This window comes from Bacillus sp. PDNC022, from assembly GCF_016919285.1.
Lineage (GTDB): Bacteria > Bacillota > Bacilli > Bacillales > Bacillaceae > Bacillus > Bacillus safensis.
In genome coordinates this window covers 2,646,436-3,569,181 of the sequence record NZ_CP070345.1, presented here as the reverse complement: position 1 = coordinate 3,569,181, position 922,746 = coordinate 2,646,436, and the positions used below count along the sequence as shown (strand labels likewise).

The window sequence follows — 922,746 nt, the reverse complement described above, 5'->3', positions numbered from 1 at the left end:
AAAAATGATTCTGCCATCGGCATTGTCTTCACAGCCTTTTTCTCAATCGGGATCATTTTGATTACATTTTTGAAAAGTTCAAGTGATCTCTATCATATTCTATTTGGAAACGTTCTAGCGGTTCGGTCATCGGATATGTGGATTACACTTGGTATCGGCATTTTTATTTTGCTAGCTGTCATCGTTTTCTACAAGGAACTGCTCATTAGTTCATTTGATCCGGTGATTTCTTCGGTTTACGGTTTGCCGAATCGAATGATTCATTATTTTCTCATGACCTTATTGACCCTTGTGACCGTTGCATCACTGCAAACCGTTGGGATTATTCTTGTCGTTGCCATGCTGATCACGCCGGCAGCCACCGCTTATCTCTTAACGGACCGGCTATGGATCATGATTTATTTATCTGCTTTTTTCGGTGCTGTTTCTGCCGTCGTAGGTCTTGGGCTTAGTTTTACGTATAACTTATCATCTGGTGCTTCCATCGTTCTGATCGCCACCATTTTATTCGGCAGCGCCTTTGTCTTTTCACCAAAGCAAGGAATTCTATGGAGATCATTAAATTCTAAACGAAAACGAACGCAGTTAAAAAAGGAAGCGTCTATGTAAAAGGAGGACATATATGAAGAAGGTATTTGCAATCCGTTTGACCGCAGTATTCATTGCCCTTATGGTCATCGCAGGCTGTTCGACCAAGCAAAGTAATTCCGGTAAAGATGACGGCACATTAAAAGTTGTCACGACCTACTCTATTCTTTATGACATTGTGAAGGAAGTAGGCGGGCAGCATGTCTCTATTCACAGCATTGTTCCCATTGGTACAGATCCACACGAATTTGACCCACTGCCAAAGGATGTTCAGTATACGACGGATGCAGACCTTGTTCTATATAATGGCTTGAACCTTGAAACAGGGAACGGCTGGTTTCAAAAGCTGCTTGAATCGAGCGGCAAGGATGGGGATGATGCACCTGTAGCCGAGCTGAGTAAAGGCGTCAAAGTGAAGCATTTGTCTTCAAAAGGCCTTGAAAGCCAGCAGGACCCCCACGCATGGCTGAATGTCGAGAACGGGATCCTTTATGCCCAAAATGCCCGAGATGCGCTCATTCAAGCAGACCCTGAGCATAAAGAGGATTACGAAAAAAATGCAGAAGCCTATATGAAAAAGCTTCAAGCTCTTCACGATGAAGCAAAAGACAAGTTTGATCAGCTGCCAAAAGACAAAAAGCTCCTAGTGACGAGTGAAGGAGCATTCAAGTATTTTGCAGAGGCGTATGGTCTGAAAGCCGGTTACATTTGGGAGATCAACACAGAAAGTGAAGGAACACCTGGACAAATGAAGCGCATCATTCATTTTGTTAAAGATCATCAAGTTCCTGCTCTCTTTCTTGAAACAAGTGTTGATAAACGTAGTCTTGAAAGCCTCTCTGAAGAAACTGGGGTTCCAATCAAAGGAAAAGTCTTCACGGACTCTATTGGAAAAAAAGGTGAAGATGGAGACAGCTACTATAAGATGATGAAATGGAATATAGACACCATTTACAAAGGGCTGTCATCATAAGAAAAGACAGGTGGAGTGAATCCGCCTGTCTTTTTTGTCAGCCTGTTATATTTTCTGGATGTTTTTTCGGCCAAATGACGTAGCTGATGCTAATGACAAAATCAATGGCTAGGATCATTCCCCATGTATTGACAAGCTGCATCAGCGCTTCCGTCCGTTCAGGTGCTTGGATGAGATAGGTCAAACCATATAACAGCCCCGCTCCGATGACATAAGAAATGACATGCCGCGCCCAGCCGACCATTTCATACATAGACCGCTCCTTACCGTACTTTGGTTTTCCCTTTGGCTTCGGGCCTCCTGCAAATCGATAAGCAAACCGGACATCTGCCCACTTCACCATTTGATGTCCAAAGGCCAGACTTACACCGATATAAACAGCCGCAAGCCCGTGGATGACACTCGCCATAGCACCCTGTCTTAAATCCATATAAGTGGCCGCAAGAAGAATGAGATCCAAAACCGGCGTACAGACAAGAAAGAAAGCACCCCACTTTTTCTGTTTAAACACATAACGCAGCGTTAAGCCCATTAGAATAAACAGCCAAAAACCAATTTCACATGCCACAATCAATAACCCGACCAATTTCCCCACATCCTTTTTAACACAATTGTATTAAATAAAAAATAACACAACTGTGTTAAAAAAACAACAGCTATGCTAAAATCAATGTATGCCAAAAATCGTCGATCACCATAAACAAAAACAAAAGGTCGCTCAAGCTGCAATGAGAGTGATTAAACAAGAGGGATTGGAAAACGCTTCTGTACGAAAAATAGCAGTCGAAGCTGGAATTTCAGCCGGCTCTATGCGTCATTATTTTTCCACACAGCAAGAGTTATTTCTCTTCTCTATGAGTTTAATTCAGGAAAGAGTCAAGGAGCGGATTACAGGGCTTTCATTAAACGGTTCAACGGAGGAAAATGTCCTCACTTTATTGGAGCAGCTTCTTCCACTTGATGAAGAACGAAAATTTGAAATGGAGGTGTGGCAGGCTTTTACAGTCAAGGCGCTGACTGAACCAGATCTACAGCCGCTCAATGCAAAGATGTATGACGAGCTTTTCCAAACGGTCCAATATTGTTTAATGAAATTGAAAGAGGATGGGCTGCTGCTAACTGATATCGATCTTTTATTTGAAACTGAGCGGCTTTATGCGGTCATCAATGGGCTTGCATTGAATGGAATCGTGCAGCCCGAACGTATACCGCCTCAGCTCATACGCTCCGTACTGCAGATGCACCTGCAATCCATCACAAAAAAAGACATGTCTCCTTAATTGGAGAGCATGTCTTTTTTTAATCTTCCATAAAAATACGTTTTGCTTCGTAGTAAAGCACCTGCACAAATTTCTTCACATTGATGCGAGTGTGTTCTTCTCTTCCACTCGTCTCTTTGGTCAATTCACTCATTTTCTTTCGAACGATGGTGAAATCGAAAAATTTAGATGCGTAATTTTCAAACGTTGGATGGGAAAAATCGGTTAGCCCAAGTGATGCGATGTGTTTTAATGATTGGTTAATCGCACGCCTTACCCGCTGTTCGGCTGCCTTTGCTTCTCTTGCAATGTCTGCCGATGTGTAGGGATCACCTAATTTATCCTCCGTAATCCCATTGAAAATGATCTTTAAAGAAGGAAAGGAATCATGATGATCAGCATGCATCGCTAAATACTGGTCTGTAAACAGAATCATATCTAATAAATCTTTAGACCCCTTCTCACCAACAATACCAAGCTCCGCCAGCAAAAACTGACCAGCCTCTGCAAGACTTTTCCCCCGCTGCTTCGTTTTCGTCTGACCGCGCTGCTGAAATTGCATGACCGATTTGAGTGAGTGCTGAATATTTTCAATTGAATGCTCCAAATGAAGACGTTCAATCATAAGATGGAGGACACTTAAGACCTCTACACGATTGATTGGCTTTGTCACATAATACTCGACGCCAAGCGTATACGCCTGTCCGATTAATTCCTTTGTTTCAACCTGTGACAGCATCAGGTATTTCCCATGAAACTCATCCTTGATTGCTCGAATCGTTTCAAGCCCGTCCCTTTCCGGCATCAATAGATCAATACATAAGATATCAATGTGCAAATCATTTAAGTAGCTGGCTGTTAACTCTGCGCCATCTTCTGCTTCCCCGGCTACAAAGCCAAGCTCTTCATCTTCAATAAGCTGAGCCAGTGAAGAGCGAACGGCTTCATCATCATCAACAATAAAAAATCTCATCTCCCAATCCCCTCTTTTCTACTGACTTGATCTACTGGTATCGTTAATGTGAAAATCGTTTGTTTATTTGGGATACTCTTCATCTCAACACTTCCGCCAAGCTTCTCCGCTGTATCCTTTACATAGGCAAGCCCGATACCACTCGATGGATTCCCGACCTGGTCGTATTTCAAAGTGAAGCCTGGTTTAAAAATCACATGATGATTACGTTCTTTAATGCCAGGTCCGTTGTCGCTGATTTGAAAAATCACCTGGTTCTCTTTCTGTGAAATAGAAAGTGACACCTCTCCATTTACAGGAATGGCCTCAACAGCGTTGGATACGATGTTATTTAACAAAGATAGAATGGTATACACGTGATAGGCGGGATGCTTCCCATCTTCATCATAATGAAAGACGATGTTTTTTTTAAGAGATTCTGCGTAATTTTCATGAATGCGTATCACAAGCCCAGCGATATGAGAAGGACTCTCATAAGCCTGGAAATTTTCCTCATGAATCAGCTTTGATAAAGCAGAAAAAATTCGCTGGTTATCCTTTTTGATTTCATGCACCTCTCCTGCAATTTGCAAGGCGGTTTTACCGAGCTTTTTCAAATCCAAAGATTCCGTATCCTTTGCGTGGTGAAGGGATTGATACAATTGATAGGATGTGGCCGTAATATGCTCAGCATGTGCGAGTGTTTTATGAAAATATGTAGATTCCGTGTAAAGGTTAGACAGAAGCATCAGCAGATGTTCCCTTTCCTTTTTCATCTGACGCTCTCTCGCCTGCTCTTCATATAATCGAATCATTGTATAACAAGCCAACACGAAAAAGCTTCTGAAAATCGCCAAAACAAATAATTGAAACAGCGTCCGCACCGTTAAAATTTCATCTATGGTGCCTCGAAGTGCGATGATCTCAACAACGCTCGCGCACAGCTCCATGATGATGCCTGTCGCTCCAATCAGCCAAGGCTGATCGCGGAAACGTCTCACCTTCAATAAATAAAAGAGTGTGCCATAGACGACATAATAAAGAAGGGAAGGAAATCTTAATGAAACCGCCTCTTCCAGCGGAAGATGCCCTGTCACGGCTGTATCAATCAGCACGCGAAACGTAAAAACAGATATCCCGGCGATGATCCCGCTTGCCCATGCCGGGAATCTTTTCATTTGAAGCAGGATAAAGAAAAAGACAACGGTTCCAAAGCTGACCCGAAAGCTGTCCTCAAATGGATAAAATTTAAACTCTCCGCCGATCGGCGTTAGTACAATGAGCAGAACAATTAAATAAGGCTCTGTATTCAGCCATTTTTTCAGTAGATTCAAACGCAGTCACATCCCTAATAATTGACGATAGTATACTATGTGAGCTTAAGAAAAACAAACAAGCGCACACCGGAACTTTGCCGGTGTGCGCTTCTCATGATGCCGCTTAATCTTCTAAACGATCTTTTTCTAAAAGTGATGCGCCAGCAATACCTGGTTTTGTCATTTCAAAAGGATTTAAGATGACATCAAGCTCTTCCTCTGTTAACACATCATTTTGCAGACAAAGCTCACGTACAGATGCGCCTGTAAGAATGGCTTCTCTTGCAATTCGTGCAGCCGCTTCATAACCAATGTGCGGGTTCACCGCCGTCATGACACCGGCACTCTTTTCTACATATTCTTTTAATCTAGATTCATCTGCTTTTAGTTCACGCAAGCAGTTGTCCACGAAGGACTCGAATACATTTTTCATCATGCTGAGAGATTGAAGCAAGTTGAACACTAACACTGGTTCCATAACGTTTAGTTCAAGCTGGCCAGCCTCTGATGCAAGACAGATTGTGTGATCATTCCCAATGACTTGGAATGCCACTTGGTTCATGACCTCAGGCATAACTGGGTTGACTTTCCCTGGCATGATGGATGAACCTGGCTGTCTCGGCGGCAAGTGCAGCTCACCAAAGCCTGCTCTTGGACCAGAAGCCATCAGACGAATATCGTTCGCCATTTTAGACATGTTCATCATACATACTTTAAGCGCAGCCGATACTTCTGTATAAGCATCTGTATTTTGCGTTGCATCGACTAAGTCTTCAGCTCCAACTAACGGTAATCCGCTAATGTCAGATAGATAGCCAACCACTTGGCGAATATATTTAGGGTCCGCATTCAATCCAGTTCCAACTGCTGTTGCACCCATATTCACTTCATATAAATGCTGTCTAGACTGCTTGATACGTTTAATATCACGAGCAAGAACTTTTGCATACGCACTAAACTCTTGTCCAAGTCTGATTGGGACAGCGTCCTGAAGATGCGTGCGTCCCATTTTGATGACATGATCGAATTCCTGCGCTTTTTCAGTCATGACTTGATGCATGTTTTCCATCGTATAAAGTAGTTTTTCAATCATATTCAATGTTGAAATATGAATCGCAGTTGGGAAAACGTCGTTTGTTGACTGCGACATGTTCACATGCGTGTTTGGACTTAGCTCACTGTAAGCGCCTTTTTCCTTTCCTAGTAGTTCAAGCGCTCTGTTTGCAATGACTTCATTGGCATTCATATTCATTGAAGTGCCAGCCCCGCCTTGAATTGGATCGACAATAAATTGATTGTTCCATTTTCCTTCGATGACCTCATCTGCGGCTTGAACGATTTTTTCTCCAAGGCCAGAGTATAGTCGCTGTGTATCCATATTTGCAAGTGCGGCTGCCTTTTTGACAATCCCTAATGCTTTGATGAGTTCCTCATGAATACGGTAGCCTGTAATTGGAAAGTTCTCCACTGCACGTAATGTTTGAATTCCATAATATGCTTGAGTGTCTACTTCCTTTTCACCTAGAAAGTCTCGTTCGATTCGAACTTGCTTGTCCTGTAGCTTCGTCATTTGAAAAGATCTCCTTTTTACGCTGCTTTTGTTTGTTGCTTTAATTCCTCAATATACTTCTTCGATTTCTCTTGATCAAATACTTTTTCCCACTTAGACATGACAATGGCTGCAAGTGAGTTACCAAATACGTTAACTGTTGTACGAACCATATCAAGAAGACGGTCGATCCCAACGATGAAGGCTAATCCTTCAAGCGGCAGTCCCATAGCACCAAGAGTTGTGATGACAACAACGATCGATGCACCTGGTACACCAGCCATTCCTTTAGATGTCAGCATTAAGATTAATAGTAACGTAATTTGCTCATAGATGGAAAGCGGCATGCCGTACATTTGTGCAACAAATATCGCAGCAATCGATTGATAGATGGCACTTCCATCTAAGTTAAAGGTATAGCCTGTTGGAATAACGAACGACGTGATCGCTTTCGGGCAGCCGAACTTCTCCATTTTGTCCATTAATCTAGGCAGTACAGCTTCTGAACTTGCTGTTGAGAAAGCAAGAATGATTTCTTCTTTTAATACTCTAAATAGTGTAAAGACGCTTGTTCCAGCCATTTTGGCAATAATGCCAAGTACAACAATGACGAAGAATGCCATTGTACCGTAAACGACAAGTACCAGTTTACCTAGCGGGAGAAGCGCTCCGACCCCGAATTTGATCACCGTCACACTGATGAGCGCGAATACACCAAATGGTGCAAACTTCATCACTTTATTGGTCACCCAGAACATCGCTTCGAGTATACCCTCAAAGAATCCTAATACTGGTTTTCCTTTGTCTCCTACTGCTGCAATTCCTAATCCGAATAAGACTGTAAAGAAGATGGTTGGTAATAGATCACCTTCTGCAATAGATTGGAAAACGTTTGTTGGTACAAGATGCACCAATGTTTCAGAGAAAGTCGCTTTTTCAGAAGTAGCCTTAGATGTCTCTTCATATTTAGAGATATCGCCTTTCTCCATGTTGCTCATATCAATTCCTGTACCAGGATGGAAGACGTTTGCTGCAAGCAGTCCAACTGCTAATGCAATTGTTGTCACAATCTCGAAGTAAAGAATTGTTTTTCCTCCGAGTCTTCCGATCGTTTTCATATCTCCTACACCTGCAACTGCTACAATTAATGCAGCAATAACAATTGGAAGAACGATCATTTTAATTAAATGGATGAATATATCGCCAATCGGCGTTAACACATTAATAACGGTTTCATTTTGATAAAACAGCGCTCCCACGACAACACCCAGAACAAGTGCAATGAGTATTTGAGAAGCTAACCCTAACTTTTTCATACGTGAACCCCCTTTTATTGATAACGCTTTCTTTGTTGCTTAATCGCATCTTAACGACGAACCTACAAAAAACGACAAAAAAGAACAAAAAGAAGTGAATTTTTTATGAAAAATCTTTAAAAAGGTGGGTTTTTCCACAATATTGTAAAAAAAAGACTTCGCTTTTGGCGAAGTCTTAGAATAAATAGACAACATGTTAAAGTGATTTTGTTTTCACACGTTGTCTTCTTTTCAGCGTGATAGAAAACCTTTGAAGTCTAGGAAGGACGAGCACCAGCGCGGAGCGAATAGACATTCGTGAGCACTGGCGCACAGACCTGACAAAGAATGCGAGGGTTTGTCTACACGCCGGGACTTCGCTTTTGGCGAAGTCTTAATGATTTTGCATCTGTTCACTTGGTGGAAGTTGATTTGAATAAAATTCATCATAAATCGCATATCCAATAAGAACAAGAGCAACATAGAGCAATGCACTAACGGTCCAAACCCATTTGACATTCATCTTCATTCTGCCCCTCCCTCTCTGACTGGTTTCAATCTCTGCAATCTGAGCGCATTCAGCACAACGGAGACAGAGCTAAAGGCCATTGCCGCTCCTGCAAGCCATGGTGCAAGAAAACCAAATGCAGCGATCGGTATCCCAATACAGTTATAAGCAAGCGCCCAAAATAGATTTTGTTTAATGTTTCTCATCGTTTTTTTACTAAATTCAAGCGCATCTGCAATGGCATGGAGATCTCCTGTCATGAGCGTAATATCTGCCGCCTCCATAGCAACATCTGTCCCTGTTCCTACCGCCATCCCAATATTCGCTGTTGCCAGGGCTGGGGCATCATTGATACCGTCTCCGACCATGGCGACTTTTTTTCCTTGTTCCTGAAGTGCCGCAATGTGAGCCGCTTTTTCTTCAGGAAGCACTTCAGCAATGACATGATCAATGCCCGCCTGTTTCGCAATCGCCTCTGCTGTTAGGTTATTATCACCTGTCATCATCACAACGTGAATTCCCTGCTCTTTCAAACGAGCGATGGCTTGAGGAGAGGATGATTTGATCGTATCTGCCACTGCTACAATGCCGGCGACTTCGCCGTCAATCGCAACGAGCATAGCCGTTTTTCCTTGTTCCTCCAGCGTTGTGACAGATGCTTCAACTTGATCATATTGGATATGATGTTTCTGTAATAGCTTCCGTGTGCCAATGAAAAGCTTGTGCCCAGCGGCTATTGCTTCAATTCCATGACCTGGATCTGCTTGGAAGGCTTCAATCTCGACCGCTTCAAGACCTTGTTCCTTCATACCGTCTGTGATCGCTCGGGCAAGCGGGTGTTCCGACTGCTGTTCTGCCGAACCTGCTAGCTGCAGCAGCGTATCTTCTGTCCAATCGGCATATGCCAGCACATCTGTCAGACTAGGCTCTCCTTTTGTCACAGTCCCTGTTTTATCTAACACCACCGTATCGAGTGATTGAGTCACTTCTAAATGCTCTCCGCCTTTAAACAGAATACCTGATTCAGCCGCACGGCCGCTGCCAGCCATAATAGAGGTCGGTGTGGCAAGACCGAGCGCACACGGACATGCGATGACAATGACGGCTATAAAGGTTTCAAGTGCTGACGTCACATTTCCTGGGTCAACAAAGAAAAACCATATGAGGAATGTGAGCACAGCAATTCCTACAACAATGGGAACAAATATCCCTGATATTTGATCTGCCATTCTTTGAATCGGTGCCTTTGAGCCCTGTGCTTGCTCTACGACTCGGATAATCTGTGAAAGAGCGGTCTCTTTTCCGACTTTAGTCGCTTTTATTTTGATAAATCCATTTTTATTGATCGTTGCCCCGATGACCATATCTCCTGCTGTTTTATCAACAGGCAGACTTTCTCCTGTAATCATAGACTCATCTATTGCGGTTGTCCCCTCTATGATCTCTCCATCTACCGGCACTTTTTCCCCCGGTTTGACAAACACAAGATCATTCACTTTCACGTCAGAAATAGGCACAGTCATCTGTCTGCCATCTCGCTCGATAACCGCTTCTTTCGCCTGTAAGCCCATCAGCTTTTGAATCGCTTCTGATGATCTTCCTTTTGCTCTTGCTTCCATTAATTTTCCGAGCACGATCAACGTAATAAGAACAGCACTTGTTTCATAGTAGAGGGCTGCCTCATGTGTGCCTTGAACCGCTGACTGAATGCTTTCATATAAACTATAGAAAAACGCGGCAGATGTCCCAAGAGCGACGAGAACATCCATATTGGCACTTTTATTTCTTAAAGCCTTATACGCACCTACATAAAAGGGCCAGCCGACAATGAACTGTACCGGCGCTGCTAACGCCAGCTGTACCCATGGATTCATGAATGCTTCTGGCAGCCAAATAAAGGACGTGAAAGAAAAATGGCTGACCATTGCCCAAAGAAGCGGCAGTGACAAAATCATCGAGAATAAAAAGCGTGCCGTTTGCTTCTCTATTGCTGCTTGGCGGTGATCTTTCTTTCCTTCCTCTGCTTGATCTGCTGCTGGTTCAATTAAAGAATATCCAATAGACTGCACCGCATCTTTTATGTCATTTGTAGACGTTTGGCCCGGATAATATGTGACCTGAAGTGTCTCAAGCGCAAAATTTACAGATCCGTGATCAACACCGTCCATTCGGTTAATTTTTTTCTCGATTCGGTTTGCACAAGCCGCACACGTCATTCCCTCTATATCAAATTCTGCTTGCTCCATCACCACATCATAGCCAAGAGATTGAACTTTTCGCTTCAAATCATCTTGGGTTAGCTTCTCTGTTTCATAGACGATATGGGAAGTTTCAAGCGCCAAATTCACACTGGCATCCTCCACACCTTCCAGCCTGTTCAATCCCTTTTCGATGCGCCCTGCACAAGCCGCACAGGTTATCCCCGTAATTTGAAAGTCAATTTCTTTTTTCATTGATCTCACCTCTCCACATACTCCATGGGGGTATTATATTTTGAAAAAAATACGTGCTGTTTTGCAGCACGTATGTTCATTTATACGACATCATATCCCTGTTCTTCAATTACATCAGAGATACGGTGCAACGTGACTTGATCTGGGTGAAATGAAACCTCTACCTGTCCTTTGTCTAAATGGACTTTCACAGATTCAACACCTGCTAGTTCTCCTACATTTCCTTCGACTGCTTTCACGCAATGTCCGCAAGACATGCCCTGCACTTGAAGTGTTGCTTGTTCCACTTCTCATCGCCTCCATCAATCATTTTCTACAATTTACTATACCCTAGTAGGGTATCAATGTAAACATAAATGCTACGATTTTGTCAGTTTCGTAAAGACCGTCATTAACTCTTCAATGGCTTCATCCCCATTGCCGCTCTTGATAGCATCTGCAACACAATGATGTGTATGCTTTTCCATCAAATGAAGACTGACTTTTTTCAAAGCTGCATTGACTGCGGAGATTTGATTCACAACATCTATACAGTAACGATCGTTTTCAATCATTTGCTGAATCCCGCGAACTTGTCCTTCCACTCGTTTCAAGCGATTGATCAATTGGTCCTTTTCCTTCTCGGCTCTAGGCGAAGCCATATGTCTTTCTTCATGTTCTGTCATGTGATCACCTTTTTTCCATTATGACTTGTCTTTACCTAAATTAAAGCATATCTCCACTGGAAAAGGCAAAGATATGCTGAGTACCACATATAAAGCTATGTGTTTGTCCTAATTTGTTAATTGTTCGATATCCTGCAAAAGATTGACGGATTGCTGAAGCTGTTTCATCAATCCCTGCTGATTCTCCAGTATGGCGGCAACATCGATATCGCCTGCTTTCAATTGCTGTAAATACGTTTGGATCTCCGCTGACAGCACTTTATTTTTTTCAATGATTTGCGCATGCAGGTCTTCTGCCATTTTTGGCGCTGTGACTTCATTAAAATCTTGAATGTCTGCCTTCAATGATTCAAGCTGCTGCGTTAATTCTGCCTTTTTGGCGGCGTTTTGCACAGCTTCTTCAGCGAGCTTTGGAAAATCCTCTGTAAATTGCTGAATGTCTGTCACATAGTCATTCGCCTCAGTAACATATGTCGTTGTATCGTTGACCTGATCAAGCAAGCCGGAGCACCCGCTTAATACAAGCGTTCCGGAAAATAGACAAGCCATCACGTATTTTTTCAAGATCGATCATCCTTTCATCTGTAGGATTAAAAGCATCATTTGTTCCGCTTCCCTATCACACAGATGCAAAAAGACATTAAAAATAGCCAGACCTTTGCCTCATGTGTGATAGGCAAAGGTCTGGCTAACATTGTTCATGCCGGAATGGCCGAGAAACAACGAATGTTTCTGTAGTGACGACCAAACCGTAAAAGCTACTCCCCTTTAGGAAACCGTTCAAATGTTATGTTTATCATATCGAATGTCAGGACAACAGTCAATGCGGAAGATCCTGCTCTTGATACAGCACATGGCCCTTACCAGTTGATGCATAAATCCGGTTCCGTCCTTGGCGTTTTGACATATACAAGGCCTGATCCGCTTCAAATAGAAGTGTTTCTAATACACAAGGATCATTGGCTGTATGAGCAATTCCAAAGCTCGCTGTCACTCGCACTTTTTCCTCATCATTCTGAAAGAAACTTGCTTCAAACGAATGTCTTATTTGTTCCGCGATATGACAAGCCTCTTTAAATGACTGATGCGGCAGACAAATGGCAAACTCTTCTCCCCCATATCGTCCAAATAAATCATCCATTTGTAAATGCTCCTGACAAATAGAGACAACATGACGCAGCGCTTCATCCCCGATATGATGTCCATGTGTGTCATTGATTTGTTTAAAGAAATCAATATCAAACAGCATAATAGCGGTATCCTGCGCATCCTCTTCCAGGATCATCTGCGTTCGTTCGATGAAAGAAGAACGATTGAATATATTCGTCAAACCATCAATATACGCACGACGCTCCAGCTCTTCCTGCAGCAAACGCTGCTCTGTTACATCACTGATCACTATTTGCCTGCCCTCAATCTCTCCTCTTCTATTAAATAGCGACGAAGCAGTCAGATGATAATAATAGGACTGGTCTTTTTCCTTTTTCCACATTAAATCATATTGCGAATGATCCTGCGGAGAGCGCAGCCATTGAATAAACGCTGAATCTTTGATGATTTCTGAGAAAATATCATCGATTTTATAGCCAATTCCCTTTTTATTCTCAAGTGCCGGAATAATCGTGGCAGCAGCGGGGTTGTAATCAATGAGTGTCCGATATCGATCTAAAATTAGAACCCCTTCAGACATATGCTCAAACACACGCTCCATTGCAATAGGAGACAGCTTAAAGAGCTGGAACGACATAATCGCCCATAAATAGAGTGCGTTTGTTAAAAACATCACCACTGGGACCGGATCAATATGAAGAGGTGTAACGCCTAATAAATAAATAAAAGAAGTCATAATTGGTAATAACATTCCCACTAACAGTATCAGAATCTGCTTTAAATATTCTTTTTTAGTGACACGTAAAAACCAAAACAGCATAAAGATAGCGAGCATCGAACAGCCAAACGTATAAACGCCATGAATGATATACCAATAGCCAATCGTAAAATCAGCCAATAAAAACCCATCTACTGGATTCATCGTGATGCCTCGATAAAAGAGTGAATGTAAAGAGTTGGTGAACACCATAATGGTTGTGAGAGTTGGAATCAATAAGATGAGAAGCACGCGGCGCTTTGTGAAATATTGATGGAACCCCGTAAATTGCAGCACAATCAGCAGACTGAGCGGCGCGATAAACGGAAGACCTATGTATTGAAAACAAACCCAGAACATGATTTCTCCAGGGGTACGAGCCAATAATTCAAACGTATGCCCAAAGATATAAATCGCAGTTGCTCCAGACATGTACATAAACAATTGACAGCCAATATACCGATGGCGGTTTGCATGAGCAATGATTGATAATATCACGGACAGAATGCCAGAAACACTCATGATCACAATAAAATGTAAAACAATCGAATCCATGTAAACGCCCCAATTTCAGTTATTTAGAACTAGTCTAATCTTACTATATATGAGGACGTCAAAAATGGGAAGATGTGATTTTAATTGGTTGGGGGTTTTTTGTAAAGTTTCGGGAGTTATCTGTTGGTGATCCCTTTTATTTTCACTACTTTTTGCTTAATTTGAGATAGAGGTATGTTGCGTTCGGAGAAATATCTGTGGGGATGAATGGAGAGGAGACGCGAAAGGAATATGACTTTTTGGATGATCATGACGGGGCTGTTTATACTGATTCTTTTGAAGAAACCGTTTGAAAAGAGAAGTTCTGGATTGTTATTTTTGATCAGTTATTTACTGCTGATTGCGGTTTATGTGATTCAGACAACGTTTATGGAACTTGTGCCGAATGGATTTTTGATGATGATTGCGGTGGTTGTCGCTTTTCCTTTGTTTGTTCGGTTGGTGTCTTCTTTGAGAAACCGTACATAAGAAAAGAGATGCCAGATCTGACATCTCTTTTTCTGCTGTGAACCAAGTTCGGTTTTGATCCTTTAAAAGGTTCCAGCATTATTTTTCTAAATCAAGGTTTTGATTTATCCTTTGTTGCATTTTTAGCTTTCTCATCTTCAATTTTACTAACCTCTGCTTTTGCAAGAACCATCTCTTCTAATGCTTTCTTCATCCTAGAATCTATGAAATTCAAATCATCACCGTCTACCTTATCTTGCTTTGCAACCTTTAAAATATCTTTGAAAATCGGCTCTAAGTTGTCATCTGTTTTCACTAAGTAACTATTTACCTTTTTATACGTATCTGGAACTTTGTTTTCATTTTCTTTGGCTTCGTTAAGTAATTCTCGCAGGCTTTCAATTTTCTTCTCAAGTTCACTAGCCCATTCTTTATCATAAACATCATCCATTGGAACTAATGAAAAAAAGAAAGGCATAATTCTATCTTCAAAACGTTTTAAATACCCCTTATACCATGCAGCATATTCTTTATCGGTCATCTTTTCAATTTTTTCTTGTTTTACCGGCGTTTTATTTGACGATGAACCGTTTGCTGCTTCATTTTTACCGCATGCTGTGCTCAGCATCAATGTAAATACTAGAAGAAATATTGAAAGCACTGTCCTTTTGTTTGTCTTCATGTGTGAATTACTCCTTATCCTTTGAGACTTTTTCTACTTCGTCATCGGCTTTGGCAGTTTGATCGTATGCTTTGTCGAGTCTTTTCGAAATGTTATCCAGTGATTCAAGATTAAGATTTTCAAGTGCTTTCGGTGTTTCTTCTACGGCATATTGATATCCTTTGTTTGCTTTTAGCAAATACTCATGTGCTTTTTTATAAGCACCAGGAACGTTTTTCTTTTCATTACCCTCATCAATGACTTTTTGTACATCAAAAAGTGACTTCTCGACAGATCCAAGCCATTCATCATTACCTGCATCAATTGCCACCATCTTTTTAGCAAACGCAAGCATTGTGTCTTCAATATCACTTCTGTAATTTTCATACCACTCGGCATATTCTTTTTCTGCCTTTTGGTTGCTGCACGCTGTACCGAATACCATCAGCACGGCAAGCATAATCATCATTGCAGTCTTTACTTTGTTCACTGAGATAAACTCCTTCTGCATTCCTGCTGTTATTTTCAAGCTTTAAGTTTAATAAAACTCACTCACTAATATATGGTGTAACATCCCTAGATTTCATCGGTTAAAAGATAGTTATATTTAGCTATTCATTCAATTTATTAGTAAAAAGATTCCCTTTGGCTTTTCTGTTAAAAAAAAGCATAAAAAAAGACGCTATCAATAGCATCTTCTTGTATTTAATCTCAATTTTTATGTAGCCATACCCGCATCAAGGGCTTTTAAACCCTTGATGCGACTGCATTCTAAAAGTTTTGATGGAGACGGTGAGGGTCTATTAGATGGGGTTCGTATGTTTGTAATATTCATTAGATACGTTGACTATTCAATGTTTTTGTTTATTATTAGCTGAGCAAAATAAAATAATGTTTTTAAACTTTTAATGCCAAAATGATGCCACAAAACCCTCACTTTAAACATTATCCCCTGTTAATATGATAAACTGATATGGAAATTATTTGATATGGAGGGTTAATATTGAATTACTTTAAAACTTTTCTCTTTTTGATTTTATGTGCCTTATTCTTATCTGCTTGTGGCAAAGCAGAAAACACATCTACAAGTAACTCCAGTAAAAAAGAAGAAAGCACTGAAACTAAAAAAAAATTAAACGTAAAGATTACTTTGGATAAAGAAATCACAAACAATAAAATTATTATCCTTAGTGGGAAGAGCAATTTGCCTAAAGACACAAAACTAAGGATCCGTCTTGATCACAAAGATTCTCATAAAAATTCAATAATTAATTTAAGTGTTCAAAAGGATGGATCTTTCGAGTATAAATTCTTTAATGAAGGTGACAGAATATTTGATGAAGGGAAATATATTATATATGTCGAAACACTTCCGGTTCTTGAACAAACTGAAGTTGTTCAAGAGATTTTTGGAGATAAGGGAACTAACCTCACTGGTACACAGATTAGCGGAGACTCAGAACTAAAAGCTACTGCTGAAATAAATTTAAAAATAAACAATTCTGAAGTTATATCTGAAGAGGAAACTTTGCCTAAAGATAAAGTTGCAGAGGAAGAGAAAAATGAAGCCTATACCTCAGAAGAAGTTGAAGATAACAGTAAAGAAGATGAGATAGATATGTTAAAAGATGATGCGGAAATAGAAATCGAAACAATTATCGAAGAGAACTATAAAACCACATCGATTGAAAAAATTGAAATTAACGAAGATATGGGTTCAAATGAGAATAATAAATTAATAGCTCTTGTTTACTTGTCATTTGACGCGTTGAACACAAGTAAAACCGCTTATAACATGGTTGAAATGTATAGTGATGACTTAGCTGCAAACATTGGTAAAGATAATGATACAGTCAATCAGATAGCTGTATTTTGGAAAGTTCCTTATATAGATGAAGAAGAAACAGTGGCTAAATTCTCGTATGAACGTTCAGGAGAACAAATGAAAATTACCGATAAAGTATCTTCTTTAAAATGACCCTTCAAGTTGAAGGGTTAATCGAACCTACATTCTTTTTGTAAGAGGGTATAACGTGTCGAATCTTGAAAGGAAGTTATACCTATACCGAATCATTTATAATATGAGCCGATTTTGCAAGAACCCTTCGATGGATGACCTTAAAAAGAAAACGGGTAAAGATGAACTCGCGATCCTTAAGGCTGTTAAAAACCTGATGTCTAGAAATGAAATAGAATGTGATAAAGAGAAGCATGAGTGGAAGTTCAAGTAATGTAAAAAGCCGTCCAGGTGGACGGCCAATTTTACATATTAATCTTATTCATATTGAGCAGGAGCAATTTTGGCTACTGGCGCACCACAAAATAGCATGAATACGAATACCACGCTCGGCTTAATTGCAAGGCCCATACCGCCTATGTATACTGCCACTGTCATCCAATCTCCCTTATCTATTGCTTTTTGCAGATGCTTTAAAGTACCTTTAGCGATACCAACTGCATCTTCAATACATCTCGTAACAGTGTTGCTTTGAGTGACCACATCTTGGTTCATGTATTTTGCAAAAGCGATCATTCCATCTTTTTCTGCATCTGTATAAGGTGATTTTGCAAGCTGTTCTTCATTAATGATGAAGCCTTTTTCTTTATCAGAAATGATAATCTTTGTGAAGATGTATTCAATTTCTTTTAAAGACGCCTCAATTTGCTCTTCTGTCAAACCTTCTAATCCCTTTGTACTTTGCGTCTTTGCAGAAGCAGCTGGAGCAAAGGCAGTCACAGCCAGAACCAATGCTAACATTAAAAAAACCAATCTTTTCATATTAACTCCCCCTTTTTTCAACTCAAAATTACTTTATCATACTTTTATGTAAAATAAAGGGTTTTAAGAGAAAGTTAAACCTCTCAGACATAATCAAACAAAAAGCGACATATTACGCCCACAAGTTTAAAGATAAAAACGAGAGAAAATAAATTACCATGCCCAACATTACAAAAAATTTAAGGAAATTTTCATACTTTGTAAGAGGGCGCTCTTTTTTTGTTTTGATTAGTTTCCAATAAAGAGCGTATCCAGAGAAGAAAAGAATTAATTGACCCAGTCTTGAAGCGTTCTCTAATATATCTATGCCATTCATTATAGTTCACCTCCCAAATCAGAGAAAAATCAGACATTCTACACATCTACTTTTCATGTATATCCAAGGTAATTTCAATTCATTATCTCAAATTTCCTTTCACCTTCCAACATTTATGTAAAAATAAGTAATAAGAAGCATTACACAAGATAGATGTATCCCTCCTTTCTCTACGTGTTTTTTTGATATTCCAAAAATACGGTTGATAAATAGGTGAACTTGAAGTAACTGAATTAACACAAAAAACCCCTCCAAAAAAATGGAGGAGTTCTGAGAAACACTAAACAATTATAGCCACATATACCCTTCCAAACAAAAGGAAGTTGTAGCTTTTATGAAAGAAGAAGTTTTCTAAAATATTGCCAGACCCCAAATCAAGGGTATTCCAACCCTTGATACGGCTGCATTCTAAAAATTTTATGGAGACGGTGGGAGTCGAACCCACGTCCAGAGACATCGATTACTTAAGCGTCTACGAGCGTAGTCAACATATTTACGTGTTCACTCATCCTCATGCCTGCTGACGGGCGCTTGGAGAGCTAGTCTGATGGATCTCTTCTTACGTCCTCAGACGGAAACGTAAGCGTAGCCTACTTCATTGGGCTCCTCACAGACACATAGGCGATGTCAGGAAGAGCTCGCTGCGCTTATTAGGCAGCTAGTGCTAAGTTTTGGTTAAAACTTTTAGTTTTGCCAGTTACATTTAAGTGCGTGTTAACGAGATCGCCTCTCGGCTCGCAGCCTAAGCTCGAACCATCCCTGTCGAATCCGTAACGTCCCCTTGTAAAAGGGATATACGGGATGGAAGTTCAGCTTCACTGCTTCCGTATATAACTATTATAACAATCTCCTCGCTCGAAACAACTGGTGGTTTCTGTAAAAACAGCGAGATTGTTTACTGCATAACATATTGTAGCATAATGCTTCCGCTCTCAGCAAGCCATCTGCATCAGGCTAGAATTGCTTTTGACGATCGCGGAAGGCACGTTCGATTTCACGTTTTGCATCTTTTTTCTTCAGATCTTCACGTTTATCGTATTTCTTTTTCCCTTTCCCAATTCCAATCAGCACTTTGGCAAAGCCATTTTTCAAATATAGTTTCAGAGGCACAAGTGAGTATCCCTCTTCCTTTGTCGCACCAATCAATTTGCTGATTTGCTTACGATGAAGCAGCAGCTTTCTCGTTCTCAGCGGATCATGGTTATAACGGTTTCCCTGCTCGTATGGGCTCACGTGCATGTTATGAAGAAACACTTCTCCTCGCTCGATTTTGGCAAAGGAATCTTTTAAATTCACTTTTCCAGCACGAATCGATTTGATTTCAGTTCCTTGTAATACAAGGCCGGCTTCATATGTTTCTTCTATAAAATAATCATGATTTGCTTTTTTGTTTTGGGAAACAACCTTTCCCTCTCCCTTTGGCATTGGCGTACACCCTCCTTTTGACACAAACACGGTCCAAATCGTACGGATTATTTTATCAAACAATCCAGCTTTCGACAATGCTGACGCCATGTGGTCAAAAAGCAAATAGAGCGTGATGCCCTATTTGCTTTTTGGCACGTTACTTTTTCTTTTTACGTTTTTGTTTCGGTGCGTTTTCAAATACGCGTTTTTTCTTTTTCTTCTTCTTACGGTTAGTGAACCAGTCGCCGCCTTTAGCGTCTTTTGCCTTATCACCAGATGCCTTTTGACCCCCGCCACCTTTTTTCGCTGGTGGATCTGTCCGTTTTTTGAACTTGAAATCTTTTGGAGATTTACGGCGAGTGCCTTTCATACCGACGATTTCAAAATCAATTGAGTGCTCATCTTTATTAACATTAACGACTTTGACAGTGATTTCGTCACCGATACGGTAGACATTCCCTGTACGTTCACCGATCATGGCAAAGTGCTGTTCATCAAAGCGGTAATAGTCGTCTGTCATGTAGCTGACATGGACGAGACCTTCTATCGTATTCGGCAATTCAACGAATAGTCCAAAGTTCGTCACGGAACTAATCATGCCATCAAACTCTTCACCGATTTTATCTAGCATAAACTCTGCCTTCTTCAGATCATCTGTTTCACGCTCTGCATCGACTGAGCGGCGCTCCATCGTGGAGGCATGATCTGCGATTTCAGGCAGCAGCTGGCCCCACTTCTCTAGGGTTGCTTCATCTGTCTTTTTCTGAATCAAATAGGTTCTAATCAGTCTATGCACGATTAAATCCGGATAACGGCGGATCGGTGATGTGAAGTGTGTATAGAATTCCGTTGATAATCCAAAATGGCCAATGCTTTCTGGATCATACTTCGCCTGTTTCATAGAGCGAAGCATCACAGTTTGAATGACGACTTCTTCCGGTTGATCCCTGACAGCATCAAGGACACTTTGAAGTGCACGCGGGTGAATGTTCGTTGACGTTCCTTTCACAATGTAGCCAAACGTCGTCACAAACTCTAAAAAGCGCTGAAGTTTCTCAGGATTTGGTTCTTCATGAATTCGGTAAATGAACGGAACATTCATCCAGTGGAAATGCTCTGCAACCGTTTCGTTTGCAACAAGCATGAATTCTTCAATTAATTTCTCTGCAACGGAACGCTCACGAATGACAACGTCTTTCGCTGCGCCTTCATCGTCTACAAGCACCTTTGCTTCCTTGAAGTCAAAATCTACAGCTCCGCGCTCCATTCGTTTGTCACGAAGAATCTCTGCAAGTTTCTCCATCTCTTGGAACATCGGCACGAGCGGCTCATATTTATTTAGAAGCTCTTCGTCTTGTTCGACTAAAATCTTATTCACATCGGAATAGGTCATTCTCTCCGTCGTTTTGATCACACTTTGGAAAATCTCGTGTTTGACGACTTTCCCGTTTCGATCAATGACCATTTCACAAGACAGCGTGAGACGATCGACCTTTGGATTTAATGAACATATACCGTTTGACAAACGATGCGGAATCATTGGAATGACGCGGTCAACGAGATACACACTTGTTCCACGTTCATAAGCTTCCTGATCAATAGGAGAATTCTCTGTGACATAATGAGAAACGTCTGCAATGTGCACGCCAAGCTTATATTTGCCATCATCCAGCTTTTGCACAGTTACGGCATCATCTAAGTCCTTCGCATCTGCACCGTCAATTGTCACAATCGTTTCATTGCGCAAGTCGCGTCTGCCTTCAAGGTCTTTTTCATCAATCGTTTCCGGTGTGTCTACTGCCTGCTGAAGTGCTTCTTCTGGGAACTCACCTGGCAGACCGTGTTTATGAATGATCGACAAAATATCGATGCCAGGGTCATTTTTATGACCAAGGATTTCAGTCACTTCACCCTCAGCGCTCATTCTTCCTTCAGGGTAGCTTGTCAGCGTAACAACAACTTTATGACCTTCGACCGCTCCGTTTTTAGCGGACTTTGGAATGAAGATATCGTTTGTGATTTTTTTATCATCAGGGATGACAAAACCAAAGCTTTTCGTTTCTGTGTAGGTACCGACAACCGTCTGAGTATTGCGCTCCAGAATGCGGATAACAGTTCCTTCTTTTTTCGTGCCGTTTGATTTGTGGCTGACACGTACCATGACGGTATCGCCATTCATCGCTGTGCCTAGCTCATTTGGGGGAATGAAAATATCATCCTGTCCAAACTCTTCTGGCGTCACAAATGCAAATCCTTTTGCATGAGCAGACAGCTTTCCTTTTACCAAATTCATTTTTTCTGGTACACCGTAACGATCGCTGCGCGTGCGAACAATGAGTCCTTGATCTTCCAGCGTCACAAGTGCCTTGACGAGCTCTTTATAATCATCAGGATTGGTAATCTCCATCATGACTTCCAGCTCTTGAACGGTTAACGGTTTATACGCTTCTTCTTTCATAAAAGCGAGTAATTCATCCATAAATTCTTCTTTTTGCACACTCTAACCCCCTATATATTTAAATTGACCAATCAAGTGATTCTAAGAATGCATAGACATCCTGATGAACCTTCTCCCGCTCTTTATCAAGCGTGATGACATGGCCTGATTCTTCATACCATTTCAGATGCTTATCATCTGTCTCTACTTCGTTATAAATGATATTCGCACTGTCTGTATTAATCATATGATCGTGACGTGCCTGCACAACAAAAGTAGGTGAATAGATCATGTCGACATTGTTTCTGACATCTGCAATCAGTTCTTGCAGGCTCCTCAGTGTATCCATTGGTGTTTTCTTGAATGCTTCCATTTCTTGTTCAATTTGGTCCTCTGACTTACCCTCAAATTTCTTATAGTTACGGGCATAATCTAGTACACCCTGGTACATGACTTCTTCACTTTTTATGTACATAGGTGCACACATAGGTACAATTCCCTTTACAGGTACAGTGTAACCTAATTTCAATGAAAAAACTCCTCCGAGGGATAGTCCGCAAACCGCAATCTCCTCATAGCCCTCATCTTTTAAGAATTGATAGCCTTCTTCTACATCTTTCCACCAGTCAGTAGGGCCTGTATGGACAAGCTCTTCTGGCGGCACACCGTGTCCTTTATATTGAGGCGCATGACATGTATATCCTCTTTCGTTCAAATAACGGCCAAGCATTCGAACATCGGCTGTATTCCCAGTAAAACCGTGAAGAAGAAGCACCGCCTTTTCTCCACCTTTAAACGTAAATGGTTTTGGTGTAACAACTTTCATGATGTGACTTCCTTTCCTTCTGATATGGTTTATATTTTCCACTTGTATGTATGAAACAAACACAAAAGAGTGCTGATAATAAAAAAAGGTCTGAAAAAAGATCAGACCTTCTGTTACTCGCGCTTTACACGCCTAAATATGCCAATGCGAGTGTTAAGATGAAGAAAAGCACTGACAAAATAACCGTTAATCGGTGAAGAATCAAGTCAAGGCCTCTCGCTTTTTGCTTACCGAAAAGCTGCTCGGCTCCACCTGAAATAGCGCCTGACAGTCCAGCACTTTTACTTGATTGTAGTAATACAACGATGATAAGTGCGATACTGACAATTACGAGTAATGTGATAACAAATGCGTGCATGAAAACACCTCCAGACAAACTGGTACACATAACTTTATTTTACATGAAAACAAGGTGCATGTCACGAAACATCAAAATAAAGATTTCCTATATATTGTCGACTTGATTCGTTATTTTGATACAATTTCGTTCCAAAGTGCTGATTGCAGCATTTTTATATGCAATTTTCGGTTAAAAACTCAATTTTAATGAGTTGCTTCTTCCTTCAATAGCTGTTTTAATTCTACTAACAAACGTTCAGCTCCTTCAGGACTCAGCATCACGCTCCCATTTCCATAGCTTTTGTTGTACTTCGTCACTTGTCCCGTTAGCAGGCAGCTCTTATCTGCATCATATTTTTTCAGCATAATGGTTTGATCTTCGATGAAAATTTCTAACAGCTGCTCTTCTTTAATATTGAGTACCTTGCGCATTTCTGAGGGCAGAACAATTCTGCCGAGAGAATCAATGTGTCTGACCATTCCAGTCCTTTTCAATGACAATTCCTCCTTGATGATGATATGATGATTTTATTTATTGACTTTTGTCAACATCTTCATAGTAAAATAGATCTTCAAATTTTTTATCAAAGTAATGAATCATTTTACCAATGACAAGCTGTCCTGGTTTTCGGTGACCATTTAATACTCTGCTAAGTGTGGCAGGAGAGATGCCAATTTCATCAGCGAGCTGATTTAAGGACATATCGTTCTCGATCATATACTGCATGACAAAAGCCCGCCTGATCTGAATCTTTTCGACCATCATTACAACCTCCTATGGAATCTTTATGTACAGCATGTAAGGCTCTCACATCAAGCAATTTCATTAACTTATGTCAACACTTTTACCCCTCTGCTATTTCCTTTGGTCAATGATCATACTAAAATAAGTCATATACTGAAATGTGAGGTTCGATGTCATGAATCACTTTGGTGAACAATTACGCATTTTAAGAGAAAATAGAAAAATGTCGGTCAATCAGCTTGCCATGTATTCAGGTGTAAGCGCTGCTGGTATTTCTCGTATTGAAAATGGAAAGCGCGGTGTGCCAAAGCCTTTAACCATAAAAAAATTAGCACACGCCTTGAAGGTGCCTTATGAGGATTTAATGCTGCTTGCCGGTCATATTGAACAGGAACAAGTTCATGAAATGAAACCGAAATATGAGTCCATGTTAAAAATCTATCAAACGGCGCTTCAAAAGGATGTAGAACATCTTCCCATTTTTGACGGGGACAAATGGGAAAGGCTCTCCGCACAAGACATCAGCCAGCTGAATGAATACTTTCTCACGCTCATCAACCAAAAAAGGTGAACAAATAGCGGGGCATAAACCTAATGTACATCCACCATTAACTAATGTCAATATTTTCATGGTATACTTATTGCCAATAGTCAACAAATCAAGTAAAATAGACATATCGAATCTATAACCATGTGAGGTTTTGCGTTGATGAACTTTGGTGCATATTTAAGAGCATTACGTGAGGAAAAGAAGCTGTCGGTGAACCAATTAGCGATGTATTCTGAGGTCAGCGCTGCCGGTATATCTCGTATTGAAAACGGGAAACGCGGCATTCCGAAACCTCCTACGATTAAAAAGCTAGCTGGTGCGTTAAAAATACCTTATGAAGACATGATGCAGGCTGCGGGCTATATTGAGGAAGCCGCTTCTGTCCATCAGCTCGATGAAGATGATCTGGCTTTATCCAAAATAAAGGAAGCCGCAGCGCAATATGAACTTGCTGATCTCGAAATATTTGATGGTGACATTTGGTCTACCCTTTCGAAAAAAGAAATAGAGGACCTCAACCGCTATTTGTTATTTATGTTAAACAGCCGTTCGTCCTCATAAATGTTTAAGCTTTTTGCGCCGATTTATGACAGATTTACGGTATAATGGGTTCAGATTGGAGTGAAGAAAGATGAATCAATCTGACATGTGCCCGCGGTTTGAAAAAGCAGTTGAGTTATTGAGTAAACGCTGGGTGGCACTGATTGTTTTTCAGCTTCTCTCAGGTCAGCAGCGCTTTAGTGAAATTGAGGCAGCTCTGACAAATTTAAGCGGAAGAGTATTATCTGAGAGATTAAAAGAGCTGGAAGCAGCAGGTATTGTAAAACGGGAGGTTTTTGCTGAAACACCCGTGCGTATTGAGTATTCTTTAACAGATATGGGGCGTTCACTTGCACCCGTTTTTGAGGAAATTGCGAAGTGGTCCTCTGAATGGATCACGCTTGAATCATAAAATACCAGCATGCGGACCGCCTGATCATCATAAAACAACCTCCCTTACAGATGTAAGGGAGGTTTTGTCTTTTCAACCGCTTAAGCAGATGTGATATTTTTCTCAGCTAACGCTTTTCTTTCTTTTTTCTTGTTTGTCGGGCTTAAATAGCGTTCGAGCCAGCCCATGACAAGGTCAGCGATAATAGCCATGAGTGCAGTTGGAATCGCACCTGCTAAAATGATAGCCGTTCCGTTGGTGGCGTTTGACCCTCTGATGATGATATCACCAAGACCTCCCGCGCCTACAAATGTTCCAATCGCTGTAATACCGATAGCGATGACCAATGCGGTTCTTAAACCAGCCATAATGACTGATAAAGCAAGCGGTAATTCAACCATTCTCAGCACTTGCCATTTCGTCATCCCCATCGCTTTACCTGACTCTAAATAGGCATGTTCAATGCTGACAATGCCTGTGTATGTGTTTCTGATAATCGGCAGAAGCGAATACAGAAAGAGTGACAGGATGACTGTATTTGCGCCAAGTCCTAATACAAGCATCAACACGGAAAGCATCGCTAATGCCGGTATCGTTTGAATGACGTTTGTAATGGCAAAGACCCAATTGCTCAGCTTGCGGTAATGCGCCACAAAGATGCCTACTGGAATCCCGACAATCGCCGCAAACAACACCCCATACGCTGACATGAGAAAATGCCGATAAAATTCTTCTAACACATATGACCCGTTCTGCTGATAATACGTCCATAATTGCTCCAGTGTGTCCATCAGCCGTGACACCTCCCAATCTTACTCAAAGTAATTGTGTTTTTTCAAGAAATTCTTCGCAACGGTTGCTGGTTCTTGAAGCTCCCCGTCGACTTGGTAGTTGAGCTCTTGCATTTGTTCTGTATCGATTTTTCCGATCAGCCTGTTGATCACCTTATCAAGCCCTGGATTCTCTTTTAAAACTTTCTCCGGGACTACTGGCGATGCATCATATGGCGGGAAGAACCGTTTATCATCTTTTAAGATTTTGAGGTTATAGGCTTTGATTCGTCCATCTGTTGAATAGGCAAGCACAATATCCATTTTTTCATTCTTTAGAGCATCATAGACTAAACCAATCTGCATCGGATACGTGTTTCCAAATTTAATCCCGTATGTTTTCACGAACCCATCATAGCCGTCGCCTTTCTTTTTGAGCCAAATATTATCGACTCCAAACCGGTAATTGTTCGCATTCTTTTTCAAATCAGAGACCGTTTCTAACTTGTTTTCCTTCGCCATCTTCTCCGTCACAGCAAAGGCATACGTATTATCAAATCCATAAGAATTAAACCATTTGTAATCATAGCGTTTCTTAAATTCTTTTTGGACGATGTCCATCGCACGCTTCGGGTCTTTTTCCGCATCCATTCCAAGGGTACTTGTTAAATCCGTGCCTGAATATCTTGTGGCAGAAATATCAATATCACCGTTTTCCATTGCTTTCTGCTGAACGGTATTGGAGCCTAGGTTTTTCACAACGGTCGTCTTTTTATCTGTGTAATGTTCAATCATATCGCCAACCATATAGGCCATAATTTCTGATTCGGTAAAGTTCTGTGCTCCAATTCGCAGCGTGCCCCCTGAGGAGCCGGCTAGTCCAGGAAGTGAACAGCCGCTTATCAATAGCAAGCATCCGGCAAGCAGTGCACTGATCCATGTTGTTTTTCGATTCTTCACATAAGCCAACTCCTTATGAAACTTCCTTCAATCCTTTTAAGCCTTCTGGTGTTACTTTTTTCTCTAGCTTCATTAATGATAAGTCGATGATGACTGCTAAAATTGTGACTGGAATCGCACCCGCAATAATGAATTCAGGCTGATACAGCTGAAGTCCAATTAAAATGTAGTCACCTAGACCGCCTCCACCGATAAAGGCCGCAAGTGTTGTCCAGCCAATCAAATAGATCGTTGACGTTCTGACACCTGCCATAATGACCGGTACAGCAAGCGGGAGTTCAACAAGACGAATTTGTTCCCATGTTGTCATCCCGATTCCTTTACCGGATTCGAGCAAGTTTTTGTTCACACCTTGGACCCCGGCATACGTATTTCTTAAAATAGGTAAAACCGAATAGAAAAAGAGAGCAACGATTGCAGGTATTTTCCCAACCCCCAAAATAGGAATAAAAAAGGCAAGAATCGCTAAACTAGGGAGTGTTTGAAAGATATTCACAACACCGATGATAAAACCTGCGCCTCGTTTCATTCGTGTGAGAACCACGCCTAAAGGAACGGCAACAAGAATACCGAGCACGACAGCAATTAAGGAAATATATAAATGCTCCCACATTTTTGTGAGGAGTTCCCCACCATTTTTCTCTAGAAAGTCGATGATTTGATCCATGTGTACACCTCCCTTAATTCATTTCAGTGACAGCCGCCGGCGTATCGTCTCCCCAAATGGAGTCGTACACAACATCTACAAGACTTGCACGTGTCACAATGCCTTTTAAGTGCCCTTCTGCATCCACAACCGGTACATATTTAATGCCGCGTATTAAGATTTTCCGGACAGTGTCTCTTAGAAGTGCCCCTTCTTGTACGGTATAGAACTCTGTATTTAAAATATCACCGACGAAAGCTGCTTTTCTGCGGTTCGCATCGATTGTTTCAATATCGATATAGCCTTTTAGCACATGATGTTCATCTACTACAAGCAAGGAATCGACCCGCTTTTCTCTCATGATGTAGATGGCATCTGTTAATGTTTTTTCAACTGTAATGGTGACTGGTGACGTGTTCATCATTTGTTCTACACGTTCCATATTCGGATTCGATTGAAGCAGACGTTCTTTCCCGATGAATTCTTCTACGAATTCATTGGCTGGGTTCCGCAGAATATCGTCAGGCGTACCTACTTGGACAATCTCTCCATCTTTTAAAATCACAATTCGATCAGCTAGTTTAATGGCTTCGTCCATGTCATGTGTGACGAATACGATGGTTTTATTTAACGTTTTTTGCAGTTTCTTAAATTCTTCCTGCAATGAATCTCGTGTGATTGGATCAAGTGCGCCAAACGGTTCATCCATGAGGATCAGAGGGGGTTCCGCTGCTAGTGCGCGAAGAACACCGATGCGCTGCTGCTGTCCTCCGCTGAGTTCATGAGGATAGCGCTCTAAATATTCCGGTCCCATGTCGACAAGCTTCAACAGTTCACGTGCCCGTTCTTTTCGTTTTTCTTCCGGCCATTTTAACAGCTTCGGAACAAGTGAAATATTTTGTGCGATGGTCATATGGGGAAACAGTCCAATTTGCTGAATCACATAGCCAATTTCTCTTCTTAATTGGACTGGATCTTTTTTCATAATATTTTCTCCCTCGATGAAGATTTTTCCTGAGGAAGGTTCGATAAGTCGGTTGATCATCTTCATGGTTGTTGTCTTACCACAGCCACTCGGTCCAATAAAACAAATAAATTCTCCTTTTGCTATTTCTAAATCAATATTTTTGACAGCCTTTTTTCCGCCTTTATACGTCTTAGATACATTCTCTAGTTTCAGCAAATGAGACACCTCCAATTAGTCGGATCAATATTTTCAGAAAATTTACACCTTATTTATTATAGTGCAAACTTTATAAAATAAAAAGTTTATGATGTGTTTGTATTGCATAACATTTATTTAAAATTTTCAGTTAACGGGCTGATAGATAGAGATCTCTCCTTTTTCCTCCAAATTACGAGCAAATACTCAATATTTATTGTTTTCATCAACAAACAGGTATATGATATATTGTGTTACAAATTGTCAGTCGTGAAGGGATGAATCGGGGAGTGGACAAGCTAGCGTTAGGCGCCATTCAAAAAGCACAGGATCATTATATTGAAAAAGCTGCCGAGAACATGAATGCCTTTGGTCTTTCTTCTACAGTGGGTAGAGTGCTTGGTATCATTCACATGAACCGTAAACCAATGACGCTTGGAGAGCTATCAGAGGCGACAGGCATGAGCAAAACGAGAATGAGTCAAGTCGTTCGAGAAATGCTCGATTTGAATATTGCGGAAAAGGTTTATGAAAAAGGAATACGTAAAGATCTATACGACGTTGAGCAAGATCAATACCAAACGTTTATTTCCTTGTTTGCAGCCAATTGGTCCCGAGTTGTCAGCAAAAACCGCAAGGCACATAAGAAAACGTGCAAGGAATTGCTGGAACTGCTTGAACAGGATGACCTGCCAAAAGAGACAGAGGATAAAATCAATCTACTTCTTTCAGAAATCAAGGAAAGCCTTGATTACTATGATTGGATTAGCCGCTTAATTGAATTCTTTGAAAGTGAAGAAGTGTTTAAGCATGTGCCGAAACCTTAAAAAAAGCTGTTTTATTTTACATCATTGTAGAAAAAAACAGCTTTTTTATATACACTTATTGCATAAACATTGGAAACATTCCTTTTAAGCCTGCGCCGATCATTTCAACTGCTACTACAGCAAGAATTAATCCCATTAACCGCGTCACGACATTCATCTCTGTTTTCCCCATTTTCCGCATAATGAAACTTGAATAATGAAAAGCATAATAGGTCATTGCCAGAACGATGACAATGCCGATTAAAATCGCCAACATATGAAGCATCACTTGACTTCCCGGAGTTAAGCTCATCACTGTAGCGATTGTACCGGGACCAGCGATAATCGGGATCGCCAGCGGCGTAACGGAGACATCAGCCTTCTCTTTGCTTTCTGCCTTTTCTTCAGAATGTGGATTTTGGACATGAGACTCCTTTGCATTCAGCAAATTGTAAGCGATACCAAAAATAAAAATACCTCCGGCGATGCGGAGTGCGTGAATATCGATCCCAAACAATTTGAAAATGAGCCTGCCTGCCAATAAAAAGGCAATCAAAATAATGAAAGAGACCACAATGGCTTTTTTGGCTGTCTGGGAGCGTTCTTTCTCTGTATACCCTTCAGTTAAGGTGATAAAAAGAGGCACGTTTCCAATAGGGTTTGATACAGCAAATAATGAAACCACGACATGAATCATAAAGGAAATCAACAGACACCCTCCTTTTTTTCATAGTGTCTGCCAATCTGATGTGAATATTCCCTTGTGATGTTAAAACCTGTATATATTTAACCGATGATAATAAAGGTTTTAAAGAAAGGGGAATGACACATGAAGAAAACGATCACTATCGTCCTTTTATCTGTTGCGGTTTTAGGCGCAGCCGGCTGGGTGGTTTGGCAGCAGCAGACCATCATAGCAGCTGAGGAAAAACATCAGCAAGAAAGCAAAACGAACGATGAGCAGCTTTCGAAGTTAAAATCAGATCAAGCGGATATGAAGCATGAAAACGAAGATCAAAAAAAGAAACTGTCTACCATTACCAAAAAGCTCAAAGACGAAAAGAAAGCTTATCAAAAAGAAGTCAAGCAGCGTAGAGTACTTGAGGCAAAAATCGAGCAGCTTCAAAAAGAGCTGACAGCAGCGAAAGCCACTGCTCAAGCGAATAAGCAGAGAGCACAGGCTGCAAGGAAACCAACTGTCAAAAAAGACCCAAATGTCACCCACAATCCTCCCTCACAATGGGTACAGGATCAATATGATTGGGGTGTGAAACAAGGGTATATTAAAGAATAGAAAGGATGAAAAAACATGATACAAATTCGGCCATTGTCAGGTGATCAATCTGTCCCTATGGATCTTTTACTCTTAGCTGATCCTTCAAAGGAAAAGGTTCTTACTTATGTGCAATCCGGCTCTTGTTATGCCGCGTATCATGAACAGGACGTGATTGGTGTCTATGTGCTTTTATCTCTGTCTCAGCAGACAGTCGAAATCATCAATGTCGCCGTGAAGGAATCATGGCAAGGAAAAGGAATTGGAAAGCAGCTGATCCGCCATGCCATTGCTGAAGCGAAAGCCGCCGGTTTTCACACGGTTGAAATCGGCACAGGCAACTCGAGCATTCAGCAGCTCGCACTTTATCAGAAATGCGGCTTCCGCATGACATCTATTGACCACGATTTCTTTCTTAAGCATTATGATGAACCGATTTTTGAAAATGGCATTCAGTGTATGGATATGGTACGGCTGTCACTCACTTTGCAAGCAGACTGATGTTTTGTTCCGTCTGCTTTTTTTTATGTTCTGCGCTTTTTTACCACATGCTTCACATATTGAATGAAGAAATAAAGCACGGCGCCAGCTAAAAAGCAGACAACACATCCAAAGAGCGTCGCCTCCGAACTGAATTGATACTCTTCAATTTTCATGATATAAAATGGCATGCCAAACATTGTTGGACTTGATTCAACATGATTGACCTCTAGCAGCAGTAAAAAAACAGGGGTCATAAACACAGCAAATACATACAGCATTGCAAGTGTTAAACCGCTGGAAAACGAATGAAATACTTTAATCATCTCTTCCTCTCCTTCATCTCTTTTAAACTGGCTGTGATATTTTTCCCGTCTGGGCAAGCTGGATGCAGCATCACCGTATTTAGTAAAGAAAAAAACAGCAGCTGATGACTGACCGGATGCTTCCATATCATAAAAAGCACAATTGAACAAAGTACCGGAAAGAGCGGCCCTGCAAGTGCCACCATCATATTGAAGCTCGGCCGGGCAAATGTTTCATGGACAACCGCCACATGCTTCCAATCAATCGTTATCACAAAATCAAAGGGCGGCCTTTTTTCGATTTTGTTACACAACATGACCATCAGCATATGACCGAGTTCATGTATCACCACAACCGCTAGGAAACTACACACAAGCTCTATCATCGCAAGACAGGCCTCTTTAACATGACCGTATATATACAGCTATAAAATGCAAGTGAACCTAGTAGATAAGCAGTGGCGAGAAGATACACATCTGATGAAAGCCACTTCAATAAAAGCATATCGATGAAGCTGAATACAGCAATCATCATTACGATGACAAACAGTTTATTAAACTCACTGATCTTTACGATAAACCCTGTACAGGCCGCCATGACAGTAATCAACAAAATGGACAAACTTGCGAGGCCATGACCTTCACTTTCAATGCCTATCACCATAGATGCAAGCCCAATAAACACAAAATATATCAACAAATTAATAGCGTAATAAAATAAAATTCTCGACAATAAATAAGCACCCTTTGATGTATTTAACATAAAGATAGCCCTTTGATTCATATGATATTCTCTGCCAATCATCAGCGGAAGCATGATCAATATTTCCTTTAACGCATACTGCACAATAAAAGCATACAGCCAGCCGGTTTCTACCGGTGTAAAAACAAATGGCAGCCCCGCCGTCAAACAAACGAGAAATAGAAACAAAATGCCCTGTTCTTTAAAAACAGCTGACCGGCTGAAATAGACCAATTCCTGCCGCAGGTGCGTCAGAAAGGAAGATTGCGTTCTGATTTTCTTGTAAGAAAACGACTTCACCTCTGTTTTCAGCTGCAAAAACATCCGATGGACATAAGAAGCCGATAACCCCTTCAGCCATAGCCAGCCAGCGCTTAGAAGGATCACGAGAAATAGGAGATAGACTGATGGCCATACGCTGATCATCTCCATTGCTTTTTGCAAAAGGAGAAACACCAAAAGATTCAACACCGCAAAGCCGAGCGTTTGCAGCAGCAAATGCTCTTTTGTTTTTGAGACGAAATGGCTCACAGCAATCCGCATCACCATCCAAGAAGCAAGCGCAAGCAGCGCCAGTACACAGCAAGTCATGCAAACAGTCGTTATCCAATACAGAGATAGTGCCTGACCGCTGATCAAAAGGCCTAATACAATCGGCAAAAAAAGCAGTCCAACCATGAGGAAACAAAAGAGCACTGGAAAGAAATACACACAAAGGACAAATGGCACACTTTGTATCGCACTATTCAAAAAGTAGAATTGATATTCCTGACGCTTTAATTTATTGCGGGATAACACAATACCTGCACCTAAAAGTAAAAGCGTCATTTTCATCAATTGTAGGTATAAAGCAGCCGGCTCACTTTCTCCTGCCTGCATAAAAAAGCGCAGACTGATGACGACGTATATCGCATACATGAGTAAGAAAAAAGCGGCGGCAGCGAGAAGCTGTATAGGGTACTTTTTTGCGAGCTGCTTTCCTTTCGTTGTCAGCATCCCCCATTCTATTTTATGAAGAACGTGTCGTGTCCAGATCATTGAGTAACCTCTCCACCTGCATATAGTAATCTCGATTCACTTCTTTATAAATCTCTTCAAGTGCCTGATGAGGAAATGTGTGATTCGTTTCTTGACGGGACATATCCAGCTTGACGTCACCATTTCTTAAGATCATGAGATGGTCATAAAGCGTATCACCAAAGCTCAAATGATGGGTTGAAATGAGAATGCCAGCGCCTTGATCTCTCAGCTTCATGAGCACCTTTTTTAAGATGATCATCATATCTGGATCAAGTCCGTTCGTTGGCTCATCGAACACATAATAATCACATGGCCTGAGGAGCTGTGAAATGATCTGCGTTTTCTTTTGATTACCATGAGACAGCTGAGCGATAGGCTGATCCATATACGAACCCAGCTCAAACAGATCGATGAACGTCTCTTCCCGTGTGACATCTTGCTCATTTGGCAGCTGAAGTAATTGAAAGTATTCCCTCGGCGATAAATAATCGAATAACGAATGGTCGTCAGGAATATAGGAAACATGTTTTTTCAACAAGGAGATATGTTCTGAGGATTGAAGGTTCAGCTGCTTACCATGTAAAGTGACACATCCTATAAATGGTGTCAGTCCAAACATGGATTGAATCATCGTCGTCTTTCCCGCACCATTATGCCCCAAAAGCAGCAGCATCTGCCCTTTCTCGACATTCATTTGTATATTACGGAGAGAGAAGGTGCGGCTATAGGTTTTTTCGTTTAATTGTAATGTCAGCATCATATCCCTCCGTTTGTTTCAGATAGAACAGATGACCTTGCATCTGTTCTCATCCCTGTTAATAACCGCACTGGATTTTAACGTACATGCCTAATAATTTGAACTCTCCTAAAAATTTAGAGCCTCGTCCAAAGGTCTTGCATGCCCAAATCAATGCTCCAAGTGAAATAATGCCTAATATAGCGGCAAGAACATAAATCCAAAATGCGTTTTTCTGTACATTCTTAGAAGTTAGAATTCGTTGCTTCCTTTCATCATATGCCGCCAATAGGTGAAGAACATACATATACACACCTACTGGAAAACGAAGACTAAAAGGATTCAGCATCTCATCACCCCCTAATATATGTAAAATGATACCACCCCCTTACAGAAAGCATAAGTTCATTTCAGATCATATTTTTAGTCGATTTTTCATGATTTAGTGCTTATAAATGGAGGGGATTTTGCCTTCTTCTCTAACGGAAGGAGGATTTTTTACAAAAATAGGATAAGCCAAATGAATTAGCCAGCGGATTTCGCTCAACACAAAAAAACGCTGCGTCCCGCTCTCATGAAAGAGTGGAACGCAGCGCATAGCTGACATTATTTATTCAAGTTATAGAATGTTGCAATGCCGTGATATTGTGCTGTTTCAGCCAATTGATCTTCGATGCGAAGTAATTGGTTGTATTTCGCCACACGGTCCGTACGAGACGGAGCACCTGTTTTGATTTGTCCAGCGTTTGTTGCAACAGCGATGTCTGCAATCGTGCTGTCTTCAGTTTCACCAGAACGGTGAGAGATAACAGCTGTGTATCCTGCGCGTTTTGCCATTTCGATTGCATCAAATGTTTCAGTTAATGTACCGATTTGGTTTACTTTGATCAGAATTGAGTTACCAACGCCGTTTTTGATTCCTTCAGAAAGCTTCTTCGTGTTCGTTACGAACAAGTCGTCTCCTACTAGCTGAACCTTGCTGCCAAGGCGCTCAGTTAATAGTTTGTGACCTTCCCAGTCGTTTTCATCAAGGCCGTCTTCGATAGAGATGATTGGGTATTTCGATACCATATCTTCATACCAGTCAACCATTTCAGCAGATGTTTTCACAACACCTTCGCCTGATAAATGATATTTACCGTCTTCTTTGTTGTAGAACTCAGAAGATGCAGCATCCATTGCAAGTTTCACTTCTTCACCTGGTTTGAAGCCAGCTTTTTCGATCGCTTCAACGATTGTTTGAAGTGCTTCTTCGTTAGAACCAAGGTTTGGAGCGAATCCACCTTCGTCACCTACAGCTGTGTTTAAGCCTTTTGCGCTTAATACAGATTTCAGGCTATGGAAGATTTGAGCGCCCATGCGAAGTGCTTCACGGAAGTTCGGTGCACCTACAGGCATAATCATGAATTCTTGAATGTCTACGTTGTTATCCGCATGCTCTCCGCCGTTGACGATGTTCATCATCGGTACTGGAAGCGTTTTGGAGTTGAATCCACCAAGGTATTGATAAAGTGGAATTTGTAAGAAATCAGCAGCCGCACGTGCTACAGCGATAGATACGCCAAGGATTGCGTTTGCGCCTAATTTCCCTTTGTTTTCTGTTCCGTCAAGTTCGATTAACATTTTGTCAATCGCTACTTGTTCTGTTACATCAAAGCCTAAAAGCTCTGGTGCAATGATTTCGTTTACGTTGTTTACAGCTGTCAGAACACCTTTTCCAAGGTAACGGTCTTTGTCTCCGTCACGTAGTTCTACTGCTTCATATTCACCAGTAGAAGCACCACTTGGAACAAGCGCACGGCCAAAGCCGCCAGATTCTGTGTAAACTTCTACTTCAACTGTTGGGTTACCGCGAGAGTCTAATACTTCGCGTGCATATACGTCAACAATGTATGGCATCGTTATTTCTCTCCTTTTGAATCAATTTTTTTATTTCTGAATTAATGATGTTCCTGTCATCTCTTTTGGTTTTTCAAGACCAAGTAAGTCTAAAAGCGTTGGAGATAGATCGGCTAAAATGCCGCCTTCTCTAAGCGTCGCACCTTTTTTCGTCACGATGACTGGTACAGGATTCGTTGTATGTGCAGTATGCGGCTTTCCTTCTTCGGTAATAAGCACGTCTGCGTTACCGTGGTCTGCCGTGATGATGGCATGTCCGCCTTTTGCCAGGATTGCGTCGACTACAGCTCCTAAGCACTCATCTACTGCTTCAATGGCTTTGATTGTTGGCTCAAGCATACCTGAATGACCAACCATATCCGGGTTAGCAAAGTTCAGAATGATCGCATCATGCTTGTCAGCATTGATGTCTGCAACAAGTGCATCCTTTACCTCATAAGCGCTCATTTCCGGCTTGAGGTCATAGGTGGCCACATCTGGTGAATTGATTAAGATGCGGTCTTCACCAGGAAATTCTTCTTCACGTCCACCACTCATAAAGAACGTCACGTGAGGATATTTCTCTGTTTCAGCAATCCGCAGCTGTTTCAATCCGTTTTGAGCAAGCACTTCTCCTACTGTGTTATCCAAATTCACTGGTTTGAAGGCAACATAACCATCAACCGTTTCACTGAAGTGTGTGAAGCAGACGAAGTGTAAATTCTTCGGATGAGCTTCTCCGCGGTCAAACGAGCGGAAATCTGCATTTGTGAAAGTGTTCGAGATTTGGATGGCACGGTCTGGACGGAAGTTATAGAAAATCACAGAGTCGCCGTCGTTTACTTTGGCAACCGGCTCACCATTTTCTCTCGTAATGACAGATGGAATAACGAATTCATCGTAGATTCCATTTTCATAGGAGTCATCAACGACATCATAAATGTTTTGATAACTTGGGCCTTCACCATACGCCATCGCACGGTACGCTTTCTCCACACGATCCCAGCGTTTGTCACGGTCCATTGAGTAATAGCGTCCAGAAAGTGTTGCCACTTCACCGACACCGATTTCTTTGATTTGTTCTTCCAGCTGTTTTAAGTACACTTTGGCTGTCTTCTGACCAACATCACGTCCGTCCAAGAAGCCATGAATGTATACCTTTGTTAAGCCTTCTTTTTTCGCCAGCTTCAGCAGGGCAAAAAGATGCTGGATGTGACTGTGCACACCGCCGTCTGACAAGAGTCCGAATAAATGAAGCGCCTTGTCATTCTCTTTTGCATAAGTCATTGCATCTAGGAACGTTTCGTTTTTCTCAAATTCCCCTTCACGAATGGCAACATTCACTCTTGTTAAGCTTTGATACACAATGCGTCCTGCACCAATGTTCAAATGCCCAACTTCAGAGTTCCCCATTTGACCTTGCGGGAGACCTACTGCCTCACCTGAAGCCGTTAAGGTTTGATGCGGGAATTCGTTCCAGTAGCGGTCAAAGTTCGGTTTTTTTGCTTGTGCGACAGCGTTACCGACTGTTTCGCCTCTTAAACCGAACCCGTCTAAGATGATTAATGCAGCTGGTTTCTTACTCATATTGACCTTCCTCCAATAATTGAACGAAAGACTGAGGTTCTAAGCTTGCGCCGCCTACCAAAGCACCGTCAATATCGGATTCTGCCATATATTCTTTAATATTTGCCGGCTTCACGCTTCCGCCATATTGAATGCGAAGGCTGTCTGCCGCTTCTTGACCAAATTCGCTTGCAACGGTTTGGCGGATGTGTGCGCAAACGTCGTTTGCATCTTTCGCTGTAGAAGATTTTCCTGTACCGATAGCCCAGATAGGCTCATATGCAATAACAGATTCAGCTACTTGCTGTTTCGTTAAACCAGCTAGTGCCTTCTTCACTTGATCAGCGACAAGTTCATTTGTTTTGCCTGCTTCACGCTCTTCAAGCGTTTCACCTACACAAATAATTGGAACGATGCCATGCTTGAATGCAGCATGTGCTTTTTTGTTCACTGTTTCATCTGTTTCAGCAAAGAATTCACGGCGCTCTGAATGCCCAATCACTGAATAGCCGATGCCTAGATCTTTTAGAGCAGCAGGGCTGATTTCACCAGTGAATGCACCATTTTCTTCAAAGTGCATGTTTTGTGCACCAATTTTAAGGTCTGTTCCGTTTGAAAGGCTGTTTAGCTTTTCAAGGAAAAGAGCTGGCGCACAGACAATGGATTCCACTTTGTCAGGAGATGGAATGGATGACTTGACTTCTTCAACGAAGCTGACTGCTTCGCCAAGTGTTTTGTTCATTTTCCAGTTCCCAGCTATAATTGGTTTTCTCATGATTGACACTTCCTTATAGCAGTTTTGGTCTTATTTATCGTTTAATGCAGTAACACCAGGAAGTTCTTTGCCTTCCATAAATTCAAGTGAAGCGCCGCCGCCTGTAGAAATATGGCTCATCTGATCGGCAAGACCAAATTTCTCAACAGCTGCTGCTGAATCTCCACCGCCAATGACAGAATATGTATCTTTTGCTTCTGCCAGTGCTTCTGCGATTGCTTTTGTTCCTTTAGCGAATGCTTCGATTTCAAATACACCCATTGGTCCGTTCCAGACAACAAGTTTGCTGTTTTTAATAACATCAGCATACTTTTCTCTTGTCTCTGTACCAATATCAAGTGCTTCTAGATCACTTGGAATTTCAGAGATTGGCACAATGCTTGTATTCGCATCATTTGAAAAGTCGTCGGCTACCAGAACGTCTGTTGGAATCAGGAAGTTCACGCCTTTTTCTTTTGCACGGTCCATAAAGGATTTCGCTAAATCGACTTTGTCTTCTTCTAATAGAGATTTCCCTACTTCGTGGCCTAGTGCTTTCACAAATGTGTAAGCAAGTCCGCCGCCGATGATGAGGTTGTCCACTTTATCAAGAAGACTTTCAATCACACCGATTTTATCCTTTACTTTTGCGCCACCGATAATCGCTGTAAATGGGCGATCAGGATTTGAAATGGCTTTTCCTAAAACCTCAAGCTCTTTTTGCATGAGGAAGCCTGAAACAGCCGGAAGATAAGCTGCAATACCAGCTGTCGATGCATGTGCACGGTGTGCAGCACCGAACGCATCATTGACATACACATCGGCTAAATCAGCAAATGCTTTTGATAATTCAGGATCGTTCTTTTCTTCACCAGGATAGAAACGAACGTTTTCAAGCACTAGCACATCTCCTTCTTTTAAGTCAGAGATTTGCTTTTTCACGTTGTCGCCGTAAGCTTCATCTGCTTTTTTCACTTCTTTTCCAAGAAGCTCTTGCAGACGTATTGCCACAGGTGTCAGACGCAGTTCTTCAGTAACTTGACCCTTCGGACGACCCAAATGACTAGCTAGCAGTACCTTTGCGCCTTGTCCTGTTAAATACTCAATCGTTGGTAATGCTGCGCGGATACGAGTATCATCCGTCACTTCGCCGTCCTTCATTGGAACGTTAAAATCTACGCGGCAGAACACAACTTTACCTTTTACGTCAATGTCTTTTACTGATTTCTTATTCATGCTCGTCAGGAGATCCTCCTTTATTCTGGTTTCCTTACGCATTGGACAAGTCTCTCTTTATCCTTTTCCCATTTTGCCCTCATCAAAACGAGAAATCGTGCAGAACGGATAAATACAGAGAAAAAGGGAAAGGGATGCTTCCCCTTCCCTTGTCCGTCTTCATTATATCGTGTCTCTAGGAAAGAACCAAGTGAGTTCCTTCAGTGTGAGAAATTAAAGACCTTGTTTTGCAATGTAAGCTGCAAGATCAACAACGCGGTGAGAATATCCGCTCTCGTTATCGTACCAAGAGATCACTTTCACCATGCTGCCTTCCATTACCATTGTAGAAAGAGCATCGATTGTTGAAGAGTTTGCATTACCATTGTAGTCACCAGATACTAATGGCTCTTCGCTGTAGCCAAGGATTCCTTTAAGTTCTCCTTCAGCTGCTTCTTTAAGTGCTGCATTTACGTCTTCAGCTGTTACATCTTGGTTTAATTCAGCTACAAGGTCAACTAAAGAAACGTTAGGTGTTGGAACACGCATAGCGCCACCGTTTAATTTACCTTTAAGTTCAGGCAATACAAGTGAAACAGCTTTCGCAGCACCTGTTGAAGTTGGGATGATGTTTTCCGCAGCTGCACGAGCACGACGGTAGTCTTTGTGCGGAAGATCAAGAATTTGCTGGTCATTTGTGTATGAGTGAACAGTTGTCATCATACCGCGTTTGATACCAAATTTATCGTTAAGTACTTTTGCAAATGGAGCTAAGCAGTTTGTCGTACAAGATGCATTAGAGATGACATCGTGGCTAGCTGCATCGTATTTGTCTTCGTTTACACCCATAACGATTGTGATATCTTCTTCGTTAGCAGGAGCAGAGATGATGACTTTTTTAGCGCCAGCTTCTAAGTGTTTAGCAGCGTCTGCACGTTTTGTGAAGAATCCAGTAGATTCAACAACGATTTCTACGCCTTGTTTACCCCAGCTTAATTTCGCAGGGTCACGTTCAGCTGATACTTCGATTGTTTTACCGTTCACTACTAAGTTTGTACCGTCTACAGAAACCTCTGCATCTAGTTTTCCGTGAACAGAGTCATATTGTAAAAGGTGTGCAAGCATGTTAGCATCTGTTAGATCGTTAACCGCTACTACCTCAACTTCAGGATTGTTTAATGCTGCACGAAATACGTTACGTCCAATACGTCCAAATCCGTTAATACCGACTTTTACTGCCATGATGTTTCCTCCTTTTATAGGTCACAATGTTTTATATTGAGGGATCAATTGACTCCCTTAATAACTCTTTTGCGGCTCCTTCGTCTGTGACGAGAACCGTTCGACGTGGTTTTTTGAAATAAGCTTCAATAGCCCCCGCCTTTGATGATCCACCTGCAACAGCAATAATGTGTGGAATGCTTTCTAAATCATCTAGCTGCATGCCGACGGAGTGCACTTTGTGAACGACCTCACCATCACGATTAAAGTAATAGCCAAAGGCCTCTGTCACTGCGTCATGCTCATCAATCTTTTTTAAATCTTCAGCTGGTGTATTTCGTCTCATCGCCATTGTTTTTGCTTCACCAATACCATGAATAAGCATCGTGGACGATTTAATCGTTTGAAGCACTTCTTTGACGGACGGCTCTTCAATAATGGAAGAGTAAGCACCTTCTGACAGCTGCCCTGGAACAAACAGCAGTTTGTAAGTACCGGAAGCTTTTTCAGCCATGTGGGCACAAATGGTGTTTGCCTGATTTTTTACATTCTCCCCAAGACCGCCTCTCGCAGGGACAAACATCATATCGCGGTTTTTGGCATCAGGGGTCATCATTTCGGCAACGGCTTCCATCGTCGTTCCGCCAGTGACGGCGACGATATTATTTCCAGTAAACCTTTTTTTCATACATTGGACAGCAGCTCTTCCCATTTCTTGCTTCACCCACGGGGATTCGTCACTGTCTCCAGAAACGATAATGACTTCTTCCAGGCCTAACTTTCTCTTTAATGTATTTTCCAAAAAGGTTAAACCTAAAACGTCCTTCATCATTCCTTCAAGCATTTCAAGCAAAGCGTGACCCTCACTCGTCAGCATCATGCCGCTCGTTTTGACATCCAGCAGATTTTGTTCTTTTAAGAACTGAACTTCAGCTCGTAAGATGCGCTCACTGAGACCAAGACTCGTCGCAAGACTTCTGCGGCCAATTGGTTCAGCTAATCTGATGTACTGCAAAATGTCGTAGCGTTTTTGCATAACAATGAGAAGATCTGGCAATAATTTTTTTTGAGCTTCCAATAAATGATTCATGGCTAACGACCCTTTCTTTTCACGTTGGACTAAAAACGTCCCACTGTGACAAAAAACGTCCCGCCACAGCCAAAAAAAATCAATCCCTGCTTTCTTTAATTATTTTAACAGGATAATCTTGCATTTTCAACTCTTACAAACACATTTAGACAAAAAATAGACACATTTTCACCGATAGCCTGCTTGTCATCAAGGTTCTTGCTATGATATTTCTTTTCAAAATATTTATTTTCTTTTATATAGAATGTATTCACGATGGAAAATGTGCATGCTGGTGATATCAGCATGCACATTTTTTTCAGGACCTGCTTATGTTTTCGTAATGGTTCCAAGCTGTTTTGCCTCTTCCTTCGGTTTGATTTTGAGATAATAAATAATGTAGCAGGCAGCCATGAACGGAATTCCGCAATAAAGACCGATCCGCTGATCCTCGATAAAAAATAAGCTGATGAGGACGATGGCAAATGCGATAAAGCCTGCTAATGGGACAAATGGATAGAGCGGTGTTCGAAAGACAAGATCCTTTACATCTCCGCCCGCCTTTATGAATTGTTTTCTAAAGAAATACTGGGACAAACAAATCGACATCCACACCACAACTAGGACCATACCAGAAATTGAAATGAGCCACACATACACCGTTTTTGGAGCCACAACACTTGTCAGCAGGGAGAGTGCAGATACGACCATTGTCACCAATAGTGCATTGATCGGAATTTTACGCTTGGACAGCTTTTTCGTAAATTCAGGTCCTTTCCCGTCTTTCGAAAGCGACCAAAGCATACGTGATGATGCATACAATCCAGAGTTTGCTACAGATAAGACCGCTGTGATGATGATAAAATTCATGATATCTGCAGCATACGGTATGCCGACCTTGTCCAGCACGACGACAAACGGGCTGTCGACGGTGCCTGCTGTCTGCCACGGAAGAAGTGCGGCCAGAACCGCAATGGATAAAACGAAAAAGACCATCGTTCTCCAAATAATATTTCGTATAGATCGCGGCAATGTTTTTTCAGGGCTTTCACTCTCTCCTGCTGCAATCCCGACAAGTTCTGTTCCTTGAAAGGAGAAATTGACCGTGACCATGGTTAATAAAATAGCAAAAACGCCGTTAGGAAATAGTCCGCCATGATCCGTCAAATGACGAAATAGAGGGGCTGGTTCTCCATCTTTTAGATGAATCATTCCGAAAATTGCGCCAATTCCAATGATAATAAATAATAGAATGGCAGCGACCTTAATGGCCGAAAACCAAAACTCGGTTTCAGCGAAGCTGCGAGCTGAGATGGCATTCACGGCAAATAAAATCACGCTAAATGCAAGACACCACAGCCAAACAGGGATATCTGGGAACCACCTTTGGAGCAAAATGCCTGCTGACGTAAACTCCAGTCCTATTGTACATGCCCAGCTAAACCAATAAAGCCAGCCGATCATAAAGCCTGTGGACGGACCTATATATTTGGTTGCATACTCCTGAAATGAACCCGCTGTCGGCATCGCCACTGCTAATTCTCCAAGACACAGCATCACCAAATACATTAACAATCCGCCAATGATAAAGGATAGAATGGCTCCCCCGGGTCCAGCCTGATGGATAATGAGTCCTGATCCAAGGAAAAGACCAGTACCAATGACGCCACCTAAGGCAATCATAAAGAGATGCCTGCTTTTCATGGAACGCTCTAGTTCATTATGCTGCTCTTGCTTCAAGTCATTTTCCCCACTTTCACTCTTCTATTCATCATCCTTTGACAAAATTCGCTGTTCGTTGAAAGAGAAAGGGAGAAAGTGAAGGTTTCTCCCCCTTTGACATTTATGCTTGAAATAATGCTTCAATATGACCAATCGCCCAGTCTAAATCTTCTTTAGATATCGTGAGAGGTGGTGCAAAGCGGATGACGGTCTCATGGGTTTCCTTACATAACAGTCCTGCTTGTTTCAGCTTCTCACAATAAGGTCTCGCAGCCTCCGTCAGCTCCATACCGATAAATAATCCGCGGCCGCGAACTTCCTTGATGACAGGACTTTGAATGCGCGTGAGTTTGTCTTTTAAGTATTCACCAAGCTCCATAGAACGCGCTGCAAGGTTTTCGTCGATCAAGACATCCAGTGCAGCCAGCGACACCGCACACGCAAGAGGATTTCCGCCGAAGGTAGAGCCGTGAGATCCAGGGTTAAACACACCTAATATATCGCGGTTTGCGACTACACACGAGATTGGGAATACACCGCCGCCTAAAGCTTTCCCAAGAATCAGCATATCTGGCTCAATGTCTTCCCAGTCACATGCAAACATCTTACCTGTTCGCGCTAATCCGACCTGAATTTCATCCGCAATGAACAGCACATGTTCTTTTTCACAAAGCGCCTTCGCTTCCTTCAAGAAGCCTTCTGGCGGCATGACAATTCCCGCTTCTCCTTGAATAGGTTCGATCAGAAAGGCCGCTGTCTGTGGTGTGATGGCTTCACGTAACGCTTCAATATCTCCGTAAGGAATCAATTTAATGCCTGGAAGCATTGGACCGAAACCTCTTTGATATTCTGCTTCAGAAGAAAGAGAAACAGCTGTCATCGTTCTGCCATGAAAGTTTCCAACGCACGCAATGATTTCTGCGCGATTATCTTCGATTCCCTTGACGTCATAGCCCCAGCGTCTTGCTGCTTTTACAGCTGTTTCTACAGCCTCAGCTCCAGTATTCATCGGGAGTGCCATCTCTTTATTCGTCAGTTGACAAATTTTCTCATACCAAGGACCAAGCTGATCATTGTGAAAAGCTCTTGAGGTTAATGTCACCCGGTCTGCCTGTTTTTTGAGTGCCTCAATAATGCGGGGGTGGCGATGGCCTTGGTTGACTGCTGAATACGCACTCAGCATATCCATATATCGATTGCCTTCAGGGTCTGTCACCCAAACTCCCTCAGCCTCAGAAATTACTATTGGCAGCGGATGATAGTTTGCCGCTCCGTATTGTTCCGTTTGTTGAATCAATTCATTTGTCTGTGTCATCGTCTATTCCTCCTTCTATAACCTAGCCTCTTTTATCTACACACATATGATATGCAAGGATCGTGCCAACTTTCTGTCCGCATCATGACGATGATTGATCTGCTTCTTTATGCAAAATATTTTTGCACATGCCAAATTTTTTAGAGGAAACCGCAAAATTTTTCATGTAAAATAGAGGTAACGTCTGGAGGTGCCTCAATGAAAGAAGATCAGTATACTGCAAAGCTCGAAAATGAGATTGATCTGTATAAACAAATGCTCGATTTAATTGATGTCGGGGTTCATGCAATTGACGAGAATGGCAATACTGTTGTTTATAATAAAAAAATGATGGAGATTGAGTCTTTGAAACGCTCTGATGTTCTCCATAAAAATGTATTAGACCTCTTCGTCTTCCAAGACGAAATGCACAGTACGCTTGTCCAAGCGCTGCGTACTGGGAAACAAACCGTTCATGCAAAGCAGACGTATCATAATTACAACGGAAAAGAAATCACAACAATTAATCATACATACCCGCTCGTTCGAGACGGTCTTATCCAAGGAGCGGTTGAAATTTCGAATGATGTGACCAAGCTGGAACGGCTGATTCACCACAATATGAAGAAAAAAGGAAGCACCCGCTTTACCTTTGATTCCATTATTGGACAGAGTCCTGCGTTTTTAGAGGTGATTGAGCATGCAAAACGAGCGACACGCACCTCTTCCTATGTGCTCATTGTTGGAGAAACAGGGACAGGAAAAGAACTATTTGCTCAAAGTATTCATAACGGCAGCAGCCGTTCATCTGGACCATTTATTACCCAAAATTGCGCGGCACTGCCAGATAACCTCATTGAAAGTCTGCTCTTTGGTACGCAAAAAGGGGCTTTTACCGGCGCAACTGATCAGCCCGGCTTATTTGAACAGGCGCAGGGAGGTACACTGCTTCTAGATGAGATCAACTCATTAAATCCTGGCCTTCAAGCAAAACTGCTGCGCGTATTACAAGAGAAGCGTGTGCGAAGGTTGGGCAGCACAAAAGAAATCGCTGTTGATGTAAGAGTCATTGCCAATATGAATGAGGACCCTGTAGATGCAATCGCAGGCGGACGCATGCGCAAGGATTTATTTTATCGGCTCGGTATTGTCACCTTATTTATTCCGCCGCTTTCGGAGCGAAAAGAAGATATCCCTACGTTTGTCAGTCACTTTATTCAAAAATATAATGAGCTGTTTCAAATGAAGGTGAAGACGGCTGATGAAGAAGTACTAGCCCTTTTTCAAGCGTATGATTGGCCAGGTAATGTACGAGAGCTGGAGCATGTGATTGAAGCGGGGATGAATATGATGATGGATGAGGATTCCTTAAGCATGCATCATCTTCCATATCATTTTAGATTTAAACATAGGGAAGGCCGTCCTACTGCGCAATTACAGACGAATCCTTTGCAGCATACCGCAGCAGCTGACACGTTTATTTATACAAGCCCAGAACATACGACTGATTTTCAAACCCAAATGGAAAGATTCGAAAAACAATACATCGTCCATTACTTAGAAAAAATGGACGATAATATTTCACAGACTGCAAAGATATTGGGCATGAGCAGGCAAAGTCTGCAATATCGCATGAAAAAGCTGCATATTTCTCGTTAATAATAGAGCTGTGCCCTCATTCGGCACAGCTTACTGTGGTTCTGACTGTCCTGCCGGTTCTTGACTCACATCACTCAGCAGTTTTTCTACATTTTTCAAATGCGTGAGCATCGCTCTTTCTGCTTCTTCTGGCTGTCTTGCCATGACGGCTTTGTAAATGTGTTCATGTTCTTTGTAAAGCTGCCGAATGGAGGCTTTTCTTGAAAACAAGACGACGTTTCTCGTCTCCCGCATTGTTTCTACCAGCAAGGTGGAGACCTGATTCATTAACGCTTTTAATAAATCATTCTTTGAGGCTTTGGCTAAGGCGAGATGGAATGCGAGGTCTGCCTCTTCACCAGTTTCTTTATGTGCTTCTGCGCGTTTCATTTGTTCGAGTGCCTCACGCAGCTGATGAAGGTCATCGTCCGTTCGCATGAGCGCTGCCTTTTTAACAGCACCCGTCTCAATAATGGTTCTTAATTCAAGGAGCTGTGTGACATCATGCTGCTTCATCAAAAATGCAGGAGACAGACTAAATGTGAGCTGCTCAGGATCAAACTGCTTCACATACGTGCCTTCCCCTTGCTTCATCTCTATTAATCCGATCGCTTTGAGAGCAGACAGTGCCTCTCTTACAGCGGAACGGCTGACTTGAAAGCTTTCTGAAAGCGCTTGAACCGAATCTAATTTTTCCCCCGGAAGAAGCTCACCTGTACGAATGGATTCAATTAATGCATCCGCAATTTCTTCATATATTTTTTTCGTTTTGATTTGTTTATATTTCAATTGGTCTCACCTCATCACTGTTGTCTATCCCTATCGGCTCATGCCCTAACTTATACTTTACCCCAAAATTTCCGATCACACGTCTCCCCTCTTTAATTTTCAAAAAATCTTCGGGCCGCCTCGCTTTCAACAAAAAAAGAAGCACGTGCCATGTTCTGGCAAGTACTTCTTTTTAATCGTATCGCTTCCGCAGCGTAGAGGACGGAAGATTCATTTGTTCGCGATATTTTGCAATGGTTCTGCGCGACGCGCGGATACCAAAGGTTTGCTGAAGCAGCGTCATGATTTGCTGATCTGAATACGGTTTTTTCTTATTTTCCGTTTGGATGAGCTCTGCAATGTGCGTTTTGACTGTGTAGCTGGACGCCTCTTCTAGCGAATGCCCTTCTAATTTTGCTTGGAAAAATTGTTTCATTTCCATGAGACCATAAGGGGTTTGCACCATTTTCCCTTTTACAGTCCGGCTGACTGTTGATTCATGCACTTGCAGTATATCTGCGATCCGCTTCATCGTAAGCGGTTTCATTTTATGTTTCCCTGTAAGGAAAAAATCGGTCTGATGTGAGATAATCTCACGAACGACATGAGTCATCGTTTTCTTTCTTTGCTTCAGCGCTTGGACAAGCCAATTGTACTGCTGCTCTTTTTCCTTTAAATACGTGTATGCTTCATGCCGCTTTTGGTCTTGAATCATAGCGAAGTAGCCTTCATTCATTTCAACGTCTGGAAAAGCGCGCTGATTCAGCTCAAATGTGATGTGATCCTGCACCACAGTAATTGTCACATCAGGCTCTATATACACATGCTCTTCATCATATGCGAAATGAAGGCCTGGTCTTGGTTCAAGCTGAGACACTACATCTTGTACCGCTTGGAGCGTTTTCATTGAAACTCCTGTTTTCGACGCAATTTCCTTCCAAGCCTTTCTGGCAAAAAGAAAGAAATGCTCTTCGATGATCAGCTCGGCTTCATACCAGCGTTCCTTTTTCCTTCTCAGTTGAAGGAGGATGCATTCCTGCAATGATCTTGCGCCAATACCGGCAGGCTCTAGCGATTGCAGCTGATGAAGGACGGCTTCTACTTCTTCAGCTGGCACCTCTAAGACAGCTGCCATTGCGTCAATCGGTTCATTTAGATAGCCATTGGAATCAATGGACTCAATCATAAAATGAAAGATCCTTTGATTTTTTTCACTTAAATTCAAATCAATCGCCTGTCTCTTTAAAAACATTTGCAGGCTTTCTTTTTGATGCGTTCGATACGGCTCTGTCATTCGATCTTGTGATTTTTTATGATAAACTGGTTGATAGCTGTCCGTGTCTTTCCGCTCAATCAGAGGGTTCTCAAGCGCTAACTGGTCAAGATACTCGCCGAGCTCTGCGCAATTCAGCTGCAGCAGCGTAATGGCCTGCCTGAGTTCTTGTGTGAGCACCTGCTTTAATACCTGTTCTTGTTGCAGTTTAAGGCTCATTGTCTCCCCTCCCTCTCATCATTTTACATGAAGATTGACGGACCGTATATACGAAATAGGAGTGATTTCTATGTCTGAACTTTTTTCCGTTCCATACTTTGTCGACAACTTGAAACAGCACATCGCCATGAACCAAAATGAAGACAAGGTCCATGCCATGAATGCCTATTACCGCTCAGTAGTGTCAACACTTGTTCAAGACCAGTTGACTAAAAATGCGGTTGTATTGAAGCGCATTCAGCATCTTGATGAAGCCTATCAAAAGGTGAAAAAAGAAAGCGAATGAACGAAAAAGAACACCCTTTGTCAAGATGGCAAAGGGTGTTTATCATATGCGAAAAGTTTCTGATCCAGCCTCGATTTATACATCATCAAGAAGCCAGACCGCCCTACAGTATAGATGATAAAAGCAAACCATAGGCCATGATTGTGCCAAATGGGCGTGACCGCGGTTTGAACGACGATAAACAAAATCATCGCAAACAGCATCGAATTTCTGACAGGGGCAATTTCTGTCGCACCTGTAAATACGCCGTAAATGACCAAACCGAAACAAGCCGCAAACGGATAAAGAACGAGCCAGTCTGCATAACGTAATGTCACATCAAGCAGCTGAGGGAGATTTGTAAACAAGCTCAATATCGGCTCTTTAAATAGAAAATAAACCGCCGCAATGACACATGCCATGACAAGTGCCCACTGCCTCGAAAGGGTTAAGGTTCTTTCATAGAGGGTGCGGTCATTTGCACCAACTGATCGGCCAACAAGGATGCTGGACGCATTGGCAAAACCATCAAACAAATAAGCCATGATGTAGTGAATTTGAAATAAGATGGCGTTCGCTGCCAGCAGTTCTGTACCAAAAGAAGCGCCTTTTGCGGTAAACATGTTGATCACCACTAGCAGACAGATCGTGCGAATAAACAAATCTTTATTCACATGAAACATTTTCTTCACTGCCTGAGTATCCATGATTTTCTTAATAGAAGGCATCTGTAATCCGTTTGACGAATACTTCATGATGATCCATGCCCCTAACACAAAAGCGGTTAGTTCAGATATCAATGTCGCCGCCGCTACCCCTTTGACTGCAAACGAAAACACATGAGCAAGCAGAAATGCGAGGGCCATATTCATGACATTGATCAAGATTTGTAATGAAAGAGCTTCTTTCATTTTTGCCATCCCCATCAGCCAGCCCAATATGACATAATTCATTAAGGTAAATGGCGCTCCCCAAATGCGAATATGAAAATAGTCTGCGGCAAATTGACGGACATCAGCATCAGGAGAGATCACTAGAAAAGCAGATTGAATAATCGGCCATTGCAGGGCAATAAAACAAAGTCCGACGATGATGGCGACGAAAAAAGGTCTTAGAAAAGCAAGAACACCCTGCTCCTCATTCTGCGCTCCGTTTGCCTGAGCGGCAAAAGCAGATGTACTTACCCGCAAAAAACCAAACAGCCAATATAATGTACTAAAAATGAGACTGCCAACCGCAACGCCTCCAATATAAGCGGGATTTGCGAGCTGACCGACAACCGCTGTATCAACAGCTCCAAGTAATGGAGTGGTCATCGTAGAAATCGTTAAAGGAATGGCCAAAGCTAAATACGCCCGATGGTTCACGATGCCACCTGCCTTTCATGAAAAATAGCCTCTTTCCTAAAAGAGGCGCAGATTACCTGCAAAGGGCTAAACTGTTCTTTATTTTCGCCCTTTGCTTTTTACCGAATGCGAGGCTTTGGCTGCACGCTGAGGCATTGATAAAATGAAGATTTACTGAACCGGTCTGCCAATCGTTCGTGACAAAGGATGGACTGCGAGCATTGCATCTCTCATTTTCCGCACCGCTTCCTCTTCTGATGAAAAGAATTCATCCTTTGATTGAAATTGGGCAGCAAGCTCTCCTTGATCAAGAATCGCCAATTGATCACTTAAGTGATAGGCTGCTGTCATATCATGTGTAATAAATAAGTAAGCCACACCCAGCTCCTTCTTTAATTCTACTAATAAATCTAAAATAACAGCTTGTGTGACCATGTCTAAGCTGCTGACAGATTCATCAAGTACAATGAGCTTTGGCTGGAGCAATAAGGCTCTAGCAATGTTGATCCTTTGCAGCTGGCCGCCGCTGAATTGGTGTGGATATTTAGACAAATCCTTTTCACCGAGCCCGACTCTTTCCAGCCAGTGAATCAGTACATTTTTTCGTTCTTTTCGGCTCATGGTTTCATAGTTTTCAAGCGGTTCAGATAAAATTTGTTCAACTGTCCATCTTGGATTTACCGCGGAATAGGAATCCTGAAACACTGCTTGCACATGCCGGCGAAAATGCTTGCGTGTTTGTTGATCTGCACGATAGACATCCTGACCTTCAAAAAGAACCTGTCCAGCCCTTGGCTTCTCTAAACCAAGTATGATGCGGCCAAGTGTACTTTTCCCTGCGCCGCTTTGTCCCAGCAGCCCAAGGCAGGTGCCTTCTTCAATAGTCAAATCGACGCTTTTCAGGACAGGGGCTGCGCCTTTTTTTCTCATTAGAAACGACCGGTTCGTGTATGCATGACTGACTGCTTTCACTTCTAATAAATGCAAGGGCCTTCTCACCTCAAATCGGGCAAACAGCTGGAGTCGATGGACGAGCTGCTAATAGTTTTTTTGTATAATCATGTTTTGGTTGTTCAAAAAGCTCAAGAACTCCTGCCTTTTCAACAATTTCTCCTTGTTTCATGACGACAACTTGATCTGCCATTTCAGCAATGACACCAAGATCGTGGGTAATGAGTAAAATGGCCGTTCCATAGTCGTGACGAATTTGGTTCAGATGCTGAAGCACCCGTTTCTGATTGTGTACATCTAATGCAGTTGTCGGCTCATCTGCAATGATGAGGGGCGGGTGCATACAGGCAGCCATGGCGATCATGACACGCTGCAGCATTCCTCCGCTTAATTCAAAGGGATACTTGTTGAACAGCTGGTCTGGCTGCGGCAGGTTCATTTGCGCTAACGCATCCATTGCCTGTGCTCGTGCCTGCCTTTTACTGACAGCAGTATGCCGGCGGATCGTTTCAACCAGCTGATGGCCGATTGTCCATACTGGCGTAAAGCTGTTCATTGGATTTTGCATAATATACGAGATGTCTTTGCCCCGAATGGACCGCATATCCTTTTCACTTATACCGATCAATTCTCGCCCCTGTAATGTGATACTGCCAGTGACTTCAGTTGTTTTCCGATCAAGCATATGTAAGATCGACATGCTTGTCACTGTTTTCCCGCAGCCGCTCTCACCAATTAATCCAAGGATTTGACCGCGCCCTACTTCAAACGAGACTTCTTGAATAAGAGGGGTTGTCCCTTGAGGTGTTTTCGTATGCACATGCAGGTTCTCTACTTGTAAAATGGACTCTTGCACATTGATCATTCCTTTACACACGGCGTTTGATGCCATATTTCTCTGAAAGGGCTTCTCCTAGTAAATTAAACAGAACCACCACAGCCATGATCACAAGACCTGGGTACAGCATTAACTGAGGATTCGTTTGAATGTACGACTTTCCTTCATGAATCATCGCTCCCCATTCAGGCATAGGAGGCTGAACCCCTAATCCGAGGAAAGACATCGCAGAAATGTCCATAATCGCCCAGCCCATTTCGAGTGTTCCAATGACTGCTAATGGCGGCAGAACATTTGGAATCATATGCTTTCTCATAATGTTCCAGTGCGAGGTCCCACTGATCTTCGCAGCTGCAATAAAGTTCTGTTCTTTTAAACTGAGCACCATTCCTCGGAAGACGCGCGCATAATACACCCATTGCACAAGCATCAAAGCAAGTACGACTTGAGAAAGTCCCGGACCGAAGATGCCTACTAATCCAAGGATGAGCACTAAGTTTGGAAATGCCATGATGCCATCACAGATTCTCATCAAAACGTGATCGATCCAGCCGCCTTTGTATCCTGAAAACAGGCCGACAATTAAACCAATGAATAACGAAGAAAGAAAGATTAATAACGCACAGCCGAGCGAAACACGCGCACCATATAAAATACGAGATAAATTGCATCGCCCTAATTGATCTGTTCCAAGAGGATACTCCCACGAAGACCCCTTTAGCTTCATCGCTAGATTGACAGCTGACGGATCGTGTGGAGCGATCCATGGTGCACATATTGTCACAATCAGCAGGAGACCGAGCAGCAGGGCGCAGATCGAGATCATCTTTTGATGAGCGAAGAGATATTTTACTTTTGTCATCATTGCTGGCGGCCTTCCTTTCTAGATATACGAGGGTCAATGATTAGCTGAACCAAATCAACGATCAAGCTGCTCACGATAAAAATACAGGCTGACATGAGGACATAAAATTGAATGACAGGCAGATCCCGGTTAAAGATCGCTTCAATAAAAAATCGGCCAAACCCTGGCCATGAGAAAACAGCCTCTACAATAATGGTTCCGGTCAAGAGCTTGCCAAGGTTCACCCCAAGTCCGGTCAGCATCGGCGATATCGCAATTCTGAACACATGCTTGAACATGATCGATTGTTCCTTCAATCCCCTGATTCTCGCATATTGAACGAAAGGCTCTTGAAGCGCCTCACTCACACTTGACCGTAACAGCCTTGTATACGTAGCAATTAAAGGGACTGCCAGTGTGATCGACGGCAGAATGAGATGCTCCCATGTTCCGATTCCTTCAACTGGTAAAAGGTCGAGCTTCACTGAAAAAAAGAAGATGAGCAAATACCCCAAGACAAACGTCGGGATAGATGCTCCTAAGAAAGAAATGAGCCGGCTCACATGATCAACGGCACCATTTTTCCTCATGCCGCTGAAAAAGCCGAGCGGAATGCTGACACAAATAGCGATCAGCAGACTGGTAAGCGCCAATTGAATCGTCGCCGGTATTCGATAAATCACCTCATCAACGACAGGCTGATTGGACATATATGACCGGCCGAAATCAAGGTGAATGACTTTTTCAATGGTATGAAGATACTGCATATAAAATGGCTCATTTAAGCCGAATTCACTTCGTTTTTGCGCTAATATTTCATCCGTAGGCTGGATATGAGCCGCTGCTAAATATGCCTCTGCCGGGTCAACTGGCGACAGGTGAATCATACCAGTTGTGAGCAGTGTGGCTAATAAAAATACAGGAATAATTGATAGCACTCGTTTGACGATATAGCGGCCCATTTCCTTACCTTCCTTCTGTTACTTCAACTTAATGCCTGTGAAAGGATGTTCATCACGATTTGCAGGGAATTCAAAGTCCTTCACAGCTTTTTGATAAACGGCTGTCTTTTTAAAATAAGAGATTGGCACAATTGCCCCTTGATCCTGTAAAGAGGATAAGACAGACGAATACAGTGCTTTACGTTTCTTTTCATTTGTTGTGGATGGAATTTCCGTCATTTCTTTGATCAGCTTTTCCTTATTTGGATAGGCTGAAATGGCTTCTTTGAATCCAAAACCATCTGAAGAGAGAACGTTCATAAATGTATGCGGATCATACGGCGCTCCGTAGTTGCTAAAGAAGTTCATATCAAACTTATTGGCTTTAAAGCGTTGAACCTGTGTGGCCAAATCCACGCCCTCAAGCTTGACGCCAACACCAACGGCTGCCCATTCTGCTTGCAGCGTTTCTGCCATCGCTTTTTGAATCGATTCCGCTGAGTCATACATCATACTAAACTCAAGCTTTTTCCCATCTTTTTCACGAACGGATTTTCCTTTTGGAAGTGTCCAGCCCGCTTCATCTAGCAATGCTTTGGCTTTGTCCACATCATATTTGAAAGACTTCACTTGAATGTGTGACGTATACGGCATGTTAGTCGGCAGGATGTGATCTGCTTCATCCTCTAAACCTGAGGTGACCCCTTCTACCATTGATTTTTTATTGAAGGCATATTGAAGGGCAAGACGCACTTTCTCATCTGACAGCTGATCTACTTTTGTGTTCATGACAAGCTGTCTTGTAGCAATAGGCTCTGACATTTTCGTTTCATACTTGCCGCTTGCCTCTAGCTGTTTGTAGGAATCAAGGCTAATGGTTCCTTCTCCGTAAAGTAAATCCACATCTCCTTTTTCAAATGCCATGACTCTCGTTTCCGCATCTGGGATAACCTTTACCTTGATTTCTTTTACCTTTGGTTTTTCTCCCCAATAATGATCGTTTCGTTCGAAAATGGCATAATCATCTTTCTTATATGTTTTTAAAACCCAAGGGCCTGTCCCCACTGGTTTTTCAATTCCTTTTGACGTATCTCCGTTTTTAGGGAAACCTGCTTCACCTAAGAAACGAACTGGACGAACAACGGCTAATTCTTGCACAGTTGGATAATATGGTTCTGTTAATGTGAGTTTAAATGTCTTTTTATCAACAGCTTCTGTCTTTTTGATTTTCTTAATGACACCTAACCAGCTATGTAAATCTTTATTTTTTAAAATCGTATCGAAGTTCTTTTTGACAATATCCGCATTAAATTCAGAGCCGTCTGAGAATGTCACTCCGTCTCTTAAATGGAACGTATACACCTTGCCATCCTTTGAAACATCCCATGATTTCGCTAATTCCGGTTTCAGCTTACCATTCTTTTGATAGCTGACCAATGGCTCATAAATCATTGATTGCGCAAACAATTGTGATGGATTGTATAAGTGCGGGTTCATTTCACCGATATCTCTTGGCCATGCCATTGTGATCATATCAGGATGATCCTTATTGCCTTCTGCTCCATTGTTTGTTTGAGAGCATCCTACTAATAAAAAGAGAATAAGCAGGAAGGGTAACACAGTATTTATTTTAATTTTCGGAAAACTTTTCCAAATAGACATAAGTTGATCCTCCTAATTGATGCTGATAATCATTTTCATTTTAAGGAGGAAGGCAACTGTTGTCAATATCATATTTGAAACGAAATGACAATACTTATCCCAATTTATTCTATAAATTGATGAATTTGATAGAAAGAGAGGCAGGCTGCTTAAGAATGAGCAGCCTGTGAAGAGGTAAATGTTTTTTCTCGCAGTACGTCGTGGAGTATATGGATGATACGCTCCTGATCTGCATCTGTCATGCTCGTTCCAGACGGAAGACAAAGCCCCCTCTCAAATAACAGCTCAGATACAGGAGTCCCTTTTTCCGCAGTATAAAAAGAGCAATGACGAAAGAGCGGCTGCTGGTGCAGCGGCTTCCATACATGCCTTGCTTCGATTTGTTCTTTTTCTAAAGCACCAATGATATCTGCAGGAGACAATTGTTTCTCATGATCAATGGTCAATGCCGTCAGCCAGCGGTTGGATTTCGTTTCTTGATATTCTGGCATCAAATGAAGACCCTCTGCTTCTGATAAAGCATCCTGATAACGCTGAAAAATGCGGCGCTTTTGTTCAACACGCTCGTCCAGCACTTCCATTTGAGCAATCCCGACACCTGCTAAGAGGTTGCTCATGCGATAGTTGTATCCCATCTCTTGATGCTCATAGTGCATAGCTTGTTCTCTGGCCTGTGAAGCAAGAAAGCGGCATCGTTCAATCGCAGCTTCATCATCACTCACAAGCATTCCGCCCCCTGATGTAGTAATGATTTTATTTCCATTAAAAGAATAGATACCGAACCTGCCCATTGAACCGCTTTTTCTTCCTTTATACAGCGAACCTAACGATTCAGCTGCATCCTCAATGACTGGTACATCATATGCTTCACACAAAGCCATGATCTCGTCCATTTTTGCGCTTTGCCCATATAAATGGACAACGATGACCGCGCGTGGTTTTTTCCCAAGACGCTTTGATTCAACAAAGGCTTTCTCTAAAGCGAGCGGGCACATATTCCATGTGTCCCTTTCAGAATCAATAAAAACGGGCTCCGCTTGTTCATATAAAATCGGATTTGCCGTTGCAACAAACGTGAGGGTGGAACAAAAGACAATGTCTCCTTTTTGAACACCTATCAGCTTTAAAGCAAGGTGAATCGCTGCTGTTCCTGAGGATAAAGCAGCTCCTGTCCTCACTCCTGCATAGTCCGCCACTGCCTGTTCAAATTCATTCACAAGCGGTCCAAGCGGCGCAATCCAGTTGCTCTTGAAAGCTTCCTCTATTTTTAAATACTCTTTTCCGCTCATATGCGGAGGAGATAAGTAAATTCGCTTCTTTTCTTTCATCACTTCCCACCTTCTCTCCGATCTTTGATTTCTATTGCAGGAATTCCTACAGCGACCTTCTGATCATGTATATCTCTTGTCACTGCCGCTCCAGCACCAATGACCGTCCAGCTTCCGATTGTTGTACCCGGTATCACCACGGCACCAGCCCCAATATGGGCACCCTCCCGTACGGATACATCGCCAGTCAGAACCGCGCCTGGTGACAGGTGCACAAACGATTCGAGTATGCAGTCATGTTCTACGATAGACCCCGTATTGATAATCGTATGCTCACCGATTGCTGCATCTGCTTGAATCACTGCCCTTGCCATCACGACAGTCCCCCTTCCAATGACAGCTGACGGACTCATAACCGTCTCTGGATGAATGAGTGTGGCATATGCTGTGTCTTCAAATGAGAGGCGTTCCTTGATGAGCTGTCTGATTTCATTTTGTCCGATTGCAATCAGCCATTTCATATGTGGCATGGTCTCTCTCAGCTGCTCACTCATGGAGATCGGTCCATACAAAATCCCGCTCTGAGTGACCGTCTCTTCAAATTGATCATCTAACACCACACATAATGAGTAATCGGAATGTGCAAAAATGACATCCTGGATGACTTTACTATGTCCGCCGGCCCCAATTAAACCAATGGTTTGCTTCTTACATATCGGTTCCTTTAAATTTTTCAGCTGTGGCATGATCCGGCTGCTGCACCCCCTCTGTTTTCATGACTTTCAGCAAGGTCATCCATAAAATTTTCATATCGAGCCAAAACGATTGATGCTCGACATACCAAAGGTCATAGGTGAATTTCTCCTCCCAGGAAAGCGTGTTCCGGCCGTTCACCTGTGCCCATCCTGTTATGCCGGGCTTCACAAGATGACGCCTTGCTTGTTCTTTTGTATACATAGGCAAATACTCCATCAAAAGCGGTCTTGGCCCGACGAGACTGAGCTCTCCTTTGAGTACATTGACTAGCTGCGGCAATTCATCAAGACTAAGCTTTCGAATCAAGGCGCCGGTTTTTGTTAATCGCAAATGATCTGGCAGCAGCACCCCATGTTCGTCGCGTTCATCGGTCATCGTCCGAAATTTATATAACATAAAAGGCCGGCCATACAGACCAGGCCGCTTCTGCCGAAACACCACAGGCGTTCCAATTTTCCATCTAATCAGTCCATAGATGAGAAGAAAAAGAAGACTGCCTGCGATGAGCAGCGTCAATGCCACTGTCACATCTATCATTCTTTTCATCATTGCATCTCCTTTTCATATTAGCGGGAGACCGCATGTTTTACCTTACGCATCAGCTGCATCCGCTCTCGTTTCGTTCCTGCAAACAGATACAAGTAACCCATATAGAGAATGAAACAAAGCCCGCCAATACAAAACAGCTCCCACCATGAAGTCACGTTATATACCGCCTGAATCCCTACGCAGATGCCCCAAATGAATAGCGCTCCTGCAAGTGGAACCAGTGTATGTTTATAAAAGATAGTGCGTTTCTGATTCGTGATGCTGGCCGTATAAAAAGGCAGAAACACGATATTTTTGATCAATAAAACCATTGCCCCTGCTGATGCAATGCCATATAAACCTAACTGCAGCATATGAGTCAATCCATAGGCAAAAAGCACATTAGAGACACCTAATATAAGTGTGACAACCGCAGGAATTTTAAATCGATTAAACACGGTCGGCACATATGTGAGCGGTAAAAACATCAAGGTCAAACATAAATAAGCCGCATGAATCATGAGAAGCCATTTCAGCTCTTCAAAGGCAGGCCCAAGCCATAAAAGCATGAGCGGACCAGCGAGACCTCCTAAAAGTGCGGCTGGGAACGCCACAAATAAGCCGCTCCACTTAATGGCGTTTGCAGCATATTGAATGAGTCCCTCTTTGTCCTGATTCGAATAAAATTTCGTGATCGTTGGTGCAAACACAACGGCCAGTGTCCCTGCCAGTGTGCGTAATAATAATGGAAACTGTAAAATCGCCGCATACTGGCCCGTTGCTTCCGCTCCAATGAGCAAGTTGGTCATCAATAAATCAATTTGTAAAAACAACAAAATCCCCATTTGCTCAAATGAATGCCAGACCCCTGACCGAACAAGAGTGAGACTAGACGATAATGAGACGTGCCGCCACTTAAACGAAAACCAAGGGATGAGTTTCTTAAAATAATAGATACCGATTCCCATAGCCGCTAAACTTCCAATGACAGCCGCAAGTGGAATATGCCAAATGGCTGGTGTCGTCCATGTAAACAGGATGACAATCATCAGTGCCCTCAAAAACATTTGAACCGCCTGTCCAACACTTGATACATAGAGCTTATTCGCATAAAACGGTGCAGCCCCAATGCCAGACATGACGAAATTGAGCATAAATAAAAGACCCCCTAAAATAAAGGCGGTCTGTGTGTCTTTTGCGAGATGTTCAGGCACATGAAGCCATTCAACAAGCTGAGAAGACATGAAAAGACAAAGCAAAAAGAGACTGATAGATAGTAAAAACGAACTGACGAAATAGGAAGCGAGATAACGCTGCGCCTTCTCCATCTCTCCTTTATGAGCCGCCACAGAAAAAAATCGCACAACAACCGCACTTAACGAAGCCGTAATGACTGATAAATAGTTGATCATATTTTGCGTCAGATGGATTAAGCCGAATGCTTCCACTCCAAGCGTATGAACAATATAAGGTGTTAAACAAACAGACATAAGCAGCATTAGGACAAACGTGATTAAGTTCGCACTGACATTGTAAAGAAACGCTCGATTCATTGTGCTTTCACGCAGCGTGTAAGAGCCCTCATCCAGCTTCCTCTCCCTTTTGACCGCTTGTTTTCATCAGCTGATGAACTGCCTCTTTCACAGCTGCCTCATTTGGTTCTTTTAAAAGGGTCATAAACGGAAGGTGCGCCACCCACTCAAATCCCTCCATCACCTTATGATCAAACGATCTAAGGACAACACACGGTGTATGAGTGATCGCACAAAAGATCATGCCATGCAGACGATCTGTCACGACGACCTGTGCTTGTTTTAACTCCGTCCACAAAGCCGATAATTCATCTAAGCGAGTTGTTCGATCGATTCGTTTGCCAATTGTCGTTGTGATCAAACCGACTTGATCATATGTCTCTTGGATATGCTGCTGCAGCTGCTGGCGCGATTCCTTTGTGAGATATGCTTCTTGATCCTCACGCAGACAAAGCAGAACCCCTTCACGTGTTTCATCCTTTGATGATTCGTCTAATGACAGCACCATATCAGGCTGCTTCCACACATCTTGATCAGGAAAATGAAGCTTCATCCATTCATAGGTTGTTTGATCTCTTGCCATGAGGAGCAGTCTTGGATGCTGCTTATACGTGTGAATGGCGCGGCGTTCCTCTCGTTTCCCTCTCTTAGTTTCTGTAAAATGTACAGTGGCAGGCAGCTGGATCATGGGGTAAGACTTGAAGGTCTTGATGATAAATTGTCTCGTCCATTCTTCGTACCGGTATAAATCCCCCATATTCCCTCCACCGATGATACAGACGATGTCTTCTGGGTGCCGGCTGCGCTTTAGCGGGCGGGCAAGGCGATAGATCTCTTTCATGTCCACTTCTATGATGTCATAGGCCGGAAAGTATTTTTTAAAAAAACAATAACTCGCATAGGCAATTGCATGATCCCCTAAATTATCATGTCCCGGCAGCAGCGTGAGAATGATTTTCTTCTGATGACTCAGCTCTGGCAGCCTTTGGCGGCTCAGTCGATATTCAAGCGGATATTTGACCTTTAAGAGCAGCCACTCTGCGGCTTTTGCCTTCAATTGCTGCACTGTCAATCCCATCACCCCTATTTCCTTGTCTGATATTCGATCCATTTTTGATAGCTAGAAGCCGCGGCAGAAAGCGGATAAACCAATCGGCACTTAGCAAGAAATAAAATCATTCGCTTTCTTACTGTGAGCTTTGATGGTTCCACTTGTTTGACGGCATGCTGAAAAGTATCGTGTGTCACCATTTCCCGCATGTGATCAAGCTTTTCCTGAATGGAGAGATCATTTTGGCTCTTCCATTCGTTGAGCATACAATGAAGCGTATGATTGACGATAAAAAAGTCTAATGCTTTCTCATACAGAGAGATGTCATCATGCTCTTTTAAAAACGAGTGCTGCGCATGATAAAAGGTCAGTCCATGATGAAAATACTGCTTCTGATATCGCTGCACAATGGATGACAGATGAACCCTGTAGTAATAAAGGGGCTCATGAACAAAAGCGATACTGCGTGATAAAGAAAAGCAGCGCAGCGTCACATATTGATCTTCAATGTTCTCAAGCTCACCCCGCAGCGGAAATCGAATATGGTGTTCTTCCATAAAGGCACGCCGATACAGCTTATTCCATGAGAATCCAGTTAAGTCTCCGTGTAATAACGCTTGGATTAAATTCGTTTTTTCGGCTGACCGCTTGTCTAACAGCGTCGTTGGTATCGTTCGCTTTGACTGTTCAAATTGAATCCAATACTCACTCACAACAAGATCTGCCCCGGTCATCTCAGCTTTTTCATACATGGCTTCACAGTAATGAGGAGCGAGAATATCATCTGAATCCACAAAGGCGAGATACGTCCCTTTCGCTTCCTCGATGCCTCGGTTTCTCACAGCACCTAACCCTTGATTGAGTTGATGGATCACCCGGAAACGCTCATCACGCTCAGCATATGCTTCAAGCCATTCACCGCTGCGGTCGGTCGATCCATCATTGATAAGAATGACTTCTATATCGGAAAAGCTTTGATCTGCAATCGATTGAAGACATTGCTCCACATATTGACTCGTATTGTAAACTGCGACCAATAGACTGATAGCTGGCATTACAACATGCCCCACCTTTCTTCAAATCTACTTATTAAATATCGTTCTATACGGCAAAACCGAAGAATCAAACGGCATCAGCATGATGCTGTACAGAATATAACAAACAGCAATCCCTACATACATAAACACATTAGACCGCTGATCAAAAATACGTGTGAAATATGGCAGTAAAATGAGCTGATACAAGCCAAAATAAATATGAAATCTTGCATAAATGACATCCTTCGTTGCAAGGATGCCAAACAAGAAACCCAGCAAACAAAAATTCACAATGTAATCACTCTCAGGCGTCAGCTCACGAAGTCGTTTTCGATAAAAGAAAGCAAGCAGAAGCGGCAAAATCAAGACACCGATTTTTGTCACATTCATTCCATTCGTATTCGTTGTGAGCCATTCTTCGTAATGACCATATGAACTACCTTGCAGCATCACCACAAACACCGAGACAAAACGGTCATAAATAGCGGTTAAACCTAAGAAAATCAGGCATAAGACCAGCATCATCCAAGACCAAGCCTTTGTTCTCACGATAAAATACACAGGAATCATGATGAGGGCCGATGAATGAAACAATGAACATACAAGGACGAGCGGAAAATACAATTTCCACTGACCATTGATCACCAACCGGATGGCATAAAAAAGAATCGCTGCCACCATATACTGGCGCATGCCATTAAATGACGCATAATAATGAAAGGTCCCAAGAAAAAGCAGCATACTCAGCTCAAATGGACGGCCATATTGAATAAGCGTCTTGATAATAAAAAAATAAGTAATAGCCCCGACTGAAATATACATAATTTGCGGATCATGAGACAGTTGATTAAGCATCCATAAAATAAACGTAAACCCCGGATCTGTTGCGGCTTTATCCACACCGAATCCGAATATATGCCAAGGCCTTTCATAGTTGATGGAGAACTCATACATCTGTCCATATGTGACAAAATCGGTTCCTACTTTATACCGAATACCAGCTACGATACAAAGAAACAAAAACGGAAAAAACACCAGAAGTTTGTTAGGCCGCCATCCGCTTTGAATGGTATCATCACGTCTGCCGTAAAATGCGGCAAAGCTCGACCATAAATAGACCATGATCATGTTCACCAAATAAACCGCCATCTGCCCTTCCTTCCTTACAGTCCATATATATTCATCACACGTGTAATATTCTGTTTCACATCAAATCCTCTTTGTTCAAGCTGAGAGGTTATAGACTCTTGAAGAGGAGGTTCTGCATGATACGCTTCAAGCACCGCCTTCATCCATTCATGCGCGGAATCTCGCAGCGACATCCTTTTCACAAGCCCGCAGCCTAAATCTACTTCCTCTGTAATATGATCTGAAATCACACAAGGCAGCCCAGACGCCTGTGCTTCCACTAATACAAGCGGAAGACCTTCAAACAAGGAAGGCATCACAAAAACATCAAATGCTTTCATATACTGCGGAACGTCTGATACGACGCCTGTAAAGACAATGTCATCCATCAAGCCTGCCTTCTCCGCATACGATTCGACTACTTGCTTCAGCGGTCCATCCCCTACGAGAACAAGCTGAAATGAAACGCCTTGCTTCTTTAAAGTCTGGGCCAGTTCTATAAAAAAAACATGATTTTTTTGCTCATGGAACCGCCCAATATGACCGATGACCATGTTTTTTCCGCAAAGATGAAGCTGCTTTTTGATCTCTGCCTTTTCGTCTGGATCAGGCTGAAAAAAAAGGGATAAATCAATCCCATTTGGCAGCACCTCAACTTGCCCATTCTGCATTTTTTTCTGTCCAAATAAAAAGACACCAGCATCCTCGCCGCATGCAACAAGCTGTGTAGAGAATGCAAAGATCAGCTGGCGAAATCCTTTGAGCATCATATGATCCAGCCAGTTTGGCGACTGCTTCCACGCTGTATTATGCGAATGGCAAATGCGCACCTTCACACCCGCTCGTTTTGCAGTAAGTGCGGAGAAGCCTGTTTGAAAATCCGTATGTGCATGCACTGCCTGATAGGGTCCTGTTTTCTTGATCGTCTTTGTCAATGTTTTCACAAAAGTCACCGGAGAGGATGCCCCAATACTCGGGACGTAAAAGATGCGTCCCCCAAGCCGGCGAATTTCCTCATCATAATCACAGTCGTCCTGCCGGTGGGTAATGAAATCAAATTGAAGGACATTCCTATCGAGTGCACGATAGATATTCATGATCATCGTTTCAGCTCCGCCGCGGTTCATCCCGCCCACAATATGAAGCACGCGCTTTGGCTCACTCATCCCGAATCGCCCTCCTCTTCAACATAGACGATGCCAGCTTCCGGCGATGATAAAGCTTCATGACCTTCGGTGACAAGCAGGCACGGACCACCGGCTTTAAAGCAAATAAATAGTCAAGCGGCGACAGCTTTAATACCCAGCATGCTTTCAAGACGAGCCAGGCATTATCCATCGAATATCGAAACTTTCGCCGCTGAAAGGCCGCTTCATCCTCTCTCACCAGATATAATGGCTCTTGTAAATTAAAACCTTTCCTCCCAGCAGCAAAAAAGCGGATCCAAAGATCGATATCTTCCATCCGCCTTGTTGTTTTCACAGAGCGATAGCCATGTAAAGCCCTGTATGCTGAAGCCCGCATCATAATGGTCCCATGACAAAAAGGAGTCCCTCTTGCCATCACCTTCCGATCAGGCTCTGACACAAGTGCCCGCACACCCTTTGTTCCCGATTCATCAAAAACCGTCATCGCCGTACCGACCACATCATATTCAGAATATGTATCGAGGAAATGAACCTGTTTTTCTAAACGAACAGGCACAGAAATGTCGTCGCCATCCTGCCTCGCAATCAACTCTCCCCTCGCTTCAGCCAGGCAGCGATTGAGACTGGCAGCGAGCCTTTGATTTTGTTTATTGCGGATCAGGCGAATTTTTTCAGGATGTCGTTTTGTATAAGACAGCACTTTCTCATAAGTGCCATCTGTTGATGCGTCATCACATATGATGAGCTCCCAGTTTTCATATGTTTGTTGAAGAATGGATTCAATGCTTTCTTCTACTGTCTCTTGGCAATTGTAGACGCCCATGATCATAGACACCTTTGGTTTATGCATGCTGTATCACCTTCTCTGCTTGATCCATATAGATTGTATAAATTTCTTCCATTGCACTGACTGTCTGCTCCTGTGCAAATGCATGAGCCATTGAGCGCCCCGCTTTTCCCATGAGAAGCAGCTGATCCTTTTTGTCATAGAGCTGCTGTAAATAATCAGCTAAACCATTCACATCTTGCGGTTTAACTAAAAAGCCATTGACGCCATGTTTGACAAGCTCACAATGCCCTCTATTCTCCGTTGCAATCACGGGTTTTTCTGCAGACATCGCTTCAAGCAGGTTCATGCCGAGCCCTTCTCTCAAGCTGGTGGAAACACACACATCGCTCATATGCATCCATTCCTCTATTTGTTTGCAAAACCCAGCAAAGTGGATATGCTTTTCAAGTTGGAGCTGGCGGGTAAGCTTTTCATAGTTTGGCCTCATTGCCCCTTCCCCGGCAAACACGATCTTCATATTTGGTATTTTCCTAGACAGCTGTGCACATGCTTTGATGAGCATTCCTTGATTTTTATTCATGTTTAATTCACCAGCACACAGCACGATAAAATCTTCCGAGGAAAAGCCATAGGCTGCGCGAAGGCGCTGCTTCTCTTTTTCATCGACTGGTGCGAACCGCTTCATATCCACACCCATACCGGGCACATAATAAACAGATGTCCGCTCTTTTGATAGACGGTCGGCTCTTTTAAAATCTTCTCCATTAATGGTGATCAAAGCGTCTGTATAGCGGGCGAGAAATCTCTCAATTGGATAATAGAGCAGCCAGTTTTGAAGCGGCGCCCCCTGCCAAAAGTGAAAGCCATGTGCCGTGTAAAGAACCTTTGTTCCTTTTTTGCGCATGCCTTTGGCTGCTAGCCTGCCAATGACACTTCCCATTGGTGTGTGGCAATGGATAAAATCATAGTGCTCTTTCGCTAACAGCTTCTTCAGTTCTACATACGCAAGCCGGTTGCGTACATGAAAAGGAGAGCGCTGAATCGGAATCGAGTGAGCTTGATTCACATAGGGCAGCTCCAACTGGCCGTTTGCAGCTGTATGCACTTCCCATCCTTGTTCCTGAAACCACCGGAAATATGGAAGATGAAAGGCCTTAAAGTGATAATCAACCGTTGCGCAAAACAAGACTTTTTTCTTCATTGGCAAGCGCTTCCTCCTCTCGTTTCATCTGATCGGACAACATATCTTGCGACTCAATGGCAGCAAATAATGCTTGTCTCATTTGCTCTTCACTCATCATGTCAAATTCATGGATAAAGCGGTTCAGCACATATGGGTCACCATCCAGCGCATGGCCGATGTGGATTTTCGGGAAGATTTGCTCCTGTGCTTTTTCATGCTGGTTGAGTAATTCCTCGTACATTTTCTCTCCAGGACGAATGCCTGTGAAAGTGATCGGAATCTGGTCTGTGGTGTAGCCTGAGAGGTGAATGAGGTTTTCTGCGAGGTCCACGATTTTCACTGGTTCCCCCATATCTAAAACAAAAATCTGTCTTCCTTCTGCCAGTGCACCTGCCTGAATCACAAGCCTTGATGCTTCTGGGATGGTCATAAAATATCTTGTCATGGCTGGGTGCGTGACCGTCACCGGCCCGCCTTGCTCGATTTGTTTCTTAAAAATAGGGATGACGCTTCCTCTGCTCCCCAGTACATTTCCAAACCGAACGGCGACAAATTTTGTTTCGCTGCTTGCCCCCATTTGCATGATCAGCATTTCAGCAAACCGCTTTGTGGCTCCCATCACATTGGCAGGGTTGACCGCTTTGTCAGATGAGATGAGGACGAATGTTTCAATGCCGTGCTCGTGTGCGGCTTCTGCGACATTTTTTGTCCCGATAATATTGTTTTTCACGGCTTCTTTCGGACTAATCTCCATGAGCGGAACATGCTTATGTGCCGCAGCATGATAAATCATATCCGGCTGAAATTGACCAACGATTTCACTCATTTTCTGTTTATCTTGAATATCCGCAATTTGTGGATAGAGTCTGATGCTGCCTCCATATAATTCTTTCAGCTCTAGTAAAATAGAATGAATGCTAAATTCTCCATGTCCCACAAGTACAATTGATTGAGGAGCAAACACACAAATTTGACGGCAGATTTCTGACCCAATCGATCCGCCTGCCCCTGTGACCATGATCGTTTTTCCCTTTAAATGAGCAGATAGACGGCTCGTATCTAATTGAATCGGTTCTCTCCCTAGTAAATCCTCTGGCTGTACATCCCGTAATTGATTCAGCGCATGGGTTCCTTTTAAAATCTGCTCCATTTCCGGCATGATTTGTGTTTTGACTCCGGTCGCGACACATTCCTTATACAACCCTTTTAAGGTGTGGCTGCTTTTGGACGGAATGGCGATGATGATCTTCTGAATATCCATCATGACGACAGCTGTTTGAATTTGTTCTTTTCCTCCTATAACAGGCAGACCCATAATTTCAAGCCGATGCTTCGTCTTGTCATCATCGATGAAGGCGACTGGCTCAATATGCACATCACTCGATTGCTGAAGCTGACGAACAAGCATGGTCCCCGCTGATCCGGCGCCAATAATTAAGGCCCTCTCCTTTTCTGCTTGAAGCCGTTTTGCCCCGTCATGAAATAGCCTAGAAGCCATACGAGATGCACCGATGAATAAGATATGAAAAAGCCACACGATGAATAAAAACCGAAATGGCCATGTCTGCACGAAAAGGTACAGCATCGTCATCGAAAATAAAAAAGAACACACAAAGGTCTTCATTAAAGAAAATAGCTCTCTTACTCCTGTATAAGCCCATACTTGCTTGTACACATGAAATATGCAGGCAAATACATGGTGCCCAATGAGCAGACTGAGCGAAGAAATGGCGAGCATTTCAAATGTATAAACGGTTAAAGCCGCCTCTTGGACAAATTGAAAGCCAAAAAAGACGGCAACTAAGATGAGATATGAATCTAGTGCTACGATGATTGATAATCTTTGGGCGTAAGTCAACGCTCCTCCCCCTTTTTAAAGCATCTCTATTCTTACGTAACATGGGCATCAAACCCGTCCTCACACCCCACTACTGATGACGAGCATCTAAGGCACCGGTTATGCCCACAGCAGGATCGAGTGCCTCCATTGTTAAAGATTAGGAGACATCACCTATCAATCTTTTTAATACATGTACAGCCTGCCCTTTTTCTCTTTCTTGCCATTTAGCATAGCTCCAAGCAGTTTACTTGTTGTTCCCTCTAATACTTCTTTTGATTTCTTCACAGCAGCAATCTTTGTTTTGCCGCTTAAGACAACGAGAATGCTCCCGTCCGTTCGGTTCGCCAAGATCTTTGCATCTGCAACTGGCAGAAGCGGCGTGGAATCAACAATCACCATGTCATATTGCTGTTCAATCTCATAAAAGAGCTGCTTCATCACAGAAGAGGAGAGCAGCTCAGCTGGATTCGGCGGAATGGTTCCACTCGGAAGCAGCTCTAAATGCTCAATCGGTGTAGATAAAACAGCTTCCTCCAAGCTGCAATTATTTAATAGCACATTCGTCAAACCGGTGTGATGACTCAGGTCAAAATATTCATGAACGGCCGGCTTTCGCAAATCAGCATCCATGAGCAGCACCCGCTTGTTCTGCTGTGCAAAAACAGCTGCTAAGTTTGCAGCCGTAAATGATTTCCCTTCCTTCGGCAAGGAGGAGGTCACCAATATAGATTTCAGCCTTGTTTGAATCGATGTGAATTCAATGTTTGTTCGGATCGTACGGAATTGTTCCGCAATGACAGAGTGAGGATTTAATACAGAAATACAGGATAAATCTCTCTTTTCTCTTTTCTTCCTCTTAAAGATCAATGTTCTGTCCTCCCGTTATGACGGACTGCTTGTCTTTTTTGGCCCTCCTGTCTGCCTGCATTTGATAGACACTGCCAAGCGACGGCAATCCGATCTCTTCTCTTATTTGATGTGTTCGTTTTACAGTATCATCGAGTAAATTCATTAAGAAAATGAGTGTCATTCCCCCTAATAAAGAGGCACCTAGTGCCAGAACGATATGAACGAATTTCCTTGAATTCATCAGAATCGTGTTGGACAGCTTGGCTTCAGACAAAACATTAATGCGATCCATATTCATTGTTTTTTTGATTTCTTCTTGCAGCACCTCTGTTGCGGTATTTGCAATGGCAACTGCCTTCGCGCGATCCTCATCTTGTACAGAAATATTGATGACCTCAGACTCATTTTCTGTACTTGTGGCAATTTTGTGTTTTAATCCTTCTGCTGATTCTGTGAGATGGAGTGTTTCTTTTACTTTTTCAATGACGATTGGGCTTTTTAATAAAACTTGAAAGGTACGTGTATATTGAAGGTTCATCTGAATATCGTTTAAATCTGCTTGTGCGTCATTGCTGCGTTTATGAACAAGAATTTGAGTGGTTGCCTGATATACAGGAGTCGAGACATAGAACTGATAGTAGGCTGAAATGCCCGTTACGATCAGGACAATCAGGATCAGAAGGGCCATTTTCTCTTTAATGACAGAAAACAGCTGCTTAAAACCTATATTCTCATTCATAGATACCTCCCGATTTCATCATAAAAAGGTTATATATGGTTTCTTTTTGTTAATGATTGGATTATAAAAGATAATACCCGCAAAGAAAAATGTCATAATAGGTCTTATAGTTCTTTTTAAAGAACGAAATCGTTCGTTTTCTTTTGTTTACTTCCTGATTCTTACGTTTTTGAATTTTATAAAGAACAATTTATTTCTTATAATGAACGAAAAGGTCGCAGAACTATTCGCCGTGGAGAAGGGAGATCATTGATCGAATGATAGGCAAGGTGATACGCATTTACCGAAAGAGAAAAGGATACTCGATTCAGCAGCTGGCTGAGGATGCTCATGTCTCTAAGTCATATTTGAGCAAAATTGAGCGTGGTGTCCACAGGAATCCATCTGTCCAGTTCTTAAAAAAGGTATCCTCTTCACTAGAGATTGATTTACAAGAGCTGTTTGATGCAGAGACGATGATGTTTCATAACGCTGAGGGTGGTGAACACGAATGGCGGGAGCATATCGTAAGTGCCGTCCAATCCGGCATGCCCAAAGAAGAGCTCTATCAACTGCTCCAAACCTACCGAAAAGAGCAGGAAGAAAAGTCGTTACATGTCACCCATAGAAAGCTGACTGATTCAAATATCGCAGAGTGGAAGCGTCTAATGAATGAAGCGAAAGCGATCGGCTTAAGTATTGAGGAAGTAAAAGCATTCCTCAACAACATGGGAGAACGCCGGGCGTAAGCCTTTCAGGAAGAATGATTGCGGGGAGAGGCGTTTGACGCTTCGATGAAAAAGAGCCTTTGATTCATGAAAGGCTCTTTTTTATCTTATTCTTCTTTTTTTGTTCGTGCTTTTTTCGTTATATCATTGTTTTTCCAATAGGCCCATAGTGATGTAATCCCCAGAAAGGCCAGCGTGATGAATTGCTGAACGCCTTCTTCATCAATAGGAATTGGGCTTTTTCCCGCAGCAGTTAGCGCACTGTTAACAAGCGCCAGTAAAAGCAGCACAAGCCTTGCGATTGTACCTGCACTAATTTTTTGAACCTCCAACTGTAACCCCTCCCTTTCCTCTTCGTACGGGCGGTATTGCTCGTTCTCTCTCATATGTATGCAGAAGCCGAATGAATAGAAGAACGAATCAAAAAAAGAGACATCATTCCTATATGCGGAATGATGCCTGATTTCATTTGCTATTTATTTAGAAAACATCTCTTTTGCTTCATCCAATGCCATTTTATTGCCTAGAGCTGAGTAATCGAGCCACGGCTGATCGGCAATCGGATAGACTTGGTTTTTCTTCACTGCCTTTAGACCCTTCCAAATCGGAGTCTTTTCTAATTGCTTGAATGCCTGCTGCGCTTTATCATCACGGTTGACAACGACAAAGATCGCATCAGCATCATAATCAGGAAGAACCTCTTGAGAAATCACTTCAAATGGGCGCTTGCTGTCCAGCTTTTTCACACCATCGACAGGTGTCAGGCCTAAATCATCGTATAAAATAGGACCCATTGGACGCTTCATGCTAAATACGCGAAGCTCCTTTGCTGTCACACGGATCGCCATGACTTTTCCGTTTCCAATCTTTTTCTTGATGAGCGATTTGACTTCTTTTGCTTCTTGATTGTAATTCTTAATATATTGATCCGCTTCTTTTTCTTTATTGACGTGTTTGGCGATTTTCTTCAAATGATCCCGCCATGTGCCATCATTTAAATTAAACACTTCTGTTTTGGCGATCTTCTTATATTTCGATAAGTCTTGTCCGGCTAATTCTTCATCAACATAAATGACATCTGGTTGTAACGCAAGCAGTGATTCCATATCTGGATCGGCTGCAATACCGAGCTTCTTCGTGTGACTCAGCTGCTTTTTCGCATGTGGAAGGAAATCTTTTAAGTCTCCTCCTACAACAGAGCCCGCCGGTTTGATACCGAGTGCTAACAAGTCATTTGTTAAATGAATAGACAAGGAAGCAATCTTTGGTGTGCCATTGGTCTTTTCATTTGTTGTATTCTTTGTTTCCTGTTGTCCACAAGCGGCAAGCAGCAAGAAACAGAGCGTTAATCCAATTACTAGTAGTTTTTTCATGATGAGTTCCTCTTTCGTGTTTATTTCGTTTTAGTTAATAAATAGAGAAAATACGGGGCACCGATAAAGGCCACGACCACACCCGCCGGTATGGCATTTGGAGCAAAGATGGAACGTCCGATTGTATCGGCACTGACCAAAATCAACAAGCCAAGCAGCGCACTAACTGGTAAAAAATACTGATGCAGTGAGCCGACAAGCCGCCTGGCCAAATGCGGGGCGACGAGGCCAATAAAGCCAATACCGCCTGTCATCGAAACACTTGCACTCGCGAGGCCTACCGCTAAGGTCAAGAGGAGAAGACGTTTACGCTGGACACGTACACCTACACTTGAGGCGACAGCATCTCCTAATGTCAATGCATTGAGCGTGTTTGACTGCATCAGCGTAAGCGGCACAAGGCATACAATCCAAGGCAGGAGTGCCAGCACATGTATCCAGTCTCTCCCCCATACATTGCCCACAAGCCACCTTGAAGCAAACGTGTATGTATCTTCATCCAGCTTCAATGACAAATATAAGGTGAGTGCACTAAATCCCGCAGCAACCGCAATTCCAACTAAGATCAGCCGGATAGGAACAAGCCCTTCATGCCGGTCATATGCAAGAAGCACGATGACCGCTGCCGCAAGCAGTCCGCCGCCAAACGTAAAGAGCGGAATAAGAAGAGACGGATTACCTTCAAGTGCGTGAAAATATGTCACAAACACAATTAAGCCAAAGGCTGCCCCGGCATTCAATCCAATAATCCCAGGATCGGCCAGCGGGTTACGGGATAAGCTCTGCAAAATGCCGCCAGCAATGCCAAGACCAATACCAGCTAACATCGTCACCACGATTCGAGGCAGACGATAGTCAAACAGCACCGTTTCACTTTGGAAATCTCCAAAGCCAAATAACGTCTTGACGACCATGACAGGGCTTAGTTTCAGCGTACCGGTATTTAAACTATACAGCACAACAGCCGCACTCAGGCAAAGCAAAACGACTGTCACGACAAGAGCACGCTGTTTCTCTCTCATGACAGGTTCCTCCCTTCTTTTCTGGCAATGTATAAGAAGAAAGGAACACCAACAAGTGCCACCATCACGCCAATGGCAAGCTCTCTTGGCGGATTGACTGTTCGGCTGGCAAGGTCTGCAAAGACAAGCAGCATTGCGCCTAATATCGCTGACATCGGAATAACGAAACGATAGTCTACACCAACAAGCTTTCGTGCAATATGCGGGATGACGAGCCCGACAAACCCAATCGACCCGACTGCTGATACAGAAACCCCTGCTAATAACACAGCAGCGGTCATTCCTAGTATTCGCACTTGTCGTGTTTTCACCCCTAAATTTGCCGCTGTATCTTCACCGAGCGATAGTAAGGAAAGTGACCGGCCTAATAGCATTGCCCATACGATCACAATCAGAATGACGGGGGCAAGAATCATCAGCTGAGGCCATTTCACACCAGCTACCCCGCCTGCATACCAAAAAGCCAGATCCTGACTCAGGTCAAAATAAATCGCGATCCCAGAGCTGAGCGCATGAAGCAATGCGGCTACAACCGCCCCTGCTACAGTGAGGCGCAGCGGTGTCAATACGCCGCCAGCCGCTCCAATCGCGAAGATCAGCAGCGTACTGAGCACAGCACCAATAAAGGAAAAAAACATCAGTGCTGAATAAGGCATTCCTGGGAAAAAAGCAAAACAGAGAGCGACCACAAACATCGCACCGCCATTAATGCCCAAAATCCCCGCATCTGCCAGTGGATTTCTTGTGATGCCCTGCATAAGAGCACCCGCTACGGCAAACGCCGCTCCCACTAGAGCTGCCCCTAAAACACGCGGAAGTCTTAATTCATGGATGATCTGCTGCTCTGTAACATTTGACTGGTAGTCAAATACAGCTGTCCAAACCGTTTGCAGAGACAATGTTTTTGCACCGTATGACACAGCAAAAAACATGGCAGCCGCTAAACCAATGACAGCGAGAAAAAATATCAAAAAGAACAGAATATGTGATGATCGTTTTTGTTGAGGTGTTCGCTTATCCTGCAAAATCGGTGTCATCCTTTTCTTCATTAAAAGTCAGTTTGAAAATGAGAATCATAATCAACAAAATTATAGCCGCCAGCCTCTAAAAAATCAATGTACACCCTATTTTTTAATTAATGAAGGTATGTGTAGAGCAGCGGGGTGGGAGATTTTTTTTGCATCTCAGTACGGCCTATCATTTTTTCTCATAGTTTAATAGGAAAATAGTTGACATTTCGCATGAATATCCCCTAAAATTACAAAAGTAAGTCAAATGTTATAAAAATATTACAAACAGATGTCAAACTAATAAAGAATGACCCGTCATGAGAGGAGATTTGAAAGTTGTGTCAGTAAAGGGAAAATGGAGTATCGTCCTATTTGCGCTTGCAGTCGTCATTGGAGCAGTTGCTTTCTTTCAAAATCAACAAGCAAGTGGTACAGAGAAGAAAAATGTAAAGCAGGATTCGAACTATAAAAACGTAGAAATTGTCACTCTCGTAAATGACGGGAAATTTATGAGATATGCAGTCAACTATCCTCTTTTTCATCAAAAAGAGCTAGATGACAAGATTCAAAGCTATGCCAATTCAGCATTAGAGCATTTCAAAAAAACATTCAGTGAAGCAAAAGATATCGATGAAAATAAACGGTATGAACTGAATATTGATTATGAAATGGTGCATTATGCGAAGCAGTCTGCTGCCATTCGCTTTACGACCTATACGTATACTGGCCAGCAAAATGGAACCACCAATCATCTCACGATTAACTTTGATTTTCAGAAAAAAACCTTTCTTGACACAAAAGATTTATTTCTGCCTAAAACCAATTATTTAAAGAAATTATCCTATATTACATATACGGAACTTCGAAAGGATAAAACCTTATCTAAGGATCAGCCTCTCCTTCAGAAAGGAACAGCCCCTGATGCTCAAAACTTCAGTCAATTTGCCTTGAAAGACAAATATGTAGAATTTTATTTCCCTGCATCTCAAGTAGCAGCGGAGGATCTTGGGCCGCAAACACTCGCAATCAAAAAGACATTGCTGAAGGACATATTAAAGCCAGAATATATGGATAAACTCAAAAATAAAAATGAAATGAAAGAACCGAACCCAAAAAGAAAAGCCGTCAAGCTGCCGCAAAAATCAAAGCTTGACCCGAATAAAAAAGCCATCGCCCTCACATTTGATGATGGACCGAATCCAGCGACAACCTCAAAAATTTTAGATGCGCTGAAGAAAAACAAAGGACATGCCACCTTTTTCGTATTAGGCAGCAGGGTGCAATATTATCCTGGGATGCTTGCCGACATTCTAAAAGACGGGAATGAGATCGGAAACCATTCCTACAATCACCCTTTATTAACAAGACTGCCTTTAGAAGAAGCCGTGAAACAAGTGAAGGACACCCAGCAGCTGATTGAGAAAGCAAGCGGATATACACCTACGCACTTTAGACCGCCATATGGCGGTACAAATCAAGATATCAATCATGCAATTGGGATGAAGGTCACTTTGTGGGATGTTGATCCTGAGGATTGGAAAATCCGCAACAGCCAGCAAATCACAAACCGCGTTCTCTCACATGCAGCAGATGGCAGAACAGTGTTAATGCACGATATTTATGAAAGCTCAGCCCAAGCTGCCGTAGAGATCATCCATGAACTCACCAAACAAGGCTACCAGCTCGTCACAGTGAGTGAGCTTGAACAATTAAAAAAAGAACGACATGAACAAACCCCTGTAGAGTAAACAGGGGTTTTCTTTTACGACTCCAAAGACTTTTTTTGTTTCAATAATGCTTGAAATGTCTCTTCAAGCTCTTGCGAGGGCTCAATACTTAAACGGCTGAGCACTTCAGACAGCTGCATATCAATTAACAGAAGCTCCTCTTCTCTATTTGTCACAGCTGGTTTTTCTTCCTTTTGTTTATAGGCTTCATATGTGCCGTCAAATCCTTCAATACGTTCCTCATGAATATGGAAAATACGAGTGGCAACCTCCTCAATCAGCCTGCGATCGTGGGAAACAAACACAACGGTACCTGGGTAATCCTTCAATAGACCTTCAAGAGCTTCAACTGCCGCCAGATCTAAAAAGTTCGTCGGTTCATCCAGCATGAGAACATTGGCATCACTGACGAGTAAGGACGCAAGCATCGTCTTCACCCGTTCTCCCCCGCTTAATACCTCAACAGGCTTATGCACATCATCCCCTCTAAATCCTAGTCTCGCCAAAACCGTTCGAACCACTGTCTCATCTTGAACCGCCTCTTTTAGCGCATTTTGTAAAATCGATTCATCTACCTTCAATCCTGAAAGATCCTGACGAAAATAGGCTAGCTTGACAGCCTCTGAGCGAGTAACTCCGGGATGTCCATTCACTAACATACGAAGAAACGTCGTTTTCCCGCTGCCGTTCTTTCCGATAATGGCAACCTTGTCTCCGCCCCTCACTTCCACATTCGCCTGCTTCCAAAGCACTTTACCTCCCGCCTTGCCATCTACATTTTTCACTCGTAAAATGGTACGGCTTGCTACTTCCTTCATCGTATGCTGAGTCATTTGAATGGGCTGAATGTCCTTTACCTTCTCCACCTTTTCTAATTTCTCCATCCTTGTTTCAATGGATTTGGCTGTTTTTTGCAGCTTTTTTTGCTTATTTGCATAGTAGGGCTTTGCAATTTTAGGCCCTGAAGATTTCACCTTTTGAGATGGTTTTGTTGCTTTGTCCGCCTTTTTCTTTTTCTTTTCGAGCGCATGCTCTAACTGTTTTTTCTTTTGTGTATACGCTTCGTACGCTTCCACCTGCTGACGATGTGCCAGCTCTTTTTGCTGTGCAAAATGCGTGTAGTTGCCTTTGTAATGATGAAGCTGCCCATGATCCAGCTCCCAAATCTCCGTACATATTGCATCTAAAAAAGCACGATCATGTGAAACAACAATGAGAGCACCTTGATAATGACGCAGCTTTTCTTCCAGCCACTCAATATGCTCTGTATCCAAATGAGTTGTCGGTTCATCTGCTAATAAAAGGGCAGATGGCCGGCTTAATGCTTTTTCAATATAAGTCTGGGTCATTTCACCGCCACTCTGTCTGCCATCTCCTTGTTTCAATTGAGGAAGCAGCGTACAGGCCGCTGTGGCTGCAACTGTGCCGCTGTCTGGTGTTTCCTGCCCCGCCAGCACATGCAATAAAGTCGTTTTCCCGCTGCCATTTGTCCCTACAAGACCAATGCGATCACCTTGATGGATGGCTAGCTCCTCAATATCAAATAACAAGCGATCTTTTCGAAATACCTTTAACTGATTGGCTTTTAGTAACATCCAATCCTCTCCTTTCGTATCAGGAGACATGAAAAAGCCTCCCATTCTCAGAATAGGAGGCAAAATGGTGTACAAAAATAAACGGATTGATCCAGCAGTATGTGTGCCGTTCATATTTAGTCACACACATCCCACGTATCAATCACCTTATCCTTTGATTCCCAAGCTGTACCATCCTATTCCGAAGCTAAAAAATGAAAACGCAACAAACATGGCAAACTGATCGTTTGCTCACTGCCTTCGTTCGTTCATTTTGCTTACAGGTCATAGGATTAGTACTTCATTGCATTGGGTCACCCTTCCGTCGTTTGTTACGTATACGATAAAAGATTGGTTATTTTTTGTCAAGCGGGGTTCCATTTGAATATGGCCCCCACCTTCCGAAAATAAGTTATCTATTGAGTTTGTTTCGCTTGTATGAATTGATCAATCACCTTTAATGCTTTTTCTGTTCCACCTGCTGCTTGGAAGCTTTCTTCAATTTTCTCAATCCCCGCACGGTACGTGTCACTGCCTAAAACCGTCTCAACAGTTTCTCTTAGCTGCTTTGGTGTCAGCTGATCTTTATCAAGTGCACAGGCAGCAGATAATTCGGTCAGTCTTTTTGCCACCATCGGCTGATCTTTGTCGACTGGAATGACGACCATCGGAACGTGGTAATGAATCCCTTCATTGACACTATTCATGCCGCCGTGCGTTATAAACACATCTGTCAGTTCGAGCACTTCAAGCTGCGGCACATATGGCTCGATCATAAAATGAGCAGGCGCCTCTTTTAAGAGAGAACGATCTACTTTTTCACCTGTTGCGATAATCACTTTTCCGTCAAAGTCTTCGAAAGCATCTATACACATATTAAAAAATGCTTCTGTATCCCCAAGAACGGTACCCATGGAAATAAAAACGACTTTTTCTTGCTCAAGTGCTTCCAGCGGGAAATCATGCTGGTCGGCTCTTTTTAGAAAGCTCGGTCCAATGAAAACAAACGAATCGTTTAATGAATCAACAGAAGGCTGGAAATATTCACTTGTATAGACGATATTCATTTCTCCACGGTTTTTCATAAATTGCATCAAACGCGTTGGCTGAACGCCAAAACGCTCTTGTATTTTTTCTAACAGATGATCGGCTTTCTCATCCTTTCTGTATAGCGGTGTATCAAAATGCGCCTCTTGCAGCACAAAAGATGGGTTGGAACCAATGCTCGGAATGTGCAAGTAATCTCGAACAAGCTCCCCTGCCCCAAACATATCAAAGTAGACCAAATCAAATGAATGCTTCTCGGAGAGTGTTTCCACCACCTCTAAAATATCATATGATGTTTGCAGCATGGCATGAAAGAACGGCTGCATAGAATCTAAATCTCCTTCTTCCACATGTAATGTCCGAATATAGTCTGGATGTATATGTACGTGAGCGCCTAAGCGTTTAATTCGTTCCTCATAATGTACAGTTGTGACCGCATGCACTTCATCGCCTCGATCCGCCCATGCTTTGATGATTCCTAACATAGGGTTCACATGTCCTTCAGCTGGAAACGTAATCAATAAAATCTTCGCCACAAGAAATCCCTCCTCTTTGTCAATTCTCTTCCATGTTAATCATATACAGCAAGCCGGCTCAACAAATACGCCTGAAAAGGGAAGAAATGAGTCTTACGTCCAGTATTTTTAAGAGGCTAACAGAAAAAAGACAAAGCCTCCTGTTACGCGCTTTGTCTTTTTTTGAGCAGCATTTGTTTAAACGCAGCAGACGGTTTTTCAATAGAGATTGGATCAGTGTTGTGTATAGTTAGCTAGCAACGAGCAGGACTTAAATATCCCTGAATCGGACACATGCTTATAGCCTTCTTTAGTCGTTGTACAATAAGAGGGAATTTGTTACAATTCCATCGAGACTCTCACCTTATGGTCGAATTACGTTTATTCGGTTATAAAATAGCGCGACTCCCGATATAGCTACGCTAACGACGCCGATCATTACAATCCAAATCCATTTCCTATTTGCTTTCATATCCGCTATATCTGCGCGGTTTTCTTTAGCAAACGCTTTGTCGGATTTTTCGCCGGCCCTATCGGCAGTCGTTTTCACATCGTTAAGGTATTCGACTTTTGTATCAATACGTACGAGTATTCATGAACTTTTGCTAATTTATCGTTATATTAGAATATGTTCGGCTCAGGCATTGTGGCGCCTCCTTTCCGTTAATTACAGCAAAAAGACGCCCAATAAGGCGTCCTGAACTCCTTGTTAGTTCGTTATTAAACTTTCCTTCTCTTTAAAAGCATCTTCAAGAGCAATCGTCAAAAGTTTCCTGGAAAAATCCTGATAAAACGACATATCATAATGTACATAAAACATATTCCAAGGATGGTCCTCAATTGATTTGAAGTGCCAACTTTGATAATCGATAACTTTTACATCATAGTTATTAATTACGTGATTATCTAAAGCATCCCACCACTTATTGTATACTGGAACGTTAATATATTTAGTTTTCCCGCTTTCACTGATAATTTTTACTTCTCCAGTTTCTTTTTCGATATACTCATCAATAAATCTGGCTTTGTTAATGATGACCTTGCAGTTCGGCACATTTTCTCTTAAAAAGGTGAATAGGCTCTTCACTCCTGCTTTCCATAACTCCAGATAACGGTCTTTCTGATCGAAAAACATCTGAAATTCTTCTCTAATATCAAGACGTTCATATAGAGATGTCTGTTTAAATAACCATTTTTTATTAGTTATATAGCTATCACCTATCCTTTGAACTCCGTAAAATAGATCCCCATAAAAATCCACAATAAGATAGTCCGGTTGGCATTTTTTCAATTCACTAAAAAAACTTTTATCTAGTTCTGTGGTAAAATGTCTTGTATCAAATGGACTTAAATTGTCGATTAGTTTCTCCTCAAAAGGTATTGGATCAGAATTAAGAGAAACCATCGACATTTGATTCTGATGTAAAACACAAGTGGCATACTTTTTATAATCAGGAATGAATTTAGAATTAAAATTATCTCTCGATACACAACTGCCCAAAACTGCAACCTTAAGCATTTGGTTACCCCCAACATTTTTATTACAAATATACCATAAAATGCGATAGATTAAGAAATCGGAGTGTAACCGATATAATAAATATTTATCTTATCCCTACCTGGACCGTATGTCTTCGTTCAACGGGTTAATCCAAGGTATAATCCCATCACCCTGATTGAATATGTTCCGGTATAAAAGCCGATCTGAAAAGCATTACTATCTACAATATTTTGCATGCACGTCCAGTTGCATACCGTCCCGAACTCTTGAAATGCCGCATCCTATAACAGAATTCGTGTTAACTAAGATAGTTGGTCGGACTGTGCCTTTGAAATAATATGCCACTTCTTGGAATTTTACACGCTCCTGTTCTTGCCGTAGCACTTCCATATCATTTCCACTTGCTTTTCTGTATTACGATATCGTCTACATAATCGAGTTATATTTCCATATAAGGAGGTCAGCGCGTGTCCCATTATTTTTTGTAAGGAACGTATATCGCTGCCGTTTGTTAAATAATTAATCGCAAAGATATGTCGTAAGTGATGAAGGATCGGATGCCATTCTATTTTTACGGTGCTTGTTGGCTGCGCCTAGTAGCATAATAACGAGGTTGCCAAAGTCTTTATCTTCCAGCTTAGACCATTCAAGTTCATTCGAACGAAGCCCGCATTTTAACGCAATAAGGAACGCCATATAATCGCGAAAGCCTGAGAACGATCCTTAAAGAATCGCCGTACTTTTGGCTATCTTTGAGCATCTTAATCATCTTTTCATCGACCCATAACCTGCGTTACTGGTGAAAGATCGCGTACGTTTAGCATCCTTGATATATAGGATCCCAAAGGATCTTCCGTAACGTCCGTTATGTTGTCCGTCATTAGTGTGCCTGCAACTTGCATAAATTCCGCCCAATACTCCGATAAATCATTGATTGTTTTTTCGCAATAGTTCTCCGTTTCGAATAACTCGCGTATGATCCCTAACGATTTGTCAACGGTCTTCGCCGCTTTAAAACTCTTTACTATTCCATCAGTCTCACGCCGATTCCTGACGCCTTGTCGTCTTCTTGTAATCGCCATACGCCATAATAAAAAGCCTCCCGGAAATTATTCCGCAAGGCTTCGTAGAGAATCGGTCTAGTTTGTCCGCTAAGACACGAAATCGGATAAAAACGGACATCCATATCTTCCTAAATCGCGTCCTTCCGTACACTTAACGCATTAACGGACCGTTGGAAAACGTTGATATAACGGCGTTAAAACGTTGTAACGCGCTCGGAGGGATTCGAACCCCCGGCAGACGTGGTACCGGAAACCACCGCTCTATCCAACTGAGCTACGAGCGCACGATATGTTTTTTGAACGTCAGCATATCAAATTATAAGGGAAATGCTGCAAGAAAGCAATGATTAATCATTCGTCTTGATGATGTATTTTCTTCTTTTGGATACATAGAATAATATGCTGGTTTGAAGTGGAATGATTTTGGGGAAAATGGATAGGGGTATTTGAATTTAGGTCAGCGTTTTGTTTGACCTTTATTGACCAAAAATGTATCATTGAATTACATACTTACCTAAAAGGTGAAGGAGGAACATTATGAATTTAATACCTACAGTCATTGAGCAAACAAATCGTGGGGAAAGAGCTTACGACATTTATTCTCGTCTTTTAAAAGACCGTATTATCATGCTTGGTTCTGCGATCGATGACAATGTTGCCAACTCCATCGTGTCACAGCTGCTTTTCTTAGAAGCTGAAGATCCAGAAAAAGATATTTCTATCTACATTAACAGCCCTGGCGGTTCAATCACAGCTGGTATGGCCATTTACGATACGATGCAATTTATTAAACCAAAGGTATCAACTATTTGTATTGGTATGGCTGCATCTATGGGTGCGTTCCTGCTTGCTGCTGGTGAAAAAGGTAAGCGTTATGCTCTTCCAAACAGTGAAGTCATGATTCACCAACCACTCGGCGGTGCCCAAGGTCAAGCAACAGAAATTGAAATTGCGGCAAAACGAATCCTTTCTTTACGCGATAAACTGAACCAAGTACTTGCTGAACGTACTGGTCAGCCAATTGAAGTCATTGAGCGCGATACAGATCGTGACAACTTCAAAACAGCGGAAGAAGCACTTCAATACGGACTCATTGACAAAGTCTTGACCCGTAATACAGAAGAACAAAAATAATGATCACAACACAAACCGTCTGCTCCTTGAACAGACGGTTTTTTGTTTTAATCCTACTTTAAGACAGCTCCGTCCATTTCTGCTGAAGAGACGGTGTTTCGTAAGAAGCCATCTGCGTAATTAATTCCTCCGGTTCGCTCGAAGCATGTAACAATTGAAGGTGTGATTCATTCGAAAAACCTTCTTGTATACTAAATTTCACCATGTCCAAGAGCGGGTTGAAATAGTCATTCACTTGATACAATCCAATTGGCTTTTGATGAATGCCGATTTGTGCCCAGCACAGCACCTCAAATAATTCTTCATATGTACCAAAGCCGCCTGGCATCGCAATAAACCCATCGGCCAGCTCGCTCATTTTCGCTTTTCGTTCATGCATGCCTGTTACCTCAATTAACTCTGTCAGCTCTTGATGCACGACTTCTCCTCTAAAAAGCCCCTTAGGCATGACCCCGATCACTTGCCCGCCATGTCTCATGACCTCATCGGCAATCGCGCCCATTAACCCAATACGCGATCCACCGTAGACAAGACGAATGCCCTGCTTCGCCATATAAGCACCCAGCTCTACAGCCTTTTGTTTGTAGACATCATTTACACCTGGATTCGAACCAGCAAACACACAAATCGTTTTCATCAAAACAGCTCCATCTCTCTCTATGATTTCTTCACTCACTCATTCTACTATAATGATTTGTAAAGAAACAGCCATTTCTTCTATATATAGTGTAAAATCAAAAGAGTGAACACCATATAAGGAGTTGTATAGAGAGAATGCAAACAACTGAGATGGAGAAGTGGATCAAGGATTTTTATCAAACGAGAAATTGGACAGAATACGGACCGTTTATCCGGTTAGGCTTTTTAATGGAAGAAACGGGAGAACTCGCTCGTGCTGTTAGAGCAATAGAAATCGGACGAGACCGGCCTGATGAGCAGAGACAGGAATCACCTGAGCTGAAAAAAGAACTCATTGAAGAAATGGGAGATGTCTTAGCAAATCTCCTCATTTTAGCGGATCAATATGATGTCACAGTAGAAGAGGTCTTCAGCGCTCACCAACAGAAACTCACAAAACGCTTTTCTGGAGAAAAAGAGCCAGTAAAAAACACGTGACCAAGCTGTCACGTGTTTTTTACGTCTTAAAGATGCTGTGGTGAAATGTCATCCGTTCGTTCAAAGAAATGCTGTTTTCCGATATGATGGAATAGTCCCGTTCGATGCAAAAGCTCCTTAGGCTGCGATTGAAGTCCAACGATCATCAGCTTTCCATTATGATGCTTTAATCGATTGGAGATATTCATGAGAACCGCTTCTGCCGATGTATCCATATAATTGACTTTATTCATAAGCAGAATGAGCGTTTTCGGTTTTGTTTGAACATGGTCCAAAATCGAATTTTCCAATGAATCTGTTGTTCCGAAAAAGAGCGGCCCTTCAATGGAATACATACTGATTCCTTTTTCGTCTGTCTGTTTTTCTAAAGCAGCTGCTGTTTCTATTTGAGGAACAGCGACATTGGTATGAATATTGGTCGTCTGGCTCATTTTTTTGATAAAAGCGATAAACGCTAAAATGAGACCAGCAGTGACGCCAATAATCAAATCACCGATGACCGTGAGCAAAAAGGTCACGACAAGGACAAGCGAATCGGCATTTTTCACTTTCACAATATTGATAAACTCTTTTCTCTCACTCATATTCCAAGCAACAAACATTAAAATCGGTGCCATTGCAGCAAGTGGAATCATCGACGCATATGGCGCAAATAGCATTAAGATCAGTAAGACGACAACGCCATGCACGACACCAGAAATCGGACTTGCCCCGCCATTTTTTATGTTCGTGGCCGTTCGGGCAATAGCTCCCGTCGCTGGAATTCCTCCGAAAAGCGGTGCCGCCATATTGGCAATCCCTTGCCCCACAAGCTCTTTATTGCTGTCATGCTTAGAGCCTTTCATATTATCAGCGACCATTGCAGACAAAATTGATTCCACGCCGCCTAAAAGTGCAATGACAATTGCTGGAGGCAGGAGGTATATCATTTTTTCAATCGTCAATTCAGGAAAAGCGAAGGTTGGCAGCTGACGAGGGATTTCACCATATGCAGAGCCAATCGTTTCAACTTGTCCTTGAAAAAAGAGAACGGCTAGAAACGTTGAAGCCAATAGACCTAATAGAGCACCAGGTATTTTAGGAATGTATTTTTGTGCCGCCAAAATCACGATGAGCCCGATGACAGCTGTGATGATGGCGAGACTGTTTGCGGTCCCAAGATGGACCACAATTTCTCTCATATTGAGGAAAAAGCTTTCATGTTTTTCAACACCCTTTAATCCGAGGAAGTTGGCAATCTGTCCTGAAAAAATAATGACAGCAATGCCCGCAGTAAAACCGATGATAACCGGACGAGGAATAAATTTCATGAGCTTTCCCAGTTTGAATATTCCGAATAATACAAGCATACAGCCTGCCATAAAACCGGCAATGAGCAAGTTTTCAATACCGTACTGGCTGACAATCCCGAATAAAATTGGAACAAACGCCCCGGTCGGCCCGCCGATCTGATACTTTGAACCACCAAACAATGAAATCAAAATGCCGGCAACGATGACTGTGTATAATCCATATTCTGGTCCGACACCAGATGCAATGGCAAATGCCATGCCTAAAGGAATTGCCACAACGCCCACGACAAGCCCAGCGATTAAATCGCGTCTAAACTTTGATGAATTGTACCCTTCAAATCTTCCATAAAAACGCATGGTATGTGTTGGCCTCCTTCAAGTATTGTGTAGATGATTTAGGTATACTGCGCGTCAATCTGTTTGTCTTTCACAACGACATCCAGCTTTCCTGTGGCTGGATGAATCACCAGTCCATGAACAGCCACATCACTTGGCATCAGTGGATGCTCTTTCACTAATTTCACACTTTGAGTCACGCTCTCTTCAACCGAATCAAAGCCTGTCAGCCAGCCCTTTAAATCGACTCCTGAGTTTTTCACAATGCTTAAGCATTTCTCTTCGATTCCGCGTGCTTTCGCCTTTTCAAGTAAAGGCTCCGCCGCAAGACCTGCCATTCCGCATTCATGATGCCCTACAATGCATACTTCCTCTGCCTTTAGCTCATAGATGGCTAGCAGGATACTCCGCATCACACTGCCGAACGGATGTGTCACGATGGCGCCTGCATTCTTAATGATTTTCGCATCCCCGTTGCGCAGCCCCATAGATTGCGGCAATAATTCCAAAAGACGGGTATCCATGCACGTTAAAATGACCAATTTTTTCTCAGGGAATTTCCCCGCTTTGTAAGGCTCATAATGTCTCTCATTCACAAACTTTGAATTGTGCTGAAGAATCTGTTCTAATTTAGATCCCATTTTATTCATCTCCCATCTTTTTTAAGTAACGTAAGCCCGCGCCTGTCCCCCTTTTCTTTCTTGTGTTCTCAAGCATAGAGAAGAAAAATGATAGAAAAAAAAGAAAAAAATGAGAAAACGATGAGAAGAAATATCATCATTTTCTCTATTTTACGCTGCATCCCAACAGATTCGCGGGTTTGTTTTCAATCTATTGTTCTCATAAAACCAAAAGACAATAAAATGGTTTAGTAGAAAATGACCATCCCGTTTAATACATTTCAAATATAATAAATTTTCTATCAAAAAGTCTCGATCTATTTTCCAGTTTGTCAGATAATCTCTCGTAAAATCTTGCAATTTCACATGTCTCATCTACCATCAGCTTATTTTTATATAGATAAAAAATGCATCAGATGGCATATGAATCTACATTTTCACTAAGAAAATGTCTTTCTTTACCGTTATTTCAGTATATTAAATATTGAGTATCTAACATTCAAACGTGTTCTGCCGAAATGGTTGCTTTATAATAAAAGGAGCAAGATGACCATATGAAAGGAGCGAATTGACTGTGACACCACACATTTTTGTCGCAAAACCCTTACCTGCCTCTTTTGAGGAAATGCTAAAGGAACATTGTACATACGAGGTTTGGCAATCCAAAGATCCTATTCCAAGAGACATGTTGTTTGAGAAGCTGCAGCACGCTGATGGTCTTTTAACGTCTGGAACGAAAATCGATCAAGAGCTGTTAGACCACGCACCAAAACTTAAGGTAGTGAGTAATAACTCTGTCGGCTATGACAATTTTGATATAGAGGCGATGAGGCAAAGAGGCGTGATTGGTACGCACACTCCTTATACGCTTGATCATACCGTGGCTGACCTTGCTTTTTCGCTCATTCTCTCCTCTGCGCGAAGAATCGCCGAGCTTGATCGTTTTATCCGTGACGGAAAATGGACGAAATTCGTACAGGAAGAAGATATCTTTGGCATCGATGTTCATCATCAAACGCTAGGTATTATTGGCATGGGACGTATCGGGGAACAAGTGGCCAAACGGGCAGCACATGGTTTTGATATGAACGTTCTTTATCATAACCGAAGCCGGAATGAAAAGGCTGAATCGGCGTATGGCGCTGTATATTGCGCACTTGATGACCTTTTAAAACAAGCTGATATCATCGTGTTGATTACACCGCTGACCGAGGAAACGTATCATATGATTGGGGAACGAGAATTGAAGTTAATGAAGCAAACGGCTTTATTTGTAAACATTTCCCGCGGGAAAACAGTGGATGAAAAAAGCCTCATTCAAGCACTTCAGGAAGGATGGATCAAAGGCGCTGGTCTTGATGTGTATGAGCAGGAACCGCTTCAAGAGGATCATCCTTTCAAAGAAATGAACAATGTCACCCTTGCCCCCCACATCGGTTCCGCTACTGAAACAACAAGGGATCTCATGCTGAAACGAGCCATTCATAATGTGATTCATGGAATAGATGGGAAGGCACCTGTTGATGTTGTAAAGGAGCTTGCTTCATCTTGATCAGATAAGACGCAGAGAACTGAACTGCGTCTTTTTATTTATTTAGAGGCAGCAGGAAAAAAGTCTCATTTTAGCAAAGATCCTGATTCTTTACATTTCCTTCATGTTCGGGTGCTATAATATGAGGTAGACAAGCATCAAGAGGACGGCATCCGATTTCCTTAATAGGAGGATGAAGATGAAAAGATTGAGTTCGATTTTTACCATGTTCGCTCTGATCGCTGCTATTCTGTTTTCTGGATTTATCCCGCAGCAAGCTCATGCAGAAACACCTCTTACACCAACAGCCACAACTGAAACTCAGCTCACGCCAGATGTACGTACCCTTGCCGTCATTAATACGTTTGATGGTGTAGCAGATTATTTAATTCGCTATAAACGACTGCCTGATAACTACATTACGAAATCACAAGCAAGTGCTCTTGGATGGGTGGCATCTAAGGGAAATCTAGCAGAGGTGGCGCCAGGTAAAAGCATTGGTGGAGATATTTTCTCAAACCGGGAGGGACGTCTTCCTTCAGCAAGCGGCCGAACATGGCGTGAGGCAGACATCAACTACGTTTCAGGCTTCCGCAATGCTGACCGTCTTGTGTATTCAAGCGACTGGCTCATTTACAAAACAACAGACCATTACGCGACTTTCACACGTATTCGATAATCAATAAAAAAGACAGCCCTGTTTGATCTAGGGCTGTCTTTTAGTATTGTTTACGGTATCAGGTTTTTCACGTAATCCTCAAAAGGAATTGAAAGCGGCTTTTTCGACACTTCTTCATGCTCATGTGTGGTGACATGATCCTCAGTAACGATCACACGTCCTGTTGGCGTGAGCTTTGAGGCAAGCGGTCTTTTGTTAAATGGAGAGGATTCATTTTCATAAATCTCGTGTCTCATTTGGGCCAATACAGCCTCGTCCACCTCGTTCAATGTGAAAGCATAGCCTGTTTCAGCGCCGTCTCCCTTATCTAATTGGAGCAGATGTGTCCCTTTTTCGGTTTCCTCAGCTTTGACGCGAAACCTTATTGACGCTCCTTCCACCCAATCTTCTGTAAAAGGCACAGGCTGGAGAGGTAAATTCACACCAAATCCTGCATCAATGAGGAAGCGTTCGTTGTGATGCTTCAACATGATGGCTACGTGCGTACCATCAATTGCCCACGTATCCGCTTCTTTGTTATACACTGTGCCTTGAAGAAGCTGTACAGAGAGCCCTGCCTCTTTTAACACATAGTATAAGAGAGGATTGAGATCGTAACAAAGACCTCCTCTGTTTTCTTCAAGAAGATGCTGCTTCAACCCTTCTTGATTCAAAGCGTAGGATTGTTTGTTCAAAACAGATCTATTTTCGAATGGAAAGGTATAGGCCATTTTTTTTAATAGTACAGGCAAGTCTTTAAAGGTGATGGTTTGGCCTTCATATCCGATCTTCTGTAAAAAAGCTGATTGAATCATGACATTCCCTCCTAAAAAAACTGAGCCTTTGAAGAGACTCAGTTTTCTTGATTGATAAAATCTGTTAACGCCTCAATGGCTTCTTGTTCATCCGCACCATCTGCAATCAGTGTGACAGTAACCCCAGAGCTGATCGCAAGACTCATGAGACCCATAATGCTTTTCGCATTGACTTTTTTCCCATCTTTCTCTAGAAAAATATCAGCACCAAAGCGATTGGCTTCTTGTACGAACAAAGCAGCTGGACGTGCCTGCAAGCCTGTTTTCAGCTGGATGGTGACCGTTTTTTCCACCATATGATCTGCCTCCCTTTTTCATTCTCCTATTTGAGTGTTACAGCTTGTCCGTTTCGTAATTGTTCTGCGATTTGATCTAGCTTTCTTAAGCGATGGTTAATCCCTGACTTGCTGATCTTGCCGCTTTCCACCATTTCTCCAAGTTCCTTCAGCGTGACCTCTTGATAGTCGACTCGCAGTTTAGCAATTTCACGAAGCTTATCCGGCAATGCATCAAGTCCAATTTTTTCATCAATGAATTGAATGTTCTCGACCTGACGCAGTGATGCACCAATCGTTTTATTCAAGTTTGCTGTTTCACAATTGACGAGCCGGTTGACGGAGTTCCTCATATCTCGGACGATTCGCACATCTTCAAACCGGAGCAGTGAGTTATGAGCGCCCACAACACTTAGGAATTCCGTGATTTTTTCTGCTTCCTTCATGTACGTAATGTACCCTTTTTTGCGCTCGAGTGTTTTACTATTGAGATGAAATTGATTCATCAGCTCACAAAGAGCATCATTATGTTCTTTATATAGTGAAAAAATCTCAAGGTGATAGGAGGACGTTTCTGGGTTATTCACAGAACCGCCTGCTAAAAAAGCACCTCTCATATAGGAGCGCTTGCAGCATCTTTTCTTCACAAGCTCTTCTGAAATATTGCGCTCAAATACAAATTGTTCACCTAATATTTTTAAATCCTCTAAAATGGTTTTCGCTCGTTCTACCAGTCTGACAATATAGACGTTATTCTTTTTCAATCTCATTTTTTTACGGACGAGCAGTTCGACTGTCACATCGTATTTCTTCTTGAGCAGCGTATAAATCCGTCTTGCAATGGCTGCGTTCTCTGTCTGTATATCTAAAATCAATTTTCGATTAGAGAAAGATAATGAACCGTTCATACGGATGAGGGCAGAAAGCTCTGCTTTTGTGCAGCAGTCCTTCACGTCCAGATTAGTCAGCTCTTTTTTTGTTTCGGATGCAAATGACATCCTTGCCACCCCCATTCCTATTTTTTCTGTTGCAGGAGATCGACAAGCAGCGAGGCTACTTTCAGCGTGTCATGACGAATGACATGCTGGTCATATGTAATGATTTCTCCAGGAATCACTTCTAGTCCCATTGCTTTCAGTGCATCTGTGTCGAATTGTACAGGCTGTGCCTGTTCTTCTGCATATTTTGCTTTGATTTCTTCTGGAATTTCTTTATTGTTCACAAAAATCGTATCGATAAATGGACGATCCATATGATCATTTAATGCCTGTACATGATCAGCTGCACTGTAGGAAAGCGTTTCCCCAGGCTGCGTCATGACATTGCAAATATACACTTTTTTCGCCTTAGAGCGAATCACTTCTTCTCCAATATGCGGGACAAGCAAGTTTGGCAAAATACTTGTATACAGGCTGCCGGGTCCAATGACGATCAAATCCGCCTCACGAATGACTTGAATGGATTCTGGCAGCGGTTCAATCGTATCGGGTGTGAGGAACACTCGTTTAATTCGCTCACCATAGGTGGGAATTTTCGACTCTCCTGTCACCATTTGCCCATTTTCTAATTCCGCATGAAGAACAACACTTGAGTTCGCTGCTGGCAATACTTTTCCTCTCACATTTAAAACCTTGCTCATTTCAGTGACGGCATGAAAAAAATCACCGGTTATATTTGTCATGGCCGCAAGAATGAGGTTGCCGAGAGAGTGGCCTGTTAAGTCATTCCCTTTGTTAAAACGGTGCTGAAATAAATCTTCTACAAGCGGTTCCACATCAGAGAGAGCCGCAAGGACGTTTCGAATATCTCCTGGAGGAGGAATATTCAAATCATGCCGCAGTCTGCCTGAGCTGCCTCCGTCGTCAGCAACCGTTACAATAGCGGTAATGTCCACTGGCTTCGTTTTTAGCCCTCTGAGCAAAACAGATAAGCCAGTACCGCCGCCAAGAATGACCACCTTTGGTAGTGTCGTCATCTATTTTCTGCTTCTCTTTTCAATGTCCCGGTGAGTGACATGTGTATAGTAATCGTTTTTAAAATACTCCGATAAATAATTGGCGAGCGTCACAGATCGATGCTGTCCGCCTGTACAGCCGATGGCGATCACAAGCTGGCTTTTTCCTTCGCGTTTATAGGACGGAAGCATAAAGCTGAGGAGATCGATTAATTTCTCCGTGAATTTTTGTGTTTCACTCCATTTCATCACATAGGAGCGCACTTCTTCATCGTTTCCAGTCTGTGGACGCATACTCTCAATATAGTAAGGATTCGGCAGGAATCTCACGTCAAAGACAAGATCAGCATCAATCGGCAGACCGTATTTAAAGCCAAAGGACATCACGTTTACTGTAAACACCTGTCCTTGATTGGTGGCAAAATGCGTGACAATTTTTTCTCGCAGCTGTTTTGGTTTTAAATCCGATGTATCAAAAATCATTTGAGACCGGCCTTTTAACTCCTCTAACAGCTCGCGCTCCATTGCAATTCCTTCGAGCGGCAAACCTGTTGTCGCAAGGGGATGCGAACGTCTCGTTTCTTTGTATCTTGAGACAAGCACCTTATCATTTGCATCTAAGAATAGAATTCTTGGCGTGATCCAGTCAAGATCACCCATTTCATCTAAGGCGGCAATTAAGCTGTCAAAAAATTCGCGTCCGCGCAAATCCATCACAAGAGCGACCTTGCTCATCTTTGAATTCGATTCCTTCATGAGCTCTAGGAATTTCGGTAAAAGTGATGGCGGCAGGTTATCAACGCAAAAGTAGCCTAAATCTTCAAAGCTTTGAATGGCGACGGTTTTCCCCGCACCTGACATTCCTGTAATAATCACAAGCTGAATATCTTCTTGTTTGTGTGTATTCATGCCTGCTCCCTCTCCTTCTTTATGAAAACGGTTCATGTATTATTCTCCCTGAGGATCTAACCGATAAGCAATCAGCTCAAAATCGGGTGTATACGTAAAAGTGCCGTGCAGAAGCCCTTTTCCTTTGAGCATGAAATCAAGAATATGGGAATCTCCTGGAGCCATCGGCAAATGAGGCACATCCTTTACGTCATGCCATTTTAAAATACCTTCCTCTGACTCTGTTACGTTTTTTCCAGTAAATGAATCTGCCATAAAGGTGAACATCATCCACTCTTGAACGATTTGATCGCCTTCTTTTATGATAAAGGTAAAAACACCTTTTAGCTGCGGATTTAAAATATAAATACCTGTTTCTTCTCTATATTCTCGAACGACTGAATCCTTGACCGATTCTCCGCTTTCCATCTTGCCGCCCGGCGCTACCCACCAGCCCCGTCTTGGCTTTTGCAGCAAGAGAACTTGATCTTCGTGATGCAGCACACAATTGGTTACTCGTTGCATCAGCTGTCACCTACTCTTTTATGTCTTTAACTTATTATACAGGTTCAACCTGACTCCCACAATGAACATGCCCGTTCTTCCCTGAAAACAGACCGGTTTTCGTTTGAATGATGTCACGGGCCATTTCTCTACTCTTTATTTTACAGCATCTAACGGTTCTCCATGCGTCATTTGTGAACATCTCGTGAATTTCTGATTTTAGGCAAAAAAAAGGACACGGATTCTCATCCGTGCCAAACATGTATTCCTTATAAAAGGGGGTCAATTACTAGTTTCATCATAACGGAAAAGTATTTCACCCGTGTTACATTCCAGTTAAAAGCCCATGACGCTATATTAAGGATTTACGACAGCCTTTTATTTCGTTGCTTTGAGTTTTTCAGCAAGCTCTTCTACATAATGCTGTGCGCTTTGTGCTGCAATACTTCCGTCACCTGTTGCAGTCACAATTTGACGAAGTGTTTTTTCACGAATGTCACCAGCAGCGAAAATCCCTTCCACTCTCGTTTCCATTCTTTCGTTTGTTTCGATGTAGCCTTCTTTATTTGTAATACCGAGATTTTCAAATGGTTTAGACAGTGGCAGCATTCCGATATAGATGAAGGCGCCGTCTGTTTTAAACTCTTCTTCTTCACCAGTCACCGTATCAATCAATGTCACACTGCCGACTTTCCCGTTTTCTTCATTGATCTGTTTCACAGTTTTGTTCCACATGAAGTCAATTTTTTCATTATCAAAGGCACGCGCTTGTAAAATGCTTTGTGCACGAAGTTTATCGCGTCTATGGATAATCGTTACTTTAGAAGCGAAACGTGTGAGATACACACCCTCTTCTACCGCAGAATCTCCGCCGCCAATGACGACAAGCTCTTTGTTTTTAAAGAATGCCCCGTCACATACTGCACAATATGATACGCCGCGTCCGCCAAGTTCTTTTTCACCTGGTGCACCGATTTTTTTGTATTCAGCTCCTGCCGCGATAATGACAGAGCGTCCTTTGTATTCTTTTGAACCAGCTTTGACGATTTTGTATTCTTCACCGTTCACGATTTCTTTGATATCGCCATATGCATACTCTGCACCGAATTTCTTCGCATGCTCAAACATTTTATTTGAAAGTTCCGGCCCTAAAATGCTTTCAAAACCAGGATAGTTCTCGACATCTTCCGTATTCGCCATTTGTCCGCCTGGAATTCCTCTTTCAATCATTAATGTTGAAAGGTTTCCCCGTGATGTATAAACAGCGGCTGTCATTCCGGCAGGACCCGCTCCAATGATGATCGTATCGTAGATTTTTTCTTCTGACACAACTGTCACTCCCTCTTCAATTGCTGCTCGCATTTCTTATTAGAATGCCCTTGGGTGATGCTTCCATTCATGACAGAGAGCATCATTTCCACTCTTAGCTTTTATTCCTTACCCATATCCTATTAAATCTGCGGGGAATAAGCGAATCATTTGCTCATATCTTCAAAAAAAGAAAAAGCTTCCTTAAACTGCTGTTTAAGGAAGCCTGTTTACGGTTATATACAAAGTAATGATTTATTCAACGACTCTTCTTACAACGCCATTGAATGCTTTTTTCCAGTATACGTTGTTCATTGAGTCAACTGAAACACCGCGAGAGCTGTTGTCGTTTAAGAATGAACCGTTTCCTAAGTAAATACCAACGTGTCCATTTACTTTATACGTATCAAAGAACACAAGGTCTCCGCGTTTCATGTCAGATGCACTTACAGCTCTTCCTTTACCTACAAGCGTATCTGTTGTTGTACCGCCAACTGGTCCAAGGTTGATGCCTGCTGATGCGAATGCCCAGCGAACGAATGAAGAACAGTCAAAACGACGTGCGTCAATATCGGCTTGTGATCTGCCGCCGCCCCATTTATACGGAGATTGTCCAACAATAGTAGAACCTGTGCTGATCGCACCTTCAATTCCGCCTACGTTACTGCTGACAGGTGATCCGCCGCCAGAAGATGGCTTCTTGCTTGGTGAACTGCTGTTGTTGTTATTGTTATTATTGTTGTTGTCATTAGATGATCCACTGTTACTTGAAGACGGGCTGCTATCGTTATTTGAGCTGTTGTCTTCCGCTTGAACACTAGCTTGACGCTGCTGCTGTTGTCTTTGCGCTTTTTCTTCTTTTGCTTTTTGAGCTGCTTCTCTTGCTTCTTTTTCAGCTTGTTTTTGTGCAGCTACTGTTGCGTCTTTTTCAGATGCAATGCTGTTAGCCTCACTGTTTAACTCGCTGATTTCAGAAAACGCACTTCCTTTTTGCTTTTTCACTTGCTTAAATAGCTTGTCTTTTTCATCAAGCTGTTTATTCAAGTCTGATTGAAGTGTTTCAAGCTTTGCAAGTGTGTTTTGCACATTTTCAAGCTTTGTGTTTAATTCGTTTTCAGACTTTTGAAGCTCAGCTTTGTCTTTTTCCTGCTCTTTAATGATTTCACTGTCTGCATTGATCAGTGTAGATACTGCACCTGCACGGCTGATGAAATCGCTAAAGCTTTTTGCTCCTAGTAATACATCTATGTATTTCGTAGAACCGCCGCTCTCTTGAATAGCACGTACACGCTTTTTCAAGAACTCATTTCTTTCTTCAATACGTTTTTCTGTATCAGCAATTTCTTTTTTCAGTGCTTTGATTTCTTTTTTTGTTTTTTCATTTTCTTTTTGTTTTTCTTCGATTTGATCACTTGTTTTTAAAGCTTTCTCGTCAATATCTTTAAGCTTTTGTGCAAGTGCCTCTTGTTTTGCTTCAAGCTTTGAAAGCTCTTCTTTTTTCTTTTGAAGGTTCTTGTTTACCTCAGATTGCTTGCTGTCTAGTTCTTGTTTCTTTTGTTCAAAGTTCTGTGCGTTTGCTTCATGCGTAAATGGAATAAATAAACCGCTCGCTCCGATCACCGAAGCTAAACCAAAAGTAATAAACTTTTTCACGAATAGTTCCTCCTTTGACAATTTCCCAAGCGACATTAGAAAGCAGCAAATTCTCTGCGATCAATCTGTGCTCTCTATGTCTTTCTTCCTGATTGTTCAGTCAGATGTTGACCAGATTGTTTCCATCACTAGGTGTTTCATTATGTATAGTAAAATATTTAAATATCTATCTTTGTTTTAATCCACGATTTTCATTATACATGAGACATCGACAAAATGAGCTAATATTTTTATTACATTTATGTTTCAAAAACATGTCGTGATTGTCATACTTCGCCAATTCCTTGCAAATCCCACCTTTTTATCCAAGAAAAAAGCATGACCTTTTCGGCCATGCTGGGATATTCTGAATCTATTTACCTATTTAATCAATTAACGTACAGATTTCTCGTTCGTATTTTGACAGTGTTTGAACACTGATCTGAAAAGCAGACGCAATGTCTTTTTTGCTGACAGCTGATTCTTCTTGTTCATTCATCCATAGATAATAAGATGCTGCTGCCCAGGCAGGCGCATTTTTCTTATCAATACCAGAAGCACGTGCCTGCTGAATAATATGGAATAACCAAAAATAAGGCATATGACTGTCAGGCTGAACCGCTTCCTCCAAACTGGATGCCGCCTGTTTTGCAAAAACTGCATCTTCTGAAAAAGACTTTTCTTTCATTTCACCTTCATATAAAAGCAGTTCTATAAATTGCTGTTCAAAGGCCGTTTTCGCTGCGCGTGCATCAAGGACAGACTGCAGAACGTCACGTTCCCCTTTTTGTTTGCTGACATAGTACGCAGTCAGCCGTTCCTCAATCGAGACCATTGGCTCAGTCTCCTCAGGTTTATCCTGCCACGGCTTGATTTCATCTGCGTCGATATCTTCTTCGACCATCTTATCCCAAACCGTTTGGGCGAGCGTTTTGTGGCCTGTATGATAGGCTGCGCTTGCAAGCCAGTATAAAAATGTACTATCTCCCTGAAAACCTGTTTTGTACAAAGAATAAAGCCATTTAAAGGCCCATTCAAATTCTCCCACAAGGGCAAATGTTGCGCCAAGCTTATAACGCTGTTCACTTAGTATTGGATACACGTGCGTTAATTGCTTCGCTAACATGTTGACCTTCTCTTCTTCTTTTTCATAATGGTAGAAGACAAGCTGATTGCAAAGGGCATGCAGATTACCGGGATTTTCATGAAGGACCCGGTTCAACATTTCTTTCGCCTGATGGATTCGGCCAGAATAAAAATAGGCCAAAGCGAGATTATTATACGCTGACCAAAATTCTGGATACTCAACAATCATCTGTTCCAGCATCTCAATGGCTTCATCGAGTCTGCCGCTTTCTAGCAAATGGTTTGCTTGATCCTGCTTCACAATCAGGTCATCCTGATCATAAGGAAAATCTCCGTCCTCTTCGTCGCTCATATCGAGCAGGTCAAGGAGGTCGTCATTTTCATCCGCAAATTCCCCGTCCTCTTCCAGTGCGGCATAAGCAGTAGCTGATTTATATGCCTCTTGAAACAGTCCGAGATTGGCATAATTATTGGCTTTAAAATAGTGGCACTCAGACATGTTTTCATCGATGTGTTCAAGGATGAAATCAAGCAGTTCGTTTGATTGCTGGTAATGACCCATTTCAGTATAAATAATGGCAAGCTGTGACAGCATTTCTACATTTTCAGGCTCAAGTACGATGGCCCGCTGTATCAGCTTACTTGCCCTAGACAGATTTCTTTCTCTATATGCTTTAAGACCTTTATGAAAAAAGTAATGCCCATCTTGAAATAGCTGGACGACTTGTGTGTGATTATTTTGAGAAGTGTATTTACTCACCGATACCCTCCATTTCGAACAGTGTACCGTGTGTAGTATAACATACTTCCCTAGTCGTCACATAGAACAAAAGGAAAGGAAGGATTTGTTTTTCATTTAAAATGAAAAAGCCAGGGGTATCCCCGGCTTTTCATTCACCTTGATGACGCTTTTTTAATACCTTTAATACATCATCAAGCGGCAATTGCTGTTCGCGTAGTAGTACAAGAAGATGATAGAGGAGGTCAGCAGTTTCCCATTTCAATTCTTCTTGATCCCGGTTTTTCGCTGCAATGATTACCTCGGACGCTTCTTCCCCTACCTTTTTTAGGATTTTATCGACCCCTTTTTCAAATAGATAGGTTGTATAAGCACCTTTTGGCATTTCCGTCTGCCGCTTTGCAATGACCTGTTCAAGTTCATTTAAAATCGCAAAACGATCCTGTTCTTCGCTTTGGCGCTTTACGCCTTCTTCCGAAAAACAGCTATAGCTGCCAGTATGGCAGGCTGGGCCGCTTGGCGCGACAAGGACAAGCAGAGCGTCCTTGTCACAGTCATATCGAATAGAAGTCACTTGCTGGGTATGTCCAGAGGTGGCGCCTTTGTGCCAAAGCTCGTTTCTCGACCGGCTATAAAACCATGTTTCACCGGTTTCCAGCGTTTTTTCATAGGATTCTTGATTCATATACGCAAGCGTCAATACTTCCTTACTTTGAGCATCCTGTACAATCGCAGGAATCAGGCCTGCTTCATTAAAAGTTAATTCATTTGCCTGTTTCATCTGACCTTCACCCCGTGTTCTCTCAAATATGTCTTCACCTCATGAATGGAGGTTTCTTTATAATGGAAAATAGAGGCTGCTAATGCTGCATCAGCTTCTCCTTTTGTAAATGCCTCAAGCATATGCTGGGCATTGCCAGCGCCGCCAGAAGCGATAACTGGCACAGTGACTGCCTCTGATACAAGCTTTGTCAATCGATGATCAAACCCTGTCTTTTCACCATCGGCATCCATACTTGTCAGCAAAATCTCTCCTGCACCTCTCTGCACAGCTTCCTTCGCCCAGTCGCTAACCTCTAAATCTGTTTGACGGCGTCCTCCGTGTGTATAGACCATATATGCTTTTTTCTCTTCATCGTACTTTGCATCAATTGCGACAACGATACACTGGGAGCCAAAAAAGTCAGCACCTTCTGAAATCAGTTCCGGCCTTAACACAGCTGCTGTGTTGACAGATACTTTGTCTGCACCCGCTCTTAATATACGCTTCATGTCATCAAGGTGGTTAATCCCGCCTCCCACCGTAAATGGTATGGCAAGAGTGGACGCGACTTGTTTGACCACATCCACCATCGTTTTCCGGCCTTCATGAGAAGCAGAAATATCAAGAAAGACGAGTTCATCCGCCCCTTCCTCATCATAGATCTGCGCTAATTCGACCGGATCACCAGCATCCTTTAAGCCTAGGAATTGCACCCCTTTGACAACACGCCCTTCCTTCACATCAAGACATGGGATGATTCGTTTTGTCATCATATGCGGTCAAGCCCTTCAAATGCTTCCGCTAAAGTAAACTGCTTCGTGTAAAGTGCTTTTCCAACGATTGCACCAGACACACCAGACTGTTTTTGCGCTGACAGCTTTTGAAGATCAGCTACTGCGCTGACACCACCTGAAGCAATCACTTGTTTGCCGGTTGCTTCTGCTAAACGAACCGTACTTTCCACATTTGGACCAGACAGCATGCCATCCATTTGAATATCGGTAAAAATAAAGACCTCTGCGCCTTCCTTTGCCAATTCCCTGCCGAGTTCCTCCGCCTTCACTTTAGACGTTTCAAGCCACCCTTCAGTCGATACAAAGCCATTTCGCGCATCTATCCCAATCGCTATTTTCTCTCCATATTGCGCCAGCATTTTTTTCACAAAGGCTGGGTTAGATACAGCTGAGCTGCCGAGAATCACTCTATCTACGCCGTTGCTTAAGTAAAAGGCAACGTCTTCTTCTGTCCGAATACCGCCGCCGATTTGTACCTTCACATCTAAGGAGGAAGCAATCGCCAGCACATGCTCATGATTGACACGTTTCCCTGCTTTTGCACCATCTAGATCGACAAGATGAATCCATTTTGCTCCTTCTTTTACAAATTGCGCAGCCATGTCGAGCGGTGAATCTCCATAAATGGTTTCTTGATCATAATCTCCTTGTACAAGACGTACACATTTGCCATTTCTCATATCAATCGCTGGATATAATGTAAAATCACTCATTTGCTCACCCTCTGTTCGTTTGCTAATTGAATAAATTGTTTGAGCAGCGCCATTCCCGTTGTACTGCTTTTTTCAGGGTGAAACTGTGCACCAAGCACATTTCCCTTGCCAACAACAGCTGGTACTTGAACACCATAGTCCGCGCTTGCTAATTGCTCATCTGGATTCATTTCGCTCACATAATAAGAGTGAACAAAGTACGCAAATCCTTCTGGTACACTGTCAAACAATGGGGAGGGCTGATGAAATGTGAGCTCATTCCACCCCATATGAGGTACCTTCAGCCTTTGCCCATTCTGATCACGATCCTTTAAAAGAACGACACGCCCTTGTAACAGCCCCAATCCTTTTGTGTGTCCTGCCTCTTCACTTTCTTCAAATAACAGCTGCATGCCAAGGCAAATGCCGAATAACAGCTTTCCTTCCTGCACAACTTGGTGAATAAACGCCTCAAGTCCTGTCTGTTTTAACAGCTGCATTGCATCACGAAACGAACCGACCCCGGGCAAAATATAAGCATCTGCTTTTTTCAGCTCCTCCACATCAGAGGAGACGATATAGCGGGCACCTGCTCGTTCCAGTGCTTTTGATACGCTGAACAAATTTCCCATTCCGTAATCAATGACTCCGATCATTAGAGCATCCCCTTTGTTGACGGTATCCCTTTCACTCGTGGATCAATGGTTGTTGCTTCATCTAAGGCACGTGCCATCGCTTTAAAAATGGCTTCAATTATATGATGTGTATTGGTTCCGTAGTGAACAATGACATGAAGGTTGATCCGGGCTTCAAGTGCAAATTTCCACAGAAACTCATGCACTAGCTCTGTATCAAAGGTACCAACCTTTTGACTCGGAAAGGCCGCTCTCATTTCCAAATGAGGACGATTGCTTAAGTCGACCACGACCTGGGCAAGTGTTTCATCCATCGGAACAAAGCTTGATCCATACCGCTTAATTCCCTTTTTATCGCCTAACGCTTCCTTAAACATTTGCCCAAGTACAATGCCGATATCTTCTGTTGTGTGGTGATCATCAACATCCGTATCCCCTTTTGCATCGACGGTCAAATTAAAGTGTCCATGCTTCGTAAATAAATCAAGCATGTGCGTCATAAAAGGGACATCTGTTTGAATATCCGCTTTTCCTTCTCCATCAATTTCTAGCGCTAATGAAATATTCGTTTCATTTGTTTTTCTCGATGTTTCCGCCTGTCTCATTACGATTCCTCCCGCTTTCTCGCTTCAATCGACCTTGCATGCGCTTCAAGCCCTTCTAATCTGGCAAAAGCCGCAATGCTTTCCCTGTGTGTTTCAAAGGCCTCTTGACTATATGAAATAATGCTCGTTTTCTTTTGAAAATCAGTCACACCAAGCGGGCTGGAGAATCGAGCTGTTCCGTTTGTTGGCAGCACATGATTCGGCCCTGCAAAATAATCGCCCACTGGCTCTGGACTATAGCGTCCTAAGAAAATCGCCCCAGCATGCTTGATTTGACCAAGAAGTGATTCTGGATATGCTGTCAGCACCTCTAAGTGCTCTGGCGCTAATTGATTGACGACGTCTACTGCACGATCGATTGATTCTGTCACGTAAATACGGCCATGATCTTGTATAGATTGTGCTGCGATTGATTTTCTCGGCAAAGTATCCAGCTGCTTTCGCACTTCAGCCTGCACGCTTTCTGCAAGTGTCTTAGACGTTGTCACCAAAATACTAGATGCCAGCGCATCATGCTCTGCCTGCGAAAGTAAATCCGCCGCTACCTCATGCGCGACTGCTGTTTCGTCTGCTAGAACTGCAATTTCACTTGGACCTGCAATCATATCAATGTCCACCTGACCAAATACTTCCCGCTTTGCCAGCGCGACATAAATGTTGCCTGGACCTGTGATTTTATCAACAGGCTTGATGCTGTCCGTTCCATAGGCAAGTGCCGCAACAGCCTGTGCTCCGCCCATTTTATACATTTCAGAAATACCAAGCTCCTTCGCCGCAGCCAGTACAGCGTCAGAGAGACGGCCATCTTTCCCAGGGGGTGTCACAAGAACGATTCGTTCAACGCCAGCGACTAGCGCAGGAATCACATTCATTAATACAGATGATGGATAGGCAGCTGTTCCGCCGGGGACATACACACCTACTGCATCAAGCGGCGTTACCTTTTGTCCAAGCATTGAGCCATCCTTTTGGTGATAAAACCAAGAAGACGTCAGCTGGCGCTCGTGGTATGTGCGAATATGCTTGATAGCCGTTTGAATAATTTGAACCATCTCTTTGTCCAAGCGGTCGCAGGCTTTTGCCATTTCATCTTCTGTGACAAGTGGATCTTCAATCAACACCCCGTCAAATTGCTTTGTAAAAGACCGTACAGCTTCATCACCATTTGTTCTTACTTCTTGTATAATGCGCTGAACAGCCTGACGCTGTTCTTCTGTTCCTGTATCTAAAGACCGTTTGAGTGAGAGAGTATCTGTCTCATCTTCTTGTATGCAGGTGATGTTCATGATGATTCCTCCCCTTCTCCAATGATTCTTGCAAGACGCTGCGCCATTTCATCGATTACCGTATCCTTCATCCTATAGCTCACAGGATTGACAATAAAGCGTGACGTGATATCACAAATATGCTCCGTTTCCACAAGTCCATTTTCTTTCAATGTTTGACCTGTAGAGACAATGTCTACAATGCGATCGGCAAGCCCAATGAGCGGTGCTAATTCAATGGAACCATTCAGCTTAATGATCTCCACCTGCTCCCCTTGCTCTCTAAAATAGGAAGATGCGACATTTGGGTACTTTGTCGCCACACGCGGTGCGACACCACCCCAGCTGGCTCCTGGCAATCCAGCTACAGCTAAATGACATTTACTGATGTTTAAATCGAGCACTTCGTACACATCACGAGCTTCTTCGAGCATGACATCCTTCCCTGCAATGCCAACATCCGCCACACCGTGCTCTACATAGGTGGTCACATCCATTGGCTTGGCTAAAATAAAGCGGAGGTTTTCTTCTGGTACATCAATGATTAATTTTCTTGAATCCTCGAATTCCTCTGGCAGCTGATATCCCGCCTGCCTTAACAGCCCTGCTGCTTCTTCAAATATCCGGCCCTTCGGCATCGCCATCGTCAACACTTTACCCATTCCGCTCTTCCTTTCTAGCGCCGATAAAATAAGTCACCTGTTCAAATGCCTTGGTCATCGCGTCAATATTTTCAATCCCCGCTAAGTCTTGCAGGACGATCTTTTTCCCTTTTGACCGCTCCTTTTCTGCAAAAGCAAAAGCTTCCAGTCTTTGTTCTTTACTAAAAATCACAGCCTCCTGTGGCTCAACGATTTCTTTTGCATCGAGCGCTTCAAGAAGACGGTCTAGTCGAATTCCGAACCCTGTTGCTGGCGCGGGTGCATCAAAATGAGCAAGCAATTGATCATATCTACCGCCGCTTCCGATGACAGACCCAACATGATCTGCAAATACTTCAAACAAAATACCCGTATAATAGCTCATATGACTCACCATGCTTAAATCTAAACGGATATATTCTGTACAGCCGTAATCTTCAAGTGTCTCCCAAAGCGACTTTAACTGTGCGAGCACCTCTTTTCCTTCTTGTGAAACAACGATTTCCTCTGCCCGCTCTATGACCTCTTGGCCGCCTCTTAACTCTAAAAGCTGTAACAGCCTCGTTTTATCGATGGAGGAAAGTGGTAATTGTTTCACATGCTGACGGTATCCTACATAATTCTTTTCATATAAAAAACGGCGAAGGACGTTTGCACGCTCTGTATTTCCGAGTACATCGACAAATAACGTTTCTGCTAAAGCGACATGCCCGATCGCGATTTTGAAGGACCTTAGCCCGGCATTTTTTAATGCAAATACGGCAAGCGCGATGACTTCAGCATCTGCACTAATCGAACCATCACCAATCAATTCAATTCCGACCTGCTCAAACTCTGACGGTCTTCCGCCTTCTCTCTCCTGAGCACGGAACACATTGGCTGCATACCCAACACGAAGCGGATACGCCTGTTCATGAAGCTTGGAAGCCGCCACTCTTGCAATCGGACCTGTCATATCAGGTCTCAGTACAAGGGTTTGCCCGTTTTGATCAAGAAGCTTAAAAAGCTGTGTATCAGTAATCGCCGATTGAACACCGACTGTATCGTAAAATTCAAGTGTTGGTGTCTCCATCAAACGGAAACCCCAACCAGTCATGACCTCTGTTAGCGAATGTCTCACTTTTTTCTTCGTCTCATACAATCCAGGTAATGAATCCCGCATACCATATGGTTTCTCAAACATAAACATGTTTCTTCCGCACCTCCAACACATTAAAACGAAAAATTCCGAATCCTTTAGTTCGCTAATATGATAATATGCTAACAAAATAAAGTGATTAAATCAATCATTTTTATTTTCTCTCTATTTTCATGAAAAATTTGTGGAATTATTACATTCAAGTGAAACCTGTGCCTTTTCTGTATGTTCGATGAAGGAACGTGCTATAATACTTAAAAATATTGAATAACACAGGAGATTAACAGTGAAGTTCATCCAGACATTAATCTTAACTTTGTTGTGCGCATGTCTTGTTTATTTCGGCTTTATATACGTTTCACAAATCGATCAAGTCAAGAAAACAGCTTCGCCGCAAAAAGCAGCAAAAGAAAACGATACAGCACTTGCGGCTGAAGAAACTCGTTCAACGAAAAAAGCAGAAACCACACATCATTCATTAAAAGGAAGCAAAAAAGCCATGGACGTCATTCTCTACAATCAAATGGATGCGCCAAGGCTTTATAACGGATGCGAAGTCACGAGCTTAGCGATGCTGCTTCATTACAGCGGCTATGAGCAAGTAACGAAAAACGCATTGGCAAATGAAATCAAACGCGTTCCGCTCAATTATGAAAATGGCTTAAAAGGAGACCCTCATGACGGGTTTGTAGGCGATATGGAGAATGGGCCCGGTCTTGGTGTTTACCATGAACCTATCTATCAGCTTGCGAAAAAATACGCGGGCGATCAAGTTGTCGACTTAACCGGAAAGCCTGTCAAAAAAGCCATCTATCAATCACTTGAAAAGGGCTATCCTGTCTGGGTGATTACGACATCCACCTTTGACAAAACAGATAACATCGAGACTTGGAATACCCCAAATGGCAAAATAAATGTAAGCTTTAATGTGCACAGCGTGGTCATCACAGGCTATGACAAGGAGCATGTCTACTTGAATAATCCGTACGGAGAAAAGAATCAAAAGGTCGACCGTGATCAGTTTGAAGATTCTTGGGAACAGATGGGCAGTCAGGCGATTATCATTAAAGCGTAAAAAAACAACCTCTATTCACATAGAGGTTGTTTTTAATGCTTCATTTTTCTAGTAATTCCTTCAGGCGGTTTTCCAGCTTTTCAGCTGTCATCGCACCTCCACCCAGGCTGAAGTATTCATCCCCTCTTTTTAATAAAAGTGTAGGATAACCGTTCACATGAAGTTGATGAACCTTCGCAAAGTCGGCATACGCATCATTGATCGCTTCTTTTGTTTTCATGCGTTCAATGACTGCGTCAGGATCAAGTTGATGCGCCAAAGCGATCTCCCGATACGTTTCTTCATCACTCAGGCTTTTTCCGTCTTGATAAAAAGCCTTTTGCATTGATGAAGCCAAGTACAATGCGCGCTCAGGTGCGATGGATCTTAATGCAGAAAAACCAATGGCCGCAGCCTCAGAGTCTAAAAGAAACGTTCCATTTGCTAACAGCTCCTGATAACGTTCTCCAAACTCGACACCAGTCAGCTGACTAATTCGCTGATTTGCTTCTGGAATGTGTGGATAATTCTTTATTGGAAGACTTCTTTCCCCTACAAATAAACCGCCCGACACAAGTGTGAGTGATATCTCCGGATGATTTTCATGGAAAGTGCGGATACTGTTTGAAAATCCATAACACCAGCCACAATACGCATCCCATATATAGATGAAAGACAATTCTTGCTCATTCATACGTTAGACTCCCCATTATCATTTTTAAGTAGCCATGAAACGGCTTATTCAGCTTCAGATACGACGGTAAAACGTTCTCCAACATGGGCTGCCTGCTCCACTTCATCAACCAGTGCAATGGCGTAGTCAGCATAGCTCACATAGCTGTCACCTTTAGAATTGACAATCAGATGGTCTTTCCCTTTCACGTAAGAACCTGTACGTTTGCCAGCTGGATTAAAGAATGCAGCTGGGCTGAGGAAGGTCCATTTTAATCCCTCTGTCTGTTGAAGATCTTTTAGATTTTCTCCTTGCTGTGAAGCCGTAGCAACAAATTCTTTAGGAAACTCTGGTGTGTCCACTAGTCTTGTTGTTTTCGCCTCATCTACAAATAGACTTCCTGCTCCGCCCACAACGATCAAACGAGTCTCAGGTGCCTCTTTTAAAATATCGATCAGCTTTTTCCCAGCTTCTACATGAAGATGCTCTTTTCCAGCAGGTGCGCCAAATGCATTTACAATCACATCAAAGCCTTTGATGTCTTCTGCTTGCAAGTGAAACACATCCTTCTCAAGAACAGCTAGTGATGAATCTGTCACCTTTTGTGCATCTCGGACGATCGCCGTTACTTCATGTCCTCTTGATTGAGCCTCTTTCACAATTTCTTGTCCTGCTTTACCTGTTGCGCCAATAATTCCAATTTTCATGTTAACTCCTCCTGCAATATGGTTTTATGTTGATAAAGAAAGGTGTAACTATTATGGTTACAACAGAGGTAAAAAAAATTGAATAGATCATCCAATTTTTTTGATTAGCACATGCGTTAGTTCACTTAATTTGATCTCAGCAAGTACTTGCTCCATCGCACTTTGAGCGCGGCATAAAATTAATTCAAGCACCGCTTGAATATTTGCACCGATCGGACAGTCAGGATTTGGGCTTTCATGAATTTGAAACAATTCCCCCTCATCCACGACTTCAACCGCTTTATACACATCGAGCAGTGTGATGTCGTCTTCACTGCGGTTCAGCTGAGAACCACCTTTGCCAAGACTCGTTGAGATTAGGCCTGCTTTTTTTAATTTACTCATAATGCGGCGAATGACCACTGGGTTTGTATTCACGCTTCCCGCGATATCCTCCGATGTCTGTAATGATCCTTTTTCAAGTGATAGCAAGGCCAGAATATGGACAGCGACAGTAAATCTGCTGCTGATTTTCATGTTTTCTCACCTCTGTTGTAATCATTATAGTTACACCATGTCACATTGTCAACAAAAAAGTCTGCCGAGCTACTCAGCAGACATAGATTGACGTGCTTCCATTTCTTCTTTCGTATAAATCATGCGCATTGGATTTCCTCCAACAAATGAGCCTGCTGGCACATCCTTATGAACAAGTGTACCAGCCGATACGATCGCTCCATCCCCAATGGTCACCCCAGGTAAAATAGTTGAATTAGCTCCAATTAAGACTTCATCACCAATATAGACTTCCCCAAGTCTGTACTCTTTAATCAAATACTCATGGGACAGGATGGTCGTGTTATAGCCGATCACACTATTCCGACCGACAGTGATTTTCTCAGGAAACATAAGATCAACCATCACCATTAAGGCAAACGCCGTATCCTCGCCGACCTTCATACGAAGAAAGGTTCGATATATCCAATTTTTCATTCCCATAAAAGGCGTGTACCTTGCCATTTGAATAAAAATGAAGTTTTTCACCACTTTGAAAAAAGGAACTGTCCGATAGACTTGCCGCAGCGAATTGACCCCTTTTACAGGATAACGATCTGTTTTTCTCAACTTAATCAGCTCCAACAATCGCCAGGAGATCACTCATTTTCTTCAGCATGAAATCAGGGCGATGCTTTAAAAGAGCCTCTTCTCCCTTAATAGACCAAGCAACACCTGCCGTTTTTGTCCCTGCCGCTTGACCAGACAAAATGTCGTGATAATTATCACCGACCATCACCGCTTCATGCGGATCACTGCCAAGCTTTGATAATGCCAATTGAACAGGCTCCGGATGCGGCTTCTCATTTTGTACATCATCAAGCGTCACAATGACCTCAAAGAACGGCTCTAAACCGGTCAGCTTCAATCCCATTAAAACAGTATCCCGTATCTTCGTTGTGACAATACCGAGCTTAAATCCTCGATCCTGCAGGACTTTCAATGTGTCGATAACGGTCTCATATTCAGTCACAAGCAGATCATGCTGCTTATGATTAAACGTGCGGTACATCTGAATCATATCATCCGTCAAATCAGGGTCCATCGCAGAGAATGTATCAAATAAGGACGGACCAATGAAATGAAGAATATCCTCACGGCTGTACTGACCAGGGTAATAATGATCCAGCGTATGCTGAAATGAAGCAATAATTAATTCATTTGTATTGATTAATGTGCCATCTAAATCAAATAGCACCGTGTTGATCGTCGATTCGTTCATATGGCTTCCTTTCTAACAGCTGCAAGTTCCCGCTTCCGCCAAATATAGCTAATAGCAGCTGTCAATAAAATTGCAGAAATCAGACGGATGACAAGAAGCGGCCATACTGGAATACCAAGTGGAATAAAAATCAGCGTATCTTCAACCACCGCATGGCAGGCAACGAGGAAAATAAAGGCAAGAGTTAAGTCCTTTTTACTCACACCGTCCTCTTCCACTGCCTTCATCATCACGCCAGCTCCGTACGCCAGACCAATCGTTAATCCAGCCACCATTGTCATAGACGTATTTTCTTTCATCCCAAGCATTCTAGTAAAAGGTGACAGCCACTTAGACAGTGTATGAAGCCAGCCTAAATCTCTCATGAATTGAATGATGATCATGAGCGGGATGACGATACAGGCGAGCTGGAGCACACCGAGTACAGCCTTTTGTAAAGCAAGCAGGACGATCATGTACCAGCTAGAAGGCACATCAGCCGCCTGAGCTGCCGTCAGCAGTCCATATTGCGCCGGCTCCTCGCCTCCCTGCCAAACGAGATGAATGACAATAGCCGAAATAACAGCAAGACTGATTCTGACCAGCAAAATCACAGACACTCTCAGTCCAACCTTTGCTGCCACTGTCGATTCGATGATTAGGTTATGGCAAAAGGACAGCATCACTGCCAAAATAAACACTTCCTTCACAGGAAGCTCTAATGTCAAAATGGCTGCAATCCCCGCATACAAGTTCAGCATATTTCCTAATACAAGCGGAATAGCCGCTTCTCCCGAAAGACCAAACAACCCCATAAATGGCCGAATGAATTGGATGATCCAATCCATGACAGGCGTATGCTGCAAGATACTGACGAGAATGGTCACTGGAAAGATGACTTTGCCAAGTGTCCAGGTTGTCGACAGCCCTGCTTTCAAGCCGTTTTTCCATGTCTCTCCCATCTCTTCTGATCCCCCCTGCTTAATTCGATGAGTTGTTCTCTTTATACGGTATTGATGCGTATCCTTTCATTCTTCTAAAGAAAATCAGTAGAACAGCCACTGCGAATATCGCAATCGAAATCATCTGTGCGATTCGAAGGTGCTCTGTCAGCATTAAGCTGTCTGTTCTCATCCCTTCAATGAAGAAACGGCCGATTGAATACCAAATTAAATAAGACAAGAAGATTTCGCCTCTGCGCAGCGAAGTTCTGCGTAATAAAATCAAGATGACAACACCAACAAGATTCCATAATGATTCGTATAAGAACGTCGGATGATAATAGGTACCATCAATATACATTTGGTTAATGATAAACTCAGGCAGATGCAAATTTTCTAAAAAGGTTCTTGAAACCGCCTCACCATGCGCTTCTTGGTTAATAAAGTTCCCCCAGCGTCCAATTGCCTGCCCTAGTAAAATACTAGGTGCTGCGACGTCAGCTATTTTCCAAAAGGATACCTTTCTCACTTTTGTAAAAACGATGGCTGTCAGCACGGCACCGATCAGCCCGCCATGAATCGCAATTCCACCATTCCAAATTTTAATGATTTCGTTTGGGTGCTGCTGATAGTAATCCCATTCGAAGGATACATAATAAATTCGGGCACAAATAATCGCTATTGGAATGGCAAATAAGATTAAGTCAATAAACGTATCTTTATTGATTCCTCTTTTTTCACATTCTCTCAGTGCGAGCCAAAGTCCAAGCAAGGCCCCGACCCCAATAATCACACCATACCAATGAACCGAAATAGGTCCGAGCTGAAAAGCGATCGGATCAATTGGCTGAATTGCTTCGTTCATATAGTCAACTCCTATTCATCCTGGCCATTGTCTTCAATGACATCGGCAAGTTTACTTGTAAATTGTTCTGCTGCATTATGTCCCATACGTTTCAGCCTGAAGTTCATCGCAGCCACCTCAATGATGACCGCTAAGTTTCGACCTGGCCGCACAGGGATCGTCAGCTTCGGCACATCTGTATCGATGATTCGCATTTTCTCTTCTTCAAGTCCTAAACGATCATACTGTTTGCCTTGTTCCCAAAGCTCAAGGTTCATTACAATCGTAATTCTCTTATAGCTTCTGACAGCGCCTGCTCCAAATAAGGTCATCACATTAATAATGCCTAACCCGCGGATTTCTAAAAGATGTTCAATCAGCTCTGGTGCGCTCCCGACTAACGTATCCTGATCCTCTTGACGGATTTCCACGCAATCGTCTGCGACCAGCCGATGTCCCCTCTTCACTAATTCTAAGGCTGTTTCACTTTTTCCTACTCCGCTTTTCCCAATTAACAACACACCTACACCATATACATCTACGAGCACACCATGAATGGCAGTCGTTGGTGCAAGCTTACTTTCTAAAAAGTTGGTCAATCGACTCGAAAGTCTTGTCGTTTTTAGGCTAGATCGTAAAACGGGCACGCCATTTTCATTTGATGCTTCGATTAATTCCTTCGGGACATCACGATCTCGTGACAAAATAATAGCAGGGGTAATATCTGTACAAAGAGACATCATTCTCTGCTTTCGTTCGCGTTCTGGGAGCTGTTCAAAAAAAGAAAGCTCTGTTTTCCCTAAAAGTTGAACTCTTTCTTTTGGGTAATATGTAAAATAACCAGCCATTTCAATACCTGGTCTGGAAAGATCACTGATTGTAATGGGACGATTAATCCCTTCTTCCCCACTTACCAGTTCAAGATGAAATTGTTCCATTATGTCCTTCGTACGAACTTTCGGCACGCTTCTTCCTCCTTTTATCACAGGCGATTCAGAAATACAGCTCTATTTTATCACTTTCAATGATGAACCCAAAACAGTATTTTATCCTGTTCCTGTTTCACCGCCCTAACTGGTATAGACAACTATACTTAAAAAGAGTAAACTGAAAGCATAGATAACGAATAAGGGGGCTCAAACATGAGCGGTTCTTTATTGCTCTCCAATATTCATATTGTGACAAAATCAAAGATCATTGAAAACGGTTTTGTCGGTTTACGCGATGGCAAGATTGACTATATTTCAACATCACCACCGACAGGAAATTATGAAAAAGTATATATTTCCCGGGAAAACTTTTATTTACTCCCCGGAATGATTGATATTCACATCCATGGAGGATATGGTGCAGACATGATGGATGCGACGGCAGAAGCGATGAATACACTCGCTGACAACTTACCGTCAGAAGGAACGACAAGTTTTTTAGCGACAACCATCACACAAAACCATCATGAGATTGAGCAGGCACTTAAAAATGTCGCTCAGTGGAAACAAAGTAATGAAGCACAAGCAGGAAGTCAGGCACAATGTATAGGAATCCATCTCGAAGGTCCATTTATTTCTAAAGATAAGGCAGGGGCACAGCCTGTTCAATGGATTAAACAGCCGGACATCCCACTTTTTAAAAAATGGCTGGATGCTTCTGATCAGCTCATTCGAATTGTCACGTTTGCGCCTGAGGAAGACACAGATTTTGCATTTCTTTCTCTATTACAAGAAAAGAACATGATCCCTTCTATTGGACATACGAATGCCCATCATGACATGATAAATTTAGCAGCTAAGCATGGTGCACGCCATGTAACGCATCTTTATAACGCAATAAGTTCGTTTCAGCACCGTGAACCGAACGCTGTAGGTGCTGCTCTTACGAACGAGAACCTTTATACTGAGCTGATCACAGATGGGATTCACTCCCATCCTCTTTCCATCAAGCTTGCGTTTTTGGCGAAAGGAAGTGATCGTTTAATCATGATTACAGACTCGATGCGTGCAAAAGGGCTCGGGAATGGAACGTACGAATTCGGTGGTCAGACGGTCACAGTCAGCGGCGAAAAAGCATTGCTGGACAATGGTACACTTGCAGGATCGATTTTACGAATGAAAGATGGCGTCAAACGGATGAAACAGCTCACCGATTGTGATTGGACAGAGATTGCGAAGATGACCTCAACCAATGCGGCCGCTCAGCTGGGACTTGATCAACAGCTCGGTTCCATCGAAGTTGGAAAACTGGCAGATTTGGTGATTTGGGATGAATCTGGTGAACTGATGATGACGATCTGCCGTGGACAAATCGTCTTTGAAAAAAAGGAGGCCAACCACTAATGAACATCATCGAATTTGAAAGCAAAGATCAATTAGGAAAAGAAGCAGCTGCCATTATTGCAAGTACAATAGCTGCTAAACCCGATGCCGTACTCGGCCTAGCAACAGGCGGTACACCTATTGATACTTACAAAGAGTTAATTCAACTTCATCAAGCGCGTCAATTGTCTTTCAAGCAAACAAAAACAATCAATTTAGATGAATATGCAGGACTTGATCCAGAACACGAAAATAGTTATATGACCTACATGAAACGTCATTTATTTGATCATATTGATCTCCCTCACGATCAGTATTTTCTTCCAGATGGCAATGCAGCTCATTTAGAAAAGGAATGCTTAAGATATGACCAGCTCATTGAGGATGTAGGCGGCATCGATCTTCAGCTCCTTGGAATCGGTCAAAATGGACATATTGGTTTTAACGAACCTGGTACCCCTTTCAACTCAAAGACTCATGTCGTGCAGTTAGACGAAAACACAAGACAGGCCAATGCTAGATACTTTTCGTCTATCGATGAGGTACCTACACATGCCATCACGATGGGAATTGCGAGCATTCTTTCAAGTAAAAAGATTCTCCTTCTTGCTTCAGGAAAATCAAAAGCGAAAGTGATACAATATTTAGAACAGGCAGAGATTCATCCAGACTTTCCAGCATCAGCACTGAAACTTCATGAAGATGTAACGGTTTTGATTGATCGAGAAGCTGGATCACTACGCTAAAAACGAGAGGATTTTCACATGTTTATTGATAAGCAGTCACCTATTCCGATGTACCATCAGATTATGGAGAACCTGAAAAAACAGATTGAGGATGGAACATTAGCACCTGATACACTCATTCCTTCTGAAAGAGAATATGCCGAACGCTTTGGTATTAGCCGAATGACTGTCAGACAAGCCTTATCGAATCTTGTGAACGAAGGATATTTGTATCGACAAAAAGGAAAAGGCACCTTTGTAAGCCGAAAAAAATTTGAACAGCCGCTTCAAGGCTTAACAAGCTTTTCAGAGGATATGCGCCAGCGTGGACTCAAAGCATCAAGCCAGCTGATTGACTTTAAAAAAACTGCATGTCCAGAGCACTTGCTGCCAGTCTTACATCTGTCAAATAGTGATGCTGTATTTGAGCTCAAACGGATACGCCTTGCAAATGATGAACCAATGGCGATTGAAACGAGCTATATACCTGAAAGATTTGCCGGAGATTTAACAAAGAAACATTTAACTGGCTCTTTATATGAATATATAGAAACTCACACTGGCCATGTCATTGCTCATGCAAAACAGGAACTTGAAGCCAATGTTGCAACAAAGGAAGAAGCAAACTTGCTGTCTATTTCAGCAGGCGATCCTGTGCTGTCGATAACAAGAACGACTTTTTTTCAACAAGACATTCCATTTGAGTATGTCGTTTCTGTTTATAGAGGGGATCGTTACAAGCTCATTCATACAATGGAAAGATAAACAGTGCCCCTGACACGGAGCACTGTTTTTTATTTCCTAAGAAATTTTGTTTCACCATCATCTTTTGTATGAATTTTCCATATAGGTGAGATGGCTTTTCCTTGAAAACGATCTTTTGCTACAGTGTACCAATAATAATCTTCATTTGGCTTTAAGCCTTTCCACTCAAAGCTCGCTTTTTTGCCGCTTTTTATGCCTCGCGCCTCTCCTAGAAGAACATTCGTATACACATTGAGTTCAAAATAATTGGTTTTGACAGATTTCATTTTCGGTGTCAAATCCACATCGATTGAAAATTCATCCTTATCTCCATACGTTTTAGGATCATAAAAATGCTCTTGATTCAAGTAAGGTGAGTATGTCGTAAAATGAAGCTGATTTTTTTCTTGATCAGCTGTTATTACCCTCATAAACCCTTGACCACCTTCAGGTCCTGACTGATAATCGGCAAGTATTTGGTATACTTTCCTGTCTACTTTCCCATCATGGTCATCATCAAGCTCATCTACTTTCCTGCTTGCTCCGTGGTAATGACCGCTAAATACTGCCACAATATTAGGATGGCGTTTCACCACTTGGTGGAAGATGAGGTCGCCAATCGGGCTTCGGTTGCCGCTCACTAACAAATACTCATGGAAATTTAAAATGACGATACGATCTGGATGCTCAGAAATTACACGGTTTAACCAATCAATTTCATCTTGCTTAATTCCCCAGCCCATGTACACCATCATATAATCATTGCCGCCGGCAGAGATGAGATCATAATGACCTTTATTGTTTCGATAGGATTCACCATAGTAAGGCTTATCAGCAAAGCGTTTTTCCCCGAAATATTTCCCGTATTCCGCATATAAACCGTCCTTGTGTCTAACATCATGATTTCCTGCTAAAACACCATAGGGAATGTGATTCTCATCTAATACACGCATAAATGTATCAGCACGCTGCCATTGCTTATCCTTTGAATCATCCACAATATCGCCTGTATGGAACACATATTGAATGTTTAATTTTTCCCTCTGATCTCTGATCCATTCGACCATTTGTTTAAAGATATGAGGATAACTCCTTGCATAATATTGAGTGTCAGACATCCATACCATCTTATATGGCTTTTGCGATTTGCTGATTTCATCCTGTACTAGCAAATCAAACGTTTGATTCTTCATGTACTGTCTCACTGACAGCAGCCCTTTCAGGTAAAATTCCTTTGTATCCTTGGCAAAGTGATGAGTAACTTTATCCCACTTTTCCTGCTGGTGATTCCATGCGTACATTGTCACCTTTCTCCCTGACAGTGAACTCCCTTTCCATACAGCTTCGACGACATCCTTTTCACGTACATCATGATGAACCTTAATTTGAAAACGGTGATAAGGAAAACGCTGTAAATCCTTCGTTTCAACTGCCTTCCCATCAACAAATGCAATGCGGTTCCTTTCTTGATCAGAAAAAATCATTTCTCCTTTTTGGAGATAACTCTTTGGCGGTTCTGTCTCTGCTGCATACTTAAAAATCTTCATTGAAGGATGCAGCGATGTATATTGATAGGCACGATAAAAAGAGTAATCTAACTTATCATTCGTTGGATCCTTTGTTAGCACAGTTTGCTTTGATGATTTCATTTTCGTCTTATCTGCCACCCGTTCTGGTGTTTCAGGATGCTCATGTACCGTCTTGAACTCTTTTTTCAACGTCGATACGTTCCCGGCAGCGTCTTTTGCTTTGATTGTCAACGTGTGCTTCCCTGGCTTTAATTCACTAGAGGATGTCTGATATGGTAAAGAAACTGGTTTGCCATCTACATATGCCTTCAACTCCTCAATGTCACTCCAACGATCCGTTACTTTTGCTTTTAATGTAAAGGCGCCTTTATATTGATCCTTTGCTTGTACGTTGGTTTTGATTCTCGGCCCAGTATTATCAACTTTCACACGTACTGAAGCATGCTCGTCTGAGGTTTTGGCCTCAATCACGTGCGGCCCTTCTTTCAGCCTTTTTGTGTCCCACTTTAGATAGGTTGAGACATAAGCCTCTTTTGGAATCTCAAATTGAAACGTTCTCACCTTTTTGGCATTCCCGCCGTCTCCCATTCTCCATTCTTTTTGCGGCTTCGCATTGATTGGCGGGATTTGTGTTCCATTCGATAAGATCATCCTGACATTTTTCAATTCAAAATCATCATGATTCTCTCCAGGAAGCCGGTCCATCGGAGAAGACTTCGTGCCAGCGTGGAAAGAGATTGTTTGAAGACCTGCCTTTTTTATCTCTTCTTCGGGTATTGGCATTGTATAGGTACGATACACTTTTGTCGAATCATCAAAAACAGAAAGTAAACGCTTACCTATAGACACACCATTTTTAAAATATAAATTTGTTCCTTTGACATCAAATGCGATATATGGATCTGCTTCAAGGGCAGAGGATACTTGCTGATTCCGTTTTCCATCTATCCTCAATTCGATGCTTTTTTTCTGATCAGACGTTGCCTTTAATGAAAATAACCCTGAAACCGTATCTCCCTCTTCTACATTGAATCGGAGACCGTGGGCTTTGCTGATCTGCTCCACATCAATCGTCTTTTTCAACGTCTTGGCTTCATTTTCGCCGTCTGACGCTTCAAGCTGATATTCCAATTGTTCCTTCCCAATCAACTCAGGTGAATAAATAATATGATGAAATAACCGGTCATTATGGTCTTTTTGCAGCAGGATTTCCTTGAACGTATCTTTTCGATTCGTTCGATAGCGCAGCTTGACGGTTTTCACGTCCTGATCATCTTGGACATCTGCTTTAATCTCTACGCTTTCAGTTGGTTTCACTGGCTTCCTCACTGTCATATCTTCAATCACAGGTTTATGGATATCTTGAGAAATTTCCTTTTTCTCAGATGGAATTTGTGCTTTTAGCACTTTACCTGGAGTGGGTTCTTCCTCGATTTTCGAGATCAGCTTCATCTGCGTCGTACCATCCATTGGATACTTAAACAGCAAGGATTTATGCTCGCTAAACCATGATGGCTTCAAGCGAAATGCGGCAGAAGAAATTTCTTCACCTATATTTGTTGTGATCGAAACAAGACGAGATTTAGAGTTGGACAGCCCTTTGCTCTCGATAATGGACAAATGCTCGCCCTCTTTTAATTGGCTTTTGTACATGGCATTAAAGTCCGCTGCAGTTAAATGCTCCTGCCCTTTTTTTCTCAGCCAGAAAACATAAGGTTTTCCAGGTGAAATGGTGACTGGATTTGTGTGGAAGGAATATACATCATCCATTTCGATACCATGAGCAGGATTGCGATAGCGGAGCTGATAATGTTTAAGAGAGATAGGCGCATGTGTCGTGTTATACACTTCGATAAACTCAAAAGCATCTTTGCCTTTTCGGTTTTTTGAATTGACGACAATTTCTGTGATGAATAAGTCCGGAATATGTGAAAGATCCTCTTCAAATCCATTTAAATGAACCGATTTCTCAGCCGTTTTGATCACTGATTTTTGTGTAAGGAACTCTGTATAGTAACGAACGGTTGGATTCCATAATTGATCTGGTGGAATTTTCGCTGTAAATTCTGGTTTCATTCCTGGCAGCCGTTCCATTGGAATCAAGCGGTATCCCAGTTCATCACTTTGTTTATAGTACAAGTTCGCAGACAAAATCTGTTCTTGGTCACTAATGGACGCACGAAACTGAAGATCATGGCTTTTTCCTTGAACCGGGCGGACGTCCACATGAAATTGATCAAAGATAAAAGGAGAAAAAGGCTTGTCTGGTACATTCACTTCTGTTTGAAGAAAAGGCCCTGCTGAAGCAGGCTGACTGAAACAAAAAAGAATGATAAAAAAACATAAAAGCATAATTTGTCTGCTCACGTTCACCATCTTGCACCGCCTCCCTTCGGATATTGTGTCTCCTGAAGGTGGTTTTTATGTCAGATGGAAAGGAGAAACGATACAAATTTGCACAAAAAAACCGTTAGCTTTTTTTCGCTAACGGCTCTACAATTCCTTTTTGTATCAACAGATGGAAAATGGATAAAATGACAGCCATCCAAATGGCCGTTCCGAACCCATCAATGTTAAAGCTATCCCCCATAAAGCTCGATGTCATCATGAGTGTAATGGCATTAATGACAAATAAGAACAATCCAAGTGAAAGGACGGTCACTGGAAGCGTTAAAATGATCAAAAACGGCTTCACTAAAATATTGAGCAAGGACAAAATGATACTTGCCACAATGGCTGCGCCGAACCCTTCAATATACACGCTACCGAGCCCAGGCAGAATGCCCGAATCAAAATATCCAGCAATGACGATTAAAAGTAATGCATTTACTAAAATACTGATGATCCATCTAAACATTTAGTTAGTGCCTTCTTCCGGAACAACAAAATACCAGATGAAGTAGATCAGGAAGATCGGCATAAATGCTGTCAAAAATCCGATGATGACGGTTAAAATGCGAAGCAGGGATGCATCCACGCTTAAGTATTCCGCAAGTCCACCAACAACACCCGCTATTTTTTTATCTGTTGCTGAACGATAAAGCTTCTTCATGTAGAATCACTCCTTGTCTGATTGGTGCTTTACTTGTATTGAGCCTGTTTTTGTTTCTGCAAAAATGGATATACTGTGCACCGCTTGTTGATTGGCTTTGATCATTTTCTCTTTTTGTAATGTTTCATTTTTCTCTTTAATCATCTCTGCATCAAGTAAATCGTGAGAGATAGACCCGAGATTGCTTTTCAGCTCAGCAGTTACTGCACAAGCACGCGGGATTTGAACGTCCACACTGCCTGTTGTCGTTTTCGCATAGATGGAACGGCACTTTTCATCTGACAGCTGAACAGCAATATTTCCGTTAAAGCTTTGGGCATCAATTGATTCACTTTTCCCGCGCAGGTCTATGAGCCCATTGATGGTTTCTACTTCAATCATACCACACTCGTGATCTGCCAGTTTAATTTGTCCGTTTGCTGTTTCAATTCCGACTTTTTCAGCCTGTAAGGAGGCAAAAGAAACAACCCCATTTGTCGTTTTCGCGGCAAGTTCTTTTGTCTTTAGCTTTTCCCCGCGAATCGGCCCATTAAACAGCTTGATCTTGATCTTATCGTATTGGATACGCGGTACGTATAAAGTAACATTGACTTTCATCGTCTTTTTTTCAGTTCGAATAAAAAATTTATCTCCTTCAAGCCCGCAGTCCAATTGATTGAGAAATTGCTGTCTTGCCTGCTCTCCATCCTCTGCACGGTAGATTTTCGCATGACACTCAGCTCGAATATCTCGATCGTCCCAAGGCATCACGTTGAGGCTGCCGTTCGCCAATTGAATATCTAAATGAGAAAGCGATGCGTCCTTGAACTGAAAAATATGCTCAACATCAACTGACTGTCCAAAGTTCAAATCAAGATCCACGTCTTTTACCTTTTTCACCGCAGAATCTAACCAGCCAAACAGCTTTGCCCCAAGGTTTTCGGTGCCATTTCCTTTGCTCTCTGCTCCAGCTTTTTCTTCATGAAAGGTGTGCTCAGCTGTAGACTTTTCTAATGAGACTGACTGACCTTCTTCTAGTTTTTCTAAAAGCGTAATTGCTTCTTTTGCTGACAATATCCCGTCTTCTACTAATTTTAAAATTCGTTCTTTTTCATTCATACAAAGCCCTCCTAAGATTTGATGGATTGAAGTACTTTAATACCTTGAATGATATTCCAAATGACAGAGATCAAAAAGCCAATGACTACTAAAAAAGACAAGATGAACACCGTCATGACTGGCATAAGTGAGTCGCCTGCTTGTGTCGCCAATAAAAATGGGATAGACCCAAAAACCAACAGAATGCACGCCGCGACCGGCAAAAGATGTGACCATAATGCCCGCATCGCGTGCCGCTTCGTTTCCTTTTGATCTACTACAAAAAACGCCACGATCGGTACGATAAACGGCATAAAAAATACACTAAAGTAACAAATAGAAGCAATAATCGACTGATCTCTATTCATATATATTCGCTCCTTTATAACGAAAATTCCTTTCTAACTCATACGTTTATTGCGTATAAAAAGTTTCAAAATCATTCGATTTACATATGACCTTAGACACAAATTATTTCTTTTTGCACCTAAGAGTAGATTCTTCACAGATTACCCTTTAAAATATGTTGAAAAGATGGTGATTATCAATATAGGGGGTAATTATTTTGACAGATCATCATAATTCAAAACAAACGGCTCAAACGCTTTTAGACCTTATACAGAAACAGAAAAGCATGAACAGCGATATGATCAAGGAGCTTGAGACCATTCATCCGTCTCATCCAAAGTATGGTGATATCCGTTATTTAAAGGTATTGCTCGACAGCAGCAGCACCCATATTTTAAAGGATTTAACGCACCTCACTAATTTAATGCCGAAGGAAGATGTGCAATAAAAGAAAAACCCCTCATATTGAGGGGTTTTCTTTATGAAGAAGTCACACTTTCCGTTTCTTTAACCAACTGTTTCATGCGCTTACGGTCACGCTCTAAAATAGGCTTCAAGTATTTTCCTGTGTAAGATGCTTCTTCTTTGGCAATGTGCTCAGGAGTGCCAGAGGCAATGATCGTTCCGCCGCCTGCACCGCCTTCTGGTCCGAGATCAACAAGATAATCAGCAGCCTTGATAATATCAAGGTTGTGCTCAATGACCAACACTGTATCTCCGTTTTCAACCAAACGCTGAAGCACTTTTAATAAACGGGCAATATCATCCACATGCAGTCCTGTTGTCGGCTCGTCCAAAATATAAAGAGACCTTCCGTTCGAACGGCGGTGAAGCTCAGATGCCAATTTCACGCGCTGCGCCTCTCCTCCGGACAATGTCGTTGCAGGCTGTCCAAGTGTAATATACCCTAGCCCAACATCATAAATCGTTTGAAGCTTCCGCTTAATTTTCGGGATATTCTCGAAAAATTGGAGTGCGTCCTCCACAGTCATTTCAAGCACATCAGCAATGTTTTTCCCTTTATATGTGACCTCGAGTGTTTCACGGTTATAACGTTTCCCGTGGCACACTTCACAAGGTACATACACATCTGGCAAAAAGTGCATTTCAATTTTAATGATGCCATCCCCGCGGCAAGCCTCACAGCGGCCGCCTTTGACGTTAAAACTGAACCTGCCTTTTTTGTAGCCTCGTACCTTTGCTTCGTTGGTCTGTGCAAACACATCCCGCACATCATCAAAGACACCTGTATACGTGGCAGGATTGGATCTTGGTGTACGGCCAATTGGAGATTGATCAATATCAATGACCTTATCCAAATGATCCATTCCTTTGATTTCTTTGTGCTGTCCTGGCTTCGCCTTCGCTCTGTGCAATTTTTGTGAAAGTGATTTTAATAGAATTTCATTCACAAGCGTACTTTTCCCTGAGCCGGATACGCCGGTCACAGCTGTAAAGACGCCCAGAGGAAACTTCGCATTCACGTTTTTCAAGTTGTTTTCTTTTGCACCTTTTATCTCAATATAGCGGCCGTCTGGTTTTCTTCTTTCAATTGGCAGCGGGATAAATTTCTCACCAGATAAATATTGTCCTGTTAAGGATTTCGGGTCCTTCATGACTTCTTCTGGCGTTCCAGCTGAAATCACTTCTCCACCATGAACTCCTGCTCCAGGTCCAATATCTATTAAATAATCAGCGGCTAGCATCGTATCTTCATCATGCTCCACGACAATCAGTGTGTTTCCGATGTCGCGCATGTTTTTCAACGTCCCGATCAACCGGTCATTATCGCGCTGATGCAGACCAATGGATGGTTCATCTAATATATAAAGAACACCTGTCAGCCTTGACCCGATTTGAGTCGCCAGGCGAATCCGCTGCGCTTCTCCGCCTGATAGTGTGCCAGCCGACCGGCTCAAATTCAGATAATCTAATCCCACATTATTTAAGAAGGACAAACGCTCTTTGATTTCACGTAAAATGAGCTGGGCAATCTGCATATCTTTCTCAGACAACTCGATTTTTTCATAGAAATCAAGGGCATCAGAGACAGACAAATCGGTGATTTCCCCGATATGCTTGCCATTGATGAGAACCGCCAGCGTTTCTTTTTTCAGACGATACCCTTTACATGTTGGACATGGCTGATTGGCCATATATTTTTCCATTTGCTCACGAATATAATCTGAGCTTGTTTCCTTATAACGCCGTTCAATATTACGAAGAACGCCTTCAAACTCAATTTCATTTTCACGTACCTGACCAAAATCATTTTCATATTTAAAATAAATCCGTTCAGATCCGCTTCCATATAAAATTTTATCAAATAAATGCGATGGGATATCTTTTACCGGAATGTCCATGTCGATACCATAATGTGTACATACAGCTTCAAGAAGCTGCGGATAGTATTGCGAGCTTTGCGGCTCCCATGGTGCAATGGCATGCTGCCGTAAAGTCAGCTCCTTATTAGGAATGACAAGCTCAGGGTCGACTTCCAGTTTAGAACCAAGCCCATCACAGCTCGGACAGGCACCAAAAGGGCTATTAAATGAAAACATTCTCGGCTCAAGCTCACCGATAGAGAATCCGCAGTGCGGACAAGCATGATGTTCACTGAATAACAGCTCTTCTTGTCCAATCACATCAATCATCACCCGGCCTTCGCCTAACCGAAGCGCAGTTTCAAGAGAGTCAGACAAACGAGCAGCAACGCCTTCTTTGACCACAATTCGATCAATGACCACTTCAATGGAATGCTTCTTGTTCTTTTCAAGCTCGATATCTTCTGAAAGGTCTTCCATCTCTCCATCGACTCTCACTCGCACATAGCCCTGCTTCCGAATTTGATCAAGTACTTTCACATGTGTTCCTTTGCGGCCGGATACAACTGGCGCAAGCACTTGCAATTTCGTTCTTTCAGGATACTCTAAAATACGATCTGTCATCTGCTCAATCGTTTGTGACGTAATTTCAATCCCATGTATAGGACAAATAGGTTTTCCGACTCGAGCATACAAAAGACGCAAGTAATCATAAATTTCAGTGACAGTACCAACTGTTGATCTAGGGTTTCGGCTCGTCGTTTTCTGGTCAATACTAATCGCCGGAGAAAGACCTTCAATGGCATCTACATCCGGTTTATCCATTTGTCCAAGAAATTGGCGTGCATACGCTGAAAGAGATTCAACGTACCTGCGCTGACCTTCTGCATAAATGGTATCAAAGGCAAGCGACGATTTTCCTGAACCAGATAATCCCGTAATGACCACTAGCTGGTCACGCGGGATATTGACATCAATATTTTTAAGGTTGTGGGCTCTAGCACCTTTCACCTCTATTCGTTCCATAGCCATCAGGCAATCATCCTTCCGCTTTTAGCTCTAGCAATAGATCTCTTAATTCTGCTGCTTTTTCAAAATCAAGCGCTTTTGCTGCATCTTTCATTTCCATCTCGACTTTTTCGATCACTTTTTCTCGTTCTTTTTTGCTCATTTTCGAAAGCTTTGGTGCTGCTTTTGTTTCGTATTCTTCTGAATCCTCATGTATCTTTGTTGCCTTAATGACATCTCGAATTTTCTTATGGATCGTTTGCGGAGTAATCCCGAATTTCTCGTTATATGCTTCTTGCTGTTCTCGTCTTCGTTTCGTTTCTTGAATCGCAATGTCCATCGATTTCGTCATATTGTCTGCATACATAATGACCCGGCCTTCTGCATTTCTCGCTGCACGGCCTATCGTCTGGATGAGGGATCTTTCAGAGCGCAAAAAGCCTTCTTTATCCGCATCTAAAATGGCCACGAGCGACACTTCTGGAATATCCAGTCCTTCACGAAGAAGGTTGATTCCAACAAGCACATCATATTTACCGAGACGCAGATCACGGATAATCTCAATCCGCTCAAGGGTCTTAATCTCTGAATGCAGGTAATTCACCTTGATTCCGATTTCTTTTAAGTAATCTGTGAGATCCTCAGACATTTTCTTCGTCAGCGTGGTCACGAGCACACGCTCATTTTTCTCAACTCGTGCATGAATTTCTCCAATTAAGTCATCAATTTGTCCTTCAATCGGACGCACTTCAATGATTGGATCAAGTAAACCTGTTGGGCGGATAATTTGCTCCACGACCTCTGGCGTTTTCTCAAGCTCGTACGGGCCAGGCGTTGCTGATACATGCACAATATGGTTGATATGCTTTTCAAACTCATTAAAGGTGAGCGGTCTGTTATCAAGTGCTGATGGCAGGCGGAATCCGTGATCAACCAACACTTGCTTTCTTGCTTGGTCACCGTTGTACATGGCGCGGATTTGCGGAATCGTCACATGCGATTCATCGACAACAATCATAAAATCATCTGGGAAATAATCAAGCAGTGTGTAAGGTGTTGAACCAGGCGGACGCAAAGTCAGATGTCTTGAATAGTTCTCGATTCCTGAACAAAAGCCCATCTCTCTCATCATCTCAAGGTCATATCTTGTCCGCTGCTCAAGGCGCTGCGCTTCAAGCAATTTTCCATTCTCACGAAGCTTTTCGAGCTGTTCTTCAAGCTCTTGTTCAATATTTATAATTGCTTTTTCCATTTTTTCTTCTCTTGTGACGAAGTGAGATGCTGGGAAAATCGCCACATGATCACGATCACCAAGTATTTCTCCAGTCAGCGCATCCACTTCACGAATACGTTCAATTTCATCACCGAAAAACTCCACTCTGATACAATGCTCATCTCGTGAAGCAGGAAAAATCTCAACGACGTCTCCTCGGACTCGGAAGGTTCCGCGCTGAAAATCTATATCATTACGAGAATACTGAATATCCACCAGCTTACGAAGAAGCTGATTGCGTTCAATCTCCATTTCAGTACGCAAAGACAGCACAAGCTCTCTATATTCCTCTGGCGAACCTAAGCCATAAATACAGGACACACTGGCAATGATGATGACATCTCTTCTCTCAAATAACGAGGACGTAGCCGAGTGTCTCAGCTTATCAATTTCATCATTGATACTGGCATCCTTCTCAATAAATGTATCGGTCTGAGGCACATATGCCTCTGGCTGATAATAATCATAGTAACTTACAAAATATTCAACAGCGTTATTCGGAAAAAATTCCTTGAATTCGCTGTATAACTGACCGGCAAGTGTCTTATTATGCGCAATGACAAGTGTCGGTTTGTTCACTTCTTTGATCAGGTTGGAGACAGTAAAGGTCTTTCCCGTACCTGTAGCACCTAACAGCGTTTGATGCTGTTTCCCCTGATGGATCCCCTCAACAAGCTTTTCAATTGCCTTTGGCTGATCTCCTTGGGGCTGATAGTTAGAAACTAATTCAAAGCGGTCACTCACATCAAAGCCTCCGTTTCGTTACGAAATCTATCTAATGAATATATTATCATAAAAGAACACAAAAATACGAACTAAAGTTCGGCTCTTACTTGATTTTTATTTCCAATACAGTCATACCCTCTCTCCCATGGCAAATAACCCTCTTAAGAAAACCTTCCTTTCAGTATGGAACATTTTGGAGTGAGATATTCGATGAGCAGAAAAAGAAAGCTGCGCTTACCAGAAATCGTAAGCACAGCTCTTGTTTAAAACATGTCAGTTTTCGGCCATCAAGCTCTTGATGGCGATGACATCATTGATTTTCTTCAGCTTTTTCTCTTTTTTCGATTTCTTTCTTAGCCATAAACAAAGCCCCAGCTACTAAAGAAATAATATCTAATCCCACAATAAAGTAGGTTTCTGTATAGCCCTTCATGTACGAAGCAAATAAAAGCGCTGCTGTTAACGCAATGCCCACGTAATGATTGTAAGTAACCTTTGAAAATAAAATAACGAGCAAGAAAGGAAAAACTAGTGCAAATATGGCTTTTGTAATCACAAAAACCCTCCCTCTTCATGGTCTACTTCCTTGATTATAGTAAAGATTGGCATATTGAACAATTCACAGTTTTCAATTTCGCCTTTTTTCTTCATGTTCGGAGACTTTTGTTTTAGAAATAGAAGGAAATTAGTGAGATTGTCCCCTTTGTAAAGATAGGTCTTTCCGTCTTTGACAATAACATCCAATCAATCCTATGATTAAAATGATAGTGCGCACTATCATTTTAAAAAATAGAGAGACATACAAACCATTGGCTATTTGGATAAGGGGGCATTCCCATGTATTCAGTTTTATTTCATGCGGCTGAAGAATCCGCATCACTCGCAGGGGCAAAAGGCCTAAATTTAATCAAATTAAACAATCACGGCCTGCCAGTCCCAGATGGATTTATTATTAAAACCAACAGCTTTGCAAGCTTTCTTTCATATCACAATCTGCAACCAGCAGAACAAAACCTTGCTCAAAAAATCAAAGAAGCATCGTTCCCTTCACAAATGGAAGCAGAGCTGCTTTCGTCCTTTCAATCATTGCGGAAGACTTATCCCTCTGTTGCAGTCAGGTCCTCTTCTGTTGCTGAAGATCTCGAAGGTGCCTCATTTGCAGGACAGTACGAGACCTATTTAAATATCAAAACAAATGAAGAGTTTTTACAAGCAGTCAAAGAATGCTGGTCTTCTTATTTTGCCGCGAGAGTCACAGAATATAAGGAAGAGATGAATGAAAATGAGGAAGAGATGCCGCTCATGGCCGTTGTTGTTCAAGGGTTGATCCATTCTGACGTCTCCGGTGTCATCTTTAGTGAGAATCCCGTATCGGGGAAAACAAATGAAATGATGCTGACCGCAAGCTACGGATTGGGAGAAGCAATCGTCTCCGGCCTTGTGACACCAGACACGTTTATTGTAGATAAAGAGAACTTTTCGATTGAAAAAACACTTGGGGCGAAAGAGCTGCAAATTGTTCCTTTCCAAGAGGGTGTCATGGAACAGCCAGTGGCGGAGAAATTGGCTGGCCAGTTTTGCCTGAACGATGATCAATTGAAAAAAATCACACAAATTACGAAACAAGTAGAAGAACTTTACGGACATGGAGTCGATATCGAATTTGGCATAGCAGATGGGTCGTTTTATTTACTTCAAGCAAGGCCGATTACCGCAGCCCTCCCAAAAACAGTAAATGAATCAGCGGGCGCTTCTTTTCAAATGCAGCCAGAAGAGCTGCAGGATTTCTGGATTTCAATGGACGATCATATGCCTGGTCCAACGAGCCCTCTTTTCTCAAGCTTGATCATACCAGCCTTAAAAAGCGGGATGAAGAAAAATGGAGAAAAGTATCAAGTGCCTGATATGAACATCAAAGATATTAAGCTTTACAGAGGCCACCTATACTCAGCACCGGCACTGCCAGAAGCGCAAGAAGGAGCTGCACCCGTTTTTGATGAACGTATATTTGAGCTATTTCCGCATTTAAGTGAGCGGATGTATGAGATTCTAGAGAAAAATTTCTTTCCATTTTACGAAAAACTCGATCGCCAAATGAAGGAACCTATGACCATTGAAAAAGCCATCATCGGCTTTGAAGAATTAAAGGATTTTTATATCCAAGCGTATGATGATCATTTTGATATCGTCACACCGCAAATCATACTATCAGCCATCATTGAAGACATGCTTGTCACGTATACTGGTGATCAAACCCAAGTCGTCTTGCTGCACGAAATGATGATAGGCGTGATGAACAAATCTCTTGAAACAGACAAGGTGCTATCTGATATCGCAAAGGATGTCCTTCAAGATCCAGAACTTCATCAAGCATTTATTCAACATGAAAAGAACTCGGAGCTGTTACATGTACTCAAACACTCGGAAAAAGGGAGGCATTTCATTTCGAAATTGGAGGATTTTCTCCAAGTTTACGGCTGGCGATCTGTTAAAAGTCATGACCTTACGGATGAGACTTGGGCAGAAAACCCGGAGTTTATATTAGATATCATCAGAAATAACATCCAGTCCCAATGTGATTTTGATGAAGAATTTGCAAAAGCAGTGATCAAAAGACAAGAGACGTATAAACATTTTATGAGTCAAGTGAAGGATGAGTCGTTTAAAACAAAATTTGAGACGCTGTATCAATTTGCCCTTCAAGCAGCGAATATCCGAGATGACCACCACTTCTACATTGATGCAATGTTAGATGCAAAAGCCCGGGTATATCTATTAAAAATTGGTGAGCTTCTCGCAAAAAAAGGAGCCATTCCTCATCAAGAAGATCTTTGGTATCTCTACGATGAAGAGGTACAAAAAGCGCTCACAACGTCTATCTCATTCGATTCGGTTATCCAGCAAAGAAAAATGGAAATGAAAGAAAATGAAGCCATTCAACCACCAGCTTACACCGGCACACCAACTGAAGCTGAATTGCAGCAAGTGGAAAGAATGCTTGGTTCATTAAGAGAAAATCAAAACAACACACAAGATGTGATCTATGGAATTGGCGCATCCAGCGGTATTGTTTCCGGAAGAGTAAAAGTGATTACTAGTGCTGAAGAATTCTCACAATTCCAAAAGGATGATATTTTAGTTTGTAAAACGACCACACCTTTATGGACGAGCTTATTTAGAGATGCGAAAGCAGTCATCACCGATGCTGGAGGCATTTTATCTCATTCAGCTATTATTGCAAGAGAGTATATGATGCCAGCTGTCTTAGGTACTAGAATAGCAACTGAAACACTTCAATCCGGTGACCTTGTGACAGTAGATGGCAGCAATGGACGCATTCAGATTTTAAAGCAGCATTCGCGTGCATAAGCTTATCATTTTGGATGATATTGGCGGTCATAGGTTTTATCGGTATACTTACTTTGTTGCAAACACATTCATAACCTGAGGTGAGTATGCTTGTTAAAATCTACAAATCAACGAATCATTCGCGCAACAATGGATTTATTAACTGAAAAGGGCTATCAAAAAACAACAACCAAAGAAATAGCAACAAAAGCGAATGTGAGTGAAGCAACTATTTTTCGCAACTTTAAAAACAAACGCGGCGTCATTGCTGCCATTATGAAAATGAAATCAACACCGACAAAAACCCTAGAAGCGGAATTCAAAGGCGATTTATACATCGATTTGAAGTTTCTCGGTACCTATTTCCTTGAAGATTTGACTTCAAAAAAAGAATTTATTTATATCAGCATGCGAGACCCGGCTATTTATAAAGATTTAACTAGTCATGAAAAGATTTATCCTCAGGAACTGAGAGAAATGCTGATACAATATTTCAAAAAGATGGGTGCCCAGCATCATGTATTAAAAGGAAATGAAGACATTTATGCAGACATTTTCATTAGTACGTATTTCGGATTTTTCATTCAGCAGCTAGAGCAAGATTTTCAACTCGTTCTCACACAAAAAGAAGATTTTATTGAAACATGCACACACATTTTCATGAGAGGAATTTCTCCCGCTTAAAGGGTGGAATTCTTCTTTTTTACAAAAGGTGGTATACACATTGAGGTTAAAAAAAGAGAGTTTCGTCATCTATTCTTTGTTGCTTGGAGCTATACTAGTTCCAGTCAACTCAACGATGATCGCTGTCGCTCTATCATCCATATCAACTTATTATGATCAATCCCTTGCAAACATCACTTGGGTTGTCACAATTTATCTTATTGTCATGGCAGTCACTCAGCCTATCGCTGGTAAGTTAGGAGATATATACGGACACCGGCGAATGTATTTAATTGGGGTCATGCTCTTTTTAATTGGCTCAATTGGATGTGCTTTAGCTCCTAATCTAGCTTTTCTCATCACTTTTCGTTCCATTCAAGCAGCTGGCGGCGCTATTTTAACACCGAATAGCATTGCATTGATTCGTGCAACAGTATCCCCCGAAAAACTATCTAAAACAATGGGTTATTTTGGGTTTGGAGCCGGTATTGGTGCCGCACTTGGACCTTTTATTGGTTCGATTCTTATTCAGAGTTTTGATTGGCATTCTATATTCTTTGTAAATATCCCATTCTTGTTCCTTACACTTGTTACCGGCGTATTACTCATTCCAAAAACAAAGCATACACGCTTACAAGCAAATGTAGACATCATTGGTTCATTGTACTTAACCATCGGGATTGCCACACTCATTTTATGCACTAAAAGCCAATTGCTAAATGAATACTTGATCTATGGAATTCTAGCGTTGATCGTGATTCCTTTATTCTTTAAACATGTACGAAAAGTAAAGAATCCGATCATCGATTTGTCGCTTTTTAAAAACAGTTCATTTACAAATGCAAACCTGTCGATCATGCTAAGTAATTTTGTCATGTATGCCATCCTTCTGATTATGCCGCTGTTTATGGAACAACAACTTGCACTTTCTCATACACAAAGCGGTATCATTCTATCAGTATTTTCTCTTTGCATGTCTATTAGCGGCTTGTTAGGGGCAAGACTCCATCCGAAAAAAGGCGCGAAAAAAATGATTCGCTTTTCATTTCTCTGCCTCACTTTATCAGGCATCATGTTAATCACACTGAGTCAGTACCCTACCTTACCACTTCTTATCGTGACACTTGTCGCAGGTGGAATTTCATCAGGGATTGGGATGACCAGTATGCAGATGGCTTCTTTAACGTCTGTTGATCAAAGCTTATCTGGTTCAGCATCTGGTATTTTCTCTACCTTTCGATATTTTGGCAGCATCATTTCGTCTACATTGATTGGGATCATGAGTGGTTTTCAATCTTTATTTATTGTATTAATGGGTGCAGGCATTCTTGGTTTCTTTTTATCTCAACGCGTAAAAACAAAACCAACCTCTCCATCATCTGAACATTCCGCCTAATGACTCCCTTGCTCTATGCCTATTTAGAGCGGGGGAGTTTTCATCATTTGTATCACTGTAAACTATAGCGAGTGCATTCATCAAATCTTGAAAATCATCTTTTAAAGAAGAAAAAATGGCATATGTCCAGACAAAAAAGGAACTTCAAGTGCAAATCGTCTCCCTCACTCACCTAAAAGCTTTTTTTCATTCTTTCAGCATGGATAACTTCAATTTTTTTTCACAATTTTTGTGGTATGATTTTGAAAATAGAGAACGTAAAGGAGCGGAAGAATGGAACGTGTGAAATATGTTTTGATCTGTTTATCAGCTCTACTTTTATTTCTGACAGGCTGTGGAAAAGAACGGCAATTTACGCCGCCAGGCAGCTCTCAATCCATCGCTGTCATCTCTCAATTAAAAAAAGCCTCCTTTTCAATAGTTGATATACAAAAAAATAAAATACTCTCTTCTGTGGATTTAAAGCACCCACTCACTGATCTTATTCAAATCAATAAAGACGTCATCATCGCTACAAGTAAAGAGGGAGAATCCCTTATCGAAATTAATCTAAAAAACGGGACAGCAACAGATTATATGGATGTGGATAAAGGACTGACTTCCCTTACATATGATGCAGCTTCTCATACATTAATCGCTGCCAACTCACAGAAAAATGTCGTTTACTTTATTGATACGGAGCGTAAAAAAATAAAATCGACTGTAAAAACTGGAAAATTACCTTCTTCTATGACTCTTTCTTCATCAGGTCTTTTATTTGTTTTAAATGCAGAAAGTCATACTGTCTCCGTCATAGATATTGAAAAGGAAAAAAATATACGTACGTTTTCTGTACTTAATCGGCCTTCTGGGATTCATTTTGATGGACAGTCTATTTGGATCGGCGGCCATGGTAAACAAGGCACCTTAAATAAGAGTATTTTTGCTTATGACCCTAAAACAGGCAAAAAACAGCGAGAAATAAAGCTAGGCGTTATGCCTGTTGCATTTTTTTCAGAGAAAAATTCTTCTACTTTATATGTACTATGCCATGGAGATCATACGCTATACAAAGTAAATACCAAAACAAATAAGCAGCTTGCTTCTGTTGAAACTGGTCAAAATCCAAATTATATCACCGCTGATACGACATCAATTTATGTGAGTAACTTGGATGACAACTCAGTATCCATCATTGATAAACACTCACTTATCATGAAAAATCAACTGAATGTACCATCAGGACCTTATGCTATCGTGTTGGAGGAAAAGAAATGAAGGAACAAATGCGTATTTTAATCGTAGATGATGAGCTCGATATGCTTGAGTTAATCGGGTCTTTTTTGAAGAGACATGGCTTTCACATTATCACTGCGAATAATGGAAAGGATGCCTTGCATCAGCTTGAAAAGGAATCAATTGACCTTGTTGTATTAGATATTATGATGCCTGACATGGATGGATTTGAGGTCTGTCAGCGTATTCGACAAACATCTCAAATACCGATTTTATTTTTAACAGCGAGGAGTTATGAGGAGGACCGAATTAGAGGACTTGAAATTGGAGCGGATGACTACATCATGAAGCCTTTCAGTCTGCGTGAGCTTGCAGCAAGAATTGAAACAACCCTTAGACGAATTAGAGGTCTTTCGCTAAAGCGCAGCCGAATACAGATTGGCGATATGGAGATTGATCAAGATGGCAGACAAGTTTACCTCCATCAACAGCCCGTTAATTTAACAAGAAGAGAGTTTGATTTACTCATGTTTCTTTTACTCAACCAAGGACAAGTTTTTTCACGAGAACACCTTTATCAAAAATTGTGGGAAACACATTCAACGAGCGGCTCTTTAAGAACAGTCGATACACATATCAAAACGCTGCGACTGAAGTTAAAGGAAGCAGAACGATTTATTAAAACCGTTTGGGGTGTCGGCTATAAGTTTGAGGAGGAAGAATGAAGCCATTATCGATTAAAAAGAAAGTACTCTTCTTAATCCTTGCAGTGATCGGAATCGTTGCAGCCTCAGCGCTTGCCCTTACCTTTTACTTATACCAACATTTATATATTGATAAACAGATCGATTCCTTAAGTTTGCTAGGTAAGAAGCTGGCAGAAATCTATCACACACACGGGAAAGACAAGTATTTTACCGACAGAATGAAATGGGCAAATGACTCAAGTCAGGCAAACATTATTTTTACAGATGATCCAATGGAGCTTTCAAGTGGACTTCCTTTTGATACGGACACAAATGATAATCTCATTACATTCAAGGAACGCCAAAAGCTTCTTCAAGGTGAAACCGTCGTGTTAATTAGAGAACACCCAAAGTTTCACCAAGATATTCTTGGCATCGCCATCCCTGTTTTCTCAAGCAATGATGATCTATCAGGAACTATTTTCCTCTCCATGCCCTTATCAGATGTATATGAACCCTTTGTCCAAATTAGATTGACGCTTGGCATATCCATCTTAATGATTCTGCTCCTGATATTCGTGATCGGATATAAGAGCTCCAATAAAGTAGTGCAGACAATTAATAAAATGAAAGAAATTGCAATGGAAATGGAATCTGGTGATTTCTCAAAACGAATGGCCGTAACCAAAAAAGGAGATGAGTTAAACCAGCTCAGCCGCTCCTTTAATAAACTGTCTTCTACCCTCGAAAAAGTTGAACAGCACCGCAAGGAATTTCTTGCGAATGTCTCTCACGAACTTAGAACGCCTTTAAGTTATATGAAAGGCTATGCAGAAGGAATTGAAGAAGGGATCATTGATCAAAAAAAAGGAATGCAAATCATCCAAGATGAGGCCACACGTTTAAGCCGGCTTGTACATGATCTTTTAGATCTTGCACAGTTAGAAGGTGACTCCTATCCACTTACGAGGGAGCCAATTGTCTTTGCTCAGCTGATCCACGATGTTCTTGATCAAATGGCCTTCTTCGCTGACAAAAAAAACATTACTCTCAAACGTACACTTGAAGAGGATTGCATTGTTTATGGTGATAGCGACCGTCTCCAACAAGTGATACGTAATTTACTGGACAATGCCATTCAGTACACGCCATCTGGAAAATCAATATCGATTGAATTACAAGTTCACCAAAGTGTTGCTGAATTGAGAGTGACTGACGAAGGCAACGGTATTCCAAAAGAAGATCTTCCACATGTTTCTGAGCGATTTTATCGTGTAAATAAAGCACGAACAAGAAAGGATGGCGGCTCTGGCCTTGGACTAGCTATTGTTTATCAAATCATCAAAAAACATCACGGGACGTTCGACATTCAATCTGAGCCTGGCATTGGTACGACAGCCATCATTCAACTTCCCAATGCTTCATTCAATGAGAACTCACCTACTCTATAACTACTACTCACATATTTTACTCTCATTGGAATCTCTACTTTATCTGATAAATTCAGTATCCATAGGATGTGTCTACAACTAGAACAGCTCTTTTCACTAAGAGCTGTTTTTATTTCTAAAAAATAAAAAAATGGTCTTTTTTTATTAACATTTTATTCATATTTGCTTGTTACACTTTTTTCAAGTGAAAAAAAGGAGTGACTTGCTTTTGATCAGACGTTTTCAGAAATTTGATATTTATTTATTTTTCATATTGATCTTATCTGCCATCTTAAACATTTACAACATTTGGGAAGATGATACGGTGAATGCGTATTATACTGCGGCTGTCACAAGTATGATGCAAAGCTGGCATAATTTCTTCTTTGCTTCATTTGATCCAGCAGGATATGTCACGGTGGATAAACCCCCGCTCACCTTCTGGCTGCAAACGATCAGTGCCAAAATTTTTGGTCTCCATGGATGGAGTGTCATCTTGCCTCAAGCTTTAGCAGGCATTGGATCTGTTTATCTGATCTATCGTCTTGTCAAACCAACTTTTGGCCAAGCAGCGGCAAGATTAGCGGCACTTATCATGGCGTGTACACCTATTGCGGTTGCTGTATCTCGCACAAATAATATTGACAGCTTACTTGTCTTTATACTTTTACTAGCAACAGGAATGATGTTCAAGGCTGTAAAACAGCAAAAGGTGCTTTGGGCGATTGCTGCGTTTGCGATGATTGGCGTCGGCTTTAATACGAAAATGCTGCAAGCCTATATGATCGTACCGGCACTCATTCTTTTTTACATCCTTGCTTACCGATCGACATGGAAGAAAAAATTACTCTCGCTGATCGTTTCAATGATTGTTCTTTTAGGTGTATCTGTTTCTTGGTCTATAGCGGTTGATCTCACTTCCAAAGACAATCGCCCTTATATGGGATCAAGCCAATCGAACTCAGCACTAGAATTAGCCTTTGGTTACAACGGTCTTCAGCGGTTGACTGGTCAACAGTCTGGCGGGGGAGGCGGCACAAATCAGGGTGAGAGGCAGCCACCTTCACAGCAGGGGGATCAGCAAAATGACAATGATTCATCCACCATGCCTCAGCCACCATCTCATGGAAATCAAAACAACTCAGACAATTCAAACCAATCATCTAGTCAGAAACAGCCTTCAATGCAAGGACCACCAAGCAATGCAGACGGTACAACACCACCTGATATGCCTTCAGGCGGTAATGGTGATGGACCGCCAAATGGCGGGGGCGGAAAAATGGGAAATGGCTCCGGCATGTTTGGTACAGGAACCAAGGGACCGTTACGTCTGTTCCAATCTGAACTGTCCGATCAAATCAGCTGGCTGCTTCCATTTGCGATCTTCGGTGCGATTGGTATCTTCTTCTCGACTGCCTTTGAAAGAAGACGTCTCAATACAAAACAAAAAGAAACACTATTTTGGTTAGCTTGGCTTATACCTGTTGCTGCATTTTTCAGTGTAGCAGGATTTTTCCATCACTATTATTTAATCATGCTGGCACCGCCAATTGCTGTATTAGCAGGAGCCGGATGGGTTTCTATGACACAGTTGTTTCAAACAGGAACTGGGTTTAAAAAATGGCTGCTTCCAATGGCGATATTCGTCACAACAGCATTTGAAATCTTTATCCTATCCACTTTTACAAGCACGATCGGTCTTGGACTAAGCATTACAGTCGGTATCATTGGTGTTGGAACAATCCTTTCTCTGCTTTTGATAAAAGGAAAGGAAAAACTAAAACAATTCGTGTCTCTCATCGCCATCCTTGGCATGCTGATTGCACCACTATACTGGGCAAGCACACCTCTTCTTTATGGGGGAAACAGTATGCTTCCAGAGACTGGTCCTCAGCTTGCAACTTCAAGTGGCAGCATGAGTTCACAAGTCAATGAAAAGTTGATCAGCTATCTTGAGAAAAACAATACGGGAGAAGAATTCCTATTCGGAACAACAGATGCAACCACTGCTTCACCTTACATTATTAAAACAGGAAAAGCTGTTATGGCATTAGGTGGATTTAGTGGATCTGATAACATTCTCACGCTTAGTGAATTCAAACAGCTCGTCAAAGACGGCAAAATCAAATACTTCTATCTTTCTGGTATGAGAGGCGGTAGCTCTGACATTCTCACTTGGATTCAAAAAAATGGTAAAGAAGTATCTGCTTCTAAATGGCAGAACAGCTCTACATCCAAAACGAACCAGCAAACAGACAGCCAACAATCAGAACAAAATGATCAGTCAAATGGACGAATGGGCGGAATGGAGAGCGGCACTCTTTATGAACTATCCGTTGATTAATTCATCTATTAAAAGGGAGGAACGATGACTGATGGAAAAGAACATACGATATTCGATTGTAGTCCCAGTCTATAATGAAGAACTTGTGATCCACGAATCCTATCAGCGACTGAAAACAGTCATGGATTCGACGGGAGAAGCATACGAGCTTCTCTTCGTCAATGACGGTAGTATGGATCGAACAGCTGAACTAATTAAAGGGTATTCCCAAAACGATCCGAATGTAAGACTCATTGATTTCTCGCGTAACTTTGGACACCAAATTGCAATTACAGCTGGGATGGATTATGCAAAGGGAGAAGCTGTCGTCGTGATAGATGCAGACCTACAAGATCCGCCTGAATTGATATTAGAGATGATCGCAAAATGGAAAGAAGGCTATGAAGTCGTATACGCTGTGCGCACCAAACGAAAAGGCGAAACTTTTTTCAAAAAGCAAACCGCTTCCCTTTTCTATCGCGTTTTACGTCAAATCACCGAAGTAGATATCCCAATCGACACCGGTGACTTCAGGTTAATGGATCATAGAGTGTGCCATGAAATGAGAAAAATACGAGAAAAAAATCCATTTGTTCGCGGCCTAGTCAGCTGGGTAGGTTTCAAACAAATTGCAGTAGAGTACGTTCGAGATGAACGTCTAGCAGGAGAAACAAAATACCCGCTCAAAAAGATGCTTAAGCTCTCGATGGATGGAATCACTTCCTTTTCCTATAAACCTTTGAAGCTTGCGAGTTTAGCAGGAATTGCCCTTTCCGCTATCGGATTCATTTCAATGTTTCTTGTACTTTACTTAAAGCTTTTTACAAACAGCACCATTACAGGATGGAGTTCATTAATTGTCATACAGCTGTTCTTTAGCGGCATTATCCTCTTTATGCTGGGAATGATTGGGGAATACATCGGCCGAATCTACGACGAGGCAAAAGATCGACCTCTTTACATCGTAAGAGAGAGTTACGGGCTTCAGTCAAAGCCACAGCCTGTTCAATCCCCTGTTCATTTCAAGCAATACAAACAGCATTAAAAAAAGCGTGTGAGACCTCTTTAAAGGTCCCGCACGCTTCTTGTATTAAGCGGCTGTTTCAAACCGCTTTCTGTTGATGAAGAATGAAAGAGTAATAATTAGATAAATGCCCATTGTGACCATCGTTTGGACAATTGGAGTTGTTGACACAACGCCGATAAAAATGGCAATGATCGCAATCACAGAAAACCATGTTGTGAAAGGATATAGCTTCACGCGATAGCCTCCTGGTTCTGCTACACTTCGAGATTTTAAATGCCCGACAGCAATAATAAACCAGATGAATAAGACCGTATAGCTTAAAGATCCCATTAAATAATTAAAGGTTTGACTTCCTACAAAAAGAGAAATCAATACAGCAGCATACAATGTAGATGTACATACTAGGATCGCTCTGACAGGCACCTGCTGTTTTGATAGCTTTGAGAAGCCCTTCCATACACGTCCATCCATCGCTTGCGTATAGAGTACCCTTGAGGATGCGTACAATCCAGAGTTCATAGAAGACAAGATCGCTAGTAAAATGATACCGTTCATGATGTCACTTGCGTATGGCACGCCAATCGTTGCAAACACGGTGACGAATGGACTCACTTGCTCGTTGTTTACTTGATTCCAAGGAATTAAGCTGACGATGATGAAGAACGGCAGTACATAGAAACCAATGATTCGTACAAATGTACTTTGAATGGCCTTTGGGATGACTTTTTCAGGATTTTTGGTTTCTGCTAATGTGACCCCAATCATTTCAGTCCCGCCATATGAATACACCACAACAAGCATGGCCGCAATTAATCCGCCCGTTCCATTCGGGAAAAATCCTCCGTGGTCGGTTAAGTTGGATAATCCAGGTGCTGCATGCTGACCAAATGAGACAAACAGCATGGTTAACCCAATGATAATAAATAGAATAATGACAGCAATTTTAATAGAAGCTAACCAGTACTCCGTCTCAGCAAACATTTTAACGGAACAAACATTGATCAATGTCACAACAAGTGAAATGATTAACACAAGTGTCCAAATAGGCACCTGTGGGAACCAGTACTGAATAAAGATTGCAGATACAATCGCTTCTGCTGCAATGTTCAGCACCCACATTTTCCAGTATATCCAGTCTAAGAAATAAGCCGGATATTTGCCTAACACAGGTTCAATTAAATCACGGAATGTTCTTGCGCCAGGTCGTGCAACTGTCATTTCGGCAAGTCCTTGCATAATAAATAATAAAATAAGACCACCAATCATATATGCCAAAATGACAGCAGGGCCTGCGATATCAATAGCAGAACTGCTTCCTTTAAACAGACCAGCACCAATTGCACCGCCAAGTGCGAGCATCATAATATGCCTTGACGTCATTGTTCGTTTTAACTGCACATGTTCCTTTTCCATTTTCTATAGCTCCTTTAAATTTGAATCTTCAGACAAATATAGGATAAAAGCATATAAAAAGGCCAGTCATCTCCTTGAAGAGACGACTGACCTTGCAACCGCGTTACCACTCTAATTGATTCAGCCATAGCTGAATCCAACTTAAAACCCGTTAACGGAGGTCACACGTAAAGACTTACTATTGATTCAGTCTTACCGCTCTTTGAGCGAGTTCAATGATTCGTTTTACTGCGTTGCACCACCCCGCAGCTCTCTTAAAAAAACGGATGTTCATCTACTATTCTCAAGTCAAAGCGTTTATAGTCAATTTGTATATTCATCAAAGATTTTATTTTTTAAATATACTGACTAACCACGCAATTGTCAACATCCTTTTTCAGACATTCTCTTTTAACGAATCCAAACAGCTACTTCATCCATCGGACGGCGCGTTTTGCCGCGCTTCGGCTCAGTCACACGATAACCAAAGGCTGCCATGACTGAAATGTCATACTGGCCATCCTCAAGCAGCCCTTCTTCATCTAGAATGCGATGAATCTCATCGTAGCTGAATCCCTCGACTGGGCACGAATCAATGCCAATTTGTGCAGCGGCTGTCATCATGTTTCCGAGGCTAATATACGTTTGTTTTGAAGCCCAATCAAAGAGCGTACGTTCATTTTCCAACAAATGAAGATCATTCTCTTGGAATTCTTTGTAGCGTCCCTTCACCATCTCGAACGTTTCGTCTGTCATTCCTTTGATTTGCTTGTTGATGTATTCTGCATATGCTGAATCATAACGGGCGTCTGTTCTTGCCAAGATGATCACAAAATGACTGGCAGTTGGAAGCTGCTTTTGTGCTCCCCATGTATACTCTTTTAATTTTTCTCTAAATGCTTCATTTTGAACAACGAGGAATTTCCAAGGCTCAAATCCTACAGAGCTTGGGGAAAGTCTTCCTGTTTCTAAAATGAACGCAAAATCATCCTCTGATATTTTTTTCGCTGGGTCAAACTCTTTTGTCGCATGGCGGAACTCATACGCCTCAATGATTTCTTTTTTTAATTGATCTTTGTCTCGCATTGTATTCATCCTTTCTATTGACCAATTAGGGCGTTTGTTTCATCAATCCAATTTCTTTCCATTCCCATATAGAAATTGTTATGATAAGAAAACAAACAGCCCGAATGTGTGATGTGATATCTATATGGTATAAGAAAAGCTTCGAGTGATTCAAGTACGCACATTTTTGTTCGTTAGTTACCATCTTGTTCGTGTATCACCAAATTTGTCTCAGAAAGGAGTGTTAAGATGAGTGCACCATCCAATCCAGTCAGTATTGTCAATCATGGCTGTCCCGTTTCAGTGACGACAAGTGTCATCGGAGGGAAATGGAAAGGGGTGATCCTTTATCATTTAACTTGCGGTCCAAAACGCTACAATGAATTGCGCAGGCTGCTGCCAAGAATTTCTCAGCGTGTCCTCACACTGCAATTGCGTGAGCTTGAACAAGACGGCGTTGTTCATAGAGAAGTCTATGAGGAGGTCCCCCCTCGTGTCGAATATTCACTCACTTCTCTTGGAAATACATTAAAGCCTATCATCTTCGCCATGCGTGAATGGGGCGAATCCTATGGGAAAGAAGCGCGTCCAAAAGAAAAAAGCTGCCATCTCTAGCAGCTTTTTTTTAAGATGAAATTGCCGTTGGTTCTTGCTGTGGATCATCCTTCACAAACAGGATGCCAAGCTGATGATGCTCCCCTTCGTAAGAAGCACGTTTCTCAAATCTTGTCTGACCATTTAAGCCAATGATCTCGAGCTTTGTTAGAGCACGATTGGTTTGAAGGGCTTCATAAAATTCCGAAACGGTTTTGACTTCAATTCCATTCACCTTTGTGATGACTTCTCCAATCTCAAGCTTTAAATCAGCCGCTGGTGTATTTGGAATAATTCCCAGCACCATCAGCCCTTGATTACGCTTAGAGAAGTAGAACGGGGCAGCATTGTCATTGACCCTCTGCTTCCATGAGAGAAAGGCTCTTCCTATCACCGCAATCAATACAGCTCCCCAAGCAATCGGTTCAAACCAAATACTTGCAGCGCCTAATAAAGCGACAGCGAGACCTAGCATAAGAATACGCCGTGCCGTAATTTGAATACTGACAATTGGCAGTGAGCCTTGAATTCTCTGACCGAATCCGATGATATATGGAATCAAAATAAATGAAAAGCTTTGATCATGCACTTGAAGCACCGGCCACCATGGCAGAGAAGAAGTGAATTCGCCTGCCGGCATCAGTAAAACAAGCGGTAAAAGCCACAGACGGTTTGCCCGCTGCTGACCAATTAAAAGTCCTCTCGCACTCATCACCATAGCAGGCGATGTACGTAAATGCGCCGTTCGATAGGCTAGAATTCCCTCGGTCATTAATAGAAGTCCTAGCAGAATAACAACGGCTGATGCATTCATCATTGAGAGCTGCGGCAGCCAAGAATGACTCACTTGGAAATGAATCAGTCCAAGTGCCGCAATAAAACTGAAACCGAGTGTGTATGCAGACGAAAGCGCACTCGCCTTAAAGAATAAAGAGAAAACGATGGTCATCGCTGCAATCAGCACGATGAATCCAGGGGGGAGGGCAATCCCTAAGCCTACTGAAATGACTGATAGGCAAATCCCTAGAATCCATCCCTTTGAATATGTAAATTTTAGTTCATCGTATACATCTTCTATTCTTGTTTGAAACGCTTTTCTCTCCCGCTTTACGCGGATGTAGCCATGCAATAGGCTGATTAATATCATGAAATAAAAAAGAGGATGGATTAAAAACAGACCGACCGCTTTTAATCCGGCTCCCATCCACTCCGAGCTCATTATCGTTCACCGCCCAAGTCAAGCATTTTCTCTTATTCTATCAAATAAATCGATGCTTGACATCAGGTTTATTTCTCCTGATTCATCCAAAGTGTGACATTCGACAGTGAAAAATCTTTTAAGTAGTGATTGACATCTACATCTAGTATGCCTCCGAGCAGCTGCATCGACCTCTTGATGTCGGTTAAGTTTATACCAAGTCTCTTATGATTATCCATTAAATAATTGAAGTATATCTCAGCACAGTCTTCATCGATTTCGTCGACTGATTCTACCGTTGTGTAATTGACCAAGTACCTGCTTAACAGCATGAGCAGACTTAATGCCTTTGTAGCGGAAAACGTCACATCTTTCGTACGACTCTTAAGTTCCTCTACCAACTCGTAATATTTTTTCTCTCTCACAATACTTGCCCTTTTCAATTGTGTACCCCCATTTACTAGTTCTTTTAAGAAAAGCGCAAACCTCGGTACAGCTTAATGCTCAAGCTGAATATCCGCAAAAAATAAAATATTTAAAATGAGTGCTACTTTTTATTGTAAGAATTATTTATGTAACATACAACTTTCAAAAGTTTCATTTTCATGACATGTTTAAATCAACAGAAAGTCTCTTATATACATATGTTATCGGGTAAAATTGAAGGAATGTTATGTTTTTTGTAAAATAAATGAATATATTTCTCGATATAATTTATTTTTAAACATAAATTATTACATGTTCATGACACTTATGAACCAAAAAAAAGAGGCTATTATTCGCCTCTTTATTTTTTAAGATATAGTGCTTTTAGTGCAGTCTGCAATTGAAGGTCATTTTTTTCGTAAGATTTCACTTCATCCACCATTTTGTTCATCATTTTCGCTGTTTTCAAATCAATGACACCTGATTTATTGAGATTGTATGTGCTTTGGAAGGCAAGTACAGCCTTTTTCGTTTCTTCATCAAAATATCCATCTACTCTGCCTGGGTCAAATGACAATCCCTTTAACAGCGTCTGCGCTTGTCTCACTTCTTCATTGTTCATATCAAGCTGAAGCGGTTCTTTGAGCTGAAGCGGACCTGCGGTAAAGTAATCCGGCTGATGAATCGCAATTGTCGGTACGACACCTTTTTTGTGAATCCAATTGCCTTTTGGCGTGAGCCATTTATACAGCGTTAATTTAATATTACTTCCATCTCCCATCGGAACCGCCTGCTGCACAGTACCTTTTCCAAAGGAGACATCACCGACGACTTCATACTTTCCTGCTTCTTTCATGGCTCCAGCAAGTATTTCAGAAGCGGAAGCACTGCCTTTATCAATTAAGACGTTGACTGGATAAGGCTTTTGTTCCTTCAGTTTTGAAAAATATCGTTTCCGGTCGCCATTCCGTTCTGCGATTTGAATATAGGGCTGATCCTTCGTAATAAAATGTTTCAAAATATCTTCCACACTTTGCAGATAGCCGCCAGGGTTTCCTCTCACATCCAGTACAAGACCTTCTATGCCCTTTTTCTCGAGCTGTTTCAGACTTGATGTGAAATCCTTCGCCGTATCTTCAGAGAAGCTGGAGATCGCAATATAGCCTGTTTTATGACCATTTACCTCTTTTACTGAGGAAGTCACAGTTTCAAGCGGGATTTCTTCTCGTTTGATATGGAACGTTAACTCTTTTTCAATCCCGTTTCGTTTGATTGTTAAGGCGACAGACGTTCCTTTTTTTCCTCTTATTTTTAGCACAGCATCGTTTAAGCTTTTTTCTTTCATTGGCTCACCGTCAATACTGATGACTTCATCTTTCGGCTTTAGACCTGCTTTTGCCGCAGGGGATTTTTTAAAGGCGGAGACGATAATGATCTTTCCTTCATCCATCCCCACTTCTGCCCCAATTCCCTCAAAGGAAGAATCAAGCGAATCAGAAAATTGCTTTGCGGTTTGCTTGTCCATGTATACTGAATACGGATCGTTTAACGTCGAAAGCATTCCTTGGATCGCGCCTTCTAGCAGCTTTTGCCGATCCACTTCCTCTACATATTCATTCGAAATAAGGTCATAGGCTTTCTCGATCTTTTCCATCCCATTCTCTTTCGCCTTATCACTTGATTGAGCTTGTCCAGCCATTGCAGCAGCTGCTTGCGGTGACTCCGCATGAGTTCCCTCTTTATGCGTCATCACACCTGCACTTATTAAGAGAACGACACTTGCCATAATAGATGCGATTTGTTTTTTCATATTTGGCCTCCTTCTTCAACTCTTCCTGATGACCTGAGTTATTATATGCCAGAAGAAGGGATTTCATGTAAAGACATTCTCCCGTGAAGGCTTGACGAATCATTTTATTAGGTGTAATTTTTATTTTGTTATGATTGAGAAGGAGTCTTCGCTATGTATATTATCTTGACGATGCTTTTATTAGGAATTTTATTAGGTTTTGTAGGAGCAGGCGGGGCAGGATTTGTCATCGCATTGCTTACGTTAATTTTTGATATCCCTATCCATACAGCACTCGGGACGTCATTAGCCGCCATGGCATTTACGACACTATCAGGTGCATACAGCCACTACCGGGAAGGGAACATTCAGCTGAAATCTGGTTTAATTGTCGGAGCTCTGGCTTGTATTGCTTCTTTTGCTGGGGCTAAGGTTGCTCCTTTTATTCCAGAAGAGAGTCTGCACTATTTAACAGCCGGGATGCTCTTTTTATCCGCTGTTTTTATGATGATCAAACTATTTGTTCTTAATGAGGAGGCTGAACAGCAGCCGCTTTCTTCACGTCAGCTGATGACAAGAGGCATTATTTTAGGCCTTGTGTCAGGGATGCTGTCAGGCATGTTTGGTATCGGGTCTGCACCATTTATTCAAGTAGGGCTTTTGATTTTACTGAAGCTGTCGATTCGGCAAGCTGTTGGCACGACAATGCTTGTCATTATTCCGATTTCCATCGGCGGTGGAATTGGGTATATTTCAGAGGGCTATGTTGATTTTATCTTGCTGATCCAAATTTTAATTGGAACCGTATTAGGCGCATTTATCGGCGCGAAATTCACACGCCTTGCACCAAAGCTCTTATTGAAATCAGCTGTTCTGTTAACACCTATTATTGCCGGATTACTGCTGTTATTTTAATTCGATCTAGACTAAAAAAGCCGATAACATCATGTTATCGGCTTTTTGATTAGCGGATATATTGCGCTGGATTGACTGCATTTGATTTTGCGCCATTCCATAATCCTTTATGAATTTCAAAGTGAAGATGCTGACCATGCGATTGGCCGGTATTTCCCATATATCCAAGGAATTCTCCTTGTTCGACTCTCTGTCCTGTTGACACACTTCTTGTAGACAGATGGGCATATACGGTTTGATAGGTCTGTCCATTGATATTGTGCGTAATGAACACAACATTTCCGTAGCTCGATGAGTAGCTTGAGTTCGTGACTGTTCCAGATGCTGCTGCATAAACAGGAACTGTGCCCTTTGCTGCAATATCTAATCCGAAGTGGTTTCCACCAGAACGTCCGCCAAAGCCAGATGAGAATCGGCCAGCAGCTGGTTTAATAAAACCTGAGCTGCTTGCTGGTGTATCAGATACTTGATCTGAGCCGCCGCTGTGAGGTGCAGGTACATTTTTTTCAGCTGCTTGTTTTGCTTTCTTCGCTTCTTCCTTTTGTCGGTGTGCTTCCTCAGACTTTACAGCCGCTTTTTGATTCGCTAGGATTTCTTGTTCATTCTCAAGCTTGCCTAGTTCATCATGTGCATGATTTTTTTTATCAGTCACATCACCTAGAATGTTTTCTTTTTCTTTTTGCTTCTTAGATAAATCTTTTTTCAGTGCTTCTAGCTCTTTCAGAGATGTTTCAAGTCCACTTAGCTGATTATTTAGCTCTGCTTCTTTTTGCTCCACCAGCTTTAAATCATTTTCATGTTCTGTAATCATGTCTTTGTCTGCTTCGACAATGGTTGTGACAGCCCCAACACGACCGACAAAATCACTAAAGCTGCGAGCACCTAGCAGCACATCTAAATAGTTGATCGTACCGCCGCTTTTTTGCATGGAACGAATTCGGTCTTTGAAAATGGCTTTTCTCTTTTCAATTCGCTCATTGATGACTTGAATGTCTTTTTTTAGCTTCTTGATCTCTTGCTTCGTTTGTTTAACTTCTTTTTCTTTTTCAGCGACTTTTTCAGTTGCAGTACTTACCTTTTGATCAATTTGTTCAATTTCTTTCTTGAGCTTTGATTCTTTCTTTTCAAGCTTTGCCAGCTCTGACTTCTTCTTCTTCATGCTTGATTCAGTCTTCGATGTTTTCTCTTCGATTTGTTGACGTTTTTGATCTAGGTCTTCGTATGCGAATGCACGATTCTCGTTCCCTGGAATGTATAGCCACGTTGTTCCAATAAACGCTGCCATTCCAGCCATCATCAGCTTTCTTTTCAAAACGATATTCCCCTCCCATGACAACTGTCGACATGAAGAGCCGACCGGATGAATCGGATCAACCGGTCACTTCTTCTATAGAATTCTCGAATGCTGCCATCAAAATATATTTATACTTTTAAGAATTTACGGATAGACGTTAAGCTTCCCCATACACCAATGATTGCACCAATCAATAGTAGAACCAATGATACTTGATAGACAAACGGGTTATATGGAAGCAGTGAAATAAATGAGCCTTGTACTCTCGGTGCGACCCAGCCGACTGCATATTGATATGTGCCAAGCAATAGGGCAATTGGTATAATGGAACCAAATACACCAAGCAATAATCCTTCAATGAAGAATGGCCAGCGGATAAACCAGTTCGTTGCACCTACCAGCTTCATAATCTCAATTTCTTTGCGTCTAGCAAAAATCGTAATTTTGATCGTATTGGAGATTAAGAACATAGCTGTAAATAACAGCCCAATAATGAGCACAATACCAACATTACGCGCTACTCCGACTACATTAAAGAGTCGGCTGACCTCTTCTTTCCCATAGGTTACTTTATATGTACCCTTTAGTTTTTCTAATTTCTTCGCTACTTTTGGTGTATCGTGAGGATCTGTTGTTTTCACAATAAACGCATCGTTTAATGGATTTTCTTGATCAACAAGTCCCATGGATTGTCCATTTTCTCCGAAGCTTTTAATCAGTGCTTTCAGTTCGTCATCCTTAGATGAGTACTTCACATTACTGATTTCAGGAATCTTTTCAATTTCTGCTTTTAATTCATCCTGCTGCTTTTGATTCGCCGTTAATTCGATTAATACTTTTACTTCTACTTCTTTTTCAGCGTTTGATGCCATGTTATTCAAGTTGAGCATAATCACAAGGAAAACCCCAACTAAAATCAATGTGACAGTCACCGCACTAATTGATGCAAAAGTCATCCACGTGTTTCTTCCTAGTGAACGGAAGCTCTCACGTAAATGCCGCGAGAGAGTTTTAATCATAAATTCCGTACTCCCCTCTTGCTTCGTCACGCACAATCATTCCATCTTCGATTGCGATGACGCGTTTCTTCATGGTGTTTACAATTTCTTTGTTGTGTGTCGCCATAACCACTGTTGTTCCGCGGTTATTAATCTCTTCGAGCGTCTTCATGATTTCCCAAGAAGTGTCTGGATCAAGGTTTCCTGTCGGCTCATCTGCAATGACGACCTCAGGACTATTGACGATCGATCGAGCGATAGATACACGCTGCTGTTCACCGCCAGACAGCTGGTCAGGGAATTGGCGCGCTCTGTGCTTGAGCTGGACCAGATCGAGAACATCAAGCACTTTTTTCTTAATGATATGAGGCTGCTCACCAATCACTTCAAGAGCAAATGCTACGTTCTCAAACACAGTAAGAGTTGGAAGCAGCTTGAAATCTTGGAATACTACGCCAATTTCTCTTCTTACGTAAGGAATTTCTTTTTCCTTCATTGAGCCTAAATCTTTGTTATTAATTAAGATTTGCCCTTTGGTTGGCTTCTCTTCACGATACATCATTTTGATGAAAGTGGATTTACCAGCACCACTGGGACCAACAACATACACAAACTCTCCTGGATGGATAGAGACATTGATTCCATTGATCGCCTTTACACCATTAGGATAGATCTTGTAGACTTCCTTCATTTGAATCATGTAATCACCTAATCTTTTCTTATTCGCTGACTAACAGCTTATCATGATGTTTTGACACTTCTCGTCAAAAAACTTATGTATGGTCACGCACATACCCTTCGATACTTACTAACAATTTATGTCCTTTTCATCCAAAAAGATGAAAAAATTGAATCGTCTAAATTTCAACAACTCCAATTATACGTCATGAATCGACGCAATGGTATTACATTTATATTTCAAAACTTATAAATAAAAGGTAAATAGAACAATCAAAACCGAAAAACATGCCTTTATACCCTTATTTTTTAAATAAAATTAAATATAATACGTTTTCATACTATTTAAAAGTCTTTTTCTACATATAAAAAACAAAAAACCTTGTCGATTAGACAAAGGTTTTATTTTTTCTCTGCAAGCCATTTCGCTACTTCTTTTGCTTGTTTTTCATCTACCATTCCGCTTGGCATAGAGCCTTTACCGTTTTGCGCAATATCTGCGATTTGGCTTTCATTATATTTCTTCCCTACTTCTTTCAGGCTTGGTCCGCCTCCGCCAGATAGGTCTTTCCCATGACAGCCAATACAGTTTTGCTGATAGATCTCCTCACCACTGCTCACAGATGATGCACTTTTGCTGCCTTCTTTGTCACTGCTGTTTGAATTTCCTCCACAAGCCGCGAGAACAAGAAGCATCGCTGCAAATAGCATCGTTAATCCGCCTTTTTTCATCTATTTCCCTCCCTTACAATCATTTGGTCAACGCTATTATATCCTTGTTTACGCCCTTTTAAAACCCTCACCAAGCACCTCTTTTGCATCCATCACGATGACAAATGCTGATGCATCGATTGCTTTCACTACTTGTTTCAACTTTGTGAATTGTGACTGCCCAACGACACACATCAAAATCGGGCGGTCATGATCAGTATATCCTCCGACTGCTGAAATCTTCGTCACACCGCGGTCAATTTGATCAAAAACCGCCTGTCTGACCTCATCTTCATGCCCTGTAATGATCATCGCCATTTTCGAATGACTGAAGCCAGCCTGTACGACATCAATCGTTTTACTAGAAATAAACACACCAATGACCGCGTACAGCCCCTCTTCGATTCCAAAGACCGTCATCGCAGCCAGAACAATCAAGCCATCCATCATCGCTAAACAGGTTCCTAGCGTAAGTCCTGTGTACTTATTGATGATTTTGGCAGCGAGTGCCGTTCCACCCGTTGATCCATTTCCAAGGAACACGAGCCCTATTCCGATCCCAATGACCACACCGCCAAAAATAGCCGCTAGCAGCGCTTCATGTGTGACAGGTGCAATGTGTCTTGTGACAAACACCATGAAAGGTAAAAAAATCGAGCCGACGAGTGTTTTCACTCCAAATGTACCACCTAATAAATAAAAGCCAGCGATAAACAGCGGAATATTAAGCCCCCATTGCACATACGCCGCTTCAAAACCGAATGACTGCATGATGGTACTAATTCCGCTCACACCACCTGCTGCAATCTGATTCGGCAATAATAACGTATTAAATCCAATCGCCACGATGGCTGATCCGATTAAAATCAACAAATAATTTTTCACTTCGATCCAAAATTGTGAATGTCCCTGCTTCATGTCTTTCTTCCTCCGTTACTTCTGAATGCACACCTATTTTAAGCCCTCTCAAAACGATTGTAAATAACAGCCAAATGCAGTGCTAATGGATTAATACTTTATCACACAGACGGATCAGCGCACTTGCCGGTTGGCATAGGAGTAAATGATGGTATATTTAATATGTACATGAGAAAGAAGGGGCATGCGATGAAGAAAATACTGAAGATAACAAGTATGACATTACTTGCACTGATCATCTTAGCTTTTGGTGCTTTCTATACATGGAGCCGCTTTACATATGGACCATCAGAAGCATTAAAAAAACAGGTGAACATTGAGCAAGTGGAACATAAAAATAATGTTTATACATTTGAAGCACCAAAAAGTGATACTGGCATCATTCTCTATCCTGGGGCAAAGGTGGAACCACTTGCGTATGCCTATATCGGGGATACGCTGATGAAAAAAGGCTACTCTGTCTTTATCCCTGACATGCCATTTGCCTTTGCGATCTTCAAACCAAACAAAGCGCAGGATATCATCAAAGATCACCAATCGATCAAACACTGGTATATTGGCGGACATTCACTTGGCGGGGCAGCTGCCTCTATGTTTGCAGAAAAAAATCAGAGCAAGCTCGACGGACTCTTTTTCCTAGCGTCTTATCCAGCATCAGATGACCTGAAACAATCTTCAATGAAAGTCCTTTCTATTTCAGGTGAAAAGGATGGGCTGGCAACACAAGTGAAAATCAAAAAGTCGAAAACAAATCTGCCGTCTCAAACCGTTTATCATGAAATAAAAGGCGGGAATCATGCGCAGTTTGGCATGTACGGCAAACAAAAAGGTGATCACCCTGCGGACATTCCAGCCCTATCACAGCAAAATGATCTCATTCAGACAATGCTTGATTGGTTGAAGCCAGCAAAAAAGCTCCCGTAATGGGAGCTTCAGTGTGTAGACAAGCCCTCGCATCCGTTGTCAGGTCTGCGTTCTGGTGCTCATCCTTCCTAGATTTCAAAGGTTTTCTATCACACTGAAAAAAGAAGACAAAGGGCTAAAATAAAGATCATTTTAGCCCTTTTTCAACAATCTGAAAGCTCCTATTATAGGAGCTTTTCATTTTTATTTTTTTGTCGCTTCTAAAAATTCCTCAGCATCTGCTACAGCCAAACGAATGGCTTCTTCCCAAAATGCTTTTTGGGTAAGATCCACGCCTAGATGCTTATTAGCTAAATCCTCCACTGTCATTGAAGCAGTATCCTTTAATAATGCAATGTATTTCTCTTCAAACGATGTACCAGCCTGCAATGCTTTTGCATAAATTCCTAACGAGAACATGTATCCAAAGGTGTATGGGAAATTATAAAACGGAACATTCGTGATATGGAAATGCAGCTTAGACGCCCAGAAATGCGGATGGTATTCATCTAATGAGTCACCGAACGCTTCCTTCTGCGCTTCGACCATCAGTTCATTCAACCGGTCAGCCGGCACTTCTCCTTGTTTACGCTCTTCATAAAATCGCTGTTCAAATAAGAAACGAGATTGAATGTTCATGAAGAATGCTACACTGCGCTGCAGCTTATCCTCTAACAAGCTGAGACGCTCCTCTTCATTTGCCGCTTCTTTTAATGAGGCATCAGCCACAATCATTTCTGCGAATGTCGACGCTGTTTCAGCTACATTCATTGCGTATTTGCGATTCAGAATGCGAACATCCTGCATCACTTCCTGATGGAACGAATGACCAAGCTCATGCGCTAGTGTCGCCACATTGGATGGACTTCCTGAGAAAGTCATAAAAATGCGTGACTCTCCGCTGTCAGGGAAATTTGTACAAAAGCCGCCTACCCGTTTGTTTGGACGGTCCTCAGCTTCTACCCAGCGTTCGTTAAAGGCTTTTTCTGTAAAAGCAGCAAGCTCTTCTCCAAATCCAGCGAAATGTTTCACAATAAAAGCAGCTGCTTCTTCATAAGGGTAGATTTTGGTCTCACTGCCGATAGGAGCCCCAACATCGAACCAACTCAGTTTATCCACTCCAAGCATATCGGCTTTTCGGTGTAAATAATCAATGAATGGCTGCTTATGTTCATCAATCACAGACCACATCGCATCAAGTGTTTCTTGTTTCATCCGACAAATATCAAGCGGTTCTTTTAAAATGTGATCCCAGCCTCTTGCTTCATACACTTGCAAACGAAAACCAGCAAGGTGATTGAGCGTACTAGCAAATAAATGTTCATCCTGCGTCCATGCATGCTCTAGGTTGTGGTAAACAGCCTTTCTGACTTCACGATCTGAATCATCCATGGCATTTTCCGCTTGGCCAACAGAGATCATCTGCGTTTCACCATTCTGTTCAAACGGAATGGTAATTTTATTCACTAAGCTGGAATAAAGATCATCCCACGCATGGTACCCATCAACAGCTAGCTTTTGAATCAGCGTTTCTTGTTCAACAGGTAATTGATCCTTCACACGATCTCTTCGCTCATTTAATATGTAGCGGACATCTGAAAAGGCTGCAGAATTGATCAGTTCTTCCCACTTGTTTGCAGGGATAGCAGCAAGCGCTTGGTCAAACAGTGCAAGGATGGTTCCTAAATCAGCTTCCAGCTTGGCAATCGCACCTCGAAGGCTGCCTGCCTTCGTATCCTTCGTATTTTGAGCTTGAAGACAGGATACAAATGAACCTGCTTGAGACAATTTTTTATATGTAGTTTCATACGTGTCAAGGACAGACGTTAATTCACTTTCAATGTGTGTATCTTCTTTTGAAAAGGCATCTACCTTTTGTCGTAATTCATCTAATAGCTGCTGAATGTTTTGCAGGTATGTCTTAAATTCTGGTGAAGAGCTGCCTCCTTTAAAAAAGGCATCTAAATCCCACGTTTCTTGCAATGGTGTTAATCCCAAAATATTTCCCCCTTTATTTGCTAATTTCATCATACAAAGGATATAGAATCAGTATGTCGTATGTATTCCTTTATATTCATTATATTTTCTCACAATTAAAAAAACCCGGCAAGAAGCCGAGTTTTTATGATAATTTCGAACGTAGGTAAGCATCGATAAATGAATCTAAATCTCCATCCATCACCGCTTGAACATTACCCATCTCCGTATTGGTTCGATGGTCTTTCACAAGAGAATAAGGGTGGAATACATAAGAGCGAATTTGGCTACCCCAGCCAATTTCTTTCTGCTCTCCTCTGATTTCATCCAATTCTGCCTGCTGTTCTTCGATCCGTTTTTGATAAAGTTTCGATTTCAGCATTTTCATCGCACGTTCTCTGTTTTTGATTTGTGATCTTTCTGTTTGGCACGTCACGACGACATTGGTTGGAATGTGTGTGATACGAACGGCAGAGTCCGTCGTATTGACGTGCTGCCCACCAGCTCCGCTTGCACGATACGTATCCACCTTAATATCCTCTGTCCGAATATCAATATCAATTTCTTCATTGAATTCCGGCATGACATCACAGGAAACGAAGGATGTATGTCTACGGCCAGATGAATCAAAAGGAGAAATACGGACCAAACGATGGACACCTTTTTCTGCTTTTAAGTAACCGTACGCGTTATGCCCTTTGATAAGCAAAGTTACAGACTTAATTCCTGCTTCATCACCTGGAAGATAATCAAGCGTTTCGACCTTAAAGCCTCTGCGCTCTGCCCAGCGAGTGTACATTCTCAGAAGCATAGAACCCCAATCCTGTGATTCAGTACCGCCTGCACCTGGGTGAAGCTCAAGAATGGCGTTGTTTTTATCATATGGTTCGCTTAAAAGAAGCTGCAGCTCAAATTCATTAAACTGCTTCGTTAAGTTCTTCAGCTCTTTTTCAAGTTCTGCATGAAGCTCATCGTCATAATCTTCCTTTAATAAGTCATGCGTCATTTGCAGTTCTTCATGCGATTCACTAAGCTCATGATAGGAATTCACAGAATCCTTCAGTGCATTGGCTTCATTGATAACGCCTTGAGCCTTTTGCTGATCATTCCAAAAATCAGCCTCTGACATCGTCGCTTCAAGCTCTGCGATTTTGGCCTCTTTTGTTTCTAAGTCAAAGAGACCCCCTAAAATCAGCTAGCCTGCTAGCCATATTTTCAAGCTCTTGTCTAATTTCTACTAATTCCATATCCTTCACCTCATAGATGTATGGGGGCTGACATGAATAGAAAGAGGTTTTCACCTCTTTCCATTACTTATTCTGTCTTCCCATGACAATTTTTATATTTCTTGCCGCTTCCGCAGTGACATGGAGAGTTTCGTCCAATGTCTACGACTTTACGCACCGGCTTCTTCTTCACTGTCTTCTCCTCATCGCCCTCTTGTGGCTGATGAGCCGTTGTTTGTCCTTGAACCACTTCTTCACGTTCTAGGTTGTTTTGGATTTCTGATTTCAAGACATACTTGGCCACGTCATCTTCAATTGAAGCAACCATATGCTCAAACATCGCAAATCCTTCCATTTGGTACTCACGAAGCGGATTCGTTTGTGCATACGCACGTAAATGAATACCTTGACGCAGCTGATCCATTGCATCGATATGGTCCATCCACTTCGAATCCACCGCACGAAGAACGATGACTTTTTCAAATTCCCGCATTTGTTCCTCGCCAAATGTTTCTTCTTTTGCATCGTATTTTTCTTTAATACGATTCATGATGAAAGTTGTGATTTCATCTGCTTCTTTACCGAAGATATCTTTGACCGTAATGGCCCCTTCGTCTAAATAGTTCGTGTTGATTAATTCAACAAGACCATCTAGTTTCCATTCTTCAGGCAGCTCTTCTTTTGGCGTATAAGATCCCACAGCACGCTCAATTGAAGATTGGATCATATTGATGACAATTGATTTTAAATTGTCAGAATCGATAACTTCAAAACGTTGTTTGTAGATCACTTCACGCTGTTGACGAAGCACATCGTCATATTGCAGAAGCTGCTTACGGGAATCAAAGTTGTTCCCTTCCACACGTTTTTGAGATGATTCAACGGCTTTAGACACCATTTTACTTTGGATTGGTGTAGAGTCATCCATGCCAAAGCGGTCAAGCATCGCCATTGTCCGCTCTGCACCAAATCGGCGCATCAATTCGTCTTCCATGGAGAGATAGAATTGGGTAATTCCTGGGTCTCCTTGACGGCCAGAACGTCCGCGAAGCTGGTTATCAATACGACGGGATTCATGACGCTCTGTCCCGATAACAGCCAGACCTCCAAGTTCTTTTACACCTTCGCCAAGCTTGATGTCTGTACCACGTCCTGCCATGTTTGTCGCAATGGTCACAGCACCTTTTTGACCAGCCTCTTCAATAATTTGTGCTTCACGCTCATGGTTTTTCGCGTTCAACACTTGATGAGGAATGCCTTTATTTTTAAGCAGCTTAGAAATAAGCTCAGATGTCTCAACTGCTACTGTTCCGACAAGAACTGGCTGTCCTGTCATATAGCGCTGCGCAACATCTTCAGCCACTGCTTTAAATTTACCATCCATTGTGCGGTAAATTAAATCAGGTCTGTCGTCACGAACCACTGGTTGATTGGTCGGGATTGTTACAACCTGCATGTTGTAAATGTTACGGAATTCTTCTTCTTCCGTTTTTGCTGTACCAGTCATACCCGATAACTTTTCATACATACGGAAGTAGTTCTGGAACGTAATTGTTGCTAGTGTCATGCTTTCGTTCTGCACTTCGAGACCTTCTTTTGCCTCGATGGCTTGATGCAGACCTTCACTATAACGGCGTCCCTTCATTAAACGACCTGTGAAGGAGTCAACGATGACTACTTGGCCTTCTTCTACCACATAATCCACGTCTTTTTGCATCGCAACATGTGCCTTCAGCGCCTGAGCAATGTGATGGTTCAACGCGACATGTTTGACATCAAACAGGTTCTCGATGCCGAATGCTTTTTCCGCCTTCGTCATTCCGCTTTCAGTCAATTGCACACTTTTTGTTTTAATATCATACGTGAAATCATCTTCTATTTTTAATGTACGGACAAATGCATTGGCTTGTACGTAAAGCTTTGTTGATTTCGCAGCTTGTCCAGAAATAATAAGAGGTGTTCTCGCTTCGTCAATTAAGATGGAGTCAACCTCATCGATCACGGCATAATGAAGTGGTCTTTGAACCATCTGCTCTTTGTAAAGCACCATGTTATCTCGTAAATAGTCAAAGCCGAGTTCATTGTTTGTTGAATACGTGATATCAGCGGCGTACGCTTCTCTTTTTTCATCTTTGTCTAAGTTGTTTAAGTTTAAGCCGACCGTTAAACCAAGAAATTCAAAAATTTTACCCATTTCCTGCGCATCACGGCTTGCCAAATATTCGTTGACTGTCACGATGTGGACGCCTTTTCCAGAAAGAGCATTTAAATAAACAGGCATTGTTGATGTCAGCGTTTTACCTTCACCAGTTTTCATTTCAGAGATGTTGCCTTCGTGAAGCGCGATTCCCCCCATGAGCTGCACCTTAAATGGGTACATTCCTGTCACGCGGCGGGATGCCTCGCGAACCGTAGCAAATGCTTCCACCAACAGGTCATCCACAGATTGTCCTTTTTCAAGTTTTTCTTTAAATTCAATCGTTTTATTTCGTAAAGCCTCGTCAGATAATTTTTCAAAATCTTGAGCGAGAGCTTCGATTTCATTTGCCTTTTTTTCATATCGGCTGATCGTACGTTTCGTAGGATCAAACACTTTATTTAAGATTCCAAGCATATAATAACGCTCCTCTATTTCATGCAATTTTTCGGCATGTCCAAAAGTTTGACAGGTCCATATTTACCTGCATTTATCATACCATACCTTCTTTCATTTCCAAAGAATTTGCCATAATTTCGCACAAAAAACCCGCCCCTTTTGAAAGGAACGGGTTTACTTTATTTAGGTTGTTTTTGAATCAGCATCAACTGATGTTTAGGCGTTTGGCTCAATAAGTCCATATTTACCGTCATTTCGGCGATACACCACATTGGTCAAATTTGTCTCAGCATTTGTGAAAACGAAGAAACTATGACCTAACATGTTCATTTGGAGAATAGCCTCTTCACTATCCATCGGTTTTAAGTTGAAACGCTTTTGTCTGACGATTTCTGTTTCATCAATCTCTTCGTCATCTTGAACTGCTACTTCAGCCGTACCATTTCCTCCAGCAAATAAGTGCTTTTTGGCACCTTGCTCGCGGAATTTACGGTTTACTTTTGTTTTGTGCTTTCTAATTTGACGTTCTAATTTACTGGCTGCTAGGTCTACTGCATTGTACATATCCTCATTATGCACCTCAGCTCGAAGTGCTAGATCAGTCATTGGAATGGTAACCTCAACTTTAGATTCTTGATCGTTATAAAACTTCAAGTTCACGTTGACTGAAGCATCGACGTCTGTCTCAAAATAACGCTCCAGCTTTCCAATTTTTTTCTCGACATGATCTCTTAGTGCAGGTGTTACATCGATGTTTTCTCCTCTGACATTGTAATTCATGTAAAGAACGCCTCCTTTAAAATTAAGGATATGTAAACCTATTTCTACTTTTCCCTCCTTTTCTCCTGCTCAAACGTAAAAAAAATGTGAATATTTATTGAAATTTGTCGAATTTTGCGGTGCTTCAACTGTTGCTTGATAGGTGATGAATATATATTCGGCTGATTCTTGAAAAAGACCAGCGCACGTTAAATGGTAAAAGATGAAATCGATGTTTTCAACGATTGAGATAAGGATTTTAAATCCTCCGCAGCGGCTTTCATCTCTTCATTGGCCGCTAATGATTCCTCAACAGCAGCAGACATGTACTCTGTCTCTTCTGAGTTTCGTTTGGCACCTTCTTCAATGACACCAACCGTTTGAGAAATTTCCTCTGTACTAGCAGAAATTTGTTCTGCAGTGGCTGACAGCTCTTCTGCTTTCATTGAAATATCACGAATAGATTCCAGGATTTCATGGAAGCTCTGTTCAGATAATTGTGATACTTTTACACCCTCTGCTACATCACGCTCAACCTTCGTCATCGATTGTGATGACTTTTCTGTATCTTTGTTCACGTTCTCGAGTAATTGACTAATTTGATCTGTCAGCTGACTAGATTCTTCTGCCAGCTTCCTCACTTCATCTGCTACAACTGCAAAGCCTCTTCCATGTTCTCCCGCCCTTGCTGCTTCTATGGCTGCGTTTAAAGCAAGCAAATTCGTCTGGTCAGCGATGGCATGGATGTGACCTAACAGGTCTTGAATGCCTGTAAACTGCGCTTGTACATGTGTCATTGTGGAATGGTGTTCATTCACAGACTCTTTAATAGAACTCATTTGTTTCACAAACTGTTGAATAAGGGCCGCGCCCTCTTCAGCCTTTTCAGTCACTGAAATTGAGTGACCCGAAACATCGGACGTGTGTACAGCTGCATTTTGCATGCCAGTCGACACTTCTTGAATGGCGGATGCAACTTTTCCAACCGCATCTGATTGTTCACGTGAAGCTTCACTAACCTGTTCAATCGAGCTAGATGTCTGCTCACTAGCCGATAACGTTTGACTGATGGTTTCCTCAAATTGAGCAGCAGACTCAGCAAGCTGTCTTGATCCACTTTGCACCTGCAAAATAAGCTGACGCAAATGAGCTGTCATTTGGTTAAAGGCTGTGCCGAGTTGACCAATTTCATTTTTAGAGGTCACTTCAATCTCTTCAAGGGTAAGGTCACCATCTGCCATCCTTCTTGCGGCATTTGTGACAGAAACAATTGGTTTTGTCATGCGATGAACGAATCTGATCCCAATCACCAAAAGGCCAACAATAATCGCTGCACTGACAAGAATGAGTGTAAGCAATAATTGATTACTATCTTGATTGAGCTGATTGATTTTTTGATCACGTTGTTTTAGCTGGTTTTGAGCGAATTCTTTTGTTAAGGTATGTATTTCTTGTTCGATAGGTTGTAATTCTTGACTGAGGCGGGTGTTGAATTCTTTTTGATTTTGCATATTTAATGAATTAAATAATCGATTCGTTGAGGTGTAGTAGAGATAATTTTTTTCTGAGATTTGATCTAATAGATTTTTTGCTTGTTTGACCGTACTCATTTTCGAAGCTTCTGTTGTTTTCTTATTAATATCTTCATATGTTTGCTCAATTTTCTGCAAATTTTCAGCATCTTGTACCACGACATATGTTTTAATCTGTGCTTCTTGCTTCTGCAGAAGCGTCTCTAATTCCAGCGAGGTCTGATAAAGCTTTACTTCCTTGCTTAATAGCGCTTTATAGGATTGATCTGTTTTGTAATAGAGAAAGCTTGAGAATCCTAACATACTGATAAACAATACACATATGACAATAAGCCCAAATAAAAATTGATTTTTTAGTCTCATAATTTCCTCCGAATGGTCTGAATTGGACAAAAATTAATGAATGACATACGGCCTCATACAGGCATGTATTTCATCCATCCACTTTCTATATTCAGGTATAAAATATGATTTCAGGAATGATTGGAAGTTATTTGAAGGGAATGTATAGAAAGCTAATATATCAAAACTTAAAAATAATTGATCAAACGAACGAATCGTTTTGGTAAAGTGTTCATTTTCAATAATTGAAAGCAGAAGAGGATGTGTTGTGTCTAAGTGAAAGAAGGCATGGATCAGATCATTAAAGATCCGATCCCCTTCTGTTTTGTCAAAATCCTTCTCAATTTCATCTAAATATTTTAGACCCTCTTCTATCGTATATAGAAGTTCATAATATGTGGTTAATAAAATATAGTCATTTGAACGATATGCCACAGGTCTCACCTATTTATTTCCGTTTATCGTAGTATACGCCGTCACTCGTTATGGGCTGGTATGGATTTTGATAATTCAGCTGTTTTGTTTTCTTTTTTTGAATGGCTTGAATATCTGCTTTTATCCCATTTTGGATAACCGTTAATTGTTGCGCCATCTGTTGATCTGTTTGTATGATTTCTCGGATTTTCTCTTTTTCTTGATCCGTCAATTCATGCTGTATATCTCTCATTAATTCGTCTCTCTCAATTAAAAAGGCTTCAAAGTCTTCAACCAGTGTCTCACTTTGCGGATTTTCCGCTATTGCGGCTGCCATTTTTAATGTTTGATCATGCAGCTGGTCCACAATACTCATAGAGAACCCCCGATAGAGTGGTGACGGCCTTTTCGATCGGTTTGAATGACTTCCTTCCAAGCATCACGGAAATCAGTTACGTACTCTTCTACTTCAGTTAATATCTCTTCGTCATTTTGAAGATTGGCTTCTATCAGTCTGCGATAAATGTAATCATACATACTTGCCATACTCTTTGATACGTCATAGGAACGATTTAAGGTGACATTTAATTCTTGAATGATGTTTTGAGCCTTTTTCAGGTTCAAGTTTCTCGTTTCTGCATCTTCTTTTTGAATGGCATGCTTCGCTATTCTGATGAACTTTAAGCAGCCTTCATAAAGCATAAGCGTCAACTCGGCAGGTGTTGCGGTCTCAATAGAATTTTTCTGATAGGCGGCATAAGGGTTCTGTATTGCCATATGTTATAAACCTCCAATTATTGTCCAAGCAGTTGAGAAAGGTAGCCAGATTGGTTGTTTAGCTTTTGAATTGCACTATCCATGGCGTTAAACTTTTTGTAGTAACGGGCTTCCACCATTTTTAAACGATCTTGGAATGTACTCATTCGTTTTGTCAAAGAATCAAGGTCCTTACCAAGTCCGTATTCCTTTAATTCCATTGTTGTGCTGCCAGCCTTTTTTTGAATGCTTTTCGAAAAGTCTGATAAGGAATTTTTCACACGATAAATGATTCCTTGTTCTTGATATTGCTGCTGTGCTTTGTCTTTATCTTTTGAATCCACATTTAAACTACCCGAGATAAACATTTGTCTGACTTTCTCCGGGTCTTCTTCAATAGCTTTTCTTAATTTCTCTACTCCATTACTATCCTTACTAAATTCCAGCTTTCCGCCATCTTTATACTTGGATGATGTCTCAATACCGATTTGTGTGAGTTGGATTTTATTCGCATCACTTGTCGTAATATTAGCATACAAATCACTTCTTATTTTAGAGGCACCCGATCGTAAAATGGAATCACTTCTCAGCAAACCAGACTTCGCAGTCGTTTCCCATAGCTCTATTTCTTTTTCAGACATCCCTTTTTTCTCTTCAGCCGTTAATGGCTGATAGTCTCTGTTTTTCTTTTCATTGACTTTACCATTAATCTGCTCAACGAGCTCATTGTATTTATCAACAAATTGTTTAATTTTGTCATATATTGCATCAACATCTGTTGATACGTTTAAGCTGACGGGCTTATCTGTGGTTCCTTTAAGCTCGTACGTAATATCAGCCTGTGTGAATGTATTGTTGTTATTTTCCATTTTCAGGCCATTAATCTCGTATTGCGCCTTCTGTCCTTGAGTGGTCGCAACTAATTTGTTATCTCCATCTACTTGGAAACCTAATTGCGTTAAAAATGAAGCTGAATTGCCATCAGCTGCTTTAATACTGACACCCTCACCAGTTGTCCGAGAAGTAAGAGCAATTGTATCCACGTAGTTAGTGCCATCAGAGATTTGGCCTTTGTAAGCCGTCACACCTAATTGCGCGTTGTTTAGCTTTTTCACGATGTCATCGATTGTATCGGAATCAGAGGTATTGATCGTCACCATTTTCGGTTTTGTTGCATCTGGTGTCGTCACTTCAAACGTAAACGTGCCATTTGCTGGTGTAAATCCAGATGTACCAGAGGATTTGAAGACAGAAGCTGTCGCTAGTTGAGTGACATGAATAGAGCCAGAGGTCGCATTTGTTGACCCAGTTGCTGTGACAGCAGATTCATTAGAGCTTGTCACTTTTTTTGCGCCATATGTACTTGGACGCGTTAAGTTTAAACTGTTGATCAAATCATCTAATTCTTTGATTTTCGAGTTAACCTCGCGATAGCTGTCTCTTTGCCATTCAAGTGTTTGTTTTCGGCGCGTCATTGTATCAAGTGGTGCTTGCTCCGTTTTCATCAGCTTTGATACGATTTCATCAATATCGAACACATTTGAAAATCCAGTAATACGATTGACCATTATTTATGTTCTCCCTTCATTTACATTCTTTTATCTACAAATAGACCGACAATTTCTGTCATTGCCGCATAGAAATCAAGCCATTCCTTGGAAGGAATTTCTCTAATGACTTCATCTGTTTGGTTATCTACGACTTTGACATAATATTCATTGAGTTTTTCATGTAATTCGAATTGAAGATGAAACTGAGTAGGCTCAATGAGCTTGTTTGCCCCTTGAAGCGTTTTTTCAATTTCTTCTTTTGAAACAGCCCTGCCATTTGCTTGTGAGTCAGAGTTTACATTGTCATTCTGGTTATTAGAAACACGGGTTTGAAATGCATCGATAATTGGCTCTAGCGATGTCAACTTACCAACAGACATAATTATTCAGCTCCTGTGCTTTAATCTATCTTTTATATCGGCTTTGAATTTGCAAATTAAATATAGATGGACCGATTTGTTAAAGTTTCCTATAGATCATGAACATCTGTATAGTAACGCTTTCACACGGAGAAGGACAGCTGAATGCGATAAAAAAATCCTCACTTTTTTTGTGAGGATAATTGAGAGAGGAGATCTAAGGATAAACTCGCAGCACGATTGTTCTCTTCTTGAATAGACAGGTACACTTCTTTCCTGTGAATATCGATGTGCTTAGGAGCCTCAATCCCGACTTTCACTTGATCGCCTTCAATTGAAATAATCTTGACTTCAATATCATCGCCTATTTGAATCGACTGGTTTAATTTACGTGACAGCACTAACATGAGGATGCCACCTCTAATAAATGTTTTGTATGATAGGCTGAATCATGCAGAATCACCTGCTTGGCTTTCATGTTTTTCCGGTTCACAATAATAGGCGCTCTTAAATTGGCTGTTGTTTTTTCAATAGATGATTCCATTGTTAAAATAACCATTACTTCCACATCATTGGCATCTTCTACTTCCAGAATGTCTACAACCGTTTCGTCTAAATCAAATTCGTATTGATTGAAGAATAAAAATGGGCTGCTGACAATAAAGCCTAATGCCGAGTTTTTCAATGATTGAAGAACTAAAAATGGAGACTCTTCTGATAAAGGCAAAATGACAAACTGTTTTTGATCCAGAAATCCTGGTATCCCGTTAGAGAAGTTAATGATTTGCTCCTCTTTGATTGTCACTTCACCATGGTATTTTGTTTGAATGATCATAATTCACGACCTTTTTCGTTTTTCTTAACTATACCTTATCACCATTTTGGCCCGTTTCGTCAACTTCTATTTTTAATTCTGGGTATTGTAACATATCAATATTGACCTTACCTGGCTGGTAGTTAACGATTGGTTTATGAGGTGTTGCCTCTATGATAGCTTTTTGTGGCTCCACATTTATTTGAAGCTCAGAAGGCTGATAGTGAATTTTCACACTAAAGAATGAAGGTATCACACCAATGGTGAATTGTTTTGCTGGAGGACTGCCATTGATTTTGGCAAACTCAGCAATCGCATTCCCACCATTCTCGATCTTGATGAGTTCACTTCCTTCTTCCGCTCTTCGACCCATTCCTTCTCCAACAGCACGCTTCCCCTCAGCTGCCCATTCCTCAGAACGTCTAAAAATCGACTTAATGTCCATATCGGCAAATGCCTCGGTTTGATCAATGGTTAATTTCGAAGGTGTCCTTTTGATATCCATGACAGCTCGTGGCTGCTGAATCTCAAGGTCCGCTCGTGGCTGCTCTACTTCTTGCCGGGAAGGAGTTGTCGACATTTGAAGCTTTGCATAGGTTTGCTGCATTAACAATCTCGGGATTTGCATATGTTCACCTCCATGATGCAAAAAAGCACCCATCGGATGCTTTTTATTATCTTAAGAAATCAACAAGGGATGGCTGAATGACTTTAGCTGTTGTCGCTAAAGCTGCTCTATTCACCGTCTCTTGTTGAAGAAGATCAAGAATTGCCTTTTCACTTTCAACATCTTCATTATCTGATTTAGCATTTTTCAGTACTTCGAATTGTGAAGTCAAACGACTTCCTACTAAGTCAACACGATTCGAACGCGCTCCTAGATCAGATCGTTCAGCACTCATCACTTCTTTAAACTGATCGATACTTCCTAATGCATCATCAGAATTCGCGAACGTTCCATTTTTCAATGAGTTTTCTAAATCAGTCAGCATTTCAATGACATTTTGACCGCTGGCCTGTCCACCAAACGCTGAGATTGGATTTGAGTTTACATTTAAAGTGATACCATCAGAAATATTCGCTTGAACAGCATTCGCATCTGTATAATTTTCGAAGTTAAATGTATACGTACCGTCTGCATTCTCAACAACTGGTTTGACATTTGTATTCGTCCCATTAAATACGAACTTACCTAGCATTTGAGTGTTCATTGCATCAATGATTTGATTCTTCATCTGACCAATTTCTACTCCAATAGCTGCTAAATCTTCGGGCTGCTTTGTTCCGTTTGCCGCATCAAGCACTTTATCTCGTATATTTGACATAATATCAATGATTTCAGTGACACTTGTTTCAGATGTATCAATCCAGTTTTGTGCTTCATTTAAGTTATTTTTATATTGTTCATTTCGAAACAGAGCTGTGCTATATTGAAGGCTTTTTACTGCTGCAACAGGATCATCAGACGTTTTCGTGAAACGTTTGCCTGTTTGTGCCTGCTCATTAATTTTAGAAAGTTTTTCATAACTTTTACTAATATTTCGAAGTGAGTTTTGAGAAATCATACCTTGTGTGACTCGCATCCGTTATCCCTACCTTCCTACGACACCCATGCCGTTTATTACCTTATCCAATACTTCATCTTGTAATGTCATAATTCTCGCAGCCGCATTATATGCATGCTGAAATTGAATCATATTCGTCATTTCTTCATCAATGGAGACAGCGCTAGTCGACATTCTACGTTCATTGGCTGAATTGACAAGAGCAGCTGAACTGCTTTCAAGCGTCATGTTCTTTTTCCCTTGTACTCCCATCTCAGCAATGACATTTTGGTAATAATCCTGAATTGTCGTTGTATTGCCGCCGATTGGCAACTTTAAGTCTTGTATATTAGCTAACTTCGTAGCATTCGAACCGTCACCTTGTGTTTGATTGAGAGATGCTGCAATATTATCTGTTGATGCTAAAATGACATCGCTCACTTTAATACGAGCTGCCAAACCTTTATTCAACTCATTGTTATTCTCGATATCAAAAAAGTCTTGTCCACTTGCACCAGTTAACGTGTACCCCTGCTTATGTACATCGTTAAATGTATCCATGAAGACTTTTGCTACTTCATCCAGCTCTGCAAGCATATCTGGGTACATGCCTTTTTCTGCACCATTTGACATGTATCCGTAAGCTTCAACAAGTGCTTTTACTTTTCCGTTCACTTGTAATTGATCCGCTGCAATGGTTGTTGTTCCGAATTGAAGAGAATTAACAAGTCCCGTTGTATTATCGTAAGAGATTTGCAGTTCAGACTTTTCGTTCGTAATACCATTCAAAATGTTTCCTGCGGATTGTCCATTTGCACCGATAATGTCGATGTTGACAGTTCCTTCAGCAATTTTGAGCGCATTACCGCCAGGTGGATTGTAGCTGACCTTAATATCAACAAGTGAGGATAATTGATCTACCAAAGTATCACGTGTATCATAAAGATCATTTGGAAGATAACCATTTGGCTCAACTGCTGCAATCTGTTTGTTCACTTCATCTATTTGAGATAAAAGAGTGTTTACATCTTTGGCCGTTGAATCGAGTTCGGTTTTCAAATTCTTTTGTATCGTTGTTAAAGAAGAATTGAGCAGACGGAATTGATCAACTAAAGCCTGTGCACTTGTTTTAACAACTGTACGTGCAGAAGCCGTATCAGCATTCTTTGATTCCGATAAGACCTGTAATGATTTCCAAAGGTTATCAAAGGCTCTGTTCAAGCCTTCATCCGTCAAATCATTCATAACCCCTTCCATCTGTGAAAGAGCATCTGACTTCGTTGAGTAGTAAGATAAGTTATTATTATGATCTCTATATTGTAGATCTAAAAAGCTGTCTCGAATTCTTTCAACCGTTCCAACTTGTACACCTGTCCCCATTTGACCATACGTCTTGCCATCATAAACAGAAATGACTGGATAAGGATTTTCTGCTTTAAAGGTCACTCTTTGTCTTGAGTAGCCCTCCGTATTGGCATTGGAGACGTTGTTTGATGTGACATAAAGCCCTGCACGCTGGGCTGTAATTCCTCTTTTTGCCGTTTCTAATCCCATGAATGTAGAACCCATCGGTATCCTCCTTGTTTACGCCTTTGAATCAAACAAAGCCCTTTGCTGTTTAGGCTTTGAACTCTCAAGACCATTTTGTCCGTAATTCATATTTTCTTTATTAGGGTTAACCAACTCGAATGTCAGTGAAATAAATTGAAGTGACTGCTGAATAAGCTGCTTGTTCAGTTCATTTACATCTTTTAGTTCCACCATGATGTCATTTAGTTTCTCATATAATGAAATGAGCTCTTCTTGATCTGTACCTTCAGCCTTCTCGATACATGCAGTAATGGTTGGCGATTGATCACTTTGTAAAAATTGAACGGTCGCTTCAATTCGTTTTTCTTCTAATTGAGAAATGGCCTGAATATACTTTTGCTCTAAATTCAGAACCTCTGAAAGAGCATCAATCTCATTGCTTTTCAGCATTTCTGTTTTATCCTTAGACAGCTTTAAAAGCTGTTCATGCAAACCATAGAGACGATGCAGTTCTTCAATAATTATTTTAACTGACATTCACGCTGCTCCCTTTTGTTATTGTTGTTTATAAAAATTCAGCATTTTATCTGCAATGCCTTTTGTATCTACTTGATATGTTCCGGCTTCAATGCTTTTTTTAAGTTGGTCTATTTTATCTTGGCGTTCTCTCATAATATTCGGCACCTTTTGCATTTCGATTGCCTTTTTAGAAATTTCGACTTTATCAGTTGATTTTGCTTGATTCGATTGCAACGTTTGTTTCTCATATGTTTTCTTGTAAGGATTTACTGGTTGTGTTCCATATCGATTAATTTTCACGGGATTCCTCTCGCTTTCCGTTACAGTCTGTCTTGATTCTATCCATTTTATCGACCAAACTGCAACTTAGTTTAGGGAATCAGTCGTTTTTAGGATTAATGGCATAATAGGTGTCTTTTTTCCTAGATTCAATCTCCCTTTTACGCTCCTCTTCCTGGTTCATTTGGCTGATTTGCGAATGAATATCCTGTTCACATTGGCTGCATAGCTTGTTTTTCCTGATCGCTTTGCCACATCTTTCACAAGGATAATTAATATTCGGAAATTGACTAATTTGCAGTCTTTTCAAACGAATAAATTTCAAGATTAATTCTTCATCAACTTCTGTTGCATCTACTATTTCAGCAATGGTTGATTGTCTATTACTTTGCTTCCTCAAGAATTTATATACGATATCAAAAGAACGTTCTTCTTCTTCATAGCATTTGTTACAAACCGTTTGGATGGTGGTTTTTAAAAATAGCTGATTACATTGTGGACAGTTTGCCAATTGATTCATAACCAAAACCCCTTACGTTATTTTCTTTACTTATTATCGGTTAATTATCATGATTTTTAACTACGTATCAACGTAAAAGAAGAAACACTTTTGGCACCGGCGTCTTTCAAAATTCTTGCCGCATCATAAATGGTTGCTCCCGTTGTATAGATATCATCAACTAATATAATATCTCTTTGAACAATCACATCTGTTTGCTTTATTTGAAACAAACCTTTTTGATCTAGGCGTTCATTTTTCTTTTTTTTGGACTGCTTACTTTGATGTATTTTCATGAGTGGCTGCAATATCGGCTTACCTATCAAGGAAGCGATGATAACGGACTGATTAAACCCTCTTTCTTTTAGTCTTTCATTACTTAAAGGGATCGGGATGAGCAATGGGTCTTTTATGCAGAAGGAACGTTTAAATGCTGCTTGTACATCTCGTTTAAACAGCTCAACTAAAGCCGTATCACCCCGAAATTTAAAGCGGGCAAGGACATCTTTCATCAACTCGTTGTAGATATAAACTGACCTGTTTTTTATAAGGACTTTAGTAGAATCAATGCGTTCATTCCATCTATCACAGTCTTGGCACATTTGATCATTTGACTGCGCTCTTCCGCAGGTTGGACAAATAGGACGCTCAATCTTTACTAATTGATTCTTACATGCTACACAAAGACGCTCATCATTTAATAGAAGTAATGATTTCCATGTAAAAGCAGGCACAAAATGTCCATCGCAAATCGGGCAAATCAATTGGTTTCCTTGTTCAGCAGCAGGCGATTTTCACATCTTGGAAATGCGGAGACTTTGGAAGCTGCTTCTGTCAGAATGACCAGCATAGCAGTATTCTTCTGTTTATCCACCATCTCAGATTTACTGTAAGATATTTTATCGATATCTGTTATATATTGTGGTTTCACTTGATTCAGTGAAATCGCTAATACATCTTCCATACACTTTTCACAATGACAAATCATGTTTAATTGGTTGAGAAATTGATAGAGAATTTCCTTGAGTAGTATTTCTTTTGCATTGAGTAGCATATGTTGTCTCTCCTGCCATTTGTGTATTGTGAATATAATGTACCATGATTTAGTTGAAGCCACACTGTTTTTCAGAAAACTCTTTTGCAGCCGTATCATTCATTTTTATGATATGCTTCTTTGCTTGTTTCATACTTCTCGTTAAACCAAAATGAAAAAGGAAAACATCTCCTGTACAATAATCGGGATGTCTGCCCACTCTTCCAGAAATCTGAACAAGTGCACTCTCTGTAAAAATAGTAGATTCCGAACCTAGTACCCCCACTTGAACATTCGGAATGGTTACGCCTCTTTCTAAAATAGTGGTTGTAACTAGTACATCGTATGCGTAATCTCTAAAGTGCTGAACTTTTTGTTTCCTATCTGGATCATCGGCAGATACTTCCTCTACGTTTAAGGAGTGTTCTCGAAGAAGCTCCGTTGCCTTCTTCATGACAGCAATTGAAGGAACAAAAAGTAAAACTCTTCTCTTATTTGCAATATGTCTCTGCATCCAATTCATCATTTTAGAAGGAAGCTGCTTCTTTTTTAATTTCTTTTTCCAATGTCCGATCCATTGAAAGGTCGGGACGGGTAATGGTTGCTGGTGAAAACGCAGAGGAATTTTTATCGCTTCCAGTTTTCCACGAGAAACCTCTCTCGTCATTTTTTTAGAGGGTGTCGCACTTAAATATATCCTAACCCCTCCGTTCTTTCTCATCGCCTTTAGAACAGCAAATTGGAGACGTTCATCCATTGAATAAGGGAAGGCATCGACTTCATCTACAATGAGCACATCAAATGCATTTTTGTATCTCATCAGCTGGTGGGTTGTAGCGATTACAAGCGGTGCTATTTGAAACCTTTGTGAACTGCCTCCATAAAGTACGGCTATTGTTATCCCTTGAAATGCTTTTCTAAGCCGTGGTTCAAGTTCAAGCACAACATCTGTTCTAGGTGTCGCAATACAGACACTCATTCCTTGGTTTAACGCATATTCAATTCCATGAAAAAGCACTTCCGTTTTCCCTGCCCCACAAACCGCCCAGACGAGTAGATCAAATTTGTTTTTAATAGCTTCGATCATTCTTTCTGATGCTCTTTTTTGTCCTTTAGACAACTCTCCCTGCCATGTTAATTCGGCTCGATATGCTTCTACCATTTTTGGACCCGTCCATTCATAAAGAAATCCACATTCAGTTGCTTTTCCCATCATGATGCATGACCTACAGTACACACAATCCTTTTGACACTCTTCACATGGAGAGTGAGCAAAGTACCGCTTGTGTGATACACCACACCGGTAGCATGTAAAACCATCTGCTTTCCTCTCAATGGCAGGTGTTCGATTAACTAAGCCTTTCTCCTCCAGCCAATCTAAATTGGACTGTGCGCACCTTGTTTCAACAGTGAGCAGATGGCGTGAATACAGATGCCGCTTTAGTTCCATTGCTTTGTCCATGTTCAACTTCACCAAACACCTTTCAATTGATGTTTGCCTATTATGCGCAAAGACATGACCTTTCGTCCAACAGGTAAAATAAAAAAACAAAACCCCTTTTCCATAAGAAAAGAGGTTTTTTAGGATTTATCTAATCACCCAGCCAAGAGCTAAAGAGCCTTCGCCTAGGTGGGTGCCGATCACGGCTCCAAAGTAGCTTTTATAAAATTCAACATGAGGATATTTTTCTGATAAGTGCGCAATTAATTCTTCTGCTTCTTCTTCTCTATTACCATGTATCAGTGTTGCTCTCATCGGAACACCACGTGATGCATCTTCATCAAATAATTCAAAAATACGTGAAATGGCTTTTTTACGTGTGCGAATCTTCTCAAAAGGAACAATTAGCTTGTTGTCAAAATGCAGAATAGGCTTTACCTTTAAGAGGCTTCCAATAAAAGCCTGAGCACCATTTAATCTGCCGCCCCTTTGCAAATGAGTTAAATCATCTACCATAAAATACGCCCGCTGACTTTCTTTCAGGTAGTTTAGATGTGCTAACACTTCTTCTAAAGAAGCACCCTCTTGGATTTTTTCAGCAGCTTCTAACACATAAAAACCTTGTGCCATACAGCTTGTTTCTGTATCAAACGGATAAATGTCGATCCCGTCAACTAGATCATTCGCTGAGACAACACTATTATATGTTCCACTAATTCCACTTGAAAGGTGAATACTAATCACGGCATCGTATGTTTCACTTAGTTTTTCATATAAGGCTATTAATTCACCGAAAGCAGGTTGAGAGGTTGTTGGAAGATCTTTGTGTTTTTTGATTTCTTCATAATATGTCTTCCAGTCCATTTCTATTTCTTCACGGTATGATTCGTTGCCAAAGATGACGTTGAGGGGGATCATATGAATATCATGTTTATCACGCAGCTCTTGTGGTAAATAAGCAGTACTGTCTGTTACAACGGCTATTTTCATTCTTAAATACCTTCCTTATTTTTTAAGATACTCTTTTTTCTTTTAAAAGAATGATCATTTTTTCATTAGGTTTATAATAGTAATCAAAAAAGCCTGCCTAATCAATAGGCAAGCCCGCTATATCCGAAAAAGACTCCTTATACCCCTGCCTATTATTTCTCTCCAGCTAAAATGTGAGAGAACAAAAATAGGCGAAAAAGGCATACTTGTCCGGAACATTATCTCATTTCTACCCAACCGTTTTTAATAGCTACAACAACAGCTTGTGTACGGTCGTTTACATTCATTTTTTGCAAAATGTTACTCACGTGGTTTTTGACTGTTTTCTCACTAATAAAGAGCGATTCACCGATTCCTCTGTTGCTCTTTCCGTCAGCTAACATTTGAAGAACTTCACATTCACGTCTAGTTAAGATATGAAGTGGTCTGCGAATTTCAGGATATACCTCGTGCTGTGGATGTGCTGAAACGCCACTAGTCGCTAGGCGTCGGAATTCATTTACTAAGTTATGAGTGACTTTCGGATGTAAATAAGAGCCTCCGTCAGCTACAACTTTCACTGCTTCGATGAGTGTGTCTGCATCCATTTCTTTTAACAGGTAGCCTCTCGCCCCTGTTTTCAATGCATGTGTTACATAGTTTTCATCGTCATGAATAGATAGAATAATGACTTTTGATTCGGGATAAAGCTCAACAAGCTGCTTTGTAGCCTCAACACCATTTACATTCGGCATATTAATGTCCATAATGACAACATCCGGATGATAGTGTTCTACGATACGTGCAGCTTCGTCACCGTCGTCTCCTTCTGCAACTACTTCAAAAGTAGGTTCAAAATCTAAAATCCGTTTTACACCTTCACGGAATAATTGGTGGTCATCAATAATTACAATATTTACTTTAGTCACAAGCTACGCCTCCCCATGTTTATTGTTCTACACCTGAACTTTATGGTCAATATGTCTTTTGACTCTATTTTACAATTTTATTTTGCAATGTTAATGGCACGCGAATCATGATGAATGTCCCTAGACCTATTTTTGAGTCTATGGTCATTTTACCTTCCAGTAAGTCTACGCGTTCTTTCATACCAAGTAAACCGAAGGATTTGTTTTTGTTTGTTTTCACATCTTTCATATCAAAGCCTTTTCCATCGTCTTTAATAATTAAGGTCACAAAGTCTTTCGTTACTTCTACTTTGACAGAGATTTCTTCAGCTTCAGAATGCTTTAATGAATTTGTGACAGCTTCTTGGGCTAGTCTAAACAGTGCCACTTCAAATTGAGAAGCAATTCTTTCGCTTTCTGTATCACCTAGGCATTGGAACGTAATTTTGGTTTTCCCATCATATTCTTCAATTGTGTTTAAGTATTTTCTCAGTGTCGGAATCAGACCCAAATCATCTAAAGCCATCGGTCTTAAATCATAAATGATTCTTCTCACTTCGTACAGTGCATTTCGCACATTCTGTCTGAGACTTCTAATTTCTTTAAAGCCTTCTTCTGTACCGCGGTCTCTAAAAATTCGTTCAATTAATTCGGAACGCATCATCACGTTTGCCAGCATTTGAGCAGGGCCGTCATGAATTTCCCGAGACACTCTTTTGCGTTCTTCTTCTTGGGCTTCAATAATTCTGAGACCAAAATCTTGTTTTGCCTGAGCATCTTCAAGTAAAACGCCGACCTGGCGTAAATCCTGATTGAGATAGTTGAGAACCACTGTAATCTGACTCACAAGCGTTTCAGAACGTTCAATGACGTCTTGTAAGCTTAATAATCGTCTTTCCAGATCGTCTCTTCTTTCTCTCAGCTGCTTCTCACGCTGCTGGATCATGGTGAGTTCCACTTGCAAGTTATGTGCTTTTTCGTAGGCCTCACGGATTTCTTCTTCGCTAAATTTGTTGAAGTTTCTGCTAACCTCAGATAAGCGATTTCTAGCATGTCTTGTATGGACTTCCAGCTTGTCCCCAAAATCAATTACTTCGTTTACTTGCTGCTTGATTTGCTTGAGCTCTTCTACTAGGCTTTCATATTGTTGACGGGACTGTTCGCCTATTCTAAATACTTCGTCCTTGCTGCCATCAACTGTACTTAGCATTTTCATGATGATTGAATCCAATAATTTCGGATCCATTTTGGGTGTTGTCATGGCTTTTCCCTCCCGTAACAGTGATGTCATCTTTTTTTATTATAAATGTCATTGATCTGCATTTTATGTCGAATTATAATGAAAGAATGCGTATAAATCATGAAGTTTTTATGACGACCCTTTTTCCGCTCCTATCATCATAACAAAATACGCTGTAAAATTCTAAAACCATTGCAAATTTTCACTAGTCTTACAATTTGCTTCAGGAGGGTATGTCTTTTGCTGAATCGCTATCTTACAGTAAAAAGTCGTGGCGAGCATGAGATCGTCATTGAAAAATCACGTTTTATTTGTCATATACAGCGTGCTGTCTCAGAAGAAGAAGCACAAGCATTTATACAATCCATTAAAAAACAACATTGGAATGCCACACATAATTGTTCAGCCTATCTCATTGGTGAACATGACCTGATTCAAAAGGCGAATGATGATGGTGAACCAAGCGGTACAGCAGGTGTGCCAATGCTTGAAGTGCTAAAAAAACGGAAGCTGAAAGATACAGTCGTTGTGGTCACTCGTTATTTCGGCGGTATTAAGCTTGGTGCCGGTGGATTGATTCGTGCCTACGGAAAATCTGTATCAGAAGCTATCAACCATGTTGGTATGGTAGAGCGCTGTTTAATGCGTACAATGCACACAACAATAGATTATACATGGCTTGGAAAGGTAGAGAATGAGCTTAGAGCCTCATCTTTTCAGCTAAAAGAAATCCATTATGCAGAAGATGTTATTTTTGAGACATATGTCGAAGAAACACAAACAGAGCAGTTCATTGAGTGGATGACTGAGCTGACAAATGGAAAGAGCGTTACAAAAGAAGGCGAACTGATTTATTTAGAAAAGGACATTGGTCCGATAAAGGAGACAGATGAATGGCACAACGAGTAAAAGTGCGTGTACGAAAGAAAAAGAGTAAGAAGAAGAGAATTATCAAACGTATTCTGGTCTTATTTTTGCTTCTTATCATCTGCATGGGCGGATTTGCAGTATATAAAATCGTCAATACTCTTCAAGCTGCTGACAAAACATATGATGAACTAGACCGCGGAGAGAAATCGAAGCTTCGTGATGCTGTCATTGATATTAAGAAAAAACCTTTCTCTGTACTATTTGTCGGAATTGAGGATTATGCCACGAAGGGTGATCATGGCCGTTCAGATTCACTCATTGTCGCAACGATTAATCCCCAAGACAAAACGATGAAAATGGTTAGTATCCCTCGTGACACACGCGTACAGCTTGCAAGTGATACGACAGGCAGTAAAGAAAAGATCAATGCAGCCTTTGCTAAAGGTGGTAAAGACGAAACGATTGAAACTGTCGAACAATTCTTGCATATTCCGATCGATAAGTATGCAACTGTTGATTTTGACGGATTCAAGGATGTCATTGATGAAGTTGGCGGAATTGATATTGATGTTCCATTTGACTTCAATGAAAAAAGTGATGTTAAAAAATCGAAAAAGATTTACTTCAAAAAAGGCAATATGCATTTAAACGGAGAAGAAGCTCTTGCTTACGCACGGATGAGAAAACAAGATCCACGCGGTGATTTTGGACGGAACGATCGTCAGAAACAAATTTTACGTGCAATGATTGATCAAATGGCGAAGCCAAATAACATTGCGAACGTCGATAACATTGCTAAAGAAGTCAGTGATCACATTACGACCAATTTCCGTATCACAGAAGGTCTTGCGCTTCAGCAAATCTACAGCGGATTTAAAGGAGACGACACAGAAACGCTTTCTATTAAAGGATCAGACCTTTATTTAGGGCCAAATCGCACGTATTACTTTGAGCCAGATCCGACCAATTTAGCTAACGTACAAAATGAATTACGGACGCATTTAAAGCTTCCTGCTGAATCTTCAACTGAAACAGATTCACAAACCAATCCGTCCTCTGGTGAAACAGGGTCAAGTGATACACCTAACTCTTCGACCAGCACATCTGGACAATAATAAAAACAGCCCAGTTCCTAGGAACGGGCTGTTTTTTACTGTCTTTTGACCATTCGTTTATAAAATTTCGTAAATGGTTTGAACTCTTCATTCACCAAGCCTGTGACTTCCGCAATCACTTGCATGAACATGACCAGTAAAAAGATAATGATCAGTGATAACCAAATGGTGGCGCTTGTCAGCAAAATCGCGCTTAAGCTAAAGATTAAGCCAATCATGTAAATCACGATGACAGCCATGCGATGAGACAAGCCAAAAGCCATTAGTCTATGATGAATATGAGATTTGTCAGGTGCTGAGATCGGCTGTTTGTTTAATATTCGTCTAATGATGGCAAAGGTAGTATCGAAAATAGGGACACCTAAGATGATCACTGGGACAACCACACTAAACAAAGTAACACTTTTGTATAGCCCTAATAGTGACAGTACCGAAATCATATAACCTAAAAAAAGCGAACCGGTGTCACCCATAAAAATCTTCGCCGGATGAAAGTTGTAAAAGAGAAAGCCGATGGTACTGCCAATGACAACAAGTGATAAAGAAAGAATCAGAACTTTATCAGCTGAAAATGCCATCACGGCAATTGTTGATAAACCGATGACAGAAATACCGGCAGCCAGTCCATCAAGGCCGTCAATTAAATTAATGGCATTCGTAATTCCGACAATCCATAACACGGTTAGGGGATATGCCATCCAGCCTAACTCAATTCGATCTGTTAAGAAAGGAACAGAGAAAAAGTCCATTTTTAAGCCTGTGCTTACAATCAGGCAAGCAACAAGAACTTGTACGAGAAATTTAAATTTTGCACTCAAATTATATTTATCATCAAATATACCTAGAATGACGATGAGTACGGCACCAACTGAAATTGCTGTAATTTTATTATGTAGAAACAGCCCGCCTGCTAATGCTCCAGCCGCTACCCCAATAAAAATTGCCAACCCGCCCATTCGAGGCATTACTTTATCATGAACTTTTCGTTTATTCGGCTGGTCCACTGCACCAATCTTAATTGCAAACTTTTTGACGATTGGTGTCACAATTAAAACTGTAGCCAGAGAGACAAAAAACGCTAATAAGGCGCGTTCGTAATCCATAGGTCAGTCTCCTTCTAAATTGAAATCTGTATTTTGTATATTGGCCGCTCTTTCCATTATACAATTGAATAGAGGATGATCACAAGCTCCCCCTGTGAAGAAGAAACAAATAAAAACGCACAATCCCTGATGAATTATGCGTTTTCTTTAATATTCGTTAGTTCTACCATGTTTGTGAACAGCGTGTGCCAATCTTTTTTCTTCGCACGGCTTTGTCTTAGATGTCTATAGGTCATGTCGTCTTTTTTGCTGATCACTTTTTGGCAGGCTTCTACGAAGAGCGCAGGATCCTCGCTCTCTAAATATTCATACACATCATTCTCTTTTAGCCTTTCCGTTGACGGAAGATTTAAACCGACAACCGGTATTCCTGCGGCTAAAAATTCATACAGCTTAAGCGGGAACACGGCTTGATTGTAAGGAGATTGTTTATACGGCATCATGCCTACATCAATCAGCTTCATATACGCAGGCACTTCTTCCGGTGCAACAGCACCTGTCCAAATCACATTCGGCAGTTTAAGTGCATGCTGAAAAGATGGATCACCATTTGTTCCATCCGGACCGACAAATAAAAATGTCCAATCAGGCTGCATGCGAGCAGCTTCTGCTATCATGTCAAAATCGAGCTTCGGCTTGATGCCTCCAATAAAACCTAGAACAGTTCCGCCTCTTCCTTGCAGCACATTCTCCTTACACGGAAGATTGCTTTTCGCAAACACATCATACTCGACGCCATTTTCCACTGTAAACACATCTTTTGGTTCACCCATAAGACGCTTTTTGATTTGGTCGTGTAAGTATTGAGAAGAGCATGTAATGCTGTGTGCGTATTTGATGATTCGATTTTCTGCTTTGACAATGACACGCTGCCTCATATAAGAAAGCAAATTATTTTTGCCGCTTATCGGCTCTCCCCACAGGTCACTGCAATCATAGACAATATGTTTCCATTCAAATAAAGAAGATAAGAGCGGAAAGCCCGGAAACGTATACCATAAGCAAACAGCGATTCCCTTCTTTTCCTCCTGCCGCAAATGCTCAAGAAGAGGGGACAATTTATGGATATAGAACATGTCTTGATATCGGCCAAAGCGGAAAAATTTGCTCTTGAGCACATCAGGAATGGTCAATTGCTTCATTCGATCGGTTATGGGCTGAAAGGGAGCTGTATGACGGGATGCAGATGGGCATACCCAGATGACCTCTTTCGTTTCTGGATCAGATGCTAGAAACTCCGCCAGTCGATGCCGTCTGTACCTCAGACCGTCCTGTCCCCATTCTCCTGTCGCTACGATAACATGTATGATCGAGTCTGCTTTCACCTTTATCACCTTTTTTCCCTTCTGTTTATAAGCGCTTCTTCACAGCATTTGTCGCATAGTGCATAAAACACCAAGATGCTTTGACAAAATGAAGCTGCTCAATTTCTCTGTAGACGAACCACGTTTTCTTCGCTGCTTTCCACTTGTTACTAGAGATCGAGTTTCCAACGATCCGGTATTCACTGAGCGGTTCACTCATCCCATAGGCTGTAATTCCTCTTTTTAATATGGACAGCCACGTAGCTAAATCCTGTCTTGTGCGGATATTCGGCATTTCTACATGTCCTATCTTCTGTACATCAAGCATCACCGTTAAACAGCCGATAATGGTGTTTTTCAAGGCTTCATCATAGGTTAATCTCGCGGGTGCAGTGACGGTTTTTTCTAACGGTTCTCCATTTTCTGCAATGATGTCATATGCCGTGAATGTAAAGGCATAATCGTTTGTCAGCATGAAGTCTACCTGCTTTTCGAGTTTCGTCTCTTTCCACTTATCATCACTGTCTAAAAAAGCAATGAAGCGGCCTTTTGCCTGTTTGATGGCTGCGTTTCTAGCGATGGCGGCTCCCCCATTTTGCTCTAAATAAATGACGTTGATTCTGTCGTCTGCTTCACTTAAGTCCCCAAGCAGCTTCCTTGTTCCATCTGTTGAACAATCATCTGCGATGATCAGTTCCCAATTAGAATAGGTTTGGGCAAGGACGGAATGAACTGTATCCGTTAAATAACGTTCCGCATTATAGGCCGGTGTAATGATTGATACTAACGGTTGATTGTTCACCTAAGACTCATCTCCAGTTCATCATTAAGATTCTTTGAACACTTCGGGTAAGACCACAAACATGAGCGAGATGCTAAAGCCAATGACAAGTCCAAGCAGTGCCCGCTTTTTCGCTGACATGCCTTTATTGCCTTCATCAAGAACTTGAGCAGGATCAACAATCTTCGCCTGCTTCATTCCAAGCTTTGTAGACTCCAATTCATATAAAAATCGTTCTTTATCGACTTTGGAATCGTTGCTGACAGATTCATCTTCTAGAGCAGATAATCTACTTTCAATCACCTGCTGCCTTTTTGTAAATAATGCTTTGTCTTGCTTTAGAAATGTATCCGACACCTGCTTCACGACAGCTAAAGCATGATCCTTATCCGCATCTGTGAAAGACAGCTGTAATTGTGTATCTGATTGATTGGTGAGGATGAGGCGGCTTTTCACATCCTGTCTTTCTTCTTCTTTCACATCACTGAGTGCTTCATTCAGAAATGCATCGCTTTTTAATAGAGATGTCACTTCTGCGATATTGTTATACACTCCGTCATCATATTTACCAAGTGTGAGGGTAACGGCAGCTGTGTAACTAGACTGCTGCGCAGTTCCTTTGGCAAAAAAGAATCCAAAAGCGCCTAATACGACAGGCAGCAGCACAAGCCATACGATATACTTTTTGATTCGCTTCCCTATTCTAGATATGAAACCAGACATGTTCATTCTCCCAACATTGACGTATTTGCTTTTTCACTAGTGTAGCCATACCAGCGCAGCATCACACACGGTTTACCAAGTCTTAAATCGTTGTTTGTTTTTAAACATATTCACCGCTGCGATTACGAGTCCTAAAAAGACCCAGTGGAAATATAAATTCGAGACAGAACTAGGACTAATACTTGAAACGAGAAAGCTCAGCATGGCAGCAAACAAACCTTCAATGATCATTTTTGCTGATCTTGTGTCAGCCCATTGGTATTGTTTATATAGCGTGATCATGAGATAAGCGTAGACGGAAATATAGCCCAGCATGACCGCAAACCCAAAGTTCGTCATCACTTCCAGCAGCCAATTGTGCACTTCAACGACTTGATCTGTATCAAAGATCGAAAAGTGGGCTAAGTAGTAAGATACATTCCCCGCTCCGACACCGAACCCGTATGAATCCGTAAAGAAATGCCATGCATTTTTGATCAAATTCGCTCTCGCAATGTTGGATGGGAGTGGTTCACTAAAAGAATGCGTGACCTGAGAAGCGAGAAACAAGTCATAAAAGACTGAATAAATCTTGCCTGAAAAAACAGCGATACAGATAACACCAAGTCCGCCTGCTGCGATGAGTGACCACTTTTTGAGAAAGCGCGGCATTAGCAGCCACACATAAATGGCCACTCCTGCAAATATACCAAGCAGGCTGGCGCGGGATTCTGTTAACAAAATGAGATACAGTGCTGCGATGGCACCAAATAATCCAAATGCTTTGATATAACCATTTTTCATTTGCCTCATACACGCTAAATACAAGAAAAAGCTAATGGATAAAAACGTCGCAAAGTCATTTTGATTAAAAAAGACAGCTGTAGGATAGTGCTGTTTATACGCCGGCCCAAGATACAATGAAGTATTCGGTAAATGGTTCAAAGTAAAGTGATTATAAAACCCTATCCCCATGACAAATACAGTCATGATGAGCCAAATGCTATAAAAGGTGACTACTTGATCCATTCGCTGAATGTACATGACTACAAGAAAGACAAATCCCATCCCCATCGCAAGCAGGGACATATATTTGAGACCGTCTGTGACCGAATGAGCCCACAGCAGTGAGATGAGCCCGTAAAGAAACCATGCAGCGAAAAAACCAAGAATCCCTTTTACACGAATCTGCTGCCACTGCGATATGTACGTCCCCTTATCTCTCATCCGCCATATAAATAAAGCAAAGGCAGCAATGAGCATAATACGGTAGAGAAAAAGACTAAAGAACCCGGCACTAATTGAAAAGAAAGCGTTGTTGAGAAAGGTCAATGCAATTAAAAGATAAATGGCTGACATGAACACTTGCTCACCGTTCATATATAGCTTCATCAACACGAGAAAAGCTGTCAGGACCAAAAGCAGGACCGGAATGGCGACGATCTTTTTTAACCCGGCGGGCTGCGCAGACGCCATTTGTACAAGCCCTAGCCCTGCTGCAAATAATATACATCCGATCATGATTTGCCATGCTGTTTGTTTCACACTCATACCCATTTTCCTCCTAAGCAACCCATCCGATTTGAGGGATTAAGCCTTGACTTCCTGTTTATAGTAGGAAATGGTACGAGCCAAACCTTCCTGTAAACTCACAACAGGCTCCCATGCTAAGACTTGTTTCGTTTCCTCATTGGCCAATGTACTATGCACGATATCTCCTGCACGCTGCGGCTTGTAAATCGGTTCAAGCTGTGAACTCGTTACCCGTTTCATCGTTTGAAACAGTTCATTTACACTGATGGAATCACCACACGAGATATTTAAACAAACGTTTGATTGGGCTGTTAAAGCCGCAACATTCGCTGCCGCTAGATCACCCACATAGATAAAGTCTCTTGTTTGTTCCCCATCTCCAAAGATAAAAGGGGCCTCATCCTTTGCAAACTTATCAGAGAAAATAGAGACAACTCCGCCTTCGCCAAGTGCGTCTTGGCGCGGACCATATACATTGCTGTACCTGAGAATACAATAGTCCACATCATAGAGTGATTTTGCCATTTCTAAATACCGCTCTACTGTCAGTTTTGCTAAGCCATATGGTGAACCAGGTTTCAGCCGGTGAGCGGTGTCTACTGGCAGATACACCGGGTCTCCATAGACAGCTGCTGATGAGGCAAAGATGACTTTTTCCACCCCTGCTTCAGCCGCAGCTTTCATGACGTGCAGAGATCCTTTGATATTGACCTCTTCGTCATAAACAAAATCCTGAACGGAAACAGCTACACTTACTTGTGCTGCTAGATGAATGATATAATCCGGTGCGATTTGTTTGATCAAATCAATCGTCGCTGGCTTTGTGACATCTGCCTCTATGCATTGCACGGAAAGATGGGCAATATTTTCTCGAGATCCAGTTGAAAAGTTATCAAGAACGATGGGCTCATAGCCTTTTTCTAGTAAAGCCTCTATCGTATGTGATCCAATAAATCCGCTTCCCCCAGTAACCAAAACTTTCTTCATCCAAGCTCCCCCTGTTATTGTGCCTTCGATACCAATTCTGCTTCCCATACACTTGGGCGGCCGATAGACTGGTAAATAAATCCTCTCTCTTTCATTTCTGCTGGATCAAACAAATTCCTTCCATCAATTACAATCGGTGAACGAAGCAGCTGCTTGATCTGGTCTTTATCCATCTTCTGTACGTCATCCCATTCTGTTAGGATGAGACAGGCATCTGTGTCTTTTACTGTGTCATACAGGTCGTTGCTGAAGACCGCCTGCGGGCCAAGCTCCCGTTCAGCTTCTACATAAGCAATCGGATCATACGCTTTCACAAAAGCACCTAGCTCTCTCAGCATTGGAATAATATCTAATGCAGGCGCTGAACGCATATCATTCGTATTCGGTTTGAATGCTAGGCCTAAGACAGAAATGGTTTTTCCTTTAATATCACCGAACACATTCATCAATTTACTGACAAGGTGGGCTCTTTGGTTGTTGTTCGTTTCAATGACAGATTCGATCAGCTTGAACCGGTACCCGGATGTTTCGGCAATTTTGAGAAGAGCCATCGTGTCCTTCGGGAAACAAGATCCCCCAAATCCAATGCCTGCTTTTAAAAATTTATGCCCGATACGGCTGTCTAATCCAACTCCTTCACTGACTTTTTCAACGTCAGCGCCTACCCTTTCGCAAATATTTGCAATGTCATTAATAAATGAGATTTTTGTGGCAAGCATGGCATTTGCAGCATACTTAATCATTTCAGCACTTTCTAAGTTGGTCTCCACAACCTCTGTTTGAAACGGATCATGCAGCCTTTTGATGATGGTAGAGGCATGAGTGCTTGTCGAACCAATGACCGCCCGCTCCATATTCATCGTGTCTTGAATTGCAGAACCTTCTCTGAGAAACTCTGGATTGGATACGACGTCAAAAGGATATTTGCTGCGCGATGCCTTTTCAACAATGGCTTGAACGAGACGGCCTGTTCCAACGGGCACTGTGCTTTTATTGACGATGATTTTATAGCCATTCAGGTGTTCACCAATCGTTTGAGCGACGGCTTTCACGTACGTTAAATCTGCTTCCCCCTGTGGTGTCATCGGTGTCCCTACGGCAATATAGATAATCTCTGATTCCCTAATAGCGGCAGGAATATTCGTTGTAAAAAACAGTCTTCCTTCTTCTGTATTCTTTTCAATCAATTCCTTTAAACCTGGTTCATAAATGGGAACGACACCACTTTTTAAGCTGTTGATTTTTGATTCATCGATGTCACAGCAGATGACACGATTTCCGATATCAGCAAAACAAGTACCCGATACTAACCCGACATACCCTGTTCCAATCACAGCAATTTTCTTCAACATTTTTCATCCTCTCAGTAAAAGCATATTGTCCGTTCCAAGCTGTTTATCTATCTATCATTCTTTGCACATTTCATCTTGTTTAAACGATCGATGTTGATTGATTGAGCACCTTCTCATATTGCTGAATGAGATGCTTCGCATTATGTTCTGATGAATATTCTGTATGAACCATTTCATAAAGATCGCTTTTCACTTGCTCATTCCATCTGTTTTCATAAAGGCAGGCGTGAATCGCCTCTTTCAGCTGACGCGTCGAATGTGGTTCAACGAGCAGGTGTTGATAGGTAGAAAATAAGGATGGGAGACCACCAACCCGTGTTGCAATGACAGGTACTTTTAAAGCGAGCGCCTCTAGAACGACGGTTGGCATTCCTTCACTGTAGGACGGGAGTGCAAACAGATCAGCTGCCATTAAGTAGTCTCTCACCTGCTCATTCGGCACCTGCCCTGGGAGTATAATCGATGCTCCAGCTCGTTCTGAGAGCTCCTTTGCAAGAGGGCCTTTTCCAACAAAGACTGCTTTCACACCATTCATGCTGCTGACAGCATCAGCCAATTCAAGCAGCCCCTTTTCTTTCACTAAACGCCCGACGAAAACAACGAGCTTATCTTGAAGCGGTAAACCTAAGTGCTTTCTAATGCCTTCTTGATCTTCTTCTGTTATGGAAAATGATTGGAGCGGAATACCAAGCGGAAGACATTTTGCTTCTACCTTCGTCATCTCATTTGTCTTTTTAGCCAGCTCCTCACTCACTGTCAGAACAGCAGATGCCTGCTTCACCGCCGTTTCAAAAGCTGCCTGTGCCCCTTTGCTATAGCTCGGATATACGTTCACATCACTGCCGTGCAAGGTCAGAAGATAAGGGATTTGCGTTTCTTTCTGAATAACAGCCGCAGCTCCGCCAGACGGCATGGCAAAGTGCGCATGGATAAAATCTGGTGACAGCTGATGACGCTGCATTGCTCGGAGAACGGAAGCCGCTATTCGTTTACTCGGCTGCGCCCATTTCAGCTGTCCAGGGAGCGCAGTATAAGGCGGTCTATATACCGTTACTCCGTTCCTCACTTCCTGTTCAGGCAGATCTCTTCTCTGCCGATAGGATGCCTTCAGCATCCGTAATACCGGCGGATTCACTGGATTCGGACAAATAACAGTCACTTTTATTCCTTGTTTGAGCAGCTCCTGCACTTGCGTTTCATGAAATACGCCCTCACTCGGATGTTTTTCACTAGGATATACACTTGTCAGCCATAGCACCTTCATGACGAACGACCTCTTCTCAATAATTTTCCTGCAGACTGCGGATACATTTTGATGAGCAGCAAGCCATACAATGCAGCACTGACACAAACAGTCAGTAGTAATTGAAGTGAAATATCTGCTGATGTCAGCTTCATCCCTTGATGTAAAGCTACCGCACAGACAGCCATGAGCAGCGTCATGACAGCGGGCTTTCCAAGTGATTTTAAATACACCTTCATATCAAGCTGAATGACATATGCCATGAGCCATCTGCCGACAATAAAGTTGAGCAGGCTGACACCTGAATAGATCCAAGCTACTGTGAGCAGACTGCCTGTGCTGACGCCTGCATATAATGCGCAGCCATACACGATAAGCATCCCCGTATCCCAATAAAAGGCTAAGTCCGCTCTCCCTTTTGCAAGAAGTATTGAACCATTTGGATTCATCAGCACTCGCAGAAGGCCGACAATGCACAATATATTTAGAACCGGAACCGCTACTAGCCATTTCTCTCCAAACACGACTTCTATAAAGCTATCTGATACAGCAGCAAGGCCGATTAATAATGGAAAACTAACCAATGCGAGCATATTCGTCATACTTAGGAAGCCCTCTCGCAGCATGGAGTGATCACGCTGACTTTTTGCGAAAACTGGGAAAGCCACCCTCGTCACAATCGGATTTATCTTCAGCACGGGAATCGTCACAATTTGATACGCCAAGCTGTAAATACCTAACGCTTCCGCTCCAAGAAACCGGCCGATTAAAATCATGTCGATGTTCGATCCTGCTCGGTTGACCAGTCTGGATGCGAGCTGGAATGCACCGAATGAGAAAAATTCCTTCACTTCTCCTAATGCAAAAACAGGTGCTGGGCGCCATTTCCTCCAATAAGCCGCTGCATACATGAGACCTTTTCCTGATTGCAGCAGCACTTGAGAAATGACATAGGCGACAATCGGATTCATGAAGAAGGCGAAAACGAGTAAAACGAGCAGTGATATGATGGTTGCAATGGCTTCAATGGTGCTTAATGTTTTAAAGGCTAAGTCTTTTTGCATCATATACTGGTACTGCTGGCCAATCGGTGCGATCAGAAACATGATCGATAATAGCTTGAGCAGACCCTCTAGCTCTGGCCGGTTATAAAAAGCGGCTATCATTGGGCTTAGCAGGATGAGCAGACAAAACAAGATAATCCCTGTGAGCAGGTTGATCCAATATAATGTAGATAATTGACGTTCTGTCGTTTGTTCCTTTTGAATGATCGCTGCCCCAATTCCTAGATCAAGCAAAATCTGCGTAAATATTGTGACAGTTGTGATCATGCCAACGAGTCCAAACTCCTTGAGTGACATCACGTTCCCTAAAAAGGCGAACTGTGCAATTTGGATGATGGTGATGATCAATGCGGACAAGCTTGTCCATTTTGCCCCGCCTAGCATGCGTTTTTTCATACTTGCCATTTCTCTTCCCTACTTTACTTATCTGGCTCCGTCACCAGTCATGATGACTTTTAACGTTTTTACCATAATCTTCGTGTCGAGAGAAAATGTCAAGTTTTGAATATACTGTAAGTCGTGTGTTAATTTTTCACTTGGACTCATTTCATATCCGCCATTTACTTGAGCAAGACCTGTCAGCCCCGGCTTTACCGTCAATCTTTTTGTGAAGCCTGGAATCGTCCGATTAAATTCTGCGGTAAACATCGGTCTTTCTGGACGAGGACCTACGATACTCATTTCTCCTTTTAACACGTTGATAAATTGCGGAAGTTCATCAATTCTTGTTTTACGGATGAATGCCCCCACTTTGGTGATACGCGGGTCATTTTTTTGAGCCCATTTCGCTCCTCCGCTTTCTGCGTCAGTTCTCATCGATCTGAGCTTCCATAATTTAAAGTAAGCACCGTCTTTCCCGACCCTTTCCTGCATATAAAAGGCTGGCCCTGGTGTTTCCAGCTTAATCAAAAGAGCAAACAGCAAAATGATTGGCGTACTCAACATCAATCCGATGAACGAGAACATTAAATCTATGAAACGTTTTGCAAATAAATAACGAACCATATGTTCTGTTAAGGCAAAAGAGTGATTTCGTCTCACTTCATATTCTCTGTAAAGATTCATCGCTTTTTCTGCACTCACTGACTTGCACCTCACCATTCAAAGTAGTTGTTGTGTAAAGAGATGTTCTATGAAAGTCAGTTTAGCAGAGCAACATTAAGCAAATGTAAATGCGCTGTTAAGTCTTGTAAAACTATGTTAAGAATGTGCACTTATATCAAGTTATGCCCTTTTCAACGTAAAAAAGACCCGCAATTCTGCGGGTCTCCGGGTCTTTTCTTTATTTTGCTTTTACAGATTCGATCGTTTTCAATCGAAGTGTTCCGTTTGCATCTTTTGTATAGGTTACTTTTACTTTTGATTCTTCTTTTAAGCTGTTCACTTGTTTAGAAAATGTATTTCCGAATTGAATAGCTACTTCTTTCCCATCAATGTTGACAGCAATTGTATGTCCATCAGCCAAACCGACATATGTGCCTTCTTTGGTGACTTCATTTTTCTTACTAGTCGTTGATTCTTTCTTTGTTTTAGAGTCACCTTTTGAGTCAGCTTTTGATTGGTCTTTAGCAGGTTCTTCTTTTGTGATTTCTTTGCTTGAGCTGTCTTTTGCCTCTTCATCAGATTGACTTGCTGGCTCTTCTGTTTGAGCAGCTGTTTCTTTGCTTTGATCATCTGATTTTTCATTTTTTGATGATTGATCTTCTGATTTTTCGTCCGCAGCCTTATCTTTGTTTTGATCGGCTGCTTCGGTTGTTTCTTTTTTGCTGTCTTCCTTTTTGTTATCGCTTGATTGATTTGTTGTGCCGCACGCTGTGAGCAATACACCTAGAAGCAATACTAGAAACGGCATTGTGATTAATTTTTTCAAAATCGTCACCTCTTCATGATTTGTCGGTTTGCTGTCGTTTGAAGATTTATGTGTAAACCATTCACCTTCGATGTTTCAATTATAACAAACATAACCAAAAATGAAATGTATTTTTAACTTGACACTTCTTTTATCGGTTCATTTTGCGTCAAAGTAATTGGACACACCAGTCGCAATTCCAGAAGCCAGCCGATCCTTTGCAGCAGATGATTTTAAAATACTCGCATCAATTGGGCTTGTCACAAAGCCGGTTTCTAGCAAAATACTCGGCATTTTGGAATATTTGATGACGTAGAACCCTGCTGTTTTCACTCCGCGATCTCTTGTTCCAAGGGCGCTGACCATTCGAGGCTGAACCTTTTGTGCCAGCTTGATACTATTAGCAGCCGCATATGTCGTATCATAATACGCCTCTGTCCCATTCGCACGGCTGTTATCATTTGCGTTGGCGTGGATACTGATGAATATATCTGCACTTGTCTGCGCTCCTTTACTGACACGTGTCTGCAAGGAGTCAAATGTATCAGATGTTCTCGACATGATAGTAAGGGCACCCGCTTGATGAAGCCTCGACTGAAGCTTTAATGCGACTTCTAAATTAATGTTCTTTTCAAGCAGGCCATTCCCTATCGCTCCAGCATCCTGCGCACCATGACCCGGATCAATAAAAATCGTTTCGCCTAAGACCGCATTTTTCAACTGCGTGATGACATTCGTTTGAATGGTTGATATTCCGCCTACCACAGTAAATGCTGATATCTGTTTTGTTCCAATGACTTTTCTGATAGCATTCGGCACCGTTTGGGCGTCTGTGAGCAGAAGAGTTTGTCCCTGTTTCGCTGCTATACTTGCCGCAGCTGCTGCATCTGCATAGGCATACCCTTGACTCATAAATGTTTGACTTGTCTTCATTGGATACGTTTTAGCAATTTGAGCAGCCACCTCATACCGATTGGCTCCGCTTATTCTGACTGGTGATGGAAGCTTTTGAAAAGTGGGTTTATTAACACTTGCTTCTCCGCCGATCACAATGGTCCGCTTGACCGCTTTGTTTTTTAATAGATTGGCTGTTTCTTGGCGCAGCCCTTTCGCATCTGTTAATAAAATGGGATAGCCTTGTTTGGCAGCGTAAGGAGCAATCGCGACAGCATCAGCATAAGCAGAACCATTCACGACGACAGCTGCACTAGCACTCTTCATGTGCTTAGCCACATTTGCCGCCAATTCATAGCGGTTCTTTCCTTGAATACGGGATACGGATAGATTCATCGCTTTTAACTGCTTCACGACTTTTTCAGAAATACTCGCAGTCCCGCCAAGAATCGTTACCCGCTTCGTTTTCAGCTGCTGCAGCCCTGTCTTTACTGCACCTGAAAGACTGCCAGCATTCGTTAACAGGACTGGGGCCCCTTGCTGATAGGCATAAGGCACAGCACTCAGGGCATCTGCATAAGCATCACCGCCCACAAGCACAACGGCAGGCGCTTCCTGCCAGCCCCTTTTTGCGGCATTTACCGCGACCTCATACCGATTGCTTCCTTCTATCCTCGATACAGTGTGCTGAGCAAAAACGGATGGTGTATATAAACATAGTGAAATAGCAATCAGTAAAATACATTTGATATCCACACGCATGAAGTCAACCTCCTTGGTTTGAACCCTTCACCCAGGAACTTCATGAACTTTTAAAAAAAGGCTGCCGAGTACGTTCTCGAGCAGCCTAAGAGGAGTATCTGAGGCACCCCTCAGGTTTGTGTTTTCTTATCTAAAATAACCTGACACACCGCTTGAAATACCTGACGCTAATCGATCTTTATACGTAGCAGATTTCAAGATGTTTGAATCAACTGGACTGGAAACAAAACCAGTTTCCAAAAGAACGCTCGGCATCTTAGAATATTTAATGACGTAGAAGCCAGCTGTTTTCACACCACGGTCTCTTGTGCCTAGTGCACTAACCATTTTAGGCTGGATGTTTTGCGCCAGCTTCAGGCTGTTTGCAGCCGCATAGGTTTTGTCATAATACGTTTCTGTTCCATTTGCACTGCTGTTATCATTTGAGTTCGCATGGACACTGATGAAGATATCTGCATTTGCTGACGCACCTTTGCTCACTCGTGTTTGAAGACTATCAAATGTGTCTGATGTTCTTGACATGGTCACAAGTGCACCAGCGTTGTTTAATTTCGTATTTAAACGCTTTGCTACATCTAAATTCAAATTCTTTTCATATAATCCGTATCCTACAGCTCCTGAATCATGCGCGCCATGACCTGGATCAATGAATACTTTTTTACCAACAGCCGGGTTTTTCAACTGGTTCACAACAGTTGGTGTCACTGTATTGGTACTGCCTACGACAGTAAATTTGGTGATTTTCTTGCTGCTCACTGTTGCTCTTGTTACTTTTGGCAGCGTCTTTTCATTCGTTAGAAGCAAAGCTTTGTTTTGTTTTGCTGCAATTCCTGCAGCAGAAGATGAAGTGGCATAACCAAATCCTCTTCCTACATAGGTATTATTGACGCTCATATTGTACTTTTTCACAATATTGGCCGCGACATCATAACGAGTCGAGCCTTTGATTCGTGTTGGAGATTTCAATTGGTTATAAGCGGCTTTTGTGACGTAATTCTCTCCGCCGACTACAATGGTTTGTTTCACATTGCTTGCTTTTGCAACAGAAGCGATTTCAGAGCGAAGTCCCTTTTTATCTGTGTATAGAATTGGGAATCCTTTTTGAGCTGCTACAGGTGCAATCGCAATCCCATGTGCATAGAAAGAACCCTCAACGACAACGACGCCTGCTGGCTTGTTCATTTTTTTCGCGATATTGGCAGATAGCTCATATCGGTTTTTCCCTGAAATACGCTGTGTGGAGATGCCCATTTTCTTCACTTGGTTGACCACGTTGTTTGACACACTTGATGTGCTGCCTAAAACGATCACCGTCTTTGTTTTTAATGAAGTTAAGGCTTTCTTTGTATCACCAGAAAGGCTTTTACTGTTAGTGTAAAGAACTGGTCCATTTTTTTGGTGTGCAAGTGGAATTCCTGCTGTTGCATCTGCATACGCAGTTTTCCCTACTAAAACGACTGTACTTGCAGTTCCCCATCCTTTTTTCGCTACGTTTGCCGCTACAGCATATCTGCTCCCGCCATCAATTCGTGAGACTGAATTGTCTGCCAAAGCTGTTGGAACGATAACGAAAATAGCGATGAGGCTGAGGATGGCTGTTTTCATCAATGAGCGCATCTTCTATGTCCTCCTTTTACCCTTTAATAGTTTGTTAGTTTTGTTCCTGGATAGTAGAACGAGAGTATGGAAGAATATGAGTTTCCAGATTCAGCTCTCGCTTTGGCTCCGTATTGGCTCATACCAATGCCGTGGCCATACCCTTTTCCTGAAATCGTGAAATCATTTGTATTGTTTTTGACTGACGCAAACGTGCTTTTCACCTTTGTTGCGCCCATAACGGATCTAAACTCGGTCATTTTCATACTTGCCGTTGTGCTTTTGTTTACCGAATATGTGCCTGTTTTGTTTTTCAGATGGTATGTCAGTTTGATCGATACCGTCTTCGCTCGCTGGCCTTTTGTTTTCCCTGAGAACGTCAGGCTTGAGATCGATGCGATTTTCATATCAGATGCAGCAGTTTCTTTGTTTTTGAGCAGCCATGATTTAAGGCCTGCAAGGTCAGCTGCATTTGTCTCTTTTGCTTTAGACCATTGAGATGCTGCTGTGCTAGCAGTCAATGTCGTGCCTAGTTGTTTCTTAGAGAGTTTCAGTGTCCATGGATTGACTGGATCTTTTGGATCCTTTTTGGCCACTAAGTATGGCAGTGCATTTCCCCATACTTCTTCACTTGCCTCTGAATAACCGCCATTGCTAGAGTAATAGGTTGCTGAAATGAGCTGATTGTTATATTTCAGAACCTTTCCTTTTGTAGCATCGACAGCTTTTGTCGAATTTGTGTACCAGTTATATCCCCCATATACTTGGAAGGCTGTTGTATCAGGGACGACTTTGCCAATACTTTTCACCGAATACGTTCTAGCGGCAACCGCCTGTGCTTTTAACGCTTCAACATTCCAGCTTGCAGGCATTTCATTTGGTACTACACCTTTTAGATAGTCTTCAAATGGAATATTTTCGAGAGTCGGCCTGATATACCCTGATTCAATTGCAAAGTTTACACTGCCTAAGTACGGCTTTCCTGCAATTTGAAGGACATTTTTCGTTGAATATTTCTCAGGAACAACTCTTACTGTGTTATACGTCTTTATGCCTTTTAATGAAATTTTTCCGTTAGAAATATTCAATTGATAGTTTTGATTTTTTTTCAGATAGACTTGTTTGGCTAATGAATTTTTCAAGCTATCTTTAATTGCACTTGTGCTGCCAGCAAGATGATAAGCATATGTACCTTTTTCCTTCAACAGTGCTTTTAATGACGCTGTGACAGAATCGGGTTTCACATACACAACGGTACTGTTAGATTTTGCAGCCAATTGCGACAGCGGCATAGCATAAATATAGCTAGAGGCTTTTGCCAAATAAACTTTATCTGCATTAATATTTAATTTCTTTATAATATTCACAGATAATTCATAGCGATTGGCACCGCTGATTCTTGTCACCTGTGAGGTTTTTTTGATTTGATTTTCCACTTTTTGACCAGTGCTTTTCGTGCTGCCGATGATGATCACTTTACTTGGCATTCTATAAGACGGAATGGAATCTTTTTTTGTTAACAGGATAGGGTATCCCTTTCTCGATGCGTAGGATGCAATGGCAATCCCATTCATAAATGAGTTCCCGCCGACAACGACAGCTTGTTTATAGTTACCCATTTCTTTAGCGATTTTTTGGGAGATTTCAAACTTGTCTTTTCCACTAATACGTCTGACTTTGCCATACTTTTTAATAGATTTCTCAGCAGCTGTTGAAATACTTTTCGTATTTCCGATAATCAGGATGTTATCCGGCTTCATTTTCTTCAGCTGGTTTTCTGTTGTTTTCGTCAGCTTTTCAATATTCGTATACAAAATAGGTGCGCCCAGTTTGTATGCTAACGGTGATACAGAAATCGCATGATCAAATGCATCTCTGCTCACAATGACAACAGTTGATGGATTTTTCCAGCCAGCAGATGCAATACTGTTGGCTACTTCGTATCTATTTTTGCCGTCATATCTTTTCGTCACAGCAACATTTGATCCTGATAGCTTGTATTCTCCAGTTGTTGAAATATCCATGCTTGTTTTGTTTCCGATATAATTAGATAATTTCACCGAAATTGCCGAGCTGGCCATGGCAGACTGAAGGGGTGCAATTAGTAGAGTCAGTGTTATTAGGACAATAAGTGTAATGCCTGTTTTCTTCAATTTTGTTCATCCCGCCCATCTTTTTTACTTCTGTTTTTCAATCTTCTGGATTTCCTTTTGACCACTGTCATTAATAAAGTAAGAGATTTCTACTGTGTCTCCTGGTTTAAATTCATTTAACACATCTTTAAAATTATCCGTAAATTCATAGCTTAAGGTCGTGTTCACTTTTTTCACTTCGACTGTATGTGCATCAGCCATTCCAATAAATTCAGCTTTCTCTTCCAGTACCTGAGGAGTTGAACTGCTTGTCTTGTTTTCTCCTGAGGACTGCTCAGCCGTTCCACATGCTGTGAGCACGATACCTAGTAGCAGTATTAAGAACGGTAAAACGACGATTTTCTTCATTTTTTTCACCTCATGTCTTTGTATCGTCTTATAACTTATTATTTTAAGGTAAATTTAAGGTTTTTTGAAACCTTTTTTTTGTTACAACGTCTATATCTAGGTTCAGAGTAAAAAAATAACTTGTTTATCAAGATTCGTAAACCTATAATCATGGAAGAATCATAGAAAAGGTGAGGGACATTATGAGAGCTGAAAGAAAAAGAAAGAAGAAAAAGGTTCTTTGGATTGTTTTATCGATTATTGGCTTATTCGTATTAGCAACTGGCGGATACGCATATCATCTTTGGAACACAGCAGCATCGACCGTCGCAGGCATTCAAGAGAATTTAAAGAAGTCAGATAAGCGTGACAAAGATGTCGATTTAAGTAAGAAAGACCCGATTTCTATTTTAGTCATGGGTGTCGATGAACGAAAAAATGACCGAGGCCGTGCAGATACATTAATATACATGACAGTAAATCCGAAAACGAAAACGACCGAGATGGTGAGCATCCCGCGTGATACGTATACGAAAATTGTCGGAAAAGGCACAATGGATAAAATCAACCATTCCTATGCATTCGGCGGTACACAAATGGCAGCAGATACTGTAGAGGAACTTCTTGATGTACCTGTTGATTACTTCGTTAAAGTCAATATGGAAAGCTTCAAGGATATTGTTGATACACTTGGCGGTATTACAGTAAATAGCACGTTTGCATTTAGTTATGACGGCCATTCATTTGGTACCGGAGAAATTAACCTGAATGGGGATCAAGCCCTTGCCTACACAAGAATGAGAAAGCAAGATCCAAAAGGTGATTTCGGACGTCAGCAAAGACAGCGTCAGGTCATTGAAGGCATCATTGCAAAAGGTGCAAACATTTCATCTATTACGAAATTCGGCGATATGTTCAAAGTCGTGGAAAACAATATGAAGACAAATATGTCATTTGACGATATGTGGACGATGATGAATGATTATCGTGATGCAAGACAGCATGTGGAGCAGCACGAACTGAAAGGATCAGGCACACGTATCAATAACATTTATTACTACCAGCTTGATGACAGCAGTCTTGCGGATGTGAAGAAGGAATTGAAGGAAAGTTTGGAGCAGTAAAAAAGAAGACTACAGAAATGTAGTCTTCTTTTTTTATGATTGAAATGGAACTGGTTTTTCTTCACTTAATCCAAAACGATGGAGGAGCTCTTCGACAATTCGTTTTGACGCTTGTCCATCACCATATGGATTAGACGCCTTTGACATGTTGTCGTACTCTTTCTGATCGACTAGCAGCTGTTTTGCCATGTTGTAAATGGTCTCTTCATCTGTACCTGCGAGTTTAAGCGTGCCAGCTTTCACGCCTTCAGGGCGTTCTGTTGTATCGCGCAGAACTAATACTGGCTTCCCAAGAGAAGGCGCCTCCTCTTGGACACCGCCAGAATCCGTTAATATAAAGTGTGAGGCAGCAGCGAAGTTATGGAAATCAACGACTTCGAGCGGCTCAATTAAGTGCACACGATCAAGATCACTGAATTCTGTCTGAGCCGCATCACGAACAGCAGGGTTTAAATGTACAGGGTAGACAACCTGAACATCTTCAAACTCTTCAACAATACGTCTAATTGCTCTAAACATGTTTTTCATCGGCTGGCCGAGATTCTCCCTGCGATGAGCCGTTAACAAGATCATTTTATCTGTGCCTATCTTCTCTAAAATAGGGTGCTGATACTGATCTGTAACCGTTGTTTGCAACGCATCAATCGCAGTATTCCCCGTCACACAAATCGTCTCTTCTTTTTTATTTTCAATTAAAAGATTCTGCTTCGCCTCATTTGTAGGAGCAAAATGAATATCGGCAATTGTGCCTGTCATTTGTCGGTTCAATTCCTCAGGGAACGGCGAGTATTTATTGTGTGTTCTTAAACCCGCTTCAACGTGACCGACTGAAATTTGGTGGTAAAATGCGGCCAAGCTACCCGCAAACGTTGTTGTTGTGTCTCCATGAACAAGCACAATATCAGGTTTTTCCTCTTGGAATAATTGATCTAGCTTCAATAGTGCATTTGATGTGATTTCAGATAATGTCTGGCGCTGCTTCATGATGTTTAAATCATGATCTGGCGTAATAGAAAAAGCCTCAAGGACTTGATCAAGCATTTCTCTATGCTGAGCTGTTACAGTAACAATCGAATTTATCTGTGGATGTTTATTCAGTTCAAGGACAAGTGGTGCCATTTTGATTGCTTCAGGTCTAGTACCGAAAATAGTCATTACATTTAGTTTTTTCACTTGTTTATGCCTCTTTCCAACAATACATATTGTTTTTATTATACAAAAGATCTCTTCGAATGATAAACTAACAATGCTAAAATTAATAAAATTTTCACAGATCTGATTGTTTATATTTACGATTTTCTATTAAAATTACTTTAAACATCATAAAATTATTTGATTACTTTTAAAAGTAAGGTAGAATTTAGTGGTATTCTCTTAATTTTCACATCAGTATTTAAGGACGGTGCAAAATACATTGAAAAAAGTACGTAAAGCCATTATACCAGCTGCAGGTCTCGGGACACGTTTCCTTCCTGCAACAAAAGCAATGCCTAAAGAGATGCTCCCAATCGTTGATAAACCAACCATTCAATATATTATTGAAGAAGCAGTTGAATCAGGAATCGAAGACATTATTATCGTCACTGGAAAAGGAAAAAGAGCAATTGAAGATCATTTTGATTTTGCTCCAGAACTTGAGCGTAACCTAGAGGAAAAAGGGAAAAAGGAACTGTTAGAAAAAGTAAGAAAATCTTCTAACATTGCTGATATTCACTACATTCGTCAAAAAGAACCAAAAGGTCTTGGACATGCTGTTTGGTGCGCACGCAATTTTATTGGTGATGAGCCTTTTGCTGTTTTATTAGGTGATGACATTGTTCAAGCCGAAACACCTGGGCTTCGACAGCTGATGGATGAATATGAAAAAACTCTATCATCTGTCATTGGTGTTCAGCAAGTAGCAGACAGCGATACGCATCGCTACGGGATCATTGACCCTCTTACTCAAGAAGGACGCCGCTACCAAGTCAAAAACTTTGTTGAAAAGCCGCCGCAAGGAACAGCACCATCGAACCTAGCCATCTTAGGGCGCTACATTTTCACGCCAGAGATCTTTATGTACCTTGAACAGCAAGAGATTGGTGCAGGCGGAGAAATTCAACTGACAGATGCCATTCAAAAGCTGAATGACATCCAGCGCGTATTCGCCTATGATTTCGAAGGAAAACGATACGATGTCGGCGAGAAGCAAGGCTTCATTGAAACAACGCTTGAGTTTGCTCTTCAGGATGAAGAATTAAAAAAGAAACTCATTCCATTTATGAAACAGCTTCTCGAAAAAGAAGAAGTGAATTAAAGAAGCTGCCGACATCGGCAGCTTTCAGATTATTGGCAAAGGGCTAAAATGATCTTAATTTTAGCCCTTTGTCTTCTTTTCAGCGTGATAGAAAACCTTTGCAGTCTAGGAAGGGCGAGTACCGGAGCGGAGCGAATTGAAACATTCGTGAGCACCGGAGCGCAGACCTGACACCGAATGCGAGGGTTTGCCAACACGCTGAAAGCTGCCGGCATCGGCAGCTTTTTTATTTAATCACTGAAATAGTCAGTGTATGCTGTTCATTATCAATGACAAACAGGTTATTTTCGCCCTTCACTGCGAATTTCGTTCGTTTCTCATTCATCCAGACATTCTGTTCTGTCAGCCCAAGTGTGGAAGGTGAGATTGGCATAATGTCGCGAAACACAATGGTGTTTGCCTGCCCCTTTTGAATGACATAGTCGGTTTTCTCTGTGGTCAATCTCTCAATCGTATCACCTTGATCATTTTTGACTGAACTCAGCGTTTGCATTCTCTGTTTAAGCACAGATTCTTCTTTTCCAAGGAAAGAAAGTAAATACTCATACGAACCTGCCGATGCAGGCGATACATAGGAATTAAATTGTACTGGTCCAATAGATAATGACTTTAATTCCTCTGCATTTTGAAGCGCAGCAGATTTAACAAAATACGTTTCTGACGCTGTTTTAATTTGAACGATTTGTTTATTTTCAGCCACAGCCTGTACTTCTTGTCCAAATGGCAAAGTGACATCGGCCTTTTTTTTCATGGCTTGGTCTTTGTAAACCTTGAGTGGATCAGCCGTGACAATCACCTGCTGATCCACCTTTTTCATATCAGGCGATCCCTTGGTCTGCGGGTTCTTCGACTGGGGGGCTTCTGCCTTATGCGATGGGATTGCACCAAATGTCGCCAGTGTACGTAGCGGGCGATCTGAAAACATTGATAAGGCTAGCAATATCGTTAAGACCGCTAAAACTGTCACTTGAAATGCGGGTCCGAACAGTGAACGACGTTTTCCGTTCTCTTGATAACGAGACACCTTTTCTGTCTTTTGTACGCCTTTTCTACCTTCTTTTTGTTCCATTTGGTATTTTTGTTTCTCTTTCTTGGAGAGCTTGTTAAACCAGTCAACAAACTCCTTATACTCTTTCACGACCTTTTTCGTATCATCAAACATGCGAAGCTCACCATAATGCATCCAAGCTACCCGATCACAGATTTTTTGAATTTGGCTAATGGAGTGACTGACAAAAAAGATCGTCTTTCCTTGTTCCTTGAATTCTGTAATGCGGTCCACACATTTTTGATAGAAGGTTTGGTCTCCAACAGACAGTGCTTCATCAATAATCAGGATATCTGGATCGATATGCGCTGAAATGGCAAAGCCAAGACGTGATTTCATTCCACTAGAATAGCTCTTGACAGGCTGGTCAATAAAGTCTCCAATATCCGCAAACTCTACGATTTTTTCATAAAGCTCGTCTATCTCCTTATTCGTCAGCCCCATCATTAAGCACTTTAAGCGAATATTGTCTTTCCCGCTTAATTGGTTGTTCAGCCCTGCCGCAATGGCAATTAACGATGGCTGGCCGTCCATATCAATTTCACCACTTGTTGGTGGGATGATTTTCGCTAGAAGGTTCGACATTGTCGATTTTCCAGAGCCGTTAATCCCTACAAAACCAATCGTCTCGCCTTCATATACATCAAATGACACATCACGAACAGCAAAGAAACCTTTTTCATTTTTATTAGGTAAAAACAGTCCTTTGATCTTATCCGACTGTTTTTTATATAGGACGTATTGCTTGGATACGTTTCGAAACGAAACCTTTAGTTTCATCGTATAATCTCCTTACTTTTTAAAGAAAATCGACAAATTTATCCCTAAATTTCATATGAAGCAATGAACCGACTGTTAAAAGAAGAAGCGTGATCAGCCAAAAATAAAGTGTGTATTTGACATCATGGAAGAACCATTCTCCCTTTAACAAACTATTTCTGAAACCATCAATAATGTAGAAAAGAGGATTCAGTCTTAAAATATCTCCAATCCACGCCTTATCTCCAGTAAGTTTCTCTGAAATATTCCAAAAAATCGGCAGCAAAAAGAAAAGTAATCGTGTCACGGATTGTAAAAGAAATTGATAGTCTCTCACGAGTACGCTAATCGTGGAATTAAACAAACTAAACGAAAACATAAACGCGATCATACAAATAAGATAGTATATATATTGTAGCCAATGCGTGTCAGGATAGATGCCATTGGAAATCAGCACAATCAGATAGACACCCATCATAACAAAGTAGCTGAACAAGTTGGACATAATCACCACAGACGGCAGCGCACTAATCGGAAAATTCATTTTTGATACCATATTAATGCGTTTAAACACACTGTTTGATCCATCAAGAATCGTGGGACTAATGAAGAACCAAGGGATTAATCCGGCAAGCATCCAGATGATAAATGGCACCTCCATGCCGCCAATGACAATCGGCTCTCCTCCGCGAATGCCCATACCAAAAACAAACCAGTAAGCCAGCATTTGAATCAATGGATTTAAAAACTGCCATAAAACACCTAAATAATTCATCTGATATTTTGATTTTGTTTCATAAACAGCAAGTCGCATAATCAGCGGAAATGAGCTGATTTGCTCCTTTAGTATCGTCAACATTGCGTTCATTCTAATCTTCCTTAGATATAAGTTTTTGGAATTACTTTTTTAAAAAGCACCGCTCATAATTGTAACAGATGTTGAGGAATATTTCACTTGTGGACAAAGTGAGTATAGCAAAGAAATGAAAAAAGGAGGCAACTACTCCCTCCTAGCTAGATTCAACCCTTGAGCTTTGACAACAAGCGAGTTAAGAAAGTTGAACTTTTTAATGAAATATTTCCTTTATCCGTCTCATAGAACTCTATCTGAAAAGGCTCTAATCTATACATATGATATAATTTTTCTGTCAATAAACTTTTTCTCAATCTAAAATGACGCTCCTGGGAATAATAAAATAAGTCATATGTTTTAAATCCTTCAAAGAAATGTTTCCAATTAATCTTGAATTCTGTGCTTGAAACCCTTTCCATAAAGATCTTTTCTTGTGTTATTCGATTTTTAAAATAAAATGCACCTGATTCTATTATTGGCCATTCTGTTAATATAAAAATACCTACTTCATTTAAAATCAACTGTTCTAACTTTACATCAATATTTTCAAGAGATAACTTTCCGTTACTAGTGAAAAATAGGTTGAACTTTGAATCTTTAAAGTTATTGAGTTTGTTCCTATACATTTTGTTAGAGATTCTAAATTTATCTTCCTTATTATTTCTTTTTACAATAATGTAAATATCGTATGTCGCAACTTGATTAAAATCTTTTAACGAAAGTTCTGCTTTTATTTTACCTGTATGATCTACAAACGCACTAACTACAGTCTTTTCAGTTAAATTATGCCTAGATTCAAATGAAATAAAGACACATGCATCATCAAATGATTTCGGAATGTCTATACCTTCGAATAAGACCTTTCCATCTTCAACGCCTATTTTATTTATTTTTATAAATTCTTCTTTTAACACTTTTATCTCAAATAATTCATCTGGTATGTCAAGTGTTTTATTTCTAAAAAACGGAAGAGACCAGTAGAATTTTCCATTATCTTTTATTACGTTTCCTTTTGGGTTACCAGCTAGATAATAAATCAATTCTTCATGCAAATCATTCAAAATAAAGTAAATATAAAGGTTACTTGTAATTCCTAAATCATTATCGAAAATATGATCAACTTTTTGTAAAATAGGCTTAATTTCTTTATAAAAAACGTGTCTAAATTTTTTGTCCAATACGATATTTTTAATTGGAAAGAATAAGCGTTCAATATTTCTTTTTAAAAACTCATTTTCAAGCTCTTTATCTCCATAAGCTTCAAAATATTGCATTTGGTATTTAAGAGATTCTATTCGATCTTGGAAATTACGTAAATCACCATTTAGCTGGGTTATTGATTTCTGAGTTGCTTCTTCTCCTCTTTTTCTCCAAAGATACACAACATCTGTGATGATGGCTATTTTCTTTGCATATAAAAATGCCTTGTGAACCATCGGACGATCCGCATATAGCATACCTGGAGGCATAAAACACTGATGTTCAAAGATCAATTCTCTGCGGAAAATTTTGTTCCAATAAAATCCATCATAAAAAATATCAGGGTAATCTTTCACGTGTTCGATTAACCTGTTTGTTTGCCAAACTTCTCTCTCTTTTTTATAAATAATTTCTTTTTGAACACCATTTATTAAAATATTCGGCCTTCCTATGACAATATCCGCTTCACTTCTTTTGGCTTCTAAATATAACTTTTCATATGCATCTAGTGGCAGTATATCATCTGAATCCATCAAGGTAATGTATTCCCCAGTTGCATATTTCAGCCCGTGATTTCCTGCATTAGCCCCACCACTATTTTTTTGATGAATTACCGTTATATTAGGGTATTTCTTTTCATATTCATTTAAAATTTCCGCACTATTATCGGGACTTTCATCATTCACTGCAATAATCTGCAAGTCAGGCAAGGATTGATTGACAAGTGAATCAAGGCACTCCTTCAAATAGTACTCTGTATTATAAACCAACACTACTACGCTTAGTTTATACTGGCTCATTCGATAGCTCCCCTCCTTGATTCGTTATTCTTTTTTTGTCTTGAACAGGATAATCCTCTAAAACTATTTTAATAATGGTACAAATTTGTTCTACTTCATCAGAGGTTAGTTCAGAATACATTGGTAATGCCAAAATACGATCACTCACATAACCTGCTACCGGTGTTTCATTTGAATTAAATGAATAACATCCAAAATCATTACATAGTGGATAGAAATATTTTCTAGTAAATAAATTATATTCTTTTAATACTTCATTTAAATAGTCTCTCATTTTTATATTTTCTAGTAAAATTGGAAAGTAAGAATAGTTATGCTGGACATTTCTATTAATTTGAACAAGGTTAATCCCTGGTATTTCTGAAAGATGTCTTTCATAAATATGATAAACTTCTTTTCTCTTTAAGATATCTTGATCAATTTCTCTTAGATTAACCAATCCCATTGCAGCTTGAAATTCATTCATTTTTGCATTAATCCCGATGTAATCTACCGTTTCACTGGAAGTAATACCAAAATTTTTAAAAGCTTTAAGTAGGTTTGTTAAGTCTTTTCGTTTATAGCACAACACTCCACCTTCTATAGAATGGAAAACTTTTGTGGCATGCATACTAAACATAGAAACATCACCATATTCTCCAATAAAGTTTCCATTCACTTTTACTCCGAAAGCATGTGCAGCATCATAAATAAGGGATATCCCATAATCCCTTGAGATTCTTTCTAATTCAACTACATCACAAGGATTCCCAAAAACATGTACCGCAACTATTGCTCTTGTTTTTTCTGTAATGAGGTGTTCAATTTGTTTAACATCAATATTAAATGTATTTGATTCAATATCACAAAAAACTGGTTGGAAACCAGTATTTTTTATTGCATGAATCGTAGAAGCAAAAGTAAAAGGGGTAGTAATAATCTCCCCATTTCCTTCTAATGTTTTCAGGGCTATTTCTAAAGCTAAATGACCATTAGTGAACAGTTCAAGTTCTGAAGCTCCTAAATAATTTTTAAGTTTAGTTTTAAACTCTTCATGTAAGGGACCGTCATTTGTTAACCAGTTATTCTCCCAAATATCTTTTATTTTATCAGTATACTCCTCAAATTTAGGAAGTTTTGGTTTTGTAACATGTATTGGTTTTGGAAATTTAAGTTGTTCTCCCATCTAACTTCTCCAATCAATTAAAGATTCTATTGAATCTACATCAAATACAGGGATGCCAGCAGCCTTAATTTGGTCCCTTTCACTAAAGGAATCATCGATAAATATAGAAGATATTTGGTTATCTATATATTTTGATTTTATATCCTCTTTTTCTAAATGAATGATACGATTAAATAGGTTTGCATTGATTCGAAGTTTTTCTAGGGTTTCTTTGATATTATGAATATGCTTTGTAATTAAAATAATTTCTTTATTACTATTAAAACACTGATATAAAAATAACATTAACAGTGGATTAACTTTGTCTTTATACGTTATCGTATCATCAAAATCAACATACACTCTTTGATAAGAGTACCGAATAGTAAACCGGTTAATTAGGGCTCGGTCTACTTCAAGGTCTACACCATTATCTTCTACTTTTATATCAAAATCCATCCGGTCATATAAACTAAGTAGTGGGAAATTAACACCTTTGTTACGATATAAAGCCATAGTTCCTGCAATACGTGGAGCCACTTCTAACAATTTGTAATTCCCATTCACATCTTCTTTAATTTGAAAAAACCACGCTCCTCTAAATTGAAGATGTTTGTTAATCTCATGAGCAATTTGTTTTGTCTGTTCATCCATTTGCAACGTAGCCGAATTCACGCTTATGCCACTCTTAATTCGTTTTCTTTCTCGTCTGCCAGCGTATTTAAGTTCTCCACTTTTATTCGTAAAACAATCTATCGTATATTCTTTACCTGGAAGATATTCTAGTATTAATAAATCAGATTGGTTATTTTTATAGAATTCTAACTCTTTTTTATCTCTTGCAAGAGCTATCCCTTTTGATCCTTGACCAACATCAGGCTTTAAAAAGACAGGAAAAATTTCAACTTCCTCTATTGTTTCGTACATTTTGGGCACAAAAGGTTGCTTTTTAAAAAACTCATATGTTTTCTTTTTAGATCTAGCAACCTCGCATGTCAATTGGTCAGATGTTACAACTAATGCTTTTATTTGTTTTTGATTTTGTGCTAATTTCAACACAACACTATCATGAGCTGGTAAAATAAAATCAATTTTATTTTCATCAATTAAATGATTCAATTTAACAATAAAGTCTTCATCATGTATATCCGGGACATTCTCTATATAATTTTTATATACATATTTACCATGATCAGCGACACTGGAAGCACCTATCAACTCAAAATCCTTAGAGAACTTAAGTGAATTGTGAATTTCTAAACCAATCTCTGAACCGCATGGGAACACTAGTACATTTTTCATCGTTACCTCCAATTATTGATTTCCAAACACTGTTTCGCTAACTAATTTGGCTGAATCTCCTTTTTCAAGGCTACAGTATTTTTGGTAAAACTCATTATATTTTTCTCTGTATTCATCTTCAATGTAATGTATATTTCTTATAGCATTGAACAACTGCTGCTGCTTTTCTAACACAGGACCAGGTAAATCCTTGTACATATCTAAGTAAAAGCCTCTAATTTCTTCTTTATAAAGTTGATAATCATATGCATAGAACAAAATTGGTTTTTTACTGTTTGCAAATTCAAAAAACACAGATGAATAATCAGTAATTAACATGTCAGAAATTAAATACAACTCTTGAATATCATCATATTTAGATAAATCAATGATTGATGAATGTTTATCTGGACTAAGAACTAAATAATCAGAGATTAAATGATGCATGCGTAAGATTAGTATATAATCATCACCAAACTCTCTTTGGAACTGCTCTAAATCGAATTTCATCTCAAATGAATGGTTCCAAGACCCGCTCAATTCATTGTCTCTCCATGTTGGTGCATACAATATTATTTGTTTATTTTTTGGGATGTTCAATTTTGTTTTTATTGATTCAATTCTTTCTTGTTTACTATTTTTATAAAAAATATCATTAGATGGATAGCCATTTAATATTATTTCTTTTTCAAACTTAAAAGCCCGCTGGAAGATATCTTTAGAGTATTCGTTTGCTGCTAATAAGTAATCCCAATTACGAGATTCTAAATAAAAATTTTCTCTAGCCATTTTTTCAGGCCCATCTACTTCTATGTCATACCCCAATCGTTTTAAGGGAGTTCCGTGCCATGTCTGGATATACACATTACCTTCCCTTTTTCGATGGACCGGAAAAATAATGTTATTAACCCAGTACTTAGAAAGCGCCAGATACCGATAATAATCTTCCTCTTCTCTATTTACTATAAGAGGATTTCCTGGAATTTCAGATTTTCCTTGATAGGACCATATAAACTGATACTCTTTATCATATCCATTTTCTAATAAGTATTCATAAATATATTTTGGATTTCCTGAATAACTTTTTCCTAAAAAACTTTCAAAGAAAATCATTTTTTTATTCATTGGCTGACTCTCACAAACGTTATTAAAAACAGTTTTGCCTCTAGCGATATTGTAAGTTTTCAGATATTGTTCATTATCGGTAAACCAAATTGCCAAACTTTCCTTTCCCATAGTTACATAAACAATGAGTTTATACTCATCTTTATAATCATTTTCAAGTAGATATCTATCTTCCTCTTTTGAGAAATCAGAGTAGCCTGTCATATCTATTAGCTCTTTATAACAAATTCGTCGACTACTATCTCTGATTTGTAAAAACAAATCCCATCTGCTATTGAGATCTAAATCTTGCTTTAATTTATCTATCATGATAATTTGTTTGAAATTATATTTATTTCCTTCTTGTGAAAAATTTATTGAGTAACCGAATGATTTATTATTATCTCTTCTTACTGCTATTAGTTCTAATTGGTTTACTTGATATTCATTTGAAAATTGAGTAACTTCACCTTCAATATAGAAATTAGAACCTACACTTTTTAAAGTGTTTATATACTGTGAAAAATTATTTTTTTTGAAATCGAAAGATAAATAACCGTTTTTCGTCTTAAAACTTTTAAATTTCAAATTTAAATCTTCCGAATATGAGATAAACCCCTGATTATTCAAACTAAAGGGAGTTCTTTTCCGTAAATATTTACTGTGTAATCTAAGACTAATATACACATCAAAAATTCCATTTTTACCAAAATCGGCTATATCCTTAAGATTGAAAACAGCTGTTCTATTTTTAATCTGACTATTCAAAAATCTACCAGTTTCTCTATCTTTCAGAATTATATACTTATGGGCTGGGAAAAGGCCTAAATTTTTAACAGAAAAAAGGAGTCTACCTTCTTTTATTTGAAGTTCTACTTTATGTTTATTTATTGTTGACTTAAATATTTTTATAAATAATTTTTTAATATCCATATTTAATCATCATAACCCCGTCTCAATTTACATTTATCATCATTTAAAAAAGTAAAATTCCCCATCCAAACTACTGAATAGGGCACACCAATTAATTTATTAATTTACTTTCCCATAATTTTTTTGATAGTATTTTTTATATTCATCATCTAAAATATTCTGAAACCATTTAGAGTTATTTAAATACCAATCAATTGTTTTTATAATACCAGATTCAAAATGATACTTCGGTTGCCATTGAAGCTCCTTTTCAATCTTCGTTGGATCAATAGCATAACGTCTATCATGACCTTTTCGATCTTTCACAAAGGTGATCAATTCTTTGGTTATTTTTTTATCTACCTTTTCATTTAAGTAACCTATAATTTTATTCACAAGATCAATATTTGTTTTTTCATTATGTCCACCAATATTATACACTTCTCCAAGCTGACCATTTTTTATAACTAAGTCTACTGCACTGCAATGGTCTTCTACAAAGAGCCAATCTCTTACATTCAATCCGTCACCATAAACCGGAATTTGTTTTTTTTCAATACATTGATGTATAACAAGTGGTATTAATTTTTCTGGAAATTGAAATGGCCCATAATTGTTAGAACATCTAGTAATGTTTACAGGAAATTTATACGTATCAAAAAATGACTGAACCAATAAATCTGCTGAGGCTTTACTAGCTGAATAAGGGCTGTGTGGGTCTAAAGGTGTCTCTTCTGTAAAATAACCTTCATTACTTAATGAACCATATACTTCATCCGTTGAAATTTGAATAAACTTTTTTCCTTCTATATATGTATCTTCACCATTTTGCCAAAACTTTTTAGCTGTATTCAACAAATTCAGTGTACCAAGCACATTAGTTTCAACAAAAATGGTAGGATTTTCAATGCTCCTATCCACATGAGATTCTGCTGCAAAATTCACTACATAGTCAATTTCATTATTTTCAAAAATTTCATGCAATAAAGCCAAGTCATTAATATCACCTTTAATAAATTTATAATTTTCAACACCATCATAGTCTGTTAAGTTTTCGAGATTTCCTGCATACGTTAATTTATCTAAGTTGATAATTTTAATATCTATATATGTATCTAACAAAAATGCAATGAAGTTAGATCCTATAAAACCTGCTCCACCTGTAACGAGATAAGTTTTCATTATACTCTCCTTCATCATCTTATTTAAAAATGACTTCTTTATTTTCAGCTAGATCTAATAAGTAACTTCCATATTCAGTTTTTGATAAAGGTAATGCTAAGCGATAAAGTTGCTCTTCGTTTATGTACCCTTTACGGTAAGCAATTTCCTCCAATGATGCCACATATAGCCCTTGTCTATTTTGAACAGCTTCAATATAATTACTCGCTTCAAGTAAACTTTTATGTGTTCCAGTATCAAGCCAAGCCATTCCTCGACCCATAATTTCAACCTTCAGTTTACCCTGTTGCAAATAATACTCATTAATAGAGCTGATTTCAATCTCACCTCTCGCAGAAGGCTTCACATTTTTTGCTATATCTATCACTTTATTATCATAAAAGTAGAGACCCGGTACAGCATAGTTTGATTTAGGTTGTTTAGGCTTTTCTTCTATACCTAGAACATTACCGTCATTGTCAAATTGTACGACTCCATAATCTTCTGGATTTTTTACATAATATCCAAAAATAAGCGCACCTGTCTTTAAGTTCACTGCTTTATTTAATATTTCAGTCAACCCTTGACCATAAAATATATTGTCTCCTAGCACTAGACATACACTATCTTCACCAATAAATTCTTCTCCAATGATGAATGCATCTGCAAGACCTTTAGGCTCACTTTGCACCTGATAACTCAAGTGTATCCCCAAGTTTTCTCCAGTTCCTAAAAGACGTTTAAATTGTTCTAAATCACTTGGAGTAGTGATGATAAGAACTTCTTTAATTCCACTAAGCATAAGAACAGATAATGGATAATAAATCATTGGTTTGTCGTATATTGGAACTAGCTGTTTAGAAATACCTTTTGTAATAGGGTATAGCCTTGAGCCTGTACCACCAGCTAAAATTATTCCTTTCAAGATAATCCTCCTATAAAAAATTACTTAGAAATGTCAAAAGTTCTAGTAAAATAGCTTTCTTTAACTTGAATATCAGCTTTATAATAACATATACCTAATACAAAGTTAACATTATCTTGGAGGATAAATTACAATTTTAAATAATCAAACCAAAAAAAGCACTATTAAGGTGGTTTACATTTTGATTGATTCCCCTTAATAGTGCTTATCATTATTTATTATTCAAACACCACTTCAACGACCCTCTTCGAAGATTCTCCAGTCTCTAAGTAGCAGAATTTCTCATAAAACGGTGCGAATGATTCTGGTAGTGTAAAGGTCGGCTGTTCTGTTTCTCTTACCCAGTCAATGACACTTGCTGTCTCTTTCACAAGTGGTCCAGGTGCTTCTTGTTCAAAGTCGAAGTAAAAGCCTCTGAGCTTGTCTCGATATGTTTCAATGTCTGGCACATAGAACAGCATCGGACGTTTGAGGTTTGCATAATCAAAGAACACAGATGAGTAATCTGTAATGAGCAGATCTGAAATCATATAAAGGTCTCTAATGTCTTCGTAATGAGAGAAGTCATAGGCAAAGCCTTCATATGGCCCTAAATCAAAGTTTTCAGCAACTAGATAGTGCATACGCAGAATGATGATATATTCATCTCCGATTGCAGCTCTGAGCTCATGCAGATCAAGGTCTAAATCAAATTTGTACTGCCCTTTTTTATAAAATTGGTCGTCTCTCCATGTCGGTGCGTATAAGATCAATTTTTTATCCAGCGGCAGGTTCATTTTTTGTTTCAGTGCTCTCATCGTTTCTTCATTGTTTTGATTGTGAAGGAAGTCATTTCTCGGATATCCTGACTCAATCATAGTCTTTTGGAATTGGAACGCACGTGTAAAAATTTCAGTCGAGTAGGCATTAGGAGAAATGAGATAATCCCAATTCGATGCTTCTTTCGTGAAATTCTTTTTGTATTTCTTCGTGTTTGTTCCAGGCATATGCACCTCGTCCATGTCCATTGCCAATCGTTTTAACGGCGTACCATGCCAAGTCTGCAAGTATGTTGTGTGACCTGGCTTTGGAACCCATAGCGGCAAACGGCTGTTTACGACCCAGTACTCAGCTCTTGCCATCGCAAAGATCCATTTCAATGACAGACGATTGATATAGTAGATGCCTTTTTCCTTAAACGGTGCTTCATGACCCTTTTTAACGCTCCAGATCAGCGTATATTCAGGGTGATTTTCTTTCATATACTCATAAATCCCACGCGGGTTACAACTGAATTGTTTTCCATTAAAGCTTTCAAATACAACGGTTTTCTTTTTCACAGACAGCTTACTCGCCAGCTTAAAGGTCGTTTTAAACGTTCTTGTCACAAGGCGGTTACGGACTTTTTTGATTTTGCCGATCTGCTTTTTGAATTTCTTCCATTTGCTTTTAACGTAATACTTCGCACGTGTCTTCATTGTGTAATCATTAATTCGTATGCCAAGCGTTTGTCTCTTTTTCTTTCGGTACACTTCATATCGAATCGGTACATCGTTTCTTTTATGGATTTGAACAAGTCCTTTGAGTTTGTTCGAGCGGTCTCCAAGCACTAAAGAAGTGGTTGTTAATGTTTCCTCTGCTCCGTTCACATCGCAGATAAATTCAAGATAGAAGCGATATACAAGGCGTTTGTTCAAGGAATAGGTCAATTCCTCTAAAGGAACTTCTGCTAAAAATTGATAAAGCTGTGGTACACGTTGATCTTCACGGTATTCGATCACTTCATCTTTTATATGGGTGATATTTACCGGAAAACGATGCTCAATTGGTTCTTCACCATTTTTCTTCAATAGAAGCTTTGCTTCTTTGATCTCATACGGATGTTCTGCACTTAGAACGCCTGCATAACCGGATAAAGATAACATACATCCTTTGTTGAGCTCGATATGATTGAATTTTACAACCTTCAGCTCACGTTTGATTTTCAAAGAAGCATTCCCTTTGTCTGTGCGGTATGGAATGATATACAGCATGGCGTCTTTATTTTCTAAAAAAGTCAGCTCAGGCTTTTCTATTTCCATTTTTAAACGGCGTTTATAGTATGACGTTTTCTCTTCAGATTCAATATCTGTATTGAGATCCGCTTCTTTTACTTCGTCTTCCTCTTCTTCTGAATCAGAATCATAGGCTGAGTCCTCAAGCTCGTCTTCATCCTCTTCTTTGTTAGTGCTCAGATAGTCCGTGACATACAAGTTATATGTCTGGCCTTGCTCTAACGCAAGCGGAAGCGATGTATCACTCAATACCAATTTGAATAGATTCTCTTCTTGATGAACAAGCGGAAGAAAAAGTTCTTGTTTTGACACTCTCTCCCTTATAAACAAATAAAATTTTCTTTCTGTTAATGGCATGTCATCGTCGATGCGAATGAGCATTTCTAGTTTATCATGTTGATTTTTTAACCCTTCAACGACACTCTTCTTATGAATTCCCTCTTCAATCATTAATCGTTAATCTCCTCTGTTTCAGAAATCTTACTGTTAGTGTATCGCTACTTCACTTTCCAAGAATAGTTTCCTTGTTTCGTTTGATACGACCATCCATCTAGCGATGAAGGTTTGTTGGTGAGCAACTCTTCATCTACCTTTAGGCGATGCAGGACTTCTTGCCGGTCTTCTGTCTTAAACCGGATGTAAAAATCAACATATTTCGTTTGGTTAATTTCAATGTTTTTCTTTGTTTGAAAATGGCCAATTGGAAAGCTGACTAAAAGGTTTTCATCGATTGTTTGAGAAATGATTTCAGCCCCATTCACTCGATCATATCCTGCAAAATCGATTTGTACATGATCCGCATGACTCATTTCATCTTTTAACTCAAGCTGAAGATGAAGAACATGGTTCTCAGAGCTTAGATCACGCAAGATCCATTTTGTACAATCTACAATCCTTCTTAGTTCGTCTTTACGCTCACGATTTTCGAGCATATGATAAAGTGCTGTATTCCAAACAGACATTTTACCAGAAGACATAATATAAAAACAGGCTTGTTCTCCTAAAACCTTCTCGACATCTTCTTTATGCTTAGTATCTCCAAAGAATACGGCATCCACTTGCTGTTTTCTTATTTGTTTAAACAATTCCTCATATTGGGGTTTCAGCTGATGCTGCTCTTCCTCATAATGTGCGTCATGCACAAATGTAGCATAATAAGTTGTTTCAGGCTGCTCAATTTTAAACAAATGGCGGTCTTGATCACGGTCTTCTGTGATCATCAATTTCAAACGGTCATTTTGTGATTGAATGCTGGACAGCCATAATTGTTTAATATCCGTCTTCTTTGTAAATGTTTGAATACCTGTTTTTTTATACCAATTAATATGTCGAACCGGATTCTTTTTTACATCTCCATTGTAGATGAACTCCATATAAATACTGCCATCGTCATTGATCAGTTCCTCTAAGTATAGTGCACCTGTATGGGGAACAAAGCTTTGAACTCTGCATAAAACGCCCTGCCAATTATATTCTTCCCTTTTCACCAATTGCTGCTCTTCATTATATTGTTCAATATAACAAATGGGAGAAGAAGATCGTTCATATCTCGTCACTTGAATCGTGGATTCATCTGCAGGAATCACTGCTTCATTGATCGAATGCGATGATTCACCAACAATAAATTCCGAGTAACGTCTTTTACTACCGCTTTCCGGTAGAATATAGTGTTCATACACATTCAAGATGTCAACCTCAGGAGAAAAGATCTCTTCCATGCTGTGAATACGTTCCTTCACATTTGCATCATAATTCAAAGTTAAAATTGCAGTACGTTTATGTTGATCAGCTAATGGCTTTATTCTTGTCTTTAAAGACTTCGTTATCGTTAAGCTCTCATCCTGTTTTGGTACATCACCCATAATAAAGTAGTAGTCCATATCAGGCATGTCAACTGATGTCATTGTTTCAAGTTGTTCAGGTTGATCTAATGTGTGTTCAACTTTTTTCTTCATCCAATTTTGAAACAAAGGAAGCTCTCCTTCATAATATTGTTGACTTACTCATTGTATTTTACATGAAAAAGTACTTCTTACCAAAAGATAAGAAGTACTTTTTTGATCTATTAAAGTCCAGCAATTTCTTCTTTAATTTGTGTTGTCGAAATGCCTTCGGTTCTCTTCAAGTACACGACATCGCAATGTTCTTTTAAGAAATCGAACTTGCCTTCCCAGTCATCTCCCATAACAAACACATCAATATCATGCTCTTGCACATCATGGACTTTTTGATCCCAGCTGTTTTCTGGAATGACTTCGTCAACATAACGAATGGTTTCAAGAATCAGCTTTCTATGCTCGTAACTATGATAAGCTTTTTTTGATTTTTGCAAATTAAACTCGTCTGTAGAAATGGCCACCACTAAGTAATCTCCAAGCTGCTTTGCACGTTCTAGCAGCTTAATGTGCCCCCAGTGTAATAAATCAAATGTACCGTAAGTAATAACTTTCTTCATTGCAAACATAAACTCCTTTCTTTCATCCTTATTCGTCTGCTTCAAGCAGTAATGTTATCCGTAATCCTATTATCATCGATCATTTTTTCGCTCTTCGGAAGTTCATTATATCACAACGCCTATGAAAGGTTAAGAAAATGTAAAGACAAACTATTTCCAATTTATTGGGCACAGAAGGGAAAGTCCGAAGAATCAATGTTTCACAAAGGATCGTCCATATGAATTGCTGAAAATGTCATGAAATTTAAAGGTTTGTAAAGTTATTGTTAATATTTCATGGAGCATCTATGATAAAATGATGAGTAGACAAAGATTGAATTTACAATGAACGTTCATAGATAACAAGATAAAAAGGAGGTCTAAACAATGCAAACAGAAGTGGTCTCTAACCTTTCTTATGTAAACGGCGACTTAGATGAATTTATCAGTTATATGAATCAGCACCATATTTCTCAGAGAAGAGGCGCCATGATTGCGACTGTCAATCCAGAGATAGGCTATGCCGTCATGAAGGATCATGCGTACCATCAAGTCGTCTCATCTGCGGATTATGTACTGCCGGATGGTATAGGCGTCGTATTGATGTCTCGCATGACCCAAAGTCCGCTTAAGTCAAGAATTGCCGGCTTTGATGTCTTCATGTCTATGCTTGATCTAGCAAACAAACAGTCTAAAAGAATCTTTTTATATGGTGCGAAAAAAGAAGTGCTTGAGGCTGTGAAACAGCGAATTGATACGGAATATCCAAATGTGGTCCTTGCAGGAAGCTGTGACGGATATCAAGCCGATAAACGTTTCGTAGCGAAGCAAATCGCGCGCTCGAAACCTGATATGGTGTTCGTTGCTTTAGGTTATCCAAACCAAGAGAACTTTATTTATGAATACCGCCATTTATTCCCGCAGGCTGTTTGCATCGGTTTAGGCGGAAGCTTTGATGTATTTAGCGGAACAGTGAAGCGTGCACCACGCTGGATGATTAAGACAAATACAGAATGGCTGTACAGATTGATTGTGAATCCATGGAGATGGAAACGAATGCTGAATATTCCTAAGTACGCTTTTGCCGTCTTAAAGGAAAGCAAAGGAAAAAAACGTTACTATCCTGAGCAGGTAAAGGATCAGACGAAGCAGCTGTGAGAGACTGATAAATGATGAATATACGCTCAATGATGATTTCATGTTACGCAGCTTTTATTTCTTTCATTGGATGGCTGATGAGCGGCGTGAAACCTCGTGAAAACCAGGTGACGCTGCTTGTTTCATTCCAAGAGAATGCGGCTGCTCTCATTCATACTTATCAACAACAGGCGAACATGACAATGAAGCTCACTGTCCTCTATACGAAGCATGCTTCTGCGATAGAAAAGGACGGGCCTCATCTGTCATTTCGCTATTTTCATGAAAAAAACCCTCTCCATCTCATTCAATGTATGTATACGATGTTTAAAAGCAAGGTTGTTGTGACGGATAATTACTTTCTCATGACGAGTGTGCTCAGAAAACGGCCTTCTACCACCTGTATTCAAGTTTGGCATGCCAATGGCGCTTTGAAAAAGTTCGGGCTTGAAGATGCTTCAAATTCTGGCCGGAGTCCACGTGACATCGAACGCTTCAAACGTGTTTATGCGTCTTTTGATTACATCGTGACAGGCTCAGATCACATGCGTGAGATTTTCAAGACCTCGTTTGGATTCAATGATGAACGCTTTTTACCAACTGGTGTACCACTGACGGATGTGTACTATGAACAGCCCCATCCTTCCTTGAAGCTGAAGGATGTTCCAAAAGGGAAAAAGATCCTGCTCTATGCACCGACTTATCGAGACTTTGCAATGGACGGTCTTGTCCTGCCTTTTTCAAAAGAGCAGTTGAAAACTGAGCTGAATGGCGAGTACATTCTGCTCGTCAAACTTCATCCTGCTGTCAAACATTTAGCGAAAGCAGAAACAGACGGTGAATGGATATTTGATGTGTCCGATCAGCCGCTCTATCCATTGCTTTGTGCTTGTGATGTCCTAGTGACAGATTATTCGTCGATTGTGTTTGAGTATGCACTGCTCGAAAAGCCTGTCTTGTTCTTCACTTATGACTTAGACACTTATCGGGAGAAACGCGGCTTAGTCGATCGGTATGAAGACCTCATTCCTGGAAAGGCCTGCGTCACTCAAGACATGCTCTTGCAGGAGCTTTTGCACCTAAACAGATCAACAAATAAAGAACGAATCAAAACCTTTGCTGAGGAATGGAACCAATATTCAAAGGGACAATCCAGTCAGCAGCTCCTCTCATTTATTGAACAGCAGCTGCTCTTACACAAAAAACGTCCGGCTTCTCATTAGGAAGCACGGACGTTTTTTTATTTGTTATACACCGGGATATCGTAATAAAGCGTATAGTCATCAAGCAGGTTATACAAACTAAACATGCGAGTCACTTGCTTTGAAGCCCAGCCAATATCTGTTGCATATTGATGAGTTGCTGCAGCTGACCAGCGCATTTTATAAATTGTATCTTGCTTGTATGTGGCATTATTGATATAACTGTTGCCAATGAATTTTGCTCCGCCAATAATGGCCGCCTCTGGCGTGAACCATTGTTGTTCATACGCATACTTTGCACCAAGATAATTCGGATTGCTGTCATATGCGCCAATGCCATACATGTTATATACTTTCTTTCCATTAAACATTGTACCATTCGCTAAAATGGAACTTCCGTTACCCGTTTCAAGCAGCGCATGAGAAATAAGATAAATTTCGTTGATATGGTACGTTTTTGCTGCTGTAATAAAGGCTTGTCCTTTACCCGCAAGAATCCCTTTTCCTGCTAAAATCTTTGAATTGACCTCTGCCGGATTGAGATTCGCAGTTTCAGAGAGTTTCAGAAATTGAAAATAAGATTGCGTGCCTTCGGCAATATTAGCTGGATCTACATATTTTTGCACCTCTGCTGCACTTGCATTTCTCCAGCCGAGGTTGATCCTGATCCAGTTTCCTTCTTTTCCAAGCTGTTTCACTTTTGCTCCTTTATTCAGCTGTGCCACAATGTTGCTTGCAGAGCTCGAATCAGGTGTAGAACGGACATTTAAACCGTCCGTATTCACTGTCGATGTTGCTTGGTCTACATATGGCGCATAAACATAGGCCGCACCATCTGTCTGTGGTGATACCTTCATTTGTTTATTTACCATCTCATTGACAGTAAGGTTGTAATTCGTTTGCATGACCATTGGGCCATTTTTAATTTTTACAGCTGTGGCTGTCCAGCCATATTGGCTTTTCACAAAAGCAATGGCTTCATTTACAGTTGGTAACCCTGTAAATTGCTGCGTAATGTTGATTTTGTAAGCTGGTTTCGTTGTTGTTGTATACGCAGCAGTTTCATTCCGTTTTTTGAAAAATGTCATGCCTCGGTCACGAAGTGCAGTGGTTGAGATGACACCTGTTTTGATCTGAAATTGAGCATAATCGGCTGCGCCTGTTTTTTGAGCAGCTGCCTTCATTTTTTGTTTCGTCAAATAGCTGAGTGCTTGATTCAGTTTTGTCTGATTCACTGTCGGCTCTGTCGTGATACGGTATTGCTTGACCGCTTCTTTCAGCGTTTTTGTACTGCTGGCAATGCCATTTTTCTTGATGATCTCTTGAGCCTGCTTCACTTTACTTTGTTCAAATACAGGCGTTGTCTTGAGACTATACGTTTTGCTGACAGCTTGTCCCTTACTTGTCTTGATGCTGCTTGTCAGCTTCTGCGTTTTTAAGTATGCAGCACCTTTATTCACTTTCGCTTGGTCCACTGCTTGATTGACCACGAGTCGGTACGTGCTGTCTGATACCTTGCCTGTTTTTTTCGTTGTCGCAGATACTTTTTTCTTTTGGAAGAAAGCCGCTGCTTTTTTCGCTTGGTCATCTCCTAAAAGATTCCCCGTCACTACTTGATATGGCTGTGTAGAAGAAATCTTTTTGGACGTGTAGCGCCATTTCTTTTTCTTGAAAAAAGCTATCGTTTTTGCGTAAGCTGTATCGTTTAATTGATTGAGCTTCACGATATAATTTTTTGTTTTTCCCACTCGCTGCACAGTACCTGCAGCACCGGTTTGCTTCTTAATTTGAGCCGCAGCTGAAGCTGCTTGTTTGTTGTCTTTGAAATAGCCTGATTCCAAGCTGTAGACATTTTTTAAGGCACCTGTCTTTTGAATCTTCCCGCTGATCTTTGCTTCTTTTTGCATCTGGGTAAGGAGCGTCTGTGCTTTCGACTGGTTCGCTTGTGCACCGGATGTGACGATGTAATACGGTTTACCCGCTGTCACCGTTTGGAGCACTGCTTTTAAACCGGATTCCTTTTGAAAACCTTGCAGAATGGTATTCGCCTTACTTTGTCCAACAATACCGCTTGAAATCAGCTGATACACAGTGCCAGCTTGCGTTTCGGTTTGGTATGTACTGGTGACGCCTGCCTGTTTTTGCAGCTCAGTTTGAATATTTTTGACTTTCGTTTCAGAATCAATGGCTCCTGATATGACCTGATAAGAAGGTCTGCTTTGATTGATGACTTCATAGGAGCTATTGAGCCCTGATGTTTTTGTTAGCTCAAGTGAGAGCTTTTTCGCCTGACTTTCATCATTGACTGGGTCAGATACGACCTTTTGTAAAGGAAGGCGGTCACCTACTGGAGACACCGTACCGCTCATGCCCACTTCTTTTTTTAATGCAGCTGCACTTGCATCCGCTGCTGCTTGCGACTCATATCCTGAAGCAGTGAGCTGATAGGTCGACGTATTTCCTGAAGTTTGATAAGTGGCTCTCCACTTTTTGTCTTTCTTCAGTGTTTCCACTGCTTTTTTCACTTCTGCTTCTGTTGTAAATACCTTTGTGGTGTTCATCGTATAAATGGATTGGTCGACATAGGAGGCTGCTTGCGCTTCTTTACCCGTGTGTAATGTCATACTAAAGGCAGCTGCGAGTAACATAATCTTGATAGTTTTTTTCATGTTCCCTGTCCCTCTCTTAAATTTGCATAATAGCTTACTAATCTCTTTATCGACAGAATCACCTAATTATTTTAACAACTAAAGACTCAATATATTTATATCTATCTATGAAAAATGACATTTTCAGGATGTTTTTCCCCTAAATATCATTTCATCATCTTAACTTTCCATTAAAGATTCAGTATTTTATTAATTTCTCTTTAAAGATATGGTATCATATAGCATCATTTGTATTTTTTTATCGAATTTTTAAATTCCCTTGTCTGTATATTACAACAAATTCTTGACTTTTTAAAAAGGAATATTAAAAGGAGTCACAATCATGATTAAGAAGATCCTAAAACGGAACAAAAAGATTTTAAAAAGAAAAATAAACTTTCTAAAAGACCCTTTAAGAAATTTTATTAAAGATAAGAGACACCAAAGGAACAACCTATATGCATACTATTATCAACATCTTGATGTTGTTGATAAAACCGTACTTTATGAATCTAGAGATGGAAAAAGCATGACTGATAGTCCTTTAGCCATTTTTGAATATTTGCTTCATCAGCCTAATTTTAAAGACTATACTCACATTTGGTCTATTGAAGACTTTGAAACATTAAAACCAATTTTAAATAAGTATAGAGATGACAAAAACGTGATTTTTGTCAAAAGAAATTCTAAAGACTATTTGAAATATTTAGCCACTGCAAAATATTTAATCAATAACTCTACTTTCCAACCATTTTTTATATGTAAAGAAGAGCAAGTCTATATTAATACGTGGCATGGTACACCATTAAAGTATATGGGCTTTGATATTCCAGGAAATCCCGCACATTCTCAGAACGTATTAAGAAATTTTTTAAGCTCAGACTATCTTATTAGCCCAAATGAACATACAACAAGTATGTTCTTAAATAGCTATAAGCTAAAACACATTTTTTCAGGGAAAATAATAGAAGAAGGATATCCAAGAATTGATCTAACGTTAAATACTGACCCTCTCGCATTTAAAAAAAATCTTCAATCTTTTGGAGTTAGCCTATCTTTAGAGAAAAAAACTATTGTATATGCACCAACATGGAAAGGGACGAATGTTGGTAAGGTTAAAAATAATTTAACTCAGATCACTTCTGACCTGAATTACTTACAAGAACGATGCGGTCAAGAATATAATATTCTTCTTAAGCTTCATCCATTTCTTTATCACCAAGCAAGTCGATCAACGGAATTACAAGGCCGGCTTATACCGGATTTTATTGATACAAATGTGCTTTTAAGTGCGACCGATTTATTGATCACTGACTATTCGAGTATATTCTTTGATTTTTTAGTTACAAATAAACCAGTCCTATTTTATATGTGGGACGCAGATGAATATAACGAAGAACGGGGAATGTATTTTAATCTTGAAGACCTTCCAGGACCTCGTGTCTATAATATAAGAGATTTGGCAGAATCAATTGGTCGAATAAAGGAAATAAGTTTAGAATTCAAAACCAAGTATGAGCGGTTTAAACATGACTTCACAAAGTACGACGATGGTAAAGTGACTGAAAGAGTAGTTGAGGCTATCTTCAATAATGAGACTGAAACCGTTCGCTGCATCAATACTCATAATAAAGTGAAAGAAAAGATATTGATATATCCAGGAGGTATGAAAAATAATGGTATTACTTCCTCTTTCATTAACTTAACTCAAAATATTGATTATGATAAATATGATGTGAGTTGTTATATGAGTACACCAAACTCAAAAGAAGTATTAAATAATATTGCAAAAGTCAATAAAAATGTCAGATTTATCTTCAAGCCGGGCTTACCTGTATATACTCTGCAAGAAGTTTATAAAGATAAATTAATTCATAATCGCGGAGCAAAAGGGAAACTAGAAAAAAGACTCTATCCACAAGAAGCTTATTCCAGAGAATTCAAGCGCCTATTCGGAAAATCCACTTTTGATCATGTGATTGATTTTAGTGGCTATAGTTTATACTGGGCTAAATATCTTGTTTCTGCAGATGCGAAAACAAAAATATGTTTTATGCATAATGATCTTCTCTCAGATAGCGAAAGAACGATTAACGGTAAGAAACCTCATAGAATTAATCTGAGAGGTTTATTCACCATATATGATAAATTCGATAAGTTAGTGAGTGTCTCTAAAGGGACAATGGAGTTAAACAAACAGAATTTATCTCAATATGCAGAAGAAAGTAAATTTGATTATGTAATGAACTCCATTAACCCAGACAAAATTTTAGGAACAGAATTAACTTCTAGCGAAGAAGACGATAACAGCCTAATCATATCGAATAAACCTTTTAAATCCAGGGCTAAAATTTTAAGCAGTAAACACGATAAAATACTCCCTACATTAATAGAAAATAATTCCCACACTTTTTCAGCTAAAGAATTTGAAAATAAAGTGGTCATGATTACAAGAAAAGCTGTAACAAAACAAAACGAAGTTTTATACAAATTCACTTATGAAGATCATGTGGTGGGATGGTTGAATAAAGAAGCGTTTAAGATTCTACCAGATAGCATTATATGTGAAGAAGAAGTTCATAAACTAGCAGTGATTGCATCTCCTAAGCGCAATGATATTTGGTCAAAACCCTTTAAAACGAAGGGAATTAAAAAGGTTTCTTCTAGCCATCCATATAAGAACATTATGGTGGAAATAGATAGAGAAGCTAGAACTGAACGTTCCGTTTATAGCAGATTTTATATTAATAAACAACTAATAGGCTGGATAGATTCCTCAGCACTAAAAATACTGAAAAATTACGAAGTAAATGCTGATCTCCCTGAAGATAAACAAGCATTGATCGAAAAAGAAAAGCACACATTATTAACTGAAAATTACCATAAACATGAAGAATTTATTCACTCTTTGAATAATAGAACACTTTTAGAAAGAAATTTAAACAAGCAAATGAAGATTGTTCATACAGAAAATCATAAAGTATGGTCTAAAGCATATCCAAATTTCGGTTATGCTGAAGTCTGCAGCGCTGATCTCTATAAAGATGCGATCGTAGCTGTAACCAAGAGCCATAAAACCAACTCATCTACCTATTATCAATTTTCTTATGATGGAAAAGTGATTGGGTGGTTAAACGTAAAAGCATTTAAACAATTAGACCCTCAATCTATTTTAAATCGTAAAGAAGTGAGTTATTCTGCCTTGCTTCATTTGAATGAGTTTAAAATTTATAATAAAACAAATGAAAATACACGGTTTCAAGTCGTGGAAGATTATTATCTATATAATCAAAAAGAAGTTGATGTCACTGAAGAGGTCACCACACCTATATCAACATACTGTGCAATAGAGCTCAATAATGAAGAAATAGGCTGGGTAGATAAAAAAGCACTTGAAATCATCGAAATTCGCGGGTTCCAGATAAGAAATGAGTTTGTTCCTTATCCATCAAAACATCACTATAATTTTGTTAATATGGGACGCTTATCTCCAGAGAAAGGGCAAGATAATTTAATCACTGCGTTTAAGCAACATGTCGAAACAAACGCAAATAGCAGGCTATATATTCTCGGTGACGGTCCACTAAAGAATGACCTTCAAATGTTAATAGAACAATTTGAATTGCAAAACCATGTGTTCTTAGTAGGCCAAGTTGAAAACCCATTTACCATCCTAAAAATGTGTAATTGCTTTGTTTTATCTTCACATTATGAAGGGCAGCCAATGGTCCTTTTAGAAGCAATGACACTAGGAATGGATATTTTAGCGACAGATATCGTTGCCAATAGGACTGTTTTAGAGAATGGTAAATACGGAGCTCTAGTCAATAACAGTATTGATGGGCTTATAGAAGGTTTAAACAACTTTAGCTCTCAGACACACACGTCTTATGCTCCATTCAATTATAAAGAGTATAATAAAAAAGCAATGGACACTTTTTATAAAGTTCTAAACTAACCTTTCTATATTTGTAATAAAAAAGACTTTCAAGCTGACATGACAGTTTGAAAGTCTTTTCATTTTTATATATGCGACACAATCAGTTCACAAGATCCTTCAATTGAGAAGCTTCCTGTTTCAGCCGGCAGAATAAAATGAGCGCCCTTTGGCAGTGGATATGTGTTTCCATCATGCTCTAAAGACCCTTCTCCATGAATCACACTGCATAGCAAAAATGGATAATCCTGCGAAAGCTCTACTTTTTGATCAACTTCCCATTTATACACAGAGAAATATTCTGCTTCGACAAATGTACGAATGGTCACTCCCCGGCGCGTTTCCACTGATTCATCTGCATACCCGTCTACATGAGGAACCGTTGTGACATCAATCGCTTGCGCAAAATGAAGTTCACGTTCGTTGCCATCCTGGTCTTTTCGTTCATAATCATATACACGATAGGTTGTATCTGAGCTTTGCTGCGTTTCAAGGACAAGCGTTCCTTCGCAAAGCGCATGAATAGTACCGCTTGGCACATAATAAAAATCACCAGGCTTAATCTTCACCCGCCGCAAAAGACCTTCCCAATCTCCACTATTCATCATGGTGACAAGCTCAGTTCTTGTTCTTGCATTGTGCCCATAGATCATTTCTGCTCCTTCTTCGCAGTCAATGATATACCAGCACTCTGTTTTTCCAAGCTCGCCATTTTCATGTCTTTCCGCATAATCATCATCTGGATGAACTTGCACGGACAAGTCTTGGTTTGCATCTAATATTTTGGTTAACAGCGGGAAGCGGTCGCCTTCTATCCCCCCGAACAATTCTCTATGATTGTCCCAAAGTTCGATCAGCGTTTTCCCTTTATATGGACCGTCTTTCACGACACTTGGCCCGTTTGGATGAGCAGAAATTGCCCAGCATTCTCCCGTTTGATCAGAAGGAATATCATAGCCAAATTGATCCCTTAAGGCTGTACCTCCCCATATTCTCTCCTTCAATTCAGGCAGTAAAAAAATTGGTGACTGCTTCATTCAGGATGACTCCTCCCTTTGCTACCCTTTGATAATCTTTACCTAGCTTGATGAAAACTAGTAAGTCTCAACTTTTATTATGACGCTATCTAAAGAGAAGTCAATCCTTTCAGTACACCGAATGAAAACGATAACACAAAAAATATTTTACCCTTTGACAGAGCCTGCGAGTAGCCCTTTGACAAAGTATTTTCCAAGAAGAATATAAACGAGTAGTGTCGGCAGCGCAGCCAATATCGCCCCTGCCATTTGGACGTTCCATTGCACAATTTGACTGCCTGATAGATTTTGCAAGGCAACCATCACCGGCTGATGCTCCGCAGTGGTCATCGTGACTGCAAATAAAAATTCATTCCACACATTTGTGAACTGCCAAATCGCCACCACAACAAATCCTGTGATCGAAAGCGGGAGAATCATATGTCTGAAAATCCCAATAAAACCTGCGCCATCCATTTTCGCCGATTCAATCATTTCATCGGGGATGCTCACATAGAAATTTCGGAACATGAGCGTTGTGATCGGTAGTCCGTATACGACATGGACAAGCACAAGCCCTGGAATTGAATTATACAATCCGACTTCACGCAAAAATTGAATGAGTGGGATCAGGATACTTTGATATGGAATAAACATCCCAAACAGCATCAGCGTAAAGACGATTTCTGATCCTTTGAAACGCCATTTTGATAATACATAGCCATTCATTGCACCTAAAACAGCGGACAATAAAGTAGCAGGAATGACAAGATAAAGAGAATTCATTAAATTGGGCGCCAGCTTTTCAAACGCGATTTGATAGCTTGAAAAATCGATAGTAGATGGCAGCGACCACATTCGCTCAAGGGTGACTTCACCTAATGGCTTCAAGCTTGTGACGAGCATGACATAAACAGGCATCAGAAAAAAGAGACTGCACAAAGTCAATAAAGCATAAAGAACTGGACGGATAAACCATCTGGCTGTCATGATGAAGCCCCCTTCCGGCTCGACAGGAGATATGGCACGATAAAGACCGCAACAGAGATCAGCATGACAACTGCAATGGCGGCACCGCCTGCATAATGGTTTCCTCTAAAGGTCATTTCAAACATATACACGCCCGGAACATCCGTGACAAAGTTCGCACCCGGTCCTGTCATCGAGTAAATCAAATCGAAGATCTTTAAAGAAATATGAGCCATGATGATAACGACACTTGCAGTAATCGGTTTTAAAAGAGGGAAGATGATTTTCCAGTAAATCTGCCACTCCGTTGCGCCATCCATTCTAGCAGCCTCTCTTACTTCCTCTGGAATTCCTCGCAGACCCGCCAAATACATCGCCAGAGAGAAGCCTGTCATTTGCCAAACAGCTGCAATCACAACAGCAATCATGGCCGCAGGTACACCAAACTCAATTTTCCCCCAGACAAATCCGGCCAATATGTTCGTATCTGTATACCACTTAGGCTGGATACCAAGCGTTTTCAAAAATAAATTCACCCCAGTTGACGGGTTTAAAATCCATTGCCATACGACTCCTGTGACAACGAAAGAAAGGGCCATCGGAAAGAAGAATAAATTCCGAAAAAGAGATTCCCCCTTGATCTTCTGGTCTAGTAAAATTGCAAGTGCAAGACCAGAGACAATGACCGCTCCAATAAAAAATAAAGTGAAAAAGACCGTGTTTCGAAGATCTGATTGAAAGCGGAAATCTTGAAACAGCATGACATAATTGCGAAGACCTGCGAAAGAGAAATCAGGAACAAGCGTGGTCCAGTTTGATAATGACACATATCCTGTCCAGCCAATAAAACCGTAAACAAAGATGAATAATAAAACCGCTGACGGGGCTAAAAAGAGCAGTGCCAGCAGCTGGTCTCCATTCCATTTTTTCCGCATACGTTTGACTTTGGGCACAGGTGTTTTTGTCATCGGCGATGTGTCTATGCGCATGAAGCTACACTCCTTTTTAAAAAAGAGGCGGTGCCTAGCCGCCGCCTCCTTCGTCTTTATTTCATTGCATCTTTTAAAGATGAAACAAACTGACTGCTGTCTTTTTGTGTCACGAAGATATTGACGGCTTGATTCGCTTTTGTCACAAACCCTTCTTCAGCAGCTGAGCCATGAGCAAGAGACGGCGCCAGTTTTGACTCTTTAAATGCCTTCATCGCCGATTTTCCGTATTCATCATATTTTGATACATCTGCATCCACACGTGCTGGAATTGATCCTTTTAGCGGATTAAACGCATCCTGTCCTTCCACAGATCCTAAAACAGATAAGAATTTCTTCACGTTTTCTGGCTGTTTCACACCCTTTGGCAGTCCGAATGTATCGGTGATCACCATAAAGCTTCCTTCCGTTCCAGGAGTCGCCGTGTATCCAAAGTCTTGATTCACCTTCAAATCAAGATCATTCACAAAGTACCCCTTCGCCCAGTCACCCATGACATTCATTGCCGCTTCTCCTTTTGCCACGAGCTGTGAGGCATCTTGCCAGTTACGTGAGCTGTGATCATCATTGACGTATTCGAGCATACGTCCAAAGATGTCTGCCGCTTCCTTCACTTTTGCGTCATCCATTTTCATATCGCCAGCCCAAAGTTTTTGATAACCATCTGCACCTAATACACCCAGCAAAACACTTTCAAACAAATGAGTCGCTGCCCAAGGCTCCTTATCTCCAAGCGCAAGTGGTGTAATTCCTTTTTTCTTTAATGCATCTGCTGTTTTGAAAAATTCATCAAATGTCGTTGGCGGCTCTAAGCCTGCATCATCAAATACCTTCTTGTTATACCAAAGCACATTGCCCCTGTGAATGTTTACTGGCACGGAATAGATTTTCCCATCTTTGCTGACAAGGTCAATCAGTGATTCTGGAAATTTGTCTTTCCAGCCTTCTTTTTCATATAAATCATCCAGCGGCTCCATTTTGCCTGCCGCGACCCAGCTCTCATTCAGCTCCGCCCCGCCATGCACTTGAAACGTAGCAGGCGGGTCATTTCCTTGCATCCGGCTAGTGAGAACAGCCTTTGCATTCGTACCAGCACCACCTGCGACAGCTGCATTTTCAATTGGAATGTCTTTATTCTCCTCTTCAAACAATTGAATGAGTGCCTTCAGTCCGTCCTCCTCACCTGCTCCTGTCCACCAAGAGAAAATTTCAAGCTTCTCCGCTCCACCTTCTTTTTTTGCATCTGAGTTCGTCGATGAACTGCAGGCAGTGACGACAAGCATACAGAGTGCCAGCAGCGTAAATCCTAATTTGAGCTTCATAATTATCCCCCATCCCCATTTTGTAAGCGTTATCAAAATAAGTATAATGGCAGATCCTTGCTTTTTTTCAGGCAAATTTCTTCACTTTTTTATGAAATTCTTCATTTTTTTACGGCCTGATTTCGATATTCCTTCGGTGAACAGCCGACCATCTTCTTAAACACTCGGCTGACGTAATTAGGATCTGTATATCCTGCCTGATAGGTAATTTCTTTTAAGCTAAGCGAGCTGTCTATGAGAAGCCTTTTGATTTTATCCAGCCTGCAGGCTGTCACATACTCTTTAAATGTCAGACCAGTCTCGTCTTTAAATCGTTTTGTGAAATAGGTTGGACTTAAATCAACATAAGCGGCCGTTTGCTCAAGCGTGATCTGTTCACAATAATGCGTTTTGATGTAACGTTTTGCCCGTTCGATGTCATTTATGGTCTGGGTTCTCGCTTCATACACGTCAAATAGGTGTTCACAGCACTGGCGGCATTCAGCTGCGGTGCTGATTGTCAATATCGATAGGTCTGTACGGAGACGCGATTTGAAGAGAATCAACAGTTCTTTTACTTGTGACATCGTCGCGCCCTCTAATTGAAAGGCATCAAATAAAGCCAGCGCATCCTCTCTTCTCCCTTCTTCCATCGCCTGCATCATGCTGTCTGCAAGCTCCGGCAGATGAATCAATGGACCGGGCTTCACCTCTGTTTGGTAAAAGCCATAACGAACAACGCCGCCACTCTTTTTTCGCTGATAATAGGAAAGCTTCGCCTCTGCTGCACTTTTCTGAAGGTGAAGCGGGTTTGAGACTGGATGCCCTATGCCAACGACAGGTGAAGGCTGACCGTTTGTCATGGCAGCTCGAATAGCTTGCAGCACCTCTGCCTTTAGCTGACCTGGTCCTTGCTGACTATAAATGAGGCATGTAAACAGTTCACTTCCCATCTGAATCGGTACCGTATGAAATCGTGCAGATTTCTGCAAATGAATGATTAGCTGATCTCCGCCTGTCCGCTGAGCAGCGATGATCAGACCTGCTTCATATTCGGAAAATAGTTGTTGAAACTCCATGTCGGTATAAGATTGACCGTTCATGACATGGGCTTCAAGCCATTTTGACCGCTGATCGGCCGCTGCCGCCTGCCGCTGAGACGTCTCCTGCTGAATCTCTGCTGCTACAAATCGAATGGCTGCGATGGTTTCGTCTTTGTCAGCTGGTTTGACAAGGTATTGTTTCACCCCTTCCTGCATCGCTTGCTTGGCATAATCGAATGTATCGTAGGCTGTTAGCATAATAAATTTTGTATGAGGACTGATTGCTTTGATTTGTTTGATCGCTGTCAGTCCATCCATTCCAGGCATCTGAATATCCATGAGCACAAGATGAATGGGCTCAGATCGCACAAATTCAACCGCCTTCTTTCCATTTTCCGCTTCTCCTGCTAGATGACACTCTGGAAGCCATTCGGTTAAGAACTTCCGCATCGCTAGCCGTTCTATTTTTTCATCATCGACAATCAGCACGTTCAGCATGCCGGTCCCTCCTTCATCGGAATAGCCAATTGTATGGTGGTGCCTTCGTTTGGCTTTGAATCAATTTGAAGGGCATCTTGCACCCCGTAAAACAAGCGCAGTCTTGACATCACATTTCGAAGACCGATTCCTGTCGAGTGGCCTTTACTCAATATGTTCGGATCTTCCTCTTCTTTTTCTGACAGCAACCTTCTTTTCTCTTGTTCATTGATGCCCATCCCATTGTCCCGAATCCGAATCATCACATAGCCGCCTTCTTGATAGATCGAGAGCTCGACAAGTCCCTCTTCCTCCTTTGGCTCGACGCCATGAATAAAGGCATTTTCAACAAGCGGCTGTAAGGTGAGACTTGGGATATGTACAGATAAACACGATTCATCGATGGATGTTTTGCACGTAATACGATCGGCAAATCTCGTTTCTTGTATATGAAAATATTCTTTCACCACTTTCACTTCTTGATCCAATGTAACGGATGTACTGAGAGCAGACAGCGAATACCGCATCAGCGTGGAAACAGATTGAATCAACCTCGATGTGGCTTCCGCTGATTCTAAGTAAGCCATACGTGAAACGATATTTAATGTGTTAAATAAAAAATGTGGATTCATTTGATTTTGCAGCGTTTTTAGCTTCATGTCTTTGATTTTTTGATCCAATGCTGCCTTTTGTTTGATCTCTTCAATCATCATTTTCATCTCTTGCCGCATTCGCTGAAAGGCTTCATTTAAAACAGATATTTCATCCTTTGAGGTAACATGCAAATTCATTCCATCAAAATTTCCTTCTGATACTTCTTTTACGCTTCGGGACAGATGAACGATTGGTCTTGATATCCCGCCAGCAATCATATACGCCATCCATAAGGCGACCCCGATTGATAACGTAAACAGGCACAAGGTAAAGAGCGCATAGGTTTGATGCCTTTTTTGAAGAGATTGATAGAGTACTTGATACTCAGATAATTCATCATCAAGCAGGGTCATCGTCTGCTCTTGTATATAGGAGGAGACGGTTCTCACTTCCTTCACACTTGCAGCATATTCTTCAATTTTCCCTTCTTTCACATGTGTCATGGTCGCATCACTTTCATTGATGAGCGTCCGCATCATATATTGATATTTTTCAATAGAAGGAATCGCCGCATGAAGACCGGCATCCTTTCGCAGCGCTTGATCGTATGATTTCATTTTCTGTTTTGACGTAAGGTATTCTTTGGCAAACTTCCGATCCTTTTCAATGGCATAGGCATTGACCTTTTCATACATCGTTTTCGCCTCTGTCGATATATCATTGAGCAGGAGAAAAGAACGGAAGCTCCGGCTATATTCTGATGTGATTTTTGAACTGCTCCAGTAGACAAAAAAAGCGGCTATGTTGCCAAGAAGCACAAGGATTAAAAATGCCAATAACAGCTTACTTCGAATCCTTCTCATGGCTGCATCCCCTGCTTTCTTTCTGTTTGCTGAAGAGGCAGATCCCCGCGCCGGATCACACTCGTTCCCGTGTACTGAAGCGGTTCTTCTTTTTCACCTTTCTGCAAACGAAGAAGCGATTCAACCGCTTGATAACCCATTTCATAAGGATGCTGCACGACCACAGCATCAATTGTCCCATCATCAAGCGCCTGAATCGTATCAGGCAATGTGTCAAATGCAAGCACATAAAAATCAGTGGACGATCGATACTGTGCGATTGCTTGAATGATGCCTGCACCATCTAATGCACTTGTACCATAAAATGCAGTGAGCTTCGCATGATCGTTTAATAGTTTATAAGCGGCACCTGAGGCACCTGACTTCGTAATGGCTGATTCTTCTATTCCAGCAATATGAATGCGTTTTTCAGCAGCAACGGCATCTCGAAAGCCCTTGACGCGCAGCTTTTGATGAATGGCATCCAGCCTGCCTGTGACAATTCCTACATACTGTTCACCTTTTGTATCTGCGATGAGTGCCTGCCCTGCGATAAATCCTGAATAGTAATTGTCCGTTCCTACATACACTTGACGTTTGCTCCCTTCTGCATCCGTATCGACGGTGACGACATCAATTCCTTTTTCCCTCGCCTTCTGAAAAAGCGGTTTGTATTTTTTCGCATCAAGTCCCTGCGTCATAATGCCATCAACATGCCCAGCGATGGCCATATCAATGGTTTTCAGATGATCGTCTACATCCGCTTGCTTTGGGCCCAAATATTCTAGATACACGTGATGAACGTCTGCCGCATCAGCCGCTCCTTTTTGTACAAGCTGCCAATATTCGTTATCAAGTTCCTCCGGTACAAGAACAAAATGATATTGATACGTTGACGCCGCTTTTTCGGAAGCGCTTTCAATTTTAAATAAATCTTGACCTAATAACGTTAAGAAGATGACAGATACCACACAAAATGTGAGAAATGCGCCCATTCCAATCCACTTAGATAATTTCATCGTATCCTCCTCCTTTCACTATTTCCGCATAAAAAAAAGAGCTGCTTATAAGCATACTCTCTCGACCTCTATAATTCCTTTGTCATAAATAAACTGTTTGGATCTTCTTGATATGTACCAAAAGGCGGACAATACTGAAATCCAGCGCTCTCATATAGTTTTCTTGCTGGTTCAAAGAAAGCCATTGCCCCTGTCTCTAAGCTGACACGTGTGTAGCCACGCCGTTTTGCCTCTTGGAGAAGATGATTCAGCATATACCTCGCTACGCCTTTTCGCATATGGAGGGCGGCGGTTCTCATCGATTTGATTTCCCCATGTTCACTTGACAGTTCTTTTAACGCTCCGCAGCCAAGAAGCTCCTCTCCATCTCGCACACTCCACACGGTGACATCCTGTTTTTTCAAATCAGTTAATGGAAGGGCATGAATGCTTTCTGGCGGCGAATGCTCCTTCATTTCTTCTAGATGTGCGGTAATCAGCTGGTCAATTCGTCCATCCGTGAGTTCATCTTGTAGAATGTACATTTCCATCACTCCTTCACGATCATTGTACGTGAAGAGTTGAAATTTCATCTGCTGTTATGTCAGATAAACGAACAAACAACCAGCATCCACGAGCCAATTGTTTGTTCTTTTTACAAGTATTTATGAGGAAAGAACGGCTTGTAATTCCTCTGCTGTACTGCTTTCAAGCTGACTTCCGACACCGACAGCCACCGCGCCTGCTTTGAGCCACTTTGGAACATCAGCTGGATGAATGCCGCCCGTAGGAATAAATTCAATCTCTGGAAATGGACCTTGCAGGTTTTTCATATAGGATAAACCGAAGGAGCCGCTTGGAAAAAGCTTGAGCAAGCAGTAGCCATCCGCTTTCGCCTGCATAATTTCACTTGGGGTGAGAACCCCTGGTACATAGAGTGTGTCGTAAAATGAAAGTTGTTCTCCAATCATAGGATGATACCCTGGACTAACGATAAACTGTGAGCCTGCCTCAATGGCTGATTGTGCCTGCTCCAGCGTCGTAATTGTTCCCGCTCCTACAATGAGATCCTGCTCCTCTTGGAAGGATGCGATGATGCGTTCAGCATTTGGCGTGGTATATGTCACTTCAATGGCACGGACTCCTTTTTTCTTTAAACGCTCAATCATTTCAATGCCTTCTGCTTCACTACCCGCTCTCACCACTGCAATTAATTTACAAGACGCTAGCTGCTTTTTAACGTTCAAACTTGCTGACTTTCCCATATCTCTCATCCCCTTTCATGTACTCCCGCCTTTGATATCGCTTGGCTTCTTTCATAAAAGCCTGAAGCTCCTCCCGGGTAGGCAGTCCGTCCTTATCGCCAGGTGACATCACTGCAAGTGCCCCGACCGCATTGCCTCTTGTCACGGATTTTTCATCTGATAAGCCGTCAAGCAAGCCGCTAATGACACCCACTGCAAATCCATCACCAGCTCCAACTGTATCTACGACATCCTGCACATAAAATCCATTCACAATTCCCTGACCGGCTGCACTTTTATAAAAGGCACCTTCTGCTCCTAGCTTAATGACCACTAGTTTGACACCTTTTTGCAAATAAACATCTGCAATCTCTTCTGGCTCGTGACAACCCGTGAGCCTTTGCCCTTCTGCAAGCCCTGGAAAAAACCAATCCACTTGCGAGGCGATATGATTCACCGTATGAATCATATCTTCCTCCTCTTCCCATAGCTGAAGCCGAAGGTTTGGATCAAATGAAATGGTTTTGCCCGCTTCTTTCATTTCTTTAAGAGCACGAAAAGAAAACGCTCTCATTTCACTAGATAAGGCAGGCGGAATACCAGTCATATGAAGGTGGCCTGCCTGTTTGAAATAGGCGGCGGGAAAGTCACTTGGACTCATTGTGCTCGCAGCAGAGCCTTTCCGATAATACGTGACGTCAGGGTCTCCATCCAGCACTTTTGATTTAAGTAAGATTCCCGTTTGAGACCCCTCATCTGAACGGAGCACTGCACTTGTATCGACCCCTTCTTTTTGAAGCTCTTCTAAAATAAATGTGCCAAGTGAATCTGCTCCGACTTTGCTCATCCATCCCACATGAAAGCCCAGCCGCGCCAAGCCGACAGCCACGTTACTCTCTGCACCAGCAAGCGCCTTTTGGAATGTATGCACTTGATGAAGCTCTCCGACTTCTTTTGCATAAAACATCGCCATTGATTCCCCAAATGTGACCGCATCCAATGCTTTCACTCATTTCTCCCCTTTCTCGGTACCGGTTTCAAGTTAGTTAAAAAAGAGAGAGCATGCACGTATGTATACTCTTCTCTGCCTATCGATTATAAAGATTTCCTCACAATGATTTCTCCATCAAGCTGAATGGTTTGGGGCGCACTTTCATCCCCTTCTAGCCGCGTCTTGATTTTTTGCATGGCTGCTTTCCCCATTTCATGAGATGGCTGGGCGACCGTTGTGATTCCAGGTCCAATCAGCTTATACCATTCTGTATCATCAAACCCTGCAATGCCTATTTCTTTAGGAATGTTCATCCCAAGCTCTACAAGTTCACTAATCAGCTTCAACATGAGTAATCCATTACCGGCTAAAATCGCTTTTTTCTGTTCGTTTGATTGTAAAAAACGAACAATCTCTTCACGTATTTGTTCCTTTTGCTTTAAATCAATCTCTGCAATGATCGGCTTCTTATGTTTACTCAAAGCTGTCTGTTCATATGCTTCCTTTCGTTCTTCACGAGGGCTGATTCCATCGACAGGCTCAGTAAAAAAAGCGATGTGATCATAGCCTTTCTCATACATTTGTTGAAGCAGCCGGATTGTGATATCACGGTTGTTCGTGGTCACTGTGTCAACTTTCAGTTCAGGCAGCTTCCGGTCCACAAGAACAATCGGTACACCGTTTTTCTTAAAATCCTCAAGAATGTCATTGTTCTGTCCTGTCGTATTGATGATGAGTCCTTCAATATAATGTGCATTCAGCTTAAGAAGCATTTCCCGTTCTTTTTCTGGACGATTATCTGTGTTGCACACCATGATGCTGTATCCATATTCATCACAAATCTCTTCGACCCCGCGAAGTGTTGCCACTGAGAATGGATTCGTAATGTCGGCTACAATAAACCCAATGACCTTACTTTTTCTGACTTTCAGTCCTTGAGCGAGCTGACTCGGACGGTAATGGAGTTCCTCAATGGCTTTCTTGATTTTCTTTACCTTTTCTGAAGAAATTTCATTTGTTCTGCCATTGATATATCTGGATACAGTTGATTTCGAGACCCCTGCATAAGCTGCAACTTCGTTAATGGTCACTTTCGTTTGCTTTTTCTCTTTCATTCAAAAAACTCCCACAATTGATCTTCTCATTTGGTTCGAAACCGATTTCAAATAAACTTAAAAAGAGCATATCATAATTAAATGCATTTCAGAAGATTTTTTTGCATGATGAGGGCAAAAATTCATCTAATTAGATAAAAAGAAAGCGATTTCAAATTAACAGTTGACGGCGCACTCTTTTTCCTCTAAAATTTTCCTTGAAACCGATACCAAATAAATATCAATATTTGTTTCAGATGGAAAGGGAGGCTTATCCAAATGGAAAATCGTTATGCTGTACATCCTGAGCAGGTCAAACGTTTTACAACAGAGGAACTTCGTCGTCATTTTCATATTCCTACGCTTTTTGTCAGTGGTGAGTTAAAGCTCTATTACTCACATGAGGACCGCGTGGTGATTGGCGGAGCGATGCCGTCAGCAGAGCCGATCACACTAGATGCTGGAGACTTTTTACGGACGGAGTATTTTCTTGAAAGACGAGAAATCGGGATTGTGAATGTCGGCGGACAAGGAACGGTCACTGTTGATGGTGAGGCCTTTGTGCTGGAGCATAAAGATTTCTTATATATTGGTCTTGGTCACGAAGATGTACAGTTTGCTAGTTCATCAGGCGAGCAGGCCAAGTTCTATTTAGTATCAGCCACGGCTCATAGAGCGTACCCTACGCAAAAAGCAGCTATCGCTGAATTAACACCCAACCACTTAGGAGAAGCAGCTGCCTCCAACGTACGAAACCTGTATCAAGTCATCCATGCAGACGGCATTCAAAGCTGTCAGCTTATGATGGGCATCACTCAGCTTGAAACCAATAACACATGGAATACGATGCCTGCTCATATTCATGATCGCCGGATGGAAGTGTACTTATATCTTGATATCGAAGAAAATGCACGTGTCTTTCATTTTATGGGGGAGCCATCTGAAACAAGACATCTTGTTGTGGCCAATGAGGAAGCAGTCATTTCACCTGCTTGGTCTATTCATTCAGGCTCAGGTACAGCGAATTATTCATTTATTTGGGCAATGGCAGGCGAAAACTATACGTTCAAAGATATGGACTTTGTCCCAATGGATCAGCTGAGGTAACGAGGGTGATGACAACTTCATATGTAGCGTCCCTCTTTTCCCTTGAAGGAAAAACAGCCCTTGTGACAGGTCCTGGAACCGGTATTGGGCAAGGCATTGCCGTGGCGCTTGCCAAATCAGGCGCAAATATCATTGGTACGTACCATCACACACCGCTTGAAGAAACAAAGGCACTTGTCGAACAGGCAGGCCGAACATTTCATGCGGTTCAGGTTGACTTTTCTAACCCTCAGTCTGCAAAGCAGGATGTCGACGCCATATTAAAGAAGCATACAATTGATATTTTAATCAATAATGCTGGAACGATCAAAAGAGAGCAGGCGGCTCACTATTCAGAGGAAGATTGGCATACGGTCATGGATGTGAATATCAACAGTCTCTTTTTCCTCACGCAAAAGGTTGGACAGCAGATGCTGAAAAACGGGCAAGGGAAAATCGTCAATATCGCCTCCCTTCTATCGTTTCAAGGCGGCGTCTTTGTTCCCGCCTATACAGCAAGTAAACATGCTGTCGCAGGGCTGACGAAAGCTTTTGCCAACGAATGGGCGCATCAGCATATTCAAGTGAATGCGATTGCGCCTGGGTATATTGCGACCAATAACACACAAGCCCTTCGTGACGATGAAAATCGAAATGAAGAGATTCTCAAACGAATCCCCGCCGGGCGCTGGGGAAAGCCTGAGGATCTAGCCGGTGCGGCTGTTTTTCTTAGCTCACCAGCATCTGATTATATGAACGGCCACATTTTAGCCGTTGATGGCGGCTGGCTTGCAAGATAAACAGACGAGAGAATTCCTATTCGGGGATTCTCTTTTTTCTATTTGCATAATTCCCCACCTTCCGAGTCACTCTATAAAAAACATGTGATGAGGGTGAGGTATTATGAAAAGTCGTATTGAACAAGATATAGCGTCCGTCATTAAGCGTGTCAAAAGCTTTGCCGGAAGAAGTGATGATATCGTGTTCCACTCTTTTTCATTTGGTCCTTCCACTATTTCTGCATGTCTCGTGTACGTTGAAGGACTCACAGAATTTGAGATGCTTTCTAAGCAAATCATTTCACCAATGCAAAAGGAACTGGACATCACTGAGGTTGATTCTACTACACTTTCCTCCCTTTCTAAAACGTTCTTTGGCATTCAAAGTGATGTGCTGGATGATATGAACCTTGCCATCGAGCAGTTATATAGCGGCAGGGCTATTTTATTTGTAGATGGAGCGGCTCAAGCACTTGCACTCCATACAAATCTTTTTCAATTTAGGGAAGTAGAAGAGCCGCAATCTGAAGTTCTTGTAAGAGGACCACGGATCGGATTTATTGAGAATCTTGAAAAAAACACGGCTTTACTCCGTGAACGGGCAAACGACCCAAATCTTGTGATTCAAAAGGTGAGTATCGGTACTCGCAATAAAAAATCCGCTGCTCTTGTGTATGTTCGTGATATTGCTGATCCTAAACTAGTAGAAGATGTTCTATCACGCATGGCCGAAATCAAAATGGATGACATCCCTGAAACCGGCTATATTGAACAGCTGATTGAGGACAGTCACATCTCCATTTTTCCACAGATCCAAAACACAGAACGTCCTGACCGGGTGATTGCATCTGTGCTTGAAGGCAAAGTCTCGATTTTACTCGATGGGACTCCTTTTGCTCTCATTTTACCTATGACGCTTACAGCTTTGATGCAATCTCCAGAGGATTATTATCAGAGGTGGACAAGCGCGACTCTTTTGCGTTTACTTCGTTATATTGCCGTGCTGCTCACGATTTTTTTACCCGGCCTTTACATTGCACTTGTCTCTTATCATCCCGGTTTATTACCGACAAGAATGGCACTCACCATCGCAGGGAGCCGGCAGAATGTTCCCTTCCCTCCTGTTGTCGAAGCCATTCTCATGTCTTTTACGATAGAGTTGCTGCGGGAAGCTGGACTCCGGCTTCCAAGAGCCATCGGCCAGACAATTGGGCTCATTGGCGGCGTTATTATTGGTCAGGCAGCTGTCCAAGCCAATATCGTCAGTGCCTTAATGGTGATTATTGTGTCGCTGACCGCACTAGCTGATTTCACGGCACCGTCATATGACTTTAGTTTCCCGCTGCGTATTTTGCGGTTTATGGCCATTTTTAGTTCAGCATTGTTTGGATTATATGGCTTAATCATGTGTTATTTATTTGTGCTTTGTCACCTGATGCAGCTAAAGACCTTTGGTTTTGACTATTTCACACCAGTGCTTTCTTCACCGTTTTCAGATTTAAAGGATACGTACGTTCGTTTACCAATCGGGCTATTTAAATCCAGACCGAAAACAGCAAAAATAAAAAATCTCAAAAGACAAGGAGATTAAACGATGTACAGACCTGAAAAGCTATCATTGTTACAAGTCACCATTCTGTGCAGCTCTACAATGATAGGCGCTGGAATTTTAACCATTCCACGCAGTTCTGCCAATTCAGGATACCCTGATGGCTGGATCATTGTATTAATACAGGGCGTCATCTTTGCTTTCGTTGCTTTTTTGTTGGGCTGGATTGCCGAAAAGAATGCACCAGACACCATTTTCGAGTCAAATACAAAAGGAGCGGGCGCATTCTTTGGCACAATCTTTAATTTAATGCTGATCGCCTATTTACTAGGCATTGTCGGCTTTGAGGCACGTGTCCTTGGGGAAGTGGTTCAGTTTTTCCTGCTGCAATCGACTCCCATGACCGTGATTGTGATGATTTTTTTACTCGTGGCGATCTATCATTTGAAAAGCGGTATCTTTCCAGTCGTCAAAATGGTGACCTATATTTATCCGATCACCATGGTCATTTACATAGCGCTCATGCTGTTTTGTTTAAAAATATTTGATTTTGATTATTTGCGCCCTGTGATGGCGCATGGTTTTAAAGATTTTAGTAACCTGTTCTCTCAAACCTTTATTCAATTTACAGGCTTTGAAGTCATTTTGTTTGTTGTCCCGCTCATTTATAAAGACAAATGGTCTAAGGCAAAATGGGCGGCTGCGATCGGGGTTGGGATTACTTCTCTTGTATATTCCCTCACACTCTTTATAGTGATTGGCTCCATGACCGTTGGTGAAACGAAATCTCTCACTTGGCCGACAGTTTCCCTCATTCAAGCGCTTGAACTTGAAGGGGTGTTTATCGAACGTTTTGATATTTTCTTACTGACGATCTGGACGTGCCAGCAGTTCATTTGTATGCTGGGCTTTTTCCAATTTGCGATTAAAGGCTGCTTCACCGTTTTTAAAACAACCAATATAACGAGACTGTTATGGCTGTTATTTTTGATTACATCAGCACTCTCACTTTTCCCTAGAAATATCAATGAAGTCTTTTACTACTCTACTTTACTCGGCTACGCATTGTTCGCAGTTTTAGCCATTCCTTTTATTACAGCTATCCTGCTGATGATTCGCAAAAAATGGGGAGGTCGTTCCGCATGAGAGGAAGGCGTGTAATGTTATTCTTTATTTCCTGCTGCCTTTTCCTTCTATCAGCAGGCTGCTGGGACTTAAAGGATATTGAAAAACTATCGTTTGTACGCGGTGTGGGCATTGATGAACAAGATGAGAATGGAGTTAAGCTGACCTACCAAAACCTTGTACCGAAAACGGGCGGAACACAAGAAGCCGATTCTCCCGGCTATGTGAATGTTGTCTCGAAGGGAAAAAATGTGCTGGAGGCTGTCAGTAATGTCGCCTTGAAGGACCCGCCGATCTATAGTGATCACCTGAAAATATTCTTGTTTGGCAGAAATCAAGCGGAGCATCACGATATTCAAGGAACACTCAATCATTTTATTCGTGATGATGAGGTTCGGCGCAGCAGCTATCTCCTCGTGTCACGAGGTGATGCGTCAAAAGTCATTAACCAAAAATTGAAATCACAGCAAAAGGTACCAGTTGAACATATCTTCGAAACATCAAAAAACCGAGACTTTAACGGAAAGATCGCACCGCCAACACGTATTGGACGGTCGTCTGATTACTTTCAGATGGGCGTTAGCTTCCTTGTGCAAAGTGTAGATGTGATCGACAGTGAAATTATTTATGATGGGGCAGGAATCATACATGGGAAAACGAGAAAGCTGATCGGTTTTATCCCAGCAAAAGATGTCCAATCTTTAAACTGGGTAATGGGCCGTATCACTGGCGGCGTTGTACCTGCCACCTACAAGGGTTATCCGATCACGTTTGAAATAAAAAAAGCAAAGACGAAGGTCGAGCCCTACCTGAAAGATGGAAAGGTTTCCTTTAAAATTAGCGTAAAAACAAATGGAAAATTGTCTGAGGATCAATATCCTCCTGAAAACTCATTCGATGAGCAATACATCAAACGATTTGAGCGGATCTTTGCTCGTAAAATTAAAGAACGCATTCAAAAAGCAGTTCATCATGTGCAAAAAGAAGTGGGTGTTGATCCCATATTTTTTAACCAGCAATTTCGTATGAAATATCCTGACTATTGGGATCAGCATGGTACCGAGTGGGATAGGCTATTCCAAGAAGCAGACATTGATTATGATGTCAAAGTCAGCATCTTGAATTTTGGTGCAGAAGGTGCAACGAAAAGCTTCAAATGGTAATGCAAAAAGGCGTCCGAAGGACAGCTGCCCTCAGACTGTTGACAAAGGGCTAAAATGATCTTGATTTTAGCCCTTTCTCTTCTTTTTAGCGTGATAGAAAACCTTTGCATTCTTGGAAGGTCGAGCACCGGAACGGACCGAATTTGACATTCGTGAGTACCGGAGCGCAGACCTGACACCGAATGCGAGGGTTTGGCTACACGCTAAGGCGGTTATCCCGAAGGGGAGCCGCCTTTTTTACGCACGACAATGAGAAGCTGATACAAGGTCACATGGTCAGACAACGCTTTTGTTTGAAAGCCAAGTGACACTCCTATTCTTGCCACTTCGTCAAAAAACAATTGGACGTTTTGATCAATCTGTACATTGATCCGCTGCTCGATCACGCGTTCAAACAGATGGTCTGGGAAAAGCGCACGCATGGTGTTTGGTGTGAAGAACCGCATATGGGTTCGATCTAAAATTCCTACATCTTGATACGTAAAATCCCCTGTCATTAAAGGTAGAAGCACTTCTGCATGCATCATGTTAGGCAGGCAGCAAATAATGACACCGCCTGGCTTTAAAGATGCGTGCGCTTGTTCAATGATGTGCCAAGGATCTGACACGTGCTCTAAAACATCTGAAAAAATGACCGCATCAAAAAAGGCCTTTTTTTCTGACCATGGGTATTCATCCGCATTTGCCTCGATGACTTCTTCGTAATACGCCTTTGCGACTGCTGCTTTTAATGTATCCGCCTCTACCCCGTACATGTCAACAGACTGACGATTCATTAGTTCAAGCCCGGTAGCCCCTGCGCCGCACCCAACATCCAGCACGCGTGCAGCGTCCTCAGGGAGTAATTCCGCAAAATATGGATGAGGGGTGATCAAATTTAGATCTATGCCCCACTTATTTAAAAACCGAAGTCTGTTCTCAGTAAACAGTGCAGAGATGTTCGTTTCTTGATTGGCATTGAAGGTAGCATGACCATGATGATGCACAAAGGAATCATGCACAATTTGCAGCTGATATCCTTTCAGTAATGAACGTAAGCAAAGATCGTCATCCTCAAATGATCCATAAACGAACCGCTCATCAAATAACCCCACATCCTCGATCAGCTCTCTTTTCACGAGCAAGCAAAACCCTACAAGCCGGTGCACATATGTTCTCTGACCTTTTCTCTTAGACGTATACTCCTTAGCAAAGTCTGGGAGCTCCTTCACATCTGTATACGACGGCTGGACCATCTGGGGGCCGCTCACATAATTAGAGACTGGCCCAACCATCCCAATACGTTCTGATGCGAATAACGCCTCTTTTAATGGAGTAAGCCAGTTTTCCGTCACGATCGTGTCATTATTTAAAAAGAGAATGCTGTCTCCTGAAGCTTCTTTTGCCCCTTGATTACATCCCTTTGCAAAACCTTGATTCTCTTCATTATCAATGAATATCACATCTTCCAGCTCTCTTACATATTCCTTCGTGCCATCAGTTGACGCATTATCGACGATGATGAGTTCATATTGGTCGCTGCTCGTATGATGTTTAATGCTTTCGATACATGTTTTCGTTAAATGCAGTTCGTTGTACGTCAGCATGACAATGCTTGTTTTCCCTTTCATCTCATTTCCACCTTTCACCCGCCTGTTCCATATGTATGTTGTAGGCAGCACGTTCAGAAGATGAGGGAATGTCCTTTCTTGATTAAACGTTTGTTTAACATAGGAAAACCAGCTGCATACAGCAGCTGGCCATTGTTCACACCGTTTTTCCTTCGTCACCTGCGACGGCTCGATTTCTCTTTTTTAAATCTTCTTCAATTTCTTCAAGACTTTTCCCCTTCGTTTCGGTCACTAAGTATTTCACAAATAAGAAGGCGCCTACGCCGATGACCGCATAGATGAGGAAAAGATTACTGATGCCAATCGCGCTTAATAAAGCTGGGAATGTAAGCGAGATGATTAAATTTCCTGTATGAAGGAGGAAGGTCGAGACACCTGTACCGATTCCCCGGACATGTACTGGGAACAGCTCTGGGAGCATCACCCAAACGACAGGACCCCAGCTGACAGCAAAGATGACGATAAAGAGACCTAAACAAATAACGGTTGTCCACCCTGCAGCACTTGACCCCTCGAAAAATCGGTTGACCACTGACAGGACAATTAAACTAAGAACCATTCCCGCATTCCCAAATAGGAGCAGCGCTTTACGTCCTACACGGTCAATGATTTTGATGGCGACAAACGTCATGATGACATTCACTGCACCAATTCCGACAGTTCCTAAAATTGCCGCTGAATTCCCAAAGCCAACGCTTGTGAATGTTTTTGGTGCATAGTAAATGATCGTATTTGTACCGATAAACTGCTGTAGAAAGGCTAGGCCGACACCGGCGATCAATGCTGGGCGTACCCATGGCTCAAATAATTCCTTAAAACCGCCTTTTTCTTCACTTTCCGCCTTTTGAATATCTGAAATTTCTTCTTCAACTTCTTGCTTACTTTTTCTGAGTTTAGATAATATCTCCTTTGCACGGTCAGCCTGTCCGTGGACAAACAGCCAGCGGGGACTTTCCGGCATAAACAAAATCCCACCTAATAAAAGAACAGAAGGAACAACCGCAATTCCAAGCATCAAGCGCCATGCCTCTGCATCCGCTAAAGCGTAGTTCACAATATAGGCAAGAAGAATACCAAATGTGATCATGAGCTGGTTTAAAGAGGACAGTGCCCCTCGTGATTCCTTTGGCGCAAGTTCAGATAAATATAATGGAACAATCGTAGTCGAACACCCGACAGCAAGCCCTAGTACAATTCGGAATAAGACCATCACTTCCGTATTCGGGGCAAAGGCTGTACCAAATCCGCCAATAATAAACAAAATAGCTGCGGCGATGATTGCTTTTTTCCGCCCAAATTGGTCTGTCAATTTTCCAGAAAGAGAGGAACCAAGCATCGCCCCGATTAAAATCGAGCTGACGACAAGCCCCTCTGTGAACGCATTTAAACCTAAATCCTCTTTCATAAATAAGATGGCGCCAGAGATGACACCTGTATCATAGCCATATAAAGCACCGCCAAGGGCGCCGAAGAAATAAAGCCATCCATTCCGATTTTTCATATACATAACCCCACTTTTGTCTCTGTACTCTATGAAAAGTCATTTTCCTCACTTCCTGTCATTTCAAACATTTCGATGTTTTATGACAAATATATTTCATTTGTGTATATTTGAAACTTTTCACGAGAAGGAAACGTCAATTAAGCGTTAATGAAAAAAATGTCGCACTATATCCCGTTTTAAGGTATATTTGTTTTAGTTTGTAAGCAGAAAGAAGGACATCTTTACTATAAAATCATAGCGAGGGTTTAAAATATATGGATCAATCACGAAGTAAACGCAAAGGGAAAAAGCGTTTAAAACCATGGGTGAAAGTCACTCTATTTATTTTTGGTATTCTTTTACTGACGACCGCTTCTGTTACTGGCTATGCCTACTACAAAGTAACAAATGCTGCCAAAAAGGCACAAGTATCTCTAGATCGCGGTGCACAATCTGTGAAACGGATTGAAGCATTCGATCCAGGAAAAGACAGCTTTTCTGTCTTGCTGCTTGGAATTGACAGCAGACCGGGCGAAACAGTGAAACAAGCACGAAGCGACGCAATGGTGTTAGCAACCATTAACCGCACAAATAAAACCGTTAAATTATTAAGCATTCCTAGGGACTCATACGTTAATATTCCAGGCCACGGTTTTGATAAAATTACTCACGCACACGCATTTGGCGGTGCAGATTTAACAGTGAGCACAGTTGAAGATTTATTAGATATTCCGGTTGATTTTGTCATCCAAAGTAATTTCGTAGCATTTAAAGAAATCGTCAACGAATTAAATGGTGTTCCTATTAACATCAAGGATGAGTATCTTGTGAAACAGATTAAAAAGGATACAAAAGGCAAGGTTGTGCTTCAAACTGGAACTCATACACTAGATGGTGATCAAGCGCTCGCTTATGTGAGAACGAGAAAAGCAGATAGTGACTTAATGCGTGGACAGCGACAAATGGAAGTGTTAAAAGCCATTTTCGATAAATCAAAATCATTAACATCTATTCCGTCATACGACAATATCATTGATACACTCGGTGATAATGTGTCAACCACGCTTTCTATGAAGGAGTTAGTCGGTCTTTTCCCTCTTCTGACTTCATTGAAATCGGTTGATACCATTCAGCTTAAAGGATCTGATTACCAGCCAAACGGAGTTTATTATTTCCAATTGGATCAAAACCAGCTGAACGAAGTAAAAACTGAATTGAAGAAGCAGCTTGAATTATCATAAATAGAAGCGTCCCTAAGGGGCGCTTTCAGATTGCTGACAAAGGGGTAAAATGAAGTTTATTTTACCCCTTTGTCTTCTTTTCAGCGTGATAGAAAACCTTTGCAGCCTAGGAAGGGCGAGTACCGGAGCGGAGCGAATTTGACATTCGTGAGTACCGGAGCGCAGACCTGCACCGAATGCGAGGGTTTGCCTACACGCTGGAAGCGTCCCTTTGGGGCGCTTTTTCTTATTTCCTTGATCATTCGCTCATTTTTGTTTAGCCTTGATAGTGAGGAATCAACCATCCTTTTTTTATGAGATTGAAGGAATTCGTACATACTTTGAAGAGGCTGTTGCATGAATGAAGGAGGATTTGACAGCGATGAAAAAAATGATTGCAATTGATTTAGATGGTACACTCTTAAATACAAAAAGTGAAATATCCGCTCAAAACCGAGAGGCATTGATTCGTGCGAAGAATGCTGGATATATTGTGACCATCTGTACAGGGCGGGCAACTTTTGATGTAAAGGAGCTGCTTGGCGATTTGGACATCCCCATTATTGCGGCAAACGGCGGGACTGTTCATACAGAGGGATACGAGCTCTTCAGCCGAATCACATTGGACCAAGAAGCGGGCAAGCGGGCTGCAAAGGCATTAGTGGAACGAAACATTTACTTTGAAGTCTATACAGATGATGCCCTCCTCTCTCCTTTTGATGGAAAAGAGAAGCTGAAGGCAGAATTTGATCTGATCGAAAGCGCAAACCCAAATGAGGATCTCGCTGATCTATGGGAAGGTGCCATGACGCAATTTAAACAATTCGGCATCAAACCAGTGGATGATATCCGTCAGATTTTTGAGTCGAATGAACCGACCTATAAATTACTCTGCTTCTCGTTTGATATGAACAAACTGCATGAAGCTCGAAGTCTTCTGGCAGATATGCCTGAGCTTTCATTGACCTCGTCTGGAAAACATATTATTGAGGTGCTGCCAAAAGAGTCTGGAAAAGGACATGCCCTGAAAAAGCTCGCAGCCCATTATGGTGTAGACCGCTCACATATTTATGCAATTGGCGACAGCCCAAACGATCTTTCTATGTTTGAAGAAGCAGGCCACCGCATTGCAATGGGGAATGCAGTAGATGTCATTAAAGAAAAGAGCACCTACATCACAAAAGGGAATCATGAAGATGGTGTCGCTTATTTTATTGATCTTCTTTTACAAAATCAATTCCATGAAAAAAAGACGCTTGTCTGATCAGCGCCTAGAGAGAAGTCCAGAAGTCCGATACAAGTACTGATCGGGCTTTTTCTTTATTTTTTGATTCTAACAGCCGTTTCGTATTTGTCCTTCCAGTACGTACTTGTTTTCATATTGGTCAAGACAACACCGTTTGAGACAGTGACATGAATGACTTGATTTGATCCTGCATATATCGCCGGCATCAATGATGTTCCGCTGAAGAAGACAAGATCTCCTGGCTTAAGTTCAGAACGTTTCACAGGTGTACCTGCTTTGACTTGACCTGATGCATAGCGAGGCAGCTCAATGCCAAGCACTTCTCGATACACATACTGTGTGAACCCTGCTGTATCAAATCCTTGCTTTGGGTTCGTACCGCCTTTGACATAAGGGACTTCGCCGATATACGTAGCGGCTTTTGATACGATAGGATCCTCTTTCGCAAGCTCCAGATCTGTTAATCGTTTCGCACCTGTCCATTTCTCGCGCCAATATGATTCAGACAAATAAGAAATTGTCACACTTTCAGAACGGCTTGCATGAATAAAGCGGTCGCCTCCAATATACATACCTACATGAGAAATTCCGGGCTTATATGTGTTGCTAAAAAAGACAAAATCCCCAGGGCGAATATCGCCTAATGCCACTTTTTCTCCAACGATCCACTGCTGTTCAGCACTTCGAGGTAAATAGATCCCAAGTGATTTTTCAAATAAATACTGTAAAAATCCTGAGCAGTCGAATCCAGTCTTTGGATCTGCTCCTCCAAATACGTAAGGAATACCTAAATAGGTCATCGCATCTTTCACAAGTGGGTCATCAGAAATTTCTTGTGTGCCAGGCAGTCGTTTGACCGCATAAAATCGATCAGTCCAATATTTGCTTTTGCTGACATCTGTTTTCACCACACCTTGACTAAGCGTGATGTGGATGACCTGATTGTTACCAGCGTACATCGCCACATGTGTCGGGATATCCTTTGTTTCTTCAAGGCTTCGGAAATACACAAGGTCACCGGGCTGGGCTTTTTCCCATGATACCTTTTTTCCAATCTGGTATTGGTCGATTACCTTTCGCGGCAAATCAAATGTTTCTGATGTCTTGTACACGTATTGAATAAACCCAGATGCATCAAAGCCCGTTTTTGGATCGGTTCCTCCTTTATGATAAGGTGTTCCAATCAGCTTTTCCGCTTGCTCCAAAAGAGATGGTGTTTGAGCAGATACTGCTGATTGGGACATGAACATCAGCCCTACGAGCGCACACCCTCCAATCAACATTTCTTTCCATTTCATGATCCTTTCCCTCCTTTCTTCTATAGTTTCGGCATGACACCTTTCATTTTACACTCTATTTCGACAAAAAAAGAGCACGCGATATGCGTGCCCTTTATCCTTTTTAGGTTATTTACCTGCTTCCGCTTTTGACTGCTTTTGCTGTTCAATTTTCTGCATTTCAACCGAAATCTTTTGTTTTTCGTGATCTGTCAGACTGTCACTAAATTTAAAAGCAGACATAAAGACAAAGACTAAAATTAACGCAACAAACGGCCAGCTTGCTTTTAGGAATTTCATTTCTTCTCTTTCCCTCCGTTTTCTTTTAAGTTTTTAACTTTATCAGCGTGATCCACTTCAAAGAAAATGTGTCCGTCTTTTTCTTTCCAATCCGCATTCGTCCCATTGGTCAGCATACGGATAATGGCTTTTGATTCTAGAGATCCTGCTTTTACTGGAGCAGGTGTTGCTTCTTTGATGTACATTGGGACAACTTCAAATGTCGCTTTTCCATCTTCATTCAGATGATACTGAACAAGTGCAGAATCACGTGTTCTTGACCAGCCTTGGTCAAAAATAAAGTTTCCTAGGCTATAGAAAATCGCCGTTCCATTATAGACTTCCATCGGTTCAAGAACGTGCGGGTGAGCACCGATAATGATATCAGCACCGGCCTTAGACATCGCTCTTGCCAATTCTCTTTGTCTGTCGTTTACTTCATTGTTGTACTCCTGTCCCCAGTGAGCATGAACAACGACAATATCTGCCTTTTCAGCAGCCTGCGAAATCATCGGAATAAAGATAGATGGATCGGCTGGCAGAATACCCGCCTGGCGATTCGTTGCTTTGAAATCTTTCCCATACACATCTGTAAAACCAAGTGTAGCAATTTTGACACCATTTACTTCTTTGTACGAAATGTTCTGCTTCGCATCTTGGAGGTTACGACCTGCACCTGTATAATCCATGCCAGTTTGTTCAAAGGCATTGATCGTGTTGTTCAGCCCTTTTTCACCATAATCTGCCGCATGGTTATTCGCAAAGTTTAAGACAGAGAAATTTAAATCCTTCAACGCTTGGACAGAATCTTCATCTGTTTTTAAATGAATATTCTTTTGGGCAGCCTGCTCCTTATCTGATGCGACTGGATGCTCAAAGTTTCCTGTCACATAATCTGACACATCAAAATATGGCTTGGCATAGCGAAAAAGATGCTGTTTTCCATAGCGTTCTGTTACTTTCTCTACGTTTCTACCAAACATAATGTCACCGACAAACGAAGCGGTCAGGATGTTTTCTGGATTCTTTTGTACAGTTGGCACTTGTGCTTTCCCGATAAACGTAAATAGAAATGTACAAGCAATAACGATCGGTAAAGCAATCAGTACATGTTTATTCGTCTTTTTCTTTTGGTTCTTTGTGATTTTCAGCAGCTTTTCCTGAAAGCTCAATTTTTTATTCATCATTGGACACACCTTATCTTAAAATAGATAGTAAACATACATGATGGCAAATGTTGCACCACTTAGAAGTAACGTGCTTCCAAGGGTAATCGTAAGACCTTGCTTTTGAATCGTATTCGCAATCAATCCAGGGACGATGATTCCGATTCCGCGGAATTCTGCTATTTCAAATGGGACCACTGGATAGAAGAAATCAAATATCAGTTTTAAGGCAATCCCTGTAATCAGCATCGCAGCAAACTTTCTGCGTCCGTATAAAATCATAAATTTTGATAGGCCAAAGCGAACGATCACATACGTAAGCAAGCTGACAGATAAGACGACTAAAATGAAGACTGGCTGGTTAAATACGAGCGCTAGATAACCTGGAACAACTAGCCCAGCTGGTACGATTCCTGTTTTTTCTGCAAAGATTAAACTAAGTAGAACACCTAAAATTAACGAGATATAAAGATCTGATCCGAACATTTTCTATATTTCCTCCTAGCTGACAAGCTGCTTAATTTTGTATTCTTGAATTTTTTCGATTAACGGTTCAGCGGCACCATGGATATTGCCGACTCCATAAACCACTCGATTATGAAGCTTTTTCTCAAGCATATTCATAATTTGTTCTGTAGATTGATATTCAAGGTTGTGTAAGTGGTCAGCCGGAATTTTCCCTTCCTCATATGCCTTCACAATTGGATCTGTTGTTTCACCAATTAAGACAAGGTCACTTGCTTCAATATAAGGAAGTACATCCTCCGCAAACTGGATCGTTCTATCTACACGATCCGCACGGCAGTTCATAATAATAATCGGTTCATCTGTTGGATATCCAATTTCTTTCACACGCTTCCAAATGTTCAGTGTAGAGGATGCGTCATTTGCCGCGAATCCATTTACAAAGTGTCCAGGCGTTTTCGCGTCCATTAATGGAAGAATTCTCATCGCTCCTGGATCAGGCGGTGCATTTAACATTCCTCTGAATGCCGTATCTTCATCAATCCCTAATGCTTGGGCAACACCAAGTGCCAGTGAAGCATTATCTGGGAAAACCATGTACTCAAATTTCCGTAAAAACTCATCGGAAATCTTGGAATTATCTGCAACAATGACTTCTGTGTTGCGTTTTTTCGCAATCTCTTTAAAGAAATCCGTATATTCACTATCCGTAATAACCAGGTGTCCATTGTAAGGAATTGTCGCTGTAAAGGCTTCTGCTATTTCATCAAGTGTCGGCCCCATGACGTCCATATGGTCTTCAAGAACGTTTACGATCACGCCAATGTTTGCTTGAAGCAGCTCTTCCTGAAAGATAATTTGGTAATCTGGATTTACCGCCATACATTCACTGACGATGGCATTCGCTCCTCTTTCAACTGTTTCTCTCATAACTTCCTTCTGCTCTCCGATATTCGGTCCTTGCGGTTTCCTTTTAATCGGTTTCTCCTCTGGCGTATCCCAATAAATCATTCTTGCATCCGTTCCCGTTGTTTTACCGACAGTTTTATAACCTGCCTCCATTAAGATACCGGTTGTCAATCTTGTGACGGTAGACTTTCCGCGAATACCATTAATATTGACGCGCACCGGCAGGGCATCGATATTTTTCTGATGACGCTTCTTTTCAATAAAGCCAATCCCTAACATGATGACACAGGCTATAACGATTAACCACATCGCTTATCTACATCTCCTTTTTTTATGAGTGTGATATGTAAATTCAATCAACAGTATATCTGTTCAGCATAAAATCACAATCGGTATTATGTAACATAATCTTTTACTTCCTCGTATGCCAAATTCCTCTAATCAGAAGGCTTATTTGCCTACCCATCCTTTAAATGAAAAGGCCAAAAGGCGGACAAAAATCACTCTGAATTTCTACTGAATTTAAGAGAAAGCGTTACCATCAATGATCCGAAAATCTTTTGTCCTTTTCTCCCTAAATTTTTCGACAATTATTAAGATGTATTTTGAATCAATGTTTTAAAGCCCTCTCTTCTCTATAACATCAGTCATATCAGCACTTTAAATGAATAGTGCGTGTTTTGGAATGTTTTATATTTTTGAACGAACAGGTTAGAAAGTCATTCTCATTGGTCAGTTTGCTGCGTGTTGACCTATGACAAAGGTCACCTCTAAAAAAATCAAGTCATCTGCTTATTTTTAGGTCACAAAAAATTGGGATAAGATGTAAAATTTTGATCATTTCGGTGCACCTTCTCTTTACGATATTCGCACCTTATGACCTAAACAATGAAACATTATTCATTTGTTTTTATCAAGATTCATCATTTCTTAACATTTTTAATGTGAATTTAGTTGAAAGTTGTCAGCTCATGTCATGCTTTCCCCAAAGGAGACGAATAAAATTCGCTTCTCCGCTTACACTATGGTTAAAAAATCTGTGAGAGGAGGCTAAAGATGCCAAACACCAATGAGCAGACACGCCTGCATTTTTTATCAGGAAGCTTTGACGAGAAAATCCGTATCCTTAAAAAAACATTTCAGCAAAGCGGCGATTTTGAATACCGAGAGTTGATGGTGAATGAAACGAAATGTGCGCTGTTTTTTATTAAAACAAGAATAGATGAAGGAAAACTAAATGATTTCATTATCGGCAACTTGTTAGGCCCTCCTGGAAAGCAGGATTATACAAAATCTCTAAGCACACTTGAAACAGGCGACTTGACGCTGATCACAGACAGTATTATTGCAGGAAGTATTGCCTTTCTTGATGAAAACTCCTCGCAAATCAAGCTGTTTGCTGTCGGTCAGCCGCCGTTGCGCTCTATTTCTGAACCTTCTTCTGAAAGTATTATCGCGGGCGCACATGACGGGTTTGTTGAAAGTCTTGATACCAATATCTACTTACTTCGTTCGCATTTAAATGATCGGAAGCTCGCTATTCAATATCATAAGGTCGGTACAAAATCGGAAACAAAGCTTGCAACGGTGTATATATCTGATATTGCCAATCAAGAAAAGGTCGAAGAAGTCAATAGACGGATTTCTTCTATTAAAGTAGACACACTGATAAGTCCTGGCTCTATCGTTGAAGCCATTGAGGAAGATTCATTTTCTATTTTCCCTCAGCTGATTGATACAGAACGTCCGGACAAGGTAAGATCTGCGATTCTTGAAGGCAGAATAGTCGTACTCATGGATGGCAGTCCAATGGCCATCATTTTGCCTATCACGTTCTTTAGTTTTTTTCAGTCGCCAGATGATTATAACAGCCGCTGGATTCCTGCTACGTTTATTCGTATTCTTCGTTATCTTGCCTGCATCATCGCAGTCATATTGCCATCTTTTTATATTGCTGTTATTGCGTTTCATTATGAGGTTGTCCCAGATGAACTAGCTATTACGATGAAGAACTCTATTATTGGCATTCCCTTTCCTCCATTGATAGAGGCTATGCTGATGGAGATCACAATTGAACTTATACGTGAGGCTGGGGTGCGTCTGCCTAAACCCATCGGGCAGACCATTGGCATCGTAGGAGGTTTGGTTATTGGGGATGCGGTTGTACAAGCAGGACTTATTTCGAATGTCCAAGTGATTGTAGTCGCTGTGACGGCTGTCGCTTCATTTGTACTTCCGTCGTTTGAAATGACGTCCACCATCAGGATGCTTCGTTTCCCGCTCATGTTTATGGCATCGATGTTTGGATTTGTTGGCATTTCATTTGGGCTCGCCATTATACTTATGAATTTATGCCGCTTAGAATCACTAGGGGTGCCATATTTATCACCTGTCGCTCCATTTAACTGGCAGGACTTAAAAGATACTGTGGTTCGACTCCCAATGTGGATGTACAAAAACCGCCCTGTTTATTTAAATCCGCAAAAGAACAAACAAATTGAACAACTGAGAGGGTGGGAAAAGAAAAATGAAAAATAAAATATCTCCACCTCAAGCTGTTTTTTTCATCATCCAGTCTCAAATTGGTGTTGGTATTTTAGCGCTCCCCCATTTACTGATGAAAGACATGGGACACGATGGCTGGATGGCGATAATTGTCGCGTGTTTTTTTATCCAGCTCATCAATACCATTTTTATTTATATCATCTACAAGTATCCAGAAACGTCATTTTTCCAAGTGCTGATTGAGGTCTTTGGAAAATGGATTGGACGCGCCTTGACCGTGCTCTATACGGTATACTTTGCCTCGGTCTGCATCGTAGTCCTTTCTATATTCACAAGGATTCTTGGCATATGGGTGCTCCCGCTCACACCAAACTGGGTGATTAACCTATTACTGATGATATGCATTATCTATATTGCAAAGGAGCAAATTACAGCCATTGTCAGGTTTAACTTTATCTTAACTCCCTTTTTGCTCACGCTCTCTCTATTGATGTTCTATTCATTGAAAGGAACCAATATTGATTACCTCCTGCCTTTTTTCCAAACGGATATCTCTCAATTTCAGCTTGGATTGAAGGATGTGGTGCTGTCAATGAATGGATTTGAGATGATTTTGATCATCTCTCCACTGATGAAGGGCTCCATTAAGGAACGATATAAAGTGATGACCATTTCAAATATATGCACGACGCTTTACTACCTATTTATTACTATAATTTGTTTTATGTTTTTCAGCCCGGCTGAGCTTGATGTGATTCCAAATCCTGTTTTGTATCTATTAAAAACCATTACATTCGGTGTCATTGAGCGGACGGATTTAATCTTTCTAAGCTTTTGGGTCTTTATCATTCTCGTCACACTGAGTAATTATCTGTACTTTTGTGCAAATGGTGTGTCCAGTATGCTGAAGAAAAAAAATCACAAAAAATATGTCTACTATTTCGCCATTTTGATTTATGCTGCAAGCTGTTTTCTTTCAACTGATAACTTTAGAATTCAGCGATTCAATGACTTTACCACCGTTGCACAATATTCATTTATTTACACACTTCCGATCATGATGGCCGTTATCATCTTGATCAAACACCGCAAAAAGAAGGTGAAATCACATGCATCATAGGTACATGTTGACGCTGCTTATGTGTGTTTCCCTCATTTTCATGCCTGGCTGCTGGGATCAAAACCTATTAAAAGACATCTCTCTCATATTAACTTCAGCTGTTGATCAAGGAGAGGATGACAATGCTAGGTATTCGATTACCTATCGAAAGGTGCAGCAGTCTCAAAGTATGCAGCAAGGGAATACTGGCAGTTATTTAACCACTGTTCTCACAACCGAGGCGCCTACTTTAAGAAAAGCAAGAAGCAACTTTAGCCGGAGTGTAGACCAAAAAATTGATATGTCGAAAATGAGGGTGCTGCTGGTCGGTGATGAATTTGCCCAAAACCGGCTGCTCCCTTACTTAGATATGTTTTATCGCGATCCCAAAAGCCCTTTGCTCGCAAACTTAGCAGTGGTGCAAGGAGGAAGCTGTGTAGAATTAATCAATTCTCTGCTCAAGGAGAAGCTCATTGTAAGCGACTATTTAAACAACCTGATCACTTCTGCATCACACTCCTCCCAAGTTGCACCTAAAAACATTCAAAATGTCCGGTCTAAAATGCTGCAAACCGGCGAGGACTTCACACTTCCGTTGCTCTACTACGATAAATCAAAAAAGTTAACGAGTGTGAGAGGGGTTGCCTTATTTGATAATGAGAAAAAAAAAGGTGAACTCTATGCTCAGGATGCCATTCTGCTCACTGTTATGGATGGTAAAATGGGCAAATATGCAAACTTCACGAAAAAAGTAAGAAGTGATATGAAATCAAAGGAAAACAATTACATCACCATTCAAGTAACCGATTCAAAGAGAGACATTAAAATTGTCAATCCTGATCACCGAAACGTAACCTTCTCACTTGAGTTTGAATTCAACACCTCTGTTCTTGAATATCCGAAAGATAATTTAGATACAGATAAGAAAATCGAAATGTTAAATAAGAGGCTGTCAGCTATTTTGACAAAAGACGCTGAAAAAGTCATTGCAGCCCTGCAAGAAGCGAATTCTGACGTCCTAAGCCTTGGCAGAAAATATCGGGTAAAACACTATGATGAATATATGAAAATGAACTGGGTCACCGATTATCCGAAGGTGAAAATCATTCCAAAAATCAAAGTGAATATTACACAAACAGGTATTATTAGTTAAAGAAAAGGAAGAAGACATCTTTCTTTTCTTTTTTTATTTTTTTTAGATTGTCATTTCGATGCTTTCGTGATAATCTATGTGTGTAAACGGTTACACATTCATGAAGGGAGGCTCTCCATTGGCTACAATTAAAGATGTCGCAAAAGCTGCACAAGTGTCTGTTGCCACTGTTTCACGCGTGCTCAATGACACTGGATATGTTCATTCAGATACGAAAACCCGCGTGACACAAGCGATGCAGGAGTTGAACTACTTTCCCAATGAAGTGGCTAGATCCCTTTTCAAAAGAGAATCACGCTTAATCGGCTTAATCTTGCCTGATATCACAAACCCCTTCTTTCCTCAGCTGGCTAGAGGCGTTGAGGACGAAATTCATGCGCACGGTTTTCGGTTATTATTCGGGAACAGTGATGAAGATCGAGAGAAGGAGATGGCCTACTTACAAACCTTTAAACAAAATCAAGTGGTCGGTGTCATCGCAATCACAAATGAACCTGAATCAGATATATACAATGATGATGATCTACCTGTTGTGTTCTTAGATCGAACCGTTCCACATGCACCTTCTGTTTTTGCAGATGCTGCAGCTGGCGGGAAAATGGCCGCAATGGAATTAATTAGACGGGGCAGCCGGCAGATCACACTGTTAAAAGGACCTGCCCATCTGCAAACTGCGCGGCAGCGATTCAAAGGCGCACTCGATGTTCTCACGGATACAGGTGTCGACTTTCATGTGATGTCTAATGCTTCCTTTTCCTTTCAAGAAGCCCGAAAAAGCGCCAAAGCCCTGTTCCAGCTGTACCCTGAAACAGATGGGATCATTGCCAGCAATGACATCGTCGCAACAGCGGTCATACACGAAGCGCTTCGGATCGGAAAAGCCATTCCAGGAGACGTTCAAATCATTGGATTTGATGATATTCCGCAAAGTGAACTGCTCTTCCCTTCCTTATCAACCATTAGGCAGCCCGCCTATGAGATGGGAAAAGAAGCGGCACAGCTATTAATCAAAGCGATTCAGAAACAACCGATAGATCAACCAGTTATTCAAATGCCCGTCTCTTTTATTGAACGAGAGACCACAAGAAAGGTGGATTCACAATGAGTCATATTGTTGTAGTAGGAAGCTGTTCAATGGATTTAGTCGTCACATCAGATAAACGGCCAAATGCCGGTGAAACGGTGTTAGGCGAATCGTTTAAAACCGTCCCAGGCGGAAAAGGTGCCAATCAGGCGGTCGCAAGTGCCAGACTCGGTGCAGATGTATATATGGTCGGCCGAGTTGGTGATGACACTTATGGTCAGGATATTCTCAGCAATTTAGAAACACAAGGTGTCCGCATCTCATATATGAAACCGGTTACCGAAATGGAGAGCGGCACAGCTCATATCATTTTAGCGGAAGGTGATAACAGCATTGTCGTGGTCAAAGGGGCAAATAATGAGGTCACTCCTGACTATGTAAGTGATGCTCTTTCTACAATTGATGATATTGGGATGGTTCTCATTCAGCAGGAAATACCTGAAGAAACGGTCGAAGCGGTCTGCGCCCTTTGCAGTGTAAAAGAAATCCCTGTGATATTAAACCCTGCACCAGCCCGCAAAGTATCGCAGCAGGTTTTAAAGCAGGCTGCTTACATTACACCGAATGAACACGAAGCTGTTCTGATGTTTGATGGTCTGCCAATCGAAGATGCCTTGCGTCAATACCCTAACAAATTACTGATCACAGAAGGGAAAAATGGGGTTCGATATTTTGATGGATCGAAAGAAGTGTTGGTTCCAGGTGTACCTGTCGAAGCGGTCGATACAACAGGAGCTGGCGATACCTTTAACGGAGCCTTAGCTGTCGCCCTAACAGAAGGCAAATCCCTCTATGACGCGCTTGCCTTTGCCAACCTTGCAGCATCTATGTCCGTCACAAAGTTTGGCGCACAAGGCGGCATGCCAACAAGAAAAGAATTGGAGAAAAAGAAATGAAAAAAAACGGCATCCTAAACAGCCATATCGCCAAGGTGCTTGCTGACCTTGGCCACACAGATACAATCGTCATCGCAGACTGTGGTCTCCCTATCCCAGAAGGTCCAGTCAAAATCGACCTGGCGTTATCGATCGGCACACCATCTTTTCAGGAGGTCACCTCCCTCCTTCTTCAGGAAATGGCCGTTGAAAACATCACTGTAGCTAGTGAAATCAAAGCAGCCAATGAACGAGATCATTCATTTCTTAAGAAAGCGCTCTCAAATCCATTACATGAAGTAGACCACGAGACGTTCAAAGACATGACCAAACAGGCAAAAGCAGTCATACGAACGGGTGAAGCCACCCCATACGCAAACTGCATTCTTCATGCCGGTGTCATCTTTTAAAGGAGGAGCCAGATATGAACATTGAGATGCATAACATCCATAAGGCTTTTGGCAAAAATACCGTTCTCTCCGGGGTCTCCTTTGACCTCGTCACAGGAGAAGTCCACGCACTCATGGGTGAAAATGGTGCGGGAAAATCAACTTTAATGAATCTGCTTACAGGTCTTTATTCTTTAGATCAAGGAACGATTCAAATCGACGGAAAAGAAACCGCTTTCAAAAATCCGAAGGAAGCGGAACAGCACGGCATTGCCTTCATTCATCAGGAGCTCAACATATGGCCGGATATGACCGTCTTGGAGAATCTATTCATCGGGAAAGAAATCTATACGAAGCTCGGACTGCTAGACACGAAAAAAATGAAGGTCCTCGCCCAGGCGCAGCTGGACAGGTTGTCTGTGAATCTCTCGCTTGATCAAGAGGCTGGCAGCTGTTCTGTTGGACAAAAACAGATGATTGAGATTGCAAAGGCATTAATGACCGATGCGAAGGTCATCATCATGGATGAGCCGACAGCAGCTCTAACGGAACGGGAAATTGAAAAGCTCTTCCAGGTCATTGAATCTCTCAAAAAAGAAGGAGTTTCGATCGTCTATATTTCTCATCGTATGGAGGAAATCTTTGCAATCTGTGACCGGATTACGATCATGCGTGATGGGAAAACGGTCGATACGAAAGCCATACCTGAAACGAATTTCCATGAAGTCGTCAAAAAAATGGTCGGCCGGGAATTGACAGATCGATATCCCGAGCGAACGCCTTCTACAGGAGACATTGTCCTTGAGGTGAAACAAGCGTCGAGAAAAGGACAATTTCACGATATCAATTTCTCAGTTAAAGCTGGAGAAATCGTCGGTGTTGCAGGCTTAATGGGTGCTGGCCGGACCGAAATGATGCGGTCACTGTTTGGCCTCGATCCTCTTGACCAAGGAGAAATATGGGTTCATGGGAAAAAAGCTTTGATTAAAAAACCAAGTGATGCCGTCAAGCTCGGCATCGGCTTTATCACAGAGGATCGCAAGGATGAAGGGCTGATGCTTGATGCATCCATCCGAGAAAACATCGGTCTGCCAAACTTAAAAAGCTTCTCTCCAAAGGGACTGATAGATAAGAAAACTGAACAGGATTTTGTCGATCTGCTCATCAAAAGACTAACGATTAAAACGGCTTCCTCTGACATTTCTGCCCGAAGCCTGTCTGGCGGAAATCAGCAAAAAGTTGTCATCGCCAAATGGATCGGCATACAGCCAAAAGTGTTGATTTTAGATGAACCGACACGAGGTGTTGACGTCGGAGCGAAACGAGAAATCTATCAGTTAATGAATGAATTGACCGATCGAGGGGTTGCCATTTTAATGGTCTCCTCTGAACTCCCAGAGATACTCGGGATGAGCGATCGAGTACTCGTCATTCATGAAGGAACCATCAGCGGGGAATTAGATAAAACAGAAGCTACACAGGAACGAATTATGATACTAGCTACAGGAGGGAAGTAACATGAAACCACTTACTTCAAATGGACGATTTGACCACATCATGCAAAAGCTTGGGCCATTCTTAGGACTCATCATCCTTGCCGCCATTGTTTCTATTTTAAATCCGGCCTTTTTAGAGCCATTAAACATCTTAAACTTACTGAGACAAATCTCCATTAATGCCCTCATTGCTTTTGGGATGACATTTGTTATTTTAACTGGAGGCATTGATTTATCTGTCGGTGCCATTCTCGCACTATCCAGTGCCTTGACTGCCGGCTTTATCGTGTCTGGCATGGACCCGATTTTAGCCATTATCGTCGGCTGTATCATCGGTGCCGTTCTTGGGATGATCAACGGTCTTTTAATTACAAAAGGAAAAATGGCTCCTTTTATCGCAACGCTTGCCACGATGACGATTTTCAGAGGTTTGACACTCGTTTATACAGACGGAAACCCGATTACTGGGCTTGGCTCTAACTATGCCTTTCAGTTATTCGGCCGCGGATATTTCTTAGGCATTCCTGTTCCAGCGATCACGATGCTTCTCACCTTTATCGTACTATGGGTACTGCTTCATAAAACGCCTTTCGGCAGAAGAACATATGCCATCGGCGGGAATGAAAAAGCGGCTCTCATCTCAGGCATCAAAGTACCGCGCGTGAAAATTATGATCTATTCATTAGCAGGCTTCATGTCTGCCTTAGCAGGTGCGATCTTAACATCTCGTCTGAATTCTGCACAGCCAACAGCTGGTACGTCCTATGAGCTTGATGCCATTGCTGCCGTGGTACTTGGCGGGACAAGCCTGTCCGGCGGAAGAGGACGAATTGTCGGCACACTCATCGGGGTACTCATTATCGGTGTCCTGAACAATGGTATGAACTTACTTGGTGTTTCATCATTCTATCAATCTGTTGTGAAAGGGATTGTCATCTTGATTGCAGTCCTGCTAGACAGAAAGAAATCTGCTTAAGGAGGCAGCATCTATGAAAAAATATCTGATTCTCATCCTGACTCTCTCATTGTTCATGCTTTCTGCCTGCTCACTTGAACCGCCGGAGTGGGCCAAGTCATCTAAGGATGGCAAGAAAAAAGACATCAAAATTGGGCTGTCGATCTCGACGTTAAATAACCCATTCTTCGTTTCTCTGAAAAACGGTGTGACAAAAGAAGCGAAAAAGCTTGGCATTGAAGTCGTGATTGCAGATGCACAAAATGATTCAGCTAAACAAACAAGTGATGTTGAAGACCTTATTCAGCAAGGCGTCGACGCATTGCTCATCAACCCAGCGGATTCATCTGCCATATCAACCGCTGTCGAATCAGCAAACGCTTCAGATATACCTGTCATCACATTAGACCGCTCAGCCGAAAGTGGAAAGGTAGAAGCACTTGTCGCCTCAGATAACGTCAAAGGCGGAGAAATGGCAGCTAAATTTATCATTGACAAGGTTGGCAAAGGAGCAAAAGTCGCTGAATTAGAAGGCGTACCAGGCGCTTCCGCTACACGTGAGCGTGGAAAAGGATTCCATCAAATAGCGGATAAAGATCTAAAAGTGACAGCAAAACAAGCAGCTGACTTCGACCGGACAAAAGGACTGAATGTCATGGAAAATCTCCTTCAAGGAAACCCTGACATCAAAGCCGTTTTTGCCCACAATGATGAAATGGCTCTTGGCGCACTAGAAGCGATTCAAAGTTCTGGGAAAGACATTCTTGTCGTTGGCTTTGACGGAAACGAAGATGCACTCAGCTCGATCAAAGCAGGAAAGCTCTCTGCAACAGTTGCGCAGCAGCCAGAGCTGATCGGTCAACTGGCAGTCGGTGCTGCAAACGACGTATTAAAAGGGAAAAAAGTACAAAAGAATATCGCAGCTCCACTCAAACTAGAACAGAAGAAATAAACAGAAAACCCCCGATTCCCCTCGGGGGTTTTTTCCTATTACTGTGGTCTTTTCAGCACAAATGGCGTGCCTAAATGGGCATAATCATTACCTGCTAGGCGTGCGACTGGCTTCAGTTCGTTAGTAGAAACATATCCTTTTTCTGCATCATAAACAGCCTCATCTAAATGTGCACATACAACCCGGCCAATGATATGATCGACCGTGATCTCCCCTTCATCATTTTGAAAAGTGAGATGCTTTTCCAGCTGACATTCAAATCGAATGCGTGCTTCCTTGATCCCCGGCACTGAAATGACATGACTTTCTACTTGATGAAGACCGGTTCGTTCCAGCTCACTCTCTTCCCGCGGCAATGTAGCAGCTGTTTCATTAATATCTTCTATGATGGCTTCATCACTCACATGAACAACAAACTCTTCCCTATCGATGATATGCTGCGCAGTGTCTTTCATCTGACCTTCACGTCGTCCGATAGAAATCGCAATAAGCGGCGGGTGTCCGCTGATGACATTAAAGAAACTAAATGGTGCGGCATTGACGACATTTTCTTTAGATAGACTTGTAATAAACGCAATCGGTCTTGGAACGATAGATCCTGATAATAATTTATATGCCTCTTTACGTGACAGCTGATCCATTAGCAATGTAATCAATTCAGGTACGCCTCCTTTTAATGTAACGACATCATACCACAACCCTTTCTCTATACCTCTTATTCCAGCTCGGTGCGATGCAGGATATGGTGGACCAGATGAAATAAAGCAGGATTATGATTTTCACGTCTATAGGAAATCGTCCATTCCGCCAGAAGCTGTTCATCCTCAATGGACCGATAGACAACATCCAGATTAAATAAACGCCGGGCTGATTTTGGAATCACTGCAATGCCGATCCCTGCTGTGACAAGGCCAATGATCATTTGATATTCCGCCGCTTCCTGCACAATATTTGGAGAAAACCCGTACTTTTCACATAGCAGAACAAAGTGCTGATAAAGGGACGGCCACGATTCCTGTGATAAAGAAATAATCGGTTCATGACGGATATCTTCAATCGTGACCGTCTCTTGTTGAGCCAATCGATGATTTTTTGGAATCGCAAAAATACATTCACTCTGCTTCATCAAACGACTGACTAGCTCTTCATGCGGCGATGTAGGATGTAAAAAACCGATATCAATCTCACCATTTAACAGTGCCTCTAGCTGCTGCGGAACAGAAAGCTGCTGCAACTCGATACTGACAGAGGGATACAGCTCCCTGAATTCTCGTACAACGGGCGGCAGAATATCATACGTCGCAGTACCAACAAAACCTATGATGATTTTCCCCAGTTCTCCTCTTGCTGTGTGACGGGCATGATCAACGGCCTTATCAAGCTGTTGCAGCACTCCCCGAATCTCATGTAAAAAGACCTTTCCAGCTGCTGTTAACTCCACCACCCGCTTTGACCGGTGAAATAAAGGAAAACCCAATTCTTCCTCAAACTGTTTTATTTGCTGACTAAGTGGAGGCTGTGTCATATTCAACCGTGCGGCTGCTCTGCCAAAATGCAGCTCCTCCGCTACTGTGACAAAATACTGCAAATGTCTCAGTTCCATCCTTTCACTCCTCACACACTTATTCGTGAAACATATTAAAACCACGTTAAACATATATTGGAAAATTTATTTTATGAAATGTATAGTAAATCATATCATGAAAATATATTTTCATAAAAAATTTTACTTGCCGAAAGGAGTGCGGGGTAAATGAAATCTCAAGCACAACCCCTAACAAGACGAGGAGCAGAGTTGATTGTCGATACGCTCATTGCTCAAGGTGTGACCCATGTTTTTGCGATTCCAGGTGCAAAAATTGACGCTGTATTTGATGTATTAAAAGACAGAGGTCCAGAGCTTGTCCTATGCAGACACGAACAAAATGCAGCCTTTATGGCAGCTGCTGTCGGACGTTTAACCGGCAAACCAGGTGTTTGTCTCGTCACATCAGGTCCTGGTGCATCTAATTTAGCAACAGGTCTATTAACAGCCAATACAGAAGGTGATCCCGTTGTCGCAATCGCTGGAAACGTCATTCGTGCAGATCGTCTAAAACGAACACACCAATCACTCGACAATGCGGCATTATTCAAACCAGTCACAAAATACAGCGTTGAAGTACAAGACGTAAACAATATACCAGAAGCATTAACAAATGCTTTTCGTGCGGCACAAAAAGGGCAGGCTGGAGCAGCATTTATCAGCTTTCCACAAGATGTCGTGACAGAACACACCACACAAACACCAGTGTCTGCTCACCCTTCTCCAGAATTAGGTCCTGCACCAGATGCTCTCATCAGTTCGGCTATCGCCAAAATTCAAAATGCACACTTACCTATTGCGATTGTGGGAATGAAAGCTAGTCGTCCAGCTGCTGCAAATGCCACAAGAGCATTATTAAAAACACTTGGTATCCCATTTGTTGAAACGTACCAAGGAGCCGGCGTTCTCTCAAGAGAGCTTGAGTCTCAATATGTAGGCAGAATCGGCTTATTCCGTAATCAGCCGGGTGACCTTCTCATTGAACAAGCAGATGTCCTTTTAACCATTGGCTTTGATCCAATCGAATATGATCCGAAGCTTTGGAATCTTCATCCGCAGCAGCGTCAGATCATCCATGTAGATGACATGCAGGCAGATATTGACCATTTTTATGAGCCAGCGCTTGAGCTTGTAGGCAATATTTCTGAAACCGTCAAACATCTAGCGCATGACAGTGTTCCCCTTTCTCTAAGCAAAGAGAACATAGAATTAGTCACTGAATTACAGGAGCTATTAAGCGACATCGAAAAGCAACCAGAAAGAGAAAGTCATCGATCTCACCCGCTGGATGTCATTCATACATTGAGACGTCTGATTCCTGATGACACGAAGGTCACGTGTGATATCGGATCTCACGCGATTTGGATGTCCCGTCACTTCCGCGTCTATGAACCGAACTCCTTCCTGGTGAGTAACGGCATGCAAACATTAGGCGTCGCATTACCATGGGCAATTGCGGCTTCTATAATGAATCCAGATGAAAAGATTATCTCGGTCTCAGGTGATGGCGGTTTTCTCTTCTCCGCAATGGAGCTAGAAACAGCAGTGCGGAAGAAAACAAACCTCGTTCACCTTGTTTGGAACGACAGCACATACGACATGGTCGCGTTCCAGCAGGAAATGAAATATGACCGCACATCCTGCGTTGAATTTGGGCAGATCGATTTAGTGAAATATGCGGAAAGCTTTGGAGCGACTGGACTAAGGGTCAACTCACCTGAGGAGCTTTCAACCGTCCTTCAAAAGGGTATAAACATAGAAGGACCCGTGATTATTGATATTCCGATTGACTATCAAGACAACCCTGACCTCGCCAGTCAAAAATGGCCAGAAGTCTTTCGCAAAAAACACGCAATGAACGTCAGATAAGACTTTGATACATTACATTAAAGGAGTGAGCGGATATGGGTATGATGCACCCAATGAATCAACAGAATGACACAAGACAGCATGACAAACAGCAAGAGGTCTATCAAGTATCGACAATGACCTCTCTGCTGGAAGCCGTATACGATGGGGATTTCTCCCTCGCACATATTCCTGAACACGGTGATTTCGGCATCGGTACATTCAATCAATTAGATGGAGAGCTGATTGGCTTTGACGGCGCATTCTACCGGCTGCGCTCGGATGGAACAGCGACACCGGTCACCGATCAAGATTATTCACCATTCTGCTCTTTAGCATTCTTTGAAACAGATATCGTTCATCGAATTGATGCACCTATGACATCCAAAGAGCTGGAAGAAGAAATTGACCGCATTTTGCCAAGTAAAAATATCTTTTATGCGGTCCGCATTGATGGATCATTCAAAAAGGTTCAAACACGTACGGTTGAAAAACAGGAAAAACCTTACGTTCCGATGGTAGAAGCAGTTAAGTCACAGCCTATTTTCGACTTCGAGGATATTCAAGGTACGATCGCAGGTTTCCGTACACCGCAATACGCACACGGTATTGCGGTGAGTGGATATCATCTTCATTTCATTGATGAAGATCGAAGTGTTGGCGGACACGTATTTGATTACACCGTTGATCAAGTCACCATCCGCATTTCTCAAAAACGCCATATGAATTTACACCTGCCAAATACGCAGGAATTCTTCCAAGCAGACATTGATCGTGCTGATCTTGCACAGCAAATTGCCAGTGCAGAAAGCAGCCCGGATCAATAAATGAAGACACCCCGATGATTTCGGGGTGTTTTTTTATGCATAAAGATGATTTCTTACACGAAATGTTTTCGTTTCGATAGTAAATGATAAATCATCCATTCTATTCGCAATAAAATATGATAGAATATCAACAGAAGAAAGGTGGTTATACGGTGTCAAAAGACTATAGCATTCCAAACCTAACATTAGACGAAAGAGATAAACAAATTTTATCCCTATTACACGAGGACGGGCGCATGTCTTATACAGATCTCGGCAAACAGGTCGGTCTGTCACGTGTTGCCGTACAAGCCCGCATTCAGCAGCTCATTGAAGCAGGAGTCATTGAACGATTCACCGCTGTAATTAACCCCGCGAAGGTCGGCATTCATGTCTCTGTCTTCTTTAATGTAGAGGTAGAGCCGAAATTTTTAGAAGCGGTTGCCCTTCAGCTTGAAAAGGAAACAGCTGTCACAAGTCTTTATCACATGACAGGACCAAGTAAGCTGCATATGCATGGCATTTTTCAACATGAACAGGAAATGGAGACATTTCTGACAAAAAAGCTATACCCGCTAGAAGGCGTTGTCAGTGTGGACTGCCAAATGCTCATTAAACGATACAAAAGCCGCATGGGCATGAAATTGTAGACAGGAGTTGAACCACTTGCAATCATATATCGAACTCATTATCGCTATGGTGCGAACCGGTATTCTCGGTTTTGGCGGAGGCCCTTCTGTGATACCGCTTATTCGCCATGAAGCGGTGGTGAAATACCAATGGATTAACGATGACGAATTCGGAGAAACACTCGCCATCGCCAATGCATTACCAGGCCCAATCGCAACGAAAATGTCAGCATACCTCGGCTATCGATTAAAGGGCGTATCTGGTGCAATTGTCGCCACAGCTGCTCATATTTTACCAACATGTCTCGCCATGGTAGCCCTTGTCACACTTGTCAGCGTCTTAAGCTCCTCACAAATCATTCAAAATATGATTGGCGCTGTGACACCTGTCATTGCTGTTCTGCTCGGGATCATGGCATATGAGTTTGGACAAAAAGCGCTGAAAGGCTTCGGCATGATCTTCGGAATCGCTCTATTCCTTCTTGCCTTTATTGGGCTGCAGGTGCTATCCATTCATCCAGGAATTATTGTCATGATCTTTTTACTTTATGGCGCCTTTCATTTTAAACTGAAAAATCGCTGGAATCGGCCAAATAAAGAGAAAGGAGTGTCTTCATGATGCTGATTCTCTTTTTATTCTGGGCATTCTTTTTATCCAATCTATTAGGATATGGCGGTGGCCCCGCATCCATTCCGCTCAATTATGAAGAAATCGTCAATCATTTTCATTGGATGACGAACGAAGGATTCTCCAATATGCTGGCTTTAGCCAATGCACTGCCGGGGCCAATTGCTACGAAGATTGCAGCATATGTCGGCTATGACGTCATGGGCTGGCCAGGCTTTATCGTGGCACTGCTTGCAACTGTCCTGCCGTCTGCTGCTGGGCTTATTTTATTGCTCAAGCTGATTGACCGCTTTCGTCAATCTCCCGTCGTAAAAGGCATGACCTTATCCGTTCAGCCTGTCATTGCGATGATGATGCTTTTATTAACATGGGAAATCGGCGGAGATGCAGTGAAAGCCATCGGCTGGACGCAATCGCTCGCCATTGCCGCGATCTCCTTTTTCTTCATGACCAAATTCAAGCTGCACCCTGCTTTTCTGATTGTGGCTGCATTTTTATATGGCGGATTCATTCTGCCGCATTCATAAAAACCGATAACATTCACTGTTATCGGTTTTCTTTTACATATAAATTGGAGAAACCGGCCTGCGCCCAATCGAATGATACTCGACCCCTGCTTGTTCTGCCGCTTCAAGTGTATGACAGTTTCGCCCATCGAAAATAAGCGGCCGCTTCATCCATTTCTTATAGGACGCAAGTGGAAACGACTGAATATCCGCCCACTCTGTTAATAGACAGACCGCATCGGCATCCTTGATCGCTTCTTCAATCGTTTGAGCAAATAAGACTTGATCCGGCAGTTCACCTGCTGCACGCCGGGCAGCAACAGGATCATATGCCACAAGCTTCGCACCTAATTGATGGAGCTCATGAGCGATCGGAATAGACGGTGCCTCCCTCATATCGTCTGTATTCGGTTTAAAGGACAGACCAAGAAGCGCAATTCGCTTCCCTTCAAGAGCTGCCCCCAGCCGCTCCTGAATATTTCGGATAAAACCTGCCCGCTGCTCATTATTTACTTTAATCACAGCCTTTAATAGCTCAAAATCATGGGACACATGCCCTGCAATTTGGACAAGTGCACTTGTATCCTTTGGAAAACAAGAACCTCCATAGCCGATGCCCGCTCTGAGAAAGGAAGAACCGATCCGCTGATCAAGCCCCATTCCCTGCGCCACCCATTCAACATCAGCACCTGTTTTTTCACAAATGGAGGCAATCTCATTCATAAAACTGATTTTTGTCGCCAGAAATGCATTTGATGCATACTTGATCATTTCAGCACTTTTACGGTCTGTTTTCACCAATGGAAGGTGGAAATCAGCATACATGTCCTCTAACTCGTCTAATACGGCTTTTGTTTCAGCCCCAATCACAAGCCGATCCGCCCTCAATGTATCTGAAATGGCAGAGCCTTCCCGTAAAAATTCTGGGTTAGATGCAATCGCTAGTGGCTCCTTCCGTCCTAATTCTTGATGGATCAACTGATCGATTTGATCTCCCGTTCCGACAGGCACCGTACTTTTCACCACAAGAATCGCACCTGACTTTGCTTTTATGCCCATCTCTTTCGCAGCTTGAAACACATACTGTAAATCAGCTTGGCCATCTGTCTGCTGCGGGGTGCCGACCGCAATCATTAACACATCAGCCCGCGGGTAGGCTTCCGCTCCATTTATGTGAAAATGAATTCGTCCCTGCTCAAGGTTGCGTTTCAATAGCTCTTTTAACCCGGGCTCATACATTGGGGGAGTTCCCTGTTTCAGCTGCATGACCTTTCGGCGGTCAATATCAATACACGAGACATCATGTCCTGCCTCCGCTAAACACACACCTGTCACAAGCCCCACATACCCACAGCCTGCAATCGCAATATTCATGACACCATCAGCTCCCCATACTCCTTATGCTTGTAATGACATCGTATGCCGGGAGCTTTCATTCCATTCTTAAAAGCATACAAAAACCCCCTGCCATCACTAGCAGGGGGTTACTTTTATGAAACAAGACCATTTCGAATATGAGCAATCAGATTTTCAAGCATTTCTTTTGTTGTGACATCATTTGAATTTTCACCAATATCATGAGCGTACATCAAAATCTTTAAAAATTCTTCTTGATTTAAACCCTTATTATCCATGTCTGTATCCTTTCGAATCCACTAATTTCATTATTATATGCTGTAAGGTTGGTTTATGCAATACTCTAATACATCATTCGACAGCTTTTGAAATTTATGACCATTTTCATGAAAAACTTTTTTATAAATCCCCATTGAGCTATAATAAAAGAATTGGAATCTTTTACTTGGTTAGGAGCGGATCAAATGCTTCAGCACAACATCAATGAAGAAGAAATCAAACAAACTGCCGAACAGATTAAAGAACTTCTTCCTGCAACAGATGAAAACAAACAACTCATCAAAAAAGCATTGATTACTTATAGACAGGACAGCGTATATCGGCTCAAGCAAGAGTCTGATACCGAATGGTCAGCTTATGTACATGACGTCGTGGCAGCAAAAGTCCACCTTCATGTGCTGTTTCCTGTGAGAAGCAGCTGCTCATGTCCAGCAGATGGACTTTGCAAACACATTCTTGCTGTCTTCTTTTCGCTATACGCTCAAGTAGAGAGTGTGACCGGATTTACAGAAAATTGGTCAGAAAAGGATGAATTACAGCGCAGCAAAGAATTGATTCGCCAGCACTTCCAAGTGAAGCGCCCAGACGAACAATCCCTCCAAAGCTGGCTGACTTTTTTCCAAGAGGAATTTAACCTCTGGCTGAAACGGACACCGAAGCACCAGCAAACACCGCAGCATTTGTATTACGGCTATTTATCGATCCTAAAAAAACACGCACCTGCTTCACCTGAATTCAAGAGCTTGTATGCGATTCATACGTCTATCGATGTATGGCTTAGGCTTCATGAACTCATCGACCTCGGCCGGCTTGATGCCGAAAAAGACTTTTATTCCATGAATCCATATGTGGAACAGCTCATGAACACCATTTTCGATTCAGTGGATCATTTGAAGACATACGCCCTTTCCTTTTCCCTCGATCCGTTTCTTGAAAACACACCAACTGCCGTTCGCACACTTCTTCAAATCAATGGACCTTTCCAGCATGAACGAGTAGCGGTCTTTATGGAGATTTGGGGCACCATATTAAATAGAGGGAAATGGGTCAAAAAAGAAACAGAATTACTAAAGAACGCCCAGAAGAAAGAACAAACGGTTGAACGTACCATCGGGCTGATGCACATGGATTATTTACTGAAAGAAGACGACAGCCTCTTTCAGCAATTACAGCTGCTCAATGCTGATATGCTGCCAAATGTTCTCAATTGGCTGAAGGATCTCACCAACCGAAAGGACTGGAAGCGGCTTAAGCTCTGGTATCATGAAATCACCTATATATTAGAGGAATATTGCCAGCTCGACCTTTCCTACAGAGAACTGCGGGGAGCCGTCAGTGATTTCTTCTTTTATTTAGATGCATACTTTAAGCAGACGAAGGATCATCATTTATATGAACGTTATCTTCAAATCTGTATGCCCTATGCGTTTACAGAATACAGTCAGCTATTGTATGCACAGCAGCGTTATGCGGAATGGATTGAGATTCACAGCCTTGTTGGTTTCTCCATTAGTGAACTGGAGAAGGATCTCATCAAACAGATTGCAAAAGAGGAGCCGGAAGCCCTCATTCCATCGTACCACCGTGAAATCTCACTGCTTCTCGATCAAAAGAATCGAAGTGCTTATCGAGAGTCTGTGAAAATGCTGAAGAAACTGCGCACGCTTTATCATAAAACGAAAAAAACCGCGATCTGGGAAAGGTATGTAAAGCAGCTGCAAGATTCAACAAAACGGCTGCGTGCGTTCCAAGAGGAAATGAAGAAAGGAAAATTGATTGATGACACGCCATAAACAAATTGTCATTCATGCAGAACAAACAGAAGATTTCTCTTTCACCATTTCAGCGCAAGCAGAGGACGGACACCCTGTTCCGCTTAATGAAATGAAGAGGCAGCTTTTCCAATGGCACGAATCTTCTTTCTACGGAACATTTTTAGAAGATGTCAGCTTTATTGGCACTCCTGCCTTCCTGTTAAGCCCTTGGATGACCGTTGAATTGCTAGGAAAAAATTCATTTAATACGTTTAGTCATGTGACATTAACGGATGAAACGGAACCACTGATGAAGACAGCCTCGACCATTTACGAATTCATCGAGGACGAAGATTTCGTTCCCGATTACGAGGCGTGGACAAAAGGCGAGCTTCGATTTAAAGATAAAGAAGGCCTATTAGATGGCTATACGGCTGATTGGTTCTCCTTTGCTGTACAGGATTACATTCAATATAATGATGCCTTGCAGCACAAATGGAACCGCATGACAGCACAATCGCCTGCGCTCTCATCCTTCCAAGGACATTTTTTAGATGAGCAGGATTTCCTGGAGACGATTGGCTGGATTGATGACGAGACGCCGTTCACTGTCGGCTTGCGCTTAAATGAGCCGGATTTTGACGGAGATGAATGGAAAATCGAATTGTTTTTGCGTGATAAGAAAAACAGCGACCTTCACTTTTTTGAAGGCATTCGTTCATTGAAAAGGTCTTGGCATCCGTATCAAGATAAAATTTCAAGAGAGATGGAACGATTCAGTCAAATTGTGCCTTGGCTTTCTTTCACATCCGGCACCACACTCATGTCAGAAGAAGAAGCGTGGCTCTTCCTATCTGAAGCAAGTGAAACACTTGTCAATATGGGCATTGAGATTCTGCTCCCATCATGGTGGCAAATTGTTAAAGACAGCACGATGATGTTAAAAGCAAGGATTTCTTCTACACCGCGAGGCGAATCGCATGTCGGAATGGAAGCATTAATGGACTTTAATTGGCGTTTTGCTACAAACGGCATTGAACTGACAGAAGATGAGTTCAACGAGCTTGTCCAAAGCAAACGACGGCTTGTTAATATTCGAGGACAATGGATCAAAATAGACCCTACCTTCATCCAGCAAATGAAAAAGTGGATGGAGCGTGCCGAAAATGAAGGACTTCACATGTCGGATATTTTGGCACGCGAACTGGCAGATCAAGAAGCATCCTCTGAATCGATTCCAGAGCTATTGGACAGTTCAGCATTTGCCCATATTCAATTTGAACTTTCATCGCAATTAAGAGGGCTTGTCCACCAATTAAATGATACGCACGAGCTGCCTTCCTACGAAATGAGTGAGTCCTTTAAAGGCACACTGCGTCCGTATCAGCAGCATGGTGTGAACTGGCTTTTATTTTTAAGATCTCATGGATTTGGGGCTTGTTTAGCAGATGATATGGGCCTTGGAAAAACGATTCAAATGATCGCGTATTTCACGTATTTGAAGGAGCAGGAGCAAAATGCCGCTCCGTCTCTCATCATTGCGCCGACCTCTGTTTTAGGAAACTGGCAGCGAGAGCTCGAAACATTCGCACCACATTTGAATGTTGCCCTGCATTACGGCCCAGCACGTCCACAGGGAGAGAACTTCACAAAAGCATACGAATCAACAGATATTGTCCTGACGTCTTACGGACTCTCACATTCTGATCGTGATGAATTAACGGCAGCAAAGTGGAATACCATTTGCTTAGACGAAGCCCAAAACATCAAGAACGCCCATACGAAACAATCGAGAGCGATTAGACAGCTCAAGGGACAGCATCACATTGCCCTCAGCGGGACTCCAATGGAAAACCGTTTGACAGAGCTTTGGTCCATATTCGACTTCGTTAACAAAGGATATCTCGGCAGCCTGACCAGCTTCCATAAAAAGTTCGTCCTTCCGATTGAAAAAGACCGTGAAGAAAAAAGAATTGAACAGCTGCAGCAGCTGATCAAGCCATTTTTATTAAGACGAACAAAACAAGATGAAGAGGTCGCCCTAAACCTGCCTGAGAAACTCGAAGAAAAAGAATTCATTCCGCTATCTGCTGAGCAGGCATCTTTATATGAACAGCTCGTGAAGGATACATTTGAACACATGGCATCATTAACAGGGATGCAGCGAAAAGCCATTATTTTAAGTATGCTTGGCAGACTCAAACAGATTTGCGATCACCCTGCGCTCTATTTAAAAGAGAGTGGAACAGATGTGAAACTGCTGAAACGTTCATTAAAAATGGATAAACTCGCAGAGCTGTTAAAAGCGATACATGAGCAAGGAGAAAGCTGCCTCATCTTTACGCAGTATATTGAAATGGGCAACATGATCAAGCAGCTGGCAGAAAAGATGTTTGGAGAACCAGTCCAATTTTTAAATGGCAGCCTCTCAAAACAGGAGCGGGACAAAATGGTGGACCGCTTCCAGAAGAAAGAATTCAACATCTTAATTCTCTCTTTAAAGGCAGGAGGAACAGGACTCAATCTAACCGCCGCAAATCATGTCATTCACTACGATAGATGGTGGAACCCTGCTGTAGAGAATCAAGCGACAGACCGAGCTTATCGGATAGGACAAAAACGATTTGTTCACGTCCATAAGATGATCACAACGGGCACCATCGAGGAAAAAATTGATCAAATGCTCGAAACAAAACAAACATTAAATGATCAAATTATCCAAAGCGAAAGCTGGATTACAGAGCTATCGACAAACGAACTAGAAGATTTATTTACCTTAAGTGCCGCCGCTCAATCATCTTAATCACAGCAAAAAGAGGACTTTTCTCAAGCTTAATGAAAAGTCCTCTTTTTTCATTTCATATAAACGTATGCTAAATGTTTAATTTTTTCAATGCAGATTTCACATTCATATACGTATTTAATTCACGGAAGTCCTCTCTCATTTCTCCCATTTTCATTGCAAGATTCGGTTTAATTCCTGTCACAATCAGCTCAGTACCCGTCATTAAAATCAAATCGTTCAGCTTAAAGATCGCATCTGCCACAAATGAATCCACTTCTAATAATCCGGACAGATCAACAATAAAATAATCATCCTTGGATTGAGAGATATAGGTGGAGACCGTTGAAATGATCTTATCAAATCTTGGCGCTGTTAACGTACCAATGATCGGTAACACAGAGATACCATCTTTCACCGGAACGATGGGGACAGAAATATTCAGCACTTCATCAATTGATTGCTCAAGAAGCTCCTGCTGTTCTTTCTCTTTCGTGACATCCTTTTGCAGACCAACGAAATAAAGACGTTTTCCTTCATTTTCATCAATCCAAAGAGGAGCGACACTTAACTCGTTCCAAAACATTTGTCCAGATTTTTTATAATTTTTCAGCTGAACAGTGACAGCCTCTTTGTTCTCAATGGCTGTTCTAATTTGTTTGAGAGCGATTTGCTCAGTTTCATCTCCTTGAAGGAAACGACAATTCTTCCCCAATACTTCGGGTTCTTGATAGCCTGTCATATCTAAAAAGCCCTTGTTCACATATATTAAAGGATTATCAGGTAAAGACGGGTCCGTCACCGTCAGGCCAACCTGAGTATAGTCCAAGGCTTCCTTGATTAAATGCAGATTTTCGGACTTATAAGATTCCAGCGCCATTCGTTTACTCTCCTTAATTTCCTTACAAGCGGGTTTTATTCATAATTAAATTATATGATGTTCCACATCAGGTGTAAATAGAAGTGGTTCTGAATTCCTCTTTTGTAGAATGCGCTTCTTCCTATGTGATTTATACTATGACATCTGATTCATCTATTTCAAAAGGTGCCGGATCATATGCGCCACACCATGTTCATCGTTTGATAACGTGACATGATCAGCGATTTCTTTTATATCCTGTCTCGCATTTCCCATCGCAACCCCAACACCAGCTGCTTGAAGCATCGATTCATCATTTAAACTGTCTCCTACAGCCGCTGCCCTACTTAAAGGAATACCTAGTCTTTCTGCCAGCCTTGTTAAAGCCTGCCCTTTAGACGCGTCCTTTGAACCAATTTCAAAGTTATGATCAGCTGAACTGACCAATGTTAAATCTGAATCATCACCAAACATATCCCATCCGGCTTTCAATCTGTCTTGAAAGAAAGAAAAACCTAAGATGTTGTAAAATGAAAGCTTTCGATCCTCATGAAACAATTCTTTATATGTATCAATATAAGAAAAACCCGACTGGCTGTATTGAACTTCTGCCGCTTGTTTTAAGACATTTTGATCCGTTTCTGGATTTGCACTTTTTAAGCGGTCCATTTCAATCGCAAGAAGCTCTCTGCCGCGATTCGGTGTGAAAATGGCTTCGTTTGTAAAGACTTCATAATAATAATCACGTTCTTCAAGCCATGATAATATGTGTTTAGCCTTTTCTTCTTGTAAAGCAGCTGAATGGTACACCTTTCCCGTTGGATCATGAATCACAGCTCCATTGGCACTAATCACCCAAGTATTCATACCAAGCTGATCAAAAATAAACTTCACATCAAAATACGCTCTCCCTGTTGAAACGACAACCTCAATTCCATTCGCAGCTGCTTCCTTTAATGCCTGCTCGTTTTCCTGACTCACTTTGTGTTCACTATTCAATAAAGTTCCATCTAAATCCGTTGCGATTAATTGAATGTTTGTCATTGTTCTCTCCTTTTTTTCTTTATTTTCAACCGACATACCGTTAACAAAATCCATCATCATTATGAAATGAGTATCCACTATTTGCAAGAGATGATCGGTTAAACAGTGAATAAAAGGGTATCCGGCCACGCGATATGACCGGATACACACAAAGGGGATTCACAAGGGGACACATGACCTATACAAAGAAGCATTGGGTTCTATTACGCAGTGTTCATATGCACAAGGCAGCATCTATCAGCTTTAGCTAGAGGGGGGCTTTCAGATGATAGACGTTACCTTTTGATTCTGGACTTGCCTCCTTTCCTTTCAGCTACCCCTAGTCTACGGAGAAAGGCCGTATCTGACAAAACATGAAAATGGCAAAATAGACCTTCAAATTGTCTATATCCTCGTTACTTTCTGTTATTTACCGCTTGCGTATAAAACATCATCTTGTTTTGTTTGATGAAATACTTATTTTTCATAAATTGATAAAAAATATCTGAATGAATCCAATTACTAGAAGGCATGTGAATATAATCAGATCCGTCCCACGCAAACCAATAAAAACAAAGCCGGCCATCATGAACCGACAGCTGAAACTCAAAGCAGTCCATTTGATCCTCGGTGACGTATTGAAACGTGAGTGACTCCCCTTCTTCCATATACACATCACAAAATGAAAGAATGTCTCCCCACGAATAAACACGTATATTACTCTCTACCTTATCATCGCCTATATGTATGTTTCGCAATTGATAGGACTCCATAAAACATCTCCTTTCACTCATGTGCAGCTAGTTCTAAGCAGGCAGCGGTTTCATTTATACAGATGTTGTATGCTATAATGATACTTACGAATAATGAACGCTTGTGAGGTGATAAATATGAAAACCTTTAGGCTGATTGATTTAAAAATTGAACTTGATCCACAGCAAGATAAAATGTCCAGCATTCCCCTTCGTGACGGTTTAATCATTAATAAAGAAGACGGTGAAAATCACTGGATGATCGAGGCACTCATTCCAAAGAAACATAGACAGGTGTTTGAGGTGCTCTTTCAGCAGCACACAGAAGTGAAGATTCTTGTGACGATCACAAAAGAAAACAACCGCCCTGTTCATCTATCTGTCCAAGTCAAAAACATCGTTGCCTTAGAAGAAAACATTTCTGTATTACTCGATGGTAAAATGATTACAAATCGTTACAGAACAGAAACTGAAGAAGTATTAAAAGACCTCGTCAAAGAGGGGCTGTCAGGAGAAAAGCTGCTGGATGCTTTTAAACAAAACACATAAAAAAAGAGCGGGATCAGCCGCTCTTAGATTGTTGACAAAGGGCTAAAATGATCTTGATTTTAGCCCTTTTGTCTTCTTTTCAGCGTGTTTGAAAACCTTTGAAGTCTAGCAAGGGCGAGCACTGGAACGGAGCGAATTTCACATTCGTGAGTACCGGAGCGCAGACCTGACACCGAATGCAAGGGTTTGTCTACACGCTGAGAGCGGGGTCAGCCGCTCTTTTTCTATTGCACATCTTTAGATTGGCTTTGATTTTTCAATAAATCTCTGATTTCAGTGAGCAGAACTTCCGTTTGATCCGGCGTTTCCACAACCTCTTCTTCCTCAACCTTTTTCCGTTTTAACTTATTCAAATAACGAATAAAGATAAAAATGGAAAACGAGATAATTAAGAAATCAACCACTGTTTGAATAAAGTTCCCATATAAAATTTGAGCAGCTCCGATTTTAATGGATAATCCGCTAAAATCATGCCCTCCAATAATAATACCGACAAGCGGCATAATTAAATCATTCACAAGAGAAGTAACAATTTTGCCAAATGCTCCCCCAATGATGACACCTACAGCCAAGTCAATGACATTTCCCTTGACGGCAAATTCTCTAAATTCTTTCAGCATCCTTTATCACCTTCATCTTTTTTTTGTCTAATATGACGTTTTTTTGTCAAAATTGCAAGTCCTTGTCCGTTCTAACTGAACGTTTTTAAATAAAAAAGCGATTCATGCTTGATGAACCGCCAGGAAAATCATGATACTTTAGGACCGATAGAAAATGTCAGTTCTGCTTCACATGCCACTTCGCCATCTACTGTCGCTACTGCTTTTCCTTTTGCAACTGGTCCGCGGAGACGCGTCACTTCAACCTCTAAACGAAGCTGATCACCAGGCTTGACCTGTCTTTTGAAGCGGCAGCCGTCAATCCCTGCAAACAAACCAATTTTCCCTTTGTTTTCTTCCTTGCCTAACATAATCACACCAAAAACCTGTGCGAGTGCTTCTACAATAAGCACACCTGGCATGACTGGGTATCCTGGGAAATGGCCATTAAAAAATTCTTCATTCACTGTGACATTTTTAATTCCAACCGCTCTTTTTTCTCCATCAACCTCTAAAATACGGTCGACCAATAAGAATGGATAACGGTGTGGAATAATGTCTTGAATTTGCTGAGCATCAAGCATATCTTGATCTCTCCTTCTTTTCTATATCGCTGATCTTCATTTGATTCCTATAGAAGTATATTATGAATGCTGGCATTTTTCAATATTCGCCTTACGTATATGGTAAAAAATAGAATCTATCATTACCAATTGTCATCAAATATAATCCACACTACACTCATTGTTTTTTCACAAATATGGTAATATATATTACATCATTGATTGAATAAGAGGGTAAAAATGAATTTTATGAGCGATAAATCCATAAAAAAACTTCTCCATTCCTGGTATACAATGCTAAAGCATCGACATTTTTCGAAGGCAGAAGAAATCAAAAAAACACTGCTAAAATATAAACGTAAATTATCAAAAAAACAGGAGCTCTATCTCCATTATCAGCTGATGCTGTTTCGTCATCAGCTCTGGATGAATCAGACAGAGGACTTAGAAAAACTCAAACATGAACTGCTGCCCCACAAAGATGAAATGAACGAAAAACTGCAATATTATTTTTATTTCTTTCTCGGATTATATGAATCTTTAAAAAGTGATCAAAATGATGCGATTCATTATCTCGAAAAGGCAGAGGAACGGTTGCCATTACTTAAAGATGAGCTTGAGGAAGCAGAGTTCCATTTCCGTACAAGCGGTGTTTATTATAACAACCGTTACTCGTTGTTATCGATTCGTCATGTTCAAAAAGCCATGGATATTTTTGCAAAACACGAAGACATCCATAGCATCTATCGGTGTAAAATTGTGCTCGCTCTTAACTATAGCGACCAAAAGAAATATGAGGAAGCGGAAGATATTTTCATTGAGATTATTGATTACGTGAAAAAGATTGATGATCAAGAGCTGCTTGGTATCGTTTATTATGACGCTGGCTTTATTCAGTCGAGACAAAACCGTCACAAGGAAGCGCTAGAATACTTCAAAAAAGCGCTTCGTCTCCCAGCATACCGAAAGTCAGCACACTCCTATGTATCGTGCCTATACGAAACTGTGCGTTCCTGTTTTAAAGAAAATTTAACTGATGAAGGGATGAAGTATATTCAAAAAGGGCTGAAAGAAGCTGTTGCTTCCCAGTTTGATATATTAAGAATGAAGTTTCAAATCTTATCTCTTCTCTACAGCCAAACGCCAAAGGCAGATGAGCAAATCGCCACGCTCGTCACATGTCTTGAACGAAAAGAAGCCTGGATTGATCTTGAGGATCTGCTTGCTGATGTCTCAGATTATTATAAAAAAAAGGGCGACTTTGAGCGAGCCGCCTTTTTTATCATGAGAGGCTGATAACAGCCTGCTAATTATCGAATTGTATTAATTAATCCCAGCATTTGATCGCCCATCGTGATCGTTCTTGAGTTCATCTGATAGGAACGCTGTGTTGTCATCAGGTCTGTTAATTCTTTCGACATGTCCACATTTGACGTTTCCAGTGCACCTTGCTGAAGCTGAATCGCCTCTCGGTTTGCTCCATTTAGTGCTGTTAATGCGCCTTGATAAGTTCCGTCGACCGAGAACAAATTATCTCCTTCAGAGACAAGTGCTGAAGAATTATTGACTTGTACAACGCCTAGATTCACTTGCTGGTTCGGTTGATTATCTCTTGAAATCGCCGTCAGCCGTCCATTTTTATCGATTGAAATATCACGGAAATTCGCATTTAAGACGATCGCATTTCCGTTTTCATCAAGAATCGGATAGCCTTCGCTCGTGACAAGCTGCACTTGGTTACGGTTATTGCCCGGCTGTAAGTAAAGTGAACCATCTCTTGTATAACGGATATTACCGCCGGCGTTGACCTGCAAATACTGCGACGGCGCTCCGAATGCAACATCAAGATCACGTCCTGTTTCTTTAATAGAGCCTTGCAGCGAGTTAATGGACGCATTGACCATTGTCCCCGTTCCAAGCCTTAACCCAGCAGGTGTCAGACGACTGTTTGCCACCTGCTCATTTTTTTCATCTACCTGATTAAACTGCTGTCTGATCAGCTCTGAGAAACGGGTGTTTTTCGCGCGGTATCCTGTTGTTTCACTGTTCGCGATGTTGTTGCTGATGATGTCAAGCTGCTTTTGCACTTCATTCATCGATACAGCTGCGTTTATCATCGTTCTAAGCATAAGAATCCTCCTTTCTTTTTCATTTCTTAATTAGTACACTCTGCCAATTTCATTCACTGCTTTTTCTAAGCTTTTATCATACGCCTGAACCACTTTTTGATTTGTTTCAAATGCTCGGTAGGCCGTTGTCATATCTGTATATGATTTCGTCACATCCACGTTTGACAGCTCCGATACGCCTTGGCTTAACGTATAAGACATTTGACCGTTATTGACTGCACTTGGCAGTGGCTGGTTATCAGCTGTACGGTATAAATCATTTCCTTCACGCGCTAGGTTTCTTGTATCCATCGCAACACGTACATCGATTTGACCAAGATTTTGGCCATTTTCAGACACAGTACCATCTGCATTCACTTTGAAATTCTCACTCTGAACCGTAATCGGCTGACCCGTCACGGAAAGAAGAGCGCGGCCATTAATGGTCAGCTGTTTTTGTGCGTTCAATGTAATGGAGCTGCTTTTCGTATAACGAACGCCTTCTGGTGTGTTGACCGCATAAAATAGCGCTGATTTCTGATTGGTCTCCGGATTGATCGGCACATTATTTTCAACTAGTGCTACATCTGTTGTTTGATCTGTTGTTTTTAAAGTTCCCTGTGTAAATTGAGGGATTAATTCCTGCATATATGTCCCAGTATTGATTCCGCCAATCGGCGATTGCAGCGGAACACTAAAGCCTTTGCCTGAGGATGTTTGGAAACGTCCTGATTCCATTCGGTTCAGCAGCATTTCTGGAAATGCACGCATTGCCCCTTCATCCGCTTTATAGCCTGGCGTATTCGCATTTGCGATATTATTTGAAAGCATTTCTGTCCGCCGCTCTTGAGCGATCATGGCAGATGTTGCGGTATATAGTCCTTTTAACACGTGCTCACCTCATTCAAATTCTTTCACATGACCTAAACACAATCTTCTATGAAATATATCGGCTGATTAGCAGGGTTCTTTAATAAAAATCCCCCATTCTTTCTAAAAAGAATGAGGGAAATCATTAGCTGAGTTTACGCTTTGGCAGCTTGTCCATATTATCAAGCATCACACCAGTACCAACTGCTACACAGTCCATTGGATTTTCAGCAACGAAAACTGGTACTTTCAGCTCTTCTGCAAGCAATTGATCAAGCCCGTTTAGAAGAGCTCCGCCACCTGTAATGATGACGCCGCGATCGATAATATCAGCTGATAATTCAGGCGGTGTTCTCTCAAGAACTTGCTTCGCAGCCTGAACAATCGCAGATACAGATTCACGCAATGCTTCTTCTACTTCTTTGCTTGTGACGGTAATCGTTCTTGGTAATCCTGTCACCATGTCTCGTCCACGAATCGAAATCTCTTCGTGACGTGCGTCTGGGAATACCGTTGCAACTTGGATCTTAATATCCTCAGCTGTGCGCTCACCGATCAACAGCTTGTACTCTTTTTTAATGTAGTTAAGAATTTCCAGATCAAATTTGTCTCCAGCCATTTTAATAGAAGAGGCGGTTACAATGTCACCCATTGAGATGACAGCGATATCTGTCGTTCCGCCTCCAATATCTACGACCATGTTTCCACTTGGCTGAAAAATATCCATGCCAGCACCGATTGCTGCTACTTTTGGCTCTTCTTCAAGAAATACATGCTTACCACCGCTTTTTTCAGCAGCTTCTTTGATCGCCTTCTGCTCAACAGATGTAATGTTTGTCGGGCAGCAGATGAGCATACGCGGCTTAGAGAACAGCCCTTTCACATTTAATTTGTTAATAAAATGCTTGAGCATCGCTTCAGTTACTTCAAAATCAGCGATTACGCCGTCTTTTAATGGACGAATCGCAACAATATTCCCAGGCGTACGTCCAACCATACGTCTAGCCTCTTCTCCAACAGCCAAAACTTTCCCGCTGTTTTTGTCAAGAGCTACAACAGATGGTTCATTTAACACAATTCCTTTTCCTTTGACATGAATCAGTACATTTGCAGTACCAAGATCAATTCCAATATCCCTAGCAAACATCTATATATATCCTCCTTGAAAATCTGTTTCCATAGCAAATACCACATTCTGCCCTAATTATATATTCTATCATAATTTGCAGAAAAAAAGATATTTCTTTACAAAAGTCTTTACAAAATTTGTGGTTAGAAACTACCGATATGAGGAAGATATATATATCATGTTTATGAACAAAGAACTAAGCTTACTGTTTCACAGGCTCGCCTTCTAGAATTTCTTCTTTTTTATACTTTAACTTGGTGGCTTCTCCTCCTCGCAAGTGGCGGATTGATTTATGATAATCCAGTATCTCCTTCACTTCATTAGCCAGATCTGGATTAATTTCTGGCAGTCTTTCTGTTAGATCCTTGTGTACAGTACTTTTAGAGACTCCAAATTCTTTCGCAATAACACGAACGGTTTTCTTTGTCTCCACGATATACTTTCCTATCTTGATTGTTCGCTCTTTGATGTAATCGTGCACACCACTCGACCTCCCTAAAATGGATGTGAGAAGTGTGAAATGAGATCCGTATGAAGATTATCCATTTTCAGCGGCGCTTGTTCGTCGTAATTTCTCATCCATTAGGTAGTAAATGCCAAACACGATCCCTCACCTCAAACACTCTCTTTGTCAGGTTTGTAACAGTGTATTAGCATTGAATAGGGAATATGCTAAAAATGAAGATGGGACAAGGGATTTATCAGAAAAGGCAAAACAAAAAATCATTTCGGGGCGCGAAAATTTTCACTTTACAAGAAAGGATTCAGCACGTAAAATAGAAAAGGTGAATTTATTTACCTAGCTAAATATTTAAAAAAGGTGAGCATATGGATACGTTAAATAGAGAGTGTTTACATCAAATACATCAAGGCGCACGACTGCTGTCTAAAAAGGCGAACGAAGCGCTTGCTGCTTATGACTTGTACATGTCCCAGTGGACTGTGCTTTTTTGTTTGGATACATTCGGCCCGAAAACCCAAAAAGACATCTGGACATATTTGAACGTCGAAGCACCGACCATCACCAGAACCGTCACCCGTTTAGAAGCAAACGGCTGGGTGAAACGCGTACAAGGAAAAGACAAACGCGAAAATCTGATCATAATGACAGATGATGCAAAAGCCCGTTTTGAAGAAATCAAACGCACGATGGAACAATTTGAAGAAGAATGTCTTTCAGATTTTACCTACGAAGAAAAACAACTCCTCCATACACTTTTACACAAATTATCAACTGAATAGGAAGTGACATACATCATGAACGAACGCATATGGACAAAAGACTTTATCATGATTGTCCTGGTGAATCTATTTACGTTCACCTCTTTTTATGCCCTTTTGACATTACTGCCCATTTACACAATGGATGAACTAAATGGAACAGAATCACAGGGCGGTCTCCTTGTGACGGTCTTCTTATTATCTGCTATTGTGACAAGACCGTTTTCTGGAGCCATTATTGAGAAATTCGGCAAAAAACGGATGGCGATTTTCTCTTCTACAGCCTTTGCCTTACTCACTTATTTATACATCCCGATTGATCAATTCCAAACGCTTCTTATACTGCGTTTCGTACAAGGGATCTTTTTTAGTATTTTGACGACAGTCGCCAGTGCCATTGCGGCTGATATGATCCCGAAACATAAACGCGGGGAAGGACTCGGATACTTTGTGATGTCCATGAACCTCGCTGTTGTCATCGGTCCGTTTATCGCACTGAATCAAGTAGGAAAAATAGGATTTCATTCCTTATTTCTTCTCTTTTCCATTATCGTGACAATCGGAGCCGCTTTTACAATGCTGATTAGACAGCCAGAGCCTGAAAACGGCGGAAGCATCGTCTTCCGATTCACGTTTTCGCACCTGTTTGAAAAAGGCGCATTAAAAACAGCGGCCGTCGGTATTATTATTTCATTCTGTTATTCACCGATTATTTCATTTATTTCAGTATATGCCAATTCACTCCATTTGATGGGTGCAAGCAGTTATTTCTTTATTGTGTTTGCGGCTGCAATGCTTGGATCACGTCCATTTACAGGCAGACTTTTTGACCGAGTTGGAGCTCACGTTGTGATCTATCCTTCGATTGCCCTTTTTGCCATTGGTTTATGGATGCTGACAGCGACACATTCAGCCACAATGCTTCTTCTATCAGGCGCTGTGATTGGACTTGGCTACGGTTCGCTCGTGCCATGTTTACAAACACTTGCGATTCAGCACTCACCAGCTCACCGTACGGGGTATGCGACGGCAACTTTCTTTACTCTGTATGATACAGGTATTGCTGCTGGCTCATTTGTCTTTGGACTCCTTGTCAGTTTCACAGACTTTTCAAATGTGTACCTTATTGCGGGTATTGTTGTCTTACTGAGTATGGGCGTTTTTTATTGGAGCGAACGAAAACCTCAGGAAGCAAAAGCACAAAAGGTCTCCCTTTCAGAATAGAAGGAAAAGGATACTATTTTAAACTTCGCCGGAAACATGCTAAAATATAGGATATTTCAAATAGAGCATACAGGCTTTTTTGAAAAATAGTTGGCATTAAGCGAAAGTATAGGTGATGTTTTGAATTACGAATTGTTTAAAGTCATACACGGGATGGCTCACCATTCTGAGTTTTTAGATCAGGCCATGATCTTTATTACGAAAAAGGCCATTCTTGTGTACGCCCTTGTCTTATTGATTTGCTGGTTTTTAGGGAATCACAAATTTAAGAAGCATGTCTTCTTTTCCGGTGTAACAGGCATTGCAGCACTTATCGTCAACTTTGCCATTACATTGTTTCATTATGAAGAGCGGCCGTTTGTGGCGCATAAAGTCGACACACTCATCCCGCACTCAGCAGACGCTTCCTTCCCAAGTGACCATACAACAGGTGCACTGGCTCTTTCATTAGCCATTCGATCCCGTAATAAAAAGCTCGGCAACATCTTGCTCGTCTTTGGATTACTTACAGGATTCTCCCGCATCTGGGTCGGTCATCATTATCCATTTGATGTTTTAGGCAGCTTGGTCGTATCGATTGTGGTTGTCTTTATCATGAATAAATTATGGAAGTTCTTTGACTCTCCAATTGATCGCATCGTGACATTTTACGAGACAATTGTTGGGAAAATTTTCAGAAGGAAGACAAAGGATCAGGGCTCAGACCTGTCCAACCCTTAAGCGGCTTTGCGATAACGTGATGAAGATTCTTCTCTCACTTATCGCGCCGCTTTTTTTATTGGCTGTCTCCCTCTAACCATACTTGAAAAATAAAGACTGACACCTATGCCAATAAGAGAAATGATGATCAACGTCCAGCCTAATTGCGCAAAATGAGCACCAGCAATTTCATCCCCAAACAGCATACCAAGTACAGCAGACGACAGAATAGAGCCAAGGTAGCGGCATGTTTGAAAAAGTCCAGAGGACGTGCCAATCATTTGCTGAGGACTTGCCTTGAGCATCGCAGCTTGAAGCGCAACATTTCCTATCCCATAACTGAGCCCAAGCAGCGCCAGAACCAATCCTTTCCCCCATAATGGTGCAGGAATAAAAAAGAAAGTCATAGCAGACGCTCCAGCCAGCATCAATACGGCACTCGCTAAAACTGGATGGCGTTCATCCCCGCGATCCACCCACTTTCCAGTCAGCGGTGACACAATAATGCTCACCCCTGACATACACAGCATAAAAAGACCCGTCATCTCCACACGCCAGCCTAACTCATCCTGGAAATAACTCGGCAAACCAAAAAAGAGACAATAGAAAAAGATATTTAAGATGATAAATTGCACATATACAAGTGACAGCCGCTGCTCCTCCCTGAACATCCGTATTTGAATAAACGGTTCATCCACCTGATACTCCCACCAGATAAAAGCGCCTGCACTCAGGAGACAAAGAATGCCTTGAACATATTGAATGCCATCACTCAGTGATAATAAAAATGAAAGCAGGAGAACAATGCAAACGGTAAAAAGAAGCATCCCTGGTAAATCGAGCTTTCGCACGGTTTCGCCTATGCGCAGCTTTCTCTTCTTCTGCTCCTTCGGAAACAAAAATAGGCCGAGAAAGAAACTGATTAAAATAAATGGCAGATTCACTAAAAAGATAGCCGGCCAGCCGCCAATGGTCATCAGAAATCCGCCAAGCGTTGGCCCAAGTGCCGTCATCGCTGAAGCAAAAATGGATAATACCGCTAACGCCGAAGCCTGTCTTTCTTGAATATGATCCCGAATGAGTCCGACTCCAGAAGGATAAATGGCACTGCTTCCAATCGCCTGTAACAGACGGATCACAATCAGCACCGCAAACGTTGGGGCAAACGGCGCGCAAATGGCTGAGAGTGCGACAAGAACGAGACCGAATAAAAATAAGGTTCTCCGGCTCATCACATGATCCCCAATCCGGCCGCTCACCGGCTGTGTTACTGCACTAGCTAAATAAAAAGAAGAAATAAGCCAAGATACGGTCGTAAATGACAAACCGAATTCATGCTGAATTTGATGCAAGGCCAAAGAAATCATTGATGAATTCAGCGGATTCAACATCGTTCCAAAGGCAATAGCGGTTAAAAAAACTTTTCGATTGTCTTTCCACTTATTCATACACCGACCTCCTTTTTGTGATCTAGCATGTTTTTTTCCAATCCTTTCGTTATTATGAGATTCATTTCCCTTTTTTACCCTAATCAATTCAAGTTCTCTCTTAGAAAAGCAAGACATACATTCTAAAAAGGACGATTGTTGGAATAACACATATAAAATTGAGAATATGAGGAACAAATGGTAAGATGCTACACATATTTAAAAGCCTACTTTCTCCTTATATGGAGAACGGCTGAAAAGGAGGAGAAGCTTATTATTAAAAAAAGACGGTTTTGGGTCCCAGCCCTTTTCTCAGTTGCAGTATTACTTCTGTCTTCGTGTGGTTCAAATGAAACAAACGGGAACGGAGATAAACGTAATTCTACAGCGAAAGGGTCGCCAATTTTGGAGGATGGAAAATTTATTTTTGCAGCTTCAGGTGAATTTCATCCGTTTAGTTATATGGATGGAAATCAGATGTCCGGCTTTGATATCGACGTAGGCAATGCGATTAGTGACAGACTAGGTCTCGAACCTATACAGAAGAAATATAAATTCGCAGGCATCGTCGAAGGCGTGAAAGCAGGTAAATTTGATGCGGCAGTTGCAAGTCATACCATCAATGAGGAACGAAAAAAACACGTCCTTTTTTCTAAGCCCTATTACTACTCTGGTCCGCAAATTTTCACAAGACCTGGAGCAGACATTCAACATGCTGATGACTTAAAAGACAAAGAAATTGCTGTATCAAAAGGATCGTCCTACGCTGATATTGCAAAGGAACATAGCGGGCAAGAACCAAAATATTATGATAGTGATGTCGTCGCCTTAGAAGCACTGGCCAACGGAAAACACGATGCAGTCGTGACAGATTTCGCCACAGGTGCAGAAGCGATGAAGAAAAAATTGAAAATCACAGCGCAGGAAAGACTCGGACAAAGTGAGCAGGCAATTGCTGTATCAAAAGAAAATGAACAGCTCATAGAAGAGATCAACGATGCAATTGATGCACTAAAAAAAGACGGAACATTAAAACAAATTAGCGAAAAGTACTTTGATGAAGACATCACGGTCAAACAAGATTAAAACCACGATTGTGCGCCCTTTTTATAGGCGCACTTTCTTCAAATGGAGATGATTGTTTTGCCTACCCTATCACATTTTTTTCAGACGCTGATTGATTCTAAAAGTATTTTTTTAGAAGGAATGCTGATCACCTTACAGCTGACGGTGATCAGTATCTTCATCGGTATGTTCATCGGGCTCTTCTTTGCTTTATTGAAAATATCCCGCGTAGCCGTTTTCGGTTATATCGCCAATGCCTATATCTTTCTTGTGCGCGGAACACCACTGATTGTTCAAATTTTCATCCTATATTTTGGCCTCACAGAATTGAATATACCCGACTTCTGGGCTGCTTCCATTGCGCTTGCCTTTCATAATGGCGCCTATATAGCAGAAATATTTAGAGGGGCCATCCAATCCATCGATCAGGGGCAAAAAGAGGCAGGACGCTCTCTTGGCATGGGTCGTTTTTTAACAATGAGGCGCATCATTCTCCCGCAAGCGATGCGGCGTGCCCTTCCCCCTCTTGGCAACCAGTTCATTATCGGCTTAAAAGATTCATCACTCGCCGCCTTTATCAGTGTCAATGAACTATTTAACGTCGCCACCACGCAAGGCTCCAACAGCTTTGACAATATGACGTATTTACTTGTTGTAGCCGTCTATTACTTAGTTCTTGTCCTGCTGTTAACATTCGCTGTCCAAACCTTTGAGAAGAAACTATCAGCCAGTGACCAATAGGAGGAGAAGCATGACAGAATCAAAGGAAATCATTCGTGTTGAAAAACTCAATAAATACTTTGGAGAGCTTCATGTTTTAAAAGATATCGATCTCACCGTATATGAAAATGATGTGGTCGTCTTAATTGGGGCAAGCGGTTCTGGAAAAAGCACCTTGCTCCGCTGTATGAACTTTTTAGAAATAAAAAATGAAGGAGATATTATCATCGATGGCAGCCCTGTTCATCCAAAGCGCCATCAATTAAACGAAATGAGACAAAAAATAGGAATGGTGTTTCAGCATTTTAATCTTTTCCCGCACAAAACTGTTCTTGAAAATATCATCGAAGCGCCTGTTATGGTGAAAAAAACAAAGAAAGCGCAAGCCATCACTGAAGCCAGCGCATTGCTAGAAAAAGTCGGACTTGCGGATAAAGCCAACGTATATCCATCTAAACTATCAGGCGGCCAAAAACAGCGTGTAGCCATAGCCAGATCTCTCGCTATGAAGCCTGATGTCATGTTATTTGACGAACCTACGTCTGCCCTTGACCCAGAGCTTGTAGGTGAGGTGCTGCAAACGATGAAAAGCCTTGCAAAAGAAGGCATGACCATGGTCATTGTTACACATGAAATGGGCTTTGCGAAAGAAGTTGCCGATCGTGTCGTCTACATGCACGAAGGCCGCATCGTCGAAGAAGGTATCCCTTCAGAATTGTTTGATTCTCCTAGGGAGGAACGTACAAAACTGTTTCTCAGCTCCATTTTATAGGTCAAACGCCCTTTATTTTTAGTGCTTAACTTACGTTTTTGCTCATTTTTTACGAACTTTTCATCCATTTATATTGAACTTAACCAAAAACCATGTCAGATAAACTTACATGTATATGTTATATATGACTTTTCTCTCTATAATGAAGAATTAAGAAAACAATTAATTCTGAATGATTCGGGGGAATGCAGCATGCAAATGGGTGATACAGTATTTATGTTCTTCTGCGCACTACTCGTGTGGTTAATGACACCGGGTTTAGCTTTATTCTACGGAGGACTCGTGAGAAGTAAAAACGTGTTAAGCACGACCATGCACAGCTTAACATCACTAGCGATCGTTTCAATCGTATGGATCGTATTCGGCTATTCCTTGGCATTTGCACCAGGCAATGCATGGATCGGAGGCTTAGACTGGGTGGGCCTGAAAGGCGTAGGCTTTGCGCCAGGTTCCTATAGTGAGACCATTCCACATTCATTGTTCATGATGTTCCAAATGACCTTTGCCGTCTTAACAACAGCCATCATTTCAGGTGCCTTTGCTGAACGGATTCGCTACTCAGCAGTCGTTGTATTTACACTCCTTTGGGTCACATTTGTATACGCTCCAGTCGCACACTGGGTATGGGGCGGCGGTTGGATTGGCCAGATGGGTGCGCTTGACTTCGCTGGCGGAAACGTGGTTCACATCTCGTCCGGTGTTGCGGGTCTTGTCGTTGCAATTGTGCTCGGGAAGCGTAAAGAAGCAGCAAGCTCTTCTCCACATAACTTGATCTATACCCTTCTCGGCGGAGCTGTCATCTGGTTTGGCTGGTTTGGGTTTAACGTGGGTAGTGCCCTTACATTAGACAGCGTGGCCATGTATGCCTTTATTAACACCAATACAGCTGCTGCTGCAGGAATCATCGGCTGGCTGTTAGTAGAGTGGATGATCAACAAAAAACCAACCATGCTCGGCGCGATCTCTGGAGCCATCGCAGGTCTTGTCGCCATTACACCTGCCGCAGGCTTTGTTACACCGTTTGCTTCTATTATAATAGGATTCATTGGCGGGATCGTCTGTTTCTGGGGCGTCTTTTCTCTCAAAGCCAAATTTGGCTATGATGACGCACTAGACGCATTCGGCCTTCACGGAATTGGCGGTACTTGGGGAGGAATTGCAACAGGACTTTTCGCCACAACTTCTGTCAATGACGGTGGAGCCAATGGCTTATTTTACGGAGATCCCAGCTTACTTTGGAAACAAGTGGTCGCGATTGTTGCCACGTACGCTTTTGTTGCCGTTGTGACATACGTGATCATCAAGTTGGTCAATGTCTTCTTCAAAATTCGTGCAACCGAAGAAGAAGAATCCGTGGGTCTTGATTTAACCATGCACGGTGAAAAAGCTTATCAAGATTAAGAAAAAGGGGTGTCTCTATGAGCAAAATGTATAAAGTGGAGATTGTCACACGTCCAGCTAATTTTGAAACATTAAAGGTGGAGCTTGGAAAGATTGGTGTCACCTCGATTACCTTTTCAAATGTACACGGCTGCGGCTTACAAAAGGGACATACAGAGCTATACCGCGGCGTCAAAAAGGAAAGCAACGTGTACGAACGATTAAAGATCGAAATCGTCCTAAGTAAAGTACCTGTCGAACAGGTCGTTGAAACAGCTCAAAAGGTACTTCGAACAGGCGAACCAGGGGATGGGAAAATTTTTATATATGAGGTAGCGAATACAATCAACATCCGGACAGGTGAAGAAGGACCTGCCGCCCTATAGTGTATCCTCCGCCGAGTGGCGGAGGATCTTTTTAAGCAGAAAAAAACCTCTGCGTATTTATATACACAGAGGACCTTGTAAGACATTAAGATTGTTTTGTTTCTTCTGACTGACTGCTGTCTTTAGAGGAATCAGAAGATTTTTCTTGATCAGAGGATTTCCCCTTCTCATCAGACTTTTCTTCAGATTTTTCTCCAGCTGGCTCTTTGGTCTTATCTTCAGCAGCAGGTTCCTTCGTTTTTTCCTCAGTCTTTGGCTGAGCAGGTTCTTTTGCTTGTTCCGTCACTTCTTGCGCTGCTTTTTCAATCGTAGAAACAGGCTTGTCAATGAAGCTAAGCGGATTAAGCGCTAAACCTTCCATACGAATTTCAAAATGTACATGGTTACCGCTTTCAGCACCATATAGATTTTTACCAGAAGCACCAATGACATCATTCTGCTTCACTTCATCGCCTTCTTTGACACTCACTTGTGACAACGATTGATAAACAGTTGATAATCCATCTTCATGTTCAATTTCAACAACGTGACCGAGAACTGGATCTTTTTTCGCTTGAACCACTGTTCCACTAAGAGCAGCTGTGACATCAAACACTTTGCCATCTTTATCTGCAAGATCAATACCTTTGCTCAAGGTATAGGTGTTATTATAGTTTACAAGTGCTGCTTCTTTTTCTTTTTGATCAGCATCTGCTTCATAGAACTTTTTCACGACAGAAACATTATCAGAATTCTTGACCGGCATGGCAACATTTTCAATTGGCTTTCCAACTTCAACGGCATCATCACGCTGTTCTTGCCCTGTTTGATTTCCATCAGATAGTTGGTCTTTCACATCTTTTGATACAGCTTGATACCAAAGAACGGCTGTTAACACGACCGCTGCGCTGACCAAGTAAATAGCAGGGAATACCCAGCGCTTACGGAAAAATTGCTGAACTTTTGTGATTTTGGAAGTACGTTTCTTTTCTTCCTCTCTCATTTTTCATCACCTCAGCAACATTCTGAACACTTTACAAAAAATATATACATACGAAATCATTTTTCTTTTTATTTTGCGCAATCGCATCAATAATATGTATGATAAATGAAAAAAAGATGGGGGACTTAATTGTGAACACTTTCAACCGCATAGCAACAGAAGATGACCTCAAAGCGATTGTTGATATCTACAATTCAACAATTGCTTCTAGAGAAGTGACCGCTGATACAGAACCTGTATCTGTCGAAGACCGCCGGCAATGGTTTTTGAATCATTCCGATAAAAGACCTCTCTATGTGAAAACAGATGAGGATGGAAATATCTACGGCTGGCTGAGCTTTGAAACGTTTTACGGAAGACCCGCATACAACGGGACCGTTGAAATGAGTATCTATTTGAACCAAGACTATCGAGGAAAAGGCTTAGGCTCACTTTTCTTACAAGAAGCCATTGAGTTAGCACCCTCATTAGGCATTCGAACGTTACTCGCCTTTATTTTCGGGCACAACGTAGCCAGCATTCGACTGTTTAAAAAGCATGGCTTTGAGACATGGGGCCACCTGCCACGCATCGCAGAAATGGATGGCAGCAGGTACGATTTAGATATCCTAGGAAAAGAATTATAAAACGAGCGTCTCCCTGGCAAAGAGACGCTTTTTTATGACGCATGTAACAGCTGTTCAAACTGTTTCGCATTTTGAAGAGATTTTCTTTGCAGAATGATACCATGTTCATCAATGAGAATCGCTTGTGGAACAACCGTTACTCCGTACAGCTCCATGATTTGTGAAGAACGAGTATACACAGCCTGGGACGGCAGCAATTCAAGGATCTGCGTATCATCCGCCTGCTCATCTCCATTAATAAAAATGAATTGAGTATCATCGCCAGCGATTTGCTGTTGCAGGTCTGCTAAAATACTTTTGCACGTCATACAAGTAGAGTTCACAAATAACAGCATCACAGCACTCCCGCTTTGAAAATATTCCTTCAAAATGACCTTCTCCCCTAAATGGGAATAGCTTCGAAATAACGGTGCAGGATCCCCCACAGCCGCTTCCTTTAATTCAATTCCATCAAGGGTTTTGATTTTATTCATAAATTTTCCGATAAAACGGGCGAGCAAAAATATCACAGCCAGCTGAGCAATGACAATGAATAACACAATAATCAATAGAATATCTGTCATTTCACATCGTCTCCTTCTATAAATAATTCAAATTGATTGATCCATTTTCGTTTAAACATTAAGACTTCTTGACCCACCGCTATCATGAAAGAGACAGCCACGGCAATGAGAAAACAAATAATGTTATATTGCCATGGAATGGTTTCTACATAGGGATGCACATAAAACAACCCGATTACAAGAGTCAGCATCGACACATTGCGAATCACAATTCCCCAATGAAGGCGTTCATTATCAAGCAGTCCACCACAGCCGCAAGAAATATCACGATGTCCTCTCAATAAATTGAAGGTCACCGCTCCAGTATAAATACATAAAAGTGCTGTAAGACCAATCGCAGGTACAAGGGTCATGTGCCATACGAACAAAAAACCAGTGCAAATCAATTCAACAGTTAAAAACAAATAAAACATGGGTACCGTGAAAGAAGGAGGCAGCAGCCGATAAGCACCCATCTGCTGCATATGCGCCGTCTGTTTTTTTACTTTATCAAGCCATGCACCTGCAAAAATAATACCTAATAAATAGACACCTATGTAATAAAAGACACTCACCTTACGCCATCTCCTTTTGTTGAAATAATTGAGATTGTGCCTCGTAAAGCCTTTTGTACTCTCCGTTTAACACCATCAGTTCATCATGGTTCCCCTCTTCAACGAAAGCACCATCTTTCATTACGATTATACGGTCTGCTAAACGGGCAGCTCCCATTCGATGTGTGATAAACAAGACACCCTGATCCTGCGTGTGATCGAATAGCTTTCGAATGAGTGAAATTTCCGATAGTGGATCAAGAGCAGATGTCGGTTCATCTAAAATGATAAAATCACTCTCTCTAAAGAAGGTTCTAGCCATCGCGAGCTTTTGCCATTGTCCGCCAGAAAGTTCATGGCCTTCTTCAAAAAAACGGCCAAGCTGTGCATCATACATTTCTTCCATTTGATGAATTCTTTTCTCTATGCCTGCTTGCCGTGCAGCTGAGATCATCCGCTCTTCCTCGTCCATATGATCAATCCGGCCAAACCCGATGTTTTCTTTCACAGTGAACTCGTACTTCATAAAATCTTGAAAAAGAACAGCCATTCTCGCATGGTATGATTTTTTATGAATAGTAAGAATGGACTCACCATTGACTTTTTGCATATTCGGCTGATCTGGATCATATAAACCAGTCAAACATTTAATCAAGGTGGTTTTACCTGATCCGTTATCCCCCACCAATGCAATACGTTCACCTTTATTGATATGAAAATGTATATGCTCAATGGCAGGTGTTTTCATATTCGGATAAGTAAAAGAGAGATTTTCAAGTGTAATGGACTGAATACACTCGATCTTTCGAAGCGATGCCCCTTCTTCTGTCTGTTCATGAATTTCTTCTTCTCTCTTTTGAAAAGCTCTCATTTCATCAACATAAAGACTTGTTTCATATAAACTAGAACATTCTCTTGTTAAGTCCTGAAAACCACTTTGGATGTTTTGCACCGCTTGCAGCACAGCGACAAATGTCCCGGCAGCTAATTTTTTTTGAAAAATAAGAAAGACAATGAAAAGACCGCAGCATACATAGGCAAATGTCATAAGCAATCCACCCGCCATCTCCCAGCGAACTTGCCGTTTAAGCAGTTTATATTTTTCATCTGCACTTTTTACATAATGATCTTTCCATTTCTGAAGAAGGTAATTTCCGATTCCATATAAACGGATTTCCTTCAATGAATCTCTTTGTGCGACAAGATCGGACACATACATTTCTCTTCTGTCATTGGCAGTTAACATACGGTTTAATTGATAACGCGCTCCTCCAAAGAAAAGCTCAATCCACAAGACAGGCAGGGTAAACACGATCAGAATGACCGCCAAGCCCCAATGGATACCGATCATATAGATAAGAAGTGATACAACAGTAATCAATGCGCTCATGATGGTAAAGATGCTTCTAACCATACTCAGAACATGCTGATGACTGTTCATCACACGTTGACTTTCATTGTAAAAAGACGGGTGTTCAAATGTAATAAACGGCAGCCTGATCGCTTTTTGAAGCAATTCACCCTTCAAATGCAGACCAATCAAATTTGTCGCTTTCTGCTGGCTAAGCTGAAGAATGAATTGAAGCCCATATCCTAAAACCACAATGGCCATTTGCAGCCCAAATAACCACAAAACCTTTTGAATGTCTCCTGAAGACGTCATGAATAAAATAATTTCATTAATCAAAGTTTGAATAATCCAGACACTAGCCAAAGGCATAAAACCAACGATCACTTGGATCAACAAGGTTAAAAGAAGATAAGATCGGCTTCTTTTCCAAGTATAGGAGATTGCATATAAACAATGGTTCACTGTACTCATCAAACGCTCCACCTTACACCATTTAGTATAATTGACATATTTTTGATATTTGTATTATGATAGCTTTGCGTAACTTTACTCTGAGAGGACGATATACGATGAATTCAATCTTACTTTTACAGCTCACTCTTATTCTTTGCAGCCTGTTATTAACGATCGGAGTCATCATCTATTTAAAACAACAAATGGAACTGATCATCTTACCGATACAGCATGTTGGACAAAAACTTGTGCATCCGCTGCTTGAAAAACCATCACCTATTCCAGTGAATGATTTACTGCAAACCAACAGCAAGAAGCAGCTGCTTATTTTCACTGATACATCATGTCCGCATTGCATCCCATCACTTGAACAATTCCTAGAAACGAAAAAGCAGCGTAAATTAGACGTTTCATTTAGTATTTTGCTAAAGAATGGGCAAAAAGAGGATCAAGAATTATATCGTGATAATATAACCAACATGCGAATTATCCCAGTGGACGAGCAAATGATAGATGCATTCCAAATTGAAGAATTTCCGTATTACATCATGGTAGAAGAAGATGAAATCATCTCATATGCAGCACCTTTTCCAGATGGTCTTTATTCAAGGATACCGGCAAAATAAAGATAAATGAGGCATGTGAAGACTATCAAACACATGCCTCTTTTTTTATTGTGGATCTGATTGAACATCTTGATCTTTTTCCCCTGCAGCAGCTTCACTCGCTTCACCTGAAGCCTGTTCCTCAGCTTGTTCAAACTCACTCCGAGCCTCGTTTGAAATGTCTACTTGGTCACCATGCTGATTCACAGTAACAGACGAAGAAGACGTTTCTTTTTGAGACTCTTTCTCTAGTTCCTTTAATTTAGAAACATGAAGTTCTAAATCTTTTCCTTGCTGAACTAAAGTAAGTTGTTGAAATAATGCCTTTCTCTCTTCTGGAGAATGGTCACCTTGAACAATTTGGGCCGCTTGGGTTAAAAAAGAATTTGATGTTTGACCCGCTTGACGCCTATTTGACGCCTGCATAGCATTTGTTAAGAATGAAATTGAAGATATGCTCATGCGCTCACATCCTATTAAATAAGATCCTTAGATTTAGCAGCCACATCTAACGCGTTCTTGACTAGTACAAATCTCACCTGTATCACGATCCACATAGTAACGGAAAGTTCCAACACCTTGAAGGAAACAAGTAGGTGCTGATTTGCATGAAGTGACTAATTTTTGCAAAATACATCTTGCAGCTGCAGGTTGAACATTGGTCATTTTGTTTAAGAAACGATCTAACATATGAATTCCACCTTCCAATTTTTATGATAATACAACACAATAATAACCAATTACTAGACAACTAACAACATATTTTGATAAATTTACTAATTATTTTTTACTACCAATCTTATTTATGACATAATTTGTTGATAATTTTTATAGTAAATGTTACTTTTTTCTTATTCGGAAATAATTTATTTATCTGTAAATAATGAAGTGAAGATAGAAACATTTTAATTAAACAACATTCGCTCTTCCTAAAGCACTACTTACTCAAGTATGATAAAGAGTGAATACATAAAGGAGTGAACACCATTGCAACAAACTGAGAAAATCATTCAATCTCTTCATTCAATCGTAAAGTGGGGAAAGGTTGGTAGTATCTTTCTCTATATTTCAGGCGGTCTTGCTATTCTTATTGGTTTTTGGCTTGTTCTTCCTGCAGCCCTTGGCGTCTTCCTCATTATGATGGGAGTCCATGTACAAAAATCTGTAAAAGCAGCTGAACAATTGATTCAGGCTCCTGATACTTCTTACGAAGAATTATTAGAACAATATGCTAAGATGATGAAAATGCAGACGCTATTTGCCATTTCAAGTATTGCCGCAGTTATTCTTTCATTCATTGCCATCGTTTTGATTCTTATATTAGGCGGGTTAGCCTTCCTCCAAGAAATTCCTTATGATGTCCAGCAGTATGAAGGTGATTACGAACAAGAACTCGGTGACTTTTATTAATGGAGAGGGGTATCAATGGTCGTTCGATACCCCTTTTGTTTATCATTTGGCTTTGATTATCCTCCTATGCTTGACATTCAGTCTTGATCACTTTAAAATACAAATCGTAACTATTACGAATTAAAGGAGGACCCTATTACGTATGCGCGTTAAAATTACCTTGGCCTGTACTGAAACAGGTGACAGAAACTATATCACAACAAAAAATAAAAGAACGAATCCTGACCGATTGGAGTTAAAAAAATATTCTCCTCGGTTAAAGAAATACACCCTTCATAGAGAAACAAAATAAATTTTTAGATCATAAATCGTAATGATTACTTTTTAAGTGAGGCGGAAAACAAAATGATCGTTTTCAAAAGGACAAAAACAAATGAATAAGCTTATACCTGTTACAGTATTAAGCGGCTTTTTAGGAGCAGGAAAAACAACGATATTAAATCATGTACTTCAAAATCGTAAAGGGTTAAAAGTCGCTGTGATCGTCAATGACATGAGCGAAATTAATATTGATGCAGAACTAGTCAAACAAGGCGGCGAGATTTCTCGATCAGATGAGAAACTAGTTGAATTATCTAACGGCTGTATTTGCTGCACTTTGAGAGAAGACCTGTTAATCGAAGTAGAACGCCTTTGTAAGGCGGGTAATATCGATTATATTGTCATTGAATCAACCGGAATTAGTGAACCAATTCCCGTCGCTCAAACGTTTTCTTATATTGATGAAGAAATGGGCATAGATTTGACCCGCTTTTGCCGGCTAGACACGATGGTCACAGTAGTAGATGCAAATCGTTTCTGGACTGATTTCCAGTCAGGAGAGAGTTTATTAGATCGTAAAGAAGCTGTTTCCGATGACGACGAACGAGAAATTTCAGATTTACTCATTGATCAAATTGAATTTTGTGACGTGCTGATTATCAATAAATGCGATCTAGTCTCACCCTCAGAATTAGATCGACTTGAGCATGTGCTGAACAAACTGCAACCAGAAGCATCTATCATCAGAACCTCCAAAGGTAAAGTAAATCCAGATGACATTTTGAATACTGGTTTATTCGACTTTGAAAAATCAAGTGCTTCTGCTGGATGGATCAAAGAGATCAACGCAGGACATGCTCAGCATACGCCGGAAACAGAGGAATACCAAATTTCATCCTTTGTTTATGAAAGAAGACTTCCTTTTCATACAGGCAGGCTGAATAATTGGTTGGATCAAATGCCTGAGCAGATCGTTCGGGCGAAAGGTTTTACTTGGCTTGCCACACATCATGATTTAACCATTTTAATTTCACAAGCTGGAAAATCTGTTGCGATTGAACCAATTGCATACTGGATTGCTGCTTTGCCTGAGCAAGAAAAAGCACGGATATTAAATCAGGAACCAGAGCTTCTTGATGAGTGGGACGCAGAGTTTGGTGATCGCCATACAAAACTTGTGTTTATCGGTGTGGATTTGCCTAAAGCAGATATCATTCGCACACTTGATCAATGCTTGCTCACACCTGAAGAATTTGATCAAGATTGGACTACGTTTGAAGACCCCTTTCAATGGAAAATACAAAATTAGGCCAGGAGGGTTTTAATTGGCAAAGAAATCTAAGATTGCTAAAGAAAAAAAACGACAGCAGCTTGTATTGAAATATGCAGAATTAAGGAAAGAGTTAAAAGAAAAAGGGGACTATGAAGCTTTACGGAAATTACCTAGAGACTCTTCCCCTTCCCGCTTAAAAAACCGCTGTGAATTAACAGGCCGTCCCAGAGGTTATTTACGAAAATTTAAAATGTCTAGGATTGCTTTTCGTGAGCTTGCCTATAAGGGTCATATCCCCGGAGTGAAAAAATCGAGCTGGTAAAGAATGATTTGATCTTATCACAGCACTCGTAAAAGTAAAGCAGCACACAATGATGAAAAATCTATTTTCCAATCTTATCTCAATCTTTTCGAGGTGCAAAATAGCAAATTAAAAACCAGCAGAGATTCTGCTGGTTTTTTATAATCATTGAGTTCATAAGATAAAATGACCTGTTTCAAAAAAGAATTTTCAGCAACGATTATGACATTTTCTCTTCTTTTCAAAAATACATGATCATGATACTTTGTTGTCATTAACCACCGATGTATGACATCTCAACCTTTTTCTGATCTTTTTTCTGCTCTCTCTCAGCTGAATATTGGTCATGTCTATTCGACCATAATTCCTTTAACCTATTCGTTAATTCTTCATTATTTTTTGTCGTACGAATCATCTGTTTCAGATCAAAACCCGATGATGCAAACAGACATGTAAACAATTCCCCGCGTGCAGACAGCCTTGCTCTGTTACATGTTCCACAAAAAGCATCTGAAACGGAAGAAATAATGCCTATCTCTCCTGAACCATCTTTATAAAAAAATCGGTTGGCTACTTCACCTGTATATTGAGGAGGTTCTGGTTTGATAGGATATGTTGAATCAATTAATTCAATTATTTCTTTCTTTGTCATGACATGTTCTAGATTCCATTTATTCGTATTACCGACATCCATAAATTCAATAAATCTGAGAACGTGTCCTTCTTTTTTAAAGTAAGCTGCCATTGGTAAGACATCTTGATCATTCACACCTTTTTGAACAACCATATTAATCTTGATAGCAAGTCCAGCCTTTTTTGCAGCCTCAATGCCATCAAACACTTTTTGGATAGAAATATGCCTACCATTCATTTGCTTAAAACGGTCGGGATTTAATGAATCCAAACTAATGGTAACTCTATTAAGACCTGCTTTCATTAACTGATCAGCATATAACGGTAAAAGCGTTCCATTGGTTGTCATCGCAATGTCTTCAATCCCTGGAATTTTTGCGAGCTTTTCTATTAAGACAGGCAGATCCTTCCGCATTAAAGGTTCCCCGCCCGTAATGCGTATTTTTACCACACCTAGGTTTTTTGCAAAAAGGGTAGCAAGTCGTTCAATTTCTTCGAAACTAAGCAGTTCTTCTTTTTTCAAGAAAGGATAATCTGGTCCAAAAATTTCAGCAGGCATACAGTACGTACATCTAAAGTTACAGCGATCAGTTACTGATATTCTTAAATCGCGCAATGGTCGATGTCTTTTATCCAAAATACTGACCATACTTTGCCTCCTATTCTGTAATACGCTGAGGATGAGTGTAAATATTAAAGGACTTTCCTCTCACGAACCCAACTGTCGTAATATTTAATTCTTCTGCCATTTTAAGTGCTAGCTCAGTAGGTGCTGATTTTGAAATGACAATAGATACTCCTAGTTTTGCTGCCTTCAATAGAACTTCCGACGATATCCGGCCGCTAAACACAAGAATTTTATCTCTAAGTGGGATTCGCTGAAGTAAACAATATCCATAAATTTTATCTAAAGCATTATGTCTTCCTATATCAGTTCTAGTGATAAACAGCTTTTCCGTATCACACAGTCCAGCATTATGCACTCCACCAGTATGTTGAAATAATTGGCTTTCTTCTTGCAAACACTTCATGAGATGCATACAGGTTGCAGCAGAAACACTGATTCGATCAATGGCTGTTTTTGCCGTCTTTACATCTTGTAGAAAATAAAAGTGTCTTCCTTTCCCGCAGCATGAACCAATCACTCGCTTTGTAAAATCTGATGTATGAAATCCACTTGAGTGAACTAAATCAACATAGGCAAAGCCCATACTTTCATCTATTGTAAACCTTTTAATCTCATTTTCAAATCGAATGACCCCTTCTGAAGCCAAAAAGCCGATAACCAATTCTTTCAGATGTTCTGGTGAACAAACAAGTGTCACAAATTCTTCTCCATTCACCAACACAGTTAAAGGAAATTCTTCTACAATTTCATCAGTTTTGCAGGTAAATTGACCTTCACGGTATTGGTGTATGACTCGTTTCGTTTTAACAGAAGGATTCATTGTATGATCTTCCTTTCAACGCAAATTTAGTTATATGATCCAATGAAATTGTGATATTATTTTAAAAAGTCATAAAAATGTAACATATTTCTATCTTATCAAACTTCTTGATTGCTTTATATGGGGGGAACAAAATGAACAAATCGAAAAATCGCTGGCTCATCGCAGCAAGTGCTGTAGGAATTCATTTATCTATTGGGTCTGTTTATGCTTGGAGTGTTTTTACGAATCCTTTACATGAAGCCTTTCAGTGGTCATTAACAGAAATAAGTCTGACCTTCAGTATTGCTATTTTATTTTTAGGTTTATCTGCTGCTTTCATGGGACATTTCGTTGAAAGATATGGTCCAAGAGCATCCGGGCTCTTCTCAGCTATTTTCTTCGGCATCGGAATGACTGGGTCAGGATTCGCTGTCCACATGTCCTCACTGCCTCTCCTCTATTTATTTTATGGTGTTCTCGCTGGAATAGGTTTAGGCGTAGGCTATATTGCACCTGTATCAACATTAGTTAAATGGTTTCCAGATCGCAGAGGACTTGCAACAGGTTTAGCTATTATGGGATTTGGGTTTGCTTCTCTTATTTGCAGCCCAATTATTCAATTTCTCATTGAAAAAGTAAATATCGCAAATACTTTTTATATTCTTGGAATCTCCTATTTTATCATCATGGTGATCTCATCTCTTTATTTATCTCCACCAACACCTGATGACGTCAAACAATTTGACGTATTCAAAACAAAGCAAAGAAAAATCCCTCAAGATTTATCACAGCTTACAGCAAATGAAGCGATCAAAACAAGACGTTTTTATTATTTGTGGCTTATGCTTTTTATTAATATCACATGCGGAATTGCTATTATTTCAGTAGCGTCACCTCTTGCTCAAGAAAGTGTTGGGTTCACTGCAGGTGCTGCAGCTACTCTTGTTGGCATTTTAGGTGCTTTTAATGGTTTAGGACGGATTGGCTGGGCATCGTTCTCAGATTATATAGGAAGGCCGAATACGTATACGATTTTTTTCAGTATACAGCTCATTGCATTTCCTTTACTTCCCTATTTAAAAGAACCGCTCATCTTTTCAATCGTCATGGCGATCATTTATACGTGCTATGGAGGAGGATTTGCTTCAATTCCAGCCTATATCGGGGATTTGTTTGGTACAAAGCAGCTTGGTGCCATACACGGTTATATTTTGACTGCTTGGGCCGCTGCTGGTTTAGCAGGACCACTATTTTCATCCTTCATCCGAGATATAACAGGTAATTACACACAAAGTCTTATGGTGTTCTCTGGCTTATTTTTCATCGCTTTTATCATATCACTTCTTATTCGGAAGGATATTCAGCAGCTGAGAGAAAAAAACCTACCAGCTTCTTCCTCTGTCTCAGCCCGACCTTAATTTGAATTTGACAGAATCACAATCTAAAGGTAATTTTTAGATATGAAAACGCTTTACAAAGTAATAGGAGGGTGATGATCTCATGGGGAAAACAAAACATAAGGGGCCTGTTAAACTCAATAAAAAACCCTCACCAAAGCTATGGGCCTCTTTTGCACCAATGGGGCTTGGCAAAGTGAAACCAAAACACATTCGAGATACGATGAAAGTGGCATGGGAGAACAAAGATAACCTTCCCTACGCGTACCGTATTTTAACGCAGGGGGTTTGTGACGGCTGTGCCCTTGGTGTCTCAGGACTGTATGATCAAACGCTCGCAGGACCTCATATATGCACCACAAGACTAAATGTGCTTCGTCTTAACACAATGCCAGCCATTGATCCAAAATGGTTTAAAGATATTCATCAGCTAAAGCAAATGGACAGCACCTCTCTTCGCAAGCTTGGGCGAATTCCTTATCCATTGATCCGAAAAAAGGGGGACAATGCCTTTACACGTATTTCTTGGGATGATGCATTAAATCAAATTGCAGCTAAAATCCAATCAATTGATAAACGGCAGCTTGCTTTCTATTTAACCGCCAGAGGAATTACAAATGAAGTTTATTATACCGCTGCAAAGGCAGCTCGATTTATAGGGACAAATCATATTGATAATGCTTCTCGCATTTGCCATTCACCGAGTAAAACCGCTCTTAAACGGTCCCTTGGCATCGGTGCCTCAAGCTGTAATTACAGTGATTGGATTGGAACGGATGTATTAATTTTTTGGGGATCTGTCGCAGCAAACAATCAGCCTGTCTCCACTAAATATATGTACGCTGCTAAAAAGAAAGGGACAAAAATTATCGTCATCAATCCGTATAAAGAGCCAGCCATGGAAAAATACTGGGTTCCTTCTATTCCAGAAAGTGCTTTATTCGGCACAAAAATCGCAGATGATTTTTACCAAGTCAATATAGGCGGCGATATTGCGTTTATGAATGGCGTCATCAAGCATTGGTTTGACATGGAGCAGCATGCTCCCCATTCGGCTCTTGATCACGAATTTATTCAAAACCACACAACAGGCATACAGGATTTAAAGCAGCATGTCGCACAGTTGAAGTGGGAAGACCTAGAAGCATCATCAGGTTTATCAAAAGAAAGAATGAAGGAATTTGCGATACTCCTGGCCAATGCTAATTCAGGCGTTTTTATTTGGAGTATGGGCCTTACACAGCACCGCTTTGCAACTGATAATATATCACAGGTTGCCAACCTTGCCATGCTGCGAGGATTCATTGGCAGAAAACATTGTGGTGTCATGCCAATCCGTGGGCATAGCGGCGTCCAAGGTTCCGGTGAGATGGGTGCTGATCCATTCGTTTTACCGGGTAGTGATTTTGATGAAGAGAATATTGAAAGAATTGAACATATATGGGGTTTTGATATTCCTAAATGGCATGGTGACACCATTGGGCAATCCTTTGAGAAGATGGCTCTCCCAAAAGACCATCCACAAAAACTCAAAATGCTGTTTACGAGTGGCGGAAACTTTTTAGAAACGATGCCAAATCCAGAAGCGATCGAAAAAGCATTATCTGAACTTGAACTCCGTGTCCACCAAGATATCATTTTGAATACATCTACGCTGGTAGATGCTGAAGAAGCGGTGATTGTTCTGCCTGCTATGACAAGGTATGAACAACCAGGCGGCGGCACATCAACCAGTACGGAACGCATGGTATATTTCAGTCCAGAAATTGAAGGACCTCGTATTGAGGAAGCAAGAGCAGAATGGGATATTTATATTGATCTTGCGAAAAGAGTCCGGCCAGAAGATGCCGAGCTAATTCATTTTGAAACAGCTGAAGACATTCGTCGTGAGATTGCGATCGCCAATCGAAACTATGATGGCATCCAGCATTTACGTCATAAAGGAGACGTATTTCAATGGGGAGGCGCTTGGCTATGTGAAGATGGAGTGTGTCCAACACCAGACGGCAAGGGACATCTTCTGCCTGCCCAGCTGCCTCAATACCGAAAAACCGAGGGGCATTTCAATATCACGACAAGAAGAGGAAAGCAATTCAACTCTATGATCTATAGTGAAAAGGATGCCTTTAATGGTGGAAAACGTCATTCTATCCTAATGAATGAAGAAGATGCAAAAGAGCTTTACGTCCAAGAAGGTGATCCAGTTGTTCTCTTTAATCAATATGGGTCCTATCAAGGAGTGGCTCAATTCGGAGAGTTGAGACGTGGCAATATCGCTGTTTATTGGCCTGAAGGAAACGTTTTAATTCCTAAAGGTGTGTATGAGAGCTACTCACAGATTCCCGAATATAATACGGCTGCCATATTAGAAAAAGCTGAAACCTTCCATGCAAGAAAGGATCAGCATTACGTGGAGAAACGAATTGATGAATTAGAAACGACTTTGAATTGATCGTCAACTTAAAAAACAGCTGGGGTGTTTTCCCCAGCTGCTATTTCATTCTCTACCGACCAAAAGCGCTCGCTTCTTGTTGAAGAATGCGGTTCAATTCTTCAGCATTTGCAGCTGGTTGATATTGTCCTCCACCCGCTTTTGCAACAGATTTTAGACTTTTTGCTTCTTTTTCATTCACGTCAAAGCCAATGATATTGACGATTGTATCAATTCCGTCTTCATGTAATTCCTTTGCTGCTTGTGAAGGGCTTCCACCACAAGTTTCTTCACCATCACTGACCACATACACAATATTTTTCCCTTCAGCCTGATGATCTTCAAAATCTTGTTTTGTATCTGTTAATGCTTTTGCAAGTGGTGTCCAGCCAGTTGGCTTATACACATTTAGTGCTTGCTGAAATGTTGATGGCTCATATGAACCAAATCCGTAAACGGCTTCAGAACTTGAACAAGAAATGGCTTTCCCTGCATTTTTATTGGTTCCTTCATGACCAAACACACGAAGCAGAACTTGTGTATCTTCTGATAAAATGCTCGCAAAGCTTTGAATAGATCGTTTGGCAATATCGATTTTCTTTTCACCTTCAACTGATTGTGCCATGCTGCCGCTTAAATCGAGTAATATCACCACATGAGCAGGCGGCTCTTGTTTTGTTACAGCATGAGCTGGTGAAGAAAGAAGCAGGACAAGACTAGCCAAAATGGTTAATATGATATTTCTTTTCATCAATAAAAACCTCCATTTTTTACTTTTGTACAGAAAAAGAGAAACGAAAGCATGAATCAATCGTTTCCCTTTTGTTCAGCAAGTTATTCGTGTAGTTTTAATGATTCTGCTGATAAGATAGAACCCATTTCTTTACCAGTGCTTGCTTGGTAGTAATGGCCTTTACCAGCTTTGGCTACTTGCTTCAATTGACCTTCATAGCCATCGTTAAAGTCTAACCCGATCACATTTACAACAGTTGATCCTTTTGAGTTATGCAATTCTTTTGCTACTTTTACTGGATCTCCGCCACAAGTTTCTTCACCATCAGTGATTAAGTACACAATATGCTTTGTTCCTTCAGTAAGCTGCTCATCCGCTTGCTTTGCATTTTCAAGTGCACGTGCAATCGGTGTCCAGCCAGTTGGCCCAAGTCCGTTTAAAGAGTTTTCGAAGCTGTCTTTTTCATAAGGCTGTACGCCATAAACACCTCTAATGACTTCACATGATTGAGCTTTACCTGAATTTTTGTTGTTTCCTTCAGAACCAAACAAGCTCATACGAATTTTAGCGTCTTTTGGAAGTGACTGAGCAAATTTAAATACCTCTTGTTTGGCGAGATCAAATTTGCGCTCTCCCTCAACTTTTCTTGCCATGCTTCCACTTGCATCAAGCAAGATTGTGACTCTTACATCTTTATTATGTTTTTTGACTGTAGATGCTTCTGCAAATACTGGTGAAGAGATTGACATAGATAATGTCAATACAGCTAAGGTTACGAGTGAGAATACTTTTTTCAACATAATTTTCCTTCCTCCTTATGTATTTAATTGAAGCATCTTAATCGTAAAATATTCTGTCTTGGAATGGTATAGGACTCGGTCCCTTTTTCTCTTTCATCAAAATCACTAAAATTCTGTCAGATGTCTAGATATTTTCACCTAACGTGCCAATTATCCTCTCGATTTCTCCTCCTTTTGAGGGGCTTTGTATCGGCCATCAGTTCTTATCGGGACGTAAATGTTTAAGTTTTCCTTCGGTGCGTCTTAAGTCGCAATTTGTCACATTCTGTTCAAACCTCTTTGAACACACAAAAAAATGCCTCATTTCTGAGGCACCTTTGCTTTATTATTTTTTAGCCATATACGTGTTGAGAAAACGATCGGCCGATTCGATTTGAATTCCTTTATAATAATGTTTCACGATAGCATCTACTTTCTTGCCTGCCTGCGCCATATAATGCGCACCATATTGACTCATGCCTACACCATGACCATATCCTTTTGTTGTAATCACAATCTGCTGGCCTTGGCGTTCCCATGCGAAGTCCGCTGAATGAAGGCCTAGTGATTCCCGAATGTCTCGGCCTGACAGCGTTTTACCATTGATCACGGCTTTCGCTACCTGGTTTCCTGGTGTCCGTTCTACAATCTGTCCGACCTGAGACTGCTGAGTGAGCGTCACACCTAATTTTTGTTGAAATTCACTCACCGAGATGGTTTTCTTGTTTTGAAATTTTGGCGATTTTTCGTCCCATTTACTTGAGACACTTTTCAAATAGGGGATTTCGTTTTTCCAATAGGCTTCGGCATTTTCCGTTTTTCCGTTACTTGTTGAAAAGAATGAAGCATCAATTGGTTTCTCGTCATAAGTCAGCACTTTTCCTTGTGTGCTGGCGACAGCTTCCGTGACCTTTTTTAATTTCCAATTGTACGCTTTCCCCCAAATTTTCTTGAGTTCCTGTTTGTTTTTGTAAACTTGGAACATTTGGGTATCATCTACAAGAGAGCCCTTAGGTGATTTGACTGTCTTATCACTGATCATTTGTCTGACGATATACGTTCTTGCTGCGAGCGCCTGTGCCTTGAGTGCTTCCATTTCAAAATCAGCTGGCATTTCAGATGCTACGACACCGATCACATACTCTTCTAAGGGAATGTTTTCTACCTGCTGATGAGCTGAGCGATAGACGGGGATAGCGACGGGTGATTGCTTCAATTTGACTGAACCCTTCACTTCTTTTTTAACTGATGGTTCTGCTGCTACGTGCTGGCTGGCTGCCGGTTTCCCTTGGAACGTCGGCAACACAAGTAATGTTGGAATCATTAAAATGATGATGCATATTCCTGCGATTGTCCATATCATTGGTTTCATTTGGCTGCCCCCATTTGTCATTGAATCTCTTTTATCCTATGGGCAGGGACAAGCTAATATGACAGCTTCTTTCATTTAGTGGACAAGTCTTTTATGGAGGTATGGGGCTGTTCTTCGATGGATTTTACTGTTCGTCTGTATGAATAAAATTTAAGATGGTTGGATACACTAATGATAAGCTTCGTGAAATGAAGCATTCTATGATTCTAAAAAAAAATCAGCATGCCCAATGGACACACTGATTTCTTTCATGATTAAGCGTTCAGATCTGATACAACTTGTTCTTGTGTCACATCTGCTGATTCATCGTTGACTCTTTCAATATCTGCACCGATTGCTGCAAGCTTTTGGTGGAAGTTCACATAACCACGGTCAATATGCTTCAACTCAGTGACGCGTGTGTGACCTTCTGCCACTAATCCAGCAAGTACAAGTGCTGCTCCTGCTCTTAAATCAGTCGCTGCCACTTCAGCACCTTGAAGTTGAACCGGCCCATTGATAATGACAGAGCGACCCTCAATTTTAATATCGCCATTCATGCGGCGGAATTCTTCAGCATGCATAAAGCGGTTTTCAAACACCGTTTCTGTGATCATGCTTGTTCCGTTCGCACGAAGCAATAGCGCCATCATCTGAGATTGCATATCCGTTGGGAACCCAGGATGCGGCATTGTTTTTAGATCGATTGGCTTGAGCTCAGATGGTCCAATGACTCTTAAACCTTCTTCTTCTTCAATGATCTGAATACCCATTTCTTCCATTTTTGCAACAAGTGATGTCATGTGCTCTGGCACTGCGCCTTTTACAAGAACATTTCCTTCTGTAATGGCTGCTGCCACCATGAAAGTACCTGCTTCAATTCTATCAGGGATGATGTTGTGTTTTGCACCGTGAAGTGTTTCCACACCTTCAATTTTGATTGTACCAGTACCAGCACCGCGAACCTTACCGCCCATGGCATTGATGTAGTTTGCTAAATCAACAATTTCAGGTTCTTTTGCTACGTTTTCTAAAATTGTTGTGCCTTCAGCTAATGCTGCTGCCATGATGATGTTTTCAGTTGCCCCTACACTTGGGAAATCCAAATAGATTTTTGCACCTTTTAAACGGCCATTTACTTCAGCCTCGATGAAACCATTACCTACTTGAATTTTAGCTCCCATTGCTTCAAAGCCTTTTAAATGCTGATCAATTGGTCTTGAACCAATCGCACAGCCTCCAGGTAATGCAACTCTTGCATGACCTGTTCTTGCTAAAAGTGGTCCCATGACAAGCACGGATGCTCGCATTTTACGGACATACTCAAACGGAGCCTCAGTTTCTAGTGCATGAGATGCATCAACTGATACTTCGTTATTTTCAAAATGTACTTCTGCTCCTAAATGACGTAACACTTCATTGATTGTATATACATCGGAGAGCGTAGGTACATCACAAATTACGCTTTTTTCTGTACTTGCTAACAAAGATGCAGCGATAACTGGTAAAACGGCATTTTTTGCGCCTTCTACTTTAACTGTGCCGTTTAACTTTTGACCGCCGCGGACGATGATTTTTTCCAAGGTCTTCCCCTCCGCGTCCCAAATTCTCTATATTAATATTCAGTCGTTACGATTGGTGTGCCAACCGTAATCGTATGATTTTCGTTCATTTCCGAACTTCTGATGGCAATTTGAACATTCATTTTATCATTTGAAGTCATAATGAACTGTTCCCACTTATCTGTGTAAGCGGAAAGCGACACAAAATTAGACTCAACGAGATACTCAACTGGTTTTGCTTGAAATTCATTTGCTAACGTTTCAGCTTTTTTTTGCAAAACAACATCCATCATACCATTTACATGACCATCGAGACAAGTAAAAATTACAATTTTCTCTTGTAATATGCTTTTTGCATGACGTACGAACTGATCATATGTATGCTCCCAGGTATTCAGTGGGCGAGCACCTTTTTGCTCATATAATAAATACGACTTTTGATTGGATTTTGTGTCGGTCTTCACGAGTAAAATTTTCGATTCTGTATCATTTTTTTCATCTTTGTAAATTCCTGTGACTTTGGTGACATGTTTCTCTTTTTTTTCGGTCCACTCATATTGTCGTAGTTCGTCTTTCAAACGTTTCACTTTTTTTGAAAATTGTTCGGATGAAATATCCACATTTGTTTTGGCATGAAGGGTCCACCCATCGACTTCAATTTGCTGGTTTTTCAGACCTTCTGCTATTTGAGCGAGCGGAGACGATTCTTCCGCACGAACTCCTTGAATCATCAGAACAAAAAAAAGAATAAACGCAAATAATGGCCAACCTTTCAAATACTTTCTCACTTGTCATTCCCCCTTGCTACAAGTGTTGCCGCAAGGAGGTCAATGCATACGTGGAAAAGTCAACAAAAGGCGAGCCTTTTGACCCTTCCTTTTACGTTCCCGCAGAAGGCCCTGACCAAACCTTTTATGTTAGAACATATAAGGAATTTGTCTAGAGAAGTTTAAGTAATCAAGGAAGAAATTGCTGACCGCAGATGCGATGGCAATGGTAATGAGCATCATCAGCAGCCTCGCTTGAACAATTTTCCCTTTTTTAATGAGTGGATCAATATTTACAGCAAGCAGTGCCCACCATGTAACCGCGATAAAAAATAGGTGGATCACAATGCCCACGATTGCTTGTTGTCCTACGTCTTCCATACAGTTGAATCCTCCTTTTATTTATTTCTGTAAAGGAAAACTCCCTTTCATTATATCCTCGAAAATCGGAAAGATGAATCATTTGGAAAAAAGAGCTACATTTAGTGTGAATCCCCTCTTATCCTGATGCTAAGGAGATGATATACTGCGTGTGGAAGGAGCTGAACACATTGAAAGATTCTTTTCCTGACTTTGTTGATTTGTACGGAGAACTGGTTCCCTCATTTGATCATGAATGGGAGGCCATTGCTTTCTACTTTGATTATAGACAGACACAGCTAGAAGAATTAGCACAATTGTGTCATTTTCATAACATTTCTTTGGATGACTCTGAGGAAAGCCTGTATCAGTTAGAATCACTATACTTCGATGCATTGACTAAGCAGCTGTTCGCTGAGTGGAAAATGCCAATAGATGCATTAGAAGCGATGATGAGTGTGTATTTAGGAGAGGTTGTCATCCGTCATCATTCAGATGCTGACTGGGTGGTGCGGCCTTATATGGACTCTCCGCACAAATATACGCTTGGTTTACGCAGAAACAATAAAACCTGGCATTGCAGTACGCAATTTTGCGAGAACTTATATCTAGAAAAGCAAGCATCTCATCCTTATGTGTCGATGTATCAATCTCTCATGTCATCCTAAAAAAAACCTTCTTATCATTGTGATAAGAAGGTTTTTCTGTTTTATTTCCCTGCTACATTTAAACGGTTTAACGCCCGTTTTAATGCGAGTTCCGCCCGGCGTACATCACTTTCATTTGGGTGGTTCAAATGCTCTTCAGCACGCTGTTTCGCTGATTTAGCACGATCGACATCAACTTTATCTGATGTTTCAGCGGCCTGAGCAAGAATCGTTACTTGTTCAGGGCGGACTTCAACAAATCCGCCACTTACTGCAACCAATTCAGTTGATCCACTATGTTTTAAGCGAACTGCACCGATTTTTAGCGGAGCAACCATTGGAACGTGGCCAGCTAAAATACCAAGCTCACCGCTTTCTGCTCTTACACTGACCATTTCCACATCCGCTTGATACACTGGGCCGTCGGGAGTAACGATATTGACTTGAACGGTCTTCATGCTTTTACCCTCCTAAGGACCAGATTAGGCCTCTACACCCATCTCTTTGGCTTTTTCAATCACTTCTTCAATGCGTCCAACTAAGCGGAATGCATCTTCTGGAAGGTGATCGTATTTACCAGACAAGATTTCCTTGAAGCCTTTAACAGTTTCTTTCAATGGCACATAAGAACCCTTTTGGCCAGTGAACTGCTCTGCTACGTGGAAGTTTTGAGATAGGAAGAATTGAATACGACGCGCTCTGTGTACCACAAGCTTATCGTCCTCAGATAATTCATCCATACCTAAAATGGCAATAATATCTTGAAGCTCTTTATAACGCTGCAATGTTTGCTGCACTTCACGCGCAATCGCATAATGCTCTTCACCAACAATCTCAGGTGCAAGTGCACGAGATGTTGAAGCAAGAGGATCAACTGCTGGGTAAATACCCATTTCAGTCAGCTTACGCTCAAGGTTTGTCGTTGCATCAAGGTGAGCGAACGTAGTTGCTGGAGCTGGATCCGTATAGTCATCCGCAGGTACATAGATCGCTTGAATCGATGTAACCGATCCTACGTTTGTAGACGTGATACGCTCTTGCAGCTGACCCATTTCTGTTGCAAGTGTCGGCTGATAACCTACCGCTGAAGGCATACGTCCAAGAAGGGCTGAAACTTCAGAACCTGCTTGTGTAAAACGATAGATGTTATCGATGAAGAACAATACGTCTTGACCTTGTTCATCACGGAAATGCTCTGCCATTGTCAAACCAGTTAGGGCAACACGCATACGTGCACCTGGCGGCTCGTTCATTTGGCCGAAGACCATGGCTGTTTTCTCGATAACGCCAGAATCTTTCATTTCGTAGTAAAGGTCGTTTCCTTCACGTGTACGCTCTCCAACACCAGCGAATACAGAAATACCGCCGTGTTCTTGTGCGATGTTGTTGATCAATTCTTGAATCAGAACGGTTTTACCTACACCGGCTCCACCGAATAGACCGATCTTTCCACCTTTGATGTAAGGAGCAAGCAAGTCAACAACTTTGATACCTGTTTCAAGAATTTCAACTTCTGTAGAAAGTTGATCAAAAGAAGGCGCTTGTCTGTGGATTGGATCTCTTTGAGCTTCCACACCAAGTGGCTCATCTAAGTCAATGTTATCTCCCAGTACGTTGAATACACGTCCAAGTGTTACGTTACCAACTGGTACTGAAATTGGTTTTCCAAGGTCTACTGCTTCCATACCGCGCTTCACACCGTCTGTAGATGCCATCGCGATGGTTCTCACTGTATCATCACCTAAATGTAGTGCTACTTCTAAAGTTAAGTCGATATCAACTTCACTTTCGCTTTCCGCTTTATGCGAAACTTTGATCGCATTATAAATCTCAGGCAAGTGACCGTCTTCAAAACGAACGTCTACGACTGGTCCCATGATCTGACTGATGCGTCCTGTTTTCATTGCATTCCCTCCTGACAATTATTTCTATTCTAAGGCAGCTGCTCCGCCGACAATTTCTGTAATCTCTTGTGTAATCGCTGCTTGACGAGCACGGTTGTAAGAGAGTGTCAGGCTGTCGATCAATTCTTTTGCGTTGTCTGTTGCACTCTTCATTGCTGTCATTCTTGCAGCATGTTCACTTGCTTTGCTGTCAAGAAGCGCACCGAAAATCAAACTCTCTGCATATTGAGGAAGGAGAACTTCAAGAATCTCTTCTTCAGAAGGCTCAAACTCATAAGATGCGGAACGTTTATTTGGTGTCGCTGCGGCCGAAAGGTCCGTTAGCGGCAATAATTTCTTCTCTGTTACTTCTTGTGAAATCGCACTGACAAAGTGGTTGTAGAACATGTAAAGTTCATCAAACGCTTCATCAGAGAACATTTGAACGGTACTGCTTGCTAATTCTTTAATATCAGCAAACGCTACTTCGTCTCCAAGCCCTGTTACTTCAGAAATAACTGGAATACCACGCTTTTTGAAGAAGTCGCGTCCGATTTTACCAATGACAATCACCGCATATTCATCAGCGGATTGATGACGAGATTGAATGGTTTGGTAAGCGGCACGCAAAATCGAGCTGTTAAAAGGTCCTGCAAGCCCTCGATCAGATGTAATGACGAGATACCCTGTTTTCTTGACGGGTCTTGAAAGAAGCATTGGGTGCTTAGCACTTGTTCCAGTTGCGATTGCAGCAACCACTTCCTGGATTTTCTCCATGTAAGGAACAAAAGACTTCGCATTGTTTTCAGCACGATTCAGTTTCGCAGCTGATACCATTTGCATCGCTTTTGTGATCTGACTCGATTTTTTCGTTGACGTGATCCTTGACTTTATATCGCGTAATGAGGCCAAAGATTTCACCACCTTTTTTCAGGAATCCGTGTTCATTTACGTGAAAAGAGAGAAAAAGAGAATCTTTTTCTCTCGGAAAGATTACTAATTAGTTGCTTGGTGCAAACGTACGTTTAAAGCCTTCGATTGCTGTATTCCACTCTTCATCAGCAGGCATATTTCCTGTTTGAGAGATTGTGTCAAACAAGCCTTTATGGTTTTCTTCAATGTACAAGAATAACTCAGCTTCAAAACGTTTAACATCAGCAATGGCAACATCGTCTAAGTATCCTCTTGTTAGTGCGTAAAGAATCGCTACTTGTTTTTCAACTTTAAGCGGTTTGTTCAAGTCTTGTTTTAAGACTTCAACTGTTCTTGCACCACGGTTTAATTTCGCTTGAGTGGCTTGGTCTAGATCAGATCCAAACTGAGCGAATGCTTCAAGCTCACGATAAGAAGCAAGATCCAGACGAAGTGTACCTGCTACCTTTTTCATCGCTTTGATTTGTGCAGAACCACCTACACGGGATACAGACAATCCTGCGTTTACCGCTGGACGTACGCCTGAGAAGAAGAGGTCAGATTGTAAGAAAATCTGTCCATCTGTGATGGAAATAACGTTTGTTGGGATATATGCAGAGATATCGCCAGCTTGCGTTTCTACGAAAGGCAATGCTGTGATAGAACCGCCACCCTTTTCGTCACTAAGCTTCGCTGCACGTTCTAATAAACGAGAGTGAAGATAGAAAACATCACCAGGGAATGCCTCACGACCTGGAGGACGACGAAGCAATAATGAAAGCTCACGGTAAGCTGCCGCTTGTTTAGAAAGGTCATCATAGACAACAAGTACGTGCTTGCCGTTATACATGAATTCCTCACCCATCGTTACACCTGCATAAGGAGCAAGGTAAAGAAGTGGAGCTGGCTGTGATGCAGAAGCTGTGACAACGATTGTGTAGTCAAGCGCACCATGCTTACGAAGTGTTTCAACAACACCACGAACCGTAGATTCTTTTTGTCCGATGGCTACATAAATACAGATCATGTCTTGATCTTTTTGGTTTAGAATCGTATCGATGGCAACAGATGTTTTACCTGTTTGACGGTCACCAATGATCAATTCACGCTGTCCGCGGCCGATTGGAATCAAGGCATCAATTGCTTTAATTCCTGTTTGAAGCGGCTCATGTACAGATTTACGATCCATAACACCAGGTGCTTCACTTTCGATTGGACGTGTTTTGCTTGTTAAAATTGGACCTAGTCCATCAACAGGCTGACCAAGCGGGTTCACAATACGTCCGATTAATTCTTCACCTACTGGAACCTCCATGATACGACCTGTACGTTTTACGTCATCACCTTCACGGATATCTTTGTAAGGTCCTAAAATAACGATACCTACGTTAGACTCCTCAAGGTTTTGAGCCATACCCATTACACCGTTAGAGAACTCAACCAGCTCTCCTGCCATAATGTTGTCAAGGCCATGTACACGCGCGATACCGTCCCCTACTTGAATGACTGTACCGACATCTTTTACTTCAATTTCTGATTGATAGTTTTGGATTTGCTGCTTTATCAGCGCGCTAATCTCTTCAGCTTTGATACTCACTAAGGTTTCACCCCTTCTAACGATTTTCGCCTGCAAGCTGACGTTCAATGCGGGAAAGCTTTCCGCTCACACTGCCGTCATAAATGCGGTTTCCGATACGGATTTTCACTCCGCCTATTAGATCCTTGTCAATCACATTTTCTACACGCAGTGATGTGACTCCGGCTTTTTTGGCAAATACTTCAGATAAAGATTGAATTTCAGCACCGCTCAGCGGTTTCACTGAATACACGATCGCATCGTCTATTTGTTTCGTGCGGTTTGCTAGTTTCACAAACTCAGACGTCATTTCAGAAAAAATATTCGTGCGTCCGCGGTCAATCAGTAAATACATTGTGTGCAATACATAAGTAGAAACACCTTTGAAAGCTTCGGCAATCAAATGTTTCTTTTTGTCTGCCGTAATCTTTGGATGAACAAGGAAGTCATTTAGCTCTTGATCAGCCTTTAGAACTTTTTTGATCTCATTCAGCTCTTTTTCAGTTTCGTCTACTGCCGAAGAAGCAAGAACGATGTCAAAAAGAGCAGAAGCGTAACGCTTAGAGACAATAGTTACGCTCATCGGCTTTCGCCTGCCTCTTTAAGGTACTCTTGAATCAATTTCTCTTGTGCCTGCTCATCAAGTTCTTTTTCAATCACTTTAGATGCAATCAGCACAGATAGTGATGCAACCTGCTCACGCAGTGCAGCCACAGCTTGTTCTTTTTCTTTCACGATTTCAGTTCTAGCAGACTCTTTCAAGCGCTCTGATTCTTGACGTGCTGCTTGAATGATCTCTTCTTTTTGCTTCTCACCAATCTTTTTCGCATTTTCGATGAGTGTATGTGATTCTTCGCGTGCTTCTTTCAATAAGACACGTTGTTCTTCAAGAAGCTTTTCAGCTTGAACGTGCTTTTGTTCAGCACTTGAAATTTCATTTCCTATATAATCTTCACGCTGTTTCATAATACCTAATAAAGGTTTAAGCGCAAATTTCTTTAAAAGTGCAAGCAAGATGAGCATAGCGATAAGCTGGAATAACATATCACCGGCGTTGAAGCTTAAGCCCCCTGCTCCTAAAACCACTGGTAACTGAGACATTTAGTACGGCAACTCCCTTCTTTAAATAATATGTTAAGAAACAAAACATAAAGGAATGGCGAAGTTTCGAACTAATCTGATCTTCGCCATTAAAATTCATATTAGAACGCTTCTCACATATTAACCAAAGAATGCCAAGAATGCGATAACGACAGCGATAATTGGAAGTGCCTCAACTAAAGCGACCCCGATGAACATAAGTGTTCTTAGTTCTCTACCAGCTTCTGGCTGACGAGCGATTCCTTCAACTGTTTTAGATACGATTAGACCGTTACCAATACCTGCTCCTAGTGCTCCTAAACCGATTGCAATTGCTGCTGCTATTAAATTCATTAAAAAGCTCCTCCTTTAAAATAACGTCCTTTTTGGACTCTCAATTTTTTAGTGTTCGTCGCTGACTTTATGGGAAATGTACACCATTGTCAGCATGGTGAAGATAAATGCCTGGATTGTTCCGACAAACAAACTGAATGCCTGCCATACAATCATCGGCACGATGGCACCTAATGTACCAACGATACCAAGCGCAATGTTTTGCGTGTAGAAATTAGTCGCAAGTCCTGCAAGTAAACCAAGAAGAATCTCTCCAGCGAAAATATTTCCATAAAGACGCAAACCAAGTGTTAACGTGTTTGCAAATTCTTCAATGATTTTCAGCGGCACTAAATATGGGATTGGCTTGAAGAAGTCTTTCGTATATTCCTTGACTCCTTTTGCCTTGACACCGTAGAAGTGTGTAAGTCCCATGACCATAATTGCTAGTGTCATTGTGATTGCAGGATCAGCAGTTGGTGATTTCCACCACAAGTTGTGATCGACCGTAATCGAGAATGGCAGTCCAAGCATGTTTGAAACAAATATGTACATGAGTAATGTAACGCCAAGCGCTAGAAATGGGGCTCCTGTTTTCATGTCCATCGAACTACCTATGATATTTCGAACAAAATCAACGATCCATTCCATGAAGTTCTGCGCCTTAGTCGGACGAATAGACAGAACACGAGTAGTCAGCACCGCTATGAGAAGAACGATGATACTAGCAATCGTAATCATGAGAACATTGGATAAGTTGAACGTTAACCCTAAAAATTCTGTAGTTTTTGAACTGTGACCCAAAGAGTATTCACCTCTCTTCCATAGTAGAACGTTTAAGTTGAATGAAGGAATCTATCATAATGACAGGATATATTGTCATTAATCCTATAACAACACCTGCCAGATGAACTTCATTAGGGTAACGCCAAGCAATCGCTACTGCGAGAATCGCGTTGGCCCACCTGGCTGTACTTCCCATTGAACGAATGGATTTTCCTTTTTTAACCGCTCGATCAAAAGCGTGCATTCTCCGTATAAGTAGGAATAAATTAAAGAAAGCAAAAATTGTGCCGATAATGAAACCAAGAAACAGTGGTTTAAAACCAGGCATGGCATAGCCAAACACAAAAATTGCCAATAGATAGAACATGTATTTACTCTGTCTGCGGAAAATCGCGTTTGGATCGTTCATTCATCTGACTCCCGATGAAAAGTATTGTAAAAAAGGTGATAAATGGTGATGAAAACTGCGTAGAAGACGCTGATGATAAGCCGTCCTATTCGAAAAAAATCAATCACCCATCGGTCTAATTGCACAATCAGACTTGAAATCTTTAGATCTATGGGATGCTGCTTCATTCGTTGATACAAACCCTGATTATTAAAGGGTTCACAATGAGGATTAGTAGAGTGCTATAGGCTATGAAAACCTTACCATAATACCCTCGTTTAGCATACAATAGCGTCTATGATGTGTCAATCGGTTGAAAGTTAAAAAACTTTTCTATAGTGATAGAGCACACAAAATGTTCACAATTTCATCAAACTTTAGGAGAGATGTGACATTCATTGAAAAAAACAGCCAATGTTCAGTATACATTGATTTTTCTAAGAACGGTATCAACCGTTTGTCATATATTTCAAAAAGCCCACATGCACGTTTGCATGTGGGCTTTTATTAAGACTTTCTTATTTCGTTCCGTACATACGGTCACCAGCATCACCAAGACCTGGGATGATGTAACCTTTTTCGTTTAGTTTCTCATCTAATGCTGCAATGTAGATATCAACATCTGGATGATGCTTTTGCATTTCTTCTACACCTTCAGGGGCAGCAATTAGACACATGAAGCGAATGTTTTTCGCACCGCGTTTTTTCAAGCTGTTTAACGCTTCGACTGCTGAGCCGCCAGTTGCAAGCATTGGGTCTACTACGATAAATTCACGCTCTTCCACATCAGATGGAAGCTTCACATAATATTCAACAGGCTTTAATGTTTTCGGATCGCGGTATAAACCGACATGTCCCACTTTAGCAGCTGGAATGAGTTTCAAAATCCCGTCTACCATTCCAAGACCTGCTCTTAAAATTGGCACAACACCGAGTTTCTTCCCTGAGATCACGTTTGATTTCGCAACTTGTACAGGTGTTTCTACATCTACCTCTTCAAGCGGTAAATCTCTTGTAATTTCAAATGCCATTAATGTTGCGACTTCATCCACTAGCTCTCTAAATTCTTTTGTTCCTGTATGAACGTCACGAATATATGTAAGTTTGTGCTGAATAAGCGGGTGATCAAATACATAAACCTTTGCCATTGCTTGCTACAACTCCTTTTCTGTCATCTTCCGGTGAACTTTGCACACTTCCTACAATTCTACATAAAAAGACATCATCTTTCAATATGATTCGCAAATCCTACAAAAAAAACCCACATGCCAAAAATAGGCAAATGGGTCTGTTTATTAATAATCTAATTCGTTATATAGAGGGAAACGGGCCGTAAGATCAGATACACGCTTTTTCGCCTCTTCTAATTTCGCTTCATCTTCATGATGTTTTAGCGCAAGTGCAATAATGGAACCGACTTCTTTCATTGCTTCTTGATCGAAACCGCGGCTTGTTACTGCTGCTGTACCTACACGTACACCACTTGTGACAAATGGTTTCTCTGGATCATAAGGAATTGCATTTTTGTTCACTGTAATACCAATTTCGTCAAGAACGTTTTCTGCAATTTTTCCTGTGATGCCAAGAGAACGCAAGTCGATAAGAACAAGATGGTTATCTGTTCCGCCAGATACAAGCTGAATATCTTCAGATAAAAGAGTTTCAGCTAGTTGTTTTGCATTATCAATAACGTTTTGTGCATATGTTTTGAAATCTCCGTTCAATACTTCACCGAAAGAAACAGCTTTTGCAGAGATGACATGCATCAGTGGTCCACCTTGAATACCAGGGAAGATTGATTTGTCGATCTTTTTACCAAACTCTTCACGGCATAGGATCATTCCGCCGCGAGGTCCGCGTAATGTTTTGTGAGTTGTCGTTGTCACAAAATCTGCGTAAGGAACTGGATTTGGATGAAGACCTGCTGCAACAAGACCAGCAATGTGAGCCATGTCGACCATAAAGTAAGCACCGACTTCATCAGCAATCTCACGGAACTTTTTGAAATCAATTTGTCGTGGGTATGCACTTGCACCCGCAACGATCAGTTTCGGCTTATGTTCACGTGCTTTTTCAAGTACATCTTGATAGTCGATATGCTGAGTTTCTTTATCTACACCATATTCTACAAAGTTGTACTGTACACCACTAAAGTTTACAGGGCTTCCGTGTGTTAAATGCCCGCCATGTGATAAGTTCATGCCCAGCACTGTATCGCCATGCTCAAGAATTGTAAAGTATACGGCCATGTTCGCTTGAGCACCTGAGTGAGGCTGTACGTTCACATACTCAGCGCCAAAAATTTCTTTTGCGCGGTCACGTGCGATATCTTCTACAACGTCTACATGTTCACAGCCGCCATAGTAGCGTTTACCAGGATAGCCCTCAGCGTATTTGTTTGTTAATACAGAGCCCTGTGCTTCCATGACTGCTTCGCTTACGAAGTTTTCTGATGCAATTAATTCGATTTTGTCCTGCTGGCGTTTCCGCTCTAGTTGAATTGCTTTGAATACTTGTGCGTCTTGCTCAGGTAAATGTTTCATCAGCGAAATCCTCTCCAATCTATTTCCATTCGATGTTTTCACCATCTCATTGTACACGGTTTTTGAGTAAAATGTAAAAGTTTTTTTTGGAAAATCGACTTCTTTTTTATGAAAACCCGAATATTTAAGTGGTAAAGCGCCTTCATCATTCAACATTATATTAGAAATATATCGAAGCTATGATCTTGTATAAACGGCTCGTTCTCCGCCAATTAGCTTCGGACGCGTTTTCGCAAAAGTCACATGTGCATGTCCTAATTGATGACGACTGAGGCGGACAGGTACAGCGACTCTCTTTAAGTGCATCCCAATCAATGTATCGCCGATATCTATTCCAGCATGTGCCTCAATAGATTCGACTAATACAGGATGTTCCATTTGCTGATACGCATGAGCCGCCATCGAACCACCTGCCTTACGGACAGGGACTGCAGCTACAATCTCCAGGTTAAAACGGAAAGCCACTTCTTCTTCAACAACAAGGGCACGATTCAGATGCTCACAGCATTGAAAAGCGAGCTCAATGCCGGTCTCTCGTCTTAACTGATCCAATTCTTGATAGATGGACGCAGCAATTTGCTCACTTCCTGCAGTACCAATATGCTCACCAGCCACTTCTGACGTACTGCAGCCAATGACTAAGATTTGCCCGGCACGCAATTCAACTGTTTGATGAAACTCTTTTAACATTTCAAGCCAATCTTGACCAATGTTCATGTTAAGCGCTCCTTATAGGTGCTTTTCTTCGTAATCAGCAATTTTGCCAATCCGCACAGCATGGCGTCCTGCTGTAAACTCTGTCGTCAGCCAAATGTGCGCAATCTCACGTGCTAATCCCGGTCCAATCACTCGCTCTCCCATGGCAAGAACGTTCGTATCGTTATGTTCCCTCGTTGCTTTTGCACTAAATGTATCATGTGCTAATGCACAGCGAATTCCTTTTACTTTATTTGCCGAGATACTCATGCCGATGCCTGTCCCGCAAATTAAAATGCCGCGGTCGACTTCTCCATTTGCCACCATATTGGCTACAGGGAAAGCATAATCTGGATAGTCTACAGAACCTGATCCACATTCACAACCCATATCAATGTATTCAATCTTCAATTCATCCATCAGTTGTTTGATTTCTTCACGAATATTCGTTCCGCCGTGATCGGATGCAATGGCTACTTTCATCGGGCAATTCCTCCTAAGGGTGAGTTGATCTGTTATGTCTTACTTTCATTCTTTATTTACAGTTATATTTTAACCTCTGCCTAGTCATTTGCAAACAAAAGCAGAAAAACCGTTGACACAACGGTTTTACAGGTTATCTATGATGATGATCTTTTTTCAACTTCTCAGCGAGCTGATATAGCAAGACTTCAAGTTCATCACGTGTTTCCTGATAAACAGAAAGACTTCCTCCAAACGGATCGGATACATCGCCTTCTATTCCTGTCGCAAATTCCTTTAAAGTGAAGACCTTGCCTTGTGCATGCGCATATTGCTCTGCAATCAACTGTTTATGCTGCATCGTCATCGTGAAGACGTAATGAGCTTCGCGCAGAAGATCCTCTGTCAATTTTGATGATGAGTGATTCAGTGGAATGCTTTTCTCAAATAATGCTTCGACCGCTTGAGGAGAAGCCTTCCCTTCATCAGAGGCAAAAATGCCCGCTGATTTCACAGTGACCTCTAAACCTTTTTCATCTGCAATTGAAGCAAAAAGGGCTTGAGCCATTGGACTTCTGCATGTATTTCCCGTACAAACAAATAAGATTTTCATCTTTCGCCCTCCTTTTCTTCTATTATATAGCATTTCATTCTACATGTTATGTAAGGAGACTGGCTAGAGCGGAAATAATAATTTGATACCAAAGGCTAGTAAAATGATTCCGCCAAGCGCGCCGCTATATGAACCAACCCATGACCGAACCTGTTTACCGAGTAATAATCCGAGCCATGTGAGGAGCATACTAAAAAAACCAAACAATAAAATAGTCATCCACACTCGAGAACCGTAAATTCCGAGGCTTAAACCAACGGAGAAGCTGTCTAAACTTACACTTGTGGCAAAAAGAACGAGACCAGCCCCAACAGGTGCGATAAAGGGCTTATCCTCTTTGCGGATAGAAGCAACGATCATTTGCAGTCCCAGCACCAAAAGCAGCGCCCCGCCGATATAGGTGGCAAGAAGACCGAGCCATCCAGATAAGAGCTGACCTGTCAGCATGCCAAAAAGCGGCATAAACATATGAAATATTCCAATAACAAGTCCAATATAAATGATCTGGCGGAACCTCAGCTGAATCATCCCCATACCAAGTCCAACCGAAAAAGCATCCATCCCAAGTGCAAAAGCCATGATGCTGAGTGTCAGCAATTCACCAGCTAGTTCGTTCATGTAAATCCCCCTTGGACACACATTCTTCTTTAACCTATGTTTGTCCAAGAAAGGTTAGAACTATTGGAACGATGGGAGTGTACGCCCTCCTGCGGCTTTTTGCAGACGGTTCATAATGGCAGAACCGACTCCCTGCTCCGAAAAGGCTTCTGAAATGATCAAGTCTACATCTGTTTCATCAAATTGTCTCAGTACTCGATAAAGGTTTGCAGCAACCGTTTCAGGTTTTTCTCTCCATCCACAGCTGTACACAACATCTGCCGCAAACAGCGATTTCTTTTCTTCTGTTGTCAGCACTCCGACTTTTAAACCTTCAGCTCTGTATTTCTGAATGTGACGCTGCATGTCTTCATCACTTCCATGAAAGATATACATCTGGGCTTCAGGTGCATAATGTGTGTATTTCATTCCCGGCGATACAGGCGCCTCGTCCTTTTTTGTCAGCCCCGGGTCCACGCTCACCGTTCCGACTACCTCTTCTAAAGCTTCTTTTGTAATCCCGCCTGGTCTTAAAATCACCGGGGTCTCACCGACACAGGATACAACCGTTGACTCAACGCCAATTCCAGTCGAACCGCCATCCACAATCCCGGCGATTCTCCCTTGGAGATCACTCGCTACATGGTCAGCTTGTGTTGGTGAAGGTTTTCCCGAACGGTTGGCACTTGGTGCAGCAATTGGCAGACCAGCTGCTCGGATGAGCTCAAGCGCAATGGGATGGTCAGGCATTCTCACTCCTACTGTGGATAAACCTGCTGTAACCTGCTTTGATAAAGTGCCTGGCTTACACGGAAGAACGATGGTTAAGGCGCCCGGCCAAAAGGCATCCATCAGCGCCTTCGCTTTTTCGCTTTCTATTTGTGCAAATTCGTGAAGCTGCTGAACCTCCGCAATGTGAACAATCAACGGATTATCACTCGGACGCCCTTTCGCTTCATAAATTTTCATCACGGCTTCTGTCTCTTTTGCATTTGCCCCGAGTCCGTAAACGGTCTCTGTCGGGAAAGCAACCACTTCATTTTGCTGCAGCAGATCGGCCGCCTGTTTAATTTGTGGATAGTATGTGGATAAATCCTTTTCTAAATCCACAGACCACCTTTTTGTATTTAACATCATACAAACTCCTTTTAAAAAAGATAAAACTGTTGATATATCTCAATTATCCTTTTGAAAGTATAAAAGATGATGATCAATAAAACAAGCGTTGTCCACAATTTGTGGATAACGCTTGTTTTGTAGTGGATAAGTATGTGTATAAGTCCATCATTTTGTGATTAACTGCCTTTTTTTTGCAGGACCACAGCCTGTTCTTTCCCCAATGTCTCTTTTGCATGCGCGGAGCTCCACATGCTTTCTGGAATTTCCTCTAAAGGCGCGAAACCCATTAGTGCCAAAAAATCATGGGAGGAGGAATGGTTTGCGACGACATAAAAAGTATCCACACCCATTTTTTCTCCGAGCGTTTGAACACTTTGGAACAAAGAGACAATGTGTCCCTGACCGAGCTTATCTGATATAACAAGAGACCGCAGCAATCCCTCTTGTTCATTGAGCTGTTCAAGACCTAAGCAGCCTGCCAGCTGACCGTCCGCATCTTCCATCACAACAAATGTCGTACGATCCGTAAGCGTTATTCCGCCTTTCGCTTGTCCCTTTTCAAGAAAAGCATTGATCGCCGGGATATCTTCTTCTGTGGCTATTCTTAATTGATAATACATGCTTTCACCTCTTTTTGATCTCTTACTTCAACTCTATGAGGCAAAAACCGATTTATACCTTTTTTAAGAGAAAAGACTAGAGACCCATTCGAACAAAAAGAACTTCACTTCACCTGTCTCTTCTTCCTCTTCTTTCACCACTTCATTGACAGACTCTTTCGTTTGCTGCGCTGTCACTTGTTTATCACCATCCCCTTCTGGTGAGGCGATGGCTTCTCCGTTTGAAAAATCGATAAAGCAGAGCGGTGGAAATAACACACACCACCAGTTTGCTCCGTCTCCTTCTCCAAGCGTAATTAAAATGGCTTCATATTTCCCAGCAGGGTAGACGAAATTTCCATAGAGCTTTGTTGGAAATAAAGCTTTTTGAAAACTGACCGATACGGATTGATCAATATGCTGTTCCTTCAATTTTGCTTTGGCGATACGATTGATTTCTGGCAGCTTTGATCGAATGACACGTCTTGCTTCTTCAATGGATGTGAGGTCTTTGACCCACTCTGTCATATTGGCATTGACCTCGTCACGAATACTTCTTTTCACATCCTGATCCGCTGAACGATCACTATTTGCTAAAATGCGTAATCGAATCGCTTCATCTGGTATGACAACAGGCTGATTTGCAGAAGCAGCCGCTGTCTCCTCCCTGCCAAGGTTTACAAAAGCACCGCATAATAATAGAAACATATAAAGACAAATCATCGTTTTACTTTTCAACATTGTGTGTTCCCCCCACTTTTTCTCTTCGCTACAAACATTGTGTCCAAGAAACTCATCTCATAAACAGTCAACATGATTTTTTTAATAGATTATGAGTCAAAACAAAAAAGCCGTTCTCATTAAGAACGACTTTTCAGTGAGGATTGGTAGTCAGAAGGGTACAGTCTCCCATCCCAATCTCGGCTGATTTTTAAACCAGATTCAGTTTTGATGACAGTCATGGCCCCTTTTTTCTCGATTTCTTTTTTGACCTTTTCTTTTTGATCGATAAATTGAATCACCATTTCATAGTTAAATTCAATTCTGTCATCGCTTTCATCTGAAGGCGTAAACATAATTTTCTTCAGCTTAATTTGACAATCTTGATCCTTTGCCGCTTCTAATATGCTCGGGAACATGCTGTCTTGTGTATATTCTTGATATTCATGTTCGGTTAAATAAACCTTCAGCTTCTCTTTCATGTCAGATAGGTCATCCGTTCGATTCACTGTGTATTGTGCTTTTTTATAGCTTTCTCCAAATGCTGCTGCCTCTTTTTTAAAGCTCGGTTTGCCACAAGCACTCACAATCAATAGTACACTGACGATGACCAACACCATCGCATACCTTTTGTTCACACCATTCGCTCCTTCAAAACAAATTTATGTAAAAAATCATGATCAGAATGTTCATTCTTCTATATTATACGTTTCTCTTTTACCATAAGTTTCATCTTTACATAATAAAATAGTCCGGCTTTGTTCAGCCGGACTTTCCGTTTTGAATGTGCGCGCAAACAGCTCGATCTTTTCCATTAATATCTTTGACGATGCGAACATTTGCTTCAGGAAATGCCTGCACGAGAAGCGCTGTGACATCTTGACCTTGCGTATGTCCAATTTCAAAGACAACAACTGCCTGCTCACTCAGCACACTGTGAAGATCATGAACGAGACGCTGATAAAACCATAAGCCATCACGTCCGTCAGTCAGCGCATTGACCGGCTCATGTTTCGTCACAACCTCAGACAGACTGTCCATTTCTTCCGCCGCAATATACGGTGGATTGGAAATAAACACATCCACTTTGATGCCTTGAGCTATAACCGGCTCAAGTAAATCTCCATGTAAAAATTGAACGTCTGCACCGAGCGCTTTTTGATTCCGTTTCGCTACCGCAAGTGCTTCATGTGAAATATCAGTCGCTGTGACAGATAGTGATTTTTTTTCAAGAGCCAGCGTAATCGCAATGGCTCCGCTTCCTGTGCCAACGTCAACTGCTTTGAGCGGCTGATCAGGCGGGAAGACGTCACCTACCAAATCGAGCGCCGCCAAAACAACTTCTTCCGTTTCAGGACGAGGAATAAGGACATGCTTGTTCACCTCGAAAGGACGTCCGTAAAAAAATTCAAGACCCGTTAAATGCTGAACAGGAACACCCGCTTTATGCTGTGTAACAAACTTACTGAACAATTGATCTTGCTCTTCAGGCAGCGAATCATGAAAACGTGCAAGAAGCTCACTTCTGCTCCAGCCCAGCACATGCATCAAAAGAAGCTCTGCTGCATTTTGATCTCTACCGGCTTCCGTTAACAAAGAAGAAGCCCATTTAAGGGCTTCAAAAATTGTTCGTTGTTTATTTTGCATTTTGAAGCTTTCTTGCTTGGTCTTCCATAATTAATGCATCAATGACCTCGTCAAGTTTTCCTTCTAAAATTTGATCAAGCTTTTGAATCGTCAACCCGATACGGTGATCTGTTACACGGTTTTGCGGGAAGTTGTACGTACGGATACGCTCTGAACGATCCCCTGTTCCAACCGCAGATTTACGCGTTTGATCATATTCAGCCTGTGCTTCACGCTGGAATTTATCATAAATTCTCGCACGCAGTACTTTCATGGCTTTTTCTTTGTTTTTGATTTGCGACTTCTCATCCTGACAGGATACAACTACACCTGTTGGAAGGTGAGTTAATCGAACTGCAGACATGGTCGTATTGACACTTTGTCCGCCAGGTCCGCTAGATGTGAAAGTATCTACACGGATGTCTTTTTCGTGGATATCAATTTCAACTTCTTCAGCCTCAGGCAGTACAGCAACTGTTGCTGTTGATGTATGAATTCGTCCGCCTGATTCCGTTTCCGGAACACGCTGCACGCGGTGTGCGCCGTTTTCAAACTTTAGTTTGGAGTAAGCGCCTTTCCCGCTGATCATAAAGATAATCTCTTTATAACCGCCTGTGCCTGTGACACTCGCTTCCATCACTTCCGTTTTCCAGCCTTGCATTTCAGCATAACGGCTGTACATGCGGTAAAGGTTTCCGGCAAAAAGAGCAGCCTCTTCTCCACCTGCTGCACCACGAACCTCTACAATAACGTTTTTGTTGTCATTCGGATCTTTCGGGATCAGCAAGATTTTCAGCTCGTCTTCTAAACGTTCCGTTTCCTCTGTGAGCTCTGAAATTTCTTCTTTGACCATGTCGCGCATCTCGGCATCCAGCTTCTCTTCCAGCATTGCTTTCGCATCATTCAGCTGGTCGTATGCCGCACGATATTGTCTATATACCTCAACAGTTTCTTGAATATCGGATTGCTCCTTTGAATATTCACGAAGCTTCGTAGTGTCGTTCACCACTTCAGGGTCACTTAAATATTCATTTAGTTTTTCATAACGTTCTTCAATTGATTTTAAACGGTCTAACATGGTCTTCACCTCTGTTTTGTGCGTAACAGTCTAATTATAGTATAGCGGGGTATGACAGTCAAAAAAATTTCCAAAACATTTGATTTTCTGCAATTTTTCACTAGAAAACACGATCTTTGGCGATTGGTTACTTGTTTTGTCTAACGTGAAGGAACAGGTCCTCCTTAAAGAGAATGGTACTTGTAATTGAAAAAAGGGAGGGCATTTGGTTTGAATACAAATGAGGTTGCAAATGAAATTGGTGTTTCTTCAAAAACGATTCAGCGTTGGGTCAAACAGCTCAACATCCCTGTCGCCCGGAATGAACTTGGACATTATGAATTTCATGAAGATATTCTGCAGCTGCTCAAAGAGGTCAAACACCAAATGAGTGAAGGCGTGATCCTCCAAGACATTCAACTGCCAATCCATAAGGAAACCGTTCGTCAATCAGCACCTGCTGTCGAAACTGATGTCTCCATACAGCGGATTGAAGCATTAGAAAAGCAAGTGAAAGAGCTTATTCAGCAGCAATTACACCTCACTGATGTAGAAGACCGCCTGCAAGAGCTTGAACGGAAACTGGCTAAAAAAGCAGATGAAGGTGTATCGTATCAGCTGCTCCAGCACCGCAGGGAAATTGAAGATTTATCCACTAAATTTGACCGCCTCGCCGCAACCTTGAAACAACCGTCACAAGTAGAAGAAAAAAAGGAAATCGCACACCCTGACATCAAAAAAAAGCGTGTACTCTTCCCTCTGTTTCATTCATTTCGTTAAGAAAGGCTGCCTCGATAGGCAGCCTTTTTACTATATTATACGGTAAGTGCAATAATGATCGGTAATGTGATGAGTGACATGATGGCACTGATGACAAATGCGGATGCAGTTTCCGCCTCTTGTTTTTCAAATCGTGTTGCGATCATCGCTGCAACAGCTGAACCTGGGAAGGCTACAAGTAATACAGCTTTTGTAATTTCATCCGCCGAAAGACCCATAAGAACAGCAATAAAATACATAAGCATTGGTTGTACAGCTACTTTTAGCAATGCAATACTGAAGGCTGGCAAGCTTAATTTAATTTTGCGGATACCAACAGTAACACCGACTGCGAATAGTGCAACCCCTGATGTAACGCTGCCAATTTCCTCTAACATTTCATGTCCGATTGCTGGAAGTTTAAATCCTAAAAGAACAAGAATGATACTGGCTAACGGTGCAAGTGCAAGCGGCTCTGATAAACCGTGCAAAATGGCTTTTGTCGTCATTTTTAGGAAGCTTTCGCCGTCTTTTGTTTTTCCTTTTGTTTTTTCACCGACAGTTGACACAATAATTGCAATTGGATCAAGCATTGCATTTACAACTATTCCGGTAATCGCAATCGGAATTGCAACTTCTTGAGCCCCAAATAAACTGCCCAAGACCGGAATCCCCATAAATGCAAAGGTCGGTTGTGCTGAGTTTAACGAGAAAACAGAAGAATCTGTTAAATCATATTTAAAAGCAAATTTCGTAACTAAAAGGATAATGATATAAAAACCTACAATTCCGAAAATCAATGCAACGAAAAATGGAATTTGACTATAGAATTTATCTTTTGGTGTTGACAGAATACTGGCGATAAAGTGCGCTGGTAAAGCATACTTTGTAACAAGTGTACTTACACCTTTTGCAGATTTAGCGTCATAGCTGCCGAAGTGTCCTGCGAACCAACCCAGCGCGATAACGAAAAAAATCGGTGCTAGGAGGATCAAAATATTTAAAAAGTCCATCTTACTATTCCTCCTTAAATCCTTTACATGTTTCTTTTTTTATAGCGGCATTGCTTAGATTACCCGAAGCAATGCCGCGTTACACATTTTATTATGCTCTTACAATTTTTTTATATTCAGGAATCCACATTGCATCTTTCACAGCTTGTTCGATGTTGTCAGGCGTTCTTCTTGCGACACCATCTTTAATTGCTGCTTTCGCTACTTCAACAGCCACATGAATTGACACTTCTTGCAATTTATCAATACTTGGCAGTAGACCAGCACCTGGTTTCTCATGATCAACCAATTCAGCAATTGCATTTGCAGAAGCAACGAACATGCCTTTTGTGATGATTTTTGATTCTGTTACGATTGAACCAAGACCAAGTCCAGGGAAAACGAACGCATTGTTTGATTGTCCGATTTCATGTTCAATTCCGTTATACTCAACGTTTTCGAACGGGCTGCCAGTTGCAACAAGTACACGGCCATCAGTCCATTTGAATAAATCCTCTGGCACTGCTTCAGCAAGCGGTGTTGGGTTAGACATCGGCATGATCACTGGACGCTCTGTATGAGCTGCCATTTCTTTAATGATTTCTTCAGTGAATGCGCCGCCTTGACCTGATGTACCAATAAGAATTGTCGGCTTCGCTTGGCGAACAGTTTCAGCAAATGAGATTTGTCCTTTTTCATCGCGTGCCCAGCCTTCTACTTCATCAGAAGTACGAAGGTATGGTTTTTGGAAATCAAGCACTTCATCTTCAAATTGATCTGTTAGCAATCCTCTGTAGTCTAATGTCCAGAATGCATTGTTTGCTTCTTCTTCTGATAGACCTTCAAGAACCATTGTGTCACGCATTTGATCTGCAATTCCGATACCAGCTGATCCAGCTCCGAAGATGACAACACGGTGATCCTTCAATTGAGTACCAGTTTTCTTGACAGCTGCAAGAACACCCGCTAAAGTAATGGCACCAGTACCTTGAATATCATCGTTGAACGTTAAGATGTTATCGTTGTATTTTTTCATGATGTTACGCGCATTTTTGTTTCCAAGGTCTTCCCAGTGAAGCAATGCTTTCGGGAAGAATTTAAGTGCTGCTTTCACATAAGCATCAATGAACTCTTCGTATTTCTCACCTTGTACACGTTTGTGATGGTTCCCGATGTATAATGGATCATTCAATAATTTTTCATTGTTTGTTCCAACATCTAATACAACTGGAATCACGCGGCTAGGATCAATACCTGCTGCAGCTGTGTAAACAGCTAATTTACCGATTGCGATGTTGATACCACCAACACCCCAGTCACCAATTCCAAGAATACTCTCAGAGTCAGTTGCAACGATGAGATCAATATCTCCAGCAGTTGCGTGCAAGTTTTCAAATGCTTTCTCGATGCCGTCAATGTCGTCGATTGAAAGATAGACACCATGAGGTCTTCTGTATTCATGGCTGTATTCTTGAATCGCTTCACCAACAGTTGGTGTGTACACAACCGGAAGCATTTCACGAAGCTTTTCTGTTAGAAGCTTGTAGAACAATACTTCGTTACGGTTTTGTAAATCACTTAAGTATACGTTTTGACGAAGACGATCTGGCTGTGCTAGAAATTGCTTGTACGCTCTTTCCGCTTGCTGTTCTAAAGTCAGAACCGTTGGAGGAAGTAAGCCTTCTAGTCCAAGCTCTTGTCTTTCTTCTTCAGAGAAAGCAACGCCTTTGTTCAACGTTGGAATCGATAATACATCTTTACCTGTCAAAGTGGTTTCGAGGTACCCTTCTTTTGTTTTCTTCACGTTGTTCATCAAAAACTACCCTCTTTCTAAAATATAAATAAAGTGAACTATTAATTCAAAGAACGATTAAGGAGAAAAATCCTTAATCAAAAAAATTATGACAAGAAATCGAACTTTTCGTTTAAATGCTTTACACTACAGTTAGTCATTTTATGCCTGCTTATGACAAAACGCAAGCGTTGAAAATTAGATAATTTAATCGTAGTGTTATTTAATTTATTTAAGTACAAATGATGGGTGTTCATCCAAAATCTCGAAAAACGAAACACAGCGGCATTTGCTATTTTTTTAATTGTCAAGTGTTGTACCAACATCAAGTTTTGGTACTTCATGGTGATGTCTGCATCGTGCTTCGTATGATTCCTGCGCACCTACTAAAATAATAGGATCATCATAGGATGCGGGTTTACCGTCGATCAAGCGTTGTGTTCTACTCGCTGGGGAGCCGCATACCGAACAAACTGCTTGAAGTTTTGTTACAAGCTCTGCACATGCCATTAAATGCGGAACAACACCAAATGGCTCTCCTCTGAAGTCTTGATCCAGGCCTGCAACAATGACTCGGTAGCCTTGGTCAGCCAATTGAGTGACAATGTCAATGATTGTCTCATCAAAAAATTGCACCTCATCAATGCCAATGACATCGGTTCTTTCTGATATGTGCGTTATTATGTCTTTTGGTGAGGCTACTGCAATCCCATCTAATGATGAACCGTTATGTGACACAACTGAGCTTGTACTATATCGGTTATCAATCGCTGGTTTGAATATTTTTACTTCTTGTTTGGCAAAGGTGGCCCTTTTGGCTCTCCGAATCAATTCTTCCGACTTTCCAGAAAACATACTGCCGCAGATGACTTCAAGCCAACCGCTTTGTTTCATCACATACATAAGGTCTTCTCCCCCGTTTTAAAGTTCCATCAATCCACGTAAAAAAACAGGCAAGAACGGATTCCTGCCTGTTTATTGTATCTATTATTACTTAAGACCGTATTTTTTGTTAAAGCGGTCAACACGTCCATCAGCAGAAGCGAATTTTTGACGGCCTGTATAGAAAGGATGGCACTCAGAGCAAATCTCGATGCGTACCTCTTCTTTTACTGATCCAGTTTCAAACTCATTTCCACAAGCGCATTTGACTGTAGCTTTTTTGTAGTTAGGATGAATTCCTGTTTTCATCTACTGTCATCTCCTTCCGCCCTGAATCCAATTCGGAAACAGAGTTAATATCTCAGAAATAAATTCTGAAACGCACATGATAAAATTATAACAGTGAGAGTCTATGATTGCAAATGTATTTTTTCAAGGAAGCTATCTTCTTGATGCAGACATATTGGCTTGTTTCCATTCTTGCGTTAAAATATCGAAAAATTCTTGGTTTGTCTTTGTTTTTCTCATTTTGCGCATGAACTTCTCAGCAAAGTCAGGTGTATCTGACATCGATTTTCTCATCGCCCATAGACGATCAAGATGCTCTTTTGGCACAAGCAGTTCTTCTTTTCTCGTACCAGAACGGCGAATGTCGATCGCAGGGAAGATTCTTCTTTCGGCCAAAGAACGGTCCAAATGAAGCTCCATGTTCCCAGTTCCTTTAAACTCCTCATAAATCACGTCATCCATACGTGATCCTGTATCAACAAGTGCAGTGGCTAAAATCGTCAAGCTTCCGCCTTCTTCAATGTTACGCGCAGCACCAAAGAAGCGTTTTGGACGATGGAATGCCGCCGGATCAATACCGCCTGAAAGCGTTCGGCCGCTTGGCGGAATCACAAGGTTGTATGCACGAGCAAGCCTTGTGATGCTGTCCATTAAGATGATGACATCTTTTTTATGTTCAACAAGACGCATCGCACGCTCTAAGACAAGCTCTGCTACTTTAATGTGGTTTTCTGGTACTTCGTCAAAGGTTGAACTAACAACATCCCCTGCAACAGAACGTTCGATATCTGTTACTTCTTCTGGTCGTTCGTCAATCAAAAGGACAATCAGCTCTGCCTCTGGGTGATTTTCAGAAATGCTGTTGGCAATCTCTTTAAGCAAAATGGTTTTCCCAGCCTTAGGCGGTGCAACGATTAAACCACGCTGTCCAAATCCAACTGGCGCCATCATGTCCATAATTCTAGTAGACAGGTGATTAGGCTGTGTTTCAAGAATCATTTGGCGGTCAGGAAATAGCGGTGTGAGAGCAGGAAAGTGAACACGTTCCTTTGCTGATTCTGGGTCGTCCCCATTTACCGCTTCTACATGAAGGAGGCCATAGTAGCGTTCATTTTCTTTTGGAGGTCGTACCTTTCCAGACACTTTATCTCCATTTCGTAAATCAAAGCGTCTGATTTGTGAAGCTGAAATATAAATGTCTTCAGAACTTGGGGAGTAGTTAATCGGTCTTAAGAAACCAAATCCCTCAGACTGAATAATTTCAAGAACCCCTTCCATAAATAAGAGATCCTCTTGCTCAGCGTTCGCCTTTAAGATGGCAAAAATTAATTCTTTTTTTGTTAGTTTGCTGTAATAAGAGATTTTGTATCGCTTTGCTAACTCATACAGCTCTTTTAATTTCATATTTTCCAAAGATGAAATCGAAACATCTTTCAATATGGACACCACACTTTTCTAGTCAATGTATTTCTTACAAATGCATGACCATTGTATTTGATTAGCTTTTAATTCCGTTGTTGTTGGAATGACCTCGCTCTGATGGTAACGCTCCCACTCGTTTTATCGTGAAAGATAGGAACAATGTGAAATAGAGCTTTGTCAACATAGAGAAGGATAATGAGTATATCGTCATGATGCGGCAGTATTTAAACTTTGTTGAAGCTTAAAAGAAGTAAATTCGCAGAAAATTTCGCAGCACTCTTTAGTTTTACCTCATTTGCAGAGAATATTCAACTTTAAAAAGAAAATGATATACATTTGACACCTATATGAAAAGCGGGTAATGAATACCCGCTTTCAGATTACGGACGAATGACAAGATTCGGTTTTTTCTTTAAGCTGTGTCTGCCGTCTACGAAACGAACCGTACCTGATTTCGCACGCATGACAACACTATGTGTTGTTCCAACAGAGCCTTTGAATTGAACACCTTTAAGTAATTCGCCGTCTGTTACACCTGTCGCTGCAAAAATGGCGTCATCTCCTTTTACGAGATCTTCCATTCTGAGGACTTTACCAACATCCAGCCCCATTTTCTCACAGCGTCTTAATTCTTCTTCACTTTGAGGAAGAAGCTTACCATGAATTTCACCACCAAGTGCCTTTAATGCAACAGCAGAAAGGACACCCTCAGGCGCTCCACCTGAACCAAATAGAATATCAACACCTGTGTGATCAAATGCTGTATTAATGGCTCCTGCAACGTCACCATCATCGATCAGTTTAATTCTTGCTCCTGCTTCTCTCAGCTCAGCAATAATTTTCTCATGTCGATCTCTGTTTAAAATCGTTGCTACCACATCTTCAATATCTTTGTTTTTCGCTTTTGCAACAGCGCGAAGATTATCAATGACAGGCGCTTCAATGTCGATGCAGCCTACCGCTTCTGGACCTACTGCGATCTTATCCATGTACATATCAGGTGCATTCAGCAAGTTGCCATGATCTGCAACTGCAATGACAGCTAAGGCATTCCAGCCGCCGCTTGCCACAATGTTTGTTCCTTCTAATGGATCAACAGCGACATCCACGCGAGGTCCATATCCGTTCCCAAGCTTTTCCCCAATATAAAGCATTGGTGCTTCGTCCATTTCTCCTTCGCCAATGACCACTGTTCCCTTCATCGGAATGGTGTCAAATACATCACGCATTGCACTTGTTGCAGCATCATCCGCTTCGTCTTTTAATCCTCTTCCCATCCAACGGGCAGATTTTAATGCGGCTGCTTCTGTCACCCGTACTAGTTCCATCGATAAACTTCTTTCCATTTTTGTCCAAATCTCCTCTCACAGTCAAAGCCTTATGAATTTTGAAGTTCTTCTATTTCTTGGTCATTCAGCTTTTCACGCCAGATGGTTGCACCCAAGCCTTCAAGCTTCTTCTCAAGCAAACTATATCCTCTGTCTATATGTTCAAGCCCTGTGATTTCGGTCACACCGTCTGCCATTAACCCTGCGACAACAAGGCAAGCCCCTGCACGCAGATCACTTGCTTTGACCTTTGCTCCTTGGAGCTGCGTTTGTCCGGTAATAATAGCAGATCTTCCTTCGACCTTCATGTTTGCACCCATTCGACGCAATTCGTCAATGTGCTTAAAACGGGCTGAGTAGATCGTATCTGTGACCACACTCGTGCCCTTCGCTTTTGTTAACAGCGCCGTCATCGGCTGCTGAAGGTCAGTCGGAAAGCCCGGATACACAAGGGTTTTGATATCGACAGGCTTGAGTCCTTCGTTTCTGCCAACGATCAGCATCTGATCGTTGCTCGTTTCAATGGTGAACCCCATTTCTCTAAGTTTCGCCGTAATTGATTCTAAATGAGTTGGGATCACATTATCAAGTACAACTTCATCTCCCATCGCTGCACCAGCTATTAAAAATGTTCCTGCTTCGATGCGGTCAGGGATGATTGAATGCTTACATCCATGAAGAGATTCTACACCTTCGATTCGAATGACATCGGTACCCGCACCCTTGATTTTGGCTCCCATGCTTGCAAGCAGTGTCGCTACATCAATAATTTCGGGTTCCTTTGCAGCATTTTCAATCACCGTTTTTCCTTCAGCCAGTACGGCTGCCAGCATGATGTTGATCGTCGCACCTACACTGACAACATCAAGATAAATACGGGCTCCAACTAATTTTTCAGCGCGCAAATAAATCGCACCCTGCTCGTTTGTCACCTCGGCTCCAAGTGCTTCAAAACCTTTGATATGCTGATCAATCGGCCGAGGTCCTAAGTGGCATCCTCCTGGCAGTCCGATGACAGCCTGCTTGAATCTGCCCAGCATGGCCCCCATTAAATAATAGGATGCACGCAGTTTTTTCACTTTTCCATTAGGAAGCGGCATACTGATCATGGAAACAGGATTGACGACCATTTCACCTTTTTCAAAAGTGACCTTTCCGCCAATTTCTTCTAACAGATCTCGTAATGTGTCGATATCTGATATATGCGGAAGGCCTTCAATGGTTACTGGAGAATCAGCAAGAATCGTGGCAGGAATCAGTGCAACTGCACTATTTTTCGCACCACTAATATGTACGGTCCCGCGCAAGGGGTCACCGCCGGCAATGTTTAACTTTTCCATATTTGTCTCCCTTCTTAAAGAAGATCACTGTTGGAGTTATACTGTTTGTGGATGTCGCGCTTTAAAAGGTCTTGTCCAAAATTTAGCCAATATCAAGAGAAAGAATACAGGTTAAACGAAATTTGTCGGAAGAAAAATAATCGAAGCTTTGCGAGGCTGTGATGTTCTCTTCTTTGCACAAAACATTTCTTAGCGTTTATAAGGAAAACTGCGGCAAACGAGAGACAATCCCGCCTGCCACAATCACTTATTTATTCCAGTCTGCTAAAAATTGCTCAATGCCTGCATCCGTTAATGGGTGTTTCGTCAGCTGCTTGATGACTTTCAGCGGCATTGTGCCGATATGAGCACCTCTAAGCGCAGCTTCTGTCACATGCTGCGGGTGACGAATGGATGCAGCAATAATTTGTGTATCTAATCCATGAACATCAAAAATAGTTTTCACTTCGCTGATGAGATCAAGACCATTTTGGCCAATGTCATCTAAGCGGCCGAGGAATGGAGAGACATACGTCGCACCAGCTCTAGCTGCAAGAAGTGCCTGGTTTGCACTAAAAATCAATGTGACGTTTGTTTTAATTCCAAGGTCAGTTAATGCTTTGACAGCTTTAAGACCATCTGTAGTCATTGGAATTTTAACCGTGATATTTGGTGCGATGGCAGCAAGCTCTTTTCCTTCTTCAATCATTTCCTCTGCTTTTAGGGAAATCACTTCTGCACTGACAGAACCCGATACGACGTCAGTGATTTCACGAAGGCGGTCGTGGAATGATACGTCCTTTTCTTTCGCTACTAAACTAGGGTTTGTTGTGACGCCTGCTAAAATGCCAAGCTCGTGCGCCTCTTTGATGTCTGCAATATTTGCTGTATCTACGAAAAATAACATAACTGTGCCACTCTCCTATCAATAAATTGTCTGAAATGTAAATTTGATTGCGCTTTCTCAAGATATGGAGAAAACCGCCTGTGACTCAGGCGGCTTTCGGTTCTCATCAAATTATGCTTGGTTAGAAGAACCAAATTCGCGCATTTTGCCGATAACAGTCGCTTTAATTGCGTCACGAGCTGGTCCAAGATATTTACGTGGATCATACTCTTCTGTTTTTGCAGCAAGTGTTTCGCGTACTGCTTTCGCAGAAGCAATTTGGTTTTCAGTGTTTACATTGATTTTTGCTGTACCAAGTGAAATTGCACGCTTGATGTCAGCAGTTGGGATACCTGTTCCACCGTGAAGAACAAGTGGAAGACCAGTTGTTTTACCAATTTCTTCCATTTCAGCGAAACCAAGGTTTGGTTCACCTTTGTATGGACCATGTACTGAACCTAGTGCAGGTGCAAGGCAGTCAATACCAGTACGTTCTACAAGCTCTTGGCACTCTTTTGGATCAGCATAAATAACGCCCTCAGCGATGACGTCATCTTCTTGCCCACCAACAGTTCCAAGTTCAGCTTCTACAGACACACCATGGAAATGTGCAAGTTCAACGACTTTCGCAGTTGTTTCCACATTCTCATCGAATGGGTGGTGAGAAGCATCGATCATGACAGAAGTAAATCCTGCATGAATCGCTTTTGCACAAGATTCAAAGCTTGAACCGTGATCTAAATGAATCGCAACAGGAACTGTTACATTATATTCTTCGATTAACGCTTTAACCATTGCGACAACTGTTTTGAAGCCGCCCATGTAGCGTCCTGCTCCTTCAGATACTCCTAAAATAACAGGAGATTTCTCTTCTTCAGCAGCTTGTAAAATCGCTTGCGTGAATTCTAAGTTATTTAAGTTAAACTGTCCAACAGCGTAACCTTTTTCCTTTGCGTCTTTCAACATTTCTGTCATTGAAACTAAAGGCATGATGAAAAATCCTCCCTATGTAGCTAATTTGCTTGCTAAAAAAAGCTCTCCACCCTAGCATGACCAGAATTTCTCGCCATATGTAAACTTTCAAAGTCAGATCGCTTTCTTCTTCTTTTCTAGAATACCAATTATTCGACAAATCGGCAACAGAATGACTCGATTCAATCATTTCCATCTAGCCATTTGTTTCAAGCGGCAGGTATTCTTTGACAGCATCTCGGATTTCATCAATATCAAAAGGCTTAGCGAAGTGCGTCAAGGCACCGAGTTCTTTGGATTCTTGGATCATATCTAATTCACCATAAGCTGTCATAATGATGACACGGATGTCTTCATCAATTAATTTCATCCGTTTTAAAATTTCGATACCATCCATTCCGGGAATTTTCATATCAAGCAGGACAAGGTTCGGTCTATGGTTTTTCACAATATCTAATGCCTGAAGTCCATTGGCAGCTTGAAAGGTTTGATAGCCTTCTTTATGAAACACTTCATTCAATAATATTCTAATACCGTACTGATCATCGACAATTAAAATTTTCTCATTCATCTGTTACACCCCATTGCTTTCATTTTTCGCCATAAAAAGAGCTGTTGTTAAATAATTCTGTTTGATTTTCACATTTCCTTTAATTATAATAGTTTACTTTACGACATTTTCTGAGCATTTTTCCTAATATTCTCTTTATATTCTATTATAAAATGATCTGACCGAAGGAGGAAATGAGTCTTGTTAAAAATTTTTACGACCCAGTTATCAGGTATTTTTTCACGTATTGGAGAAAAGCAGGCTGAAGCGATTGAGGACGGTGCACGCCTTCTTGCACAGGCCGTTGTCAGTGGACATGCCGTTTATTTTCACGGGAAGAATGAGCTGGCTGCTGTCGCCTTAGAGGCATCTGAAAGCAAGGAGCCGTTTCCCGGTGCGAAGGTACTGCCGCTCGATCAAAAGGAGCGCAGCTTACTTCATCCAAGTGACAGGGTGCTGTTATTTTATTCAGACCCAGAAGATCAAGAAATTCAGTCTCTTGTAAAAGAACTGCACGAACAAGGTACGCCCGTTGTTGGTGTAGGGCCAGCACAAAAGGAGCCTTCCACGATTGAAGAGCATTGTGATGTCCACATTGATTTTCAGCTCAAGAAACCGCTTGTGCCCGCTGAAGATGGGACAAGGTTTGGTTATCCGGCTTTAATGACCTGCTTATACGTCTACCACGCTCTATCGTTTACTGTGAAAGAAATCGTAGAGGAATATGAATAAAAAAACTGCCGAGAAGTGATATTCTCGGCAGTTTTTTGTTTTATTTTGATTCAGATGCTTGAAGTGAAGCACCAACGAAATCTCTAAATAATGGCTGTGGTCTAGTCGGTCTTGAGACGAATTCTGGGTGGAACTGAGAAGCTAGGAACCAAGGGTGATCCTTCAGCTCGATAATTTCAACAAGACGTCCATCTGGGCTTGTACCAGAGAAGACAAAGCCTGCTGCTTCCATTTGCTGTCTGAATTCGTTATTAAACTCGTAGCGATGACGGTGGCGTTCGTAGACCACTTCGTCATTGTATGCTGCAAATGCTTTTGAGTCTTCATTTAATTTACAAGGATATAGACCGAGACGAAGTGTTCCGCCTAGATCATCTACATCCTTCTGTTCTGGAAGAAGGTCAATGATTGGGAATGCTGTTTCAGGATCAATTTCCGCTGAATGAGCTCCCTCAAGCCCTAATACGTTTCTTGCGTATTCGATAGATGCCACTTGCATTCCTAAGCAGATTCCGAAGAATGGCACTTTGTTTTCACGAGCATATTGTGTGGCAATGATTTTCCCTTCTACTCCGCGGTCTCCGAAGCCTCCAGGAACAATAATACCGTCAACATCTTGTACGAAATCAGCGATATTCTCTGCTGTCACTTCTTCTGCATTGATCCATTTAATTTGAACATCTGCATCAAATGCATAACCAGCATGACGAAGTGATTCAACGACAGAAATATACGCATCTTGCAGCTCAACATATTTCCCTACAAGACCAATTGTGACTTGTTTCGAAAGGTTTTGCACTTTATCAACAAGGGCTGTCCACTCCGTCATGTCCGCATCTTGGCAGTCAAGTTTCATATGTTCACATACTAGCTTGTCCAGCCCTTGTTTTTGTAAATCAAGCGGAATGGAGTATAGCGTATCTGCATCCTGACATTCGATAACAGCTTTTGTATCAATATCACAAAATAGCGCAATTTTGTCCTTCATATCTTGTGCCAAAGGCATTTCCGTTCTGACCACGATGACGTTTGGCTGAATACCAAGACTGCGAAGTTCTTTTACACTATGCTGTGTTGGTTTTGTTTTCAATTCACCCGCTGCACGGATGTAAGGAACGAGGGTACAATGAATGTACATCACGTTTTCACGTCCGATGTCACTCTTCATTTGACGAATGGCTTCAAGGAATGGAAGGGATTCGATATCTCCTACTGTTCCGCCGATTTCTGTAATGACCACATCTGCACCCGTTTCTTTTCCGGCACGGTACACGCGGTCTTTGATTTCATTTGTAATGTGGGGAATGACCTGTACTGTTCCACCTAAGTAGTCACCGCGGCGCTCTTTCTTCAGAACAGTAGAGTAGATTTTACCAGTTGTGACGTTGCTGTACTTATTTAAGTTAATATCAATGAAACGCTCGTAGTGACCTAAGTCAAGGTCTGTTTCAGCACCATCATCTGTGACAAAAACCTCACCGTGCTGGTATGGACTCATTGTCCCTGGGTCTACGTTGATGTATGGATCGAATTTTTGAATGGTGACATCCATCCCTCTATTTTTCAGAAGGCGGCCTAACGATGCAGCCGTGATTCCTTTTCCAAGTGAGGATACAACTCCTCCTGTTACAAAAATATACTTTGTCATTTCGTATGCTCCTCTCTTTTTTACCCTTGCATGTCTACACATGCACAGCTTCATCCTTTTTAGAGTGTATCCCTAAATCTCTTGAAAAATAAGAAAGCTCCCTTTCAAATAAATGAAAGGGAGCGTAAATGAACGTATCTTTACGTACTCTTTTTTAGAGAGCCCAAAATACATACTACATAGTTCGCTCTCGAAAGTCAAGACGGTTTTGTCCTGTTTTGAGGACCGGTTTGAGAGGGTTATTTGTCTTCCTCATCATCGTCTAAATCGTCTTCATCAATCTCCGTTAAGCCGTCATCATCTTCATCATCATCTTCGTCGAAGTCTTCAATATCTTCATCAATTTCTTCATCATCGTCTAGGTCGAGATCATCGTCGTCTTCAACAAGATCAAGGTCTTCTTCAAGCTCGTCGATTTCTTCTTCCTCTTCGATCTCATCGAAGTCTTCTTCAACGACAGCTGCTTTTGCTTTTTTCTTTTTCGCTTTTGTTTTCACAGCTGGCTGAACTTCTTCTTCGATTTGATCAACTGGATACCAGCTGCGAAGTCCCCATCTCTGATCACCTAACGAAATAAAGCGGCCATCTATATTTAAGTCTGTATAGAATTGAGCAAGTCGATCATCAAGATCGGATTTTTGTATTCCTTGCAAACGGATAATTTCATCTATTAACTCGGAAAACGTAATTGGTGTTTTGCTGTCTCTGAAAATTTCATATGCAAGTTCAACTAAAGACATTTGTTTGAGCTGTTCCTGTGAGTATTCTTTCAAACTCAAGGTCAGACACTCCCTTTCTATTACATGTATGTATCCATTTATCAGTGAAATAATAAGTATTTATACCTTATTCTTACGACAAACCATACCTCTCATTATAAACAAATTAGGGGAGTTTATGCCACCTTTATTGATGTTAATTTTTGATTTTTCTCAAGGGGAGCGCCTAGAACTTCATCATCCGCGTTAAATTGGACTAGATCTTGTGTACGGCATGCCTTTTGTCGTTCCGTTTTTTCTCGTCTATTTTAAAATGGGATGTTCTGAATGAGTGAGATAACGACAGGAATCGTGAATAACATTCCAGCAGACATGAGTACGATTAGTTTTCTGCGGCTGTTTTCTTTTTCTTCCTGCTTTTTTGGAGATTTCGAAAGCTCCGCAGACACCATGATCCAGATAACCATCGTGACGATTGCCAAAATGGCCATAAATGTTGAGTTCATCATCATAACCTCCATATTGATATTTTCCCTAATTTTAACATAACACGATGGTGATATGGATGAACATTGAAAATTTGAAAACTGCATGACGAACGAAAACAGACCACCTCACGTTCAGGCGGTCTTTGCTTGTTTTCTACATATCTAGCAGTTTCCTTGAGATGACCAAACGCTGGATTTCCTGAGTTCCTTCATAAATTTGAGTGATTTTCGCATCGCGCATGTATCGTTCGACTGGGTAATCCTTTGTGTAGCCATACCCGCCGAAGATTTGAACCGCTTCTGTCGTCACCTTCATCGCTGTATCACCAGCAAAGAGCTTGGACATGGCTGATTCCTTTCCATACGGGAGGCCTTTCGTTTCGAGCCATGCCGCTTGGTAAGTAAGCAGCCTTGATGCTTCAATCGCTGTTGCCATATCAGCCAGCTTAAAGGCGATCCCTTGCTGCTGAATAATTGGTTTGCCAAATTGTTTACGCTCCTTGGCATACTGAACCGCCGCATCAAGAGCGCCTTGAGCAATCCCAACTGCCTGTGCAGCAATGCCGTTTCTGCCGCCATCGAGCGTCATCATCGCTATTTTGAACCCTTCTCCTTCTGCACCGAGCCGGTTCCTTTCATGGATTCGGCAATCTTCAAATCGAATTTCAGTTGTTGGCGATGAGCGTATGCCCAATTTGCTTTCCTTTTTGCCAACGGAAAAACCAGGTGTCTCTTTTTCTACAATAAAAGCGGTTGTATTTCGAGATGCAGCTTCTGGGTCTGTTACAGCAAACACAATATAATAATCTGCAATGCCTCCATTTGTAATAAAAATTTTCGACCCGTTCAAGACATATTCACTGCCTGCCTTTACGGCCGTTGTCTTCATTCTGCCAGCATCTGAACCAGAACTGCTCTCAGTAAGTGCGTATGCTCCTATCTTCTGCCCTTCTGCAAGCGGCTTTAAATAGGTCTCTTTTTGTTCATCTGTTCCGAAAGTATAGATTGGCCATGATGCAAGAGATGTATGAGCGGACAGTGTGACACCTGTAGACGCGCACACTCTTGAAAGCTCCTCAACTGCTATGACGTAGGCTAAATAGTCACTGCCAATTCCGCCCACGTCTTCCGGCCAAGGGATACCCGTTAAACCGAGCTCTGCCATTTTGCGAAAAATAGATGGGTCATATGTCTCTGTTTCGTCTCGCTCTGCTGCTGTTGGCTCCACTTCATTTTTCGCAAAGTCTCTCACCATTTTTTGAATCATTTCATGTTCGTCACTTAATTGGAACTGCATCGTGAGCCACCTCGTTTCATATTAGCTGTTTACAGATGACCAGCCTTTGAATTTCACTTGTTCCTTCATAGATTTCACAAATTTTCGCATCACGAAAGTAACGTTCTGCTTGATAACGATTCGTATAACCATCCATGCCTAGCAAATGGAGCGCTTCTGTACAGATTTCCACCGCTGTTTTTGACGCAAACAGCTTTGCCATTGATGCTTCTTTGGTGACTGGACGATTTGCCTCTTTGAAAGAAGCCGCTTGATAGACGAGCAGTTTGGCCGCCTCAAACTTCGCCGCCAAATCGCCCAGCCGAATGGTCGTTTCAAGACCTGCTGGATGTTTCTTTAAATAGGTTACTGCCTCGGTTAAAGCGGCTTCTGCAATGCCAAGGCTTTGAGCTGCAATTCCGATTCTCCCTGCATTTAAGCTGGACATTGCAATTTGAAAGCCTTCTCCTTCTGCGCCGAGCAGCTGATCTTTTGGAATCCGCACGCCATCAAAATGAAGCGTGACTGTTTTTGAACCGTGCAGTCCCATCTTTTTCTCATCTTTTCCAATCGTAAATCCCGGCGTATCTTTTTCGACAATGAACGCCGATATATTTTGTCTCGCAGAAGCCGGATCGGTCACCGCAAAGACAAGATACAGTTCTGCTTCTCCGCCGTTTGTGATAAAGATTTTCGTCCCATTTAATACATAACCGCCGCCCATCCGCTCTGCTCTTAACTGAATACTGGAGGCATCTGATCCAGCCTTTGGTTCAGTCAGACAAAAGGCACCCAGCTTCTCTCCTGATGCAAGCAGCGGGACATAAGTTTCTTTTTGTTCTTTCGTTCCAAAAGTCAAAATAGGCATCGTCACAACAGATGTATGAACGGACACAATGACACCGATGGTCGCACTCACTTTCGATAATTCATGGATCGCGATGATATACGTTGTAAAATCTGCACCTAAGCCTTGATACGAAGCTGGTATTGGAATTCCTAGATAGCCTTGCCGTCCCATTTCACTTAAAATTTTTTTTGGAAACCGGCCTTGTTCCATCGCTTCTACTTCAGGGAATATACGCTGGCGTGCAAATTCTGCTGTCTGTTCTCTCCAGAGACGCTGTTTATCCGTAAGCAAAACATCCATCTTGACTCCCCCTATGAGTGGTCGTGGTATGTGTAAAAACCTCTCTTTGTCTTTTTGCCCAGCCAGCCTGCATTCACGTATTTTTTCAAAAGAGGACAAGGTCGATATTTGCTGTCTCCAAGTCCCTCGTGAAGGGTATTCATAATAAATAAACATGTATCAAGTCCGATGAAATCAGCTAGACGAAGCGGCCCCATTGGGTGATTCATCCCAAGTGTCATCACGCCATCAATGCTTTCTGCATCTGCCACACCTTCATATAGGGTGTAAATGGCTTCATTGATCATTGGCATCAATATTCGGTTTGATACAAACCCTGGGAAGTCTTCCACTTCAATTGGGGTTTTGTTTAATGTTTTCGCTGTTTCATAAATAACTTGATATGTGTCATCACTCGTTTGCAGCGCTCGAATGACTTCAACCAGTTTCATGACAGGAACCGGATTCATAAAATGCATACCAATCACTTTCTCCGGTCTGCTCGTCACAGCTGCTAATTCTGTGATCGACAAGGAAGACGTGTTTGTCGCAAATATGGCCCCCGCCTCTGCAAATTGATCAAGTGTTTCAAAGATTTGTTTTTTGACACTCATTTGTTCTGATGCAGCTTCTATGACTAAATGAGCCTGTTGTACGTCTTGTAAATCTGTGGAAACGGCAAGCCGCTGCGTAATATCTCGGACTGCCTGATGTGCCAGCTTTCCTTTTTCTGCGCGCTTCGTCAGTTGTTTGGTCATGGAGGAGATCGCTCGATGAATCTGCTTTTCTGATGCATCATGGAGCAGGACTGTATAGCCTGACTGAGCAAACACTTGGGCAATGCCTGATCCCATTTGACCGGCTCCAACGACCATAACGGTCTCTTCTATACTCATCAAAAAGCGCCTCCCTTTTCATCTACCTTTATCATGATCGCATCTCCTTGACCGCCTCCACTGCAAATCGCCGCAATGCCAATGCCTCCGCCTCTTTGTCTTAATGCATGAATCAATGTCAATATGATACGTGTTCCGCTTGCCCCAATCGGATGACCGAGTGCGACAGCCCCTCCGTTGATATTCATTTTCCGCCGGTCGATCCCGGTTATTTTTTCACATGCCAGAGCCACAGCTGAAAAGGCCTCATTGATTTCAAATAAATCGATATCCTCTAGACGTTTTCCTGTTTTCTTCAAAAGCTTCTCTATGGCAAAGGCTGGTGTTTTCGGGAAATCCTTCGCCTCTACAGCAACCTGAGTATGACCGAGAACGACTGCCATTGGCTTTACGCCATGCTGCACAGCATACGTGTCTTTCATTAGAAGAAGTGCACTTGCACCATCATTGACACCTGGTGCATTTCCAGCGGTAATGGTACCCTTCTGATCAAAAACAGGCATGAGCTTTGACAGCCGTTCATATGACGTATCACGCCGCGGAGATTCATCTTCTGTGATCAGCCGTTCTCCCGTTTTTGTTTTGACGGTGACGGGGGTGATTTCATGTTGAAAAAAGCCACTTTTTTGCGCTTCGATGGCCCGTTCGTGACTTCTGAGTGCCCACAGATCCTGCTCTTCCCGCGTGATGCCAAGCTCCTTTGCAGCCATACTCCCATACTCACCCATATGAACGCCTGTAAACGAACAGGTTAACCCATCTAAAATCATCGCATCTTGTACTGCGCCATCTCCCATTTTGTAGCCCCATCGCGCTTTTTTTAGCAGATAAGGGGCATGAGACATAGATTCCATACCGCCCGCCGCGATGACCTCAGCATCACCGGCTCGAATGATTTGATCTGCCGTGCTCACACTGCGCATGCCTGATGCACAGACTTTATTGATGGTTTGTGTTGGAACAGACCAAGGAAGATCAGCATATCTTGCTGCTTGCCTTGAAGGAATCTGCCCTTGCCCTCCTTGTAAAACACTTCCCATAATGACCTCATCTATTTCATGAGAACCCGAAACTCTTTCCAGTGCAGCCTTGATCGCTATACCGCCTAGTTCTGCGGCAGTCAAACCACTGAGAGTGCCGCCTAGTTTTCCAAATGGTGTTCTTGCTCCAGATACAATGACCGTCGTACTCATGTATGCCCCTCCCCGTTTGTTACCGCTTACATATCATTTAGGCAGCTGATGAAACAGCGCCATGGATAAGCCGATGAACATCCTATTCATCGGCCTGTCATGTTTACGACACCTGCTTTCCAGCCTCACCAAACACTGATTTTTCAAGAAGTTCTGCGACATCAAATGTGCCTACCTGCTCCTCTACTTCCTTCGCCTTCGTCCCATCTCCCAGCATCGTTAAGCAATAAGGACACCCTGAGCTGATGATGGACGGCTGTACCTGTAACGCCTGCTCCGTTCGTGCAGTGTTAATCCGGGTACCCGTCTCTTCTTCCATCCACATTAAGCCCCCGCCTGCACCGCAGCACATACCAGTTTCACGGTTGCGCTCCATTTCTTTCAGCGTCACACCTGGAATGGCTTTTAAAATGTCTCTTGGCGGGTCGTACACTTCGTTATATCTGCCTAGGTAGCAAGAGTCGTGGAAGGTAATCACTTCGTTCACTTCATGTACAGGTGTTATTTTCCCTTCTTTCACTAACTCTGCCAGTAATTCAGTATGATGGTACACTTCTGCCTCAAGTCCGAAGTCTGGATATTCATTTTTAAATAAGTTATAGGCGTGTGGATCAATTGTGACGATCTTTGTGACGCCGTTTTTCTGAAATTCTTCAATGTTTTTTGCAGCAAGCTCTTGGAATAAAAATTCGTTTCCGAGTCTTCTTGGCGTATCGCCTGAGTTTTTCTCTTTATTGCCTAGGATGGCAAAGGATACTCCCGCTTCATTGAGGAGCTTTGCAAAAGCAAGTGCAATCTTTTGGCTTCGATTGTCATATGCCCCCATTGAACCAACCCAGAATAAATAATCAAAGGTTTGCTCTGCTTTTTTCAGCTCTTTCACTGTCGGCACATGCACATCTTCTCTCAGTTCACGCCAATTTTCTCTTTCTTTTCGGTTCAACCCCCACGGGTTCCCTTGGCGCTCAATGCTTGTCATGGCACGCTGTGCATCTGCGTCCATTTTTCCTTCTGTCAGCACAAGATATCTGCGCATATCAATAATCTTATCAACGTGTTCATTCATGACAGGGCATTGGTCTTCACAGTTTCGGCACGTCGTACATGCCCAGATTTCTTCTTCTGTAATGACCTCTCCAATAAGAGAAGGATGATATATAGAGCTGGCAGCCGATTCTTCGGCACCTGCTCCTCTCGCCTGCAGTGCCAGCTGGTTTCCTGTTGTCTGCTTGAAGGCAAGCTGCGGGACCCAAGGTGTCTTTGATGTAATAGCGGCCCCTTTATTGGTTAAATGATCTCTTAACCTTAAAATCAAATCCATCGGAGACAGCATCTTCCCTGTCCCTGTAGCCGGGCACATATTCGTGCAGCGCCCGCATTCCACACAGGCGTAAAGATCGATGAGCTGAGACTGACGGAAGTCTTCAATTTTTCCCACACCGAAGGTCTCTTGTGTCTCATCTTCAAAATCGATTTTTTGCAGCTTGCCTGGCGGGTCTAATCTGCTGACAAATACGTTCACAGGCCCTGCAATCAGATGAGCGTGCTTTGACTGAGGAACATAAACTAAGAATGTCAGCAAAATAAGAAGATGCACCCACCATGCGGCATAAAAAACAATCGCAGCCGCCAGAGGTGAAATTCCGCCCAGCAAGAAAGCAATACTAGAAGCGATTGGCTCAGTTGGTGATAGAGAGTGTCCATGCCAGATGATGTTCATGCCGTTCCCAAGTAACACTGTCAGCATTAAGCCGCCAATAAATAAAAGCACTAGACCCGATTTGAAGCCTCGTTTTAAACGGACAAGCTTCTCCACGTATCTTCTATGGAACGCCCATACAACCGCCACTAAAATGAGAAGTGTGACAATCTCTTGGAAAAACGTAAAGACGCCGTACACCGGACCTAAAGGAAGCCCGCTGTCTGGAATAAGCCCCTTCAGAATAAAATCAAGGGCTCCGAACTGTACAAGGATAAATCCGTAGAAAAACAGCACATGAATGATGCCGCTCTTCTTGTCCTTTAACAGCTTCTTTTGCCCAAATACGTTGACCCAAACACGCTCTAAACGTTTCTTCATGTCTTGTTGAAACTCTTCTTTTTTACCAAGACGAATATAAGCCGCTCGTGTTCGAATGAGATAAACAAACAAATACAGAGCGTAAGCGGTCACCGCCGCAAATGCGATCAAGTTGATGATTAAAAGGCTATTCATCTTGCTCCCCCTTTCATTCCCCAAAACCCTCTTTGTTCCGTTTCCATGTTGTACCTCTATCATAAATAATGAATGAGTATTCAGTCAATATTTTTTACATGTTTGGGTACACTATTGAAATATGCAAAAAAGGAGGAAGTTTCATGATCGCATTAATCATCCTACTCGTACTCATTGCCATCGTTTTGCTCGTCATGTTAGACCTTTATATGGGAAAGAAATATTTTTCTACTCACGCATTTGAACGATCTTTTGACCAAACAAGCGGCGATGCCGTCTTTTATCATGATGGGGAACCATTTTTCGATCAGCTGCTTACCGATATACAGCAAGCCTCTTCTTCTATTCATATGATGTTCTTTATTGTAAAGAACGACAAGATTGGTCAGAGGGTCTTACAAGCATTGAAAGCCAAAGCGGAGCAAGGAGTTTCCGTCTTTTTGCTGACCGACCGATTAGGCTCCTACTCGTTTGATCAAAAGTCGATTGACATGCTAGAAAGAAGCGGCATTCAATTTTACTTTTTAAATAAGCCTCGTTTTCCTTTTTTGATTTACCGTTTAAACATGAGAAATCACCGTAAAATCACAGTGATTGATGGGAAGATTGGCTATATTGGCGGATTTAATATAGGTGATGAATATGTTGGGAAGAAAGGCCGGTTTGGCATTTGGAAGGATTATCATTTGCGGATGACTGGACAGGTTGTCGCAGATCTCCAGCATGTGTTTCTGAATGATTTGTACCGGTCGTCTGGTATTCATCAGCTGCAATATGAGGTTTTCCCTGCATTGGAACCGGGAACATTACAATGCACAACACGTGCGACTGCTGGTTTTTCTTTAGAAGCTCTATTTCTCCAAGATATTCAGCAGGCGAGGAAACAGATCATCATCTGTACGCCTTATTTTATTCCATCAGCTCCTCTTCTGGAGGCGCTACTTGATGCACGAAAGCGGGGCGTCACAGTTGAAATCATCATTCCAATGAAAGCGGATCATCCACTTGTCAAAGAGGCTGGCTTTCATTATTTGAAGGACCTGATTGCCTCTGGATGCCTTGTTTATCGTTTTTATAAAGGATTTTATCATTCGAAAGCCATTTTGATTGATCACAGCCGCTGTATGATCAGTACTGCGAATTTTGATAAACGCAGCTTGTTTTTTAACGAAGAAGTAGACGTGGCCATTGATGATCCCGCCTTTACTGCACACGTAGAGGAAAAGATTCGGGAGCATATGGAAGTTTCTGAGATCCTGACAGAAGAAACATTGTCAAAGCGCCCGCTCTTCACACGGCCGCTTGAGTGGGTTGCCGCCATGTTCTCGTATTTTTTATAAAGGAGATGACGTATGCGTTATCGATTTGGTTATGTATCCAATGCCGTCACCTTGTGGGAAGCTTCTCCTGCCAAGTCGCTGACGTTTGCTAGATACAGCAAGCTCTCTAAGGAAGAAAGAAAAGAGGCTTTATTGCGAACAACGAAGGCCAATCTCGTGAATACATTAAGAACACTTTATTTCGCCATTGCTCATGATATCCCGCTTTACCGTTTTTCAAGCTCGATCGTTCCGCTCGCGACCCATCCCGAGGTGCGCTGGGACTTTGTGACACCTTTTCGCAAAGAATTTCTTGAGATAGGCAAGTTGGTGAAACAGCATGGGTTACGGGTGAGCTTTCACCCCAATCAATTTACCTTGTTTACCAGCCCAAAACCTTCGATTACAGAAAATGCCGTCCTCGATATGACATACCATTATCAGATGCTTGAGGCAATGAGGCTCGAAAAGGAAGGCTACATGAACATTCATGTAGGCGGGGCTTATGGCGATAAAGAATCGGCTCTTCAACGCTTTGATGAAAATATCAAACAGCTTCCGGCTCATATCAAGGCGAGAATGACACTTGAGAACGATGACAAAACATATACGTCGCTGGAAACGCTTGGTGTATGTGAAAAGCATGACATTCCATTTGTTTTTGATTACCATCATCACGTGGCAAATAAAGATGATGATGCCGCACTCGATGACATCCTGCCAAGAATGTTCGACACTTGGACAAAGACTGGCATTCCGCCCAAAATCCATTTGTCTTCACCTAAATCAGAAAAAACTATACGCAGTCATGCAGATGGAGTAGATATGAACTTTGTCTTACCGCTTTTTCAAGGATTAAAACCGTATGGTCGTGATGTAGATTTCATGATTGAAGCAAAATTAAAGGATCAGGCTCTTCTCCGTCTAGTCGAAGAGCTGTCTGCAATAAGGGGCAATAAACGAACGGGCGGGGGAACCATTGAGTGGAAATCATAGAGAAAGGTTTACCTTTGTGCAAATGGGGGTAACAAAGCTATTGTGAGAAAGTAATTAACAGGAGGATATGAAGATGTCTCAAATCTATTCAATCCGAATCGCTGCAAAAGCGTTGAATTTACATAAGCTTATTTCTCTTTATGAAAAGTGCCAGCAGGCTCAGCATCGTTTATATGTGTATTCTAAAAAAACAATGTGCAGCATTAAGAACATCGTAGAGCTTGAAACCTTCAGGCTCACTCATTTAGAATCTGACTACTTAATTGTCGTAGAGGGGAAAAAAGCGCAAGACCTCCTACAGCCATTTGAAAAAGAGAAGGTTTCATAAAGAAGAGCAGCCGGTGGCTGCTCTTTTACTATATCCACTCTTTTGTTAACCAAACTTGTTTGGAATCTGCATCCATTTTCACTTTTGCCCCGATTGGCATCGTAAGCATCGGGTGCGTATGGGCACAGTCAAAATCAGCGATGAGCGGTCTTTTTATCTCCCCGAGCACCTCAAGTAAAATCTCGTAAGGTTCTTTGCCCGTCCCTTCGTCATCAAACAGCTCATGTTTTCCTAAGAGAATCCCAGATACCCGTTCAAACACTCCATTTACTTTCAATAAAGAGAAGTTCTTTTCTACAACCGAAGCGGTTTTCATACAATCTTCAATGAGAAGGATGTCTCCGTTTTGGATGGCTGGCATGAACTCACTTCCCCAAATGCCATACATCGCATTCAAGTTCCCGCCGATCAATCTGCCTTCTGCCTGTCCCTCTATGACGCACAGCCAATCATTTGGACGCTGCTTTTTATCACCCGTCTTTTCTTCCCAATTGATTCGTTCATCTGTCCAAAAAGGCGGTTTTTCAATCTGATAAGGAATGGTTTGATGGGACATCAGGATGTCCTCAAACGACTGATATGTATAAATGACAAACGGTTCAAACTCGCCAAAAGAAGGAACAAGCGCCGGCCCGTAGAAAACAGGCAGTCCCGTTTTTTCGTACGCCGCTAGTAGAATCGCTGTCGCATCTGAATAACCGATCATGATTTTTGGATGTTGTTTCAGCAGGTCAAAGTCAAGATAAGGCAGCAAACTATTTGAATTCGTCCCGCCAATCATTGACATGATGCACGCCAAGTCCTCTCTAGCCATCAGCTCATTCAGCTCATCTGCTCGTTCTTGAATTGTACCTGAACGGTAGTGATCCTTTTTCCCTGTTAATGATCCTGGTACCACAATGAATCCTTTTTGCTCAAGCCACTTCTTCGCCCGCTGATACCTAAGAGGCGAGGTCGCTGAAGCAGGACTGGAAGGTGAAAAAATACCGATCTTATCGCCCTTTTGTAATCGCTTAAGCCCCTTCATTCCATCAGATCCTTCCTACACGCATTTTTTCTATCCTAACAAAAAAAGCCCTTTATCAAAAGGGCTCAGATTGTTTTTCATTCAGCGTGATAGAAAACCTTTGCAGCCCTAGGAAGGACGAGTACCGGAGCGGAGCGAATTGACATTCGTGAGCACCGGCACGCAGAACTGCGGGCGAATGTGAGGGTTTGTCTACGCGCTGATCAATGACCAAACTGCGCTTCATGCAGTCTGCTGTATACACCGCCCATTTGAATCAGGTCTTGGTGGCGGCCTTGTTCTTGGATGCCTTCCTCTGTTACGACGATGATACGGTCAGCGTGTTTAATTGTTGCTAGGCGGTGGGCAATGACGAGTGTTGTCCTGCCGACAGCCAGTTCGCTCAGTGCATCTTGTATGGCTTTTTCTGTTTCTGTATCGAGTGCTGATGTGGCTTCATCTAAAATAAGAATCGAAGGATTTTTTAGAAACATCCTCGCAATCGACAGGCGCTGCTTTTGACCGCCCGACAGTTTGACGCCGCGCTCGCCTATGACTGTATTTAATCCTTCTGGGAAACGCTGAACGAGTTCCTCTAAATGCGCACGACGTACAGCCTCCCAAATCTCTGCATCGCTGGCTTCTAGATTGCCGTACGCAATGTTTTCACGAATGGTGCCTGAGAATAAAAAGACATCCTGCTGCACAATGCCGATCTGCTGTCTTAAAGAAGACAGGGTCATCGATTTTGTACTCACACCATCAATTGTAATCTCCCCTTCATCCACATCATAAAAACGTGGCAGCAGGCTGCAAATCGTCGATTTCCCGGCTCCTGAAGGCCCGACAAACGCAACAGTTTCTCCTTGTTTAATCTTCAAATCGATGTCCTTTAACACCTGGCTGTGCTCATCGTAGCCAAATGTCACGTTTCGATATTCAATTTCACCTTTCAATCCGAATACATCACGAGCTCCTTCTGTATCCTTCACATCTGGCTCTGTTTCAAGTAAGTCGACATAGCTTTTAAAGCCCGCAATTCCTTTTGGATACATTTCAATCACGGTATTGATCTTATCAATCGGTCTGAATAAGACGTTTGTAATCAGAACAAACGCGATAAATCCACCTGCCGTTAATTGCCCCTGCAGAACAAACCATGTCCCTGCCAGAAGGACAAACAGTGTCACAAGACGTGTGAGTATGTAACTGATTGAGCCGTTAACCGACATGATTTTATATGAAAGAAGCTTCGCTTTCCGAAAACGGTTGTTGTTTTCAGCAAAACGCTTTTTCTCGAAATGTTCGTTGGCAAAGGCTTGAACAAGACGAATACCGCCAATATTGTTTTCAACCCTTGCATGAAAATCTCCAATGTCATTGTTCAGCTGTGTAATAGCCTTCGTCATTTTCTTATTAAAATGAAGGGCAAGCCAGATGATGACTGGCATGATCAGGAAGGTTAAAATAGCAAGCTGCCAGTTAATCATCAGCATGACAGCAAAGGCGCCAAGAATCGTCATAATCGCAATAAACAAATCCTCAGGTCCGTGATGAGCTACCTCACCAATGTACATGAGGTCATTTGTCATTCGAGACATAAGCTTACCCGTTTTGTTGTTATCAAAGAACTTAAATGAGAGACGCTGAAAATGATCAAACAGCTTCTTCCTCATATCTGTTTCAATATTGATGCCAAGCATGTGTCCCCAATACGACACAATAAATTGCATAACCGAGCTGAGTGCATAAATGATAAACAGAGCAAGTGCGGTCCAGGCAATAACCGTCCAGTTCCCTGTTGGTAATAAGGTATCAATGAAGTAGTTCACGATCAGCGGGAAACCTAGTTCCATCAGTCCAACTGCGACAGCGCAAAAGAAATCTAAAAAGAACAGACCGCGATAGGGCCTGTAATAGGCGAAAAAGCGTTTTAGCATATGTAAAAGAACCTCATTTCCTCTATAATTGATAATCATTTTCAATTATAGAGGAATCCTCTTCAAAATACTAGATCAGGAAATGATTTCTTTGACTGGAAATCCTCATAATACGCCAGAAAACAACCGAGCAAATGATTCCTTCAACCGCTCTTTTAAGCCTCTTTTATAAAAATGAACAGGACCCATTTGCTCACATTCCTTCATATCTTCCTCATAGTGGGCCATCAATTGCTCAATTGGCTTTTTCGCGGCTGTAAAGACATTAACCTCAAAATTGAGCTGAAAGCTTCTCATATCGACATTCGCGGTGCCGACAGAGGCGAGCTCTCCATCTGCGATCATCACCTTTTGATGCATAAATCCTTTTTGATAGTGATACACCTTGATGCCCTCTTTTAGAAGCTCAGAAAAATAGGATCGCGTGGCATATTGCGTGAGAAATCCGTCATTGATCTCCGGTACCATCACCCGCACATCCACCCCTCTCGTAGCAGCGATTTTGAGCGCAGTGCGAATCGATTCATTTGGTACAAAATAAGGTGTGGCAATCCAGACAAATTGTTTCGCATTAGAAATGAGGGCATCATATAAATCACTCATACTTTCTTTCATATCAGGTCCAGTTGGTACCACCTGAATGACATCCTCGCCTGTCACAGAATGCGGCGTATGATACTTCGGATCATCAATTAACACTTCATCTGATACATACTCCCAGTCCAGCATAAAAACGGAGTGAAGAGTCTGAACAGCCTCACCCTTTAACATGGCATGTGTATCTCGCCAAAAGCCGATCTTTTCATCCCGTCCTACGTATTCCTTGCCGACATTTAAACCGCCGACAAACCCTGTCTCTCCATCAATAATGACGATTTTTCGGTGATTTCGGAAATTGAATTTTTGATTAAAGAATCCATATTTTAAAGGTAGGAAAGGAGCGACCTTGACCCCTGCCTGCTTCAAGCGTCTAATATCTTTTCGGGAGAAGCGGATGCTGCCTGCCGCATCATATATGAAGCGGACCTCTACGCCTTCTTTCACTTTTTCAATCAAAATCTCCATCATCCGATGGCCAAGGAAATCAGATTTAAACATGTAATATTCAATATGAATGAATGATTTTGCCTTTTTTAGCTCTTCAAAAATTCGGGGAAACGTCTCCTCCCCATTTTTTAAAATTTCCATATCACTATTTGTGTTCACATGCATGCCTGTGGCTTTTTCTGTGTAATGAAAAAAAGCACGCTGATTATCGGTTAAACGTGATTCATCCGGCTTGCTCTCAAGCTCAGAGATTCTGCGTAATTTCTCGCGGTTATACATTCTCTTTGATTTAAATAAATGGCCTTTTACATAGAGCTGCCCTGAGAACAGATAGAACATGTAGCCAATGATCGGGAAAAAAATCAGCACATACATCCATAACAGCGTGTGCTGTGATGTACGGTTCTCCAGCATAAGTGAGATGATACTAAATAAAATAATGGCGATATAAATCGCTGCGTACAGCTGAACGCTCCACGCCGGCACAGGCCACCAATACACCACATATGCCCCGAATATCATAAAATATAAAAATAAAAATTCCAGTCTCCTCTTTTTCACATTCTCCGCCCTCATTCTGCCTTTTTCTCTTCCATACCCTTTGCACAGCTTGTATGAAACGCACGATTCACTGCTTTCTTCTAGCTTTTACAGACTAGAGTGTTTTGATTCTTTATAATCGGAGTCTGCTTCAAGGATCATGTCATATTTGAAGAATAATCAACAAATAACTTCTGAGGGACAAAAAACTAACTTTGTTTTTCTTGCATTACGACCTTTATTAAGTTGAGAAGATACTTCTGAAGGTTTGCATAAAAAGCAAAAGGGAGGAGATAAATAAGTTAAAGACAAGAAAGGATGTGTTCAAAATGTCAATTAGTTTTGGCGGCTGGGAATTTCAAGACATGCAAGGTTGTAATCTACCCCAACCTGTTGCAACAGCATTCAGCAAGGCTTTTGAAGGTTTTACAAGTGTTCAATATGTCCCAGTTCTATATGTGGCATCTCAATTAGTTTCTGGAACTAACTATTGTATTATCTGTAAAACGACTGCTTCTACTAATCCTCCAATGCAAGGTTGTAAAGTGGTCATTATATATGCTGATTTAGAAGGTAATGCCCATATCACTAATATACATGATGTTATTCATTAAGCCCAAACTATGGTGTTTTGATCCAAAGTAGAGGGTGATTACTTAACCCTAACCGTACCTTCATCACCTCATCTCAGATCGATTACTACTAAAATTCAACTCCTTCAAAGAATACAAGTCCCCTTTCAATCAAAGAGAGCGTCTTAATTTATGATGTTAAAGGGGACTTTTTGAGGGAGAATAAATTTATGAAAAGGGACTGACTATATTGACAAAACATAAATTAAAGCACTCGATTCACATGGAAACCGAATACAATTGTGGCAAGCCTATCATACTCAAATTTGAGCTTCAAAACCAAAGTGATTCAGATTGCGGTTTGTTGATATATGATAATCCTCTTGAGGGAGAAGCCTTGAATTTTATAGAAATTCGTAGAAAAGACTGTATCATTCCTTATGATGGACGTTTAGTGAAGCGTGCGGAACCTACTAAAGATTCTTACCGAATCATTCCAGCAGGGAAGACGATTGTTGAGAAACTCGATTTATCCACATCATTTGCAATCCAAGAGCCTGGTATTTATACAGTTACCCTCTATACTAAGTTCCTTGATGTTATCTCCCCAGTGAATGGCGAAATCAAACTCCCTACCAATAAGGAATTTCAGATGTTAACCCTAGATCCATTAACCACAGAATTTAAACTTCTAAGTCATATTAAGCCTAGACCGACATCTGGTGAAAAGGCACGTAAATGGGAGAGAGAACTTCTCCAGCAGAAGAATACAACACTAATAGATAGAAATAAATCATCAGTGATTACTATTAATCCCAAAGTAAATCAACCTGTGCCTCAAGGAATTGACCCAGATATCATGAAAGTCATCGAGGCAGATGCTAATGCTAGAGCCTGGATAAGCGCTACATTATTGGAGTTGTCCGAATGGAGTCAGGAAAATAAGAATGAACTCTACGTTGAATTGTTTGGAGCATATTCCCCAGATAATTATAAGGTGATTCAGGATCATTTTAACAAAATTAAAGAGGTTTTAGAGGGAATTCACTATTATGTGAAACCCGGAGCAGATTGTAAACCAGATTATTTTGCGTATACTTATTTTAATTCAAAAGTGGTGTATCTTTGCCCTCAATTTGATGCAGCACCCGCAACAGGGATAGACTCTAAATTCGGTGTCCTAATACACGAATGGAGCCATGCTGCTGCACAAATAAAAGACAACAGATATGGACTAAATAACGCGAAGCAACTTGCTATCAGCAATCCAGCAGAAGCCATTCTTAATGCTGACAACCATGAATATTTTGTTGAAATACTGGCTGACAACATGTTGACGGCTCCAATAGTTTGGCCTGACGGAAAAAAGGCGTATTTTTTTTGCGCTGGAAAATACTATCAATATGATATTAAAAAGGACAAGGTCGATTCTGGGTACCCTTTACCTATTGAACATAATTGGTCTGGGCTTTGGACGGACAGAATTGACGCTGCGGTGGTTTGGCCGAACAATAAAGCCTATTTTTTCAGAGACTCGGAGTATATGCGCTATGATATAGCCTCTAAAAAAGTGGACCCGGGCTATCCGTTACCTATTGAACATAATTGGCCTGGGCTTTGGACGGACAGAATTGACGCTGCGGTGGTTTTAACGAACGAAGTAGCTTTGTTCTTCAAAGATTATACGTACATGCGTTACGATATTAAAATGGATAAAGTAGATCCCCCCAACCCATTTTCAATCATCAATAATTTCCCAGGATCTTGGTCTCATTCTATAAACGGCATGGTGATTTGGCCTACTAATAAAAAAGCATATATTTTTAAAGGTTGGAAATATTTGAGATATGATCTCAATAAGACCGAAGTGGATTCTGGATATCCATTATTCATCAAGAACAATTGGCCTGGTCTGCCTGGTTATATCAGTTGATTTCTATATTCCAATGATATAGACATCTATAAATAGAGGTATTTAGGTGATCCATCATAAAGCCAAAAGCACCTGTACATCAGGTGCTTTTTTCTATGCAAATTTTTTAGAAAAAGTGATCCAACCTTCCATCCCCTTCGTTAAGTAGATGTAAAAAGAAAAGAGAGGAGGCAAAAACATGTTTTCTGATGTACTTAGCCAATTATTCGATTCTATCTCTAACATTATTAACACACTTGGATAATTCCATTTAATGCACACATACTACATGCTTGCCGAAGGGAGGCACACTCTATGTTCTCTGATGTACTTAGCCAATTATTTGATTCTATTTCTAACATAATTAATACGCTTGGATAATTTTCAAAACCCGCTGTCTCTTGAGGATAGCGGGTTTTTTATGTAAAAAAGCCCCACTCATACAATAGAGTGGGGCTTTCTTTCATTTCATTACATCTTCTCCGGAGCCGATACACCAATGAGTTTTAATGCATTAGCAAGCGTGATTTGTGTTGCTTTCATGAGTGAAAGACGTGCTGTTGTTTTTGTTTCGTTTTCTACGTCAATGACCTTCTCGGCATTGTAGAAGCTGTGAAGGGCTGATGCTAGATCATAGATATAGTTTGTGACGCGGTGTGGAATACGCTTTTCTGCTGCTTCTGCTACAACTTCTGGGAAGCTGCCAATGATTTTCAGAAGATCGTATTCTTTTTCCGATTGAATGTGAGAGAAATCGGCTTTTTCAAGGTTCGGTTCATAGCCTTTTTCTTCACCTTGACGCAGCATGCTGCAAATTCTCGCATGTGCATATTGTGCATAGTACACAGGGTTTTCGTTAGACGTAGAAATCGCTAAGTCTAGGTCAAAGTCCATATGTGTCGCCGCACTTCTCATCGCAAAGAAATAACGAGTCGCATCTAAGCCGACTTCTTCAATCAGATCACGCATTGTGACGGCTTTTCCTGTACGCTTACTCATCTTCATCTTTTCACCGTTTTTGTAAAGATGCACAAGCTGAATAATTTCTACTTCAAGCTTGCCAGCTGGATATCCAAGTGCTTGGATCGCCGCTTTCATTCGAGGAATATAGCCGTGATGGTCAGCTCCCCAAATGTTAATGAGCTGATCAAAGCCTCTGTCCAATTTGTCTTTATGATATGCGATGTCTGGAAGCAGGTAAGTGAAGCTGCCGTCTTTTTTAATCAGCACACGGTCCTTGTCATCGCCAAAATCAGTTGAACGCAGCCATGTTGCGCCGTCTTCTTCAAAGACATAGCCTTTTTCACGAAGTGTTTCCAGCGCTGGTTCGATTTTTCCGTTTTCATATAAAGAGGTTTCTGAATACCATACATCAAATGGAACACGGAAATTCTCAAGGTCTACACGTAATTTCTCTAATTCGTATTTCAAGCCGTATTCACGGAAGAACTTCATACGCTCTTCTTCCGGTTCATGCACGAAACGGTCACCAAATTCATCCGCAAGCTTTTGTCCAATGCCTTTGATGTCTTCTCCTCTGTAGCCGTCTTCAGGCATTTCTTTTTCAAGACCGAGTGCCTCAAAATAACGTACTTCTACAGATAAAGCGAGGTTATTGATTTGATTCCCTGCATCGTTGATATAGTATTCACGGCTCACATCAAACCCTGCTTTATCAAGGATGTTGCAAAGAGAATCTCCTACAGCTGCTCCGCGAGCATGTCCAAGGTGAAGGTCACCTGTTGGGTTGGCTGAGACGAATTCGACTTGCACCTTTTGACCGCCGCCTGTATTCGTTTCGCCATAAGCTTCTTTTGCCTCAAGGACAGCTGGTATGAGCTTTGTTAAATACTGATTGTTCATATAAAAGTTAATGAACCCTGGACCTGCGATATCCAGTTTTTCAATGGAAGCTTTCCCTTTATCAAACGCATTGACGATGTCTTCTGCGATTTGACGAGGTGCTTTTTTCGCAATGCGGGCAAGCTGCATCGCCATGTTGGTAGAGTAATCACCGTGAGTTTTGTCTTTCGGCACCTCTAAAAGGACATCTGGCACCTGGCTTTCATCGGCAAGTCCTGCTTTGACGACTGCCGCTATGATTTCTTCTTTTAACGCATCTTTGACCTGTTCTGCGATATTCATGAACGTAAATCCTCCTTATACGAAATCGATAATGTATGTAAATGCTTTTGATCTTCTCCTGTCAGCATATCGTACGTAATGTGCAGCAGTCCCTTGTCCACATCGAGATCAATACCATGTGTGTGCACATCTAACTGAAGTGTACCGAATGGCATCGTGTAATGTGTGACGGTCGTTTCTCCAATAAGAAAGCGCTGCTTCATTTGAATAGCCCCTGATCTCATGACAAAAATTTCTTTTTCACTCATTTTCACAACGGTTTTTACTTGACCCATTTCATGTTCTTCATGGTAAGTGAGATACGTTTTGTCATTCTTCTCTTGGTACGTTCCAGTCGTGCGGAATTCGATCGTTTCAGCCGGCTCCGTCTCTGGTTTCATCACTGACTTTACATGAATTGAAATTTGGTTTTGTGTCATTTTGCACTTCCTTTGCTAAGACCCGTTTAACTAAAATAGTATACCATAATCATGATCGCCTATCATACCATCATTTCTCTTCTTCACGGCGATTAAACTTCGTTTTTGATCTTCAGCCATGCCTTTAGAAAAAAAGAAAAATGAAACTGACCAATAAGACAAGTCCAGCCTTTACGCCTAAGTCTTTTCTTTTCATTAAGTAAAAAAGAGCCTGTATGCCTGAACTTGCCAAAAATGCCTGAAAAAAATCAAATGGTGCGATTTGATCCTTTTTAAATACCACCTGCATGAATAACGCAATGGCTGTCAGATAGAAAAAGCCTCGATCGTGAAACAGCCCCAGCATCTCTTCCTTTGCTTCCTTTTTCGAAGCAAAAACAGGCGGATCAGCTGCGAGCTCTCGTTTCAGCGTGAGAAAACCTGCCCCTAACACACATAAAGCGAGGACCACCATCAATATGGACGAAAACATGAGCTGCCTCCTTTATTTTTTGACCAATGTAAAAAAAGAGCTTGTCCCTGAGATGACAAGCTCCTCTATCAACTGATTATTTCACAAACCCAAGCAGCATTTCGCGTAAAAGCTTACTCGCTGTATTCGCTGTTTGGTCAGAGTGATCATATACAGGTGCTACTTCGACAAGGTCTGCCCCGACGACTTGGACGTCAGATCCTGCAATTGCATGAATGGATGCAAGCAGCTCTTTTGATGTAATACCGCCAGCATCTACCGTTCCTGTACCAGGTGCATGAGCTGGGTCAAGTACATCAATGTCGATCGTCACATACACTGGACGCCCTTTTAGCTTTGGCAATACTTGCTTCAATGGCTCCAATACTTCAAATTTAGAAATGTGCATCCCCGCTTCTTTTGCCCATTCAAATTCTTCTTTCATTCCAGAACGGATACCGAAAGAGAATACATTTTCAGGTCCAATCAGTCCTGCAACTTTACGAATCGGTGTTGAATGTGAAAGCGGCTCACCCTCATATTCCTCACGAAGATCCGTATGTGCGTCCATATGGATGATGGCCAAATCAGGATATTTCTTATACATCGCACGGAAAACCGGCCAAGACACGAGATGCTCGCCGCCCATTCCTAATGGAAACTTTCCTTTTTCTAAAATGCTGTCGACATACTCTTCAATTAAATCTAAGCTCTTTTGTGCATTCCCAAAAGGAAGTGGGATGTCACCCGCATCAAAGAATGGCACCTCATGCAGCTCACGATCTAAATAAGGGCTGTATTCCTCTAAACCGATCGATACTTCACGAATGCGGTTCGGACCGAAACGTGAACCTGGGCGGTAGCTGACTGTCCAGTCCATCGGCATGCCGTATAAAATGACCTTTGCATCTTCCCATGTCGGATGACTTCCAATAAACACTTTTCCTGAATAAGCCTCGTCGAATCTCATACAAGATTCCTCCTTTTACGCTTCAAAAAATGCGCAAACCGTCATTTGCGCATGTCCATTTCGCTTGATTTATTTGATTAAGTCGCTCACAAATTTCGGCAGAACGAATGCCGCTTTGTGCAATTCTTTTGTGTAATATTTCGTCTCAATATCAAAGAAACGGCTGTCTTCTACAGCAAGTGGATCATATTTTTTAGAACCGATGGTGAATGTCCAAAGACCGCTTGGATACGTTGGAATATTCGCTGTGTAAAGCTTCGTAATTGGGAAAATTTCTTTTACATCACGCTGCACATTTGTAATCAGCTCAGGTGTGAACCAAGGGTTGTCCGTTTGTGCAACGAAAATACCGTCTTCTTTCAGTGCTTTTGCGATTCCTGCGTAAAATCCTTTAGAGAACAGGTTCACAGCTGGTCCAACTGGCTCAGTAGAGTCAACCATGATCACATCATACTCGTTGTCAGCTTTAGCAATGTGCATAAAACCGTCTCCGACTTTGACATCTACACGAGGATCGTCTAGTTTTCCAGCAATAGAAGGAAGGAATTTCTTCGAGTATTCGATGACCTTTCCGTCAATATCAACAAGTGTCGCTTTTTTCACACTTGGGTGTTTGAGGATCTCACGAATGACACCGCCGTCTCCTCCGCCTACGACAAGAACATTTTCCGGGTTTGGATGAGTGAAAAGAGGAACATGTGCCACCATTTCGTGGTATACAAACTCATCTTTCTCAGATGTCATCACCATGCCGTCTAAAAACAGCATATTGCCAAACTCTTCTGTTTCCACCATTTCTAAATGCTGAAAGTCTGTTTGTTCTGTGTGAAGGGTTTTGTTCACCTTCAATGTAATACCAAAATTCTTCGTTTGCTTCTCTGTATACCAAAGTTCACTCATTGTTCATCTTCCTCTCATCCAATAATAAAAAAAATCTATTGTTAGCGCCTTTTATCGGCTATGACTATATCGATTGTCCAAGAAAAAAGTATAGTGGATTCATATCAAATTGTAAAGAACCGCATGAGTTCTCTTTATTTTTAAAGCACGCTCCCTGCAATCGCTTGTTTAAAACGGTTTTCTTTGTTCCATACTGATAAAAAACCGTCAAAATGGGGGCTTTGCATGGACACAATCATGAGTAATAAAAAAATCCGCATGACCGTGAAAACGATTCGAGCCTGTTTTTTTATCGGCTTGCTCGCTTTTCTATTTGCAGGCACTGTCTTTTTGACGATTCTGTTACTTGCCAAATGGCAAGGTGCCCCTTCTGTACAAGTTCCCCAATCCACGACCATTTATGCAGCCGATGGCTCAAAGCTTGGAGAATCCAGCTTTGGAGAAAAGAGATATTGGGTGCCCTTAAAGGAGATGTCCCCTCATATCAGACAGGCAGTTGTCGCTGTTGAGGATAAAACCTTTTATGAGCATCATGGCTTTGATATAAAACGGATGGCGGGTGCTGCGGTGGCCGATATTCGTGCCATGGCAAAGGTACAAGGTGCCAGCACGATCACCCAGCAATATGCACGAAATTTGTATTTAGATCATGATAAAACGTGGAAGCGGAAGTGGAATGAAGCCTTTTACACGATTCGTTTAGAGCAAAACTATACAAAAGATGAGATTTTAGAAGGATACTTGAACACCATTTATTATGGTCACGGAGCGTACGGCGTGGAAGCAGCGTCACGTCTGTATTTCGGGAAAAAGGCGAAAAATTTAACCCTCGCTGAATCTGCCCTTCTTGCCGGTATCCCAAAAGGGCCTTCTCTCTATTCCCCTTATGTGAATGAGGAGAAAGCCAGCGCAAGAAAGAATATGATTCTGAAGCAAATGCAAGAGGATGGCATGATTACGAAAAAAGCAGCCGATGACGCTGCGAAAGAAAAACTGTCCTACCGCCCTTTGCAAGAGAAGCAGCTGCAAGCAAAGCAAGCCCCGTATTTTTATGACGATGTGATTCGAGAGTTGAAACAAAGCTTGGGGTTAACAGAGGAACAGATTGAAACCTATGGGCTTCATATCCAGACTACCCTCAATCCAGAATTACAGAAAATCGCAGAAAAGACGTTAAAAAACACGATGAATTCCAAATCAGATATCCAAATCGGCTTTGCTGCCATCCATCCCCAAACAGGGCATGTACTCGCCCTCATAGGCGGGAGAGATTATGAGAAAAGTCCATTCAATCGGGTGACACAAGCAAAAAGACAGCCCGGTTCAACCATGAAACCCCTTCTCTATTACATTGCCTTACAAAACGGGTTTACACCCGCAACCGTCATGCGCAGTGAGGAAACGGTTTTTGAACTGGACGATCAAGGCAGCGGTGCCGCTTATTCACCAAGCAATTATCACGGCTATTACGCCAATGACGGCATTACAATGCTTCAAGCTTTAGCGCTGTCTGATAATATTTACGCTGTGAAAACCCATCTATTTTTAGGAATGGAGCAGCTTGTACGTGCTGGTAAGACATTTGGAATCAAGGAAAAACTAGATCAAGTACCATCTCTTGCCCTAGGCACGTCTCCTGTGAAACCAATTGAAATGACCAATGCTTACGCCATGCTGGTCAATGGCGGAAAACGCGTCAAGCCAACCTTTATTACGAAAGTAACCGACGCAAAAGGCAATGTGCTTTTTGAAGAGAAACAAAAACGAGAACAAATCCTTGATGAAAAAGCAGCATTTGTCACCACCGACATGATGTCAGGCATGTTCAATGATCAATTAAACGGTTATACAAGTGTCACTGGCCGCACCATTATAAAGGACCTTACAAGAACATACGGAGGAAAATCAGGGACAACAGGAGCAGACAGCTGGATGATCGGCTTCTCTCCCCAGCTCGTCACAGGTGTATGGACAGGCTATGATAAAGGCCGCACCATTGACTCAGTCGAAGAAACGGCCTATGCGAAAAAAATATGGGCTTCCTTTATGGAATTAGCCCTCTCGAAGCAGCCAGCCTCCTCCTTCATGCCGCCAGACGGTGTCAAAGGGGTATATATCAATCCAAAAACCGGCGACCTCGCAGGTCCAGGATGTGAATCAAAGGTATTCACCTATTTTATAGAAGGAACGGAGCCGACAGGTGTCTGCTATGGCGCTGAGGACAAAGCCTCTGAACAGGAACCAGTTCAAGATCAAAAGCCAAAGAAATGGTGGGAAAAGTGGCTGAAACGTTAAAAAAGACATGAAAAACCCCGAGATCGATATCTCGGGATTCTCCATGTCCTAGCTTTAACACCAGTTTACTCAAAAAACGGATGGAATTGGTAGACATCCGCCAATCTTCACAAAAATTTCACAATTATTCAGGGACAGCCAATCCTTCTTTTAATTCATCTGTAGATGCGTCCCATAGCGCTTCATTATGCCCCTTCAAGAAATCCGCCAGCACCTTTTTGGATACGTCATCCATATGACTCACGACGATTTTTCGCTTCATCGATTTATCCATTAAATTCACATGCTCTGGAAGTGACTTATACCCGCGGCGGATCGAACGGTCAACGGTCATTTCACAAGCCGTCACACCTGCATAATAAGGCCCTTCTTCTCTGCGGTCAATCGTCACCCATACGAGCCAATACGGTTTTCCGTTCGGCACTTCTTCTTTTGTTTTCAAAAATTTAATTCCTTTTTCGACGGCACTTCTTGCATGCATAGCACCAATATCAATGACAGCTTCCTTTTCCTCTACATCAATGATGACTGGCGAGATATTATCAAGACTGAGGGCGCCTGCTCCAAAGCCTCCATGTCCGTCGGTTGCATCTGTTTTTTTAATGATGTTAAAACCAATTGGTTTCTTCTTTTTACCTTCCATTCTTTAAACCTCCTAAAGCAGCGGCTTCAAAATAAGATTAAACCAGTATATGATTTGATCCCGCATTCCGATCAATGGACCAAAAACAAACTGTCCCAGCGGTGTGATCACGAATATAAGAAAAATAATGATCCCATATTGTTCAAATTGCGTCATTTTCGCCCGAATACGGGGGCTGACGACGTCCTCAATAATTCGATACCCATCCAGCGGCGGAAGCGGCAATAAGTTAAATAGGAACAAGATGACGTTTAAGTTAATAAAGATCTGGAAGAAATAATCGACTCCCGGCTCAAAGCGCATGATCCACTCCCCGCCAAATTTCTGAAGAAGCACATACACAAAAAAGCCCAAAAACGCCAGCACTAAGTTACTTAATGGCCCAGCAATGGAGACACAAATCCCTGCTAAGCGCGGTTTTTTAAAATGGTAACGATTCACCGGTACAGGTCTCGCCCAGCCAAACCCGGCCACAAAGATTAAAATCGTCCCGAATACATCGAGATGCTTCAGTGGATTTAACGTGAGTCTCCCTTGATTCTTAGCCGTCGGGTCTCCGAAACGGTACGCAACATATGCATGCGCCAGCTCGTGCATCGTAAATGCGACAACAAGCGTAATGGCGACATATGGAATAAGTTCTAATGGATAAACAAGAAATTGGTTCAAAGGCATGAATCCCTCTTTCTTTCTATACAATGATTTACTTCATTCAGTATACTATAAGAAGTCCCTTAAACTAAAGGGAAGCGTAGCATTAAAGGAAAAAGGAGGTTTTCGCCATGCCGATTGTCACCGTTCAAATGCTTGAAGGAAGAACAGACGAGCAGAAAAGAGCTCTTGTGGAGAAAGTTACTGATGCCGTTGTTGAAACAACAGGCGCAGGTGCAGAAAAAGTCTCTGTTATTATTGAAGAAATGAAAAAAGAACACTATGCTGTAGCAGGAAAGCGAATGAGCGATCTGTAAGCATCTAAAAAGGACAAACACTCAATGTGTTTGTCCTTTTTGTCTCTTATTTTATCTGTACCACGCTTTGTTACGGTTCACTTGATTTTTATGAGCCGCATCGAAGAAATCGACTGTGTAAGAATAATCATAATTCATTAAGCAGACAATGCCGCTTCCTTGAGGGTCGTGCGGTAAGCCAAAGTTATGACCGTATTCATGCGTAGCAGCTTTTGCAGTGTTCGCTGTTCCTTGATCAAGGTTAACGGCGAATGCACTTCCGCTTGGTGCACTATTATAGACATAAGCGATTCCGCCAGCATCAAAGTTTGGATTTGCTGTAAATCCAGTGACAAAGTCATATCCTCTGCCATCAAAGCTGCGCGCAAGGTTAGACAAAATTTGCTCTGCATTTGATCCCGAAGACGTCCAAGATCCTACGGCTTGTACGACAAAGTCCACATCATGATCACGGTTAAACGTGACATCTGCTTGCTCGATGATGCTGACAATCCGTGTTTGCCAGTCACTATATTTCGCACGATACTGCGCATCAGCAACCGCATAGACAGTGACCTTCTGACTGCCTGTACTTGCTTTTGTTGAAATTGAATCTCCTGTATTGGCCTTAAAGGTTCTTGAGCCTACCTGCTTACCAGACTCATCTAATACCTTTGTTGTCACATCTCGTTCAATTGGAGGTGCTGTCGTCAAATCTTTAAAATCCTTTGCTTTTGGCAACCCCTCACTAATATGGGTTTCGAACGGCGCATGACCATGATCATGCCCATGACCTGCACTCGCTACTGGTGCTGAAGCTGAACTTACCCCCGGTAACAAACTACCTACCAATAAAAATGACAAAAAGACTGAACGCTTTTTCATTCCTATCCCTCCTTTGTTTTTCACAAAGTTATATATTCACTGAAAATTCACCATTTTCCTTCTATTCAGTCAAAAACAGGGAATTAGATGCACAGGAAGAAAGTCGAATTACGTCATTTTCACTAATTTTTCGGATATTTTGACACACATTTCATCGAAAAATAGCGCTTTTGGTCTGGGTCTTACAAAACAAAAAAAGCCCTGAAATTCGGGCTTTTGTTCAACTAGTTCAATTCCTTCAACTGATCAATATAAGCAAGGGCCGCCTCAAATTCTTCGTCCGTATAGCGCTGCTTGCTTTTAATAGTAAAGACCTTTTCCTTTACCTCATCTTCTGGCAGGTCATCAAAATATAAAATCGTTGAGACAAGCTCTAGGAAACGGGACGATTGCTCGTTCATCTGCTGCGTCAGCGCTTTGAGGTCAGGCATGTCCACTTCACACTGATCGAGAAACTCTTTCCCATTGTCCGTCAGCGAATAGCGATATTGATAGTATCCGCCCTTTTTTTCCTTCATTTCGTCCAAGAATCCAAGGTTGCACAGCTCTTCAATTCTGAGCGTCAACTCCTCTGAATAGGGGCCATAAAAATGAAAATCGTATTTCTCGTAAAAAGGCAAATCTAGCTTTTTTGCTATGTAAATCATCTTTTGCAGCTTCTTCCGACCAACGATTTCCCCTGATTCAGAGAATACCTTCATCAACTTTGCATGCTCTTTCAACAAATTCCCGACATCTCCTTTTTCAGTACTTCCTTATCCCAAACCAAGCAGCTTCATGATCGCCTTCTTTTCTTCAGCTTTTTCCGACATATCTACAATTAAGTCCATCGGGAAATAAAGTTTATGATCGGTTCTTCGTTTACCGGAAATGGCGTCAACAATATCTGACTGTCTCGACAGCTCTTTAATATGACCGCTTTGCGTCAAAAGGTGGATTGGCAGCCTCTCTTCTTCCTCCCCTGGTCTGTAGAAGTCATAGGGCAAGTCAGAGGAAGAGTCGACCACTAAGTAGTAGTCAGGATCAATTCCTGCCTCCTTGAACAAGGCGGTCAGCTTGAAATATTTCGTCATTTCTTCATTTGGATTAAACTCTGTATATTGGAACAATCGGCGGTTCATAAAACGGCGGCACAAATCAGCCAGCACGTGATCTTCTTCATCTTCCCACGCCTGAAAATAAAATAAGACAATAGATTCATCCAGCTTAATATAGTCCTCTGTGGTGACATTCCCCTCAAAGATCGAATAAAAATGAACTGGGGCATGTGTAAAAATATAACCCGTTTCATGCAGCTCTTTTGCCCGATGAAGGATTTTCGTTAAAATGACTTCCGCACTGCGTGTCACTGGGTGGAAATAGACTTGCCAGTACATTTGATAGCGGCTCATAATATAATCCTCAACCGCATGCATCCCGCTCTGCTTCATCACAATCTGATCTTCTCTCGGGCGCATCACACGTAAAATACGTTCCATATCAAAGTGGCCGTAGCTGACGCCTGTATAGTAGGCATCACGCTGCAAATAGTCCATTCGGTCGGCATCAATTTGACTTGAAATCAAACTGACCACCTGTTTGTTTTGATACGTTTTGGCAATGACTTCAGCCACATGCTTCGGGAAATCATCACTTACCCGGCGGAGCACTTCATTGACTTCCGTCTGCCCTAAAATAATATCTCTAGTAAACGATTCATGGTCTAAGTGGAAGACCTTTTCAAAGGAATGAGAAAATGGACCATGTCCGAGGTCATGAAGCAAGGCAGCACTAAGTACAAGCTCGCGCTCTCCTTCATCCCATTCAGGCCGCCCTTTAAACACATCATCCACAATTCGTCTCACAATCTCGTATACACCGAGTGAATGATTGAATCGGCTGTGCTCTGCACCATGAAACGTCAAATAAGTAGTTCCTAGCTGTTTAATTCGTCTCAGGCGCTGAAACTCTCTTGTTCCTATTAAATCCCATATTAATGCATCCCTTACGTGAACATAACGGTGCACAGGATCTTTAAATACCTTTTCCTCAGATAATTTCCCTTTTGGATACGCCATCGTTTCGTCCCTCTTTTTTTAAGACGTGTTTCTATTATATCGGGTAACTTTTCCCGAAAACATCCTTGAATTTGCTGGTGAATGTGTTCTCAAAGATTGCACGGACGTAAAAAGCCCGACCTGACAGGGACGGACCTCTTTTTAGGTCGACTGAACACATTCAGTGACATTTATTTGACTTTTTTTTGAACCTTTTCGAGTAATTCATCTTCTGTTGGTGCGGATAATGGGCGATTGTTCACAAACGCAAAAGCCTTTTTTCGTCCTGGACCACAATAGGATTGACAGCCGATCTCAATTTTTGCATCAGGATCAACCGATTTGAGTCGAGGCAATAACGTCTTTAGGTTCGTCGCATCACAATCGTCACATACGCGAAACTCATTAGCCATGGTCTTACGCTTCCTTTCAATGATGATACTTCATTCTATATGAAACAGTTGGACAGCCAATCATGAATAATATACCACCCAACATTGTACATCGAAGCGGCTGGACTTGCAAGACGCTTTGCGACCCAATCATCCGCTTACATAAAAGCTAGTATTTTCCACTATCCTTTTAGCAAACTTGTATAAACCTTCTTGAACTTGGCTAATCTAATACCATCAAATCATATGGGGGTTTAAACACATGTCAAAACAAAGACAAGATGCATGGTCAGAGGAAAATGATCTCCTCCTGGCAGAAACCGTCTTACGTCACGTCAGAGAGGGCAGCACGCAGCTAAATGCGTTTGAAGAAGTAGGAGATAAACTGAACCGCACCTCAGCGGCATGCGGTTTTAGATGGAATGCTGTCGTCAGGCATCAATATGAAAAAGCATTGGCACTTGCCAAAAAACAGCGAAAACAACGGATGCGCGCACTTGGCAATGGCCAGCCAGCGAAAAAGCGATTACTTTATCAGCCGCAAGTAGAAGAAACGGTTACTCAAGAGGAATTCTCACAGGAACTGGAGCCAGCAAAGGAAGAAACCTTTGCACCAGCAGCTGAAACAGCCGAACAGCTTCAGTTTGTGGATCAAAGCTACAATGAAGAGTTAGCTAGTTTATCACATTTATTGTCACAGGCTTCTCATGCCCCAAATACCGCAGAGAAAAAGCCGGAAGCAAATCCATTTAGGCAGCATCAAGAATTAACCATTGACGATATCATTGATTTCTTACGCCGTTATGAAGGCGATGGTCAGCAATCCACTGCCTTACGTATGGAAAACAGCCGCTTAAAACGAGAAAACAATGAGCTTTCTCATAAAGTCTCGCAGCTAGAAGCTGAAGTGAAAAAGCTTGAAAAGGATCAGCTCACGATTCAAGAAGATTATGAAACACTCGTCAAAATCATGAACCGTGCAAGAAAACTAGTTTTGTTTGAAGAGGACGATAGTGCCGCACCAACCTTTAAAATGGACCGAAACGGCAACCTCGAAAAAATGGCAGAATAACAAAAAGTGCTCCCCGCCTCGGGAAGCACTTTTTAAATGCCCAAAAATAGCATCACACTAAAAAGAACATTGATCAAAAACACGAACATAAAAATATATCTGACCTGCCTTACTTGAAAATCACCAAATATAAAAATATAAAGACCTGCGATGCCAAGTGTCAGGACAGGCTGAAGAAATGGCACTAAAAGCGAAATGCCGTAGCCGGCTCCCATGAGGACAGGAAGCCATAGTAAATAGAGGTAACCGCCATTTTTGGATTTCAAGAAACCACTCCCTCTCTTTCTTCTATCTGCTTGATTTCAGGCTGAACAAATTTGAGTCCGGCCATTGTACGGCCGCGTCTTTGTGATGTCCAGACCGCAATCGCCCGCTGATCTATCAGAGATTCTGTGTCAATGGTGATCAGCACTTTGTCATGTAATTCAATTGAAGCTTCAGACTCGATTTTGCACCCAGATAAACTAATATCATGTATGTTCACCGGCACCTTCTCTTCTAACCGGCCCTCATAGGACAGCGTGCCTGCCACACCTTGCAAAGGCCTTCTCATCCATTTGCGCTGCAAGGCCTTTGGTACCTTCTTTGTTTTTCTTACAAAGCGGAGAAATGTCCGAACAGCATAGGATTTTTTCTCACGATCCGTTATGGATACATGCTCTCGTGTGAATAAAAAGCGGATCAGTGATAAATACTCTGATTTTTCTGTATCAGTAAAAGCAACACCAACCATCAGCCTGTCTCCCTCTGGATGGCTCCAAACCACATCACACGCCACACTTTCATCCTCTGAAAAGAACAATTGCATTTGTCCTTGATAGAGAGAAGGAGCTTGATCAAGTGGAATGGATAGACGCGCACCTGAATCACTCATATCTAGTAGAAAACAAGCAATCGACTCATCTTGATGTTCAGAACGAAGCTGTCCCTCTTTTTCAATGACAAACCGCTCTGATTTTCGATAACGCGGACGATCAAACGCCACAATGAGTGCCATGAATAGACCTGCACCGTTATAAAGCACCCAAAAAATATTAATCAACGTGAGGTCAGCATTCATCGTCCCTTTTACCTTCACATCGTATCCTATTTTCACAAGGACAAGCAATGAGAGCAGCAAGAAGATCAAATGAGGAATCATCGTTTTCAAATGAAAATGTCTCTTATCCGTTTGAATTCCCTTCGGTGTCACAAGAAATTCAACCCTCTTCTTCAAAAACAGCTCACTTAAAGCCACACCAGCTAGATGGAATGCCATAGAGCTTTCGTAAATATGACTCCAAAACATACTTCTTTTTTGGTTCGATACCAGTTTAAACGCTAAATACGAACTAAAGAACGCCGGCAGCCAAAACATAAAAATGGACTGGAAATCGGCCCAGAAACTTTGAATACCAAACAATAAAAACAAAATCGGTGTAAGAATGTAAATCATTTTAAACAAACCGTTAAACCAATACACAATGCCATCTAAATAAAGAACTCGCTGCATAAGCGTTAAGCCGCGAACCTTCAATGGATTAAACTTACGGGCGCACTGAATGTTCCCTCTCGACCACCGGTCTCTCTGCTTTAACAGATCAAGCCAGCTTTCAGGTGCGAGACCGACGGCTAATACTTCTCCGACAGACACTGATTTGAACTTCCCTTGGAGAAGCATTCCGGTCGCCATGTCTTCTGTAATCACTCCGGTAGCAAATCCGCCAATATCCTCTAAGGCCGTTCTTCTAAATACAGTATTACTCCCGACATACATCACAGCATTGAACCGATCCTTACCAGCTTGGAGGGTTTGCATGAAGAAGTCCTGTTCATTTGGAATTCGATCCTTCGAGAACATATTATATTGGAAAGGATCTTCGTTATAAAATGCTTGTGGAACTTGAACAAACGCAGTGGCTCCATCATGAAAGTAAGGCACTGTCTTTTCTAAAAAGGCAGGAAGGGGAACCATATCAGCATCAAGTGTGAGAATCAGCTCCCCATTCGTTTGAGACATCGCATGGTTTAAATTACCCGCCTTAGCAAACTTGTTATCCGTTCTTGTCAGATAATGAACACCAAACTCAGAAGCAAGCTGCTCTACAGACTCCCTCTTGCCATCATCACATAAATAAATGTGGACGCTGCCTTTTGGGTAAGAGAGATTCAAACAACCTGCAACCGTGCGTTTCAGCACTTCAATTGGTTCATTATATGTAGCTATGAAAATATCAACTGTTGGCAGCCTGTCAAGATCACTGATCGTGACTTGTTTCCGATTTGAAGGCTTCCAAACAAGTGTATAAAACACAAGCAGCTGTAAAAATCCAATACATTCACAGGCAACAAGCAAGATGCCCATTATCATATTAAATGTACCTTCATGCGGCAGTGTAAAGAAGAGACGCCAGCAAATATATGCGGCATTTGTTAACACACAGAGCACAATGATGATTTTTTTAACAGTAGAGGCCAAGGGCTGAATACGATACATCACATACAACACAGACAAAACACAAAGCATCAACAGCGGGTAATACATGGTGAATAATGACAACAAATTTACCTTCTTTCTTACGCCATAAATGACTATCACATATAAAATTCCATAACAAAGGAGGGGATTCTTTCATAAGATTGCCCCTTCAAATCTATTCAAGTAGCCAAATCAACTATTATTTCCATAACCTATCTAACTGATTTGAATAAAAATCAATCGCTTTTCGATAACTTAAAATAGCAGGATCTTTTGTCGTTTCAGTTAAACAGTTCAGTAATATTTCCATCGCTTTGCTATGTTCTTTCAAATTATACAAAGTCATGGCATAGAACGTTTGAATGGCTTTGTTGTCCGGATAAGTTTCCATCCCTTTTAGGAATATCTGTTTTGACTTTTCATATTCTCCTAAAGTTCTGTATGTACTTCCTAACCCTAGTAAAGCGTCTTCTAGTTCTTCTGCTAGCTGTTTAATTGATCAAAGGAGCTAAAATCCTATTAAATCCAATATTATATGTGTCTCGCATGAACATAACGGCGTACTGGATCTTTAAATACCTTTTCCTTAGACTATTTCAAATTTTTGGATTATCCATCGTTTCTTCTCTCTTTTTTATATTTCTATTATATCGAATAATTTTTTTCGAAAACAGCTTTAAATTTGCAGGTGAATGTGTCCATAAATAGCATCACACTTTAACCAAAATTACGATCATAAAAAGATAAATACCGGCATTGGCCTTGCCGACTCCCATGAGGACAGGAAGTCATAGTAAATAAAGGTAACTGACTTTTTGGGATTTCATCACAACTTCTCCTTTTTAATCATCTGTAACTAATAAACTAAAAATGAATTTATTTGAAATAATGTTAATTTATAATAAAGAATACCGATATACATATTAATAATTAAAAGGGAGTTGTTAAATATTGAGGAAAATATTATTTGGGTTAGTGACCATTATTTTATTAAGTACTATCTCCTTTAACGCACAAGCAGCAGATGAGCCAAGTAATTCAATTGAATTAAAAAGAAGTAATGCTTTTTATTCACCAGATGAAGCTAAGACAACTATTACACATGCAGAGGATCGACGATTGTATAAAGTCTCCCTTGGCATGAATAAGACAGAAAAACTAACCCTTCGCTCTTCTAAAACATTTGATGTCAAAATTACTAATCCTAATAGTGAAATCATTTCAGAAAGTAGAGGAATAGGAAGAAGCACGATTAATGAAGAAGGAACAGCTCAAGTTGAATTCCCAACGGATACAGTAGGAGATTATTTAATTTACATTGAACCTTCTGATGATAAAAAAAATCAATTTCCCTATGAATTAAATGTTACTGTAGGTATGCCTGTTTTATACCCTATTCCGGCCTCCTCGGTTATGGAAAAAAGGATTACGCTTAATCAAGCTTCGATTACGTCATTTAATAGAACTAGCTCGCTACAATATTTCGACCTATCCAATGACAGTTCAATTCCGAATAATAGCTACATAATAGAAGTTAGAACTGATGGTCCTGACAGCGGTCGAAATTCATTAAGTTTATATACATTGAAACGAAGTATACGTCCAAATTCTAGTATGACCTGGATTAACACAACGTACCCTAATTTCAAAGTTTACCCAGCTTATTATCCAAATGGATCATGGAATCCTGTTAAACAGAAGTATGCTTTCCGAATCTCTGCATTAACATTTAATCAACCTGGAATATACACTTTTGATCCTAACATTTATATTGGCTATAAAGTTGAATTAAAATAATAGAGAAGATCGACAAAATGACTCGATTGTTTTGTCGATCTAGAATATATTTAAAAAATTTACTTCTCCTTCACGAAAACACCTTTTCATTCCGCTCAATCATCCGCGTCATGTTTTTCTCAAATTCCAGCTGTTCTTCTGCGTTCAATCCTGATGCTGTCAGCTGATCACTGAGCTTTTGAAGCTCCTCTAGTAATAAACGCATGAGCAGCGTACAATCAATCGGTTCACCGATTAATTCTGATAAGGATGCCATCGTATCCGGCTGTATATCAGGAAATACTGCCTTCACTTCTTGCCGTTTATCCTTTAAGGCGGCGTCATAAAAACGGCGGATCAAGTCGGCACGTTCACGCCCGCTTCCATCTGCACACAAATAAATTTGCACAGCGACCCCACCGCGTAATCTACGCTGAGAAATGCCTGCAAATTTCTTTCCATTGATACTTAAATCGTAGCTGCCTGGACAATAAGAGCCGACAATTTCATAGGCTTCAATGTCCACCTCATACATCGACAGCATCCGGCGGATCAAGTCCACCATCGCATCATACCCGCGGTCAATATCAATGCCCTTCTTTTGTTCCGCAAAGATTAAAGACACATTCAGTACACCTTCATCCAGCACCACAGCAAGACCGCCTGAGTTGCGCACAATCACACGATAGCCCTCTTCCTCAAGCAGCTTTACGCCATCTTGGAGGAATGGAAGTCTTGTATCCTGAATCCCAAGCACAATCGTATTGTGATGCACCCAAGAACGGGCTGTCGCTGGTGAGAGGCCCTTCCCCACCGAGACGCAAAGCGTATCATCCATCGCAAAAGATTGCTTCGGGTCCACATAAAGACCAAGACTCGACTGATCGATAATCCGCCATTTCGGCTGTGTCAGTAACTCAATAGGTTCATTTTTCATCTCCTGCATATCCTCTCGTACATAAACTGTGTTTATTATAACATGTGATGAATGGAGGGAGAATGCAAAAAGCTCCATAACATTTGGCGTCACAGAGCGTTTCAGTTAGATGATTTGGTTTTCTTGTTCTTACTTTTCATGTTGAAATATACAGAGATATCATAACCACAAAACCAGCAGTAATCCATGTATTACAAGGCAATGTGAACATCTCCTTTATGAGATTACACTTCTATGATACAGCCCTCACTCACCCATTTCAGAAAGTTATCGGCCATCAGCTCTGCATGCTGAGGGTCCATTACACCAGCATCCACGATCCATATCTTTTTCTCCTCTTCAGCCAGCCGCATGAGAAATACTTGCCCGCCGCCATCGTCGCCAATCGCCACATAGCCGCTTGCATATTGCTGAACCTCCCATGTTTTATTCCGTTCCACCATGTCCTCCGTCCCGTATAGAAGCACCTCACCGCCAATGGAACATCCATTTGTCTGTTTCAGCAAAGCCTTATAAGCACGGGGCAGCACCATGTTTAGCTGGGATTCTGCCTCTTTGATATGTATGTCACTTGCTGGTTTGTTCACGTGCAGAAGTGGGATTTCAGGTAAATTGATCATTTTTAAGAGCCTCCTCTATGTTAAGCAGTTGATTTTTTCATGACCCTTTTATACAAACGAAGGAGCACTTTTAAAAGAAAATAGAAAATGACCACATCGAGTATAAAACCCCACAATAGAAATTCAAAAGTATGATGTCCGTGCAAAACTAGCCAATCAATAGGGAAACCGCGATAATCAGCATCTGAGTAAGAAACTCCTCTCAGCAAAGCTGTTCCTATAACAATCAGAATACTGATACTTAATAGCCAGTCGGAGGTTTTTTGTTTTTGTGTTGTTTATGTTCCATATGCATTCCTTTCTCTGTTTTGCAGCCCGATACAAGACTTGGTTCCAGTCCTACAGACAACCGTCCTATCTATTACAGCATTTCTTTAAGCAAACTCTCTGCTTTATGTAATTCATCTAGAAAGGGGTTTAGATAGTCATTATAACTATCCAAATAAGCTCTCACCCCGCCAATGATCAAAATCTTTTGGAGATCTTCATTGTTCTGAATGATCCTTTGTGCATTTTTATATCTTTTGTATATTAATTGGAGAACACCTTGATTGATTTCTTGTGGATATTCTTTTTCTAGGATGTTGATGACGGTTTGGATTTGTTTCGTTAGTTGTTGTTTTTTATTCATTGAACGCTCCTATTTTCAAGGTTTTATTTAAATCATTCAATGGTACTTTACTGTTAATAATATTTATTGAGCTTTGATATACACATGCGATATCATATTTCAGCCCAGACTGCCCCAGTTATGAACCTACAGAAACTAGTTTTGCCAACGATCAACTTGAAGCATATTTCACTAACTCATAAATAATAAAAAGGCCCTCTTACCGAGGGCTTGGATTTTAAAATTCTAAGATGTCAATTGTTACTCATCTGCCAATTCCCATACTTTTTGACCATCTACCAAAATCTTATTTGGTGGATCATCATAAAGAGATATCTCAACTAAAGAGCTTTTCTCTTGAATTAACCAATCGTATACACTGCCACTGTTTTCATTAGGATGAGATAGAATATCATTTACTTGGAAAGCAGCAGCAATATATTCTGTAAAATTAATATCATCTTCATCTAACATATTATTTGTTTCAAAAACTGTATCTAGTTTTCCTAAGATTTTCAATCCACTATTCCATTCCAAAATCATATCTTTTTTTTCATACTTTATTAATGTTCCAATCAAAGAATCATAACCCATTTTTTACCTCCGATTCATCATTTTAAGGCCTCGCTGGTACGATGTGAGCACCATCTTTCCCATAATGTATCATTCCCTTAGTAGTCTCTTCATACTTTCCAGTATCAATATTATAGTATTTTCCTATCGCTTGGCCAAAGTCTATCCTTTCTTTATTCTTACCCAATTCTTTGCCTGTCCCTGCATATTTATCCAGCAATTCTTGTGCCTTTTTATTATCTCCGTAAAAAATGCTTTTCTTTTTTCCATTTGCTACTTCTTGCTTGTAATTTGGTGTTTCTGGAATATGTTTTTCTTGAGCTCCTGATTTTACTTTTGCAGGGAAACCATTTACTTCACGGTACGGTCCTTTTGGTACGGATTGTTTACCGTAAGTAGGTGTTTTAACCCTCTTCACATTCTTCCCTTGATCCAACCTAAAAACATATTTCCCAACCTTCACTATTTTCGTTATTGGGATGATAGAGGCGGCGGATAGGGCTTGGTCTGTGCTGCTGATGTTTTGGCTGGTTTCTGGGTCTTTGCCAGTAACGGCTCGGTAGCCGTCGTAGATGCCGCTGTATTCTAGGATGATGTTTTCGGTAGTTGAGACGACTTCTCCATCTAATATGCGTTTAGCGTTACCACGGCTGCGGCTTTCTGGAATTTTGTCGACTTCTTCTATTCTTATTTCGCCGTTTGTGATATACGTTCGGATGATTTGTTTATTGGCGTAAACGGTGTATCTTCCACCAATAAAGTCAATATCCGACGGATCCGTGACGACTTCATCTGCGATGTCGAATTCTTTTAACTTTTTAATGTCTTTTACGTTGTATAGTCTACCATTTATGACTCTGATGTCTCTATGAATCTTGTTTTTCCCGTTCACAGCTTCCTTTTGTAATGTCGTAAGCGATGGATCGTTTGCTGTGAATTGTTTACTTATGTTTTTATGGGTGTCATTCAGAACAACCTTCTCCACATTTGCCTGTTGTTTCTCTTTCAGTTTCTTCAGCATGATCATCATTGGATTGTCTTTTGGGTTATCTATTTTATCTTTCAATCCACTGATGGTGCTGCTTACTTTCTCTTCTTTTCCATCTTTGAAAATAGATCCCTTTTGATAGCTCGTGATGTCGATTTTTGGGCCGGTGAACATGGTACTTAAGGTATCTATGTATTGTTTCATTGTTTGGAGGGAGCTTTTGGTTTCATGTAAAGCACTTGTCTGCTCCCGGTCAAATGCATGAAGCAGACCAATGGTTCTTGAGGTCTCGAGCCATGCCTTTTGATAGTTTTGCTGAAACACTGATTCGTCTACATTTGGTAAATGAACAATATGACCAACTCTGCCGATGGCGTGGTTTACCTCTGAAACAATTTCAGAAATCGTTCGTTCAGCTTTTTTTAAGCCTTGATCAAGATCATGTTCGATAAATGCTTGTGATATATAGCCGTGTTCATTTGATTCTAGCGCGTGAAGAGCCTGCTTTGTGTTTTTCAATGCAGCGCTATATTCCTCAATGACGACCTGAAAGAATTGCAAGAAGGGAATATGGCATTCTGTATAAAAGGCGCGGATGGCTTGTCCCGCCTCTCCCTTTAGTGCGCCATCGAGTGAGATGATGTGATGGATTTGTTTTTCTAGGGAGCTGATTTGCTGTGACTGCTGCTTTAACGCATTCAGCGTTTGATCTATTCCGTTTATTAGCGCAAAGGCGTCAAGGGTTTTCATTGCGTTCTCCTTTATTTTCTTTTACTGCTGGAAGCAAGCGCCTTGTCCGTTTCAATCATGGTGTTCACTGCTTGTTCTGTTTGTACAAGCTGTTTCTGAAGAATGCCTATATAGGATGTACTTAAGTCGTTCAGCTGCTGATTGATCTTTTCTAATGTGTCTGCCGTCAGGAGCTGATTTCTTCCTTTGATGGTTGTTGGAAGGGCTGCATTCATTTGAGCGCCTGATTGTTTTGCATGCTGTAATACTTGTTTGACCTGACTGGCATCTATTTTAATTTCTCTGCTCATGTGACTACCCTCTTTTTTCTTCCAGTTGTTTCTGCTTTTCTTTCTCTATTTTTCTTTCCACCGAATGGATTTCATGTTCTAATGAATGGATTTCTGATTTTAAGTCACTGATTTTCTCATCAATTCGATTCACTAGATTGGTCAGCTGTACAGCTTTTATTTCCTGACTAGCAGAAGCCATTTCGTCTCGAATGTCATCAAACGTGTCTGCTAAATGACCAAACCATGTATGTGATGTCAGATCTGGATGAGTGATATTCTTGCTGGCATCTGACAGGGCCCATTTTGCCTCTTTGATTTCTTTGCGGCACATGTTGAGTTCGATGATTTGTTCTTTTTTGATAGATATATCTGCCTTTAATGAATACAAGGCTGCTTTATAACCGATGATTGCTCCAGATATGGTCAAACACCTCTATTCCTTAAATAGTCCTCCGTTATGTTACCATTTACTAGCACGAGAGGCATATGATTGAAAGTGAATTTACCAAAAAATGAATCGTATGTATTGGGTTTTAATACCTATTTCTCGCGCACAAAAAAGCTGGATCCATTTACTGAATCCAGCTTTTTATTGCTTATTTGAGCGATTCACCTGCTGATGCTGATGGATGATCGCTAAATGAGGTGTCTTTCTTTTCAGGAATATAATTTAGAGAGAAACCAACAAGACTGAAAAAGGCACTTAACACCAATGTTGGGTTTTTGAATAGGTTCGTACTTGCAATGATCATATCTCCCTTTTGCAAAAGAATCCCTAGTATTTGACCGAAGACCAACAGGGCTCCTGACGTTAAGAACAGGACAAGCAGCACTTTAAATAATAATTCCATCAATGCTCTCATGTGTTTCTCCTTTCTATACTGGAAGTATGCCCATTCCGATGAGCCAGCCAATTCCTACGATCGGCAGCATATAGTAGAGAATCAGCGGTATAAATGTTTTCTCCGGTCTGGCTCCTGCAAGACCAGAAGCAATGAAAATCGATCCTGATGCCGGCGGGGAAGCGCCTTCTGTCGATGAAAAAGCAAGAATGGCGACAACAGCTACAACTGGGTCCACTCCGACTGAGACTAAAGCTGAAAATGAGACAAGTCCAACAGCTGTTAACGTGGCTGTTGAAGATAATGGTCCAGCCACCAGCGTAACAAGAATACCCACAATGAGCACCATAAGCCATTTCGGAATGGTAAGTACTGATGTGATTTGCGTCAAATCTTCTGCGAGTCCTAATTCAGCAAGCACCTGACTAGCAGCAACAGCAAACAGCATCAAGGCACCGATCGTTGTAAACTTAGGAATGGCCGACTTGAAAAACTGAGACCAATCTAGTGCAGACGCCTTTTTTCTTCCAATTGTTAAACTAATCAGCATCATGAGAATCGGAATCCACGTAATTAAAGAAATTTGATCCATTGCCTCTGGTCCAATGTTTGGATTACTTTTTAAGTAGTTTGCCAGCGGACCTATTGTGATAATGATAGGAATCAAGGCACCGAAAAAAATAAAGATCGACTTCCACCCTTGTTTCACAGCTTCCCCAAAAGGAAGAATATCATCTGGCGGCATGGCCTGAATTTTATTCTTTTTCACCAGAATATACACCAGAATAAATCGGTATACGACTTGATACAGTCCTCCTATTAACAGGGCAATATATAAATCTCCCTCAGATACAAGGGCTGCAATTGGTGCAAACCCCAGCATGATAAACATTGAAGAGTTCGGAGGCAGTGCCGCCCCAAGTCCGCCATTCCCTGCTAAAATCGTAGCCGTATGGGTTCGGCTCCAGCCTGATTTAATCATCCAAGAGGCCGTGATAGAGCCAGTGGCCGCTGTGTTTGCAGAATTTGAACCTGAAAGAGCACCTAAGACTGCTGAACCTAACGTACTCATATAAGCCGCTCCACCAGGAAGTTTTCCTACAACCGAATTTAAGATTCGCAAGAGTGCATGAATTAATTCCAGCTTTTCGATTAAATAGGCCATGAATACAAATGCGACAGCTGCATAGAGCACCTCATATGTGGATGCAAATTTTAATCCATCCCAGAACAGTCTTAGTGCATCCAATCCGCCAAATAATGTGGTTGCAATAAAGCCTAATAGCATGGCTTCTCCCATATTCCGCTTCACGACGACATTCCATATAATGATGACAGCTATGAATACAATCAACGCAATAAAACCCATATCGTTTTTTCGCCTCCCCTTTGTTCAATAAAACGCTTACAATTTATTGCCCTTTCTGCATTACGTCAATGACTTCTTCCCAGCTGGCCGGCTTTTTCCCATTAAACCGTTCAACGAATTGAAAGTCTGCTAATCTCTCAAGCTTTTGTTGTGCTGCCCGAGACATACTGGCATCAACCTCTGCTTCATCTAGCATTTCAATAGAGCCAAGAAGCTCGATCGCTCGTCTTTTTGCATGCAATGCACTCCCTGTCACAAGACGATTCATGGTCTCTTCAAAATTTTTGCTATCCATTGTATCGCTAAGTGAAGAAATCACTTGATGTTCCACATTGTACTTTTTTGAAATTTCCAAAAATTCAATCATGAGACCAACGATCCCCTTCATATAAACGCTTCTGATCAGCTTCAAGGCCGAAGCATCTCCTGGCTGGTCACTGATTTTTGTGATATTCATGCCATAAGCATTCATTACTTTCATGAATTGGTTAGTTCCACTGCCGCTTGCCGTGATCGGAACCTTGTGTTTGTTGACTGGAAGAGGTCCTAGCATGGCAGCATCTACGAATAGAGCTTTTTGCTTTTCAATTTCGTTTGCCACTTGTTTTTTGATGTCTGGTGTTGATGCCGATACATCTACATATAATTGATTCTCTTTCAAACTTCCCGATACGGATTGGGCCACTTCTAAGGTTTTATTCGCTGGCACAGCAGCAATGACAATATCAGATTTCTCAATGACTTCGCTAATACTGCTGGTTAATTGAACTCCTGTCTGCGATGCTTTTTCTTTCAATGCGCCAGCCAATTTCTCATTTTGTAATAGTACATCATACGCATAAAATTGGTCTAATCCTTCTGTTTTCAATCCTGTTGACAGCTCATATGCCGCTTCTCCATATCCAATAAAGCCTATCTTCATTACAGATTCCCCTATCCCTGATATTTTTTCATTCTGCCTTCCAGCCATGCCGGTGCTAAGAGACTGATGTCTTGCTTTCCTTCGTCCACATACTGTTGAATCGTTTTTAATCTTTGATTTTCATACGCTTGTTTCTCTTCTGCTAGCGTCAGCAGGTGTTCCGCCTTTTCCTTTGGAACGATGACCACTCCATCATCGTCAGCAATGACTAAATCACCTGGTGCTACTTTGACACCGCCGCACGAAATGGTTTGATTCAATTCCCCAGGACCATCTTTAAAAGGTCCGTTTGGCATAAATCCCTTACTGTATATTGGAAAAGCCAGCTCCTCTAAAGCGAGTTTGTCGCGAACAAGCCCGTCAATCACGATTCCTTCTATTCCTACAACCTTTGCTGAATGTGCCATCAATTCCCCTAAATATGCATGACCCTTATGGTCTTTTCCATCAACAATCAGTACATCTCCTTCTTTTGCAGAGTAGATCGCTTGATGAAGAAATAAATTATCCCCTGGCCGTAAGCTGACGGTAAAAGCTGTACCAACTACATTCATACCTCTTGCAACTGGTTTGATTCGATGATCCATCGCACCGGTGCATCCCATCACGTCTGACAGCAAGGTTGAGTTAAGCTTTCTTGCCCGATCTATTAGATCATTTGACACGAATTGAACAGTACTCATTGTTTCCATCATCCCCTTTTAGTTATATTCATTACATTTAACTTTATATAAAGTAATATATATTACTTTTGTGATAAGATCATACCATCTCATTTTTATTTAGTAAAGCGCTTTCATAAAATTTCAAAATAAAAAAATGAGTCACCACACGACTAATGTGTTGTGTGATAACTCATTTTCGTTAACATATGATTGATTTGATCTAAACGTGGTTTTGTTCTTTCAGGATCATTAATGGCTAAGGCACTTAAAATGTAATCTACGATAAAGATAGCAGATACGACAGAGTTATGAGAGCCTACACTTGCTGAGGAACACGGTAATACATATTGGGCATACTTGGTTAGTGGAGAGCTGTAGCTGTCTGTAATTAAGAGCACTTCCACCCCATATGACTTCGCTGTCTCCAGCAAATCCTTCATACGCTTTGCATAGCGAGGATAGCTGACCGCTATAATGAAATCATCAGATTGAAAATGAACGAGTTCATCGACCCAGTCACTTTTGTCTGCATCAATATATTGACAGTTCCCCAGTAGGCGATTGATTCCTTGTGACAGATACTCTCCAACAGGTCTTCCACTTCGGACACTTGTACACAGAACCTGGCGGGAGCTGGCTATTTTTTCAACAATATGCTGAAAGGTTTCTTCCGTGATATTGTCTAAAGCATACTGGATATTTTGAAATTGCAGCTCGACATGATTATGCAGGAGCTTACTTTTATTTGAATGCTTGAGGTTCGCTTCAAGTCTCGTTTGAGGGGCAGCTTTATGCTTCATATTTGATTGAAGCTCTTTTTGAAGCTCGGAGAAACCGGAGTACCCTACAGCAGCAGAGAATCTCATGATGGTAGCTGTACTCGTCCCTACTTTTGACGCCAATTTATCTACAGTTAAAAACGCGACCTCCATTGGATTTTGCACGATATAATCTGCAATTCTCCTTTGTGCCTCGGTTAATCCCGCGACCTTATGCTGAAGCTTATGTATTAAATCATCCATTATAGCACCTGCCCATTCTATCGGCTTTATCTACGATCAGATTTTTTCTTTTCCCCCTATATTGTACACATTTGTCATCAAAAAAACAGCCAGCACGAATCTATCGTACTGGCTGCCTTTGTTGAGATCATTATAGTGCTTGAGCTGCTGTGATAAGCGCAAGGTTATAAACGTCTTCGGCATTACAGCCTCTTGATAGATCGTTTACTGGCTGGTTTAAACCTTGAAGGATAGGACCTACAGCTTCAAAGTTACCTAAGCGCTGTGCAATTTTGTAGCCAATGTTTCCAGCTTCGAGGCTAGGGAAAACAAATACGCTGGCGTCGCCTTTGATGACGGAATCTGGCGCTTTTTTCGCTGCTACTGAAGGAACGAAAGCTGCATCGAATTGGAATTCTCCATCAAGTACAAGCTCAGGTGCCTTTTCTTTTGCAATGCGAACTGCTTCAGATACTTTTTCTGTTTCGTCTGATTTTGCTGAGCCTTTTGTAGAGAAGCTAAGCATTGCCACACGTGGTTCGATATCAAACATTTTGGCTGTGTTTGCACTTTCGATCGCAATTTCAGCTAGATCTTGGCTGTCTGGTGCAATGTTGATTGCGCAATCAGCAAACACATATTGCTCTTCGCCGCGAGCCATGATGAAGACGCCAGATGTTTTCTTTACGCCTTCTTTTGTTTTAATGATTTGAAGTGCTGGACGCACTGTGTCAGCAGTTGAGTGTGCCGCACCGCTCACAAGTCCGTCTGCAAGACCTTTATACACAAGCATTGTACCGAAATAGTTTTCATCTAGTAATGCTTTTCTTGCTTGCTCTTCTGTTGCTTTGCCTTTACGTCTTTCTACGAAAGCTTGTACAAGCTCTTCAAAACCTTCATATGTATGAGGATCATACACGTCAACACCATCAAGTGTAAGACCTAATTCTTTTGCTTTAGCTTCAACTTCTTGTTTTTTTCCTACCACAATTGGCTGCAATACTTTGCCATCTGCTAATTTTTGAACGGCTGTTAGAATGCGTTCGTCCATTCCCTCAGGAAAAACGATCTTTACTCCTTTACCTGCAACCTTTTCCTGAACTGTTGAAAAAATATCTGCCACTTCAATACCCTCCTTGATTTTACAAAAAAAGCGTTCTCTTTTAAGCATACTCTTCTTCTACCTAAATTCAAACTACCAACTTATATTATAGCGCTTACAAATTAAATTCTTATTTTTCAAACTAATTTAATCAATTTTGAGAAAAGCTGTTTTCCTCGTTCAAGTTTTGATCACATCTCCATTTGGACAAACTATGTTATAGTTGGAACAGATGGAAAACTGTTAATAGGAGTGAAAGAAATGAGCGAACAACATACAACAAATGAAGCAGCTCAAACACTAGATGGCTGGTATGCGCTGCATGATTTTAGAACAATCGACTGGACAGCTTGGAAGCTGCTGACAAGTGATGAGCGCCAAGCCATCATTCATGAATTCACAGGTCTATTGGAAAAATGGAAAACAGCTGAGCAAGATAAAGCTGGTAGCCAAACAATCTATAGTATTGTCGGCCAAAAAGCAGATATTATGCTCATGATTTTACGTCCGACAATGGAAGAACTAGGTGAAATTGAACTCGAATTCAACAAGACACGACTAGCAGAGTTTACGATTCCAGCTTATTCGTATGTTTCAGTTGTTGAGCTCAGCAACTACTTAGCAGGAGGCGGCGATGGCGGAGATCCTTACGAGAACCCGCATGTACGTGCTCGCTTATATCCAGAGCTTCCTTCTTCTCAATACGTGTGCTTCTATCCAATGGATAAAAGACGTTCTGGCAATGACAACTGGTACATGCTTTCCATGGATGAGCGTAAATCACTTATGAGAAGCCACGGTTTAATTGGCCGAAGCTATGCTGGGAAAGTAAAACAGATCATTACAGGTTCTGTTGGTTTTGATGATTATGAGTGGGGCGTTACCCTTTTCTCTGATGATGTGCTTCAATTTAAAAAATTGGTTTATGAAATGCGCTTTGATGAAGTCAGTGCACGCTACGGCGAATTTGGTTCCTTCTTTGTTGGAAACCGATTAGCAAACGAGCAGCTGGCGTCTTATTTCCATGTATGATAAACTCTTAAGGCTTCGGATCTCTCCGAAGCTTTTTTATGTATTTGTTTAGAAAGGTGATCACATCTTCATTTTCAGGATAAGTAAGAAACGAAACTAAACATGGCTCACAACAATGCAGTTAAGATGTTTACATTAGGCTTGTGCTTTGACTCTTTTCGTAAAAACACTTCCCCAGAAACCTTGTCATTCTTATCTTCACCAGATTTGATGCTTGAATTAAAAGAAAATATTCCACTTTCTATGTTTGCTGTATGGTTGTTGATGTGAAATTGTAAATCAATAGGCTGAGCACTAAAAAAACGATCCCTGTTACCTACGTCAATAGGCGAATTATTATAGTGACTTTCTTTGCTTCTTGTTCTGTGCATATCCATTAATGCTGCATAATCTATTACTTTTAAAAGCTTCAAAAGAATGAACTCCTTTAATCTCAAATTATTACTATACGAATATTTCAGCATAAAAAGCTGAAAAGAAGACAAAGGGCTAAAATAAAAATCATTTAGCCCTTTGTCAACAATCTGAAACTTTTTATTTCACCACGGTCATTTTTGGCTCTTCTATTTGTTTCACACGTTCCTGAATCGTATGAGAAAAAGAGTGCTCTGACAAGACAATATGGGAGACGGTTTTTGTAAATCCAGACACTTCTTGAATAAAGGCTTCAATTTCTTCAAGAGAAGAAACTGACAGCTTAATGAAAAAGCAAGACTGCCCTGCCACTCGATAAGCAAAAAAGGCGCGTGGGTGCTCGTTCATAAAAGCCACAAAACGCTGATACTCCCCATTTAACACTGTAACTTCCAGCAGGCAGTCAATCAGAAGCCCTAATTTTTTATAATTGACTTGAACAGAATACCCTTCGATAATCCCTGCATCCTCTAATTTACGTACTCTTTCTGCTACCGCAGGTGCTGATAAATTCACTCGTTTGGACAATTCCCTCATGGATAAGCGGGCATCTTCTCTCAATTCATTTAAAATATGCACATCTACATCGGTGATTTTCATTCGTACCTCTCCTATCCAAAAATCGTTCCATTTGAAAAGTATTTTATGATAATACTTATGATACGAAATGTAAAATAAAACTAAATAATGGTAGAATTTATTTTAACGGAATTGAATGAAAAAGCAAGTATGGAGGGATCACTTGATGAAAGAATCTTTAGACAGCCAGGCTTCTAAAACATTTCCCATCACACTTGCCATTGCACTCACACTTGGCGTTTTTGCGGCGGGATCGGAAGAGCTGGTGATTTCACCACTGCTGCCTGATTTATCAAACTCCTTTCAGCACTCTCTTGATGTTCTCGCTCTTTCCATCAGCATTTATGGGTTAGCTGTGCTGGTTGGAGCTCCGCTGCTCGTTCCTTTAGGGGACCGGTATTCAAGAGAGCTGTGTTTGATTATTGGGCTGTCTTTCTTTTTGATTGGAACAGTGATGTGTGCTGCTGCCCCAAATTTGGCCGTGTTTTTTGCAGGCCGTGCTATTTCTGGGCTGGCGACTGGTGTATTTGTGCCAACAGCCTATGCTCTTGTGGGCGACCGGGTTCCATACGAATATCGCGGCAAAGTGATGGGACTCATTGTGTCAAGCTGGTCTCTTTCTCTTGTCCTTGGTGTGCCCATTGGCGCCTTTATCGGTCAAAGTTTGAACTGGCGCTGGACATTCTGGATTTTCGCCATGATGAGTCTCGTTGTCCTGCTGCTCGTCATCCTTGAATCTCGAAAACAAGTCGCAACAGTTAATCCGAAGGCACCTCAAGCTAGGGAGAAATCAGGCTCTTTATGGGGGGCTTTGAAAATCGAACGTGTACCTGCCTATTTGGCCGTGACATTTTGTAACATGCTTGGATTTTATGGCATGTACTCATTTTTAGGAGCTTACCTGCAAAGTCTGTTTTCCGGAGGGCAATCAACAGCTGGACTTCTAATCATGGCTTATGGTGTTGGCTTTTCCATGAGTATGTTTACTGGGAAATTAGCAGATTGGTTTGGCAAAACAAGGTCTCTTTTCTTTGTGCTGGGCGGCATTACGCTCGTTCTTGCCTTACTTCCTTATGCACCGTTCTCATGGACATTGCTCATTTTTGCTTTATTTATTTGGGGTGCCATGCAAAGTTTATCTGTCACGCTTTTGAGCACCGTCCTAAGCGACTGCTCCCAAACCCACCGAGGCAAAGTGATGGCTTTTTACAGCCTTGCTTCCAATCTTGCCGTTATGCTTGGGTCAGCTCTGATGGGACCTGTTTATGTCCATTTCGGCTATCATACGGTGGGGCTTGTATGTGCACTCATTACGCTTGTTGGTTTTCTCATCAGCTTCGTCAGCTATAAACGCGAAAAAACCTTACAGCAGAAACATAAAAATACATTTGAAACGTGAGCTCATTTCACTGCACATCTCGATATGTGCAGTTTTTTAGATCAATTTTTAATATCATCATAAAATACATTTTTTATAAATTTTGTTGACAATTGCCAATTTTATTTTTTATAATCTAGTAAAAATTTGAAAAAGATTGGATGGTAAACATGATCTTAAAGAATGATGTTTTTCATTTTAAAGAAGAGCCCATCGTTTCACCTAAGATGTTTACAGTCAATACATTAGGCCCTAAGGGGACAAGCAGTGAATATGCAGCAAAACATTTCATCTCTCATTCCACCACTACACTCGGCACTCATACGAAACTATCCCTTTATGACACATTCGAAACTTGCATTGAACATACTCTCTCTAACGCACTCCAATACACTCTCGTTCCACACGCATACGAAGGAATTAAACACTTCTACATGAGACCTGACCTACAGCTTCTACAAATATTCAGATGTGACACGCCCATGTATGGTTTGGCTGTCAGACCAGATTTCCCCTTTCAAGAACAAATGCTTCACCATTTAAAAATTGTTTCTCATCCTGCACCTGTGAATTTGATTCAATATTTTATTCATCAAAATGCTGAATTTGAGCTTGTCAATTCTACAAGTACAGCCGCACAAAAAGTAAGAGACGGCGAATTTGATTTCGCTTTAACCAATGAGGTGGCTAGAGCTACATACGGCCTCACCTTCATTCGAACATTTAAAAGCATTCCCATGAGCTGGTCTATATTCGGAAAAGGAGAGATGTAACATGACAACTGAACAAAAGGTGCAAGAATTATATTTTCCTCAAGCGAAAAAACGAGAATGGGATAATGGTGTCATCCAATATTCTACTGTCAGAGGCGATACGGAAGTGTTAATTTCACACGTCCCTCCTCACACGGTCATCGAACCTCATGAGCATCCAGAAGCACAAATCGGCATCGTATTAAAAGGCGAGCTTCAAATGACGGTCGGCCAATCGACCCAATTGCTCACCCCATTAGAATCAGCCTATATTGCACCACCATTCGTTCCTCACGGCGCATCGAATCTGACAGATGAAGAAGTGATCGCCATTGATATTAAGAGATTAAAAGATGGCGAAGAATATACGGCTCCTCCTACTTATTTCTTAGACATTTTCAAAACGCGTGATTTACTTCCTGGCATGGAAGTGACTTTTTTTGTGGAGGACTGGATGGAGCTTATGATTGCCAACATTCCGGGAAATGGCGGGGAAATGCCTTTTCATAAGCACCGCAATGAACAAATTGGGATTTGCATTAGCGGTGGGTACGATATGACGATTGAAGGCTTTACAGAAAAGATGGAATTTGGCACGACCTACTTCTGTGATCCAAAAGAAGATCACGGCGCCATTAATCCGAAGCCAGAAGCATCAAAGTCTATTAATCTCTTCTTCCCTCCACGCTATAACCGCTTAAAGCCAAAAGCGTCTAAGGTGAAGAAATGAACATTGCTGGAAAAGTCGTCCTGATTACAGGAGGTGCGTCTGGGATTGGGCTTGCCGCCGTCAAGCTTTTCCTTGAGCACGGAGCAAAAGTAGCAGTGGCTGATATCAATGAAGACAGCGGTAAACAACTCGTTGAATCATTGCCTCATGAACATGCTGCGTTTTTCAAAACAGATATTACGAATGAGTCTGACTGTCAAAAAACCGTTCAATCCGTGCTGAGCCAATTCGGGACAATTGATGTTTTGATAAACAATGCAGGCATCGAAATTGTCTCACCTGTTCACGAGATGACACTGGAAGATTGGAACCACATTCTACAGGTCAACCTGACTGGTGTATTTCTCATGAGTAAGCATACATTGCCGCATATGCTTGAGAAGAAAAGCGGAAGTATTATTAATACCGGATCTGTCGGAGGTCTCGTTGGCTGGCCTGACATTCCTGCATACAACGCAACGAAGGGCGGTGTCATCCAGCTCACCAAATCTATGGCGATCGACTATGCCGCTCATCAAATCAGGGTGAATTGTATCGCCCCAGGCATCATTGATACGCCATTAAATGAAAAATCCTTTTTAGACAATCATTCAGAAAGTCTTGAGGCTGTCAAAAAGGAAAAAGCAAAGGTGAACCCATTACTTCGTCTCGGAAAACCCGAAGAAATTGCGAGCGTGATGCTGTTTCTCGCCTCTGATCTATCCAGCTATATGACTGGAAGTGTTGTCACAGTAGATGGCGGTTACACCGCTAGATAAAAAGGAGTGCTTTCATTGAAGAAAAAAACCGTACTTGTCATCGCTGACTTAGGAGGATGCCCGCCCCATATGTTTTATGAAAGCGTGGCGTCATCTTATCATATCGTTTCTTATATCCCGAGACCCTTTGCCATTACAAAGGGTCACGCTGAACTAATCGAAAAATACTCCATTGCCGTCATCAAAGATCGTGATTATTTTGAGACACACCCTTCTTTTGAACACCCTGATTCTATTTACTGGGCACATGATGATTATCTGAAATCAGAGGAAGAAGTGGTAGATGACCTAGTCCGTGTGGCTTCCTTTTTCAAAGCTGATGCCATCACCACCAATAATGAATTATTCATTGCACCAATGGCAAAAGCAGCTGAACGGCTGGGGCTGCGCGGCGCTGGGGTAAAAGCAGCTGAAATGGCACGTGATAAAAGTCAAATGAGGGCTGCATTCAACGCTGCTGGTGTCAAAGCGGTGAAAACTCAGCCTGTCACGACTTTAGCTGATTTTCAGCAAGCTATTGAACATATCGGGACACCGCTTATTTTAAAGCCTACATATTTAGCAAGCTCCATTGGCGTGACCCTTTTTCATGACAGAGCCGGCAGTGATGATCTCTTTTTAAACGTTCAATCCTACTTGCAAACGATTCCCGTCCCAAACGCTGTGACATATGAAGCACCATTTGTCGCTGAAACGTACTTGGAGGGTGCTTACGAGGATTGGTATCAAGAGGATGGCTATTCTGATTATGTCAGTGTAGAAGGGTTAGTCGTGGAGGGGGAATATATCCCTTTTGTCATTCATGACAAGACCCCACAAATCGGTTTTACAGAAACGGCTCATATTACTCCATCGATCCTAGACAATGAAGCCCAGCAAATCATCATTGAGGCAGCTAAGAAGGCAAATGAAGGGCTAGGCCTTGAAAACTGTGCGACCCATACAGAGATCAAGCTCATGAAAAATCGAGAAACAGGACTGATCGAATCCGCAGCTAGATTTGCTGGCTGGAATATGATTCCGAATATCAAAAAAGTGTTTGGGGTGGATATGGCCAAGCTGCTGATCGATGTATTAGTCGATGGAAAAAAAGCGGAGCTGCCAAAAGAGCTGCTTTCTGGACATACGCATTATATAGCAGACTGCCATTTGTACCCTCAGCATTTCAAAGAAAGCGGGCACATACCGGCAGAGGCCACACATATCACCATTGATCATATCCATATTCCGCAGGATGCTTTAGTTGGAGAAACTGTGATCGTCAGTGAATCCGTCCCATCCAAAGGCACTTTTGTGGATCTATCTTTATTTGAAGCCTTTAACGGCATCGTGTCGCTTGAATTAAAAGGGTCATCCTCACAGGATGTTGCCGCATCCATCCGCAGCTTACAGAAGCAAGCTGCTATTCAGTTAATGGATGAATTAGTGAAGGGATAGAAAGAGAGGATAACGTGGTGGAGATCTTACCATCTAACATAATTGAACGGCTGCCAGAACAGAAATTTGGAACCGTATTTGAGAAAATTGCGCAAAAAGCACAAAACGGAGCAAACATCATAAACCTTGGTCAGGGAAATCCTGATCTTCCTACTCCTGCACATATCGTAAGCGCCCTTCAAGAGGCAGCAGGCACTTTGCAATTTCAGCAATATGCACCTTTTAGAGGCTTCGACTTTTTCAAGCAAGCCATTGCAGATTTCTACAAAAAGGAGTTCGGCACTGAGATAGACACACAGAAAGAAGTTGCCCTTTTCAATGGGGGAAAAACAGGTCTTTATGTCATGAGTCAGTGTCTGCTAGACCCTGGGGACGTTGCTCTCGTCCCCGATCCAGGATACCCAGAATATCATTCTGGGATCTTGATGGCAGACGCAAAGCCCTACTGCATCAAACTTGAATCGAAAAATGGCTATTTGCCGAATCTCTCTTCAATTGATCCAGAGGTGCTCAAAAAGGCTAAAGTTCTTTTCTTAAATTATCCGAATAACCCAACAGGTGCTGTGGCAAATGATGCATTTTTTGAAGAGACTGCTGATTTCGCCTCAGCTCACGGACTGCATGTCGTTCATGATTTTGCCTACGGTTCATTTCATTATGAACAAAAACCAGTAAGCTTTCTGAACGCTCCTCTTGGGAAAAGCGTAGGAGTGGAATTATATTCTCTTTCCAAAACATTTAATATGGCAGGATGGAGAGTCGCTTTTGCTGTAGGTAATGAGGACATCATCCAAGCCATTAACGCCTTCCAAGATCATGTGTTTGTCAGTATGTATGGCGGATTTCAACAAGCAGCAACCGTCGCCTTGCAAAGTGATAACCGTCACATACAATCATTAAAAGAGGTCTACCTTGAACGAATTCACTTCTTCATCCGTCAAGCAGAAAAGCAGCTAGGATGGTCCATCGAATGTCCTGCTGGCGCCTTTTATTTATGGGCTCCAATCCCTGATGATTTTGAACATTCTCATGCATTTGCTGACTATTTACTCGAACATACTGATGTCGTTGTCACGCCTGGGGGTGTGTTTGGAGCACATGGAAGCCGTCATGTCCGCATCTCAATGGTTGCTCCAATTGAACAGCTTGCCCTGTTTATCGACCGGCTTCGCATCCTTCCGATTCGCTTTAATCAAAAAACCCGCATATAGCGGGTTTTTTATGCAGATTGTTGACAAAGGGCTAAAATGATCTTGATTTTAGCCCTTTGTCTTCTTTTCAGTGTGATAGAAAACCTTTGCAGTCTAGGAAGGACGGCTACCTTTGCGGAGCGAATTTGACATTCGTGAGCATCGGCGCGCAGACCTGACACCGAATGCGAGGGTTTGTCTACACGCTGGATCAAAAAACCCGCATATAGCGGGTTTTTTTGATGCTATATACTTTTCATTGCTCCACCATCGACAGATATTTGTTGCCCTGTAAGATAGGAGGCTTCCTCTGATGCGATAAAAGCGGCCAATGAAGCCATTTCACTCGCTGAGCCCACTCTTTGCATTGGAATTCCTGATGCTACAGCCTGTACAGCTTCTTCCCGCGATAATGCCTGTTTACGCATCATGTTTCTGATAAATTGTTCATACCGATCTGTAGCAATAAATCCTGGGTTTAAACAATTCACTGTGATCCCTGAAGGTGCAAGCTGTGTGGCAGCATTTTTACTAGCATTGATAATCGCTGCATTCATCATACTGTTCGTAAACATTTGGTCACCTGGTTCCTTCCATAGGTTCCCGACAATTTGAATGATTCGGCCATACTCATGTCGTTTCATCATCGCTGCCGCACGCTTCATCGTATCAATGTACGCAATGGCTTTTTGAGAAAATACTGCCATCATCTGCTCGCTGTCACATGAATCAAAGGTATCCGGCTTCCCCCCTGGAATGTTATTAATCAACACATCCAGTCTGCCAAACTCTTTTTCTATTTCCGTAAAAGCCTCAGCCCTCACCCTATCATCTGACATGTCGCCACAGAAAAGAGCCACCGGCTCCTTTGTTTCTGCCATACGCCCAATGTGCTGCTGCGCATCTTCTAGTGAGGATTGATTTCTAGAATTGATGATGACCTTTACATTGTCTTGAGCGGCAAGCTTTATGGCGATGGCCTTTCCAATCCCTGTACTTGCTCCTGTTACAAATGCAATTCTTTTAGACAAACTCATCCACATCCCTTTTCTTATCAGCTTAGTACATATACATAAAATGACACATATAGAATGTATTTCAACAAAAAAGACCTTTCTCCTGCGAAAGGCCCCCCGTTCTCTATTTAAATGTCGTTTCCCAATTAAACCCGATCGTTTCGTCATTCCAAGCGATTCTCTTTTCATCTGGGCTTTTCGGGTCATACGATTCTGTTGTGAAATACACAATTTGCAGCGGCGTCTCACCTAGTACACGATAGCCATGCGCGACACCCTTTGGGATGAGAAGCAGCATCGGATTGTCTTCCCCCATATAATACACATCGGTTTGCCCCTTTGTGGGAGAGTCCTCACGCAAATCATATAACACGACCTGTGCATAACCTGCGGGGAAGAACCAAACGTCGTCTTGTTTTTCATGATAATGAAAGGCTTTGATCACGCCTGGAAAGCTTTTCGACCATGACGCCTGCCCAAAACGTTTCAGCATCGGTTCATCATCTCGAATGAGCTCTGCAAAAAAGCCGCGGTCATCACAATGTTTCATGAGTTTTTTCGTTTGAACACCATCAATCATTCTGTTGCCATCTCCCTTCTTTCTGCAAATATTCGTAAAGTGCATCCTTCCAATGCCTCGGCTGCCAGCCTGTGGCTTCAATCGCTTGAAGATCTAAGACAGAATAGGCTGGGCGAGGCGTTTGGAAGCCGTACTCTTCCGTGGAAATCGGCTCAATTGTGGCGGTCAGGCCGCTTTTCATCACAATTTCTGACGCAAAATCAAACCAGGAACAGCTTTCTCGATTACTGACATGATAAACGCCTGCCTTCTGATCAAACAAATGAATCAAGGCCTCTGCTGCATCCTTTGTATAAGTAGGAGACCCTATTTGATCGTTCACAATGCGCAAATGATCCTTCGTTTCAGCGAGCCGAAGAATGGTATTCACAAAGTTATGCCCCTCATGTCCGTAAAGCCATGAGGTACGAATGATTTTCACTTCGTCTGACACAAGCTGAATCAATTCCTCACCAAGCTTTTTACTCTTTCCATAAATGGTTTGAGGGTCTGCTTGTGCATCGACTCGGTAAGGGGTGTCCGCCTGCCCGTCAAACACATAATCTGTACTGACATGTAACACATCAGCGCCTGCGCGCTTTGCTTCCAGGGCTGTATAGTAGGCGCCAATGCCATTCACAAGATACGCCTTTTCCGTTTCTGTTTCACACTGATCAACAGATGTATAGGCTGCTGCACTGACAACAATATCAGGCTGAAAGTGTCTCATCGCATGTCTGACTGCCTGCTGGTCTGCGATATTGAGCATGCTCCTCGTTAAGGCAATGACGGTCATGTCTTTTTCCTTGAGCTGTCTGCTCAATTCTTTCCCTAATTGGCCGCCTGCACCGGTGATTAAAACTTTCATCCGTCACCCTTCTTCGCTCTGATCGTATTTGGTTCGATACCAATTGATCGTTTTTTCGATACCTTTTTCAAATGACGTCTCCTGCGTCCAGCCGAGCTCGCCTTTTAGCTTACTGGCATTAATGGCATACCGTCTGTCATGTCCTTTTCGGTCTTGAATAAACGCAATTTGATCATGACTGACCCCGAGCTGCGATAGAATGGTTTTGGTCAAATCGAGATTTGTTTTCTCGTTGCCGCCGCCAATATTGTATACCTGCCCGGCTGTGCCGTTTTCGAGTACCTGCTTCACAGCTCTCGCATGGTCCTCTACATACAGCCAATCGCGAATTTGCTGGCCGTCTCCATAAATCGGGATTTTCTCTCCATTAACTGCTTTTCTAATAATGGTCGGTATTAATTTTTCCTCATGCTGATACGGTCCGTAATTGTTGCTGCATCGTGTAATCATCGCGGGTAATTGGTGAGTGTGGATATAGGATTTCACAAGCAGGTCTGAACTCGCCTTGCTTGCTGAATAAGGATTATTCGGTGAAAGTGGTGTTTGTTCTGTGAAAGCAGGATCATCTGGTTCCAAATCTCCATATACTTCATCTGTTGAAATATGAATGAGCTTTTTCGCCTTTCCTTTTAAGACCGCTTCAAGCATACGATACGTTCCGAGGACATTTGTTTGAATAAAAGGCTCTGCCGATTCAATGCTGCGATCAACATGCGATTCTGCCGCAAAATGAATGATCGCATCATAGACTTCGTCAAATGCTTGATCCAGCTCATGCTGAAGGGTAATATCCCCTTGAATAAACCGAAAATGAGACAACTTTAATAATTCATCCATCTCGTCTGGATGACTGGCATACGTTAATTTATCAAAAACGGTGAGCCGGACATCTGCATCCTGAAGCATCAGCTTCACAAAATTCAGTCCGATAAAACCCGCTCCGCCTGTAATTAAATAAGACTTCGTCATTCGGATCCCTCTTTTTTCTTCATCGTTTCAAACATCTTCGCAGATGCTTGGTGGAGAGATTCATGTGTTCCTGCATCAATCCACCACCCTTTTAACATATCATAGGTCAGCTGGCTATTTGAGATATAGAGATTGTTCACGTCTGTAATCTCTAATTCGCCTCGATCTGACGGCGAGATTCTCTCAATATATTTAAAAACTTCTTGATCATAAAAATAGATGCCAGTGACGCAGTAGGATGAGCGCGGATGCTCCGGCTTTTCCTCTATTGATAGAATCTGTTGACGCGTGGCATCAATTTCTGCAATGCCAAACCTCTTTGGATCTGCCACTTCTTTCAACAGAACCTTGGCTCCACTTTCTTGCTGCTGAAAAGCTTCAACAAAAGGGCTTAGCGAATCCTCAAATACATTGTCACCAAGCATCAGCACAAACTTCTCCTTTTCTACAAAGGGCTTTGCATAGGATAAACCGTCTGATATCCCAGACGCTTCAGGCTGTACCTGATATACGATGTTCATCCCAAGTTCCTGATCGCTTTCAAACAGCTTCTGAAACAGGGGGATTTGTTCTTCTTGTGATATGACCATCACATCTAAAATCCCTGCTTCCTTCAATTTGAACAATGACCAATAAATCATCGGATATGGACCAACCGGCAATAAATGTTTATTGAAAATCTTCGTTAAAGGCGCCAGTCGTGATCCCTTTCCTCCTGCTAAAATAACTCCCTTCACATCTACACATCCTTATGTTCTTTTTGGTGATGATTCATGAGGTGTATAAGAATGTTTTTCACTCGTTCAGTTCCTTTTCCATCAATGAGGGTCCGTCCATTGAGATGGATACTCCTGCGGAGAAAGTAGCTGCTGGACAGTCTTTCCACAGCACACCGTATATCTTTTTCATCCACAAGTTCACCTAATCCAAGATGGCGGCAGGCTCCCTTTTGCGCAAAACGAGCGGCTGTCACTGCTTGGTGGTCTACTTGTGAAAGGACAATACTGGGCACTCCGATACAAACTGCCTCGTATAATGTCATCCCGCCAGCAACTATTGCCAGATCAGCTTCCGAGAGACGCGCAGGTAATTGATCTGTATGACGAATGAATTGAATATGCTCAGCCTCTATTTGTTCCTCGATGCGGGAGGCTTTTCCTGTAACCGCTAAAATGTGTAAGTCGTCAGCTTCGAGGAGTGCTGATACAGCCTTTGATAACAATCCGCGCGGGTCACTGCCCCCAAGGCTGATGACCACCTTTTTGCATTCTTTTCGAACCTCATATGTGTCTTTTAATCGGCTTATCTCTTGATCTAACAATAAATAAGGTGTTCCATAAAAATATTCTGTCCCATCTACTTGCATGTGCTTTTCGTCCAGACCACCATAAATGCCGTTCACGACAGCATCGGCAAGCTGACAGGCTTCTGCTCTTTTTTCTTCGAATAAGACCAGCCTTGCAGGGCCGGAGGACGCTTTGACCAATCGAAGAAATTGAAGGTCACAATCAAGTACATCAATCAACAGAAGAGCAGGATTCAGCTCTTTTATGTCCTGCTCCATCTGAAGGAATGCCTTCGACTCTTGCACCAAATGAACGTGCCAATCTGGACCTGAGAGCATTTCTACACAGATCTGTTCATTTGTATAGAAATATAAGTCGTTTCCTTCTTGAAGCAGTTTATTTGCCAGCCGTTTCATTCTGACGACATGCCCCATCCCTCTTAAAAAACCACCATACACAACAATCATGATTTTCTTGTTCATTCAGCATCCTTCTGTTTCACAAATTGATTCAACCGAACAATATCAGGATCTTGTTCGCAAATGGTGATGAGCTCAGCTGTCGGCACAGCAATGGAGCCACCGGCTTTCTCTAATAAACGGGTGGCAAACACGTAATCTTCTTCTGTATCTATCGTGAATCGATAAGCAGGATATGCAAGTTCTTTGGGCGGTGTGAATAATTGCAGATGAAATTGCTCAGGATGCTTTCTGATATAGAGCGTGACATGCTCACGCTCTGGCTGCGTAAGGGGAAAATTGTCGATTTCACTTAAAATTGGTGCGTTGATCATTTCCCCGGAAATACCGAGTGGCGTTCCAGTCGTATACGTGTAATCAGCCTTCTCTTGTCTATGTTTTTCAAGCATTTTCGACAAAAGGACCGGATCTATAAATGGGTTATCTCCCGTTAAACGCACAATGGTTTGCGGTTCAAAATGCCGGACAATCTGCGCAAATCGCTGCAGTACATCCGTCTCACTGCCACGAAATACTTTACAGCCCTTTGATAAACAATAATGAGCCAGCAGATCATCTTCTGCCTCAACTGTTGTGGCGATCATGAGGTTCTGCGTTTTGTGATTGTAATGAGCTGATTGCTTTACCCGTTCAACAATCAGGTCGATCAGCGCCATACCGCCGATCGGTTTCATCACCTTTTTTGGCAGCCTTGTTGAGCCCATTCTCGCCTGTATGACAAAGAGCACATCATTGATCATTTGACGTCTCCTGCACGAGTACATCTTTCCACGAAACCCCTGTATGGGCTGGGATATCTCTGACAGCCTTTGCGCCAAGTAAAACCGCCATATACCGCGGATGCAGACCTTGGCTTTTTTGTCCTGGGCGTAATACGGCTAGATTTTCCGCAGTCAATGTCTCGCCCCTTGCAATGCCTTTTGTCGTAAAAATGCCTCGATACGCAAATTCACGAATCTTGCCTTCAATGGCTGTTGTCGTTTTATAAGAACTGCCAAGGAGCTCCTCTGGCACTGAATGAGTGTCAGCTTCTGTTAGATTCCGCTGTTTTTCTGCCGCTCGAATATGCTGAACCATTTCCTTCAATTCTTCAGGATCAAGAGCAAAGGAATGATCAGCCCCAGGTAACGTTTTATCGACAGTAAAGTGCTTTTCAATGATTGCTGCCCCAAGCTTCACAGCGGCCACAGGCGCTTCAGTTGGATGCTCACTATGATCAGAAAAGCCAATGACTGCCTCGGGAAATGCCGCAGCTAAGGTTTGAAGCACACGCAGGTTCGTGTAAGCTCTAGGTGCTGGATATTTTGCTACGCAATGCATGATAGCGACCTGCTGATTAATTTGCTCGCTTGTAATTGCCTCATATGCTTCATGGACATCTGAAATGGTTGCCCCGGCTGTTGAAAAAATGATGGGCTTTTGAAAAGATGCCGTGTGACGCATAAGAGGCAAATGATTGATTTCATAGGATGCCAGTTTGAAAGCCGGCGGATCGGTTTGATTTAATAGATCCGCAGATTCTTCGTCACACACTGTGCTTAAAAATATCAGGCCTTTTTCCGCGCAGCGTGACAATAACACCGGGAGCCATTCTGGCGGCAGCTCCATTTGTTCCACTAAAGAAAAAATGGACACCTCTTCTCCCTTGGCTGTTTCGTACAAACCCGGTTCCTTTTGATACATCCGATCAGCTTGAAACATTTGAAACTTCACCGCATCGGCACCTGCTTCTTTTGCCACATCAATTAAAGCAAGCGCCTGATCCAGTTTTCCATCATGGTTAATGCCTGCCTCTGCAATGATAAAGACAGGCGCACCATCCCCCACTTTGCGATCTCCAATATAGAAATGCGCCATCTTACCTCTCTCCTTTTTTCGGCCACACATGGTAATACAAGAAGGCATTTTTTGTTCTAAAGCCCAGCTTTTCATACAGCTGAATCGCGGTTGTGTTATGCATCTGAGTTCCGGCTGACATAAACCGATGACCTCTCTCATAAGAGGCATTTATGATTGCCATAACCAGCTTTTTTCCGATCCCTTTTCCTTGTGCATCCGGTCTAATGGACAATAAATCAAGTACCAGTTCATCGCCCTTTGCCACCCCTTGAATCAAACCAATGACTTCATCGTTCACCTTTGCCGCGAGATTGATCTCTGCACGTCCGAGTAAATTGTTTCTCATCCATTCCTGAAAGAAATGCTGGACGGCATTCTGATCTAAAAAAGGATCCAGTGCATACCGGCTTTTCATAAAAGCCTGATGAGCAAGTGACACCGCCTCATCGTAATCCTTTTCATCCGGCAGACTGATGACCACATCTTCATCTGTAGCTGGCATCTCCATTTGAACAGGCGGCGCCTCAAGACGAGTGAGACCGCCCACATAGTACACATGTGACAGCCTTTGGACGATGCGGTTTTTTTCAACATCCGCCGCTTCAAGTCGTAAAAAGAAAAAATCGCATTTTTCTGTTCTCATCCAATTGATGAAACGCTCCATCAATTCCTGAAAAGCAGGAGCTGACTCAGCTTCCGCAAACTTCACATGAAAAATGTGCTGGTCAAAAATGCCGCTTTCCCATTTTGACCATTCATATAACAGGACCGCTTTGAGCTGAGCGCCATTGACAAGAGCAAATTGCTTGAAGCCATTCATTTGTTCCGCTTGTTGACCGTATTTCTCCAGCCAAGCGGCCAGCACCTGATCATCTACAGCATGAACAACCTTCATAATGATGCCTTCTGTTCTTTTAAAATAGACAACACCGCTGTGATAACATCCTGCACATCTTCATCTGTCATACTCGGATAGAGCGGCAGTGAGAGCGTCTGCTTGTAGTATGCGAGTGACTTAGGGAAATCCTCTGGTGAATAGTGATGCGTTTGTTGATAGTATGGATGCAAGTGAACAGGGATAAAGTGAACACTCGTGCCGATTTTATATTCCTTTTGCAGCTGATCAATCAGTTCATCACGCGTGATGAATGCTTCTTTTGGATTTACTTGCAGTACATACAAATGCCATGCATGTCTTCCTTCTTGATGCACAGGCGGCAGGATCAGGCCCGCTTCTTTTTGAAAAGCCTGATTGTATGCTTTCGCAATCTGTTCTCTCCGTGCCTGCATGTCATCCAGACGGCTTAGCTGAACAAGCCCTAACGATGCCTGCACGTCAAACATGTTCATTTTATAGCCTGGTTCCTCGACCTCGTAATACCACGTTCCTTTTTCTCCATAACGATTCCACGCTCCCTTGCTCATCCCATGGAGCGCTAGTCTTCTAATCCGAGCCGCAAGCGCATCATCATTTGTTGTCAGCATGCCGCCTTCACCAGTCGCTAGATTTTTCGTTGCATAAAAGCTAAAAGCGGTCGCATCACCAATGGATCCAACGGGCTGACCGTGGTACGTTGTGTAAAGAGCATGGGCAGCATCTTCAAGTACAAATAGATCATACTTTTTGGCAATCGCTAAAATCCGGTCCATATCGCACGATTGACCAGCAAAATGAACAGGGACAATTGCTTTTGTATGTGGTGTAATCGCCGCTTCTAGTTTCTCTGAATCGAGGTTGAGTGTCGCTGGGTCAATATCGACAAATACAGGAGCTGCCCCTGTATGAATGATCGTATTGGCTGTTGCGCAGAATGTCAGAGGGGTTGTAATCACCTCATCCCCAGTCCCAATCCCTCTTGCCTTTAACGCTAAAAATAAAGCAGCCGTACATGAATTGACAGCGATCGCATGTTTTGCACCGGTCAGCTGCTGAAATTCTTCTTCAAACTGTCTTACTTTTGGTCCCGTTGACAGCCAGCCGGACTTTAATGTTCTAATGACTTCGTCAATTTCTTCCTGCTCAATGAAAGGCAGAGCATAAGGAAGAAATTGTGCTCTCTTTTTTCCCATATCGCTTGCACACCCCTATCTTCATCTCTGAAAATCCATACCAGTTTTTGTTTTGAGCAGAGAAAGCAGAACATCGGTAGATCGCGCATGCGGATAATGTTGTTTAATGAACTGAGCTCCTTGCTGCTTTGCCAGTTTCATCTCTTGTTCATCCGACAAAATACGAATGGCTTTCTCAGCTAGTTCAACAGGGTTTTCCATATGATAACTGCCAAGCGACTCGTAATATGGGTATCTTCTGCCTTCTGTCATCTTCCCGATCAGCACACTCTTTTCAAAAAGCATGGCTTCAAGACCAACTGTTGATGTGAGCGTAATCACGATATCCACATATGGCAGCAGATCATACAGGTCAATTTCTTTTTTAATCAATTTCACATGATTTCCCGCTCGTTCAATAGACACATAGTCATTTAATCGATTTCGAGCTATTTCCCAAGGATGCGGCTTCATGATCAGCTGAATGTCTTTCCGTTTGGCGATCGTTTTAAGAACATCGCCATAGAAAGCCTCAGAAAATGGCTGCGTTGCCACAAGCACGGTCTTTTTAGCCGGGCTGAAATTCAATTTACGAAAGATGAGATCCTGTTGAAGCGGCGTTCGCTCCTTCACCAAATCAAACCTCGGATGACCTGTGATCTCCACCTGTTCCGGCTGACAGCCTTTGTCTACATACCAGTCCTTTTCATACTTTCCAAACACCCCATGGCAAGTCGTAAAAATCGGTAAAAAGGCTTCGTCTCCCATAAGCGCGCCGTGCTGAAGACAGATACTCGTAAGCTGGCGTTTCACTGTTTGCAAAGCGAGTACGCGGCTGTAAACATCCTCCGTCGTTCCAACAATGACAGCTGCAATCGGCTGCATTTGAAATAACACTTCTATCTGGTCAATGACATCAATAAATTGCACAATGTCTTTCCGTAGTTTTTCTCTAAAAAAGACATTGCCAAAGACAGGGTGGTGAGCGTAAGGTTTAAGGAGAGCATTTGCTTTTTCAATATATTCAGCATGGGCTTCTTTATTAACCTCTCCGGCTAATTCCGGCTTACTGATGACAGGTAATCCGAAATAATCCGCCTTCTTCCAGCGAGCGAGCACCACCGTTTGGTTTGGATGGAACCGGGTGTAATTTTGTTCAGTAAAACGCAGGTGTTCAAAGTGAAGCAATACCTTTCCATTCGCCGGACGATAAGCGATACGCTTGATCTGCTGCTTATGCTGATCAAAAAATGGCTGAATCTCTTCCGGTAATGGACAAGCGGTTGTCAGTTCTTGACCGAACGCTTCATCTTCCATGCGTTCCCTCACTTCAGGACTAATATATTGATAAAAATTACTGATCAACCCCAGAGGAATTTGCTTGTAGGACAAATCCTTCATCAGATTCACATACTCAAAGTACACTTGCCAATAATGATGAATATAGTGCGACACTTAGGTCACCTCCCATATCTTTGTTTTAATATACTGCGGAGCTCCCAGCAGGTAGACTGCTCGGGAAGTGCTTGAATAAAGGCACTTTTCTCTTCTTCCGCCAGCTGATAATGAATGGACTGTTCTGTGATGTAATTTATATCTAATATTTCATCAAAGGGATAGAACGGATAAAAATGATTTAACCGAAAAAAGAAACGGGCATCCCCTATTCGATAAAAATGCGGACTCTCGTCCCAGTAAGACCCAAATTCAGCATGAATTTTTGATAAAATGGATGCACGATGTACAACCGAGCAATGATCTATGGCACAGGGGGCATTCCATTGCACTGTTTGCGCTGGCCGAATTGTTTCCTTCACTGGCCCTTTTTTGCTATTTAAATAGATCACTTTAGAACTAGAATAGACAATATCTTTATCTGGATTGGCATCTAGATAATGAGTGAGCTTCTCTAAACGGTCCGGGGCGTAGACATTGTCATCTGTGGCATAGGAAATATACTCGCCCTTTGCCAGTTCTAATGCTTGATTAATAAGCACGGCGTAGCGAGTTTTCGCTGTTCTCTCTTCCAGCGTTTTGACACCGCTTTGGATAAAATGAACGCGGGGATCTTTGCGAAAGGGCTCAATCGCGGCAAGGGTTTTTTCGTTTGATCCATCATCCATGATAAAAAGTTCAAAGTCTGACAGCGTCTGGTTCAAGACCGCTTCAATCGATCTGCCGACGTAAGCCGCCTTGTTGTAGCTCGTCATAATGACAGTTACTTTTGTCAAAGTTTTCACCTCGGTCTCTTTCAAACTATGTTTATCATATGTGTCTCCTCTTAAAGAGACTGTAGAGTGACCTATTTTTTATAAAATTGTATTTTTTTATTGATCTAGCTTTGAAAAATGCGAACTTTTTGGTAATATAAGTAATCATTTGTGTGTATTAAAGGAGTAAAGAACATTGGAAGCTATGAAGAATGATCACTCCCAAGAAGAGGAAGTAAAAGGATTTTTTCGATTTTTTAAAATTTTCGTCGCGACAAAAACGATTATTCGCTCATATCGACATTCCAATATTCCAATTTGGCTGATGATGCTCCTTGCAAGTATCGCCGGTACGGGCTGGATCTATGAAGGGTATTTTAGCGAGTATATGGGCAATCATATTCCATTCCCTTTTATTCTGTTACAAGGAGCGGGATATGGTATTTTGGCAGGCAATATGATTCTATTTTTCGGCGTCCTCCTGATCAAATGGTTAGGCCGTCTCTTTTTCGGCTGTCAAACGGCGTATCGGGATATACTCAAAGCCTGCACACTGACGGTCTTTTTCCCTTCTGCTTTATTTTCACTTACTTGGATTTTCACAGTTGGGATGCTCGGTCCGTATACGTTTGTTAAAATCTCACCATATTTAGATCAGCATTATGAAGTATGGTATTATCTCGATCTTTTAACTCTTACGGATGTATATGCAAAGACGTGGATATTTGGAATGGCTGTTTTAGGCATTGTCGCTGTGATGAAGCTCAGATTATGGCAAGCCTTCATCATTGTGATCACACCGCCTGCCGCGTTTTTTCTCATCGTGACACTTTTATTTGATGTTCAGCACGCTGTAAACTGGATCATGTAAATAGAACGAGTACCGATAGAATGTGAAGCTTTGTCTGCACACTGAGGAATTGCATAGCAGTTCCTTTTTTTCGTTCAATGTACATATTCTCCCCTCCTGTCTCATAGTGTGAAAGAGAGAAAGAATGCTATGGAAACAACAGGTGCTTTAGCGCCTTCTGTTTAGAACACCATGAGGAAAGAGGAGGAACGTTATGAAATTGAAAAATCAATTTGGGCAAGGTTCGGGTTTCGAAGGTCAAGATTTTCGCCAGCAACAATTTGGAGCAAATCCGTATCCTGCGCAGCAGATGGGTTATTCAGTCCCTCCCCAAACGCAGGGTCAAATGCAAGGACAAATGCAGCAGGGGTTTTCGCCAATGCCGTCTACCGGTACTTCACAAGGAGGCCAAGGAACACCGGGCGGCGGTCAGCCATATCAAATTCCTTCTGGACCGGTTTATCAGCAGAATGTCACCGGACAGCTGCCTATTGAGCAGTCCTATATTGAAAATATTTTACGATTGAACCGCGGCAAGGTAGCCACGATTTATATGACGTTTGAGGCGAGTAAAGAATGGAATTCGAAGATTTTTAGAGGCGTTATTGAAGCTGCAGGACGTGACCACATTATCATTAGTGATAATAAGACAGGAACACGATACTTACTATTAACGATCTATCTTGATTACATTACGTTTGATGGAGAAATTCAATATGATTATCCATATTCGATGTCAACATATTCTCCGAGATAACGTCAAGCATGGCAAAAGCAAGGCTCAGATGCCCTTGCTTTTTTCTTTTGTCTAGGTTTTTGTCACACCTCTGGGGCGCTGCTCATAAGATGCCTAGTAGTTTTTATCAAAAGCCTAGAGGTGACATCAATGACTGTTGAGCTGGATTATACATCACCAAATGTCAAATTTTCATACGATCTAAATCAAAGCCCCCTTGTGAAATACGATCAGCATAACCTGATTAATGTGTTAGGAAAAAAACAATTAAACTCGTTGGATCGAGTGTCCCTGCTGGATATATATTTGAGTAAAAGCAAAGTCGTAGAGCCTCATTATCATCAAAATGCCGCAGAGCTTGTTTATTGTATAGCCGGTTCTGCTGCCGTATCAATACTGAATCCATTTACAAAAAAACTGCATACCTACACCATCACACCTGGACAGGTAGCAAACGTGCCTCAAGGCTGGTGGCACTATGAAGTCGCTCTTCAAGACAGAACTCATTTGTTAGCCATTTTTAACGCATCTACACCTGAAGTGATCCTAGGCTCAGACCTTCTCACCCTCACCCCTTCTCACATCATGGCCCATACTTATTGCATGAACGAAACACAGTGGAAGCAGGCGATAAAGCCGGTGAAACCAAGCGTGTTTATCGGACCATTTTGCCACCGGGAAGAAGAGGCTCAAACGCATCCTGTCCCTCCATCTCACTACGTCCCTTATTATCAAGCACCGCCCAACTATACCCCTTACTGGAGTTAAGAAAAAAACCGATGCCCCTATGAGAGCATCGGTTTTTGGCTTATAAATTTTTTGCTGCTGCTATGACCAGCATGATCCAAGAGGCAATAAACGCCACTCCGCCAATGGGGGTAATGGCACCTAGAATCTTCACCTGAGTCAATGCCAGCACATAAAGGCTTCCTGAGAAGAAAAGGATGCCTGCAAGCATCACCCAGCCAGCGGTTGGAACTAGGGAAACACCTGATAGCTTATCTGCAAGAAAGGCGACAATAAATAGTCCTATCGCATGGAACATCTGATATTGAACACCTTTATTCCATATTTCTATATATTTTTCAGGGATTTTCCCTTCCAGACCGTGCGCACCGAAGGCTCCGAGCCCAACAGCTAGCAACGCATTAATCGCACCTAAAATGAAAAATAGTTTCATTCGTCATTCTCCTTATCTCATCAATTATGTTTATCATAGCGCGGGTGAAGGGCGACATTCAACTTTCCCATTACGTTGACACGAGATTGTCGGATTTCTTTTTCTTTCGTAACAAGACTTGATCGACCACGATCGCAATGAGTGTGCCTAGAACAAGACCGTTGCTTAATAATGAAATGAGCACAGGATGCATGCCTTTCAAGGCCCCCTGAGGCACAAACATCGCCCCTACGCCTGCTAAAACAGCAATCCCAAGGACAAAGCGAATCCGCGGGACTTCTTCTTTCTCATACTGATCAAACTCCGACATCGCAATCCCAATCATAGAAGAGAAGACCACAAAGTTTACAGCCAGCCCCACAGGTGATGGCAATGCAGAGAAAAAGCTCATGAGCAGCGGAAACAAACTAATGAGAACAATAAGCAGACTTCCTATGAAAAAAGGCTTTCTCGAAGGAATTTTGGTTGTCTGGATAAATCCTGCTGCCCCCGAAATAGGTACAGGCGCAATCGCACCGATGAGCCCGCTCAGTAAATGACCAAATGCGGCGACAAAACCAGCAGGGCGCGCTCTCTTCCGCTCACGCAGTTCACCAAATGCCTTCACTGAGCTTTCCACAATTCGAATACTTGCCAGCATGTTCACAATGAGTAAAATCGTTATAAAAAAGGACGTGACAAGCAATCCACTGTCAAAGACCGGCATGCCGAATGGAAACAGCTTCGGAAACTCGATGATTTGTTCTGGAATTCGAACCGGCTTCGCCAATCCGAGTAGAGCGAATAACAGCCATCCGCCTGCAAGTGCGAATAACACAGAAAACTGCCTCAAGTAATGCCATTTTGAGCGGCTGATCATGAAGGTGAGGATAATAATCAAGATCGATAAGCAAAAGACAAGCCCGTCCACCTGATTTCCCCGATAGCCGATGCCCATCAGCCCTTTCATGATTGGCTGACTTAGCTGCACAACAAGCAGCAGCAGGTAAATGCCTGTGACGACTGGCGTAAATAAAGACGCGAGCCAATTGATGATTTTAAATAAACTAAAAATAAAAAAGAAAACAGCACTAAAAATTAAAGCCCCTTGTAATGCTTGCAGGGTTTCAGGATACGTCGCAAAGATTGTACCTGTCATGCCGGCATAAAGGGTATACACACCCCACCAAAGCCCTGCTGGACTTTCATTGATCGGCAGCATATGGCCGCATAAACACTGCACCATTGCCACAAGACCAAGTGAAAAGAAAGTACTTTGAATTAACTCCGCCGATTGCACTTGGTTCAATTCAAATGCTTGTGCAATCGCAATTGGTACGGCAATAGAAGCTGCGATAAAAAATGCCATCCACTGAATGGCGCCCAAAAATAGTTTCAAACCGATCACCTTCCCTTTGTCGTGACAAGACCATTAAAAATCAAAAATAGAGTCGCCGTTCCCGTCCTTCTCTTTTTGACCCTCATCATTTTGCTGAAATTTCTTCGCACCACTTGTTCCCATTAGTTTCTCCAGCATGGCTTGATCTGTAGACACAGATGGTGCTGATGGTGTATGTATCGATGGAGGTGGTGAAATGACCGGCGACTGCGGCATTTGCACCTGTGATGGTGCATCGAGAATGACATCACATAGTGAAGAAATGGCCGCCACTTGACGTTTCACCTCTTCATCATTTCCACTTTGTTTTGCTTTTTGAACCGCTTCCTCCATTTTTTGAAGCAGGCTTGATATATGAATATTCAAGGGTAGACCCTCCAATCTAAAAAAATCTCTTTTCAACATTATTTTACCAAATGAACAAACCAAATGGGTTCATTTTTTCAAAGCAGTGCGCTCACGACTCTCTTATTTGACCCGTCATCTTCATTCACACATAATAAAAGAAACAAAATCGTCTATGAAAGGATTGAATAATGGACAAGCTCACTGCTCTATTTCAGAAACAAAAAGTCTTTCAGAAACCGGCGGTTCAAGAACGCATCCGCATTCTTCAAGACTTAAAAGCAGCAATCAAACAGCATGAAAAGGATATTTTACAGGCCTTAGCCCATGATTTACATAAATCCGAACAGGAAGCCTATACAACAGAGATTGGGATCGTGTATGAAGAAATCAATCATACCATCAAGCACCTTCACAAATGGGCGAAGCCAACACGCGTGAAAACACCGCTGACTCATATCGGATCAAAAAGCATGATCATCAAGGAACCTTATGGAAGTGTGCTCATCATTGCTCCTTGGAACTATCCTTTCCAATTGGCCCTTTCTCCATTAGTCGGTGCGATTTCTGCGGGAAATGCCGTGATTTTAAAACCGTCTGAGCTGACGCCGGCAGTCTCACAAGTGATCAGCACGATCATGAGACGTGTATTTCAAGAAGACCATGCGGCTGTCGTAGAGGGCGGTGTTGATGTCAGTACAGAGCTGCTGAAACTGCCCTTTGATTATATCTTCTTTACTGGAAGTGTGGCAGTTGGCAAAGTCGTCATGGAAGCCGCCGCAAAGCATTTGACCCCTGTCACACTTGAGCTTGGCGGAAAAAGTCCCAGCATCGTCATGCCTGATGCCGACATCAAGCTGGCAGCGAAGCGGATCACCTTTGGAAAATTCACCAATGCAGGGCAAACCTGCATTGCACCAGATTATTTGCTCGTTCATGAATCCATCAAAGAGGAACTTTTGCGAGAAATGACGGCCTGTATCCGTGACTTTTATGGTGAACATCCAGAAACACATCCGTACTTTGGAAAAAATGTCAGCCAGCGTCATTTTGACAGGCTTACACAATTTCTATCAAATGGAACGATCGTCACAGGTGGACAGCGCAATGAACAGGAGCTCAAAATCGCTCCGACCATTTTAGACGACATCACATGGGAAGATCCCGTCATGCAGGAGGAAATTTTCGGACCGATTCTGCCTGTCATGACCTTTGATTCTCTGCATGAGGCAGTTCATATGATCAAAGCAAGGCCAAAGCCGCTTGCACTTTACTTATTTACGACAAGTAAAGAAACAGAATCCTATATTCTAGACAACCTCTCATTTGGCGGAGGATGTATCAATGACACGCTTATGCATGTCGCTACACCTTACCTGCCATTTGGAGGCGTCGGCGAAAGCGGCATGGGACGATATCACGGGAAGGACAGCTTCTTTACTTTTACGCATGAAAAAAGCGTCCTGCGCCAAACCAATCGCTTCGATCTTTCCTTCCGTTATCCAAATGCGAAAAACGGACTCGACTTGGTTCGTAAATTTTTAAAATAAACAGGACGAAGGGGCCCTCCCCTCGTCCTTTTTTCATTCGATATCCTTGATACACCAATTGATTTCTTCGGTTCCCATTTGCTTTAAATACGCGTTTACCTTTGAAAACGGACGGCTGCCAAAAAAGCCGTTTCTTGCAGAAAAAGGACTTGGATGAGGTGACTCAATGATGTAATGCTTGTTTTGATCAATGCGTTCTTTCTTGTTTTGAGCATGTCTTCCCCATAACACAAAAACGACGGGCTGCTCACGCTTATTCAGCACATCAATCACGCGGTCAGTCACTCGTTCCCAGCCCTTGCCTTTATGAGAATTCGCCTCGCCCCTTCTCACGGTCAGCACAGTGTTTAAGAGCAGCACACCCTGCTCTGCCCAGCTGACAAGTGAGCCGTGGTTTGGAACAGGACAGCCAAGATCATCCTGTAGCTCCTGAAAAATATTTCTCAAAGATGGCGGGTGTTTGACGCCCGGCTGAACAGAAAAGCTTAATCCATGTGCCTGCCCTGGGCCATGATAAGGGTCTTGTCCTAAAATCACCACTTTGACCTTTTCATATGATGTCAAATGAAGGGCACGATACACGTCATCTGGTTTTGGAAAAACGGTCTGCGTGCGATATTCTTCCTTCATCCATTCACGTAATTCCTGATAATATGGCTGTTCAAATTCACTTTTCATCACAGCCCACCAGCTATCATTTAAAAATGGCTTCATTGTGGTTTTCCTCCTTCTACTTGCTGCGCTAGTCTGGAAATCATCGGTTTTCCATCCCACACAATCTCACTCTCAGATTCTCTTTTTTTCATCGCTGGTTCTTCTAATAATATCGCAAAGTTTGCTGTCGGCAGGTCGCCCAGTTCATGCTTTTCACTTAAATCATCTAAGTAGTTCTTCCTTGTTTCGCCCAGATCACTAGACTGATTTCCACCGCCGTCAAAAAACGCATAGATCACGCTCGCAGCTGGCACTCGTTTGACTCGGGCATGCTGTGATACACGTAAAAAGAAGTCCCAGTCCCAATAATGATGCATCGCTGGATCAAAATAGCCAATCTCATCGTGTATACAGCGTTTGTACATACTGCCCGAAGGAACATATGTAGAAAAGACACGCATATCCTCAATATCCGCTGTATAAGCAAACAAACGTCTCGACAACGGGAAACGGGTCGCGCCTTTTTCTTCAAATGACACAATTTCTGCATCAGAAAAGACAAAATCGGCATCCACCAGCGCCTTACTCATGCGTTCGATATGACAAGGTGTGAAGTAATCATCGTCGTCACTCAACATGATGACGTCACCTGTCAGCTCTTGCACTCCCACATTTCTGGCATTCACATGCTGGACATTCTCATCTAAATGAATCAAGCGGATCGGAAGCTCAGGGTAAAGTTCCTGAATGATGTCGACTCGCTCTCCTGCATCATTGACGACGACAATTTCAAAAGGCTGTACGGTTTGTCTTGTAATGGATTCAAGTAGCTCGCACAGTGCGCTGAGCCGGTTATGTGTCACAATTAATAAGGAAATCTTCATATGCAGCTTACTCCTTTAATAGATTCGTCTTTTTCCATTAAAACATAAATTGACTTTCTTCTCATGATATAAAAGGCGGTTTGATTTGATGGGAAAATGGGAATTTTTGATGAAAAGGAGTGATGATGATGGAATATATCACGGTGGAAAATAGTAAAGAAGCAAAAAAGACCATTGACCACATTCATTCATCGGGATCATCAAAGGACGCTGTTTTTGTTTTTGCGTACGACCCAGAACGCTCTGATACCGTAACGGAGTATACAGACGCCAAAAGCATGACTGCGGTCGATCAAGGGATTTTGGATCAAGTCGCCAATGTCATTCGCACCCGGGATGATGAATTGATGGCAAAAATGATGTCAGCTGGCGCCGATCAAGAATTAGCCTTAACACTTTTAGATGAACTGAAAAAAGGGAAATTGGTGATTTGGAAAAGATAAGAAAAAGAGGCGTTCCGAAGAGAGGAACGCTTTTTTATGCCGTTTCATTGTGATAAATGGAAAAGCTGATTATAATAAGGGATAGAACAATAACTGTTACACATCACATTGGAGGTTCAGCAACTATGTCTATGAATAAAGCACTCACCATCGCAGGTTCGGATTCAAGCGGCGGTGCAGGTATCCAAGCAGATTTAAAAACGTTTCAAGAAAAAAACGTCTACGGGATGACAGCTTTAACCGTTGTCGTTGCAATGGACCCACATAATCATTGGGATCATCAGGTGTTTCCAATTGATACGGCGACGATTCGTGCGCAGCTCTCTACCATTGTAGAAGGCATTGGTGTAGATGCACTGAAAACGGGTATGCTTCCTACCGTAGACGTGATCGAGCTTGCAGCTGACACCATCAAAACATACGACCTTAAAAATGTCGTCATTGATCCTGTTATGGTTTGTAAGGGTGCAAACGAAGTCCTTTACCCAGAGCACGCGGAAGCACTGCGTGAAAAGCTCACGCCACTGGCAACCGTTATCACACCTAACCTTTTCGAAGCAGGTCAATTAAGCGGAATCGGCGAGATTAAAACGATCGAACAAATGGAAGAAGCAGCAAAACGCATTCACGAACTTGGTGCAAAGTATGTGGTCATCACTGGAGGCGGTAAGCTAAGCGAAGACAAAGCCATCGATTTGCTTTATGATGGACAAACCTTCGAACGCCTTGAAACAGATAAAATTGACACTGAATACACACACGGCGCAGGCTGCACATTCTCAGCAGCAGTCACAGCTGAACTAGCGAATGGATCAGACGTGAAAGAAGCCATCTATGCAGCAAAAGAATTCATTACGGCTGCCATCAAAGGCTCTTTCCAGCTAAACGAATATATCGGACCAACAAAGCATTCTGCTCATCGTTTTGACAAATAAAACAGAAAAAACCGATTCGCCTTGTTAGTAGGTGAATCGGTTTTTGTTTATCGATTATCGAAAGCTGCGTCTCTGTGCAAACAGCCAATCTGTTAAGCCTGGCGTCTCATAAGCAGGCGTCCATGATGCATGGTCATATCCATACTTGCTTGCGTATTCCGTATAAAGCGGCTGGCCGCCAGCTTTTTGAATAGCTTGAATTGTATTTCTCGCATAGCTGATAGGGATAATGGAATCATCTTCTGCATGAAATGCCCATATTGGCTTGTGTGCTAACATTCCTGCCTTGCTTGGATCTGCACCCCCCGCAATAGGAATCATCGCTGCAAACAAACGAGGATATGTGATGTTCAACTGGTACGTGCCAAATCCACCTTGTGATAAACCCGTCGCATAAATCCTTTTCTGATCAATCTGATAAGAAGTTAACACATGCTGAAGGACATCATAAGCTTTGTGTAAATCTGGTGAAAATTGAAACACGTTCGTCAGATCAATTTCATTTTGCGGATTTCTTGTTAATGCAAAGCCTCCATCGACAGCATTTCGCGCCTGAGGTGCAAGTACGTACGAAGGATGTTTCTTTTGGACTTCAGGGGAAGCCCATAAAGCTGCACCATCATTCGCAAGTAACTGCTTTTGATTGTCTGTTCCCCTCTCCCCGCCTCCATGTAAGAACAGAACTAGAGGATAGGCTTTACCCCTCTTACGGTTTTTTGGAATATACAGACGGTAAGGCATTCCTTTGTATTCGAAAGATAAAAAAGATGATGCAATGTCCTCTCGTGTGACAAAGCGATAATTGTACGTAGACGTGGAAAGACGGTGGTTTTTCTTGTAAACGCTTACTTTTAAAGTCGTATCAGTTTCTATATGAATGGGCTTTTTGTATAACTGACTTTGAGTAGTCGGCTGGCTGCCATCTGTTGTGTAATAAAGAGAAGCTTTTTGAACGTGAGAATGCAGAGCGACCTCTTGTGAACGATAATATTGACCAGATGGAACAGAAGCCGTTGATGCAACATACGACATGTGATTTCGGGCAGAAGAAACGGAAGGAAAAAGAAAACTCAAAGAAAATAGGACAATGATAAAGGTGATCAGGCATTTCTTGGTTGTATGGTTCATATTGTTCCTCCTGTACATGCTCAGATGAATTTTTATTTATTATTGATCATGACAATAGAAATGTCAACGCTTTCATTTAAATTTCTGAATAATCAGGCAGAATACAAAAAAGCGTACCCGCACGCAGGTACACTCTTTTATCCATACATGAATGCCTATTTTTGCTGTTCGGACTCTTTCGCCATTTTTCGAATAAAGGCTTCAATGGATTCAACAAATAAAGCGTATTCTTTCATTTGTTTATACGTATCTGACAGCTTCTCTTTCACTTCTTCCTGCTCTAAAGAAGGTTCACCGAGAATAGATTGAACTTGAATGAGCAATTCTTTATATTCTTCACGTTTATCTTCAACATGATCTGCCATTGTCTCCAAGCGTTTTCTAGTCGTCGGCTGCTGTTTTGAATTCAAGTAAACAACCCCTTTTTTTGTCCTACCGCATTTGGATAAACGTCAGCCTCAGCTGTATATATTTTAAAATGATACCATATTTCCACCTGCTATCATATATGTAAAACGTCATCAAACCGCTTTAGGCCAACCTTGTATATACACGCTATAGGCTTTAAGATACAGGCTGATCTCACTAGAAAAAAGCAGATCATTGATCTGCTCAGATTGTAGAGAAATTATTTTTCAAGCCGGATTTCCCCTATTTCCTTCTGACTCTTTAAGGCAGTTCTTTTTGGCTCAAATTTCATAGAGAATACTAAAATAAAAGCGATTATTAAAATAATACTTAAGAAAATCAAACCGGCTTGCATTTTTCCTGTATAATCTTTTAGCCATCCAACTGCATAAGGGCCAACAAACCCTCCTAGATTTCCAATTGAATTAATGACTGCAATTCCAACAGCTACTGTGGCTGGACTCAATATCATAGTTGGTAATGACCAAAAAGGACCTTTAAAACAATACATGGCTGCCAATGAAATGGTGATGAAAATCATTGCAATAAATGGATTGGCCACCATTCCTACACTGAGTAACGTTAAACCAGCTACGAGTAACGGTAAAGCTGTGTGTATACGTCTTTCACCAGTGCGATCTGAGCGTCTTGACCAGTAATTCATGACGATTGAAGCAATAATGTAAGGGATTGTAGCAATGAAGCCGATCTGGGTGTTTGATAAATAGCTAGATAATCCTTTAATAATTTGAGGCATCCAATAACCAACGCCCAGTGTACCTGCAGTATATACAAAGTAAATTAAGGAGAGGTACCACAGTTTAGGATCAGTCAAGGCCGTTTTATGACTAGAGGTTTGTTGGCCTTGCTTTTCTCTTAGCTCCTCGTCCTTTCTTAATTCTGACATCAACCAATTTTTTTCTTCAGCTGTTAACCACTTTGCTTGTTCTGGCCGGTCTGTTAAGTAGAAATATGTAACAAACCCTAAAATAACAGCAGGGGCGCCTTCGATAATAAACATCCAACGCCATCCAGGCACATTCATCCAATGAATATGATCAATAATTAAGGTAGAAACGGGAGCTCCTATAATATAAGAAACTGCGATTGCTGTCATAAACATCGCAATTGTACTTGCTCTTTCTTTAGCTCGGAACCAATAAGTAAGGTATAGTATAATGCCAGGAAATAGACCTGCTTCTGCTATTCCAAGAAGGAATCTAATGATATAGAGCTGGGTAGCATTCTGAGCAAACCCAGTTGCCATAGAAATAATTCCCCAAGTAAAGAGAATCCTAGTAATCCAAACCCTTGCCCCAAATTTTTGCATTAAAATATTACTTGGTACTTCAAAGAGAAAATAACCAATAAAAAAAATACCTGTCACAAGACCAAACATTTTACTTGTTAGTCCTAATGCTTCATTCATTTCCAATGCAGCATATCCCACATTTGCCCTGTCTAGATAAGAAATAATATAGAGTAAAAATAGTAACGGGATAATTCTTCGTGTCACCTTTCGAATCGTCATCTTTTCGAAATTCAATTGAGAATTTTCCATTCAAATTCCTCCTTTTAAAATAATAAAAAGAAATTTTGATAACGCTTACATTTAGAAAATAAAGAGATACTCTTACGGTTCTGTAAGATGTGTAAGAGTATCTCCATTTACTCTTCTGTTGTTTCCTCAAGATAGCGAACAAAATGAAAACTTTCTTTCATCGTGTCAAAAATGTTTATTTTCAACTGAAATCGCTCTCAATGTCTGGTTTACCGTTGAAAATTACATGTTTCGGTTGATAATTAATGTTACCTAATACCGTTTCTCCATCTACATCGGGAAAAGCAGTCTCTGTAGAAGTAGAATCTAGAACCACAAGGTGATGTGGAGTAAACGTAAAATCGTCAATTCCTAACAATTTAGGAGCTGTTACCAGAACTGCTCTAAAAGCTTCATCTAGAGACAGTCCACCTACAATCATTTTAGAAATGATGTAGCTCATGTTATAAACAGGGTATTTTCTCCATGACGCGCTTGTTAAATCTGTACTGATCGTATCTGGTTTAATTCCCTCAGCTAAGCATTTATAAAAAACATTCCAATTAAAGTGTTTTCTACCGTGACCGATATCTAATACTATTCCTCTTTCTACTGCAGCTAGAAATTCTTTTTTTACCTTCCCGGCGGTATTTAACACGTTTCCATCCCTTCCTTGAAATGGATGAGTGAGAATGTCTCCTTTATTAAAATATTGTGTTACCTCTTCAATATCTAGTTGAGTTTCAGTTAAATGAACCATCATTCGTAAATCAGTTCGATCGGCTGCTTCTCTTGCTAAGCGTAATAAAGACCGATCAGTCGTTTTGTCCACCTGACCTAAGCGAATCTTAATTCCTAATAAACAATTATCAGCTAAAGATGCCACTTCAACAATTCGATCCAACGAAATACTTTCTGGCTTGGTTGGGTTAGGGTTTGGGTGATTGGTTAGCCCTTCTGGTAAAGCTGATAACCAAGAACGAACTGTTAACGGGCTGTTTTCCCAATAACGATTTGCTTCCTCCCATCCGTCATAGCCAAAAGTACCTGCGTCCCCAACTGTAGTTACTCCTGAGGAGAGATATTGTTTATCTGTCACACCAATCTCTGCTCCTGGTGCCCATACATGACAATGAAAATCGACTAGTCCCGGTACAATTAAGCTAGATTCAGATAAATGAATATCCCTATCATCCTCATGAGTAACTATGATGCTTGTAGACTGATTTGGAATGAACCCCTTTTCTGACCAAATAGAACCGCCTTTAAAATTCCATACTCCCATCCAAGTACACCCCTTAACTTACTATTGATTTAATAGATTAATTTATTTCATTGTTTGCAAAAGCAGCTTCTTTACATGCCTTGATAACATCCAACCACTGGTGCTAAATCACTGACCAACATACATCCTCTTCTTTTTGGATAGTGGAAACAATCAACTAAGTAGAATTTTTAATCTGTTCACTGCCATACACACCGATAAGATAGCGCTTTCAAAAATGGAATTAATGACGCTACCCCTATCTTCGACAACTTCCATTTTAGAGACAGAGAGCCCCGCCCCTCATCATTATTTATCTTGTGTAATAAAAATTACTATTTTTTATATAAAAGTAATGTTTATTACCAATAATTTAAATGTATGTTATCACTCATAATTAATAAAGTAAACCTTTTTTATAAAGAACAGAAGATAAAGTAAAACGAACAGCGAATCACATGGGAAAAATCGTTTTAACTACTGAAAGTTATCGAGAAAAAATAATGAATTGATGGCGAGGGGGATGTAGACGGTGTGGTTACCATTGGTCCAAAAGCAAAAAAACAATGAAAATAAAAATTCCACTTATGATCAGTGGAATAAGATGCAAGGCTTTCTTTGGCTGAAGCAGCTAATGATGTCAAAACATCGATTAATCCTGAGGAAGGCGAGGTTAGTTTTCAAAACTGATTGGTCAAAAGAAGCAGAACTATTTAAACGGGCTGATATGATTGAAGTTAAATTTGGATAATGTACTTTTGCAGGAAAGGGTGGAAAAATTTCAGCTGAAAATTTAACAAGGAAAATGAGGATGCGGTATTGGGGTACCCAATTTCCCGCACCTCGCTTATCTGATAGAGAAATGTATTCTACATCGCATCTTTCTCTTTCAATTTCACATCATATTGATCATCACTTGTAGGATACGGATCAACGACCTGCTTCTTTTTGTAAATGCCATGTCTTCAATTTCAGCTTTGTTTCATTTCTTCCACTGATGGAGATCGATTTATTTCCCGGGGAAGGAAAGTAACGTGCAGTAAAAACTTCTCGGCCTCCGTTTACAAAAATCTCAATCGACGATGAATCAATAAAAATATGAAGATCGTGTAATTCCTCTATTGCTGCTTCACGAACTTCCTTTGATCGATCTTCAAATCGATCCCGCTCTAATGTCAGCTTCCCTTCCTCTTTATCATAGATGATGCGTGCAGCTGCACGGATACAGCATTCAAACCCTTTTTGTGTGTCAATTTGATCAATGAATACCTCTGCGCTCGTAATATCATCTACAGGGATGGAATGAACAGAACGTTTAATATGAAAAATATGCTCTTGTTCATTGGTCCGCATGGATTGGAGTTCACTTACTGGTTTTTGAATGAGATGTCCGTCATCATCTAAACGGAGCTCTCTAGGGATCGTGAGGCAGTGTATCCATTGATAAGAAATCGTCGGATGATGCTCTTCTCCTTGATCAGGCACCCCCATCCACCCGATTAAAAGGCGTCTGCCTGATTCATCTAGAAAGGTTTGCTGCGCATAGAAGTCAAAACCGCGGTCCAGCTCCTCAAACGCTCCGTGTGTATATTGATAGGAGTGATCATCCAATGTGCCAACAAAATAGCCTGATTGATGTGTATTGTGATATTTTAAGCCATCCGGCTTGAGCCCTTGCGGTGACACAATCAATACATCCCGGCCGTCCAATTCAAACAGGTCTGGACACTCCCACATATAGCCGAAATTGTCTAAACCATTCTTTCCGCTGCCTGCAATCGTGCCTTGAAACGTCCAATTTTCTAACGTATCAGAGGTAAATAAGACAAGGTGTCCTTTCAGGTCTAAGCTTTGTGCACCAAGGACCATGTACCACTGGCCATTTCGCTTCCATACCTTTGGATCTCGAAAATGGGCGGTGAATCCTTCCGGCAGCGTCGCCACGACACCTTTTTTCTGAAAGTGAATACCGTCCTCTGAAACAGCTAAACATTGATACGTCTCACGGTTCCCTTGTTCATCCCGAACGTTTCCAGTGTACATCACGTACATCTGCTCATCGTCTATAAATGCACTGCCAGAATAACAGCCGTTTTGATCAAACCAATCACTTGGGGCAAGAGCGGCTTCTTCGTGCTGCCAATTGACTAGATCTGTCGATGTATAATGCCCCCAGAATTTTGCACCATGCCCCGTTTTGAATGGCTGCCACTGATAAAAGACGTGGTAAATTCCTTTCCACTGAATCAACCCATTCGGATCATTTAAAAGACCAACTGGCGGCATCAAATGAAAATGCTGCCGGTACACATCCTTTTTGACCAAATGCTCATAGTTTCGAATACGGTCTGCTATCTTTTGACGAAGTGCTGCGTCAGTTGTTGTCATGACTGTGACCACTCCTTGATTATTTTTCGACTTCTTTTACTTTAAAAATGATGGTGAGAATAAATGAAACAGCAACAGCGATTAACATACCAATCACATAATTGACCACATTCTGAACACCGAATGGTGCTGCAATCGCAATCATCGGAATGCCTGTTAAACCATAAGCATTGGCGGCTACCTTCGTGAAAACGACGAATGCCCCGCCCAATGCGCCTCCGATCATCGCCGCAATAAATGGTTTACGATAGCGGAGATTTACACCGAATATGACAGGTTCAGTAATTCCTAAAAAAGCAGAGAAGGCAGCAGGAAGGGCAATTTCTTTTGTTTTTGCACGCTTGGCTAGGAAAAAGACAGCCAATCCTGCCCCGCCTTGGGCGACATTGGACATTGCCCAGATCGGCAGCAAATAGTTACGCCCAATATCATTCAGCAATCCTGCCTCAATCGCATGGAAGCTATGATGAACCCCTGTGAGCACAATTAAAGAGTAAGCACCGCCGAAAATGAGTCCTGCTAAGAACCCTGCATGGTCATAAATAAACGTCAGTGCATTCGAAATCCCTGTACCAAGCATTCTTCCAAGCGGTCCAACTGCAATAAACGTCACAAATCCAGTGACAATTACCGTCACAAATGGGGTCACAAGTAAATCAATACTGTTCGGAACGACTTTTCTTAAATTCTTCTCAACAAGACACATGATATACACAGTCAATAACACTGGAATGACCGTCCCTTGGTAACCAAGAAGAGCAATATCAACATTGAATAAATGCATATACTCTGGATTTGCTTCCGTCAATCCCCACGGATTAAGCAGATTAGGGTGAATCATAATTCCCCCAATGACAGCCCCTAAATACGGATTTCCGCCAAACTCTTTCGCTGCACTGACCCCAATTAAAATCGGTAAAATGATAAAGGCTGCACTTGAGAACATATCAAGCATTTGGAAGATCGCAGAGCTTGGGTCAGCCCATTTGAAAGCTTTCATCATACCTAAGAGACCCATTAATAAACCGCTCGCAACAATTGCTGGAATGATTGGTACAAAAATATTCGATAATGTCTTTGCAAAACGCGCAAGTGGATTCATTTTTTGTTTCACTGCTTCATCATGGCTGACAGGCTTTTGTTTCTCGTCGCCGGTCTCAAGACCAGTCTCACGAGCAAATGGTTCATACACTTTGTTGACAGATCCCGTTCCAAAAATGACTTGAAATTGTCCTGAACTTGAGAAAGCCCCTTTCACACCTTCAAGTTCTTCAATGGCATCTTTGTCAATCAAATCCTCATTTTTCACCACCAATCTGAGTCTTGTTGCACAATGCGTAGCACTAATGACATTTTCTTTGCCGCCTAACAGTTTTGTTAATTCTTTGGCTGTTTTTTGATAATTCAAGTTGTCTCCCCCTTTTTTAAAGCAAAAAAGACCTAAAATTCACCAACGAGTAAAGGACATACACGTCCCCTCGTTACGCAAATTTTAGGTCTTGCCTGCCTGACAGTCACAATCCCGCGATATCAAATTTTGATGACGCTTTCATCATAGTATAAGACTGTGACATCGTCAACCTCTTTTTTCAAATCCAATGACCCATATACACTAATAAGAGTAGTGTGCATAAAAAAAGCCTGCATGCAGGCATCACAATTAAACCAATTCGGCTTCCTGCAGACGCTGGACATGCAGCGTGATGTAGCCGATCTCCGATTCAGGGAGATGAAGTCCATATTCATCTTTTAACAGTTCAGCGAGTCCAAGTGCACACCGGTAAGCCGTATCATACTTTGTTTGGATAAAAATCAGCATGTCATCGTCCATGATTTGAAATGCCTCATTCGATTCCAACCTGCCTAATGCATACCTCAAATGTGTCACAAGCCGCTGATAGGAAATACTATCCTCATCAATTGAATGCTGAAAATAGCTTTCAATATGCTCGATCATTTCTTTAATCATCGTTGTATATTTCACGGTCTTTTTCATGGACTCCGTATTCATTTTGGCCGTATGAATATGAAGTGCCACATATCCTGCCTCATCGTCCGGCAGTTCAACCCCAAGCCGCTCCTTTACATAACGAATGGCATACTTTCCAATCTCATATTCCTGCTTATATAAGACTTTGATCTCACCAAGCAATTTATTATATAACACAATGCCTTTTTGAAGGCGTTCAATGGCGAAGGACAAATGATCAGTCAGTGATATGTGGATGTGATCACTGAGCGGCATCATGAGTTTCCCCTCTGCATAACTGATGATATGCTCTGCCACCTCAATATGCGCCTCTGGCAATGTGGCAAGAATTTGTTTGAATTTCTCATTTTCTTCACGCACAACAAAGATTTTCTCTATTTTTTGAAGAGGAATGACGTCATTTTTCCCCTTCTGAAAAGCAATTCCGGGTCCCATCACAATTTTCTCCTGATCATCCTCCTTCACAACCACTGCGTTGTTATTCAATATTTTATATATCTTCAAGGGGTATCCTCTCCCAGCAGATAACATTTCTTATGTGGGATTTTACCCTGTTTCACTTTTTCTGTAAAGGTAAGAGCGGACCAGCACGCGCCTCTCGCATCGCCTTCTCTTCAATCATCATCAGACTTTGAGTAAACCGCTTCTCTGCCCTGCGTTTCTTCTTATGTTCTTCTGCCAGCTTCTCCAGCTCTCTCTCTTTCACTACTTGAAAGAATCCGGCATCCACCGCGGCCGCCTGAAACCCTTGCTGTTTCATCATCACACCAGGGTTCACAAGCACATTCATCATGAAACCAAACCATACGCTCAACCAGTTTTTTAATTTCTTCACTGAACATCCCTCCGCTTTTCTTAGAATCTAGCAGCTCTAGCAAAACAACTGCTCCTATCATATCCCGAGAAAAAAGAGAGGTTTGTCACAATCTGGGTGAAAAAACCAACTAGTTTTCAGAAGTTTTGTTGAAAAGTGCAGAAGATCATCATGTACTTGGATGTTCCAATGAAAATTTTATGCACACGCTATCCCAAAGATAAGCACACCTTATCAACAGGGTTTATCCACATATCAACACCCTCTTACTAGATTTTGTGTAAGTTCATTTTTTATTTTCCATATATGTATCTGAATAATCGAGTTATCAACAGACATTTGTGCATAAGTGCGACTTTATAAACAAAATAGTTCTTTATAACTATGTAAAATAAGACCATTTTAGTAAAGGAATTGTTTTCAACGTATTGAATACTTAATAACGGGCAGTGAATCTTTCCTATTTATCCACAAAAAGAAAGGCTATCTCCCTAAAAACACAGCTAGAAAGGGGAAAATTAATGAAAAAGGTCATATCTCGTTCTTCTGTTCTATTGTTCTCCACTATTTTTATTTTATCCACATTCTTTACCGGTCAACAGGCTGCTGCTGCTCCATCTAACAAAAAGATGGAACTAGAAAAAGCAGAAATCTTCGGTGAAATCAATGTCAACTCGAAAAAACAAACCACTGTCATTGTTGAATTAAAGGAAAAATCCTTAGTTGAAGCCAAGCAAGAAGGCGAAGCACAAACAAAAGCCTCCCTCAAAAAATCTCGAACAAAAGTAAAGAACGCAGCACTCAAAGAGGTAGATAAAGCGAGTGTTCGTCAAGAATATGAAAAAGTCTTCTCTGGTTTCTCTATGAAACTTCCTGCAAACGAAATCCCGAAGCTGCTCGCAGTTGATGGAGTAAAAGCCGTTTATCCGGATGTTACATATAAAACCGATGAAGTGAAAAAGGAAAGCATCCAGCTTCCAAACGAAGATGTCTCCCCTCTTATGGATAAGAGCGCTCCATTTATCGGTGCACCAAAAGCATGGGATGCCGGCTATTCTGGAAAAGGGGTCAAAGTCGCTGTTATTGATACTGGAGTAGACTATACCCACCCAGATTTAAAAGGAAACTTCGGTTTATACAAAGGCTATGATTTTGTTGATAATGATTATTCTCCGCAAGAGACACCTAAAGGAGATCCTAGAGGTGAATCCACAGATCACGGGACCCACGTCGCAGGAACGATTGCGGCAAATGGACAAATTAAAGGTGTCGCAAAGGATGCCACGCTTCTTGCATACCGCGTACTTGGACCAGGTGGATCTGGAACAACTGAGAACGTTCTTGCAGGCATCGACCGGGCTGTTACTGACGGAGCAGATGTCATGAACCTCTCTCTTGGAAACAGTGTCAATAACCCTGATTACGCAACGAGCATCGCACTTGATTGGGCCATGTCTGAAGGCGTTGTCGCTGTTACTTCCAATGGAAACAGCGGTCCAAACAGCTGGACAGTCGGTTCTCCCGGCACGTCAAGAGATGCCATTTCTGTCGGAGCAACTCAGCTTCCGTACAGCCTTTACAATGTGAAATTCCCGAACTATTCTACTGCAAAAGTCATGGGCTACTACCAAGAGAGTGATTTAAAAGCGCTTGACCAAAAACAAGTCACACTCGTCCAAGCAGGAATCGGTGACGAAAAGGCATTTGACAACATCGATGTTAAAGGAAAGGTGGCCGTGATTGAACGTGGTGCTATTGCCTTTGTGGATAAAGTCGACAATGCAAAAGCCGCTGGTGCCATCGGCGTTGTGATGTATAACAATACTGATGGAGAAATCCCAGTCGATGTACCAGGTCTCGCACTTCCTACAATTAAGCTGTCAAAAGCTGAAGGAACAGCGCTTGTGAAAGCCATTGAGGCTGGAAACAATACAACGGCTTTCTCCATTCAATTTGTCAAAGAACTTAGTGAGCAAGTCGCTGACTTCTCATCCCGCGGACCGGTTGTGGATACGTGGATGATTAAGCCTGATCTATCAGCACCCGGCGTCAGCATTGTGAGTACGATACCAACGCATGATCCTTCTCATCCTTACGGATATGGTTCTAAACAAGGAACAAGTATGGCATCTCCGCATGTGGCAGGAGTTGCAGCGATCATCAAACAAGCAAAACCATCGTACTCAACTGAACAAATCAAAGCATTGCTGATGAATACAGCAGAAAAACTGTTTGACGCAAATGGCAGCCCATTCCCTCATAACACACAAGGAACAGGCAGCGTTCGTATCATCGAATCACTTCAAGCATCTTCTATCGTTTCTGATGCGAGCTATTCATACGGCACTTTCTTAAAGGAAAAAGGTGTTCAAATCAAAACGAAGAAATTTAAGGTAGAAAACCTTTCAAAAGCACCGAAAACGTATACCATTGATTACAAATTCAATGGCAGCGGCATTAGTACAAACGGAACGAAAAAAATCACCGTCAAAGGGAATTCCACTGGATCCTTTACTTCCGCAGTACAGGTGAATTACGGAAAAACCAAAAAAGGCACGTACCAAGGCAGCATCACCATTCGCGAAAATGGCAAAAAGGTCACGGAAATCCCTACTTTATTGATTGTGAAAGAGCCAGATTATCCGCGCGTCACTTCTGTTTCCGTAGAGCCTGACAACCGTGCTGGAAGCTATGTCATTAGCAGCTATCTGCCTGGCGGCGCTGAGAACCTTGCATTCCTTGTTTACTCGACAGATGGAGAGTATTTAGGTGAAGCTGGTGTTTATCAACATGTTGATAAAGGCGAGCACCGCGTAAAATGGAATGGCACAATCAATCAAGGCCAGAAGCTTGAAGCTGGTGAGTATACAATGCTTGCGTATGCAAGTTTGAAAGGAAAATCAGATACCGTTCAAACGAAGGAACCTTTCGAAATTTACCCTGAATAAATGTGAATCACAAGAAAAGCCTTGTATGAGCGGATAAGCTCATCAAGGCTTTTCGATCATATATGGAGGAAAGAGAAATTTTGATATTGCTATGGATCGTTTCTTTTTTTACTGCTTTTTTTCTGACGATCACCTTGGTTTATTTTCTAAGCCTTTTACATACGAAACAGCCTCGTCCTTTTCATCAAGCATGCGAGCTGTCTGTTTATACTTCCTGTATCTACCCGCTCAGCCTGCTCGTTTCAGCCGCCTTCTTCCTCACCATGATACTTCTTTTCCCCTTTTATTGGCTGCGTGGACGATAAATATACATACGTTATGCATCAAATACTTCTTTTAATAAACGATACGAAGTGAGCCGGTCTTGCATGTCATGTGTGATGGTCACTGCGATCAATTCATCTGTCCGATAAGCCTTCGCGAGTGTGGTCAGCTGCTTTTTCACAGATGCTGGTGTTCCAACGACCATCCTTTGACGATTGGCAGCCACTCGTTTTTGTTCATATGGACTGTAGGAATAGCCCTGAGCTTCTTCATATGAAGGAAAACGGCTAAGATTCAGACCCTGTTCATTGGCGAGTAAAGATAAATCTAAGCTGACAGCCAGTTTTTCTGCCTGCTCCTCTGTTTCGGCACATAAAACAAAAACTGCCAGACTAACACGCGGTTCATCACCGAATACTGAAGGTTCAAATCGGTTGATATATTGCGCCACAGAGTCTTCTCCGCCTTCACCATTAATAAAAAGAGCAAACGTGTAGCCTGCACCTGCTTTCGCCGCAAGCCTTGCACTCCCTCCAGAAGAACCAAGCATCCATACTTCCGGCGCAGTCTCTACCTTCGGAGAAGCGGTCAAATGAGGCAGCGGGTAAAATTCATCCGCTAGATCATGTAAATAGACCTTCAATTCCTCTACCTGCTCAGGATACTGGTCGCCTAGACGCTTTCGCTCACCATGATGAAGGGCAATGGAGGAAATGGGCATACCACCAGGAGCACGTCCAATTCCAAGATCGATTCTGCCAGGAGCCAGTGCTTCGAGAACCCTGAAGTTCTCTGCTACTTTGTAGGCACTGTAGTGGGGAAGCATGACGCCGCCAGAGCCAATGCGTATGTGCGACGTAACGGCTGATAAATGCCCGAGGAGCACCTCTGGACTAGATCCTGCAAGCCGATTAGAAAAATGATGTTCTGATACCCAAAAACGGTGATAGCCCCACTTTTCCGCCTGCTTCGCCAGTTCAACCGTCTGCTTCAGTGCTTCAGCAGGCGTTGCGTCTCCAATCAAAGGAGATTGATCCAGTATACTTAATTTCATCATGCTGCACCTCTTACAGAAATCCCCCTCTCTTAAATGGAAAGGGGGATTTCTTATTTATTTTCGATTAAAGCCCTTCTCTTTCACAAATTCTCCAAGGAAGGCACGCTTTGGCTGACTAAAGCCTCGCAGCATCTGCTCAGACCAAGTATCTTTTCTCTCGCCGTTTGTTCGTTCTTCATAATATGCCGAAATACGATCGTCGTATTCTTTTAAATAACGATCCACATGCGCTTCATCTTGCTGATATGAATTTTCATGATATATGAGTTCAACTGGCAGCCGTTCCTTTTGTGACGACTGGCTGGCTGGATGACCAACAGCTAGACCGAATAACGGCAGCACATAAGAAGGCGTTTCAAGCACTTCAGAGACTTCTCTCAGCTGATTACGCAGTCCGCCAATATAGCAGATCCCAAGTCCCATTGATTCTGCAGCAACACTGACATTTTGTGCAGCCAATGCCGCATCGATGACGCTAATGAGAAAGGCTTCCGTATTCTCAAGCGCCTCCTGATGATTCTTCCCTGCTTTTTTTGCAATATGATCATGGCGTTTCAAGTCTGCACAGAAGACAAAGAAATGCCCGTTCTTCTCAACGTATGGCTGATTCCCAGCCAGTTCAGCAAGCTTGGCCTTCTTCTCCTGATCTGTCACACCAATAATACTATACGCCTGTACATAGCTTGATGTCGAAGCAGCCTGTGCACTTTTGATTAGTGTCAGCACCTCTTCTTCTGTCAAACGCTCGTCTGTAAACGAACGGATGGATCGATGATTTAATATGGTTTCTATCGTTTTATTCAATTCGAAGACCTCCTTCACTTCTTCTATCATAAGGCAAAGACATAGGGATTTTCAAAAATTAAAACTCGCATAAAAAAAGACAGCCTATGCTTAGACTGCCCTTACCTGTTTTATTTAAATAAATAACTTTGATATTTCGTTAATTGAACACTTGCGTTATATGCGATCCCGAATCCAATGAGAACGGACAAGACAGAGCTTCCTCCAAAGCTGATAAATAAGAGCGGAATCCCTGTTACCGGCATCACGCCTATGTTCATCCCAATATTCTGGAACGTATGGATCACAATCAGCGCTGTATATCCTACGCAGAAGAATGACGCAAATCGGCTATAAGGATGTATTCGGTCAATCAGTACGACCAGCCGGTAGATCAAGAAGAAGAACATGATCACAACAAACGCACAGCCGATAAAGCCAAAGGCTTCACCTATAATGGAGAAAATCATATCCGTTTGTGCTTCAGGAACATAGACCTTTAAGTTTTTAATGCCATTCCCAAAAATCTGACCTGCACCAATGGCCATAATCGCCTGCTCCACTTGATATTTATCAGATCCAGATGCATCCTGCGTCTGTGCTTGGTTGGCTGACGTAGAGCTATCAGGCAGCCAAGCGGTAATCCGGTTAATTTGGTACTGTTGAATGCCTATTGTTTTCGCAAAGTCAGGGAAGAGAATGATGACGGCTAACACAGCGGCAACCAATAGTACAACCACTGAACCGATGAGAGAGATCAGTTTCCAGTTGACCCCTGATAAAAACACCATCACGACAACAATAAACATACAGACCGCCGCCGTCCCTGCATCCTGCAAGAAGATCAGTCCAACTGGTACAGCTGCCACTCCGGCAATTTTTAATAGAAGGAAAATATCATCTTCTAATGTCCGTTTTCCTCTAGGGCTTGACTTGCCGATGACAGATGCGAGCATCATAATCAAACCAATTTTCATGAACTCTGAAGGCTGAAATGTCCCTATTCCAGGTAACACAAACCAGCTTTTCGCCCCGTTTTTAATTGGAGCAAAATCATGACCTCCGATTTGTGCAGGAGCAACTTTCAGAAAAAGTAACAGCAGTATGCCGCCTATAAAAATATACAGACTTAGCTTCTCTAATTGCTCCAAATCAAAGTAATTTATGGCTACAATACATATAACTCCGACCATGTAGTAAATAATCTGTCTGGTCCATGCATTAGATCCATACTGCCCAAATTGACCCGCAGCATAAATCGCAATGACACTGATGGCAAAGAAGGCTAAAAATATAAAAATCAAATCTCCTTGATAGTAAGGAGATGTATTCTGCTTGTTCATGAACTAACCACCCTTATTACAAAACATAAAAGCCCTTATTTATATTAGATTGAAATTTTCACAAAATCAACTCACCTTAAATATGACGGAAGATACATCCGAAAGGTTCCATTCATTTTTCAAAAAATGAAATACTTCTCATCCTAACAATAGGAAAAAATTCCTTTACACTCTTTTCATTCAACCGATCTTAAGTCCTTTAAAAAGATTATTTTACAGATTTTAAGGGGAAAATTCAATGACCTATGTGGCAAGAAGACAAGTAAACATCAGATTAGCATAAGCTGCAATGAGGATTGAGGAATAAAACCAATTTGTATGGAATAAGGCCCATTTTCCAATAATTGCGTTTACTTCAAAGTCAATTGTGGTATAATACCTGTAACAAAATGTTCACAATATCTCCTAAAAACAGACACAATTGCATCCTGACCTCTCATTTGATTTGAACATCAACTTAAAAAGGAGTTGGATACGATGGATATGTTCTTTGCGTACCTATGTATTGCAACGGCTACACCCCTGTTTTTATGGCTGGAAAACAGAAAAATTGCATTAGCTTCTATTCCACCCATTATGATTATGTGGATTTTCTTCGGTCTTTACATGACAAGCAGTTTATCTCCAGCAGGACATACCTTCATGATCGCATTCTTTGCCATTAACGTGATTTTGGCTCACATTGCAGCGTTCCTCATCTACGGACTTCCATTCATTCGCAAAAGATTCAGCAGCAGATAGATATCGCCCAACTATTGGAAGCGTTATCACCATCATGATAAAAACCACTCACCTTCAAGAGATGAGTGGTTTTTTTATTATTTCTCTGAATGCTCAGACTGCTTTGGCGCAGACGGTGAATAACCGTCTTTACTGTTCTCTCCGTGGCTGTAGTGAGCCGCAAAGATCCAAACAGATCCGATGACGAAGATAATCGCACAGAACAGACCAAACAAAGTATTTCCGACTTGAACAGTTCCGTTCTCGCTCTCTGTCATGTGCATAAACATGAACAGCTGCAAGAATGCTTGAATGAACGCAAAACCAAAGATAATCCATAGTTTTGCGGAACTGCCAATTTCAGCTCCAATGGCAATCCAGAATGCTAAGATTGTCAGCACAATGGAAAGGATGAAGCCAACTACGTGTTTCCAAGGGAAGTGTTCGTGCTCTGCTGAGGAATGTGTTTTTCCAGCCATATCACAAAAGCCCCCCTAATCCGATCAAGTAAACAGCTGTGAAGATGAAAATCCATACAACATCAAGGAAATGCCAGTATAGACTTGAGATGAAAATCTTCGCTGCTGTTTGTGGAGTTAATCCACGTTTTTTAATTTGGAACAAGATACCGGTAATCCAGAAGATACCGATCGATACGTGTAGTCCGTGAGTTCCTAAAAGTACAAAGAATGCAGACCAATACGCACTTGTATGGATGCTCGCACCCTCATGTACATAATGGAAGAACTCAAAAATCTCAAATCCAACGAATCCTGCACCTAGAAGCAGTGTGAGAATCGTCCAAATGACAACCCCTTTTGTACTTCCACGGCGCATTTCATGAACGGCAATCCCGCATGTAAATGAACTAACCAATAGCAGGAATGTCATGATCAATACAAGCTTCATATCAAACAGCTCAGCTGGTAAAACGCCGCCAGCTGTTCTGCCATGTAGAACAAAGTAGGTCGCAAAAAGTGTTGAGAATAACACGATTTCCGCGCCAAGGAATATCCAGAAACCAAGGATGTTTAAACGTCCGGTTTCAGACTGATATTCAAGCGGTGCATTTGCATAGCTGCTATCATTATGTCCCATTACTTCTGCGCCTCCTTATTCTTTTTCTCTGTTTCAATCACTTCTTCAACAGGAATATAGTAGCCATTGTCATATTCGAATGAACGTAAAATCATCGTTGCGAATACACCAATCAAGCCAATAACGCCAATCCAGTACCATTCAAATACAAGACCGAATGCACCAAGTCCAAAGAATGCAGACATGATCAGCGGTCTGCCTGAATTATGCGGCATGTGAATTTTCTTGAATTCTTTTTCAGGATGAACGTCCACATTGTTTTGCTTCCAGTGATGGAATGCATCTGGTGTAGTCACTTCTGGAAGTGCTGCAAAGTTATAATGCGGCGGAATTGCAGAAGATGTCGCCCAGTCAAGTGTACGTCCTTCTCCCCAGCTGTCTCCAGACACTTCACGTTTTGAGTGTCTCCAGCTGTAGTAAATGTTGTAGCAAAGGATGATGAATCCGATACCCATCATAAATGCACCAATTGTTGAAATAAAGTTTAGTGCAGTCCAGCCATCTTCTGGTCCATACGTATAAATACGTCTTGGCATTCCTTGCAGTCCTAAGAAGTACTGCGGGAAGAAACAGATGTTAAATCCGATCATGAATACCCAGAAGAACCATTTGCCGATTCTTTCGTTTAACTTGTATCCAAACATTTTTGGATACCAGAAAACAAGACCAGCAAAACAAGCAAATACAGTACCTGCGATTAATACATAGTGGAAGTGGGATACAAGGAAGTACGTGTTATGGTACTGGTAATCCGCAGCTGCCATCGCAAGCATAACCCCAGTTACACCACCGATTACGAAGTTCGGGATGAAACCAAGTGCCCAAAGCATTGGTGATGTAAAGCTGATACGGCCTCGATACATCGTAAAGAGCCAGTTAAAGATTTTCACACCTGTTGGTACAGAAATCGCCATTGTTGTAATCGAGAAGAATGAGTTAACCGCTGCACTGTTCCCCATTGTAAAGAAGTGGTGAACCCACACAAGGAAACTAAGAACAGAGATTGCCACAATCGATACAACCATCGCTTTGTAACCAAACAACTGCTTTCTTGAGAACGTCGCAAAGATTTCTGAGAAAATACCGAAAGCCGGCAGGATAACAATATATACCTCAGGATGTCCCCAAATCCAGAAAAGGTTCGCCCAAAGCATCGGCATACCGCCTGCTTCGAGTGTAAAGAATGCAGAACCGAATAAACGATCAAATGTCATAAGTGCTAAAGCAACTGTTAGTACAGGGAATGCAAAAACGATGATGACAGACGTAATCAATGTTGTCCATGTAAACATTGGCATACGCATAAGTGTCATACCTTTTGTACGCATTTTTAAGATGGTCACCATGAAGTTAATACCTGTCATAAGTGTACCAATACCTGCAATTTGGAGCCCGAGCAAGTAGTAGTTCTGTCCAGGTCCTGGTGAGAAATCATTTCCGGCGAGCGGCATGTAACTCGTCCAGCCTGCACTTGGTGATCCTCCAATAACGAAGGAAATGTTGAACAGCATTGCTCCGACCATGAATGTCCAGAAGCTAAGGTTGTTCAAGTAAGGGAATGCAACGTCACGTGCACCAATTTGAAGAGGAACAACGACGTTGATTAAACCAATTAAAAATGGCATCGCCATGAATAGAATCATGATCGTACCATGCGTTGTAAAGATTTCATTATAGTGGTTTGAATCTAAAAACGTATTATTAGGAAGCGCCAGCTGCGCGCGCATCATCAGTCCGTCTACCCCACCGCGGAAGAACATAATCACAGCAGCAAGGATATACATGATTCCAAGCTTTTTATGATCAACTGATGTCAGCCATTCTTTCCAAAGCCATTTCCACTTTTTAAAGTAGGTTAAAACAAACACAATGGCAATGGAAGTGAGAGCGATAGAAATTTGCGCACCAAGAATTAATGGGTCTCCAGTTACAAAAAACTCATCCCATTTTAAATGCATAACGGCCTCCTCCTTTCCTTAGTCAGTTTATTCTTTTTCTAGTTTACTTTTATAGTTCTTCACATTCTCGAAAGGATCTGTCTTGGAATGCGGAGAAACTGATTGATAACCTAAACGTTTGCGTGCTTGGAGTGCATATTCAGAATCCTCTCCATGCTTCGCAAAGGATAAATGTGTTGATGAGAATGTCTGCACATCTGCAGCATCAGGAAGCATCAAGTAGTCATACGTTTTCTTCGTTAACTTTGGTGCTTCTTTCTTCGTTTTGTTTACCCATTTATCATAGTCAGACTGCGTCATCGCATTGACTTTGAATTTTTGCTGAGCAAAACCCGGGCCTGTGAAGTTGGCGTTTCTTCCTTGGTATGTGCCTACTTCATCAGCTTGAAGATATTGTTCCATTTCCATTCCAGCCATCGCGTACTTCTCCCCGCCTAGCTGAGGAATCCATAGTGATGCCATTGTATCAGCGGAAGTGATTTTAAATAAAACCGGCTGATCTTTTGGAATGTTTAAGTAGTTCACTGTCTCAATATTTTCCTCTGGATAACTGAAGATCCATTTCCAATCGACAGCTGTCGCATAAACGACAAGTGGATCTTTATGGCTTGTTGCTTGAGGTGCCTCTTCCAAAGAGTAAATTGTTTTTACAGTTGGAATCGAAAGGGCAGCAACGATTAATATTGGGATCACTGTCCAGATAACTTCTAGAAGCGTATTCCCGTGAATTTCTGGATTATAAGAGGCGTTTCCAACGTCCTTACGCTCACGGTATTTAACCAAAATGATGGTAAACAGTACAAATACCGCACCAACGATAAAGAGCATAAATCCGATAGATAAAAGGATTAAGTCTTTTTGCTGTGCTGCGACTGGCCCTTTAGGGTCTAAAACAGCGATATTGCTGCAACCTCCTAATACAAACACGCTCACGAGCATCGCTAATAAAAGCATAGGTTTAATGGCTCTGAACAAGAAGATCACCATCCTTCCTTAAATAATGTATAAATTGCTGATTAATTGTGAAAAGCCATCTGCCTTCGAAAACTTTTCTTCCCTTTGTAATGCTATCAAAATCTGTTTGAGTTAGCTTCCCTTTTTTCAAAAGTTCATTTATTTTTCATCAGATTTCTTTCAAAATGTCATAAATTCGACATAAATTTATATTATTGCACACACAATGAATTTCTAGGATTTTGAAAAGTTGAGAGTTGAAGGCAAAGGACAAACAATCAAGAACTTTGTCAAATTTAGGTTTACCACAATAAAAAAGTTTGGTCAAATTTCAATTTAACTTAATGAAATTTTATCTAGGTAAACAATTTCAAAATAGGTATCCCCACATTTAACAAAAACCTTACTTATTTTAACGCAAGTTGACAAGAAAAGAAAGTGTCGATCCTCTGACTATGCGGTGTAAGAATTGGCAGTCATGATGAATATGTGGAATCTCGCTAAATGAATTCCAGCAAAAAACCGGCTCAGCGCCGGCATTTTACAGTTATTCATCTCTTACTAAAATATCAGGGCGTCTATAGATGTCCCCTTCATGTTCAATGTCAATGTATGTCCACTTGCCTGTATAGGTTAAAAAGCGGTTCCCCTCTTTCTCTACGACCATCGTATCCTCTGACTTCAATCCAGGCAATGAAGGGTTCCAAGTAAAGACTTGATGCAGCTGAACTTCTTCTTTCGATGAAGGAACTGCAATGATTTCTCTAGATACAAAGCCCGTTTTCCCCCCTTGATGAAGCTTTTTCCAGCTATCAGGGAAGCCCTCTTTTTCATACTGAGCAATACCTGCTTTCAATACATCTTCCAATGTCTTACCAGGACGCGTGGCGGCATTCATGACCGTGTCAATTCGTGCAAGCCGCTCTTTGTTCTCTTCAAGCTCCTTTGGAAGCTGACCGAAGTAAACAGACCTTGTGACATTCGCCACGAGTCCATGCCGTTCAGCGCATAGAACAACAAGCGCATGCTTTTGAAGTTTTTTGTCCGTCGGAATTGGATGACGGTATTGATGAATCCGGTCATCTGTTGCCACAAGCAGTACCTCTATCGTCATTCCCTGCGCGTTCGCTTTATGAGCCGCAAGCGAAGCGATTTCGTGCTCCGTCTGTCCTGGAACGATTTCTTTACAGACACTCTCTACAATGACCGCTGTTTCATGACAGAGCGTTTCATATTGGCGGAGCTGTGATGCGGAAAGAATGGATCGGACTTGCGACAAATCCGGCTCGATCCATTCAAATCCATCCATTTGAATGTCTGACCCGATTCGTTTGTCTTTTGTGAGTGTTTGAATGTGTGCCGTATCATCCTCAAACCAATCCATCGTCACCACTTGAAAGGGGTGATCGATATACGCCATCTCTTCTTCAATGATCCGCTTTTCTTCCATTTGATTCACAATGAGGACGATGTCGTCTTTTAACACGAGCAGCTTGCACACGCCCTCTGGTGTATTTAACACAATGTGATTTCTTCTTCCTCCTGTCAGCCAGGAGAAGTTATTACGCTTTTGAATCAAGACACCGTCGAGCTGTTTTTCTTCCATTAATGTTCTTACTTGTTCAATCATCTAATCACCTGCCTATATGAGTGTATGAATGAAACGTTTAAAAGCTGTTTTCCCTCGATCGGTTCTTTTAAACACACCCGCCTGTGAGAGAATACGAGAAAAAATCATGCCGACTTCTTTTTGTAAAATGGCTTCTGTATCGTCCTCTGTAAAAGTGTTCTCTTCAAGCAGACGCTTTGCCCATGTTTCGTGTTTCGTGATAGCAGGGCGGGCTTTGATTTCTTCAAGGGGGTTTTTGGATAGCAGTGCTTCTTTTAATTGGCTTAATTCCTCTGCTAATCTACCAGGAAGTACTGCAAGACCCATCACTTCAATTAATCCGATATTCTCTTTTTTAATATGATGGACTTCTTCGTGCGGGTGGAAAATTCCATCTGGGTGCCGCTCGTTTGTACGATTATTACGCAGCACTAGATCTAATTCATAGTCATCTCCATGGCGGCGTGCAATTGGTGTAATGGTATTATGCGGCGTCTCTCCTGTATAAGCTAGCAGCTCCACTTCTTCATCTGAATACATTTTCCACTCGTTTAAGATAAAGTCTGCTGCGTCTGCAAGCTTCTGCCGGTCGCTGCTTCGAAGGCGGATGACAGACATCGGCCATTTCACAATTCCAGCCCTCACATCCGGAAAGGCATTCAGAGAAAAGACATCTTCCACCTCCGCTTTCGCCATCGGAAATTCATGCGCACCGCCCTGAAAATGGTCATGACTTAATATACTGCCCCCGACAATCGGAAGATCGGCGTTCGATCCGATGAAATAGTGCGGGTATATATATATGAAAGAAAGCAATCGTTCAAAGGTCTTTTTTGTGATGCTCATCGGCTCATGTTCGCCTTTGAACACAATGCAATGCTCGTTGTAATACACATAAGGTGAAAATTGTAGAAACCAAGATTCATCTGTGAGTGTCACAGGAATGATCCGGTGATTCTGTCTCGCTGGATGGTTGATCCGCCCCCCAAACCCAACGTTTTCTTTACAAAGGAGACAAAGAGGGTATTGTTTTTGACTAAGCTTTTTGGCTTCAGCGATTGCTTTGGGGTCCTTTTCCGGCTTCGATAGATTAATTGTGATCTCCAGCTCGCCATCATCTGTTGGTATAAACCACTGCACATTTTTGGCGATTCTGCCTGTATGAATATAGTGTGCGTGCTGCTGCATTTCATAGAACCAGCTTGTAGCCGCCTCTGGCCCTTCATGCTGGCGTTTCTCTTCAAACTTTGCGTAGATGACACTTGGAGGCGCCACCAAGCACCCCATGATTTTCGCATCTAGTAAATCACGATACGTATCCGTCCCCTCAGGGATAAGGCCTGTCTCTACTGCCCAATCCAGCATCGGCATTAAGATGTCTTCAAGCCCCGCATTCCCTGAAACTGTTCTTGGCTCAGCTTCATCCAGCCCAAGCACCTCAAGCAGCCGATTTCTTGTATAATCGATATCTAGTGGTGTGATCAGCTCTTGATTGATTCCGTATTGAATCAGCTGTTCCAGTTTTTCATAAATATCAACCGCCATTCTCTCTGTCCCCTCTCTTGCCTGCCTGTTATGCGTTATTTACTCTGGTAGCCGTCTGGATGCTTCTGAAACCAATCCCACGCACTTTGAATGATGGTATGAAGGTCAGCATATTGAGGTGTCCACCCTAATTCTTGCAGCGCTTTTTCAGAAGAAGCAATCAGCTTTGCTGGATCTCCTGCGCGTCTATTAGCCACCTGTGCCGGGATCGCATGCCCCGTAACGTTTCTAACAGCATCTACTACCTGTTTCACGGAGAAACCTGTGCCATTCCCTAAGTTGTATGTTGCACTTCCTTTTCCAGCGCGCAGACGATCAACAGCTAAGATGTGCGCCTCCACTAAATCCATCACATGTATGTAATCCCTAATACACGTGCCGTCCTCTGTCTCATAATCATCACCGTAAATCATGATCTGATCTCGTTTTCCTAAAGCGACTTGCAGAATGATCGGAATGAGGTGTGTCTCAGGCTGATGATCCTCTCCGACAAGTCCTTCTGTATGAGCACCAGCTACATTAAAGTAGCGAAGCACGACGTATTCTATTCCATATGCCTGCTCAGACCACTTCAACATTTTTTCAATCGCTAGTTTCGTTTCTCCATAAGGATTGGTTGGGTTCGTCTCATCCGTTTCAACGATCGGTACACGTTTTGGCTCACCATACGCAGCAGCGGTTGAAGAGAACACAATGTGTTTCACATCAAATTCATTCATCACCTGAAGTAAAGCTGTTGCTCCTCCAACGTTGTTGTTATAGTACTTTAGCGGGTCTGTTACACTCTCACCGACAAGTGAATCTGCGGCAAAGTGCATAACCGCTTCTATTTGATGCGTTTTGAAAACCTGTCTTAAAAAGTCTTGATCTCGTAAATCGCCCTCTTCTAAAACAGCTCCCTCCAAAACAGCTTCTTTGTGGCCTGTCTGCAAATTATCCACTACCACCACTTGTTCGCCTTTCGCTAAAAGAGCCGCTACCGCATGACTGCCAATGTACCCTGCTCCCCCACACACTAAAATTGTCATTACACTTCCTCCTTCGTAAGTTCTCTTGCGCCGCCTCCAATTCCAGCTGTGTAAAAAGAGGCGTGAATGCCCGTCTTCTCTTGATAAATCGCACTCGTTTCTTCTATAAATGATGTCAGCTGCTTTTCTTTCACAATACTGATCGTGCAGCCGCCAAAACCTGCACCAGTCATACGGGAGCCAATCGTCCCAGGATGAAGCCAAGCGGCTTCTACCAGTGTATCTAGTTCAAGTCCAGTCACTTCATAATCATTCTTTAAAGAAAGATGAGATGCCTTCATGAGGGCGCCTAGCTTTTCAATTTTATCATCTTTCAAAAAATTTATCGCTCTCATCGTCCGCTCGTTTTCTGTCACCACGTGTCTTGCACGACTACGGCATATTTCATCCTGAATCAAGTGGGCATGCTCGGCAAATTCATCTGCTGTGAGCTCACATAAGTGGGCAAGATCGATTTCTTTTCGTAAATCGTTTAAGGCCGATTGACACTCTGACCTGCGTTCATTGTATTTGGAGTCTGCCAGTGTCCGCTTTTTGTTTGTATTGGCAATGACAAGCGCCAGCCCCTCTTGCCGAAACGGACTGTATTCAAAATCAAGGGTGTCGCAATTGAGCAAGATGGCGTGATCTTCTTTTCCAAGAGCGATTGAAAACTGATCCATGATGCCGCAATTGACGCCAATAAATTCATTTTCTGCACGCTGCGAAAGGAGGGCAAGACGGGCATTTGAAACGCCAAATGAATGCCATTCATTGATGCAGACGGCGGTGACAAGCTCGATGGAGGCAGAGGAAGACAGACCTGCGCCATTGGGAATATTGCCGCCGTATACAATGTCAAAGCCTTCTTCTATCTTCATCCCTGCTTCGATAAACTGACTGAACACACCCTTCGGATAATTCGCCCAGCCGTCCGACTCCAAGTAAGCGATTTCAATAAGGTCAAATTCTTTCACACCATCGCCATCAAAGTTCAAGGAATACATTCTCACACGGCCATCTGACCGCTTTGCACATGCTGCATATGTACCAAGAGTGAGCGCACAAGGGAATACATGACCTCCATTGTAATCTGTATGTTCACCAATCAAGTTCACTCTTCCCGGGGCAAAAAAATAGCGAAGTTCTTCTCTATCCCCAAATTGCTGGTGAAATGCCGTGCGTAACATATCGATCATATCCATTCCCCTTTTCTCTTCTGATACTCTTATTTTAGTTGCCTGAACATCGTAAGTTCAATGGTAAAAAAATCGTTAAAAAATACCCTTTTTTTGCTGTGAATGGTACGATGTGATATGAGGTGTACCATGATTCAAAATAGAAAAAGGTTGTTTTTTGCTGTGAAGGAGGTTTTCCAATTTGAAGAAGGAAGCATTTGCATTTCGTTTTCACCATTCTGATGTTACATTGCCGGCACAAATATGGTCTGTTGGCTGGGAGGTTCAATCATCTTCGTTATACAGTTGGAATGGCGTGGAGCGGAAGGATCAGGGCAAGTGCATCTTTCAGCTCACACTGTCTGGACACGGCATGATTGAAATCGGACAGAAGCGGTTCAAAGTCTTGCCGGGACAGGCCTTTCTTGTGAAAAGTCCAAGTGCCTATCAATATTATTTTCCAGAGGACAGTGAGCATTGGGAATTTCTCTATTTGACGCTTTATGGGGAAGCCTGCGATCTTTGCTTTGACCAATTTATTGAACAAGGAAAGCAGGTCATGCGTTTTCATCCTAATTCCAAACCGATCCGCCTGCTGAAGAAAATTTATGATGAAGCCAGTGAAAGACGGATTACCAATCCATTTGAGGGGTCTAGCCTTGCTTATCAATTTGTCATGGAACTGTATTCATATTTGCCAAAGCTTGAGGGACAAATGGAGAAATGGCCTGAGCCCATCGTCCAAGCGGCCTTGTTTGCCAGCCATCATTTTCACGAGGAAATTGGCCCAGACGATATGGCAGCTGCGGCACGTTTATCCAAAAGTCATTTTACGAGAGAATTCAAAAAGGCCACTGGCTTCACACCTATTCATTACTTAACCAATATCCGGTTAGAAAAGGCGGAAACATTATTAAAAACAACGAAATACTCAATTGAAGAAATCGCCATACAGTGCGGCTACCGAAATGCGAATTACTTGAATAAAGTCTTTCGAAAGAAAATCGGCATGTCTCCAAAGCAACTGCGGGAAACAAGCGATGCATAATAAAAAGCAGCCGCTTCATCATTGGCTGCTTCTTTTACGCTTTTGACAGGTCAACATGAACTCTCCCTTGTCTTAAAACAATGGTCATTTGCGTGTCAGGGGTCATTAAGTTTTCTAAAATGTCCGTTGCTGTTTGAAGCGCAATGTCCATTCGGTTGATCTTTTCCTTATCTTGTTCCGAAAACGCTTCTGGATGTGCGGTCATTTCTTTGACTAGCCTCAGCACTTGTTCATGCTGCTTTTCTGTTTGTTGATATATGGCATCATATAAGTCGTCTGGCCTGCTGCTCATTTCACATCACCTATCTTTTTTTATGTGTTAAATCGCATCTTCTTTTGTTTTCTTGAAGACGAACCACTTACTGGCGACATAATTGACCACCACAATCACAAAGTTGACGAGAATTTTTGCGACGGTTTCATTGAGCGCCATTTGGCTCACAAATAAAATCATCAGCCCCAGATCTACACCTAGAGACATGAGACGGACACTAAAAAATGAAGAAAGCTCACGCATGAGGCTTTTTGTGTCACGAGCCTTTTGCTTGAAGACATACTTCTTATTGGTGATATAAGCAAAGAGAACAGCAAATACCCATGAAACAACCGTAGCTGTTTTGTAATCCATGGAAAACATCTCAACGAATAAATAGAAGCTGACGATATTGACAATGGTTGTACACACACCCATCACAAGATACATGACAACTTCTCGGTACTTTTGAAAAAGGCTATACATGTCTTTCTTCATTCCTTCTTGGTGGTTTCTGTTTCTTTTAGAATACCATCTTGAGAAGAACTTCCCAAACGAACAATATGTACGTCGTGCAAAAGATGAAATTTGTTCTACTCGATGGCAAATGTCAACGCAATTGGTTTATATGAGTCAAATGTTTTAGGTCTTTATCATTATTTTAATTTATAATCTTTCAACTGACTTTACAATTGTTTATTATTAGAAGTAAGATTTCAATATTTATGGGTTTTTTAGTCATTTTTTTAGGAACGTGGTAGGTGATAGATTTTACAAAATAGGTTAAATGTCATCATTTTTCGACAAAATTTATTTTGCGCTGTTTTTAACCACACGTACAGTTACTAGACGGTTTGTTCAAGTCATTGGTTGCAGTGAATATGTCTTATTGAACTGGAGGATATTATGGATACGCAAGTGAAAAGAAGAGTTGACGAAGAGTGGGTTTATTTGATTGAGGAAGCGAAAAAAATTGGACTAGGCATCGAAGAAATACAAGCTTTTTTAACATCCAACGGTGATCAGAAGATGATAAACAAACCGTAAATCAACGCCGTTATCCTTTGTCTTTCAGACTGCTTTGGCTAAAAGTTCTGACCTGTCAATTGACCTTTTGAAAATCCTTTCATGACGATACGCTACAATAGTTGAACACCTCTCCATACCAATCCCTTCCACTCAATGGGGTTCTGTCTTTCTATATTAGGAGGACAGTCCGTTTCCTGTTCTTTATATGATCCCTTTTTAGCCCCCCATTCATGAAAATTGTCCTTCTCTCGTTATAAAACCAAGCTACCCACCCATATATTAAGCATGAAAACAATGAGAAAGCAGAAAGGTGGGTAGAGCGTGAGTTCAGGTTCCCTTTCGTATTATCACCAAAAAAAGGATCAGTATTATCATGGGGTAAACCCAGTCATCGTCAGTCGTATTCGCGCGGAATGGACGTCTTTATTAGATATCGGATGCGGCACAGGCAAGCTTGGAAAAGTCCTGAAACAAAAGGGCCGGACCATTTATGGCATTGAGTCATTTGAAGATGCAGCAAAAGAGGCTAAGCAAGAGCTGGATCATGTTCTCTGCGGAAATATTGAACAGATGGCTCTCCCATATGAGCATGAACAATTTGACTGCATTATTTTCGGAGACGTCCTCGAGCATTTATTGGACCCTTGGGCCGTTTTAAAAAAGGTGAAACCCTTTCTTAAAAAAGAGGGGGCCATCCTGTCATCTATTCCAAATATCGGCCATATTTCAACGGTTTTAGAATTACTTGCCGGCAGATTTACTTATACAGATGCAGGGTTAATGGATCAAACACATTTACGTTTCTTCACCCTTCACGAAATACATGCACTCTTTCATTCAGCGGGTTTTCGCATTCGCGAATTCGAGGCCATTCGCGTACAGCATCCATCCTATGCAAGCGTGTTGAATGATCTACATGAATTACTCATAAAACATGGCATTCGTTCTGATTTTCACGAGGCCGCTACAGCCTATCAATATGTGGTCGAGGCGGTTCCATTCAATGAGTAATCCCACCATCCTGTTTGTTTTATGTGTGAACGATGAATCGATGTTTCAGGCTTGCTTCCGGCAGCTCGCTTCACTTCCGGCTCCTCATGGATATCATGTGGAGGTCTTACCAATCAGACAGGCATCAAGTATGACCTCTGCATACAATGAAGCTATCACTCATCCAGCTCAGTTTAAAATTTATCTCCATCAGGATACTTTGATTGTCAAACAGCATATGCTGCTTGAGCTCATCCCCCTTTTTTTACAACATCCATCACTTGGCATGGTTGGAGTGATTGGAGCAGAAAGCATCCCTGACAATGGAATTTGGTGGGAGAGTTCTATTTGCAGGGGAAAAGTCATTGAATATCGCCATGACACCTATCAGCTGCTTTCGTTTGAAAGTGGCCGTCAGCAGCCCGAAGCGCAAGATTATATTAAAGCTGCGGCCATCGATGGTCTCTTTATGGCGACACAGTATGACGTAAGATGGCGTGAGGACCTCTTTGACGGCTTTCATTTTTATGATGTCTCGCAGTCCTTCGAATTCACTCAGCAGGGCTATGAGGTTGGGATTGCAAGACAAGAAGAGCCTTGGTGTATTCATAAATGCGGAGATCATTTTGACGCAGAAGCGTATGAAAAAGCGAGACAAACATTTCTTGCAAATTATCGATAGAAAGCACCCTTTTCGGGTGCCTTTTTTATGATATACTGTCATAAACAGCCAGATTGTCTCATATGCATTGGAGTACCTTGTCCCTAATTCGTACAAAGGAGGAAACAATGGCAGACAAAAAAGTTCATTATAAGAAGGTTGCCGCTTCAGAGGATTTTCGAAAACTTCTTGAGGAAAAACGCAGATTTATCGTACCGATGACGATTTTCTTTTTTCTCTTTTACTTTTCACTTCCGGTTGCTACATCCTACTTCACCTTTTTGAACACACCGGCAATTGGCGCGATCTCATGGGCTTGGTTATTCGCCCTCACACAATTTGTTATGACCTGGGTTTTATGTGGACTTTATGCGAAAAAAGCAGCTAAGTTCGACAATTATGTAAGCGCTTTAAAAACTAAATCGAGAGGTGATGACGAATGAGCATGACCGCTTTTATTTTGTTCATAGCGATCGTAGGTCTCACATTGGTCATCACATATTTTGCTGCGAAAAAAACAAGCAATGCGAGTGATTTTTACACAGCAGGCGGAGGTCTGACTGGGTTTCAAAACGGCCTTGCCATTGCTGGCGACTATATGTCCGCTGCATCATTTTTAGGGATTGCTGGAATGATCGCGTTAAATGGATTTGACGGCTTTTTCTATAGCATTGGTTTTCTAGTAGCGTATCTTGTCGTTCTTTACGTTGTGGCTGAACCGCTACGAAATCTAGGGAAATATACAATGGCCGATATGATCGCTGCACGATTTAAGCGCCCTGCCATTCGAGGGGTTGCCGCCTTTAATACCATTACAGTTTCCACTTTTTATATGATTGCACAGCTGGTTGGAGCAGGTGCATTAATCAAGCTGCTTCTTGGCATTGATTACTGGATCGCAGTGCTGATCGTGGGTATCCTGATGACCATTTATGTCGTGTTTGGCGGCATGATTGCCACCAGCTGGGTACAGATTACAAAGGCTGTGCTTCTCATGCTTGGAACGTTAATTATTTCTCTGCTTGTGTTTGCAAAGTTTGATTTTAGTCTGCTGAAGATGTTTGAACAGATGAAAACAGCGACCCCGCTTGGTGAATCGTTCCTTCACCCGGGAAATAAATATGATGTGCCTTTAGAAACCCTGTCTCTTAACCTCGCCTTAGTGCTTGGAACAGCAGGTTTACCGCACATTTTGATCCGTTTTTATACAGTAAAGGATGCGATTTCTGCGCGAAAATCGGTTCTTTCTGCTACTTGGATCATCGGGATTTTTTATTTAATGACAGTCTTCCTTGGCTTCGGCGCTGCTGCCTTTGTTGGAACAGAAGCGATCACGGCAGCAGATGCAGCAGGAAATATGGCCGCACCTCTTCTGGCACAAGCCCTTGGAGGAGATTTATTATTTGCCTTTGTTTCCGCTATCGCCTTTGCGACCATATTGGCAGTGGTGACTGGTCTTGTTTTATCCGCCGCATCAGCTTTTGCCCATGACTTTTATAGTCAGATTATCCGCAAAGGAAAAGCGAGTGAGCGGGAGCAAGTGAAGGCGGCACGCTTTGCTTCAATCGGCGTGGCGATCCTCTCTATCATTCTTGCATTATTTGCCCAGTCCTTAAACGTTGCTTTTCTTGTGTCTCTTGCCTTCGCAGTGGCGGCAAGTGCGAATTTACCTTTGATTATTTTCACAGTTTTTTGGAAACGATTTAACTCTACGGGCGCCATCGCAGGAAGCTTAACAGGCCTTCTGAGCGCACTGATCATCGTCTCGCTCAGCCCAAGCGTCTGGGACCCGTCAGGAGCAGCCATCTTCACAGGAGAACCGCTCATCCCGCTGTCGAACCCTGGGATTATCTCGATTCCACTCGGATTCCTTGCCGCATACTTAGGCACGATATTCTCGTCTGAAAAAGCAGATGAAGACACCTTTACGGAAATTCAAGTAAAGGCACATACAGGCATGCATATGGATACTGATTCATAAAGAAAAGCCGGCTGCTTAGCCGGCTTTTTGTGTTCTTCTATTCAAGTCTCAGTAAGGTATAAATTGGCTTTTTAACTTATTTTTATACTTCTCTAATCTGGCAACCCTTCTAAACGTGATTAGAGAGCAGCATGTAATGAGAATTAACAGAATTTCATGAACTTCCCCTCTGTTATCCACCACACTCTTCATTCCTATCCCTCCTCGTAATGAATCTATTTATAGTTATGTATTTCCTGCAAGATGTCATTCCTATGTTATCATGTTATACACATACTGGAAATTATTTAAAACGACATGAAAGAAGTGGGATGACATATGCAAAGGATTTATTCTGCAAAATGTTTATTTGAATCCATCTCAACGCCAAGCAGTATACCTGATAAAATCTTTGAAGAACGAATTGTCTTGGTAAAAGCTAAAAACCGACGTAAAGTGAAGGAAAAAGTCGAACAAGGCTTTCCAGAAGAAACCTACGATAATGCAGAAGGTGGACAAACCATCATAAGATTAGCAGCCATCCTAGATATCTTTGAGCTCGTAGATCACTTAGAACAAAAATCACTACACTTGAGTGAAGTGTACAGCCGCCACCTGGTTTTTGATAAAGAAACATCTGCTCAAGAGGCAATTGAGGCATATTCTTTAGACAAATAAAAAAGCCGGCTGCTCAGCCGGCTTTTTAATAGCGCTGGAATAACTCTTGGTTTTTCGGAACGTTTTCTAAATAAACGATCTTCCCTTGGTCGTCCAGCTCTGCGATATCAATTCCTTCTGCTGTATAGACACGGCCATCCGAAAGCTTTCCGCAAACAGCCCAGTTTGTTTCATACTTTCCGTCTTCTCTTTTAATCCACCCATCCCACATATGCTTAATGTCTTCATGCACGTGGAAAAACGTGTTCAAAAACTGTGTGAATGCTTGGATACCAGGCTTTTGTGCGCCATTTAAGACAATCATGACATCGTCAGAAAACAATGCCAGCAATTCATCCAGTTGCTCCTGCCCTTTTCCTGCTTCATCATATCGGCGAAAATACGTATCGAGCACTTCCATGTTCATTCTCCTTTATTTACCTGTCATTTCGAAAACGATCGAACTAATGTGATTGTACACAATTGTTTCTCTCCTGTCTATTTTTCCAGACATAAGAAAAGACATGAATTGATATAATCCATGTCTTCTTCAAGTTAAAGGGATGCTTTTTCTGCTACAACAAGTGATTTCAGCTCTTCTGCTGCTTTTTTAGGATCGGGGCTCTGGCTAATGGCGCTAATGATGCTCACACCATCTGCCCCAGCTTGTATCACTGGTGCAGCATTGTCGTATGTGATCCCTCCGATACCAACAATCGGAATCTGAAGGCCATGACGGCGGACTTCAGTGATCAAAGACACCCCCTGGACACTGCGTGTATCCTTTTTCGTTTCCGTTGGATAGACTGGGCCCATCCCGACATAATCTGCTCCGTCCTTCATGGCTTGTTTCACTTCATCTAGGTTATGCGTCGACACGCCTAATATTTTATTCCCGATCCTTTGTCTGACGTCTTTTGCGTTTGTGTCTTCCTGTCCAACATGAACGCCATCTGCATCAAGATCAATCGCTAGCTGTACATCATCATTCACAATAAAAGGAACATTTGCTTCTTGGCAAAGCGCTTGGATTTGACGAGCCAATTGTTTCTTCTCTTCACCTTGCAAGGCTTTTTCACCCTTTTCACGAAATTGAAACATGGTGATTCCACCTTGAATGGCCTCTTTCACAACATCAAGCGGCAGTCTCGTTGTATTCGCTGTTCCCATAATAAAATAAACCGATAATTGCTGTTTGATTTGCTGTTGATCAGCCTTTGTCATGTGAAACTCCCCCTATTTTCCCTAGTGTCAGCACATCTTCGCCGGTTGTGTGTGATAGTGCATTTAATAATTCCATTTGAAAGGTTCCCGGTCCTTGATCCTTTGCATGCAGAGCTGCCCTTTCAGCGGCGACACCATAAAACAGCAATGCAGCTGCCGACGCATGAAGCGGCTGTTCACCCGCTGCACAAAATGCTCCGATGACAGACGTCAGCAAACAGCCCGTTCCCGTCACCTTCGTGAGCCATTCATGTCCATTATGAATGGACAGCACCTCATCTCCATCTGACACCACATCGACTTTCCCTGTGATCACCACTATTGTCTGAAGTGCAATGGACGCTTGTTTGGCTAATGCCGCTACATCTCCATTGGCGGCTTTCGCATCAATGCCTTTTGACTCCCAGCCATCCACTCCAAGTAAATGAGCCACTTCAGCAGCATTTCCTCTGACAACGGTGATTTTCACTTTCTCTAACAGCTGTTTAGCGGCATTCGTTCGAAACGTTGTCGCACCGACGCCGACAGGATCTAACAAAACAGGTACACCTTTTTCATTGGCGGCTTGTCCAGCGAGAATCATGGCTTCCACCGTTTCCTTAGTCAATGTACCAATATTAAGCACTAGTGCATCCGCTAATTGCGCCATTTCAGCCACTTCTTCTTTGGCGTTTGCCATGACCGGCGAAGCACCTAAAGCAAGCAGTCCATTCGCTGTAAAATTCGTCACGACTTGATTGGTGATATTATGAACGAGTGGATTTTTCTCTCGAACCTTCTCCAATAATTGAGACGCGCAGCTTGTTTTCATCTGTATCGTCCTCCCTTTTACTCTGCATCCCACACGTAGGATTTCGTATGCTTTAACCATTCTCTAGCCGCAAACGACAAATAGCGGTCCTTTCGCCAAATGACACCTAAATGCCACGGGATCGACGGGTTTAGAGAAATGACCTTTACCTTTTCAGGATCAAGATCACGGCAGATTCGTTCTGGCAGAAGTCCAATCCCTAAGTTTTCAGCTACCATTTCACTAATGAAATCCCACTGAGACGTTTCATAAATGACATTTGGCCGGAATCCCGCATTCATACATTCATTTAAAATCCGGCTGTGCAGAACAAAATCTTCTCTAAAGAAAATAAATGACTCTTCCCTTAAATCAGCTAAATGTACCTCCTCACGACCAGCCATCGGATGGGATGGATGCGTCACGAGCTTCATGTTCTCTTTAATAATGGTGTACGTATGAAAAATTTTATCATTTGCAGGCAGAACAATGACACCAATATCTAACGACCCATCCTCGACCCCTTCCTCTACTTTAATGGAGCCGTGCTCGACCAATTGAAATGTGACATCTGGATATTGCTGGCGGAATTCCCCCATGACATTCGGGAAGAAACTTGACCCAATCATCGGCGGCAGTCCGATTCGGATATGCCCTTTTTTCACATTCATTAAATCATTTAACTCGCTCGTTAAATTCTGAAATGATTGTGTGATTTCACTCGCCTGTGTATACATCGTTTGGCCAGCATCAGTCATTTCAACCTGCCGGCCATTTCGGTAAAACAACTGCACCCCCAGCTCATCCTCCAGGTTTTTGACCATTTTGGAAATGGTCGGCTGTGATACGTATAGGGACTGCGATGCTTTCGTGAAGCTCTTTAACCTTGCCACTTCTAAGAAATATGTTAAATGTCTGATGTCCACTTGCTTCATCCTTCCTATAGACAAAAGGAATAATAACTATTCGATATATGTATTTTACCTATAACTAAACGTGCTGTACACTTTAAAGTAAGCTCATCAATTGAACGTTGTCATGTTTTTGTGAAATAGTGAACAATTTATATAGAAAAAGGAGTGAACAGAAAGTGAAATTGCTCAAAAAGCCGCTGATTGCTGCCCTTCAGATTATGGCCTTGTTTATTTTTGCGAAATTCATGAATGTGCTGGCGGCCTTTTTGCATTTAAGAATTCCGGGCACGATCTTAGGCATTCTTGTCATTTTCTTATTACTTCATTTTAAGATCATTCAATTAAAATGGATAGAACTTGGCGCCGTATGGCTGCTCGGAGAACTGCTGCTTTTCTTTATTCCATCAGCAGTTGGTGTCATTGATTATGGAAAACTGCTTTCTCAATCTGGCACAAGTATTGTCCTTGTCGTCTTAATTAGTACGTTTGTGGTCATGCTCTCGACTGGTATCATGACGCAAATGATTGCGAAACGAAAGGAGCGGAAAAAGCTATGTTAGTTGGCGGATTATTTCTGATTTTAACAGTTCTTTTATATCTCGGATCAAAAGCGGTATACAAACGGCATCCTAAGGTCTATGTCTCACCATTACTTGTGACCCCGCTTGTACTTGTCGTCTTGCTGTTAATCGTCAACATTCCTTACGATGCTTACAATCAAGGCGGGAAATGGCTCACGAATATGCTGCAGCCTGCGACTGTTGCTTTTGCCATTCCTTTATATAAGTATTTTCATATCCTGAAGAAGCATGCAGTGGAAATTATTTTGAATGTGGCTTGCGGCTCTGTCATTGCGATCTTATCAACGGCATTTATCGCCAAGTTGTTTCATCTGGACACAGGTCTTATTGAGAGCCTTGTCCCAAGATCGGTCACAACACCTGTAGCGATGAGTGTGTCAGAAATGATCGGCGGCATGCCATCCGTTACGGCTGTGTTTGTCATTTTAACCGCACTGTTTGGGTCGATCATCGGTCCAATGGTGATCCGTTATTTCCGCATCGATAATGACATCGCCATGGGCGTCCTGCTTGGAACAGGTGCACATGGGGCAGGAACATCGAAGGCCTTTGAAATGAGCTCCGTCTCAGGGACGATCTCAAGTGTATCAATGATTATTTCAGCCATTATTACATTATGTGCAGCGCCTATCCTTATGTCGTTTGCCTTATAGAAAAAGCCATTTCCCTTATAGGAAATAGCTTTTAGATTGTTGACAAAGTGCTAAAATAAAGAACATTTTAGCACTTTGTCTTCTTTTCAGCGTGATAGAAAACCTTTGCAGTCTAGGAAGGACGAGTACCAGAGCGGAGCGAATTTGACATTCGTGAGCACCGGAGCGCAGACCTGCGGGCGAATGCGAGGGTTTGTCTACACGCTGAAAGCCATTTCCCTTATTGGAAAATGGCTTTTTCTTATGCTTGTATGAAGACAACCTTTAAATAGTTCCCCTCAGGATAATTTTTCGTTGTACGGAAATCCTCAGGAAGGGTATATTCTTCAAGTATCCGATAGGTTTGCCCTGCTTCTTTAAAAGCCTGCGCAATAAACCCTTTAAATTTCTTCATGCCAAACGCACTGCTATTCGTTGATGCCACAATGACGCCGTTCTCAGCTGTGATTTGGATGGCTTCTCTTAATAGCTTCTTATAATCCTTCGCTGCACTGAATGTGTGCTTTTTCGTTCGCGCAAAGGAAGGCGGGTCTAAGATGACGAGATCATAGGTCCAGCCTTTTTTCGCTGCAAACGGAAAATATTTAAAGACATCCATGACTTTGATATCCTGCCTGTCCACATCAATATCATTGACTTCAAACTGCTCAGATGTTTTTTTCAAGCTGCGGTTTGCAACATCCACACTTGTCGTACGGCTCGCTCCGCCAAGCGCAGCTGCCACTGAGAAAGCACCTGTGTAAGAAAACGTATTGAGCACAGTCTTTCCTTTTGCATAACGGTCTCGGATCGCTTTTCTCACATGGCGCTGATCAAGGAAAATGCCCGTCATCGCGCCATCATTTAAGTAAACCGCCACGTTCATGCCGTTTTCTTTCACGATGAGAGGAAATTCACCTTTCTCTCCCTTCACAAAATCATCATCTTCTATATACTGTCCTGATGTATCAAATCGTTTCTTTTCATAAATGCCTTTATAGTTCGGATATACTTGCTCAAGTGCAGCCAATACTTCTGCCTTTAATGTATAGACTCCTTCGCTATACCATTGGATGAGGTAGAATCCGTCATAATGATCAATCGTGACGCCGCCAATTCCATCACCCTCTCCGTTGAACACACGGAAAGCGGTCGTATCTGCATCACGAAATAAATGCGTTCTGCTTTTTGCTGCCTGCTCAAGCCTAGAGACAAAAAAAGCTTGATCTATTTTTTCGTTTGCATCAAAGGTTAGTACCCAGCCGATTCCTTTATTTTGTACACCGTAATACCCTTTTCCTAAAAAAGCACCTCGCTCATCCACCCATTCAATGAGCTCGCCTTCCCTTACACCGTTCACATGCGATACTGCATCTTTGGATATGAGCGGATATCCCTTTTTCACTTGTTCTGCGAATGTTTGTTTTAATGAGATTTTTTTCATGTGTGTCATCCTTATCCTAAATTGACTCTCTCTATCCTACCATATGAATGTATACGTTACTTCTATTATGATAAGATGAGGAGAAAAATATCAACATGACATAGAGGAGGCACTTCTTTTGACGACATTACGCTTAGATCATACAGGTATTATGGTTTCGAATATTGATCAGTCCATTGATTTTTATGAAAAAGTGGTGGGCATGAAATTAAAGGACCGCATCACTCATACAAATGGAATAATTGAGCTTGCATTTCTCGGTTTTAAAGATGAAACCGAAACGGAAATTGAGCTCATCCAAGGCTACAGCAGTGACCTGCCATCTGAAGGAAAGGTCCATCATCTTGCCTTCACAACAGACAACATTCATGCTGAATTCAATCGTATTCAAAAGCTGCAAATTGAATTAATTGATGAAGAAATCACGACATTACCAAATGGATATTGCTACTTCTTTTTCAGAGGGCCAGACCAAGAGTGGATCGAATTCTTCCAGCGCTAATATTTCCTAGGAAATGGGGCCGCTAAATCTCTCTTCCACTTATTCATAAAGAAAAGAGTAAGAGCATATACATGCCCTTACTCTTTTTTATAACACCTTACTAAGAAATGATTTTGTACGCTCATGCTGCGGGTTTCCAAAGAGAGCTTCTGGTTTGTCTTCCTCGACAATATATCCGCCATCCATAAAGATGACACGGTCTCCCACCTCTCTTGCAAAACCCATTTCATGTGTGACCACAATCATTGTCATACCTTCGACAGCTAATTGTTTCATTACAGCTAATACATCCCCTACGACCTCAGGATCAAGAGCTGAGGTCGGCTCATCGAATAATAGTACTTTCGGATCCATTGCCAACGCTCTCGCAATGGCGACACGCTGTTTTTGCCCACCAGATAATTGGTTAGGATAGCTTTGGGCTTTGTCTTTTAAGCCGACTTTTTCAAGCAAGTCTAACGCTTTTTCGATTGCTGCCTTCTTCTCGATGCCTTTTACCTTTATCGGTGCAATTGTGATGTTTTCTAAAACGGTTTTATGAGGGAATAAATTAAAGTGCTGAAACACCATGCCTACTTCTTGTCGTACTTTATTAATATTCACTTTTGGATCAGTAATCGTATGTCCGTGGACAATGACTTCTCCAGCCGTGATATCTTCTAATTTATTGAGGCATCTTAGAAACGTGCTTTTCCCTGATCCAGAAGGACCAATGACACACACTACTTCCTTTTCCTCGATGACTGCATTTATATCCTTTAACACTTCGTGATCGCCAAAGGATTTCTTTAAGTTTTTCACCGTAATCATACTCATTTGATATCAAATCTCCTTTCTGCGTAGCTAGCCAGTAGAGAAAGTAAATAAATGATCACGAAATAAATGACACCGACAATGAGCCAGACATTCAAAGGATCAAATGTAGCCGATGCTTGAACTTGTCCTCGCTGCATAATATCGGCAATTCCGATAATAGATAAGAGAGATGTATCCTTCAAGCTGATGATGGCCTGGTTTGTAATAGCTGGGAGCATGCGGCGGAATGCCTGCGGAAGGACGATAAAGCGCATGTTTTGCCCCCCTGTAAAGCCTAAAGAGCGCGCAGCTTCTGTTTGTCCTTTATCAATAGACTGAATCCCTGCACGAATAATTTCTGAGAAATAAGCCCCTGCATTAATTGCTACTGTAATAATCCCTGCGGGTACTCGATCAAGCGAAATGAATTCAAGTGTATTCAAACCAAAATAAATGAAGAATAGCTGTACGATAAATGGTGTGCCTCGAATGGCATTCACAAAGATGAGTGCGATGAAATTTAAGATTTTAAATGGTGACAAACGGAATAATGCCACAATTAAACCGATGATAAACCCTAAAATGATGGCAACAACAAAGATATATAAAGTGGTTTGCAAACCATCCATTAAATACGGAAATGCATTAATAATTGTATCCATGTTTCTCCCTCCCTAATTCACATACGGCTGACACATAAAGAAAGCGCGCTCGGAGCGCGCCTCGCTTGTGTTATGACTTCAAATATTTATCAATAATTTTGTCATATTCACCGTTTTTCTTTAGGTTCTCAAGGCCTTTATTGATCTTCTTCAATAGGTCTTGGTTTTTCCCCTTCATGACAGAGATACCATACTGGTCTCCATTCAAGCGGTCTCCAACTGTTTTCAATTTTAAATCTTGTTGTGCGATCGCATACGTAATGACAGGATAATCCTCAATTAAAGCATCTGCATTTCCGTTTGATACTTCCTGGAACATAGATGGACTGTCATTAAATTGAACGACTTCATACCCATATTTATCTGCGTTATCAGATGCGAACTTTGCACCAGTCGTTCCGTTTTTAACAGCTAGCTTTTTCCCCTTTAAATCATTAATAGATTTGATGCTACTGTCCTTTTTCACAACAACTGTCAGCCCAGCGTCGAAGTAAGGATCTGAGAAATCTACTTTCTTCTTACGCTCATCTGTAATACTCATCCCGCCCATTCCAACATCAAGCTGTCCTGCCTGCATCGCTGGAATGATTCCTGAGAAGTCCATCGCTTCAAGCTTCACTTTGAAACCTTGGTCTTTCGCGATTGCATTAATTAAATCAACGTCTATCCCTTCATATTTACCGCCCTTTTCAAATTCAAATGGCGGATAAGTTGTATCGATCCCAATTTTATATGTGCCTTTGCCTTCTCCCGAACCACTGTCCGATTTTGATCCACAGGCTGCCATGACAAGCACAACAATTAGTCCCATGATCAATAACATCGATTTCTTCATAAAACACGACCCCCATTGTCAGTTTTGTCTAAATATTCGCAATAACAATATTACTATACCACGCTAAAGCTATAGTGTGTGATGTTTTTTATCAATACCAAAGATCCATACAATTCTAGATCAATAGTCTCTTTAAATTTTACTTTTTTGCGAATAACTCATTTTATTCTAAAAGAAGAGTGATTCACAATTATAATGTGAGATAATCTCACAAAAAAACGAGGCGGTGCCTTGATAAATGATGTTTCTTCCTTGCATATGAAAGCAATCTCAATAACTGGCTCCCTCTCTTTATTGATATTGTAATATATTTTTTCCAAAACCCTCTTTTTACCTAAAAATATGTAAGCGTATACAAAACGAGTGGCGACTCCCTATTTCTTTCACTACTGGTTGAATTTACATCAAAAAACATGTTTTACAAACTGCAAGAGAGAGCTTAAAATATAAGAAGATACTGGAATATGGAAAGTTGATTCAGAAGAACGGATATTGATAGATGAAGAAAGGAGGATATGAATTGGCAGAAGCAAGTGTTTTGTCGTCCGTTGATGTAGCGAATATGCTCAATGATTGGTATGTCATGATGAAAAAAAGAGAAATACAAGGTGCCATCCAGTTAAAAGAAGACATTCTTCAAGCATTTGATCGAATGGAAGAAAATCAAGATGTCTTACTTTACTATCAACTGCTAGAGTACCGTTTTAAAGATCTAATAGAAGATACAGCTTCGTTAGATCATAGTCTTTTTGTTGATGAAAATGCCATCCGTACGGATGATATGCTCAGCTATTATTTCTATTTCTTTAAAGGGATGTATGAAATGCGAAGAGGTAATCAGGATACGGCATTTCACCATTTAAAATTGGCCGAGGATAAATTAGATCTCGTACATGATGACATTGAAAAAGCGGAATTTCATTATAAAACAGGGTGTCTTTACTATAATATTAGGTCCACGCTTCTCTCCATCCACCACTTAAAGATGGCTTCATCTATTTACGACGCAGATCCATGTTATGTAAAAAAATCAATCAGCTGTCAAATGATGCTTGCTTTGAATTATGCGGATCAGTCGAAATATGATGAGGCAGAAGCGTTGTTTGAAGAAGTGATTCATTCACTAGAACAGATGGAAGATCCAGATTTACTTGGCCACGCCTATTGCAATGCAGCATTTATTAAGAGTCTAAGAAATGAATACAGTGAAGCTGTGCCGCTCCTAGAAAAGGCTTTAATGATAGAGACATTCGAAACTTCTTCTCCAGGCGGCTATTTACTCGCCATGTATGCCTACACAAAAGCACTATTTAAGCTGAAAAAGCCTGGTTTGTTCCACTACTATGTACAGCTTTCACTTCAAAAAGCAGAAAATTTAAAACAACGAAACATTTCACTTAAATTATCCATTTTAGAAACACTTATGATTCAGCCAGACAACATGATTGAGCAAATCAAGGCTTATTGTGATCAATTAGAATCGATGAATTTCCTTGTCGATCTTGAAGCTATTTGTCAGGATGCAGCAGCTTACTTATTGGATCTTGGGCTTCATGAAGAATCCTCTTATTTTAGAAACAAGGCGTTGTCCTTAAAAACTTGTTAAGAAAATGGAGTGATGTATGATGAAGAAATGGCTCATCACAAGTGCGATTTTAACGCTCTTAATAACAGGTGTTTCTGTTGGTACTTCTATTCAAAAAGACAGTCAATCTGCACAATCTCAAGATATCATTCAAAAGAGGGACCGTGGAACCAACCCTTAATAATAAAAAAGCAGCTGTGATTAAAACAGCTGCTTTTTTATGTGCTAATCAATTTCTCGTTTAATATTTTGCATTTTCTCATCTAAGTAATGGGCAATATCTGCGGCTTCCTTCAGTTCATCGGTCAGCTGATGAGGAACATCGTTTTGCAGTTTATAATAGATTTTATGCTCTAGACTTGCCCAAAAATCCATTGCAATGGTCCGCACTTGAATCTCAACCTTCACATGCTCCACACGATTCGTTAAGTAAACAGGTATCTCCACAATTAAATGTAGGCTTCTGTAGCCATTTGATTTCGGATGTTGAATGTAATCCTTCACTTCAAGAATCTTTAAATCCTCTCTTTGCCTCAATACATCCATAATGTTATAGATATCTTGAATAAAAGAACAGATGATGCGGACACCTGCGATATCATGGATATGCTCCTTGGCACATTGTGTCGTGATGTCGCATCCTTTTCTTGCTAGCTTATTCACTATGCTTTCAAACGATTTGATCCGTGATTTTGTATGCTCTATTGGGTTGTGTCCATGGATTAAATTATACTCCTGGCTGATAATCGAGAACTTTGTATCCATTTCATCTAACGCAAATTTATATACTAATAGTTCATTTTTCCAGTCTTCCATGACATTTTTCAAATCTTCTACATGAGTTGCTGACATATTCATTTTCTTTGTCATCTCCTTTTGGGAAGCGGCGGCTGCACCGCTTTCCGTTTACTAGACGAAAAGAGGACTCGAATGGTTTTAAAAAATACGCAGTTAGCCTCGTTGTTTGTAATATGTCAGCGCCAGAGCAAGGGCCAGCACAGAACCCTTCACAATATCCATTGCATAATAAGGGACAGACATCATCACAAGCCCATTTTGTAAGATCCCGATGAGTACAGCCCCGATAAAAGTACCAAATGCGTTTGGCTTACCTGCTCCCATGACGGAAAAACCGATAAAAGCAGCCGCTACTCCATCCATTAAATATGGTGCACCAGCATTAATTTCTGCTGTCATCACCCTTGATGCGAGCACGATACCGCCGATCGCTGCAAATAACGCAGAAAGCAAATAGGCCGCAATTTTATATTTGTTCACATGAATGCCAGATAATCGAGCCGCTTCCTTATTCCCACCGATGATGTACATGAATCGGCCGTGCTTTGTGTAGGTCATGAAAACATGCGCAAATAGTACAATGGCAGCCATAATAAGAATGATATATGGCACCTGTCCAATTTTGCTGAAAAAGGCAGGAATCGTTCCCGTTGAGAACGTACCATCAGGCAGCACCATATTTTCAGAAATGGTCGCCCCTTTCGTATACGTTTGAGCCAGCCCTTGAATGATAAACATCATGGCTAATGTCATGAGCATATCTGGAATTTTCATTTTGACGATCATCCATGCATTTAACAAACCAACAATGATAGAAGCCGCTAGTGCAGAGAGGATTGCAATCAGTGGGTTTTGCGAGAACCATACGAACATAGAAATGACAATCGCATTTGATAGCGTGGCGACTGATCCAACTGATAAATCAAAGCCGTTTACTGCCAATGAGATGGTTAAGCCCACCGCAATGATGGTCACAATTGAGATAGACCGTAGAATATTGATGATATTTCCTGATTGCAAAAACGCTGGATTCGCTGCCGCAAATACCACAATCAACACGACAATGGTTAAAATCGTCCCATATCGATAAAAGAAATCAAACAGATGAAAGGATGGCCGCTGTTTTTTGACTTGCTGCACAGGGGCTGGAATTTGTTGTTCGCTCATGATTGTCCTCCTGTTGAATGATATAAAAGCTCCTCTTCTGTCGTCGGTGCGGTCATTTCCCGGGCAATGCTGCCATCATATAACACGTATACTCGGTCAGCGATACCTGCAATTTCTGACAGCTCACTCGACGCATAAATGACAGATTTTCCGCGGGCGGCAAGCTCTGCAATCAAAGTGAAAATATCTTTTTTCGCTCCAACGTCTACACCTTTGGTTGGTTCGTCAAAGAGATACACATCTGCCTCAGCCAGCAGCCATTTTCCGATAGCAACCTTCTGCTGATTTCCACCAGATAGGTGCTTCACCTTTGCTTCAAGAGACGGCGTTTTGACACCAAGCCGTTTGACGATTTCGTCTGCTTCCCGCTTTTCCTTCGAACGATGTAAGAAGCTGAATATCCGTGAAAATGAATGAAGACTTGCAGCCGTTAAGTTCCACCCCACGCTCTCTTCGGTCAGAATCCCTTCTTTTCTCCGCTCTTCCGGCACAAGGGCCATTCCAGCTCTCACCGCTTGATGAGGCGATGTGATGCGAATGGTTTGACCATGAAGCTGCACGGTCCCCGTCTTTTTTTCTGAGGCACCGAAAAGGGCTTTGCACAATTCTGTTTTACCAGCACCGACAAGTCCTGCGATCCCGAGAATTTCTCCTTTTTTGACATAAAAGTGAATGTTGTTTAATTTATGTTGATCGTTTAGCTCTTTCACTTCAAGCACAATAGGTGCATCTTTCAGTGGCCTGCGAGACGGGAATTGCTCCTCTAATGGTGCACCTAGCATTTCTTCAATGACCTGCTGTGGATTTGTGTCTTTGACAAGGTGAGCTGCGACATCCGTTCCATTTCGCATCACAGTCAGTTCATCACAGATGGTGAAAATTTCAGGCATGCGGTGAGAAATAAACACGATCCCCGTCCCATTCTGTTTCAACCGATTAATCATTGAGAATAATTTGCTTGTTTCTGCATGACTAAGCGGAGCCGTTGGTTCATCTAAGATTAAAATGCTGCATTTAATGGAAACGGCCTTGGCAATGAGCACCATCTGTTTTTCGGCAAGGGTCAGATCGCTGACAAGTCGTTTTGTGGAAATGTCGATGTCCATTTCTTTTAATAGCTGAGCCGCTTTGCGATGCAGCTCTTTCCAGCTGACAAATGTTTTTTTCTCAATCACATGCATCATCATATTCTCACCAACAGTTAAGTAGGGAACAAGAGCCGTATCCACTTCTTGATGGACCGTCTGCACACCATATGAGGATGCATCCTTTGGGGTTTGAATGGATGCCGCCTGGCCATTAATGTGGATGGTTCCGTCGAAGTGCGAATGAGCGCCAGAAAGAACCTTCATTAACGTTGACTTCCCAGCTCCATTTGCTCCAATCAGTGCATGGACCGTCCCTTTTTTTAATGTGAAATTCACTTGATCTAACGCTTTGACCCCTGGAAATTCAATTGAAATATTCTTCATACGAACAAGCGGCGCTGTCATAGGTGTCCTCCTTCTCTTGATATCATCTGAAAAACGAAACACCCTCTATGGATAGAGAGTGCACGTCGCTTATTTTGTATAATGCTTCTTCAAGGTCTTCATCCAATCTTCCTCAAAAGCAGTCGATGAACCGAATCCCTTCACTTCGTCTGCAAGATTGACCATGTTAATGGCTTTTCCTGCTTGTTGAAGCTGCTTTTGCGAGATGAGAGAGGCCTCAAGGTCATAGGAAGATGGTGTTTTCTCACCAGCTATTTTCTTCGCAAGAATCCTCACGTCGACTGCGCCGATGAGCTTCGGATCAACCGCCGCTGTGTACTTCCACGGACTGTCCTTCGCCGTCATTTCTTGAAGATCCGCATTTGACACATCAATTCCGTAAATCTTCACTTCTGTTCTTCCTGCTTCCTTTAACGCTCTTGCTGCCCCAATGGCAAAGGCATCCCATGTGGCGAAAATAGCGTCCAGCTTGCCCTTTGGATACTTATTCAGCATGGCTGCTACTGCATTTTGCGTTTGAACAGACGTATCAGAGGAGGCAATACCAAAGCGGTCAAGCTCCTTAATCCCTGAATGTTGTTTAAGCGTTTCTTGATAGACCTTATTTCGTCTCACCATTGGCGGGAATCCATCTACCCAGAGGTACGCGATATTTGCTTTTCCTTTAAAATCAGACACGAGTGCATCCAATGATTTTTTTGCTAATTGTTCGTCATCTTGAGACGTCACTGTGACCCCTTTGATGTCCTTCAGCTTAGGATTCGAATCAAATGCTACAACTGGAATGCCTTTCGCTGTGATCTTTTTCACATCAGCGACTGTCGCATCGTCGTCCCCGTGAGAGATGATAAAGCCATCATAATTTTCTTCAAGCGCCTGAGAAATGGCATCATGGAACTTCGCTGTATCTCCATTTGCGGTGTAGACATCCACCGTAAAGCCGAGTGCTTCCCCTTCTGCCTTGGTCCCAGCTAAAAATTGAGCCGTATGATCGTCTCCGCCAATTTTGCGGATGACTTTAATTTTTGCCCCCTGTCCCTTTGCAAATCGCTTCGGTACATTGTCAAAGGAAACCTTTTCGTTCGTATTTGCCTTTGAGCCTGCACTTGATCCGGTGCCGCAGCCTGTTAACAGGACGGTTAATGCCGTTAATAAGACAAGAAATGATGTAAAATGCTTACGCTTCATTGCTGTTCCTCCTCAAGTTGTTTTTATTTTTCACATCGGAAAACTAGGTAAAAAAGTGGAAATACGCCTGTAAAAAAACAGACATTTGATTCGAAAAAGAGACGAAAAAAGCCTCTCTTGGAAAGAGAGGCTTGATCACCGTTGCATGAAACATGTATCGGGAAGTCTTCCTCTCTTATCTGTCAAAGCTGTAACAGCTTTGCAGGAATTAGCACCAATTTCTAAAATAGAAACGGTTGCTGGGCGTCATAGGGCCAGTCCCTCTGCCTCTCTTGATAAGAGATCCGTTATGAAATTTGTTTTCGTTGAAATGTCTTCTTTACTTTAATGTGATGTCACATCAATGTCAATGACTTTTTTGAAAATTCCTAAAATAACATCAGCTTCCGATGATTTTCTTCGCAGGTGATGATTTCTTCAGACGGAAATCATATTTTTTCTCATTCACAAATTGCGGATTGAGATGTGCTGATCCTTTATCTTGACCGCTTTTAGAGAGATACGTTTTGTAGCCTTCCATCCATTTCCCGCGCCATACCCACTGTGATGCTTTTGCACCTTTTCGGTCATCATAAACGTTTTTCTGGAAGGTATTCTCTTGGTTCACTTGATAAAGATTCACGACTAAGTAATGCGAAGCACTAGCTGTCATGATATTATTCGTGATTCGATTGTTCACTGCTTGATACTGCATCAGCAATTGACCGCCCTCTAAGCCGGCTGTGTCATTTTTGTACAAAGTATTATGTGAAATCGCCGTATTGGTTGTACCGCCCCGCTTCTTATCATAGCCGCCAATAGAAATGCCTGTATAACGGTTCAAATACACTTGATTGTGTTCGATGCGGATGCGGTCTGCCATTTTTCCTTTATGTTCGCTTGTGACTTCAATCCCCAAATCATTGTGATGTGAGATGTTATGATCGATCACAATGTCTTTTCCTCCATCAACATAAATTCCGCCAGCGGAGATGTCGCTCCCATAGGCTGGGTTCCCTGCACTCGTAATCTCATATACTTTGTTTCTAGAGACGACACCATTTCTGACTTGATCATACTTTTTAGAGGGTGCTACGTTCTCATAACCAATTAAATCAATGCCAATATTATCAGTGTGCCGGACCGTGTTATGTGTCACACGGAACTTTTTGACGTTTCCATTTAGCACAAGCGCTTCACTGAAGCCCAGCTTTAATTTTTCAACGGTATTTCCTTTGATTTCAATGTCTTCAATCGCTGCAGGAGCTTTTGTCCCATAGACAGCAATTCCATGTGCATTTCCATTTTCATGTTTCGTCTGAATGTCATACACTCGGTTATTAAGCAATTTGACGCCTTTGCCGCTTCCTTTGATGAAAATACCAACTGGTGTCAAATCTTCTTTATTCGTCTTAAGATGTCCTACAGTCAGGCCTTTGAGGGTGATGTAGCTCTTTTGATCGATCGTGACAAGACCGCCATCGGCTTGATTTCCTTTAAGGGAAGCCCCGCTAATCACAGGTTTTTCTTTTCCATAAGCTTGAAAGACAACGGGCGCTTTCTTTGTTCCTGAATGGCGGACAATCAATTTTTCTTTGTATGTACCGCCTCTCATGTAAATGGTTGCCCCAGCCTTCGCCATACTTGCCGCTTTTTTCAGCGTACGGAAAGGTTTTTGCTTTGTTCCCGGGTTTTTGTCGTTTCCGTTTACCGCTACGTAATAGGCTGTGCTTTGCTTAGCTCCAGCCTCATCTGTCATCGCCTGACAGCCAAAGCTGATCACGGTCATGAATAAAATGAGTAAAATGCCTGGTATCGCTCGTTTCATCTTGTTGTTTGCTCCTTTCCCTTCTCTTCTTCCTTTATCGGTTAAAAAAAAGAGGATTAAAATATGACGATGTCCCTTGCAATGTACTAGTCAAAAGGTGTATGGTTGAAAGAATATCTTACAGGAAAACCATTCGTTTTTAAATTGTCAGATTAATCAGTTAATAATGCATTTGGATTTTATTTCTTTTTTAAAAAGGGGTGACATGAGCCAAACTGACAGCAGAGAGAAGGAAAGCGCTTTAACAGATTTTTCTTGTCTTAATTACAGAAAACCTATTGCTAATATTTTGTGAAGGTATAGAATAGAATCATAATTATTTCATATTATTAGAATTTTCAAATAATCAAACAGCAAGGAGATTTACAATGCCAAAACAACCCATCCGCGTTGAACTTAGTTCAACAAAAAAACCAAAACCTCAATCTGATCAACTTGAATTCGGAAAAATCTTCACAGATCACATGTTTGTGATGGATTATTCAGTTGATAAAGGCTGGTACGATCCAAGAATTATCCCTTATCAGGCCATTCCAATGGACCCAGCTTCGATGGTCTACCATTATGGTCAATCTGTTTTTGAAGGCTTGAAGGCTTATGTTTCTGAGGATCAAAAAATTCTCTTATTCCGTCCGGAAAAAAACATGGAACGCTTAAATAGATCCAATGACCGCCTGTGTATTCCGCAGATTGATACAGAAACAGTATTAGAGGGCTTAAATGAACTCATTCGCATTGATAAGGATTGGGTACCTGATGCAGAGGGCACTTCCTTGTATATTCGTCCATTCATTATTTCCACTGAGCCGTATTTAGGTGTTGCACCGTCTAGCACGTATAAACTGCTCATTATTTTATCTCCAGTGGGATCATACTATAAAGAAGGCATTCATCCGGTCAAAATTGCAGTTGAAAATGAGTTTGTCCGTGCCGTTAAGGGTGGAACAGGAAATGCCAAAACAGCTGGAAACTATGCCTCAAGCCTTAAGGCACAGCAAGTTGCTGAAACGAAAGGATTTTCACAGGTTCTTTGGCTTGATGGGGTCGAGAAAAAATACATTGAAGAAGTCGGCAGCATGAATATCTTCTTTAAAATCAACGGAGAAATCGTGACGCCTGAATTGAACGGCAGCATTTTAGAAGGCATCACACGTAACTCTGTGCTTGAGCTGTTAAAGCATTGGGGAATTCCAGTAACAGAGCGCAAAATTTCAATTGATGAGTTAATTGAAGCACATCAATCTGGCGAGCTTGAAGAAATTTTCGGGACTGGAACGGCAGCCGTCATCTCTCCTGTAGGAGAATTAATTTATCATGATCAGCCATATGTGATCCAAAATGGTCAAACAGGCGAAGTATCGAAGAAATTATACGAAGCCATTACTGGCATCCAAAAAGGGACACAGCCAGACATCTTCGGCTGGACAGTTGAAGTTGACTCAGTCGTCAAGCAAGCATAAGCATATAAAAGAACCTTTCATTCATGAAGGGTTCTTTTTTGTTTATCCACCTCTCCTTCATCCCTTATAATGGTAAATACACATGGATAAGGAGAGTGATGGTATGTTTTTTACTTATCTACTAGCGTTCTTTGGGATCTGCATCGGGTCGATGATCGTCGCTACTGGTTTCGACGATTCACCGTTCCTCACCCGGTTTCTATTTAAGGCTCTTGGAATCTCTATCCTTGCTCTTTCCATTACATTTGTAAAGATCAGACGAAAGAAGTTGCAGAAAAAAAAGCGAAATAGACTTAGTTGACCAATCTGCTTCCCATCAAATTGTGCACCAAAACAAGACCGATACCCCAACAATCGCCCCTGCGTATATCCACTGTTTCCTTTTGATGCTCCGCTTTTTTTCGATCAATAAAAAGATCTCTGGCAAAAAGATGATGATGATTTCTAGGATAAAGACAAGATAGTAAACAAGCGGCATCGGCTGGAAATCAAACTTTCTTGCATCTCCACCAATCGTTGCGAAATACATCAACAGATTGGTCACGGGAATGGTAAAACAAACGAGCAGGCGGAGAACATAGATCCACACATATTCCTTATGCCGAATGAGGCCAACAAATGAAGCAATAAGGCCATACAAAAACAAGATCACTGTACCATAACTCATGACAGGCTGTACGACAAACCCGTAAAACATTAAACCAATTGCAACCATATTCCAACAATCCTTTCTTTGAAGCCATACATGCTGTTTTTTTCTATCATACACTTCTTTCTCCAGTTTCCATATGGGGCAATCATAAAAAATGACCCCATTAAAGGGGCCATTATGTGTTAAGCATTGACTGATTTGAAGAATTGCGGTAAATGCTCGCGATGCGCTTCAAGCATTTCATCTAAAATTTGCTTTGCAATTTCGTCAGATGGAACGAGCGGGTTGATGGTCATTGCAACAAGAGCCGTCTCGTAATCTCCAGTCACAGCCGCTTCTGCTGCCACACGCTCGAATGATTTGATTTGTTGAACGAGCCCTCTCACAGCTACAGGCAGATCACCTGTCGCTATTGGTTTTGGTCCATCCTTCGTAATGATACAGTTTACTTCAACCGCTGATTCAGCCGGAATGCTGGCAATCGCCCCTCGGTTCACTGTATTGACTGGTTGAATGTCGTGCTTATCATTATAGATGGAGCTGATTAAGTTACAAGCTGCATCGCTGTAATATGCCCCGCCTCTTTTTTCGAGCTGCGGTGGTTTAATCGACAAATCAGGATCTTTATAGAGCTCAAATAATTCCTGCTCGACCTGCTGTACAACCTCTGCTCGTGTTCCTTTCTCTTGAGCCGCCTTTTGCTCTTCTTCCAGCATATCTTTCGTTTTATAGTAATAGCGGTGATACGGACATGGGATGACCCCTAATCCTTTCACAAAAGAAGGCTCCCAGTTTTTCGCTTCAATGTTTCTCATGGACCACTGGCTGTTCGGATTTCCTAGTTCATCAAGCACTTGATCCATAATGCTGACCCCGTCTAAATATACGTCTAATCCATAGACCATGTGGTTGAGACCGGCAAACTGTACTTCAATGCGTTCAACGTCTACATCAAGCGCCTTGGCAATCCCCATTTTGATCCCAATCGGCACATTGCATAGACCAACCACTTTTTTTAGATTCGTGTAGCGTAAAACAGCTTCTGTGACCATGCCCGCTGGATTTGTAAAGTTCACAAGCCATGCGTCTGGGCAAAGCTCTTCCATATCCTTCACAATGTCTAAAATGACTGGGATGGTCCGAAGGCCTTTAAATAAACCTCCTGGTCCGTTCGTTTCCTGACCGATGACGCCGTATTTAAGCGGTATTCTCTCATCCTTTGCCCGTGCTTCCAGCAGTCCTACACGAAATTGTGTCGTCACAAAATCTGCATCCTTCAAGGCTTCCCGGCGATCAAGAGTCAGGTGTACCTCAATCGGCAGACCCGCTTTTTCAACCATACGTTTCGCCAGAGCGCCTACGATGTTTAACTTTTCCTGACCCGCTTCAATATCCACAAGCCATAATTCCTTTACAGGTAATTCATGATATCGTTTAATAAACCCTTCGACGAGCTCAGGCGTATAGCTCGATCCACCGCCTATTGTGACAATTTTGATTCCTTCTTTCATGAATTGACACCTCCGAGTTGCTTCATTTTTTCATGGAGCTCGATGATTTCCGCTGCGAGCTCCTTGACGGTCATTGCGTTCATAAGATGATCCTGCGCATGAATCATTAAGAGGCTAATATCCGTCTTTTCGCCCCTGATTTCTCCTTGGATCAGCTCTGTCTGTGCGTGATGCGCCTCATTTAACGCGTCTTGTGCTTCCTGCAATTTTTGCTTCGCCTCATCAAAGTTTCCTTGTTTTGCACATGTAATGGCCTCCATCGCGGAGCTTCTGCCATTCCCGCCGTGCAGGATGAGTTGAAACACAATTTGTTCCATTTCCATCGGCCGCATCCCCCTTGTTCCCTCTATTACATGCTGACGACATTTTCATCAGTTGATGCTTTTGTTTCTAGCTCACTTTCTTCTTTCAATTTCTGCTTATCCCACATTCTAAAGAATGGATAGTATAGAGCAAATGACAGCGCAAGGTTAATCAGCTGCATGACAGCACCAGAGATTTTGCCGCCTGTGGCAAGATAGCCTGAAATGATTGGCGGCATGGTCCATGGGACAGCGATCCCTGCCGGTTTTGCCACAAGCCCTGTGCTCATTCCGATATATGTGGTAATGATCATCATGATTGGCGTAAGGATAAACGGAATGAGGAGCATTGGGTTCATCACAATCGGCATTCCAAAAATGATCGGTTCGTTGATGTTAAAGATGGCTGGCCCAATGGCAAGGCGGCCAAGCTGTTTCATTTGTTTACTTCTGGCACGTAAGATCATGGTCAGCACCAAAGCAAGCGTTGCGCCGCTTCCGCCAACGTTGATGAAGATTTCAAAGAACTGCGCTGTGAAAATATTCGGCAGCACTTCTCCTGCTTGGAATGCAAGGCGGTTCTCATCCATTGCACCGAGCCAAATTGGCCCCATAACGCCCCCGACAATGGTAGCTCCGTGAATACCACATGCCCAGAGGAGCATTTGCACACCCATCGCAACGATACTGCCGCCTAAGCTTCCACCAAGAATCGATAGCGGTGTGCCAATTAAGACCGTGATGATATTATGAATACTCTCAAAAGGTGTCATCTCAATCACAAGTCTAGCGACCCAGATCAGTGTGATGACCACAAAACCTGGAATAAGTGCAATAAACGATTTACTGACTGCTGGCGGTACACCATCAGGCATTTTGATGACGATGTTCCGCTGAACAATAAAGCGGTAAATTTCAGTTGAAAGCATGGCAATAATCATGGCAACGAATAAGCCTTTACTGCCCATCAGTGTGACAGGAATTCCCCCGCCCACTAGGATAGCTTCTGTTGAGCCTTCAGGTGTGAAAGGTACTTGATATGGTGTAGCCAAAAGGAAAGCCGCAACAGCGATCGCACCAGATGATAGTGCATCAACGGCATACTTTTCAGCAAGCCTGTAAGCAATCCCGAAGGTTGCAACGAGTGCCATAATGTCAAAGGTTGCATTCACAGGATAGGATAGTTTCGTGGCCCATTCTGCTCCAAAGATACTTGCCATAAAATCGCTGTATCCTGGGATCGGAAGGTTGGCTAAAATGAGAAACAGTGAACCGACAATAATGAGAGGCATGGTTAAAACAATTCCGTCACGCAATGCTTGTAAATGTCTTTGAGCGGCAATCTTCCCTGCAAACGGCATGACCTTCTCTTCTAGAAATCGGTTGAATCCATTCATCCCCTCCGCCCCCTTTATCCGTTCACTAACTGTTCAGCAGATTTTAAAACCTCGGCGCCATTACATACGCCATAATGCACGGTGTTAATTACGTCTACTGGTATTCCTTTTTCTTCTCCGAGCTTTTTCATTTGTGGTAATAAATATCGAACCTGAGGTCCTAATAAAAGCACATCGGCTTGATCAATATGATTTTTCGCAGAATCTCCAGATACTGCCCAAATACGATATTCTTTTCCTTGTTCTTGTGCGCTTTTCTCCATTTTTGTGACAAGTAAGCTTGTGGACATACCTGCTGCGCAAACCAATAAGATGTTCATGTGTAAACGCCCCCTTTTCAAAGTGTGAAGCTATTCTTTACACATTCATCATATTATGAAACCGCTTTCATAAACACCCATACTTTTTCCTTTAGGAAGCGGAAAAAGTTAAGATCACACAGTTAGTTCTTGTACGAAGGTGCCTTTTTATACATGATATCAAGCATGTCTTCAAATGTATCACAGGCGATCAGGTGCTGAATGAATTTCACATTATGCACAAGCTCCCCAAGCAGACGGTACATGCCTTTTAAATCTTTGGCATTCTCTTTTTCGACACAAAGCAGGCAGACAAATTGAACCTTTTTTTCTCCCCAAATGATTGGTTTTTCTAATGTACATATCGCCCAAAACGTCTCATCTGTCAGCGGCGTCATCGGGTGCGGGATCGCTGTATAATGTCCGAAAGAGGTAGGGGCAGCCTCTTCTCTTTCCATGACAGAGGGTGTGAGCTCTGCTGGCGCTAAGCCCATATCGATGGCTTTTTGCGTTAAAAAGGTGATGACCTCTTCCTTTGTTTGAAAGGCGCGTTTTGTAAAAACCAATTCCTTTTTCATATATTGAGAGGCCAATGTCACCCTTGTTTCACTCGTCAGGGCTTCTTCAATTTTTAAAAAATCACCGCCTCCCAAAATGGTGTTCACTTGAATGACTGGAACCGGTAAATCCATATGAATTGGGATCGTTGAAATAATCAAATCCAGGGCATGCAAAGAGACATGCGGAAGCGAATATAGCTCTGCTGTTCCTAAAATGGTCAGCTTTGACCCAAATTGTGACCGCAAACGATCCTGCAGCAGCCTTGCACTCCCTGCACCAGACGCACAGACAATGAGACACCGCTTCGGCGGGATCTCCATTTTCCTCCGCTCTAAAGCCGCACCAAAATGAAGCGCCATATATCCGATTTCATTCTCATGAATACTCAGCCCCTCCTCTTCTTCAAGGACCCTGCTGGCGATAATCCCCGCTTCAAAAGCAAGGGGATACCCTGCTTTTATTTCATCAAGCATCGGATTTCTTAAGTTCATTCCATATTTACATCGGTTTATCGCAGGCTTTAAGTGCAGACTCAATCCAATCATTAGTTCCGTATCGCCGGCTAAATCAAGCTGCAATTTTTGATCAATGGCCTTCAGCATGAGCTGTACAAGCCGGCTCGTGTCATCATCTACAATTTGTTTTTGACCGCTCGAGGAAAAGGACTGTACCATTTTGGCTGTTCCTAGCAAATGAATGGTGATATAGACGATTTCCTCTTGTGGAAATGAGACATCCAGCAGCCCTTCTAGACGCTCCACCATTTTTTTAGCGACCTTGTATTCCTTTGCCCGCGGAATGTCGTTGATTTCCTCTGGAAGAACAGATACATAGTTTCCGTGTCTAATTCGTTTGCAGGCAATGGCAACATGAACGATTAAATTATTCATGCAAATGTCTGATAGATTCATGCCTTCCTCATTGATATAATCAATCATTGTTTTCTGAATCAATTCGAGTTCATGCTTTGGCAAAATCGTGACCGCTGTGTTCAGGATCGTTTGATAAGAACGACGTTCATTGAATAAATACTCTGACATGCAATAACGGATTTTCATCTCTGATCCCTTGATCCGGCAGCCTTTGCTCGGCTTCGCTTCCAGCTTCAGATCAAAGGGCTCCAGCTTACGTTTGACCGATTTCACATCGTTGCTCATCGTTGATTTACTAATAAACAGCTGCCCCTGTAAATCCTCAAGCTTCACATAGGATTCTGCCAAAAGAAGCCTTTTTAAAATATACCGAACACGCTCCTCTGGCAGCACAGCAAACGGCTCTTCCTGCTCGACCTCCTCCTTCATAAAACGGCGAAAGGCATTCTCATCGTTGATCAACAGCTCATAGCCAGCTCCTCTAACAGCTGTTACAGCCGCTTGGTAAGGGGCAAGACGGTCGTTCAGTTCCTTGATGTCTGTACGAATGGTGCGGCTTGTCACTTGTAAACTGGCAGAAAGTGCAGCGCTTGTGAGCGGGGTCTCAGCTGCCATGAGCTGACTTAAGATGTGCGCCAGTCTTTTACTCAGCATCAGATCGGCCTCCTTATGTAGGGATGGAGAATCTGCCTTGTCTGGACAGGTTGTATACGCTTGCAGTTCTCTTCATTACTCATATTCTACTGAAATGAAATAAAAATTGCCAACTCATTTATATGACAAATGCCCCTATTTATACAACTAACCATATCTAATGTCCTATGAATCTTTTTGGAAGATACTTGCGAAAACCATGAAAAAAAGGCGTACACCTTCGTGTATCCGCCTTCTTTATGAGGAGACCTGCTGCGTAAAGACAACCAATCTTTTTTCATGCGTACCTGCTGCATGATCAAATGTCCCTGTACAAGTGATTAAATTGAGATTCCGTGTAAAGGCGTATCCAAAAAACGCATTGGGCTTCTCTTTACGCGGATAGCTTCTTACTTTTATGACTTCAAAGGTTCGCTTTTTTCCTGAAGAGGACGTGACGATCACCTTGTCTCCCTTTTCTAGCTCCTTTAATCGGTAAAAAACAGATGGACCCCATTTATTATCTACATGGCCATTCATAACGGCATTCCCTTTATCCCCTGGCTTTGGACCATTTTCAAACCAAGCCGTATTGTCTGTATCTTGAGGGACACCCATACTGCCATCCTTTGATAAAGCTGTTTTCTCCACCTTTGCTTTGACATCAATCGCAGGAATGGCAATTTCAGCTGGGACAATACCAGAGGGCTCATCTTTTAATGTATCGTGTGAGTGGCTCTGTTTCTCAGCTTGACTTGTGGTCATTTCATTAGAAGCTGGTATGTTTTTTGAGGATGACGATTCATCCATTGCCTGGGATGAACAGCCTGTGATGATGAAAAGCGAAAGAATACTGAACAGCCAATTCTTCATCTAAGCCGGCCTCCTTTTGAAGAAAGGAACGGCACGATTGTGCACGTTCCCGCCTGTCTTTATGAGTTAGAATTTGATGCCTTACGGCGAATGAGGAAGAATGCACCTGCCACGCCGCCTGCTAGGATCAAACTTGCGATCATTCCCGCAAATGCTTCATAGGACATGCCTAAAGGACCGGCTGTGCCTCCCATACCTGTTTTCGGCATTTCATTAGGCATGTTGGATTTGAACAGCTCGGGATGCTGATCAACAATTGCTGCTGCGACATCCTGTCCAACCATGAACATATGACCGTAAGCCTCTCTCACTGTCGGATAAAGCTGATCATATTCGCCATTATGATAAGACGTATATGTTTTGATCAGCTCATCAATATGTGTTTTCAAACCAGCCTCCAAATCAGCTGCCTTTAAACGTCCATCTGTTGCTTGATCTAGGAATTTCGCTTGCTTCATTCGATACGCATCTAAATCTTTGACAGCCTTTTCTTTTGCTTGATCATCCCCTGATGCATCCGCTTTGACATAATCAACTAAGTAACCGATATGGCTTGACCAAATGTCTTTGAATTGTTTTCCTGCATCCTTACCATAAACGGATGCAATCGCATCAGATAAATCATTTGTGTTTTCATTTAAAGCCGCTGCTGCTTGCTCAAAGTCCTTGCTGCCATCATTTCCTTTTTGCATGGCAACTACCGCAAGTGCCAAATGCTCTGAGAACAAGTAGTTTAAATCTTCACGAAGATCCGCTGCTGGTGTATCTACTGACTTTTTATCAAATTTCCCAGGAAATTGATCTGTGATGGCCCAAGACACGCCTTTTCCTACCTCAAACATATGATGAATGGATTTTCTAACCGTTTCATAGGTCGTATCAAAATCCTTTTCAGTGTAGCTGTCAAATGCTTTTAGCAGTTCATTCACATGCATCTTCAAACCTTCTTCAAGCTCACTTGCTTTTAGTCTGCCGTCTGTTGCTTGATCGAGCATATCGGCTTGTTTCATTCGATATTGATCAAGCTGCTTCATCGCTTTCTTTTTACCTGCATCATCTTTTTTCGCTGTGGCTTGTACATAGTCAACAAAGTAGCCGATATGACTTGACCAAATGTCCTTGAATTGTTTGCCTGCTTTTTTTCCATACACGGAGGCAATTGCATCTGATAAGTCATTCGTGTTGTCATTTAAAGCCGCCGCGGCTTGATCGAAGTCTTTACTGCCATCAATTCCTTTTTGCATCGTGATCACTGCTAAATAGGCATGCTCTGAAAACAGCTGATCTAGTGCTGCTCGAAGATCTGTTGCTTTATTTGACACCTCTTGTGACGAAGACGTCTTCTTCGCCTCCCCATGCATATGTCCTTCGTGCGCACTTGCGCTATGAGCCGCTGGGAATAGTAACGCTGCGCTCAGTGGAATGGTTAACATTGCTTTCTTCATGTTCATCTTTTATTTCCTCCTCTTTCCGTTTGTTATGTACTTAACGGAGAGATGGATGAAATGGATCATTCAATTCTTTTATTTTTTCTTACAACGCAGGATCTGTATGTTTGCATAAAAAAAGCCGGATTATCCGGCTGATACGTTACGACGTTTAGATGCTTTTCGCTCTTTATATATTTTTCTCACCAATGGGTAAATCACAGGTGCCCATTTGACAATTTGTTTCAGCCATTTTTTCATATTTCTCCCGCGCCTCCTTATTGTCATTCTTAAAGGACGATTCCCCATCTTGTCATGAAATAAACAGGTGCGGGAGAGCAGGAGTTAAATTACGCCTTGTGCGATCATGGCATCTGCCACTTTACGAAATCCTGCAATATTTGCTCCAACCATGATGTTCCCTGAGTGTCCATATTCGTCTGCTGTCTCTGTACACTGACGATAGATAGATTGCATCATCTGTTTCAGCTGAGCATCTACTTCTTCAAATGTCCAAGATATTCTTGCACTGTTTTGTGCCATTTCCAGTGCTGATACACCTACTCCTCCAGCATTGGCCGCTTTTGCTGGCGCAAATAAAATACGATTCTCTTCAAATACTTTGACCGCCTTAAGAGTGGATGGCATATTGGCTCCTTCTCCTACAGCGATGACACCATTTGCCACAAGCTGCTGTGCATGCGCCTCTGATATTTCATTTTGTGTTGCACATGGCAGTGCAATATCACAAGGAACGGACCAAATTTGTTCGCAATCTTCAATTAATTCAGCATGCGGGTGAATGTCTATGTATGCCCCAATCCGCTGATTCTCGACTTCTTTCAGCTGCTTGATGGTCTCAAGTGCAATCCCTTGAGGATCATAAATCGCTCCGCTTGAATCACTGCAAGCCACAACCTTACCGCCTAATTCGATTACCTTTTCCATTGCATAAATAGACACATTTCCTGAGCCCGATACAACAACTGAACGCCCTTCAAATTGGAGCCCATGTGCTTTCAGCATTTCCTCCATGAAGTACACCAGTCCGTAACCTGTCGCCTCTTTTCTCGCTAAGCTTCCTCCGAATCCAGGGCTTTTCCCCGTGAGTACACCCGCTTCATAAGCACCACGCATTTTCTTGTACTGTCCGAACATATAGCCAATTTCGCGTGCCCCTACACCAATATCACCTGCTGGCACATCTTGATCAGGTCCAATATACCGGCCGAGTTCACTCATAAAGCTTTGAACGAAACGCATGATTTCTCCATCGGACTTCCCTTTAGGGTCAAAATCCGATCCGCCTTTCCCTCCGCCAATCGGCATACCAGTCAGTGCGTTTTTAAAGATTTGTTCAAACCCTAAAAACTTGATAATGCTAGCATTGACGGTTGGATGAAAACGAATGCCTCCTTTATAAGGACCGATGGCACTATTGAATTGAACCCTAAACCCTCGATTGACTTGTACTTTGCCCTCATCGTCTACCCATGGCACTCGAAATACCACAAGCCGCTCAGGTTCAATGAGTCGTTCTAAAATGCCCTGTTTTTCATACTCTGGGTGCTTCGCAAAAACTGGGACGAGTGATTCTAGAATTTCTTTTACGGCTTGCTGGAATTCCTCCTCGCCGGGATTTCGTTTTTCCACCTCTTCTAACACACGGTGGATGTAGCTTTGTGCTGTTTGTGCTGCTCGATCTAAGGTCAACATGTCGCATCTGCCTCCTTGTAGATATCTCCACACATTTAATTGTTAGATTTTCTAACGCATATTGAGATTAATTTAACACCAATTGTAAAATCTGATCAATATTGATAACAGATGAAAATGATGCCGAATTGAGATAGATCAAGCAGCCGCAGCGATTGTCTTAAAAAGAAGCGCTCAAGGAATGACTTATGTGCTAGAAATGAACACGCGGATATTTCTCGTCCCGTTTTCTTTGACAAATACATGAATCATGCTGAATTTCTAGCTGGTTTTCCATTGAAAAAAGGGTCAAAAGTTTGATCGGATACACTCAATCTTTTCGGAGCTTTCCGCCTCTTTTTCGATCAGGTAACACAACACAAAGCCAATATAAAATAGAAGACGATGGAAAGTTAATGAGACCGACAATGCCCCAGAACCATTTGTAACGCCCTCTTTTCTTTGCATCCATAAATAAAAGAAAGCCCTGTGCAAACAATAACGGCAAGACGCACAATAAGATGATCATTTCCGTCTGACTCATAAGGAAGACCCTCCTTTGATATGTTGATATTCCTTGTAGCCAACAATAAAGCAGATGGGTACGCTCACTATTTGGAGAAGAATGAAGATGATAGGCAAATGGGTAATGGCAGCTGCAAAGAGTGCAAGAATGGTCAAACTGATCAGAATGTATGCCAGTACTTCTTGTTTAAAACGCCTTTTCTCTTGTTCCTTCGCCTGTTTCAGCATCATCATGACAGCCTGCTCACTTGGCTTTTCCACTTCAATTTGTTCGTCTAGCTGCCGCAGCTCTTCTTTTAAACGTTCGGTCAAACGATCTTCCTTCATAAATCCCACTCCTTTCGAATTTTCTTTAATCCATGATGAACCCTCGATTTCACAGTGCCTTCTCTCATTCCGAGCATTGAAGCAATTTCTGGATAGGTAAAGCCATAATAATAGTGCAGAATAATCGGTGCTCTCTCCTGAGCCTTTAATTCATTTAAAGCATCCCACATGTCATGCCATGTGTTCCCCTTTTGCTGAACTTCCCATTTAAAGCGGCGTATGGCCTCCTGATTCGCTTTTCCTTCTCTCATTTGTTCACGTTTTCTTTTCTTCTGGTGATCTAAAAATTGCCTAGATGCAATCGAAATGAGCCAGGTTGAAAATAAGGCATCTCCTCTAAATGAAGAAAGTTTCATATATGCTTTCAGCATCGTTTCTTGCATGATTTCCTCTGCCAGCTCTTGCTGAAGGGTCAGCTTCAACATATATCGGTAAAGAAAGGAATAGTGATGCCGATAAAGGGCTGTAAACGCGGCATCATCCCCCTGTTTTGCCCGCTGAATCAATAATGTCTCTTCTGTCTGCTCCAAACACGCCCCTCCCTTCTTTTCTTCTCTTATTCATGAGACGACACGGATGACAATATCGTTTAAAATAGACCTTATTTTTTAGCATATCTCCTATAATTCTCATTTTATATCCAATTTTTTCTTATGTAATGATTATGGCATTCCTTCTTCTCTAACAAAATGATGCGTTCGTAATCATCTTGATTTTCTACCAAACGGAGAGGCTCCTCTCCATAATCATGATGTCATCCTCATACCTATCGTCAATGGTCCTTATCTCATGAAGATGAAAATGAAATAATCATTGGCTTAGCTTCCTAGAAAATCATGGAATACGCTCCTTCTATTCTTAGCCGATGATACCTTTTTGCATGCTATGCTCTTCCTACATTCCAAATGAGGCGATGCTTGTGAAGAAAGGAGGATTGGTTGAATCACAGCTTATTTTGGGAACGTTTTCATTAAAAACAAAATAGAATGGAGATGTTGAATTTGAAGAGAAAAGTTCCAATGTTAGCCGGTGTGTTAGCTGTCGGTCTCGTCACTTCATTATTTGCACCAAACGGGGAGGCTAAGGCAGCAGCCAAATTCCCAGAAAGCCCTTCTATTATGGCCAACTTTAATCAACAAGGCTTCTCCACATTAAATGGCGGCACAACAGGCGGTGAAGGCGGTAAAACCGTCACAGTTAAAACTGGAAATGAATTATTGGCTGCCCTCAAAAATAAAGGAACAAACGAAAAATTAAAAATTGTTGTCGACGGGACGATTACCCCCTCTAATACATCAGCCAATAAAATCGATGTGAAAGATACGAATAATGTCTCGATTGTCGGTAAAGGGACGAACGGCGAATTTAATGGCATTGGCATTAAAGTATGGCGTGCCAATAACATCATCATCCGCAACTTGAAAATCCACCACAGCAAAATCGGTGACAAAGATGCCATCGGGATTGAAGGCGGTTCTAAAAACATATGGGTCGATCATAATGAACTGTACAACACATTGAATTCTGGGAAAGATGACTACGATGGTTTATTTGATGTGAAAAATGACTCTGACTACATTACCTTCTCGTGGAACTATGTACATGACAGCTGGAAAACAATGCTTATGGGCAGCTCCGATAACGATAACTACAATCGAAAAATTACGTTCCACAACAACCGCTTTGAAAACCTAAACTCTCGTGTACCGTCTATGCGCTTCGGGGAAGGACATGTCTATAACAACTATTATAAAGGCATCCTGACAACTGCCATTAACTCACGTATGGGCGCGAAAATGAGAATTGAACACAACGTGTTTGAAAACACCAAAAATGCGATCGGAAGCTGGGACAGCCGTCAAGTTGGAACATGGCATGTCATCAACAACTCGTATATTAACAGCACAGGCAGTCTGCCAACGTCTTCAACAGGTACGTATAACCCTCCTTATAACTACTCTTTGCTTAACGTGAACAATGTTAAATCAGAAGTGATATCAAATGCTGGTATTGGTAAAGTAAACCCTTAAACCACAAAACGTTCGGGCAGAGATTTCCTGTCCGAACGTTCTTGTCATTTCATTCATTTATATTGTAGAAAACGGACGATCCATTTCATACAGCTTTTGATAACGCGTGTTTTCTTTTAGTAAATCCTGATGCTGACCCTGCATCTCAATGCGCCCGTCTTCAATAAACATGATGCGGTCACACGCCTCACAGCCAGTCAGGTGATGGGTAATCCAAATAACTGTTTTCCCTTTTAACACACGGAAGATGGTTTCAAGCAATTCACGCTCTGTCCGTGGATCAAGTCCAACAGTCGGTTCATCTAATACAACAACCGGCGTGTCCTGCAGCAAAATCCGAGCTAACGCCATACGCTGTCTTTCTCCACCTGAAAATCGAACCCCTGTCTCCTGAACACCTGTATGATAACCTTCTGGCAAAGACTCAATGTAATCATGCAGCTGCACTTGTCTAGCTGCTTCTTTTACCTGTTCTTCTGTCGCCTCTGGAGACCCTAAACGAATATTGTTTAAAACAGACGTATCAAATAAATAAGGCTGTTGATTGAGCACAGACACATAGGCAGACACCTTCTCTTGAATGCTTTGAACCCGTTTTCCTTGAATGCTGACAGCTCCTTGGTTTGGAACGACTGCCCCTTCTAACAATTTTAAAATGGTCGATTTGCCTGCACCGCTTTTTCCTAAGAGCGCGAGTGATTCCCCTTGCTTTAGAGAAAATGACAGGTCTTGAAGGACATAATGTTGCGTGTCATACCGAAAGGACACTTGTTCAAAACAGACAGCTTCATCTTGAGAATTGGTTGACTGTTCCACTGCCTCGTTCTCAGTTTCTCCTTCATATGACTGCTTTTCATAATGATGTAATCTGCTGACAGCATGCTGGTAGACGGGAATATCACCTGCCGCATCTGACAGTGGAAGAAAAGCTTCTGTTAATGGAAACAGCACAAGTACAAAGGCTGCAATCAGTGTGTGTGACATGGATCCTGACTGAACGACGGAGCCGCTCCAATACACGACAAGCACGACAGCTCCCCCAATCAAGAGCTGTGCAAAAAATTGACGCACGCGGATAAATCGATGTTTGGCTGCTTCAAGCGCTAACAGCTGCGCTTCTTTCTGTTCATAACCATCCACAAAATCTTTCTGCCTGCCGCTGAACAGCCAGTCACTAACGCCCATGACTGCATCTGTTAAATGGCTGTACAGCTCATTTCTGCCTTTTTTCATTTGAATTTGTCTTGCCCGGTTCACAAGCACTGTGACATATGGGAAAACGAATACGAGAAGTGCCATATAAAGCAGCATTAGTCCAGCAAAAGGCCATGAGAAAAGGCCAAGTGCTCCAATGGATGCGGCATATAAAAGCAGTGCACCGATAGATGGAAAGATGGTTTTTAAATAAGCGTCCTGCAATCTCTCCACATCATCTGACAAGAGACCAAGCATTTCACCTGTCCCCAGCTTTGTTTGTTTGGCACTACGTTCAGCCATGTCATACAGGCGTACACGCATTTTTTCAATCATTGTCAAAATGAGCTGATGGCTCGCCAGCCTTTCTGCATAACGGGCAGCAGAGCGCGAAATACCAAAGGTACGTACAGCCACGATTGGGACGTAAACCATTAATATATTTTCAGGTCTTGTTGCAGCTTTTGAAATGAGAAATCCCGACGTATACATCAGCATAGAAGCAGAGAATACCGCAATGGCTCCTAAAAATAAAACCAAGGCAAACAGCTTTTGATTCTCCTTGATATAAGGTATAAACCAGCCTTTACTGACCATGTGTGACCGCCCCCATTTGCTCCTGTACCAATTGATAATACACGCCTTTTCTTTGCATTAATGATTCATGTGTTCCCATTTCTGCGACGGTCCCTTGATCCATGACAATGATTTCATCCATGTCCGGCATCCAATGGAGTCTGTGTGTCGCTAAGAACACAAGTTTATGTTCAAACAGTGGAAGCATTGCTTTCTTCAATTCATACTCTGTTTCAATATCGAGATGCGCCGTTGGTTCATCTAACAGCATAATGGACCGCTGGCCCAGCACCGTTCGCGCAAGCGCAATTCTTTGTGCCTGTCCGCCGCTTAGCTCTCTTCCCTGTTCTCCAATGACTTCATCCAAGCCATTTGGCAGCTGCGTAACCAGCTGAGATAAGCCAGCCTCATGCACAGCTCTTTCCACTTCTTCGTCTGTTGCATTCGGTTCATAAAAACGAATGTTTTCTCTTAATGTCATGTGAAATAAATAGGGATGCTGCGGCATATAGACAACTTCCTTTTGCCATTCCTTCATCTGTAAATGAACAAGCGGCTGGCCGTTTAGTGTAATTTGACCCGAAGACGGTTCAACAAAGCCGCCGAGAACATCGGTTAATGTCGATTTTCCTGAACCACTGGCACCAATGATGCCGATTTTTTTCTTCCCTTTGACAGTCAGATCCACATCCTGAATGGAATAAGGGGCATGTGCATCATGCTGAACACAAACATCCTGCAGGGTGAGCACGGATTGTTCATCCCACTTATTCAGCTGCACAGATTGTGTCTCCTGCGCGCGGAAGCCCTTTTCTTCTAAAATGACCTGCATGGCTTCATTCGCTTCTTTTCCATTTAACGTCGCATGATAATCATTTCCTACTTCACGTACTGGCAGGAAATACTCCGGCGCCAGCATAAGCGCCGTCAAAGCCGGCAATAACAGAAGCTCTCCTTCAATTAATCGCAAGCCAAGGAAAACAGCGACGGTTGCAATCGATAGCATGGAAAAGAAATCGAGGGCAAATGATGACAGAAAGGCGACCTTCAGTGTGCTCATCGTCGCTTTTCGATATCGCTTTGACACTTCCGCAATATTACGGGAGTGTTTTTTGCTGATCCCTAAGTAACGCAGCGTCTCAAGCCCGCGGAGAGAGTCAGTAAAATGATTGGATAATTTCTCATACGATCTCCATTGTTTGGCCGCTTTACGCTGAGCAACAAGGCCTAACAAAATCATAAAAATAATTAAAATTGGCAGTGTCACAATTAAAATGACGGCTGATGTTTCATCTAATGTCCACACATAGATAAGGACCATTGCCGGAATGACTGCCATGTTCACCATTTTCGGCAAAAACAGCTGTAAATACTGACGGTATTGAGCAATTCCTTCCATTGCTAATGTGACAAGCTTTCCTGTCCCTTTTTTCTTTGCAAAGGCAGGCCCTAATCGAAAGAGTTGGTCTAGCAGCTGTTTTCTGACGTCTGCTCCAATTCGGGAAGAGTAGGTAAACATGACCTTCTCCCGAATCAAGGTGAGACCGTGCCGCACAAGAAAGGCAGCAAGAAACAGCAGGACATAAGGCGTTGCCTGCGAAAGGCTTTTCCCGTCAAACAGCGTGGTAATGGCATGTGCCAGCCACTGTGCTTGGAAAATAATACTTGCTCCTTGGATGAGTGACACAATACCTAAGAGGGCAAGAAGCCCTCTCATTCCTTTTAATTGAAGCAAACGTTTATCCATTAGTAGGTCATTGGCTCCTTACCGCTTACACGTTTACGGAAGACGTAATAGCTCCAAATTTGATACCCAAGCACAAAGGGCAGCAAAGAAACGGCAACAATCGTCATGACCGTCAGTGAATAAGATCCAGATGCAGCGTTTTGAATCGTGAGATCAAATGAATGGCTGATTGAACTAATCATGACGCGCGGGAACAACGCAGTGAACAGCATGGACACCGTCACCATAATGCCTGCGCCTGTGAATAAGAATGTCCAGCCATCGCGTTCTTTTTTCATAAAGAATAGTGCCGCTACGTAACAAACCACAATGAGGACAGTTAAAGGGATTGTGATGATCGGACGCACGGTATAAATGTCTGTTTCAAGAATAGACACACCAACAAATAGAACAAGAACTGGTAGTGCAATCAGTAAAACAAGCTGACCGAGCTTTCTTGCACGATCTCTTAGATCACCCTCCGTACGAAGTGTGACGAAAATCAATCCATGCAGAAGACAAAGAACCGTCACAGCTAACCCGCCGATCACTGAATAAAGATTCACAAAATCCGTGAAACCAGCGTACATGTTCATGTCTTGATCAATTGGCATCCCGCGTAAAATACTCGTGAATAACACACCGAGCAAAAACGGCGGAAGCAGACTGCCAAAGAAAATAATCCAGTCCCACGTCTTAATCCAAGAGGCTTTCTCAACTTTCCCTCGGAATTCAAAGGCGACTCCCCGCCCAATGAGCGCTAAGAGGAGAACCGTAAACGGAATATAGTATCCGCTGAACATCGTGGCATACCAGTTAGGGAATGCAGCGAAAATAGCGCCGCCAGCTGTAATCAGCCAGACCTCATTCGCGTCCCAGAAAGGGCCGATCGTATTAATTAAAATGCGGCGCTCGTGCGCATCCTTTCCAAGCAGCTGCATGGACATCCCGACACCAAAATCAAATCCTTCTAAGAAGAAAAATCCAACAAACAATACTGCGACAAGAATAAACCAAAGCTCGTTAAGATATGCCATGATATGCGCCTCCATCAAATGGATCTGTAGACAGGTCCGTTTCATCCTTTTGATCTGTATTCCCTTCAGAATGTGCACCTTTTTTAATTTCTCGAATGAATAAGTAGGCAAGCACAATGGCAAGAATCAGATAAATCGTCGTAAAGCTAATGACTGAGAACAACAGCATGCCATACGATACGTTTGGTGAAATCGATTGAGCCGTCGTCATCATCCCAAAGACCGTCCACGGCTGACGCCCAATTTCGGTCATGATCCAGCCAGCTGAGTTCGCAATAAACGGGAACGCAATCATCCCTACCATGAAGCGTAAATACCATTTGTTCTTTTCGAGTTTCTTTTTAAAGCTCAAGTACAAGCCAAGCATACTAGCAAAAATCATCAGCATTCCGGCACCGACCATGATTCTAAAGCTCCAGAATGTTGTTTTCACTGGTGGGATATAGTCTCCAGGGCCAAACTTGGCTTCATATTCTTTTTGAAGTGTCAGCATACCTGGAACATCTCCACTGAACTTCGAATAAGCCAAATAACTTAAGGCAAACGGAATATTGATCTCCGCAGAGTTTTCTTTTTTATCTGTGTCAATGTTGGCAAATAGTGTCCAAGCCGCTGGATCTCCACTATCCTTCCAAAGGGCTTCACTTGCTGCCATCTTCATTGGCTGTGATTTCATTAAGTGCTTCGCTTGATCATGTCCAGAAAACGCTACACCTAAGCCAGAAATTAAAGCGAGGACCATCGCAATCTGGAATGATTTTTTGAAAAAGGCAATTTCTTGTTTTTTGATCATTTTATAGGCACTAACGCCTGCAATAAAGAAAGCACCTGTTGCCAGCGCACCAAACAGAACGTGCGGGAACTCAACCCAAAGCTGCGGGTTCGTCACAAGAGCGCCAAAATCATTCATTTCTGCACGGCCATTTTTAATGGCAAATCCAACTGGCTCCTGCATAAATGAGTTAGCGAGTAAAATCCAAAACGCCGAAAAGATCGTACCAAGGGAAACAAGCCAAATGCACAATAAATGAATCTTCTTCGGCAGACGATCCCAGCCGAATATCCAAAGTCCAATAAATGTAGATTCAAGGAAAAAGGCGAGCAGCGCTTCAATGGCAAGCGGTGCACCAAAAACATCACCGACAAACCTTGAATAATCTGACCAGTTCATCCCAAACTGGAATTCCTGCAGAATCCCTGTTACCACACCTACTGCAAAGTTCAGTAAGAACAGGTGACCCCAAAACTTCGCCATCTTTTTATAGATGTCTTTTTTCTTGACGACATAAAGGGTCTGCATCAATGCAACGATAAACACCAAACCTATTGACATAGGAACAAAAATAAAATGAAATAATGTCGTTGAAGCAAATTGAAATCTTGCTAAAAACAGCTCACTCACAGCCTTACATCCTCCCTTACTTTCACATGCCGAACGATTCATGCTCACCATTTCACAAAACATTCACTATTTGTTCAATGTTTCACAAATAAAAGTCCATTTGAAATGGTTCACTCGGTGAAATTTTACTCTTGATTTTCATTCGGTTAGTTATTTATACCTGTACTTTACACCCATACGCTTCAAAAATAAAGTAAATTTTACCTAAAATTTGGATGGTATTGTGTCAGTTGTTTGAATACTTTGTCAAGAATATGTGACGGGAAATAAACAACCGCAAAAAAAATAGCGCTGCATGTGAGCCGCAGCGCTTTGTTTCTATTTTAAGCTTTTTTCTGTAAAGCAGGTCTCGTGACTTGTACTTCATAGTACGTAATTTTGTTTTTTAATAGGCCTTCAGGTTTCGCTTTTCCATGTGCGTGTGCATCTCCAAATGCCTGAGATTTTGTCCAGTTCACAAAGTCTTCTTTTCGATTCCAGCGGGTATGAATGGTCACTTCATCGTAATCGGTTGTCTGCTGTGTGACCCAGACTTCCATGCCTAAAAATCCTTCCATGAATTCTACTTGTCCCTGCTTGTTAAAACGCTTGACGAGGTGGTCTGCACTGCCTTTTTCTACTCTAACCTGGTTGTTTACAATGATCATGTTTGATTCATCTCCCTTTTGTTGTTGGATCGAAGCGATTGGGATAATGAGCGGATGCTCTCCATCTAGGTGAACCTCTGCCTGAATCCCAAATACCTCTTTGAAAAAGTTTTCTGTTAATACTTCCTTTGGTGTCCCTATTTGGTATACCTGACCACGCTTCATCGCAATCAGGCGGTCACAATATTTTGCTGCCTGCTGCAGGTCATGAAGAACCATTAAAATAGTGATCCCATGCGTTTCATTCAGCTGTTTGAGCAGCTCCAGTAAATCAAGCTGATGCGCAATATCTAAGTAAGTGGTAGGCTCATCCAGAATAATCGTCTCTGTCTTCTGAGCCAGTGCCATGGCAATATACGCCTTCTGCCTTTCTCCGCCTGACAATGTATGCAGCATCCTGTTTTCATTCACGCGGCTATTTGTCACATCAAGCGCCCACTCTATCGCTTCCTGATCTGTCTTCGAGCTCTTTTTCCAGATCGAACGATGCGGACTGCGTCCAAGTGCGACCAGCTCACGTACTGTCATCGATGGGATGGCCGTTCTCGTTTGCATCAGAACGGCGATTTCCTGTGCAATCTCCTGTGCTGTCATCTCTTTTTGCGGTATATCGTGAATATAAATCATGCCGCTTTCAATCGACGTAAGGCGTGCGGCCGCTTTAATAAACGTCGACTTCCCTGACCCATTCGGTCCAATAATTCCTGTTACACTTCCTTTAGGCACAGCTGCTGAAATAGATGACAATCGAAAGCCTCCTTGACTGAGGCTCACGTCATCCATCGCAATCACATCCAACTTAACCCCTCCCTTTCTTTTTTAATAAATAGAGGAAGAAAGGTGCACCGATACAGGCAAGCAGAATACCAACAGGCAGTTCAACCGGTGTAAACCATACCCGTGCTGCTGTATCAGCAAAGACCACAAGTACGCCGCCGCCAAGCATTGAGATCGGCAGCAGGTACCGGTAGTCATCTCCAATTAAAAGACGGATAAAATGAGGGACGACAAGACCGACAAATCCAATTAAACCGCTCACGCTTACAGCTGCACCCGCCAAAAGCGCCGCCAGTGCAATTAAGAAAAATCGGGTTCGCTCGACTCTAAGGCCGAGCAGCTGCGCTGACTCATCACCAAGCAAAAGGAGATTTGCCGGCTTGATCGCAAAAAAACAAAGACACAATCCAACAAGCGCATAGGGTGACACAAAGCTCAGATGATGCCAGCTCCGTCCATTTAATCCTCCTGATAAAAAAGGCAGAACAGCCTGCACACGCTCACTATAAAGCACCATCAGCCCATTCATGACTGCACCAAGCAGAGCATTAACTGCCACACCCGCTAGAATCAACTTCAGTGGTGAAACTCCTTGATCAAATGACAAAATATACACAACAAGTGCCGCTAATAAAGCGCCAAGGAAGGCAGCCGCTGGAAGCAGATATGTGAATTGCGGAAACACAATCATGCTGAGTACAGCAGCTAACCCACCGCCAGCGGTCACACCGATGATGCCAGGGTCAGCGAGTGGATTTCGAACGACTCCTTGTAAAATTGCCCCTGATGCTGCGAGACAGGCCCCGACGATGAAACCTATGAGAACGCGCGGCAGGCGTAAATCCATGACGATTTTTTCATGGACTGGCTGGCCTGATCCCGTCAAAGCAGCGATTAAATCTGGCAGCGATAATTGAACAGAACCTAATGCAAGCCCTAGGCATATGCCCACACCTAGTGAGAAAAGCAGTCCCGGTATAAGCCATCTCCGTCTCGACTGTCTTTTTTGAAAATCTAACTCTGCATTCACCTTCATGATGACAATCGCTTCAATCTCTTCTCTAGTTCATCGATCGCCTTTATAACGTCTGCGCCTGGGTTCGTCCCGAATAAATCACTAGGCAGAATCTCCACGCGGCCATTTTTGACAGCTGATACGTCGTGCCATGCTGCATTCTGTTTCATTTCACTCATAAAGCCCGCTTTCACATCGTCAGGATTGCTGTGTGTCATGAGCAGAATGAGATCAGGATCGGCTTCGATCACCTTTTCTGCATTGATTTGGGCGTATTGAGGGAATTTTTCGAGTGCCGGTTCATTCTCAGCGATGTTTGCACCCCCAGCGATGTGCAGCAAATCTCCACTCAAGGATTGAGGAAGTGCGGCCATATATGTGCCGGGTGCACCGTACACAACGAGTGTTTTCACTTTTTTCTTAGGCTGCTTGACTTGCTTTTTCCGCTCATCAATTTGATCATTGAGTGCTTTAGCCTTTTGCTGTTTCCCAAGTAAATCCCCAAATAACGAGATTTGACGCTGGATGTCCTTCACTGAATTGGCGCTTGTCAAAAGAAGCTGTGAACCAATTCCTTCTATTGTAGAGATGTCCTTGCTGTTTAATTGTTCATTTCCAAGCACCACATCAGGCTTTAAGCTTGTGATCAGCTCTACATCAAATTGATGCGTTGTGCCAATCGTTTGTACAGACTTTGCCTTTTGTAAGCTGTCTGGTAACTCGGCGGTTGGCCGGCCGACCGCCTCACCGCCTAAAGCATACAAAATACTCATGTCCCCGGTCGACAATGCGACGATACGCTGAGGGGATTCATCAAACGACAGCGTTCTTCCGGTAAAATCCTTTATCTTCAGCGCTCCTTGCCCGCTCCCTTTCTCTACAGGTGCTGCCTGACTGCATCCGCCAAGGAGAAGCATCAAGACGAGTCCCGCCAAGATCACATATGAAAATTTCAACCGTCTGTCTCTCCTTTTCTAGTAAACTTTCTTTAGCTTTGCCTGTACCACGAGACGCCCGTTTTTAGGTGCTAGCACATGATCACAGGTCGATAAGGTGAGGATGAGATCATCTGTAGACACGTCTGTCTTCGTTTGATAGATTGATTTCTTCCGCACAGCTTGCAAGTAATGCGCGTATTCGCCAAGATCTTGAAAATCGGTTTGAATATAGTCGAAGTCAACCGTCGTTTCATACACAGCAAAAATCTCCGCTTCATAGCTTTGATACAGTGTATCGTACTGAAATGTCCGGTGCTCTTGGAAGAAATCTTTTTTTAGATAGTTTGTGAGTCCAGCGAACATGGATCCATCCCTCATCCGATGGCCGTACACCACTGTATTTGGGCTTTCATGCAGGACATCATTACGATAATCCATAAAGATACTGCCTGCCCGGGTGTCGTTTTTTAAATAATTGCGAGTTAAGTAGAACGCATTATCGTGAGATTGAACAATCGGATACTGAATCATCGTGTCTTTCATATTGATCCAGCCGACAATGTCCTCATTCACCTTCCGCAGCTCATCAAATGACGAACGGATCTTTCCCGGCGCCCGTTTTTCAGTCATTTCTTCTTCATGTCCATACATCGTCTGGGCCTTTGCAAGCACCTGGCGATTTTGATAATAACCGAAAAGTTCGAAGCCGATGGCTGTACCGCTATAAATAAATACTCCTAAACAAACGATCGTCAGCATCCGCTGCCAGAGCCGTTTTCCTCGTTTCACACTATCTCACCTGCTTTTTGCACAGCTTATATACCAACAGGCACGATGTACATCCCTGTTTCTGCATCCTGTCTAATCGTGACAGACACATCATAAATGTGCCGCACGTTTTCCTCTGTTAACACATCGTTTGGCTGTCCTTCAGTGATAATCTGTCCATCCTTCATCGCTATGATGATATCGCTGTAGCGGACAGCCTGATTCATGTCGTGCAGCACCATGACAATGGTTAATCCATGCTTGGCATTCAGCTCACGAATCAGCTCAAGAATGTCAAATTGATAGTAGATATCCAAATAGGTTGTCGGTTCATCTAAGAAAAGGATTGGCGTTTTTTGCGCAAGTGCCATCGCAATCCATACACGCTGCCGCTCTCCACCTGACAGTGAGGCGAGCGGCACCTTTCGTTTTTCCGTTAGCTTTGTACTGGACAGCGCCCACTCTACCGCTCTCTCATCCTCTTCCTTGTCTCCTCCGCGCATCGTCTGGTAAGGCGTTCTGCCAAAGGCCACGACCCGTTCGATCGTTAAATCAAACGGCGCCTCATTTTGCTGATGGACGACAGCGAGCTTTTTTGCCAGCTCCTTTGGCTTGAACGCATTCAGCGCATGCCCGTCTAAGTGAATTTGCCCTTTATTTGGACAATGATTATTCGCCATTAAGGAAAGCAGTGTGGATTTTCCCGAGCCATTTGGACCGATAATGGTTGTGATTTTTCCCTTTTCAATCTGTGTTGTGACCGATTGAACGATGTCCTTCTGCTGGTCATATGAGAATGACACCTCACGAATGTCCATGGAGACGGTCCCCCCTTCTTAATAAAAAGATCAGAAACGGCCCGCCAATCACGGCCATGATCGTAGAAGCAGGAATCTCATTTGGTGCCACAAGCGTCCTGCCAAGCGTATCAGCCGTCAAAATAAGCAAAGCCCCGCTTAACGCAGAAAATGGAATCAGTACCCGGTGATCCGAGCCGACAAGCCTTCTTGAAATGTGCGGAATGAGCAAGCCGACAAAGGCTATCACACCCGCTACTGCAGCTGTCACCGCCGCAAGTAAAACAGCTGTGATGGAAATCAAAAGGCGCATTCTGGTCACACGCAATCCTAAATTTTTCGCTGTCTTGTCCTGAAGAGCCAGGAGGTTGCACCATCTGCTGAAGAAGAGTGCAACGACAAGGCCGACGACACCATAGACACCGATTAATCGGACATCTCCCCATGTTTTCATCGTGAGATTCGACTGTCCCGACTGATTAATCGTGATATTGAAATAGCTGCAAATGGTCACAAATGCTTCAGCCATTCCAGTAAACATGGCATTGATCGCGATCCCAACCAAGATCATGCGGATCGGGCTTAAACCACCTTTCCAAGACAGAACATACACGAGGAAACACGCAATAGCCCCGCCTAATACCGAAAATAAAGGAGAGTAGAAATAAAATTGAGGAAGCGCTGTAATCGCCATTAATGAAAAGAAGCTGGCTCCTGATGAAATGCCAATGACGCCGGCATCAGCTAACGGATTCCTCATGACTGACTGCAGCAGTACACCGGAGACAGATAAGGCGGCCCCTGTAAACATCGCGATAAGCATGCGGGGAATTCTCAAATCTTTAATGATTTCTACCTGTGCATGTTGACCGGTGATGAGCCCTTCTAATAATTCAATTGGGGTGACATGAATGCTCCCAGTAATGGCTGAATAAATAAACACGCAGACCAGTAAGAGACTGACTATCAGAAATAAAATCCCTGTTTTTTTCATCTTGAACGTCCTTTTATCATTAAGATTCGCCGCTTATGACGGATACAACATACGAGTCAATTCATCTAATGCTTCTGCTGCCTTTAAATTGCCTGTTGTCCCAAATAAGCTTTCTTCGAGGTCATACACCCGGTTTTGTTTAACCGCATTGAAATGTTTCCAGATGTCATTTGTTTTGAATTCTTCATCAAACATGCGAACGACTTCGTCTGGTATCCCATGTGCGGCCCGGAGAATGATATCTGGATTGGCTTTTTGTAAATATTCCGTATTGGATGCCAAATACTCCATTTTCTCGCCTCCCACAATATTCTTTCCTCCTGCGATACGCACAAGATCACCAATATATGAATTCTCTGTCGCCACCAAATAACTGCCTGGCACACCAAGTAAAATCAGAACGGACGGCTTACGTTTTCCTTTCGTCTTCTCTTGTATGTCTTTCTTTTTTTGCTCAAACTCAGACACAATGCGTTCAGCCTGTTTCTTTCTGTCATACTGATCTCCGAGCTTCGTGATAGCCTTCTCCATGTTAGCCATGCTCTCTAGATTTAAGTATGTGGCAGGGACACCTGCTTGCTGAAAGGGTGTCTCTAAATCATATTGAAGGGTTGTGACAGACAGGACATCTGTCGGTTGAAGTGATTGGATGATTTCCATATCCGGGCTCATTGGGTTGCCGACTTCCGGCAGTCCTTTGTAACGAGCTGGCAAGGGTTTTTGACTTGTTGGCACCCCGACAAGATCCACCTCTAAAGCATCCATGATCTCCGCAGCAGCTACAGTCGTTGCTACAATGCGCTCACTTGATTCAGCGCTTTTTTTGCCTTTTGCTGAGCTTTCTGCTGACTGTGAGCAGCCCGATAAGATCACGCACACACTGAGAGCGGCGATCAAGGTACATAACATTCGATGCTTCAAAAACAGAAGCCTCCTTTCGAAAAAAGAGAGTGGATGCGCCGACATAAATGGCGCATCTCACTTAAAATAAACGATCTATCTTGTCCGTGTTTGATATTTTCTGACGAGTACGAATAACGACCCGCCGAATAAAAGAATATACACCCAAAGCAGAGAGGTATCTCCCGTTTTCGGATTCAGCTGTCCAGAATCAGATTTGGTTTGATCATCTGTTGGAGTAAATGTCATCTGCTCTGCACCCGTTTCCTCTGGTGCTATATTCTCAAGTTGAGTTGTTTGAGAATCGTGATCATTTGGATTTTTGACAAAGCCAATACTCTCATCGTCTCCAATGACCGTTGAAATTCCGCTTCCCTCACCGAGAGCGATTCCTTTTGTGTCATAGACAAGTTTGACATCGTACTGCTCATGGTAGTTCGCAGCTGGAATATCAATTTTTACGCGTGCTGCCTGAGCTCCACTTAAACTTTTTGCTTCATATTGAATGACACGTGTATCTGCTTTTTGATCTGTTTTCGCGACAAGTGTCTCTTCAAACTTTCCGCCTGTCCCTACTTGGAATGACGTGATCGCTGAGCTGTTCTTCACTGTATATGAAACGAAATGTCGGCCATTTTTCACAACCAGTGTCGCAGGGCTCACGACGTAATCGTTCATGCGGGAAAGCTCATCCTTGTCTGCTTTCTTCATTGAGAAAGGAAGTTTGTATACACCATCTTTTAGCTGAGCCGTCTCTTGATTAGCTCCGCTGTTATTTGTTTCTGGTGATGGTGTGTTTGGTTTTGGTGTTTTTGGTGTTTCTGGTGCTGCTGGTTTTTCTTCCTCTACCTGTCCGTCTTTAACTGGAGCGATACTCTTTGAATCAAATTGAAAACGAATATCGTAGGTTTGATCATAGTTAGCGGCCGCTACTACAATGTGTACTTTTCCTTTTACCGCTTTTTTCAAATCACTTGCATCAAATGAAACCACTCTTGTATTCTTCGCTTCATCTGTGCTGACTGTCTTTGCTTCTTGATAAGAACCGTTGTGCTCTACTTTTAAAGAATCGACAGACTTATGGTCCTTTACCGTAAAGGAAATGGTTTGCTTTCCATTTTTGACGGTTAAGGATGCGGGATGTGAGAAGTATTGATTCATTCGAGATGCCTCATCCGTATCCCCTTTTAGCACACTGTAATTAATACGATATACGCCATCTTTTAATTGATTTTGCGCGGAATCATCTGGTTTTGTGCCATTGTTATTGCCTGGTGTTGTCGGTTGATCATCTGGCTTTGTGCCATTTTGATCATCCGGCTTTGTTTCGTTATCGTCTGGCTTTGTACCGTTTTGATCATCCGGCTTTGTTTCGTTATCGTCTGGCTTTGTACCGTTTTGATCATCCGGCTTTGTTTCGTTATCGTCTGGTTTTGTACCGTTTTGGTCATCTGGTTTTGTTTCGTTATCATCTGGCTTTGCAGGTGTAACGAGTGTTAAGCTGCTTTGATCGAATGCAAACTGTACGTCATATGCTTCGTCATAAATAAAGCCGCCTAAATCCCAGTAAATTTTCACCCAGCCGTTTAATTTTGCTGATAAGTCGGCGACATCAAATTTGATCACACGTGTATTGGCTGTTTCGTCCTCACTGACCGTTTCAGTGGTAACGAGAGCACCATTTTGTTCAACCTTGAAATCTGTTATTTCTTTGCTTTGCTTCAGTGTGACATAGGCTGTTTTCTTGCCATTTTCCACGATGAGCTTAGCTGGCTTTTCTGTATAGGTATCCATCATGGACGCTTCTGTGCTGCCATTTTTTAAAATGGTGAATCCAACTGTGTATTCACCATCAACGAATGATGCCGCTTGAGCTGTTCCTTGAGGAATCTGAAACGCAGTCAACAAACTGAATAAAACGAGCAGAATGGCTGCCTTTAGATGAAAAAGACGTTTCAAATGGTGACACTTCCTTCCGTTAATGCTTGATGATCCACTTTCTTGCTAAAAATCCACCTGAGCATAGAGCAAGCACAAGGAGCCACCCTGTCTGGTTTGTATCACCAGTTTGAGGATTCTCTTCTTGTTTTGTTGTGGATGAATCAGATGTTTTCGTTGATTCTTTTGATGGCTGCTGCTTTTCTGCCTCACCCGCTGATTTGTTTGTGCTGTTAGACGAAAGTGACTTGATGCTGCTTTCATCGAATTTCAGCTGAATGGTGTAATCATGATCATAATCAGCAGATTTCACAGTGACATGAATTTTTGACTTGATTGGTTTAGACAAGCTCTGTGCTTGGAACTGAACAATCCTTGTGTTGGCTTTTTTATTGGTTGAGAGAACCGTTGTATCGACATAGCCGCCATTTCCGGGCACTTTAAATTCCGTCACCCAGCTGCTATTTTTAATGGTCATTTGTACTGTCAGCTTCCCGTTTTTGGCAATCACTTTTGCTGGCTTCAGCCAGTAATCATTTGCCATGGAGACCGCATTTCCTTCAGCCTTGAGCACATTATAGTTGACGGAGTATGTACCATCCTTTAACGTGGCAGCCTGTGCGTTTGAAAAAGGCAGCATAAATGCCAATAATAAAGCGGTCATGAAGACTGATAGCCTCATCATTTTTTTCATCAAGCGAATTTCCTCCCTTTTTATTGAACAGATGCTGCATCAAACTTGAGACGAATGTCGTAATTACCTGTATATCCGATGGCCGGTACAGTGACGCTCACTTTTGCTGGTACGACTTCTGTCAGGCTGTTCACGTTGAATTCTACTGTTCTCTTATTCGCAGTTGTATTTGTACTGATTACCTTTGCATCTTTGTAGACACCTTGATCGAGCGTTTTAAAGCTAGTGATCCAAGAACTATTTGTTAACGTAACTTGTGCTTTGATTTTTCCACCCTTCACGACAAGTTTGGCTGGTTTTTCAAAATACGTATTCGCTGTTGAAGTCGAATCGCTATCTGCCTTCCAAACCACATATTGTGCTGAATGTTGACCATCTGCTAAACCAGCTGCTGATGCTGAGCTAATCGGGGCTAGAGCAAATAATAGAACAAAACTAAGGAATAATAATACGGGTGATGTTGAACGAATGACTTTCATGTGAACCCTCCTAAATGATATTGATAATTATTCTCAATAGACAATAAAAAAAATAACCTTTATAAGTGCTGGAACACACTTATAGATGATTATGATAATCATTATCAATAGAGTTGAAAAAATAAATCTTTGCTTCTTAAAAGCCAAAGATGTCTGTTTCTAAATGATGTATTGACACGTGTTTTAGGCAATCTGTCCCATTCATGATTCCATGGCATGACCTCCATTCCATTACAGGGAAAAGAACCCTCTTCTTCTTGATCTTATATGATGGGTGAATTTATTGTCAACACCATTTTTCATACTATTGACATAGATTTCTGGAAAATCACACAAAAAAATTTCGATCAGACACACTGATCGAAATGGATTAAGAAGGAACATGTTCCTCTATTTTGCTGTTTTTACGATCTAAAGACCAAGCATACATTTCACGAATAATCGCTTCAATTTTCTTCCCTTGAACTGTTAATTCGTATTCAATCCGCACTGGAATATCGGGGTATACCTTTTTCTCAACAAGTCCCTCAGCTTCTAAATCCTTCAGCCTTTCTGATAGTAATCTTCCGCTGATGTTCATTTCATTTTCAAGCTGACAAAAACGCTTAGGCCCTGTCAGAAGCTGATTGATGATGAGAATGACCCACTTCTTGCCTAGAATCTCCATGGCATCTGTAATTGGGCAGCCATCTACTTGAGCCATATCTTACTCCCTCCTGCTTTTTTCTCTTTTTTTCATTATAACACAATTAATTACTTGAAATAAGTCACTAACTATTATATAGTTTAGTTACTAAAAGTAACAAGGTATTCATTTTTTATAGATTTTCAAAAACATTTGAACATGCCGATGCATATATCATGAAGGAGATGACCGAGCTTGAAGACAATTGAGCAGCTAAGGCTGGGTGTGACAGAATTACATGTGTCCAGCTTTGATCGTTCTTTACCTTTTTATACAGACATTTTAGGATTTACTATATTAGAAAAGACAGATTCCGCGGTGACACTTGGCAGCAATGCAAAGGAACCGATCCTTTTGTTAAAAGAGAATGCACAGCTCAAAGAAAAGCCTGATCATGAGCCAGGTCTTTATCATTTTGCTGTTTTATTACCTACCAGAAAAAACCTGGGCACATGGCTGGCACATGTGATCAAAAAAGGCTATCCTTTAATTGGAGCAAGCGATCACTTTTTCAGTGAAGCCATTTATTTAAGTGATCCTGACGGCATTGGCGTAGAAATTTATGCTGACCGTCCTCAGGACATTTGGGTAGGTGAGCATGGAGAACTGAAAGGTGGCGGAAATGCACCGCTTGATGGAGATGGTCTCCTGCAAGAAGCCGCTGATACCACATGGGAAGGACTCCCTGCGGGCACAGTCATGGGACACTTGCATTTCCATCTCAACCCAGAAGAAGCAGATTCCTTATATGTCAATACGCTCGGTTTTCATATCCGAATGGCTCCACCAGCAAGCCTATTTATCGCCGCTGGTGTGTACCACCACCACCTTGCCTTTAATGCATGGGGACGCGGACGAAAAGGAGCCATTGATCCACGTTTTTCAGGAATTAGAAGCTATACACTGGTTTTTCCAGAAGAAGCAGACAGACAATCCGTCATCGAACGTCTGACAAAAGCAGGCACTCAAGTCAACACGACAGGAAAAAGCAGCGAATTTGTTGATCCATTTGGCGTTCTCGTTCGTTTACAGATTGAAGAAACAGACTAAAAAGAAGGTGCAGAATATGGACAAACACACAGAGCTTAAAATAGCCATATTAAAAGATAAAATCAAACGAGTACAGCAAGAAGACGGGTATATATATATCACTGGACCCATTAAACTGCCAGTGAATTTAGACGGCAGAACCGTCATGTTCAACTGGTATTCATGGTTAAAAGACGATGGAAAAGAGCCATTGTCAGATGAAGCTTTAATTGAAAGCCTTTCGTCCCGCCAGCTTGCTGATCATCAGCAGTCAAGCGTTCTTGTCTATGGGGATTTTGAGCAAGCTGATGAAGCCCTTATCCGCATGCATTCCATTTGCCACACAGGCGATATTTTCGGAAGCAAGCGCTGCGACTGCGGATTCCAATTGAAGCAGTCTATGCGAATGATTGAGGACAATGGAGCAGGAGCTCTGTTTTACTTAGCCAATCATGAAGGCCGCGGCATTGGTCTTTTCAGTAAAGCCATGGCTTATATTCTTCAAGAAAACGGCTACGATACAGTAGAAGCGAACGAAGCTCTTGGTTTTGAAGATGACACACGTCAATACGAAGAAGCCATTGCCGTTCTTCAAACACTTCGTACAAAACCGGTCAGACTCATTACCAATAACCCGAAAAAGACAGATGCGATCAGCCATGCAGGTTTATCTCTTTCTGGACGCATTCCACTTTGGGGAGATGTCTCTGAATTTAACGAAAATTACTTGCAGACAAAAATCAACCGCTCAGGTCACATGAAGGCGGAGCAAGAGGTGCGTACGATTGCCACATCATGAGCGATATATGAAGCTAGCCCTTGATAATGCACGGGCAATGAAAGGTCAGACATCTCCGAATCCGCTCGTCGGGGCTGTGATTGTGCGAGAGAATGAAATTGTTGGAGTCGGTGCTCATATGAAAGCCGGTGAACCGCATGCTGAAATTCATGCACTCAACATGGCCGGAGACAAGGCAAAAGGAGCCACCATTTATGTGACCCTTGAGCCTTGTTCTCATCATGGCCGCACAGGCCCTTGCGCGATAGCACTTGTGAAAGCCGGCGTCGAAACTGTTGTCGTGGCAGCACTTGATCCAAATCCGCTTGTCGCTGGCCGCGGGATTGCCATTTTACAAGACGCCGGCATACAAGTCATTACGGGCGTACTTGAACAAGAATCCATTCTGATGAATGAGGTATTTAATCACTTTATTACGAAAAAAACACCTTTCGTGACGCTCAAAGCGGGCATTACCTTAGATGGAAAAATCGCCTCTGCCACATCTGACAGCAAGTGGATTACATCTGAGACATCCCGTTATGATGCTCACCATATCCGCAGTATCAATGATGCGATTTTGGTCGGTGCTCAAACCGTCATTCACGACGATCCATCATTAACTGCGCGGATTCCAAATGGGAACAATCCGATTCGAATTGTCTTAGACTCTAAGCTGTCAACACCACTGACAGCAAAGATCGTCACCGATCAGATGGCACCTACATGGATCTTTACAACAAAGCAAGCCGATGAGGAAAAACGAGCGGCTTTAGAAGAAGCTGGCGTCCGTGTCTTCATGACAGACAGCGACACGCGGGTGCCCCTGCAAGAAGTGCTTCAAGTGCTGGGAGAAAAAAATGTCTCGTCTCTCATGATTGAAGGCGGCGGCCAGATTAACGCCTCGTTCTTAGAACAACAGCTTGTAGATAAATTGGTCATCTATATGGCGCCTAAGCTCATTGGCGGACGTCTCTCCCCTTCCTTTTTCGGAGGTGAAGGCATACGCCTCATGAGTGATGCCATTGAACTGGATCAACTCGCCGTAGAACCACTCGGAAAAGATATTAAAATAACGGGCTATCCTGTTTATCAATAACAAATAGGCTGTCGAGATTTCCTCGACAGCCTTATTTTTGTCTTCTAGTCTTTCCTCTCTAAAAACTCAATTCGATTCCCAAAAGGATCTTCTACATAAAACCGACTGGCTCCCTCCAATGGCTCATCTTCTCTTATACGAATGTGATGCTTCAATAATGCCTCTTTTAATTCCGATAGACTCTTTACAAGAAAAGCCGGATGAGCTTTCTTTGCAGCTTGAAAATGTTCCTGAATGCCAATGTGAAGCTGATGATGACCGCATTGAAACCAGACGCCTCCACGTTTAGCTAGATTACTAGGCTTAGGGATTTCTTCCATTCCTAAAATTTCACCAAAAAACAAACGAGCTTTCTCTTCACTACCTTTTGGGGCAGCTAGTTGAACATGGTCGATTCCAAAAAAGTTTGACATATTCCCCTCTCCCTTTCTTTTCTCAATTGGTTTTTCTATGTAGGGTTTCTTAAGTTTTTGCGATGCTGAGCAAATTGAATTGTTTTTGAGGTGTTTCTTACGATGTAGGGTTTGAATGACAATTTTAAAAAACAGAACTCCACTGATAATGAAAGTTCTGTTCATTTAAGTGTCTCTTGAAATGACATTTGAAACTAAGACATATCATGCCAAGGTGTATGTGCGGTGATTCATTTTGGTGAAACTTGTCGTAAAATGTTCCATGTGAAACATTGTTTACTTCCCTTCGACCAGCCTGCCAAAGCTTTCTGGTGAAAGTCCCGGTGAAATGCGGACGCGGTGCAAGGACATCATGCCTTGTTCCTTCTTCGCATGTCCTGGTTCAGTGGTGACAGCCATTTGGTATCCGGCTTCCTTCGCCAGCTTCAACGTCTCTTCATTATAGCGCCCGACAGGATAGCTGACCATTCTCGTCCGCTGAGAAAATCGCTGATCGAAGAATGTCTTTGATCCTTTTAATTCCTCTTCCTGTTGCTGCTTTGATAATCGATTGAGCTCTAAATGATGAATTGTATGACTCTCAATCGATATCCCATGTGCCATCATCTCATCCATTTGCTCATCCGTTAAGTGATTAGGACGGCCAATGGATTGCTCAATCATGAAAATCGTTGCTTTCATTTCATACTGCTTCAAAACCGGAAATGCCTTTGTATAGTTATCCGTATATCCATCATCAAATGTAATGAGGACACTCTTCTTACTTGGCTTCGAATTTGTTGTGAAAACGCGGTACGCCTCTTCTGGCGACAGTGTGACATAGTCGTTGTCCTTCAGCCATTTCATATGAGATGCAAATTCGTTCTTTGGCACACGTAACGAGTTGCCGCTTGAGATACTGTGATACATCAAAATCGGAAGCTCGACCGGCTCCTTTTCCTTCATCCAATTTTGTGTCTCTATCCCTGGTGTTTCTTTTTTCTGCTGAATGTCTTTTGTTTGTAATGGACCCTTTTCCTCTTTGACGACTTGCTGGCTTCCTTCCAGCTGCTCCTTCATTCCCATACAGCCCGAAATGAGCAGCACCATAAGACCAACTGTCATCAGCATACATGTTTTCTTCATTCACCAATCCTGCTTTCTCTTTATCTACTGAATGATTATAACAGAAATTGGTTATTCATTGACATCTATTTTGACAGGGTATTCATTTTTTTACACATTTCGATCATTTCGATGGCGAGCAGATGAATGGTCTCTGTTGTGAGCATTTGATCTTCTGCGTGTATCAGCAGTAAAGAAAACGGAAGCTGTTCACCTGCCGCTTCTTTTTGAATCAGCGACAGATGCAGGGTGTGGATGCTTCGAAACGCTTCCTCCCCTTTTTCGATCAACTGCTGCGCTTTTTCAAAATCATCAGCTCTTGCTAGACGAATCGCTTCTACATAAAGACTTCTTGCCTCGCCTGCATGGGCAATGATTTGAAAGGCTGCTCCCTGCATTTCCTCTAATACCGTCATCTGCTTCTCCTCCAATTATTCAAGATTCATTTGCTAGTTTCAGTGCATGCTCTAGAATTTTTTCTCCGTTTGCTGTTCCGTATAATCTCACATTGACGACATCGACAGGTATTTGATAGGGTGCCGCCGTTTTTTCTGCTGCTTTTTTCATAAAACTTACTTGCGGTCCAAGTAAAATCGCCTGTACATCCTCTCCATGCTCTTCTAGTTCATCCGCAATGGCTCCTTCAGGTATAGCATAAATATAGTAATCCAGCCCTTTAGCTTCTGCAGCAGCCTTCATTTTCGACACCACAATGGACGTCGACATTCCTGCTGCACAAGCGAGAATGATTCGTTTCATATCCCATCACTCCTATTGATAAATGACTTCTGTTTCAACCTGCAGTTCCCTTGTTTTGATTAATGTCTGATACCAATACGCAGATGCTTTCAGCTGACGATTTCGTTCATTCTCCAGCTGGATTTCGACTAATCCGTAGCGGTTTTTAAAGGCATTCATCGGTGAGACATTGTCTGTAAATGCCCAAAGCATATAGCCTGTGCAATTTGATCCTTCTGCTTTCGCTTGAAGTGCCCGCTTCAAATGCTGGCTGATAAATGAAATGCGATACTGATCATCAATGATACCGTCTTCTGTTTTAAACCGTTCTTCCTTTTCGACACCCATGCCATTTTCGGCCACAAACCACTCAATATTTCCGTATTCTTCTTTTATCCTCATCCCCATATCATAGACAATCTTCGGATAGATTTCCCAGCCTCTGAAAGGATTCATTTTTCTCCCTGGAAGCTCAAACATATCGTAATAATAGGAAGGATGAAAAGGTGTTCCTTCGTTCCAAGCCTTACTCGGTGCCTTGACACGATGCGGATAGTACAAGTTAAGCCCAACGACATCCACCTTATGATTCTTGATGATCTGAAGCTCTTCCTCTGTGGAATCGAAAAGAATATCATGCTTTTTCAACACATCGATCAGTTCCTCTGGATACTCCCCTTTGATGGAAGGATCTAAGAACACTCGATTAAAAAACAAGTCATACATACGTGCCGCTTCTTGGTCATGCGGGGCAGACGATCTTGCATACGTCACTTCTGGATTGAGAATCACACCGATTTTGGCTCCTGCCGATTCCTTCAACCCCATCTCCTGAAACAGCTTCACCACTTTTGCTGTTGCCAGAGCTTTATGATAGTTCCACTGCATCCATTTCTTCGTATTTTGCTCAAACGGATATCGGATGGCATCTAGATAAACACGTGTCTGGACAACAATCGGTTCATTAAAACTAAACCAATGCTTGACCCGGTCCCCGTAGCGCTCAAACACCTTTTCCGCATAGAGAACAAACAGCTCGACAACATGCTTTGATGACCATCCGCCGTACTTCTCAAGCAAAACGGCAGGAAGCTCATAATGCTCTAAGCAAAACATTGGTTCTACACCTGCTGCGATTAATTCATTGATCAGATCATCAATGTAACGAGCATAGGCCTCATCCACTATCCCATTCTCGTAGTCTATGAGAAATCTCGACCAATTGATTGATGTCCTGTAATGTGTCAGCCCAATCTCTTTCATTAAGTCTACATCTTCAGGATAGCGCTCGTAAAAGTTTGTCGCACCAGCCGGTCCATAGCCTTCGTGCCACACGTGATATCCTTCCTTATACCATAAGTCGATGTACGAGTCCTGATGCGCCCGCTTTCCCTTCCATCCCTCGGTCTGCCAAGCAGAAGCCGCAGCACCTAGGATAAAATCAGTTGGAATCTCGATTTTTTTCATGTCGCCGCCTCCCTTTCCTTCGTCTGAATGTTTATTCTGAATCTGGTGCCGCTTCTGGCTTGCGGTTAGACAAGAGAACAAAGGGTAAATAGATGAAAATAGCCACCACAATACAGATAAGCTGTGTGATGACAGCTCCCATACTGCCAGCGGTGGACAGCCATGCATTCACAAGCGGTGGTGTCGTCCACGGCACCATCACGACCGCTTTTCCAGCGAATCCTGTAGCCGTCGCAATATACCCAATCGTACCTGTCACAAGCGGCGTAACGATAAATGGGATCGCCATCACAGGATTTAGCATCACGGGTAATCCAAAAATAACGGGTTCATTGATGTTGAACAGTCCGGGTCCAGATGAGAGCTTGGCAATGCTTCGCATCTCTTCCCTTCTCCCAGCAATAAAAATCGCAATCAAAAGACCAATGGTCACACCTGAACCACCGATGCTCATATACACATCCCAAAACGGCATCGTGATGATATTCGGGATTTCTTTCCCCTCTTGAAATGCTGTCATATTCACTGCAATCGATCCTAATAAGAGCGGCTCCCGGATCGGCTTAATCATCTGGTTGCCATGAATGCCGATCACCCAGAAAAATTGCGCCACAAACATTAACGTTAAAATCCCAGGCAGCCCCTGTACAACACTTTCTAGCGGGCGCTGCACCACGTTATACACTGCTTCATGCAAATAAATGCCTGTCACACGATGAAATGCAAAGCCGAATGAACTAATGATCGTAATTGTAATGATCGATGGGAAAAGTGATGAAAAAGATGTCGCCACATTCGATGGAACCGAATCCGGCATCTTGATTTGAAGCCATTTCACCTTGGTCAGCTTACAAAAAATCTCCACAGATACGATCGCAATGATCATCCCTAAAAATAAGCTTTTTGGATCGGAAAATTGTCTTGCCAGCACGTCTACAACCTCACGCATCGATCCATCGACTTCAAGAAGAAGTGTCGTTGGAATAACAGATATAAATGAAATCAATGCCATTAATCCTGGGAACAGAGATTTGTGCCCGTTGATTTTCCCAAGCTCAATCCCAATGAGGAACACAGCCCCAATGGTTAAAAAGTTCAGCGTGGCATAATTGATTGCCTTCATAATAGGCTGAAGCTCTGCTAAAAACCTGAATATCTCAAAATGAGCAAGCCCTGTTTCTGGGCTCATGATCATATTCGCGACCAGCACAGCAAAAGCTCCTGTAATGATGATCGGCATCAGTGTGACAAATGCCTGTTTAATCGCCATAATATATTTCTGGTTAGTGATGCGATAAGCCACATGCCCCATGACATCTGCCGCTTTCTCCTTGAAGCTCATGATCCGTCTCCCCCTTTGCAAAAACTCGTGATCATCCTCCTTTTTGATGTTATTTTAAAAGCGCTTTCATTAACATCTAATCTTTTTCCTCACAGATGCGGAAATGGGTGCCGCGTTTTTTCATTTGGCTGCTCCAATACTTGAAGCGCAGCTGTCAGTTCTTCAAATGAAGCAGCTTTGATGAGTTGCTCCACCACTTCCTTCCGTTCTGTCAGCCGCACAAGAAATTGATAAAGCGACTGTAATTCTTTTTGATACGTCTTCTGAATACTTAACAAGCATACGACTTGTACTCGATCTTCTCCCCACAGCACCGGCTTTTTCAACGTACAGATCGCACAAAACGTGTCATCTGTTGCCGGTTTAATTGGATGAGGAATCGCAACCAAATGACCAAAAGATGTGGGTGACACTTGCTCTCTTTCTAGCAATAATTGTTCAAACTCGTCTGGGATTCGCTGCTGCTCCTTTAGCACGTTCACGAAAAATTGAAGAACCTCTTCCCTTGATTGGAAATCTTGCTGAAAAAATGTCAGCGCCGGGGTCACATACCGCAAAACCCCTGTATCCTGCGAATTCTGCACAAATCGTTTCAGCCTCACAATATCATCGTCAGTTAGAATCGTATGTACATCAATTACTGGCACCGGCAATGTATTCTGAAGCGGAATGGTACTAATAATAAAATCAATGCTTCTCAAATCATACGAAGGAAGTTCCCCGACACTTGCAGTTCCAGCGATCTCCAACCTTCCGCTAAAAGCCGCTGTGAGCTTATGAAGAAGAAGCTGACTGCTGGCGACACCCGTCGCACACACAATAAGACATGTCTTTTTTACATGCTGTGATTTTGTCCGCTCGATTGCAGCCCCAATATGGAGCGCCAAATACCCAATCTCATCCTCAGGGATCTCAACACCCTCTTTTTCCTTCAGCCATCTCCCCATATAGACACCCGCCTCAAACGCAATGGGATAATGCCTTTTAATGTCTGGTAAATAAGGATTTCGGATGTTCATATCGTATTTAAAACGATGAATGGCGGAACGTAAATGAAGACTTAATCCAACGATCAGCTCCTTATCAAACTGAATATCAAGTGACATGTGCTCCTCTACATAAGCAAGCAATTGGTGAGTGAAACGAAAATGATCTTCTTCCAGCAGATGAAATAACGTGTGACCAGCCTCTCCATATGCCATCATCTTTGCCCCCATTAAGTGAATCGCGATGTACGCCATTTCAGATAACGGAAAATCAATCGCTAATACGCGGCGAATATCCTCTGCCATTTGTTGAGCTAACTGGAAAACTGGCTGCACTTGAATTTCTTTCAATTCCGCTTCTGGCATCTGAACCAGCTTTTTTTCTTCAATTCGTTTGCATGCAATGGCAATGTGGGTCACTAAATTACTTAAACCAATTTCTGATAGATGAAGTCCAGTGGCTTTTGTACGTGAGCGCACGATGTCCTGAATCAATTGATATGTTTCTTCAGGTAACAGTGCAGAGTTCGCGTGCTCCTGCTGAAACACATGCTCTGCCATACAATATCTTAATTTCATTTCATCGCCTGTCAGATGCAGGCCATATTTAGGCCGGTGCGATATAGAAAGTCCATGCAATGAAAACAAGTGCCTGACAGCTTTCAAATCATTTTTCACTGTAGATTCACTCACAAATAATTCCTCTGCCAATCCCTCTAATTTGATATAGTCTTCTGACAAAAGCAGCCTTTTTAATAGATAAGCCACACGGTCCTCAGGCTGATTGGGAATGGACGGTTCCTTTTTCTCATTCCTTTCTCTCAGTGACGTTTTCAAAAATGTACGAAATGCTCCATAATCTTCAACGCTCAATGTATACCCTGCCCCGCGTTTAATATGCAGTGCGGCACCATGTTCTTCTAAGATCATTTTAAGCGCTTTCATATCTGTTCGGATGGTTCGTGATGTGACTCCGATCACACGGGCAATTTCTTCACTTGTCAGTTCCTGCTCCGCTTGCATCAATCGTTTCAGAAGCTCCTCCTGACGTAGAGATAGCATGGGCTCTCCTCCCTTGGCATTTACTTTTGCCTATCATCATAAACGAAAATAGAACTCTTTGCCCAGTTTTTCTTTCAAATCGGGAACCTTGATATAGCTCATTCGTATGAATATGAAACTAGAGGAGGGATGCTTTTATGTTCGTTGTCATTATCATATTAGCTTTTTTAGGAGCCATCATTGCCAGCTTGTTCGCATCAAATGATAAACGTGCATCTGCTAAGCGTTCTGCACATCATAGTTCAACAACAAGTACTTATACTGATTCGTATACCCATCACGCTTCTGATGCCTCCTGCGGGAGTGATTCAGGTGATAGCGGCGGTGGTGGATGTGACTAAACAAAAAAACAGCCGCCCTTTTATGAGACGGCTGTTTCATTTATGGTTTTAAAGAGCTTTCCAGCCCCGTTCAATCAAATGTTTAACATCCTTTGCAAAATCCTCGCCCTTTTCCATCACGTCCTGAGCTCTTCCTGCAAAATTACTGGCAACGGCCAGCTCCATTTTTTTCAATTCAAAGTGCATAATTTTTTGGTCAATCTCTGTTATATATTTTTCATATTCATTGTTGATGATGTCGCGCATCACACTGTAAGCGTCTTTCCGATGATGATGAAAGTCGGTTCCTCTCTCACCTTTCCATGACGAATCTAGAGCAGGCTTCTTGATCTCTTTGATATCTGACTGGGCAAGATCTTGTTCTGTTCGAATATTGCTTTTGGCTGTCTTTAACCGAGAGATCATTTCGTCAAATTCTGCACGTTTGTTCTCAATTCCCATATGCAGATGGTGCAGCATCTCGGATAAACTCATGTCATCCACCTCTATCTGACCTCATACGAAAGCACGGCGTGAGCGCCTTTGGAAACCATCGAATCACTTGATTTTTCCAATCCTGACATTTCTATCGTTCTGCTTTCATTAAGTATAGTATAAGGCGAAAAGCCTCAGTCTTAAATAGGGAAAAGGTGTCCTTTTAGTGACGCGTTTGGAAGAAAAACGGAATAATACAAGGTCTTACACCCTGCATTTTATATGAGCCTTTAAGACTATAATTAACATCATGTTCATGATACCCATAAATAAAAGCGATTGTGCTGATTATTTTGCAGCAATCGCTTCGTCTTGTTCTTTTAATGTTTTCACGTTAGAACGTGTATCCTGAACATTTTTAATTAAGGCTTCTTTAAAGCTTGAGACCATTTCGCTCACTTCTGCTTCACGTGCCGTCCACTTGGTTACAAATTCAAGGCTGTTTTCACCCGCTTTATCTGCTGCTTTTTTCATCGCTAAAGCTTCGACTGCTTGGGAGACTTCATCTAGTTTATCCATGACTGTTTGGTAGTTTAACTTAATTTGTCCCATTGTGATATCCTCCAGATTTGTTCAGCATGAAGCTCTCTTACAAGCTGCTCCATGCTTTTGAGATCAAGCGTTTTGCGTCCTCTACTGCGTCTTCTCCTTTTTCAGCAAGACGTGCGGCGTCTCCAGCTAAGGAACTGGCAAAGGATAACGCAGCCTGTTCTGCTTCTAATGTACTGATTTTGAATTCGATGCGGCTCACGTAGCGTGGGTATTTATCATTCACGATCGTTTGCAGCGCATCATGTGCTTCATTTCGGTCTGTTTTGAAATCCTGGCTTCGCTCACCTTTCCAAGAGGCCCCAAGCTTTGGCTGCTTGATTTGCTTTAAATCTGCTTCTGCCGCATCTTGTTCACGTTCAACCTTGCTTTTCGCCTTTTTGAGTCGAGCGATTTTCTCTTCAATTTCTGCTTTTTTATTTGAAATACCACCGTTAAGGGCAGACAGCATATCCGATAAGCTCATATGGGTTCCTCCTCCTGTCAAAAAATAAAAACGCTGCTTAGAGTCCCTCTAAACGAGCGTAAGGTGAATAGCACTTTTTCCAATATTGTTATTATAAGGTTCAAAGACTCACGTTTGAATAGGGATTTGTGCCCTTTTTATGGGATAAATATGCTTTCGTTCAGCTTCTCACTGCCCCTTTCGACCTCTTTTATAGGAGGTCTAATTTCGTGTCCATTTGCTATTTGTCACATATAGTCTTTCGGTCCTAGGACAAACAAAGCCGCCCCCGTAAAGGAGCGGCTTTTGCAAACGCTTATGAGGCCGATTCTTCTCTTTCTTGTTGACCTTTCACGTACCAAATGAATTTACCCGTATATCCGTAAATGATCGCAAGACCAATGGCAACAAAGCTCAACCACATAAATGGTAAATAAGAGAATGTCGATACGCCAAGAATTCCTGCCATGTAAATACCGTTATCTGACCATGGAACCATCCCTGAGGTCATTGTTCCACCAACCTCAGCGTTCCTAGATAGGACACGTCTGTCTATTTTTAATTTATCATAGCTTTTTTCCATAATTTTCGGTGTGAGGATTAATGAAACATACATCGCACAGCCAAAAATGTTTGCGAAGAACGCAACAACCAGTGTAGATAGGGTGACATTTCCTGCATTATATAATTTCTTCTCGAAAGTAGCGACAATAACTTTTAAAACACCTAGATATTCAAGCACTCCACCAAAACCCAGTCCAAGAATAATCACCACTAAAGATCCAAGCATATTTACAATACCGCCACGATTTAACAGCGTATTTAAGAAATCTACATCTGAATTAATAGAGAAGCCATTGTATGCTGATCCAATCGCATCTGCTGGATTCATTCCTTGGAAAGCCATGGCCCATATCGACCCTAAAAGAGCACCAGTAGCAATAACAGGCAATGAAGGTTTCTTAAATACGAGCAGTAATACAACCACTACTGCTGGGATGATCATCCAAATGTTGATGGTGAATGTATCATGAAGGGCATTTTTCAAAAATTCTACTTTACCTTGATCAATGTTACGTCCGCCATACATAAAGCCTGTAACTGTAAACATAATCGCTGTAATCACAAAGGCTGGTATGGATAAAACCATCATTGCTCGAACATGCGCCAGCACGTCCACTTTTGAAAGAGAAGAAGCGAGCACTGTACTATCTGATAATGGGGATAATTTATCTCCGAAATAAGCACCAGATAGAACGGCCCCTGCAACGATCGGAAGTGGAATACCTAGGCCTTCACCAATTGCGATCATCGCAATCCCAGCCGTTCCAACCGTACCCCAAGAAGTTCCTGTTGCAACGGACATGATTGCACAGATGACAAGTGTAGCTAATAAGAAAATATTAGGATGAATAAACTCTAAACCGTAGTAAATTAACGTTGGTACAACTCCACCGGCAATCCATGTTCCTACAAGTGCACCTACTGCAATTAAAATTAAAACAGCTTCTAAACCATTCGATATCCCTTTTGTGATTGCATTTTGAAGATCCTTATAAGAATGCCCCAATCGAATACCTAAAGCAATAACCATAAACCATGAAATAAACAATGCTAGCTGAATATCTAATTTGAAGTAAAGAGTAAATGATAAAACAATTGCTAAAAACAAGCCAAGTACTGCTACGACTTCTAAAATAGATGGTAGACGTGGTGTTTTCATTGTGTTTCCTCCCTTTGTGCGTGCGTTAAGCGTTTTCAAAATATTGTGAAAAAAGTGTGTCAATTCGAAAGAAAGTGAATTGCCTGTTTTTCTCTTTTTCACAGGCAATTCCACATATTAATAAAATAAAATTTTTGATATTATTATCGCTCTAGGAGCTCCGCACCCGCAATACCAGGCTTTGTCATCTCAAATGGATTTAAGATAATATCAAGTTCTTCTTCCGTTAAAACATCGTACTGCAAGCAAAGATCTCTGATCGATTGACCTGTTAAAATGGCTTCTCTTGCAATTCTAGCGGCTGCTTCATAGCCTAAGTGAGGGTTCACAGCAGTGATCACGCCTGCACTTTTTTCTACATATTCTTTCAAACGTATTTCATTTGCTTCAATGTCCGCTAAGCAATGGTCTGTGAATGAGCGGAATCCGTTATTCATTATACTAATAGACTGAAGCAAATTAAAGACTAAAACAGGCTCCATCACATTTAACTCAAGCTGGCCTGCTTCAGAAGCCAGACAGATCGTATGATCGTTCCCAATGACTTGGAATGCGATTTGGTTAATGAGCTCTGCCATAACTGGATTGACTTTCCCAGGCATAATGGATGATCCAGGCTGGCGGGCTGGCAATGCGATTTCAGCAAGACCTGCGCGCGGACCAGATGCCATTAAACGAAGGTCATTTGCAATCTTAGACATGTTCATCATGCATACTTTTAAAGCGGCAGATACTTCTGTGTAAGCATCTGTATTTTGCGTTGCATCCACGAGATGCTCTGCGCCTACAAGAGGAAGACCAGATATATCAGCGAGCTTCTTCACCACGATCTCAATATAACGAGGATCTGCGTTTAAGCCTGTCCCAACAGCTGTTGCACCCATATTGACTTCATATAAATGCTGCTTTGATTGGTTGATCCGTTTAATATCACGGCTCAGCACGCGGCTGTAAGCTTCAAATTCCTGTCCCAAACGGATTGGAACAGCATCCTGAAGATGCGTACGTCCCATTTTGATCACATGATCGAATTCTTTCGCTTTCTTTTGAAAGACGTCCTGCATCAATTGCATCGTTTCAAGCAGAATGTCTAACTGCTTGAGCACAGCAATGTGGATCGCCGTTGGGAATGAATCATTCGTTGATTGCGACATATTCACATGTGTGTTTGGGCTTAAATGAATGTATTCACCCTTTTGATGTCCCATGATTTCTAGCGCTCTGTTTCCAATCACTTCATTTGCGTTCATATTCATAGACGTTCCTGCGCCGCCTTGAATTGGATCGACAATAAAGTACTCGTGCAGTTTGCCTTCAATGACTTCATCAGACGCTTGAACGATAGCATTTCCAATTCCCTCATATAAACGTCCAACTTCCATATTGGCTTGAGCTGCTGCTTTTTTCACGATGGCAAAGGCTCTAATTAGTTCCTCATGCATCCGATATCCTGTAATCGGGAAATTCTCTTTTGCACGAAGGGTTTGAACCCCATAATACACGTCTGCTGGAATTTCTTTTTCACCAAGAAAATCCTTCTCATAGCGATAAGTTGCTTGAACCATCTCTTATGACCTGCTTTCTATAGAATAATTAAATTACTAAATCTTCTGCGATTGGCGTTTCCATAATCTTTTTGACTTCTCTTGGATCTGTTGTTTTGCCTAGTGCCCACATCAGTTTCGGCACGATAGCTTCCGTATTCATATTTCTTGAACGTGCCACTAATTCTTGATTGATCTTGCGTCCTACCTCGTACACACTCATGTCTTCTCCTTCTTCAAGACACTGAGTGGTGATGACCACAGAAATGCCTTCTTCCAGCAATTCGTTGATCTTTTCTAAAAGGTTTCTTCCTTCGAAAGGAATTCCGCCGCTGCCATAGCTTTCAATGACGACACCTTTGTACATGCTTTTGACTGCATCTAAAAACTCAGGCTTCAGGCCTGGGTGCAATTTTAACAGACACACATCTGTGTTCAAGGATGCATCTAATTTAAGCGGTTTCATTGGTGTTCTTTTTACTTTGCTATTGTATTCAATTTGATGGTTTTCAATTGATGCAATATATGGGTAGTTAATGCTTTCAAATGCATCATAGCTTTTCGTTCTTAGTTTGATCGCACGTGTTCCTTGGATGACCCTGCCATCAAACACGACATACACGCCGCCAACACCGTCACATGCAAAGCGAATTGCATCTGTGATGTTTTTCTTCGCATCTGTTTTCTTAAAAGTAATCGGAATTTGTGAACCTGTGATCACGATCGGCTTATCAGGATTTTGCAGCATATAAGACAGCGCTGCTGATGTATAGGCCATTGTATCGGTTCCGTGTGTAACGACAAACCCGTCATACTGATCATAATTCTCATAAATGGCCGTTGCGATATCAACCCAGTATTCAGGCTGCATATTTGTACTATCTATACTCATTAGGGACTTTGTGTCCATTGTATATTCTGCATTTATTTCGTTTAAATAGCTCAAAAGATCCTCAGCTTTAACACCTGGAGCTAAACCATTTTCACTCTCTACAGATGCAATCGTCCCACCAGTCGTTAAAAGCAATAATTTCTTCAACAGGTCCACCTCTTTCGTAAAATTACTTCGTTTGTCACACATATTATAAGCTAGCTTGTGCTATTCTATAATATACGCTTTACGCGTACCTTCATTGCCATTATAGTCACATAACGCGAATTAATCAAGAAATTGTTACGCATAACGCGTACATTCTATGTCAAAATATGATATACTGTTGTTGTAAATAAAGGAGCGTTCATGTATGATACTCGATCGTTTAACCACCCTTAGAAAAAAGAAAAAATGGTCTCTCCAGCATACGGCAGATCGCCTAGGTATCGCCAAAAGCACCTATGCCGGTTACGAATCTGGGTACCGACGACCTTCGCTTGAAGCAGTGAAGCTGCTGGCTGATTTGTATGATACGTCCATTGATTTTTTACTTGGTAGAACGGACGAGCCAGAGATACAACGCAAAATCTCTGATATCAAAATTGAACTGACGGAAGCAAAAGAAGGAACCATCCATGTAGACGGCGTTCCCCTAAATGATGAAGAAATCAAACAGCTTGTTGCCTTTATTCGGGCGAAAAACACTCTAAAAGTATAAACACAAAAAAGAGAGGCACCTTATAAACAGGTGCCTCTCTTTCCTTTTCCAATCAGTTTTTTGATCAATATGGAGAAGACAGCTGGCTTAATTCCTCTAGCCGCCGCTTCGCTTCTTCTTTATTAAACGAACTATAATAGCGATAATTCTCCTCATCTAAGATGCGGTAATGCTGACTAAGTACATTTTGCTGAAGGCGAAACGTGCCTTTTTTGACAGACGTCCTCCACCAAACCTTTCCGCCAATCGTGCGCTCAACTGATAGATGTAGTTCATCATGTGCCACAACTTCCAAAATCTCAAGCGGGTCATCCCCTAGTGTCCCTTTCAGAATGTCACTATCTCTGAATAATGCACATACGGCCGCGGATTGCGTCCAATTGAGACGCATCCTGTTTTTTTCAACCTGCTGTAAATGCCGTTTCGATAGACCAAGTACCTCTGCCATGCGATCCTGCGTATAATCCTTTTCTTTTCGAATCCGTGCCATTTGTTCTGTGACGAGGTCGATTACCATCTCTTTATCCATCTCTCATCACCTCTCCGAGTGTTCAGCCTTTACTGACATCATACACGATTTTTTCGAAAAAGTGGCGCCTCACCCTATAGAATTCTGACAAAAACAATTTAGTCGGTCTTCTCTTCTCCCTGGCCATGCTGCTGTCTCCAATTTTCTTGGGCTGCCTGATGTAAATATGGATAGATCTCCTGTTTGACGGTTTGCTCAAATACCTCTTCATCTAAAATGCTGTACGCCGGAATTTTGATCAATTTCCCATCTACTTTCCGAATGAGCACATCCATGAAAAGAAATCCTCTTATACTGTAACGATGCCTGCGCATGTCAATTGTTTGAATATCTTGAAAAGGGATTGTTCGCTCCCGATGCAGCACAGCGCCATTCTCTCCGCGCTGAATGCGAAAAATCACATTTCCCCTCTTCGTAAAAGCCGGCAAAATCATCAAAAAGGAGATCCAGCCATAGACAATACCTAATAGCCCGCCTAAAAATAAAAACAATGTATAGTTCGATTCAAATGTAAGGGCTTCTGAAAATAACCAAATACCGATGATACCGAAGCCGCCCGTTGCTAAGAATGCCCATACTCTTAAAAAAGGTCTGCTCCTTACTTCTATTACTTCACTTGGATTCAAGCGTCATTCTCCTTTTCTCCATTAGAATATAGAACGTAACCCGTCTAGATGAGCCGTCTCAATGCGAAATTCATTTTCTTTTATTCCTGATACAAGCCACGATTGGTTCTCACCTGGAATCACAAATATCATGGACTCCACATCCGGGGTATTATTTTTGTCATAGACGACCTTCATGAGGGAGTCCATCTTTCCTTTTCTCGTCTGTACATCAGAAACAAATGCCTTCACGAGCTCTTGATTCTCAGCTTTATTCAGAAAGGACGGCCACTCATTTTTCGCTTCGCTTGCTTGCTCTAACAGCATTTCAAATTCCTCTGCCTGCAGGCTGATAACAGGTTCAGGGTGATCATTCATCTGTATGTTGAAAAAGGCTGTCACTTGCTCCTCTGCCTGCTGATCGCCGTTCAGTTTGCGAATCTGATGCACTTGTTGATCATAAAGCGTATGATGCGCATATACTCCCGCCTGTGTTGTGTGAAAGGAGGTACTGACTTCTTCATCTGTGTCTCCAAATTTAGATGCCTTGATCGTGTGAGAGGCATCATTCATCGCCTGGATGAAATGACGGTATTCCGCTTTATAACGGTATTGTCTGTTTCGAAATTCCAGTACACCTTTTGCGAGCAAAGAGCGGCACGCAATTTCAAATAAAAACCCCAAGCGCTCGTCCTCTACTTCAGGATAATAGGCCTCCTTTAAGGACATCCCTTGTTCAAAATAGCCTTCACTGTAAAAACTAAAGATGAGTTCCTCAATACTTAGACTTAGCTGATCCAACTTGATCTCTCCTTATCCAAAAGAAAATGCACCCTTAAAGAAATCGCCTGCACCCTTTATGAGCGAATCTGCGGTTTCTTTTGTTTTTTCTATTCCTTTATGTATCACCTGATTTGCCTGATCAATGGTATCATTGACTGCTTTCACACCTTGACCCGCCAGTTCGAATGCTTTTTTCCCTTTATCCACGACCGCATGAATCGGGTCCTTTAATTTCACTGCAACCTGTTCAGCAAAACCGGATGTCAGCTTGGCGACTTTTTCTCCAATAAATCCACCTACTGCTGAACCAATGGCTCCGCCAACAACAGTTCCAATCGGACCTGCAAAGCTTCCAAGAGCGCCGCCCACAACGGCACCTGCGACAGAACCGCCAGCGATAAAGACCGTATTGTTCACTGCATTTCCAACAGCCTTTGCATTTTCACGCTTAAGGACTTCTGGCTGATCACCGAATTCTGCATAGTTTTCGGCTATTTTCAATCCACAGCCAACCGTTTCTGTTGCACCAGTGACAACCGTTGCAATGATGGCATTTCCTTTCGCAAATCTTGCACCATTTTTCAGAACAGACTTGATCGCAGCCGTGTCCTTCCAATTGATACTTCCTTTTGTAAAATCACGGACACTGTTTGTGAACGCAACTGTATCGTCAGGATAAAATTTTGTGAATTTCTTATGGACCAAGTCAGCCATTGGCCAGTTCGATCGTTTTAATAATTCTTTTTTACTCAGCCAAATCCTTGCTAACCGATCAAATCTCGTTCCTTCTACCCGGCTGGTCAGATCAAGCAGCAGCTTTGAATGCTGCGCTGCATATCGGCCATTCTCTTTAATGAAGGTCGTCATCCCAAGCCCGTAATATTTCGCCTGCATCATCAAGATTCCAGCTAAGCTCGTGAGTGTACCATATTGATCATAAATGCTGTACATTTTGCGCAATATATCATCTGCTTCAACCATTTTATCCGTTGCATGACGAATCGCAATATCATCACTGCTCAATTTACTGATTAATGCTTGTCCTGCTCCCCATGCATCCCCGACACCAGAAAAACAGCTTCTATACCGAGGATCGCAGCCTAAAATCAGCCCGTCCAGTTCACTATGTAAATCGCGGTGCTTCGTTTCAATGGCTGACAGCTCGCCTACAAAATCATTCGCCAGCCCTGTCAGCTGATCTGGATTAACCACAATGTCACGTGCCATCACATCATCTCCCTTCTCGGTTTCTTTCTCTCCGTTCTTCTCGTCTCTTTCGCTCAAGCTCTTCCATTCTGGCAATTTCAGCTTTACGCTCCTCAATTTTGACCGCTGCATCCCGCAGTTCCTGACTTGTTTCAAGCAAATCCTTTTCAAATTGATCATAGCGTGCCGTTGTTTCTTCAAAGCTTTGATCAAATTTATCCCTTGCTTCTCCCTGCCAGCCTGATCCAACTGCCTTCAGCCGATTCTCCAGCAGCTGCTTTGACTGCCGAATCTCATCAGCCGCTTCCTGAAACTTTTGAGCGAGTGCCAGCGTTTGACTAGAATCCAACTTTCGCACCCCTTTCTCCCAATTTAACGTACAAATGGATGATTTTATATGTCCTCATTATAAATAAAAAGACACCCAAAAAAATCACCCTAAAGAACCATTCAGCACATCACTTAAGGAAAGTAGGCCTTTTTCCTCTCTAATTGCCAGAGAAAGCCTTTCTTGTTATGAAGCGCATTCAAGACGTGATAAAATGGACGTATTCTATAAAAGGAGTGACGTTTAGATGAAAGAGGAAATGATTCAGCGTTTCACAAGTTATGTGAAGGTAGATACGCAGTCGGATGCAGATAAGGAAAGCTGCCCATCTACTGATGGACAATTGAACCTGGCGAGACAGCTTGTTGAAGAGATGAAATCCATTGGGATTCAAGAAGTGACTATGGATGAAAACGGCTATGTCATGGGAACGATCCCGTCTAACACTGACAAAGACGTGCCGACCATTGGCTTCCTGGCTCATATCGACACAGCCACTGACTTCACCGGCAAAAATGTAAAGCCACAGATTCATGAGAACTATCAAGGCGGCAACATTACCTTAAATGAAGATCTACATATCGTTTTATCTCCACAACAGTTTCCAAATTTACAAAAGTACCAAGGACATACGCTGATTACAACAGATGGCACAACCCTGCTTGGTGCAGATAACAAAGCTGGTATCGCAGAAATTATGACAGCTATGCATTACCTTATTGAACACCCAGAAATCAAGCATGGAAAAATCCGCGTCGCTTTTACGCCAGATGAAGAGATTGGCAGAGGGCCGCACAAGTTTGATGTTGATGCCTTTGGCGCTTCCTATGCGTACACAATTGACGGCGGACCGCTTGGCGAGCTGCAATATGAAAGCTTCAACGCAGCGGGCGCGAAAGTATCCATTAAAGGAAACAACGTCCACCCAGGAACAGCAAAGGACAAAATGGTCAGCGCTGCGAAAATTGGGATGCTCTTTCACAACAAACTGCCTTCTGACGAATCTCCGGAGTATACAGAAGGCTACGAAGGCTTTTTCCACCTGACTAAATTTGTAGGGGAAGTAGAAGAGGCTGAGCTTCAATATATTATCCGTGATTTTGATAAAGAGAAATTCAACAATCGCAAGGCACTGTTTGAAAAAATAGCAAATGACTTAAAAGCCACCTACGGAGAAAACAGCATCACCCTTAGCATTCAGGATCAGTATTATAATATGAGAGAAAAAATTGAGCCGGTGAAACATATTGTAGACATTGCTCATGAAGCTATGGAAAACCGCTCAGTCACACCAGTCATTGAACCAATCCGCGGCGGCACAGATGGCTCCCAGCTTTCATATAAAGGTCTCCCAACACCAAACATCTTTACTGGCGGAGAAAACTTCCACGGTAAATATGAATTTATTTCCGTTGAAAACATGGTGAAAGCAACCGAAGTTATCGTTGAAATTGCCCGTTTATTTGAAGAAAAAGCATAGACATGTTTACAACCGTTCCTGTTCGGGAACGGTTTTTTAATAAAAGTTTACAATTTTCTGAAACTTTTATGACACTTATTCGTACTAATAGAGACAACCCCAGAAAAAATTCTTCTTGACGAGTGAAATAACTGGAAATATAATAGTTAAAAACAACCAGTATTTTAGACCTAAAATAGCAGATCGAATGAACCATAAGAACTAAACCGATTCTGCTGCTTATTTTCAGTTATAAACATCACTCACCCTGTCTACACTTAAAGAATAGGATGAATTGGAGGAATGTCATATGATGATTTTATTGATTATCGCTTCACTTTGCTGCTACTTACTATTCTCTTTCAAAAAAGATAACCGCACCCAAAAAAGAAAAAGCGCAGAGCTTTCGGAGTTTGAAATCTTTCGTATGCGCCGCCACTACAACGGAAAACGCCGTCACCCACTAAACGATGCACCTAAACAAGTATAAATCCAAATAAAAGAGCCTCATGAGGGGGCTCTTTTTGTTGAATAAACAGCAAAAAACGACCAGATTCAGTGGTCGTTTTTCTTATTATTTATATACCTTCGCAGGAACTTGAATCATAGGAATTCCTACATAGTAAGGTGAAATTTCATATGGCTGGAAGACAACAGCAATTCCCTTTTTCGTAAAGTAATACTGCGTGTTGTAGTTGATTTCAATATCACTTTTTTTCAGGTTCGCATAGAATTTGCTTTTATGTTTCTTTGTGTAGTTATAAATATAATCTCTTACTTTCGTACGCTTTTTCTTTGTTTTCACAACATCTGTCAAGAACAGCTGCTTTGTTTTTTTCTTTGTTAACACATAGTTCATGCTGGAAACCATCGTGTCTCCGTGCATTCCCCCATCATTCATGTAATCATAGTTTAAGATACTTAATTTCTTCCCATTGTTAAATTTCGTTTGAAACGATCTCTCGTACGTGATCTTCCCAAAGCCTTCTTTTTTCGCTTCGTCCTTTAAGTACAAGTAAGTAGAATAAGAAAAGGCGATATCTTCTTTTAAATCACGATTGATGGTTTTCATATGCGCCTTGCTTAGGTTTTTCACCTGTGCATATTTGAACGTTTTTTTCTTCTTATAATAGTGTGTACTTACTTTTGCTTTTTTTGCTTGTTTGGCATCCGCAGATCCAACTGGCGCAAACAAGGAAACAATCAGTGAGAAAATGAGCAGGCTGATCGTTAGGCCTTTCTTCATTGTCATAGTAAAAACCCCCATTTTTGTCTATTACCAAATGAGTATACCATGACAAAAGAACCAAAAGAAGTATTTTTTCCATATTATTCTTCATTTTTCCACATCGGGTTTGTTTACCGTTTTCATAAGTTCCTGTATGCTTAATGTAGAATGCTAGATGAAGTGTGGTGTTTATCATAGAAGAGAATATTTTTAGTCACATTCGGACGACGTTTCATAGTTTGTCCCCAACCCAGAAAAAGATTGCCAATTACATTTTACAAAACCCTCAGAAAGTTGTGCTTCATTCTATAAGTGCACTCGCTGCTGAATGCAGCACAAGTGAAACGACGATCTTTCGGTTTCTAAGAAAAATTGGCTATGAATCGTATCAAGTGTTTCGTGTCCATGTCGCACAGGATATCGCGACCAATACACCTCAATCCATATACGGCGAGATCGAGGCAAGCGATAGTGTAGCTGACATTAAACATAAGGTCATAGAGTTAACAACAAACTCTATCCAAGATATGAAACATATTTTAGAGGATCATGCCGTCACACAATTCATTGAACACATGAAACAGGCACATAAAACCGTCTTTTTTGGAGCAGGTGCGTCCAGCTTTATTGCTGGTGATGCTTATCATAAGTTCCTGCAGCTTGGTTTTGAAGTGAGCCTATGCAGTGATCCGCATATGATGAATATGATTGCAACACACGCCACGGAACACGATTTTATCGTCGCAATCTCCCATTCAGGAGAAAGCAGAGAAATTCTTGACGCCGTACAGTTTGCAAAAGAAAAAGGGGCAAAGGTTGCTTCTATCACCAGCTATCCGAAATCTGAGCTCGCAAAGCGGTCTGACTTTCATCTGCTTAGCTCTTCCAGAGAGACAACCTATCGATCGGACTCCATGATCTCCCGTATCAACCAGCTTGTGATCATTGATGTACTATATGTCTCCGCTGTTTTAGAGCTAGGACCAAATGCCATTGAAAAAGTGAAACGATCTCGATTAGCCGTAGCTAAAAATAAAACATGAACGCAAAAGACCGGAGCAGATTCCGGTCTTTTTTTGTGACTTTTTTCATATTTTCCGTTGACACGTTCCTATCACCTCATGTACATTAAATGAACAATAGTTTATTTCCTACTATTAAATTTAAAAGATAGTATATATACTAACATAAAGAAAAGAAAGCGCTTTTTGTAAGGGTTTTCTATATAGGAGGCGGACAACGTGACAAAGAAGATTGGATTTATTGGACTAGGTATTATGGGAAAACCTATGGCACTCAATCTATTAAAAGCCGATCATACTTTAACGGTTTTTGACCTAAATGAGGAAGCGATTCGATCGTTACAGAAAGCCGGAGCAAAAGGTGCTGTTTCAGCAGCTGAGGCCGCTTCTGAAAGCGATATCATCATCACAATGCTTCCTAAAGGAGAGCATGTAGAGGCAGTCGTTTCAGGTGATCATGGCATTTTAACGACAGCCGCACCTGGCACTGTCATCGTAGATATGAGCTCAATTTCTCCTGTAACCTCCAGAGCTTTATCTGCTCTTTCCAAACAGCATCAGGTGGAATTTATCGATGCACCTGTCAGCGGCGGAGAACCGAAGGCAATAGACGGAACACTAGCCATCATGGCTGGCGGAGAAGAATCCATCTTTGAGCAAGTGAAGGATGTCCTGCTTGCGATGGGCACTGAGGTCGTATTAGTTGGGGCAAATGGAAGCGGGACAACAGCAAAGCTAGCCAATCAAATCATCGTCAATTTAAATATTGCCGCCATGTCAGAGGCGCTCGTTCTAGCCGCTAAATCAGGCATTGCTATTGATAAAATGTATGAAGCGATCCGCGGCGGACTGGCAGGGAGCGCCGTTCTCGATGCAAAGGTTCCTCTCATCTTAGAACGAAATTTTGAACCTGGCGGACGCATCGATATCAACTTGAAGGATTTAACCAATGTCATGGAAACTGCTCATGATATCGGTGTTCCTCTCCCACTTTCTAGTCAGCTGCTTGAAATCTTCCACGCCCTCAAAGCGGACGGAAAATCTGGGCTTGATCATGGTGGCATCGTTCAATATTACGAAAAAATGGCTCATGTCGAAGTAAAGAAAGGATGAGATGGTCATGAAACAAAGCACTGACATACTGAATGCCATTCCGAAAGCAGATTCAAAGGCCATTCAATCAGCATACGAACAAGCACTGAGCAGCTTTCAGCATAAAGTCATTGTATTAGACGATGATCCAACAGGGATTCAAACCGTACATGGCGTCTCTGTTTTCACCGATTGGTCAGAAGAAAGCATTGAAGCTGGTTTTCTTGAAGACAGCCGCATGTTCTTTATTTTGACCAATTCTCGCAGTATGACAGAAAAAGAAACTGCCGCTGCGCACGAAACAATCGCAGCAACCATTGTAAAGGTGGCCGAACGGCTTAATCAGGACTTCATCATTGTCAGCCGAGGGGATTCTACTCTTCGCGGACACTTTCCGCTTGAAACTGAAGTACTCAAAACGACCATTGAACAGCTAAGCTCCCGCCAGTTCGATGGTGAAATCCTTCTTCCTTTTTTCCAAGAAGGTGGACGCTTTACGATCGACAATATTCATTACGTACAGGAAGGACACGAATTAATACCTGCTGGTGACACAGAATTTGCAAGAGACCGTACATTCGGCTTTCAATCATCTCATCTTGGAGAATGGATTGAAGAAAAGTCAGAAGGAATGTTCACAAAAGAGAACACTACCTACATTTCGTTAGCTGATCTGAGGGCTTTACGCATTGATCAAATAAAACATCAGCTCATGGGTGTGAAGGATTTCAAAAAGGCGGTTGTAAACGCGGTGGACTATGACGATGTCAAAGTCTTTGTCACCGCTCTCATTGAAGCCATTCAAGCAGGTCATCAGCTGATGTTCAGAAGTGCGGCGGCGCTCACAAAAGTACTTGGCGGTATAGAGGATCAAGCCTTATTAACAAGAGATGACTTGATACAAGAAGAAAGCCCTCATGGTGGTCTCATTATGGTCGGTTCTCATGTGAAAAAAACAACAGAACAATTAAAAGCGCTGCAACAAAATAAAGAGATGGCTTTTATTGAATTTAATACCCACCTCGTGTTAAAGCCTGATGCCTTTCGCGAAGAAATTGACCGCGTCATTCAGCAAACTGAAACACTGTTGGCAGCTGGTCAATCTGTGGCTGTTTATACAAGAAGAGAACGGCTTGATCTTGGGGATGATCGCCAAGAGGAAGAACTAAAACTCTCTGTACAGATTAGTGATGCTGTGACAAGTATTGTCCAGCGTCTCACCATTCGTCCTAAGTATCTTATTGCCAAAGGTGGAATTACCTCCAGCGATATTGGGACAAGAGGACTTAGCGTGAAACGTGCGACCGTGGCAGGTCAAATCAAACCCGGAATCCCCGTTTGGCAAACAGGAGAAGAAAGTAAATTCCCTTTCATGTCTTATGTGATTTTCCCGGGAAATGTTGGGTCAAAAGATACGTTAAAAGAAGCTGTAGACATACTTGAAGGATAAGGCATAGGGGGTGTTTGCGCCCCCTTATGCACCACAAAGGAGGAAAGATCATGTCGTTAGTGTTTATTGGGCTTGGCGTTTTGTTATTGCTGTTACTCATGGTTGTCTTTAAGTTAAACGCTTTCATTTCTTTGATTATTGTCTCTTTAATTGTTGCTGTGTTAGAAGGGATGACACCACTAGAAGCGATTGCTTCCGTCGAAAAAGGACTTGGCAGTACGCTCGGACACCTGGCTCTCGTTCTCGGTTTTGGAGCGATGCTTGGTAAATTGATGGCTGATTCTGGCGGTGCTCAGCGTATTGCGATGACACTCATTGACCGATTTGGCATCGGAAAAATCCAATGGGCGACGATGCTGACTGGATTTGTGATTGGAATTGCTCTATTTTATGAAACCGGATTCATTATCTTAATTCCATTGGTCTTTACGATCGCTCAAGCTGCAAGACTTCCTGTGCTTTATGTGGGTATGCCGCTCGTCGCTGCACTCATCACCACACATGGCTTCCTCCCTCCTCACCCAGGACCGACTGCCATTGCGAATGTCTTTCAAGCAAACATGGGGCAAACCTTATTGGTTGGGATTATTTTAGCGATTCCTGCTGTTTTAGTAGGCGGACTTCTGTTTACGAAACTATTTAAAAAAGATCAGTTGCACGCACATATCCCAAAGAACTTATTTAATCCAAAGGAATTCACAGAAGAAGAAATGCCTAGCTTCGGCATTAGCATTTTCACCGCTGTTTTGCCTGTATTGCTTATGACATTCAGAGCATTTCTAGAAATTTTCTTCCCATCCTCCCCATTGCTGCCAACCGCTGAGTTTTTAGGCGAACCGGCGATTGCACTATTAATTTCAGTGCTGCTTGCGATCTACACGTTTGGGCTTGGAAGAGGAAAGAGCATGCAGGATGTGATGAAGTCCATCACGGATTCTATCGGCTCTATTGCTATGATTCTATTAATTATTGCAGGAGGAGGCGCCTTTAAACAGGTGCTCATTGATAGCGGCGTCGATCAATACATTGCAGGGATCATGCAAGGAAGCACACTTTCTCCCCTGCTTCTGACTTGGCTTATTGCTGCTGTCCTTCGTGTCTCTTTAGGATCAGCCACTGTCGCCGGTCTCACGGCGGCCGGTATTTCTGCACCACTGATTGGCCTGACAGGTGTCAGCCCTGAATTAATGGTGATCGCAACAGGTGCCGGAAGTATTACATTCTCACATGTGAATGATGCGGGTTTCTGGATTTATAAAGAATACTTTAACCTATCAATGGCTCAAACCTTTAAAACGTGGACATTGATGGTCACCGTGCTTTCACTTGTCGGACTAGCTGGTGTTCTTGTTGCTGATTTGTTCATGTAGGAAATTAAATTGTAAAAATCATTGACTTTTTCTCGAAAAGGTTGAATAATTATGTTTATTAAGAAAATTGAATCAAAAGGTAACCTTATTAAGAGTGGTGGAGGGACTGGCCCTGTGAAACCCGGCAACCGCTGTTCCTAGGAACAGAATGGTGCTAATTCCTTAAGCAAGCATATGCTTGTTTGAAGATAAGGCAGAGTTCTCACAGTATATGATGCTCTTCCTTATCCAAGGAAGAGCTTTTTTATTTGATTTTTTAACCTAAAGAAAGAAGGGATTCAGCATGACACAAGTACAAACCATTGGAAAGAAAACAACGAAACCGCCATTCCGCGCAGATCAAGTAGGAAGTTTACTTCGTTCAGAGCGCATCAAGGAAGCACGCAAGCAAAAAGCAGACGGTACGCTGACAGCAGAGCAGCTTCGACAAATTGAAAACGAAGAAATTACACGTATTGTAGAGAAGCAAAAAGAAATTGGGTTAGAGGTTGTCACAGATGGTGAATTCAGACGTGCATGGTGGCATTTTGACTTTCTTGAAGGACTCGATGGGGTTGAAGGATTTGAAGCAGATCAAGGCATTCAATTTCATAACACGACGACAAAAGCTAGAGGGATCAAGGTAACAGGCAAGATCGATTTTACAGATCATCCAATGCTGGAGGATTATCGTTTCCTGCACAGCATCGCTGGTGATCATACGGCTAAAATGACGATTCCAAGTCCAAATATGCTCTTTTTCCGTGGAAAGCTTGAAGAAGGGGTGTATGACAGCTTAGAGGAATTCCACCATGATGTGGCACAGGCATATAAGAAAGCCATCCGTGCTTTTTATGATGCAGGCTGCCGCTACTTGCAGCTGGACGATACAGCATGGGCAGTGTTCTTTTCTGAAAAAGGCCACGAACAAATCAAAGCCTTTGGCCGTGAAGAAGATGAACTTCGTGAATCGTTTGCGAAGACAATCAATGAAGCTGTTGCCGACCGCCCAGAGGATTTGGTGATCACGATGCACATTTGCCGAGGTAACTTTAAATCGACATGGGCAGCTGAAGGTGGTTACGAAGCAGCGGCAGAAACAATTTTTGCCGGCTTAGATCTTGATGGTCTCTTTTTAGAGTTTGACGACGATCGTTCTGGCGGATTTGAGCCCCTTCGATATGTGAAGAACCCAAACCTTCAAATCGTACTAGGCCTTGTCACTTCAAAATACGGAGAGCTTGAGCCAGTTGAACAGATTAAAAAACGCATTGAGGAAGCGGCTCAATATGTGAACATTAACCAAATCTGTTTGAGCCCACAATGCGGATTCGCCTCAACAGAGGAAGGCAACCTGTTAACAGAAGAGCAGCAATGGGAAAAGCTTCGTCATGTGATTGAGATTGCAGATCAAGTATGGTCTTCTTAGTCCCTCAAAGACGAAAAAAAGACAAACCGCAGTATGAGCGGTTTGTCTTTTTATTTTTATGCATCCAAATGTTCACCATTTGTCGCAATCACTTGTTTATACCAATCGAAGCTTTTCTTTTTCTTTCTATCTAATGTACCGTTTCCTTCATTATCACGGTCAACATAAATGAAGCCGTAGCGTTTTTTCATTTCAGCCGTTGATGCGCTGACAAGGTCAATTGGGCCCCAGCTTGTATAACCGATCAGGTCTACTCCGTCTGCGATGGCTTCTCTCGCCTCTAGCAAATGGCTTCTGAGGTAATCAATTCGATAATCGTCTTGAATGGATCCGTCTTCTTCTACTTGATCGACAGCACCCAATCCATTTTCTACGATAAACAATGGCTTTTGGTAGCGGTCATACAGCTGATTCAGTGTTGTACGAAGTCCTTTCGGATCAATTTGCCAGCCCCAATCACTTGCTTCTAGATAAGGGTTTTTCACACCTTCAAATAAGTTACCACCAGTCACTTGTCCAAGAACCTCTGGATCTGTACTTGTCACAAAGCTCATATAATAACTGAAGCCAATATAGTCCACTGTATGGTTTCTTAAAATGTCTTCGTCCCCGTCTTGGAACTCAATGTTGATGTCATTTTCAAGGAAATAACGTTTCATGTAACCTGGGTAATAGCCTCTTGCCTGTACATCTGAGAAGAACAATGTTTTACGGTCTTGCTCAATTGCAGCAAACATATCTTCTGGTCTTGAGCTGTACGGATAAGTTGTCATCGCTGCAATCATACAGCCGATTTTTGCATCAGGAATGATTTCATGTCCTGCTTTGACAGCTAAAGCACTTGCAACAAATTGGTGATGCGCTGCTTGATATTGAATACTTTTCTCGTCATCACCCTCTTCAAATACAAGTCCGCCTCCAGTGAAAGGCGCATGTAATACAACGTTGATTTCATTAAAGGTCATCCAATATTTCACTTTGTCTTTAAAGCGAGTGAACAATGTTTTCGCGTATGTTTCATAAAGATCGACAAGCTTACGGTTTCTCCAACCACCGTAGTTTTTCACAAGTGCAAGCGGCATTTCATAGTGAGAGATAGTGACAACTGGCTCAATTCCATGCTTATGCAGTTCATCAAATACTTTTTCATAAAAAGCGAGGCCTGCTTCATTCGGTTCCGCATCGTCACCATTTGGGAAAATACGCGGCCAAGAAATGGATAGTCTGAAGCACTTGAATCCCATTTCTGCAAAGAGTGCAATATCTTCTTTATAGCGATGGTAGAAATCGATTGCATCATGATATAAGTTAAGGTCTTTCATTGATTCATCGAATGGGTGCATAATACCATTTGGTGATACATCAGCTGTCGATAAGCCTTTTCCATCTTTATTATATGCACCTTCAATTTGGTTGCCCGCAACAGCGCCGCCCCATAAGAAACCTTTAGGAAATGTTTTTTCTAACTTGTTCATGTTGAATACCCTCCTCTTTTTCTTCTACACTGACTGTAAGCAGTGTCTCTTTCACTGTAATCGCTCCATCTATTTTCGCATCAACTTGTGCAAAATCGTTTGTGTTGGTCACAATAACAGGTGTGGTGACATCATAGCCTTCTTGCTGAATGCCCTCGACATCAAATTCAATGAGCAAATCTCCTGCTTGAATAAGATCACCTGACTGCACATGACTTGTGAAATACTTTCCGTCAAGTTTTACCGTGTCAATCCCGACATGGATGAGAAGTTCTGTACCTTGTTCACTCTTTAAGCCAATAGCATGTTTTGTGTGGAAAATGGTTTCAACCTTGCCGTTGAACGGTGCTACAACACGCCCAACTGCTGGTACAATGGCTGCACCTTTACCCATGATTTCATTAGAGAATGTTGCATCATTTACTTGATTGAGCGGTTTTAATTGACCTTCAAGCGGGCTTTGTACCACTTCATTTTGAAGTGCTGCTGTGTCTTTCTTTTCTTCTGGTTTGTCTGCTTTTGTATCATCTTTCACTGGTACATCTTTGAATCCTAGAACAAGTGTCATGATCGTCGCTACAACAAATCCGATCACTAAACCGATGATTGAGTAGACAAATGTTGGTCCAATGAATGTTGGAAGACCTGGGAGGCCTGCTGATCCAGATATCACATAGGATTTTACTTTAAAGATTGACATGAACACGCCGCCTGCTGCTGCACCAATGAGGGCTGCAAGGAACGGTTTTTTCAATCGCATGTTCACACCATACATAGCAGGTTCAGTAATTCCCATTAAGGCTGTGATACTTGTAGACATCGCCAATGATTTGAACGTTTTGTTTTTTGATCTTAAGAAGACACCGAATGCTGCGCCTGCTTGTGCCATATTCGCTACAAACATCATTGGAAGAATGTAGTCAAAACCGTTTAACGTAATGTTGTTGATCATGATTGGAAGCAGTGCATAGTGCATGCCCGTAATGATCAATGGTGACATAAATCCGCCGATCAAGAGTCCGGCCAAAAGACCTGCATGTTTAAACAATAAATCAATTCCACCTGAAAGGCCATTTCCGATAATCCCACCAAGCGGTCCAACCGCGATGAGCATAATTGGTACAACAACAAGAAGTGTAACCGTTGGAACAAGGATGATCTTTAATGATTTCGGACTATATTTTTCTGCGAATCTTTCAACATATGAGCCGAGCCAGATGGTGAGCAGAATTGGAATCACCGATGAAGAGTACACAACGGCAACCACTGGCAAGCCTAGAAATTCTGTATTTCCTGCGCCCAGTAAAGCGGTTAGCTGCGGGTGCAGTGCTGCTGCTGCAATGGCAGCCGCGATATACTGATTTGTGCCAATTTTTTTGGCTACGCTTACAGCTAGTAGAATCGGTAAGAAGTAAAAGGCTCCGTCTCCGATAGCTGTTAAAATGGCATACGTGCTGCTTTTATCTGATATCCACTGGAACGTGAGCATCAGTGCCAAAATCCCTTTGATCATACCGGCTCCAGCGATAGCCGGAAGAATCGGTGTGAAGACACCAGAGATAAAATCGAAAAGCTTTGATATCACATTTTGCTTTGACGCTTCTTCTGTATCGCTTGACTTTACATCAGCTGATAGACCTGAGTCAGCAATCATCGCTTGATAGACATTTGAGACATCATTGCCAATAATGACATGATATTGACCTCCGCTTTGATTCACGCCCATGACGCCGTCTGTTGATTGCAGCTTCTCTTTATCCGCCTTGCTTTCATCGTATAAGTTGAAGCGAAGTCTTGTCATACAATGCGTAACTTGCTTAACATTCTTTTCACCGCCAACAAGTTCTAGCACTTCTTTTGCTGTTTGTTTGTGGTTCATTGTATTACCCTCCAATCGTTGATTTAATCTTGATATAGAAAAAACCTAAACATCCATTAATGTCCGAGAAATAGCAATTCAGACATTAATCGATATTTAGGTTTTGCCTGCTTAACCAGTAACAATCCTTCATAGCGATTGATCGTTATTTAATTTTTATAAGACTTTAGATATAAAAAAACCTAAATCATGCCTTATCAAAGATAGGGACAATGATTTAGGTTTTGCCTGCTTGACCAGTAACAATCCTAAAAGATTGTGGATTATTTAGTTTATAGTTATAAATTATCATGTTAATTTTGTGATGTCAACGCTTTCTTTTTAAATTTATTTTCTTTTTATTACTCTGTCTATATGCAAAGTTAAATATAGCATTTCATCTTCTATGAGACTTCGGTTGTATTCTTTTTGAACATAATCGTTAATTTTTTCTGCGCACTGAAAAGCGGCGGTGTTTTTCTCTTTTACCACTTCATACAGAAACTCATTTTGATTTTCCATTTGTGTTTCGTTAAACAGACGCTGACCAAAAAACTTCAAATGCGTCACAAAACGGAAATAATTTAATGATTCCTCGTCCAAATCAATTTGAAAGTGATACTTAACAATGTTTAAAATGTCTTGAATGAGCTTGGTGATTTGAATAACGTTTGGCATTTCCTCATTGAGCTCTGCATTGACAATATGCATGGCAATAAAGCCGGCTTCATCCTCAGGAAGATGGATGCTCAGCTTGTCCTCAATGATCCGAATGGCTTCTAAACCGCATATAAACTCATCTTTATACAGCCGTTTGATTTCCCAGAGCAAGGCATTTTTGATGTCCATTCCTTTTTGATGACGTTCAATAGCAAAGGTGATATGATCCGTCAGCGTCACATAGATGCTGTCATTTAAATTTTTGTTAAGGGTTGTTCTCGCATGCTCAATAATCGCCTCACACACTTGCATATACTCGATTGGAATATCATAAAGCAGGGTTTTGAATTTTTCTGATATATCTTTATTTTGAATTGAAAATACTTTTTCGATACGTTCTTCGTCAATTGGGTCTCCGCTTTTCTTTTGAAAAGCGATTCCTCTGCCCATAATGACCAGCTCGTGCTGCTCGTCATCATACGCACTGACAACATTATTATTAATTACTTTCGAAATAATCAATTGATACCCCCCAGTACATTCCGCTTTTTCGAGCATTTTATCGTTGATTCATATGTCATGTTATTATTATTTTCAAAAAAGAGGACTTTAAGATGATTTTACATTTTTTTTTGATCCGGTCAACTAGAAAGAATGACATATTACCTCTCAAAAATGACGAAATAGGGGCAAAAAAGTCTAAAAACATACACAAAAACACTCTATAAAGAGTGTTTAAAGTGTGTTTTTTACAAAATCAGGAGCAATCCCAATTATAGACGACGTTCTCGAAATTTTTTCGTTTGAGGTCTTCTGGTTTGATAAAAAAGTTGGCGATTCCACAATCTCCCCACAACATATCTACTTCATCATCTGAGTCAATTTGCAATAACAGAACGGTATGTTCTTGATCTTCATAAGTACGCGGGTCTTCTTGTGTAAACCCTGGATACCCGCCCAATTTGTGACCAAAGCCACTCGCTGTTTCATAGAATTCATCTAGCAAGGTATCTGCTTCATCACCATCAATACCAACTGCTTCTTCGAAAAGGTCCCAGCTATGCTTTCCTGTGACTTTTTCAAAGCGGAAATCTCCTACACTGATCGTTTCGCTTGCTAATTCACCTGTAATTGCGCCTTCCTTCGTAACGGGAAAATAAAAATCGTCTGGAATTTTCACAAAAGAAAAATCGGTCAATAACTTTTCTTCTGCTAAGAAAGGTTCTTCAATAAATTTGATCCGGAAATCTATTTGCTCTGTTTTATGGTTAATATTCATCCCATAAAGATCATCATGCATAGAAATAAAGACTTGCAAAAGTCCTGTTTCTGGATAATCTTTCAGCTTCGGCAGCTGGCCGAAATTAATTTGTGCCAAAAGTTTCATCGGATGTCCTTCGCCGTCAACTGGATATTCTTCGTTTTTGGGGAAGTAAGGATCACCAGCTATTTTGCTGTCGTATGGTCCTGTTTTTGCTTGTTTCATCTGCAATTGAATCATTGGTTTTTCAGTTTTATCTAACAATGGACGGTAGGGTGCTAGTATTTCCTGCAGCTTCGGTGATTGTGTCACGATGATCTTCCTCCTTATGAATAAAAACTAGTCTCTTTTTCTATCATACAGAAGTGTATCCTGCCTGTCAGCGATAAAACGGTCATGATCCTAACAAGTTTCTCACCTTGAAATAACAAAAAAACCTCCGATTCAGCTGGAGGTTTTGTCATTCTTTATTTTACTTGATAGTTCACTAAGTCGTTTGCCAATGATTTCATCGTTTCGTTTGTTTCGTGAAGGCCTTCAATAATTTTTGTAAAAGTGCCTACTAGCTCTGCCTGATGCTCCGAGGAAGCGACAATTTGGGCAATTTCTTCTTCCATTCCTTTGATCGATCCCTGCACATCTTTTAAGGCTGTTTCAATATCAGTCGTCGCCTGTTTCGCGTGAGTTGACAGCTTTCTCACTTCTGTTGCGACCACTCCAAAGCCTGCGCCTGCTTCTCCCACTCTTGCAGCTTCTATTGATGCGTTAAGTCCAAGTAAGTTCGTTTGATCAGAGATACCTTTAATGAGATTAGACACTTGATTGATTTTAGAGGAATTTTCGACAGTGGTTTTCGTATTTTGTAGAATTTGTTCACTTGTCGCTTGTAGTTCCTCTGAATGTGCGGCAACCTGCTGGACCATTGCGACTAGTTTTTCGGAAGCTTCGTTGCTCTCCGTCATGATGTGCTCTAATCGTTGTTGATTCGTTTGGTCATAGGCCACACAGAAGGCAGCAACCACTTGACCTGATTCATCAGTAATTGGAACGGCTACGATATCCATTGGAATCCCGTATACTTCTTTCGGAATTTGGATAAACGATGGTTCTCTCCCATTTTTCAGCATCGCAAAGTTTTGGAATCCAGGATCTACTGTATCACCAGCTTTAAATCCTAAATCAATATTCCCATGTTGCTGATAATAAAGAACCTTCTCTTTCCCTAAAACAGAAAAGGTTAGCTGTTCTCTCATAGCAAGTCCAATGATTGGTAAAGCGTCTATTATGTTATCGATTCTCTGTGACATTCGCTTACGTTCATCCTCTCTTTTTCTCAGTACACCTTCTTTATCGGTTCGTTATATGATCTATTACAGCCTGTAATGTGTACTAATATCAATCAAATGACCTAAGACATATAAAAAGCCCACATTCTTTCTAATGAATGTGGGTGTTTTTTAAAAAAAGTAAATGCACATAAAGACACTGATACCGATGAGAAAAAGATACATGTAGTCAATCCATGAGGTGCTGATGATATGATAATACGTTCGCTCTCTCGTCCCTGTGAAGCCCCTGGCTTCCATCGCAATCGCTAAGCGCTCTGATTTTCGTACGCCTTGTGTAAAAAGGGGTAATGCATAACGCATAAAGGCTTTCCAGCTGTTTTTTTGCTTGTAGCCTCTGATTTTATGTGCAGCTTTCATTTGTTTTAATTCACTTTGAAATAACGGAATAAACCGGAAGCCGGCAAGCATTCCATACGCCCATTTTGGGGACATTCGGCATTGGTGAATCAGACTCATCATAAATGCCGTCAAATCTGTTGTGGACGTAAAAAGGAGACCAAATGTCACAAATCCAAGCATTCTGAAAGCAATGGTGAGCCCATTTCTTAAGCTCTCCTCTGTGATATGAAACCACGCCCACTTCCAAACGGTATGATCCCCCTTGCCGAAGGCCGCCATCATCCAGAACACGAGAATAAAAAAGAGCAGATAAGGGACAAGCCTTGTAACGAGATACTTCATATTCCATCCACCTAAAACAACTCCAATGCCAAGAGCAAACAGCCAAATGATAAAGGTAGTTTTAGGGTCAGAAATCGCCATAAGAGAGCACATCGCAAGCAGGTGAGCGAGTAATTTCATGACTGGATTCACAGTGGAGAGAAAGGAGTGATTACTTTGCAATCGTCAGCACGTCCTTTCTTTCAGCCACATAGCGGTAATGTAAGGGAACTCTCAGCTGATAAGCATCAACAAGTTCCTGATTTGAAAATAAATCATAAGGGGTGCCATCATACACATGCTTCCCTCGATGAAAAAGAAGCACTTGATCGGCACACTCATCGACAAGCTCCATATCATGTGTGACCATCACAATGGTAGTGCCTTGGCGCTGACGCTCTTTCAAACGCCTCATTAATTCATTCGCCGTTTTTTCATCCTGCCCGAAAGTCGGTTCATCTAACAGCAATACATCTTGATCAAAAAGGAGCATCGTGGCAACACTCAATCTTCTTTTTTGCCCTAAACTTAAGGTGAAGGGATGTGCATTTGCATGCTTCTCTAAACCGAACTCTTTCAGCAGCTGAACCGTTTTTTCTTGTACGACTGATTCTGGCCAGTTTCGCTGTCTGCCGCCAAAGGCAATTTCATCGAACACTGTGTCTTGTATAAATTGAAGCTCAGGATTCTGAAACACAAAGCCTGCTTTTTCATAGAGTAGTCGGTCAGACCATTTTTTAAGGTCTGTTTCTTTTAAGAAAATATGACCTTTTTTAGCTGGCTCTAAGCGGATCAAATGTTTGAGACATGTACTTTTACCGCTTCCATTCTCCCCAATAATCGCCACCCAGTCTCCTGCCTTGATATTCAGCTGAAGGTTACTCATAATCCGTTTTTTCCCGTAGCTTAATTGAAGATCGTCTGTACGAATCATTGTCTTTCGGCTGATTGACGGCATTTCTTCATGCTGCTCTTTTCGTGCTTCAAAGGTTTGCATAAAGGTTTGACTTAGTGGATGAAATGGATCTTGAATAATCGTGGACCATTTCTCGGGAAATAATTTTGGCCGCCAAATCCCTGCCTCTTTCATTTCTTCCTCATATGTCGTGAGCACATCTTTTGGAGATCCATCTGCTAAAATGCTGCCTTGATGATCTAATAAAATCACCCGGTCCATCCATTCGATGACTCCGTCAAGCACATGCTCTACAAAAATCATGGTCTGCTGCTGATCTGCTGCAAGCTGCTGCAGCAGTTGAAATATCTCCATTCTACCTGCCGGGTCAAGCTGTGCGGTTGGTTCATCAAAGAATAGAACATCCGGCTGTAATGCTAGTAAACAAGCAAGTGCCAATCGCTGCTTCATGCCGCCAGATAAAGTGTGAATCTCTGTATGCGGATCGACATCCAGTTGGACTTTTTGCATGAGCTGCTGAATGATGTCATCCATCTCTTCACGAGGGACGGAACGGTTCTCTAAGCTAAAGGCAATTTCTTCATTAACGCGGTGCATACAAAACTGAGAGTCTGGATCTTGAAACATCACGCCTGTATGTCTTTGTAACACCACTTCCCCCTGCATGTCTGCTTCCACATGCTCTGGAATGATTCCAGCCAGAACCGAAATGAGCGTAGATTTCCCGCTTCCGCTCGGTCCTAAAATAAGCACCTTTTCCCCTTTTTGAATCGTAAGAGAAATTTGATGCAAAACTGGCTTAGGCTGTTCATAAAAACGGACAGTCAGATCATTGCACGCGAGAAATGAATTCATGCTGTTCACCTTTGTTTCGTTTTTCTTTCATGATGGCATATTGATTGAGTACACCAGTTTTGGATAGTGCGTCCACCACCACTTTCGCAAGGCATCCGCCAAGTATCATTCCACTAATGATTTGAGTCACAAGCGTCATAAGTAAAACTTGAGGCGTGTAATAACCAAAGCCATTTGCCACGAGACTGTACGCCATCGCTCCGATAGCGGCAAAGGCACCAGACAACATCAGTGTCCACATGCGATACCGTTTATAACCAAAAAGAGCGAAGGCGATTTCTGCCCCAAGCCCTTGGCATACACCAATTAGCAGAGCTGAAAGTCCAAAATGGCTGCCTGTCAATAATTCCACAGCCGCGGCGGCTGTTTCCGCAATCAGGGCAGCCCCCGGCTTTTGAATGATATATGCAACGATTGGACTGGCAATGACCCATATTCCAAACATGATGTTGCCTCCTGCTGGGCCAACAAGTGCTGTAATCGGTAAGTATAGCGTGGACCACCCTAAATAGATCACACCGCACGCAACGGATAAAATCACCGCAAGGACGACTTCTTTCATCTTCCATGTCATGATGTATGCACCTCCAGTTGAACTGGCCACTCTTCAACAGTGAAGGCCATTTCCCAAAACTTGTACTCGAGCTGGCAGCTTAAGATAAAGTGCTGTTTCATTTTTTCCTTTTCCTTCTCACTTGCTGCTTCCGCCAACTGATCAAGCCGCTTGCAAAGCTCACCTGTAACAGAATCGGTTAATCCTCCATAAAACGTGATCCACTCATAAAACGGATGTGACGGGTCTGGCTGCACATCTGTGAGCATTCGTTTCCCTATTTCCCAATATGTCCAAGGGCATGGAAGCAGTACAGCGATGATTTCACCAAGCGTGCCTTCTTGTGCGACTTGCAGCATGTGATGAATATAGTGATGAGCACTCGGAGCCAATGAAGCACCTTGAAGCTCATCATATGCTACTCCTGCCACTCGGCAAAGGTTTTGATGAGGGTGTGTCTCACTATCAAGGACAAAAGCCATTTGTTGATGGAAAAAGGTAATGTCCTCTCTGTCTGTACATCTGCTAATGGCTGCCGCATAAATTTTAATAAAGGCATTTAAATATTCTGCATCCTGTTTGACATAATGAATGATCTGTTCCTTTTCGAGTTCTCCTGCTGCAAGTCCTCTCACAAACGGATGCTGATAAATCGCTTCAAATAGTGGTTCTGCTTCTTGTCTTAATTGAGTTGAAAATGTCATAAAAAAAGCCTCCTCTTCTTCAGTTGAATAAATGAAAAAGCCACCCCAAATGGAGCGGCCTTCTTATCGATTCAATCATGAATAAGACAAGGTCCAGCTCCACTTCCCTCCGCTAGTACGAACTAGATCAGGTTCAAAGGGTCCAAGATTTTCTCTTGTCTCAGTCATACATGACTCCCCTAGTGGACTTTTGTCATTTAATTATCTTTACTCTACACATGTGGCGATTTGATGTCAACCGTCTTTCTTAATTCAACGTTCTGATTGTTGGCAGCTTCTCAATCCCTGCAGCATAATAGAAATTCAACACACTGAAGAAATCAATCGGCTTTCCTGTTTTTAAATCTACAGCTAAAATATGATCACCGTAATTTGTCAAATCATCAATATCTAAACGCCTTGGCGTTGTCTTCCCGAGAGTATCAACAAAGCTACTATGGTAGTACTGCCCGCTAGCAAACGATGATTCATGATACATAAATAAAGTCTCCACATCTAAGTAGACGAGAATGGCCTCAGAGGAACTTGCGTATGGAGCGGAGTACGACACTGGTGCCGAAATACTTTTCACTTTCACACTGTCAACAGAATGAGTTCTCTGTTCATATTTTCCATCATATGAGAAGTAAAACACACGCTCCCATTTATAATCGGCGGTCTTAGATTGTTTGTTATACACTTTTGTACCATTTGCGAAAACATCCCCATTGGCATACGAAGCAACAAAGTATTGCAATGTTGATGACAGGGATTCAGCACCTGTGAAATTTGGTGGGTTTTTTGCATTCACCTGTAATGTATATGAGTCTCCAAAGTCTCCACCGCTTGTAATACCAAACGCATAATCACCCGCTGGTAGATTGCTTAACGCAAGCAGACTGCCTGCCGGTTGAATCAGATCCGTTGGATAGGCTTGTCCAGCTTCATAATCAATAACAAATAATTGAACGAAATAATCAGCATTTGGAGAGGTAATCCTACTGATAAGTGCCTGAGGGGACGTTGTACTTAAAAACCATAAATCAACTGGATCTTCCTCGTTTAAAACTGCCGATTGATTAATAGCTAGCCCATCAATAGAGCGAACGGCAGACGTCCGCATCTTTCCATCTGCAGCCGCTTTTCGTTTAATACTTATTCCCTTTTTCTTATCTACTTTAAATGATTTTTTTACTTGCTTCTGTTGAACCGCAGTCCCTTTATCCTGCTTTTCAAACGACTCTTGCACTTGCTGAATCGCTTTTTCCGTCAGGAGTGATTGTTTTCCATTTGATTTTGGTGCTTCTTCTGCTTTTAATGCTGGTGAAAACAAACCTGTTGCGACAAGTAAAACAGACAGTAGAGCGGCGGTGATTTTGACATAAAATGCTTTCACAGGAACATCCCCTTTTTCCTCATTTGGGTTTTTTACCCTGTGATTATTTTACCATTATTCTAATAATTGTTTTGGTCTTTTTTAGGACATTTTTATAACAAAAAAACCAGCCGCATGAGTGACGGCTGGTTTTTGATCGTTTTATGAAATAGTTTTGACAAACAAGCGTGCTGTTTCTGCACTTGATCCTGGGTTTTGTCCAGTAATGATTTGTCCGTCAACTACAGCAAATGGCGCAAAGGCATCTCCTTTTTCAAACGATGCCCCCTGCTCACGAAGTTTTGTTTCCAATAAAAATGGAACCTTTGATGTCAGCTGAACGGCATCTTCTTCTTCGTTTGTGAAGCCTGTGATTTTTTTGCCTTCGATAAATGATTTGCCATTTTGGTCCTTCACATCAACGAATGCTGAAACGCCATGACAAACGGCTCCGATCGCACCATTTTTATCTGAAACCGCTAAGATCGCATCCGCGACCTGCTGATTAGACGCAAAGTCGATCATAGGACCGTGTCCTCCAGCAAAGAAAATGCCGTCATAATCAGATGGATTTACATCTGTAAGCGCCTTTGTGTCTTGAAGTAATTCATACACATCTTGATACTGCGCTGGGACACCTTCAGGAATTGAATTTTTGTCAATTGGTACAGTGCCACCTTGAATAGAGACAATTTGTACTTCTAGTTCATTTTCTTTAAAAATATGAAATGGCTCTGCCAACTCTTCTAGCCATAAGCCTGTTGGATGTCCATTCATTTCCGGGCTGCTTGTCGATACTAATAACACTTTCTTACTCATTTTGATCATCCTTTCGATTTATCCTGTGGCTATTTTATATTTTGCACAATTAAATATCAAGCAATATGACTTTAGACCAGCTCTTTATGTTATACCCGATTTTCTAAAAAATATGGTATGACTCCAAATCTAATCAATATGTCACATTCTATTGGTAGGGAATTTCATGTAAAATTGTCATTGAGTGATATAATATGAGGAAAGATTGACAGATCTCTCGTCACATGAGGAGATTTTTAAAGGAGTGGAAAAGAGATGAAAACCTATTCGATTGTGATGATCATCATCACGCTCTGTATTATATTGGCCGTCTTTTTGATGAACCTAACGGGGGTCATGTACGGAAAAATCATTTTGGCCGTTGCCGTTGCCCTTTGTCTAACATCCATTATTCGTTTGATGGGTCTTCGAAAAAGATAAAAGCCGCCCTCACTAGGGGCGGCTTTATTTAAGATTAGATTGCCAGCATCAGTGCAATGAGTGCAAGCAGCGCTGGTACTCCTTGTTTGATGATAATTGATTTATTGGATGTTACACCGCCAAATACTGCTGCGATGAGCACACAAAGAATGAAAAACAGCTGAATCATATATCCAACGGTATTCGATCCAAGAATGAGCCCCCAAATGAGTCCTGCAGCTAAAAACCCGTTATAAAGCCCCTGATTGGCAAACATGACTTTGACATTTGGATCTTTTTGCAAGTGTTCTGGCAGCTTAAAAGACCTCTTCGCCATCTTTGATTCCATAAAAAACATTTCTAATAACATGATGACAATGTGTTCTAATGCGACAATTCCTACTAAGATCATTGCTAAAATATTCAATTTAGTTAATTCCTTTCTGATAGACGTTCACGAATCTCTATTTTGTCCGTGTATAAATCAAAGTCTTGTATTAATTCTAGCGCTTCTGTAAAGCGGCTTTGTGGAATGTCTTTCATTTTTCTCACGCCGAATTCCTTTTTAATAAAAGCCATGATGGTATTGATATGAAGCTTACCGTGGCCATCATACTCCAAATGGCTGCAAAAAGTCTGCATCGTCCCTCGAATCACCTTTAATTGCTTGGCAGTGACACAACTCATTGGTAACGCTCATCCTTTCCTTTGTTTTAACAGCTAAAAAGAATCATGGTTGAAAGAAAAACCTTCCAGTGTCTATTATATAATGGTTTCATTCGGATATCAAAATAAAAAAGAACAGACATTCGATTAAAAAACCAATTGTGTCCTCACAATCCTTTTCTCACATATCAAAAAGCCGGATTCAATGGTAGAATCCGGCTTTCTATTTAGTTACTTTTCGAAATTAATACCTTTCCAACAGAACGATCCTTACTTTGTCCAACGACTTTAAAGGATAACCCATATGTCGGTACATCGCGTCCTGCATCTGGGTTATTTGGATTCACATAGTTCGTTTTATCACTAAATGTACGAGCCGGGCGAATGTAGCGATCTTGCAAAGTTAAGCCCGTTGTTGCTGTATAATCTATATTCAGCTTCGTACTTGGATTCAAAGAGAATGCTGCATCATGTACTTGGAACCCTGTGGCGGCAATGGAACCGTCACTCCATTTTAATACTTGCTGATCTGCATCTACTACGCCAAGGAAGCCATTCCCCGGATGCTTTCCTACCCAGTTATCACTGTATGATTGATCGACATACCACACGACCAAACCGTTATTATAGCTCATCAGACTTGCACCGCGTTTAATATGCTTTAAGCCTTTATCGACATCAGCATAAGAACGCCACTCTAGTAAATAGTATTGTGCTGCATATTGTTTTCCATTAGATTTTGAGAACCCATTAAAGGTAAAAGTAGACGTACCTTCGGCATCATCTGACCATACTTTCGTTCCATCTGCTGTGACGTTCAGATCATCTACGAATAAGCCTGGAAGTGAATAGCCTGCATCAGTTGTATAACGGAATTGCAGGTCGATTTTTTTCCCTGCATAAGCAGACAGGTCAAAGGATGCATCTACCCAGCCGTCTGACTTTCCGTCGATGCCATTGCCTTCGTTTGCACCTGCTTCATTTCGATCATTCGTGATGTTACCCGCGATGGTCTTCCATTGATCAGTCCCTGTTTCACGAACTTCTACATACGCATAATCATAATCTTCTTCAATATCGTACCATGCTTTAAATGTCAGCTCTGCTTTGCTACCCTTCGACAAATCAATACCTGTTGTCGTCATGGTTGCATTCAAATTGTCACCCGTTCCGCTAAAGTACGAATATTTCCCTTGAGCAGGTGTCGTGACGACAATCTCTTTATCTGGTAAATCGACTCGAACAGCATCATGGTTCGTTCCTTTTGTTGCTGCTTCATCAATTAATACTGTTTTGCTTTTCTTTAATGTTTTACCATCAATGGTTTGTCCAGAAAGCCAGTTGCCCCCATGCAGATTTTGAAGCATTTCTTTCGCATATGGGCTAAAGCCTGTTGGCTCCGTACCAGGAACTTTACCTGCCCAGCTTCCGCTTGACATGATCGACCAGTAAGAAACGGGCTCTCCTCTGCCTGTGTACTGTGTATCGTACTCGTCAGGAAGACCAAGATCATGTCCAAATTCATGTGTGAACACACCTGCTGCGCCATCTTCAGGCTCGATGGTGTAATCCAATGCACCTAATTTTCCGCCTTGTCCGACTTCAGATTCAGTGTCCGGAATTTCAAATACATCACCAAGTGACCAGCGGTGGGACCAAATTGCATCAGCGCCAAGTTGTCCGCCGCCTGCTTCTTCACCTACACCGGCGTGAACGACCATCAAATGATCAATAATGCCGTCTGGCTCGTTATAAACACCGTCGCCATCAATATCATAGCGGTCCCATTGATCATACTCGCCGAGATCAACATTCGGATCTTTTGCTGCTGCTTCGAGTGCTTCTTTCACCAATTCGCGCGGTCTGCCGTCACTGCCTGAATCGTCAGGTACGTTCCCGCCGTAATAAGCTGCTTCATGCTTCGCTGTATACCATCCTGCAACTGTTCCACTGACTGTGTAACTGCCGCCGGACTGCTTTTCATAATATTGCTTCATGGATACTTTTCGTTTCCCATCTGGACCGATGTAGCCATTTTTCCCGAAAAGCATATCTTGGTAGTGCTGTTGATCGTACTTGTCATAGTACATATCAGTCTCTTCTTTTTTGATACTATTATGCTTATAATCTTTAAAATCTACTAATAAAACCAATACCTTATCATTGCGGATGTCACCTTTATACTTTTCCTTTTTGACCGGTTTTACTTGATTGCCTTCTTTTCCTTTATGTTTCTTTAACTTTTTCTTTTTGGCAAGTTTGTTATGTACCTCTTGTTTATATTCTTTCAGGAATTCAGGCTCTTCTGTTAAAGTGCTGGCACTTTGTTTCATAGCCGATTCTTCTTTTTTCTTTAGATAGTTCTTTAATGCTTTTTGGGTTTCTGCCTCATTGGCATTCTTTTTAATCTTACCTTGTTTTTTTAAGGCTTTGATGAGACGGTCTTCATTCACGACACTTGAGTCAAATGGAATACCTGAATAATGACCGCCATCTGAGGATGTTGATTTTTCTGTGGTGTGGGCAGATAGAGGGGTGCTGAAAGCTGTCAATGTGCCTAAACTCAGGGCAGCAGTTAGTGCAATTTTCGTCCATTTCCCTTTTTTCATATTGGTTCCTCCCTAATTTGGTAATAAATAATATCTAATTCTAGCATATTCCAATATACTTAAGTCGAAAAACATTTTATTTTCAGAAATTTTGTGGAAAATGCACAATACGGGATTGAAATGGGTGGAACCATATGTCGAAAATAAAAGAACCCTAGACGATAACCGCCTAGGGTGTTTGTTGTTTTTCTATGAAAGCTGCTGGCCTTGAAAGGCAACCACGTCAAGTGGAGCGGCTAAGAATTCTTTTGCCTTCGCTACGAAAGCCTGGAAATGAGCACTTGCATTATGGCTCTGAACCGCAGCGTCATCTTTCCACACTTCTACCATTAAAAAGGTATTTTCCTTTTCTGTATACTTGAACAGCTTGTAGGAAACATTGCCTTCTTCAGCCTGTGAAGCTTTCATTAATTCGTTGATTTCTTCTAAAAATACGTTTTCTTTTTCTGGATGAATGGTCATCCCTGCATGAATAATAATCATGTGATCGTCTCCTTTTGAAAAGATATTATTTCCACTCAGCAATACGATCTACCGGTAAGCGGTAAGATGCATAGCCTTCGTCAGCAGCTTTCCCAATTGATAGCAGCATGACTGGTACATAACGTTCTTTATCCCAGCCAAATGTTTCAGCGATGACTTCTTTATCAAATCCGCCAATTGGATTTGTATCATAGCCGTGTGCACGTGCAGCAAGCATAAGCTGCATAGACACAATTCCACCGTCAATTAAAATTGTTTCGCGGTTCACTTGCTCTGGAAGAACCTCAAAGTGTGCAGTTAGTGCAGCAATTTGTCTTTCTTTCACTTCTTGCGGCATGTAGCCATGCTCAACTGCTTTTGAATAAATTTCTTCTAAGTATTCATCGCTTTTCATATCTGCAAATACTGCAATGACAGCTGCTGAAGTTGACACTTGTGTTTGGTTGAATTTTGCAAGTGGTGCAAGCTTTTCTTTTCCTTCTGGGCTGTCAATGACCATGAAGCGCCAAGGCTGTGCATTTACTGATGATGGTGCAGTTGCTGCTTCTTCTAGAATCTCTGTCATTTCTTCTTTGCTGATTTTCACAGATGGATCATAATTACGAATAGAGCGGCGCCCTTTCATAATTTCCATAAAATCGTTTGTTTTTAATGTTGTAGCCATGTGTAACACTCCTTTAGGTTGTTTGAATCTTTTCGATGTTTTTTTGGATACGGATGAGCACATCAGTGAGAAGCCTTCGTTCTTCTTCACTTACGTTTTCAAGCATTTCTGAGATAAATCGTTCTTTTTCTATTTTAGAAGCTTCGATTCTTGTTCTGCCTTCGTCTGTTAAGCGGACAAGTGTGACTCGATTATCTTCTGGTTTTCTTCTGCGTGTGACCATTCCTTTTGTTTCTAGCTGTTTTAAGTGACGCGTCACAGCTGCACCATCAATATTTACTTTTTTCTGCAAATCTGATTGGCTGATTTCATCGGCTTGGAATAACAGCGATAGCAACTCAAGTCTTGATTGGCTGATGCCCGTGCATGCTTCGAACTTCACGCCCATCATACGGTTCACGCACTGTAAACGATATAATACCTCTGCCTCTTCAGAGCAAAATGCAGTCAATGCCATCCCCTCTTTTCTATTCAGAAATCAATTACTTGATATATCAATCATTGACTCGTCAGTTAATATACACCCATTGTTTGATGATTGCAAGAGGTTTGTTTCATAAAGTGAATTTTTTTCTTTCAATAGAAAAAGACGAGCCGAATGCTCGCCTTAAGATCCTGGTGTCGTTCTTGGTCCCACATAGTAGCTGATAAAACCAATGATCATCAATACAACAAAAATAAAGAGAATGAGTTTGAGCATCCTCATGGTTTATCCCCTCCCATTCATCTAACTTATCATACCTAGAAGGAGTATCACCTAAAATTTACATAAAAAAAGACAAAAGCGATTCATCACTTTTGTCTCCTTCTCTTTATTCTGTAATCACTGTATGAATCAATGTTGGTGCATCGGCATGATCAGCGATGCGGATGTTGTCATAAATTTTCTCTATGACATTTGCAACATCTTCACGATTCGCATGCAGAGTCACAAGTGAATCTCCTTTTTCAACACGATCGCCCACTTTTTTGTTCAGCATGATGCCGACAGATAGGTCGATATCGTCCTCTTTTGTAGCGCGTCCTGCTCCAAGAATCATCGCTGCAACGCCGATTTCGTCCGCGACGATTTCAGCTACGACACCTGATTCTTTGGCAGGTACTTCGATTTTGTAAGGTGCTTGCGGCAGTTTTTCAGGCTGATCCACAATCGAGCTGTCTCCACCTTGGTTTTCTAAGAATTCCTTGAATTTCTCAAGTGCTTTGCCGTTTTTCATCACTTCAATCAGCTTTTCTCTTGCTTCATCAAGTGTGTCTGCTTTTTTCGCAAGAACGACCATTTGACTTCCTAATGTGAGCACAAGCTCGTTTAAGTCTTCAGGACCTTCACCTCGAAGTGTGTCAATCGCTTCTTTCACCTCAAGGGAATTCCCAATCGCTAATCCTAGCGGCTGAGACATGTCAGAGATGACCGCCATTGTTTGTCTGCCTACGTTGTTTCCGATGCGAACCATTGCTTTTGCAAGCTTCTCAGAATCTTCTGGTGTTTTCATGAAAGCACCTGCGCCTGTTTTCACATCAAGTACGATTGCATCTGCACCAGCAGCGATTTTCTTACTCATAATGGAGCTTGCAATGAGCGGAATTGAGTTAACAGTTCCTGTCACATCACGAAGAGCATACAGCTTTTTATCAGCTGGTGTCAGGTTGCCTGATTGGCCAATGACCGCTACTTTATGACGGTTGACGAGCTCGATGAATTCGTCTTTTGTAATTTCTACGTGGAAGCCTTTCACCGCTTCAAGCTTGTCCACTGTACCGCCCGTATGCCCAAGGCCGCGCCCAGACATTTTCGCAACAGGTACATCTAGTGCCGCAACAAGAGGAGCGAGTACAAGCGTTGTTGTATCGCCTACACCGCCTGTTGAGTGCTTGTCTACTTTAATACCGTCAATGGCAGACAGGTCAATTGTATCTCCTGAGTTCGCCATAGCGAGCGTTAAGTCTGCACGTTCTTGATCCGTCATATCTTGGAAGAAAATCGCCATAGCCAAGGCACTTGCTTGGTAGTCAGGAATTGTTCCATCCGTATAACCTTTGACAAAGAAAGAAATTTCCTCTGAAGATAATTCTTTTCCGTCACGTTTTTTCGCAATGATATCTACCATTCTCATTGTTTTCACCATTCCTTTTTTTAAATTAGAAAATTAAACCGACAACGCCTGCTGTTAAGAAGCTGACAAGAGTTGCACCGAATAACAGCTTTAATCCAAAGCGTGCGACAACGTTTCCTTGCTTTTCGTTTAAGCCTTTGACTGCTCCAGCAATGATACCGATAGAAGAGAAGTTCGCAAATGATACAAGGAATACAGAAATGATCGCTTCTGTACGAGCACTGAATTGGAAAGCATCACCGGATAGAATTTGCATTGCCACAAATTCGTTCGATACCATTTTGGTCGCCATAATGCTTCCTGCTTGTACCGCTTCGCTCCAAGGAACTCCAACAATGAACGCGAATGGAGCAAAGACATATCCAAGTACATCTTGGAAAGAAACACCGATTGCAGCTGTAAAGATACCGTTAATCATCGCAATTAATGCAACGAATCCAATCAACATTGCAGCAACAACAATCGCTACTTTGAAACCATCCATAATGTATTCGCCAAGCATTTCGAAGAAGGATTGTCTTTCTTCCTCAACGACTTCAAGCATGTCTTCGTCCTTAGATACTTCATATGGATTGATGATCGATGCGATAATAAATCCACCAAATAGGTTCAGCACAAGTGCTGTAACCACGTACTCAGGTTTAATCATTTGCATGTACGCACCAACAATCGACATCGATACCGTCGACATTGCAGATGCACATAATGTATAAAGACGCTGCTGAGGTAATAATCCAAGCTGTTTCTTAATAGAAATAAAGACTTCTGATTGACCTAAAATCGCAGACGCTACTGCGTTGTAAGATTCTAGTTTCCCCATACCGTTTACTTTACTAAGCAAATATCCGATTCCGCGTACGATAAGTGGAAGAATACGCCAATGCTGCAGGATACCGATTAACGCCGAGATAAAGACGATCGGCAGTAAGACGTTGATGAAGAAAGTTGACGCTTTATCATTCATTAACCCGCCAAATACAAAGTTGATTCCTTCGCCGGCATAGCCTAGAAGCATTTGGAATCCTTTTGCAAAGCCTCCGACTAGGAAGTTTCCAACACCTGTATTGAGCAGAATATAACCTAAAATAAATTGCAGTACAATCATGACAATTACTGGACGGAATTTCACTCGTTTTTTCCCATTACTAGCCAGCCATGCAATGGCGAGAATCACTAGCAAACCGATGATACCAATGACGTATTTCATGTTTTTCCTCCTTGAATGAATTCGTTTACATTAATGCGCTTGTATGGAACAAACCCTATTTCGTAAACAAAACGCGGAAGAAAATCCCAGAAGTGGGAACCTTCCGCATATGACTTTTTCATCATTTATGAGTCATGAATGTTATCCTACCATAGGATCGTATGAATTAATAGTCTTTCGAAGGAGCTGATTGATTCCCTTTGATAATGGAAACGCCTGCACTTGCGCCAATACGCGTAGCACCTGCTGCTGTCATTGCCTCAACGTCTTCTTTTGTTCTCACGCCGCCTGATGCTTTCACACCGATGTCCGGTCCTACTGTTTTACGCATTAATGCGATGTCCTCAGCCGTTGCACCGCCTGTACTAAATCCAGTCGATGTTTTCACAAAATCAGCGCCCGCTTTCACTGAAAGCTCACAAGCTTTGACTTTTTCTTCATCAGTAAGTAAACATGTTTCAATAATGACTTTTACCAATGCTTTGCCTTTTGCTGCGTCTACAACTGCACGAATATCTTGTTCAACCACATCATATTCGCCGTCTTTCAATGCCGCAACATTGATGACCATGTCCACTTCTGTTGCACCGTTTTCAATCGCATCCTTTGTTTCGAATGCTTTCACCGCTGTTGTACTCGCGCCTAACGGGAAACCGATGACTGTACATACATCAACACCTGTTCCGGCTAGTTCTTTCGACGCAAGAGATACCCAAGTTGGGTTCACGCAAACAGATGCAAATTGATGGGTCTTTGCTTCTTCAAGTAACTGCATAATTGCAGCTCTAGATGTATCTGGTTTTAGTGCTGTATGATCAATGAGCTTTGCTATCGTCATGCTTCACACTTCCTTTTAATTATGATACTTTCATCATATATGACAGATGAACAATTGTAAACACGGTTATGAAATTTTGTTCATCTATTTTGTGACATTTAAAAGAGCCCTCGCTGTGTGCTGATCGATGATCAATACATTCGCATATTTTCCTCTTAGTGCACCGTGTATAGAAGCCACCTTTCGATGACCGCCAGCGACAAGAATGGATCGTTCTTTTGTCCTTAAATCATCTAGTTCCACACCAATGGTGCGATTGTTAATGGCTTCACTGCAAATGCGTCCATCTTGATCATAAAAACGCGAGCAAATGTCTCCGACACTGGATTCCTTAAGAAGCGCTTTTTCCTCTTCACGGAAATAACCTAGTCTAAACAAAAGCGCCTCATCTCTTACCGTTCCAACAGTAAACACAGCGATATTTGCCTGCTTGCCCATTTCAATAATTCGCTGAATATGTCTGTCCTGCTCAACCATTTCCTTGACGGCTGCACTATCAAATACAACAGGAAGCGGCAAATAGCGCGGTGCTGTTTGAAAGGCCTCAGCAAACAGCTGGATGGTTTCCGCAGAATATGTATTCACATGAGAGTGGCTGATTCCGCCCTTGAGCTGGACAACCTCTACACCTTTTACCTGTTTAGGTTGCATCTTTTGTGCAATTTGATACATAGTCGTTCCCCAGCTCACGCCAACGATATCGCCGTCTTTCACCGTCTCTTGCAAGTAATCTGCACCAAATCGGCTCAAATAATCGGTGATGGTTGGATAGTCGTCCTTTGGCGAAAATACCACATGAGCTTCGAGCAGATCATATTTTTCCTTGAGCAGTGAAGAAAGCTCATTTAAATCCTCAAACGGATCCATCACCGTAATCTGGACGTACCCCTTCTCTTTCGCATATTGAAGCAGCCGAGATACAGTCGGTCTCGACAGGTCGAGCTGTTTGGCAATTTCCTGCTGGCTGTAATCAGACAAATAGTAAAGCCTTGCCGCTTCAATACTCAGCTGTTGTTTCTCTCGATCCATTCATACGCCCCCTTTTTTCTTCTATCATAACAAATTGTTCACCTCACCATGCACAAGTGTTCATTTGAAGAAAATTGTATAAGCAGCATGAAAGGTCTCATTTTTTTCTAATGTTTGAATACCAAACTTCTCTTTATACTGCCCATTTGTCCCTTCCATATCGGCGATGCCATACCACGGCTCAATACAAACAAAAGGAGCCATCGTTCCTTTTTCTTGATCATAAGGCGACCAAATGCCAACGAAAGGAAAGCCAGTGAGATCGACCTCAACCCCGTGACCTGCTCTTGAAGTCAATGACACTCGATTGATATGGCTAAAGATCATCGCATCATGCTGAAAAAGCTCTGGGCGAAGCTGGATCGGCTCAAGCTGAATGTCTTTTTCTTTCTCCCTGACAAGTGAATTCCGCAGTTCATATTGCACAGGGAGATGTTCAGTGGAAGGTGTCAATGTGAGTGAATAATCTGCTGTTTGCTCGCCTTCAACAAGCGGAATACGAAATGCTGGATGCCCTCCAATAGAGAAATACATCGTATCCTCTCCGTCATGATCAATTTCCCAGGAAATCATCAGTCCATTTTCCAATAGTTCATAACGAATTCGTGCTGTAAATTCATATGGGTATTGCTTCACGTGCCGGCCTCTTGATTCATATTGAAAGGACACCGTATGCTTCGTTTCTTCATATAAATCAAAATTGACATCACGCAAAAATCCATGCTGCGTGAGCTCAAAGGTTTGATCGTCCATCTTGTATTGATCATTCATTAATCGCCCAACAATCGGAAACAAGACAGGCGACACCCTGCCCCAATAAGCTGGGTCACCAGACCACATATAGTGACGCCCACTTTCCTTGTCGAGCACCTCCCTGACTTCCGCTCCCTTTTCATGAATCTGAATCAATAACTGATCATTTTCGATCGTTCTCATTCAACACATCCCCTTTCCTTCTACTTTTATTATGACAGGGATTTTGGTTTTGAGTATCAAATTCGACATCTCTTCACCCACCAATTCCTTTTTCGTATAAAAAATTTAAAAAAAGACAGAAATTCGCCAACAAAATGTAATGCTGAATCGTCTAATCTTATATAAAATAAAAGAATCGTTGTTCTTTTGGATGAACAACAAAAAGAAGCGTTTGACATTGATGGGGGATTCATTTTCATGAACAGCAAGGAAAATCGTTTTCGTTATATTTTAGGATTAGATGGACTAAGAGCCGTTGCTGTATTGGCAGTTATTGCTTATCACTTACATATCGGACCCGCAAGCGGCGGGTTTCTTGGCGTTGATTTGTTTTTTGTCATTTCTGGTTACTTGATTACGACGATCTTGTTACATAAGCAGGATTTAGGCTATCAAGAGCTTTTGCCATTTTGGATGGGACGGATTAGAAGGCTTCTACCAGCTGCTTACATTATGATTTTTATAACCGTCAGCTGGTGTGCGATTGCTGGTTCAAACGCATTATTGTCCATTCGTGGCGATGCCATATCGTCCTTTTTTTATGTCAGTAACTGGTGGTACATTTTTCACCAGCTTTCTTATTTCGATAGCTTCAGTGCTCTATCTCCGCTGAAAAATTTATGGTCTTTGGCGATAGAAGAACAATTTTATATCATTTGGCCGGTACTGTTGATTGCAGGACTGAAATGGGTAAAAAACAGATCCCATCTGCCTATGATCACCTTTGGACTAGCACTTGTCTCCGCCTTATGGATGGCGATTCTTTATTCACCAGATACCGATCCAAGCAGGGTTTATTATGGGACAGATACTCGTGCATTTGCGCTTCTGATTGGGTGCAGTTTGGCATTTGTATGGCCTATGCAAAGACTATCCAGCAAAAAATTACTTCCTGTTGGCAGACGTATTTTACATATTGCCGGGTTCGGTTCATTTGCGATTTTCCTTCTTTGTGTTTATGCAGTGGACGATTTCGACGGCTTTCTCTATCAGGGCGGCATGCTTTTATTCTGTCTGAATGCGGCCATTTTAATTGCGTGCGTCTGCCACCCTGCTAGTCTTATAGGGAAATGGCTGTCGTTTCAGCCGCTCGCCTGGCTTGGTAAGCGGTCTTATGGTATTTACCTGTGGCATTATCCCATTATCGTACTGACCACACCGGTCATTGAAATTGGACAGCCTTCCATCGCGCGTGTTACATTGCAGTTCATCGCCATTTTACTAGTTGCTGAGGCTTCCTATCGCTTCATTGAACAGCCGATCCGCCAGCATGGCTTCAGACAATATTTTGCCTCTTGGTCTATTTGGAAAAAAGGAATTAAACAATGGTCTACATCTAATAAGGTGTTCCTAGGAATCACCGCAGCTCTTTTGATCTTATTTATCATTGGCATGTCTAACTCGTCCTCTTCATCCCCACATGTGAAGGAAGTGACACAAATTAAGACAGCACCGAAAAAAACAGCCGAACCATCGGAATCAAAAGCGAAGAAAAAGAAAGAAAAGCACGAGAAAAAAGCAGTTGATCAAAAACAATTTCACCAGGTCCTTGCTATTGGTGATTCTGTCATGCTAGACATTGCGCCAAATCTTGAAAAAGCATATAAACAAATCACCATCGATGGGAAGGTTGGCAGACAGATGAACGAAGCCGTCAGCATCGCCCCTCAATACACATCATTTAATCAATCTGATGCCGCTGTTATCATTGAACTTGGCACAAATGGTTATTTTACTGAGGACACGCTGAAAGAATTCATTCAAAACTTTTCAAAGGCACATATTTTCCTAGTGAATACAAGGGTTCCAAGGTCTTGGGAAAATGATGTGAATGCGGTCATTCAGCGAGTGGCTGATCAACATCAAAATGTAACGTTGGTTGATTGGCATTCAGCCGCTACTGGACAGCCATCCTATTTTCAGCCTGATGGTGTGCACCTTTCAAAAAAAGGATCTGACACATTGACACAGCTCATCACAGCGAGCATCAAGAAAAAAGGGGATGTGTCGACGTCATCATAAAAAGACTAGCAGAATGCTAGTCTTTTTATGCCGTCAAAAGGCTGGCCCTCACCTCTAATGCCTGCTCTTTCTTTGTTTTTTGATCCATCAAAGCAAAATAACCGTTCTCAAATGTTAGCGAAAATAATTCTTCAATATGAAAAATTCCTGGCTGAAACCGCCTGCTCAATAAATGCAGAGCCGCAGCACAGGCGACTTGAGCCGTTGCTTGAGACTCGTCGTGCCCTTTTATTCCAAGCGCTGCATGATGAACCTTTTTCCCATCCGTCCCTGTCACTTCCACTTTGACCGCATATTGATCTGTTCCCACTTGAGAAGATTGAATCATTGAAATGGCTCGATCCTTCATCTTCGGTAATGTAAGGACCGACGTCAGCCCAAGGCTCCTGGTGAGAGCCAATGCCCCCGTCGCTAGACGTGAATCAAAACAAAGCCTTGTCGTCACAGATGGCACATGAAGTGTTGAAGGCAATGTCTGTTGATCAGAGAAGGGGAATCGATAGGCATACCGCTTTCCAAGCTGTCCACCAAAGTTGATTTGTCTCCCTCCAGTAAAGCTTTTCACTCTTTTTCGCTGTTGATGCTCAGTGAGCTCATAATCAGTATGGACATGATCAATGGTCCATTCAATCGCGGCTTTCCCATGCTGATCACCCATCCCAAGCATAATCCCAATATCTATTTGATCCACTGCTGAGAGCATCGATGCCGCTTTCGCAGCTAATAAATTCGTAAGACCGGGCGCGAGACCTACACTGAGCAAAGCCGTTGCACTGATGTGCTGCTGGTCCAGCTGTGCCATCTGCTCCATATACATCCCCTTGGCAGAAATATCGATATAATCAATGCCTGATCGCAGAACAGTTTCCGCAAATGACGTGTCTTCTTGATCGAGACACATGATCACCAGCTTTGTTTCATTCATCCAGTCAGAATCAAATGGCTGACTAACATCTAGTTTGTAAGGACGGACTCTTCTTTTTGTCTGCTGTGAAAATTGTTCAGCCTTCTCATAGCTTCTGCCTGCCGCAACAATTTGCCCTGGGTACACTTCACTTAACTGAAAACATATTTGCTGGCCGACATGTCCATAGCCGCCAATCACCATCACCTGTGATCTCATCTCTCATCCGCCTCTCTACAGCCTCGCTTGCAAACAAGCCCTTTGATCATTCCTGCCTGAAAATAGGGTCTAATGTCTCGAAAGCCCGCTTCAGTTAAATGTTCTCTCATCTCCTCCTCAGGCACAGGATATGTCGCATGTCCCAGTCTGTCTTTAAAGGACGAAAACACTTCTTTTTCCAGACCTTGCCGCTGCATGAAAAGAGAAAGCATATGAAGCTCCTGCTGAAATGCGCTCGAATTCATCTCTCCTTGTATAAATGCCAGTACAAGCGGGGCCCCTGGTTGAAGCCTTCGGGCAATCTCCTGTAAAAATGGCAGCCGATTTTCTACAAAATGAATCATGAGCAGACTCACCGCTGCATCGTAAACAACTTCAGCAGACACCTTGTTTAATGTGGTCTCATACCAAGTGAGGCGCGCCTCCATCTGAAGCTGCGAAACCCGCTGTTTCGCCATATCCAGCATAGAAGCAGACGGATCGACTCCTGTGATGAACCAATCTTCTTTTCTCTGAAGCATATTGATGATCTCTTCGCCCCCACCCGCTCCGACAGTTAGAATACGAGAGCCCGCTCCCTTTATTTCAGTTTCTAATACATCTACTGTTAACTCATGTAAAAGGTGATAGCCGGGTACTTTATGTGAAATCGTTGCTACGTATGATTCAGCAACTGGATCGTGCCAATGCTGGTTTCCTTTCATATGATTCTCCTCCTGTTCCTTTCCGCTTTCCATCGTTTCCTGTACACTAACGATATGACATCTTTATTGTAAAAAGAGACACCAGAAAACACGATCCCTAAAAGTGGGGATTTTTGAGGAGGAGATCATGTGGTCAATCCAGCCACTCATTTTCAGCAGTTGAGACAGCACATTCGGGACGAGCTTGCTGCCGTCCTTGATTTTGATGCCGCCTGTATCACGACCATCGATCCAGCCACTCTCCTCTCGACAGGTTCCTTCACAGATGAACCGATCGAAGAAATTCATGACCAGCTCTTTCAAAATGAATTTTTAAAAAAGGACGTACATCAGCATGAGTTTCTAGCCAAAGGCCCTGTTCATGCTGCGAGTCTCATCCAAAGCGGAGAATATATGAGCAGCGCGCGCTATCAGCATATTTTGTTACCTAACGGTTGGTCTGATGAATTGCGGGCAGCTCTTGTGATTCAAGGGGAATGCTGGGGGATTGCCAGCCTTTATCGTCTAAAGGACAAGGAACCTTTTCAAGAAAAAGATATCCAAGCGGTCATCGAACAAACGCCCAGACTCGCAGCCAAGTTAAGAGATGAACTTTTCAAGAAAACAGATACTGAAGAAGACGCGGCGGCGGAGCAACAAGGATTCCTTATTCTTTCGCACGATTACAACCTTCTTTATGGAAATGAGACAGGTCTTCATTGGCTTCAGACTTTTCAAGCCTTTGAACAAATCCATGACAGGGCGATCATGCCACGCCCGTTCAGAGCATTAGGCGCTAAACTTTTATACGGCGGCAGCGATCAAACAGCAGCAAGCATGACAAGAATGCCTACGGGGCTTTTTCTTTCCCTTCAAGCCTTTCGATTAGCGCAGGCAGACGGGCAGGAGGAGGCTGTCATGATTCACATCAAACGAGCCCAAACAAATGATATTCTTCCTTATGCGGCGAAAACGTACAGGCTGACAGAAAGAGAGATGAACGTCCTCGACTGCTTATTAAAGGGCCAGTCGACAAAAGAAATTGCCAGTACGTTATTTATTTCAACCCATACCGTTCATGATCATGTGAAAGCGATGCTGCAAAAGACGAACTTAAACAGCAGACGTATGCTTGTTTACTTTTTCTCCAATATATAAAAAAGCGGCTACCGCACTGGCAGACCGCTCTTTTCTTATTTTCCTAAAACCAGCTCATGCAGGACATGTGCTACTCCGGATTCATTATTAGATTTTGTTACAACATCTGCTACGGCTTTGACATCATCAATGGCATTTCCCATAGCGACGCCGCAGCCCGCAAACTCTAGCATTGATACATCGTTCCCGTTGTCACCAATAGCCATGACTTCTTCACGAGCAATTCCCAGCTCCTTCGCTAGAAGCTTCACGGCATTTCCCTTACTCACTTCAGGATGCAGGATTTCAAGGAAGAAATCTGTACTTTTCACCATCATATACTTTTCCTTCACATCAGATGGGATGGCTTGTATCGTTTTTTCCAAACGTTCTGGCTGATCAATATACATCATCTTCGGAAGTCTCATCGATGAATCTGCCTCTTCAACAGGTAAATATTTAAGCGGCAGTTTTGTTAAGTAGGATTCTAGCACTGTGTATTCACTAATATCGCGATTTGGTGTGTATAAATTGGCTGAATCGAAATAATGCATCGGTGTATCCAGCTGACGGCTCAATTCATATAAAGAAGTTAAGTCATCATAGGATAATGTCAGCTCTGACACGACTTCATTTGTATGGCTGTTTTGAACAAGCGCCCCATTATAGGCGATTACATAATCTCCCTCTTGATCAAGCTGAAGATCAGCTAAATAGCGATTCACCCCGCCAATTGGCCGGCCTGTACATAAAACAATTTTAATTCCTTCTGCCTTTGCCTGTTGAATGGCTTCAAACACTTCATCCGGCACCATATGTTGATCATTTAATAACGTACCATCCATATCAATTGCGACTAATTTATACATTCACTGGTCCCCTTTTCTCAGCAAAAACGTGCTGTCACTATTTTGAGTCATCTTTTATATGATGACAGGTTATTTCATTACTATTTACCTATTTTAGCCTATCGTTTTTTCTTCACGCTGTCTACTTGTTCACATCTGTAACAAATATCACATGGTTCTACTCTATTATAACGTATTCTATTCATCGTGCTGATCCCCATTTGAAACAAGTAAAATAGAACAATTGTCCACTATAGAATGTTTTGAAACTAGCAAATCTAATTGTATGATGGATAGCAAAGAAAGGAGGTGCAGGGAATGATTACGTTTACGAGAGGTAAATTGTCAAAAATGTCTGGTGTACATATTGAAACCATTCGTTTTTACGAAAATGAGGGGGTGCTCCCAGAGCCAAAGAGAGCACATAACGGCTATCGTTTATATGATAAAAAATATGTACTCATGCTATCATTTATCACCGAAGCGAGAAAGCTAGATTTCTCTCTTAAAGAAATTCGTGAAATTATCAAATCACTTTTCGAAAAACAGTCAAAAACAGAAGCTGAACAGCTGCTCGAGCAAAAAGTTGAAGATATTCAACACTCCATTCATGAGTTAAAAAAGAGGAAGGCTGCCATTCAATTGTTAACAAAGCAAACATTAGCAAACATCAGCTGATTGTAAGGGCTGCCAAAGGTGTGCCGGTGATTGTCACTGGCACCTCTCCGCCCAGGTACGTAAGTACACGTTCAATGAAAACATCGGTTATACTAGAGACAGCTAAACGAGTGGAAGGGGTTTTGAAGAATGAACATCGCAACCATCGGAACAGGTATCATTGTGGAAGGCTTCCTGCAAGCGGTTGAACAGCTCGAAGGTGCTTCTTGTCACGCTGTCTATTCAAGAAAAGAAGCAACAGCAAAGAAGCTCGCAGACAAATTTGGGGTACAGACAACTTATACGGATCTAACCGCTATGCTAGAAGATCCACACGTAGAAGCCGTTTACATCGCTTCACCGAATTGTTTACATAGCGAGCATGCAACGAAAGCATTGAAACACGGAAAACATGTGATATGCGAAAAGCCTTTCACCTCTAATGTTAAAGAGCTGGAAGCCTTAATCGCTCTCGCAAAGGAAAAGCAGCTTCTCCTATTTGAAGCCATTACAACCGTTCACATGCCAAACTATCATTTAATCAAAAAGCATCTTCATCAATTAGGTAAAATTAAACTGGTTCAATGCAACTATAGCCAATATTCAAGCAAATATAATCAGCTGCTTGCCGGCGAAACGCCAAATGTCTTTAACCCTGAGTTCTCTGGAGGAGCACTGATGGATATTAATATCTATAATGTCCATTTCATCATGAACCTCTTTGGATCACCGGAGCAGGTCCGCTATCAGGCAAACCGCCATCCAAACGGTATTGACACATCTGGTGTTTTGACGTTCACTTACAATGATTTTATTGCGACAAGTGTCGGCAGTAAGGATACAAGCAGCATGAATTTTGCATTGATTCAAGGAGAAAAAGGCTTCATTCATGTAAAAAATGGGGCGAATGGCTGCGAGGAAGTGCTGCTGCATGTTGATGACAGGGTCATCTCACTCAATGCACAAACGAATCCAAACCGTCTGTATTATGAGGCAGAAGCTTTCCAGCAGATCATTGAAACAAAAAATCATGAACAGTGCTATGCATGGCTTGATGAAAGTCTCTCAGTGATGAAAATCCTTGACGCCGCAAGAAAAGATGCAGGTATTGTTTTCCCAGCAGATCAATTTTAATGAAAAAACCGCCTTCTACGAGAGGGCGGTTTTTGACGTTTAAATGCTCTTTGAAAACGCCACAAGACGCTGAGACATGTGATTCACCTCATCGACTGCAGCATTCACTTGCTCTGTTAAAGCAGCCTGTGTTTGCGTAAGAGCTGTCATATTTGAGATATTATCAAGAATTTCATCAATTTGTGTTTTCATTTCCGTTAAACTAGATTCGATATTTTCCGTTGCATTGGCACTATGCAGCGCCAGCTTCCGTACTTCATCTGCAACAACAGAGAAACCACGTCCCTGTTCACCAGCTCTAGCTGCTTCGATTGCAGCATTTAGACCAAGCAGGTTCGTTTGGTTCGCCACTTCTTTGATTAAGTCAGAAATATTTTTCGTCTCATCAGCACTATTTTTTGCTAGATTTGCGGCAGATGTTGACTGCTCTTGAGCAACAGCAAGCTCCTGTGCTTGATTTGTCACAGAACTAATGCCCGATACCATCTCACTAATAGAACTTGAAAGCTGTTCTACTTGTGAAGCCATTTCATTTGCTGTTTTCTCTTTGTTTTTTTCTAACGTGATGTCACGAATGGTTCCTGCCACACGAAGAGGCACACCTTTTTCATCACGAATGGTTTCACCACCAGCATGATACCAGCGGTACTCACCATTTTTACTTTGTAATCTGTAATCAATGTCGAATGGTGTGCGGCCAGAGTGGTCATTTAAATGATCTGCAAAAGCTTGAAGAGCCATTTCTTGATCCTCAGGATGCAGACGATCGCTCCAGCTGCTTAACACGTTCGGGAAATCTTTTTCGTCAGTAAAGCCAAGCGTTTTTCTGAACTGCGGAGACCACCAGAATTCGTTACTTGGATTGACTGGATCGCCAGCCTCTACCACCATGTCCCAAGGAGCTTCGACAAGCGCACGGTTGATTAAGTCATATCTTGTGACGAATGCTTGCAGCTCTTCTTCTTTCATTTTCTGATCATGAATATCAAAAAGAGCTCCCGCCACACGAAGAGGGACACCATTTCGATCACGAACGGTCGTTCCAGTTGCTTTGAACCAGCGATAATCTCCGTTTTTCAACTTCAAGCGATATTCGATATCATATGGCGTACGCCCTGAATGATCCAATAAATGCGCAGAGAATGCATTTAATGTATATTCTTGTTCATCCGGATGTATTCTAGATGCCCAGCTGTCTAATAAATTCGGAAAATCGTGCTCATTTTGAAAGCCGATCATTCTGCGGAATTCATCCGTCCATGTGAATTCATTTTTTGGATTGACCGGGTCTCCAGCGATAACGACCATATCCCATAAGCCAACTTGAATGGCTTTTGTCACTAAATCCATCCGCATTTGAATATTTTCATTGGCATCCTGCATCTTTTGCAAAGCTTCATTAATTTGCGCTACCGCTTCTATCGTTTGGCTAGAAGAAAATGCAGCAGTATCTAATCTTGCTGAAAGGTCTCCTTTTTCGATTCTTTCTATTAATTGGCTGCTTTCACTCAGAAGGAGTCCAGCCGATGAATCATTTGCTTTTCTCTTAAACATCTTTCATAACTCCTTTCAACTCTAACTTTCTTGAAATATTTTACAGTTATAAACAATTCTTTATTAGGACTTTAGTAATACAAATGATATATCGACAAAAACTGAAAATTGTTTATGTCATAAATAAGGCAAATGTTCATTTATTTGAAGTTTCATTTTTAGAATATGGATGAAATAAGGTAATTATGGATATAAGTATATGTTTTGATAGAATCCATCTCTATTTTTGTCTGAAAAATCTCTTTTTTTATATTGACACTGACGTCTTGAAAAAAGAAAATGGAACATAAGCATTTTTAAAAAAGGAGAACGTCATGAGCGCGAATCAGGAGCAACAAGAATTAAAAAAGCTTTTATCACCACGTCACATTCGCATGATTGCGATGGGCGGGGTCATTGGTACAGGAATCTTTAAAGGAAGTGCCGATACAATTGGTTTAGCAGGTCCTGGGGTCATCTTTTCCTATGTATTTGCCGGATTGCTGCTCCTCATTGTGATGGCAGCATTAGCCGAAATGGCCATAGTTTATCCGGGAAACAATCTTCGCGACCTTATACAAATTGCGCTTGGTCAACGTTTTTCATTTGTTGTCGGCTGGGTTTACTGTTTTATGTGGCTCACTGTATGTGTCATTGAGATTATTGCAGCTGGCAGTCTGCTTCAATACTGGCTGCCGAACGTACCGCTATGGTCACTATGTTTACTTTGCTCCCTCTTAGTCATCGGAATTAACTTAAATAATGTAAAATACTTTGGTGAAATTGAGTTTTGGTTTGCTGGAATGAAGATTTTCGTTATTATTGTTTTTATTATTCTCGGTGCAGCATTATTATTTGGGATCATTCCAAACGAACAAAGCACACCAGCGCTTACCAACTATCAAAACTTCGTCCCGAACGGATGGGGTGCGATCTTTGCATCACTTTTAGTGGTTATTTTCTCTTATGGAGGCTCTGAATTGATCGGGCTGACCATTACTGAAACAAAGGATGCGGAGAAGGTCTTGCCTGGAGTAGTCAAAAGTATGATGTGGCGGATTATTTTATTTTACACATTACCGATTTTGATCATCTGCGGACTCATTCCTTGGAATCAAATTGACCCAAATAACAGTCCTTTTGTCCAAGTCTTCTCTGCTGCTGGTATGCAAGGCGCCTCTCACTTCATTAATTTCGTATTGATTACAGCGGTTCTATCTGCTGCGAATTCCGGAATTTATGGAACGACGAGAATGATTCATTCTCTGGCTAAATCAGATGGCGGTCCGAAAAAACTGGCACAGGTAAACAAAAGAGGCGTACCCATTTTAAGTTTATGGGTTACCGTTCTATTTCTTCTCATCGGAACATTTTTTGCTTACTTATATCCAGACCAAATTTTCAGCTATATGCTGGCTATTCCTGGTTTTGCTGTTTCACTCATTTGGATCAGCATTTGTATGGCTCATCTGAAGCTGCGTCCAAAATATCCACAGGAGCCGTATTTCAAGGTGTGGCTGTTTCCATATTTGACTTTATTTGCATGTCTTGTACTCAGTTTGAGCTTTGTTTTGTTCCTATTCAGACAAGAAAACCTGCCTAGCTCCATTATCAGCATCGGCTTCTTAGTCGCTGCCATCATCGCTTCATTCTTAATGAAAAAGAAGGCTTAAACGCCAAAACCCGCCGAAATGGCGGGTTTTTTCATGAGCTGCTATCTTCTGTTACCTCAAAATCAACCGATGCTTTTGGGATGCCATTGATAATAATCGTTAAAGTATGGGTTCCCTCATAGTGCTTTCTCGTCGTCATATTTTGAAAGGACTGTGACCTGACGAATTCTCTATGTAACGCTGAACTTGTTTCAAACTCTGTGATTTTAAATACCTTTTGATTGCGGGTACCCCGAGCTTTGACATAGTCTATGGCATACTCTACACGCAGCTTTAGTGGCTTATCAGCCTGAAGTGTAAATTGAAAGGTCATTTTCTCTCCAATACGAATAGGATCTTGAACTACCTCCAAATCCGTTACTTGAACAGATGGATCATCCCCATAGCCAAACAAAGCCATGATATCTGGATCGCCTTTTTTTAGTAAGGTTCGGGATGCATGTTTAATGATCCAGTTCGTATGTTCATTCGTTCCATACCAGCTTTTAGCCGTCTTCTTCATCAGATCAGGCTGAATCGCAGAAATGTCATTTAAGTGGTTTGCTACACTTTTTTGCACATAGCGCGCTGGGTCCGACTTCAAGTTTTCTAAAATAGGCAGCGTAACAGAAGGGTCCTTTTTAAGCGCAGGAACAGTTAATCCCCATGGCAAACGTGGTCTGCTTCCTTCACTAGCCAGCCGTCGAATATGCTCATTTTGATTTTGTGACCATACAAGCATTTGCGCCAGCATTTTTTCTTGATCCTGAATTAGAAAAGGTCGAACGGCAAATTCAGAAGTGGAGAAAGGCGTAAAGAATTCGAGCGCCTTGATCGAGATATCCCAATGTGCTAGACCGTACGTTTCGACGTAGTCTGGAAATACAAGCGCACTAAGTCCTGAAAAATGCGGGGCTGTCTGACGCAGCACCTCAATTGCCTGCTCATAATCCTTAGACAGACAAGCATGCATCGATTCAGTGACTCTTTTCATTCTGCCTTTTAACTCAAGCTGCTGCCAATCCTTTTGAAACACAAGCCGTTGGAATTTTTCAACATCAAATCCGGTCGACGCTTGTGCAAGTTTCTCCGCTAATTCTTCAATAAATAATTCATGATAAACATGTTTTAATGGTTCGATCGTGTCCGCCTCCCACTTCTCAGTACCTTCATTTTACCCCAATCTGAAAAAAGTGGTATTGCCACAAGCAAAAACAGCCCAATTCCGCAGAACCAGGCTGTTGTGTTTCGCTATATAAACATATTAATGATCATAATAAATGCAATAGCACAAACGGAAATGATCGTCTCCATAGCCGTCCATGTCAAAAACGTTTCTTTAATGGTCATACCAAAATACTCTTTGATCAGCCAAAAACCAGAGTCATTGACGTGAGACAAAATCAACGAACCCGCCCCTGTTGCTAACACTAGAAGCTCTCTGCTCACATCCGGCATAGATGCAGCAATCGGTGCGACAATACCAGCTGCGGTCATCATGGAGACCGTAGCAGATCCTGTTGCCACACGAATAACAGCAGCAATCAGCCAGCTAAGCAAAATTGGCGAGATCGGCGAGTGTTTGGCTAAATCTGCAATATAATCACCAACACCCGAATCGATGAGCACATTATTGAAAGCCCCGCCTGCCCCAATGACAAGCAGAATGGAAGCAATCGGTCCTAAACATTCATTACTAAAGGAAAGCACCCGGTCACGGCTCATCCCTTGCACAAAGCCAAGACTGAAGAAAGAATACACCGTTGCAATCAGCAGTGCTGTAATTGGATCTCCAATGTACTTGAATATCTGAAACCATAAACTGTCCTCTGGTAAAATAATATCCGCCAGGGTGGCAAGAAGCATTAGAATCACTGGCACCAAAATCGTAAACATCGTATTTGCAAAGCCGGGAAGTTTTCGATCTTCATTGCGTTCAGTAAATTGCTTTCTCAGCAGCTCTGGAACTGGTTTATGAATCCGCTTTCCAATCCACTTTCCATACAGCGGCCCAGCAATAATTGCTGTCGGCAAACCGACAATAATGGAAAAGAAAATGGTTTTCCCCACGTTGGCATGATAAATGCCGACAGCTGCCATAGCAGCTGGATGAGGCGGCACAAGACCATGAACGACAGACAAGCCAGCAATGAGCGAAATCCCAATTGTCACGAGCGAGATGCCTGTTTCAATCGCAATCGTAAACAATAAAGGAATGAGAAGAACGAATCCGACCTGGAAAAAGACAGGTATTCCCACAATAAAGGCAACAAACATCATCGCCCAATGCACGTTTTTTGTCCCAAACCGGCCGATTAATGTGTGAGCGATTCGCTCAGCTCCACCTGATTCAGCCATCATTTTCCCAAGCATGGTTCCAAGCGCTAGAACGATGGCCAGCAATGATAACGTATTGCCTAACCCCGTTTTAATGGATTGAATGATTTCCTGCAGGTCCATCCCTGTGGCAAAGCCGACTAACATAGAGGTAATAATTAAACTCACAAACGGATTCAACTTAGCAACTGTTATGAGGATGAGTAATAGGACAATTGCCGCAATCACGATGAATAAAAGCATGCTCTCCCACCTTTTCCCTGATGTTTAATGATTTTGTTTTAATTGCAGCGCACTAATGACATCAAATTCATCCTTCAGTTTGTCATAGAGACGCTCATATAAATAAAACATTTCTATGTATGTTTCATTGTTCTCCATATTTGGTTCATGACGGGCAGAGATTCGAATCCAATCTTGAACCTCTTCTATCTCTTCCATATAACCTAAACTATGAAGTGCGAGCACAGCCGCCCCAAGTGCTGATGCCTCGTAGCTTTCTGGGACAAGTACTTCCCTTCCCATTGTATCCGCTAAAATTTGCCGCCAAAGCGGAGATCGCGCAAATCCGCCTGACGCCCTGACATCCTTTGCTGAACCGGTTAAATCCCTTAAGGCAACACCGATCGAGAAAACACTCATGATGACGCCTTCTAACACAGCTCTTATAAAATGCTCCCGCTTATGCTGAAGACCAATCCCAAAGAAAGTGCCTCTCGCATTTGGATTCCAATAAGGTGCACGCTCACCTGTTAAAAATGGCAGAAACAGCAGCCCCTCTGAGCCGGCTGGAACTTTTTTTGCAATATCAATCATCAGGTCGTAAGGGTCCACTCCAAGGCGCTTTGCTACCTCCACCTCCGAGGAACCAAATTCATCCTTCAGCCATCTCAGCATGATCCCGCCATTATTCGTCGGTCCTCCAACCACCCAATGCTTATCAGTCAACGCATAGCAGAACGTTCTTGATTGCTCATCTGTTATTGGTTTGTCCACGACCGTACGGACTGCACCGCTTGTCCCAATCGTGACAGCCACCTCACCTTTTCCAATTGCGCCCACACCTAAATTCGCTAGAACCCCATCATTCGCACCAACCACAAATGGTGTATCTTCCGCAATGCCCATTCTTAGGGCAATCTCTGGCTGAAGACCTCTCAGCTGATGCGTCGTGGAGACAAGTTCAGACAATTGACTGGCATCAATTCCAGCAATGCGAAGCGCCTGCTCATCCCATTGAAGCGTTTCCAAACGGAACAGTCCCGTTGCTGAAGCGATTGAATAATCGACGACATACTGACCGAAGAAATGATAAAGAATATATTCTTTAATGGAAATAAATTTCGCTGCCTTTTTGAAGACATCAGGTGCCATTTCCTTGATCCACCGTATTTTTGAAAGCGGTGACATTGGATGGATCGGCGTGCCGGTTCTTTTATACACTTCGAAGCCGTCCATGTCTGAAGTGATTCGCTTCGCTTGCTCTGCACTTCTGTTATCTGCCCAAATGATACTGTTCGTTAACGCCTGGCCATCCTTATCCATCACAATCAAGGAATGCATCGCTGTACTAATCCCGATGCCTATGAGATGTTTTGCATCAAATGCTGCTTTCGTCAACGCACCTCTTACACTTGCAATGACAGCTTCTAATATATGTTCAGGGTCTTGTTCAACCCATGCTGGCTGGGGCTGAATGAGATCATAAGGAACCGAATGTTTTGCTATCACTTTCCCCTGTGGTCCAAACAGCACCGCCTTTGTACTTGTTGTTCCAATATCCAAACCAATTACCGCCTGGTTTCCCTTCATCTGTATCACGCCCAATCATTGATTTGAAATCATATTTATTGTTTTGATATACCTGTTAAATCCCATTATAGGAATAATTTTTTCGACATTCAACGACTGAAAAGAAAATTATTTTCACTTAAAAGCTCACAATCGTTACCACAACGGCATTTTTCACTAATAGAAAAATTTATTTTTGAAACCATTACACCCTTTTTTGTGAAATGGTTTCTCTCATTTGTTTTAAATTTGTTAAAGTTTCCTGCTGCCTTAAGTGTGCAAGGGCAAAGTATAGTACGTCAATGACAGTGAGCTGAGCAAGTCTTGCAGACATCGCTTCTGTTCGAAAAGCCGTTTCTTGCGTCGAAGTATACAACGTGACATCGGCAAGCTGGCTCAATGGAGAGCGCTGATAGCTTGTAATACCGATGGTTTTCGCTCCTTTTTCCTTTGCTGTATTCATCGCATCGAGTAAATCTTTATTACGGCCAGAATGAGATATACCGATCACTGTACTGTGCTGGTCGAGAAGACCGGCAGACATCGCTTGGAAATGAGAATCGGTGTGAACAATACAGTTGATACCTGTCCTCATAAATTTATGAAAAGCGTCTGTTGCAATGAGGCCGGACCCGCCACTCCCATAAAACTCTAAGCGCTTTGCTTCATGAATGATTTTTATCGCTTTTTCTACATCCTCTGGATTCAACAATTGAAAGCTATCCTTTAATGCGGATATATTCGCCTGAAAAACCTTTTGCATAAAAACAGCTGTATCATCATCAAGACTCATTTCTTCATCTACATAATCAGGCTTTGTTTGATCTATTTCCTGGGCAATTGCAATCTTCAAATCTTGAAAACCCTCAAATCCAAGCCTTTTACAAAGACGAAAAATCGTTGCCTCTGAACTCGCTGTCTTTTTGGCAAGCTCGACAATAGACAAATGAATAATGTCGCCAGGTTCACTCGTAATATGTTCTGCAATTCCTTTCAGCTTTGGCGGCAATCCTCTGCTTGCTGCGCGTATTTTTTCAATACTACTTAAACTGACAGAAGCCAATTGACTTCACTCCTCCCTTATTTATGTGAGCGCATACATTTCCTCATGTTCCCATCTTATAAAAAAGAAGCCTGTTTGCACAGACTTCTTTTTTATGAATTCATCGTTTTGATCAATAAATCAAAAAAAGCTTCAGCATCTACATCGGTACACACTTGGACATTACGCTCTTTCTCCCACTGGTGCTGAAAATCACAGATCATTTGACCGTCACAAAACTCACTCTTCGTCTCCACTTCTACATGAAAAGCCTGTGTGCTTACAAGCTCCTTGTTAATGGCAAGACTTACAGCAAGCGGATCATGCATGGCACACGCCCACACACCATTGCGCTCAAAATAGCGCTGGCGGTAAATGCTTGTACTCTCTCTGATGTAAGCTGCCAACGTTTCATTTTGAATGGCATCGATTCTCTCATCCGTTAACAAGACCTGTCTCGTGACATCTAACCCCACTTGAGTCAATGAAGGGAACCCAGCATCCAGCACCAATTTCGCTGCTTCTGGGTCCGCATATGTATTGAATTCCGCAACTGGTGTGACGTTCCCCTGCCCCTTCACGACACCACCCATAAAAATGACTTCTTTCACATGATGAATCAGCTCAGGGCATTTTTTCACCGCAATGGCTAAATTCGTTAAAGGTCCTGTCAACACAAGCGTGACCTGCTTCGAATACTGTAGCACTTGTTCTATGATAAAATCAGGCGCAAAACCAGCATCTGATGTTTTCTTTGGCCGGACATCCTTTAAAGCACCGCCAATTCCATCCTCTCCGTGCACCCGATGTTCATAATGAGGTGCTCTTAAAAGAGGGGTTGCTGAACCTTTGATGACAGGAATGTTATCTGCCTCAACCAGCTCAAGCACTTTACACGTATTCAATGTAGCCGCATCGACAGGCACATTCCCGCACACAGTAGTAATCCCCAAAATATCAAACTGCTTACTTTTCACTGCCAGCAAAATCCCAATCGCATCATCGATTCCAGTATCTACATCTAAGATCAATTTCTTTGTATTTGCCATAGGTGAAATCTCTCCCTTGTTTGTAAGTGTTGTTAGGTGAATGATAGCATATGCCTGTTTCAACTATTTGGGTAATATTAGAAGGTTGATCTTATTACTCTTTTTCTCCAATGTCTTTCAGATACTGTTCCCGTTCTTTTTCTGAAAGACTATTTAGAAAATCTTCTTTTACTTGAGGATCAAAGTCATCCCAGTTCTCAAAGCGATCTGATAAATCAGGGGAATGACTCATCGAACCTATTTCATTAGATTTGTATATTAATGATGCAGAAAAATGGTATTTATCAGGCTCATTATTTATATATCCATCAACTGTGACATAACCCATAGGGCTTATAGATACATTTTTTTAAAATGTGATGGTTCTGATAAAATTGTGAATATCTTCTTCATGTAAACGTTCTTCAATTTTTGGTTTCATCTTTTCTGCGAATTTTTCTACCTTTTCTTGATCACTTTTCTCTTGCACTACTTCATCTGAAAAACTCTGATGAATGTACTCTACAACAAACACAGTTACGGAGATGACGGCGACCACAATTATGATAGAAAATTTCAATGTATTTCTCATGAAAAGCAAAAACTCCTTAATATACTTTTAATCAGTCTACAAATGCATTTGACAAAATAAAAACAGGTAGGCTAGTACCTGTTCTACTCTTTTTCTCCAATGTCTTCCAGATATTGTTCGCGTTCTTTTTTAGATAAACTATTCAGATAGTCTTCTTTCACTTGAGGATCAAAATCATCCCAGTTCTCAAAACGATCTCCTAGTTCTGCTGAATAACTCATTGAACCGATTTCTTTTGTTCTATACTTTAATGAAGCGGAGAAATTGAATTTTTCTGGCTCATCATTCACATATCCTCTAACTACAATAAAACCCATCGGACTAATGGTCACTTCATTTTCAAAAGTGATATCCTTTATAAAATGATGTATATCCATTTCATGTAGATCTTTTTCGATTTTCGGTCTCATTTTTTTTGCAAATTCTTCTGCCTTTTGTTGTTCACTTTTCTCTTTTTCTTGCACTGTATTCTTTCCTCCTGAATCATTTGGCTTACTTAGTTTTTTATTTTGAGAAATTAATGCAGATATTGAAATAATTATTATGATAGCCAAAACAATTAAAAACTTTACTGTATTCTTCATTAGTAACAATAGCCACCTTTTAAATTTTTAATCATGGGCTTAATCTCCTCACACTTACAATAGAAATTTATCAAAGTCTATAATATAATTATTAAGATAAATATTACAGGAGTGACATTTTTGTCTAAAAAAACATCCGAATTTCAACTTAACGATCAAGACTATATCTTAATATCAGAAGAATCCTATAAAATAGAAAATTATAACGCATCCAAAATAATTAAATTAAACGACGGAAAAATCATGCACGTAATTGACTACAAAGAAACTAGAAACGGCCTTAATGCACTAACCCTTGTCTCAAGAGAAGATTATCGTATTTCAAACAAAGGAAAAGACCTCACCAAAATCAAAAACGCAGTCATCGCTTACCGTGGTTCTGAACCGATTGGTGCAGGCCAATATAAAGATACCATTAAAAAACATGGAAAAAAAGAGTCAGATGATCTTCTTTCTACCATTTTGACGAAGCTGCCTCCTTTTAGTCGATCGAAGGGTTCACAGGAAGTGACGACTAAGTTGACAACAGGCACAACCGCCTATACAAATGAAATTGTTCAAGATTGGATGGTTTCGGATACAAAGTATCTGATTAAAAATATTCCATTTGAGCATGGTGCAGAGAATCAAATGGTTCAAGCGGATCGATATGCGAAAGAAATACATAAGAAAATGCCGAATGCCAAAATGTATGTGACAGGTCATTCACTCGGCGGGTCAAATGCTTCCTATGTTCTTGTCAAAAACGACTTTATTCAAGGCGGGGTCACATTTGAGAATCCAAATATTTATCCAAATCTATCAGATGGTCTACAGGCTAAAGCATTAAAAGGCGATTACCGCAGTAGATTAACAGAATATATCAATCTCAATGACGGGCTTTCTCTTTTAAATCGGCATACGACAGAAATCGGTCGAGTGAAAGTGATGTATGATGCCGCTCTCCCCGAAGGCGTCGATTACTCCGAGGACTCCTCAAAAGCCGTCCAATTCATGAAAGACCTCCTCAATCGGGCAATGAGTGTAAATCCTTCACTGGATGCGAATTTATTCCTTGAAGCAATCGCTGGCAGCCATGGATTAGATCGTTATACCTTTTCGCCAGACGGCTCCGTTCAAACCATTGATGATATGTTGAGAAAAAATCCTTCACTTACCACAGCCATGTTACATCAGTTGAGTCAATCAAATGTTGATCCTCATAGTGTGGTGGCGATTTTAATTAAGTCCCACGTTCTCATGAACACAGGGCGTAAATTCTCGACATATGCCGATCACCATATGCAGCAAATCATTCGTAAAATTGAGAAACTCGATGACAAAGTGGATCAATCTGTAGAACGGGTACGCTCAAGGTATAAACAAATTGTTGGCTTTGGTTCTTATGATCAGCTGACGGCTTCAGATGTGGATGCTGTGATTCGCCACTTAAAAACAGAGGGTCTTGAGAATGAGTTCTATTCGGTCAAAAAGTATGATAAAGCGATTGATAACGCTATGAATTTAAAAAGATGGCTGGACTCAATATCAGACGATATGAGCGAGCTAGGAAAACAATACCATGATGCAGATACAGCCCTGGCGAAGAACATGGGTATTTCTTAAGGAGTACGATAAATGGAATTTTCAAAGAAACAACCAACAGATGCAGATCGTTTTTTGCAAAGAATGACAGATACGCATACATCAAGCTCCATCTTCTCAAAAGCAAACTTTGACACGGAAGACATGACACCAGCAGAGCTGGCGGCTTTGAAAGCAAAGATCAAAGAAGAACAGAAAACGGCACTTATCAGAGCCATCCGGCATCAGCTTCAAAATGAATTTGCAGAAGATCGCCAAGAAGCGGAAAAAATTTTAGATCTAATTGACGACCTTCTGGTCAAAGTGTATAAACAGCAACAGCGCATCCATACGCATATGTCAGGTGAAGCCATAGACGCCTTAATAGAAAAAATTGAACAAAGACTCAAGTTTTACGAACTGAAAGAAGATGTTCAATGTGCCATCAACTCGATTGGCATTTAGATGAACCTTCCATCCAATGAATCTTTTCCCCTCCTCACTCGTATATACTAAAAGAGTGATTGATTTGAAAGGAGATCTGTTTGTGGGATATATTTTGTTATTTTCGGTAGTGATCGGTCTTGTCTTGACCCTTTTGCTCACACCGCTCAGGTTGATCGTTAGAAAGAAAGGGACAGAACAGCAGGTGCCGCTCATGTGGATTGCAGGCCTTGCTTTGCTGTTCATGATCGGTATTTTTGTATTCTATTACATCACCAATTTAGATCGTAACCCTTCATCTCTATGGCTGATTGGTCTTGTTGTGACAGCAGCAGGCGCCTTTTTGTCAGTAGGATTGGAGCGTAAGATCAAAGGTGTGCTGTTTCTTATTCTATTGCTGCTCGGTGTTTACATGGCGACAGCTTTCCTATTCAATGCGAATGAGAAATTTGATGTCTCGAAAATGGATCAAAAAGTAGAAATCAAAGCGTTTGATGAGACAGAAACACCTGCGAGTGTACCGCCTCAATTTGCTCGGAACAAAATGAAGAAATCGTTTGGACAGGTTCCAAACACAAGCTACTATGAGCTTGGCAGCTTGCAAATTCAGAAGGTCAACGGTGAGTATGTATACATCGCTCCAGTGGAGTTCTCGGACTTCTTTAAATGGATTCGTGCAGGCAGCACGCCGGGTTACTTTACATTAAGTGCGACCGACTCATCTGCTAATCCAAAATTCGTGAAAACAGAGATGGTCTATACGCCTTCCTCCTATTTCAACAAAGAAATTGAGCGGCATATCCGTCTCCAGTACCCAGATTTGATTTTCTACGGCGGTACACAGCTGGAAATCAATGATGATGGCAAGCCTTATTACATTCAAACGTATGGCGATTTCATCTCTGCCCGAAACGGCTTTAAAGCTTCCGGTGTGGTCGTTGTTGATGCCAAAACGGGTGCGACGAAGAAATATGCCCTAGATCAAGTACCTGCCTTTATCGACGGTGCTGTTTCACCAGAGGCAGTCAGTCTGCAAAACAGCTATTTCGGAAACTATATTCACGGGTTCTGGAACAGTATGTTTGGAAAGTCAGATGTAAAGCTGCCTTCCGATGAAGGAACGGAAGCCAATGTGAGCCCAGTGTTTGATTCAAAAGGAGATATGTATTACTTCACAGATTTCACAAGTCCGAAAGAGGGCGTTGATTCCATGCTCGGATATGCCCTGACCAATGCCCGGACAGGAAAAGCGACTTATTATACCGGAAATCTTGAAGAATCCTACATGGATTCTCAGGGCGCTCTGCAAATTATTGAGAAACGATTCATCGAGAAAAAATGGAAAGGGCGCATGCCGATTCTCTATAATTTCTATGGAGAAGCCAGCTGGCTCACACCTGTTCTCGATTCAAATGGATTCCTGCAAAACTACTTTATCGTTTCTGCAGCCAATCCAGAAATCGCTGCGTATGCTTCTACACCAAACGAAGCACTGAGAGCCTATAAGACAGCTCTTCAAAAGGGCGGCGGTACCGTTAACAGTTCCTCTAAGCAGGAAAAGAAAGAAGCGGCAGGGAAGGTCAAACGAGTCTACAAAGAAAAGACCGGTGATTATACAACCGTCACCTTCCTGCTAGACGATGGAAAAAGCTACACCATGTCATCTGAAAAGGAACCTCTCGTCATTTATTTAAAAGAAGGCGATCAGGTCACCATGAAATACACAGATACAGGTGAGATTTTCCTTCCAGTCGATGAAATCAAAATTAAAGGGTTATAAAAAAGACGTTTCTCCTACTGAGGAGAAGCGTCCTTTTTCTCTTTCCTTAACAATTCAACGAGCAATTCCTTATTTTTATTTCCCCCGGTCATCGGTGACTCGACATAGGAGAACTTTCGTTTGAAATCCATGCCTCTGACAGAAATAACAGCTAATTCACCGCCAATGCTGCCTCGCTGGAGGACATATTTAGATAAAACAGAAAGACCCATTCCATGGATCACAGCTTCTTTAATGGCTTGATTGCTGCTAAAGGTCACAAAGGTTCGTGCTTTCAGTCCATTTGATTTCAGGACATGCTGTAAATATTCTCCTGTCCCTGATCCCTCTTCTCTCGTGATCCATGTTTCGTTTTGTAATTGATCAATGGTGACATCTTTTCTCTTGGCAAAAGGATGATCTAATGGCGCCACAATATAAAGCTCGTCCTCTAGAAAAGTTTCTACAGAAAGCTCTTTGTCATTGGTCTGTCCTTCGATCAAACCGATGTCGACATGGAATAAACGGACATGTCTAGCGATCGCCTCTGTATTATCAATGACCACCTCAATATCAACATGCGGATAGAGCTGATGAAATTCCGCCAATATTTGCGGCAGCACATACTCACCAATTGTGAAACTCGCCCCGATGGTCAGCTTTCCTCTTGCCAAATGATGATGCTCATAAATGTCCTGCTTCGCCTGTTCATAGAGACGAATGATTTGTTTTGATCGATGGTACAGCATATCCCCAGTTGGTGTAACGGTTAATTGCTTTGGCGAACGATTCAGCAGAACGGTCTGGAATTCCTGCTCCAAGTTCTTAATATGAAGACTGACACTCGGCTGAGAAATCCGCAGTTTTTGGGCTGCTTTTGTAAAGTTCTTCTCCTCCACCACTGTCACAAATGTCTTCAGTGCATCGTAATACATCGGTCCCTCTCCTATCAGAAATCTTAATCCAACACCTTACCTATATATATCTTACTAATTCCTTTCCAGCACGTAAAGAACCGCCTAAACGAAAACAATTTAATAAAAATATTTACTAATTTTTTTAAAGACTCTATACTAAGAGGAGATATTTTCTATAGGAGGTGCTGATTTGGCAGCTAAAATAAAGGACATTGCAGAAAAAGCAGGCTTATCCATTGCAACGGTATCACGCGTACTAAACCAAGATCCCAACCTATCTGTCACCGATCAAACACGCGAAAAAGTATATGCCGCCGCAGAAGCTTTGTCCTATCAAAAGAAGACATTCAAGCATTCATTAAAAAAAATCGCCTTTCTCTATTGGATGACCGAGAAGGAAGAGCTTGAAGATATTTATTTTAAATCCATTCGACTCGGCATTGAGGAACTCACCAATACTCGGAGTCTAAATGTTACCGCTTACAATCCGTCTGATGGACTTCAATCCATTGATCCTACTACAGAAGGAATCATCGCCATCGGCCGATTTAAAACGTCAGAGCTTGACCAATTACATGCAATCACTCCGCACATTGTCTTTATTGATACGACGCCAGATGAAGACCGTTTTGATTCTGTAAAGCCGAACCTGAAACGAATTGTTGAAAAGATCATCGATTCTTTTATCGAAAAAGAGCACACATCTATTGGATTCATTGGCGGCACAGACCTTGATCTGAATACGAATGTTCATATTCCAGATATTCGTGAAACGACTTTCCGTGAATACATGATGACCCGCAATGTGCTTGATGAGCGATTGGTCTATATCGGCCACCATTTCTCAGTAGATGAAGGCTATTCGCTGATGATGAAGGCGATTGACGAGCTTGGTGATGATCTGCCCACCGCTTTTTGTGTCGCTAGTGATCCTCTTGCCATCGGCTGCTTACAAGCATTAAATGAGCGAGGATTTTCTCTGCCGAACCGCGTCAGCGTCTTTAGTATCAACGATATTCATGTGTCTCAATATGTGTCACCGCCGCTCACCACGTATCATATCCATACGTCATTACTTTGTGAGACAGCGATCGATTTACTTTTAGAAAGACTTGTGGACGGCAGAACACTACCTAAAACTGTGCTAATTGCCTCCGAACCTGTCTTTCGGAAAAGCACCATATAATCAACTGGAAGCCCCTCCTCATGTGGAGGGCTTCTTTTCTCTCTATACGAGTAAAAAATTTTACTTAATAAATTTAATAAAATATGTTTACTTTTTTTACTTAAGTTGATATTCTCACATTAAGAAAGCGTTTTCTTATCATCTGTGAAAAAAGAACGAGAGGGGATTACCAATGAAAAAGGGAAAATGGGCGACATTATCAGCAGTTGTCGGTACTGCTGTGCTTCTGCTTTCAGCATGCGGGCCAGGAGATGACAATTCAAGCGGGACTCAGCCAGCATCTACAGGTACAAAGACCTTGCTAGTATGGGAGGATGTCAAAAAGTCTGATGGGATTCAAGACGCTGTAAAAGAATTCGAAAAACAAAACGATGTGAAAATCAAAGTGGTCGAAAAAGCGTATGCCGACCAAATCGAAGCTCTCCGCCTTGATGGAGCAGCTGGGACAGGCCCAGACGTCATCACGATGCCTCACGATCAAATTGGATCAGCCGTCACTGAAGGACTATTACAGGAAATCAAACCTGATCAAAAAGTGATCAATTCCTTCACAGACGAATCCATTCAATCACAAACGGTAGACGGCAAGCTGTATGGCCTTCCGAAATCTGTTGAAACGACAGTGCTTTTCTATAACAAAGACCTTGTCAAAAAGGCACCAACTACACTTGATGGCTGGTATGACCTTTCGAAAAAGCTGACAAAAGACGGGAAATACGGTTTTGTTGCGAAATGGGATGAAATTTACTATGCACAAAGTGTGTTAGGTGGATCAGGGGGCTATATTTTCAAACAGAAAAGCGACGGCTCTTATGATGTCAATGACATTGGTCTGAACAACGATGGCGCCATCGAAGGCGGAGCATACATTCAAAAATTCTTTAGCGAAGGACTTTTCCCAAAAGGCATCATTGGTGAACAAGGAATCAATGTCCTCAACTCCTTATTCACAGAGAAAAAGGCGGCAGCTGTCATTTCTGGTCCATGGTCATTTGGTCCATATAAAGAAGCTGGAATTGACTATGGCGTAACAGAGCTGCCAACACTCCCTAACGGAAAGCATATGAGCTCATTCTTAGGTGTAAAGAGCTACAACGTCTCCTCTTATTCTAAAAATAAAGAACTTGCTGAGAAATTTGTTGAGTTTATCACGAATGAAAAAAATTCGAAGAAGCGATTCGAAGTGACAGAGGAAATTCCACCAGTGAAAAAGCTGATGAAAGATCCAATCATTACTAAAAACGCCAATGCAGATGCTATTTCAAAACAAACGAAATATGCCACACTGACACCGAACAACCCAGAAATGGCAGAGGTGTGGAAGCCGATTGACAGCGCATTAGGTCTCATTGCAACCGGCCGGACAGATGTGAAAAAGGCATTTGATGATGCCGTCAATCAAATCGACTCTCAAATTAAAGCAAATCACTCTAAATAATCATCAAACACGGGTAGCATTTACGTCTATCAAGCTGCCCGTATTTGATCTAATTTCATATGAAGTAGGTGTTAGACGTGACGGGTAACCTTGAACTAGACCGCACACACATAGTGGAATCAAAGACACACCGGAGACGGGCGCTAATGTTCTCCTTAATACCCGGGATGGGGCAGATATACAACAAGCAGTACGGCAAAGGGGCACTTTTTTTCCTGTTCGGCGTCTCTTTTTTCATCGTATTTTATGATTTATTCAATATTGGCTTTTGGGGGCTGTTCACACTTGGTACGATGCTGCCTCGTGACAATTCTGTTTTCCTTTTGGCAAAAGGGATAATTGCCCTGTTAACAGCTGGTTTTGGTATCGGTTTTTACGTACTCATGATGCGTGATGCTTTTATGAACGGAAAGAAACGTGATCAAGGGGTTCCGCTTCATTCCATCCGAGCTCAATATCATCAGCTTATCGACCAAGGCTTTCCTTACTTAATGAGCACTCCTGCTTTCTTTTTACTTCTTTTTTCTGTTGTCTTTCCTATTATGTTCAGCTTTGCGCTTGCCTTTACGAACTACGATTTATACCACTCGCCTCCTGCCAATCTGATCGATTGGGTAGGGATCAAGAACTTTCAAAATATCTTTTCAATTGATATTTGGAGAGACACCTTCATTGATGTACTTGGCTGGACCGTCGTATGGACATTGGCTGCGTCCACCCTTCAATGTGCCCTCGGCATCTTTTTAGCGGTTCTGCTTAATCAGAAGGATTTAAAAGGAAAAAGGTTTTTTAGAACGATTTTGATTCTTCCTTGGGCTGTTCCGGGTTTTGTGACCATTTTGGTGTTTGCCGGACTGTTCAACGATACATTTGGAGCCATTAACAACACACTTTTTGCATCGATTGGAATTGATCCAAAACCATGGCTGACAGATCCATTTTGGAGCAAAATTGCCCTCATTGCGATGCAGACTTGGCTTGGATTTCCTTTTGTTTTCATTATGACAACTGGTGTTTTGCAGGCGATTCCAGAGGATCTATACGAAGCTGCGACCATTGATGGGGCCAACTTCTTTCAGAAATTCCGGTCCATCACGTTACCGCTTGTCCTTTATTCCATTGCGCCTATATTAATCACACAATATACGTTTAACTTTAACAACTTTAATATCATCTACTTATTTAATGGCGGAGGACCGCCTGTGGCTGGCTCAACTGCTGGGGGAACGGACATCTTGGTTTCTTGGATTTACAAACTCACGATGCAGTCTTCTCAATATGCACTCGCTGCCGCTGTCACGATCTTACTTTCAATCTTTGTCATCGCCATTGCACTCTGGCAGTTTAAGAGAACGAATTCATTCAAAGAGGAGGACATGATGTGATATGGGATCAAAACAAAACAAGCTCATTCGCCTGAGCATCACTTATTTTATCCTTTTCATTGCCTCCATTTGTATTCTATATCCACTGCTTTGGACGATTGGTGCTTCTTTTAATCCTGGGAACAGCCTCATGAGTACAAGCATGTTTCCGAAAAATCCAACGTTCAGCCACTTCACCGAGCTGTTCTTCGGTCAGGGGGCACTTTATGCAAAATGGTATTGGAACTCAATGAAGATCAGTATTGCCACCATGCTATTAACGCTGATTCTTGTCAGTTTTACAGGCTATGCGTTTTCCAGATTCCGCTTCAAAGGACGGAAAAATGGGCTGATGCTCTTTTTGCTGCTGCAAATGATTCCTCAATTTTCAGCGCTGATAGCGATTTTTGTTCTTGCTCAAATGCTTGGACTCATTAACAGCCACCTTGCCCTAATTTTGATTTATGCAGGTGGACAAATTCCGATGAATACGTATTTAATGAAAGGCTATCTTGATGCGATTCCAAAGGATCTCGATGAATCAGCCAGAATGGACGGCGCAGGGCATTTTCGGATTTTCATCCAAATTATTATGCCGCTCGCTAAGCCCATCTTAGCTGTTGTCGCAATCAACTCATTTACAGGTCCACTGGGTGATTTCATCATTTCCAGTGTCATTGTCCGCTCACCCGAAATGTATACGCTCCCAATCGGTCTGTACAATCTTGTGTCAGACAAAATGGGTGCCAGCTACACGACCTTTGCAGCCGGGGCTTTACTCATTGCGATTCCAGTCGCTTTATTGTTTCTTGTTTTACAAAAACAATTTGTATCCGGCCTTACACAAGGCGGGACAAAAGGATAAGGGGAGATTTGATGAAGAAATGGTTGCTTGTCACTGTTGTCGTTTTCTTTCTGATAGGATTAGGTATTTTGCCTGAAGCAAAGGCAGATTCAATTTCTGTTCAGCCGATCAATGGCCTGCAAGGTGATTTCATCAAAGGGGCTGATATCTCAATGCTTGCAGAAGTGGAGAGAAGCGGCGGCAAATACTACAACCAGAATGGACAGCAGGTTGATCCGCTTAAGCTATTAAAGGATAAAGGCGTCAACTATGTGCGTATCAGACTGTGGAACCATCCATATGACAATCAAGGCCGTGCCTATAACGGCGGCACAAATGATCTCAATACAGCCATCGCTTTATCAAAACGCGCAAAAGGACAAAACATGAAAGTGCTGCTTGATTTTCACTACAGTGATTTCTGGACTGACCCCGGTAAACAATTCAAACCGAAAGCGTGGGCATCCCTCTCACAAAGCGATTTAGAAAAAGCGGTCGGCACTTACACAGGCGATGTGCTCAAAGCGATGAGAGCGCAAAATGCCTTGCCGAATATGGTTCAGGTCGGGAATGAGTTGAACTCAGGTATGCTGTGGCCAAACGGAAAAAGCTGGGGTGAAGGCGGTGGTGAATTTGATCGGCTCGCTGCTTTGCTAAGGGCTGGCACAAATGCCGTCCGCTCAGTCGATTCAAACATTAAAATCATGCTTCACCTTGCACATGGCGGAGACAATGGTGCATCCCGCTGGTGGTTTGATGAAATCACAAAACGAGGCGTCTCCTTCGATACGATCGGTTTATCTTATTACCCGTATTGGGACGGCGGATTTAGCGGTCTTACGTCCAATATGAATGATATTAGTGCCCGCTATAACAAAGACGTGATCGTGGTGGAAACCGCCTATGGGTTTACGACAGCGAACGGTGACAACCTAGATAACTCATTTAATCAAGACTCTGTCAATACAGCTGGCTATCCCGCCTCACCTCAAGGCCAGGCATCTTTTATACGAGATCTATCCGAAAAAATTTCACAAGTAAACAACAACCGCGGAAAAGGGTTCTTTTATTGGGAGCCGCTTTGGATTCCAGCGAAAGGTGCTCCGTGGTCTAGTCAATACGGGCTGGCTTATATCCAAACAACCGGTACTGTCGGAAATGCGTGGGAAAATCAAGCGATGTTTGATTTCAACGGGAAAGCACTGCCTTCTCTTGATGTATTTAAACAAATGACACCGTAACTAAAAGGATAGGACGTGACAAAATGGGAAAGCGTTACCCACTCGTTCACCCAAATGTGAAAGGCTTTTTGCATGGTGGCGATTACAATCCAGATCAATGGCTCCATATGCCAGAGATCATTGAAGAAGATTTTCGATTAATGAAGCTTGCACACTGTCAAACATTCTCCATTAACATTTTCGCATGGAGTAAGCTAGAGCCAGCAGAAGGTCAGTATGACTTTGCATGGCTGGATGACATCATGGACCGCTTGGCAGCGCAGGGGGCACACGCCATTCTCGCAACGCCAAGCGGAGCAAGACCTGCTTGGCTGTCACAAACATATCCAGAAGTATTGCGCGTCGAAGCGAATCGTCAGCGTAACTTACATGGACTGCGCCATAATCATTGCTTCACCTCTCCGGTTTATCGAGAAAAAACGAATACACTCAACCGGCTGCTGGCGGAACGCTACAAGGATCATCCAGCACTGATCATGTGGCACATTTCGAATGAGTACGGCGGCGAATGTCATTGCGATCTTTGCCAGGAAGCATTTCGAGACTATTTGAAAGACAAATACAATCATGACCTTGAGGCTTTGAATCAAGCATGGTGGACTGGATTTTGGAGCCACACGTATAGTGATTGGTCACAAATCGAGTCACCTGCACCGCACGGGGAGCACATGATTCACGGCATGAACCTAGATTGGAAACGCTTTGTCACAGCACAAACAATCAATTTTTACAAAAATGAAATTGAGCCGCTGCGGGAATTGACACCTCATATCCCAGTAACCACGAACTTTATGGGCGACTACCCGCATATGCGTCCATTCCTTGGGCTGGATTATCATCAATTTGCAAAAGAGGTCGATGTGATCTCATGGGATAGTTATCCTGCTTGGCATAGCGGCAGAGAAACAACGGCCGAATTAGCATCAAACGTTGCCTTTGTACATGATTTGTATCGTTCCTTAAAGGACGGACAGCCGTTTCTCGTCATGGAGAGTACGCCGAGCCTTGTGAACTGGCATGAAGTGAACAAGGTCAAACATAAAGGCATGGCACACCTTTCTGCCATGCAGGCAATTGCCCACGGATCAGACTCCGTGCTTTATTTCCAGTGGCGGCAAGGCCGAGGCGCCTCTGAGAAATTCCACGGTGCTGTTGTCGATCATTCTGGCCATGAACATACACGTGTGTTTCAAGAGGTGGCTGATCTAGGGAAACAACTGGAGCAGCTGCACCCAATTACGGGCACATCCGTTGAGCCAGAGGTCGCCATCATTTATGATTGGGAAAATCACTGGGCCATTGATGATGCGCAAGGCTTAAATAATATAAACAAACGCTATGTAGAGGCTTGTCAAACTCACTATCGAAGCTTTTGGAAAAAAGGCATCCCTGTTGACATTGTCGGGATGGAAAAGGATTTCTCATCCTATCGTGTGCTCATTGGACCAATGCTCTACATGATCAAACCAGGTGTTGCAGAAAAAATTGAAGCCTTTGTCAAAGAGGGCGGTATTTTTATCGCGACTTACTGGAGCGGCATGGTCGACGAAAATGATCTCTGTTTCCTCGGCGGTTTCCCTGGTCCTCTCCGCCATGTCCTTGGCATTTGGGCAGAGGAAATCAACACATTGATGCCAGATGAACATGTGTTAATGACCACAGGGAATGGACGCACCTATCATGTCGGACAATACTGCGAATCCATACATCCTGAAACAGCCTCTGTGTTAGGGCACTTTGAGAATGGCTGCTACGAAGGACAGCCAGCTCTAACTGTCCGTTCATTAGAAAAAGGGAAAGCATACTATATGGCCTCAGAAAATGAGCAGGCTTTTTACGATGAGTTTTACGAAGACCTTATCGAAGGTATTGGCATAAAGCCTGTCCTATCGACTGCAATTCCAGAAGGAGTCAGTGTACAAAAGCGAACAGACGGTACGCAGGACTATGTGTTTTTGATGAATTTTACAGAAGAGCAGCAGAACATGTCACTAGATTCAGAGGCAAGCTATGAGAATATGCTGACAGGGCAACATGTGCCTCAAGAGCTCCAGCTTGATCCTTACGAGTACATGATTATGAAAAAATAGATTGAACGAGGCGTCTACTCATTGGACGCTTCTTTCATTTTAGTAAGTCTAAATACCCTTATATATTCATGTATTTTATATTTAAATTTGAATCTTTATATTTTATCTAAATTTTTTGACATGTTTCATCCTGCGCCAATACTGGTTTCATCATCCTTTTTCACCATTTTATAGGTATGAAAGCGGTTGCCTAATACTCATATTTTTGATACCCTTTTTTTCAATGCAGATATGGGACTGCATTGTGATAAAAAGAGTAAGAAAATGTAAACGGTTTATTGTAGGGGGAGGGACTTATGTTAACGTTTGTTGGATTGTTGATTATTTTAACGATTGTTGTATTGCTGATTTGGGGGAAAGCAAGTCCAATTGTTGCCATGGTCATGGTGCCTTTAATCGGGGCATTCATCGCAGGATTTGGGATTAATGACATTCAATCATTCTTTGAAGAAGGGATTATCAAAGTACTGCCAGTGGCGACCATGTTCATCTTCGCCATTTTATTTTTTGGCATTTTACAAGATACAGGGTTCTTTGAACCTGTAATTAAAACTTTAATCAAGCTGACAAAAGGAAATGTTGTCACAGTTGCAATGGGAACTGCTTTGATTGGAGTTATTGCACACTTAGACGGAGCAGGGGCTACGACCTTTTTATTAACTGTACCTGCGCTGCTTCCGCTTTATAAAAAATTACATATGAGTCCTTATTTACTGCTGTTATTAATCGGGACGAGTGCCGGATTAACCAATATGATTCCATGGGCAGGACCGACTGGACGGGCAGCAAGTGTCTTGAACATAGACCCCTCTGAACTCTGGGTGCCGCTCATTCCAATTCAGCTCATTGGCGTTGTGCTCGTATTAGGAATGGCATTCATTTTAGGAAAAAGGGAAGAAAAGCGAATTCGGGTGAAAATCGCTGCAAATGAAATAGCTGCAGTTCAACTAGAAGGCGCAGATTGGGATCGTGCCATTCAATCTATTAGTGAAACTGGAGACGCCTCTTTAAAGCGTTATCATCTCATTTGGGTGAACCTTGTTCTGTTTTTGTGTGTTGTGGTACTTCTCGTATTGAACGTGATGCCTGCAAGTTTTATGTTTATGATTGGCCTGTCACTGGCACTATTGATTAACTTTCCGAATGTGAATCTGCAAATGGAAAGAATCAAGGCACACGCACCTAGTGCGCTGATGATGGCGGCTGTCATTTTCTCTGCAGGGTCGTTTTTAGGAATTCTTGAAGGGACAGGGATGCTGAAAGCCATTGCGGTGGACAGTATTCACATTTTACCAGCCTTCTTGCTGCCATTTTTACATATCATTGTTGGGATGCTTGGAGTGCCGCTTGATATGCTGACAAGTACAGACGCCTATTATTACGCCCTTCTGCCAATTGTTGAATCCATTACATCTGAAGTTGGCGTAACAGGCACTTCTGCGGCATATGCCATGATGATTGGAAACATCATCGGAACCTTTGTCAGCCCGCTTGCTCCCGCAGTTTGGCTCGCTGTAGGTCTTGCAGGGGTTGATATGGGGAAACACATCCGCTACTCCTTCTTTTGGATGTGGGGATTCAGTATTGTCCTTCTGTTCGTAGCGATGCTGATTGGCATCATTTAAAAAGAAAGACATGCGCTGTTGGGCGCATGTCTTTTCTTTCATTATGAAGGATATTCATTTGTGTGAATGTCTGTATTCGGCTTTCTAATAAGAGACATCAACCCAATGATAAACAATAGAACCATTGGAGCGAATGCAAAACCGATTGTTCCAATCAACAGAGTCACTGCAGACACCAAGAAAAGAATACCAGAAAGCACGGCACGGCGGTCTGTTTTCAAGAAAATTACACCTACAATCGACAGCACGGCCGCAATTGCGGAAACGACCATAAACTGAGTACCAAATGCATTGACAGAAGCTTGAAGCGTTTCAATCGGCAAGGTTTCTCCTTCCTCTTTTAACACTTCATTGATTTCATCATAAAATGATGGACCCACAGAAAGGATTAATGCCCCAAACCCGACACCAATGGCATTGAGGACAATGCTAATAATCCCCATAATTTTTTCACCTTTACGTTTAATCATGTGTAAACCTCCTAAAAAGTTAAATTAACCTGTTTTCACTTCTCGCTTTTGGAAGACGATTAAGGCAATAGCTAAGAAAATAGCCCAATAGATGACTAGGACTGTTAGTGAGAATCCTAGAGACATACCTTCGATAAGAGTAACCTGTTCCATAAAGTATTGGGATGGATCGTTTGCAAATAACAGATATTTTGACCAATCAAAGAAGAGCATTAAAATACCTGTAATTGATCCACCTACAATATAAGCTAGCACACTAATGGCAATGGAGATAGCTTCACTTCTAAAAACAGTTGAAATGGCGAACGAAAGTGTTCCCAGCACGACAAACATTGCACAATGAGCAAGATAATAATAGACCATATTGGCAAACTGCGAACGTTCAACCACTTCACCATTTTGATACACCAAATTCACATAATCAGTGTTAAGTCCAAAGAAAATAGCACCCAATATGAATGACAAAATAAATAGCACCACAACTAGTAAAAGAGCATACAGCTGCACCGTAATATATTTAGATATTAGGATCTTTAGCCTTGATGGTGGACGAATCAATAATAATTTAATTGTACCATGCTTATATTCAGCCGACACAATGGTGGAAGCAATAATGATCACAAACACACCGACTAGCTGAAGTAAATTGGCGTTTGTTTTCACATAATCCCATACACTGTGGCTAAACTGATCAGCTGGCGGTAAATTATGCTTGATTCGATAATCATTAACAGCGATCTCTTTTTCAAGCTCTCTTTTAAAGAAACCATTCTCTGTCTCTTTGAGCTCCTTCTTGTTTTCCTTATTCATCATTTCTAGCTGGGTTTTCCAATCACCTGAAGCTTGATCTTTGTCATTTGTTTTTACTACAAAGATCAGCGTAGCAACCATACCTAAAACAAGAAGCCCAACCATAATCCAAGTACCAACACGATAACTGATCTTCATCCACTCGTTTTGAATGAGGCGAATCATACGTCTGCCTCCTTTTTACCTGTTAAGCTTAAGAACTTATCTTCTAAGGTTTGTTTTTCGATTTTGATTTCGTACAAATGAATAGACGCGCTGCTCAAATGACGGATTAATTCCGGCATTTTTTCTTCTGGCATAGAGAAGAACAAGTACTGCTCCTCTTCTCTTACAGTGACGCCTTCCTCAAATGCACCAATGAGCTTCTGCGCTTCTTTAAGCTCCCCGGCTGCTACCTTCATTCGATAATTAACCAAATCATCCTGCTTCGTTTCAGCACGCTGATCCTCAATTGCAATCAGCTTTCCTGTTTGGATAATCGCAAAGCGATCACACATCAATTCCATCTCTGACATGAGGTGACTTGAAACAATAACAGCAAGCCCTTCTTCCTTCGCGAGCCTTCTCAAGTAATCTCGTATCATTCGAATCCCCTCAGGATCAAGTCCATTGGTCGGCTCATCTAAGATTAGCAGTTTCGGTCTATGTATGAGTGCCTGCGCAATGCCCAAACGCTGCTTCATTCCTAATGAAAACGTACGCACACGCTTATGTTTCACATGCTGTAAGCTGACTAGCTCTAACAGCTCATCAATTCGTCCTTCATCCACTTTCCCATTCATTCTGGCGAAGTGAACAAGATTTTGTCTTGCCGTTAAATGATTATACATTTCTGGGTTTTCAATGATGGCACCAACATCTTGGATGGCATGCTGATAGGAGGTTTGAATACTATGACCATTAATCAGAATGTCACCAGATGTAATGGGAGAAAGACCGACCATCATACGAATGGTTGTGGTTTTCCCTGCACCATTTGGTCCTAAGAAGCCAAAGACTTCGCCCGCTTGGACAGAAAAGCTCAAGTCTTGAACAATCTTTTTCCCGCGAATATGTCTAGATACATTATGCAGTTCTAAAACGTTCGTCACGTTACCTCTCCTTCTTTGTCTAAGTATCATCTATCATTCTATTTCCTGATAAACACCATGATCCGTCAAAAATAGAAGAACACTTCCATATGGTACAGCAATGCCCAAAAGTTGTGAAGGGGATTAGCCAAAATTTAGCGAATCATCTGCCTTTTTTAAGGTAGGGTTAAGAAAACTGCGGATTTTTATGTGAAAAGAGGCTTGATTTTTTAAAAAATGAACCTTTTTCAACAGGTATATATGTATGGAATTTCGTTTGAGATTATTCCTTTCACCTATAAATAAAGAAAAGAGGCCTCTTACTGACAGCCTCCTTTCATACATTATATCTTTTTCACAAACTCTGATTTTAATTTCATTGCGCCGAAGCTAGGAATTTTACAATCAATATTATGATCGCCTTCAACTAAACGAATGCCTTTGACCTTCGTTCCTATTTTCAAAACGGATGATGAACCTTTTACTTTTAGGTCTTTAATGACAGAGACCGTGTCTCCATCACTTAACAGATTCCCATTCGCATCTTTGACCACAAGCTGTTCCTCTGCCGCTTGTTCTTGTTCAAGTGACCATTCATGCGCACATTCAGGACAAATCAGCAAACTGCCGTCCTCGTATGTATAAGGTGAGCTGCACGAAGGACAATTCGGTAGATTAGACATTTTTGTTTCCTCCAACTTTCTACATCATTTATATCGATTTTACCACATTTCTATAAAAGGAATGTGATAGAAAAGGAAACATTTTTCATCATTTACTCCTTTATTCCAATTTTTAACGCAGCCGCGATATTCCGAGCTGTTCTTTCTACATGAAGATCCGCATCTTGTATCGCCTCAGAAAGAGAGGTAATACCTGGAACAATACTAAACAGTGCATCAATTCCATGATCGTGTACGATTGCACTGTCTTTTGCAAGAGAGCCTGCGATGCCAATCACAGGCAAATTATACTGCTTCGCTGCTTTGGCTACGCCGATTGGGGTTTTTCCATAAATGGTCTGCCGGTCAATTCGGCCTTCTCCCGTAATGACAAGGTCTGCCTCCTTGATGACGTCATCAAAATGAACAGCCTTCAGCACAATATCGATTCCTCTTTGTAAATCGGCTTGTAAAAAGCCTAATAAACTCGCACCAAGCCCTCCTGCCGCTCCTGCCCCTGCTGCATCTCCAAAGGTTACATTGAACTGCTTTTCAGCTACTTGTGCAAAATGAGCCAGGTTCTTGTCTAACACTTGAACCATTTTTTCATCTGCTCCCTTTTGAGGGCCGAAAACAGCAGACGCTCCTCTCTCACCTGTTAAAGGATTATCCACATCACAAGCCGCCTCCAGCCTTACGGATTGCAGTCTAGGATCGAGCCCAGATAAATCAATTGAAGCTAATTGATGAAGCGCCCCGCCCCCTGACGTCAGGGAATGTCCTGTTTTATCAAGGAAAGCTGCCCCTAATCCTTGCATCATCCCAACACCGCCATCATTTGTTGCACTTCCGCCAAGCCCAATCATCACATGGTTCGCTCCTTTATCCAGCGCTGCAAGTATTAATTCTCCAGTTCCTCTTGATGTGGTCCATAACGGATTACGTTTTTCTCTCGGGACTAGGTGTAAACCAGAAGCTGCAGCCATCTCTATGACAGCAGTCTGACCATCTCCTAACATGCCAAAAAAAGCATCCACAGGCTCACCAAGCGGGCCCGTGACCACTTGATTGACAATGTGCCCGCCCGTCGCATCAACCAACGATTGAACGGTCCCCTCTCCTCCATCTGCCATTGGCAGTTTGATATACTCTGCATTTGGCAAAATTGAACGAAATCCTCGTTCAATGGCACATGCTGTCTCATAAGCAGACAAACTTTCTTTAAATGAATCTGGTGCGATCACAATTTTCATCCTAAAGCCCCTCTTTTCTTGTCATGTCCTCAGCCAAACAGCTGGAAAACGCCAAAAATAATGGTCGATACAACGGTTAACGTCAAACCGATTAACGATTCAAAAGGCATGAGCTTCAAACGCTCTTTGATATCCATTTGAACACTTCCTGCTGTTGCATGGAAAAAGCTCCCGTGCGGCATATGGTCAAGCACTGTTGCGCCAGCATGAATCATAGCTGCCCCTGAAAGAGCAGATACACCAAGCCCAATCAGCGTTCCGCTAAACACACCACTCGCTACCGCTGTTCCTGCTGTTGTCGAAGCGGTCGCGGCTGACATAAATATCCCTGAAGTTGGCGCAAGTAAATATGGAGGTAAACCCGATGCATCCAGTGCCTGAATAAACACATCTTTTAAGGAAGAGTTCGATACGATTCCTGCTAATGTACCTGTCCCTAATAACATGATCGCTACACCTGACATTTTATGAAGCCCTGACATCGCATAATCATTGAGAAATTTCCCTTTTTTCATGAAAAGAGCACCTACAATCCCTCCAATCGGTAAAGCGATCATTGGGTCTATATTGATTTGAAAAAGCGGTCTTAAAGCCAACAATAAAATGGTAACCAGCGGACCAGCCAGTGCTTGAAAAAAAGCAGGTATTTGAACTTTACTTTGCCCAGTTTCCTCTTCAAGAACGGGCGTCCCTTTGTTTGCAAGCTTTTTAGCTAATACATATGTAACAGCCAACCCGAACACAGCCGGAATGACACCAGCAGCCATCATTGAAGTCAGAGGTACACCAAAAGCGTCTGAAGCGGCAATGGCATTCGGATTCGGTGACATGATATTTCCTGCTTTCCCGCCTCCAATCATAGCAAGGAGAATCCCCGTTTTTGAGAGCTTTGCGCGTTTGGCAATGGCAAGGGCGATGGGCGCTACCGTAATAACTGCAACATCTACAAAAACACCCACTGTTGTTAAAATCATCGTTGCAAGTGCGAGTGCTAATAGTGCCCTTGCCTCCCCAAGCCTTTTCACGATGGCATCAGCGATAGATAACGCTGCACCCGACTCAATGAGAACACCAGCCAGTACACCTGCAGCCATAATTCTAAGGACAGCCGGAATCATGTCCTTAGCACCTTCCATCATGACGTTGACGGTCTGAACAATATCTACACCGCCAACCAAACCGCCTATGAAAGCACCTGCCAGCATGCCATAAGCCGGTGATACTTTTTTTAGAATGAGAACAATCGCGATCACAAGCGCCGCCATGGCTCCCAGAGTACTTACCGTCACATCTCCACTCATCCTCAATCCCCCTACAAATATCTTTCTCCAATTGTAAGCGTTTACCCAAAGGGATTGTGTTGTGAATCCGGATGAACTTTTCTCATTTATCACTCTACTCAATTGTGCATTTGCACAATCAAGATAGTTGATTCATTAGCTGCGCCATATAAAGCTCGATTAACTGTTTTACATGACGAGGGTCTTTTCCGGTCAATTCTTGAATTTTGTCTAAACGATAACGCAATGTATTCCGATGAATAAATAAACGATCAACAATTTTTTGCAAATCACCGCCCTCTTCAATGTAAATCCTTAATGTATGGGCGAGCTCTGCTTCTTGTGTCAAAGGCTTGTAAAAGTCAGTCCATCGACTTTTCTTTTCAGCAATTCCCGCAATCATGAATAAGCTTTCCAGCTGATAAGACTCAAAGAGATACATACTTTCTTCCGGATCAAGAACCTTCCCTAACCTCAGGGCATCTCTCGCACGCTGAAAAGAAATTGGCAGCTGGCTGATGTCGTCAGCGACAGTCCCTATCCCCACTAACACTTGGCCTCCTACTGCTTTTTGCATTGTTCTTTGCAGATGACCTGCCACCTGCTTTAATCGCTGTTCAGGTATGGGCTGACTTAAAAGAATCAATTCATGACAAAAGGTCATGCCAAGTAAATCATCCGCCTTCTTATCATATTGAATCGCATGCATCAATTTATGAACAGCATCCTCTGAGGATGGAACTGGCTGAAAAACAATAGCCATTCGGGGCTTGTCTAAATCCATCCCCAGCCAAGCAGCTCGATTTTTTAGCTGATGATCCCCAACATCAGAATATGAAACCAACTGATTGACAATTTCACTTTCTAGTCGATGACGCCATTGAACCCGCTCAAGCAGAAAAGATTGCTCTAACACCAGTTCAGCCGCCATCTTCACCAGCTCGGCATGATGCCGAATGTCCTCTGGCTCACCAGTAATCCCAATCACACCAACTACTTGTTTATGGAAGCAAATAGGCAAGTTAATCCCGGGTTTCACTCCTTCCAAACGCAAAGAGGTCTCCTGGTCAATTTCCACACTGTTCCCGCTTGTCAGCACAAGTCGTGCACCATCATGTTTCTGGCCAATCCTGTTTCGTTCACCAGAACCAATAATGACACCATCAGCATTCATCACATTGATGTTTTTATGTAAAATATGCATCGTACGTTCTACCATTTCTTGAGCCAATTCACTGGTCAAAAATTGCATTTGCCATCTCCCCTGAAGGTTTTTTCATTCAATGTATCATAGTGTCTTTGAACAATAAATGCAAAGTGTTTAAAAACCAGCCATTGACAAAGACACCCTGAAAAGTGTTTAATCAAATCAAAGGACCGACCGACAGTCTAGTTAAAAGAAAGGATGGCTTTATGAGAACCGTTAAACATCCTGAGGAACGTAAAAATGACATATTAAACGCAGCAGAAGCGCTTTTTTCAACCAAAGGCTATCAGAAAACAACGATTATTGACATATTAAAAGCCGTTGGCATTGCAAAAGGCACCTTTTATTACTACTTTGCATCCAAAGAAGAAGTAATGGATGCCATTATTGACAGGATCATCAAGGAAGATATCATCGTAGCAAAGCGTATTGCGGCTGAGCCAGACCTTCCAGTCGTTGACAAACTATTTCGTATCATCATGGCGCAATCACCTCAGCAAGGAAGCCATAAACAGGGCATGATCGATCAGTTCCATCAGCCTTCTAATGCAGAAATGCATCAAAAAAGCTTAATCAAAGCCATTAAAGAACTATCACCAGTGTTGGCAGATGTCATTCAGCAAGGTGTAGAGGAAGGGACATTCAAAACGAAGTATCCGCAAGAGACGGTTGAATTTCTTCTTGCTTCTGCACAGGTCATATTTGATGAAGGCCTTTTTCAATGGACAGCCGAAGAAAGTATACAACGCGCTTTAGCTTTTATTGATATACTCGAATCCTCATTGCATGCAGAAAAGGGGAGCTTTTCCTTCCTGCTGAAGCGATTATCTGGAGAGCTGGATGAAAATAATCAGTGATTGGTCACTTCAATACCAATCCTGTATACATTATAGACTGACGGTCGGTCTAAAAGGAGAGTGATATTTATGTCTTTGTTATCCAAAAGAGGGTCATCCCACTTTATATACCTCGTTCTCGGACAGATTATTTCCGTTTTCGGATCTTCTCTCATTCGGTTTGTTCTATCTTTACACGTACTGGATATGACACACCGAGTTGATTTATATGCCTTACTTTTCGCATTATCCAATATCCCGCTCCTTCTCTCTCCCTTAGCTGGTGCAATCGCTGACCGGTTTAACAGAAGGAACTTAATGATTTTATTTGATGTCCTCACCGGCGTGATGATTCTTGCCTTTTATTTTTGGTTATTTTCGGGAAATGATTCACTCTATATGATCGGAGCTGTCATGATACTGCTTGGCGTGATGAGTACGTTCTATGCTCCCGCTGTCATGTCCAGCATTCCACAGCTAGTGAAACAAGAGCAATTAGAACAAGCAAACGGCATTGTCAATGGCGTTCAGGCACTTTCAGGTGTTCTTGCACCGATTATCGGAGGAGTTCTATACGGAATGATTGGAAGCCAATCCATCATAGGTGCAAGTGCCATCGTATTTTTTCTATCAGCTTGCATGCTTTTAAGGTTAAACATTTCCTTCTCCCCTAGTCCGCTGACAGAGTCTATGGGCAAAGTGCTCATAAAAGATATGAAACAGGGATTTTCTTATATTGGCAGCCAGCCATTTTTAAAAAGAGCCATGCTGCTTGCTGCAATGTTAAATTTCATCCTTACACCATTTTTTATCGTAGGGGGGCCAATCATATTAAGGGTCACAATGAAGAGCAGTGACATCATGTATGGAATAGGCATGGGCTTGATTGAATTCGCTGTCATCGCAGGGGCTCTGCTAGTTGGACTTGTAGCGAAGCATTGGCGCATTCCTACTTTATATCGCTGGCTTCTTGTCATCGCGCTCATCTTACTGCCTGTGGCGTTCTCAACATCCAAAACAGCTCTTCAATTTGGCACTTATCCAGCTTATTTTCTCTTTTTAGCAGGATGTCTTCCAATTGCTATGCTGCTAACTATGATCTCAATCGTTGTGATTTCACATGTTCAAAAGAAAACACCAAATCATCAATTAGGAAAAGTGATGGCCAATCTGACAATGGTTTCTCAATGTGCTGCTCCGCTTGGCCAAATGATGTATGGATTCTTGTTCAATACGTTTTCAGCCACCATGTATGTGACGGTGCTCATCGTTAGTACTTTCATGTTTGCACTAGCCTGCTTAACAAAAAATCTGCTTCAGCATGAAGGAGAATCAGCCTCATGAGATTAGCGTTTATAAAGAAAGACTTAACCCGTCACCGTCTTATTTCAATTGGCTTAACCATTTGCATCATGATGACTTCATTTCTCGCAACAAGTGCAGCTCAAATGATCGTACAGCTGAATGGTTCCATTTCTAACCTGCTTCATTCTGCCAAAGCGCCAGACTTTGTCCAAATGCATGACGGCGGCCTAAATGAAAAAGACATTGATGCATTTTCAAACAAGCAATCCATGGTAAAAGCCCATCAAATCGTTCCAATGATACCAATTGAACATGCAAACATCAGGTTCGGATATGAGCCTGCCAAAGCAGGTGTGATGGATCATTTATTTGTGAAGCAAAATCGCAATTTTGATTTTCTTTTAAATGAACAAAACGAAAAGCTCACTGTCAATAAAGGTGAAGTGGCTGTCCCAATTTATTTTCAACAAAAGTATCATCTCAACATAGGTGAAACGTTATTGATTGAGAAAGGAGCTAATCAATTTTCCTTTCGCATCAAAGCATTCTTGCGAGATGCGCAAATGAACCCCAGTCTTGTCAGTTCAAAAAGATTTCTTCTTCATAACGAGGATTGGGACGCAATAAATCAAGTGTTTCAACAAAAAGAGTACCTAATCGAATTTTTACTACATGATGCCGCGCAGACAGATGCTTTTCAAGCAATCTATCAATCAACACAGCTGCCACAACAAGGTCCAGCTGTCACACTACCTTTACTGCGTATGCTGAATGCATTGACAGATGGAATGGTCATTGCCATTCTCCTGCTTGTTTGCCTGCTGCTCATCAGTATAGCCCTTCTCTCTCTCCATCTTGCTATGACGGCTTCTATAGAAGAGGATGAACGTGAAATTGGCATACTGAAGGTGCTTGGGATCCCATTAACAAGAATCAAGCAATTATACGTTGGTAAGTATGCCGTGCTTGCTTGTGCAGGTTGTATAGCAGGATATGTGTTAACGCTTATATTTGGTGATATGTTTACGGCCAATATTCACCGATATATGGGGAATCAGCCTTCTTTTACTCATTGGTTAATCCCGCTTTTTGTTTCTATTGCGACGGCAATAATCGTCATCTCTTGCAGCTATGCTGTCCTAAGAAAGTTTGGTCAAATATCAGCTGCTCAAGCACTTCAAGGCGTTATCAATTCACCGGGTCATAAGAAAAGAATACCTATGCACCTCAAGAAAAGCAGGTTCATACCGATCAATATTTGGCTTGGTTTAAAAGACCTGATATCACGAAAGAAGTTGTACACAACGATTTCTTGTATTATTGCACTCTGTACATTTTTAATGCTCATGCCTATTCAGCTATGGCATACCTTACAATCACCAAAATTCATCACATACCTTGGCTCTGGTAAAAGTGACCTTCGAATAGATATACGCCAAGGAAATCATCTAGCGAAAAATACAAACGAGATAGAATCAATGATTCGTGAAGATCAGAGCATACAAACAGCAGCCATCTATGAAACGACTTCTCTTCAGGTGAAATCAAGGGAGAACACATTAGAAACGCTCTACTTAGAAACAGGTGAGCTCTCAGAATTTCCCCTCAACTATTTACAAGGACGGCAGCCTTTAAAGAATGAAGAAATTGCCTTATCCGTATTAAATGCAGATTCACTTCAGAAAAAGATAGGAGAAAGAATCACTCTCGTAAATAATGGGCATGAAATCCAAAGAACGGTGACAGGTATTTATCAGGACGTGACCAATGGAGGCAAAACAGCAAAAGCAATATCACAGCCATTTCCTCAAACAGCTCTTTGGCAAACCATTCAAATTCAACTAAAGCCAGGAGTAAATATTGCAGAGAAAAAGACAATATTTGAAAAAAAGGTATCTCCTGCAAAAGTGACAGATATGAATGAATACATTCATCAAACGATCGGCAGCACCGCAGCTATTGTAAAAGTCATTGCATCTTTTGCTGCATTAGCTGCCTTTGGAACCGCCAGCTTAATGCTATTCATGTTTCTGCACATGTTAAAGGCGAAAGATTCGAGCCGAAACCACATGTTAAGAACAATTGGATTTTCTATAACAGATATAACATCACAATATATAACAAGCTTTATCGTTGTTCTCTCTTTTGGCGCCTTTATTGGAACAATCACAGTCAATACCATTGGTCCTGCTTTGATGAGTGTCGGTGGAGCATCATTAGGGGCGTCGAGCCTTCAGTGGCTGTCACCACAATGGGTGTCGTTTGTGTATCCACTCACACTATTTATGGTCAATTTAACTTTGATCGCCTGGTTATCGAAGACGTTTTTTTCTAGTCCAACGACAAGGCAAACACTTTTATAAGGAGATGTTTCACATGGAACACTTGATTGAAACGAAGCGATTGTCTTTGCATATCAATTCATTAAAAGGACAAAAACAAACGATTCTTAAGGATATACATTTATCGATAAAGCGTGGGGAATTCGTGACCATTATGGGGCCTTCTGGATGTGGAAAAACATCCTTACTTTATCAGCTTAGCGGCATAGAAACAGCTTCAACAGGAGAGATCAAATATAAAGGCCAAACACTATCAGAAATGACAGACAAACAGTTAACTGCTCTGCGCTTAACAGAGATGGGGTTTGTCTTTCAGCACAGCCACTTATTAAAAAATCTTAATCTATTTGACAACATCATTGCAGCAGCTTATTTAGCAAAGAAAAAGCCAAGACAAGAATTGAATGAACGAGCTCAATATTTAATGAAAAAACTTGATATTGATTATTTGGCAAATAGATATTTGACAGAAGTATCAGGAGGACAGCTTCAAAGAGCCGCTATCTGCCGAGCGCTCATGAATGAACCAGACATACTTTTCGCTGATGAACCAACAGGTGCTCTTAATTCCAGTACAACGAAGGAAGTGATGAATATTTTTTCAAGAGTCCATTCTGAAGGAGCAACACTGCTGCTTGTCACACATGACCCTAAGGTGGCTCTTCGTTCTGAAAGGATCATGTTTATGAATGACGGAGAAATTGCAGACACTTTACAATTAGGAAGATATGATTACTCAACTGCCGAGAACCGAGAAATGAAATTAAATCGATGGCTGCAAGATTTAGGTTTTTAATTTGAGTAAAAACAGGCAGGAAACTGCCTGTTCTACTTTTTCTGGCACTCAAACGAGTAATCCATAGACAAACTATTTGTTTCTAAGATGATTTTGCCGCCAGCTTGCTGACAAGATTCTGTCAGCAGCTCAATTTCTTTGCTATAAAAGTATCTCTTTGACATATAAAGAGTCACTAAAACAAGTAACAGAGTCGTGATAATGACTGTGATTTGTCTGTTTAATCTTTGAAAACTTTTTTTCATTTCAACATCCTTTCTAAAAGGTCAGAGTTTGTGTTTAATACTTACTTTTGTCTGCATCTATCAGTTTCTTATCTCATGATCTAGCAACATCATACCTGATTTTCTTTCATAGATCGACCTTCCATTTTCCCTCTGAAATAGCTAAAATTTCTTTATTCCAAATATACGAGTGATATTTTCATACATTATCATAAAATCCATTGTAAATTTCCCTTTTTTAGACTTCTAAAAAGAGATTTTATTTATTTGTGCTAACAAGTAAGCACACTTACAATATCGTACATCGCATGTATGACCATAGGTCCTTTTTATTACCTCTTGTCAATCACCTCACCGAAACGATTATATTTTACCAAAAATTGTGATATCGTTTTTTGTGAAACAGGTGAAAGGAACTTAAAGAGGTGAAATTTCCATGGCTATCATTTCTGCTGAACAGGTGGGGAATCGTTTAAATGATTGGAGAATTGCAATTCGCAAGCATGATGTACACAGTGCAAAAGCAATGTATACAGAAGTAAAGGAATTACTTCAAAAAATGGAAGAAAATCAGGAGGTCTTGACCTATTACTCATTGCTAGAGGGCAAGTATAAACTCATGTTATATGAACGTAGAGGGAAAAAACTGAAGGAACAGACAGAGCCAGATTGCCCCTCTAAAACAAACGACTTAATTGAATACTATTTTTACCTATACAAAGCCCTTTACGCTTCTTATAAAAGAGACTATGCATCAGCCATTGGACTGTTTAAAATTGCCGAGAAAAAACTACAACACATTCCTGATGAAATAGAAGTAGCAGAATTCCATACGAAAATCGCCAACTTATATATGCTTCTTCGTCAAAGCCTGATTTCTCTACACTATATTCAGAATGCTATTGATATTTTCAAAAGTCATGAAGGATATGAGAGAAGACTAGCTGCAGCCTTTGTCATCGCCGCTGCTAATTATATGGACATTGGTGACTTTTTAAGAGCAGAAGACTACTACAAAAAAGCATTACACATCGCAGACAGTCTCAACGATCATTTTCTAACATCACAGCTTTATCATAATATCAGCATTTTGTACGCCGAAGCTGGCGAATCAAAAAAATGTATCGATGCCCTAGAAAAGGCTCTTAGTGATGAAGACTATCTCTCTTCGTGTTACTTTCATCACTCCATGTACATGTTAATGAAAGAGCTGCTTTCTATCGATGAAAGGACACAAGCTCTCTATTACTTCGAATTGGTGAACCAAAAACATGAATCAGAGAAATGCCCCATCTATACAGCAAAAATGAATTTGCTTTACCATCTATATTTCACTGAAGATATGGCTCAAAAAGCTCAAGCCTGTTTCGATAAAATCAGCATTCTTAAAAAATTAAAAGATGCTGAAGGAGCCTGTGAATTAAGTGCATTAGCTGCAAAACACTTTGAAGAGCTGGGAGCAATTCATCAAGCCTATCTCTTTTTAAAGGAAGCTGATCGCATGAAACATCCTATCATTGACTGGGGGAATTCTAATGAAAAAAATGAGTTTATTGATTATCACTTTGACCATCGTTGTTTTAGGACAAACAGGGGCTTTCAATTCATTAAATGATGAAAATCCTGGTACAACAGAACGACCTATCGGAACTTAATATAAACATTGGTCATACAAAGAACCACTCGCCTCATCAAGGCAAGTGGTTCCACATTTATTTTAGTTGCTGATAAGATATGAGGCGGTGTATATGTACCGCAAGATAAGTAAGCTCATCATTAGGAATGACGATACTATGCACCTGTTTAATATAGTCTTTGATCTTAAAAGCAACATCCATGGCTTGGGGATACAAGTGTGCAATTTGTTCAAATAACTCATTTTCTTGATCTGATAATAATTTATCAGCATAAAATCGTTCTACGAAAAATTTCACATGTGTAATGAACCGGCTGTAATGAATATTCTCCTGATCCATTTTCATATTCAATGTATAGCGCACAAGATTGACAATACTCCCGATCATCTTGGCATATTTCATACCATCTTTCGAATCGGATTCTTCACCTAATGCGTTAATTAAGTGAAAGGCGATATTGGCAGCTTCTTCTTTTGGTAATTGTATGCCCAATGTGTCATTGACTAACTCAAGTGCGTAATTCCCTACTTCAAATTCTTCTGTATAGTAATTTTTGATTTCCCAATACACACGATTCGTAATATTAATATTCTTTTTATGTCGTTCAACTGCAAAATTCAAATGATCCATTAAGGTAAAATAAACGCCTGAATTTAAAGTTGAGTTTAAACGTTTTTCTGCATATTGGACGATTTGCTGAGTTAAATCGATAAACTCCTGAGGCATTGAATCTAACAATTGAAGAAATTCTTTTGCTCTCATGTTATCGACTGACATAAAGACTTGGTCCGCTTTTTTCTCTTCTATCATTTGACCTGGTTTCTGGCCATAGCCAATTCCTCGGCCGAACAAAACCATCTCCTGTTGGTTCTGATCTTCAGCCAGGACCACGCTCGAGTTTAAAACTTTTTTGATTTTAAACATCGTCATCACCTGTTTTCATGATTGTGGTGTTCAATCAAGCAATTCACCATTTGTCTCAATGACTTTTTGGTACCAATAAAATGAGTCTTTTCGAGATCGTTTTAATGTCCCGTTCCCGTCATCATCTTGATCTACGTGAATGAAGCCGTAACGTTTTGACATTTGTGATGTACCTGCACTAATAATATCAATCGAGCCCCAGCTCGTATATCCAAAGAGATCGACGCCTTCTTCAATGGCTTCTCTCATTTGACGGAAATGCTCTTTGAAATAGTTAATACGATAGTCGTCATGGATTGAGCCATCACTTTCAACTACATCCTTTGCACCCATGCCGTTCTCGACAATGATAAGAGGTTTTTGATAGCGATCATACAATTCGATCAAAGAAATTTTCAGACCGACTGGATCAATTTGCCAGCCCCAGTCAGTTGAAGGAAGATAAGGGTTTTTGACTCCACGAATGGTATTCCCTTCTGTCTCTTCTAATCCTTCTTGGGCTGATTCCGTTAAAGACATATAATAGCTAAATGAGATAAAATCTACTGTGTTTTCTTTTAAAATGGTAAGATCATCTGCTTCCATTTGAATATGAATATCTTTTCTCTCCAGCATACGCTTGATCAGTGGCGGATACTCGCCAAATACCTGAACATCTGCATAGAAATAGTTTTCTAAGTTTTGTTTCAAAGCTTGTTCCACATCATTCGGGTGGCACGTATGCGGATACGTTGTCAATTTTGTCAGCATACATCCTACCTGGCTTCCTGATATGATACGATGGCAATCTGCTGTTACGAGAGCAGATGCGACAAATTGATGATGAAGTGCTTGATACACCGTCTCCTCTACTTTTCCTTCTGGGCAGCGATCAGGAATAATTCCCGCTGTAATGAAAGAGTGGCGGTGAATACTATCAATTTCATTAAAGGTGAGCCAATATTTCACATCATCTTTATAACGTTCGAAACAAACATTGGCGAACTTCACAAAGAGGTCGATTACTTTTCTTTCCACCCAGCCGTTGTATTTCACACTAAGCGCTAAAGGCATTTCATAATGAGAGAGTGTCACGATCGGTTCTATGTTGTGTTTTTTCATTTCTGCAAAGACACGATCATAAAATTGCAGCCCTTTTTCATTCGGTTCCGCTTCTTCTCCAGTAGGGAAGATACGACTCCATGCAATAGAAATGCGAAGTGTTTGAAATCCCATTTCTGCAAAGAGGGCCAAATCCTCTTTATAGTGATGATAGAAATCAACACCTCTGCGTTTTGGGTATTTTTTATCGTCTGGATCTTTCATCGCACGATCTATATTTTCAGTGGTAACAGCAAGATGACCTTCATAATCTTCTACACTCAAGTTGGAACGGTACATTGCAATATCTGCAACAGACGGTCCCTTTCCATCTATATTCCAGGCGCCTTCTGCCTGGTTAGCAGCAATAGCGCCGCCCCATAAGAATCCTTTTGGAAAACCTTTGATTTTTGTCATATAATTAGCCTCCTAATTGTGTGACAACCATCAATGTATCTTGACGATTGACCTCTTGTAATGGCTGTACCTTAATATCATATTGATCTGTATTTGTGACTACAGCAAGTGTTACTGGATCATATCCTGCTTCCATGATTTTTTCTAGATCAAATTCAATCAATAAATCACCCGCTTGAACACGATCTCCAGCCTGCACTTTTGGATGAAAATACTGTCCTTCCAACTGAACGGTGTCAATGCCGATGTGGAATAATACTTCAACTCCTTGGTCCGTCTTCATACCAAGTGCATGGTTTGTTTCAAACAGCAAGGTTACCTCACCATCTACTGGTGCATAAAGTGCTCCTTTTGAAGGTACAATGGCAATTCCTTCTCCCATGATCTTTGAAGAGAAAATATCATCTTTCACTTCAGATAGAGAGATCATTTGACCAATCACAGGGCTTTTGAATGTTTCTCCTGCTCCAATTTTTTCAGCAAACCCAGCTTGGTCCTTTGTCTTTTCTTCTACAGTTCGATCTTTACCTAATACAAAAGCAGCGATAAAGGCGACAATAAACGAAATGACCGCTCCAATGATAGCAAACATCAAATTTCGCGGGAGCTCATCTGATATAAACATCGACATGCTTGCTAATCCAGGGCCAACAAGCACAAAGGCTTGTATACCAACTAAACCAATGAAAATTCCGCCAACAAACGAACCAATCATAACACTTCCAAGAACTCGCTTATTTTGAAGTGTCACACCATATAACGCCGGCTCTGTGATGCCAAAAAAGGCTGATATTCCTGCCGAAATGGCTGTTGATCTGAGTACCTTGTCTTTCGTGCGTAGTGCCACTGCGAAACACGCTCCACTTTCCGCAATATTATGCGCAAGTGATGCTGGCAGGTAAAGTGCTTCTTTCCCAAGGGTACCCATCGTTGTGACTGCATAAGGGACCATTGCTTTGTGCATACCTGATGCAACCATGAATGGAAGGACTGCTGCTAAAATCGCGACAGCTACCCAACCTACTGTATTAAACATCGCAAGAATAACGGATGAAAACCCTTGTCCTGCTGTAAAACCAAGTGGTCCTAATAACAGTAGCGTAACTGGTACAGTAATGACCAATGACATCATCGGAACGAAGAAAATTCGAATTGGTTTTGGTGAAAACCGAGTAAAGAATTTTTCCATTTGCGCGTAAAGCAATACAGAAAGAATTGCCGGAAACACTTGATACGCATAAGCTATATTTTTTACATCGAATGACAGTAATTGTGCACCTTCTGTAAGCATCGCCGTCATGTTCGGCAGAAGGAGCGCACCGACTGCTGATAGTGCGACCAGTGGGTTTACTTTTAGTTTATTCGCCGTTGTTACAGCAACTAGTAAAGGCAGAAAGTAAAGTGGTGCATCACCTACCATGTTCAGTATTTGATAGGTTTGTCCCTTTGCATCCATCCAGCCTAATAAAGAGAAAAGGAGAAGAAATGATTTTAGAATTCCTCCGCCTGCGATAGCTGGTACAAGCGGCTGGAAGACACCGACAATGAAATCTAACAGAACTGTGCCTGCTTTTCTTTTTTCTTTTGGCTGATTGGATGGCACGTCTTGGCTTGATGAGCTGCTGCCTATTAAACTTGTTACCTGTTGATACACTTCAATGACGTCATTCCCAATAACTACTTGGCATTGTCCTGACATTCTGACGGCTATAACACCTGGTGTATTTTCTAGTGCTGGTACATCTGCTTTTTTCTGATCGATTAGTGTGAAGCGAAGTCTTGTTGAACAGTGCTCAAGGTGCGCAATGTTTTCTTTGCCGCCTACATGCTGTAAAACGTCTTTGGCAATTTGTGCGTAATCCATTTTTTCTCCCCCTTTTCTCATACACGAGACCTATATTTTGGCAATAAAAAAAGGACCTAAAACGACAAATAATAGAAATTCATCGTTTTTAGATCCTGCCTGCATGACCAGTCACATGTCTAATTTATTCATATTGGATTTGTTTTTAGTATATATTGATTATATGAAAGCGTCAACATTTATTTTTCTAAAAATTATTAAGGTCTATATACCTAAATTACTCTTCTTTCATTGTTGAAGTAACCTTCCTCTTTTTTTATACGATAAATATCCTTTTATCATTCACCACAAACTACTTCCATCTAAAAACCAGATAAGTTTAAAATGACCCATCTGGTTTATCATCATCTATTTTTTCTTTTCTTCAGCCTGCTTTTTGAATGCTTCCGTTTGTTCTTGATATTCCTCTTTCGTGACAGCTTTAAATTCTATTGTACCGCCTGCCATTTTAAAAGGAAATTTAATTGATGTTGCATCTCGATCAGTTTCCCCTAAAATAAAACCCTTTTCAATTGCAGGATAAGTACTCAAATCAAACATTATCCCATCTGAAACACCACCGGCTGTATGTTTCGTTTCTTTATATGGTTCATCACCATCTCCTGGGACCGTTCTCATAATAAAAGAACCTGCCCATTCAGACTGCATATACATCCGTTTTACTTTTAGAAATAGCTGGTATGAACCATCCTCCGCTGTATACAGATAACCATAAGCGCCTGTTACTTTCTTAATAAAGTTTCTTACATAATCATGGAATCTATTCTCAGAGTCCTCCATCAGTTCATCATATCGGTCATGAATGTCCTTTTGAACAGCTCGTAGTTTATTTTGATCAACTGCTTTGTATGTGATGCTTTTCTTTTGACCTTGTTTTTTCACAGAAAGATGTTTTTCAGCAGGGTGAACTTTATATGTGACCGTCTCTTTCCCTTGCTTCACTTGAAATTCGTAACCGTTTCCAACAGTTTTTCCAGTTAATTTATATTTGTTGATAAATAGATTAGGATCAAAATGTCTTTTTGGGTTTTCCTCCAAAATGGTTTCATTCAGATACCCTGTGACTTTCCCTTTTCTCTCCGTTACCTTGAACCAGTTCACTTGATCCTTTGTCTTATATACAAACGCGTAAGATTGGTTCAATACACTCTTTTTTGCATTTACTTGATATGCTATCCAGCTGACAGCACCGATGACTAGTACCGTTAAAATTGCCACGATCCAGATTTTCGATTTATTCATATATACCTCCTCTGATCATTGATCTGACGGATGTTTATTTTTTCTATCAATATATGAGTGATGCATCTCCTAGTGATCTCTTCACCTCCTTCATTGAATTTTTTCTAAATCCCCCTTGTATCACCATTGGATATCGCATATTATATATCTAAATGATATATCTTTTAGATAGGTGTGCTGATATGAAAAAATACAATGATACGACATATGCGATTTTAGGTATTTTAACGACTGATTGTAAGTCAGGGTACGAAGTGAAGCAATTAATTGATAGAAGCCTGCATCATTTTTGGAAAATTAGTTATGGACAAATTTATCCAGCTTTAAAGTTATTAGTCGAGGAAGGCCTTGCGGAAGTTTCACCTGCTGCTACTTCTGGCCGCTCAGATAAGCGGGAATATTATTTGACTGAAAAAGGACTGGATACGTTAAGAGAGTGGCTGGCGCAGCCGCTCGATCAGTTACCAACAGAGCGTAATGAGGTGTTATTAAAGTTATTCTTCGGTCAATATCTTTCGTTTGAGAAAAAATTGGTGCTTTTACAGGATTATGAGCGGCAGCTCCGTATTCGTTATGAGACATATGTTGCGATTGAACAAAACATTCAAGAGCTGTATCCAGATGAAGCGGATGCGAAGTATTGGCTTTTTACTTTAGATTATGGAAAAAGAGTGGCTCAAGCAGGAATCGATTGGTGCGTAGAAACACTTCATTTGATGAAGAAGGAAGGGTAAATGAATGAAAAAAGATATACGTGCTGGCAGATTTACAACGGACAATTCTGATTCGATTGTTGTGTTCATCATCGGAATGAGGATCAACAAACGCTGGGCCATTCATCAATGGCTGCCTGTGTTCATGGCGATGCCTGGCATGATCAAGGAGCTGTATACCCATCAAGATGAGCTTGGGTTTCTTGGGACAGAGAATTACTTCGGATTACGTACGACAGCGATGATTCAATATTGGAAATCAACAGATGACCTCCTTGCCTATGCTAAGATGGAGAAGCATTTGGCTGCTTGGAAAGAATTTAACCAAAGAGCACGAAATAATGACGCGGTCGGAATTTATCATGAAACGTACCAAATTCAAGCCGGCTCGTATGAATCCATTTACGTGAACATGCCTTCCTACGGACTGAGCCAAGCGAAATCTCCTATTTCAATAAGTAAAGGACAACAAACAGCGAAGGAACGGCTGAATACAACAAATTCCTAGAGAGCGATTCTCTAGGAATTTCTTTTTGTAACGGTCACAAAATGCTTTAATATGCGGGCTGTTAATCCCCATATGGTGTAGTTTTCGTAATCATAAAACCATTCCTCAATCGAACGGCTTCCCCAGCTGTATTTTTCACCATTCATGATTTTTTCATAAGGGAAATCCTCTCCTGGTGTTGGCTGAACGGATACATGATGTAAGTACGGCTCATATTGGCTGAGCCATGATAGAGGCACGGTAAAAGTCTCCTCTACTTCTTCTTGATTAAAGGAGTGTTTCACTTTTTGCTCATCAATGATACCGACATATGGGTACACCACGAAGGATGGAGAAGCGATATAAGGACTAAGCTGTCCAAGGATCTCGACCGATTCTGGCGGAATGCCCAGCTCTTCATGTGTTTCTCGCAGTGCAGCTTCCTGTGCAGTTTCGCTGCCGTCAAGCTTGCCCCCAGGAAAGCTAATATCCCCCGGCTGTTTTCTCATGGTCAGCGATCTTACCTCAAATAATATATGCCATTCTCCATTTACTTGCACCAAAGGGATAAGGACTGCTGCTTTGAACGCTGTCTCTTCTCCAATGAACAACGGTTGTGATTGATGTAAGTCATTTTTTAATTGATCAATGAACACGGACATCACCTGTTTTCTGTTTCTCTTTCCTTTAGCGTATCATGGTTCACCTTTTCAATAAAGATGATCTTTCTGACAATTATTTTTATCATTTTGACAACTTTACTTGTCAAAATGAATATAATATTTTACAATCAAGGAAAGATTTCAAGCAAAATTGAGGTGACAGAATGAAAAATCGGTTAAAAGAGCTTCGTGCGCGTGATGGTTTAAACCAAACTGAGCTTGCAAAGCGTGCAAAGGTCTCTCGTCAGACCATCAGCTTAATGGAACGAGATGAATTAATGCCGTCTCTCTTGCTCGCTGTTAAGCTTTCACGTATTTTTCAGGAACCCATTGAACGTATTTTTCTATTCGAGGAGGATGAACTATCATGAAAACTATATACAAAATGCTCTTAGGTGCTCTCCTTGGCTTTCTCGGTGCTTACTGTCTGCTGGCAGCCGAATTTGAGATGACACTTCTTGATATTGCATTTGAAGCGACTCTTGTCATCAGTGGATTGACGATTTTATTGATTATTTATTGTTTTTCAGGGATTTCACGTATGAAAAAAAGAGTGTCTCTTTCGGTTTCTGGAGATGAAGAGGATGAACTGGAAGCAGTTCAATATCGGACCTTTACTGATTTGACTTTAGCCAATACAGTGAGTACGATTTTGTCCATTATTGCAATCGGGATAGCCATCGTCACCGAACAGCCACTATGGTTGATTCTGGTCAATGCTGCTTTATTTATGGTCACCATTATCAGTTCTTATGCAGCGATATCCGTTCTTAAACTTGTCTATCCTAATCGCAATCTGCCAAGTCCGTCCGACAAAGACTATAGTAAAAAGCTGCTCGCCATTTCAGACGAAGGGGAAAAGCATGTGATGCTTGGCGGACTGTTTCACACGTATCAAATGATGAATATCCTATTGACCAGTGCCATGTTTATTTTGATTGTGTATTCCCTTGGAGCCAATCACTCTCAGCTGTTCTCGATCATGGTGATTGGACTTGTTTTGATCATTTTGAATGCAAATTATGTGCTGAGGATTAGAAATCGTTAAATGATAAAAAGCACAGCGTTATCTAAATGCTGTGCTTTTTTTCGTCCGTTACGATGCACGGCGTTTCTTTCGTGCATAAATCAAAAATAAGAAACCAAACCATACCGGTGTCAATAGCAGCGCTGGACGTGTTGCGTCTGCGAAGAGCATGATCACGAGAATGGCTGCAAAGAGCGCAAGAACACAAATGTTCACAAAAGGTGTGAACGGTGCTTTAAAGGTAGATGCTGCATGCAGTTCAGGCTTTGTTTTTTTATATTTCAAATGACAAATTAAAATAATACTCCATACCCAAATGAAACAAATGGCACTGATCGTGGTAACAATACCAAAGGCTTGTTCGGGAATCAGCTTGCTTAAAAGTGCACCGACCGATACCACAATCGTTGAAACGAATAGCGCATTACTTGGGACCGCATTCTTGTTCAAACGTCCAAAGGAAGCCGGCCCCTGCTTTTGATGACTGAGATTATACAAAATGCGGCTCGTCGAGAACATGCCGCTATTACAAGCTGATGCCGCAGACGTCAACACAACAAAGTTAATGAGCCCCGCTGCTACTGGTATCCCAATGAGTCCAAAGGTTTTTACAAAAGGACTTTCTGATGCACTGAGCTCAGTCCATGGGTTAATACATAGTAAGACAAAGATCGCACCCACATAGAAAAATAGAATTCTTAATGGAATCTTATTAATCGCAGAAGGGATATTTTTTTGCGGATTGGCTGTTTCTGCTGCGGACACACCGACCAGTTCAACTCCCACATACGCAAAAATCACCATCTGGAATGACAGCAAAAAGCCTGTGACACCATTCGGGAATAACCCGCCATGAGACCATAAATTCGTTATCGTCACCGGTCCGGCATCTGTTTGAAAACCAATGATTAAAAGAACAATTCCAACCCCGATCAATAATAGAATCGTAATCACTTTAATGAGTGCAAACCAAAATTCCAATTCTCCGAAAAGCTTCACCGTTAATAGATTCAATCCTAGTAAAATCAACAAACAAATGATTGCAGGAATCCATTGCGGGATGTCAAACCAATACTGCACGTACACCCCGACCGCAATGACATCTGCCATCGCTGTCATAATCCAGCAAAACCAATATGTCCACCCTGTCACAAAGGAAGCCCACGGGCCGAGATAGTCCTCCGCAATATCGGTTAATGACTGATAGCCTGCCTTCGATAAAAGTAATTCTCCGAGTGCCCTCATGACAAAAAAGATGGCCATTCCGACAATTAAATAAGCAAAAATAATTGAAGGACCTGCCAATTGAATAGCTTTTCCAGATCCTAAAAACAGACCTGTTCCAATGGTTCCGCCAATGGCAATCAATTGCACATGACGGTTTGATAAATCTCGTTTTAATTCTTGTTGTGCCAATGCTAACACCCTCCTACGACACGATCTTATACTGAAATAATGAACCTTTTAAAAAAGTCCATAAAAAAAGAGATTGGATGCGCTCCAATCTCACGGTCATAAAAGAATAGCAAAATAGAGAAAAGTAATACACGGCATCATCCATGCATCACAAATACAATATTTCGTACTCTTCTGTCCTTTTGCCTGAGATTGTGAACCCTTCGGCGCCGCACATACATGCGGTCTCTCCAGAAGCTGCTCCTGCTATAGTGTGACCCACAGCAATCATAGCCTTCGTTATTTAATTAAAATGTTGCTATTTCTGAATAATTTTATATTTTACGCCTCATTCAGAAAGCTGTCAATGGTAATCTTTTATGATTTACAGCGGTACGCATATGTCTTCACTTCATCAATCCCCCCTGATTCATGTATAATAAATCAAAAGATGTTCGGCTCGTTTGATGGAGAAATCCCTCTTGATCATGAACAAAGTTAAGCAATCCATGGAAGTTGGTGAAGATAAATGAAAAAAATGAACAAACAGCGTGTTACATTACAGGAAGTCGCCAAGCATGCTGGTGTCTCGACTTCAACGGCATCACTCGTTGTTCGAAATAATCCTAGAATCTCTGAAGCCACTCGAAACAAAGTACTGCAATCCATGGAGGACTTAGGATACGTATACGACCGCGTTGCTGCCAACATGCGGTCAAAAAGCTCAAATATCGTTGGTGTGATTGTGACGGATATTTCTAACACCTTTATTTCGGAGTTTTTAATTGGCGTACAGACCACACTTGAATCACTGGGCTATACTGTTTTACTTGGTACAACCTTTGACAGTGTTGATAAACAGGAGCGGCTCATTTCCACTATGGTAGAGCATCGTGTAGGCGGGATTATTTTAAACCCAGCTTCGAAGAGTTCTGCTCGAACAGTCAAACAATTAAATCAAATTCGCACCCCAAAAGTACTGGCAAACCGTGAATTATCAGATGTGCAATGTGATTATGTCGGTGTTGATTATGAACAAGGTACTTGGATGGCGGTTCATCATCTTCTTCAAAAGGGACATCGACGCATCGCCTTTTTAGGCGGCATCAAAACCTCTTCGACTTGGATTGAGCGGATGAAAGGTTTCAAAAGAGCTCATGACGAAGAAAATGTGACGATTGATGATTCTCTTATTATTGATATAGTACCTACTCGCGAAGGCGGGAAAGAAGCACTCGCCCAAGTGATGGATCAGCCCGAGCCCCCTACTGCTATTTTTTGTTTTAGTGACTTAGTCGCTTTTGGAGTCATTCAAGCACTGTCAGCACGAGGCATTCAGCCTGGTGAAGATATTGATGTGGTTGGATTCGATAATGTTCCCGAGGCGGAGATGTACCATCCACCGCTCACCACTGTTTCCTCCTTCCCCCGATCCATCGGGGTAAAGGCAGCGAACCTTTTATATCATAAAATGAACGAGCAGGATGAAGAGCTGCAGCGATTGATTTTAAAGCCTCAACTTCATATTAGAGAAACCTCTCCCTCATCATGAAAAAGAGAATTGCGTGCAGCAATTCTTTTTTTTTATTGATCAAGTCAACTATTTCTTTGTTTCATTTTTCTTTTTTTAAATCACAAAGTCATAAACTTGACACATTTAAAATGCAGGAGTATATTTATCTCGTTGCTTCTTTTAGTATATCGTTATACCTATTTCATTCTATCGTTATTTCTAGCAAAAAACAGTTAAAAGTGACTTTTTATGATTCTGATCAAATCATGAAGTTTTACTTCCTAATCAAGGCTGTTATTATTTTTTACATTTTAGTAGAACGATGTACTCGATTGAAGAACAGATGAATATTCATTTTTTTCATCAATCACATATAAGGGGTGTTGTGATGGGCTTCATATTATTCATTTTTAAGGAAACAATAACAAAGGGTATACAAAGAATTTGACCTTAAAGGGGTTTCAAATATAGGAGTGGGAACATGAAAAATCCTTATATAAAATCGTCACTTGGCATGTATTTAAATTACTTCATGCTTGGCATGATCAATATTATTGTAGCTTCCAACATGGACAGCTTATCTGAACGCTACCATGTAGATATTCCGAAAATCAGCTTGCTTGTATCGGCGATCGGAATTGGTAAACTCATTGCGCTCTTTTTCTCAGGCCGGTTAGCCGACAGCTGGGGACGTAAGCCTGTCATTATTACAGGAAATTTTCTTTACTTATTATTCTTAATCGGTATTCCAACGACAACAAGTTATACACTGGCATTTATCTTTGCGATCTCAGCAGGGATTGCCAACTCACTGCTTGATTCAGGAACCTACCCTGCTTTGACAGAGTCATTTCCGAAAAAAGCAAGTTCGGCTTCTGTATTAGTAAAAGCGTCTGTATCCATTGGGGCGACTGTTCTTCCATTTATCTTGGCGTTCCTAGTGTCACATGATATCTTCTGGGGCTGGGCGTTCTTTGGACTAGGGCTTCTTTATTTACTGGTAGGGATTTACTTAATCTTTATGCCATTCCCAAACCATAAGCAAGTTTCTTCACAAGAGGCTCTTCCAGTACAGGACCAGCTGAAGGAAGAACCAAAAATGCTTGGCGAAGGTTTAGCTGTTGTACTTATGGGTTTCACGTCGACTGCATTGTTTGTCGTATGGCAGACATGGCTTCCGCAGCTCGGGTTAAAATTAATCGGACTTGGCACAGAACAAGCCACACAGCTTCTATCTTATTTTAGTATTGGTGCACTTGTATCTGTTCTATTGCTTTCAGTAGTCTTAGATAAATTCATTTCACCGATTATGGTGGCGATCATTTATCCAATTGGTGCGTTCCTTGCAATGCTTTCACTTTTCCAAATCGAAACGTACAGCATTGTTATTGTCAGCACCTTCTTCTTAGGACTATTTACAGCGGGAATCTTCCAGCTGGCGATGAGTATTATGATGAAATTGTTCCCGACAAACAAGGCAACGGCTTCATCCTATGTCAACATTGCGGCAAGCTCAGCGTTTATTCTCGTGCCGCTCATTACAAGTGGATTGGTCAGCACGTACGATATTAAAATGACGTTATTTTTCGATATGATCATTGCGGTTATTAGCGTATTACTAGCGGTCTTTGTTCTTGGACGCATGAAAAAATTATTTAGATAATTAAAGGAGATGTCAATCATGACAAACATACATGAACGTAATATTGATGGAAAAACAAAATTAGTCGGTCTTCTTGCTACACCAATCGGGCACAGCCTTTCACCACGTATGCATAACCTTGGCTATACACTAACAGGTATCAACTATGCTTACCTTGCATTTGAAGTAGGGAATGATGAACTAGAAGCAGCCGTAAACGGTATGAAAGCAATGGGTGCAGCTGGATTTAACGTCTCTATGCCGAACAAAATGAAAGTACTGGATTACTTAGACGAACTAGATGATTCTGCAAGATATACACGTGCTAGTAACACTGTAGTGAACAAGGATGGTAAGCTCATCGGCTACAACACAGATGGTCTTGGATATGTGAAAAACTTGATTGAACATGGCGTTGAATTAGCCGGCAAGAAAGTCACACTCGTTGGCTCTGGCGGCGCTGCGACTCCGATCGCAATTCAGCTTGCACAGTCCGGCATTCGTGAAATTAGTATTTTTGCTCGTAATGATCAATACTTTGTTCAAGCAGAAGAAAATGTAAATTACATCAACAACGAAATGAAATCCTTCGGTGTCAAAGCAAACATTTTCCCACTTGAAGACAAAGACGCGTTCCGCCGTGAAGTAGCAGAAAGTGCGATCCTGGCAAATGGGACAAGCCTTGGCATGAAACCACTAGATCAACTCAGCATTATCGATGATACACTTGATGTACTTCGTGAAGATTTGATCGTGACAGATGTTGTATACAATCCGCAAAAAACAAAGCTTCTTGCGCAAGCACAGGAAGCTGGCGCCAAAACCATTAACGGTCTTGGAATGATGCTATGGCAAGGTGCACTTGCTTACAAACTCTTTACTGGTGAAGATATGCCAGTTGATCAAGTAAAACAAATTCTGTTTGAAAATGACCGTTTCTAAAACAAAAAAGACAAAGGGCTAAAATGATGATCATTTTAGCCCTTTTTTTATGTTCAGCGTGATAGAAAACGGAAATACCGGCGCAGAGACCTGACAGAGGATGCGAGGGTTTGTCTACACGCTGAGACGACTTCCTGCGGAGGTCGTCTTTTTTTAATCATGTACCATGACTTGGCGGTATCGATACAGGATATACAGTGCGCCGATAATGGCCGCAACAGCCACCACTGCATCGAACATAAAGATTTGTAAAATGGACGCGTGACTCTGAATTAAACCTGTTACGACCGGGATGACGACAGCCGACACGCCGCCCGCTGTGGAGATAATCCCAGTCATCGTTCCTTTGTTTTTCCAGAAGAATTCAGCCATCACAGTTAACGTCAGCTGAAAAACTCCTGCTGTTGAAAATCCCAATACAAAAGCATTGACGGTTCCTATGACTGGGGATTTCACGACCAAGAGCACACAAATGGAAGCAAGTGTAATGATTGGATAGATTAGCAGTACAGTGACCGGACGGACAAAGCGGCGCAAAAGAAACGCAAGCATCACGACAGACAGCAGCCCGCCCATGCTATAGTAACTGAGCAGTTTCACAGCACTGCCCGATGTCATCCCCAAGATGGCCTCACCGTACGTAGGAAGCCAAATTTGCGGCAGCGCATACAGTCCATTTGACGTAAAGCTGATCACAATCAGTGCGATCCCTTCTCTCCAAAATGTAGGCTCTGTCGAGAAGCGCGGAAGTCCGTCATGCTCCGTTACCTGGACTTGCTCCACCTTGCGATGATTCGGAAATGGCAAGGTCCACAGCATCAAGACATTCACAAGATAGATCAGAGCAGGAACAAAAAATGCCATTCCATAAAACAAATCATGCTCTGCTAAAAAGTAAATTGCCAGTGGCAAAATGGTTGCCCCAATGGATATAAAGGCCTTCACCATCACATTCGCAGACCCCGAGTTTTGCGGAAAAGCCTCCATTAAAGCAGGATACGTTCCTGCATCCATTGCCGAATTCGCAACCCCTGCCAAAATCGCAAATGCAAACGCGATTTGATAACTCGGAGACAATGGGATTCCGATGAGGAACACCGCCATCAGCACACCAGAAACCAAAATGACCGGCTTTCGCCCAAAACGATCTGACAGTACGCCTGATAACCCATACGTGAGCACCCTGCCAATGCCAAGCGCCGAAATCATATAACTAATTCCCGCACTATTGGTATCTAACTGTTTGATTAAAAATGGCATATTTGAAGCCAAAATAATATTGACCATACCTAATAAAAAATAATTAATATACAGACTAGAAGCCGTTCTCACATACGGATTCCTCATCCTGACACACCCCTTAACACCATCGCAATGAAGTGACAAATAATGGTTACGCTTACAAGATCTCATATGTGAGGAAGAACAGCTTTGCAGCCTTCACGTTCATACATCTCATCATGTCATGCAGCTCACAGCTTACACGCCCTTCATGTATCAAGCATTTCTTCAATTTTTCACTGCTCTTATTTTATACGAATGCGAAAGGTAAAGATAGTGAATTGCTTAAATTTGAAGGGAATTCATTGATCAAGCGTATGACATCATCGATAGAAAAAAGGAGTGGTTCATTCCACTCCTTAAATGATGTCTCAATTCTGTACATCGTTCATTTTCAATCCATTTTGACGAATGACTTCTTGATACCAGTAAAAGCTTTTTTTACGTGTTCGATTTAATGTTCCGTTTCCATCGTTATCTTGATCCACATGGATAAAACCATATCGCTTTTCCATTTCTGATGACGAGTAACTAATTAAATCAATAATTCCCCAGCTAGTGTAACCCATTAATTCGACTCCATCCTCAATGGCTTCTAACATCTGCTGGAAATGCTGCTCATGATAGCTAATCCGGTAGTCATCATTTATCTTTCCATCCTCTACCTTATCGTATGCACCTAAACCATTCTCCACAATAAACAGTGGTAGTTGATAGCGGTCGTATAAGTCATTTAAAGAGATACGAATTCCAATCGGGTCAATCTGCCAGCCCCATTCACTCACTTCTAAATATGGGTTTTTCACTCCACCTATTGTATTGCCGCTGACAGTTTCCATGCCTTCACTATTTTCAGTAGCAACCAAGGAATTGTAGTAGCTGAATGAAATAAAATCAACAGTATGCACCTTTAGTAATTCGTCATCTCCCAGCTGTTTCTCAATGTGAATGTTCTTTTCTTTGAACAGTCGATTGATAAAACGTGGATACTCACCGCGCACCTGTACATCTGTGAAAAACATATTGAACTGATTGTTCTTTGATGCCTTTAGAACATCCTTTGGATTACAGGAATACGGATACGTTGTTAATTTCGTCAGCATACACCCTATTTTTGCCCCCGGGATCATCTCGTGACAATATTTAACGGCCAACGCACTTGCAACAAATTGATGATGCAATGCTTGATAAACGGCCTGTTCTACATTGTCAAAGCGCTCTGAAACGATTCCACCGCTTGTAAATGGATGTCGGACAATACTATCAATTTCATTGAAAGTCAGCCAATACTTGACTTTATCTTTGTATCGATCAAATACCACTCGACTAAATTTCACAAAGAAATCAACGACAATGCGATGAGACCATCCTCCATATTGATTCACTAAATATAGCGGCATTTCGTAATGAGATAACGTGACGAGTGGTTCAATATCATGTTTCTTCATTTCATCGAATAGGCGGTCGTAAAATAATAATCCCGCTTCATTTGGCTCTTCTTCATCACCGTTTGGAAAAATACGTGTCCATGCAATCGAGACACGTAACGTCTTCAATCCCATTTCTTTGAACAACGCCATATCTTCCGGATAACGATGATAAAAGTCTACACCTCTTCGTTTCGGATAACCTTCAGCGGTATCTGCACGCATCGCTTGCTGAATTTGTTCTTCATCCACTTTATTGTGCTTTTTATAATCAGACTTACTGAGACCTTTTTTAAAGATCGCCACATCAGCAGTCGATAACCCTTTTCCGTCTACATTCCAAGCACCTTCTGCTTGATTTGCCGCAATGGCGCCACCCCATAAAAAACCTTCTGGAAATTTCTTGATTTGATTAGACATGTTTCTTCCTCCTCAAGACTATGCGTTATTTCTTTGAACCACTCGATTGACATGAATAATTAAATACATTTTTTCGTCATTGGATATCGTGTAATCAACATTTGTTTATATATATTTCTCGATTTTCTCCACACATTTTACTTCTTCAGGGTATTTTCTCATGATTTGATCGATTAGATCGTGATCATCTGTTTCAAGCATTTTATTCTCAAGCAAACGCTGAACAAAGAACTGTAAATGTGTTAAAAACCTGGAGTAATTAATCGTATCTGTCGGAATGTCGATCTTATAATGCATTTTGATAATATTTAAAATGTCTTTGACCATATTGGTCATCATCACGATTTGATTTAAATTATCTTTGGTCTGCTGCGCATTTACTAGATGAAATGCAATATTCGCCGCTTCTTCTTCAGGCAGCTGAATGCCTAACTGTTTTTCAATCAGCTCTAGTGCATGCAGACCAATGCTAAATTCCTCGGGGTAAAATTTCTTTACTTCCCACAGCAGGCGATTTTGTATCGTTAAATTTTCCTTAAAGCGCTTCGTAGCCATGAAAAGGTGATCGGTTAAAGAAATATAAAGATGCTCATTTAAGTGTGTAGATAAACGGCGCTTCGCATAGGATATAATCTCATCTGTCATGATTAAAAATTCCTCTGGGGTCTCCCGCATAAGCTCAGCTAAATCATTAGAAGTGCTCTGATCTTCTAGCACATAAATCTTTTGAATATCAGACTCTTGAATAAGACTGCCTGGCTTATTTTTAAATCCAATGGCTTTACCCATTACGATGATTTCCTTACCGTCATCTCTTTTAGCGAGAACCACACTGGTATTCAGCACTTTTATAATTTCCATACCATATCACCTTCCTGGTTACATTCAAACTCAATTTATAAGACAGTTAAAAGTGGCTGCTGATGACCAGAAACAGGATTCGTTTTTCCCTCTTGGGGTAAAATTTCTAAATAATCAGCTGTATTTGTAATAATGACTGGTGTTGTTGTGTCATAGCCAGCCTTTTGTATATTCTGTTGATCAAATTCAATCAGAAGTTGACCTAGTTTTACTTTATCACCTTTTTGAACATGTGAAGTAAAATATTGTCCATTTAAGTTCACGGTATCAATACCAATATGAATCAGAACTTCCACACCAAGGTTGGATTTTAGACCAATGGCATGATTTGTATGGAATATCATTTCCACTTGTCCATCAAAAGGAGCGAATACTTTCCCTTCACTAGGTTGAATCGCTGCCCCTTTCCCCATCACTTCTTCAGAGAATACTTTATCATTCACTTTTGCTAAAGGAATGATGTCTCCTTTCATCGGTGCATAAATGACTTCACGATTTCTTGTGCTTTCTGATGTGGAGACAGGCTCGTTTTTCTTCTCTATGTTTTCAGTTTCTGCATCTTTAAAGCCGATGATGTAAACAGCAATAAACGCAACGACCGCTGAAACGACTGCACCAATAATGGCAAACGTAAAGTTTGAAGTCCCTTTTTCAATGAAAATCGGCATTGTTGCGATACCAGGTGAAACCATGACAAACGCCTTTAGCTTAATCAATCCTACAAATATACCTGAAACCCCTGCTCCAATCATACATGCGAGTAATGTTTTCTTAAGTTTTAAATGAACGCCATATAATGCAGGTTCTGTTATACCAAATAAAGCAGAAATTCCTCCGGACATTGCAATTTGTTTTAACTTAGGGTCTTTGGTTTTAAAGGAAACAGCCAAAGCACCTCCACCTTGCGCAAAGTTAGCCGCTAGCATGGCCACCCCGATAAGAGCATCGTATCCAGGCGAAGCAAGAGAAGCGATAACAACTGGATAGAACACCTTCTGCATCCCAAACATGACGATAAAAGGTAAGAAAACGGCTAAAATCGCAACAGCTGCCCATCCCGCAGTTTGCTGGATCCATAAGACCCCTGCGGCTAAACCTGCACCAAGATACATACCAAGCGGTCCTAAAAACAGTAAACCAATCGGAGCAACAATGATCATTGTGATTAAAGGAACCATAAAGATTTTGACCGGTCCCGGTGATAATTTATCTGCCAGCTTTTCTACATAAGACATCAGCCAAACAATGAGTATAATCGGAATGACCGATGAGCCATAAGAAACAGCTTTCAGTGGAATACCCGCAAAGACAACTGGATCCCCGCTGCTAAACAAGGCTGTTAAGTTAGGATGTAGCAATACCCCTGCCAAAGCCATCGATACCATAGGGTTTGTACCAAATTTTTGTGAGCTTGTATAGGCTAACAAAATAGGTAGGAAGAAGAACGCTGCATCTGAGATGATTTTCAATACCAAATAGGTTTGGCTGTCTTCTTTCATCAAATTCAGCATCGGCAATAAAATCAGTAAAGCCTTCAACATCCCTGCCCCAGCGATCGCAGGGATGATCGGTGCAAAAATGCCAGTGATTAAATTGGCAAAACGATTGAAATATCCTTTCAAGCTATGATCTTTGTTCTGTACAATTTGTCCGCTTGCTTCTGGATTTTGATCAATCAGTTTTGCAAACTCTTTATATACATAACCAACATCATTGCCAATAATAACTTGATACTGACCTGCCGTATCTGCTACTTGAATGACGCCATCAAGGCGACTAATTTCTTCAGAGTTTGCGAGTGAGGAGTCTTTTAAAGTCAGCCTTAATCTCGTCATACAGTGGATGGAGTTTTGAACGTTTTCACTTCCACCAATATGTTTAAGAATGTCTTGAGCTAAGTCTTTATGGTTCATTAAAGTCACCGCTTTCATTTTTGAGTATAGGCGCTCAGGCAACAAAAAAAGACCTGAATTGGGTGGGATTATACAAATACAGATATCCCATCCAATCTAGGTCTTGCCTGCCGAACAGTAACACGCCTTATTGAATGTACGCATTATTCTATTTTTAACTTTTCATCGTTTCATGAAACCGCTTTTAACATGTTAATATCTTTATAGTAATTAATTATCTTCACAAAAGCAATGTTTTTTCTCGAAAAACAATAATAAATTGATTAAATATAGATCAAAGAGCACTGTTATATCATCTAATCGTACCTTTTTAGGATTCATATTGAAGCTCAAAGGTATTGTTTTAACTAAGAACAGTCAGGTGATGTCACCTTCAAATAACACCCAGTGGTTCCGTTCAACAAACCCCTTCTAACCTTCACAGCCCTATTTTGATCCCAGTCTCTCAAAAATGGGGGATCAGTCCCGATGTGGGGATTGTTTAAATATTACGGATCATTTTGAAGATACTACGAACGGCTTTGTATTCGCTCCCTTATTTTCTGGGTATGATCTTGATTTAAAATCATTGCCAATTCGGCCTCATTTAGAACAGATCCCCATCTAAAGATAATTTCACTATTCAAACCATACTTCAAAAAAAGCGCTTGATAATCTATTTCATGACTATTCTTATCCAATCCTGCGTAAAACAAATCTTTTATAGATTCCTCTGAGAGCATAGAATCCCTTCTACTGGCAATCATGAAACTAGATTGATACTGATCCATTATTCGCAATGCTTTATCTAAATCATGTTGAGGAACCTTGGCCATACTGACATAAAAAAGATTTTCATGTTCATCTAAAAGTAATTCTGGCCCCTTTTCAAAACCTGAAGTATTTATGTCTGAATCAATAGATTTCCATACTTTTCGGAATCTCTCTATTCGCGAATGCACATCACTTACTTTCTTACTCAGAAAGATATAAAAATGGTAATTAGTCAATTGATCGCTAAAAATTTCGATTAGTTCATTTTGACAATAACTTTGAAAAGTCTTGATCCCATCATCATCTAAAAAGTAATATCCATTAATACTATATACACTTAACTGTTTAAGTTCATTTATTTTTTGATCTAACCACTTATAGTAGTTTGTCACTTCTTGTTCGAATTCAAGTTCTATTTTCATTTATAATCCTCCAATGATAACTATTTTTCATAGTCATAGTGGTTTCCATAAATATCATTAAAATGAGCATCTCTATTCTGACTTAAGTCGTCTGGATAATAATGACCTCCCGCATGATCTCTAACCACTTTATCACCTTTAAAGAAATAATCCTTACCAGGGATAGGGTTACCTCTTTTGTCCACTGCTGGTCTAACTTCTATGGGTTGTTCACTTACTGGTATACCACTTGCCCTTTTAGATTCTCGATAAGCCCCTCTTCTTTTGGCTCCTTCAGGTGAAAAATTAAGAGGACGCTGCCCATTTTCAGCTTTCACATATCTTTGATAATTTTCTTTTTTAGTTATTATTTCTTTTGGTTTATGTTTAAATTGAAGTTGTTTTAAACTCTTACTTCCAAACGGCAAAAGCATTCCAAGCGCCGCATTCATACTCGCTTCCTGCTGTTCTTTGGAGATCTTGTTTCCAAACATGTCTCGGCCTGTGATCGCTTCGCTGAAGCCGTTAGTGGCTGTGAGACCATATAAACCTTTTTGAGATGTTTTTAAGGCGTCAAAGGATTTTTGTGATGTCTTGTAAATGTCGACTGCCCTGACCGCCGCTGATGTGGCTTGGGTGGTTTTATAGATTGCTTTTCCGCCTTTAAAAATGCGTCCTGCCCAGCCGACGATAGGGATGTAGCCGGCTGCTGCCATGCCTCCTGCCGCGACTCGCTGTCCTGCCGTGAGCTCTTCGCCTGTGATTGGATCAACGCCTGTTGCGGCACGTTTTGCATCGTTCACGCCGGTCAGTTCATTGACGATGTTTCCACCATAATCGAGCGCTTTTTCATACCAAGGGCGGTTGGCGAGTGCTTCTTGTTCCTTTGCAATCTCGCGGGCTTCTTCTTGTTCTTTTTTGATTTTCAGATATTCAGAAGTTTGCTTCTCAATATCGCTTTTTGCCTTGTAGATTTCGCTATTTTGATACGCTTTCTTGTCAAAATTCATAGGCGAAATCGCTTTTCCGTCATTTGTCGCATTCATCATTTCAGCGTACAATGCCATTGTAGCTTGCTGCTCCGTCTCTGACAAAGCATATTCATCTTTTAAATTTTGATCAAGCTCTCTTAGTTCTTTGACCGTCTTTTTTCGTTCATCTTCCGCATCTTCTATTTTTTCATCAAAGGTTTCGCTATCAAATACCTCTAGGGAAATGAGGTCATCAATGTCTTGAAAAATCGTTTTGAGTGCCTTTTTTTGATCCTTTACAATGCTTTTGGCATTCTTGATGCCCATATGTACTGCGTTGTCTAAAAAGTGTTCCTCTATAAAGGTATCGCCGCCAAAACTCGTATCATCCAGTGTCCCAGAAACACCTTCATGAAAGGCTTTTTGCTTATCGATGAAGCTGATAAACATGTCTACATTGCCAGACAGCTCTTTATAAAAGCTTTTAATGTTATCGGCACCTTTCCCAGTAAAATCATCACCGAGATTGGCAACACCTTGTAATGCCTGTTTTAAATCTACCATTTGTTCACGGAGTTCCTGATAGTGTTTTGCCCTTGTGTCCATGGCACTGGTTAGTGCTTTTGCATCAAGTATCTTACCCAGAAGAAGTCACTCCCTCCATTATTGATCATAAAGTCTATTTTACCGTGCCCCTCAAAACGGAAAAATAGGCTAAATGACACAAATAATGGAATGGGCTCTCTATTTAAAGATTAAATAAAATAAGCTAGACAATGCACTTTGCTCTGTCTAGCCATACATTCGTTTTATTTATAATCATTGGTTGGTCCTTTATCCATCAAAACATCAATTTCATTAGAAGACTTCATTTTTAATTTAGGTCTGCGCTCGGAATTTGGTTTGCTGTAAAGCTCTAGCGGACGGATGATCACACCATCATTTGTGTTTTGAAGCATACCCGGCACACAAGAATAAATCCGATCATTATTATTCGCATGTTTGGCATGAATTGTCACAGACGTTCCTTGGTGATTATCGATACTCATAGATACCCTATATCTATAAAAGGAACCTGTTCCATTTGATTGAGCAGAATAAACAACCGGAACAATAGCAAGGATATCGTCATTTAACCGTAATTTAATGACTTCTGTTTTCATCGATTCACGGTCTCTACCGACATCTCCCATATGCTCTACAGCTCCGTTTCCGTAACTTTTAAGAGCAGGAACACCTTTTGCGCCAAACATGGCCACATCTATTTGTTTTCCTGACTTCGTATAGACCAATGCATAAATATCATAATCGGTTCCAGACTCCCAGGATACTGTAGCTGTAATCTCAGGCGTTTTTTCAATGATGATCGGTTTATGACCTTTGTCTAGACTAATTTTACCTTGAACTTTCTCTAAGCTAATAGGTGCAGCGACTTTCTCTTTAGCAGCTGACTTCATTGAAGCAGGCTCATCAATTAGTTTTTCAGAAGTCATTTGAGGAGGTGTAGAAACATCCTGTTCATCAGGTTCAACCTCTACCCCAAAAAGCTTACATAACCCTTCCAATCCAGAATCGAAGCCACGCCAGATGGATCGTGCTTTCGTTTCACCATTTCTGATATATAGCTCTACTACGACAATACCCTTTTCATTTGTAAAGCTTACTGGTGTAAGGTATAGTACCTCATCGCCTGTTTGAATTTCTGCTTGCAGATTCTTCACTGGAGAAAAACCAATTCCTTGATCCTCTGTTAGTGTAATCGCCACCTTTGTGATTCCGGCAGGCACTTTGCTCATATCAAAATTCAATTGATGCCTTTTCAACTGACCTGATATCTCTGCTGGTAATAGTGTCGCGACACCCGTGGCACTCTCCGGCTGATTGTAAAAAATAATGCCATTATCTCCTTGAACTAGATCTGAATCTGTTAAGAGAAACGCTGTTAAAGAAATATCAATTGCAGATGATACTTCATAACTGATGGATACTTGTCCTTTTGGAGAGTTTAGTACGGTATTGGCACCCATTTGCAGAGTTTGATTCATTTCAACAACTCCTATTCTTTATCTACCATTTATCGCTTTTATAGATCAATTATACCAAATTGTATAATAGAACCTATGAATATCTTTATCTCATTTCAATCTCTGCAATGATATGAGACAATGCCAATTAAAAACAAACTACTCTCGAAAGGAGAATCATTATGTATAAAAAAATCATTCCTGCTGTTATGGTGATATTCGGTTTTTGGATTCTTCTTCAAATATCCTTGAACATTAAGATCTTTCACAATCCAATGAACTATTTTGTCTCCATTACCCTCTTCTTCCTTTGTATTCAGGCTCTATTAAAACATAAACAATGAAAAAACCCGAACAAGCATATACCACGCTCAACCGGGCTTCTATTTTCCTTTATTACACTTCTTCACCATTCGTTGCGATGACGTTTTGATACCAAGTAAACGAATCTTTTTTAAGGCGCTTCATTGAGCCGTTTCCTTTGTTGTCGCGGTCAACGTAGATCATGCCGTAGCGTTTTTTCATTTCACCTGTTGTGAATGACACGATATCAATGATGCCCCAAGGTGTGTAGCCAATAAGGTCGACACCGTCGTATTCAATGGCTTTTTTCAGTGCTTCGATATGAGAAGCGAGATATTGTATTCTTTCTGGATCGTGAATAGAACCGTCTTCTTCCACTTGATCTATTGCACCAAATCCATTCTCTACGATGAATAACGGGATTTGATAGCGATCGTAAAAACGATTCAATGTATACCTTAAGCCCGTCGGGTCAATGGACCAGCCCCAGTCACTTGATTTGATATAAGGGTTATCTACACCATGCGGCAGGGCTCCGTTGACAATGTCTCCGTTGTGATCAGACACCGTATCACTTTTAACCGTTGTCGACATGTAGTAACTAAAGCCTAGATAATCCACTTTCCCTTTTCTTAAGCTTTCTTCATCGCCTTCTTCAAATGGAATATGATAGCCTTCGCGTTCAAATTCTTTTAATGCATAGCTCGGATAGTAGCCGCGCACCTGTACATCTGGGAAGAAATAGCGCTGTCTCATATATTCCTCTGCGAGCATGACATCCTCTGGATTTGAGGAATACGGATAGATTGGCACGTGAGAAACCATCGCTCCAATTTGGAAATCAGGATTGATCTCTTTTCCTTTGGCTACTGCCCATGCACTTGCCAGTAATTCATGGTGTCCTGCTTGATACATGACTTCTTTGGCATTTTCGCCTTCTTTGACTGATACCCCTGAATTTGTCCAAAGGAACAGTGGGTTGTTGACATCCATTTTGTTATTGATTTCATTAAACGTCATCCAGTATGTGACCTTGTCTTTGTATCGATTGAAGCATACTTCTGCGAATTTCGTGAAATACTCAGCGACTTTTCGGCTGCGGAACCCGCCGTACTCTCTTGCCAAATGGAGCGGCATCTCAAAGTGAGACAGCGTAATTACAGGCTCGATGCCATGCTTGAGCAGTTCATCAAAAACATCATCATAGAACTGTAAACCAGCTTCATTTGGTTCTGCTTCATCTCCCTTAGGGAAAATCCGGCTCCAGCCGATCGATGTACGTAAGCATTTCAAACCCATTTCGGCAAACATCGCGATATCTTCCTTATAACGATGATAGAAATCAATCGCTTCATGATTCGGATAAAATGTTCCTTCTTCTATCGTCTCAGTTATTTGTCTCGGTACTCCGTGAGCACCTGCTGTCATCACATCTACAACACTTGGACCTTTTCCTGCTTCATTCCATCCACCTTCAAATTGATGCGCAGCTAATGCGCCGCCCCATAGAAAATCTTTTGGTAAAGTCATTATTTCTTTCCTCCTATTTCACAATAGTGATCATGATATCCGTTGGCTGACATGTCGATTGTTCTTCTACAATCACATCTTCGTACGCTTGTGTATTGGTGATGATGACGGGTGTGATTGTTTTTAATCCTTTGCGTTCAATGGCTTCTTGATCAAATGTCATCAACAAGTCACCCTTCCTCACCTTGCTGCCTTCTTTGATATGAAGAGTAAATGCTGAGCCATCTAGGGAAACCGTATCAATTCCTACATGAACAAGTAACTCCACACCGAATTCTGAACGCAGTCCAATCGCATGCTTTGTCGGCGCAAGCATGACGACACTGCCGTCAAACGGTGCATACAGCTTATTTTCTGTTGGTTCAATCGCAAACCCTTTACCCATCGCCCCCGAGCTAAATACAGCATCCGGTACTTCAGATAACGAGATCACTTTCCCTGCAAGCGGTGCAGGAATGGTTTCTTCATTGTTCATCGAAGCATTCATTTTTTCTCCAACTTGATCTTTATCAGATGTTGCACCGGCTGTCTGTTCCACTGTATCTTCCCCATAACCAAACATTTGAATGAGCACAACTGGTAAGATCAGCGCAATTGCGACACCAATCAATATGCCGATGATCGAAGTTGGATAATCTGAACTAATTCCGTTTACAATCGTCAGTGGACCAGGCAACCCTGCATACGCAAAGTAATAAGGCGTAAAGAAGCTGGCAGCAATCGCACCGACCGCTCCAGATATACATCCGAAAATAAATGGTTTCTTGAAACGCAAGGTGACCCCATAAATCGCAGGCTCTGTAATTCCAAAGAGACCCGTGATTCCCGCTGAAACCCCGACTTTTCGTGTTTCGCGGTTTCTTGCTTTTAAAATAACCCCTAACACTGCGCCAACCTGAGCGATAACAGCGATGGTTTGATATGCCTGGAAGGAGTCACGTCCATATTGTTCAAAGTTGGCGAGCACCATTGGTGTGATGCCCCAGTGAACACCGAAAATGACAAGCACTTGCCAGAAACCTCCGATAATGGCGCCTGCTAAAGCTGGGACATGTTCTGCTAAAAAGTTGTATCCGTTTGCAATCCCGTTTGCACCGGCTGTCGAGAGAGGACCAATTAATAGAATGGTTAACGGAACCATGACGACCATACAAATAAATGGGACAAATAACGGTTTGACCACCTCGTGAATACGTTTGTTTAAAAATCTCTCTACATATGAAAGGATCCATACCAAGAATAGCGGCGGCAAAACAGAGGACGTATAAACCGTTTCAGATAACGCTATGCCTAAAAAAGTAACGCCTTCCCCTGATGCCACGCGTCCAGCAATCTCCGTCCAAGCCGGACTGACAAGCGCTGCTGTACACGCTACTGCGATATACATATTCGTTTTAAAATGCTTGGCAGCTGTGATGGCAATAAAGATAGGCAAGAACGTAAACGGCGCCCAGGAAATAAAGCTAAAGACTTCATACGTTCCCGTTTTCGAGAAACTTGGAAATAATAAATTAATGAGGATAAGTGCACCTTGTAAAATACCAGCGGCGGCCAAAATATACACAAATGGTGCAAACACAGCAGACATGGTCGCGATGACACGATTCAGCACCGTTCCCTTGTTTTCATTTGGCTGATCATCATCAGACGGCTGCAGCTGAACAAGGCTGGAAAAATGCTCGTATACCTCACCAACATGCTGACCGATGACGACCTGAAATTGACCGCCATTTTCCACCACGGTAATGACGCCAGGCATTGCATTAACTGCTTCCTTTGCCTTTGGATTCGAACGTTTCAGAACCAAACGCAGCCGCGTGGCGCATCTTGCAGCACTCACCACATTTTCTTCTCCGCCAACTGCCTCTAAGATGTCTTCTGCAAGCTTTTGATAATCCCTCACTTTTGACATATAAAACCCCCCTTTATCACTGCTAGTATATGTACATTATAATTATACCGGTACAATTTATCAATACATATATAATTTCAATTAGCATATCAAAGGAAATTTGGTATGTGCTATAATACAAGAACAATAAATCGTGAAAACAAAGAGGAATGGCCATGTTAAAGTATCAACAAATTGCGAGCGATATTGAAAAATATATTGTCACCCATGAGCTGCAGCAAGGGGATAAGCTCCCTGTACTCGAAACACTCATGAGCCAATTTGCTGTGAGCAAAAGTACCATTATCAAATCGTTAGAATTACTCGAAAAAAAAGGAATTATCTATCAAGTGAGGGGCAGCGGCATCTTTGTTCGAAGACACCGGCGCAAGGGCTACATCAGCCTTTTATCCAATCAAGGTTTTAAAAAAGACTTAGAGGAATTTCAACTGACATCAGAGGTTTTAATGCTAGACACCATCAAGCCGTCCGAAGAAGCTGCACTTAATTTGAATATTGAACAAGACGAGGATGTTTTTTATCTAAAACGCATTCGTTACATCAATGGACAAACCTTATGTTTAGAAGAATCCTATTACCGAAAAACCATCATTCCCTATCTCAACACAGAAATTGCTGCCGACTCTGTTTTTAAATTCGTCAGTGAAGGTTTGGGGCTCAAAGTCGGTTTCTCTGATATGTACTTACAAGTAGGCAAATTGAATGAAACCGAAGCGACGCACCTCGGCCTCAAACAAGACGATCCCGCTCTCCGCGTCGAGACGGTCTTTCATCTCACAAACGGCCAGCCCTTCGACTTTTCGAAAATCACCTATAACTACATGCAATCCCAATTTTTTATTCAAGCGAATAATTATTATGGGTGATGGACGGAAAAAGCCCCTCATAAGTTGAGGGGCTTTTTGAATACAATTCACTTGTAATAGTTATAATCATTGAACGTCGCGATCATATCTTCTTGTGTGCCGTTCTTCCCGCGATTTGTATTAAAATATAATGTTCCGTCATCGAAATCAACAGCTTCTATTTCAAAAAGAGTAAATGCACTGCTCGTAATTCGGAATGAAAGGTCTTTTCTAGTAAACAACTCTTTTGAAAAATCTTTTGCGGGTGTTTCCTTTTGCTCTTTCAGCATTTGATTGATATTTAACGGGTATGTGAGAATGACACTCACATTAGAAGCTCCGCCGTTGGAGTCTGGCTTAGATAATGGTACATATAATGTTCCTTGATAGAAAGAAATACCTTGAAGAATGTACTTAGAAACATCAACCACTGATTGATTTACAATCGCTTTCGTATAATTTAATGTAAACGTTGCCTCATATTCAAATTGTCCTTTTTGGTCGTTAAAATTCCCAATAAAAAAGCGATTCCCAGACCTTACAATAAACTTGTCCGCTCCAACAGAATATGTGATACCGCTAATTGATAAATTCGCCCCTTGGTATTGAAGGACATAGGATTTAGCCACTTTGTACGTATTTTTCTTCGTGTTTACACTTAACTTCACTATCTTTTTTACATACTTTACACCATCAGACATAGGCGCTACATATAAGCTAACTTGATCATCACCTTTTTGAGCTTTCACAGCTAAGTCATTGGCATGTCCTAAGTCATTGCTAGTACTGTTGGTGTCAGAGTTTTTAAGAAGCTTAACAGTTCTATTGCTCGACGAGCTGTTCATTTTAATAGCGTACAATTGCGTCAAGTGGTTTGCCGTATTTATTTTTGCAGCATAAATCATATTATTATTACGATCTACAGCCATCCCTTGCATAGAAGTGTAGAACCCAGAACCTGACATTGCAGAATACGTTGTATACGTGTTGAAATATCCGGATTGTGCCTGAACAGTCGCGGACCACATACTGCTGCAAAGGATGACAGCCATTAGGATAAAATTCTTTACTCTTTTCAATATAAACACTCTCCTATCATTGGAATTTATGTCGTTTGGCTATTAAAAATAAAATCGTCACCATAGAAATGAATGACGATTTTTTTTAAATGGTAAGATTAAACTCTACTTTTCAGCTTTAAACGTCTTTACCGTCTTACTGCTTTCCGACATGCCTTTCCCAGTGACGGTGAAGTGGAGTTTTCCTCCCTTAGCGCCTAGTTGTTTAAAAGTGACTTTTACAACTTTGCCTTTAGTAGCTGTTGACTTCGCAATAAGCTTTCCTGAAGAATGATAGATTTTGACAACATCTTGATTTGTGAGTTTACTGACCGTGACCACGTCTTTTTTCTTTTTGTTGTTTACGATGTTGATTTGGTTGCTTTTTAACGAAGTAGACGGCTCACCTTTAAAGGAAATAGCTTGCTTTCCGCTTTCCAGCAACTTATCACTGCTGCGTGTGACATACACTTTACCGCTCTTAGTTCCTACTTGTTTGACGTACAACTTGATGGATGTACTGTTAGCTGGTTTTGATGTGGCTAGTAATTTCCCGCTTGTTGAGTAGACTTTAATCACATCTTTTTTCTTCAATTTACTCACTGTAATGATGTCATTTTTATTTTTAAGATTATTGATTTTGACTTGGTTGGCTTTTAAAGAATCTGACTTTTCACCCTGATAACGAATTGGTACTCGATTGCCCTCTTTTAAACCCGGCTCTTTTATACTGATATAAAGCGTTCCACTTGTTTGACCCAATTGTTTGATGGAAATTGCCATGTTCGAACTTGAAGCAGTCTGCTGGGCAACCGCTTTACCGCCAGATGCTTGTTTAAATATTTTGATGACTGATTGCTTTTTGATTCCTTTTATCGTCACCGTATCATTTTTCCCTTTGTTGTTTGTCACCTTCACTTGAGATGCTGCAAGTGGAGATGTGACGACTTTTTTGACGGTGACAGTAGGCAGGGTGACCTTTCTATTTCCGCTTAACAACGTGATCGTTACTTTGGACCCTTGTTGTAATTTCCCAGTTTTTAATTTGAAATCTTTTCCAGGCGTAATAGGGAATGGTCCAAATTTCTTTTTCATTGTGCTAGCGCTGAGTTTCGACATTGCTTTTATTGTGTTATTCGCTGAATCAGATTGCACCTCTACAACAGCTTGATTACCAAACGTACTTATGCCATTAATGGTATCACTTGAATCATCGATTTCTTCCACGAAAACTTTCTGTACATCTTCCTGAAATTGATCCGTTTCACTCGGATTATCAGCCATGAACGACTTGACTGTAATTAAGTCACCGCCGATTAACTTTGAAACAGGAACATCATAGACGCCCTTAGAGTCTGTCTGACCTTCCCCAATGACTTTGCCATCTCCATCTAAAATATGAATCATACTTTCAGGAGTTGCGGTCCCGCCCACTGAAGTTGAAAGCTGAGTAAATGGATCAATAGTTGGAGCAGTTGATCTCAGTTGGAAAGTGGTCTCATGCAAAGCATTATCATAAGAGGGTTCCAACACTTGAAATTTACTTTGATTTAATGATTTTATTGAGTTTTTGTCCAAACTCAATTCAAAGTTGCCATCACCATCTGCAGTCATCGATTGAATGATGTCACTTGATTTTTGATTTTTAAAGACGATCTTTGCATAAGGAATTCCCGTTTGGCCTTTCACTGATTTAGACCATTTTGTCGTAGGAATAAGTGAGATTTTCTTAGGATTCACAATTTTTTTGTAAACGTCGATATTGTTACCAGTCGTCATTTTCACTGTTAGGAATGTACCTGCACTTAGGGCAGGCAGCTTTAAATGAATGGCATCATTAAATGTACCTGAAGCAATCACTTCGCCATCTTTCATGACCTCTACTTTTGTGTTCTTCACTGTTTTCCCAGTTAGCTCCTGAGAAGTATCATAAATCGGATCTAATGAGCTAAAAGATTCCTTGAAAACATACACTTTGTTTGAAGCAAGCATTGTTCCATTTTGGTCATATGTATCTAACTCCAACGTTTGACCTGAACTAAAGTTCAAAGAAAACAACTTAAAGTTTCCGTTACTATCTGCTTTTGCGTAGTGCATATATTTAGATTTCCAGTTACTCGGAACACCCCAATCTACGAGTGCAACGATTGCGTTTGGCGCTGTTTTACCTGTCAGATAATTATCACCATATTGATAACGATCGACTGTTGTTTTCGTTCCACCCTCTGTGGCACTCACACTTTCTTGAATAGGAAAACTCAACATCATCACACATAGAATAGAAGCTACTAATTTCAGGACCATTTTCATAAATATATCCTCACTTTTCCTATTAATGTTTTTATATACAAATATTATATATTTCATCTAGTATAGATACAAGAGCTAATAACATGACTAAAGACTTATCAAAATACAAATTTAATAGGTACAGTGAACCCTCCTCTCTTACATGAACACTTCCGATTTAAACCATCAAAAAGATTCATTTTACGAATGCATCAAACAAACTTATGATAAACATAACAAAAATGTGTAGGAGGGTTCGTCAGATGAGAGACATTAGGGTGTACCACGTCGATGCGTTTACAACTGAGAAATTTGGAGGAAATGCCGCTGGGGTAGTGTTGGATGGTGAGTTTTTAACAGAGGATGACATGCAGAGCATCGCCAAGGAGTTGAATTTACCGGAATCCGTCTTCTTGCTTCCTGCCCAAGATAAGGAAGCCGATTATCGCGTCAAATACTTCACACCGACGGAAGAGGTCAATTTTTGCGGGCATGCGACTGTTGGATTGACTTGGCTTCTGGCGACGGAGCTAGGGTTGGCTAAAGAGCTATCAGGGGTCGTGTTAGAAACAAAGATCGGCAATGTGCCTGTTGTATGGCACGAAGAAAATGGCAAGGTCGTTGATGTGGAAATGACGCAGGTGACACCGAAAACGCGAGATTTTGTCATTGATTTAGAAGAGCTTAGTGACATGCTTGGTGTGAGCAGTGACCGCATTGATCCTTCCTATCCTATCAAATTAGCAAACACCGGTAACTGGCATCTTCTTGTTCCGATGAAGGACCAACAGGACATTGATCAAGCGGCACCAAACTTAGCGGCTTTAGCTAGAATGAATAAAGAGCATGGCATCTCGACAACCCACCTTTATACGTTCCACCGCTCAAAAGAATGCGATCTTTATACGAGGGATTTTGCACCTGGGATTGGTATACCCGAAGATCCTGTGACGGGGGCAGCAAACGGGGCATTGGCTGGATATCTTTATTTGGAGGGCATCATTTCTCAGCAAGAAATCACTCGCCTGAACATTGTCCAAGGGGATGCCATCGGCAGACCTGGCATGCTTCGTATCACAGTCATTCCGAATGAATCAGAGCCGGTGATCAAAGTGGCAGGTGCAGCTGTCATCACGATCCGCGGCGTGTTGACTTTATAAAACATCAGCTTGAATGGGAGACATCCTGTTCAAGCTGATACTATTTAAAATGAGTTTTGACCGTTTCGATCCATCTTTTGGCCGATGGGGAAGCTGCTTTGAATGATTTGAGCGCCAGGTTAACCTCACGAAAGACGCTCGTCTCCAGTGGAATGACTTTCGTATGAGGTATGTACGGCGGCAAAACTAATTTTGGAATGATCGTGACCCCAAGCCCTTCTTGAACCATAGAAATAAGCGTATTGTTGTCTTCAATTTCAAACAAAACATGAGGCTTGACGCCGCCTCTTTCTTTTAACAGCTTCTTAACGAGTATGTCACAGCCCGCTTTCGGCATGATAAAGGCTTCATCATGTAACGAGTCAACTTCAATCACTTTCTTCGTATGAAAGCGATGATTCTCTTGAATGAGCACCACCAACTCATCCTGAAAAAGTGGAACGGTCTCGAATTCCCTCGATGACTGCGTTAAAAAACCAACATCAACCGTGCCTGAAGCGATCCATTCCTCAATCTCCTCATAACCACCCTCATATAACTCCAGCTTGATATGCGGATAGCTTTGCGTAAAACGATGAATAAGGCGTGGAAGGACATTTGAAGAAAAACTAGGGAATGTCCCAATCTTGATGCTCCCTACTTCCATCCCTTGAATTAGCGCCGCCTCCTGCTCAAGCAATGCCGCATGATGCATGATTTGCCGGATATGCGGCATCACCCGCTCACCTGCGTCCGTTAACGAAAGCCCGTTTCGATTCCGCCGAAGCAGCACAATCCCGAGTTCCGACTCAAGCTTCGCAATATTATGACTCACCCCAGACTGCGTCAGCCCAAGCTTCTCCCCGGCTTTTGTAAAACTGCCGCATTCGACGACTGTTAGAAATACTTTGTATTGGAATGTGATCAGTGTGCTCACCTCACTTATTAATTCGTCGTTGCCGACGACGAAGACCTAGACGCTGCTTCATCAGCTTTCACACAATCAATCGCAACAACGAGCGCAATCATCACAGGCTCCATCTCTTCTTTCAAAATATCAACCTTATAGCTGTCACCCCAAGTAAACCATTCCTTCTTCACCTGACCGATTACTTCGCCGTTCTGGAGCACCTGGAAATTCATATCCCACCAATTACCTTGCACTTCAATCCCAGCAGCATCAATTGAATATTTTGCTTTAAAGAACGTAAACTCTTTTTTAATCGTCAATACCTCTTGACCATTAACTTCTACTAAAAACTTTGGTAAAAAGGTAAACATTTTCTTCGTAATCATAGCGATTTTATCTCGTTCTGTATTCAAAATGGTGAACGTCTTCGGCATCTTCATAAAGCTGCCCTCAACCACATACACATCGTTCTCCTGCTGATCCTTTACCGTAAATCTGCCGCTCAGACTAAATACTTTCTGCTTCATGTAAAGCTGTTTCATATGTACCTCCGATTCAGTTCAAAAATTTATCCGTTCTTACCTTACCCCTGATTATACCAAAAAATAGAATGTACAAAAAACCACCTGATAGCAGGTGGTTTTCGATTACTAATCCATTTTCAGAGATTCCTTTTCATATGTTTGAAAAGCATCTTCCATGCCCATGATGACCTCTTTAATTTTGACATAACCACTTGTGTAAGGGATAGAATCTCTAATCTCTTCCCACATAAAATGATAGAATTTCAGGTCATCCGTTTCACACATCACAAAATCTGTGTAATCCTTGCCTGGAAGAGCTTCAGCATCAAAAAAGCGCACCGTCACATGTTCCTCATATTTCTGCATCAACTCTTGCAGCGAAGCCGCATGGGTTCTGCGCTCCTCTCGTGATAAAGCAAGCCAAGATGGGTAGAACTCTAATAAAACAACCATCATATATTTCACCATCATACCCCCGATTCTTCTATGATGTGATGATTGTACGTCAGATCTAGAGAATGTGCATTAACATAGGTTAATGTTCAGCAGGATGGAGCAGCCTGCTCAGCGAAACCGGAGAAATACCGATATATGAGGCAATATGATATTGAGCGATACGTTGATGTAACCCGGGATATTTCAATAAAAACGCCTGATATCGCTCAATGGCTGGCAAATATAGCAGTTCCCTCTCACGCTCTTCCTTTCTCGTATACAGCCTTTCTACACTAACCCGAACAAACCGCTCCCACATATGACTTCTGTCCATCAACAATTGAAGCAGATCATACGGAATTTCAATCACGATAGAATCCTCCATCGCTTCAATCGAATAAGGAGAAGGCTGCCTGTTGATCATACTTGCATAAGAAGTAGCAAAATCATCTTCCAACGTAAAAGCCACGTTGTACTCCCTTCCATCCGGTAACAAATAGAAGAGACGGAAGAGCCCCGTTATGCAAAAATAAGCATGCTTCACCGGATCGCCAGCCTTGATCATGCATGTACCCGCTTTTAATTGTTTAATCGTTGTTCCATCTTTGAAGGCTTGCCAATGATTTTGTTCGATTGGATACGTGGATATTTTGGTTTTGAAAGTGTCGTATGGGTCAGTTATTTTGTCCATCTGTTTTTTACCTCCTAATAAGGAAAACTCAAGCCTACTTGGGGATTGTTTTTATTATCAATGCTAAAAATAAGTCTGTCACAATACGTGATGCAAAAAAAGTCTCGTTTGAGGGAAATCACTCAAATGAGACTTTTTTAGTGTTTGTTTAATACCCATTTACAAAGTAAGCAATGGTTTCTAATTCATCTTCTTTCAGTTCTCTGTTCACGTAATGTTGATATTCTTTCGTGATTTTCTGCTTATCTCCACCACATTGATCAGTGAATTTCGCTATCATCCGAAGTTTGTCTGTTTCCTGACGAAACTCCTTTTTTGTCCACGGTCTTTGGTGTGAAGGAATATACGTATCGGCATCAAAAGCTTCTAACTCATCTAAAAGACGCAATATTTCTTTCACCGTGTAATGTACTTTTTCGGCATACATTTTCGGATAAATACAATCACCAAGAAACAGGATTTTCTCTTCTTTCACATACACGATCACTGAATCAGCAGCATGATCGCCTCCAACATGCTGCACGACACAAGTAACCCCGCCAAGATCAATTTCCATCCGCTGGTCAAACGTCACATCCGGCAAAACCACCTGAATATCTCGATGATCCTGATATTCTTCTTTTATCGCCTTCGCGCAAAACTCAATCTCCGTTCCTTCCCTCACCCGCTCATCAATCGCCTCATCTGACCACGAAAACGGAACAAGCTCCTCCATTTCCTTTCTTGTCTGTGCAGAAGCAATCGAAACCGAATCAGACAGCGCCGACAGACCAAAAATATGATCCCAATGCCAATGCGTGAGGACAACCATATCGGGCTTGGCGTTCTCGTGTTTTAAGGTTTCTTTGATAAAGTATTTGGCATGATCTTCTGAGTTACCAGCATCAATCATTAAGGTTTTGTTATTGCCTTCGACCATGCCTAGGATGGGGCGGTCGGTAAGTGATATTGGTGTGATGTACCAAAAACTCTGACCTATTTTTTTAATTGAGTGCAAAGGTGCTTCCTACTTTCTGTCATTATATTTTAAATTGAATCACGATTTTTCCCATCGTTCTACTGTTTAAGTATATCGAATTTCATTACTCGAAGTAGCACGCGAAGCCAATATTGTTACAATGATCGCGATTGCAACGCCTAAAGCACCTGCCCAAGTAACGGAAGATAGAGAAACTTTCTCTACAAAGATACCTCCAATGGCTGCACCTGCAGCCATCGCCAATTGCATCATTGACTGATTGAGACCTAATAGTATACCTGATGAATTTGGCTCCATTGTAGCTAAGTGATATTGTTGAGTCGGGCCAGAAGACCATGCAGCAAATGACCATAATATTAAAATGAGCAATACTCCAACATAAGAATGCGTCACTAGTGAGAGCAATATGAGCATGATGACATGTAATGTCATTCCACTAATCAGAGTAAAATTCACACCCCATCGATCGGTACTAAATCCACCAAACTTTGACCCAACTAGACTAGCAATCCCGAATACGAGGAGAACTCCACTCAGCAATTTGCTGCTTACACCTGATATATTTAAAAGGTAAGGGGATAAATAGGTATAGGCAATTGAATAACCACCAAGCCAGAAAAAGGTGATGGCTAATCCCAATACTACTTTTGGTTTTTTAAAAAGAGCGAGTTGTTGAATTAAAGGTACAGGTTTATCCCCTTGGATTTTTGGAATCGTAAGAGAAATTATAGCCATAGCTAATAATCCGAGTAAGGCTATTCCTCCAAATACAGCTTTCCAACCAAAGAAATCACTAGTCATCCTGCCCAGTGGGACTCCAATAATCAATGATGCTGTAAATCCCATTACTACTGTAGCAATAGCTGTACCTTGCTTACCTTTTGGTGCGATTTTTTCAGCAATTGTTAATGCAGTAACTACGACCATCCCCGCTCCAAGAGCCATAATAATTCTTGACACAATAAATAATTGATACCCAGGGAGGACGAATGCAAGAATATTACCTAAAATAAAAACGCTAAGTGAAAATAACATTAACTTGCGTTTATTCATTCCCGATGTTAAAGCCATTAATAATGGGGTGAAGATGGCATACACAAGAGAAAAAATCGTAATTAACTGGCCGGCTGCAGCTATCGTAATCCCTAATGATTCAGAAATATTATCCAAAATACCAGAGATAATATACTCTGATGTACCAACTAAAAAACTGACAATAGCTAAAATGTAAATCTTTACAGTGTTTGACAATGTAGATCACTCCTTATATATAATACATTTACATATCTAGAATTGTTAATATGTATGGACAAAAAAACATATTACGATAAGTCGATTTGTATTTAATAAATGAAACTGAATTCTGATGTATGAATTCAGTTCATTTATTAAATATTTTTTTCTAGAATCTCAGCAATTTTTTTTATGGCATTTTCATCTCTTTTATAATACGTGTATTTACCTATACGCTCTGTCGTAATTAATCCAGCTCGTAGTAAAATTGAAAGGTATTGAGATGCTGTTGATTGCGTCATTTTCAATTTATCTGTTATTTGACTAACACATACCCCTGTAGTATTCATATCAATCCCTTCATGGGGTGTAAAATGACGATCAGGTTCCTTTAGCCATTGTAAAATTTGCAATCTTGATTCATTGGATAAGGCTTTGAAAACTTCTATTGGCTCCATACAGACCATTATATCGATAAATAACGATATGTCAACATGTGTTGTTTGAGATCCCTTACAACTTTCTGTTTTCCTAGGTCATTCTCGCCGCTTTAGGCTTAATCGTGTTTTTTTTGCGGGGTGGTTATATCTTCTATTCTGGTGCAATGGAGATGTTTGATGGAAAAGGATTTGAGTACTTTTTTGCTGCTTGTACAGCTAAATTTAGCCTTCTCACCCCTCACTAACTTATGATAAGGCTCACCGTGATGCCTTTAAATGAGGTTATTATCTACCAAGGTTCTTAAAATATTATTTTATGTTGGATAGCGTGATCGCCTCATCTGACCACGAAAACGGAACAAGCTTCTCTATTTCCTTTCTGGTCTTTGCAGAAGCAATTGAAACCGTATCAGGCAGCGCAGGCAAACCAAAAATATGATCCCAATTCGAATGCGCGAGGAGAACGAGATCAGGCTTGGTGTTCTCGTGTTTTTAAGTTTCTTTGATAAAGTATTTGGCATGATCTTCTGAGTTGCCAGCATCGATCATTAATGTTTTGTTAGTGCCTTCGACCATGCCTAGGATGGGGCGGTCGGTGAGTGATACTGGTGTGATGTAGGAGAAGGTTTGGCCTATTTTTGATTGTGTGCATGGTGTGCCTGCTTTCTAATATTTTTAGATTTTATCATTAAGTCGTTGTTTGATGACAAATCAAATCTTATTTCTTTAATAAGTGTTTGGCTAACTTTCGATCTTCTTTATCTTTCGTCTTCAAGAAAAGCATTTCAATCAATTCCCTTGTGGCCGCTTGCTGCGCATACGAAGGAGACCATTCCCTTAATACACTTAATGCATGATAAATTAAATTTCCATCATCTGATCTAAGTGCAGCTTGAATCAATGGTAATCCTACACCTTCGTGTTCATATAAATCTTGCACAATATATTGTAGACAAGCCACTTCATCATCTGAAAGACTTGATAACGATAAATGTGTTTCTGCAAATGTACAAAGCTCTCTAATATGCGGGTGATGATTTGTGTCCATTACAGCAAAGTATATTTCACTATTTGTCTGATCTTTCTCAAGTAAAGCAAATAGATGCTCAATCACATCTAAACGATAAAAGAGAGCGATTTTAAGTGCTTGAGAGCTAAAACCCTGTTTTAACGTATCGATTGCAAGCTTTGGCCATCTACTGTCATTGATAAACGGTTGAACCGCTTCCTGGACAGCCTTATAATCGTCCTGTGTCCATGAGTCATTCAATCGATCTTCCCAAATCTCTTGATCATCACTTAAAAACTCACTTATTTTCATCATTGGGTAAAAGTCCTCAATTGTTTGACAGTGCTTATGAGCATGGTGAATAAAACGGCAGAGAACTGCGCTTGCATTTGGATACTCTTCTATTCCATAGATAGAAACCTCATCTTCTAATAGTGCTTGAATGATGAGGCTCGCTCCATCATATATTTCTTTGGTAATTTCATCTTTGGATAAAGCTGTTTCCAGATCACCTTTAAGAGCGCAAGTATAGGCTAAGTATTCATTCATGATTGTATTTTCGCAGCCCTTTGTTAGTAACCATCGTTTTATTTCTGGAATCGATGCTTCCAATTGCTCAACAGCCGAAATCTTTCCCCATCCATCAACGGACTTTGCAAGACGCCAAACAAGTTCGTTTCCTTGAATTGTGCCATTCTTCAATGCAAACACGACATAAGAAGTAAATTCTTCATGCATACCGATTGTGAATAAAAGCTCTTTGTATTTTTCACAGTTCGTACATCCCAGTATCATAACTGCAAATTTGACTACCTCCCGATGTGCCGCATGTTCAAGAAGCCATAACGCTTCTTGCTGTACAAGAGACTCATCCCATTGTGTTTGTTGAAATCGGTCAACTAACTCACGGTTGCGACTCGCCATATTGTTAGAAATGATTTTTTCATATGTTTTCTTTCTTGTTTCATTTGTAGGATGATTTAGTTGTTTTGCAAAAAGCTTCAATAATTTCTTCACATAAAAAGGGGCAGGTCGTTCATCTACATAATAATCAGATAAACCGGGAGCCAATCGTGGTTCATTTTCGTCAAATAAATAATCTTCATCGGGTAAACGATCATCTACTATTTTATGATGTGTTTGAATTTGTTGTTGAATAAAGGGAACGATTTTCTCTTTATGATCCCATGGTAGAAATTCTATCTTCATTGAATCATCTAACATCGTTTCATGATCTACCTTCACAATACAACGAAATCGTACATAACCGCCAAGTTTAACGGAAACCTTGTGTTTAGTGCCATCATGAAGTTTCAATATCCCCGATAATTTTGAATATGGAATTATATGAGACAATACACTTTTTCGTTGCTTTTTATCAACTGTCACGCCATCAATGATTAGTTGCTCTTCTTTTGTTTGGTTTGTAATTTCTATAGAATGCCCTTTATATTCAATTTTCCATGTTTTATTTATTTCTTTTTCTAAGTCTTTTATTAAGTTACGCATTTCACGTTTAAAGTCAGCTTTGAAACTCATGGAAGTCTCCTTAAGTAATTTATTGCTAAGAATATGATCAGTGAATGTTGTTACTACAATGTTTTCATGTTTTTAATATTTGCTTTCATTTAATATAATACGATATTTAATAAAGAAAATCTTTAAATAATAAACTTATAAAAAATAAGAAAAAAGTCATTATTACATTTCATTTAAAACATTATTATTTACTTATTTTATCCTTTCATCATTTAACAGCGTGTATAGCTATGTTAGTATGGCATCCAAAGGAGGATGATAAGTGATGAATATTAAATTAAAAAGCACCCTAATCAAATTGGCAGCCTCTCTATTTCTGATGAGCGCCGTAGCTCTCCCTATTTCACCTAAAGATGCAAATGCCACAAAGTCACAAGCCACATATAAAGTGGAGAACCTTAATGATAGTGAATTAAAGATGACGTTCGATCATGCTGATGTTCATATCGATTCTAAAGGAAATACGACATTGGAAGATCAAATAACGAATGAAAAACAAGTTCTTCCTAAAACATCGACCGATAAAAACGATCATCCTGTTACTTTGCATTATGAAAAAATTAAAAATGGGATTTTAATTAAAGTTGTGAGTGAAAAAACAAGCGGAAAGATCAGTACTCAATCTGTTGGAAAATGTATTCTAGGTACTAGTGGTGGGGCAGTAACCGGAGGTGGTACACTTGGTCTTGCTGGTGCTGCTGTAGGAACTGTCACGATACCTGGTATCGGAACTGTAGGCGCTGGTGCAGTTGGTGCAATCACAGGTACTGTTGGTGGAGCAATGACAGGAGCTGCTGCATCTTGTTTTTAATGAAGTGCAAAAAGGGTACTCTCTTTTTATCCTAAAGGGAAGGTGATCATGGTGTATAAAATCATCATACCATCTATACTAATTATTTTTTTTCTCTGGATTCTATTACAGATTTCACTAGAGATGAGCATATTTAAAAATCCAATGAATTATTTTATGTTATTCATTCTTTTCTTTCTTACCATCAAGCTGGTAAAAGAGAAACAATAGGAACTTATGGGATGTGCTAGAGGAGATGAATAAATTCATCTCCTCATATTTAAAAACTCCTAGACACACCACTTCAATAAACAAAACTCTTATAAGCTTCGAATTTTATTTATAGTCTAATATCGGCTCTTTACCCTTTACATCTTCAAAATACTTAGTAAACGATGAAACACCTGAATAAGATATTGATAGGTACTCTTTAGCACGAGTCATTCCTATATACATTAAAGACACTTCTTTTTCTTGATCCTGTTCATACTTTAATGGCATTAGATCAGCTTTCACGATAAAAACTGATTGAAAGTCGAGACCTTTACTACTATCGAGAGAACAAATTTTGACTGTCTCTTCCTCTGGATTGAATTTATGTTTTGTTGCACCATTTTCAGTTATCCAATTGTAAGGAATATTCTTTGTTTGAAATTCCGATTGAATCGCTGATATATAATGGTTATTGTATCCCTTTATACGATATAAAATGGCCATTTCAGAGTAAGGATGATTCCTATAATTAGGTTATGAAAACACTAAAAGAACTGAGGGCTATTACTAGCATCAGAAAATATTTTAAGTTTCATCAATAGATTTCAAAATAAATACCCCTGATGCAAATTAACTTGTCATAATAGAAATCCGATGCCTTCTCAGTTTAGAAAGTACATGGATATCATTATCTGTTAATGAATCTGTTTCAATGAGGTTTTCATATACTGCAGTTACTATCTCCTCATTTTCCATTAATAAAATAGGATGAGACTGTGTACCAATGAAATAATATTCTTCTTGTAGATTTCTAACTCTTAGTTGAGCTTTGCCATTTAACCAAACACTTTTACCGTCAATATCTGCAACACCATCATCATATTCTTCTCTACTAATATATCTATCATTGAACCACGCAGCTTCTTCCCTCCTAAAAGCATTATCTTCGTCATATATTTCGAAACTAGGCATGGCTCTTGTCTTTAAAACAAAAAATTGATGATCATATGAAGCTGAGTTTTTTAAAGCCCATACTTTTTCGATTTGCATTTCTGTATAATCCATTAATAAAGTATCTGCATTTATTTTTTCAATCCTATTTTTTATTGGCATATTACTTCTTCCCTGTGTCCACCATAAATTTGTTTCCTCAATTAGCTTGTTTATTTCGCCTATTATAGAATTGATCTTAACTTTATCCTCAGTTTCAATAATTCCTCTTTTTCCCGGAAAACAACATAATAAAGTATCGTTAAACCTTCGTAATTCACCTATCACTCTATCGATTTCTTTATTTTGTTTTGTATTCTCATCCTTTTCTTGAGCAGTTTTGCAAATTAATTCATACACTTCATTAACGCTTTGAGGTCGATTTTCTGGATTACGACTAAGCATTTTACTTATAACTGGTTCTATTAATGAATAAGAAGAGTCAACCTCTGATAATGGTGTTCTGTTTCCTCTTGCAACTCCGCCTGTAATATACCAAGTGATAATTTGACCTAGAGCAAATAAATCCATAGAAGGATGAGGTTGGCTACCTTTTCTAAACTGCTCAGGAGCGGAAAAATCAAAATTTGCCATCTTATCTCCCTTTTTAGTATGTACAAATCTTTCATATATTTCTGGATCAAACCATGATATTCCAAAATCAGCCAATACCATTTCACCATTTTCTGTAACCAAGATATTCTCTGGTTTTAAATCTCGATGTACAATACCCTTATTGTGAATAATGAAAAGTATATCCAACATATTTGTAAACATATTTCTTAAAGTCTCATAGTTTTGAGCAGGGTTTTTACTACTCCAAGTTTTAAGTGTATAAGGGAACTTTTTCATTATTATATATGGAAATTTTAGTTCTTGAATTTCTAAATGTCCAAAATAATAAATAGGTACAACTGCTTTAGTATCTGCTAGCTGCACTATTTCTCTAAATTCTGTTATGAATCTTTGGTATTTAGATGAATCAACTTTTTCTGCCAATACTTTTAAAGCAACTTCATTACTTCCGAATTCTGCGTTGTAAACTAGAGCATTTCCTCCCTCACCAATCTTTTCTCTTATTTTAATTTCCCCTAATTCTGAACAAAGTACTTCTCTACTTTTAAAAAATGCAGTGATTATTTTTTTCATGTCTTGTACATTCATTGAAAACATCCTCACTTATATACTATTTTTCAATATCCTTTAGTGAAATAACTAATTCACTTATGATAAGGCTCCCCCCGAACAATCCGAAACGCCCGATAAATCTGCTCCACCAGCACCAACCTCATCAACTGATGCGGGAACGTCATCCTCGAAAACGATAACTTCTCATTCGCGCGCTGCATCACAGCGTCGCTTAAGCCAAGGGATCCGCCTATGACGAAACATACTTTACTTTTTCCGTATGTTGCCAGCTTATCTATTGTATCGGCTAATTCTTCGGAAGTTTTCATTTTTCCTTCGATGGCGAGGGCGATGACGTGGGCGTCTGGGTTGATTTTGCTTAGGATGCGTTCGCCTTCTTTGTCTTTGATGATTTTCATGTCTTGATCACTGAGATTCTCGGGTGCTTTTTCGTCCGCGAGCTCAATGATCTCGATTTTTGCGTAAGCCTGTAATCGTTTTGTATATTCGGCTATGCCTTGCTTTAAATATTTCTCTTTTAATTTTCCTACTGTGATAATTGATATATTCACAGGTCATCCCCACCTTAAGAACAAGTTATTCATATAAGTTATCAACAATTGTGGATAAAATTTGTGTATTTTGTGTCCGATCATTCGTTCCCCACTATATATATTGCAGGTTCATCGCACAATTCACAGGTTGTGGATAAACTGTGTGTATGTTCGATTTTTCTGAATTCCGGCGGCGTTTCATGATCATCTATGTACATGTCTAATACGGTTTCTATGTGTTCTGCACACGCATAAAATGTTTTGTTCATAAGTTTCTGATTCCTCCAATAAGTTCTCTGGTTATTCACAAGTGTTTCGCTCATTGTCCAATATAACCGATTTATTCACATGTTAATAGTCTTTTACCATTTCCTCCACCTTTTATCCACAAACCAAACAAAAAAGCCTCCACTCCTGTGAAGGCTTCCTTCTATAGAAACGGATTATAAAATCTCGTTCCTCTAACAAATGTAATCACTAGCGACACGATTAGCACCACACCTACAAACAATAACGCCGCATAATCTGCTTTTTGAAAGTCTTTTGCCGTAAACCATGTGCGCTTTTTATGCTTTCCAAATCCGCGCAGCTCCATCGCATTGCTGATCGTTTCAATCCGCTCTAGGCTAGAAAATATCAACGGCATGACAATCGACAGCGCATTTTTAATCCGTTTCCCCAGCTTTTCATTCTTCGATAAATCAATGCCTCTTGCTTGCTGAGAAATCGCGATCGTGCGAAAATCCCGCTGAATATCTGGAATATAACGAAGAGCAATCGCTACAGCATACGAAATCCGGTAGCTGACCCCAATTCTACTGAGAGATGAGGCGAATTCACTTGGATTTGTTGTCACAATAAATAAAAGCGCTGCTGGCATCACGGTCACATATTTTAGCGTAATGTTCAATTGATAGAAAAGCTGTTCAAGTGTGACATTGTACCATCCTGCAATATGAAACAGTTCGTGTTTCGCTCCGTAGATGGCGACACCTTGCTGGGGTGCAAAGATGTAAATGGCGATGTTATTGATCACTAGGAAAATCGCCAGGACAATCACCACGAAGGAAATATCACGAAATCGTACGTTCGACATCTGAAAGAATACGATACTGGCGGCTAACATAAAGACTAATACGCCTGTATCATACGTGAGCATCGCTGCGGATGACCAGAGGATAAAGCAAATGAGTTTGGTTGCACCTGTCAGCCGGTGAATCGGTGACGGGCGATCGATATAGGACAGCATGTCTACAGCCATGTCATTCGTTCCTTTCTGTCAACCTCAATGAAGCGATCCACGAGTTCATTTGGATTCGGCCAATCTGCTTTCAGCGCCAGTTCATGCAGCGACGTTTCCTTTAAGCTCGCCTTTTGGACAAGCAGCTGATCTGTCAGCACTTTGGCTGGTCTATCATCTGCGATTTTTTCTCCATCAGAAATGACAATGGTTCTTGTGGTGTATTCGAGCATCAAGTGCATATCATGGGTGATCATGAAAATCGTGACACCCTGCTGATTTAATTGCTCTAAAAACGTCATCATCTCTGTGTAATGTTTAAAGTCCTGTCCTGCTGTTGGTTCATCTAGGATGAGGATTTCTGGCTCTAAAACCAGAATAGACGCGATGGTGACGCGTTTTTTCTGCCCAAAGCTGAGGGCTGAGACCGGCCAGTTCCGAAATGGATACAGCCCGCATACTTTCAAGACCCGCTCCACCCGTTCCTTGATCTCTTCTTCCTTTACACCTCTTAAAACGAGACCAAGAGCAACTTCATCAAAGATCATTTGTTTTGAAATCATTTGATTTGGGTTTTGCATGACGACGCCGATTCGTTCGGAGCGCTGTTTGATCGTATCTCCTGTGATGTCATCACCATTTAAAAGAATTGAGCCTTTCGTTGGCTTTTCAAATGCACAAAGCACCTTAGATAATGTCGTCTTGCCTGCACCATTGGCTCCTGCGATGCTGATCATTTCTCCTTTTTTGACAGTAAAAGAGATGTTGCTCAGCGTATTTGGTCTTGTTGGATAGTCAAAGCTCAGCTCGCGCACTTCTAGTAAATCCTCTGCTGTATTCTGCTCGACTGATGGCTCAGACGCTTCCATCCACTGCTCGATTTTCATTTTTTCCTCATCATTTAAGGTAAGATGCTGTAAATTCGCAATTTGATCTCCTGCTTCAATCGGAATGCCTGCATATTTCATAGCTTTTACATATAAAGGCTCACGTAAATAAGCCGCTTCTAAAACATTTGAGGCGAGCAGTTCATCTGGGGTCATATCCGCTGCAACCTTTCCTTCATTGACAACGATGATGCGGTCCACATGACGGAAGAGGACGTCCTCTAATCGGTGCTCAACCATCACGATGGTTTTTTTCGTTTGTTTTTGCAGCCGGTCAATAAGGTCGATGACTTCTTTGCCTGTTGCGGGGTCAAGGCTTGCAAGTGGTTCATCAAACAGTAAAATGTCGACATCGTTGACAAGTACGCCCGCAATGGCGACACGTTGTTTTTGCCCGCCTGACAGCTCATGCACGGATGATGCCAGCTTGCCGTCTACCTCTGTTAATCTAGCTGCTTCCTCGACACGTGTTTTCATTTCTTCGCGTGTGACTTGATCATTTTCAAGCGTGAACGCGATATCTTCTCCAACGGTCAGCCCGATGAATTGTCCATCGGGGTCCTGAAGCACCGTTCCGACAAGCTGGGAGAGGGAGAAAATGTTCTCTATCTCTGCATTTTTCCCGCCGATGTGAAGACTTCCTTCCATAGAACCTTTATAAGACGCAGGAACTAGCCCATTGATACAATGGGCTAGTGTGCTTTTTCCCGATCCGGACGGGCCTGCGATGAGAACTTTTTCTCCTTCATAGATGGTCAGGTTGATATCCTTTAATGTTGGTTCTGCCTGACTGCGATACTTGAATCCGAAATGTTCGAATTGAATCATCGGTTTCTTCATTTATGTGTTCCACCTTGCTTCATGATGTTTCTTTCGATAGGCTGCCGCTTTTGCTTCTCGTTTTCGCATAAGCTGCAATGATGATGGTTCCTAGTACACCAACTGTGATGATGTTTGAAATTCCTGCCACAATGCCTTGAACAAACACTTTGTTCGCAGGTTCTGCATAGATCACAATGTCAAGAACAGGAGCAATGATAAACCAGCCTAATGCCTGTGCGCCTGCTTGTACGGCGTTAAAGAGCGTGATTTTCTTCCAGCCGAAGTCTCCCTCTTCTACTTTTAAACGGTTAGAAATAAAGCCAATCAATAAACCAACCACACCCGATACAATAATCCAGCTCCACCAAGGGCCAAATGTGGTCGCATCTTTAATGAGATGGCCAATAAAACCAATCAGTGCGCCTGCAACAGGACCAAATAGCACGGCCATTAATGCAAGGAATGCGTATGAGGTTTCAATTTGTGTATTCGGAATTCCAGTTGGAATAGAGACGAATCGTCCTAGAATCACAAAGACGGCTGCGCCAATTCCAATAGCAACGACAGTTTTCGTTGAAAGTTGTTTTCCTGCCATGATGTATCCTCCTCTTATTCGTATATAATGCGCGGAGCTTTGCGAATCGAAAGGCGCCAGCCTGTGCCTGTACCGATGTTATAAGCCTTTGCAAATGACCCTTGATTGATCGCCACGCCTAAATGGTCGAGTGAATTGACATATACGAGTGGTTCGCCTACCTTTAAGTCGGCAAAAGATCGTCCATAGGTCATGATATTTTTATACACATTTTTTGGCCCGTTGGCAATGGTAACTTCTATTGCATCCCCATAATTAATTGAAAGCTGTTCAAATAGCGTGTGATGAATGTTTGTCCAAAGGTTTCCGAACCTCACATCTAAAATATCAATCGTGCCTGTGATCACATCTTCTTCCGCGTAAGCCTGTACGACTGGCAGATGGATAATATCATCAATATTCGCCTTTGGCCCAACCTCTTCAAAAGAAATCACACCTGATGCAATTCTCGCCCCTGTATAAGCGTAAATGTCTCTCCCGTGGAATGTATGTGATTTTCCCGACTTTGGCAGCCGGTTAATGGTTTCATCTAAATAACGGGCTTCCACAATGCCAATATCCTGCGCGACGTGCGTGAGTGTCCCGTTATCTGGGGTAATAATATAGTGTGAACTTGTCGTTTTGATGACAAGACTTTTTCTCTCTGATCCAACGCCCGGGTCAACGACAGAAACGAATACTGTCTCTTCCGGCCAGTATGTGACGGTTTGAAGCAGGCGATAAGATGCCTCCCAAATGTCATACTGCGGAATATTGTGTGTTAAATCGAAAATGCGGATGCTGCTGCTGACCGTATTTGCCACTCCGTACATTGCACTGACAGCTCCATCATCAATGCCGAAATCTGATTGTAAAACCAATGCATGTTCACTCATGTCAATCTCCCTTTCATTTGAAAAAATGGATGTGGTGTTTCACGTGGAACATTTGAACAATTGTATGAAAAAAGTGGACAATAAAAAATACCCCATCCTTATCTTTGAATCATAAGGACGAGGTATTTGTCTCGTGGTACCACCTTTATTTACTGTTTGCTCGCGCTAAACAGCCTCTACAAGTACAAAGCTCCAATCTGGCTCATATACTGTGGTTTTGATAACGAGTACCAACTCTCGTCGTCACCTACTAATATCATAGATATGTTCAGCACGAGGCTCAGAGACCATTTTTCGAATCATTATTTTTGCTTCTTTTCAGCTGCCGAAGCTCTCTGTGGAAAAATTGATGATTGTACTTTCTCTCGTCATTGCCTGTATAACTATCTTGAATTAAAGCTATCATACATGATGTTTTTTGATAAATCAAGATATTTTTCTGAACATTTTTAAAAATAAGTCAACTGGTGCTGGAAGAGTCTTCTTTTTATGAAATTTAAACAAATGTTAAAGAGCAAGATATGGTCTCTTTCTTTTCTAGGGGTATAATAAAGGTGAAGGGAGGTACAGCATGTGTGGACCATTTGTATGAATGAGTTTAAGCAGCTCTTCAAAAGCACAAAATCTATTTTAACAATTGTTATTATTTTCATTTTATCTACTTTTGTTTCGAGTCTTCCGTTTATCGCTGCTCATCAGGAAAAATGGGAGCTGGCAAAGGATCCTTATTCTATTGGGAATGAACTGGTGATTTTTTTATTTGGTTTCTTCCTTATTTTTTTGTTGTCTCATGATATTTTGAGCCGCGAGATTCATTTGAAAACCATTCGTTTTCTCGTCAGTAAAACAACCCGTTTGAACATTATCATCGGGAAATATCTTGGACTGATGCTGTTTTGGCTTAGCTGTATTATGACGACATACGTCCTGAATATGGTGATTTCACACCGTTTTCTGTTCTCAGATGCCTTAAAAATCTTAACCTTTATCAGTGTCGGTATCTCATGTGCTTTATTTTTGTCCATGCTCTTTCCAACACCGCAGAAATCAATGTTTGTCGGCATGTTATTTTCCTTTCTTTTCCCAATCGTCAGTATGGTTTCTGTTCTTTCTTCAGAACGAATGATTCATTGGTTCCAATATATGACGCCTTATTATTATGCGCGCTGGAGTGAACCGCTGACCTATGTCCTAATGAACACGGCATTGACAGTTATCTTACTCATTGGAACTGCACTGCTGTTTCAAAGGAGGGATGTGTAGATGCTTCATACAAAAGGGCTCACAAAAAAATATCGTACAAAAGTCGCGATAGATCAAATTAACCTTCATGTCAATCAAGGCGATATCTTCGGACTCATTGGACCAAAGGGGTCTGGTAAGACGACGTTTTTCAATATCATTACCGGCATCTCCCGCCCGACCTCTGGTACGTTTACAGTGATGAATAAGCCTTCGCTAAAAAAAGCGAGACAGCATATCGGTGTTCTGCCTGAATATACGGATTTATATGAAGGTCTTACAGCTCTTGAGCATATTGCCTATTTATCAAAAATTACCGGAACACGCCAGAAAACGAGTGATTATGAAGAACTGCTCGAATTTGTCGGTTTACATCACTATCATCAGGAGAAGGTCGGTGCCTTTACACCTGGTATGAAGAAACGGCTCGGGATGGCGCAGGCCATCGCCCATCAGCCGGAATTTATTTTACTCGACGAGCCTTTTGCCGATATTGATGCAGATTCGATCTTGCACATCCAGCAGGTCATTGAAGCATTAAAAGATGAAGGAAAAACCGTCTTTTTAACAGCTGACCGCCCAAGGTTCACCAATAGTATTTGTACCAAAACTGCGTTCATTTCTGAAGGAAAATTAGTGTCCCCACATACTCATCCTCAAGAAAAAACCATCACATCCTCAAACATACGTGCAACCTTCAAGCATGCATGGATTGATGATGAGGTGAAACCTGTTCTGACGCAGTACCTACAAACTGTCGGAACAGATCTTGTGATCAGTGATGACGAGACCTCATTGTTAATTCGTTCAGAAGCTCAAGTTCCAGCGATCATTCGCGCTTTCGTGAAATGCAAAGTCGATTTATACAGAGTCACAGCTCAGGATGCCATGATGTCCTCTTAAAAAAGTACCGTACGCTTTCTGCACGGTACTTCTTCTTTTTTATAAAGGTTTACTCATATAGATACTAGTTTCTGCAAATCCTGTTTTCTCGTACAGCGAACGGGCGATTTGATTGTGAGCAAAGACATGGAGCGAGAGCTTTTGCACACCTAATGACTTTGCCTGCTCCTCTAATGCAGCAATGGCCTGCTTTGCAAAGCCTTTTCCTCGATAAGCTTCAAACAAAATAAAGTTATAAATAAATGCTTCGTGCTGTGGGTGATTCGGGTCATAGCAAAGCCAAACCCAGCCAATCGCTTCATCTCCGTTTAAGAAATTCCACAGCTCATGATGCTCTGTCTGAAGGCCTTCTGGAAGCAGCCTGTCAAATTGTTCTTCTGCGTTCGCAAGGGATTCTTCCTTCACCCATGTCCCTGCGAGTACCTTTTCTTCCGCGTACCGTTGAATGTCCTTCTCCATCAATGCATCGTAATCGGTTTGCGACATTGGTTGTAGTGTAATCAATCGTACCCCCCCCTTTCCTTTATCATATGATGAGCATGCAAAAAAAACCAGTCCCTTGCTGGAACTGGTTAGCCGCCATATCGGTCGGTTTGAGAAAGTTTGATCTCTGCTGATTTTTTCTTTCCGCTTCGGTAAAACTGCACCTTTACCTTGTCGCCGACCTTCTTTTGATATAAATACTTACGAAGATCTACGATATTCTGTACACTCTTGCCATCAAAGGAGGTCACGACATCCAGCTCTTTTAGTCCCGCTTTTCCTGCTGGAGATAAAGGCTCAACACTCATGACAACAACCCCAGATGTGACCTTGGAGGGCAGCTTCAATGTTTCCTGCCAGTGGTAACTCGCAATATCCGCTAATGATTTCATGCCGACGCCAAGATACGGACGCTTTACCTCTCCGTAGCGCTCTAAATCCTCTATGACAGGGATGACCAGATTCGCTGGAATAGACAGCCCGATTCCTTCTACCTCTGATTCAGCAATCTTCATTGAGTTGATGCCAATTACTTTTCCGTCCATATTGATCAAGGCACCACCGCTGTTTCCAGGATTGATGGCGGCGTCTGTTTGCAGTACTTCTGCATTCCAATCCGTCTGTCCATCCCCATTTGAGTCAACAGGAATCGCTCGCTCCGTGCCTGAAATGACTCCTTGTGTGACAGAGCCTGCGAATTCAAGCCCTAATGGATTTCCAATGGCGATGACTGGCTCACCCGGCTTCACATGATCTGAGTTACCGAAGGCTGCCGTTTTCTTGATTTTATCACTTTTGACAGTGAGAACTGCTAAATCCATGAGCTGATCGCTGCCGACAAGATTGGCACTAATTCTTGTCCCGTCATGAAGGCTCACTTCAAGCTGGTTGGCGCCTTTGATGACGTGATGGTTTGTGACAATATAAAACGTGTCACCCTTTTTCTTATAGATCACACCTGACCCGCTGCCTGCTTCTCCGCCTTCCTCCCAAAAGCTCGACTTTTGGATATTAATGACGCCGACTACCGTATCTGACATATTAGACACGACTTTCGTGACAGCATCATTGACGTTTACATTCACAGTCTTTAAAGGACCCTGAGATGTTTGTCCATCACCGTTCTGCTGCCATCCAAAGGGACTGCCGCTCTGTCCAGATACATAGGGGAAAAAGAATCCCATTAAAAAAGCTCCTACCAATACACCGATCAAACCAGAAAGAAAATATCCTTTTCTGCTTCGTCTCGGCTTCCACTCTACATCGCGATAATCCACTATGTTTCCTTCCTTTCAGTGAATAGATGATGTATATAGTGTTGGTAAGAAGCTCTTATCTTAATCATACGTTTATAAAAATCATACGGCGCAAAGCGGGGTTGCTTTTTTCGGGTCCGTATCAAATAAATCAAAGCCGTCCCCCACAACAAAGCCCTTCATTTCAAGCGTCTGCTGGACCGCCATACGGGCTAAATCCTTCATGTTGTTGTCTTGACTCAAGTGAGCCAAATAAATGCGTGAGGTGGCATCTCCAATGACATCTGTCATCGCAAGAGCAGCATCTTCATTTGATACATGTCCGACATCACTCAGTATTCTGCGCTTAATGCTCCAAGGGTATCGGCCCATTTGCAGCATCCCGACATCATGATTGCTCTCAAACACAAACGTATTGGCTGACTTAATAATGCCTTTCATACGGTCACTCACATAGCCTGTATCTGTCATGAGGGCAAGTTTGCGCCCTCCATAATGGAACACGTAAAACATAGGCTCTGCCGCGTCGTGTGAGACGCCAAATGACTCGACATCAAGACCGCCAAAGGATTGAACGGTCTCCATATCAAAATGGAATTTCTGCTCTGTATCAATCTTTCCGATATGAGACTCCATTGCTTTCCATGTTTTCGCATTTGCATAGACAGGAAGCTTGTACTTTCTTGCCATGACACCAAGCCCTTTAATATGATCGGAGTGCTCGTGTGTCACAAAAATACCGTCCAAGTCTTCAGGCTTGCGGTCGATTTGACCAAGCAGCTCGACCATCTGTTTGCCGCTTAAACCAGCATCCACCAAAAAGGCATGCTCGTCTGTTTCTAAATAAAAAGCGTTCCCCGTACTTCCGCTCGCTAGTACACTGAACTGCAAGCTCATGTTCTCTCACTCCATTGAAGATTTGTCATCTTTCTCTATATGATCAAGTGTTGAGCCATCAATAGCATTGATCAAATATTCTTCTTCTGTCTTTTTCTTTGAACCTGCCGATACGCCTTCAAGCTCCAACCGCCATACAGGAACCATGACTTGCGTGCTTGCCCCTGGGTATTGCGTATAGTAGCCAAGCTCTACCTTTTTCACGGTCGTATTTTGGCTCAGCATATTTTGCGTATATAAGTCCTTCACGGTTTCAAGTGCTGGGACAAGGGTTTCTTTTCTCACTTCATTAATCGATGTCACCATCGACTGCTGATAAGAGACGACTTCGTTTTGATCATTGAGATTTAAGGTGATTTGCCCGATGGTTTCGGTGTCATCAAGACCTTCTTGGAAGATGTATTTCCCTTTATACGTTTGGAAAAAGACGATTTTCCCTGTCTCTTCATCTATATTCCACAGCTTATAATTTTTCCCATCCAGCAAACGCTGGTTCACAAGGTTCGTCGCCGCTGTTTTTATATCCTTTTTCGGCAAGGCAACAGGCTTGTTGAAGGTCATTTCAAGCAGCGTAACAGGATCATCTTTGTCTGTTTTCGGGAATGTGCTTTTCGCCTTTTGATCAGCTAATCCGTCGACATCTTTTTTTGTATATTGCTTCTTTTCAGCTGTAATGCGGTATCCAATCTTCGCCTCATCTGATAGATTGCCATATTTGATCCCGTCTGCCTTCATTTCTTCCAGCGTATCCGTTTTTTCGATAATCGCAAAATGATCGGTTGACCGTTTTTCAAAGTATTGAAAACCTAGAAAGATATCGAGAACGAGAAAGGCTAGGATAAAGATCGTTTTGGTCTTATTCCACTCCATGATTCTCGCTCCCCTCTGTCAAAAGATCATTCGATAGAATCACGGTTTTGCCGTTATACTTCATACACCATACAGGCTCCAGCCAGACAAACATTGCTTGATCTTGATCTGATGTAGTTGAAGCAGCTTGATATGCAGGGAAAATCTGTTCAATTTTCTCCAGGTCATCATATTTCGTCTGCTTGATGATCAAGTCCTTCAGCTCTGTCCCGTTCATCAGCTTGACCTGTTCACTTTGACTCGCTTTATTGCCAAGAATATAGTTTGGTCGCTTGTAACTCAAAATGTCATCATTCGCCCATTGGACTTCAAGGGAGGTCATCCCAAATGGATGCTTTGTACTGTTGACGATCGGCAGACCGTCCATAAACATATTAAAGGACAGCTGCTGGTTGCTGTTGATACCAAAGTATTGATAGTCATCAGTAAAGCTTCCCGTATCATTGAAATATTTCACGCTTCGCTTAATCAAATCCCCCGTTTGGAAAACAGTGCTGGAATTGATATTGCGGTGCTGATATTGAATGCGGTGGTCTTTTTGATTGGCTTCAAGGCGGCTTGTGCCATCTGTGTACACCGTCCGGTTTAAATTAGATTCCTCACCAACAAGGCTCGGGTCCGTAAACAAAGCGTCTTTGAATTTGTTTGTCTTAATCGTTTCGATAAAGAACATTTTTGCTTCAAGCTGCTTTTGCTTTCTCGGAAGAAGGAAATCTCGTTTAGAATTCGTTGAGAATGTATAAAGATCATAGCGCGGCATCTCGTTTTGAGCGGCTGCGATACTGTCCATTAGATTACGGTAGTTGGCGGACTCAATTGTCAGCTCAAGCACCGTCTCCTTGCTGTATGAGACCAAATACACTTTTTTATTGGCCTTATCCTGCTGGGAGAACGGCACGATCATCCGATCAAACGAGTTGTATTCAATGGACTTGTTCGGCCATTTAAAGAGCGCTTGGAAAATATCAATCGGAATCGGATCATTGAATACAAGGTCCAATGTCTTCCCTTGTCCTTCGCGTCCATAGAAGAAATTCTTAAATTTCTGCTCGGAATATTGATCTGACACATCATTAATCTCTTTGACATCCCAAAGGCTCACATCATTCCAAAAGTTTTGAAAGAGTTCCTTTTGATCCACTTTAAAATGCTCTCCATTTGAATGGATGAACATCTCGCGCGGCTTCACGACATCAATGAGACTTCTAGGCTCGTCGCTTGAAATCTTCTTCGTTTCCACGACTTTTGTGCCGGTATCTGCCTGATCCTGCATGACGGGCTGGAACATCCAGATATTCCACGTAAATACAAGACTGATCGCAATTAGGATTGTCAATATTATGGTTTTAAAGGTCTCACGCTTCATCCCAATCATCCTCTTGTTCTTCATTGTACGGAAGGGTAAAGGTCACCGTTGTCCCTTTTCCTTCAATGCTGTCAGCCCAAATATCTCCGCCATGAGCCTGTACCATTTCTTTTGCAATCGCAAGACCAAGGCCGGTTCCGCCAAGCTTTCTTGTTCTTGCTTTATCTACCCGATAAAAACGTTCAAAGATTTTATCCATATCCTTCTTCGGAATACCGATTCCTTCATCTTTCACGCTGAATAACACAAGGCCTTTCTCTTCATCCAGATCAACGGTAAACGTGATGTGTCCACCCTCTGGTGAGTATTTCATGGCATTGGAAATGATATTATCGAGCACCTGTGTAATTTTATCTTGGTCGATTTCGACATATACTTCACGCTGCGGCAGGTTGCGGATAAAATCGACATGCTGTTCCTTCGTCATTTCAAAACGATCAATGACAAGCGAGATAAACCTGATAAAGTTCGTCCATTCACGGTTGAATTGATAATCCTTACTGTCGAACTTAGACAGCTGCAGCAGGTCATTGACAAGCCGGATCATGCGCTCAGTTTCATTTTGTGTGACACTAAGGAATCTTGGCGCAAGCTCTTTATCACCAATCGCACCTTCAGCCAGTGCCTCAAGGTAGCTTCGCATCGTTGTCAGCGGTGTGCGCAGCTCATGCGATACGTTCGCGACGAATTCACGACGCTCAGCATCAATTTTCTCCTGCTCTGTGACGTCATAAATGACCGCAATTAAGCCATCAATTTTCCCATGCTCTTTCTGAATAACGGAGAAATTAACACGCAATACAGACAGCTGGTCTTCGCGTTCAATTTCTATCAGCATGGAATCTTGATTTTCGACTAAATCTTCAAATGTATGAGTTTCCTCTAAGCCAAGCAAGGACGTAATCGGCATCTCTAGTGCTGTTTCACGTGAAACATTTAACAGCTCTAATGCAGGGCTGTTTAATAGAATAATCGCACCGTTTTGATTCGTTGCGATGACACCGTCCGTCATATAGGCAATGACAGAAGAAAGCTTTTTCCGCTCCCCCTCCGTCATCAGCTGAGCTTCCTCCAGCTCTCTCGTCAGATGGTTAAAGGTTGTCGCAAGCTGGCCAATCTCGTCATGCCCATACTTTCGGACCTTTCTGGAGAAGTTCCCTTTGGCAAGCTCGATCGCTTGCTTTCTCATATCTGAAATAGGATGAGTGATCGTTCTGAAGATGAAAATACCAAGTAGAGCAGTCGTCCCAAGTGCAATCAGTGTCCCAGTTGCCAAAATGGTGTTAATGGTTCGCATTTGGTTAAACACACTTTCCATTGAAGACACAACATAAATCACACCAACGGTCTCTTGGTTCTCATTTTTTACGGCTGTCGCAGAAATACGCACCCTTTTATTTGACTCAGGGTCATAGAATTTTTTCTCATAGTCTTTGCCAACCGCAAAAATACGGCTAATGATTTGATCAGTAATTTTCTTGCCGGCAATCTCTTGGCTGCCGTTATTGACAGAGGCAATGACCTCTCTGCTTTCGTCAATATAGCTGACTTCAGAGATTTCATTTGACTCATCTTTGTTGTTAAAATCGTTTAATATCTTTTGAGCATCCTCTTTTAATTCTGCCTTGCTTTTCGATGAATCTTGTTCTAGGTAATACGATAACGAGTAGATTCGCTGATTCAAGGAATTATCATATGAATTAATTAAGGACTGCTCTAGCTGCTTCACAAAGTACACGCCAATGATCTGCATGGCGACGATGATCAGCAGCACGTAAATCAAGGTCAATTTGAAGTGAATCGAGCGAAAAAAACCTACTTTACTCATAAGAATCTTAGTCCTGCTCTGGGTTTCTTAAATAGTAGCCGACGCCTCGTCTTGTCACAATCCAGCTCGGGTGGCTAGGATTGTCTTCAATCTTCTCACGAAGACGGCGGACTGTGACGTCTACTGTACGGACATCTCCGAAGTAATCGTAGCCCCATACAGTTTGCAGCAAGTGCTCACGTGTCATGACTTGTCCGATATGTTTCGCTAAATAATGAAGCAGTTCGAACTCACGGTGTGTCAATTCAATCGTTTCCTCGCGCTTAGACACCACATACGCATCTGGATAAATGACGAGTGATCCAACCTCAATATCATTTGATTCAGATTCTTCCTCCGTCTGCGGAGCAGCGGTTTGTCTTCTCAAATTCGCTTTCACGCGGGCAAGCAGCTCACGCGTGCTGAAAGGTTTCGTCACATAATCATCTGCGCCAAGCTCAAGGCCGATAACTTTATCAATTTCAGAGTCTTTTGCTGTCAGCATGATAATCGGCATATCATATTTCTTTCTCACTTCACGGCATACTTCAACACCATCTTTATTCGGCAGCATAATGTCGAGCAGAATAATGTCCGGCTTGATTTCTTCTACCATTTCAAGGGCTTCGTTTCCATCATATGCACAATGAACCTCATAGCCCTCTTTCCTTAAATTAAATTCCAATATATCAGCAATCGGTTTTTCATCATCTACGACAAGAATCTTTTTTTCCATTGTGATTTCCTCCTGCATTTTTAGCATCTATGTCATTCCATTTTGCATCTCACATTACACCTTTTCCGTTTGCGAAAAAAAGGCTCACTGTCTATTATAACGTTTTACGAGGCAAAGATAAAAATAATAACGGCTTTCTTTTCTAGTAAACGTTGGATAGGAAGGAGCCGCTCAAAGAAATTGATGACTTTTTCCTTTTTTATTGAAACTTTTCCAATCACCAGCCGTCTATATAGATGTAACGTCTTCTTCTTATGGAGCCGGGCCCTACCTAGGTCCGGCTTCTCCCTTTTTATGCCTTCTTTTCATAATAAAAACGCACCTGCGATTGCAGATGCGTTTGGAAGTGGCTCGGGACGGAATCGAACCGCCGACACACGGATTTTCAGTCCGTTGCTCTACCAACTGAGCTACCGAGCCATCATCAAAAAGATGAATATGTATAAATGGCGGTCCGGACGGGACTCGAACCCGCGACCTCCTGCGTGACAGGCAGGCATTCTAACCAACTGAACTACCGGACCTCAGTAACTTGCCTGAAAAAGCAATCGTGGTGCTCCTTCAAGCAAGTGAGGAAAAAATTAGCTTAACGCTAAAGTAAATCAATGACCCGTACGGGATTCGAACCCGTGTTACCGCCGTGAAAGGGCGGTGTCTTAACCGCTTGACCAACGGGCCAATACATGGTGAGCCATGAAGGACTCGAACCTTCGACCCTCTGATTAAAAGTCAGATGCTCTACCAACTGAGCTAATGGCTCTCGGTTTGTGAAAAGTAAATCTGAAGAAGTTGTATTGCGTCAAACCAATCGCTTTAAAAAAGCTGGAACATCGCATCCTAACAAGTTTCAGAGACCTTTGCAACAACGAGATTTATAATATCATAGAATAATTACATATGGCAATACGTTTTTCGACATTTTTTAAAAAAAGTGTCGGATTTAAATATCTCCTATCAAAGCCCCCACTTCTGCAACCGCCTTCATTTGATACGCCTTTTCGAGTGACCTCTGCCTGCTCAAGCACATAGACACGTTTCAGGCCGCTCAAAAATGGCTATACATGTAACAAGTGACATTGTCATTGAAAAAGGAGGAAGCAGTATGAGTTCATTCAAATTAGGAGATAAAATGCCCAACTTTTCACTTCCAACAATACAGGGCGATCACATTGATTTCGACAAACATTTAGAGGAGCATCAAAGCTGGCATCTGATCGTTTTCTTTAGAGGATCTTGGTGCCCGGTATGTGTCGAAGAATTAAAAGAGCTTGAACAGCAGCAATCATACTTTCAGGACAAGGATATTCACTTGATGACGATTTCAACGGATAACCCTGATGACTTGAAGGCATTTGCGGATAAAGAGGGACTGTCCTTCCCGATCATGTATGACCATGATCTCACCTCATTAAAAGCATATGAAGTCCACTATCACGGGGAAGATGCCCCATATGAAGACCACGGGGTACACGGTGAACCCGCTTATTTCTTATTAAATGAAAAAGGTCAAGTGCTCTATCAGCAAAGACAAACAAGTCCGTTTGGCAGACCGCACGCCAACGAACTACGCAAAATCATCCAGTACATCCGTAAAAATTTAAAAGGCCAATATAAAAGCCTGAAGTAAGGAAAAAGCCCTCGTAATGAGGGCTTTTTTTATGAACGCTTTTTATTATATAGCCAATCTGCGGTGAAAAAAACAAAGAGACCCGCCATGAGAATGACAAAAGTGACGGGTGGTTTATTACCCTGGAAATACATGTACAGCGCATGCCCTCCTAATGCGAGAAGATAAAAGACAAATGCTGTTACAGCTGCTTTATGTGTATTCGCTTGTTCTCTTTTCGTCATTTTTTTAAAAAACATTGTGTCTATCCCCTTTATGCTGCTTTTTTCATCGTCACCCGGCGAAGTGCCCGTGAACGGATATATTCCATTGGCCCGATTCCCCAGACGTTTAAGCAGCAAGCTGAAATCGCGATTTGCAGAAGTGAAATCAACAGCCATGCCAATACAATAAGAGGCGCATTGATTTGACCGCCGAGCCCCAATCCCCAGCTATAAAAAAGAATGGAGCAGATGATATTTTGCAGGATGTAGCAGCTAAGCGCCATTTTCCCTACATATTCAAACCAAGTCCACATGAACCATGACTCCGTGCGTGCGAGGAGCTTCGCAATGACAGCTATATAGAAAATAGAGAGGAATGGTGAAAAGACGTAGCGCACCACAAATTCCACTAGATCGTTCGGTACGAAAACTAGTGCATTCAGCGGCAGACCAATCCACAGTCCGATTCGGAACAAAATTTTCCGGAGAGATTGTCCGCGTTCATTTGCATAAAATACACCAGCTCTCATCATCCGCACACCTAATAAAAACAGAAATGTGTTCATTGGAATGATAAAAATCGCTTCTGCTCGGTACATGAAGAAGTATTGTAACCGTTCTTGAACCTGCGAGATCCATGTCTCTGGCAGCTGCTCTTCCAGCGCCGGTTCACCGATTTGATCATCGGACGCTGACTCCATTTCAGAGAGGGAGTACAGCATCAGACATGACATAACGAGCAGATGAATCACCCCTGAAAAAATCATGCCCTTTTTGATGCGCCTGCTGCCTCCCCGTACAATGTAAGCCACAAGCAGCCCAGTAACGGCATAGCTCATGAGCACATCATATTCCATCACAAGCGCAAAATGGACAAAGCCTTCGATGAATAAAAATAAAAGAATCCATAAATAAGTACCCGGCCAAGTCGTGTTTTTCCTTTTTGCCTGCTGGTATTTCAACTCCAATCCAACACCAAACATGATCGTGAGCAGCGAGAGCATTTTTCCATAAACGAACATGGAGACAAGACTTTCTAGAAAACTGCCATTTTCATATTCATCCGCAATCTGATCTGTCGCAAAGGTATCTCCTGCATACGCAAAAAACCAGACGTTCGTTCCCAAGGTGCCTAGTATGGCAAAACCTCGTAAAATATCTAATAATCGTATTCTTTCTTTCACTAGAACGCTCCTTCCTCCTATACAGTTATCATATTTTGGTAATGACCGGAAGTCCGTTCTACTGAAATTAAGGAATATTTAAACAAAAAAACACCAGTAAAATGCGAGATTTTACTGGTGCTTCATCAATCTATTCTTATGGACGGTACACGCTGCGGACAACGTTCGTTTGTGAACGATCTGGTCCGACTGAGAAAATGGAAAGTGGAATACCTGTTAATTGTGAAATGCGCTCTAAATAATGGCGGGCATTTGCAGGCAGCTCACTTAAGTTCTTCACGCCTGTAATATCCTCTGTCCATCCTGGCATTTCTTCGTAGACAGGCTCACATTTCGCTAATTCATTTAGGCTTGCTGGGAATTCCTCTGTGATTTCTCCATTCAATTTATAAGCGACACAGATTTTCAATTTTTCAATCCCTGTCAGTACATCAATTGAGTTAAGAGATAAATCTGTAATTCCGCTCACACGGCGTGCATGACGGACAACAACGCTGTCAAACCAGCCGACACGGCGCGGGCGTCCAGTTGTTGTACCGTATTCACGGCCAACCTCACGAATTTGATCACCTATTTCATCGTGGAGTTCTGTCGGGAATGGGCCATCTCCAACACGTGTTGTGTACGCTTTTGACACGCCGACCACATGTTGAATTTTCGTTGGTCCTACGCCAGAACCAATCGTCACGCCTCCAGCTACTGGGTTAGATGACGTCACAAATGGATATGTCCCTTGATCGATATCAAGCATTACCCCTTGTGCTCCTTCAAATAACACGCGGCGGCCTTCATCTAGTGCATCATTCAAAACAACAGATGTGTCTACGACATATTTTTTCACTTGCTGGCCATATTCATAATACTCATCTAAAATATCTTCAATCTTGAAGCCTTCTGTGTCATACATTTTCTCTAAAAGACGATTTTTCTCTTCTAGATTACGTGCAAGCTTCTCTTCAAATACTTCACGATCTAATAGATCTGCGACGCGGATACCGATGCGGGCTGCTTTGTCCATATAAGCTGGTCCGATTCCTTTTTTCGTCGTGCCGATCTTGTTAGCCCCTTTCCGCTCTTCTTCTACCTCGTCCAATTTTAAATGGTAAGGCAGAATAACATGGGCTCTATTGCTGATTCTGAGGTTATCTGTACTCACATTCCGTTCGTGAAGATACGCAAGCTCAGTGACCAACGCTTTAGGATCAACCACCATTCCATTACCGATGACACAAGTTTTCTCTTTATAAAAAATACCGGATGGAATGAGGTGTAGCTTGTATGTCACTCCATCAAATTTGATCGTGTGACCTGCATTGTTTCCCCCTTGATAACGGGCAATCACCTCTGCATTTTCTGAAAGGAAATCGGTAATTTTCCCTTTCCCTTCGTCACCCCACTGCGTACCTACTACGACTACTGAAGACATATCGTGCACCTCCGTTAACCTTTCAAAACGTTATCTCTTTCAAACACATTTATTTTATCAATGCACAACGAAAAAGTCAACGTGAAATCCGAACATTAATATCTCGAAATCGAATTTTGTTCGTTTTAAATGTGAGAAAAAGCGCTTTACTCACATCTTCAGCGCTTAAAAAGTGAGATTTTGAGTAAAACCAACGTTTTTGATAGTTCTTACTTTCTATTGATTTTCAATTAAATGAATCATCGACTTTGCCATAAAGTCTGGTGAATACGGTCTACCTGTCCTCAGCCACCATTCAGCCGTTCCAACGTAAGCAGAAATAACGAATTGCTTCTGCATGTCGATAGGAACGATATGCGGAGCAGGCTTTGAGCCTGCAACCCCCTCTTTCCCCAAAGAAAAGCTTTCTTCAAAAAAAGCCCGAACCGTTTCATGAATATTGAGCTCTCGCCCTCGTTTCAAGAGAATTTGATACTCCTTTTCATGTTCTTGCAAATGCTGATAAAATCGAAAAATATATACATATGCCGGATGCTCTTTTTCTAAATCATCTTCTTGTACAGGCGCAAAAATGGCACACTTCATCACATCAAACATCTCATCCATCACCTGCTGGGCAAGATCAAATTTATCCTCATAATGCTGATAAAAGGTCGTGCGGTGGATGCCTGCCGCTTTGGTCAAATCCTGTACAGAAATCTTCCCCCATTCTTTCTCGTTTAATAACTGAAATAATGCTTTTTTTAATTGCTGCTTTGATTCCGTTGCGCGCTTATCCCCTCTGTAGCAATCCGCCACAAGCCGCTCTCCCCTTCCTATTTTCTTCAACAGATTTCGCTTTTCTGTTGGTTGAATCCTCCAGGCTGATGAATTAACTTTAATCTAACACAATGAAAAAAAGGCAGCATCTGACAACCTATAAGGAGTGATGATCATGGAAACAACGTCCCCAAGTGCCGTGCAAAAAACGTTATTAAGAGGAAAAAACAAGCAGGACCCATATCACCCATTTGATTGGTATGCCAACATGCGCCAGACATCACCTGTTCATTTTGACGAAGCCAGCCGAACGTGGAGTGTATTCACCTACGAGGAAGCCAAGCGCGTGACAATCGATAAAGATACCTTTTCGAGTCAGCCTCCTAAAAACCAGCGGAAGCATTCACTGATGAAAACAATGGTGATGATGGACCCTCCCAATCACACTCGCATCCGCTCCATTGTCAGCAAAGCCTTTACCCCTCGAGTCATGAAATTGTGGGAGCCTCGTATTCATGAATTAATGGATGAACTGATGGCACAACTTGAAGGAAAAAAAGAGATTGACCTAGTGCAAGACATTTCCTATCCGCTTCCTGTCATTGTCATTGCAAAGCTTTTAGGTGTGCCGTCAGAGCATAAACAATCTTTTAAAGAATGGTCAGATATTCTCGTCAGCATGCCTAAAAGTGAAAGTGAGAAGGATGTAGCTGAATGGCAGAAAACACGTGACAAAGGGGAAGCTGACATGATGGCGTTTTTTGCAGACACCATTGAAAAGAAACGTCACAACCTTGGTGATGATTTGATTTCTCTCATTATTCAAGCGGAGGAGAATGGAGACAAACTGTCAGCGGATGAACTCATTCCATTTTGTAATCTTCTTCTTTTAGCCGGCAACGAAACAACCACCAACTTGATCTCCAATATGATGTTCAGCTTGTTAGAACAGCCGGGTGCATATGAAGCGCTCGCCCAATCTCCTGAACTCATCCCACGTGCGGTGGAAGAGGCTGTCCGTTTTCGTGCACCAGCTCCTGCGATCGTTCGTTATGTCACAAAAGATACAGAGCTTGGAGGGAAAGTGTTGAAAAAGGGAGACAATGTGATTGTGTTTCTTGCTTCCGCCAACCGAGATGAGCGTCAATTTTCAAACGCACATGAATACGATATACACCGCCACCCTAATCCTCATATTGGTTTCGGGCACGGTATCCATTTCTGTCTTGGCGCACCACTGGCACGTCTTGAAGCATGTACAGCTATAAAGATTCTCATAGAACGATATGAGGCGCTAGAGCTCCTCTCTTACGTTCCGATGACCAGCAGCAGCATGTATGGACTGAAAGAGCTGAAACTGCGTGTCACACCTCGTTCATAACAGAAAAGACTCCCGGGCATGGGAGTCTTTTTTTAAACAGGGGTGATGCCATCTGTGTTCATCAGCACAACTCGATACCCATCTGGGTCTTCAATGGTTGCTCCTCCCCGGTCCCAGTATGGATTCGTTGAGGTGACATGCCGTCCGCCAAATGAGATCAATCTCTCTTTCATTTGCTGAAATTCCTCTGCATCCGGAATATAGAAAACAAGCAGCTGTTCTGGATGCGGGACGGGCAGGCTGTCTTCTTCTTGATGTTTGGTGATTTCTAAATGAACATGCTGGTGAGGCAGCCCGAGCATCACACCATCGTACCCTTCATGCTGATCAAATGAGCCTATTCGTTTGAGCCCTAAGCCTTCTTCATAAAAGGAAACAACCTCTTTCATGTTGACGGTTGGGCGTGCGATACGTAATTGAGCGGCTTCAAACTGTTGAAATTTCATCAGTCTTCACTCCTTTTCTCCTTTTAGTATACGCTCTCTCTTTTTCTCTCTCCTCCTCATTTTGATTGTTTTTTCAATCATTCTTTCGATGTAGATCAATCAAAAAAGCCCAGCTTATTGAGCTGGGCTTTAAGCACCGGGCGGAACACCCGCATCGTCAAATCTTCTTTCCAGGTTGACGAATTTGTTATATTCTTTGACGAACGCCAGTGATACTGTACCAACTGGACCGTTACGCTGTTTGGCAATAATGATTTCAATAATGTTCTTATTCTCTGATTCTTTGTCATAGTAATCATCACGATAAAGGAATGCCACGATATCGGCATCCTGCTCGATACTTCCTGATTCACGAATATCGGACATCATCGGACGTTTGTCCTGACGCTGCTCTACCCCGCGTGAAAGCTGAGACAAAGCAATAACCGGAACTTCAAGCTCCCTTGCCAGCGATTTTAATGCCCTAGAGATTTCAGAAACCTCTTGCTGACGGTTATCGCTTGAGCGTCCGCTCCCTTGAATGAGCTGCAAGTAGTCAATCAGGATCATGCCAAGACCATTTTCTTGCTTCAATCGGCGGCATTTCGAGCGAATTTCACTTACTCTAATTCCAGGTGTATCGTCAATGAAAATCCCACTGTTTGACAGCGAGCCCATCGCCATTGTCAGCTTGCCCCAGTCCTCTTCTGTCAGATTACCGGTTCTTAGGTTCTGTGCATTAATATTCCCCTCTGCACAAAGCATACGCATGACGAGCTGCTCCGCACCCATCTCTAAACTAAAAATGGCGACACTTTCGTCCGTTTTGGTCGCGACATTTTGGGCGATATTCAATGCGAAGGCTGTTTTCCCTACTGATGGACGAGCCGCTACAATGATTAAATCATTTCGCTGGAATCCAGCTGTCATTCGGTCAAGCTCAGAGAAACCCGTTGGAATCCCTGTGATATCGCCTTTGCGGTTATGAAGCTGTTCAATATTATCGTATGTTTGAACAAGAACGTCCTTAATGTTTTGAAAAGCTCCTGAGTTTTTACGCTGTGCCACTTCCATAATGGTCTTTTCAGCATCACTCAACAGGTCTTCTACTTCATCCTCACGCGTATACCCATCCTGTGCAATGGTTGTCGCCGTACGGATCAGACGTCTTAAAATGGATTTCTCTTCTACAATTTTTGCATAGTATTCAATGTTTGCGGCAGTTGGGACAGAGTTCGCAATGTCGGTTAAATACGAAATCCCGCCTACCTCTTCTAGTAAATCTGTATTGGCAAGCTCAGAAGTCACCGTGACAAGATCGACCGGTTCTCCTCTATCGCCAAGTACAAGCATCGCATTGTAAATCTTTTGATGCGACATTCTATAGAAATCCTCTGGAATTAATACCTCAGAAGCGAGCGTTAGCGCGGATGGTTCTAAAAAAACAGCACCTAATACGGCCTGCTCGGCTTCTATATTTTGCGGCGGCAGCCGGTCATCGAGAAGTTCCGTCATGCCAAGCACCGTCCTTTCATAAAAAAATACGCTACTCATCATTTTAACATTTTCATCAATAAAAAAGTGAAAAACATCGACTATAGTCAAAATTACCATGAGGATGTTTTGTTGAACAGTGAAACAACGCCCTTCAATAGAAAAGACCCCGTAACATCAATTGTTATAGAGTCCTTCTGTATCACTAATGGAATTTGGATTTGTGTCGTTCACACTTGTGGTCGCTCCAACGTGGCATGTTCGCGTGCGTTTTTCTAATCTATCGTTTTCTTAACTCCATAATTTTCTTTTTGCTCAATGTCTTGTAAGGAGCCGTTTTGGTAACCAATAGATAACACCAAATCGGGAATAGAATCAAACCCGTTTTTCGCTAGGTCAAATAGCTGTGCACCGTAATGTGAAGCGGCAATTCGTGCATTTTCTGCTGTGTATGGGTTTTTCAGGAGATCTTCTTTGTATATATCAAAAATATTCGTTCCTTTATCCGTTATAAATTGACCGTTTACAATACTTAAATCTTTTAAATTGTAGCCTGTAACCGTTTTGATTTGGTTGACAAGATGGAACTTTGCCAGAGAATCAGGTGTGAATTGAGTAGAATCATCATTTCTACTTTTCATAATATGGAAAAATAGTTCTCTTGTATTGTTGGTTGTATTTAATAAGTCTTCTATTTGTTTCATCAACGATTCGTCTTTTGAACCACCCACCACTAATTTGAAATTATTCGGGTCAATGGTAAAAGTGAGATTTGTATTTTTAGGAATGGTTATCCCGTTTTTAGAGAATAAACCTTGTAATTGTTCGTTGACCTTTTGCCGATTGAGTATTTTCTTTTCTACACTTTCTTGGGTAGGATCGTACCGTTTTTCATTACGGAAGATGGCATCATTAAAGTCATATTGTCCACCTTTATTATTCCTTGCCCAACTCATTTCCATAATGTAAGCAGCTTCTCTTTCCGGTTTTGTTAGATCACTTCTGAAATAAGAAGAGTAAGGGTTTCTATACTTATTATATATATGGTCTTGAGGATCATTGAATCGTTTATTTTGTTCATTTATTTTTTCGTATTTTTCATCTAATATTTTCATCCGTCTATCAGATTCGGTCATCACCTCATTTGTACTTTTAATAGCTGGATGGCTATTGAAGTTCGGAAGGTTCTGCTTATTTAGAACATCTGTCGTGTTCGATGTATTTATCTTCACTTTGATACTCCGTAATTCACCTTTTGTCCAATGTCATATAAGGACCCGTTTTGGTAACCAATAGATAACACCAAATCGGGAATAGAATCAAACCCGTTTTTCGCTAGGTCAAATAGCTGTGCACCGTAATGTGAAGCGGCAATTCGTGCATTTTCTGCTGTGTATGGGTTTTTCAGGAGATCTTCTTTGTATATATCAAAAATATTCGTTCCTTTATCCGTTATAAATTGACCGTTTACAATACTTAAATCTTTTAAATTGTAGCCTGTAACCGTTTTGATTTGGTTGACAAGATGGAACTTTGCCAGAGAATCAGGTGTGAATTGAGTAGAATCATCATTTCTACTTTTCATAATATGGAAAAATAGTTCTCTTGTATTGTTGGTTGTATTTAATAAGTCTTCTATTTGTTTCATCAGCGATTCGTCTTTTGAACCACTTACCACCAATTTAAAATTGTTCGGGTCAATGGTAAAAGTTAGATTTGTGTTTTTAGGAATGGTTATACCGTTTTTAGAGAATAAATCTTGTAATTGTTCGTTCACTTTTTGGCGATTGAGTATTTTCTTTTCTACACTTTCTTGGGTAGGATCGTACCGTTTTTCATTACGGAATGCGGCATCATTAGAATTATAATGCCCTCCTGTTCCACTATTAGCCCATCCAATTTCAATAGAGTAAGCCGCCTCTCTTTCCGGTTTGGTTAAATCATTTCTGAAATAAGGGGAGTTTGGATTTCGATACTTATCAAATATATGGCCATGAGGATCTTTGAAACGTTTATTTTGTTCATTTATTTTTTGATATTTTTCATCTAATATTTTCATTCGTTTATCAGCTTCGGTCATCACCTCATTTGTACTTTTAATAGCTGATTGACCTTTATAATCGATTCGGTTCTGATTGTTTGAAACACCTGCCGTGTATGACGTATTAATATTCATTTTGATTCTCCTTTTTTAAAAAAATAGTGATTATTAAATATATCGGCATTTCAGTTAAAATTTGTTAGTTTTGATCCGATATAGTAATTATTACAAGGAGGGTTAAAATATGACAAATACTATCTTTAAACGTTTTTTATTACCTGCATTGGTATTAGTGCTTGTTGCTATTTTTTTTGCACCTAATTCAGCGGAAGCGGCTATTACGGGGAATAACAGCCCTAACACAGCCAGCTCAATGGGATATTGGAAAAATAGTCGTTCAGATACGACAATCTTACCTGAAGGTGAAAATGAAGCGTATTATCAGTTTACGATCAATAAGGGTGAAAGGGTTTATGTACGAAGTTCATATAATAAGCAATATACGGGGATGAAAATCGAGGTGTACAATTCGAAATATTCTGATGGGAGATCTAGAGTCATTAACCCTGATTCAATTACACCCTTTATTTTTGCTAATACTGATGAAGTTACTTCAACTTCAGAAACTTACTTTGTGAAAGTGACCCGTGGTACATATACAGGGAATATGTACTTTACTGTTTCTATCCAAGATCGTATTAAATCTGGAAATGGGACATTCAATTTTACGGGGACTGCTACCAACTTGGGGAATTCTTCTTTAAATTTTTTAGGCGTTGATTCTTCTATCATTACAATGGATTTAACGAACAATTCTTCTATTCCTAAAAATGCAATCGTTAAATCGATTTCCACAACTAGTACCCAATCGCCTAACCAAGGAAATGTCACACACAAACTGATGGCTGATATAAACAAAATTTGGAACGAATCTATTTTTTCATCTGCAACAAGTGGTTCTTACCGTATTTCTCTGGAAGATCAATTAAAAGTCGCGCAAAAATGGAGCTTTAAGTACAACGCAAAGGCTACAGCGAGATCTACTATGAGCAATGTCAAAGCCGATATCCGTTACGAATATGATGTCACAGATGGATTCTAATTGAATGGTGTTTGCAGACAAAAAGTAAGGGGACATCCCTTACTTTTTTAATTGACGCATTTTTGATGCTATATGATATTTCACCACTCATAAAAACAGCACCGTCCTTCCATAAGAAATACGCTGCTCATAAAAAGTGAAAGTGTTAATGGTGTTTTTGCTGGAGGGCGTGTTGAAAGAGGAGGATGGTGATCATATCGGTGGCCCGCTGGTATAAATCCCATTGTTCATAGGCCGCAAATGTCATCCGTATTTCATGTAATGATTGCTTCATTTCATGATATTCTTCCACTGTAAACGAATTTTTCAGTTTGAGCTGATTTTCAAGCAGTTTCAGCCTCAGCTTTCCTAATGTGGTTTTCATTATGCTTACATTCCCTTCGATCTTGTCTTCCTTAGAAAATTGTATATGAATTTACGCATGATATTGAATAAGTTGTGAGATTTGATCACCAGCTTTTCAAAAAATTCTCCTCTTTTTTCCTAAAAATACAATAAGGTCTATAGACTTATTTTTCCTCAAAATGATTCCAAGTAGAAAAACCTATATATATTCCTGAATAAAACAGAAGGAAATGGTAAATATCCCGAGACGATCAAGGTCTTTTGGCACTTCTACTCTTTTTAAATAAAACGGTCCGCCATTCTCTATTTCCAGTCATTTGGTAGTTAGTTAGTCCTTTATTTTCTGAATATTTCGATTCAATTATCAATTACACAACTTAATGAACATTTGACTTCGTAATTGATAACCATTATCATTTGATTTGCTTGCGTGATAATTGAGAATCATTTTCATTTGAAGGAACCATTCTTCAATCTCTACACTCATCCTATATCCGCAAGCCTGCTTTTATCAGCGTATGAGAGTCAATTTGAGGAAGGGGATTTTTTACACATGTCCAAACGCCCTGAAGGAATGGGTACTGAGGGTTCTCTTTTCGGAGAAAGCCGTCCTTTTTTTATACCTGGGACGGAGCAGCTGGATATCACAGCACACCCATACAGACTTTTTATATTTAAACCGAATACTACTCCTCCAGCGGCTGGTTTTCCAGTCATGTACGTACTTGATGGGAATTCACTTTTTGGCACAATGGTCGAAGCCATTCGTTTACAGTCAAGAAGACCCGAAAAAACAGGTGTTGTACCTGCCATCATTGTTGGAATTGGCTATCAGACAGACGCGCCCTATCATCCGCTCAGGCATTATGATCTCACTCTAACCGGCCCTGACGCTTCCATTGGTGGCAAAAGAAAGGATTTCTCCACCCATACATATGGCGGCGCCTCTGCGTTCTTTTCTTTTTTAGAAAAGGTTGTAAAGCCTTATATCGAGCAGCGCTTTCCGATCAACCAGAGTCGTCAAACACTGTTTGGGCACTCTCTTGGCGGTCTTTTTGTATTACACACACTATTTGAGCACCCTGATGCTTATCAGACATATATTGCAGGCAGTCCTTCTATCCACTGGAACAAAAAATTATTTTTAGAAAAAGAACACCAATTCATCAATCATATACGTCAGGTGCCTATGGATGTCAGGCTGCTTGTAGGTGTAGGTGAGTTAGAAAAACATCATCCGTGTCAAATGAATGATCATGCAAATTCACTAGCAAATCGTATGCTGCCTTTATCCTCATATGGCTTGCATACAGCCTATCACGAGTTCCCTAAAGAAGGACATACATCCGTTTTACCGGTGCTGATGAATGACGCTTTTCGTTTTGCACTCTATCATGATGATCCTTTCACACCCACAGACATGAAGGAAAGGCAGTGAACACATGAAACACAGTGGTCTATCTCAAAAAATTGCCCTGATCACAGGCGCAGGACAAGGTATTGGACAAGCAGTCGTAAAAAGACTAGCCGAAGAAGGTGCGATTATTGCAGCAGTTGACGCAAATGAAGATCAGCTGCAAAGCACCGTCCAGCAATTGAATGATGAAGGCATACGTGCCTTTGCCTATCCATGTGACATTACCGATCAAGCATCTGTTCAGCACATTGTCGATCAAATTGAAAAGCAGCTTGGGCCCATTTATTTACTGGTCAATGTAGCAGGCATTCTCCGAATGGGTTCTATCGACCAGCTTAGTGCAGACGACTGGCAACAAACTTTCGCAGTCAACACACATGGTGTCTTTTACGTTTCTCAAGCTGTCTCCAAATACATGATAAAAAGATCAGAAGGGGTCATTGTGACAGTCAGCTCTAACGCAGGTGCCATTCCTAGAATGAATATGGCTGCCTATGCCGCTTCAAAAGCAGCAGCTACTTCATTTACAAAAACACTTGGATTAGAACTGGCTGCCCATGGAATCAGATGCAACGTTGTCTCCCCTGGCTCTACCGCAACACCTATGCAATGGGCTTTATGGCCTGATGAACAAGGAGAAAATCAGGTGATTAAAGGTTCATTAGAGACGTATAAAACCGGTATTCCTTTACAAAAAATCGCTGATCCTCAAAACATCGCTGATGCAGTCATTTTCTTTGCATCTGAGCAATCCAGTCATATTACGATGCAGAATCTCACGATCGATGGCGGCGCAACACTCGGAATCTAGCATTTCATTCAAAAGGAGGCCTTTTCATGAAACATTCATTATTGTCGTCCGAAGAAAAAGGACAATTGCTTCAAGACTATCAGCCAGGTGCTTTTTTCCTTGCTTCCCCTAAACGCACGATACTTGCCGAAGGGATTTTCCAGCATATTGAAACCAATCAGCTAAATGAACTATCCACAAGGGTAGCGCACGTATTTGACGATGCCAAACAAGCTGGTATCCAAACACCGATTGTGGCTGGTGCTGTCCCGTTTGATCCGGCACAGCCTGTTCGTTTAAATGTGCCATTCCATGTACAGTTTAGTGATCCACTCGAATTTCATCAAGGTGATGAGGAATCAGAAGTGGCATCGCTATCCTATGAGGTGACACCTGTCCCTTCTCCTGAAGTCTACATGAATGGTGTGAACGAAGGGTTAGCTAAAATTGAAAAAGGAGAGCTTAGCAAAATCGTCATTTCTCGATCTCTCCATCTCAAATCAGATCAAGACATTCATACGAAAACAATACTCGAACGACTGGCTCGTCATAATACGAATGGCTATACGTTTGCTGCAAATGTAGCTGATCCGAAGTCTTCCCAAAAGCGCACACTTCTTGGGGCAAGCCCTGAGCTGCTCCTTTCTAAAACCGGTTCATCTGTGATTTCCAATCCACTCGCTGGTTCCCGGCCGCGCAGTTCAGATCCAATAGAAGACCAGCGCCGCCACGATGAACTCCTTACTTCAGCGAAGGATTTACACGAGCATGCAGTGGTTGTTGAAGCTGTCACTAAAGCGCTTTCTCCTTACTGTCATACACTAGATGTGCCTGCATCACCATCCGTGATACAAACTGAAACGATGTGGCATTTATCTACTGTCGTGAAAGGAGAACTAGCAGATGACAGTGTATCCTCAATAGATTTAGCGCTTAGCCTTCATCCAACACCTGCAGTATGCGGAACACCTACAGCAGATGCACGTGAAGCCATTCAAGCGATTGAACCCTTCGATCGAGGATTTTTCACAGGAATGATCGGTTGGGCAGATGCAAATGGTGATGGTGATTGGATTGTCACCATTCGTTGTGCAGAAGCTGAGGGTCACTCCCTCCGCCTCTTTGCTGGCGCAGGAGTGGTTAAAGGATCTAAGGCAGAAGAAGAGCTAGCCGAAACATCTGCAAAATTTAACACGATGCTTCGTGCGATGGGCATCCATCAGCTATAAAAATACATAGGAGATGACAAAAACATGTTTGTTCAACCACCTACATGGCCAGAAGAATTTGCAAAACGCTACCGTGAACACGGCTGTTGGCGTGGGGAAACCTTTGGCGGTATGCTTCGTGAACGAGCCGCATCGTTAGGAAATAAAACAGCGATTACATACGCTGATACGCACATGAGCTACCAAGAACTTGATCAGCGCGTCAGCAGTCTTGCCGCCGGTTTTCATCAGCTTGGAATTCAAAAGGGAAGTCGAGTGGTCGTGCAGCTTCCTAACATTCCTGCTTTTTTTGAAGTCATTTTCGCTTTATTTCGAATCGGTGCTTTACCTGTCTTCTCTCTGCCATCTCATAGAAGCAGTGAAATCACTTATTTTATTGAGTTTGCCGAAGCAGACGCATATGTCATACCCGATATCGATGGCGGCTTTGATTATCGATCACTCGCACGTCAAGTGAAAGAAAAGCTTCCCTCATTACCTCATGTCATTGTTGCAGGGGAAGCTGAGGAATTCCTTGACTTGGATGATCTGCGCAAGGACCCAGCACTTGATCCTCAAATTCATGTAGAGGCAAGCGATATTGCGTTTCTTCAGTTATCTGGAGGCAGCACAGGTCTTTCAAAGCTTATTCCTCGTACACATGATGACTATATTTATAGTCTTTGGAAAAGCAATGAGGTATGCGAACTCACACAAGATAGTGTGTATCTAGCTGCACTTCCAGTAGCGCACAACTATCCATTAAGCTCGCCTGGGGTCCTTGGGACGTTATACGCAGGCGGAAGAGTCGTTCTTGCACCTGGATCAAGCCCTGATGTCGTCTTTCCACTCATTGAAAAAGAACGGGCGACTATTACCGCTGTCGTTCCACCTATCGCATTGATTTGGCTAGAGGCTGCTCCTCATCGATCAGATGACTTATCAAGTCTTGAAGTCTTACAAGTCGGTGGCGCTAAATTCAGTGCTGAAGCAGCAAAACGAGTGACGCCTACACTTGGATGTAAGTTACAGCAAGTTTTTGGCATGGCAGAAGGTCTGGTCAACTATACCAGATTAGATGATCCTGAGCATGTCATGATTCATACACAAGGACGCCCGATGTCTGAATATGATGAGGTACTAGTGGTAGATGATGAGGACAAGCCCGTCCCGCATGAAGTGGCTGGACATCTTTTAACAAGAGGACCTTATACGATTCGCGGCTACTATAAAGCCGATGAACAAAACAAAAAAGCATTTACACCTGATGGCTTTTACAGAACAGGTGACATCGTGCGATTAACCAAAGAAGGAAATGTTGTTGTAGAAGGCAGAGACAAAGATCAAATCAATCGTGGCGGCGAAAAGGTTGCCGCAGAAGAAGTTGAAAACCATTTACTTGCGCATCCTGACATTCATGATGCCGCCATGGTATCCATGCCGGATCCATTTCTTGGCGAACGCTCATGTGCCTTTGTTATTGCGAAAGGAAACAACAAACCAGCACCGCACATCTTAAAATCATTTCTAAGAGATCGCGGACTTGCAGCCTATAAAATTCCTGACCGCATTGAATGGATCGATGCGTTTCCACAAACAGGTGTAGGCAAAGTCAGTAAAAAAGCATTAAGAGAATTAGCTGCAATCCATACTGCCAACGTATAAAAAAGAGGAGTGAAAACCATGGCAATCCCTACTATTCCTGCATATCCAATGCCAAGCACACAAGATTTACCCGAAAATAAAGTGAACTGGATACCTGATCCGAAACGTGCTGTTCTGCTGATACATGACATGCAGCAATATTTTTTAAATGCATTTCAACAAGATACTTCTCCGATCATAGAGTTAGTTCAACATATTGAACAATTACGTGATACATGCAATGAACTTGGCATTCCAGTTGTCTATACAGCGCAGCCTGGTGACCAAGACCCGATGGATCGTGCCCTATTAACAGATTTTTGGGGACCTGGACTTGGTGATGATGAAGCATTGACAAAAATTATTGATCAGCTTGCTCCATCTGAAGCAGATACAATGCTGACAAAATGGCGTTATAGCGCATTCAAAAAATCTAATTTTTTGGATATTCTTCAAGAAGGCGGGCGCGATCAACTGATCATTACTGGCGTATATGCACATATTGGCTGTATGCTAACAGCCGCAGAAGCATTCATGCTCGATATTGAAACTTTTTTTGTCGCTGATGCCGTTGCTGACTTTTCACTTAAGCATCACAAAATGGCGATGACCTATGCAGCTGAACGCTGTGCGGTCACCACAACGACAAACCAAATCATTCGTCGTTTAACAGGACAGGAAGCAGACAATGATGATCTATCCTTTGAGGCCATTGTTCATCAAGTAGCTGAGTATCTCCAAATCGAGCCGAATGAAATACCGCTTGACGAGAATCTCGTTTACCTTGGGCTTGATTCTATTAGAATGATGAGCCTAGCGGAAAAGTGGAGGCAGCAAGGAGCGACAGTCAATTTCGTTGAGCTTGCAGCAAATCCAACGCTCGCTCATTGGCGGACTCTTCTTTTCCCAGAAAAGCAGCCATCTATCCCAAATATCGATTACTTGTAAAGGAGGTATAGACCCTTGTCGATCCAGTCAGTCGATTCATTCCCACTAACCGGTGCCCAATCAGGCATTTGGTACGCGCAGCAGCTTGATCCATCTAATCCTATTTTCAATACAGCTGAGTATATAGATATTAAAGGTCCTATTGATCCCCTACACTTTGAAGCAGCCATTAGAAAGACTGTCTTAGAAGCAGATTCCTTGTATATGCGCTTCGTTGAGGATACTGACGGTCCAAAGCAATGGATGACATCTAAGAAAGAGATCCCATTTCAATATGTCAATTTACAAAATGAAAAACAGCCGTTTGATGAGGCTAAAGCATGGATGAAAGCCGATCTTTCAACACCAGTCTCTTTAGAGAAAGATGTATTATTCCGTGAAATACTTTTTCAACTTGCTGACGACCGATTTATCTGGTATCAGCGCATTCATCACATTGCCATTGATGGATTCGCCTTTTCGCTCATTGCACGCCGCGTTGCTGAGGTCTATTCAGCCCTATCGCAAGGAACACCAATGCCTCCTCAAACCTTTGGAGCCTTACATGACGTAGTCAAAGAGGAGCTCACCTATCAACAGTCCAATCGATATGAAGCTGATCAAGCGTTTTGGAAAAATCGCTTCGCTGATCAACCGGAAATTGTCAGCCTTGCTGAGCTTGCCCCAAGAACGTCGGATCATTTTATCCGCAAAACGGCTGGCTACAATGCCGATAAGGTAAGCAAAATGAAAAAAAATGCTCAGGCCTTCGGTAGTACGTGGCATGAAATGATTCTTGCAGCATCCGCTTTATATATGCATCGTATGACTGGTGCACACGATATTGTTTTAGGATTACCTGTGATGATGCGCCTTGGATCTTGCGCCTTACAAACACCCGGAATGGTCATGAACCTGGTACCACTTCGTTTAACATGCAAACCCGAAATGACGCTCTCAGCACTTGTTCGCCAAGTATCTGATGAACTAAAAGCCATTCGCCCTCATCAAAGATATCGTCACGAGAACATGCGGAGAGACTTTAAACTCATCGGAAGAAATCAGCGATTATTTGGTCCACAGATCAATATCATGCCATTTGATTATAATCTCGTGTTCGGTCAGAGCATTGGCCAAGCACATAACCTTTCAGCAGGACCCGTGGATGATATATCGATCAACATATACGACCGCGCGGATGGGAACGGATTTCAAATCGACTTTGATGCAAACCCTGCCGTTTACAAAGAGCAAGCAGTTGACGCTCATCAGCAGCGTTTTCTTCAATTGCTGGAGGAAATAACCGGACTAGAGGAAGATCAGACGATCAGTCAATTCAACCTTCTTTTGTCTAAAGAAAAAGAGAACATCCTCAAGCACTGGAATGATACAAAACGAGAATTACCAAAGGAATCTTTACGGGAACTATTTGAAAAACAGGTGAGCAAAACACCACAAGCAAAAGCATTACAGTTTGAAGGAATTACTTTGACCTATGAAGAGTTGAATAAGCGGGCTAATCAATTAGCTCATTATTTGAAAAAACATGGCATTGGACCAGAACAATTTGTCGCAATTGCTCTGCCTCGATCCATCGATATGGTCGTAAGTCTATTAGCCGTCGTCAAAACGGGAGCGGCATATCTGCCATTAGACCCTGATTATCCTAACGATCGTGTCGCCTATATGCTAGAAGATGCCAAACCGGCGTGCTTGCTCACAATCAAAGAAACAGCAGACGGTTTGGATCATCCGCACATCGTTCATCTGGATGATTCAACTGTTCATCAGGAGATAGCAGGCAGTCCGCAGCTCAATCCGACCTGGAGCGAGGGCTCTCCACATCACCCGGCTTACATCCTCTACACATCAGGATCGACAGGCAAACCAAAGGGTGTTGTTGTAACAAAACGAAATGTGATCAACTTTATATTGTCCATGCAAGATTCATTTTTATTAGATCAAAAAGACCAGCTTTTAGCGGTAACGACCATTGCCTTTGATATTTCCGGGCTGGAAATGTTCCTCCCGCTTTTACATGGGGCTGCTATTTTATTGGCAAAAAAAGAAACCATACAAGAACCAGCAAAGCTTTCCGACATGATTCGTTCTCATCATGTCACCATCATGCAGGCAACACCAACGTTGTGGCATGCGTTGGCAGATGAATACCCTGACGTGATAACAGGTATGCGTGTTCTTGTTGGAGGAGAAGCACTCCCTGCTTCCCTTTTGCACACATTGCAATCTCTTCAATGCGACATTACTAATTTGTACGGACCTACAGAAACGACGATTTGGTCTACGATGGAAAATGTCACAGCACACCGGGAGAATAGCGGGCCGGCAATCGGTAAACCCATTTGGAATACGAGCATTTACATTTTAGATGAAGGACTAAACCCAGTCCCAGCAGGATCAATTGGTGAACTTTATATTGCAGGTGAAGGAGTATCTAGAGGATATCTTGGACGATATGATTTAACGGCAGAACGCTTTGTCGCTGATCCATTCGGCACAAAAGGCACGAGAATGTATCGTACTGGTGATTTAGCCAGATGGCGTGAAGATGGTTCAATTGATTATATCAGCCGTGCCGATCATCAAATTAAAATCCGCGGCTTCCGTATTGAACTAGGTGAAATCGAAACCGTGATGATGCAGCACCAATCCATAAAGCATACATCTGTTATCGTTCGTGAGGATCAACCTGGTCAGCAGCTGCTTTGTGCGTATGTTGTGCTGACAGACGGCTCTTCTCTACACCCTTCAGAGATCCGGCAGTTTGTGGCTTCAATACTTCCTGATTACATGGTGCCTTCTGCTGTTGTCGTTTTGCCAGAACTTCCACTTACACCAAACGGCAAAATCGACCGCAAAGCATTACCAGTACCAAATATGTCTTTAGTTAGTTCTGAGCGTACCCCTAGAACACCACAAGAAGACATGTTATGTAGTTTATTTGCAGAAACCCTTGGTCTATCTCAAATTGGCATAGATGATAGTTTCTTTGACTTAGGAGGACATTCCTTACTCGCCGCTCGTCTGCTTAGACGTATACGCGATACACTTGGTGCAGACCTAAGCATGAGTACCATTTTTGAATCTCCTCGGGTTGCTGAGCTTGCGCAGCACATTGACAAAGCGAAGGACATTCGGCCGCCGCTTCAGGTAGAAGACAAGCCAGATGAGATTCCGTTATCCTTTGCCCAAAAACGGCTCTGGTTCCTTCATTGCCTTGAAGGGCCAAGTCCAACTTACAATATTCCACTTGTCATTCAGCTGACAGGTACACTAGATCAAACAGCTCTAATTGGTGCACTGGCAGATATCACTGAAAAACACGAAACCCTTAGAACCATTTTTCCAGATAAGAATGGCATGCCAAGACAGGTCATTTTACACCCGAAAAGTGTTCAGCCTGAACTCCATGTCACAGCTTCAAGCGATCAACAAATTGAGAATCAGTTAAACGAAGCCATTCGCTATAGCTTTCAGATTGAAGAAGAACCTGCACTTCGAGCTGAATTATTCACGCTTGATGCAAACCAATCCGTACTGCTTCTATTGCTGCATCATATCGCTGGTGACGGCTGGTCGCTTGCACCACTGACGCGAGATTTAGCTGCTGCTTACGAAGCCCGTATACAAGGAAAATCTATTTCCTTGCCAGCGGAACCTGTTCAATATGCTGACTATGCTATTTGGCAGCAGAAACTGTTGGGCAGTGAAGAAGAGACGGATAGTCTATTTGCCAAGCAGCTCAGCTATTGGAAAGGTGCCTTACATGACCTGCCTGAAGAACTCGAGCTTCCTTACGACTTCCCGCGTCCACAGGAAGGAAGCTTCAACGGTGCGACGATAGACTTTACGATTGAACCCGCTTTACATCAGAACCTCCTTGAGCTTGCAAAGCAGCATCAGGTGAGTTTGTTCATGGTGCTTCAAGCATCACTTGCAGCATTACTGACACGCCTTGGGGCCGGTACAGATATCCCAATCGGCAGTCCAATTGCTGGACGGAATGACGATGCACTTGACGATATTGTCGGCTTGTTTGTGAACACACTAGTATTACGTACCAATACAGATGGTAATCCAACCTTTAGTGAGCTATTGAAGCGAGTGCGAGACGTTGACTTAGCAGCCTACGAGCATCAGGATCTGCCATTTGAACGTCTAGTCGAAATCCTAAATCCAACCCGGTCCAGATCACGAAATCCATTGTTCCAGGTCATGCTAGCCTTCCAAAATACACCGAAGGCGGAAATGAAGCTGACACAACTTGATTCAAATCTCTACGTAAAACCAGTAGGGTCAGCTAAATTTGATCTGACCATCGAATTAGCAGAACAAAGAACGGAAACTGGGTCAGCAGCGGGATTAAGAGGATTGTTTGAATTCAGCACAGATGTATTTAAACAAAGCACCATTCGAGCAATCGCTGACAGAATGAAGCGTTTTTTAACAGAGGTAGCTGAGCGCCCACACCTGCCGATTGGTCAAGTGAACATTTTATCAGATAAAGAGCAGCAAACATTTCTCCCTGACAAAAAGACAATTGCTCAGTTAGACCAAGCACATAGTCTCCCGGCCTTATTTGAAAAAACGGCGCAGCAATATCCTAATCGGGTCGCAGTAACGGATGGCAAGAGGCAGCTGACCTATGAAGAGTTAAACAACAAAGCCAATCGTCTTGCTCATTTATTAATAGAAAAAGGCGTTGGACCAGAACAGTTCGTTGCACTTGCCCTGCCTAGATCAATCGACATGCTCGTAAGCTTATTAGCCGTTCATAAAGCAGGCGCAGCCTATGTTCCGCTTGATCCAGATTACCCAGCAGACAGACTGGCATACATGATACAAGATGCCAAACCCGTTTGCAGCATCACAACAAAAGCAGGTGCAATGCACCTCCCTGCTGATTGCGATTTGATTTTGTTAGACGAAAAAGAAACGAGCGATCAATTGCTGACTATGCCAAATCACAATCCGGCTGATATTGACAGAATTGAGCCGCTATCTTCTCTGCATCCGGCCTATATTATTTATACATCCGGTTCTACAGGGAAACCAAAAGGAGTGGTCATCCCACACCAAAATGTCATCCGTCTTCTGACATCTACTGAACATTGGTTCCATTTTGATGAAGAGGATGTTTGGACAATGTTTCATTCATATGCCTTTGACTTTTCAGTATGGGAAATTTGGGGACCACTTTTATATGGCGGCAGGCTTGTCATTGTACCTCATACCATCTCTCGCTCTCCAGAAGAGATGCTGCAGCTTCTAGTCGAGGAAGGTGTGACTGTGCTTAATCAAACACCTTCTGCCTTCTATCAGCTCATGCAGATAGACAAGGAACAACAAACACTAGGCCAAGCATTATCACTCCGCTATGTCATCTTTGGCGGTGAAGCATTAGAGCTTAGCAGATTAGAAGATTGGTACAGCCGTCACTCAGACTGTAAGCCAAAGCTAGTTAACATGTACGGCATTACAGAAACCACCGTACACGTTACGTACAATGAACTCAATCGAGATATGATCACAAAGAACTCCAGCAGTTTAATAGGTGAACCGATTCCTGATTTACACGTTTACGTACTAGATGAATACTTGCAGCCTGTTCCCCCTGGGACGACAGGTGAAATGTATGTAGCTGGAGCTGGCCTTGCAAGAGGTTATCTAGGCAGACCTGACCTGACATCAGATCGATTCCCTGCCGATCCTTATGGCGCACCTGGCACAAGAATGTATCGCACAGGCGACCTTGCGCGCTGGACAGAAGAAGGGGCTCTTGATTACATCGGCAGAGCTGATCATCAAATTAAAATACGCGGCTTCCGCATTGAACTTGGAGAAATCGAAGCCGTTCTGGCACGCCATGATGCAGTTGCACAAGTGGCCGTCATGATGCGAGAGGATCAGCCTGGCGACAAACGCCTAGTCGCCTATATTGTCCCAACTGAAGAAAACCGTTTCGATACAGAGACCCTTCGTCATTTTGCAGCAGCCAGTCTTCCTGATTACATGGTGCCCGCGGCATATGTACAGATTGACGCCATGCCGCTTACAGCAAACGGGAAGCTTGATCAAAAATCACTGCCAGCCCCTCAATTGCATTTACAGCAAACGGATGGCCGCGGCCCAAGAAATCCGAAAGAGGAAATCCTATGTCATCTCTTTGAAGAGGTGCTTGATTTGCCTAAAATCAGCATAGACGATCGCTTTTTTGACATTGGCGGGCATTCCTTACTTGCGGTTCGTTTAATCAGCCGCATTCGTGATGCACTTGGTGTCAAACTAAGTATCGGAACATTGTTTGAAGCACCGAATGTGGCAAGTTTGGCAGAGAAACTAGAAACAGGAAGCGATGAAAACGCGCTAGACATCTTGCTGCCGCTGCGAACAAATGGAGAAAGGTATCCTCTCTTCTGTGTTCACCCAGCAGGTGGTCTTAGCTGGTGCTATGCCGGTCTCTTGAATACATTAGAGAAAGACATCCCTATTTATGGATTACAGGCACGAGGAATCGCAAGAAAAGATGACTACCCGCACACACTAGATGATATGGCTGCGGATTACATCAAGCACATCCAAACGATTCAGCCAAAAGGCCCTTATCATCTTCTTGGCTGGTCACTAGGTGGAAACGTTGTACAGGCAATGGCTACACAGCTCCAGCAGCAAGGTGAAGAAATCGCACTCGTTGCGATGCTGGATGCCTATCCAAATCATTTCTTACCGATTAAAGCAGCACCTGATGAAGAAGAAGCACTAATCGCTCTTCTTGCGCTCGGCGGTTATGATCCAGATACCTTAACAGGTGAACCGCTCACGATGAAAAGTGCCGTCGACATTTTGAAAAAAGATGGCAGTGCACTAGCAAGCTTAAGTGAAGATGCCATTAGAAATCTAAAAGAAACCTATGTGAATTCAGTTCGATTGCTCGGAGAATATCAGCCAAAAACTTATCAGGGAGACATATTATTCTTTAGATCTACCATTATCCCAGATTGGTTTACACCAATTGATCCCGAAGCATGGGCACCTTATATCAACGGAACAATTGAACAGCACGACATTCATTGCCGGCACAAAGACATGTGCCAGCCTAAACCCCTAGCAGAAATTGGTGTCATCTTAGACAACGCACTGCATCGGGTCAAACAAAAGCACTAAGAATAAAGGAGAGATGACAAATGACAAATCCCTTTGATCGTGAAGACGGTGTATTTCTTGTGCTGGTCAATGAACAAGGACAGCATTCACTTTGGCCATCATTTGCACCAGTGCCAGATGGATGGGAAAAGGTCTTTGGTGAAGACACTAGAAATGCCTGCATCGATTATATCCAGACACACTGGCAGGACTTGCGGCCATTAAACTTAACAAAAGAACCGGCGCTAGCACATGGAAAAACGGAATAAATCATCGCACCCTGATCTCCATCAGGGTGCTTTTTTGACAGAATAAACATCACCATCTTTCAGCTCTTTCTGCTACAATTTAATTGAGAATGTTTATCAATCAATAAGAGATCAGGTGGTTTTATGGGAAACAACAATCAATTACGTACATTGGCAAATGCCGAACAATTCATCTATCGATTAACAGATACTGAAAAAATAAATAATGCAGAGCTTCCACATACGGAGCAGCAGCTATCAGATACATTCTGCCTCCTCTTCAGCATAAGCGGCAGCGGTTTACTCACATTGAACGATCAAAAATGGCGATTGAAACATCTGACACTCTATACGATCATGCCCGGGGAAACATTTATGTTGAAAACAGAGCCTTATCAAAAACACGAGCTCTATCTGTTTCGCTTTCAGCTCTACACGCTGCAAGATCAAAACATTGGAGAAGTATCAACTGAATACGCCCGTCCTTTACTAAATAAATGGCAATTTATCGATATTAGTTCGATTGAACACATTCATTCTTTACTGTCCGATATGACAGAGGAATGGCAAAGACCTGAATCCATTAGTTTTTTTAAAAGCCAAACTCTTTTTCAGCAGCTCATTATGCAGCTTTTCACACTGCATAAAGAAGATATTTGTGACACGGCACATGCCCTTTTCCAAACAAAACAATATATCGATCAACATTCCGAAGAACCCCTCAGCCTGACAAGTCTATCTCATATGGCTGGCATCAGCTCTAATCATTACAGTGAGCTATTTAAAAAGCATTTTGATGTGAGTGTTACTGATTATATCACCAAGAAAAGGATGGCTAGAGCAAAACAATTAATGGCAAAAGGCAACGCAAAGCTCAAAGACATTGCACTGGAAATCGGCTATCAAGATCCGTATTACTTTAGCCGCATCTTTAAGAAAAAAACGGGCATGACCCCTTCTACTTATATGAAAAGCCGTCAGCGGAAAATTGCAGCCTATGGTCATTCTATACTCGGCCAGCTCACACCCATTCATATCATTCCATATGCTGCCCCTCTTCACCCTAAATGGACAGCACATGATTTTGAGCATCATGCAGAAGAAATTCCGATTCACCTGAGTGCACATCGGATCAACGAGCACGCTGAAGCCAATTTACAGCTATTAAAGGAAACAAAACCTGAGCTGATCATTGCCAATGAACATGTGACAGAGGAAGAAAAACAAGTGTTAAAAACCATCTGTCCTGTTCACTTTGTTCCATTCACACAATTGGATTGGCGCACTCAATTCAGACAAACAGCTATGTTCCTAAACGAAGCGAAGGAAGCAGAAGAATGGCTGATTCATTACGAGGAACTCGTCATTCAAGCGAAAAAGGCATGCCTTTTTGATCATCCACCAAAAACCGTCCTGCCTCTACGAATCTTTCAAGATCAGCTCTACTTGTCTGTAAATCGCACCATGTCCGAAGTGATTTTTCATGACATTGGTCTTCTGCCAGCGTTTCAGAATGACGGCCAGCTAATAGAAAAAAAAATCAGCATTCGCTCTATACAACAGCTAGATCCAGACGCCATCTTCCTCTTCCTGCATAAGGAGCCAAAAACCATTGCTTTTTATCAAAAGTTAAAGCAGCAGGAGGCTTGGCAAAATCTCAAAGCTGTGACGCAGCAAGCCGTCTATCCGCTCACTTCTGACCCTTGGCGTGAATACACAGCAGCCAGTCATCAACGAGTCATTCAGGACCTTTTATCTTTTTTTCCGTAAAAAGTCCATCATTTGACAGATATTTGTCTATGGATAAAAGGACGAAAGCCTAATACAATCTTTAATTGAGAACAATTATCAGTTAAAGGAGAAAACAAATGAAAAAATGGTTCGCATTGCTTATCCTTTGTATCATGACGATCACCGCAGCAGCCTGTGGTGCTGCAGAAAATAAACCTGCTTCAAACACAACCAAAAGCAAGTCAGCTGAAATAGCAGAAACAAACATCAATTACTTAGATCAAACGTACAAACTCAAAACGCCAGTGAAACGAATTGTCATTGCTGGAAGTCTTGAATCAATGGAAGATGCAAAATTACTTGGTATCGAGCCTATTGGTGCTTCTACTGTAGGCGGCACATTCCCTGAATTATTTAAAGACATCACAGCGAAAACAGAAGGCATCGGGGAAAAAACAGAACCGAACCTAGAGAAAATTTTAAAACTAAAGCCAGATGTGATACTCGGATCAACAAAGTTCCCACCTACAACAATTAAAAAATTGGATAAAGTCCAAACGACGATCCCAGTATCCCATGTCTCTTCTGACTGGGAAAGCAATCTTTTATTGCTCGGTGAACTGACTGGAAAGAGTAAAGAAGCCAAAAACATCATTTCTGATTATCAGAAAGATCTCAAACAAGCGAAAGAAACCCTGAAAGACAAAAGCAGCAACAAAACAGCTGTCATTTTGCGCATTAGACAGGGCGATCTGTACGTATATCCTGAAGACGTATACTTCAACTCTACCTTATATGGGGATTTAGGATTTACAGTACCAAGCGATATCAAAAAAGCCAAAGCACAAGCATTGATTTCATTAGAGCGCCTAGGCGAACTCAATCCTGACTATATTTTTGTTCAGTTCTCTAAAGAGGAAAACTCATCGAATCCAAATGCATTGAAAGACTTAGAGAAAAATAAAATTTGGACAAGCCTAAAAGCTGTGAAAAATGGGCACATCAATGAAAATGTTGTTGATCCTATGCTTCAAGGAGGAACAGCACTAAGCAAAACAACCTTCCTTGATAAGGCCGTCAAATGGTTAGATCAAAACAACTAAAAAGATGATTGTTGACAAAGGGCTAAAATGATTAGCCCTTTGTCTTCTTTTCAATGTAGTTCTTTAGGAGAGGATAAACGTGAACGGAACGTTTCTATATGACGAGTTTAACGGGCGTCAGCTTGATATTTACCTTCCGCAAGACACCTCTATTGATGTCCCAGCTGTCTTTGTACAAGATGGCTCTTCTTTGTTTAGAACACACCTGCTAGAGATCGAAAGAATGATCGAAACGAAAACCATCTCGCCAATTATCATCGTCGGCATACACCCCTTCAATCGACTTGACGAATATACACCATGGAAGGCGTCATCACTGCGATCTGGGTTCCCTGACTTTAAAGGCGAGGCACAGACGTATGTGTCATTTTTAGCGAATGACTTGCTCCCATATATCAAAAGAGAATATCCAGTTGAAGAGACCGGTCATGAACATAGCCACGTAGGTGCTTCATTAGGTGGACTATTTGCTATTTATACCTTATTCATGCACCCTGACCTTTTTAAAAACATCGCATCGATCTCCGGGTCATTTTGGTATCAAGATTTTCTATCGTTTGCTAAACAACAAAGCATTCAGTGTGTGGATCACCTTGTCTATTTGTCTGTAGGCAGTGAAGAAGGGAAAGGCAAAACATCTGCTCAACAGCACATGCCTTTATTCACCGAACAACTACATGACCTTTTATTACAGAAAGGGATGCAGGAATGGCAGCTGCAATATCACATCGAACAAGGGGAGGGCCATCATCTGAAACAATTTCAAAAAAATTTCTTGTCCGTCCTAAAGTGGTTTTATAAAAGAGAACGCTAATTTTTTATCAGCATGGCACAAAGCCGATATGATATATTGGAACGTATAGATTGAAAGAGGAGGGATTTGCGCATGAGACCTTTACAAATCTCAGCCGATACCGCACAAAAGCTTGCTGCATCACTCAATGTACCGTTAGAACAAATTATGCATATGCCGCAGCATATCTTATTAGCTAAATTAGCGGAGCTTGAACAGAAGAAAGATCGTTCTTCTTAAAGAAATAAAGGAGTTTACATTCATGGAACAACAACTAGAAAAATCAACATTACAACCTCGCAGTACAGGACAAACCATCCTGCTGATTGCTGGGATTTTGCTCATTGCATTTAATCTTCGGCCTGCCATTACATCCGTTGGCCCTGTGATCGGCGCGATTCGTTCCGATTTACAGCTTTCAAATGGACTGGCAGGTTTTCTCACGACTTTACCACTGCTTTCATTCGCATTGCTTTCTCCAATTGCACCTAAAATCGGAAAACGACTTGGCAATGAACGAACCCTCTGGCTTGGACTTGCTGTCCTTCTCTTTGGGATTGTGATTCGCTCATTTGGCACCATCACCTTCTTAATGATTGGAACAGCACTAGTCGGCGTTGGAATTGCGATCTGTAATGTGCTCTTACCGGGGCTTGTGAAGCATAAATTCCCTGCACATGCAGGCTTGATGACAAGTGTATATACGACTTCAATGTCCGTCTTCGCTGCACTTGCATCAGGTGTCAGTGTTCCGCTCAGTCATACGATGCCTGGCGGCTGGAATACATCATTCCTTGTATGGGCTGGACTTGCCCTTCTCGCCATGATGGTTTGGGCGCCGCAGCTTCTTCATCAGAATACAGCGGCCGTCAAAAGCATCTCGCTCACAGAGCAGCCGATATGGCGTTCACGTGTCGCATGGCAAGTGACCTTTTTTATGGGCCTGCAATCATTCCTTTTCTATAGCAGCATCGCTTGGTTTCCTGATATCTTAACATCACATGGAATAAACCTGTCGACAGCTGGCTGGATGCTGTCCATTATGCAGTTTGTGGGGCTGCCATCTACCTTCTTAACGCCCGTTTTTGCAGAAAAATTAAAAACACAAAGACCGCTTGTCGTCGGCCTTGTCCTTGTGTATTTACTCGGCATGATTGGACTTCTTCTCGGAGAATCGACGCCTATCCTTGTCATCTCTGTTCTATTGATCGGCATTGGACAAGGGGCCAGTATCAGTCTTGCCCTCACATTTATCGGTTTACGTACAACCAATATGGAACAAGCAGCTGCCCTCTCTGGAATGGCGCAGTCTCTCGGTTATTTATTAGCTGCTGTTGGGCCGTTCATGATTGGTATCCTTTTTGATTCCACACAGACATGGACACCAGCAATTATCATCTTTATCATCATCCTATTTTTCATGTTTTTATCCGGTATGCGTGCCGGACGCAGTGTCTATATTTCAGATCCTTCATAAAAAAAGAACCCGCCTCCTCGTGAGACGGGTTCTTTTCTGCTTATGCCTGCTCTGTCACATGTACCTTTAACGTTGCTTGTACCTCTGGATGAAGCTTCACCGGTACATTTGTGTAACCTAATGCACGGATGGCGTCATTCAGCTCGATTTTGCGCTTATCGAGTTTAATTTGATGATCTTTTTGCAATTTATCAGCGATTTGTTTGCTTGTAATCGAGCCAAACAAACGGCCGCCTTCACCTGATTTTGCAGTGAGTTCCACTGTTAACGCCTCAAGTGTTTCTTTTAATTGTTTTGCTTGTTCAAGCTCTTGGATGGCATTCTTTTTCTCTTTGTTTTTCTGCCCTTCCAATGCACTTAGGTTCGTTGGAGTTGCTTCAACAGCTAATCCTTGTTTGATGAGAAAGTTGTGAGCGTATCCGTCAGCTACATTCTTGACTTCGCCTTTTTTCCCTTTGCCTTTTACGTCTTTTAGAAAGATGACTTTCATCTTTGAACCCCTCCTTCGAAATATTCGTCTATGGCAGCCTTTAATTTCCCTACCGCTTCTTCAATGGTTATACCATAAATCTGGGTAGCAGCGTTAGTCAAATGACCGCCGCCGTCTAATGCTTCCATAATAATTTGAACGTTGATATCCCCTAATGATCTAGCACTAATGCATACCGTGTCGTCATCTCGTCTAGCGACAGCAAATGACGCTTCTACCTCACTCATTGACAACAGGGAATCCGCTGTCTGGGCAATCGTAATTTGATCATAATACTCCGACCTGTCAGATGGCAATGAAGCAATGGCCACCTGATTTTGATACAGCTCTGTATGCTGAATGAGTTTTGCCCGTTTAATGTAATGATCAACTGTTTCTTTTAAGAACTTTTGCACAAGGACAGGATCTGCTCCCTTTGCACGAAGGTAGGATGCTGCATCGAACGTTCTTGACCCCGTTCTCAAAGAGAAACTCTTCGTATCAACGATGATCCCAGCCAGAAGCGCAGTCGCCTCAATCATGTTAATCCGCAATTTCTTCGGCTGATACTCTAAGAGCTCTGTCACAAGCTCTGCTGTAGATGAAGCATACGGCTCCATATAAACAAGTAAAGGATCACGGATAAATTCCTCGCCGCGTCTATGATGATCAATGACCACGACATTTTCAATCTTATTCAGCAGCCGTTCCTCCATGACGAGAGACGGTTTATGTGTGTCTACGACGACAAGCAATGTATCATCCTTTGCAAGCTCCATTGCTTCCTCTGGCGTGATAAAACGTGACCAAAGCTCTTCATAATTTTTAATTTCACTAATTAAGCGTTGAACACTGTCGCCAATCTGATTGGCATCAATGACAATATAGCCTTCTTTTCCATTGGCCTGGGCGACCTTTAAAATCCCAATGGATGCACCGATCGAGTCCATGTCTGGGAACTTATGTCCCATGATCATGACATTACCGCTTTCAGATACAATTTCTTTTAAAGCATGAGAAATGACCCGTGCGCGTACGCGTGTCCGTTTCTCCATTGGGTTTGTTTTTCCACCGTAGAATTTCACTTTTCCATTCGGCTGTTTAATGGCGACCTGATCCCCGCCTCGTCCGAGGGCAAGGTCAAGACTCGACTGCGCTAGTGCTCCAAGCTCTTTCAAAGAAGGAACGGACGCACCGATCCCGATGCTCAGAGTGAGCGTCGCACTATGTGCCCCTGTTTTCTCACGGACCTCGTCTAAAATGGAGAACTTCGACGCTTCAAGCTCAGCTAAAATACTCTCATTTAGAACCGCCATAAATCGTTCAGACGAAATTCTCTTCAGAAAAATACCGTATTCTTGTGCCCAATTGTTGAGCAGAGACGTCACTTCACTATTAATCGCGCTGCGCACTTGATCATCAAGGCCCTGCGTGACATCGTCGTAGTTGTCTAAAAAGATATAAGATAAAACCGTTCGTTCATTTTCGTACTGTCTTTCAATCTGCACCTGTTCCGTGACATCAAAGAAATATAAAAGGCGCTCTGACCGTTTAATAATGACTTTGAATTTCCGGTCATTCAGCGTCACATTTTCGGTCTCGACTTCTTGTTTAATAAGAGGCACAATGGACTCGAATGTATCGTACAAGGATCTGCCGACAAGTGTGCTTTCATGAAAGCATGAAGCGAGAAATGGATTCGTCCATTCGATATAATACTGGTCATTAAACAGCATAATACCAATTGGCATCTCCATTAATGCTTCTTCTCCAACCTTTTTGACTCGATAGGATAATGTTGAAATATATGAATCAATCTCTTTCTGCACTTGCGTATCTGCCCACTTTAAAAAGTAGAGAACACCTGCAAGGACGAAAAGACCAACTGCTCCTATGATCCAATTAAAATAAAGGTTGAGGAGGACTGTGATCACCGCAAGAACAATTAACGCGAAGATCGGATACTTGATGACAGGTTTTCTATAGAAGCTTGGCACTGATATCAACTCCTCAACATTCAGAGTGAATTATTTGTTTTTTACTTTTTCTCTTAAATCAAAGCCTATGTCAGCAATCCCTATAATTCGCACAATCACACCGATTGGCGGAAAGAAAACCGTTAACACGACAGCGAAAATGGGTACCGCTTTTGAGATGTTTTTTTCGTGGCAATAATAGAAGAGAAAAGAAAATCCCTGAATAAGCACCAGTATAAATAAAATTTTAAACGCACTCGATTGAACGAGCCATAAAAAGCTGCCTTTTTCCGTCTGAATCAGCATCAAAAGCAATGTGAGTAAATAATACCATACCATGCTTTTTGGCAGCCGCATATCCTTAAATTTCTTCAAGGACGGCATGTCTGAAACAAACCGTTTGAGCAAAGGCCGCATGAACCAATGATTCACAAAAGCCAGCAGCGTGACCAAAATCAATAACGCTACAGGTAAAGCACTTAATGCCGTATCCTGCAACTCTCTGAACTGCTTCAGCTGCTTCGCAATGTCCTTCTCAGACACGCCGGATTGCTTTAAAGTACTCTCTACCATCGGCATCATTTGCTCAATCGACTCTTTCGCAATATTCATGATATCGATTTGAAAGAGCTGAACACTGACAACAAAGGAGATGAGAATACTGAATAAATAAATTAGCGCACCTGTAATGATGGCATTCCCAGGCTGCCTTCTGCTGTAGAAAACACCCATGCCTAATCCGGCAGCAATCAATATTGGTGCAGTCATAAGACCATTTATAGACCCAATTAAAAAGCTGATCACTATCCCAATAGCGCCAGCAGCAATTCCTTTTTTCAAGCCGTGTCTGATTGTATAGAGGATGATCGGAATCGGAGCAGCTAGAAAGAAAATAATGGATAATAGCGGCACATATAAATAAAACAGCATCATGACCGCGAAAATACTCATCATGATTGCGCCCTCTACTAACGCTTTTGTTTGTTTCACACCTTCACCTCTATCCAATCCTTTTTCTATATCTTGCTCAATGTGTACTTCTATGTATACGTATGATGTCAGCTCCATCATGTCTTGCCCCAACCTTTATTTTACCATAGCGGCAAATCTCAAGTAAAATGCAGGCTATCCTAGGAGCGTTTCACGTGGAACACCGATATGGAATCGCACATGCAAGTTTTCAAACAGCATGTTACAATTTTTTAGATTATTCTTAGCTATAAACCCTGAATTCAAGGTCAAAAGCTGTTAGAATAGAAACATCATCAATAAATGTAAGAAGGAGAATTCACATGGGAAAAACACTCGTATTCGGACACAAAAATCCTGACACAGACACGATTTGTTCTGCTATTGCTTACGCTGATTTGAAAAACAAAATCGGCACTGAGGCAGAAGCCGTCAGACTTGGAGAAATCAATGGAGAAACACAATACGCATTAGATTTCTTTAAACAAGAAGCACCTCGTTTCATTGAAACGGCTGCAAATGAAACAAAGCAAGTCATTCTTGTCGATCATAACGAATTCCAGCAAAGTGTAAGCGATATTGATCAAGTACAAGTAACTGAGGTTATTGACCATCACCGTATTGCCAACTTTGAAACAAGTGAACCTCTTTACTATCGTGCTGAGCCTGTAGGCTGTACAGCAACGATCTTAAACAAAATGTATAAAGAAAACCAAGTGACGATTGAAAAAGAAATCGCTGGTTTGCTTTTATCTGCGATCATTTCTGATTCCTTACTATTCAAATCCCCAACATGCACACAGCAAGACATTGATGCTGCGCATGAGCTTGCAAAAATTGCAGGGGTAGATCCAGAAGTTTATGGCCTAGACATGCTCAAAGCAGGCGCTGATCTAAGTCAAAAAACGGTTCAAGAATTAATTACACTTGATGCAAAAGAATTCGCACTAGGCAAAAGCAAAGTGGAAATTGCACAAGTTAATACAGTAGATATCGCTGAAGTGACAGCAAGACAGGCTGACATTGAAGCGAAAATCAATGAAGTCATTGCAGCAAAAGGTCTTGATCTATTTGTTTTAGTTATCACAGACATTTTAGAAAATGACTCCCTTGCTCTTGCACTCGGTGCAGAAGCAGCAAAAGTAGAAAAAGCATTTAACGTCACGCTTGAAAACAACACAGCTTTACTAAAAGGTGTTGTATCAAGAAAGAAACAAGTCGTACCTGCACTGACAGACGCACTTTCTTAATAAAACACGACAAGACTGCTGAATTGTTCAGCAGTCTTTTTTGTCTGTCTTCTTTTTAATGAATGTACGTATCACTAACGAGAATATCCTTTAGCACGCTTGTTGGAATCGTGAATTCAACAACACCCATGTAGCCAGGCGCCACATCATATTCATTAAAGGAAATCACAAGCTTCCCTTTTGAATTGATATAGAAGTTTTGATCCGGCTTAATTTTCTTAAATGGTTCCACCATATCTTGCTTGCCAATCCAATACATTTTGTTTGAATCCTCTTTCATCTGTTTCTTCATCTGCTCTTTAATATTTTCACTAATCACATCAATATAACGATCATCTTTAAACAAGCTTGGTAATGTAATGAGTACATGGTTTTTCTTATCCACCGTATCATATGTCATTTCCTCTGCCGCAGAAGCCTGAGTCGTCACTTTGTATCGACCTAGTGAGAGAATTTGATCATTGTTCGTTCTCACTTCATAACCGCTCTCTACACTCAAATGACCATTTTTATAACCCTTTGTTTCCTTTTCAAAATCTTGATACAGCTTTTTGTTTTCAGCTAAATATTTTTGATTCAGGCTGTCTTGTAATGATCCGTCCCCAAGTCCTGAAACGTGTGGTGTTTTAAGATCAATATTCGTTCCTTGATCGCTCTTTTTAAATTCTGTAAACGTCACGACTTTCACCAGCTGGCCAATGACAGGTACCTCTGAAATCGCTCTTGCTGCCTGTGGGCTGACATTAACAGTTGTGACAAAAAGAGCTGCCGCCGCAACAAGTCCAATGGTCCATTGCTGAAAATGAGGTTTTTTATTTTTTCTTTTTAACGTTCGTTCAACCATCGCATCATATTCCGGTGGAATAGGAATTTCTAAATATTCATCTTTTAAATGTTCCAAATACTTATCCATTTATATTTCCTCCTGTGATAATTCTACTTTTAAAAGCCGCAGCGCCTTATATAATCTTGTTTTAATGGTGTTTTCATTTTCATCGAGAATCTGGGCGATGTCCTCTAGTTTTAAATCTTCAAAGAATCTCAAAATAATGATGACTCGATACATCTCAGGCAAATCCTCTATAGCCCGTTTGACGTCTTGATCCTCGTATACATCTGATTCGCCCTGAGATAAGAATTCAAGCGTATCATCATCTGTCACTTGCACCCGCTTCTTCTTTCGTAAAAAGTCTAGGGCAGCGTTCACCACGATTTTATAAAACCAGCTATGCATCTTGCTCGCATCCTCTAATCGGTGAACAGATTTGAGTGCTTTATGAATGGCCTCCTGAACAACATCCATAGCATCCTCGGGGTTTTTGACATAACTATAGGACAACCGATAAAAACTGTGTTTATGCTCCATGACGTAATCCGCAAATTGATCGTCTATTTTTCGTTTCTTCATTTTACAAAGAGCTCCTTTATCTTAAATGCGCATCTGTTATTTCTTACATTGGATAGACGCGCACCTGTTGAAAATAGTTTGCGCTCGGTTATTTTTTTAACATGTCTCGCATTTACGTTCCTATACAAAAAGAGCGAACCTGATGGGGTTCACTCTTTCCAAGCGGATAGTGTTTGATGGACAAACTGTTTTAGTGGAGAAAGCGGATGAATGATAGAAACCCCTGTCTCCCGCTCCATCTGCTGTGCCGCACGAACCATCGAAAGCTGCATCACGCAAATGTCTCTGCCTTTTTGCGTCATACATCTTCTCAGCTGTTCCTTGATTTGTTCATCATAGGCTTGCATATCACCGTTTAGGCAGAGATGAAAGACATCCTCCAACACAACCATTTCTCCTTCAACCTGTTTGCCCCGCTCTGTGGCATATGATTCAAGCCGCTGCATCGTCCCATCCACTGTATCTGGGTTGGAAAACACCAGTTGAAGAGGACCCTTTTTCTCACAAATCAGCTCAAATAACGGTTCATCGATCGGAACAATCGGTTGTTTGAAAAGGTGCTGCTGATCACCTAGAGCAGCAATGTATTGTGTACACGTGAGCAGAATAAGATCGGCTTCACTTTCTTGCCTTAATCTGTTGATTGCATACGTTTGCTGCTTGTGGTGATCAAATGCAGGATCTTGTGTGGCGCGTTCTATAAATGATGAATCGACCATGTGATGCAAATCAACATCTGTATCAACAAAAACATCTTCTATATATGACTGATTGGAGGGATGGGCGTGAAGGCAGTGTAATCGAATCATCTTGTTTGCTCCTCGTGAAAGTTTTCAATCATTATATCAATCCTTGTATGAAATAGGGAGAAACATGACCATATTGTTAGGGAGATATTGAAGGAGGGATTCGAATTGAAAGAAGATCAACAGCCTAAACCATCTTCAGAGTCAGAAGAAACCTTAACGAATCGGCAAGGTCATCCAGTAACAGACAATCAAAATATGAGAACTGTTGGGAATAGAGGACCCACTACGCTTGAAAACTACGATTTCCTAGAGAAAATCAGTCATTTTGATCGTGAACGCATCCCTGAACGTGTCGTTCATGCACGCGGTGCTGGAGCTCACGGTTATTTTGAAGCCTACGGCACATTCGGCGATGAACCCATCTCCACCTATACGAGAGCGAAATTGTTTCAGGAAAAAGGGAAAAAGACGCCTGTTTTTGTTCGTTTTTCTTCTGTGATTCACGGCGGTCATTCACCAGAAACATTACGCGATCCGAGAGGGTTTGCGATTAAATTTTATACAGAGGAAGGCAACTGGGATCTCGTGGGGAACAACCTGAAAATTTTCTTTATCCGAGATGCTTTAAAGTTCCCTGATTTGGTTCATGCCTTTAAGCCTGATCCTGTCACCAATCGTCAGGACGGCGAGCGTATTTTTGATTTTGTCTCACAATCGCCTGAGGCGACGCATATGGTGACATTTCTCTTTTCACCATGGGGCATCCCCGCAACATACCGGCACATGCAAGGCTCAGGTGTCCATGCGTACAAATGGGTAAACCATGAAGGAAAAGCGGTACTGGTCAAATATCATTTTGAACCGAAACAAGGTATTCGCAACCTGACCCAAGAACAGGCGCAAGCCATCCAGGGAGAAAATTTTAACCATGCCACACAGGATTTATATGAAGCCATTGAGCAAGGAGATCATCCTGAATGGGAGGTATATGCACAGATCATGGAAGATGATGCCCACCCTCACCTCGACTTTGATCCGCTTGATCCGACAAAGCTTTGGTACAAGGATGACTATCCATGGAAACCAATCGGACGGATGGTATTAAACAAAAATCCAGAAAACTATTTCGCAGAAGTCGAGCAGGTTGCCTTTGGGACTGGTGTACTCGTAGACGGTTTGGACTTCTCGGATGATAAATTGCTACAAGGCCGCACCTTCTCCTACTCTGACACGCAGCGATATCGTGTAGGACCAAACTATTTACAATTGCCGATCAATGCACCGAAAAAGCATGTCGCCACCAATCAGAGAGACGGACAAATGGAATACCATGTCGATCAAGGCAAAGGGCAAAATCCCCATGTGAATTATGAGCCGTCGATCCTCGGGGGATTAAAAGAAGCCAAACAGGATGGAAAGGATCATACGCCTTTTGTAGAGGGTGAAGTCAAACGAGAAGCCATTGACCGCCCAAACAACTTTGGACAAGCGGGAGAAACGTATCGCCGTTTTAATGATTGGGAGCGTGAGGAACTGATTAAGAACTTAGTCAATACTCTTGCGACATGTCAAAAGGACATTCAAGACCAAATGATTGAAAACTTTACAAAAGCAGACCCTGATTACGGAAAGCGTGTCGCTGACGGCTTAAAAGCCTTTAAACAAGAGCAGCCAAGCGGACCTATCGGCTCTACAGGCGCTGCTCAAGCCGTGGACGAAGCCATCAACAACAGCACACCATCAGATCCTTATTAATGAAAAAAGAATGCAGCGGCGAGGCTGCATTCTTTTTGTATACATCTATTAAGCGTTTTGACCTTTTTTGATCCATTCTGCTACATTGACTGTACGTTTTGCCTGATGTTTCACAGCTGCTTCTGCATCCTCTTGGATTTTTCCATTTTGGTCAACAGTGACACTTACGCCATAAGGGTTGCCCCCTGCACCGTATAAGGAATCATCTGTGTATCCAGGAGCGGCAATAATGGCTCCCCAGTGGAACATCGTCGTATAAAGGCTGAGAACCGTCTGCTCCTGTCCGCCATTTGCGTTTTGAGCAGATGTCATCGCGCTCACTGCTTTGTTTGCTAATTTACCTTGGAACCATAAGCCGCCTGTCGTATCTAAGAACTGCTTCATTTGAGCTGGCAGGTTACCGAAACGTGTCGGCATACTAAAGATGATGGCATCTGCCCACTCTAAATCACTTAATTGAACCTCTGGCACATCCTTTGTTTCGTCTAAATGTGCTTTCCATGCTGGATTTGAAGCTACAACTGCTTCTGGTGCCAATTCAGCAACTTTTAATACTTTGACTTCTGCGCCAGCTTCTTTTGCTCCAGCTTCAGCCCATTTCGCCATCTGATAGTTTGTACCTGTTGAACTATAATAAATAATCGCTAATTTTACGTTTTCCATTTGTTCCATCTCCTTTGGTTTATTTTGCCCAAAAAGCTTCTGTAAAAATCCCACCTGTATTCCCCACCTTATTTAAAATTGACGACGATACCATAAAGCCGCAGCATCGACTTCTTCTCTCGTTAACTGATGTCCACGGTTTTCCCAATGAAGGGTAACCGATGCGCCTGCACCCTGCAGCAATTGCTCCAGCTCCTGTGATTCCTCTGGACGGCACATTGGGTCATTTTCACCAGCTGCTATAAAGACTTGTTTCCCCGCTAATGAAGGCAATGAAACCCCGCGTCTTGGCACCATTGGATGATGCAGGATGGCGCCTTTTAGGGCATCTCCATAATGGAATAGCAAGCTTCCAGCAATATTCGCCCCATTGGAATATCCGATAGCCACCACATTGTGGCGATCAAACCCATATTCATCAGCTGCTTCGCCGATAAATGTATATAGTTCCTCTGTACGTTCAATCAAATCCTGCTCATCAAATATACCCTCTGCCAAACGTCTGAAAAAACGCGGCATGCCGTTTTCTAATACATTTCCTCTCACACTAAGAACAGATGCATCAGGATCTACTATCTGTGCAAGCGGCAATAAATCTTCTTCCGTCCCGCCAGTTCCGTGCAGTAATAACAGAACAGGTCTTTGTTCATTCTTTCCTTTTCGAAAAAGATGCTTCATCATGAATCTCCTTTCCCTTTAACTTCTCTCACTTCAATTGGAAGCACAATTTGTTCAATCTGACTGCGCTGCGCCTCATATTGCGGTGGCAGTTTCAATGCTTCACCCATTGTTTCCACTGATTCGTCGTGTGCAAACCCTGGGGGATCTGTGGCAATCTCAAATAATATGCCGCCAAGCTCTTTAAAATAAATGGCATTGAAGTAATTTCGGTCTTGCACAGGTGTCACTTGGTACCCGCTTTGAGCAATATGTCTTTGCCAATCTAATTGGTCCTGATCATCTGTTGCTCTCCATGCAATATGGTGCACAACCCCAACACCCATACGTCCTCGTGGAACAGGCATCTTATTCACATCGATCACATTGCCTATTTCACCAAACGAACGGAATCTCACATAGTCTCCTTCTTCTCCAACTCGTTCAAGTCCCATCGTCTGCTCTAGCAGCTGCATCGTTTGCTCCGGCTGTGATGTTAATAAAACAGCTCCGCCAAATCCTTTAATGGCTACATCTGGTGTGACACCATTGAATGTCCACTCGTTTTGCTTTCCTTCTGCACGTTCTACTAGCTCAATCAATAAGCCGTGTGGATCTTCAAATGAGAGAAAAGCTTCACCAAAGCGTTCAACCGTTTCATAAGAGACATTGAACTGCTCAAGACGATCCTTCCAGAAAGAGAAAGAGCCTGTTGGTACAACATATGTCGTCACGCCCACTTGACCTGCACCAATTTGACCTTTTTGTGCACCCGGCCAAGGGAAAAACGTAATAATTGTCCCTGGAGAGCCGCCTTCATTTCCAAAATATAAATGGTATGTGCCCGGATCATCAAAATTCACGGTCTTCTTCACAAGACGAAGTCCTAAAACACCTGCATAAAAATCAACGTTCTCCTGAGGATGACCCACAATTGCTGTAATATGGTGAATTCCTTCTGTTTTTTTCACTTCTCATGACCTCCTATTTGAAGTAAACAAGCCTTTATTCATTATGCCTTTACTAACATCTTTATATTATCTCGAATTCGAGATATTAGATCAAAAAAATATATTTATCTCGAATTAAGGATATGATGTTTTTAAGTAAAAGTCAATGATTTTTGTTTTTCTTTTAAAAAAGCAGAGCTACTTTGCATGAAACAGCTCTGCTCTTCCTTAATTATTGCAGCAATTTTTTCTTTTTTAAATAGGCTTTTGCTACCTGGAATGCATCCTTCCCCTTCACATTGACTTCATAATTCATTTCTCTCATCTCATCGTCTGTGATTTGACCCGCAAGCTTATTGAGAGAGGTCTCAATCTCAGGGTATTCAGTTAATGTCTCCTGCCTGAGCAGCGGTGCTCCTTGATATGGCGGGAAAACATGCTGATCATCATCAAGCACCTTTAATTTGTATTGTCTCAATTCACTGTCTGTCGAATACGCATCGACCAAATTGATATCCCCTTTCTGAATCGCTCGATAGCGAAGCTTCGGCTCCATCGTTACGACATCATCAAAGGAAAATTGATAGGTTTTTTGAATGCCTCGATACCCATCCTGACGATCAGAAAATTCTAAGGTGAATCCAGCTTTTATACGATTTTTAATCTTACCTAGATCTGAAATGTTGGACACCTCATATTGATCAGCCAGTGACTGCGGCACGGCTAAAGCATACGTATTGTTGTATGCCATGGGCTCAAGAAGGCGGAGCTGAAAGGACGATTCCAATCCGCGCCGCGCTTGCTCATACACTTTTCTTTTATCTGTGCTTTTCGCTGTTTCTTTGAGGAATTCAGATATCGCTGTACCCGTAAACTCAGGATAAATATCAATATCACCAGAGCGTAAAGCCTGAAAAACAAAAGACGTCTTACCAAGACCGGGCTTCAGGTTCACTTGAATATCTGTATCCTGTTCAATTAAAAGCTTATACATCGAGATCAAAATTTCAGGCTCTGATCCTAACTTTCCGCCAATGGTGATTTCTTTCTTTTCTTGCTGAAACAGCGAGGGGGCAGCGACAACTGCTCCTGCAATCAGAGCAAAAACAGTCACAGAAATCACAATCTTTTTAAAGGAAATTTTCTCAAAGGTTCGCAGCACCACATCAAATAAGAGTGCAAGTAAGGCAGCTGGTATTGCGCCAATGACAATGAGCGACATATCATTTCGATCAATTCCCAGCAGGATTAAGCTTCCTAATCCCCCAGCCCCGATCAGTGCTGCCAGAGTGGCGGTTCCCACAATGAGAACCATCCCGGTTCGGATACCCGCCATGATCACTGGCATAGCAAGAGGGAGCTCCACCTTTAATAGCCGTTTGCGATGATTCATCCCCATAGCAAGCGCCGCTTCTCTAAGTGAAGGATCAACCTCCTGAATGCCTGTATATGTATTTCTTAAAATAGGGAGTAAGGCATAGACCACAAGCGCAATAATCGCAGGCACTTGCCCAATCCCCACGAGAGGAATCAGCAAGCCAAGCAGTGCAAGCGACGGAATTGTTTGCAAGACAGCCGTCACCCCGATGACCCACTCCGCTAGCTTTGGAACCCTCGTTAAATAGATACCTAATGGAATGGCAATCAAAATCGCTAAAAATAAAGCAATAAAAGAAATTTGAATATGCTCAAGTAAGGCGTGCCCCAATTGTTCTTTTCGTTCCCATAACACACGCGTCCAATCATTCATGTGAATCGCCCCCCTCTTTAGGAGGATCAGCTAAAAACTGAATCACTGCTTGACGATTCACTAGTCCAATCCGATCCCCATTCTTTTCAACAGCCAATTCCTCGTGCTTTGCCAATTGAGACAAGACTTCATCCAGTGTGGCATGTGCTGAGACCGCCTCATAGCCTAAAAGAGCTTCGGGATGAGCTATCGGTTGCGCCAAAGTCTCCAGCTCAAATGCTTGATATCCCACATGGCGGACAGCCCCTGAAACAAACTCCCGTACAAAAGCATTAGCTGGTTGTTGAACCAATTCCTCAGGACGTCCGATCTGCACTACTTTTCCTTCATTCATCACACAAATCCGATCACCCAGCTTCATGGCTTCCTGCATATCATGCGTCACAAAAACAATGGTCTTTTGAATACGGCGCTGCAAATCAAGCAGATCATCCTGCAATTTCTCCCTCGTTGGTGGATCTAACGCACTAAAAGGTTCATCCATCAGGACAATCTCAGGATCAGCTGCAAGTGCACGTGCCACACCGACACGCTGCTGCTGTCCACCAGATAGCTCTGCTGGCTTTCGATGTCGATACATAGCAGGATCAAGCCCGACCATCAACATGAGTTCATCGACACGCTGATTGGTCTCATTCCGGCTCCACTGTTTGAGCTCTGGCACCACAGCAATATTTTCTTCTATGGTCATATGAGGAAAAAGTGCAATTTGCTGCAGAACATAACCAATATCCCAGCGAAGCTCATACAAATCATAATCACTTATTTTTTGACCCTTTATGTAAATCTCACCTTCTGTAGAAGAAATGAGACGATTGATCATTTTCAATGTCGTCGTTTTCCCGCTGCCACTAGGTCCAATCAATACAAAAAACTCACCTTGCTGAATCTCCAAATCAACAGATTGAACGGCATAGCGCTCATCAGAAAATTGCATCGATACCTTTTTAAATTCAATCATCTTCCCACGCCCTGACTGCAATTATTTTCTAGACTACCAATATGACAGATCAACCTCATATTTGTATAGAATAAACTGTCACTTTTACATACTTCCCCTAGGTTGATTGCCAAAAACAGCTCTAGCAAAAATAGATGAATTTCTTAGTGAGACAAATAAAAAAAGCGAAGAGCTCGAGGCTCTCCGCTTTTAAGTCAACGACTTACTCACCAGTAACGTATGGAAGTAATGCCATTTGACGTGATTTTTTAATCGCTAATGTCAATTTACGTTGATACTTAGCGCTAGTTCCTGTTACACGACGAGGTAAAATTTTACCACGCTCAGAAACAAACTTTCTAAGAAGATCAACATCTTTGTAATCGATGTGCGTGATGCCGTTAGAAGTAAAGAAACATACTTTACGACGTTTCGCACGACCGCCTCTGCGTCCACCTGCCATTTGTTTTCACACCTTTCCTTTAGTCATTTTTTCAGATCAATTAGAATGGCAAATCATCATCGGAGATGTCAATCGGTTTACCATCGTTCGCAAATGGGTCATCATTGAAGCTATTTCCCTGATTACGATTTTGGTTGTTTTGATTGCCATATGGATTTTGACTTGGTTCATTTCCAAATGGGTTCTGATCGTTTTGGCTACCGCCATAATACTGGCCTCCGCTATTGCCACCGCCGCTGTATCCACCTGAACCAGCACCGCCGCTCTTAGGCTCAAGAAATTGAACACTTTCAGCTTGAACCTCTGTCACGAAGACACGCTGTCCTTGCTGATTTTCATAGTTTCTTGTCTGCAAACGACCGTCTACACCGGCAAGACTTCCTTTTTTCAAGAAATTAGCCACGTTCTCGGCTTGTCTTCTCCAAGTAACACAGTTAATGAAATCGGCTTCTCGCTCTCCAGATTGATTCGTAAACGTACGATTCACAGCTAGAGTAAACGTGGCTACAGCCGCACCATTAGGCGTGTAGCGAAGCTCAGGGTCTTTTGTTAGTCTTCCGACCAATACAACACGGTTTAGCATATTGAAAGACCACCTTTAAATATATATTTCAATGATTTATACTTCTTCTTTAACAACAATGTGTCGAATGATATCGTCACTGATCTTAGCTAAGCGGTCAAATTCTTGAACTGCTGCAGCGTCAGATTGAACGTTTACGATTTGGTAGAAACCGTCACGGAAATCATTGATTTCGTATGCAAGACGACGTTTACCCCAATCCTTTGTTCCAGTGATCTCCGCACCGTTAGAAGTTAACACGTTATTGAAACGCTCGATAACTGCTTTTTTAGCCTCATCGTCAACTGTTGGGCGGATGATGTACATAACTTCGTACTTTCTCATCTGATTGCACCTCCTTTTGGTCTAAGCGGCCCTAAACGGGCAAGGAGCAATAAATTATATTACTCACAATTGTATATTATAACAAATCACTTGGCCTATGACAAGAACCTATACATTAAAACGGAAATGAATGACGTCTCCATCTTTCACTATATACTCTTTACCTTCTAGACGGACTTTTCCAGCCTCTTTTGCAGCAGACATGCTTCCGCCAGCAAGTAAATCTTCATATGCAACCGTTTCAGCACGAATAAACCCACGTTCAAAGTCCGTATGAATGATTCCAGCACATTCTGGTGCCTTCATTCCTTTTTTAAACGTCCAAGCGCGTACTTCCTGCTCACCTGCTGTGAAATAAGTAGCTAAGCCAAGAAGTGAATAAGATGCTTGAATCAGCTGATCTAGACCTGATTCTTTGATGCCAAGCTCTTCAAGGAACATCTGCTTCTCTTCTCCTTCAAGCTCTGCAATTTCAGACTCGATCTTCGCACAAACGACGATGACTTCAGCGTTTTCACCAGAAGCAAACTCACGGATTTGCTGCACATATTCGTTGCCGTCATGATCCGCTACTTCATCCTCACTCACATTTGCTACATAAAGAACTGGTTTAGATGTAAGTAAATGAAGCTGTTTCACAAGCTTTTGCTGCTCATCAGTAAATTCTACAGATCTTGCCGATTTCCCAGCTTCAAATGCGTTCATTAGCTTCGACAAAATCTCAAATTCAGCTACTGCTTCCTTGTCCTTTTGTTTTGCAAGCTTACTCACACGAGCCAAACGCTTTTCAACTGTTTCTAAATCAGCCAAAATCAATTCAAGATTAATCGTTTCAATATCTGACACCGGATCAACCTTACCAGCTACGTGTGTAATGTTATCGTCTGCAAAAGCTCTGACCACGTGACAGATCGCATCTACTTGACGAATATGAGAAAGGAATTTATTCCCTAAACCTTCACCTTTAGATGCACCTTTGACAATACCCGCGATATCAGTGAATTCGAAAGCAGTGGGAACTGTCTTTTTCGGCTGCACCAATTCTGTTAGCTTTTGTAAACGCTCGTCTGGAACCTCTACAATTCCGACGTTTGGATCAATGGTACAAAACGGATAGTTAGCAGACTCCGCTCCAGCCTGTGTAATTGCATTAAATAGCGTTGACTTCCCGACGTTAGGTAAGCCAACAATACCAGCTGTTAAAGCCATTCTTTCATCTCCTCTATATCAAACGTGCTCGTTATACTGCGTAATATGAACCTAGAGCAATTATAAGTAGGTTTACATGAAAAGACAAGCTAACCATCATGCATTTTCAATAGAAGAAACTTCGTCAAAAAGAATAAATCAATGCTTTAAAACGGGAAATTGCACCTGGCTCTGCTGTAGAAAAAACAAATTTAATGAAAAAAGCATGAGGCCTACTTAAGTAGTTGGCTCCTCATGCTTGACGAGAATTTTCTTCATTTTTCGTTCAAAATCTCTTCTTGGAATCATCACGCTGTGTCCGCATCCTTCACATTTAATGCGGATATCCATGCCCAAACGAATGACCTTCCACCGATTGGCACCACATGGATGGGGCTTTTTCATTTCAACAACATCATGTAACCCAAATGCTTTGTCTGCCATCAGCCTTCACCTCTCCTGCTCACTTCATTGCATCTATTGTACAAAAAAACGGCGATGGAGAGCAATGCACAAAACAAAGAGTCTCTTTCAATCGTTCATCCTATTCTTTATTAAAGAAAAAACCCTTCTTTTAGATCATTTTATTTGTGACCAATAGTTACTTAAACTCCGCTTTTTTTCAATATTGTCACAAACACTGTAGGTCAAAAGGTTTTTATTGGTAGAACGCTGTGGTTTTTCCATATTTTTTGATTTATGATATCTGCATAAATGTTATGTGAGGGAGCAGGTACGATGGTCAATCGAAAGGATAGATTAACTGATAAAGAATATAAAATCATATCCGATCATGCTGGAAATCTCGACAATTACCAGCAGCACCATACGATAGAAATAGGTCAGCAAACGCTCACTGTCCACGATTTTCTAAAGATCGACCATAAATTATATGGTTTAACAATGAAGCCAGAACAATCAGATGAATTCATCGTCGCTTTTCACTGTCCACTGCCAAACCAAACGACGGTGACATCACCGCAAGATGTACACAACGCAGCTCAGACATTGCTCAAAACAGATTATGCCTATCCAATTGAAAGAAAATCCCTTGACGGCAATCAAGATCATGTCTTTTTTAAAGGGAAGGAATACATAGAGACAGTCTGTCAGAAGCATCCACATGCAGGTATCTATCTCACTGGACAAGCCCTTGCCGGTGCTGTTTGTGCTTATGTTGCAACAGAACAGCCAGCTGTCAAAAAAGCCGTCACCTTTGACAGTCCAAATATATGGAGCAGCCTGTCACCTTCGATTCAGCAAAAGGCGAATCAAGGTCAATATACACACATGTTGACTGAATATATTCAGCCTAGTCATTACGTCGGTTTACTCAATCGTCATGATCAAGGAATTGGACAAGTCAAGTACACCGTACCGCCACGCCAGCAAGACTCCGTCCAAGAATCCGTGAAATACAAAAAAAGAGAAATTGACACCTTTTTAAAATCAGCTTTTGCATCTATGAATATAGAATGGAACGAATCCTTTGATACAAATGCTTTTTTAGCTCTCGTTTCAGGAGAATTCAAAGTAAAAGGATATTCATTCCATCCGAATGGATCCGCCCGTATTTTAGATGAACAGCTTGATCATAATACAAGTTTTACAGCCATGCTGCTGCAAGAAATTCATTCTGGACGAGCATATGCACAAAACGGACTTGAAATTATCATAAAATCCCATTTACTGAAAAATTCATCCTATGATCTACAAAGTATTATTGAACATGAAGTGCACACTGTATTTGAAAAAATCGATGGAATTGATGAAAGCGTAAAAGACGCCGTCCATCATGTAAAACAAGAGCTCAAAGGACTCGTCGGCTTTGGACACTATGATTTATTAAGTCATAGTGATGTTGAAGCACTGGTAGAGGAAGTTAGGATGGAACAGGCACATTCTTCCTTTTATTCACACGAAAAACAACTGAATGCCTTGTACACCCTGAGGGATTACGAACAAGAGCTTTCTGCCCTTTCAAGACATATGTACACAATGGGTGATGACTACGCCAAGGCAGATAGACGCCTTGCGGTGCAAATGGGTATTCATTAAGAAAGGAGCCATCGCATGATCAATCAAAATAAACCTCCTAGTGACGCCCAGCGTTTCTTGCAAAATGTGAGTGCCCGCCGCTCCATGTCTGTATTCGAAAATCAATCGGCACCACACACGCAAACACAGTCTCCTGAAGAAATTGCCGCCATTCAGGCCATGCGCAGAGAGGGGCAGCGAAAGGATCTAAAACGGCTGCTCAAAATGCGGCTGCACGACGAATTAGCAAATACTCGTGTGCACTTGGAGTATCAATTGTCTAAAACAGAAGACATGATAAACCAGACAACCATTGTCAAACAACATATCTCCCAGCATTTAAAGGGGCAGGCCATTTCAGAATTAGAGGATCGCCTCCAGCGTCTTAAGCAAATGCCTGTCTATGATGATATCAAAGAAGCTATTGATTCAATTCAAATAAAATAAAGCACAGCTCTTAAAAAGAGAGGTGCTTATTTTATTTTATCAATATAATTTTTAGACCGAGAAAATATCTTTTTACTTAAAATCGGATATAGCATTAAACAGACGAGCAAATACAGATTCAACAAACTATAAATCGGATACAAGAAAGCAATCAAATCGGCAAATCCAAGAGAGGTTAAAGGTGCCATCAAAAGAAGCATCACCAATACAACCAGCCAGCGGGGCATTCGTACAAAAGAAAGCATCCGGCTGGATAATCCAAATAAACCTGCTGCCGTCGTTGTATAAATCGCTAGACAAAGGACAACGGTCATAAATACAAACAAAGACGTCGGCGCCCCTTCTAATACTGTAAACAAAGGAATTCCCTCTGCTGAAAGGCTTCCAGAAATATCAACCAGTATTTCGTTATACACATACGAGATCACACCAAAAATGAGACCGCTTAATATGCTCGCCACTTTGGCTTCCCCAAGCCCCTTCATTTCTTTCCCAACCGAAGACAGCACAGCGACAACAGATAATATATTCAAAGAAGCAAAGACAATGCTGGCTGGCCAATTGTACTGCTGTCCAAAATCAATCCGCCACATATGATCATGGTTCATATAATAAAAAACAAACGCATAGATGAGCCCTGCCACCAAAATTGGTATAATGAAAGCATTCACAGATAAAAGCCCTTTCACATCCCAGAAAAAAATCATAAATGAAAACAAACAGAACGCGCCGATGCCTACCCAAAAAGGCACATGATACATCTCAAGAGTCACTCCGCCTCCGGCAATCATGACCGTCGTTGTCGTGAATAAATAAAGGACAATTAACACGTCATACACCTTAGCCAGCCATGGACCGACAAGCCGTTCCAGCACTGGCACAAAGTGATCGGCACGCACCTCATAACTGATTTTTAAAACCACATAGGTAGACAGCATAAACATCAATGTAAACAGTAGAATGGCTAGTCCACTATCAATGCCAAAAAACTGCCAAATTTCTTGACCGGAAGCATATCCCGCTCCTATTAAGCTTCCTAAAATTAAAAGCGTCCACCTTGAACCAGCCTTCCACACAATCATCACCTCATAGGTATAGAATTAAGCTTGTTTCCGTATACTGTTACTAACTACTATGACAAGGAAGTGAGACCTATGAATAGCAAGAACGGTCTTTTTTTTAGAAATAGGGTGAAAGAATACGTGTCCCATACGGATACAAATGCCAATCAACAGCTTAAAAGTATTTTATTCTCGCATCTTCAGAAAGCAGGAAAAAGACCCGTTGCCATCGTCTGTATTGGAACAGACCGCTCAACTGGCGACTCTCTAGGTCCACTTGTTGGTACAAAGCTTTCAGGTCTGGATTTGAAAAAGCTTCATGTATATGGAACACTCTCTGACCCAGTGCATGCAGTCAATTTAAAAGAAAAGCTCGCAGAAATTGAACAAGCTCATAAAAACCCGTTTATTGTAGCGGTTGATGCCTGTTTAGGAAGAGTGAAAAGTGTCGGTTCCTTTCAAATTGGAGATGGGCCGTTAAAGCCTGGAGCTGGTGTGCAAAAGGAGCTGCCAGAGGTAGGAGATATTCATATTAATGGGATCGTCAATGTGAGTGGTTTCATGGAATACTTCGTTCTCCAAAACACACGTCTTCATCTAGTCATGTCTATGGCCAATACACTTTCTGAAAGTCTATCTCACATTGACCAAATGGATTGGACGAGAGAAAAAAGCCGGTCTCTCTTCACCCCTATTCAAAATATCACTGGGAGAATATAAAAAAGACCATCTCGTATCAAGATGGTCACTCTGATGATTCCCTCGTAGAAAGCAATTCAAGGATTCTTTCTAAATCTTCATTGGAGAGAAATTCAATCTCAATTTTTCCTTTTTTCTTCTGTTTCTTGATCGTCACTGAAGTACCAAAGTAGTTTTGTAAGAAAGACTCTCTTTCTTTCAACACTCGATCCTTTGGTGCTTCTTTTTTCTTTGTTTCACGTGGAACATTTTCGTTTAACTGCTGAACAAGTTTCTCAACCTGACGTACATTTAACCCCTCATCCACGATTTTCTTTACCAAAGGCGCCAGCTTCTTTTTGTTCTTTAAGCTAAGCAATGTCCGGCCATGTCCCATTGATAACGTTCCATTTGCAATCAGCTTTTGTACGTCATCTGGTAAAGTCAACAGGCGGAGATGGTTCGCAATATGCGGTCTGCTTTTCCCTAATCGCTTCGCTAATTCCTCTTGCGTCACACTGAGATGATCCAGCAAAGACGCATAGGCTTCCGCTTCCTCTAGTGGAGATAGATCCTCACGCTGCAGGTTTTCTAAAAGGGCAATTTCTCTCATCAGCGTTTCTGAAAACTCTCGAACGATCGCAGGAATTGTTGTCAGACCAGCTTGTTGTGCTGCGCGAAAACGGCGTTCACCTGCTACAATGTCATATCCTTTAATCGATTTACGAACAATGATTGGCTGTAAAACACCGTGCTGCTGAATCGATTCTTTCAGATCAGACAACGCATCATCATCAAACGTTTTCCTTGGCTGATACGGATTCGGACGCAGATCCTTTAATTTGATTTCTTCAACCGTTTCTTCATTTGAGTCTACGTTGTTAAATAGTGCATTAATACCCTTTCCAAGACCTTTAGCCATTCGCATCCACTTCCTTTGCTAAGTCTAAATAGACATCTGCACCTCTTGAACGTGGATCATACAAGATAATCGGCTTCCCATGACTAGGCGCTTCACTCAGCCTCACATTTCTTGGAATGACAGTCTGATAGACTTTATCTCTAAAGTACTTCTTCACTTCTTCGATAACCTGAATCCCAAGATTTGTTCTGGCATCAAGCATTGTCAGCAAGACACCTTCAATGGCAAGATCAGTATTTAAATGTTTCTGCACGAGACGAACTGTGTTTAACAATTGACTCAATCCTTCAAGCGCATAATATTCGCACTGAACTGGTATTAAAACGGAATCGGATGCAGTTAACGCATTAATCGTCAGCAGTCCAAGTGATGGCGGGCAGTCAATAATCATATAATCATAATTCTGCTTAACAGATTCAAGTGCTCTCTTCAGCCTCACTTCACGTGAGATTGTAGGCACAAGCTCTATTTCAGCCCCTGCAAGCTGTATCGTCGCAGGAATGACATCAAGATTTTCGACCTCTGTCGTCTTAATCACATCAAGAACATCTGCATCATCAACTAAAATATCGTACACACACTTCTCTACGTCAGCCTTCTCAATCCCAATACCACTCGTGGCATTGCCCTGCGGATCAATATCAACTAACAACACTCGTTTGCCTATGTATGCTAAACACGCACCCAAATTAACAGAAGTTGTCGTCTTCCCGACGCCGCCCTTCTGGTTGGTAATCGCTATGATTTTTCCCACGATGTCACCCACTTTCAACTTAACAAGTTTCTCATTCATTCATACTTCCTATTCTATCAAAAAAAGTATGAAACGTTTGCTTTTTTTGTTTCCCTATTATAAATTCGTCGGTGAATGTGCCTTTTCGTACATAAAAGGACAAATGAAAACACACCTAAAAAATATATTGATATATCTTTTTCAGTGTCGAAACTTAAATTGTTTAAGGCATTTGCTCACATTTGCTTCGGACTAGGTGATTGTGTGTTCACAAGTCTTAAATGTCTCGCAAGTCATAGTTCTTCGGATCAACTTCAGCAATCATCAAGTGGATCGTTCCCTCTTGGTGCGAATGCTGAACAGTCACTTCTTTAGAAATAACACCTTGTTTCTTCAGGATTTTGTCATTCATTTGAAAAAGCAAACAGTAAATAACAAATGATAACAAGAGTAAAAGAAAAAGATTTACAAAAAAAGCTGACGAGTGGCGCTCATCAGCTTTTTTCTATTTTGGAATTCGAATCGTTAATTGGATATATTCCTCAAACTCTTCTTCCTCGGTATTTATCTTAAGTCCGCTGTCTTCTACCATGTGGAGAGACTGACGAATGGTATTCATCGCAATTCGTGTATCACGACTAAACGCCTTACGTTTTGGCTTCGGTTTGCGATCTGTTTTTTGTTCAAGCATCTTCACTACACGCTCTTCAGTCTGTTTCACATTCAACTGCTTTTCGATGATTTCCTGCAATAGCGCGATTTGTAATTCTGGAAGCTTTAGGGGCACAAGTGAACGTGCATGCCTTTCAGAGATTTTTTTCTCTAAAATGGCCTGTTGTACCTCTTCAGGCAACTTTAAAAGTCTTAATTTGTTTGCAACAGTTGATTGTCCCTTGCCTAAACGCTGAGCAAGCGCCTCTTGTGTTAAATCATGAAGCTCTAAAAGACGTGCATAAGCATGAGCCTCTTCAATAGAAGACAGCTCTTCTCTTTGCAAATTTTCAATCAACGCCACAGATGCCGTTTCCGTATCAGTAAAATCTTTTATAATAGCGGGGATTTTCTCCCATTGAAGAGTCTGTACCGCTCTCCAACGTCTTTCGCCGGCGATCAGTTCATATTTTCCCTCTTCTTCTGTTGGTCTAACAACAATAGGTTGGATAATGCCATGGGTATGAATCGTCGTGGCCAGCTCTTGTATCTTTTCTTCTGAAAAAATGGTGCGTGGCTGAAAACGGTTTGGCATAATTGTGTCGACCGGGAGCTCCTGTATCTCTTCCTTTAATGTATCATGCTCAGCAATCTCTGCCTCTATTTCGGTTTCACGCTCAGGATGTTCTTTGTCTCCAAGCCCGAAGAAGCGTGAGAGTGAATGCTTCATGAACCTACACCACCTTTAAAAACTACCTTTTTATAATTCTATTTTCTCATGTTTTTTCCTTCTGTAAAATCATAAATATTGAAGAAAAACCGACCTTTTACATGATCAACCTTCTATTGGTGATTTATTAGGTGTTCCTGGTTTTCTAGGATATTTTTTTGGTGTTTGCTTTTTCTTTTCAATGACAATGATGTTCCGTTCGCTTTCTTCTAAAGGAAGAACAAAGGAATGCTTTTCAACAACCTCTCCTCCGAGGACTGTGACAGCTTTTTTCCCTGCTTGCATTTCTTCATCAGCGGCAGATGCTTTTAAGGCAACAAACAATCCTTCCTTTTTCACTAGAGGCAGACATAGTTCGCTCAAGACGGATAAACGCGCAACTGCTCTAGCAGTGACAAGATCATAGCTTTCACGCTTTTCCTTACGTTGCCCAAACGTTTCCGCACGATCATGATAAAAAGTAGTATCTTGTAAGTTTAATCCTTTTGCTAACTCATTGAGAAACGTAATTCGTTTCTGTAGAGAATCAACAATGGTCACATGTAGATGAGGGAAACAAATTTTAAGAGGAATGCTTGGAAAACCAGCACCAGCTCCAATATCACAAATCGTCGTCACTTTGTGAAAATCAATAAAAAATGCTGCTGATATTGAATCATAAAAATGCTTTAAATACACTTCTTCCTTTTCAGTAATGGACGTTAAATTCATTTTCTCGTTCCATTCTACAAGCATGCGGAAGTAGGTTTCAAATTGTTCAAGCTGCACGGGAGAAAGAGTGATCCCTTTCTCCTCTAGTGCTGCTGTAAATTGTTCAATGTTCATGCCGACATCCTTTCTACTCTGCTATCTTCGCAATACGCCCCTGCTCTAAATATACTAAAAGGATAGAAATATCAGCAGGGTTAACGCCTGAAATACGAGAAGCCTGTGCAACAGAAAGCGGTCGGACTTCTTTCAACTTTTGTTTCGCTTCAGTTGCAATTCCTTTGATGGCGTCATAATCAATACGATCAGGAATCTTTTTGTTCTCCATCTTTTTCAGTTTTTCAACTTGCTGGAGTGACTTTTCAATATAACCTTCGTATTTAATTTGAATCTCTACCTGCTCACACACATCGGAAGGAAGCGGTGTTTCAGCAGGAGCTAATTTCACAACAGATTCATAATTCATTTCTGGACGCTTCATCAAATCGCTTGCACGAATGCCGTCCTTCAGCTCACTTCCGCCGAGTGAACGAATAAATTCTTGAGTCTCTGCTGTTGGTTTAATGATGACAGAATATAAACGTTTTTTCTCTGCTTCAATGGCTTCTTTTTTCTGCTGGAATGCTTGGAATCTTTCATCAGAAATTAATCCAATTTGATAGCCAAGTTCAGTTAATCTTAAATCAGCATTGTCATGACGTAGAAGTAGACGATACTCAGCACGTGATGTCAAGAGACGGTAAGGTTCATTTGTTCCTTTTGTGACAAGGTCATCGATGAGAACACCGATATATGCATCAGATCGGCTTAAAATGACTTCTTCTTTACCTAATGCTTTTCTTCCTGCATTAATACCTGCCATAATCCCTTGACCTGCTGCTTCCTCATAACCAGACGTACCATTGATTTGGCCGGCTGTATATAATCCGGAAATTTTCTTCGTCTCAAGTGTAGGCCACAACTGAGTAGGCACAATCGCATCATATTCGATGGCATAACCTGCTCTCATCATTTGTACATTCTCGAGCCCCGGGATGGTTGAAAGCATGCGCTGCTGTACATCCTCCGGAAGACTTGTAGACAATCCTTGAACATAAACTTCCTGCGTATTACGACCTTCTGGCTCTAAGAAAATTTGATGTCTCGGTTTATCATTGAAACGAACCACTTTATCTTCAATAGACGGGCAGTATCTAGGACCAGTTCCTTTAATCATACCTGAATACATTGGAGAACGGTGAAGATTCTCATCAATAATTTGATGAGTCTCTAAACTCGTGTAAGTTAACCAGCATGGCAGCTGGTCAGTAATATATTCAACCGTTTCATAGGAGAACGCCCGCGGTACATCATCACCTGGTTGAATTTCTGTTTTACTATAATCAATCGAGTGGCTATTCACTCGAGGAGGTGTTCCTGTTTTAAAGCGAACCAAATCGAATCCTAGTTCTGCTAAATGATCAGATAATTTAATAGAAGGCTGCTGGTTATTTGGACCGCTTGAATACGAAAGGTCTCCTAAAATAATGCGGCCTTTTAAGAAAGTCCCTGTTGTTAAAACAACAGATTTCGCACGATAGTTCGCCCCTGTTTGAGTAACAACACCCTTACATTCATCATCTTCTACAATTAAATGATCTACCATACCTTGCAACATTGTCAGGTTTGGTTCATTTTCCATTGTTTTTTTCATTTCATGCTGATATTGGAACTTATCTGCTTGCGCTCTTAACGCACGAACAGCAGGTCCTTTCCCCGTATTCAGCATGCGCATTTGAATATGCGTCTTATCTATATTTCGTGCCATTTCCCCGCCTAGAGCATCAATTTCTCTGACGACAATCCCTTTTGCGGGGCCGCCTACGGACGGATTACATGGCATAAAAGCAACCATATCGAGGTTGATAGTCAATACAAGTGTTTTGGCGCCCTGTCTTGCAGAAGCAAGAGCAGCCTCAACTCCAGCATGACCGGCACCCACGACGATCACGTCATAATTGCCAGCTTCATAACCCATTTCTAATGTTCCTCCCTTTACTTTCCTAAACAGAATTGAGAGAATAACTGATCAATCAAGCTTTCATGAACAGCATCCCCAATAATTTCACCTAGCTGTTCCCAGCAGCGTGTTAAATCTATTTGAACTATGTCGATCGGTACGTCCATTTCAATTCCTTCAAGAGCATCCTCAATGGATTGTTTTGCTTCCTGAAGGAGAGCAATATGCCGCGTGTTACTTACATACGTTAAATCTCCACTTTCAATTGAACCCGTGAAGAATAGTGATTGAATCGCGATCTCAAGCTCATCAATCCCCTTTTCTTGTAATAATGATGTAGTAACCACCGGACGATCCTTCGCTAACTGCTTGACCTTTTCGATATCAAGCTTAGGCTCAAGATCTGTCTTATTCACGATCACGATGATATCCATCCCTGAGACGGCCTCGAATAGTTTGATATCCTCTTCTGATAATTCCTCGCTATAATTGAGCACAAGTAAAATCAGGTCAGCTTCTTTTAAGACCTGTCTAGATCGTTCAACCCCTATACGCTCAACAATGTCCTCCGTCTCACGTATACCCGCAGTATCGACTAAACGAAGCGGTACACCTCTAACATTTACATATTCCTCAATGACATCTCTCGTTGTTCCAGGAATATCCGTAACAATTGCTTTTGTTTCCTGTACAAGACTATTCAACAAGGAAGACTTCCCAACATTCGGTCTTCCAATAATGACAGTAGATAAGCCCTCGCGCAGTATTTTCCCCTGCTGAGAAGTCGTTAGCAGTGACTCAATTTCCTTTTTCACTGATGTTGCCTTTTCAACTAAGACTCGATGCGTCATTTCTTCAACATCGTCATACTCAGGGTAGTCAATATTGACTTCAACATGGGCTAGTGTTTCCAATATCTCGCCGCGAAGTCGTTTAATCAAACCGGAGAGGCGTCCCTCCATTTGAGTAATCGCTACATTCATCGCACGATCTGTCTTTGCGCGAATCAAATCCATTACTGCTTCAGCCTGCGAAAGATCAATTCTTCCATTTAAGAAAGCTCGTTTTGTAAACTCACCTGGCTCCGCTAATCTTGCTCCTTCTCTTAAAGCAAGCTGCAGTACTTTATTGACCGTTACAATTCCGCCATGGCAGTTAATCTCAATAACGTCTTCTCTCGTAAATGTTTTTGGCGCTCTTAATACGGACACCATGACCTCTTCTATTACTTGCTCAGTGCTAGAATCCACAATATGACCATAGTGAATCGTATGGGAATCCACCGATACAAGTTTTTTCTCCTTAGGACCTTTATACATCCGATCAGCAATCTGTACGGCATCAGGCCCGCTTAAACGAATAATCGCAATTGCTCCTTCACCCATCGGTGTCGAAATTGCTGCAATTGTATCCATCACTCATTCACCTCTTTCTCTACTTAATAGACAGTCTGTTATCTATTAAATGGACATTGTCCATCTCTATATCAAAAACGCTTAATCCAAAATTTAAAGATACCATAAATGAAAGCGAAGTGAAAGTATCCCCTATCTAATTATCCACAGCTTTGCATCTTATCTATTTTAACACTTAACTTATCCACATGTGAATAACGACGTTTGAAACTTGTCTTCACATCTTACACCTAAATCCAATAAATTTAAACGCCCTGATCCCTTTACTTACTTGTAAAAATGGCATTTTCCACTCATATCACACACTCATTTTTTAGAAATAAAGGATGAATCCTCTATAAAAAGCAATTTTTCAATAAAAAAAGACTAAAATCCAGCTTTGCTGAATCTTAGTCTTTCTGCTATTTTTTATACAGCACCACAACATGACGCTTGCTGCCTGTATCTTCAGATGCCGTTGCAAGTTCTTTAGAGAATGCAGCAATCGCATCATGAACAATTTTTCGCTCATTCGAAGGCATAGGTTCTAAATGAACCTTTCTCTTCGTTTTTAAAACCCGTTTTGCTGTCTTGACGGCATATTGTTCAAGTGCTTCTTGTCGTTTCTTCCTATAATCGCCAATATCAATTGTTATATGATGATACTGATCAGAATAACGATTAAACACTAACTGTACCAACGTTTCTAAAGAGTACAATGTTTGTCCTCTTTTTCCAATCATTAATGACGTTTTATCTCCATCAATGTGAAAAGAAATCTTTTTCGGTTCCTGTTTGGAAATAATCTTTGCTTTAGGATCAATCGTTTTAACAATTTTATCTAAATACTGTGTAGCTAATTTAAGTGCATTTATCTTTTTTACTAACTTGACCACAGCTTGTCTTTTACCAAATAATCCTAAAAACCCTTTATTTCCTTCATCTACTATTGTGATTTCTACTTCTTCTTTTAGTAGCTGAATTTGTTTAAGTCCGGAATCTACTGCTTCTTCGATTGTGCGACCGACAGCAGTTATTTCCTTCATTTTTTATTCCCGCCTGCTTTTTCTTTTGTATCAACTTTTACTTGAGGCGTTTTAATCACCAATGTTTGAATGATCATGAAGATGTTACCTACAACCCAATACAATGAAAGTGCTGCTGGGAAACTAATCGCAAACACAATGATCATAATCGGCATCACCCATAGCATGATAGCCATTTGAGGGTTGTCCGAAGGATTTCCAGCCATCATCAGCTTTTGCTGAATGAAAGTAGCTACACCCGCAATAATCGGTAATAGGAACAATGGATCTGGGCTGCCTAAGTCAAACCATAAGAATGTATGCTTTTTAATTTCTGCTGTTCTCATAATTGCATGATAGAAACCAATGAGGATTGGCATCTGAATTAAAATCGGGAAACAGCCTGCTAATGGATTGACGCCATTTTTTTGAAAAAGGGCCATTGTTTCTTGCTGTAGCTGCTGCTGTGTTTTTTGATCTTTAGAGCTATATTTTTCACGAAGCTTTTTCAATTCAGGCTGTAATGCTTGCATCGCTTTTGTACTTCTTAACTGTTTAATCATTAATGGTAAAATAAGCAAGCGAATTAACAGTGTCACAATAATAATCGCTACACCATAGTTCTCACCAGTTAAGTTTGCCATATACGTGATTAATTGAGATAGCGGGTAAACAATATAAGAATTCCAGAATCCCTTACTATCTGATGTAATTGGTTCATTGATCTGTGTACATCCTGCCAATAGAACCAATACGCCAATCAAGCTAAATATTAGTAATAATCGCCTTTTCAACAAGATTCCTCCCATTACTTCAAACTTTATTTAAGTTGGAATTGATTACGAAAGTGACTCACCTATTCAGTATGGTAACATTTTTTCTTTGCAAAGTGGTGGTTTCATTTTAATTCACTAGATGAAGGAAGCGCTTTTAAAAATTGATTCAACGAAAGTTTCTATTACGAAGACTTTTTCGGTTGTTGTTGATAAACAGCGGATTTTCTAAATAAATGTTGGAGAGACTTCTTTGTTTCTTCAAAGGTCAATTCACTCGCTGGTTTTCGTGCAATGACAATGTAGTCTTTTTCTTGCTTTAACTTATGACCTTCCTCTAAAAACACCTGACGGATCAGTCGTTTAATTCGATTTCTTATCACTGCATTACCAATCTTCTTACTGACAGACAATCCTAAACGCAGTTCATCTTGATTTGGTTGATCCAGCTGGTAAATAACGAATTGGCGATTCGCCATTGATTGACCTTTTTTGAACACCTTTTGAAACTCTTCATTTTTTTTTAGCCTGTTTCGCTTCTTCATGTTTTCTTCCACTCCGATAAAAACTGACAGTTCATTTACGATTTTATGTAAAAAAGACCACTGACATTATTCAGTGGCCTAAGCTGATAATTTTTTTCTACCTTTGCTGCGGCGTCGCTTTAAAACTAGACGTCCGTTTTTAGTACTCATACGGCTGCGGAAGCCATGAACTTTACTACGCTTACGGTTATTTGGTTGAAACGTTCTTTTCATTTATGACACCTCCCTGAGGAATAGCTGTTTAAGACAGTCTAACTCATTATATTTGTGTAACCCATCGATTGTCAATATCAATGATAAAACTCTTATTATCAACCTTATTAGCATAACATAATTTATTAAACGAAGAAACCTTCTTTTTCAGTTTCCAGCATTTTATTCTTTTTTTCCTCCTAAAAGACCTTCAAAACATGGATGTGGATATTTTTCCGGCATATTTAGACTATCCACATCCATTATCGACATTTTTTTCACACAAATAACCGATGTGGATAATTATTTTTCAACAGGCTGTAAAGTGTGTGGATAAGTTTGTGACACCCATTGCACCATCTTGTTTATTTTGATATTATATTTGTGTTTTAACTCTTAATTAGTTATCTGGCCCATTTATATTATCCACAATTTGTGGATAACCTGTGGAAAGTTATTACACAGCCTGTTGAATTGTTTATCCACAGCTTGTGTAATTTGTCGAAAAGACGTTTTTCTACTATATTAATTGTTTTCAACAATGTATGTGCACGAATGGTGATGACCATTTGCTCTTTTTCGTGTTCTATAACAGTTTGATACTGGTCATTTTAAAAAGAAAAGGAGGGGGGAGAAGCCTTATGGAAAATATTTTGGATCTGTGGAATAAAGCACTTCAAAAAATAGAGACAAAATTAAGCAAACCCAGTTTTGAGACATGGATGAAATCGACAAAAGCCCATTCTCTTCAGGGAGATACGCTTACAATTACGGCACCTAATGAATTTGCTAGAGATTGGCTCGAGTCAAGATATCTTCACTTAATTGCTGATACCATCTATGAACTAACAGGTGAAGAGCTCAGCATTAAATTTATTATTCCTCAAAATCAGGACGAAGAGGAAGCCATGCCAAAGTCTCCTATCAAAAAAATGTCTAAAGAAGAGCCCGTTGACATTCCACAAAATATGCTGAATCCAAAATATACATTTGATACTTTTGTTATTGGTTCAGGCAACCGTTTTGCTCATGCCGCTTCACTTGCAGTCGCGGAAGCACCAGCAAAAGCATATAACCCGCTTTTTATTTATGGGGGCGTTGGTTTAGGAAAGACTCACTTGATGCATGCGATTGGTCATTACGTGATCGACCATAATCCATCAGCGAAAGTGGTCTATCTATCATCTGAAAAATTTACTAATGAATTTATCAACTCAATCCGAGATAACAAAGCTGTCGACTTCCGTAACCGCTATCGGAATGTAGATGTGCTTTTGATAGATGATATTCAATTTTTAGCAGGAAAAGAACAAACACAAGAAGAGTTTTTCCATACATTCAACACACTTCACGAAGAAAGTAAGCAAATCGTCATTTCTAGTGACCGGCCTCCGAAAGAAATTCCGACACTTGAAGACAGATTACGCTCTCGATTTGAATGGGGCTTAATTACAGACATTACCCCGCCAGATTTAGAAACGCGTATCGCGATCTTGCGAAAAAAAGCAAAGGCAGAAGGCTTAGACATTCCAAATGAAGTCATGCTGTACATTGCCAATCAAATCGACAGCAACATTCGTGAGCTGGAGGGTGCTTTGATTCGTGTCGTTGCTTACTCATCTTTAATTAATAAAGACATTAATGCAGATCTAGCAGCTGAGGCGCTAAAGGACATCATTCCTTCATCGAAGCCAAAGGTCATTACAATTAAAGATATTCAAAGAATTGTAGGTCAGCAATTTAATATTCGATTAGAGGATTTCAAGGCGAAGAAACGTACGAAGTCAGTTGCTTATCCAAGACAAATTGCCATGTACCTCTCTAGAGAAATGACCGATTCCTCTCTGCCTAAAATCGGAGAAGAATTTGGCGGTCGTGATCATACGACTGTCATTCATGCTCATGAGAAGATTTCGAAATTAATCGTTGAAGATGAACAGCTTCAGCAGCATGTCAAAGAGATCAAAGAACAATTAAAATAACCAAGCTGATATAATAGGTACGGGAAAATGTGAATAACTAGAGCATAGTCATACACAGTCTGTCCACATGTGGATAGGCTGTCTTTCCTTTCTTTTTCTGGACTTATCCACATATTCACAAGCCCTACTATTACTTCTACGATTTTTATTAATAAAATATATATACATGTCATTAAGAAAATTTAGGAGGACCACTATGAAATTCACGATTCAAAAAGATCGTCTTGTCCAAAGTGTCCAAGATGTATTAAAGGCCGTATCCTCTAGAACAACGATTCCTATTTTGACAGGGATTAAAATTGTTGCGTCTGATGAAGGGGTTTCTCTAACAGGAAGCGATTCTGATATCTCAATTGAATCTTTCATCCCTCAAAGAGATGGAGATTTAGAGGTTATCACCATTGATCGTCCGGGAAGTATTGTGCTTCAAGCCCGCTTCTTTAGTGAAATTGTAAAGAAACTGCCTATGGCTACTGTTGAAATTGAAGTAGAACAAAATCACCTGACTATCATCCGCTCTGGTTCAGCGGAATTTAACCTAAACGGCTTAGATGCTGAAGAATATCCGCATCTTCCACAAATTGAAGAGCATCATGCATTTCAAATTCCGACAGATCTGCTTAAAAATTTAATTCGTCAAACTGTTTTTGCAGTGTCCACCTCAGAAACACGGCCTATCTTGACAGGTGTAAACTGGAAGGTCGAAAAAGGTGAATTAATATGCACGGCGACGGATAGCCACCGTCTTGCTTTAAGAAAAGCGAAGTTAGATATTAACGAGGAAAGTTCGTATAATGTCGTGATTCCAGGGAAGAGTTTAACAGAGCTAAGTAAAATTCTTGATGATGGACAAGATCTTGTGAGCATCGTGATTACAGAAACACAAGTTCTTTTTAAAGCACAAAACGTCCTGTTCTTCTCAAGATTACTGGATGGTAATTATCCAGATACAGCTCGTCTGATCCCGCAAGAAAGTAAAACGGATGTCGTAGTCAACACGAAAGAGTTCCTTCAAGCCATTGATCGTGCATCACTTTTGGCAAGAGAAGGACGTAATAATGTCGTAAAACTGTCAGCTGATCCTGAACAAAGCCTTGAAATCTCTTCTAATTCACCTGAGATCGGTAAAGTGGTGGAGACGGTTCAAGCAGATGAGATTAAAGGGGAAGATCTTAAAATCTCCTTCAGTCCAAAATATATGCTGGATGCGTTAAAAGTATTAGAGGGAACAGATATTCATGTAAGCTTCACTGGTGCAATGAGACCATTCCTGCTGCGTACGCCGAATGATGATTCTATCTTGCAATTGATTCTTCCGGTAAGAACGTATTAATTCAATCTAAAATGGCTGCTGTGTGAGTGCACAGCAGCTTTTCTTCTCGTTTTCCATGCTTTCTTTCATCCCAGTTCGCTTTCCCCCTTTCCTTCTTGTCTTGTTTTTTAGTACAATTAGATATTAGTGATATTGAAAGAGGTCGATACAATGCCTAATCTTATAACCATTGAAACGGAAATGATTACATTAGGGCAGTTTTTGAAATTAGCCGAAGTCATCCAATCTGGCGGAATGGCGAAATGGTTTTTAAGTGAACATGAGGTGTTCATTAATCAAGAGCCAGATAATAGACGGGGACGCAAACTGTACCCGGGAGATGTTGTCGAGATTGAAGGTTACGGCGCATTTCAAGTTGTGAATTAGAAACGGGTGACAATACATGTACATTCAAAGTCTGGCGTTAACTTCATACCGAAATTATGAACACACCGAGCTTCAATTCGACAATAAGGTGAATGTCATGATCGGTGAGAATGCCCAAGGTAAAACGAACTTGATGGAAGCGATCTATGTATTGTCGATGGCAAAGTCTCATCGTACGTCAAATGATAAAGAACTTATCCGATGGGACCAAGACTATGCTAAAATAGAAGGTAGAGTCATTAAAAAAAATGGTCCACTCCCAATGCAGCTCGTGATTTCAAAAAAAGGGAAAAAGGGCAAGGTCAATCACATTGAACAACAGAAGCTCAGTCATTATGTTGGTGCGTTAAACACCATCATGTTTGCGCCAGAGGACTTAAGTCTTGTGAAGGGCAGCCCGCAAATCCGCAGAAGATTCCTCGACATGGAGATTGGACAAGTTTCTGCTGTCTACTTGCATGATTTATCGCTCTATCAAAAAATCCTCTCTCAGCGGAATCATTACTTGAAACAATTGCAGACAAGAAAGCAAACAGATCAAGCGATGCTGGAGGTTTTAACAGAGCAGTTGATTGATGCGGCAGCGAAAGTTGTCAAAAGACGACTGACTTTTACGAAACAGCTCGAAAAATGGGCCCAGCCGCTGCATTTTGGGATTTCTAGAGAGCTAGAAACACTCACGCTCCAATACCAGACGGCAATAGAGGTATCAGAAGCGTCAGACTTGTCGAAAATAAAGAATAGCTATGAAGAATCGTTTCAGAAACTAAGAGACAGAGAAATAGACCGAGGGGTGACACTGTGGGGACCTCACAGAGATGACCTGCTTTTCTTTGTGAATGGTCGGGATGTTCAGACATATGGCTCTCAAGGGCAGCAAAGAACAACAGCTCTTTCACTAAAGCTGGCAGAAATTGATCTGATACATGAAGAAATCGGAGAATATCCCATTCTTCTACTTGATGATGTGTTATCTGAACTTGATGATTACAGACAGTCTCATTTGCTCCATACCATTCAAGGTCGTGTACAGACCTTCGTCACTACAACAAGTGTTGAAGGCATTGATCACGCCACCCTGAAAGAAGCGGAAATTTTCAGAGTAGCCAGTGGAAAAGTAATTGACTGATAAATGAGGTGTGAGTCTTGTATATTCATTTAGGTGATGATTGTGTTGTTTCTACACGAGAGATTGTCGCAATTGTTGATTACAAAATGAGGTCGTCTTCTGTTGTAGAAGAATTTCTACAAAAACAAGAGAAACATATCATTTCGTTATCACAAGGGACACCCAAATCCATTGTCGTCACAACTGAATCTGTTTATTACTCTCCTCTTTCCTCAAGCACGCTCAAAAAACGTGCTTCGTTTGTGGTTGAAATTGAAGTCTAAAAACTCAATTCATATAAATATATCGTTTAAGAAAAGTGTAGGTGAATGTACGTGGCAATGGAACAGCAACATAATAGTTATGATGAAAATCAGATACAGGTGCTCGAAGGACTAGAAGCTGTTAGAAAACGTCCAGGAATGTACATTGGGTCAACCAATGCAAAAGGACTTCACCATCTTGTATGGGAAATTGTCGACAACAGTATTGATGAGGCATTAGCTGGTTATTGTACAGACATTACAGTGCAAATTGAAAAAGATAATAGCATTACAGTAAAAGATAATGGCCGCGGGATTCCTGTTGGAATTCATGAGAAAATGGGGCGTCCTGCTGTAGAGGTCATTATGACTGTTCTTCACGCTGGCGGTAAATTTGACGGGAGCGGTTATAAAGTATCTGGCGGTCTGCATGGTGTAGGGGCATCTGTTGTAAATGCATTATCTACTACCTTAGACGTGACCGTATACCGTGACGGAAAAATTCATTATCAGCAGTTCAAACGCGGAGTTCCAGTGGGAGATTTAGAGGTTATTGGTGAAACAGATGTAACCGGGACAACCACTCACTTTGTGCCAGACCCAGAAATTTTCAATGAAACCATTGAATTTGATTACGATACACTTGCCAACCGTGTGCGTGAGTTAGCTTTCTTAACAAAAGGTGTAAACATCATTATTGAAGACTTACGTGAAGGCAAAGAGCGTAAAAATGAATACTGCTACGAAGGCGGTATTAAGAGCTATGTAGAACATTTAAACCGCTCAAAAGAAGTTGTTCATGAAGAACCTGTGTACATCGAAGGTGAGAAAGACGGAATTACGGTTGAAGTGGCATTACAATACAACGATTCTTATACAAGTAATATCTATTCCTTCGCCAACAATATCAACACGTATGAAGGCGGAACACACGAAGCTGGCTTTAAAACTGGTCTAACGCGTGTCATCAATGATTATGCTCGTAAAAACGGCGTATTCAAAGATGGGGATGCGAATTTAAGTGGTGAAGATGTGCGAGAAGGCTTAACAGCCATTATCTCCATCAAACATCCAGACCCTCAATTCGAAGGGCAAACGAAGACAAAGCTTGGGAACTCAGAAGCGAGAACCATCACAGACTCCCTTTTCTCAGAAGCACTTGAGAAATTCTTGCTTGAAAATCCTGATTCTGCGAAAAAAATTGTGGAAAAGGGACTGATGGCGGCTCGTGCAAGAATGGCTGCCAAAAAGGCTCGTGAGCTGACAAGACGTAAAAGTGCGCTGGAAGTCTCCAGCTTACCTGGGAAACTGGCGGACTGTTCTTCTAAAGATCCTTCCATCTCTGAGCTCTATATTGTAGAGGGAGATTCTGCGGGCGGATCTGCTAAGCAAGGCCGTGATCGTCACTTCCAAGCGATCTTACCGTTAAGAGGGAAGATCCTAAACGTAGAAAAAGCTCGTCTAGATAAAATTTTATCGAACAACGAAGTTCGTGCAATGATTACAGCGTTAGGAACTGGAATCGGAGAAGACTTCACTTTAGAGAAAGCACGCTATCACAAAGTTGTGATCATGACAGATGCCGATGTAGATGGAGCGCATATCCGAACGCTTCTCTTAACCTTCTTCTATCGTTACATGCGTCAAATCATTGAAAACGGTTATGTGTATATTGCACAGCCGCCTTTATATAAAGTGCAGCAAGGAAAACGTGTGGAGTACGTGTATAACGATAAACAGCTGGATGAGCTGTTAAAATCACTACCTCAAACACCAAAGCCTGGACTCCAGCGTTATAAAGGTCTTGGAGAGATGAATGCTACTCAGCTTTGGGAAACAACAATGGACCCTGATGCGAGAACACTTCTTCAAGTCACACTTGAGGATGCGATCGATGCTGATGAGACATTTGAAATGCTGATGGGAGATAAAGTAGAGCCGAGACGGAACTTTATCGAAGAAAATGCACAATACGTGAAAAACCTTGATATTTAGATGAATCCCTCCTGAGAACAACCTTATTTCTTGTTTGGAATAAGGTTGTTTTTCAAGAAACAGGGGTGTGAAACGAATGTCCTGGTTTTCCGTGTTTTCGTTGATTTTCTAGTAAATTAATGTGTATAAAGCCGAGATTATTGATATAATGGAGAATAGTCTTGTGAAGATAAATACATATTTTACTCCCACATAATTTATTTCATGTGATACGTAAAGGGAGGTTCTTATAGTGAGTGAACAACATACACCAAATGTACGTGAAGTGAATATTAGTCAAGAAATGCGTACGTCCTTTTTAGATTATGCAATGAGTGTTATTGTTTCGCGTGCATTACCAGATGTGCGAGACGGATTGAAGCCCGTGCATCGAAGAATTTTGTATGCGATGAATGACCTAGGTATGACAAGTGATAAACCATTTAAGAAATCTGCACGTATCGTTGGGGAAGTTATCGGTAAGTACCACCCTCACGGTGACAGCGCTGTATACGAAGCGATGGTTCGTATGGCGCAAGACTTCAACTATCGAAATATGCTAGTTGAAGGACACGGGAACTTTGGTTCTGTCGATGGAGACAGTGCAGCAGCGATGCGTTATACTGAGGCGCGTCTATCAAAAATCTCAATGGAGATCCTGCGTGATATCACCAAGGATACGATTGATTATCAAGATAACTACGATGGCAGTGAAAGAGAACCAATCGTTATGCCTGCTCGATTCCCGAACTTATTAGTCAACGGGGCAACAGGTATCGCTGTAGGGATGGCAACCAACATTCCGCCTCACCAACTAGGTGAAGTGATTGATGGGGTGCTGGCGATTAGTCAAGACCCAGAAATGACAACACAGGAACTAATGGAGATCATTCCAGGACCAGACTTCCCAACTGCGGGACAAATCATTGGTCGAAGCGGAATCCGTAAAGCATATGAAACAGGCCGTGGCTCTATTACATTACGTGCAAAGTCTATCATTGAAGAAACATCCAGCGGTAAGCAGCGGATTGTCATCAATGAAATTCCATATCAGGTCAACAAAGCCCGTTTGATCGAAAAAATCGCTGATCTTGTGCGTGATAAAAAGATCGATGGCATTACAGATCTGCGTGACGAGTCTGATCGTAATGGAATGCGGATTGTAATTGAACTGCGAAGAGACGCGAACGCCCACGTTCTATTAAACAATCTTTATAAACAAACGACACTCCAAACATCATTTGGAATCAACTTATTGGCACTTGTCGATGGACAGCCGAAAGTCTTGTCCCTCAAACAATGTCTTGAATATTATCTAGAGCATCAAAAAGTGATCATTCGCAGAAGAACAGCATATGAACTTCGTAAAGCTGAAGCAAGAGCTCATATTCTAGAAGGTTTAAGAATCGCTCTTGACCACTTAGATGAAGTCATTTCATTAATTAGAAGCTCTCAAACTGCTGAAATCGCGAGAAATGGCTTAATGGAGAACTATAGCTTGTCCGAAAAACAAGCACAGGCCATTCTTGATATGCGTCTTCAGCGCTTAACTGGATTGGAAAGAGAAAAGATAGAAGAAGAATATAAAGGACTTGTTGATTTGATTGCTGAGTTGAAAGCCATTTTAGCAGACAATGAGAAAGTTCTTGAAATCATTAGAGAAGAATTAACAGAAATCAAAGAGCGCTTCAATGATACACGCCGTACTGAAATTGTGACGGCAGGTATTGAAACAATTGAAGATGAAGATTTGATCCCTGTTGAGAACATCGTGATTACGCTGACTCATAATGGTTATATCAAGCGTCTGCCTGCATCAACATACCGCAGCCAAAAAAGAGGCGGTAAAGGTGTTCAGGGCATGGGAACCAATGAGGATGATTTCGTAGAACAGCTGATTTCAACATCTACCCATGATACGATTCTCTTCTTCTCTAATAAAGGGAAGGTCTATCGTGCGAAGGGATATGAAATTCCTGAATTCGGACGGACGGCGAAAGGGATTCCGATTATTAACCTGCTTGAAGTAGAAAAGGGAGAGTGGATTAATGCCATTATTCCAGTAAGCGAATTTGATGAAGATTCGTATCTCTTCTTTACAACAAGACACGGTGTATCAAAACGAACATCATTGTCTCAGTTTGCCAACATTCGAAACAATGGACTTATCGCTCTAAGTCTTCGTGACGAAGATGAACTGATGGCTGTCCGTTTAACCAATGGAGAAAAACAAATCATCATTGGAACGAAAAAGGGTATGCTGATTCGTTTTGACGAGACAGACGTTCGTGAAATGGGACGTACTGCAGCCGGCGTGAAAGGAATTACGCTTTCTGAGGATGACATCGTTGTCGGTATGGAAATCCTTGAGCCAGATGCAAACGTATTGATCGTAACCGAGAAAGGGTACGGTAAATTAACCCCTGAAAAAGAATACCGTGTTCAAAGTCGGGGCGGTAAAGGTCTTAAAACATGTAAAATCACGGACAACAATGGTCCGCTTGTCGCAGTGAAGGCGACGAATGCTGAAGCTGAAGAGGACTTGATGATTATTACAGGAAGCGGCGTGATCATTCGTATGGCCGTTTCAGACATTTCGACAACAGGTCGAGTCACTCAAGGTGTCCGCCTGATTCGTCTTGGTGATGAAGAACATGTGGCTACAGTGGCGTTAGTTGAACAATCACAAGAAGATGATGAAGAGAATAGTGAAGAAAACGTAGAAACTATAGAGTCAGATCAAGAGCAATCTGAGTAAAAATAAAGCCGGTTCTTCACCGGCTTTATTTTTTTCTAAAAAAACATGAGTTTTTTTGAAATTTCTAATGCTTTTTTCATAGATATGTGTTAATCTTTCAAAGGAGCAAAAAGAGGCTCTATTTTTTATCTCTTTTACAGTGAAAACTTCTTAAAAAAATAAAATGTTTTTCAAGAAAAATGTTGACTGTTGATAGAGATATATGATATATTTAAGTGGTCGCTTTGAGAGAGTGACACACAAGTTCTTTGAAAACTAAACAAGACAAAACGTACCTGTTAATTCGAGTTTTTATAAAAAAATCCTATGATACTTCATAGGTAGTCAGTCAAACGCTGACGAAAAACAAAACTTCGGTTTTGTACTTTTTCGGAGAGTTTGATCCTGGCTCAGGACGAACGCTGGCGGCGTGCCTAATACATGCAAGTCGAGCGGACAGAAGGGAGCTTGCTCCCGGATGTTAGCGGCGGACGGGTGAGTAACACGTGGGTAACCTGCCTGTAAGACTGGGATAACTCCGGGAAACCGGAGCTAATACCGGATAGTTCCTTGAACCGCATGGTTCAAGGATGAAAGACGGTTTCGGCTGTCACTTACAGATGGACCCGCGGCGCATTAGCTAGTTGGTGGGGTAATGGCTCACCAAGGCGACGATGCGTAGCCGACCTGAGAGGGTGATCGGCCACACTGGGACTGAGACACGGCCCAGACTCCTACGGGAGGCAGCAGTAGGGAATCTTCCGCAATGGACGAAAGTCTGACGGAGCAACGCCGCGTGAGTGATGAAGGTTTTCGGATCGTAAAGCTCTGTTGTTAGGGAAGAACAAGTGCGAGAGTAACTGCTCGCACCTTGACGGTACCTAACCAGAAAGCCACGGCTAACTACGTGCCAGCAGCCGCGGTAATACGTAGGTGGCAAGCGTTGTCCGGAATTATTGGGCGTAAAGGGCTCGCAGGCGGTTTCTTAAGTCTGATGTGAAAGCCCCCGGCTCAACCGGGGAGGGTCATTGGAAACTGGGAAACTTGAGTGCAGAAGAGGAGAGTGGAATTCCACGTGTAGCGGTGAAATGCGTAGAGATGTGGAGGAACACCAGTGGCGAAGGCGACTCTCTGGTCTGTAACTGACGCTGAGGAGCGAAAGCGTGGGGAGCGAACAGGATTAGATACCCTGGTAGTCCACGCCGTAAACGATGAGTGCTAAGTGTTAGGGGGTTTCCGCCCCTTAGTGCTGCAGCTAACGCATTAAGCACTCCGCCTGGGGAGTACGGTCGCAAGACTGAAACTCAAAGGAATTGACGGGGGCCCGCACAAGCGGTGGAGCATGTGGTTTAATTCGAAGCAACGCGAAGAACCTTACCAGGTCTTGACATCCTCTGACAACCCTAGAGATAGGGCTTTCCCTTCGGGGACAGAGTGACAGGTGGTGCATGGTTGTCGTCAGCTCGTGTCGTGAGATGTTGGGTTAAGTCCCGCAACGAGCGCAACCCTTGATCTTAGTTGCCAGCATTCAGTTGGGCACTCTAAGGTGACTGCCGGTGACAAACCGGAGGAAGGTGGGGATGACGTCAAATCATCATGCCCCTTATGACCTGGGCTACACACGTGCTACAATGGACAGAACAAAGGGCTGCAAGACCGCAAGGTTTAGCCAATCCCATAAATCTGTTCTCAGTTCGGATCGCAGTCTGCAACTCGACTGCGTGAAGCTGGAATCGCTAGTAATCGCGGATCAGCATGCCGCGGTGAATACGTTCCCGGGCCTTGTACACACCGCCCGTCACACCACGAGAGTTTGCAACACCCGAAGTCGGTGAGGTAACCTTTATGGAGCCAGCCGCCGAAGGTGGGGCAGATGATTGGGGTGAAGTCGTAACAAGGTAGCCGTATCGGAAGGTGCGGCTGGATCACCTCCTTTCTAAGGATATATGGAGCAGCGTACGTTTTCGTCTTGTTTAGTTTTGAAGGAACTTGCAAAAGATCCTACAACATCATATCTTCGATATGAAAGATGGGCCTGTAGCTCAGCTGGTTAGAGCGCACGCCTGATAAGCGTGAGGTCGGTGGTTCGAGTCCACTCAGGCCCACCATCTTCTATTAAATCGGGGCCTTAGCTCAGCTGGGAGAGCGCCTGCCTTGCACGCAGGAGGTCAGCGGTTCGATCCCGCTAGGCTCCACCAACGTGTTCTTTGAAAACTAGATAACAATAAGTAATACATTCACATTGAATGCAATGCAAAGTTCATCACACATAGTGATTCTTTCTAAAGTAAGAAATGGTTAAGTTAGAAAGGGCGCACGGTGGATGCCTTGGCACTAGGAGCCGATGAAGGACGGGACGAACACCGATATGCTTCGGGGAGCTGTAAGCAAGCTTTGATCCGGAGATTTCCGAATGGGGAAACCCACTGCTCGTAATGGAGTAGTATCCATACTTGAATACATAGAGTATGAGAAGGCATACCCGGGGAACTGAAACATCTAAGTACCCGGAGGAAGAGAAAGCAAATGCGATTCCCTGAGTAGCGGCGAGCGAAACGGGAACAGCCCAAACCAAGAGGCTTGCCTCTTGGGGTTGTAGGACACTCTATACGGAGTTACAAAGGAATGATATAAGCGAAGAGGTCTGGAAAGGCCCGCCAAAGAAGGTAACAGCCCTGTAACTGAAATATTATTCTCTCCAGAGTGGATCCTGAGTACGGCGGAACACGTGAAATTCCGTCGGAATCCGGGAGGACCATCTCCCAAGGCTAAATACTCCCTAGTGACCGATAGTGAACCAGTACCGTGAGGGAAAGGTGAAAAGCACCCCGGAAGGGGAGTGAAATAGATCCTGAAACCGTGTGCCTACAAGTAGTCAGAGCCCGTTAACGGGTGATGGCGTGCCTTTTGTAGAATGAACCGGCGAGTTACGATCCCGTGCAAGGTTAAGCAGAAGATGCGGAGCCGCAGCGAAAGCGAGTCTGAATAGGGCGCATGAGTACGTGGTCGTAGACCCGAAACCAGGTGATCTACCCATGTCCAGGGTGAAGTTCAGGTAACACTGAATGGAGGCCCGAACCCACGCACGTTGAAAAGTGCGGGGATGAGGTGTGGGTAGGGGTGAAATGCCAATCGAACCTGGAGATAGCTGGTTCTCTCCGAAATAGCTTTAGGGCTAGCCTCAAGGTAAGAGTCTCGGAGGTAGAGCACTGATTGGACTAGGGGCCCCTACCGGGTTACCGAATTCAGTCAAACTCCGAATGCCGATGACTTATCCTTGGGAGTCAGACTGCGAGTGATAAGATCCGTAGTCGAAAGGGAAACAGCCCAGACCGCCAGCTAAGGTCCCAAAGTATACGTTAAGTGGAAAAGGATGTGGAGTTGCTTAGACAACCAGGATGTTGGCTTAGAAGCAGCCACCATTTAAAGAGTGCGTAATAGCTCACTGGTCGAGTGACTCTGCGCCGAAAATGTACCGGGGCTAAACGTATCACCGAAGCTGCGGACTGTTCTTACGAACAGTGGTAGGAGAGCGTTCTAAGGGCTGTGAAGCCAGACCGGAAGGACTGGTGGAGCGCTTAGAAGTGAGAATGCCGGTATGAGTAGCGAAAGACGGGTGAGAATCCCGTCCACCGAATGCCTAAGGTTTCCTGAGGAAGGCTCGTCCGCTCAGGGTTAGTCGGGACCTAAGCCGAGGCCGAAAGGCGTAGGCGATGGACAACAGGTTGATATTCCTGTACCACCTCCTCACCATTTGAGCAATGGGGGGACGCAGGAGGATAGGGTAAGCGCGGTATTGGATATCCGCGTCCAAGCAGTTAGGCTGGGAAATAGGCAAATCCGTTTCCCGTAAAGGCTGAGCTGTGATGGCGAGCGAAATTTAGTAGCGAAGTTCCTGATTCCACACTGCCAAGAAAAGCCTCTAGCGAGGTGAGAGGTGCCCGTACCGCAAACCGACACAGGTAGGCGAGGAGAGAATCCTAAGGTGATCGAGAGAACTCTCGTTAAGGAACTCGGCAAAATGACCCCGTAACTTCGGGAGAAGGGGTGCTTCTTAGGGTGTTAAAGCCCCGAGAAGCCGCAGTGAATAGGCCCAGGCGACTGTTTAGCAAAAACACAGGTCTCTGCGAAGCCGTAAGGCGAAGTATAGGGGCTGACGCCTGCCCGGTGCTGGAAGGTTAAGAGGAGCGCTTAGCGTAAGCGAAGGTGCGAATTGAAGCCCCAGTAAACGGCGGCCGTAACTATAACGGTCCTAAGGTAGCGAAATTCCTTGTCGGGTAAGTTCCGACCCGCACGAAAGGCGCAACGATCTGGGCACTGTCTCAACGAGAGACTCGGTGAAATTATAGTACCTGTGAAGATGCAGGTTACCCGCGACAGGACGGAAAGACCCCGTGGAGCTTTACTGCAGCCTGATATTGAATGTTGGTACAGCTTGTACAGGATAGGTAGGAGCCTTGGAAACCGGAGCGCTAGCTTCGGTGGAGGCATCGGTGGGATACTACCCTGGCTGTATTGACCTTCTAACCCGCTGCCCTTATCGGGCAGGGAGACAGTGTCAGGTGGGCAGTTTGACTGGGGCGGTCGCCTCCTAAAATGTAACGGAGGCGCCCAAAGGTTCCCTCAGAATGGTTGGAAATCATTCGCAGAGTGTAAAGGCACAAGGGAGCTTGACTGCGAGACCTACAAGTCGAGCAGGGACGAAAGTCGGGCTTAGTGATCCGGTGGTTCCGCATGGAAGGGCCATCGCTCAACGGATAAAAGCTACCCCGGGGATAACAGGCTTATCTCCCCCAAGAGTCCACATCGACGGGGAGGTTTGGCACCTCGATGTCGGCTCATCGCATCCTGGGGCTGTAGTCGGTCCCAAGGGTTGGGCTGTTCGCCCATTAAAGCGGTACGCGAGCTGGGTTCAGAACGTCGTGAGACAGTTCGGTCCCTATCCGTCGCGGGCGCAGGAAATTTGAGAGGAGCTGTCCTTAGTACGAGAGGACCGGGATGGACGCACCGCTGGTGTACCAGTTGTTCTGCCAAGGGCATCGCTGGGTAGCTATGTGCGGACGGGATAAGTGCTGAAAGCATCTAAGCATGAAGCCCCCCTCAAGATGAGATTTCCCATTCCGCAAGGAAGTAAGATCCCTGAAAGATGATCAGGTTGATAGGTCTGAGGTGGAAGCGTGGTGACACGTGGAGCTGACAGATACTAATAGATCGAGGACTTAACCTATATTCTAATGTGAAGCATGAACATTGTTATCTAGTTTTGAGAGAACATTCTCTCCATCAGGTTTGGTGGCGATAGCGAAGAGGTCACACCCGTTCCCATACCGAACACGGAAGTTAAGCTCTTCAGCGCCGATGGTAGTTGGGGGTTTCCCCCTGTGAGAGTAGGACGCCGCCAAGCTTTTATAAGGATCAGTTCCATTTGGAACTGGTCTTTTTTGTTTTTTCTTCTAACAGCATCATGATGTAAGCTGGGAACTTCTCTTCTGCAATCTCCATGTAGCGTTCAATCATGACGTAATCATCGCTAATGTATTGAGAAAGCAGCTCGTACCACCATTCTGTTTCGTAGCGGGCAATCATACTAAGGTTATACATCAATAAGTAATGGCTGATGATCTCAGGAATCCCTAGAAAAGCATCTCTTGTTGACGGTATAAACCATTGATCCATTTCTAAATCATAATGAAGATGAGTAGCAAGTGCTGGGTTTTCTTCAAGAAATACATCGAACGTCAATTGTTTAGCCTCTCTCTGTTTGAGTTTCCAGCTTGTATGGAACTCAAAGTATTCAATAAACCGTTCAGCAGACATGTTATAAAGTAATGGAATATGATCTTGAATCATCATTCCGTTAGCCTTTTCCACTTTAACTAATGTCGAGGGCTGCTTTTGAAACTCAAGAACATGACTCATTTCAGGTATTTTTGACAGGAGATGGATCATCGTAAATCGCTCATCTTCAAGACCATTTAAATGAAATAGATGCTTTAACACATGCATACACAGCCCATTTCTTTGGATTTTCACTTCATCTTCACTAAAACGGTAATGCTGTTTCTTTCTCTTCCTTGATGTTACGCCATGAGCTAAAACAGAGGTTTGAGAAGGATAATGGGGATCAACTGTCAGCAAACACGCTTTTAGCAGCTGCGCCATTCCATAAAACAATAAAATGGGTTTAAGTTCTAGAGGCGCGATCGCTGCCTGTTCATAGAACGTATGGCCATGTTTTAGAAAGTAAATAAATCGTTCACAGTTTTTATAGGCTTGCTGGTTTGCATCTTGAATGTTCCGTTTCTCATATTGTTGAAATAGAAACTTTTGGGAGGTTTCGAGCGAATAAAAGCGTTTTAAATCCTTCCATCCTGAACTTTTCATGTTCTTCCTCAACTCTCTTTATATTTTCTAAAAATTGCAACTGTTTGTTGCTTCCTTGACATGCTGTTTCCTAGTTGATAATCTACATATAATATTTTGCCGAAAAGAGGGGGATTTACTAATGTGGGAAAGTAAATTTTCAAAAGAAGGTTTAACGTTTGACGATGTTTTGCTTGTTCCAGCAAAGTCTGAAGTACTTCCACGTGATGTCAATTTATCAGTGGAGCTAACAAGCACATTAAAGCTTAACATTCCAATTATCAGTGCGGGAATGGACACAGTGACGGAATCACAAATGGCGATCGCAATGGCACGTCAAGGTGGTCTTGGTATTATTCATAAGAACATGTCCATTGAACAGCAAGCAGAGCAGGTGGATAAAGTAAAACGCTCAGAGCGCGGCGTTATTACAAATCCATTCTTCTTAACACCAGAGCATCAAGTATTTGATGCAGAGCATTTAATGGGTAAATACCGTATTTCAGGTGTGCCAATTGTCAACAACGAACAAGACCAAAAGCTTGTTGGTATTATTACGAACCGTGACCTTCGTTTTATTTCGGATTATTCAATGAAGATTAGCGACGTGATGACAAAAGAGGAACTTGTGACAGCTTCTGTTGGTACAACGTTAGAAGAAGCTGAAAAAATCCTACAGCAATACAAGATTGAAAAATTACCTCTTTTAGATGACGAAGGAACACTAAAAGGTCTCATCACAATCAAAGATATTGAAAAAGTGATTGAATTCCCTAACTCCTCTAAAGATGCACATGGCCGTTTAATTGTTGGTGCCGCTGTTGGTGTCACTGGCGATACAATGACACGTGTGAAAAAATTAGTCGAAGCCAATGTGGATGTCATTGTCATTGATACAGCACACGGTCATTCTCAAGGTGTTCTAAACACTGTATCGAAAATCCGTGAAACGTATCCTTCTCTTAACATCATTGCTGGTAATGTTGCAACAGCTGAAGCAACAAAAGCATTGTTTGAAGCAGGAGCAGATATTGTGAAAGTCGGTATCGGACCAGGATCTATTTGTACAACACGTGTTGTTGCAGGTGTCGGTGTACCACAAATCACAGCGATCTATGACTGTGCAACAGAAGCAAGAAAACATGGTAAAGCTATTATTGCAGATGGTGGAATTAAATATTCAGGTGATATCGTGAAAGCATTAGCATCTGGCGGACATGCTGTTATGCTGGGAAGCCTTCTAGCTGGTACATCTGAAAGCCCAGGAGACACAGAAATTTTCCAAGGTAGACGCTTCAAAGTTTATCGTGGTATGGGTTCTGTCGCTGCAATGGAAAAAGGAAGTAAAGATCGTTACTTCCAAGAAGATAATAAAAAATTCGTTCCTGAAGGTATTGAAGGCCGTACACCATACAAAGGGCCAGTTGTTGATACAGTGTATCAACTAGTTGGCGGTATTCGTTCTGGTATGGGCTATTGTGGAACACAGGATTTACGCACTCTTAGAGAAGAAGCACAGTTTATTCGTATGACGGGTGCAGGACTTCGTGAGAGCCATCCACATGATGTACAAATTACAAAAGAATCACCAAACTACACAATTTCTTGATAAATTGTGACAATCAAATTACATTTGACAGGGTCTATGACTCTGTCTATTTTTTTTGTCTTTATTGTGATAAAATTTATACTGTTGTGTTGAAACAAGCCCTTGTGGATTACATATATATGAAAAACGTCGAAAAAAGATGAATACGGAGGTATGACGATTGAACAGCAAGATGATGAAACAGCTTATGGTCTCTATCCTTGCATTGGCATTGATTGTTACAGCATTTACACCAATGTCCAAAGCAAAAGCGGCTGAAGATCCATTCAGTGTGAATGCGAAAGCAGCGATCCTTATTGAAGCTTCTACAGGTAAAATTCTTTATAGTAAAAACGCAGATCAAAGACTGCCTATCGCAAGTATGGCAAAAATGATGACAGAGTATCTATTACTAGAGGCGATTGCTGAAGGCAAAGTGAAATGGGATCAAAAGTATACGCCAGATGATTATGTATACGAAATTTCTCAGGACCGTAGTTTATCTAACGTTCCTTTGAGAAAAGATGGCTCGTATACAGTGAAAGAACTTTATCAAGCAACGGCTATTTATTCTGCAAATGCAGCAGCGATTGGTTTAGCGGAAGTGATCGCTGGATCAGAATCAAAATTTGTTGAAAAAATGAACGCAAAAGCGAAAGAACTTGGTTTAACAAACTACAAATTCGTGAATGCAACTGGATTGGAAAATAAAGATTTACATGGCCAACAGCCAAAAGGTACAGGTGCTGATGAAGAAAGCGAAGTATCTGCAAAAGATATGGCATTGCTTGCACAACATCTCATCAAAGACCATCCAGAAATTCTTGAAACATCAAGTATTGCGAAAACAAAGTTCAGAGAAGGCACAGACGATGAAATGGACATGCCTAACTGGAACTTCATGCTTAAAGGACTTGTGAAGGAATATAAAGGTGTAGACGGTCTGAAAACAGGATCTACAGATTCAGCCGGTTCTAGCTTCACAGGTACAGCAAAACAAGGTGACATGCGTGTCATCGCAGTCATCTTGAATGCAAAAGGTAATCTTCATACAGCACGTTTCGACGTGGCGAAAAAACTGTTCGACTACGCGTTTAAAAACTTCACGATGAAAGAAATGTACAAAAAAGGTCAACAAATCAAAGGGCATGAAAGCATCGAAGTGGATAAAGGCAAAGACAAAGAAGTACCCGTCGTCACGAAAGAAGCATTTTCTGTACCAGTAAAAAATGGTGACGAGAAGAGCTATAAAGCACAAGTAAATATCGAGAAAAAGAACCTAGAAGCTCCTACTAAAAAGGGAACGAAGGTTGGCATGCTGACGACTTCTTATTCTGGTGATGAGAAGGACTACGGCTATTTGAATAAAGACCAATCAGGTGTTGAGCTTGTGACGAAAACAGGCGATGAAAAAGCAAATTGGTTCATCCTTGCAATGCGTGGTGTAGGTGGTTTCTTCGCTGGCATTTGGGGCGGAATCGTTGACACAGTAAAAGGTTGGTTCTAATAAAAAAACTGCTCTCTATACATGAGAGCAGTTTTTTTATCGTTAAAAGAAGAGCGATTGCTTCTGATTTTGAGGAGTGGACAAGGCTTGCTGAAAAATATCACATAACTTTTCCACGCCCTCGGTCAATGCTTTTTCATTCACATAAGAAAAGCTGAGGCGGATATAATTCTGTTTCGGTTCCCCAGGATAACAGACAGAGCCAGGCAAAAAGGTAATTTGCTGTTTACGTGCCTCATGCAACAGTGCTCGTGTATCAACCCAGGAAGGGAAGCTAAGCCATAAATTGAGCCCGCCCTGTGGAATTTGCCACGTTACATCTTTCGGTGCATGCTTCGTTAACACATCCATCATCAAATCGCGTCTCACTTTCAAGGCGGTCCTTAGCTTCTTTGTATGATCAATCATTTTCTTTGATGTCAGAAACGGTAATATGGCCTTTTGTGTGAGGAGAGGGCTGCCTAAGTCATTATTGGCCTTTGCAGCTAATAAACGGTTAAATATCGAGCCTGACGCTGTGATAATCCCGATTCTGCATCCTGGAGCCAGTGTTTTACTTAACCCTCGTAAATAAATGACATGTCCATCATGATCCAGGCTTTTAATAGGTGCTGGCGGCTTCTTTTCAAAATAAAGCTCACGATATGGGTCATCTTCTACAATGAGACAATCTATGCTTTGAGCCAGTAAGAGAAGTTGTTTTCTGCGTTTCATTGACATACTGGCTCCTGTCGGACTGTGAAAAGTAGGAATCGTATAGATGAGCTTCGGTTTATATTTATCACAAATGCTTTGAAGCTGCTTCATGTTCATCCCTTCATGATCGACAGGGACGGTAATGATTCTTGCTCCTCTGCCCATAAAGACATCGATAGCCCCTGGATAGGTCGGTGCTTCCATAACGACTACATCATCCGGTCCAATAAACGTACGTGCCACCAAATCAAGCCCTTGCTGAGAACCACTTGTTACAAGAATATTTTCAGGTGTAGATGGCACATCCAACTTTTCTAAAAAAGATTGAATGACCTGTCGCAGTTGAAGATCACCTTGTATTTCTCCATACTTCGACATGATTTGAGGATGTCTGGCTAGTACATGCTGCATTTCTTTTTCTAAATATCGGTTTGGCAAAAGCCCTGGATCGATCATAGAAGAAGAAAGGTTAATGGCTTCTTCGACATAGTGATACTGAGCGAATTGAGACCGTGGTAAATAATCTGGAATCGACAACTGCCAATCGAAAGAGGTAGATGATGGAATCGGGATCTCTGCCTGCTCTTGCTGCTCATTCACAAAAGTTCCTTTACCTTGCACCGTTGTTAAATATCCGTCGTCCTTTAAACGGGTGTATGCCTTTGCTGCCGTGACAAGACTCACATTCAGCTGCTTAGCTAAATCACGGACAGTCGGCAGCTTTTCTCCTTGCTGAAGCAAACCCGATTGAATGTGATCGATGATTGAAAAGTAAATTTGATTTGAAAGAGATGTATCAGAGTGTCGATGGATATCAATATGCATGAAACCCCTCCAAAGAATGCAAAATTGTTATACATGAATTTTAATTGTTATAGATGTATTATAGCATGTAAATCATACTTGAAAGAGAAAATGACATGTTTTTAGCTGTAAATCCTTTGTTTACAAGGGTTTATCCTTATTTCCCGTTTGGTTGAATTGTTATACTATTCTCTTTATTGTTATACTTTCTCGCTTGTATGATAAAGATGTTGAATCAATCGAATAGACAAATGGGAGGAAACTATTGTGAGCAATAAGGGAACTGAACGAGTGAAACGTGGAATGGCAGAAATGCAAAAAGGTGGCGTCATTATGGATGTCGTCAATGCTGAGCAGGCAAAAATTGCAGAAGAAGCAGGCGCGGTTGCAGTCATGGCATTAGAACGAGTACCAGCTGATATCCGTGCCGCAGGCGGTGTTGCCCGTATGGCAGACCCAAGAATCGTAGAGGAAGTACAAAATGCAGTAACGATTCCAGTCATGGCAAAAGCACGTATCGGTCACATTGTCGAGGCTCGTGTTCTTGAAGCACTTGGTGTTGATTATATCGATGAGAGTGAAGTGCTGACGCCCGCAGATGAGGAATTCCATTTAAATAAAAATGAATACACAGTACCTTTTGTTTGTGGATGCCGCGACCTAGGTGAGGCAACCCGCCGTATCGCAGAAGGCGCTTCTATGCTTCGTACAAAAGGAGAGCCTGGGACAGGCAACATTGTAGAAGCTGTTCGTCATATGAGAAAGGTTAACGCTCAGATTCGTAAAGTATCAGCCATGAGTGAAGATGAACTGATGACAGAAGCTAAGAATCTTGGTGCACCTTATGAATTATTGCTGCAAATCAAAAGAGATGGCAAGCTGCCAGTTGTGAACTTTGCGGCAGGCGGAGTTGCGACACCAGCAGATGCTGCGTTAATGATGCAGCTTGGAGCAGACGGTGTATTTGTCGGATCTGGTATTTTCAAATCAGACAATCCAGCTAAATTTGCAAAAGCGATTGTTGAAGCAACGACTCATTTCACAGATTACCGTCTCATTGCAGAACTTTCAAAAGAGCTTGGAACAGCTATGAAAGGAATTGAAATTTCAAATCTACTGCCAGAAGAACGTATGCAAGAGCGTGGCTGGTAATTAAGGGAGCGCAAACGAACATGCTTACAATTGGTGTACTAGGGCTTCAAGGAGCGGTGAGAGAGCATATTCAATCGATTGAAGCCTGCGGCGCAGAAGGAAAGATTATTAAACGCGTAGAAGAGCTAGAATCCGTTGACGGTTTGATTATCCCTGGTGGAGAAAGTACGACGATGAGAAGACTCATGGATACGTACCAATTCATTGACCCGATCAAAGCGTTCGCTGCTCAAGGGAAACCGATTTTCGGGACATGTGCCGGTTTGATTATGCTGGCAAAGCATATCGAAGATCGAGAAGATGCTCATCTTGGACTGCTAAATGTATCTGTTGCACGGAATTCTTTTGGCAGACAGGTAGACAGCTTTGAAGCAGATTTAGAAGTAAAAGGACTGGATGCGCCGTTTACAGGGGTATTCATCCGTGCGCCTCATATCATCAGCGCAGATGATAGCGTAGAAATTATGGCTGAATATGATGGCAGGATTGTGATGGCGAAAGAAAACAATATCTTAGGCTGCTCCTTTCATCCAGAGCTGACTGACGATCACCGGTTAACACAGCTGTTTGTAGACATGGTGAAGTCCTACAAAACGAAGCTTGCTGTATAAAACGGTTGAAAAGAGATAAAACTTATAGTACATTAAAAACACAATCAAAGATCGAAAAAGCGTTGACGGGAAATAGTAAGAAGCCCCTCTTTCTCAGAGAGCCGATGGTTGGTGAGAATCGGTGAAAGATGCATTCTGAATCCATCCTTGAGCGAAATGCTGAAACAAGAGAAGTAAGCATTTACGGTGATACCGTTACAGAGGAAAGAGGAAAGCATGCTTCTGCATGTTTTCAATCAGGGTGGCAACGCGAGAGCTCTCGTCCCTTTCATGGGATGAGGGCTCTTTTTATTTTTCGATAAAAAAAGGAGTGTTATACATGCTGGATATTAAACAACTGCGCACGGACTTTGATCAAATCAAAGAAAAATTAGCACACCGAGGCGAAGATTTAGCGGATTTTGATAAGTTTGGTGAGCTAGATCAAAAAAGAAGAGAATTAATCGGGAAAACAGAAGAATTAAAGAGCCGAAGAAATGAAGTATCACAGCAAGTGGCCGTTCTAAAAAGAGAAAAGAAAGACGCCGATCACATTATTCAAGAAATGCGTGAGGTAGGAGATGAGATCAAGAAGCTGGATGATGAGCTAAGAACAGTAGAAGAAAGCCTGCAGCACATCCTGTTCTCAATTCCAAATATCCCTCATGACTCTGTACCAGTTGGTGAAACAGAAGACGACAACGTGGAAGTGAGAAAATGGGGCGAACAGCCAGCCTTTTCATTTGAGCCAAAACCACATTGGGACGTAGCTGATGAGCTAAAAATCCTTGATTTTGAACGTGCAGGAAAAGTGACAGGAAGCCGTTTCGTTTTTTATAAAGGGCTTGGCGCACGCTTAGAGCGAGCATTGTATAACTTTATGCTTGATTTACATGTGGATGAGTTTGGTTTTACTGAAGTGCTTCCACCTTATATGGTCAACAGAGCAAGTATGACAGGAACTGGGCAGCTTCCAAAATTCGAAGAGGATGCCTTTAAAATTCGCGAAGAAGATTACTTCCTCATTCCAACAGCTGAAGTGCCAATTACGAACATGCATCGTGACGAAATTCTCGAAGGTGAACAGCTGCCAATCAACTATGCAGCATTCAGTGCTTGCTTTAGATCAGAAGCTGGATCTGCCGGCAGAGATACACGCGGACTCATTCGTCAGCACCAATTTAACAAGGTAGAGCTCGTGAAATTTGTCAGACCAGAAGATTCTTATGAAGAATTAGAGAAACTAACAAATCAAGCAGAAAAAGTTCTTCAGCTATTGAACCTGCCATACCGTGTCATGAGCATGTGTACTGGAGATTTAGGCTTCACAGCTGCGAAGAAATACGATATCGAAGTATGGATTCCGAGCCAGAATACGTACCGTGAAATTTCTTCTTGCAGTAACTTCGAAGCATTCCAGGCAAGACGTGCAAACATTCGTTTCCGTCCAGAGCCTAAAGCGAAGCCAGAACATGTCCATACATTAAATGGATCTGGATTAGCAGTAGGAAGAACCGTAGCGGCTATTTTAGAAAACTATCAACAAGAGGACGGCACAGTGATCATTCCAGAAGTACTGCGTCCTTACATGGGAAATAAAGAAGTGATGAAATAAGATGCCGCCAAGGCATCTTATTCTTTTTACCAAAAGTCCTACAGTTTTCCTGAATTTAGCCGATAAAAAGAGTAAAAGCTTCTAGGAAAGAAGGAATAACCTTGAATAGGCTTGACTATTATGTTGAAATGGCTCAATTACTTAGAAAGGTACTAGATGAAAGTATTCTTTTCGGCATCACGGATACAGAGAAGGTACTTTGTTATTACCCGTCTAACACAATAGATTTTGGTATGAAAGTTGGGGACCCATTGAACCCAGAAGACCAAAATGTGGCGACGACATTAAGAGGACAAGAATATGACGGTTACTTACCAGAATCACTATATGGTTATGAAGTTGCTGTAAAAGGTTACCCGATTTTTGATGAAAATAGAAAAGTCATCGGCTCGTTTTTAGTGGCATTTACATATCATCGTGAAAAAAAATTAAGCGGTTATATGGAGCAAATCAATAAAGTAGCGAAAGAACTCCAAGGTGGAATTGAGCAAATTGCTGCACATTCACAAGAGCTGGCTGCTACAAGTTTAGAAATAAGCGAACAGGCAGGAAGAGCAGAAGAGAAATCTGCGAATATTGAAGAAGTCGTCAAAACCATTGGCGGGATTGCTAGACAAACAAATCTGCTAGGTTTAAATGCTGCAATTGAAGCTGCAAGAGCAGGTGAGAATGGAAAAGGGTTCGCTGTCGTGGCTGATGAAGTGCGTAAATTATCAGATGGCTCGAAGGAAGCGGCTGAAACCATTAATACTTTTTTAAAAGAAATCCAAGACAGCATTGGCACTTTGTCTGAAAACATCTCACAAATCAGCAGCTCAACAAATGAACAAGCCGAACAAGTGACAGACTTTACGAAGATTATCGAATCATTAAATGAGTTTAAAGTAGAGATGAATCAGTTTATTGAAGAAATGAGACAGGATACGAAATAGATAAAGAGCAGCCATCAATGGCTGCTTCAGCGTGTAGACAAACCCTCGCATTCGTTGTCAGGTCTGCGCTTCGGTGCTCACGAATGTCAAATTCGCTCCGCTCCGGTGCTCGTCCTTCCTAGACTGCAAAGGTTTTCTATCACGCTGAAAAGAAGACAAAGGGCTAAAATCAAAATCATTTTAGCCCTTTGTCAACAATCTGGAGCAGCCGTCAAAGGCTGCTTTTTTATAGGCAATTATCATGCCGAAATCACAAATTGAATTTTTTTTCGAAAAGATGTTGACTTCAAATAAAATGATATGGTATATTAATTCTTGTCGATACGGAGGAATACCCAAGTCCGGCTGAAGGGATCGGTCTTGAAAACCGACAGGGGTGTCAAAGCCCGCGGGGGTTCGAATCCCTCTTCCTCCGCCATATTGATTTTTTACCTTAGTTGAATTGAACGCAAGCATAAAAATTGGAAATTGTCAAACCGCTGCATTTCGCGAATGCAGCGGTTTTTTTATTTTGTTTTAGAGCGATTTTTTTGAATAACAGAAGCGATTTCATGAAGAATGGGATCAAGTGAACTTTCATCATGAAATAGGTCGTAATCTTCAATATTAATTTTAATCACTGGGCATAAATCAAATTGTTCGATCCACTCTGTGTATCGAGTGTACATTTCTTCCCAATAAGCCCGGTCAGTTTGAGTTTCCATCTCTCTGCCGCGTTCTTCAATACGATTTAAAATATGATCTAAATCCCCGTGCAGATAGATGAGGACATCAGGGTGAGGGAAGTAAGGTGTCATCACCATCGCCTCAAATAGGCTTGTGTACGTTTCATAATCGACCTCAGACATCGTACCTTTGTCCGCATGCATTTTTGCAAAAATGCCAGTGTCCTCATAAATGGAACGATCTTGTACATATCCTCCACCAGATTCAAAAATCCGCTTTTGCTCCTTAAAACGCTCAGCTAGGAAATAGACCTGTAAGTGGAAGCTCCATCTTTGGAAATCTGAATAAAAAGGCTCTAAATATGGGTTATCATCTACTTTTTCAAGAGACGTTTGAAACCCTAGCTTGTCTGCTATTGTTTTGGTCATAGTGGATTTGCCGACACCAACAGTCCCGGCAATTGTGATGACTGCGTCCTTTGGTATTTCGATCTTGTTCATAGCACTTGCTCCTTTATGTTCTGTACAATTTGCTGGTAATCTTGCTGTGAGGAAACGAAGTCTGTATGATCTCCTTCAATTGTAATGATAGGAAGCCCTGGCTCAGTCTGTTTTAAATGTTCAATGGCCAGCTCATAATCTTCAATGAGTGTTTTTAAATAAGCTGGGTCAATGTCTTCTTCAAAAGAGCGACCTCTCATCTGTATTCTTTCAAGTAAGGTGGGAAGGCTGGCTTTTATATAGATCATGGCATTTGGTTTAGGAAGATCATCTGTTAGCAGGTGATAGATCTTTCTGTATTTATCCATGTGCTTTTTTGATAATGTTCTTTCTGCAAATATCATATTTTTATAGACGTGATAATCAGTGACAACCGGCTGCTGTTTACTCACATAGTTTTCTTCTATTGATTCTAATTGTTTGAACCGATTGCATAAAAAGAACATCTCAAGCTGAAAGCTCCATTGTTCCATATCTTCATAAAATTTATCTAAGAATGGATTTTCTTCTACAATCTCTTTTACTAAAGGGAATTGAAATTCCTTCGCAAGCATTGTAGCCAAAGTTGTTTTTCCGGCTCCAATTGGGCCTTCCACTGCAATAAAAGGGGCAGGATACATAGGCGTTCTCCTCTATCTATAAAGTTAAAGTTGTCAAACCAATGTATATTGTACCATACCCCTTCTAATAGATAGAGTGAATGGATTACGATGTCGTTCTTTTTTCAATATTAAATTGATCTGATAATAAGAGCCAATTTTGTGGGAAAGATAGACCTAATTTCCAATAAGCAATTCCGTTCAATTTTAGCTCTTTGATGAGGTTGAATTTTGCTTGAATCGATCTAGCATCTTCGAACCAGACCTCATGCTCTTTGTTGTTGGTATCTGTATAACGAAAATGAGGTGCTTGTGCTGTTTCGTCGTATAGGATAGAGACATTGTGTTGTCTAGCAAGTGCAATTGCTTGTTGAGGACTGACGGCTTTGGCGATGGGGCCGCCCTGGACGAAAGGAAGTGTCCAATCATAGCCATATAAATTTTGTCCCATTACAATTTTATTGGCCGGTATGACAGTCAGTGCATATTCAATGACTTGGCGAACAGGTCCAATTGGAGAGACAGCTTGTGCAGGGCCGCCGCTGTAGCCCCATTCATAGGTCATCAACACAACATGATCGACGACCTTACCAATCGCTTCATAGTCATGGGCTTCATACCATTTGCCCTTTTGCTGGCTACTTGTTTTTGGCGCCAGTGCAACAGATATTGCCCATCCTTCTTGATGGAAGCGGGCTGTTGCCTCTCTTAAAAATTGAATATATGCATCTTTATCAGCAGGACGTAAATATTCAAAATCAAAATGGATTTCCTTGAATTGATACTTTTTGGCAACACGAACAATTTCATTTAAAAATGTCGTTTTGACAGATTGGTTAGTTAAAAGAATACGCCCAAGTTCATCACTGAATTTTTCATTCTCTAGATTTGTCACCACCATGGTTAATACAGTTCTGTTCTGAGCGGCAATCTGAGGTAGTTGGTCTAACGCTGGTTCTCGCAGTGTTCCATCTCTTTGTGCTTGAAAACTAAAGACGTCTAAATGGGTTAAGTATGGGGAGGCCTCTCTAGCTGCCTGCTTTAGGTTTTCACTGACTTGATTTCCTCGTGGTTCAATATAAGCATTGGAATTGATGTTCCTTTTCGGCCTTTGTGGAATATAGAGCAAGAAGCGAATAGGTAATATTGCTTCAGGTCGAATTCTATTCACACGTGCCAATTCTTCTACTGAGATTTGAAACCGTCTTCCAATTTGATATAGTGTGTCATTTTGTTTGACCTCATAAAATTGACCTCTAATGGGAATGACAATTGTTTGTCCAATGACGAGTTGATTTGGTGTTTCGATTTCGTTAGTACGGATGATTTCATTAACTGTTGTTTTAAAACGCATGGCAATGTCGTTTAAAGTATCTCCTCTTTTGACAACATAAATTTGAATAGTCAACGCCCCCTTTGTTATTGCTAACAATTTATGAGGGTTATGGCGAAATCATGTTTGATTTTCATTCGTGATCTCCTTAGCAGTGGTGATTTTTGCTAGAAGAACGTTCTCCATCATCGTTAAAGCGTAGTCGTTATCTCTGTCGTCGTTTGAAGCGATACAATCTTTAGGTACAATTAGATTGTATTCTCGCATGTATGCGTCATTTGCAGTGAACAAAACGCAAATGTTTCCGGCAATTCCAGTTAGAATAATGTCCTCGACGCCTAATTCATTTAAGAGGGTCTCTAGTGCAGTACCGTAGAAGGCAGAATGCTTTGGTTTAATTAAGAAGTAATTATCTTTAGATGGTGCCATTTTCTCTAAAATAGGAGCGCTTCTTTCGTTTTTGCATGTTTCCAGAACAGCTTGGATATCAGCCTTCCAAAGTCCGTAGTGATCGTTGATATAAATGATTGGCCAATTTTCCTTGAAAGCATGTTGTTTAAGAGCTAAAATTTTATTGGTCATTTGCTCTGTTTTTTCTGCAAGCACATGACCCATTTCAAAATCAAAATTATTAATCATGTCGATAATAAGCAGCGCCTTTTGGTGCTTTGACAAAATAAAACCCCCTTTAAAAGATCGTGATAATATGTTAACCTCAATTTCCTTTTAAAAAACATGAAAAGAGAGCCGTGCCATGACGAAAGATGAACAATTTATGCAAGAAGCAATTTCTGAAGCCTTAAAAGCAGAACAAATAGGGGAAGTGCCGATCGGTGCCATCATTGTTGTTGATGATCAAATTGTGAGCCGCGCTCATAATTTAAGGGAAAGTGAGCAGCGTGCAATTGCACATGCAGAATTACTTGCCATTGATGAAGCGTGTAAAGCGGCTGGAAGCTGGCGTTTAGAAGATGCTGTGCTTTACGTTACGCTTGAGCCATGCCCGATGTGTGCGGGTGCTATTGTTCTCTCTAGAGTGAAAAAGGTCGTTTTTGGTGCATTCGATCCAAAAGGTGGATGTGCAGGTACTTTAATGAATTTGCTGGATGATGAACGGTTTAATCATCAGTCTGAGGTCATCGGTGGTGTACTTGAAAATGAGTGTGGTGAGCTGTTAAGTCAGTTCTTCCGAAATCTCCGTCAGCGAAAGAAACAAGCCAAAAGTAAATGAATGGATGTCGTTTGCAATTTGAGCTATAAGAAGGTATACTTATGTCTGCGTCACTAACAATTTAATATTCATTTTGCCGTGCTAAGCGGGGAGGTAGCGGTGCCCTGTACTCGCAATCCGCTCTAGCGAGGCCGAATCCCTTCTCGAGGTTCGTTTACTTCAAGGTCTGCCTTAAATAAGTGGTGTTGACGTCTGGGTCCTGCGCAATGGGAATTCATGAACCATGTCAGGTCCGGAAGGAAGCAGCATTAAGTGAAACCTCTCATGTGCCGCAGGGTTGCCTGGGCCGAGCTAACTGTTTAAGTAACGCTTGGGGTAGCGAATCGACAGAAGGTGCACGGTAAATCAATATTAAATGTTAACTCATCTAGTTTATCTAGGTGAGTTTTTTGTTGCTGTTCAAAGAATAGCTCAACTGCTTTGGTTATACAAATAGATAAAAAGTCTTTTTGGCGCCATTTGCATTTTTCACTAATCACAACTAGAACTGGTGTTCTATTTGGGGTCCCAGGTCTTTTCGCAAAGCTAGAAAATACGTTTTTAATGCATGGAAAGTAGAAAATCTCTAATTGAAATCATCTTTTTGGCATATTAGAAAATAAAGGTGTGCTTTTGAATTGATCGGTGCATCATGTATAATGAAAAGGATGATAAATGGAGGAGGGCGTATTTGTGAGTTATCAAGCTTTATATCGAGTGTTCAGACCTCAAGTTTTTGAGGATGTTGTTGGACAAGAACACATCACAAAAACGTTGCAAAATGCCCTTTTGCAGAAAAAGTTTTCTCATGCTTACTTATTTTCAGGTCCTAGAGGAACAGGTAAAACAAGTGCTGCCAAAATCTTTGCTAAGGCAGTGAACTGTGAAAAGTCACCTGTTAGCGAGCCGTGTAATGAATGTGATGCCTGTAAAGGGATTACAAACGGTTCAATTTCAGACGTGATTGAAATAGATGCTGCCTCGAATAACGGGGTAGATGAAATCCGGGATATACGTGATAAAGTGAAATTTGCTCCTTCGGCGGTTACATATAAGGTTTATATTATAGATGAAGTACATATGCTCTCTATCGGTGCATTTAATGCCCTCCTTAAAACGCTGGAAGAACCGCCTGCTCATTGTATCTTTATTTTGGCTACCACAGAGCCCCATAAGATTCCTCTTACCATCATATCTCGTTGTCAGCGATTTGATTTTAAACGAATCACGACCAAAGATATTGTTGGAAGAATGGAGAAAATTGTAGATGCAGAAGGCCTAAATGTACAGGAGGGCTCGCTCGAGATCATTGCTAGTGCAGCTGATGGCGGTATGCGTGATGCACTAAGTCTCTTGGATCAAGCGATCTCATTTAGTGGTGAACAATTGACAATTGATGATGCGCTGCTCATAACAGGAGCTGTATCTCAGCATTTCATTAGTCAGCTTGCTGAAGCAATTTTTGATCAAAATATTGCCATAGCGTTAGATACTTTAAATGAATTGCTCCAGCAGGGGAAAGATGCTGCTAAATTAATAGAGGATATGATTTTTTACTTTAGAGATATGCTGCTTTATAAAACGGCACCAGATCTCGAGGGTGTCCTTGAAAAGGTAAAGGTCGACGAAAGTTTCGTCTCGCTTTCAGATCGTGTGACACCTCAGTTTCTATATGAAACAATTGAAGTATTGAATAAAAGCCACCAAGAAATGAAGTGGACAAATCATCCAAGGATTTTCTTCGAGGTAGCTGTTGTAAAGCTGTGTCAGTCAACGGCAGGATTGACACAAGGGCATGCTGACGCTGATTTAACGGCGCTAACAGATAAAATAAACAGGCTGGAACAGGAACTATCGAGGCTAAGAGCCGAAGGTGTACCAATGTCTCCATCTCATAGCTCTCAAGAAAAAAAGGAAGCGCCTCGACCACAAACGAGTAACAAAAATGGCTATCGTGCACCTGTCGGACGAATTCATGAGATTTTGAAAGAAGCGAAACGGCCTGAGTTGGAAAAAATTAAAGGCAAATGGGGAGAGCTCCTTGCCCAGTTGAAACAGCAGAATAAGGTGTCTCACGCTGCGTTATTAACGGACAGTGAGCCAGTTGCGGCTGCTACTCATGCCTTTGTTTTAAAATTCAAGTTTGAAATACATTGTAAAATGGTTGCTGAAGATAAAAGCGGTGTTCGAACCAATCTTGAACAACTGCTAGAGTCTATGTTAGGAAAAAGAGTGGAATTAGTTGGCGTTCCTGACGCTCAATGGGGTAAAATAAGAGAAGAATTTTTAAGAGATCATCAGCCGGATGAACAAGCAGATGGTCAGGGAACTTCTTCTGAAGAGGATCCATTGATTGCGGAAGCAAAGAAATTAGTAGGAACTGATTTAATTGAAATTAAAGATTAATAAAAATGAAAGAGAGTGGTGTTCATATGCGCGGTGGAATGGGAAATATGCAAAAAATGATGAAACAAATGCAAAAAATGCAAAAGGATATGGCTAAGGCTCAGGAAGAGCTTGCAGAAAAAGTCCTTGAAGGTACAGCTGGTGGCGGTATGGTCACTGTAAAAGTAAATGGACAAAAAGAAGTCGTTGATGTAGCAATTAATGAAGAAGTTGTTGATCCAGAAGATATCGATATGCTTCAAGATCTTGTCCTTGCTGCGACGAACGATGCATTGAAAAAAGTCGATGAGCTAACGAATGAAACGATGGGTCAATTCACAAAAGGAATGAACATGCCAGGTTTATTCTAGGAGGAATAACTGAAGATGCAATATCCTGAACCAATATCAAAGCTGATTGACAGCTTTATGAAATTGCCAGGAATCGGACCGAAAACTGCGGTCCGTCTGGCTTTTTTTGTTCTTAGTATGCAGGAAGATGTCGTGCTAGATTTTGCGAAGGCGCTTGTAAATGCAAAGCGTAATTTAACTTATTGTTCGGTATGCGGTCATATCACAGACCAAGATCCTTGCTATATTTGTGAAGATACAAGAAGAGATCAATCTGTTATCTGTGTAGTACAGGATCCAAAAGATGTAATCGCAATGGAAAAAATGAAAGAATACAACGGCTTATATCATGTGCTTCATGGTGCCATTTCGCCAATGGACGGAATTGGACCGGAGGATATTAAAATTCCTGATCTATTAAAAAGATTGCAAGATGATCAAGTGACAGAGGTGATCCTTGCAACGAATCCAAACATTGAAGGAGAAGCAACAGCCATGTATATCTCCAGATTGTTGAAACCATCAGGAATTAAACTCTCTCGCATTGCTCACGGACTTCCAGTAGGCGGGGATTTAGAGTATGCGGATGAAGTTACACTGTCTAAGGCTCTAGAAGGCAGACGTGAGATGTAGGAAGGAGAAGTACGGTACATGGGTTTTCTTCGCAGAAAATCAATTCGAAAAGAATTCGATGAGATATTAATTCAACAGCTTTTTAAGCAAAAGGAAGAATGGAACAGACAAAAAAAGCTTGTCGCAAATAGCGTTGAGCCTTCACCGGACATTCTATTCGAATTAAAGCTTGCTCAAGCGAAGTACTTTTTCTATCTGAGAGAAGCGAAAAAGAGGAATTTACGTTTAAACAACTGGAAATAGCAGGTCTATTATACATAGTCCTCTCATATGCTTGTACTATTCATATGAAGAGGAGATGAGAGGATTATGGAACCTGTTATTGTGATCGGGTCAATTTTGCTAGCTGTGCTATTGTTGTTTATGTCAGGTGTGCAGGCGAATCCATTCAAATGGTTAGGGCTTATCGGAGTGAAGTTTGTGGCAGGCGCTCTTTTTTTATTTTGCCTCAACCTCTTTGGCGAGAGTCTAGGCTTACATGTCTCTATTAACCCTGTAACGAGTGGAATTAGTGGTTTATTGGGTATTCCGGGCGTAGCAGCTTTAATCGTCATTGAAAAGTTTATTATTTAATGAAAAATATTATTGACTTTGATTCGATAGGGTGGTAAATTAATATACGTCGCTGATGACGAAGAAACGAAAAAACATAATAACAAAAAAGTTGTTGACACTAACAACTTGGATGTGATAAGATGTTCTAGTTGCTTCTGAAGCGGTAAACAAGTTCTTTGAAAACTAAACAAGACAAAACGTACCTGTTAATTCGAGTTTTTATAAAAAAATCCTATGATACTTCATAGGTAGTCAGTCAAACTGGCGAAAAGCAAAACTTCGGTTTTGTACTTTTTCGGAGAGTTTGATCCTGGCTCAGGACGAACGCTGGCGGCGTGCCTAATACATGCAAGTCGAGCGGACAGAAGGGAGCTTGCTCCCGGATGTTAGCGGCGGACGGGTGAGTAACACGTGGGTAACCTGCCTGTAAGACTGGGATAACTCCGGGAAACCGGAGCTAATACCGGATAGTTCCTTGAACCGCATGGTTCAAGGATGAAAGACGGTTTCGGCTGTCACTTACAGATGGACCCGCGGCGCATTAGCTAGTTGGTGGGGTAATGGCTCACCAAGGCGACGATGCGTAGCCGACCTGAGAGGGTGATCGGCCACACTGGGACTGAGACACGGCCCAGACTCCTACGGGAGGCAGCAGTAGGGAATCTTCCGCAATGGACGAAAGTCTGACGGAGCAACGCCGCGTGAGTGATGAAGGTTTTCGGATCGTAAAGCTCTGTTGTTAGGGAAGAACAAGTGCGAGAGTAACTGCTCGCACCTTGACGGTACCTAACCAGAAAGCCACGGCTAACTACGTGCCAGCAGCCGCGGTAATACGTAGGTGGCAAGCGTTGTCCGGAATTATTGGGCGTAAAGGGCTCGCAGGCGGTTTCTTAAGTCTGATGTGAAAGCCCCCGGCTCAACCGGGGAGGGTCATTGGAAACTGGGAAACTTGAGTGCAGAAGAGGAGAGTGGAATTCCACGTGTAGCGGTGAAATGCGTAGAGATGTGGAGGAACACCAGTGGCGAAGGCGACTCTCTGGTCTGTAACTGACGCTGAGGAGCGAAAGCGTGGGGAGCGAACAGGATTAGATACCCTGGTAGTCCACGCCGTAAACGATGAGTGCTAAGTGTTAGGGGGTTTCCGCCCCTTAGTGCTGTAGCTAACGCATTAAGCACTCCGCCTGGGGAGTACGGTCGCAAGACTGAAACTCAAAGGAATTGACGGGGGCCCGCACAAGCGGTGGAGCATGTGGTTTAATTCGAAGCAACGCGAAGAACCTTACCAGGTCTTGACATCCTCTGACAACCCTAGAGATAGGGCTTTCCCTTCGGGGACAGAGTGACAGGTGGTGCATGGTTGTCGTCAGCTCGTGTCGTGAGATGTTGGGTTAAGTCCCGCAACGAGCGCAACCCTTGATCTTAGTTGCCAGCATTCAGTTGGGCACTCTAAGGTGACTGCCGGTGACAAACCGGAGGAAGGTGGGGATGACGTCAAATCATCATGCCCCTTATGACCTGGGCTACACACGTGCTACAATGGACAGAACAAAGGGCTGCAAGACCGCAAGGTTTAGCCAATCCCATAAATCTGTTCTCAGTTCGGATCGCAGTCTGCAACTCGACTGCGTGAAGCTGGAATCGCTAGTAATCGCGGATCAGCATGCCGCGGTGAATACGTTCCCGGGCCTTGTACACACCGCCCGTCACACCACGAGAGTTTGCAACACCCGAAGTCGGTGAGGTAACCTTTATGGAGCCAGCCGCCGAAGGTGGGGCAGATGATTGGGGTGAAGTCGTAACAAGGTAGCCGTATCGGAAGGTGCGGCTGGATCACCTCCTTTCTAAGGATATATGGAGCAGCGTACGTTTTCGTCTTGTTTAGTTTTGAAGGAACTTGCAAAAGATCCTACAACATCATATCTTCGATATGAAAGATGGGCCTGTAGCTCAGCTGGTTAGAGCGCACGCCTGATAAGCGTGAGGTCGGTGGTTCGAGTCCACTCAGGCCCACCATCTTCTATTAAATCGGGGCCTTAGCTCAGCTGGGAGAGCGCCTGCCTTGCACGCAGGAGGTCAGCGGTTCGATCCCGCTAGGCTCCACCAACGTGTTCTTTGAAAACTAGATAACAATAAGTAATACATTCACATTGAATGCAATGCAAAGTTCATCACACATAGTGATTCTTTCTAAAGTAAGAAATGGTTAAGTTAGAAAGGGCGCACGGTGGATGCCTTGGCACTAGGAGCCGATGAAGGACGGGACGAACACCGATATGCTTCGGGGAGCTGTAAGCAAGCTTTGATCCGGAGATTTCCGAATGGGGAAACCCACTGCTCGTAATGGAGTAGTATCCATACTTGAATACATAGAGTATGAGAAGGCATACCCGGGGAACTGAAACATCTAAGTACCCGGAGGAAGAGAAAGCAAATGCGATTCCCTGAGTAGCGGCGAGCGAAACGGGAACAGCCCAAACCAAGAGGCTTGCCTCTTGGGGTTGTAGGACACTCTATACGGAGTTACAAAGGAACGATATAAGCGAAGAGGTCTGGAAAGGCCCGCCAAAGAAGGTAACAGCCCTGTAACTGAAATATTGTTCTCTCCAGAGTGGATCCTGAGTACGGCGGAACACGTGAAATTCCGTCGGAATCCGGGAGGACCATCTCCCAAGGCTAAATACTCCCTAGTGACCGATAGTGAACCAGTACCGTGAGGGAAAGGTGAAAAGCACCCCGGAAGGGGAGTGAAATAGATCCTGAAACCGTGTGCCTACAAGTAGTCAGAGCCCGTTAACGGGTGATGGCGTGCCTTTTGTAGAATGAACCGGCGAGTTACGATCCCGTGCAAGGTTAAGCAGAAGATGCGGAGCCGCAGCGAAAGCGAGTCTGAATAGGGCGCATGAGTACGTGGTCGTAGACCCGAAACCAGGTGATCTACCCATGTCCAGGGTGAAGTTCAGGTAACACTGAATGGAGGCCCGAACCCACGCACGTTGAAAAGTGCGGGGATGAGGTGTGGGTAGGGGTGAAATGCCAATCGAACCTGGAGATAGCTGGTTCTCTCCGAAATAGCTTTAGGGCTAGCCTCAAGGTAAGAGTCTCGGAGGTAGAGCACTGATTGGACTAGGGGCCCCTACCGGGTTACCGAATTCAGTCAAACTCCGAATGCCGATGACTTATCCTTGGGAGTCAGACTGCGAGTGATAAGATCCGTAGTCGAAAGGGAAACAGCCCAGACCGCCAGCTAAGGTCCCAAAGTATACGTTAAGTGGAAAAGGATGTGGAGTTGCTTAGACAACCAGGATGTTGGCTTAGAAGCAGCCACCATTTAAAGAGTGCGTAATAGCTCACTGGTCGAGTGACTCTGCGCCGAAAATGTACCGGGGCTAAACGTATCACCGAAGCTGCGGACTGTTCTTACGAACAGTGGTAGGAGAGCGTTCTAAGGGCTGTGAAGCCAGACCGGAAGGACTGGTGGAGCGCTTAGAAGTGAGAATGCCGGTATGAGTAGCGAAAGACGGGTGAGAATCCCGTCCACCGAATGCCTAAGGTTTCCTGAGGAAGGCTCGTCCGCTCAGGGTTAGTCGGGACCTAAGCCGAGGCCGAAAGGCGTAGGCGATGGACAACAGGTTGATATTCCTGTACCACCTCCTCACCATTTGAGCAATGGGGGGACGCAGGAGGATAGGGTAAGCGCGGTATTGGATATCCGCGTCCAAGCAGTTAGGCTGGGAAATAGGCAAATCCGTTTCCCGTGAAGGCTGAGCTGTGATGGCGAGCGAAATTTAGTAGCGAAGTTCCTGATTCCACACTGCCAAGAAAAGCCTCTAGCGAGGTGAGAGGTGCCCGTACCGCAAACCGACACAGGTAGGCGAGGAGAGAATCCTAAGGTGATCGAGAGAACTCTCGTTAAGGAACTCGGCAAAATGACCCCGTAACTTCGGGAGAAGGGGTGCTTCTTAGGGTGTTAAAGCCCCGAGAAGCCGCAGTGAATAGGCCCAGGCGACTGTTTAGCAAAAACACAGGTCTCTGCGAAGCCGTAAGGCGAAGTATAGGGGCTGACGCCTGCCCGGTGCTGGAAGGTTAAGAGGAGCGCTTAGCGTAAGCGAAGGTGCGAATTGAAGCCCCAGTAAACGGCGGCCGTAACTATAACGGTCCTAAGGTAGCGAAATTCCTTGTCGGGTAAGTTCCGACCCGCACGAAAGGCGCAACGATCTGGGCACTGTCTCAACGAGAGACTCGGTGAAATTATAGTACCTGTGAAGATGCAGGTTACCCGCGACAGGACGGAAAGACCCCGTGGAGCTTTACTGCAGCCTGATATTGAATGTTGGTACAGCTTGTACAGGATAGGTAGGAGCCTTGGAAACCGGAGCGCTAGCTTCGGTGGAGGCATCGGTGGGATACTACCCTGGCTGTATTGACCTTCTAACCCGCTGCCCTTATCGGGCAGGGAGACAGTGTCAGGTGGGCAGTTTGACTGGGGCGGTCGCCTCCTAAAATGTAACGGAGGCGCCCAAAGGTTCCCTCAGAATGGTTGGAAATCATTCGCAGAGTGTAAAGGCACAAGGGAGCTTGACTGCGAGACCTACAAGTCGAGCAGGGACGAAAGTCGGGCTTAGTGATCCGGTGGTTCCGCATGGAAGGGCCATCGCTCAACGGATAAAAGCTACCCCGGGGATAACAGGCTTATCTCCCCCAAGAGTCCACATCGACGGGGAGGTTTGGCACCTCGATGTCGGCTCATCGCATCCTGGGGCTGTAGTCGGTCCCAAGGGTTGGGCTGTTCGCCCATTAAAGCGGTACGCGAGCTGGGTTCAGAACGTCGTGAGACAGTTCGGTCCCTATCCGTCGCGGGCGCAGGAAATTTGAGAGGAGCTGTCCTTAGTACGAGAGGACCGGGATGGACGCACCGCTGGTGTACCAGTTGTTCTGCCAAGGGCATCGCTGGGTAGCTATGTGCGGACGGGATAAGTGCTGAAAGCATCTAAGCATGAAGCCCCCCTCAAGATGAGATTTCCCATTCCGCAAGGAAGTAAGATCCCTGAAAGATGATCAGGTTGATAGGTCTGAGGTGGAAGCGTGGTGACACGTGGAGCTGACAGATACTAATAGATCGAGGACTTAACCTATATTCTAATGTGAAGCATGAACATTGTTATCTAGTTTTGAGAGAACATTCTCTCCATCAGGTTTGGTGGCGATAGCGAAGAGGTCACACCCGTTCCCATACCGAACACGGAAGTTAAGCTCTTCAGCGCCGATGGTAGTTGGGGGTTTCCCCCTGTGAGAGTAGGACGCCGCCAAGCTTTTATAAGGATCAGTTCCATTCGGAACTGGTCTTTTTTGTTTTTTAAGAAAAGGAACAAACACTCGATCTGACATGGATACATATACTAAACTACCATCTAAAACATTCTTAATTTTGTATACAATTGAAAGCGCTAGGGCATACTGAAGCTATAAGTGGAGGTGTCACAATGAGCAAAAAAGAGCGAGAAGCGATTTGTTTGATTTGTGAAGAGAAAAAAACAAAGGGAATTTATTTATATCATCAGTTTTTGTGCCGAGAATGTGAGCGAAAGTTAATTTCTACATCGACCTCGGATCCTAGCTATGCCGATTATGTTAGAAAGCTTAAAAATCTTCATACGCCGCCTTTGTATTCATAGACCATTAGATGGTCTTTTTTTATGAGCCATGAAGGATTGGGCCTGTTTTTTGGAACTTAGTTTGGACATCATCCGTAATTAATAATAAGATAAACAGAGAGCCTGATTATTCATAGGAGTCGATGAACATGAAATCAATTTTTTATACTTTTATATGGGCCATCCTCTCTACTTTTTTTTCGCTTGTGATTTTAACCGTCAGTATTGGGGTTTTCCATCATCATGTTGGATTATCGATACTGTATGCGATGATGGGGTGGGGCGTGATGTTTGCAGGGAGCAGATGGGTTGCTTTCCAGTTGTTTTTAAAGAAACACGGACTGTCTCGTAGTGATTATGTATATATCAAACAGCATTTAAAAGAAGCAGGACAAAAGCTCGTACGTTTAAAGAAGGCTTTATTTGCTGTGAAGAACGTACAGACGATCAAACATAATTATGAAATTCTTCGACTTGCACGACGAATCTATACGATTACAAAAAAAGAGCCGACCCGATTTTATGATGCACAGCGTTTTTATTTCGAAAGCTTGGATTCTGTCGTTGAACTAACTGAAAAATATGCACTATTGTATAATCAGCCTGATCGCAGTCATGAGCTGGAAATGACACTGAGCCAAACTCGAGTGACTCTGACAGAGCTGCAAAAGCAATTGACGAATGATTTGCAGCAAGTATTAGGAAGAGACATAGAAGCCCTCCATATTGAGCTTGAAGTGGCAGATAAAATGATAAAGAAATAATGAAAGGAGTCAAATGCAATGAAACCAGAAGATCACATCACATCATCACCTGCTTCCACTACAGATCTTCAGTTTCGGGTGTTTGATACCTTATCTGATGAGGAGAAACAAGAAGCCATACAGCGTGCCGAGCAGATCCCTGACAATCCGCAAAAGCTGCTTTTCTATGGTACACGTGTTCAGGAACGATTGTTGGAGCAATCACAACAAATGATGAAATACGTTGAGAAAAAAGATATCGATCAAATAGGAGACGTGCTTGAGGCTTTTTTGCAGCAGCTGCATATAGTAGAACCTGAGGATTTACTGCCAAAGAAGCAGGGCTTTTTTTTGAAGTTGTTTCAGCGGGAGAAGCGTTCTACTCAGGAAATCATATCTCGTTTTCAACATGCAAAATCACAGATCGAGAGATTATCAGCAAGGCTTCGTTACGCAAAAGGCGGATTAATCTCGGACCATATGTTATTAGAGCGTTTATTTGAAGAAAATCAAACTTTTTTCCAAGAGATGACGCTGCAGGTTGCAGCAGTTGAAGCGAAGATGACAGCTTTAGAGAAGCAGATCATATCGGAAAAAGAGCAGACTGGTAATCGGACTATAGAGGAGCAATTGATGAGTCAGGAAGTCAATGCAGAAGATTATATGGAGAGGCTGAAGGAACGGAAACATGATTTGCTGCTAAGCCGGCAAATTGCTTTGCAATGTAATGCCCAAATACGAATGATCCAGCATACAAATCATACATTGGCCAATCACATTCAATCCACTGTTTCTGCGTCTATTCCTCTATGGATCAACCAAATGTCGATTGCATTAACGCATATTCAGCAGCGTGCCAATTCAGCTCTTGAGAATCGAATTCAAAAAACATATGAAAAGGTATCAAAGCAGCAGGGTGAGCTTCTTGAAGAGGCAGCTTCTGCACCTATAGATACGTTGAAAAAGGTTCAACGCCAATTAGCCGAAACCTTACAGGAAACGTTACAGGTGAAAGAGCATGGAAGCAAAGAGCGAGCTCAATTGAAAAGCAGCATGTATGAGGCAGAACAGCAGCTGACGAATCACCAACCAATAAAGGAATGAGAATCCATCTTTCGGTTCCTTTGTATGAACGTTATAATAGACATAAGATATCGTTAAAGTGAAAAGGGTCGATTTGTTTGAAAACACCTTTATATACAGCATTAGCACAACATGCGGAAAAGAAACCTTATTCTTTTCACGTTCCAGGACATCACAATGGAGATGTCTTTTTTGATGAGGCACGGTCTTATTATGAGTCAATTCTTCAGCTGGATGTAACAGAGCTTGAAGGATTAGATGATCTCCATCATCCAACTGGTGTGATTCAAGAGGCTGAACATTTATTGGCAAAGCTATATGGTTCAGATCAAAGCTTTTTCCTTGTGAATGGGACAACTGTCGGAAATTTAGCGATGGTGATGGCAGCCTGTCGTGGGGGAGATGAGATTTTCGTTCAGCGAAATTGTCATAAGTCTGTTTACCATGCGATTGAGCTTGCAGGAGCAACGCCTATTATGGTAGAAGCTGAGGTAGATCCACACCTGCATGTTCCAACACATGTGACGGATGAAACAGTCAAAAAAGCTATAGCAAAACATCCTAATGCCCGGGCGATCGTTTTGACTTATCCGAACTACTACGGTCATGCAGCTGATTTATCAAAACTGATTCACATATGCCACGAAGCGGGTATGATCGTTTTGGTTGATGAGGCACATGGTGCACATTTTGTATTAGGCGGCGCTTTTCCTCCATCTGCTCTTTCCTATGGAGCTGACGTGGTGGTACAATCAGCACATAAAACCCTTCCGGCAATGACGATGGGATCCTACCTTCATCTTCAGGGGGGGCGAATGGATGCAAAACGCTTGAAAACATTCCTCACGATGCTTCAAAGCAGTTCTCCATCCTATCCAATTATGGCCTCATTAGATGTGGCAAGAGCTTATGTCGAGGAGATCAAGAAAAACGGGATCTTGGATGGAATCATGAAAGGGCTGGCAGAGCTGAAAAATGAGTTCAACCGAATACCTCAGCTTGAAGTGGTCGAGTCTGAATGGCTTTCTAACGATCCATTAAAATGTGTCATTCGATCAACAAAAGGGCTGACTGGTTATGAACTAAAACGAGTGCTTGAATCAGTGGAGGTTCACCCAGAGCTTGCAGACGAACATCAGGTTTTACTTGTCTTTGGTTTAGAGCAGAAGAAGGATATTCCTTTTAAACGGATAGAGCAGGCCCTTAATCAAAGCGATTCATTGCTCAAAGGAAAAGATCATATCCAACGTGAGACGCTGACTATTGAGAACGATGAGCATAGACAGGATATAGAAGCCGTTTCATTTGAACATGCAGCAGGCCGGGTTAGTGCAGAATCTGTTATTCCATATCCACCGGGTATTCCTTTGATCGTTAAGGGAGAGCGTATTGAAAGCGATCAAATTGCTGCTTTAAGCCGTTTGCTTGGACATCAGGTTCATGTTCAAGCCAGTCAGGTGATTCATCAGAGAAAATTATATGTTTATATAGAAGAGGAGACACTATGAGCGGTATGTTTATTACGTTTGAAGGGCCGGAGGGTGCCGGAAAAACGACAGTGATTCAGAAAGTGTATGAAGAAATGGAACGCCAAGGATATGCAGTGATGGCGACACGTGAGCCTGGCGGCATTGACATTGCAGAGCAGATTCGTGAAGTCATTTTAAATGAAAAAAACACAAAAATGGACGCGAAAACAGAAGCTTTGCTGTATGCAGCCGCAAGAAGGCAGCATTTGGCTGAGAAGGTAGAACCGGCATTACAGCGCGGGCAGACGGTTTTATGTGATCGTTTTGTCGATAGCTCCCTTGCTTATCAAGGCTATGCGAGAGGGCTTGGGATTGAAGAAGTAAAGTCAATTAACGACTTTGCTATTAATGGCACGATGCCGCAATTGACCATTTATTTTTCTATTACACCTGAGGAAGGACTAAAGCGAATTGATGCCAACCAGGGAAGAGAAAAGAATCGATTAGACATGGAGACGCTGAATTTCCACCAGCTGGTCAGAGAAGGTTATGAACTGCTTATTGCACAATCACCAGAACGATTCCGTGTAGTGGATGCGTCTCAGCCGATGCAGGCTGTCTATGAAGAAGTCCTTCAATTGATTCAGGACACATTAAAGCAAAATCAAATATGACCTAATTCCCAATCGTTGTTATAATATAGAGGAAGACATCGGCATGTCATCTGTGCCTAAAATAAAGGAGGCCAATCAAATGAAATTAATTGTTGCCGTTGTACAGGACCAAGATAGCAGCAAGTTGTTGAAAATATTGACTGAACATCATTTCGGCGTGACAAAATTAGCTTCAACTGGTGGGTTTTTAAAGTCTGGGAATACGACTTTTATTATTGGTTGTGATGATGTCCGGGTGGATAAAGCATTACAGCTTATAAAAGAAAATTGCCGTAAACGTGATCAAATGATCGCGCCTGTATCCCCAATGGGTGGAAATGCAGATTCATACGTACCATACCCTGTTGAGGTTGAAGTTGGCGGAGCTACTGTCTTTATTCTGCCAGTTGAACAATTTCATCAATTTTAAGGATGGGTTGCTGTGAAAATTAATCAAGATATGCGGCTGCGCTTAGAAAAGCGTGAACTTCAAGCGATGAAAGGAAACCAGACATCTGCCTCCTTCAAAGCTTCGATGGAGACGCAAAGCGGCAAACTGCGCTTAGAACAGCTGACGGTCATGCTGAGTGATATCGAAGTGTTCGGTAAAAAGCTCGCAAAGTCACGAAACCTTAAGGATTTGGCTAGGTTTAAAGGACTGGTGAAGCGCTTTGTGAAAGAGACAGTCGATAATGGTTTAAATATAGAAACATCAAGAAGTTTTGACATTTATGGCAACACACGTACACTCGCTTTAATCAAAGCGCTGGATGAAAAGCTGATTGAATTAACAGAGGATATGATGAATCAAGAGAAACCATCTATTGATTTGCTTGAACGTATTGGAGAAATAAAAGGTTTATTGATTAACCTTTACACATAGAGAGTGATAACATGGCAATTAGCTGGGATGACATGAATGATTTGCAGCCGCGCGTCATGCGGCTGATTTTTAATAGTATTGATAAAGACCGACTTGCGCATGCCTACTTATTTGAAGGAAAAAAAGGAACCGGAAAACTGGATGCAGCGATGCTTTTGGCTAAGAGCTTTTTTTGTTTGGAATCAGGAGTGAAACCATGTGAATCCTGTCAAAACTGCAAAAGGATTGCATCAGGAAACCATCCCGATTTACATCTTGTACAGCCTGATGGCCAATCAATTAAGAAGGCGCAAGTGCAAGCACTGCAAGAGGAATTTACAAAAGCAGGTGTAGAATCTCACCGGAAAATGTATATTATTCTTCATGCGGACAAAATGACGGTCAATGCCGCGAACAGTTTATTGAAGTTCCTAGAGGAGCCTAATCGGGAAACGATGGCGGTTTTAATCACTGAGCAATCGCATAAAATGCTGGATACGATTATTTCAAGATGTCAGATGCTCAGCTTTCAGCCGCTGCAGCCACAATCCTTGGAGCAGCAGCTTTTACAAGAAGGCGTATCTCAGCATCTCGCAAGGCTTTTGTCGAATTTAACCAATAATTTGGCTGAAGCACTCGAATTAAGTCGAAATGATCAGTTTGCAGAGTCTAGAGCGAAAGTGATAAAATTGTATGAAGTCTTACACCAGCGAAAAGAACATGCATTTTTTTATATACAGGATCAATGGATGCCTTTTTTCAAAGAGAAAGACCTTCAAGAAACAGGTCTGGATATGCTTTTATTTATATATCGTGATGTATTGTCGATTCAAATAGGAAATGAAGATAAAGTCATTTATCAAGACTTATTCCAGACAATGAAGCAGCATGCGCTGCATTCCACACAGCAGATGGTGACCAGCCAGATCCTTGCTGTACTAGAAGCGAAAAAGAGACTTCAATCCAACGTGAATGCCCAAGGGCTGATGGAGCAATTGGTGTTGATGTTGCAGGAGGGATAAGCTTGTACAACGTAATTGGTGTTCGCTTTAAAAAAGCGGGCAAAATCTATTATTTCGATCCTAATGGATTTCATATAGAAAATGATAGTTGTGTCATTGTAGAAACGGTCAGAGGGGTTGAGTACGGACAAGTGGTCATCGCTAACAAAAAAGTAGATGAACACGATGTGGTTCTCCCTCTGCGTAAAGTCATTCGTGTAGCAGACGAAAGAGACCGGCTCATCGTTGAAGAAAACAAAGAAGCAGCGATGACAGCCTTTGATACATGTCTTCAGAAGGTAAGTGAACATGGGCTAGAAATGAAACTGGTTGATGTTGAATTTACATTTGACCGAAACAAGGTCATCTTCTACTTCACAGCGGATGGCAGAGTCGATTTCCGTGAGCTAGTGAAGGACCTTGCATCAATCTTCAAGACGAGAATTGAACTTCGCCAGATTGGTGTAAGAGACGAGGCAAAAATGCTTGGCGGAATTGGTCCTTGCGGGCGAATGCTTTGCTGTTCGACATTCTTAGGAGACTTTGAACCAGTGTCTATTAAGATGGCAAAGGATCAAAACCTGTCGTTAAATCCTACAAAAATTTCAGGACTTTGCGGCCGTTTGATGTGCTGCTTGAAATATGAGAATGATGAGTATGAAACAGCGAAAGAACAATTACCGGATATCGGCGAAACGATTCAGACGTCAAATGGCTCTGCAAAGGTAGTAGGGCTCAATATTTTAGAACGAATTTTGCAAGTTGAATTAACCGGGCAAGAAAAAGTGATAGAATATACATGGGAAGAATTATTACAAGAAGGCGTTGTATCTGCACAAACAACTGAGTAACGAGGTGTGCCACCTTGGATAAAAAGGAACTATTTGATACGGTGATTAATTTAGAAGAACAAATTGGTTCTCTTTATCGCCAGTTAGGTGATTTGAAAAATCATATCGGTGAAGTGATTGAAGAAAATCACCAGCTGCAGATGGAGAATCAGCACTTGCGTGAACGTCTGGATCAGTCCGATCGAGACAAATCGTCTGAGGCAGAGAATGATTCTGCTCAGAAGCCAAGTCATTCTGATATAGGAGAAGGTCATGATAACCTGGCCCGGTTATATCAGGAGGGCTTCCATATTTGTAATGTACATTATGGGAGCATTCGTAAAGAGGGAGACTGTTTGTTCTGTCTGTCATTTTTAAATAAAAAATGAGAAAAGGCTTCCGCTGAATCGGGAGCCTTTTTCACAGGAAAAGAAAGGATACATCATGGTTTCGTTAAGAGAAGATGAACGTTTAGATTACTTGCTCGCCGAAGATATGAAGATTATACAAAGTAAAACTGTGTTTGCCTTTTCATTGGATGCAGTGTTATTAGCTAAATTTGCGTATGTTCCGATCCAGAAAGGGGAGATCATTGATCTTTGTACCGGAAATGGCATCGTGCCATTGCTGCTTTCAACTCGTTCTAAGGCCTCGATTACGGGTGTTGAAATTCAAGAACGGCTGTTTGATATGGCCAAAAGAAGTGTGGAGTATAATCAACTTGAGCACCAGATCGAATTGATTCGTGGTGACTTGAATGATATGCCGGAACGCTACGGCAACCATAAAGTTGATGTGATTACATGTAACCCGCCATATTTTAAAACACCTTCTAAGGATGAAATCAATGAAAATGAATATTTAGCGATTGCACGGCATGAAATTCATTGTACATTAGAAGATGTCATTCGTGTTTCTTCCACGCTGCTAAAGCAAGGGGGGAAACTGGCGATGGTTCATCGACCAGGACGGCTGCTTGAGATTGTAGAATTAATGAAGAAATACCGAATTGAGCCAAAACGAATTCAATTTGTTTATCCCAAACAAGGGAAAGAAGCCAATACCATCTTGGTAGAGGGCATAAAAGATGGAAAACCAGATCTGAAAATTCTCCCGCCTCTTTTTGTTTATGGGGGAGACCAGGAGTATACAGATGAAATCAGGACGATACTGTATGGAGAAGCATAATCATTATTTCTATGTATTAAAATGTGCAGATGGCAGCCTGTATGCGGGTTATACAAATGATTTACAAAAAAGATTAATGACCCACAATAGTGGAAAGGGAGCAAAGTATACAAGAGCGAGACGGCCGGTTGAGCTTTTTTATCATGAATGTTTTGCAACCAAAAGAGAAGCCATGCAGCAAGAATATCGTTTCAAAACGTGGACGAGGAAAAAGAAAGACATTTATATAGAAGAAATGCGAATGGAAAAGGAGGCGGCACATGAAAAAGACACAGAAAAGCTTTGATGGTCAATCTGATATGGGCATTCTTTATCTCGTTCCAACCCCGATTGGAAATCTAGAAGATATGACGTTCCGCGCGATACAAACGTTAAAAGATGTAGACTATATTGCCGCAGAAGATACAAGGCAAACGAAAAAGCTTTGTCATGTATACGAGATTGATACACCATTAACGAGTTATCATGAGCATAACAAAGACAGCAGCGGCCACAAGTTAATCGAATGGCTAAAAGAAGGGAAAAATATCGCACTCGTGAGTGATGCCGGTTTACCGACGATTTCAGATCCGGGGGCTGAAGTGGTTCGAGATTTTACTAGCATCGGAGGCTATGTCATTCCGTTACCTGGCGCAAATGCTGCACTAACAGCACTCATTGCATCAGGAATCGCGCCTCAGCCATTTTTCTTTTATGGTTTTCTCGACCGTCAAAAAAAAGAAAAGAAAAAGCAGCTTGAAGCCTTGAAGAAACGCCAAGAAACGGTCATTTTCTATGAAGCGCCCCATCGATTAAAAGAAACACTGACTTTGATGAAGGAAGTGTGGGGGAACCGGAACATCGCAATTACGAGAGAACTGACGAAAAAATTCGAAGAGTTTATTCGTGGAGATTTAGAGTCTGTGCTGACATGGGCTGCGGAGAATCAAATCCGAGGTGAGTTCTGTCTTGTGGTACAAGGAAATGATCAAGCGGAAGAAGAGATGAATGAAGAAGCATGGTGGACGTCCTTATCTGAAAAAGAACATGTGATCCATTACATAGAGGAAGGGTTAACGTCGAAAGAAGCTATTAAACGTACAGCTGTCGAACGTGGTGTGCCAAAGCGCACGATATACGATGCCTATCATATTGAACAATAAAGAAAGGTTCTTGCAAACGGTGCAAGAACCTTTTTATATGAACCTTATTTTTGTGATTGAAGTTGGTTTTGGATTTCGTTAATGATTTGCTCTGCACCTTCACGGCTAAGAACTAATTTACCATTAGCAAGTTTAAGGTTATCGTCTGATACTTCACCTGTTACTTGGCAAGTCATGTTTGGTTTATATTTTTTTAGGATAATTTTTTCATCATCAACATAAATTTCCAAAGCGTCTTTTTCAGCGATTCCTAGCGTACGGCGAAGTTCGATTGGAATCACCACGCGTCCTAATTCGTCAACTTTACGTACAATACCTGTAGATTTCATCTTCATTCTCCTCCCAAAAAGAACTTATTCTTAAAATAATATTATCTTCGTCATTATTCGACAAATTCCTTACATTCCTAGCATAACAAGGTTTCCATAAATCGTCAATCATTTTGTTTACTATTGTTTGTAAAATATGACTCTTAAAGTCAAAAGACCTTGAAACTACTGATGTATAAGGATTTTGTAGGCTTTTTCTATGAAAATGTAAGAAATGACGAGTTCAGATTAACAAGACTTTTGCCCTAATTTAGCCAATTGTAAATCTGGAAATAGATTTAATACGACAATATTCGACAAAATGTCGACGGGTTTGTCGTTTTTTTTGAAAAACTCATCTTTTTCGTTCATTTCATCTTGTTCTATGTATATATGCTTGATCTTAAAGGCTAAGATGGTATCATAGAGAAAGCACAAGTGCAAAATTGAATGAATTGATCTGACACATTTTCATGTAATGATGATAACCGCTCTCGTCCATTGGGCGGGAGTTTTTGACATTTACACACACGCAGGAGGTTCCGACATGCCAGAAAAGAAAAAAACGTTTTATCTGACAACACCTATTTACTATCCGAGCGGAAAATTACATATTGGACATGCTTATACGACAGTAGCAGGAGATGCTATGGCCCGTTATAAACGTCTTCAAGGCTATGATGTGATGTATCTAACAGGTACAGATGAGCACGGACAAAAAATTCAGCAAAAAGCTGAAGAACAAAATATCACACCGATCGAGTATTTAGATCCAGTCGTTGAAGACATTCAATCATTATGGAAGAAACTCGACATTTCTAATGATGATTTCATCCGTACAACGGAAAAAAGACATACGAAAATCATTGAGCAAGTCTTCCAAAAACTGCTTGATCAAGGCGATATTTATTTAGATCAATACGAGGGCTGGTACAGTATTCCTGATGAGACATTCTATACGGAAACACAGCTTGTTGATGTTGAGCGTAATGAGAAAGGGGAAGTCATTGGCGGGAAAAGCCCTGACAGCGGCCACCCTGTTGAATTAATTAAAGAGGAATCATATTTCTTCCGCATGAGTAAGTATGCAGATCGTTTGCTCGACTATTACGAAAAGAATCCATCGTTTATTCAGCCTGAATCAAGAAAGAATGAAATGATTAATAACTTCATTAAACCAGGTTTAGAGGATTTAGCAGTATCAAGAACAACCTTTGATTGGGGAATTAAAGTTCCTAACAATCCAAAGCACGTCATTTATGTATGGATTGATGCGTTATTCAACTATTTAACTGCGATTGGCTATGGAACAGATCAAGATGAAAAATACAAAAAATATTGGCCTGCCAACGTACATCTCGTAGGGAAAGAAATTGTACGTTTCCATACGATTTATTGGCCGATTATGCTTATGGCATTAGATCTGCCTCTGCCGAAACAAATTTTCGCACACGGCTGGCTGCTCATGAAAGATGGCAAAATGTCTAAATCAAAAGGGAATGTGGTAGATCCGGTCACATTAATTGATCGCTATGGTCTCGATGCCCTTCGTTATTATCTGCTTCGCGAAGTACCATTTGGTGCGGATGGTGTGTTTACACCAGAAGGATTCGTGGAACGTGTAAACTATGACCTTGCCAATGATTTAGGTAACTTGCTTAATCGTACAGTTGCGATGGTGCAAAAATATTTTGACGGCACTTTAAGCAGCTATAAGGGTCCTGTTAATGAGTTTGATGAAGAGCTGAAAGCAGTCGCTGAGCAAACAGTCAAAGCCTATGAAGAGGCGATGGAAAACCTTGAATTCTCTGTGGCTCTTTCAAATGTTTGGACATTAATCAGCAGAACCAATAAATATATTGATCAAACAGCTCCATGGGTGCTGGCAAAGGATGAAACAAAACGAAAAGAACTGCATTCTGTTATGTATCATTTAGCAGAATCACTTCGAATCACAGCAGTACTCTTAACGCCATTCCTAACGAAAACACCCGAGAAAATCTTCTTCCAGCTTGGAATTGAAGAAGAGAAGCTCCAAAGCTGGGATAGTATCCTATCATTTGGTGCGATTCAACAAGCGACGGTACAAAAAGGAGAGCCTTTGTTCCCGCGTTTAGAGGTTGAAGAAGAAGTAGCCTACATTAAAGAAAAAATGCAGGGAAGTGCACCTAAGGTAGAAGAAGAAAAAGCGGAAATCAAAGAAACGGAATTACCTGAGCTGGGAGCAGAAATTGCATTTGATGATTTCTCAAAAGTCGATCTTCGAGTTGCACAAGTATTGGAAGCAGCTCCAGTTAAAAAAGCGGATCGTCTCTTAAAGCTTCAGCTTGATTTTGGATTTGAAAAAAGACAAATAGTCTCTGGGATTGCCAAGCATTATCAACCAGAGGAATTAGTAGGGAAGAAGCTCGTTTGCGTAGCGAATCTTACCCCAGTTAAACTCCGAGGGGAAATTTCCCAGGGAATGATTTTAACTGGAGAAACTGGCGGGAAATTGCAGGTTCTTGAAGTAGATCAATCTCTAGCAAATGGAACAAAAATTTTATAAATCAACAAAGGTGTTCCACGTGTAACATTTCGTCGAACACCTTTTGTTTTTAGGAGAATTGTCGAAAGGAGCAATCAACCATGTTATTTGATACACATGCCCACTTGAATGCAGAACAATACAATGAAGACTTAGAGCAGGTGATCGAAAGAGCGAAAAGCGAAAAAGTTGAGAAAATTGTGGTGGTAGGGTTTGACCGCCCAACAATTACGAGAGCGATGGAGTTAATTGAAGAGTATGATTTCATATATGCAGCTATCGGCTGGCATCCAGTCGATGCTATTGATATGACAGATGAGGATTTGGCTTGGATCAAAGATTTATCTCAACACGAAAAAGTGGTTGCGATTGGAGAAATGGGTCTGGATTACTATTGGGACAAGTCGCCAAAAGATGTGCAAAAGGAAGTCTTTAGACGCCAAATTGCTCTTGCGAAAGAAGTGAATCTTCCAATCGTTATTCATAACCGTGACGCAACGGAAGATGTCGTGACGATTTTAAAGGAAGAGGGAGCAGCTGAGGTTGGAGGTATTATGCACTGCTTTACTGGCAGTCTGGAAACTGCAAAAGCGTGTATGGAGATGAACTTTTATATTTCATTCGGTGGACCCGTGACATTTAAAAATGCCAAAAAACCAAAGGAAGTTGTAAAGGAGATACCAAGTGACCGGCTCTTGATTGAAACAGACTGCCCTTACTTAACGCCAGTGCCATTTAGAGGGAAACGCAACGAGCCAAGTTATGTGAAATATATCGCAGAACAGATTGCGGAGCTGAGAGAAATCAGCTTTGAAGAGCTTGCTGAATTGACAACAAAAAATGCAAAAAAAGTTTTCCGTATAAACTGACAGTATATGATGTCAATCCTTGTTTAAGCTTGTCCAATTGTGAAACATAACGAAAAAGTTCTACACGTTTGCGCCTCTTCATAGGATAAGTTGTCGATAAGTCTTTCTTCCCTTCCTTCCATAAATCTCCCATAATAGGTTTACAATCGAGCATTTTTGTACAGTGGGTGGAAGGGTTGACAGGTTTTGAGATACTCTATATAATCTCTCCGAGGAGAAGGAGGCGTTTTTCATCGTACAAAAAATGAAAAATCTGTTTTCTGTTAAGCTAGGAAAAGGCAAGGTTTTATTACTAGTTGTTTGCTTGCTTTTAGCTGGAACTGGAACGGCTTACGGTGCGCATGAGCTCACTAAGCAGTCTATTACCATTTCAATCAATGGTAAAGAGAAGACAATTCGTACACATGAAGAGACAGTAGCTCAGCTGCTTTCAGACCTTGGAATAAGGACCAAGGCGGAGGATCATATCTCTCCAAGTCTAAATACAAAGATTCAAGACAACATGAACATTGTGTATGATGCGGCTATACCGGTTCATCTGACCCTAGATGGGAAAGAGAAAACGATATGGACAACAGATCAGACGGTTGGAGCATTATTGAAGAATGAGAAGATAGATATTGGGAAGCACGATCAAGTAACTCCAGGAAAGAATGACAAGTTAAAAAAAGATATGAATCTTGTGGTTCAGCAGGCCTTCCAGGTCAGCTTAAATGATGGAGGAAAAGATAAAAAAGTGTGGACCACTTCGACTACGGTCGCTGACTTTTTAAAGCAACAAGAGCTGAAGCTCAAGAAGCACGATAAGATCAAGCCTGCGTTACATAGTAGCCTTTCTAAAAAGAGCGCAGATATAAAGATCACTCGGGTGCAAAAGGTCACCGATGTAGTGGAAGAGAAAATTGCTTTTGATACCAAACATAAAAAGGATCATTCTCTTGAAAAAGGGAAAGAGAAGGTACTTAAAAAAGGTGAAGAAGGTAAATTGAAGAAGCACTATGCCATTGTGAAAGAAAACGGCAAAGTGGTGTCTAAAGAATTGATTAAAGAAGTGACCGAAAAAGATAGTAAGGACCGTTTAGTGGCCATTGGTACACAAGTGACCAAAAAGGAGCCTACAGCGTCCCCTGCGGTTTCGCGAAGCAATGAATCGTCAGGAAAAGAATTTTATGTAGCGTCAACAGCCTATACAGCGAACTGTGCTGGATGTACGGGCAGAACGTCTACTGGCTTTAATTTAAAAGCAAATCCAGGTGCAAAGGTCATAGCAGTTGATCCGAGTGTCATTCCGCTGGGCTCAAAAGTGTATGTGGAAGGCTATGGTTATGCCGTTGCATCAGACACTGGATCTGCTATAAAAGGGAATAAAATTGATGTGTTCGTCCCAAGTAAGTCGGCAGCTTATCAATGGGGAAATAAACGAGTGAAGATTAGAGTACTCAAATAAACACATCAAATCATTTATATGAACAGAGGGCTTTGCGCACCCTCTGTTTTTTTGGTTATAATAGAAGCACTGTTTTCTAATTAATTAGACGCAAAAGCAGCATGAAAGGTTTCGTTTTTTTAACCAAAAAATGTAGATTGTTTTTGCAAGCGGAGGAATACATGAAAATCAAAGAAATCATTGTGGTGGAGGGTCGTGATGACACTGCCAGAGTGAAGATGGCGGTGGATGCAGATACGATTGAAACAAACGGATCTGCCATTGGCGATACAGTCATTCAACAAGTGCGTCTTGCTCAGGAGACGAGAGGCGTCATTATTTTAACAGATCCCGATTTTCCTGGTGAGAAGATCCGTAAAACCATCGCAGAGGCGGTTCCTGGCTGTAAGCACGCTTTTTTGCCAAAACATCTTGCGAAGGCGAAGCGGGATAAAGGAATTGGTGTCGAGCATGCTTCCTTGGACAGTATTCGGGAATGTCTCGCCCATGTCCATGAAGAAATGGAAGAAACCGAAAGTGACATTACATTAGACGACTTATTTGACGCAGGCCTTATCGGAGGCGAAGCATCGAAACGCCGCCGCGAACGACTAGGAGTGCTTTTAAATATAGGATATACCAATGCGAAGCAGCTGCAAAAGCGCCTTCACATGTTCCAAATAACCAAACATGATTTTATTGCGGCCTTAAAGACCGTCATGCAGGAGGAAGCCGATGAATAAAGATATTGCGACACCCGTCAGAACGAAGGAAATAATGAAGAAGTACGGTTTCTCTTTTAAAAAGAGCTTAGGACAGAACTTCTTAATTGATACAAATATTTTAGATCGCATTGTCGATCATGCAGAGGTTACAGATGAGACCGGCGTCATTGAAATTGGGCCTGGTATCGGCGCATTGACAGAGCAGCTCGCTAAACGTGCAAAGAAAGTCACCGCTTTTGAAATCGATCAGCGTTTATTGCCTATTTTAAACGATACGCTTTCTCCATATGATAATGTCACGATCATTCATCAAGATGTATTAAAGGCGGATGTGAGAAAGGTCATCGAAGAAAATTTTGCTGACTGTAAAGAAGTGATGGTTGTAGCCAACCTTCCGTATTACGTGACAACACCGATTATTATGAAATTGCTTGAAGAAAACCTTCCATTAAAAGGGATTGTGGTCATGCTGCAAAAAGAAGTAGCAGATCGTATGGCAGCTGTACCTTCATCTAAGGAATACAATTCACTGTCTATCGCAGTTCAATTTTACACGGAAGCAAAAACGGTGATGGTTGTGCCTAAAACGGTTTTTGTTCCTCAGCCAAATGTCGATTCGGCTGTGATTAAGCTGACTGTTCGTGAAACGCCTGCTGTTTCAGTAGAAAATGATGCGTTTTTCTTTCAATTGATTCGAGCGAGCTTTGGCCAGCGCCGGAAAACATTGATGAATAATTTGATGAACAATCTACCTGATGGAAAAAAACATAAAGCCATCATCGAAGAAGCACTTCAAACAGCAGATATTGATGGAAAGCGCCGCGGAGAATCATTATCCATTGAGGAATTTGCCCGTTTGTCGAATGTTTTGCAAAAAGCCCTTTCGTAAGGGCTTTTTTCTTTTGCTTCTCACCACTTCAACTGTTCGGGCATAGGCTAGAAAGAACAGCACATATGAAAGAAGAACATGTTTAGTGCAAGACGATACCAACAGGATATGAGCCTGATTGTGGAGTGAAAAGCATGCAATTTCAAATAGGAGATATGGTGACGAGGGCATCCTATCAAATGGATATTATGTTTCGAATCATTCGAATTGATGAGACAGATCAGCACGAAGCCACTGCCATATTGCATGGGAATGAAGTGAGGCTGATTGCTGATGCTAAGATGTCGGATCTCGTCTTGATTCAAAAAGAGGAGCAGCTGACAAGGGAAAAGGACGACGAACGGAAAATTAACGAATCGCTCGACTTACTAAGACAGGATTATCAGCTGCTGCGTGAAAAACAAGAGTATTATACTTCTGGACAATATCAGCATCAGGAACAGTATTTTCACATGCCTGGAAAGGTCCTTCATTTAGATGGAGATGCTTCATACTTAAAGAAATGCTTAGATGTATATGAACGAATTGGTGTACCTGTGTATGGAGTGCATTGTCATGAGAAGAAAATGCCAAGCGTGATCGATTCGTTACTTGATCAATATCGGCCTGATATATTGGTCATTACAGGGCATGATGCGTATTCCAAGCAAAAGGGCGGCGTAAATGATATTGGTGCCTATCGCCATTCTCGTCATTTCGTTGAAACGGTTCAAAAAGCAAGAAAGAAAATTCCTCATTTAGATCAACTTGTGATCTTTGCAGGTGCCTGTCAATCTCATTTCGAATCATTGATCCAAGCAGGTGCCAATTTTGCAAGCTCACCTTCACGTGTGAACATTCATGCGCTCGATCCCGTGTATATCGTTGCGAAGATCAGCTTCACTCCATTTGTAGATCGAATCAATGTGTGGGATGTGCTTCGTAATACATTAACAAGAGAAAAAGGCCTTGGAGGCATCGAGACGAAGGGTGTTCTAAGGGTAGGTATGCCATATAAAAAAGATCATGAATCGACATAACCCGACTGATTTCAGTCTGGTTTTTTTTATGGTCAAAAAGAAATTTCAATAGGATACATAATTCACCGGAATTTGAGAAAAATAGGGAGGAGAAAAGGTAGAAGTTTGTCAAAATTATTTTGTTGACAATGGCTCGTGTTGGTTGATATAATTTAATTTTTATTTGACAAAAATGGGCCGTTGTTGTATAATTATCTCAGTGAGGTGGATGCAATGGCGAAGACTTTGTCCGACATCAAAAGATCGCTTGATGGTAACTTAGGTAAACGTTTGACGTTAAAGGCTAACGGAGGCCGCCGTAAAACAATTGAGCGTTCGGGCATTTTAGCTGAAACGTACCCTTCTGTATTTGTGATTCAATTAGATCAAGATGAGAATTCGTTTGAAAGAGTTTCTTACAGTTATGCAGATATACTGACTGAGACGGTCGAATTAACGTTCGATGATGCCGCTAGCTCAGTCGCCTATTAATGGGCAGTGAACTTTTTGTTTACTGCTTTTTGTTTTGCCTTTTTTTCTGAATGGGAGTCTGTCCATTTTTTGAAAGGGGTAAAAGAAAGGATTCGATACAAAATAAGAAAGCCACAAAAGCAGTGGCACTGATTCGAATTCTCGACTAAAGGGGCTGTTTCGTTTGGGTAGACGCCGAGGCATTATGTCAGATGAGTTCAAATACGAGCTGGCGAAGGATCTTGGATTTTATGATACCGTCAAAAATGGAGGCTGGGGAGAAATTCGTGCACGTGACGCAGGTAATATGGTCAAACGTGCCATCGAATTAGCTCAGCAGCACATGGCTCAGGATGAGAATCAACGATAGAAAAATGGTCAGGGATACCTCGGGTGTCTCTGGCTTTTTTTGTTGAAAAAGTCAGTGTGCTGGGCGTGAAAGCCAATATTCATCAGATCCATCAAATGTGATACAATATTGATACTTATGTTTAGATGGAGAAGTAGGTGAAATGTTTGCGTATTTTAGAAAAAGCACCGGCAAAAATTAATCTCTCACTTGATGTTCATGGAAAAAGACCGGATGGATATCACGAAGTGGAGATGGTGATGACAACAATAGACCTTGCAGATCGACTTGAGCTGACGGAGCTGGACAAAGATGAAATCCGTGTATCATCTCATAATCGATTTGTGCCAGATGATCAGCGTAACCTGGCTTATCAGGCGGCTAAATTACTCAAAACAAGGTTCGGTATTCAAAAAGGGGTATCGATTGTCATCACAAAAGCAATTCCTGTTGCAGCAGGTTTAGCTGGAGGCAGCAGTGATGCTGCAGCAGCGCTTCGCGGTTTAAACCGTTTGTGGAAGTTAAATCTCACGTTAGATGAACTGGCTGAGCTTGGAGCGGAGATCGGCTCAGATGTGTCTTTTTGTGTACACGGAGGCACAGCACTAGCGACAGGACGTGGAGAGAAACTAAAGCATATCGCGACACCACCGCATTGCTGGGTGATTTTAGCGAAGCCGGTGATTGGGGTATCTACAGCTGAAGTTTATAGACAATATGACGCAAGCAAAGTAGAACACCCAAATGTACAGCGTATGATTGAAGCCATTGAAGCGAAAGATTATAAAGAGATGTGCGGCTCACTCGGTAACGTTCTGGAGTCTGTGACATTAAAGATGTATCCGGAAGTAGATATGATCAAAAGACAGATGAAGCGTTTCGGTGCTGATGCTGTATTAATGAGTGGAAGCGGCCCAACTGTGTTTGGCTTGATTCAATATGAATCGAAGGTACAAAGAATATATAACGGACTGAGAGGATTTTGTGATCAAGTATACGCTGTCCGCATGATCGGCGAACAAAATGCCCTTGATTAAATCCGTATATTAAGTTATATTATTCATAAATTATTCGGGTTCTGGGGGTAAGTTCATGAAGTTTCGTCGAAGCGGCAGATTGGTGGACTTAACAAATTATTTGTTAGCCCACCCGCACGTACTAGTACCTTTAACTTTTTTTGCAGAACGTTATCAATCTGCAAAGTCCTCCATTAGTGAAGACTTAACGATTATCAAACAGACCTTCGAACAGCAGGGAATAGGCACATTGCTTACTGTACCTGGCGCTGCTGGCGGAGTGAAATATATTCCAAAAATACACCTAAAAGAAGCAGATGACGTAGTAAACGATATCGGAGAGGCATTATCAACTCCTGAACGTGTACTTCCTGGCGGTTATTTATATTTAACCGATGTTTTAGGCAATCCATCGATTCTTGCGAAAATCGGTAAGCTGTTTGCGACCATCTTTGCGGATCGTGCGATTGATGTCGTCATGACAGTTGCGACAAAGGGTATTCCGATTGCCTATTCTGTTGCGGGTTATTTAAATGTCCCTGTTGTAATCGTTAGAAAAGATAATAAGGTAACCGAAGGATCAACTGTCAGTATTAATTATGCGTCAGGTTCTTCTAACCGAATTCAAACCATGTCCCTTGCAAAGCGCAGCTTAGATAAAGGCTCCAATGTGTTGATCATTGATGACTTTATGAAAGCGGGCGGAACCATTAACGGCATGATGAATTTGCTTGAGGAATTTAATGCAAATGTTGCAGGGATCGGTGTTCTTTTAGAAGATGAAGGCGTAGATGAACGTCTTGTCGATGAATATGTCTCGTTGTTAAAGCTTTCAACCATTGATATGAAGCAAAAAATCATTGAGATCAATGAAGGCAATTTCCACGAGTTTTTTCATTCGAAAGCGTAAGCTTTGATTAAACATGTATTTGAATGGGAGAGATTGATATGACAAAAGTTGTTCAAACCAAACATGCACCAGCAGCCATTGGACCTTACTCTCAAGGAATTATTGTCAATAACATGTTTTACAGCTCAGGACAGATTCCATTAACTCCAGCTGGAGATTTTGTCAATGGAGATATTAAAGAACAAACTCATCAAGTGTTCCGTAATCTTGAGGCTGTACTTGAAGCAGCAGGTGCTTCCTTTGAAACAGTCGTGAAAGCAACTGTTTTCATTAAAGATATGGAACAATTCGCTGAAGTGAATGAAGTGTACGGTGAGTATTTCCATACACATAAGCCAGCTCGTTCATGTGTGGAAGTGGCAAGACTTCCAAAGGATGCGCTTGTAGAAATAGAAGTAGTTGCATTAGTAAAATAAACAGGCACTCTCAATGAAAGCCGTTTGGTTTCATCATATGCAGGAAAAGACATCATCATGATGTCTTTTTTTATGCTAAAAATGTAAGCGTCGTCACGAATATGACAAATAATGTATAAATATCCCGATATTTCAAAAAAAGTTTAAAAAAAGAGCAGGAGAATTACCACGATCGTTGAATACCTAAGTAATGCTTTTATATTGGGAAAAGGTGGTGAACTACTGTGGAAGTTACTGACGTAAGATTACGCCGCGTGAATACCGATGGTCGCATGAGGGCGATTGCATCCATCACGCTGGACCACGAATTTGTTGTTCATGATATTCGTGTGATTGATGGAAACAATGGGTTGTTTGTTGCAATGCCTAGCAAACGCACGCCTGATGGAGAGTTTCGCGATATTGCACATCCAATTAATTCAAGCACTCGGGGTAAAATCCAAGATGCTGTTTTAAATGAATATCATCGCTTAGGCGAAGAGGAAGAAACAATTGAATATGAAGAAGCTGGAGCTTCTTAATCATACGTGAACCTAAAAAGACAGCTTTAAGAGAAAATGAATGTTTTCTTTTAAATGCTGTCTTTTTTGCGTTCTTTCTCTTGTTTCTTATGTGTTTCATCTGTTAGAAAATTATTGTACTTCCTGATGTATCCTTGAAATCAGTCCTTATTTAGGATATATTTTTCTATGGATAATAGGGATATTGGAGGCCAATCAATGGATAAGCGGTTCGCAGTGATTTTAGCAGCGGGAAAAGGAACGAGAATGAAGTCGAAGCTATATAAAGTACTTCATCCAGTTTGCGGAAAGCCAATGGTCGAGCATGTGGCAGATGAAGCGTTAAAGCTTTCTTTAGCCAAGCTAGTGACGATTGTCGGTCATGGAGCAGAGGACGTGAAAGAGCAGCTTGGAGACAGAAGTGAGTATGCACTTCAAGAAGAACAGCTGGGAACAGCCCATGCCGTCAAACAAGCAAAGTCGTTCCTTGCGCAGGAAAAGGGAACAACCATTGTCATTTGTGGTGATACGCCCTTATTGACAGCGGAAACAATGGAAGCCATGTTAAGCGAGCATCAAAAACATCAAGCGAAAGTCACTATTTTAACAGCACATGCGGATGATCCGACAGGCTATGGCCGTATTATTCGTGACGAAACAGGTGCTGTCGTGAAAATTGTCGAGCATAAAGATGCGAACGATGCAGAGCGTCAAGTGAATGAAATTAATACAGGGACTTATTGCTTTTCAAATGAAGATCTCTTCCGTGTGATTGAGCAAGTGTCGAATGAAAATGCACAGGGTGAATACTACTTGCCAGACGTCATTGAAATTTTAAAAAATGAAGGGCAAACAGTTGCAGCTTATCAAACGCCGCATTTTGAAGAAACACTTGGAGTCAATGATCGTATCGCTCTATCACAAGCAGAGCAATTCATGAAGCGACGTATTAATCATCAGCATATGAAGAATGGTGTGACCTTGATTGATCCTGAGAACACGTATATTTCGCCAGATGCTGTCATCGGCGAAGATACAATCATTTATCCTGGGACGGTCATCAAAGGGAATGTAAAAATCGGTGCAGATGCCACTATTGGGCCAAACACTGAGATTGTTGACAGCATCATCGGAGATCGAACAGCCATTAAGCAATCTGTCGTCTGCGATAGTGAGGTTGGAGTCGATGTGACAATTGGACCGTTCGCTCATATTCGCCCGTTGTCGAAAATTGGCGATGAAGTGAAAATCGGGAATTTTGTCGAAATCAAGAAAACGGTTTTCGGTGACCGAAGCAAAGCATCTCATCTAAGCTACATTGGAGATGCAGAGGTCGGAACTGATGTAAACCTTGGCTGTGGTTCCATTACAGTCAACTATGATGGGAAAAACAAATTCTTAACGAAGATTGAAGACGGCGCCTTTATTGGCTGTAATTCAAATCTCGTTGCACCAGTCACTGTCGGAAAAGGGGCATATGTTGCAGCCGGTTCAACGGTTACAGAAGATGTACCGCAGGATGCATTGTCTATTGCTAGAGCAAGACAAGTCAATAAAGAAGATTATGTGAAAAATATTCATAAAAAATAATCCAAATACCCGGAGGTTTACCATGTCTAATCGTTATGCTGATGCGAATTTAAAGATATTCTCTTTGAATTCAAACCCTGAACTTGCCAAAGAAATTGCCGATCGTATCGGAGTTGATGTAGGAAAGAGCTCTGTTAAACGCTTTAGTGACGGTGAAGTCCAAATTAATATTGAAGAAAGTATCCGCGGCTGTGATTGCTATGTCATTCAATCAACAAGTGCGCCAGTCAATGAGCATATTATGGAACTGCTCATTATGGTGGATGCGCTAAAACGCGCTTCTGCGAAAACTGTCAATATTGTGATCCCTTATTACGGATACGCACGTCAAGATCGTAAGGCAAAACCTCGTGAGCCAATTACTGCGAAGCTTTTTGCGAACTTGCTTGAAACAGCAGGTGCTACACGTGTGATTGCACTTGATCTTCATGCGCCGCAAATCCAAGGTTTCTTTGATATTCCAATCGATAACTTAATGGCTGTGCCAATCTTAACAAACTATTTCGAACAGAAGAACTTGAATGATATCGTTGTTGTGTCTCCTGACCACGGTGGTGTGACACGTGCGCGTAAAATGGCAGACCGCCTGAAAGCGCCAATCGCAATTATCGACAAACGCCGTCCAAAGCCAAACGTTGCTGAAGTCATGAACATTATTGGTAACATTGAAGGCAAAACGGCCATTCTAATCGATGATATCATTGATACAGCTGGTACTATTACACTTGCTGCAAATGCACTTGTGGAAAATGGAGCGGCTGAAGTCTATGCTTGCTGTACGCACCCAGTATTGTCTGGACCAGCAGTAGAACGTATCACAAACTCTAAAATTAAAGAATTAGTTGTGACAAACAGTATTCAATTAACTGATGACAAGAAAGTTGGAAAATTCATTCCGCTTTCAGTTGGGCCTTTGCTTGCAGAAGCCATCATCCGTGTACATGAAGAAGAATCTGTGAGCTACCTTTTCAGCTAATTTTCTGATTAAAAAAGGCCCTAGGCATCAGCTTAGGGTCTTTTTGCTTTCATCAATCACAGTGAAACATGTTTAAAATGATTCGGTTATGGGTAATTATGAGAGTAGTGACAAAAAAGAAATAGGATGGTGCTGAATATGGCAACTTTAAAAGCAAATAAAAGAACTGATTTCAAACGTTCCACACTGCAAAAAATCCGTCATTCAGGACACGTTCCTGGTGTCATATACGGAAAAAATACAGACAGCCTGGCTGTTTCATTAGACAGCATCGATTTATTAAAAACCTTACGTGATGAAGGGAAGAATACAATTATCACCTTAGACGTGGGTGGTGAAACGAAATCTGTAATGGTGACAGAATTACAAACAGATCCGTTGAAAAACGAGCTTGTCCATGCTGATTTCCAAGTCGTTGACTTACAGCGTGAAATTGAGGCAGATGTACCAATACAGCTGATTGGCGAGTCTAAAGGGGTAAAAGATGGCGGTGTGCTTCAGCAGCCACTATTTGAACTATCTGTTACAGCGAAACCAAAAGACATACCGCAGAATATTGAAGCTGATATTACAAACTTAGAAGTCAATGATGTCTTAACAGTTGCTGATCTGCCTGTTCAGTCATCTTATCAAATCAATAACGATCCAGAAGAAGTCGTGGCATCCATTCTGCCGCCTCAGCAATCAGAGGTTCCTGAGCCAGATAGCGAAGAGGAGCCGCAAGAGCCTGAGGCCATTAAAGAAAAGGATGACGATGGAGAATAACTGGTCATTTTAGAGACGTAACCCTCCCGCGGTTGCGTCTTTTGTGCTAGAATGAAAAGAATTCATACGTTTTTACATGAGGCAATCTGATTGGCTCATTTTTTAGGCGTGTGCTGTGTGACAAAGGAGGTTATTGGTTTCATGATTGCATTCGTTGGATTAGGCAATCCAGGAAAAGAATATGAAAAAACAAGACATAATGTCGGGTTTATGACAATAGATGAATTATCGAAAAAATGGGACATTCCTTTAAATCAATCAAAATTCCATGGACAATTTGGAACTGGGTTTGTTTCGGGGCAAAAGGTTCTACTTGTAAAGCCGCTTACATATATGAACTTATCAGGAGAATGTGTGCGTCCGCTGATGGACTATTACGATATTCCCCTTGAACATTTGAAAGTGATTTATGATGATCTTGATTTGCCAACTGGCCGGATTCGCTTACGTACAAAAGGAAGTGCGGGTGGGCATAATGGAATCAAATCATTGATTCAGCATTTAGGTTCACCTGAATTTGACCGATTCCGTATCGGCATTGGACGTCCTCAAAACGGCATGAAGGTCGTTGATTACGTACTAGGACGTTTCTCAGAAGAGGAACAGCCTGACATTGCATCAGCCATTCAAGCGTCTGTTGAGGCCTGTGAAGCAGCTTTAAAAAAGCCATTTTTAGAAGTGATGAATGATTTTAACAAGAAGGTATAAGAATGATAAGCAAAGCACATACTGATCATAAAATCTCAGCATGGGAGGATCACGTATGGCTTTGCATTATTACTGCCGCCACTGTGGTGTAAAGGTTGGCAGTCTAGATGAATCCGCTGTCCAAAGTGAAGCACTTGGATTTCATCACTTAACAAATGAGGAAAGAAACGATATGATTTCTTATAGGGAAAATGGTGATTTACATGTACAAACCATTTGTGAGGATTGCCAAGAGGCGCTCGAAAGAAATCCTGATTACCATCAGTATCATACTTTTATTCAATAAAAAAGCTTTGGTGTAGATATTAGACCAAAGCGTTTTTCTGTTTTAAACAAACAGGGAGGAGGAGCCAAATGAAAAACATACAATCATTTATCAAACAAAGTGATGATTTTCAGTCCATTTTTAATGGGCTAAAGGAAGGGTTAAAAGAACAGCTGCTTGCCGGACTATCAGGCTCCGTCAGATCTTTATTTACAGCCGCGATATCAGACGAACTTAAGCGGCCAATGTTTATTGTGACTCACAATTTATATCAGGCGCAGAAGGTAACAGATGATCTAGCAAGTGTGATGCCGGATCGCTCGGTTCTTCTTTATCCTGTCAATGAACTCATCGCTTCAGAAATTGCAGTGGCCAGCCCTGAGCTGAGAGCACAGCGTTTAGATGTCCTGAATCGACTTGCAAATGGAGAAAACCCTATTATCGTCACTCCCGCTGCTGCGGTCCGCAGGATGCTTCCACCAGTTGAGCTCTGGAAGGAGAGTCAGGTCCATTTAAAGATCGGTGAAGAAATTGATTTGGAGGCGTTTTCAAAACAGCTCGTACAAATTGGTTATGACCGGACGTCAATGGTTGCTGCGCCCGGAGATTTTAGTGTGCGCGGAGGAATTATCGACATCTATGCGTTAACGGAAGATCATCCAATCCGTATTGAACTGTTTGATACAGAAATAGACTCCATTCGAACGTTTCATTCAGATACACAGCGTTCATTAGAAACCCTTCAAGAAATCAAAATAGGTCCGGCAAAAGAGTTGATTGTGAGAGGGCCTGAACGTGTGAGAGCCATTGAACAGCTTGATCAAGGGCTGGCGAAGAGTTTAAAGAAATTCAACTCAGATCAGCAAAAAGAGCTGCTTCATCAAAATATTTCTGCTGATCGCGAGAAGCTGCTAGAAGGCATCGTGACACAGGAAATGACGAAGTACCTGTCCTATTTCTATGAAAAGCCTGCTAGTTTGCTAGATTATACATCGCAGGATACGATTATTATTTTAGATGAAATCAGCAGAATTCAGGAGATGGAAGAACAGCTTGAGCAGGAAGAAGCTGATTGGACAATTAGTCTGCTTGAAGAAGGCAATATTCTTCATGATTTATCTCTATCTTTCCCGTTCCAAGAACTGATCAATCAGCAATCGAGGTCCATTCTGTACTACTCCTTGTTCCTGAGACATGTCCAGCAGACAAATCCGCAAAATATCGTCAATGTATCTAGTAAGCAAATGCAGAATTTCCACGGGCAGATGAATGTGCTGGCGAGTGAAATTGAACGCTATAAAAAACAGCAATACACGGTTGTCTTCTTAGGTGCTGATGAAGAACGGACAGAAAAGCTGTCGTCTGTTCTGCATGATTATGACATTGAAGCCGCTCTTGCTAAACCGGACGCTGAGCTTGTAAGCGGACAGGTGTATATTTTACAAGGTGAGCTCCAAACAGGCTTTGAACTGCCGTTATCCAAAATTGCTGTGATCACAGAAGGTGAACTTTTCAAGAAACGTGTGAAAAAGCAGGCGCGTAAACAAAAGCTGACCAATGCAGAGCGAATCAAGAGCTATTCAGAGCTTCAAGTCGGCGATTATGTGGTGCACATTAACCACGGGATCGGTAAATATTTAGGAATTGAAACGCTTGAAATCGGCGGCATTCATAAAGATTATTTAAATATTCATTATCAAGGAAGCGACAAGCTTTATGTACCGGTTGAACAAATTGATCAGGTGCAGAAATATGTAGGATCAGAAGGCAAAGAACCAAAGCTGTACAAACTAGGCGGCAGCGATTGGAAACGCGTGAAGAAAAAAGTTGAAACATCTGTACAGGATATCGCAGATGATCTGATTAAGCTGTACGCAGAACGTGAGGCAAGCAAAGGATATGCCTTCTCGCCTGACCATGAGATGCAGCGCCAGTTTGAATCTGCGTTCCCTTACCAGGAAACAGATGATCAAATCCGTTCGATTCACGAAATTAAACAGGATATGGAGCGGGAGCGTCCAATGGACCGTCTGCTTTGTGGAGATGTGGGTTACGGAAAAACGGAGGTGGCCATTCGAGCGGCCTTCAAAGCCATTGCTGACGGGAAGCAGGTAGCCCTGCTAGTTCCGACAACCATCTTAGCGCAGCAGCATTTTGACACAATCATGGACCGATTCCAAGACTACCCTGTCAAAATTGCGCAGCTGAGCCGTTTCCGTACAAGAAAAGAAACAACCGAAACGTTAAAAGGGCTGAAAAACGGAACGATTGATATGGTCATCGGCACACACCGTCTTCTTTCAAAAGACATCGTCTACAAGGATTTAGGGCTGTTAATCATTGATGAGGAACAGCGTTTTGGTGTGACGCATAAAGAGAAAATTAAACAGATGAAAGCCAATATCGACGTACTGACATTAACGGCTACGCCAATTCCGCGTACGCTTCATATGTCCATGCTTGGCGTGCGGGATTTATCGGTTATTGAAACACCGCCTGAAAACCGATTCCCTGTTCAAACCTATGTGGTCGAGTACAATGGTGCTTTAGTCAGAGAAGCGATTGAGCGAGAATTAGCACGCGGCGGTCAAGTGTACTTCCTTTACAACCGTGTTGAGGATATTGAACGAAAAGCAGATGAAATCTCCATGCTAGTCCCAGACGCAAAAGTCAGTTATGCGCACGGGAAAATGAGTGAGAACGAGCTGGAATCAGTGATGATCAATTTCCTTGAAGGTGAATCAGATGTATTGGTCAGTACCACCATCATTGAAACGGGAGTCGATATTCCAAATGTGAACACACTCATCGTCCACGATGCCGATAAAATGGGGCTTTCTCAGCTGTACCAGCTAAGAGGACGAGTCGGGCGTTCGAACCGTGTTGCTTATGCTTATTTCACGTATCGAAAAGATAAAGTTCTTTCTGAAGTTGCGGAGAAAAGACTTCAAGCTATTAAAGAATTCACAGAGCTCGGATCTGGGTTTAAAATTGCGATGCGTGATTTAACAATTCGAGGAGCAGGGAACTTACTTGGTGCTCAGCAGCATGGTTTCATTGATTCGGTTGGATTCGACCTCTATTCTCAAATGCTGAAAGAAGCCATTGAGGAAAGAAGAGGCGATACAACGGCACAAGATAAATTTGAGCCAGAAATTGATCTGCAAATTGATGCTTACATCCCAGACACTTATATTTCGGATGGCAAGCAAAAGATTGAAATGTATAAACAGTTCAGAGCAATTGGCTCGATTGAAGAGCGAAAAGAGCTTCAGGATGAAATGATCGACCGATTTGGTGAATATCCGCAAGAAGTGGCTGACTTGTTTACGATTGCGACAATGAAGGTGTACGCTGTCCAGGAACGTGTCGAGCTGATCAAGATGGAGAAAGGCATTGTCAGACTTACCCTTGATGAGAAAGCAAGCAGTGAAATCGACGGTCAAAAATTATTTGAGCTCGGCAGTAAATATGGGCGTGAAATCGGGTTAGGAATGGAAGGCAGCAAGCTGATTATTTCTGTCCAAACGAAAGGCAAGAAGACCGAGGAATGGCTTGAGGTTGTTCTTAACATGCTTCGAGGCCTTCAAGATGTGAAAAAAGAAACCATTCCATCTTCATAAAATTTTGTTTGTCTCTCGTGTATATTACGTTTGATGTGACGGATACTAAACTCAGGGTCAAGTGGTGAATGTTGCATAAAGTGGACGCTTTTGTTCCATTCACCCAACACATCATCAAACGAAAGAGAGGCAGCAGTGAATGAAAGCAACTGGAATTGTACGCCGCATCGATGATCTAGGTAGAGTGGTTATTCCGAAGGAGATTCGCAGAACATTGCGCATCCGGGAAGGAGATCCGCTTGAGATTTTCGTCGACCGCGATGGAGAAGTGATTTTGAAGAAGTATTCGCCGATTAGTGAGCTAGGAGACTTTGCGAAGGAATATGCTGATGCATTATTCGACAGTCTGGGTCATTCCATCCTGATCTGTGATCGAGATACGTATATTGCTGTATCCGGCAGTTCGAAAAAAGAGTACTTAAACAAATCGATCAGTGATTTACTTGAACGAACAATGGATCAGCGTAATTCTGTGTTAGAAGAAAGCAAAAAAGAAATTCAACTTGTCGATGGTATTGATGATGACGTATCTTCTTATACCATTGCACCTATTGTTGCAAACGGAGATCCGATTGGCGCCGTCGTCTTATTTTCTAAAGAGCGTTCAATGGGAGAAGTGGAGCATAAAGCGGCAGAAACGGCAGCTGGCTTCTTAGCCCGTCAAATGGAACATTAGGTCTAATAACTCTATATCATTTTGATAAAACGAAAGAATGCCGATGAAATCATTTGATTTTGTCGGTTTTTTATATGGGATGAAACAAAACGAGAAATGTGCCGTCTACTCCTTAGAAAGGAACGTCTTTTCATTCACGTATGATATAATGAGTGCGTTTAACTGTAGATCTATTTTAAAGGAGTCATTCATGAAAAATGCTGTGAATCAGCCGCACTGGCTTTTCCAGGGTGCGGTGATTTTGACCATCGCAGGCTTGTTATCAAAGGTACTAAGTGCCGTTTACCGTGTCCCATTTCAAAACATCGTAGGGGACACAGGATTTTATATTTATCAGCAGGTATATCCATTCCTTGGCATTGCCATCATGCTTGGCACAACAGGATTTCCTGTCATGGTGTCCAAGCTTTTGAGTGACCATGGGGAAGAGAATCGACGGATCATTTCAAGGGTATCCTTGGTATATATCACATTACTGAGCCTAGTCTTATTTCTTTGCCTTTACATAGGAGCAGGCACAATTGCGAGCCTTATGGCAGACAGTCAATTAATTTTGCTCATCCAGATGAGTGCTTTTGTGTTTCTATTTCTGCCGCTCACTGTGATGCTGAGGGGCGTTTTTCAGAGTGACGGTCTGATGCTTCCAACGGCTGTTTCTCAATTAGTTGAGCAGCTCATCAGGGTAGGCGTTCTGCTTGTTTTATCCTTTTATTTCGTGAGACACGGCTATTCGCTTTATGAAACAGGGGCAGGTGCGGTATTCTCTTCTATTGCGGGAAGTGCGGCCTCGCTCATTTTGCTTCTTTTCCTTTGGCTGACCTATCGAAAGCAGTCTGCTGCAAGTATGTCAGGCAAACAGGCGACACTTCAAAAAAAAGATGTTTTGAAGAGTTTGGTGCTGTATACATTGACGATTTGTGTCAGCGGTTTGCTCATTTTATGGATGCAAATGATTGATGCCTTTCATCTGTATGCATTGCTGCGCAGCGAGGGTCTCAGTGAAGCGGCGGCAAAGGCGGCAAAAGGTGTGTATGACCGAGGTCAGCCGTTCTTGCAGCTAGGAACGGTGTTTGCCATCAGCATCGGAACCTCTCTTGTGCCATTTTTATCGGCAGCCATGAGGAATGGAGAGCATGAAACGATACGGCAAAAAGTTCGGTCATCGGTTAAGACCACGTCGGTATTAGGGATTGGATCAGCGGTTGGACTGATTTGTATTTTAGCACCAGTCAATACAATGCTTTTTCGTAATGATTTAGGCACCGATGCCTTGCAAATATTCTGTATATCGATTGCCTTTACGTCGATTGCCATTACGCAGGCGGCTTTACTGCAAGGGCTCGGGCATACCGTGTATCCAGCTGTTGTGGTGGTCCTCAGCGTGCTGGTGAAATGGATTCTAACGATTGCACTTGTTCCGTTATTTGGCATCCACGGGGCCGCATGGTCAACTGTATGTGGTTTTCTCACAGCAGCCTTGCTCAATGCCGTTTATTTGAAGCATAAAGGATGGATTTCATGGAGAGAGCTGTTCCCAGTAAAAATTCTTTTATCAGCCGCCTTCATGGCTGTGGTCTTAATAGGATATCAGACTCTGTTTTCATGCGTTATCCCCTTTGAAAAACGTCCGTTTTCCGTTTTAGAGAGCCTGACATCAGTTTTTATTGGTGGTTTCGCCTTTTTATATAGTATTCTTAAGCTAGAAGTATTTACGGACGAGGAATGGAGACTCATTCCATTAGGAGAAAAGATTTTATATTTTAAACAGATGAGAGGGAATCAAAATGGCAGGTAAGATTACCGTCGTCGGTCTCGGGGCAGGCGACATGGATCAGCTGACGCTCGGTGTATATAAGCAGCTGAAGCAGGCGAAAGAAGTATTTATGAGAACGCAGGATCATCCGCTTACCGCAGAGTTGATGCAGGAGGTCCCATCTCTCACCTTTTTTGATGAAATTTATGAAAAGCACGATCAGTTTGATCAGGTGTATCAGGAAATTACCGAAATATTATTTGCAGAGGCAGCGGAAAAAGACATTGTGTACGCAGTACCTGGTCATCCATTTGTAGCAGAAAAGACCGTACAGCTGCTCGTCGCTGAGCAGAAAGAGCGCGGGATTGAGGTGTCTGTCGCTGGTGGACAAAGCTTTCTAGATGCGACATTCAACTCCTTGCAGATTGACCCCATCGAGGGATTACAATTCGTTGATGCAGGGGATATGAGAGCGGATGATCTGAAATTAACCCAGCATGTCCTGATTTGTCAGGTATATGATCAGATGACAGCTTCGAATGTGAAACTCACGCTGATGGAAAAGCTCCCTGACGATTATGAAGTTTATATAGTGACAGCAGCTGGAAGCAGTCAGGAACAGATTACTGCCGTTCCTTTATTTGAACTTGATCGAGATGTGACGATAAATAACTTAACGAGTGTTTATGTTCCTCCGATTCAAGATGAACAGCTGCTTTATCAACAATTTGACACCTTCCGTGACGTTATACGTACATTAAGAGGTCCGGGCGGCTGTCCATGGGATCAAAAACAAACCAATGAGTCACTCAAACCATATTTAATTGAAGAATGCTATGAACTGCTTGAAGCGATAGATGAAGATGACCCAGATCATATAGTGGAAGAGCTCGGTGATGTGCTGCTGCAGGTGTTACTTCACGCTCAAATTGGCGAAGATGACGGTTATTTCTCTATTGATGACGTCATCCAGCATGTCACAGAAAAAATGATTCGGCGACACCCTCATGTGTTTGGTGACACGAATGTTTCTGAGGCAGCAGACGTGGTCGCCAACTGGGAAAAAATCAAGCAGCAGGAAAAGCCAGAGCGCGCCGCTTCTATTTTACAATCGATTCCGGCGACACTTCCAGCACTAACAAAGGCATATAAACTCCAAAAGAAAGCCGCCAAGGTGGGCTTTGATTGGACAGATGTTCAAGATATTTGGAACAAATACGAAGAAGAAAAGCAGGAATTTCTCGTTGAAGTGGCAGAGAAGACGGACGAAGGTGCAACGAAGCAGATGAAAGATGAATTTGGAGATCTTTTGTTTGTTCTCGTCAACATTGGCAGGTTCTATCACCTAGAGCCTGAAACGGCACTCGCTTCTGCCAACACAAAATTCATGCGGCGCTTTCAGCATATCGAACAAAAAGCAAAGGACATGGGCCGTTCATTAGATGACTTAACGCTAGAGGAAATGGATGACCTATGGAACGATGCGAAACGCATAGAAAGAGGTGAACATACATGAGATTAGATAAATTTTTAAAAGTATCTCGTTTAATTAAAAGAAGAACATTGGCAAAAGAAGTAGCTGATCAAGGCAGGATTTCTATTAACGGAACACAGGCGAAAGCAAGCTCTGACGTGAAAGAAGGAGATGAGCTCCAAATCCGCTTTGGTCAAAAACTAGTGACTGTTCAAGTCAACGAGTTAAAAGACACGACGAAAAAAGAAGAAGCGGCTGGCATGTACACTGTGCTAAAAGAAGAAAAAACAGCAGAATAGGGCTTGTTCTAAATGCCCCTTTTATCACATACAATGCAGTAACATGCAAGTATGAGATATGGGGGATGTATAAATGAATCAATATTATAATCAACCTCAAGGCACGAAGCTGTCATCAGAAGCGGAGCACAATGTCACAATGCGAAACAGAAAGCATTTAGATATTACCGGTGTCAAACAAGTGGAAAGCTTTGATAGTGAAGAATTTTTGCTTGAGACGGTCATGGGGATTCTCGCCATCCGCGGAGAAAATCTGCAAATGAAAAACCTAGACGTCGAAAAGGGCGTTGTGTCGATCAAAGGGCGTGTCTTTGATTTAATCTATGTGGATGAGCAGCACGGGGAGAAAGCTAAAGGATTTTTTAGCAAGCTGTTTAAATGACGCTGACAGTCCAGTTTTATACGATGCTTTCCATGGCGGCGATGGGCATCTGGCTGGGCGCATCGCTTGATACGTACAAGCTGTTTGTGAACCGGGAAAAAACAGCAAAATGGCTTTTGGCTATACACGATCTCCTTTTTTGGATGGTACAGGGTCTCTTATTCTTTTATGTTCTGCTGCTGACAAATGAGGGAGAATTCAGGCTTTATATTTTTCTAGCCGTTGCTCTTGGTTTCTCGATGTATCAGGCATTGATGAAACAGTTGTATCTTAAGATTCTCAAGTTTATCATGATGTGTGTATATCAGACCGTTCTCTTCCTGAAAAGGCTGGTCATGTCGATTGTCTTCCAGCCGATCCGCTGGATGATCACATTGGTCATAAGTGCTATTCTGTTCTTGCTCCACTCGCTCTTACGTCTAGTTCGTTTTACGTTTCGGCTCGTGTGGAAGGTGCTGTCGATTGTTTGTTATCCGCTCATCTGGTTACTCAATGTGACCATTATTCATCGGATTCCCGAAAAATGGCGAACATCAATGAGATTGTTTTTCTCAAAAGGAGCAGGAATTTTACAAGGGGCCAAGAAATTATCTGGTACCATCAAAACGAAATGGAAACAATTCTGGACAAAGTAAGAGAGGAGGCCTTCAACCTTGAACAAGAGAAAAAGAAATATCGCACAAATTCAAAATGATTATCAAAAACAAATGGAACAGCAAGCACAGCGCTTAAAACGCAAACGTCGCGGACTCCTTAGAAGGCTTACCGTGTTTGGTGTGATCGTGCTCATGTTTGCTGTCTTGGTGACAAGTGCCCTCTGGTCGCAATCGTCTTCACTAAAGGAAAAAGAAGAGAAGAAGGTTGCGCTCGAAAAAGAGTTGAAGCAATTACAAACAAAGCAGGAAGATATTTCTGATGAAATTAAGAAGCTGAAAAGCAAGGAATACGTACTCGAACTGGCACGACGGGACTATTATATGTCCAAAAAAGGCGAAAAAATCTTTGATGTGGGCAATAAGAGCGATTAGCCTTGTTGACACTTAAAATTCAGTTTATGTATAATTGAACAAATGAGATTTTTTTATAAGTCTAAGGAGGAGCACTTTTTTTATGTCGATTGAAGTTGGCAGCAAGTTACAAGGGAAAGTTACGGGCATTACAAATTTTGGAGCTTTTGTGGAGTTGCCAGGCGGTTCAACTGGTCTCGTTCATATCAGTGAGGTAGCCGATAACTATGTAAAAGATATTAATGAGCATTTAAAAGTCGGTGAACAAGTTGAAGTGAAAGTGATTAACGTTGAAAAAGACGGTAAAATCGGCTTGTCCATTAAAAAAGCAAAAGATCGTCCTCAACAACAATCAAGACCGAGCAGAAATGATTTCCGTCCGAAGGAATCGTTTGAACAAAAAATGAACAAATTCTTAAAAGATAGCGAAGATCGCTTAACATCTTTAAAACGTAACACGGAATCAAAACGTGGGGGGCGCGGAGCAAGAAGAGGTTAACTTGTTGCTGCTTTCTATATATTTTCACAACAAAGCATCTGCTGTTCAGCAGGTGCTTTTTTTATGATCCATCCGACATTTTTTGAGATTTCGTCATTTAATTTAAAACTTTCTATTGACGGACAAGCGAATCCTTTGTATTATAGTTCTTGTGCTTCTTAGCGCATTTTCATTATGGCGGTGTAGCTCAGCTGGCTAGAGCGTACGGTTCATACCCGTGAGGTCGGGGGTTCGATCCCCTCCGCCGCTATCCTTTTAACTAGAACATAAAGCAAGGCCCGTTGGTCAAGCGGTTAAGACACCGCCCTTTCACGGCGGTAACACGGGTTCGAATCCCGTACGGGTCATCTTCGAAACAGCTTTCTATAGGAAAGCTGTTTTTTTGTGCCTTCGTAAAATTCTGATGAAAGACATCGACTTTCATGAAAGTATGCCCCTTTGACGAATAAAGCGTCGAACGTTTTATGGAAACGACAACTTCTTTTGACAAAATTTCTTTTTCACCTTCGCTATAATGACAAGCAACGAATATCAGGTGGGGGATGAGAAGATGGAAAAACTAGAAAGAAGAACTGATTTAACAGGAGCGGGGTTTGAAAGAATCAGTGCGGGGTTAAAAAAGATGAAAAACCTGTTTCTTCATCACACGCATTCTCTTTTTTTCTATAAAGGGTTTATTTATGTTGTTCTAGGCTTTTTATTAGGACGAGCCTTTATATTATCTGAAATTATGCCGTTTGCTCTGCCTTTCTTTGGCTCCATGCTGCTTATTAAAAGAGATAAGGCGATGCTTGCCTGTCTAGCATTACTCGCTGGGGCGATGACGATATCACCTCAAAATGCATTGTTTGTGTTTGCGTCGCTGCTCATGTTTCTCCTTATGTCAAAGGTCGTTTCTTTCATCATCAAAGACCCAGTGAAAACATTACCGGTTGTCATTGTTCTCTCGATGCTGATCACCCGAGGAGCGTTTGTTTACCTAGAGCAAGGTGCTGTGCAAAGCTATGATTACGTCATGGCGGGTGTCGAAGCAGGACTTGCCTTCATTTTGACACTGATTTTTCTTCAAAGCCTGCCAATTTTTACAGTCAGGAAAATTAAACACTCTTTAAAGGTCGAAGAAATTATTTGTTTTATGATTTTAATTGCCTCAGTTTTAACTGGACTTGCTGGGATCTCATTTCAAGGGATGCAGGCAGAGCATATTTTGTCACGTTATGTAGTGCTGACATTTGCCTTTATTGGCGGAGCCAGTATTGGTTGTACGGTCGGTGTTGTGACAGGATTAATTCTCGGTCTCGCAAACATCGGAAACCTTTATCAGATGAGTCTTCTTGCCTTTTCAGGCTTACTAGGTGGATTGCTGAAAGAAGGGAAGAAAGCAGGGGCAGCCATCGGCTTAATTGTGGGTTCCTTACTCATTTCACTGTACGGGGAAGGTTCAGCAGGTCTCATGACCACACTGTATGAATCACTTATAGCGGTTGCGCTCTTTTTGCTCACGCCACAAACAGTCACCTCCAAGGTAGCGAAATACATTCCTGGTACGGTAGAGCATGTACAAGAGCAGCAGCAATATGCTCGTAAGGTACGAGACGTGACAGCAAAAAAGGTAGACCAATTCTCTAATGTATTTCATGCGCTGTCTGAGAGTTTTGCGACATTTTACGAATCCATTCCTGAAGAGAAGAAGCAGGAAGAGGATGTAGATCTTTTTTTAAGTACGATCACAGAACGATCCTGTCAAACGTGCTATAAGAAAAATAAATGCTGGGTGCAGAACTTTGATACAACCTATGAACTAATGAAACAAGTTATGCATGAATCTGATGAAAAAACGTATGAGCATAACCGAAAATTGAAAAAGAAATTTAGTCAGCACTGCTCAAAATCAAAACATGTCGAGGAATTGATTGAAGAGGAGATCGCTTACTATAAAGCCAACCAGACACTGAAGAAAAAAGTCCAAGACAGCAGACGTCTTGTGGCTGAACAGCTGATGGGGGTCTCGCAAGTGATGGAGGATTTTTCCCGGGAAATAAAACGCGAAAGAGAACAGCATTTTATTCAGGAAGAGCAGATGATAGAAGCGCTCCAGCACTTTGGCATTGAAATCCAGCAAGTAGAAATCTATAGCTTGGAGCAGGGAAATGTCGATATTGAAATGAGAATCCCATATTGTCAAGGGCATGGGGAATGTGAAAAAATCATTGCTCCAATGCTTTCAGATATTTTAGAAGAACAGATTTTAGTCAAAGCAGAGCAGTGTGCAGAGCATCCAACAGGCTATTGTCACGTTGTATTTGGCTCTGCTAAATCATATCGAGTGGCTACAGGTGTAGCTCATGCAGCAAAAGGCGGAGGACTGGTATCTGGAGACAGCTACAGCATGATGGAGCTTGGTGCGGGCAAGTATGCTGCAGCTATTAGTGATGGAATGGGCAATGGAGCACGGGCTCATTTTGAAAGCAATGAAACGATTAAGCTGTTAGAAAAAATATTGGCGTCAGGCATCAATGAAAAAGTGGCGATTAAAACCATTAATAGTATTTTATCTTTACGAACGACAGACGAGATCTATTCAACATTGGATCTATCGATCATTGATTTACAGGATGCGAGCTGTAAGTTCCTCAAGATTGGTTCAACACCCAGCTTTATTAAAAGGGGTGATCAGGTGATGAAGGTACAAGCAAGCAACTTGCCAATCGGTATTATTGATGAATTCGAAGTCGAGGTTGTGAGTGAACAAATGAAGGCAGGAGATCTATTGATTATGATGAGTGACGGCATTTTTGAAGGGCCGAAGCATATTGAAAATCATGATCTTTGGGTGAAACGGAAAATGAAAAGCTTTAAAACAGAAGATCCGCAAGAAATTGCTGATTTATTAATGGAAGAGGTTATTCGAACAAGAGCAGGCCAAATTGACGACGATATGACAGTTGTTGTCATCAGGCTCGACCACAACACACCAAAATGGGCTTCCATTCCGACCGGTACATTCTATCTTGAGAAACAAGAGATTTCTTAAAATATCGTATAATATGAATTTCTTCTGGCGATGATGGGGATATAAGCATTCAGTTACAATCCCAGGAGGAATGAAGATGCGAAAAGGTCACGTCAACCAAATCTTATTGATTACAGATGGCTGCTCAAATCACGGGGAAGATCCGCTTGCGATTGCCTCATTGGCAAAGGAACAAGGGATTACAGTCAATGTCATTGGCATTATGGAAGAAAACAGACACGATCATGAAGCGATGAAAGAAGTTGAGGGAATTGCTCTCGCAGGCGGAGGTATCCACCAAGTTGTCTACGTCCAGCAGTTATCTCAAACCGTACAAATGGTCACGAAAAAAGCGATGACACAAACCCTGCAAGGTGTTGTGAATAAAGAATTGCAGCAAATTCTCGGCAAAGATGCTGAAATTGAAGAGCTTCCACCTGATAAGCGCGGGGAAGTAATGGAGGTTGTCGATGAGTTAGGAGAGACGGTTCACCTTCAAGTACTCGTGCTTGTTGATACAAGTGCAAGTATGAAACCGAAGCTGCCGACCGTCAAAGAAGCACTCATCGACCTTTCCATCAGTTTAAATTCAAGAATTGGAGAAAATCAGTTTGGGATGTGTGTATTTCCCGGGAAAAACTCAGATGCTGAAATTGTATTGAATTGGACGCCTCGATTCGATTCATTATCATCTATTTTCCCAAAACTGACCACTGGAGGAATCACCCCAACGGGACCAGCGCTTCGGGAAGCACTTCAGCATTTCAAATCAGTGCGTTCACGCAAAGGGCTGCTTGAAGCAAAGGAAGAGCATAATGATGAATTCGGCTTCTAACATCCCGTTAGGCATGGTGATTCAAGGGAAATGGCACCACCATCATTACCGTATTGTAAAAGAGCTTGGAAAAGGGGCGAACGGTGTTGTCTATCTGGCCGAATCGCCACATGGGCAAGCGGCCCTTAAAGTGAGTGATGACAGTATGCTCATTGCATCTGAAGTCAATGTATTAAAATCCTTTTCAAAGGCTCCTGTGAAAACCATGGGGCCTTCTTTTTATGATATGGATGATGCGATTTATCCCGGTATGCCTCAAAAACGCTCTTTTTATGTGATGGAATATGTCAGAGGCCCATTATTGCTTGAATTTGTGAAACAAAAGGGTGATGAGTGGATTGTGGTTTTAATGATTCAGCTTTTATCCAGCTTGGCTCATTTACATCAGGAAGGTTGGATTTTTGGTGATTTAAAGCCGGATAATCTCATTGTTTCTGGTCCCCCTGCCACGATCCGGTGCATTGATGTAGGAGGAACGACGAAAGCGGGCAGGGCAATTAAGGAGTATACCGAGTTTTTTGATCGAGGCTATTGGGGATTCGGTACACGAAAAGCTGAACCAACTTATGATTTATTTGCCCTGACCATGGTGATGGTCAACTGTGCGTATAAGAAAGAATTCAAAAAAGGAGCAGAGCCAGATAAACAGCTTTATCGAGCCATTGAAGGACATCCTTTATTAAAGCGATATGAAAGGGTGTTAAAGGCTGCTCTACAAGGTAAGTATCAATCAGCAGCAGACATGAAAGGTGCGATGCTGAAAGAAGGACAGCTGATTGCATCAAGAAAATCGCGTCAAAAGAAGCAGCAGCAAAAAAATGCGCCAAAACCTGCTGTTAATCAAAATCAACAAGTGACTTCACGATCGCGGACTGCAGCAGCAAAAAGAACGTCAGTACGTAAAAAATCAGGCGGGCTTTTTGAAACCATTCTTATCGTATGCAGTGTACTCGCTCTTTACTGTGCATATGTGGTTTTGTTCCTGTTGTAGAGCTGTAAAAAAGCAGGCTTCTTCTTTGCTTGGAGCTACTGAAAGTGATAGGATATGTATATCTTTAAATTACCTGCTCTTTGTGAGGAGGAAGTTGTGAATAGAATTGAATCTTTTTTGAGAAAACATGATGTTTACCTTGAAAATACGACAGTCATTGTCGGGGTTTCCGGCGGACCGGATTCCATGCTCTTACTGCATGAACTTAACAAGCGTCGCAAAAGTTCCTATCAGCTGATTGCAGCCCATGTAGATCACATGTTCAGAGGAGAAGAGTCCTTTGCTGATTTGGCGTTTGTTGAGGCTTACTGTAAGGAGCACGAGATCCCTTTTGAATCGTCCCGCATACAGGTCACCCAATATGCAAAAGAAAACCGCTTAAACAAACAGGCAGCTGCAAGGGAGTGCAGATATGCTTTCTTTCGTCAATTGATGGAGCAATACAACGCTCAATTTATAGCGCTTGCACATCATGGAGACGACCAAGTAGAAACAATGCTGATGAGACTTGCGAGAGGGACTGTTGGTATTGGACTTGCGGGTATTCAAGCAAAACGTCCTTTTCAAAATGGGTGGCTGATTCGTCCGCTCATTGGATACTCTAAAGACGACGTGCTAAAAGCTTGTGAAAAAGAACATGTCCCCTATGTCATTGATCAGAGCAATTACACAGATGACTACTTGAGAAACCGGGTAAGAAGACATATCCTTCCTGTGTTAAAAGAAGAGGCACCTCATGTACATGAAAGCTTTCAGTTTGTAAGTGACATGCTGACTGAGGATGAGCAATACTTGCAGGCTTTAACAAAGGAACAAATGAACCAAGTGATAACGAGTCAATCGCCTAAACAAATTGAGATCAAAACGAAGCCTTTGCTTGACCTGCCTTTGCCTTTACAAAGAAGAGGCATTCAACTAATATTAAACTATCTTTATGAAAACACTCAATCAGCGTTTTCAAACCAGCATATTCTAGGGACTTTGGACTGGTTATCTCATACCGATCAACCGTCTGGATCATTAGATTTGCCAAAGGGTTTACAAGCTGTCAAGTCTTATGATTACTGTATGTTTACCTTTGAACGATCGCATGTATTAGACCAGTCTTATGCTCTTCACTTAAATGTTGAGCTCGGAGAAGAGCTTTTTCTCCCAAATGGACAGTCTATCGTCGTATCAAATCATGTTCCGAAGGATGCACGGAACGGAAACCATTTTTTCTTGCTTCAAAAAGATCATGTTCGTCTCCCTTTGATCATTCGCTCACGAAAAAATGGTGATCGAATCAAACTTAAAGGGATGAATGGATCAAAAAAGGTGAAGGATATATTTATTGATAAAAAAGTGCCTCTTGCAGAAAGAGACAGCTGGCCGATCGTCACTGACTCGGATCATCAAATCATCTGGATCCCAGGTCTGAAAAAATCCGTTTTTGAAGAAATTGATATGACAAACAGCGATCTCATTGTATTACAATATAGACAGCACGAAAATTTGTAGGGGGCAAGCAAAAGCATGAAACAAGATATTGAAAAGATTTTGATCTCAGAAGAAGAGATCCAGCAAAAAGTGAAGGAACTGGGTGCAACATTAACCAGCGATTATGATGGTAAATTTCCCCTGGCTATTGGTGTTTTGAAAGGTGCTCTTCCATTCATGGCAGACCTGATCAAACACATTGATACATATTTAGAACTTGATTTTATGGATGTATCTAGCTACGGAAAGTCTACCGTATCTTCTGGAGAAGTAAAGATCATTAAGGATCTAGATACTTCTGTTGAAGGAAGAGATATTTTGATTATGGAAGATATCATCGACAGTGGGTTAACTTTGAGCTATCTGGTAGAGCTTTTCCGATACCGTAAAGCAAATTCCATTAAAATTGTGACATTGCTTGATAAACCAAGCGGCCGCAAAGCAGACATCAAAGCAGATTATGTTGGATTTGAAGTGCCAGATGCATTTGTTGTCGGCTATGGATTGGATTTCGCTGAACGTTACCGAAACCTCCCGTATATTGGAGTGTTAAAACCATCTGTTTACGAAGGCTGATCAGCATACGTATACATGAGGTTATTGGTTGTGTTGGAATGATTTTCTATGATACTATTGAACATAGTTGTGCTTACTGTGGGAGGAGGTAAGGAATGAATCGGGTTTTTCGTAATACGATTTTTTATATACTTATTTTATTACTTGTGATAGGGGTCGTTAGTTGGTTAGGATCCCCAAATCAAAAGCCTGAGAACATGTCTTACAGCAAATTTTCGCAAAATCTAAGTGCGGGAAAAGTGGAGAGTATCTCCATTCAGCCTGTAAGAGGGGTTTATGAAATTCGTGGTCAATTAGATGGCGCGAAGAAAGATCAATTCTTCATTACCCATGTTCCAGATGGTCAAGGTGTTGACCAAATTTACAGTGCACTGAAGAATACAGATGTAAAAGTAGAACCAGCACCTGAAACAAATGGATGGCTGCAAGTTCTGACAACCATCATTCCGTTTATCATCATCTTTATCTTGTTCTTCTTCTTATTGAACCAAGCTCAGGGCGGCGGAAGCCGAGTCATGAACTTTGGTAAGAGTAAGGCGAAGCTTTACACAGAAGAGAAGAAACGTGTGAAATTTAAAGATGTTGCCGGTGCAGATGAAGAAAAGCAAGAGCTTGTAGAAGTGGTTGAATTCCTAAAGGACCCACGTAAATTTGCGGAGCTTGGCGCAAGAATTCCTAAAGGGGTTTTACTAGTAGGACCTCCAGGTACAGGTAAAACATTGCTTGCAAGAGCATCTGCAGGAGAAGCAGGCGTTCCTTTCTTCAGCATCAGTGGTTCTGACTTCGTCGAGATGTTCGTCGGTGTCGGTGCATCACGTGTACGTGATTTATTCGAAAATGCGAAAAAGAATGCACCTTGTTTAATCTTTATTGATGAGATTGATGCAGTGGGTCGTCAGCGTGGAGCCGGTCTTGGCGGTGGTCATGACGAGCGTGAACAAACGCTTAACCAGCTTCTTGTTGAAATGGATGGTTTTAGTGCCAACGAAGGTATTATTATCATTGCTGCGACAAACCGTGCAGATATTCTAGACCCTGCATTGCTGCGTCCGGGACGTTTTGACCGTCAAATTACGGTTGACCGCCCAGATGTTATTGGCCGTGAAGAAGTACTGAAAGTTCATGCGAAAAACAAACCGCTTGATGAGACAGTAAACTTAAAAGCCATTGCAAGCAGAACACCAGGGTTCTCTGGAGCAGATCTTGAGAACTTACTAAACGAAGCAGCACTTGTTGCTGCCCGTCAAAACAAAAAGAAAATCGATATGCGTGATATCGACGAAGCGACTGACCGTGTCATCGCTGGGCCGGCGAAGAAAAGCCGCGTCATTTCGAAGAAAGAACGCAATATCGTCGCTTACCATGAAGCAGGTCATACCGTCATTGGTCTTATCCTAGACGAAGCGGACATGGTGCATAAAGTAACGATCGTTCCTCGTGGTCAGGCAGGCGGATATGCGGTTATGCTTCCAAGAGAAGACCGTTATTTCCAAACGAAACCAGAGCTTCTTGATAAAATTGTCGGCTTGCTCGGCGGTCGTGTTGCAGAGGAAATTACGTTTGGTGAAGTAAGTACAGGTGCTCACAACGACTTCCAGCGTGCAACAGGCATTGCAAGAAGAATGGTCACAGAGTTCGGTATGTCTGATAAGCTTGGTCCGCTTCAATTCGGTCAAGCACAAGGAGGTCAAGTATTCCTTGGCCGTGATTTCAACAATGAGCCGAATTACAGTGAAGCGATCGCTTACGAAATTGACCAAGAAGTTCAGCGTTTCATTAAGGAGAGCTATGAACGTGCGAAACAAATTCTCACTGAGAATAAAGATAAGCTAGAAATCATCGCACAAGCCCTTCTAGAAGTTGAAACATTAGATGCTGAGCAAATTAAATCTCTTTACGAAACTGGAAAGCTTCCAGAGCGTGTATACGCAGATGACGAAGAGAAAAACGATGATGTGAAAGTAAACATCAAGAAAAAAGAAGATGAGGAGATCTAATCTCCTTCTGTGAAAGCTGCCGGGATCACCGGCAGCTTTTTTTATTTCGATTCATGAATGGATCGGTTTCGAATTGTTTACAAATGGAACTCAATTCGTGTATGGTATGATAGAAAGTCGAAAAATGCTCTTTTTGAGAAACTATTCAAAGTGGTGATGAAGTTGTTACTCGTGATAGATGTAGGAAACACAAATACCGTTTTAGGTGTTTATCATAATGGCGATCTAAACTACCATTGGCGAATTGAAACAAGCCGTCATAAAACAGAAGACGAATTTGGTATGTCCATCAGGGCTTTATTTGATTATGTGGGGCTGATGTTTGACCAAATAGAAGGAATTATCATCTCGTCTGTTGTCCCGCCAATGATGTTTGCACTTGAAAGAATGTGCGAAAAGTATTTTCACATAACTCCCCAAATTGTAGGGCCTGGAATGAAGACTGGATTAAACATTATGTGTGACAATCCAAAGGAAGTCGGGGCAGATCGAATTGTCAATGCAGTAGCAGCAATTCACCTATATGGGGCGCCTCTTATTGTGGTAGACTTTGGAACAGCAACAACCTACTGTTATATCAATGAACAAAAACAATACATGGGTGGAGCGATTGCACCGGGTATTACCATCTCAACTGAGGCTTTATATACAAGAGCGGCGAAGCTGCCGAGAATTGAAATTGTCCGTCCTGATCACATTGTTGGAAAAAACACTATCAGTGCGATGCAATCCGGCATCCTTTATGGATATGTTGGTCAAGTCGAGGGAATAGTGAAACGGATGAAGCAGCAAGCCAAACAAACACCGAAAGTCATTGCAACAGGCGGTTTGTCTACATTAATTGGAAATGAATCAGACTGTATTGATATTGTCGATCCGTTCCTTACATTAAAAGGACTGCAGCTCATTTATGAACGTAATCGTGTCGGTGTATTATAGGAGGTTTAAATTAAATGGATTACTTAGTTAAAGCGTTAGCATATGACGGAAAAGTCCGCGCATATGCTGCAAACACAACAGATACAATCAACGAAGCACAAAGAAGACATCACACGTGGCCGACTGCATCAGCAGCGATTGGCAGAACGATGACAGCAACAGTCATGATGGGTGCTATGCTGAAAGGTGAGAATAAGTTAACTGTCAAAATAGAAGGCGGTGGACCAATCGGCGCCATTATTGCTGATGGAAATGCAAAAGGCCAGGTACGAGGATATGTCTCAAACCCACAAGTTCACTTTGACTTAAATGAACATGGCAAGCTGGATGTTAGACGTGCAGTCGGAACATCTGGAACGTTAAGTGTTGTCAAAGATATCGGGCTGAAGGATCACTTTACAGGACAAACGGAAATCGTTTCAGGTGAAATTGGAGATGACTTCACTTATTATCTTGTTTCTTCTGAGCAAGTGCCTTCCTCTGTAGGCGTAGGCGTCCTTGTCAATCCAGATAATTCGATCCTCGCAGCAGGCGGTTTCATCATTCAATTGCTGCCTGGTACAGAAGATGCTGTCATTGAAAGACTAGAAAAGCGCCTGTCAACCATTGAACCAATCTCTAAACTCATTGAAAAAGGGATGACACCAGAAGAAATATTAGAAGAAGTACTCGGTGAAAAACCTCAAATTTTAGAAACTGTACCTGTCGAATTTTCTTGTAACTGCTCAAAAGAACGCTTTGCAAATGGCATTATCAGCCTAGGGAAAGCCGAAATTGATGATATGATTGAACAAGACGGACAAGCAGAAGCTCAATGCCATTTTTGTAACGAAACGTATGTATTTACAAAAGAAGAGCTAGAGGAGCTACGTGAAGAATTAACCCGCTAAGCTCTAAGCAGCGGGTTTTCTTTTTAGATGGAAAGGAGACGAAAGATGAGACTAAAAGCAAGAGTGGTATGGACATTTATCCTCGTGTTGCTCATGATTAATGCCGTTGTCATTGCATATGTATTAACAAAGTCACAAATGTCACAGGCTTCTTCTAACGGGAAGAGCGGTGAAGAAATTGCGTCGATTGGAAAAGAGAAGGTGACGCGTCAAGAATGGCTAAAGAAAATGGAAGACCGCTACGGAAAGGCGACACTTGAGCAAATGATCAATCAGAAGGTGGTCAATCAGCTTGCCAAGCAAAACAAGCTGGAGGTGTCTTCAAAAGAGATCAATCGTGAATTGCTCATGCTCAAAGCGGTGTCTAATAATTTCTATGAAGATGGACATACAAGTGAGAAGGAATGGAAAGATCAGATTCGTTATCAAATTTTATTAGAGCAGCTTTTAACGAGAGATGCCGTCGTTTCTGAAAAAGAAGCGAAATCGTTTTATGAAAAAAACAAGGACTTATATCAATATGATGATTCATACCGCATTCGCCATATCGTTGTGAAGACAAAGGGCGAGGCTGAAAATGTATTGAAAGATTTAAAAGGTGGATCTAGCTTCGAAGCTGTGGCAGCTGAACGTTCAATCGACCGTTACACCTCACCATACGGCGGAGATCTTGGATTTGTGACAGAAGAGCAGGAAAGTATCCCAGCCCTATACATACAAGAAGCTCAAAAGCTTCAGCCAGATGAATGGACGAAAGAGCCGATTCAGACCAAAAACGGGTATGCCATTATTCAGTTAAAAGAAAAATTAAATGGCCGCTCTTTCTCCTATGACGAAGTCAAAGATCAGATTAAAAGACAGATCGCCATGGAAGATCTAGGTGAAAAGGCGAATGTTAAAACCCTGTGGAAAGAAGCAAAAGTCACATGGTTTTACGATGGCGAGCAGGACTAAAAGCATTGACAAAATTTTTTGAAATTGATAATTTAATATTAATACAATAAAATTACTCGGAGATAGAGGTGTTAGTGATGGCTCGTATTGCAAATTCAGTTTTTGAACTAATAGGAAATACACCAGTCGTTAAATTAAACCGTTTAGTAGATGAAGACAGTGCGGATGTCTACTTGAAACTTGAATATATGAACCCAGGCAGCAGTGTCAAAGATCGTATTGCTTTAGCGATGATCGAAGATGCTGAAGCAAAAGGAACATTAAAAGCCGGCGATACGCTTATTGAACCAACAAGCGGAAACACAGGAATCGGCCTTGCAATGGTAGCGGCTGCTAAAGGAATCAATGCGATTTTGGTTATGCCGGACACAATGAGTCAGGAGCGCCGCAACCTTTTACGCGCTTATGGTGCGGAGCTTGTCTTAACACCAGGTGCAGAAGGAATGAAAGGTGCCATCAAAAAAGCGGAAGAATTAGCAGAAGAGCATGGTTACTTCATGCCTCAGCAATTTAGCAACGAAGCCAATGCGGAGATTCACCGTCGTACAACTGGGAAAGAAATTCTTGAACAGTTTGACGGCGAGCTTGATGCATTTATTGCAGGTGTTGGTACGGGCGGTACAATTACAGGTGCTGGTGAAGTCCTAAAAGAAGCCATCCCATCCATTCAGCTTTATGCAGTAGAGCCGACAGATTCCCCTGTATTGTCAGGCGGGAAGCCAGGTCCGCATAAAATTCAAGGAATTGGAGCAGGTTTTGTTCCTTCAATCTTGAACACAGAAATATATGACGGCATCATCCAAGTGAAAAACGAAGATGCATTTGAGCTTGCAAGAAAAGCAGCGAAAGAAGAAGGAATCCTTGGCGGTATTTCTTCTGGAGCAGCTATTTACGCAGCGCTTCAAACAGCGAAGAAGCTTGGTAAAGGGAAAAAGGTTCTGGCAATCATCCCAAGTAATGGTGAGCGTTACCTCAGTACACCGCTTTATCAATTCGATTAAACCAATCACCCCAGCATTTGCTGGGGTTTTTTCATGAATTCTTAAGATGGAAAGCAAATACTATTTTCTAAATAAATTGGATTGCATTACAATAAGGTTAATGAAAATGAAAAAGGATGATAACATGACACAACGCAGGCCGATGGGCATCAAAATTCCTTTTACGAAAGATGCATTTTTGAAAAGATACGAACAATTAACTGCTCGTGAAACACATCATGTGCTTCTTGAAAGTGCACGCGGCGGTTCATATAGCATCGCTGGTATTCACCCGATCGCTAAAGCAAAGGGGAAGGATGGGATGACGACCATCCATTATCAAGATGAGGTGCTGTTTAAAGAAGGTGATCCATTCAGAGCGTTTACGGATTGGTTTCAAACTCTTCAAACTGAAACGAACGATGATTACCCCGACTTTCAAGGTGGAGCAATTGGGTTTTTAAGCTACGATTATGCTAGATACATCGAGCATTTTAAGATGCTGGCGATTGACGACCTTCAAACACCAGACCTTTATTTCCTCGTGTTTAATGATGTTGCAGTCTTTGATCATAAAGAGCACGCGCTGTGGCTGATTACTCACACAGAGGAAACGGAATCAGTGAGTAAAGCGAACCAAAGGCTTGAAGAATGGAAGCAAAAATGGACAAGCTCTTTTGAAGAATCAGCACAATCACCTGTAAATGAATTTTCCACAGAATTTGTACCAGCAGCACCTTTCACTGAAGAAACCTTTGGAGAAGCAGTAGAGAAAATTAAGCAATATATCGCAAACGGTGATGTGTTCCAAGTGAACTTATCCATCAGACAAGATGAACAGCTTCATACTCATCCGTATGATTTATACAAAACGTTACGTCAAGTAAATCCATCTCCTTACATGTCTTACTTGCATACGCCTGACTTCCAGATTGTTTGTGGATCTCCAGAGCTGCTGATTAAGAAAAAAGGAACTCAGCTAGAAACAAGACCAATTGCCGGAACAAGATCACGAGGCAAAGACGACGCTGAGGATCAAGCGCTGGCAAAGGAACTCATTGAAAATGAAAAAGAACGTGCAGAGCATGTGATGCTCGTTGATCTTGAGCGGAATGACCTTGGACGCGTATCCACTTATGGATCCGTAAAAGTGAACGAATTTATGGCGATTGAGAAATATTCACACGTGATGCATATTGTATCAAATGTACAAGGGGAGCTGCGTGATGAATGTGACGCGGTAGATGTCATGAGAGCTGTATTCCCAGGTGGAACGATTACAGGTGCTCCAAAAGTGAGAACAATGGAAATCATAGAAGAACTTGAGCCAACAAGACGTGGGCTTTATACTGGATCTATAGGCTGGTTTGGATTCAATCAAGATATGCACTTTAATATCGTCATTCGTACTGCGTATTGTACAGAAGGAAAAGCCTTTATGCAGTCAGGTGCGGGGATCGTCATTGATTCTGTCCCAAAACACGAATATAAAGAATCGATTAAAAAAGCCTATGCAGTGAAAAAAGCATTACAGCTGAGCAAAGAAGAGACTATTTTGAGTTAGAGGTGAGCAGAGTATGATTTTAATGATTGATAATTATGATTCATTTACGTACAACCTGGTTCAGTATTTAGGTGAGCTTGGAGAAGAATTGATCGTGAAACGGAATGATCAAGTAACCATTCAAGAAATTGAAGAGCTCAAGCCGGATTTTCTTATGATTTCCCCAGGGCCATGCAGTCCTGATGAAGCGGGAATTAGTATGGAGGCGATCAAGCACTTTGCAGGAAGCATTCCGATCTTCGGCGTGTGTCTAGGTCATCAATCCATCGCACAAGTCTTTGGCGGGGATGTCGTTCGAGCAGAGCGCTTAATGCATGGTAAAACGTCAGAGATTAAACATGACGGAAAAGGCGTTTTCACAGGACTTCAAAATCCGCTCGTCGCAACGAGATATCATTCGTTAATTGTCAAAAACGAGACGCTGCCAGAGTGCTTTGACACAACAGCCAGCACAAAGGAAGGCGAGCTAATGGCGATTCGCCATAAAGAATTGCCGATTGAAAGTGTGCAATTCCATCCTGAATCGATTATGACGTCCTTCGGAAAAGAAATGCTGAAAAATTTCATTGAAACCTATCGTAAAAAGGGGCATGAAGTAAACGCATGATCATTTATCTGAACGGTCAGTATATAGAGGAGAAAGACGCGACTCTTTCTCCTTTTGATCATGGTTTTCTATATGGCATCGGTGTATTCGAAACATTTACCAGCCTGGCAGGACAAGTCTTCCTGTTAGATTGGCATCTTGAAAGGCTCAATCAATCATTACGTGACCTTTGCATCGAATCCACAATAGAGAAACCATTTGTACTCGACATCATTCATACTTTACTGAATAAAAACCAAATAGCCGGCGGCCATGCGAGAATTCGCTTGAATGTTTCTGCAGGCAGAGGCAATGGGTTTTCTGCAGATTCTTATGAAGAGCCTGTCGTTTTTGTCATGATCTCTCCATTCCATCCTGAATCTATTTTGGATGAGAAAAAGGGAGTCATTCTTCAAACAAGAAGAAACACACCAGAAGGACCAAGACGCCTCAAGTCTCATCATTATATGAACAACCTGCTCGCGAAAAGAGAAGTGGGGAATGACCCGGGGTTAGAAGGAATCTTTTTAACAAAAGAAGATGATGTGGCAGAAGGCATTACCTCGAATATATTTTGGCGAAAAGATGATGTGATCTATACACCGTCACTTGATACAGGCATTTTAAATGGGGTTACTCGTCGATACTGTATGGAAGCGCTCCACACTATGGGGGCCTCCCTAAAGGAAGGACAATATCCAGTCTCGCATTTGCTCTCAGCTGATGAGGCGTGGATGACCAATTCTGTTCAGGGAGTTGTACCTTTCGGGAGTATAGGAAACATCCACTTGTCCAAAAACAGCCGGACCATCTCAACAAAGTTAAGAATGCAATACACAAAAGAACGTCAAGACCATAAAGAGTAGGTGGACACAATGACACAACAATTGATAAAACAGCCTAAAATCATACAGGCCAAGCATCACACCCTTAGTTATGAAGAAAAGACATTGGTCATGGGCATTTTAAATGTCACTCCTGACTCTTTTTCAGATGGAGGAAAGTTTAATCAAGTAGATAAAGCACTGGCTCATGCAGCGCAGCTGATAGAAGACGGGGCGCATATTATTGATATTGGCGGAGAATCGACTCGCCCGGGAGCGGCACTTGTCTCGGAAGAAGAAGAGCTTTCTAGGGTCATTCCTGTCATTGAGAAGATCACAAAAGAATTAGATGTACCTATCTCTATTGATACGTATAAAGCCCGTGTCGCAGATGAAGCGGTGAAAGCTGGAGCTTCCATCATTAATGATGTATGGGGGGCGAAGGCAGATCCCCAAATGGCACATGTGGCAGCGAAGCACAATGTCCCAATCATTTTAATGCACAATCGGCCAGAACGAAACTACACACATCTGATTTCAGATATGATCGCCGATTTGAAAGAAAGTGTCCAAATTGCTCAGCAAGCGGGTGTCCGCGATGACATGATGATATTAGATCCAGGTGTAGGATTTGCGAAAAATAAAGAGGACAACCTGAAGGTCATGAATGAACTCGAACATTTTTGTCACCTTGGATATCCACTGCTGCTAGCTACATCTCGAAAACGATTCATTGGTGCTGTCTTAGACCTGCCGCCTGAAGAACGTACTGAAGGAACAGGTGCGACGGTTTGCCTTGGGATTCAAAAGGGCAGTGCGATGGTCCGTGTACATGATGTAAAAGAAATAGCAAGAATGGCAAAAATGATGGATGCCATGCTGAATAAGGGAGGCGCTTATCATCGATAAAGTATATGTAAATGGAATGGAATTTTATGGGTACCACGGTGTATTTGCAGAAGAAAATAAATTAGGGCAGCGATTCCGCGTGGATTTAACAGCTTCACTTGATTTAAGTAAAGCCGGACAGACTGATGACCTCAATGAGACCATCAACTATGCAGAGCTTTACCAAATTTGCAAAAGCATTGTAGAAGGCGAGCCGGTCAATCTCGTTGAAACACTGACGGAAAGAATTGCAAACCAAGTGTTAAAGGACTTTCCGACAGTTCAGGAATGTACAGTGAAGGTGATCAAACCAGATCCACCAATTCCAGGACACTATCAGTCCGTTGCAATTGAAATGACGAGATCGCGCACATGAATAATACAGCATACATCGCATTAGGCTCAAACATAGGTAAAAAAGAAACCTATTTAAGAGAAGCTGTCAAAAAACTGCATGAACATCCAGAGGTTCAAGTGGAATTAATCTCATCGATATATGAAACACCACCTGTAGGCTATGAAAACCAAGATGACTTTTTAAACATGGCCGTAAAAATTACCACTTCACTTCGTCCAGAGGAGCTGCTGTCTCTTACTCAGAAAATCGAGCAGGAGTTAGGCAGAACCAGAGAAGTGAGATGGGGTCCGCGAACGGCTGACCTTGACATTTTACTTTATAATCGTGAAAATATTGAAACAGAACAACTTGTAGTGCCGCATCCTAGGATGTACGAACGTTTATTCGTTCTTGTCCCGATGAGTGAGATTTGCCCAGAAATCGGCGAAGTACAAATAAATGCCGTAACAGACCAAGAAGGTGTAAGCATATGGAAAAAGACATGTGGGGTAGAAGAATTCGTGCATACCGAAAGCTAAAAGGGTATACTCAGGAAGGGTTCGCGAAAAGACTGGGCATCTCTGTCTCTGTCTTAGGAGAAATTGAGCGAGGCAATCGATTACCAACAAACCAATTGGTTGGTCAAATAGCAGATGCTTTAAATATAACGGTGGAAGAACTTTCACCAATTCTTGAAGAAGAAAGGAGGGGGAAAAATGTTTAAAATCGGAGATATCGAGATTAAAAACAAAGTAGTGCTCGCGCCAATGGCTGGTGTGTGCAACTCTGCTTTCAGACTGACCGTGAAAGAGTTTGGAGCGGGCTTAGTCTGCGCTGAAATGGTCAGTGACAAAGCGATCCTGATCAACAATGCGAGAACAATGGGAATGCTATACATTGATGAACGGGAAAAGCCTTTGAGCCTTCAGATATTTGGAGGGGAAAAAGACACACTCGTCGAAGCGGCAAAGTTTGTAGACCAGAATACCACAGCTGATATTATTGATATCAACATGGGCTGTCCTGTACCAAAGATTACGAAATGTGATGCAGGAGCGAAATGGCTCCTTGATCCAAACAAAATTTATGAAATGGTCTCTGCTGTCGTAGAAGCTGTAGACAAACCAGTTACTGTGAAAATGAGAATGGGCTGGGACGAAGACCATATCTTTGCTATCGACAATGCCCGAGCTGTAGAACGAGCAGGTGGACAAGCGGTTGCGCTTCACGGACGGACACGCGTGCAAATGTACGAAGGAACAGCGAATTGGGATATCCTCAAAGAGGTTAAACAATCTGTTTCAATTCCTGTCATCGGCAATGGCGATGTCAAAACCCCTCAAGATGCAAAACGTATGCTTGATGAAACGGGTGTGGACGCTGTCATGATCGGAAGAGCCGCACTTGGAAACCCGTGGATGATTTATCGCACGGTTCATTATTTAGAAACGGGTGAACTGAAAGAAGAGCCAAACGTACGTGAGAAAATGTCAGTATGCAAACTTCACTTAGACCGACTCATTGACCTGAAAGGTGAGCATGTGGCTGTTAGAGAAATGAGAAAACATGCGGCATGGTACTTAAAAGGGGTCCGCGGCAACGCTGACGTAAGAAACCAAATCAATCAAAGTGAAACGAGAGCGGAGCTTGTACAAGTTCTTGATGACTTTACGATCGAAGCCGAGGCAAAAGAGCTTCAAAGTATAAAAGTAGGATAAGACTATCTTTCTTTTTGTAGCTCACTGCTAGTTGATGTACTGGCAGTTTTTCTGCTTTTCTCTGCAAAATACATTATTGGAGTGATATAAATGAGTAATGAAGGGCTTAATAACGAAGAATTAAATGACCAATTCCAGGTCAGACGTGACAAAATGAATAAAATGAGAGAAGAGGGTATCGATCCATTCGGTGAACGATATGACCGCTCTCATCAATCTGCGCAAATTATCGCTGAATACGACGAGTTTTCTAAAGAAGACTTAGAAGGAAAAGCGGCTCAAGTGACAATCGCTGGACGTATGATGACAAAGCGCGGAAAAGGAAAAGCTGGCTTTGCGCATATTCAAGACTTAGAAGGACAAATTCAAATCTATGTTCGTAAAGATAGTGTAGGGGAAGAAGCTTACGAATTATTTAAAAGCTCAGACCTAGGCGATATCATCGGTGTAACAGGAACTGTTTTTAAAACAAATGTAGGAGAACTTTCTATTAAAGCGACTAGCTTTGAGGTTCTCACAAAAGCACTTCGCCCGCTTCCGGATAAATATCATGGATTAAAGGATGTTGAACAACGCTATCGTCAGCGCTACCTGGACCTCATTGTAAATCCAGAAAGTAAGCAGACGTTCATTATGCGAAGCAAAATCATTCAATCCATGAGAAGATACTTAGATTCTAAAGGATACTTAGAAGTTGAAACACCAACAATGCACAGCATTCCTGGTGGTGCATCAGCGCGTCCTTTCATTACTCATCACAATGCACTTGATATGCCGCTTTATATGCGTATTGCGATCGAGCTGCACTTAAAACGCCTAATTGTCGGTGGTCTAGAGAAAGTATACGAGATTGGCCGCGTATTCCGTAATGAAGGTGTATCGACTCGTCATAACCCAGAATTCACTATGATTGAGCTGTATGAAGCATACGCAGACTACAAAGACATCATGAATCTGACTGAAAACTTGATTGCTCATATTGCCCAAGAGGTGCTGGGAACAACAACCATTCAATATGGAGAAGATGAAATTGATCTCAAACCTGAATGGAAGAGACTGCATATGGTTGAAGCGGTTAAAGAAGCAACAGGTGTAGACTTCTGGCAGGAGATGTCTGTAGAAGAAGCAAAACAGCATGCTGCTGATCATGGTGTTGAAATCACGAAAAATATGACAGTAGGTCATATTATCAATGAGTTCTTCGAGCAAAAAGTAGAAGAAACATTGGTTCAGCCTACATTCATTTACGGACATCCAGTGGAGATTTCTCCATTAGCTAAGAAAAATCCTGAAGATCCTCGCTTCACAGATCGTTTTGAGTTGTTTATCGTACGCCGTGAACACGCAAATGCATTCACAGAGCTAAACGATCCAATCGATCAAAGAGAACGCTTTGAAGCACAATTAAAAGAACGTGAAGAAGGAAATGACGAAGCACATCTAATGGATGACGATTTTGTTGAAGCATTAGAATACGGCATGCCTCCAACAGGTGGTTTAGGAATCGGGATCGACCGATTAATCATGCTTTTAACAAATTCTCCATCAATCAGAGATGTACTACTTTTCCCACAAATGAGAAACCGCTAATACATCAATCAAAGCGCCATTTTATCTATGGCGCTTTTTATTTTTCATAAAATGAAACTTTTTTTAAAAAAACTATTGCAAGGAAAGAATTCAGATGGTATATTATTATTCGTTGCCGCAAAACAGCAACAAGGTTAAAAAAAGAAATTGAAAAAAGTTCTTGACTTTAACCGACACAAAATGTTAAGATATTAAAGTCGCTTAAGAGCGATAACGAAAATGATCTTTGAAAACTAAACAAGACAAAACGTACCTGTTAATTCGAGTTTTTATAAAAAAATCCTATGATACTTCATAGGTAGTCAGTCAAACGCTGACGAAAAACAAAACTTCGGTTTTGTACTTTTTCGGAGAGTTTGATCCTGGCTCAGGACGAACGCTGGCGGCGTGCCTAATACATGCAAGTCGAGCGGACAGAAGGGAGCTTGCTCCCGGATGTTAGCGGCGGACGGGTGAGTAACACGTGGGTAACCTGCCTGTAAGACTGGGATAACTCCGGGAAACCGGAGCTAATACCGGATAGTTCCTTGAACCGCATGGTTCAAGGATGAAAGACGGTTTCGGCTGTCACTTACAGATGGACCCGCGGCGCATTAGCTAGTTGGTGGGGTAATGGCTCACCAAGGCGACGATGCGTAGCCGACCTGAGAGGGTGATCGGCCACACTGGGACTGAGACACGGCCCAGACTCCTACGGGAGGCAGCAGTAGGGAATCTTCCGCAATGGACGAAAGTCTGACGGAGCAACGCCGCGTGAGTGATGAAGGTTTTCGGATCGTAAAGCTCTGTTGTTAGGGAAGAACAAGTGTGAGAGTAACTGCTCGCACCTTGACGGTACCTAACCAGAAAGCCACGGCTAACTACGTGCCAGCAGCCGCGGTAATACGTAGGTGGCAAGCGTTGTCCGGAATTATTGGGCGTAAAGGGCTCGCAGGCGGTTTCTTAAGTCTGATGTGAAAGCCCCCGGCTCAACCGGGGAGGGTCATTGGAAACTGGGAAACTTGAGTGCAGAAGAGGAGAGTGGAATTCCACGTGTAGCGGTGAAATGCGTAGAGATGTGGAGGAACACCAGTGGCGAAGGCGACTCTCTGGTCTGTAACTGACGCTGAGGAGCGAAAGCGTGGGGAGCGAACAGGATTAGATACCCTGGTAGTCCACGCCGTAAACGATGAGTGCTAAGTGTTAGGGGGTTTCCGCCCCTTAGTGCTGCAGCTAACGCATTAAGCACTCCGCCTGGGGAGTACGGTCGCAAGACTGAAACTCAAAGGAATTGACGGGGGCCCGCACAAGCGGTGGAGCATGTGGTTTAATTCGAAGCAACGCGAAGAACCTTACCAGGTCTTGACATCCTCTGACAACCCTAGAGATAGGGCTTTCCCTTCGGGGACAGAGTGACAGGTGGTGCATGGTTGTCGTCAGCTCGTGTCGTGAGATGTTGGGTTAAGTCCCGCAACGAGCGCAACCCTTGATCTTAGTTGCCAGCATTCAGTTGGGCACTCTAAGGTGACTGCCGGTGACAAACCGGAGGAAGGTGGGGATGACGTCAAATCATCATGCCCCTTATGACCTGGGCTACACACGTGCTACAATGGACAGAACAAAGGGCTGCAAGACCGCAAGGTTTAGCCAATCCCATAAATCTGTTCTCAGTTCGGATCGCAGTCTGCAACTCGACTGCGTGAAGCTGGAATCGCTAGTAATCGCGGATCAGCATGCCGCGGTGAATACGTTCCCGGGCCTTGTACACACCGCCCGTCACACCACGAGAGTTTGCAACACCCGAAGTCGGTGAGGTAACCTTTATGGAGCCAGCCGCCGAAGGTGGGGCAGATGATTGGGGTGAAGTCGTAACAAGGTAGCCGTATCGGAAGGTGCGGCTGGATCACCTCCTTTCTAAGGATATATGGAGCAGCGTACGTTTTCGTCTTGTTTAGTTTTGAAGGATCATTCCTTCAAAACATGTCTCTAGCGAGACAGGATTGTTCTTTGAAAACTAGATAACAATAAGTAATACATTCACATTGAATGCAATGCAAAGTTCATCACACATAGTGATTCTTTCTAAAGTAAGAAATGGTTAAGTTAGAAAGGGCGCACGGTGGATGCCTTGGCACTAGGAGCCGATGAAGGACGGGACGAACACCGATATGCTTCGGGGAGCTGTAAGCAAGCTTTGATCCGGAGATTTCCGAATGGGGAAACCCACTGCTCGTAATGGAGTAGTATCCATACTTGAATACATAGAGTATGAGAAGGCATACCCGGGGAACTGAAACATCTAAGTACCCGGAGGAAGAGAAAGCAAATGCGATTCCCTGAGTAGCGGCGAGCGAAACGGGAACAGCCCAAACCAAGAGGCTTGCCTCTTGGGGTTGTAGGACACTCTATACGGAGTTACAAAGGAACGATATAAGCGAAGAGGTCTGGAAAGGCCCGCCAAAGAAGGTAACAGCCCTGTAACTGAAATATTGTTCTCTCCAGAGTGGATCCTGAGTACGGCGGAACACGTGAAATTCCGTCGGAATCCGGGAGGACCATCTCCCAAGGCTAAATACTCCCTAGTGACCGATAGTGAACCAGTACCGTGAGGGAAAGGTGAAAAGCACCCCGGAAGGGGAGTGAAATAGATCCTGAAACCGTGTGCCTACAAGTAGTCAGAGCCCGTTAACGGGTGATGGCGTGCCTTTTGTAGAATGAACCGGCGAGTTACGATCCCGTGCAAGGTTAAGCAGAAGATGCGGAGCCGCAGCGAAAGCGAGTCTGAATAGGGCGCATGAGTACGTGGTCGTAGACCCGAAACCAGGTGATCTACCCATGTCCAGGGTGAAGTTCAGGTAACACTGAATGGAGGCCCGAACCCACGCACGTTGAAAAGTGCGGGGATGAGGTGTGGGTAGGGGTGAAATGCCAATCGAACCTGGAGATAGCTGGTTCTCTCCGAAATAGCTTTAGGGCTAGCCTCAAGGTAAGAGTCTCGGAGGTAGAGCACTGATTGGACTAGGGGCCCCTACCGGGTTACCGAATTCAGTCAAACTCCGAATGCCGATGACTTATCCTTGGGAGTCAGACTGCGAGTGATAAGATCCGTAGTCGAAAGGGAAACAGCCCAGACCGCCAGCTAAGGTCCCAAAGTATACGTTAAGTGGAAAAGGATGTGGAGTTGCTTAGACAACCAGGATGTTGGCTTAGAAGCAGCCACCATTTAAAGAGTGCGTAATAGCTCACTGGTCGAGTGACTCTGCGCCGAAAATGTACCGGGGCTAAACGTATCACCGAAGCTGCGGACTGTTCTTACGAACAGTGGTAGGAGAGCGTTCTAAGGGCTGTGAAGCCAGACCGGAAGGACTGGTGGAGCGCTTAGAAGTGAGAATGCCGGTATGAGTAGCGAAAGACGGGTGAGAATCCCGTCCACCGAATGCCTAAGGTTTCCTGAGGAAGGCTCGTCCGCTCAGGGTTAGTCGGGACCTAAGCCGAGGCCGAAAGGCGTAGGCGATGGACAACAGGTTGATATTCCTGTACCACCTCCTCACCATTTGAGCAATGGGGGGACGCAGGAGGATAGGGTAAGCGCGGTATTGGATATCCGCGTCCAAGCAGTTAGGCTGGGAAATAGGCAAATCCGTTTCCCGTAAAGGCTGAGCTGTGATGGCGAGCGAAATTTAGTAGCGAAGTTCCTGATTCCACACTGCCAAGAAAAGCCTCTAGCGAGGTGAGAGGTGCCCGTACCGCAAACCGACACAGGTAGGCGAGGAGAGAATCCTAAGGTGATCGAGAGAACTCTCGTTAAGGAACTCGGCAAAATGACCCCGTAACTTCGGGAGAAGGGGTGCTTCTTAGGGTGTTAAAGCCCCGAGAAGCCGCAGTGAATAGGCCCAGGCGACTGTTTAGCAAAAACACAGGTCTCTGCGAAGCCGTAAGGCGAAGTATAGGGGCTGACGCCTGCCCGGTGCTGGAAGGTTAAGAGGAGCGCTTAGCGTAAGCGAAGGTGCGAATTGAAGCCCCAGTAAACGGCGGCCGTAACTATAACGGTCCTAAGGTAGCGAAATTCCTTGTCGGGTAAGTTCCGACCCGCACGAAAGGCGCAACGATCTGGGCACTGTCTCAACGAGAGACTCGGTGAAATTATAGTACCTGTGAAGATGCAGGTTACCCGCGACAGGACGGAAAGACCCCGTGGAGCTTTACTGCAGCCTGATATTGAATGTTGGTACAGCTTGTACAGGATAGGTAGGAGCCTTGGAAACCGGAGCGCTAGCTTCGGTGGAGGCATCGGTGGGATACTACCCTGGCTGTATTGACCTTCTAACCCGCTGCCCTTATCGGGCAGGGAGACAGTGTCAGGTGGGCAGTTTGACTGGGGCGGTCGCCTCCTAAAATGTAACGGAGGCGCCCAAAGGTTCCCTCAGAATGGTTGGAAATCATTCGCAGAGTGTAAAGGCACAAGGGAGCTTGACTGCGAGACCTACAAGTCGAGCAGGGACGAAAGTCGGGCTTAGTGATCCGGTGGTTCCGCATGGAAGGGCCATCGCTCAACGGATAAAAGCTACCCCGGGGATAACAGGCTTATCTCCCCCAAGAGTCCACATCGACGGGGAGGTTTGGCACCTCGATGTCGGCTCATCGCATCCTGGGGCTGTAGTCGGTCCCAAGGGTTGGGCTGTTCGCCCATTAAAGCGGTACGCGAGCTGGGTTCAGAACGTCGTGAGACAGTTCGGTCCCTATCCGTCGCGGGCGCAGGAAATTTGAGAGGAGCTGTCCTTAGTACGAGAGGACCGGGATGGACGCACCGCTGGTGTACCAGTTGTTCTGCCAAGGGCATCGCTGGGTAGCTATGTGCGGACGGGATAAGTGCTGAAAGCATCTAAGCATGAAGCCCCCCTCAAGATGAGATTTCCCATTCCGCAAGGAAGTAAGATCCCTGAAAGATGATCAGGTTGATAGGTCTGAGGTGGAAGCGTGGTGACACGTGGAGCTGACAGATACTAATAGATCGAGGACTTAACCTATATTCTAATGTGAAGCATGAACATTGTTATCTAGTTTTGAGAGAACATTCTCTCCATCAGGTTTGGTGGCGATAGCGAAGAGGTCACACCCGTTCCCATACCGAACACGGAAGTTAAGCTCTTCAGCGCCGATGGTAGTTGGGGGTTTCCCCCTGTGAGAGTAGGACGCCGCCAAGCTTTTATAAGGATCAGTTCCATTTGGAACTGGTCTTTTTTGTTTTTTTTGAATGACTTGCTTCTATATAATAGGTTCGTAAAGTGAAAATACGTTGTTCCCTCATTGATTGTTAAATTGAACCAAACTTTACGTTCCTTCAATTTCACATTTCGGTCATCATATGAACCAGCAGCTCAAATTATCAAGGCTCAACATTAAAAGCATAGAAAACTTCTCCTTGGACTAAATAAATGTAAAGAGGTGATGTATAGGGACACGAGATAGAAAGGCACTTCACCCCAAAGGGGATAGTCAGCCATTGTTAAATTTTTAACTTAAAAGGAGAGAAGAGAAAGAAACAATACTAATAATATTTCTCCTGTTAAAACTTTATATCGATGATAAGGTTGTTGAGTGTTTGAAGCAGCAGAAAAAATAATGTAAAACGATTTGTTGAAAAATAGTAAAGACCAGTAATTATTTTTACACTTTTTTATGCAAAAAAGATTTCTCAGAAAAATAAAATAATAACAGAATTTCTTTTTTGAATGTTTTTTATCGAGAGATATATGAAATAAAATAAGGGTATGAAAGCTTCCAAATTGCTGTTTTTGCAGTGATAGAGCCCTATTAGTGCTCTTTTTAACAAAAAAACATAAAAAAATGAAAAAAAGGCTTTTAAAATGATGAGACAAGTGGTAAACTTCTTTAGGTGCCTTAACGAAAAGATGAAAAAACAGCTTTAAAATAAATTCAAAAATTATTTTAAAAAAGTCTTTACAAACAATATCTTATCGTTATATAATACTATTTGTCAGATCGAGAGACACTTCGAAACGACACAATATGGAGGATTAGCTCAGCTGGGAGAGCATCTGCCTTACAAGCAGAGGGTCGGCGGTTCGAGCCCGTCATCCTCCACCATATTTATTCTTACATAATGTTAGGATAGATAAAGCCGGTGTAGCTCAACTGGTAGAGCAACTGACTTGTAATCAGTAGGTTGGGGGTTCAAGTCCTCTTGCCGGCACCACTTTCATATGGTAAGATAGACAAGTCGCTTTTAAAGCGAGCCATTAGCTCAGTTGGTAGAGCATCTGACTTTTAATCAGAGGGTCGAAGGTTCGAGTCCTTCATGGCTCACCATGTTTCATGCGGGTGTGGCGGAATTGGCAGACGCGCTAGACTTAGGATCTAGTGTCTTTATGACGTGGGGGTTCAAGTCCCTTCACCCGCATTGCCAAATAAAATAAAGAAATCCTGTAATGCGGAAGTAGTTCAGTGGTAGAACACCACCTTGCCAAGGTGGGGGTCGCGGGTTCGAATCCCGTCTTCCGCTTATACCATCCACGCCGGGGTGGTGGAATTGGCAGACACACAGGACTTAAAATCCTGCGGTAGGTGACTACCGTGCCGGTTCAAGTCCGGCCCTCGGCATTATAAATAAGCGCCCGTAGCTCAATTGGATAGAGCGTTTGACTACGGATCAAAAGGTTAGGGGTTCGACTCCTCTCGGGCGCGCCATTAAGATCGGGAAGTAGCTCAGCTTGGTAGAGCACTTGGTTTGGGACCAAGGGGTCGCAGGTTCGAATCCTGTCTTCCCGACCATCTTTTATGGGGCCTTAGCTCAGCTGGGAGAGCGCCTGCCTTGCACGCAGGAGGTCAGCGGTTCGATCCCGCTAGGCTCCACCAATATGATCTTTGAAAACTAAACAAGACAAAACGTACCTGTTAATTCGAGTTTTTATAAAAAAATCCTATGATACTTCATAGGTAGTCAGTCAAACGCTGACGAAAAACAAAACTTCGGTTTTGTACTTTTTCGGAGAGTTTGATCCTGGCTCAGGACGAACGCTGGCGGCGTGCCTAATACATGCAAGTCGAGCGGACAGAAGGGAGCTTGCTCCCGGATGTTAGCGGCGGACGGGTGAGTAACACGTGGGTAACCTGCCTGTAAGACTGGGATAACTCCGGGAAACCGGAGCTAATACCGGATAGTTCCTTGAACCGCATGGTTCAAGGATGAAAGACGGTTTCGGCTGTCACTTACAGATGGACCCGCGGCGCATTAGCTAGTTGGTGGGGTAATGGCTCACCAAGGCGACGATGCGTAGCCGACCTGAGAGGGTGATCGGCCACACTGGGACTGAGACACGGCCCAGACTCCTACGGGAGGCAGCAGTAGGGAATCTTCCGCAATGGACGAAAGTCTGACGGAGCAACGCCGCGTGAGTGATGAAGGTTTTCGGATCGTAAAGCTCTGTTGTTAGGGAAGAACAAGTGTGAGAGTAACTGCTCGCACCTTGACGGTACCTAACCAGAAAGCCACGGCTAACTACGTGCCAGCAGCCGCGGTAATACGTAGGTGGCAAGCGTTGTCCGGAATTATTGGGCGTAAAGGGCTCGCAGGCGGTTTCTTAAGTCTGATGTGAAAGCCCCCGGCTCAACCGGGGAGGGTCATTGGAAACTGGGAAACTTGAGTGCAGAAGAGGAGAGTGGAATTCCACGTGTAGCGGTGAAATGCGTAGAGATGTGGAGGAACACCAGTGGCGAAGGCGACTCTCTGGTCTGTAACTGACGCTGAGGAGCGAAAGCGTGGGGAGCGAACAGGATTAGATACCCTGGTAGTCCACGCCGTAAACGATGAGTGCTAAGTGTTAGGGGGTTTCCGCCCCTTAGTGCTGCAGCTAACGCATTAAGCACTCCGCCTGGGGAGTACGGTCGCAAGACTGAAACTCAAAGGAATTGACGGGGGCCCGCACAAGCGGTGGAGCATGTGGTTTAATTCGAAGCAACGCGAAGAACCTTACCAGGTCTTGACATCCTCTGACAACCCTAGAGATAGGGCTTTCCCTTCGGGGACAGAGTGACAGGTGGTGCATGGTTGTCGTCAGCTCGTGTCGTGAGATGTTGGGTTAAGTCCCGCAACGAGCGCAACCCTTGATCTTAGTTGCCAGCATTCAGTTGGGCACTCTAAGGTGACTGCCGGTGACAAACCGGAGGAAGGTGGGGATGACGTCAAATCATCATGCCCCTTATGACCTGGGCTACACACGTGCTACAATGGACAGAACAAAGGGCTGCAAGACCGCAAGGTTTAGCCAATCCCATAAATCTGTTCTCAGTTCGGATCGCAGTCTGCAACTCGACTGCGTGAAGCTGGAATCGCTAGTAATCGCGGATCAGCATGCCGCGGTGAATACGTTCCCGGGCCTTGTACACACCGCCCGTCACACCACGAGAGTTTGCAACACCCGAAGTCGGTGAGGTAACCTTTATGGAGCCAGCCGCCGAAGGTGGGGCAGATGATTGGGGTGAAGTCGTAACAAGGTAGCCGTATCGGAAGGTGCGGCTGGATCACCTCCTTTCTAAGGATATATGGAGCAGCGTACGTTTTCGTCTTGTTTAGTTTTGAAGGATCATTCCTTCAAAACATGTCTCTAGCGAGACAGGATTGTTCTTTGAAAACTAGATAACAATAAGTAATACATTCACATTGAATGCAATGCAAAGTTCATCACACATAGTGATTCTTTCTAAAGTAAGAAATGGTTAAGTTAGAAAGGGCGCACGGTGGATGCCTTGGCACTAGGAGCCGATGAAGGACGGGACGAACACCGATATGCTTCGGGGAGCTGTAAGCAAGCTTTGATCCGGAGATTTCCGAATGGGGAAACCCACTGCTCGTAATGGAGTAGTATCCATACTTGAATACATAGAGTATGAGAAGGCATACCCGGGGAACTGAAACATCTAAGTACCCGGAGGAAGAGAAAGCAAATGCGATTCCCTGAGTAGCGGCGAGCGAAACGGGAACAGCCCAAACCAAGAGGCTTGCCTCTTGGGGTTGTAGGACACTCTATACGGAGTTACAAAGGAACGATATAAGCGAAGAGGTCTGGAAAGGCCCGCCAAAGAAGGTAACAGCCCTGTAACTGAAATATTGTTCTCTCCAGAGTGGATCCTGAGTACGGCGGAACACGTGAAATTCCGTCGGAATCCGGGAGGACCATCTCCCAAGGCTAAATACTCCCTAGTGACCGATAGTGAACCAGTACCGTGAGGGAAAGGTGAAAAGCACCCCGGAAGGGGAGTGAAATAGATCCTGAAACCGTGTGCCTACAAGTAGTCAGAGCCCGTTAACGGGTGATGGCGTGCCTTTTGTAGAATGAACCGGCGAGTTACGATCCCGTGCAAGGTTAAGCAGAAGATGCGGAGCCGCAGCGAAAGCGAGTCTGAATAGGGCGCATGAGTACGTGGTCGTAGACCCGAAACCAGGTGATCTACCCATGTCCAGGGTGAAGTTCAGGTAACACTGAATGGAGGCCCGAACCCACGCACGTTGAAAAGTGCGGGGATGAGGTGTGGGTAGGGGTGAAATGCCAATCGAACCTGGAGATAGCTGGTTCTCTCCGAAATAGCTTTAGGGCTAGCCTCAAGGTAAGAGTCTCGGAGGTAGAGCACTGATTGGACTAGGGGCCCCTACCGGGTTACCGAATTCAGTCAAACTCCGAATGCCGATGACTTATCCTTGGGAGTCAGACTGCGAGTGATAAGATCCGTAGTCGAAAGGGAAACAGCCCAGACCGCCAGCTAAGGTCCCAAAGTATACGTTAAGTGGAAAAGGATGTGGAGTTGCTTAGACAACCAGGATGTTGGCTTAGAAGCAGCCACCATTTAAAGAGTGCGTAATAGCTCACTGGTCGAGTGACTCTGCGCCGAAAATGTACCGGGGCTAAACGTATCACCGAAGCTGCGGACTGTTCTTACGAACAGTGGTAGGAGAGCGTTCTAAGGGCTGTGAAGCCAGACCGGAAGGACTGGTGGAGCGCTTAGAAGTGAGAATGCCGGTATGAGTAGCGAAAGACGGGTGAGAATCCCGTCCACCGAATGCCTAAGGTTTCCTGAGGAAGGCTCGTCCGCTCAGGGTTAGTCGGGACCTAAGCCGAGGCCGAAAGGCGTAGGCGATGGACAACAGGTTGATATTCCTGTACCACCTCCTCACCATTTGAGCAATGGGGGGACGCAGGAGGATAGGGTAAGCGCGGTATTGGATATCCGCGTCCAAGCAGTTAGGCTGGGAAATAGGCAAATCCGTTTCCCGTGAAGGCTGAGCTGTGATGGCGAGCGAAATTTAGTAGCGAAGTTCCTGATTCCACACTGCCAAGAAAAGCCTCTAGCGAGGTGAGAGGTGCCCGTACCGCAAACCGACACAGGTAGGCGAGGAGAGAATCCTAAGGTGATCGAGAGAACTCTCGTTAAGGAACTCGGCAAAATGACCCCGTAACTTCGGGAGAAGGGGTGCTTCTTAGGGTGTTAAAGCCCCGAGAAGCCGCAGTGAATAGGCCCAGGCGACTGTTTAGCAAAAACACAGGTCTCTGCGAAGCCGTAAGGCGAAGTATAGGGGCTGACGCCTGCCCGGTGCTGGAAGGTTAAGAGGAGCGCTTAGCGTAAGCGAAGGTGCGAATTGAAGCCCCAGTAAACGGCGGCCGTAACTATAACGGTCCTAAGGTAGCGAAATTCCTTGTCGGGTAAGTTCCGACCCGCACGAAAGGCGCAACGATCTGGGCACTGTCTCAACGAGAGACTCGGTGAAATTATAGTACCTGTGAAGATGCAGGTTACCCGCGACAGGACGGAAAGACCCCGTGGAGCTTTACTGCAGCCTGATATTGAATGTTGGTACAGCTTGTACAGGATAGGTAGGAGCCTTGGAAACCGGAGCGCTAGCTTCGGTGGAGGCATCGGTGGGATACTACCCTGGCTGTATTGACCTTCTAACCCGCTGCCCTTATCGGGCAGGGAGACAGTGTCAGGTGGGCAGTTTGACTGGGGCGGTCGCCTCCTAAAATGTAACGGAGGCGCCCAAAGGTTCCCTCAGAATGGTTGGAAATCATTCGCAGAGTGTAAAGGCACAAGGGAGCTTGACTGCGAGACCTACAAGTCGAGCAGGGACGAAAGTCGGGCTTAGTGATCCGGTGGTTCCGCATGGAAGGGCCATCGCTCAACGGATAAAAGCTACCCCGGGGATAACAGGCTTATCTCCCCCAAGAGTCCACATCGACGGGGAGGTTTGGCACCTCGATGTCGGCTCATCGCATCCTGGGGCTGTAGTCGGTCCCAAGGGTTGGGCTGTTCGCCCATTAAAGCGGTACGCGAGCTGGGTTCAGAACGTCGTGAGACAGTTCGGTCCCTATCCGTCGCGGGCGCAGGAAATTTGAGAGGAGCTGTCCTTAGTACGAGAGGACCGGGATGGACGCACCGCTGGTGTACCAGTTGTTCTGCCAAGGGCATCGCTGGGTAGCTATGTGCGGACGGGATAAGTGCTGAAAGCATCTAAGCATGAAGCCCCCCTCAAGATGAGATTTCCCATTCCGCAAGGAAGTAAGATCCCTGAAAGATGATCAGGTTGATAGGTCTGAGGTGGAAGCGTGGTGACACGTGGAGCTGACAGATACTAATAGATCGAGGACTTAACCTATATTCTAATGTGAAGCATGAACATTGTTATCTAGTTTTGAGAGAACATTCTCTCCATCAGGTTTGGTGGCGATAGCGAAGAGGTCACACCCGTTCCCATACCGAACACGGAAGTTAAGCTCTTCAGCGCCGATGGTAGTTGGGGGTTTCCCCCTGTGAGAGTAGGACGCCGCCAAGCTTTTATAAGGATCAGTTCCATTTGGAACTGGTCTTTTTTGTTTTTTTGGGAGGTTTGACACCATATAAATGTGGAAATAATATTGTTAGTTGAGCGATTATCTTGAAAAATCGATCGAAAAAATTTATAGTAAGATTAAAGTCAAATATAGTCAAAGTCAATGGAGGAGGAGGCGGAGTGGCACAAAATATTTCTGATATCATCGAGCAGTATTTGAAGGAAGTCTTGGATCAGAACGGTCGAGAAATATTAGAAATTAAACGCAATGAAATTGCAGATAAGTTTCAATGCGTACCTTCACAAATTAACTATGTTATCAATACACGCTTTACGAGCGAGAGAGGCTATATCGTTGAAAGTAAGCGTGGCGGCGGTGGCTATATCCGCATCATTAAAGTCAAAATGAATGATGAAGTTGACTTATTGAACAATATTATTTCCCAAATATATCATCGTTTATCACAGGCTGCATCTGATCATATCATCATGCGTCTTGTTGAAAATAACATTTTATCTGAAAGAGAAGCTAAGATGATGATAAGTGTCATGGACCGTTCTGTATTGCATATTGATTTACCTGAACGAGATGAACTGCGGGCTCGGATGATGAAAGCGATGTTAAATGCTTTGAAATTAAAGTAAAGCGGGTGAAAAGATTGATTTGTCAAGAATGTAATGAGAGACCAGCCACTTTTCACTTTACGAAAGTTATAAATGGAGAAAAACAAGAAATGCATATATGTGAACAATGTGCAAAAGAAAACAGTGATTCATATGCTATGAGTGGAAACCAAGGTTTCTCGATTCACAACTTATTATCAGGCTTATTGAATATTGATCCTAGCTTCACCACAAGTGCGAACAAGGGCTCGTCTATTTTTCACGAAGCGAAAGAAGTGGATCAATGTCCTAAGTGTGGCTTAACCTTTCAGCAGTTCAGAAAAACAGGCCGATTTGGCTGTGCAGAATGCTATCGTACATTTGATCAGTATCTGAACCCTGTTTTACGGAAAGTCCATAGTGGAAATACAGTCCATAATGGAAAAGTCCCTAAACGAATTGCCGGCAGCCTGCATGTCCGCCGGAAACTTGAGTTAATGCAGCAAGAGCTGAAGCATCTGATTGAACAGGAAGAGTTTGAAAAGGCAGCGGAAGTTCGAGATCAAATTCGTGCATTAGAGCATGAACAATCTCAGCAGAGGGAGGGAGATTAACGACATGTCGCTCCAGCATTTTATTCAAGACGCTTTAAGTCAGTGGATGAAACAAAAAGGACCAGAAAGTGACATTGTTCTAAGCAGTCGTATCCGGCTAGCACGCAATCTAGAGCATGTTCGTTTCCCAACTCAGTTTTCTCAAGAAGAAGCTGAAGCTGTTCTCCAGCAATTCGAGCAAAAGTTTGCTAGCCAGGAAGTGAAGGACATCGGAAACTTTGTTCTGATTCGAATGAATGAAACCCAGCCTTTAGCAAAAAGGGTCCTTGTTGAAAAGCACTTGATTAGCCCCAATTTAGCTGAATCGAGATTTGGCGGCTGCTTGCTTTCTGAAAATGAAGAAATCAGTGTGATGTTAAATGAAGAAGACCATATTCGAATCCAATGCTTATTCCCTGGTTTTCAGCTAGCCAATGCACTAAAAGCGGCTAATCAGGTAGATGATTGGATTGAAGAGCAAGTGGATTATGCGTTTTCTGAAAAGCGAGGATACTTAACAAGCTGTCCGACCAATGTAGGTACAGGTATTAGGGCTTCGGTCATGATGCATTTACCGGCATTAGCGCTCACAAGACAAATGAATCGGATTATTCCGGCCATTAATCAATTAGGTCTTGTGGTCAGAGGAATTTATGGTGAGGGCAGCGAAGCAATAGGGAACATCTTTCAAATATCAAATCAAATGACACTTGGTCAATCAGAAGAAGACATTGTAGATGACTTGAATAGTGTGACCGCTCAGCTCATTGAACAAGAGCGATCTGCACGAAAAGCGTTATATCAAACATCTAAAATTGAACTTGAGGACAGAGTGTACCGTTCTTTAGGGATTTTGGCCAATTGTCGTATGATTGAATCAAAGGAAACAGCAAAGTGTTTGTCAGATGTGCGGCTTGGAATTGATTTAGGTATCATTAAGGGGCTTTCAAGTAATATACTGAATGAACTCATGATTTTGACCCAGCCTGGCTTCCTTCAGCAATATTCAGGAGGAGCCTTGGAGCCAAATGAACGAGATATAAAACGAGCAGCGATCATAAGAGAAAGGCTGCGCTTAGAAATGCATAGGAATGGACAGGAGGATGAAACGATATGATGTTTGGAAGATTCACTGAAAGAGCTCAAAAGGTATTAGCACTTGCACAAGAAGAAGCCATTCGCCTAGGCCATAAGAATATTGGTACTGAGCACATTTTACTTGGCCTTGTACGTGAAGGTGAGGGCATCGCTGCCAAAGCGTTAGAAGCACTGGGCCTTGTTTCAGATAAAATCCAAAAAGAAGTCGAAAGCTTGATTGGAAGAGGGCAAGAGGTGTCTCAAGCTATTCCTCATTATACGCCTAGAGCGAAGAAGGTCACTGAGCTTTCAATGGATGAAGCAAGAAAGTTAGGTCATTCCTATGTAGGGACAGAACATATTCTATTAGGCCTTATTCGTGAGGGAGAGGGTGTCGCTGCCCGTGTCTTAAATAACCTCGGAGTGAGCTTAAATAAAGCACGTCAGCAAGTCCTGCAGCTGCTTGGAAGCAATGAAACAGGTGCATCTGCGGCCGGCTCTAATAGCAATGCAAATACACCAACACTAGATAGCTTGGCAAGAGATTTGACAGCTATCGCAAAAGAGGACAGCTTGGACCCTGTCATTGGCCGAAGCAAAGAAATTCAACGTGTCATTGAGGTTCTAAGTAGAAGAACAAAAAATAACCCTGTACTGATCGGTGAGCCTGGTGTTGGTAAAACAGCCATTGCAGAAGGTCTTGCACAGCAAATTATTCATAATGAAGTACCTGAAATCCTGCGTGATAAACGAGTGATGACACTAGATATGGGAACAGTTGTAGCTGGTACGAAATATCGTGGTGAATTCGAGGATCGTTTGAAAAAAGTGATGGACGAAATTCGTCAGGCAGGAAATATCATTCTCTTTATCGATGAGCTTCATACGCTCATTGGTGCTGGTGGAGCAGAGGGTGCAATTGATGCATCTAATATCTTGAAGCCATCCTTAGCACGTGGAGAGCTTCAATGTATTGGAGCGACAACGTTAGATGAGTACCGTAAATATATTGAAAAGGATGCTGCGCTTGAACGACGTTTCCAGCCAATTCAAGTAGATCAGCCGTCTGTTGATGAAAGTATTCAAATCTTAAGAGGACTTAGAGACCGGTACGAAGCACATCACCGTGTGTCTATTACAGATGAAGCGATTGAGGCGGCAGTGAAGCTGTCTGACCGTTATATTTCTGATCGTTTCCTTCCAGATAAGGCGATTGATTTAATTGATGAGGCAGGTTCGAAAGTCCGTTTACGTTCGTTCACAACACCGCCTAACCTAAAAGAACTAGAGCAAAAGCTGGATGAAGTACGCAAGGAAAAAGATGCGGCTGTTCAAAGTCAAGAATTTGAAAAAGCAGCTTCTCTTCGCGATACAGAGCAGCGTTTGCGTGAAAAAGTAGAAGTCACAAAGAAATCATGGAAAGAAAAGCAGGGACAAGAGAATTCAGAGGTATCTGTAGATGATATTGCAATGGTCGTTTCCAGCTGGACGGGAGTTCCTGTTTCGAAAATTGCTCAAACGGAGACAGATAAGCTTCTGAATATGGAACAATTGCTCCACTCTCGTGTGATCGGGCAGGATGAAGCCGTTGTCGCTGTAGCGAAAGCTGTGAGACGTGCACGTGCTGGCCTGAAAGATCCGAAGCGTCCAATCGGCTCCTTTATCTTCTTAGGACCAACAGGGGTCGGTAAAACAGAGCTTGCAAGAGCACTCGCTGAGTCTATTTTCGGTGATGAAGAAGCAATGATCCGTATTGATATGTCTGAATACATGGAGAAACACTCTACATCCAGACTTGTCGGATCACCTCCAGGCTATGTCGGCTATGATGAAGGTGGACAGCTGACTGAAAAAGTGAGAAGAAAACCTTATTCTGTCGTTCTTTTAGACGAGATTGAAAAGGCGCATCCAGATGTATTTAATATCTTACTGCAAGTGTTAGAAGATGGTCGTCTGACTGATTCTAAAGGACGTACCGTTGACTTCAGAAATACGATTTTGATCATGACATCAAACGTTGGAGCTAGTGAGCTGAAGCGCAATAAATATGTTGGCTTTAACGTGCAGGATGAAGGTCAAAATTACAAGGATATGAAAGGCAAAGTGATGGGCGAGCTGAAACGTGCGTTTAGACCTGAGTTTATCAACCGTATTGATGAAATCATTGTCTTCCACTCGCTTGAGAAGAAACATCTAAAAGAGATCGTGTCTCTCATGTCTGATCAATTGACAAAACGATTAAAAGAACAAGACCTATCAATTGAATTGACGGAAGCAGCAAAAGCGAAGATTGCCGACGAAGGTGTAGATCTTGAGTACGGTGCGCGCCCGTTAAGAAGAGCGATTCAAAAGCACGTGGAAGATCGACTTTCTGAAGAGCTTCTGAAGGGCAATATTGAAAAAGGTCAACATATCGTATTAGATGTGGAAGATGGAGAAATTGTCGTAAAAGCGACGGCTGCTACGAACTAATATAGTAAGAAAAAAGTGTGAGGCATACCAGCAAGGTGTATGCCTCCCTTTACTTATTTTCTGACCAGTATAAGGAGTTGTATTCTTCAATCTATGGCTAAGACAAAATCAAAATTTATATGCCAATCGTGCGGTTATGAGTCAGCCAAATGGATGGGGAAATGTCCAGGCTGCGGCACGTGGAACAGTATGACAGAAGAGGTCGTTCGCAAAGAGCCGGCAAACCGTCGAAGTGCTTTTAATCATTCTGTTCAAACCATTCAAAAACCTTCACCTATATCTGCAATTGAAACATCCGAAGAACCCCGAATTAAAACGAATTTAGAAGAATTTAACCGAGTGTTAGGAAGTGGAATTGTCAAAGGCTCTCTTGTTCTCATTGGCGGAGATCCTGGGATTGGGAAGTCCACATTATTATTACAAGTATCAGCACAGCTCTCAGACAAAAATCAGAATGTGTTATACATATCTGGTGAGGAGTCCATTAAACAAACGAAGCTAAGAGCGGACCGCCTTGGCATTGAAAGCGCCTCTTTACATGTTTTGGCTGAAACCGATATGGAGTATATAACGTCTGCTATACAGGAGATGAAACCTGCTTTTGTTGTGGTGGATTCGATTCAAACCGTTTATCAAAGCGATATTACGTCAGCTCCCGGTTCTGTATCTCAAGTAAGAGAATGTACAGCACAGCTGATGAAAATTGCCAAGACAAATGGTATTCCTATTTTTATCGTTGGTCACGTGACCAAAGAAGGCTCAATCGCAGGTCCACGCCTTTTAGAGCATATGGTGGACACAGTTCTTTATTTTGAAGGCGAGCGTCATCATACGTTTCGTATCTTACGGGCGGTCAAAAATCGATTTGGTTCAACGAATGAATTGGGAATTTTTGAAATGAGAGAGGAAGGGCTCACGGAAGTATTAAACCCTTCAGAAATCTTTTTAGAAGAGCGGTCGGCAGGTGTATCTGGTTCGTGTGTTGTTGCCTCAATGGAAGGAACAAGACCCGTACTTGTCGAGATACAGGCGTTAATTTCCCCGACAAGCTTTGGGAATCCGCGCAGAATGGCCACTGGCCTTGATCATAATCGAGTGTCGCTCCTCATGGCAGTTTTAGAAAAACGCGTGGGGCTGCTGCTGCAAAACCAAGATGCGTATTTAAAGGTCGCAGGCGGTGTGAAGCTTGACGAACCGGCGATTGACTTAGCCATTGCCGTCAGTATTGCATCAAGCTTTAAAGACGCAGCGCCGCATCAAGCGGATTGCTTTATAGGAGAGGTCGGTCTGACGGGAGAAGTCAGAAGAGTATCAAGAATTGAACAACGAGTGCAGGAAGCTGCGAAACTAGGATTCAAGCGAATGTTTATTCCTCAAGCGAATATAGATGGATGGAAAAAGCCGAGAGGGATTGAGTTAGTTGGTGTAGAAAATGTAGCGGAGGCACTTCGAATTTCACTAGGGGGATCATAGAAATGGAAAAAGAGAAAAAAGGAGCGAGAGAACTCGATCTCTTAGATATTGTACAGTTTGTAGCACCAGGAACACCTCTGCGGGCAGGGATTGAAAACGTCCTGAGAGCCAATACTGGCGGTCTCATTGTTGTTGGTTATAATGACAAAGTAAAGAGTGTGGTAGATGGAGGATTTCATATTAATTCTGCCTTCTCCCCAGCACATTTATATGAATTGGCAAAGATGGACGGGGCCATTATTCTTAGCGATTCTGGTCAAAAAATCTTGTATGCGAATACACAGCTGATGCCAGATGCAACCATCCATTCATCGGAAACAGGCATGAGGCACCGTACGGCTGAACGTGTAGCGAAGCAGACAGGCTGCTTAATCATTGCCATTTCTGAACGGAGGAACGTCATTACCTTATACCAAGGGAATCGTCGTTATACGCTGAAAGATATTGGCTTTATTTTAACAAAAGCCAATCAAGCCATTCAGACACTTGAAAAATATAAAACCATTTTAGATCACGCCATTTCTGCGTTAAGCGCCCTAGAATTTGAAGAGCTTGTGACCTTTGGTGATGTATTATCCGTGTTGCACCGCTACGAAATGGTACTAAGAATCAAAAATGAAATCAATATGTATATCAAAGAGCTCGGAACAGAAGGGCACTTGATCCGTCTGCAGGTCAATGAGCTGATTACAGATATGGAGCAGGAAGCGGCTTTATTTATCAAAGATTACGTGAAAGAAAAGATTAAAGATCCGTATGTGCTGCTGAAACAACTTCAAGATATGTCGAGCTTTGAGCTTTTAGATGATTCCATTCTGTACAAGTTACTTGGATATCCAGCTTCTACAAATATTGACGAATATGTGTACACAAGAGGATACAGGTTGCTCCATAAAATCCCTAGACTGCCAATGCCAATCGTCGAAAATGTGGTTGAAGCATTCGGTGTGTTAGATCGAATTATGGAAGCAGATGTACAAGAATTGGATGAAGTAGAAGGAATTGGAGAAGTAAGAGCGAAAAAGATAAAAAAAGGATTAAAAAGGTTACAAGAAAAACATTACATTGACCGTCAGCTTTAAGAAGAGAAATTTTTCTCTATTACGGTTAAAAATGGATGAATATGGGTATATTAATGATGGTTTTGTTTTCTGTTGCTCATGATAGGAAACTTAAACATATATTAATGTCAGATGAAGGTGGATTGACAGATGAAAAATAAAGGAGGTGAAGGTATGTTAAAAAGAATCGTTCAGGCGTTTTTTATCATTTTGGGTGCAGTTGTGGGAATTTTTATTATTCCAGAGTTATTTCTGCTTTTAAATGCAAAGGACATACCTTTCATAACAAATGCTTACTCTTCAGCACTAATAGGAGCCTTTGTGTTCTTCATCATTGGTAAATGGTGCACAGGTTATGTGGTAAATTGGGTAAAATGGATCGAGGATTCTCTCTTGAAGGCGCCTCTTCCTGATCTTATATCTGGAAGTTTCGGATTAGTATTTGGACTTATTCTAGCATATCTTATTGTAAACGTGATCCCGCTAAACAATATCCCATATCATATTTTTGGTACCATTATTCCGATTTTCCTGGCTTTCTTTTTAGGATACCTTGGGTTTCAGGTAGGGTTTAAGAAGAAGGATGAAATGATAGGGCTGTTCTCCCGATCTGCAAAGGTCAGCAAGAAAAAAGGAACAGCTGATGATGAACCTGAAATAGAAGATAAAAAGCTGAAAATTTTAGACACAAGTGTTATCATTGATGGAAGAATCGCAGATATTTGCCAAACTGGATTCTTAGAAGGCGTTATGGTCATTCCTCAATTTGTGCTCGAGGAATTACAGCATATCGCAGACTCTTCAGATGTATTAAAGAGAAATAGAGGCCGAAGAGGTCTTGATATTTTAAATCGTATTCAAAAAGAGTTGGATATCAAAGTTGAAATTTACGAAGGTGACTTCGAAGACATTCAAGAGGTTGATAGCAAGCTTGTGAAGCTCGCTAAATTAACTTCAGGTGTTGTTGTGACCAATGATTTTAATTTAAATAAAGTATGCGAACTTCAAAAAGTAGCAGTGTTAAACATCAATGATCTAGCCAATGCCGTTAAACCGGTTGTACTGCCTGGGGAAGAAATGAAGGTACAGGTCATCAAAGATGGGAAAGAGCATAACCAAGGTGTTGCTTACTTAGATGACGGTACGATGATTGTGGTCGAAGAAGGACGCAATTACATTGGAAAAGACATCGATGTGCTCGTCACTAGTGTGCTGCAGACTGCTGCTGGAAGAATGATTTTTGCGAAGCCAAAACTTCTGGAGAAGGCGCTCTAAAGGGAGAACGAACATGTATTATGAAGTAGTTATTCCGGCTGCGGGGCAGGGGAAACGAATGAAGGCCGGCCGCAATAAGCTTTTTATTGAGCTGAAAAGAATGCCGGTCATCATTCATACATTAAAGGTGTTTGACGCTCATGCGCAATGCAAACGCATGATCCTAGCGATCAATGAAGAGGAGCGTCAAGACTTTGAAAGGCTACTCAAGGTACACGCTTTTCAAACGCCTGTTTCACTTGTCACTGGCGGTGAAGAACGTCAGCAAAGTGTATACGAAGGATTAAAGGCTGTGAAAGATGCGGACATCGTGCTTGTTCATGATGGGGCAAGGCCTTTTATTAAGCATACACAGATTGACTTGCTCGTTAAAGCAGCGATTGAAAAAGGCTCCGCAGTTGTGGCGGTACCAGTGAAAGACACAATCAAACGCGTTCAAGAAGGCAAAGTGGAACAAACCATTGAACGTCAGAGCTTGTGGGCAGTCCAGACCCCACAAGCTTTTCGTCATTCTATTTTAAAAGAGGCGCATGAATATGCTGAGCGGACAGGCTTCCTTGGAACAGACGACGCCAGCCTAGTTGAACAATTACATGGCGAGAATGTGTATATTGTCCAAGGAGACTATACCAATATTAAGCTGACAACACCGGATGATTTATTGGTTGCCAAGGCAATTATGGATGCGGAAAGAGGGTACTAGATCATGTTGAGAATAGGACAAGGCTTTGATGTACATCAATTAACAGAGGGGAGACCTCTAATTATCGGTGGAGTCACCATCCCTTATGAAAAGGGACTGCTAGGGCATTCAGACGCTGACGTACTGCTTCACACGGTGGCAGATGCATGCCTAGGTGCGATTGCTGAAGGAGATATCGGCAGACATTTCCCAGACACTGACCCTGAGTTTAAGGATGCAGATTCTTTTAAATTATTGCAGCATGTGTGGGCACTAGTGAAAGAAAAGGGCTACACACTTGTGAATATTGACTGCACCATCATGGCGCAAAAACCCAAAATGGCACCTTACATTCAGCCAATGTGTGAGAAAATTGCAGAAGCACTTGAGGCAGATGTCACACAGGTGAATGTCAAAGCAACAACAACAGAGAAACTCGGATTTACAGGAAGAGGCGAAGGAATTGCTTCTCAGGCAACAGTGCTTCTTCAGAAAAAGTAAAATCCATTTTGATGAGAATGGGTTTTGATGATAAAATACGTTTATAAAAAATTGGTGTCAGACAACATGATGCAGATGAAAGGAAGTTAAACTCATGGGAAATGAAGTGCGTGTTCGTTATGCACCGAGTCCAACTGGTCATTTACATATTGGGAATGCTAGAACGGCTCTTTTCAACTATTTGTTCGCACGCAGCCAAGGCGGCAAATTTATTATTCGAATCGAGGATACGGATCAAAAGCGCAATGTAGAAGGCGGGGAGGAAAGCCAGCTTCGCCACCTGAAATGGCTCGGTATTGATTGGGATGAGAGCATTGATAAAGATGGCGGTTACGGTCCTTACAGACAATCAGAGCGTAATGATATTTACAAAAAATATTATGATGAGCTGTTAGAGAAGGACTTGGCGTATAAGTGCTATTGTACGGCAGAAGAGCTAGAGGCAGAGCGTGAAGCACAAATCGCCCGCAGCGAAATGCCTCGATATTCTGGTAAATGCAGTCATTTATCAAAAGAAGAAGAGGACAAGCTGATTGCTGAAGGAAGAGAGCCAAGCATCCGCTTCCGAGTACCAAAAGGAGAAATCATCAAATTTGACGACATGGTCAAAGGTGATATTTCATTTGAAACAGACGGCATTGGTGATTTTGTTATTGTGAAGAAAGATGGTACGCCAACTTATAACTTTGCAGTAGCCGTGGATGATCATTTGATGAAAATGACTCACGTTCTTCGCGGAGAAGATCATATTTCAAATACCCCTAAACAAATCATGATTTTTAATGCATTTGGCTGGGATGTTCCGCTATTCGGACATATGACGTTGATTGTGAACGAGAACCGTAAGAAATTAAGTAAACGTGATGAATCGATTATTCAATTCATCGAGCAATATAAGAATTTAGGCTATTTACCTGAAGCCCTGTTTAACTTTATTGCATTACTTGGATGGTCTCCAGTAGGCGAAGAAGAACTGTTTACAAAAGAGCAATTCATCGACATTTTCGATGTGAACCGACTTTCTAAGTCACCAGCTCTATTCGATATGCATAAACTAAAATGGGTGAACAACCAATACGTGAAAGCACTTGATCTTGATCAGGTTGTGGCACTAACACTTCCGCATCTTCAAAAGGCAGGCAAGGTAAGCGAGCAGCTGACTGAAGAAGAAAACACGTGGGTACGTAAGCTTATTTCTCTGTATCACGAACAATTAAGCTACGGAGCAGAAATTGTTGAGTTAACAGAGTTGTTCTTTAAGGAGCAAATTGAGTATAATCAAGAGGCAAAGGAAGTTCTAGCAGAGGAGCAAGTACCTGAAGTTATGGCATCTTTTGCAGGTCAGCTTGAACAGCTTGAGTCTTTCACACCTGATGAAATTAAGGCTGCCATTAAAGCGGTACAAAAAGAAACAGGGCATAAAGGCAAGAAACTATTCATGCCGATTCGTGTGGCTGTCACAGGACAAACGCATGGCCCAGAACTTCCGCAAAGTATTGAATTGCTAGGTAAAGAAACGGTATTAAACCGCATTAAACAAATATAAAGAAATCGTTGCGAGGGAGAAGTACAATGTACTCGTCCATCACAGAAAGAGTCTCCACCGGCTGAAAGAGACTTATGGGAAGACATTGGAAATGCACCCTCAAGACCCTTGAGGAACACGTATGTTAGTATGCAAGGGCGGTACCCTCCGTTATGGGATTAAGTTGAGAAGGCTGCAAGATAATTGGCTTTCTAAACAGAGTGGAACCGCGTTTTCAAAACGTCTCTGTCATATGGCAGAGGCGTTTTTTATTTGTCCAAAAAAAGAGAGCAAGTCCTAAGAGAGATTGATGGGGAAGAACGGGGGGAGCATGTGTTTTTCAAAATGCTGAAAGAAGATATTGATACTGTGTTTGATCAAGATCCTGCTGCTAGAAGCTATATTGAAGTAGTGCTAACCTATTCAGGGCTTCATGCGATTTGGGCTCACCGTATTGCGCACGCATTTTATAAGCGTAAGCTGTATTTTATTGCGCGGATCATTTCTCAGGTCAGCCGTTTTTTCACAGGGGTGGAGATTCACCCAGCGGCAACCATTGGCAGGCGGTTCTTCATTGATCACGGCATGGGCGTCGTGATCGGGGAAACATGTGAAATTGGAGACAACGTCACTGTTTTCCAAGGCGTGACATTAGGGGGAACAGGGAAAGAAAAGGGAAAGCGGCATCCGACCATTTTAGACGATGCCCTCATTGCGACAGGTGCCAAGGTGCTTGGTTCTATCACGGTTGGAAAAGGGTCCAAGATTGGTGCAGGGTCGGTCGTGTTAAAGGACGTCCCAGATCATTCCACCGTTGTAGGTATACCTGGGCGAGTCGTCGTTCAAAATGGAAAGAAAATCAATCGTGATCTCAATCATCAAGATTTGCCAGATCCAGTTTCTGATCGTTTTAAAGAATTGGAACGAGAAATGGAAAAGCTAAAAGGTGAGCTGGCTTCATTGAGCAGAAAGGAAGAACAATCATGACAATCAATATTTATAATACATTGACACGTAAGAAGGAAGAATTTGTCCCGCTTGAGCCAGGAAAGGTCAAGATGTATGTGTGCGGACCAACCGTTTATAACTACATTCATATCGGGAATGCTAGACCTGCTATTGTTTATGACACTGTACGTAAGTATTTGGAATACAGCGGTTACGATGTGAACTTTGTATCAAACTTTACAGATGTGGATGATAAACTCATCAAAGCAGCCAACGAACTCGGAGAAGATGTGCCGACAATTGCTGACCGGTTTATCCAGGCCTACTTCGAAGACGTCAGTGCACTAGGGTGCAAAAAAGCAGACCTTCACCCGCGAGTGACGGAAAACATGGATGATATCATTGCGTTTATTGCGACATTGATTGAAAAAGGCTACGCCTATGAAGCAGATGGCGACGTGTATTACAGCACACGCTCATTTGAAGGCTATGGAAAGCTTTCTCACCAATCAATTGATGAGCTGAAGACAGGTGCCCGTATTCGTGTAGGTGAAAAGAAACGAGATGCACTGGACTTTGCTCTTTGGAAGGCTGCAAAGGATCAGGAGATCTCTTGGGATAGCCCGTGGGGCGAAGGACGCCCAGGCTGGCACATCGAATGCTCGGCAATGGTCAAAAAATATTTAGGTGATACGATCGACATTCATGCTGGCGGGCAGGACTTAACATTCCCGCACCATGAGAATGAAATTGCTCAATCTGAGGCTTTGACAGGGAAGCCTTTTGCGAAGTATTGGATGCATAACGGGTATATTAATATTGATAATGAAAAAATGTCAAAATCACTTGGCAACTTTGTGCTGGTGCATGACATTGTGAAAGAACAAGATCCTGATGTGCTCCGCTTCTTTATGTTGTCGGTTCACTATCGTCACCCAATTAACTACTCAATGGATTTATTAGAAAGTACAAAGAGTGCGTTTAACCGACTCAAGACATCGTATGCGAATTTACATCATCGTCTTGAGAGCAGCACGAATATCACGGAAGACAATGCTGAATGGCTGGCAAAAGTTGAAGAGCAGCGTGCGACATTTATTTCTGAAATGAACGATGACTTCAATACGGCAAATGCAATCTCTGTTTTATTCGAATTAGCGAAACAGGCGAATTATTATATGGAAAATGATCATACTTCGGAGGAAGTGATCAAGGCATTTATCGGCTTGTTCCAAGAAATTACGTCTGTTCTTGGCTTCTCATTAGAAGAAAAGCACACGCTTGACGAAGAGGTTGAAGCGTTAATTGAAAAACGTAATGAAGCTAGAAGAAATCGTGACTTTGCCCTATCTGATCAAATACGTGATCAATTAAAGAGCATGAATATTGTGTTGGAGGACACTCCTCAAGGTACTCGCTGGAAAAGAGGAGAATAGGCAATGTTGAATTTTGAAAAGCTGAAAGACGGTAAACAGCTGAACGGACTTGCGCTAGCTTATATGGGTGATGCCATTTTTGAAGTATATGTGAGGCATCACCTCCTCCAAACGGGGGCGACAAAACCAAATGAGCTGCACAAACGAGCAAGCAAAATTGTTTCAGCAAAATCACAAGCTGCTATTTTATTTACGCTTCAGCAGCAAGGTTTTTTCACTGAAGCAGAAGAAGCGGTGCTGAAAAGAGGAAGAAACGCAAAATCAGGCACAGTGCCTAAAAACACAGACGTTCAAACGTATCGTTATAGTACAGCGTTTGAAGCGCTCATGGGTTATTTATTTATCGAAAAGCAGGACGAACGCTTAGAAGAGCTGATTGGTCAGGCGATTGAAATCGGAACGTCAGGGAGGAAGACAAATGAGTCAGCAACATGATTATGTCATTGGGAAAAATGCAGTGATTGAGACACTGAAGTCAGATCGGGAGTTATACAAGCTCTGGATGGCAGAAAACACTGTAAAAGGACAAGCCCAGCAGGTCATTGAACTCGCTAAAAAGCAAAATATCACCATTCAGTATGTTCCGAGGAAAAAGCTTGATCAAATGGTTACAGGTCAGCACCAGGGAATCGTTGCACAAGTAGCAGCATATGAATATGCAGAATTGGACGATCTGTATCAAATCGCTGAAAAGCGGAATGAACAGCCTTTCTTTCTGATTTTAGATGAAATTGAAGACCCGCATAATTTAGGATCTATTATGCGTACGGCAGATGCTGTAGGTGCACACGGGATTGTCATTCCGAAAAGGAGAGCAGTCGGTCTAACAACAACAGTTGCTAAGGCATCCACTGGAGCAATCGAGCATATTCCAGTCGCTAAAGTAACCAATCTTTCAAGAGCCCTTGATGAAATGAAAGAAAGAGGAATCTGGGTTGCGGGAACAGATGCGTCTGCTAAACAGGATTACAGACAATTTGATGGTACAATGCCGCTGGCTCTTGTGATTGGCAGTGAAGGAAAAGGAATTGGCCGATTGATTAAGGAAAAGTGTGATTTTCTAATTAAACTGCCTATGGCCGGGAAGGTTACTTCGTTAAACGCATCAGTTGCCGCTAGTCTATTGATGTATGAAGTGTATCGAAAACGTTATCCGTTAGGAGAATAGAGATGGATATCCTCTTAGTCGATGGATACAACATGATAGGTGCATGGCCTCAGCTGCAGCACTTAAAGGAAAACAGCTTTGAAGAAGCCAGAGACGTGCTGATTCAACATTTAGCAGAATATCAAGCATACACAGGGTATCGAGTCATTGTCGTATTCGATGCCCATATGGTCAAAGGAATTGAAAAAAAGCGGACTAATCACCGAGTAGAGGTCATCTTTACGAGAGAGAATGAAACGGCGGATGAGCGGATTGAAAAACTGGCACAGGATTTGAATAATATTCGGACGCAAATTCATGTGGCAACCTCAGATTTTACGGAACAATGGGCTATTTTTGGACAAGGTGCTCTTCGGAAGTCGGCTCGTGAGCTTTTAAGAGAGATTGAAGTGATAGAACGAAAGATTGAAACGAGGGTCAAAAAGATTACTTCTGATAAACCAGCATCTAAGATTGAATTGTCAGAAGATGTATTGAAAACGTTTGAAAAATGGCGGCGTGGGAATCTGGAATAGCTTGACGATATTTCAACCATTAATGTATAATATTTCTATCTAGGTGCGGTCGGGGGGATCGAAGTGAATCTAAACAACAGCAAGGGTAAGTCCATCAGAGAGCAATTTTGCCAGTTGGAAGATGAACAAGTCATTGAAAGGGTTCATGTCGGAGATAGTGATGCGCTAGATTATTTAATAACGAAATACCGCAATTTTGTACGTGCGAAAGCAAGATCTTATTTCTTGATAGGAGCGGATCGAGAGGACATTGTCCAAGAGGGAATGATCGGACTTTATAAGTCTATCCGCGATTTCAGAGAGGACAAGCTTACTTCATTTAAGGCTTTTGCAGAATTATGTATTACCCGCCAAATTATCACCGCAATTAAAACAGCTACTCGCCAAAAACATATCCCGTTAAATTCCTATGTATCATTAGACAAACCGATCTACGATGAAGAATCGGACAGAACTTTATTGGATGTCATTTCCGGTGCTAAAGCGCTTAACCCAGAAGACTTAATCATTAGCAAAGAAGAATTTGATGATATCGAAATGAAGATGGGTGAACTGCTAAGCGAGCTGGAAAGAAAGGTACTTGTGCTTTATCTTGATGGCAGATCCTATCAGGAGATTTCTGAAGATTTAAACCGTCATGTGAAATCAATTGATAACGCACTCCAAAGAGTAAAGAGAAAATTAGAGAAATATTTAGAGCTTCGCGAGATTAGTCTCTAATCAAACCTATATTGACAGCTTTTTCGACACTGTGATAAGGTACTAATGAAATGATGTCGAGAAAATAGGTGTAAAAATGAGGAAAAAGATTACTCTAGCCTGTAAAGACTGCGGAAGCCGCAATTATACGACAATGAAAAGTGTTGCTTCAGCAGCTGAAAGATTAGAAGTTAAGAAATATTGCAAGACTTGTAATTCACATAAAACACATTTAGAAACGAAGTAAGATTTGCGTTCTTTAATCTGTGGAGGTCTTTTACATGCGTATTATCAGTTTCTTAAAAAGTGTCGGAAAAGAAATGAAAAAGGTCAGCTGGCCAAAGAAGAACGAAATGGTCCGCTACACAATCACTGTTATTTTAACAGTCGTATTCTTTGCCATCTTTTTCTCTTTTCTTGATATAGGAATCTCACAATTAATCGAATTAATTCATTAATACTTGAATAATGGTCTGCTGAACGTGCTATAATAGATCATAATATGACTTGCCAAAAAACCCGTTTTACGGGTTTTTTCAATTGCTTGAAAATATTTACCGGTACTCGAGATTCGTCAAATAGACATTACGAAATGTGGGGAGGGAAGGACTAAATAGTCCTGAACGAAAATGGAAAAGAATTGGTATGTTGTGCATACGTACTCTGGCTATGAAAACAAAGTAAAAGCGAACTTGGAAAAGCGTGTTGAATCAATGGGCATGCAGGATAAAATCTTCCGCGTCGTCGTACCAGAAGAAGAAGAAACTGATATTAAAAATGGTAAGAAAAAAGTTGTCAAAAAGAAAGTATTCCCTGGCTATGTCCTAGTGGAAATCGTGATGACTGACGACTCTTGGTATGTCGTGCGTAATACACCGGGTGTCACTGGATTCGTTGGATCAGCTGGATCAGGCTCAAAGCCGACTGCGCTGCTGCCAGGCGAAGCTGAAACCATTCTGAAGAGAATGGGTCTTGAAGAGCGCAAAACAGAAATCGACTTTGAACTAAAAGAAACAGTTAAGGTCATCGATGGACCATTTGCTAACTTCACTGGCTCTATTGAAGAAATTGACTACGATAAAAGCAAAGTCAAAGTATTCGTTAATATGTTTGGTAGAGAAACACCTGTTGAACTTGAGTTCACACAGATCGATAAATTGTAATTCAAAAGAGCTTGAAATGAGTGTATAGAAGTGGTAATATAGCAAAGGTACGTCTTGAGTTCACTCAAGATCGCTAGCTAGTTATTTCGTCATTCATATAAAGAATGAAGTTGTTGAGTGGGAGGGGGATTCCCCTATTACCACATCACGGACTTTAAGGAGGTGTGTCTCGTGGCTAAAAAAGTAGTTAAAGTTGTTAAATTGCAAATTCCTGCTGGAAAAGCTAACCCAGCTCCACCAGTTGGACCTGCACTAGGTCAAGCCGGTGTTAATATCATGGGATTCTGTAAGGAGTTTAACGCTCGTACAGCTGACCAAGCTGGTCTTATCATTCCTGTTGAAATTTCGGTTTTTGAAGACCGTTCATTTACATTTATTACTAAAACTCCACCTGCTGCAGTTTTACTTAAAAAAGCAGCTGGTATTGAGTCTGGTTCTGGTGAACCTAACCGTAATAAAGTGGCAACTGTTAAGCGTGATAAAGTACGCGAAATCGCGGAAACAAAAATGCCTGACTTAAACGCTGCTAGCGTTGAATCAGCTATGCGCATGGTTGAAGGTACTGCACGCAGTATGGGTATTGTCATCGAAGATTAATTTTTTGTCTTGTTGGGTTGCGAGTTTGGTTTTGACAAGTTCGCAACCCTTATTCGTGGGAGGTTATTCCGCTAAAACCACATAAGGAGGATTTTTATAATGGCTAAAAAAGGTAAAAAGTATGTAGAAGCTGCTAAGCTGATCGAACGTACTAAAGCGTATGATGTAGCTGAAGCTGTTTCTCTTACAAAAAAAGCAAATACAGCGAAATTTGATGCGACTGTAGAAGTTGCTTTTCGTTTGGGCGTAGACCCTCGTAAAAACGATCAACAAATCCGCGGTGCAGTTGTACTTCCTAACGGAACTGGTAAAACTCAACGCGTTCTTGTGTTCGCTAAAGGCGAAAAAGCAAAAGAAGCAGAAGCTGCTGGAGCAGACTACGTTGGAGATTCTGATTACATCACTAAAATCCAACAAGGCTGGTTTGATTTCGATGTAATCGTTGCGACACCTGACATGATGGGTGAAGTTGGTAAGATCGGTCGTGTTCTTGGACCAAAAGGTCTTATGCCAAACCCTAAAACAGGAACTGTAACATTCGAAGTTGAAAAAGCAATCAATGAAATCAAAGCTGGTAAAGTAGAATACCGCGTTGATAAAGCTGGTAACATCCACGCGCCAATCGGAAAGGTTTCTTTCGAGGACGAAAAGCTTGTTGAGAACTTTGCAACAATCTATGACACAATCCTTAAAGCAAAACCTGCAGCGGCTAAAGGTGTATACGTGAAAAACGTTTCTGTTACATCTACTATGGGCCCTGGCGTGAAAGTGGATCCATCTTCTTTCTCTGCAAAATAATTCTTGACTTATGACAACCATTTTGATAATATCAAAATGTTGTAAAATAGAATAATGTCCATTTATACCGTAGACAGCAGGGGCCTTATGGCTTAAATAACCCGCCGAGGTGTATATGTCACAGTCTTACGTTAACGTATGCTTGTATATACAGCCTCCATGTCTTAATGGAGGCTTTTTATATGGAGAACCGTTCGTTAGGAACGTGATGGCCTGATCGGTATAAGTGTTACACAAAGAATGTACAGGAGGTGTAACCATGAGCAATGCAATCGATACTAAAAAAGTTGTCGTTGATGAAATTACTTCTAAATTTAAAGATAGTATGTCTACTGTCATTGTAGATTACCGCGGTCTTTCAGTTTCTGAAGTGACTGAACTTCGTAAACAGCTTCGTGAAGCTGGCGTAGAATTCAAAGTTTACAAAAACACTTTGACTCGCCGTGCAGTTGAACAAGTTGAACTAACGGGTTTAAACGATTTCTTAACAGGTCCAAACGCTATCGCATTCAGTAACGAAGATGTTATCGCACCTGCGAAAATCATCAACGAATTTGCGAAAAGCCACGAAGCTTTAGAAATCAAAGCTGGTGTCATCGAAGGAAACGTAGCGACTGTAGAAGAAGTGAAGGCTCTTGCGGAACTTCCGTCTCGCGAAGGCTTACTTTCTATGTTGCTTAGCGTTCTTCAAGCTCCAGTTCGTAACCTTGCTCTTGCTACTAAAGCAGTTGCAGATCAAAAAGAAGAACAAGGCGCTTAATGCGTACTTTACGTTTGCGTAAAAAAACTTAAAATGGAGGAATTACAAATGGCTTTAAATATCGAAGAAATCATTGCTTCAGTTAAAGAAGCAACTGTACTTGAGTTAAACGACTTAGTAAAAGCAATCGAAGAAGAATTTGGCGTAACTGCTGCTGCTCCTGTAGCTGTAGCTGCTGGTGGCGGTGCTGCTGCTGAAGAAAAAACTGATTTTGATCTAGTACTTGCTGGTGCTGGAGACCAAAAAATCAAAGTTATCAAAGTGGTTCGTGAAATCACTGGTCTTGGCTTGAAAGAAGCTAAAGAACTTGTTGACAACACTCCAAAACCACTTAAAGAAGGTATTGCTAAAGAAGAAGCTGAAGAACTTAAAGCTAAGCTTGAAGAAGTTGGCGCTTCTGTAGAAGTTAAGTAATCTTCGCCTAATCTTTTGGGAAAGCTCGCTTTTACTGGCGGGCTTTTTCTTTTCTAATCTCCTGAAACGATTGAATCCAGAGGAGGTCCATTCACAATGAGTGACCACTATTATACGGAAAAGCCATCAGTGAAAAGCAATAAACAGACATGGGACTTCACCTTGAGAAACCGTACCTTTACTTTTACAAGTGACAGTGGAGTGTTTTCTAAGAAAGAAGTCGACTTTGGTTCAAGGCTTTTAATTGAAGCTTTCGAAGAACCTGACTTGGATGGCGATGTCTTAGATGTCGGTTGCGGTTATGGACCGATCGGCTTATCGTTAGCAAACGAAATGACTAGCCGTACCATTCATATGATTGATGTGAACGAAAGAGCAGTCGAACTTTCAAAGGAAAACGCTAAACATAATCGCATTGATAATGTCCGCATCTATCAAAGTGATTTGTTCTCGAATGTTCATTCCTCAGCTGCTTTTGCCTCTATACTGACCAATCCCCCAATACGGGCAGGGAAGAAAGTTGTACATGCGATCTTTGAAAAAAGTGCTGATCATTTATTGCCGGAAGGTGAGTTGTGGGTGGTTATTCAGAAAAAGCAAGGTGGGCCATCTGCGATTGAAAAATTAGAGCAGCTCTTTGGAGAAGTCGAGGTTGTACTGAAAAAAAAGGGCTACTATATAATCAAAGCTAAAAAAGTTTGACGCAGTTTCCTAGCTGTGTTAACATTATAAAATGCCAATGTGTATATTTTGCTTGATAGGCTTAAAAAACAACTATTTTGTATAAATTATGCATACTTGGGAAAACTAATAAAATCGGTATTTGTTTTTGGATGTGGTTTTCTTATTTTAGAAACCCTTTTTTCTTTTGTCTTGTAAAAGTATTTCTTTACTGACATTTGAAAGACAGAAATACTTTTTACACATATAATACGCATGATTTGAGGGGTGAATCAGTTGACAGGTCAACTAGTTCAGTATGGACGACACCGCCAGCGCAGAAGCTACGCACGCATAAGCGAAGTGTTAGAATTACCAAATCTCATTGAAATTCAAACCTCTTCTTATCAGTGGTTTCTTGATGAGGGTCTTAGAGAGATGTTTCAAGATATATCCCCAATTGAGGATTTTACTGGTAACCTTTCTCTTGAATTCATTGATTACAGCCTAGGGGATCCTAAGTATCCTGTAGCAGAATCAAAAGAACGTGATGTAACTTACTCTGCTCCACTAAGAGTAAAAGTTCGTTTAATTAACAAAGAAACTGGAGAAGTAAAAGACCAAGATGTGTTCATGGGGGATTTCCCAATCATGACAGACACAGGTACTTTTATCATTAATGGTGCGGAACGTGTAATCGTTTCTCAGTTAGTGCGTTCTCCAAGTGTATATTTCAGTGGTAAAGTAGACAAAAACGGTAAAAAAGGTTTTACTGCGACTGTCATTCCAAACCGTGGCGCATGGTTAGAATACGAAACTGATGCGAAGGATGTAGTCTATGTACGCATCGATCGCACACGTAAGTTGCCGGTTACGGTTCTTTTGCGTGCTCTCGGCTTCAGCTCTGATCAAGAGATTCTTGACCTCATTGGCGAGAATGAATACTTACGCAATACGCTGGAAAAAGACAATACAGAGAATGCAGATAAAGCACTTCTCGAAATCTACGAGCGCCTCCGTCCTGGAGAGCCGCCAACTGTTGAAAATGCGAAAAGCTTGCTAGACTCTCGCTTCTTCGATCCGAAGAGATATGACTTAGCAAATGTTGGACGCTACAAGATTAATAAGAAGCTTCATATTAAAAATAGACTGTTCAATCAAAAATTGGCTGAAACGTTAGTTGATCCTGAAACAGGTGAAATTCTAGCAGAAAAAGGTCAAATTTTAGACAGAAGAGTTCTTGATAAAGTTCTTCCATACTTAGAAAACGGCATCGGATTTAGAAAGCTTTATCCTAATGGTGGCGTAGTAGAAGATGAAGTAGAACTTCAATCTATTAAGATTTATGCACCGACTGATCAAGAAGGCGAGCAAGTGATCAACGTGATTGGTAATGCATATGTAGAGGAAGCTGTGAAAAACATCACGCCTTCTGACATCATTGCATCAATCAGTTACTTCTTCAACCTTCTTCATGGTGTAGGTGACACAGATGATATCGACCACCTTGGTAACCGTCGTCTGCGTTCTGTAGGTGAACTTCTGCAAAACCAATTCCGTATTGGTTTAAGCAGAATGGAGCGTGTTGTTCGTGAAAGAATGTCGATTCAAGACACAAACACGATCACACCTCAGCAGCTGATCAACATTCGTCCTGTGATCGCTTCTATCAAAGAGTTCTTTGGTAGTTCTCAGCTTTCTCAGTTCATGGATCAAACAAACCCGCTTGCTGAATTGACGCACAAACGCCGTCTGTCAGCGCTTGGACCGGGTGGTTTGACACGTGAGCGTGCAGGAATGGAAGTTCGTGACGTTCACTACTCTCACTATGGACGTATGTGTCCGATTGAAACACCAGAGGGTCCAAACATTGGTTTGATCAACTCTCTATCTTCATTTGCAAAAGTGAATCGCTTCGGATTTATCGAAACACCTTACCGCCGGGTTGATCCTGAAACTGGTAAAGTGACACCGAGGATTGATTACTTAACTGCTGATGAAGAGGATAACTACGTAGTAGCACAAGCGAACGCTATATTAGGTGAAGATGGTTCGTTTATCGATGATAATATCATTGCTCGTTTCAGAGGGGAAAACACCGTTGTTCCTCGAAACCGCGTTGACTACATGGACGTTTCGCCAAAGCAGGTTGTTTCTGCAGCGACAGCATGTATCCCATTCTTAGAAAACGATGACTCTAACCGTGCTCTAATGGGAGCGAACATGCAGCGTCAGGCTGTACCTTTGATGCAGCCAGAATCACCGATTGTTGGTACAGGTATGGAGTACGTATCAGGTAAAGACTCTGGTGCTGCTGTCATCTGCCGCTACCCAGGTGTTGTAGAACGTGTAGAAGCAAAAAATATTTGGGTTCGCCGTTATGAAGACGTTGACGGACAACAAGTCAAAGGAAACCTAGACAAATACAGCTTGCTGAAATTTGTCCGCTCTAACCAAGGGACTTGCTACAACCAGCGTCCTATCGTAAGTGTTGGAGATGAAGTCGTTAAAGGAGAAATCCTTGCAGACGGACCTTCTATGGAAAAAGGTGAATTGGCTCTAGGACGTAACGTTATGGTCGGATTCATGACTTGGGACGGTTACAACTACGAGGATGCGATCATCATGAGTGAGCGCCTTGTAAAAGATGACGTCTACACGTCTATTCATATTGAAGAATATGAATCAGAAGCTCGTGATACAAAACTTGGACCAGAAGAAATCACTCGTGATATTCCAAACGTTGGGGAAGATGCTTTACGCAACCTTGACGAGCGCGGAATCATCCGTATTGGTGCAGAAGTAAAAGACGGAGACCTTCTTGTAGGAAAAGTAACGCCTAAAGGTGTAACTGAACTAACAGCTGAAGAACGTCTATTACATGCAATCTTCGGTGAAAAAGCTCGTGAAGTTCGTGATACGTCACTTCGTGTTCCACACGGCGGCGGCGGAATTATCCACGATGTAAAAGTCTTTAACCGTGAAGATGGAGATGAATTACCTCCAGGTGTAAACCAGTTAGTCCGCGTATACATCGTTCAGAAGCGTAAGATTTCTGAAGGTGACAAAATGGCCGGACGACATGGTAACAAAGGGGTTATCTCTAAAATCCTTCCAGAAGAAGATATGCCTTATCTTCCAGACGGAACACCGATCGATATCATGTTGAACCCTCTAGGGGTACCATCTCGTATGAACATCGGTCAGGTACTTGAGCTTCATATGGGTATGGCTGCACGTTACCTTGGCATCCACATAGCGTCACCAGTATTTGATGGTGCGCGTGAGGAAGATGTTTGGGAAACGCTTGAAGAAGCAGGTATGTCCCGTGATGCGAAAACAGTCCTTTATGACGGTCGAACTGGTGAACCATTCGACAACCGTGTATCTGTCGGAATCATGTACATGATCAAACTAGCTCACATGGTTGACGATAAACTTCACGCTCGTTCAACTGGACCATACTCACTTGTTACGCAGCAGCCACTTGGCGGTAAAGCACAGTTTGGTGGTCAGCGTTTCGGAGAGATGGAAGTATGGGCACTTGAAGCTTACGGTGCAGCATATACACTTCAAGAGATCTTAACAGTTAAATCGGATGACGTTGTGGGTCGTGTGAAAACATACGAAGCCATCGTCAAAGGGGATAACGTACCTGAACCAGGTGTCCCTGAATCATTCAAAGTGTTAATCAAAGAACTTCAAAGTTTAGGTATGGATGTCAAAATCCTATCTGGCGATGAAGAAGAGATAGAAATGAGAGATTTAGAAGACGATGAGGAAACGAAGAAAGCAGACGGATTAGCGTTATCTAATGACGAAGATGCTGCAGACCTCGCACCTGTCGATCTTGAACGTGACGCAGTCACAAAAGAATAGAAGAAACGATTAGAGCAAGTGACTAGGGTATAACCCGAAGATTAAAAGGGAGGTAGGCCCCTTGCTAGATGTGAACAATTTTGAGTATATGAACATCGGTCTCGCATCACCTGATAAAATCCGTTCTTGGTCTTTTGGTGAAGTGAAAAAGCCTGAAACGATTAACTATCGTACACTGAAACCTGAAAAAGATGGTCTCTTTTGTGAACGTATCTTCGGACCGCAAAAAGACTGGGAATGTCATTGTGGGAAGTATAAACGCGTTCGGTATAAGGGTGTTGTATGTGACCGTTGTGGTGTAGAAGTAACACGGGCAAAAGTCCGTCGTGAGAGAATGGGGCATATCGAACTGGCTGCCCCAGTTTCCCACATTTGGTATTTCAAAGGTATCCCAAGCCGTATGGGTCTTGTTCTTGATATGTCACCACGTGCGTTAGAAGAAGTGATCTACTTCGCTTCTTACGTCGTGACAGATCCGGGCAACACACCGCTTGAGAAGAAACAACTTCTTTCTGAGAAAGAATTCCGTGCTTATTTAGATAAATACGGTAATACATTCCAAGCAGCTATGGGTGCAGAAGCAATCAACAAACTTCTTCAAGATATCGATCTTGTAAAAGAAGTAGATACACTGAAAGAAGAGCTGAAAACTGCTCAAGGACAGCGCCGTACACGTGCGATCAAACGCCTTGAAGTGTTAGAAGCCTTCCGTAACTCAGGAAACAAACCATCTTGGATGATTCTTGATGTACTTCCGGTTATTCCGCCAGAATTACGTCCAATGGTTCAGCTTGATGGTGGACGTTTTGCTACTTCTGACTTGAACGACCTTTATCGTCGTGTCATCAACCGTAACAATCGTCTGAAGCGTTTATTAGATCTTGGCGCGCCAAGCATCATCGTTCAGAACGAGAAGCGTATGCTTCAAGAAGCTGTCGATGCCTTGATTGATAATGGACGTAGAGGCCGACCAGTAACAGGACCAGGAAATAGACCATTGAAATCTCTTTCTCACATGCTGAAAGGGAAACAAGGACGTTTCCGTCAAAACTTGCTTGGTAAACGTGTTGACTATTCTGGACGTTCAGTTATCGTCGTAGGACCACATTTGAAAATGTATCAGTGTGGACTTCCGAAAGAGATGGCTCTTGAATTATTCAAACCATTCGTGATGAAGGAGCTTGTTGAAAAAGGATTAGCTCACAACATCAAGAGTGCGAAGCGTAAAATTGAGCGCGTGCAGCCGGAAGTATGGGATGTTTTAGAATCAGTTATTCGTGAGCATCCAGTCTTACTAAACCGTGCACCGACTCTTCACAGACTTGGTATTCAAGCGTTTGAACCTACACTTGTGGAAGGACGCGCAATTCGTCTTCATCCACTTGTATGTACAGCCTACAACGCTGACTTTGACGGTGACCAAATGGCGGTTCACGTACCATTATCTGCTGAAGCTCAAGCTGAAGCTCGTATCTTAATGCTTGCTGCTCAAAACATTTTGAATCCGAAAGATGGAAAACCAGTTGTTACGCCATCTCAGGATATGGTGCTTGGTAACTACTACCTTACACTTGAGCGCAAAGGTGCTATCGGAGAAGGTATGGTCTTCAAAGATACTGACGAAGCCCTTCTAGCTTATCAAAATGGTTATGTGCATCTTCATACACGTGTAGCTGTTGCAGCTAGCTCGTTGAAGAATGTCACATTTACTGATGAACAGCGTTCTAAATTGTTGATTACAACAGTTGGAAAATTGATCTTTAACGAAATCTTACCGGAATCATTCCCATACATGAATGAGCCGACAAAGAGCAATATTGAAGAAAAAACGCCTGATCGTTTCTTCCTTGAAAAAGGTGAGGATGTAAAAGCTGCGATCGAGAAACAAGAAATCAATGCGCCGTTCAAAAAAGGTATTTTAGGTAAAATCATTGCGGAAATCTTTAAGAGATTCCATATCACTGAGACATCTAAAATGCTTGATCGCATGAAAAATCTTGGTTTCAGATACTCTACTAAAGCCGGTATTACGGTTGGTGTTTCTGATATCGTCGTACTAGATGATAAGCAGAAGATCCTTGAAGAAGCACAAGCAAAAGTAGATAACGTTATGAAGCAATTCAGACGTGGTTTGATTACTGAAGAAGAGCGTTATGAGAGAGTTATTTCAATCTGGAGTTCTTCTAAAGATGTCATCCAAGGTAAACTGATGAAGTCCCTTGATGAAGTCAACCCAATCTACATGATGAGTGACTCTGGAGCGCGTGGTAACGCATCTAACTTCACTCAGCTGGCTGGTATGCGTGGTCTGATGGCCAACCCGGCTGGACGTATCATTGAACTTCCGATTAAATCTAGTTTCCGTGAAGGTTTAACCGTATTGGAATACTTTATTTCCACTCACGGTGCGCGTAAAGGTCTTGCCGATACAGCCCTTAAAACAGCTGACTCAGGTTACCTCACGCGTCGTCTCGTTGACGTTGCACAGGATGTCATCATCCGTGAAACAGATTGCGGTACAGACCGTGGAATCTTGGCGAAGTCCATTAAAGAAGGAAATGAAATTATTGAGAAACTTGAAGAACGTCTGATCGGACGTTTTGCAAGAAAACCAATTGTTCATCCTGAAACAGGCGAAGTCATTGTAGCCGAAAACGAACTAATTGATGAAGATAAGGCACTTGAAGTAGTTGAAGCAGGAATTGAGGAAGTATGGATCCGTTCTGCATTTACATGTAACACGCCTCATGGTGTATGTAAACGATGCTACGGCCGTAACCTTGCAACTGGTACTGACGTTGAAGTCGGTGAAGCAGTTGGAATCATCGCTGCACAATCAATCGGTGAGCCAGGAACACAGCTTACAATGCGTACGTTCCACACCGGTGGGGTAGCAGGAGACGATATCACACAAGGTCTACCTCGTATCCAAGAGCTATTTGAAGCGCGTAATCCGAAAGGGCAAGCGACAATTTCTGAAATTGATGGTGTCGTTGCTGAAATTAACGATGTTCGTGACAAGCAGCAGGAAATTGTGGTTCAAGGCGAAGTTGAAACTCGTTCTTACACAGCTCCTTACAATGCACGTCTGAAAGTTGTTGAAGGTGACAAAGTCACTCGTGGTCAAGTACTGACAGAAGGTTCGATCGATCCGAAAGAACTTCTTAAAGTGACTGACATGACAGCTGTTCAAGAATATCTGCTTCATGAAGTACAAAAAGTATACCGTATGCAAGGGGTAGAAATCGGAGATAAGCACGTAGAGGTAATGGTTCGCCAAATGCTTCGTAAAGTGCGTGTCGCTGATGCAGGGGATACAGACGTATTACCAGGCACACTTCTTGATGTACATCAATTCACTGAAGCGAACAAAAAAGTACTATTCGAAGGCAAACGTCCTGCAACAGGCCGTCCAGTTCTTCTTGGTATTACAAAAGCTTCGCTTGAAACAGACTCATTCTTGTCTGCTGCATCCTTCCAAGAAACGACTCGTGTCTTAACAGATGCGGCGATCAAAGGAAAACGTGATGAACTGCTTGGCTTGAAAGAGAATGTTATCATCGGTAAACTTGTTCCTGCTGGAACGGGAATGCCAAACTACCGTAAAGTTAAGCCGGTTTCGCAAGTGCAGCCGTCTGACGACATGGTTCCTGTAGAGTAATCTTTTTCGTGAGATTCCTATAAAATCATCAAAAAATGGTGAAGGATGTCAAGATAATCTGTCATACGATATTGACATCCTTCTGCCATGATGATAATATAACCAAGGTGCTCAAAATAAAACCTGTTACTTTGGAGGATATTCGATGTCTTATGATAAAGTATCACAGGCTCAATCCATTATTATTGGTACGAAGCAAACAGTAAAAGCTCTGAAACGAGATTCAGTAAAGGAAGTCGTCGTAGCGAAAGATGCTGATCCTGCTTTAACCGCTAGTGTATTGAAACTAGCGCAAGAGAAGGGTGTAGACATTTTAGTGGTAGATTCCATGAAAAAGCTCGGCAAGGCCTGCGGAATTGAAGTTGGGGCAGCAGCTGTTGCCATTATGTTATAGCGTACTTGTTTTGTTTTTGCATGTATAAAATGCAAAAGCATTGTTTTTTGCCTTTTGATGAACCACCTGGGTATGTGGGTTATAAAAAAAGTAATGAAGGGAGGAATAACAACATGCCTACAATTAATCAGCTAATACGCAAAGGACGCGTGAGTAAAGTTGAAAACTCAAAGTCTCCTGCACTTAACAAAGGATACAACAGTTTCAAAAAAGAGCACACTAACGTAACATCTCCACAGAAGCGCGGGGTTTGTACTCGTGTCGGTACAATGACACCGAAAAAACCAAACTCAGCACTACGTAAATATGCTCGTGTACGTTTGTCTAACCTGATTGAGGTAACAGCTTACATTCCTGGTATCGGACATAACCTACAAGAGCACAGTGTAGTACTTATCCGTGGCGGACGTGTAAAAGACTTACCGGGTGTACGTTACCACATCGTTCGTGGTGCGCTTGATACTGCCGGAGTTGACGGTCGTATGCAAGGACGTTCTAAATACGGAACAAAACGCCCTAAACAAAGCAAATAATACAAACAAACATAAGGGTTTTTAGAAGTTGATATCAGATCAGTGGAGTCAGGTAACTGACAATGATATTTGAGATGAGAGACAGATAGAAATCCTTTTAAAAGAGAAGGGAGGCTATTCAGATGCCACGTAAAGGTCCTGTAGCAAAAAGAGACGTATTGCCAGATCCAATTTACAATTCTAAACTTGTATCTCGTTTGATCAACAAAATGATGATCGACGGTAAAAGAGGAAAGTCACAAACAATCCTCTACAAGTCTTTTGATATCATCAAAGAACGTACTGGTAATGAAGCGATGGAGGTTTTCGAACAAGCCTTGAAAAACATCATGCCAGTTCTTGAAGTTAAAGCACGTCGTGTAGGTGGAGCTAACTACCAAGTTCCTGTAGAAGTTCGCCCAGACCGTCGTACTACTTTAGGTCTTCGCTGGTTAGTAAACTATGCTCGTCTTCGTGGAGAAAAAACGATGGAAGAGCGTCTTGCTAACGAAATCCTTGACGCAGCTAACAACACTGGTGCTGCTGTTAAGAAACGTGAAGATACACACAAAATGGCAGAAGCGAACAAAGCATTCGCTCACTACCGCTGGTAGGATTTATACCAAACTAAAAAAACTATTCCCTAATGAGGAAGGAGAAATTACCCAATGGCAAGAGAGTTCTCCTTAGACAAAACTCGTAATATTGGTATCATGGCTCACATCGATGCCGGTAAAACGACAACGACTGAGCGTATCTTGTACTACACTGGTCGTATCCATAAAATTGGTGAAACTCACGAAGGAGCTTCACAAATGGACTGGATGGAGCAGGAGCAAGAACGTGGTATTACAATCACTTCTGCTGCTACTACAGCACAATGGAAAGGTTACCGTGTAAACATCATCGATACACCAGGACACGTAGACTTCACTGTTGAAGTTGAACGTTCTTTACGTGTACTTGATGGTGCGGTTGCTGTCCTTGATGCACAATCAGGTGTAGAGCCACAAACTGAAACAGTTTGGCGCCAAGCAACAACTTACGGAGTACCTCGTATCGTATTCGTTAACAAAATGGATAAAACCGGTGCGGACTTCCTATACTCTGTAAGCACATTAAGAGATCGTCTTCAAGCGAACGCTCATGCAATTCAATTGCCGATCGGCGCTGAAGATCAATTCGAAGGAATCATCGACCTTGTAGAAAACGTAGCATACTTCTACGAAGATGACCTTGGAACTCGCTCTGATGCACAAGAAATCCCTGCTGAGTATAAAGACAAAGCTGAAGAGCTTCGCAGCAGCCTAATTGAAGCTGTCGCTGAGCTTGATGAAGAGCTTATGGAAAAATACCTTGAGGGTGAAGAAATCACAATTCCTGAATTGAAAGCTGCAATCCGTAAAGGAACGTTGAATGTTGAATTCTACCCAGTTCTTGTTGGTTCTGCTTTCAAAAACAAAGGTGTTCAGCTTGTACTTGACGCTGTGCTTGACTACCTTCCTGCACCAACTGATGTTGCTGCAATCAAAGGTATCCTGCCAGATTCAAATGAAGAGGTTGTTCGTGAGTCTACTGATGACGCACCATTCGCAGCTCTTGCGTTTAAAGTTATGACTGACCCTTATGTTGGGAAACTAACTTTCTTCCGCGTATACTCTGGAACACTTGATTCTGGTTCATACGTGAAGAACTCTTCTAAGAACAAGCGTGAACGTGTTGGACGTATCCTTCAAATGCACGCTAACAGCCGTGAAGAAATCTCTACTGTATATGCAGGGGATATCGCAGCAGCTGTAGGTCTTAAAGATACATCTACTGGTGACACTCTTTGTGACGAGAAAGATCTTGTTATCCTTGAGTCTATGGAATTCCCAGAGCCAGTTATCGATGTAGCTATCGAGCCTAAATCAAAGGCTGACCAAGATAAAATGGGTATCGCTTTAGCTAAACTAGCTGAAGAGGATCCAACATTCCGTACACAAACAAACCCTGAAACTGGTCAAACGATCATCTCTGGTATGGGTGAGCTTCACCTTGATATCATTGTTGACCGTATGAAGCGTGAGTTCAAGGTTGAAGCTAACGTAGGTGCTCCTCAAGTTGCGTACCGTGAAACATTCCGTTCTGGTGCAAAAGTTGAAGGTAAATTCGTACGTCAGTCTGGTGGACGCGGTCAGTTCGGACACGTTTGGATCGAATTCGAACCAAACGAAGAAGGCGCAGGCTTCGAATTTGAAAATGCAATCGTCGGTGGGGTTGTTCCACGTGAATACATTCCAGCAATTCAAGCAGGTCTTGAAGATTCACTTGAAAATGGTGTATTAGCTGGATTCCCATTAATCGACATCAAAGCAAAATTATTTGATGGATCTTACCACGATGTTGACTCGAACGAAATGGCGTTCAAAATTGCTGCATCTATGGCATTGAAAAATGCTGTTAGCAAATGTAACCCAGTTCTACTTGAGCCAATGATGAAAGTGGAAGTCGTTATCCCTGAAGAATACATGGGAGACATCATGGGTGATATCACATCTCGTCGTGGACGTGTAGAAGGTATGGAAGCTCGCGGTAACGCTCAAGTTGTTCGCGCTATGGTTCCACTTTCTGAAATGTTCGGATATGCAACTGCACTCCGTTCTAACACACAAGGACGCGGTACTTTCACTATGCACATGGATCACTACGAAGAAGTGCCTAAGAGCATCAGTGAAGAAATCATCAAAAAAAATAAAGGTGAATAATTGATTTTGCCTTTAAACTAAAGTATAACTACTATTGAAGATCAGAAAGTGAGAGGTAACTCTTCACTTTCTATCACTCTATACCAAATACAATGAACCTTTAAGGAGGATTTTTAGAATGGCTAAAGAAAAATTCGACCGTTCCAAATCGCATGCTAACATTGGTACAATTGGACACGTTGACCATGGTAAAACAACTCTAACTGCTGCTATCTCAACAGTTCTTCATAAGAAATCTGGTAAAGGTACAGCTATGGCTTATGACCAAATCGATGGTGCTCCAGAAGAGCGCGAGCGTGGAATCACAATCTCAACTGCACACGTTGAGTATGAAACTGAATCTCGTCACTATGCACACGTAGACTGCCCAGGACACGCTGACTATGTTAAAAACATGATCACTGGTGCTGCTCAAATGGACGGCGCGATCTTAGTAGTATCTGCTGCTGACGGTCCAATGCCACAAACACGTGAGCACATCCTACTTTCTCGTAACGTAGGTGTACCTTACATCGTAGTATTCCTTAACAAATGTGACATGGTTGACGATGAAGAGTTACTTGAACTTGTTGAAATGGAAGTTCGTGACCTTCTTTCTGACTATGACTTCCCTGGTGACGATGTACCAGTTATCAAAGGTTCTGCTCTTAAAGCTCTTGAAGGAGATGCTGATTACGAAGCAAAAATCTTTGAACTTATGGATGCGGTTGATGAGTACATCCCAACTCCAGAGCGTGACACTGAGAAGCCATTCATGATGCCAGTTGAGGACGTATTCTCAATCACTGGTCGTGGAACAGTTGCTACTGGTCGTGTTGAGCGTGGACAAGTTAAAGTCGGTGACGAAGTTGAAATCATCGGTCTTCAAGAAGAAAACGGTAAAACAACTGTTACAGGTGTTGAAATGTTCCGTAAACTTCTTGACTATGCTGAAGCTGGTGACAACATCGGTGCACTACTTCGTGGTGTATCTCGTGAAGATATCCAACGTGGTCAAGTACTTGCTAAACCAGGTACAATCACTCCACATAGCCGTTTCAAAGCTGAAGTTTATGTACTTTCTAAAGAAGAGGGTGGACGTCATACTCCATTCTTCGCTAACTACCGTCCGCAGTTCTACTTCCGTACAACTGACGTAACTGGTATCGTACATCTTCCAGAAGGTACTGAAATGGTAATGCCTGGCGATAACACTGAGATGGAAGTTGAACTTATCTCTACTATCGCTATCGAAGAAGGAACTCGTTTCTCTATCCGTGAGGGTGGACGTACTGTAGGTTCTGGCGTCGTTTCAACTATCATTAAGTAATAAACATATAAAAGAGACTCCTTGCAAAAGGGTCTCTTTTTTTGCTTTTCCAGATCAGAACGGCTACTATAAGCTATAGAATCTAAATGGAACCGAGAGGATCGCTGGAATGGCAAAGACATATTTGAAAAAATGGTTGATCGGCGGGATTGACCAATGGATTATGATGAAAGAAGACCAGACGAGTGAATCGAAGCCTGTACTTTTATTTTTACACGGCGGGCCCGGCTCGGCTCAAATCAGTTATATTGATTCCTTTCACGAGGAACTTGATCAGGACTTTACAGTTGTGCATTGGGATCAGCGGGGCGCAGGGCTTTCTTATCAAAAGAATCTTCCTGATGCATCGATGACCATTCAACAATTTATTGAAGACACGATTGAACTGACCGAGAAGATCCTATCTTATCTAGGTCATTCAAAATTGTATATTGCGGGATACTCGTGGGGATCATTAATTGCCATACAAGCAGTACATAAGCGTCCAGATCTATATCATGCTTATTATGGGATTAGTCAGGTAGTAGATGTGTTAAAAGAAGATATCGTTTCGTACGAGCTTCTATTGAAGAAATACCATCGCAATCGGCTGTTTACTGGGTGTCTTCGATTACTGACTCCTCCTCCATGGAAACGAACATCAGCTCATGCCTTGTTTTCACTATATAAAGAATTCGCAAGCGTAGGTTTCACACATAGATGGAAGCCGGTTTTTCAAATGCTAAAAGGGTTTCTTTTTAGTAAGCAATATCAGCTGAAAGATAAATGGAAGTTCATAAAAGGGCAGAAGTTTAGTCAAGACAAGCTATGGAATCAGCTAATGAATGAGAGCATTCAATACCGAGTTTCTACTATATTAATACCGTGCTACTTTCTCATCGGTGATCACGATATGATTACACCAGCTGCTGTATCAAAACCATATGTTGATCAATTAAAAGCACCAATCAAAGAATGGTTTACTTTTAAAGAATCTGCACATTCCCCGCATATTGAGGAGCCAGATGAATTTATACGCATCATAAGAAAGACTGCTATACATCATCTTCAGGGAAAGCTTGATTTATAGGCTGAATCCCTGTATAATATGAAAAGTGTGCAAATCATAAATTTATCCGATTTATTATTGCAACACGCAGGCCAATTTGGTACAATAGTGCATGTTGGTCTTTGACTGCGATGAAGTGAGAGGTTGCTGACACACCCGGCCGCTTTGCCATGGCGAGGTGATCAGGTTTTTCTCACGGAGAACTGTCTAACGTAAGTAGGCGAAAAGGAGGGAAAATAATGGCAAAACAAAAAATTCGTATTCGTTTAAAAGCATATGATCATAGAATTCTTGATCAATCTGCTGAGAAGATTGTTGAAACGGCTAAGCGTTCTGGTGCTAGTGTATCTGGTCCAATCCCGCTTCCAACTGAAAAATCAGTTTACACAATCCTTCGTGCGGTGCATAAGTACAAAGATTCTCGTGAGCAATTTGAGATGCGTACTCACAAACGTCTAATCGACATCGTGAATCCAACTCCACAAACAGTTGATGCACTTATGCGTTTAGATTTACCATCTGGTGTAGATATCGAAATCAAACTTTAATTCAAATAGAAAACACATATTATAGGAGGTGTGACTAATGACCAAAGGAATCTTAGGTAGAAAAATTGGTATGACGCAAGTATTCGCAGAAAACGGTGATCTTATCCCTGTAACTGTTGTTGAGGCTGCTGCTAACGTTGTTCTTCAAAAGAAGACTGTTGACACGGATGGCTATGAAGCAATCCAAATCGGTTTTGATGACAAACGTGAAAAGCTTTCTAACAAACCAGAGAAAGGCCACGTTGCTAAAGCGGAAACTGCTCCTAAGCGCTTCGTAAAAGAATTACGCGGTGCGGAGTTAGATGCGTATGAAGTTGGTCAGGAAGTCAAAGTTGATATTTTCGCAAATGGAGATATCGTAGATGTAACAGGAACATCAAAAGGTAAAGGATTCCAAGGGGCTATCAAACGCCACGGACAATCACGCGGACCAATGACTCACGGTTCACGTTACCACCGTCGTCCTGGTTCAATGGGACCTGTTGATCCAAACCGTGTATTCAAAGGTAAACTTCTTCCAGGTCGTATGGGCGGAGAGCAAATCACTGTCCAAAACCTTGAGATCGTTAAAGTTGATGCAGAACGCAATCTTCTATTGATCAAAGGAAACGTACCAGGAGCTAAAAAATCTCTAGTAACTGTAAAGAGTGCAGTTAAATCTAAATAACTCTCTTAGGAAAGGAGGAAACAAGTCATGCCAAAAGTAGCATTATTTAACCAAAACGGTTCTACTAACGGTGAAATCGAATTAAACGCTTCTGTGTTTGGAATCGAGCCAAACGAAAGCGTAGTATTCGATGCTATTCTTATGCAAAGAGCTTCCTTACGTCAAGGAACTCACAAAGTAAAAACTCGTTCTGAAGTACGTGGCGGAGGTCGTAAACCTTGGAGACAGAAGGGTACAGGTCGTGCTCGTCAAGGTTCTATCCGTTCACCACAATGGCGCGGAGGCGGTATCGTATTCGGTCCAACACCACGCAGCTATTCTTATAAATTACCTAAAAAAGTTCGCCGCTTGGCTATCAAGTCAGTATTGTCTTCTAAAGTAATCGACAACAACATCATCGTTCTTGAAGATTTGACTCTAGATGCAGTGAAAACGAAAGAGTTCGCAGGCATCCTTAAAGGATTATCTGTTGAGAAGAAAGCGTTGATCGTCACTGCGGATGCAAACGAAACAGTTGCTTTATCTGCTCGTAACATCCCTGGAGTAACAGTTGTTGAAGCTAACGGTATCAACGTTCTTGACGTTGTCAACCACGACAAACTTCTGATCACTAAAGCAGCGGTTGAAAAAGTAGAGGAGGGACTTGCATAATGAAAGATCCTCGTGATGTTCTAAAGCGCCCTATCATTACTGAACGTTCTGCTGATCTAATGACAGAGAAGAAGTACACGTTCGAAGTTGATGTCAGAGCTAACAAAACAGAAGTGAAAGATGCTGTTGAAGAAATCTTTGGAGTGAAAGTTGAGAAAGTCAACGTTCAAAACTACAAAGGGAAATCAAAACGCGTTGGACGCTACACTGGTATGACTAGCCGTCGCAGAAAAGCGATCGTGAAATTAACTGCTGACAGCAAAGAAATCGAAATTTTTGAAGCGTAAATCTTAAAAAGAAGGAGGGAAATTCAAAATGGCGATTAAAAAGTATAAACCAACCAGTAATGGTCGTCGTGGCATGACTACTTCAGATTTTGCTGAAATCACGACTGACAAACCAGAAAAATCGTTGCTTGCACCGCTACACAAAAAAGGCGGACGTAACAACCAAGGTAGATTGACTGTTCGTCATCAAGGTGGCGGTCACAAACGTCAATACCGTATCATCGACTTTAAGCGTGATAAAGACGGTATACCTGGACGCGTTGCTACAATCGAGTATGATCCAAACCGTTCAGCGAACATCGCTCTTGTAAACTATGCAGATGGTGAGAAACGTTACATTCTTGCTCCGAAAGGAATCCAAGTTGGTACTGAAGTTACTTCTGGACCAGAAGCTGACATCAAACCAGGTAATGCTCTTCCACTTATCAACATCCCAGTTGGTACAGTTGTGCATAACATTGAATTAAAACCAGGTAAAGGTGGACAATTAGTTCGTTCTGCTGGTACTTCTGCTCAAGTTCTAGGTAAAGAAGGTAAATACGTTCTTGTACGTTTGAACTCAGGAGAAGTTCGCATGATTCTTTCTGCTTGCCGTGCGACTATCGGTCAAGTTGGAAACGAGCAACACGAATTAATTAACATCGGTAAAGCTGGACGTTCTCGCTGGAAAGGCGTACGCCCAACAGTTCGTGGTTCTGTAATGAACCCTAACGATCACCCACACGGTGGTGGTGAAGGACGCGCTCCAATCGGACGTAAATCACCAATGTCTCCATGGGGTAAACCGACTCTTGGATTCAAGACTCGTAAGAAAACCAACAAGTCTGATAAATTCATTGTACGTCGTCGTAAAAACAAGTAACGGGGTTGTCTACGGTTCATTTAGGACCGTAGTTCAATCACGAAGGGAGGTTCCACAATGGCTCGCAGCTTAAAAAAAGGACCATTTGTTGATGATCATTTGATGGCTAAAGTCGAGAAATTGAATGAAACTGACAAAAAGCAAGTCGTAAAAACTTGGTCTCGTCGTTCTACAATTTTCCCACAATTCATCGGTCACACAATCGCTGTCTATGACGGACGCAAACATGTACCTGTTTTCATTTCTGAAGATATGGTAGGTCACAAATTGGGCGAATTCGCACCAAGCCGTACTTACAAAGGTCATGCTAGTGACGATAAAAAAACAAGACGCTAATGAGAGGAGGCTTTTAAATGCAAGCTAAAGCTGTCGCAAGAACAGTCCGTATTGCTCCTCGTAAAGCACGTCTAGTAATGGACCTGATCCGAGGTAAGCAAGTAGGAGAAGCAGTTTCTATCTTAAACCTTACACCTAAGGCTGCTTCACCAATTATTGAAAAAGTATTAAAATCTGCTATCGCAAACGCTGAGCACAACTACGAGTTGGACGCTAACAGCCTAGTGATTACTCAAGCATTCGTTGACGAAGGTCCAACACTTAAGAGATTCCGTCCACGTGCTATGGGTCGTGCGAGCGCAATTAACAAACGTACTAGCCACATTACAATCGTTGTATCAGAAAAGAAGGAGGGATAATCCGTGGGTCAAAAGGTAAATCCAGTAGGTCTTCGTATTGGCGTCATTCGTGATTGGGAATCTAAATGGTTCGCAGGAAAAGATTACGCTGACTTCTTACATGAAGACTTGAAAATCCGTGAATTCATCAGCAAGCGTTTGTCTGACGCGTCTGTTTCTAAAGTAGAAATCGAACGTGCTGCAAACCGCGTAAATATCACAATCCACACGGCTAAACCAGGTATGGTAATTGGTAAAGGCGGATCTGAAGTTGAAGCACTTCGTAAAGCTCTTAACAGCCTAACTGGCAAACGTGTACACATCAACATTCTTGAAATCAAGAGAGCAGATCTTGATGCTCAGCTAGTTGCTGAAAACATCGCTCGTCAACTTGAAAATCGTATTTCATTCCGTCGTGCACAAAAACAAACAATCCAACGCACAATGCGTGCTGGAGCACAAGGAATCAAAACAATGGTTTCTGGTCGTCTTGGCGGTGCAGATATTGCTCGTTCTGAATATTACAGTGAAGGTACTGTTCCATTGCACACACTTCGTGCTGACATCGACTATGCTACTGCTGAAGCTGACACTACTTATGGTAAGCTTGGCGTAAAAGTATGGATCTATCGTGGAGAAGTCCTTCCAACTAAGAAGAATACTGCGGAAGGAGGAAAATAATATGTTATTGCCAAAACGCGTGAAGTATCGCAGAGAACATCGTGGAAAAATGCGTGGTCGTGCAAAAGGCGGTACTGAAGTACATTTCGGTGAGTACGGTATCCAAGCTCTTGAAGCTTCTTGGATCACAAACCGTCAAATCGAAGCTGCTCGTATTGCTATGACTCGTTACATGAAACGTGGCGGTAAAGTTTGGATTAAAATTTTCCCTTCTAAGCCATACACAGCTAAACCTCTAGAGGTCCGCATGGGTTCCGGTAAAGGTGCTCCAGAAGGATGGGTAGCTGTAGTAAAACCGGGCAAAGTTTTATTTGAAATTTCTGGCGTGTCTGAAGAAGTTGCTCGTGAAGCTCTTCGTCTTGCATCTCACAAATTGCCAATTAAAACGAAGTTCGTAAAACGTGAAGAAATTGGTGGTGAATCAAATGAAAGCTAATGAAATTCGTGACCTTACCACTGCTGAAATTGAACAAAAAGTAAAGTCTCTTAAAGAAGAACTTTTCAATCTTCGTTTCCAATTAGCGACTGGGCAGCTTGAAAATACTGCTCGCATTCGTGAAGTGCGTAAATCAATCGCACGCATGAAAACTGTGATTCGTCAAAGAGAAATCGCTGCTAATAAATAATAATTAGAGGGGAGGCCCCGCAAACATGAGCGAACGTAACCAACGTAAAGTGTATCAAGGTCGTGTTGTTTCTGACAAAATGGATAAAACCATCACTGTTGTAGTTGAAACATACAAAAAGCATTCACTTTATGGCAAACGTGTAAGATACTCTAAAAAGTTCAAAGCACATGATGAAAACAACCAAGCAAAAATCGGAGACATTGTAAAGGTCATGGAAACTCGTCCTTTATCTGCGACTAAACGCTTTCGTCTAGTTGAAGTTGTCGAAGAAGCCGTTATTATCTAATAAAGTTCGGATTTCTTTTTCCGAAAGGAGGTAACATTAATGATTCAACAGGAGACTCGTTTAAAAGTAGCTGACAACTCTGGCGCACGCGAAGTACTAACGATTAAAGTTCTTGGTGGCTCTGGACGTAAGACGGCTAACATCGGTGATGTCATTGTTTGTACGGTTAAACAAGCAACACCTGGAGGCGTTGTCAAAAAAGGTGAAGTTGTGAAAGCAGTTATCGTTCGTACAAAGAGCGGAGCTCGCAGAAACGATGGATCTTACATCAGTTTCGACGAAAATGCATGTGTCATCATCCGTGACGACAAGAGCCCACGTGGAACTCGTATCTTCGGACCAGTAGCACGTGAACTTCGTGAAAACAACTATATGAAAATTGTTTCTCTAGCACCAGAAGTACTTTAATGAATACAATCCGCGACTCAAGGAGGTGCGATTAAATGCATGTTAAAAAGGGCGATAAAGTAGTGGTTATCTCTGGTAAAGATAAAGGTAAACAAGGTGTCATCCTTGCTGCTTTCCCTAAAAAGGAACGTGTTTTAGTAGAAGGTATTAACCTTGTGAAAAAACACTCTAAACCAACCCAAGCTAACCCTCAAGGCGGAATTTCTGAACAAGAAGCGCCGATCCACGTATCAAACGTAATGCCGCTTGATCCTAAAACGGGTGAAGTGACACGTGTTGGGTATAAAGTTGAGGACGGAAAGAAAGTCCGTGTAGCGAAAAAATCTGGGCAAGTTCTAGATAAATAGTAAATAAGGAAGGGAGGTCTTTCTCATGAACCGCCTTAAAGAAAAGTATGTAAAAGAAATTACACCTGCATTAGTTTCTAAGTTTGAATACACTTCAGTAATGCAAGTGCCAAAAATCGAAAAAATCGTGATCAACATGGGTGTTGGTGACGCCGTTCAAAACGCTAAAGCAATCGATACTGCTGTTGAAGAATTAACGTTTATCGCTGGTCAAAAACCTGTCGTTACTCGTGCGAAGAAGTCTATTGCTGGATTCCGTCTACGTGAAGGAATGCCAATCGGTGCGAAAGTAACACTTCGCGGAGAGCGCATGTATGATTTCCTTGATAAACTTATTTCTGTGTCTTTACCACGTGTACGTGACTTCCGCGGGATTTCTAAGAAATCTTTCGACGGTCGTGGAAACTACACGCTTGGTATTAAAGAACAGTTAATCTTCCCAGAAATTGATTACGATAAAGTAACAAAGGTCCGCGGTATGGATATCGTTATCGTTACTACTGCCAATACGGACGAAGAAGCACGTGAGTTATTAACTCAAGTAGGTATGCCGTTCCAGAAATAATCAATGAAAGGGAGGCGAAATCGTGGCTAAAAAGTCTATGATTGCGAAACAACAACGCAAACAAAAGTTTAAAGTTCAAGAGTATACGCGCTGCGAACGTTGTGGACGTCCACATTCAGTTATTCGTAAGTTTAAACTTTGCCGTATTTGTTTCCGCGAACTTGCATATAAAGGACAAATTCCTGGCGTTAAAAAAGCCAGCTGGTAATCCCCATAAATGGGAAGGAGGTTATTAAATAATGGTTATGACAGATCCGATTGCAGATTTGCTGACTCGTATTCGCAATGCGAACATGGTACGTCATGAGAAGCTAGAAGTACCGGCTTCAAAAATCAAAAGAGAAATTGCTGAAATCTTAAAGCGTGAAGGTTTTATCCGTGACGTTGAGTACGTCGAAGACAGCAAACAAGGAATTATCCGTTTGTTCCTTAAATACGGCCAAAACAACGAACGTGTTATCACTGGTCTTAAAAGAATCAGTAAACCTGGTTTACGCGTATATGCGAAATCAAATGAAGTACCACGTGTACTTAACGGACTTGGAATCGCAATTATTTCTACATCACAAGGTGTTTTATCGGACAAAGAAGCCCGTGCTAAACAAGCTGGTGGAGAAGTACTTGCTTACGTATGGTAAAAAAAGTTTAAGATGAATGGAGGTGCTTGGTATGTCTCGTATAGGTAAAAAACTAATCGAGATCCCTTCAGGAGTAACTGTGACAAACAACGATAACACAGTGACAGTAAAGGGACCAAAAGGTGAACTAACTCGTACATTTCACCCTGATATGGAAATTAAAATTGAGGACAACGTCTTAACTGTAAGCCGTCCGTCTGAAAATAAAGAACACCGTGCATTACATGGTACAACACGTAGCTTGATTGCAAACATGGTTGAAGGTGTATCTAAAGGTTTCGAAAGAGGTTTAGAACTTATCGGTGTCGGTTACCGTGCAGCTAAATCTGGAAACAAACTTGTTCTTAACGTTGGATACTCTCACCCAGTTGAAATCGTTCCTGAGGCTGGAGTTGAAGTAGAAGTTCCATCTCAAACGAAAGTAATCATTAAAGGTATCGATAAAGAGCGTGTAGGAGCTCTAGCTTCTAACATCCGCGCTGTCCGTGCTCCAGAGCCTTACAAAGGTAAAGGAATTCGTTACGAAGGTGAATTCGTTCGCCGTAAAGAAGGAAAAACTGGTAAGTAAGATCGCTTAAAGTGAAGAAAGGAGTGACTCGGATGATTACGAAAACTAGCAAAAACGCTACTCGTCTTAAAAGACATGCTCGTGTTCGTGCGAAACTTTCAGGTACTGCTGAAAGACCTCGCCTTAACGTTTTCCGTTCTAACAAGAATATCTACGCTCAAGTAATTGATGATGTTAACGGTGTAACACTTGTAAGTGCTTCTACTCTTGATAAAGAGTTAAAGAGCGAGAATAGTTCTGACACTGCAGCTGCTACTAAAGTTGGCGAACTTGTTGCAAAACGTGCTGTTGAAAAAGGAATCTCTAACGTGGTATTTGACCGCGGAGGATACCTATATCATGGACGTGTAAAAGCTCTAGCTGAAGCTGCTCGTGAGGCTGGACTTAAATTTTAATAAAAGAAGGAGGGACACATCCGAATGAGTCGTATTGACCCAAGCAAATTAGAGTTAGAAGAACGCTTAGTTACGGTTAACCGCGTAGCGAAAGTTGTTAAAGGTGGACGTCGTTTCCGTTTTGCAGCTTTAGTTGTTGTCGGTGACAAAAACGGTCATGTAGGTTTCGGTACTGGTAAAGCACAAGAAGTACCAGAAGCGATCCGCAAAGCTGTTGAAGATGCGAAAAAGAATTTAATTGAAGTACCAATGGTTGGAACTACAATTCCACATGAAATCATCGGTCGATTCGGTGCAGGAAACGTTCTATTGAAGCCTGCTTCAGAAGGTACAGGAGTTATCGCTGGAGGCCCAGTGCGTGCGGTACTTGAGCTTGCTGGTCTAGCTGATATCCTTTCTAAATCTCTAGGTTCTAATACACCGATCAACATGATCCGCGCAACACTTCAAGGTTTAAGTGAGCTTAAACGTGCTGAAGATGTAGCGAAGCTTCGTGGAAAATCTGTAGAAGACCTGTTAGGATAAGGAGGGAACAATAATGGCAAATAAATTAGAAATTACCCTCAAACGCAGTGTAATCGGTCGCCCTGAAGATCAGCGTGTCACTGTTCGTACTCTTGGTCTTAAGAAAACAAACCAAACAGTCGTACATGAAGACAATGCAGCGATCCGCGGCATGATTAACAAGGTGTCTCATTTAGTTTCTGTTAAAGAACAATAAAACATTTTTAATCGATAAGGAGGTGCCCAAATGAAACTTCATGAATTGAAGCCTTCAGAAGGTTCACGTAAAGTACGCAACCGTGTTGGTCGTGGTATTGGATCAGGTAACGGTAAAACTTCTGGTAAAGGTCATAAAGGTCAAAACGCTCGTTCTGGCGGCGGTGTACGCCCTGGTTTCGAAGGTGGTCAGATGCCTTTATTCCAACGCCTTCCAAAACGTGGTTTTACAAACATCAACCGTAAAGATTACGCGGTAATCAACTTAGACAGATTAAACAGTTTTGACGAAGGAACGGAAGTAACTCCTGAACTTCTTCTAGAGACTGGTGCAATAAGCAAGTTAAAAGCAGGAGTAAAAATTCTTGGCAACGGTAAATTAGAAAAAAAATTAACTGTAAAAGCCAATAAATTCTCTGCTTCTGCGAAAGAAGCGATTGAAGCTGCTGGCGGTACAGCCGAGGTGATCTAACTTGTTTAAGACAATCTCCAATTTTATGCGCGTGAAAGATATACGGAATAAGATTATATTCACACTTTTAATGTTAGTCGTCTTTCGTATAGGTGCTTTCATCCCTGTGCCTAATGTGAACGCCGAAGTTCTCCAGGCACAGGATCAAATGAGTGTTTTCGGAATCCTCAACACGTTTGGGGGCGGGGCACTTTTCCAATTCTCCATTCTTGCAATGGGGATTATGCCGTATATCACTGCTTCGATCATCATTCAGCTCTTGCAGATGGATGTTGTTCCGAAGTTTACTGAGTGGTCAAAGCAAGGAGAGGTTGGCCGCCGAAAATTAGCACAATTCACAAGGTATTTTACAATTGTTCTAGGATTTATCCAGGCGTTAGGAATGTCATATGGATTCAACAATATGGCAGGAGGCATGCTGATTGAAAACCCTGGTGTTTCAACGTATCTCTTAATTGCGGTCGTACTCACTGCGGGAACAGCATTTTTAATGTGGCTGGGTGAGCAGATTACTGCTCACGGTGTTGGTAACGGGATTTCGATTATTATCTTTTCCGGTATCATCGCTGGTATCCCTCAAACATTAAAACAAGTGTACGCTCAACAATTTGTAGGTGGAGATGGACAGCTGTTCATGCAAATCCTTAAAATTGCCCTTATTGTAATTGCCATTCTTGTCATTGTTATCGGTGTTATTTACATTCAAATGGCAGTGAGAAAGATTGCAATTCAATATTCAAAAGGAACTGGCCGTGCACAAATGTCTGCTAGTCAAGCAACGCACCTTCCATTGAAAGTGAATCCTGCAGGGGTGATTCCAGTCATCTTTGCCGTTTCTTTCATTATTACTCCGCAGACGATCGCATCGTTCTTCGGAACCAATAATGTGACAACTTGGATAACCAACAACTTTGACTATACTAAGCCAATCGGTATGACGATTTATGTAGCACTGATTGTTGCTTTCACATATTTTTATGCCTTTGTCCAAGTCAATCCTGAACAAATGGCTGAAAATCTGCAAAAGCAGGGTGGCTATATCCCGGGAGTTCGTCCAGGGAAAATGACTCAAGATAGAATTACGAGCATTTTGTACCGACTCACGTTTGTGGGCGCCATTTTCTTAGCCGTGATTTCAATACTTCCTATCTTTTTCATTCAATTCGCTGGATTACCTTCCGCTGCACAAATTGGCGGCACAAGTCTTCTCATTGTTGTAGGTGTTGCACTTGAAACAATGAAACAGCTTGAAAGCCAATTAGTGAAACGAAACTACCGTGGATTTATGAAATAAAACAGAGGGCTGGGCAGCTGCCCAACCTCTCTAAGTAAGGAAGGGGAAATCCGAAATGAACTTAGTCTTAATGGGGCTTCCGGGTGCTGGTAAAGGCACTCAGGCAGAACGAATTGTTGATGATTATGGGATCCCTCATATCTCAACAGGAGATATGTTCCGCGCTGCTATGAAAGAGGAGACACAACTTGGGCTCGAAGCAAAATCCTTTATCGATAAAGGAGAGCTTGTTCCTGATGAGGTCACAATCGGTATTGTTAGAGAAAGACTTGGCAAAAATGATTGTGAACAAGGTTTTCTTCTGGACGGATTTCCGCGAACAGTCGCTCAGGCTGAAGCTTTAGAAGAAATTCTAAAGGACCTTGGCAGAACGATTGATTATGTCATTAATATTAAAGTCGATAAAGATGCTTTGATGGAGCGTCTGACTGGCCGAAGAATTTGCAAAAATTGCGGAGCAACATATCATTTAGTATTCAATCCACCTGCGAAAGAAAATGTTTGCGACAAGTGTGGAGGCGAGCTTTATCAACGTGCAGATGATAATGCAGAAACCGTTTCGACTAGACTTGAAGTAAACTTAAAGCAGACTGAACCTTTACTGAACTTCTATTCAGAAAAAGGATATCTTGCAAACATTGATGGTGCGAAGCACATTAACGATGTATATGCAGATATCAAGGACCTGCTTGGAGGATTAAATAAATGATTATCTGTAAAACTCCTCGCGAGCTTGAGATTATGAGAGAAGCTGGACGTATTGTCGCACTGACTCATGAAGAGCTGAAGAAACATATAAAACCAGGTATTTCGACAAAAGAATTGGATCAAATTGCCGAACGTTTTATTACAAAGCAGGGTGCAATCCCATCTTTTAAAGGGTATAATGGTTTTCGCGGGAGCATTTGCGTTTCGGTGAATGAAGAACTCGTTCACGGTATTCCTGGTAAACGGGTTTTACGTGATGGTGACATCATTAGTATCGATATTGGCGCAAAGTTAAATGGCTATCATGGTGACTCTGCTTGGACTTATCCAGTTGGGGTAATCAGTGATGAAGACCGCAAACTACTGGAAGTCACAGAGGAATCTCTATATAAAGGCTTACAGGAAGCAAAGCCAGGCGAACGTCTGTCGAACATTTCCCATGCCATACAAACGTATGTTGAAAATGAAAATTTTTCAGTTGTTAGAGAATATGTTGGACATGGGGTCGGACAGGATCTTCATGAGGACCCTCAAATTCCTCATTATGGTCCGCCCAACAAAGGCCCGCGGCTAAAACCTGGAATGGTGTTGGCCATCGAACCGATGGTGAACGCAGGCAGCCGATATGTGAAAACATTGGCTGATAACTGGACGGTTGTAACGGTTGATGGGAAAAAGTGTGCTCATTTTGAGCATACGATTGCGATTACAGATACAGGTTTTGATATACTGACTAAGATTTAGGTCTTCACTGAAGCCTTTCAGGCCCAAATCGGGCAGGTTGTCTGTATAGTCCAAAGAAAGAACAAGATCAGTATACAGGTGTCATCGGCATGTTCGTTGGCTGCCATGTACTAATCGCAGACGGAGAAAAGCGTAAATTTCATTCTCCTAAGAAAAAATATCAATCATATAACCTTTTATGATTGCGTATCTCCGGAAGTTCAGAACAGTATATTCAAAACAGGTCGGGTGATAGATGGACAATTGAGAGATTCTCATTTGGACATTTGTCAGAGAGCAAGTTACTGATTTGAAGAAGGGAGAACACTTGAATGGCGAAAGACGATGTAATTGAAGTGGAAGGTACTGTAGCAGAAACTTTGCCAAATGCAATGTTCAAAGTTGAACTAGAGAATGGTCATACAGTTTTGGCTCATGTATCAGGAAAAATCCGTATGCACTTCATTCGCATTTTACCTGGAGACAAAGTTACGGTAGAATTATCTCCATATGACTTAACTCGTGGTAGAATTACGTACCGTTACAAATAAAGCAACTCCGGAAGAAGGAGGTTGGAAACACATGAAAGTGAGACCATCTGTTAAACCTATCTGTGAAAAATGTAAAGTGATTCGCAGAAAAGGAAAAGTAATGGTGATCTGTGAAAACCCAAAACATAAACAAAAACAAGGCTAATAACAAGGAGGTGCCCAAATCATGGCTCGTATTGCTGGTGTAGATATTCCACGTGATAAACGTGTTGTCATTTCTTTAACATATGTTTTTGGAATTGGTCGTACGACTGCGCAACAAGTCCTTAAAGAAGCAGGTGTTTCTGAAGACACTCGCGTTCGCGATCTAACTGAAGACGAACTTGGTAAAATCCGTGATATCATTGACAAACTTAAAGTAGAAGGTGACCTTCGTCGTGAAGTTTCACTTAACATTAAGCGTCTAATTGAAATCGGAAGCTACCGCGGAATCCGTCATCGTAGAGGACTTCCTGTTCGTGGACAAAACACAAAAAACAACGCGCGTACTCGTAAAGGTCCGCGTCGTACTGTAGCTAACAAGAAAAAATAAGTAAAGGAGGTAGTTAAAGAATGGCTGCTGCTCGTAAACAAAATACGCGTAAACGTCGCGTGAAAAAGAATATTGAAGCTGGAATCGCTCATATCCGTTCCACTTTCAACAACACGATTGTAACGATTACTGATGTTCATGGAAACGCAATTTCTTGGTCAAGTGCTGGTGCATTAGGATTCAGAGGTTCTCGTAAATCTACTCCTTTCGCTGCACAAATGGCTGCTGAAACTGCTGCTAAAGGTTCTATCGAACATGGTCTTAAAACACTTGAAGTAACTGTTAAAGGTCCTGGTTCTGGTCGTGAAGCTGCAATTCGTGCACTTCAAGCTGCAGGTCTTGAAGTTACTGCAATTAGAGACGTAACTCCAGTTCCTCATAACGGATGCCGTCCACCAAAACGTCGCCGCGTGTAATTTGTTTGTATAGATTTTGTGTCCCTGTCAATAATGGGTTATGATACAGTTATTTATGAGACGAATACACGACTCGTTGCCTGAGCACATACGGGACTAAACAATGAGGAATTTCGGATGGAATCTCATATGATTCTATTCGAGGTTTCGACGTTTTGAAGGAGGGTTTTATTAGATGATCGAAATTGAAAAACCAAAAATCGAAACGGTTGAAATCAGCGACGATGCCAAGTATGGCAAGTTTGTCGTAGAGCCACTTGAGCGTGGATATGGTACCACTTTAGGGAACTCCCTTCGTCGTATCCTTTTATCCTCACTTCCTGGTGCAGCTGTAACATCGATCCAGATAGATGGTGTCTTACACGAATTCTCAACGATCGAAGGCGTGGTTGAAGATGTTACAACGATTATCTTAAACATTAAAAAGCTTGCACTCAAAATCTACTCTGAAGAAGAGAAGACGCTTGAAATTGATGTACAAGATGAAGGTACTGTAACAGCTGCTGATATTACACACGACAGCGATATTGAAATCTTAAATCCAGATCTTCACATCGCAACTCTTGGCAAGAATGCGAGCTTCCGTGTTCGCTTAACTGCACAAAGAGGTCGCGGGTATAATCCTGCTGATGCAAACAAAAGAGACGATCAGCCAATCGGTGTGATTCCGATCGATTCAATCTATACACCTGTATCTCGTGTGACTTATCAAGTGGAGAACACCCGTGTTGGGCAAATCACAAACTATGATAAACTAACACTAGATGTATGGACTGATGGAAGCACAGGACCGAAAGAAGCGATCGCTCTAGGTTCTAAGATTTTAACTGAACACCTGAATATTTTCGTTGGGTTAACTGACGAAGCTCAGCATGCTGAAATCATGGTTGAGAAAGAAGAAGACCAAAAAGAAAAAGTGCTTGAAATGACAATTGAAGAGCTTGATCTTTCTGTTCGTTCTTACAACTGTTTGAAGCGTGCGGGTATTAATACTGTTCAAGAGCTTGCTAACAAGACAGAAGAGGATATGATGAAAGTTCGTAACCTTGGACGTAAATCTCTTGAAGAAGTGAAAGCGAAACTAGAAGAACTTGGACTGGGTCTTCGTAAAGACGATTGACTAGTTTCATTGTGAACTAGGATTTTCGTGTGTTTTTTATTCATACAGCATCTCTAATTAAGGAGGGGACATCACATGGCATACAGAAAGCTAGGACGCACTAGTGCACAACGTAAAGCAATGCTTCGTGACCTAACGACTGATTTGATCATCAACGAACGCATTGAAACAACTGAAACACGTGCGAAAGAACTTCGCTCTGTAGTTGAAAAAATGATCACTCTTGGCAAACGCGGAGATCTTCATGCTCGCCGTCAAGCTGCAGCTTACATTCGTAATGAAGTAGCTAACGCTGAAACAAACCAAGATGCACTTCAAAAATTATTCGCTGACGTTGCAACTCGCTACGAAGATCGCCAAGGTGGATACACTCGTATCATGAAGCTTGGACCTCGTCGCGGCGATGGCGCACCAATGGCTGTCATTGAATTAGTTTAATCACATATCGTGTATCTAAGAAAGGGCGGGACAGTTCATAACTGGATCTATGCCCTTTTTTAGGTACTACGGCTTTTTTAGGAATAAGCAAAGAAGAGGTTGAGCTGAGAGGAGGTCCGGTAGAGATGGGGAAGACATTAATTGACGTTAAAGACATTGTATTTCGTTATCACAAGGATGCGGACAAGCCCGCTTTAGATCAAGTGTCATTGCATGTGAATCAAAATGAATGGCTCGCCATTGTTGGTCATAACGGTTCAGGTAAATCCACACTTGCCCGTGTGCTGAATGGGCTCATTTTACCGGATGCTGGTACGGTCAAGGTTGGAGAGATTGAGCTCAAAGAAGAAAGTGTGTGGGATATTCGCAAAAAGGTCGGAATGGTCTTTCAAAACCCAGATAACCAATTTGTGGGCTCAACGGTTCGTGATGATGTGGCTTTTGGTTTAGAAAATAACGGGGTTGAGCGGGAATTGATGATAGAACGTGTAGATTGGGCTGTCAAACAGGTCAATATGCAGGAGTTTCTTGATCAAGAGCCGCACCATCTATCAGGCGGGCAGAAGCAGAGAGTCGCCATTGCAGGTGTGCTTGCCGCAAGCCCTGACATCATGATCTTGGATGAAGCAACATCAATGCTTGATCCGATTGGCCGTGAAGAAGTGTTAGAGACTGTTAGACTACTGAAGGAACAAGGAACGGTCACAGTTATTTCCATCACACATGATTTAGACGAGGCTGCCAAGGCAGACCGCGTCATTGTGATGAATGGCGGGAAGAAATTTGCCGAGGGAACGCCAGAGGAAGTATTTGAACTAGATGAACAGCTGGTTCAGATTGGACTTGATCTGCCATTCTCCTATCGATTGAGCAAGCAATTGAAGCAGCATGGTGTGCCGCTTGCGAATGCCCATTTGACACAAGAAGGATTGGTGAAAGAGCTATGGACATTACGATCAAAGAATTAGAGCATCGTTATCAAATGAAAACGCCGTTTGAGCGTCTCGCTTTGTATGATGTCAATGCTTCCATCAAAGAGGGCAGCTATGTCGCTGTCATTGGTCATACGGGCTCTGGCAAGTCTACATTGCTGCAGCATTTAAATGGATTGCTCAAACCAACGAAGGGGAGCATTGCGCTTGGAGAGACAGTTTTACAAGCCAATAAAAAGCAGAAGGATATGAAACCTCTCCGCAAAAAGGTAGGCATCGTGTTTCAGTTTCCTGAGCATCAGCTCTTTGAGGAAACCATCCTCAAGGATATCTGCTTTGGTCCGATGAACTTCGGCGTTCCTCAAGAGAAGGCAGAAGCGAAGGCGAAGGAGATGCTGACACTGGTTGGTCTTCCTGAGTCCCTATTATCTCGATCTCCCTTTGAACTAAGCGGCGGGCAAATGAGACGTGTGGCGATTGCAGGCGTCTTAGCGATGGAACCAGAGGTGCTTGTGCTTGATGAGCCGACTGCTGGGCTGGATCCACGCGGGCGGAAGGAAATCATGGACATGTTCTATGACCTTCATCAAAAGGCAAACCTCACCACGATTCTGGTCACACACAGTATGGAAGATGCCGCTCATTATGCGGATCAAATGATTGTGATGCATAAAGGGACAGTGAAGGCGACAGGTACGCCGAGAGAGTTGTTTGCCAATCGTACAGACATGTCTTCGTTTGGTCTCGACCTCCCAGAAACGATTAAGTTCCAGCAGACTGTAGAAGAAAAGCTTGGTATTACGTTTCCAAGGCCGCTTCTGACCATGGATGAAATGGCAGAAGCCTTAACAGCTCTTTATCAGGAGGGCACGACATCATGATGGATAGTATGATTATCGGCAAATATGTGCCAGGTTCATCCTTTGTCCATCGTCTTGATCCAAGGACAAAGCTGTTATCAATTTTCTTTTTTGTCTTTATTGTCTTTTTTGCTAATAATTACATCACTTACGGGCTTTTAGGTGTCTTTACCATTCTTGTGGTGATGGTTTCTCAGGTGCCGTTATACTTTATTCTCAAGGGAATGAAGCCGATCCTATGGATTGTCCTGTTTACCTTTATTCTGCATATTTTCATGACAAAGGATGGCGTCTTGCTATTCCACTTTGGTTTTCTGAATATTTATGAAGAAGGTCTAAAGCAGGGGATCTTCATTTCACTCCGTTTTGTCTATCTCATCATGATGACGACACTTCTTACGTTAACGACAACGCCTATAGAAGTGACAGACGGGATGGAGAAGCTTCTGCACCCATTCCGTAAAATCAAACTGCCTGTTCATGAGCTTGCTCTCATGATGTCCATCTCTCTTCGGTTTATTCCGACGTTACTAGAAGAGACCGACAAAATCATGAAGGCACAAATGGCACGAGGCGTTGATTTTACAAGCGGACCTTTAAAGGATCGCCTGAAAGCGATCGTTCCTTTGCTTGTTCCGCTTTTCGTCAGTGCGTTTAAGCGTGCAGAGGAACTGGCGACCGCGATGGAAGCGAGGGGCTACCGCGGGGGAGAAGGACGGACGAAATACCGTCAGCTTGTCTGGGGCATGAAGGACACGTTCACGCTGCTTCTATTCATCCTGTTAACAGCACTCCTTGTGCTGCTTAGAAATTAGGTGATTCCTAGATGAAGGTTAAATGTACCGTATCCTACGACGGGACACATTTTAAAGGCTATCAGGTGCAGCCAGGGCAGCGAACCGTTCAGACGGAGATAGAGTCTGCCCTTGCAAGAATGCACAAGCAGGATGAACTGATTCCGATTGTGGCTTCCGGCCGGACAGACAGCGGTGTCCATGCAAAGGGACAGGTCATCCATTTTGACACCCCGCTCTCGATCCCGATGGAGAGATGGCCATTTGCCCTCAACAGCTTGCTGCCGGATGATATCCGTGTTCTAAAGGCTGAGGAGGTCGATGACTCGTTTCATGCCAGATTTGGTGTTGTTTCGAAGGAGTACCGTTATAAGGTCTCAACGGAAACACACCAAAATGTGTTCACGAGACAGTATGCCTGCCACTATCCTTACCGGCTGGATATCGATAAAATGAGAAAAGCTGCTGAGCACCTGATTGGGACACATGACTTTACAAGCTTTTGTGCAGCCAATACAGAGGTTCAGGACAAGGTGAGGGATATTTATGCCCTCGAGTGGAAAAACGTCTCAGACGGGCTTGAAATGCGTGTGAGAGGGAATGGTTTTTTATACAACATGGTGCGGATTATCGCTGGGACGTTACTTGAAATTGGTTCTGGTAAATTTCACCCTGAGGAGATAAAAGCCATGCTTGCCGCCCGAAATCGCGAAGCGGCAGGCAAGACTGCGCCAAGTCACGGACTGTATTTATGGGAAGTTTTCTATGACAACTAAACCAGGTGTAACATGTTCTTGACACAGGAAGCAGAAAGTTATAAGATATCATATGGTATGTATTTCAACCCCACAAATAAGCCCCGGAAGACTTATTCTGTGTTTTGAAATAGAACGTAGCATTTGATTCAAGGAAAATTCATTGATTTATTTAGGAGGGAAACTCATGCGTACAACACCAATGGCGAACGCAAGCACAATTGAGCGCAAATGGCTAGTTGTTGATGCGGCAGGCAAGACTCTAGGTCGTCTTTCTACTGAAGTAGCATCACTTTTGCGCGGTAAGCACAAACCAACTTATACACCACACGTTGATACAGGTGATCATGTGATCATCATCAATGCTGAGAAAATCGAATTAACTGGTAAGAAATTGACGGACAAAATTTACTACCGTCACACGATGCACCCAGGTGGTTTGAAACAAAGAACTGCTCTTGAGATGCGTACAAACTACCCTGAAAAAATGTTGGAGCTTGCTATCAAAGGTATGCTTCCAAAGGGTCCACTAGGTCGTCAAATGTTCAAAAAATTAAATGTGTACCGTGGTTCTGAGCATCCACATCAAGCACAACAACCTGAAGTTTACGAACTTCGCGGTTAATTATAAGGGAGGTTAACAATTTGGCACAGGTTCAATATTACGGTACAGGTCGTCGTAAAAGTTCTGTAGCGCGCGTTCGCTTAGTTCCAGGTGAAGGCCGTATCGTCGTTAATAATCGTGAAATTACTGAATACATTCCATTCGCTGCTTTAATCGAAGACGTGAAACAGCCTTTGAACATCACAGAAACAGCTAACAGCTACGATGTTCTTGTAACTGTTCACGGTGGTGGATTCTCTGGTCAAGCTGGAGCAATTCGTCACGGTATCTCTCGTGCTCTTCTAGAAGTAGATCCTGAGTACCGTACACCACTTAAACGTGCTGGACTTCTTACTCGTGACCCTCGTATGAAAGAGCGTAAGAAATACGGTCTTAAAGGCGCACGTAGAGCTCCTCAGTTCTCAAAACGTTAATTGTTTTACAAAAAACTCCAAGTGGAAAACTTGGAGTTTTTTATTTGAAATTAAATAATTCTAGCACTATAACTATCCAAGATAGAGCAAGTATAATGATGAAAATTATTTTTGTCCGTTCTAAAAAACCAATAATAATAAAGCTACATGTTAATAGCGCAAAACTTATAATTTTGATAACTTCTTTCATTGATTCAGGGGACAATATCCATGCAAAAAGAGAAAGTATGACCAAGCTAAAAATAATATTCGCAAAAATCAATAACTTGTTTTTTCTCATATAGACCTCCAAATATGTTAAAGTTGTGTAAACTAAATTGAAAAGATATCAAATTATTGGTATAATTATACTTGCAATTAATCGCATGATAAAAAATTGATCATGAAGGGGAACTAAAGTATGAAAAAGTATTTAATACCTATTATTATCACTTCAATATTATCACTATCTATCATTCCTTATTCGGCTGATGCGACTACAAAAACACAATCATTTGCGCCGAGTCTTGTTAAAACTGAACTAAATAAAGCTTCAAAAGCCCCTAGTACTTCTGTTCTATATGCTAAAGGCAAAGTTAGAGCCCAATCTATACCACCTTCCACTAAGTGGAAAGTTGTTGATCACTTTAGAGGGAGTTCTAAAAATATAGATAAGGCATCAGAATTGACTGCCAGAATTCTTGTTGGCCTTCCTTCTTTATATAATAAATATGCTGGTATCGCTGCTAGTGCCTTCTTCTCTACATTTTTCAAGCAAAAGCCAACACGATATTACTCGACAACTCAATATGTAGCGTATGATAAAAATTATAAATATACAATTATCGATATGTATGTATATAAAGATAGTAAGTATTCTAAACAAGTTGGGTATGAATACAAGTGGTTTAGATCGAATAGATAAGTAAAAATTGATTTACAAACCAATACAATAAATTGCTAGTAATTCAATAAAATATTATTAATTAGTCTAAAAGTGATAAAAAACAGAGGGCAACGAGTCTGACCCTATAAAATGAGATAAATAAAAACACCTTTAAGTTGAAAATTGGGTATAGCATACCTGAAAACAATTTGGAGGTGTTTTTTGTATGGAAAAAGAGTTAGTTATTCAATTGGCATAAAAGAAGAGGAAGTTCAATTGAGATTAAACAACCAGTTACCAAAAGAGTTTTGGTAACAGCTATTTTATAAAGGTGTTTTGACCCCTATCTCAAAAATGGGTGTCAGTCTCTCCTGCTGGTGCTTTTTTTATTTGTGTTTTTTTCTGTTTGGAAACATATAAAATAGCATCATAGCAAGGTTTCTATTTAAAAAACGAAGTCTATGGAGGGTGTCCTATGAATCTAACAACAGAAAGGTGTATCATTCGATCATTTGCTGAGGATGATTGGCAGGATGTCTATGCATATACATCTAATGAGACGGTGATGAAGTATATTCCGGAAGATGTATTTTCTAAAGAAGATGCGAAGGAATTTGTCAAAAATAATCGTCATGAAGATGCTAAGTATGTTGCTGTCCTTTTAAAAGAAGATCATACATGTATCGGGCATATCGTGTTTCATCCTTACTTTGGTGAGCACACTTATGAGATTGGCTGGGTTTTCAATCCTGCCTATCAAAACAAGGGATATGCATCAGAAGCGGCTTATGCTGTTCTGCATCATGGTTTTCACACGCTAAACTTACATCGGATTATCGCCACTTGTCAGCCTGAAAATGTGCCATCGTGGAGAGTGATGGAGAAAATGGGGATGAGGAGAGAGGGGTATTTTAAAAAATGTATACCACAAGGAAATGAGTGGTGGGATGAGTTTTACTATGCCATCTTACAAGAGGAATGGTTCGTGAAGAAGGCATGATAAGTCTTCATGATATGAAGTAATTCGCCATTCCAAATATCCCTTCGCTTTCGATGTTGATATAATCAGGTCAAATAAGCAGAAGAGGGAGGATCTTTGATGCACATTTTCTTATCATTGATTTCCCCAAGGGTACACACCGCCGCCTAGTTATGTGGTTAAAAAAGCAGCTGATCAAATTTTATAGAAGAACGGTTGCATTTGGCATTTTGGTAAGTGAAGATAGTTTCCGTCCATCATAGGAGGTGCTTTCATTGAATTTAAATCAATTGACATTTAGAGAAGCTGTGCTAGAAGACCTCGACCAAATCATCTTCATGCTTTCAGATGATAAGTTAGGTCAAAAGAGAGAGCGTTACACTCGCCCATTATTAGAAAGCTATATTAAAGCCTTTCATTCAATCGATGCTGATCCAAATATTGAACTCATTGTTGCGTGTGACCAGGAAGAAGCAGTTGGTGTTCTTCAGTTAACGATGACGCCATTTCTTACGCATCAAGGAGGATGGAGAGCATCCATCGAAGGAGTACGCACGGCTTCGACTCATAGAGGAAAAGGAGTCGGCTCGCTGCTTATAAAGTGGGCCATTCAACGCGCAAGCGACCGCGGCTGTCATATGATTCAGCTGACAACAGATAAACAGAGGCCAGAAGCACGACATTTTTATGAGAAATTAGGGTTTGAAGCCACTCATGAAGGAATGAAGCTGCATTTGCCCCATGAATAAGGACATCAAGAAGCGGAGGATTCACGAACCTCTGCCTGTTTTGAGCCTTTATTAGAAATATTTGCTATATTTAATATGTAAATCCTCTGTTATTTGGAAAGGAGAAACATGTTACTCATAATCGGTCTAGTTGTCATAGGTGTAGTCATACTTTACGTGGTGGTTCAAGTCTTGCTGTATAAAAGAGATATGAAGAAAACGAAGGAAGATCTTTTGACATTTGTCGCAAAAAACAAAAAGGACGTTTCAGTGACAATCATTGAAAATGATGATGTGGTGTTAGAATGGAATGCTGATCAAAAAACACCACTTGCAAGTACGGTGAAATTAGTGGTTTTATTTCATTTCGTTAAAGCTGTATCGAGAGGCACCATCAAGCTAGATGAAAAAGTGGCATTGTCTGATTTAGAGCGGTTTTATATTGATAGAACAGACGGTGGTGCGCACACGTACTGGCTGGAGGTCAATGATTTTTCTGAGCATGCGACTTTATTAGATATTGCCAAAGGGATGATGCAATTCAGTTCGAATGCTTGTACGGATTATTTGATTGACCGGCTGGGCTTAGAAAAGATCAATGATCAGATGAAACAAGCAGGTCTTACAGAACATGATGAACTCATGCCGCTGACGCCAATGATTTTGTGGTCCGCTTATGTATCTGATCATCGGCGGGATGCATTCAAGAAAATGAGCGGCGTATCCGAAGAACAATACAAATCTCTAATGAATGAGATTTTTAATATTATGAAAAATGACCCAGAGCATAAAAAGGCGTTAGAAGAAAAAATGAAAAAAAAGAACTTATTAGGCTGGCGTATTCAATCATTACTGACGCAAAAGTTGACAAAGTCTACAACCAATCAATATGCAAAATTGATGAAACGTCTGCATGACGAGCTGTTAACAACAGAAGAGAAGAGTCTTTTTAGCCAAATCGTACTGGGAGAAACATTGAAAAAGGAGACAGATCAATATTTTTGGTATAAAGGCGGAGCAACATTGTTTGTTTTCACAGGTGCTTTATATCGAAGAACAGATACATCCTCTATCTCCATCTCTCTTTTTATCAATGATCCGAAAGCGAACAATTCTCACTGGATTGGGGAAGTATTCAACGAATTTATGCTTACTGCAGCAGTGGATCAAAACTTTCGCCAACGATTGATTCAGGCTTTTACTAAATAATCATCAAAAAAAAACAGAGGGAGACTCCCCTCTGTTTTATTGTTTCTCCATGGGAAACGCTTTGTATACATCTTGGCGTTTCTCGTTTGACTTCACAACTCCATCAACCAGCTCCTTTTACCAAAGGGCTGTATCGTCTTTGTACTTTTTAAAAGGGTGAGGGAGCTTTTTTTCTAGCTGTTTTCTTTTAAACGTGATGGACGGCTCGTCTTTAGAGCTCATGTTAAGTGTCACTTGCTCTACGTTATCGACAAGAATAAAAAGTGCGATTGCGTTGTATAAATACGTTTTTTCGATCGTGTCCTTTTGATCAAACCAGAAGGCGTCAAACTGTTCTTCTGTATAGCCGTCATTTTCTTTTACCCCATACGTGACGTCTAAAGCTTTTCCAACGATGATTTCAAATTCACGAATTACGCCTCCAGGCAGATCTAATAAGATTTCACGAATGGCTGAATTGTCACCGAGATACGTGTTTTTGTGTTTTGAAAATTGTTTTAAGGATATGTCTTCTATTCCATTTATATCGCTCTTTTTCTCTGTGGCTTGACTGCTGCATGCAGATAAGACGACTGTTAATAGCAGCAGGATATACATCCATTTCTTCATTGATTTTGCCCCTTTATCATTCTTTCTATATGTAAATGTCTATTTTATCACAATTTTCCATTCCGATCGTTCACAGGCCGTCATTTCCATTTACTGAACTGCATGTTTTGTTCAAACCAACGAACAATACAAAGAAAAAAGGAGTTCAGTCCATGGCAGAAGTGCTTTCATTTTATCAACTGAAAACAAAACGAGATGTCACGCTTGAAAAGAAGCTTTTGCGTACATTGTCTCTTCAACAAGTAACGGCCGCTTCCGAGAAATTCACGAAGAAGCTGTTTCCATTTGCAGATGATCCAGCAGGTATTATGAGTGATGGTTGCATCGATTTCGCCATTGAAGCTTTTTTAGCTGGCGGAAGATACGGTGAGTCAAGTAAATACGGAGAATCGTTTGACGATATCAAGAAGCGATCCTCCCAGGAGGAAGCTGAGCTGATTGAAGAGCTCGCAGGGTGTTTGCAATCGTGGGGGAATATGTTCCGTATGGAGCGGAAGATGTCATGTTTATATCCATTTGCGAGAGATTTTTTAAGCATGTGGTGGCAGGAAGGCTTTCGTGAATCAGAAAAAAGACACAAGCTTCGGCTGCACTAAGCATATTTCCAGCCCTTGTCCCATATCTATAAAATAATGGTGTATGGGAGGGACAGGGATGAAAAGAAAGCTGAAGTGGACAGGGTTTTTAATTGGATTTATTGTCCTCTTATTCTTATTCAGGTTTCAATTTCTAAATGATGATTCATGGAAATCGTGGAATTTGCCTCTAAGCGGAAAGATCATCTATTTAGATCCGGGTCACGGCGGTCCAGATGGCGGGGCTGTGGGGGGAGAGCTGCTTGAGAAAGAGATTGCACTGGATGTATCCATGAAGATACGTGACTATTTGCAGGAGCAGGGAGCACTTGTTCTCATGACCCGAGAGGATGATTCTGATTTATCATCAAAGAATACAAGGGGATATGCCCGAAAGAAAGCGGAGGATTTAAGGAACCGCGTAAAAGTCATCAATGAGTCTGAAGCGGATCTCTATTTAAGCATTCATTTAAATGCGATACCATCGAACAAATGGAGCGGGGCGCAGACGTTTTTTTATGGAAAGTATGAAGAGAATGAAAAGGCAGCGAAGTTCATTCAGGATGAATTACGCAGAAATCTTGAAAACACAGATCGAAAGGCGAAGCGGATCAACGGCATTTATTTAATGCAAAATGTCACAAAGCCAGGGGCTCTTGTGGAAATTGGATTTCTCTCCAACCCGAAAGAGGCTGGCCAGCTGGCAACACCTAAATATCAGGATCAAATTGCTGCCTCTATTTATAAAGGGATTTTAAGATATTTAACAGAGCAAAAAGAGCCGCCTGAATAAGGGGCTTTTTCCTTTTAATCGCAGGCAAACAGGACAGACATTGTAAGGATATGTATGATATACTTGGATTGTAAACGAATTCAATAAAGGGTGAGGTTCTGCTATGATCGGACAAGATGATGTGAGAAAACTAGTTGGGAAGATGGACGAACCTTTCCTTCATATACCGCTTGGTGAGCTGGATGCCATCAAGGAAATCAGCCTAAAGCCTGAGAAAGAGCACGTGAGCCTAAAGGTGGCCATTGCCAAAACAGGCACTGCTGAGCAGATGAAGCTGCAGCAAGACATCGTACAAGCCTTGAAAGCAGCAGGCGCTAATACAGTAGGACTTCGTTTTGAGGAACTGCCTCAGGAAACACTTGAAAAGTTTATGCCATCACAAGATGAGGAAGAAACCTTGCTTAACTCTAAAAATCCTCCCGAGTTCTTAGCGATTGCGAGTGGAAAGGGCGGCGTTGGTAAATCGACTGTTTCTGTTAACCTTGCTGTAGCGCTGGCTCGTCTAGGGAAAAAAGTCGGGCTGATTGATGCTGATATTTATGGCTTTAGCGTACCGGATATGATGGGAATCACTGTCAGACCAACAGTTAAAGGGGAAAAAATTATTCCTGTGGAACGCTTTGGTGTCAAAGTGATTTCAATGGGCTTTTTTGTTGAAGAAAATGCACCGGTTATTTGGAGAGGACCGATGCTTGGAAAAATGTTAAATAACTTCTTCCACGAAGTTGAGTGGGGAGAATTAGATTACTTACTATTAGACCTTCCGCCTGGAACGGGAGATGTGGCGCTTGATATTCATACAATGCTGCCTAGCTGTAAAGAAATCATTGTCACTACACCGCATCCAACGGCTGCCTTCGTTGCAGCAAGAGCAGGCGCAATGGCACTGCAAACAGATCATGAAGTGCTCGGTGTCGTTGAGAATATGAGCTATTATGAAAGCAAAAAAACAGGTGAAAAGGAATACGTCTTTGGAAAAGGCGGCGGGGACAAGCTGGCTGAAGAGCTGCGTGTATCAGTCCTTGGCCAAATTCCTTTAAGACAGCCTGATTGGAATGAGGATGATTTCGCACCTTCTGTCTATGATGCGAGTCACCCGACAGGAGAAGTGTATCAACACATTGCGAATAAAGTCATTGAACAATTAGCAGTGAAAGCATAATGAAAGCCCGAGTGGATGAACGCCACTCGGGTGATGTTTAACTGTCGCTTCCTTCGCTTCCTTGCGAGCCGGAATCACTGCCGCTCTCAGATGCTGCCTTTTTGAGCTCATCTTCGAATTTCTTCTTATAAAGAGGGCTGCTCAATGTTTCCGTAATGACTTTTTCTAAGTGCTTTCTAAACTCTTTACTTTTTACCAGTTCACCGTATTTCTTTTCCATCTCAGGATCTTTGAGAATATCCATCATCAGCTGTTGATAGTCAGGATCCTTCATTAATTGTTTTAACATTCTTTCATGCTGTTGCTGCATGGATTTTGCGAAAGTCTCGGCAAATTTAGAATCCTCAAAGACCTTCTTCCAGAACTCTTTGCCTTTATCAGAAGTCAGTGTTTTCTCTATGGTTTTTTTCACAGTTTGTTCATCCATTACCAAAGCTTCATTCATTGCCTCGTCATTTAATAACTGTTGAATGGCCTTTTTACCGTCATCTGTCTTTAATATATCGACGACCATTTTTTTTGTTTCGTCATAGTCCATATTAGATGAGGATTGGGTTTTGGGAGCACAAGCTGTTAGAGATAAAAGAAGAAAACAGCTCATTATACGCAAGATGCCTTTTGACATACTGTGGCTCCTTTCGTTACATGTCTTACTTTTAATATGAATGTTTCACGTAAATTTATACATAACAAAAATAGGGGTTGGATCAATTCAATGAAAAGTCGGGATTTAGTTCGTTTTTTCTTCTCTGTGCTAGCTGTTGGAGCGGTCATTACAAGCGTGGTAGGCTTTGCGCTGGAGTGGGGGAAGTATCAGAAGCTTTTTATATCGTTTGAAATTCTAGAGATCGCATCTGTGTTGTTTTGGTTCATTGGTGTAGGGATGATCTTTAGTGTAATTAGCCAAATGGGATTTGTTGTCTTTTTGACGGTGCACCGGTTTGCGTTAGAGATTTTCCGGTCTCATTCTTTATGGAATACCATTCAGCTGTTTCTTGTGATTTTTGTGCTGTTTGATTTAGCTTACTTGCGATTTTTGTTTTTCGGGGAGAATGATTCATTTCTTCCATACTTGTGGCTGCCTGTTTTTATCGGTGTGTTTGCATTGATCGTGTCTTACTTTAAACAGCAGCAGTCCTCTAAGAAAACATTTGTTTCTGCAATGTTTCTCATGGTCGTCATTACGTCGTTAGAATGGTTCCCGGCGCTTAGAGTCAATGAAGAGGACTGGCTGTATTTAATGCTATTCCCGCTATTAGGCTGTAATGCGTTTCAGCTGTTAGCTATGCCGCGGTTTTCAAAAGCGAAAGCTACTTAACTTCTGATGACTTTGTTTTCGTATTGGAGATCAGCTCGCCAACTGTCACATTTTTTAAATTCTTTTCTTTTATTTGTTTCAAAATAGCGGGTAAGGCTTGAGCGGTTTGCGTTGCTGAATCTGAGGCGTGAAGGAGTACAATGTCTCCGCTTTTCATTCGATCATTTACATTTTGAACAATCTGGCCGACACCCGGATTCAGCCAATCCTGTGAATTGATGCTGTAATGAACAACGGTATAACCGTACTGTGTGGCAATTTTCAGTGCTGTTTCGTTAAACTGTCCAGTTGGCGGTCTTAATAGTTGAATGTCATCGAGTCCAAGCTTTTGAAATGTATTTTGTGCACGGACAAGATCTTGCTTGATTTCACTATCTTCAAGCTGGCTATAATTTTTATAAGCATAGCCGAGGCTTCCAATTTGATGGCCGTCCTCCCTAATTTGTTTCACGATATCAGGATGACGCTCGGCCCAAGAAGCGGACAGAAAGAAAGTGGCGTTCTTTATACCGTACTCTCGAAGGACATTTAAAATAGGAACAGCCTTCTCATCCCCCCAGCCAATATTAAAAGTGAGAGAGACATGTTTTGATGAAGTCTCACCTTTATAAATGGCTCGGGGTCCATGTTCAGTTTTAAATACCGACAGCGGCGGTGCCTTTTGTACATAAAAAAAGGTTGCAGCTGCAAGGGCTGCTACAAGAATAATGACAACTTGCTTCAGCCGTTTAATAGGCAACACATATAATCGACTCAATTCAAACACTCCTGCCTTGTCCAAGATTGTTACTTGATTGTATGCAGGACAAGGGTTTAAGATGCTTAATAAAACTATTTCAAAAAAAGTTTTGAAAAGGCGTTGACCGATAGAATGTTTTCGTGATATATTATTAATCGTCGCTGACACACAGTGACAAACACAAAAACGCTTCGGGAAATAAACTTGAAAAAAGTTGTTGACATAAGATGAAGCGAAATGTTATATTATTAAAGCCGCTAAGAACGGCGAAGATGATCTTTGAAAACTAAACAAGACAAAACGTACCTGTTAATTCGAGTTTTTATAAAAAAATCCTATGATACTTCATAGGTAGTCAGTCAAACGCTGACGAAAAACAAAACTTCGGTTTTGTACTTTTTCGGAGAGTTTGATCCTGGCTCAGGACGAACGCTGGCGGCGTGCCTAATACATGCAAGTCGAGCGGACAGAAGGGAGCTTGCTCCCGGATGTTAGCGGCGGACGGGTGAGTAACACGTGGGTAACCTGCCTGTAAGACTGGGATAACTCCGGGAAACCGGAGCTAATACCGGATAGTTCCTTGAACCGCATGGTTCAAGGATGAAAGACGGTTTCGGCTGTCACTTACAGATGGACCCGCGGCGCATTAGCTAGTTGGTGGGGTAATGGCTCACCAAGGCGACGATGCGTAGCCGACCTGAGAGGGTGATCGGCCACACTGGGACTGAGACACGGCCCAGACTCCTACGGGAGGCAGCAGTAGGGAATCTTCCGCAATGGACGAAAGTCTGACGGAGCAACGCCGCGTGAGTGATGAAGGTTTTCGGATCGTAAAGCTCTGTTGTTAGGGAAGAACAAGTGTGAGAGTAACTGCTCGCACCTTGACGGTACCTAACCAGAAAGCCACGGCTAACTACGTGCCAGCAGCCGCGGTAATACGTAGGTGGCAAGCGTTGTCCGGAATTATTGGGCGTAAAGGGCTCGCAGGCGGTTTCTTAAGTCTGATGTGAAAGCCCCCGGCTCAACCGGGGAGGGTCATTGGAAACTGGGAAACTTGAGTGCAGAAGAGGAGAGTGGAATTCCACGTGTAGCGGTGAAATGCGTAGAGATGTGGAGGAACACCAGTGGCGAAGGCGACTCTCTGGTCTGTAACTGACGCTGAGGAGCGAAAGCGTGGGGAGCGAACAGGATTAGATACCCTGGTAGTCCACGCCGTAAACGATGAGTGCTAAGTGTTAGGGGGTTTCCGCCCCTTAGTGCTGCAGCTAACGCATTAAGCACTCCGCCTGGGGAGTACGGTCGCAAGACTGAAACTCAAAGGAATTGACGGGGGCCCGCACAAGCGGTGGAGCATGTGGTTTAATTCGAAGCAACGCGAAGAACCTTACCAGGTCTTGACATCCTCTGACAACCCTAGAGATAGGGCTTTCCCTTCGGGGACAGAGTGACAGGTGGTGCATGGTTGTCGTCAGCTCGTGTCGTGAGATGTTGGGTTAAGTCCCGCAACGAGCGCAACCCTTGATCTTAGTTGCCAGCATTCAGTTGGGCACTCTAAGGTGACTGCCGGTGACAAACCGGAGGAAGGTGGGGATGACGTCAAATCATCATGCCCCTTATGACCTGGGCTACACACGTGCTACAATGGACAGAACAAAGGGCTGCAAGACCGCAAGGTTTAGCCAATCCCATAAATCTGTTCTCAGTTCGGATCGCAGTCTGCAACTCGACTGCGTGAAGCTGGAATCGCTAGTAATCGCGGATCAGCATGCCGCGGTGAATACGTTCCCGGGCCTTGTACACACCGCCCGTCACACCACGAGAGTTTGCAACACCCGAAGTCGGTGAGGTAACCTTTATGGAGCCAGCCGCCGAAGGTGGGGCAGATGATTGGGGTGAAGTCGTAACAAGGTAGCCGTATCGGAAGGTGCGGCTGGATCACCTCCTTTCTAAGGATATATGGAGCAGCGTACGTTTTCGTCTTGTTTAGTTTTGAAGGATCATTCCTTCAAAACATGTCTCTAGCGAGACAGGATTGTTCTTTGAAAACTAGATAACAATAAGTAATACATTCACATTGAATGCAATGCAAAGTTCATCACACATAGTGATTCTTTCTAAAGTAAGAAATGGTTAAGTTAGAAAGGGCGCACGGTGGATGCCTTGGCACTAGGAGCCGATGAAGGACGGGACGAACACCGATATGCTTCGGGGAGCTGTAAGCAAGCTTTGATCCGGAGATTTCCGAATGGGGAAACCCACTGCTCGTAATGGAGTAGTATCCATACTTGAATACATAGAGTATGAGAAGGCATACCCGGGGAACTGAAACATCTAAGTACCCGGAGGAAGAGAAAGCAAATGCGATTCCCTGAGTAGCGGCGAGCGAAACGGGAACAGCCCAAACCAAGAGGCTTGCCTCTTGGGGTTGTAGGACACTCTATACGGAGTTACAAAGGAACGATATAAGCGAAGAGGTCTGGAAAGGCCCGCCAAAGAAGGTAACAGCCCTGTAACTGAAATATTGTTCTCTCCAGAGTGGATCCTGAGTACGGCGGAACACGTGAAATTCCGTCGGAATCCGGGAGGACCATCTCCCAAGGCTAAATACTCCCTAGTGACCGATAGTGAACCAGTACCGTGAGGGAAAGGTGAAAAGCACCCCGGAAGGGGAGTGAAATAGATCCTGAAACCGTGTGCCTACAAGTAGTCAGAGCCCGTTAACGGGTGATGGCGTGCCTTTTGTAGAATGAACCGGCGAGTTACGATCCCGTGCAAGGTTAAGCAGAAGATGCGGAGCCGCAGCGAAAGCGAGTCTGAATAGGGCGCATGAGTACGTGGTCGTAGACCCGAAACCAGGTGATCTACCCATGTCCAGGGTGAAGTTCAGGTAACACTGAATGGAGGCCCGAACCCACGCACGTTGAAAAGTGCGGGGATGAGGTGTGGGTAGGGGTGAAATGCCAATCGAACCTGGAGATAGCTGGTTCTCTCCGAAATAGCTTTAGGGCTAGCCTCAAGGTAAGAGTCTCGGAGGTAGAGCACTGATTGGACTAGGGGCCCCTACCGGGTTACCGAATTCAGTCAAACTCCGAATGCCGATGACTTATCCTTGGGAGTCAGACTGCGAGTGATAAGATCCGTAGTCGAAAGGGAAACAGCCCAGACCGCCAGCTAAGGTCCCAAAGTATACGTTAAGTGGAAAAGGATGTGGAGTTGCTTAGACAACCAGGATGTTGGCTTAGAAGCAGCCACCATTTAAAGAGTGCGTAATAGCTCACTGGTCGAGTGACTCTGCGCCGAAAATGTACCGGGGCTAAACGTATCACCGAAGCTGCGGACTGTTCTTACGAACAGTGGTAGGAGAGCGTTCTAAGGGCTGTGAAGCCAGACCGGAAGGACTGGTGGAGCGCTTAGAAGTGAGAATGCCGGTATGAGTAGCGAAAGACGGGTGAGAATCCCGTCCACCGAATGCCTAAGGTTTCCTGAGGAAGGCTCGTCCGCTCAGGGTTAGTCGGGACCTAAGCCGAGGCCGAAAGGCGTAGGCGATGGACAACAGGTTGATATTCCTGTACCACCTCCTCACCATTTGAGCAATGGGGGGACGCAGGAGGATAGGGTAAGCGCGGTATTGGATATCCGCGTCCAAGCAGTTAGGCTGGGAAATAGGCAAATCCGTTTCCCGTAAAGGCTGAGCTGTGATGGCGAGCGAAATTTAGTAGCGAAGTTCCTGATTCCACACTGCCAAGAAAAGCCTCTAGCGAGGTGAGAGGTGCCCGTACCGCAAACCGACACAGGTAGGCGAGGAGAGAATCCTAAGGTGATCGAGAGAACTCTCGTTAAGGAACTCGGCAAAATGACCCCGTAACTTCGGGAGAAGGGGTGCTTCTTAGGGTGTTAAAGCCCCGAGAAGCCGCAGTGAATAGGCCCAGGCGACTGTTTAGCAAAAACACAGGTCTCTGCGAAGCCGTAAGGCGAAGTATAGGGGCTGACGCCTGCCCGGTGCTGGAAGGTTAAGAGGAGCGCTTAGCGTAAGCGAAGGTGCGAATTGAAGCCCCAGTAAACGGCGGCCGTAACTATAACGGTCCTAAGGTAGCGAAATTCCTTGTCGGGTAAGTTCCGACCCGCACGAAAGGCGCAACGATCTGGGCACTGTCTCAACGAGAGACTCGGTGAAATTATAGTACCTGTGAAGATGCAGGTTACCCGCGACAGGACGGAAAGACCCCGTGGAGCTTTACTGCAGCCTGATATTGAATGTTGGTACAGCTTGTACAGGATAGGTAGGAGCCTTGGAAACCGGAGCGCTAGCTTCGGTGGAGGCATCGGTGGGATACTACCCTGGCTGTATTGACCTTCTAACCCGCTGCCCTTATCGGGCAGGGAGACAGTGTCAGGTGGGCAGTTTGACTGGGGCGGTCGCCTCCTAAAATGTAACGGAGGCGCCCAAAGGTTCCCTCAGAATGGTTGGAAATCATTCGCAGAGTGTAAAGGCACAAGGGAGCTTGACTGCGAGACCTACAAGTCGAGCAGGGACGAAAGTCGGGCTTAGTGATCCGGTGGTTCCGCATGGAAGGGCCATCGCTCAACGGATAAAAGCTACCCCGGGGATAACAGGCTTATCTCCCCCAAGAGTCCACATCGACGGGGAGGTTTGGCACCTCGATGTCGGCTCATCGCATCCTGGGGCTGTAGTCGGTCCCAAGGGTTGGGCTGTTCGCCCATTAAAGCGGTACGCGAGCTGGGTTCAGAACGTCGTGAGACAGTTCGGTCCCTATCCGTCGCGGGCGCAGGAAATTTGAGAGGAGCTGTCCTTAGTACGAGAGGACCGGGATGGACGCACCGCTGGTGTACCAGTTGTTCTGCCAAGGGCATCGCTGGGTAGCTATGTGCGGACGGGATAAGTGCTGAAAGCATCTAAGCATGAAGCCCCCCTCAAGATGAGATTTCCCATTCCGCAAGGAAGTAAGATCCCTGAAAGATGATCAGGTTGATAGGTCTGAGGTGGAAGCGTGGTGACACGTGGAGCTGACAGATACTAATAGATCGAGGACTTAACCTATATTCTAATGTGAAGCATGAACATTGTTATCTAGTTTTGAGAGAACATTCTCTCCATCAGGTTTGGTGGCGATAGCGAAGAGGTCACACCCGTTCCCATACCGAACACGGAAGTTAAGCTCTTCAGCGCCGATGGTAGTTGGGGGTTTCCCCCTGTGAGAGTAGGACGCCGCCAAGCTTTTTGTTTATATCCTTCCAATGGAAGAAGTTACTTTATCATTCCGCAGTAGCTCAGTGGTAGAGCTATCGGCTGTTAACCGATCGGTCGTAGGTTCGAGTCCTACCTGCGGAGCCATGCTTCCATAGCTCAGTAGGTAGAGCACTTCCATGGTAAGGAAGAGGTCAGCGGTTCGAGCCCGCTTGGAAGCTTTCCTCTATATATGTTGATATGGCAAGGTTTCTCGATGATGAGAAGGCTTTTTTTTATGTCCTTTTTTATTGATTGCAGGCGTACTAAAGATCTCCAAGCCGTTGTGATTGATCCTATCTGAAGCGAGTATATGGGATGAATCAGCTGTGGCAGTGATTAGAACGTAAGGAAAAGTATCAAGCGTATGGTGTTTAAGGTGGACGTAGTTAGAATGGATAGAATGTTTCTTAAAATGGCCATTCTGTCTGTTACAATAGAAAAGATAAGAAAGTGAAGGATGGAGGTGGCCGGCATGCTTGTGCGTTTGAATCAAGTGCTCGGCCGGATGATGCCGCTTATTACACCTTTTAGTGTGTTACTCGGTGTTTTATTGGCGGCCTATTTAAAGGATTTTACGTTTTTGGTGCCATGGGTATTTGCTGTTATGACCTTTGCAGGGAGTTTGTCTTCTACATTTTCGGCTTTAAAGCATACGGTGATGCACCCATTGCCTTTGATTTTATCGTTTATGATTTTGCACGTGTTGATGCCTCTTTATGCTTGGTCAGCGGGACATCTCATATTTGCGGGTGATCCTATGACGATCACCGGTTTGACTCTGGCAATGGTGATTCCCACAGGAGTCTCTAGTTTAATATGGGCGGCAATGTATAAAGGGAATGTTGGGTTAACGTTATCCATTATTTTAATTGATACATTGCTTTCGCCATTGATAGTGCCAGCCAGTTTGTCACTTTTGGCCGGTACACAGGTTCATATGGACATGGTGGCGATCATGAAAGGGCTGTTTGGGATGGTGGTGCTTCCATCTATTTTAGGGATGCTCGTTCGTCACTATGCAAAGCCTGCTGTGACAAAAATGATCAGTCAGACACTGTCACCTTTCGTAAAAATAGGCTTGTTTGTAGTGGTGTCGATTAACAGTTCTGTTGTCGCGCCATACTTGCGTGAACTGGATGCCGCATTTTTTAGCAAGGCAGCGACTGTGTTTCTCATTGCGATGAGCGGATATGCTTTTGCATGGTTGATTGGAAAGACGATGAAATGTACTCAAGGAGAGATTGTGGCCATCGTGTATACGGGCGGTATGAGAAACATTAGTGCGGGGGCTGTGCTTGCCATTAGCTTTTTCCCGCCTGCTGTCGCTGTTCCTGTGGTGATTGGCATGCTGTTTCAGCAAGTGCTTGCTGCCTTATTTGGTTTCTTACTCAATCGTTTTGAGCTGAAAGCACCTGCTGTGACCAAATCTTTCTCATGAAAAAAACCTCCATCTTTTGATAGATGGAGGTTTTTTCTGTGACCTTAATAGATGAGATATTTTTTCCTTTTCTTTTCGAATGTTTTGAGGTCATGATGATAGCGTTTCATGATATGTTTGACGGAAGTTCCTTTATTGATTTCTTCTTTCACCCAGCCATTCCCGATGAGTTTGTCAAAGCTGCCTGTTTGAAGGAACTGAAAGTCATTAGGGTATAGATCATGTATTGCTTTGATGATGGATAACCCCGTTTTCACCGCTTCGAAGGATAAACGGTCTGTGACGTATAACTGCACACCGTGAGATAGTGTACCGGCATGTTTAGAAAATGTGGGGGTGAATGATACAGGTCTAAATTGAACGCCTTTTAGTTTTAGCTGATTTAAATGATCTGCCAGCTCGTTGCTATTGATATATGGTGCACCAATGAGCTCGAATGGTTTTGTCGTTCCTCTGCCTTCAGAGACATTTGTGCCTTCAATTAATCCTGTGGCAGGATATACAAAGGTACTATCCACTGTTGGCATGTTAGGGGAAGGAAGGACGAACGGCAGCTTCGTGTCATCGAATGTCATGGATCGCTTCCAATTTTTCATTTTGACGACTGTTACATCAGCATTGATATGAAACTCTTTGTTAAACAGGTTTGCAAGCTCACCAGTGGTCATTCCATGTCTTAATGGGATTGGATAGAGCCCTACAAAAGAGGCGTATTCAGGCTCTAATACAGGTCCTTCTACTTTTAGTCCGCCAATGGGATTTGGGCGGTCTAGGACAACAAAGGGAATGTTGTTTTCCTTAGCAGCTTCCATCGCGTAGGCCATCGTGTAAATATAGGTGTAATAACGAGCACCAACGTCTTGAATATCAAACAGCAGGACATCTACATTTTTCAGCATTTCAGGAGTTGGTTTTCTTGTTTTTCCATAAAGAGAGTAAACAGGAAGACCTGTTTTTTCATCGGTATAGGATTCGACGCCTTCTCCTGCTTGTGCATCGCCGCGCACGCCGTGTTCAGGTCCATATAAAGCAGTTAGCTTGATATTTGGATGTTCAAATAGGAGATCGACACTGCTTTTCATATTTGCATCAATACCAGTTGGATTGGTAATGAGGCCAACTCTTTTCCCTTTTAGCCATGAAAGATTGCTTGAGAGTAGTGTTTCGATCCCTGTTTTGACTGCTGCTTTTTTTCCTTTTGTGTCTGTTCGTTCTTGATCTGCGGGAGAGGCGGCGGTCAATGTGCTCATCATGAGAATGCTTGCGAGTATGAAGCTTGCTGTTTTTTTCAAGAGAATCCCTCCTATTTGATCTGTTTCCCTTTCAAGTTGAGTCCATAGCCGAATGGGTAAAGGGTTTGATTTGGATGAGTGACAGATGGGATATCAACTGGCAGTTTCCCTTTAGGTGATGCAGCTCCAAATATCACTTCTAGTCCAGCAGGAATATTTGGCTGATTAAATTGTCCGTTTGAGTAGCCTTTAAAACCGTACACAGCTAGTAAGGCATCAGCTTCTTCAAAATTTGCCGCATCATAAGGGTTTCTAAGACTCATGATGACCATTTTTTTGTTTTGTGCTGCTGCTTCTTTCATGACAGCACGAGGGAAGGCGGTTGCCCATTTTTTCGGGTCCTGGACATTGTCATCAATTACGCCATCATTCACAGCTGGATCATTTTGGACAACGTAAGAGCCCGTGATGACATAGTCAGCTTCTTGTATTAGTTTGGCCGATTCTTTGGTGAACGTTTTATCCGCAAAAGCATATGATTGGATGCGTACAGGCTTGATCTTTTTTTGTTTCATGAGAGATTCGACTGTGACAGACATTGCTTTTGTCTGATCTTCGTAAGGTGCCATGACCACGATTTTGTCATTCTTTTTAGGCTTGAAAGGTAAGGTTTTTTTGTTGTTTTTAAGCAATGTGATCCCTTCACGTGCCATTTTTTGTTCTGCTTTAAGGTGCGACTTTTTCCCAACAACTTGAGTGGCTTTTTTGATTTTTTTCTCAAGACTGATCGGTTTTTTCGAGGAAATAATGCCGCGTTTGATTTTTAATTGAAGAATTTTTTCGACAGATTCGTTGATCTGCGACATCGGAATTTCTTTCTTTAAAATCGCTTGTTTGACAGCATTGAATGCATTCTCTAGGTTTTTCTCTGTTTTTAATGAGGTGACCGGTGCTGGCATGAGAGCGATGTCGACACCTGCCTTAATGGCCATTACTACGGCTTCTTCCTGTCCGAAATTATCTGCAATCGCTTTCATATTTAGAGCGTCTGTCACAACAACACCTTGAAAGCCCATCTCTTCTTTTAATAAGTGTGTGATGACTTTTTTTGATAAGGTTGCTGGAACCATGATGTCCTCGCCATCTTTTTTGCTTCGATACGTTGTGTCATCAATGGCAGGAAATTGAACATGAGCGGTCATGACCATATCTGCACCAGCGTTGATCGCTTGTTGAAATGGATACAGCTCAACCTTTTTTAAACGATCTAGGTCATGCTCTACAAGCGGCAAGCCGTAGTGACTATCGACGGATGTATCACCATGTCCCGGGAAATGTTTAAGTGTGGAAATGGTCTTTTCCTTTTGAAGTCCTTTCATGGTTTGAAGACCAAGTCTAGAGACAAGAGCAGGATCAGAGCTAAAGGAACGGACACCAATGACGGGGTTGTTTGGGTTATTATTCACATCAAGCACAGGAGAGAAGTTTGTATTGATGCCTAAGGCGTTTAATTCTTTTCCGATGATTTTTCCTGTGTCATATGCATTTTTTTTGCTTCTAGAGGCACCAATCGACATATTTCCTGGGAAATGTGTTCCCTTTTGTAACCTTGTGACGATTCCGCCTTCTTGATCAATGGAAATGAGTAAAGGAATGTTTGGTGATGCTTTTTGAAATTCATGGGTGAGTTTCACGGTTTGTTTCGTATCAACGACATTCTCGGCAAATAAGATGACACCGCCTAGATGATATTTTTCTACAAGATGAGATACTTCGTTATTCATTTTTGTGAAGCCTGTAGGGGCGGATTCATCTTTTGTTTGCCAATTGCGAAAGTCCGGCATGAGCATTTGACCTATCTTTTCATCCAGTGACATGTCTTGAACCATTTGTTTAGCGGTTGGCAGAGAGGCAGAGCTAACCTTTTCCGTTGGAATGGAAGAGGTTAGCAGGGCTAAAACCAGTGCAGCGGGGAAGAGAGCTTTCAACATCGAATTCCTCCTTTTACTGAAAAGATTCGTAGATTGCGGTCATGATGCTTCCATAAGTACCAGTTGGGAACAGGTCACCTTCAAATTGATTAGGATTGGTTTCTGGTGAAACAACGGGTGAATGTTTCTTATTCGTCAGCAACACGACACCTAAATTGTGTTTAGGATCAATCAACGTCATGGTGCCGGTCCAGCCAGTATGCCCATAGGCTTCGTTACTTGCATATTTTCCAAACATCCATTCCATGTCAGTATGACCGTTTTTTCGCCAGCCTAGCCCGTAAGTTGGGTTCGTAGCAGAGGAGGCTGTAAAGAGATCGATAGAAGCTTGATCAAAGATGGTTGTTTTTCCATAGCCTCCTTTGTTAAGCATCAGCTGAAGCAGCACGGCCATATCTGAGGTGTTCGAGAAAAGCCCAGCGTGGCCGGAGATGCCAGCCATTGAGTAATATGCTTTCTCGTCGTGTACTTCACCTAGCAGGGTATACCGTCGGATGTTTTCAAAATCGATCACACCGTCTCGTGAATTGCCTAAACGTTCGGTTGCTGCAAAATGTTTCGGCTTGAACCCTTTTTGCAACGGATTGAACATTGTATGTTTGAGACCTAGCGGCCGATAAATCGTTGACTCGACATATTGATCAAGAGGCATGCCTGTTTTTTTCTCGATGATCATGCCTAGCAGCATGTAATCAATGTCACTATAAATGTGCTGGGTACCTGGCTTGTATTGCAGCGGTACCTTTGGCAGCCATTTCATCGTTGTTTTTCTGTCTTGAGAGAAAAAAGAGCCAGCTGATTCTTTGCTATAAAATAAGACACTGGAAGGGAGACCGGCAGAATGGGTGAGAAGATCCTTTATCCGAAGCTGATCTTTACCGGTTACCTTTGCATCAGGTTCATCCTGAAAATCTGGAAGGATGGTCTGTATTTTTTCGTTGACATCAAGTTTTTTCTCGTAGACAAGCTTTTGCAGGGCATAGTTGGTCGCATACATTTTTGTATTGGATGCCAAATCGAATAGTGTATCTTTTTTCATTTTTTTATACGATTTGAGTTCTGTTGTGCCATCATATTTTTGCCGGTAGCCATAGGCTTTTTGATGGACGATCTTTCCGTCCTTGATAATGATGAGAGCTGCTCCTGGAAATCCTTCTTTGATGTCATTTTGAATCATTTGATCAACCTTCCTCAGCTGCCTGGAAGAAAAGCCTACTTGTTCCGGTCGTTTTGCTTTTTTTAAGACGGGATATTCTTCAGGTGCTGTTTTAGACAAAGACGATACAGGATGGGAGCTAGTTGCAAATGTTTGTACTGGTAACCCAAGGAGCATGAACAGACATGTGATCAAAAGAAAACATTTCTTCAAGGTCTAGACCTCCTTATTGATTGTGATCCTCGAATTCAACAGCCATATCATCATGAAATCCAAATAAGTATGTGAAGAAAAATCCAGCAACATATGCGATAAATAGTCCAATTAAGTAAAGAAGCATTTGATGTGTGTGAACAATAAAGGTTAATGGAAGACCGGATACTCCGATGGCTTTCGTCGCAATTTGGAAGTAGGCTTGAAATGCGCCGCCGATTCCTGCACCAAGACAAGCGGTGAGAAATGGTCGTCCCAGCGGGAGTGTGACACCAAAAATGAGTGGTTCGCCAATGCCCAGCATCCCTGAAGGAAGCCCACCAGCAATGGCTCTTTTGAGCTTTTTCTTTTTTGTTTTCATATAAATGGCGAATGCAGCGCCGACCTGTCCTGCACCGCCCATAGCGAGAATTGGCAGAAGCGGGTCATCTCCAATTGAATTGATAAGTTCCATATGAATCGGTGTCAGCCCTTGGTGAAGTCCTGTTACAACAAGTGGGAGGAAGGTCGCACCAAGAACAAACCCTGCGAAAATTCCGCCCATATTTAATAGGTAAGTCAGTCCTGAGGTGATGGCATCAGATATAAATCCGCCGACTGGCATGAAGACAACGTACGTGAAAATGCCTGTAATGAGCAGTGTGATGGTTGGTGTGACGATGATATCAAGTGATTGCGGGACGAAGCGTCTAATTCGGGTTTCCACAAGTGCCATAAAGATGGCGGCTAGAAGAACACCGATGAGTCCGCCTCTGCCTGGTAGAATATTTGTGCCAAATAACATAATGTCTGCGGAGGCTGGGTTAATAATAAGGATACCAGCTAATGCGCCTAATGCAGGAGAGCCTCCAAATTCCTTTGCGGCATTTGTTCCGACTAATATACCGAGATAAGCGAAAAGTCCAGAACCGATAACCGTTAAAATAATCGCAGCTTGAGATTTTTCGTCAAGCCAGCCTGCTTGCACGATTGCTTTTGTTATCCCGGTAATCAGACCTGAGGCAACTAGTGCCGGAATAATTGGAATGAAAATGCTGGCAATCCGCCGTAAGAACAGCTTGAACGGGGTGCGGTTCTTTTGTGAAATGGCTTGCTTGTTTTTTTGAGCTTCGTTGTTTAAATCATAAGAGCCAGAGGCATTTAGCAGCTCTTCAAACGCACTTGATACTTGGTTGACAACGCCAGTGCCTAAAATGATTTGAAGCGTTTCTGCTTCGACGACGCCAATGACGCCATCGAGTTCTTTAATTGCTGTGATATGAACTTTTTCATTGTCAATCGGTGTAATTCGGAGCCGTGTCATACAATGTGTATGCGAAGAGATATTTTCAGAACCACCACAGAGTGAAAGAATGTCTTTCGCCAACTGCTGATATTTCTTTTGATGACTCATGTTGAATCCCCCTTTGATTTTCGTTTCATGGAGCGGATGGCATGCCTTGTCTTGTCAATATATTGCGCTGTCTCTTCATATTGACGGGAAGCTAAACTGAGGAACAAGACATCAATTAAGTAGAGCTGTGCCATTCTAGAGGAAGTGGCAGCACTGCGAAAAGGTGCTTCATTGGAACCGGACGTCGATAGGTGAACATCACATAAAGCAGAAACGCTTGTATGACCTGGATGCGTTAAAGCAATGGTTTTCACTTGATTGTCTTTTGCGAGCTGAAGGGCTTGAATGATGTCTAACGTTTCTCCTGAAAAGGATATACCAAACACAATGTCATTCTCTCCCGCATTTGCGATGACTGTGGATGCGATGTGCATGTCAGTGAAGGCTGTTGCTGCATAGTTAATTCTGAGAAATTTCTGCTGGGCATCAGCTGCGACGATGCCAGATGCACCAACACCGATAAAATGAATTTGATTTGCATGCATCAGTAATTGAACAGCCTTTTCTAAAGCTTCTGCATTTAAAATAGAAGCGGTGTCCTTAATCGATTGAATCGAGTTTCCTGCTGTTTTTTGAATAATGGATTGAAGCGGTTCATCTTGTTCGATGTCTCTGTAGCCTTGTTTATCGTCATGCATCAAGTCTCCAGCGATCCGCATTTTTAAATCGTGATAGCCATCCAGCCCGAGAGATTTACAAAGGCGGATGACTGCAGAGCTGCTTGCGCCAGCTGCCTGACTAATTTCGTGTACTGTGCTTTTAATGACTTTGTCAGGATGGGCAAGGATATAGTCTGCAATGATTTTTTCAGATTGGGGAAGCTTTGATTTGATTGTGTGTAGTAGGGTAAGTCCACCTGCTGACATGAGCTCTGCCTCCTTTAGGATTGATAACGTGAGATCGCTTTGTCGATATGGCCATTCGTTTTGTTGAGTAAATCTTTGGCTGTTTTCTTGTCTGCGTTTGTTTGGAGCATGACGATGGCGGTTTTGACTTCTAAATCTGCTGCTTCAAGAGTCTTTACGGCTTGTTCGTAGGAAGCGTTTGTCACATGTTGAATGATGGTGATGGCGCGTTCTTTTAATTTATGATTGCTGACTTTTACATCAACCATCAGGTTTTCATATACTTTGCCTTGTCTGATCATGACTGAGGTGGAAAGCATATTTAAAATCATTTTATGAGCGGATGCCGCTTTCATTCTTGTTGACCCAGTGATGGCTTCTGGTCCCACAATGACCTCAATGGCGCAATCTGCAAGCTCGCTAATTTCTGCTTGTTCATTGCAGCTGAGGGCTACTGTTTTTGCACCAATTGACTTTGCGTAGTTTAAAGCACCGATGATATAAGGTGTTCTGCCGCTTGCGGCAATACCGACGACTGTATCTTTTGATGTCAGGTGAATTTGTACTAAATCCTGTTTGCCAGCTTCTTCACTGTCTTCCACATCTTCAGCAGCTTGAGAAAAAGCAGAATCTCCTCCTGCCATAATTCCTACAATCACATCAGGTGAGACGCTATAGGTTGGGGGACATTCGACAGCATCCATTACGCCAATTCTGCCGCTTGTTCCGGCGCCTAAATAAACGAGTCTGCCTCCATTTGAGATGGATTCATAGGCAAAGTCACTTGCTGTTTTGACATGTGGAAGTACAAGGTTGACTGCTTGAGCGACCTTCATATCTTCTTCATTGATCATCTGGAGTATTTCAAGCGGATCTGCTTGTGAAATTCCCATTGTGTTGGGGTTTCTTGATTCTGTTGTCAAAGAACGCAGTTGAGATGGCTGCATGTGACATACCTCCTTATTTCTTCATTTTCAGTATATTGAGTATGATATGAAATTTCAATATTATATTTGAATATTGAAATTATATTTCAGTCGAAATGTTGAACGAATAGGGAGTGAATAGTTAGAAAATAAAAAAAATAAAAATCCCCTTTACAAAAGGGGGACAACCTGTATATAATAACTTTTGTCAGCTTCACGGAAACAACAAACTTGACAAACTGGCCCGTTGGTCAAGCGGTTAAGACACCGCCCTTTCACGGCGGTAACACGGGTTCGAATCCCGTACGGGTCACCATGATGTGGAGGATTAGCTCAGCTGGGAGAGCATCTGCCTTACAAGCAGAGGGTCGGCGGTTCGAGCCCGTCATCCTCCACCATATGCCGGTGTAGCTCAACTGGTAGAGCAACTGACTTGTAATCAGTAGGTTGGGGGTTCAAGTCCTCTTGCCGGCACTGTTTTTTCTTTATCAATTCCATATGTGGAGGGGTAGCGAAGTGGCTAAACGCGGCGGACTGTAAATCCGCTCCCTCCGGGTTCGGCGGTTCGAATCCGCCCCCCTCCACCATTTTTGGGCTATAGCCAAGCGGTAAGGCAACGGACTTTGACTCCGTCATGCGTTGGTTCGAATCCAGCTAGCCCAGTTAAGACACCTTTTTGAAAAAGGTGTCTTTTTTTATGTTGGCAGAGTGAATGTATAACTATTCAAAATGTTGTTGAGTTGAGTCAGAAGGCATCAAGAAAGTAAAATATAATCATGAACGGAAAGGGGATGTACATATGGGAGAGGAAAAGAAGGTCACGATTGTCGGAGTTCCAATGGACTTGGGGCAAACGAGAAGGGGCGTCGATATGGGGCCGAGTGCGATTCGATGTGCAGGTGTAAAAGAAAAATTGGAAACGCTCTCATTTGATGTAGAGGATCTAGGTGATATTCGAGTTGAACAAAGAGATGATGAGAAAGGTTTATATACAAGTGAAAAGCTAAAAAATTTGACGGAGAATGCTGGTGCGAATCGGCTGCTTGCCGAGAAGGTTGACAGTATTGTGCAGTCAGGTTCGTTTCCGCTCATTTTAGGCGGTGATCATAGCATTGCGATTGGAACTCTTGCTGGGGTATCCAAGCATTATGAAAACTTAGGTGTCATTTGGTATGATGCACACGGGGATTTGAATACGGAGGAAACGTCTCCATCTGGGAATATCCACGGCATGCCGCTTGCTGTCAGTCTCGGTCTTGGGCATGCTGATTTAACAAACATTGGCGGTTATTCTCCTAAATTGAAGCCTGAAAATGTCGTTTTAATTGGTGCTCGATCCTTAGATGAAGGAGAACGGGCATTGATTCGAGAGAAAGGCATTAAAGTATATACGATGCATGAAATTGATCGTTTAGGGATGACAAGGGTGATGGAGGAAGCCATTGCGTATCTAAAGGAAAGAACAGATGGTGTCCATCTGTCGCTTGATTTAGACGGACTAGATCCAGCGGAGTGCCCTGGAGTAGGCACACCGGTAGCGGGCGGCATTAGTTACCGGGAAAGTCATCTCGCAATGGAGCTTTTAGAGGAGGCGGGTATTTTAACGTCTGCTGAATTTGTTGAAGTAAATCCGGTATTAGATGAGAAAAATAAAACAGCAGAAGCGGCTGTGGCACTAATTGGATCGTTAATGGGTGAAAAGCTATTGTAGAGCGGGACTTGTTCCCGTTCTTTTTTGTTTTGGGAAAATTTAAGGATATGTTAAGGTTTTTACCGGTTGATAAGCGTAACACACTGTCAAAAATTTGTTACACTATTTTTTAGAGGAGAATGAAACCTTTTGGAAAGAGGTTCGTATACATAAAGACCGGTGAAGGCAGAGGTTGAATATACTATGGACACAATGATTAAAAAGAGAATTAAGCAAGTGAAAAAAGGCGACCAGAACGCATTTACGGACATCGTAGACCTGTATAAAGACAAAATTTATCAGCTGTGCTACCGTATGCTTGGGAATGCACATGAAGCGGAGGATATTGCGCAGGAGGCGTTTATTCGTGCCTATGTGAATATCGAAAGCTTTGATGTGAATCGTAAGTTTTCCACGTGGCTGTACCGCATTGCAACCAACCTGACCATCGACCGTATTCGCAAAAAAAAGCCGGATTATTATTTAGATGCAGAGGTGGCAGGAACAGAAGGATTAAATATGTATTCTCAAATTGCTGCTGATGGCATTTTGCCAGAGGATGAGGTGGTGTCTCTTGAATTATCGAGTACCATTCAGCAAAAAATTCTAAGATTACCCGACAAATATCGTTCGGTCATCGTATTAAAGTATATTGATGAACTCTCATTAAAAGAAATTAGTGAGATTCTGAATATACCAGTTGGTACGGTGAAAACGAGAATACACAGGGGTAGAGAGGCTCTCCGGAAACAGTTGAGAGACCTTTGAGTGAGGTGATTTTGATGAGCTGTCAGGATAGAATCGTCCAGCTTATGCATCAGTATTTAGACGGGGACATTGAGCCCCAAGACGAAAAAGAATTAAAAAGCCATCTGCAATCGTGTGAGGAGTGCCGTACTCATTTTCAACAAATTGAGAAATCCATCGCGCTAGTGCAGAGTACATCTCATATAGAAGCACCATCTGATTTCACTGCAAAGGTGATGGCAGGTCTTCCGAAGGAGAAAAAGCGTGTGTCGGTTCAAAGATGGATCAAAGCTCACCCGCTGATGGTAGCCGCTGCCCTCTTTCTCATTTTGATGGGAGGCAGTCTGTTTACAAGCTGGAATACCGATCATAATTTCAGTGTGTCGAAGCAGCCCAATCTCGTCGTTGAAAATGATACAGTGACCGTACCTAAAGGGGAAACCGTAAAAGGTGATATCACTGTCAAAAATGGTAAGCTGATTGTAGAAGGCAAGGTTGATGGAAATGTCACCGTCGTCAATGGGGAACAGCTGACTGCTTCTGCCGGACAAGTCACTGGTCAAATTAATGAAATTAATGAAGTGTTTGATTGGATCTGGTACAAAATGAAATCAACAGCACAAAACGTGATGCGGGTCATTGGTCCAGAGGAGCAAAAGTAACTCAATCGGTTTAAGAGCAGTCTCTAAAGGGGGCTGCTCTTTTTCTATACATTGGTGAGATTCAAGCATACTAGCCAGTCAGCCAGATATGGTAACTATTTTCCTTGCTGAAACAAAATGTGGTATAATAGCCACGCTATGTATTGATACATAGGCTCTTTTTTTATTAAAAAATGCATCAAACGAAGAATAACTGAAAATTCTGGAGGACGAGGAAATGGCTTTAGGGGATATTCCTTTTTTGCAGTACCTCGGTAATGCTGTTGATATTCTCGTTGTTTGGTATGTGATATATAAATTAATGATGGTCATCCGCGGAACAAAAGCGGTTCAGCTTTTAAAGGGAATTGTGGTCATTGTTCTCGTCAGGATGGGAAGTGCGTATCTCGGTCTTAACACACTTCAATGGCTGATGGATCAAGCGATTACGTGGGGATTCCTTGCGATCATTATTATTTTTCAGCCAGAGCTAAGGAGAGCGCTTGAGCAGCTTGGGCGCGGCCGTTTCTTCTCAAGAAGCGGGACACCTGTAGAGGAACAGCAGCAGAAAACGATCGAGGCAATTACAAAAGCAATTAACTATATGGCAAAACGGAGAATTGGCGCGCTGCTGACAATTGAGCGCGATACCGGAATGAATGATTACATAGAGACAGGAATTCCTTTGAATGCAAAGGTGAGTTCAGAGCTGCTCATTAACATTTTCATTCCGAATACACCGCTTCATGACGGTGCTGTCATTATGAAGCGGGATGAGATTGCAGCTGCGGCTTGTTATTTACCGCTGTCAGAAAGCCCTTTTATCTCTAAGGAGCTTGGGACGCGTCATAGGGCGGCAGTTGGGATAAGTGAAGTGACAGACAGCTTAACTGTCATCGTTTCTGAGGAAACTGGCGGTATTTCTGTCGCAAGAAATGGTGATCTCCACCGAGAATTGACAGAAGAAGCGCTTGAAGAAATGCTGATTGCTGAATTTAGTAAGAACAGCAAAGATGCTTCCTCGACCAAATGGTATTGGAGGGGCAAGAAAAATGGATAAGATTTTGAATAATCGCTGGGCCGTTAAGCTTCTTGCATTGGTCTTCGCTTTATTGCTGTATGGTGCAGTCAATTCAGCGCAAGCGCCCACGCCGAAAAAAATCGGTGAATCCTTTTTCCCAACATCGACGACAGATGAAGCAACTTTAACCGACATTCCTGTTAAAGCGTATTATGATGACGAGAAGTACGTTGTCACTGGTGTGCCGCAGACAGTCAATGTCACGATTAAAGGATCAACAAGTGCTGTGAAAACAGCAAGACAAACAAAGAATTTTGAAATTTACGCAGACATGCAGAACTTATCGACAGGCACACATAAAGTGGAGCTGAAGGCAAGAGATGTATCGAAGGGACTCACACTATCGATTAATCCTTCTGTGACAACTGTGACGATACAAGAAAAAACGACAGCTGAATTTCCAGTTGAAACTGAATTTTATAATCAAAATAAAATCAAAGACGGCTATTCACCTGAACAGCCCATTGTGAATCCGAAAAAGGTCTCGGTCACTGGATCAAAGGACGTCATCGACAAAATTTCTGTCATTAAAGCTTTTGTGAACTTAGAGGATGTCGATCAGCAAATTGAAAAAGAGGCGAAGCTCACTGTGTATGATAGCAGCGGGAATGAGCTGCCAGTCGAAGTGAGTCCGTCCGTGGTGGATATTACGGTTCCAATCTCAAGCCCGAGCAAAAAGGTTCCGTTTAAAATTGAGCGGACGGGCAGCATGCCAGAAGGGATCAGCATCTCAAGCATTGAGACAAGCCCGAGTGAGGTCACAGTGTACGGCTCTCAAAAGGTGCTGGATGCACTTGATTTTATTGATGGTGTCAAGCTGGACCTAAGCAAGATTAAAGATGATACGGAGATAGATGCCGATATTCCCCTGCCAGATGGGGTGAAAAAGGTATCACCCGAAACCGTTAAGATCAAAGTGAAGGTTGCAACAGCTGAAGAAAAAAAGATCGATAATGTACCGATTTCTGTCGTGGGTTTGAGCAAGGATCTCACATCTGATTTTGTGAGCCCCTCTTCTGGACGGCTCACGTTAACAGCAAAGGGATCAAAGAGTGCGATTGATAAACTAAAGGCTTCAGATGTTGAAGCCTATATCAATGCAGGGGACTTGAACGAAGGAACCCATGAGGTCAAAGTTCAAGTGAATGGACCTCAAAATGTGACATGGACATTATCAAGATCAAAGGTCAAAGTGAAACTCACTTCTACTGATACAGAGGATCAGCCGGCGTCTACGAATGATCAGAAGGATCAATCATCTGATGACGATGATCAGGGTGAGAAGAGTAAAGAAGAATCCACGCAAGATAAAGCAAAGAAAGAATCGAGTCAAAGACAGCGGGTCAAAGAAGATAAAAAAGAGGACGAAGCGTCCTCTTGAATGGTAAAAAAGGAGCGATTGAAACATGGGCAAGTACTTTGGAACTGATGGTGTAAGGGGTGTAGCGAATAGCGAATTAACGCCAGAGCTCGCATTTAAAGTTGGGAGATTTGGCGGCTATGTGCTCACGAAGGATAAAGAACGTCCAAAGGTACTCGTTGGTCGAGACACACGTGTATCTGGTCATATGTTAGAAGGAGCGCTTGTTGCAGGCTTACTTTCAATTGGAGCTGAAGTGATGCGTCTAGGTGTGATCTCAACACCTGGTGTGTCTTATTTAACGAAGGCAATGGATGCTGAAGCGGGTGTCATGATTTCTGCTTCACACAATCCAGTTCAAGACAACGGCATTAAATTCTTCGGCGGTGACGGCTTTAAGCTGTCAGATGAACAGGAAAACGAAATTGAGCAGCTGATGGATCAGCCAGTCGATCAATTACCACGCCCAGTTGGAGCCGATCTTGGAACGGTGAACGACTACTTTGAAGGCGGTCAGAAATACTTGCAATTCTTAAAGCAGACAGCGGACGAGGATTTCACAGGTATTCACGTGGCGCTTGACTGTGCACACGGTGCAACCTCTTCTCTAGCGACACATTTATTTGCAGATTTAGATGCTGATGTGTCCACAATGGGAACATCACCAAACGGATTGAATATCAATGATGGTGTAGGCTCCACTCATCCAGAGGCACTTTCTGCTTTTGTGAAGGAGAAGGGTGCAGATATTGGTCTTGCGTTTGATGGTGACGGTGACCGTTTAATTGCAGTCGATGAAAAAGGTGATATCGTAGACGGCGATCAAATTATGTACATATGTGCACGTTATTTGAAGGATGAAGGCCGATTAAAGGATGACACCGTCGTGTCAACGGTCATGAGTAACCTTGGTTTCTATAAAGCGCTTGAGAAGCAAGGCATTAAGAGCATTCAAACTGCTGTTGGTGACCGCTATGTGGTCGAAGCGATGAAAAATGATGGCTATAATGTCGGCGGCGAGCAGTCAGGCCATTTGATTTTCCTTGATTATAATACGACAGGTGATGGCATGCTTTCTGCGATCATGCTTGTGAATACGCTCAAAGCGACAGGGAAAACATTATCAGAGCTTGCTGCGGAAATGGAAAAGTTCCCGCAGCTTTTAGTGAATGTGAAAGTGTCTGATAAATATAAAGTAGAAGAAAATGAAAAAGTAAAAGCGGTGATCCAAGAGGTTGAAAAAGAGATGAATGGTGACGGCCGTATCCTTGTTCGCCCATCGGGAACAGAACCGCTTGTACGTGTCATGGCAGAGGCGAAAACAAAAGAGCTATGTAATGAATATGTGGCTCGAATTACAGCTGTTGTGAAAGAAGAAATGGGTATTGAGTAGTAGATGAAAGCAAACCGCTGGCAGCGGTTTGCTTTTTTTTGAATAAACGACATAATTGTATGGATCTATACGAATGATATAAGCGAGGGCAACTTGAAGCTGCCTTCATACATAGGAGAGCACATCAAAGGTAGAACGTGACAAGCCTCATCGCATATAGTGTATGGAGGTCTTACTTTCTCAAATGAAGGGGATCACCCGCTACATTGTGATTGACGGAGGTCAGACCTTATAGTACAATCATCCTTGTGTTACTGGCTTTTTATTCTATCAGGAAAGGCAGGGTAGATGTTCAGGAACTCTCTTATAATTATAGCGCCCGAACTAAGCGATCGGACGAAAGATGCTTAGTTGACGAGGATGGAGGTTATCGAATTTTCGGCGGATGCCTCCCGGCTGATCAAAAAAAGAGATCACAGCCGCAAGTGTTTCTTTAAAGCAAAGAGGTGACTCTTTGTACAAAGGGAATACACATGATCTCCCAAATTAAACATGTAGAGAGGGACGAAGAAATGTCCCTTCTATTTTAGTAGGCTTTCTTTGTCCCTTTCACATGATCGGGAGGAAGAATATTTATGTGTGGAATCGTAGGTTATATTGGTCAGAATGATGCGAAGGAAATCTTATTAAAAGGTTTAGAGAAGCTTGAGTACCGCGGGTATGATTCAGCAGGTATCGCTGTGGCAAACGAAGAAGGCGTGCATGTGTTCAAAGAAAAAGGACGTATCGCTGAGCTTCGTGAAGTCGTGGATGCAAACGTAGCATCTTCAGCAGGAATCGGACATACACGCTGGGCAACACACGGTGTACCAAGCCATCTAAATGCGCATCCGCATCAAAGTGCTTCTGGCCGTTTTACGCTTGTTCATAACGGTGTCATCGAGAACTATGTACAATTGACACGCGAATATTTACAAGACGTCACACTAAAAAGCGACACAGATACAGAGGTTGTTGTTCAAGTCATCGAACAATTTGTAAACAGAGGTCTTGATACAGAAGAAGCTTTCCGTCAAACGCTTCTTCAACTAAAAGGCTCTTACGCGATTGCCCTTTTCGATAACGAAAACAAAGAAACAATCTATGTGGCGAAAAACAAAAGCCCATTATTGGTTGGTTTCGGCGAAGATTTCAACGTTGTGGCTTCTGACGCAATGGCGATGCTTCAAGTAACAAACGAATATGCGGAATTAATGGATAAAGAAATGGTCATTGTCACAAAAGACGAGGTTATTATTAAAAACCTTGACGGTGATATCATGACACGTCCTTCTTATATCGCTGAGCTTGATGCAAGCGACATTGAGAAAGGCACATATCCTCACTACATGTTAAAAGAAACGGATGAACAGCCGCTTGTTATGCGCAAAATCATCCAAGAATATCAAGACGAAAACGGCAAGCTGTCAGTTGCTGGCGATATCGCAAGCGCAGTAGCAGAAGCAGACCGCATTTACATTGTGGCTTGCGGAACAAGCTACCATGCAGGTCTTGTCGGTAAACAATACATTGAAGACTGGGCGAAAGTACCTGTAGAAGTCCATGTAGCAAGTGAATTCTCTTACAACATGCCGCTTCTATCGAAAAAGCCGTTGTTCATCTTCCTTTCTCAATCTGGAGAGACTGCGGACAGCCGTGCTGTACTTGTTCAAGTGAAAGAGCTTGGTCATAAAGCATTAACGATCACAAACGTACCAGGATCTACGCTTTCTCGTGAAGCGGACTTCACATTGCTTCTTCATGCAGGACCAGAAATCGCAGTGGCTTCAACAAAAGCCTACACAGCACAAATCGCTGTACTTGCAATCCTTGCATCAGTTGCAGCTGAATTAAATGGTCAATCTCTTGACTTTGATCTTGTGAAAGAGCTTGGTATTGTCGCAAACGCAATGGAAGCCCTTGTCGATCAAAAGGATGAAATGGAACAAATCGCTCGTGACTTCTTCACAGTGACACGTAACGCATTCTTTATCGGAAGAGGACTTGACTACTATGTGTGCCTTGAAGGTTCACTGAAGCTAAAAGAGATCTCTTACATCCAAGCAGAAGGCTTTGCTGGCGGAGAACTCAAACACGGCACAATTGCTTTAATTGAAGAAGGCACACCAGTCATTGCCCTTGCAACACAAGAGCACGTGAACCTCAGCATTCGCGGTAACGTCAAAGAAGTTGTTGCACGCGGAGCAAACCCATGTGTCATCTCACTAAAAGGCCTAGAAGACGAAGGCGACCGTTTCGTCCTTCCAGCTGTACACCCAGCACTTGCACCACTTGCATCTGTTGTACCATTACAGCTAATCGCTTACTACGCAGCACTTCACCGTGGGTGTGATGTGGATAAACCACGTAACCTTGCGAAGAGTGTGACAGTGGAGTAGGTTTTAAATAAAATCGTATTTTTGATGTGAATTACAAATAAAGTCGTACCGTTTGCAAAAAAGTTAACACCGTTTTATCCCCTTTGGTTTTGATTAGCCAAAGGGGTGTTTTTATGTCTAAAAGAAAAAGACCATCTAAAATTGATATATGGATTAAAAAAATCGAAGTTCTGGTATAGGATTAGATTATATGCCTTGGTTAAAAATTCATGATATATCCTCATGAGGGCGATCTACTCGTTTAAATGGAATAAAAACAAAAAGACAGCATGAGTTTTTATCGGATATGGAATGAAACTACTTTTATTTAACTGAACATTCTGGTTTTAGTGTTGATATTCGAGAACAATTTCTTTTACTACCGTTAATGGATATAAAAACATGATGGGATTCAAGCGTTCAGGAATTTTATAGAAAAATGTTCAGAGAGGAGGATGTTACTTGAAAAGAAGCGTGTTATATATAGAAGATAATGTGAAAATAGGCAGTTGGGTAAAAAAAGAATTGGAACAGCGAGGGTTTTCAGTTCAATGGCTGCTTTCAGGTGAAGGAGCCGAAAGAGAAGTAAATCAGCATAAGATAGTTATTTTGGATATCATGTTACCCGGATTAGACGGATTTACTGTGGGAAAACGATTAAAGAAAGCAGCTCCTGCCGTTCCTATATTGCTGTTATCTGCTCGAACATCGATAGATGATAAAGTAGATGGTTTACAATTTGCTGATGACTATTTAACGAAACCATTCCATACGGATGAATTAGTTGCAAGATTAGAAGTATTAATCCGTCGAAGTGGTGGAACACATTCCGAGCGCATTTCATTAGGTGATGATATTGAAGTAGATCCAGAAGTTCAAATGGTATACGACAAACGCACAGGTGACGAAATTATTTTAACAGGGAAACAACATCAAATATTAATGTACTTCTTACGCCATCCTAATCAGGTTTTACCCAAAGAACAAATCTACGAAGCCATTTGGCAAGAAGCTTATATTACTGGTGATAAAACAATAATGGTGCATATCCATCGATTGCGTCAAAAGTTGGAACGTCATCCAGATTCTCCAAAAATTATCGAAACGTTGAAGGGAATAGGATATCGGGTGAAACTATGAAACAGAATAGATCATTATTTCGTCGTTTTCTCAAAGTACATTTTCTATTTATCTTTTTTCCTCCTCTTGTGCTTATTTTCTTCACTGCGTTCGTTGGGGTTACTGATATTAATGAAAAAGAAATGAAGTTAAATCTGTTTTACTTTATCGTACTTTTGTTTGGTTTTATTATTGTTACATTTGTTGTCATATCTTGGCTGTTCTTCTTGAGACTTCGTAAACGTCTCACCCACTTACAAGAAGTCATGTCATTTTCAGCTAATAATAACTCATTTCCTAAACCAGTATCTGTTCAAACGGATCTTATGGATGAAATAGACCAGTTAGGAAGTTCTTTTAATTGGATGATTCAGCGTCTTGAAGACAGTCGTAAGCGAGAATATGAAGAGGAATTATTACGACATAGACTCATAGCAAATTTATCTCATGACTTACGAACGCCACTTACCATTTTGAGAGGACATGTCACCGGATTAAATAAAGAATCAATGAGTTTAGAAGGACAAAACTCATTAACAGAGATGAACCATACGATTACAAGAGTCGGAGATTTAATGGATGATTTACTTTCATATACTTTGCTTACATCAGGGAAACATCCTTTTCAACCCACTTCAACAGATATTGTACGTTTAGTAAGAGCATCAGTTGCTGCGTGGTATCCTGTATTTGAAGAATTAGAAATTCAGTTCGATGTTGATTTACCGACAGAGAGAACTTTTTATTGGGTAGTAGATCCCAAATGGATGACGAGGGTTCTGGACAATCTATTTCAGAATATTCTTCGCCATGCAGCAGAGGGAAAGTATGCAAAGATTGTTGTTGATGTAGAAAAGGAACAGATCATTGTTGCAGACAAAGGTCCAGGTATGGATCACTCATCCTATGAGCGTGGGGCGGGAATTGGATTATCGGCTTCAAATTATATGTTGAAAAAAATGAAGCTGAAAGCTGACTTTATATCAACTGAAAATGGCACAAGAGTAGCTATTGGCAGGGCTTAACCAAAAGTTAACCCAGAAGTAAACAACAGGATAACTAAGATGTAACTTTGCTTTTTTATAATGAGAACCATAACAGAAAGGAAGTGTTATGGTTGCTTACTATTAATAACTTAGTCAAACAACGAGGAAATCAAGAAATCTTATCAGGTGTCAGTTTTAAAGCTAGACCTGGTAGAGTAACTGGTTTTTTAGGTCCAAATGGTGCAGGGAAAAGTTCTACACTTCGCATCCTGCTTGGATTAGATCGTGCCACCTCTGGGAGTGCACTAATTAATGGAGTGCCATTCGCAGAATTACAGAATCCTCTAGCAATAGTAGGTGCTGCACTTGATGGATTTGGAGCTCATCGTATGCGGACAGGACGGGCACACTTACGTTGGATTGCTTGTGCCGCAGGATTGTCTCGCTCACGTGTCGAGGAAGTTCTGGAAATAGTAGGTCTAACGAATGCAGCCGGGAAAAGGGTTGGGAATTATTCCCTTGGTATGGGGAGAAGGCTTGGAATGGCAGCTGCACTACTTGGTGATCCAAAAATATTGGTTTTAGATGAACCCGTAAACGGGCTCGATCCAGAAGGAATTCGTTGGATCCGGACATTTTTACGTGAACGTGCTGCGTCTGGTAAAACGGTATTACTATCCAGTCATCTAATGGGTGAGCTTGCAGAGACAGTTGATGATGTGGTAATTATTCATCATGGAAAAGTCGTTGCAGACGGAACATTGGAAGAAGTAATAGGTAACCATAACACGCTGGAGGAGGCCTTTTTTGCCCTGACATCTGAAAATACGGGTGATGTTGTATGAAAGCATTCACCGCAGAACTATCTAAATTGTTCTCCCTGCCGAGCATTTGGCTTGCCTTTCTTCTTGGAGCATTTGCCCCTGCGGTCATTTCTGCTTTGGACAGCATAGTAGAAAAAGAGGAGATTATAGCTGGAGTTAGCACACGACTATCAGAAGTTGGCTATATTGGATTAGGTCTTGGTGTGCAAGGTATCATTATTCTTGGTGTGCTTGCTGTCAGCAGTGAGTATGTGACAGAGAGCAGTGAATCTGGTGGAGGGAATCAGATTACAACGAGTTTAACCGTTGTTTCATCTCGTTTCCACTTTTTACTGGCAAAAGCAAGTGCTGTGACAGTGATCAGTATAATGCTTTCCGTTGTTGCTATTCTAACAACTGTGTCAGCAACAAATCTTATCCTTGGTGAATACGCCCCTGCATTTGAAACATCAAGACTGATCGGTGCAATTTGTTACTGGATGTTTACTGCTCTTTTAGCATTTGGGATTACGGTTCTTACTAAGAATGGCATTATCCCGCTTGCTGTGCTCATGATAAATTCATCTGTTGTGACAGTCTCTTACCTCCTTACTAAGGTTACAAAATTAGCGTTTTACTTACCAGATAGGGCTGGCCTTGATATGTTTATGTTTACGAGCGACAGATTTCACACCCCATTCAAAGGTGGTTTAATCATGTTTGCTTGGGTAGCTGTTTTTTTCATTATAGCAGCCATTGTATTCCATAGGAGGGACGTTGCATCATGAATGTCTTTTCTAGTAGAAAGATAACATTAATCCTTGGTGCAGAACTGGATAAATTAGTTACATTACCGTTGGTATGGCGCACTCTTATGGGTACATTCATTCTAAATTTAGTTTTAGCAGCAGCTTTTACTTCTGCTGGTCTACAAGAGGCAGCAGAAACGCAAAGTATACTGAATATAGGACTTGCTTCTATGGGATATCTTCAAGTGGGGTTTATTATTCTTGGTATCTTAGCTGCTTGTTCGGAGTATACGGGTGGACAGATTCGAACTACTTTAACTACGATTCCTTGGCGTGGTTTTCAATTATCCACGAAGCATTTAGCCTTGGCAATTGTAACCATTCCTATGGCGTTTATTATGGCTGGATCAGGTGTACTATATGCTTTTATTATGATGAGAGACACAGCATTAGTGATTGAAATAGACGCTATGATAAAAACTTTAGTAGGTGCAACAGGCTATCTCACATTAACCACCCTTCTTAGTGCAGCTATAGGTTCTTTATTCAGACGAACCACTCCTGCATTAGTGGTACTGCTGGGTCATTATTTCATTGTTGGTCCATTATTGAGAGATTTTCTACCTAGTATTAAAAATTATTTTCCGGATACGGCAGGAAATTATATGTATATGCCGCCTTCCTCTAATGAAATAAATATCCTTACACCAATGCAAGGAACAGGTATTTCAATGCTATGGACACTGATCTTTATTACAGTAGCAATTGTATTTTACCGTAAAAGAGATGCCTAATTTTAGTTATTATCATTTATACAAATGAAGAAAGTTCATTTGTATAGAGGGAGAAACAATCATTCCTTCATTACCTGTGGTTGAGTAATAATAAGTTGTTTGAAACTTTGATTTACTTGTTCAATTAACCGGTCCAATAGTTGTAAGGGGGGGAGTCACAAATTTTATTAAAAACAAATAAAAATTATATTTGGGTATATTTCATTATTCTTTTTGCTCTTTGGTATGCGAGAGAAATATGGTTCGTCCAATACTTAGACATGATGGATTCCATACCAAGGGCCATGATATCAGCCGTTATCAAAATAGCCATTTGGGTCATTCCCGTTATATTTTTGGTTAAAGTTATGGAGAAAAGCAATCCGTTCTCCTATTTAGGATTACGTCATAACTTTAAAAAGGGGTTTAAGTGGGTAGGTTGGGTGTCTTTAGTTTTCATATTCTATTTCATTTTCAATTTAACCGTTTTAAAAAATGATATTGATTTTCAAATGGGGTTTAATGAGTGGCTTAATACAATTCTGTTAGTTGAAATCACTGAGGAAATTGTCTTTAGAGGTTTTTTATTAAGAAAACTAATGGATTCTTATAAGTTCTGGATAGCAAATGCAATTACATCCTTACTCTTTGTGTCGATTCATTTTCCTATTTGGTTTTATAAAGGTCTTTTTGAATTCCCATATATTCTAGGTTCCATATTAACGGTATTTGTATTGGGTATTCTATTTGGATTTTTATATAAGAAAAGTAACTCACTTTGGTCAGTAATTATTATTCATTCTTTGTATAATTTATTAGTATCACTGTTCTACTAATGGATGAAACTGTGAAGCAGCACTTAAGAAAATGATCAAACTTTATTTCAAAGTAACATTTTGATACCCTTTAGATATAATTGTCTAAAGGGTATTTTTGTGTCTAAAGAGCTAATTAAAATGGAAGATAGATTCGTTAACAGCGTACATTTTCAAAGGAGCTGAGTCATGAGCAAATATTTAAAAAAGGAAAAGTGGGGAATTATTTTTTCTTAATTAGTTATATCGCATTGTTTATAAGTTCTTATTTGTTGATTGGTGGTCCTGCCACGGTCGAAGGACCGATTTGTGTATTTCTAGGATTCTGTTTCGTTCAATTTCATAAATATAGATCTTTCAAAAAAAATGCAGGTAATAAAAAGGGAGTAGGCATACTAAGAGAGCGGGAAATAGAGAAGGTAATACAGCTTAAATATTTAAAAAAGAAAGAGAGAAGAGCACATGACCAAACATAAAGTTTACACAATGAGCTTTGCAAAAATCTATCCTCTCTACATCGCAAAGGCAGAGAGAAAAGGACGAACAAAGGCTGAAGTCGATACGATTATTTGTTGGTTAACAGGGTACAGTCCAGAAGAGCTGCAGGAACAGATAGATAAACAGATAGACATTGAAACCTTTTTTGCTGAGGCTCCTGAGCTTCATCCTTTCCGCAGTTTAATCAAAGGAGTCATTTGTGGTGTTCGGGTAGAGGACATTAAGGAAGAAACCATGAAAAACATTCGGTATATGGATAAGCTGATTGATGAGTTAGCGAAAGGAAAGAAGATGGAAAAGATTTTGCGAGGTTCATCATGAGAATAAAAAGCAAGCCCAGTGAACTAACCTTCACTGGGCTTTTTTCTATCTTATAGATCAATCGATCGATAAAAATAAAATCCGTTTGAACGAATCCTCTCTTCATGTCGTCAAAAGAAGTAATACCAAAACAAATTGGCGTTTGAAAAGGAGTGGCGTGGATGGATATGAAAATGATTTTACCTCTTATTTTGCTGCAAGCGATATTGATGGTGATTGGTTTGTTTGATTTGTTGAAAAGAGATCCATCGAGAATTAGAGGAGAGGTGAAGTGGGTTTGGGCGTTGGTGATCGTGTTTGTGGCGAGTGTCGGTCCTATTGTGTATTTGATTTTTGGTCGTAAATCATCTTAAAAGGGGGGATTCGCTTGAATATGTTGGAGTGTTATGGGCTGACGAAATCGTATGGCCCGAATGAAGTGTTAAAAGATGTTTCGTTTTCTGTTGAGGAGGTTGGATGTGTTGGCTTTTTAGGTGCCAATGGAGCGGGGAAGACAACAACGATCCGGATTCTCACAGGGCTTGCTCGTCCTACTTCTGGGGTCGTGAAGGTGGCTGGTTTGGATGTCACAAAGGAGATGGATCAAATCAGTCATGTGATAGGGTATTGTCCGCAGCATCCTGCATTTTATCAGGATATGACGGGGCAGGAGTGGATGCATTGGATTGGCGGGTTATTTCATTTAGAGAAAAAAATCATTCGCTCCAAAACAGAGGAGCTGTTGAAGCTTTGCCGCATATATGAGGCGAAGGATCGTGCCATTGGCAGCTATAGCGGAGGGATGAAGCAGAGGCTTGCCATTGCGCAAGCGCTTATCAACAGCCCGAAGGTTCTCATCTTGGATGAACCTGTGTCTGCACTTGATCCCATGGGGAGAAAAGACGTTCTGACATTGATTGAGCGTCTGAAACAAGAGATGTTGATCTTTATGTCTACCCATATTTTAGATGACATTGAACGAGTAGCGGACCATATTATCATGATCAACAGTGGCAAAATTGAGATGTCTTCTTCCATGAAACAGATCAAAGAAGACTATATCCAGCCAGTGATTGAATTTCAATTAGAACAACAGAATACGAAACTAGTGGCTTTGTTAAAAGAGCGGGATTGGGTGGAGGAATGCTTTGAGACAGGAGATGCTTATCAGGTGCGAGTAAACGATCAACAAATAGCATTGAAGGAGCTGCCTCGTCTCATCACTGAATCTGGCGGTGTTCTCCTCCTTTATCGACTATCTAAGCTGACGCTTGAAGATATTTTCATGAAGGTTGTGAATGCATCATGATGATGTTGAAAAAGGAATTTAAGGAGTTATTCACTAGCTATAAAATCTTATTTGTTCCTATTATTTTTACAATTTTAATGATTACGCAGCCTATTACGCTCAAAATGCTGCCAGATCTTCTATCGAAATCAGCTAATTTACCTCAAGGATCTACATTTTATATACCAGAGCCTAGTGCAGGAGAGGCTTTGGCGAGTGCATTGAGTAAATTTGATTCGCTAGGTGTGTTTATCCTGATTATGATCGTGATGGGGACGATCGCTGGAGAGCGTGCCTCTGGAGTGACCGCGATGATTATGGTGAAACCGATCAGTCGAACGAGTTACTATGTCTCGAAAATATGCGCCTATGCCGGTTTGACTTTGTTTAGTTTGGTGGTGGCGGTGCTTGCCTCTGTTTATTATGTGGACATTCAATTTGGTCATGTGGATTGGGTCAATGTGTTAAAAGGAACACTTCTTTATTATCCAAATTTATTGCTGATTGTAGTATCGACCATTTGTGCTTCAGCGTTCTTTCAACGTTCTGTCACAGCTGGCGGTGTGTCGCTTTTGATCAACCTTATTCTGTTTACCGTTCCTTCATTTTATGAAGAGACAATAGGGAAGTTTGCGCCTAAAGGCGTGACCAGTGCAGCCGAAGAGATGATTCATAAGGGGACTTATTCGGATCAGGCACTTACAAGCTTTCTAGGTGTATCGGTATTGATTGGTTTCTTTTTTCTTATCGGATGGTATCTTTTTAGAAGCCAAGAATTATAGCAGTATCTTCAGGTCTACTTTGAGCATAAAAATCTGAATACGGTTGAAAATTTGATATGATGATAAAAATTGACTGTATTTTCAGAAAAGGGGTTTTTATCAATGAGAACATCACGTAATCCTAAGACCATTCACCCGCCAGTTGCGCCATATACACATCAGATAGAAACAACCGGACCACAGCGGTGGTTAACTCTATCAGGTCAGGTGGGGATGGAGGCGGACGGGACAATTCCAGAGAGCCCGATGGAGCAGCTTGAACTAGCGTTAGAGAATGTGAAACGAAATGTAGAAGCGGCAGATATGGCCGTGGAAGATATAACGAAATTAGTATTTTATCTCGTAGGAGAGTTCGATGCTGAGAGCAGGAAACGAATCATGGGGCAGTTTTTAGGTGATCATCTGCCTTGTATGACGATGATTTATGTTGTGGCATTGGCTTCTCCTGCTTTTAAGGTAGAGGTGGATGCTTGGGCGTGTCAGGAGATCGTTTTAGTTGATGGAGCGGTTTAATAGATAAAAGATTGGGATACTGCAACCCAATCTTTTTTTATTTTGTACATAATATAATTTCTTTTTCCGTTGTTTATAGAATAGATTACCTCATTTCTATTACCTTGTTATTCTCTATATGGTAATATTAGGGTTAATGAATAGTGGGTCTAATGACATTCGTTTTTGATTTTATAACACACCATAGATAAGCATACATCACTCTAATCAAAAGGAGAGATTTGATGCCGTTCATGGAGGTTCAGAATGTAAGTAAACGATATAGCAATGGTGATGGGATAGAGGGTCTGTCATTTTCCATCGAAGCAGGAGAGATTGTGGCGCTGCTAGGGCCTAATGGCGCCGGGAAGACGACAACGATTCGGTGTGTAACAGGTCTATATAAACCAGATGGAGGGGAAATTCTCATAGAGGGTTTCCCGCCTGGTCATGCCCATGTCCAAAAACAAGTAGCTCTTATTCCAGATCAGCCATATTTGTATCCAGACTTAACGGCTGCTGAACATGTTCAATTTCGGGCACGTGGATATCATAAAGGCTTAAAACAGATCAAGGAAAAGGTATATGAAGCGTTGAAAGAAGTACATATGGAAGAGAAGATGAATGAACTGTGCGGAAGGCTGTCAAGAGGCCAAAAGCAGCGTGTTGTCTTAGCAGGAGCCATTGTTCAGGATGCCTCCCTTTTTATATTAGATGAACCGACTGTCGGGTTAGATATTCCATCAAAACAGTGGCTGTCGGATTGGCTGAGACAAAAAAGCAGTCAAGGGGGGTCGGTCTTTGTGTCGACTCATAGTCTGGAGTTTGTCCTTGATACGGCTAGCAGGGTGGTATTGATTCGAGACGGTGCCATCATGAAGAGTATGGGTGTTCCTCAATTAAAGGAAGAACAGGTTGAGTGGAGGGCAGAAGTTATTCAACTTTTGGGGGAGTGGTCAAGTGAATAACACACTCTCCCTTTTATGGATGAAATCTCAAAGGCGCTTGATCAATAAAAATCAAGAAAAGAAAATGCCTTTTCTGATCTTACTTCTTTTCATAGCGGCAATTGTTTTTCAGCTAAGCGCAGTTTCAAGTATGGGTGATTGGAATACAAGCGCAGCAGGATGGATCATTGTCTGTTTGTTTGTTCTTTATACGGGTTTTGGTTTGTTTACGAATCGGCTGCCTAGTCAGATGAACGATATCATTTGGTTATATGGAAATGGCGCTTCTTTATGGACGGTTGTTATCAGTGTGTGGATGTATCACATTTTCTGGCGAGGGGCTCTTCTCGTTATCTCTGCTTTGGCTGCGGACCTTCTTCTGTTTTTTATGACGCAGCAGTACCCGTTTCTGCTTGGCAAATCACTTATCCTGACAGGGCTGTTATGTTTGGTTGAAACTTGGATGATTGCGGTGTCTTGTGCTAGAAGCATTAGAGTATACAAGCGACTGCTCTTACTCGGCTTTGTATTGATGTTTTTCAGCTATGCACTGCTTGTTTTGAATCAATTAATGATGAAACAGCCCTCGTTGATGAACTTTGCTGATTCTTTGATGTTTCAATCTGGACGTATGATCGAAGAGTTCTCCATTCTTTCTGTCTTCATTTTTATTGGAGTGATGTTTCTATCCTTCATGATGATGTACAAGGCTAGTCATCGTTTAGAAATGAAGGAGTCTTTAGTCAAGGAGGCAGTATTTTGGGAGGAATTTGAGGGGAAACATATTCAATCAAGTCCAATCGTTCAAAAAAAGAGCAGGACATGGTGGGGACTTCCGGCATTAACGGGCATTTGGGTTTTTCTTTGGATTGAATTATTGCTGATAAAAAAATATATCACCTTCCATGTGCTATCTACCATGCTGTTAATTGGTACTTACTATGTCCTCTTTACTTATTTTTCAGATTGGTTGAATCTATTCTTGATCGTTATCGCGGCATCCGTTCTTTTTAGTTCATATTATGCAGGGATTGTAAGACACGCACAAACAGGAGTGCTCTACCTTTTTCCAGGTGCTTTATATCAAAAAATCATTCTGTTAGAAGTGTTTCAAACCTTTTGGCTGTATGCTTTCTACTTGATTTCTCTTTATTTGGTTGAGATTCAGGATGTTTTGTATTGGACCTTATTTGGTGGAGGAGTTTATATATGGATTTTGGCCATACGACTCTTTGCCTTTATGCAGCCTCTGAGACGAGAAATGAGTTTTGCTTTGGCCGCCTATTATCGATCCTTGCTATTTGCGTCTGTGATCAGTGCTATGGTCATTATTAGTATTCATCTCATCACTGATGGCTTGTTGACTACAATTATATCTCTAGCGGCTGGGGCTGGATTTTATGTGCTTTGTTATCGATACCGTGCGGTTCATTAAAAAGAGGAGTTGATTGTAAATGAAACCAGAAAATAAGTTATCTCAATCAGTTCAACAATTGGCCAATACAAATGAAGTAACGATCGTTCAAGCAATGAGCGAATTGAGAAAATCAGGAAAAGATGCAGTGCCCGTGCTTGTTGAAGCTTTAAAAGAAAAGGGGTCTCTTCGAAATATTGCAGCAGCAGTACTGGGTGAATTTGGAGCAGATGCGGGGGACGCAGCAGAACCGCTAGCTCGGCTATTAGAAAGTGATGAAGAAGATACAAGAATGGCCGCTGCCATGTCACTCATGAGGATTGGGCAGCCTAGCCTGCCATTCCTTCTGGCACTGGCTAAACGTTATGAGGGACCTACTTGTTTCTGGGCATCATGGTGTATCTCTTGGATTGATCCATCAAAAATTGAAAAAAACATGTACGAGTGCTTAAAACAAGAACAAGAAAATCCAACAGGCAGCGTTACTCCTTTTGCTGCAGAGGAAGCTTTAGGGAAGATTATTGCTTTTCAGCTAAAGGAAAAGGGGGATGAATAGTGGAAACGCAGAAACTCAACTGGCCTGAGCATCTTCCTTGGATTTACCCTTCAGATCAAAGGAGTTTTTAGGGGCAGTTAATAGATCGGAAAATGGGAGATACCGGCTGGTTAGAAAAACATTCAATTGGTTAGTAAGTATCAAGGAGGAGAGAGTGTTGTTTCAATCAAACAAAGAATTAAAAAGAAACGTCATTTTTTTCGCAGGTGTTGGAGTGGTTTTGCTGATTTTAATAATGCTGAAATGGTTGCCGATTTCTGCAGACTGGGAAATGTCGTTGATTTTATTCGGTTTGGGAATTTTGTTTTATTTGAAGCGTGTGCTGCGAGAAGAAGAAAGTCATAAGTCATAAGTATTCAGTATGATACCTAGAATATAGATTCTAGGTTTTTTTATTAAATTTACCTTAAAACGAACTTTTTCACATGGGGATGGAAACCATTTTTTTAAAAGTGTGGTAGGATAAATATGCTTTATCTTTATATTGTCCGAAGGAGCTGTCGAGTTGAAGGGATCTAGGGTTGAGTTTATTGATAGTTTGCGTGGTTTTAGTTTATTAGGTATTTTGATTGTGAATATGCTTAATTTTCAATATGATTATGATTTTGAGAAAATGTTTGATTCGAGTTTTTGGGGTCAGGAATTCGGGGTGTATGTAACGGAAATTTTGTTCCAAGGGTCTTTTTATCCGATTTTTTCCTTTTTGTTTGGGTATTCTTTTATCAAGCTGATTGAATCGACGAAGGCCAAGGGACTGAATACGAATGCCATTGTCGTTCGCCGAGGTTTTGGTTTGATTGTGCTTGGGATGCTGCATTTAATCTTCATTTGGAGTGGCGACATTCTTCTCTACTATGGAGCTTGTACGTTTTTCCTAATGATGTTTATAAACAGTCGAATCAAAACAGTGTTTATATGGTCGGGTATTTTAGGTGCCTTATCTTTAGTGATTTATCCATCTCTAATGAATTTTATTTACGGAAATCCTGATTTATTAACGAATGTATATGGGACTGGTACATATGGCGATATTGTATTGAGCCGGATTACAATTGAAGATGATATGGTAATCGTCTCCATCATTATGGCAATTGTAACACTTACTATGACACCAATTTTAAGTCTTCTCTATGCTCCTATCATGATTGGTCCATTTGCACTGCTTGGCATGGCGATCGGGAAAAAAGGTCATTTGACAGAAAAAGATCGAGGAATGGCCTATCGAAAAGGCTGGGTGTGGATGATTGTGATCGGGCTTGCGCTAAAATGTGCGACGTTCATTGATGCTCCTTGGAGTGAATTGGTGATTACGCTGGGTGCCTATGTGCTGACGGTTGGGTATATTCAAGCCTTTATTGTTTTCTACTATTCGAAGGCAGCCCAAGGTTTCAAACGCCTGCTTGCAGGGCTTGGCCGTTTGTCTCTATCAAACTATTTGGCGCAGTCGATTATTTGTACAACAATTTTCTATTCTTATGGACTTGGTCTATTTGGACAATTGGGATCAATGTTTGGGCTGCTGCTTGCTGTCGGACTGTACACAGCACAGCTGTTCATCAGCTATCTCTATTTGAAAAAATGGAGAAGAGGTCCTGTGGAGTGGCTTATGGGAAAATGGGTATATTGGAAATAAAGCATTTTGTTAAAGAACCGCATGGCTTAAGGGCTGTGCGGTTTTTTCGTTGTATTGTATTTTAAAAAAATGAGGAGAACATTTTTAAAATGGTTGAATATTCTTTTAGTGTGTATATAATGTATATATAGTGTATATACAATATTTTGTTCCAACTATCTGAAAAAAGAGGTTTTTATATGCAAATTACGATTTCAAACCATTCTAAGGAGCCTATTTATGAGCAAATTACGAATCAAATCAAATCGATGATTTTAACGGGGGAGCTGGCTGAAGGTGCGGCACTGCCGTCTATTCGAAAGTTGGCGAAGGATTTACAAATCAGCGTTATCACAACAAAGCGAGCTTATGAAGAGTTAGAGAAGGCGGGATTTATTTATTCGATTGTAGGCAAGGGATCATTTGTTGCGGAACAAAACCTAGAAGTGATGAGAGAGAAGAAATTGAAGGTGATCGAGGAACAGCTCGGAGCCGTTGTCACAAACGGGAAAGAATTAGGTTTATCTTTTGATGAATTGCAGCAGTTATTAAAGTTTTTATATGAGGAGTGAGATGAGTGGAGCATGTGATTGAATTCAAAGGAGTATCGAAACGATTCAAGGATTTTTCCGTTCAGGATCTTGATTTACAGGTCAAGAAAGGCTTTGTCACAGGGTTTATTGGAGAGAATGGAGCGGGTAAGTCGACTACCATTAAAATGATCATGAATTTGTTAAAACCCGATTCAGGTGACATAAAGGTTTTTGGGTTGGATTATCAAACTCATGAAAAAGAGATTAAGGAAAGAATCGGATTTGTTTACGATGCCAATGTTTTCTTTCCAGGGTTGAATTTAAAGGACATCAAACGGATTGTGGCTCCTGCCTATAAACGCTGGGATGACCAGCTTTTTGATCAATATATTGGACAGTTTGGTCTGCCGCTGAATAAAGCGATCAAAACATTTTCAAAAGGGATGCAGATGAAGGCGTCACTTGCGATTGCGCTGTCGCATCATGCAGAGCTGATTATCATGGATGAACCAACTGCTGGTTTGGATCCGGTTTTTAGAAGAGAGCTGCTCAGCACGTTACAAGAATTGATGATTGATGGAAATCGGACGATCTTTTTTTCGACGCATGTGACGACTGATTTAGACCGGATCGCAGATTATATTGCGTTTATACAAAATGGAAGATTGGTCTTTCAACAGTCGATTCATGAAGTGGCAGAAAGTTATGCGCTTGTGAAAGGAAGCCTGGAGTTATTGGATCGAGACACAGAAAAGGCGTTTGTCCATATTCAGCGTACGGCAGCCGGATTTGAAGCATTAACAGATCAGATTGATCAGGTGAAACTTATTTTTGGGGATGCTGTTGTGATTGAACCGGCGTCGCTTGAGGATATCATGTTTTATTTGAAAGGCGGGGTTGCGCATGTTTCATTTAATTAAGCGTGATGTGATTTTGCAAAAGAAGCAGTTACTTATTTTTATTCCGTTTATCTTATTTTTTATTTTCATGGATGTCCATCCAGTATTGACGTTTCTAGTCGCTAGTGTTTTCATTCCATTTAACACATATGCGTATGATGAAAAGGCAGAAACGAATATTCTATTAAACTCCTTGCCCTATACACGTAAAGAAATTATCGCATCACGTTATCTTGGCGCCATTTTCTATATGAGTATTGCGATCGTGCTGACAAGTGCTGCATTATTTGTGTTTGGGAAGCTGTTTTCGCTGTCAGATATTGCGATTGGCAGCGGGTTGTTTTTATTGTTCGCGGCGTGTACGTTTCCATTGTTTTATATCTTAAAGCCTGGTTATATCACAACGGCAGTGATCATTGGCTTTATCGTATTATCTGCTATGGGACCGCCTGTTGTTCTCTATTTAGCAGAGCAATTTAGTGGGCTCACTAATTTTATTATGAATTTATCGATCCCTGTTTTATATACGGGGTCAGCTTTGCTGATTATGCTCTTCTACTTGCTGTCTTGGGGACTTTCTACTGTGATTTACCAGAGGAAAGTGTTTTAATTCAGATGATCACATCATTTATAGAGAATCATTCATTAATTTCTTGGATGAAAGCCAAGCTAGTGAGGCAGAAAACTTCACAAACAATTTTAAAAACGCACAACGCTTACGTTTCCCTAAGAATCTCCCCGTTGTTTTCTATCTAGCGGATCAAACGGAGGAAGAAACACCAAGCTGGAAACCAATGCATGAAGAACTACTGAAAAATGCAAATCACGGAAAAGTAGTTACCTTCAAAGGCGGCCATTATTTGCATCATACGAAATCAAAGGAGATAGCAGCTGATTTTAGAGAATTTCTATCTAACAACGAGAGTCACCGATAGTGAAGTATTCTCATGAGGTGGAGGCTTCGGCATTGCCGAATGTTCCAATGAATTTCCAGTTTGAGCTTGAGAAGACCGTGTGAGCGGTCTTTTTTAATTCCTATATTGACAGTTTATCATCAAGTAGATTAAAATACATACCAACGGTCGGTATGTAAAAGGAGGCGTTTTAATTGGCCAGAAATAAATATCCAGAAAAGACGATCCAGCAAATTTTAGATGTGTCGACGAAGCTGTTTCAGAAAAAAGGATTCGAAAAGACAAGTTTGCAGGATATCATACATGAGTTGAACATGTCTAAAGGGGCTATTTATCATCATTTCAAATCGAAGGAAGAAATATTACGTGCCGTGATGGAAAGGCAATTTCGTCATGCGACTGAGAAGCTTGAAGATTTGATTGAGCATACAGAGGCAGCACATGCGAGAGAGAAGCTGCAGCGTATTTTAGAGCAGCTTGTGGCAGATCCACAATCTCATTCGATAGATGGGATCTTGGTTGATCAGATCAAAAACCCGCAATTTGTGGTTGAGGGAATGAAGGCAGGCGTAAATCAGGATGCGCTTAAAATCAAACAGCTTATTCTGGAAGGAATAGATGATGGTTCGATGAAGACTGCTTTTCCTGGTGAAGTGGCAGAAGTGTTTATGCTTCTTGTGAATATATGGCTGAACCCAACGCTATTTGCTCGTGATCAACAGGAAACTAGTCAACGTTTGTTGTTTTTACAACAGATGATGAAAGGGCTTGGAGTGGATGTGGTGAGTGATCTATTCATTCAAAAGGTTACAGCTCATTACGCTGAGATTGGTGGATATGATCAGCCTGGAGTCTAACAGGTCAGATAAGAGACAAAAGGAGAATTCATTTCATAGGAGGATGCCTTATGCTTCATTTCATAAAACTTGAGCTAAGAAAAAGCCATATGAAAAAATACATGCAGGCTTGTATCATCGCAAGCGTTGTACTGCTCGTGTTTATCTATTTTGCCGCGTTTGCTGCACAGGTGGAGCAGGAAATAAGTTTTCAGCAATATCCGAACATTTATTTGTTGACCAGTATAATATGGATGCTCTTTTTTTCAATCGTCACAGCATGGATGTATTGTCGGGTGGTGGTGACGGCATTAAAAGAGCATGAACCTCATTCACTAAGTTTGAAAGCTTCACTTTTTTCGAGAATGGTCTGGATGCTGTGCTTTTCTACGATTGCTATGCTGTGCAGCATTATTCCCTCATTTGTTGTGTTTAGTGTCACTGAAACGTTCTTCCCTATTGTTCAGGATGTGATGACAGCTGATGTGATGTTCAATGTGATCAAAACATATCTAGTGTTTACCTGCTGCATCAATGGTATTGGCATGATTGCGATGAGAGTGGGTTTAAGGAAGAAATCTACTTTCATGACCATTCTGTCTGCGGTTGTTCTATGTGCTGTTTTAGGAAACGTATTTATCGCGGTTGATGGAAATGATCAATTGAATTTCATTTTGTCAGGAGTCATGGTCGCAGCTGTTCTCGTTGTGATGTTGGAATTGTGGAGCAGGATTACCCGGCTTCAAGCGAGATAAGCCACGATGAAAAGGAGAGAGACATGTGGAGCATACGGTTCAAATTGAAGAATCGGTCGTAGAATTATCGCTTGATTGGCTGCTCGGAGAGGTGCGTATCCATCACCATGATCATCCTTATCTCATCATTCGTCAAACGACCAATCAAGTCTTTCCAAAGCGCTATTTGCTGCATCATCAGGTAAAAGATGGGCGGCTGGTGATTCAAGATAGGCGAAAAAGATTATTCAGCTTAGGGCTGCACCTTTATCAAACGGATGTCGCTATCTATCTTCCGAAAAACCAATTACAGTCTATGTCCATTCGTTGTAAAGGAGCAAATCTTCAGGCAGAAGGGCTGAATGTGGAAAATGTCTATGGTCATTTAACCTCTGGAAAGACGATGGTGTCAGGTGAAATCAAGCATCTTCATTTAGAGACAGTAGGTGGACTTATTTCTAGCCGGCAGCTGGCCGCGCAGACATTGTCGTTGCACGCTACATCGTCAAAAGTTGAGTTGACGGGTGCTTTCTCAGACGTTGATCTGCGTGTAACAGGTAGAAGGGTACAGATTCATTCTACACACATGCTCAATTCACTTAAATCGACTTCAACTGGAGCTTATGTTAAAGTAGCGATTCCGGAAAATGATGGGTTTACTTGTTATGTAAAGAAAAGATCTGGTGCTTTTCGGAATGATTTTTCTTGTCATCGTGAGAAGGACAAAATGGTGCATAAAAATGGACTGCGAACCTTTGAAGTTGATATAAGGGGCGGTCAGTTTCTATTAAATAAGTGAAATAGGATTTTGCTTAATCTGGTTCAAGGAATATCTAAATCTCCTTTGATTTCTTAAATAAAAGAAAGTCTAATTTAGAAAACTGGGTGATGAGACGAAATATAAGTTATTTTTTGCAATTAAAGGATATTGATCGAAGTGCATGTTGGTAATATAGAATTGTGGATGCAAGGTTATAAACATTAGATCGTTAAGTACTATCGAAAAAAGAGTTTGTTAAGAAATAAATAACATTTTTCAATCTAATATATTTTAGTATATATCTATTTTTATATATAATACAGGTAATTAGTATATAATTGAAGTAAATTCTAAAAATTATATTGATTACCATTTTTTGAAGTGGTATCCTTTTGCTAGAGGGGGATAAAAAGGGGAGAATTATTAATGGTCAAGAGTACAAAGAGTCAAACACTATTACTTATAGTAGTCGCAACAATAATTTCTTTAATGTTCGGTTTAATGGCAACACAATTAGCAGCTGCACCTGCTGCAGAGATTCAAACAACTTTCAGTATGCTGGCTACGAAACTAGGAATTAGTCAAGCAACTGCAGGAGTAGTTATTGATATGATAGCAGGCGGTTCAACTTTATGGACTATCGTAGCAGCTGTTGCTGGCCTAAGTGGTGCAGGTTTAATTGCAGTCGGAGGAATTACCGCTATCAAAGCAGTTATTAAACAAAACGGAAAAAAATTCGCTGTATCTTGGTAAAGTTTAAATAATATTTTCATCCCCCTCTTCTCTCGTAAAAAGAAAGGATTAATATTTATGTTGAAAAAAGTCGCAACTCTATCATATTACACAAACTTAACAAATATTAGAAAATTTCTTGTCGATTGGTCTATTAATAAATATACTCCTTCTCAAATAATGAGAATTTTTGTGCTTATATTAGTTTTTCTATCATTCGGACTATACATTGTGGCTTTCTCTGTTTCAAAAATCATTGAGGGTAATCAGGATCTAACATCTATTATTAATCTTGCAATATTATATATGCTCATTATAACATTGTATAACTCATTAAATTTCTTTAATAAGCATCAGTCAGTTTTTTTCTATGATTCTAGAAAGAGTTTACTACAGATAAAAGATTTTAGAGTTATTAGAGTAATTTCAACGCTCTATTTTAATATTCTGAAAAGTTCAATTTTATTATGGTGCGTCTTTTTCACACCAGTTTATTTAGGTGTATACACTATAAATATGAATTTTAATCCAATCTTTTTGATTATCTATTTTCCGCTGTTTTTATGCATTTATGCATTGTTAGTTATGATAATTACATACATAAGATTTATTATATCTAAATTATTTTACTTGAAGGCTTTAAATATGTTGAATAGTCTAGTGATATTTGGAATTTTAGGGTGTGTGTCTTTACTTGCTCCTTATTATATTATTTCATTTTTATTAAATTATAAGAATATTTTTAGTAAAGTAAATGAAATGATAAGAACAGTAAGTTTATTGCCAGATATATTTAATGTATACAGAAATGTTTTTTTAGAAACTACGATAAATATTTGGATAACTGCATGCATTGCACTTTTTTTGAGTATTGTTTTTTTGCATATTTTATGGGTTAAAACACTTAATTCATGGGATCTAATTAATTATTATGACATGAAAATGGGTAGAGAGGTGAAGTATAAGAAGCCGTTATTTGCTAAACATAAAAACAACTTTTTTCAAAAAGATTTGCTTCATATACTTCGTGCTAATTCCTGGTTCATTGGACATCTTGGCAAAACTATTATAGGTGTTTTATTTTTTGTTGGTGCGGCTATACCTTTTATAGACCATTATATTTCAAAGAGTAGTTCAATAGGGATAATCGCTGCTGTGTCGGCTTGTTCCTTTGCTGTATTCCAAATTGTAGGGGATTCTTTACGTATGGTTTTAGGAGTAGATGGAGAATCTAAAAATTTGCACCTGTTTATTAATAGAAATTTTACAATTTGGGATTTAGTTCGTGAAAAATGGAAAGTATATTGTATCTTCGTGTTATTTATAAGTTTTATATCACTTATTGTATTAAATTTCTTCTTGAAAGTTAATTTGAATACACTTATTTTATCATTGATTATTGTGATAACGTATGGCGGATTAAGCGGATTATTTCAAATATCTACTACAGGCCTTTATCCTAGGATAAACTGGGAACATGAGTATGAAATAGGTGAATCACATAAAGCAAGCTTTTTAAATAACTTATTAAACAATGGAATTACGATTCTATATACATTTTTCATCGGTGCATTATTTATATTAACTGAATTCGTCAATGTGAATTTAACAATCAATTTGGTATTAATATTAAGTTTTAGCTTGTTTGTTATTTGTGTACTTGTATTCATGATTACTGTTACATTTTTAAAAAGAGTAACAATAAAGGAAGTGTTTTTAGATCGTGATTGAAATAGTAAATGTTTCGAAATCCTATGATAAGAAAAGCGTTTTGAAAGATATTGATTTAAAAATTGAAAAAAACATGATATATGGCCTTGTGGGTACAAATGGAGCAGGGAAAACTACCCTACTTAAAATAATAGCTCAACTTTTGAAACCAAATGATGGGGAAGTTATATTCGATAGCAACAATAAAGTAAGTTTTGTTCCAGATAATGCTTCATTATATGAATATTTAACAGGTCAAGAGTATTTACTTTTCTCTGCAGCAATGTTTGAAATTCCAAAAGATACAAGAGAAAAAATTGTATCTGATTTATTAAAATTATTTAATTTAGAGGAAGCAAAACATAAGTTAATTCAAACATATAGTAATGGCATGAAACAAAAAGTTTCAATTGCTTCAGCGATTATTAGTGACCCGGATATGATTATTTTAGATGAGCCTTTAACTGGTGTAGATCTAATTAATTCGAAAATTATTAGGAGTTATATTCAAAAATTCTCAGAAAAAGGAATAGTTATTATCTCCACGCATTTATTAGAATTAGCTCATTCACTTTGCGACAAGATTGGAATACTTCATAATGGAACAATAGTTGATGAGTTTATTTGTAAAGAAATGAGCTTGAGTGAAATGGAACATTACATAACCACTATATATTTGGATAAAGAGACCATAAGCATGACTAGGGAAGTGTAGAAAGACTATGTTAAATATAAAAGGCATTATCATAAAAAATAAGGCCTTAATCATTTGTTCTTCTTTATTATTTTTAATTGGTGTGATAGCAGGTTCTTTCATGACTCCAACTTTAATTGAACAAAATAAATTAATAGAGCCTAATAGTTTATCACATCTATTCATCAATAATTTACTAGCAATATTGTTTATAGCTTCTGGTTTTTTTACTCTAGGGATAGGTACAATTGTATTTGTTGCGATTAATAGCCTTACTATTGGATTGAGTATAAAAGAGAGCCATTATTTAGGTAAGTCCTTTTTTGAGATATTCTTTAAAATAATCCCGCATGGTATATTCGAGGTTCCAGCACTAATATTGAGTGGAGTTATAGGTTTTAAAAGTATCATGTTTTTGATTGAATATATGGGGCATTCTATTAACTTTAAAAGTCTGCTGAAAAAATACATTAAGGAAATTTCAACTCTTTT

General features: G+C 41.9%; 891 protein-coding genes, 28 tRNA genes, 15 rRNA genes, 2 other RNA genes, 7 pseudogenes, 4 riboswitches and 5 other annotated features (2 of these 952 cut by a window edge). Of the genes and pseudogenes, 421 read left to right on the top strand and 522 right to left on the bottom strand.

Annotated features, from left to right (window positions below; all coding sequences use genetic code 11):
* Positions 1-609: the 3' portion of a metal ABC transporter permease gene (locus tag JVX94_RS18145; RefSeq protein WP_205184034.1), read on the top strand. Its footprint begins 264 nt before the window's first position; the window shows 609 of its 873 coding nt (coding positions 265-873); its start codon lies off the left edge, out of view; its stop codon occupies positions 607-609.
* A 13-nt stretch (positions 610-622) separates the two neighbouring features.
* Positions 623-1,561, top strand: coding sequence for a metal ABC transporter substrate-binding protein (locus tag JVX94_RS18140; protein ID WP_205184031.1), 939 nt, complete (start codon positions 623-625; stop codon positions 1,559-1,561).
* 37 nt (positions 1,562-1,598) lie between these two features.
* On the opposite strand, the gene JVX94_RS18135 is transcribed toward JVX94_RS18140, so the two are convergent.
* Complete coding sequence (locus JVX94_RS18135; protein WP_205184028.1) at positions 1,599-2,147, bottom strand: hypothetical protein; 549 nt, start codon at positions 2,145-2,147, stop codon at positions 1,599-1,601.
* Between the two features lie 88 nt (positions 2,148-2,235).
* On the opposite strand from JVX94_RS18135, the gene JVX94_RS18130 reads away from it, so the two are divergent.
* Complete coding sequence (locus tag JVX94_RS18130) at positions 2,236-2,841, top strand: TetR/AcrR family transcriptional regulator (protein ID WP_095409569.1); 606 nt, start codon at positions 2,236-2,238, stop codon at positions 2,839-2,841.
* A 19-nt stretch (positions 2,842-2,860) separates the two neighbouring features.
* Here JVX94_RS18130 and JVX94_RS18125 read toward each other — a convergent pair whose 3' ends face one another.
* The 10 genes from JVX94_RS18125 to JVX94_RS18085 form a co-directional block, all read right to left on the bottom strand.
* Complete coding sequence (locus JVX94_RS18125; RefSeq protein ID WP_095409570.1) at positions 2,861-3,793, bottom strand: response regulator; 933 nt, start codon at positions 3,791-3,793, stop codon at positions 2,861-2,863.
* Positions 3,790-5,106 carry an ATP-binding protein gene (locus JVX94_RS18120; protein ID WP_205184025.1) on the bottom strand — a complete coding sequence of 439 codons (1,317 nt, stop codon included), beginning with the start codon at positions 5,104-5,106 and terminating at the stop codon, positions 3,790-3,792. Before JVX94_RS18120 ends, JVX94_RS18125 begins: the two co-directional genes overlap by 4 nt.
* Positions 5,107-5,212: 106 nt before the next feature.
* Positions 5,213-6,658 carry an aspartate ammonia-lyase gene (aspA, locus tag JVX94_RS18115; protein WP_144472108.1) on the bottom strand — a complete coding sequence of 482 codons (1,446 nt, stop codon included), beginning with the start codon at positions 6,656-6,658 and terminating at the stop codon, positions 5,213-5,215.
* Positions 6,659-6,675: 17 nt separating this feature from the next.
* The gene (locus JVX94_RS18110; protein WP_095409572.1) at positions 6,676-7,953 is read right to left on the bottom strand and encodes a cation:dicarboxylate symporter family transporter; all 1,278 of its coding nucleotides are present in this window, start codon (positions 7,951-7,953) and stop codon (positions 6,676-6,678) included.
* A 373-nt stretch (positions 7,954-8,326) separates the two neighbouring features.
* Positions 8,327-8,461 carry a hypothetical protein gene (locus tag JVX94_RS19730; RefSeq protein ID WP_269195640.1) on the bottom strand — a complete coding sequence of 45 codons (135 nt, stop codon included), beginning with the start codon at positions 8,459-8,461 and terminating at the stop codon, positions 8,327-8,329.
* Positions 8,458-10,893 (bottom strand): heavy metal translocating P-type ATPase, encoded by a 2,436-nt coding sequence (locus JVX94_RS18105; protein ID WP_205184023.1) that lies wholly within the window; start codon positions 10,891-10,893, stop codon positions 8,458-8,460. Before JVX94_RS18105 ends, JVX94_RS19730 begins: the two co-directional genes overlap by 4 nt.
* Before the next feature lie 80 nt (positions 10,894-10,973).
* Positions 10,974-11,180: a copper chaperone CopZ gene (copZ, locus tag JVX94_RS18100; RefSeq protein ID WP_024423475.1), complete on the bottom strand. Its 207-nt coding sequence runs from the start codon at positions 11,178-11,180 to the stop codon at positions 10,974-10,976.
* Between the two features lie 72 nt (positions 11,181-11,252).
* On the bottom strand, positions 11,253-11,558 hold the full coding sequence (locus JVX94_RS18095; RefSeq protein ID WP_012011272.1) for a metal-sensing transcriptional repressor: 306 nt from the start codon (positions 11,556-11,558) through the stop codon (positions 11,253-11,255).
* Positions 11,559-11,666: 108 nt separating this feature from the next.
* A complete protein-coding gene (locus JVX94_RS18090) occupies positions 11,667-12,122 on the bottom strand; it encodes a DUF6376 family protein (RefSeq protein ID WP_205184021.1) in 456 nt (151 codons plus the stop codon).
* 256 nt (positions 12,123-12,378) lie between these two features.
* Positions 12,379-13,980: a histidine kinase N-terminal 7TM domain-containing diguanylate cyclase gene (locus JVX94_RS18085; RefSeq protein WP_205184019.1), complete on the bottom strand. Its 1,602-nt coding sequence runs from the start codon at positions 13,978-13,980 to the stop codon at positions 12,379-12,381.
* A 231-nt stretch (positions 13,981-14,211) separates the two neighbouring features.
* On the opposite strand from JVX94_RS18085, the gene JVX94_RS18080 reads away from it, so the two are divergent.
* Positions 14,212-14,448, top strand: a complete 237-nt coding sequence (locus JVX94_RS18080; RefSeq protein ID WP_197197669.1) for a hypothetical protein — start codon at positions 14,212-14,214, stop codon at positions 14,446-14,448.
* 91 nt (positions 14,449-14,539) lie between these two features.
* On the opposite strand, the gene JVX94_RS18075 is transcribed toward JVX94_RS18080, so the two are convergent.
* Positions 14,540-15,109, bottom strand: a complete 570-nt coding sequence (locus JVX94_RS18075) for a hypothetical protein (RefSeq protein ID WP_197197668.1) — start codon at positions 15,107-15,109, stop codon at positions 14,540-14,542.
* 7 nt (positions 15,110-15,116) lie between these two features.
* Positions 15,117-15,578 (bottom strand): hypothetical protein, encoded by a 462-nt coding sequence (locus JVX94_RS18070; protein ID WP_223251026.1) that lies wholly within the window; start codon positions 15,576-15,578, stop codon positions 15,117-15,119.
* Positions 15,579-16,091: 513 nt separating this feature from the next.
* Between JVX94_RS18070 and JVX94_RS18065 the strand changes: the two genes are divergently transcribed.
* Both JVX94_RS18065 and JVX94_RS19645 read left to right on the top strand, forming a co-directional pair.
* The gene (locus tag JVX94_RS18065; RefSeq protein WP_197197667.1) at positions 16,092-17,066 is read left to right on the top strand and encodes a hypothetical protein; all 975 of its coding nucleotides are present in this window, start codon (positions 16,092-16,094) and stop codon (positions 17,064-17,066) included.
* 55 nt (positions 17,067-17,121) lie between these two features.
* A complete protein-coding gene (locus JVX94_RS19645) occupies positions 17,122-17,319 on the top strand; it encodes a hypothetical protein (RefSeq protein ID WP_240193785.1) in 198 nt (65 codons plus the stop codon).
* A 44-nt stretch (positions 17,320-17,363) separates the two neighbouring features.
* Here the strand turns inward: JVX94_RS19645 and JVX94_RS18060 are convergent, their stop codons facing one another.
* The 8 genes from JVX94_RS18060 to JVX94_RS18025 form a co-directional block, all read right to left on the bottom strand.
* Complete coding sequence (locus tag JVX94_RS18060; RefSeq protein WP_197197666.1) at positions 17,364-17,867, bottom strand: hypothetical protein; 504 nt, start codon at positions 17,865-17,867, stop codon at positions 17,364-17,366.
* A 733-nt stretch (positions 17,868-18,600) separates the two neighbouring features.
* Positions 18,601-18,964, bottom strand: a transfer-messenger RNA (tmRNA) gene (ssrA, locus tag JVX94_RS18055).
* A gap of 173 nt (positions 18,965-19,137) precedes the next feature.
* The gene (smpB, locus tag JVX94_RS18050) at positions 19,138-19,608 is read right to left on the bottom strand and encodes an SsrA-binding protein SmpB (protein WP_012011279.1); all 471 of its coding nucleotides are present in this window, start codon (positions 19,606-19,608) and stop codon (positions 19,138-19,140) included.
* Between the two features lie 139 nt (positions 19,609-19,747).
* Entirely contained in the window at positions 19,748-22,087 is a 2,340-nt protein-coding gene (gene rnr, locus JVX94_RS18045; protein WP_095409578.1) for a ribonuclease R, read from the bottom strand.
* A 19-nt stretch (positions 22,088-22,106) separates the two neighbouring features.
* Complete coding sequence (locus tag JVX94_RS18040) at positions 22,107-22,853, bottom strand: alpha/beta hydrolase (protein ID WP_095409579.1); 747 nt, start codon at positions 22,851-22,853, stop codon at positions 22,107-22,109.
* Between the two features lie 124 nt (positions 22,854-22,977).
* On the bottom strand, positions 22,978-23,211 hold the full coding sequence (secG, locus tag JVX94_RS18035; protein ID WP_003212746.1) for a preprotein translocase subunit SecG: 234 nt from the start codon (positions 23,209-23,211) through the stop codon (positions 22,978-22,980).
* A gap of 185 nt (positions 23,212-23,396) precedes the next feature.
* Positions 23,397-23,687, bottom strand: a complete 291-nt coding sequence (locus JVX94_RS18030; protein ID WP_024426058.1) for an AbrB/MazE/SpoVT family DNA-binding domain-containing protein — start codon at positions 23,685-23,687, stop codon at positions 23,397-23,399.
* Positions 23,688-23,724: 37 nt separating this feature from the next.
* Positions 23,725-23,958 carry a helix-turn-helix domain-containing protein gene (locus JVX94_RS18025; RefSeq protein WP_008347669.1) on the bottom strand — a complete coding sequence of 78 codons (234 nt, stop codon included), beginning with the start codon at positions 23,956-23,958 and terminating at the stop codon, positions 23,725-23,727.
* A gap of 154 nt (positions 23,959-24,112) precedes the next feature.
* Here JVX94_RS18025 and JVX94_RS18020 point away from each other — a divergent pair, with 154 nt between their 5' ends.
* The 3 genes from JVX94_RS18020 to JVX94_RS18010 all read left to right on the top strand — a co-directional run bounded on the left by JVX94_RS18020 (position 24,113) and on the right by JVX94_RS18010 (position 25,439).
* Complete coding sequence (locus JVX94_RS18020; protein ID WP_034280928.1) at positions 24,113-24,508, top strand: helix-turn-helix domain-containing protein; 396 nt, start codon at positions 24,113-24,115, stop codon at positions 24,506-24,508.
* Between the two features lie 138 nt (positions 24,509-24,646).
* Positions 24,647-25,048 carry a helix-turn-helix domain-containing protein gene (locus JVX94_RS18015; RefSeq protein ID WP_275891455.1) on the top strand — a complete coding sequence of 134 codons (402 nt, stop codon included), beginning with the start codon at positions 24,647-24,649 and terminating at the stop codon, positions 25,046-25,048.
* Positions 25,049-25,118: 70 nt separating this feature from the next.
* Entirely contained in the window at positions 25,119-25,439 is a 321-nt protein-coding gene (locus JVX94_RS18010) for a catDE operon transcriptional regulator CatR (protein WP_024423485.1), read from the top strand.
* Between the two features lie 80 nt (positions 25,440-25,519).
* On the opposite strand, the gene JVX94_RS18005 is transcribed toward JVX94_RS18010, so the two are convergent.
* Genes JVX94_RS18005 through JVX94_RS17990 form a run of 4 tightly spaced genes read right to left on the bottom strand, consistent with a single transcriptional unit; the run spans position 25,520 to position 28,977 of the window.
* Positions 25,520-26,209 carry an ABC transporter permease gene (locus JVX94_RS18005; RefSeq protein ID WP_205184015.1) on the bottom strand — a complete coding sequence of 230 codons (690 nt, stop codon included), beginning with the start codon at positions 26,207-26,209 and terminating at the stop codon, positions 25,520-25,522.
* A gap of 21 nt (positions 26,210-26,230) precedes the next feature.
* On the bottom strand, positions 26,231-27,148 hold the full coding sequence (locus tag JVX94_RS18000; RefSeq protein ID WP_205184013.1) for an osmoprotectant ABC transporter substrate-binding protein: 918 nt from the start codon (positions 27,146-27,148) through the stop codon (positions 26,231-26,233).
* Between the two features lie 13 nt (positions 27,149-27,161).
* The gene (locus tag JVX94_RS17995) at positions 27,162-27,815 is read right to left on the bottom strand and encodes an ABC transporter permease (protein WP_024423488.1); all 654 of its coding nucleotides are present in this window, start codon (positions 27,813-27,815) and stop codon (positions 27,162-27,164) included.
* Positions 27,816-27,828: 13 nt separating this feature from the next.
* Entirely contained in the window at positions 27,829-28,977 is a 1,149-nt protein-coding gene (locus JVX94_RS17990; protein ID WP_133744561.1) for a betaine/proline/choline family ABC transporter ATP-binding protein, read from the bottom strand.
* Between the two features lie 269 nt (positions 28,978-29,246).
* Between JVX94_RS17990 and JVX94_RS17985 the strand changes: the two genes are divergently transcribed.
* Positions 29,247-29,783 carry a GbsR/MarR family transcriptional regulator gene (locus JVX94_RS17985; RefSeq protein WP_095410056.1) on the top strand — a complete coding sequence of 179 codons (537 nt, stop codon included), beginning with the start codon at positions 29,247-29,249 and terminating at the stop codon, positions 29,781-29,783.
* 55 nt (positions 29,784-29,838) lie between these two features.
* On the opposite strand, the gene JVX94_RS17980 is transcribed toward JVX94_RS17985, so the two are convergent.
* Complete coding sequence (locus JVX94_RS17980; protein WP_095409584.1) at positions 29,839-30,471, bottom strand: MarC family protein; 633 nt, start codon at positions 30,469-30,471, stop codon at positions 29,839-29,841.
* Between the two features lie 120 nt (positions 30,472-30,591).
* On the opposite strand from JVX94_RS17980, the gene JVX94_RS17975 reads away from it, so the two are divergent.
* Both JVX94_RS17975 and JVX94_RS17970 read left to right on the top strand, forming a co-directional pair.
* A complete protein-coding gene (locus tag JVX94_RS17975; protein WP_197197661.1) occupies positions 30,592-31,056 on the top strand; it encodes a hypothetical protein in 465 nt (154 codons plus the stop codon).
* Between the two features lie 15 nt (positions 31,057-31,071).
* The gene (locus JVX94_RS17970) at positions 31,072-31,536 is read left to right on the top strand and encodes a GNAT family N-acetyltransferase (protein ID WP_048237466.1); all 465 of its coding nucleotides are present in this window, start codon (positions 31,072-31,074) and stop codon (positions 31,534-31,536) included.
* A gap of 23 nt (positions 31,537-31,559) precedes the next feature.
* Here JVX94_RS17970 and JVX94_RS17965 read toward each other — a convergent pair whose 3' ends face one another.
* From JVX94_RS17965 to JVX94_RS17905, 13 genes are all read right to left on the bottom strand, one after another.
* Positions 31,560-31,841: a hypothetical protein gene (locus JVX94_RS17965; RefSeq protein WP_048237467.1), complete on the bottom strand. Its 282-nt coding sequence runs from the start codon at positions 31,839-31,841 to the stop codon at positions 31,560-31,562.
* Positions 31,838-32,206: a zinc metalloprotease gene (locus JVX94_RS17960; RefSeq protein ID WP_095409587.1), complete on the bottom strand. Its 369-nt coding sequence runs from the start codon at positions 32,204-32,206 to the stop codon at positions 31,838-31,840. The genes JVX94_RS17965 and JVX94_RS17960 overlap by 4 nt, the downstream gene beginning before the upstream one ends.
* Positions 32,203-33,600 (bottom strand): hypothetical protein, encoded by a 1,398-nt coding sequence (locus tag JVX94_RS17955; protein WP_205184010.1) that lies wholly within the window; start codon positions 33,598-33,600, stop codon positions 32,203-32,205. The genes JVX94_RS17960 and JVX94_RS17955 overlap by 4 nt, the downstream gene beginning before the upstream one ends.
* Positions 33,572-34,339: an ATP-binding cassette domain-containing protein gene (locus JVX94_RS17950; RefSeq protein WP_205184007.1), complete on the bottom strand. Its 768-nt coding sequence runs from the start codon at positions 34,337-34,339 to the stop codon at positions 33,572-33,574. The genes JVX94_RS17955 and JVX94_RS17950 overlap by 29 nt, the downstream gene beginning before the upstream one ends.
* Positions 34,340-34,397: 58 nt before the next feature.
* A complete protein-coding gene (locus tag JVX94_RS17945) occupies positions 34,398-34,667 on the bottom strand; it encodes a hypothetical protein (protein ID WP_041107838.1) in 270 nt (89 codons plus the stop codon).
* Between the two features lie 257 nt (positions 34,668-34,924).
* Positions 34,925-36,217, bottom strand: a complete 1,293-nt coding sequence (gene eno, locus JVX94_RS17940) for a phosphopyruvate hydratase (RefSeq protein WP_003212752.1) — start codon at positions 36,215-36,217, stop codon at positions 34,925-34,927.
* A gap of 30 nt (positions 36,218-36,247) precedes the next feature.
* The gene (gpmI, locus tag JVX94_RS17935; RefSeq protein WP_144472097.1) at positions 36,248-37,783 is read right to left on the bottom strand and encodes a 2,3-bisphosphoglycerate-independent phosphoglycerate mutase; all 1,536 of its coding nucleotides are present in this window, start codon (positions 37,781-37,783) and stop codon (positions 36,248-36,250) included.
* Positions 37,776-38,537 carry a triose-phosphate isomerase gene (tpiA, locus tag JVX94_RS17930; RefSeq protein WP_017359213.1) on the bottom strand — a complete coding sequence of 254 codons (762 nt, stop codon included), beginning with the start codon at positions 38,535-38,537 and terminating at the stop codon, positions 37,776-37,778. Before tpiA ends, gpmI begins: the two co-directional genes overlap by 8 nt.
* A 30-nt stretch (positions 38,538-38,567) precedes the next feature.
* On the bottom strand, positions 38,568-39,752 hold the full coding sequence (locus tag JVX94_RS17925) for a phosphoglycerate kinase (protein ID WP_205184004.1): 1,185 nt from the start codon (positions 39,750-39,752) through the stop codon (positions 38,568-38,570).
* A 213-nt stretch (positions 39,753-39,965) separates the two neighbouring features.
* On the bottom strand, positions 39,966-40,973 hold the full coding sequence (gene gap, locus JVX94_RS17920; RefSeq protein ID WP_007500174.1) for a type I glyceraldehyde-3-phosphate dehydrogenase: 1,008 nt from the start codon (positions 40,971-40,973) through the stop codon (positions 39,966-39,968).
* A 31-nt stretch (positions 40,974-41,004) separates the two neighbouring features.
* The gene (locus JVX94_RS17915; protein WP_048237473.1) at positions 41,005-42,042 is read right to left on the bottom strand and encodes a sugar-binding transcriptional regulator; all 1,038 of its coding nucleotides are present in this window, start codon (positions 42,040-42,042) and stop codon (positions 41,005-41,007) included.
* A 309-nt stretch (positions 42,043-42,351) separates the two neighbouring features.
* Entirely contained in the window at positions 42,352-43,725 is a 1,374-nt protein-coding gene (locus tag JVX94_RS17910; protein WP_223251046.1) for an amino acid permease, read from the bottom strand.
* 139 nt (positions 43,726-43,864) lie between these two features.
* Positions 43,865-45,058 carry an ornithine--oxo-acid transaminase gene (locus tag JVX94_RS17905; protein ID WP_034280960.1) on the bottom strand — a complete coding sequence of 398 codons (1,194 nt, stop codon included), beginning with the start codon at positions 45,056-45,058 and terminating at the stop codon, positions 43,865-43,867.
* Between the two features lie 198 nt (positions 45,059-45,256).
* Between JVX94_RS17905 and JVX94_RS17900 the strand changes: the two genes are divergently transcribed.
* A complete protein-coding gene (locus JVX94_RS17900) occupies positions 45,257-46,696 on the top strand; it encodes a sigma-54 interaction domain-containing protein (RefSeq protein ID WP_095409594.1) in 1,440 nt (479 codons plus the stop codon).
* A gap of 30 nt (positions 46,697-46,726) precedes the next feature.
* On the opposite strand, the gene JVX94_RS17895 is transcribed toward JVX94_RS17900, so the two are convergent.
* Together JVX94_RS17895 and rpoN are read right to left on the bottom strand one after the other, a co-directional pair.
* On the bottom strand, positions 46,727-47,464 hold the full coding sequence (locus JVX94_RS17895) for a FadR/GntR family transcriptional regulator (protein ID WP_095409595.1): 738 nt from the start codon (positions 47,462-47,464) through the stop codon (positions 46,727-46,729).
* 172 nt (positions 47,465-47,636) lie between these two features.
* Positions 47,637-48,935 carry an RNA polymerase factor sigma-54 gene (gene rpoN, locus JVX94_RS17890; RefSeq protein ID WP_144472093.1) on the bottom strand — a complete coding sequence of 433 codons (1,299 nt, stop codon included), beginning with the start codon at positions 48,933-48,935 and terminating at the stop codon, positions 47,637-47,639.
* Between the two features lie 70 nt (positions 48,936-49,005).
* On the opposite strand from rpoN, the gene yvfG reads away from it, so the two are divergent.
* Positions 49,006-49,221: a protein YvfG gene (gene yvfG / locus JVX94_RS17885; protein WP_024423509.1), complete on the top strand. Its 216-nt coding sequence runs from the start codon at positions 49,006-49,008 to the stop codon at positions 49,219-49,221.
* A 20-nt stretch (positions 49,222-49,241) separates the two neighbouring features.
* Here yvfG and JVX94_RS17880 read toward each other — a convergent pair whose 3' ends face one another.
* The 19 genes from JVX94_RS17880 to JVX94_RS17790 all read right to left on the bottom strand — a co-directional run bounded on the left by JVX94_RS17880 (position 49,242) and on the right by JVX94_RS17790 (position 69,631).
* The gene (locus JVX94_RS17880; RefSeq protein ID WP_205184001.1) at positions 49,242-50,567 is read right to left on the bottom strand and encodes an MATE family efflux transporter; all 1,326 of its coding nucleotides are present in this window, start codon (positions 50,565-50,567) and stop codon (positions 49,242-49,244) included.
* Between the two features lie 150 nt (positions 50,568-50,717).
* Positions 50,718-51,533 (bottom strand): nickel import ATP-binding protein NikE, encoded by an 816-nt coding sequence (gene nikE / locus JVX94_RS17875; protein WP_095409598.1) that lies wholly within the window; start codon positions 51,531-51,533, stop codon positions 50,718-50,720.
* A gap of 13 nt (positions 51,534-51,546) precedes the next feature.
* Positions 51,547-52,362 (bottom strand): nickel import ATP-binding protein NikD, encoded by an 816-nt coding sequence (gene nikD, locus JVX94_RS17870; protein ID WP_205183998.1) that lies wholly within the window; start codon positions 52,360-52,362, stop codon positions 51,547-51,549.
* Between the two features lie 4 nt (positions 52,363-52,366).
* Positions 52,367-53,200, bottom strand: coding sequence for a nickel ABC transporter permease subunit NikC (gene nikC, locus JVX94_RS17865; RefSeq protein ID WP_111291392.1), 834 nt, complete (start codon positions 53,198-53,200; stop codon positions 52,367-52,369).
* The gene (nikB, locus tag JVX94_RS17860) at positions 53,197-54,141 is read right to left on the bottom strand and encodes a nickel ABC transporter permease subunit NikB (RefSeq protein WP_205183995.1); all 945 of its coding nucleotides are present in this window, start codon (positions 54,139-54,141) and stop codon (positions 53,197-53,199) included. Before nikB ends, nikC begins: the two co-directional genes overlap by 4 nt.
* 18 nt (positions 54,142-54,159) lie before the next feature.
* The gene (gene nikA / locus JVX94_RS17855) at positions 54,160-55,782 is read right to left on the bottom strand and encodes a nickel ABC transporter substrate-binding protein (protein ID WP_111291393.1); all 1,623 of its coding nucleotides are present in this window, start codon (positions 55,780-55,782) and stop codon (positions 54,160-54,162) included.
* Between the two features lie 149 nt (positions 55,783-55,931).
* Positions 55,932-57,110, bottom strand: a complete 1,179-nt coding sequence (locus JVX94_RS17850) for a DegT/DnrJ/EryC1/StrS family aminotransferase (protein WP_111291394.1) — start codon at positions 57,108-57,110, stop codon at positions 55,932-55,934.
* Positions 57,110-57,796 carry an acetyltransferase gene (locus JVX94_RS17845; protein WP_205183992.1) on the bottom strand — a complete coding sequence of 229 codons (687 nt, stop codon included), beginning with the start codon at positions 57,794-57,796 and terminating at the stop codon, positions 57,110-57,112. Before JVX94_RS17845 ends, JVX94_RS17850 begins: the two co-directional genes overlap by 1 nt.
* A complete protein-coding gene (locus JVX94_RS17840) occupies positions 57,759-58,352 on the bottom strand; it encodes a sugar transferase (RefSeq protein WP_095409604.1) in 594 nt (197 codons plus the stop codon). Before JVX94_RS17840 ends, JVX94_RS17845 begins: the two co-directional genes overlap by 38 nt.
* 20 nt (positions 58,353-58,372) lie before the next feature.
* Positions 58,373-59,887, bottom strand: a complete 1,515-nt coding sequence (locus JVX94_RS17835) for an MATE family efflux transporter (RefSeq protein WP_205183989.1) — start codon at positions 59,885-59,887, stop codon at positions 58,373-58,375.
* Between the two features lie 28 nt (positions 59,888-59,915).
* Positions 59,916-60,944 carry a polysaccharide pyruvyl transferase family protein gene (locus tag JVX94_RS17830; protein WP_205183987.1) on the bottom strand — a complete coding sequence of 343 codons (1,029 nt, stop codon included), beginning with the start codon at positions 60,942-60,944 and terminating at the stop codon, positions 59,916-59,918.
* A gap of 5 nt (positions 60,945-60,949) precedes the next feature.
* On the bottom strand, positions 60,950-61,972 hold the full coding sequence (locus JVX94_RS17825) for a glycosyltransferase family 2 protein (RefSeq protein WP_205183985.1): 1,023 nt from the start codon (positions 61,970-61,972) through the stop codon (positions 60,950-60,952).
* A gap of 27 nt (positions 61,973-61,999) precedes the next feature.
* The gene (locus JVX94_RS17820) at positions 62,000-63,103 is read right to left on the bottom strand and encodes an EpsG family protein (protein ID WP_095409608.1); all 1,104 of its coding nucleotides are present in this window, start codon (positions 63,101-63,103) and stop codon (positions 62,000-62,002) included.
* Between the two features lie 14 nt (positions 63,104-63,117).
* Positions 63,118-64,248, bottom strand: coding sequence for a glycosyltransferase family 1 protein (locus JVX94_RS17815; RefSeq protein ID WP_205183983.1), 1,131 nt, complete (start codon positions 64,246-64,248; stop codon positions 63,118-63,120).
* Complete coding sequence (gene epsE, locus JVX94_RS17810; RefSeq protein ID WP_205183981.1) at positions 64,241-65,080, bottom strand: glycosyltransferase EpsE; 840 nt, start codon at positions 65,078-65,080, stop codon at positions 64,241-64,243. The genes JVX94_RS17815 and epsE overlap by 8 nt, the downstream gene beginning before the upstream one ends.
* Positions 65,073-66,221 carry a glycosyltransferase family 4 protein gene (locus JVX94_RS17805; protein ID WP_205183979.1) on the bottom strand — a complete coding sequence of 383 codons (1,149 nt, stop codon included), beginning with the start codon at positions 66,219-66,221 and terminating at the stop codon, positions 65,073-65,075. The genes epsE and JVX94_RS17805 overlap by 8 nt, the downstream gene beginning before the upstream one ends.
* Positions 66,187-68,061, bottom strand: a complete 1,875-nt coding sequence (locus tag JVX94_RS17800) for a polysaccharide biosynthesis protein (RefSeq protein ID WP_095409612.1) — start codon at positions 68,059-68,061, stop codon at positions 66,187-66,189. The genes JVX94_RS17805 and JVX94_RS17800 overlap by 35 nt, the downstream gene beginning before the upstream one ends.
* Positions 68,062-68,226: 165 nt before the next feature.
* Complete coding sequence (locus JVX94_RS17795) at positions 68,227-68,910, bottom strand: CpsD/CapB family tyrosine-protein kinase (protein ID WP_075611942.1); 684 nt, start codon at positions 68,908-68,910, stop codon at positions 68,227-68,229.
* Positions 68,900-69,631: a YveK family protein gene (locus JVX94_RS17790; protein WP_024423528.1), complete on the bottom strand. Its 732-nt coding sequence runs from the start codon at positions 69,629-69,631 to the stop codon at positions 68,900-68,902. The genes JVX94_RS17795 and JVX94_RS17790 overlap by 11 nt, the downstream gene beginning before the upstream one ends.
* A gap of 257 nt (positions 69,632-69,888) precedes the next feature.
* Here JVX94_RS17790 and slrR point away from each other — a divergent pair, with 257 nt between their 5' ends.
* The gene (gene slrR / locus JVX94_RS17785) at positions 69,889-70,359 is read left to right on the top strand and encodes an HTH-type transcriptional regulator SlrR (RefSeq protein WP_075611943.1); all 471 of its coding nucleotides are present in this window, start codon (positions 69,889-69,891) and stop codon (positions 70,357-70,359) included.
* Positions 70,360-70,445: 86 nt separating this feature from the next.
* Here the strand turns inward: slrR and JVX94_RS17780 are convergent, their stop codons facing one another.
* The 4 genes from JVX94_RS17780 to JVX94_RS17765 all read right to left on the bottom strand — a co-directional run bounded on the left by JVX94_RS17780 (position 70,446) and on the right by JVX94_RS17765 (position 73,758).
* Positions 70,446-70,670 carry a phage holin gene (locus tag JVX94_RS17780; RefSeq protein WP_024423530.1) on the bottom strand — a complete coding sequence of 75 codons (225 nt, stop codon included), beginning with the start codon at positions 70,668-70,670 and terminating at the stop codon, positions 70,446-70,448.
* 144 nt (positions 70,671-70,814) lie between these two features.
* Entirely contained in the window at positions 70,815-71,714 is a 900-nt protein-coding gene (locus JVX94_RS17775) for an iron-hydroxamate ABC transporter substrate-binding protein (RefSeq protein ID WP_205185576.1), read from the bottom strand.
* A gap of 17 nt (positions 71,715-71,731) precedes the next feature.
* Positions 71,732-72,733, bottom strand: a complete 1,002-nt coding sequence (locus tag JVX94_RS17770) for a FecCD family ABC transporter permease (protein ID WP_065214796.1) — start codon at positions 72,731-72,733, stop codon at positions 71,732-71,734.
* Positions 72,730-73,758 (bottom strand): FecCD family ABC transporter permease, encoded by a 1,029-nt coding sequence (locus JVX94_RS17765; protein WP_186318682.1) that lies wholly within the window; start codon positions 73,756-73,758, stop codon positions 72,730-72,732. Before JVX94_RS17765 ends, JVX94_RS17770 begins: the two co-directional genes overlap by 4 nt.
* 323 nt (positions 73,759-74,081) lie before the next feature.
* On the opposite strand from JVX94_RS17765, the gene JVX94_RS17760 reads away from it, so the two are divergent.
* Positions 74,082-75,491, top strand: coding sequence for a polysaccharide deacetylase family protein (locus JVX94_RS17760; RefSeq protein WP_275891454.1), 1,410 nt, complete (start codon positions 74,082-74,084; stop codon positions 75,489-75,491).
* Positions 75,492-75,505: 14 nt separating this feature from the next.
* On the opposite strand, the gene abc-f is transcribed toward JVX94_RS17760, so the two are convergent.
* A complete protein-coding gene (gene abc-f / locus JVX94_RS17755; RefSeq protein WP_425389247.1) occupies positions 75,506-77,095 on the bottom strand; it encodes a ribosomal protection-like ABC-F family protein in 1,590 nt (529 codons plus the stop codon).
* A 37-nt stretch (positions 77,096-77,132) separates the two neighbouring features.
* On the opposite strand from abc-f, the gene JVX94_RS17750 reads away from it, so the two are divergent.
* A complete protein-coding gene (locus tag JVX94_RS17750; RefSeq protein ID WP_205183975.1) occupies positions 77,133-77,288 on the top strand; it encodes a hypothetical protein in 156 nt (51 codons plus the stop codon).
* A gap of 172 nt (positions 77,289-77,460) precedes the next feature.
* On the opposite strand, the gene JVX94_RS17745 is transcribed toward JVX94_RS17750, so the two are convergent.
* The 5 genes from JVX94_RS17745 to JVX94_RS17725 all read right to left on the bottom strand — a co-directional run bounded on the left by JVX94_RS17745 (position 77,461) and on the right by JVX94_RS17725 (position 81,455).
* Complete coding sequence (locus JVX94_RS17745; protein WP_144483594.1) at positions 77,461-78,627, bottom strand: macrolide family glycosyltransferase; 1,167 nt, start codon at positions 78,625-78,627, stop codon at positions 77,461-77,463.
* 688 nt (positions 78,628-79,315) lie between these two features.
* A complete protein-coding gene (locus JVX94_RS17735; protein WP_095409620.1) occupies positions 79,316-80,125 on the bottom strand; it encodes a DUF6270 domain-containing protein in 810 nt (269 codons plus the stop codon).
* 338 nt (positions 80,126-80,463) lie between these two features.
* A complete protein-coding gene (locus JVX94_RS19635; RefSeq protein ID WP_240193845.1) occupies positions 80,464-80,631 on the bottom strand; it encodes a hypothetical protein in 168 nt (55 codons plus the stop codon).
* A complete protein-coding gene (locus JVX94_RS19630; RefSeq protein ID WP_223251027.1) occupies positions 80,627-80,803 on the bottom strand; it encodes a site-specific integrase in 177 nt (58 codons plus the stop codon). The genes JVX94_RS19635 and JVX94_RS19630 overlap by 5 nt, the downstream gene beginning before the upstream one ends.
* 576 nt (positions 80,804-81,379) lie before the next feature.
* Positions 81,380-81,455, bottom strand: a tRNA-Arg gene (locus JVX94_RS17725).
* Between the two features lie 253 nt (positions 81,456-81,708).
* On the opposite strand from JVX94_RS17725, the gene clpP reads away from it, so the two are divergent.
* On the top strand, positions 81,709-82,305 hold the full coding sequence (gene clpP, locus JVX94_RS17720) for an ATP-dependent Clp endopeptidase proteolytic subunit ClpP (RefSeq protein WP_007500118.1): 597 nt from the start codon (positions 81,709-81,711) through the stop codon (positions 82,303-82,305).
* A 58-nt stretch (positions 82,306-82,363) separates the two neighbouring features.
* On the opposite strand, the gene JVX94_RS17715 is transcribed toward clpP, so the two are convergent.
* Positions 82,364-82,942, bottom strand: a complete 579-nt coding sequence (locus tag JVX94_RS17715) for an LOG family protein (RefSeq protein WP_095409621.1) — start codon at positions 82,940-82,942, stop codon at positions 82,364-82,366.
* A gap of 137 nt (positions 82,943-83,079) precedes the next feature.
* Here JVX94_RS17715 and JVX94_RS17710 point away from each other — a divergent pair, with 137 nt between their 5' ends.
* Entirely contained in the window at positions 83,080-83,421 is a 342-nt protein-coding gene (locus JVX94_RS17710) for a MazG nucleotide pyrophosphohydrolase domain-containing protein (protein ID WP_203128873.1), read from the top strand.
* A 26-nt stretch (positions 83,422-83,447) separates the two neighbouring features.
* On the opposite strand, the gene JVX94_RS17705 is transcribed toward JVX94_RS17710, so the two are convergent.
* Both JVX94_RS17705 and JVX94_RS17700 read right to left on the bottom strand, forming a co-directional pair.
* Complete coding sequence (locus JVX94_RS17705; protein WP_075611966.1) at positions 83,448-85,070, bottom strand: SulP family inorganic anion transporter; 1,623 nt, start codon at positions 85,068-85,070, stop codon at positions 83,448-83,450.
* A gap of 38 nt (positions 85,071-85,108) precedes the next feature.
* Complete coding sequence (locus JVX94_RS17700) at positions 85,109-85,690, bottom strand: beta-class carbonic anhydrase (RefSeq protein WP_095409623.1); 582 nt, start codon at positions 85,688-85,690, stop codon at positions 85,109-85,111.
* Between the two features lie 553 nt (positions 85,691-86,243).
* On the opposite strand from JVX94_RS17700, the gene JVX94_RS17695 reads away from it, so the two are divergent.
* Positions 86,244-87,221: a 2-hydroxyacid dehydrogenase gene (locus JVX94_RS17695; RefSeq protein WP_111292206.1), complete on the top strand. Its 978-nt coding sequence runs from the start codon at positions 86,244-86,246 to the stop codon at positions 87,219-87,221.
* Positions 87,222-87,399: 178 nt separating this feature from the next.
* The gene (locus JVX94_RS17690; RefSeq protein WP_048237505.1) at positions 87,400-87,879 is read left to right on the top strand and encodes a ribonuclease; all 480 of its coding nucleotides are present in this window, start codon (positions 87,400-87,402) and stop codon (positions 87,877-87,879) included.
* Between the two features lie 50 nt (positions 87,880-87,929).
* Here the strand turns inward: JVX94_RS17690 and JVX94_RS17685 are convergent, their stop codons facing one another.
* The 17 genes from JVX94_RS17685 to JVX94_RS17605 form a co-directional block, all read right to left on the bottom strand.
* Positions 87,930-88,673: an arylamine N-acetyltransferase family protein gene (locus JVX94_RS17685; RefSeq protein ID WP_203128875.1), complete on the bottom strand. Its 744-nt coding sequence runs from the start codon at positions 88,671-88,673 to the stop codon at positions 87,930-87,932.
* Positions 88,674-88,711: 38 nt separating this feature from the next.
* Entirely contained in the window at positions 88,712-88,969 is a 258-nt protein-coding gene (locus JVX94_RS17680; protein ID WP_024423549.1) for an HPr family phosphocarrier protein, read from the bottom strand.
* 26 nt (positions 88,970-88,995) lie between these two features.
* Positions 88,996-89,946, bottom strand: coding sequence for a DNA-binding protein WhiA (gene whiA, locus JVX94_RS17675; RefSeq protein WP_003213321.1), 951 nt, complete (start codon positions 89,944-89,946; stop codon positions 88,996-88,998).
* A 17-nt stretch (positions 89,947-89,963) separates the two neighbouring features.
* Positions 89,964-90,923 (bottom strand): gluconeogenesis factor YvcK family protein, encoded by a 960-nt coding sequence (locus JVX94_RS17670; protein ID WP_024423551.1) that lies wholly within the window; start codon positions 90,921-90,923, stop codon positions 89,964-89,966.
* On the bottom strand, positions 90,924-91,811 hold the full coding sequence (gene rapZ / locus JVX94_RS17665; RefSeq protein ID WP_048238005.1) for an RNase adapter RapZ: 888 nt from the start codon (positions 91,809-91,811) through the stop codon (positions 90,924-90,926).
* Between the two features lie 39 nt (positions 91,812-91,850).
* The gene (locus JVX94_RS17660; RefSeq protein ID WP_024423553.1) at positions 91,851-92,315 is read right to left on the bottom strand and encodes an 8-oxo-dGTP diphosphatase; all 465 of its coding nucleotides are present in this window, start codon (positions 92,313-92,315) and stop codon (positions 91,851-91,853) included.
* A gap of 357 nt (positions 92,316-92,672) precedes the next feature.
* On the bottom strand, positions 92,673-93,623 hold the full coding sequence (gene trxB, locus JVX94_RS17655; protein ID WP_048238006.1) for a thioredoxin-disulfide reductase: 951 nt from the start codon (positions 93,621-93,623) through the stop codon (positions 92,673-92,675).
* 234 nt (positions 93,624-93,857) lie between these two features.
* Positions 93,858-95,255 (bottom strand): C40 family peptidase, encoded by a 1,398-nt coding sequence (locus JVX94_RS17650; protein WP_144472075.1) that lies wholly within the window; start codon positions 95,253-95,255, stop codon positions 93,858-93,860.
* Positions 95,256-95,619: 364 nt separating this feature from the next.
* Positions 95,620-97,080 (bottom strand): tetratricopeptide repeat protein, encoded by a 1,461-nt coding sequence (locus tag JVX94_RS17645; protein WP_095409630.1) that lies wholly within the window; start codon positions 97,078-97,080, stop codon positions 95,620-95,622.
* A 130-nt stretch (positions 97,081-97,210) separates the two neighbouring features.
* Positions 97,211-97,840, bottom strand: a complete 630-nt coding sequence (hisIE, locus tag JVX94_RS17640; RefSeq protein ID WP_205183972.1) for a bifunctional phosphoribosyl-AMP cyclohydrolase/phosphoribosyl-ATP diphosphatase HisIE — start codon at positions 97,838-97,840, stop codon at positions 97,211-97,213.
* Positions 97,837-98,595, bottom strand: a complete 759-nt coding sequence (hisF, locus tag JVX94_RS17635; protein ID WP_039181656.1) for an imidazole glycerol phosphate synthase subunit HisF — start codon at positions 98,593-98,595, stop codon at positions 97,837-97,839. The genes hisIE and hisF overlap by 4 nt, the downstream gene beginning before the upstream one ends.
* Positions 98,592-99,329 (bottom strand): 1-(5-phosphoribosyl)-5-[(5-phosphoribosylamino)methylideneamino]imidazole-4-carboxamide isomerase, encoded by a 738-nt coding sequence (hisA, locus tag JVX94_RS17630; protein ID WP_095409632.1) that lies wholly within the window; start codon positions 99,327-99,329, stop codon positions 98,592-98,594. Before hisA ends, hisF begins: the two co-directional genes overlap by 4 nt.
* The gene (gene hisH / locus JVX94_RS17625) at positions 99,326-99,964 is read right to left on the bottom strand and encodes an imidazole glycerol phosphate synthase subunit HisH (RefSeq protein ID WP_197197650.1); all 639 of its coding nucleotides are present in this window, start codon (positions 99,962-99,964) and stop codon (positions 99,326-99,328) included. The genes hisA and hisH overlap by 4 nt, the downstream gene beginning before the upstream one ends.
* The gene (hisB, locus tag JVX94_RS17620) at positions 99,964-100,548 is read right to left on the bottom strand and encodes an imidazoleglycerol-phosphate dehydratase HisB (RefSeq protein ID WP_034281037.1); all 585 of its coding nucleotides are present in this window, start codon (positions 100,546-100,548) and stop codon (positions 99,964-99,966) included. The genes hisH and hisB overlap by 1 nt, the downstream gene beginning before the upstream one ends.
* Positions 100,548-101,834, bottom strand: a complete 1,287-nt coding sequence (gene hisD / locus JVX94_RS17615; protein WP_197197649.1) for a histidinol dehydrogenase — start codon at positions 101,832-101,834, stop codon at positions 100,548-100,550. Before hisD ends, hisB begins: the two co-directional genes overlap by 1 nt.
* Entirely contained in the window at positions 101,831-102,475 is a 645-nt protein-coding gene (gene hisG / locus JVX94_RS17610) for an ATP phosphoribosyltransferase (protein WP_024427668.1), read from the bottom strand. The genes hisD and hisG overlap by 4 nt, the downstream gene beginning before the upstream one ends.
* Positions 102,468-103,643, bottom strand: a complete 1,176-nt coding sequence (locus tag JVX94_RS17605) for an ATP phosphoribosyltransferase regulatory subunit (RefSeq protein ID WP_144472065.1) — start codon at positions 103,641-103,643, stop codon at positions 102,468-102,470. The genes hisG and JVX94_RS17605 overlap by 8 nt, the downstream gene beginning before the upstream one ends.
* Before the next feature lie 235 nt (positions 103,644-103,878).
* Between JVX94_RS17605 and JVX94_RS17600 the strand changes: the two genes are divergently transcribed.
* On the top strand, positions 103,879-104,667 hold the full coding sequence (locus JVX94_RS17600) for a C39 family peptidase (RefSeq protein WP_144472063.1): 789 nt from the start codon (positions 103,879-103,881) through the stop codon (positions 104,665-104,667).
* A 40-nt stretch (positions 104,668-104,707) separates the two neighbouring features.
* Here JVX94_RS17600 and JVX94_RS17595 read toward each other — a convergent pair whose 3' ends face one another.
* The 8 genes from JVX94_RS17595 to hprK form a co-directional block, all read right to left on the bottom strand.
* The gene (locus JVX94_RS17595) at positions 104,708-105,340 is read right to left on the bottom strand and encodes a DsbA family protein (RefSeq protein WP_144472061.1); all 633 of its coding nucleotides are present in this window, start codon (positions 105,338-105,340) and stop codon (positions 104,708-104,710) included.
* A 44-nt stretch (positions 105,341-105,384) separates the two neighbouring features.
* On the bottom strand, positions 105,385-106,026 hold the full coding sequence (locus JVX94_RS17590) for an NAD(P)-dependent oxidoreductase (RefSeq protein WP_024423566.1): 642 nt from the start codon (positions 106,024-106,026) through the stop codon (positions 105,385-105,387).
* Positions 106,027-106,113: 87 nt separating this feature from the next.
* On the bottom strand, positions 106,114-106,542 hold the full coding sequence (locus tag JVX94_RS17585) for an Rrf2 family transcriptional regulator (protein WP_024423567.1): 429 nt from the start codon (positions 106,540-106,542) through the stop codon (positions 106,114-106,116).
* Positions 106,543-106,611: 69 nt separating this feature from the next.
* Complete coding sequence (locus JVX94_RS17580) at positions 106,612-107,130, bottom strand: acyltransferase (RefSeq protein ID WP_056765708.1); 519 nt, start codon at positions 107,128-107,130, stop codon at positions 106,612-106,614.
* A gap of 1 nt (position 107,131) precedes the next feature.
* On the bottom strand, positions 107,132-107,782 hold the full coding sequence (gene ppaX, locus JVX94_RS17575) for a pyrophosphatase PpaX (RefSeq protein WP_024423569.1): 651 nt from the start codon (positions 107,780-107,782) through the stop codon (positions 107,132-107,134).
* A complete protein-coding gene (locus JVX94_RS17570) occupies positions 107,779-108,723 on the bottom strand; it encodes a nucleoside recognition domain-containing protein (protein WP_144472059.1) in 945 nt (314 codons plus the stop codon). The genes ppaX and JVX94_RS17570 overlap by 4 nt, the downstream gene beginning before the upstream one ends.
* A 19-nt stretch (positions 108,724-108,742) precedes the next feature.
* The gene (gene lgt / locus JVX94_RS17565; protein WP_095409640.1) at positions 108,743-109,567 is read right to left on the bottom strand and encodes a prolipoprotein diacylglyceryl transferase; all 825 of its coding nucleotides are present in this window, start codon (positions 109,565-109,567) and stop codon (positions 108,743-108,745) included.
* 11 nt (positions 109,568-109,578) lie between these two features.
* Positions 109,579-110,511, bottom strand: coding sequence for an HPr(Ser) kinase/phosphatase (gene hprK / locus JVX94_RS17560; RefSeq protein WP_024423572.1), 933 nt, complete (start codon positions 110,509-110,511; stop codon positions 109,579-109,581).
* 177 nt (positions 110,512-110,688) lie between these two features.
* Between hprK and nagA the strand changes: the two genes are divergently transcribed.
* Genes nagA through JVX94_RS17545 form a run of 3 tightly spaced genes read left to right on the top strand, consistent with a single transcriptional unit; the run spans position 110,689 to position 113,348 of the window.
* Complete coding sequence (nagA, locus tag JVX94_RS17555; RefSeq protein ID WP_205183969.1) at positions 110,689-111,879, top strand: N-acetylglucosamine-6-phosphate deacetylase; 1,191 nt, start codon at positions 110,689-110,691, stop codon at positions 111,877-111,879.
* Positions 111,879-112,604 carry a glucosamine-6-phosphate deaminase gene (nagB, locus tag JVX94_RS17550; RefSeq protein ID WP_095409642.1) on the top strand — a complete coding sequence of 242 codons (726 nt, stop codon included), beginning with the start codon at positions 111,879-111,881 and terminating at the stop codon, positions 112,602-112,604. The genes nagA and nagB overlap by 1 nt, the downstream gene beginning before the upstream one ends.
* A gap of 18 nt (positions 112,605-112,622) precedes the next feature.
* Positions 112,623-113,348, top strand: coding sequence for a GntR family transcriptional regulator (locus tag JVX94_RS17545; RefSeq protein ID WP_205183966.1), 726 nt, complete (start codon positions 112,623-112,625; stop codon positions 113,346-113,348).
* A 29-nt stretch (positions 113,349-113,377) separates the two neighbouring features.
* Here the strand turns inward: JVX94_RS17545 and JVX94_RS17540 are convergent, their stop codons facing one another.
* The 5 genes from JVX94_RS17540 to JVX94_RS17520 form a co-directional block, all read right to left on the bottom strand.
* Positions 113,378-117,232 (bottom strand): metallophosphoesterase, encoded by a 3,855-nt coding sequence (locus JVX94_RS17540; protein ID WP_205183963.1) that lies wholly within the window; start codon positions 117,230-117,232, stop codon positions 113,378-113,380.
* 94 nt (positions 117,233-117,326) lie between these two features.
* Positions 117,327-117,713, bottom strand: a complete 387-nt coding sequence (locus JVX94_RS17535; protein ID WP_095409645.1) for a phage holin family protein — start codon at positions 117,711-117,713, stop codon at positions 117,327-117,329.
* Positions 117,714-117,908, bottom strand: a complete 195-nt coding sequence (locus JVX94_RS17530; protein ID WP_060698416.1) for a PspC domain-containing protein — start codon at positions 117,906-117,908, stop codon at positions 117,714-117,716.
* Between the two features lie 6 nt (positions 117,909-117,914).
* Positions 117,915-119,006, bottom strand: coding sequence for a DUF4097 family beta strand repeat-containing protein (locus JVX94_RS17525; protein ID WP_144472051.1), 1,092 nt, complete (start codon positions 119,004-119,006; stop codon positions 117,915-117,917).
* A gap of 11 nt (positions 119,007-119,017) precedes the next feature.
* Complete coding sequence (locus JVX94_RS17520; RefSeq protein WP_144483640.1) at positions 119,018-119,353, bottom strand: magnetosome magnetite crystal formation protein family; 336 nt, start codon at positions 119,351-119,353, stop codon at positions 119,018-119,020.
* Positions 119,354-119,550: 197 nt separating this feature from the next.
* On the opposite strand from JVX94_RS17520, the gene JVX94_RS17515 reads away from it, so the two are divergent.
* Positions 119,551-119,781: a hypothetical protein gene (locus JVX94_RS17515; RefSeq protein ID WP_144472049.1), complete on the top strand. Its 231-nt coding sequence runs from the start codon at positions 119,551-119,553 to the stop codon at positions 119,779-119,781.
* Positions 119,782-119,812: 31 nt separating this feature from the next.
* On the opposite strand, the gene uvrA is transcribed toward JVX94_RS17515, so the two are convergent.
* From uvrA to JVX94_RS17500, 3 genes are all read right to left on the bottom strand, one after another.
* Positions 119,813-122,689, bottom strand: a complete 2,877-nt coding sequence (gene uvrA / locus JVX94_RS17510) for an excinuclease ABC subunit UvrA (RefSeq protein WP_095409648.1) — start codon at positions 122,687-122,689, stop codon at positions 119,813-119,815.
* 7 nt (positions 122,690-122,696) lie between these two features.
* Entirely contained in the window at positions 122,697-124,682 is a 1,986-nt protein-coding gene (gene uvrB, locus JVX94_RS17505; protein WP_144483642.1) for an excinuclease ABC subunit UvrB, read from the bottom strand.
* Between the two features lie 292 nt (positions 124,683-124,974).
* The gene (locus tag JVX94_RS17500; RefSeq protein ID WP_024426229.1) at positions 124,975-125,220 is read right to left on the bottom strand and encodes a CsbA family protein; all 246 of its coding nucleotides are present in this window, start codon (positions 125,218-125,220) and stop codon (positions 124,975-124,977) included.
* A 281-nt stretch (positions 125,221-125,501) separates the two neighbouring features.
* Between JVX94_RS17500 and JVX94_RS17495 the strand changes: the two genes are divergently transcribed.
* From JVX94_RS17495 to JVX94_RS17460, 8 genes are all read left to right on the top strand, one after another.
* Complete coding sequence (locus JVX94_RS17495; protein WP_205183962.1) at positions 125,502-128,033, top strand: PEP/pyruvate-binding domain-containing protein; 2,532 nt, start codon at positions 125,502-125,504, stop codon at positions 128,031-128,033.
* Positions 128,034-128,123: 90 nt separating this feature from the next.
* Positions 128,124-128,696: a TetR/AcrR family transcriptional regulator gene (locus JVX94_RS17490; protein ID WP_144483646.1), complete on the top strand. Its 573-nt coding sequence runs from the start codon at positions 128,124-128,126 to the stop codon at positions 128,694-128,696.
* Positions 128,697-128,736: 40 nt separating this feature from the next.
* Positions 128,737-130,071: an MFS transporter gene (locus JVX94_RS17485; RefSeq protein ID WP_095409652.1), complete on the top strand. Its 1,335-nt coding sequence runs from the start codon at positions 128,737-128,739 to the stop codon at positions 130,069-130,071.
* Positions 130,072-130,344: 273 nt separating this feature from the next.
* The gene (locus JVX94_RS17480; RefSeq protein ID WP_205183959.1) at positions 130,345-131,328 is read left to right on the top strand and encodes a YncE family protein; all 984 of its coding nucleotides are present in this window, start codon (positions 130,345-130,347) and stop codon (positions 131,326-131,328) included.
* Positions 131,325-132,011 carry a response regulator transcription factor gene (locus JVX94_RS17475; RefSeq protein WP_095409654.1) on the top strand — a complete coding sequence of 229 codons (687 nt, stop codon included), beginning with the start codon at positions 131,325-131,327 and terminating at the stop codon, positions 132,009-132,011. Before JVX94_RS17480 ends, JVX94_RS17475 begins: the two co-directional genes overlap by 4 nt.
* On the top strand, positions 132,008-133,423 hold the full coding sequence (locus JVX94_RS17470; RefSeq protein WP_205183956.1) for a HAMP domain-containing sensor histidine kinase: 1,416 nt from the start codon (positions 132,008-132,010) through the stop codon (positions 133,421-133,423). The genes JVX94_RS17475 and JVX94_RS17470 overlap by 4 nt, the downstream gene beginning before the upstream one ends.
* Before the next feature lie 208 nt (positions 133,424-133,631).
* Positions 133,632-135,746, top strand: coding sequence for an ArnT family glycosyltransferase (locus tag JVX94_RS17465; protein WP_205183953.1), 2,115 nt, complete (start codon positions 133,632-133,634; stop codon positions 135,744-135,746).
* A gap of 31 nt (positions 135,747-135,777) precedes the next feature.
* Positions 135,778-136,770: a glycosyltransferase family 2 protein gene (locus tag JVX94_RS17460; protein ID WP_111292241.1), complete on the top strand. Its 993-nt coding sequence runs from the start codon at positions 135,778-135,780 to the stop codon at positions 136,768-136,770.
* Positions 136,771-136,815: 45 nt separating this feature from the next.
* Here JVX94_RS17460 and JVX94_RS17455 read toward each other — a convergent pair whose 3' ends face one another.
* Positions 136,816-138,165 (bottom strand): amino acid permease, encoded by a 1,350-nt coding sequence (locus tag JVX94_RS17455; RefSeq protein ID WP_095409658.1) that lies wholly within the window; start codon positions 138,163-138,165, stop codon positions 136,816-136,818.
* Between the two features lie 75 nt (positions 138,166-138,240).
* Positions 138,241-138,466, bottom strand: a binding site (T-box leader).
* Positions 138,467-138,555: 89 nt separating this feature from the next.
* On the bottom strand, positions 138,556-139,230 hold the full coding sequence (locus JVX94_RS17450) for an NAD(P)H-dependent oxidoreductase (RefSeq protein ID WP_205183950.1): 675 nt from the start codon (positions 139,228-139,230) through the stop codon (positions 138,556-138,558).
* Positions 139,231-139,458: 228 nt separating this feature from the next.
* On the opposite strand from JVX94_RS17450, the gene JVX94_RS17445 reads away from it, so the two are divergent.
* A complete protein-coding gene (locus JVX94_RS17445) occupies positions 139,459-139,824 on the top strand; it encodes a winged helix-turn-helix transcriptional regulator (RefSeq protein WP_024423595.1) in 366 nt (121 codons plus the stop codon).
* Between the two features lie 10 nt (positions 139,825-139,834).
* Here JVX94_RS17445 and JVX94_RS17440 read toward each other — a convergent pair whose 3' ends face one another.
* The 3 genes from JVX94_RS17440 to ctpB form a co-directional block, all read right to left on the bottom strand.
* A complete protein-coding gene (locus JVX94_RS17440; RefSeq protein ID WP_041107980.1) occupies positions 139,835-141,022 on the bottom strand; it encodes a PDZ domain-containing protein in 1,188 nt (395 codons plus the stop codon).
* A gap of 68 nt (positions 141,023-141,090) precedes the next feature.
* A complete protein-coding gene (locus JVX94_RS17435; protein WP_007500014.1) occupies positions 141,091-141,444 on the bottom strand; it encodes a swarming motility protein SwrAA in 354 nt (117 codons plus the stop codon).
* Positions 141,445-141,788: 344 nt separating this feature from the next.
* Positions 141,789-143,237, bottom strand: a complete 1,449-nt coding sequence (gene ctpB, locus JVX94_RS17430) for a carboxy-terminal processing protease CtpB (RefSeq protein WP_203128895.1) — start codon at positions 143,235-143,237, stop codon at positions 141,789-141,791.
* A gap of 153 nt (positions 143,238-143,390) precedes the next feature.
* Here ctpB and JVX94_RS17425 point away from each other — a divergent pair, with 153 nt between their 5' ends.
* On the top strand, positions 143,391-144,131 hold the full coding sequence (locus JVX94_RS17425; RefSeq protein ID WP_024423598.1) for a sulfite exporter TauE/SafE family protein: 741 nt from the start codon (positions 143,391-143,393) through the stop codon (positions 144,129-144,131).
* Positions 144,132-144,180: 49 nt separating this feature from the next.
* On the opposite strand, the gene JVX94_RS17420 is transcribed toward JVX94_RS17425, so the two are convergent.
* The 5 genes from JVX94_RS17420 to JVX94_RS17400 all read right to left on the bottom strand — a co-directional run bounded on the left by JVX94_RS17420 (position 144,181) and on the right by JVX94_RS17400 (position 148,730).
* Positions 144,181-145,443 (bottom strand): murein hydrolase activator EnvC family protein, encoded by a 1,263-nt coding sequence (locus JVX94_RS17420; RefSeq protein WP_095409662.1) that lies wholly within the window; start codon positions 145,441-145,443, stop codon positions 144,181-144,183.
* A 110-nt stretch (positions 145,444-145,553) separates the two neighbouring features.
* Positions 145,554-146,444 (bottom strand): permease-like cell division protein FtsX, encoded by an 891-nt coding sequence (gene ftsX, locus JVX94_RS17415; protein WP_048237545.1) that lies wholly within the window; start codon positions 146,442-146,444, stop codon positions 145,554-145,556.
* Positions 146,437-147,123, bottom strand: coding sequence for a cell division ATP-binding protein FtsE (ftsE, locus tag JVX94_RS17410; RefSeq protein WP_024423601.1), 687 nt, complete (start codon positions 147,121-147,123; stop codon positions 146,437-146,439). Before ftsE ends, ftsX begins: the two co-directional genes overlap by 8 nt.
* 380 nt (positions 147,124-147,503) lie before the next feature.
* The gene (gene cccB, locus JVX94_RS17405; RefSeq protein WP_048237547.1) at positions 147,504-147,833 is read right to left on the bottom strand and encodes a cytochrome c551; all 330 of its coding nucleotides are present in this window, start codon (positions 147,831-147,833) and stop codon (positions 147,504-147,506) included.
* A gap of 48 nt (positions 147,834-147,881) precedes the next feature.
* Positions 147,882-148,730 carry a YitT family protein gene (locus JVX94_RS17400; RefSeq protein ID WP_095409663.1) on the bottom strand — a complete coding sequence of 283 codons (849 nt, stop codon included), beginning with the start codon at positions 148,728-148,730 and terminating at the stop codon, positions 147,882-147,884.
* A gap of 189 nt (positions 148,731-148,919) precedes the next feature.
* Here JVX94_RS17400 and JVX94_RS17395 point away from each other — a divergent pair, with 189 nt between their 5' ends.
* Positions 148,920-149,654, top strand: coding sequence for an alpha/beta family hydrolase (locus tag JVX94_RS17395; protein ID WP_205183947.1), 735 nt, complete (start codon positions 148,920-148,922; stop codon positions 149,652-149,654).
* Between the two features lie 183 nt (positions 149,655-149,837).
* Here JVX94_RS17395 and JVX94_RS17390 read toward each other — a convergent pair whose 3' ends face one another.
* From JVX94_RS17390 to degS, 24 genes are all read right to left on the bottom strand, one after another.
* Positions 149,838-151,631, bottom strand: a complete 1,794-nt coding sequence (locus JVX94_RS17390) for a M3 family oligoendopeptidase (RefSeq protein ID WP_144483662.1) — start codon at positions 151,629-151,631, stop codon at positions 149,838-149,840.
* 124 nt (positions 151,632-151,755) lie between these two features.
* Positions 151,756-152,857 (bottom strand): peptide chain release factor 2 gene (gene prfB / locus JVX94_RS17385; RefSeq protein ID WP_141211642.1). Its coding sequence is split into 2 segments (ribosomal slippage): positions 151,756-152,784 and positions 152,786-152,857, totalling 1,101 coding nucleotides; the frame shifts between segments, so codons are not numbered across the junction.
* Positions 152,858-152,924: 67 nt separating this feature from the next.
* A complete protein-coding gene (gene secA, locus JVX94_RS17380) occupies positions 152,925-155,450 on the bottom strand; it encodes a preprotein translocase subunit SecA (protein WP_205183945.1) in 2,526 nt (841 codons plus the stop codon).
* A gap of 198 nt (positions 155,451-155,648) precedes the next feature.
* Complete coding sequence (gene hpf, locus JVX94_RS17375; RefSeq protein WP_024423608.1) at positions 155,649-156,212, bottom strand: ribosome hibernation-promoting factor, HPF/YfiA family; 564 nt, start codon at positions 156,210-156,212, stop codon at positions 155,649-155,651.
* A 188-nt stretch (positions 156,213-156,400) separates the two neighbouring features.
* Positions 156,401-158,086, bottom strand: coding sequence for a methyl-accepting chemotaxis protein (locus tag JVX94_RS17370; RefSeq protein WP_205183943.1), 1,686 nt, complete (start codon positions 158,084-158,086; stop codon positions 156,401-156,403).
* A gap of 33 nt (positions 158,087-158,119) precedes the next feature.
* Positions 158,120-158,500 (bottom strand): DUF8042 domain-containing protein, encoded by a 381-nt coding sequence (locus JVX94_RS17365; RefSeq protein WP_205183941.1) that lies wholly within the window; start codon positions 158,498-158,500, stop codon positions 158,120-158,122.
* Between the two features lie 13 nt (positions 158,501-158,513).
* Positions 158,514-158,855 carry a flagellar protein FliT gene (gene fliT / locus JVX94_RS17360; RefSeq protein WP_205183939.1) on the bottom strand — a complete coding sequence of 114 codons (342 nt, stop codon included), beginning with the start codon at positions 158,853-158,855 and terminating at the stop codon, positions 158,514-158,516.
* Complete coding sequence (gene fliS / locus JVX94_RS17355; RefSeq protein WP_095409670.1) at positions 158,852-159,256, bottom strand: flagellar export chaperone FliS; 405 nt, start codon at positions 159,254-159,256, stop codon at positions 158,852-158,854. The genes fliT and fliS overlap by 4 nt, the downstream gene beginning before the upstream one ends.
* Positions 159,257-159,273: 17 nt before the next feature.
* Positions 159,274-160,803, bottom strand: a complete 1,530-nt coding sequence (locus tag JVX94_RS17350; RefSeq protein ID WP_205183937.1) for a flagellar hook-associated protein 2 — start codon at positions 160,801-160,803, stop codon at positions 159,274-159,276.
* Between the two features lie 20 nt (positions 160,804-160,823).
* On the bottom strand, positions 160,824-161,165 hold the full coding sequence (flaG, locus tag JVX94_RS17345) for a flagellar protein FlaG (RefSeq protein ID WP_034281093.1): 342 nt from the start codon (positions 161,163-161,165) through the stop codon (positions 160,824-160,826).
* 161 nt (positions 161,166-161,326) lie between these two features.
* Positions 161,327-161,551 (bottom strand): carbon storage regulator CsrA, encoded by a 225-nt coding sequence (gene csrA, locus JVX94_RS17340; protein ID WP_008360181.1) that lies wholly within the window; start codon positions 161,549-161,551, stop codon positions 161,327-161,329.
* Positions 161,545-161,979: a flagellar assembly protein FliW gene (fliW, locus tag JVX94_RS17335; RefSeq protein ID WP_075611996.1), complete on the bottom strand. Its 435-nt coding sequence runs from the start codon at positions 161,977-161,979 to the stop codon at positions 161,545-161,547. Before fliW ends, csrA begins: the two co-directional genes overlap by 7 nt.
* 28 nt (positions 161,980-162,007) lie before the next feature.
* Complete coding sequence (locus JVX94_RS17330) at positions 162,008-162,586, bottom strand: DUF6470 family protein (RefSeq protein ID WP_197197644.1); 579 nt, start codon at positions 162,584-162,586, stop codon at positions 162,008-162,010.
* Between the two features lie 46 nt (positions 162,587-162,632).
* Positions 162,633-163,541: a flagellar hook-associated protein FlgL gene (flgL, locus tag JVX94_RS17325; protein WP_144472025.1), complete on the bottom strand. Its 909-nt coding sequence runs from the start codon at positions 163,539-163,541 to the stop codon at positions 162,633-162,635.
* A 9-nt stretch (positions 163,542-163,550) separates the two neighbouring features.
* Positions 163,551-165,071, bottom strand: coding sequence for a flagellar hook-associated protein FlgK (gene flgK, locus JVX94_RS17320; RefSeq protein WP_197197643.1), 1,521 nt, complete (start codon positions 165,069-165,071; stop codon positions 163,551-163,553).
* A 15-nt stretch (positions 165,072-165,086) separates the two neighbouring features.
* Positions 165,087-165,569, bottom strand: coding sequence for a flagellar protein FlgN (locus tag JVX94_RS17315; RefSeq protein WP_144472023.1), 483 nt, complete (start codon positions 165,567-165,569; stop codon positions 165,087-165,089).
* A gap of 18 nt (positions 165,570-165,587) precedes the next feature.
* Positions 165,588-165,851 (bottom strand): flagellar biosynthesis anti-sigma factor FlgM, encoded by a 264-nt coding sequence (gene flgM / locus JVX94_RS17310; RefSeq protein WP_095409676.1) that lies wholly within the window; start codon positions 165,849-165,851, stop codon positions 165,588-165,590.
* Positions 165,852-165,930: 79 nt separating this feature from the next.
* Complete coding sequence (locus tag JVX94_RS17305; RefSeq protein WP_039181808.1) at positions 165,931-166,350, bottom strand: TIGR03826 family flagellar region protein; 420 nt, start codon at positions 166,348-166,350, stop codon at positions 165,931-165,933.
* A gap of 56 nt (positions 166,351-166,406) precedes the next feature.
* Positions 166,407-167,093 carry a ComFC family protein gene (locus tag JVX94_RS17300; RefSeq protein ID WP_197197641.1) on the bottom strand — a complete coding sequence of 229 codons (687 nt, stop codon included), beginning with the start codon at positions 167,091-167,093 and terminating at the stop codon, positions 166,407-166,409.
* Positions 167,090-167,383 (bottom strand): late competence protein ComFB, encoded by a 294-nt coding sequence (gene comFB / locus JVX94_RS17295; RefSeq protein ID WP_197197640.1) that lies wholly within the window; start codon positions 167,381-167,383, stop codon positions 167,090-167,092. The genes JVX94_RS17300 and comFB overlap by 4 nt, the downstream gene beginning before the upstream one ends.
* Positions 167,384-167,432: 49 nt before the next feature.
* Entirely contained in the window at positions 167,433-168,830 is a 1,398-nt protein-coding gene (locus tag JVX94_RS17290; protein WP_275891453.1) for an ATP-dependent helicase ComFA, read from the bottom strand.
* Positions 168,831-168,950: 120 nt separating this feature from the next.
* Entirely contained in the window at positions 168,951-169,793 is an 843-nt protein-coding gene (locus tag JVX94_RS17285; RefSeq protein WP_095409677.1) for a DegV family protein, read from the bottom strand.
* Between the two features lie 218 nt (positions 169,794-170,011).
* Positions 170,012-170,701, bottom strand: coding sequence for a two-component system response regulator DegU (gene degU / locus JVX94_RS17280; RefSeq protein ID WP_008348273.1), 690 nt, complete (start codon positions 170,699-170,701; stop codon positions 170,012-170,014).
* 64 nt (positions 170,702-170,765) lie between these two features.
* Positions 170,766-171,941, bottom strand: a complete 1,176-nt coding sequence (degS, locus tag JVX94_RS17275; RefSeq protein ID WP_003213166.1) for a two-component sensor histidine kinase DegS — start codon at positions 171,939-171,941, stop codon at positions 170,766-170,768.
* Positions 171,942-172,160: 219 nt separating this feature from the next.
* On the opposite strand from degS, the gene JVX94_RS17270 reads away from it, so the two are divergent.
* Together JVX94_RS17270 and JVX94_RS17265 are read left to right on the top strand one after the other, a co-directional pair.
* Positions 172,161-172,829 carry a YigZ family protein gene (locus tag JVX94_RS17270; RefSeq protein ID WP_012011434.1) on the top strand — a complete coding sequence of 223 codons (669 nt, stop codon included), beginning with the start codon at positions 172,161-172,163 and terminating at the stop codon, positions 172,827-172,829.
* The gene (locus tag JVX94_RS17265) at positions 172,814-173,905 is read left to right on the top strand and encodes an LCP family protein (RefSeq protein WP_095409678.1); all 1,092 of its coding nucleotides are present in this window, start codon (positions 172,814-172,816) and stop codon (positions 173,903-173,905) included. Before JVX94_RS17270 ends, JVX94_RS17265 begins: the two co-directional genes overlap by 16 nt.
* A gap of 35 nt (positions 173,906-173,940) precedes the next feature.
* Here the strand turns inward: JVX94_RS17265 and JVX94_RS17260 are convergent, their stop codons facing one another.
* From JVX94_RS17260 to JVX94_RS17190, 15 genes are all read right to left on the bottom strand, one after another.
* Positions 173,941-175,008 carry a glycosyltransferase family 4 protein gene (locus JVX94_RS17260; protein WP_048237563.1) on the bottom strand — a complete coding sequence of 356 codons (1,068 nt, stop codon included), beginning with the start codon at positions 175,006-175,008 and terminating at the stop codon, positions 173,941-173,943.
* 134 nt (positions 175,009-175,142) lie between these two features.
* The gene (gene tuaH / locus JVX94_RS17255; RefSeq protein ID WP_240193844.1) at positions 175,143-176,339 is read right to left on the bottom strand and encodes a teichuronic acid biosynthesis protein TuaH; all 1,197 of its coding nucleotides are present in this window, start codon (positions 176,337-176,339) and stop codon (positions 175,143-175,145) included.
* 19 nt (positions 176,340-176,358) lie between these two features.
* Positions 176,359-177,114 carry a teichuronic acid biosynthesis protein TuaG gene (tuaG, locus tag JVX94_RS17250; protein WP_095409681.1) on the bottom strand — a complete coding sequence of 252 codons (756 nt, stop codon included), beginning with the start codon at positions 177,112-177,114 and terminating at the stop codon, positions 176,359-176,361.
* Between the two features lie 24 nt (positions 177,115-177,138).
* Positions 177,139-177,816 (bottom strand): teichuronic acid biosynthesis protein TuaF, encoded by a 678-nt coding sequence (gene tuaF / locus JVX94_RS17245; RefSeq protein ID WP_048237565.1) that lies wholly within the window; start codon positions 177,814-177,816, stop codon positions 177,139-177,141.
* Positions 177,817-177,888: 72 nt separating this feature from the next.
* The gene (tuaE, locus tag JVX94_RS17240; RefSeq protein ID WP_205183934.1) at positions 177,889-179,346 is read right to left on the bottom strand and encodes a teichuronic acid biosynthesis protein TuaE; all 1,458 of its coding nucleotides are present in this window, start codon (positions 179,344-179,346) and stop codon (positions 177,889-177,891) included.
* 39 nt (positions 179,347-179,385) lie between these two features.
* The gene (locus JVX94_RS17235; protein WP_205183932.1) at positions 179,386-180,315 is read right to left on the bottom strand and encodes an NAD-dependent epimerase/dehydratase family protein; all 930 of its coding nucleotides are present in this window, start codon (positions 180,313-180,315) and stop codon (positions 179,386-179,388) included.
* Between the two features lie 14 nt (positions 180,316-180,329).
* Positions 180,330-181,667, bottom strand: a complete 1,338-nt coding sequence (gene tuaD, locus JVX94_RS17230; RefSeq protein ID WP_095409684.1) for a UDP-glucose 6-dehydrogenase TuaD — start codon at positions 181,665-181,667, stop codon at positions 180,330-180,332.
* Positions 181,668-181,746: 79 nt separating this feature from the next.
* Positions 181,747-182,931: a teichuronic acid biosynthesis protein TuaC gene (gene tuaC, locus JVX94_RS17225; RefSeq protein WP_205183930.1), complete on the bottom strand. Its 1,185-nt coding sequence runs from the start codon at positions 182,929-182,931 to the stop codon at positions 181,747-181,749.
* Positions 182,928-184,379: a teichuronic acid biosynthesis protein TuaB gene (gene tuaB, locus JVX94_RS17220; protein WP_205183928.1), complete on the bottom strand. Its 1,452-nt coding sequence runs from the start codon at positions 184,377-184,379 to the stop codon at positions 182,928-182,930. Before tuaB ends, tuaC begins: the two co-directional genes overlap by 4 nt.
* An 18-nt stretch (positions 184,380-184,397) precedes the next feature.
* Entirely contained in the window at positions 184,398-185,057 is a 660-nt protein-coding gene (locus JVX94_RS17215) for a sugar transferase (RefSeq protein ID WP_205183925.1), read from the bottom strand.
* Positions 185,058-185,256: 199 nt separating this feature from the next.
* Positions 185,257-185,844 (bottom strand): prolipoprotein diacylglyceryl transferase, encoded by a 588-nt coding sequence (locus JVX94_RS17210; protein ID WP_024426267.1) that lies wholly within the window; start codon positions 185,842-185,844, stop codon positions 185,257-185,259.
* A 138-nt stretch (positions 185,845-185,982) separates the two neighbouring features.
* Positions 185,983-187,479, bottom strand: coding sequence for an N-acetylmuramoyl-L-alanine amidase (locus JVX94_RS17205; RefSeq protein WP_205183914.1), 1,497 nt, complete (start codon positions 187,477-187,479; stop codon positions 185,983-185,985).
* A 126-nt stretch (positions 187,480-187,605) separates the two neighbouring features.
* Positions 187,606-189,096, bottom strand: a complete 1,491-nt coding sequence (locus JVX94_RS17200) for an N-acetylmuramoyl-L-alanine amidase (protein WP_095409689.1) — start codon at positions 189,094-189,096, stop codon at positions 187,606-187,608.
* 23 nt (positions 189,097-189,119) lie between these two features.
* On the bottom strand, positions 189,120-191,228 hold the full coding sequence (locus JVX94_RS17195) for a SpoIID/LytB domain-containing protein (RefSeq protein ID WP_144472008.1): 2,109 nt from the start codon (positions 191,226-191,228) through the stop codon (positions 189,120-189,122).
* Between the two features lie 24 nt (positions 191,229-191,252).
* Entirely contained in the window at positions 191,253-191,576 is a 324-nt protein-coding gene (locus JVX94_RS17190; protein ID WP_024423640.1) for a hypothetical protein, read from the bottom strand.
* Positions 191,577-191,758: 182 nt separating this feature from the next.
* Between JVX94_RS17190 and tagU the strand changes: the two genes are divergently transcribed.
* A complete protein-coding gene (gene tagU / locus JVX94_RS17185; RefSeq protein WP_095409691.1) occupies positions 191,759-192,679 on the top strand; it encodes a polyisoprenyl-teichoic acid--peptidoglycan teichoic acid transferase TagU in 921 nt (306 codons plus the stop codon).
* 33 nt (positions 192,680-192,712) lie between these two features.
* Here tagU and wecB read toward each other — a convergent pair whose 3' ends face one another.
* The gene (gene wecB / locus JVX94_RS17180; protein ID WP_095409692.1) at positions 192,713-193,852 is read right to left on the bottom strand and encodes a non-hydrolyzing UDP-N-acetylglucosamine 2-epimerase; all 1,140 of its coding nucleotides are present in this window, start codon (positions 193,850-193,852) and stop codon (positions 192,713-192,715) included.
* A 241-nt stretch (positions 193,853-194,093) separates the two neighbouring features.
* On the opposite strand from wecB, the gene galU reads away from it, so the two are divergent.
* Entirely contained in the window at positions 194,094-194,975 is an 882-nt protein-coding gene (gene galU, locus JVX94_RS17175; RefSeq protein WP_095409693.1) for a UTP--glucose-1-phosphate uridylyltransferase GalU, read from the top strand.
* 226 nt (positions 194,976-195,201) lie between these two features.
* Here galU and tagH read toward each other — a convergent pair whose 3' ends face one another.
* From tagH to tagD, 11 genes are all read right to left on the bottom strand, one after another.
* Positions 195,202-196,803, bottom strand: a complete 1,602-nt coding sequence (tagH, locus tag JVX94_RS17170) for a teichoic acids export ABC transporter ATP-binding subunit TagH (protein WP_095409695.1) — start codon at positions 196,801-196,803, stop codon at positions 195,202-195,204.
* Between the two features lie 19 nt (positions 196,804-196,822).
* Entirely contained in the window at positions 196,823-197,650 is an 828-nt protein-coding gene (locus JVX94_RS17165; protein ID WP_095409696.1) for an ABC transporter permease, read from the bottom strand.
* Positions 197,651-197,802: 152 nt separating this feature from the next.
* Positions 197,803-199,635, bottom strand: coding sequence for a glycosyltransferase family 2 protein (locus tag JVX94_RS17160; RefSeq protein ID WP_095409697.1), 1,833 nt, complete (start codon positions 199,633-199,635; stop codon positions 197,803-197,805).
* Entirely contained in the window at positions 199,622-200,800 is a 1,179-nt protein-coding gene (locus JVX94_RS17155) for a DegT/DnrJ/EryC1/StrS family aminotransferase (protein ID WP_095409698.1), read from the bottom strand. The genes JVX94_RS17160 and JVX94_RS17155 overlap by 14 nt, the downstream gene beginning before the upstream one ends.
* Positions 200,801-202,081 carry an ATP-grasp domain-containing protein gene (locus JVX94_RS17150; RefSeq protein ID WP_095409699.1) on the bottom strand — a complete coding sequence of 427 codons (1,281 nt, stop codon included), beginning with the start codon at positions 202,079-202,081 and terminating at the stop codon, positions 200,801-200,803.
* 12 nt (positions 202,082-202,093) lie between these two features.
* A complete protein-coding gene (locus JVX94_RS17145; protein WP_197197632.1) occupies positions 202,094-204,097 on the bottom strand; it encodes a CDP-glycerol glycerophosphotransferase family protein in 2,004 nt (667 codons plus the stop codon).
* Positions 204,098-204,196: 99 nt separating this feature from the next.
* Entirely contained in the window at positions 204,197-205,258 is a 1,062-nt protein-coding gene (gene rfbB, locus JVX94_RS17140) for a dTDP-glucose 4,6-dehydratase (protein WP_205183912.1), read from the bottom strand.
* Between the two features lie 19 nt (positions 205,259-205,277).
* On the bottom strand, positions 205,278-206,162 hold the full coding sequence (gene rfbA, locus JVX94_RS17135; RefSeq protein ID WP_095409702.1) for a glucose-1-phosphate thymidylyltransferase RfbA: 885 nt from the start codon (positions 206,160-206,162) through the stop codon (positions 205,278-205,280).
* 218 nt (positions 206,163-206,380) lie between these two features.
* A complete protein-coding gene (locus JVX94_RS17130) occupies positions 206,381-208,645 on the bottom strand; it encodes a CDP-glycerol glycerophosphotransferase family protein (RefSeq protein WP_197197631.1) in 2,265 nt (754 codons plus the stop codon).
* 47 nt (positions 208,646-208,692) lie between these two features.
* A complete protein-coding gene (locus tag JVX94_RS17125) occupies positions 208,693-210,165 on the bottom strand; it encodes an alpha-glucosyltransferase N-terminal domain-containing protein (RefSeq protein WP_205183910.1) in 1,473 nt (490 codons plus the stop codon).
* A 95-nt stretch (positions 210,166-210,260) separates the two neighbouring features.
* Entirely contained in the window at positions 210,261-210,650 is a 390-nt protein-coding gene (gene tagD, locus JVX94_RS17120) for a glycerol-3-phosphate cytidylyltransferase (RefSeq protein ID WP_095409705.1), read from the bottom strand.
* Between the two features lie 366 nt (positions 210,651-211,016).
* Between tagD and JVX94_RS17115 the strand changes: the two genes are divergently transcribed.
* Complete coding sequence (locus JVX94_RS17115) at positions 211,017-211,787, top strand: WecB/TagA/CpsF family glycosyltransferase (protein WP_144471996.1); 771 nt, start codon at positions 211,017-211,019, stop codon at positions 211,785-211,787.
* A gap of 11 nt (positions 211,788-211,798) precedes the next feature.
* Complete coding sequence (locus JVX94_RS17110; RefSeq protein ID WP_095409706.1) at positions 211,799-212,989, top strand: CDP-glycerol glycerophosphotransferase family protein; 1,191 nt, start codon at positions 211,799-211,801, stop codon at positions 212,987-212,989.
* A gap of 17 nt (positions 212,990-213,006) precedes the next feature.
* Here JVX94_RS17110 and JVX94_RS17105 read toward each other — a convergent pair whose 3' ends face one another.
* On the bottom strand, positions 213,007-215,637 hold the full coding sequence (locus JVX94_RS17105; RefSeq protein ID WP_205183908.1) for an N-acetylglucosaminidase: 2,631 nt from the start codon (positions 215,635-215,637) through the stop codon (positions 213,007-213,009).
* Positions 215,638-215,959: 322 nt separating this feature from the next.
* Here JVX94_RS17105 and JVX94_RS17100 point away from each other — a divergent pair, with 322 nt between their 5' ends.
* Positions 215,960-219,574, top strand: coding sequence for a CDP-glycerol glycerophosphotransferase family protein (locus JVX94_RS17100; RefSeq protein WP_144483718.1), 3,615 nt, complete (start codon positions 215,960-215,962; stop codon positions 219,572-219,574).
* A 65-nt stretch (positions 219,575-219,639) separates the two neighbouring features.
* On the opposite strand, the gene manA is transcribed toward JVX94_RS17100, so the two are convergent.
* The 11 genes from manA to JVX94_RS17045 form a co-directional block, all read right to left on the bottom strand.
* Positions 219,640-220,590 carry a mannose-6-phosphate isomerase, class I gene (manA, locus tag JVX94_RS17095; RefSeq protein ID WP_095409709.1) on the bottom strand — a complete coding sequence of 317 codons (951 nt, stop codon included), beginning with the start codon at positions 220,588-220,590 and terminating at the stop codon, positions 219,640-219,642.
* Between the two features lie 147 nt (positions 220,591-220,737).
* Positions 220,738-221,559, bottom strand: a complete 822-nt coding sequence (locus tag JVX94_RS17090) for a carbohydrate ABC transporter permease (RefSeq protein ID WP_144471992.1) — start codon at positions 221,557-221,559, stop codon at positions 220,738-220,740.
* Positions 221,556-222,527, bottom strand: a complete 972-nt coding sequence (locus tag JVX94_RS17085; protein WP_034624582.1) for a carbohydrate ABC transporter permease — start codon at positions 222,525-222,527, stop codon at positions 221,556-221,558. The genes JVX94_RS17090 and JVX94_RS17085 overlap by 4 nt, the downstream gene beginning before the upstream one ends.
* A gap of 56 nt (positions 222,528-222,583) precedes the next feature.
* Positions 222,584-223,849 (bottom strand): ABC transporter substrate-binding protein, encoded by a 1,266-nt coding sequence (locus JVX94_RS17080; protein WP_095409711.1) that lies wholly within the window; start codon positions 223,847-223,849, stop codon positions 222,584-222,586.
* A 101-nt stretch (positions 223,850-223,950) separates the two neighbouring features.
* Entirely contained in the window at positions 223,951-225,369 is a 1,419-nt protein-coding gene (locus tag JVX94_RS17075; RefSeq protein ID WP_205183905.1) for a response regulator, read from the bottom strand.
* Entirely contained in the window at positions 225,363-226,805 is a 1,443-nt protein-coding gene (locus JVX94_RS17070) for a sensor histidine kinase (RefSeq protein ID WP_197197626.1), read from the bottom strand. Before JVX94_RS17070 ends, JVX94_RS17075 begins: the two co-directional genes overlap by 7 nt.
* Complete coding sequence (locus tag JVX94_RS17065; protein ID WP_205183902.1) at positions 226,802-227,803, bottom strand: sugar-binding protein; 1,002 nt, start codon at positions 227,801-227,803, stop codon at positions 226,802-226,804. The genes JVX94_RS17070 and JVX94_RS17065 overlap by 4 nt, the downstream gene beginning before the upstream one ends.
* A 68-nt stretch (positions 227,804-227,871) precedes the next feature.
* Positions 227,872-228,327, bottom strand: coding sequence for a GNAT family N-acetyltransferase (locus JVX94_RS17060; protein ID WP_034624591.1), 456 nt, complete (start codon positions 228,325-228,327; stop codon positions 227,872-227,874).
* Positions 228,328-228,447: 120 nt separating this feature from the next.
* Positions 228,448-229,047, bottom strand: coding sequence for a bifunctional 4-hydroxy-2-oxoglutarate aldolase/2-dehydro-3-deoxy-phosphogluconate aldolase (locus JVX94_RS17055; RefSeq protein ID WP_205183899.1), 600 nt, complete (start codon positions 229,045-229,047; stop codon positions 228,448-228,450).
* Positions 229,019-230,035: a sugar kinase gene (locus JVX94_RS17050; RefSeq protein WP_205183896.1), complete on the bottom strand. Its 1,017-nt coding sequence runs from the start codon at positions 230,033-230,035 to the stop codon at positions 229,019-229,021. Before JVX94_RS17050 ends, JVX94_RS17055 begins: the two co-directional genes overlap by 29 nt.
* Before the next feature lie 86 nt (positions 230,036-230,121).
* Positions 230,122-231,132, bottom strand: a complete 1,011-nt coding sequence (locus tag JVX94_RS17045; RefSeq protein WP_144471978.1) for a LacI family DNA-binding transcriptional regulator — start codon at positions 231,130-231,132, stop codon at positions 230,122-230,124.
* Between the two features lie 258 nt (positions 231,133-231,390).
* Between JVX94_RS17045 and kduI the strand changes: the two genes are divergently transcribed.
* The 5 genes from kduI (at position 231,391) to JVX94_RS17020 (ending at position 236,813) form a co-directional block, all read left to right on the top strand.
* The gene (kduI, locus tag JVX94_RS17040; RefSeq protein ID WP_203128919.1) at positions 231,391-232,218 is read left to right on the top strand and encodes a 5-dehydro-4-deoxy-D-glucuronate isomerase; all 828 of its coding nucleotides are present in this window, start codon (positions 231,391-231,393) and stop codon (positions 232,216-232,218) included.
* Positions 232,219-232,226: 8 nt separating this feature from the next.
* Positions 232,227-232,997, top strand: a complete 771-nt coding sequence (gene kduD / locus JVX94_RS17035) for a 2-dehydro-3-deoxy-D-gluconate 5-dehydrogenase KduD (protein ID WP_193900917.1) — start codon at positions 232,227-232,229, stop codon at positions 232,995-232,997.
* Between the two features lie 103 nt (positions 232,998-233,100).
* Positions 233,101-234,567: a spore germination protein gene (locus JVX94_RS17030; protein ID WP_205183893.1), complete on the top strand. Its 1,467-nt coding sequence runs from the start codon at positions 233,101-233,103 to the stop codon at positions 234,565-234,567.
* A gap of 3 nt (positions 234,568-234,570) precedes the next feature.
* On the top strand, positions 234,571-235,671 hold the full coding sequence (locus JVX94_RS17025; protein ID WP_111290681.1) for a GerAB/ArcD/ProY family transporter: 1,101 nt from the start codon (positions 234,571-234,573) through the stop codon (positions 235,669-235,671).
* Positions 235,668-236,813, top strand: a complete 1,146-nt coding sequence (locus JVX94_RS17020; RefSeq protein ID WP_095409723.1) for a Ger(x)C family spore germination protein — start codon at positions 235,668-235,670, stop codon at positions 236,811-236,813. Before JVX94_RS17025 ends, JVX94_RS17020 begins: the two co-directional genes overlap by 4 nt.
* Positions 236,814-237,025: 212 nt before the next feature.
* On the opposite strand, the gene JVX94_RS17015 is transcribed toward JVX94_RS17020, so the two are convergent.
* Together JVX94_RS17015 and JVX94_RS17010 are read right to left on the bottom strand one after the other, a co-directional pair.
* Positions 237,026-238,423, bottom strand: a complete 1,398-nt coding sequence (locus JVX94_RS17015; protein ID WP_144471972.1) for a bifunctional glycosyltransferase family 2 protein/class I SAM-dependent methyltransferase — start codon at positions 238,421-238,423, stop codon at positions 237,026-237,028.
* 136 nt (positions 238,424-238,559) lie between these two features.
* The gene (locus JVX94_RS17010) at positions 238,560-239,924 is read right to left on the bottom strand and encodes a sugar porter family MFS transporter (RefSeq protein WP_144471970.1); all 1,365 of its coding nucleotides are present in this window, start codon (positions 239,922-239,924) and stop codon (positions 238,560-238,562) included.
* A 257-nt stretch (positions 239,925-240,181) separates the two neighbouring features.
* Between JVX94_RS17010 and JVX94_RS17005 the strand changes: the two genes are divergently transcribed.
* A complete protein-coding gene (locus JVX94_RS17005; RefSeq protein WP_048237597.1) occupies positions 240,182-241,147 on the top strand; it encodes an LCP family protein in 966 nt (321 codons plus the stop codon).
* 361 nt (positions 241,148-241,508) lie between these two features.
* Complete coding sequence (locus JVX94_RS17000) at positions 241,509-242,390, top strand: Cof-type HAD-IIB family hydrolase (RefSeq protein ID WP_172400662.1); 882 nt, start codon at positions 241,509-241,511, stop codon at positions 242,388-242,390.
* A 56-nt stretch (positions 242,391-242,446) separates the two neighbouring features.
* Here the strand turns inward: JVX94_RS17000 and JVX94_RS16995 are convergent, their stop codons facing one another.
* The 5 genes from JVX94_RS16995 to pgsB form a co-directional block, all read right to left on the bottom strand.
* Positions 242,447-243,670: a C40 family peptidase gene (locus JVX94_RS16995; protein WP_111290673.1), complete on the bottom strand. Its 1,224-nt coding sequence runs from the start codon at positions 243,668-243,670 to the stop codon at positions 242,447-242,449.
* 108 nt (positions 243,671-243,778) lie between these two features.
* Positions 243,779-243,949 (bottom strand): extrachromosomal elements maintenance protein EdmS, encoded by a 171-nt coding sequence (gene edmS, locus JVX94_RS16990; protein WP_087976066.1) that lies wholly within the window; start codon positions 243,947-243,949, stop codon positions 243,779-243,781.
* Positions 243,946-245,112, bottom strand: a complete 1,167-nt coding sequence (locus JVX94_RS16985; RefSeq protein WP_111290671.1) for a CapA family protein — start codon at positions 245,110-245,112, stop codon at positions 243,946-243,948. The genes edmS and JVX94_RS16985 overlap by 4 nt, the downstream gene beginning before the upstream one ends.
* Before the next feature lie 18 nt (positions 245,113-245,130).
* Positions 245,131-245,580 (bottom strand): poly-gamma-glutamate biosynthesis protein PgsC, encoded by a 450-nt coding sequence (gene pgsC / locus JVX94_RS16980; protein WP_007497520.1) that lies wholly within the window; start codon positions 245,578-245,580, stop codon positions 245,131-245,133.
* A gap of 15 nt (positions 245,581-245,595) precedes the next feature.
* The gene (gene pgsB / locus JVX94_RS16975; RefSeq protein ID WP_039181962.1) at positions 245,596-246,777 is read right to left on the bottom strand and encodes a poly-gamma-glutamate synthase PgsB; all 1,182 of its coding nucleotides are present in this window, start codon (positions 246,775-246,777) and stop codon (positions 245,596-245,598) included.
* A 747-nt stretch (positions 246,778-247,524) separates the two neighbouring features.
* Here pgsB and JVX94_RS16970 point away from each other — a divergent pair.
* The 9 genes from JVX94_RS16970 to rbsB all read left to right on the top strand — a co-directional run bounded on the left by JVX94_RS16970 (position 247,525) and on the right by rbsB (position 256,976).
* Positions 247,525-249,006, top strand: a complete 1,482-nt coding sequence (locus tag JVX94_RS16970; protein ID WP_095409731.1) for a spore germination protein — start codon at positions 247,525-247,527, stop codon at positions 249,004-249,006.
* Positions 248,996-250,093 (top strand): GerAB/ArcD/ProY family transporter, encoded by a 1,098-nt coding sequence (locus JVX94_RS16965; RefSeq protein ID WP_095409732.1) that lies wholly within the window; start codon positions 248,996-248,998, stop codon positions 250,091-250,093. Before JVX94_RS16970 ends, JVX94_RS16965 begins: the two co-directional genes overlap by 11 nt.
* On the top strand, positions 250,083-251,225 hold the full coding sequence (locus JVX94_RS16960) for a Ger(x)C family spore germination protein (RefSeq protein ID WP_095409733.1): 1,143 nt from the start codon (positions 250,083-250,085) through the stop codon (positions 251,223-251,225). Before JVX94_RS16965 ends, JVX94_RS16960 begins: the two co-directional genes overlap by 11 nt.
* Positions 251,226-251,343: 118 nt before the next feature.
* The gene (locus tag JVX94_RS16955; protein ID WP_095409734.1) at positions 251,344-252,330 is read left to right on the top strand and encodes a LacI family DNA-binding transcriptional regulator; all 987 of its coding nucleotides are present in this window, start codon (positions 251,344-251,346) and stop codon (positions 252,328-252,330) included.
* Positions 252,327-253,205, top strand: a complete 879-nt coding sequence (gene rbsK / locus JVX94_RS16950) for a ribokinase (protein ID WP_095409735.1) — start codon at positions 252,327-252,329, stop codon at positions 253,203-253,205. The genes JVX94_RS16955 and rbsK overlap by 4 nt, the downstream gene beginning before the upstream one ends.
* Positions 253,202-253,594: a D-ribose pyranase gene (gene rbsD, locus JVX94_RS16945; RefSeq protein WP_095409736.1), complete on the top strand. Its 393-nt coding sequence runs from the start codon at positions 253,202-253,204 to the stop codon at positions 253,592-253,594. Before rbsK ends, rbsD begins: the two co-directional genes overlap by 4 nt.
* 14 nt (positions 253,595-253,608) lie before the next feature.
* Positions 253,609-255,090, top strand: coding sequence for a sugar ABC transporter ATP-binding protein (locus JVX94_RS16940; RefSeq protein WP_205183890.1), 1,482 nt, complete (start codon positions 253,609-253,611; stop codon positions 255,088-255,090).
* 1 nt (position 255,091) lies between these two features.
* Positions 255,092-256,045: a ribose ABC transporter permease RbsC gene (gene rbsC / locus JVX94_RS16935; RefSeq protein WP_095409738.1), complete on the top strand. Its 954-nt coding sequence runs from the start codon at positions 255,092-255,094 to the stop codon at positions 256,043-256,045.
* A gap of 13 nt (positions 256,046-256,058) precedes the next feature.
* Complete coding sequence (rbsB, locus tag JVX94_RS16930) at positions 256,059-256,976, top strand: ribose ABC transporter substrate-binding protein RbsB (protein WP_024423679.1); 918 nt, start codon at positions 256,059-256,061, stop codon at positions 256,974-256,976.
* Between the two features lie 38 nt (positions 256,977-257,014).
* Here the strand turns inward: rbsB and JVX94_RS16925 are convergent, their stop codons facing one another.
* Both JVX94_RS16925 and alsR read right to left on the bottom strand, forming a co-directional pair.
* Entirely contained in the window at positions 257,015-257,617 is a 603-nt protein-coding gene (locus JVX94_RS16925; protein WP_205185574.1) for a flavin reductase family protein, read from the bottom strand.
* Positions 257,618-257,691: 74 nt separating this feature from the next.
* Positions 257,692-258,579, bottom strand: coding sequence for an acetoin biosynthesis transcriptional regulator AlsR (alsR, locus tag JVX94_RS16920; protein ID WP_048237608.1), 888 nt, complete (start codon positions 258,577-258,579; stop codon positions 257,692-257,694).
* A gap of 150 nt (positions 258,580-258,729) precedes the next feature.
* Here alsR and alsS point away from each other — a divergent pair, with 150 nt between their 5' ends.
* From alsS to chrA, 5 genes are all read left to right on the top strand, one after another.
* Positions 258,730-260,430, top strand: a complete 1,701-nt coding sequence (alsS, locus tag JVX94_RS16915; RefSeq protein WP_197197619.1) for an acetolactate synthase AlsS — start codon at positions 258,730-258,732, stop codon at positions 260,428-260,430.
* A gap of 35 nt (positions 260,431-260,465) precedes the next feature.
* Positions 260,466-261,236 carry an acetolactate decarboxylase gene (budA, locus tag JVX94_RS16910; protein ID WP_064497937.1) on the top strand — a complete coding sequence of 257 codons (771 nt, stop codon included), beginning with the start codon at positions 260,466-260,468 and terminating at the stop codon, positions 261,234-261,236.
* A gap of 152 nt (positions 261,237-261,388) precedes the next feature.
* Entirely contained in the window at positions 261,389-261,865 is a 477-nt protein-coding gene (gene chrS, locus JVX94_RS16905) for a chromate efflux transcriptional regulator ChrS (RefSeq protein WP_024426311.1), read from the top strand.
* A gap of 16 nt (positions 261,866-261,881) precedes the next feature.
* Complete coding sequence (gene chrB / locus JVX94_RS16900; RefSeq protein WP_029706345.1) at positions 261,882-262,463, top strand: chromate efflux transporter ChrB; 582 nt, start codon at positions 261,882-261,884, stop codon at positions 262,461-262,463.
* Positions 262,463-262,999, top strand: coding sequence for a chromate efflux transporter ChrA (gene chrA / locus JVX94_RS16895; protein WP_197197749.1), 537 nt, complete (start codon positions 262,463-262,465; stop codon positions 262,997-262,999). The genes chrB and chrA overlap by 1 nt, the downstream gene beginning before the upstream one ends.
* 33 nt (positions 263,000-263,032) lie before the next feature.
* On the opposite strand, the gene JVX94_RS16890 is transcribed toward chrA, so the two are convergent.
* Complete coding sequence (locus JVX94_RS16890) at positions 263,033-264,352, bottom strand: UDP-glucose dehydrogenase family protein (RefSeq protein WP_205183887.1); 1,320 nt, start codon at positions 264,350-264,352, stop codon at positions 263,033-263,035.
* Positions 264,353-264,468: 116 nt separating this feature from the next.
* On the bottom strand, positions 264,469-264,612 hold the full coding sequence (locus JVX94_RS16885; protein ID WP_003214884.1) for a YwzD family small protein: 144 nt from the start codon (positions 264,610-264,612) through the stop codon (positions 264,469-264,471).
* 186 nt (positions 264,613-264,798) lie between these two features.
* On the opposite strand from JVX94_RS16885, the gene JVX94_RS16880 reads away from it, so the two are divergent.
* Together JVX94_RS16880 and JVX94_RS16875 are read left to right on the top strand one after the other, a co-directional pair.
* The gene (locus JVX94_RS16880) at positions 264,799-266,406 is read left to right on the top strand and encodes an SWIM zinc finger family protein (protein WP_048237612.1); all 1,608 of its coding nucleotides are present in this window, start codon (positions 264,799-264,801) and stop codon (positions 266,404-266,406) included.
* Entirely contained in the window at positions 266,393-269,170 is a 2,778-nt protein-coding gene (locus tag JVX94_RS16875) for a DEAD/DEAH box helicase (RefSeq protein WP_144483761.1), read from the top strand. Before JVX94_RS16880 ends, JVX94_RS16875 begins: the two co-directional genes overlap by 14 nt.
* Before the next feature lie 70 nt (positions 269,171-269,240).
* On the opposite strand, the gene ytvA is transcribed toward JVX94_RS16875, so the two are convergent.
* The 3 genes from ytvA to JVX94_RS16860 form a co-directional block, all read right to left on the bottom strand.
* Positions 269,241-270,029 carry a YtvA family blue-light photoreceptor gene (gene ytvA / locus JVX94_RS16870; protein WP_048237614.1) on the bottom strand — a complete coding sequence of 263 codons (789 nt, stop codon included), beginning with the start codon at positions 270,027-270,029 and terminating at the stop codon, positions 269,241-269,243.
* A gap of 153 nt (positions 270,030-270,182) precedes the next feature.
* Positions 270,183-271,043, bottom strand: coding sequence for a Cof-type HAD-IIB family hydrolase (locus tag JVX94_RS16865; protein ID WP_222122337.1), 861 nt, complete (start codon positions 271,041-271,043; stop codon positions 270,183-270,185).
* 404 nt (positions 271,044-271,447) lie between these two features.
* On the bottom strand, positions 271,448-271,804 hold the full coding sequence (locus tag JVX94_RS16860; protein WP_095409745.1) for a hypothetical protein: 357 nt from the start codon (positions 271,802-271,804) through the stop codon (positions 271,448-271,450).
* Positions 271,805-271,921: 117 nt separating this feature from the next.
* Here JVX94_RS16860 and JVX94_RS16855 point away from each other — a divergent pair, with 117 nt between their 5' ends.
* On the top strand, positions 271,922-272,332 hold the full coding sequence (locus JVX94_RS16855) for a YwpF-like family protein (protein WP_024423692.1): 411 nt from the start codon (positions 271,922-271,924) through the stop codon (positions 272,330-272,332).
* A 224-nt stretch (positions 272,333-272,556) separates the two neighbouring features.
* On the opposite strand, the gene mscL is transcribed toward JVX94_RS16855, so the two are convergent.
* Positions 272,557-272,952 (bottom strand): large conductance mechanosensitive channel protein MscL, encoded by a 396-nt coding sequence (gene mscL, locus JVX94_RS16850; RefSeq protein ID WP_024423693.1) that lies wholly within the window; start codon positions 272,950-272,952, stop codon positions 272,557-272,559.
* Between the two features lie 128 nt (positions 272,953-273,080).
* Complete coding sequence (fabZ, locus tag JVX94_RS16845; protein ID WP_048237618.1) at positions 273,081-273,515, bottom strand: 3-hydroxyacyl-ACP dehydratase FabZ; 435 nt, start codon at positions 273,513-273,515, stop codon at positions 273,081-273,083.
* A 219-nt stretch (positions 273,516-273,734) separates the two neighbouring features.
* Here fabZ and JVX94_RS16840 point away from each other — a divergent pair, with 219 nt between their 5' ends.
* Positions 273,735-274,790 (top strand): tetratricopeptide repeat protein, encoded by a 1,056-nt coding sequence (locus JVX94_RS16840; RefSeq protein WP_205183885.1) that lies wholly within the window; start codon positions 273,735-273,737, stop codon positions 274,788-274,790.
* Between the two features lie 14 nt (positions 274,791-274,804).
* Here JVX94_RS16840 and JVX94_RS16835 read toward each other — a convergent pair whose 3' ends face one another.
* The 4 genes from JVX94_RS16835 to spoIIID form a co-directional block, all read right to left on the bottom strand.
* Positions 274,805-275,623, bottom strand: a complete 819-nt coding sequence (locus JVX94_RS16835) for a flagellar hook-basal body protein (RefSeq protein WP_034281197.1) — start codon at positions 275,621-275,623, stop codon at positions 274,805-274,807.
* A 30-nt stretch (positions 275,624-275,653) separates the two neighbouring features.
* Complete coding sequence (locus tag JVX94_RS16830) at positions 275,654-276,493, bottom strand: flagellar hook-basal body protein (protein ID WP_095409748.1); 840 nt, start codon at positions 276,491-276,493, stop codon at positions 275,654-275,656.
* A 124-nt stretch (positions 276,494-276,617) separates the two neighbouring features.
* A complete protein-coding gene (gene mbl, locus JVX94_RS16825; RefSeq protein ID WP_007497573.1) occupies positions 276,618-277,619 on the bottom strand; it encodes a cell shape-determining protein Mbl in 1,002 nt (333 codons plus the stop codon).
* A 184-nt stretch (positions 277,620-277,803) separates the two neighbouring features.
* Positions 277,804-278,082: a sporulation transcriptional regulator SpoIIID gene (gene spoIIID, locus JVX94_RS16820; RefSeq protein ID WP_008343327.1), complete on the bottom strand. Its 279-nt coding sequence runs from the start codon at positions 278,080-278,082 to the stop codon at positions 277,804-277,806.
* Between the two features lie 347 nt (positions 278,083-278,429).
* Between spoIIID and JVX94_RS16815 the strand changes: the two genes are divergently transcribed.
* From JVX94_RS16815 to JVX94_RS16805, 3 genes are all read left to right on the top strand, one after another.
* Entirely contained in the window at positions 278,430-278,843 is a 414-nt protein-coding gene (locus JVX94_RS16815) for a MarR family winged helix-turn-helix transcriptional regulator (protein WP_144471946.1), read from the top strand.
* A 15-nt stretch (positions 278,844-278,858) separates the two neighbouring features.
* Positions 278,859-280,046, top strand: a complete 1,188-nt coding sequence (locus JVX94_RS16810; protein WP_064497932.1) for an MFS transporter — start codon at positions 278,859-278,861, stop codon at positions 280,044-280,046.
* A gap of 120 nt (positions 280,047-280,166) precedes the next feature.
* Complete coding sequence (locus tag JVX94_RS16805; protein ID WP_111290635.1) at positions 280,167-280,766, top strand: undecaprenyl-diphosphatase; 600 nt, start codon at positions 280,167-280,169, stop codon at positions 280,764-280,766.
* Positions 280,767-280,804: 38 nt separating this feature from the next.
* Here JVX94_RS16805 and JVX94_RS16800 read toward each other — a convergent pair whose 3' ends face one another.
* The gene (locus tag JVX94_RS16800) at positions 280,805-282,193 is read right to left on the bottom strand and encodes an MFS transporter (protein ID WP_197197613.1); all 1,389 of its coding nucleotides are present in this window, start codon (positions 282,191-282,193) and stop codon (positions 280,805-280,807) included.
* A gap of 177 nt (positions 282,194-282,370) precedes the next feature.
* Here JVX94_RS16800 and JVX94_RS16795 point away from each other — a divergent pair, with 177 nt between their 5' ends.
* From JVX94_RS16795 to JVX94_RS16775, 5 genes are all read left to right on the top strand, one after another.
* Positions 282,371-283,258 (top strand): transporter substrate-binding domain-containing protein, encoded by an 888-nt coding sequence (locus JVX94_RS16795; protein ID WP_095409752.1) that lies wholly within the window; start codon positions 282,371-282,373, stop codon positions 283,256-283,258.
* Between the two features lie 42 nt (positions 283,259-283,300).
* Positions 283,301-283,978, top strand: coding sequence for an amino acid ABC transporter permease (locus tag JVX94_RS16790; protein WP_205183883.1), 678 nt, complete (start codon positions 283,301-283,303; stop codon positions 283,976-283,978).
* Between the two features lie 10 nt (positions 283,979-283,988).
* Positions 283,989-284,729 (top strand): amino acid ABC transporter ATP-binding protein, encoded by a 741-nt coding sequence (locus tag JVX94_RS16785; protein ID WP_205183881.1) that lies wholly within the window; start codon positions 283,989-283,991, stop codon positions 284,727-284,729.
* 192 nt (positions 284,730-284,921) lie between these two features.
* Positions 284,922-286,130: an ammonium transporter gene (locus tag JVX94_RS16780; RefSeq protein WP_205183879.1), complete on the top strand. Its 1,209-nt coding sequence runs from the start codon at positions 284,922-284,924 to the stop codon at positions 286,128-286,130.
* Positions 286,131-286,147: 17 nt separating this feature from the next.
* On the top strand, positions 286,148-286,495 hold the full coding sequence (locus JVX94_RS16775) for a P-II family nitrogen regulator (protein ID WP_024423704.1): 348 nt from the start codon (positions 286,148-286,150) through the stop codon (positions 286,493-286,495).
* An 85-nt stretch (positions 286,496-286,580) separates the two neighbouring features.
* Here the strand turns inward: JVX94_RS16775 and spoIIQ are convergent, their stop codons facing one another.
* Positions 286,581-287,477, bottom strand: a complete 897-nt coding sequence (gene spoIIQ / locus JVX94_RS16770; protein ID WP_205183877.1) for a stage II sporulation protein SpoIIQ — start codon at positions 287,475-287,477, stop codon at positions 286,581-286,583.
* Between the two features lie 116 nt (positions 287,478-287,593).
* Between spoIIQ and JVX94_RS16765 the strand changes: the two genes are divergently transcribed.
* The gene (locus JVX94_RS16765; protein WP_205183875.1) at positions 287,594-288,103 is read left to right on the top strand and encodes a GNAT family N-acetyltransferase; all 510 of its coding nucleotides are present in this window, start codon (positions 287,594-287,596) and stop codon (positions 288,101-288,103) included.
* A 32-nt stretch (positions 288,104-288,135) separates the two neighbouring features.
* On the opposite strand, the gene JVX94_RS16760 is transcribed toward JVX94_RS16765, so the two are convergent.
* From JVX94_RS16760 to JVX94_RS16750, 3 genes are read right to left on the bottom strand one after another with little or no spacing between them, the layout of a single operon-like run.
* On the bottom strand, positions 288,136-288,666 hold the full coding sequence (locus tag JVX94_RS16760) for a TlpA family protein disulfide reductase (protein WP_205183873.1): 531 nt from the start codon (positions 288,664-288,666) through the stop codon (positions 288,136-288,138).
* The gene (locus JVX94_RS16755; protein ID WP_205183870.1) at positions 288,663-289,220 is read right to left on the bottom strand and encodes a MauE/DoxX family redox-associated membrane protein; all 558 of its coding nucleotides are present in this window, start codon (positions 289,218-289,220) and stop codon (positions 288,663-288,665) included. Before JVX94_RS16755 ends, JVX94_RS16760 begins: the two co-directional genes overlap by 4 nt.
* Before the next feature lies 1 nt (position 289,221).
* The gene (locus tag JVX94_RS16750) at positions 289,222-291,021 is read right to left on the bottom strand and encodes an ABC transporter ATP-binding protein (protein WP_144471937.1); all 1,800 of its coding nucleotides are present in this window, start codon (positions 291,019-291,021) and stop codon (positions 289,222-289,224) included.
* Between the two features lie 98 nt (positions 291,022-291,119).
* Here JVX94_RS16750 and JVX94_RS16745 point away from each other — a divergent pair, with 98 nt between their 5' ends.
* Positions 291,120-291,629, top strand: coding sequence for a thioredoxin fold domain-containing protein (locus JVX94_RS16745; RefSeq protein ID WP_205183868.1), 510 nt, complete (start codon positions 291,120-291,122; stop codon positions 291,627-291,629).
* A 45-nt stretch (positions 291,630-291,674) separates the two neighbouring features.
* Here the strand turns inward: JVX94_RS16745 and JVX94_RS16740 are convergent, their stop codons facing one another.
* Together JVX94_RS16740 and JVX94_RS16735 are read right to left on the bottom strand one after the other, a co-directional pair.
* Positions 291,675-292,070, bottom strand: a complete 396-nt coding sequence (locus tag JVX94_RS16740; RefSeq protein ID WP_205183866.1) for a hypothetical protein — start codon at positions 292,068-292,070, stop codon at positions 291,675-291,677.
* Positions 292,071-292,103: 33 nt separating this feature from the next.
* Positions 292,104-292,298: a hypothetical protein gene (locus JVX94_RS16735; protein WP_073978875.1), complete on the bottom strand. Its 195-nt coding sequence runs from the start codon at positions 292,296-292,298 to the stop codon at positions 292,104-292,106.
* A 297-nt stretch (positions 292,299-292,595) separates the two neighbouring features.
* Here JVX94_RS16735 and JVX94_RS16730 point away from each other — a divergent pair, with 297 nt between their 5' ends.
* From JVX94_RS16730 to rpsN (JVX94_RS16715), 4 genes are all read left to right on the top strand, one after another.
* On the top strand, positions 292,596-293,018 hold the full coding sequence (locus JVX94_RS16730; RefSeq protein WP_095409761.1) for a DUF5362 family protein: 423 nt from the start codon (positions 292,596-292,598) through the stop codon (positions 293,016-293,018).
* A gap of 142 nt (positions 293,019-293,160) precedes the next feature.
* Positions 293,161-293,310, top strand: a complete 150-nt coding sequence (rpmG, locus tag JVX94_RS16725; RefSeq protein WP_003214771.1) for a 50S ribosomal protein L33 — start codon at positions 293,161-293,163, stop codon at positions 293,308-293,310.
* A gap of 81 nt (positions 293,311-293,391) precedes the next feature.
* On the top strand, positions 293,392-294,588 hold the full coding sequence (locus JVX94_RS16720; protein WP_205183864.1) for a GTP-binding protein: 1,197 nt from the start codon (positions 293,392-293,394) through the stop codon (positions 294,586-294,588).
* Between the two features lie 16 nt (positions 294,589-294,604).
* Positions 294,605-294,874: a 30S ribosomal protein S14 gene (gene rpsN / locus JVX94_RS16715; RefSeq protein WP_095409763.1), complete on the top strand. Its 270-nt coding sequence runs from the start codon at positions 294,605-294,607 to the stop codon at positions 294,872-294,874.
* Positions 294,875-295,127: 253 nt separating this feature from the next.
* On the opposite strand, the gene moaA is transcribed toward rpsN (JVX94_RS16715), so the two are convergent.
* A complete protein-coding gene (moaA, locus tag JVX94_RS16710) occupies positions 295,128-296,135 on the bottom strand; it encodes a GTP 3',8-cyclase MoaA (protein WP_205183862.1) in 1,008 nt (335 codons plus the stop codon).
* Between the two features lie 10 nt (positions 296,136-296,145).
* Positions 296,146-296,934, bottom strand: coding sequence for a formate dehydrogenase accessory sulfurtransferase FdhD (gene fdhD / locus JVX94_RS16705; protein WP_144471931.1), 789 nt, complete (start codon positions 296,932-296,934; stop codon positions 296,146-296,148).
* Positions 296,935-297,068: 134 nt separating this feature from the next.
* Here fdhD and JVX94_RS16700 point away from each other — a divergent pair, with 134 nt between their 5' ends.
* Positions 297,069-298,334 (top strand): L-lactate MFS transporter, encoded by a 1,266-nt coding sequence (locus JVX94_RS16700; RefSeq protein WP_144471929.1) that lies wholly within the window; start codon positions 297,069-297,071, stop codon positions 298,332-298,334.
* 82 nt (positions 298,335-298,416) lie between these two features.
* The gene (locus tag JVX94_RS16695; protein WP_205183860.1) at positions 298,417-300,765 is read left to right on the top strand and encodes an FdhF/YdeP family oxidoreductase; all 2,349 of its coding nucleotides are present in this window, start codon (positions 298,417-298,419) and stop codon (positions 300,763-300,765) included.
* A 52-nt stretch (positions 300,766-300,817) separates the two neighbouring features.
* Here JVX94_RS16695 and JVX94_RS16690 read toward each other — a convergent pair whose 3' ends face one another.
* The 6 genes from JVX94_RS16690 to JVX94_RS16665 form a co-directional block, all read right to left on the bottom strand.
* Complete coding sequence (locus JVX94_RS16690; RefSeq protein ID WP_111290615.1) at positions 300,818-301,495, bottom strand: VWA domain-containing protein; 678 nt, start codon at positions 301,493-301,495, stop codon at positions 300,818-300,820.
* 83 nt (positions 301,496-301,578) lie between these two features.
* The gene (locus tag JVX94_RS16685) at positions 301,579-302,277 is read right to left on the bottom strand and encodes a VWA domain-containing protein (RefSeq protein WP_205183858.1); all 699 of its coding nucleotides are present in this window, start codon (positions 302,275-302,277) and stop codon (positions 301,579-301,581) included.
* A gap of 325 nt (positions 302,278-302,602) precedes the next feature.
* Positions 302,603-303,628: a stage II sporulation protein D gene (gene spoIID, locus JVX94_RS16680; RefSeq protein ID WP_205183856.1), complete on the bottom strand. Its 1,026-nt coding sequence runs from the start codon at positions 303,626-303,628 to the stop codon at positions 302,603-302,605.
* A gap of 254 nt (positions 303,629-303,882) precedes the next feature.
* Positions 303,883-305,190 (bottom strand): UDP-N-acetylglucosamine 1-carboxyvinyltransferase, encoded by a 1,308-nt coding sequence (gene murA / locus JVX94_RS16675; protein WP_007497616.1) that lies wholly within the window; start codon positions 305,188-305,190, stop codon positions 303,883-303,885.
* A gap of 32 nt (positions 305,191-305,222) precedes the next feature.
* Entirely contained in the window at positions 305,223-305,957 is a 735-nt protein-coding gene (locus JVX94_RS16670) for a YwmB family TATA-box binding protein (protein ID WP_095409771.1), read from the bottom strand.
* A gap of 129 nt (positions 305,958-306,086) precedes the next feature.
* Complete coding sequence (locus JVX94_RS16665; protein ID WP_024423724.1) at positions 306,087-306,317, bottom strand: DUF1146 family protein; 231 nt, start codon at positions 306,315-306,317, stop codon at positions 306,087-306,089.
* A gap of 170 nt (positions 306,318-306,487) precedes the next feature.
* Here JVX94_RS16665 and JVX94_RS16660 point away from each other — a divergent pair, with 170 nt between their 5' ends.
* Entirely contained in the window at positions 306,488-306,964 is a 477-nt protein-coding gene (locus tag JVX94_RS16660) for a hypothetical protein (RefSeq protein ID WP_095410062.1), read from the top strand.
* Positions 306,965-307,005: 41 nt separating this feature from the next.
* On the opposite strand, the gene JVX94_RS16655 is transcribed toward JVX94_RS16660, so the two are convergent.
* The 21 genes from JVX94_RS16655 to prfA form a co-directional block, all read right to left on the bottom strand.
* Positions 307,006-307,401 (bottom strand): F0F1 ATP synthase subunit epsilon, encoded by a 396-nt coding sequence (locus JVX94_RS16655; protein ID WP_003214592.1) that lies wholly within the window; start codon positions 307,399-307,401, stop codon positions 307,006-307,008.
* A gap of 24 nt (positions 307,402-307,425) precedes the next feature.
* On the bottom strand, positions 307,426-308,847 hold the full coding sequence (gene atpD, locus JVX94_RS16650) for a F0F1 ATP synthase subunit beta (protein WP_024423726.1): 1,422 nt from the start codon (positions 308,845-308,847) through the stop codon (positions 307,426-307,428).
* Positions 308,848-308,871: 24 nt separating this feature from the next.
* The gene (locus JVX94_RS16645) at positions 308,872-309,738 is read right to left on the bottom strand and encodes a F0F1 ATP synthase subunit gamma (RefSeq protein WP_024423727.1); all 867 of its coding nucleotides are present in this window, start codon (positions 309,736-309,738) and stop codon (positions 308,872-308,874) included.
* 88 nt (positions 309,739-309,826) lie between these two features.
* Positions 309,827-311,335: a F0F1 ATP synthase subunit alpha gene (gene atpA, locus JVX94_RS16640; RefSeq protein ID WP_048237642.1), complete on the bottom strand. Its 1,509-nt coding sequence runs from the start codon at positions 311,333-311,335 to the stop codon at positions 309,827-309,829.
* A gap of 16 nt (positions 311,336-311,351) precedes the next feature.
* Positions 311,352-311,897: a F0F1 ATP synthase subunit delta gene (locus JVX94_RS16635; protein ID WP_024423729.1), complete on the bottom strand. Its 546-nt coding sequence runs from the start codon at positions 311,895-311,897 to the stop codon at positions 311,352-311,354.
* Entirely contained in the window at positions 311,894-312,415 is a 522-nt protein-coding gene (atpF, locus tag JVX94_RS16630; protein ID WP_008354935.1) for a F0F1 ATP synthase subunit B, read from the bottom strand. The genes JVX94_RS16635 and atpF overlap by 4 nt, the downstream gene beginning before the upstream one ends.
* A 120-nt stretch (positions 312,416-312,535) precedes the next feature.
* A complete protein-coding gene (gene atpE, locus JVX94_RS16625) occupies positions 312,536-312,748 on the bottom strand; it encodes a F0F1 ATP synthase subunit C (protein WP_003214968.1) in 213 nt (70 codons plus the stop codon).
* A gap of 48 nt (positions 312,749-312,796) precedes the next feature.
* Entirely contained in the window at positions 312,797-313,531 is a 735-nt protein-coding gene (atpB, locus tag JVX94_RS16620) for a F0F1 ATP synthase subunit A (protein ID WP_024423730.1), read from the bottom strand.
* A gap of 7 nt (positions 313,532-313,538) precedes the next feature.
* Positions 313,539-313,922 (bottom strand): ATP synthase subunit I, encoded by a 384-nt coding sequence (locus JVX94_RS16615; protein ID WP_024423731.1) that lies wholly within the window; start codon positions 313,920-313,922, stop codon positions 313,539-313,541.
* Between the two features lie 497 nt (positions 313,923-314,419).
* Positions 314,420-315,049, bottom strand: a complete 630-nt coding sequence (gene upp, locus JVX94_RS16610; RefSeq protein WP_003214553.1) for a uracil phosphoribosyltransferase — start codon at positions 315,047-315,049, stop codon at positions 314,420-314,422.
* Between the two features lie 147 nt (positions 315,050-315,196).
* Positions 315,197-316,444 (bottom strand): serine hydroxymethyltransferase, encoded by a 1,248-nt coding sequence (gene glyA / locus JVX94_RS16605; protein WP_034281450.1) that lies wholly within the window; start codon positions 316,442-316,444, stop codon positions 315,197-315,199.
* Between the two features lie 177 nt (positions 316,445-316,621).
* Positions 316,622-317,161 carry a TIGR01440 family protein gene (locus JVX94_RS16600; RefSeq protein ID WP_039182113.1) on the bottom strand — a complete coding sequence of 180 codons (540 nt, stop codon included), beginning with the start codon at positions 317,159-317,161 and terminating at the stop codon, positions 316,622-316,624.
* Between the two features lie 12 nt (positions 317,162-317,173).
* A complete protein-coding gene (gene rpiB / locus JVX94_RS16595; protein ID WP_003214714.1) occupies positions 317,174-317,623 on the bottom strand; it encodes a ribose 5-phosphate isomerase B in 450 nt (149 codons plus the stop codon).
* A 133-nt stretch (positions 317,624-317,756) separates the two neighbouring features.
* Positions 317,757-318,215, bottom strand: coding sequence for a low molecular weight protein arginine phosphatase (locus JVX94_RS16590; protein WP_205183854.1), 459 nt, complete (start codon positions 318,213-318,215; stop codon positions 317,757-317,759).
* A gap of 63 nt (positions 318,216-318,278) precedes the next feature.
* On the bottom strand, positions 318,279-318,833 hold the full coding sequence (locus JVX94_RS16585; protein ID WP_048237647.1) for a manganese efflux pump MntP: 555 nt from the start codon (positions 318,831-318,833) through the stop codon (positions 318,279-318,281).
* Between the two features lie 60 nt (positions 318,834-318,893).
* Positions 318,894-319,946, bottom strand: coding sequence for an L-threonylcarbamoyladenylate synthase (locus JVX94_RS16580; protein ID WP_111290605.1), 1,053 nt, complete (start codon positions 319,944-319,946; stop codon positions 318,894-318,896).
* Between the two features lie 161 nt (positions 319,947-320,107).
* Entirely contained in the window at positions 320,108-320,551 is a 444-nt protein-coding gene (locus JVX94_RS16575) for a GNAT family N-acetyltransferase (protein WP_205183853.1), read from the bottom strand.
* Positions 320,552-320,614: 63 nt separating this feature from the next.
* A complete protein-coding gene (gene spoIIR, locus JVX94_RS16570) occupies positions 320,615-321,271 on the bottom strand; it encodes a stage II sporulation protein R (RefSeq protein WP_205183851.1) in 657 nt (218 codons plus the stop codon).
* A gap of 119 nt (positions 321,272-321,390) precedes the next feature.
* Positions 321,391-321,870, bottom strand: coding sequence for a hypothetical protein (locus tag JVX94_RS16565; protein ID WP_048238026.1), 480 nt, complete (start codon positions 321,868-321,870; stop codon positions 321,391-321,393).
* Between the two features lie 142 nt (positions 321,871-322,012).
* Positions 322,013-322,897 carry a peptide chain release factor N(5)-glutamine methyltransferase gene (prmC, locus tag JVX94_RS16560; protein WP_203128955.1) on the bottom strand — a complete coding sequence of 295 codons (885 nt, stop codon included), beginning with the start codon at positions 322,895-322,897 and terminating at the stop codon, positions 322,013-322,015.
* Complete coding sequence (gene prfA, locus JVX94_RS16555) at positions 322,887-323,954, bottom strand: peptide chain release factor 1 (protein WP_048237652.1); 1,068 nt, start codon at positions 323,952-323,954, stop codon at positions 322,887-322,889. Before prfA ends, prmC begins: the two co-directional genes overlap by 11 nt.
* Before the next feature lie 210 nt (positions 323,955-324,164).
* Here prfA and racA point away from each other — a divergent pair, with 210 nt between their 5' ends.
* On the top strand, positions 324,165-324,713 hold the full coding sequence (racA, locus tag JVX94_RS16550) for a chromosome-anchoring protein RacA (RefSeq protein ID WP_205183848.1): 549 nt from the start codon (positions 324,165-324,167) through the stop codon (positions 324,711-324,713).
* 35 nt (positions 324,714-324,748) lie between these two features.
* Here the strand turns inward: racA and JVX94_RS16545 are convergent, their stop codons facing one another.
* The 10 genes from JVX94_RS16545 to JVX94_RS16500 all read right to left on the bottom strand — a co-directional run bounded on the left by JVX94_RS16545 (position 324,749) and on the right by JVX94_RS16500 (position 335,144).
* A complete protein-coding gene (locus JVX94_RS16545; protein WP_205183846.1) occupies positions 324,749-325,705 on the bottom strand; it encodes an AEC family transporter in 957 nt (318 codons plus the stop codon).
* 91 nt (positions 325,706-325,796) lie between these two features.
* Positions 325,797-327,497, bottom strand: coding sequence for an oxaloacetate-decarboxylating malate dehydrogenase (gene malS / locus JVX94_RS16540; RefSeq protein ID WP_205183844.1), 1,701 nt, complete (start codon positions 327,495-327,497; stop codon positions 325,797-325,799).
* A 279-nt stretch (positions 327,498-327,776) separates the two neighbouring features.
* Positions 327,777-328,379, bottom strand: a complete 603-nt coding sequence (locus JVX94_RS16535) for a thymidine kinase (RefSeq protein ID WP_048237655.1) — start codon at positions 328,377-328,379, stop codon at positions 327,777-327,779.
* Between the two features lie 87 nt (positions 328,380-328,466).
* Positions 328,467-328,667: a 50S ribosomal protein L31 gene (gene rpmE, locus JVX94_RS16530; protein WP_003215407.1), complete on the bottom strand. Its 201-nt coding sequence runs from the start codon at positions 328,665-328,667 to the stop codon at positions 328,467-328,469.
* A 132-nt stretch (positions 328,668-328,799) separates the two neighbouring features.
* Positions 328,800-330,083: a transcription termination factor Rho gene (gene rho, locus JVX94_RS16525; protein WP_008354975.1), complete on the bottom strand. Its 1,284-nt coding sequence runs from the start codon at positions 330,081-330,083 to the stop codon at positions 328,800-328,802.
* Positions 330,084-330,448: 365 nt separating this feature from the next.
* Complete coding sequence (glpX, locus tag JVX94_RS16520; RefSeq protein WP_012011567.1) at positions 330,449-331,414, bottom strand: class II fructose-bisphosphatase; 966 nt, start codon at positions 331,412-331,414, stop codon at positions 330,449-330,451.
* A gap of 32 nt (positions 331,415-331,446) precedes the next feature.
* Positions 331,447-332,736, bottom strand: coding sequence for a UDP-N-acetylglucosamine 1-carboxyvinyltransferase (locus JVX94_RS16515; RefSeq protein WP_024423746.1), 1,290 nt, complete (start codon positions 332,734-332,736; stop codon positions 331,447-331,449).
* Positions 332,737-332,983: 247 nt separating this feature from the next.
* Positions 332,984-333,622, bottom strand: a complete 639-nt coding sequence (fsa, locus tag JVX94_RS16510) for a fructose-6-phosphate aldolase (protein WP_003215343.1) — start codon at positions 333,620-333,622, stop codon at positions 332,984-332,986.
* A gap of 111 nt (positions 333,623-333,733) precedes the next feature.
* On the bottom strand, positions 333,734-334,591 hold the full coding sequence (locus JVX94_RS16505) for a class II fructose-bisphosphate aldolase (RefSeq protein ID WP_024423748.1): 858 nt from the start codon (positions 334,589-334,591) through the stop codon (positions 333,734-333,736).
* A 178-nt stretch (positions 334,592-334,769) separates the two neighbouring features.
* On the bottom strand, positions 334,770-335,144 hold the full coding sequence (locus JVX94_RS16500; protein ID WP_003214681.1) for a response regulator: 375 nt from the start codon (positions 335,142-335,144) through the stop codon (positions 334,770-334,772).
* 180 nt (positions 335,145-335,324) lie between these two features.
* Here JVX94_RS16500 and JVX94_RS16495 point away from each other — a divergent pair, with 180 nt between their 5' ends.
* Entirely contained in the window at positions 335,325-335,855 is a 531-nt protein-coding gene (locus JVX94_RS16495; protein ID WP_205183841.1) for a DUF2529 domain-containing protein, read from the top strand.
* Between the two features lie 40 nt (positions 335,856-335,895).
* Here JVX94_RS16495 and pyrG read toward each other — a convergent pair whose 3' ends face one another.
* From pyrG to JVX94_RS16455, 8 genes are all read right to left on the bottom strand, one after another.
* Positions 335,896-337,503, bottom strand: coding sequence for a glutamine hydrolyzing CTP synthase (gene pyrG, locus JVX94_RS16490; protein WP_048237659.1), 1,608 nt, complete (start codon positions 337,501-337,503; stop codon positions 335,896-335,898).
* A 239-nt stretch (positions 337,504-337,742) separates the two neighbouring features.
* Positions 337,743-338,282: a DNA-directed RNA polymerase subunit delta gene (rpoE, locus tag JVX94_RS16485; RefSeq protein WP_095409781.1), complete on the bottom strand. Its 540-nt coding sequence runs from the start codon at positions 338,280-338,282 to the stop codon at positions 337,743-337,745.
* A 248-nt stretch (positions 338,283-338,530) separates the two neighbouring features.
* Positions 338,531-338,728, bottom strand: coding sequence for a hypothetical protein (locus JVX94_RS16480; protein ID WP_095409782.1), 198 nt, complete (start codon positions 338,726-338,728; stop codon positions 338,531-338,533).
* 136 nt (positions 338,729-338,864) lie between these two features.
* On the bottom strand, positions 338,865-340,007 hold the full coding sequence (locus tag JVX94_RS16475) for an acyl-CoA dehydrogenase (RefSeq protein ID WP_205183839.1): 1,143 nt from the start codon (positions 340,005-340,007) through the stop codon (positions 338,865-338,867).
* 16 nt (positions 340,008-340,023) lie between these two features.
* A complete protein-coding gene (locus JVX94_RS16470; RefSeq protein WP_205183837.1) occupies positions 340,024-341,136 on the bottom strand; it encodes an acyl-CoA dehydrogenase family protein in 1,113 nt (370 codons plus the stop codon).
* 11 nt (positions 341,137-341,147) lie between these two features.
* Entirely contained in the window at positions 341,148-342,011 is an 864-nt protein-coding gene (locus JVX94_RS16465) for a 3-hydroxybutyryl-CoA dehydrogenase (protein WP_205183835.1), read from the bottom strand.
* Positions 342,011-343,204, bottom strand: a complete 1,194-nt coding sequence (locus JVX94_RS16460; protein ID WP_111290580.1) for an acetyl-CoA C-acetyltransferase — start codon at positions 343,202-343,204, stop codon at positions 342,011-342,013. The genes JVX94_RS16465 and JVX94_RS16460 overlap by 1 nt, the downstream gene beginning before the upstream one ends.
* Positions 343,205-343,307: 103 nt before the next feature.
* Complete coding sequence (locus JVX94_RS16455; RefSeq protein ID WP_144483813.1) at positions 343,308-345,419, bottom strand: heterodisulfide reductase-related iron-sulfur binding cluster; 2,112 nt, start codon at positions 345,417-345,419, stop codon at positions 343,308-343,310.
* Between the two features lie 143 nt (positions 345,420-345,562).
* Between JVX94_RS16455 and cls (JVX94_RS16450) the strand changes: the two genes are divergently transcribed.
* The 3 genes from cls (JVX94_RS16450) to JVX94_RS16440 all read left to right on the top strand — a co-directional run bounded on the left by cls (JVX94_RS16450) (position 345,563) and on the right by JVX94_RS16440 (position 348,062).
* Positions 345,563-346,759: a cardiolipin synthase gene (gene cls / locus JVX94_RS16450; protein WP_203128963.1), complete on the top strand. Its 1,197-nt coding sequence runs from the start codon at positions 345,563-345,565 to the stop codon at positions 346,757-346,759.
* Positions 346,760-346,771: 12 nt separating this feature from the next.
* Positions 346,772-347,734 (top strand): UV DNA damage repair endonuclease UvsE, encoded by a 963-nt coding sequence (gene uvsE / locus JVX94_RS16445; protein WP_205183833.1) that lies wholly within the window; start codon positions 346,772-346,774, stop codon positions 347,732-347,734.
* Between the two features lie 73 nt (positions 347,735-347,807).
* Positions 347,808-348,062 (top strand): hypothetical protein, encoded by a 255-nt coding sequence (locus JVX94_RS16440; RefSeq protein ID WP_034281244.1) that lies wholly within the window; start codon positions 347,808-347,810, stop codon positions 348,060-348,062.
* A 28-nt stretch (positions 348,063-348,090) separates the two neighbouring features.
* On the opposite strand, the gene JVX94_RS16435 is transcribed toward JVX94_RS16440, so the two are convergent.
* From JVX94_RS16435 to cls (JVX94_RS16425), 3 genes are all read right to left on the bottom strand, one after another.
* Positions 348,091-349,089, bottom strand: a complete 999-nt coding sequence (locus JVX94_RS16435) for a S66 family peptidase (protein WP_205183832.1) — start codon at positions 349,087-349,089, stop codon at positions 348,091-348,093.
* A gap of 203 nt (positions 349,090-349,292) precedes the next feature.
* On the bottom strand, positions 349,293-351,008 hold the full coding sequence (locus tag JVX94_RS16430; RefSeq protein WP_111290798.1) for an ABC transporter ATP-binding protein: 1,716 nt from the start codon (positions 351,006-351,008) through the stop codon (positions 349,293-349,295).
* Between the two features lie 105 nt (positions 351,009-351,113).
* Positions 351,114-352,616: a cardiolipin synthase gene (cls, locus tag JVX94_RS16425; RefSeq protein ID WP_240193780.1), complete on the bottom strand. Its 1,503-nt coding sequence runs from the start codon at positions 352,614-352,616 to the stop codon at positions 351,114-351,116.
* Positions 352,617-352,924: 308 nt separating this feature from the next.
* Here cls (JVX94_RS16425) and JVX94_RS16420 point away from each other — a divergent pair, with 308 nt between their 5' ends.
* Complete coding sequence (locus JVX94_RS16420) at positions 352,925-353,209, top strand: hypothetical protein (protein ID WP_203128967.1); 285 nt, start codon at positions 352,925-352,927, stop codon at positions 353,207-353,209.
* A 208-nt stretch (positions 353,210-353,417) separates the two neighbouring features.
* The gene (locus JVX94_RS16415) at positions 353,418-355,100 is read left to right on the top strand and encodes a hemopexin repeat-containing protein (RefSeq protein WP_205183830.1); all 1,683 of its coding nucleotides are present in this window, start codon (positions 353,418-353,420) and stop codon (positions 355,098-355,100) included.
* 450 nt (positions 355,101-355,550) lie between these two features.
* On the opposite strand, the gene argS is transcribed toward JVX94_RS16415, so the two are convergent.
* The 5 genes from argS to speE form a co-directional block, all read right to left on the bottom strand.
* Positions 355,551-357,224 (bottom strand): arginine--tRNA ligase, encoded by a 1,674-nt coding sequence (gene argS, locus JVX94_RS16410; RefSeq protein ID WP_073978857.1) that lies wholly within the window; start codon positions 357,222-357,224, stop codon positions 355,551-355,553.
* On the bottom strand, positions 357,221-357,643 hold the full coding sequence (locus JVX94_RS16405) for a YwiB family protein (RefSeq protein ID WP_003215400.1): 423 nt from the start codon (positions 357,641-357,643) through the stop codon (positions 357,221-357,223). The genes argS and JVX94_RS16405 overlap by 4 nt, the downstream gene beginning before the upstream one ends.
* A 124-nt stretch (positions 357,644-357,767) precedes the next feature.
* The gene (locus JVX94_RS16400) at positions 357,768-358,115 is read right to left on the bottom strand and encodes a hypothetical protein (RefSeq protein ID WP_144483828.1); all 348 of its coding nucleotides are present in this window, start codon (positions 358,113-358,115) and stop codon (positions 357,768-357,770) included.
* Between the two features lie 76 nt (positions 358,116-358,191).
* A complete protein-coding gene (gene speB / locus JVX94_RS16395) occupies positions 358,192-359,064 on the bottom strand; it encodes an agmatinase (RefSeq protein WP_024423766.1) in 873 nt (290 codons plus the stop codon).
* 69 nt (positions 359,065-359,133) lie between these two features.
* A complete protein-coding gene (speE, locus tag JVX94_RS16390; RefSeq protein ID WP_205183828.1) occupies positions 359,134-359,964 on the bottom strand; it encodes a spermidine synthase in 831 nt (276 codons plus the stop codon).
* 225 nt (positions 359,965-360,189) lie between these two features.
* Between speE and JVX94_RS16385 the strand changes: the two genes are divergently transcribed.
* The gene (locus JVX94_RS16385; RefSeq protein ID WP_095409793.1) at positions 360,190-362,259 is read left to right on the top strand and encodes a transglycosylase domain-containing protein; all 2,070 of its coding nucleotides are present in this window, start codon (positions 360,190-360,192) and stop codon (positions 362,257-362,259) included.
* 124 nt (positions 362,260-362,383) lie between these two features.
* On the opposite strand, the gene JVX94_RS16380 is transcribed toward JVX94_RS16385, so the two are convergent.
* Complete coding sequence (locus tag JVX94_RS16380) at positions 362,384-362,902, bottom strand: YwhD family protein (RefSeq protein WP_039182196.1); 519 nt, start codon at positions 362,900-362,902, stop codon at positions 362,384-362,386.
* Between the two features lie 12 nt (positions 362,903-362,914).
* Positions 362,915-363,571, bottom strand: a complete 657-nt coding sequence (locus JVX94_RS16375; protein ID WP_223251054.1) for a site-2 protease family protein — start codon at positions 363,569-363,571, stop codon at positions 362,915-362,917.
* A 113-nt stretch (positions 363,572-363,684) separates the two neighbouring features.
* On the opposite strand from JVX94_RS16375, the gene JVX94_RS16370 reads away from it, so the two are divergent.
* The gene (locus JVX94_RS16370) at positions 363,685-363,870 is read left to right on the top strand and encodes a 2-hydroxymuconate tautomerase (RefSeq protein WP_003214939.1); all 186 of its coding nucleotides are present in this window, start codon (positions 363,685-363,687) and stop codon (positions 363,868-363,870) included.
* A gap of 51 nt (positions 363,871-363,921) precedes the next feature.
* Here the strand turns inward: JVX94_RS16370 and JVX94_RS16365 are convergent, their stop codons facing one another.
* The 4 genes from JVX94_RS16365 to JVX94_RS16350 all read right to left on the bottom strand — a co-directional run bounded on the left by JVX94_RS16365 (position 363,922) and on the right by JVX94_RS16350 (position 367,183).
* On the bottom strand, positions 363,922-364,734 hold the full coding sequence (locus JVX94_RS16365) for a zinc-dependent metalloprotease (RefSeq protein WP_024423771.1): 813 nt from the start codon (positions 364,732-364,734) through the stop codon (positions 363,922-363,924).
* A gap of 224 nt (positions 364,735-364,958) precedes the next feature.
* Entirely contained in the window at positions 364,959-365,459 is a 501-nt protein-coding gene (locus tag JVX94_RS16360; RefSeq protein WP_034281252.1) for a YwgA family protein, read from the bottom strand.
* A gap of 30 nt (positions 365,460-365,489) precedes the next feature.
* Positions 365,490-366,791, bottom strand: a complete 1,302-nt coding sequence (locus tag JVX94_RS16355; RefSeq protein ID WP_007497716.1) for an HD domain-containing protein — start codon at positions 366,789-366,791, stop codon at positions 365,490-365,492.
* 170 nt (positions 366,792-366,961) lie between these two features.
* Complete coding sequence (locus JVX94_RS16350) at positions 366,962-367,183, bottom strand: YuzB family protein (RefSeq protein ID WP_003215259.1); 222 nt, start codon at positions 367,181-367,183, stop codon at positions 366,962-366,964.
* A gap of 241 nt (positions 367,184-367,424) precedes the next feature.
* Here JVX94_RS16350 and JVX94_RS16345 point away from each other — a divergent pair, with 241 nt between their 5' ends.
* Entirely contained in the window at positions 367,425-368,234 is an 810-nt protein-coding gene (locus JVX94_RS16345) for an RsfA family transcriptional regulator (RefSeq protein ID WP_106036429.1), read from the top strand.
* 32 nt (positions 368,235-368,266) lie between these two features.
* Here JVX94_RS16345 and JVX94_RS16340 read toward each other — a convergent pair whose 3' ends face one another.
* The 3 genes and pseudogenes from JVX94_RS16340 to JVX94_RS16330 form a co-directional block, all read right to left on the bottom strand.
* Complete coding sequence (locus JVX94_RS16340) at positions 368,267-368,500, bottom strand: DUF5970 family protein (protein ID WP_003214547.1); 234 nt, start codon at positions 368,498-368,500, stop codon at positions 368,267-368,269.
* Positions 368,497-370,773, bottom strand: a complete 2,277-nt coding sequence (locus JVX94_RS16335) for a glycosyltransferase (protein ID WP_205183826.1) — start codon at positions 370,771-370,773, stop codon at positions 368,497-368,499. The genes JVX94_RS16340 and JVX94_RS16335 overlap by 4 nt, the downstream gene beginning before the upstream one ends.
* Positions 370,774-370,891: 118 nt before the next feature.
* Positions 370,892-371,176, bottom strand: a pseudogene (locus tag JVX94_RS16330) (tetratricopeptide repeat protein); the annotation flags it as partial.
* A gap of 467 nt (positions 371,177-371,643) precedes the next feature.
* Here JVX94_RS16330 and JVX94_RS16325 point away from each other — a divergent pair.
* Positions 371,644-372,489 carry a hypothetical protein gene (locus tag JVX94_RS16325; protein ID WP_205183824.1) on the top strand — a complete coding sequence of 282 codons (846 nt, stop codon included), beginning with the start codon at positions 371,644-371,646 and terminating at the stop codon, positions 372,487-372,489.
* Between the two features lie 70 nt (positions 372,490-372,559).
* On the opposite strand, the gene lipL is transcribed toward JVX94_RS16325, so the two are convergent.
* The 13 genes from lipL to pta all read right to left on the bottom strand — a co-directional run bounded on the left by lipL (position 372,560) and on the right by pta (position 383,140).
* The gene (gene lipL, locus JVX94_RS16320; RefSeq protein ID WP_205183821.1) at positions 372,560-373,405 is read right to left on the bottom strand and encodes an octanoyl-[GcvH]:protein N-octanoyltransferase; all 846 of its coding nucleotides are present in this window, start codon (positions 373,403-373,405) and stop codon (positions 372,560-372,562) included.
* A gap of 224 nt (positions 373,406-373,629) precedes the next feature.
* Positions 373,630-374,025: an SMI1/KNR4 family protein gene (locus JVX94_RS16315; RefSeq protein WP_133744452.1), complete on the bottom strand. Its 396-nt coding sequence runs from the start codon at positions 374,023-374,025 to the stop codon at positions 373,630-373,632.
* A gap of 361 nt (positions 374,026-374,386) precedes the next feature.
* On the bottom strand, positions 374,387-374,656 hold the full coding sequence (locus JVX94_RS16310; RefSeq protein WP_095409809.1) for a hypothetical protein: 270 nt from the start codon (positions 374,654-374,656) through the stop codon (positions 374,387-374,389).
* A 240-nt stretch (positions 374,657-374,896) separates the two neighbouring features.
* Positions 374,897-375,229, bottom strand: coding sequence for a hypothetical protein (locus tag JVX94_RS16305; protein ID WP_205183819.1), 333 nt, complete (start codon positions 375,227-375,229; stop codon positions 374,897-374,899).
* A gap of 22 nt (positions 375,230-375,251) precedes the next feature.
* On the bottom strand, positions 375,252-376,946 hold the full coding sequence (locus JVX94_RS16300; RefSeq protein ID WP_205183816.1) for a T7SS effector LXG polymorphic toxin: 1,695 nt from the start codon (positions 376,944-376,946) through the stop codon (positions 375,252-375,254).
* Positions 376,947-376,957: 11 nt separating this feature from the next.
* Positions 376,958-377,236, bottom strand: a complete 279-nt coding sequence (locus JVX94_RS16295; protein ID WP_095409813.1) for a YwqI/YxiC family protein — start codon at positions 377,234-377,236, stop codon at positions 376,958-376,960.
* 4 nt (positions 377,237-377,240) lie between these two features.
* Positions 377,241-377,639, bottom strand: coding sequence for a YwqH-like family protein (locus tag JVX94_RS16290; protein WP_095410066.1), 399 nt, complete (start codon positions 377,637-377,639; stop codon positions 377,241-377,243).
* A gap of 175 nt (positions 377,640-377,814) precedes the next feature.
* On the bottom strand, positions 377,815-378,081 hold the full coding sequence (locus JVX94_RS16285) for a hypothetical protein (RefSeq protein ID WP_095409814.1): 267 nt from the start codon (positions 378,079-378,081) through the stop codon (positions 377,815-377,817).
* 13 nt (positions 378,082-378,094) lie between these two features.
* A complete protein-coding gene (locus JVX94_RS16280; RefSeq protein ID WP_205183815.1) occupies positions 378,095-379,429 on the bottom strand; it encodes a TRAP transporter large permease subunit in 1,335 nt (444 codons plus the stop codon).
* A gap of 43 nt (positions 379,430-379,472) precedes the next feature.
* Positions 379,473-380,351: an NAD(P)-dependent oxidoreductase gene (locus tag JVX94_RS16275; RefSeq protein ID WP_095409815.1), complete on the bottom strand. Its 879-nt coding sequence runs from the start codon at positions 380,349-380,351 to the stop codon at positions 379,473-379,475.
* 11 nt (positions 380,352-380,362) lie between these two features.
* Positions 380,363-381,034: an RraA family protein gene (locus JVX94_RS16270; protein ID WP_144471868.1), complete on the bottom strand. Its 672-nt coding sequence runs from the start codon at positions 381,032-381,034 to the stop codon at positions 380,363-380,365.
* Between the two features lie 152 nt (positions 381,035-381,186).
* Positions 381,187-382,038 (bottom strand): MurR/RpiR family transcriptional regulator, encoded by an 852-nt coding sequence (locus JVX94_RS16265; RefSeq protein WP_203128980.1) that lies wholly within the window; start codon positions 382,036-382,038, stop codon positions 381,187-381,189.
* 130 nt (positions 382,039-382,168) lie between these two features.
* Positions 382,169-383,140: a phosphate acetyltransferase gene (pta, locus tag JVX94_RS16260; RefSeq protein WP_024423792.1), complete on the bottom strand. Its 972-nt coding sequence runs from the start codon at positions 383,138-383,140 to the stop codon at positions 382,169-382,171.
* A 240-nt stretch (positions 383,141-383,380) separates the two neighbouring features.
* Here pta and hemQ point away from each other — a divergent pair, with 240 nt between their 5' ends.
* On the top strand, positions 383,381-384,151 hold the full coding sequence (hemQ, locus tag JVX94_RS16255) for a hydrogen peroxide-dependent heme synthase (RefSeq protein WP_024423793.1): 771 nt from the start codon (positions 383,381-383,383) through the stop codon (positions 384,149-384,151).
* 107 nt (positions 384,152-384,258) lie between these two features.
* Here the strand turns inward: hemQ and JVX94_RS16250 are convergent, their stop codons facing one another.
* Positions 384,259-384,564, bottom strand: a complete 306-nt coding sequence (locus tag JVX94_RS16250) for a hypothetical protein (protein ID WP_205183812.1) — start codon at positions 384,562-384,564, stop codon at positions 384,259-384,261.
* Between the two features lie 121 nt (positions 384,565-384,685).
* Positions 384,686-385,165, bottom strand: a complete 480-nt coding sequence (locus JVX94_RS16245; RefSeq protein WP_095409820.1) for an Lrp/AsnC family transcriptional regulator — start codon at positions 385,163-385,165, stop codon at positions 384,686-384,688.
* A gap of 145 nt (positions 385,166-385,310) precedes the next feature.
* Here JVX94_RS16245 and JVX94_RS16240 point away from each other — a divergent pair, with 145 nt between their 5' ends.
* From JVX94_RS16240 to JVX94_RS16215, 6 genes are all read left to right on the top strand, one after another.
* Positions 385,311-386,543: an MFS transporter gene (locus tag JVX94_RS16240; protein WP_144483881.1), complete on the top strand. Its 1,233-nt coding sequence runs from the start codon at positions 385,311-385,313 to the stop codon at positions 386,541-386,543.
* Between the two features lie 149 nt (positions 386,544-386,692).
* Positions 386,693-387,295 carry a type 2 periplasmic-binding domain-containing protein gene (locus JVX94_RS16235; RefSeq protein WP_024423797.1) on the top strand — a complete coding sequence of 201 codons (603 nt, stop codon included), beginning with the start codon at positions 386,693-386,695 and terminating at the stop codon, positions 387,293-387,295.
* Position 387,296: 1 nt separating this feature from the next.
* Positions 387,297-388,004, top strand: a complete 708-nt coding sequence (gene bacB, locus JVX94_RS16230) for a 3-((4R)-4-hydroxycyclohexa-1,5-dien-1-yl)-2-oxopropanoate isomerase (protein WP_144483884.1) — start codon at positions 387,297-387,299, stop codon at positions 388,002-388,004.
* Positions 388,001-388,762: an SDR family NAD(P)-dependent oxidoreductase gene (locus tag JVX94_RS16225; RefSeq protein ID WP_144483887.1), complete on the top strand. Its 762-nt coding sequence runs from the start codon at positions 388,001-388,003 to the stop codon at positions 388,760-388,762. Before bacB ends, JVX94_RS16225 begins: the two co-directional genes overlap by 4 nt.
* Positions 388,763-388,777: 15 nt before the next feature.
* Positions 388,778-390,199, top strand: a complete 1,422-nt coding sequence (gene bacD, locus JVX94_RS16220) for an alanine--anticapsin ligase (protein ID WP_205183811.1) — start codon at positions 388,778-388,780, stop codon at positions 390,197-390,199.
* 17 nt (positions 390,200-390,216) lie between these two features.
* Positions 390,217-391,410: a pyridoxal phosphate-dependent aminotransferase gene (locus JVX94_RS16215; protein WP_205183809.1), complete on the top strand. Its 1,194-nt coding sequence runs from the start codon at positions 390,217-390,219 to the stop codon at positions 391,408-391,410.
* Positions 391,411-391,634: 224 nt separating this feature from the next.
* On the opposite strand, the gene JVX94_RS16210 is transcribed toward JVX94_RS16215, so the two are convergent.
* The 12 genes from JVX94_RS16210 to JVX94_RS16155 form a co-directional block, all read right to left on the bottom strand.
* Positions 391,635-392,426 (bottom strand): SDR family oxidoreductase, encoded by a 792-nt coding sequence (locus tag JVX94_RS16210; protein ID WP_275891452.1) that lies wholly within the window; start codon positions 392,424-392,426, stop codon positions 391,635-391,637.
* 103 nt (positions 392,427-392,529) lie between these two features.
* A complete protein-coding gene (locus JVX94_RS16205) occupies positions 392,530-392,985 on the bottom strand; it encodes a dTDP-4-dehydrorhamnose 3,5-epimerase family protein (protein ID WP_144483896.1) in 456 nt (151 codons plus the stop codon).
* The gene (gene rfbD / locus JVX94_RS16200; RefSeq protein ID WP_205183805.1) at positions 392,978-393,832 is read right to left on the bottom strand and encodes a dTDP-4-dehydrorhamnose reductase; all 855 of its coding nucleotides are present in this window, start codon (positions 393,830-393,832) and stop codon (positions 392,978-392,980) included. The genes JVX94_RS16205 and rfbD overlap by 8 nt, the downstream gene beginning before the upstream one ends.
* A 3-nt stretch (positions 393,833-393,835) precedes the next feature.
* Positions 393,836-394,801 carry a dTDP-glucose 4,6-dehydratase gene (rfbB, locus tag JVX94_RS16195; RefSeq protein ID WP_205183803.1) on the bottom strand — a complete coding sequence of 322 codons (966 nt, stop codon included), beginning with the start codon at positions 394,799-394,801 and terminating at the stop codon, positions 393,836-393,838.
* Positions 394,798-395,538 carry a sugar phosphate nucleotidyltransferase gene (locus JVX94_RS16190; protein ID WP_205183801.1) on the bottom strand — a complete coding sequence of 247 codons (741 nt, stop codon included), beginning with the start codon at positions 395,536-395,538 and terminating at the stop codon, positions 394,798-394,800. Before JVX94_RS16190 ends, rfbB (JVX94_RS16195) begins: the two co-directional genes overlap by 4 nt.
* A 2-nt stretch (positions 395,539-395,540) precedes the next feature.
* Positions 395,541-396,569, bottom strand: a complete 1,029-nt coding sequence (locus JVX94_RS16185; RefSeq protein WP_205183799.1) for a PseG/SpsG family protein — start codon at positions 396,567-396,569, stop codon at positions 395,541-395,543.
* Complete coding sequence (locus tag JVX94_RS16180) at positions 396,566-397,306, bottom strand: cytidylyltransferase domain-containing protein (RefSeq protein WP_111292389.1); 741 nt, start codon at positions 397,304-397,306, stop codon at positions 396,566-396,568. Before JVX94_RS16180 ends, JVX94_RS16185 begins: the two co-directional genes overlap by 4 nt.
* A complete protein-coding gene (locus tag JVX94_RS16175; RefSeq protein WP_111292388.1) occupies positions 397,296-398,423 on the bottom strand; it encodes an N-acetylneuraminate synthase family protein in 1,128 nt (375 codons plus the stop codon). Before JVX94_RS16175 ends, JVX94_RS16180 begins: the two co-directional genes overlap by 11 nt.
* 1 nt (position 398,424) lies before the next feature.
* A complete protein-coding gene (locus JVX94_RS16170) occupies positions 398,425-399,300 on the bottom strand; it encodes a GNAT family N-acetyltransferase (protein WP_144483911.1) in 876 nt (291 codons plus the stop codon).
* Positions 399,297-400,475 (bottom strand): DegT/DnrJ/EryC1/StrS family aminotransferase, encoded by a 1,179-nt coding sequence (locus JVX94_RS16165; RefSeq protein WP_205183796.1) that lies wholly within the window; start codon positions 400,473-400,475, stop codon positions 399,297-399,299. The genes JVX94_RS16170 and JVX94_RS16165 overlap by 4 nt, the downstream gene beginning before the upstream one ends.
* 21 nt (positions 400,476-400,496) lie before the next feature.
* Positions 400,497-401,909, bottom strand: a complete 1,413-nt coding sequence (locus tag JVX94_RS16160) for a capsular polysaccharide export protein, LipB/KpsS family (RefSeq protein ID WP_205183794.1) — start codon at positions 401,907-401,909, stop codon at positions 400,497-400,499.
* A gap of 5 nt (positions 401,910-401,914) precedes the next feature.
* Positions 401,915-402,685, bottom strand: coding sequence for a glycosyltransferase family 2 protein (locus tag JVX94_RS16155; RefSeq protein WP_205183791.1), 771 nt, complete (start codon positions 402,683-402,685; stop codon positions 401,915-401,917).
* Between the two features lie 184 nt (positions 402,686-402,869).
* Between JVX94_RS16155 and JVX94_RS16150 the strand changes: the two genes are divergently transcribed.
* From JVX94_RS16150 to JVX94_RS16140, 3 genes are all read left to right on the top strand, one after another.
* Positions 402,870-403,535, top strand: coding sequence for a YIP1 family protein (locus tag JVX94_RS16150; RefSeq protein ID WP_238409580.1), 666 nt, complete (start codon positions 402,870-402,872; stop codon positions 403,533-403,535).
* Positions 403,536-403,728: 193 nt separating this feature from the next.
* The gene (gene gerQ / locus JVX94_RS16145; RefSeq protein WP_095409838.1) at positions 403,729-404,271 is read left to right on the top strand and encodes a spore coat protein GerQ; all 543 of its coding nucleotides are present in this window, start codon (positions 403,729-403,731) and stop codon (positions 404,269-404,271) included.
* A gap of 129 nt (positions 404,272-404,400) precedes the next feature.
* Positions 404,401-405,018 (top strand): cupin domain-containing protein, encoded by a 618-nt coding sequence (locus JVX94_RS16140; RefSeq protein WP_095409839.1) that lies wholly within the window; start codon positions 404,401-404,403, stop codon positions 405,016-405,018.
* Between the two features lie 40 nt (positions 405,019-405,058).
* Here the strand turns inward: JVX94_RS16140 and JVX94_RS16135 are convergent, their stop codons facing one another.
* From JVX94_RS16135 to JVX94_RS16125, 3 genes are all read right to left on the bottom strand, one after another.
* Entirely contained in the window at positions 405,059-405,430 is a 372-nt protein-coding gene (locus JVX94_RS16135; protein ID WP_144483926.1) for a DUF423 domain-containing protein, read from the bottom strand.
* Positions 405,431-405,500: 70 nt separating this feature from the next.
* Positions 405,501-406,808: a purine/pyrimidine permease gene (locus tag JVX94_RS16130; protein ID WP_041115438.1), complete on the bottom strand. Its 1,308-nt coding sequence runs from the start codon at positions 406,806-406,808 to the stop codon at positions 405,501-405,503.
* A 33-nt stretch (positions 406,809-406,841) separates the two neighbouring features.
* Positions 406,842-407,174 carry a YwdI family protein gene (locus JVX94_RS16125; protein WP_039182322.1) on the bottom strand — a complete coding sequence of 111 codons (333 nt, stop codon included), beginning with the start codon at positions 407,172-407,174 and terminating at the stop codon, positions 406,842-406,844.
* 170 nt (positions 407,175-407,344) lie between these two features.
* On the opposite strand from JVX94_RS16125, the gene JVX94_RS16120 reads away from it, so the two are divergent.
* On the top strand, positions 407,345-408,703 hold the full coding sequence (locus JVX94_RS16120) for an aldehyde dehydrogenase (RefSeq protein ID WP_095409841.1): 1,359 nt from the start codon (positions 407,345-407,347) through the stop codon (positions 408,701-408,703).
* 33 nt (positions 408,704-408,736) lie between these two features.
* Here the strand turns inward: JVX94_RS16120 and JVX94_RS16115 are convergent, their stop codons facing one another.
* The gene (locus JVX94_RS16115; protein WP_095409842.1) at positions 408,737-409,417 is read right to left on the bottom strand and encodes a uracil-DNA glycosylase; all 681 of its coding nucleotides are present in this window, start codon (positions 409,415-409,417) and stop codon (positions 408,737-408,739) included.
* Positions 409,414-410,241, bottom strand: coding sequence for a glycosyltransferase family 2 protein (locus JVX94_RS16110; RefSeq protein WP_205183789.1), 828 nt, complete (start codon positions 410,239-410,241; stop codon positions 409,414-409,416). The genes JVX94_RS16115 and JVX94_RS16110 overlap by 4 nt, the downstream gene beginning before the upstream one ends.
* 128 nt (positions 410,242-410,369) lie before the next feature.
* Between JVX94_RS16110 and JVX94_RS16105 the strand changes: the two genes are divergently transcribed.
* Both JVX94_RS16105 and JVX94_RS16100 read left to right on the top strand, forming a co-directional pair.
* A complete protein-coding gene (locus tag JVX94_RS16105) occupies positions 410,370-410,684 on the top strand; it encodes a YflT domain-containing protein (protein ID WP_205183786.1) in 315 nt (104 codons plus the stop codon).
* Between the two features lie 125 nt (positions 410,685-410,809).
* Positions 410,810-411,619 carry a bifunctional hydroxymethylpyrimidine kinase/phosphomethylpyrimidine kinase gene (locus tag JVX94_RS16100; RefSeq protein WP_024426411.1) on the top strand — a complete coding sequence of 270 codons (810 nt, stop codon included), beginning with the start codon at positions 410,810-410,812 and terminating at the stop codon, positions 411,617-411,619.
* 54 nt (positions 411,620-411,673) lie between these two features.
* Here JVX94_RS16100 and JVX94_RS16095 read toward each other — a convergent pair whose 3' ends face one another.
* The 4 genes from JVX94_RS16095 to JVX94_RS16080 form a co-directional block, all read right to left on the bottom strand.
* A complete protein-coding gene (locus JVX94_RS16095; protein WP_205183783.1) occupies positions 411,674-412,747 on the bottom strand; it encodes a chitobiase/beta-hexosaminidase C-terminal domain-containing protein in 1,074 nt (357 codons plus the stop codon).
* Positions 412,748-412,902: 155 nt separating this feature from the next.
* Positions 412,903-413,157 (bottom strand): hypothetical protein, encoded by a 255-nt coding sequence (locus JVX94_RS16090; protein ID WP_095409847.1) that lies wholly within the window; start codon positions 413,155-413,157, stop codon positions 412,903-412,905.
* 218 nt (positions 413,158-413,375) lie between these two features.
* Positions 413,376-414,716 (bottom strand): MFS transporter, encoded by a 1,341-nt coding sequence (locus tag JVX94_RS16085; protein WP_203128997.1) that lies wholly within the window; start codon positions 414,714-414,716, stop codon positions 413,376-413,378.
* A gap of 181 nt (positions 414,717-414,897) precedes the next feature.
* Positions 414,898-415,980 carry an amidohydrolase family protein gene (locus JVX94_RS16080; protein WP_203128998.1) on the bottom strand — a complete coding sequence of 361 codons (1,083 nt, stop codon included), beginning with the start codon at positions 415,978-415,980 and terminating at the stop codon, positions 414,898-414,900.
* Positions 415,981-416,491: 511 nt separating this feature from the next.
* On the opposite strand from JVX94_RS16080, the gene JVX94_RS16075 reads away from it, so the two are divergent.
* Positions 416,492-416,710, top strand: coding sequence for a hypothetical protein (locus JVX94_RS16075; protein ID WP_205183780.1), 219 nt, complete (start codon positions 416,492-416,494; stop codon positions 416,708-416,710).
* 179 nt (positions 416,711-416,889) lie between these two features.
* Here JVX94_RS16075 and JVX94_RS16070 read toward each other — a convergent pair whose 3' ends face one another.
* From JVX94_RS16070 to JVX94_RS16055, 4 genes are all read right to left on the bottom strand, one after another.
* Positions 416,890-418,347 carry a glycoside hydrolase family 32 protein gene (locus JVX94_RS16070; protein WP_205183777.1) on the bottom strand — a complete coding sequence of 486 codons (1,458 nt, stop codon included), beginning with the start codon at positions 418,345-418,347 and terminating at the stop codon, positions 416,890-416,892.
* A 19-nt stretch (positions 418,348-418,366) separates the two neighbouring features.
* Positions 418,367-419,755, bottom strand: coding sequence for a sucrose-specific PTS transporter subunit IIBC (locus JVX94_RS16065; protein ID WP_095409852.1), 1,389 nt, complete (start codon positions 419,753-419,755; stop codon positions 418,367-418,369).
* A 252-nt stretch (positions 419,756-420,007) separates the two neighbouring features.
* A complete protein-coding gene (locus tag JVX94_RS16060) occupies positions 420,008-420,841 on the bottom strand; it encodes a PRD domain-containing protein (RefSeq protein WP_144471813.1) in 834 nt (277 codons plus the stop codon).
* Between the two features lie 52 nt (positions 420,842-420,893).
* Complete coding sequence (locus JVX94_RS16055; protein WP_144471811.1) at positions 420,894-421,172, bottom strand: hypothetical protein; 279 nt, start codon at positions 421,170-421,172, stop codon at positions 420,894-420,896.
* A 500-nt stretch (positions 421,173-421,672) separates the two neighbouring features.
* Here JVX94_RS16055 and JVX94_RS16050 point away from each other — a divergent pair, with 500 nt between their 5' ends.
* Positions 421,673-424,099 carry a S8 family peptidase gene (locus tag JVX94_RS16050; protein ID WP_205183774.1) on the top strand — a complete coding sequence of 809 codons (2,427 nt, stop codon included), beginning with the start codon at positions 421,673-421,675 and terminating at the stop codon, positions 424,097-424,099.
* 316 nt (positions 424,100-424,415) lie between these two features.
* Here the strand turns inward: JVX94_RS16050 and JVX94_RS16045 are convergent, their stop codons facing one another.
* The 3 genes from JVX94_RS16045 to JVX94_RS16035 all read right to left on the bottom strand — a co-directional run bounded on the left by JVX94_RS16045 (position 424,416) and on the right by JVX94_RS16035 (position 427,546).
* Entirely contained in the window at positions 424,416-425,420 is a 1,005-nt protein-coding gene (locus tag JVX94_RS16045; protein WP_281236591.1) for an MsnO8 family LLM class oxidoreductase, read from the bottom strand.
* A 54-nt stretch (positions 425,421-425,474) separates the two neighbouring features.
* The gene (gene nfsA, locus JVX94_RS16040) at positions 425,475-426,224 is read right to left on the bottom strand and encodes an oxygen-insensitive NADPH nitroreductase (RefSeq protein WP_095409856.1); all 750 of its coding nucleotides are present in this window, start codon (positions 426,222-426,224) and stop codon (positions 425,475-425,477) included.
* A gap of 110 nt (positions 426,225-426,334) precedes the next feature.
* Entirely contained in the window at positions 426,335-427,546 is a 1,212-nt protein-coding gene (locus JVX94_RS16035) for an FtsW/RodA/SpoVE family cell cycle protein (protein ID WP_048237750.1), read from the bottom strand.
* Between the two features lie 477 nt (positions 427,547-428,023).
* On the opposite strand from JVX94_RS16035, the gene JVX94_RS16030 reads away from it, so the two are divergent.
* Complete coding sequence (locus JVX94_RS16030; protein ID WP_008345491.1) at positions 428,024-428,287, top strand: spore morphogenesis/germination protein YwcE; 264 nt, start codon at positions 428,024-428,026, stop codon at positions 428,285-428,287.
* Positions 428,288-428,364: 77 nt separating this feature from the next.
* Here the strand turns inward: JVX94_RS16030 and qoxD are convergent, their stop codons facing one another.
* The 8 genes from qoxD to JVX94_RS15990 form a co-directional block, all read right to left on the bottom strand.
* Positions 428,365-428,745, bottom strand: coding sequence for a cytochrome aa3 quinol oxidase subunit IV (gene qoxD / locus JVX94_RS16025; RefSeq protein WP_007497818.1), 381 nt, complete (start codon positions 428,743-428,745; stop codon positions 428,365-428,367).
* A 1-nt stretch (position 428,746) separates the two neighbouring features.
* A complete protein-coding gene (gene qoxC / locus JVX94_RS16020; RefSeq protein ID WP_008359616.1) occupies positions 428,747-429,364 on the bottom strand; it encodes a cytochrome aa3 quinol oxidase subunit III in 618 nt (205 codons plus the stop codon).
* Positions 429,364-431,322, bottom strand: a complete 1,959-nt coding sequence (qoxB, locus tag JVX94_RS16015) for a cytochrome aa3 quinol oxidase subunit I (RefSeq protein ID WP_044331067.1) — start codon at positions 431,320-431,322, stop codon at positions 429,364-429,366. The genes qoxC and qoxB overlap by 1 nt, the downstream gene beginning before the upstream one ends.
* 27 nt (positions 431,323-431,349) lie before the next feature.
* Positions 431,350-432,306, bottom strand: a complete 957-nt coding sequence (gene qoxA / locus JVX94_RS16010) for a cytochrome aa3 quinol oxidase subunit II (protein WP_095410070.1) — start codon at positions 432,304-432,306, stop codon at positions 431,350-431,352.
* A gap of 517 nt (positions 432,307-432,823) precedes the next feature.
* Positions 432,824-433,906: a M24 family metallopeptidase gene (locus tag JVX94_RS16005; RefSeq protein WP_205183771.1), complete on the bottom strand. Its 1,083-nt coding sequence runs from the start codon at positions 433,904-433,906 to the stop codon at positions 432,824-432,826.
* Between the two features lie 12 nt (positions 433,907-433,918).
* A complete protein-coding gene (gene galT / locus JVX94_RS16000; protein ID WP_205183769.1) occupies positions 433,919-435,430 on the bottom strand; it encodes a UDP-glucose--hexose-1-phosphate uridylyltransferase in 1,512 nt (503 codons plus the stop codon).
* A 35-nt stretch (positions 435,431-435,465) separates the two neighbouring features.
* Positions 435,466-436,458 carry a UDP-glucose 4-epimerase GalE gene (gene galE, locus JVX94_RS15995; protein WP_205183768.1) on the bottom strand — a complete coding sequence of 331 codons (993 nt, stop codon included), beginning with the start codon at positions 436,456-436,458 and terminating at the stop codon, positions 435,466-435,468.
* Positions 436,458-437,636: a galactokinase gene (locus JVX94_RS15990; protein WP_481748185.1), complete on the bottom strand. Its 1,179-nt coding sequence runs from the start codon at positions 437,634-437,636 to the stop codon at positions 436,458-436,460. Before JVX94_RS15990 ends, galE begins: the two co-directional genes overlap by 1 nt.
* A gap of 181 nt (positions 437,637-437,817) precedes the next feature.
* Between JVX94_RS15990 and JVX94_RS15985 the strand changes: the two genes are divergently transcribed.
* The gene (locus tag JVX94_RS15985; RefSeq protein ID WP_095409862.1) at positions 437,818-438,663 is read left to right on the top strand and encodes an AraC family transcriptional regulator; all 846 of its coding nucleotides are present in this window, start codon (positions 437,818-437,820) and stop codon (positions 438,661-438,663) included.
* 34 nt (positions 438,664-438,697) lie between these two features.
* Here the strand turns inward: JVX94_RS15985 and JVX94_RS15980 are convergent, their stop codons facing one another.
* Complete coding sequence (locus tag JVX94_RS15980; RefSeq protein ID WP_144471799.1) at positions 438,698-438,955, bottom strand: hypothetical protein; 258 nt, start codon at positions 438,953-438,955, stop codon at positions 438,698-438,700.
* Positions 438,956-438,982: 27 nt separating this feature from the next.
* Positions 438,983-439,414: a GtrA family protein gene (locus tag JVX94_RS15975; protein WP_039182392.1), complete on the bottom strand. Its 432-nt coding sequence runs from the start codon at positions 439,412-439,414 to the stop codon at positions 438,983-438,985.
* Positions 439,415-439,822: 408 nt separating this feature from the next.
* On the opposite strand from JVX94_RS15975, the gene JVX94_RS15970 reads away from it, so the two are divergent.
* The 6 genes from JVX94_RS15970 (at position 439,823) to JVX94_RS15945 (ending at position 444,234) form a co-directional block, all read left to right on the top strand.
* Positions 439,823-439,963, top strand: coding sequence for an anti-repressor SinI family protein (locus JVX94_RS15970; protein WP_095409863.1), 141 nt, complete (start codon positions 439,823-439,825; stop codon positions 439,961-439,963).
* 303 nt (positions 439,964-440,266) lie between these two features.
* The gene (locus tag JVX94_RS15965) at positions 440,267-440,956 is read left to right on the top strand and encodes a class I SAM-dependent methyltransferase (protein ID WP_197197571.1); all 690 of its coding nucleotides are present in this window, start codon (positions 440,267-440,269) and stop codon (positions 440,954-440,956) included.
* Complete coding sequence (locus tag JVX94_RS15960) at positions 440,949-441,617, top strand: glycosyltransferase family protein (protein ID WP_144471798.1); 669 nt, start codon at positions 440,949-440,951, stop codon at positions 441,615-441,617. The genes JVX94_RS15965 and JVX94_RS15960 overlap by 8 nt, the downstream gene beginning before the upstream one ends.
* A 107-nt stretch (positions 441,618-441,724) precedes the next feature.
* A complete protein-coding gene (locus JVX94_RS15955) occupies positions 441,725-442,039 on the top strand; it encodes a DUF485 domain-containing protein (RefSeq protein ID WP_048237766.1) in 315 nt (104 codons plus the stop codon).
* Positions 442,036-443,577 (top strand): solute symporter family protein, encoded by a 1,542-nt coding sequence (locus tag JVX94_RS15950; RefSeq protein WP_205183766.1) that lies wholly within the window; start codon positions 442,036-442,038, stop codon positions 443,575-443,577. Before JVX94_RS15955 ends, JVX94_RS15950 begins: the two co-directional genes overlap by 4 nt.
* 318 nt (positions 443,578-443,895) lie before the next feature.
* Positions 443,896-444,234, top strand: coding sequence for a DUF4288 domain-containing protein (locus JVX94_RS15945; protein ID WP_144471794.1), 339 nt, complete (start codon positions 443,896-443,898; stop codon positions 444,232-444,234).
* Positions 444,235-444,259: 25 nt separating this feature from the next.
* Here the strand turns inward: JVX94_RS15945 and JVX94_RS15940 are convergent, their stop codons facing one another.
* The 4 genes from JVX94_RS15940 to cidR form a co-directional block, all read right to left on the bottom strand.
* On the bottom strand, positions 444,260-444,634 hold the full coding sequence (locus tag JVX94_RS15940) for a nuclear transport factor 2 family protein (RefSeq protein WP_144483975.1): 375 nt from the start codon (positions 444,632-444,634) through the stop codon (positions 444,260-444,262).
* A gap of 134 nt (positions 444,635-444,768) precedes the next feature.
* The gene (thiE, locus tag JVX94_RS15935; RefSeq protein ID WP_144483978.1) at positions 444,769-445,437 is read right to left on the bottom strand and encodes a thiamine phosphate synthase; all 669 of its coding nucleotides are present in this window, start codon (positions 445,435-445,437) and stop codon (positions 444,769-444,771) included.
* Complete coding sequence (gene thiM / locus JVX94_RS15930; protein WP_205183765.1) at positions 445,424-446,248, bottom strand: hydroxyethylthiazole kinase; 825 nt, start codon at positions 446,246-446,248, stop codon at positions 445,424-445,426. Before thiM ends, thiE begins: the two co-directional genes overlap by 14 nt.
* Before the next feature lie 17 nt (positions 446,249-446,265).
* Entirely contained in the window at positions 446,266-447,153 is an 888-nt protein-coding gene (gene cidR, locus JVX94_RS15925) for a cidABC operon transcriptional activator CidR (RefSeq protein WP_039182411.1), read from the bottom strand.
* A gap of 164 nt (positions 447,154-447,317) precedes the next feature.
* Between cidR and JVX94_RS15920 the strand changes: the two genes are divergently transcribed.
* The gene (locus tag JVX94_RS15920; RefSeq protein ID WP_024426437.1) at positions 447,318-447,701 is read left to right on the top strand and encodes a CidA/LrgA family holin-like protein; all 384 of its coding nucleotides are present in this window, start codon (positions 447,318-447,320) and stop codon (positions 447,699-447,701) included.
* A complete protein-coding gene (locus tag JVX94_RS15915; protein WP_024423852.1) occupies positions 447,695-448,375 on the top strand; it encodes a CidB/LrgB family autolysis modulator in 681 nt (226 codons plus the stop codon). Before JVX94_RS15920 ends, JVX94_RS15915 begins: the two co-directional genes overlap by 7 nt.
* A gap of 241 nt (positions 448,376-448,616) precedes the next feature.
* Here the strand turns inward: JVX94_RS15915 and JVX94_RS15910 are convergent, their stop codons facing one another.
* On the bottom strand, positions 448,617-449,798 hold the full coding sequence (locus JVX94_RS15910) for a class I SAM-dependent rRNA methyltransferase (protein WP_205183764.1): 1,182 nt from the start codon (positions 449,796-449,798) through the stop codon (positions 448,617-448,619).
* A gap of 118 nt (positions 449,799-449,916) precedes the next feature.
* On the opposite strand from JVX94_RS15910, the gene JVX94_RS15905 reads away from it, so the two are divergent.
* A complete protein-coding gene (locus JVX94_RS15905) occupies positions 449,917-450,300 on the top strand; it encodes a glyoxalase GlxA (RefSeq protein ID WP_095409872.1) in 384 nt (127 codons plus the stop codon).
* 87 nt (positions 450,301-450,387) lie between these two features.
* On the opposite strand, the gene JVX94_RS15900 is transcribed toward JVX94_RS15905, so the two are convergent.
* The 3 genes from JVX94_RS15900 to JVX94_RS15890 all read right to left on the bottom strand — a co-directional run bounded on the left by JVX94_RS15900 (position 450,388) and on the right by JVX94_RS15890 (position 452,592).
* On the bottom strand, positions 450,388-451,116 hold the full coding sequence (locus JVX94_RS15900; protein ID WP_095409873.1) for an amino acid ABC transporter ATP-binding protein: 729 nt from the start codon (positions 451,114-451,116) through the stop codon (positions 450,388-450,390).
* On the bottom strand, positions 451,113-451,757 hold the full coding sequence (locus JVX94_RS15895) for an amino acid ABC transporter permease (protein WP_095409874.1): 645 nt from the start codon (positions 451,755-451,757) through the stop codon (positions 451,113-451,115). The genes JVX94_RS15900 and JVX94_RS15895 overlap by 4 nt, the downstream gene beginning before the upstream one ends.
* Positions 451,758-451,827: 70 nt before the next feature.
* Complete coding sequence (locus JVX94_RS15890) at positions 451,828-452,592, bottom strand: transporter substrate-binding domain-containing protein (protein WP_024423857.1); 765 nt, start codon at positions 452,590-452,592, stop codon at positions 451,828-451,830.
* A gap of 520 nt (positions 452,593-453,112) precedes the next feature.
* Between JVX94_RS15890 and JVX94_RS15885 the strand changes: the two genes are divergently transcribed.
* Both JVX94_RS15885 and JVX94_RS15880 read left to right on the top strand, forming a co-directional pair.
* Positions 453,113-454,198 (top strand): Rap family tetratricopeptide repeat protein, encoded by a 1,086-nt coding sequence (locus tag JVX94_RS15885; protein ID WP_144483988.1) that lies wholly within the window; start codon positions 453,113-453,115, stop codon positions 454,196-454,198.
* Positions 454,199-454,217: 19 nt separating this feature from the next.
* Entirely contained in the window at positions 454,218-454,358 is a 141-nt protein-coding gene (locus tag JVX94_RS15880) for a hypothetical protein (protein WP_162860197.1), read from the top strand.
* A 44-nt stretch (positions 454,359-454,402) separates the two neighbouring features.
* On the opposite strand, the gene ywaC is transcribed toward JVX94_RS15880, so the two are convergent.
* From ywaC to JVX94_RS15855, 5 genes are all read right to left on the bottom strand, one after another.
* Positions 454,403-455,035, bottom strand: coding sequence for a GTP pyrophosphokinase YwaC (gene ywaC, locus JVX94_RS15875; RefSeq protein ID WP_205183763.1), 633 nt, complete (start codon positions 455,033-455,035; stop codon positions 454,403-454,405).
* A 93-nt stretch (positions 455,036-455,128) separates the two neighbouring features.
* Positions 455,129-456,142: an ABC transporter permease gene (locus JVX94_RS15870; protein ID WP_144471781.1), complete on the bottom strand. Its 1,014-nt coding sequence runs from the start codon at positions 456,140-456,142 to the stop codon at positions 455,129-455,131.
* The gene (locus JVX94_RS15865) at positions 456,139-457,635 is read right to left on the bottom strand and encodes a sugar ABC transporter ATP-binding protein (protein ID WP_205183760.1); all 1,497 of its coding nucleotides are present in this window, start codon (positions 457,633-457,635) and stop codon (positions 456,139-456,141) included. The genes JVX94_RS15870 and JVX94_RS15865 overlap by 4 nt, the downstream gene beginning before the upstream one ends.
* A gap of 69 nt (positions 457,636-457,704) precedes the next feature.
* The gene (locus tag JVX94_RS15860; protein ID WP_095409879.1) at positions 457,705-458,823 is read right to left on the bottom strand and encodes a sugar ABC transporter substrate-binding protein; all 1,119 of its coding nucleotides are present in this window, start codon (positions 458,821-458,823) and stop codon (positions 457,705-457,707) included.
* Positions 458,824-458,995: 172 nt separating this feature from the next.
* Positions 458,996-459,105: riboswitch (SAM riboswitch) on the bottom strand.
* Positions 459,106-459,202: 97 nt separating this feature from the next.
* The gene (locus JVX94_RS15855) at positions 459,203-460,630 is read right to left on the bottom strand and encodes a right-handed parallel beta-helix repeat-containing protein (RefSeq protein ID WP_205183757.1); all 1,428 of its coding nucleotides are present in this window, start codon (positions 460,628-460,630) and stop codon (positions 459,203-459,205) included.
* Between the two features lie 368 nt (positions 460,631-460,998).
* Here JVX94_RS15855 and JVX94_RS15850 point away from each other — a divergent pair, with 368 nt between their 5' ends.
* Positions 460,999-462,090, top strand: coding sequence for a branched-chain amino acid aminotransferase (locus JVX94_RS15850; RefSeq protein WP_024426445.1), 1,092 nt, complete (start codon positions 460,999-461,001; stop codon positions 462,088-462,090).
* A 316-nt stretch (positions 462,091-462,406) separates the two neighbouring features.
* Here the strand turns inward: JVX94_RS15850 and JVX94_RS15845 are convergent, their stop codons facing one another.
* From JVX94_RS15845 to sigY, 13 genes are all read right to left on the bottom strand, one after another.
* Positions 462,407-462,805: a hypothetical protein gene (locus JVX94_RS15845; protein WP_095410071.1), complete on the bottom strand. Its 399-nt coding sequence runs from the start codon at positions 462,803-462,805 to the stop codon at positions 462,407-462,409.
* A 119-nt stretch (positions 462,806-462,924) separates the two neighbouring features.
* The gene (locus tag JVX94_RS15840) at positions 462,925-464,253 is read right to left on the bottom strand and encodes a 6-phospho-beta-glucosidase (RefSeq protein ID WP_144471771.1); all 1,329 of its coding nucleotides are present in this window, start codon (positions 464,251-464,253) and stop codon (positions 462,925-462,927) included.
* Positions 464,250-464,576, bottom strand: coding sequence for a PTS lactose/cellobiose transporter subunit IIA (locus JVX94_RS15835; protein WP_003215078.1), 327 nt, complete (start codon positions 464,574-464,576; stop codon positions 464,250-464,252). Before JVX94_RS15835 ends, JVX94_RS15840 begins: the two co-directional genes overlap by 4 nt.
* A gap of 26 nt (positions 464,577-464,602) precedes the next feature.
* A complete protein-coding gene (celB, locus tag JVX94_RS15830) occupies positions 464,603-465,952 on the bottom strand; it encodes a PTS cellobiose transporter subunit IIC (protein ID WP_024423868.1) in 1,350 nt (449 codons plus the stop codon).
* Positions 465,953-465,966: 14 nt separating this feature from the next.
* Entirely contained in the window at positions 465,967-466,272 is a 306-nt protein-coding gene (locus JVX94_RS15825; protein WP_024423869.1) for a PTS sugar transporter subunit IIB, read from the bottom strand.
* Between the two features lie 122 nt (positions 466,273-466,394).
* Positions 466,395-468,338: a BglG family transcription antiterminator gene (locus JVX94_RS15820; RefSeq protein ID WP_205183754.1), complete on the bottom strand. Its 1,944-nt coding sequence runs from the start codon at positions 468,336-468,338 to the stop codon at positions 466,395-466,397.
* Between the two features lie 237 nt (positions 468,339-468,575).
* Positions 468,576-469,190 (bottom strand): class F sortase, encoded by a 615-nt coding sequence (locus JVX94_RS15815; RefSeq protein WP_205183751.1) that lies wholly within the window; start codon positions 469,188-469,190, stop codon positions 468,576-468,578.
* Positions 469,191-469,249: 59 nt separating this feature from the next.
* Positions 469,250-470,641 carry a copper amine oxidase gene (locus JVX94_RS15810; RefSeq protein WP_095409885.1) on the bottom strand — a complete coding sequence of 464 codons (1,392 nt, stop codon included), beginning with the start codon at positions 470,639-470,641 and terminating at the stop codon, positions 469,250-469,252.
* 123 nt (positions 470,642-470,764) lie between these two features.
* A complete protein-coding gene (locus JVX94_RS19625) occupies positions 470,765-470,878 on the bottom strand; it encodes a hypothetical protein (protein ID WP_223251037.1) in 114 nt (37 codons plus the stop codon).
* 84 nt (positions 470,879-470,962) lie between these two features.
* Positions 470,963-472,333 (bottom strand): NADP-specific glutamate dehydrogenase, encoded by a 1,371-nt coding sequence (gdhA, locus tag JVX94_RS15805; RefSeq protein ID WP_111291606.1) that lies wholly within the window; start codon positions 472,331-472,333, stop codon positions 470,963-470,965.
* A gap of 310 nt (positions 472,334-472,643) precedes the next feature.
* On the bottom strand, positions 472,644-472,856 hold the full coding sequence (locus tag JVX94_RS15800; protein ID WP_039182469.1) for a hypothetical protein: 213 nt from the start codon (positions 472,854-472,856) through the stop codon (positions 472,644-472,646).
* Positions 472,853-473,164 carry a YxlC family protein gene (locus tag JVX94_RS15795; protein ID WP_048237798.1) on the bottom strand — a complete coding sequence of 104 codons (312 nt, stop codon included), beginning with the start codon at positions 473,162-473,164 and terminating at the stop codon, positions 472,853-472,855. The genes JVX94_RS15800 and JVX94_RS15795 overlap by 4 nt, the downstream gene beginning before the upstream one ends.
* On the bottom strand, positions 473,161-473,694 hold the full coding sequence (gene sigY, locus JVX94_RS15790; protein ID WP_095409886.1) for an RNA polymerase sigma factor SigY: 534 nt from the start codon (positions 473,692-473,694) through the stop codon (positions 473,161-473,163). Before sigY ends, JVX94_RS15795 begins: the two co-directional genes overlap by 4 nt.
* Positions 473,695-474,183: 489 nt before the next feature.
* On the opposite strand from sigY, the gene JVX94_RS15785 reads away from it, so the two are divergent.
* Positions 474,184-475,194: a pectate lyase family protein gene (locus JVX94_RS15785; protein ID WP_422674409.1), complete on the top strand. Its 1,011-nt coding sequence runs from the start codon at positions 474,184-474,186 to the stop codon at positions 475,192-475,194.
* Positions 475,195-475,251: 57 nt separating this feature from the next.
* On the opposite strand, the gene cydC is transcribed toward JVX94_RS15785, so the two are convergent.
* The 15 genes from cydC to JVX94_RS15710 form a co-directional block, all read right to left on the bottom strand.
* A complete protein-coding gene (gene cydC, locus JVX94_RS15780; protein WP_205183748.1) occupies positions 475,252-476,985 on the bottom strand; it encodes a thiol reductant ABC exporter subunit CydC in 1,734 nt (577 codons plus the stop codon).
* Positions 476,975-478,711, bottom strand: coding sequence for a thiol reductant ABC exporter subunit CydD (gene cydD / locus JVX94_RS15775; protein WP_205183745.1), 1,737 nt, complete (start codon positions 478,709-478,711; stop codon positions 476,975-476,977). Before cydD ends, cydC begins: the two co-directional genes overlap by 11 nt.
* A complete protein-coding gene (gene cydB / locus JVX94_RS15770) occupies positions 478,711-479,727 on the bottom strand; it encodes a cytochrome d ubiquinol oxidase subunit II (RefSeq protein ID WP_205183743.1) in 1,017 nt (338 codons plus the stop codon). Before cydB ends, cydD begins: the two co-directional genes overlap by 1 nt.
* Positions 479,714-481,129 (bottom strand): cytochrome ubiquinol oxidase subunit I, encoded by a 1,416-nt coding sequence (locus JVX94_RS15765; RefSeq protein WP_205183741.1) that lies wholly within the window; start codon positions 481,127-481,129, stop codon positions 479,714-479,716. Before JVX94_RS15765 ends, cydB begins: the two co-directional genes overlap by 14 nt.
* A gap of 323 nt (positions 481,130-481,452) precedes the next feature.
* Positions 481,453-482,568: a heme oxygenase gene (gene isdG / locus JVX94_RS19725; protein WP_269196480.1), complete on the bottom strand. Its 1,116-nt coding sequence runs from the start codon at positions 482,566-482,568 to the stop codon at positions 481,453-481,455.
* A gap of 7 nt (positions 482,569-482,575) precedes the next feature.
* Positions 482,576-483,589: a FecCD family ABC transporter permease gene (locus tag JVX94_RS15755; protein WP_144471753.1), complete on the bottom strand. Its 1,014-nt coding sequence runs from the start codon at positions 483,587-483,589 to the stop codon at positions 482,576-482,578.
* Entirely contained in the window at positions 483,586-484,524 is a 939-nt protein-coding gene (locus JVX94_RS15750; RefSeq protein WP_111291612.1) for an ABC transporter substrate-binding protein, read from the bottom strand. Before JVX94_RS15750 ends, JVX94_RS15755 begins: the two co-directional genes overlap by 4 nt.
* A gap of 18 nt (positions 484,525-484,542) precedes the next feature.
* Positions 484,543-485,295, bottom strand: coding sequence for a class B sortase (gene srtB / locus JVX94_RS15745; protein WP_144471751.1), 753 nt, complete (start codon positions 485,293-485,295; stop codon positions 484,543-484,545).
* 26 nt (positions 485,296-485,321) lie between these two features.
* Positions 485,322-486,092, bottom strand: a complete 771-nt coding sequence (locus tag JVX94_RS15740) for an ABC transporter ATP-binding protein (RefSeq protein ID WP_205183738.1) — start codon at positions 486,090-486,092, stop codon at positions 485,322-485,324.
* Entirely contained in the window at positions 486,079-487,065 is a 987-nt protein-coding gene (locus JVX94_RS15735) for a FecCD family ABC transporter permease (RefSeq protein ID WP_095409897.1), read from the bottom strand. Before JVX94_RS15735 ends, JVX94_RS15740 begins: the two co-directional genes overlap by 14 nt.
* Positions 487,066-487,098: 33 nt before the next feature.
* The gene (gene isdE / locus JVX94_RS15730) at positions 487,099-487,986 is read right to left on the bottom strand and encodes a heme ABC transporter substrate-binding protein IsdE (RefSeq protein WP_205183735.1); all 888 of its coding nucleotides are present in this window, start codon (positions 487,984-487,986) and stop codon (positions 487,099-487,101) included.
* Between the two features lie 75 nt (positions 487,987-488,061).
* Entirely contained in the window at positions 488,062-489,924 is a 1,863-nt protein-coding gene (locus tag JVX94_RS15725) for an NEAT domain-containing protein (protein WP_205183733.1), read from the bottom strand.
* 19 nt (positions 489,925-489,943) lie between these two features.
* Positions 489,944-490,597 (bottom strand): heme uptake protein IsdC, encoded by a 654-nt coding sequence (gene isdC / locus JVX94_RS15720; RefSeq protein ID WP_144471741.1) that lies wholly within the window; start codon positions 490,595-490,597, stop codon positions 489,944-489,946.
* Between the two features lie 20 nt (positions 490,598-490,617).
* Entirely contained in the window at positions 490,618-491,076 is a 459-nt protein-coding gene (locus tag JVX94_RS15715) for an NEAT domain-containing protein (RefSeq protein WP_205183731.1), read from the bottom strand.
* Positions 491,077-491,446: 370 nt separating this feature from the next.
* Entirely contained in the window at positions 491,447-491,779 is a 333-nt protein-coding gene (locus JVX94_RS15710) for a winged helix-turn-helix transcriptional regulator (RefSeq protein ID WP_095409901.1), read from the bottom strand.
* Positions 491,780-491,956: 177 nt separating this feature from the next.
* Here JVX94_RS15710 and JVX94_RS15705 point away from each other — a divergent pair, with 177 nt between their 5' ends.
* The 3 genes from JVX94_RS15705 to ribD are packed head-to-tail and all read left to right on the top strand — an operon-like array spanning position 491,957 to position 494,667.
* Complete coding sequence (locus JVX94_RS15705; RefSeq protein ID WP_144471737.1) at positions 491,957-492,811, top strand: VOC family protein; 855 nt, start codon at positions 491,957-491,959, stop codon at positions 492,809-492,811.
* Between the two features lie 16 nt (positions 492,812-492,827).
* Complete coding sequence (locus tag JVX94_RS15700) at positions 492,828-493,589, top strand: GTP cyclohydrolase II (RefSeq protein WP_144471735.1); 762 nt, start codon at positions 492,828-492,830, stop codon at positions 493,587-493,589.
* Positions 493,576-494,667, top strand: coding sequence for a bifunctional diaminohydroxyphosphoribosylaminopyrimidine deaminase/5-amino-6-(5-phosphoribosylamino)uracil reductase RibD (gene ribD / locus JVX94_RS15695; RefSeq protein ID WP_205183729.1), 1,092 nt, complete (start codon positions 493,576-493,578; stop codon positions 494,665-494,667). Before JVX94_RS15700 ends, ribD begins: the two co-directional genes overlap by 14 nt.
* A 44-nt stretch (positions 494,668-494,711) precedes the next feature.
* Here ribD and JVX94_RS15690 read toward each other — a convergent pair whose 3' ends face one another.
* The 7 genes from JVX94_RS15690 to JVX94_RS15660 all read right to left on the bottom strand — a co-directional run bounded on the left by JVX94_RS15690 (position 494,712) and on the right by JVX94_RS15660 (position 501,779).
* The gene (locus JVX94_RS15690) at positions 494,712-495,080 is read right to left on the bottom strand and encodes a VOC family protein (protein WP_197197748.1); all 369 of its coding nucleotides are present in this window, start codon (positions 495,078-495,080) and stop codon (positions 494,712-494,714) included.
* Between the two features lie 276 nt (positions 495,081-495,356).
* A complete protein-coding gene (locus JVX94_RS15685; protein ID WP_205183727.1) occupies positions 495,357-496,205 on the bottom strand; it encodes a polysaccharide deacetylase family protein in 849 nt (282 codons plus the stop codon).
* 65 nt (positions 496,206-496,270) lie between these two features.
* Positions 496,271-496,600 carry a PTS sugar transporter subunit IIA gene (locus tag JVX94_RS15680; protein WP_205183725.1) on the bottom strand — a complete coding sequence of 110 codons (330 nt, stop codon included), beginning with the start codon at positions 496,598-496,600 and terminating at the stop codon, positions 496,271-496,273.
* A 19-nt stretch (positions 496,601-496,619) separates the two neighbouring features.
* Entirely contained in the window at positions 496,620-496,943 is a 324-nt protein-coding gene (locus JVX94_RS15675) for a PTS sugar transporter subunit IIB (RefSeq protein ID WP_024423899.1), read from the bottom strand.
* Between the two features lie 12 nt (positions 496,944-496,955).
* Complete coding sequence (locus JVX94_RS15670) at positions 496,956-498,389, bottom strand: glycoside hydrolase family 1 protein (protein WP_205183723.1); 1,434 nt, start codon at positions 498,387-498,389, stop codon at positions 496,956-496,958.
* A gap of 31 nt (positions 498,390-498,420) precedes the next feature.
* Complete coding sequence (locus JVX94_RS15665) at positions 498,421-499,731, bottom strand: PTS sugar transporter subunit IIC (RefSeq protein ID WP_144471729.1); 1,311 nt, start codon at positions 499,729-499,731, stop codon at positions 498,421-498,423.
* An 89-nt stretch (positions 499,732-499,820) separates the two neighbouring features.
* On the bottom strand, positions 499,821-501,779 hold the full coding sequence (locus tag JVX94_RS15660) for a BglG family transcription antiterminator (protein WP_205183721.1): 1,959 nt from the start codon (positions 501,777-501,779) through the stop codon (positions 499,821-499,823).
* A 137-nt stretch (positions 501,780-501,916) separates the two neighbouring features.
* On the opposite strand from JVX94_RS15660, the gene JVX94_RS15655 reads away from it, so the two are divergent.
* Positions 501,917-502,120 (top strand): hypothetical protein, encoded by a 204-nt coding sequence (locus JVX94_RS15655; protein WP_076927592.1) that lies wholly within the window; start codon positions 501,917-501,919, stop codon positions 502,118-502,120.
* A gap of 48 nt (positions 502,121-502,168) precedes the next feature.
* On the opposite strand, the gene JVX94_RS15650 is transcribed toward JVX94_RS15655, so the two are convergent.
* From JVX94_RS15650 to JVX94_RS15625, 6 genes are all read right to left on the bottom strand, one after another.
* On the bottom strand, positions 502,169-502,594 hold the full coding sequence (locus tag JVX94_RS15650; protein ID WP_203129023.1) for a YwqH-like family protein: 426 nt from the start codon (positions 502,592-502,594) through the stop codon (positions 502,169-502,171).
* 288 nt (positions 502,595-502,882) lie between these two features.
* Positions 502,883-503,146, bottom strand: coding sequence for a YwqI/YxiC family protein (locus tag JVX94_RS15645; RefSeq protein WP_024423905.1), 264 nt, complete (start codon positions 503,144-503,146; stop codon positions 502,883-502,885).
* A gap of 37 nt (positions 503,147-503,183) precedes the next feature.
* Positions 503,184-503,609, bottom strand: coding sequence for a YwqH-like family protein (locus JVX94_RS15640; RefSeq protein ID WP_203129024.1), 426 nt, complete (start codon positions 503,607-503,609; stop codon positions 503,184-503,186).
* A gap of 295 nt (positions 503,610-503,904) precedes the next feature.
* Positions 503,905-505,311, bottom strand: coding sequence for a Na+/H+ antiporter NhaC (nhaC, locus tag JVX94_RS15635; protein WP_095410074.1), 1,407 nt, complete (start codon positions 505,309-505,311; stop codon positions 503,905-503,907).
* Between the two features lie 143 nt (positions 505,312-505,454).
* Positions 505,455-506,876 (bottom strand): aspartate ammonia-lyase, encoded by a 1,422-nt coding sequence (gene aspA / locus JVX94_RS15630; protein ID WP_095409913.1) that lies wholly within the window; start codon positions 506,874-506,876, stop codon positions 505,455-505,457.
* A gap of 28 nt (positions 506,877-506,904) precedes the next feature.
* Positions 506,905-507,894, bottom strand: coding sequence for an asparaginase (locus tag JVX94_RS15625; protein ID WP_024427527.1), 990 nt, complete (start codon positions 507,892-507,894; stop codon positions 506,905-506,907).
* A 205-nt stretch (positions 507,895-508,099) separates the two neighbouring features.
* On the opposite strand from JVX94_RS15625, the gene JVX94_RS15620 reads away from it, so the two are divergent.
* Complete coding sequence (locus JVX94_RS15620; RefSeq protein WP_039182556.1) at positions 508,100-508,447, top strand: helix-turn-helix domain-containing protein; 348 nt, start codon at positions 508,100-508,102, stop codon at positions 508,445-508,447.
* Positions 508,448-508,511: 64 nt separating this feature from the next.
* Here the strand turns inward: JVX94_RS15620 and JVX94_RS15615 are convergent, their stop codons facing one another.
* The 5 genes from JVX94_RS15615 to JVX94_RS15595 all read right to left on the bottom strand — a co-directional run bounded on the left by JVX94_RS15615 (position 508,512) and on the right by JVX94_RS15595 (position 511,919).
* A complete protein-coding gene (locus JVX94_RS15615) occupies positions 508,512-508,976 on the bottom strand; it encodes a helix-turn-helix domain-containing protein (RefSeq protein WP_095409914.1) in 465 nt (154 codons plus the stop codon).
* Between the two features lie 98 nt (positions 508,977-509,074).
* On the bottom strand, positions 509,075-509,602 hold the full coding sequence (locus tag JVX94_RS15610) for a YfjD family protein (RefSeq protein ID WP_095409915.1): 528 nt from the start codon (positions 509,600-509,602) through the stop codon (positions 509,075-509,077).
* 21 nt (positions 509,603-509,623) lie between these two features.
* Positions 509,624-510,382 (bottom strand): hypothetical protein, encoded by a 759-nt coding sequence (locus tag JVX94_RS15605; protein ID WP_095409916.1) that lies wholly within the window; start codon positions 510,380-510,382, stop codon positions 509,624-509,626.
* Positions 510,383-510,394: 12 nt separating this feature from the next.
* Positions 510,395-511,591, bottom strand: coding sequence for a DUF6861 domain-containing protein (locus JVX94_RS15600; RefSeq protein ID WP_205183718.1), 1,197 nt, complete (start codon positions 511,589-511,591; stop codon positions 510,395-510,397).
* 4 nt (positions 511,592-511,595) lie between these two features.
* Positions 511,596-511,919 (bottom strand): WXG100 family type VII secretion target, encoded by a 324-nt coding sequence (locus JVX94_RS15595; protein WP_024427532.1) that lies wholly within the window; start codon positions 511,917-511,919, stop codon positions 511,596-511,598.
* 226 nt (positions 511,920-512,145) lie between these two features.
* Here JVX94_RS15595 and pepT point away from each other — a divergent pair, with 226 nt between their 5' ends.
* Positions 512,146-513,378, top strand: coding sequence for a peptidase T (gene pepT, locus JVX94_RS15590; protein WP_144484047.1), 1,233 nt, complete (start codon positions 512,146-512,148; stop codon positions 513,376-513,378).
* A 289-nt stretch (positions 513,379-513,667) separates the two neighbouring features.
* Positions 513,668-513,847 carry a hypothetical protein gene (locus JVX94_RS15585; RefSeq protein WP_008345664.1) on the top strand — a complete coding sequence of 60 codons (180 nt, stop codon included), beginning with the start codon at positions 513,668-513,670 and terminating at the stop codon, positions 513,845-513,847.
* An 84-nt stretch (positions 513,848-513,931) separates the two neighbouring features.
* Here the strand turns inward: JVX94_RS15585 and JVX94_RS15580 are convergent, their stop codons facing one another.
* Positions 513,932-514,609, bottom strand: coding sequence for a DUF3298 and DUF4163 domain-containing protein (locus JVX94_RS15580; protein ID WP_205183715.1), 678 nt, complete (start codon positions 514,607-514,609; stop codon positions 513,932-513,934).
* A gap of 161 nt (positions 514,610-514,770) precedes the next feature.
* Between JVX94_RS15580 and JVX94_RS15575 the strand changes: the two genes are divergently transcribed.
* From JVX94_RS15575 to JVX94_RS15555, 5 genes are all read left to right on the top strand, one after another.
* Positions 514,771-515,628 (top strand): MurR/RpiR family transcriptional regulator, encoded by an 858-nt coding sequence (locus JVX94_RS15575; protein ID WP_205183712.1) that lies wholly within the window; start codon positions 514,771-514,773, stop codon positions 515,626-515,628.
* A gap of 198 nt (positions 515,629-515,826) precedes the next feature.
* A complete protein-coding gene (gene garR / locus JVX94_RS15570) occupies positions 515,827-516,720 on the top strand; it encodes a 2-hydroxy-3-oxopropionate reductase (protein WP_205183710.1) in 894 nt (297 codons plus the stop codon).
* 7 nt (positions 516,721-516,727) lie between these two features.
* The gene (locus JVX94_RS15565) at positions 516,728-518,149 is read left to right on the top strand and encodes a four-carbon acid sugar kinase family protein (RefSeq protein WP_197197544.1); all 1,422 of its coding nucleotides are present in this window, start codon (positions 516,728-516,730) and stop codon (positions 518,147-518,149) included.
* Between the two features lie 50 nt (positions 518,150-518,199).
* Positions 518,200-519,519, top strand: coding sequence for a gluconate:H+ symporter (locus JVX94_RS15560; protein ID WP_024423918.1), 1,320 nt, complete (start codon positions 518,200-518,202; stop codon positions 519,517-519,519).
* An 82-nt stretch (positions 519,520-519,601) separates the two neighbouring features.
* A riboswitch (SAM riboswitch) is annotated at positions 519,602-519,714 on the top strand.
* An 88-nt stretch (positions 519,715-519,802) separates the two neighbouring features.
* On the top strand, positions 519,803-520,927 hold the full coding sequence (locus tag JVX94_RS15555; protein ID WP_205183707.1) for a 5-methyltetrahydropteroyltriglutamate--homocysteine S-methyltransferase: 1,125 nt from the start codon (positions 519,803-519,805) through the stop codon (positions 520,925-520,927).
* Between the two features lie 56 nt (positions 520,928-520,983).
* Here the strand turns inward: JVX94_RS15555 and bglH are convergent, their stop codons facing one another.
* The 11 genes from bglH to JVX94_RS15500 all read right to left on the bottom strand — a co-directional run bounded on the left by bglH (position 520,984) and on the right by JVX94_RS15500 (position 533,391).
* Positions 520,984-522,402 (bottom strand): aryl-phospho-beta-d-glucosidase, encoded by a 1,419-nt coding sequence (gene bglH, locus JVX94_RS15550; RefSeq protein ID WP_144471707.1) that lies wholly within the window; start codon positions 522,400-522,402, stop codon positions 520,984-520,986.
* A complete protein-coding gene (locus tag JVX94_RS15545; protein WP_205183705.1) occupies positions 522,374-524,281 on the bottom strand; it encodes a beta-glucoside-specific PTS transporter subunit IIABC in 1,908 nt (635 codons plus the stop codon). The genes bglH and JVX94_RS15545 overlap by 29 nt, the downstream gene beginning before the upstream one ends.
* A gap of 327 nt (positions 524,282-524,608) precedes the next feature.
* Positions 524,609-525,442: a BglG family transcription antiterminator LicT gene (licT, locus tag JVX94_RS15540; protein ID WP_048237864.1), complete on the bottom strand. Its 834-nt coding sequence runs from the start codon at positions 525,440-525,442 to the stop codon at positions 524,609-524,611.
* A 235-nt stretch (positions 525,443-525,677) separates the two neighbouring features.
* On the bottom strand, positions 525,678-526,493 hold the full coding sequence (locus JVX94_RS15535) for a YwqG family protein (protein WP_205183702.1): 816 nt from the start codon (positions 526,491-526,493) through the stop codon (positions 525,678-525,680).
* A gap of 155 nt (positions 526,494-526,648) precedes the next feature.
* Positions 526,649-527,104 (bottom strand): methyl-accepting chemotaxis protein, encoded by a 456-nt coding sequence (locus JVX94_RS19805; RefSeq protein ID WP_257218432.1) that lies wholly within the window; start codon positions 527,102-527,104, stop codon positions 526,649-526,651.
* A 534-nt stretch (positions 527,105-527,638) separates the two neighbouring features.
* Positions 527,639-528,373, bottom strand: a complete 735-nt coding sequence (locus JVX94_RS15525; protein ID WP_205183699.1) for an energy-coupling factor transporter transmembrane component T family protein — start codon at positions 528,371-528,373, stop codon at positions 527,639-527,641.
* Complete coding sequence (locus tag JVX94_RS15520; RefSeq protein WP_144471703.1) at positions 528,363-529,961, bottom strand: ABC transporter ATP-binding protein; 1,599 nt, start codon at positions 529,959-529,961, stop codon at positions 528,363-528,365. Before JVX94_RS15520 ends, JVX94_RS15525 begins: the two co-directional genes overlap by 11 nt.
* Positions 529,936-530,535, bottom strand: a complete 600-nt coding sequence (locus JVX94_RS15515; protein ID WP_025093768.1) for an ECF transporter S component — start codon at positions 530,533-530,535, stop codon at positions 529,936-529,938. Before JVX94_RS15515 ends, JVX94_RS15520 begins: the two co-directional genes overlap by 26 nt.
* Complete coding sequence (gene tenA, locus JVX94_RS15510) at positions 530,532-531,218, bottom strand: thiaminase II (protein ID WP_205183697.1); 687 nt, start codon at positions 531,216-531,218, stop codon at positions 530,532-530,534. The genes JVX94_RS15515 and tenA overlap by 4 nt, the downstream gene beginning before the upstream one ends.
* 87 nt (positions 531,219-531,305) lie before the next feature.
* Positions 531,306-531,409, bottom strand: a riboswitch (TPP riboswitch).
* 56 nt (positions 531,410-531,465) lie between these two features.
* Entirely contained in the window at positions 531,466-532,593 is a 1,128-nt protein-coding gene (locus JVX94_RS15505) for a hypothetical protein (protein WP_205183694.1), read from the bottom strand.
* A gap of 141 nt (positions 532,594-532,734) precedes the next feature.
* Positions 532,735-533,391, bottom strand: a complete 657-nt coding sequence (locus JVX94_RS15500) for a type 1 glutamine amidotransferase domain-containing protein (protein ID WP_205183691.1) — start codon at positions 533,389-533,391, stop codon at positions 532,735-532,737.
* Between the two features lie 255 nt (positions 533,392-533,646).
* On the opposite strand from JVX94_RS15500, the gene JVX94_RS15495 reads away from it, so the two are divergent.
* On the top strand, positions 533,647-533,811 hold the full coding sequence (locus tag JVX94_RS15495; protein ID WP_003214630.1) for a hypothetical protein: 165 nt from the start codon (positions 533,647-533,649) through the stop codon (positions 533,809-533,811).
* Positions 533,812-533,845: 34 nt separating this feature from the next.
* Here the strand turns inward: JVX94_RS15495 and JVX94_RS15490 are convergent, their stop codons facing one another.
* The 11 genes and pseudogenes from JVX94_RS15490 to JVX94_RS15440 form a co-directional block, all read right to left on the bottom strand.
* Positions 533,846-534,217, bottom strand: coding sequence for a DUF1304 domain-containing protein (locus tag JVX94_RS15490; RefSeq protein WP_024423930.1), 372 nt, complete (start codon positions 534,215-534,217; stop codon positions 533,846-533,848).
* A 5-nt stretch (positions 534,218-534,222) separates the two neighbouring features.
* Positions 534,223-534,477 carry an ORF6C domain-containing protein gene (locus JVX94_RS15485; protein WP_048237887.1) on the bottom strand — a complete coding sequence of 85 codons (255 nt, stop codon included), beginning with the start codon at positions 534,475-534,477 and terminating at the stop codon, positions 534,223-534,225.
* 206 nt (positions 534,478-534,683) lie between these two features.
* A complete protein-coding gene (locus JVX94_RS15480) occupies positions 534,684-537,065 on the bottom strand; it encodes an immune inhibitor A domain-containing protein (RefSeq protein WP_205183688.1) in 2,382 nt (793 codons plus the stop codon).
* Positions 537,066-537,254: 189 nt separating this feature from the next.
* Entirely contained in the window at positions 537,255-537,548 is a 294-nt protein-coding gene (locus JVX94_RS15475) for a putative quinol monooxygenase (protein WP_205183685.1), read from the bottom strand.
* A 25-nt stretch (positions 537,549-537,573) separates the two neighbouring features.
* Positions 537,574-538,212, bottom strand: coding sequence for a nitroreductase family protein (locus tag JVX94_RS15470; protein ID WP_048237891.1), 639 nt, complete (start codon positions 538,210-538,212; stop codon positions 537,574-537,576).
* Between the two features lie 13 nt (positions 538,213-538,225).
* Positions 538,226-538,710 (bottom strand): annotated as a pseudogene (locus JVX94_RS15465) (MarR family winged helix-turn-helix transcriptional regulator).
* Positions 538,711-539,024: 314 nt separating this feature from the next.
* A complete protein-coding gene (locus JVX94_RS15460; protein WP_144471694.1) occupies positions 539,025-540,326 on the bottom strand; it encodes a pyrimidine-nucleoside phosphorylase in 1,302 nt (433 codons plus the stop codon).
* A gap of 25 nt (positions 540,327-540,351) precedes the next feature.
* A complete protein-coding gene (locus JVX94_RS15455) occupies positions 540,352-541,533 on the bottom strand; it encodes a NupC/NupG family nucleoside CNT transporter (RefSeq protein WP_039182637.1) in 1,182 nt (393 codons plus the stop codon).
* 166 nt (positions 541,534-541,699) lie between these two features.
* Positions 541,700-542,371, bottom strand: coding sequence for a deoxyribose-phosphate aldolase (gene deoC / locus JVX94_RS15450; RefSeq protein ID WP_095409933.1), 672 nt, complete (start codon positions 542,369-542,371; stop codon positions 541,700-541,702).
* An 84-nt stretch (positions 542,372-542,455) separates the two neighbouring features.
* Positions 542,456-543,400 (bottom strand): DNA-binding transcriptional repressor DeoR, encoded by a 945-nt coding sequence (locus JVX94_RS15445; protein ID WP_024427553.1) that lies wholly within the window; start codon positions 543,398-543,400, stop codon positions 542,456-542,458.
* A gap of 60 nt (positions 543,401-543,460) precedes the next feature.
* Positions 543,461-544,336 carry an aldose 1-epimerase family protein gene (locus JVX94_RS15440; RefSeq protein WP_111291652.1) on the bottom strand — a complete coding sequence of 292 codons (876 nt, stop codon included), beginning with the start codon at positions 544,334-544,336 and terminating at the stop codon, positions 543,461-543,463.
* Between the two features lie 237 nt (positions 544,337-544,573).
* Here JVX94_RS15440 and JVX94_RS15435 point away from each other — a divergent pair, with 237 nt between their 5' ends.
* Positions 544,574-546,397, top strand: coding sequence for an acyltransferase family protein (locus JVX94_RS15435; RefSeq protein ID WP_205183679.1), 1,824 nt, complete (start codon positions 544,574-544,576; stop codon positions 546,395-546,397).
* Between the two features lie 25 nt (positions 546,398-546,422).
* Here JVX94_RS15435 and JVX94_RS15430 read toward each other — a convergent pair whose 3' ends face one another.
* Positions 546,423-547,520, bottom strand: coding sequence for a saccharopine dehydrogenase family protein (locus tag JVX94_RS15430; RefSeq protein WP_205183677.1), 1,098 nt, complete (start codon positions 547,518-547,520; stop codon positions 546,423-546,425).
* On the bottom strand, positions 547,517-548,224 hold the full coding sequence (locus JVX94_RS15425; protein ID WP_205183674.1) for a class I SAM-dependent methyltransferase: 708 nt from the start codon (positions 548,222-548,224) through the stop codon (positions 547,517-547,519). Before JVX94_RS15425 ends, JVX94_RS15430 begins: the two co-directional genes overlap by 4 nt.
* 129 nt (positions 548,225-548,353) lie before the next feature.
* Between JVX94_RS15425 and JVX94_RS15420 the strand changes: the two genes are divergently transcribed.
* Positions 548,354-549,361, top strand: a complete 1,008-nt coding sequence (locus JVX94_RS15420) for a helix-turn-helix transcriptional regulator (protein ID WP_205183671.1) — start codon at positions 548,354-548,356, stop codon at positions 549,359-549,361.
* Between the two features lie 35 nt (positions 549,362-549,396).
* On the opposite strand, the gene yidA is transcribed toward JVX94_RS15420, so the two are convergent.
* Positions 549,397-550,209 (bottom strand): sugar-phosphatase, encoded by an 813-nt coding sequence (gene yidA / locus JVX94_RS15415; RefSeq protein ID WP_095409938.1) that lies wholly within the window; start codon positions 550,207-550,209, stop codon positions 549,397-549,399.
* 297 nt (positions 550,210-550,506) lie between these two features.
* Between yidA and JVX94_RS15410 the strand changes: the two genes are divergently transcribed.
* Together JVX94_RS15410 and JVX94_RS15405 are read left to right on the top strand one after the other, a co-directional pair.
* Entirely contained in the window at positions 550,507-550,866 is a 360-nt protein-coding gene (locus JVX94_RS15410; RefSeq protein WP_012011790.1) for a MerR family transcriptional regulator, read from the top strand.
* Between the two features lie 129 nt (positions 550,867-550,995).
* The gene (locus JVX94_RS15405; protein WP_095409939.1) at positions 550,996-551,979 is read left to right on the top strand and encodes a Gfo/Idh/MocA family protein; all 984 of its coding nucleotides are present in this window, start codon (positions 550,996-550,998) and stop codon (positions 551,977-551,979) included.
* 39 nt (positions 551,980-552,018) lie between these two features.
* On the opposite strand, the gene JVX94_RS15400 is transcribed toward JVX94_RS15405, so the two are convergent.
* Entirely contained in the window at positions 552,019-553,533 is a 1,515-nt protein-coding gene (locus JVX94_RS15400; protein ID WP_095409940.1) for a methyl-accepting chemotaxis protein, read from the bottom strand.
* Positions 553,534-553,847: 314 nt separating this feature from the next.
* Here JVX94_RS15400 and JVX94_RS15395 point away from each other — a divergent pair, with 314 nt between their 5' ends.
* Positions 553,848-555,185 carry an amino acid permease gene (locus JVX94_RS15395; protein ID WP_095409941.1) on the top strand — a complete coding sequence of 446 codons (1,338 nt, stop codon included), beginning with the start codon at positions 553,848-553,850 and terminating at the stop codon, positions 555,183-555,185.
* 31 nt (positions 555,186-555,216) lie between these two features.
* On the opposite strand, the gene JVX94_RS15390 is transcribed toward JVX94_RS15395, so the two are convergent.
* From JVX94_RS15390 to JVX94_RS15360, 7 genes and pseudogenes are all read right to left on the bottom strand, one after another.
* Positions 555,217-556,305 carry a DNA alkylation repair protein gene (locus tag JVX94_RS15390; RefSeq protein WP_144471679.1) on the bottom strand — a complete coding sequence of 363 codons (1,089 nt, stop codon included), beginning with the start codon at positions 556,303-556,305 and terminating at the stop codon, positions 555,217-555,219.
* A gap of 110 nt (positions 556,306-556,415) precedes the next feature.
* Positions 556,416-557,744, bottom strand: coding sequence for a GntP family permease (locus JVX94_RS15385; protein WP_095409943.1), 1,329 nt, complete (start codon positions 557,742-557,744; stop codon positions 556,416-556,418).
* 24 nt (positions 557,745-557,768) lie between these two features.
* Complete coding sequence (gntK, locus tag JVX94_RS15380; RefSeq protein ID WP_095409944.1) at positions 557,769-559,313, bottom strand: gluconokinase; 1,545 nt, start codon at positions 559,311-559,313, stop codon at positions 557,769-557,771.
* A gap of 184 nt (positions 559,314-559,497) precedes the next feature.
* Positions 559,498-560,355: a MurR/RpiR family transcriptional regulator gene (locus JVX94_RS15375; protein WP_197197537.1), complete on the bottom strand. Its 858-nt coding sequence runs from the start codon at positions 560,353-560,355 to the stop codon at positions 559,498-559,500.
* A 92-nt stretch (positions 560,356-560,447) separates the two neighbouring features.
* The gene (locus tag JVX94_RS15370; protein ID WP_205183668.1) at positions 560,448-561,383 is read right to left on the bottom strand and encodes a nucleoside hydrolase; all 936 of its coding nucleotides are present in this window, start codon (positions 561,381-561,383) and stop codon (positions 560,448-560,450) included.
* 94 nt (positions 561,384-561,477) lie between these two features.
* Positions 561,478-561,954, bottom strand: a pseudogene (locus tag JVX94_RS15365) (DUF1433 domain-containing protein).
* Between the two features lie 83 nt (positions 561,955-562,037).
* Entirely contained in the window at positions 562,038-562,538 is a 501-nt protein-coding gene (locus JVX94_RS15360) for a DUF1433 domain-containing protein (protein WP_095409946.1), read from the bottom strand.
* Positions 562,539-562,649: 111 nt separating this feature from the next.
* Here JVX94_RS15360 and JVX94_RS15355 point away from each other — a divergent pair, with 111 nt between their 5' ends.
* From JVX94_RS15355 to JVX94_RS15345, 3 genes are all read left to right on the top strand, one after another.
* Positions 562,650-564,143, top strand: a complete 1,494-nt coding sequence (locus JVX94_RS15355) for a lipase family protein (protein ID WP_240193776.1) — start codon at positions 562,650-562,652, stop codon at positions 564,141-564,143.
* 12 nt (positions 564,144-564,155) lie between these two features.
* A complete protein-coding gene (locus JVX94_RS15350) occupies positions 564,156-564,566 on the top strand; it encodes a hypothetical protein (protein WP_095409948.1) in 411 nt (136 codons plus the stop codon).
* Positions 564,567-564,648: 82 nt separating this feature from the next.
* Positions 564,649-566,325 (top strand): hypothetical protein, encoded by a 1,677-nt coding sequence (locus tag JVX94_RS15345; RefSeq protein ID WP_151039592.1) that lies wholly within the window; start codon positions 564,649-564,651, stop codon positions 566,323-566,325.
* Positions 566,326-566,339: 14 nt separating this feature from the next.
* Here JVX94_RS15345 and JVX94_RS15340 read toward each other — a convergent pair whose 3' ends face one another.
* A complete protein-coding gene (locus tag JVX94_RS15340; protein ID WP_024427566.1) occupies positions 566,340-567,239 on the bottom strand; it encodes a LysR family transcriptional regulator in 900 nt (299 codons plus the stop codon).
* 172 nt (positions 567,240-567,411) lie between these two features.
* Here JVX94_RS15340 and JVX94_RS15335 point away from each other — a divergent pair, with 172 nt between their 5' ends.
* From JVX94_RS15335 to JVX94_RS15305, 7 genes are all read left to right on the top strand, one after another.
* The gene (locus JVX94_RS15335; protein WP_144484120.1) at positions 567,412-568,407 is read left to right on the top strand and encodes a LacI family DNA-binding transcriptional regulator; all 996 of its coding nucleotides are present in this window, start codon (positions 567,412-567,414) and stop codon (positions 568,405-568,407) included.
* A 172-nt stretch (positions 568,408-568,579) separates the two neighbouring features.
* A complete protein-coding gene (gene ganS / locus JVX94_RS15330; RefSeq protein ID WP_095409951.1) occupies positions 568,580-569,845 on the top strand; it encodes a galactooligosaccharide ABC transporter substrate-binding protein GanS in 1,266 nt (421 codons plus the stop codon).
* A gap of 146 nt (positions 569,846-569,991) precedes the next feature.
* Positions 569,992-571,230 (top strand): carbohydrate ABC transporter permease, encoded by a 1,239-nt coding sequence (ganP, locus tag JVX94_RS15325; RefSeq protein WP_144484310.1) that lies wholly within the window; start codon positions 569,992-569,994, stop codon positions 571,228-571,230.
* Between the two features lies 1 nt (position 571,231).
* Positions 571,232-572,074, top strand: a complete 843-nt coding sequence (locus tag JVX94_RS15320; protein ID WP_012011808.1) for a sugar ABC transporter permease — start codon at positions 571,232-571,234, stop codon at positions 572,072-572,074.
* 11 nt (positions 572,075-572,085) lie between these two features.
* Positions 572,086-573,294, top strand: coding sequence for a glycoside hydrolase family 53 protein (locus JVX94_RS15315; RefSeq protein WP_205183662.1), 1,209 nt, complete (start codon positions 572,086-572,088; stop codon positions 573,292-573,294).
* Positions 573,295-573,317: 23 nt separating this feature from the next.
* Complete coding sequence (locus JVX94_RS15310; protein ID WP_205183659.1) at positions 573,318-575,384, top strand: beta-galactosidase; 2,067 nt, start codon at positions 573,318-573,320, stop codon at positions 575,382-575,384.
* Between the two features lie 296 nt (positions 575,385-575,680).
* Positions 575,681-577,009, top strand: a complete 1,329-nt coding sequence (locus JVX94_RS15305; protein ID WP_095409955.1) for a CitMHS family transporter — start codon at positions 575,681-575,683, stop codon at positions 577,007-577,009.
* Between the two features lie 41 nt (positions 577,010-577,050).
* Here the strand turns inward: JVX94_RS15305 and JVX94_RS15300 are convergent, their stop codons facing one another.
* From JVX94_RS15300 to JVX94_RS15270, 7 genes are all read right to left on the bottom strand, one after another.
* Positions 577,051-577,479: a DUF4064 domain-containing protein gene (locus JVX94_RS15300; RefSeq protein ID WP_095409956.1), complete on the bottom strand. Its 429-nt coding sequence runs from the start codon at positions 577,477-577,479 to the stop codon at positions 577,051-577,053.
* Positions 577,480-577,503: 24 nt separating this feature from the next.
* Complete coding sequence (locus JVX94_RS15295; RefSeq protein ID WP_203129054.1) at positions 577,504-578,454, bottom strand: ABC transporter permease; 951 nt, start codon at positions 578,452-578,454, stop codon at positions 577,504-577,506.
* A complete protein-coding gene (locus tag JVX94_RS15290; RefSeq protein WP_203129055.1) occupies positions 578,451-579,380 on the bottom strand; it encodes an ABC transporter ATP-binding protein in 930 nt (309 codons plus the stop codon). The genes JVX94_RS15295 and JVX94_RS15290 overlap by 4 nt, the downstream gene beginning before the upstream one ends.
* Before the next feature lie 323 nt (positions 579,381-579,703).
* Positions 579,704-580,042 (bottom strand): zinc ribbon domain-containing protein YjdM, encoded by a 339-nt coding sequence (locus JVX94_RS15285; protein ID WP_034281410.1) that lies wholly within the window; start codon positions 580,040-580,042, stop codon positions 579,704-579,706.
* Positions 580,043-580,134: 92 nt separating this feature from the next.
* Positions 580,135-581,274: a glycerate kinase gene (locus tag JVX94_RS15280; RefSeq protein ID WP_205183656.1), complete on the bottom strand. Its 1,140-nt coding sequence runs from the start codon at positions 581,272-581,274 to the stop codon at positions 580,135-580,137.
* Between the two features lie 29 nt (positions 581,275-581,303).
* Positions 581,304-582,575, bottom strand: coding sequence for a GntP family permease (locus tag JVX94_RS15275; RefSeq protein ID WP_095409961.1), 1,272 nt, complete (start codon positions 582,573-582,575; stop codon positions 581,304-581,306).
* Positions 582,576-582,693: 118 nt separating this feature from the next.
* On the bottom strand, positions 582,694-583,806 hold the full coding sequence (locus JVX94_RS15270; RefSeq protein WP_205183653.1) for a CdaR family transcriptional regulator: 1,113 nt from the start codon (positions 583,804-583,806) through the stop codon (positions 582,694-582,696).
* Between the two features lie 161 nt (positions 583,807-583,967).
* Between JVX94_RS15270 and JVX94_RS15265 the strand changes: the two genes are divergently transcribed.
* From JVX94_RS15265 to JVX94_RS15250, 4 genes are all read left to right on the top strand, one after another.
* Entirely contained in the window at positions 583,968-584,618 is a 651-nt protein-coding gene (locus tag JVX94_RS15265; RefSeq protein WP_044334868.1) for a TetR/AcrR family transcriptional regulator, read from the top strand.
* 69 nt (positions 584,619-584,687) lie between these two features.
* Positions 584,688-585,941: an MFS transporter gene (locus tag JVX94_RS15260; RefSeq protein ID WP_205183651.1), complete on the top strand. Its 1,254-nt coding sequence runs from the start codon at positions 584,688-584,690 to the stop codon at positions 585,939-585,941.
* Positions 585,938-588,265 carry an FtsX-like permease family protein gene (locus JVX94_RS15255; RefSeq protein ID WP_205183648.1) on the top strand — a complete coding sequence of 776 codons (2,328 nt, stop codon included), beginning with the start codon at positions 585,938-585,940 and terminating at the stop codon, positions 588,263-588,265. Before JVX94_RS15260 ends, JVX94_RS15255 begins: the two co-directional genes overlap by 4 nt.
* 13 nt (positions 588,266-588,278) lie before the next feature.
* A complete protein-coding gene (locus JVX94_RS15250) occupies positions 588,279-589,040 on the top strand; it encodes an ABC transporter ATP-binding protein (RefSeq protein ID WP_205183646.1) in 762 nt (253 codons plus the stop codon).
* Positions 589,041-589,072: 32 nt separating this feature from the next.
* Here JVX94_RS15250 and JVX94_RS15245 read toward each other — a convergent pair whose 3' ends face one another.
* A complete protein-coding gene (locus JVX94_RS15245; RefSeq protein ID WP_095409967.1) occupies positions 589,073-589,285 on the bottom strand; it encodes a hypothetical protein in 213 nt (70 codons plus the stop codon).
* A gap of 415 nt (positions 589,286-589,700) precedes the next feature.
* On the opposite strand from JVX94_RS15245, the gene JVX94_RS15240 reads away from it, so the two are divergent.
* Positions 589,701-590,879 carry a Rap family tetratricopeptide repeat protein gene (locus tag JVX94_RS15240; RefSeq protein ID WP_144471647.1) on the top strand — a complete coding sequence of 393 codons (1,179 nt, stop codon included), beginning with the start codon at positions 589,701-589,703 and terminating at the stop codon, positions 590,877-590,879.
* A gap of 97 nt (positions 590,880-590,976) precedes the next feature.
* On the opposite strand, the gene JVX94_RS15235 is transcribed toward JVX94_RS15240, so the two are convergent.
* The 4 genes from JVX94_RS15235 to JVX94_RS15220 form a co-directional block, all read right to left on the bottom strand.
* Positions 590,977-591,825, bottom strand: coding sequence for a PRD domain-containing protein (locus JVX94_RS15235; RefSeq protein ID WP_144484138.1), 849 nt, complete (start codon positions 591,823-591,825; stop codon positions 590,977-590,979).
* A 30-nt stretch (positions 591,826-591,855) separates the two neighbouring features.
* A complete protein-coding gene (locus JVX94_RS15230; protein WP_144484141.1) occupies positions 591,856-593,322 on the bottom strand; it encodes a glycoside hydrolase family 1 protein in 1,467 nt (488 codons plus the stop codon).
* Between the two features lie 4 nt (positions 593,323-593,326).
* The gene (locus JVX94_RS15225) at positions 593,327-595,186 is read right to left on the bottom strand and encodes a beta-glucoside-specific PTS transporter subunit IIABC (RefSeq protein WP_205183643.1); all 1,860 of its coding nucleotides are present in this window, start codon (positions 595,184-595,186) and stop codon (positions 593,327-593,329) included.
* 348 nt (positions 595,187-595,534) lie between these two features.
* Positions 595,535-596,428: a hypothetical protein gene (locus JVX94_RS15220; RefSeq protein ID WP_205183640.1), complete on the bottom strand. Its 894-nt coding sequence runs from the start codon at positions 596,426-596,428 to the stop codon at positions 595,535-595,537.
* 182 nt (positions 596,429-596,610) lie between these two features.
* Between JVX94_RS15220 and JVX94_RS15215 the strand changes: the two genes are divergently transcribed.
* Entirely contained in the window at positions 596,611-597,162 is a 552-nt protein-coding gene (locus tag JVX94_RS15215) for a PadR family transcriptional regulator (RefSeq protein WP_205183638.1), read from the top strand.
* Positions 597,163-597,166: 4 nt separating this feature from the next.
* Positions 597,167-597,649 (top strand): DUF4188 domain-containing protein, encoded by a 483-nt coding sequence (locus JVX94_RS15210; RefSeq protein ID WP_095409974.1) that lies wholly within the window; start codon positions 597,167-597,169, stop codon positions 597,647-597,649.
* 11 nt (positions 597,650-597,660) lie between these two features.
* On the opposite strand, the gene JVX94_RS15205 is transcribed toward JVX94_RS15210, so the two are convergent.
* Positions 597,661-598,284, bottom strand: coding sequence for an NUDIX hydrolase (locus JVX94_RS15205; RefSeq protein ID WP_095409975.1), 624 nt, complete (start codon positions 598,282-598,284; stop codon positions 597,661-597,663).
* A 170-nt stretch (positions 598,285-598,454) separates the two neighbouring features.
* Here JVX94_RS15205 and JVX94_RS15200 point away from each other — a divergent pair, with 170 nt between their 5' ends.
* Both JVX94_RS15200 and JVX94_RS15195 read left to right on the top strand, forming a co-directional pair.
* Positions 598,455-598,661, top strand: coding sequence for a helix-turn-helix transcriptional regulator (locus JVX94_RS15200; RefSeq protein ID WP_003215336.1), 207 nt, complete (start codon positions 598,455-598,457; stop codon positions 598,659-598,661).
* Positions 598,658-599,338: a DUF3169 family protein gene (locus JVX94_RS15195; protein WP_205183636.1), complete on the top strand. Its 681-nt coding sequence runs from the start codon at positions 598,658-598,660 to the stop codon at positions 599,336-599,338. Before JVX94_RS15200 ends, JVX94_RS15195 begins: the two co-directional genes overlap by 4 nt.
* Positions 599,339-599,386: 48 nt before the next feature.
* Here the strand turns inward: JVX94_RS15195 and JVX94_RS15190 are convergent, their stop codons facing one another.
* Positions 599,387-600,733, bottom strand: a complete 1,347-nt coding sequence (locus JVX94_RS15190) for an amino acid permease (protein ID WP_095409977.1) — start codon at positions 600,731-600,733, stop codon at positions 599,387-599,389.
* Positions 600,734-600,897: 164 nt separating this feature from the next.
* Positions 600,898-600,977: riboswitch (glycine riboswitch) on the bottom strand.
* Between the two features lie 264 nt (positions 600,978-601,241).
* Between JVX94_RS15190 and JVX94_RS15185 the strand changes: the two genes are divergently transcribed.
* From JVX94_RS15185 to JVX94_RS15175, 3 genes are all read left to right on the top strand, one after another.
* Positions 601,242-602,264 (top strand): LacI family DNA-binding transcriptional regulator, encoded by a 1,023-nt coding sequence (locus JVX94_RS15185; RefSeq protein WP_144484153.1) that lies wholly within the window; start codon positions 601,242-601,244, stop codon positions 602,262-602,264.
* A 442-nt stretch (positions 602,265-602,706) separates the two neighbouring features.
* The gene (locus JVX94_RS15180) at positions 602,707-603,888 is read left to right on the top strand and encodes an MFS transporter (protein ID WP_095409979.1); all 1,182 of its coding nucleotides are present in this window, start codon (positions 602,707-602,709) and stop codon (positions 603,886-603,888) included.
* Between the two features lie 18 nt (positions 603,889-603,906).
* A complete protein-coding gene (locus JVX94_RS15175) occupies positions 603,907-604,809 on the top strand; it encodes a quinate/shikimate dehydrogenase (protein WP_095409980.1) in 903 nt (300 codons plus the stop codon).
* 153 nt (positions 604,810-604,962) lie between these two features.
* Here the strand turns inward: JVX94_RS15175 and JVX94_RS15170 are convergent, their stop codons facing one another.
* The 9 genes from JVX94_RS15170 to JVX94_RS15130 all read right to left on the bottom strand — a co-directional run bounded on the left by JVX94_RS15170 (position 604,963) and on the right by JVX94_RS15130 (position 618,605).
* Positions 604,963-606,156: an MFS transporter gene (locus JVX94_RS15170; protein ID WP_144484162.1), complete on the bottom strand. Its 1,194-nt coding sequence runs from the start codon at positions 606,154-606,156 to the stop codon at positions 604,963-604,965.
* A 305-nt stretch (positions 606,157-606,461) separates the two neighbouring features.
* Entirely contained in the window at positions 606,462-607,937 is a 1,476-nt protein-coding gene (locus tag JVX94_RS15165; protein ID WP_095409982.1) for a glycoside hydrolase family 1 protein, read from the bottom strand.
* Positions 607,938-608,042: 105 nt separating this feature from the next.
* The gene (gene licT, locus JVX94_RS15160; protein WP_240193775.1) at positions 608,043-608,798 is read right to left on the bottom strand and encodes a BglG family transcription antiterminator LicT; all 756 of its coding nucleotides are present in this window, start codon (positions 608,796-608,798) and stop codon (positions 608,043-608,045) included.
* Between the two features lie 35 nt (positions 608,799-608,833).
* Entirely contained in the window at positions 608,834-610,711 is a 1,878-nt protein-coding gene (locus tag JVX94_RS15155) for a beta-glucoside-specific PTS transporter subunit IIABC (protein ID WP_095409983.1), read from the bottom strand.
* Between the two features lie 509 nt (positions 610,712-611,220).
* Entirely contained in the window at positions 611,221-611,886 is a 666-nt protein-coding gene (locus JVX94_RS15150) for a hypothetical protein (protein WP_205183634.1), read from the bottom strand.
* A 20-nt stretch (positions 611,887-611,906) separates the two neighbouring features.
* Positions 611,907-613,442 (bottom strand): T7SS effector LXG polymorphic toxin, encoded by a 1,536-nt coding sequence (locus tag JVX94_RS15145; RefSeq protein ID WP_240193774.1) that lies wholly within the window; start codon positions 613,440-613,442, stop codon positions 611,907-611,909.
* A gap of 203 nt (positions 613,443-613,645) precedes the next feature.
* On the bottom strand, positions 613,646-614,881 hold the full coding sequence (locus JVX94_RS15140) for a TerD family protein (RefSeq protein ID WP_205183632.1): 1,236 nt from the start codon (positions 614,879-614,881) through the stop codon (positions 613,646-613,648).
* Positions 614,882-615,256: 375 nt separating this feature from the next.
* Positions 615,257-616,696 (bottom strand): 6-phospho-beta-glucosidase BglA, encoded by a 1,440-nt coding sequence (gene bglA, locus JVX94_RS15135; protein WP_205185570.1) that lies wholly within the window; start codon positions 616,694-616,696, stop codon positions 615,257-615,259.
* 10 nt (positions 616,697-616,706) lie between these two features.
* On the bottom strand, positions 616,707-618,605 hold the full coding sequence (locus JVX94_RS15130; protein WP_205183630.1) for a beta-glucoside-specific PTS transporter subunit IIABC: 1,899 nt from the start codon (positions 618,603-618,605) through the stop codon (positions 616,707-616,709).
* A gap of 155 nt (positions 618,606-618,760) precedes the next feature.
* Here JVX94_RS15130 and JVX94_RS15125 point away from each other — a divergent pair, with 155 nt between their 5' ends.
* Positions 618,761-619,471: a GntR family transcriptional regulator gene (locus tag JVX94_RS15125; protein WP_095409992.1), complete on the top strand. Its 711-nt coding sequence runs from the start codon at positions 618,761-618,763 to the stop codon at positions 619,469-619,471.
* 47 nt (positions 619,472-619,518) lie between these two features.
* Here the strand turns inward: JVX94_RS15125 and JVX94_RS15120 are convergent, their stop codons facing one another.
* Both JVX94_RS15120 and JVX94_RS15115 read right to left on the bottom strand, forming a co-directional pair.
* Positions 619,519-620,502, bottom strand: coding sequence for a hypothetical protein (locus JVX94_RS15120; RefSeq protein ID WP_404841175.1), 984 nt, complete (start codon positions 620,500-620,502; stop codon positions 619,519-619,521).
* 132 nt (positions 620,503-620,634) lie between these two features.
* Positions 620,635-622,818 (bottom strand): Ig-like domain-containing protein, encoded by a 2,184-nt coding sequence (locus JVX94_RS15115; protein WP_144484180.1) that lies wholly within the window; start codon positions 622,816-622,818, stop codon positions 620,635-620,637.
* A gap of 242 nt (positions 622,819-623,060) precedes the next feature.
* On the opposite strand from JVX94_RS15115, the gene JVX94_RS15110 reads away from it, so the two are divergent.
* Positions 623,061-623,957 carry a PhzF family phenazine biosynthesis protein gene (locus JVX94_RS15110; RefSeq protein ID WP_205183629.1) on the top strand — a complete coding sequence of 299 codons (897 nt, stop codon included), beginning with the start codon at positions 623,061-623,063 and terminating at the stop codon, positions 623,955-623,957.
* A 40-nt stretch (positions 623,958-623,997) separates the two neighbouring features.
* Here the strand turns inward: JVX94_RS15110 and JVX94_RS15105 are convergent, their stop codons facing one another.
* The 8 genes from JVX94_RS15105 to JVX94_RS15070 all read right to left on the bottom strand — a co-directional run bounded on the left by JVX94_RS15105 (position 623,998) and on the right by JVX94_RS15070 (position 631,696).
* Complete coding sequence (locus tag JVX94_RS15105; protein ID WP_240193771.1) at positions 623,998-624,873, bottom strand: LysR family transcriptional regulator; 876 nt, start codon at positions 624,871-624,873, stop codon at positions 623,998-624,000.
* Positions 624,874-624,881: 8 nt separating this feature from the next.
* Complete coding sequence (locus tag JVX94_RS15100; RefSeq protein WP_048238286.1) at positions 624,882-625,388, bottom strand: LURP-one-related/scramblase family protein; 507 nt, start codon at positions 625,386-625,388, stop codon at positions 624,882-624,884.
* A 108-nt stretch (positions 625,389-625,496) separates the two neighbouring features.
* On the bottom strand, positions 625,497-625,835 hold the full coding sequence (locus tag JVX94_RS15095) for a darcynin family protein (protein WP_205183627.1): 339 nt from the start codon (positions 625,833-625,835) through the stop codon (positions 625,497-625,499).
* Between the two features lie 70 nt (positions 625,836-625,905).
* Complete coding sequence (locus JVX94_RS15090) at positions 625,906-626,496, bottom strand: Crp/Fnr family transcriptional regulator (RefSeq protein WP_205183625.1); 591 nt, start codon at positions 626,494-626,496, stop codon at positions 625,906-625,908.
* A 148-nt stretch (positions 626,497-626,644) separates the two neighbouring features.
* Entirely contained in the window at positions 626,645-627,493 is an 849-nt protein-coding gene (locus tag JVX94_RS15085; protein ID WP_205183623.1) for an MBL fold metallo-hydrolase, read from the bottom strand.
* A gap of 66 nt (positions 627,494-627,559) precedes the next feature.
* The gene (locus tag JVX94_RS15080; RefSeq protein WP_205183622.1) at positions 627,560-628,726 is read right to left on the bottom strand and encodes an MFS transporter; all 1,167 of its coding nucleotides are present in this window, start codon (positions 628,724-628,726) and stop codon (positions 627,560-627,562) included.
* Between the two features lie 137 nt (positions 628,727-628,863).
* Positions 628,864-629,166, bottom strand: coding sequence for an ArsR/SmtB family transcription factor (locus JVX94_RS15075; protein WP_025093701.1), 303 nt, complete (start codon positions 629,164-629,166; stop codon positions 628,864-628,866).
* A 700-nt stretch (positions 629,167-629,866) separates the two neighbouring features.
* Positions 629,867-631,696: a hypothetical protein gene (locus JVX94_RS15070; protein ID WP_205183621.1), complete on the bottom strand. Its 1,830-nt coding sequence runs from the start codon at positions 631,694-631,696 to the stop codon at positions 629,867-629,869.
* Positions 631,697-631,961: 265 nt separating this feature from the next.
* Here JVX94_RS15070 and JVX94_RS15065 point away from each other — a divergent pair, with 265 nt between their 5' ends.
* Together JVX94_RS15065 and JVX94_RS15060 are read left to right on the top strand one after the other, a co-directional pair.
* The gene (locus JVX94_RS15065; protein WP_205183620.1) at positions 631,962-632,507 is read left to right on the top strand and encodes a Pathogenicity island protein; all 546 of its coding nucleotides are present in this window, start codon (positions 631,962-631,964) and stop codon (positions 632,505-632,507) included.
* A 51-nt stretch (positions 632,508-632,558) separates the two neighbouring features.
* Positions 632,559-632,717 carry a hypothetical protein gene (locus JVX94_RS15060; protein ID WP_205183619.1) on the top strand — a complete coding sequence of 53 codons (159 nt, stop codon included), beginning with the start codon at positions 632,559-632,561 and terminating at the stop codon, positions 632,715-632,717.
* A 105-nt stretch (positions 632,718-632,822) separates the two neighbouring features.
* Here JVX94_RS15060 and JVX94_RS15055 read toward each other — a convergent pair whose 3' ends face one another.
* The 8 genes from JVX94_RS15055 to JVX94_RS15020 all read right to left on the bottom strand — a co-directional run bounded on the left by JVX94_RS15055 (position 632,823) and on the right by JVX94_RS15020 (position 639,790).
* Positions 632,823-633,203: a 3'-5' exonuclease gene (locus JVX94_RS15055; protein WP_240193770.1), complete on the bottom strand. Its 381-nt coding sequence runs from the start codon at positions 633,201-633,203 to the stop codon at positions 632,823-632,825.
* A gap of 126 nt (positions 633,204-633,329) precedes the next feature.
* Positions 633,330-634,853: a serine/threonine-protein kinase gene (locus tag JVX94_RS15050; RefSeq protein ID WP_205183618.1), complete on the bottom strand. Its 1,524-nt coding sequence runs from the start codon at positions 634,851-634,853 to the stop codon at positions 633,330-633,332.
* A gap of 56 nt (positions 634,854-634,909) precedes the next feature.
* Positions 634,910-635,389: a 23S rRNA (pseudouridine(1915)-N(3))-methyltransferase RlmH gene (gene rlmH / locus JVX94_RS15045; RefSeq protein WP_034621943.1), complete on the bottom strand. Its 480-nt coding sequence runs from the start codon at positions 635,387-635,389 to the stop codon at positions 634,910-634,912.
* 80 nt (positions 635,390-635,469) lie between these two features.
* Positions 635,470-635,640, bottom strand: a complete 171-nt coding sequence (locus JVX94_RS15040) for a CxxH/CxxC protein (protein WP_065215011.1) — start codon at positions 635,638-635,640, stop codon at positions 635,470-635,472.
* Positions 635,641-635,801: 161 nt separating this feature from the next.
* The gene (locus JVX94_RS15035; protein ID WP_095410003.1) at positions 635,802-636,632 is read right to left on the bottom strand and encodes an energy-coupling factor transporter transmembrane component T family protein; all 831 of its coding nucleotides are present in this window, start codon (positions 636,630-636,632) and stop codon (positions 635,802-635,804) included.
* A complete protein-coding gene (locus JVX94_RS15030) occupies positions 636,623-638,338 on the bottom strand; it encodes an ABC transporter ATP-binding protein (RefSeq protein WP_205183616.1) in 1,716 nt (571 codons plus the stop codon). The genes JVX94_RS15035 and JVX94_RS15030 overlap by 10 nt, the downstream gene beginning before the upstream one ends.
* Positions 638,339-638,357: 19 nt before the next feature.
* Positions 638,358-638,915 carry an ECF-type riboflavin transporter substrate-binding protein gene (locus tag JVX94_RS15025; protein ID WP_024424020.1) on the bottom strand — a complete coding sequence of 186 codons (558 nt, stop codon included), beginning with the start codon at positions 638,913-638,915 and terminating at the stop codon, positions 638,358-638,360.
* Positions 638,916-638,929: 14 nt separating this feature from the next.
* Complete coding sequence (locus tag JVX94_RS15020; protein WP_111292031.1) at positions 638,930-639,790, bottom strand: SAM hydrolase/SAM-dependent halogenase family protein; 861 nt, start codon at positions 639,788-639,790, stop codon at positions 638,930-638,932.
* A 110-nt stretch (positions 639,791-639,900) separates the two neighbouring features.
* Positions 639,901-640,171 (bottom strand) — a binding site (T-box leader).
* Between the two features lie 192 nt (positions 640,172-640,363).
* Between JVX94_RS15020 and JVX94_RS15015 the strand changes: the two genes are divergently transcribed.
* Positions 640,364-641,053, top strand: coding sequence for an ABC transporter permease (locus tag JVX94_RS15015; protein ID WP_095410005.1), 690 nt, complete (start codon positions 640,364-640,366; stop codon positions 641,051-641,053).
* On the top strand, positions 641,054-641,935 hold the full coding sequence (locus JVX94_RS15010) for an ABC transporter ATP-binding protein (protein ID WP_205183614.1): 882 nt from the start codon (positions 641,054-641,056) through the stop codon (positions 641,933-641,935).
* Positions 641,936-641,974: 39 nt separating this feature from the next.
* Here the strand turns inward: JVX94_RS15010 and JVX94_RS15005 are convergent, their stop codons facing one another.
* The 11 genes from JVX94_RS15005 to JVX94_RS14955 form a co-directional block, all read right to left on the bottom strand.
* Entirely contained in the window at positions 641,975-642,439 is a 465-nt protein-coding gene (locus JVX94_RS15005; RefSeq protein WP_144471599.1) for a GNAT family N-acetyltransferase, read from the bottom strand.
* 68 nt (positions 642,440-642,507) lie between these two features.
* Entirely contained in the window at positions 642,508-643,698 is a 1,191-nt protein-coding gene (locus tag JVX94_RS15000; RefSeq protein WP_377969777.1) for a S1C family serine protease, read from the bottom strand.
* A gap of 78 nt (positions 643,699-643,776) precedes the next feature.
* Entirely contained in the window at positions 643,777-644,571 is a 795-nt protein-coding gene (locus tag JVX94_RS14995) for an MBL fold metallo-hydrolase (protein ID WP_024424026.1), read from the bottom strand.
* Positions 644,572-644,577: 6 nt separating this feature from the next.
* The gene (locus JVX94_RS14990; protein WP_111292028.1) at positions 644,578-645,441 is read right to left on the bottom strand and encodes a two-component system regulatory protein YycI; all 864 of its coding nucleotides are present in this window, start codon (positions 645,439-645,441) and stop codon (positions 644,578-644,580) included.
* Positions 645,428-646,807 (bottom strand): two-component system activity regulator YycH, encoded by a 1,380-nt coding sequence (yycH, locus tag JVX94_RS14985; RefSeq protein WP_203129085.1) that lies wholly within the window; start codon positions 646,805-646,807, stop codon positions 645,428-645,430. The genes JVX94_RS14990 and yycH overlap by 14 nt, the downstream gene beginning before the upstream one ends.
* Positions 646,797-648,635, bottom strand: a complete 1,839-nt coding sequence (gene walK / locus JVX94_RS14980) for a cell wall metabolism sensor histidine kinase WalK (protein WP_024424029.1) — start codon at positions 648,633-648,635, stop codon at positions 646,797-646,799. Before walK ends, yycH begins: the two co-directional genes overlap by 11 nt.
* 7 nt (positions 648,636-648,642) lie before the next feature.
* Positions 648,643-649,350 (bottom strand): response regulator YycF, encoded by a 708-nt coding sequence (gene yycF, locus JVX94_RS14975; RefSeq protein WP_024424030.1) that lies wholly within the window; start codon positions 649,348-649,350, stop codon positions 648,643-648,645.
* Positions 649,351-649,697: 347 nt separating this feature from the next.
* Positions 649,698-649,770: transfer RNA gene (locus tag JVX94_RS14970), tRNA-Phe, on the bottom strand.
* A 27-nt stretch (positions 649,771-649,797) separates the two neighbouring features.
* A tRNA-Asp gene (locus JVX94_RS14965) sits at positions 649,798-649,874 on the bottom strand.
* An 82-nt stretch (positions 649,875-649,956) separates the two neighbouring features.
* Positions 649,957-650,028 (bottom strand) — tRNA-Glu (locus tag JVX94_RS14960).
* Positions 650,029-650,034: 6 nt separating this feature from the next.
* A tRNA-Lys gene (locus JVX94_RS14955) sits at positions 650,035-650,110 on the bottom strand.
* 342 nt (positions 650,111-650,452) lie between these two features.
* Between JVX94_RS14955 and JVX94_RS14950 the strand changes: the two genes are divergently transcribed.
* Complete coding sequence (locus JVX94_RS14950; protein ID WP_095410011.1) at positions 650,453-650,977, top strand: peroxiredoxin family protein; 525 nt, start codon at positions 650,453-650,455, stop codon at positions 650,975-650,977.
* Between the two features lie 29 nt (positions 650,978-651,006).
* On the opposite strand, the gene JVX94_RS14945 is transcribed toward JVX94_RS14950, so the two are convergent.
* The 4 genes from JVX94_RS14945 to JVX94_RS14930 all read right to left on the bottom strand — a co-directional run bounded on the left by JVX94_RS14945 (position 651,007) and on the right by JVX94_RS14930 (position 654,588).
* The gene (locus JVX94_RS14945; protein WP_095410012.1) at positions 651,007-651,216 is read right to left on the bottom strand and encodes a hypothetical protein; all 210 of its coding nucleotides are present in this window, start codon (positions 651,214-651,216) and stop codon (positions 651,007-651,009) included.
* Positions 651,217-651,230: 14 nt separating this feature from the next.
* Positions 651,231-652,364 (bottom strand): DUF418 domain-containing protein, encoded by a 1,134-nt coding sequence (locus JVX94_RS14940; RefSeq protein ID WP_144471595.1) that lies wholly within the window; start codon positions 652,362-652,364, stop codon positions 651,231-651,233.
* A gap of 136 nt (positions 652,365-652,500) precedes the next feature.
* On the bottom strand, positions 652,501-653,790 hold the full coding sequence (locus JVX94_RS14935) for an adenylosuccinate synthase (RefSeq protein WP_034283601.1): 1,290 nt from the start codon (positions 653,788-653,790) through the stop codon (positions 652,501-652,503).
* Positions 653,791-654,006: 216 nt separating this feature from the next.
* Positions 654,007-654,588 (bottom strand): TetR/AcrR family transcriptional regulator, encoded by a 582-nt coding sequence (locus tag JVX94_RS14930; protein ID WP_144471593.1) that lies wholly within the window; start codon positions 654,586-654,588, stop codon positions 654,007-654,009.
* A gap of 136 nt (positions 654,589-654,724) precedes the next feature.
* Between JVX94_RS14930 and JVX94_RS14925 the strand changes: the two genes are divergently transcribed.
* A complete protein-coding gene (locus tag JVX94_RS14925; protein ID WP_205183612.1) occupies positions 654,725-655,930 on the top strand; it encodes a cytochrome P450 in 1,206 nt (401 codons plus the stop codon).
* Between the two features lie 32 nt (positions 655,931-655,962).
* Here the strand turns inward: JVX94_RS14925 and JVX94_RS14920 are convergent, their stop codons facing one another.
* From JVX94_RS14920 to JVX94_RS14905, 4 genes are all read right to left on the bottom strand, one after another.
* Complete coding sequence (locus JVX94_RS14920) at positions 655,963-656,376, bottom strand: VOC family protein (RefSeq protein WP_197197502.1); 414 nt, start codon at positions 656,374-656,376, stop codon at positions 655,963-655,965.
* A gap of 129 nt (positions 656,377-656,505) precedes the next feature.
* The gene (dnaB, locus tag JVX94_RS14915; protein WP_003214779.1) at positions 656,506-657,870 is read right to left on the bottom strand and encodes a replicative DNA helicase; all 1,365 of its coding nucleotides are present in this window, start codon (positions 657,868-657,870) and stop codon (positions 656,506-656,508) included.
* A 254-nt stretch (positions 657,871-658,124) separates the two neighbouring features.
* Positions 658,125-659,081 carry a DUF4885 family protein gene (locus JVX94_RS14910; protein WP_205183610.1) on the bottom strand — a complete coding sequence of 319 codons (957 nt, stop codon included), beginning with the start codon at positions 659,079-659,081 and terminating at the stop codon, positions 658,125-658,127.
* A complete protein-coding gene (locus JVX94_RS14905; RefSeq protein ID WP_205183608.1) occupies positions 659,078-660,025 on the bottom strand; it encodes a DUF4885 family protein in 948 nt (315 codons plus the stop codon). Before JVX94_RS14905 ends, JVX94_RS14910 begins: the two co-directional genes overlap by 4 nt.
* Positions 660,026-660,134: 109 nt before the next feature.
* Here JVX94_RS14905 and JVX94_RS14900 point away from each other — a divergent pair, with 109 nt between their 5' ends.
* Complete coding sequence (locus tag JVX94_RS14900; protein WP_144484235.1) at positions 660,135-660,992, top strand: hypothetical protein; 858 nt, start codon at positions 660,135-660,137, stop codon at positions 660,990-660,992.
* A 145-nt stretch (positions 660,993-661,137) separates the two neighbouring features.
* Here the strand turns inward: JVX94_RS14900 and JVX94_RS14895 are convergent, their stop codons facing one another.
* Positions 661,138-661,356 (bottom strand): hypothetical protein, encoded by a 219-nt coding sequence (locus JVX94_RS14895; RefSeq protein ID WP_144471583.1) that lies wholly within the window; start codon positions 661,354-661,356, stop codon positions 661,138-661,140.
* Positions 661,357-661,890: 534 nt separating this feature from the next.
* On the opposite strand from JVX94_RS14895, the gene JVX94_RS14890 reads away from it, so the two are divergent.
* The 12 genes from JVX94_RS14890 to JVX94_RS14835 all read left to right on the top strand — a co-directional run bounded on the left by JVX94_RS14890 (position 661,891) and on the right by JVX94_RS14835 (position 679,839).
* On the top strand, positions 661,891-662,775 hold the full coding sequence (locus JVX94_RS14890; RefSeq protein WP_205183605.1) for an alpha/beta hydrolase: 885 nt from the start codon (positions 661,891-661,893) through the stop codon (positions 662,773-662,775).
* A gap of 4 nt (positions 662,776-662,779) precedes the next feature.
* Positions 662,780-663,565: a 2,3-dihydro-2,3-dihydroxybenzoate dehydrogenase gene (locus tag JVX94_RS14885; protein WP_197197499.1), complete on the top strand. Its 786-nt coding sequence runs from the start codon at positions 662,780-662,782 to the stop codon at positions 663,563-663,565.
* 26 nt (positions 663,566-663,591) lie between these two features.
* Positions 663,592-664,773 carry an isochorismate synthase DhbC gene (gene dhbC / locus JVX94_RS14880; RefSeq protein WP_205183603.1) on the top strand — a complete coding sequence of 394 codons (1,182 nt, stop codon included), beginning with the start codon at positions 663,592-663,594 and terminating at the stop codon, positions 664,771-664,773.
* A gap of 24 nt (positions 664,774-664,797) precedes the next feature.
* A complete protein-coding gene (locus JVX94_RS14875) occupies positions 664,798-666,417 on the top strand; it encodes a (2,3-dihydroxybenzoyl)adenylate synthase (protein ID WP_205183601.1) in 1,620 nt (539 codons plus the stop codon).
* 18 nt (positions 666,418-666,435) lie between these two features.
* Positions 666,436-667,344: an isochorismatase family protein gene (locus tag JVX94_RS14870; RefSeq protein ID WP_205183599.1), complete on the top strand. Its 909-nt coding sequence runs from the start codon at positions 666,436-666,438 to the stop codon at positions 667,342-667,344.
* Positions 667,345-667,359: 15 nt separating this feature from the next.
* On the top strand, positions 667,360-674,508 hold the full coding sequence (locus JVX94_RS14865; protein WP_205183597.1) for an amino acid adenylation domain-containing protein: 7,149 nt from the start codon (positions 667,360-667,362) through the stop codon (positions 674,506-674,508).
* Between the two features lie 20 nt (positions 674,509-674,528).
* Entirely contained in the window at positions 674,529-674,756 is a 228-nt protein-coding gene (locus tag JVX94_RS14860) for an MbtH family protein (protein WP_095410026.1), read from the top strand.
* Between the two features lie 123 nt (positions 674,757-674,879).
* Positions 674,880-676,505, top strand: coding sequence for a helix-turn-helix domain-containing protein (locus JVX94_RS14855; RefSeq protein WP_144471570.1), 1,626 nt, complete (start codon positions 674,880-674,882; stop codon positions 676,503-676,505).
* Between the two features lie 98 nt (positions 676,506-676,603).
* Positions 676,604-677,569 (top strand): iron-hydroxamate ABC transporter substrate-binding protein, encoded by a 966-nt coding sequence (locus tag JVX94_RS14850; RefSeq protein ID WP_203129096.1) that lies wholly within the window; start codon positions 676,604-676,606, stop codon positions 677,567-677,569.
* A gap of 79 nt (positions 677,570-677,648) precedes the next feature.
* On the top strand, positions 677,649-678,383 hold the full coding sequence (locus tag JVX94_RS14845; RefSeq protein ID WP_095410029.1) for an alpha/beta hydrolase: 735 nt from the start codon (positions 677,649-677,651) through the stop codon (positions 678,381-678,383).
* A gap of 72 nt (positions 678,384-678,455) precedes the next feature.
* Entirely contained in the window at positions 678,456-678,602 is a 147-nt protein-coding gene (locus JVX94_RS14840; RefSeq protein ID WP_064498621.1) for a YycC family protein, read from the top strand.
* A 22-nt stretch (positions 678,603-678,624) separates the two neighbouring features.
* Positions 678,625-679,839, top strand: a complete 1,215-nt coding sequence (locus JVX94_RS14835) for a CynX/NimT family MFS transporter (RefSeq protein ID WP_205183595.1) — start codon at positions 678,625-678,627, stop codon at positions 679,837-679,839.
* Positions 679,840-679,879: 40 nt separating this feature from the next.
* On the opposite strand, the gene rplI is transcribed toward JVX94_RS14835, so the two are convergent.
* The 3 genes from rplI to JVX94_RS14820 are packed head-to-tail and all read right to left on the bottom strand — an operon-like array spanning position 679,880 to position 683,352.
* Positions 679,880-680,329: a 50S ribosomal protein L9 gene (gene rplI / locus JVX94_RS14830; protein ID WP_008359128.1), complete on the bottom strand. Its 450-nt coding sequence runs from the start codon at positions 680,327-680,329 to the stop codon at positions 679,880-679,882.
* Positions 680,326-682,305 (bottom strand): DHH family phosphoesterase, encoded by a 1,980-nt coding sequence (locus JVX94_RS14825; RefSeq protein ID WP_048238316.1) that lies wholly within the window; start codon positions 682,303-682,305, stop codon positions 680,326-680,328. Before JVX94_RS14825 ends, rplI begins: the two co-directional genes overlap by 4 nt.
* A 30-nt stretch (positions 682,306-682,335) precedes the next feature.
* Positions 682,336-683,352 (bottom strand): YybS family protein, encoded by a 1,017-nt coding sequence (locus tag JVX94_RS14820; protein ID WP_240193769.1) that lies wholly within the window; start codon positions 683,350-683,352, stop codon positions 682,336-682,338.
* Between the two features lie 224 nt (positions 683,353-683,576).
* Here JVX94_RS14820 and JVX94_RS14815 point away from each other — a divergent pair, with 224 nt between their 5' ends.
* Positions 683,577-684,503, top strand: a complete 927-nt coding sequence (locus JVX94_RS14815; protein WP_073979340.1) for a manganese-dependent inorganic pyrophosphatase — start codon at positions 683,577-683,579, stop codon at positions 684,501-684,503.
* A gap of 55 nt (positions 684,504-684,558) precedes the next feature.
* On the opposite strand, the gene rsiV is transcribed toward JVX94_RS14815, so the two are convergent.
* The 3 genes from rsiV to JVX94_RS14800 all read right to left on the bottom strand — a co-directional run bounded on the left by rsiV (position 684,559) and on the right by JVX94_RS14800 (position 686,720).
* Positions 684,559-685,416: an anti-sigma-V factor RsiV gene (gene rsiV / locus JVX94_RS14810; protein WP_095410032.1), complete on the bottom strand. Its 858-nt coding sequence runs from the start codon at positions 685,414-685,416 to the stop codon at positions 684,559-684,561.
* Positions 685,417-685,911 carry an RNA polymerase sigma factor SigV gene (locus JVX94_RS14805; RefSeq protein ID WP_034283625.1) on the bottom strand — a complete coding sequence of 165 codons (495 nt, stop codon included), beginning with the start codon at positions 685,909-685,911 and terminating at the stop codon, positions 685,417-685,419.
* Positions 685,912-686,060: 149 nt separating this feature from the next.
* Positions 686,061-686,720 carry a hypothetical protein gene (locus JVX94_RS14800; RefSeq protein WP_205183593.1) on the bottom strand — a complete coding sequence of 220 codons (660 nt, stop codon included), beginning with the start codon at positions 686,718-686,720 and terminating at the stop codon, positions 686,061-686,063.
* A gap of 84 nt (positions 686,721-686,804) precedes the next feature.
* On the opposite strand from JVX94_RS14800, the gene katX reads away from it, so the two are divergent.
* Positions 686,805-688,415 (top strand): catalase KatX, encoded by a 1,611-nt coding sequence (katX, locus tag JVX94_RS14795; protein ID WP_391509747.1) that lies wholly within the window; start codon positions 686,805-686,807, stop codon positions 688,413-688,415.
* A gap of 48 nt (positions 688,416-688,463) precedes the next feature.
* Here katX and wrbA read toward each other — a convergent pair whose 3' ends face one another.
* From wrbA to JVX94_RS14745, 10 genes are all read right to left on the bottom strand, one after another.
* A complete protein-coding gene (wrbA, locus tag JVX94_RS14790) occupies positions 688,464-689,078 on the bottom strand; it encodes an NAD(P)H:quinone oxidoreductase (RefSeq protein ID WP_034283654.1) in 615 nt (204 codons plus the stop codon).
* Between the two features lie 72 nt (positions 689,079-689,150).
* Positions 689,151-689,759 carry an alpha/beta hydrolase gene (locus tag JVX94_RS14785; RefSeq protein WP_205183591.1) on the bottom strand — a complete coding sequence of 203 codons (609 nt, stop codon included), beginning with the start codon at positions 689,757-689,759 and terminating at the stop codon, positions 689,151-689,153.
* Positions 689,756-690,706: a ring-cleaving dioxygenase gene (locus JVX94_RS14780; RefSeq protein WP_095410035.1), complete on the bottom strand. Its 951-nt coding sequence runs from the start codon at positions 690,704-690,706 to the stop codon at positions 689,756-689,758. The genes JVX94_RS14785 and JVX94_RS14780 overlap by 4 nt, the downstream gene beginning before the upstream one ends.
* Before the next feature lie 211 nt (positions 690,707-690,917).
* Positions 690,918-692,435, bottom strand: coding sequence for an osmoprotectant update ABC transporter permease/substrate-binding subunit OpuFB (opuFB, locus tag JVX94_RS14775; RefSeq protein WP_205183589.1), 1,518 nt, complete (start codon positions 692,433-692,435; stop codon positions 690,918-690,920).
* A complete protein-coding gene (locus JVX94_RS14770; protein WP_205183587.1) occupies positions 692,428-693,396 on the bottom strand; it encodes an ABC transporter ATP-binding protein in 969 nt (322 codons plus the stop codon). Before JVX94_RS14770 ends, opuFB begins: the two co-directional genes overlap by 8 nt.
* A 202-nt stretch (positions 693,397-693,598) precedes the next feature.
* On the bottom strand, positions 693,599-693,838 hold the full coding sequence (gene rpsR, locus JVX94_RS14765; protein WP_008347556.1) for a 30S ribosomal protein S18: 240 nt from the start codon (positions 693,836-693,838) through the stop codon (positions 693,599-693,601).
* Between the two features lie 40 nt (positions 693,839-693,878).
* Positions 693,879-694,421, bottom strand: a complete 543-nt coding sequence (gene ssbA / locus JVX94_RS14760) for a single-stranded DNA-binding protein SsbA (RefSeq protein WP_007497456.1) — start codon at positions 694,419-694,421, stop codon at positions 693,879-693,881.
* Positions 694,422-694,457: 36 nt separating this feature from the next.
* Positions 694,458-694,745 (bottom strand): 30S ribosomal protein S6, encoded by a 288-nt coding sequence (gene rpsF, locus JVX94_RS14755; RefSeq protein ID WP_024424058.1) that lies wholly within the window; start codon positions 694,743-694,745, stop codon positions 694,458-694,460.
* Between the two features lie 108 nt (positions 694,746-694,853).
* Positions 694,854-695,954, bottom strand: a complete 1,101-nt coding sequence (gene ychF / locus JVX94_RS14750) for a redox-regulated ATPase YchF (RefSeq protein ID WP_205183584.1) — start codon at positions 695,952-695,954, stop codon at positions 694,854-694,856.
* Positions 695,955-696,170: 216 nt separating this feature from the next.
* Positions 696,171-696,377, bottom strand: coding sequence for a DUF951 domain-containing protein (locus JVX94_RS14745; RefSeq protein WP_095410039.1), 207 nt, complete (start codon positions 696,375-696,377; stop codon positions 696,171-696,173).
* 294 nt (positions 696,378-696,671) lie between these two features.
* On the opposite strand from JVX94_RS14745, the gene JVX94_RS14740 reads away from it, so the two are divergent.
* Both JVX94_RS14740 and JVX94_RS14735 read left to right on the top strand, forming a co-directional pair.
* Entirely contained in the window at positions 696,672-697,991 is a 1,320-nt protein-coding gene (locus JVX94_RS14740) for a hydrolase (protein WP_205183581.1), read from the top strand.
* 15 nt (positions 697,992-698,006) lie between these two features.
* On the top strand, positions 698,007-698,417 hold the full coding sequence (locus JVX94_RS14735; protein ID WP_034283636.1) for a hypothetical protein: 411 nt from the start codon (positions 698,007-698,009) through the stop codon (positions 698,415-698,417).
* Between the two features lie 26 nt (positions 698,418-698,443).
* Here the strand turns inward: JVX94_RS14735 and JVX94_RS14730 are convergent, their stop codons facing one another.
* Complete coding sequence (locus tag JVX94_RS14730; protein WP_144471547.1) at positions 698,444-699,499, bottom strand: YkvI family membrane protein; 1,056 nt, start codon at positions 699,497-699,499, stop codon at positions 698,444-698,446.
* Positions 699,500-699,571: 72 nt separating this feature from the next.
* On the opposite strand from JVX94_RS14730, the gene yyaC reads away from it, so the two are divergent.
* On the top strand, positions 699,572-700,198 hold the full coding sequence (gene yyaC, locus JVX94_RS14725) for a spore protease YyaC (protein WP_095410042.1): 627 nt from the start codon (positions 699,572-699,574) through the stop codon (positions 700,196-700,198).
* Between the two features lie 25 nt (positions 700,199-700,223).
* Here the strand turns inward: yyaC and JVX94_RS14720 are convergent, their stop codons facing one another.
* The 11 genes from JVX94_RS14720 to rpmH all read right to left on the bottom strand — a co-directional run bounded on the left by JVX94_RS14720 (position 700,224) and on the right by rpmH (position 709,849).
* Positions 700,224-701,078 carry a ParB/RepB/Spo0J family partition protein gene (locus tag JVX94_RS14720; RefSeq protein ID WP_048238329.1) on the bottom strand — a complete coding sequence of 285 codons (855 nt, stop codon included), beginning with the start codon at positions 701,076-701,078 and terminating at the stop codon, positions 700,224-700,226.
* Positions 701,071-701,832: a sporulation initiation inhibitor protein Soj gene (gene soj, locus JVX94_RS14715; protein WP_008360890.1), complete on the bottom strand. Its 762-nt coding sequence runs from the start codon at positions 701,830-701,832 to the stop codon at positions 701,071-701,073. Before soj ends, JVX94_RS14720 begins: the two co-directional genes overlap by 8 nt.
* Before the next feature lie 256 nt (positions 701,833-702,088).
* Positions 702,089-702,223, bottom strand: coding sequence for a hypothetical protein (locus JVX94_RS19720; RefSeq protein WP_260856520.1), 135 nt, complete (start codon positions 702,221-702,223; stop codon positions 702,089-702,091).
* Between the two features lie 93 nt (positions 702,224-702,316).
* Positions 702,317-703,192: a nucleoid occlusion protein gene (gene noc, locus JVX94_RS14710; protein ID WP_024424067.1), complete on the bottom strand. Its 876-nt coding sequence runs from the start codon at positions 703,190-703,192 to the stop codon at positions 702,317-702,319.
* Positions 703,193-703,297: 105 nt separating this feature from the next.
* Positions 703,298-704,017: a 16S rRNA (guanine(527)-N(7))-methyltransferase RsmG gene (gene rsmG / locus JVX94_RS14705; protein ID WP_024424068.1), complete on the bottom strand. Its 720-nt coding sequence runs from the start codon at positions 704,015-704,017 to the stop codon at positions 703,298-703,300.
* Between the two features lie 13 nt (positions 704,018-704,030).
* Entirely contained in the window at positions 704,031-705,917 is a 1,887-nt protein-coding gene (gene mnmG, locus JVX94_RS14700; protein ID WP_095410043.1) for a tRNA uridine-5-carboxymethylaminomethyl(34) synthesis enzyme MnmG, read from the bottom strand.
* 17 nt (positions 705,918-705,934) lie between these two features.
* Complete coding sequence (mnmE, locus tag JVX94_RS14695; protein WP_048238331.1) at positions 705,935-707,314, bottom strand: tRNA uridine-5-carboxymethylaminomethyl(34) synthesis GTPase MnmE; 1,380 nt, start codon at positions 707,312-707,314, stop codon at positions 705,935-705,937.
* Between the two features lie 401 nt (positions 707,315-707,715).
* Complete coding sequence (jag, locus tag JVX94_RS14690; protein WP_205183578.1) at positions 707,716-708,339, bottom strand: RNA-binding cell elongation regulator Jag/EloR; 624 nt, start codon at positions 708,337-708,339, stop codon at positions 707,716-707,718.
* The gene (spoIIIJ, locus tag JVX94_RS14685; RefSeq protein WP_089374159.1) at positions 708,336-709,118 is read right to left on the bottom strand and encodes a YidC family membrane integrase SpoIIIJ; all 783 of its coding nucleotides are present in this window, start codon (positions 709,116-709,118) and stop codon (positions 708,336-708,338) included. Before spoIIIJ ends, jag begins: the two co-directional genes overlap by 4 nt.
* 158 nt (positions 709,119-709,276) lie before the next feature.
* Positions 709,277-709,636: a ribonuclease P protein component gene (gene rnpA, locus JVX94_RS14680; RefSeq protein ID WP_008360906.1), complete on the bottom strand. Its 360-nt coding sequence runs from the start codon at positions 709,634-709,636 to the stop codon at positions 709,277-709,279.
* 78 nt (positions 709,637-709,714) lie between these two features.
* A complete protein-coding gene (rpmH, locus tag JVX94_RS14675; RefSeq protein WP_073208224.1) occupies positions 709,715-709,849 on the bottom strand; it encodes a 50S ribosomal protein L34 in 135 nt (44 codons plus the stop codon).
* A 620-nt stretch (positions 709,850-710,469) separates the two neighbouring features.
* On the opposite strand from rpmH, the gene dnaA reads away from it, so the two are divergent.
* From dnaA to rrf (JVX94_RS14615), 12 genes are all read left to right on the top strand, one after another.
* On the top strand, positions 710,470-711,810 hold the full coding sequence (gene dnaA / locus JVX94_RS14670) for a chromosomal replication initiator protein DnaA (protein WP_024424073.1): 1,341 nt from the start codon (positions 710,470-710,472) through the stop codon (positions 711,808-711,810).
* A 196-nt stretch (positions 711,811-712,006) separates the two neighbouring features.
* Positions 712,007-713,143: a DNA polymerase III subunit beta gene (gene dnaN, locus JVX94_RS14665; RefSeq protein ID WP_048238334.1), complete on the top strand. Its 1,137-nt coding sequence runs from the start codon at positions 712,007-712,009 to the stop codon at positions 713,141-713,143.
* A gap of 150 nt (positions 713,144-713,293) precedes the next feature.
* Positions 713,294-713,509, top strand: a complete 216-nt coding sequence (gene yaaA, locus JVX94_RS14660) for a S4 domain-containing protein YaaA (protein ID WP_048238335.1) — start codon at positions 713,294-713,296, stop codon at positions 713,507-713,509.
* Between the two features lie 16 nt (positions 713,510-713,525).
* The gene (gene recF, locus JVX94_RS14655) at positions 713,526-714,638 is read left to right on the top strand and encodes a DNA replication/repair protein RecF (protein WP_061406450.1); all 1,113 of its coding nucleotides are present in this window, start codon (positions 713,526-713,528) and stop codon (positions 714,636-714,638) included.
* Between the two features lie 17 nt (positions 714,639-714,655).
* Positions 714,656-714,901 (top strand): extracellular matrix regulator RemB, encoded by a 246-nt coding sequence (remB, locus tag JVX94_RS14650; protein WP_056766786.1) that lies wholly within the window; start codon positions 714,656-714,658, stop codon positions 714,899-714,901.
* Positions 714,902-714,958: 57 nt separating this feature from the next.
* A complete protein-coding gene (gene gyrB, locus JVX94_RS14645) occupies positions 714,959-716,875 on the top strand; it encodes a DNA topoisomerase (ATP-hydrolyzing) subunit B (RefSeq protein ID WP_048238341.1) in 1,917 nt (638 codons plus the stop codon).
* Between the two features lie 232 nt (positions 716,876-717,107).
* Positions 717,108-719,612, top strand: coding sequence for a DNA gyrase subunit A (gyrA, locus tag JVX94_RS14640; protein ID WP_095410045.1), 2,505 nt, complete (start codon positions 717,108-717,110; stop codon positions 719,610-719,612).
* A gap of 366 nt (positions 719,613-719,978) precedes the next feature.
* Positions 719,979-721,527: ribosomal RNA gene (locus tag JVX94_RS14635) — 16S ribosomal RNA — on the top strand.
* Between the two features lie 95 nt (positions 721,528-721,622).
* Positions 721,623-721,699 (top strand) — tRNA-Ile (locus JVX94_RS14630).
* A 14-nt stretch (positions 721,700-721,713) separates the two neighbouring features.
* A tRNA-Ala gene (locus tag JVX94_RS14625) sits at positions 721,714-721,789 on the top strand.
* A gap of 98 nt (positions 721,790-721,887) precedes the next feature.
* Positions 721,888-724,818, top strand: a 23S ribosomal RNA gene (locus JVX94_RS14620).
* 61 nt (positions 724,819-724,879) lie between these two features.
* Positions 724,880-724,995: ribosomal RNA gene (gene rrf / locus JVX94_RS14615) — 5S ribosomal RNA — on the top strand.
* The 16S, 23S and 5S rRNA genes sit together here with 2 tRNA genes alongside, the layout of an rRNA operon.
* An 11-nt stretch (positions 724,996-725,006) precedes the next feature.
* Here the strand turns inward: rrf (JVX94_RS14615) and JVX94_RS14610 are convergent.
* Positions 725,007-725,975 (bottom strand): YaaC family protein, encoded by a 969-nt coding sequence (locus JVX94_RS14610; RefSeq protein ID WP_048240379.1) that lies wholly within the window; start codon positions 725,973-725,975, stop codon positions 725,007-725,009.
* A gap of 121 nt (positions 725,976-726,096) precedes the next feature.
* On the opposite strand from JVX94_RS14610, the gene guaB reads away from it, so the two are divergent.
* Entirely contained in the window at positions 726,097-727,563 is a 1,467-nt protein-coding gene (gene guaB, locus JVX94_RS14605; RefSeq protein ID WP_048240380.1) for an IMP dehydrogenase, read from the top strand.
* Between the two features lie 160 nt (positions 727,564-727,723).
* Entirely contained in the window at positions 727,724-729,049 is a 1,326-nt protein-coding gene (locus tag JVX94_RS14600; RefSeq protein WP_205183575.1) for a D-alanyl-D-alanine carboxypeptidase family protein, read from the top strand.
* 42 nt (positions 729,050-729,091) lie between these two features.
* Here JVX94_RS14600 and pdxR read toward each other — a convergent pair whose 3' ends face one another.
* Positions 729,092-730,570, bottom strand: a complete 1,479-nt coding sequence (pdxR, locus tag JVX94_RS14595; RefSeq protein WP_144473139.1) for a MocR-like pyridoxine biosynthesis transcription factor PdxR — start codon at positions 730,568-730,570, stop codon at positions 729,092-729,094.
* 246 nt (positions 730,571-730,816) lie between these two features.
* On the opposite strand from pdxR, the gene pdxS reads away from it, so the two are divergent.
* From pdxS to JVX94_RS14570, 5 genes and pseudogenes are all read left to right on the top strand, one after another.
* Positions 730,817-731,701 carry a pyridoxal 5'-phosphate synthase lyase subunit PdxS gene (gene pdxS, locus JVX94_RS14590; RefSeq protein ID WP_047203776.1) on the top strand — a complete coding sequence of 295 codons (885 nt, stop codon included), beginning with the start codon at positions 730,817-730,819 and terminating at the stop codon, positions 731,699-731,701.
* 20 nt (positions 731,702-731,721) lie between these two features.
* Positions 731,722-732,312, top strand: coding sequence for a pyridoxal 5'-phosphate synthase glutaminase subunit PdxT (gene pdxT, locus JVX94_RS14585; protein WP_098677510.1), 591 nt, complete (start codon positions 731,722-731,724; stop codon positions 732,310-732,312).
* A gap of 53 nt (positions 732,313-732,365) precedes the next feature.
* Positions 732,366-732,582 (top strand) — a binding site (T-box leader).
* A 49-nt stretch (positions 732,583-732,631) separates the two neighbouring features.
* Positions 732,632-733,906, top strand: coding sequence for a serine--tRNA ligase (serS, locus tag JVX94_RS14580; protein WP_024426746.1), 1,275 nt, complete (start codon positions 732,632-732,634; stop codon positions 733,904-733,906).
* Positions 733,907-734,502: 596 nt separating this feature from the next.
* Positions 734,503-734,838, top strand: a pseudogene (locus tag JVX94_RS19800) (methyl-accepting chemotaxis protein); the annotation flags it as partial.
* A 325-nt stretch (positions 734,839-735,163) separates the two neighbouring features.
* Positions 735,164-735,256: transfer RNA gene (locus JVX94_RS14570), tRNA-Ser, on the top strand.
* 88 nt (positions 735,257-735,344) lie between these two features.
* Here the strand turns inward: JVX94_RS14570 and JVX94_RS14565 are convergent.
* The 4 genes from JVX94_RS14565 to JVX94_RS14550 all read right to left on the bottom strand — a co-directional run bounded on the left by JVX94_RS14565 (position 735,345) and on the right by JVX94_RS14550 (position 738,611).
* Positions 735,345-736,004, bottom strand: a complete 660-nt coding sequence (locus tag JVX94_RS14565; protein WP_205183572.1) for a deoxynucleoside kinase — start codon at positions 736,002-736,004, stop codon at positions 735,345-735,347.
* The gene (locus JVX94_RS14560) at positions 736,001-736,624 is read right to left on the bottom strand and encodes a deoxynucleoside kinase (RefSeq protein WP_095407521.1); all 624 of its coding nucleotides are present in this window, start codon (positions 736,622-736,624) and stop codon (positions 736,001-736,003) included. Before JVX94_RS14560 ends, JVX94_RS14565 begins: the two co-directional genes overlap by 4 nt.
* 85 nt (positions 736,625-736,709) lie before the next feature.
* Positions 736,710-737,957, bottom strand: a complete 1,248-nt coding sequence (locus JVX94_RS14555) for a glycoside hydrolase family 18 protein (protein ID WP_240193840.1) — start codon at positions 737,955-737,957, stop codon at positions 736,710-736,712.
* A 99-nt stretch (positions 737,958-738,056) separates the two neighbouring features.
* Complete coding sequence (locus JVX94_RS14550) at positions 738,057-738,611, bottom strand: cysteine hydrolase family protein (protein WP_095407523.1); 555 nt, start codon at positions 738,609-738,611, stop codon at positions 738,057-738,059.
* A gap of 79 nt (positions 738,612-738,690) precedes the next feature.
* On the opposite strand from JVX94_RS14550, the gene tadA reads away from it, so the two are divergent.
* From tadA to rsmI, 25 genes are all read left to right on the top strand, one after another.
* On the top strand, positions 738,691-739,167 hold the full coding sequence (tadA, locus tag JVX94_RS14545) for a tRNA adenosine(34) deaminase TadA (RefSeq protein ID WP_144473146.1): 477 nt from the start codon (positions 738,691-738,693) through the stop codon (positions 739,165-739,167).
* A gap of 76 nt (positions 739,168-739,243) precedes the next feature.
* Positions 739,244-739,508, top strand: an RNA gene (ffs, locus tag JVX94_RS14540) — signal recognition particle sRNA large type.
* A 331-nt stretch (positions 739,509-739,839) separates the two neighbouring features.
* A complete protein-coding gene (gene dnaX, locus JVX94_RS14535) occupies positions 739,840-741,552 on the top strand; it encodes a DNA polymerase III subunit gamma/tau (RefSeq protein ID WP_095407525.1) in 1,713 nt (570 codons plus the stop codon).
* A gap of 26 nt (positions 741,553-741,578) precedes the next feature.
* Positions 741,579-741,902, top strand: a complete 324-nt coding sequence (locus JVX94_RS14530) for a YbaB/EbfC family nucleoid-associated protein (RefSeq protein ID WP_008342011.1) — start codon at positions 741,579-741,581, stop codon at positions 741,900-741,902.
* A gap of 15 nt (positions 741,903-741,917) precedes the next feature.
* Positions 741,918-742,514: a recombination protein RecR gene (gene recR, locus JVX94_RS14525; protein ID WP_003218094.1), complete on the top strand. Its 597-nt coding sequence runs from the start codon at positions 741,918-741,920 to the stop codon at positions 742,512-742,514.
* An 18-nt stretch (positions 742,515-742,532) separates the two neighbouring features.
* Positions 742,533-742,757, top strand: a complete 225-nt coding sequence (locus JVX94_RS14520) for a YaaL family protein (protein WP_095407526.1) — start codon at positions 742,533-742,535, stop codon at positions 742,755-742,757.
* Between the two features lie 66 nt (positions 742,758-742,823).
* Positions 742,824-743,087: a pro-sigmaK processing inhibitor BofA family protein gene (locus JVX94_RS14515; RefSeq protein WP_034284261.1), complete on the top strand. Its 264-nt coding sequence runs from the start codon at positions 742,824-742,826 to the stop codon at positions 743,085-743,087.
* Between the two features lie 274 nt (positions 743,088-743,361).
* A 16S ribosomal RNA gene (locus JVX94_RS14510) occupies positions 743,362-744,910 on the top strand.
* Positions 744,911-745,005: 95 nt separating this feature from the next.
* Positions 745,006-745,082, top strand: a tRNA-Ile gene (locus tag JVX94_RS14505).
* A gap of 14 nt (positions 745,083-745,096) precedes the next feature.
* Positions 745,097-745,172: transfer RNA gene (locus JVX94_RS14500), tRNA-Ala, on the top strand.
* A 98-nt stretch (positions 745,173-745,270) separates the two neighbouring features.
* A 23S ribosomal RNA gene (locus tag JVX94_RS14495) occupies positions 745,271-748,201 on the top strand.
* A 61-nt stretch (positions 748,202-748,262) separates the two neighbouring features.
* A 5S ribosomal RNA gene (gene rrf / locus JVX94_RS14490) occupies positions 748,263-748,378 on the top strand.
* A 171-nt stretch (positions 748,379-748,549) separates the two neighbouring features.
* Entirely contained in the window at positions 748,550-748,741 is a 192-nt protein-coding gene (locus JVX94_RS14485) for a sigma factor G inhibitor Gin (protein WP_024425620.1), read from the top strand.
* Positions 748,742-748,869: 128 nt separating this feature from the next.
* Complete coding sequence (locus JVX94_RS14480; protein WP_024425621.1) at positions 748,870-749,484, top strand: 5-bromo-4-chloroindolyl phosphate hydrolysis family protein; 615 nt, start codon at positions 748,870-748,872, stop codon at positions 749,482-749,484.
* 18 nt (positions 749,485-749,502) lie between these two features.
* Positions 749,503-750,567 (top strand): toxic anion resistance protein, encoded by a 1,065-nt coding sequence (locus tag JVX94_RS14475; protein ID WP_205183566.1) that lies wholly within the window; start codon positions 749,503-749,505, stop codon positions 750,565-750,567.
* 77 nt (positions 750,568-750,644) lie between these two features.
* Positions 750,645-752,054, top strand: coding sequence for an aminotransferase class I/II-fold pyridoxal phosphate-dependent enzyme (locus JVX94_RS14470; RefSeq protein WP_205183563.1), 1,410 nt, complete (start codon positions 750,645-750,647; stop codon positions 752,052-752,054).
* Positions 752,051-752,689, top strand: coding sequence for a dTMP kinase (gene tmk / locus JVX94_RS14465; RefSeq protein WP_095407529.1), 639 nt, complete (start codon positions 752,051-752,053; stop codon positions 752,687-752,689). The genes JVX94_RS14470 and tmk overlap by 4 nt, the downstream gene beginning before the upstream one ends.
* Positions 752,690-752,768: 79 nt before the next feature.
* Entirely contained in the window at positions 752,769-753,098 is a 330-nt protein-coding gene (locus tag JVX94_RS14460; protein WP_024425625.1) for a cyclic di-AMP receptor DarA, read from the top strand.
* Positions 753,099-753,110: 12 nt separating this feature from the next.
* Positions 753,111-753,551: a YaaR family protein gene (locus JVX94_RS14455; protein WP_205183560.1), complete on the top strand. Its 441-nt coding sequence runs from the start codon at positions 753,111-753,113 to the stop codon at positions 753,549-753,551.
* An 11-nt stretch (positions 753,552-753,562) separates the two neighbouring features.
* Complete coding sequence (holB, locus tag JVX94_RS14450) at positions 753,563-754,552, top strand: DNA polymerase III subunit delta' (protein WP_024425627.1); 990 nt, start codon at positions 753,563-753,565, stop codon at positions 754,550-754,552.
* Between the two features lie 2 nt (positions 754,553-754,554).
* Complete coding sequence (gene ricT, locus JVX94_RS14445; RefSeq protein ID WP_024425628.1) at positions 754,555-755,382, top strand: competence/sporulation regulator complex protein RicT; 828 nt, start codon at positions 754,555-754,557, stop codon at positions 755,380-755,382.
* Between the two features lie 14 nt (positions 755,383-755,396).
* Positions 755,397-755,750: a DNA replication initiation control protein YabA gene (gene yabA / locus JVX94_RS14440; RefSeq protein ID WP_024425629.1), complete on the top strand. Its 354-nt coding sequence runs from the start codon at positions 755,397-755,399 to the stop codon at positions 755,748-755,750.
* A gap of 55 nt (positions 755,751-755,805) precedes the next feature.
* Complete coding sequence (locus JVX94_RS14435; RefSeq protein ID WP_205183557.1) at positions 755,806-756,549, top strand: tRNA1(Val) (adenine(37)-N6)-methyltransferase; 744 nt, start codon at positions 755,806-755,808, stop codon at positions 756,547-756,549.
* Positions 756,536-756,835, top strand: coding sequence for a GIY-YIG nuclease family protein (locus JVX94_RS14430; RefSeq protein ID WP_041105706.1), 300 nt, complete (start codon positions 756,536-756,538; stop codon positions 756,833-756,835). The genes JVX94_RS14435 and JVX94_RS14430 overlap by 14 nt, the downstream gene beginning before the upstream one ends.
* Entirely contained in the window at positions 756,810-757,691 is an 882-nt protein-coding gene (gene rsmI, locus JVX94_RS14425; protein WP_197197484.1) for a 16S rRNA (cytidine(1402)-2'-O)-methyltransferase, read from the top strand. Before JVX94_RS14430 ends, rsmI begins: the two co-directional genes overlap by 26 nt.
* 44 nt (positions 757,692-757,735) lie before the next feature.
* Here the strand turns inward: rsmI and JVX94_RS14420 are convergent, their stop codons facing one another.
* Complete coding sequence (locus JVX94_RS14420; protein ID WP_087975202.1) at positions 757,736-758,026, bottom strand: transition state genes transcriptional regulator AbrB; 291 nt, start codon at positions 758,024-758,026, stop codon at positions 757,736-757,738.
* 520 nt (positions 758,027-758,546) lie between these two features.
* Here JVX94_RS14420 and metG point away from each other — a divergent pair.
* The 135 genes and pseudogenes from metG to JVX94_RS13750 all read left to right on the top strand — a co-directional run bounded on the left by metG (position 758,547) and on the right by JVX94_RS13750 (position 872,401).
* Positions 758,547-760,547 carry a methionine--tRNA ligase gene (gene metG, locus JVX94_RS14415; RefSeq protein ID WP_205183554.1) on the top strand — a complete coding sequence of 667 codons (2,001 nt, stop codon included), beginning with the start codon at positions 758,547-758,549 and terminating at the stop codon, positions 760,545-760,547.
* Between the two features lie 80 nt (positions 760,548-760,627).
* Positions 760,628-761,395: a TatD family hydrolase gene (locus JVX94_RS14410; protein ID WP_048239541.1), complete on the top strand. Its 768-nt coding sequence runs from the start codon at positions 760,628-760,630 to the stop codon at positions 761,393-761,395.
* A gap of 244 nt (positions 761,396-761,639) precedes the next feature.
* Positions 761,640-762,842: a G5 and 3D domain-containing protein gene (locus JVX94_RS14405; protein WP_205183551.1), complete on the top strand. Its 1,203-nt coding sequence runs from the start codon at positions 761,640-761,642 to the stop codon at positions 762,840-762,842.
* A gap of 161 nt (positions 762,843-763,003) precedes the next feature.
* Complete coding sequence (gene rnmV, locus JVX94_RS14400) at positions 763,004-763,564, top strand: ribonuclease M5 (protein WP_111292957.1); 561 nt, start codon at positions 763,004-763,006, stop codon at positions 763,562-763,564.
* A complete protein-coding gene (gene rsmA, locus JVX94_RS14395; RefSeq protein WP_205183548.1) occupies positions 763,557-764,435 on the top strand; it encodes a 16S rRNA (adenine(1518)-N(6)/adenine(1519)-N(6))-dimethyltransferase RsmA in 879 nt (292 codons plus the stop codon). Before rnmV ends, rsmA begins: the two co-directional genes overlap by 8 nt.
* Positions 764,436-764,569: 134 nt before the next feature.
* Entirely contained in the window at positions 764,570-765,454 is an 885-nt protein-coding gene (gene yabG / locus JVX94_RS14390; protein WP_024427198.1) for a sporulation peptidase YabG, read from the top strand.
* A 213-nt stretch (positions 765,455-765,667) separates the two neighbouring features.
* On the top strand, positions 765,668-765,925 hold the full coding sequence (gene veg / locus JVX94_RS14385) for a biofilm formation stimulator Veg (protein ID WP_024425637.1): 258 nt from the start codon (positions 765,668-765,670) through the stop codon (positions 765,923-765,925).
* A gap of 163 nt (positions 765,926-766,088) precedes the next feature.
* Positions 766,089-766,274 (top strand): small, acid-soluble spore protein, alpha/beta type, encoded by a 186-nt coding sequence (locus JVX94_RS14380; RefSeq protein WP_012008653.1) that lies wholly within the window; start codon positions 766,089-766,091, stop codon positions 766,272-766,274.
* A 146-nt stretch (positions 766,275-766,420) separates the two neighbouring features.
* Positions 766,421-767,290, top strand: a complete 870-nt coding sequence (gene ispE / locus JVX94_RS14375) for a 4-(cytidine 5'-diphospho)-2-C-methyl-D-erythritol kinase (protein ID WP_019743558.1) — start codon at positions 766,421-766,423, stop codon at positions 767,288-767,290.
* Positions 767,291-767,345: 55 nt separating this feature from the next.
* Positions 767,346-768,179 carry a pur operon repressor gene (gene purR, locus JVX94_RS14370; RefSeq protein ID WP_024425638.1) on the top strand — a complete coding sequence of 278 codons (834 nt, stop codon included), beginning with the start codon at positions 767,346-767,348 and terminating at the stop codon, positions 768,177-768,179.
* Positions 768,180-768,217: 38 nt separating this feature from the next.
* Positions 768,218-768,595: a 2-iminobutanoate/2-iminopropanoate deaminase gene (gene ridA, locus JVX94_RS14365; RefSeq protein WP_024425639.1), complete on the top strand. Its 378-nt coding sequence runs from the start codon at positions 768,218-768,220 to the stop codon at positions 768,593-768,595.
* 224 nt (positions 768,596-768,819) lie between these two features.
* A complete protein-coding gene (spoVG, locus tag JVX94_RS14360) occupies positions 768,820-769,116 on the top strand; it encodes a septation regulator SpoVG (protein WP_008357439.1) in 297 nt (98 codons plus the stop codon).
* 198 nt (positions 769,117-769,314) lie between these two features.
* Positions 769,315-770,685: a bifunctional UDP-N-acetylglucosamine diphosphorylase/glucosamine-1-phosphate N-acetyltransferase GlmU gene (gene glmU / locus JVX94_RS14355; RefSeq protein WP_095407536.1), complete on the top strand. Its 1,371-nt coding sequence runs from the start codon at positions 769,315-769,317 to the stop codon at positions 770,683-770,685.
* A 22-nt stretch (positions 770,686-770,707) separates the two neighbouring features.
* Positions 770,708-771,661, top strand: a complete 954-nt coding sequence (locus tag JVX94_RS14350) for a ribose-phosphate diphosphokinase (RefSeq protein WP_024425641.1) — start codon at positions 770,708-770,710, stop codon at positions 771,659-771,661.
* A gap of 138 nt (positions 771,662-771,799) precedes the next feature.
* A complete protein-coding gene (locus tag JVX94_RS14345; protein ID WP_024425642.1) occupies positions 771,800-772,426 on the top strand; it encodes a 50S ribosomal protein L25/general stress protein Ctc in 627 nt (208 codons plus the stop codon).
* Between the two features lie 141 nt (positions 772,427-772,567).
* Entirely contained in the window at positions 772,568-773,134 is a 567-nt protein-coding gene (gene pth, locus JVX94_RS14340; RefSeq protein WP_034624433.1) for an aminoacyl-tRNA hydrolase, read from the top strand.
* Between the two features lie 55 nt (positions 773,135-773,189).
* Positions 773,190-773,420 carry an anti-sigma-F factor Fin gene (gene fin, locus JVX94_RS14335; protein ID WP_003217967.1) on the top strand — a complete coding sequence of 77 codons (231 nt, stop codon included), beginning with the start codon at positions 773,190-773,192 and terminating at the stop codon, positions 773,418-773,420.
* A gap of 68 nt (positions 773,421-773,488) precedes the next feature.
* Positions 773,489-777,022, top strand: coding sequence for a transcription-repair coupling factor (gene mfd, locus JVX94_RS14330; RefSeq protein WP_095407538.1), 3,534 nt, complete (start codon positions 773,489-773,491; stop codon positions 777,020-777,022).
* 139 nt (positions 777,023-777,161) lie between these two features.
* On the top strand, positions 777,162-777,698 hold the full coding sequence (spoVT, locus tag JVX94_RS14325; RefSeq protein ID WP_034284159.1) for a stage V sporulation protein T: 537 nt from the start codon (positions 777,162-777,164) through the stop codon (positions 777,696-777,698).
* A gap of 190 nt (positions 777,699-777,888) precedes the next feature.
* Entirely contained in the window at positions 777,889-779,493 is a 1,605-nt protein-coding gene (locus tag JVX94_RS14320; RefSeq protein ID WP_205183546.1) for a putative polysaccharide biosynthesis protein, read from the top strand.
* On the top strand, positions 779,483-780,967 hold the full coding sequence (gene yabN, locus JVX94_RS14315) for a bifunctional methyltransferase/pyrophosphohydrolase YabN (RefSeq protein ID WP_144473118.1): 1,485 nt from the start codon (positions 779,483-779,485) through the stop codon (positions 780,965-780,967). The genes JVX94_RS14320 and yabN overlap by 11 nt, the downstream gene beginning before the upstream one ends.
* A complete protein-coding gene (locus JVX94_RS14310; RefSeq protein ID WP_008341839.1) occupies positions 780,964-781,224 on the top strand; it encodes an RNA-binding S4 domain-containing protein in 261 nt (86 codons plus the stop codon). The genes yabN and JVX94_RS14310 overlap by 4 nt, the downstream gene beginning before the upstream one ends.
* Before the next feature lie 73 nt (positions 781,225-781,297).
* Positions 781,298-781,606: a sporulation protein YabP gene (gene yabP, locus JVX94_RS14305; protein WP_048239558.1), complete on the top strand. Its 309-nt coding sequence runs from the start codon at positions 781,298-781,300 to the stop codon at positions 781,604-781,606.
* Positions 781,603-782,241, top strand: coding sequence for a spore cortex biosynthesis protein YabQ (gene yabQ / locus JVX94_RS14300; protein ID WP_039175923.1), 639 nt, complete (start codon positions 781,603-781,605; stop codon positions 782,239-782,241). The genes yabP and yabQ overlap by 4 nt, the downstream gene beginning before the upstream one ends.
* An 18-nt stretch (positions 782,242-782,259) precedes the next feature.
* On the top strand, positions 782,260-782,634 hold the full coding sequence (locus JVX94_RS14295) for an FtsB family cell division protein (RefSeq protein ID WP_003217952.1): 375 nt from the start codon (positions 782,260-782,262) through the stop codon (positions 782,632-782,634).
* An 82-nt stretch (positions 782,635-782,716) separates the two neighbouring features.
* Positions 782,717-783,112 (top strand): S1 domain-containing RNA-binding protein, encoded by a 396-nt coding sequence (locus JVX94_RS14290; protein WP_008357409.1) that lies wholly within the window; start codon positions 782,717-782,719, stop codon positions 783,110-783,112.
* Positions 783,113-783,288: 176 nt separating this feature from the next.
* Positions 783,289-783,362, top strand: a tRNA-Met gene (locus JVX94_RS14285).
* A 25-nt stretch (positions 783,363-783,387) separates the two neighbouring features.
* A tRNA-Glu gene (locus tag JVX94_RS14280) sits at positions 783,388-783,459 on the top strand.
* A 203-nt stretch (positions 783,460-783,662) separates the two neighbouring features.
* Positions 783,663-786,146: a stage II sporulation protein E gene (gene spoIIE / locus JVX94_RS14275; RefSeq protein WP_203129117.1), complete on the top strand. Its 2,484-nt coding sequence runs from the start codon at positions 783,663-783,665 to the stop codon at positions 786,144-786,146.
* Positions 786,147-786,222: 76 nt separating this feature from the next.
* On the top strand, positions 786,223-786,960 hold the full coding sequence (locus JVX94_RS14270) for a vWA domain-containing protein (RefSeq protein ID WP_048239564.1): 738 nt from the start codon (positions 786,223-786,225) through the stop codon (positions 786,958-786,960).
* Complete coding sequence (locus JVX94_RS14265; RefSeq protein ID WP_205183544.1) at positions 786,944-787,951, top strand: protein kinase domain-containing protein; 1,008 nt, start codon at positions 786,944-786,946, stop codon at positions 787,949-787,951. The genes JVX94_RS14270 and JVX94_RS14265 overlap by 17 nt, the downstream gene beginning before the upstream one ends.
* Positions 787,952-788,047: 96 nt before the next feature.
* Positions 788,048-789,470: pseudogene (gene tilS, locus JVX94_RS14260) on the top strand (tRNA lysidine(34) synthetase TilS).
* Positions 789,467-790,006, top strand: a complete 540-nt coding sequence (hpt, locus tag JVX94_RS14255; RefSeq protein WP_008357399.1) for a hypoxanthine phosphoribosyltransferase — start codon at positions 789,467-789,469, stop codon at positions 790,004-790,006. The pseudogene tilS and the gene hpt overlap by 4 nt, the downstream one beginning before the upstream one ends.
* 95 nt (positions 790,007-790,101) lie before the next feature.
* The gene (ftsH, locus tag JVX94_RS14250) at positions 790,102-792,003 is read left to right on the top strand and encodes an ATP-dependent zinc metalloprotease FtsH (protein ID WP_095407542.1); all 1,902 of its coding nucleotides are present in this window, start codon (positions 790,102-790,104) and stop codon (positions 792,001-792,003) included.
* A 162-nt stretch (positions 792,004-792,165) separates the two neighbouring features.
* Complete coding sequence (locus JVX94_RS14245; RefSeq protein ID WP_024427185.1) at positions 792,166-792,942, top strand: type III pantothenate kinase; 777 nt, start codon at positions 792,166-792,168, stop codon at positions 792,940-792,942.
* Between the two features lie 14 nt (positions 792,943-792,956).
* Positions 792,957-793,832 (top strand): Hsp33 family molecular chaperone HslO, encoded by an 876-nt coding sequence (gene hslO, locus JVX94_RS14240; RefSeq protein WP_024425653.1) that lies wholly within the window; start codon positions 792,957-792,959, stop codon positions 793,830-793,832.
* A 45-nt stretch (positions 793,833-793,877) separates the two neighbouring features.
* Entirely contained in the window at positions 793,878-794,786 is a 909-nt protein-coding gene (locus JVX94_RS14235) for a peptidyl-prolyl cis-trans isomerase (RefSeq protein WP_144473125.1), read from the top strand.
* 77 nt (positions 794,787-794,863) lie between these two features.
* Positions 794,864-795,787, top strand: coding sequence for a cysteine synthase A (gene cysK, locus JVX94_RS14230; protein WP_024425655.1), 924 nt, complete (start codon positions 794,864-794,866; stop codon positions 795,785-795,787).
* Positions 795,788-795,911: 124 nt separating this feature from the next.
* Positions 795,912-797,330: an anthranilate synthase component I family protein gene (locus JVX94_RS14225; protein WP_111292674.1), complete on the top strand. Its 1,419-nt coding sequence runs from the start codon at positions 795,912-795,914 to the stop codon at positions 797,328-797,330.
* A gap of 13 nt (positions 797,331-797,343) precedes the next feature.
* Positions 797,344-797,937 carry an aminodeoxychorismate/anthranilate synthase component II gene (gene pabA / locus JVX94_RS14220; RefSeq protein ID WP_205183542.1) on the top strand — a complete coding sequence of 198 codons (594 nt, stop codon included), beginning with the start codon at positions 797,344-797,346 and terminating at the stop codon, positions 797,935-797,937.
* Positions 797,934-798,782 carry an aminodeoxychorismate lyase gene (gene pabC / locus JVX94_RS14215; RefSeq protein ID WP_144486250.1) on the top strand — a complete coding sequence of 283 codons (849 nt, stop codon included), beginning with the start codon at positions 797,934-797,936 and terminating at the stop codon, positions 798,780-798,782. The genes pabA and pabC overlap by 4 nt, the downstream gene beginning before the upstream one ends.
* A 9-nt stretch (positions 798,783-798,791) precedes the next feature.
* Complete coding sequence (gene folP, locus JVX94_RS14210) at positions 798,792-799,649, top strand: dihydropteroate synthase (protein WP_095407545.1); 858 nt, start codon at positions 798,792-798,794, stop codon at positions 799,647-799,649.
* Positions 799,642-800,004: a dihydroneopterin aldolase gene (folB, locus tag JVX94_RS14205; protein WP_024425659.1), complete on the top strand. Its 363-nt coding sequence runs from the start codon at positions 799,642-799,644 to the stop codon at positions 800,002-800,004. The genes folP and folB overlap by 8 nt, the downstream gene beginning before the upstream one ends.
* On the top strand, positions 800,001-800,504 hold the full coding sequence (folK, locus tag JVX94_RS14200) for a 2-amino-4-hydroxy-6-hydroxymethyldihydropteridine diphosphokinase (RefSeq protein ID WP_205183540.1): 504 nt from the start codon (positions 800,001-800,003) through the stop codon (positions 800,502-800,504). Before folB ends, folK begins: the two co-directional genes overlap by 4 nt.
* The gene (locus JVX94_RS14195) at positions 800,456-800,689 is read left to right on the top strand and encodes a helix-turn-helix domain-containing protein (RefSeq protein WP_024425661.1); all 234 of its coding nucleotides are present in this window, start codon (positions 800,456-800,458) and stop codon (positions 800,687-800,689) included. The genes folK and JVX94_RS14195 overlap by 49 nt, the downstream gene beginning before the upstream one ends.
* Positions 800,682-801,683, top strand: a complete 1,002-nt coding sequence (gene dusB / locus JVX94_RS14190; protein WP_197197475.1) for a tRNA dihydrouridine synthase DusB — start codon at positions 800,682-800,684, stop codon at positions 801,681-801,683. The genes JVX94_RS14195 and dusB overlap by 8 nt, the downstream gene beginning before the upstream one ends.
* A gap of 90 nt (positions 801,684-801,773) precedes the next feature.
* Positions 801,774-803,273 (top strand): lysine--tRNA ligase, encoded by a 1,500-nt coding sequence (gene lysS / locus JVX94_RS14185; protein WP_034284259.1) that lies wholly within the window; start codon positions 801,774-801,776, stop codon positions 803,271-803,273.
* Positions 803,274-803,617: 344 nt separating this feature from the next.
* Positions 803,618-805,166, top strand: a 16S ribosomal RNA gene (locus JVX94_RS14180).
* A gap of 182 nt (positions 805,167-805,348) precedes the next feature.
* Positions 805,349-808,279: ribosomal RNA gene (locus JVX94_RS14175) — 23S ribosomal RNA — on the top strand.
* Positions 808,280-808,340: 61 nt separating this feature from the next.
* Positions 808,341-808,456, top strand: a 5S ribosomal RNA gene (gene rrf, locus JVX94_RS14170).
* Positions 808,457-809,284: 828 nt separating this feature from the next.
* A tRNA-Val gene (locus tag JVX94_RS14165) sits at positions 809,285-809,360 on the top strand.
* 33 nt (positions 809,361-809,393) lie between these two features.
* A tRNA-Thr gene (locus tag JVX94_RS14160) sits at positions 809,394-809,469 on the top strand.
* 37 nt (positions 809,470-809,506) lie between these two features.
* Positions 809,507-809,582, top strand: a tRNA-Lys gene (locus JVX94_RS14155).
* Between the two features lie 8 nt (positions 809,583-809,590).
* Positions 809,591-809,673, top strand: a tRNA-Leu gene (locus tag JVX94_RS14150).
* A 30-nt stretch (positions 809,674-809,703) separates the two neighbouring features.
* A tRNA-Gly gene (locus JVX94_RS14145) sits at positions 809,704-809,775 on the top strand.
* Positions 809,776-809,787: 12 nt separating this feature from the next.
* A tRNA-Leu gene (locus JVX94_RS14140) sits at positions 809,788-809,873 on the top strand.
* 10 nt (positions 809,874-809,883) lie between these two features.
* Positions 809,884-809,960: transfer RNA gene (locus tag JVX94_RS14135), tRNA-Arg, on the top strand.
* Positions 809,961-809,967: 7 nt separating this feature from the next.
* Positions 809,968-810,044 (top strand) — tRNA-Pro (locus JVX94_RS14130).
* An 8-nt stretch (positions 810,045-810,052) separates the two neighbouring features.
* Positions 810,053-810,128 (top strand) — tRNA-Ala (locus JVX94_RS14125).
* Positions 810,129-810,255: 127 nt separating this feature from the next.
* Positions 810,256-811,804: ribosomal RNA gene (locus tag JVX94_RS14120) — 16S ribosomal RNA — on the top strand.
* Positions 811,805-811,986: 182 nt separating this feature from the next.
* A 23S ribosomal RNA gene (locus JVX94_RS14115) occupies positions 811,987-814,917 on the top strand.
* 61 nt (positions 814,918-814,978) lie between these two features.
* Positions 814,979-815,094, top strand: a 5S ribosomal RNA gene (gene rrf / locus JVX94_RS14110).
* A 177-nt stretch (positions 815,095-815,271) separates the two neighbouring features.
* On the top strand, positions 815,272-815,736 hold the full coding sequence (locus tag JVX94_RS14105) for a CtsR family transcriptional regulator (protein WP_003217184.1): 465 nt from the start codon (positions 815,272-815,274) through the stop codon (positions 815,734-815,736).
* A 14-nt stretch (positions 815,737-815,750) separates the two neighbouring features.
* Entirely contained in the window at positions 815,751-816,308 is a 558-nt protein-coding gene (gene mcsA, locus JVX94_RS14100) for a protein-arginine kinase activator protein McsA (RefSeq protein WP_205183538.1), read from the top strand.
* Positions 816,309-816,312: 4 nt separating this feature from the next.
* Complete coding sequence (mcsB, locus tag JVX94_RS14095) at positions 816,313-817,404, top strand: protein-arginine kinase McsB (protein ID WP_058838237.1); 1,092 nt, start codon at positions 816,313-816,315, stop codon at positions 817,402-817,404.
* The gene (gene clpC / locus JVX94_RS14090; protein WP_048240170.1) at positions 817,401-819,836 is read left to right on the top strand and encodes an ATP-dependent protease ATP-binding subunit ClpC; all 2,436 of its coding nucleotides are present in this window, start codon (positions 817,401-817,403) and stop codon (positions 819,834-819,836) included. The genes mcsB and clpC overlap by 4 nt, the downstream gene beginning before the upstream one ends.
* 93 nt (positions 819,837-819,929) lie before the next feature.
* Positions 819,930-821,309 carry a DNA repair protein RadA gene (gene radA / locus JVX94_RS14085; protein ID WP_025092231.1) on the top strand — a complete coding sequence of 460 codons (1,380 nt, stop codon included), beginning with the start codon at positions 819,930-819,932 and terminating at the stop codon, positions 821,307-821,309.
* Positions 821,310-821,311: 2 nt separating this feature from the next.
* On the top strand, positions 821,312-822,391 hold the full coding sequence (disA, locus tag JVX94_RS14080) for a DNA integrity scanning diadenylate cyclase DisA (RefSeq protein ID WP_024425581.1): 1,080 nt from the start codon (positions 821,312-821,314) through the stop codon (positions 822,389-822,391).
* A gap of 153 nt (positions 822,392-822,544) precedes the next feature.
* On the top strand, positions 822,545-823,645 hold the full coding sequence (locus JVX94_RS14075) for a PIN/TRAM domain-containing protein (RefSeq protein ID WP_205183536.1): 1,101 nt from the start codon (positions 822,545-822,547) through the stop codon (positions 823,643-823,645).
* Positions 823,646-823,658: 13 nt separating this feature from the next.
* Positions 823,659-824,348, top strand: coding sequence for a 2-C-methyl-D-erythritol 4-phosphate cytidylyltransferase (ispD, locus tag JVX94_RS14070; protein ID WP_003217158.1), 690 nt, complete (start codon positions 823,659-823,661; stop codon positions 824,346-824,348).
* A gap of 3 nt (positions 824,349-824,351) precedes the next feature.
* The gene (gene ispF, locus JVX94_RS14065) at positions 824,352-824,828 is read left to right on the top strand and encodes a 2-C-methyl-D-erythritol 2,4-cyclodiphosphate synthase (RefSeq protein WP_003216928.1); all 477 of its coding nucleotides are present in this window, start codon (positions 824,352-824,354) and stop codon (positions 824,826-824,828) included.
* 94 nt (positions 824,829-824,922) lie between these two features.
* Positions 824,923-826,374, top strand: coding sequence for a glutamate--tRNA ligase (gene gltX / locus JVX94_RS14060; RefSeq protein ID WP_041105654.1), 1,452 nt, complete (start codon positions 824,923-824,925; stop codon positions 826,372-826,374).
* Positions 826,374-826,604, top strand: a binding site (T-box leader). (Overlaps the previous gene by 1 nt.)
* An 82-nt stretch (positions 826,605-826,686) precedes the next feature.
* On the top strand, positions 826,687-827,340 hold the full coding sequence (cysE, locus tag JVX94_RS14055) for a serine O-acetyltransferase (RefSeq protein ID WP_024425585.1): 654 nt from the start codon (positions 826,687-826,689) through the stop codon (positions 827,338-827,340).
* Positions 827,337-828,737: a cysteine--tRNA ligase gene (cysS, locus tag JVX94_RS14050; protein WP_144486222.1), complete on the top strand. Its 1,401-nt coding sequence runs from the start codon at positions 827,337-827,339 to the stop codon at positions 828,735-828,737. The genes cysE and cysS overlap by 4 nt, the downstream gene beginning before the upstream one ends.
* 3 nt (positions 828,738-828,740) lie before the next feature.
* Positions 828,741-829,172, top strand: coding sequence for a Mini-ribonuclease 3 (locus JVX94_RS14045; protein ID WP_024425587.1), 432 nt, complete (start codon positions 828,741-828,743; stop codon positions 829,170-829,172).
* Positions 829,156-829,905, top strand: coding sequence for a 23S rRNA (guanosine(2251)-2'-O)-methyltransferase RlmB (gene rlmB / locus JVX94_RS14040; protein ID WP_034665632.1), 750 nt, complete (start codon positions 829,156-829,158; stop codon positions 829,903-829,905). The genes JVX94_RS14045 and rlmB overlap by 17 nt, the downstream gene beginning before the upstream one ends.
* Positions 829,906-829,907: 2 nt before the next feature.
* Entirely contained in the window at positions 829,908-830,420 is a 513-nt protein-coding gene (gene rae1, locus JVX94_RS14035) for a ribosome-dependent mRNA decay endonuclease Rae1/YacP (protein ID WP_024425589.1), read from the top strand.
* A 63-nt stretch (positions 830,421-830,483) separates the two neighbouring features.
* Complete coding sequence (sigH, locus tag JVX94_RS14030) at positions 830,484-831,140, top strand: RNA polymerase sporulation sigma factor SigH (RefSeq protein ID WP_008345424.1); 657 nt, start codon at positions 830,484-830,486, stop codon at positions 831,138-831,140.
* Between the two features lie 76 nt (positions 831,141-831,216).
* On the top strand, positions 831,217-831,366 hold the full coding sequence (gene rpmG / locus JVX94_RS14025) for a 50S ribosomal protein L33 (RefSeq protein ID WP_008356502.1): 150 nt from the start codon (positions 831,217-831,219) through the stop codon (positions 831,364-831,366).
* A gap of 34 nt (positions 831,367-831,400) precedes the next feature.
* Positions 831,401-831,577: a preprotein translocase subunit SecE gene (secE, locus tag JVX94_RS14020; protein WP_008345422.1), complete on the top strand. Its 177-nt coding sequence runs from the start codon at positions 831,401-831,403 to the stop codon at positions 831,575-831,577.
* Between the two features lie 171 nt (positions 831,578-831,748).
* Positions 831,749-832,282: a transcription termination/antitermination protein NusG gene (gene nusG, locus JVX94_RS14015; RefSeq protein ID WP_003217197.1), complete on the top strand. Its 534-nt coding sequence runs from the start codon at positions 831,749-831,751 to the stop codon at positions 832,280-832,282.
* Positions 832,283-832,453: 171 nt separating this feature from the next.
* A complete protein-coding gene (rplK, locus tag JVX94_RS14010; RefSeq protein WP_003216956.1) occupies positions 832,454-832,879 on the top strand; it encodes a 50S ribosomal protein L11 in 426 nt (141 codons plus the stop codon).
* A 99-nt stretch (positions 832,880-832,978) separates the two neighbouring features.
* Positions 832,979-833,677 (top strand): 50S ribosomal protein L1, encoded by a 699-nt coding sequence (gene rplA / locus JVX94_RS14005; protein WP_003217271.1) that lies wholly within the window; start codon positions 832,979-832,981, stop codon positions 833,675-833,677.
* A 49-nt stretch (positions 833,678-833,726) separates the two neighbouring features.
* Positions 833,727-833,867 (top strand) — a sequence feature (ribosomal protein L10 leader region).
* Positions 833,868-833,936: 69 nt separating this feature from the next.
* On the top strand, positions 833,937-834,437 hold the full coding sequence (gene rplJ / locus JVX94_RS14000; protein ID WP_024425590.1) for a 50S ribosomal protein L10: 501 nt from the start codon (positions 833,937-833,939) through the stop codon (positions 834,435-834,437).
* A gap of 48 nt (positions 834,438-834,485) precedes the next feature.
* Positions 834,486-834,851, top strand: coding sequence for a 50S ribosomal protein L7/L12 (rplL, locus tag JVX94_RS13995; protein ID WP_008345418.1), 366 nt, complete (start codon positions 834,486-834,488; stop codon positions 834,849-834,851).
* Between the two features lie 96 nt (positions 834,852-834,947).
* Positions 834,948-835,553 carry a class I SAM-dependent methyltransferase gene (locus tag JVX94_RS13990; RefSeq protein ID WP_024425591.1) on the top strand — a complete coding sequence of 202 codons (606 nt, stop codon included), beginning with the start codon at positions 834,948-834,950 and terminating at the stop codon, positions 835,551-835,553.
* Between the two features lie 255 nt (positions 835,554-835,808).
* On the top strand, positions 835,809-839,390 hold the full coding sequence (gene rpoB / locus JVX94_RS13985) for a DNA-directed RNA polymerase subunit beta (RefSeq protein ID WP_007496297.1): 3,582 nt from the start codon (positions 835,809-835,811) through the stop codon (positions 839,388-839,390).
* A 61-nt stretch (positions 839,391-839,451) separates the two neighbouring features.
* On the top strand, positions 839,452-843,051 hold the full coding sequence (gene rpoC / locus JVX94_RS13980) for a DNA-directed RNA polymerase subunit beta' (RefSeq protein WP_144473084.1): 3,600 nt from the start codon (positions 839,452-839,454) through the stop codon (positions 843,049-843,051).
* A 145-nt stretch (positions 843,052-843,196) separates the two neighbouring features.
* Positions 843,197-843,445 (top strand): 50S ribosomal protein L7ae-like protein, encoded by a 249-nt coding sequence (locus JVX94_RS13975; protein ID WP_024425593.1) that lies wholly within the window; start codon positions 843,197-843,199, stop codon positions 843,443-843,445.
* 113 nt (positions 843,446-843,558) lie between these two features.
* A complete protein-coding gene (gene rpsL, locus JVX94_RS13970) occupies positions 843,559-843,978 on the top strand; it encodes a 30S ribosomal protein S12 (protein WP_003216962.1) in 420 nt (139 codons plus the stop codon).
* 122 nt (positions 843,979-844,100) lie between these two features.
* The gene (rpsG, locus tag JVX94_RS13965; protein WP_003216884.1) at positions 844,101-844,571 is read left to right on the top strand and encodes a 30S ribosomal protein S7; all 471 of its coding nucleotides are present in this window, start codon (positions 844,101-844,103) and stop codon (positions 844,569-844,571) included.
* A 54-nt stretch (positions 844,572-844,625) separates the two neighbouring features.
* Positions 844,626-846,704, top strand: a complete 2,079-nt coding sequence (gene fusA / locus JVX94_RS13960) for an elongation factor G (RefSeq protein ID WP_048240166.1) — start codon at positions 844,626-844,628, stop codon at positions 846,702-846,704.
* Between the two features lie 118 nt (positions 846,705-846,822).
* The gene (tuf, locus tag JVX94_RS13955; protein ID WP_047203802.1) at positions 846,823-848,013 is read left to right on the top strand and encodes an elongation factor Tu; all 1,191 of its coding nucleotides are present in this window, start codon (positions 846,823-846,825) and stop codon (positions 848,011-848,013) included.
* Between the two features lie 109 nt (positions 848,014-848,122).
* Positions 848,123-849,082, top strand: coding sequence for an alpha/beta fold hydrolase (locus JVX94_RS13950; RefSeq protein ID WP_095407553.1), 960 nt, complete (start codon positions 848,123-848,125; stop codon positions 849,080-849,082).
* 218 nt (positions 849,083-849,300) lie between these two features.
* Positions 849,301-849,609, top strand: coding sequence for a 30S ribosomal protein S10 (gene rpsJ / locus JVX94_RS13945; RefSeq protein ID WP_003156464.1), 309 nt, complete (start codon positions 849,301-849,303; stop codon positions 849,607-849,609).
* A gap of 37 nt (positions 849,610-849,646) precedes the next feature.
* Positions 849,647-850,276: a 50S ribosomal protein L3 gene (gene rplC, locus JVX94_RS13940; RefSeq protein ID WP_024425597.1), complete on the top strand. Its 630-nt coding sequence runs from the start codon at positions 849,647-849,649 to the stop codon at positions 850,274-850,276.
* A gap of 27 nt (positions 850,277-850,303) precedes the next feature.
* On the top strand, positions 850,304-850,927 hold the full coding sequence (rplD, locus tag JVX94_RS13935) for a 50S ribosomal protein L4 (RefSeq protein ID WP_007496312.1): 624 nt from the start codon (positions 850,304-850,306) through the stop codon (positions 850,925-850,927).
* Positions 850,927-851,214 carry a 50S ribosomal protein L23 gene (gene rplW / locus JVX94_RS13930; protein WP_003217016.1) on the top strand — a complete coding sequence of 96 codons (288 nt, stop codon included), beginning with the start codon at positions 850,927-850,929 and terminating at the stop codon, positions 851,212-851,214. Before rplD ends, rplW begins: the two co-directional genes overlap by 1 nt.
* 28 nt (positions 851,215-851,242) lie before the next feature.
* Positions 851,243-852,076 carry a 50S ribosomal protein L2 gene (gene rplB, locus JVX94_RS13925; protein ID WP_024425599.1) on the top strand — a complete coding sequence of 278 codons (834 nt, stop codon included), beginning with the start codon at positions 851,243-851,245 and terminating at the stop codon, positions 852,074-852,076.
* Positions 852,077-852,133: 57 nt separating this feature from the next.
* A complete protein-coding gene (gene rpsS / locus JVX94_RS13920; protein ID WP_003216920.1) occupies positions 852,134-852,412 on the top strand; it encodes a 30S ribosomal protein S19 in 279 nt (92 codons plus the stop codon).
* Positions 852,413-852,429: 17 nt separating this feature from the next.
* Positions 852,430-852,771 (top strand): 50S ribosomal protein L22, encoded by a 342-nt coding sequence (gene rplV / locus JVX94_RS13915; protein ID WP_007496316.1) that lies wholly within the window; start codon positions 852,430-852,432, stop codon positions 852,769-852,771.
* Between the two features lie 3 nt (positions 852,772-852,774).
* The gene (rpsC, locus tag JVX94_RS13910) at positions 852,775-853,431 is read left to right on the top strand and encodes a 30S ribosomal protein S3 (RefSeq protein ID WP_003217241.1); all 657 of its coding nucleotides are present in this window, start codon (positions 852,775-852,777) and stop codon (positions 853,429-853,431) included.
* Between the two features lies 1 nt (position 853,432).
* Complete coding sequence (rplP, locus tag JVX94_RS13905; RefSeq protein ID WP_003156478.1) at positions 853,433-853,867, top strand: 50S ribosomal protein L16; 435 nt, start codon at positions 853,433-853,435, stop codon at positions 853,865-853,867.
* Positions 853,857-854,057: a 50S ribosomal protein L29 gene (rpmC, locus tag JVX94_RS13900; RefSeq protein WP_003217155.1), complete on the top strand. Its 201-nt coding sequence runs from the start codon at positions 853,857-853,859 to the stop codon at positions 854,055-854,057. The genes rplP and rpmC overlap by 11 nt, the downstream gene beginning before the upstream one ends.
* Before the next feature lie 25 nt (positions 854,058-854,082).
* Positions 854,083-854,346 carry a 30S ribosomal protein S17 gene (gene rpsQ, locus JVX94_RS13895; protein WP_003216906.1) on the top strand — a complete coding sequence of 88 codons (264 nt, stop codon included), beginning with the start codon at positions 854,083-854,085 and terminating at the stop codon, positions 854,344-854,346.
* A 39-nt stretch (positions 854,347-854,385) separates the two neighbouring features.
* Positions 854,386-854,754 (top strand): 50S ribosomal protein L14, encoded by a 369-nt coding sequence (gene rplN, locus JVX94_RS13890; protein WP_003216882.1) that lies wholly within the window; start codon positions 854,386-854,388, stop codon positions 854,752-854,754.
* A gap of 35 nt (positions 854,755-854,789) precedes the next feature.
* Positions 854,790-855,101: a 50S ribosomal protein L24 gene (gene rplX, locus JVX94_RS13885; RefSeq protein ID WP_008356538.1), complete on the top strand. Its 312-nt coding sequence runs from the start codon at positions 854,790-854,792 to the stop codon at positions 855,099-855,101.
* Positions 855,102-855,126: 25 nt separating this feature from the next.
* Positions 855,127-855,666: a 50S ribosomal protein L5 gene (rplE, locus tag JVX94_RS13880; protein ID WP_024425600.1), complete on the top strand. Its 540-nt coding sequence runs from the start codon at positions 855,127-855,129 to the stop codon at positions 855,664-855,666.
* A 22-nt stretch (positions 855,667-855,688) separates the two neighbouring features.
* Entirely contained in the window at positions 855,689-855,874 is a 186-nt protein-coding gene (gene rpsN, locus JVX94_RS13875; RefSeq protein WP_008356542.1) for a 30S ribosomal protein S14, read from the top strand.
* A gap of 31 nt (positions 855,875-855,905) precedes the next feature.
* Complete coding sequence (rpsH, locus tag JVX94_RS13870; RefSeq protein WP_007496327.1) at positions 855,906-856,304, top strand: 30S ribosomal protein S8; 399 nt, start codon at positions 855,906-855,908, stop codon at positions 856,302-856,304.
* A gap of 31 nt (positions 856,305-856,335) precedes the next feature.
* Positions 856,336-856,872 (top strand): 50S ribosomal protein L6, encoded by a 537-nt coding sequence (gene rplF, locus JVX94_RS13865; protein ID WP_048240164.1) that lies wholly within the window; start codon positions 856,336-856,338, stop codon positions 856,870-856,872.
* Between the two features lie 32 nt (positions 856,873-856,904).
* Positions 856,905-857,267: a 50S ribosomal protein L18 gene (rplR, locus tag JVX94_RS13860; protein ID WP_095407554.1), complete on the top strand. Its 363-nt coding sequence runs from the start codon at positions 856,905-856,907 to the stop codon at positions 857,265-857,267.
* 24 nt (positions 857,268-857,291) lie between these two features.
* Entirely contained in the window at positions 857,292-857,792 is a 501-nt protein-coding gene (gene rpsE, locus JVX94_RS13855) for a 30S ribosomal protein S5 (RefSeq protein WP_007496332.1), read from the top strand.
* 13 nt (positions 857,793-857,805) lie between these two features.
* Entirely contained in the window at positions 857,806-857,988 is a 183-nt protein-coding gene (rpmD, locus tag JVX94_RS13850; protein WP_003217067.1) for a 50S ribosomal protein L30, read from the top strand.
* A gap of 30 nt (positions 857,989-858,018) precedes the next feature.
* Positions 858,019-858,459, top strand: coding sequence for a 50S ribosomal protein L15 (rplO, locus tag JVX94_RS13845; RefSeq protein ID WP_003216888.1), 441 nt, complete (start codon positions 858,019-858,021; stop codon positions 858,457-858,459).
* Position 858,460: 1 nt separating this feature from the next.
* Positions 858,461-859,753: a preprotein translocase subunit SecY gene (secY, locus tag JVX94_RS13840; protein ID WP_047203799.1), complete on the top strand. Its 1,293-nt coding sequence runs from the start codon at positions 858,461-858,463 to the stop codon at positions 859,751-859,753.
* Between the two features lie 55 nt (positions 859,754-859,808).
* Positions 859,809-860,462, top strand: a complete 654-nt coding sequence (locus JVX94_RS13835; RefSeq protein ID WP_024425604.1) for an adenylate kinase — start codon at positions 859,809-859,811, stop codon at positions 860,460-860,462.
* Complete coding sequence (gene map, locus JVX94_RS13830) at positions 860,459-861,205, top strand: type I methionyl aminopeptidase (RefSeq protein ID WP_003217210.1); 747 nt, start codon at positions 860,459-860,461, stop codon at positions 861,203-861,205. The genes JVX94_RS13835 and map overlap by 4 nt, the downstream gene beginning before the upstream one ends.
* A 27-nt stretch (positions 861,206-861,232) precedes the next feature.
* Positions 861,233-861,539 (top strand): annotated as a pseudogene (locus JVX94_RS19600) (KOW domain-containing RNA-binding protein).
* Entirely contained in the window at positions 861,517-861,735 is a 219-nt protein-coding gene (gene infA, locus JVX94_RS13825) for a translation initiation factor IF-1 (protein ID WP_003217190.1), read from the top strand. Before JVX94_RS19600 ends, infA begins: the two are co-directional and overlap by 23 nt.
* Before the next feature lie 31 nt (positions 861,736-861,766).
* Positions 861,767-861,880, top strand: coding sequence for a 50S ribosomal protein L36 (rpmJ, locus tag JVX94_RS13820; RefSeq protein WP_003156543.1), 114 nt, complete (start codon positions 861,767-861,769; stop codon positions 861,878-861,880).
* 21 nt (positions 861,881-861,901) lie between these two features.
* On the top strand, positions 861,902-862,267 hold the full coding sequence (rpsM, locus tag JVX94_RS13815) for a 30S ribosomal protein S13 (RefSeq protein WP_003217023.1): 366 nt from the start codon (positions 861,902-861,904) through the stop codon (positions 862,265-862,267).
* Between the two features lie 20 nt (positions 862,268-862,287).
* Complete coding sequence (gene rpsK, locus JVX94_RS13810; protein WP_003217231.1) at positions 862,288-862,683, top strand: 30S ribosomal protein S11; 396 nt, start codon at positions 862,288-862,290, stop codon at positions 862,681-862,683.
* A 175-nt stretch (positions 862,684-862,858) separates the two neighbouring features.
* The gene (locus JVX94_RS13805) at positions 862,859-863,803 is read left to right on the top strand and encodes a DNA-directed RNA polymerase subunit alpha (RefSeq protein ID WP_003217009.1); all 945 of its coding nucleotides are present in this window, start codon (positions 862,859-862,861) and stop codon (positions 863,801-863,803) included.
* A 75-nt stretch (positions 863,804-863,878) separates the two neighbouring features.
* Entirely contained in the window at positions 863,879-864,241 is a 363-nt protein-coding gene (gene rplQ, locus JVX94_RS13800) for a 50S ribosomal protein L17 (protein ID WP_003216944.1), read from the top strand.
* 125 nt (positions 864,242-864,366) lie between these two features.
* Entirely contained in the window at positions 864,367-865,209 is an 843-nt protein-coding gene (locus JVX94_RS13795) for an energy-coupling factor ABC transporter ATP-binding protein (protein WP_144486220.1), read from the top strand.
* Positions 865,185-866,054, top strand: a complete 870-nt coding sequence (locus JVX94_RS13790) for an energy-coupling factor ABC transporter ATP-binding protein (RefSeq protein WP_205183534.1) — start codon at positions 865,185-865,187, stop codon at positions 866,052-866,054. The genes JVX94_RS13795 and JVX94_RS13790 overlap by 25 nt, the downstream gene beginning before the upstream one ends.
* The gene (locus tag JVX94_RS13785) at positions 866,051-866,848 is read left to right on the top strand and encodes an energy-coupling factor transporter transmembrane component T family protein (protein WP_205183531.1); all 798 of its coding nucleotides are present in this window, start codon (positions 866,051-866,053) and stop codon (positions 866,846-866,848) included. Before JVX94_RS13790 ends, JVX94_RS13785 begins: the two co-directional genes overlap by 4 nt.
* 11 nt (positions 866,849-866,859) lie before the next feature.
* Positions 866,860-867,603 carry a tRNA pseudouridine(38-40) synthase TruA gene (gene truA / locus JVX94_RS13780; RefSeq protein WP_075621303.1) on the top strand — a complete coding sequence of 248 codons (744 nt, stop codon included), beginning with the start codon at positions 866,860-866,862 and terminating at the stop codon, positions 867,601-867,603.
* A gap of 166 nt (positions 867,604-867,769) precedes the next feature.
* Positions 867,770-868,207 carry a 50S ribosomal protein L13 gene (rplM, locus tag JVX94_RS13775; RefSeq protein ID WP_003217042.1) on the top strand — a complete coding sequence of 146 codons (438 nt, stop codon included), beginning with the start codon at positions 867,770-867,772 and terminating at the stop codon, positions 868,205-868,207.
* Between the two features lie 20 nt (positions 868,208-868,227).
* A complete protein-coding gene (gene rpsI / locus JVX94_RS13770) occupies positions 868,228-868,620 on the top strand; it encodes a 30S ribosomal protein S9 (protein WP_095407558.1) in 393 nt (130 codons plus the stop codon).
* A 400-nt stretch (positions 868,621-869,020) separates the two neighbouring features.
* The gene (locus JVX94_RS13765; protein ID WP_073978991.1) at positions 869,021-869,524 is read left to right on the top strand and encodes a hypothetical protein; all 504 of its coding nucleotides are present in this window, start codon (positions 869,021-869,023) and stop codon (positions 869,522-869,524) included.
* Between the two features lie 436 nt (positions 869,525-869,960).
* Entirely contained in the window at positions 869,961-870,485 is a 525-nt protein-coding gene (locus JVX94_RS13760; protein WP_144473090.1) for a GNAT family N-acetyltransferase, read from the top strand.
* 254 nt (positions 870,486-870,739) lie between these two features.
* Positions 870,740-871,213 (top strand): GNAT family N-acetyltransferase, encoded by a 474-nt coding sequence (locus JVX94_RS13755; protein WP_338017885.1) that lies wholly within the window; start codon positions 870,740-870,742, stop codon positions 871,211-871,213.
* A gap of 108 nt (positions 871,214-871,321) precedes the next feature.
* Entirely contained in the window at positions 871,322-872,401 is a 1,080-nt protein-coding gene (locus JVX94_RS13750; RefSeq protein ID WP_240193768.1) for a serine hydrolase, read from the top strand.
* Between the two features lie 117 nt (positions 872,402-872,518).
* Here JVX94_RS13750 and JVX94_RS13745 read toward each other — a convergent pair whose 3' ends face one another.
* Positions 872,519-873,010 carry a DUF4825 domain-containing protein gene (locus tag JVX94_RS13745; RefSeq protein ID WP_240193767.1) on the bottom strand — a complete coding sequence of 164 codons (492 nt, stop codon included), beginning with the start codon at positions 873,008-873,010 and terminating at the stop codon, positions 872,519-872,521.
* Between the two features lie 152 nt (positions 873,011-873,162).
* On the opposite strand from JVX94_RS13745, the gene JVX94_RS13740 reads away from it, so the two are divergent.
* From JVX94_RS13740 to JVX94_RS13730, 3 genes are all read left to right on the top strand, one after another.
* Positions 873,163-873,606 (top strand): DUF2521 family protein, encoded by a 444-nt coding sequence (locus JVX94_RS13740; RefSeq protein WP_095407561.1) that lies wholly within the window; start codon positions 873,163-873,165, stop codon positions 873,604-873,606.
* A gap of 58 nt (positions 873,607-873,664) precedes the next feature.
* The gene (cwlD, locus tag JVX94_RS13735) at positions 873,665-874,378 is read left to right on the top strand and encodes an N-acetylmuramoyl-L-alanine amidase CwlD (protein ID WP_034283867.1); all 714 of its coding nucleotides are present in this window, start codon (positions 873,665-873,667) and stop codon (positions 874,376-874,378) included.
* 103 nt (positions 874,379-874,481) lie between these two features.
* Positions 874,482-875,540 carry an Mrp/NBP35 family ATP-binding protein gene (locus JVX94_RS13730; RefSeq protein WP_024425873.1) on the top strand — a complete coding sequence of 353 codons (1,059 nt, stop codon included), beginning with the start codon at positions 874,482-874,484 and terminating at the stop codon, positions 875,538-875,540.
* A 37-nt stretch (positions 875,541-875,577) separates the two neighbouring features.
* Here JVX94_RS13730 and gerD read toward each other — a convergent pair whose 3' ends face one another.
* Positions 875,578-876,165: a spore germination lipoprotein GerD gene (gerD, locus tag JVX94_RS13725; RefSeq protein ID WP_087975190.1), complete on the bottom strand. Its 588-nt coding sequence runs from the start codon at positions 876,163-876,165 to the stop codon at positions 875,578-875,580.
* A 90-nt stretch (positions 876,166-876,255) separates the two neighbouring features.
* Here gerD and JVX94_RS13720 point away from each other — a divergent pair, with 90 nt between their 5' ends.
* Positions 876,256-876,858 (top strand): KinB-signaling pathway activation protein, encoded by a 603-nt coding sequence (locus tag JVX94_RS13720; protein WP_203129136.1) that lies wholly within the window; start codon positions 876,256-876,258, stop codon positions 876,856-876,858.
* On the opposite strand, the gene pdaB is transcribed toward JVX94_RS13720, so the two are convergent.
* Entirely contained in the window at positions 876,851-877,615 is a 765-nt protein-coding gene (gene pdaB, locus JVX94_RS13715; RefSeq protein WP_144486209.1) for a polysaccharide deacetylase family sporulation protein PdaB, read from the bottom strand. The genes JVX94_RS13720 and pdaB overlap by 8 nt on opposite strands.
* Before the next feature lie 379 nt (positions 877,616-877,994).
* On the opposite strand from pdaB, the gene JVX94_RS13710 reads away from it, so the two are divergent.
* The 6 genes from JVX94_RS13710 (at position 877,995) to JVX94_RS13685 (ending at position 884,283) form a co-directional block, all read left to right on the top strand.
* Positions 877,995-879,543: ribosomal RNA gene (locus JVX94_RS13710) — 16S ribosomal RNA — on the top strand.
* A gap of 182 nt (positions 879,544-879,725) precedes the next feature.
* A 23S ribosomal RNA gene (locus JVX94_RS13705) occupies positions 879,726-882,656 on the top strand.
* 61 nt (positions 882,657-882,717) lie between these two features.
* Positions 882,718-882,833, top strand: a 5S ribosomal RNA gene (gene rrf / locus JVX94_RS13700).
* Positions 882,834-882,875: 42 nt separating this feature from the next.
* Positions 882,876-882,950, top strand: a tRNA-Asn gene (locus JVX94_RS13695).
* Between the two features lies 1 nt (position 882,951).
* Positions 882,952-883,024: transfer RNA gene (locus tag JVX94_RS13690), tRNA-Thr, on the top strand.
* A gap of 293 nt (positions 883,025-883,317) precedes the next feature.
* A complete protein-coding gene (locus JVX94_RS13685; protein WP_240193766.1) occupies positions 883,318-884,283 on the top strand; it encodes a bile acid:sodium symporter family protein in 966 nt (321 codons plus the stop codon).
* Between the two features lie 44 nt (positions 884,284-884,327).
* On the opposite strand, the gene JVX94_RS13680 is transcribed toward JVX94_RS13685, so the two are convergent.
* From JVX94_RS13680 to murQ, 6 genes are read right to left on the bottom strand one after another with little or no spacing between them, the layout of a single operon-like run.
* The gene (locus tag JVX94_RS13680) at positions 884,328-885,536 is read right to left on the bottom strand and encodes an exo-beta-N-acetylmuramidase NamZ family protein (protein ID WP_481748194.1); all 1,209 of its coding nucleotides are present in this window, start codon (positions 885,534-885,536) and stop codon (positions 884,328-884,330) included.
* Between the two features lie 50 nt (positions 885,537-885,586).
* Entirely contained in the window at positions 885,587-887,506 is a 1,920-nt protein-coding gene (locus JVX94_RS13675) for a glycoside hydrolase family 3 protein (RefSeq protein WP_205183523.1), read from the bottom strand.
* Positions 887,507-887,519: 13 nt separating this feature from the next.
* The gene (gene pbp4b / locus JVX94_RS13670; RefSeq protein WP_205183521.1) at positions 887,520-888,875 is read right to left on the bottom strand and encodes a penicillin binding protein PBP4B; all 1,356 of its coding nucleotides are present in this window, start codon (positions 888,873-888,875) and stop codon (positions 887,520-887,522) included.
* A gap of 13 nt (positions 888,876-888,888) precedes the next feature.
* A complete protein-coding gene (locus tag JVX94_RS13665) occupies positions 888,889-890,268 on the bottom strand; it encodes a PTS transporter subunit EIIC (protein ID WP_041115368.1) in 1,380 nt (459 codons plus the stop codon).
* Positions 890,265-891,134 (bottom strand): MurR/RpiR family transcriptional regulator, encoded by an 870-nt coding sequence (locus JVX94_RS13660; protein ID WP_144486070.1) that lies wholly within the window; start codon positions 891,132-891,134, stop codon positions 890,265-890,267. Before JVX94_RS13660 ends, JVX94_RS13665 begins: the two co-directional genes overlap by 4 nt.
* Before the next feature lie 14 nt (positions 891,135-891,148).
* A complete protein-coding gene (gene murQ / locus JVX94_RS13655; protein WP_203129142.1) occupies positions 891,149-892,060 on the bottom strand; it encodes an N-acetylmuramic acid 6-phosphate etherase in 912 nt (303 codons plus the stop codon).
* A gap of 220 nt (positions 892,061-892,280) precedes the next feature.
* Between murQ and JVX94_RS13650 the strand changes: the two genes are divergently transcribed.
* From JVX94_RS13650 to JVX94_RS13465, 39 genes and pseudogenes are all read left to right on the top strand, one after another.
* Positions 892,281-892,355 (top strand) — tRNA-Glu (locus tag JVX94_RS13650).
* Between the two features lie 6 nt (positions 892,356-892,361).
* A tRNA-Val gene (locus JVX94_RS13645) sits at positions 892,362-892,437 on the top strand.
* A gap of 3 nt (positions 892,438-892,440) precedes the next feature.
* Positions 892,441-892,513: transfer RNA gene (locus JVX94_RS13640), tRNA-Thr, on the top strand.
* 28 nt (positions 892,514-892,541) lie between these two features.
* A tRNA-Tyr gene (locus JVX94_RS13635) sits at positions 892,542-892,626 on the top strand.
* A gap of 4 nt (positions 892,627-892,630) precedes the next feature.
* Positions 892,631-892,702, top strand: a tRNA-Gln gene (locus tag JVX94_RS13630).
* Positions 892,703-892,838: 136 nt separating this feature from the next.
* The gene (gene rocF, locus JVX94_RS13625; protein WP_095407572.1) at positions 892,839-893,750 is read left to right on the top strand and encodes an arginase; all 912 of its coding nucleotides are present in this window, start codon (positions 892,839-892,841) and stop codon (positions 893,748-893,750) included.
* 183 nt (positions 893,751-893,933) lie between these two features.
* A complete protein-coding gene (gene sigW, locus JVX94_RS13620; RefSeq protein WP_034324045.1) occupies positions 893,934-894,497 on the top strand; it encodes an RNA polymerase sigma factor SigW in 564 nt (187 codons plus the stop codon).
* A 14-nt stretch (positions 894,498-894,511) separates the two neighbouring features.
* The gene (rsiW, locus tag JVX94_RS13615) at positions 894,512-895,138 is read left to right on the top strand and encodes an anti-sigma-W factor RsiW (protein ID WP_081123889.1); all 627 of its coding nucleotides are present in this window, start codon (positions 894,512-894,514) and stop codon (positions 895,136-895,138) included.
* Positions 895,139-895,355: 217 nt separating this feature from the next.
* The gene (gene cdaA / locus JVX94_RS13610) at positions 895,356-896,177 is read left to right on the top strand and encodes a diadenylate cyclase CdaA (RefSeq protein WP_008344027.1); all 822 of its coding nucleotides are present in this window, start codon (positions 895,356-895,358) and stop codon (positions 896,175-896,177) included.
* Positions 896,170-897,579, top strand: coding sequence for a CdaR family protein (locus tag JVX94_RS13605; RefSeq protein ID WP_095407573.1), 1,410 nt, complete (start codon positions 896,170-896,172; stop codon positions 897,577-897,579). The genes cdaA and JVX94_RS13605 overlap by 8 nt, the downstream gene beginning before the upstream one ends.
* A gap of 25 nt (positions 897,580-897,604) precedes the next feature.
* Complete coding sequence (gene glmM, locus JVX94_RS13600; RefSeq protein WP_075612272.1) at positions 897,605-898,951, top strand: phosphoglucosamine mutase; 1,347 nt, start codon at positions 897,605-897,607, stop codon at positions 898,949-898,951.
* Positions 898,952-899,526: 575 nt separating this feature from the next.
* Positions 899,527-901,329 carry a glutamine--fructose-6-phosphate transaminase (isomerizing) gene (gene glmS, locus JVX94_RS13595; protein WP_008360582.1) on the top strand — a complete coding sequence of 601 codons (1,803 nt, stop codon included), beginning with the start codon at positions 899,527-899,529 and terminating at the stop codon, positions 901,327-901,329.
* Positions 901,330-901,442: 113 nt separating this feature from the next.
* Positions 901,443-901,696, top strand: a pseudogene (locus JVX94_RS19735) (heteromeric transposase endonuclease subunit TnsA); the annotation flags it as partial.
* Between the two features lie 74 nt (positions 901,697-901,770).
* Complete coding sequence (locus JVX94_RS13590) at positions 901,771-902,448, top strand: response regulator transcription factor (protein ID WP_111291577.1); 678 nt, start codon at positions 901,771-901,773, stop codon at positions 902,446-902,448.
* Positions 902,445-903,452, top strand: a complete 1,008-nt coding sequence (locus tag JVX94_RS13585) for a HAMP domain-containing sensor histidine kinase (RefSeq protein ID WP_144472674.1) — start codon at positions 902,445-902,447, stop codon at positions 903,450-903,452. The genes JVX94_RS13590 and JVX94_RS13585 overlap by 4 nt, the downstream gene beginning before the upstream one ends.
* A gap of 92 nt (positions 903,453-903,544) precedes the next feature.
* Positions 903,545-904,258 (top strand): ABC transporter ATP-binding protein, encoded by a 714-nt coding sequence (locus JVX94_RS13580; protein WP_111291575.1) that lies wholly within the window; start codon positions 903,545-903,547, stop codon positions 904,256-904,258.
* A complete protein-coding gene (locus JVX94_RS13575; protein WP_144472676.1) occupies positions 904,255-905,004 on the top strand; it encodes an ABC transporter permease in 750 nt (249 codons plus the stop codon). The genes JVX94_RS13580 and JVX94_RS13575 overlap by 4 nt, the downstream gene beginning before the upstream one ends.
* On the top strand, positions 905,001-905,759 hold the full coding sequence (locus JVX94_RS13570) for an ABC transporter permease (protein WP_144472678.1): 759 nt from the start codon (positions 905,001-905,003) through the stop codon (positions 905,757-905,759). Before JVX94_RS13575 ends, JVX94_RS13570 begins: the two co-directional genes overlap by 4 nt.
* Before the next feature lie 260 nt (positions 905,760-906,019).
* Positions 906,020-906,574, top strand: a complete 555-nt coding sequence (locus JVX94_RS19795; protein ID WP_481748184.1) for a CPBP family intramembrane glutamic endopeptidase — start codon at positions 906,020-906,022, stop codon at positions 906,572-906,574.
* 441 nt (positions 906,575-907,015) lie between these two features.
* The gene (locus tag JVX94_RS13560) at positions 907,016-907,372 is read left to right on the top strand and encodes a DUF2200 domain-containing protein (RefSeq protein ID WP_205183518.1); all 357 of its coding nucleotides are present in this window, start codon (positions 907,016-907,018) and stop codon (positions 907,370-907,372) included.
* Between the two features lie 161 nt (positions 907,373-907,533).
* Positions 907,534-907,725: a PLD nuclease N-terminal domain-containing protein gene (locus JVX94_RS13555; protein WP_048238247.1), complete on the top strand. Its 192-nt coding sequence runs from the start codon at positions 907,534-907,536 to the stop codon at positions 907,723-907,725.
* Between the two features lie 14 nt (positions 907,726-907,739).
* The gene (locus JVX94_RS13550; protein ID WP_205183516.1) at positions 907,740-908,660 is read left to right on the top strand and encodes an ABC transporter ATP-binding protein; all 921 of its coding nucleotides are present in this window, start codon (positions 907,740-907,742) and stop codon (positions 908,658-908,660) included.
* The gene (locus JVX94_RS13545; RefSeq protein ID WP_205183514.1) at positions 908,657-909,421 is read left to right on the top strand and encodes an ABC transporter permease; all 765 of its coding nucleotides are present in this window, start codon (positions 908,657-908,659) and stop codon (positions 909,419-909,421) included. The genes JVX94_RS13550 and JVX94_RS13545 overlap by 4 nt, the downstream gene beginning before the upstream one ends.
* A gap of 102 nt (positions 909,422-909,523) precedes the next feature.
* Entirely contained in the window at positions 909,524-909,934 is a 411-nt protein-coding gene (locus tag JVX94_RS13540) for a RidA family protein (protein WP_203129164.1), read from the top strand.
* Positions 909,935-910,158: 224 nt separating this feature from the next.
* A complete protein-coding gene (locus tag JVX94_RS13535) occupies positions 910,159-910,881 on the top strand; it encodes an ABC transporter ATP-binding protein (protein ID WP_203129166.1) in 723 nt (240 codons plus the stop codon).
* A complete protein-coding gene (gene skfF / locus JVX94_RS13530; RefSeq protein WP_205183512.1) occupies positions 910,874-912,295 on the top strand; it encodes a sporulation killing factor system integral membrane protein in 1,422 nt (473 codons plus the stop codon). The genes JVX94_RS13535 and skfF overlap by 8 nt, the downstream gene beginning before the upstream one ends.
* A gap of 19 nt (positions 912,296-912,314) precedes the next feature.
* Entirely contained in the window at positions 912,315-912,830 is a 516-nt protein-coding gene (locus JVX94_RS13525) for a HEAT repeat domain-containing protein (protein WP_205183510.1), read from the top strand.
* A gap of 157 nt (positions 912,831-912,987) precedes the next feature.
* A complete protein-coding gene (locus JVX94_RS13520; RefSeq protein WP_144486050.1) occupies positions 912,988-913,182 on the top strand; it encodes a hypothetical protein in 195 nt (64 codons plus the stop codon).
* 153 nt (positions 913,183-913,335) lie between these two features.
* Positions 913,336-914,463, top strand: coding sequence for a DUF418 domain-containing protein (locus JVX94_RS13515; protein WP_205183508.1), 1,128 nt, complete (start codon positions 913,336-913,338; stop codon positions 914,461-914,463).
* A gap of 179 nt (positions 914,464-914,642) precedes the next feature.
* Positions 914,643-915,014, top strand: a complete 372-nt coding sequence (locus JVX94_RS13510) for a GntR family transcriptional regulator (RefSeq protein WP_003217079.1) — start codon at positions 914,643-914,645, stop codon at positions 915,012-915,014.
* 5 nt (positions 915,015-915,019) lie between these two features.
* Positions 915,020-915,895 (top strand): ABC transporter ATP-binding protein, encoded by an 876-nt coding sequence (locus JVX94_RS13505; protein ID WP_205183505.1) that lies wholly within the window; start codon positions 915,020-915,022, stop codon positions 915,893-915,895.
* Positions 915,879-916,484 (top strand): ABC-2 transporter permease, encoded by a 606-nt coding sequence (locus JVX94_RS13500; protein ID WP_205183502.1) that lies wholly within the window; start codon positions 915,879-915,881, stop codon positions 916,482-916,484. The genes JVX94_RS13505 and JVX94_RS13500 overlap by 17 nt, the downstream gene beginning before the upstream one ends.
* Positions 916,485-917,012: 528 nt before the next feature.
* Positions 917,013-917,645 carry a TetR/AcrR family transcriptional regulator gene (locus JVX94_RS13495; RefSeq protein WP_144472877.1) on the top strand — a complete coding sequence of 211 codons (633 nt, stop codon included), beginning with the start codon at positions 917,013-917,015 and terminating at the stop codon, positions 917,643-917,645.
* Between the two features lie 50 nt (positions 917,646-917,695).
* Positions 917,696-918,379, top strand: coding sequence for a bacitracin ABC transporter permease (locus tag JVX94_RS13490; protein WP_144472702.1), 684 nt, complete (start codon positions 917,696-917,698; stop codon positions 918,377-918,379).
* Positions 918,380-918,404: 25 nt separating this feature from the next.
* Positions 918,405-919,157, top strand: coding sequence for a DUF4097 family beta strand repeat-containing protein (locus JVX94_RS13485; RefSeq protein ID WP_205183499.1), 753 nt, complete (start codon positions 918,405-918,407; stop codon positions 919,155-919,157).
* A gap of 387 nt (positions 919,158-919,544) precedes the next feature.
* Positions 919,545-919,871: an uberolysin/carnocyclin family circular bacteriocin gene (locus JVX94_RS13480; RefSeq protein ID WP_144472707.1), complete on the top strand. Its 327-nt coding sequence runs from the start codon at positions 919,545-919,547 to the stop codon at positions 919,869-919,871.
* 57 nt (positions 919,872-919,928) lie between these two features.
* Entirely contained in the window at positions 919,929-921,581 is a 1,653-nt protein-coding gene (locus JVX94_RS13475; RefSeq protein WP_144472709.1) for a hypothetical protein, read from the top strand.
* Positions 921,574-922,275: an ABC transporter ATP-binding protein gene (locus JVX94_RS13470; RefSeq protein WP_144472711.1), complete on the top strand. Its 702-nt coding sequence runs from the start codon at positions 921,574-921,576 to the stop codon at positions 922,273-922,275. Before JVX94_RS13475 ends, JVX94_RS13470 begins: the two co-directional genes overlap by 8 nt.
* Before the next feature lie 7 nt (positions 922,276-922,282).
* Positions 922,283-922,746, top strand: partial view of a stage II sporulation protein M gene (locus JVX94_RS13465; RefSeq protein ID WP_144472713.1) — the 5' portion only. The gene runs 70 nt beyond the window's last position; 464 of the gene's 534 nt are visible here — the first part of the coding sequence; its start codon is at positions 922,283-922,285; its stop codon lies beyond the right edge, outside the window.

Excerpts from the sequence above, each read along its gene's own strand:
- JVX94_RS13760 (WP_144473090.1), top strand. The coding sequence starts at position 869,961 with ATGAATCTAACAACAGAAAGGTGTATCATTCGATCATTTGCTGAGGAT.
- JVX94_RS15315 (WP_205183662.1), top strand. The coding sequence starts at position 572,086 with ATGAAGAAATGGTTGCTTGTCACTGTTGTCGTTTTCTTTCTGATAGGA.
- JVX94_RS15545 (WP_205183705.1), bottom strand. The coding sequence starts at position 524,281 with ATGAACCACAAACAAACAGCAAAAGAAGTGCTAGAACTTGTTGGCGGT.
- JVX94_RS19625 (WP_223251037.1), bottom strand. The coding sequence starts at position 470,878 with ATGAAAAAATGGCTGAAACAAATTGTCAAATGGGCACCTGTGATTTAC.
- JVX94_RS17330 (WP_197197644.1), bottom strand. The coding sequence starts at position 162,586 with ATGCAAATCCCGAGATTGTTAATGCAGCAAACCTATGCAAAGCTTCAA.
- JVX94_RS19795 (WP_481748184.1), top strand. The coding sequence starts at position 906,020 with ATGATGGATTCCATACCAAGGGCCATGATATCAGCCGTTATCAAAATA.
- JVX94_RS16815 (WP_144471946.1), top strand. The coding sequence starts at position 278,430 with ATGGATACGTTAAATAGAGAGTGTTTACATCAAATACATCAAGGCGCA.
- hisA (WP_095409632.1), bottom strand. The coding sequence starts at position 99,329 with ATGAGTGATTTTACATTATATCCAGCGATTGATATGAGAAATGGCAAA.
- atpD (WP_024423726.1), bottom strand. The coding sequence starts at position 308,847 with ATGAAAACAGGACGCATCAGTCAGATCATGGGACCAGTCGTAGACGTT.
- JVX94_RS16685 (WP_205183858.1), bottom strand. The coding sequence starts at position 302,277 with ATGTTGAAAAAAGTATTCTCACTCGTAACCTTAGCTGTATTGACATTA.
- rpsL (WP_003216962.1), top strand. The coding sequence starts at position 843,559 with ATGCCTACAATTAATCAGCTAATACGCAAAGGACGCGTGAGTAAAGTT.
- pyrG (WP_048237659.1), bottom strand. The coding sequence starts at position 337,503 with ATGACAAAGTATATTTTTGTAACAGGAGGAGTTGTATCCTCACTTGGA.
- JVX94_RS16350 (WP_003215259.1), bottom strand. The coding sequence starts at position 367,183 with ATGGCTAATGAGTTTCGCGTATGTGACGATTGTGATGCGACGAACCTA.
- JVX94_RS17000 (WP_172400662.1), top strand. The coding sequence starts at position 241,509 with ATGAAAAAAATGATTGCAATTGATTTAGATGGTACACTCTTAAATACA.
- JVX94_RS15075 (WP_025093701.1), bottom strand. The coding sequence starts at position 629,166 with ATGGAGCCAATAGAAGTTTTCAAAGCCTTATCCAATGAATCAAGATTG.
- JVX94_RS13730 (WP_024425873.1), top strand. The coding sequence starts at position 874,482 with ATGATCGGACAAGATGATGTGAGAAAACTAGTTGGGAAGATGGACGAA.
- ppaX (WP_024423569.1), bottom strand. The coding sequence starts at position 107,782 with ATGAACGAATCGACGATCAACACGGTGCTATTTGATTTAGATGGCACA.
- JVX94_RS14770 (WP_205183587.1), bottom strand. The coding sequence starts at position 693,396 with ATGATTGAATTTAAAAAGGTATCGATGCAATTTTCTGATGAGCGCTAT.
- isdC (WP_144471741.1), bottom strand. The coding sequence starts at position 490,597 with ATGAAAAAAATGATGAGGCTATCAGTCTTCATGACCGCTTTATTATTG.
- JVX94_RS18085 (WP_205184019.1), bottom strand. The coding sequence starts at position 13,980 with ATGGATTCGATTGTTTTACATTTTATTGTGATCATGAGTGTTTCTGGC.
- JVX94_RS16575 (WP_205183853.1), bottom strand. The coding sequence starts at position 320,551 with ATGTATTATCAATTAAGAATAGCCACAGAAGAAGATATCCCGGCGATC.
- JVX94_RS16665 (WP_024423724.1), bottom strand. The coding sequence starts at position 306,317 with ATGGAAGACGTAGGACAACAAGCAATCGTGGGCATTGTGATCCACCTA.
- JVX94_RS15820 (WP_205183754.1), bottom strand. The coding sequence starts at position 468,338 with ATGCTGAGTAAAAGACTGGCGCACATCTTAAGTCAGCTCATGGCAGCT.
- JVX94_RS17480 (WP_205183959.1), top strand. The coding sequence starts at position 130,345 with ATGGAACGTGTGAAATATGTTTTGATCTGTTTATCAGCTCTACTTTTA.
- JVX94_RS16440 (WP_034281244.1), top strand. The coding sequence starts at position 347,808 with ATGTCTCAAATCTATTCAATCCGAATCGCTGCAAAAGCGTTGAATTTA.
- JVX94_RS14430 (WP_041105706.1), top strand. The coding sequence starts at position 756,536 with ATGGAGAAGCATAATCATTATTTCTATGTATTAAAATGTGCAGATGGC.
- purR (WP_024425638.1), top strand. The coding sequence starts at position 767,346 with ATGAAGTTTCGTCGAAGCGGCAGATTGGTGGACTTAACAAATTATTTG.
- qoxB (WP_044331067.1), bottom strand. The coding sequence starts at position 431,322 with ATGCATTTAAAATGGGATGAGTTTTTTGTAACTGGAGACCCATTAATT.
- JVX94_RS15100 (WP_048238286.1), bottom strand. The coding sequence starts at position 625,388 with ATGAAACAGCTTTACATGAAGCAGAAAGTATTTAGTCTGAGCGGCAGA.
- JVX94_RS15175 (WP_095409980.1), top strand. The coding sequence starts at position 603,907 with ATGACAAACATACATGAACGTAATATTGATGGAAAAACAAAATTAGTC.
- JVX94_RS17960 (WP_095409587.1), bottom strand. The coding sequence starts at position 32,206 with ATGATAGAGCTTGTGTGTAGTTTCCTAGCGGTTGTGGTGATACATGAA.
- JVX94_RS13560 (WP_205183518.1), top strand. The coding sequence starts at position 907,016 with ATGACCAAACATAAAGTTTACACAATGAGCTTTGCAAAAATCTATCCT.
- JVX94_RS15195 (WP_205183636.1), top strand. The coding sequence starts at position 598,658 with ATGAAAACTATATACAAAATGCTCTTAGGTGCTCTCCTTGGCTTTCTC.
- JVX94_RS17540 (WP_205183963.1), bottom strand. The coding sequence starts at position 117,232 with ATGGTGAACGTGAGCAGACAAATTATGCTTTTATGTTTTTTTATCATT.
- JVX94_RS13765 (WP_073978991.1), top strand. The coding sequence starts at position 869,021 with ATGAAAAAGTATTTAATACCTATTATTATCACTTCAATATTATCACTA.
- JVX94_RS15860 (WP_095409879.1), bottom strand. The coding sequence starts at position 458,823 with ATGAAGCGTAAGCATTTTACATCATTTCTTGTCTTATTAACGGCATTA.
- JVX94_RS13785 (WP_205183531.1), top strand. The coding sequence starts at position 866,051 with ATGATGGATAGTATGATTATCGGCAAATATGTGCCAGGTTCATCCTTT.
- upp (WP_003214553.1), bottom strand. The coding sequence starts at position 315,049 with ATGGCAAAGGTTTATGTATTTGATCACCCGCTTATTCAGCACAAACTT.
- JVX94_RS15670 (WP_205183723.1), bottom strand. The coding sequence starts at position 498,389 with ATGAAAAAAATCGAGATTCCAACTGATTTTATCCTAGGTGCTGCGGCT.
- spoVT (WP_034284159.1), top strand. The coding sequence starts at position 777,162 with ATGAAAGCAACTGGAATTGTACGCCGCATCGATGATCTAGGTAGAGTG.
- JVX94_RS14900 (WP_144484235.1), top strand. The coding sequence starts at position 660,135 with ATGACAAATACTATCTTTAAACGTTTTTTATTACCTGCATTGGTATTA.
- JVX94_RS15840 (WP_144471771.1), bottom strand. The coding sequence starts at position 464,253 with ATGAAAGAAGGAATCAAAATTGTCACAATAGGCGGTGGATCGAGCTAT.
- JVX94_RS14850 (WP_203129096.1), top strand. The coding sequence starts at position 676,604 with ATGAAAAAATGGTTCGCATTGCTTATCCTTTGTATCATGACGATCACC.
- speB (WP_024423766.1), bottom strand. The coding sequence starts at position 359,064 with ATGAGATTCGACGAGGCTTATTCAGGAAAAGTGTTTATTGGAAGTCAT.
- JVX94_RS15520 (WP_144471703.1), bottom strand. The coding sequence starts at position 529,961 with ATGAATTCATTTCTCGCGTGCAATGATCTGACTGTCCGTTTTTATGAA.
- JVX94_RS17850 (WP_111291394.1), bottom strand. The coding sequence starts at position 57,110 with ATGAAAGAAAAGAAGCGAATTTACTTATCTCCTCCGCATATGAGCGGA.
- JVX94_RS15950 (WP_205183766.1), top strand. The coding sequence starts at position 442,036 with ATGAGCATGACCGCTTTTATTTTGTTCATAGCGATCGTAGGTCTCACA.
- gerQ (WP_095409838.1), top strand. The coding sequence starts at position 403,729 with ATGAAATTGAAAAATCAATTTGGGCAAGGTTCGGGTTTCGAAGGTCAA.
- JVX94_RS15880 (WP_162860197.1), top strand. The coding sequence starts at position 454,218 with ATGAAGAAATGGCTCATCACAAGTGCGATTTTAACGCTCTTAATAACA.
- JVX94_RS15090 (WP_205183625.1), bottom strand. The coding sequence starts at position 626,496 with ATGGACAAAATAACTGACCCATACGACACTTTCAAAACCAAAATATCC.
- JVX94_RS14610 (WP_048240379.1), bottom strand. The coding sequence starts at position 725,975 with ATGAAAAGTTCAGGATGGAAGGATTTAAAACGCTTTTATTCGCTCGAA.
- JVX94_RS17590 (WP_024423566.1), bottom strand. The coding sequence starts at position 106,026 with ATGAAAATTGGAATTATTGGCGCAACAGGTAAAGCAGGACAAGAAATT.
- fdhD (WP_144471931.1), bottom strand. The coding sequence starts at position 296,934 with ATGAATCCTTCTGTTAAAACGAAACGAGTCATACACCAATACCGTGAA.
- JVX94_RS15585 (WP_008345664.1), top strand. The coding sequence starts at position 513,668 with ATGATGATTTTATTGATTATCGCTTCACTTTGCTGCTACTTACTATTC.
- qoxD (WP_007497818.1), bottom strand. The coding sequence starts at position 428,745 with ATGGCTGGAAAAACACATTCCTCAGCAGAGCACGAACACTTCCCTTGG.
- JVX94_RS14785 (WP_205183591.1), bottom strand. The coding sequence starts at position 689,759 with ATGATGAAGCATCTTTTTCGAAAAGGAAAGAATGAACAAAGACCTGTT.
- JVX94_RS15370 (WP_205183668.1), bottom strand. The coding sequence starts at position 561,383 with ATGGCAAATACAAAGAAATTGATCTTAGATGTAGATACTGGAATCGAT.
- JVX94_RS16140 (WP_095409839.1), top strand. The coding sequence starts at position 404,401 with ATGACTGTTGAGCTGGATTATACATCACCAAATGTCAAATTTTCATAC.
- JVX94_RS16600 (WP_039182113.1), bottom strand. The coding sequence starts at position 317,161 with ATGAACATTGGTCAAGATTGGCTTGAAATGTTAAAAGAGTTTCATCAA.
- JVX94_RS17350 (WP_205183937.1), bottom strand. The coding sequence starts at position 160,803 with ATGGTCAATCGTATTACTGGATTTTCAAATGTGTTCGATATTGATGAA.
- JVX94_RS16030 (WP_008345491.1), top strand. The coding sequence starts at position 428,024 with ATGGATATGTTCTTTGCGTACCTATGTATTGCAACGGCTACACCCCTG.
- hslO (WP_024425653.1), top strand. The coding sequence starts at position 792,957 with ATGGATTACTTAGTTAAAGCGTTAGCATATGACGGAAAAGTCCGCGCA.
- JVX94_RS15145 (WP_240193774.1), bottom strand. The coding sequence starts at position 613,442 with ATGGACACAAGGGCAAAACACTATCAGGAACTCCGTGAACAAATGGTA.
- JVX94_RS16315 (WP_133744452.1), bottom strand. The coding sequence starts at position 374,025 with ATGATCAATTTACCTGAAATCCCACTTCTGCACGTGAACAAACCAGCA.
- JVX94_RS14565 (WP_205183572.1), bottom strand. The coding sequence starts at position 736,004 with ATGAACAAGATCGAAATACCAAAGGACGCAGTCATCACAATTGCCGGG.
- clpC (WP_048240170.1), top strand. The coding sequence starts at position 817,401 with ATGATGTTTGGAAGATTCACTGAAAGAGCTCAAAAGGTATTAGCACTT.
- JVX94_RS17685 (WP_203128875.1), bottom strand. The coding sequence starts at position 88,673 with ATGATTCAATCAGCTTTTTTACAGAAGATCGGATATGAAGGCCAAACC.
- JVX94_RS15240 (WP_144471647.1), top strand. The coding sequence starts at position 589,701 with ATGGCTATCATTTCTGCTGAACAGGTGGGGAATCGTTTAAATGATTGG.
- rplP (WP_003156478.1), top strand. The coding sequence starts at position 853,433 with ATGTTATTGCCAAAACGCGTGAAGTATCGCAGAGAACATCGTGGAAAA.
- rplL (WP_008345418.1), top strand. The coding sequence starts at position 834,486 with ATGGCTTTAAATATCGAAGAAATCATTGCTTCAGTTAAAGAAGCAACT.
- JVX94_RS13745 (WP_240193767.1), bottom strand. The coding sequence starts at position 873,010 with ATGAAGAAATGGATGTATATCCTGCTGCTATTAACAGTCGTCTTATCT.
- JVX94_RS16135 (WP_144483926.1), bottom strand. The coding sequence starts at position 405,430 with ATGAAACTATTTTTCATTTTAGGTGCGATTAATGCGTTGCTAGCTGTT.
- tuaF (WP_048237565.1), bottom strand. The coding sequence starts at position 177,816 with ATGTCTGGTTTCATATCTAGAATAGGGAAGCGAATCAAAAAGTATATC.
- JVX94_RS14195 (WP_024425661.1), top strand. The coding sequence starts at position 800,456 with ATGGAAAAAGACATGTGGGGTAGAAGAATTCGTGCATACCGAAAGCTA.
- JVX94_RS14950 (WP_095410011.1), top strand. The coding sequence starts at position 650,453 with ATGAGTTCATTCAAATTAGGAGATAAAATGCCCAACTTTTCACTTCCA.
- JVX94_RS17470 (WP_205183956.1), top strand. The coding sequence starts at position 132,008 with ATGAAGCCATTATCGATTAAAAAGAAAGTACTCTTCTTAATCCTTGCA.
- JVX94_RS15690 (WP_197197748.1), bottom strand. The coding sequence starts at position 495,080 with ATGTCAAACTTTTTTGGAATCGACCATGTTCAACTAGCTGCCCCAAAA.
- mcsB (WP_058838237.1), top strand. The coding sequence starts at position 816,313 with ATGTCGCTCCAGCATTTTATTCAAGACGCTTTAAGTCAGTGGATGAAA.
- JVX94_RS17115 (WP_144471996.1), top strand. The coding sequence starts at position 211,017 with ATGCAAACAGAAGTGGTCTCTAACCTTTCTTATGTAAACGGCGACTTA.
- JVX94_RS14460 (WP_024425625.1), top strand. The coding sequence starts at position 752,769 with ATGAAATTAATTGTTGCCGTTGTACAGGACCAAGATAGCAGCAAGTTG.
- JVX94_RS15125 (WP_095409992.1), top strand. The coding sequence starts at position 618,761 with ATGTTAAAGTATCAACAAATTGCGAGCGATATTGAAAAATATATTGTC.
- noc (WP_024424067.1), bottom strand. The coding sequence starts at position 703,192 with ATGAAGCATTCACTCTCACGCTTCTTCGGGCTTGGAGACAAAGAACAT.
- JVX94_RS14560 (WP_095407521.1), bottom strand. The coding sequence starts at position 736,624 with ATGTATCCTGCCCCTTTTATTGCAGTGGAAGGCCCAATTGGAGCCGGA.
- JVX94_RS15440 (WP_111291652.1), bottom strand. The coding sequence starts at position 544,336 with ATGAGAACGATCGAAAATGATCAGTTATTGATTCAGATTCATGAAAAG.
- JVX94_RS15835 (WP_003215078.1), bottom strand. The coding sequence starts at position 464,576 with ATGGAAATGGAACAAATTGTGTTTCAACTCATCCTGCACGGCGGGAAT.
- rplM (WP_003217042.1), top strand. The coding sequence starts at position 867,770 with ATGCGTACAACACCAATGGCGAACGCAAGCACAATTGAGCGCAAATGG.
- JVX94_RS15150 (WP_205183634.1), bottom strand. The coding sequence starts at position 611,886 with ATGAAAATAGAACTTGAATTCGAACAAGAAGTGACAAACTACTATAAG.
- JVX94_RS16775 (WP_024423704.1), top strand. The coding sequence starts at position 286,148 with ATGAGCAAAATGTATAAAGTGGAGATTGTCACACGTCCAGCTAATTTT.
- JVX94_RS15245 (WP_095409967.1), bottom strand. The coding sequence starts at position 589,285 with ATGAAAAAAAGTTTTCAAAGATTAAACAGACAAATCACAGTCATTATC.
- JVX94_RS17570 (WP_144472059.1), bottom strand. The coding sequence starts at position 108,723 with ATGGGAGAGACATGGAAAAACGGCTTGAAAGCAGGGCTGTCGACAACC.
- gyrB (WP_048238341.1), top strand. The coding sequence starts at position 714,959 with ATGGAACAGCAACATAATAGTTATGATGAAAATCAGATACAGGTGCTC.
- JVX94_RS18010 (WP_024423485.1), top strand. The coding sequence starts at position 25,119 with ATGAATCAATCTGACATGTGCCCGCGGTTTGAAAAAGCAGTTGAGTTA.
- JVX94_RS13575 (WP_144472676.1), top strand. The coding sequence starts at position 904,255 with ATGAAAGCATTCACCGCAGAACTATCTAAATTGTTCTCCCTGCCGAGC.
- JVX94_RS15395 (WP_095409941.1), top strand. The coding sequence starts at position 553,848 with ATGAGCGCGAATCAGGAGCAACAAGAATTAAAAAAGCTTTTATCACCA.
- rnmV (WP_111292957.1), top strand. The coding sequence starts at position 763,004 with ATGAAAATCAAAGAAATCATTGTGGTGGAGGGTCGTGATGACACTGCC.
- JVX94_RS16180 (WP_111292389.1), bottom strand. The coding sequence starts at position 397,306 with ATGATCAATGATGTGCTCTTTGTCATACAGGCGAGAATGGGCTCAACA.
- rpmG (WP_008356502.1), top strand. The coding sequence starts at position 831,217 with ATGAGGAAAAAGATTACTCTAGCCTGTAAAGACTGCGGAAGCCGCAAT.
- fsa (WP_003215343.1), bottom strand. The coding sequence starts at position 333,622 with ATGTTATTTTTCGTAGATACAGCAAATATTGCAGACATCAAAGAGGCG.
- JVX94_RS14890 (WP_205183605.1), top strand. The coding sequence starts at position 661,891 with ATGTCCAAACGCCCTGAAGGAATGGGTACTGAGGGTTCTCTTTTCGGA.
- flaG (WP_034281093.1), bottom strand. The coding sequence starts at position 161,165 with ATGTCTGTTGGTAAGTTGACATCGCTAGAGCCAATTATCGATGCATTT.
- JVX94_RS16800 (WP_197197613.1), bottom strand. The coding sequence starts at position 282,193 with ATGAATAAGTGGAAAGACAATCGAAAAGTTTTTTTAACCGCTATTGCC.
- yvfG (WP_024423509.1), top strand. The coding sequence starts at position 49,006 with ATGTCTGAACTTTTTTCCGTTCCATACTTTGTCGACAACTTGAAACAG.
- JVX94_RS18140 (WP_205184031.1), top strand. The coding sequence starts at position 623 with ATGAAGAAGGTATTTGCAATCCGTTTGACCGCAGTATTCATTGCCCTT.
- JVX94_RS17680 (WP_024423549.1), bottom strand. The coding sequence starts at position 88,969 with ATGGTGGAAAAAACGGTCACCATCCAGCTGAAAACAGGCTTGCAGGCA.
- JVX94_RS15565 (WP_197197544.1), top strand. The coding sequence starts at position 516,728 with ATGAAACAAAGCACTGACATACTGAATGCCATTCCGAAAGCAGATTCA.
- ftsE (WP_024423601.1), bottom strand. The coding sequence starts at position 147,123 with ATGATTCAAATGAAGGAAGTCTACAAGATCTATCCTAATGGTGTAAAG.
- JVX94_RS15825 (WP_024423869.1), bottom strand. The coding sequence starts at position 466,272 with ATGAACATCTTATTGGTTTGCGCAGCAGGTATGTCCACAAGCTTACTT.
- JVX94_RS16500 (WP_003214681.1), bottom strand. The coding sequence starts at position 335,144 with ATGAATGAGAAAATTTTAATTGTCGATGATCAGTACGGTATTAGAATA.
- JVX94_RS14405 (WP_205183551.1), top strand. The coding sequence starts at position 761,640 with ATGAAAAATCTGTTTTCTGTTAAGCTAGGAAAAGGCAAGGTTTTATTA.
- JVX94_RS15500 (WP_205183691.1), bottom strand. The coding sequence starts at position 533,391 with ATGAGTAAGAAAGTGTTATTAGTATCGACAAGCAGCCCGGAAATGAAT.
- JVX94_RS15960 (WP_144471798.1), top strand. The coding sequence starts at position 440,949 with ATGAGTAATCCCACCATCCTGTTTGTTTTATGTGTGAACGATGAATCG.
- rpsK (WP_003217231.1), top strand. The coding sequence starts at position 862,288 with ATGGCTGCTGCTCGTAAACAAAATACGCGTAAACGTCGCGTGAAAAAG.
- JVX94_RS16275 (WP_095409815.1), bottom strand. The coding sequence starts at position 380,351 with ATGAAGATAGGCTTTATTGGATATGGAGAAGCGGCATATGAGCTGTCA.
- JVX94_RS13790 (WP_205183534.1), top strand. The coding sequence starts at position 865,185 with ATGGACATTACGATCAAAGAATTAGAGCATCGTTATCAAATGAAAACG.
- rplB (WP_024425599.1), top strand. The coding sequence starts at position 851,243 with ATGGCGATTAAAAAGTATAAACCAACCAGTAATGGTCGTCGTGGCATG.
- malS (WP_205183844.1), bottom strand. The coding sequence starts at position 327,497 with ATGAACAACGTGAAGAAAACAAAAGAAGGGTACCTCGAAACCACTTTG.
- JVX94_RS17440 (WP_041107980.1), bottom strand. The coding sequence starts at position 141,022 with ATGAGCTCGGAGTGGATGGGAGCCGGATTAAAAGCGGTCGGTCTGTTT.
- JVX94_RS15200 (WP_003215336.1), top strand. The coding sequence starts at position 598,455 with ATGAAAAATCGGTTAAAAGAGCTTCGTGCGCGTGATGGTTTAAACCAA.
- JVX94_RS17070 (WP_197197626.1), bottom strand. The coding sequence starts at position 226,805 with ATGAGAAGGATTCGAAGTAAGCTGTTATTGGCATTTTTAATCCTTGTG.
- JVX94_RS15795 (WP_048237798.1), bottom strand. The coding sequence starts at position 473,164 with ATGAAGGAAGATCGTTTGACCGAACGTTTAAAAGAAGAGCTGCGGCAG.
- JVX94_RS15755 (WP_144471753.1), bottom strand. The coding sequence starts at position 483,589 with ATGAAGGTGAATGCAGAGTTAGATTTTCAAAAAAGACAGTCGAGACGG.
- galE (WP_205183768.1), bottom strand. The coding sequence starts at position 436,458 with ATGACAATTTTAGTGTGTGGGGGAGCAGGGTACATTGGCAGTCATGCG.
- JVX94_RS16505 (WP_024423748.1), bottom strand. The coding sequence starts at position 334,591 with ATGCCTTTAGTTTCAATGACAGAAATGTTGAAAGACGCAAAGGAAAAA.
- JVX94_RS15265 (WP_044334868.1), top strand. The coding sequence starts at position 583,968 with ATGAGAACCGTTAAACATCCTGAGGAACGTAAAAATGACATATTAAAC.
- JVX94_RS17900 (WP_095409594.1), top strand. The coding sequence starts at position 45,257 with ATGAAAGAAGATCAGTATACTGCAAAGCTCGAAAATGAGATTGATCTG.
- JVX94_RS17110 (WP_095409706.1), top strand. The coding sequence starts at position 211,799 with ATGATGAATATACGCTCAATGATGATTTCATGTTACGCAGCTTTTATT.
- JVX94_RS17595 (WP_144472061.1), bottom strand. The coding sequence starts at position 105,340 with ATGAATGAGCAAGAATTGTCTTTCATCTATATATGGGATGCGTATTGT.
- JVX94_RS15650 (WP_203129023.1), bottom strand. The coding sequence starts at position 502,594 with ATGAGTTTATCCGAGATGCTGCACCATCTGCATATGGGAATTGAGAAC.
- JVX94_RS13605 (WP_095407573.1), top strand. The coding sequence starts at position 896,170 with ATGGATAAGATTTTGAATAATCGCTGGGCCGTTAAGCTTCTTGCATTG.
- JVX94_RS17965 (WP_048237467.1), bottom strand. The coding sequence starts at position 31,841 with ATGATTAAAGTATTTCATTCGTTTTCCAGCGGTTTAACACTTGCAATG.
- JVX94_RS16515 (WP_024423746.1), bottom strand. The coding sequence starts at position 332,736 with ATGGAAAAGTTAAACATTGCCGGCGGTGACCCCTTGCGCGGGACCGTA.
- yabQ (WP_039175923.1), top strand. The coding sequence starts at position 781,603 with ATGACGCTGACAGTCCAGTTTTATACGATGCTTTCCATGGCGGCGATG.
- JVX94_RS16720 (WP_205183864.1), top strand. The coding sequence starts at position 293,392 with ATGAATAAGCTTATACCTGTTACAGTATTAAGCGGCTTTTTAGGAGCA.
- JVX94_RS15180 (WP_095409979.1), top strand. The coding sequence starts at position 602,707 with ATGAAAAATCCTTATATAAAATCGTCACTTGGCATGTATTTAAATTAC.
- prfA (WP_048237652.1), bottom strand. The coding sequence starts at position 323,954 with ATGTTAGACCGTTTAAAATCAATTGAAGAACGTTATGAAAAACTAAAT.
- ftsX (WP_048237545.1), bottom strand. The coding sequence starts at position 146,444 with ATGATTAAAACTCTCTCGCGGCATTTACGTGAGAGCTTCCGTTCACTA.
- JVX94_RS14520 (WP_095407526.1), top strand. The coding sequence starts at position 742,533 with ATGGGTTTTCTTCGCAGAAAATCAATTCGAAAAGAATTCGATGAGATA.
- JVX94_RS15070 (WP_205183621.1), bottom strand. The coding sequence starts at position 631,696 with ATGAGTTTCAAAGCTGACTTTAAACGTGAAATGCGTAACTTAATAAAA.
- JVX94_RS15940 (WP_144483975.1), bottom strand. The coding sequence starts at position 444,634 with ATGGAAGTGCTCGATACGTATTTTCGCCGATATGATGAAGCAGGAAAA.
- JVX94_RS17460 (WP_111292241.1), top strand. The coding sequence starts at position 135,778 with ATGGAAAAGAACATACGATATTCGATTGTAGTCCCAGTCTATAATGAA.
- JVX94_RS16300 (WP_205183816.1), bottom strand. The coding sequence starts at position 376,946 with ATGAAAACCCTTGACGCCTTTGCGCTAATAAACGGAATAGATCAAACG.
- JVX94_RS16175 (WP_111292388.1), bottom strand. The coding sequence starts at position 398,423 with ATGGCGCATTTCTATATTGGAGATCGCAAAGTGGGGGATGGTGCGCCT.
- fin (WP_003217967.1), top strand. The coding sequence starts at position 773,190 with ATGGCTTTGCATTATTACTGCCGCCACTGTGGTGTAAAGGTTGGCAGT.
- JVX94_RS16285 (WP_095409814.1), bottom strand. The coding sequence starts at position 378,081 with ATGAGAGCATTGATGGAATTATTATTTAAAGTGCTGCTTGTCCTGTTC.
- JVX94_RS14075 (WP_205183536.1), top strand. The coding sequence starts at position 822,545 with ATGTTAAAAAGAATCGTTCAGGCGTTTTTTATCATTTTGGGTGCAGTT.
- JVX94_RS15665 (WP_144471729.1), bottom strand. The coding sequence starts at position 499,731 with ATGAGCTTCAAGGAGAAAGCGGCAGATGTCATGGGGCATGTGGCTTAT.
- mnmG (WP_095410043.1), bottom strand. The coding sequence starts at position 705,917 with ATGGGTTATGAAGCTGGCAATTATGACGTGATCGTCGTGGGTGCCGGT.
- JVX94_RS16585 (WP_048237647.1), bottom strand. The coding sequence starts at position 318,833 with ATGAACGAACTAGCTGGTGAATTGCTGACACTCAGCATCATGGCTTTT.
- JVX94_RS15895 (WP_095409874.1), bottom strand. The coding sequence starts at position 451,757 with ATGGATACAATTATTAATGCATTTCCGTATTTAATGGATGGTTTGCAA.
- JVX94_RS16150 (WP_238409580.1), top strand. The coding sequence starts at position 402,870 with ATGAAGAATGATCACTCCCAAGAAGAGGAAGTAAAAGGATTTTTTCGA.
- JVX94_RS16655 (WP_003214592.1), bottom strand. The coding sequence starts at position 307,401 with ATGAAGACCGTTCAAGTCAATATCGTTACTCCCGACGGCCCAGTGTAT.
- JVX94_RS14420 (WP_087975202.1), bottom strand. The coding sequence starts at position 758,026 with ATGAAGATGAAATCTACAGGTATTGTACGTAAAGTTGACGAATTAGGA.
- JVX94_RS17060 (WP_034624591.1), bottom strand. The coding sequence starts at position 228,327 with ATGTACATTCTACAAGATGAACTCACGGATGGACGAATTGACCAGCTG.
- JVX94_RS16460 (WP_111290580.1), bottom strand. The coding sequence starts at position 343,204 with ATGAGTACGACGGTCATTGTATCTGGAGCAAGAACACCATTTGGAAAA.
- JVX94_RS19720 (WP_260856520.1), bottom strand. The coding sequence starts at position 702,223 with ATGAATGACAAAATCCTGAAGAAACAAGGTGTTATTTCTAAAGAAGTG.
- spoIIE (WP_203129117.1), top strand. The coding sequence starts at position 783,663 with ATGGAAAAACTAGAAAGAAGAACTGATTTAACAGGAGCGGGGTTTGAA.
- JVX94_RS15615 (WP_095409914.1), bottom strand. The coding sequence starts at position 508,976 with ATGGATAAAGAGATGGTAATCGACCTCGTCACAGAACAAATGGCACGG.
- JVX94_RS14820 (WP_240193769.1), bottom strand. The coding sequence starts at position 683,352 with ATGGAGCTGACATCATACGTATACATAGAAGTACACATTGAGCAAGAT.
- ytvA (WP_048237614.1), bottom strand. The coding sequence starts at position 270,029 with ATGGCGCTGGAATCTTATAAGTCCGAAAATCTGCATTTAATCAAGGAA.
- JVX94_RS17395 (WP_205183947.1), top strand. The coding sequence starts at position 148,920 with ATGAAGAAAATACTGAAGATAACAAGTATGACATTACTTGCACTGATC.
- JVX94_RS15680 (WP_205183725.1), bottom strand. The coding sequence starts at position 496,600 with ATGACGGTATTAGAGGAAATGCAGGGAGCAGCCTTTCAAATCATTGCC.
- JVX94_RS16455 (WP_144483813.1), bottom strand. The coding sequence starts at position 345,419 with ATGAATAGCCTTTTAATCATCAACTTGATCGCATTTGCGGCGGTGACC.
- JVX94_RS14990 (WP_111292028.1), bottom strand. The coding sequence starts at position 645,441 with ATGGAGTGGAATAAGACCAAAACGATCTTTATCCTAGCCTTTCTCGTT.
- JVX94_RS15110 (WP_205183629.1), top strand. The coding sequence starts at position 623,061 with ATGAGAGACATTAGGGTGTACCACGTCGATGCGTTTACAACTGAGAAA.
- JVX94_RS15865 (WP_205183760.1), bottom strand. The coding sequence starts at position 457,635 with ATGACAGCGCCGCTTGTTCGTATGAAGAATATTTCAATTGAATTTCCA.
- nikD (WP_205183998.1), bottom strand. The coding sequence starts at position 52,362 with ATGATCAATGTGCAAGAGTCCATTTTACAAGTAGAGAACCTGCATGTG.
- JVX94_RS15385 (WP_095409943.1), bottom strand. The coding sequence starts at position 557,744 with ATGCTTTTATTCATCGTGATTGCGGCAATTGTCCTATTACTCATCCTC.
- JVX94_RS15515 (WP_025093768.1), bottom strand. The coding sequence starts at position 530,535 with ATGACATGGAAGATGAAAGAAGTCGTCCTTGCGGTGATTTTATCCGTT.
- walK (WP_024424029.1), bottom strand. The coding sequence starts at position 648,635 with ATGAGTAAAGTAGGTTTTTTTCGCTCGATTCACTTCAAATTGACCTTG.
- csrA (WP_008360181.1), bottom strand. The coding sequence starts at position 161,551 with ATGTTAGTGCTGTCACGTAAATTAAACCAGTCGATTCAAATAGGCGAT.
- JVX94_RS16210 (WP_275891452.1), bottom strand. The coding sequence starts at position 392,426 with ATGAGTTTGTCTAAAAGAATTGCATTTGTAACAGGAGCAAGTACAGGG.
- JVX94_RS16880 (WP_048237612.1), top strand. The coding sequence starts at position 264,799 with ATGCTTCAGCACAACATCAATGAAGAAGAAATCAAACAAACTGCCGAA.
- JVX94_RS13545 (WP_205183514.1), top strand. The coding sequence starts at position 908,657 with ATGATGATGTTGAAAAAGGAATTTAAGGAGTTATTCACTAGCTATAAA.
- JVX94_RS17535 (WP_095409645.1), bottom strand. The coding sequence starts at position 117,713 with ATGTTTAGATGGATCATCAGTATTTTAGTAAATGCATTACTTTTAATC.
- alsS (WP_197197619.1), top strand. The coding sequence starts at position 258,730 with ATGAAATCTCAAGCACAACCCCTAACAAGACGAGGAGCAGAGTTGATT.
- JVX94_RS16310 (WP_095409809.1), bottom strand. The coding sequence starts at position 374,656 with ATGAATAAAAAACAACAACTAACGAAACAAATCCAAACCGTCATCAAC.
- JVX94_RS16235 (WP_024423797.1), top strand. The coding sequence starts at position 386,693 with ATGATCTTAAAGAATGATGTTTTTCATTTTAAAGAAGAGCCCATCGTT.
- JVX94_RS14895 (WP_144471583.1), bottom strand. The coding sequence starts at position 661,356 with ATGAAAACCACATTAGGAAAGCTGAGGCTGAAACTGCTTGAAAATCAG.
- dusB (WP_197197475.1), top strand. The coding sequence starts at position 800,682 with ATGTTTAAAATCGGAGATATCGAGATTAAAAACAAAGTAGTGCTCGCG.
- JVX94_RS18080 (WP_197197669.1), top strand. The coding sequence starts at position 14,212 with ATGACTTTTTGGATGATCATGACGGGGCTGTTTATACTGATTCTTTTG.
- JVX94_RS15065 (WP_205183620.1), top strand. The coding sequence starts at position 631,962 with ATGAATATTAAATTAAAAAGCACCCTAATCAAATTGGCAGCCTCTCTA.
- JVX94_RS15975 (WP_039182392.1), bottom strand. The coding sequence starts at position 439,414 with ATGAAGAAAGACATGTATAGCCTTTTTCAAAAGTACCGAGAAGTTGTC.
- JVX94_RS18040 (WP_095409579.1), bottom strand. The coding sequence starts at position 22,853 with ATGAAAGTTGTTACACCAAAACCATTTACGTTTAAAGGTGGAGAAAAG.
- JVX94_RS14435 (WP_205183557.1), top strand. The coding sequence starts at position 755,806 with ATGGTTTCGTTAAGAGAAGATGAACGTTTAGATTACTTGCTCGCCGAA.
- hisB (WP_034281037.1), bottom strand. The coding sequence starts at position 100,548 with ATGAGACAGGCGGAAACATCGAGAAAAACAAATGAAACGAATATTTCA.
- JVX94_RS14555 (WP_240193840.1), bottom strand. The coding sequence starts at position 737,957 with ATGCGTTTTAAAACAACAGTTAATGAAATCATCCGTACTAACGAAATC.
- yaaA (WP_048238335.1), top strand. The coding sequence starts at position 713,294 with ATGCCTAATCTTATAACCATTGAAACGGAAATGATTACATTAGGGCAG.
- JVX94_RS16465 (WP_205183835.1), bottom strand. The coding sequence starts at position 342,011 with ATGAGTATAGAAGAGACCGTTATGGTCGTTGGAGCCGGTCAAATGGGA.
- JVX94_RS16875 (WP_144483761.1), top strand. The coding sequence starts at position 266,393 with ATGACACGCCATAAACAAATTGTCATTCATGCAGAACAAACAGAAGAT.
- JVX94_RS17055 (WP_205183899.1), bottom strand. The coding sequence starts at position 229,047 with ATGGGAAAGTCAGCAAGTTTGAACGTTAAAAAGCAGCTAGCGTCTTGT.
- JVX94_RS17015 (WP_144471972.1), bottom strand. The coding sequence starts at position 238,423 with ATGAAAGGGAAAACAAGCATTGTCATGCTGACGTACAACGAACTGCAT.
- JVX94_RS19730 (WP_269195640.1), bottom strand. The coding sequence starts at position 8,461 with ATGAAGATGAATGTCAAATGGGTTTGGACCGTTAGTGCATTGCTCTAT.
- JVX94_RS16785 (WP_205183881.1), top strand. The coding sequence starts at position 283,989 with ATGACAGAATCAAAGGAAATCATTCGTGTTGAAAAACTCAATAAATAC.
- JVX94_RS17545 (WP_205183966.1), top strand. The coding sequence starts at position 112,623 with ATGTTTATTGATAAGCAGTCACCTATTCCGATGTACCATCAGATTATG.
- JVX94_RS16545 (WP_205183846.1), bottom strand. The coding sequence starts at position 325,705 with ATGGACTTTTTAAATATTTTGATCCTCCTAGCACCGATTTTTTTCGTT.
- sigW (WP_034324045.1), top strand. The coding sequence starts at position 893,934 with ATGGACACAATGATTAAAAAGAGAATTAAGCAAGTGAAAAAAGGCGAC.
- JVX94_RS17130 (WP_197197631.1), bottom strand. The coding sequence starts at position 208,645 with ATGATTGAAGAGGGAATTCATAAGAAGAGTGTCGTTGAAGGGTTAAAA.
- rsmI (WP_197197484.1), top strand. The coding sequence starts at position 756,810 with ATGAAAAAGACACAGAAAAGCTTTGATGGTCAATCTGATATGGGCATT.
- lipL (WP_205183821.1), bottom strand. The coding sequence starts at position 373,405 with ATGAAAAATGAACCTATTGAGTTACTGACACAGCCGAAATGGCGGATT.
- thiE (WP_144483978.1), bottom strand. The coding sequence starts at position 445,437 with ATGACAAAGGCTGATCAACAGCAAATCAAACAGCAATTATCGGTTTAT.
- JVX94_RS17315 (WP_144472023.1), bottom strand. The coding sequence starts at position 165,569 with ATGTCAGTTAAAATAATTATTGAAGAACTGCATCGTCTCTATGGTTTG.
- secG (WP_003212746.1), bottom strand. The coding sequence starts at position 23,211 with ATGCACGCATTTGTTATCACATTACTCGTAATTGTCAGTATCGCACTT.
- rpmD (WP_003217067.1), top strand. The coding sequence starts at position 857,806 with ATGGCAAATAAATTAGAAATTACCCTCAAACGCAGTGTAATCGGTCGC.
- JVX94_RS18110 (WP_095409572.1), bottom strand. The coding sequence starts at position 7,953 with ATGAAAAAGTTAGGGTTAGCTTCTCAAATACTCATTGCACTTGTTCTG.
- kduD (WP_193900917.1), top strand. The coding sequence starts at position 232,227 with ATGACAACTTCATATGTAGCGTCCCTCTTTTCCCTTGAAGGAAAAACA.
- JVX94_RS15810 (WP_095409885.1), bottom strand. The coding sequence starts at position 470,641 with ATGAACATGAAGAAAGCAATGTTAACCATTCCACTGAGCGCAGCGTTA.
- rplI (WP_008359128.1), bottom strand. The coding sequence starts at position 680,329 with ATGAAAGTCATCTTTCTAAAAGACGTAAAAGGCAAAGGGAAAAAAGGC.
- JVX94_RS14045 (WP_024425587.1), top strand. The coding sequence starts at position 828,741 with ATGTTGAATTTTGAAAAGCTGAAAGACGGTAAACAGCTGAACGGACTT.
- JVX94_RS16045 (WP_281236591.1), bottom strand. The coding sequence starts at position 425,420 with ATGATGAAATTAAGTATACTGGATCAATCTCCTTTGATTGGAGACGCA.
- JVX94_RS13480 (WP_144472707.1), top strand. The coding sequence starts at position 919,545 with ATGGTCAAGAGTACAAAGAGTCAAACACTATTACTTATAGTAGTCGCA.
- JVX94_RS15360 (WP_095409946.1), bottom strand. The coding sequence starts at position 562,538 with ATGAAGAATACAGTAAAGTTTTTAATTGTTTTGGCTATCATAATAATT.
- JVX94_RS17260 (WP_048237563.1), bottom strand. The coding sequence starts at position 175,008 with ATGGATTACGAACGCGCCTTATTAGCGTTTTTTGTCTCTCTGGCTACA.
- JVX94_RS17970 (WP_048237466.1), top strand. The coding sequence starts at position 31,072 with ATGATACAAATTCGGCCATTGTCAGGTGATCAATCTGTCCCTATGGAT.
- JVX94_RS15710 (WP_095409901.1), bottom strand. The coding sequence starts at position 491,779 with ATGGCTCAAGTAGATGGCTGCCCAATTACAGATGCCATGGAGATTCTA.
- JVX94_RS14475 (WP_205183566.1), top strand. The coding sequence starts at position 749,503 with ATGAAACCAGAAGATCACATCACATCATCACCTGCTTCCACTACAGAT.
- lysS (WP_034284259.1), top strand. The coding sequence starts at position 801,774 with ATGAGTAATGAAGGGCTTAATAACGAAGAATTAAATGACCAATTCCAG.
- JVX94_RS16690 (WP_111290615.1), bottom strand. The coding sequence starts at position 301,495 with ATGAAAAGAAATATCATATTAACCATTTTGGCTAGTCTTGTCCTGCTT.
- JVX94_RS14270 (WP_048239564.1), top strand. The coding sequence starts at position 786,223 with ATGCGAAAAGGTCACGTCAACCAAATCTTATTGATTACAGATGGCTGC.
- JVX94_RS15870 (WP_144471781.1), bottom strand. The coding sequence starts at position 456,142 with ATGAGCGAACAACAAATTCCAGCCCCTGTGCAGCAAGTCAAAAAACAG.
- JVX94_RS17090 (WP_144471992.1), bottom strand. The coding sequence starts at position 221,559 with ATGACAGCCAGATGGTTTATCCGTCCAGTTCTTTATGCTTTATTGACT.
- JVX94_RS15480 (WP_205183688.1), bottom strand. The coding sequence starts at position 537,065 with ATGAAAAAAGGGAAATGGACGAAAATTGCACTAACTGCTGCCCTGAGT.
- tpiA (WP_017359213.1), bottom strand. The coding sequence starts at position 38,537 with ATGAGAAAACCAATTATAGCTGGGAACTGGAAAATGAACAAAACACTT.
- hisIE (WP_205183972.1), bottom strand. The coding sequence starts at position 97,840 with ATGAAACAGGCAAATGAATTAACTTTTAATGAAGCAGGCCTGATTCCT.
- eno (WP_003212752.1), bottom strand. The coding sequence starts at position 36,217 with ATGCCATACATTGTTGACGTATATGCACGCGAAGTATTAGACTCTCGC.
- JVX94_RS15210 (WP_095409974.1), top strand. The coding sequence starts at position 597,167 with ATGAAAAAAGATATACGTGCTGGCAGATTTACAACGGACAATTCTGAT.
- aspA (WP_144472108.1), bottom strand. The coding sequence starts at position 6,658 with ATGACGAAGCTACAGGACAAGCAAGTTCGAATCGAACGAGACTTTCTA.
- tuf (WP_047203802.1), top strand. The coding sequence starts at position 846,823 with ATGGCTAAAGAAAAATTCGACCGTTCCAAATCGCATGCTAACATTGGT.
- JVX94_RS14800 (WP_205183593.1), bottom strand. The coding sequence starts at position 686,720 with ATGATTCGATTACACTGCCTTCACGCCCATCCCTCCAATCAGTCATAT.
- JVX94_RS15230 (WP_144484141.1), bottom strand. The coding sequence starts at position 593,322 with ATGACAAAAATCAAAGGTTTTCCAAAAGGATTCTTATGGGGCGGCGCT.
- JVX94_RS13540 (WP_203129164.1), top strand. The coding sequence starts at position 909,524 with ATGAGAACATCACGTAATCCTAAGACCATTCACCCGCCAGTTGCGCCA.
- JVX94_RS14310 (WP_008341839.1), top strand. The coding sequence starts at position 780,964 with ATGAGATTAGATAAATTTTTAAAAGTATCTCGTTTAATTAAAAGAAGA.
- galT (WP_205183769.1), bottom strand. The coding sequence starts at position 435,430 with ATGGCGGTTGATATTTATGAAAAACTGGAACAGCTGATTCAATACGGA.
- tuaB (WP_205183928.1), bottom strand. The coding sequence starts at position 184,379 with ATGGCAAGTATGAAAAAACGCATGCTAGGCGGGGCAAAATGGACAAGC.
- mscL (WP_024423693.1), bottom strand. The coding sequence starts at position 272,952 with ATGCTGAAAGAATTTAGAGAATTTGCCGTCAAGGGAAATGTCATTGAC.
- JVX94_RS16695 (WP_205183860.1), top strand. The coding sequence starts at position 298,417 with ATGGGGAAAACAAAACATAAGGGGCCTGTTAAACTCAATAAAAAACCC.
- licT (WP_240193775.1), bottom strand. The coding sequence starts at position 608,798 with ATGGAAATTATAAAAGTGCTGAATACCAGTGTGGTTCTCGCTAAAAGA.
- kduI (WP_203128919.1), top strand. The coding sequence starts at position 231,391 with ATGGAAAATCGTTATGCTGTACATCCTGAGCAGGTCAAACGTTTTACA.
- gerD (WP_087975190.1), bottom strand. The coding sequence starts at position 876,165 with ATGTCAAAAGGCATCTTGCGTATAATGAGCTGTTTTCTTCTTTTATCT.
- JVX94_RS16355 (WP_007497716.1), bottom strand. The coding sequence starts at position 366,791 with ATGGCGTATCCAAAAGGGAAATTATCTGAGGAAAAGGTATTTAAAGAT.
- JVX94_RS14855 (WP_144471570.1), top strand. The coding sequence starts at position 674,880 with ATGGGAAACAACAATCAATTACGTACATTGGCAAATGCCGAACAATTC.
- JVX94_RS17190 (WP_024423640.1), bottom strand. The coding sequence starts at position 191,576 with ATGAAGAAAATCGTCGTTTTACCGTTCTTAATACTGCTACTAGGTATC.
- murQ (WP_203129142.1), bottom strand. The coding sequence starts at position 892,060 with ATGCAGCCATCTCAACTGCGTTCTTTGACAACAGAATCAAGAAACCCC.
- JVX94_RS17105 (WP_205183908.1), bottom strand. The coding sequence starts at position 215,637 with ATGAAAAAAACTATCAAGATTATGTTACTCGCAGCTGCCTTTAGTATG.
- JVX94_RS16985 (WP_111290671.1), bottom strand. The coding sequence starts at position 245,112 with ATGAATAAAAAATTGAGCTTTCAGGAAAAGCTGCTGAAAATCACAAAG.
- rbsK (WP_095409735.1), top strand. The coding sequence starts at position 252,327 with ATGAGTCATATTGTTGTAGTAGGAAGCTGTTCAATGGATTTAGTCGTC.
- JVX94_RS16120 (WP_095409841.1), top strand. The coding sequence starts at position 407,345 with ATGGACAAGCTCACTGCTCTATTTCAGAAACAAAAAGTCTTTCAGAAA.
- hpf (WP_024423608.1), bottom strand. The coding sequence starts at position 156,212 with ATGAATTACAATGTCAGAGGAGAAAACATCGATGTAACACCTGCACTA.
- JVX94_RS14290 (WP_008357409.1), top strand. The coding sequence starts at position 782,717 with ATGTCGATTGAAGTTGGCAGCAAGTTACAAGGGAAAGTTACGGGCATT.
- JVX94_RS19630 (WP_223251027.1), bottom strand. The coding sequence starts at position 80,803 with ATGGCGTTCCTTATTGCGTTAAAATGCGGGCTTCGTTCGAATGAACTT.
- JVX94_RS15010 (WP_205183614.1), top strand. The coding sequence starts at position 641,054 with ATGCTTCATACAAAAGGGCTCACAAAAAAATATCGTACAAAAGTCGCG.
- JVX94_RS15400 (WP_095409940.1), bottom strand. The coding sequence starts at position 553,533 with ATGTTTAAGAGAAAAGCAAATGATTCATCGGCTGGACTCCTTCTGAGT.
- JVX94_RS15155 (WP_095409983.1), bottom strand. The coding sequence starts at position 610,711 with ATGAACCATAAAGACTTAGCTCAAGACATTCTTAAACATATTGGTGGA.
- edmS (WP_087976066.1), bottom strand. The coding sequence starts at position 243,949 with ATGAAATTCCTAAAAGCAAGCTGGCCGTTTGTTGCGTTAATTTTAGTC.
- JVX94_RS17820 (WP_095409608.1), bottom strand. The coding sequence starts at position 63,103 with ATGGCGGTTTATTTGGTGAACATGATCATGGTCTATTTATGGTCGAGC.
- JVX94_RS17445 (WP_024423595.1), top strand. The coding sequence starts at position 139,459 with ATGAGTGCACCATCCAATCCAGTCAGTATTGTCAATCATGGCTGTCCC.
- JVX94_RS14410 (WP_048239541.1), top strand. The coding sequence starts at position 760,628 with ATGTTATTTGATACACATGCCCACTTGAATGCAGAACAATACAATGAA.
- JVX94_RS16185 (WP_205183799.1), bottom strand. The coding sequence starts at position 396,569 with ATGAACAAGAAAATCATGATTGTTGTGTATGGTGGTTTTTTAAGAGGG.
- JVX94_RS17030 (WP_205183893.1), top strand. The coding sequence starts at position 233,101 with ATGAAAAGTCGTATTGAACAAGATATAGCGTCCGTCATTAAGCGTGTC.
- rplO (WP_003216888.1), top strand. The coding sequence starts at position 858,019 with ATGAAACTTCATGAATTGAAGCCTTCAGAAGGTTCACGTAAAGTACGC.
- cysS (WP_144486222.1), top strand. The coding sequence starts at position 827,337 with ATGACAATCAATATTTATAATACATTGACACGTAAGAAGGAAGAATTT.
- JVX94_RS18005 (WP_205184015.1), bottom strand. The coding sequence starts at position 26,209 with ATGGACACACTGGAGCAATTATGGACGTATTATCAGCAGAACGGGTCA.
- JVX94_RS16810 (WP_064497932.1), top strand. The coding sequence starts at position 278,859 with ATGAACGAACGCATATGGACAAAAGACTTTATCATGATTGTCCTGGTG.
- JVX94_RS16855 (WP_024423692.1), top strand. The coding sequence starts at position 271,922 with ATGAAAACCTTTAGGCTGATTGATTTAAAAATTGAACTTGATCCACAG.
- rfbB (WP_205183803.1), bottom strand. The coding sequence starts at position 394,801 with ATGACGAAGTCTTATTTAATTACAGGCGGAGCGGGTTTTATCGGACTG.
- JVX94_RS14935 (WP_034283601.1), bottom strand. The coding sequence starts at position 653,790 with ATGTCTTCAGTAGTCGTAGTAGGTACGCAGTGGGGTGACGAAGGGAAA.
- JVX94_RS15675 (WP_024423899.1), bottom strand. The coding sequence starts at position 496,943 with ATGAAACGAATCATTCTCGCTTGTGCAGCAGGAATGTCGACGTCCATT.
- comFB (WP_197197640.1), bottom strand. The coding sequence starts at position 167,383 with ATGCTACTCAATGCAAAAGAAATACTACTCAAGGAAATTCTCTATCAA.
- JVX94_RS17715 (WP_095409621.1), bottom strand. The coding sequence starts at position 82,942 with ATGAAAACGATTTGTGTGTTTGCTGGTTCGAATCCAGGTGTAAATGAT.
- JVX94_RS15250 (WP_205183646.1), top strand. The coding sequence starts at position 588,279 with ATGGAACACTTGATTGAAACGAAGCGATTGTCTTTGCATATCAATTCA.
- rpsM (WP_003217023.1), top strand. The coding sequence starts at position 861,902 with ATGGCTCGTATTGCTGGTGTAGATATTCCACGTGATAAACGTGTTGTC.
- tmk (WP_095407529.1), top strand. The coding sequence starts at position 752,051 with ATGAGCGGTATGTTTATTACGTTTGAAGGGCCGGAGGGTGCCGGAAAA.
- JVX94_RS13660 (WP_144486070.1), bottom strand. The coding sequence starts at position 891,134 with ATGTCAGCAGGTGGACTTACCCTACTACACACAATCAAATCAAAGCTT.
- pdxR (WP_144473139.1), bottom strand. The coding sequence starts at position 730,570 with ATGCATATTGATATCCATCGACACTCTGATACATCTCTTTCAAATCAA.
- rbsD (WP_095409736.1), top strand. The coding sequence starts at position 253,202 with ATGAAAAAAAACGGCATCCTAAACAGCCATATCGCCAAGGTGCTTGCT.
- JVX94_RS16115 (WP_095409842.1), bottom strand. The coding sequence starts at position 409,417 with ATGAAGCCATTTTTAAATGATAGCTGGTGGGCTGTGATGAAAAGTGAA.
- tagU (WP_095409691.1), top strand. The coding sequence starts at position 191,759 with ATGAGAGCTGAAAGAAAAAGAAAGAAGAAAAAGGTTCTTTGGATTGTT.
- JVX94_RS16110 (WP_205183789.1), bottom strand. The coding sequence starts at position 410,241 with ATGAAGATTTCCTTATTAATTGTGACACATAACCGGCTCAGCGCACTG.
- JVX94_RS16435 (WP_205183832.1), bottom strand. The coding sequence starts at position 349,089 with ATGAAGGGGCTTAAGCGATTACAAAAGGGCGATAAGATCGGTATTTTT.
- hisF (WP_039181656.1), bottom strand. The coding sequence starts at position 98,595 with ATGATGACAAAACGAATCATCCCATGTCTTGATGTGAAGGAAGGGCGT.
- JVX94_RS17670 (WP_024423551.1), bottom strand. The coding sequence starts at position 90,923 with ATGACGACACTACCAAAGGTGGTCATTCTTGGCGGCGGTACTGGCTTA.
- JVX94_RS15495 (WP_003214630.1), top strand. The coding sequence starts at position 533,647 with ATGAAAACCTATTCGATTGTGATGATCATCATCACGCTCTGTATTATA.
- JVX94_RS15120 (WP_404841175.1), bottom strand. The coding sequence starts at position 620,502 with ATGGCTGTCATCCTTTGCAGCAGTATGTGGTCCGCGACTGTTCAGGCA.
- alsR (WP_048237608.1), bottom strand. The coding sequence starts at position 258,579 with ATGGAACTGAGACATTTGCAGTATTTTGTCACAGTAGCGGAGGAGCTG.
- JVX94_RS18095 (WP_012011272.1), bottom strand. The coding sequence starts at position 11,558 with ATGACAGAACATGAAGAAAGACATATGGCTTCGCCTAGAGCCGAGAAG.
- dnaN (WP_048238334.1), top strand. The coding sequence starts at position 712,007 with ATGAAATTCACGATTCAAAAAGATCGTCTTGTCCAAAGTGTCCAAGAT.
- holB (WP_024425627.1), top strand. The coding sequence starts at position 753,563 with ATGGCAATTAGCTGGGATGACATGAATGATTTGCAGCCGCGCGTCATG.
- JVX94_RS16295 (WP_095409813.1), bottom strand. The coding sequence starts at position 377,236 with ATGAGCAGAGAAATTAAAATAGATGCCAGTCAGGTCAAACAAGTATTA.
- JVX94_RS15455 (WP_039182637.1), bottom strand. The coding sequence starts at position 541,533 with ATGAAATACGTCATTGGTATCATCGGTTTGCTAGTGATTCTCGCCATT.
- cydB (WP_205183743.1), bottom strand. The coding sequence starts at position 479,727 with ATGGCATATCTTAACGAGCTTTGGTTTATTCTTGTCGCAGTATTGTTT.
- ridA (WP_024425639.1), top strand. The coding sequence starts at position 768,218 with ATGACAAAAGTTGTTCAAACCAAACATGCACCAGCAGCCATTGGACCT.
- tuaD (WP_095409684.1), bottom strand. The coding sequence starts at position 181,667 with ATGTTGAAGAAAATTGCTGTGATTGGAACAGGGTATGTCGGGTTAGTA.
- JVX94_RS17805 (WP_205183979.1), bottom strand. The coding sequence starts at position 66,221 with ATGAAGAAAAAAGTCTTGTTTTGCGCAACGGTTGATTATCACTTTAAG.
- JVX94_RS16780 (WP_205183879.1), top strand. The coding sequence starts at position 284,922 with ATGCAAATGGGTGATACAGTATTTATGTTCTTCTGCGCACTACTCGTG.
- JVX94_RS14920 (WP_197197502.1), bottom strand. The coding sequence starts at position 656,376 with ATGAAATTTCAACAGTTTGAAGCCGCTCAATTACGTATCGCACGCCCA.
- JVX94_RS16960 (WP_095409733.1), top strand. The coding sequence starts at position 250,083 with ATGCATCATAGGTACATGTTGACGCTGCTTATGTGTGTTTCCCTCATT.
- JVX94_RS17100 (WP_144483718.1), top strand. The coding sequence starts at position 215,960 with ATGATTAAGAAGATCCTAAAACGGAACAAAAAGATTTTAAAAAGAAAA.
- JVX94_RS15460 (WP_144471694.1), bottom strand. The coding sequence starts at position 540,326 with ATGAGAATGGTAGATATCATTGCGAAAAAACGTGACGGAAAAGAATTA.
- JVX94_RS16385 (WP_095409793.1), top strand. The coding sequence starts at position 360,190 with ATGGACACAATCATGAGTAATAAAAAAATCCGCATGACCGTGAAAACG.
- JVX94_RS14320 (WP_205183546.1), top strand. The coding sequence starts at position 777,889 with ATGAAAAATGCTGTGAATCAGCCGCACTGGCTTTTCCAGGGTGCGGTG.
- JVX94_RS15850 (WP_024426445.1), top strand. The coding sequence starts at position 460,999 with ATGCCAAAACAACCCATCCGCGTTGAACTTAGTTCAACAAAAAAACCA.
- rplC (WP_024425597.1), top strand. The coding sequence starts at position 849,647 with ATGACCAAAGGAATCTTAGGTAGAAAAATTGGTATGACGCAAGTATTC.
- JVX94_RS16080 (WP_203128998.1), bottom strand. The coding sequence starts at position 415,980 with ATGGGAGTATGGAATTTTAAAGGCGGTTCTATTTGGTCAGAAAAGGGG.
- JVX94_RS15280 (WP_205183656.1), bottom strand. The coding sequence starts at position 581,274 with ATGAAAATTGTGATCGCACCAGATTCATTTAAAGAAAGTTTGTCTGCT.
- JVX94_RS16860 (WP_095409745.1), bottom strand. The coding sequence starts at position 271,804 with ATGGAGTCCTATCAATTGCGAAACATACATATAGGCGATGATAAGGTA.
- JVX94_RS16305 (WP_205183819.1), bottom strand. The coding sequence starts at position 375,229 with ATGGGTTATGATTCTTTGATTGGAACATTAATAAAGTATGAAAAAAAA.
- JVX94_RS13585 (WP_144472674.1), top strand. The coding sequence starts at position 902,445 with ATGAAACAGAATAGATCATTATTTCGTCGTTTTCTCAAAGTACATTTT.
- ispF (WP_003216928.1), top strand. The coding sequence starts at position 824,352 with ATGTTGAGAATAGGACAAGGCTTTGATGTACATCAATTAACAGAGGGG.
- veg (WP_024425637.1), top strand. The coding sequence starts at position 765,668 with ATGGCGAAGACTTTGTCCGACATCAAAAGATCGCTTGATGGTAACTTA.
- JVX94_RS15640 (WP_203129024.1), bottom strand. The coding sequence starts at position 503,609 with ATGAGCTTATCGGATATGCTGTCTGCCCTTAACGGTGGTATTTCAAAT.
- JVX94_RS16270 (WP_144471868.1), bottom strand. The coding sequence starts at position 381,034 with ATGAGTACTGTTCAATTCGTGTCAAATGATCTAATAGATCGGGCAAGA.
- JVX94_RS16995 (WP_111290673.1), bottom strand. The coding sequence starts at position 243,670 with ATGAAATGGAAAGAAATGTTGATTGGAGGGTGTGCGCTCGTAGGGCTG.
- cwlD (WP_034283867.1), top strand. The coding sequence starts at position 873,665 with ATGAAAAGAAAGCTGAAGTGGACAGGGTTTTTAATTGGATTTATTGTC.
- JVX94_RS17205 (WP_205183914.1), bottom strand. The coding sequence starts at position 187,479 with ATGCGTGTGGATATCAAATGTATTTTACTGATTGCTATTTCACTATGT.
- rfbB (WP_205183912.1), bottom strand. The coding sequence starts at position 205,258 with ATGAAAACTTATCTCGTTACAGGTGGAGCAGGTTTTATAGGATCTAAC.
- hpt (WP_008357399.1), top strand. The coding sequence starts at position 789,467 with ATGAAACAAGATATTGAAAAGATTTTGATCTCAGAAGAAGAGATCCAG.
- tadA (WP_144473146.1), top strand. The coding sequence starts at position 738,691 with ATGACGAAAGATGAACAATTTATGCAAGAAGCAATTTCTGAAGCCTTA.
- JVX94_RS13950 (WP_095407553.1), top strand. The coding sequence starts at position 848,123 with ATGGCAAAGACATATTTGAAAAAATGGTTGATCGGCGGGATTGACCAA.
- JVX94_RS18015 (WP_275891455.1), top strand. The coding sequence starts at position 24,647 with ATGAACTTTGGTGCATATTTAAGAGCATTACGTGAGGAAAAGAAGCTG.
- rpoN (WP_144472093.1), bottom strand. The coding sequence starts at position 48,935 with ATGAGCCTTAAACTGCAACAAGAACAGGTATTAAAGCAGGTGCTCACA.
- JVX94_RS13990 (WP_024425591.1), top strand. The coding sequence starts at position 834,948 with ATGAGTGACCACTATTATACGGAAAAGCCATCAGTGAAAAGCAATAAA.
- JVX94_RS18060 (WP_197197666.1), bottom strand. The coding sequence starts at position 17,867 with ATGAAAAGATTGGTTTTTTTAATGTTAGCATTGGTTCTGGCTGTGACT.
- JVX94_RS15735 (WP_095409897.1), bottom strand. The coding sequence starts at position 487,065 with ATGAAAAAAACAGGGATTTTATTTCTGATAGTCAGTCTCTTACTGGTC.
- flgK (WP_197197643.1), bottom strand. The coding sequence starts at position 165,071 with ATGGGTTCTACATTCATGGGATTAGAAACGGCAAAAAGAGGAATTACA.
- JVX94_RS15910 (WP_205183764.1), bottom strand. The coding sequence starts at position 449,798 with ATGAAAAAAATCTCATTAAAACAAACATTCGCAGAACAAGTGAAAAAG.
- rsmA (WP_205183548.1), top strand. The coding sequence starts at position 763,557 with ATGAATAAAGATATTGCGACACCCGTCAGAACGAAGGAAATAATGAAG.
- rplF (WP_048240164.1), top strand. The coding sequence starts at position 856,336 with ATGTCTCGTATAGGTAAAAAACTAATCGAGATCCCTTCAGGAGTAACT.
- JVX94_RS15295 (WP_203129054.1), bottom strand. The coding sequence starts at position 578,454 with ATGATTCGCCTCATTCAAAACGAGTGGATGAAGATCAGTTATCGTGTT.
- tuaC (WP_205183930.1), bottom strand. The coding sequence starts at position 182,931 with ATGAAGGTGCTATGGCTGACAAGTGTATATCCTAGTGAAAAACATCCG.
- prmC (WP_203128955.1), bottom strand. The coding sequence starts at position 322,897 with ATGCAAAATAAACAACGAACAATTTTTGAAGCCCTTAAATGGGCTTCT.
- bacB (WP_144483884.1), top strand. The coding sequence starts at position 387,297 with ATGACAACTGAACAAAAGGTGCAAGAATTATATTTTCCTCAAGCGAAA.
- JVX94_RS15235 (WP_144484138.1), bottom strand. The coding sequence starts at position 591,825 with ATGTTTAAAATCAAAAAAGTTTTAAACTCGAGCGTGGTCCTGGCTGAA.
- folK (WP_205183540.1), top strand. The coding sequence starts at position 800,001 with ATGAATAATACAGCATACATCGCATTAGGCTCAAACATAGGTAAAAAA.
- JVX94_RS14835 (WP_205183595.1), top strand. The coding sequence starts at position 678,625 with ATGGAACAACAACTAGAAAAATCAACATTACAACCTCGCAGTACAGGA.
- celB (WP_024423868.1), bottom strand. The coding sequence starts at position 465,952 with ATGAATGGATTCAACCGATTTCTAGAAGAGAAGGTCATGCCGTTTGCA.
- yabP (WP_048239558.1), top strand. The coding sequence starts at position 781,298 with ATGAATCAATATTATAATCAACCTCAAGGCACGAAGCTGTCATCAGAA.
- rsiW (WP_081123889.1), top strand. The coding sequence starts at position 894,512 with ATGAGCTGTCAGGATAGAATCGTCCAGCTTATGCATCAGTATTTAGAC.
- JVX94_RS16085 (WP_203128997.1), bottom strand. The coding sequence starts at position 414,716 with ATGGAAAATTCTCAATTGAATTTCGAAAAGATGACGATTCGAAAGGTG.
- yyaC (WP_095410042.1), top strand. The coding sequence starts at position 699,572 with ATGAATAGCAAGAACGGTCTTTTTTTTAGAAATAGGGTGAAAGAATAC.
- rae1 (WP_024425589.1), top strand. The coding sequence starts at position 829,908 with ATGGATATCCTCTTAGTCGATGGATACAACATGATAGGTGCATGGCCT.
- JVX94_RS16535 (WP_048237655.1), bottom strand. The coding sequence starts at position 328,379 with ATGTATGTGATGAAACAAAGCGGTTGGCTTGAAGTCATCTGCGGCAGT.
- rbsC (WP_095409738.1), top strand. The coding sequence starts at position 255,092 with ATGAAACCACTTACTTCAAATGGACGATTTGACCACATCATGCAAAAG.
- rpsG (WP_003216884.1), top strand. The coding sequence starts at position 844,101 with ATGCCACGTAAAGGTCCTGTAGCAAAAAGAGACGTATTGCCAGATCCA.
- JVX94_RS17660 (WP_024423553.1), bottom strand. The coding sequence starts at position 92,315 with ATGCAACGAGTAACCAATTGTGTGCTGCATCACGAAGATCAAGTTCTC.
- JVX94_RS15475 (WP_205183685.1), bottom strand. The coding sequence starts at position 537,548 with ATGATTATTATTCATGCAGGGATGACCATTCATCCAGAAAAAGAAAAC.
- gap (WP_007500174.1), bottom strand. The coding sequence starts at position 40,973 with ATGGCAGTAAAAGTCGGTATTAACGGATTTGGACGTATTGGACGTAAC.
- JVX94_RS15645 (WP_024423905.1), bottom strand. The coding sequence starts at position 503,146 with ATGGGACAAATTAAGTTAAACTACCAAACAGTCATGGATAAACTAGAT.
- JVX94_RS15130 (WP_205183630.1), bottom strand. The coding sequence starts at position 618,605 with ATGTCAAAAGTGAGGGATTATCAAAAGCTTGCAGAAGACATCTTAGAG.
- JVX94_RS13500 (WP_205183502.1), top strand. The coding sequence starts at position 915,879 with ATGTTTCATTTAATTAAGCGTGATGTGATTTTGCAAAAGAAGCAGTTA.
- wrbA (WP_034283654.1), bottom strand. The coding sequence starts at position 689,078 with ATGGAAAACGTAAAATTAGCGATTATTTATTATAGTTCAACAGGTACA.
- ychF (WP_205183584.1), bottom strand. The coding sequence starts at position 695,954 with ATGGCTTTAACAGCTGGTATTGTTGGCTTACCTAACGTCGGGAAGTCA.
- JVX94_RS17585 (WP_024423567.1), bottom strand. The coding sequence starts at position 106,542 with ATGAAAATCAGCAGCAGATTTACTGTCGCTGTCCATATTCTGGCCTTG.
- JVX94_RS16280 (WP_205183815.1), bottom strand. The coding sequence starts at position 379,429 with ATGGGTTTTATTGCGTTGATTGTATTCATAGCTGTCATCATTATATGG.
- rpsS (WP_003216920.1), top strand. The coding sequence starts at position 852,134 with ATGGCTCGCAGCTTAAAAAAAGGACCATTTGTTGATGATCATTTGATG.
- yabG (WP_024427198.1), top strand. The coding sequence starts at position 764,570 with ATGCAATTTCAAATAGGAGATATGGTGACGAGGGCATCCTATCAAATG.
- nikC (WP_111291392.1), bottom strand. The coding sequence starts at position 53,200 with ATGATGACAAAAGTAAAATATCTCTTCGCTCATCAAAAGATGATCTCG.
- JVX94_RS16380 (WP_039182196.1), bottom strand. The coding sequence starts at position 362,902 with ATGGAAGGTAAAAAGAAGAAACCAATTGGTTTTAACATCATTAAAAAA.
- JVX94_RS15660 (WP_205183721.1), bottom strand. The coding sequence starts at position 501,779 with ATGCTATCTCTACGTCAGGAGGAGCTTCTGAAACGATTGATGCAAGCG.
- JVX94_RS17845 (WP_205183992.1), bottom strand. The coding sequence starts at position 57,796 with ATGCCACAGCTGAAAAATTTAAAGGAACCGATATGTAAGAAGCAAACC.
- JVX94_RS14235 (WP_144473125.1), top strand. The coding sequence starts at position 793,878 with ATGAGACTAAAAGCAAGAGTGGTATGGACATTTATCCTCGTGTTGCTC.
- map (WP_003217210.1), top strand. The coding sequence starts at position 860,459 with ATGATTATCTGTAAAACTCCTCGCGAGCTTGAGATTATGAGAGAAGCT.
- rsmG (WP_024424068.1), bottom strand. The coding sequence starts at position 704,017 with ATGAACATTGAACAATTTACAGCAGCACTAGAGGAGAAAGGGATCACT.
- JVX94_RS15275 (WP_095409961.1), bottom strand. The coding sequence starts at position 582,575 with ATGAGTGGAGATGTGACGGTAAGTACTCTGGGAGCCATGGCGGCGCTT.
- JVX94_RS16840 (WP_205183885.1), top strand. The coding sequence starts at position 273,735 with ATGAATTTTATGAGCGATAAATCCATAAAAAAACTTCTCCATTCCTGG.
- JVX94_RS16430 (WP_111290798.1), bottom strand. The coding sequence starts at position 351,008 with ATGCTAAAACGCTTTTTCGCCTATTACAGGCCCTATCGCGGTCTGTTC.
- rplD (WP_007496312.1), top strand. The coding sequence starts at position 850,304 with ATGCCAAAAGTAGCATTATTTAACCAAAACGGTTCTACTAACGGTGAA.
- JVX94_RS17825 (WP_205183985.1), bottom strand. The coding sequence starts at position 61,972 with ATGCCAGCTATCAGTCTATTGGTCGCAGTTTACAATACGAGTCAATAT.
- JVX94_RS17830 (WP_205183987.1), bottom strand. The coding sequence starts at position 60,944 with ATGGGATTGACAGTGCAGCAATTGAAGGCAAAAGCCGCAGAGTGGCTG.
- JVX94_RS13720 (WP_203129136.1), top strand. The coding sequence starts at position 876,256 with ATGAAAAGTCGGGATTTAGTTCGTTTTTTCTTCTCTGTGCTAGCTGTT.
- JVX94_RS13685 (WP_240193766.1), top strand. The coding sequence starts at position 883,318 with ATGCTTGTGCGTTTGAATCAAGTGCTCGGCCGGATGATGCCGCTTATT.
- JVX94_RS17815 (WP_205183983.1), bottom strand. The coding sequence starts at position 64,248 with ATGAGTGAGCCAAAGCGCGTGCTTCATATTGTGGGCGGGATGAACCGC.
- JVX94_RS15980 (WP_144471799.1), bottom strand. The coding sequence starts at position 438,955 with ATGAGCAGCAGGCCAGACGACTTATATGATGCCATATATCAACAAACA.
- ftsH (WP_095407542.1), top strand. The coding sequence starts at position 790,102 with ATGAATCGGGTTTTTCGTAATACGATTTTTTATATACTTATTTTATTA.
- spoIIQ (WP_205183877.1), bottom strand. The coding sequence starts at position 287,477 with ATGAGAGAGGAAGAAAAGAAACGTACTTCCAAAATCACAAAAGTTCAG.
- mnmE (WP_048238331.1), bottom strand. The coding sequence starts at position 707,314 with ATGGATACAATTGCAGCAATTTCGACACCGATGGGTGAAGGAGCAATT.
- JVX94_RS14885 (WP_197197499.1), top strand. The coding sequence starts at position 662,780 with ATGAAACACAGTGGTCTATCTCAAAAAATTGCCCTGATCACAGGCGCA.
- ganP (WP_144484310.1), top strand. The coding sequence starts at position 569,992 with ATGTTCTCCTTAATACCCGGGATGGGGCAGATATACAACAAGCAGTAC.
- JVX94_RS15035 (WP_095410003.1), bottom strand. The coding sequence starts at position 636,632 with ATGGCTGTAGACATGCTGTCCTATATCGATCGCCCGTCACCGATTCAC.
- JVX94_RS15310 (WP_205183659.1), top strand. The coding sequence starts at position 573,318 with ATGGGAAAGCGTTACCCACTCGTTCACCCAAATGTGAAAGGCTTTTTG.
- hisG (WP_024427668.1), bottom strand. The coding sequence starts at position 102,475 with ATGGGTAAAGTGTTGACGATGGCGATGCCGAAGGGCCGGATATTTGAA.
- qoxC (WP_008359616.1), bottom strand. The coding sequence starts at position 429,364 with ATGGGACATAATGATAGCAGCTATGCAAATGCACCGCTTGAATATCAG.
- folP (WP_095407545.1), top strand. The coding sequence starts at position 798,792 with ATGACACAACAATTGATAAAACAGCCTAAAATCATACAGGCCAAGCAT.
- cccB (WP_048237547.1), bottom strand. The coding sequence starts at position 147,833 with ATGAAAAAAGGCGGATTAACGATGCTATTTGCAGCGATGCTTCTTGTT.
- rplE (WP_024425600.1), top strand. The coding sequence starts at position 855,127 with ATGAACCGCCTTAAAGAAAAGTATGTAAAAGAAATTACACCTGCATTA.
- tagD (WP_095409705.1), bottom strand. The coding sequence starts at position 210,650 with ATGAAGAAAGTTATTACTTACGGTACATTTGATTTATTACACTGGGGG.
- JVX94_RS17925 (WP_205184004.1), bottom strand. The coding sequence starts at position 39,752 with ATGAATAAGAAATCAGTAAAAGACATTGACGTAAAAGGTAAAGTTGTG.
- JVX94_RS16170 (WP_144483911.1), bottom strand. The coding sequence starts at position 399,300 with ATGAAGGTTGTTCATGCTGTAGATGATCAGGTGCTGGCCGCTTGGCTG.
- JVX94_RS17045 (WP_144471978.1), bottom strand. The coding sequence starts at position 231,132 with ATGAAAGAGAAAAAGCAAACGAAAGTGACCATTAACGAAGTTGCAGCT.
- fliS (WP_095409670.1), bottom strand. The coding sequence starts at position 159,256 with ATGGCAATACAGAACCCTTATGCCGCCTATCAGAAAAATTCTATTGAG.
- JVX94_RS15945 (WP_144471794.1), top strand. The coding sequence starts at position 443,896 with ATGCAAAGGATTTATTCTGCAAAATGTTTATTTGAATCCATCTCAACG.
- JVX94_RS16400 (WP_144483828.1), bottom strand. The coding sequence starts at position 358,115 with ATGTTTTCGTCCATATTGATGGTGGTCCTCGCTTTATGTGTGTTAGGG.
- rpiB (WP_003214714.1), bottom strand. The coding sequence starts at position 317,623 with ATGAAAGTAGCCATTGCATCCGATCACGGCGGAACGAATATTCGTGAA.
- JVX94_RS17020 (WP_095409723.1), top strand. The coding sequence starts at position 235,668 with ATGAGAGGAAGGCGTGTAATGTTATTCTTTATTTCCTGCTGCCTTTTC.
- uvrA (WP_095409648.1), bottom strand. The coding sequence starts at position 122,689 with ATGGCTATGGAACGAATAGAGGTGAAAGGTGCTAGAGCCCACAACCTT.
- dhbC (WP_205183603.1), top strand. The coding sequence starts at position 663,592 with ATGAAACATTCATTATTGTCGTCCGAAGAAAAAGGACAATTGCTTCAA.
- JVX94_RS17705 (WP_075611966.1), bottom strand. The coding sequence starts at position 85,070 with ATGCGTTTTTATGGAAGATTTGAAGGGTACAATTCATCAAAGTTTAGA.
- rpsR (WP_008347556.1), bottom strand. The coding sequence starts at position 693,838 with ATGGCAGGTGGACGCAGAGGCGGTCGTGCGAAACGTCGTAAAGTATGT.
- glmU (WP_095407536.1), top strand. The coding sequence starts at position 769,315 with ATGGATAAGCGGTTCGCAGTGATTTTAGCAGCGGGAAAAGGAACGAGA.
- JVX94_RS17770 (WP_065214796.1), bottom strand. The coding sequence starts at position 72,733 with ATGAGAGAGAAACAGCGTGCTCTTGTCGTGACAGTCGTTTTGCTTTGC.
- fliT (WP_205183939.1), bottom strand. The coding sequence starts at position 158,855 with ATGAGTATTGTGGACCAGCTGCATGATCAAACATTAAAAATGGCAGCC.
- tagH (WP_095409695.1), bottom strand. The coding sequence starts at position 196,803 with ATGAAACTAAAGGTTTCGTTTCGAAACGTATCCAAGCAATACGTCCTA.
- slrR (WP_075611943.1), top strand. The coding sequence starts at position 69,889 with ATGATAGGCAAGGTGATACGCATTTACCGAAAGAGAAAAGGATACTCG.
- nikB (WP_205183995.1), bottom strand. The coding sequence starts at position 54,141 with ATGGGCCGCTATATCGTCAAACGAGTGCTATCAATTATTCCTGTATTT.
- JVX94_RS15050 (WP_205183618.1), bottom strand. The coding sequence starts at position 634,853 with ATGAATGTACAAGACATGAAAAAAATAATCACTGCATTTTTTAAAAGT.
- JVX94_RS15560 (WP_024423918.1), top strand. The coding sequence starts at position 518,200 with ATGTCGTTAGTGTTTATTGGGCTTGGCGTTTTGTTATTGCTGTTACTC.
- JVX94_RS14515 (WP_034284261.1), top strand. The coding sequence starts at position 742,824 with ATGGAACCTGTTATTGTGATCGGGTCAATTTTGCTAGCTGTGCTATTG.
- JVX94_RS16345 (WP_106036429.1), top strand. The coding sequence starts at position 367,425 with ATGTCAAAACAAAGACAAGATGCATGGTCAGAGGAAAATGATCTCCTC.
- JVX94_RS17945 (WP_041107838.1), bottom strand. The coding sequence starts at position 34,667 with ATGCTGAATCCTTTTAGTCTTCGTTTTCCAGTAGGTGTGTATATGTAT.
- JVX94_RS14345 (WP_024425642.1), top strand. The coding sequence starts at position 771,800 with ATGGCAACTTTAAAAGCAAATAAAAGAACTGATTTCAAACGTTCCACA.
- JVX94_RS18130 (WP_095409569.1), top strand. The coding sequence starts at position 2,236 with ATGCCAAAAATCGTCGATCACCATAAACAAAAACAAAAGGTCGCTCAA.
- dnaA (WP_024424073.1), top strand. The coding sequence starts at position 710,470 with ATGGAAAATATTTTGGATCTGTGGAATAAAGCACTTCAAAAAATAGAG.
- JVX94_RS17950 (WP_205184007.1), bottom strand. The coding sequence starts at position 34,339 with ATGCTGACATTACAATTAAACGAAAAAACCTATAGCCGCACCTTCTCT.
- JVX94_RS17735 (WP_095409620.1), bottom strand. The coding sequence starts at position 80,125 with ATGCTTAAGGTTGCAGTTTTGGGCAGTTGTGTATCGAGAGATAATTTT.
- tenA (WP_205183697.1), bottom strand. The coding sequence starts at position 531,218 with ATGACATTTTCAACTCAATTAAGACAAGAAGCAGAACCACTATTTGAA.
- JVX94_RS13510 (WP_003217079.1), top strand. The coding sequence starts at position 914,643 with ATGCAAATTACGATTTCAAACCATTCTAAGGAGCCTATTTATGAGCAA.
- JVX94_RS16970 (WP_095409731.1), top strand. The coding sequence starts at position 247,525 with ATGCCAAACACCAATGAGCAGACACGCCTGCATTTTTTATCAGGAAGC.
- JVX94_RS15020 (WP_111292031.1), bottom strand. The coding sequence starts at position 639,790 with ATGAGTGAACATGCATTGGTTTTACAATCAGATTTCGGCATTGATGAT.
- JVX94_RS15285 (WP_034281410.1), bottom strand. The coding sequence starts at position 580,042 with ATGTCTAATCTACCGAATTGTCCTTCGTGCAGCTCACCTTATACATAC.
- JVX94_RS13535 (WP_203129166.1), top strand. The coding sequence starts at position 910,159 with ATGCCGTTCATGGAGGTTCAGAATGTAAGTAAACGATATAGCAATGGT.
- JVX94_RS15470 (WP_048237891.1), bottom strand. The coding sequence starts at position 538,212 with ATGGCTACAACATTAAAAACAAACGATTTTATGGAAATTATGAAAGGG.
- rsiV (WP_095410032.1), bottom strand. The coding sequence starts at position 685,416 with ATGGATAAGTATTTGGAACATTTAAAAGATGAATATTTAGAAATTCCT.
- JVX94_RS18025 (WP_008347669.1), bottom strand. The coding sequence starts at position 23,958 with ATGATGGTCGAAAAGATTCAGATCAGGCGGGCTTTTGTCATGCAGTAT.
- JVX94_RS17520 (WP_144483640.1), bottom strand. The coding sequence starts at position 119,353 with ATGAATAGAGATCAGTCGATTATTGCTTCTATTTGTTACTTTAGTGTA.
- argS (WP_073978857.1), bottom strand. The coding sequence starts at position 357,224 with ATGAATATCGCAGAACAGGTCAAAGATGCGTTAAAAGAAGAAATCATA.
- JVX94_RS16035 (WP_048237750.1), bottom strand. The coding sequence starts at position 427,546 with ATGAACAAGCAGAATACATCTCCTTACTATCAAGGAGATTTGATTTTT.
- smpB (WP_012011279.1), bottom strand. The coding sequence starts at position 19,608 with ATGCCAAAGGGAGAGGGAAAGGTTGTTTCCCAAAACAAAAAAGCAAAT.
- guaB (WP_048240380.1), top strand. The coding sequence starts at position 726,097 with ATGTGGGAAAGTAAATTTTCAAAAGAAGGTTTAACGTTTGACGATGTT.
- JVX94_RS15270 (WP_205183653.1), bottom strand. The coding sequence starts at position 583,806 with ATGCAATTTTTGACCAGTGAATTGGCTCAAGAAATGGTAGAACGTACG.
- JVX94_RS17710 (WP_203128873.1), top strand. The coding sequence starts at position 83,080 with ATGCAAACAACTGAGATGGAGAAGTGGATCAAGGATTTTTATCAAACG.
- JVX94_RS16940 (WP_205183890.1), top strand. The coding sequence starts at position 253,609 with ATGAACATTGAGATGCATAACATCCATAAGGCTTTTGGCAAAAATACC.
- clpP (WP_007500118.1), top strand. The coding sequence starts at position 81,709 with ATGAATTTAATACCTACAGTCATTGAGCAAACAAATCGTGGGGAAAGA.
- JVX94_RS14905 (WP_205183608.1), bottom strand. The coding sequence starts at position 660,025 with ATGAATATTAATACGTCATACACGGCAGGTGTTTCAAACAATCAGAAC.
- JVX94_RS17425 (WP_024423598.1), top strand. The coding sequence starts at position 143,391 with ATGTATATTATCTTGACGATGCTTTTATTAGGAATTTTATTAGGTTTT.
- JVX94_RS15855 (WP_205183757.1), bottom strand. The coding sequence starts at position 460,630 with ATGAAACGAGCGATACCAGGCATTTTACTCATTTTATTCATGACCGTG.
- JVX94_RS16835 (WP_034281197.1), bottom strand. The coding sequence starts at position 275,623 with ATGCTTAGAACGATGATAAACGCAGCTGTATCGATGAATGAAGTGCAA.
- JVX94_RS14860 (WP_095410026.1), top strand. The coding sequence starts at position 674,529 with ATGACAAATCCCTTTGATCGTGAAGACGGTGTATTTCTTGTGCTGGTC.
- nagB (WP_095409642.1), top strand. The coding sequence starts at position 111,879 with ATGAACATCATCGAATTTGAAAGCAAAGATCAATTAGGAAAAGAAGCA.
- yabN (WP_144473118.1), top strand. The coding sequence starts at position 779,483 with ATGGCAGGTAAGATTACCGTCGTCGGTCTCGGGGCAGGCGACATGGAT.
- cydC (WP_205183748.1), bottom strand. The coding sequence starts at position 476,985 with ATGGTCAGTAAAGGCTGGTTTATACCTTATATCAAGGAGAATCAAAAG.
- rfbD (WP_205183805.1), bottom strand. The coding sequence starts at position 393,832 with ATGAAAGTTTTAATCACCGGTGCAGGCGGCCAATTAGGGAAAGAATTG.
- JVX94_RS19805 (WP_257218432.1), bottom strand. The coding sequence starts at position 527,104 with ATGGTCCAGCAGGTTGCCGCACATTCAGAGGAACTACAAGCGACAAGT.
- flgL (WP_144472025.1), bottom strand. The coding sequence starts at position 163,541 with ATGCGAGTCACACAAGGTATGATTTCTCAAAACTCACTTCGAAATATT.
- rplJ (WP_024425590.1), top strand. The coding sequence starts at position 833,937 with ATGAGCAATGCAATCGATACTAAAAAAGTTGTCGTTGATGAAATTACT.
- JVX94_RS15955 (WP_048237766.1), top strand. The coding sequence starts at position 441,725 with ATGGCAGACAAAAAAGTTCATTATAAGAAGGTTGCCGCTTCAGAGGAT.
- JVX94_RS16420 (WP_203128967.1), top strand. The coding sequence starts at position 352,925 with ATGTCAATTAGTTTTGGCGGCTGGGAATTTCAAGACATGCAAGGTTGT.
- rnpA (WP_008360906.1), bottom strand. The coding sequence starts at position 709,636 with ATGAAGAAGCGAAACAGGCTAAAAAAAAATGAAGAGTTTCAAAAGGTG.
- rpmC (WP_003217155.1), top strand. The coding sequence starts at position 853,857 with ATGAAAGCTAATGAAATTCGTGACCTTACCACTGCTGAAATTGAACAA.
- pabC (WP_144486250.1), top strand. The coding sequence starts at position 797,934 with ATGATCATTTATCTGAACGGTCAGTATATAGAGGAGAAAGACGCGACT.
- JVX94_RS14265 (WP_205183544.1), top strand. The coding sequence starts at position 786,944 with ATGAATTCGGCTTCTAACATCCCGTTAGGCATGGTGATTCAAGGGAAA.
- JVX94_RS16370 (WP_003214939.1), top strand. The coding sequence starts at position 363,685 with ATGCCGATTGTCACCGTTCAAATGCTTGAAGGAAGAACAGACGAGCAG.
- cydD (WP_205183745.1), bottom strand. The coding sequence starts at position 478,711 with ATGGATAAACGTTTGCTTCAATTAAAAGGAATGAGAGGGCTTCTTGCC.
- JVX94_RS16965 (WP_095409732.1), top strand. The coding sequence starts at position 248,996 with ATGAAAAATAAAATATCTCCACCTCAAGCTGTTTTTTTCATCATCCAG.
- JVX94_RS15025 (WP_024424020.1), bottom strand. The coding sequence starts at position 638,915 with ATGGCAGGAAAACAACTTTCAACGAAAACTGTCGTTGCTATTGGAATT.
- mfd (WP_095407538.1), top strand. The coding sequence starts at position 773,489 with ATGAAAAACATACAATCATTTATCAAACAAAGTGATGATTTTCAGTCC.
- nikA (WP_111291393.1), bottom strand. The coding sequence starts at position 55,782 with ATGTCTATTTGGAAAAGTTTTCCGAAAATTAAAATAAATACTGTGTTA.
- JVX94_RS15485 (WP_048237887.1), bottom strand. The coding sequence starts at position 534,477 with ATGAGTTGTGTCACTGCCAAGCAATTAAAGGTGATTCGAGGGACGATG.
- JVX94_RS17605 (WP_144472065.1), bottom strand. The coding sequence starts at position 103,643 with ATGTTTATGTTTGAGAAACCATATGGTATGCGGGATTCATTACCTGGA.
- JVX94_RS16205 (WP_144483896.1), bottom strand. The coding sequence starts at position 392,985 with ATGATTGATGGTGTTCAAACGAAAAAACTCATGAAACATTGTGATGAC.
- JVX94_RS17085 (WP_034624582.1), bottom strand. The coding sequence starts at position 222,527 with ATGCGCATAGACACATCGCCGATGACAAAAACACCTGTGCCCAAAGTC.
- spoIIR (WP_205183851.1), bottom strand. The coding sequence starts at position 321,271 with ATGTTGAAAAGTAAAACGATGATTTGTCTTTATATGTTTCTATTATTA.
- JVX94_RS17065 (WP_205183902.1), bottom strand. The coding sequence starts at position 227,803 with ATGAAATTATCTAAGTGGATTGGAATGGGCGCATTTCTCACATTTTGT.
- JVX94_RS15845 (WP_095410071.1), bottom strand. The coding sequence starts at position 462,805 with ATGGTTGCAATTGGTTTAATGTTTTACGGGTTTGTCGTACAGCCTGTC.
- JVX94_RS14945 (WP_095410012.1), bottom strand. The coding sequence starts at position 651,216 with ATGTTTTTTAAAAAAATGACGAAAAGAGAACAAGCGAATACACATAAA.
- JVX94_RS15170 (WP_144484162.1), bottom strand. The coding sequence starts at position 606,156 with ATGAGGAATCCGTATGTGAGAACGGCTTCTAGTCTGTATATTAATTAT.
- JVX94_RS16475 (WP_205183839.1), bottom strand. The coding sequence starts at position 340,007 with ATGCAGTTCCAATTAAGTGACGAACATGAAATGATTCAAAAAATGGTG.
- rapZ (WP_048238005.1), bottom strand. The coding sequence starts at position 91,811 with ATGAATACACACAAACAAGAAGATATTCAGCTTGTGATTATTACAGGA.
- JVX94_RS13975 (WP_024425593.1), top strand. The coding sequence starts at position 843,197 with ATGTCTTATGATAAAGTATCACAGGCTCAATCCATTATTATTGGTACG.
- JVX94_RS18125 (WP_095409570.1), bottom strand. The coding sequence starts at position 3,793 with ATGAGATTTTTTATTGTTGATGATGATGAAGCCGTTCGCTCTTCACTG.
- JVX94_RS15555 (WP_205183707.1), top strand. The coding sequence starts at position 519,803 with ATGACACAAGTACAAACCATTGGAAAGAAAACAACGAAACCGCCATTC.
- JVX94_RS15300 (WP_095409956.1), bottom strand. The coding sequence starts at position 577,479 with ATGATTAAACGTAAAGGTGAAAAAATTATGGGGATTATTAGCATTGTC.
- pth (WP_034624433.1), top strand. The coding sequence starts at position 772,568 with ATGATTGCATTCGTTGGATTAGGCAATCCAGGAAAAGAATATGAAAAA.
- lgt (WP_095409640.1), bottom strand. The coding sequence starts at position 109,567 with ATGAACGAAGCAATTCAGCCAATTGATCCGATCGCTTTTCAGCTCGGA.
- speE (WP_205183828.1), bottom strand. The coding sequence starts at position 359,964 with ATGAGTGAACTTTGGTATACAGAGAAGCAAACGAAGAATTTTGGTATT.
- cdaA (WP_008344027.1), top strand. The coding sequence starts at position 895,356 with ATGGCTTTAGGGGATATTCCTTTTTTGCAGTACCTCGGTAATGCTGTT.
- JVX94_RS15260 (WP_205183651.1), top strand. The coding sequence starts at position 584,688 with ATGTCTTTGTTATCCAAAAGAGGGTCATCCCACTTTATATACCTCGTT.
- ispD (WP_003217158.1), top strand. The coding sequence starts at position 823,659 with ATGTATTATGAAGTAGTTATTCCGGCTGCGGGGCAGGGGAAACGAATG.
- gpmI (WP_144472097.1), bottom strand. The coding sequence starts at position 37,783 with ATGAGTAAGAAACCAGCTGCATTAATCATCTTAGACGGGTTCGGTTTA.
- JVX94_RS17450 (WP_205183950.1), bottom strand. The coding sequence starts at position 139,230 with ATGCGAGACAAAGATCAATTAAAAAAAGAAATCATTGAGGCGTATGAG.
- rpsQ (WP_003216906.1), top strand. The coding sequence starts at position 854,083 with ATGAGCGAACGTAACCAACGTAAAGTGTATCAAGGTCGTGTTGTTTCT.
- JVX94_RS15115 (WP_144484180.1), bottom strand. The coding sequence starts at position 622,818 with ATGAAAATGGTCCTGAAATTAGTAGCTTCTATTCTATGTGTGATGATG.
- JVX94_RS17525 (WP_144472051.1), bottom strand. The coding sequence starts at position 119,006 with ATGAATGAAAAAGAACGAATTTTAAAATTAGTAGAAGACGGGATATTG.
- JVX94_RS16580 (WP_111290605.1), bottom strand. The coding sequence starts at position 319,946 with ATGTTAAATACAAAAAGGTGGTCTGTGGATTTAGAAAAGGATTTATCC.
- JVX94_RS15340 (WP_024427566.1), bottom strand. The coding sequence starts at position 567,239 with ATGTATTACGATGCACTGAAGACATTTGTGACAGTGGTGGAGGAGAAG.
- JVX94_RS16405 (WP_003215400.1), bottom strand. The coding sequence starts at position 357,643 with ATGACACAAAACCAAATTTCAATTCATGTAAAGTCAGTGATGAAACCA.
- rpsE (WP_007496332.1), top strand. The coding sequence starts at position 857,292 with ATGAGTCGTATTGACCCAAGCAAATTAGAGTTAGAAGAACGCTTAGTT.
- truA (WP_075621303.1), top strand. The coding sequence starts at position 866,860 with ATGAAGGTTAAATGTACCGTATCCTACGACGGGACACATTTTAAAGGC.
- recR (WP_003218094.1), top strand. The coding sequence starts at position 741,918 with ATGCAATATCCTGAACCAATATCAAAGCTGATTGACAGCTTTATGAAA.
- JVX94_RS17005 (WP_048237597.1), top strand. The coding sequence starts at position 240,182 with ATGGATCAATCACGAAGTAAACGCAAAGGGAAAAAGCGTTTAAAACCA.
- pdxT (WP_098677510.1), top strand. The coding sequence starts at position 731,722 with ATGCTTACAATTGGTGTACTAGGGCTTCAAGGAGCGGTGAGAGAGCAT.
- glpX (WP_012011567.1), bottom strand. The coding sequence starts at position 331,414 with ATGGAAAGAAGTTTATCGATGGAACTAGTACGGGTGACAGAAGCAGCC.
- JVX94_RS15970 (WP_095409863.1), top strand. The coding sequence starts at position 439,823 with ATGGATACGCAAGTGAAAAGAAGAGTTGACGAAGAGTGGGTTTATTTG.
- JVX94_RS14735 (WP_034283636.1), top strand. The coding sequence starts at position 698,007 with ATGATCAATCAAAATAAACCTCCTAGTGACGCCCAGCGTTTCTTGCAA.
- JVX94_RS15040 (WP_065215011.1), bottom strand. The coding sequence starts at position 635,640 with ATGAACAAAACATTTTATGCGTGTGCAGAACACATAGAAACCGTATTA.
- rpsJ (WP_003156464.1), top strand. The coding sequence starts at position 849,301 with ATGGCAAAACAAAAAATTCGTATTCGTTTAAAAGCATATGATCATAGA.
- gntK (WP_095409944.1), bottom strand. The coding sequence starts at position 559,313 with ATGAAGGGAAACCAGGCGGTAATTGGTTTGGATATTGGAACAACAAGT.
- JVX94_RS16790 (WP_205183883.1), top strand. The coding sequence starts at position 283,301 with ATGGAGATGATTGTTTTGCCTACCCTATCACATTTTTTTCAGACGCTG.
- JVX94_RS13570 (WP_144472678.1), top strand. The coding sequence starts at position 905,001 with ATGAATGTCTTTTCTAGTAGAAAGATAACATTAATCCTTGGTGCAGAA.
- JVX94_RS15700 (WP_144471735.1), top strand. The coding sequence starts at position 492,828 with ATGGACAAACACACAGAGCTTAAAATAGCCATATTAAAAGATAAAATC.
- JVX94_RS16590 (WP_205183854.1), bottom strand. The coding sequence starts at position 318,215 with ATGAAAATCTTATTTGTTTGTACGGGAAATACATGCAGAAGTCCAATG.
- JVX94_RS15445 (WP_024427553.1), bottom strand. The coding sequence starts at position 543,400 with ATGGATCGAGAGAAACAACAGCTGAGTATTGAAGCGGCAAGGCTTTAC.
- JVX94_RS14740 (WP_205183581.1), top strand. The coding sequence starts at position 696,672 with ATGGTCAATCGAAAGGATAGATTAACTGATAAAGAATATAAAATCATA.
- JVX94_RS17080 (WP_095409711.1), bottom strand. The coding sequence starts at position 223,849 with ATGAAGCTCAAATTAGGATTTACGCTGCTGGCACTCTGTATGCTTGTC.
- JVX94_RS17495 (WP_205183962.1), top strand. The coding sequence starts at position 125,502 with ATGTATTCAGTTTTATTTCATGCGGCTGAAGAATCCGCATCACTCGCA.
- serS (WP_024426746.1), top strand. The coding sequence starts at position 732,632 with ATGCTGGATATTAAACAACTGCGCACGGACTTTGATCAAATCAAAGAA.
- JVX94_RS14480 (WP_024425621.1), top strand. The coding sequence starts at position 748,870 with ATGAAATCAATTTTTTATACTTTTATATGGGCCATCCTCTCTACTTTT.
- JVX94_RS17915 (WP_048237473.1), bottom strand. The coding sequence starts at position 42,042 with ATGAATCATTTATTGGAAGCTCAAAAAAAATTATTGCCAGATCTTCTC.
- bglH (WP_144471707.1), bottom strand. The coding sequence starts at position 522,402 with ATGAACAAGTTAGAAAAAACATTTCCTAAAGGTTTCTTATGGGGCGGC.
- rplX (WP_008356538.1), top strand. The coding sequence starts at position 854,790 with ATGCATGTTAAAAAGGGCGATAAAGTAGTGGTTATCTCTGGTAAAGAT.
- JVX94_RS16635 (WP_024423729.1), bottom strand. The coding sequence starts at position 311,897 with ATGAGCGTAACTATTGTCTCTAAGCGTTACGCTTCTGCTCTTTTTGAC.
- JVX94_RS16615 (WP_024423731.1), bottom strand. The coding sequence starts at position 313,922 with ATGAACGATCCAAACGCGATTTTCCGCAGACAGAGTAAATACATGTTC.
- JVX94_RS15655 (WP_076927592.1), top strand. The coding sequence starts at position 501,917 with ATGTTCGTTGTCATTATCATATTAGCTTTTTTAGGAGCCATCATTGCC.
- JVX94_RS17165 (WP_095409696.1), bottom strand. The coding sequence starts at position 197,650 with ATGAACGCAATGTTGACGATACTAAAGGAGCAAATCAGCTCATTTCCG.
- tuaE (WP_205183934.1), bottom strand. The coding sequence starts at position 179,346 with ATGAGTGTGAAACAAACAGCATGGCAAATCATGATCGGATGTATATTA.
- JVX94_RS13805 (WP_003217009.1), top strand. The coding sequence starts at position 862,859 with ATGATCGAAATTGAAAAACCAAAAATCGAAACGGTTGAAATCAGCGAC.
- rplA (WP_003217271.1), top strand. The coding sequence starts at position 832,979 with ATGGCTAAAAAAGGTAAAAAGTATGTAGAAGCTGCTAAGCTGATCGAA.
- rpmG (WP_003214771.1), top strand. The coding sequence starts at position 293,161 with ATGCGCGTTAAAATTACCTTGGCCTGTACTGAAACAGGTGACAGAAAC.
- JVX94_RS16565 (WP_048238026.1), bottom strand. The coding sequence starts at position 321,870 with ATGGTGTTGGTCATCGTCAGTGTACTATTGATTGTGAGTGCTTGTGGC.
- JVX94_RS15800 (WP_039182469.1), bottom strand. The coding sequence starts at position 472,856 with ATGAGTCAGACGGAAATGATCATCTTATTGTGCGTCTTGCCGTTATTG.
- nhaC (WP_095410074.1), bottom strand. The coding sequence starts at position 505,311 with ATGAAAACACCACGTCTACCATCTATTTTAGAAGTCGTAGCAGTACTT.
- ganS (WP_095409951.1), top strand. The coding sequence starts at position 568,580 with ATGAAAAAGGGAAAATGGGCGACATTATCAGCAGTTGTCGGTACTGCT.
- rpmH (WP_073208224.1), bottom strand. The coding sequence starts at position 709,849 with ATGAAAAGAACGTTTCAACCAAATAACCGTAAGCGTAGTAAAGTTCAT.
- JVX94_RS14875 (WP_205183601.1), top strand. The coding sequence starts at position 664,798 with ATGTTTGTTCAACCACCTACATGGCCAGAAGAATTTGCAAAACGCTAC.
- JVX94_RS16700 (WP_144471929.1), top strand. The coding sequence starts at position 297,069 with ATGAACAAATCGAAAAATCGCTGGCTCATCGCAGCAAGTGCTGTAGGA.
- JVX94_RS15320 (WP_012011808.1), top strand. The coding sequence starts at position 571,232 with ATGGGATCAAAACAAAACAAGCTCATTCGCCTGAGCATCACTTATTTT.
- JVX94_RS13555 (WP_048238247.1), top strand. The coding sequence starts at position 907,534 with ATGGATATGAAAATGATTTTACCTCTTATTTTGCTGCAAGCGATATTG.
- gdhA (WP_111291606.1), bottom strand. The coding sequence starts at position 472,333 with ATGTTGACCTTAGATCGAGCAGCACAAACAGCACAAAGCTACATCCAC.
- atpF (WP_008354935.1), bottom strand. The coding sequence starts at position 312,415 with ATGTCTCAGTTACCAGTGGTTTTAGGAGCAGGGGGCTTAAGCTTCAAC.
- JVX94_RS15425 (WP_205183674.1), bottom strand. The coding sequence starts at position 548,224 with ATGAAAGGAAACCAGCATTGGCACGATCCAGTTGCTGAATCATACGTA.
- JVX94_RS16925 (WP_205185574.1), bottom strand. The coding sequence starts at position 257,617 with ATGGATCAGCTGTCACGTAAAGAGGCATATAAATTATTATCAGGATCT.
- abc-f (WP_425389247.1), bottom strand. The coding sequence starts at position 77,095 with ATGTCTCCTGATACGAAAGGAGAGGATTGGATGTTACTAAAAGCCAAT.
- JVX94_RS13525 (WP_205183510.1), top strand. The coding sequence starts at position 912,315 with ATGAAACCAGAAAATAAGTTATCTCAATCAGTTCAACAATTGGCCAAT.
- JVX94_RS15410 (WP_012011790.1), top strand. The coding sequence starts at position 550,507 with ATGATTACGTTTACGAGAGGTAAATTGTCAAAAATGTCTGGTGTACAT.
- pepT (WP_144484047.1), top strand. The coding sequence starts at position 512,146 with ATGAAAGAGGAAATGATTCAGCGTTTCACAAGTTATGTGAAGGTAGAT.
- rpmE (WP_003215407.1), bottom strand. The coding sequence starts at position 328,667 with ATGAAAACAGGAATTCATCCTAACTACAAAAAAGCTACAGTCAAATGC.
- atpE (WP_003214968.1), bottom strand. The coding sequence starts at position 312,748 with ATGAATTTAATAGCAGCAGCAATTGCAATCGGTTTAGGAGCACTAGGA.
- JVX94_RS16245 (WP_095409820.1), bottom strand. The coding sequence starts at position 385,165 with ATGAAAATCACCGATGTAGATGTGCATATTTTAAATGAATTGAGAGAA.
- JVX94_RS17145 (WP_197197632.1), bottom strand. The coding sequence starts at position 204,097 with ATGGATATTAAAAAATTATTTATAAAAATATTTAAGTCAACAATAAAT.
- JVX94_RS16105 (WP_205183786.1), top strand. The coding sequence starts at position 410,370 with ATGGAATATATCACGGTGGAAAATAGTAAAGAAGCAAAAAAGACCATT.
- JVX94_RS14995 (WP_024424026.1), bottom strand. The coding sequence starts at position 644,571 with ATGAGCTTGCAGTTCAGTGTACTAGCGAGCGGAAGTACGGGGAACGCT.
- JVX94_RS14530 (WP_008342011.1), top strand. The coding sequence starts at position 741,579 with ATGCGCGGTGGAATGGGAAATATGCAAAAAATGATGAAACAAATGCAA.
- JVX94_RS13835 (WP_024425604.1), top strand. The coding sequence starts at position 859,809 with ATGAACTTAGTCTTAATGGGGCTTCCGGGTGCTGGTAAAGGCACTCAG.
- JVX94_RS14925 (WP_205183612.1), top strand. The coding sequence starts at position 654,725 with ATGGAAACAACGTCCCCAAGTGCCGTGCAAAAAACGTTATTAAGAGGA.
- JVX94_RS15620 (WP_039182556.1), top strand. The coding sequence starts at position 508,100 with ATGATACTCGATCGTTTAACCACCCTTAGAAAAAAGAAAAAATGGTCT.
- cls (WP_203128963.1), top strand. The coding sequence starts at position 345,563 with ATGATCGCATTAATCATCCTACTCGTACTCATTGCCATCGTTTTGCTC.
- JVX94_RS16095 (WP_205183783.1), bottom strand. The coding sequence starts at position 412,747 with ATGAACCATACAACCAAGAAATGCCTGATCACCTTTATCATTGTCCTA.
- manA (WP_095409709.1), bottom strand. The coding sequence starts at position 220,590 with ATGAAGCAGTCACCAATTTTTTTACTGCCTGAATTGAAGGAGAGAATA.
- JVX94_RS14720 (WP_048238329.1), bottom strand. The coding sequence starts at position 701,078 with ATGGCTAAAGGTCTTGGAAAGGGTATTAATGCACTATTTAACAACGTA.
- JVX94_RS17160 (WP_095409697.1), bottom strand. The coding sequence starts at position 199,635 with ATGAGCCAGTATAAACTAAGCGTAGTAGTGTTGGTTTATAATACAGAG.
- JVX94_RS13475 (WP_144472709.1), top strand. The coding sequence starts at position 919,929 with ATGTTGAAAAAAGTCGCAACTCTATCATATTACACAAACTTAACAAAT.
- chrA (WP_197197749.1), top strand. The coding sequence starts at position 262,463 with ATGCTGATTCTCTTTTTATTCTGGGCATTCTTTTTATCCAATCTATTA.
- JVX94_RS15430 (WP_205183677.1), bottom strand. The coding sequence starts at position 547,520 with ATGAGATCACAGGTGATGGTGATTGGCGGCTATGGACATGTCGGCCAG.
- rplR (WP_095407554.1), top strand. The coding sequence starts at position 856,905 with ATGATTACGAAAACTAGCAAAAACGCTACTCGTCTTAAAAGACATGCT.
- JVX94_RS14350 (WP_024425641.1), top strand. The coding sequence starts at position 770,708 with ATGTCTAATCGTTATGCTGATGCGAATTTAAAGATATTCTCTTTGAAT.
- JVX94_RS16740 (WP_205183866.1), bottom strand. The coding sequence starts at position 292,070 with ATGAGCATATCTTCAATTTCATTCTTAACAAATGCTATGCAGGCGTCA.
- JVX94_RS13750 (WP_240193768.1), top strand. The coding sequence starts at position 871,322 with ATGTTACTCATAATCGGTCTAGTTGTCATAGGTGTAGTCATACTTTAC.
- JVX94_RS16890 (WP_205183887.1), bottom strand. The coding sequence starts at position 264,352 with ATGAATATTGCGATTGCAGGCTGTGGGTATGTGGGGCTTGTGACAGGT.
- JVX94_RS14225 (WP_111292674.1), top strand. The coding sequence starts at position 795,912 with ATGACACAACGCAGGCCGATGGGCATCAAAATTCCTTTTACGAAAGAT.
- pgsB (WP_039181962.1), bottom strand. The coding sequence starts at position 246,777 with ATGTGGTTAATCGTTATAGCCTGTGTCATCATGTTAGGGATTGGCTTT.
- mbl (WP_007497573.1), bottom strand. The coding sequence starts at position 277,619 with ATGTTTGCTAGGGATATTGGAATTGATCTTGGTACTGCAAATGTACTG.
- pabA (WP_205183542.1), top strand. The coding sequence starts at position 797,344 with ATGATTTTAATGATTGATAATTATGATTCATTTACGTACAACCTGGTT.
- JVX94_RS15255 (WP_205183648.1), top strand. The coding sequence starts at position 585,938 with ATGAGATTAGCGTTTATAAAGAAAGACTTAACCCGTCACCGTCTTATT.
- JVX94_RS17995 (WP_024423488.1), bottom strand. The coding sequence starts at position 27,815 with ATGGATCAAATCATCGACTTTCTAGAGAAAAATGGTGGGGAACTCCTC.
- cysK (WP_024425655.1), top strand. The coding sequence starts at position 794,864 with ATGGCTCGTATTGCAAATTCAGTTTTTGAACTAATAGGAAATACACCA.
- JVX94_RS15785 (WP_422674409.1), top strand. The coding sequence starts at position 474,184 with ATGTTAGCCGGTGTGTTAGCTGTCGGTCTCGTCACTTCATTATTTGCA.
- JVX94_RS18020 (WP_034280928.1), top strand. The coding sequence starts at position 24,113 with ATGAATCACTTTGGTGAACAATTACGCATTTTAAGAGAAAATAGAAAA.
- JVX94_RS16100 (WP_024426411.1), top strand. The coding sequence starts at position 410,810 with ATGTCTATGAATAAAGCACTCACCATCGCAGGTTCGGATTCAAGCGGC.
- JVX94_RS14485 (WP_024425620.1), top strand. The coding sequence starts at position 748,550 with ATGAGCAAAAAAGAGCGAGAAGCGATTTGTTTGATTTGTGAAGAGAAA.
- JVX94_RS17285 (WP_095409677.1), bottom strand. The coding sequence starts at position 169,793 with ATGAAAATAGCCGTTGTAACAGACAGTACTGCTTATTTACCACAAGAG.
- rplQ (WP_003216944.1), top strand. The coding sequence starts at position 863,879 with ATGGCATACAGAAAGCTAGGACGCACTAGTGCACAACGTAAAGCAATG.
- glyA (WP_034281450.1), bottom strand. The coding sequence starts at position 316,444 with ATGAAACATTTACCTGAGCAAGACGCACAAGTATTCAAAGCAATTCAA.
- nusG (WP_003217197.1), top strand. The coding sequence starts at position 831,749 with ATGGAAAAGAATTGGTATGTTGTGCATACGTACTCTGGCTATGAAAAC.
- JVX94_RS17025 (WP_111290681.1), top strand. The coding sequence starts at position 234,571 with ATGTACAGACCTGAAAAGCTATCATTGTTACAAGTCACCATTCTGTGC.
- JVX94_RS15215 (WP_205183638.1), top strand. The coding sequence starts at position 596,611 with ATGAAAAAATACAATGATACGACATATGCGATTTTAGGTATTTTAACG.
- JVX94_RS16795 (WP_095409752.1), top strand. The coding sequence starts at position 282,371 with ATGGTAAGATGCTACACATATTTAAAAGCCTACTTTCTCCTTATATGG.
- ywaC (WP_205183763.1), bottom strand. The coding sequence starts at position 455,035 with ATGAATATGTCAGCAACTCATGTAGAAGATTTGAAAAATGTCATGGAA.
- recF (WP_061406450.1), top strand. The coding sequence starts at position 713,526 with ATGTACATTCAAAGTCTGGCGTTAACTTCATACCGAAATTATGAACAC.
- JVX94_RS17075 (WP_205183905.1), bottom strand. The coding sequence starts at position 225,369 with ATGCTGAACGTGCTGATTGTCGATGATGAAAAAATAGAACGGCTAGCG.
- JVX94_RS15165 (WP_095409982.1), bottom strand. The coding sequence starts at position 607,937 with ATGTCTAATCAAATCAAGAAATTTCCAGAAGGTTTTTTATGGGGTGGC.
- pgsC (WP_007497520.1), bottom strand. The coding sequence starts at position 245,580 with ATGTTCGGATCAGATCTTTATATCTCGTTAATTTTAGGTGTTCTACTT.
- infA (WP_003217190.1), top strand. The coding sequence starts at position 861,517 with ATGGCGAAAGACGATGTAATTGAAGTGGAAGGTACTGTAGCAGAAACT.
- JVX94_RS16165 (WP_205183796.1), bottom strand. The coding sequence starts at position 400,475 with ATGGGAAAAAAGAGAGCACAATTTCTTCCTTATGCTCTGCCTTTCATT.
- degS (WP_003213166.1), bottom strand. The coding sequence starts at position 171,941 with ATGACAACACCCAAAATGGATCCGAAATTATTGGATTCAATCATCATG.
- deoC (WP_095409933.1), bottom strand. The coding sequence starts at position 542,371 with ATGACGATAGCAAAGCTCATTGATCATACAGCACTAAAACCAGATACA.
- fliW (WP_075611996.1), bottom strand. The coding sequence starts at position 161,979 with ATGATCATTCAAACAAAATACCATGGTGAAGTGACAATCAAAGAGGAG.
- JVX94_RS17010 (WP_144471970.1), bottom strand. The coding sequence starts at position 239,924 with ATGAAAAATCGGAATGGATGGCTTTATTTCTTCGGCGCCCTTGGCGGT.
- rpsF (WP_024424058.1), bottom strand. The coding sequence starts at position 694,745 with ATGAGAAAGTACGAAGTTATGTACATCATCCGCCCAACAGTTGACGAT.
- JVX94_RS15405 (WP_095409939.1), top strand. The coding sequence starts at position 550,996 with ATGAACATCGCAACCATCGGAACAGGTATCATTGTGGAAGGCTTCCTG.
- jag (WP_205183578.1), bottom strand. The coding sequence starts at position 708,339 with ATGAAGGAAATAACTGCTGTCGGTCGCACAATCGAAGAAGCAGTAGAT.
- JVX94_RS14730 (WP_144471547.1), bottom strand. The coding sequence starts at position 699,499 with ATGATTGTGTGGAAGGCTGGTTCAAGGTGGACGCTTTTAATTTTAGGA.
- JVX94_RS15305 (WP_095409955.1), top strand. The coding sequence starts at position 575,681 with ATGTTAACGTTTGTTGGATTGTTGATTATTTTAACGATTGTTGTATTG.
- JVX94_RS14840 (WP_064498621.1), top strand. The coding sequence starts at position 678,456 with ATGAGACCTTTACAAATCTCAGCCGATACCGCACAAAAGCTTGCTGCA.
- JVX94_RS18105 (WP_205184023.1), bottom strand. The coding sequence starts at position 10,893 with ATGAAAAAAGAAATTGACTTTCAAATTACGGGGATAACCTGTGCGGCT.
- JVX94_RS15185 (WP_144484153.1), top strand. The coding sequence starts at position 601,242 with ATGAAAAAAATGAACAAACAGCGTGTTACATTACAGGAAGTCGCCAAG.
- secE (WP_008345422.1), top strand. The coding sequence starts at position 831,401 with ATGCGTATTATCAGTTTCTTAAAAAGTGTCGGAAAAGAAATGAAAAAG.
- JVX94_RS16005 (WP_205183771.1), bottom strand. The coding sequence starts at position 433,906 with ATGATTGAACAAGTAAGAACATTAATGGAAGAAAAACAGCTCGACGGT.
- ssbA (WP_007497456.1), bottom strand. The coding sequence starts at position 694,421 with ATGCTAAACCGTGTTGTATTGGTCGGAAGACTAACAAAAGACCCTGAG.
- JVX94_RS16225 (WP_144483887.1), top strand. The coding sequence starts at position 388,001 with ATGAACATTGCTGGAAAAGTCGTCCTGATTACAGGAGGTGCGTCTGGG.
- glmM (WP_075612272.1), top strand. The coding sequence starts at position 897,605 with ATGGGCAAGTACTTTGGAACTGATGGTGTAAGGGGTGTAGCGAATAGC.
- JVX94_RS13675 (WP_205183523.1), bottom strand. The coding sequence starts at position 887,506 with ATGTTGAAAGCTCTCTTCCCCGCTGCACTGGTTTTAGCCCTGCTAACC.
- JVX94_RS17235 (WP_205183932.1), bottom strand. The coding sequence starts at position 180,315 with ATGAAGAAAGTTTTGGTTACTGGGGGAAGCGGATTTATTGGATCACAT.
- JVX94_RS14870 (WP_205183599.1), top strand. The coding sequence starts at position 666,436 with ATGGCAATCCCTACTATTCCTGCATATCCAATGCCAAGCACACAAGAT.
- JVX94_RS14805 (WP_034283625.1), bottom strand. The coding sequence starts at position 685,911 with ATGAAGAAACGAAAAATAGACGATCAATTTGCGGATTACGTCATGGAG.
- JVX94_RS17475 (WP_095409654.1), top strand. The coding sequence starts at position 131,325 with ATGAAGGAACAAATGCGTATTTTAATCGTAGATGATGAGCTCGATATG.
- opuFB (WP_205183589.1), bottom strand. The coding sequence starts at position 692,435 with ATGAATGATTGGACGCGTGTGTTATGGGAACGAAAAGAACAATTGGGG.
- JVX94_RS17400 (WP_095409663.1), bottom strand. The coding sequence starts at position 148,730 with ATGAAGCAGGGACATTCACAATTTTGGATCGAAGTGAAAAATTATTTG.
- fabZ (WP_048237618.1), bottom strand. The coding sequence starts at position 273,515 with ATGCTTGATGCTCAGCAAATTCAAGACATTATTCCACACCGTTATCCA.
- aspA (WP_095409913.1), bottom strand. The coding sequence starts at position 506,876 with ATGGTTCAAGCAACTTATCGCTATGAGAAGGATTTTCTTGGTGAAAAA.
- JVX94_RS15600 (WP_205183718.1), bottom strand. The coding sequence starts at position 511,591 with ATGGCACGTGACATTGTGGTTAATCCAGATCAGCTGACAGGGCTGGCG.
- hisH (WP_197197650.1), bottom strand. The coding sequence starts at position 99,964 with ATGATCGGAGTCATTGATTACGGAATGGGAAATTTGTTCAGCGTATCA.
- rocF (WP_095407572.1), top strand. The coding sequence starts at position 892,839 with ATGGGAGAGGAAAAGAAGGTCACGATTGTCGGAGTTCCAATGGACTTG.
- JVX94_RS16240 (WP_144483881.1), top strand. The coding sequence starts at position 385,311 with ATGAAAGAATCTTTAGACAGCCAGGCTTCTAAAACATTTCCCATCACA.
- JVX94_RS17790 (WP_024423528.1), bottom strand. The coding sequence starts at position 69,631 with ATGAATGAGAATATAGGTTTTAAGCAGCTGTTTTCTGTCATTAAAGAG.
- JVX94_RS17910 (WP_223251046.1), bottom strand. The coding sequence starts at position 43,725 with ATGAAAAGCAGGCATCTCTTTATGATTGCCTTAGGTGGCGTCATTGGT.
- rpmJ (WP_003156543.1), top strand. The coding sequence starts at position 861,767 with ATGAAAGTGAGACCATCTGTTAAACCTATCTGTGAAAAATGTAAAGTG.
- JVX94_RS17155 (WP_095409698.1), bottom strand. The coding sequence starts at position 200,800 with ATGGGAGAACAACTTAAATTTCCAAAACCAATACATGTTACAAAACCA.
- JVX94_RS15740 (WP_205183738.1), bottom strand. The coding sequence starts at position 486,092 with ATGGACATTCGTGAGGTGTCATTCTCATATGACCAGCAGAAGGACATC.
- JVX94_RS17835 (WP_205183989.1), bottom strand. The coding sequence starts at position 59,887 with ATGAATCGAGCGTTTCTTTACAATGTCAGTGCGAACTTAATCACGTTT.
- JVX94_RS15900 (WP_095409873.1), bottom strand. The coding sequence starts at position 451,116 with ATGAGTATGATTACGGTGAAAAACTTAAAGAAATCCTTTGGCGATCAC.
- JVX94_RS17305 (WP_039181808.1), bottom strand. The coding sequence starts at position 166,350 with ATGAATCAATTGGCAAACTGTCCACAATGTAATCAGCTATTTTTAAAA.
- JVX94_RS16760 (WP_205183873.1), bottom strand. The coding sequence starts at position 288,666 with ATGACAGATATTCTATTGATTATTGTGTTATTCATTGTCATTGCTCAG.
- JVX94_RS17905 (WP_034280960.1), bottom strand. The coding sequence starts at position 45,058 with ATGACACAGACAAATGAATTGATTCAACAAACGGAACAATACGGAGCG.
- JVX94_RS13795 (WP_144486220.1), top strand. The coding sequence starts at position 864,367 with ATGGGGAAGACATTAATTGACGTTAAAGACATTGTATTTCGTTATCAC.
- JVX94_RS15225 (WP_205183643.1), bottom strand. The coding sequence starts at position 595,186 with ATGGATTACGCACAAATTGCCAAAGACGTTTTACAGCATGTAGGCGGC.
- JVX94_RS17150 (WP_095409699.1), bottom strand. The coding sequence starts at position 202,081 with ATGAAAAATGTACTAGTGTTCCCATGCGGTTCAGAGATTGGTTTAGAA.
- rpsH (WP_007496327.1), top strand. The coding sequence starts at position 855,906 with ATGGTTATGACAGATCCGATTGCAGATTTGCTGACTCGTATTCGCAAT.
- JVX94_RS16735 (WP_073978875.1), bottom strand. The coding sequence starts at position 292,298 with ATGTTAGATCGTTTCTTAAACAAAATGACCAATGTTCAACCTGCAGCT.
- whiA (WP_003213321.1), bottom strand. The coding sequence starts at position 89,946 with ATGTCATTTGCATCCGAAACAAAAAAAGAGCTGACTAATCTGGACGTG.
- JVX94_RS15580 (WP_205183715.1), bottom strand. The coding sequence starts at position 514,609 with ATGACAATGAAGAAAGGCCTAACGATCAGCCTGCTCATTTTCTCACTG.
- JVX94_RS15715 (WP_205183731.1), bottom strand. The coding sequence starts at position 491,076 with ATGAAAGTCATTCGTTCAACATCACCCGTATTATTATTCCTTAGTTTT.
- JVX94_RS15915 (WP_024423852.1), top strand. The coding sequence starts at position 447,695 with ATGTTAGTTGGCGGATTATTTCTGATTTTAACAGTTCTTTTATATCTC.
- disA (WP_024425581.1), top strand. The coding sequence starts at position 821,312 with ATGGAAAAAGAGAAAAAAGGAGCGAGAGAACTCGATCTCTTAGATATT.
- JVX94_RS15435 (WP_205183679.1), top strand. The coding sequence starts at position 544,574 with ATGAACAGCAAGGAAAATCGTTTTCGTTATATTTTAGGATTAGATGGA.
- JVX94_RS15030 (WP_205183616.1), bottom strand. The coding sequence starts at position 638,338 with ATGAAGAAACCGATGATTCAATTCGAACATTTCGGATTCAAGTATCGC.
- JVX94_RS17455 (WP_095409658.1), bottom strand. The coding sequence starts at position 138,165 with ATGGAAAAGGAACATGTGCAGTTAAAACGAACAATGACGTCAAGGCAT.
- yycF (WP_024424030.1), bottom strand. The coding sequence starts at position 649,350 with ATGGAAAAAAAGATTCTTGTCGTAGATGATGAAAAACCGATTGCTGAT.
- JVX94_RS17530 (WP_060698416.1), bottom strand. The coding sequence starts at position 117,908 with ATGAAGAAGCTTTATCGTTCAGCAACAGATAAAAAAATAGCGGGTGTT.
- JVX94_RS15350 (WP_095409948.1), top strand. The coding sequence starts at position 564,156 with ATGGAATTTTCAAAGAAACAACCAACAGATGCAGATCGTTTTTTGCAA.
- epsE (WP_205183981.1), bottom strand. The coding sequence starts at position 65,080 with ATGCATAAACCAAAGGTGTCTATGATCATGGGCGTCTACAATTGCCAA.
- JVX94_RS16480 (WP_095409782.1), bottom strand. The coding sequence starts at position 338,728 with ATGAACTCAACATTTATGGCCATTTTGGCAATCGTCACGATGGTTATC.
- hemQ (WP_024423793.1), top strand. The coding sequence starts at position 383,381 with ATGAGCGAACAACATACAACAAATGAAGCAGCTCAAACACTAGATGGC.
- JVX94_RS15815 (WP_205183751.1), bottom strand. The coding sequence starts at position 469,190 with ATGAAGAATTGGCTGTTCAGTATTCTTTCGCTTTTCATCATCACAGGC.
- JVX94_RS17975 (WP_197197661.1), top strand. The coding sequence starts at position 30,592 with ATGAAGAAAACGATCACTATCGTCCTTTTATCTGTTGCGGTTTTAGGC.
- JVX94_RS17955 (WP_205184010.1), bottom strand. The coding sequence starts at position 33,600 with ATGATCTGGACACGACACGTTCTTCATAAAATAGAATGGGGGATGCTG.
- JVX94_RS16365 (WP_024423771.1), bottom strand. The coding sequence starts at position 364,734 with ATGAAAAAGCGTTCAGTCTTTTTGTCATTTTTATTGGTAGGTAGTTTG.
- JVX94_RS17690 (WP_048237505.1), top strand. The coding sequence starts at position 87,400 with ATGAAAAGATTGAGTTCGATTTTTACCATGTTCGCTCTGATCGCTGCT.
- yidA (WP_095409938.1), bottom strand. The coding sequence starts at position 550,209 with ATGTATAAATTAGTCGCAATTGATATGGATGGTACGTTATTAAATGAT.
- JVX94_RS17200 (WP_095409689.1), bottom strand. The coding sequence starts at position 189,096 with ATGCGCTCATTGATGAAAACAGCCATCCTCAGCCTCATCGCTATTTTC.
- JVX94_RS17370 (WP_205183943.1), bottom strand. The coding sequence starts at position 158,086 with ATGAGACTAAAAAATCAATTTTTATTTGGGCTTATTGTCATATGTGTA.
- JVX94_RS18075 (WP_197197668.1), bottom strand. The coding sequence starts at position 15,109 with ATGAAGACAAACAAAAGGACAGTGCTTTCAATATTTCTTCTAGTATTT.
- budA (WP_064497937.1), top strand. The coding sequence starts at position 260,466 with ATGGGTATGATGCACCCAATGAATCAACAGAATGACACAAGACAGCAT.
- JVX94_RS14745 (WP_095410039.1), bottom strand. The coding sequence starts at position 696,377 with ATGGCAGACAAAGCATTTGGGTTACATGATGTTGTTGAAATGAAAAAG.
- JVX94_RS17840 (WP_095409604.1), bottom strand. The coding sequence starts at position 58,352 with ATGAAAAGAATGATAGATGTGACAGTGGCATTGACGCTGCTCATCGCA.
- moaA (WP_205183862.1), bottom strand. The coding sequence starts at position 296,135 with ATGGTCAGTATTTTGGATAAAAGACATCGACCATTGCGCGATTTAAGA.
- JVX94_RS16265 (WP_203128980.1), bottom strand. The coding sequence starts at position 382,038 with ATGGATGATTTAATACATAAGCTTCAGCATAAGGTCGCGGGATTAACC.
- glmS (WP_008360582.1), top strand. The coding sequence starts at position 899,527 with ATGTGTGGAATCGTAGGTTATATTGGTCAGAATGATGCGAAGGAAATC.
- nagA (WP_205183969.1), top strand. The coding sequence starts at position 110,689 with ATGAGCGGTTCTTTATTGCTCTCCAATATTCATATTGTGACAAAATCA.
- gltX (WP_041105654.1), top strand. The coding sequence starts at position 824,923 with ATGGGAAATGAAGTGCGTGTTCGTTATGCACCGAGTCCAACTGGTCAT.
- JVX94_RS16070 (WP_205183777.1), bottom strand. The coding sequence starts at position 418,347 with ATGACAACAACTGACGCAGCACTTCGTCAAAAGATAGCAGACCGTATT.
- JVX94_RS14815 (WP_073979340.1), top strand. The coding sequence starts at position 683,577 with ATGGGAAAAACACTCGTATTCGGACACAAAAATCCTGACACAGACACG.
- JVX94_RS17265 (WP_095409678.1), top strand. The coding sequence starts at position 172,814 with ATGGCACAACGAGTAAAAGTGCGTGTACGAAAGAAAAAGAGTAAGAAG.
- JVX94_RS13490 (WP_144472702.1), top strand. The coding sequence starts at position 917,696 with ATGCTTCATTTCATAAAACTTGAGCTAAGAAAAAGCCATATGAAAAAA.
- spoIID (WP_205183856.1), bottom strand. The coding sequence starts at position 303,628 with ATGAAACCAATGATATGGACAATCGCAGGAATATGCATCATCATTTTA.
- JVX94_RS13740 (WP_095407561.1), top strand. The coding sequence starts at position 873,163 with ATGGCAGAAGTGCTTTCATTTTATCAACTGAAAACAAAACGAGATGTC.
- rplV (WP_007496316.1), top strand. The coding sequence starts at position 852,430 with ATGCAAGCTAAAGCTGTCGCAAGAACAGTCCGTATTGCTCCTCGTAAA.
- hisD (WP_197197649.1), bottom strand. The coding sequence starts at position 101,834 with ATGAACATCACCTGCATACAAGAAGATGAGACAGATACTCTCTCACTC.
- yycH (WP_203129085.1), bottom strand. The coding sequence starts at position 646,807 with ATGAAGCGTGAGACCTTTAAAACCATAATATTGACAATCCTAATTGCG.
- JVX94_RS16050 (WP_205183774.1), top strand. The coding sequence starts at position 421,673 with ATGAAAAAGGTCATATCTCGTTCTTCTGTTCTATTGTTCTCCACTATT.
- JVX94_RS16885 (WP_003214884.1), bottom strand. The coding sequence starts at position 264,612 with ATGGATAATAAGGGTTTAAATCAAGAAGAATTTTTAAAGATTTTGATG.
- JVX94_RS16765 (WP_205183875.1), top strand. The coding sequence starts at position 287,594 with ATGGGGGACTTAATTGTGAACACTTTCAACCGCATAGCAACAGAAGAT.
- uvsE (WP_205183833.1), top strand. The coding sequence starts at position 346,772 with ATGCGTTATCGATTTGGTTATGTATCCAATGCCGTCACCTTGTGGGAA.
- thiM (WP_205183765.1), bottom strand. The coding sequence starts at position 446,248 with ATGAAAACAAGCTGCGCGTCTCAATTATTGGAGAAGGTTCGAGAGAAA.
- dnaB (WP_003214779.1), bottom strand. The coding sequence starts at position 657,870 with ATGACGGAACTTCTCGATGACCGGCTGCCGCCGCAAAATATAGAAGCC.
- radA (WP_025092231.1), top strand. The coding sequence starts at position 819,930 with ATGGCTAAGACAAAATCAAAATTTATATGCCAATCGTGCGGTTATGAG.
- secA (WP_205183945.1), bottom strand. The coding sequence starts at position 155,450 with ATGCTTGGAATCTTAAATAAAGTGTTTGATCCTACGAAACGTACGATC.
- JVX94_RS13680 (WP_481748194.1), bottom strand. The coding sequence starts at position 885,536 with ATGATGAGCACATTGACCGCCGCCTCTCCCGCAGATCAAGAACGAACA.
- JVX94_RS15140 (WP_205183632.1), bottom strand. The coding sequence starts at position 614,881 with ATGAATCAAACTCTGCAAATGGGTGCCAATACCGTACTAAACTCTCCA.
- JVX94_RS17700 (WP_095409623.1), bottom strand. The coding sequence starts at position 85,690 with ATGGGATCTAAATTAGAACAGATTCTTCAGCACAATTCAAAGTTTGTG.
- JVX94_RS15990 (WP_481748185.1), bottom strand. The coding sequence starts at position 437,636 with ATGATCGATATGTTACGCACGGCATTTCACCAGCAATTTGGGGATAGA.
- fusA (WP_048240166.1), top strand. The coding sequence starts at position 844,626 with ATGGCAAGAGAGTTCTCCTTAGACAAAACTCGTAATATTGGTATCATG.
- rplW (WP_003217016.1), top strand. The coding sequence starts at position 850,927 with ATGAAAGATCCTCGTGATGTTCTAAAGCGCCCTATCATTACTGAACGT.
- metG (WP_205183554.1), top strand. The coding sequence starts at position 758,547 with ATGCCAGAAAAGAAAAAAACGTTTTATCTGACAACACCTATTTACTAT.
- JVX94_RS15055 (WP_240193770.1), bottom strand. The coding sequence starts at position 633,203 with ATGGCCATTTTATATCGTATAAAGGGATACAATAACCATTATATATCA.
- rlmB (WP_034665632.1), top strand. The coding sequence starts at position 829,156 with ATGAGTCAGCAACATGATTATGTCATTGGGAAAAATGCAGTGATTGAG.
- JVX94_RS15685 (WP_205183727.1), bottom strand. The coding sequence starts at position 496,205 with ATGAAGAAAACATGTATGCTGATGACAGTTGGTCTTATGGTGCTGCTC.
- JVX94_RS15220 (WP_205183640.1), bottom strand. The coding sequence starts at position 596,428 with ATGAATAAATCGAAAATCTGGATCGTGGCAATTTTAACGGTACTAGTC.
- JVX94_RS15890 (WP_024423857.1), bottom strand. The coding sequence starts at position 452,592 with ATGAAGAAATCGATGTTATTGATCATGGGACTAATTGTTGTGCTTGTC.
- JVX94_RS13665 (WP_041115368.1), bottom strand. The coding sequence starts at position 890,268 with ATGAGTCATCAAAAGAAATATCAGCAGTTGGCGAAAGACATTCTTTCA.
- rbsB (WP_024423679.1), top strand. The coding sequence starts at position 256,059 with ATGAAAAAATATCTGATTCTCATCCTGACTCTCTCATTGTTCATGCTT.
- rplN (WP_003216882.1), top strand. The coding sequence starts at position 854,386 with ATGATTCAACAGGAGACTCGTTTAAAAGTAGCTGACAACTCTGGCGCA.
- ctpB (WP_203128895.1), bottom strand. The coding sequence starts at position 143,237 with ATGAAAAAACAAATCGCATCTATTATGGCAAGTGTCGTTCTCTTAATA.
- JVX94_RS16745 (WP_205183868.1), top strand. The coding sequence starts at position 291,120 with ATGAATTCAATCTTACTTTTACAGCTCACTCTTATTCTTTGCAGCCTG.
- JVX94_RS16750 (WP_144471937.1), bottom strand. The coding sequence starts at position 291,021 with ATGAGTACAGTGAACCATTGTTTATATGCAATCTCCTATACTTGGAAA.
- JVX94_RS16470 (WP_205183837.1), bottom strand. The coding sequence starts at position 341,136 with ATGGATGTTTTGCTTACGGATAAACAGCGTCTCTGGAGAGAACAGACA.